The sequence below is a fragment of the Skermanella rosea genome (assembly GCF_016806835.2).
GTDB lineage: Bacteria > Pseudomonadota > Alphaproteobacteria > Azospirillales > Azospirillaceae > Skermanella > Skermanella rosea.
In genome coordinates, this window is sequence record NZ_CP086111.1 from 5,424,398 (window position 1) to 6,098,631 (window position 674,234).

At 66.3% G+C, this 674,234-nt stretch carries 657 protein-coding genes, 4 tRNA genes, 11 pseudogenes and 2 riboswitches (1 of these 674 cut by a window edge); of the genes and pseudogenes, 329 read left to right on the forward strand and 343 right to left on the reverse strand.

Annotation, left to right across the window (positions count from 1 at the left end; all coding sequences use genetic code 11):
* A protein-coding gene (locus JL101_RS25250) for a hypothetical protein (RefSeq protein WP_203103635.1) crosses the window boundary here: on the reverse strand, positions 1–22 show its beginning. The gene continues 272 nt to the left of window position 1, outside the view; only the first 22 of its 294 coding nucleotides appear in the window; the start codon lies at positions 20–22; its stop codon lies off the left edge, out of view.
* A 1,132-nt stretch (positions 23–1,154) separates the two neighbouring features.
* On the opposite strand from JL101_RS25250, the gene JL101_RS25255 reads away from it, so the two are divergent.
* The 3 genes from JL101_RS25255 to JL101_RS25265 all read left to right on the forward strand — a co-directional run bounded on the left by JL101_RS25255 (position 1,155) and on the right by JL101_RS25265 (position 2,364).
* Positions 1,155–1,652 (forward strand): hypothetical protein, encoded by a 498-nt coding sequence (locus tag JL101_RS25255; RefSeq protein ID WP_203103633.1) that lies wholly within the window; start codon positions 1,155–1,157, stop codon positions 1,650–1,652.
* Positions 1,649–1,831 carry a hypothetical protein gene (locus JL101_RS25260; protein ID WP_203103631.1) on the forward strand — a complete coding sequence of 61 codons (183 nt, stop codon included), beginning with the start codon at positions 1,649–1,651 and terminating at the stop codon, positions 1,829–1,831. Before JL101_RS25255 ends, JL101_RS25260 begins: the two co-directional genes overlap by 4 nt.
* Before the next feature lie 356 nt (positions 1,832–2,187).
* Positions 2,188–2,364, forward strand: a complete 177-nt coding sequence (locus tag JL101_RS25265; RefSeq protein ID WP_203103629.1) for a hypothetical protein — start codon at positions 2,188–2,190, stop codon at positions 2,362–2,364.
* A gap of 724 nt (positions 2,365–3,088) precedes the next feature.
* On the opposite strand, the gene JL101_RS25270 is transcribed toward JL101_RS25265, so the two are convergent.
* Complete coding sequence (locus tag JL101_RS25270) at positions 3,089–3,550, reverse strand: PRC-barrel domain-containing protein (protein WP_203103627.1); 462 nt, start codon at positions 3,548–3,550, stop codon at positions 3,089–3,091.
* Between the two features lie 507 nt (positions 3,551–4,057).
* Here JL101_RS25270 and JL101_RS25275 point away from each other — a divergent pair.
* From JL101_RS25275 to JL101_RS36955, 4 genes are all read left to right on the forward strand, one after another.
* Positions 4,058–4,303, forward strand: a complete 246-nt coding sequence (locus JL101_RS25275) for a hypothetical protein (protein ID WP_203103625.1) — start codon at positions 4,058–4,060, stop codon at positions 4,301–4,303.
* 1,360 nt (positions 4,304–5,663) lie between these two features.
* Positions 5,664–6,188 carry a pantetheine-phosphate adenylyltransferase gene (gene coaD, locus JL101_RS25280; protein ID WP_203103623.1) on the forward strand — a complete coding sequence of 175 codons (525 nt, stop codon included), beginning with the start codon at positions 5,664–5,666 and terminating at the stop codon, positions 6,186–6,188.
* A gap of 171 nt (positions 6,189–6,359) precedes the next feature.
* Positions 6,360–6,491, forward strand: coding sequence for a hypothetical protein (locus JL101_RS36595; RefSeq protein WP_267133540.1), 132 nt, complete (start codon positions 6,360–6,362; stop codon positions 6,489–6,491).
* Between the two features lie 585 nt (positions 6,492–7,076).
* Entirely contained in the window at positions 7,077–7,379 is a 303-nt protein-coding gene (locus tag JL101_RS36955; protein ID WP_407697359.1) for a DUF6626 family protein, read from the forward strand.
* A gap of 205 nt (positions 7,380–7,584) precedes the next feature.
* Here JL101_RS36955 and JL101_RS25285 read toward each other — a convergent pair whose 3' ends face one another.
* Entirely contained in the window at positions 7,585–8,001 is a 417-nt protein-coding gene (locus JL101_RS25285; protein ID WP_203103621.1) for a hypothetical protein, read from the reverse strand.
* A gap of 564 nt (positions 8,002–8,565) precedes the next feature.
* On the opposite strand from JL101_RS25285, the gene JL101_RS25290 reads away from it, so the two are divergent.
* The 3 genes from JL101_RS25290 to JL101_RS25300 all read left to right on the forward strand — a co-directional run bounded on the left by JL101_RS25290 (position 8,566) and on the right by JL101_RS25300 (position 11,109).
* Positions 8,566–9,033, forward strand: a complete 468-nt coding sequence (locus JL101_RS25290; protein WP_203103619.1) for a c-type cytochrome — start codon at positions 8,566–8,568, stop codon at positions 9,031–9,033.
* A gap of 157 nt (positions 9,034–9,190) precedes the next feature.
* Positions 9,191–9,634 (forward strand): ATP-binding protein, encoded by a 444-nt coding sequence (locus JL101_RS25295; RefSeq protein ID WP_203103617.1) that lies wholly within the window; start codon positions 9,191–9,193, stop codon positions 9,632–9,634.
* Between the two features lie 239 nt (positions 9,635–9,873).
* Positions 9,874–11,109 (forward strand): sensor histidine kinase, encoded by a 1,236-nt coding sequence (locus JL101_RS25300; protein ID WP_203103615.1) that lies wholly within the window; start codon positions 9,874–9,876, stop codon positions 11,107–11,109.
* A 67-nt stretch (positions 11,110–11,176) separates the two neighbouring features.
* Here the strand turns inward: JL101_RS25300 and JL101_RS25305 are convergent, their stop codons facing one another.
* A complete protein-coding gene (locus JL101_RS25305) occupies positions 11,177–11,581 on the reverse strand; it encodes a VanZ family protein (protein WP_203103613.1) in 405 nt (134 codons plus the stop codon).
* 159 nt (positions 11,582–11,740) lie between these two features.
* On the opposite strand from JL101_RS25305, the gene JL101_RS25310 reads away from it, so the two are divergent.
* Both JL101_RS25310 and JL101_RS25315 read left to right on the forward strand, forming a co-directional pair.
* On the forward strand, positions 11,741–12,124 hold the full coding sequence (locus JL101_RS25310) for a cupin domain-containing protein (protein WP_203103611.1): 384 nt from the start codon (positions 11,741–11,743) through the stop codon (positions 12,122–12,124).
* A gap of 461 nt (positions 12,125–12,585) precedes the next feature.
* Entirely contained in the window at positions 12,586–13,041 is a 456-nt protein-coding gene (locus JL101_RS25315; RefSeq protein WP_203103609.1) for a response regulator, read from the forward strand.
* Positions 13,042–13,118: 77 nt separating this feature from the next.
* On the opposite strand, the gene JL101_RS25320 is transcribed toward JL101_RS25315, so the two are convergent.
* From JL101_RS25320 to JL101_RS25330, 3 genes are all read right to left on the reverse strand, one after another.
* Complete coding sequence (locus JL101_RS25320; RefSeq protein WP_203103607.1) at positions 13,119–14,588, reverse strand: PAS domain-containing sensor histidine kinase; 1,470 nt, start codon at positions 14,586–14,588, stop codon at positions 13,119–13,121.
* A 316-nt stretch (positions 14,589–14,904) separates the two neighbouring features.
* Positions 14,905–15,063 (reverse strand): hypothetical protein, encoded by a 159-nt coding sequence (locus JL101_RS25325; protein ID WP_203103605.1) that lies wholly within the window; start codon positions 15,061–15,063, stop codon positions 14,905–14,907.
* Between the two features lie 171 nt (positions 15,064–15,234).
* Positions 15,235–15,639 (reverse strand): hypothetical protein, encoded by a 405-nt coding sequence (locus JL101_RS25330; RefSeq protein WP_203103603.1) that lies wholly within the window; start codon positions 15,637–15,639, stop codon positions 15,235–15,237.
* A gap of 408 nt (positions 15,640–16,047) precedes the next feature.
* Here JL101_RS25330 and JL101_RS25335 point away from each other — a divergent pair, with 408 nt between their 5' ends.
* From JL101_RS25335 to JL101_RS25345, 3 genes are all read left to right on the forward strand, one after another.
* Positions 16,048–17,271 carry a sensor histidine kinase gene (locus tag JL101_RS25335; RefSeq protein ID WP_228435154.1) on the forward strand — a complete coding sequence of 408 codons (1,224 nt, stop codon included), beginning with the start codon at positions 16,048–16,050 and terminating at the stop codon, positions 17,269–17,271.
* The gene (locus JL101_RS25340) at positions 17,265–17,636 is read left to right on the forward strand and encodes a response regulator (RefSeq protein WP_203103599.1); all 372 of its coding nucleotides are present in this window, start codon (positions 17,265–17,267) and stop codon (positions 17,634–17,636) included. The genes JL101_RS25335 and JL101_RS25340 overlap by 7 nt, the downstream gene beginning before the upstream one ends.
* Positions 17,637–17,950: 314 nt before the next feature.
* On the forward strand, positions 17,951–18,469 hold the full coding sequence (locus JL101_RS25345) for a response regulator (RefSeq protein ID WP_203103597.1): 519 nt from the start codon (positions 17,951–17,953) through the stop codon (positions 18,467–18,469).
* Positions 18,470–18,584: 115 nt separating this feature from the next.
* Here JL101_RS25345 and JL101_RS25350 read toward each other — a convergent pair whose 3' ends face one another.
* Complete coding sequence (locus tag JL101_RS25350; protein WP_203103595.1) at positions 18,585–19,712, reverse strand: sensor histidine kinase; 1,128 nt, start codon at positions 19,710–19,712, stop codon at positions 18,585–18,587.
* Between the two features lie 291 nt (positions 19,713–20,003).
* Entirely contained in the window at positions 20,004–21,122 is a 1,119-nt protein-coding gene (locus tag JL101_RS25355) for a histidine kinase dimerization/phosphoacceptor domain -containing protein (protein ID WP_203103593.1), read from the reverse strand.
* Between the two features lie 1,228 nt (positions 21,123–22,350).
* Here JL101_RS25355 and JL101_RS25360 point away from each other — a divergent pair.
* Positions 22,351–22,701, forward strand: a complete 351-nt coding sequence (locus tag JL101_RS25360) for a hypothetical protein (RefSeq protein WP_203103591.1) — start codon at positions 22,351–22,353, stop codon at positions 22,699–22,701.
* Between the two features lie 54 nt (positions 22,702–22,755).
* A complete protein-coding gene (locus JL101_RS25365) occupies positions 22,756–23,250 on the forward strand; it encodes a cache domain-containing protein (protein WP_203103589.1) in 495 nt (164 codons plus the stop codon).
* 485 nt (positions 23,251–23,735) lie between these two features.
* Here JL101_RS25365 and JL101_RS25370 read toward each other — a convergent pair whose 3' ends face one another.
* From JL101_RS25370 to JL101_RS25385, 4 genes are all read right to left on the reverse strand, one after another.
* On the reverse strand, positions 23,736–24,119 hold the full coding sequence (locus JL101_RS25370) for a tellurite resistance TerB family protein (protein ID WP_211111311.1): 384 nt from the start codon (positions 24,117–24,119) through the stop codon (positions 23,736–23,738).
* Positions 24,120–24,279: 160 nt separating this feature from the next.
* Entirely contained in the window at positions 24,280–24,618 is a 339-nt protein-coding gene (locus JL101_RS25375) for a hypothetical protein (protein WP_203103587.1), read from the reverse strand.
* A 132-nt stretch (positions 24,619–24,750) separates the two neighbouring features.
* The gene (locus JL101_RS25380; protein WP_203103585.1) at positions 24,751–25,164 is read right to left on the reverse strand and encodes a hypothetical protein; all 414 of its coding nucleotides are present in this window, start codon (positions 25,162–25,164) and stop codon (positions 24,751–24,753) included.
* Positions 25,165–25,256: 92 nt separating this feature from the next.
* Positions 25,257–26,105, reverse strand: a complete 849-nt coding sequence (locus JL101_RS25385; RefSeq protein ID WP_203103583.1) for a metallophosphoesterase family protein — start codon at positions 26,103–26,105, stop codon at positions 25,257–25,259.
* Between the two features lie 318 nt (positions 26,106–26,423).
* On the opposite strand from JL101_RS25385, the gene JL101_RS25390 reads away from it, so the two are divergent.
* Entirely contained in the window at positions 26,424–27,203 is a 780-nt protein-coding gene (locus tag JL101_RS25390) for a PAS domain-containing protein (protein ID WP_203103581.1), read from the forward strand.
* Positions 27,204–27,668: 465 nt separating this feature from the next.
* On the opposite strand, the gene JL101_RS25395 is transcribed toward JL101_RS25390, so the two are convergent.
* Positions 27,669–28,070 (reverse strand): hypothetical protein, encoded by a 402-nt coding sequence (locus tag JL101_RS25395; protein ID WP_203103579.1) that lies wholly within the window; start codon positions 28,068–28,070, stop codon positions 27,669–27,671.
* Positions 28,071–28,423: 353 nt separating this feature from the next.
* Positions 28,424–28,717 carry a hypothetical protein gene (locus tag JL101_RS25400; protein ID WP_203103577.1) on the reverse strand — a complete coding sequence of 98 codons (294 nt, stop codon included), beginning with the start codon at positions 28,715–28,717 and terminating at the stop codon, positions 28,424–28,426.
* Positions 28,718–28,981: 264 nt separating this feature from the next.
* Between JL101_RS25400 and JL101_RS25405 the strand changes: the two genes are divergently transcribed.
* Positions 28,982–31,378: a tetratricopeptide repeat protein gene (locus JL101_RS25405; RefSeq protein WP_203103575.1), complete on the forward strand. Its 2,397-nt coding sequence runs from the start codon at positions 28,982–28,984 to the stop codon at positions 31,376–31,378.
* Between the two features lie 190 nt (positions 31,379–31,568).
* Here JL101_RS25405 and JL101_RS36830 read toward each other — a convergent pair whose 3' ends face one another.
* On the reverse strand, positions 31,569–32,135 hold the full coding sequence (locus JL101_RS36830; protein ID WP_203103573.1) for a cold-shock protein: 567 nt from the start codon (positions 32,133–32,135) through the stop codon (positions 31,569–31,571).
* A 144-nt stretch (positions 32,136–32,279) separates the two neighbouring features.
* Between JL101_RS36830 and recD2 the strand changes: the two genes are divergently transcribed.
* The gene (gene recD2, locus JL101_RS25420; protein WP_203103571.1) at positions 32,280–34,499 is read left to right on the forward strand and encodes an SF1B family DNA helicase RecD2; all 2,220 of its coding nucleotides are present in this window, start codon (positions 32,280–32,282) and stop codon (positions 34,497–34,499) included.
* A 290-nt stretch (positions 34,500–34,789) separates the two neighbouring features.
* On the opposite strand, the gene JL101_RS25425 is transcribed toward recD2, so the two are convergent.
* Positions 34,790–35,644, reverse strand: coding sequence for an HNH endonuclease (locus JL101_RS25425; RefSeq protein WP_203103569.1), 855 nt, complete (start codon positions 35,642–35,644; stop codon positions 34,790–34,792).
* 138 nt (positions 35,645–35,782) lie between these two features.
* Positions 35,783–36,193, reverse strand: coding sequence for a thermonuclease family protein (locus tag JL101_RS25430; protein ID WP_203103567.1), 411 nt, complete (start codon positions 36,191–36,193; stop codon positions 35,783–35,785).
* 248 nt (positions 36,194–36,441) lie between these two features.
* Between JL101_RS25430 and JL101_RS36600 the strand changes: the two genes are divergently transcribed.
* The 4 genes from JL101_RS36600 (at position 36,442) to JL101_RS25445 (ending at position 41,766) form a co-directional block, all read left to right on the forward strand.
* A complete protein-coding gene (locus tag JL101_RS36600; RefSeq protein ID WP_267133541.1) occupies positions 36,442–36,573 on the forward strand; it encodes a hypothetical protein in 132 nt (43 codons plus the stop codon).
* A 21-nt stretch (positions 36,574–36,594) separates the two neighbouring features.
* Positions 36,595–37,761, forward strand: a complete 1,167-nt coding sequence (locus JL101_RS25435) for a DUF6880 family protein (protein WP_228435155.1) — start codon at positions 36,595–36,597, stop codon at positions 37,759–37,761.
* Between the two features lie 1,773 nt (positions 37,762–39,534).
* Positions 39,535–40,095, forward strand: a complete 561-nt coding sequence (locus JL101_RS25440) for a recombinase family protein (protein WP_203104598.1) — start codon at positions 39,535–39,537, stop codon at positions 40,093–40,095.
* 528 nt (positions 40,096–40,623) lie between these two features.
* Positions 40,624–41,766: a nucleotidyltransferase family protein gene (locus tag JL101_RS25445; protein WP_228435156.1), complete on the forward strand. Its 1,143-nt coding sequence runs from the start codon at positions 40,624–40,626 to the stop codon at positions 41,764–41,766.
* Here JL101_RS25445 and JL101_RS25450 read toward each other — a convergent pair.
* Positions 41,763–43,022, reverse strand: a complete 1,260-nt coding sequence (locus JL101_RS25450) for an App1 family protein (protein WP_203102476.1) — start codon at positions 43,020–43,022, stop codon at positions 41,763–41,765. The two genes, JL101_RS25445 and JL101_RS25450, sit on opposite strands and share 4 nt — an antisense overlap.
* 136 nt (positions 43,023–43,158) lie before the next feature.
* Between JL101_RS25450 and JL101_RS25455 the strand changes: the two genes are divergently transcribed.
* Positions 43,159–43,470, forward strand: a complete 312-nt coding sequence (locus JL101_RS25455) for a polyhydroxyalkanoic acid system family protein (protein ID WP_203102474.1) — start codon at positions 43,159–43,161, stop codon at positions 43,468–43,470.
* Positions 43,471–43,500: 30 nt separating this feature from the next.
* On the opposite strand, the gene JL101_RS25460 is transcribed toward JL101_RS25455, so the two are convergent.
* From JL101_RS25460 to modA, 5 genes are all read right to left on the reverse strand, one after another.
* Positions 43,501–44,196, reverse strand: coding sequence for a lipid-binding SYLF domain-containing protein (locus tag JL101_RS25460; RefSeq protein WP_203102471.1), 696 nt, complete (start codon positions 44,194–44,196; stop codon positions 43,501–43,503).
* 53 nt (positions 44,197–44,249) lie between these two features.
* On the reverse strand, positions 44,250–44,726 hold the full coding sequence (locus tag JL101_RS25465) for a winged helix-turn-helix domain-containing protein (RefSeq protein WP_203102470.1): 477 nt from the start codon (positions 44,724–44,726) through the stop codon (positions 44,250–44,252).
* A 62-nt stretch (positions 44,727–44,788) separates the two neighbouring features.
* Positions 44,789–45,898, reverse strand: coding sequence for a molybdenum ABC transporter ATP-binding protein (modC, locus tag JL101_RS25470; protein ID WP_203102469.1), 1,110 nt, complete (start codon positions 45,896–45,898; stop codon positions 44,789–44,791).
* Positions 45,899–46,090: 192 nt separating this feature from the next.
* Positions 46,091–46,780: a molybdate ABC transporter permease subunit gene (gene modB / locus JL101_RS25475; protein WP_203102468.1), complete on the reverse strand. Its 690-nt coding sequence runs from the start codon at positions 46,778–46,780 to the stop codon at positions 46,091–46,093.
* Between the two features lie 8 nt (positions 46,781–46,788).
* Positions 46,789–47,604, reverse strand: coding sequence for a molybdate ABC transporter substrate-binding protein (modA, locus tag JL101_RS25480; protein WP_203102461.1), 816 nt, complete (start codon positions 47,602–47,604; stop codon positions 46,789–46,791).
* A 109-nt stretch (positions 47,605–47,713) separates the two neighbouring features.
* Between modA and JL101_RS25485 the strand changes: the two genes are divergently transcribed.
* From JL101_RS25485 to JL101_RS25495, 3 genes are read left to right on the forward strand one after another with little or no spacing between them, the layout of a single operon-like run.
* Positions 47,714–48,913: a molybdopterin-binding protein gene (locus JL101_RS25485; RefSeq protein WP_203102459.1), complete on the forward strand. Its 1,200-nt coding sequence runs from the start codon at positions 47,714–47,716 to the stop codon at positions 48,911–48,913.
* 8 nt (positions 48,914–48,921) lie between these two features.
* Entirely contained in the window at positions 48,922–49,251 is a 330-nt protein-coding gene (locus JL101_RS25490; RefSeq protein WP_203102457.1) for a YnfA family protein, read from the forward strand.
* A gap of 38 nt (positions 49,252–49,289) precedes the next feature.
* Entirely contained in the window at positions 49,290–51,281 is a 1,992-nt protein-coding gene (locus JL101_RS25495) for a molybdopterin biosynthesis protein (protein WP_203102455.1), read from the forward strand.
* Here the strand turns inward: JL101_RS25495 and JL101_RS25500 are convergent.
* The 5 genes from JL101_RS25500 to JL101_RS25525 all read right to left on the reverse strand — a co-directional run bounded on the left by JL101_RS25500 (position 51,256) and on the right by JL101_RS25525 (position 57,729).
* On the reverse strand, positions 51,256–51,825 hold the full coding sequence (locus JL101_RS25500) for a pyridoxamine 5'-phosphate oxidase family protein (RefSeq protein ID WP_203102453.1): 570 nt from the start codon (positions 51,823–51,825) through the stop codon (positions 51,256–51,258). The two genes, JL101_RS25495 and JL101_RS25500, sit on opposite strands and share 26 nt — an antisense overlap.
* Positions 51,826–51,990: 165 nt before the next feature.
* A complete protein-coding gene (locus JL101_RS25505) occupies positions 51,991–53,238 on the reverse strand; it encodes a cation:proton antiporter (RefSeq protein ID WP_203102451.1) in 1,248 nt (415 codons plus the stop codon).
* 97 nt (positions 53,239–53,335) lie between these two features.
* Positions 53,336–54,172 carry an SWIM zinc finger family protein gene (locus JL101_RS36605; RefSeq protein WP_203102450.1) on the reverse strand — a complete coding sequence of 279 codons (837 nt, stop codon included), beginning with the start codon at positions 54,170–54,172 and terminating at the stop codon, positions 53,336–53,338.
* A gap of 15 nt (positions 54,173–54,187) precedes the next feature.
* Entirely contained in the window at positions 54,188–57,325 is a 3,138-nt protein-coding gene (locus tag JL101_RS25520; protein WP_203102448.1) for a DEAD/DEAH box helicase, read from the reverse strand.
* Positions 57,326–57,351: 26 nt separating this feature from the next.
* Positions 57,352–57,729 carry a hypothetical protein gene (locus JL101_RS25525; protein ID WP_203102446.1) on the reverse strand — a complete coding sequence of 126 codons (378 nt, stop codon included), beginning with the start codon at positions 57,727–57,729 and terminating at the stop codon, positions 57,352–57,354.
* Between the two features lie 216 nt (positions 57,730–57,945).
* Between JL101_RS25525 and JL101_RS25530 the strand changes: the two genes are divergently transcribed.
* Entirely contained in the window at positions 57,946–58,167 is a 222-nt protein-coding gene (locus JL101_RS25530) for a hypothetical protein (RefSeq protein ID WP_202684950.1), read from the forward strand.
* A gap of 30 nt (positions 58,168–58,197) precedes the next feature.
* Here JL101_RS25530 and JL101_RS25535 read toward each other — a convergent pair whose 3' ends face one another.
* From JL101_RS25535 to JL101_RS25600, 13 genes are all read right to left on the reverse strand, one after another.
* Positions 58,198–58,521, reverse strand: a complete 324-nt coding sequence (locus JL101_RS25535; RefSeq protein ID WP_203102445.1) for a hypothetical protein — start codon at positions 58,519–58,521, stop codon at positions 58,198–58,200.
* On the reverse strand, positions 58,518–59,576 hold the full coding sequence (nrfD, locus tag JL101_RS25540; RefSeq protein ID WP_203102444.1) for an NrfD/PsrC family molybdoenzyme membrane anchor subunit: 1,059 nt from the start codon (positions 59,574–59,576) through the stop codon (positions 58,518–58,520). The genes JL101_RS25535 and nrfD overlap by 4 nt, the downstream gene beginning before the upstream one ends.
* Positions 59,573–60,478, reverse strand: a complete 906-nt coding sequence (locus tag JL101_RS25545) for a 4Fe-4S dicluster domain-containing protein (protein ID WP_228435157.1) — start codon at positions 60,476–60,478, stop codon at positions 59,573–59,575. Before JL101_RS25545 ends, nrfD begins: the two co-directional genes overlap by 4 nt.
* Entirely contained in the window at positions 60,478–63,561 is a 3,084-nt protein-coding gene (gene fdh, locus JL101_RS25550) for a formate dehydrogenase (protein WP_407697444.1), read from the reverse strand. Before fdh ends, JL101_RS25545 begins: the two co-directional genes overlap by 1 nt.
* 153 nt (positions 63,562–63,714) lie before the next feature.
* A complete protein-coding gene (locus tag JL101_RS25560) occupies positions 63,715–63,960 on the reverse strand; it encodes a hypothetical protein (RefSeq protein WP_203102428.1) in 246 nt (81 codons plus the stop codon).
* Between the two features lie 63 nt (positions 63,961–64,023).
* Complete coding sequence (gene selD / locus JL101_RS25565) at positions 64,024–66,225, reverse strand: selenide, water dikinase SelD (RefSeq protein ID WP_203102426.1); 2,202 nt, start codon at positions 66,223–66,225, stop codon at positions 64,024–64,026.
* Positions 66,213–67,505 carry a nucleotide sugar dehydrogenase gene (locus JL101_RS25570; protein ID WP_203102424.1) on the reverse strand — a complete coding sequence of 431 codons (1,293 nt, stop codon included), beginning with the start codon at positions 67,503–67,505 and terminating at the stop codon, positions 66,213–66,215. The genes selD and JL101_RS25570 overlap by 13 nt, the downstream gene beginning before the upstream one ends.
* Positions 67,506–67,717: 212 nt before the next feature.
* Positions 67,718–68,122: a hypothetical protein gene (locus JL101_RS25575; RefSeq protein ID WP_202684958.1), complete on the reverse strand. Its 405-nt coding sequence runs from the start codon at positions 68,120–68,122 to the stop codon at positions 67,718–67,720.
* Between the two features lie 91 nt (positions 68,123–68,213).
* A complete protein-coding gene (locus tag JL101_RS25580) occupies positions 68,214–69,149 on the reverse strand; it encodes a hypothetical protein (protein WP_203102414.1) in 936 nt (311 codons plus the stop codon).
* Positions 69,150–69,267: 118 nt separating this feature from the next.
* On the reverse strand, positions 69,268–70,419 hold the full coding sequence (locus JL101_RS25585) for a hypothetical protein (protein ID WP_203102412.1): 1,152 nt from the start codon (positions 70,417–70,419) through the stop codon (positions 69,268–69,270).
* Positions 70,420–70,530: 111 nt separating this feature from the next.
* Positions 70,531–71,505, reverse strand: a complete 975-nt coding sequence (locus tag JL101_RS25590; protein WP_203102410.1) for a hypothetical protein — start codon at positions 71,503–71,505, stop codon at positions 70,531–70,533.
* Positions 71,506–71,641: 136 nt separating this feature from the next.
* Positions 71,642–72,730 (reverse strand): CsgG/HfaB family protein, encoded by a 1,089-nt coding sequence (locus JL101_RS25595; RefSeq protein ID WP_203102408.1) that lies wholly within the window; start codon positions 72,728–72,730, stop codon positions 71,642–71,644.
* 60 nt (positions 72,731–72,790) lie between these two features.
* Positions 72,791–73,171 carry a curli assembly protein CsgF gene (locus tag JL101_RS25600; protein ID WP_203102406.1) on the reverse strand — a complete coding sequence of 127 codons (381 nt, stop codon included), beginning with the start codon at positions 73,169–73,171 and terminating at the stop codon, positions 72,791–72,793.
* A gap of 549 nt (positions 73,172–73,720) precedes the next feature.
* On the opposite strand from JL101_RS25600, the gene JL101_RS25605 reads away from it, so the two are divergent.
* From JL101_RS25605 to JL101_RS25625, 5 genes are all read left to right on the forward strand, one after another.
* Positions 73,721–74,116, forward strand: coding sequence for a hypothetical protein (locus JL101_RS25605; RefSeq protein ID WP_203102404.1), 396 nt, complete (start codon positions 73,721–73,723; stop codon positions 74,114–74,116).
* A 78-nt stretch (positions 74,117–74,194) separates the two neighbouring features.
* Entirely contained in the window at positions 74,195–74,647 is a 453-nt protein-coding gene (locus JL101_RS25610; RefSeq protein ID WP_203102402.1) for a (2Fe-2S)-binding protein, read from the forward strand.
* Between the two features lies 1 nt (position 74,648).
* The gene (locus JL101_RS25615) at positions 74,649–76,937 is read left to right on the forward strand and encodes a xanthine dehydrogenase family protein molybdopterin-binding subunit (RefSeq protein ID WP_228435159.1); all 2,289 of its coding nucleotides are present in this window, start codon (positions 74,649–74,651) and stop codon (positions 76,935–76,937) included.
* Between the two features lie 272 nt (positions 76,938–77,209).
* A complete protein-coding gene (locus JL101_RS25620) occupies positions 77,210–77,773 on the forward strand; it encodes a manganese efflux pump MntP (protein WP_203102400.1) in 564 nt (187 codons plus the stop codon).
* 57 nt (positions 77,774–77,830) lie between these two features.
* The gene (locus tag JL101_RS25625) at positions 77,831–78,007 is read left to right on the forward strand and encodes a hypothetical protein (RefSeq protein ID WP_201075351.1); all 177 of its coding nucleotides are present in this window, start codon (positions 77,831–77,833) and stop codon (positions 78,005–78,007) included.
* A 70-nt stretch (positions 78,008–78,077) separates the two neighbouring features.
* Here JL101_RS25625 and JL101_RS25630 read toward each other — a convergent pair whose 3' ends face one another.
* From JL101_RS25630 to JL101_RS25645, 4 genes are all read right to left on the reverse strand, one after another.
* Positions 78,078–78,752, reverse strand: coding sequence for a tellurite resistance TerB family protein (locus tag JL101_RS25630; RefSeq protein WP_203102399.1), 675 nt, complete (start codon positions 78,750–78,752; stop codon positions 78,078–78,080).
* A 77-nt stretch (positions 78,753–78,829) separates the two neighbouring features.
* Positions 78,830–79,489 carry a DUF6064 family protein gene (locus JL101_RS25635; protein ID WP_203102398.1) on the reverse strand — a complete coding sequence of 220 codons (660 nt, stop codon included), beginning with the start codon at positions 79,487–79,489 and terminating at the stop codon, positions 78,830–78,832.
* Positions 79,489–80,421, reverse strand: a complete 933-nt coding sequence (locus JL101_RS25640) for an aldo/keto reductase (RefSeq protein WP_203102397.1) — start codon at positions 80,419–80,421, stop codon at positions 79,489–79,491. Before JL101_RS25640 ends, JL101_RS25635 begins: the two co-directional genes overlap by 1 nt.
* Before the next feature lie 60 nt (positions 80,422–80,481).
* Complete coding sequence (locus tag JL101_RS25645) at positions 80,482–81,018, reverse strand: hypothetical protein (RefSeq protein WP_203102396.1); 537 nt, start codon at positions 81,016–81,018, stop codon at positions 80,482–80,484.
* A 301-nt stretch (positions 81,019–81,319) separates the two neighbouring features.
* On the opposite strand from JL101_RS25645, the gene JL101_RS25650 reads away from it, so the two are divergent.
* Both JL101_RS25650 and JL101_RS25655 read left to right on the forward strand, forming a co-directional pair.
* Entirely contained in the window at positions 81,320–81,760 is a 441-nt protein-coding gene (locus JL101_RS25650) for a phasin family protein (protein WP_203102395.1), read from the forward strand.
* A gap of 223 nt (positions 81,761–81,983) precedes the next feature.
* Positions 81,984–82,322 carry a hypothetical protein gene (locus JL101_RS25655; RefSeq protein ID WP_203102394.1) on the forward strand — a complete coding sequence of 113 codons (339 nt, stop codon included), beginning with the start codon at positions 81,984–81,986 and terminating at the stop codon, positions 82,320–82,322.
* A 68-nt stretch (positions 82,323–82,390) separates the two neighbouring features.
* On the opposite strand, the gene JL101_RS25660 is transcribed toward JL101_RS25655, so the two are convergent.
* From JL101_RS25660 to JL101_RS25675, 4 genes are all read right to left on the reverse strand, one after another.
* Complete coding sequence (locus tag JL101_RS25660) at positions 82,391–83,311, reverse strand: NAD(P)-dependent oxidoreductase (RefSeq protein ID WP_203102393.1); 921 nt, start codon at positions 83,309–83,311, stop codon at positions 82,391–82,393.
* 53 nt (positions 83,312–83,364) lie between these two features.
* Positions 83,365–84,333: a magnesium/cobalt transporter CorA gene (gene corA / locus JL101_RS25665; RefSeq protein WP_203102392.1), complete on the reverse strand. Its 969-nt coding sequence runs from the start codon at positions 84,331–84,333 to the stop codon at positions 83,365–83,367.
* Positions 84,334–84,407: 74 nt separating this feature from the next.
* On the reverse strand, positions 84,408–87,293 hold the full coding sequence (locus tag JL101_RS25670) for a serine/threonine-protein kinase (protein ID WP_203102391.1): 2,886 nt from the start codon (positions 87,291–87,293) through the stop codon (positions 84,408–84,410).
* Positions 87,294–87,534: 241 nt separating this feature from the next.
* A complete protein-coding gene (locus JL101_RS25675; RefSeq protein WP_323374692.1) occupies positions 87,535–87,690 on the reverse strand; it encodes a zinc-finger domain-containing protein in 156 nt (51 codons plus the stop codon).
* 232 nt (positions 87,691–87,922) lie between these two features.
* Here JL101_RS25675 and JL101_RS25680 point away from each other — a divergent pair, with 232 nt between their 5' ends.
* The 4 genes from JL101_RS25680 to JL101_RS25695 all read left to right on the forward strand — a co-directional run bounded on the left by JL101_RS25680 (position 87,923) and on the right by JL101_RS25695 (position 91,303).
* Entirely contained in the window at positions 87,923–88,960 is a 1,038-nt protein-coding gene (locus tag JL101_RS25680) for an ABC transporter ATP-binding protein (RefSeq protein ID WP_203102387.1), read from the forward strand.
* Positions 88,914–90,050 carry an alpha/beta hydrolase gene (locus tag JL101_RS25685; protein WP_228435160.1) on the forward strand — a complete coding sequence of 379 codons (1,137 nt, stop codon included), beginning with the start codon at positions 88,914–88,916 and terminating at the stop codon, positions 90,048–90,050. The genes JL101_RS25680 and JL101_RS25685 overlap by 47 nt, the downstream gene beginning before the upstream one ends.
* A 63-nt stretch (positions 90,051–90,113) precedes the next feature.
* Positions 90,114–90,614 (forward strand): hypothetical protein, encoded by a 501-nt coding sequence (locus JL101_RS25690; RefSeq protein ID WP_203102386.1) that lies wholly within the window; start codon positions 90,114–90,116, stop codon positions 90,612–90,614.
* A 104-nt stretch (positions 90,615–90,718) separates the two neighbouring features.
* Positions 90,719–91,303, forward strand: a complete 585-nt coding sequence (locus JL101_RS25695) for a phosphatase PAP2 family protein (RefSeq protein ID WP_203102384.1) — start codon at positions 90,719–90,721, stop codon at positions 91,301–91,303.
* A gap of 3 nt (positions 91,304–91,306) precedes the next feature.
* Here JL101_RS25695 and greB read toward each other — a convergent pair whose 3' ends face one another.
* Positions 91,307–91,873, reverse strand: coding sequence for a transcription elongation factor GreB (gene greB, locus JL101_RS25700; RefSeq protein WP_203102377.1), 567 nt, complete (start codon positions 91,871–91,873; stop codon positions 91,307–91,309).
* A gap of 83 nt (positions 91,874–91,956) precedes the next feature.
* On the opposite strand from greB, the gene JL101_RS25705 reads away from it, so the two are divergent.
* A complete protein-coding gene (locus tag JL101_RS25705; RefSeq protein ID WP_203102374.1) occupies positions 91,957–93,180 on the forward strand; it encodes an MFS transporter in 1,224 nt (407 codons plus the stop codon).
* A 13-nt stretch (positions 93,181–93,193) separates the two neighbouring features.
* Here the strand turns inward: JL101_RS25705 and JL101_RS25710 are convergent, their stop codons facing one another.
* On the reverse strand, positions 93,194–93,709 hold the full coding sequence (locus tag JL101_RS25710) for a ferritin-like domain-containing protein (protein WP_203102373.1): 516 nt from the start codon (positions 93,707–93,709) through the stop codon (positions 93,194–93,196).
* 185 nt (positions 93,710–93,894) lie between these two features.
* Between JL101_RS25710 and JL101_RS25715 the strand changes: the two genes are divergently transcribed.
* From JL101_RS25715 to JL101_RS25725, 3 genes are all read left to right on the forward strand, one after another.
* A complete protein-coding gene (locus JL101_RS25715; RefSeq protein WP_203102372.1) occupies positions 93,895–94,050 on the forward strand; it encodes a hypothetical protein in 156 nt (51 codons plus the stop codon).
* 11 nt (positions 94,051–94,061) lie between these two features.
* Positions 94,062–94,268 carry a hypothetical protein gene (locus JL101_RS25720; RefSeq protein WP_203102371.1) on the forward strand — a complete coding sequence of 69 codons (207 nt, stop codon included), beginning with the start codon at positions 94,062–94,064 and terminating at the stop codon, positions 94,266–94,268.
* A gap of 131 nt (positions 94,269–94,399) precedes the next feature.
* On the forward strand, positions 94,400–96,025 hold the full coding sequence (locus JL101_RS25725; protein WP_203102369.1) for an ATP-binding response regulator: 1,626 nt from the start codon (positions 94,400–94,402) through the stop codon (positions 96,023–96,025).
* Here the strand turns inward: JL101_RS25725 and JL101_RS25730 are convergent.
* Entirely contained in the window at positions 95,935–97,047 is a 1,113-nt protein-coding gene (locus JL101_RS25730; protein ID WP_228435161.1) for a patatin-like phospholipase family protein, read from the reverse strand. The genes JL101_RS25725 and JL101_RS25730 overlap by 91 nt on opposite strands.
* A 230-nt stretch (positions 97,048–97,277) precedes the next feature.
* Between JL101_RS25730 and JL101_RS25735 the strand changes: the two genes are divergently transcribed.
* From JL101_RS25735 to JL101_RS25745, 3 genes are read left to right on the forward strand one after another with little or no spacing between them, the layout of a single operon-like run.
* Complete coding sequence (locus tag JL101_RS25735; RefSeq protein ID WP_203102365.1) at positions 97,278–97,523, forward strand: hypothetical protein; 246 nt, start codon at positions 97,278–97,280, stop codon at positions 97,521–97,523.
* Positions 97,524–97,553: 30 nt separating this feature from the next.
* A complete protein-coding gene (locus JL101_RS25740) occupies positions 97,554–98,651 on the forward strand; it encodes a hypothetical protein (RefSeq protein WP_203102364.1) in 1,098 nt (365 codons plus the stop codon).
* Complete coding sequence (locus JL101_RS25745) at positions 98,648–99,631, forward strand: nucleotidyltransferase family protein (protein WP_203102363.1); 984 nt, start codon at positions 98,648–98,650, stop codon at positions 99,629–99,631. The genes JL101_RS25740 and JL101_RS25745 overlap by 4 nt, the downstream gene beginning before the upstream one ends.
* 303 nt (positions 99,632–99,934) lie before the next feature.
* Here the strand turns inward: JL101_RS25745 and JL101_RS25750 are convergent, their stop codons facing one another.
* Positions 99,935–100,354, reverse strand: coding sequence for a hypothetical protein (locus JL101_RS25750; protein WP_203102362.1), 420 nt, complete (start codon positions 100,352–100,354; stop codon positions 99,935–99,937).
* A 13-nt stretch (positions 100,355–100,367) separates the two neighbouring features.
* Here JL101_RS25750 and JL101_RS25755 point away from each other — a divergent pair, with 13 nt between their 5' ends.
* The 5 genes from JL101_RS25755 (at position 100,368) to JL101_RS25775 (ending at position 103,826) form a co-directional block, all read left to right on the forward strand.
* Positions 100,368–101,129 carry a hypothetical protein gene (locus tag JL101_RS25755; protein ID WP_203102360.1) on the forward strand — a complete coding sequence of 254 codons (762 nt, stop codon included), beginning with the start codon at positions 100,368–100,370 and terminating at the stop codon, positions 101,127–101,129.
* Positions 101,130–101,229: 100 nt separating this feature from the next.
* Entirely contained in the window at positions 101,230–101,583 is a 354-nt protein-coding gene (locus tag JL101_RS25760) for a cupin domain-containing protein (protein ID WP_203102358.1), read from the forward strand.
* 402 nt (positions 101,584–101,985) lie between these two features.
* On the forward strand, positions 101,986–102,393 hold the full coding sequence (locus JL101_RS25765) for a cupin domain-containing protein (protein WP_203102356.1): 408 nt from the start codon (positions 101,986–101,988) through the stop codon (positions 102,391–102,393).
* Between the two features lie 91 nt (positions 102,394–102,484).
* Complete coding sequence (locus JL101_RS25770) at positions 102,485–102,952, forward strand: carboxymuconolactone decarboxylase family protein (protein ID WP_228435162.1); 468 nt, start codon at positions 102,485–102,487, stop codon at positions 102,950–102,952.
* Complete coding sequence (locus tag JL101_RS25775) at positions 102,939–103,826, forward strand: sigma-70 family RNA polymerase sigma factor (RefSeq protein WP_228435163.1); 888 nt, start codon at positions 102,939–102,941, stop codon at positions 103,824–103,826. The genes JL101_RS25770 and JL101_RS25775 overlap by 14 nt, the downstream gene beginning before the upstream one ends.
* Before the next feature lie 307 nt (positions 103,827–104,133).
* On the opposite strand, the gene JL101_RS25780 is transcribed toward JL101_RS25775, so the two are convergent.
* Positions 104,134–104,877, reverse strand: coding sequence for a M48 family metallopeptidase (locus JL101_RS25780; protein ID WP_203102352.1), 744 nt, complete (start codon positions 104,875–104,877; stop codon positions 104,134–104,136).
* 158 nt (positions 104,878–105,035) lie between these two features.
* Here JL101_RS25780 and JL101_RS25785 point away from each other — a divergent pair, with 158 nt between their 5' ends.
* Together JL101_RS25785 and JL101_RS25790 are read left to right on the forward strand one after the other, a co-directional pair.
* Entirely contained in the window at positions 105,036–105,731 is a 696-nt protein-coding gene (locus tag JL101_RS25785; protein ID WP_203102350.1) for an SGNH/GDSL hydrolase family protein, read from the forward strand.
* Positions 105,732–105,832: 101 nt separating this feature from the next.
* A tRNA-Arg gene (locus JL101_RS25790) sits at positions 105,833–105,909 on the forward strand.
* Positions 105,910–105,981: 72 nt separating this feature from the next.
* Here the strand turns inward: JL101_RS25790 and JL101_RS36960 are convergent.
* From JL101_RS36960 to JL101_RS25805, 3 genes and pseudogenes are all read right to left on the reverse strand, one after another.
* A pseudogene (locus JL101_RS36960) lies at positions 105,982–107,000 on the reverse strand (IS481 family transposase).
* Positions 107,001–107,298: 298 nt separating this feature from the next.
* Positions 107,299–107,850: pseudogene (locus JL101_RS25800) on the reverse strand (IS701 family transposase); the annotation flags it as partial.
* Between the two features lie 118 nt (positions 107,851–107,968).
* A complete protein-coding gene (locus tag JL101_RS25805) occupies positions 107,969–108,388 on the reverse strand; it encodes a hypothetical protein (protein ID WP_203102348.1) in 420 nt (139 codons plus the stop codon).
* Positions 108,389–108,786: 398 nt separating this feature from the next.
* On the opposite strand from JL101_RS25805, the gene JL101_RS25810 reads away from it, so the two are divergent.
* Positions 108,787–109,146: a hypothetical protein gene (locus JL101_RS25810; protein ID WP_203102346.1), complete on the forward strand. Its 360-nt coding sequence runs from the start codon at positions 108,787–108,789 to the stop codon at positions 109,144–109,146.
* 117 nt (positions 109,147–109,263) lie between these two features.
* On the opposite strand, the gene JL101_RS25815 is transcribed toward JL101_RS25810, so the two are convergent.
* Both JL101_RS25815 and JL101_RS25820 read right to left on the reverse strand, forming a co-directional pair.
* The gene (locus JL101_RS25815; RefSeq protein WP_203102344.1) at positions 109,264–109,461 is read right to left on the reverse strand and encodes a hypothetical protein; all 198 of its coding nucleotides are present in this window, start codon (positions 109,459–109,461) and stop codon (positions 109,264–109,266) included.
* A 17-nt stretch (positions 109,462–109,478) separates the two neighbouring features.
* On the reverse strand, positions 109,479–110,456 hold the full coding sequence (locus JL101_RS25820; protein ID WP_203102342.1) for a transposase: 978 nt from the start codon (positions 110,454–110,456) through the stop codon (positions 109,479–109,481).
* A gap of 57 nt (positions 110,457–110,513) precedes the next feature.
* Between JL101_RS25820 and JL101_RS25825 the strand changes: the two are divergent.
* The 4 genes and pseudogenes from JL101_RS25825 to JL101_RS25840 form a co-directional block, all read left to right on the forward strand.
* Positions 110,514–110,645, forward strand: a pseudogene (locus JL101_RS25825) (IS6 family transposase); the annotation flags it as partial.
* 406 nt (positions 110,646–111,051) lie between these two features.
* Positions 111,052–111,609 carry a hypothetical protein gene (locus JL101_RS25830; protein ID WP_202685509.1) on the forward strand — a complete coding sequence of 186 codons (558 nt, stop codon included), beginning with the start codon at positions 111,052–111,054 and terminating at the stop codon, positions 111,607–111,609.
* Positions 111,610–111,612: 3 nt separating this feature from the next.
* The gene (locus JL101_RS25835) at positions 111,613–113,850 is read left to right on the forward strand and encodes an AAA family ATPase (protein ID WP_203102338.1); all 2,238 of its coding nucleotides are present in this window, start codon (positions 111,613–111,615) and stop codon (positions 113,848–113,850) included.
* Between the two features lie 523 nt (positions 113,851–114,373).
* Positions 114,374–115,123, forward strand: coding sequence for a sulfurtransferase (locus JL101_RS25840; RefSeq protein WP_228435533.1), 750 nt, complete (start codon positions 114,374–114,376; stop codon positions 115,121–115,123).
* Positions 115,124–115,201: 78 nt separating this feature from the next.
* Here the strand turns inward: JL101_RS25840 and JL101_RS25845 are convergent, their stop codons facing one another.
* Together JL101_RS25845 and JL101_RS25850 are read right to left on the reverse strand one after the other, a co-directional pair.
* The gene (locus JL101_RS25845; protein ID WP_228435164.1) at positions 115,202–115,528 is read right to left on the reverse strand and encodes a recombinase family protein; all 327 of its coding nucleotides are present in this window, start codon (positions 115,526–115,528) and stop codon (positions 115,202–115,204) included.
* Positions 115,529–115,956: 428 nt separating this feature from the next.
* Positions 115,957–117,561: a DUF4041 domain-containing protein gene (locus tag JL101_RS25850; protein ID WP_228435165.1), complete on the reverse strand. Its 1,605-nt coding sequence runs from the start codon at positions 117,559–117,561 to the stop codon at positions 115,957–115,959.
* Between the two features lie 1,176 nt (positions 117,562–118,737).
* On the opposite strand from JL101_RS25850, the gene JL101_RS25855 reads away from it, so the two are divergent.
* From JL101_RS25855 to JL101_RS25875, 5 genes are all read left to right on the forward strand, one after another.
* Positions 118,738–119,013: a helix-turn-helix domain-containing protein gene (locus tag JL101_RS25855; protein ID WP_203102330.1), complete on the forward strand. Its 276-nt coding sequence runs from the start codon at positions 118,738–118,740 to the stop codon at positions 119,011–119,013.
* On the forward strand, positions 119,010–120,362 hold the full coding sequence (locus tag JL101_RS25860; RefSeq protein ID WP_203102328.1) for a type II toxin-antitoxin system HipA family toxin: 1,353 nt from the start codon (positions 119,010–119,012) through the stop codon (positions 120,360–120,362). The genes JL101_RS25855 and JL101_RS25860 overlap by 4 nt, the downstream gene beginning before the upstream one ends.
* Positions 120,363–120,984: 622 nt before the next feature.
* The gene (locus tag JL101_RS25865; RefSeq protein WP_203102326.1) at positions 120,985–121,230 is read left to right on the forward strand and encodes a hypothetical protein; all 246 of its coding nucleotides are present in this window, start codon (positions 120,985–120,987) and stop codon (positions 121,228–121,230) included.
* Between the two features lie 124 nt (positions 121,231–121,354).
* Positions 121,355–121,510 (forward strand): hypothetical protein, encoded by a 156-nt coding sequence (locus tag JL101_RS25870; protein ID WP_202684797.1) that lies wholly within the window; start codon positions 121,355–121,357, stop codon positions 121,508–121,510.
* A 638-nt stretch (positions 121,511–122,148) separates the two neighbouring features.
* A complete protein-coding gene (locus JL101_RS25875; protein WP_203102324.1) occupies positions 122,149–122,748 on the forward strand; it encodes a DUF4142 domain-containing protein in 600 nt (199 codons plus the stop codon).
* A 28-nt stretch (positions 122,749–122,776) separates the two neighbouring features.
* Here the strand turns inward: JL101_RS25875 and JL101_RS25880 are convergent, their stop codons facing one another.
* From JL101_RS25880 to JL101_RS36965, 6 genes are read right to left on the reverse strand one after another with little or no spacing between them, the layout of a single operon-like run.
* Positions 122,777–123,430, reverse strand: coding sequence for a NapC/NirT family cytochrome c (locus JL101_RS25880; RefSeq protein ID WP_228435534.1), 654 nt, complete (start codon positions 123,428–123,430; stop codon positions 122,777–122,779).
* Positions 123,431–123,432: 2 nt separating this feature from the next.
* Positions 123,433–123,906: a nitrate reductase cytochrome c-type subunit gene (locus JL101_RS25885; protein ID WP_203104674.1), complete on the reverse strand. Its 474-nt coding sequence runs from the start codon at positions 123,904–123,906 to the stop codon at positions 123,433–123,435.
* A gap of 12 nt (positions 123,907–123,918) precedes the next feature.
* A complete protein-coding gene (gene napA, locus JL101_RS25890; RefSeq protein WP_228435166.1) occupies positions 123,919–126,414 on the reverse strand; it encodes a periplasmic nitrate reductase subunit alpha in 2,496 nt (831 codons plus the stop codon).
* A 16-nt stretch (positions 126,415–126,430) separates the two neighbouring features.
* Entirely contained in the window at positions 126,431–126,697 is a 267-nt protein-coding gene (locus tag JL101_RS25895) for a chaperone NapD (protein WP_203102300.1), read from the reverse strand.
* Positions 126,687–127,208 (reverse strand): ferredoxin-type protein NapF, encoded by a 522-nt coding sequence (napF, locus tag JL101_RS25900; RefSeq protein WP_203102298.1) that lies wholly within the window; start codon positions 127,206–127,208, stop codon positions 126,687–126,689. The genes JL101_RS25895 and napF overlap by 11 nt, the downstream gene beginning before the upstream one ends.
* A 4-nt stretch (positions 127,209–127,212) precedes the next feature.
* Positions 127,213–127,335: a periplasmic nitrate reductase, NapE protein gene (locus tag JL101_RS36965; protein WP_407697362.1), complete on the reverse strand. Its 123-nt coding sequence runs from the start codon at positions 127,333–127,335 to the stop codon at positions 127,213–127,215.
* A gap of 516 nt (positions 127,336–127,851) precedes the next feature.
* Between JL101_RS36965 and JL101_RS25910 the strand changes: the two genes are divergently transcribed.
* From JL101_RS25910 to JL101_RS25920, 3 genes are all read left to right on the forward strand, one after another.
* Entirely contained in the window at positions 127,852–128,487 is a 636-nt protein-coding gene (locus tag JL101_RS25910; RefSeq protein ID WP_203102294.1) for an NnrU family protein, read from the forward strand.
* A 108-nt stretch (positions 128,488–128,595) separates the two neighbouring features.
* The gene (locus JL101_RS25915) at positions 128,596–129,429 is read left to right on the forward strand and encodes a DUF2249 domain-containing protein (RefSeq protein ID WP_228435535.1); all 834 of its coding nucleotides are present in this window, start codon (positions 128,596–128,598) and stop codon (positions 129,427–129,429) included.
* Positions 129,429–130,706 carry a hypothetical protein gene (locus JL101_RS25920; RefSeq protein WP_203102290.1) on the forward strand — a complete coding sequence of 426 codons (1,278 nt, stop codon included), beginning with the start codon at positions 129,429–129,431 and terminating at the stop codon, positions 130,704–130,706. Before JL101_RS25915 ends, JL101_RS25920 begins: the two co-directional genes overlap by 1 nt.
* Before the next feature lie 158 nt (positions 130,707–130,864).
* On the opposite strand, the gene JL101_RS25925 is transcribed toward JL101_RS25920, so the two are convergent.
* Positions 130,865–131,743: a universal stress protein gene (locus JL101_RS25925; RefSeq protein WP_203102288.1), complete on the reverse strand. Its 879-nt coding sequence runs from the start codon at positions 131,741–131,743 to the stop codon at positions 130,865–130,867.
* Between the two features lie 252 nt (positions 131,744–131,995).
* Positions 131,996–132,086, forward strand: a riboswitch (glycine riboswitch).
* 224 nt (positions 132,087–132,310) lie between these two features.
* Here JL101_RS25925 and JL101_RS25930 point away from each other — a divergent pair.
* Complete coding sequence (locus JL101_RS25930; protein WP_203102286.1) at positions 132,311–132,925, forward strand: trimeric intracellular cation channel family protein; 615 nt, start codon at positions 132,311–132,313, stop codon at positions 132,923–132,925.
* Between the two features lie 160 nt (positions 132,926–133,085).
* Here the strand turns inward: JL101_RS25930 and JL101_RS25935 are convergent, their stop codons facing one another.
* Positions 133,086–134,006, reverse strand: a complete 921-nt coding sequence (locus tag JL101_RS25935; protein WP_203102284.1) for a LysR family transcriptional regulator — start codon at positions 134,004–134,006, stop codon at positions 133,086–133,088.
* Between the two features lie 102 nt (positions 134,007–134,108).
* Between JL101_RS25935 and JL101_RS25940 the strand changes: the two genes are divergently transcribed.
* From JL101_RS25940 to JL101_RS26005, 14 genes are all read left to right on the forward strand, one after another.
* Positions 134,109–135,263 (forward strand): muconate/chloromuconate family cycloisomerase, encoded by a 1,155-nt coding sequence (locus tag JL101_RS25940; RefSeq protein ID WP_203102282.1) that lies wholly within the window; start codon positions 134,109–134,111, stop codon positions 135,261–135,263.
* Between the two features lie 83 nt (positions 135,264–135,346).
* Positions 135,347–135,637 (forward strand): muconolactone Delta-isomerase, encoded by a 291-nt coding sequence (gene catC / locus JL101_RS25945; protein WP_202684812.1) that lies wholly within the window; start codon positions 135,347–135,349, stop codon positions 135,635–135,637.
* Positions 135,638–135,686: 49 nt separating this feature from the next.
* The gene (gene catA, locus JL101_RS25950) at positions 135,687–136,601 is read left to right on the forward strand and encodes a catechol 1,2-dioxygenase (RefSeq protein ID WP_203102281.1); all 915 of its coding nucleotides are present in this window, start codon (positions 135,687–135,689) and stop codon (positions 136,599–136,601) included.
* A gap of 68 nt (positions 136,602–136,669) precedes the next feature.
* Positions 136,670–138,031, forward strand: coding sequence for a benzoate 1,2-dioxygenase large subunit (benA, locus tag JL101_RS25955; RefSeq protein ID WP_203102280.1), 1,362 nt, complete (start codon positions 136,670–136,672; stop codon positions 138,029–138,031).
* An 11-nt stretch (positions 138,032–138,042) separates the two neighbouring features.
* On the forward strand, positions 138,043–138,534 hold the full coding sequence (gene benB / locus JL101_RS25960; RefSeq protein WP_203102279.1) for a benzoate 1,2-dioxygenase small subunit: 492 nt from the start codon (positions 138,043–138,045) through the stop codon (positions 138,532–138,534).
* 67 nt (positions 138,535–138,601) lie between these two features.
* Complete coding sequence (benC, locus tag JL101_RS25965; RefSeq protein WP_203102278.1) at positions 138,602–139,621, forward strand: benzoate 1,2-dioxygenase electron transfer component BenC; 1,020 nt, start codon at positions 138,602–138,604, stop codon at positions 139,619–139,621.
* Positions 139,618–140,415, forward strand: a complete 798-nt coding sequence (locus tag JL101_RS25970) for a 1,6-dihydroxycyclohexa-2,4-diene-1-carboxylate dehydrogenase (RefSeq protein ID WP_203102277.1) — start codon at positions 139,618–139,620, stop codon at positions 140,413–140,415. Before benC ends, JL101_RS25970 begins: the two co-directional genes overlap by 4 nt.
* A 207-nt stretch (positions 140,416–140,622) precedes the next feature.
* Positions 140,623–142,002: an MFS transporter gene (locus tag JL101_RS25975; RefSeq protein WP_203102276.1), complete on the forward strand. Its 1,380-nt coding sequence runs from the start codon at positions 140,623–140,625 to the stop codon at positions 142,000–142,002.
* Positions 142,003–142,082: 80 nt separating this feature from the next.
* On the forward strand, positions 142,083–142,910 hold the full coding sequence (locus JL101_RS25980; RefSeq protein ID WP_211111277.1) for a BKACE family enzyme: 828 nt from the start codon (positions 142,083–142,085) through the stop codon (positions 142,908–142,910).
* A 101-nt stretch (positions 142,911–143,011) separates the two neighbouring features.
* On the forward strand, positions 143,012–143,713 hold the full coding sequence (locus JL101_RS25985) for a CoA transferase subunit A (protein ID WP_203102275.1): 702 nt from the start codon (positions 143,012–143,014) through the stop codon (positions 143,711–143,713).
* Between the two features lie 39 nt (positions 143,714–143,752).
* A complete protein-coding gene (locus JL101_RS25990) occupies positions 143,753–144,394 on the forward strand; it encodes a CoA transferase subunit B (protein WP_203102274.1) in 642 nt (213 codons plus the stop codon).
* Between the two features lie 92 nt (positions 144,395–144,486).
* A complete protein-coding gene (pcaD, locus tag JL101_RS25995) occupies positions 144,487–145,278 on the forward strand; it encodes a 3-oxoadipate enol-lactonase (RefSeq protein WP_203102273.1) in 792 nt (263 codons plus the stop codon).
* Between the two features lie 54 nt (positions 145,279–145,332).
* On the forward strand, positions 145,333–146,541 hold the full coding sequence (locus JL101_RS26000; RefSeq protein WP_203102271.1) for a benzoate/H(+) symporter BenE family transporter: 1,209 nt from the start codon (positions 145,333–145,335) through the stop codon (positions 146,539–146,541).
* 143 nt (positions 146,542–146,684) lie between these two features.
* On the forward strand, positions 146,685–147,974 hold the full coding sequence (locus tag JL101_RS26005) for an amidohydrolase (protein WP_407697445.1): 1,290 nt from the start codon (positions 146,685–146,687) through the stop codon (positions 147,972–147,974).
* Positions 147,975–148,334: 360 nt separating this feature from the next.
* Here JL101_RS26005 and JL101_RS26010 read toward each other — a convergent pair whose 3' ends face one another.
* On the reverse strand, positions 148,335–148,562 hold the full coding sequence (locus JL101_RS26010) for a dodecin (RefSeq protein WP_203102267.1): 228 nt from the start codon (positions 148,560–148,562) through the stop codon (positions 148,335–148,337).
* A 797-nt stretch (positions 148,563–149,359) separates the two neighbouring features.
* Here JL101_RS26010 and JL101_RS36970 point away from each other — a divergent pair.
* The 4 genes from JL101_RS36970 to JL101_RS26025 all read left to right on the forward strand — a co-directional run bounded on the left by JL101_RS36970 (position 149,360) and on the right by JL101_RS26025 (position 151,930).
* Entirely contained in the window at positions 149,360–149,584 is a 225-nt protein-coding gene (locus JL101_RS36970) for a (2Fe-2S)-binding protein (protein WP_203102265.1), read from the forward strand.
* A 249-nt stretch (positions 149,585–149,833) separates the two neighbouring features.
* On the forward strand, positions 149,834–150,247 hold the full coding sequence (locus JL101_RS26015; protein ID WP_203102264.1) for an anion permease: 414 nt from the start codon (positions 149,834–149,836) through the stop codon (positions 150,245–150,247).
* A gap of 660 nt (positions 150,248–150,907) precedes the next feature.
* Positions 150,908–151,369 (forward strand): nucleoside diphosphate kinase regulator, encoded by a 462-nt coding sequence (gene rnk / locus JL101_RS26020; RefSeq protein ID WP_203102263.1) that lies wholly within the window; start codon positions 150,908–150,910, stop codon positions 151,367–151,369.
* A 246-nt stretch (positions 151,370–151,615) separates the two neighbouring features.
* Entirely contained in the window at positions 151,616–151,930 is a 315-nt protein-coding gene (locus JL101_RS26025) for a metal-sulfur cluster assembly factor (RefSeq protein WP_203102262.1), read from the forward strand.
* 27 nt (positions 151,931–151,957) lie between these two features.
* Here the strand turns inward: JL101_RS26025 and JL101_RS26030 are convergent, their stop codons facing one another.
* The 3 genes from JL101_RS26030 to JL101_RS26040 form a co-directional block, all read right to left on the reverse strand.
* Positions 151,958–152,629, reverse strand: a complete 672-nt coding sequence (locus JL101_RS26030) for a Crp/Fnr family transcriptional regulator (RefSeq protein ID WP_228435167.1) — start codon at positions 152,627–152,629, stop codon at positions 151,958–151,960.
* A gap of 235 nt (positions 152,630–152,864) precedes the next feature.
* Complete coding sequence (locus tag JL101_RS26035; RefSeq protein ID WP_203102260.1) at positions 152,865–154,202, reverse strand: HAMP domain-containing sensor histidine kinase; 1,338 nt, start codon at positions 154,200–154,202, stop codon at positions 152,865–152,867.
* Positions 154,199–154,861, reverse strand: coding sequence for a response regulator (locus JL101_RS26040; protein ID WP_203102259.1), 663 nt, complete (start codon positions 154,859–154,861; stop codon positions 154,199–154,201). The genes JL101_RS26035 and JL101_RS26040 overlap by 4 nt, the downstream gene beginning before the upstream one ends.
* Positions 154,862–155,008: 147 nt before the next feature.
* On the opposite strand from JL101_RS26040, the gene JL101_RS26045 reads away from it, so the two are divergent.
* From JL101_RS26045 to JL101_RS26070, 6 genes are all read left to right on the forward strand, one after another.
* The gene (locus JL101_RS26045; protein WP_203102258.1) at positions 155,009–155,410 is read left to right on the forward strand and encodes a PepSY domain-containing protein; all 402 of its coding nucleotides are present in this window, start codon (positions 155,009–155,011) and stop codon (positions 155,408–155,410) included.
* 52 nt (positions 155,411–155,462) lie between these two features.
* Positions 155,463–155,954 carry a hypothetical protein gene (locus tag JL101_RS26050; RefSeq protein ID WP_203102257.1) on the forward strand — a complete coding sequence of 164 codons (492 nt, stop codon included), beginning with the start codon at positions 155,463–155,465 and terminating at the stop codon, positions 155,952–155,954.
* A 211-nt stretch (positions 155,955–156,165) separates the two neighbouring features.
* Positions 156,166–156,636, forward strand: a complete 471-nt coding sequence (locus JL101_RS26055; RefSeq protein WP_203102255.1) for a DUF2271 domain-containing protein — start codon at positions 156,166–156,168, stop codon at positions 156,634–156,636.
* Positions 156,637–156,662: 26 nt separating this feature from the next.
* Positions 156,663–158,873: a PepSY domain-containing protein gene (locus JL101_RS26060; protein ID WP_203102253.1), complete on the forward strand. Its 2,211-nt coding sequence runs from the start codon at positions 156,663–156,665 to the stop codon at positions 158,871–158,873.
* Positions 158,854–159,858, forward strand: a complete 1,005-nt coding sequence (locus tag JL101_RS26065; RefSeq protein ID WP_203102251.1) for an FAD:protein FMN transferase — start codon at positions 158,854–158,856, stop codon at positions 159,856–159,858. Before JL101_RS26060 ends, JL101_RS26065 begins: the two co-directional genes overlap by 20 nt.
* Complete coding sequence (locus JL101_RS26070) at positions 159,855–160,400, forward strand: hypothetical protein (protein WP_203102249.1); 546 nt, start codon at positions 159,855–159,857, stop codon at positions 160,398–160,400. Before JL101_RS26065 ends, JL101_RS26070 begins: the two co-directional genes overlap by 4 nt.
* Positions 160,401–160,407: 7 nt before the next feature.
* On the opposite strand, the gene JL101_RS26075 is transcribed toward JL101_RS26070, so the two are convergent.
* Positions 160,408–161,601, reverse strand: coding sequence for an NnrS family protein (locus JL101_RS26075; RefSeq protein ID WP_203102247.1), 1,194 nt, complete (start codon positions 161,599–161,601; stop codon positions 160,408–160,410).
* Between the two features lie 204 nt (positions 161,602–161,805).
* Positions 161,806–162,078 carry a hypothetical protein gene (locus JL101_RS26080; protein ID WP_203102246.1) on the reverse strand — a complete coding sequence of 91 codons (273 nt, stop codon included), beginning with the start codon at positions 162,076–162,078 and terminating at the stop codon, positions 161,806–161,808.
* Between the two features lie 624 nt (positions 162,079–162,702).
* Here JL101_RS26080 and JL101_RS26085 point away from each other — a divergent pair.
* From JL101_RS26085 to JL101_RS26115, 7 genes are all read left to right on the forward strand, one after another.
* A complete protein-coding gene (locus JL101_RS26085; RefSeq protein ID WP_202684831.1) occupies positions 162,703–163,155 on the forward strand; it encodes a c-type cytochrome in 453 nt (150 codons plus the stop codon).
* Between the two features lie 57 nt (positions 163,156–163,212).
* A complete protein-coding gene (locus tag JL101_RS26090) occupies positions 163,213–164,562 on the forward strand; it encodes a cbb3-type cytochrome c oxidase subunit I (protein WP_202684832.1) in 1,350 nt (449 codons plus the stop codon).
* 23 nt (positions 164,563–164,585) lie between these two features.
* Positions 164,586–165,383, forward strand: coding sequence for a CbbQ/NirQ/NorQ/GpvN family protein (locus tag JL101_RS26095; RefSeq protein WP_228435168.1), 798 nt, complete (start codon positions 164,586–164,588; stop codon positions 165,381–165,383).
* Positions 165,384–165,393: 10 nt separating this feature from the next.
* Positions 165,394–167,307: a nitric oxide reductase activation protein NorD gene (locus JL101_RS26100; protein WP_203102242.1), complete on the forward strand. Its 1,914-nt coding sequence runs from the start codon at positions 165,394–165,396 to the stop codon at positions 167,305–167,307.
* 20 nt (positions 167,308–167,327) lie between these two features.
* Positions 167,328–168,002: a DUF4142 domain-containing protein gene (locus JL101_RS26105; protein WP_203102240.1), complete on the forward strand. Its 675-nt coding sequence runs from the start codon at positions 167,328–167,330 to the stop codon at positions 168,000–168,002.
* A 39-nt stretch (positions 168,003–168,041) separates the two neighbouring features.
* On the forward strand, positions 168,042–168,815 hold the full coding sequence (cobA, locus tag JL101_RS26110) for a uroporphyrinogen-III C-methyltransferase (RefSeq protein ID WP_203102238.1): 774 nt from the start codon (positions 168,042–168,044) through the stop codon (positions 168,813–168,815).
* A gap of 62 nt (positions 168,816–168,877) precedes the next feature.
* Positions 168,878–169,660 (forward strand): CbiX/SirB N-terminal domain-containing protein, encoded by a 783-nt coding sequence (locus tag JL101_RS26115; protein ID WP_203102236.1) that lies wholly within the window; start codon positions 168,878–168,880, stop codon positions 169,658–169,660.
* A 27-nt stretch (positions 169,661–169,687) separates the two neighbouring features.
* Here JL101_RS26115 and JL101_RS26120 read toward each other — a convergent pair whose 3' ends face one another.
* A complete protein-coding gene (locus tag JL101_RS26120; RefSeq protein ID WP_203102234.1) occupies positions 169,688–170,680 on the reverse strand; it encodes an FAD:protein FMN transferase in 993 nt (330 codons plus the stop codon).
* Positions 170,677–172,590 (reverse strand): NosR/NirI family protein, encoded by a 1,914-nt coding sequence (locus tag JL101_RS26125; RefSeq protein WP_267133542.1) that lies wholly within the window; start codon positions 172,588–172,590, stop codon positions 170,677–170,679. The genes JL101_RS26120 and JL101_RS26125 overlap by 4 nt, the downstream gene beginning before the upstream one ends.
* Here JL101_RS26125 and JL101_RS26130 point away from each other — a divergent pair.
* Genes JL101_RS26130 through JL101_RS26170 form a run of 9 tightly spaced genes read left to right on the forward strand, consistent with a single transcriptional unit; the run spans position 172,525 to position 181,229 of the window.
* Positions 172,525–173,184, forward strand: a complete 660-nt coding sequence (locus JL101_RS26130; protein ID WP_203102320.1) for a hypothetical protein — start codon at positions 172,525–172,527, stop codon at positions 173,182–173,184. The two genes, JL101_RS26125 and JL101_RS26130, sit on opposite strands and share 66 nt — an antisense overlap.
* 4 nt (positions 173,185–173,188) lie before the next feature.
* Positions 173,189–174,871, forward strand: coding sequence for a cytochrome D1 domain-containing protein (locus JL101_RS26135; RefSeq protein ID WP_456115337.1), 1,683 nt, complete (start codon positions 173,189–173,191; stop codon positions 174,869–174,871).
* A 58-nt stretch (positions 174,872–174,929) separates the two neighbouring features.
* Positions 174,930–175,286, forward strand: coding sequence for a c-type cytochrome (locus JL101_RS26140; protein ID WP_228435169.1), 357 nt, complete (start codon positions 174,930–174,932; stop codon positions 175,284–175,286).
* The gene (locus JL101_RS26145; RefSeq protein ID WP_203102230.1) at positions 175,283–176,458 is read left to right on the forward strand and encodes a cytochrome D1 domain-containing protein; all 1,176 of its coding nucleotides are present in this window, start codon (positions 175,283–175,285) and stop codon (positions 176,456–176,458) included. Before JL101_RS26140 ends, JL101_RS26145 begins: the two co-directional genes overlap by 4 nt.
* A 3-nt stretch (positions 176,459–176,461) precedes the next feature.
* Entirely contained in the window at positions 176,462–177,487 is a 1,026-nt protein-coding gene (gene ahbB, locus JL101_RS26150; RefSeq protein ID WP_228435170.1) for a siroheme decarboxylase subunit beta, read from the forward strand.
* Entirely contained in the window at positions 177,487–177,930 is a 444-nt protein-coding gene (locus JL101_RS26155) for an Lrp/AsnC family transcriptional regulator (RefSeq protein ID WP_203102228.1), read from the forward strand. Before ahbB (JL101_RS26150) ends, JL101_RS26155 begins: the two co-directional genes overlap by 1 nt.
* Positions 177,927–178,418: a siroheme decarboxylase subunit beta gene (gene ahbB / locus JL101_RS26160; RefSeq protein WP_203102226.1), complete on the forward strand. Its 492-nt coding sequence runs from the start codon at positions 177,927–177,929 to the stop codon at positions 178,416–178,418. The genes JL101_RS26155 and ahbB (JL101_RS26160) overlap by 4 nt, the downstream gene beginning before the upstream one ends.
* 11 nt (positions 178,419–178,429) lie before the next feature.
* Positions 178,430–179,638, forward strand: a complete 1,209-nt coding sequence (nirJ, locus tag JL101_RS26165) for a heme d1 biosynthesis radical SAM protein NirJ (RefSeq protein WP_228435171.1) — start codon at positions 178,430–178,432, stop codon at positions 179,636–179,638.
* Complete coding sequence (locus JL101_RS26170; protein ID WP_203102224.1) at positions 179,619–181,229, forward strand: cytochrome D1 domain-containing protein; 1,611 nt, start codon at positions 179,619–179,621, stop codon at positions 181,227–181,229. The genes nirJ and JL101_RS26170 overlap by 20 nt, the downstream gene beginning before the upstream one ends.
* On the opposite strand, the gene JL101_RS26175 is transcribed toward JL101_RS26170, so the two are convergent.
* The 4 genes from JL101_RS26175 to JL101_RS26190 all read right to left on the reverse strand — a co-directional run bounded on the left by JL101_RS26175 (position 181,223) and on the right by JL101_RS26190 (position 184,695).
* Complete coding sequence (locus JL101_RS26175) at positions 181,223–181,966, reverse strand: Crp/Fnr family transcriptional regulator (RefSeq protein WP_203102222.1); 744 nt, start codon at positions 181,964–181,966, stop codon at positions 181,223–181,225. The two genes, JL101_RS26170 and JL101_RS26175, sit on opposite strands and share 7 nt — an antisense overlap.
* Positions 181,967–182,112: 146 nt before the next feature.
* A complete protein-coding gene (ccoG, locus tag JL101_RS26180) occupies positions 182,113–183,576 on the reverse strand; it encodes a cytochrome c oxidase accessory protein CcoG (RefSeq protein ID WP_203102220.1) in 1,464 nt (487 codons plus the stop codon).
* Position 183,577: 1 nt separating this feature from the next.
* Entirely contained in the window at positions 183,578–183,745 is a 168-nt protein-coding gene (locus JL101_RS26185; RefSeq protein WP_203102218.1) for a hypothetical protein, read from the reverse strand.
* A gap of 197 nt (positions 183,746–183,942) precedes the next feature.
* Positions 183,943–184,695, reverse strand: coding sequence for an SDR family NAD(P)-dependent oxidoreductase (locus tag JL101_RS26190; RefSeq protein ID WP_203102216.1), 753 nt, complete (start codon positions 184,693–184,695; stop codon positions 183,943–183,945).
* 223 nt (positions 184,696–184,918) lie between these two features.
* Here JL101_RS26190 and JL101_RS26195 point away from each other — a divergent pair, with 223 nt between their 5' ends.
* From JL101_RS26195 to JL101_RS26205, 3 genes are read left to right on the forward strand one after another with little or no spacing between them, the layout of a single operon-like run.
* Positions 184,919–185,197, forward strand: coding sequence for a DUF6522 family protein (locus tag JL101_RS26195; RefSeq protein ID WP_203102214.1), 279 nt, complete (start codon positions 184,919–184,921; stop codon positions 185,195–185,197).
* Positions 185,187–185,837, forward strand: a complete 651-nt coding sequence (locus JL101_RS26200; protein ID WP_323374695.1) for a cytochrome c oxidase subunit 3 family protein — start codon at positions 185,187–185,189, stop codon at positions 185,835–185,837. Before JL101_RS26195 ends, JL101_RS26200 begins: the two co-directional genes overlap by 11 nt.
* A gap of 3 nt (positions 185,838–185,840) precedes the next feature.
* Positions 185,841–186,122 (forward strand): cytochrome C oxidase subunit IV family protein, encoded by a 282-nt coding sequence (locus JL101_RS26205; RefSeq protein WP_203102213.1) that lies wholly within the window; start codon positions 185,841–185,843, stop codon positions 186,120–186,122.
* 128 nt (positions 186,123–186,250) lie between these two features.
* Here the strand turns inward: JL101_RS26205 and JL101_RS26210 are convergent, their stop codons facing one another.
* The 3 genes from JL101_RS26210 to ybaL form a co-directional block, all read right to left on the reverse strand.
* On the reverse strand, positions 186,251–186,715 hold the full coding sequence (locus JL101_RS26210; protein WP_203102211.1) for a pentapeptide repeat-containing protein: 465 nt from the start codon (positions 186,713–186,715) through the stop codon (positions 186,251–186,253).
* 264 nt (positions 186,716–186,979) lie between these two features.
* Complete coding sequence (locus JL101_RS26215; RefSeq protein WP_203102209.1) at positions 186,980–187,291, reverse strand: hypothetical protein; 312 nt, start codon at positions 187,289–187,291, stop codon at positions 186,980–186,982.
* A gap of 82 nt (positions 187,292–187,373) precedes the next feature.
* The gene (ybaL, locus tag JL101_RS26220; RefSeq protein ID WP_203102207.1) at positions 187,374–189,218 is read right to left on the reverse strand and encodes a YbaL family putative K(+) efflux transporter; all 1,845 of its coding nucleotides are present in this window, start codon (positions 189,216–189,218) and stop codon (positions 187,374–187,376) included.
* A 130-nt stretch (positions 189,219–189,348) separates the two neighbouring features.
* Between ybaL and JL101_RS26225 the strand changes: the two genes are divergently transcribed.
* Positions 189,349–189,606, forward strand: coding sequence for a helix-turn-helix domain-containing protein (locus JL101_RS26225; RefSeq protein WP_203102206.1), 258 nt, complete (start codon positions 189,349–189,351; stop codon positions 189,604–189,606).
* A 57-nt stretch (positions 189,607–189,663) separates the two neighbouring features.
* Here JL101_RS26225 and mnhG read toward each other — a convergent pair whose 3' ends face one another.
* The 8 genes from mnhG to JL101_RS26265 form a co-directional block, all read right to left on the reverse strand.
* Positions 189,664–190,134, reverse strand: coding sequence for a monovalent cation/H(+) antiporter subunit G (mnhG, locus tag JL101_RS26230; protein ID WP_203102205.1), 471 nt, complete (start codon positions 190,132–190,134; stop codon positions 189,664–189,666).
* Positions 190,131–190,412: a K+/H+ antiporter subunit F gene (locus JL101_RS26235; RefSeq protein WP_203102204.1), complete on the reverse strand. Its 282-nt coding sequence runs from the start codon at positions 190,410–190,412 to the stop codon at positions 190,131–190,133. The genes mnhG and JL101_RS26235 overlap by 4 nt, the downstream gene beginning before the upstream one ends.
* A complete protein-coding gene (locus JL101_RS26240; protein WP_203102203.1) occupies positions 190,409–190,897 on the reverse strand; it encodes a Na+/H+ antiporter subunit E in 489 nt (162 codons plus the stop codon). The genes JL101_RS26235 and JL101_RS26240 overlap by 4 nt, the downstream gene beginning before the upstream one ends.
* Positions 190,894–192,528: a monovalent cation/H+ antiporter subunit D gene (locus JL101_RS26245; protein ID WP_228435172.1), complete on the reverse strand. Its 1,635-nt coding sequence runs from the start codon at positions 192,526–192,528 to the stop codon at positions 190,894–190,896. Before JL101_RS26245 ends, JL101_RS26240 begins: the two co-directional genes overlap by 4 nt.
* Complete coding sequence (locus tag JL101_RS26250) at positions 192,525–192,869, reverse strand: Na+/H+ antiporter subunit C (RefSeq protein ID WP_203102202.1); 345 nt, start codon at positions 192,867–192,869, stop codon at positions 192,525–192,527. Before JL101_RS26250 ends, JL101_RS26245 begins: the two co-directional genes overlap by 4 nt.
* A complete protein-coding gene (locus tag JL101_RS26255; RefSeq protein WP_203102201.1) occupies positions 192,869–195,835 on the reverse strand; it encodes a monovalent cation/H+ antiporter subunit A in 2,967 nt (988 codons plus the stop codon). Before JL101_RS26255 ends, JL101_RS26250 begins: the two co-directional genes overlap by 1 nt.
* A 95-nt stretch (positions 195,836–195,930) precedes the next feature.
* Positions 195,931–196,416, reverse strand: a complete 486-nt coding sequence (locus tag JL101_RS26260; RefSeq protein WP_203102199.1) for a PTS sugar transporter subunit IIA — start codon at positions 196,414–196,416, stop codon at positions 195,931–195,933.
* 593 nt (positions 196,417–197,009) lie between these two features.
* On the reverse strand, positions 197,010–197,228 hold the full coding sequence (locus JL101_RS26265) for a hypothetical protein (protein WP_203102198.1): 219 nt from the start codon (positions 197,226–197,228) through the stop codon (positions 197,010–197,012).
* A gap of 460 nt (positions 197,229–197,688) precedes the next feature.
* Between JL101_RS26265 and JL101_RS36975 the strand changes: the two genes are divergently transcribed.
* On the forward strand, positions 197,689–198,042 hold the full coding sequence (locus JL101_RS36975) for an ATP-binding protein (RefSeq protein WP_203102197.1): 354 nt from the start codon (positions 197,689–197,691) through the stop codon (positions 198,040–198,042).
* 238 nt (positions 198,043–198,280) lie between these two features.
* A complete protein-coding gene (locus JL101_RS26270) occupies positions 198,281–198,835 on the forward strand; it encodes a DUF2231 domain-containing protein (RefSeq protein WP_203102196.1) in 555 nt (184 codons plus the stop codon).
* Between the two features lie 508 nt (positions 198,836–199,343).
* On the opposite strand, the gene JL101_RS26275 is transcribed toward JL101_RS26270, so the two are convergent.
* The 9 genes from JL101_RS26275 to JL101_RS26315 all read right to left on the reverse strand — a co-directional run bounded on the left by JL101_RS26275 (position 199,344) and on the right by JL101_RS26315 (position 210,090).
* The gene (locus JL101_RS26275) at positions 199,344–200,438 is read right to left on the reverse strand and encodes a cytochrome-c peroxidase (protein WP_203102195.1); all 1,095 of its coding nucleotides are present in this window, start codon (positions 200,436–200,438) and stop codon (positions 199,344–199,346) included.
* Positions 200,439–200,581: 143 nt separating this feature from the next.
* Complete coding sequence (locus JL101_RS26280; protein ID WP_203102194.1) at positions 200,582–201,100, reverse strand: DUF4142 domain-containing protein; 519 nt, start codon at positions 201,098–201,100, stop codon at positions 200,582–200,584.
* A complete protein-coding gene (locus JL101_RS26285) occupies positions 201,097–202,101 on the reverse strand; it encodes an FAD:protein FMN transferase (protein WP_203102193.1) in 1,005 nt (334 codons plus the stop codon). The genes JL101_RS26280 and JL101_RS26285 overlap by 4 nt, the downstream gene beginning before the upstream one ends.
* A 15-nt stretch (positions 202,102–202,116) precedes the next feature.
* A complete protein-coding gene (locus tag JL101_RS26290) occupies positions 202,117–202,650 on the reverse strand; it encodes a nitrous oxide reductase accessory protein NosL (RefSeq protein ID WP_203102191.1) in 534 nt (177 codons plus the stop codon).
* A complete protein-coding gene (locus JL101_RS26295) occupies positions 202,647–203,477 on the reverse strand; it encodes an ABC transporter permease subunit (RefSeq protein WP_203102190.1) in 831 nt (276 codons plus the stop codon). Before JL101_RS26295 ends, JL101_RS26290 begins: the two co-directional genes overlap by 4 nt.
* Positions 203,474–204,412, reverse strand: a complete 939-nt coding sequence (locus JL101_RS26300) for an ABC transporter ATP-binding protein (protein WP_203102189.1) — start codon at positions 204,410–204,412, stop codon at positions 203,474–203,476. Before JL101_RS26300 ends, JL101_RS26295 begins: the two co-directional genes overlap by 4 nt.
* Positions 204,412–205,731, reverse strand: coding sequence for a nitrous oxide reductase family maturation protein NosD (locus tag JL101_RS26305; protein WP_228435173.1), 1,320 nt, complete (start codon positions 205,729–205,731; stop codon positions 204,412–204,414). Before JL101_RS26305 ends, JL101_RS26300 begins: the two co-directional genes overlap by 1 nt.
* 83 nt (positions 205,732–205,814) lie before the next feature.
* On the reverse strand, positions 205,815–207,767 hold the full coding sequence (nosZ, locus tag JL101_RS26310; protein ID WP_203102187.1) for a TAT-dependent nitrous-oxide reductase: 1,953 nt from the start codon (positions 207,765–207,767) through the stop codon (positions 205,815–205,817).
* Positions 207,768–207,783: 16 nt separating this feature from the next.
* Positions 207,784–210,090, reverse strand: coding sequence for a NosR/NirI family protein (locus JL101_RS26315; protein WP_228435174.1), 2,307 nt, complete (start codon positions 210,088–210,090; stop codon positions 207,784–207,786).
* Between the two features lie 98 nt (positions 210,091–210,188).
* Between JL101_RS26315 and JL101_RS26320 the strand changes: the two genes are divergently transcribed.
* On the forward strand, positions 210,189–211,106 hold the full coding sequence (locus tag JL101_RS26320; RefSeq protein ID WP_203102186.1) for a ferritin family protein: 918 nt from the start codon (positions 210,189–210,191) through the stop codon (positions 211,104–211,106).
* Positions 211,107–211,232: 126 nt separating this feature from the next.
* Here the strand turns inward: JL101_RS26320 and JL101_RS26325 are convergent, their stop codons facing one another.
* Complete coding sequence (locus JL101_RS26325; protein ID WP_228420944.1) at positions 211,233–211,613, reverse strand: c-type cytochrome; 381 nt, start codon at positions 211,611–211,613, stop codon at positions 211,233–211,235.
* Positions 211,614–211,996: 383 nt separating this feature from the next.
* Here JL101_RS26325 and JL101_RS26330 point away from each other — a divergent pair, with 383 nt between their 5' ends.
* Entirely contained in the window at positions 211,997–212,398 is a 402-nt protein-coding gene (locus JL101_RS26330) for a rhodanese-like domain-containing protein (protein ID WP_228435539.1), read from the forward strand.
* An 813-nt stretch (positions 212,399–213,211) separates the two neighbouring features.
* On the opposite strand, the gene JL101_RS26335 is transcribed toward JL101_RS26330, so the two are convergent.
* The 7 genes from JL101_RS26335 to JL101_RS26365 form a co-directional block, all read right to left on the reverse strand.
* Complete coding sequence (locus JL101_RS26335) at positions 213,212–213,454, reverse strand: hypothetical protein (RefSeq protein ID WP_203102184.1); 243 nt, start codon at positions 213,452–213,454, stop codon at positions 213,212–213,214.
* Positions 213,455–213,613: 159 nt separating this feature from the next.
* A complete protein-coding gene (locus JL101_RS26340) occupies positions 213,614–213,928 on the reverse strand; it encodes an antitoxin MazE-like protein (RefSeq protein ID WP_203102183.1) in 315 nt (104 codons plus the stop codon).
* A gap of 25 nt (positions 213,929–213,953) precedes the next feature.
* Positions 213,954–214,613 carry a 3'-5' exonuclease gene (locus tag JL101_RS26345; RefSeq protein WP_203102182.1) on the reverse strand — a complete coding sequence of 220 codons (660 nt, stop codon included), beginning with the start codon at positions 214,611–214,613 and terminating at the stop codon, positions 213,954–213,956.
* Between the two features lie 79 nt (positions 214,614–214,692).
* A complete protein-coding gene (locus JL101_RS26350; RefSeq protein ID WP_203102180.1) occupies positions 214,693–215,058 on the reverse strand; it encodes a DUF2283 domain-containing protein in 366 nt (121 codons plus the stop codon).
* Positions 215,051–215,446 carry a hypothetical protein gene (locus JL101_RS26355; protein ID WP_203102178.1) on the reverse strand — a complete coding sequence of 132 codons (396 nt, stop codon included), beginning with the start codon at positions 215,444–215,446 and terminating at the stop codon, positions 215,051–215,053. Before JL101_RS26355 ends, JL101_RS26350 begins: the two co-directional genes overlap by 8 nt.
* Positions 215,439–215,816, reverse strand: a complete 378-nt coding sequence (locus JL101_RS26360; protein WP_203102176.1) for a hypothetical protein — start codon at positions 215,814–215,816, stop codon at positions 215,439–215,441. Before JL101_RS26360 ends, JL101_RS26355 begins: the two co-directional genes overlap by 8 nt.
* Before the next feature lie 19 nt (positions 215,817–215,835).
* A complete protein-coding gene (locus JL101_RS26365; RefSeq protein ID WP_228435175.1) occupies positions 215,836–217,347 on the reverse strand; it encodes an AAA family ATPase in 1,512 nt (503 codons plus the stop codon).
* Between the two features lie 623 nt (positions 217,348–217,970).
* Between JL101_RS26365 and JL101_RS26370 the strand changes: the two genes are divergently transcribed.
* Both JL101_RS26370 and JL101_RS26375 read left to right on the forward strand, forming a co-directional pair.
* Complete coding sequence (locus JL101_RS26370) at positions 217,971–218,390, forward strand: hypothetical protein (protein ID WP_456115338.1); 420 nt, start codon at positions 217,971–217,973, stop codon at positions 218,388–218,390.
* 52 nt (positions 218,391–218,442) lie between these two features.
* A complete protein-coding gene (locus tag JL101_RS26375; RefSeq protein WP_203104610.1) occupies positions 218,443–220,101 on the forward strand; it encodes an IS1182 family transposase in 1,659 nt (552 codons plus the stop codon).
* Between the two features lie 242 nt (positions 220,102–220,343).
* On the opposite strand, the gene JL101_RS36845 is transcribed toward JL101_RS26375, so the two are convergent.
* The gene (locus JL101_RS36845; protein ID WP_323374696.1) at positions 220,344–220,586 is read right to left on the reverse strand and encodes a hypothetical protein; all 243 of its coding nucleotides are present in this window, start codon (positions 220,584–220,586) and stop codon (positions 220,344–220,346) included.
* An 866-nt stretch (positions 220,587–221,452) separates the two neighbouring features.
* Complete coding sequence (locus JL101_RS26385) at positions 221,453–222,187, reverse strand: NAD-dependent epimerase/dehydratase family protein (RefSeq protein WP_323374697.1); 735 nt, start codon at positions 222,185–222,187, stop codon at positions 221,453–221,455.
* On the opposite strand from JL101_RS26385, the pseudogene JL101_RS26390 reads away from it, so the two are divergent.
* The 3 genes and pseudogenes from JL101_RS26390 to JL101_RS26400 all read left to right on the forward strand — a co-directional run.
* Positions 222,123–223,225 (forward strand): annotated as a pseudogene (locus JL101_RS26390) (IS3 family transposase); the annotation flags it as partial. The gene JL101_RS26385 and the pseudogene JL101_RS26390 sit on opposite strands and share 65 nt — an antisense overlap.
* 1,151 nt (positions 223,226–224,376) lie before the next feature.
* On the forward strand, positions 224,377–225,546 hold the full coding sequence (locus JL101_RS26395) for a tyrosine-type recombinase/integrase (protein ID WP_203098282.1): 1,170 nt from the start codon (positions 224,377–224,379) through the stop codon (positions 225,544–225,546).
* Positions 225,547–226,091: 545 nt separating this feature from the next.
* Complete coding sequence (locus JL101_RS26400; protein ID WP_203098281.1) at positions 226,092–226,931, forward strand: type 1 glutamine amidotransferase; 840 nt, start codon at positions 226,092–226,094, stop codon at positions 226,929–226,931.
* A gap of 39 nt (positions 226,932–226,970) precedes the next feature.
* Here JL101_RS26400 and JL101_RS26405 read toward each other — a convergent pair whose 3' ends face one another.
* The 3 genes from JL101_RS26405 to JL101_RS26415 form a co-directional block, all read right to left on the reverse strand.
* A complete protein-coding gene (locus JL101_RS26405) occupies positions 226,971–227,990 on the reverse strand; it encodes a hypothetical protein (protein WP_203098280.1) in 1,020 nt (339 codons plus the stop codon).
* A 94-nt stretch (positions 227,991–228,084) separates the two neighbouring features.
* Positions 228,085–229,557: a hypothetical protein gene (locus JL101_RS26410; RefSeq protein ID WP_203098279.1), complete on the reverse strand. Its 1,473-nt coding sequence runs from the start codon at positions 229,555–229,557 to the stop codon at positions 228,085–228,087.
* A 153-nt stretch (positions 229,558–229,710) separates the two neighbouring features.
* Positions 229,711–231,360: a sensor domain-containing phosphodiesterase gene (locus tag JL101_RS26415; RefSeq protein ID WP_203098278.1), complete on the reverse strand. Its 1,650-nt coding sequence runs from the start codon at positions 231,358–231,360 to the stop codon at positions 229,711–229,713.
* Positions 231,361–231,609: 249 nt separating this feature from the next.
* On the opposite strand from JL101_RS26415, the gene JL101_RS26420 reads away from it, so the two are divergent.
* The 5 genes from JL101_RS26420 to JL101_RS26440 all read left to right on the forward strand — a co-directional run bounded on the left by JL101_RS26420 (position 231,610) and on the right by JL101_RS26440 (position 236,380).
* Entirely contained in the window at positions 231,610–233,298 is a 1,689-nt protein-coding gene (locus tag JL101_RS26420) for a methyl-accepting chemotaxis protein (protein WP_203098277.1), read from the forward strand.
* Positions 233,299–233,422: 124 nt separating this feature from the next.
* Positions 233,423–234,433: a zinc-dependent alcohol dehydrogenase family protein gene (locus tag JL101_RS26425; protein WP_203098276.1), complete on the forward strand. Its 1,011-nt coding sequence runs from the start codon at positions 233,423–233,425 to the stop codon at positions 234,431–234,433.
* A 95-nt stretch (positions 234,434–234,528) separates the two neighbouring features.
* Complete coding sequence (locus JL101_RS26430; RefSeq protein ID WP_203098275.1) at positions 234,529–235,083, forward strand: Hsp20/alpha crystallin family protein; 555 nt, start codon at positions 234,529–234,531, stop codon at positions 235,081–235,083.
* Between the two features lie 59 nt (positions 235,084–235,142).
* On the forward strand, positions 235,143–235,490 hold the full coding sequence (gene hpf, locus JL101_RS26435; RefSeq protein ID WP_203098274.1) for a ribosome hibernation-promoting factor, HPF/YfiA family: 348 nt from the start codon (positions 235,143–235,145) through the stop codon (positions 235,488–235,490).
* A 14-nt stretch (positions 235,491–235,504) separates the two neighbouring features.
* Positions 235,505–236,380: a universal stress protein gene (locus tag JL101_RS26440; RefSeq protein WP_203098273.1), complete on the forward strand. Its 876-nt coding sequence runs from the start codon at positions 235,505–235,507 to the stop codon at positions 236,378–236,380.
* A 24-nt stretch (positions 236,381–236,404) separates the two neighbouring features.
* Here JL101_RS26440 and JL101_RS26445 read toward each other — a convergent pair whose 3' ends face one another.
* The 11 genes from JL101_RS26445 to acuI all read right to left on the reverse strand — a co-directional run bounded on the left by JL101_RS26445 (position 236,405) and on the right by acuI (position 249,926).
* On the reverse strand, positions 236,405–236,818 hold the full coding sequence (locus JL101_RS26445; RefSeq protein WP_407697364.1) for a flagellar biosynthesis repressor FlbT: 414 nt from the start codon (positions 236,816–236,818) through the stop codon (positions 236,405–236,407).
* A gap of 113 nt (positions 236,819–236,931) precedes the next feature.
* Positions 236,932–238,182 (reverse strand): methyltransferase domain-containing protein, encoded by a 1,251-nt coding sequence (locus tag JL101_RS26450; protein ID WP_203098271.1) that lies wholly within the window; start codon positions 238,180–238,182, stop codon positions 236,932–236,934.
* Between the two features lie 48 nt (positions 238,183–238,230).
* Positions 238,231–238,971, reverse strand: coding sequence for a DUF1217 domain-containing protein (locus JL101_RS26455; protein WP_203098270.1), 741 nt, complete (start codon positions 238,969–238,971; stop codon positions 238,231–238,233).
* A gap of 30 nt (positions 238,972–239,001) precedes the next feature.
* Entirely contained in the window at positions 239,002–239,403 is a 402-nt protein-coding gene (locus JL101_RS26460; protein WP_203098269.1) for a flagellar biosynthesis regulator FlaF, read from the reverse strand.
* 134 nt (positions 239,404–239,537) lie between these two features.
* Positions 239,538–240,356 (reverse strand): flagellin, encoded by an 819-nt coding sequence (locus JL101_RS26465; RefSeq protein WP_203098268.1) that lies wholly within the window; start codon positions 240,354–240,356, stop codon positions 239,538–239,540.
* Positions 240,357–240,829: 473 nt separating this feature from the next.
* Positions 240,830–241,828, reverse strand: coding sequence for a dihydroorotate dehydrogenase-like protein (locus tag JL101_RS26470; RefSeq protein ID WP_203098267.1), 999 nt, complete (start codon positions 241,826–241,828; stop codon positions 240,830–240,832).
* Between the two features lie 27 nt (positions 241,829–241,855).
* Complete coding sequence (gene nifJ, locus JL101_RS26475) at positions 241,856–245,449, reverse strand: pyruvate:ferredoxin (flavodoxin) oxidoreductase (RefSeq protein WP_203098266.1); 3,594 nt, start codon at positions 245,447–245,449, stop codon at positions 241,856–241,858.
* 78 nt (positions 245,450–245,527) lie between these two features.
* Positions 245,528–247,249 carry an IlvD/Edd family dehydratase gene (locus JL101_RS26480; RefSeq protein WP_203098265.1) on the reverse strand — a complete coding sequence of 574 codons (1,722 nt, stop codon included), beginning with the start codon at positions 247,247–247,249 and terminating at the stop codon, positions 245,528–245,530.
* A 37-nt stretch (positions 247,250–247,286) separates the two neighbouring features.
* Positions 247,287–247,808, reverse strand: a complete 522-nt coding sequence (locus JL101_RS26485; RefSeq protein ID WP_203098264.1) for a GNAT family N-acetyltransferase — start codon at positions 247,806–247,808, stop codon at positions 247,287–247,289.
* 29 nt (positions 247,809–247,837) lie between these two features.
* On the reverse strand, positions 247,838–248,821 hold the full coding sequence (locus JL101_RS26490; protein ID WP_203098263.1) for an Rpn family recombination-promoting nuclease/putative transposase: 984 nt from the start codon (positions 248,819–248,821) through the stop codon (positions 247,838–247,840).
* Between the two features lie 100 nt (positions 248,822–248,921).
* Positions 248,922–249,926, reverse strand: coding sequence for an acrylyl-CoA reductase (NADPH) (acuI, locus tag JL101_RS26495; protein WP_203098262.1), 1,005 nt, complete (start codon positions 249,924–249,926; stop codon positions 248,922–248,924).
* Positions 249,927–250,099: 173 nt separating this feature from the next.
* Between acuI and JL101_RS26500 the strand changes: the two genes are divergently transcribed.
* Both JL101_RS26500 and JL101_RS26505 read left to right on the forward strand, forming a co-directional pair.
* Entirely contained in the window at positions 250,100–251,350 is a 1,251-nt protein-coding gene (locus tag JL101_RS26500) for an MFS transporter (protein WP_203098261.1), read from the forward strand.
* A gap of 164 nt (positions 251,351–251,514) precedes the next feature.
* A complete protein-coding gene (locus JL101_RS26505; RefSeq protein ID WP_203098260.1) occupies positions 251,515–252,360 on the forward strand; it encodes a calcium-binding protein in 846 nt (281 codons plus the stop codon).
* A gap of 121 nt (positions 252,361–252,481) precedes the next feature.
* Here JL101_RS26505 and JL101_RS26510 read toward each other — a convergent pair whose 3' ends face one another.
* The 6 genes from JL101_RS26510 to JL101_RS26535 all read right to left on the reverse strand — a co-directional run bounded on the left by JL101_RS26510 (position 252,482) and on the right by JL101_RS26535 (position 260,000).
* Complete coding sequence (locus JL101_RS26510; RefSeq protein ID WP_203098259.1) at positions 252,482–252,682, reverse strand: YbdD/YjiX family protein; 201 nt, start codon at positions 252,680–252,682, stop codon at positions 252,482–252,484.
* On the reverse strand, positions 252,675–254,768 hold the full coding sequence (locus tag JL101_RS26515; protein WP_323374698.1) for a carbon starvation CstA family protein: 2,094 nt from the start codon (positions 254,766–254,768) through the stop codon (positions 252,675–252,677). The genes JL101_RS26510 and JL101_RS26515 overlap by 8 nt, the downstream gene beginning before the upstream one ends.
* A gap of 275 nt (positions 254,769–255,043) precedes the next feature.
* Positions 255,044–255,406: a c-type cytochrome gene (locus JL101_RS26520; protein WP_203098258.1), complete on the reverse strand. Its 363-nt coding sequence runs from the start codon at positions 255,404–255,406 to the stop codon at positions 255,044–255,046.
* A 4-nt stretch (positions 255,407–255,410) separates the two neighbouring features.
* The gene (locus JL101_RS26525; RefSeq protein ID WP_203098257.1) at positions 255,411–257,180 is read right to left on the reverse strand and encodes a GMC family oxidoreductase; all 1,770 of its coding nucleotides are present in this window, start codon (positions 257,178–257,180) and stop codon (positions 255,411–255,413) included.
* A 46-nt stretch (positions 257,181–257,226) separates the two neighbouring features.
* A complete protein-coding gene (locus JL101_RS26530; RefSeq protein ID WP_203098256.1) occupies positions 257,227–257,988 on the reverse strand; it encodes a gluconate 2-dehydrogenase subunit 3 family protein in 762 nt (253 codons plus the stop codon).
* Positions 257,989–258,035: 47 nt separating this feature from the next.
* Entirely contained in the window at positions 258,036–260,000 is a 1,965-nt protein-coding gene (locus JL101_RS26535) for a methyl-accepting chemotaxis protein (protein ID WP_203098255.1), read from the reverse strand.
* A 509-nt stretch (positions 260,001–260,509) separates the two neighbouring features.
* On the opposite strand from JL101_RS26535, the gene JL101_RS26540 reads away from it, so the two are divergent.
* The 3 genes from JL101_RS26540 to JL101_RS26550 all read left to right on the forward strand — a co-directional run bounded on the left by JL101_RS26540 (position 260,510) and on the right by JL101_RS26550 (position 268,398).
* Complete coding sequence (locus JL101_RS26540) at positions 260,510–262,045, forward strand: toll/interleukin-1 receptor domain-containing protein (RefSeq protein ID WP_203098254.1); 1,536 nt, start codon at positions 260,510–260,512, stop codon at positions 262,043–262,045.
* Entirely contained in the window at positions 262,042–266,925 is a 4,884-nt protein-coding gene (locus JL101_RS26545) for an nSTAND1 domain-containing NTPase (protein ID WP_203098253.1), read from the forward strand. Before JL101_RS26540 ends, JL101_RS26545 begins: the two co-directional genes overlap by 4 nt.
* A 375-nt stretch (positions 266,926–267,300) precedes the next feature.
* Positions 267,301–268,398 (forward strand): right-handed parallel beta-helix repeat-containing protein, encoded by a 1,098-nt coding sequence (locus JL101_RS26550; protein ID WP_203098252.1) that lies wholly within the window; start codon positions 267,301–267,303, stop codon positions 268,396–268,398.
* 444 nt (positions 268,399–268,842) lie between these two features.
* Here JL101_RS26550 and JL101_RS26555 read toward each other — a convergent pair.
* Positions 268,843–268,917: transfer RNA gene (locus tag JL101_RS26555), tRNA-Thr, on the reverse strand.
* A 282-nt stretch (positions 268,918–269,199) separates the two neighbouring features.
* On the opposite strand from JL101_RS26555, the gene kdpF reads away from it, so the two are divergent.
* From kdpF to JL101_RS26585, 6 genes are all read left to right on the forward strand, one after another.
* Positions 269,200–269,301 (forward strand): K(+)-transporting ATPase subunit F, encoded by a 102-nt coding sequence (gene kdpF / locus JL101_RS26560; RefSeq protein ID WP_202684936.1) that lies wholly within the window; start codon positions 269,200–269,202, stop codon positions 269,299–269,301.
* Between the two features lie 15 nt (positions 269,302–269,316).
* On the forward strand, positions 269,317–270,996 hold the full coding sequence (gene kdpA, locus JL101_RS26565) for a potassium-transporting ATPase subunit KdpA (RefSeq protein WP_203098251.1): 1,680 nt from the start codon (positions 269,317–269,319) through the stop codon (positions 270,994–270,996).
* Positions 270,993–273,083, forward strand: coding sequence for a potassium-transporting ATPase subunit KdpB (gene kdpB, locus JL101_RS26570; RefSeq protein WP_203098250.1), 2,091 nt, complete (start codon positions 270,993–270,995; stop codon positions 273,081–273,083). Before kdpA ends, kdpB begins: the two co-directional genes overlap by 4 nt.
* Positions 273,084–273,094: 11 nt before the next feature.
* On the forward strand, positions 273,095–273,661 hold the full coding sequence (gene kdpC, locus JL101_RS26575) for a potassium-transporting ATPase subunit KdpC (protein WP_203098249.1): 567 nt from the start codon (positions 273,095–273,097) through the stop codon (positions 273,659–273,661).
* Positions 273,661–276,336 carry a sensor histidine kinase gene (locus tag JL101_RS26580; protein WP_203098248.1) on the forward strand — a complete coding sequence of 892 codons (2,676 nt, stop codon included), beginning with the start codon at positions 273,661–273,663 and terminating at the stop codon, positions 276,334–276,336. Before kdpC ends, JL101_RS26580 begins: the two co-directional genes overlap by 1 nt.
* Positions 276,337–276,728: 392 nt before the next feature.
* Entirely contained in the window at positions 276,729–277,421 is a 693-nt protein-coding gene (locus JL101_RS26585; protein WP_203098301.1) for a response regulator, read from the forward strand.
* A gap of 16 nt (positions 277,422–277,437) precedes the next feature.
* Here JL101_RS26585 and JL101_RS26590 read toward each other — a convergent pair whose 3' ends face one another.
* The 5 genes from JL101_RS26590 to glgC form a co-directional block, all read right to left on the reverse strand.
* Complete coding sequence (locus tag JL101_RS26590; protein ID WP_203098247.1) at positions 277,438–277,872, reverse strand: hypothetical protein; 435 nt, start codon at positions 277,870–277,872, stop codon at positions 277,438–277,440.
* Positions 277,873–277,889: 17 nt separating this feature from the next.
* Entirely contained in the window at positions 277,890–278,324 is a 435-nt protein-coding gene (locus JL101_RS26595) for a hypothetical protein (RefSeq protein WP_203098246.1), read from the reverse strand.
* Positions 278,325–278,441: 117 nt separating this feature from the next.
* Entirely contained in the window at positions 278,442–280,286 is a 1,845-nt protein-coding gene (gene recQ, locus JL101_RS26600; protein WP_203098300.1) for a DNA helicase RecQ, read from the reverse strand.
* A gap of 133 nt (positions 280,287–280,419) precedes the next feature.
* Entirely contained in the window at positions 280,420–281,883 is a 1,464-nt protein-coding gene (gene glgA, locus JL101_RS26605; protein WP_203098245.1) for a glycogen synthase GlgA, read from the reverse strand.
* 15 nt (positions 281,884–281,898) lie between these two features.
* A complete protein-coding gene (glgC, locus tag JL101_RS26610) occupies positions 281,899–283,164 on the reverse strand; it encodes a glucose-1-phosphate adenylyltransferase (protein WP_228435176.1) in 1,266 nt (421 codons plus the stop codon).
* Positions 283,165–283,762: 598 nt separating this feature from the next.
* Here glgC and JL101_RS26615 point away from each other — a divergent pair.
* Positions 283,763–285,097 carry an ammonium transporter gene (locus JL101_RS26615; protein WP_203098243.1) on the forward strand — a complete coding sequence of 445 codons (1,335 nt, stop codon included), beginning with the start codon at positions 283,763–283,765 and terminating at the stop codon, positions 285,095–285,097.
* 391 nt (positions 285,098–285,488) lie between these two features.
* Positions 285,489–287,537 carry a transglycosylase domain-containing protein gene (locus JL101_RS26620; RefSeq protein ID WP_211111167.1) on the forward strand — a complete coding sequence of 683 codons (2,049 nt, stop codon included), beginning with the start codon at positions 285,489–285,491 and terminating at the stop codon, positions 287,535–287,537.
* Positions 287,538–287,575: 38 nt separating this feature from the next.
* On the opposite strand, the gene JL101_RS26625 is transcribed toward JL101_RS26620, so the two are convergent.
* Both JL101_RS26625 and ugpQ read right to left on the reverse strand, forming a co-directional pair.
* Positions 287,576–288,973, reverse strand: a complete 1,398-nt coding sequence (locus JL101_RS26625; protein ID WP_203098242.1) for an NAD(P)H-dependent flavin oxidoreductase — start codon at positions 288,971–288,973, stop codon at positions 287,576–287,578.
* A gap of 162 nt (positions 288,974–289,135) precedes the next feature.
* Positions 289,136–289,873, reverse strand: a complete 738-nt coding sequence (gene ugpQ, locus JL101_RS26630) for a glycerophosphodiester phosphodiesterase (RefSeq protein WP_203098241.1) — start codon at positions 289,871–289,873, stop codon at positions 289,136–289,138.
* 127 nt (positions 289,874–290,000) lie between these two features.
* On the opposite strand from ugpQ, the gene JL101_RS26635 reads away from it, so the two are divergent.
* Positions 290,001–291,062: a lysine-2,3-aminomutase-like protein gene (locus JL101_RS26635; protein WP_203098240.1), complete on the forward strand. Its 1,062-nt coding sequence runs from the start codon at positions 290,001–290,003 to the stop codon at positions 291,060–291,062.
* A 27-nt stretch (positions 291,063–291,089) separates the two neighbouring features.
* Here JL101_RS26635 and JL101_RS26640 read toward each other — a convergent pair whose 3' ends face one another.
* The 3 genes from JL101_RS26640 to JL101_RS26650 form a co-directional block, all read right to left on the reverse strand.
* The gene (locus JL101_RS26640) at positions 291,090–291,755 is read right to left on the reverse strand and encodes a hypothetical protein (protein WP_203098239.1); all 666 of its coding nucleotides are present in this window, start codon (positions 291,753–291,755) and stop codon (positions 291,090–291,092) included.
* Positions 291,756–291,798: 43 nt separating this feature from the next.
* Complete coding sequence (locus tag JL101_RS26645; RefSeq protein ID WP_228435177.1) at positions 291,799–292,254, reverse strand: thermonuclease family protein; 456 nt, start codon at positions 292,252–292,254, stop codon at positions 291,799–291,801.
* Between the two features lie 169 nt (positions 292,255–292,423).
* Positions 292,424–292,636 (reverse strand): DUF1674 domain-containing protein, encoded by a 213-nt coding sequence (locus JL101_RS26650; RefSeq protein ID WP_203098238.1) that lies wholly within the window; start codon positions 292,634–292,636, stop codon positions 292,424–292,426.
* 121 nt (positions 292,637–292,757) lie between these two features.
* Here JL101_RS26650 and htpX point away from each other — a divergent pair, with 121 nt between their 5' ends.
* Positions 292,758–293,612 carry a zinc metalloprotease HtpX gene (gene htpX, locus JL101_RS26655; RefSeq protein ID WP_201075507.1) on the forward strand — a complete coding sequence of 285 codons (855 nt, stop codon included), beginning with the start codon at positions 292,758–292,760 and terminating at the stop codon, positions 293,610–293,612.
* A 121-nt stretch (positions 293,613–293,733) separates the two neighbouring features.
* On the opposite strand, the gene JL101_RS26660 is transcribed toward htpX, so the two are convergent.
* Positions 293,734–294,135, reverse strand: a complete 402-nt coding sequence (locus JL101_RS26660) for a GFA family protein (RefSeq protein ID WP_203098237.1) — start codon at positions 294,133–294,135, stop codon at positions 293,734–293,736.
* Positions 294,136–294,343: 208 nt separating this feature from the next.
* Between JL101_RS26660 and JL101_RS26665 the strand changes: the two genes are divergently transcribed.
* From JL101_RS26665 to JL101_RS26675, 3 genes are all read left to right on the forward strand, one after another.
* Positions 294,344–295,519: a pyridoxal phosphate-dependent aminotransferase gene (locus JL101_RS26665; RefSeq protein WP_203098236.1), complete on the forward strand. Its 1,176-nt coding sequence runs from the start codon at positions 294,344–294,346 to the stop codon at positions 295,517–295,519.
* Between the two features lie 173 nt (positions 295,520–295,692).
* On the forward strand, positions 295,693–295,911 hold the full coding sequence (locus JL101_RS26670; RefSeq protein WP_228435178.1) for a DUF1127 domain-containing protein: 219 nt from the start codon (positions 295,693–295,695) through the stop codon (positions 295,909–295,911).
* A gap of 91 nt (positions 295,912–296,002) precedes the next feature.
* Positions 296,003–296,524, forward strand: coding sequence for a DinB family protein (locus JL101_RS26675; protein ID WP_203098235.1), 522 nt, complete (start codon positions 296,003–296,005; stop codon positions 296,522–296,524).
* Here JL101_RS26675 and JL101_RS26680 read toward each other — a convergent pair.
* From JL101_RS26680 to JL101_RS26700, 5 genes are all read right to left on the reverse strand, one after another.
* A complete protein-coding gene (locus JL101_RS26680) occupies positions 296,505–296,921 on the reverse strand; it encodes a gamma-butyrobetaine hydroxylase-like domain-containing protein (protein WP_203098234.1) in 417 nt (138 codons plus the stop codon). The two genes, JL101_RS26675 and JL101_RS26680, sit on opposite strands and share 20 nt — an antisense overlap.
* Positions 296,921–297,184 carry a Trm112 family protein gene (locus JL101_RS26685; protein ID WP_228435179.1) on the reverse strand — a complete coding sequence of 88 codons (264 nt, stop codon included), beginning with the start codon at positions 297,182–297,184 and terminating at the stop codon, positions 296,921–296,923. The genes JL101_RS26680 and JL101_RS26685 overlap by 1 nt, the downstream gene beginning before the upstream one ends.
* A gap of 69 nt (positions 297,185–297,253) precedes the next feature.
* Positions 297,254–297,919, reverse strand: coding sequence for an LON peptidase substrate-binding domain-containing protein (locus JL101_RS26690; protein WP_203098233.1), 666 nt, complete (start codon positions 297,917–297,919; stop codon positions 297,254–297,256).
* The gene (trxA, locus tag JL101_RS26695; RefSeq protein WP_323374699.1) at positions 297,916–298,848 is read right to left on the reverse strand and encodes a thioredoxin; all 933 of its coding nucleotides are present in this window, start codon (positions 298,846–298,848) and stop codon (positions 297,916–297,918) included. The genes JL101_RS26690 and trxA overlap by 4 nt, the downstream gene beginning before the upstream one ends.
* Before the next feature lie 81 nt (positions 298,849–298,929).
* On the reverse strand, positions 298,930–299,427 hold the full coding sequence (locus JL101_RS26700) for a prolyl-tRNA synthetase associated domain-containing protein (protein ID WP_203098296.1): 498 nt from the start codon (positions 299,425–299,427) through the stop codon (positions 298,930–298,932).
* A gap of 224 nt (positions 299,428–299,651) precedes the next feature.
* Here JL101_RS26700 and JL101_RS26705 point away from each other — a divergent pair.
* Positions 299,652–299,726, forward strand: a tRNA-Gly gene (locus JL101_RS26705).
* Positions 299,727–299,813: 87 nt separating this feature from the next.
* On the opposite strand, the gene JL101_RS26710 is transcribed toward JL101_RS26705, so the two are convergent.
* From JL101_RS26710 to JL101_RS26720, 3 genes are all read right to left on the reverse strand, one after another.
* Positions 299,814–300,338: a GNAT family N-acetyltransferase gene (locus JL101_RS26710; protein ID WP_203098232.1), complete on the reverse strand. Its 525-nt coding sequence runs from the start codon at positions 300,336–300,338 to the stop codon at positions 299,814–299,816.
* Complete coding sequence (locus JL101_RS26715) at positions 300,339–300,635, reverse strand: type II toxin-antitoxin system TacA family antitoxin (RefSeq protein WP_203098231.1); 297 nt, start codon at positions 300,633–300,635, stop codon at positions 300,339–300,341.
* A gap of 618 nt (positions 300,636–301,253) precedes the next feature.
* On the reverse strand, positions 301,254–301,451 hold the full coding sequence (locus tag JL101_RS26720) for a DUF2283 domain-containing protein (protein ID WP_203098230.1): 198 nt from the start codon (positions 301,449–301,451) through the stop codon (positions 301,254–301,256).
* A gap of 11 nt (positions 301,452–301,462) precedes the next feature.
* Here JL101_RS26720 and JL101_RS26725 point away from each other — a divergent pair, with 11 nt between their 5' ends.
* On the forward strand, positions 301,463–301,639 hold the full coding sequence (locus JL101_RS26725) for a hypothetical protein (RefSeq protein ID WP_203098229.1): 177 nt from the start codon (positions 301,463–301,465) through the stop codon (positions 301,637–301,639).
* A 33-nt stretch (positions 301,640–301,672) separates the two neighbouring features.
* Here JL101_RS26725 and JL101_RS26730 read toward each other — a convergent pair whose 3' ends face one another.
* Complete coding sequence (locus tag JL101_RS26730; protein ID WP_203098228.1) at positions 301,673–304,669, reverse strand: hypothetical protein; 2,997 nt, start codon at positions 304,667–304,669, stop codon at positions 301,673–301,675.
* 407 nt (positions 304,670–305,076) lie between these two features.
* Here JL101_RS26730 and ccmD point away from each other — a divergent pair, with 407 nt between their 5' ends.
* The 10 genes from ccmD to JL101_RS26780 all read left to right on the forward strand — a co-directional run bounded on the left by ccmD (position 305,077) and on the right by JL101_RS26780 (position 313,668).
* On the forward strand, positions 305,077–305,322 hold the full coding sequence (gene ccmD / locus JL101_RS26735) for a heme exporter protein CcmD (protein WP_203098227.1): 246 nt from the start codon (positions 305,077–305,079) through the stop codon (positions 305,320–305,322).
* A complete protein-coding gene (ccmE, locus tag JL101_RS26740; RefSeq protein ID WP_203098226.1) occupies positions 305,319–305,819 on the forward strand; it encodes a cytochrome c maturation protein CcmE in 501 nt (166 codons plus the stop codon). Before ccmD ends, ccmE begins: the two co-directional genes overlap by 4 nt.
* Before the next feature lie 4 nt (positions 305,820–305,823).
* Positions 305,824–307,812 carry a heme lyase CcmF/NrfE family subunit gene (locus JL101_RS26745; protein WP_203098225.1) on the forward strand — a complete coding sequence of 663 codons (1,989 nt, stop codon included), beginning with the start codon at positions 305,824–305,826 and terminating at the stop codon, positions 307,810–307,812.
* Positions 307,813–307,836: 24 nt separating this feature from the next.
* Positions 307,837–308,367, forward strand: coding sequence for a DsbE family thiol:disulfide interchange protein (locus tag JL101_RS26750; protein ID WP_203098224.1), 531 nt, complete (start codon positions 307,837–307,839; stop codon positions 308,365–308,367).
* Positions 308,364–308,843 (forward strand): cytochrome c-type biogenesis protein, encoded by a 480-nt coding sequence (locus tag JL101_RS26755; protein WP_203098223.1) that lies wholly within the window; start codon positions 308,364–308,366, stop codon positions 308,841–308,843. Before JL101_RS26750 ends, JL101_RS26755 begins: the two co-directional genes overlap by 4 nt.
* Before the next feature lie 4 nt (positions 308,844–308,847).
* Positions 308,848–310,269 (forward strand): c-type cytochrome biogenesis protein CcmI, encoded by a 1,422-nt coding sequence (gene ccmI, locus JL101_RS26760; RefSeq protein WP_203098222.1) that lies wholly within the window; start codon positions 308,848–308,850, stop codon positions 310,267–310,269.
* Between the two features lie 249 nt (positions 310,270–310,518).
* Complete coding sequence (locus tag JL101_RS26765; RefSeq protein ID WP_203098221.1) at positions 310,519–311,328, forward strand: ABC transporter ATP-binding protein; 810 nt, start codon at positions 310,519–310,521, stop codon at positions 311,326–311,328.
* Between the two features lie 60 nt (positions 311,329–311,388).
* Positions 311,389–312,234: a transporter substrate-binding domain-containing protein gene (locus tag JL101_RS26770; protein WP_203098220.1), complete on the forward strand. Its 846-nt coding sequence runs from the start codon at positions 311,389–311,391 to the stop codon at positions 312,232–312,234.
* A gap of 35 nt (positions 312,235–312,269) precedes the next feature.
* Complete coding sequence (locus JL101_RS26775; RefSeq protein WP_203098219.1) at positions 312,270–312,974, forward strand: ABC transporter permease; 705 nt, start codon at positions 312,270–312,272, stop codon at positions 312,972–312,974.
* A 4-nt stretch (positions 312,975–312,978) separates the two neighbouring features.
* On the forward strand, positions 312,979–313,668 hold the full coding sequence (locus JL101_RS26780; protein ID WP_203098218.1) for an ABC transporter permease: 690 nt from the start codon (positions 312,979–312,981) through the stop codon (positions 313,666–313,668).
* A gap of 19 nt (positions 313,669–313,687) precedes the next feature.
* Here JL101_RS26780 and JL101_RS26785 read toward each other — a convergent pair whose 3' ends face one another.
* From JL101_RS26785 to JL101_RS26795, 3 genes are all read right to left on the reverse strand, one after another.
* Positions 313,688–313,840: a hypothetical protein gene (locus tag JL101_RS26785; protein ID WP_203098217.1), complete on the reverse strand. Its 153-nt coding sequence runs from the start codon at positions 313,838–313,840 to the stop codon at positions 313,688–313,690.
* A 127-nt stretch (positions 313,841–313,967) separates the two neighbouring features.
* Entirely contained in the window at positions 313,968–315,227 is a 1,260-nt protein-coding gene (locus JL101_RS26790) for an MFS transporter (protein WP_323374744.1), read from the reverse strand.
* 61 nt (positions 315,228–315,288) lie between these two features.
* A complete protein-coding gene (locus tag JL101_RS26795; protein ID WP_203098216.1) occupies positions 315,289–316,743 on the reverse strand; it encodes a helicase HerA-like domain-containing protein in 1,455 nt (484 codons plus the stop codon).
* 93 nt (positions 316,744–316,836) lie between these two features.
* Between JL101_RS26795 and JL101_RS26800 the strand changes: the two genes are divergently transcribed.
* The 18 genes and pseudogenes from JL101_RS26800 (at position 316,837) to JL101_RS26885 (ending at position 337,660) form a co-directional block, all read left to right on the forward strand.
* Positions 316,837–317,067, forward strand: a complete 231-nt coding sequence (locus tag JL101_RS26800) for a hypothetical protein (protein ID WP_203098215.1) — start codon at positions 316,837–316,839, stop codon at positions 317,065–317,067.
* Between the two features lie 414 nt (positions 317,068–317,481).
* Positions 317,482–318,873 (forward strand): tRNA (N6-isopentenyl adenosine(37)-C2)-methylthiotransferase MiaB, encoded by a 1,392-nt coding sequence (miaB, locus tag JL101_RS26805; protein ID WP_203098294.1) that lies wholly within the window; start codon positions 317,482–317,484, stop codon positions 318,871–318,873.
* Positions 318,870–319,904, forward strand: coding sequence for a PhoH family protein (locus JL101_RS26810; protein WP_203098214.1), 1,035 nt, complete (start codon positions 318,870–318,872; stop codon positions 319,902–319,904). The genes miaB and JL101_RS26810 overlap by 4 nt, the downstream gene beginning before the upstream one ends.
* Positions 319,901–320,482, forward strand: coding sequence for an rRNA maturation RNase YbeY (gene ybeY / locus JL101_RS26815; protein WP_203098213.1), 582 nt, complete (start codon positions 319,901–319,903; stop codon positions 320,480–320,482). Before JL101_RS26810 ends, ybeY begins: the two co-directional genes overlap by 4 nt.
* Before the next feature lie 39 nt (positions 320,483–320,521).
* The gene (locus tag JL101_RS26820; RefSeq protein ID WP_203098212.1) at positions 320,522–321,433 is read left to right on the forward strand and encodes a hemolysin family protein; all 912 of its coding nucleotides are present in this window, start codon (positions 320,522–320,524) and stop codon (positions 321,431–321,433) included.
* Entirely contained in the window at positions 321,426–323,072 is a 1,647-nt protein-coding gene (gene lnt / locus JL101_RS26825; RefSeq protein ID WP_203098211.1) for an apolipoprotein N-acyltransferase, read from the forward strand. Before JL101_RS26820 ends, lnt begins: the two co-directional genes overlap by 8 nt.
* Before the next feature lie 113 nt (positions 323,073–323,185).
* The gene (locus JL101_RS26830) at positions 323,186–323,665 is read left to right on the forward strand and encodes a helix-turn-helix domain-containing protein (RefSeq protein ID WP_203098210.1); all 480 of its coding nucleotides are present in this window, start codon (positions 323,186–323,188) and stop codon (positions 323,663–323,665) included.
* Between the two features lie 262 nt (positions 323,666–323,927).
* Positions 323,928–325,097 carry a methionine adenosyltransferase gene (gene metK / locus JL101_RS26835; RefSeq protein ID WP_203098209.1) on the forward strand — a complete coding sequence of 390 codons (1,170 nt, stop codon included), beginning with the start codon at positions 323,928–323,930 and terminating at the stop codon, positions 325,095–325,097.
* Positions 325,090–325,854, forward strand: coding sequence for a tRNA (guanosine(46)-N7)-methyltransferase TrmB (gene trmB / locus JL101_RS26840; protein ID WP_228435182.1), 765 nt, complete (start codon positions 325,090–325,092; stop codon positions 325,852–325,854). Before metK ends, trmB begins: the two co-directional genes overlap by 8 nt.
* A gap of 293 nt (positions 325,855–326,147) precedes the next feature.
* Complete coding sequence (gene rimP, locus JL101_RS26845) at positions 326,148–326,633, forward strand: ribosome maturation factor RimP (protein WP_203098207.1); 486 nt, start codon at positions 326,148–326,150, stop codon at positions 326,631–326,633.
* A 58-nt stretch (positions 326,634–326,691) separates the two neighbouring features.
* Positions 326,692–328,206: a transcription termination factor NusA gene (gene nusA / locus JL101_RS26850; protein ID WP_203098206.1), complete on the forward strand. Its 1,515-nt coding sequence runs from the start codon at positions 326,692–326,694 to the stop codon at positions 328,204–328,206.
* Positions 328,207–328,287: 81 nt separating this feature from the next.
* Positions 328,288–329,031 carry an RNA-binding protein gene (locus JL101_RS26855; protein ID WP_203098205.1) on the forward strand — a complete coding sequence of 248 codons (744 nt, stop codon included), beginning with the start codon at positions 328,288–328,290 and terminating at the stop codon, positions 329,029–329,031.
* Positions 329,032–329,041: 10 nt separating this feature from the next.
* Positions 329,042–331,780 (forward strand): translation initiation factor IF-2, encoded by a 2,739-nt coding sequence (gene infB / locus JL101_RS26860; protein ID WP_228435183.1) that lies wholly within the window; start codon positions 329,042–329,044, stop codon positions 331,778–331,780.
* Positions 331,781–331,962: 182 nt separating this feature from the next.
* Positions 331,963–332,454: pseudogene (rbfA, locus tag JL101_RS26865) on the forward strand (30S ribosome-binding factor RbfA); the annotation flags it as partial.
* 184 nt (positions 332,455–332,638) lie between these two features.
* The gene (gene truB / locus JL101_RS26870) at positions 332,639–333,580 is read left to right on the forward strand and encodes a tRNA pseudouridine(55) synthase TruB (protein WP_203098202.1); all 942 of its coding nucleotides are present in this window, start codon (positions 332,639–332,641) and stop codon (positions 333,578–333,580) included.
* 30 nt (positions 333,581–333,610) lie between these two features.
* Complete coding sequence (rpsO, locus tag JL101_RS26875; protein ID WP_158047707.1) at positions 333,611–333,880, forward strand: 30S ribosomal protein S15; 270 nt, start codon at positions 333,611–333,613, stop codon at positions 333,878–333,880.
* Between the two features lie 333 nt (positions 333,881–334,213).
* Entirely contained in the window at positions 334,214–336,325 is a 2,112-nt protein-coding gene (gene pnp, locus JL101_RS26880; RefSeq protein WP_203098201.1) for a polyribonucleotide nucleotidyltransferase, read from the forward strand.
* Positions 336,326–336,517: 192 nt separating this feature from the next.
* Positions 336,518–337,660: a PAS domain-containing protein gene (locus JL101_RS26885; protein WP_203098200.1), complete on the forward strand. Its 1,143-nt coding sequence runs from the start codon at positions 336,518–336,520 to the stop codon at positions 337,658–337,660.
* A gap of 128 nt (positions 337,661–337,788) precedes the next feature.
* Here JL101_RS26885 and JL101_RS26890 read toward each other — a convergent pair whose 3' ends face one another.
* The 3 genes from JL101_RS26890 to JL101_RS26900 are packed head-to-tail and all read right to left on the reverse strand — an operon-like array spanning position 337,789 to position 341,445.
* The gene (locus JL101_RS26890; protein ID WP_203098199.1) at positions 337,789–338,274 is read right to left on the reverse strand and encodes a class I SAM-dependent methyltransferase; all 486 of its coding nucleotides are present in this window, start codon (positions 338,272–338,274) and stop codon (positions 337,789–337,791) included.
* Between the two features lie 22 nt (positions 338,275–338,296).
* A complete protein-coding gene (locus JL101_RS26895) occupies positions 338,297–338,761 on the reverse strand; it encodes a cyclic nucleotide-binding domain-containing protein (protein ID WP_203098198.1) in 465 nt (154 codons plus the stop codon).
* Between the two features lie 44 nt (positions 338,762–338,805).
* Entirely contained in the window at positions 338,806–341,445 is a 2,640-nt protein-coding gene (locus JL101_RS26900) for an ABC transporter ATP-binding protein/permease (RefSeq protein ID WP_203098197.1), read from the reverse strand.
* Between the two features lie 210 nt (positions 341,446–341,655).
* Between JL101_RS26900 and JL101_RS26905 the strand changes: the two genes are divergently transcribed.
* The 11 genes from JL101_RS26905 to JL101_RS26955 all read left to right on the forward strand — a co-directional run bounded on the left by JL101_RS26905 (position 341,656) and on the right by JL101_RS26955 (position 354,669).
* Positions 341,656–342,921, forward strand: coding sequence for a glycosyltransferase family protein (locus JL101_RS26905; protein WP_228435184.1), 1,266 nt, complete (start codon positions 341,656–341,658; stop codon positions 342,919–342,921).
* Positions 342,922–342,938: 17 nt separating this feature from the next.
* Positions 342,939–344,168: a glycosyltransferase family 4 protein gene (locus JL101_RS26910; protein ID WP_203098196.1), complete on the forward strand. Its 1,230-nt coding sequence runs from the start codon at positions 342,939–342,941 to the stop codon at positions 344,166–344,168.
* 10 nt (positions 344,169–344,178) lie between these two features.
* The gene (locus JL101_RS26915) at positions 344,179–345,303 is read left to right on the forward strand and encodes a glycosyltransferase family 4 protein (RefSeq protein ID WP_203098195.1); all 1,125 of its coding nucleotides are present in this window, start codon (positions 344,179–344,181) and stop codon (positions 345,301–345,303) included.
* Complete coding sequence (locus JL101_RS26920) at positions 345,300–345,884, forward strand: histidine phosphatase family protein (RefSeq protein WP_203098194.1); 585 nt, start codon at positions 345,300–345,302, stop codon at positions 345,882–345,884. The genes JL101_RS26915 and JL101_RS26920 overlap by 4 nt, the downstream gene beginning before the upstream one ends.
* A 269-nt stretch (positions 345,885–346,153) precedes the next feature.
* Entirely contained in the window at positions 346,154–347,335 is a 1,182-nt protein-coding gene (locus tag JL101_RS26925) for a glycosyltransferase family protein (RefSeq protein WP_203098193.1), read from the forward strand.
* A complete protein-coding gene (locus JL101_RS26930) occupies positions 347,332–348,108 on the forward strand; it encodes a polysaccharide deacetylase family protein (RefSeq protein WP_203098192.1) in 777 nt (258 codons plus the stop codon). Before JL101_RS26925 ends, JL101_RS26930 begins: the two co-directional genes overlap by 4 nt.
* Positions 348,105–348,641 carry a hypothetical protein gene (locus JL101_RS26935; RefSeq protein ID WP_228435185.1) on the forward strand — a complete coding sequence of 179 codons (537 nt, stop codon included), beginning with the start codon at positions 348,105–348,107 and terminating at the stop codon, positions 348,639–348,641. Before JL101_RS26930 ends, JL101_RS26935 begins: the two co-directional genes overlap by 4 nt.
* Entirely contained in the window at positions 348,638–350,530 is a 1,893-nt protein-coding gene (locus JL101_RS26940) for an ABC transporter ATP-binding protein (RefSeq protein WP_203098190.1), read from the forward strand. The genes JL101_RS26935 and JL101_RS26940 overlap by 4 nt, the downstream gene beginning before the upstream one ends.
* Entirely contained in the window at positions 350,527–352,437 is a 1,911-nt protein-coding gene (locus JL101_RS26945) for an ABC transporter substrate-binding protein (protein WP_203098189.1), read from the forward strand. The genes JL101_RS26940 and JL101_RS26945 overlap by 4 nt, the downstream gene beginning before the upstream one ends.
* A gap of 97 nt (positions 352,438–352,534) precedes the next feature.
* Positions 352,535–353,500 carry an ABC transporter permease gene (locus JL101_RS26950; protein ID WP_407697365.1) on the forward strand — a complete coding sequence of 322 codons (966 nt, stop codon included), beginning with the start codon at positions 352,535–352,537 and terminating at the stop codon, positions 353,498–353,500.
* Complete coding sequence (locus JL101_RS26955) at positions 353,497–354,669, forward strand: ABC transporter permease (protein ID WP_228435186.1); 1,173 nt, start codon at positions 353,497–353,499, stop codon at positions 354,667–354,669. The genes JL101_RS26950 and JL101_RS26955 overlap by 4 nt, the downstream gene beginning before the upstream one ends.
* 4 nt (positions 354,670–354,673) lie before the next feature.
* Here JL101_RS26955 and JL101_RS26960 read toward each other — a convergent pair whose 3' ends face one another.
* Entirely contained in the window at positions 354,674–355,378 is a 705-nt protein-coding gene (locus JL101_RS26960; RefSeq protein WP_407697366.1) for an MBL fold metallo-hydrolase, read from the reverse strand.
* 281 nt (positions 355,379–355,659) lie between these two features.
* Between JL101_RS26960 and JL101_RS26965 the strand changes: the two genes are divergently transcribed.
* Positions 355,660–355,911, forward strand: coding sequence for a DUF3072 domain-containing protein (locus JL101_RS26965; RefSeq protein ID WP_203098186.1), 252 nt, complete (start codon positions 355,660–355,662; stop codon positions 355,909–355,911).
* 174 nt (positions 355,912–356,085) lie between these two features.
* On the opposite strand, the gene JL101_RS26970 is transcribed toward JL101_RS26965, so the two are convergent.
* The 12 genes from JL101_RS26970 to JL101_RS27025 all read right to left on the reverse strand — a co-directional run bounded on the left by JL101_RS26970 (position 356,086) and on the right by JL101_RS27025 (position 365,539).
* Positions 356,086–356,877: a phosphatase PAP2 family protein gene (locus tag JL101_RS26970; protein ID WP_203098185.1), complete on the reverse strand. Its 792-nt coding sequence runs from the start codon at positions 356,875–356,877 to the stop codon at positions 356,086–356,088.
* 103 nt (positions 356,878–356,980) lie between these two features.
* Positions 356,981–358,684 carry an ArnT family glycosyltransferase gene (locus JL101_RS26975; protein ID WP_228435187.1) on the reverse strand — a complete coding sequence of 568 codons (1,704 nt, stop codon included), beginning with the start codon at positions 358,682–358,684 and terminating at the stop codon, positions 356,981–356,983.
* Positions 358,681–358,992 (reverse strand): lipid-A-disaccharide synthase N-terminal domain-containing protein, encoded by a 312-nt coding sequence (locus tag JL101_RS26980; protein ID WP_203098184.1) that lies wholly within the window; start codon positions 358,990–358,992, stop codon positions 358,681–358,683. Before JL101_RS26980 ends, JL101_RS26975 begins: the two co-directional genes overlap by 4 nt.
* 45 nt (positions 358,993–359,037) lie before the next feature.
* Positions 359,038–359,835: a glycosyltransferase family 2 protein gene (locus JL101_RS26985; protein WP_203098183.1), complete on the reverse strand. Its 798-nt coding sequence runs from the start codon at positions 359,833–359,835 to the stop codon at positions 359,038–359,040.
* Positions 359,836–360,013: 178 nt separating this feature from the next.
* Complete coding sequence (locus JL101_RS26990; RefSeq protein ID WP_203098182.1) at positions 360,014–360,703, reverse strand: response regulator transcription factor; 690 nt, start codon at positions 360,701–360,703, stop codon at positions 360,014–360,016.
* A gap of 75 nt (positions 360,704–360,778) precedes the next feature.
* Positions 360,779–361,063 (reverse strand): DUF427 domain-containing protein, encoded by a 285-nt coding sequence (locus JL101_RS26995; protein ID WP_203098181.1) that lies wholly within the window; start codon positions 361,061–361,063, stop codon positions 360,779–360,781.
* 121 nt (positions 361,064–361,184) lie between these two features.
* A tRNA-Leu gene (locus JL101_RS27000) sits at positions 361,185–361,271 on the reverse strand.
* A gap of 48 nt (positions 361,272–361,319) precedes the next feature.
* Complete coding sequence (locus tag JL101_RS27005; protein WP_203098180.1) at positions 361,320–362,129, reverse strand: class I SAM-dependent methyltransferase; 810 nt, start codon at positions 362,127–362,129, stop codon at positions 361,320–361,322.
* A 19-nt stretch (positions 362,130–362,148) separates the two neighbouring features.
* Positions 362,149–363,234 (reverse strand): glycosyltransferase family 4 protein, encoded by a 1,086-nt coding sequence (locus JL101_RS27010; protein WP_228435188.1) that lies wholly within the window; start codon positions 363,232–363,234, stop codon positions 362,149–362,151.
* Positions 363,231–363,647: a 6-pyruvoyl trahydropterin synthase family protein gene (locus JL101_RS27015; protein WP_203098179.1), complete on the reverse strand. Its 417-nt coding sequence runs from the start codon at positions 363,645–363,647 to the stop codon at positions 363,231–363,233. Before JL101_RS27015 ends, JL101_RS27010 begins: the two co-directional genes overlap by 4 nt.
* 25 nt (positions 363,648–363,672) lie before the next feature.
* Positions 363,673–364,695, reverse strand: a complete 1,023-nt coding sequence (locus JL101_RS27020; protein WP_203098178.1) for an MDR/zinc-dependent alcohol dehydrogenase-like family protein — start codon at positions 364,693–364,695, stop codon at positions 363,673–363,675.
* Positions 364,688–365,539 carry a RibD family protein gene (locus tag JL101_RS27025; protein WP_203098177.1) on the reverse strand — a complete coding sequence of 284 codons (852 nt, stop codon included), beginning with the start codon at positions 365,537–365,539 and terminating at the stop codon, positions 364,688–364,690. The genes JL101_RS27020 and JL101_RS27025 overlap by 8 nt, the downstream gene beginning before the upstream one ends.
* A 175-nt stretch (positions 365,540–365,714) precedes the next feature.
* Between JL101_RS27025 and JL101_RS27030 the strand changes: the two genes are divergently transcribed.
* Both JL101_RS27030 and ribA read left to right on the forward strand, forming a co-directional pair.
* Complete coding sequence (locus JL101_RS27030) at positions 365,715–366,506, forward strand: CDP-alcohol phosphatidyltransferase family protein (RefSeq protein ID WP_203098176.1); 792 nt, start codon at positions 365,715–365,717, stop codon at positions 366,504–366,506.
* A 39-nt stretch (positions 366,507–366,545) separates the two neighbouring features.
* A complete protein-coding gene (gene ribA, locus JL101_RS27035) occupies positions 366,546–367,706 on the forward strand; it encodes a GTP cyclohydrolase II (RefSeq protein ID WP_203098175.1) in 1,161 nt (386 codons plus the stop codon).
* Between the two features lie 107 nt (positions 367,707–367,813).
* Here ribA and JL101_RS27040 read toward each other — a convergent pair whose 3' ends face one another.
* Both JL101_RS27040 and JL101_RS27045 read right to left on the reverse strand, forming a co-directional pair.
* Positions 367,814–368,413: a bactofilin family protein gene (locus JL101_RS27040; RefSeq protein ID WP_228435189.1), complete on the reverse strand. Its 600-nt coding sequence runs from the start codon at positions 368,411–368,413 to the stop codon at positions 367,814–367,816.
* Between the two features lie 205 nt (positions 368,414–368,618).
* Positions 368,619–369,296 carry an EI24 domain-containing protein gene (locus JL101_RS27045; RefSeq protein ID WP_203098173.1) on the reverse strand — a complete coding sequence of 226 codons (678 nt, stop codon included), beginning with the start codon at positions 369,294–369,296 and terminating at the stop codon, positions 368,619–368,621.
* A gap of 129 nt (positions 369,297–369,425) precedes the next feature.
* Here JL101_RS27045 and JL101_RS27050 point away from each other — a divergent pair, with 129 nt between their 5' ends.
* Positions 369,426–370,418 (forward strand): adenosine kinase, encoded by a 993-nt coding sequence (locus JL101_RS27050; RefSeq protein ID WP_203098172.1) that lies wholly within the window; start codon positions 369,426–369,428, stop codon positions 370,416–370,418.
* Between the two features lie 124 nt (positions 370,419–370,542).
* Here the strand turns inward: JL101_RS27050 and JL101_RS27055 are convergent, their stop codons facing one another.
* The 7 genes from JL101_RS27055 to JL101_RS27085 all read right to left on the reverse strand — a co-directional run bounded on the left by JL101_RS27055 (position 370,543) and on the right by JL101_RS27085 (position 376,904).
* Positions 370,543–371,469: a ParB/RepB/Spo0J family partition protein gene (locus tag JL101_RS27055; protein ID WP_203098171.1), complete on the reverse strand. Its 927-nt coding sequence runs from the start codon at positions 371,467–371,469 to the stop codon at positions 370,543–370,545.
* Complete coding sequence (locus tag JL101_RS27060) at positions 371,469–372,254, reverse strand: ParA family protein (protein WP_203098289.1); 786 nt, start codon at positions 372,252–372,254, stop codon at positions 371,469–371,471. The genes JL101_RS27055 and JL101_RS27060 overlap by 1 nt, the downstream gene beginning before the upstream one ends.
* 37 nt (positions 372,255–372,291) lie before the next feature.
* Positions 372,292–372,900, reverse strand: a complete 609-nt coding sequence (gene rsmG, locus JL101_RS27065) for a 16S rRNA (guanine(527)-N(7))-methyltransferase RsmG (protein WP_203098170.1) — start codon at positions 372,898–372,900, stop codon at positions 372,292–372,294.
* The gene (gene mnmG, locus JL101_RS27070; protein WP_203098169.1) at positions 372,881–374,746 is read right to left on the reverse strand and encodes a tRNA uridine-5-carboxymethylaminomethyl(34) synthesis enzyme MnmG; all 1,866 of its coding nucleotides are present in this window, start codon (positions 374,744–374,746) and stop codon (positions 372,881–372,883) included. Before mnmG ends, rsmG begins: the two co-directional genes overlap by 20 nt.
* Before the next feature lie 205 nt (positions 374,747–374,951).
* The gene (mnmE, locus tag JL101_RS27075; protein ID WP_203098168.1) at positions 374,952–376,280 is read right to left on the reverse strand and encodes a tRNA uridine-5-carboxymethylaminomethyl(34) synthesis GTPase MnmE; all 1,329 of its coding nucleotides are present in this window, start codon (positions 376,278–376,280) and stop codon (positions 374,952–374,954) included.
* A gap of 4 nt (positions 376,281–376,284) precedes the next feature.
* Positions 376,285–376,656, reverse strand: a complete 372-nt coding sequence (locus tag JL101_RS27080) for a (2Fe-2S) ferredoxin domain-containing protein (RefSeq protein ID WP_201075667.1) — start codon at positions 376,654–376,656, stop codon at positions 376,285–376,287.
* A complete protein-coding gene (locus JL101_RS27085) occupies positions 376,653–376,904 on the reverse strand; it encodes a DUF6489 family protein (protein ID WP_201075669.1) in 252 nt (83 codons plus the stop codon). The genes JL101_RS27080 and JL101_RS27085 overlap by 4 nt, the downstream gene beginning before the upstream one ends.
* A 165-nt stretch (positions 376,905–377,069) precedes the next feature.
* Here JL101_RS27085 and JL101_RS27090 point away from each other — a divergent pair, with 165 nt between their 5' ends.
* The 4 genes from JL101_RS27090 (at position 377,070) to JL101_RS27105 (ending at position 381,445) form a co-directional block, all read left to right on the forward strand.
* The gene (locus JL101_RS27090; protein ID WP_203098167.1) at positions 377,070–379,106 is read left to right on the forward strand and encodes a thioredoxin domain-containing protein; all 2,037 of its coding nucleotides are present in this window, start codon (positions 377,070–377,072) and stop codon (positions 379,104–379,106) included.
* 4 nt (positions 379,107–379,110) lie between these two features.
* Entirely contained in the window at positions 379,111–379,575 is a 465-nt protein-coding gene (locus JL101_RS27095; RefSeq protein WP_203098166.1) for a methylated-DNA--[protein]-cysteine S-methyltransferase, read from the forward strand.
* A 138-nt stretch (positions 379,576–379,713) separates the two neighbouring features.
* A complete protein-coding gene (locus JL101_RS27100) occupies positions 379,714–380,412 on the forward strand; it encodes a dienelactone hydrolase family protein (protein ID WP_203098165.1) in 699 nt (232 codons plus the stop codon).
* A gap of 55 nt (positions 380,413–380,467) precedes the next feature.
* Positions 380,468–381,445 carry a quinone oxidoreductase family protein gene (locus JL101_RS27105; RefSeq protein WP_203098164.1) on the forward strand — a complete coding sequence of 326 codons (978 nt, stop codon included), beginning with the start codon at positions 380,468–380,470 and terminating at the stop codon, positions 381,443–381,445.
* Positions 381,446–381,536: 91 nt separating this feature from the next.
* Here JL101_RS27105 and JL101_RS27110 read toward each other — a convergent pair whose 3' ends face one another.
* The 8 genes from JL101_RS27110 to JL101_RS27145 form a co-directional block, all read right to left on the reverse strand.
* Positions 381,537–381,956 carry a hypothetical protein gene (locus JL101_RS27110; protein ID WP_203098163.1) on the reverse strand — a complete coding sequence of 140 codons (420 nt, stop codon included), beginning with the start codon at positions 381,954–381,956 and terminating at the stop codon, positions 381,537–381,539.
* A gap of 96 nt (positions 381,957–382,052) precedes the next feature.
* On the reverse strand, positions 382,053–382,403 hold the full coding sequence (locus tag JL101_RS27115) for a helix-turn-helix domain-containing protein (protein ID WP_201075681.1): 351 nt from the start codon (positions 382,401–382,403) through the stop codon (positions 382,053–382,055).
* A 3-nt stretch (positions 382,404–382,406) separates the two neighbouring features.
* Positions 382,407–382,988, reverse strand: a complete 582-nt coding sequence (locus tag JL101_RS27120) for a Smr/MutS family protein (protein WP_203098162.1) — start codon at positions 382,986–382,988, stop codon at positions 382,407–382,409.
* Positions 382,989–383,019: 31 nt separating this feature from the next.
* A complete protein-coding gene (locus JL101_RS27125; protein WP_203098161.1) occupies positions 383,020–383,700 on the reverse strand; it encodes a LutC/YkgG family protein in 681 nt (226 codons plus the stop codon).
* 3 nt (positions 383,701–383,703) lie between these two features.
* Entirely contained in the window at positions 383,704–385,161 is a 1,458-nt protein-coding gene (locus tag JL101_RS27130; RefSeq protein WP_203098160.1) for a LutB/LldF family L-lactate oxidation iron-sulfur protein, read from the reverse strand.
* A 62-nt stretch (positions 385,162–385,223) separates the two neighbouring features.
* The gene (locus JL101_RS27135; RefSeq protein WP_228435190.1) at positions 385,224–386,003 is read right to left on the reverse strand and encodes a (Fe-S)-binding protein; all 780 of its coding nucleotides are present in this window, start codon (positions 386,001–386,003) and stop codon (positions 385,224–385,226) included.
* A gap of 117 nt (positions 386,004–386,120) precedes the next feature.
* Positions 386,121–387,350, reverse strand: coding sequence for a murein transglycosylase A (gene mltA / locus JL101_RS27140; RefSeq protein ID WP_203098159.1), 1,230 nt, complete (start codon positions 387,348–387,350; stop codon positions 386,121–386,123).
* Positions 387,351–387,392: 42 nt separating this feature from the next.
* Positions 387,393–388,073 (reverse strand): Tim44/TimA family putative adaptor protein, encoded by a 681-nt coding sequence (locus JL101_RS27145; protein ID WP_203098158.1) that lies wholly within the window; start codon positions 388,071–388,073, stop codon positions 387,393–387,395.
* Positions 388,074–388,251: 178 nt separating this feature from the next.
* On the opposite strand from JL101_RS27145, the gene JL101_RS27150 reads away from it, so the two are divergent.
* The 3 genes from JL101_RS27150 to secB all read left to right on the forward strand — a co-directional run bounded on the left by JL101_RS27150 (position 388,252) and on the right by secB (position 389,950).
* Complete coding sequence (locus JL101_RS27150; RefSeq protein WP_203098157.1) at positions 388,252–388,800, forward strand: FxsA family protein; 549 nt, start codon at positions 388,252–388,254, stop codon at positions 388,798–388,800.
* Positions 388,801–388,809: 9 nt separating this feature from the next.
* Positions 388,810–389,361 (forward strand): histidine phosphatase family protein, encoded by a 552-nt coding sequence (locus tag JL101_RS27155; RefSeq protein WP_203098156.1) that lies wholly within the window; start codon positions 388,810–388,812, stop codon positions 389,359–389,361.
* Positions 389,362–389,479: 118 nt separating this feature from the next.
* Positions 389,480–389,950 carry a protein-export chaperone SecB gene (gene secB, locus JL101_RS27160; RefSeq protein WP_202680803.1) on the forward strand — a complete coding sequence of 157 codons (471 nt, stop codon included), beginning with the start codon at positions 389,480–389,482 and terminating at the stop codon, positions 389,948–389,950.
* A gap of 140 nt (positions 389,951–390,090) precedes the next feature.
* Here the strand turns inward: secB and rho are convergent, their stop codons facing one another.
* The gene (gene rho, locus JL101_RS27165) at positions 390,091–391,347 is read right to left on the reverse strand and encodes a transcription termination factor Rho (protein WP_201075697.1); all 1,257 of its coding nucleotides are present in this window, start codon (positions 391,345–391,347) and stop codon (positions 390,091–390,093) included.
* A 354-nt stretch (positions 391,348–391,701) separates the two neighbouring features.
* On the opposite strand from rho, the gene JL101_RS27170 reads away from it, so the two are divergent.
* Positions 391,702–394,458, forward strand: a complete 2,757-nt coding sequence (locus tag JL101_RS27170) for a cation-transporting P-type ATPase (protein ID WP_203098155.1) — start codon at positions 391,702–391,704, stop codon at positions 394,456–394,458.
* 73 nt (positions 394,459–394,531) lie between these two features.
* On the opposite strand, the gene hemJ is transcribed toward JL101_RS27170, so the two are convergent.
* The 3 genes from hemJ to hemE form a co-directional block, all read right to left on the reverse strand.
* Positions 394,532–394,960, reverse strand: coding sequence for a protoporphyrinogen oxidase HemJ (hemJ, locus tag JL101_RS27175; RefSeq protein WP_202680805.1), 429 nt, complete (start codon positions 394,958–394,960; stop codon positions 394,532–394,534).
* Positions 394,961–394,970: 10 nt separating this feature from the next.
* A complete protein-coding gene (hemH, locus tag JL101_RS27180) occupies positions 394,971–396,074 on the reverse strand; it encodes a ferrochelatase (RefSeq protein ID WP_203098154.1) in 1,104 nt (367 codons plus the stop codon).
* 65 nt (positions 396,075–396,139) lie between these two features.
* The gene (hemE, locus tag JL101_RS27185) at positions 396,140–397,201 is read right to left on the reverse strand and encodes a uroporphyrinogen decarboxylase (RefSeq protein WP_407697446.1); all 1,062 of its coding nucleotides are present in this window, start codon (positions 397,199–397,201) and stop codon (positions 396,140–396,142) included.
* Between the two features lie 458 nt (positions 397,202–397,659).
* Between hemE and JL101_RS27190 the strand changes: the two genes are divergently transcribed.
* The 11 genes and pseudogenes from JL101_RS27190 to JL101_RS27240 all read left to right on the forward strand — a co-directional run bounded on the left by JL101_RS27190 (position 397,660) and on the right by JL101_RS27240 (position 408,945).
* Positions 397,660–398,511: a pyruvate, water dikinase regulatory protein gene (locus tag JL101_RS27190; RefSeq protein WP_203098287.1), complete on the forward strand. Its 852-nt coding sequence runs from the start codon at positions 397,660–397,662 to the stop codon at positions 398,509–398,511.
* On the forward strand, positions 398,508–399,131 hold the full coding sequence (locus JL101_RS27195; RefSeq protein WP_203098152.1) for a Maf family protein: 624 nt from the start codon (positions 398,508–398,510) through the stop codon (positions 399,129–399,131). Before JL101_RS27190 ends, JL101_RS27195 begins: the two co-directional genes overlap by 4 nt.
* Positions 399,128–399,970, forward strand: coding sequence for a shikimate dehydrogenase (locus JL101_RS27200; protein ID WP_211111165.1), 843 nt, complete (start codon positions 399,128–399,130; stop codon positions 399,968–399,970). The genes JL101_RS27195 and JL101_RS27200 overlap by 4 nt, the downstream gene beginning before the upstream one ends.
* Before the next feature lie 13 nt (positions 399,971–399,983).
* Entirely contained in the window at positions 399,984–400,634 is a 651-nt protein-coding gene (gene coaE, locus JL101_RS27205) for a dephospho-CoA kinase (RefSeq protein ID WP_203098285.1), read from the forward strand.
* Complete coding sequence (dnaQ, locus tag JL101_RS27210; protein ID WP_203098151.1) at positions 400,627–401,319, forward strand: DNA polymerase III subunit epsilon; 693 nt, start codon at positions 400,627–400,629, stop codon at positions 401,317–401,319. The genes coaE and dnaQ overlap by 8 nt, the downstream gene beginning before the upstream one ends.
* A gap of 10 nt (positions 401,320–401,329) precedes the next feature.
* Positions 401,330–401,599: a hypothetical protein gene (locus JL101_RS27215; protein ID WP_203098150.1), complete on the forward strand. Its 270-nt coding sequence runs from the start codon at positions 401,330–401,332 to the stop codon at positions 401,597–401,599.
* Between the two features lie 180 nt (positions 401,600–401,779).
* Positions 401,780–403,057 (forward strand): tyrosine-type recombinase/integrase, encoded by a 1,278-nt coding sequence (locus JL101_RS27220; RefSeq protein ID WP_201075708.1) that lies wholly within the window; start codon positions 401,780–401,782, stop codon positions 403,055–403,057.
* On the forward strand, positions 403,014–404,744 hold the full coding sequence (locus JL101_RS27225) for a hypothetical protein (RefSeq protein ID WP_201075710.1): 1,731 nt from the start codon (positions 403,014–403,016) through the stop codon (positions 404,742–404,744). The genes JL101_RS27220 and JL101_RS27225 overlap by 44 nt, the downstream gene beginning before the upstream one ends.
* Before the next feature lie 12 nt (positions 404,745–404,756).
* A complete protein-coding gene (locus JL101_RS27230) occupies positions 404,757–406,760 on the forward strand; it encodes a hypothetical protein (RefSeq protein WP_201075712.1) in 2,004 nt (667 codons plus the stop codon).
* 7 nt (positions 406,761–406,767) lie between these two features.
* Complete coding sequence (locus JL101_RS27235) at positions 406,768–407,310, forward strand: hypothetical protein (protein WP_201075715.1); 543 nt, start codon at positions 406,768–406,770, stop codon at positions 407,308–407,310.
* Positions 407,311–407,583: 273 nt separating this feature from the next.
* Positions 407,584–408,945 (forward strand): annotated as a pseudogene (locus JL101_RS27240) (IS701 family transposase).
* Here JL101_RS27240 and JL101_RS27245 read toward each other — a convergent pair.
* Both JL101_RS27245 and JL101_RS27250 read right to left on the reverse strand, forming a co-directional pair.
* Complete coding sequence (locus JL101_RS27245) at positions 408,932–409,363, reverse strand: DUF4276 family protein (RefSeq protein ID WP_201075719.1); 432 nt, start codon at positions 409,361–409,363, stop codon at positions 408,932–408,934. The pseudogene JL101_RS27240 and the gene JL101_RS27245 overlap by 14 nt on opposite strands.
* 2 nt (positions 409,364–409,365) lie before the next feature.
* A complete protein-coding gene (locus tag JL101_RS27250) occupies positions 409,366–410,646 on the reverse strand; it encodes an AAA family ATPase (protein WP_201075721.1) in 1,281 nt (426 codons plus the stop codon).
* Between JL101_RS27250 and JL101_RS36980 the strand changes: the two genes are divergently transcribed.
* A complete protein-coding gene (locus JL101_RS36980; RefSeq protein ID WP_201075723.1) occupies positions 410,579–411,001 on the forward strand; it encodes a phosphoribosyltransferase family protein in 423 nt (140 codons plus the stop codon). The two genes, JL101_RS27250 and JL101_RS36980, sit on opposite strands and share 68 nt — an antisense overlap.
* A gap of 298 nt (positions 411,002–411,299) precedes the next feature.
* Here the strand turns inward: JL101_RS36980 and JL101_RS27255 are convergent, their stop codons facing one another.
* From JL101_RS27255 to JL101_RS27265, 3 genes are read right to left on the reverse strand one after another with little or no spacing between them, the layout of a single operon-like run.
* Complete coding sequence (locus JL101_RS27255; RefSeq protein ID WP_201075725.1) at positions 411,300–411,506, reverse strand: multicopper oxidase domain-containing protein; 207 nt, start codon at positions 411,504–411,506, stop codon at positions 411,300–411,302.
* Positions 411,507–411,515: 9 nt separating this feature from the next.
* Positions 411,516–411,947 (reverse strand): cupredoxin domain-containing protein, encoded by a 432-nt coding sequence (locus JL101_RS27260; RefSeq protein ID WP_201075727.1) that lies wholly within the window; start codon positions 411,945–411,947, stop codon positions 411,516–411,518.
* Positions 411,920–412,438: a multicopper oxidase family protein gene (locus JL101_RS27265; RefSeq protein WP_201075736.1), complete on the reverse strand. Its 519-nt coding sequence runs from the start codon at positions 412,436–412,438 to the stop codon at positions 411,920–411,922. Before JL101_RS27265 ends, JL101_RS27260 begins: the two co-directional genes overlap by 28 nt.
* A 412-nt stretch (positions 412,439–412,850) precedes the next feature.
* Here JL101_RS27265 and JL101_RS27270 point away from each other — a divergent pair, with 412 nt between their 5' ends.
* Positions 412,851–414,359: an ATP-binding protein gene (locus tag JL101_RS27270; RefSeq protein WP_203098147.1), complete on the forward strand. Its 1,509-nt coding sequence runs from the start codon at positions 412,851–412,853 to the stop codon at positions 414,357–414,359.
* A 404-nt stretch (positions 414,360–414,763) separates the two neighbouring features.
* Complete coding sequence (locus tag JL101_RS27275; RefSeq protein ID WP_201075740.1) at positions 414,764–414,961, forward strand: hypothetical protein; 198 nt, start codon at positions 414,764–414,766, stop codon at positions 414,959–414,961.
* A 106-nt stretch (positions 414,962–415,067) separates the two neighbouring features.
* Here JL101_RS27275 and mntR read toward each other — a convergent pair whose 3' ends face one another.
* On the reverse strand, positions 415,068–415,490 hold the full coding sequence (gene mntR / locus JL101_RS27280) for a manganese-binding transcriptional regulator MntR (protein WP_201075741.1): 423 nt from the start codon (positions 415,488–415,490) through the stop codon (positions 415,068–415,070).
* Positions 415,491–415,718: 228 nt separating this feature from the next.
* Here mntR and JL101_RS27285 point away from each other — a divergent pair, with 228 nt between their 5' ends.
* Together JL101_RS27285 and JL101_RS27290 are read left to right on the forward strand one after the other, a co-directional pair.
* Positions 415,719–416,852 (forward strand): multicopper oxidase domain-containing protein, encoded by a 1,134-nt coding sequence (locus tag JL101_RS27285; protein WP_201075750.1) that lies wholly within the window; start codon positions 415,719–415,721, stop codon positions 416,850–416,852.
* The gene (locus JL101_RS27290; protein WP_201075752.1) at positions 416,849–418,009 is read left to right on the forward strand and encodes a ZIP family metal transporter; all 1,161 of its coding nucleotides are present in this window, start codon (positions 416,849–416,851) and stop codon (positions 418,007–418,009) included. Before JL101_RS27285 ends, JL101_RS27290 begins: the two co-directional genes overlap by 4 nt.
* A 314-nt stretch (positions 418,010–418,323) precedes the next feature.
* On the opposite strand, the gene JL101_RS27295 is transcribed toward JL101_RS27290, so the two are convergent.
* The gene (locus JL101_RS27295; protein WP_201075756.1) at positions 418,324–419,043 is read right to left on the reverse strand and encodes a ZIP family metal transporter; all 720 of its coding nucleotides are present in this window, start codon (positions 419,041–419,043) and stop codon (positions 418,324–418,326) included.
* A 266-nt stretch (positions 419,044–419,309) separates the two neighbouring features.
* On the opposite strand from JL101_RS27295, the gene JL101_RS27300 reads away from it, so the two are divergent.
* On the forward strand, positions 419,310–420,218 hold the full coding sequence (locus JL101_RS27300) for a cation diffusion facilitator family transporter (RefSeq protein ID WP_201075757.1): 909 nt from the start codon (positions 419,310–419,312) through the stop codon (positions 420,216–420,218).
* A 14-nt stretch (positions 420,219–420,232) separates the two neighbouring features.
* On the opposite strand, the gene JL101_RS27305 is transcribed toward JL101_RS27300, so the two are convergent.
* The 3 genes from JL101_RS27305 to JL101_RS27315 all read right to left on the reverse strand — a co-directional run bounded on the left by JL101_RS27305 (position 420,233) and on the right by JL101_RS27315 (position 423,083).
* Positions 420,233–421,141 (reverse strand): cytochrome c oxidase assembly protein, encoded by a 909-nt coding sequence (locus tag JL101_RS27305; RefSeq protein WP_228435194.1) that lies wholly within the window; start codon positions 421,139–421,141, stop codon positions 420,233–420,235.
* A 73-nt stretch (positions 421,142–421,214) separates the two neighbouring features.
* The gene (locus JL101_RS27310) at positions 421,215–422,810 is read right to left on the reverse strand and encodes a copper resistance CopC/CopD family protein (RefSeq protein WP_203098146.1); all 1,596 of its coding nucleotides are present in this window, start codon (positions 422,808–422,810) and stop codon (positions 421,215–421,217) included.
* A gap of 99 nt (positions 422,811–422,909) precedes the next feature.
* A complete protein-coding gene (locus JL101_RS27315) occupies positions 422,910–423,083 on the reverse strand; it encodes a DUF1775 domain-containing protein (protein WP_201075761.1) in 174 nt (57 codons plus the stop codon).
* Positions 423,084–423,386: 303 nt separating this feature from the next.
* Between JL101_RS27315 and JL101_RS27320 the strand changes: the two genes are divergently transcribed.
* Both JL101_RS27320 and JL101_RS27325 read left to right on the forward strand, forming a co-directional pair.
* The gene (locus tag JL101_RS27320; protein ID WP_201075763.1) at positions 423,387–423,566 is read left to right on the forward strand and encodes a hypothetical protein; all 180 of its coding nucleotides are present in this window, start codon (positions 423,387–423,389) and stop codon (positions 423,564–423,566) included.
* Entirely contained in the window at positions 423,544–425,634 is a 2,091-nt protein-coding gene (locus JL101_RS27325; protein ID WP_201075765.1) for a recombinase family protein, read from the forward strand. The genes JL101_RS27320 and JL101_RS27325 overlap by 23 nt, the downstream gene beginning before the upstream one ends.
* A 13-nt stretch (positions 425,635–425,647) precedes the next feature.
* On the opposite strand, the gene JL101_RS27330 is transcribed toward JL101_RS27325, so the two are convergent.
* From JL101_RS27330 to JL101_RS27340, 3 genes are all read right to left on the reverse strand, one after another.
* On the reverse strand, positions 425,648–426,034 hold the full coding sequence (locus tag JL101_RS27330) for a YcnI family copper-binding membrane protein (RefSeq protein ID WP_201075768.1): 387 nt from the start codon (positions 426,032–426,034) through the stop codon (positions 425,648–425,650).
* Positions 426,035–426,133: 99 nt separating this feature from the next.
* Positions 426,134–426,562 carry a DUF2946 family protein gene (locus JL101_RS36985; RefSeq protein WP_201075770.1) on the reverse strand — a complete coding sequence of 143 codons (429 nt, stop codon included), beginning with the start codon at positions 426,560–426,562 and terminating at the stop codon, positions 426,134–426,136.
* A 21-nt stretch (positions 426,563–426,583) separates the two neighbouring features.
* A complete protein-coding gene (locus tag JL101_RS27340) occupies positions 426,584–426,952 on the reverse strand; it encodes a c-type cytochrome (protein WP_203098144.1) in 369 nt (122 codons plus the stop codon).
* A 773-nt stretch (positions 426,953–427,725) separates the two neighbouring features.
* On the opposite strand from JL101_RS27340, the gene JL101_RS27345 reads away from it, so the two are divergent.
* The 3 genes from JL101_RS27345 to JL101_RS27355 all read left to right on the forward strand — a co-directional run bounded on the left by JL101_RS27345 (position 427,726) and on the right by JL101_RS27355 (position 431,130).
* Positions 427,726–428,892 carry a multicopper oxidase domain-containing protein gene (locus JL101_RS27345; protein WP_201075780.1) on the forward strand — a complete coding sequence of 389 codons (1,167 nt, stop codon included), beginning with the start codon at positions 427,726–427,728 and terminating at the stop codon, positions 428,890–428,892.
* 147 nt (positions 428,893–429,039) lie between these two features.
* Positions 429,040–430,101, forward strand: a complete 1,062-nt coding sequence (locus JL101_RS27350; protein ID WP_201075785.1) for a multicopper oxidase domain-containing protein — start codon at positions 429,040–429,042, stop codon at positions 430,099–430,101.
* A gap of 18 nt (positions 430,102–430,119) precedes the next feature.
* Complete coding sequence (locus JL101_RS27355; RefSeq protein ID WP_228435541.1) at positions 430,120–431,130, forward strand: SCO family protein; 1,011 nt, start codon at positions 430,120–430,122, stop codon at positions 431,128–431,130.
* A 7-nt stretch (positions 431,131–431,137) separates the two neighbouring features.
* On the opposite strand, the gene JL101_RS27360 is transcribed toward JL101_RS27355, so the two are convergent.
* From JL101_RS27360 to JL101_RS27405, 10 genes are all read right to left on the reverse strand, one after another.
* Complete coding sequence (locus JL101_RS27360; protein ID WP_201075789.1) at positions 431,138–431,338, reverse strand: hypothetical protein; 201 nt, start codon at positions 431,336–431,338, stop codon at positions 431,138–431,140.
* Positions 431,339–431,453: 115 nt separating this feature from the next.
* Positions 431,454–432,425: a TMEM43 family protein gene (locus tag JL101_RS27365; protein WP_201075791.1), complete on the reverse strand. Its 972-nt coding sequence runs from the start codon at positions 432,423–432,425 to the stop codon at positions 431,454–431,456.
* 293 nt (positions 432,426–432,718) lie between these two features.
* On the reverse strand, positions 432,719–433,555 hold the full coding sequence (locus JL101_RS27370) for a cation diffusion facilitator family transporter (RefSeq protein ID WP_247881097.1): 837 nt from the start codon (positions 433,553–433,555) through the stop codon (positions 432,719–432,721).
* 262 nt (positions 433,556–433,817) lie between these two features.
* Positions 433,818–435,959, reverse strand: a complete 2,142-nt coding sequence (locus JL101_RS27375) for a protein-disulfide reductase DsbD family protein (RefSeq protein WP_201075795.1) — start codon at positions 435,957–435,959, stop codon at positions 433,818–433,820.
* Between the two features lie 76 nt (positions 435,960–436,035).
* Complete coding sequence (locus tag JL101_RS27380) at positions 436,036–436,653, reverse strand: DsbA family protein (protein WP_201075797.1); 618 nt, start codon at positions 436,651–436,653, stop codon at positions 436,036–436,038.
* Between the two features lie 68 nt (positions 436,654–436,721).
* Positions 436,722–437,342 carry an SCO family protein gene (locus JL101_RS27385; protein WP_201075799.1) on the reverse strand — a complete coding sequence of 207 codons (621 nt, stop codon included), beginning with the start codon at positions 437,340–437,342 and terminating at the stop codon, positions 436,722–436,724.
* Between the two features lie 7 nt (positions 437,343–437,349).
* Entirely contained in the window at positions 437,350–437,769 is a 420-nt protein-coding gene (locus tag JL101_RS27390) for a copper chaperone PCu(A)C (RefSeq protein ID WP_203098143.1), read from the reverse strand.
* 86 nt (positions 437,770–437,855) lie between these two features.
* The gene (locus tag JL101_RS27395) at positions 437,856–438,239 is read right to left on the reverse strand and encodes a hypothetical protein (RefSeq protein WP_201075803.1); all 384 of its coding nucleotides are present in this window, start codon (positions 438,237–438,239) and stop codon (positions 437,856–437,858) included.
* A gap of 276 nt (positions 438,240–438,515) precedes the next feature.
* The gene (gene lspA, locus JL101_RS27400) at positions 438,516–439,076 is read right to left on the reverse strand and encodes a signal peptidase II (protein WP_201075805.1); all 561 of its coding nucleotides are present in this window, start codon (positions 439,074–439,076) and stop codon (positions 438,516–438,518) included.
* An 11-nt stretch (positions 439,077–439,087) separates the two neighbouring features.
* Positions 439,088–441,256 carry a heavy metal translocating P-type ATPase gene (locus tag JL101_RS27405; protein ID WP_228435196.1) on the reverse strand — a complete coding sequence of 723 codons (2,169 nt, stop codon included), beginning with the start codon at positions 441,254–441,256 and terminating at the stop codon, positions 439,088–439,090.
* A 105-nt stretch (positions 441,257–441,361) separates the two neighbouring features.
* Between JL101_RS27405 and JL101_RS27410 the strand changes: the two genes are divergently transcribed.
* On the forward strand, positions 441,362–441,760 hold the full coding sequence (locus JL101_RS27410; RefSeq protein ID WP_201075808.1) for a MerR family transcriptional regulator: 399 nt from the start codon (positions 441,362–441,364) through the stop codon (positions 441,758–441,760).
* A gap of 12 nt (positions 441,761–441,772) precedes the next feature.
* Here the strand turns inward: JL101_RS27410 and JL101_RS27415 are convergent, their stop codons facing one another.
* Positions 441,773–442,120 carry an ArsR/SmtB family transcription factor gene (locus tag JL101_RS27415; protein ID WP_201075810.1) on the reverse strand — a complete coding sequence of 116 codons (348 nt, stop codon included), beginning with the start codon at positions 442,118–442,120 and terminating at the stop codon, positions 441,773–441,775.
* Positions 442,121–442,254: 134 nt separating this feature from the next.
* Here JL101_RS27415 and JL101_RS36990 point away from each other — a divergent pair.
* A pseudogene (locus tag JL101_RS36990) lies at positions 442,255–442,740 on the forward strand (IS66 family transposase); the annotation flags it as partial.
* A 91-nt stretch (positions 442,741–442,831) separates the two neighbouring features.
* A complete protein-coding gene (locus JL101_RS36615; protein WP_201075812.1) occupies positions 442,832–443,182 on the forward strand; it encodes an IS66 family transposase in 351 nt (116 codons plus the stop codon).
* A gap of 325 nt (positions 443,183–443,507) precedes the next feature.
* Here the strand turns inward: JL101_RS36615 and JL101_RS27430 are convergent, their stop codons facing one another.
* The 14 genes from JL101_RS27430 to JL101_RS27495 form a co-directional block, all read right to left on the reverse strand.
* Positions 443,508–443,747, reverse strand: a complete 240-nt coding sequence (locus JL101_RS27430) for a c-type cytochrome (RefSeq protein WP_201075814.1) — start codon at positions 443,745–443,747, stop codon at positions 443,508–443,510.
* Positions 443,748–443,770: 23 nt separating this feature from the next.
* Entirely contained in the window at positions 443,771–444,034 is a 264-nt protein-coding gene (locus tag JL101_RS27435) for a DUF411 domain-containing protein (protein WP_201075816.1), read from the reverse strand.
* Complete coding sequence (glgP, locus tag JL101_RS27440; RefSeq protein ID WP_203098142.1) at positions 444,034–445,779, reverse strand: alpha-glucan family phosphorylase; 1,746 nt, start codon at positions 445,777–445,779, stop codon at positions 444,034–444,036. The genes JL101_RS27435 and glgP overlap by 1 nt, the downstream gene beginning before the upstream one ends.
* 81 nt (positions 445,780–445,860) lie before the next feature.
* Entirely contained in the window at positions 445,861–448,257 is a 2,397-nt protein-coding gene (locus JL101_RS27445) for a heavy metal translocating P-type ATPase (RefSeq protein WP_201075818.1), read from the reverse strand.
* Between the two features lie 137 nt (positions 448,258–448,394).
* Positions 448,395–449,363: a F510_1955 family glycosylhydrolase gene (locus tag JL101_RS27450; RefSeq protein ID WP_203098141.1), complete on the reverse strand. Its 969-nt coding sequence runs from the start codon at positions 449,361–449,363 to the stop codon at positions 448,395–448,397.
* Positions 449,360–449,836, reverse strand: coding sequence for a hypothetical protein (locus JL101_RS27455; protein WP_203098140.1), 477 nt, complete (start codon positions 449,834–449,836; stop codon positions 449,360–449,362). Before JL101_RS27455 ends, JL101_RS27450 begins: the two co-directional genes overlap by 4 nt.
* A 21-nt stretch (positions 449,837–449,857) precedes the next feature.
* The gene (locus JL101_RS27460; protein WP_201075821.1) at positions 449,858–450,535 is read right to left on the reverse strand and encodes a methyltransferase family protein; all 678 of its coding nucleotides are present in this window, start codon (positions 450,533–450,535) and stop codon (positions 449,858–449,860) included.
* Entirely contained in the window at positions 450,532–450,822 is a 291-nt protein-coding gene (locus JL101_RS27465) for a DUF2933 domain-containing protein (protein WP_201075822.1), read from the reverse strand. Before JL101_RS27465 ends, JL101_RS27460 begins: the two co-directional genes overlap by 4 nt.
* Positions 450,823–450,841: 19 nt before the next feature.
* Positions 450,842–451,552: a Spy/CpxP family protein refolding chaperone gene (locus JL101_RS27470; protein WP_203098139.1), complete on the reverse strand. Its 711-nt coding sequence runs from the start codon at positions 451,550–451,552 to the stop codon at positions 450,842–450,844.
* 146 nt (positions 451,553–451,698) lie between these two features.
* A complete protein-coding gene (locus tag JL101_RS27475; protein WP_201075825.1) occupies positions 451,699–452,037 on the reverse strand; it encodes a hypothetical protein in 339 nt (112 codons plus the stop codon).
* A gap of 228 nt (positions 452,038–452,265) precedes the next feature.
* Complete coding sequence (locus tag JL101_RS27480) at positions 452,266–453,390, reverse strand: YVTN family beta-propeller repeat protein (RefSeq protein WP_228435197.1); 1,125 nt, start codon at positions 453,388–453,390, stop codon at positions 452,266–452,268.
* Between the two features lie 182 nt (positions 453,391–453,572).
* The gene (locus JL101_RS27485) at positions 453,573–453,962 is read right to left on the reverse strand and encodes a hypothetical protein (RefSeq protein ID WP_228435198.1); all 390 of its coding nucleotides are present in this window, start codon (positions 453,960–453,962) and stop codon (positions 453,573–453,575) included.
* Positions 453,963–454,143: 181 nt separating this feature from the next.
* Positions 454,144–455,490 (reverse strand): ATP-binding protein, encoded by a 1,347-nt coding sequence (locus tag JL101_RS27490; RefSeq protein ID WP_203098138.1) that lies wholly within the window; start codon positions 455,488–455,490, stop codon positions 454,144–454,146.
* On the reverse strand, positions 455,490–456,215 hold the full coding sequence (locus JL101_RS27495; RefSeq protein WP_201075831.1) for a response regulator: 726 nt from the start codon (positions 456,213–456,215) through the stop codon (positions 455,490–455,492). The genes JL101_RS27490 and JL101_RS27495 overlap by 1 nt, the downstream gene beginning before the upstream one ends.
* A 341-nt stretch (positions 456,216–456,556) precedes the next feature.
* Here JL101_RS27495 and JL101_RS27500 point away from each other — a divergent pair, with 341 nt between their 5' ends.
* The 6 genes from JL101_RS27500 to cueR all read left to right on the forward strand — a co-directional run bounded on the left by JL101_RS27500 (position 456,557) and on the right by cueR (position 461,874).
* Positions 456,557–456,961, forward strand: coding sequence for a four-helix bundle copper-binding protein (locus JL101_RS27500; protein WP_203098137.1), 405 nt, complete (start codon positions 456,557–456,559; stop codon positions 456,959–456,961).
* Positions 456,962–457,054: 93 nt separating this feature from the next.
* Entirely contained in the window at positions 457,055–457,684 is a 630-nt protein-coding gene (locus tag JL101_RS27505; RefSeq protein WP_228435199.1) for a DUF305 domain-containing protein, read from the forward strand.
* A 250-nt stretch (positions 457,685–457,934) separates the two neighbouring features.
* Positions 457,935–458,135: a CopZ family metallochaperone gene (locus tag JL101_RS27510; protein ID WP_201075832.1), complete on the forward strand. Its 201-nt coding sequence runs from the start codon at positions 457,935–457,937 to the stop codon at positions 458,133–458,135.
* A 251-nt stretch (positions 458,136–458,386) separates the two neighbouring features.
* Positions 458,387–458,731 carry a hypothetical protein gene (locus JL101_RS27515; RefSeq protein ID WP_201075833.1) on the forward strand — a complete coding sequence of 115 codons (345 nt, stop codon included), beginning with the start codon at positions 458,387–458,389 and terminating at the stop codon, positions 458,729–458,731.
* A gap of 228 nt (positions 458,732–458,959) precedes the next feature.
* A complete protein-coding gene (locus tag JL101_RS27520) occupies positions 458,960–461,404 on the forward strand; it encodes a heavy metal translocating P-type ATPase (protein WP_201075834.1) in 2,445 nt (814 codons plus the stop codon).
* A gap of 11 nt (positions 461,405–461,415) precedes the next feature.
* On the forward strand, positions 461,416–461,874 hold the full coding sequence (cueR, locus tag JL101_RS27525; RefSeq protein WP_201075836.1) for a Cu(I)-responsive transcriptional regulator: 459 nt from the start codon (positions 461,416–461,418) through the stop codon (positions 461,872–461,874).
* A 218-nt stretch (positions 461,875–462,092) separates the two neighbouring features.
* On the opposite strand, the gene JL101_RS27530 is transcribed toward cueR, so the two are convergent.
* From JL101_RS27530 to JL101_RS27535, 3 genes are all read right to left on the reverse strand, one after another.
* Positions 462,093–463,571, reverse strand: coding sequence for a calcium-binding protein (locus JL101_RS27530; RefSeq protein WP_201075837.1), 1,479 nt, complete (start codon positions 463,569–463,571; stop codon positions 462,093–462,095).
* A gap of 428 nt (positions 463,572–463,999) precedes the next feature.
* Complete coding sequence (locus JL101_RS36995) at positions 464,000–464,515, reverse strand: copper chaperone PCu(A)C (protein ID WP_201075838.1); 516 nt, start codon at positions 464,513–464,515, stop codon at positions 464,000–464,002.
* Positions 464,516–464,885: 370 nt separating this feature from the next.
* Positions 464,886–465,083, reverse strand: coding sequence for a hypothetical protein (locus tag JL101_RS27535; protein ID WP_201075839.1), 198 nt, complete (start codon positions 465,081–465,083; stop codon positions 464,886–464,888).
* A gap of 491 nt (positions 465,084–465,574) precedes the next feature.
* On the opposite strand from JL101_RS27535, the gene JL101_RS27540 reads away from it, so the two are divergent.
* The 4 genes from JL101_RS27540 to JL101_RS27555 all read left to right on the forward strand — a co-directional run bounded on the left by JL101_RS27540 (position 465,575) and on the right by JL101_RS27555 (position 469,816).
* Positions 465,575–466,123 (forward strand): cupredoxin domain-containing protein, encoded by a 549-nt coding sequence (locus JL101_RS27540; protein WP_201075840.1) that lies wholly within the window; start codon positions 465,575–465,577, stop codon positions 466,121–466,123.
* An 11-nt stretch (positions 466,124–466,134) separates the two neighbouring features.
* Positions 466,135–467,934, forward strand: a complete 1,800-nt coding sequence (locus tag JL101_RS27545) for a copper resistance system multicopper oxidase (protein ID WP_201075841.1) — start codon at positions 466,135–466,137, stop codon at positions 467,932–467,934.
* A gap of 14 nt (positions 467,935–467,948) precedes the next feature.
* Entirely contained in the window at positions 467,949–468,704 is a 756-nt protein-coding gene (locus JL101_RS27550) for a copper resistance protein B (RefSeq protein WP_228435200.1), read from the forward strand.
* Positions 468,705–468,775: 71 nt separating this feature from the next.
* The gene (locus JL101_RS27555; RefSeq protein WP_201075843.1) at positions 468,776–469,816 is read left to right on the forward strand and encodes an adenylate/guanylate cyclase domain-containing protein; all 1,041 of its coding nucleotides are present in this window, start codon (positions 468,776–468,778) and stop codon (positions 469,814–469,816) included.
* Between the two features lie 124 nt (positions 469,817–469,940).
* Here the strand turns inward: JL101_RS27555 and JL101_RS27560 are convergent, their stop codons facing one another.
* From JL101_RS27560 to JL101_RS36620, 4 genes and pseudogenes are all read right to left on the reverse strand, one after another.
* The gene (locus tag JL101_RS27560) at positions 469,941–470,375 is read right to left on the reverse strand and encodes a c-type cytochrome (protein WP_201075845.1); all 435 of its coding nucleotides are present in this window, start codon (positions 470,373–470,375) and stop codon (positions 469,941–469,943) included.
* A 251-nt stretch (positions 470,376–470,626) separates the two neighbouring features.
* Positions 470,627–471,109: pseudogene (locus JL101_RS27565) on the reverse strand (IS630 family transposase); the annotation flags it as partial.
* Between the two features lie 61 nt (positions 471,110–471,170).
* Positions 471,171–472,370, reverse strand: coding sequence for an IS256 family transposase (locus JL101_RS27570; RefSeq protein ID WP_201075849.1), 1,200 nt, complete (start codon positions 472,368–472,370; stop codon positions 471,171–471,173).
* A gap of 162 nt (positions 472,371–472,532) precedes the next feature.
* Positions 472,533–472,667: a hypothetical protein gene (locus JL101_RS36620; protein WP_267133543.1), complete on the reverse strand. Its 135-nt coding sequence runs from the start codon at positions 472,665–472,667 to the stop codon at positions 472,533–472,535.
* A gap of 164 nt (positions 472,668–472,831) precedes the next feature.
* Here JL101_RS36620 and JL101_RS27575 point away from each other — a divergent pair.
* A protein-coding gene (locus JL101_RS27575) for an ISNCY family transposase (RefSeq protein ID WP_203098284.1) occupies positions 472,832–474,333 on the forward strand; the annotation gives its coding sequence in 2 pieces (ribosomal slippage) (positions 472,832–473,729 and positions 473,729–474,333; 1,503 coding nt in all).
* Here JL101_RS27575 and JL101_RS27580 read toward each other — a convergent pair.
* The 4 genes from JL101_RS27580 to JL101_RS27595 all read right to left on the reverse strand — a co-directional run bounded on the left by JL101_RS27580 (position 474,272) and on the right by JL101_RS27595 (position 477,046).
* Positions 474,272–474,697: a transposase gene (locus JL101_RS27580; RefSeq protein WP_201075851.1), complete on the reverse strand. Its 426-nt coding sequence runs from the start codon at positions 474,695–474,697 to the stop codon at positions 474,272–474,274. The genes JL101_RS27575 and JL101_RS27580 overlap by 62 nt on opposite strands.
* A gap of 60 nt (positions 474,698–474,757) precedes the next feature.
* Complete coding sequence (locus JL101_RS27585; protein WP_201075853.1) at positions 474,758–475,237, reverse strand: hypothetical protein; 480 nt, start codon at positions 475,235–475,237, stop codon at positions 474,758–474,760.
* A gap of 106 nt (positions 475,238–475,343) precedes the next feature.
* A complete protein-coding gene (locus JL101_RS27590) occupies positions 475,344–476,753 on the reverse strand; it encodes an MFS transporter (protein WP_201075855.1) in 1,410 nt (469 codons plus the stop codon).
* A 26-nt stretch (positions 476,754–476,779) separates the two neighbouring features.
* Positions 476,780–477,046 carry a metal-sensing transcriptional repressor gene (locus JL101_RS27595; RefSeq protein ID WP_201075862.1) on the reverse strand — a complete coding sequence of 89 codons (267 nt, stop codon included), beginning with the start codon at positions 477,044–477,046 and terminating at the stop codon, positions 476,780–476,782.
* Positions 477,047–477,262: 216 nt separating this feature from the next.
* Here JL101_RS27595 and JL101_RS27600 point away from each other — a divergent pair, with 216 nt between their 5' ends.
* The 4 genes from JL101_RS27600 to JL101_RS27615 all read left to right on the forward strand — a co-directional run bounded on the left by JL101_RS27600 (position 477,263) and on the right by JL101_RS27615 (position 480,401).
* Complete coding sequence (locus JL101_RS27600) at positions 477,263–477,664, forward strand: hypothetical protein (protein ID WP_201075864.1); 402 nt, start codon at positions 477,263–477,265, stop codon at positions 477,662–477,664.
* Positions 477,665–477,802: 138 nt separating this feature from the next.
* Positions 477,803–478,447, forward strand: a complete 645-nt coding sequence (locus JL101_RS27605) for a HupE/UreJ family protein (protein ID WP_228435201.1) — start codon at positions 477,803–477,805, stop codon at positions 478,445–478,447.
* Positions 478,448–478,461: 14 nt separating this feature from the next.
* Complete coding sequence (locus JL101_RS27610) at positions 478,462–479,163, forward strand: transmembrane anchor protein (RefSeq protein ID WP_201075868.1); 702 nt, start codon at positions 478,462–478,464, stop codon at positions 479,161–479,163.
* Positions 479,164–479,444: 281 nt separating this feature from the next.
* The gene (locus JL101_RS27615; protein ID WP_201075869.1) at positions 479,445–480,401 is read left to right on the forward strand and encodes a lipid II:glycine glycyltransferase FemX; all 957 of its coding nucleotides are present in this window, start codon (positions 479,445–479,447) and stop codon (positions 480,399–480,401) included.
* A gap of 48 nt (positions 480,402–480,449) precedes the next feature.
* Here the strand turns inward: JL101_RS27615 and JL101_RS27620 are convergent, their stop codons facing one another.
* From JL101_RS27620 to JL101_RS27630, 3 genes are all read right to left on the reverse strand, one after another.
* Positions 480,450–481,982, reverse strand: coding sequence for a M20/M25/M40 family metallo-hydrolase (locus tag JL101_RS27620; protein WP_201075871.1), 1,533 nt, complete (start codon positions 481,980–481,982; stop codon positions 480,450–480,452).
* Between the two features lie 766 nt (positions 481,983–482,748).
* Entirely contained in the window at positions 482,749–483,114 is a 366-nt protein-coding gene (locus JL101_RS27625; protein ID WP_228435202.1) for a hypothetical protein, read from the reverse strand.
* A 36-nt stretch (positions 483,115–483,150) separates the two neighbouring features.
* Positions 483,151–483,486 (reverse strand): hypothetical protein, encoded by a 336-nt coding sequence (locus tag JL101_RS27630; RefSeq protein ID WP_201075875.1) that lies wholly within the window; start codon positions 483,484–483,486, stop codon positions 483,151–483,153.
* Between the two features lie 624 nt (positions 483,487–484,110).
* On the opposite strand from JL101_RS27630, the gene JL101_RS27635 reads away from it, so the two are divergent.
* The 6 genes from JL101_RS27635 to JL101_RS27660 all read left to right on the forward strand — a co-directional run bounded on the left by JL101_RS27635 (position 484,111) and on the right by JL101_RS27660 (position 489,456).
* A complete protein-coding gene (locus tag JL101_RS27635) occupies positions 484,111–485,622 on the forward strand; it encodes an AAA family ATPase (RefSeq protein ID WP_201075877.1) in 1,512 nt (503 codons plus the stop codon).
* A 19-nt stretch (positions 485,623–485,641) separates the two neighbouring features.
* Positions 485,642–486,019 (forward strand): hypothetical protein, encoded by a 378-nt coding sequence (locus tag JL101_RS27640; protein ID WP_201075878.1) that lies wholly within the window; start codon positions 485,642–485,644, stop codon positions 486,017–486,019.
* On the forward strand, positions 486,012–486,407 hold the full coding sequence (locus JL101_RS27645) for a hypothetical protein (protein WP_201075879.1): 396 nt from the start codon (positions 486,012–486,014) through the stop codon (positions 486,405–486,407). Before JL101_RS27640 ends, JL101_RS27645 begins: the two co-directional genes overlap by 8 nt.
* On the forward strand, positions 486,400–486,765 hold the full coding sequence (locus JL101_RS27650) for a hypothetical protein (RefSeq protein ID WP_201075880.1): 366 nt from the start codon (positions 486,400–486,402) through the stop codon (positions 486,763–486,765). The genes JL101_RS27645 and JL101_RS27650 overlap by 8 nt, the downstream gene beginning before the upstream one ends.
* A gap of 1,075 nt (positions 486,766–487,840) precedes the next feature.
* Positions 487,841–488,167, forward strand: a complete 327-nt coding sequence (locus JL101_RS27655) for a hypothetical protein (protein ID WP_203098136.1) — start codon at positions 487,841–487,843, stop codon at positions 488,165–488,167.
* 257 nt (positions 488,168–488,424) lie between these two features.
* On the forward strand, positions 488,425–489,456 hold the full coding sequence (locus JL101_RS27660; RefSeq protein ID WP_203104619.1) for an IS110 family RNA-guided transposase: 1,032 nt from the start codon (positions 488,425–488,427) through the stop codon (positions 489,454–489,456).
* A gap of 329 nt (positions 489,457–489,785) precedes the next feature.
* Here JL101_RS27660 and hslU read toward each other — a convergent pair whose 3' ends face one another.
* From hslU to JL101_RS27675, 3 genes are all read right to left on the reverse strand, one after another.
* Positions 489,786–491,099 carry an ATP-dependent protease ATPase subunit HslU gene (gene hslU / locus JL101_RS27665; RefSeq protein WP_203103053.1) on the reverse strand — a complete coding sequence of 438 codons (1,314 nt, stop codon included), beginning with the start codon at positions 491,097–491,099 and terminating at the stop codon, positions 489,786–489,788.
* An 83-nt stretch (positions 491,100–491,182) separates the two neighbouring features.
* Positions 491,183–491,731 carry an ATP-dependent protease subunit HslV gene (hslV, locus tag JL101_RS27670; RefSeq protein ID WP_202680814.1) on the reverse strand — a complete coding sequence of 183 codons (549 nt, stop codon included), beginning with the start codon at positions 491,729–491,731 and terminating at the stop codon, positions 491,183–491,185.
* A gap of 72 nt (positions 491,732–491,803) precedes the next feature.
* Positions 491,804–493,150, reverse strand: a complete 1,347-nt coding sequence (locus JL101_RS27675) for a S1C family serine protease (RefSeq protein WP_203103054.1) — start codon at positions 493,148–493,150, stop codon at positions 491,804–491,806.
* 241 nt (positions 493,151–493,391) lie between these two features.
* Here JL101_RS27675 and hisB point away from each other — a divergent pair, with 241 nt between their 5' ends.
* Genes hisB through JL101_RS27710 form a run of 7 tightly spaced genes read left to right on the forward strand, consistent with a single transcriptional unit; the run spans position 493,392 to position 497,546 of the window.
* Complete coding sequence (gene hisB / locus JL101_RS27680) at positions 493,392–494,015, forward strand: imidazoleglycerol-phosphate dehydratase HisB (RefSeq protein ID WP_203103055.1); 624 nt, start codon at positions 493,392–493,394, stop codon at positions 494,013–494,015.
* A gap of 39 nt (positions 494,016–494,054) precedes the next feature.
* Positions 494,055–494,699: an imidazole glycerol phosphate synthase subunit HisH gene (gene hisH / locus JL101_RS27685; protein ID WP_203103057.1), complete on the forward strand. Its 645-nt coding sequence runs from the start codon at positions 494,055–494,057 to the stop codon at positions 494,697–494,699.
* A gap of 3 nt (positions 494,700–494,702) precedes the next feature.
* Positions 494,703–495,278, forward strand: a complete 576-nt coding sequence (locus JL101_RS27690; protein WP_203103059.1) for a GNAT family N-acetyltransferase — start codon at positions 494,703–494,705, stop codon at positions 495,276–495,278.
* The gene (gene hisA / locus JL101_RS27695; protein ID WP_203103061.1) at positions 495,275–496,051 is read left to right on the forward strand and encodes a 1-(5-phosphoribosyl)-5-[(5-phosphoribosylamino)methylideneamino]imidazole-4-carboxamide isomerase; all 777 of its coding nucleotides are present in this window, start codon (positions 495,275–495,277) and stop codon (positions 496,049–496,051) included. Before JL101_RS27690 ends, hisA begins: the two co-directional genes overlap by 4 nt.
* Positions 496,052–496,837 carry an imidazole glycerol phosphate synthase subunit HisF gene (gene hisF / locus JL101_RS27700; RefSeq protein WP_203103063.1) on the forward strand — a complete coding sequence of 262 codons (786 nt, stop codon included), beginning with the start codon at positions 496,052–496,054 and terminating at the stop codon, positions 496,835–496,837. It begins immediately after the preceding gene.
* The gene (locus tag JL101_RS27705; protein WP_203103065.1) at positions 496,834–497,184 is read left to right on the forward strand and encodes a phosphoribosyl-ATP diphosphatase; all 351 of its coding nucleotides are present in this window, start codon (positions 496,834–496,836) and stop codon (positions 497,182–497,184) included. Before hisF ends, JL101_RS27705 begins: the two co-directional genes overlap by 4 nt.
* Positions 497,184–497,546 carry a histidine triad nucleotide-binding protein gene (locus JL101_RS27710; protein ID WP_203103123.1) on the forward strand — a complete coding sequence of 121 codons (363 nt, stop codon included), beginning with the start codon at positions 497,184–497,186 and terminating at the stop codon, positions 497,544–497,546. Before JL101_RS27705 ends, JL101_RS27710 begins: the two co-directional genes overlap by 1 nt.
* 67 nt (positions 497,547–497,613) lie before the next feature.
* Here JL101_RS27710 and JL101_RS27715 read toward each other — a convergent pair whose 3' ends face one another.
* The 6 genes from JL101_RS27715 to JL101_RS27740 form a co-directional block, all read right to left on the reverse strand.
* Positions 497,614–498,402: an inositol monophosphatase family protein gene (locus JL101_RS27715; RefSeq protein ID WP_203103067.1), complete on the reverse strand. Its 789-nt coding sequence runs from the start codon at positions 498,400–498,402 to the stop codon at positions 497,614–497,616.
* A 40-nt stretch (positions 498,403–498,442) separates the two neighbouring features.
* Positions 498,443–498,784 (reverse strand): hypothetical protein, encoded by a 342-nt coding sequence (locus JL101_RS27720; RefSeq protein ID WP_203103069.1) that lies wholly within the window; start codon positions 498,782–498,784, stop codon positions 498,443–498,445.
* 5 nt (positions 498,785–498,789) lie between these two features.
* On the reverse strand, positions 498,790–499,158 hold the full coding sequence (locus tag JL101_RS27725; protein ID WP_158047776.1) for a MarR family winged helix-turn-helix transcriptional regulator: 369 nt from the start codon (positions 499,156–499,158) through the stop codon (positions 498,790–498,792).
* On the reverse strand, positions 499,136–499,354 hold the full coding sequence (locus JL101_RS27730) for a hypothetical protein (RefSeq protein WP_203103071.1): 219 nt from the start codon (positions 499,352–499,354) through the stop codon (positions 499,136–499,138). Before JL101_RS27730 ends, JL101_RS27725 begins: the two co-directional genes overlap by 23 nt.
* Before the next feature lie 230 nt (positions 499,355–499,584).
* Positions 499,585–499,740 (reverse strand): hypothetical protein, encoded by a 156-nt coding sequence (locus JL101_RS27735; protein ID WP_203103073.1) that lies wholly within the window; start codon positions 499,738–499,740, stop codon positions 499,585–499,587.
* Positions 499,741–499,874: 134 nt separating this feature from the next.
* Positions 499,875–500,855 carry a tripartite tricarboxylate transporter substrate binding protein gene (locus tag JL101_RS27740; protein ID WP_203103075.1) on the reverse strand — a complete coding sequence of 327 codons (981 nt, stop codon included), beginning with the start codon at positions 500,853–500,855 and terminating at the stop codon, positions 499,875–499,877.
* Between the two features lie 512 nt (positions 500,856–501,367).
* Here JL101_RS27740 and JL101_RS27745 point away from each other — a divergent pair.
* Both JL101_RS27745 and JL101_RS27750 read left to right on the forward strand, forming a co-directional pair.
* Positions 501,368–502,588 (forward strand): efflux RND transporter periplasmic adaptor subunit, encoded by a 1,221-nt coding sequence (locus tag JL101_RS27745; protein WP_203103076.1) that lies wholly within the window; start codon positions 501,368–501,370, stop codon positions 502,586–502,588.
* On the forward strand, positions 502,585–505,764 hold the full coding sequence (locus tag JL101_RS27750; RefSeq protein ID WP_203103077.1) for an efflux RND transporter permease subunit: 3,180 nt from the start codon (positions 502,585–502,587) through the stop codon (positions 505,762–505,764). The genes JL101_RS27745 and JL101_RS27750 overlap by 4 nt, the downstream gene beginning before the upstream one ends.
* A gap of 30 nt (positions 505,765–505,794) precedes the next feature.
* Here JL101_RS27750 and JL101_RS27755 read toward each other — a convergent pair whose 3' ends face one another.
* Positions 505,795–506,427: a LysE family transporter gene (locus JL101_RS27755; protein ID WP_203103078.1), complete on the reverse strand. Its 633-nt coding sequence runs from the start codon at positions 506,425–506,427 to the stop codon at positions 505,795–505,797.
* Between the two features lie 94 nt (positions 506,428–506,521).
* On the opposite strand from JL101_RS27755, the gene JL101_RS27760 reads away from it, so the two are divergent.
* Positions 506,522–506,683 carry a hypothetical protein gene (locus JL101_RS27760; protein WP_201075925.1) on the forward strand — a complete coding sequence of 54 codons (162 nt, stop codon included), beginning with the start codon at positions 506,522–506,524 and terminating at the stop codon, positions 506,681–506,683.
* Between the two features lie 16 nt (positions 506,684–506,699).
* Here the strand turns inward: JL101_RS27760 and JL101_RS27765 are convergent, their stop codons facing one another.
* Entirely contained in the window at positions 506,700–507,062 is a 363-nt protein-coding gene (locus JL101_RS27765; RefSeq protein ID WP_201075927.1) for a cyclic nucleotide-binding domain-containing protein, read from the reverse strand.
* 308 nt (positions 507,063–507,370) lie between these two features.
* Positions 507,371–507,661, reverse strand: a complete 291-nt coding sequence (locus JL101_RS27770; protein ID WP_201075931.1) for a nucleotidyltransferase family protein — start codon at positions 507,659–507,661, stop codon at positions 507,371–507,373.
* A gap of 182 nt (positions 507,662–507,843) precedes the next feature.
* On the opposite strand from JL101_RS27770, the gene JL101_RS27775 reads away from it, so the two are divergent.
* A complete protein-coding gene (locus JL101_RS27775; protein WP_203103079.1) occupies positions 507,844–508,095 on the forward strand; it encodes a hypothetical protein in 252 nt (83 codons plus the stop codon).
* Positions 508,096–508,167: 72 nt separating this feature from the next.
* Here JL101_RS27775 and JL101_RS27780 read toward each other — a convergent pair whose 3' ends face one another.
* The 3 genes from JL101_RS27780 to JL101_RS27790 all read right to left on the reverse strand — a co-directional run bounded on the left by JL101_RS27780 (position 508,168) and on the right by JL101_RS27790 (position 510,314).
* Positions 508,168–508,485 carry a BrnA antitoxin family protein gene (locus tag JL101_RS27780; protein WP_203103080.1) on the reverse strand — a complete coding sequence of 106 codons (318 nt, stop codon included), beginning with the start codon at positions 508,483–508,485 and terminating at the stop codon, positions 508,168–508,170.
* Positions 508,427–508,729: a BrnT family toxin gene (locus tag JL101_RS27785; protein WP_203103081.1), complete on the reverse strand. Its 303-nt coding sequence runs from the start codon at positions 508,727–508,729 to the stop codon at positions 508,427–508,429. Before JL101_RS27785 ends, JL101_RS27780 begins: the two co-directional genes overlap by 59 nt.
* 61 nt (positions 508,730–508,790) lie before the next feature.
* Complete coding sequence (locus JL101_RS27790) at positions 508,791–510,314, reverse strand: YifB family Mg chelatase-like AAA ATPase (RefSeq protein ID WP_203103082.1); 1,524 nt, start codon at positions 510,312–510,314, stop codon at positions 508,791–508,793.
* 281 nt (positions 510,315–510,595) lie between these two features.
* On the opposite strand from JL101_RS27790, the gene JL101_RS27795 reads away from it, so the two are divergent.
* Together JL101_RS27795 and JL101_RS27800 are read left to right on the forward strand one after the other, a co-directional pair.
* Positions 510,596–511,909, forward strand: a complete 1,314-nt coding sequence (locus tag JL101_RS27795) for a hypothetical protein (protein WP_203103083.1) — start codon at positions 510,596–510,598, stop codon at positions 511,907–511,909.
* A 39-nt stretch (positions 511,910–511,948) separates the two neighbouring features.
* The gene (locus JL101_RS27800; protein WP_203103084.1) at positions 511,949–512,695 is read left to right on the forward strand and encodes a creatininase family protein; all 747 of its coding nucleotides are present in this window, start codon (positions 511,949–511,951) and stop codon (positions 512,693–512,695) included.
* Between the two features lie 24 nt (positions 512,696–512,719).
* Here the strand turns inward: JL101_RS27800 and gshB are convergent, their stop codons facing one another.
* The 4 genes from gshB to rsmI form a co-directional block, all read right to left on the reverse strand.
* Positions 512,720–513,685 (reverse strand): glutathione synthase, encoded by a 966-nt coding sequence (gshB, locus tag JL101_RS27805; protein ID WP_203103085.1) that lies wholly within the window; start codon positions 513,683–513,685, stop codon positions 512,720–512,722.
* A gap of 37 nt (positions 513,686–513,722) precedes the next feature.
* Positions 513,723–514,556 (reverse strand): SirB1 family protein, encoded by an 834-nt coding sequence (locus JL101_RS27810; RefSeq protein WP_203103087.1) that lies wholly within the window; start codon positions 514,554–514,556, stop codon positions 513,723–513,725.
* 136 nt (positions 514,557–514,692) lie between these two features.
* Complete coding sequence (locus tag JL101_RS27815; protein WP_203103089.1) at positions 514,693–515,085, reverse strand: YraN family protein; 393 nt, start codon at positions 515,083–515,085, stop codon at positions 514,693–514,695.
* The gene (rsmI, locus tag JL101_RS27820; RefSeq protein WP_407697369.1) at positions 515,075–516,025 is read right to left on the reverse strand and encodes a 16S rRNA (cytidine(1402)-2'-O)-methyltransferase; all 951 of its coding nucleotides are present in this window, start codon (positions 516,023–516,025) and stop codon (positions 515,075–515,077) included. Before rsmI ends, JL101_RS27815 begins: the two co-directional genes overlap by 11 nt.
* Here rsmI and JL101_RS27825 point away from each other — a divergent pair.
* Positions 516,019–517,218, forward strand: coding sequence for a penicillin-binding protein activator (locus JL101_RS27825; RefSeq protein WP_228435203.1), 1,200 nt, complete (start codon positions 516,019–516,021; stop codon positions 517,216–517,218). The two genes, rsmI and JL101_RS27825, sit on opposite strands and share 7 nt — an antisense overlap.
* Positions 517,219–517,612: 394 nt before the next feature.
* On the opposite strand, the gene hemW is transcribed toward JL101_RS27825, so the two are convergent.
* From hemW to rph, 3 genes are read right to left on the reverse strand one after another with little or no spacing between them, the layout of a single operon-like run.
* The gene (hemW, locus tag JL101_RS27830; protein WP_203103090.1) at positions 517,613–518,785 is read right to left on the reverse strand and encodes a radical SAM family heme chaperone HemW; all 1,173 of its coding nucleotides are present in this window, start codon (positions 518,783–518,785) and stop codon (positions 517,613–517,615) included.
* Positions 518,786–518,796: 11 nt separating this feature from the next.
* Positions 518,797–519,390, reverse strand: coding sequence for an RdgB/HAM1 family non-canonical purine NTP pyrophosphatase (rdgB, locus tag JL101_RS27835; RefSeq protein WP_203103091.1), 594 nt, complete (start codon positions 519,388–519,390; stop codon positions 518,797–518,799).
* A gap of 44 nt (positions 519,391–519,434) precedes the next feature.
* Positions 519,435–520,154, reverse strand: coding sequence for a ribonuclease PH (gene rph / locus JL101_RS27840; RefSeq protein ID WP_203103092.1), 720 nt, complete (start codon positions 520,152–520,154; stop codon positions 519,435–519,437).
* Positions 520,155–520,373: 219 nt separating this feature from the next.
* Here rph and hrcA point away from each other — a divergent pair, with 219 nt between their 5' ends.
* Positions 520,374–521,408, forward strand: a complete 1,035-nt coding sequence (gene hrcA, locus JL101_RS27845) for a heat-inducible transcriptional repressor HrcA (RefSeq protein ID WP_158047793.1) — start codon at positions 520,374–520,376, stop codon at positions 521,406–521,408.
* Between the two features lie 69 nt (positions 521,409–521,477).
* Positions 521,478–522,113, forward strand: coding sequence for a nucleotide exchange factor GrpE (gene grpE / locus JL101_RS27850; RefSeq protein ID WP_203103093.1), 636 nt, complete (start codon positions 521,478–521,480; stop codon positions 522,111–522,113).
* A gap of 149 nt (positions 522,114–522,262) precedes the next feature.
* Here the strand turns inward: grpE and JL101_RS27855 are convergent, their stop codons facing one another.
* Entirely contained in the window at positions 522,263–522,496 is a 234-nt protein-coding gene (locus JL101_RS27855) for a hypothetical protein (RefSeq protein ID WP_203103094.1), read from the reverse strand.
* A gap of 438 nt (positions 522,497–522,934) precedes the next feature.
* Complete coding sequence (locus JL101_RS27860; RefSeq protein WP_203103095.1) at positions 522,935–523,675, reverse strand: SDR family NAD(P)-dependent oxidoreductase; 741 nt, start codon at positions 523,673–523,675, stop codon at positions 522,935–522,937.
* Between the two features lie 172 nt (positions 523,676–523,847).
* Here JL101_RS27860 and JL101_RS27865 point away from each other — a divergent pair, with 172 nt between their 5' ends.
* On the forward strand, positions 523,848–525,554 hold the full coding sequence (locus JL101_RS27865; RefSeq protein WP_203103096.1) for an AMP-binding protein: 1,707 nt from the start codon (positions 523,848–523,850) through the stop codon (positions 525,552–525,554).
* 75 nt (positions 525,555–525,629) lie between these two features.
* On the opposite strand, the gene JL101_RS27870 is transcribed toward JL101_RS27865, so the two are convergent.
* Positions 525,630–526,745, reverse strand: a complete 1,116-nt coding sequence (locus JL101_RS27870; protein ID WP_203103097.1) for a porin — start codon at positions 526,743–526,745, stop codon at positions 525,630–525,632.
* Between the two features lie 336 nt (positions 526,746–527,081).
* On the opposite strand from JL101_RS27870, the gene JL101_RS27875 reads away from it, so the two are divergent.
* The gene (locus JL101_RS27875; protein WP_203103099.1) at positions 527,082–527,801 is read left to right on the forward strand and encodes a heme ABC transporter permease; all 720 of its coding nucleotides are present in this window, start codon (positions 527,082–527,084) and stop codon (positions 527,799–527,801) included.
* 128 nt (positions 527,802–527,929) lie between these two features.
* On the opposite strand, the gene JL101_RS27880 is transcribed toward JL101_RS27875, so the two are convergent.
* On the reverse strand, positions 527,930–528,391 hold the full coding sequence (locus JL101_RS27880) for an Lrp/AsnC ligand binding domain-containing protein (RefSeq protein ID WP_203103101.1): 462 nt from the start codon (positions 528,389–528,391) through the stop codon (positions 527,930–527,932).
* Positions 528,392–528,535: 144 nt separating this feature from the next.
* Here JL101_RS27880 and putA point away from each other — a divergent pair, with 144 nt between their 5' ends.
* A complete protein-coding gene (gene putA / locus JL101_RS27885) occupies positions 528,536–532,258 on the forward strand; it encodes a bifunctional proline dehydrogenase/L-glutamate gamma-semialdehyde dehydrogenase PutA (RefSeq protein ID WP_203103103.1) in 3,723 nt (1,240 codons plus the stop codon).
* A gap of 15 nt (positions 532,259–532,273) precedes the next feature.
* Here putA and JL101_RS27890 read toward each other — a convergent pair whose 3' ends face one another.
* Positions 532,274–533,308 carry an SDR family oxidoreductase gene (locus JL101_RS27890; RefSeq protein ID WP_203103105.1) on the reverse strand — a complete coding sequence of 345 codons (1,035 nt, stop codon included), beginning with the start codon at positions 533,306–533,308 and terminating at the stop codon, positions 532,274–532,276.
* A gap of 239 nt (positions 533,309–533,547) precedes the next feature.
* Here JL101_RS27890 and JL101_RS27895 point away from each other — a divergent pair, with 239 nt between their 5' ends.
* The gene (locus JL101_RS27895; protein ID WP_228435204.1) at positions 533,548–533,931 is read left to right on the forward strand and encodes a c-type cytochrome; all 384 of its coding nucleotides are present in this window, start codon (positions 533,548–533,550) and stop codon (positions 533,929–533,931) included.
* Positions 533,932–533,979: 48 nt separating this feature from the next.
* On the opposite strand, the gene JL101_RS27900 is transcribed toward JL101_RS27895, so the two are convergent.
* Complete coding sequence (locus JL101_RS27900) at positions 533,980–534,282, reverse strand: 4a-hydroxytetrahydrobiopterin dehydratase (protein WP_202680853.1); 303 nt, start codon at positions 534,280–534,282, stop codon at positions 533,980–533,982.
* A gap of 58 nt (positions 534,283–534,340) precedes the next feature.
* Between JL101_RS27900 and JL101_RS27905 the strand changes: the two genes are divergently transcribed.
* Together JL101_RS27905 and JL101_RS27910 are read left to right on the forward strand one after the other, a co-directional pair.
* On the forward strand, positions 534,341–534,757 hold the full coding sequence (locus JL101_RS27905) for a metallopeptidase family protein (RefSeq protein ID WP_203103107.1): 417 nt from the start codon (positions 534,341–534,343) through the stop codon (positions 534,755–534,757).
* 13 nt (positions 534,758–534,770) lie between these two features.
* The gene (locus JL101_RS27910; protein ID WP_203103109.1) at positions 534,771–535,523 is read left to right on the forward strand and encodes a class I SAM-dependent methyltransferase; all 753 of its coding nucleotides are present in this window, start codon (positions 534,771–534,773) and stop codon (positions 535,521–535,523) included.
* Between the two features lie 168 nt (positions 535,524–535,691).
* Here JL101_RS27910 and JL101_RS27915 read toward each other — a convergent pair whose 3' ends face one another.
* The 6 genes from JL101_RS27915 to JL101_RS27940 all read right to left on the reverse strand — a co-directional run bounded on the left by JL101_RS27915 (position 535,692) and on the right by JL101_RS27940 (position 542,854).
* Positions 535,692–536,528 (reverse strand): transglutaminase-like domain-containing protein, encoded by an 837-nt coding sequence (locus JL101_RS27915; RefSeq protein WP_203103111.1) that lies wholly within the window; start codon positions 536,526–536,528, stop codon positions 535,692–535,694.
* Between the two features lie 94 nt (positions 536,529–536,622).
* Complete coding sequence (locus tag JL101_RS27920; protein WP_203103114.1) at positions 536,623–537,162, reverse strand: hypothetical protein; 540 nt, start codon at positions 537,160–537,162, stop codon at positions 536,623–536,625.
* A 160-nt stretch (positions 537,163–537,322) separates the two neighbouring features.
* Positions 537,323–538,720 (reverse strand): sensor histidine kinase, encoded by a 1,398-nt coding sequence (locus JL101_RS27925; RefSeq protein ID WP_203103116.1) that lies wholly within the window; start codon positions 538,718–538,720, stop codon positions 537,323–537,325.
* An 89-nt stretch (positions 538,721–538,809) separates the two neighbouring features.
* On the reverse strand, positions 538,810–539,796 hold the full coding sequence (locus tag JL101_RS27930) for a CorA family divalent cation transporter (protein ID WP_203103118.1): 987 nt from the start codon (positions 539,794–539,796) through the stop codon (positions 538,810–538,812).
* Positions 539,797–539,855: 59 nt separating this feature from the next.
* Positions 539,856–539,993 carry a hypothetical protein gene (locus JL101_RS27935; protein WP_203103119.1) on the reverse strand — a complete coding sequence of 46 codons (138 nt, stop codon included), beginning with the start codon at positions 539,991–539,993 and terminating at the stop codon, positions 539,856–539,858.
* Entirely contained in the window at positions 539,990–542,854 is a 2,865-nt protein-coding gene (locus tag JL101_RS27940) for a [protein-PII] uridylyltransferase (RefSeq protein ID WP_203103120.1), read from the reverse strand. Before JL101_RS27940 ends, JL101_RS27935 begins: the two co-directional genes overlap by 4 nt.
* A gap of 330 nt (positions 542,855–543,184) precedes the next feature.
* Between JL101_RS27940 and JL101_RS27945 the strand changes: the two genes are divergently transcribed.
* The gene (locus tag JL101_RS27945; RefSeq protein ID WP_203103121.1) at positions 543,185–544,786 is read left to right on the forward strand and encodes a sensor histidine kinase; all 1,602 of its coding nucleotides are present in this window, start codon (positions 543,185–543,187) and stop codon (positions 544,784–544,786) included.
* Complete coding sequence (locus JL101_RS27950) at positions 544,783–545,172, forward strand: response regulator (protein ID WP_203103122.1); 390 nt, start codon at positions 544,783–544,785, stop codon at positions 545,170–545,172. Before JL101_RS27945 ends, JL101_RS27950 begins: the two co-directional genes overlap by 4 nt.
* Positions 545,173–545,399: 227 nt before the next feature.
* Here JL101_RS27950 and JL101_RS27955 read toward each other — a convergent pair whose 3' ends face one another.
* Positions 545,400–546,533 carry an IS630 family transposase gene (locus tag JL101_RS27955; RefSeq protein ID WP_203104623.1) on the reverse strand — a complete coding sequence of 378 codons (1,134 nt, stop codon included), beginning with the start codon at positions 546,531–546,533 and terminating at the stop codon, positions 545,400–545,402.
* A 35-nt stretch (positions 546,534–546,568) separates the two neighbouring features.
* On the opposite strand from JL101_RS27955, the gene JL101_RS27960 reads away from it, so the two are divergent.
* Complete coding sequence (locus JL101_RS27960; RefSeq protein WP_203104621.1) at positions 546,569–546,856, forward strand: LexA family protein; 288 nt, start codon at positions 546,569–546,571, stop codon at positions 546,854–546,856.
* A 305-nt stretch (positions 546,857–547,161) separates the two neighbouring features.
* Here JL101_RS27960 and JL101_RS27965 read toward each other — a convergent pair whose 3' ends face one another.
* From JL101_RS27965 to JL101_RS27975, 3 genes and pseudogenes are all read right to left on the reverse strand, one after another.
* Positions 547,162–549,894: an NACHT domain-containing protein gene (locus JL101_RS27965; RefSeq protein ID WP_203104600.1), complete on the reverse strand. Its 2,733-nt coding sequence runs from the start codon at positions 549,892–549,894 to the stop codon at positions 547,162–547,164.
* Between the two features lie 77 nt (positions 549,895–549,971).
* A pseudogene (locus JL101_RS37000) lies at positions 549,972–551,085 on the reverse strand (ISAs1 family transposase).
* A 67-nt stretch (positions 551,086–551,152) separates the two neighbouring features.
* On the reverse strand, positions 551,153–551,410 hold the full coding sequence (locus tag JL101_RS27975; protein ID WP_228435205.1) for a hypothetical protein: 258 nt from the start codon (positions 551,408–551,410) through the stop codon (positions 551,153–551,155).
* Positions 551,411–551,804: 394 nt separating this feature from the next.
* Here JL101_RS27975 and JL101_RS27980 point away from each other — a divergent pair.
* Positions 551,805–552,310, forward strand: a pseudogene (locus JL101_RS27980) (transposase); the annotation flags it as partial.
* 100 nt (positions 552,311–552,410) lie between these two features.
* Positions 552,411–553,139, forward strand: a complete 729-nt coding sequence (locus JL101_RS27985) for a terminase small subunit (protein ID WP_203098539.1) — start codon at positions 552,411–552,413, stop codon at positions 553,137–553,139.
* A gap of 84 nt (positions 553,140–553,223) precedes the next feature.
* Here JL101_RS27985 and JL101_RS27990 read toward each other — a convergent pair whose 3' ends face one another.
* The 4 genes from JL101_RS27990 to cobB all read right to left on the reverse strand — a co-directional run bounded on the left by JL101_RS27990 (position 553,224) and on the right by cobB (position 560,359).
* Positions 553,224–558,083 carry an NAD-glutamate dehydrogenase gene (locus JL101_RS27990; RefSeq protein ID WP_203098540.1) on the reverse strand — a complete coding sequence of 1,620 codons (4,860 nt, stop codon included), beginning with the start codon at positions 558,081–558,083 and terminating at the stop codon, positions 553,224–553,226.
* Positions 558,084–558,223: 140 nt separating this feature from the next.
* Entirely contained in the window at positions 558,224–558,889 is a 666-nt protein-coding gene (ccmB, locus tag JL101_RS27995; protein WP_201076008.1) for a heme exporter protein CcmB, read from the reverse strand.
* On the reverse strand, positions 558,886–559,539 hold the full coding sequence (gene ccmA, locus JL101_RS28000; RefSeq protein ID WP_203098724.1) for a heme ABC exporter ATP-binding protein CcmA: 654 nt from the start codon (positions 559,537–559,539) through the stop codon (positions 558,886–558,888). The genes ccmB and ccmA overlap by 4 nt, the downstream gene beginning before the upstream one ends.
* 97 nt (positions 559,540–559,636) lie before the next feature.
* A complete protein-coding gene (gene cobB / locus JL101_RS28005; protein WP_407697370.1) occupies positions 559,637–560,359 on the reverse strand; it encodes a Sir2 family NAD+-dependent deacetylase in 723 nt (240 codons plus the stop codon).
* A 77-nt stretch (positions 560,360–560,436) separates the two neighbouring features.
* On the opposite strand from cobB, the gene JL101_RS28010 reads away from it, so the two are divergent.
* The 3 genes from JL101_RS28010 to JL101_RS28020 are packed head-to-tail and all read left to right on the forward strand — an operon-like array spanning position 560,437 to position 562,191.
* Positions 560,437–560,874, forward strand: a complete 438-nt coding sequence (locus JL101_RS28010) for a DUF6314 family protein (protein ID WP_203098541.1) — start codon at positions 560,437–560,439, stop codon at positions 560,872–560,874.
* Positions 560,875–560,876: 2 nt separating this feature from the next.
* Entirely contained in the window at positions 560,877–561,383 is a 507-nt protein-coding gene (locus JL101_RS28015) for a low molecular weight protein-tyrosine-phosphatase (protein ID WP_203098542.1), read from the forward strand.
* Positions 561,364–562,191: a fructosamine kinase family protein gene (locus JL101_RS28020; protein ID WP_228435206.1), complete on the forward strand. Its 828-nt coding sequence runs from the start codon at positions 561,364–561,366 to the stop codon at positions 562,189–562,191. The genes JL101_RS28015 and JL101_RS28020 overlap by 20 nt, the downstream gene beginning before the upstream one ends.
* A 9-nt stretch (positions 562,192–562,200) precedes the next feature.
* On the opposite strand, the gene JL101_RS28025 is transcribed toward JL101_RS28020, so the two are convergent.
* The 3 genes from JL101_RS28025 to JL101_RS28035 are packed head-to-tail and all read right to left on the reverse strand — an operon-like array spanning position 562,201 to position 564,225.
* Positions 562,201–562,857: an exopolysaccharide biosynthesis protein gene (locus JL101_RS28025; RefSeq protein ID WP_203098544.1), complete on the reverse strand. Its 657-nt coding sequence runs from the start codon at positions 562,855–562,857 to the stop codon at positions 562,201–562,203.
* 25 nt (positions 562,858–562,882) lie between these two features.
* Complete coding sequence (locus JL101_RS28030; protein WP_203098545.1) at positions 562,883–563,218, reverse strand: hypothetical protein; 336 nt, start codon at positions 563,216–563,218, stop codon at positions 562,883–562,885.
* A 17-nt stretch (positions 563,219–563,235) separates the two neighbouring features.
* Positions 563,236–564,225 carry a 2-hydroxyacid dehydrogenase gene (locus tag JL101_RS28035; protein ID WP_203098546.1) on the reverse strand — a complete coding sequence of 330 codons (990 nt, stop codon included), beginning with the start codon at positions 564,223–564,225 and terminating at the stop codon, positions 563,236–563,238.
* Positions 564,226–564,438: 213 nt separating this feature from the next.
* Here JL101_RS28035 and JL101_RS28040 point away from each other — a divergent pair, with 213 nt between their 5' ends.
* Positions 564,439–564,978: an SH3 domain-containing protein gene (locus JL101_RS28040; RefSeq protein ID WP_201076032.1), complete on the forward strand. Its 540-nt coding sequence runs from the start codon at positions 564,439–564,441 to the stop codon at positions 564,976–564,978.
* A gap of 28 nt (positions 564,979–565,006) precedes the next feature.
* Here JL101_RS28040 and JL101_RS28045 read toward each other — a convergent pair whose 3' ends face one another.
* The 3 genes from JL101_RS28045 to acs all read right to left on the reverse strand — a co-directional run bounded on the left by JL101_RS28045 (position 565,007) and on the right by acs (position 568,138).
* The gene (locus tag JL101_RS28045; protein ID WP_201076034.1) at positions 565,007–565,423 is read right to left on the reverse strand and encodes a rubrerythrin family protein; all 417 of its coding nucleotides are present in this window, start codon (positions 565,421–565,423) and stop codon (positions 565,007–565,009) included.
* Between the two features lie 145 nt (positions 565,424–565,568).
* A complete protein-coding gene (irrA, locus tag JL101_RS28050; protein WP_203098547.1) occupies positions 565,569–566,000 on the reverse strand; it encodes an iron response transcriptional regulator IrrA in 432 nt (143 codons plus the stop codon).
* Positions 566,001–566,182: 182 nt separating this feature from the next.
* The gene (acs, locus tag JL101_RS28055; protein WP_203098548.1) at positions 566,183–568,138 is read right to left on the reverse strand and encodes an acetate--CoA ligase; all 1,956 of its coding nucleotides are present in this window, start codon (positions 568,136–568,138) and stop codon (positions 566,183–566,185) included.
* Positions 568,139–568,894: 756 nt separating this feature from the next.
* Between acs and JL101_RS28060 the strand changes: the two genes are divergently transcribed.
* On the forward strand, positions 568,895–569,137 hold the full coding sequence (locus tag JL101_RS28060) for a hypothetical protein (protein WP_203098549.1): 243 nt from the start codon (positions 568,895–568,897) through the stop codon (positions 569,135–569,137).
* 4 nt (positions 569,138–569,141) lie between these two features.
* On the opposite strand, the gene JL101_RS28065 is transcribed toward JL101_RS28060, so the two are convergent.
* The 4 genes from JL101_RS28065 to JL101_RS28080 are packed head-to-tail and all read right to left on the reverse strand — an operon-like array spanning position 569,142 to position 571,352.
* The gene (locus JL101_RS28065; protein ID WP_203098550.1) at positions 569,142–569,534 is read right to left on the reverse strand and encodes a Rieske (2Fe-2S) protein; all 393 of its coding nucleotides are present in this window, start codon (positions 569,532–569,534) and stop codon (positions 569,142–569,144) included.
* The gene (locus tag JL101_RS28070; RefSeq protein WP_203098551.1) at positions 569,527–569,940 is read right to left on the reverse strand and encodes an EVE domain-containing protein; all 414 of its coding nucleotides are present in this window, start codon (positions 569,938–569,940) and stop codon (positions 569,527–569,529) included. Before JL101_RS28070 ends, JL101_RS28065 begins: the two co-directional genes overlap by 8 nt.
* A gap of 46 nt (positions 569,941–569,986) precedes the next feature.
* Positions 569,987–570,277: a YciI family protein gene (locus JL101_RS28075; RefSeq protein WP_201076048.1), complete on the reverse strand. Its 291-nt coding sequence runs from the start codon at positions 570,275–570,277 to the stop codon at positions 569,987–569,989.
* Between the two features lie 58 nt (positions 570,278–570,335).
* The gene (locus JL101_RS28080) at positions 570,336–571,352 is read right to left on the reverse strand and encodes an NAD(P)H-dependent glycerol-3-phosphate dehydrogenase (protein WP_203098552.1); all 1,017 of its coding nucleotides are present in this window, start codon (positions 571,350–571,352) and stop codon (positions 570,336–570,338) included.
* Positions 571,353–571,527: 175 nt separating this feature from the next.
* Between JL101_RS28080 and JL101_RS28085 the strand changes: the two genes are divergently transcribed.
* Complete coding sequence (locus JL101_RS28085) at positions 571,528–571,983, forward strand: hypothetical protein (protein WP_203098553.1); 456 nt, start codon at positions 571,528–571,530, stop codon at positions 571,981–571,983.
* Between the two features lie 338 nt (positions 571,984–572,321).
* Here JL101_RS28085 and tsaD read toward each other — a convergent pair whose 3' ends face one another.
* Positions 572,322–573,392: a tRNA (adenosine(37)-N6)-threonylcarbamoyltransferase complex transferase subunit TsaD gene (tsaD, locus tag JL101_RS28090; protein WP_203098554.1), complete on the reverse strand. Its 1,071-nt coding sequence runs from the start codon at positions 573,390–573,392 to the stop codon at positions 572,322–572,324.
* A 10-nt stretch (positions 573,393–573,402) separates the two neighbouring features.
* Entirely contained in the window at positions 573,403–573,753 is a 351-nt protein-coding gene (locus JL101_RS28095; RefSeq protein ID WP_203098555.1) for a hypothetical protein, read from the reverse strand.
* Between the two features lie 175 nt (positions 573,754–573,928).
* Between JL101_RS28095 and hemC the strand changes: the two genes are divergently transcribed.
* The 9 genes from hemC to purH all read left to right on the forward strand — a co-directional run bounded on the left by hemC (position 573,929) and on the right by purH (position 585,046).
* Complete coding sequence (gene hemC, locus JL101_RS28100) at positions 573,929–574,873, forward strand: hydroxymethylbilane synthase (RefSeq protein WP_203098556.1); 945 nt, start codon at positions 573,929–573,931, stop codon at positions 574,871–574,873.
* Between the two features lie 7 nt (positions 574,874–574,880).
* Complete coding sequence (locus JL101_RS28105) at positions 574,881–575,654, forward strand: uroporphyrinogen-III synthase (RefSeq protein WP_203098557.1); 774 nt, start codon at positions 574,881–574,883, stop codon at positions 575,652–575,654.
* A gap of 116 nt (positions 575,655–575,770) precedes the next feature.
* Complete coding sequence (locus tag JL101_RS28110) at positions 575,771–577,522, forward strand: COG4223 family protein (RefSeq protein ID WP_203098558.1); 1,752 nt, start codon at positions 575,771–575,773, stop codon at positions 577,520–577,522.
* Complete coding sequence (locus JL101_RS28115; RefSeq protein ID WP_203098559.1) at positions 577,522–578,991, forward strand: heme biosynthesis protein HemY; 1,470 nt, start codon at positions 577,522–577,524, stop codon at positions 578,989–578,991. The genes JL101_RS28110 and JL101_RS28115 overlap by 1 nt, the downstream gene beginning before the upstream one ends.
* Before the next feature lie 102 nt (positions 578,992–579,093).
* Entirely contained in the window at positions 579,094–579,597 is a 504-nt protein-coding gene (locus JL101_RS28120; protein ID WP_203098560.1) for a GNAT family N-acetyltransferase, read from the forward strand.
* Positions 579,598–579,657: 60 nt separating this feature from the next.
* Positions 579,658–580,950, forward strand: coding sequence for an RsmB/NOP family class I SAM-dependent RNA methyltransferase (locus JL101_RS28125; protein ID WP_203098561.1), 1,293 nt, complete (start codon positions 579,658–579,660; stop codon positions 580,948–580,950).
* Between the two features lie 125 nt (positions 580,951–581,075).
* The gene (gene rpe / locus JL101_RS28130) at positions 581,076–581,738 is read left to right on the forward strand and encodes a ribulose-phosphate 3-epimerase (protein WP_203098562.1); all 663 of its coding nucleotides are present in this window, start codon (positions 581,076–581,078) and stop codon (positions 581,736–581,738) included.
* A gap of 6 nt (positions 581,739–581,744) precedes the next feature.
* Positions 581,745–583,397, forward strand: a complete 1,653-nt coding sequence (locus tag JL101_RS28135) for a heparinase II/III family protein (RefSeq protein ID WP_203098563.1) — start codon at positions 581,745–581,747, stop codon at positions 583,395–583,397.
* A gap of 65 nt (positions 583,398–583,462) precedes the next feature.
* A complete protein-coding gene (gene purH / locus JL101_RS28140; protein WP_203098564.1) occupies positions 583,463–585,046 on the forward strand; it encodes a bifunctional phosphoribosylaminoimidazolecarboxamide formyltransferase/IMP cyclohydrolase in 1,584 nt (527 codons plus the stop codon).
* Here purH and JL101_RS28145 read toward each other — a convergent pair.
* Complete coding sequence (locus JL101_RS28145) at positions 585,018–586,478, reverse strand: sensor histidine kinase (RefSeq protein ID WP_203098565.1); 1,461 nt, start codon at positions 586,476–586,478, stop codon at positions 585,018–585,020. The genes purH and JL101_RS28145 overlap by 29 nt on opposite strands.
* Before the next feature lie 194 nt (positions 586,479–586,672).
* Here JL101_RS28145 and JL101_RS28150 point away from each other — a divergent pair.
* Positions 586,673–587,098: pseudogene (locus JL101_RS28150) on the forward strand (YkvA family protein); the annotation flags it as partial.
* Here JL101_RS28150 and JL101_RS28155 read toward each other — a convergent pair.
* On the reverse strand, positions 587,038–588,081 hold the full coding sequence (locus tag JL101_RS28155; RefSeq protein ID WP_203098567.1) for a zinc ABC transporter substrate-binding protein: 1,044 nt from the start codon (positions 588,079–588,081) through the stop codon (positions 587,038–587,040). The pseudogene JL101_RS28150 and the gene JL101_RS28155 sit on opposite strands and share 61 nt — an antisense overlap.
* 127 nt (positions 588,082–588,208) lie before the next feature.
* Here JL101_RS28155 and znuC point away from each other — a divergent pair, with 127 nt between their 5' ends.
* Positions 588,209–589,015 carry a zinc ABC transporter ATP-binding protein ZnuC gene (gene znuC, locus JL101_RS28160; protein WP_203098568.1) on the forward strand — a complete coding sequence of 269 codons (807 nt, stop codon included), beginning with the start codon at positions 588,209–588,211 and terminating at the stop codon, positions 589,013–589,015.
* The gene (gene znuB, locus JL101_RS28165; protein ID WP_203098569.1) at positions 589,008–589,799 is read left to right on the forward strand and encodes a zinc ABC transporter permease subunit ZnuB; all 792 of its coding nucleotides are present in this window, start codon (positions 589,008–589,010) and stop codon (positions 589,797–589,799) included. The genes znuC and znuB overlap by 8 nt, the downstream gene beginning before the upstream one ends.
* A 54-nt stretch (positions 589,800–589,853) precedes the next feature.
* Here znuB and dnaJ read toward each other — a convergent pair whose 3' ends face one another.
* Both dnaJ and dnaK read right to left on the reverse strand, forming a co-directional pair.
* Entirely contained in the window at positions 589,854–590,996 is a 1,143-nt protein-coding gene (gene dnaJ, locus JL101_RS28170) for a molecular chaperone DnaJ (RefSeq protein ID WP_201076097.1), read from the reverse strand.
* Positions 590,997–591,175: 179 nt separating this feature from the next.
* Positions 591,176–593,110: a molecular chaperone DnaK gene (dnaK, locus tag JL101_RS28175; protein ID WP_203098726.1), complete on the reverse strand. Its 1,935-nt coding sequence runs from the start codon at positions 593,108–593,110 to the stop codon at positions 591,176–591,178.
* A 689-nt stretch (positions 593,111–593,799) separates the two neighbouring features.
* Between dnaK and JL101_RS28180 the strand changes: the two genes are divergently transcribed.
* A complete protein-coding gene (locus tag JL101_RS28180) occupies positions 593,800–594,003 on the forward strand; it encodes a hypothetical protein (RefSeq protein WP_203098570.1) in 204 nt (67 codons plus the stop codon).
* Positions 594,004–594,230: 227 nt separating this feature from the next.
* Complete coding sequence (locus tag JL101_RS28185; protein ID WP_203098571.1) at positions 594,231–595,169, forward strand: DUF1848 domain-containing protein; 939 nt, start codon at positions 594,231–594,233, stop codon at positions 595,167–595,169.
* Here JL101_RS28185 and JL101_RS28190 read toward each other — a convergent pair.
* Positions 595,121–595,657 (reverse strand): PAS domain-containing protein, encoded by a 537-nt coding sequence (locus tag JL101_RS28190; RefSeq protein WP_203098572.1) that lies wholly within the window; start codon positions 595,655–595,657, stop codon positions 595,121–595,123. The genes JL101_RS28185 and JL101_RS28190 overlap by 49 nt on opposite strands.
* A gap of 375 nt (positions 595,658–596,032) precedes the next feature.
* On the opposite strand from JL101_RS28190, the gene JL101_RS28195 reads away from it, so the two are divergent.
* A complete protein-coding gene (locus JL101_RS28195) occupies positions 596,033–596,170 on the forward strand; it encodes a hypothetical protein (protein ID WP_203098573.1) in 138 nt (45 codons plus the stop codon).
* Positions 596,171–596,180: 10 nt separating this feature from the next.
* Here the strand turns inward: JL101_RS28195 and JL101_RS28200 are convergent, their stop codons facing one another.
* On the reverse strand, positions 596,181–597,230 hold the full coding sequence (locus JL101_RS28200) for a class I SAM-dependent methyltransferase (protein WP_203098574.1): 1,050 nt from the start codon (positions 597,228–597,230) through the stop codon (positions 596,181–596,183).
* 192 nt (positions 597,231–597,422) lie between these two features.
* Here JL101_RS28200 and JL101_RS28205 point away from each other — a divergent pair, with 192 nt between their 5' ends.
* Positions 597,423–598,148, forward strand: a complete 726-nt coding sequence (locus tag JL101_RS28205; RefSeq protein ID WP_203098575.1) for a carbonic anhydrase — start codon at positions 597,423–597,425, stop codon at positions 598,146–598,148.
* A 41-nt stretch (positions 598,149–598,189) separates the two neighbouring features.
* On the opposite strand, the gene JL101_RS28210 is transcribed toward JL101_RS28205, so the two are convergent.
* The 3 genes from JL101_RS28210 to JL101_RS28220 form a co-directional block, all read right to left on the reverse strand.
* Positions 598,190–599,524, reverse strand: a complete 1,335-nt coding sequence (locus JL101_RS28210; protein ID WP_203098576.1) for a DUF2254 domain-containing protein — start codon at positions 599,522–599,524, stop codon at positions 598,190–598,192.
* Positions 599,525–599,622: 98 nt separating this feature from the next.
* A complete protein-coding gene (locus tag JL101_RS28215; RefSeq protein WP_203098577.1) occupies positions 599,623–600,405 on the reverse strand; it encodes a DODA-type extradiol aromatic ring-opening family dioxygenase in 783 nt (260 codons plus the stop codon).
* Positions 600,406–600,509: 104 nt separating this feature from the next.
* Positions 600,510–600,800, reverse strand: a complete 291-nt coding sequence (locus JL101_RS28220) for a YciI family protein (RefSeq protein WP_203098578.1) — start codon at positions 600,798–600,800, stop codon at positions 600,510–600,512.
* Between the two features lie 204 nt (positions 600,801–601,004).
* On the opposite strand from JL101_RS28220, the gene JL101_RS28225 reads away from it, so the two are divergent.
* On the forward strand, positions 601,005–601,946 hold the full coding sequence (locus tag JL101_RS28225; protein ID WP_203098579.1) for a DMT family transporter: 942 nt from the start codon (positions 601,005–601,007) through the stop codon (positions 601,944–601,946).
* Here JL101_RS28225 and JL101_RS28230 read toward each other — a convergent pair.
* Positions 601,943–602,443, reverse strand: coding sequence for a DUF3429 domain-containing protein (locus JL101_RS28230; protein WP_203098580.1), 501 nt, complete (start codon positions 602,441–602,443; stop codon positions 601,943–601,945). The genes JL101_RS28225 and JL101_RS28230 overlap by 4 nt on opposite strands.
* Before the next feature lie 143 nt (positions 602,444–602,586).
* Here JL101_RS28230 and JL101_RS28235 point away from each other — a divergent pair, with 143 nt between their 5' ends.
* Positions 602,587–603,348: an SDR family NAD(P)-dependent oxidoreductase gene (locus tag JL101_RS28235; protein WP_203098581.1), complete on the forward strand. Its 762-nt coding sequence runs from the start codon at positions 602,587–602,589 to the stop codon at positions 603,346–603,348.
* A 7-nt stretch (positions 603,349–603,355) separates the two neighbouring features.
* Here JL101_RS28235 and JL101_RS28240 read toward each other — a convergent pair whose 3' ends face one another.
* Positions 603,356–604,219, reverse strand: a complete 864-nt coding sequence (locus JL101_RS28240) for a methylated-DNA--[protein]-cysteine S-methyltransferase (protein ID WP_203098582.1) — start codon at positions 604,217–604,219, stop codon at positions 603,356–603,358.
* Between the two features lie 75 nt (positions 604,220–604,294).
* The gene (locus JL101_RS28245) at positions 604,295–604,801 is read right to left on the reverse strand and encodes a DUF2244 domain-containing protein (RefSeq protein ID WP_203098583.1); all 507 of its coding nucleotides are present in this window, start codon (positions 604,799–604,801) and stop codon (positions 604,295–604,297) included.
* A 99-nt stretch (positions 604,802–604,900) separates the two neighbouring features.
* Here JL101_RS28245 and nth point away from each other — a divergent pair, with 99 nt between their 5' ends.
* The 3 genes from nth (at position 604,901) to JL101_RS28260 (ending at position 607,162) form a co-directional block, all read left to right on the forward strand.
* Entirely contained in the window at positions 604,901–605,578 is a 678-nt protein-coding gene (nth, locus tag JL101_RS28250) for an endonuclease III (RefSeq protein ID WP_203098584.1), read from the forward strand.
* A 131-nt stretch (positions 605,579–605,709) separates the two neighbouring features.
* Complete coding sequence (locus JL101_RS28255; RefSeq protein ID WP_203098585.1) at positions 605,710–606,633, forward strand: hypothetical protein; 924 nt, start codon at positions 605,710–605,712, stop codon at positions 606,631–606,633.
* Positions 606,634–606,664: 31 nt separating this feature from the next.
* Positions 606,665–607,162 carry a L,D-transpeptidase family protein gene (locus JL101_RS28260; protein ID WP_203098586.1) on the forward strand — a complete coding sequence of 166 codons (498 nt, stop codon included), beginning with the start codon at positions 606,665–606,667 and terminating at the stop codon, positions 607,160–607,162.
* 19 nt (positions 607,163–607,181) lie between these two features.
* On the opposite strand, the gene JL101_RS28265 is transcribed toward JL101_RS28260, so the two are convergent.
* Positions 607,182–607,889, reverse strand: coding sequence for a YggS family pyridoxal phosphate-dependent enzyme (locus JL101_RS28265; protein WP_203098587.1), 708 nt, complete (start codon positions 607,887–607,889; stop codon positions 607,182–607,184).
* A 286-nt stretch (positions 607,890–608,175) separates the two neighbouring features.
* Between JL101_RS28265 and JL101_RS28270 the strand changes: the two genes are divergently transcribed.
* Positions 608,176–609,369 carry a cupin domain-containing protein gene (locus JL101_RS28270; protein ID WP_203098588.1) on the forward strand — a complete coding sequence of 398 codons (1,194 nt, stop codon included), beginning with the start codon at positions 608,176–608,178 and terminating at the stop codon, positions 609,367–609,369.
* On the opposite strand, the gene JL101_RS28275 is transcribed toward JL101_RS28270, so the two are convergent.
* The 4 genes from JL101_RS28275 to JL101_RS28290 all read right to left on the reverse strand — a co-directional run bounded on the left by JL101_RS28275 (position 609,370) and on the right by JL101_RS28290 (position 612,700).
* Positions 609,370–609,807 (reverse strand): type II toxin-antitoxin system death-on-curing family toxin, encoded by a 438-nt coding sequence (locus JL101_RS28275; RefSeq protein ID WP_203098589.1) that lies wholly within the window; start codon positions 609,805–609,807, stop codon positions 609,370–609,372.
* 26 nt (positions 609,808–609,833) lie between these two features.
* Positions 609,834–610,058, reverse strand: coding sequence for an AbrB/MazE/SpoVT family DNA-binding domain-containing protein (locus JL101_RS28280; protein WP_158047864.1), 225 nt, complete (start codon positions 610,056–610,058; stop codon positions 609,834–609,836).
* A gap of 179 nt (positions 610,059–610,237) precedes the next feature.
* Positions 610,238–611,368 carry a porin gene (locus JL101_RS28285; protein ID WP_203098590.1) on the reverse strand — a complete coding sequence of 377 codons (1,131 nt, stop codon included), beginning with the start codon at positions 611,366–611,368 and terminating at the stop codon, positions 610,238–610,240.
* A 237-nt stretch (positions 611,369–611,605) separates the two neighbouring features.
* Positions 611,606–612,700, reverse strand: a complete 1,095-nt coding sequence (locus tag JL101_RS28290; RefSeq protein ID WP_203098591.1) for a porin — start codon at positions 612,698–612,700, stop codon at positions 611,606–611,608.
* Positions 612,701–612,860: 160 nt separating this feature from the next.
* On the opposite strand from JL101_RS28290, the gene JL101_RS28295 reads away from it, so the two are divergent.
* The 4 genes from JL101_RS28295 (at position 612,861) to holA (ending at position 617,954) form a co-directional block, all read left to right on the forward strand.
* On the forward strand, positions 612,861–613,154 hold the full coding sequence (locus JL101_RS28295) for a GIY-YIG nuclease family protein (RefSeq protein WP_203098592.1): 294 nt from the start codon (positions 612,861–612,863) through the stop codon (positions 613,152–613,154).
* Between the two features lie 431 nt (positions 613,155–613,585).
* Entirely contained in the window at positions 613,586–614,188 is a 603-nt protein-coding gene (locus JL101_RS28300) for a DUF3576 domain-containing protein (protein WP_203098593.1), read from the forward strand.
* 129 nt (positions 614,189–614,317) lie between these two features.
* A complete protein-coding gene (gene leuS, locus JL101_RS28305; protein ID WP_203098594.1) occupies positions 614,318–616,894 on the forward strand; it encodes a leucine--tRNA ligase in 2,577 nt (858 codons plus the stop codon).
* 28 nt (positions 616,895–616,922) lie between these two features.
* Entirely contained in the window at positions 616,923–617,954 is a 1,032-nt protein-coding gene (holA, locus tag JL101_RS28310; protein ID WP_203098595.1) for a DNA polymerase III subunit delta, read from the forward strand.
* Positions 617,955–618,113: 159 nt separating this feature from the next.
* Here the strand turns inward: holA and JL101_RS28315 are convergent, their stop codons facing one another.
* Together JL101_RS28315 and JL101_RS28320 are read right to left on the reverse strand one after the other, a co-directional pair.
* Positions 618,114–619,934, reverse strand: a complete 1,821-nt coding sequence (locus JL101_RS28315) for an ABCB family ABC transporter ATP-binding protein/permease (protein WP_203098596.1) — start codon at positions 619,932–619,934, stop codon at positions 618,114–618,116.
* Positions 619,935–619,942: 8 nt separating this feature from the next.
* Positions 619,943–622,525, reverse strand: coding sequence for a response regulator (locus JL101_RS28320; protein WP_203098597.1), 2,583 nt, complete (start codon positions 622,523–622,525; stop codon positions 619,943–619,945).
* Positions 622,526–622,760: 235 nt separating this feature from the next.
* On the opposite strand from JL101_RS28320, the gene JL101_RS28325 reads away from it, so the two are divergent.
* Positions 622,761–623,009: a hypothetical protein gene (locus JL101_RS28325; RefSeq protein ID WP_203098598.1), complete on the forward strand. Its 249-nt coding sequence runs from the start codon at positions 622,761–622,763 to the stop codon at positions 623,007–623,009.
* A gap of 117 nt (positions 623,010–623,126) precedes the next feature.
* Here JL101_RS28325 and JL101_RS28330 read toward each other — a convergent pair whose 3' ends face one another.
* From JL101_RS28330 to JL101_RS28345, 4 genes are all read right to left on the reverse strand, one after another.
* A complete protein-coding gene (locus JL101_RS28330) occupies positions 623,127–623,744 on the reverse strand; it encodes a pyroglutamyl-peptidase I family protein (protein WP_203098599.1) in 618 nt (205 codons plus the stop codon).
* Positions 623,745–623,762: 18 nt separating this feature from the next.
* Positions 623,763–624,761, reverse strand: coding sequence for a tryptophan--tRNA ligase (gene trpS, locus JL101_RS28335; protein ID WP_203098600.1), 999 nt, complete (start codon positions 624,759–624,761; stop codon positions 623,763–623,765).
* A gap of 75 nt (positions 624,762–624,836) precedes the next feature.
* On the reverse strand, positions 624,837–626,402 hold the full coding sequence (gene murJ, locus JL101_RS28340) for a murein biosynthesis integral membrane protein MurJ (RefSeq protein WP_203098601.1): 1,566 nt from the start codon (positions 626,400–626,402) through the stop codon (positions 624,837–624,839).
* Between the two features lie 46 nt (positions 626,403–626,448).
* Positions 626,449–628,620, reverse strand: a complete 2,172-nt coding sequence (locus JL101_RS28345) for a DUF2961 domain-containing protein (protein WP_203098602.1) — start codon at positions 628,618–628,620, stop codon at positions 626,449–626,451.
* An 88-nt stretch (positions 628,621–628,708) separates the two neighbouring features.
* Here JL101_RS28345 and JL101_RS28350 point away from each other — a divergent pair, with 88 nt between their 5' ends.
* The 3 genes from JL101_RS28350 to JL101_RS28360 are packed head-to-tail and all read left to right on the forward strand — an operon-like array spanning position 628,709 to position 630,918.
* Positions 628,709–629,626, forward strand: coding sequence for a sulfite exporter TauE/SafE family protein (locus JL101_RS28350; protein ID WP_203098603.1), 918 nt, complete (start codon positions 628,709–628,711; stop codon positions 629,624–629,626).
* A 10-nt stretch (positions 629,627–629,636) separates the two neighbouring features.
* Positions 629,637–630,422, forward strand: a complete 786-nt coding sequence (locus tag JL101_RS28355) for a TIGR02186 family protein (RefSeq protein WP_203098604.1) — start codon at positions 629,637–629,639, stop codon at positions 630,420–630,422.
* Between the two features lies 1 nt (position 630,423).
* Positions 630,424–630,918 carry a universal stress protein gene (locus JL101_RS28360; protein ID WP_203098605.1) on the forward strand — a complete coding sequence of 165 codons (495 nt, stop codon included), beginning with the start codon at positions 630,424–630,426 and terminating at the stop codon, positions 630,916–630,918.
* A gap of 20 nt (positions 630,919–630,938) precedes the next feature.
* Here the strand turns inward: JL101_RS28360 and JL101_RS28365 are convergent, their stop codons facing one another.
* Positions 630,939–632,165 carry an adenylate/guanylate cyclase domain-containing protein gene (locus tag JL101_RS28365; protein ID WP_228435207.1) on the reverse strand — a complete coding sequence of 409 codons (1,227 nt, stop codon included), beginning with the start codon at positions 632,163–632,165 and terminating at the stop codon, positions 630,939–630,941.
* A gap of 109 nt (positions 632,166–632,274) precedes the next feature.
* Here JL101_RS28365 and JL101_RS28370 point away from each other — a divergent pair, with 109 nt between their 5' ends.
* Entirely contained in the window at positions 632,275–632,832 is a 558-nt protein-coding gene (locus JL101_RS28370; RefSeq protein WP_203098606.1) for a NifU family protein, read from the forward strand.
* A gap of 23 nt (positions 632,833–632,855) precedes the next feature.
* Here the strand turns inward: JL101_RS28370 and JL101_RS28375 are convergent, their stop codons facing one another.
* Positions 632,856–633,941 carry a polysaccharide deacetylase family protein gene (locus JL101_RS28375; RefSeq protein WP_228435208.1) on the reverse strand — a complete coding sequence of 362 codons (1,086 nt, stop codon included), beginning with the start codon at positions 633,939–633,941 and terminating at the stop codon, positions 632,856–632,858.
* Positions 633,942–634,018: 77 nt separating this feature from the next.
* Positions 634,019–634,564 (reverse strand): D-alanyl-D-alanine dipeptidase, encoded by a 546-nt coding sequence (ddpX, locus tag JL101_RS28380; protein WP_203098607.1) that lies wholly within the window; start codon positions 634,562–634,564, stop codon positions 634,019–634,021.
* 73 nt (positions 634,565–634,637) lie between these two features.
* Between ddpX and tsaB the strand changes: the two genes are divergently transcribed.
* A complete protein-coding gene (gene tsaB / locus JL101_RS28385; protein WP_203098608.1) occupies positions 634,638–635,324 on the forward strand; it encodes a tRNA (adenosine(37)-N6)-threonylcarbamoyltransferase complex dimerization subunit type 1 TsaB in 687 nt (228 codons plus the stop codon).
* Between the two features lie 161 nt (positions 635,325–635,485).
* A complete protein-coding gene (locus JL101_RS28390; RefSeq protein WP_407697372.1) occupies positions 635,486–635,845 on the forward strand; it encodes a GNAT family N-acetyltransferase in 360 nt (119 codons plus the stop codon).
* Here JL101_RS28390 and JL101_RS28395 read toward each other — a convergent pair.
* Positions 635,842–636,084 carry a sulfurtransferase TusA family protein gene (locus JL101_RS28395; protein ID WP_203098610.1) on the reverse strand — a complete coding sequence of 81 codons (243 nt, stop codon included), beginning with the start codon at positions 636,082–636,084 and terminating at the stop codon, positions 635,842–635,844. The genes JL101_RS28390 and JL101_RS28395 overlap by 4 nt on opposite strands.
* Positions 636,085–636,186: 102 nt before the next feature.
* On the opposite strand from JL101_RS28395, the gene JL101_RS28400 reads away from it, so the two are divergent.
* The 3 genes from JL101_RS28400 to JL101_RS28410 all read left to right on the forward strand — a co-directional run bounded on the left by JL101_RS28400 (position 636,187) and on the right by JL101_RS28410 (position 638,759).
* Positions 636,187–636,603: a MucR family transcriptional regulator gene (locus tag JL101_RS28400; RefSeq protein WP_203098611.1), complete on the forward strand. Its 417-nt coding sequence runs from the start codon at positions 636,187–636,189 to the stop codon at positions 636,601–636,603.
* 425 nt (positions 636,604–637,028) lie between these two features.
* Positions 637,029–637,847 (forward strand): GNAT family N-acetyltransferase, encoded by an 819-nt coding sequence (locus JL101_RS28405; RefSeq protein ID WP_203098612.1) that lies wholly within the window; start codon positions 637,029–637,031, stop codon positions 637,845–637,847.
* A 27-nt stretch (positions 637,848–637,874) separates the two neighbouring features.
* Positions 637,875–638,759: a lysophospholipid acyltransferase family protein gene (locus JL101_RS28410; RefSeq protein ID WP_228435209.1), complete on the forward strand. Its 885-nt coding sequence runs from the start codon at positions 637,875–637,877 to the stop codon at positions 638,757–638,759.
* A gap of 20 nt (positions 638,760–638,779) precedes the next feature.
* Here JL101_RS28410 and JL101_RS28415 read toward each other — a convergent pair whose 3' ends face one another.
* From JL101_RS28415 to metZ, 5 genes are all read right to left on the reverse strand, one after another.
* Positions 638,780–639,307, reverse strand: coding sequence for a phasin family protein (locus JL101_RS28415; RefSeq protein ID WP_203098613.1), 528 nt, complete (start codon positions 639,305–639,307; stop codon positions 638,780–638,782).
* A gap of 134 nt (positions 639,308–639,441) precedes the next feature.
* Positions 639,442–640,212, reverse strand: coding sequence for an ABC transporter ATP-binding protein (locus tag JL101_RS28420; RefSeq protein WP_203098614.1), 771 nt, complete (start codon positions 640,210–640,212; stop codon positions 639,442–639,444).
* Positions 640,200–640,943, reverse strand: a complete 744-nt coding sequence (locus JL101_RS28425) for an ABC transporter permease (protein WP_203098615.1) — start codon at positions 640,941–640,943, stop codon at positions 640,200–640,202. The genes JL101_RS28420 and JL101_RS28425 overlap by 13 nt, the downstream gene beginning before the upstream one ends.
* 37 nt (positions 640,944–640,980) lie before the next feature.
* Positions 640,981–641,994 carry an ABC transporter substrate-binding protein gene (locus JL101_RS28430; protein ID WP_203098616.1) on the reverse strand — a complete coding sequence of 338 codons (1,014 nt, stop codon included), beginning with the start codon at positions 641,992–641,994 and terminating at the stop codon, positions 640,981–640,983.
* Between the two features lie 116 nt (positions 641,995–642,110).
* Entirely contained in the window at positions 642,111–643,331 is a 1,221-nt protein-coding gene (metZ, locus tag JL101_RS28435) for an O-succinylhomoserine sulfhydrylase (RefSeq protein ID WP_203098617.1), read from the reverse strand.
* 65 nt (positions 643,332–643,396) lie between these two features.
* A riboswitch (SAM riboswitch) is annotated at positions 643,397–643,475 on the reverse strand.
* 151 nt (positions 643,476–643,626) lie between these two features.
* Here metZ and ftsH point away from each other — a divergent pair.
* Positions 643,627–645,522: an ATP-dependent zinc metalloprotease FtsH gene (ftsH, locus tag JL101_RS28440; RefSeq protein WP_203098618.1), complete on the forward strand. Its 1,896-nt coding sequence runs from the start codon at positions 643,627–643,629 to the stop codon at positions 645,520–645,522.
* A 43-nt stretch (positions 645,523–645,565) separates the two neighbouring features.
* Positions 645,566–645,946, forward strand: coding sequence for an RT0821/Lpp0805 family surface protein (locus tag JL101_RS28445; protein ID WP_203098619.1), 381 nt, complete (start codon positions 645,566–645,568; stop codon positions 645,944–645,946).
* A 58-nt stretch (positions 645,947–646,004) separates the two neighbouring features.
* On the opposite strand, the gene JL101_RS28450 is transcribed toward JL101_RS28445, so the two are convergent.
* Both JL101_RS28450 and mutS read right to left on the reverse strand, forming a co-directional pair.
* A complete protein-coding gene (locus tag JL101_RS28450) occupies positions 646,005–646,253 on the reverse strand; it encodes a hypothetical protein (protein WP_203098620.1) in 249 nt (82 codons plus the stop codon).
* A 274-nt stretch (positions 646,254–646,527) separates the two neighbouring features.
* Complete coding sequence (mutS, locus tag JL101_RS28455; protein WP_407697373.1) at positions 646,528–649,272, reverse strand: DNA mismatch repair protein MutS; 2,745 nt, start codon at positions 649,270–649,272, stop codon at positions 646,528–646,530.
* Between the two features lie 114 nt (positions 649,273–649,386).
* Between mutS and JL101_RS28460 the strand changes: the two genes are divergently transcribed.
* Entirely contained in the window at positions 649,387–649,917 is a 531-nt protein-coding gene (locus tag JL101_RS28460; protein ID WP_203098621.1) for a hypothetical protein, read from the forward strand.
* Positions 649,918–650,085: 168 nt separating this feature from the next.
* The gene (locus tag JL101_RS28465; protein WP_203098622.1) at positions 650,086–651,519 is read left to right on the forward strand and encodes an APC family permease; all 1,434 of its coding nucleotides are present in this window, start codon (positions 650,086–650,088) and stop codon (positions 651,517–651,519) included.
* 37 nt (positions 651,520–651,556) lie between these two features.
* On the opposite strand, the gene JL101_RS28470 is transcribed toward JL101_RS28465, so the two are convergent.
* Positions 651,557–651,814, reverse strand: a complete 258-nt coding sequence (locus tag JL101_RS28470; protein WP_203098623.1) for a hypothetical protein — start codon at positions 651,812–651,814, stop codon at positions 651,557–651,559.
* Between the two features lie 249 nt (positions 651,815–652,063).
* Between JL101_RS28470 and JL101_RS28475 the strand changes: the two genes are divergently transcribed.
* From JL101_RS28475 to JL101_RS28515, 9 genes are all read left to right on the forward strand, one after another.
* The gene (locus JL101_RS28475) at positions 652,064–654,337 is read left to right on the forward strand and encodes an NADP-dependent malic enzyme (protein ID WP_203098624.1); all 2,274 of its coding nucleotides are present in this window, start codon (positions 652,064–652,066) and stop codon (positions 654,335–654,337) included.
* 157 nt (positions 654,338–654,494) lie between these two features.
* A complete protein-coding gene (locus tag JL101_RS28480; protein WP_203098625.1) occupies positions 654,495–655,955 on the forward strand; it encodes an ATP-binding protein in 1,461 nt (486 codons plus the stop codon).
* A gap of 159 nt (positions 655,956–656,114) precedes the next feature.
* Positions 656,115–657,152 carry a PstS family phosphate ABC transporter substrate-binding protein gene (locus JL101_RS28485; protein ID WP_203098626.1) on the forward strand — a complete coding sequence of 346 codons (1,038 nt, stop codon included), beginning with the start codon at positions 656,115–656,117 and terminating at the stop codon, positions 657,150–657,152.
* Between the two features lie 88 nt (positions 657,153–657,240).
* Positions 657,241–658,623, forward strand: a complete 1,383-nt coding sequence (pstC, locus tag JL101_RS28490) for a phosphate ABC transporter permease subunit PstC (RefSeq protein WP_203098627.1) — start codon at positions 657,241–657,243, stop codon at positions 658,621–658,623.
* Complete coding sequence (gene pstA, locus JL101_RS28495; RefSeq protein WP_203098628.1) at positions 658,616–659,926, forward strand: phosphate ABC transporter permease PstA; 1,311 nt, start codon at positions 658,616–658,618, stop codon at positions 659,924–659,926. Before pstC ends, pstA begins: the two co-directional genes overlap by 8 nt.
* A 105-nt stretch (positions 659,927–660,031) precedes the next feature.
* Complete coding sequence (gene pstB / locus JL101_RS28500; protein WP_228435544.1) at positions 660,032–660,778, forward strand: phosphate ABC transporter ATP-binding protein PstB; 747 nt, start codon at positions 660,032–660,034, stop codon at positions 660,776–660,778.
* A 66-nt stretch (positions 660,779–660,844) separates the two neighbouring features.
* On the forward strand, positions 660,845–661,570 hold the full coding sequence (phoU, locus tag JL101_RS28505; RefSeq protein WP_203098630.1) for a phosphate signaling complex protein PhoU: 726 nt from the start codon (positions 660,845–660,847) through the stop codon (positions 661,568–661,570).
* Between the two features lie 19 nt (positions 661,571–661,589).
* Positions 661,590–662,300, forward strand: a complete 711-nt coding sequence (gene phoB, locus JL101_RS28510) for a phosphate regulon transcriptional regulator PhoB (RefSeq protein ID WP_201076255.1) — start codon at positions 661,590–661,592, stop codon at positions 662,298–662,300.
* 38 nt (positions 662,301–662,338) lie between these two features.
* On the forward strand, positions 662,339–662,833 hold the full coding sequence (locus JL101_RS28515) for a GNAT family N-acetyltransferase (RefSeq protein ID WP_407697448.1): 495 nt from the start codon (positions 662,339–662,341) through the stop codon (positions 662,831–662,833).
* A gap of 13 nt (positions 662,834–662,846) precedes the next feature.
* On the opposite strand, the gene JL101_RS28520 is transcribed toward JL101_RS28515, so the two are convergent.
* The 9 genes from JL101_RS28520 to ubiE form a co-directional block, all read right to left on the reverse strand.
* Positions 662,847–663,266, reverse strand: coding sequence for a DsrE family protein (locus JL101_RS28520; RefSeq protein WP_203098631.1), 420 nt, complete (start codon positions 663,264–663,266; stop codon positions 662,847–662,849).
* Complete coding sequence (locus JL101_RS28525) at positions 663,263–664,078, reverse strand: HesA/MoeB/ThiF family protein (RefSeq protein ID WP_203098632.1); 816 nt, start codon at positions 664,076–664,078, stop codon at positions 663,263–663,265. The genes JL101_RS28520 and JL101_RS28525 overlap by 4 nt, the downstream gene beginning before the upstream one ends.
* 287 nt (positions 664,079–664,365) lie before the next feature.
* Positions 664,366–665,337: a cysteine synthase A gene (gene cysK / locus JL101_RS28530; protein WP_203098633.1), complete on the reverse strand. Its 972-nt coding sequence runs from the start codon at positions 665,335–665,337 to the stop codon at positions 664,366–664,368.
* A gap of 73 nt (positions 665,338–665,410) precedes the next feature.
* The gene (locus JL101_RS28535; RefSeq protein WP_158047904.1) at positions 665,411–665,866 is read right to left on the reverse strand and encodes an RrF2 family transcriptional regulator; all 456 of its coding nucleotides are present in this window, start codon (positions 665,864–665,866) and stop codon (positions 665,411–665,413) included.
* Positions 665,866–666,384, reverse strand: coding sequence for a dUTP diphosphatase (dut, locus tag JL101_RS28540; RefSeq protein ID WP_203098634.1), 519 nt, complete (start codon positions 666,382–666,384; stop codon positions 665,866–665,868). Before dut ends, JL101_RS28535 begins: the two co-directional genes overlap by 1 nt.
* A gap of 279 nt (positions 666,385–666,663) precedes the next feature.
* Positions 666,664–667,929 (reverse strand): bifunctional phosphopantothenoylcysteine decarboxylase/phosphopantothenate--cysteine ligase CoaBC, encoded by a 1,266-nt coding sequence (coaBC, locus tag JL101_RS28545; RefSeq protein ID WP_203098635.1) that lies wholly within the window; start codon positions 667,927–667,929, stop codon positions 666,664–666,666.
* Positions 667,930–668,082: 153 nt separating this feature from the next.
* Positions 668,083–668,259 (reverse strand): type II toxin-antitoxin system CcdA family antitoxin, encoded by a 177-nt coding sequence (locus JL101_RS28550; protein WP_203098636.1) that lies wholly within the window; start codon positions 668,257–668,259, stop codon positions 668,083–668,085.
* Positions 668,260–668,416: 157 nt separating this feature from the next.
* Positions 668,417–670,009: a 2-polyprenylphenol 6-hydroxylase gene (gene ubiB / locus JL101_RS28555; protein ID WP_203098637.1), complete on the reverse strand. Its 1,593-nt coding sequence runs from the start codon at positions 670,007–670,009 to the stop codon at positions 668,417–668,419.
* A 25-nt stretch (positions 670,010–670,034) separates the two neighbouring features.
* A complete protein-coding gene (gene ubiE, locus JL101_RS28560; RefSeq protein WP_203098638.1) occupies positions 670,035–670,877 on the reverse strand; it encodes a bifunctional demethylmenaquinone methyltransferase/2-methoxy-6-polyprenyl-1,4-benzoquinol methylase UbiE in 843 nt (280 codons plus the stop codon).
* A 125-nt stretch (positions 670,878–671,002) separates the two neighbouring features.
* On the opposite strand from ubiE, the gene mutM reads away from it, so the two are divergent.
* The 4 genes from mutM (at position 671,003) to rpsT (ending at position 673,494) form a co-directional block, all read left to right on the forward strand.
* Positions 671,003–671,842 (forward strand): bifunctional DNA-formamidopyrimidine glycosylase/DNA-(apurinic or apyrimidinic site) lyase, encoded by an 840-nt coding sequence (mutM, locus tag JL101_RS28565; protein ID WP_203098639.1) that lies wholly within the window; start codon positions 671,003–671,005, stop codon positions 671,840–671,842.
* 16 nt (positions 671,843–671,858) lie between these two features.
* Positions 671,859–672,281 (forward strand): hypothetical protein, encoded by a 423-nt coding sequence (locus tag JL101_RS28570; protein WP_203098640.1) that lies wholly within the window; start codon positions 671,859–671,861, stop codon positions 672,279–672,281.
* A gap of 52 nt (positions 672,282–672,333) precedes the next feature.
* Positions 672,334–673,110, forward strand: coding sequence for an enoyl-CoA hydratase (locus JL101_RS28575; protein ID WP_203098641.1), 777 nt, complete (start codon positions 672,334–672,336; stop codon positions 673,108–673,110).
* A 123-nt stretch (positions 673,111–673,233) separates the two neighbouring features.
* On the forward strand, positions 673,234–673,494 hold the full coding sequence (gene rpsT, locus JL101_RS28580) for a 30S ribosomal protein S20 (protein ID WP_201076284.1): 261 nt from the start codon (positions 673,234–673,236) through the stop codon (positions 673,492–673,494).
* The last annotated feature ends 740 nt before the right edge of the window (positions 673,495–674,234 follow it).

Consider the following 674,234-nt stretch of genomic DNA (forward strand, 5'->3'; position numbering starts at 1 on the left):
CCTGAAGGGGGAGTTCGCCCAATTTCACCCTGGAACTCGATAGACAATTCGGCGGCGACGGACTCCTGAATGACCTCAAGAGCGGCAAGTTCCAGATCGAAATCAGCAAGTGGGGCGTGATTGCTCACCCCCCTAACAACCGGTAACGCATTGATACCGTTGGATTTGGGCGACACTCCGCATAAGCGGTATCAAATAACGATTTGCCCTGCTCTTCGGCGGATCAGCTGATCAAGTAAGACAAATACTTGTGACGAGACCAGCCGCGAGCCGTTACTTCACTATGGGGTATGGCTGCAGAACCCGAAAACCAGCATAGTTTCAGCATGTTACCGGCTAAAGCCAGGGGGGTGAGTAGTTACAGTGGGGCGGCTTCACCAACGAGTCCGGCGAGTCCTTGGTCCTGCATGGTCGCGGGTTTAATTTCGCCAATTTCTCGAATGGTGATGACGGTACCCGCAACGCCCGGACGACCACGTCGGAAAATTCCGTGTCCGGCTCCTTTGGGACCTTCGCGGCCCATGATGGCGTGACGGTGACGATCAGGTCGTATGACGCCGCAGTTCAGGTCAATGGTGCTAAGATGGTCGCCGCCTAGTAATCACCGGCTGCCGGCGGGGCCGACGGGCGTGCCTCAAATACCGTCGTGATAGAGCAGCTTCGACATCGCTCTGGACGTGATCTTCTTGCAGCTATGGACCGGCCACCTGCCCGACGTGGCAGTCCTGTCCGACATCGGCTGGCAGTCCATGCTTGAACGGCCAAGTCAAGGATAACGGCCGCAAGTAGCAAGTAGATAGAGAAGTCCGCATCGCTTTCCGTGTCCCAGGCAAGGCCGATCAGGAAGCTCTCCCATCGCAGTTCCACGTCCATGCCTGATGACCCCGACCGTGATAGCTCGTTTCCGATAGACCACACCATCATCGCACAGGCATGGTGGGTCACCCATATGGCGACTAGTAGTTTGGGATGCCGAAGGGCCGACAGCCCCGGCTTGATCGGCAAACCCAAACAAGAGCCAGATGAATGAAGTTGATGTGGTCGCCCTAGTCGGTGATGTTACTAGAACATGCCATTTACGCCCAGGTGGTCCGGCGGGTCACCGCCAACGTCGCCGATGTCAAGCGGCACCGCAGTGAACCAATAGGTGGAGAATGATCGACGTCGTAGCGATCTTCCTGGCATGGCTCGAACGCTCCGCATTGCCGGTCGGGATCGTGATCGCAAACAGCAAGCCAAATCACGTCAGATTCGGAATAGAGGGCTGGAACTGCCTCCATGGTTCTTTGAGTGACAATGGCATCGAAGTTTATGCCGTGCGAAGTGGAGAGTGCTGGGACATCATCTGGGACTCCGACATTTCACCGAAGGAGTTCGACAACGGGTGGGGCTGCGGCCTGTGCATCGACGCTTGGGAGAAGGGACTGTATCCAAAACCATCGTCCTATGTGTCGCCCGAGGCCCTGTGGGTTGAGCATACACTGGAACCGCTCCGCAGTTGGCTCGAGCAGCTCGCCACGTCAGCCGGCATCGCTTTTATCGACTACGACGGAGCGACCGAAGCCAAGCTGTTGCAAAAGGGGGATCAGGTTCCCGAATTGGCGGTCGAGGTCGTCGGAAGGTGCTTGCCGATAGAGGAGTTAGACGCATGACTCTAGCTGAACCTATTCCCGAACTGTCGGTTGTCCGGGTTTTCGGTCAGCAGGGGACGATAATCCATGTGCAACGCAACGGCGAGGCCTACGACGTCGAGTTCAGCAATCCACCGCGGGTCGATACCGTCCTGGCCCGCGAGATCCAAGCTGTGGTCCGGGTTCCTCCCGGTAGCTAATCAGTTCCCGGTCTGATCGGACTACTGGCCCAGCAGCCGGTCCCGGTCTTCGCTCACCTCATCTCCCCGTCACCATCCTGGGATCCGACTCGGGCCGTTCCGGCGGGAGACTGTCGGGGGTGCTTTCGGAAACCGTTTCCGACACATCAGCCGTCTGAGGTTCAGGAAAGTCGTCGGGCGGGCTCTCCGGACCGGGTCCGAACCACTCTACCAGGGTCTCTTTCTTCATCTGGCTCTGCCGCCATCGAGGCGAACGGAACCTACACCGAAGCCTATCAGACTGCGGAAAAGGGCTGTGCACGGCCGGCGGACCGTGATTCTCTGCGGTGGTGGAGAATGCGGCGGGCGAGGGGGCGATGCGGGCCGACACCACCGCAATGTGGTGGACCTGCTGGATCGCCAAGGCGGTCGTGGTGACTGCTGTCCTGGCTCCGGCCGACGTTCAGGTCGTCCTTCTAGATCAGATCCGTAAGCTGATCGTGATGGCTTTGATCGCCTACGGCCGGCCCAGGGGATCGAATCGCTGCTGCTGACGTCTCAACCTTTCCTCATGTCTCTCCTGGTCGCCTCTCTGCTGGTCACGGTTCCGTTCCGAGAGGGACGGCTGGGGTCCCTCGTATCGCTCTTCGCGACGTTGCCGCTCCATCTCCCGATTGAGGGCGTCGCAGGATGGACGGTCCCCCTCCCGACAGGTCCGCCTGAGGTCGCTCACGCGGTTTTGCCGTTCTCGCTCTAGGGCGGCGGGGCCCCGGACACCATATCCCTGGTCATCGTCGGGGATAGAGCATCCCAGGAGAAGCAGCGGAAGTATTGGCAGGAGGTACGAAGAACGCATGGGGCGGTCCCAGTCGGAGTGTTTATCGTGATTAACCGCCATCGGACCGAGCAAATTCCGGATGCCGACCGCGTACCCCGACTCTCCAGTCTCATCCGGCAGAATGTTCCACGGTAGCCCAGAACAAACTGCCGTGGCCGAGGTCTGCCGGGGTAATTTACCAAGTCTGTGCGACTCCACTTCTTGAGAAAGGGCGTCAACTGTCAGTGGTGCTCATCCACGGAAATGTCCACCGCCGAGGTGGGTGCTGAGCGGCATCATGGATCAGGCAGCCCGCCACCACACCGTCTGGGCCTTCTACCGGCCGGGGTTCAGCTAGAGCGACCGGCCCCAGGGCAACTTGTGGACGGTGGGACAGCAGGCCCTACGCGGCCTATCCAAATGGCCGGGCCTTCCAGCCCGGCCGTGTCCGGCGACGCGGATCACTGCGATCCCTGGGCCTCAGTCAGAGTCTGGTCGTCCTCGACCTCCGCGAACTGGTTGTCATCCTCCTGGTACTTCTGGAGTGCCGTGGCCTGCTGTTCGTTCATCGGCAGGGTCAGGCGGTCGCCCTGCATGGAGAACTCGTTGACCGGTACCAGCACCTGATCCGATCCGAGGCCGAACCAGTTGCCGCCGGCCTGCACGACGGCGAACAGATTGCCACCGGCCGTTGCGGTGCTGCCACCGCTCTGGCGAACCACCTCTTCAATCTCGCCGATTTCCTGACCGTCCGCCCCGTAGACCGTCATGTCCTCAAGATCGTCAACCGTCATCGTCATGATGCCGGCCCCGCCGGTCTGGCTCGTGGTCGCCGTTGTGGTGCTCGTGGTGGACTGGGCCAGGACCGGGGTTCCGCCCAGAACTGTGATAGCAACACCGACCATCAACACGGATTTCAGCATCTGCTTACCTCCTTTACGGGAAAATACCCCGTAAGGGTCAACAGGCCAGCCCCCAAGGAATTCCCTGACAACGATCTCGAACAGTCACAAAGCAGCTGACCAGTAACGCACATTGTGGTTGAGGAGGTGGGGTATTGTTCATGTGACCCCAAGCGGATCGTCACGACTCCGAGTCGGTGCAATCGATTAGATGACGCGTCAGTATCATCCGAGGGACGAGCTTCCAACACGGGTGGGCACAAGCGGCGGACTTCATGCGTTCACTGGGAGATGCCGTGCACCCCATCCGAGGCCTTTGTCGCCGTCATGAAGAGAAACCCTGTGATTCATATGGGGGTCATTCTGATAAAGCCTGAAGGCAGGATGCCGGAATTGGCCCCGGTACGACACCGCACCCTCCTGGGGATCTGCCGTAAGCTGACGGCTCCGGGTCTGTACCGAGGTCAGGAACTGGATGGTCGCCTGCTTCTCCGGCGATTGCTCGGGAGGGCGGACAAGCCGTCCGCCTTGGAAGTCATCGTCGGCGTGCTGCTCGCAGCCAGGATGTGCGACGAGTACATAGACCCCACGGTCAGGGCCATTATCGCTGTCGTAGGCACCGGCATCGATCCGCGAAAATATCCGGTGCATGCCGTCCAAGATCCTATTGACCACGATCTTCGGGAGGACGATGGAATCACGGCGTTGGTAGAAATCCTCGTCCGCATCCCGGCTGGGGAAATACTCTCGACCGACAGCCAGACGGATGCTTGATCGACGGACGCGGCGTCCGGCTGCAACCGACATTCGGCAATGCCTAGATGGTGAAGTTGACAGCCGTCCCGACTATGCGACGCTGATTGATGCGTCGCCTCATCCTCACCCCTGAACGTCTTAGCGAGCTTCCTGACGGCCAGAGCCATACAGAGTTCGTTCGACGGGGCGTACCTGATGGGCTCCGGCTCCGCAACCACGGCGACGTCGTCCAGGTCCACTTAGAGGCGTTGCTTGGCCAGGATACTGAGGAGGTCAAGGCGGGCGAACAGGCCGCCCTCAATCGGCCTGTTCGCCTCGGATGTTACCATTAAGGGCAGCTATGGACGACTCCGCGGGCCTACATGACTCCCGACAATAAGGGTGAACAGGTACCCGAACAGGCGGTCAAGGTCGTCAGAAAATCGTTGTAGAGGATCAACTTATGACTTTAGCTGACCCCATCCCCGAACTATCGGTCGTCATGGTTTCCGATCAGCAGGGGACGATAGTCCATGTGCATCGCAGCGGGAGGCATACGAGGTCGAGTTCAGCACCCCCTCGCGGGTTGAAACCGTCCTGGCCCGAGAGATCCAAGCTGTAATCCGAGTCCCGCCCGACAGCAACTAAACGTTTATCAGAGTACGATGGGATCCGTATTATCAGATGACTTTAGGTACCTTCAGCATCGTCATCGTTCAGAGGAGATACGGGAACTCGTGAGAATTCGGTTTTATAAACAATTCTGGGAAATCGGCAGAGTGTTAATCCAATGGTGGTGGACGACGCCGATGTGGGGAGCTGAACGAGGCATCAATGAATGGGTCATCAGCATTTGGCCTGCTGTGATATTCATCCCGGCCCGAGAGTTTCCATGGAATACTCTCGTCGTCGATCATATCCTTTTTTGGGCGGGCAAATGGCGACTTCGAGTCCAGATTGATCTTTTCAAGTGGGTGATTGGGGTTTACTTCGGCGACGATGACAGCGGGATCCAGATCGGGCCGATTGGTATCTCGTGGGAGTGTTATGCCCTAGGGGAGTCCGGGGAGGAGCCAACTGGCCCGCAGAGACCAGAATGAAGCCCCGTAGGGGCAAGTAGAGGCCCTGGCGTACCCACTGCCACAACTGCAATCCACCGTCTGGGCGGCCAGAGAGATGGTGTAGGCATGAGCAGGGTCTTTGATGTCGCAATCCCGGCGAAGCGGGGCCAGACTGATGCTGATGAGAAAATCGCTCTATGGCCTGGATTGAACCCACTCCCGAACACTCGTCTGTGATGATCAATGATCAGGAGGGAGGCGATAGTCAGCATGCATCGCAACGGGAAAGCACCCGAGGTCCGGTTCAGCAGCTCGTCGCGGGTTGATTGGGTGCTGTCATGAAAATCCGGCTCTACGCGGGATCATTCGACCCCTTTCAACTCGACCACCTGGACATTGCTATCCGAGCGGCCAAACTGCTCGACTCCCTCTATATTGGGATCGGCGTGAACCCGGAGAAGCACGGCGGGCTCTTCGCTCCCATGGATCGAGTCGAAATGGTCCGGCAAACGCTGAATTGGCATCTACAGATTACGCCCAACGATGCCCCGGCCATCGACCGCGTCCAGGTTGTCCAGTACAATACTTTGGTGAACGAAGCCGCCCACCAGTTCGGTGCCCGGTATCTTGTGCGAGGCATGCGAGCAAGCGACGACTTCAGCGATGAGTGGGATCTCGCGGGCGTTCTATACAAGACGGCTCCGCATCTGGAATTCGTCCACCTCATGGCCCGGCCCGCCCACATCTTCGAGCGGAGCAAATACGTCCGCCAACTCGCGATGTTTGGCTCCCCTGACCTGGAGAAGTTTGTCGCTCCACCGGTTGCCCACGCTCTCCAGATCAAGTTCAGCAAGTCGCCCTGATATTCTCGGCTCACCGAAAAGCCCGGCTCAAGACAGTGACAGGTATCGCATCACACTAATGGTTGTCACTGCTTTGCCGGAATTTCTCATCAATACGAGACGGCAACCCAAACCGACACCGGCCGTTATTCTCTCATCGGACCACAGGAGACTGTTGCAAGGAGCAATGCCATGCGGATACCTGCTGCGATATGTCTGGGTTTGGCCCTGCTGTTGGGCGGCTGCGGTGACAGCGACGATGACGACGATGACCGGCAGGGCGGAATTTCCCAGCAGCAGAATGATGATGATGACGATGACTAGTGCACTGACGCATTCAAAAGATTCAGAGAGCGATATGCAAGCTCATGTGTAGACTGCATTTTTGCTGTTCTCGGTGCATCTCTTGTATGCATCAGTGTACTAGCTCTGCCTCTAAAAGGACATAGCTACAGACCATGTAGCTGTCTCTGCAGCCACACGAAAGCGATGCTCCAGGATAAATAAACTTGGCTGCCAACGCAGTCATTTATTATATCAGGAGAAAACAATGAAGTATGTTCAGACTATATGGCGAATGAGTTCCTCGCAATCCGCAGCGGATCGAGAGTCTTGCCTGGGATCCCTGGTCGCAGAGATAGAAACCAGTTTTCCATCCTCTCGCTCTTTTGTTGTCTCGCCTGAGTATTGCCAGCGAGTCATGGTTTGGCTTGAAACCAGGGCCGCCGGGCCGTACAGCATTGAAGTACTGCCGGATGGGGGCGTCGCAGTGGCGGTCGGAACGCGACAAGATGCTGTTCGGCTCCGGGCAATCCCCCCGCACTGCATAGACCAGAGCGTGGTTGTTGCGAACCGGTCTGCGGAGCAGATCCGCGGGTTCTTCGGTCAGCTAAAAGGCAGGCGGGCATCATGACTCTCCGTCTGATCTACAACTCGCTTCACGCGGCTGGTCTGGTCACGAGCCAGCGGCAGTTCAGCCGGGAGTGGCTGCAAAAGCAGCCATCATATTATTCTTCCTCCGTGTCCCGATCCAGAGAGCCAAGCCTGCAAGTCCTGTTCATCATCTACGACAGGATCCGAAGGATGGCATTATCATCTGCTGATGATATAGAAATCCCTTGCCAGCACAGGAAACAACTTAGGCGATTAGCGGTGGAGATCCGGAACCTGATTGGACAACGACTTTCGCCCCCAGGATCGAGTGGCTGCTGAAGCAGCTTCTTGGGTCGAACTTTCCAAAATGCCGATCCGAACGTTTCGGATTGTGTTATTCAAGCCATAGAACTACGGCAGCTACACTGGCCGTCTGATAGTACATTCAGATAGACCGGTTCGCAACTCGGAGCTTTGCACGGAACTGGGGCTGCTAAGGACCAAACAAGTGAGCAGCCCCAGCCTCGCAGTTCTACCCTCTTCATCAGCGAGGGGCCATGAGTGCCGCTCCGGTGATTACCGGGGCCATAGCCACTTCTTCGGAATTGGCGATGATCCCCGCCCGGACGATTGTAGGGTGCGTAGCTATCTTGTCAGAGCTGGAAACGACGTAATGCACGCCTTCGTTGACCGATGTCGTCGCACCGAACATCACGCCGGCCCCGAACATCACCCAGACGGCGGTAACGAAAACAAGGGAAGTCCAATCATCGGGTTCCATCATGGTCTCCGTGAGATATTCTGCATCCAGGGCTATCTTGAAACGCCCCCAAACAATACCACAGATTGCTATCTGGTGATGAGGTATGTTTCTGCTCAGACGGCATACTCCCATGAATAAACAAATGTTGACATGTGTATGTAATGGGAAGCGGTCATGACTGAAGTCGGCTAGTTTCATTCTTTTGGAATTCATTATCAAAAATCATGTATGCCAGATCGAGAGTGCTTTGGCATTTCTTATAGCGATATTGCAGGAAGGCTCGACCCTCATAATAGAGTATGGATCGTCGCGGAGCTATCGCTCCAGGGATCTGGAAAGTGATCACAGGCAGGCAGAGGCCAACGCGGGGTATGACAGGTGGGGTTACTGATCAGTGACCCGCTACTCCAGGGGATCGAGAGCGTTTCCCGAACTGATGCCAACTACTCCGCCAGCAGGTGATCGTATGCCCACAGCCGTTCATCGCATTCCGGCAGCCATTGTTCATGATGGTTTCCATGGCGGTTACGACGCCCCGCTGGCGTCCCTCTATTTACCACCATGATCGCCGTGACCGCACAAACCTAATATTCAGTATGTGCCGACCGGAATCCCAGTCATCATGTGGATCGTCCGCGACCAACTCGCACCCGCCGGCCAAGGCTAATATCGTGGAATTTTCCGGCCCGTCTTGATCACCGCGTAGCGGTATCCCGCCAATTCGGATGAGTCCCAGCTGAAAAGGTGCAGGATTTGTGCAAAATGCCCATCTTGATCGCTCCTCTGACCACCGCAGTCCACGCCAACGATGACATGATCAAGCGGGGAGAATATCTCTCCAAGATTATGGATTGTACCGGATGTCATACCCCCGATGCCATGATGGGGAAGCCGGAGCCGGGCATGCTCCTGGCCGGCTCAAAGATCGGCTTTGGTATCCCGCAGGTGGGCGTTGTCTACCCGCCGAATCTGACGCCGGATACTGAAACCGGCCTTGGCTCGTGGAGCGAGGCCGACATCGTCACGGCCGTCCGCACGGGTGTTAGGCCCGATGGTCGCCAGTTGGCCCCAGTGATGCCATGGCCATCCTACTCGGCCCTGACGGACGAGGACGCCCATTCACTGGCGGCCTACCTCAAGACCCTGCCGCCGGTCAGTAATGCGGTTCCGAGGATGGCTGGACCGGGCGAGAAGCCCCCGGCTCCCTACCTGACGGTGACCGGCGGGTAAGTATCTGGAGAATGGTCTAACGCCTGCCCTGCCGGCAATCCTCGGGTTTGCCAGACGGCCTAGGAATTGACGGTCTCCGACACTGACAGGAGTAAACCGAAACCGCCGTGGGCGATGGGATTACGAGCTTCGGAGCGGCAACCAAAGGGGAGGCGTGGTGACGCTGGTCAACACCATCACCACCCTTCCCGGGATCGTGGCCGACGAACGGGCGATCCGGCAGGTTCTGCTGAACCTTCTCTCCAACACCATCAAGTTCACCCCCGCCGGCGGGCGGATTGAGATCGCCGCGGAAGCCCGGGCGGAGGCCATCCGGCTGCGGATCCGTGACACTGGAGGCGGGATGCCGGAGGAGATGGTCGAGAATCTCGGCAGCTTGTTCACCCAAGCTGACCCCCATCTCTCCCGCCACCATGGCGGGATGGGCATTGGACTGGCTCTGTGCCGGCGGCTGAGCGAGATGCACGGTGGGAGGCTCGCCATCTCAAGTACTGCCGAAGCCGGCACGACCGTGACCTTGTTCTTCCACCGTGAGAGCCAGCGAACCGAACCCCGTCAGGACCTCGGGCATTCTTCGCAAGGTTTGCCAGTGCGGGCCTAACTGGATCTTAATGCCCGCACAGCATTCTGCCCGCCAATGACCCGGATCCCGGATCGTCGATTAGTCGTGAACAACAGACCAACTGGAGTACAAGAGCGTTGCTTGGGACGGAACGGCGTGATCGTGTTGTCATCCTCGGTGCATGCGTACTAGCGTTCATCGTTTCAGCCAGTTTCGATCTGATCGGCAGCATCCACGACTACCTTGATCATCTGGAGCAGCCCCAGGTTGAAAGGATCGTGACGGCTCTTGGGGTCGCCGTGGTGGTCGGAGCCATTGGTCTGGCTTGGTATTCCCGCCGGCGGCTTGCCGACTACCGAAGGGAGTTTGCCCGCCGGGTCGAGATAGAGGCCTCCCTGAGGCGGACCGAGCAACGTCTGACGGACGCCATCGAGAGCATGTCGGACGGTCTGGTGCTGCTCGATGCCGATCAGCGGTTCGTGATGTGCAACAGCCGGTACCGGGAGTTCTATCCGGAACTGGCTTCCCGCCTGACACGGGGAACGCCGGTGTCGGCGATCATCGGACCCGGTGCAAGAGAGGCTGACCTGTGCGAACACGGCACCACGACCGACACCGCACTGGTGCAGGTGGTCGAGAGCGGGCAGATCAGCCCCGATGCGGAGTGCTGGCTTGCCACGGGACGCTGGATCCGCATCAGTGACCGGCACACCGGAGACGGCGGACTGGTCGGGATCCGGACCGACATAACCTCCTTGAAGCTGAACGAGGAGGCTCTCAGGAAAGCCAGCGGACGAGCGGAGTCGGCCAGTCTGGCCAAGTCGCAGTTCCTAGCCCACATGAGCCATGAGCTTCGCTCGCCCCTGAATGTCATCATCGGTTTCGCCGAGATGATCGAGTCCCGGATCTTCGGCTCGCTCGGCAGCCCAAAGTACGAGGAGTACATCCGCGATATCCGTGAAAGCGGGCAGCACCTGCTGGCCCTGATCAACGACATTCTGGACCTGTCGAAGATCGAGGCCGACAAGTACGTGCTTAATCCCGAGCCGATGGCGGTCCCGGACCTGATCAGAACCTGTCAGCGAGCCTTCCGGCTCAGGGCGGAGGAGGTCGGCGTCAGGCTGGAATACAGTGGTGGTGAGCTTCCGAGGATTACTGCCGATGAACGGGCGATCAAGCAGGTGTTGATCAACCTGCTGTCCAACGCCATCAAGTTCACCCCGCCAGGCGGTACGATCACGCTCCAGGCCGCGGTCGAGGGGCCGACGGTGATGATCTCCGTCGCCGACACCGGCGAGGGGATCCCCGCCGCCGACCTGCCGCGGATCGGGCAACCCTTCGAGCGGTCGGTGAAGCCGGACGGCATACAGAGGGATGGGACTGGCCTGGGACTGGCCCTCAGCCGCCGGCTGGTTGAACTTCACCGCGGATCGCTGGAGATCAGCAGCCAGGAGGGGATCGGCACCCAAGTGACAATGCGGCTGCCCCTGTCGCTGGAACGGCAGGCTGCCTGATCCACTGGAAAGCAGGCAGCAGGTCGGTTCAACCCCTTGGCCCTCTGCTCTCGAGAAAGGAGCGAGCCTAGAGGGGCGGAGTTGAGGCACGGAAGAAAGCGGTCACCATCCTGCGGACCAGGACGGCAACTGCCAACCCGATCAACGCCCCGAGCGAGTTGACCGCGACATCGGCCCAGTCGGGCTGCCGTCCAGGTGAGAAGGTTTGAAGCAGTTCGAGAAGCCCGCCGAACCCGATGGCGGCTCCGACGATCATGCCGGGAGCGGCCCGCCCCGACCAGCCCAACGCAACCAGGAGGCTCAGCACCGAATAAGCGACCAGATGATCGAGTTTATCGCCAAAGCCGGTCCCGATGGCGGGCGACCGAGGCGACAGAGATGCGGCGGTGATGACGATGGCGGCACTGGTGGCTGCCACTCGGATCAGGTAGGTCTTTGGGACGCGGAGAAGAGAGCAATCAGTGGAGGCCATTCCCCATTCATACCGGACGACGGTGAAGGAACCGTCAAGGCGGGAGAGCTTTCTTGCTGCAAGCCGCATTCGTTGCCACTCAGGCTTGTTCGGCCGAACCACTGCCCAACAACCCAGGATCGTGGCACCATGGATGGAGAACAGGGGAGGAGAACCGAGATGAAGTTCACCGTGAGCCACGCCGATGAGAGCGAGTTCACCCATGATGGCCTGAGGGCATTCTTCGAGTACCGCGACCTCGGGATCAAGGAGGCGACTGCCGGGCGGTTCAATGCCCATGTTATCCGGGCTCAGTCGGGTGAGAGATCGCCTGGGGAGTGGCACCAGCACGATATCGACTTCCAGATGGTGTATGTCCTGCGGGGTTGGGTGCGGTTCGAGTACGAGGGCATTGGCGAGGTGCTGCTCCGGCGGGGATCGTGTGTCCATCAGCCAGCAGGCATCCGGCACCGCGAGGTCGAGCATTCCGATGACCTGGAGATGCTGGAGATCACGTCTCCCGCTGAGTTCGGGACTGAGGTTGTGGAGGCCCTAACTTCGTGAGTGTCTTGGCTGGGTCGTTGCCCACCGCAGGCTGATCCCGATGGGGGCAGCAAACACAGCGGAGCAACGCCCAGGACCGTGCTCTGGACAAGAACGACGTCATAGGACGGCCATTCTGGTGATTGACGGCCGACATCGTCCATCATACCCAAGCGACAGGTTCGTTGCAGCGGCTCCAGCACGAGAACGTGTTATGGTTGAACAGGCATCAATGAAGTACCGATGCGGAAGGGCACACATGCCAGGATCGCACACCCCCTTGCCGAGTTATCATCCCTGTATTCGGTAACTATACTCCGATCTAATCCGAGTAATACTTAGATAATCATGCCATCACTGGTTTCCACACCCGGTTCCTTTGGGTTCCCTGCGAAGGAATACGACATATCTCTTCAAGTTCGTTGCCATCTCGAATGATAGCGATAATCATTACAGATTACTCACTGGATGACGGTGACAAGATGCGGACCTTGATCGTTGAGGATGACCCTCTGGTCGCCTTGGCCCTTAGGCTGTACCTGACAGAGCTTGGGCACATCGTGGTCGGCACTGCTGCCGACACCGATGGGGTTCTGCAACTGGCGGACGACGGCCTGAAGGCTGATTTGGCACTCGTTGACCTTCATCTCGCACGGGGGTCGTGTGGTATCGAGGCCGCTGTGCAGCTACGTTATCTGACCGGCATCGCCTCGGTATTCCTGACCAGTGATGCTGACGGAGCCCATGCAGCTCGGCATACAGCTATAGGATGCCTGATCAAGCCGATCTGTGCTTCACAGCTTGCTGCCGCTCTGACTGCCCTTGAGGCCCTCGTACAAGGGCGGATGCCACAATACGTCCCCGACCGGCTTGAGCTATTTCCGACGGCTTTGGCCACATGTTCGACGCCACTACATCGCGGTGACCAACCGAACTGATCAGCCCTCAGCTATCACCCTGCCTGGAATGCTCCTGGCAGCCATGGTCGCAGTGTGTGCGTTTTCCTTCCGCCAAGTTAAGCTCCCGATCTGGCCAGTCTTCTTGCCGACGCCACCTCGATCCGAAACACCGACCCTTTACCGGGAGCGGATGAGACCTCCATCCGATGCCCGAGCAGAGCCGTCAGGCGGTTGACGACGGCTAAGCCGATCCCGAAGCCCTCGCTGGCGTTGTGGGCTCTGTCATCACCTCGGTGGAACTCACGGAAGATGTCGCCGAACTGATCCGGCGGTATGCCGATGCCGGTGTCCCACACCTCGATGCTGACCATCGCTCCACGTCGTCGGCATCCGATCAGCACACGTCCCTGTTCCGTGTACCGGACTGCATTGGAGATCAGGTTCCGCAGGATCCGTTCCAGGAGCAGCGGATCGCTCCGTACTTCCAGGCTCGTGTTCACCACGATCAGGTCCAGGCCTTTCTCGGCTGCCTGGGCAGTGAACTCTCCGGCCAGCCTGCCGAGCAGGTCGCCCAGCATCACCGGCCCGATATCCGGCTCGACCGCCCCGGCTTCCAGCTTCGACATGTGGATGATCGCATCCAGCAGGTCTGACAGCGACCTGACCGATTGTTGGATCAACCCGACGAGGTTCGATGCGGAGGGTTCCATCACCCGGCGGTCCAGCAGCTTGGCGAACAGGGCGACGGCCTGGATGGGCTGGCGGAGGTCGTGGCTTGCGGCGGCCAGGAAGCTCGTCTTAGCACGGCTCGCCTGCTCGGCGGTCAGCTTATCCGTGAGCAGCTTGTCCTCGGCCCGCTTCTGTTCGGTGATGTCGCGGGCGACGCAGAGAATACCGATGATCTCGCCGCTTTCCGACCGCAGAGGCATCTTGAGCTTCTCGATGGTCTTGCCACCTGTCGCAAGCTTGAGCGATTGATCAACGGTCACAAGATTTTCGCCAGTCCGCATGACCTGCTGGTCCTCGCGGCGAACAGCCTCGGCATCGGATGGATCCATGATGTCATAGTCGGTAATGCCGGGAACGGCACGCGATGAGGCAAGCCCGACGACCTCGGCGAATATCCGGTTCCCGCCGAGGTACCGGGACTGCCGGTCCTTCCAGTAGACAGCGTGAGGGATCTGATCGAGGACCAGCCAGAGCGGATCGCTTCCCCCTGCAACTTCACCCGCCTCCGGAGCCGTAATCCTCTCGTTGGCGTGGATCACGGCTCCGGATACCGCCCCCGCCTCCGTGGTCACCGGCACGATTACGACGTTGAACCAGCGGCCCCGGCTCTGAAGTCCGGTCCTGAGTGATTGCCCACAGGTGATAACGCTCATCGCGGAGTCATGCAGCAGGGCACCGTTAGATCCGGCGACCTCGCGGATGTACCTGCCGTGGATCGCTTCAGGAGGAACGGTGACAAGCTCAGCGGCAACCTGGCTGGCCGTTTCAATCCTGCCGTCACGGTCAACCAGGATCAGGGGATACTGGACCGTGCTCAGAATGGCAGACAGAAGGTCCTGCTCTTTCTGTAGTGCCATCAACCGCCTTCTTTATACAGAATCCAACTGGAATATCAGTTTGTTTCCCGGATTAGCAATGCTGCATCTTAGAGTTCTCCAGCCGGCAACTTTTTAGCCTCACTATGACGGATGATATTTGCCCAGGATCAGAAGTTCAATTATCAATAATATGATGCATCCTGGATGACGGAGCATCATGGGCATGAGCATGGCCGAGCCACCGGCCAGTCACGTTACCGGCATCCAGTCCGGCCGTTCGATCCGACGCCAGGGTTTGATGCCATATTGGTTGTCCGAAGAAAGCTGACGGTGCCCCCTGGAGCGGAGCAGGCAGTCAGGCGGCTTTGCGGCAGGTTGGCCGCAACCGCTCCTTCATCTCGTTGAGGAATAGGCGAACCTCCTCAACCTTCAAACCATCGCGGGCCAGCACGGCGTGCAGGATCGGGTCGTCGAGTAGGTCATCAAGCGAGGGTTCAGGTCTTCTCTTGTCCATTGGTAAACCTCCAAGAATGAGTTGCTGATCTCCGGAACCGTGTTCCTTATCAGTGGATCATGACCAACACGTGAAACCTGGGGCGGCCGCTCCGGCATAGCCCAGATGGACGCGTGTGGTTTGCGAAGTATTACTGGAAACGATACTGGCTGCTCAGGCCACTCAGGCTTATCACCACCAGCCCGGCGGCCGGACGACCACGAGGTCGATCAGCCCGTTGCTCCGGTCATCGTACCGTTGGATGCGGGTGGCTGCCCGAGCTATCCACGAGCGTTCGGCGGCCTCGGCCGCAGTCAGCCAGTCGGAAGCAAGAGGGCGAACACCGTGCAGCCATGTCCACTCGTCCGGTCGGATCGCAACGACAGTCCCATCGCCTCGCTCGGATTGCAGACGGCCGTAGGCCAAAGCCGCATCCCAAGTAGCGGAGCAGGCGGTGCCGTAGCTGTGGATCCTGATCAGATCGCCCGTGGTGGAGAACACGACTTCCAGAATGTCCGGGACTGGTCGCTCGCGGCGGCCCGATGTCAGACAAGGCGGCACGGCGGTCGGTAGAGTGACCCGGCGTGGCAGCAGCATCGTTTCCCCCTCAGGACACTTGGCGATTTTTCATTGAAACTTCTTGAAGCCCAGGCCGTTGTAAACTTCTAACCTTTCGCGTTCCAGCCATAAACCTGCCTACGCCGGGAATCTTTCGGCAGGGGAATAGGACGTTGCGGAAGTCTCTATGCAGACGGCCTGTACTGTTGAAATACGGCGGTCGAGATTGCTGTAATCCAGCCCTAATCTTGTGCTACAGGTAAACTCTCGAGCATTGTTTCAACCTCTGGAGAGGCCCGCCGGACAGCCAAAAACGGTATTCCGGCAATCCGTGCCGCGGGTCGTGCCTGTGGGGAGTTGATACCCACCAGACCACAACCGCCAAGCCGTGTCGGGGGATCCATACCTCACGTCATGCAGACAGGTGCCACGGAAAGCAGCAGAGATATGGGAGATCAACAGACTGAATTCCTGGGCAGTTTGCCAGAGGGCTTCGTCAGACCTCCGGTGCCGCTCGACGGACCGCAGCGGCTCATCGCGTTGCACCGGTATGACCTGCTCGACACGCCACCGGAGCGAGCCTTCGACCACATCACGCGACTGGCCGCGAGCGTGCTCGGCACACCGATTTCACTGATCACCCTGATCGACGAAACCCGGCAGTGGTTCAAGTCCCGGCACGGCTTCGACGCCCCCTGGACCCGGCGGGAAGTGGCTTTCTGTTCCTACACGATCCTCGACACCGATACCCTGGTGGTCCCGGACGCCACGGCTGATGACCGCTTCGCCGCCAATCCCCTGGTGACCGGGGACCCGAACATCCGGTTCTACGCCGGGGCTCCGCTGGTCACGCCGGAGGGGCATGTGCTGGGCACCCTGTGCGTGATCGACCGCTCGCCGCATCCGGAGTTCAGCGGCGAGCAGCGGCGGCTCCTGCGAGACTTCGCCGATCTCGTAATGACAGAGATCGATGCCCGGTCAGCCACTCGGGCCTTGCGTCGAAAGGTTCACGAGCACCAGGAGACCGAGCGGCAGCTACAGCGGTCCCTGGCCGAGAAAGAGACGTTGCTTCGGGAGGTCTACCACCGGGTCAAGAACAATCTCCAGGTCGTCGATACGCTGCTTGCTCTTCAGATCCGTCACACTCCGGTAGATGCCGAGAACCTGCGGGAACTGCGGTATCGGGTCTACTGCCTCGGCCTGGTCCACCAGAAGCTGATGCAATCAGGGGATCTGGAAACGATCAACCAGAGGGGGTTCCTCCGCGACTTGGCTCAGGCTCTCGTCACCTATCACGCAACGTCAAAGGGCGACCTGACGCTGGATGTCACGGTCGAGCCCGTGGACGCCACTATCAAGATTGACGTCGCAATCCCTTTGGGATTGCTGGTCACCGAACTGGTGTCCAATGCGTACAGGCATGCCTTCCTGCCCGATCAGCACGGTATCATTGATGTCTCGCTGACGATCACGGGCGGAGGAAGGGCTTACTTGATCGTCGCCGATAATGGTGCCGCCGTGCTGAACACACCCTCACCCTCTGCATCTACAATAGGACAGCAGATCATCGCCGCACTGGTGGATCAGTTAGACGGTGATATGACCATGGACGAGAACCATGGCACGCAGGTCGTCGTGACGTTCCCTTGTCTTGGGGAACTGTCATGTTGACCGATGATGCTCCCATCCTGATTGTCGATGATGACAACCTCGTGCGGCTCGGGATCCGGATGACCTTGGAAGACGCCGGCTTCCGCAACCTCCAGGTTGCCAAGTCGGGATCGGCAGCCGTCAGGATGGCATTGCGGCACCACCCGGCGGTCGTCCTGATGGACGTCCGGCTTGGAGATGGCATTGATGGTGTCGAGGCGGCCCAGCGGATTTGCCGGGAGCATCCCTGCAAGGTGATCTTCCTGACGGGATCCAACGAAACCGCGACCCAGCTTCGGATCAGTGCCACGAATGCCGCCGGCGTGCTAGTCAAGCCGATCCTGCCTCAGCACCTGATTGGAGCACTCGAAGCCCTGCCGGGATAGAGCCGCTCCTGAAGCAGATCAGGGCACATGGGACGCCGCGGCTTCACAAGGCAGGCTTCCGGTGGTCTCGGCTATCATGTTGAACATGATCTCGTGAGCAACCGCAGAAGCGGCAGACAAGAACAGCAGCCAAGCAAAGCCTTCTTCTTTGATCCAGCATTGGAACCGTCCCAATGGCATATATTGGATCACCCGTTTGTGCATTGCCGAAAAAGGCCCAAAGTTATGGGAACCGGTGCGAGCCTGCCCTGTTCTGATGGTTGTTGCTTCATCCTGTGAAACTCCATCGGCGAGCCGGATTTGTCCCCCATGTCATGCATATTCTCATAGTTGAAGATGAACCCATCATCGCCCTGAGCACCCAGGCCGATCTCGAGACAGCCGGGCACACCGTGGTTGGTCTCGCAATGACCTCCGAGGAAGCAGTCACTCTGGCTGACCGCTGCCGCCCCGATCTGGTGCTGATGGACATCCGTCTGGCCAAAGGCAACGGAGTGGAGGCGGCCGAAGCAATTCATACCCGCTGGGCCATTCCCTCACTGTTCGCCACGAGCTATGTGGAGCATTCGGCAGGTACATGCCGTGCGGCTCTTGGCTGCCTGAGAAAGCCATACGACCGCCGGAGCATTGTGCGAGCTATCCTAGTCGTCGAGCAAGTAATGAATGGGCTCGAGCCGACCATGCCGCTGCCACGGAACCTCGAGCTTTATCAACGTGATACTGCCCCCGTAGAACCAGTGGCTGGACAATGTCTTTCAAGGGATCTGATCAGCCTTACCTCCTATGGTGCTGGTCAGGCCGTCAACGCCAAAGCAGGCTGCGGGTGGAACTGATCAGTTGTTCAGCCTGACGGGTTCTCCATGCTGCTTGCACATCGGCAACGGCACGCCCCACGGGCTTGTCTGGCCTGATTGATGTTCTTCGGTGATGAAGTCAAGCCACTGGGGGCTACTGCCTAGACAGCGGGAACCGCAGAACGTGTCGCGTTCCGGGCCTGTGCTCTGTGTCGCATTCCAGGACACCTTCAAGCTGGCGAGCCATGGCCGGTAATAAGCGGGAGACCACTCCCGGCTTCGTCTGATCTCCTGCTGAAGCCCTTTGACCGTCATCCTCAACGCCTAGCAATCCTTCGCCGTCCTTGACGTGGAGGGTAACCCTGATGACACCGGCCTCCTCCTTCCTGAAAGCATGTCTAACCGAGTTGGTCACCAACTCGTTGGCAATGAGGCCGAGGACCACTGCCTTGTCGAAATCAACCCGCACTGGATCGATTTCACTCTCCACCTGAACCGGTCGCGACCCGATCAGGCTTGCTATGATCCGGCTGCACAGCTTACCGAGATATTCCTCCAAACTGACCTGCCCGATTTCCCAACTTCCCTGAAGTTGATCGTAAGCCAGGGAAATCGCCTGGACCGCCTCATTGGCCCGGTCGAAGCCGCTTGGATCTCCCTTTCGCTGCTCCAGCCGCAATAGGGCACTCACCATCTGGAGGCTGTTCTTGATCCGGTGCTGAAGCTCGCGGAACAGGACTTCCCGCTCCTGCTTCCGCTGAATTGCCGCGGCCAGGAACTGGGCGAAGCCCTGAAGAAAGTGGATGGTATCGTCCTGGAAGTCGGTGAAACTCCGGCTGTCGATCTCCAGCACCCCGTAGGTACAGCCCTCCCAGGCAATCGGAACATCGACCAGAGAGGTCACGCCGTGGTCCCGAAGAAAGCCTGAATAGTCGAACTCCTCATTCTGTCGAATATCATCAATACAGATTGGCTCCCTGGTCAGAAAGGCCCGACCGGGTGGAGACCTCAAGTGAACAGGAAACGCTTCATGGCCGACCGTGCCCTCCTTCCATCCAACCCCCGCCCGCACTAGGAGATCCTCAGTAGCAGGACGGTATTCCAGGATCTTGACGTGCTCGACATCTAGGGCCGTAGCCGCTTCCTCGACGGCGTGCTGGAGCAGGACGTCCAGGTCACGAGCCGCGAGGGCACGGGTTCCGAACCGGACAATTGCTTCCTGTCGCTGAACACTGCGGCGAAGAGCCTCCTCCGGGCTTTCTGTGTCTGATGTCGATGACATCGCCTATCAAGATCCTTTGGGTGGATCACCTGGGCCGCTGTGATGTGGTCCAAGTCTGACTCCATCCCGGCACGACTGCCAGTGCTTAAAAAGAACTGGGAAACGGCTGGCCTCAGACGTCAATGTAGACGGTGGCCCGGTAGGTTGATCCGCTGCGTGAGACTTTTGCCCGGCCCGAATTTGCGAGGCCAGGTGAGTCCAGGAACAGCTCCCGGTAGTGACCTCAGGCTGGCTCCGGGATCGGGGCACATGTTCCCCCCGGCCTTCAGCAGCACCGCCCTAACCTCATCCTCATGGGCCGCCGGATCCTGTAAGGCAGTCTGGAACATCCAGGGTCAAAGTTCCCGCAGTGCCCGTGTCCCGCTCCTCCCTCCGGAACTCCCCACCAGCCATCTTGGTCAGCAGGGGGATCAACTCCAGCCCGGTGCCATGCCCCCGAAACTGTTCGGCCGGCATGCCAATGCCATCGTCTGCCACGATGAGGCAAGCCTTGCCCGGCTCGGTTCTCTCCAGCGACACTGTGATCGTTCCGCGTCGGAGCGGAAAAGCGTACTTGAGGCTGTTCGTCACCAGTTCATTGACAATGAGACCCACCGCGACCGCTCGATCATGACTGACCTCCACGGGGACCAAACGGAGATGTAATCTGATGAGGCTATCGTCATCGGGCTCGTGGCCGTGCATTAGGAACCGCTGCTTAACGAGTTCAGCGAGGTAGCCGGCGAGGTCTACCGCGTGCGTGGCCCCGCTCTGGTAAAGGCGGCTATAGATAAGGGCGAGGGACTCCACGCGTTGTCCGACGCTTTCCAGTCGCTGTCTCGTCTCGATGCGTTTCGCCCTGCGAGCTTCCATCCTCAGGAAGGACGTCACGACGGCCATGTCGTTCTGAGCCCGGTGCTGTAGTTCACGAAGAAGAACGGCCCGCTCGGCCGCCGCCGCGGCAAGCTGGTGATGAGCCCTGTGCCGGTCTATGGCCGCACCCAGCAGGTTGGCGTAGGTCTGGAGGAAGCTGATACCGGCTGTGGTGAACTCCCGCTCGTCCTGGCAGTCCACTTCCAAGGTTCCATACGCCCGGTCTTTGCAGAGGATCAGGACGTTCAGTGAGACGACCACGCTCATTTGCCGCACCACCTCCGACGGCTCGAACCGCGTCTCTGTCGGGACGTGTGAGATCACGGGCTCGTCAGCCAGCATGGTATAACCGGCAGCGGAGCCGTGCCCCCCAGGGACGATAGTCTTGCCTGTGGTCGCAACCTCGGGCGGCACGCCGACGGCGGCTCGCAGCAGCATCTCGTCCTTTCCCGGTAGAGCCTCGAGTACCTTGGCGATGGGAGCCCTGAAGCCGCGTGCAACCAGTTCGCAGGCCCGCTGAAGGATGGCGTCCAGATTCTCGCTCTGGAGAGCGACCAACCCAAACTCGGCGAGTGCGGCCTGCTGCTCCGACCATGCACGCAGGCGGTCTTCCGAAGGATCCGGTGAGCGAAACATCTGGCAAACCTTTCGTTTTGGACGCAGGTCTCGAAGTCGTCACCACAGTCACCGCCATTGAGACTGCAGCCGCCCCGTGCGTCTGGTCAATACGCTGACGCACGGTCAGACGATCCCGGCCGAAGTTGATGGGCCGGCCGGAGCACCTGCGGAACACCTGATCCTGCTCCGCGAGGGCGACCACCTCCGGATTGAACGACCCTTGCGGAAGCGGCATCCTGGCGGGGATCCTCACGGCCCTTCGGCGGTCGGTTCGGCGTAATGGGCAGCAGGTTGTTACCACCTTAACACTCATCCTGTTGTCCAGAACCGCACCAGACAACGGGCACGCCAAACCGGTGTACTTGGTGTCTATAAGGTCAATGGGGATATACTCTCCTGACAGAGGCACAAACCCAAGCATAAACGTTGCACATGCCCTCCGTTGGTGCGATGATCCCTCCACCGCCAGTTGCCGAACCACTCTATCGTTTCAGCTGAGACGAATGGAAGCAGACGCGTCCTGGTGATGTGACGGGAACGCTGCACAAGGAGGCAGCAAGATGATCCCGAATGAAGTTCTGGCAGCGTGGATCGTGGCCGTGATGACCGGGGCTACGGCATTGGGCGGGCTCTCACTGCTTGGCAGCCCTCCTTCGGCCGGCGGCATGGAAGCTGAACCCCTGCCGTTCCATTACGCCGATGTAAGCACTGCTCGGCGGCTCCTTCCTCTAAACCCGGCCTGGAGATCCCGCCTGGAGGCTACCGGCAGCCTGCCGGCTCGCCCGGTGGCGACCCCGGTAGAGTGGGCCGACGATGACGATCAGGGGGATGAGATCGATCAGCACGACAAGAGAGATGAACCACCTGAGGGACCACTTGCGACAGCGTACAATGCCGCCGTGTTCCTAAGTCCATAAATTCGAAGCGATACCATGCCGTCTGGAAAACGCCGGTCACGTCGGCTGTTGATGACACGCATTTTCTTTCGGCGGAGAACGTCGCCTGGCCCTGATCGAAATTTTTCGGCCTGTTCCATCTCGATCTGAAACACTGATTGATCATGAGGAAGAACAGTCTATCCAGAGCCGACCAACGTCGCAGTACTCAGCGGCAGCCTACCTAAAGTCTCCTTGATTACACGGCGACATAGCTAAATTTGGTGTATGCCATGGAAATCACAATGATGCATCGATCCTTGCCCACCGCGGAGTCTCCGCTTATCGAGGAAGCGTCAAGTATCTACCTCTCTGGTCTGGAGATTATCTACTTCGTGGGAGAATGTCCGATCCGGCTTCGCAGTCGCGACATCACGCCGCCGCGGAGCCATGCCAGAGCCGTCCTGGTGGTTCTAGCTGTGAGCGAGGTGGCCTGGGCGGGCCGGATCGCCGACGTGATTGATGCCTGGGAAACCGCCTACCAGAGCAGTGATCCATTCTGGATCAAGGCCGTTGCCGAGCGGATCAAACGGCTTGCCCTGATCAGCAACGGGCTGATGATCTTCACGCCTCCGGCGGCGTGACAGTCGGCATCTGGGTCATGACGGATGCGGTACGGGTCAACCAGGAGGCTTGCCATGCGGAGAACGGTGTTCGTTGTCGCCACAGCTCTGACCCTCTCCAGCGGCACGGTCTTGGGCCAGGAAAAGGCGACGCCTCAGCAGGTGGTGCAGAAGGTCCGGCAAGCTGTCGGTTACCTGAGCCAGAAGGGAGAGGCCGGCCTCGCGACCTTCAAGGAACGGCGATCCGATTACGTATGGGCCGACACCTATGTCTTCGTGATCGACTGCGAACGTAGGAAGGTGGCCGCAAACCCGCTGTTCGGCTTCGTTGGCATGCCGCTGTCCGACCTGAAGGATCCCACCGGCAAGGTGATCGGCCCGATGTTCTGCCCGAGCGGCACAACCGAGGGCTACTGGGTCGAGTACCATTGGCCCAGGGCAGGCCAGAAGCAGCCGGCCCGCAAGCTGACCTATATTGAACCTGTCCCGGACACGCCATTCACGGTGGGAGCGGGTATCTACGACAACAAGTTCACGACCACGGACCTTGAGACGGCGAGTGGACAATGACAGAAATCAGCCGGCGGGCCTATGCCCGACGAGGTCAGGGCATTAGCAACAAGTGATGGATAGGACTGTTTGGGCATCTGCGGCACTTCAAGTCCAAACAACGTCCAGATGGTGATCCGATGTCCGACTCCCCTGCTGCAATGCCCCCGTTCTTCGATCTTTGGCTGTATTCTGCCAACAGATATTCCATGAACTTGGGCCGTGACTGGGCTCGGGATGCACATCGACACCAACAGGAGTGCATCGACAACTGGCTGGCATTCCTCCAGTTATGCACGCCAGACTTCCGCCCGTCCGTTGAAGTCCTGCCGCCCCTGGCTTCAGCGTCCCATTGGGACCGCCAGACCATTCCGTTCCTCAGACGGGTATGAGGCGGTCACGTCCTGTCAGTATATCATACACGAAGCATTTCGGCGGCCCTCTCCCAATGAGCCAAGACCCGTTTGCACCCTGGCAGGACAAACGGCGGCGAATGCCCCCGAATCCTACACAAGAGAGTCGAGTTGCCGCCGCTGCTCAGGCGAGAGTTTCAGACGACTGGCGAGATAGGACAAGTACTGGCGGTCCGTCTCCGTTCCACCCTGCACGGCCAGTTCCGAGGCTAGGTAAACCTGTTCGGCGGTCTCGGGATCGTTGACCTGCCGCAGGATCTCGTCGAGCGGCTTGGGTGCCTGAAGTTCCTGCTCGACAATCCGCCGGTCATCCGGCCCGGCTTCCGCAGCGTCAAGACTCGATAAGATGCGTTGCTGTTCGTCGGGCGTGATCTGGCCGTCCGCATTGGCCGCCGTGATCATCGCCCGGATCAAGAGCAGGGCTTTGGCATCCCCGAGGTCGGGTTCCGGCGTTCGGCCCCGGAGGACACCGGCCAAGCGGTCCCCTAGACCACCACCGAGGCCTTTTCCCGAGCTCACTCCGCCGATCACCCCGCCGAGACCTAGTGCACTGACGCATTCAAAAGATTCAGAGAGCGATATGCAAGCTCATGTGTAGACTGCATTTTTGCTGTTCTCGGTGCATCTCTTGTATGCATCAGTGTACTAGCTTGTCCAGGATGCCCCCCAGGGGACCGGCGGAGGAACCAGGCGAGTGGGTGCTTGGGGAGGGCGTCGCTATCGATTCGTCCTTCCGACCGTCCTGATAGGCTTTGTAGGCGAGATATGCCAAGGCCGCGAGACCCGCCTTCTCGGTCAGGCCCATACCGCCCGCCGAGACGGGTGGTTGGCCCTGACCGTAGTGGCCCTTCTTGAACTTCTTCTTGCCTTTTCCGAGGAGCAGCGGGGTGGCTGCGGCAAAGGCCGGACCGCGGCCACTGCGGCCCGCGAGCCCGCTCGCCAGCATGACACCGAGGACTTTGCTCAGGTTTCCCATGCCTTCCTCTGATCTGGTTACCGTCGTGGAGTACATGGTTGTGGGCCGGGTTTTGGCCAACTACCCGAGCGGCAATCTCGCCCAGTCATCCGGCTGCGTGTGGGGCTGCCGCCGGTGATGCGACGGTCGCATTCACTCGGCAGCAATAGCCCGCTGGTAGGACTCGTTGATCATCGCCACCTCTTCGTCCGTCAGCTTGCCCGCTCTGGGTAGATCCCGGACGTCACCGACACCCTCCGCTGTCATCTTGTCCCGCCAGTACTTCGCCTTGGCCCGCTCCTTGTTCGTCGGGGTTCTCCCGTGCACCGCCGGGCGTCCGGGTTCCCCACCTCCCGGCCCCGGCAAGTTGAAATCCACGTGTCGAAGCTCGAACGCGTGCGGGATTGCCGCGTAGAGTTCGGCGATGATGGTTGCCTGATCCAGCGAGAAGACGCGAAAGGTCACCTCTCGCTCGTCATCGGGATCCGGGATGGAGCCCTGGCCAAACATCTGGAGCAGGTCCTCATACTCCCTCGCCCGGATGACCATGTCTTCGGTGATGTCCATCAGTTCGAAACTCCGGGCATCAGTCGGCCAGAGCTTGGCGGAATAGATGAGCGAGCCTTGGCTGAAAGGACCAGCGAGCCAGCCATTTTCGCTCAAGCCCACGCCTCGAAGCCCTCATCCATCACGGTAGACGTATCGATCACCTGCACGGTGTATGGGCCGCTCCTTTTCTGGCCGGGATAGCCGCGGGGATTGCTGATGAACCGCACGCCCTGGTCGGTGAAATCCTGATGAAGGCTGGATCGGCCGAAGCACCACGTGGTCAGCTTGCCGCCATCCAGGCAGTCCGACCAGATCGGGGCCAGGGCGGCCGTGCAGGCTACCTCTGGCTCCAGGTCCCAGATGTGGTCGCCTGTGAAAGTTATGGCGTCCGCGTGGGGAGCCGCGTAGGTAACAACCACGATCTCGTGTATGGACGGATCCGCCGCCGCACCCTTCACCTGCTGAGCCAAAAGCTCCACGTGATGTCCGGAAAGGCCATCAGGCAGAACGGGAGTGCTGAGCCCCACATTGCCGACATCATGGTTGCCCCACGGTATCTCGGACAGCCCCTGATCGGAAACAACGCTCCCCGCCGCTTCGGCAGGGAGATGCCTCCAACCGGTCATGCCGCAAACCAGTGTGCTCTCGATCATCAAGCCGGAACCGGTGCCAAGATAGTAGATGCCGTCATGCTGCTCGGCGAACTGCCGGAGCCTCTCGGTCGCCGCGGGAGCCCAGCAACCGTTTGGGTGTTCGCACGGCCCCTCGACAAAGATCACGCATCGAAACGCCTGCCGGGCCAGCAGGATCTCCGCCATGGTATGGTTGGATGAGCCTGAAACGTTACCGGCAATTACCAGGATATCGGTCCCGGTCCATCGTCGCACGACATGCCAGTCGAACTGCTGATTGTCCGGGTAGTGATCGACATGGAGGTCGGAAACCAGAGCGAACTTCAATGCAGGTGTCCTAACCTCTTGGGTTTCGCACAAGCCCGCCGAGGCGAAGGCCGCCGACGGCATGGAGCGGCATATCCGCGGCCCTTTCAAACTGAACTTATCAGCATGCTTTCGCGGGAACCAAGGCAATAAAGTTCCTTTTCAGAAAAGTTCCATATCAAAGAGAATTATGCTTTTTGGCGTGTCCTCGTTGGACTTGCAACAAAAGTGTAACCCCGGTATAACCAATGCTGCACCGCACAACAACGCCGTGCCGGCTTATTGTGGGCTAGGCCGTAGGTGCTGTCCTGGCCTCCGCAGGACAGTATGAGCAACTGCATGGACCCTCTTGATATGAATAGCACCACTTCGTCTGATCCAGGAGCGGCATCCTCAAATGGGCAGTTAGACTACCGGCTGCTGGTGGCGACGATCCGGGATCCCTTGCTGGTAATCTCTCCGGACGGAGTGATCCTGGCGGCCAATCACCCCGCGGCAATCATGCTGGAGACCCCTCCGAGGGCGGGCGATCTCCTGTGGGGCCACGTGCCTATGGGCATGGTCTACGATTATGCCGGAGTTGTTGACACTGTCGTTCTCTCCTGTCGCTCCATCCGCTTCGAGCAGCAGGTCGGGGGCCGGTGGTTCGAAATCTCTGTCGAACCGATGCTCGGGAAAGCAGATCAGACAATGGCCGTTTTGGTCCATGGTAGGGACATAACGGCCAGGAGGCAGATCGAGGCTTGCCACCGGGCCAGCGAAGCCCTCCTGTCCGTGATCATCGATCATTTGCCCGAATTGATCTACTGGAAGGACCAGCAGGGACGGTTCCTTGGATGCAATCGGGCCTTTGCTGAGGCCAACGGCCTGACCTCCCCAGAGGAGGTCCGCGGTAAAACCGACTGGGACTTCCTGCCTCCGGGACAAGCTACGTCTCTCCACCAGCAGGACTCCGCCGTGATGACGGAGCATCGCTGCCATCGGGCGGAACAGACTCTCAATCTTCTGACCGGCGACCAAGCTGTGGAGAAAGCCAAGTTGCCGCTGTTTACCGAGAGCGGTGATGTGATGGGTGTTCTGTCTGTTGCACAGAAGGTGAACGAGGCGGAGGAGAAGTGAGCCAGAACCCTCAGACAAACATTATGACATAGCGTGAGCAGTCATTGCTCCGTGCATCTCTAAAGTCTCTGCTTTTGTCTTCAGTAGACAACGATCCCGCCTTACCGATTACGGCACTGCGGAAGATATGCCGAACAGAGGTGAAGGAAATTCATCAATGATCAAGCAGGCAGGTCAATGGAAGGTTACGTTCTGTCTGCCGGGCGGCGAACCCGTAGATCTCTGGTATACGACAGACAACTATGACGATGCCAAGAGCTTTGCGACGTAAGTCCAGTCAGCAGACCAGAATCTGGTACCGAAGATCACTCGCACCGACGAGAACTCACCACCCCCGAAAAATAGGGCGTGATTGCCTTTCGAGAGCATTATGAACGAGTCAGGGCGGCGTAGAAATCCATCACGGCTCCCATCTGTATTGGAGCACTGCCTAGGTAATGGCGGCAAAGTTGTTGCTCTTGGTGATTACTTGCCTTCGATACTGATATCGAACTGGCGTAATTGGTCGGCCACCAGAGTGGCCCGAGCCCTCCGGAGCCGGGCAATGAGTTCGTCAATCTGCTCAGGCGTGTCCAGGGCAATGGCTTCGCTGGCTGCAACTGTGCTGGTCAGTCGAACGGAGGGCCGGCCATTGAGCGTCTCGCCCATGGTCAAGGCATAAGGGACCGGTCGCTGGTAGCTGCCGCGGATCTGCCAGTCTTCAGCAGGATCGATAGCCCGCCTTTCGGCCGCCCGCACCGCATTGAAGATCATCGCGGCGGTTTGTTCACCGACATTTCGGGGCTGGCCGGTGGTTTCGTCTTTGCGGTAATCCAGGATGGAAACGCGTTGAATCGCGTCCAGGATCTGCTCGGTCCAGTCGCTCATGTCGGCCTCCGGTGATGGCGTGCTTGGGATCCACAACACCTGTACCGGGATTGAATTCCGCCAGAAGCAGCATGATGCCGTCTATACGCGGATGTATGGCTCGCGACACCGGCAGCGGGATGATTGAGCCTCATTCAGGGGCCAGTCGTCCCCCATCTCAACGAATTCATCGCTCCTGCCCTGTCATTTCTGGAAGCTGGTGACCTGCTGTTCCGTCAGGGGCACAGTCATCTCATCGCATTGCATGGTGAACGGGGCCAGGAATTTCTCTTCCCTATTCTCACCGGATTTTCGTGAGCGGAAGACAATTGTACATTTCTGCCGCCTCGACAGCTTCAAGGCTGCCTGTCGCCCTAGATTGTCTGCATGGCAACAAGCTGCCGCTTCACGTCGAGGATAGCGGCTTCCGCGGCCCTTGTGGCCCGTCCTTCACCAGCGGCTTCACCGAGACCTACCACGGCAGTGCCGCCAGCCCGCATGACGCTGCTGACATCCGCGAAATCGAGGCATATCAGCCCCTGGGTCATTAACAGGTCCGTGATGGAGCGGATGGCAAGGCAGGTCCGCTGCTGGGCGTCACTGGGCTCATCAACGCCGGCTTTCCTGATCTTCTGGCAGACATCGGTGCAGAGATGGCAGAACTTCATGGCTTACCTCATGGGGCGTCCTCATCAACCTGCCATGAATTGACCGGCTGGCAAGTGTATCCACGTAGGGCATCAGCCATTTCGGATGCATCGTTCACCGTAGGCCGCGGGAAAGCCGCCAGGGGCGGCATGAATGAACACGCCGATCATGGCCAGCAAAAGGAATGGAAACAAGGCAGGTGATCGATAAATCCGTCCGCGGCTTGCCGATCAGCGGACCGCCCCGTTACGATCGACCCTCGGCAAACATGGTAGGTCGCAGGCATGGCATTTCACGAAGATCCACTCCTGGTCCACTGGGCGATTGGGTACCTGCACGATACCGAGTTCGCTCGGCCGGACCCACGGAAGTTCGTCGAGGAGACATTCCTCAGCCCATCAGCGGTCCGACATTATTTCGACACCTGGGAGCCGCATGACCTCAACGTGCTGATCGGTCTTGTCCCCGACCCAGTCCTCGCCGAACACGCGGACCGGCTGGTGGAGATGTGGCCGACGCTGCCCTATCGGGCCGCCATTGACGCCGCTGCCTTCCTGGCCCGCCACGATAACGTCCGTGCTGCCAGCTTGTTCGAGGGCTACTTGTCCGCACCGGATACCGTCCGCCCCCGGCAGGTCGTTGGTATTCTCCAATCGCTGGATCACCTCGCCCCCGAGGCGACCCGCCGGATCATTGATCTTGCCCAGTCCGTGATAGAGACCCTCGCCGACACCGACGATGCCTATGCGGCGAACATCGCACGGATCAAGGCAGCCCTGCGTTCGCGTCACCCGGCCCGCATCGAACTGGTCCGACGGTTCCTGTCCGAGTGGGCCAGCGAACGCGGGGAGAGGGCCTACGTCAACCATTTGGAAACCATCTGTTCCGTCCTGTTCGGCGATCGCTCCCAATTCGACATCGTCCGCGACTACGTGCTCGGCTTCACCAAGCAGGGCATCGATCCGGTGGCGGCATTCGTTTACCAGTCCGGGATCGACATCACGGCCGTCGAGAACATTCTTCGACCCCTCCGCACCAATGATCGCAAGGCCGCCGACAGAGCCATCACGCTGCTCCGGTCGGTGCCGCGGGAGTTGGTCGCCGCGACGGTCGGCGAGCCCGCCTGGGAGGATCTCATCGCCCTGGTCGAACAGGGCTTCTCACAACCATCGTCGCCGAAAGCGAAGCGGATCTGGCACGGCGTCATTGCCCTGGCTGGTGTACTCAGCGTCCACCGGCGGGATCGGCTTGATCTGAGCGAGATCCATGATCGGGACGTCTGGCCGCTGATCGCAGCGGACATGCGGCTTCCACCGGGCCTGGACGAAGTGGGCGGACACCTTCGCACGCTGCCGCTGGACGAGGTCACAGGTCACCTGACCCGGATTGCTCGCGAGCATGCCGATGACTATGGAGCCGTCCATGCCGCTGATCTGATGGCTCAACTCGGTGATCCGGCGTTCCTGCCCGTGCTGATCGACCTGATGGACGCTGAGTTCGAGGAGAGTCGCGATGCCGCCATCAGGGCGGTGGAGACGTTCGGCGACGCTGCCATCGAGTACCTTGACCAGCATTTCGACCGGCTCCCCGAGTTCGTCCGCATCCTTGTCCTGGGACTGGCTGTGAGAAACGGATCGCCAGGGGCAGTCACATTCATCCATCGGCACTGGGACGAGTTTCTCGACGAGAGCGACTACGAACTCGGTGAGGCCGTCCTGGCTCTGGATGAACCGGTGTTGAACGAGCGGTTGGAGGGATTGGTCGGTCAGAACTTACAAGGCATCGACCGGGCCTTCGTCATTCTCGGGTTGCTGCATGGCGGTTTGGCAGAGGAGCACCGGGAAATTGAGAAGCTGGTCCGACAGCAGTTCGAAAGGGACAACCGCCAACAGCATGCCTTCTTGGTGGAAGCCCTCGAGGGTAATGTCGGTGTACCTAGGCTCGCCGTCCCGCTGACATGCATGAAGTGCGGACACACCGCGACCTACGAGGTGCACGATGTCTGGGTCTCACCGGATGCCCCTGACCCCCAGCCCTTCCTGGCCGAGGATATCGCCTGCACGGCCTGCGGAGCGGTATCAGAGTTCGAGTTCACCCCGGAGGCCGTCGAAACCGTCACGGCCAAGCTTGCTGAACTGGGTGATGAGGATTGGTTCTTCTCGCGGGGCGACCGGTTCTCACCAGTCAAGCGACGGTCATTCACCGGGGCGTTCGGGGAGAAGCTGTCGGCCCAGCAGTTGCTCGCCCAGCTTGGGGAAGGGGCCGTGAAGGGCGAAGCGTACCGACTGCTTCGGCTCGGACATGCCTACCATGCCGCTAATCGGTTTGTCGAAGCGGAGCGTCTCTACCGGCAGGCCATTGACACGGATCCCGCCTGGGTCGAGGCGTACTACGGGCTCGCCGACACCCTCGAACGCCGCGAACAGATCCAGGAGGCGATTGCAATGCTTGAAGCCGGGGCGAGGTACGGCAAAACATTGCCCTGTCGGCGACCGCTCGGCTGGCCTACCCTGGGTGACTTCATCCATGAATACCTTGGACTTCACACCAAGCTGGCCGCTATGGCGGGACAGCATGGGAAACTCGCCGCGTCAATGTTCGCGACCAAAGTTCACCGGAACGATCCCTGTCCGGTCGGTACGGGCAAGAAGGTCAAGAAGTGCTGCGGTGGAGAGGGATGAGCGGAAGATGGTCGCGACGCCAGATGTGCCCCCAGCAGTGCCGGATCCCCCGCTCAAGTGCCCGAGACGTTTCGCAACCTGAGGTCAATGTGTCGCCGGTCAGTACGGTAACGAATGGCACCACGCTCGGAAGTACCACACGATACCGCACCGCAGAGGGATCAGCCCCATACGTTCAAATGGGAGTCCGTCAGATCACCTCGATCCCATCGGCCTCTGTACCCTTCTGCCCCGCCTTTTCGATGAAGCGAACACGCTGGTTGTCCCGCAGCGTGCTCAATCCAGCCCGCTCGACTGCCCGAATGTGGACGAAGATGTCCTTGCCGCCCTGATCGGGGACGATGAAGCCGAAACCTTTGTCGGGATTGAACCACTTCACGGTGCCTTCGACGGTTCCGCCGCTGCTGGACTTGGACCCGTATCCGTAATCATCGTAGTCGCTGACACTCTGGCGGGGATACCGGGATCCAGTTGCCGAGCGATTGCCACGCTGGCCGGCGGCGGTACCGGCCTCCACGCTGTGGATCGTCGAGACCTGAGGGCCTTTCTGCCCGTCGGCCAGATCACACACGAGGATCGCTCCTTCGTTGAGGCTTTGGAGACCAGCCTGCTCCACGACCGAGACATGGAGGAACACATCAGCCGAACCATCATCCGGTGTGACGAAGCCGAATCCTTTAGATGGATTGTACCACTTCACAGTGGCACGGACATGGGTGGCGAAGGGACGAGGAGTGCGGGGAGAACCGAAAGGCATGTGTGGCTCAATTAGCGTAGTGTGGAACGGTATCCTGTTGTACATCCTTCCAGTAAGAAGGAACATAATGCCTGATGGTTATGACCTGATGGAACGGCAAGCGGCAGGGCTTCTTCGACGGGCCTTTTCGGTTGACTGTCCAGCATGAACAGCCCGACCTCCATTCCGGATCGCGAGCCACTCGCCGGGCTGATCGAGCGGGTTACCTACCACAACCCCGACAACGGCTACTGCGTGCTTCGGGTCAAGGTTCGGGGGCATCGCGACCTCGTGACCGTCCTCGGCCATGCCGCCTCGATCTCGGCCGGCGAGTTCGTCCAGGCATCGGGCAAGTGGGAGGTCCATCGCGAGCATGGGCAGCAGTTCCGGGCGGCATTCCTGAAGTCAGCACCTCCATCATCGCTGGAAGGTATGGAGAAGTATCTGGGCTCGGGGCTGATCAAGGGCATTGGCCCTGTCTATGCGAAGAAGCTGGTCAGGGCCTTCGGCGAGGCTGTGTTCGACGTCATCGAGCAGCAGGGCGAGCGGCTTATCGAGGTCGCCGGCATCGGTCCCAAGCGGGCATCCAAAATTCGGCTGGCCTGGAGCGACCAGAAAGCCATCCGCGAGATCATGGTGTTCCTCCAGAGCCACGGCGTGGGCACGTCGCGGGCGGTTCGGATTTACAAGACCTATGGGGCCGACGCGATCCCGCTGGTGACCGAGAACCCGTACCGGCTGGCCCGCGACATCCGCGGCATCGGTTTCAAGACCGCCGACATGATCGCGGAGAAGCTCGGCATCCCGAAGACGGCGATGATCCGGGCTAGGGCCGGCATCTCCTATGCCCTGCTGAACGCAGTCGATGACGGTCACTGTGGACTGCCCCGCGACGAGTTGCTGAAGCTTGCCGAGGAACTGCTGGAAATCCCGACAGAAACCCTGGAGGACGCGATCACCCTGGAACTCGGCGACGGCATGGTGGTCGCCGACTCCATCGGGGAACGCCAGTGCGTCTTCATGAGGAAGCTGTGGGATGCTGAGCGGACCATCGCGGAGCGGCTCCGGGTACTGCGGGACGGTCAGCCGCCTTGGCCGACCATTGATGCCGACAAGGCCATCGAGTGGGTGCAGACGAAGCTCGGCGTTACGCTGGCGGAAAGCCAGCAGGCGGCGGTCCGGATGGCACTGGCGTCCAAGGTCGTGGTCATCACGGGCGGACCCGGCGTAGGCAAAACGACGCTGGTCAACGCCATCCTGAAGATCCTGGCCGCCAAGAGGGTCGAGGTCCTGCTGGCCGCCCCTACCGGCCGAGCCGCCAAGCGGATGACCGAGGCGACCGGCATGGAAGCCAAGACCATCCACCGCCTTCTGGAGTTCGATCCCGCCGGCGGTGGCTTCAGGCGGACGGAGGAGAACCCGCTGGACTGCAACCTGCTGGTCCTGGACGAGACCAGCATGGTCGATGTGCCGATCATGGCGGCAACCCTGAAAGCGGTCCGGAGCGGCTCCGCGGTGATCCTGGTCGGTGACGTGGATCAGCTTCCCTCGGTCGGTCCAGGACAGGTGCTGGCCGACATCATCGGCTCCGGCATGGTACCCGTGGTGCGGCTGACCGAGGTATTCCGGCAAGCCGCCGAAAGCCAGATCATTACCAATGCCCACCGGATCAACGCCGGCCGCCTGCCCGATCTCAAGCCACCAGCGGACGGGCAGAACTCGGACTTCTACTTCATCGACGCCGCCGACTCCGAGGATGCGGCTCGCAAGGTGGTCGAGGTGGTGCAGAACCGGATCCCACGGCGGTTCGGATTCGACGCCATTAGGGATATTCAAGTGCTGGCTCCGATGAACCGGGGCGGGCTGGGAGCCAGAACCTTGAACGTCGCCCTCCAGGCGGCTCTAAACCCCGCCATCGGCCAGCCCCAGGTGGAGCGGTTCGGATGGACCTACAGACCGGGCGACAAGGTGATGCAGACCACCAACGACTACGACAAGGAGGTCTTCAACGGCGACTTGGGCTTCGTCACGACCATCGACGCGGATGCCCAGGAGGTGACGATCACCTTCGACGGCCGGGAGGTGGTGTACCAGTTCGGTGAGCTTGACGAGGTTTCCCTAGCCTTCTCGACGACCATCCATAAATCGCAAGGTTCAGAGTACCCGGCTGTCGTAATCCCCGTGGGCATGACCCATTACATGATGCTGCGGCGGAACCTGATCTATACCGGCGTTACCCGTGGCAAAAAGCTGGTCGTGCTGATCGGTCAGCGGAAAGCCGTTGGGATCGCCGTCCGGTCAGCAGAGGGTGGGCGGAGGTGGTCAAAGCTACGGGAATTGCTGGAGCAGACTGTACTCGGGAATCGAGTGGAAAACCTGACGTGATCCCTGCTGATCAATGGAGTATCTCACTCGTCCACCGGCGGGGTCTGCCTGAACCTGAGCGACCTTCCGGGCCGGGACATCTGGCCCCTGATGGTCGCGGACATGCCGCTCCGCCGGGCCTAGACGAGATGACTAAACAATTCGAGGCTGCTGCCGGGAGAGGTCACCCATTACATGACACGGATTACTAGTACACTGATGCATACAAGAGATGCACCGAGAACAGCAAAAATGCAGTCTACACATGAGCTTGCATATCGCTCTCTGAATCTTTTGAATGCGTCAGTGCACTAGCAAGCACGCTGAGGGGAAGCGAACACGTCAAAATGGGGCAGATCCGGATCTCTCACCCTAATCCGCTCAGCCAGAACTTGGATATCCGCTCTCCTGTCAAGCTCGTGCATTCGGGCGTGGCAGTTGGGGCAGAGAGCCACAGCATTCTGGATGATGTCCGGGCCACCACGAGAGAGCCAGAGAACGTGATGACAATGGAAATAGGGCTCCCCATTCTTGGAAAAAGGTGCCGAATTTCTGCAAAGATCGCAGATGCCCTTCGCAGCCTTCTTCACATAGCTGGTAACGTATGGATTACGGATGAATTGTTCTGCTGTACTGGAGCGTTTAGAGGGCTTCGCTATTGCGGTGGTTGCCCGCACTTTCAGTGTTTCTTGTGGAAGGCCACTCAGGGCCTTTTCCCGAAGCTGCTCGATCCGCCTAATCTCTGAAACTTCCGGGACGGGCCGAATACCTCCCTTTTGCAGTCGGAGCGGAAACATCCAAACTGGCCTGAGTTGACCGTCCTCTCCGTATTGTTGCTCTTGGTACGGCTCAGTTGCTAATCCGACCTGTCCAGAGTAGATGTATCGCCCGCTCTGGAAAACCTCAAACAGGTGAACGGCAACTCCGCTGGTGCCGGACTCGAGCAGCGTGCGGTTCTGGCTTTCGAGCTTCTGCGGTCCTGATTTGCCCATACCGGTGTAATGTAGCACATCATCGATCCAGCGGTCATCGTAAAGGCTTTTGGTGTGGTCCGAGACGATCACCAAAGCGTTCTTGAGTAAGCTCCGTCTCATCCCACCCATGTTACCAACTTTGAAATGATGCTGAAGATCAGCATTCGACAGAATGTTACCCGGTTGTATCATGATGCAATCCAGATTTGAGAATTTCTAATCAGCTTCCCGCATATACAACATCTTGTCAAATCCGTTGAGATTTCAAATGTGTAGAGTTGCCACTAGCCGATTTCGACGTTTTTTATAGTTGACGGTATGTCTAGATGCTCACCTCATCGGAGGGATGTTGGGGATCGGCCGGATTGCCGTACATAGCGAGATCCCGAAAATGGTAGGCAGCCTGGATACCGGTGCGTCGGAGCCGCAGGAGATGATCAGGGCGGGACAGTAGAACCGTACCTCCAGTTCGCTCATCACCTCCGCTTTACTAATCGCGGTGATGACCGCCATCCCCTCGTGGACCATCCAGGCATTCAGGCTGTTTTGGCCGATGAAGCACTCCGTGACGATCCGGCCGTACCGGTCCGTATCGTCATGTTCACAGCGGACAGGTCGGCCAGTCCGATCGTCGGCATCATGAGGATAGCCATCAGCAATAGGATGCAGGCGGCCCGGTAAGGGGCGGCCATTCTGATCATCATGTCCATTGCCTTGGTGACCGATGGGATTGCGGATCATGGTGGCTGAAACTGCTCCAGCAGCATAATACGTTTCAGGTCCTCGGGACGTACCGGGCTCTGCCGCTCCGACCGAGAGCGGCCGAAGGACCCTATGGGCTGTAGTCTGCTCGTGCCGGGATCACCTGCTCCCTGGATGTCCTGAGCCAGCCGATCCCAATGCCACGTCGCACCACCAAGATCACCCACGCCGCCCTGCTCGAACTCGGACCGGACCGGCTCGCCGATCTGCTGATCTAGCATGCCGCGATGAACAAGAGCCTCGAGAAGAAGCTGAAGCTCAGCTTGGCCGCCATCCACAGCGGCGACACGCTCATGGCCGTCTTAGCCAAGCGTATCCAGAGCGTCCGCCAGGGCACCAAGTTCATCGAGTGGGACTAGGCCGCCGACTTCGCCGACGAATTGGACCAGATCCGGACATCCATCATTGACGATCTGGCCCCAAAGGCTCCGCGGTCCGCCGCCGATCTTCTCGCCGACTTCATTCATGCCAGCGACCGGGTTTACGGGCGAGCGGACGACAGCAGTGGCAGTATCGGCGACGTGTTCCACCTTGCCGTCCAGGACTGGGGACGGGTCTGGTCGGGCGTTCGCGACCGCCGGCCGGAAGCTCTTGCCGGTGTCGTGCTGCACGAGTTCGAGCATAACAACTACGGTTTGAAAGATGGCATCATCCCTGCCTTCGTTGATGCTCTGGGTCCGGAGGGCCTCGACGCACTCACTCAGTTGATCCGCGGCAAACTCAGTTCGCCCACCCGAGGCTCAACGACGGACCAGATCGATCACGATACGAATCGGCTTATTCGCGGACTGATCCAGATCGCCGATGCCAAAGGCGATCCGGACGCGTTTGTCGCGACGGTCGAGCAGACCGGATTCGCGGAGCGTCGTGCAATCGAGATTGCGGCACGGATGCTGAAGGCGGGACGCCCCGCTGAAGCATTGCAATGGCTTGATCGATGGGATGGTCGAGGGCTGGGCGGTGAACAGAGTACGGTCAACATCCGCATCGCCGCTCTGACGGCTCTTGATCGTCAGGATGACGCCCAGGCGGTGCGATGGGACTGGGTGGTGAGAAAGCTCAGTCTGGAGCACTTCCGCGACTATGTGCGGCATCTCCCTGCTGAAACTGCCCATGCGGCGACGGTGAGGGCGACCGAAACTGCCGTCCAGCACGAGGATGTACTCGCCGCTCTTCAATTCCCCGTCGGCGTTGGTGCGACAGCCGTGGCCGGACAGATCATTCTGAAGCGACTGCCCGAGATTGATGGCCGTTGGTACCATGATCTTCGTCCAATCGCCAAACAACTCGCCACCGATCAGCCGCTGGCGGCGGTGGTGCTTTACCGGGTGATGGCCGAGGCAGTGCTCAAGGAGGCTCGCTCAAAGCACTACTCCTACGCGGCAAAAGATGTGCTCTCAGCGGGTCAGATTGCAGAGGCGGTAACCAACTGGAAAGGACATGAGGATCACGCCGCCGTCGTGGATCGGCTTCGGCAGCAGCATGGGCGGAAGTCTGCGTTCTGGCCGTTGTTGGAGGAAAAGCCTCGACGACAGTCGCGAGCCTGATGAAATGTGCCTATTAGAGTGTGAGTACGACAATCACAATTTCATTCACCAAATCGGATGGGACATGCCTTTTTAGGCCACACCGGCGCCCCGCGGGGCGCCGGTGTGGCTACCCATTCCTGGACCCGGCCCATTTCCACTATTACGTCTCGGTCACCAGTCTGCTACGGACTATGGCACTGGCCGCCGCCAGATTTGGCGAAGTATGTCTCGCACGGGTTCACTGGTAGCGGCCTCGCGGTGCCGCTGTCGGTCGGCTAGGATCTTGCCGGCCCTCCATTTGATGAACCAGGGCATGGCCATCCGCTGTAGCTTTGGATTGCTGGGATCACGGGCGAGTTGCTGACGGGCAGTCCTGTGTAGTTCAGCGACAATTTCCCTTAATTCCCTATCAGCATCGGTTTTCAGCTGCATGTGATCCGGCCGCACACATGCCGGATTGCCGCATCTCAGTTTGATCCGCGGATAGGCGACAAAGCGGGACGGCGGCGGGTTACCGTATGCGTATCGGTAGACTATCGGCCTAACGGCTTTCCGCTGGCCCGCAACCTTGATGACCGGTTGTCCATTTTCGAATCGCCCGATCCAGGTCCAGCAGGCGTCGGGCTCGGTGCCTCCCGGTGGGGCTTGGATTGCCGCCATGATCCGCTCCAATACTGGCTTGGGCTTCCTGGCCATGGTGCCTTCCTTGTCCTCCACGGCGGGATCAACGATGGGGCCGCGCAGCGGCCCCTGTATCGGCTGACCAGGGCCACGTCAACGTCCCGACGGCACCCGATCCTGGATTGGGTCAACGACCGGCCTTCACCCCAGAAATCGGATTGGTGAACGAACAGACAACTACGCAGGGGCCGCGCAGCGGCCCCTGCGTCATGGAGCGAACGAAGAGCAACGACCGGGCCTCCGGCCCAAATCGATATGGTTGGCAACCGGATCATCGCGTGAGTCATCGCTCAGCCTGATCTTTCCGGTTTCCCCTTGCGGAGCAATATGGTTCAAGCGAAGCGGACTGGGCGAGCTTGCTCGCACGGTCCGATGAGCGACGAACCGCGTGGTCGCTCGCTCCCGCGAGCGACGCACGCCTAGTATCGATGGAGTGACGACGGTTGTGACCGACCAGATCACGTTCCGGGCGAAGCCCGAGCGTATACACGGCTGAAGGCTGCGGTTTACGGTTGAGCTTCGCACCTGATACACAGGATTAGGGCTGGAGGGGATTGTGTTACTATGTTTACATAGTAGCACATTTACCCCCCCTAATGTTGTTTGTCAGGAGTGAGGCTTATTCCGCTTGCTTGCCATGTCCACCCGTTAGCGGCACCCGTGAGGCCATGACATTCCCCAAGCCGCTCCATTGACAATGATCACAGGCCCGCGGTGATCCTTTAATCATCGACCGCAGGTTCTCGCCGATATTGACTAAGGGATTTCCGCAGAACATTGAAGAGGTCGGAATCAGGGCATGCTCCTGGATGCCTCAGATTTTTGCCTAGCCAGCACTTCATCATGACCCTGCCTCTGTCTTCTCTGCCATCACAGTGGCTCTCCTGGCCGCGCGCAGCGCGGCCAGGGCGGAGGCATGTGGTCTCGTGCCCGACATCACCGCTGTGATCGTGCTTACCGCCGCTGTCCAGACCGGCCCGCCAACTCAGGTCGAGTTCCAATAGCCTCTACCGATGCGACACTGGCCGCCGGAGTACCACATGGGTTTCCTTGACCCATTTTGGCACTGTGTTCCACTGCATTTTAGGATCATGTGGAACTGGGACCCCCATGCTGGTCGGATACGCCCGCACATCAACCATCGATCAGGCCGCCGGCTTCAACGATCAGGTCGAACAACTCCGCCGGCTAGGTGTCGAGAGGATCTTCCAGGAGCAGGTGTCCGCAGTCGGATCCCGACCGCAGCTTGAGGCGTGTCTCGACTTCGTCCGTGACGGCGACGTTCTGATTGTCACCCGCTTGGACCGGCTCTGCCGTAGCACTGCCCACTTCTGCGAAGTCTTCGACCGACTGGAGCGGAAGAAGGTGGCGATCCGCGTCCTGGATCTCGGGATCGACACGACCAGTCCGACTGGCAGGATGATCGCCGAGATCGTCGTTGCGGTCGCCGGGTTCGAGCGGAGGCTGCTGCTCGAGCGGCAGAAGATCGGCATCGCCCAGGCGAAGGCTGCGGGCAAGTATCGCGGCCGGGCTCCAACGGCCCAGCGACGGTTCAGTGAGGTGATCGACCTCCACCGGGCCGGTGCCCGCCCCGCCGAGATCGCAGCCAAGCTGGCAATCAGCCGGTCGAGTGTGTTCAGGGCTTTGCGAGAGGCGAGGACGACCGCATGACTAGCTGGCGGTCAGGCCGGCAAGGCTGAGCCAGGATCCGGTGCTCGGCCATCGGACGCCTGTCGCGGACGACGCTTCGGGTGACCCAACCCAGGAAAATCGATCAGGGCTGCGGATCCACAACGACGGATGGAGGCACGTCGATCTCCGCCCTCGCTCCTGGTGCAGGGACCATAAGCCAGCCGCCATCCATCACCCGACATCTCGACACGCCGACGACAAGCGTTGGACAATTGGGGCACCTCCAGCAGTAGAGGCCGTTCCATGCCCCTCCTCGGCTCCACCAATCCTCCTAAAGAATTCATTGTTGCGGGTTACAGGCAAGACAGCTCCGTGGGCGGTTCCTGCGAACCTGTCGGCGACTCCTTATTGAAGCTTCTGCCTTCAGGCTCCCTATAATTTCGAAGCCTGCTGGCAAGCCGGGAGCGGCATCCTCCGCACCGGCGGCATTGCGCCCCTCACCGGTTGCCTGTAAATTCCATTTTGAAGGCAACTGCCGGAGCGGAGGGGCGCATGCGGGAGCTTGGGTTGGCCATACAGACCCTGTTCGCCGACCTGGAGCAGCGCAGCCTGGACGCCGAGTTCGATGCGGCTTTCCCTGCCACCGGAAGCTTCTCGAAGAAGGAACGCAAAGGCCGTGGCTACTGGTATTTCCAGGGCTACGAGGATCGCCAGCGCTACAGCCGCTATGTCGGTCCGGCCGACGACCCGGCGATTGCGGCCCGCGTCGAACGGTTCCGTGACCTGAAGGCGGATTTCACAGAACGGCGGCGGATGGTCTCCGCCCTCAAGGCCGCCGGATTGCCGGCACCCGATGCCTTCACCGGCGACCTCGCCGAAGCCCTGTCGCAGGCCGGCCTGTTCCGCCTCCGGGGTGTCCTGGTCGGCACGCTGGCGTTCCAATGCTATGCCGGAATGCTCGGCGTACGGCTTCCCGCCGCCCATCTACGCACCGGCGACATGGACATCGCCCAGTTCCACTCGGTATCCATTTCGATCGAGGACAGTTTGCCGCCTATCCTGGACGTGCTCCGGCAGGTCGACCCCGGCTTCCAGGAAGTGCCGCATCAGGCCGACGCCCGACAGGCCACGGCGTTTCGGAACCGCAAAGGCTTCCTGGTGGAGTTCCTGGTGCCCAACACCGGCAAGGACGAGCACCAGGGCAAGCCTGCCGCCATGCCGGCCCTGGGCGGAGCCGCCGCCCAACCCCTGCGGTTCCTCGACTTCCTGATCCATGCGCCGGTCCGGTCCGTGTTGCTTCACGCCGGCGGCGTCTCCGTCCGGGTACCAGCGCCCGAGCGGTACGCGGTCCATAAGCTGATCGTCGCGGCACGGCGGCGCGCCGACCCGGGCGGACGGCTGAAAGCGGACAAGGATGTCGCCCAGGCCGGAATCCTGATCGAGGCCATGGCTCCCAGGCGTCACCATGATCTCGCCGACGCCTGGATCGAGGCATGGTCGCGGGGACCGAAATGGCGGAGCGCCCTGGTCGAAGGGCTGTCCCGGCTACCGAACGAGCAATGGGAAATGCTGGCCGCCGCCATCCGGCGGGCCGGCGGGAGACGGGGGATCAAGGCGGAGGACGTGGGCTTCCTGAAAGACGGACCTGTCGGCGCGGGAACGGCGGGCGATGGCTCTCATCCGCCGTCCGAACCGGGTTCTTCGCGCTAGCTTCGTCGCCGGCTCGTCGGCTCCACGACCAGGTTCGGCGGAGCGGCGTCCTGGTCGGCGCCCTCGGCCGTGACGGTCCGGCGCAGGTCGCGGCGCGATATGCTCCGCATCGGTCCCGGAGCGGCCCCGCCGGCCGTCCCGGAAGCGATCTCCGCGCGGACCGCCGCTGTGGCCTCCGGAGTCATCAGGCCCAGGCCGGCGGCGTGCTCGGCCATCGCGAGGCTGTCGGCGGCCAGGACCATGCTGCTTCCGGCCGCCGTGACCGCCTTCGCCAGTTCCTCGATCTCGGCGATCCTGGCCTCGTCGCGCGACACGTTTCGGATATAGACGGCCAGCACCCGGCCGGGGTGCTCGTCCACGATCCGGCGGTAGACCTCCGGGTCGTGCTGGCCGCTGTCGCCGACCAGGACGAACGGCAGGTCCTTGTAGAGCCGCAGCATGTTGCCGATCAGCTCGCGCTTGTGGTCCTCGGCCTTGCGCGGCAGCGGGCTTTTCCAGGTGATGCCCCATTCCCGCAGGAACAGCACCGGACCCACGGGAATGCCGTGCATCCGGAAGAACTCGTCCAGCACGTCGTAGATCCCCCAGGGAGCGCGGGACACGTAGAGCATCGGGTTCCGCTCGTCGCCGCCGGCCCCGTCGTGGAGCGCGCGGTACAGGGCCGCCGCTCCCGGAAAGGCCACCCGGTTCTCGGCGTCCTGGACGAACAGCCGCCACAGCATCTTCAGCTTGCCGGCCACGCCGGTGAACATCACGGTGTCGTCGATGTCGCTGATCACCACGTAGCGGCAGCGTTCCGGCGGGACGAAGATGTCGGCCCGGGCGTGGACCGGCTCAGGCTGGTCCAGCAGCAGGTCCATGGGCCGCCAGGACTCCCCGGACGGCGGCAGCGGCTGGTGCCGTAGATGCACCCTGAAATAGCCGTCCTTGTCGGTCTCGACCCGCTGCTCGGCCCCGCCGAACCGGGCGGTCACCGTGGCCCCGGCGACCGCGCGCCGCGCGATCCGGCGGCCGATGTCCCGCAGGTGGTCGGCGATGTCCTCCTCGCCGCCGCCGTGCTGGGTGCGCGACTGCTTGAAGACCCTGCCGATCAGGAAGACTTCTTCCCGCGAGCCGTAGCCCCGGTAGGGCTGGAGCACCACCCCGCGCTTGCCGTGAGCGGTACGCACCGGCCGGGCCGCCAGATTCAGGATCCGCGACGCCGCCCGCCTCCATTTCCTCGTCCTGCCGCCCCTGGCCTCGCCGCCTGCCGTCATGGTCCGTCTCCGCCGATCCGCCGTTACCATCAATGGCCGGATAGACGAAACATTCCCGGGATGATCCTGTTTCCATCGCCTCTGTAAATCGGCGGGCGGGCTTCGTACCTATGGTTAAACCTCAGAGGAACCAGAGATGCCAAAGCCCGTGGTCGTGACGATCCCCCACCAGCTCGGACGCGAGGAGGCCAAGCGGCGCCTGCAGGACGGCATGGGGCAGGTGCGCTCCCAGCTCGCCGGCGTGGGTGCCTCGGTGGAGGACCACTGGTCGGAGAACCAGATGCGCTTCGAGGTCGCCGTCCTGGCCCAGACCATCGGCGGCCGGATCGACGTTCAGGACGACCTGGTCCGGCTGGAAGTGGACCTGCCCTGGGTGCTCGCCATGCTGGCCGAGAAGATCACCGGCCGGATCGCCAAGCAGGGGACCCTAATGCTCACCAAGGGCTGACCCCAAGGGCTTGGCGGGGACCGGGCCGCCTCAGGCCCGGCGGGCCGCCAAGTTGCGCAGGGGCTCAGCCTGCGGGTTGGAGACGGTGCGGCTCACCAGGATGTCCACCGGACGCACGGCGCGGCCGTAATAGGCGGCGTTCCAGGCGTCCCGCGTCGTGATCACCGAGCCGTCCAGGCTGATCCCGCCATAGAGCCCCCGCGAGCGCGAGAAGGCCAGGATGTCCGACGTCGCGACCCGGGCGCCGGCCCCGACCGGCCCGGCCGCCACGCCGACGTCGGCGCCCAGCTTGAGGCTGTTGCCGAGCATCGCGTCGCGGCCCCGCACGCTGCGGATCATCAGGATCACCTCCGCGACCTCGGCCCCGGCCTGAAGCCCCACGCTGCCCGCCGCCACCGTATAGAAGGCGGGATAGCTCCAGCTGCCGCCCTCGCTGTCGCGGGTGATCAGCACCCCGTTGCCGCCGGCCCCGCCGAAGACGAAGCCGGCGCGCAGGAAGGTCGGCACGATCAGCAGGCCCTGGGCCGCCGGCAGGTTGTCGCGGAACCAGGTCATGTCCGGGTCGCGCGTGAAGTTGGACAGGGTCGTCGTCGCGGCGGCGACCAGGTCGGCGGGCGCCTCCTCGGTCCGCGGCTCGACCGACGAGCAGCCCGCGACGATCAGGGAGACCGCGGCCCCCCGGGTTCCCAGCACCAGAAAACAGCGGCGTGACAGAGTGGCATGCATGACGGCTTCTCCTCCCGCTTGAGTGACCGATGACGGCGATTGTGCCGGGACCGTCAGTTCGGACGGCCCGCCGGCTGCTTCGACAGGCTGCGCTGCATCGCCTTGCGGCCGTCGCAGTCGCGCTCCTGCTCGCCCCGTTCCGATCCGTCTTCGGGAACGGGGCAATCCCGTGGCGTCGCCGGGGCATCGCCGCCGGCCACGACCTCGTCCTGGAGGGCCGTCATGTGGCGGGCCAGGGCGTCATGCGCCTCGGCCTCCATCTCGCGGTAGTGGCGGATGACGCTGTCGCCGAACGCGGTCAGGCCGGCGCCGCCGCCCTTGCGGCCGCCGACCATGGCGTTCACCACCGGATGGCGGAAGGTCTGGTTGAGATCGTCCACCAGCAGCCAAGCGCGCCGGTAGGACATGTCCAGCTCGCGCGCGGCGCTGGAGATCGACCCGCAGCGCCGGATCGCCTCCAGCAGCGCCACCTTCCCCGGCCCCAGCGAACCTTCCGGCTCGAAATCTATGCGCAGCCTCAGCTTCGCCATGGCGGTTGATTCCTCAACTCTGTTCTTGGTCCTTCTACCCCAACGTCACCCTGCACGGCACCCTACAAGGCGACGCTTCGTCCCGCCGGACCGGGAAAGACCCGGTCGAAGGCGACGCTCTTGACCAGCGCGAAGACCGGCGTGCCGACCCCCAGGCCCAGCCGATCGACCGAATGGCGGGTGACCCGCGCCAGCAGGAACGATCCACCGATGTCGATCCTGACGTCCCGCGACGGTCCGGCCGCCTCGCCCAGTTCGACGATACGCCCTTCCAGCATATTGTGCACGCTGATCCGCGAGGGCGGCTCCAGCGCCAGGATCACATCGCGCGCCTGGATGCGCACCCGGAGCGGCTGGCCGACGGCGAGGTCGAGCAAGGGCACCGTCAGGGTTCCGCCGGGAAACCGCAGCTCGGTCAGCCCGGTGGCCGGGTCGTGGCCGGCGACGGTGGTGTCCAGCACGGCCCCGGCTTCCAACCCGCCGATCACGGCGCCCACGTCCAGCCGCACAGACAATTCCGCCACCGTGCCGGCCGCCTTCACCCGCCCGTCGGCCACCAGGACCAGGGTGGTGGCGAGCCTCACCACCTCGTCGACCGAATGGCTGACGAACACGATGGGGATGTTCAGCTCGTCCCGCAGGCGCTCGATATAGGGCAGGATCTCCGCCTTGCGCTCCGCGTCGAGGGAAGCCAGCGGCTCGTCCATCAGCAGGATGCGCGGCTGGGCCAGCAGCGCTCGGCCGACCGCGACCCGCTGCTTCTCGCCGCCCGACAGGCTGTAGGGCCGGCGCCTCAGCAGCCCGCCGATGCCCAGCAGGTCCACCACCGGCTCCAGCGCGATGCGCCGCTCCTCCTTCGGCACCCGGCGCATGCCGTAGAGCAGGTTGTCCTGAACCGACATGTGCGGGAACAGGCGCGAGTCCTGGAACACGTACCCGGTCCGCCGCCGCTCGGCCGGCACGTCGATCCGCCGCGCGCTGTCGAACAGCGCGGCGCCGTCCAGCAGGATATGCCCGGCGTCCGGCCTCGCGAGGCCGGCGATGGCGTTGATGACGGAACTCTTGCCCGACCCGCTCCGCCCGAACAGGGCGGTGACGCCCCGGCTCGGCGCCTGGAACCTGATATCCAGGTCGAAGGCCCCTTGCCGCCGCCGGATCGCCACGTCGAGCATGCTTCTGTGTTCCCTGGAGAGTTGAGTGATGGTTGAGTGCTTTGTTGGGCCACAGATGGACGCAGATAAACACAGATAAGAACACAAATAATAAATATGTTCATCATAATGACAGGGATAATATATTCCATACTATGGTTATTATATCTTTCTTATCTGTGTTTATCTGCGTCCATCTGTGGCCAAAAACCTTTAAAACCGGCCCATCATCCGGCGTACGCGGCGGCCCAGGTACTCGGACAGGATCAGGGCGCCCAGCGACAGGCCGAAGGACAGGGCCACAAGCCGCGCCGCCTCCGCATCGCCGTCCGGCGTCTGCGTGGCGGTGTAGATCGCCAGCGGCAGGGTCCGGGTCTCGCCCGGGATGTTCGACACGAAGGTGATCGTCGCGCCGAACTCTCCCAGGCTCGCGGCGAACGCCAGCACGGCGCCCGACAGGATGCCCGGCAGCATCAGCGGCAGGGTGATGGTCAGGAACCGGTCGAGCGGGCCGGCTCCCAGCGTCCGGGCCGCGGCTTCCAGCCCGGTGTCGATCGCCTCGATCGCCTGCCGGATCGCCCGAACCATCAGCGGGAAGGCCATGACGCCAGCCGCGACCGAGGCGCCGGCGGAGGTGAAGATCAGCCGGATGCCGAAGGTCTCCAACAGCCACGACCCGATCGGCCCGCGCGTTCCCAGCGTCACCAGCAGCAGGTACCCGATCACAACCGGCGGCAGCACCAGCGGCATATGGATGATGCCGTCGAACAGCGACTTCCCCCAGAAATCGGCACGGGCCAGGATGAAGCCGGCCAGGATCGCGAAGGGCAGCACGGCCAGCGTGCTCCAGGTCGCGACCCACAGGCTCAGGCTCAGCGCCTCGATCTCCAGGGGGGTCAGCATCCGCCTTGTCAGCCCTGGGTGGCGGGGGCCGGGGTGAAGCCGTATTTCCGGAACACGTCGAACGCATCGGGCGACTTCAGGAAGGCGAGGAAGGCGGCGGCGTCGGGCGCCTTGCTCCCCGCGGTCAGGGCCGCCGGGTAGATGATGGCGGGATAGCTGTCGGCCGGGAAGGCGCCGACGATCTCCACGCCCTTGTCGATCCTGGCGTCGGTTTCGTACACGATGCCGTACAGGGCCTCGCCGCGCGACACGAAGGCCAGGGCCGAGCGGACGCTTTCGGCCCGGACCAGCTTCGGCTCGACCTTGTCCCACACGCCCAGGTGCGTCAGCGCCGCCTTGGCATACCTGCCGACCGGCACGCTGTTCGGCTCGCCGGTCGCCAGCCGGCTCTCGCCCAGCCGCTGCAGGATCGGGAAATTCCCCTTTTCGATGGTGATCGGGCTGGCGACCGCCTTGGGGGCGATCAGCACCAGCCGGTTGCCCAGCAGGTTGGCGCGGCTCTCCGGCCTGATCAGGTCGCGCTTGGCAAGATAGTCCATCCAGTCCAGGTCGGCGGAGATGAAGATATCGGCGGGGGCCTGCTGCTCGATCTGCTTGGCGAGCGCCGAGCTGGCGGCGAAGGACAGGCCGACCTTGTTGCCCGTCGTCCGCTCGTAAAGCTTCGCCACCTCCTCCAGGCTGTCCTTGAGGCTGGCCGCGGCCATCACGAGCGTGTTCTGGGCATGGGCCGACGGTGCCGTCGCGACGCCGAAAGCGATCAGGGCGGCGGTGAGGGTCGCGGCGAGGAAGGTGCGCCGGTTCGGAAAGGCTGCCGTGATCTTCATGACCGATGCCCTTTCAGGAGAGTTGTATCCGTCCATATACAACGAAAAAAGCGCACCTTGTAAACTCCTTTCCCGTGCCGCCCCGGTGCCGCCGCTGTACGATAAGGCCATGACGGCGCCTGAAACCATTCCCGATCCGACGTTCCGCCCGCGCATGCGGGGATTCGCCGCGCGCGCCGGCCTGGAGCAGGCCTGGGCCTGGATCGACGCCCGATCCTCCGCGCGCGCCGCCGAAACGGTCGAAACCCGGGAGGCGGTGGACCGCCACGCCGCGTCCGACATCGCCGCCGAATGCGACCTGCCGCCGGCCGACCGGGTCGCGGCGGACGGCTTCGCGGTCCGCGCCGCCGACACGGTGGGCGCGTCCGACTACAACCCGATCCCGCTGGAGCTCACGGGTGAGCCGATGGCGGTGTCGGTCGGCGATGCCGTGCCGCCCGGCACCGACGCGGTGGCCGCGGTCGATCAGATCCGTTCCGATTTCGGAATGATCGAGCTGGTGGCTTCCGTCGCCGAGGGTGAAGGGATCGAGCGGCGCGGCGACGATGTCGGGGCCGGAACAATCGTCCTGGCGGCAGGAAGGCGGATCCGCGCGTCCGATGCCGCCCTGTTGGCGGCCCTTGGCATCGACACGGTCGCTGTGGTGCGCCGCCCCGTGGTCCGCATCGTCCCGGTCGGCCGTGACGTTGGGAACGGCGGCGATCTCAACTCACCGATGCTGGCGGCGCTGGTCGAGCGGGACGGCGGCATCGCCGACCGCCGCCCCGCCGTGCCCGACGACCTCATCGCTCTCGGTGCCGCGCTGGCCGAACCCGGCGCGGACCTGATCCTGCTGGCGGGCGGCAGCGGCCTCGGCGGGACGGACCGGTCCGCCGAGGCGCTGGCCGCCGCCGGGTCGCTCGACATCCACGGCGTCGCCCTGCGTCCGGCCGACAGCCTGGCGCTGGGGATGGCCGGCGGCACTCCGGTCGTGATCCTGCCCGGCCGCCCGGCCCGCTGCTTCGCGGGGTACGAGGCGGTGGCCGGGCGGGCGGTCCGGCGGATGGCCGGCGGCGATCCCGGTTTCCCGTTCCCGCAGGCGACGCTGGTCACGGCGCGCAAGATCGTCTCGCCCGGCGGCTGGAGCGACTTCTGCCGGGTCCGCCTGGCGGGGGAGGGTCGGGTCGAGCCGATCGGGTCCGGCGGCCTCGCCAGCCTGTCGTCGGTCGTCCGCGCCGACGGTTTCGTGCTGGTGCCCGCCGACCGCGAAGGGTACCCGGCCGGCAGCACCGTCACCGTCCACCTGTTCGATCCCGGCGCCGGGGCCTGACCGGTATCATGGCGGCCACGTTCCTGCTCTACGCCGGCGCGGCGCTGGCCGAGATCGCGGGCTGCTTCTCCTTCTGGGCCTGGGCGCGTCTCGGCAAGTCCGTCCTCTGGCTGCTGCCGGGAATGGCCAGCCTCGCCGCCTTCGCCTGGATCCTGACCCGGATCGACGCCGATTTCGCCGGCCGTGCCTATGCGGCCTATGGTGGGGTATATATCGCGGCGTCGCTGGGCTGGCTGTGGGCGGTGGAGGGCGCGCGTCCGGACCGCTGGGACCTGGCCGGCACGGCCCTGTGCCTGGCCGGGGCCGCGGTCATCCTGTTCGGACCCCGGAACGTCTGAGGCGGCGTGCGTGAAGTTGGTTTTCCCAGAGGTGAGTGATGTCTGAGTCAGACCTGCGGCGGAAGCTGCGCGCCGCGGCCCGGCAGGAACAGTTCCTGGAGGTGGTCGGCCGCGACGAGGCCGCGGCCCGGTTCCACCGGCACCTGACCCTGGCTCCCGTCGGGTCCGAGACGGTCCCCCTCTCCGCCGCGCTGAACCGGGTGCTGGCCCGCGACGTGGCGGCGGGAGTCGACGTCCCGGGCTTCGATCGGTCCGGCGTCGACGGTTTCGCCGTGCGTTCGGCCGACACGGTCGGCGCGTCGGAGGAGCGGCCCCGCGTCCTGACCCTCAACGCCGAGGTGCTGACCCCCGGCCAAGCCCCCGCCCTGACGGTCGAGCCCGGAACCGCGACCCTGATCGCCACCGGCGGCATGGTGCCGCGCGGCGCCGACGCGGTCGTGATGGTCGAGCATACCGATGTGATCGACGGGGCCGAGATCGAGGGGGTGGGTGACGCCGTGCGGGTCGAGTTCCACCGCGCCGCGGCGCCCGGCCAGTTCATCGCCTATGCCGCCAGCGACATCGCGCGCGGCGAGACGGTGCTGCGCGCCGGCCGGCTCCTCACCTCGCGCGAGATCGGCGTGCTGGCCGCCATCGGCCGCGCCGAGGTCGAGGTCTGCCGCCGCCCGCGCGTCGCCGTCCTGTCCACCGGCGACGAGATCGTGGCCCCGGGAGAACCGATTCCCGCCGGCAAGGTCTATGACTCCAACGGTGCCATCGTCGCCGCCGCGGTCGCCGAACTGGGCGGCGAGCCGGTCCCGATGGGCATCCGCCCGGACGACGAGGCGGCGCTGCGCGACGCGGTGGAGCAGGGTCTTTCCGGCTGCGACATGATGATCCTGTCGGGCGGCACCTCCAAGGGCGCCGGCGACCTGTGCTACCGGGTGATCAGCCGCTTCACCGATCCCGGCATCGTCGTCCACGGCGTCGCCCTGAAGCCCGGCAAGCCGCTCTGCCTCGCGGTGACCGGCGGCAAGCCGCTGGTCGTGCTGCCCGGCTTCCCCACTTCCGCGATCTTCACCTTCCACGAGTTCGTGGCCCCCGTGATCCGGGCGCTGGCCGGCCTGCCGCCGGAGCGCGGCGAGACCATCCCCGCCACCCTGCCGATCCGCCTGACATCGGAACGGGGCCGGACCGAGTTCTCGATGGTCTCGCTGGTCCGTACCGACGCCGGGCTGGCGGCCTACCCGCTCGCCAAGGGTTCCGGTGCGGTCACCGCCTTCAGCCACGCCGACGGCTTCGTCGCGATCCCCCAGCACGAGGAGGCGGTGGAGGCCGGCACCGATGTCACCGTCCAGCTGATCGGCCGGGGCGTCGAGCCGGCCGACCTCGTGGTGATCGGCAGCCACTGCGTCGGCCTCGACCATCTGCTGGGGCTGCTCCAGCGGCGCGGCGTCACCGTCAAGGTGCTGAACGTCGGCAGCATGGGCGGGCTGACCGCGGCCCGGCGCGGCGAGTGCGACCTGGCCCCCGTCCACCTGATGGACCCGGCGACCGGCGGCTACAACGAACCCTTCCTGACCGAGGGGCTGACGCTGGTCCAGGGGTACCGCCGCCTCCAGGGCGTCCTGTTCCGCCCCGGCGACCTTCGCTTCGAGGGCCGCGACGCCGCCGGGGCCATGGCGGACGCCGCGGTCGATCCCGGGTGCCTGATGATCAACCGCAACCCCGGCAGCGGCACCCGCATCCTGGCCGACCGCGTGCTGGCCGGCGCCCGTCCCGCCGGCTACCAGGCCCAGGCCAAGTCCCACAACGCGGTCGCCGCCGCGGTGGCGCAGGGCCGGGCCGACTGGGGCCTCGCGATCGAAACGGTGGCGGCCGATTACCGGCTGGGCTTCCTGCCGCTCCAGCCCGAGCATTACGACTTCGTCGTCCCCGCCGGCCGCCTGGACCGCCCGGCCGTCCAGGCCTTCGTCGCCCTGCTGGCCGACCCGGAGACACGGCGCTGGCTGGAGGCGAAGGGCTTCAGCCCGGCACCGTCTCCCCGCTGAGCAGGCCGGTCGGCAGGCCGTCCATGCTGCGGGCGTTCTTCTCCCGGCGGTAGGCTTCCAGGCCCTCCTCGCCCTTCGCCGCCGCCCAGCGGTCCAGGTTGCGCCGGTCGTCGCGGTAATCGAACAGCGGCACGCCGTACCCGCAGGAGGTCTGGACCAAATCGACGTCCAGCAAGACGATCTGACGGGCGCCGGTCGGCTCCTCCCCGCCGAACGCCTCGGACAGCATGCGGGAATAGTCGTCACCGCCGCGCTGCAGGACCCGGCCCCTGCCGTACAGGCGGAGGATCGAAGGCGCGCCCTCGAACGCGCAGAACATGATCGTCAGCCGCCCGTCGGCCAGCAGGTGGGCCGCCGTCTCGTTGCCGCTGCCGGTCTGGTCGATATACGCGACCGCGCTCTCCCCGAGCACGCGGAAGGCGTTGGCCGGTTTCGGCGACAGGTTGACCCGCGTCCCCTCGGCGGCCGACGCCGTGAAGAAGATGTGCTGCCGCGCGATGAAGTCGCGGTGCGCGCCGGTGATGTGGGGGAACTGCTTTGCCATGCTGCCGTCGTGCTCCCGGAGTTCCGGTCACCTTACCGTGTTTCGGGCGCTGTCGAACAGCCAATCCTCCAGCACCGGCAAGGCCGTCTCCGTCCGCCTCGTGGAGGTCGAAAACCATCATCGAATGCGCGCTCATTATAGCTTTCAGGAGAAACTGTAGGAAGCTCACGGCGCCACGCGCTCGACCAGGCGTCGCAGGGTGAGGCCCTGGACGATGATGGTGAAGACCACGACCACGTAAGTGGCGGCCAGGATCATCGACTTCTCCTCGACCTCCGGAATGGAAAGCGCCAGCGCCACCGAGATGCCGCCGCGCAGTCCGCCCCAGGTGAGGATCGGGACGGTGCCCCGGACGAACGGTGTCCAGCGGTCCAGGGCCAGGACCGGCAGCGACACCGACAGGAAACGGGCGCCCAGCACCAGCGGGACCGCGACCAGCGGCAGCCAGCCGTAGGAGGTGTCCAGGCGCAGGACCAGCACCTCCAGGCCGATCAGCAGGAACAGGATGGAGTTCAGGATCTCGTCCGCCAGGGTCCAGAAGCCGAACAGATAGCGCTCGGTCAGGTCGCTCATGGCATGCCCCGGCCCCCGGTTGCCGATCAGCAGCCCGGCGACCACCACAGCGATCGGCCCGCTCATCTCCAGCCGCGACGCCAGCGCATAGGCTCCGGTCACCAGCCCCAGCGAGATCAGCACCTCGACCGAGTAGTTGTCGATCTGCTTCATCGCCTTGTACGCGGCGAAGCCGGCGGCCAGCCCGAGCGCCGCCCCGCCCAGCGCCTCCAGCGCGAACAGTTCGGCGACGCCGCTGAAGCCGGTGGCGCCGTGACCGGAGCCGGCCGCCACGGTCAGCGCGATGGTGAAGATCACGACGCCGACGCCGTCGTTGAACAGCGACTCGCCGGTCATGTCCATCTCCAGCGACTGCGGCACCTCCACCGCCTTCAGGGTGCTCAGCACCGCCACCGGGTCGGTCGGGCTGATCAGCGCGCCGAACACGAAGCACCAGCTCAGCGGCACCGGGACCCCCAGCAGGTCCGAGGCGAACCACAGGCCCACGGCCACGATCGTGGTCGAGAGCAGCACGCCGAACGTCGCCATGACGCCGACCGCCCAGGCGCGGCTGCGGAGCGCCGACAGGTTGACGTGGAGCGCCCCCGCGAACAGCAGGAAGGCCAGCATGCCCTCCAGCACCGTCCGCTTGAAATCGACCTGGCGGATGATCCCGGCCAGGTCCTGGTACAGGGCGGTTTCGGGAAAGGACAGCTCGACCAGCAGCAGCACGATCGAGGCGGCCAGCCCCATGACCAGAAGGCCCACCGTGTCCGGCAGGCCGAGGAAGCGGCTGTTGAGCCAGCCGAAGGCCGCCGTCAGGACGAGCAGCACCGCGATCAGTTCGAAGGGAGAGAGCATCTTTCACCGGGATGGGATGGGAAGGCTGACGGGACCGTCTGCCCCTGCTAACCGCCGGAACCCGGAAAACGTCCTCCCGGACGGCTCCCGCCCGTCCTCAGGCCCCCTCGGCCAGCTTCCGGCCCCGGGCGGCGGCCCGGTTCACGGCGGCATCCACCTCTTCCAGGAAATCCGCCTCCCCGCGCCAGAACGGCAGGGGACCCAGGGTCGCCGCCAGCACCGTCGGCGCGCCGGGCGGCGACGCCGCGCCGAACAGGTCGCCGGGGACAGGGCGGCCCTGCCAGAACGCGGCGGAGTCGGCGCGTAGCGGTGCGGGCGGCACCGGCGGCGGCTCCGGCACCGCCGTCTCGGCCCGCCCGCCGAGCAGGGCCACGAAATCGTCGCGCGAGCGTCCGCGCAGGCGGAACAGCAGGAAGGGGTCGGTGTCGAAACTCTCCGCCAGCAGGTAGTAGACCGCCGCCACGTGCTTGCACGGGTTCGACCAGTCGGGGCAGGCACACCGGGTCTCGAGATCGCCCAGCCTTGCCGGGAACAGCGGCGCGCCGGCCGCCTTGAAGGTGTCCTCCAGGGTTTCCGGCATCTCCCCTCCGATCAGGCGGGCGGCGCTCCAGGTATCCTCCGACACCGCTTCGCCCACCTTCCTCCACTGGGCGTCGGTCAGCGGCTTCATCCGGATCTCGACCTCGTAGGGCCAGGGGCGCGATCCCTGGACCTTGGCGGCGACCACTCCCGGTTCCACCGTGAGGTCGAGCACCTGTCCCTTGCGGGCATAGGTCCGGCCCCGGCCCAGCCGCCCGCCGATGTCGAAGGATTCCAGCACCTCGATCCAGCGCCGGCCCCACCAGCTCTCGGCGAAACCGCCGCGCTTGCTGCGCGCCTTGATCCCTCCCCTGGCCTCGCGCGGGCGGGTCGGTCCCCATTCGTACCAGGACATGACGGTGTTCCTCTCTTATTCCACCGCGTCGCGGCCAAGGGCCAGCAGGTCGCGGAGCTGCGACGTGTCCAGTTCGGTCAGCCAGTCCTCGCCGGCGCCGACGATGGACTCCGCGACGCTCCTCTTGGCCTCGATCATCTCGTCGATCTTGTCCTCCAGCGTGCCCGCGCAGAGGAACTTGTGGACCTGCACCTGGCGGGTCTGGCCGATGCGGAAGGCCCGGTCGGTCGCCTGGTTCTCCACGGCCGGGTTCCACCAGCGATCGTAATGGAACACGTGGTTGGCGGCGGTCAGGGTCAGGCCGGTGCCGCCCGCCTTCAGCGACAGCAGGAAGACCGGCGGCCCCGAACCGTCGCCGGCCTGGAAGCGCTCGACCATGCGGTCGCGTTTCGCCTTGGGAACGCCGCCGTGCAGGAACGGCACCTCCCGGCCGAACCTGTCCTGAAGATGGCGCTGGATCATCCCGCCCATCTCGGTGAACTGGGTGAAGACCAGGGCCTTCTCGCCCACCGCCAGCACCTCCTCCATCATCTCGGTCAGCCGGGCCAGCTTGCCGGAGCGGCCCTCGATCGCCGTGTTGTCGCCCAGGAACTGGGCCGGGTGATTGCACACCTGCTTCAGCTTCGCCAGGGTCGCCAGCACCAGCCCCTTGCGGCGGATGCCCTCGGCCTGCTCCATCTCCGCCAGGGATTCCTCGACCACTGCGGCGTAGAGCGACGCCTGCTCCCGGGTCAGGGTGCAGAACACCTTCATCTCCAGCTTTTCCGGCAGGTCGTCGATGATGGAGCGGTCGGTCTTCACCCGGCGAAGCACGAAGGGGGCGGTCAGGCTCTTCAGCCGCGCCATGGCGCGCTCGTCGCGCCGGGTCTGGATGGGGGTGAAGAAGTTCCGCTTGAAGGCGGCCTGGGTGCCGAGGAAGCCGGGGTTCAGGAACTCCATCAGCGACCACAGGTCGCCCACGTTGTTCTCCACCGGCGTGCCGGTCAGCGCCACCTTGTACCCGGCCGGCATCGCGCGGGCGGCCTTCGCCTGCCGGGTATCGGCGTTCTTGATGTTCTGGGCCTCGTCCAGGATCACCCCCGTCCAGGGGACCGACTTCAGCGCCTCCGCGTCGCGCTGGAGCAGGGCGTAGCTGGTCACCACGATGTCGTGCTTCAGGCACTGGCGGCGTAGCGTCGCGGCGGTCTTCTCCCGCGCGGCGCCGTGGTGGATCATCAGCTTCAGGCCGGGCGTGAAGCGCGCCGCCTCCCGATGCCAGTTGCCCACGACCGAGGTCGGGCAGACCAGCAGCACGGTCGGCTTCTTTTCGGACGTCTCCCGGTCGTGCTGCACCAGGGCCAGCGTCTGGACCGTCTTGCCCAGGCCCATGTCGTCGGCCAAGCAGGCGCCCAGGCCCCAGCGCCGCAGGAAGGCCAGCCAGGAATAGCCCCTGCCCTGGTAGGGCCGCAGGGTTGCTCGCAACCCCTCGGGTGCTGCCAGCTCCGCGACCGGCTCCCGGCCGGTCAGCCGGCCCAGCAGGTCGTCGATCCAGCCCTCGGCGGCGATCCCCTCCACGTCGGCGTCGTCGCCGCCGCCCAGCGCCAGCCGGACCAGGTCGCGGACGCTGGCCTGTTCGCCCCGCCGCTTCAGGCGCGCCGCCGCCTGCCGGATCTCCTCGGCGTCCAGCAGCACCCATTGGCCGCGCACCCGGACCAGCGGCGTCTTCAGACGGGCCAGCGCCGCCAGGTCCTTGGCCGAGAGGGTCTGGTCGCCCAGCGCCACTTCCCAGTCGAACTTGACCAGATCCTCCAGGGACAGGCCGCTGCCGCCCTGCATCTTCGACGGGCGGACCTTGGCGCGGGCGCTGATCCGGGTCTTCGTTCCCCGCGCGGTCCACCAGGCCGGCAGCAGCACGCCGAACCCAGCCTGTTCCAGCCCCGCGGCAAAGCGGGTCAGGAACTCCACCGCCCCCGCGGCGTCGGTCTCGAACCCGTCGGGGATGCCGCGCTTCAGGCTGGCTTCGACCGGCGGGCACAGCCGCCCGGCCTGGCCGAAGCTCAGCAGCAGGAATTCCCGCAGGTCCGCCTCGCCGCCGGTCAGCCGCGCCAGGTCGCCGCCGCCCTTCGAACCGCCCTTCCACAGGTCGGACGCCGGCACCAGCAGGCTTGGATCGTCGTGGGACTGCAGCAGATAGCGCACCATCCAGGGATCGGCGGGGCTGACCACGGCGGGCGGGCCACCTTCGTCGTCGGAGTCGTCCTCGACGGGAACAGGCGGCTCCTCAAGCCGGAAGCACAGCCGGACCGGGCTTGCCGCCGTCAGGGCCACCGGCCGGCGCCACTGGGCGAGCCGCGCCTCGAACTCGCGGACGGCAGCCTCGTCCGCCCTGACCCGGGCGTCGGCCCCCGTGAGCGCAGCCAGCCAGCGGTCGTCGAGGGTCTTCCCCGCCGGCTTCGGCGGACCGCCCGGTTCCGCCCGGATCAGGAAATCCACCACGGCCGCGACGAATTCCGACAGCACCGCCGCCGGTCCGGCGTCGGGCGGTGCCGCGACCGGAACCCCGCCGGAATCCCTGGCCGGACCCACGGCACGGGCCGCGTCGGGCATGCACCGGGCCAGCCGGGCCAACGCCTGGGAGTCGCGGCCCAGGAACACGGGGCGCCAGCGGGCGAACACGGCATCGCCGGCGCGGACCAGGTCGGGAAGCACGGCGCCGCGCGCCGCGAGGGCCCCGGCGAAGCGCAGGGCCATGGCCCAGAAGACCAGATCGGGGCCGGCGAACAGGCCCGGGCCGAAGGTCCCGTCGGCAGGACATTCGGCCAGCAGCCGGACCATGTCGCCTAGTCCCAGCTCCAGCGCCGCCGTGTCCCAGGGTGCCGGGACAAGGGGCGCCTCCCCGTCGGGCAGCTCCTCCACCACGGGGCTGGAGGCCAGCGGCCCGTCCGGCCCCGTGGGCAGCCACACGGTGACGCGGTCAACCCCGGCCGCGAGTTCCATGACCTCGGCCAGATCGTCCAGCGCCTCCGCGCCGATGTCGAAGGGGTTCGAGGGCGGCCGCGGCTGCTTCGGCTTCCGCCCGCGCGGGGCTGCCAGCGGCACCGCGGCGGCCCGCGCCGTCTCGCCCCAGAGCCAAAGCCGGCCGTCCCGGAATGCGGCATGAAGGAATACGCTCATGGCGCGACCATAGCCGCCTTCGCCGGTCAGATCATCCTCTGGCCGAACAGGTCCTCCTCGATCAGCCCGATCTCCTCCGTCAGGTCGAAGTACCGGGCGTTCCAGGCCTCGTCGCCGCGCTTGCAGCCGTGCTCGTTGACCTCGCAGGTGTGGGCCGTGCAGATCGGGCGCAGGTGGGGGGCGACGGTGCAGCCGCGTGGCCCCATGAAAGGCAGGACGGGATGCCAGGTCGGCTCCAGCCTCTCGCCCCAGTATTCCAGCGCGAAGTCGCGCGTCAGGTCGCAATACATCGGCGCGCAGCAGGACAGCGGCTTGGCGCACCGGCTGCCGGCGCATTCGGGTTCGGTGTGGGCGGCCAGTTCGGCGTAGAGCGCGATCAGGCGCTGCCGCGGATCGTCGGGCATCGGCCTGTTCCTGGAAGCGGTCCCCGATGGTGCGGCGGCGCCGCGCCGGAATCAAGACCCTCCTGCCCGATCTATCGGGGCATCCGGCTGAATCCGGTCAACCCTTCTGTAAGGCAACCCAACGAATACCCATCTGTTAATAGATGTAACTGTCTAAAAGCGGAACCGGCGCCCGCCGCCGCGACCGTTTGCCACTCGTCGATGCAAGGAACCGCAATGAAGTCGCAGAAAAGTCAGGTTGGATCGATCAACGATCTCAACGCTCTGGTCGACGAGTATCTCGCCAAGGGCAACAAGATCACCCAGTGCCCGCCCGGTCCGTCCGAAGAAGTCGTCTACAAGAACCAGTACCGCAAGCGCCCCAAGAAGCCCGACGCCGCGGCCGCGCCGGCCGAGGCCCCCGCCGAGAAGACCGACGCGCCGACCGCGTCGGAGTAACCGAACCCGCTCCGGCACCCCCAGCGGGGCTCAGCCCCGCCGGGCCGTGTCGATGATCCCGGCCATCAGGTCGCGGGCGTGCTTCAGGCGGTCATGGCTCAGCCCCACCACCGGGAAGCTGCCCGATGTCATCACGCTGACCACGGCGTTGACATGGTCCAGGTGGCCGTCCAGTTCGGGCGAGGGTCCCTCCCTCCGACGTTCCTGGATCAGGTGGTCGCGCATCGCCACCAGGCAGCGCAGCACCCCCACGACTTCCTCATGGTACTGCTCCGGCTTCTCGGCAAGGACCCTGTCCAGCGTTTCCAGGGCCTTGCCGCAGGCGTGCCGCTCGATCACCTCCGGCCCGATCATGGCAGCCGCCTGGCGCCGCGCGCGGCGAGGTCGCGGTCGACCCGGCGGCGCGGGGAAGTCCCCTCCGGTTCCCGCCGGGTCAGGCGGAAATACTCGTCCGGGCGCTCCGCCGACCGGTTGCCGGCTTGGAAGATCGCCTGGCGCATGATCATCCCTCCTGCCAGGATCGCGAGCGAGCCCAGCACGGAAAGTCCCCGACTCGGCCGCTTCGACAGCGCGTTGACCGCGTGGCAGGCCAGCGGCACGCCCAGGCCGAGGGCCAGCGCCCCGGCCTTGTAGCCGATGCCGATCGGTCCCTTGCGTAAGGGCTGGCCGACGCCGGCCTCGTGGTGGCGCCGCTCCGCCAGGGCCGAGGCCACCAGTTCCCCGGCGACGGCGATGGCGGCGAGGCCGTCGAGCCGCCGGCAGTTCTCCGGATCGCCGGCGACCTGCTCGCAGAGCGACAGGGCCGCCGCCGCCGTCGCCATGGCCGAGGTGCCGAACTGCACCGCCATGGCGCGGGGAGCGGCCGCCCACAGGGGCGTGCTGGTGGCGCTCAGCAGCGCCGCGGTGTAGGTGCTCATGCCGGCGCCCAGGAAGGCGGCCGGGACCTGCACCATGTCGGCCGCGCGCCGCGCGCCGGACCGGCTGCCGTCCCGCCGCCGCTCGCCGGCCAGATGGCCCAGGGCGGTCAGGCCGCTGGCAAGGCCGAACCCGGTCAGGATGTAGGACCCGAACGACATGGGCGAGCTGGTCCGGTATATCCGGAGCATGTTGTAGAAGCGCTCGGGCGTCTTCAGGTCCGCGATCAGCAGCGGCGGCCCGGCCAGGGCGCCGGCCAGCGCCAGGTAGCGCCCGTTGCGCACGATCGTCTCGTCCCGTCCGTCGCCCAGGCGGTCGGCCAGCGTCGCGACGATCTGCGACGACCCGGCGATACCGGCGATATAGACGTAGGTTGCGATCTTCCAGTCGAACGGGCTCGGCTTCAGGGACGCCTGGCCGTAATAGGTCTCGCCGTTCCAGTCCTCGGTGGCGGGCCGGGGAACCGCCGCCTGCCTGACCGCGGCGTCCGTCATCGCCCGCTCCGTCCGGCCGACATCAGGGCCGCCGCGGCAAGCGTCAGTCCGGCCATGGCGGCGAGTCCCGACAGGAAGCTGGGCCGGACCCGCCCGCTCGCCCGGGTCGGCGCCGCGGGCAGGTTGTAGACTTCCGGCCGGTCGGTCAGCAGGAAGAAGGCGTTCAGGTGCTTCAGGCCGCCGGTCGCCCCCGGCGTGTCCGGCGCGCCGTAGAGATAGGCGTCCGTGGCGCCCTTTTCGTGAAGGCTCTCGACCCGCAGCCGGGCCCGGTCGAACAGCTCCTCCACCTCGCCGAACTGGATGCTGTCGGTCGGACAGGACTTGGCGCAGGCCGGCTCCAGCCCCCCCTTCAGCCGGTCGTAGCAGAGCGTGCATTTGTGCGCCTTGCCGTCCGCCGGGCTCAGCTCGACCACGCCGAACGGGCAGGCCGGCACGCAGTAGCCGCAGCCGTTGCAGATATCCTGCTGGACCACCACGGTGTCGAACTCGGTTCGGAAGATCGAGCCGGTCGGGCAGGCCTCCAGGCACGGAGCGTTGGCGCAGTGCTTGCACACGTCGCTCATCATCAGCCAGTTGCTCTGGAACGGCGCCATATCCCGGGCGCGGTCGTCGCCGCTGCCGATCTTCTCGACGAAGGCGACGTGCCGCCACGTATCGGCGCCCAGGTCGCCGGTATTGTCGTAGCTGTGGCCGGTCAGGCCCAGGTTGTCGGCCGGCAGCCCGTTCCATTCCTTGCACGCCACCTCGCAGGCCTTGCAGCCGATGCACAGCGTCGTGTCGGTGAAGAAGCCGTAACTTTTGCCCGGCTCGATCTTCGTGCCGCAGGTCAGTTCCGACTCGTCCGGGATCACCCCGTTCGGGAAGGATTCCGCATAGTCGAGTGCCCGGGGGTGGACGCCCATCAGTCTTCTCCTCGGGAACCGTGATGCCGCATCAGGCGTCCGCGCCTGATATTGCAGACCAGCGCCTTGTTCTCGTGCATGCTGGTGTTGGGATCGCCGACCACCGCGGTCAGCACGTTGGCGATGTCGCCGGTGGCATAGCCCTTCCAGCCGAAGTGCCAGGGCATGCCGACCTGGTGGACGACCAAGCCCTCCGCCAGGCGGAACGGCTGCATCCGGTCGGTCACCAGCGCGCGCGTCTCGATCTCGCCGCGGAGCGTCGAGATCACGATCCAGTCGGTGTTCCCGATGCCCAGTTCCCGCGCCAGCTCGGTCGGGATCTCGGCGAACCCCTCCGGCTGAAGCTCCGCCGTGACCGGGACCGATCGGGTCGGCGTGCCGCCGGAATGGTGCTCGGTCAGCCGGTATGTCGTGAAGGCGTAGGGGAAGCGCGGATCGCCGGGCTCGGCCAGCTTGTTGTCGGCCTCCTCCCAGCGCTTGGCGACCGGGTTGGATTGCCGTCCGTAGAGGGGGTTGCGGACCGGGCTTTCCAGGGGCTCGTAATGGGTCGGCAGCGGGCCGTCCTTCATGCCGGACGGGGCGAACAGCGACGCCTTGCCGTCCGCGATCATGATGAAGGGGCTGCGGCCGTCCAGCGCTTCCATGCCGACCGGGTGCTTGCTCCAGTCCGGGTCGTATCCGGGCGCCTTGGTCTTGGGGAAGTCGATCGAATCGTCGCCGACCCAGCTCTCCTTCTCCTCGTCCCACCAGACCAGCCGCTTCTTCTCCGACCAGGGCTTGCCCTCGGGGTCGGCGGAGGCCCGGTTGCACAGGGTGCGGCGGTTCTCGGGCCAGGCGAAGCCCCAGCCCAGGTGGGTCCCCGGTCCCTGCGGCCCATCGGCCCGGCGCGAGCGGGACTGGTTATGGCCTTCCTCCGGGAAGACGCCGCAATAGATCCAGCAGCCGCAAGCGGTGGAGCCGTCATCCTTGATGTCGTTGATGCCGGTCAGCTGCTTGCGCTCGACCCAGGTATAGCCGTTGATCTCCTTCAGCACGGCCTCGGCGGACGGGTCGCGGTCCGGCCCCCTCTCCGGATAGTCCCAGGTCAGGTTCCGGATCGGCAGGTCCCGCTCCTTGTCGCTGTCGGCGTACAGCGCCTTCAGGCGCAAGCCCAGGTGATAGATGAACCAAAGCTCGGACTGGCTGTCGCCCGGGCCGTCCACCACCTTGTCGTGCCACTGCAGCAGCCGGTGGGTGTTGGTGAAGGTACCGTCCTTCTCGCCGGCCAGCGAGCCCGGCATCAGGAAGATCTCGGTCTTGATGTCCTCCGGCTTCAGGTCGCCGTCGCGCACCAGATGGCCCTGGTACCAGAAGGACGCGGTGTCGGTCTCGGCGCAGTCGCGCACCACCATCCAGTCCAGCTCGGCCATGCCGGCCTGCACCATCTTGGAATTGCTGCCGCCGATCGCCGGGTTCTGGCCCAGGAAGAACATGCCGCGGATCACCCCGTCGCGCATCGCCAGCGTCTGGGGAAGCTGGCTGTGGTCGCCGACGATCTTGGGCAGCCATTCGAAGCCGAAACCGTTGGACGGGGCCGCATGGTCGCCGTACCAGGCCTTGAGCAGGCTGACCATGTATTTGGGGAAATTGTGCCACCAGCCGGTCGGCGTCTGCTCGGTGTCCAGGTACTGCTCCAGGTCCTTGTGCGGCCGGTAGGCGTGGGGCTGCTGGAGATATCCGGGCAGCATGTCGTACAGGGTCGGGATATCGGTGCTGCCCTGGATGCTGGTGTGCCCGCGCAGCGCCAGCACGCCGCCGCCCGGCCGCCCGACATTGCCCAGCAACGCCTGGATGATCCCGGCGCCGCGGATCATCTGCACGCCGGTGCTGTGGTGCGTCCAGCCGACCGCGTAGCAGATCGCCCCGGTCCTGTCCCGGCCGGAATTCCGGGTGATCGCCTCGCACACCTTCAGGAAGGTCGGGGCCGGGCAGCCGGTCACCCGCTCGACCATCTCCGGCGTGTAGCGGGCATAGTGCCGCTTCATGATCCGGTAGACGCAGTTGGGGTGCTGGAGCGTGCGGTCGTGGGGCGGCGGCCCCTCGCTCATGGTCTTGGAGGTGTCGTTGAAGGACTCGGTCGTGGTCGCGTGGTGCTCAGCCAGCGACGACGGCACCTTCATGCCCTCGTACTGCCAAGTGTCGAGCACGTAGCTCTTCTTTTCCTCGTCCCAGCCGGAGAACACGCCGTCCAGCTGCTCCGGGTCCTGGTAGTCGGGCGAGATGACCATCGCGATGTTCGTGTATTCAAGGGCGTATTCCTTGAACCACAGGTCGTTTTCCAGGATGTAGCGGATGATCCCGCCCAGGAACGCGATATCCGAGCCCGCCCGCAGCGGCGCGTGGATGTCGCACATGGCCGAGGTCCGCGTGAAGCGCGGGTCGGCATGAACGATCGTGGCACCCTTTTCCTTCGCCTGCATCACGAAGCGGAAGGCGATCGGATGGTTCTCGGCCATGTTCGACCCCATCACCAGGACGAAGTCGGAATTGGCGAGATCCCACTGGGCGAGCGTCGCCGCTCCCCTGCCATAGGTGGCACCCAGACTGGGCACCGACGAACTGTGTCAGACGCGGGCCTGGTTCTCGATCCAGACCATCCCCAGGCCGCCCGAGAACAGCTTCTTGATCAGGTAGTTCTCTTCGTTGTCCAGGGTGGCGCCGCCCAGCGAGCCGAGGCCCAGCGTGTGGTTGACGGTGGTGCCGTCGGGCAGCTTGTGGACGAAGGTCTCGTCGCGGGTCTGCTTGACCAGATGGGCGATGCGGTCCATCGCCCAATCCATCGGCTTCGCCTCCCACCGGTCGGAGTGGGGCGCCCGGTACAGGACCTTGTCGATCCGGTCGGGCATGGTCATGAGGCCCAGGGTGGCCGCTCCCTTGGGGCACAGGGTCCCCTGGTTGATCGGGCTTCGCGGGTCGCCCTCCACATGGATCACCCGGCCGTCCTTGGCGTACATCAGCTGGGCGCAGCCGACCGCGCAGTAGGGGCAGATGTTGGTGCCGACCGTGTCCGCCTCCTCCAGCCGGGGCCTGAGGCCCCGCGACATCGAGCTTTCCGCCGCCTTGGTGGCGGAGGACTGGCCCGCGATCTGGCGCGGGACGGACCATTCGCGGACGAAGCTCCCGATGCGCTCGGGGATCGTGCGGCTGCGGATGCGTTTCATGGTCGTGCCCTCGCTCTGAATCTCGTCACCGGCGATTCACCGGCCGGTCCCGTCGGCCAGCCACATGTCCTGGACGATGCCGGCGATCCGGCCGTCGGCATCCTTGTAATGGACGGTCACCCGTGCCTGGGACCGCTGGAGGCCCGGCAGGTCCTGCGGCTCGACCGGCGCCGAGGGCGCCAGGACGAACAGCATCGGCTGGCCGTCCTCCGGCTCCATCTTGAACCGCCCTTCCTGGACGATCGTGATGGTGCCGGTCATGGTCTTCAGCGCGGACTTCATGGACCCGGACCTTTCGCCCTCGCGGCGCCTTTACCGTCGAAACTCCCGATTTGGTAACGACGGTCAGGGCGGGAGGTTCCCAAGAATGATTCGGGGTTCGGAGCCGGCGGCGGATTCGACGGCGCCGACCACCGCGGCATGGTCATGACCCAGTGCCCGGAGCGCCGCGACGCACGCCTCCGCCCGGTCGGCCGGCACTCCGGCGAGCAGGCCGCCGGCGGTCTGCGGGTCGAACAGCAGGTCCGGCACGGGACCGTCGGCATGGGCCGCAGCCGCGGCGTTGCCCGGATGCAGGGTGCTGCGGACGCCGGCCTCCAGCAACTCCGCGGCCCCGTCCAGCGCCGCGACGGTCGCGGGATCGAGTCGGATGTCGGTCCGGGAGGCCGCCATCATCTCGACCAGATGGCCGAACAGGCCGAACCCGGTCACGTCGGTGCAGCCGCCGGCCCCATGCTCCGCCAGGCAGCGCGCGGCCGATCCCGACGGCTGGTCCATCGCCGCGAGCGCCCCCGCCACCCAGCGTGCCCGCGCCCTGCCCCGCATCGCGCCGGCGAGCAGCACCCCGGTGCCGAGCGGCTTGGTCAGGATCAGCCGGTCGCCCGGCCGGAGACCCCCCTTGCGCAGCAGGCGCGCCTGCTCGACCGAGCCGGTGACGGTGAAGCCCAATGCCGGCTCCGACGCTTCCGCACTGTGGCCGCCGACCAGCAGGGCGCCCGCGTCCCGCAGCACGTCCAGCCCGCCCTTCAGCATCTGGAACAGGTCGTCCTCGACGATGTCCGGCCGCCCCGGGGGTACGCAGGCGATCGCCAGCGCGGTCGAGGGCTCCGCCCCCATGGCGTGGATGTCGCCCAGCGCGTGGTTGGCGGCGATCCGGCCGAACAGGTAGGGATCGCCCGTGAAGGCGCGGAGGAAATCGACGGTCTGGACCATCAGCCGCCCGGCCGGCGGGGGCTCGATCACCGCGGCGTCGTCGGCGCCGGAGTCCAGCCCGAGCCGGCGCAGCGCGCCTTTCAAGGCACCGGCCGGCACCTTGGCGCCGCAGCCGGCGCAGCGCGGTTCCGCCCCCGGCCCCGGCATGGGTTTCGGCGTCATCGCCGGGAGCTCCTGGAACTTCCTCATGAAGCCCCGGTCGATCCTGTCCTTCAGCGCCCAGGCCCAGCGCCCTTCCGCCGAGAAGCCCCCGCGCGAGGCGACGGCGTAGCGGTCCCCGGTGCTGATCAGCTTCAGGTAGTTCCGCTGCGGGGTGAAGGGCACCGGCGGCTCCCCGGCCAGGGCGCGGCGCAGGTTGCCGGTCAGCGGCGGCCCTTGCCGGACCGCGAAGACCCCGGCCTTCTCGCGCGGGTGTTCCAGCACCGCGGCCACGTCGCCCACCGCGAACACCCGGTCGTCGTTGACGGAGCGGAGCGTCGCTTCCACCGCGACGAAGCCGCGCTCGTCGAGCGTCAGCCCCGTCCCGCGCAGCCAGGGCGCGGCACCCGCCTGGACCGCCCACAGCGCCTCGTCGAACGCGATCCGCCGGCCGTCGGCGCAGACCAGGGCCCCCGGCTCGACCGCGGAAACCTCGGCGTCGGTGAGCACCTCGACCTCCCGCTCGGCCAGCAGGCGGTCGAAGCGGTCGCGGACCCGCGCGCTGTCGTTGGCCAGGAGCCGGCCCCGCGTCACAAGCACCACGCGGGGCCGGAGCGCCGCCTTTCCTTCCGCCGCCATGAGACACTTCAGCCGGTGTTCGATCGACAGCGCCAGCTCCACGCCCGCCGCCCCGCCGCCAACCACGGCCACGTCGAGCCGCCGGTCGGCCGCGCGGACCCGCTCCACCACCGCCGCCCAGCGGCCGGCCAGCCTGTCCACCGGCTTGACCGCCGTCGCGTGCTCGGCCGCACCCGGAACGTCGTGGGCCCGCGGCGTCGACCCGATGTCGAGCGACAGCACGTCGTAGCGCACCGGCGGCCGGCCGGTCAGCAGCACGGCGCGGTTCGCCCGGTCGATCCCCTCCGCCTCGGCATGGATCAGCCGCGCGCCGGCGAACCCCGCCAGCTTCATCAGGTCGATATGGCAGGCGTCATGGTCGTAATGGCCGGCGATGAAGCCCGGCAGCATGCCGGAATAGGGCGTTTCCACGTCCCGGGTCACCAGGGTCAGCCGCACCCCCGGCATCGGCCGCATGCCGAAGCTTTTCAGCACCTGGACGTGGGAATGGCCGCCGCCGACCAGCACCAGTTCGGCCGTGGTCCCATTGGATGAAGCGGCGCCGATCACAGGCGCCACAGCCGGATGCCTTCCGGCGCCGCGGCCCGGTCCAGGCATGACTTGACGTCCACCGCCAGCCCCCGCCCGCCGTCGAGCAGCCGGGCGATGCCGGGCCAGCCCGCCTTGAGGTAGCCGGCGTGCGGGACGGCCAGGATCACGGCGCCGGCCGGCGGCAGGGCGTCGAGCGGCAGCAGCTCGATGCCGTACTCGTGCCGGGCCTCGGCCGGGTCGGCAAGGGGATCGTGCAATGCCACGGAGACGCCGAAGCTTTCCAGCTCGCGCACGATGTCGACGACGCGGGTGTTGCGGATATCCGGCACGTTCTCCTTGAAGGTCAGGCCCAGGACGGTGACCCGCATCCCGCTGCCCGCGCCGCCGCCTTCCCGCATCAGCCGCTTGACGGTCTCCTGCGCGATGAAGGCCCCCATGCCGTCGTTGATCCGTCGCCCGGCGAGGATCACCTCCGGCTGGTATCCCGCCTGTTCCGCCCGGTGCGTCAGGTAATAGGGGTCCACCCCGATGCAGTGGCCGCCGACCAGCCCGGGGGTGAAGTTCAGGAAGTTCCACTTGGTCCCCGCCGCCTCCAGCACATCGCGGGTGTCGATGCCGAGGCGCTGGAAGATGCAGGCCAGTTCGTTCATCAGGGCGATGTTCAGGTCGCGCTGGGTGTTCTCGATCACCTTGGCGGCCTCCGCCACGGCGATCGAGGGCGCCCGGTGGATTCCGGCGCGCACCACCCCGCCATACAGGGCCGCGACCCGGTCGAGCGCCGCCGGGCTGGACGCCGAGACCACCTTGGTGATCGTCTCGAACCGGTGCTCGCGGTCGCCGGGATTGATCCGCTCCGGCGAATAGCCCACCTCGAAGTCGCGGCCGAACGCCAGCCCGGACCGCGTCTCCAGGATCGGCACGCATTCCGCCTCGGTGGCGCCGGGAAACACCGTCGATTCGAAGACCACGAGGTCGCCGCGCTTCAAATGGTCCCCGACGGCGCGGGACGCGGCCAGCAATGGCCGCAGGTCGGGCCGTTTCGCGTCGGAGATCGGCGTCGGCACCGTGACGATATGGACGGTCGCCGCCGCCAGGGCGGCGGGGTCGTCGGCCAGCTCCAGCCCAGCCTCCGCCAGCGCCTCCGCCGTGACCTCCCCGGTCCGGTCGAGATGCCGGCGCAGTTCGGCGATGCGGCGGGAATCGATGTCGAATCCGATGACCCGATGGCCGTTCCGGCCGAAGGCCACCGCGATGGGCAGTCCGACATATCCCAGCCCGACGATGGAGATGGCGTGATCGCTGCGCATGGACCCGGTGTCTTTCGGTCTGGAGGAGGGCGGGAACGGACAGATAGCAGATAGGCGCGCCTGCGGGAAATCCGATGGCCGGCCCTGCCGGACGGAAAAAGCCCCGGTGCGCGGGGTCGCGCACCGGGGTAAAGTCTGGCTATCGTCGCACTCTCGTGCGTGCACGGCCCCCCTCTCCTGCCGCAATGGCAAGGGCCCATGCCTGGGAACGGCTACCGGATGGTCCTGACGGAGACCTTGGCCCCGGTGCCGAATTGGGTGATGGTGACCGGCGGGGCGTTCGGATTCGCCGTCACGTTGCTGGAGAACGTGGCCTCGTGCCGGTTCCCGTTCTGCGTGATGGTCGCCGCCATGGTGCCGGTCTGCAGGCCGGCCGCCTGATTGCGGTTGCCGGTCTGGTTGACGACCGCGAAGTTGCCGGACCCGGACTGGAGGAGGGAAGTCTCGTTCCGCTGTCCCCTCTGCCGGGTCTCGAAGAAATTGTTCGATCCGTTTTGCGTGATCGAGACCGCATTGTCGCGTCCGATCTGGTCGATATAGGCGCTGCTGGACCCGGCGATGGCCGGACCGGAGCCGAGTGCCGCCAGGATCAGGGCGGAGAACAGGAGCTTGCGCATCGTCGCCTCCCGGCTGGAAGAGTGAAGGAGAAGGGGGGAAGCCCGGAGGCTTCCCCGAAGCGTGCCCCGGGGATCGATGCCGGACCTGGTATCAGTTCTGCTTGACGGCGGACTGGTTGCCGTTGCCGACCTGGGCCGTCGAGCCGTAGTTGCCGTTGCCGATCTGGGACATGCCGGAGCGGTTCTGCGAGCCGTGCTGCTGAACCATCGACTTGTTGGCATCGCCGTTCTGGTACTGCCAGGAGATGTTGCCCCCGCCCTTCTGCGTCAGGTCCAGCAAATTGCCGTCACCGTAGGCGGCCTGCATGCCGAAGTTGCCGATGCCGTCCTCCTGGAGGATGCCCGCCACGTTGTCGTCGCCCACCTGGATCTGTCCCGCGAAATTGCCGCCGCTGACCTGGTCGATCTCCGCCAGGTTCCGGCTGCCGGCCTGGGCCTGCGCGGCGATGTTGTCACCGCCTCTGGGTCTGGAGGTGGCGATGGCTTCGTTGTCGTCGCCCGACTGGAACTGGGCCGCGATGTTGCCGTTCGACGAGTGCCGTATGGTGACCTTGTTCCGGTTGCCGTCCTGCTGCTGGTACGCCCGGTTGTTCTCGACGTCGGGCTTGGCGAGGGTTCCCTTCTGGACGAGGATCGCCTGGTTCGAGGTGCCTTCCTGGAGGACGATCGAACCGTTGCCGTCGCCCACCTGTGTCTGCCGGCTCCAGTTCTTCGTACCGCTGACGACGGCCGAGGCGCTGTTTCCGTCGCCCTTCTGGTACTGGAAGGACCGCGAGTCATAGCTGATCCCGTCCACCGGGGTGGAGTACTGCAGGTACCCGTTGTCGGTGCCGGTCTGCGACATGGAGGCGGCGTTGCCGTCGCCTTCCTGGGTGACGGTGATCTCGTTCCGGCTGCCGCTCTGGGCCGTGTCGTTGAAGTTGCCGTTACCGATCTGGTCGATATAGGCATAGTTGTTGTCCGCCAGCGCGGGTCCGGCGGCTGCGAGGGCGGCGAGGGCCACCGTGGAGAAAAGGATTTTCCGCATGGTCGTTCAGCCTCTCTTGATCGTAAGCGCCGGTCGCTCGCCGGCTTGACGCGGGGGAATGGACGGACGAAGGCCCGTGGGGACGCGCGGGAGCACGGAGGCTCCCGCGCCGGCCCGCTTAGCGCTGGGTCACGGTGGACCGGTTGCCGGAACCGTTCTGCGTCACGTAGGCGGCGTTCTTGGAGTAGTACTGCTCGACCTTCGAGTTGTTGCCGCTGCCGGTCTGCGAAACCAGGGCGTAGTGTTCGGAACCGTTCTGGCGGGTGGTGGAGACGTTCCACGAGCCGGCCTGCGTCACGTCCGATTCGTTGTCGTCGCCGATCTGGTACTGGTAGGAGACATTGCCGCCGTAGCCGGACTGGCTCAGCATGGCCAGGTTGTCGTTGCCTTCCTGCAACTGAAGGCCGTAGCTGAAGGCGGCGGTGCTCTGGGTCATGTGGGCTACGTTGGAGTCGCCCGCCTGGACCTGCTCGCCCTTGCTGAAGTTGCCGGTCTGCGTGACGTAGGCCTGGTTGAAGTCGCCGACCTGGGTCTGGTAGGCCGCCAGCCCGAGGCCGTTCGCCTTGGCCTCGGCGCGGTTGTGGTCGCCCCTCTGGAACTGGTCGATCAGGCCGAGCGTGCCGCCCTGCGTGTTGACGATGGCGACGTTCACGTCACCTGTCTGCTTCTGCTTCGTGGTCAGGAACGAACCGGTGCTCTGGTAGGCGATGGCGTCGTTGTGGTCGCCGTCCTGTTCCTGGTCGATCAGGTTGTTCGAGCCGATGCCCGGCTGACCGGCGACGGCATAGTTCTCGACGCCGTCCTGGTCCTGCAGGATGGTCTGCCTGGACCCGCCGTGCTGGGTCGCGATCGCGTTGTTCTTGTGGTTCTTCTGCTCCTGCGAGATCCGGTTCCTGCTGCCTGCCTGGGTCGCCTCGGCCTTCTGCTCGGTGCCGGTCTGGGTCTGGTCGATGCCGTACACGGTGGTGCCGAAGAAGTACGTGGTCACCGGGCGGTTGTCGGAGCCGGACTGGACCGCCGTGGCAAGGTGATCGGAGCCGGTCTGCGTCTGCGTCGTGTTGTTGCGCGCGCCGGTCTGGGTGATGTAGGCGTCGGAGCCGTTGCCGCCGGACTGGGTGACCTTGCCATACAGGTCGGCCCCGGTCTGCTTGACGTCGGCCATGTGGTTGTTGCCGACCTGATCGACATAGGCCGAGTTGCTGTCCGCCATCGCGGCGCCCGAGACGGTCAGTGCCGCGAACGCGACGGTAGAGAAAAGAAGAGTACGCATGGGTGTCTGGCCTCCTGAAGTTTAACGCCGGTAAATTCGGCTGATTTGACCTTGAAACGGTCCAATGAATGCCTTGAAGAAGGCGGGAGCATTGCTGCTCCCGCTGAATTTTTACTTCTGCGTGATGGTCGAGAAGTTGCTCATCCCTGTCTGGGTGGCGATGCTGCGGTTGCCGGCGCCCGACTGCTCCTGGAAGGAATAGTTGCCGGTACCGGACTGATGCGCTTCGGCATGATGGCTGGCGCCGAACTGAAGCTGCATGGCGTTGTTGGATGCGCCGTCCTGGCCGATCATGGCGAAGTTGTAGTTGCCGACCTGAATCTGCGTCAGTTCGTTGGAGGTGCCGGTCTGGACAGCTTCCAATTCATTGAAGTTGCCGTACTGGCCCTGTTCGGCGGTGCTGCGGGCGCCGACGCTGTGCTGCGTCAACAGCGCCTCGTTGCCGGTGCCGTACTGGGTCTGCTCGGCCCGGCTCGGGTTGCCCTGGCGGGACGAGGATGTATCACCGGTCTGGCCGATCGAGGCGGTATTGTCGCTGCCCAACTGGTCCTGCTTGGCGAAGGCGCCGTAGGACACCTGGGTGATATAGGCGTCGTTGTGTTCGCCGGTCTGGAGCGTGATGGCCTCCAGACGGGCATGATTGCCGGAGTTGCTGGCGGTCTGGCGCTGCTCGGCGACGTTCTCGGCGCCGCGCTGGTCGATCTTGGCCGACATGCCGCCGCCGTGCTGATCCTGGAGCCCCCTGTTGTCGTCGCCGCGCTGTTCCGTCTTGGCCGACTTGCGGACGTTGCCCGTGCCGGTCTGCTCCTGGCGGGCGTCGTTGCCGTCACCCCACTGGCTGATCCGGCCTTCGGTCCGGCCGTTCTGCGTGACGTCGGCGGAGTTGCCGTCGCCGTTCTGGTAGTTCTTGCTCCAGGACAGGCCACCGGCGTTGCCGGCCTGATCCTGCTTGTTGATGTTGCCGGTGCCGATCTGCTCGACATAGGCTTCGTTGCCAGCCGCGGCGTTGCTCGGACCTGCCTCGTTGGCGATGGCGGCGCTGGTGAGGGCGATCAGGGCGGCGGAAGCGAGAAGCATGCTGCGCATAAGATTTAGCCTTTCAGGTGCAAAAACAGAACTGGGGACCAGCAAAAATGGTCTAAGGAAAACACTTCGAGAACTTTCCGCAGGTTGGTGAGGAATAGATCAACCTGCGGATGTTCCATAATGAAGGGCGGGCTCACTACTGGACGGGAGCCGTCTTAGCCGAAGGAGCGCCTGGGATCGGGCTGCGGCCGTCGGGCAGCACATAGACCGGGGCCGGAGGGGCGGGCGGCAGGCCCGGCTGCACTTCGGGCTGGATCTGGCCTTCCGGGCTGGGCCGGACTTGGGGTTCGTCGCTCGGCGGCGGCTCGATCCGGGTGCCGTTCCGGTCGTTCTGGGCGTTCCGATAGTCCTCGAGCGTGGCCTTGACCGAGGTGACCCCGAACACGCCGTCCTTCTGCTTCCAGTGGCGGTCGATCAGCGGCTGGGCCAGCGACTGGTCCTTCAGGCTCCAGTAGCCGTCCACCAGGCCCTCGACCACCAGCGAATAGACCGCCTTCTCGATCGCCTGGCGGACCGCCAGCGTCGGCGGCTCGTTGGTCGTGAAGCCGGTCTCGATCTCCAGCAGTTCCTTGAAGCCGACATAGCGGAAGGCCCCGCCCTGGGCGCCGACCGAGTAGATCGTCTTGGTCGTGCTGACCGACTTCAGGATCTCGCCGGTCTGCACCGCGATGGCGCGGAGATAGACAGTCACCGTGTCGCGCCGATACTTCACGTCGCCGCCGATGCCGAGGAACCTGGCGCCGAGGCCGCCGGTGAAGGTATTGCTGTCGTAGCCGATGATGCCGCCGTCCAGGATGATCCCGGCGAAGGTCATGGGCGGCAGCGCCGGCTGGTTGCGCCCGCCATATTCCTCCCGGGTCGCCCGGATGATCTGGCGCTCCTGGAGGACCGAGGGGAGCGAGGCCCGCTCGACGGTGGTGAACCATTTCCGGTTCCCGGCCTTCTCCAGCGCCTGGACCAGGATGGTGGCGCCGCCCTGGGTCACCGCCCGGCTGTACTCGGAGAAGTTCTCGTTCGGCTTATTCTGCCCGGTCAGGTCGTCGAACCGGTAGACCGCGACCGACAGCCTTCGCGCTGGTTCCGGCAGCGAGGCCAGTTCGTCGAGGCTGACGGTCTGCTGCTCCAGCATGGGCTGCTCGGACAGGGCCAGTTCGGGGTGGGTCGAGGCGCAGGCCGACAGGGCGACCAGGCTGGCCGCGACAAGGGCGAGTTTCTTGAAATTCATGATCGGAGGTCTCCGTCGTCATCGATTGTCCGCGGGTTCTGGCAGGAGGTCCGGAGACGCTCAGAACCGGGGGATGGTGATGACGGAGGTGCCGCCGCCGCCGCTCAGGGTCAGGTTGATGTCGTTGCCGGCGCGGTTCCACTCGATGATCTGGTCATCGATCACGACGCGGCCGGCGTCCTGCGCGTTCTCACCGTAGATCTGCTCGGAAATCTGGCTCGCGACGCGGCTCAGGATGCTCGAGCGGATGATGCGGGAGAATTCGTCCTGCTGGGTCGTGGCCCCGTAGCTGAAATCCTTGGTCGAGGGGTCCTTGTACTTGTCGATGGCGCTGGCAATGCCGAGCAGATGGGCGGAGTTGCCGGGATAGCCGCCGAACGAGGGGTTGACCGGCTGATAGACCAGTTCTCCCGCGGAGGCCGAAGTGATAGCGGCAGCCAAAATAAGAGTGGAAAGCAGAGAGTATTGAGCGATCTTAGCCATTTTCGTCCCTATTTTTTAGTTACTGACTATGCGATGTCAGTACCGGGTCGATTTCATTGCCGGGCTTGGTTGTTCGTAGTCGCCGGCATGGCCAAGATATTATCGATTAACGGTATTTTAGCAAAATGCACGTTCGATTATAAAAAACATATAAAGTTTTATACTTTCTCGAGGCGGAACTTCTCCCCGGAGGCCCCGTTGTGAGCGCCGAGCGCTACACAGGTTAATGAAATATGAATCCGGGCCGGGGTAGCCGCCTCCCCATCGCGGTTCCCTTCCGGCAATCCAGGGTCGTACCCCTTGGGGGCCGCCCTTTCCGGGGCCTGGGCGCGGCCGGTCGGCAAATGGGTAGTCTACCGCCCGGACCCCTGGAATCCGAAACTGATTTTCCGCATGGCAGGAGGTGGACAGGTCCATCCGTTTCCACGGCCTCGGCAAGGAACCCTGAACTTCTCCAACCCGTTCTCCGGGTTCCGGCGCAAGGCGCCTTGGTGGGAGACAGGGATCATGAGAAGCACAGCACTCGCCGCTGCCTTGGCTGCGGGCGTCCTGGCGGCGGTCGCCCCGGGGGGAGCCCGGGCCCAGGACGTCAAGGAAACCGTCTGCGCGCAGGGAACCTATTCGGAGCCATGCCCCGAGGTGATCTGGTGCCCGGCGGAAAACTGCGGGATCGGCATTCCGCAGCCCGATGGCCAGCTCGATATCATTTCCTCGACCGAGAAGAAGATGGAAGGCACGTCGCGCCGCCCGGTCCAGGCCGGCAAGCCGATGACGCTGGAGAGCATCACCGGCCGGGTGATCGTCTTCGAATGGGAGGACGCAGGCCAGGTCGAGCAGGCGGGATCGGACCTCACCATCAAGGACATCCTGTACGTCGTCATGCCGCCCGCCGGGCCGGGCTGATCCTGGACGGGCACAGGGCCGGACCGCGCTCCGCACCGGGGCATCCATCGAACGGCATTTGAACGGGAAGAAAATTTCATGATCAAGCTGCGCATCAACGGGCAGGAAAAGCAGTATGACGGCGACGGGGAGATGCCGCTGCTGTGGTACCTGCGGGACGAGCTGGGGCTGACCGGGACCAAGTTCGGCTGCGGCATCGCGGCGTGCGGCGCCTGCACCGTCCATCTGGAAGGCGAGGCCGTCCGGTCCTGCCAGACGCCGATCAGCGCCGCCGAGGGCATGTCGGTGACGACCATCGAGGGGCTCGACCCCGAGGGCAACCACCCGCTGCAGAAGGCGTGGCGCGCCCAGGCCGTTCCCCAGTGCGGCTATTGCCAGACCGGACAGATCATGCAGGCGGCGGCGCTGCTCAAGCAGACGCCGAACCCCACCGACGAGGATATCGACAGCGTGATGTGGGGCAACATCTGCCGCTGCGGCACCTATAACCGCATCCGCAGCGCGATCCGCGCCGCGGCGAAGGAGGCCTGAGATGGCGGCCACCCGACTGTTCAATTTCAGCCGGCGCGACGTGCTCAGGGGCATCGTCGCCGGCGGCGGCCTGGTGCTGGCCGCGCGTATCATGCCTTTGGGCAGCTCCGTCGCCCAGACCGCCGGTGCCTACGGCGCCGCCGCCATGCCGCACGGCACGGTCAACGACCCCAACGCCTTCATCTCGATCGGCAAGGACGGCATCGTCACCATCGTCTGCCACCGCTCCGAGATGGGCCAGGGCGTGCGCACCGGCATGCCGCAGATCGTCGCCGACGAGCTGGAGGCGGACTGGGCGCGGGTGCGCGTGGTCAACGCGCCGGGCGACGAGGAGCGGTTCGGCAACCAGGACACCGACGGGTCGCGGAGCACCCGGCACTTCATGCAGCCGATGCGCGAGGCCGGTGCCGCCGCCCGCATGATGCTCGAGGCGACGGCGGCGAAGCGCTGGGGCGTCGAGCCCGGCGAGGTCGAGGCGCGCAACCACGAAGTCGTCCACAAGGCGTCCGGCCGCAAGCTCGGCTATGGCGAACTGGCCGAGGAGGCAGCCTCCCTGGAGGTTCCGGCCAACGACCAGCTCCGCCTGAAGACGCCGGAACAGTTCCGCTACATCGGCAAGCCGATGCCGCTGGCCGACGGCTTCGACATCACGGTGGGCAAGGCCCAGTACGGCTTCGACACCTGGATGGAGGGGATGAGATACGCGGTGGTCGCCCGGCCGCCCGTGTTCGGCGGCAAGGTCGCCTCGGTCGACGACAGCGCCGCGCTGAAGGTTCCCGGCGTCGAGAAGGTCGTCCGGATCGAGGGCACCCCGGCGCCCGCCAAGTTCCAGCCGCTGGGCGGCGTCGCCGTGATCGCGAAGAACACCTGGGCGGCGATGAAGGGCCGCGAGGCGCTCAAGATCACCTGGGAGGACGGGCCGCACGGATCCTACGACAGCGAGGCCTTCCGCAAGCAGATGGAGGAGACGGCCCGCAAGCCGGCCAAGGTGGTGCGCGACGACGGCGACGCCGAGGCGGCCCTGGGCAAGGCGGCGAAGAAGGTCGAGGCGGAATACTACATCCCGCACCTGGCCCAGGCGCCGATGGAGCCGCCGGCCGCGACGGTGCGGATCCGGGACGGCAAGTGCGAGGTCTGGGCCTGCGTCCAGGCGCCCCAGGTCACCCGCACCGACGTGGCGGAGCGGCTGGGCATGAAGGTCGAGGACGTGACCGTGCATGTCACGCTGCTCGGCGGCGGCTTCGGCCGCAAGTCCAAGCCGGACTTTGCGATCGAGGCGGCGCTCCTGTCCAAGGAGATGGGCGGCGCCCCGGTCAAGCTGCTGTGGACCCGCGAGGACGACATCCGGCACGGCTACTACCACACGGTCTCGGTCGAGCGGATCGACGCCGGGCTGGACGACAAGGGCAAGGCGGTGGCGTGGCGGCACCGCAGCGTGGCGCCGACCATCACCTCCATCTTCATGCCGGACACCAAGCACCAGGGTCCGTTCGAACTGGGCATGGGGCTGGTGGACGTGCCGTTCGACATTCCCAACCTGCGCTGCGAGAACGGCGAGGCCGAGGCCCATGCCCGGATCGGCTGGTTCCGGTCGGTGTCGAACATCCCGCACGCCTTCGCGATCCAGTCCTTCGCGGCCGAGCTGGCGGCGGCCGCCGGCAAGGACCAGAAGGACTATCTGCTGGAGCTGCTGGGACCGCCCCGGGTGGCGGCGCTGGAATCGCTCGACACCCTGTGGAACTACGGCGAGTCGACGAAGGTCTATCCGGTCGATGTCGGCCGGCTGCGCCACGTGGTCGAGCTGGTGGCGGAGAAGTCGGGCTGGGGACGCCAGCTGCCCAAGGGTCACGGCCTGGGCATCGCGGCGCACCGCAGCTTCGTGACCTACGTCGCGACGGTGGTCGAGACGGCGGTGGCCGAGGACGGCACCCTGACCATCCCCCGGGTCGACGTGGCGGTCGACTGCGGCAACGTGGTCAACCCGGAACGGGTGCGTGCCCAGATGGAGGGAGCCTGCATCATGGGCCTCAGCCTGGCGCTGTCGAGCGAGATCTCCTTCAAAGAGGGCCGCGTGGTCCAGGGCAACTTCGACGACTACCAAGTCGCCCGGATCGACCAGGCCCCGCGGGAGATCAACGTCCACATCGTGCCGTCGAACTGGGACCTGGCGCCGGGCGGCGTCGGCGAGCCGGGCCTTCCGCCCTTCGCGCCGGCCCTGACCAACGCCATCTTCGCGGCGACCGGCAAGCGCATCCGCCGGCTGCCGATCGGCGACCAGCTCAGGGCCTGACGGCGGGGCGGCATCGGCGATATTTGAACAGCTGTTCAGATTGACAGGTGCCGCCGCCGCGCCTATGGTGCCCGGACCATTGGGGAGTAGCTACCCTCCCGCGGGCCACCCGCGGGAGGGGTTCGCGCCAACAGACTCGGGGATAGCCCGTGGCGCGTGCGGCAGCCGGACGTCAGGTTCGGAGGCTCGGCGAGACTGATGGCACGACCGCCGCCCGAAGGCCAACCGGGTGCGGGCGTGCTGTCCTGTTTCGTCTGGCCGGAGATACCCGGATGATCGGCGCCACTTCCTTCGCGCTCGCCTTCAGCCTGTCCATGGACTCCTTCGCCGCGGCATTGGGTCGCGGCGCCGCTCACACGCGCCCCGGCCTGCCCGAGGCGCTGCGCGTGGGCATCACCTTCGGCGCGTGCCAGCTGCTGATGTCGGTGATCGGCTGGGCGGTCGGCGCGTCCTTCGCCGAGACGGTCCAGGGCGTCGACCACTGGATCGCCTTCGCGCTGCTGCTGCTCATCGGCGGCAGCATGGTCCGCAACGCCCTGGCCGGGTCGTCGGACGACGGCGCCGCGGCGAAGCGCTCCGGCTGGCTGTCGCTGCTGGCGACCGGCGTGGCGACCAGCATCGACGCCAGCGCGGTCGGCGTCGGCCTCGCCATGGCCGACCTGGACATCGTCGTGACGGCGACGGTGGTGGGATTGGTGACTTTCCTGATGGGGTTCGGCGGAGTCATGCTGGGCCACGCGGCCGGTCCGCTGCTCGGGCGCCGCGCCGAATTGATCGGAGGGGTTGGCCTGATCGGAATCGGCACCAAGATCCTATTCGAACATCTGAAGTCGTGATGCATATTGTCCGGTACTGACCGGACGCGAGCCCATCAAGAGCCTGGAGAGCCTGCCATGTGCTGCCGCACAGCCGTCGAACGAGCCTTTTCCGAGATGAAGGCGTCCGGAGCCCCCGACCGGCACGCGCTCGAGGCCGCACTGATCATCCACCGTTTCCATCATCCCGAGATCCCGTTCGACGAGGCGCTGACCGAGGTGTCGCGCTGGACCGTCGGACGCCTGGTGCACTGACCGCCCGGTCCGGGCGGGACCGGGACGGCATGGGGGCGGCCGGATGCCGCCCCTCCGGTCGAGCCGTTCCTCAGGTAGCGACGCTGTCCAGTTCCCGCCGGCGGGCGTCGGGAATGTTCAGGCGGCTCGCCAGGAAATCCAGGTAGCGCCGCTCGGTCTCGGACCCGCCGCGGATCGCGATCTCCGACGCCAGATAGACCTGTTCGGCGGTGTCCTGGTCCCTGACCTGGCGGATGATGTCGTCGGTCGAGCGGGGTTGGCGGATCTCCTGCTCGACGATCTGCCGCTCCTCCGGTCCGGCGCCGGCCTTGTCCAGGTGCTGGATGATCCGCTGGCGCTCCTCGGCGGTGATCTGGCCGTCGGCGTTCGCGGCGGAGATCATGGCGCGGATCAGCAGCAGGGCCTGGTCCTCGTCCATCCGGGGTTCGGCCGGCACTTCCTTGGTCGGCTGGAAAACGCCGAGCGCGTCGAAGATCGGGGCGAAGGGGCCGCTGGCGCCCGTCTTCTGGGGCGCCGGCGCCGGCGCGGCGGCCTGATCGCTGCTGCCGCTGTCGCGGTAGGCCTTGTAGGCGAGGTAGGCCAGCGCAGCCATGCCGGCCTTGCCGCCCAGGCCCATGCCGCCCCTCGTCTTGCCGCCGCCGAGCAGCATCGGCGCCGCCGTCGCCAGGGCGGCGCCGCGCCCGCCGGTCCGTCCGGCGAGCCCGGATACCAGCATCGTGCCGAGCACCTTGGTCAGATTGGCCATGTCAGCCTCCCGTGTTTCATGTCGATGGATCGTTAACGATTGCCGGGCCCCGAGGTTCAGCATGCCCGGCGGCGGGGTCACCCCGAGGCCCTGGCCGGGCGGCCAGCGAGCGCCAAGGCGACCAGCGCGGCCAGCGGCGGGACGAAGGCGTCAGGTGATCCCAAGGTCCAGAGCGTGGCGCCGCTGATCATGCACCAAAGCACGGGGACGATCATCAGGCCCCAGCGCCACGGGCCGGACGCCAGCGCCACGATGCCGAGCGTGCCGACCGCGGTCGGATCCGGCGTCATGGCGAAGGTCTCCGCCTGCGCCCAGTCCCGCCCGGCCAGCACGCCGGCCAGCGGCTGGACCGCCAGGGCGAAGGCGAACAGGCCGAGCCGCCAGGGCCGGCCGGCGGCGAGGTCCAGCTTTCCGCCCAGCGTGCCCGCAAGGACCAGCAGCAGGGCCTGCGCCAGGAACAGGCCCGCGAACCAGGTCGCCGCCCAGTTGATGGTGGCGTAGCGGGCGTAAAGGAAGCTCCAGGCGACCCAGGCCCAGGCGATCGCCAGCAGGGCCGCGACGACGCGGCCCCGATCCGGGCCGCCGCGCGCCGCCAGCACCAGGACCGCGAGGCCAAGGGCAAGCGCCGCTAAGTGCGCCGGCCACAGGGCCGCGTTGTGAAGCTCGAACAGGCGGTGATAGGTCCGGGGCGAGAACAGCAGGAAATCGGAGAGCGTGTAGGTCCACCACTCCGACATCAGAGATCCTCGACATGGGCCGCCATGCGCCGGCGCATCGCCTCATCCGGCATCGGCCCGCGCGCGGCGGCCATGTTCTCCCGCACATGGTCGACGCGGCTGGTCGCCGGGATCGCGCAGGTCACGGCCGGGTGCGAGATGATGAACTTGAGCAGCAGCTGCGCCCAGGTGTCGCACCCGATCTCCGCCGCCCAGCCGGGCAACGCCTCCCCTTCCAGCCCGCGGGTCAGGGCGCCCTGGCGGAACGGCCGGTTGACGATCACGCCGATGCCGCGCTCGGCGGCCAGCGGCAGTATGCGCTCCTCCACCTCGCGGTCCAGCACGTTGTAGCTGACCTGGACGAAATCGAGCGGGTGGTCGCGCATGACCCGCTCGAACTCGCCGTGGCGCCGGCCCTCGGAGGTCGTGATGCCGACATAGCGCAGCCGCCCCTCGGCCTTCATGGCGAACAGCGTCTCCAGGTGCCGTTCCCACGAGAGCAGGTTGTGGACCTGGAGCAGGTCGAACCGGGGAACGCCCCAGAGGCGGCGCGACTCCTCGATCTGTCCCGGCCCGGCGGCGGGGGACGAGATCCAGACCTTGTCGGTCGAGAACAGGGCCTGCGGGTGGCCGAGCCGGCCCAGCCCGTGGCCGATCACCGCCTGGGACGAGCCGTACATGGGCGAGCTGTCGATCATCCGCCCGCCGGCCTCGAAGAAGGCGGCCATGACGTCGGCGCACTCGTCCCGGAGGACCGGGTCGTCGCCGACATTGAAGGTGATCCAGGAGCCGAGGCCGACCGCCGGCAGCGCCTCGCCGCTCGACGGGATCGGCCGGGTCAGCGGCGGCCCCGCTTGCGCCCTGCCCAGGGAAGGCGCCAGCACGGCTGCCGCCCCGGTCGCCGCCATCAGTCCCAGGAGGGCGCGGCGGCTGAGGCTCGGCGTTTCGGTCATCGGGCAGTCTCCATCTCGGGGGAACCGTTCCCCCTGAGATGGACTTCCCTGGGGCCGGAGTCAGGCCGGATCGTCGGGTTTCTTCGCGGCACGCCCTTCCGGCTGCGTCCTGTCCCCGCTCCGGGCCCGCTTGGACCGGGACAGGACCTTGAACCGCTCGAGCTGGTCCGGCTCGTTGTAGCCGCCCAGGAACAGGTCGCCCAGCGCCCGCCGGCTGAGCGCCCGGATGCGGTTGCGGATGGCGTTGCGCAGCGCCTCCTGGCTCATCTGGCAGCGTTGGCAGAGCTTGCGGAGCTTGCCGCTGGCGTCGCCCGACAGCCGGACGAGCCGGACCGTCACCGGCATGTCCCGGACCTCGGCATATTCGACCACGTTCGGCCAGGCCGCGCGGCGGCCGCGCCGGTCGCGCCAGGTCTGGTCTTCGGCATCGAACCAGCGGCCGTCCGCCAGGCAGCGCACCACCGTGCCGTGCTTCCGCCCGCAGTCCCGGCAGCGTTCGTTGGCGCTGACCGGCGTCGTGTCCGTATAGCGCACGCTCTCGCCCGAAGGATCGAGCTGCGGCCGGTATGTCGCCTTACGCCGTCCTGCGCTTCTCAACTCATGTCCCCTTGACCACCGGGCCACCATGCCACACCTGCACCGCGGCGGCCATGGGCCTCCCCGTGCCGGGGGATTACGCCGTTGGTTATAGATATACGCGCAGAAACCCGTCCTTGCGTACAGCTCCGGCGGTTTTCCAGAAAAATGCACCCCGGCGATGCACGATTCCCCTTGAACCGAACGCCGATCCCACTCATGTTGCAGTGCAGCAAGAGACGGAGCCGAGCGTTCCTCCGAACGGACGGACCCGGCTCCTCGACGCGATCAAATCATCACCATCTTTTCGGGAGACGCTTCCATGAATACGTTCGCTCCGTTCAAGGTTCCTGGCTTCGAGCAGTTCAAGGTTCCGGGCTTCGACTTCAACGCCGTGTTCGACATCCAGCGCCGCAACATCGAGGCCCTGACCGCCGCCGGCCAGACCTTCGCCCAGGGCATGCAGACCGTCGCCCAGCGCCAGGGCGAGATCGCCCGCCAGTCCATGGAGCAGTTCCAGGGCTTGCTGTCGAACGCCGCCCCGACCGGCCAGGTCCAGGACACCATCATCAAGCAGGCCGACCTGGTCAAGACCGCCTACGAGAAGAACGTCTCGAACGCCCGTGAGCTTCAGGACATCGTCTCGAAGGTCACGAACGAGGCTTCGGACATCCTGAGCCGCCGCGTCGTCGCCAGCCTGGACGAGATCAAGGCCGTCGCCCAGCCGAAGAAGGTCTCCGAGCGCACCGTCAAGGCCGCCTGAAGCAGGGTTCCAGGCCCTGACCGGGCCTGATCCGGAACCGAGGACTTCAGATTGTATCCGCTTGGGGCGGTGACAATGTGAGGTTCTCGGTCCGATGTGCTGGAATAGTGACTCGGTTGTGGTAGTGTCCACTGACCGAAAGGATATTGGGGAACGGGTTTCCGGCCCTTATTTTCATCGCGACGCGGCGCCTTGCCAGGAGCCGGGGATTCACAGGGAGAAGATGATGCGCGATATCGCCATTACCCTTGAGCAGGCTGCCCATTGGCTGAATTGCAGCACCGCCAAGGTCAAGGAATATCTGGCGGCCGGCCGTCTGCGCGCGTTCGAAGGCAAGTCGGGCGATGCCGCCAAGGTGATCTCGCTGAACGCGACCGTGATCCTGGCCGAGAGCCTTCCCCCGGAAGCCGGCATCTTCCAGATCGCCGAGAAGCGCGACTACGACTCGGCGCCCCGCCCGCGCCAGGCCGGCATGGGCCGCGAGCGTCCGCCGCTCGAAGTCGTCCGCACCTCCGGCCCGATCGTCGAGCGCCGCCCGCTGCGGCCCTTCGTGGCCCGCTGAGGTTTCCAGGATCCGGCCCGGCTTGCGGGATCGGCCCCCGCCCGACGGCGGGGGCCGATCCATGCCCGTCAGGACGATCCTTCGCCACCGGCCTCCGGCACCAGCGAGATGCCGTTGAGGCCCGCCGTGATGTCCGACAGCATCGGCACGTAATCGTCGCCGTGCCCGCCGGTGACGGCGAGCGCGTAGGAATTCCGGACGGCGGCGCCGAGCGGATTGGCGACGCCGGCCGCGTTGGCGAAGGACGACATGTAGGTCATGTCCTTCAGCGCGTTGCGCAGCGTGAAGCGGTGGGCGTTCCGGTCGCGCTCCAGCACATATTTGAAGAATGTCTGGTAGAAGCCGCAATCCATCCGGCCGCCCCGGATCACGCTGTCGAACACCGTCGGCGTCAGTCCCGCCTTGGCGCCCAGGGTCAGCGCCTCCGAATAGAGCGCCGCGTAGCCCATCGACAGGAAATTGTTGAGCAGCTTCATCGTATGGCCGGTCCCGGTCGGCCCGGTCTCGATGACTCGGCCGGCGAAGCAGTCCAGGACCGGGCGCGCCCGCGCGACGGCGTCGGACCCGCCGCCCACCATCACGTCGAGCGTGCCCTCCCAGGCGTCCTTCGGCGTCCGGCTGAGCGGCGCGTCGATCAGGGTGATGCCCTTGGGCTCCAGCTCGGCTGCGAGGCGGGTGGTCACCGCCGGCTCCGACGTCGAGCAGTCGATGATGAGCAGCGGCTTGCCGGCCGAGGCAAGGCCGTCCGGCCCGTTGATCACCGCCTCGACCTGCGGGCTCCCGGTCACGCAGAGCAGGACGATGTCGCAGGCTTCGGCCAGTTCGCGGGCGCTGCCGGCCTCGGCGGCGCCGCGCTGCTTCAAGTCCTCGACCGGCTCGCGGTTACGGTGGCCGAGCACGGTCAGCGGATAGCCCTTGCCGACGATGTTGGCGGCCATGCCGTGGCCCATCAGCCCGACGCCGATGAAGCCGATGCGTTCCTTGCCCATGGATTTTTCCCCTCGATTTTTCTTTGCGGATGGTGGTGGTTCAACAACGCTTGTCACAGCCATCCGCTCCTTTTGAATCGCAGATAGAGCCACAGGCAGACGGCCAGGATGACCGCGACCGTAGCCGGATAGCCGTAGCGCCAGTGCAGTTCGGGCATATGCTCGAAATTCATGCCGTAGAGTCCGGCGATCGCGGTGGGCACCGCCAGGATGGCGGCCCAGCCGGCCAGCTTCTTCATCACCTCGTTCTGCCGGATCGAGACGATCAGCAGGTTCGCCTCCAGCGCCGAGGCCAGCAGCTCGCGCAGGTTCTCGATCCGCTCCGTCAGCCGTGTGGTATGGTCCTGGACGTCCCGGAAATAGGGCTTCAGGTCCTCGTCGATCAGCGGCACCTCGACCCGCGCGAGTCGGCCGGCCATCTCGATCAGCGGCGTCACCGAGCGGCGCAGCACCTGGAGTTCGCGCCGGATCTCGTAGATGCGGGCGATCCGCTCCGGCGAGAAGGCGGCGGTCAGCACCTCCGCGGCGGTCTCCTCTACCTCCGCCTCCAGCGTCTCGACGATCGGGAAATACTTGTCCACGACGAAGTCGATGATGGAGTAGAGGACGAAATCGACGCCCTTGCCGAGCATCATCGGCACCGTCTCGCAACGCTTGCGCAGCTCCGCGTAGGAGGACGAGGCGCCGTGGCGCACGGTGATGACATAGCCGTGGCCGATGAAGACATGGGTCTCGCCGCACTCGACCCGGCCCGACTTCAGCTCGGCGGTGCGCAGGACCACGAACAGCGATTGCCCGTAGGCTTCCAGCTTGGGCCGCTGGTGCGCCCGGTGGGCATCCTCCACCGCCAGGTCGTGCAGGCCGAACCGCGCCTGGACGGTGTGAAGCAGCTCCTCGCTGGGCTCCAGCAGCCCGATCCAGACGAAATGGTCCGGCTGATCCGGCGGCTCCGCCTGGTCGATGCTCACCGAGCGGTTCCGATGGCCCCCGATATAGAGGGCGCTGTCGACCACCATGTCCATGGAGTTGCCCCGTCACGCGCAAAGCGTGATCATAGGCGCGTATGCGCGGACCTGTCGAGCGACGGCCGCCCGCGTTATTTCCTGCCCGACAGCGCCGCCTCGAAGTCGCCCAGCAACTCGATCATATCCTGGTGACGCCCGGCTCCGCGGAGCGACAGGCCCTTCAGCAGGACCTGCTCGACCGCCGACGGGATCGCGACGCCCAGGCGGGACGGCGGGACGAGGTCGTCCTGCTCGATCCGGGCCAGCGCGTCGGCCGGCATCTGGCCGGCGAGCGTGCGGTAGAGCGTGGCGCACAGGGCGTAGACGTCGGTCCAGGGTCCCTGGCGGCCGCCGGCATTGTACTGCTCCAGCGGGGCGTAGCCGCGCTTCAGGATCACGGTCAGGTTCTGCTCCCCCTGGGACAGGGCCATGCGGGCGGCGCCGAAGTCCAGCAACTTGGAGCGCTTGTCGTTGGTGATGTAGATGTTGTCCGGGCTGATGTCGCGGTGGAGCACGTTCCTCTCGTGGACCCGCGCCAGGCCGCGCATCACCGGCAGGATCACGCTCAGCGCCTCGCCGAAGGGCAGCTTTCCGCCGCGCTCGTTCAGCACCTCCTGCAGGGAGCGGCCCTCCAGGTATTCCATCACCATGTAGGCGGTGCCGTTCTCGGTGAAGAAGTCCAGCACGTCCACGATCTCCGGCGTGGTGCGGAACTGGGCCAGCAGCCGCGCCTCGTCCAGGAACTTCTCCATGCCGGCGCGGTACGGCCCTGCCTGCTCGGCTCCGCTGGGTGCCACCAGCGCGCTGGCCGGCATGCGGACCGAATACATGGAGGGGTAGTATTCCTTCACCGCGACCAGGGCATGCAGCCGCTCGTCGCGGCCGACATAGGTGATGCCGAAGCCGCCCAGCCCGAGCACCCGGCCGATCCGGTAGCGGCCGGTCAGCATGGTGTTGGGAGCCAGGATGAAGCCGTCGCGCTGGCTCGGCACATGGCGGTAGCCGCAGGCGGGGCAGACGTCGGTATAGCCGGGGGCGAAGCAGCTCGGGCAGACCCGGACCTCGGCCGCGGGCGCCCCCAGCCGGGCGGCGCCGGACCCGGCCATGGCGCCGTGGTCGAGCAGCCGGGTCGCCGCCGCCTCCGCGGGTTTCGGTTCGGCCGCCTTCGCGTCGCCGGACCGGCCCGCCACCCAGTCGCCGCGGCCCTCGGTCGTCCGCGGTTCCGGCTGGGGCACGGCGGCCAGCAGCTCCTGGAGCGACGCCAGCTCCCGCTTGCGCTCGGCCGGATCGGTCAGGTCGGACACCACCAGCGTCTCGAAGCCGTTGCGCGCGACCAGGGCGAACAGCCGGGTGCGCGCCATGTCCAGCGGCCGTCCGGGAGTCAGCAGGCCCTGGGTGCAGAGCTGGGCCAGCTTGACCACGCGCTGCCGCAGGCTCAGCTCGGGGTTGTCCAGCTTCTCCAGGATGCGGTTCTCGGTCAGGAAGTCGGTGAAGACCGTGTCGACCATGTGGAGCAGCTTTGACCGGACGTCCCCGGGAAGCTGGGCGGCGCTCAGCAGGGCGTGGGTGTTGCTGAGCACCTTCATCTTCTGGACCGGGTGCGACCCGCTGTCCACGAAGCTGCTGATCAGGCGCGGCCGGGCCGCCATGTCGTCCAGGGCTTCCAGCATCAGGCGCGGCTGGCGCTGGGCCAGGGGCGACTGGGCCAGCGCCTGGATATAGTTGATCTTGCGCGCCGGCTCGCCCATCAGGGCCAGCAGCCTCGCCATCGCCTCCTTCAACCCGGCGAGGCCGCCCTGTTCCTGGGTGCGCGCGTGCCGGGAGGTGATCGCCTCCGCCATCTCGGGCCCGCCCTCGACCCCCTGCTCGGTCACCAGCCGGTCGAGCAGGGCCATGAAGGAGGAGGCCTTGGCGTCGCGCGCCGACGGGCGGCTGTCGCCAAGCTGGACCTGGATGTGGAACAGCGCCGCCCGGCGCGCCTGGGGCAGCCGGCCGGCGTCGAACTGGTGGGCCAGCGCCCGCAGGTTGTCGGGCAGCGAGGCCAGCAGCGCCGAGGTCTCGTCGCCCCGGACAACATCGTAGAGGCGACACAGGCGCAGGCTGGGGTCGGCATCGGGTCCGAACAGCTCGCGGACGGCGGCACCCGACGCGAACAGGTCGGCGACCAGCCCGTCCAGCACGGCCGCCGCCTTGTCGTCGACCGTCTCATACAGCCAGTCGGTCAGCCGCGACAGCTTGCCGGCCCAGTCGCGGGCTCCCAGCAGCTCGGTGCAGGCGGCATGGGCCAGGGCGAACCGGGCATCGCCGGGCCTGCCGGCCGGCTTGCCCCCCTTGCCCGCCTTGGCGCCGCGCGCCGGATCGTCCGGGCCGGGCCTGCCGAACCGTTCGGCCAGCGGCGCGAAAGCCTGCCGGGATTTGAAGTTCCGTTGGTAGCTGCCGCGCGCGGCGCGGGCGCGGGCCGCAATCTCGTCGATCCGGCGGTTCAGCGCGTTACGCGCGCCGGCGGAGTCGCCGCCGGTCAGCCGGGCGTGGCTGGTGGCGGCCGAGGTCACCGCGCTCTTCATCAGGGGGATGACGGCCAGCAGCTTGTCCGCCTCTTCGGCGCAGTGGAGCACCTCGCTGACCAGCAGCGTCTTCTGGTCGAGGTAATCGGCCAGCAGGCGGCGGATCGTCAGCCGGCTGGGCAGCTCGTAGTAATCCTCCAGCGATTCGCAGAAAGGCGCCTCGATGCCGTCGGCGATCCGGACCTGGGTCAGCGGCATCGTCGTCTTCATCACCTCGGACACGACGACGCCGACGCTGCCGCCGTCCTGCCGGAGGATCTTCTTGGTGATCCGGACGCCCGCCGTGGTCGGCTGGAGCATCAGCCGGTCCGCAGCGCTCTTGGCCTGATCCTCGTCATCCAGCAGATGCTCCAGCATCCACTGTTCGTCACGGAAGATCAGAACCTCGTAAGCGGACTTCTTTTTGCGCAGCATGGCCGGACAGAAGGAACTGAAACGCCGACCCGGCGCGGAACCCCTCGCATCTTCCCCCGGGAGGTCCCTTCGGCAGATTGCACCGCGACAAGTCGAATCAATTCCAACTTATTGTTCCGGCCTCGAACAGTAAAGCGCGGCGTGACGGAGGCGGCCGACTTTCGCCGATTAGCCGCAGGCGGGACCGGCGATACCCGGACCGGTAATCGCCTTCCGTCGTCGGCGGCCCGCCCGTCTCCGCTCAGTGGCCGTGCCCGGCCTTGGCGCCGGGCTTCAGTTCGAAGCGGCGTCCGCAGTACGGGCAGTCGGCCCGGCCCGATTCGGTGAGCGTCAGGTAGACCATGGGATGCCCGAGCGCCCCGCCGCCGCCGTCGCAGCCCACAGTTTCCGTCTCCACCTGAATTGTTTCTGTCGGCTGCATTACCTATGTCCCTGTCTTGAGTCCGGCGCGCCGCTGGAACGCCGCCCCGGCATGTCCTGACGGCCGCCGGGATGATACAAGACGGCGCTGCCCGATCAACGCGATTGTTGGTACCCGCGTACCGGGGTCGCAGCCCGCGGCGCGGCCTTGAACGACGCCCGGCGGAAAGAAGCCGCCCCGGCATCCCTGAACTGGAACCGATCAGACCATGAATTCGCCCTCCCCCTCCCTCCAGGCCGCCGAACCGACGCTCCCGACCACCCCGTTGCCCGCGCACGCGGTCGAGGTCCGCGGCCTGACCAAGACCTACAAGGCGGCGGGCCGGGCGCCCGCGAAGGAGGCGCTGAAGGGGATCGACCTGGCGATCCCGCGCGGCTCGCTGTTCGGCCTGCTCGGTCCCAACGGCGCCGGCAAGTCCACCCTGATCAACATCCTGGCCGGGCTGGTCAACAAGACCGGCGGCGAGGCGCGGATCTGGGGCCGCGACATCGACCGCGAGGCCCGCGCCTCGCGCGCGGCGATCGGCGTGGTGCCCCAGGAGCTGAACATCGACCCGTTCTTCACGCCGAGGGAGCTGCTGAACCTCCAGGCCGGCCTGTATGGCGTGCCCAAGTCGGAGCGCATCACCGAGGATCTGCTGAAGGCGGTCGGGCTCCAGGACAAGGCGGACGCCTATGCCCGGACCCTGTCGGGCGGCATGCGGCGCCGGCTGATGGTCGCCAAGGCGATGGTGCATTCCCCCCCGGTGCTGGTGCTGGACGAGCCGACCGCCGGCGTCGACATCGAGCTGCGCCAGATGCTGTGGGAGCAGGTCCGGGCGCTCAACCGCGCCGGCACGACGGTGCTCCTGACCACCCACTACCTGCAGGAGGCGGAGGAGCTGTGCGACACCATCGCGATCATCAACCACGGCCAGGTGGTGGCGATGGACAGCACGAAGGCGCTGCTTCGCCGGCTGGACAGCAAGGCGCTGGTCATCCAACTCGACCGCGACCTGACGGCGGTGCCCGCCGGGCTGGACGGCTGGCAGATCGAGCTGCCGGAGCCCCGCCGCCTGGTGGTGCGCTACAAACCGAGCCGCACCCGGGTCGGCGACGTGCTGGCGGCGATCCAGGCGGCCGGGCTGACGATCCAGGACCTGAGCACCGTGGAGACCGACCTGGAGGACATCTTCCTCCAGCTGACCCGGGGTTCCCACGATGCCGAAGCCGGCGACCCGTCCCTGGTTCCGGGATCGCGGCGCTGACCGGGGCCGCGCGGGAATGGCGCCGCCGTCCGGGGCCGGGCGCCCGCGGGCCCGGATCGCCCTGCTGGCCGCGCTGCTGCTGGCGGCCGGGTGCTCCGCCACCTTCCAGCCGAGGGGACCGGCGGTGCGGGCGCCGGACCTGACGGCGGAACGGATCGTCGCGCCGGACGGCGTGGCGCTGCCGCTGCGCGCCTGGCTGCCGGAGGCGGACGGGCCGCCGCTCCGCGCCGTCGTCCTGGCGCTGCACGGGTTCAACGACTATTCCAACGCCTTCGAGGGGACCGGGAGCTTCTTCGCGGCCCGCGGGATCGCGACCTACGCCTATGACCAGCGGGGGTTCGGCGCTCACGACAGGCCCGGCATCTGGCCCACCGCGGAGACCCTGATCGCCGACCTGCACACGGCGGCGGCGCTGGTTCGGCGGCGGCATCCCGGCCTGCCCCTGTACCTGCTGGGGGAGAGCATGGGCGGGGCGGTGATCCTGAGCGCGCTGGCCGGCCCTCCCCCGCCGGGGGCCGAGCCGCTGGAGCCGGCGGGCACGATCCTGTCGGCCCCGGCGGTATGGGACCGCGACTCGCTCACCACGCTCCAGCGCGCGGCGCTCTGGATCAGCTACCGCACGGTCCCGTGGCTGCGGCTGACGGCGCCGCGCGAGCTGAAGATCCGGCCGTCGGACAACATCGAGATGCTGCGCGGGCTGAGCCGCGACCCGCTGGTGATCAAGGGAACACGGGTCGACGCGGTCGAGGGGCTGGTCCGGCTGATGAGCCGCGCCGCGGCGGCGGTGCCGGAACTGTCGGCACCGGCCCTGGTGCTCTACGGCCTCAACGAGCAGGTGATCCCGCGCGCGCCGATCGAGAAGGCGCTCGCGGCGCTGCCCCGGCACGTGGACGTCGCGGTCTATGACCAGGGCTACCACATGCTGATGCGGGATCTCCAGGGGGAGACCGTGCTGCGCGACATGGTCAGCTGGATCGGGGATCCCTCGGCCCCCCTGCCCAGCGGCGCCGACCGGCGACCCTTTACCGGGACGGCGGACTCCCGGACGGCAAACTCCGGCGCGGCGGGCACCGAGATGGCCGGCCCTTGAATGGACCCTATCGGCCCGTCGCGGGTTTTCCCTTGGCGGTGGACATGGATGGGAGGAAGCGGCATGGCTGACACGCTACGCGACGGCACGGGAGCGGCCGGCCGGACTCCGGAGGCGCGATCGAGGTTCCGGCCGCTGGCCGGGTTCGTCGCCGGGTTCGTCGGGGTCCTGGTGTTCCACCAGGCGATGCTCGGGCTGCTTCACCTCGCCGGTCTTACGGCCGGCCAGCCCTGGGCGTTGCGGCCGGTGCCGCCGTTGGGTTTGCCCGCCGTGCTGTCGGCGGCGTTCTGGGGCGGCGTCTGGGGCATCGCGCTGTCCGCGGCGGAGCGGTTCTTCCCGCGCGGGGCCGGCTACTGGCTCGCGGCCTTCCTGTTCGGCGCGGTCCTGCCGACGCTGATCGCCTGGTTCGTCGTCTTCCCGCTGAAGGGTATGCCGGCCGGGAACGGTTGGCAGCCGGCCGGGATGCTGACCGGCGTGCTGGTCAACGGCGCCTGGGGGCTGGGCACGGCTTTCATCCTCTCGCGGTTCTCCACCGGGCGGCGGAACCTTACCAAGGCGGTATGAGCGTATCGGATGCTCCGCTCCGAAACCGCTTGGACGGTTGAATAATCAACTGTTTTTCGGGAAAACTGCGCATACCTTCCAGAACATCCCCGTGCGCCCCCGACATGATGCATACCGTTACGAGCCTAGGCGACTCCGGGCTGCTGCTGCCCGCCTCCGTCTGCGTGTTCGCCTACCTGCTGTGGCGGGGTGCCCATTCGGTGGCGCTGCTCTGGGCGGCGACGCTGGCGGTCGGCCTGGGCATCACGGTGGTCGCCAAGCTGGGCCTCATCGCCTGCGGAAGCTCCGTCGGCCTGGCGGCCCTGGAAAGCCCGAGCGGACATACCAGCTTCGCGGCGATCTTCTTCGGCTGCTGCGCGCTGATCGCCGGCTTCGGCCGGCCGGCCTGGCAGCGCCTCGCCATCCTGGCGACCGCCGGGACCGTGATCCTGCTGGTGGCGCTCAGCCGGGTCGCCCTGCGCGCCCACACGGCGGAGGAGGTGGCCGGCGGCCTGGCGATCGGCTGCGCCTGCGTCGGACTGTTCGCCTGGGCCCATGCCCGGCTGCAGCCCCCGGCCGTGAGGCTGCGCCCGGTCGCCGTGGTCTTCGCGGTGTTGGTGGTCCTGCTGAACGGCCACAGCCTGAGCGCCGAGCCGCTGATCCGCGACATCGCGCACAAGCTGCGCATCACCATGAATGTCTGCGGCTAGGAGTCACGGGGCCGGCTGCTGCGGCGGCGGATAGCCGATCGCGACGACCTCGATCTGCTCCGGCCCTGCGGGGGTGCGCAGGTCGACCACGTCGCCGACCCGCGCCTTGAGCAGCGCCTTGGCGACCGGGGAGATCCAGCTGATGCGGCCCCGGTCCAGGTCCGTCTCGTCGATGCCGACGATGGTGACGGTGCGTTCCTCGTCCCGCTCGTTGGCATAGGTGACGGTGGCGCCGAAGAAGACGCGGTCGCGGTTCTTCTGGGCCGAGGGGTCGACCACCTGCGCCGCCTCCATCCGCTTGGTCAGGAAGCGGATGCGGCGGTCGATCTCGCGCAGGCGCTTCTTGCCGTAGATGTAGTCGCCGTTCTCCGACCGGTCGCCGTTGCCGGCGGCCCAGGACACGACCTCGACCGTCTTCGGGCGCTCGACCCGCATCAGGTGCCTGAACTCGTCCTGGAGGCGTTGGAACCCCTCGGGCGTGATGTAGTTCTTGACGCCCGCCGGCCGGGTTTCCTTCTCGTCCGGCAGATCCTCATCGGCGTCGCTTTCGCGGACGAAGGCCTTGCTCATGGGTCGCGGCTTTTTCCAACTGGTTGCATCGGCGCGGGCGGTGCAGGGTGGCGCCCGACGTCATGCTCATGCAAGGAATAATCATGCCAGGTGGAAAAATGCCGGGCGTCCTGGCGCGGATCCTGGTCGGTCGGGGGATGCGGTCGTTCGCCGACGGTTTCGTGGCGCTGCTGCTGCCGATCCACCTGTCGCGGCTGGGATACGGCCCGGCGGAGGTCGGGCTGGTGGCGACCGCGACCCTGCTGGGATCGGCGGCGCTGACCCTGGGCCTGGGCTTCGCCGGGCACCGGGTGCCGCTGGGCCGGGCGCTGGCCGGGGCGGCGCTGCTGATGGCGGCCACCGGAGCCGGGTTCGCCGGGATCGAGGCGTTCTGGCCGCTGCTGCTGGTCGCCTTCGTCGGGACGATCAATCCGTCCAGCGGCGACGTCAGCGTCTTCCTGCCGCTGGAGCACACGCTGATCGCCCATCTGGCGGACGACGCGGAGCGGACGGCGGTGTTCGCCCGCTACAGCCTGATCGGATCGGTCGGGTCGGCGCTGGGCGCGCTGTCGATCGGCACGTTGCACTGGTTCGACCGGGCCGTCCCGGAGGGCACGGCCACCCAGGTGCTGTTCGCGCTCTACGGCGCCCTCGGGCTCGCCACGCTGCTGCTCTACGCGGGGATGCCGGACGTGGCGCCGGCGGCTGGACCTCGGCGCAGGGCCTCCCTCGGACCGTCGCGCCGGCGGGTCTGGGGCCTGGCGGCCCTGTTCTCGGTCGATTCGTTCGGCGGCGGCTTCGTCGTGAATTCGCTGCTGGCCCTGTGGCTGTTCCAGCGGTTCGGGCTGTCGGCCGCCACCACCGGGACGATCTTCTTCCTGACCGGCCTGTGCTCCGCCGTCTCGTACTTGGTGGCGGTCAGGCTGGCGCGCCGGATCGGGCTGGTCAACACGATGGTCTTCACCCATCTGCCGGCCAACGTCCTGCTGATCCTGGCGGCCTTCGCGCCGACGCTGCCGGTCGCGGTGGTCTTCCTGGTGCTGCGCAGCCTGCTGTCCCAGATGGACGTGCCGGCCCGCACCTCGTACGTGATGGCGATCGTGGAACCGGCCGAACGGCCGGCGGCGGCGAGCCTGACCGCGGTGCCGCGCAGCCTGGCCTCCGCCCTGTCGCCCGCCCTGGCGGGAGCGATGCTGGGGGCGGGAACCTTCGGCTGGCCGCTGGTCTGCGCCGGCGCCCTCAAGATCGCCTACGACCTGACGCTGCTCGCCTGCTTCCGCGCGGTGAAGCCCCCGGAGGAGCGGACCCCTCCGGAGGCTTCGGGCTAGACGCGCGGCCGGCTCAGATCTTGGCCGATTCCCCGCGCGATCCGATCTCGATGTACTTGCGGGTGATCGGCTCGACCAGGTCGGCGACCTGGCGGGCCATGTTGACTTCCTCGTCCAGCGACTGGCGGAGGCCGGTCAGGTTGCTGAAGCCGGCGGCCTCGCCCATCACCAGGAGGGACTTGTACGAGGCGATCTCGTAGTTCTCGAACGCGGTGTTCGCCAGCATGTTCTTGATGATCTCGTCCGACGCGACGGAATGGGCGATCGCGGCGGCGTTGCCCATGAAGCCCTGGACGGCCTCCTTCAGCGCGGACGGGCTTTCGGCAAGCTGGCTCATCACTTCTTCGAGGCGGACGCGCTGCTGCTCGGTTTCCTGGATGTGCCGGCGCAGGAGCTGTTCGAGTTCCGGATAGTTCTCCAGCCGCTCCACCTGCCGGTTCATGATCTGAAGCGCCTGCTGCTCGAGGGCATGGGCATTGTGCAGACCGGTCGTGAAGATGTTGCGCGCGGCATCCGTAGTCGAAGCCATGGTAGGAACCCTCCGTTGGTGTATCTGCGGGCATCAACCGGGCGGGCCGTGCGGTGGTTCCCGATCCGGGAGAGTGATTTTAAGTCTTCCGTGCCTGTTCCGATATCTGCGGGCCCGGCCCCTTTCCGGGGCCGGCCGCAGAGATACATCCCTTCTCCTCGACGATACCGACAAGGAGGAACACCATGCTGCCGCTTCCCCTGCCGCCGAACCCCATGAACCCGTTCGGCCTCGTGTCCGGCGCCGTCGCCGTCACCGCGACCGTGGCCGGACTGGGCATCGGGCTGGCGCTCGGCGCCGCGATGCTCGCCGCCGGTTCCGCGATGTCCCGCAGCCGCTGAGGAGGAATCCCATGATCCGGACCATGATGAACAGCGCCGTGCATTTCGGCGGCGGGATCGTCCTGGGCGTGCTGACGATCTTCGCGCTCAAGGGAATGGCCGACCGGGACGAGGGTCGGATGTCCGCCTCCCTGGGCCGGGGGATGGGCGGAACGGGTTCGGAGCCGCCGCCGGATTCGACCGCGGGCCGCGGCTTCGACAAGGCCGAAGGCATCTGAGGCCGGGGCTCCGGAACTTCCCGGCTCGTGCTGCCCCGCCCGGCGTAATCCATTGGCGCTGTATCCTGGAGGGAGTCCGGGATGGATTAATGCCGCTCGGATCAACGACCGGCGGTTCCCGGAAGCACGCCATGCCGATAGCGGATCTCCTGGCTGAGTATTTCACGGTTACCGGCGACGTCATCATGGTGACGGAGACGGAACGGCTCGACGAACCCGGCCCGGTCATCACCTATGTGAGCCCGGCCTTCGAGCGCCTGACCGGCTATCCCGCCGAGCACGCCGTCGGCCGGTCGCCCCGGTTCCTCCAGGGTACCGGGACCGACCGGGCCGCGCTGGCGCGCATCCGGGCCGCGCTGGAGCGGCGCCAGACCATCCGGGAGGACCTGCTCAACTACCGTCGCGACGGCACCCCCTTCTGGATCGAGCTGGCCATCCACCCGATCACCGACGCGCGGGGCAAGCTCCGGTGCTTCCTGAGCGTGCTGCACGACATCACGGAGCGCAAGCGCATCGAGGCCATGCTGCGGGATGCCGAGAGCGAGGCCCGGCAGGCCCGCCGGGCGGCCGAGGAGGCCACGCTGGCGCGGTCGCGGTTCTTCGCCGCGGCGAGCCACGACCTGCGCCAGCCCTACCAGGCGATCCGGCTGCTCCACCAGCTCCTGGCGGACCGGCTGGCCGACCCCGGCCACCGCGCCCTGGCCGAGAAGCTGGGGGAGGCGATCCAGGCGGGGGAGTCCCTGCTGAACGTCCTGCTCGACGTCTCCGCGCTGGAGGCGGGGACCATCCGGCCGCGGATGGCCGACGTGGCGGTGGACGGCCTGCTGACCCGGCTGGCCCACGAGATGGAACCCCAGGCCCAGGCGGTCGGGCTGCGGTTCCGGGTCCGTCCGTGCCGGGGCACGGTCCGGAGCGATCCGGTGCTGCTCCAGCGGATGATCTCCAACCTTCTGAGCAACGCCCTGCGCTACACCCCGTCCGGCGGCATCCTGCTCGCCTGCCGGCGGCGGGGCGGCGCCGTCCGCATCGAGGTCTGGGACACCGGGATCGGGATTCCGGAAGAGCATCTCGGCGAGGTGTTCGAGGATTTCATCCAGCTCGGCAATCCCGAGCGCGACCGGAGCCGGGGACTGGGGTTGGGGCTTGCGGTGGTCGCCCGCATGGCGAAGCTGCTGGACCATCCGATCGAGGTGCGGTCCGTGCCGGGACGGGGCTCGATGTTCGCCGTGACGGTGCCGCTGTCGGAAGGCCGCGGCGGCGCCGGGGTCCGCGCCGAGCCCGCCCCGGGGAGGCGGAGCCTGGAAGGCGGGACCGCCATCGTGATCGAAGACGACCCCATCGTGCTGGAGAGCCTGGCCCTGGTGGTCGAGAGCTGGGGCATGTCGGCGATCCGGATCGCCAGCCTGGACGAGCTGCCCGCCGCGCTGGCCCCCGTCGCGCACCCTCCCGACCTGATCCTGGCGGACTACCGGCTGCAGGGCGACCGCAGCGGGTCCGACGCCGTGGAACTGGTGCGGGGCCGCTACGGGACGCCGGTCTCGGCGCTGCTGCTGACCGGGGACACCCATCCCGACCGGCTCCGGGAGGCGGCGGCCCACGGCTACCGCATCCTGCACAAGCCGATCCATCCCACCGTGCTGCGGGAACAGGTGGAACTGCTGCTCGATCAGGCCACCTTGCCGAGCGGGAGCGCCGCCGCCCCGGCCGCACCGGCCTCGGCCGCCGCGCGGGCACTGTCCGAATCGACCGAAACATAGTCGAACCGGCCCCTGGGCGCCGGCCCGGTGCGCAGCAGCGCCAACCCGGAGTCCATGTCGCGCCGGCCGGCCGCCCGGCGGTCGCGGACCGAGGCGGGCGAGAAGTCCAGCGTCTTGACCGCCAGCTCGTGGGCGGCCGCCTGGTAGGCCAGATGGAGCAGCCGGACCGACGGGCCGTCCGGGTCCTGCCGCTCCATCAGGGCGAATTCCCGCCGGAGGGCGGCGACGCTGCGCCGGGTGGCGCTGGAGAACAGGATGTCCTGGGTGCGTTCGAGCACCGCGTCCAGGGAGGCTGGCCGTGGGCTGCGCAGGCTGAACAGGTCGACCGCGACGACGGTCAGGTCGCGGCGGAGCGGTTCCCGGAACGGGTAGTCGAGCGGCAGGTTGTTGGTGTAGCCGGGATCGCACAGCAGCCGCCCGCCGATCTCGACCGGCGGGAAGGCCGGCGTGATGGCGGCGCTGGCCAGGATGTGCTCCGGCCCGATCCGGTCGCGGGCGGTGTCGAAATAGACCTCGTCGCCGGTTTCCAGATCGACGCAGGCCACCGTGAACCGGACCTCCCCGCCGTTCAGCCGGTCGAAGTCCACCAGCCGCTCCAGGGTCGCGCGCAACGGCGCCGTGTCGTAGAGCGCCACGTCGTTCGGGACCCACGGCAGCGCCGACCACAGCCCGGGATAGCGGTGCCGGAAGATGTTCGGCCGGCCGAACAGCGCCGCCAGGGCCGCGTTCATGCCGTTGTAGATCTGGCGCGGCTTGACGCCGGGAAGATACGGCATGCGGGAGGTCGGCAGGGTCGCCTCCTCCCAGAAGCGGGTCAGCTTCGCGATCCTGTCCTCCGGAGCGTTGCCCGCCAGGATGGCGCCCGTGATCGCCCCGACCGAAGCGCCGATGATCCAGTCCGGCCGGACGCCCTGGTCGTGCAGTTCCTCGTAGGCGCCCGCCAGATAGGCGCCCAGCGCGTTGCCGCCCCCGAGGACGAGCGCGATATCCCGGGTTCCGCCTGGCATGGAGGACAAAGGCATGTCGATTTCCTTGTGCGTTTCTGGAAGGGCGGGGGTGTCGTCCGCGACGCCTCTTCGCACTTGCGAGATGGCATCGGCGGGGAGAACAAACAAGGCAGGGGGTCGTTCCATGGGGCTAGCCCCGACGCCACGGCGCTCCGACCTTGTTGCTTAAAAATTTATTCAAATATTGGATTAGCCTCGACGGTGTCGCGGCATTCCTCGAAACGACCAAGGACAGGAGACGCACGATGGAGAACGGTGAGCTGGGGAAGGACACGGGCGACAGGCTCGAGATGGAACGGCGGAAGTTCCTGGGGCGGTGCGGGCGCTTCGCGATCGCCACGCCGCCGGCCATCACCCTGCTGATGTCGACCAGCCTGACCTCGCAGGCGATCGCCAAGTCCGGCGGCAAGGGCCACCCGGGCAACGGCTACGGCCCGCGCGGCGGCGCTCCGGGACGGTCCTGGAAGAGCCACGCCGAAAAGTACCGCTGAAGCCCGCGGGCCTCGTTGGAGATTGCACCGGTGCAGGAAAACCGACCGACGATCGCCGAAGGCGTCTCGCTCGCCTTCATCGGGGAGCACGGGGTGCTCTTCGACGAGGCCCGGCAGGAACTGTTCCAACTGGACGGCGGGATGGCGTTCGTCTGGAGCCGCCTGGCCGAGGGAGCGGCGATCGACCGCATCGCCGAAGAGGTGGCCGGCCGCGGCCTGCCCGCCGGGCCGGTGCGGGCCTGCCTGGACCATGCCGTCTCGGAATGGACCCGGCTGGGGCTGATCCGGCCCCCGGCGATCCGCCAGCGCCTGGATGTCGGCGGCGCCCGCATCGAGATCCGCTACGCGACCGCCGCCCTGGCCGAACACGTCGCGCCGGGCTTCCGGAATTTGGAAATACTGCCCGGACCGGTGGATGACGCGCCGGACAGCCGCCTCGACGTGGGGGAGGAGGACGGCGCGGTGGTGATCCGCCGCGGCGCGCTCGCCCTGGCGACCTGCCAACCGGACGAGATCATCCCCGCCCTGAGGGGCGCGCTGACCCTGGAGGCGGTAGGCCTGGGCCGCCACGAGGTGGCGCTGCACGCCGCGACGGTGGCGGCGGACGGCCATGCCCTGCTGCTCAGCGGCTGCCCGGGCGCCGGCAAATCGACGCTGGCCGTCGGGCTGGCCCAATCCGGTTTCGGCCTCGCCGGGGACGACGTGGCCCTGCTCGGCGCCGACGGGCGGGTGACGGCGCTGCGGTTCGCGCCGGCGCTCAAACCCGGGTCCTGGCCGCTGCTGGCGGGGATGCGTCCCGACCTGCTCGACCTGCCGGTCCATGTCCGCTACGACAGCCAGCAGGTCCGTTTCCTGGACGGGGTGCCTTCCGCCGGCGGGGGACCGCTTCCGGTCCGCTGGATCGTCGGCCTCGACCGCCGCGACGGGGCCGGACCGGCGCTCGACCGGCTCGACCCGCTGGAGACGCTACGCGACCTGATCGGCGGCGCCGCCTCCGCCGACGACCGCCTGGGCACCGGCGCCTTCCAGGCCCTGGCCCGCATGCTGGACGGCGCCGGGTGCTATCGGCTCACCTATGCGCGGCTCGACGACGCCGTGGCCCTGCTGGCCGGATTGCGCGGATCATGAGGATGGCGCCCTCCCATTCCCGGTTCGACGCCCTGGTCTCCTGCCTGCGGGGACGGCCGCCGGCCGATGCCGACTGGGTCGGCGTGATCGGGGAGGCGAACCGCTACCTTGTCGTTCCCGCCGTCCGCGCCGCGCTGGCCGGATGGGCCGGGCCGGAGGTTCCGCAGGACGTGCGGGAGTACCTGGACTTCATCCACGGGCGGAACCACGAGCGGAACCTGCTGCTGCGCGCCCAGGCGGTGGAGGCCGTCGAGGCGCTGAACCGGCACGGCATCCTGCCGACCCTGCTGAAGGGGGCCTGCACGCTGCTGACGGCCGCCGAGGACCGGCTGGGCGACCGCATCCTGTGCGACCTGGACATCCTCGTGGCGGCGGGCGAGGTTCCGGCGGCGCTGTCCTGCCTGTCGGCGCTCGGCTACGAAGTCCAGCCCGGCGAGGCGCAGGACCATGCGCCCGCGGCGCTGGCGCGGCGCCGCGATGCCGGCATGATCGACCTGCATGTCCGGCCGCCGGGGCCGAGGAGGTTCCACCATCCCGACAGGCTCGCCCGGAGCGGGAGCATCCTGGCGATCGGCGAAGCGGGGCAGGCCCTGCTGCCGAGCCCGGAATTCCGGGCGCTGCACCTGATCGCGCACGACATGTTCCACGACAAGCTCTACCTGCGCGGCGATTTCGAGCTGAGGCGCCTCGTCGATCTGGCCGGGATCGCCAAGGCCCATCCGGGCCTCGACTGGGACGAGGTCGCCGCCCTGCTGGACGGACGGGAGGCCCGGCACGCCCTGGAGTCCCAACTGGTGGCGCTGAGATCCCTGTTCGGCGCCGACGTCCCCGCCGTCCCGTTCAGCCACCCCGTTCCCCATTTCCAGCACTGGCGCCGCCTGCTACAGGCGCGGCACCCGGGCCTCCGGACCCTGCTGCGCGGGATCTACCGGTCGTCGCGGCGGCTGGGCGGCGCCGAGACGGCGGTGACCGCGGGCTGAGCACCCCCGGGGGAATGTCAGCAAACGTCTACAAGCGTCGCGGCGCCGAAACCGGTCCGGCGCTTTCCCCCGCGCAGCGATGCCGACATCACATCCCCGGGGGAATGTCAGCATTCGTCATGATGTTGGACGGCAATCCCGACGGCTCGGGAACATCGACCGTCGGTGCCGACGAGGGATACCGGCGGTATCGCTGGCTTTCTTATTCACGCTGCAAAGATCCGGCACCGGAGTGCGGAGCGGAGTCTGGCATGAAGTCATGAAGGAATACTTTCCTTCATGCGGAAAGATGTGAGGCGTCCGTCAAGACGCCTTGATGCGCTCGATGATCCAGGACCACACGGCGAGGAGCTGGGCCATGACGGCGGGATCGCCCAGTTGCTTCAGCGAGACGCCGGGTTCCCCCTTGATGGCGCTCGCTGTCATCTGCATGCCGGGAATCAGCTTGAAGCGGTCCAGCAGTTCCTGGCGCAGTTCCTCGCTGTCGAAGGGAGGTTTTTCCTTGAGCCAGGCGAGGCTGGTGGCGGCCCGGTCGTGTGGTTTCAGGAAGACGGGGTAATATGTGCGCTGGCCATGGTTCACGCGCATCAGGACGGAGGGGTCGTTGGCGGTCGTCGTGGTGACATCGTCGGCATGCTCCACCATCCAGTCCACCAGGAGGCGCGCGGTCCGGACATGCTCGTCGCCATGGCGGACCCGCTGCCGGTCGAACCATTCCTCCACCGAAATCTTCCGGATGACGTCCTTGCCCTTGCGCCGCTGCGCCTCCGGCGGTGCGTCCGACGACGCGCGGGACGAGGGTGCGCATGCCCTCCGCGACGAACTGCCGGATTTCGAGTGCCAGCACCTCGGCCGGATTCATCTGGACGTTCAGGAATTCCACGATGCGCTGGAGTTCCGGATGGATCTCGTCGGCGATGAAGACCATGCGGATACGGCCGGCACGGAGATTGGCGTCGGCCTGCCGCCAGAAGGCCTCCGGGTCGGCATCGGCCCCGAGAAAGCGGGCGAGGATGCCGGCGGCCTCTTCCTCCGGCTGCTGGGCAGCGCAGGTCCGCTCGAACTGGAGCTTCAGCTCGTCCACCGGCCAATAGACGACTCCATTGGCGGCATAGTCCAGCATCTGGGCGACCACTTCCCGCCGGCTCCGGGTGTCGGTGGCGCGCTTTACCTCGACCAGCGTCGGCACGGCGTCCTGGTCGATGAACAGGTGGTCGAGCGACCAACGTCCTTCACCGCCGTCTTCGCCCGGCACCGCCTGCTCGCGCGCGATGAGAAGCCAGCGCCGCGGGTGGTCGGGGTCGACCTGATCGCCGGCGATGAGGCTGGGGTGTGTAGCCAGCAGGCGCTGGAGCAGATCTTCGGTAGCGTAGGGAGCCGCCCGCATTTCAGTGAGGCCGCCGTCGTCCCGGACGAGATAGATGCCGTTGCCCATGGCGTCTTGTATTCTTTTGTCGTGGCTGCGCAGCCGACCGAAGTGACCGGCCGCGCAACATGACCCATAAGGCGTTAAGATTCCGCCGATACCGCGGTGGACAACCGTCGGCGGCGGTTCCAACCTTCCTGCCTAGAAGCCGCTACCGAACAGGAGCCCGGACATGACGGAACCGATCAACCTCGCCACGAAGCTGAGCCTGTTCCAGGATCGCTGGTCGCCCAGGATCGTCGCCGGCTTCAACGGGCACGACGTCATGGTGGTGAAGGCCGAGGGGGAGTTCGTCTGGCACTCCCATCCGGACACCGACGACTTCTTCCTGGTCCTCCAGGGCGATCTCACGATCGAGCTCCGGGATTCGGAGGTCAGGCTGGGTCCCGGCGATCTCTACATCGTCCCGAAGGGCGTGGAACACCGGCCGGTCGCCCATGGCGAGGTCCATCTGCTGCTCATCGAGCCGCGCGGCACCCCCAACACGGGCGATGAAGCCACCGCCGCGAAGAAGGTGCCGGTCTAGAGCTGTACCCGATCAGGTCGATCCACCCGAGACAGCTGATCCGATGCGTTGCGCCATGGGCGCAACCTACGATCGTCAGCCCGCATCACCTCCGCCCTGCATCGAGCCGTAGGTTGCGCCCGTGGCGCAACATAGTGCGGCGAGTGGAGCGGCCGGCTGCGAGGACCGGCCCGGTGACCCCGAAGCGTTCCTGGAGCGGCTTGCTGGTCAGTCCGGCCTTGTAGCCGACCACGTCTCCCAGGTCGGGCTTGAGCCCCCGTCGTGCCGAACCGGGCAGCTTCCCTGCAAACCAAATTCCCGGCCCCATGTCACACGCGGATGTTCCGACTCGTCCTGAACTCGAAGCCGGACATACCCGCCATATGCCGGGTTACTTGCGGCTGATGAACTTGGGGATGAACCATGAAGCAGCTCTTTTACGCCCTCATCGGCGTGATCATCAGTGTGGGCGCGGCAGCAGCCCACGACGACAACGCCAAGGTGACGCTGGTCTACGAGCACACACTCCCCAACGTCCCCGGCAAGAGCATCAAGGGCGTGCTGGTCGAATACGGACCCGGCGGATCCTCGCCGGCGCACACGCACGCCAGTTCCGCCTTCATCTATGCGACCGTGCTCGAAGGGGCGATCCGCAGCGCCGTCAACGACGGACCAGTCGTTACCTATCATGCCGGGCAGAGCTTCTCGGAGAACCCCGGAGACCGCCACGGCGTCAGTGAGAACGCGAGCGACACGGAGCCGGCGCGGCTGCTTGCCGTGTTCGTGGTCGACACCGGCGAGACGGAACTGACCACGCCGTATGGCCAGTAACCTCGGGCGCGAAAAATCCCCATGCCATGTCACAATCCGTCCGCATCACCTCGTCTTTTCCGCGGACACTGACCATCCAACTCCGGAGATAATGATGACCCCTCGCTTGGCGGAACCTCACAAGGCTGCTCCCGCAGCGATCAAGGCGATGATGGCGCTGGAATCAGCCCTCGGCGCCAGCGGGCTCGACCACGGCCTGCTCGAACTCGTGAAGTTGCGTGCCTCTCAGATCAACGGCTGCGCCTTCTGCATCCACATGCACGCCACATATCTGCGCAAGCACGGCGAGACCGAAATGCGCCTTTACATGCTGAACGCCTGGCGCGAATCCTCGTTCTACAGCGCGCGGGAGAGGGCGGCGCTCGGTTGGACCGAGGCGCTCACCCGACTGGCCGAAACCGGCGCGCCGGATGCGGACTACGCGTTGCTCAGGGCGGAGTTCTCGGAGGAGGAGCAGGTGAACCTGACCCTGGCGATCGGCGCCATCAACACCTGGAACCGATTGCAGGTCGGCTTCCGGGCAGCCCACCCGGTGGATGGCGCCCGTGACCGGGCCTAGCAGCTCCGCCTGCTCGTTCGAGACGCACCGGCCACGGCTGGTGCGTCTCGCCTATCGCATGCTCGGATCATGGTCCGATGCCGAGGATATCGTGCAGGACGCTTGGCTGCGCTGGCGGCAGGTCGATGAGGCCACCGTGGGCGAACCCGCCGCCTATCTCAGCCGAACCGTGACGCGCCTGTGCCTCGATGTCATGAAGTCCGCCCGCGCCCAGCGGGAGATCTATGTGGGCTCCTGGCTCCCCGAGCCGATCGTCGAGGCGGAGGACGAGGAGATCCGGTCCGACGAGCTGACGCTGACCCTGATGCTCGCCCTGGAGCGGCTTTCACCGCTGGAACGCGCCGCCTTCCTGCTGCACGACGTGTTCGGCGTTCCGCTGGACGAGATCGCCGGCACACTCGACCGCGATCCCGCGGCCGTGCGTCAGCTCGCCGTCCGCGCACGCAAGCACGTCCAGGAGGCGCGCCCGCGCTACAAAGTCGAGCGCGAGGAAGGCGATCGCCTTGCCCAAGCCTTCTTCACCGCCTCGACGACGGGCGACATTGCCGGCCTGCGCGCCATGCTGGCGCATAACGTTGTGATGAAAGCGGACGGCGGCGGCAAGGTGCTCGCTTTCCTCAACCCCATCGTCGGCATCGAGCGGGTGGTGCGCCTCTTCGCCGGCCTGTACCGCAAGCTCACAGCGCAGCCGGCGGTATTCATCAGGACGATGTGGATCGACGGGCTGCCTGGCTATCTGAGTCGCGAGCGCGACAACGTATTGCAGACCACCGCGGTCGAGATCGAGGACGGACGCATCACCGCCGTCTACATCACCCGCAATCCGGACAAGCTCAGGCACATCGCGGAGGCTGTCGGCGAGGACGGAAGGTAACATGCCATCCACTGACGTGGCCAGGACCAGCGGGTCGATCCCATGTCGCTCGCGAAGGCGGCCCGTGTAGAAGCCCTGCTCCATGGTGAAGCGGGTCGCCGGCAGCGCGGGGCGTGTCACGCCAGCCGCCTTCATCCGACCGGCGGTGGCATCCAAGATGTGGATCAGCGGCAGGTCGACAGCTGCTTCCAGCGTTGGCGCCATCTTCATGGTTCCTCCCGTTCAGGTGAGCTTTCTGCGGCGCCGGCGATCCGACAATGCCGCAAACGGGTAGCCCCGCGCGCAGCCCGGCCGCCGTCCGGCCGCCTCAGGCGTTCCGGAGAACCTGGGGCAGGATCTGTTCCAGCGCTTCAATGCGCGCCCTGGGCGCCGGGTGGGTGGAGATGAAGGCGGGCGCGGTTCGTCCCCCGACGCGCTCCATCCGCCGCCACAGCTCCACCGCTTCCCGGGGGTCGAAGCGCGCCCTGGCCATGGTCAGCAGCCCGAGCTCGTCGGCCTCCAGCTCCTGGCGGCGCGAATAGGGCAGTTCCAGCCCGAACTCCACCCCGACGCCGAGCAGCGCCGCGATCTCGTTGGCATAGGCGACGTCCCCGATCTGGAGGGCGGCGCTGACCAGCCGCAGGCCCAGCTGCTTGGCCGCCGCGACGCTCAGCCGTTCCTGGGAATGCTCGGCCTGGTTATGCCCGATCTCGTGGCCGATCACGGCGGCGAGCTGGTCCTCGTTGGCGGCGACCCGGAACATGCCTTCGAACACGCCGATCTTGCCGCCTGGGAGCGCGAAGGCGTTGGGTTCGTCGCGGGCGAAGACGACCATTTCCCACCGGGCGGGGTCCTCGCCGGCCGCCTGGAGCAGGCGCCGGCCGACCGCCTGGAGGGCCTGCTGCAGGTCCCGCGCCTGCGACACCGGCGTCTGCGCCCGGATGCGCTGCCAGCTTTCCACCCCGAGCTGGCGGACGGTCTCGTCGGAAACGAGCTGGATCGGGAAACCGCCGATCTCGTCGCAGCCGGCGACCAGCGGCGCCGCGGCGACGCCGGCAAGAAGGCCGAGCATGCGGCGGCGGTTCAGCGGCGGGGAACAGGAGCACATGGGGAATAGATAGCCTGACGGTGGAGCGGAGCCAAGCCACCAACGGGCGGACGGGCATGCGGGTTGCGTGGGTCCGGTCCCGGCGTCCAGGTCCTTCCGGGAGCGTTCGCCCGGACGGACTGTTGGCCCAGGGGCTGAAGCCGTCATCGACCTGGAAGGGGGACAGGCCCATGGGCCATCTGGTGCTGCTCGGAGATTCCGTGTTCGACAATGCCGCCTATGTCGGGGGCGGCCCCGACGTGGTGGCGCAGCTGCGCGACCGTCTGCCGGCCGGGTGGCGGGCGACGCTGCGGGCGGTGGACGGCAGCCTGATCGGCGGCGTGGAACGGCAGCTCGACCGGCTTCCGGCGGATGCGACGCACCTGGTCGTCAGCACGGGCGGCAACGACGCGCTGGGCTACGCGAGCGTCCTGGAAGCCGGGGCGCGGTCGGTGGCGGAGGCGGTGGACAGGCTCGCCACCATCCGGGAACGGTTCGGCCGGGATTACGAAGCCATGCTCGACCGGGTGCTGGAGCGGGGCCTTCCCACTTCCGTCTGCACGATCTACGACACCCGGATACCGGAGCCCCGCCGGCGCCTGGTGGTGGCGGCGCTGTGCCTGCTGAACGACCGCATCACCCGCGCCGCCTTCGCCCGCGGGCTGCCGCTGGTGGACCTGCGCCTCGTCTGCGACCGGGACGAGGACTATGCCAATCCCATCGAACCGTCGGTGCGCGGCGGAGAGAAGATCGCTGCGGCGATCGCCGGTCTGGCGGTCGGGCCGATGTCGGGGGAGCCGGGCGGCGGTGGGGAGCGGTCAGTGGTGGCGGCGCGGTGAAGAGGGGGCGGGCGGGCGGGCCGGTGTTCGGAGGGATGAGAAAACACGTCCACCAGGCATTGCGCGGCGGCTTGGCATGGGCTATGGTCCGTCCCGTCGCTGGACCCGTAGCTCAGCTGGATAGAGCGCTGCCCTCCGAAGGCAGAGGTCGTACGTTCGAATCGTATCGGGTCCGCCACTTTTCCGGCCTTTCCGGGTCTAACATCCCGCTAAAATCCCACTACGATGGGCGAAGCGCCCCCGTCAGGTGTCAGTAAGCGCTGGAGCCTTCCTTGGTGTCCGGATGCGATACGTCCTTGGCGCTGTAGACGGTCAGCTGGGCGGCGATTTTGGTTCTGGCGCGGTCGCATGGGCTGGGTGTCTGGTAGGCCGGATTGGCGAGCTCAGGTTTTTCCCCGAGACGGGTCTGGACGACCTGGTCGGGTGACTGGCCGTCGAGGACGCGCTGTCGTCGTGCGTTGTAGGCAAGGTTGTAGCCGTGGAGCAGGCGTTCGAGGGCGCTGTGGGTGCCGATGCACATGAGCAGCACCTCCTGCCCGATGCGGCCGTTGAAGCGCTCGACCATGCCGTTGGTCTGGGGCGTGTACGGTTTGGTCTTGCGGTGGTCGATGCCCAGTTTGCGGCAGGCCGCCTCGAAGCCGTCAGCGGTGAAGCAGCTGCCGCGGTCGGTCAGGACATGGGTCACCTTGAAGGGGAAGGCGGCGGCCGCTTCTCTCAGGAAGGCCGTGGCGCAGGCTTCGGTTTCCTCGTCCTTGACGGCGAGGTGAACCTGCGCGAGGCACGGTCGATCGCGACGTAGAGGTAGCGCTTGCGCGGTCCGGAGCCGATCACGTGCAGCTTGGGCAGATGTTTGATGTCGATGTGCACGAAGCCGAGGTCGTACTCCTTGAACGGCTTGGTGACTTTCCTCGGGACGGAGGGAACCGGCAGTCGGCCCAGGCCTTCGGCTTTGAGGATGCGGTAGATGCTGTCGCGGTTGAGGTGGGGCAGGAAGTGGCGGAGCGTGAAGGTCAGGTCGTCGAGCGCGAAGCCGGTCATACGGCGCAGGTGGCAGACGATAGCGCGCTCCTCTTCGGTGGCCCGCCAGCGCAGGTGCATGGGACGCGAGGAGTGGTCCCGGCAATCCTCGGCGCCGCGCCTGCGCCACTTGCGGATGGTCTCGGTGCTGACGCCGTAGCGTTTGGCCAGCTCGCCCGAGGGCTCGGTCGAGCGAGCGATTTCGGCACGCACGGCCGGTGTGGTTCGGGCATTGGGATGGATCTGATACATGGGCAGGCCTCCATGGATCGTTCGACATCCGCCGCATGCCGATGATCAGGGTGTTCCGAACGGCGGTGGGCCCTCAAGCCTGGCCCTGCGGGCCCCCGCCGCTAGCGCGGCGGCTGCGGGCTTGACCGCCCACCGCCGTTCGGAAGATCCGGCTCTTCATCGAGTTCGACGGACCGGACTGGCTGGTGCTCCCGCGCGCCTAGTGGGCCGGCGAAGTGCCAGGCATAAGCCTCTATCGCCCAACAGACCCGATCCCAACAACGTTCCGCCACTACACACTTAGTATTACAGCCGGTCTTTATCGGTTTGGGTATGACGCCTCCAGTGGCAGCGGCGAGCGCGTTGTTGATGTCGTCGTCGCCAGAGTGACCAGGCGATAGCGGCGGTAGGACCGGGGCTTGGCCGGCCGGCGAGACTGGCGAGGAGGGTGCGGATCTCCGGAACGGTGAGCGGCAGAAGGTTGGCCTGAAGATCGACAGTCTCCGGCCCCCCCGATGGCCGCCGCTCGCACGACGGTCAGGAACGCCAGGGCCAGCATGGCGAGCGTGACATGGCGGTGCCAGGCCGTCCAGGTGCGGACCTCGTACTGGTCCAGCCCGACCTCGCCCTTGGCCGCTTCGAAGCAGGATTCAATGGTCCACCGAGTTCCGGCGACATTCACCAGGGCGCTGACCGGCGTGGTCTCGGGGGCGAAGGTCAGGTAGTACGTGAGCTTGTCCGGCTCGGTGAGGGAGCGACGGACCAGCAGGCCTCGGTTCCATCCAGGCTGAAGAGAGGGATACTCCCTGTAGGCCCAGTCGTACAGGCGTGGTCCCTTGCCGCCATCGCCGGCGCTCAGCCACTGCCAGTCCCCGGGTATAATGTGCCAAGCTGAACATAGTCTTAAGAATGTAAGCGTGACCTATTCATGATAAGGCTTTTTAGCATCATCGCTACGCCGTATGCGATGTTCCTGAAAGCTCCTAACCTCAAATTAAATCTAAATTCTGGCTAATTAGCCAGATTTGGGTTTTGGATTTTTCAATGATGCTTGACCAAGCCAACGCATCTGATCGCGCTGAATCGATCTGGTTTACAGGCTCATCCAAGAGGATAGCTAATGACGTATGGTCTGCAATCATGATTGTCGCACAAACCAAGCAATTTGATAATCCAGAACTAAATAAATAAGACTGCGCTGATTCAAATGGACATAAAATATCTTTCCCATTATTGATCCACCAAGAAGCTTGTTGATTTTCCATAAACATCTGAGCGAGTAGTTGGATTTGGACAACATCTTTCGGAAAAACCGATTTTAGAACAAATTCTGTTCTACTTACAATTGGTTTCATGAAGTGGCGAATCACTATCGCTCGTTGTATTTCACTCTCTTGCCCATTCATCATCTATCTCACTCGTATTCGGGATTTTCGATAACCTCACCCGAGCTAACGCTGGTACAAGAAGTCAACATAAAGAAAATATATTATTGTAATCACAGATTAAGATTTCATTGCGAGTGCGAGAGCGGCTTATTCTATCTTTAAGGTGAACCAGATAGACCGTTTTAGTGAGACCACTTGAAGCCGTTTTACTTTCTGTTCCTATTGGCTGATAGCGTCATTCGAGCGCCGAGAACCACTCTGCCACACTCCTAATGCAGAACTTGTCGTTTACGCTGGTTCAACCGATTTTTGTCCTCATGGATATCACGCCAGACACACGCCTCAGGTTCATGCCCGCCCCTAGGTCACTCGCATGCATGTCCCGCCTAGTTTTAGCAGGCGCAGGATACCCGGCAGCCATGAAAGAATTCATAGACCATCTGATCGAAGTAGCGGAGTGGAGTGACGGCCACTTAGTCGTGCCAACTGCTGTTTATGATGAAGAGCCAGAAGTTTTGGATAATAGTATGCTGCACGCGCATGTTGGTGGCATGGCTGAACACTTGGCGCGGTTGGTGGGCGGCAATGCTCCGCCGTGGTGCGAGAAGCCCTGCTATTTTCTGCAAGGTACGTACTTCTTGTATGGAGAGCGGTCGCGGCTGTTCCTGCTCGAATCGACCCCGGAAGCTTTTCGCCGTCGCGGACTTTTCTGTGGCCCCGTTTTGCAAAAGCTGGTCACAGCCTTGAAGATTTCTACCTCTGATGCACACATCCCATAGTTGTTGATACGACTAATGGACTAACCACAAAACCATCGTCCTGCCCCTTTCTTTTATGCATACGCGCAATAACCTTTGGTTTGGTACGATATAGAAGTTGTATCCTGTATAGTTTTGTCAGAGGCAGCGTTGTTCCTCGATCCGAAAGAGAGAAGTGCTGTAGGTTCCGAAGAGCAACACAGGAATATCTTGCTGTTTGCCTACGTGGACGGCGAATTGGATGCAGCGCAGCGGCGTCTTGTCGAAGATTTGCTTGCCCGCGATCCGGATGCTCGTCAGCGGATCGCACAGACGCGTCAACTCGATGCCTGGCATTTATGCTCCTGTATATGTCAACCGGCATTTTGGTCAGATGGAGCGGGTTTGGATGAATGGCACAAATGGCCGAAGATTTCCCGCACCACGAAGCGCTTGAGACAGCGCATGATCTCGGGCTTGCTCTTTCCTTCCGCGGTTCGGCGCCGGACGTAGTCGATCGTAGGCTGGTGGCCGCGCATGCGCACGACGACCACGCGGTGAAGGGCGGCGTTGGCCCGCCGGTTGCCACCGCGGTTGAGCCTGTAGCGGGTGACCTTGCGGCTGGAGGCTGGCATCGGGCAGGCGCCGCAGAACTTGGCAAGAGCGCCCTCGGAGTGGATCCGCTCCGGGTTGTCGCCGACCAGGATCAGCATTTCCGCGGCGGTACCTGACTTGATGCCATAGGCCTTCACCAGCGTCGGGGCGCAGTGCTCGAACAAGGCCTCGAGGTGAGCGTCGTGGGCCTTGATCTCGGCGTCAAGGTCGAGCCATCGACGCGCGAGGGCGCTCAGGCTGGCCTTGGCCGAAGCGGTTGGGGACGTCATCGCCCCCGGACGCAGCGCGGCGAGATGACGGACCAGCGCCATCGTGCCCGTGATCGTTTCAAGCTTCTCGCGCAGGCCAGCCGGCACGACGATTATGACGGCCTTCAAGGTCAGCATGGCCTGGGTTCGTGCCTTGACGGCCGTGTCTCGGGCAACCTTCAGGTGGCGGATCATCTCGACCCGGCCAGTGGACGCCTTGGGCAGGCCGGTGGCTTGGCCACCGAGCACGGCGCGGGCGGCGCCCTCCACATCGAGATGATCGGTCTTGCCGTGCTGGCGCCGCAGCCGCCGGTCGGGGCGGCTGACCTCGTGAACGGTGTAGCCGCCGTCACGAAGGGCGCGGGCGAGACCGGCGCCGTACGAGCCAGTGCCCTCGATGCCGAAGGCGTGGATGGTTCCGAGCGACGCCGCCCAGGTTTCAAGCTGGCGGTAGCCATGACAGCCGACCTTGATCGTCAGCTCGGCCACCCGGCGCCGAAGCCGGTAATCGCCACAGCGGCGTGGGTGTGCTTGTGGGTATCGACACGCTTCGTCTCAATGCATGCCGCCACCTACAATACCTTCAACCTGCAGCGCCATCTGATTTCCCGCCGCACCCTGCGCACCTTCCGGGCCCAGGCCATGGCCGATTGGAATGCTGCTGCCACTGCTGCATGAAAGTTGTCAAAGGTTCAGGGATTCTGCGCGGTGGCCAAGTTCACGTGACAATGCTCCAATATGGTAAAACACTGCTTTGTTAACTTCTTTCGAAAAACAACATTTGTCGAACGGATTATTATTTTCTCGAAGAATACCACCGGTTGTCCTTTTGCGGGATAATTTATTCGTTTTCGGAGATAAATCGAAGCTCTAATCGCAAACCGTAATTCATAGAAAAGGACCCGCACTCTAAAAGGTTGTACCAGCGCCGCTCTCTCATGCTTTCCGCGATGTCCGCCACTTCTTAAAAAACATGAGGTCTAATCACGGCTTAACCGGCCCTGGACATTTTGAGTCGTCCGACCCGCGGGTCTAAGCAGCCTGCGCGGGTGGACGGAGCAAAGCACTTTTCTCGAGGTCTGACATGTCTCTCGTTATTGATACCGGCTACCAGCAGTTCCGCAGCGCCGACGTTGGTCTCTCTTATTTCAGCGATGCCAGCAAGGACGGCGTCATTCCGGCGCAGAGCTATTCCTTGCGTACCCGTGACGGCCGCATCGTTTATGACGCCATCAGAACTGACGGCGTCGTTTTCGACATTTACGACGGCGGTCTAAAAACCGGTTGGTGCCGCAGCACCGGCGAAATCGGCCTACCGCCCGATTGGCGTTTCAATGCCAGCTTGGGCAAATTCGAGCCGAAGCCCGAAGGCGAGGGCTGGAAGCGCGGCTTCTCGATCCCCGTCGCGATCACGAAAACCAACTTCGCGCTGTGGGAACAGGCCCAGACCGCCAGCTTCCAGGCGGTGTGCGACGTCGCCGTCAAGATCAGCCGCATGGAGAGGCCCGATGGCAAGCTGCCAGTCGTGTGCCACACCGGATTCCGCGAGATCCGCCTAGCCAAAGGGCCGCTCCAGGTCCCGGTGCTGGAAGTGGTCAAGTGGACCCAGCGCCCGACCTGCCTGCCCCCGCTCGGCTACTGATCCATGAAGCCGTTCTGGACGATCCAGGCAAAGGAGCCGCGGGAAGCAGCTCCTTTGCTTGCTAAGATGGGTGTCTCGTTCATTCCACTGGGACACAACAAAAAGCCCCTGGGTCCTTGGAAGGAATACCAGAGCCGGCCGCCGAGCGTCGCCGAGGCTCTGACCTGGGCAAAAAACCTGAGGCACATGCAGATCGGTCTGGTCACCGGCCGGGTCAACAACATCTCCGTCGTCGATTTCGATCATCCGCAGGCCGAACAGTGGTGGCTCGACCAGGGCTACCCACTGAGCGAGATCCAGCAACAGACCAGACGCGGCCGGCATCAGATATTCCGTTTTTCCGAAAATACCCGGACCGGCAAGGGTTTTGGCCCACCGTTCGAGGCCATCGATGAGGAGGGCGAGGTCACTGTCGCCGGCCGGCTCGACATCCGCTCCGAGGGCGGCTACATCGTGTGGGCGCCGTCGCACATCAACGGCCACACTTATAAGGTGATCACGCCGGATGATCTGCCGGAGGATTTCCAGCCGCGCGCGCTTGACTTCCTGCTAAAGGGGTTTTTCCAGACGATTGCTCCGGAGCGGGCCCCGCCGCCTCAGGCCAGCCAAAACACGGCGCCGCGCCAAGCCCATGCCCCCGGCGAGGTCGTCGAGGATGGTCTCGGCCGCGCCACGGAGGGCAGGGAGACCCGCCTGCGTGAGATCGTGCTCAGCCATTTCCGAAATTTTGTCGATCAGCACGGCCGCGCGCCGCTGTCCAACGAAGAGGTCGGGCAGGTCGCCGCCGATGTATGGGACGAGTTCCAGCTGCGCATGAAGCCGCGGCCGGGCGATGGCAACAAGTACACACTTGACGGTGTCCGGCGGAAAATCCTCAGCACCCGGAAACGCTATGAATCCGGTGATTTGAAGTTCAGCCGCGACAAACAGGAAGCGCTGGCGGATCCGGCCCAGGCCCTGCTGGCCCTGGCCAATACCGTCCAGCAGCAGCCCTTCATTGCTTTCGATCCCGAAGCCGGCGACGACGGTGACGATGGCTGGACCGGCTCCGGCGCGCCTGCCCAGCGGACGGCGACAGTGGCGCTGACGGCAAATTGGTTCGATCCATCCTACATCATTCCGCGACGTAGCTGGCTGATCAAAAATCTTGCCGCCAGGAAATACCTGACATTCATCCTGGCGCCTCCCGGCGTCGGAAAAACCACGATTAGCGCCGATCTGCTGGTGACCTACGTTTCCGGCGCCGAGGAGTGGTGTGGCTACGAGATCACGGCAACGCCCGAAGGCCGCAAGGCGTGGTTGTATAATGGCGAGGATGAAAAGGACGAGTTGTATCGTCGTGTCACCGCAGCCGCGCAAGCGCGCAAGGTCAAACCGGAATATCTGGCCGGCCGGCTCGCGGTGGACAGCGGCGCCGATCGGCCGATCAAGATCGCCAATCTCGCCCAGGACAGCAAGGTCCGCAAGCTGGTCAAGACCGGCGACGTCGAGGCCCTGGTCAAGATCATTACCGATCTTGGCATCGATCTGGCAGTTTTCGATCCGCTCCAGGAGGCTCATGAAGCCAACGAAAATGACAACCTGGAAATGAAGTTTGTTGCAGCAACATTCCGTGAGGTTGCTCAGAAATCGGACTGCGCCATCGTAATCATTCATCATACGCGCAAGATGAATGACGATGAAGGTGCCGGCAACTTCGATATTGGTCGCGGCGCATCGGCAATATCCGGCGTCGCCCGCTTTATTCTGACCTTGCTCAATGTCGCTCCCGATGCCGCCGCCATGGTCGGCATTCCTCTGGCAGAACAGCATAAATTCGTCAGACTCGATGAGGCCAAGTCAAATTTGTCAATGGTGACCAAGGATACCAGATGGTTCAAGCGCATCGGCATCGATATCGGCAATGGCGCCGACGGCGGCCTGCCGGATGAAGTCGGCTATCTGGAACAGTGGCACCCGCGGCCGGTCGGCGGCGAGCTGACGCCGGAGATCGTCACGCAAATGCTCGACGAGGTCCAAGCGGCGGCCCGGGAAAACGATCCCTACAGCGCACACCCGCAGGCAAAACGGAACATCATTGGCATGATGGTCTACCTGTCCAATGACCTGCTCGACAGCAAGCGGGCCAAGCTTTTGTTCCAGAAGTGGATCAAGGAAAAGGTCCTGCTTTCCGGCGAATCCTACTCGGCATCGAGGAAGTGCCGGGTGCCGGCGATCCTGGTTGGAAAACGCCCCGAGTAGGGGCGTTTTTCATGTCTGCCAGGCGCGGGTCTAGGCGCGGGTCAGGCGCGGACCGCGCGGCCCGCGGGTAGGATATATAGTAAACTATAAGCACCGTACGCAGGCCTTTAGGGCCCCGCGCCCCGTGCACTGGTCGGGGTTGGCAGTGGACGGTGCGGCAGCCAGGGATCGAGGCGGGACAAGCCCGCCACTGGCAGATACAAAAGACGACACCGCCTGTTCCAGCCATTCCATCAAGCGGAACAACCTCAGCGGACCCAATCCGGAAAAACCGATGCCTGTATAACAGGGAATCCGCCACAAAACGGGCACTCTATATATGTATGTGCAGGGGTAGCCGCGGAGCCGCCGACAATACCCTCAGAAAAGCCATTTAAAACGATCGGTGATTCCGACCCTGGGATCTCGCCGGGAGCGATCTCACTACAATAGAGTCTCATCACATCGCACGCGATGATATGGTGCGATCGAATCCGGCTAAAGCGGGGCGAGGCGGGACATTTCCTGGATCAGGGCGAGCCTGCTGGACGTCCGTGCGTCTGAGGAGTTCGAAGCCGACCGGCTTCGGGGTGCCGTTCGCGTGCCAATCGAAATGTGGGAGGAGAAGGCGAAGATGCCCGGATCCGAGCTGGGCGACCCTACCTTTTGGGAGGCCGCCATCGGGGCACTAGGTATCGACGGCGGGCGTCCGGTCGTGATCTACGACGACGGGCGGATGACCGAGGCAGCTCGGGTATGGTTCATCCTTCAGCATTTCGGTATCCATGCCGCCGTGCTCAACGGCGGGTGGCCGGCGCTCGATACCGTGGCAGGATTTGATATCGAGGTCGGCCCCGCAGCCCAGCAGGTCCCTGTCAACTTCCAGGCGCGTCCCGGTTCGGGGCCGGTCGGCCTTGCCGACCGAGCGACCGTCCGAGCCGAACTCGGCACCTCGACACAGGTCTTTGACGCACGGACTGCGGCGGAGTATGCAGGCACGGATTACAGGAAGAACGCCCGAGGCGGCCACCTGCCCGGGGCGAGGCACTTCGCGCATGCCGACCTGCTGGACCCTTCCGGTCGTCTCCGAACCTCCGGCGAACTGCGAGCCGTGCTGGAGGCGGCTGGCTTCTCGCCGAGAGCGCCGATCGTCACCCACTGCGACGGAGGTGGACGGGCAGCTCTCGCCGCCATCGCGGCGCTGCGAGCGGGAATGCCGGACGTCCGGGTCTATTATCTCAGCTTCGCCGACTGGGCACGTGACGAAATCTGCCCGATCGAGCGCCCGTTTTAGTTCCCTTTGCCTCGGCGGGAGGTGCTATTTGGCGGGAATAGTCTCGACAGTCTTGGTGAGGAGGTGCTCCCGGAATTTTTACCTCCAAACAACGAATCCAACAGCAAAGTCATATTTATCACAAATGATATTGAATGGTAGAAAACCTAGTCCGAGTTGCCGGGCGGCATGGATGGCAATAAGGCCCGCATCGACAAGGGCGAACGTGGCTAGGAGCTTCTGCTCACCAAGGTTGAAACGCCCCTGCAGACTTCTTAGCACATGTGCAGCGGCGACTCCGTCGCACGAGCGCTCCGCGATCAGCCGGCTCTCAAAATGGGCGACGGCTCCGAAGACTTGGAAGACCAGCTCTTCGGCTGCCGATGCGGTATCGAGCTGCTCCTCAATAGACTTGAATGCGAGCACCCGGAACTTAAAACAGATCGACACGAACGAAGGACGGCATCGCCACCGCCCGCGCTCGTGGTAAGCACCCGGGCCGTCAGCCTGTCGATCTGGAAAAGATCGGAGCGGCGCTGAAGCTTGTAGAGGCCGGCCTGTCTCCGACAGTCGCCACAAGACAGTTGGGACTGGAACGGTCAACCGTCTACCGCGAAGCGAAGCTGGCTGGCGCAAGGCAACCACCACCCTGACAGCCCTTGAAATGGTCGGAAGTTCGTGACAGTTCCCGAAAGGTTCGACCTTAGCGTTGTTTATCTAACAACCGGCGCGCTGCCCTCCAAATGGGCGATATCAGGATATGTTGTTCATGACGGTGTTTTCCCCTTACCACACAGATCCAGCGGGCGGCACGGCTGAAGCGCAAAGGCATGGCCGATACGTAGATCCCGGTATCAGGCCACAAGATCCCCCTCAACCGCCTCATCTTCGTAAAGCGTCTCAGGCAGATCAAGCCGTGCCCTCTGCTCCGCAAGCCAAGCCTGTCTTGCAACTGGGTCGGAGGCGAGGCGCTGTTCGAGAGCCAGAGTCTCCCGATAGTGGCGTGCTTCCGCCGCCAAGGTCCAGTGGATTGTTCCAACATTCTGCTCCTCAACAACTTTTCGTAGATCGTCGAGGGAAACGCGGAAAAATTCCTTCCGGAGATTGACTTTGTTCACCTGCTGCAAGAAAAAGCGCTTCTGGAGATCGCGCTCCAGAGCTGGAGCGTTCTCGGAAAAGATCATGGCGTGGACGTCGAATTCGAAGGGTACGCTGGCATCACCGAGTTCGCGAACACGATCGAACGGCTCAAGACGTCTTGTCATCCCTATTTTGAAGATGTCTTCGCCAAATGATCCCACGTTCGATATCACGTAGACGTGGCCGGCCCTAGTCTGCTGGGCCATCGACAGGGCACGCTGGTTTTTGACTTCCGCCTCTGTCAACCTCTGCTCCATCTCGCGTAACTGCATCTCGTATTTCTGCTTCTGCTCCTGCCCGGCCACTTCATACGCCCCGCGCACCTTTTCCATTGCCTTCTTGAGAGCGTCCTCCTCTTTGGCCGCATCTCGCAGGGCGCGCTCGAACTCGCGCTGTGCCCGTTGCTCTTCTCGGATCTGGTCTTTGATGCGCTTTTGCTCAGCCATGTCGGCCAGCTTCATCTCCTGCAGTACCGTGCCCAGACGCAGCTCTTCGAGTCTCAGTTCCAGGTACCCGGCTTCAACCTGAGCTGACCGGAAAGCCTGACCGTTGAGGTTGACCAGCGCGAAGGCATCGAGGATCTCCTGGCGGAGCTTGCCGTAGTTGTCATGGCGAAGTCTGGAAAGAGCGGTCTCTACCTTGCCGTTGAAGGCATCGGCAACGAAGCGAATGGCCGTCTCGCGCCGATTGGCTTCGACATAGTCGCAAGTCGCGGCCCGGCCATCCCTCATCATGCGCTTCACCTGCTCCTTGACCAGCTTGTAATCCCGGCTGGCCAGGGAAAAATCATAGTCGTCCGCAAGTTTGTCCAGCAGGGTCACGCCGGGGATCAGGTACTCGTCCCCATAGCCTTCGATCCGGTTCTTGAGCGCCTTTACCACACCATCCAGCCTCTCGGCTTCACGTATCGCCCTGAGGGCCTGACCTGCGGTTTCCTCTGCCTTTCGCTCGGCGCTGGTGATCATATTGACAGCTTGGCGACGCGCTGTTTCCAGCAGTTTATCGGCATAGGTTCTGGCCCTGGTCTCCACGTCCGCTGCCTGGCTTTTGCCCGCGGCGAGAGTTTCAGCGCGCTCGGCTTTGGCGCCTTCGACGATCCTGCTCGCCTGGATCCGTGCGACATCCATTATGGCCTTCGCCTGCTCACGCGCGACTGAGACTGCTTCCTGAGCTTCCTGGAGCTGACTTTCAAGTTCCCGCCTCATCCGGGACTCAGCAGTATGTGCGGCGTCCATGATACGTTTGGCCTCGCCTTCGGCCTCGGCGACCCTGGCGTAGGGCAGGAGGCGGTCGTTCTCTGACCGCAGGCTGGCTGTCATCTCCTTCTGTCGGCGAAGCCTACGGATTTGGACCAAAAGAGAAATGACGGCGACAAGTGCGACCACGCCAGCCGAAAACGCAATAATATGAAGATAATTTTCCAAAATTACCTGCGAGATCCGATCACATCATGGTTCAACCATGACACATCCCAACTAATTCGACAATGAATTGTACTCTTTTCGGTCGCCTGGTGAACGTGAGGCAGAAGTATACTTGTGTCCACTGGATTTATTTTTCGCATTTTATTCGCATGCCATAGGATGCAGTCTGTCCTGGCATGTGTTTGATTGATCCAAAGACCTCGATGCGCCAATCGGCCACATACCGGAGTAATCAGCGATATCAAGGTCGTGCCCGTACCAAACGCACGAGGCCGGCGCTGGGTGATCGACAGCTGGTCAGCGTGAGTCGCTATGATGTCAACTTTCTGTTGCGAGCTTCCATGACCAACGCATCCGGTCAGGGACCAGCGCGGCCCGTCAGAAGCCCGAGTTGGACCCTAAAACGCTTGCAATCCGATTGCTTCTGCGCAATTCGATAGCGCACCCTGTTGCTGTACCTAGTACACTGACGCAGACAAAAGATTCAGAGAGCAACATGCAAGGCCATGAGCAGACTACATTTTTGCCGTTCTCGGTGCATCTCTTGTATGCATCAGTGTACTAGCGATCATATCTGGGACCTCAGGATAAAGATTGCCGATCGGCCGGCGCTCTTCGGTCAACGTGTGCAGCATCCTTCCGTCCGAGCGGTACTTGTCAATATGGACGAGCCATTCGCATAGGTCGGGGTATGTGTAACACATCCTACCTTTCTGCCTCGGCGTGAACTCGGTGGCGAGGATCATATCCTGGTAGTCTTCGGGATAGTGGGCAAACTCCCGTGTGTGGTTCCGCCGTGGTCTTCTCGTCATGGTCTCTCCTGTGCGGCACGCATACTGGCCGCTTTCAGGCAGAAACTCCACTTATCCCGCTGTCCAGATTTCCTGAGCCAGTTCTGTGGGGCAAGCGTGCCTTTTGACGGCGACTGGTTGGAGGGGTGATTTTACCGATCGGGAAATATGGACCAAAACAGCGCTTCAGGTTGATCAATTTTACCGGGCGGTAAAATTAACTTGCAGCGCGGCCCGCTGAGGTTATATTTTTACCGAGCGGTAAAATCGGCAGGGCGAAATGTTTGATCATCTTATCACGGATGCGGGAGCGCTCGGAAAGGTAATCCGCGAACGGCGGCGCGCACTCGGGATGAGACAGGCTGATCTGGCGATGGTCGCCGGAGTTGGTGTGCGCTTCATTGTCGATGCCGAGAACGGCAAGTCCACCTGTCAGATAGGCCTCCTGCTGAAGCTGCTGCGCGAACTTGGCATCGACCTGGCAGCCTCAGTTCCGTCCGCCACGGAGACGCACCTGCCGTCCGGCGGCATCGAGATAGAAGGGTATGAGTTGTGAGAAGTCCAGTCCCCGGCGACACGCTGGATGTCCGTTATTCTGAATATACCGTTGGACATCTCGTGCGCCGGTCGGAGAGCGTTCTGGATCTGGAATTCCGCTATTCTGAAGCTTGGCTGGGTCTGAAGGGGGCCTTCCCCGTTTCCCTATCCATGCCGCTCGACACCCAGGCCTACGGGGCACAGCAGGCATATCCCTGGTTCATGAATCTTCTGCCGGAAGGACGCGCCCTTCAGCTGATCGGCAACGTGCTGTCCATCGCTGAAATCGATGTCTTCGCCATGATCGAAGAAATGGGCGGCGACCTTCCGGGAGCGCTCGAAGTTCGTCGTCACAGCAGCTCGCGTCGCGGGGAGAAGCCGTCCATCAGGCCCCTGACCGAAGCCGAGCTGGCGGAGTGCATTCGCGCCCTGCCGGAACGCCCGGTTCTGGTGGGCGGGGAAGGCATCACCATGTCGCTGGCCGGAGCTCAGGACAAGCTGCCGGTCGTCGCCCTGCGGGATGGCCGCCTTGCATTGCCGCTCCATGGGATGCCGTCCACCCACATTCTGAAGCCGAGAAACGGGAAGTTCCGGGACAGCGTTCCGAATGAGGCATACTGCCTCAATCTCGCGACGGCCGCCGGGCTTGACGCCGCCCCGGTATCCCTGGGACGGGCGGAGGACATCGACTACCTTCTGGTGAAACGGTACGATCGCCGGATCAAAGGCAAAACCATCACCCGAATCCACCAGGAGGACCTCTGCCAAGCCACCGGCTTTCCACCATACCTGAAGTATGAGTGGAACCCTGAAATCAGGCGTCATGGGCCCAAGCTGAAAGACTGCATGGACGTGATCGGCCGCACCAAAACTGCCGGTATGGTGAAGATGCGCTTCTTCGATGCGCTGCTGTTCAATATCCTTGCCGGCAACGTGGATGCCCATTCCAAGAATTATTCCCTGCTGCTGCGCGACCCCGGGACGGTCGAGATGGCGCAGATCTACGACGTCCTGAACGGGGACATCTATCCCCAGGTGACGAGAAACCTCGCCATGAAGATTGCCGGCAAGCAGCGCGGCGGCCATCTGTATGGCCGACACTGGGACAGGTTCGCCCAGGAAAACGGCTTGTCACCGACGCAGGTCCGACATCGGGTTGCCGCCGTTTCCAAAGCGGTGCTGGACAAGGCGCCCGAAACGGCGGAATACATGGGCAGCAGGTTCGGGAATGCCGCTGTCCACAGGGAAATCAGTGGCTATGTGGTGGATTACTGCAAGAACATGCTGACCAACCTTATCTCCGATCCGGCTCCTGAAGCTGATGTCGATGTCGCTGATGCGCCAGTGCGATCTGGCTCAACCCCATGACCGCCAAGCGCCGGATGGGCTGAAGGGATCTTCCGGCGATGATGCTGCGACGAAACCCGGCTTGGAGGTGAGCACTCCGCCGGTCTTCAGCCGGCGGAGCGCTCACTGGGAAGATATAGCTCCAATCGGTGCGGCCGCTGCCGGCGCGGTGGCGGATCCAGGAGACGGCAACACGACAGTGCCCGGAATGCGGGGGTCGGCTGCATTGCCAATACATCAGCCGATGCGCCGTGGTGACGAGACCGAGAGCGGCTGGGTCGCAAGACAGCTTGGTACAACGACGTCTCGGGTCAGTTCGGCTCTTGAATTATCCCGATCGATCTGGCGGTTGCGGAAAATTGGGCGGACATCTCCGTCAAGTTCCCCTCTATCAAGGATGGTGACCAAGTCATCGCCGCCAGCGCCATTGCCAGAGGCTATGGCGTTGCGACGGGGAACATCGGGGATTTCAAGGCCACAGGAATTCCGGAGCTTTCCATCGTAAATCCTTTCGACTCAAATATATGGATCTATAATGACAGCGTTAATCCCGTCGATGAGCTGCTCTCTCCAGAATGGAATAGTAAATTACCCGAGCTTTTCCATTCATCGGAGAGAGCTTCAGGTGAGTGCAGGTGAGCCGATGATCGAAGTAATCGCCCCAGCGGGCATTCGCGACTCCGTCGCCATTCCCATGCCAGGCGAGACCGAGGAGGAGCGCAAGCGCCGCGACGATCTGTTCTTCGCCGTCCTTGACGTGGCCGGCCATCGATGGAGCAGCCGTTCCAGCTCCATCAGTTCATCTGGAGTCAATTCTCTGGCGGTGCGTGCAGCCAGGCTTCCGGCAGCGCTCGATTACAGCAGCCATGTCGGGATTTGTCGTGGATGATGATGGTCTCCAGGGGAGTTCTGCATGCGCTAGGTGACGCTTCGGGAGCTTCGAAGCCGCTCGGCCTATCGCATCCCACCTCAACGAAGTTGATGATAATGGTTCACCGGGAAGGGGCATCGACGTGACAGAGGGGCAGATCGGTATTCTGGTATCGGCTGCTGCGATCCTCGCGGCCGCTGGAGTGCTTTGGCGCCAACAGGCCCTGAGTTCGGTGCCGCTCGTCGTCGCCGTGGTTTGCGTGCTCGTCGTTGCCGGTTTTCTCTTTCTGAGCTTCTGATCGGCTGGCGCCGTAGCATGTCGGCCTATGGAATTTGTTGTATGTCATGGTCTGTTGAATGGCTCCGCCAACGACCCCGCGAACATCTTGACTATCGCAACGGCATCGGCCGGCACCTCGACTCTGTGGTCTGTCTTTCCCTGTACGGCCAACATGAACCGCTCCGCATTAGCCGGAGACTTGCCGGGACTTTGGGAGCGAGGATCATTCCCATCTCTTCTAGCTTCACTCCGGTCTCAACAGATTATCCAATCGAAGGCTTGCCTGTCGTCGGCTTCTCGACGACAGGCAAGCCTACCGACGCCCTAACGGCGCTCCTCAGCCATGGCGAGAGTCGCATCTTGCAAGATATCCTGATCTGAGGGTTTGGCGAATCGCCTTTTCTGGGACAGCCAAGGACCAAACGTAACTTTTCATGGTTTCTGGGAGGCATCCTCACTCGCTTCCTTTCCCGGCGCCTGGGCCCGAATTCCCTTCTGTTTATGGTGCGCTCACTGATGCAACTCCCTGATGAGCGTGCTGTTACATAAGCAAGGGTGAGGCTGGGAATTTCAGGAGGATGATATTCAATGTCAAACTCGATGCACCAGGGAAAGTTGAGTGCGTTTGCAGTAGCGATCACCGGTATGGGGCTCGTCATGAACTATCCGGTTCATGCCCAGGAATCCCCGCCTCAAGCGCAGGAGCAGACCCTTCATATCGACGAGATGCTGGTCCAGGAAGCCATCCAACGGGGCTTGGCGGAGATCGAGATGGCCAGGCTTGCCGAAGAGCGCGCCGAGGCGGACGCGGTGCATTCCTTCGCCGACCTCATGCTGGAACACCATGGAAAGCTGAACGAACGGCTGGTCCAGGCGGCACGCGAAATCGGCGCGGAGATACCCTCCGGCCCGAACGAGAGCGAGGCGTCGGTCATCGAGCGGCTGAAGACGCTCCGAGGCGCCGCCTTCGACGAGGTCTACGCGGTGGGCGTCGCCCAGGACCACATGCGGCACCATAACCTGCACGCGCGCCTGGCGGGGTACGCTTCCGCTCCGGTCCTGCGGCGGATCGGCGCGGAAGCGGTGCCGGTGCTGGAGGAGCATCTGGCCGCGGCACAGGCGCTGCGGGTCGAGGTCCGGCCGATCGCCCAGGGTCCGCTCGGGGCGGTGCCCGACCAGGCCGCCGAGCCGAGCGAGGCGACCCCGCAACGGCAGCAGGCCCCTTATTCGGACGAGGCCGAGGGGGCCGAGCCCTGACGGCCGGCACCCGACCGGCGCGGCGGTCCTACCGTTCCGCTTCCGCCAGCCAGTGGCCCAGCGTTCCCTTGCCGGCGTCCACCTCGCTCCAGCCCGGCGGCACGCCGTCCATGTTGGGCAGCTGGTGCGCGATGCCCTTGTGGCAGTCGATGCAGGTGCGCTCGCCCGTGAACAGGTACGCCTGGTGAACCCGGGCCGCCCTGGCGCCCTGCTTGGTGATGTCCATGGATTCCGCCGAGTGGCAGTTCCGGCATTCCAGCGAGTTGTTGGCCTTCAGCCTGGCCCACTCGTGCTCGGCCAGCTCGCGCCGCATGGCGACGAACTTGTCGCGCGTGTCGATGGTGCCGAAGATCTTGCCCCAGACCTCCTTGGACGCCTGCATCTTGCGGGCGATCTTGTCCGTCCACTCGTGGGGCACGTGGCAATCGGGACAGGTCGCCCGCACGCCGGACCGGTTGGAGAAGTGGATCGTCGTCTTCAGCTCCTCGTAGACGTTGGTGTTCATCTCGTGGCAGCCGACGCAGAACGCCTCCCGGTTGGTCGCCTCCAGAGCCGTGTTGAAGCCGCCCCAGAAGATGACGCCGGCGGCGAACCCGCCGAGCGTCAGGAAACCGAGGCTGAGATACCGGCTGGGACTGGAGAAGGTGCGCCACGGATGCACCAGGAATCCCGGCAGCTTCATCCTCATTTGTGCTCACCCCCGCCGGAGGGCCTGCTGATCAGGCTGTCGATGTCCTTGAACCCGTTCGGCACGACGGGCTGCGCCGCGGTCTGGGGAACGTGGCACTGCATGCAGAAGTACCGGCGCGGCGACACCTGTCCCAGCATCTGGCCGTCGCGGTCCATGTAGTGGGTGATGCTGATCATCGGCGCCTGCACCGCTTCGGTGAACTGCCGGCTGTGGCAGGTCAGGCAGCGGTTGGTGTTCAGGTTGATCTGGTAGTCGCGCACATTGTGCGGGATCACCGGGGGCTGCTCCGGATAGTTCCGGGCGACCCGGCGGTCGTCGGTCACGTCCGCCGGGATCGGGGGCGCCGGCAGCTCGTCGGTGAACGCGACCGGCGGACGGAACGGGGTCTGGACCGGCTGCTGGGCCGAGATGACCGCGGGCACGAGCACCGGAAGCGCCGCGAGGACGGCGTAGAAGAAAACTCTCATGGCTGCCGCCCCCTACACCGCGGTTATCCTGACCGCGCACTTCTTGAAGTCGGTCTGTTTGGAAATCGGGTCGGTGGCGTCCAGCGTCACCTTGTTGATCAGGCGGGTGCTGTCGAACCAGGGCACGAAGACCAGGCCGCGCGGCGGCTTGTTGCGCCCCCGGGTCTCGACGCGCAGGCGGACCTCGCCCCGGCGCGACTGGACCACCACTTCGGAACCCCGGCGCAGCTTGCGGGCCGCGGCGTCGTCCGGGTGCATGTAGACCAGCGCCATCGGCACCGCCTTGTAGAGCTCCGGCACCCGCATGGTCATGGACCCGGAATGCCAGTGCTCCAGCACCCGGCCGGTGACCAGCCACAGGTCGTATTCCGCATCCGGCGCCTCGGCCGGCGGCTCGTACGGGAAACCGAAGATGATCGCGCGGCCGTCGGGGTTGCCGTAGAAGCGGATGCCCTCTCCCGGCTTCACGTAGGGGTCCAGGCCCTCCCGGTAGCGCCAGCGGGTCTCCTGGTTGTCCACGACGGGCCAGCGCATGCCGCGGACCTTGTGGTACTCGTCGAAGTCGGCCAAGTCGTGCCCGTGATGGCGGCCGAACGAGGCGTATTCCTCGAACAGGCCCTTCTGGACATAGAACCCGAAGGCCCGGGACTCCCGGTTCTCGTACTCGGGGTCCATGTCCTCCAGCGGGAACCTGTTTACCTCACCGTTGGCGAACAGCACGTCGAACAGCGTCTTCCCCCGGTATTCCGGGTTCCGGTCCAGCGTCTCGGCCGGCCACACCTCGTCGGTCGTGAATCTTTTCGAGAACTCCATCATCTGCCACAGGTCGGAGCGGGCCTCGCCCGGTGCCGGGACGAGCTGGTGCCAGAAATGGGTGCGCCGCTCGGCATTGCCGTAGGCGCCTTCCTTCTCGACCCACATGGCGGCCGGCAGCACCAGGTCCGCCGCCATCGCGGTCACGGTCGGATAGGCGTCCGACACCACGATGAAGTTGTCCGGGTTGCGGTAGCCGACATAGGTCTCGTTGTCGGAGTTGGGTGCCGCCTGGAGGTTGTTGTTGACCTGGATCCAGTAGGCGTTGAGCTTGCCGTCCTTCAGCATACGGTCCTGCTGGACCGCGTGGTATCCCGGCTTGTCCGGCAGCAGCCCCGCCGGCAGCTTCCAGATCTCCTCGGTCTTCTTCCGGTGCTCCGGGTTGGTCACCTGCATGTCGGCCGGCAGGCGGTGGGAGAAGGTCCCGACCTCGCGCGCGGTGCCGCAGGCCGAGGGCTGGCCGGTCAGGGAGAACGGGCTGTTGCCCGGCTCCGAGATCTTCCCGGTCAGCAGATGGATGTTGTAGATCATGTGGTTGGCCCAGACGCCGCGGACGTGCTGGTTGAACCCCATGGTCCAGAACGACATGACCTTGGTCTTGGGATCGGCGTAGAGCTCGGCCAAGGCCAGCAGGCGCTCCTTGGGAACGCCGGTCAGCTCCGCCGTGTAGTCCGCCGTGTAGGTGGCGACCAGCTTGGCGAACTCGTCGAAGCTGCTGGGCGTCGAGGCGGTCGCCTCCTTGGCGCCGGTCGCCCGGACCTCCAGCACGTGCTCCGGCCGCAGGCCGTAGCCGATGTCCGTCTGGCCCATGCGGAAGTTGCAGTGCTTGTCCACGAACTCCCGGTTGACCCGGCCGGTTTGGATGATGTGGTTGGCGATGAAGTTGAGGATCGCCAGGTCGGTGCCCGGCTTGAACACCATCGGCACGTCGGCCAGCTCGTAGCTGCGGTGCTCGAAGGTGGACAGAACGGCGACCTTGACGTGGGGCGCCGAGATCCGCCGGTCCGTCACCCGGGTCCACAGGATCGGATGCATCTCCGCCATGTTGGAGCCCCACAGGACGAAGGCGTCGGCCGCCTCGATGTCGTCGTAGCAGCCCATCGGCTCGTCCATGCCGAAGGTCCGGATGAAGGCGACGGCGGCCGAGGCCATGCAGTGGCGGGCGTTGGGGTCCAGGTTGTTGGAGCGGAAGCCGGCGCGCATCAGCTTGCTCGCGGTATAGCCTTCCCAGATCGTCCACTGTCCCGATCCGAACATGCCGACGGCCGTCGGCCCCTTCTCCTTCAGCACCCGCTTCCACTGGCGGGCCATCTCGTCGAAGGCGCGCTCCCAGGACACCGGCTGGAACTCGCCGTCCTTGTGGTACTCGCCGTTCCGCATGCGCAGCATCGGCGTCGTCAGGCGGTCCTGCCCGTACATGATCTTGGACAGGAAGTACCCTTTCACGCAGTTCAGGCCGCGGTTGACCTCCGCCTTGATGTCGCCGTGGGTGGCGACGACGCGGTCGTCCTTGACCGCGACCATGACCCCGCAGCCCGTGCCGCAGAACCGGCAGGGCGCCTTGGACCATTTGAGCTTCGCGTCCTGTCCGGCGACCAGGGACTGCTGGGCCGCGGCCGGAAGGCTGATCTGCGCCGCGGCCGCGGCCGTCGCGGCCGCGTGGGCCTTGATATAGTCTCTTCGTGTCAGTTCCACGATTTCCCCCTCATTATCAATCCGCCGCGTCCGGCCGGTCCATTTGCGCATCCACCTGGTGGAAGACCATGTTGACCGCCATGACACCGTCCAGCAGGCTGATCTCGCTGATCCGGGCGACGATTTCCCCCTCGTCGGCGGTCTCCAGCGTGACCACCATCTTCCCCGCCTCCGCGGCGTGAACCTCAATTCCGGGCATGGCCGAGACGGCTTCCCTGGCATCATCCAGGAACTCCGGCAGAGCCTGGACGACCAGGCTCGAGATATGGACTTCATCGCACATTGCTTGTTCCCTTTTGGCCCCCTGCGGAAACGACCGTCACCGCCCCGGCCGGACACGGGGAAACGCACGCGCCGCATCCGGTACAGGCTGACGCGTCCACGTCGGGCCGGGACGGTCCGCCCCACCCGATGGTGAAATTGATCGCGCCGGTCGGGCACGCGTCGCGGCAGCTCTGGCAGACGATCCCCATCCTGGCGAAGCAGGTATCGGCAATGCGCGCCGCCTGGAACCAGGGAGTTTCCTGGGCCAGGTCGAACACGGGAGCCGGGCAGGCCTCGGCGCAGCCGCCGCAGAAGGTGCATTCGCCGTTCCCGAAATCGACCTCCGGGTACCCCCCGTCGCCCGCCGCGATGATGCCCTCCGGACAGGCGTCCGCGCAGGCGCCGCACCGCACGCAGGCGTCGAGCACGCGCCGGTCGGAGGCATAGGGCGGCCGGATGGGCGCGGGCGCCCGCCGCAGCCGCCCTCTCAGCAGGCTGCGCCGACCCGGATCGATCCTGTCGTCGGGCATGATGCTAGACCGGCGGCGGCCCCGGAGGTCCGGCGATGAGCTGGTACATCCAGACGATGAACCCGTAGCCTCCGACGACCGCCACGGCTACGAACGGCCAGATGACGAAGGCGAGAAGCAGGAACATGAGGATCTCCCGGCGCCTTGCCGCAGGATCGACCGATATCTCGACAGGCTGAGACTGTGGCGGCAACGCTGTGCCGGCGAGAGGAGAACCGGGTTGAGTGGAGCTCATGATCTGTTCCCGAACAGTGGAGGTACGTGCTGTCGTCCTAGAGAGACCTTCTTCGAGACAAATTACTCAATTTTTCAATGGCTAACCGGGTGGTTAGTACCTCCGTATATTCACTTCCCAGGATGTCGCGCAAGATATTTCTACGGGAAAAGCAATCATGCTACACGGCGCGGTCCTCCGACATCCCGGGCCAGTTCGATCTACCGCTATCTAAGGCATCCTGCTGCTCACGATCGCAGGCTGTGCCGGCACACGATCCCGACATAGCCGTTCTCCGCAGGACGGTTATCGTTCGAAACCTTTGCCTGCTTCCGACTTGATCGAGGTCAATACGGCCTCTTCCGTTTCGGGGCCTTATGATGCCACTCCCTGTCGGTATTGTTGGCCGGCCAGTTCGATGCGATGACAATGGAAGCCCTGATCCTCTCCACACTCTTTCTGATAAGCAGTCACATCGTTCCCGGATTGCCGGGGGTGCGCTCCTCCCTAGTCCATGCGCTCGGACGCCGGCTGTTTCTCGCTTTCTATTCGGCGATTTCGCTGGCAGCTCTGGTCCTGGTAGTCTGGAGCTACCGGGCGGCCAATAGCGGGGAGTGGCTGTATTTTCCTCCCGTCGAGGTAAAGATGATCGCGGTGCTTGCGATGCCGATCGCCCTTTTCCTGCTGGTCGGCCGGCTCACCACGCCGGCCGAAACGCCGGAACCTGTAGGCATCTATCGCATCACCGCCGTTCCCGGCAGCCTGTCGGTCCTGCTCTGGACGCTGCTGCACCTGGCGGTGCTGGGGGGAGCGCGACAGATGATCGTCTTCGCCGGAATGGCCATCATCGCCCTGTTCTCCCTGGTCAGGAACTGGCAGGCCGCTTCGGCTGCCCAGCGCCGGGCCGGCATCCTGCCGTTTTCCGGCATCATTCGGGATCGCGAGAGGCTGGTCTGGAAGGAGATCGGTTGGGGCCGGCTGCTCCTGCCCCTCGCTTTATGGGCGGCGTTGCTTCTGTTCCATCCCGTTGTGATCGGCCCCGATCCTCTCGCCTATCTATTCTGATCCATTTCGCAACAGCAATATTGTCACAGCAAGAAATTTTCGAAAGCTTGATCGGCGTCAAGAATTGGCCGGGACCCTCCGGCATTATTGCGATCAAATCACTTGGAGATGATGATGAACTTGCTGCCCCACCCCCTCACCCCCGATATGCTGCTGGTCGATGTGATAACCGAGCACCCTGGGGCAATTGACAGGCTAACCGGCCTCAACCCAGCTTTCGCCGGTCTTCTGGACCAGCCCCGCAGGCACGCCATGGCCGGCCAGATTCGGCTTGGCGAGGCGGCGCGGGTCGCCGGCGTATCGTTCGAAGCCCTGTGCAGGGTGTTGCAAGGAGAGCTGCCCACATCCGAAATTGCTCACTTGCCTGGGACTGACCGTCCTGTTCCGATGGAGCGAAAGACCGTCGGCGACTGGTTCGTGCAGGCCGAACGCCTGTCCGCACCGCACCTGGATGTGCGGCCTCTCTTGGCATCAGGGCAGGATCCGTTCTCTCAGGTGATGTCCATGTCGGCCCGGGTGCCGGCAGGCGGCTTCATGGTGGTGGATGCTCCTTTCGATCCGGCTCCGCTGCGCCGGGTGCTCGCCGGGAAGGGCTTCACTTCGCAAGGACGTCAGGTCGGACCCACCCACTGGCGCATCTGCTGGCGCCGCGAAGATCCAACCGAGGCCGGCTCGGTGACCGACGAACCGATGCCACGGCACGGGCCCGAACCGTGGAATGCCGCCGACGGCACCCATCTCGACGTGCGGGGCCTGCAACCCCCGGAGCCGCTGACCCGGGTGCTCGACCTGATCGACCGGGGCGAAATCGACCGGCTGACTCTTCACCACGACCGCGAACCGGTCTTCCTCTATCCCATGCTGGGCGAGCGGGGCTGGTCATGCCTGTCGGTCGAGCATTTGCAGGGTGAAGTCCGGATTGAACTGGCGCGGGATGCGTGATGATCGCTCCAGGATCCAAGCTGCTGCCGGCATCCATTCCGTTCCGCTTTCTGGCGGCGGCCTTGCTGTTTCACCTCTTGGGCTGGACCGCGCTGGCAGCCGGGGCGCCGGTCGTGGCCGGTGCCGAGGGCGGGCTAGGCCTACCGGTCGCAGCCCTCCACCTGATCACGCTCGGCGTGCTGACCGTCACGGCCGTCGGAGCCGGGTTCCAGCTGCTGCCAGTGGCGATCCAGGCCGATTTGCCCGGCGTGTGGCCGTGCAGGATGACTGGGTGGTTGCTGCTCCCGGGGGTCGTGGTGCTGACCTGGGGCATGATGACGGCCGACCTGTGGCTGCTCGGCATAGGAGGAATTTCCGTCGCACTGGCCCTGCTAGTGTTCGCGGTGGTGGTTGGTATGGCTCTGCTCCGCACCGACCAAACCAATCCGCAGGTCCGGCTGGTCGTCCGCCACTTGTGGGCGGCACTGGCCTGCCTGATGGCATTGGCCGTCCTGGGTCTTGCCCTGCTCGGCGACTTCGCGCACGGCTACCTGGATGACCACCGAACCGTGGCCGTAATCCACCTGGCGGTCGCCTGCTACGGCTTCCTGGGCTTGCTGGCCGCCGGGTTCGTACAGGTGCTGGTTCCCATGTTCGCCCTGGTGGCGCCGCAACGTGAACGCCCAGCCACACTCGTACTTGCTCTTGCTGTCGCTGCCCTCATCCTGGCCGGCGCCGGAGCCCTCATCGGTGCGGCTTCCCTCGGTCTGGCCGCGGCGTGCCTTCATGTCCATGGCATGGCGGGATTGATGCGCCGGCGGAACCGCCGTGATCTCGGAACCTCATTCCTCCTCGTCCGACTTTCCTGGGCCATGCTGCCTGCCAGTCTTGTGCTGGGGCTGCTCCTGATTCTGGATCTTCTGCCGGCCTGGGGCCCTGGGCTGTTCGTGCTGACGCTGGTGGGCGGCTGGCTGCTCAGCCTCGTGCTCGGCATGCTCCAGCGGATTCTGCCGTTCCTGAGTGCTATCCACGCAGCAAGGGCCGGCCGACGCATTCCCAAGGTGTCCGAGCTTAGCGACAGTCCGCTCCTGCAGATCCAGGCAGCGTGCCACGTCGCCGCACTGGCAGCGGTCGGGATGGGAATGGTGCTCGATCTGGAGGTTTTGATCCGCGGAGGCGCCCTGACAGGAGCAGGGGGAGCCGTCGCCTTCATCATCTACGCGCTCGATCTTTACCTGCGGATCAGGGCTCTGCCCCAGGTCCGCCCCGTCGCGGCGAGAGGAAAAACCGCTCCTTGATCTTCAGCGGGTGATCGTGTTAGTTATGACGCGGAAGGCTATGGCGTGGCACTCGTGCAATCCCTCACTTTTCACGGGATTGGGAGTGTCGCTGGAGGCAGAGCCTGCTGCGAAAATTTCATCGATCCAGCAATGCCATTCGCGAAACCCCTCTCCCGTCAGTGGGCCAGCAGAACTGGGCAGTCGATCGGGTGATTGAGCATGTACCTCGTTGCTCCACCCAGGATTATTTCACGGAGGCGGCTATGACCGTATCCGCCCATTACCAATAATCCAGCATTCATTTCCATGGCTGTCGCGGCCAGCGCCTCGCCGACCGACCGGCCGTCCCGCTTGATGCTCAGAACCGAAGCTTCGACACCATGCCAGGCGAGATGCTTGACGAGACGTTCGGCGCGTGGGTGCTGATGTCGGGCGATTGCCGCAGGTGAAGGCGCCCTGCCCTCTTCCACGATCAGGATGGTAACCACGTCCGCGCGCGCGATGAAGTCCTGAGCGCCTGACACCGCCCGGGCCGCCGCCAAGCTGTCATCCCAGGCGATCACAACGGAACTGCTTAGCCTCGTCAGATCGCCTGCCCTCAGGAGTACGGGGCGCCCGGACTCGAACAGGGCAGCCTCAAATATTTCCAGGTTCGCGGACTTGTCGGTTGGACGGGACAGCAGCGTCAGATCAGCCGCACGGGCTTCCGCAACGAAAGCTCGCACCACTGATTGCGTGATCTGTCGCCATTCAGCCGTCACGCCCCCGGCTTCCGTGAGTCTGGTAGCGACCGGGACCGAAGCAGTGGCCGTGAACTCCTCGAATGTCCTTTTGGCCGCGGAGGCAATCGTGTCAGCTTCGCATTGCGCCTTGCGAAGCATAGTGTCGAGCGTATCTGGAGAAAAGCCCTTGTCATAGAGCGGCATCTCCTGTCTCGGCTCCCATCCCACGTGCAGAACATCGACATGCGCGGAGAGCGGGGTCGCAAGCTTGAAGGCGTCCTCCAGAAGGTTTGCTTCCAGGCCGTTCGACGGAACGAGAACATGCTTTATCATCTGCCCCTCCTTGGTGCTGCCAGGTTGGTAAGGGCAGCTGCTGCAGAGTATCCGAAGCGGCATGAAACCATGTCAAGGCGCTACGGAAAGTCTATCGAGCCGAACCGAGCCTGAGTGAACTAGGGCCGGCAGAGACCTAGCCCGATCTCCATCGGCGCCAAACACAGCAGCAGGCATGCCACCTGTTCGAGCCGCAATTAGTCTTTTTTGAAACCTATTACTTGACAGCGGGCGAGCACTCCCGGATATTCCGCGTATTCTGCGGGAGAGAGAGGCGATATCCGCCTCCGCCGAAGGCGCAAACTCCCATAATCGCTCAGGCAGACCGAACCGCAGAAACATTGTGCCGACTGGAGAGAGGCCAAGGTGCCGTACCATGCGCGCCCTGGCCCACCGAAGGGGCAGGCTCCGTCCGGAGCCGAAACTCTCAGGTAAAAGGACAGTGGGAGAGGCGTACAGGATCCGCAACAGAGCGTGCCCTGTCTCTATCAGGAGTCTCCCCCAAATGTATCCACTGTTACCCTCAGCATCCATTCCGCCGCCGCTTCCCATGCTCGGGGAATCGACATGCTGATCGTCGTCTACCTGATCGCCATCACCGTCGAGGCGATGTCCGGCGCCCTCGCGGCCGGGCGCCGCAACATGGATGTTTTCGGCGTTGCCGTCATCGCCTTCGTCACTGCGCTGGGCGGCGGCACCATCCGTGACCTGATCCTCGGCCACTTCCCCATCCGCTGGACCCAGCACCCGGAATACATTGTCCTGGTGATCTCCGCCGGACTGCTGACCACCGTGCTCGCACGCTACATGCATCATTTGAAGCGTGTTTTTCTCGTACTCGATGCAATGGGCCTGATCGCGTTCTCGCTGATCGGCTGCAGTGTCGCGCTGGCGATGGATTACTCCATCATCGTCGCCATCATGGCAGGGATGATGACCGGCATCTGCGGCGGCATGCTGCGTGACGTGCTGTGCAACCAGGTACCGCTGGTGCTCCGGCGTGAGCTCTATGCCAGCGTCTCACTGATCGTCTGCGCCCTCTTCATCGGCCTGCGCGAACTCGGCATCGACACCGACCTGAATACCGCAATCAGCTTCATCAGCGGCCTGACGCTCCGCCTGCTGGCCATCTGGGGCGGCTGGAAGCTGCCGACCTTCTCCTACCAGCAGCGCTGGGATTGATAGGCTGACCGGCATGATCGGTACCTCCGGCTGCCTGGCAATCCTGGTATCGGGAAACCGAAGTTCCTGGATCAGCAGCCTCACACAGACCGGAGAAGCCAAGCTACGATGGCACTGCTGCGTGGTTCCCATCCATGACTGATTTCCGGCGCAGGTAAGATCAGGTCTCCAATCCTTCCGGTATCTTCCACCCCCATTCCCGATATGCCTCGATGATTACCCTCGCCATGACCATCGCTTCGTGCGACCGGTCATCGGCCCGGCGGCTCATGATGATCGGAGACGTGATGGTCTGCTCGATCAACTCGCGGTAGACCACATCGTCCCGGCGCAGGCGCTGCACCGAAGTCGGGACGATGCAGATACCGACCTCCGCCGCGACCAGGCCGATCGCCGTCTGAAGCTCGCGGGCCTCGTGGGCGATGTGCGGCTCGAGGCCGCGGTCGCGGAAGATCGAGATCACCTGATCGGCATAGCTCGGTCGCGGCACCCGGGGGTACAGGATCAGCGGTTCCCCGGCCAATTCCCCGAAGCTCAGCGGCCCCTCCCGCTGCAGAAGAGGATGGCTGAGCGGCAGGGCCACCACGAGCCGTTCCTCGCGAAGGACGTCCCGGCGGACCGCCGGATCGTCTAGGCGAATGCGGCCGAAACCGACATTGATCCGGCCATCCTTCAGGGCCGCGATCTGTTCCAGGCTGGCCATCTCGACGAGGCTGACGTCGAGCCCCGGCGTTTCCGCGCGGAAACGCCGGATCAGTTGCGGCAGGGCCGCGTAGATGGTCGAGGCGACGAAACCGATGACGAACCGAGGTCGCTCCGCCTCGCGAAAGCGCCGCATCATCGTGCGCAGGTCGTCGAAGCGTTCAAGAACCAGGACGGCATGCTCGAAGAAAAGCCGGCCAGCCTCGGTCAGACGCAGCGGCCTGCTATCCCGGTCGAGAAGCATGATACCGACCTCATCCTCGAGCTGCTGGATCTGGCGGCTCAACGGCGGCTGGGCGATATGGAGCTTCTCGGCGGCCCGGGTGAAGTTCCGCTCCCGGGCGACGGTGATGAAGTAACGGAGATGGCGGATCTCCATTTCATACCTCCAGGGTATCACTCAAGACCAATTTAGTATTTCCTTTTCCATAAGCCAAGACTTAGTTTTCTGGCCATAGGGAGCTCAGGGAGCATCAAAATAATGTTGCAGATCAAAGAGATCGAGACCTTTCTGGTCGATCTTCCGACCATCAGGCCTCATGTTCTCTCGATGGCGACGATGTATCGCCAGACGATAGTGATCGTTCGCCTCCACTGCTCGGACGGTATCGTCGGCATCGGCGAAGGCACGACTATCGGCGGCCTGAGCTACGGCGAGGAAAGCCCGGAGAGCATCAAGCTCGCCATCGATACCTACTTCGAACCCATTCTCAGGACTTGCGACCCCTCCCGGGTCGGCCAGACCATGGCCAGGATCGGGCGTGTCGTCATCGGCAACCATTTCGCCAAATCGGCGGTGGAAACGGCGCTGCTGGACGCCATGGGCAAGCGCGTCGGCCTGCCGGTCTCCGAACTGCTGGGCGGACGCCACCGCGATGAGTTGCCGGTCGCCTGGACGCTGGCCAGCGGCGACACCTCCAAAGACATTGAAGAGGCCAAGCGTGTCCTGAGCCTGCGCCGCCACAACATCTTCAAGCTGAAGATCGGCAAGCGCGCGGTGACCGATGACGTCGCTCATGTGGCATCGATCAAGAAGGCGCTCGGCGATAAGGCCAGCGTGCGGGTCGATGTCAACCAGGCCTGGGATGAGGCCAGTGCTTCCCGCGGGTTGGCGATGCTTGAAGATGCCGGTGTGGATCTGGTCGAGCAGCCGATCTCCAGGGCGAACCGCTCCGGGCTGGCGCGGCTTGCTGCCCGCTTCATCATCCCGATCATGGCCGACGAGTCCCTCCACGGACCGGACGACGCCTTCGACCTCGCGATCCAGGCAGCGGCGGATGTTTTCGCGGTTAAGATCGCGCAGTCGGGCGGTTTGCAGGCTGCCGGACGGGTGGGGGCCATCGCGGATGCCGCCAGCATCGGGCTTTATGGCGGCACGATGCTCGAGGCCGGCGTCGGCACGATCGCCTCGGCGCACCTGTTCGCGACGTTTCCCCAGCTTGCCTGGGGTACCGAACTCTTCGGACCACTTCTCCTCACCGAAGAGATTCTGACCGAGCCTTTGGGCTACGGCGATTTCGCCCTGAAGGTACCGGACAAGCCCGGCCTCGGCGTCGAGTTGGATCCGGACCGTATCGACTTCTTCCGCCGCGACCGGGCCGGCACACGGACGCACAGCTTTCCAGGAAAACTTTAAGAATACAGCGTTCTGGAGAAACAATAGAAGCGTATCTGCCCGGTGAAGTGTCAGCAGTCAACTATAACCATGGAGGAACAACAATGCTGTTCCAAGTCGAAATGGAAGTCCGCCTGCCGCACGACATGGCACCCAGCGCGGCGGACGAGTTGAAGCGCGTCGAGCGCGAGCGGGCCCAGCAGCTGATGCGGGACGGCAAGTGGCGCCATCTCTGGCGCGTGGTCGGTCACTACTCGAACACCAGCGTCTTCGACGTCGAGAGCCACGACGAGCTGCACGCGATCCTCACGTCGCTGCCGCTCTTCCCCTTCATGAAGATGAAGGTCACGCCTCTGTGCCGCCACCCCTCGTCCATCCGTGGGGACGACACCTGAGTTCGCAACCGGCGAGCAATCCAACAATCAATGCCAAGGGAGAGAAACCATGCAAAAGGAACAGATCAAGCAGCTCGTTGACCGCATCAGCGGCACCCAGATCAGGGAACCCAACCCGCGGGTCAAGGCGATCGTCGATCGCATGCTGCTCGACCTCTTCAACGTCATCGACGACTTCGATGTCCAGCCGGAAGAGTTCTGGTCGGCACTGGGCTACCTGACCGAGCTCGGACAGCGCAACGAGTTCGCCCTGCTCTCGGCCGGCCTCGGCATCGATCACTATTTCGATGTCCGGCTCGACGAGAAGGAGGCGCAGGTCGGCATCGAGCCGGGCAGCACGCCGCGCACCATCGAGGGGCCGCTCTACGTCGCCGGCGCTCCGGTTTGCCAAGGCGAGGCCCGACTGGACGACGACACGGACAGGGGCGAGATCCTGTTCATGGACGGCCAGGTGACCGACACGCAAGGCGCGCCGATCGCCGGCGCGCTGGTCGAGGTCTGGCACGCCAACTCGCTCGGCAACTACTCCTACTTCGACAAGAGCCAGAGCGCCTTCAACCTGCGGCGCACCATCGTGACCGACGCCGAGGGACGCTACCGCTTCCGCAGCATCATGCCGTCCGGCTACGGCTGTCCGCCCGATGGCCCGACGCAGAAGCTCCTGAACCTGCTCGGCCGCCACGGCCAGCGCCCGGCGCACATCCATTTCTTCGTCTCGGCACCGGGATTCCGGCAACTCACGACCCAGATCAACATCCAGGGCGACAAGTACATCTACGAGGACTTCGCCTTCGCCACGCGGGACGAACTGATCCCCGACGTGACACACCAAACCGACGAAGCGGCACTCCGCGATAAGGGCGTGGATCGCCCGTTCGCCACGATCACCTTCAACTTCGCGTTGCCGCATGCCGTCGAAGGCGTGCCCAGCACCCTGATCGACCGGCCCCGGGCCGCCGCCTGACCCTTGCACTGCCCCTCCCGCTTTTCGGCGAGAGGGGCGGGACTAACAAAATCAACGGAGGAAGCACCATGGACACCCATCTCATGGAACGGATCGACGCGGCCATCGTCGAGGACAAGGAGCACGGCCTCTACCGCGCCAAGCGCGACATCTTCACCGATCCCGAGCTGTTCGAGCTGGAGATGAAGCACATCTTCGAGGGCAACTGGATCTATCTTGCTCACGAAAGCCAGATCCCCAACAAGAACGACTACTACACGACCCACATGGGCCGGCAACCGATCTTCATCGCCCGCAACCGCAATGGCGAACTGAACGCCTTCATCAACGCCTGCAGCCACCGCGGCGCCATGCTGTGCCGCCACAAGCGGGCCAACAAGGCGACCTATACCTGCCCGTTCCACGGCTGGACCTTCAACAACTCCGGTAAGCTGCTCAAGGTCAAGGACCCCGAGGGCGCCGGCTACCCGGAGCAGTTCAACAAGGACGGCTCGCACGACCTGACCAAGGTGCCCCGGTTCGAATCCTACCGCGGCTTCCTGTTCGGCAGCCTCAATCCCGACGTGCCGCCGCTGGCCGAGCACCTGGGTGAATCGGCCAAGATCATCGACCTGATCGTGGACCAGTCGCCCGACGGGCTGGAAGTGCTGCGCGGCTCCTCGTCCTACATCTATGACGGCAACTGGAAGCTCCAGACCGAGAACGGCGCCGACGGCTACCATGTCAGCGCGGTCCACTGGAACTATGCCGCGACGACCAGCCGGCGCAAGACCGCGGTTAACCCGGACACGACCCGCGCCATGGATGCCGGCGGCTGGGCCAAGCAGGGCGGCGGCTTCTACTCGTTCGAGCACGGCCACCTGCTGCTGTGGACCCGCTGGTCCAATCCCGAGGACCGGCCGCTCTACGAGCGCCGTGACGAGCTGGTCGCCCAGTACGGGCAGGCACGGGCGGACTGGATGATCGGCATCTCGCGCAACCTGTGCCTCTACCCCAACGTCTACCTGATGGATCAGTTCGGCTCGCAGATCCGCACGTACCGGCCGATCAGCGTCGATAAGACGGAAGTCACGATCTACTGCATCGCGCCGAAGAACGAGAGCGCCTCGGCCCGGGCCCAGCGTATCCGGCAGTACGAGGATTTCTTCAACGCCAGCGGCATGGCGACCCCGGACGACCTGGAGGAATTCCGCTCTTGCCAGATCGGCTACATGGGCAAGGCGGCCCCCTGGAACGACCTGAGCCGCGGCGCCGAGCACTGGGTTCATGGCGCCGATCAGAACGCCGAGCAGATTGGCCTGCAGCCGCTGATGAGCGGCAAGCTGACCGAGGACGAGGGTTTGTTCGTCGTCCAGCACCAGTACTGGCAGGACACCATGCGGCGCGCCCTTGAGGTCGAAGCCGCTGAAAAGAACGCGAAGAAGTCGTAAGGGAGGCCGACATGACGATCACGTACGAAAACCTGCTGGCCTTCCTCTACCGCGAAGCCCGCCTGCTCGACGACAAGCAGTGGGAGGAGTGGCTTCAGCTCTACGCACCGGACGCCGAGTTCTGGATGCCGGCCTGGGACGACGACGGCACCCTGGTGACCGATCCGCAGCGCGAGATCTCGCTGATCTGGTACGGAAACCGTGGCGGCCTGGAGGACCGGGTATTCCGCATCAAGACCGAGCGGTCCAGCGCCACGTCACTGCCGGAGCCGCGGACCTCGCACAACATCAGCAACGTCGAAATCCTGGAGCAGCAGGATGGCGTCTGCAAGCTGCGCTTCAACTGGTTCACCCTGAACTTCAGGTACAAGCTGACCGACACATACTTCGGAACCTCGTTCTACACGCTCGACACTTCGGGCGGGCGGCCGCTGATCAAGAACAAGAAGGTCGTGCTGAAGAACGACTACATCCATCACGTCATCGATATCTATCACATCTGATCGGGCATATCCGATCGGCCACATCTGATCAGCATTTTTTCGGATGCCGTGATCAGGGAGGATGACCATGAGCTTCAACATCGCGCTCAACTTCGAGGACGGGGTCACCCGCTTCATCGAGAGCAATCCCGGCGAGACGGTGGCGGACGCCGCCTACCGCCAGGGCATCAACATCCCGCTGGACTGCCGCGACGGCGCCTGTGGCACCTGCAAGAGCTTCTGCGAGTCCGGGCGCTACGACGGTGGCTCCTACATCGAGGACGCCCTGACCGACGAGGAGGCGGAAGAGGGCTACTGCCTGACCTGCCAGATGAAGCCACAGACCGATCTGGTCCTTCGCATCGACGCCTCCTCGGAGGTGTGCAAGACCCAGGTCACGGACTTCCAGGCCGAAGTTATCAGCGTTGAGCAACTGTCCGACAGCACGATTAGCCTGTCGCTCAAGGTGGAGGATGCCGGCCGGCTGCATTTCCTGCCGGGCCAGTATGTCAAGATACTGGTGCCGGGCGAGCAGGACAGCCGTTCCTACTCGTTCAGCTCGCCGCCGGGCTCGGATGTCGCGACCTTTCTGATCCGCAACGTGCCGGGCGGGATGATGAGCGGCTACCTGACCGGGCGGGCCAAGCCGGGCGACAAACTGACTCTCAAAGGGCCATTGGGAAGCTTCTATCTCCGCGACACCAAGCGGCCGGTGCTGATGCTGGCCGGCGGCACCGGGCTGGCGCCGTTCCTATCCATGCTGGGCAAGGTGGCGGAGACCGGCTGCGAGCAGCCGATCCACCTGGTCTACGGTGTCACCACCGACGGTGATCTGGTCGAGGTCGAGACGATTGCCGAGTACGTCAAGAAGATCCCGAACCTCACCTTCGCCACCTGCGTCGCCGACAAAGGCAGCAACCATCCTCTCAAAGGCTACGTCACCCATCACCTGGAGGCCAAGCACCTGAATGCCGGCGATGTGGACGTTTACCTCTGCGGTCCGCCGCCGATGGTCGAGGCGGTCCGGGTGTTCTTCCGAGACCAGGGGGTCAACCCGGTGAACTTTCACTACGAGAAGTTTACGCCGAGCGAAGGGGGTGCGTCATGACCGGCACAGGGCAAGCCAGGGGGCGTTTCCAGGGCAAGGTGATGGTCGTGACGGGTGCCGCACAGGGCATTGGCCGCACCGTCGCCCTGGGGGCCGCCCGCGAGGGCGCCTCCGTGGTGCTGGTGGATCGGGCGGAGATCGTCCACGAGGTCCGGGCAGAACTGGAAGGTATTGGTGCGCCGGCTTTGGCAGTGACAACGGATCTGGAGAACTACTCCGGGGCTGATAGCGCCATGGGCCAGGCGCTGGACCGGTTCGGCCGGATCGACATCCTGGTCAACAATGTCGGCGGCACGATCTGGACCAAGCCCTATGGCGAGTACCGCGAGCCGGAGATCGAGGCCGAGGTCCGGCGCTCCCTGTTCCCGACGCTGTGGTGTTGCCGGGCGGTGCTTCCCGCCATGCTTAAGCAGGGTGGCGGCGTGATCGTCAACGTCTCCTCGGTCGCCACCCGCGGCGTCAACCGGGCGCCCTATGCGGCGGCCAAGGGCGGCGTCAACGCGCTCACCGCCTCGCTCGCCTTCGAGTATGCCGAGCACGGCATTAGGGTCGTCGGCACGGCCCCCGGCGGCACCGAGGCTCCGCCCCGGCGCATCCCGCGCAACCCGACAGTCCAGGACGAGCGCGAGAAGGTCTGGTACCAGGGCATCGTCGATCAGACGATCTCATCCAGCCTGATGAAGCGCTACGGCACGCTGGAGGAGCAGGCGGCGCCCATCTTGTTCCTGGCCTCCGACGAGGCCTCGTACATCACCGGCACGACCCTGCCGGTCGCCGGCGGCGATCTCGGCTGAAGAAGCTGATCCGACTGTGACCTAAGGGGGCTCTCCAGCCCCACGGATAAGAAGATCTACGACAAAAACAAAAAAGCAAATAGTGGATGGCGTCTGAAAATTCATCACGCCAGACAACGTCCAGGGTGAACAGAACCTTGGCGCGCCGTCCGAGGCGCGCCCGTACGACGCTAAAGATTGCAATAAACGCGTGCAGGGAGAAGGGACATGGCGCTGACACGCACCATAGACGTCCAGGACTTCATGAATCATCACAAGCTGTCGTCTTACCAAGTCAGGATCATAGCGCTCTGCTTCCTGATCGTGGCTATCGACGGCTTCGACACCGCCGCGATCGGCTTCATCGCGCCGGCACTGCGAACCGAGTGGGGGGTTTCAGCGGCGCAGCTGGCGCCGCTGTTCGGCGCAGGCCTGTTCGGCCTGATGGTCGGAGCCTTCGTTTTCGGGCCGCTGGCCGACAGGATCGGCCGCAAGCACTCGCTCATCCTGACCGTGCTGTTCTTCGGCGGGGCCAGCCTGGCGTCGGCCTGGTCCACCTCGATCACCGAGCTGACGGTCCTTCGCTTCCTGACCGGCATGGGCCTGGGCGGGGCGATGCCCAACGCGATCACGCTGACCTCGGAGTTCTGCCCCGAGAAGCGCCGATCGTTCCTGACCACCCTGATGTTCTGCGGCTTCACGCTGGGCTCGGCTTTCGGTGGCCTCGCTGCCGCCCAGCTGGTGGCCGGTTACGGCTGGCAGTCGGTCCTGCTGATCGGCGGCATCCTGCCTCTGGCCCTGGCTCCGGTCCTGTGGCTGACGTTGCCTGAGTCAGTGCGCTTCCTGGTGCTGAGGAACGCTCCCTCGGAGAAGATCACGGCGGTGCTGCACAGGATAGCTCCCGAGGCCGATCTCACCGACGCCACCTACACCGGCATTGCCAGGCCCAAGGGATCTCCGGTGCGGCAGCTGTTCCAGCCGGGCTTGGTGACCGGCACTCTGCTGATCTGGCTCACCTTCTTCATGAGTCTGCTTGTCTTCTATCTCCTGGCGAGCTGGCTGCCGACCGTGATCAGCAGCGCCGGCATGAGCCTCAAGGAAGCCGCGCTGATGGCGATGATGCTGCAGCTCGGCGGCACCGTCGGGGCGCTGCTGATCGGGGCCTTGATGGACCGGGTCAATCCGCACACCGTGCTTGGCACCTTCTACGCCCTGGCAGCCCTGTTCATCGCCCTGATCGGAAGCTCGACGGCGTCGCCGTGGCTGCTGTCCTTTGCCGTGTTCGGGGCGGGGTTCTGCCTGGCGGGCTCGCAGGTCGGGGCCAATGCGCTGGCGGCTGGATACTATCCCACGGCCAGCCGCGCCACCGGTGTTGCCTGGGCGAATGCCATCGGCCGCAGCGGATCGGTGCTGGGCTCTATGTTCGGCGGCGCCGTCCTGGCCAGCGGCCTGGGCCTGCCGGTCGCCTTCGCGATCGTCGGCATCCCGGTTGTCATCGCCGGCCTGTCCATGTTCCTCAAGGGCCATCTGGCGCCGCAGCCGGTGCACCACACGGCACCGGGCGCTTCCGATGGTCTCGATACCGCGAAAGTCGCTTTGCAGCACTAGGAAAACAGCCACGGGGAAGCACCGGGCGTCTTCCAGGCGCCCGGGAAGCCGGGGTTTCGATTAAGAAAGTGGGGAAGATCATGAGGCCAGTCGTCATCACCGTCGCGATCACCGGATCGGTTCCGCGCAAGAAGGATAATCCTGCCTTGCCGGTGACCGTGTCCGAGCAGATCGAATCAACCCACGAGGCCTTCGAAGTAGGCGCCTCGCTCGTTCATATCCACGTCCGCAACCCGGACGAAAGCTCCTCCTCCGACCCGGCATTGTTCGCCCAGGTTCAGGAAGGGATCCGCAAGCACTGCCCCGGCATGATCGTGCAGTTCTCCACAGGCGGCCGGGGTCGCGATCAGGCGGCACGCGGCAGTGCACTTTACCTGAAGCCCGACATGGCGTCGCTCTCGACCGGTTCGGTCAATTTCCCGACCATCGTGTACGAGAACTCGCCGGCCCTGGTGGTCGATCTGGCGACACGCATGAAGGAAAACGCCATTCTGCCGGAGATCGAGATCTTCGACCTGTCGCATCTTCACGGCGCCCGCCGGCTGGTCGATGCCGGGTTGATGAGCGAGCGTCCGCACGTGCAGTTCGTCCTGGGCGTCAAGAACGCCATGCCGGCCGAGGAGCACCTGCTCGACATCCTGCTCGCCGAACTGAAGCGTGTCCTGCCCAAGGCGACCTGGACGGCCGCCGGCATCGGGCGTCATCAGAGCCAGGTCATGCGCTGGGTGCTGGAGCGCGGTGGTGACGGCGTCCGCACGGGTCTGGAAGACAACATCCGCATCACCAAGGACCGGCTGGCCGACAGCAATGCCGAACTGGTCAGGGTGGCCGTCGATCTCTGCGCCGAGTACGACGTCCGCCCGGCAACGCCCGCGGAAGCCCGATCAATGCTGGGACTCGCAGCCTGACGGTGAGGCAATAGCTGCCTATGAATGGCAGGTCGGATCGGGACATGTCCCCCCACCTGCCCTGTCCGGCCAACCAACAACAATCACGGGAGAAGCCTGGAATGAAGAAATTGTACCCTAATGCGCCCTCGGCGCTGGCCGGGTTCCTGAAGGACGACATGACGATCATGGCCGGCGGCTTCGGCCTGTGCGGCATCCCGGAGGTGCTGATCGAGGCGATCCGCGATTCCGGGGTGAAGGGCCTGACCGTGATCTCCAACAACGCGGGCATCGACAATGTCGGCCTGGGCGTCCTGCTGGAGACCCGCCAGATCGCCAAGATGATCTCGTCCTATGTCGGCGAGAACAAGACCTTCGCCAAGCAGTACCTGGCCGGCGAACTGGAGATCGAGTTCAATCCCCAGGGCACTCTGGCCGAGCGCATCCGCGCCGGCGGCGCCGGCATCCCCGCCTTCTTCACCAAGACCGGCGTCGGCACCTCGGTCGCGGACGGCAAGGAAGTCCGCGAGTTCGACGGCGAGCAGTACGTGATGGATACCGGGCTGGTCGCCGATCTGGCCGTGGTCCATGCCTGGAAGGGCGACACCGAAGGCAACCTCGTCTACCGCAAGACCGCGCGCAACTTCAACCCAATGATGGCGACCGCGGGCAAGGTCACCGTGGCCGAGGTCGAGCACCTCGTGCAGCCCGGCGAGATCGATCCCGACCACATCATCACGCCCGGCATCTTCGTCAAGCGCATCGTCCACGTGCCCGATGCCGAGAAGCGCATCGAGCAGCGCACCGTCCGCAAGCGCGCCTGAAGAGCCGAGCAGCTGAAAATCAAGAAGAGGATAGAGATCATGGCATGGACACGCGAGGAAATGGCGGCGCGCGCCGCCAAGGAACTGCAGGACGGCTTCTATGTAAACCTGGGCATCGGTATCCCGACGCTGGTCGCCAACTACATCCCCGACGGCATTGAGGTGACGCTCCAGAGCGAGAACGGCATGCTCGGCATGGGTCCCTTCCCGTTCGAGGGCGAGGAAGACCCTGATCTGATCAACGCCGGCAAGCAGACCATCACCGAGTTGGCCAAGACCAGCTACTTCAGCAGCGCCGACAGCTTCGGAATGATCCGGGGCGGCCATATCGACCTGTCGATCCTGGGCGCCATGCAGGTCGCCGCCAATGGCGATCTGGCCAACTGGATGGTTCCGGGCAAGATGGTCAAGGGCATGGGCGGCGCCATGGACCTGGTCGCCGGGGTCAAGAAGGTGGTCGTGGTCATGGAGCATGCCTCCAAGGACGGCGCGCCGAAGATCCTGAAGCAGTGCACCCTGCCGCTGACCGGGGGCGCCGTGGTCGATCTGATCATCACGGACATGGGCGTCTTCCAGGTCGATGAGAACGGCGGCGGCCTGACGCTGATCGAGGTCGCCCCCGGCGTCTCAGTTGACGACATCAAGTCCAAGACCGAAGCCGAGTTCAAGGTCGCGGTCTGATGCCCGGTAGTTATTTGAAAAGGCAGACCAGCGGATCATCCAAGGTCTGACCTTCCCGATATCCAGGAAATGCACCCGGGAAAGGTGGTTCCATGCCTTCGATCACCGTCAAGGACGTCGATCTGCACTACGAGCTGAGTGGTCCCGAGGGAGCGCCCGTCGTGGCCTTTTCCAATTCGATCGGCACCACGCTGGAAATGTGGGATGCGCAGGCAGAAGCACTGTCCGGGCAATACCGCTGCCTGCGCTACGACACCCGCGGCCATGGCCGGTCCACGACCGTTGACCGTTCCATCACCATCAACGATCTCGCCGATGATCTGGCCGGTCTGCTTGATGCTCTCGGTATGCGAAAGGCGCACATCGTCGGCCTGTCGCTCGGTGGCATGACGGCGCAGGCCTTCACGCTGCGCTATCCGGAGCGGACCACAAGTCTCACCCTGATGGCGACCGCGGCTTACCTGCCGCCGGCCGAGGCCTGGGAACAGCGTGCCGTGACGGTGTGCCGGGATGGCATGGCGGCGATCAGCGATGCCGTCATTGCACGCTGGTTCACGCCTCCATACCCGCAGGCCTTCCCGCAAAAGGTGGCATCGGTGCGCGAGCGCTTCCTGCACATGGATCCGGGCGGCTACGCGGCCTGCTGCCGGGTCATCCGGGACATGGACCTGCGGCAGGATATCGGGCTGATCACCACACCGACCCTTATCATCGCCGGGGCCGAGGATCTGGCAACGCCGGTCGCACTGATGGGGGACATCCGCGCTCGCATCGCTGGCTCGGAACTCGTGATCCTGCCGGATGCTGCGCACATCCTAGCGATTGAGCAGGCCGACCGTGTCAACCGGCACCTGCTCGGCTTCCTCGGTGCCGTAGCGGCCTAGAGCAGACATTCACGCACAAGTGAAACGCACACCCAATCGTGCCAGAGGATGGTCATGCAAAAACCCGCCGCCGGTACCGAAAATACGGAAATTCCCGGAAAACCGACGCTGAGCCGGGACTGGTCGGTGTCCGCCATCGCGGCCGGGTTTCTCGCCGTGCTGATCTCATACTCAGGCCCGGCGGTGATCTTCTTCCAGGCGGCGGACGTCGCCCATGTGTCCGGCGACATGATTGCCTCCTGGATATGGGGCATCTCGATCGGAGCCGGAGTGTCGGGCATCCTTCTGAGCTGGGCCTTGAGGGTGCCGGTCATCACGGCGTGGTCGGCTCCGGGCACGGCATTGCTGATCACACTGTTTCCCGCCATCACGCTCAATCAGGCGGTCGGCGCCTACATCACCGCCGCGGTGATTATCTTCCTGATCGGCATCTCCGGCTCCTTCGACAGGATCATGCGGCGTATTCCGCCGGGCATCGCTGCAGGCATGATGGCCGGCATTCTGTTCCAGTTCGGGGTCAACGCCTTTAAGTCGGCGACCACCATGCCGACGCTGACATTTGGCATGGTGGTCGCCTATGTCGTGTTCCGCCGCCTGGTGCCGCGCTACTCCATCGTTCTGGTGCTCGCATCCGGCGTCATCCTGGCAATGCTGCTGGGCACCACCAACATCGGCGTCCTCGAACTGCAGCTGACGACACCGGTGTTCATCAATCCGGAATGGACCTGGGGCACCACTCTGAGCCTCGCCCTTCCTCTGGTGCTGGTGAGTTTGACGGGGCAGTTTCTGCCCGGCATGGCGATCCTGCATCTTTCCGGCTACCGCACGCCGGCGCGGCCGATCATCACCGCCACCAGCCTGGCATCACTTGGGGTGGCGTTTTTCGGCGGCATCACCATCGTCGTTGCGGCCATCACCGCCGCGCTGTGTACAGGCAGGGATGCCCATGAGGACCCTGCCAGGCGCTATGTCGCGGGGATCGCCAACGGCGTGTTCTATCTGATCGGCGGGACCTTCGCCGGCACGATCGTGATGGTCTTCACCGCCCTGCCCAGGGAGTTCATAGCCGTCCTCGCCGGCCTTGCCCTGATCGGCGCCATCGCCGCCAACATCACCGCGGTGGTGCGGGAGGAGGATCATCGCGAGGCCTCCGTCATCACCTTCCTGGCAACCGCGTCGGGCATGAGCTTCCTGGGCCTGGGTTCCGCTTTCTGGGGGGTAGTGATCGGCGGTTTTGCTTACCTGGTGCTCAATAAAGCGTAGCATTGCCGGCCACGGCACTTTGACCTTCGCGGACATCGGCTCCGGCATGTCATGGCGAACCTGTTCTTCAAAAACTACGAGCGAGGAGGAAACTTAATATGCGGTGCGCGCAATATATCTCGACCTTCGCCCTGGCGGCGGCAGTGTTGCTCGTCTGCCCGCACGCCGGAAAGGCGGATTCCGTCTCCCTGGAGGCGGCTGTCAGGGACAGGACCGCCTCGATCGAGGGAAAGCTGATCGCTTGGCGCCGGGATATCCACCAGCATCCCGAACTCGGGGACCAGGAGACCAGGACCTCAGGTATCGTAGCCGATCACCTGCGGAGCCTCGGGCTCGATGTGCGGACCGGCGTCGCCCGGACCGGCGTGGTCGCCGTCCTGAAAGGGGCAAAGCCCGGCCCGACAGTGGCCCTGCGCGCCGACATGGATGCCCTGCCCGTCAAGGAGCCCGAAGGACTGCCCTTCGCCTCCCGGGCCAAGTCCCGATACCTGGGCAAGGAGGTCGATGTGATGCACGCCTGCGGGCACGACGCCCATACCGCCATGCTGATGGCGGCGGCCGAGGTGCTTGCAAGTCTCAAAGACCAGCTTCCCGGCACCGTGCAGTTCATCTTCCAGCCGGCCGAGGAGGGCTCGAGCCTGCACCCACCTGGGTCTGACCAGATCTCGGGCGCCAAGCTGATGGTAAAGGAAGGGATATTCGCTGACACCAGACCGGATGCGGTTTTCGGCCTGCATGTCATGCTCGGAAAGTCAGGCGAGATCGCCTACCGTCCCGGTGCAGTCCTGGCCAGCAGCGACAATCTCGAAATCAAGGTGACCGGCAAACAGGGCCATGGCGGCATGCCCTGGCAGACGATAGACCCGATCACGACCTCGGCGCAGATCGTCAACGGCCTGCAGACCATCGTCAGCCGGAAGGTCGATCTGACGACTTCCCCTGCCGTGGTCACGATCGGCACCATCAACGGAGGGACCCGCGCCAATATCGTGCCTGAGACGGTGGCGATGACGGGCACGATCCGGACCTACGACGAAGCGATCCGCGATCAGGTGCACCGCGACATCACCACTGTCGCTGAGAAGATCGCCGAGAGCGCCGGCGCCTCGGCGGAAGTGTCGATCAGCCGCGGTTACGACACCACCGTCAACAACGATGAGCTGACCGGGCGCATGCTGCCGGCGCTGGAACGTGCGGCCGATGGCAGGATCCGTCGCTCCCTGCCGGTTGGCGCGTCGGAGGATTTCTCGGTGTATGCGAGCGAGGCGCCCGGCCTCTTCGTCTTCCTGGGAGTAACGCCGGACGGTCAGGATCCCACAAAAGCCGCTCCCAACCACAGCCCCAACTTCTTCGTCGATGAGGCAGCGCTCGTGGTCGGCGCCCGGACCATGGCCTCACTGGCCGTCAACTATCTTGCATCGCCGACCAAGTGACGACGACCTCAAAACAACAAAGCTGACAGGCAGACTTCCTTGACGCGATCATCGGTTTCCCGGCCGAACCTCGGCCGAGGAAGTCACCTTGTTCAAGAACGGCGGCGGCGCTTATCTCGACCTGATAAGTCGCCGTCCTGGTTTTTGAGATCAGCAGGAGGGGCTGATTGCAGCCTTATGCAGCGCGCGCCGACTGTTTGGCGTCAAGTGACAGACTCCCGCCAGTTTCTGATGTTGGACTTCCAATGTTGGACGGGGTTTATGGTGGCGAGCGTGCTAAAGAGACAGCACTGCCGAAGTCCGAAACCCCTAAGGAGTTTGGCCGAATGCCGCCAAATCGTAAATCGTCGTCTAGGACCTTCAGGCTCCAGGATCGAGCGTATCATCCAAGGTGAAACCGACCTTGAGAGTTACTTGATAGTGCGTCACCTTCCCTCCCTCGATCTGCCCGCGGGTTTCGAGAACTTCAAACCAGCGAAGATGTTTCAGATTCTTCGATGCCCGCGCGATCGCGTTCTGTATCGCGTCCTCTACGCTGCTCGGCGATGAACCAACGAGCTGAATGATCTTGTAGATGTGGTCGCTCAAATCGGACCTCCTGTTGATGAAGATTTCTTCAGGATGTTCTGGCTAATCCGCGCGTCAGCCTGGGTAACGTCAGAGGGGGGTCGTGGCGAACGACCAGTATATCCACACGCCGGGCACTGCCGTTCGACATCCAGACTTGGGGGCCAGGAACTGTCACAAGGATAAATCCAGCCTGTAGACCTGGGGTAACTATAAGTTCGGTGTGAGAACAAGTCCGGAGAGAGCGGTGGTGGGCTCCCGCCTCACTGCCTATGAACCCTTTGGCTCTCTCCGGGCCGTATCCGTGTCATGCCGCTATTCCGTGATCCGGATCTGTATCGCGGAAGTCGAGGCGGCCTCCTGCTGGGGCTTATCCACCTAACCTCCTATGGGCTACGCTCATCCCGATTGCCGCTCTCCGGCCGGTCGGATGTTTGCCGACGAGATCTACGCGGCGTTCTGTCCAGGTGGGGTCATCGAACCTCCTGTCACGGCGGACTGCTTCGGCAAGAAAACGTCCTGGGGATACGTGCCTGCGAGGGTCATGCCGCAGCCGTCAGGAATTATGTTTCCTATGCCTACTAAAATCTATAATAGGATTTCTGCTGTAGCCGTCAAGAGGACAGTTTCCACTGGTTGCCGGCTGTCGGCCCTGCTGCGGGCTATACTGCGCTTCTGCAAGAGACCCTCAGCTTGCATACCTGGTGGGTATAAACTTAAACGTATAAAGTATTGGCGTCTACTGGATACGAACTGCGATAGTTCTCTCAGAGTACGAACAAATCTATCCAAGAATAATAAAGCTGAGGGAGAGAGCAGTGTACGTCTGCATCTGCAACGCTTTCACGGAAAAGCAAGTTTGCACGGCGATCCGCAAGGGAATATCAACACCGTCCGGCCTGTTTCGTCATCTCGGTTGCGTTCCGCAATGCGGAAAGTGCGTACCCACCGTGCGGCACATGGTCAAAGATCCTGAAAGTCTTTTGAGCCCGCCCGGGCATCATGACAATATCTATCATGTCGAGCTGCAGGCTACTGGATGATGGCGGCAGTTTCCTGGTCATTAGCCCAGGCGCCAAGGACACTCCCCGGTATTACTCGATTGTCTGGAGCACTTGGCTCGATAATCATCCATACTCCCCCGATCTGGAACGGCTCAGCTCCAGGCGGTGATTGAATTTTCGAGCGTCCACCCCCTGCCCTGGAGGGCCTCTGGACGGGCAGTAAACCAAGACTTGCAAGGCGCCCCGGTATGAAAGGCGCTCCACTCCTTCTTCACCGAGGATACAACCATGTCGCCTACCAGCTTGAGCAAGCCACCCGCAACTCCCGGCTCGCCGGCAGAGGAGGCAGATAAGGCGGACACCTTCGACATCGGTCCGAAGCGCAATGTGCCTGGCCTGATTGCCGGCCCCGTGGCTGGACTGCTGCTGGCATTGGTCCTGCCCGACAACCTGGCCTTCGAGGGCCGCGCTGTGGCCGGCTGCGCACTGTGGATGGCGATCTGGTGGATGACCGAAGCGGCTCCGATCCCGGTCACTTCCCTGCTGCCGCTGGTGCTCTTCCCGCTGTTCGGCCTGGATACCTTGCGGAATGTCGCGGCACCCTACGCCGATCCGGTGGTTTTCCTGGTGACGGGTGGCGTTATTCTGGGGCTCGCCAAGGTTTCCTGTTCGGAGGCATTCTCGCCCTGGCTGCCGGCCTGATGCACTGGTACAGGGCGCTGCGGATCTCTCCTGGCCCAGGATGCCAGCCCTGACACCACCCGTGGTGATTGCCTGAAACTGATGTGGAGAAAATCGTGTCGCATGCCTCTCAGGCGGCTCGTCGAGCCCACGGGTGGCGCAAGAAGTCCGGAGTCAGTTTTCAAGGTTTGACAAAACATGAAGATGAACTAAGATGATCGGTATGTTTATCATCGTGTCCTTTGATCGTCTCCTGCATCGCGCAGGTCACCTCATCGCGGGCAACTAGCCCCGGGCTCGACGCGTGCCGCCGGGTCGCGGGCCCGGGGGCACTTTCAGGACACTACAACTCATCCAGTCTTTTGGAAAAGCGGACGTTTAAGGCGTCCGAAGCGGCGGCGTTTCAAAATACTGTGTCTGTTCCGTCTGGCGGAGAGACGCCTTGCAGGCTGCTGAGCGCCTGCAAGTTCGGCATGCAGTCGCGTATCGTCGAGAGGAGATCCCCGATGGCGTTGAAACCGAAGACCCCTGCTAGCGAGTTCAATTCCGACCCTGGAGTGGTGTTGCCCGATGAAAAGGTGGTGAGACTGGCGCCGAAACTTCGCCCCCGCTCGCAGGACCAGCAGATTGCTCCACAGGGCGACGGGGACGATTCGGGTCCTGCCGCCGCCTGATAATCAAATGCCGGAAAACCGCACGACGATGGAGGATAAATTGAGGAAGAACATACAGGTCGGATCGCCAGCTGGTCGAAAGCAGCCCCGCATCACGCTCACGGCGGATGACCATGACCGCCTTTCGGCCCTGGTGCGCGCCGCCACGGGAACGATGCCGGAAGTCGCCTCCTGCCTGGCCGAGGAACTGGATCGCGCTTCCATACTCCCGAGGGGTCAGGCTGCCGAAGACATCGTGTGTATAGGCAGCCAATTGGAGTACCGGGACGAGGCGGCGGGAACCGTACGGACGGTGACGCTGGTTTATCCGGGAGAGGCCGACATCTCGCAGGCGAAAGTTTCAGTGCTCACGCCGATCGGGATCGCCCTGATCGGCCTCAAGGCAGGACAATCGATCACTTGGGAGACGCGGAACGGGACTGTGAGAGAACTGACCTTGCTTGGGGTGCGGCAGCCCCAGGACGCCTGACCGCCATAGGCCAGGGACGCTGCGGCGGATATCGTCTCTTTCGGGAACTCTCGCCAATCCAGGGCGGGTGGCTTATTGAGGTCACGCGCGGCGAAAGGATCCTGCCGATGAAACAGCTGGAAGCCTTGGCTGCAGCCACGCGAGCGGCTGCAGCCAAGGCTGCGTTCTTGTGCGGATGGTCCGCCGCAGTTATCTGTTGGATCTATTCAGGTCCAAACTGCTGAGGTGAAAGGAAAAAACCGCCCCATGAATTCCGAACAAGCCATTTCTGCCGCATGGGAAGCACTGGGCCACGTCCTCGATCCCGAAACCGAACTCAGCGTGGTCGAGATGGGCCTCGTCTACGGTGTCGAGGAGACCTCGAACGGCCTGCGCGTCCTGATGACCCTGACGCATCCGAGCTGTCCGATGGGCGGTCTGATCGTGGAGCAGGCGGAAGCGGCGCTGGCTGCGGTTGCTGATCCTGCTTACCCGGTGCAGATCGAGTTGACCTTCGACCCGCCCTGGACTCCGGACCGGATCACCGCCGAGGGTCGCCGCCGGTTGGGCCGAGCCGGGTAAATTCGTCCGCCTACTTGGTATGGGCGCTCAGTCCTCGGGGGTATCCTCATCCTCCAGGCAGAACTCCCGTAGGGCATCGATATCAGCGATCGACACCACCGAGCCGTGAACCTCGACGCCGATCGGCCGCAGCTTCGCGAGCGCCCGGGAGAAAGTCTCGGGCTGGATCCCGAGCCGCCTTGCGACCAGGGATTTCTCCAGCGGAAGCTTGAAGGAAGCGTTGCCTCCGCCCGGAGGGCACAGTTTGAGCAGGAAGCTGCCGGCCCGCTGGGGAGCGGACTGGACCTGAAGCTGCTCGACCTGCTGGACCAGCATGCGCAGGCGCGTGGACAGGGAGCCCAGCATAGCGAACGCCGTCCTGACGTCCGACTGGACGCAGCGGGCGAATGCCTTGGATGTGATCGACAGCACGCGGAGGTCCGTCACCGCCTGGGCGCTGACAGGGAAATGGCCCCCCGCAAACATGGCCGCTTCGGCAAAGCTCTCGCCAGCATTCACCATCCGGATCACGGCCTCGGCCCCGTCACGGTTGACCCGGTACAGCTTCGCCCAGCCTTCCAGCACGACAAAGAACCGATCCGCCGGATCTCCCTGCATGAACAGGTCGGCTCCCCGCTCCACCGTCCGCACCGTGGCGGTCGTCAGCAGCGAGGCGAGATCCTGTTCGGCGAGTTGCTCGAACATTGGCAAGTTGCGCACGAGATCAGCATCCCGTGCAGATAGACCGGCAGGCAGAGTGGGCATGAACGAGGCTGTTCCCTGTGATGGCTGCCATGTGGCTGTAATCAGGAGGATCAAGATCAGACCACGATCATATCAAACCTGGTCGGAAATGGGCAGCCTACGGTGTTCAAACGACATCCTTCGCGTTCCGACGAGGGAACAAAAAGGGTGTGTCTACCACCTGCCTTCAATAACGGGTTCGACCAGAAGCTCACGTGGCGCCATCGAGAGACAGAACCGCTTCGAACCCGTCGGTACGGCCGGATGCCGGGGAATACAGCACAAGCCGGCCTCCGGCGCCTTTGGCGATGGCGTCGGCAATGGCGAGGCCTAGCCCCGAGCCGTCGGCAGCGGTCTGGCCACGCTCGAAGCGGCGAGACAAACGGTTGAGGATTTCGGGCGGTACGAGCGGGCCGCCATTAATGACGCGCAGTACACCGCACCGCGTCAGCGCGATGCGCACCGGTTCATGCGCAGCGCCATGGCGCAGGGCGTTTTCGATCAGGTTCCGGGCCAGAATGGCGAAGGCGTCAGGATCCATGTAGGACAGGATTTCACCCTGGGGCATCTCGATCTCGATCCGGCCTGCCTCGCCCGCCTCTTTGCGCAGCTCATCCACAACCATGCCAAGGACCGGTGCAATATCCATTTCCCGCTCGGCCCGCAGGCGCCCGCCCTCGGCCCGAGCCAGCTGCATCAGTTTCTCCGACAAACGCGAAAGGCGCCTGAGCGCCGTTTCAATCTCCAGGGCACGGTCGCGGGCGGCGCCCTCACCGGTTTCGGCGATCAGACGCTGGGTTTGCGCAAGTGCCGCTGCAACGGGCGTGCGCAGTTCATGGGCGGCGTTGGCAGTGAAGCTGCGCTCGGCTTCCAGCGCGCGGCGCAGTCGGTCCAGAAGAGCGTTCACCGCTCCGGCGACAGGTTCGATTTCGGCAGGGAGACCACCCGCCGGCACTGGGGCAAGATCGCCGCTGCCGCGCATCGCGATCGCATCCCGGAATGCCCGGATCGGCCGAATCGAGCCCCGCACCAGCGCCCAGACCCCTAGAAGGCTGAGCGGAACCAGCAGGACAAGCGGCAGGGCCAGCGCCCAAACCGCTTCGTGCGCGACTTCGCGGCGGTGCGCCAGGGGTTCGGCCACCGAAATCGTGACCGTGCCCTGCAGGGCCGCGTCGTGATAGATGCGATGCGTGGGCGTCGAGGCGAAGCCCGTGCCGGTAAAGGGTGGGAAAGCGGCCTCGTCCGCCGCATGCGAGCGCATCAGCACCGTGCCCCCGGCATCGCGCACAAGATAGGTGAAATATTCCTCATGCGCGCGCAGCGTTGCCACGCGCTGCGTAATGGCGTCGTCCTCTTCGCGGTTGAGTATCTCCAGTACGGCAACCGGCAGTATCCGCTGCCCCGTTTCCTCAAGCGCGCTGTCGAAGACCTGATCTAGTTCCGCGTGCAGAATAAGGGTCGTCACCACGGCCGCCGCCGTCCACAGCACCGTCAGCCCAAGCGCCAGCGCCAGCGCCAGCCGCCCCTGAAGGCTGCGCGGCACGGTCATCCGCCAGCCCCCAGGCGATAGCCGATACCGCGCACGGTCTCGATGACCTCGTGCCCCAGCTTCTTGCGCAAGCGACTGATATGGACCTCGGTCGTGTTGCTTTCGACCTCGTCATCGAAGGCATAGAGCCGCTCTTCCAATTGCGCCCTCGACATCAGCTGACCGGGGCGCTGCACGAACGCTTCGAAAAGGACCCATTCGCGGGCGGTCAGCGCCACCGGTTTCCCCGCGCGGGTGACCCGCCGCGCGGCAAGGTCGATCGTGAGGTCGCCGATCTTGATCAGCGGGTTGGGATTGCCGGAATACCTGCGCGCCACCGCTTTCAGCCGCGCCGACAGTTCCGACAAATCGAAAGGTTTGACCATGTAATCATCGGCTCCCGCGTTCAGCCCCTCGACCCGGTCCGAGATCTGGTCGAGTGCAGTCAGGATGATGACAGGCGACACATCGCCTCTGGCGCGCAAGCCGCGCAGGAAATGAATACCCCGCCCATCAGGCAGCATCAGGTCCAGCAGGATCAGGTCGTAGGAAGCGATTGCCACATGATCGTCGGCGGCGTCCAGCCGTGTGACCCAATCCACCGAATGGCCGTCGGCGCGGATCTGGTCGCGCACGGCGGCGCCCAGGATCGTGTCGTCCTCCACCAGAAGCACACGCATTTGTCCGACTCCTCATGATCTTGCCGCCTCTTAATGCCGTGCGAAGCTGACGGCCACCTGAAGCGGATTTCAATGAAGACTTCAGGTGACCTTCAGGATGGGGTGTCAGAGATAAGGCATCGCCATCCCATTATGGGAATATCAAAGATGAGAAAGACAGTTCTTGCCGTTGCCGTCCTGCTTAGCTCTCTTGGCGCGGGATCGGTGCTGGCCGACGAGGACGATTGCCGTACAACCATGTCCGAGTGGCAGCCGCGTGAGGCGGTGGTGGCCACGGTCGAGGGGTTCGGATGGCAAGTCCGGCGCGTCAAGGTCGATGACGGCTGCTACGAGGTCAAGGGCCGGGACACGGACGGCAATGACGTCGAGGCGACGCTTGATCCGGGCACGCTGGCGCTGGTCAGGTTGGAGGTCGAGTTCCGCCCCGGCGCCGACCCGTCGCGCTATGTGACTGGAGCGCGCACCACGGCGCCGGCCCCCGCGCAGCAGACGCCGCCCGCCAACCGCCTGTTCAACAATGGCGCACGGCCTTCCGTGACTGTCGAGTGATGATCCACGTCTGTGATCCACTGGTCAGGATCTTTTTAGAGGAGTTCAAGTCATGAACGTACAAAAGCCTCTGCTGTCCGCGCTGCTTGCGGCAAGCCTGATGTGCGCCACGGCCGGGGTTGGGCTGGCGGCGGCTTCGCCTTCCCACCAAGGGCACGCCGGCACCGGCGCGGCAATTGCCGAGTTGACCCTCAACGATGGTCAGAAGTGGCCAAGCGACACCGCCCTGCGCGAGGGGATGACCGGGATTCGCGCCATCCTGCGCGCCTCATTGAGCCAGATCCATGGGGGCAGCTTTTCGGCGGCCGAGTACGCTGCCTTGGCTGACCGGGTGGAGAGCCAGGTCAATGGCGTCGTCCGGAACTGCCGTTTGCCACCGGAAGCCGATGCCCAGCTCCACCTGGTCATCTCCGACATTCTCGATGGCGCCGAAATGATGAGGAACGACAATGGCCGTGTCGAGGGCGCCATCAAGCTGATGCGGACACTTCACGCCTACGGCGACTACTTCGATCACCCCGACTGGCACACAGTCGCCAATTGAGTCGGGATAAGCAATCCGGTCGATCCGACCCGACGTTCCCTCCATGCCGCATCGTCCTCCCGCTACGCCCCGCCCCTCGCGCGGGGCGTCTTTCTTTGAAGCCAACGCGAACCTGACGGCGACCTGAAGCTGATTTCTTCCGACGTTCAGGGGCGTGTCAGGTGGCCCGGTCAGTTTGGCCCCATCGGATACGTTACCGGAGGCTCAAACAATGAAATCCCTGCTCGCCGCTCTCGCTCTGACTACCGCGCTGACCCTGCCGCAGATCGCCATGGCGAAACCCGTCACGCTGACCACCACGCTGAACGATTACGGTGGGGATGGAGCCTATCTGGCGCTCTATGTGACCGATGCGAAGGGCGCCTATGCCGGCAGCCTCTGGATGGCGGGCGGCAAAACCAAATACTACGAGCATCTGCGCGACTGGCACAGCGCCACCGGCGGAAATGCGGCGGAGATCAACGGCATCACCGGGGCCAGCGTCGGCGCCGGGGGCACGCTCAAGATCACGCTCGATCTAGCCGACGCCCTGTTCGACGCGGGCTACAAGCTGCACATCGACGTCGCGGTCGAGGATATGCGCGACAGCCCATCCGAGGTGGTTGTCGCGCTCACGAGCACCGGGGCCGGCCAGCCGGCATCGGGCCGCCGCTATATCCGCAACTTCACCTACGGCCTGTGATTCCGACTTCCGAAAGGCGGTTCGTCGTGCTGCGTCAGCTTCACAAATTTCCCGGCCTTCTTGCGGCACTTCTGGTCAGCGTCCTGGCGCTGAGTGGTGCGGTTCTGTCGGTCTTTCCCGCGCTGGAGCGCAGCGGCGCCGTCACCGCACCGGTGGGTACGGTCAGCGTGGCCGATTTGGCCGGTTGGCTCGCGGGCCGCTATCCGGGCATCGAGCAGATACGGCGCGCGCCTTCGGGGAAGGTCACTGTTCTGTATTTCGAAAATGGCATCCCCGCCTCGGTGGTCGTGAACCCGGTGAGTGGCCAGGCGGTCGCGGACTATGCGCCTTCCGGCGTTGAACGCTGGGTGACCAACCTGCACCGGTCGCTCTTTCTGGGCGATGCCGGACGGATTGCCGCCGGGCTGGGGGCGCTGGCGATGTTGATGCTGGTGGTGTCGGGCCTTCAGATGACCGCGCGGCGCATGGGGGGATGGCTGCGAATCCTGGGCCGGGCGCGCGGCTCGCGCCGCCAGCGCCTGCATGTCGATTACGGGCGAATGGCGGCGGCGGGGCTGATGCTGTCGGCGTTCACCGGAATGTACATGTCGCTGGCGACGTTCGACGTTATCCCCGGCGGCACAGCCAAGGCCCCTGACTTGCCGGCGGAGGTGAATGGCGGCCCGACCATGCCGGTGGACCGGATCGACGCTTTCCGGAGCATCGACCTGGGCGACCTGCGCGAGTTGACCTTCCCCTACCCGGATGACCCGACGGATGCCTACGGCATCAAGACCGCCACGGGCGATGGTTATGTCGATCAGTCTACCGGCCAGATGCTGGTGTGGCGGGACCATGGCGTGGCACAGCAGGTCTACCAAACGATCTACATGCTGCACACCGGGCAGGGCCTTTGGTGGCTCGGCCTGATCCTCGGGACAACGGCGCTGGCCGTGCCCGTGATGTCAATAACCGGTGTGCTGGTCTGGGCATCGCGCCGCAGTACGCGGTCCCGGATCAGGGCGAATATATCCGCGCGGTCGGCCGATACCATCATCCTTGTCGGCAGCGAGAGCGGCAGCACCTGGGGTTTCGCGCGCACCTTGCACGATGCTCTGACCGCGAACGGCCACAAGGTGCATACCGGCGCGATGGACAGCTTGGCACCCGCCTATCCGTGTGCCGACCGGATGCTGATCCTCGCCGCGACCTATGGCGATGGGACGGAGCCCGCGTCGGCCAAACACTTCATGGCGCGGCTTGACGCGATGCGGACAGCACCCTCCTGCCCCGTCGCGGTCCTAGGCTTCGGAGACCGGCAGTTCCCGAAATTCTGCCGGTTCGCGCGAGATGTCGAGACGGCGCTGGCTCGGAAGGGCTGGCCATCGCTGATGCCGCTTGCCACCATCGACTGTCAGTCCACGCAGGCGTTCGCACGCTGGGGTGCCGCACTGTCCGAGGTTTTGGGCGAAGCGCTGCCTCTGACCCATGTGCCCGTCCGCCCGCGCAGCCACGCGCTGACGTTGCTCGCGCGCAGCGACTATGGCGAGGCGGTGCAGGCACCCACCAGCATCTTCCGCTTCGCCCTGCCGCGCCGTGGCCTGCTGGCGCGGCTGACGGGTCGGGCCTTCCCGCGCTTTGCCGCGGGCGATCTGGTGGGCATCCTGCCGCCGGGCAATGGCATGCCGCGCTATTACTCACTGGCCTCGGGCACGAGTGACGGGTGGTTGGAGATTTGCGTGCGCAAGCATCCGGGCGGGCTGTGCTCGGGCCATTTGCACGCTCTGCGGCCTGGGGACCGGATCGAGGCCTTCATCAAACCCAACCCCGATTTCCGACCCGTGCGCGGCCGCGCGCCGGTGATCCTGATCGGTGCCGGCACCGGGGTCGGGCCTCTTGCGGGATTTGTCCGTGGCAATCGCCGCCGCCAGCCGATGCACCTCTACTTCGGCGGGCGCGATCCGGCCTCTGATTACCTCTACGAAGGCGAGATCGCCGGGTGGCTGGGCGACAAGCGCCTGTCCCGCGTGACCACCGCCTTTTCCCGAGTCGCGGGCCGCGATTATGTGCAGGACCATATCCGGCGGGACGCAGATGCGCTGCGGGCGATGATCGCGCAGGGCGCACAGATCATGGTCTGCGGCGGGCGCAACATGGCCGATGGCGTCAGGTCGGCGCTCGACGACGTGCTGACCCCGCTCGGCCTGACCCCGGCAACGCTGAAAGCGCGAGGAAGGTATGCCGAAGATGTCTATTGAGATGACCCGCCGCGCCCTGAACGGACCGACGATGGGAACACGCTGGTCGGCGCTGGTCCATGCCCCCGCCTCGACCGATCCCGACGGGCTGCGCGCCGCGCTGGCGCGGGCCGTGGACGAGATCGACTGCCAGATGTCCACCTGGAAGCCTGCCAGCGACCTGATGCGGATGAATGCGGCGCCTCCGGGCCTTTGGGTCGATCTGCCGCCAGCACTGATGCGGGTGCTGGCTAAGGGGCTGGAGATCGGGCGCGTCTCGAACGGGGCCTTCGACATCGGACTGGGCGACCTGACCAACGCCTGGGGCTTCGGCCCCCAGACGGCGGACGCCGGAGCGATCCGCGCGCATCTGGGCCAAAGCCGCCTTCCCGCCCATGACGTGCTGGAACTGGACACCGAACGGTGCCGCGCCCGCAAGCACGGAAACTTGCAACTGGACCTGTCGGGCATCGCCAAAGGCTATGGCGTGGACCGGATGATGGCGGTGATCGAGAGGTTCGGGATCGCATCGGCCCTTGCCGGCCTTGACGGGGAGTTGCGCGCGAAAGGCATGCGGGCCGATGGCAGGCCCTGGACCGTCGCGATCGAAAAGCCCGATTACGAGATGCGCGAGCCGATTTCCGTGCTGACGCTTCAGGACGCGGCGGTCGCGACCTCGGGCGACTATCGCCACTGGGTCGATGTTGGGCGGATGCGTCTGTCCCACACGATGGACGCACGCACCGGCGGGCCGCTGAACAACCGCGTGGCATCGGTCACGGTGCTGGCCGGTACCTGCATGGAGGCCGATGCCTGGGCCACGGCGCTGATGGTCATGGGCGAGGCCGCCGGCGTCGCCTTTGCCGATGCCCAGGGCCTGAACGCCCTTTACATTCTGCGTTCCGAAAACGGTCTTACGCAACACCCGATCGGAGCAACTTTCGCTACAGGCCAGCAACAGCGTGGACTTAACGGTGTCCGGAATGTTTTTACGCTGGCATCATGACCGTCAACGATGACGTGGAACACGTATCATCTTCTGATCCGGAGTGCTTCATGCGGATCCCAGCACGCGTTTTCGCTTCCGCCGTCCTCTTGTCCTTAACGATGGATGCCACCGCCGTCGATCTGCACCATTTCTGGGATCAGACCTGTGCGGAATGTCATGGCCACTCAGCCGAATTCTCGCGCCGCTTCCTGACGGTCAGGGATGGCAAGCTGACGGGACGGCGCCATAAGGATGAGCTGCTCGGCTTCCTGAGCAATCATCATCTCCCGCTGGAGCTCGTGATCCCGGTCCATGACATGCTGCTGGCCCAGGCAAGCACCGGCCCCCAGTTCAAGGACCGATGCGGCAGCTGCCATGATACTGCGGCCGCGCTGGCACGGGACTCGCTCCTCATCCGAGATGACAAGCTCTACGGCAAGGGAACCGGCCGTCCTGTCGCCGAATTCCTGATAGGACACGGCAGGCTGAAAGCGGACGAAATCCCGTTCTTCGTGGATCTGTTAACGCGTGTGGAGCGCGAGGTTCATGGACACCCATGAATCTTGCTCATCCTGGCCGTCCATCTACACGGGGTCCCAGCAAAACGGGAACACACTCCACCAGAAAGAGGACGAAAGCTGTTGCCCACAACAACCCGGACAATCCGATCACAGGGGCCTGGAACTCCGGCGCTGCGATCGGGCCGAAGACCCGGACCAGGGCGGCGAGGTTGATGATGGTGAAGGCGGCGGTCATGAGACGGGTCGCCTCAAGCGGGCGTCCGGTATGGCCGCGGGCGGTGCGGGCCATCATGCCCAGGGTCAGGACGCCGATGCCGCCGATGGTGAAGGCATGATCGGGCGTGCTGACCGGCAGATCGAGTCCTAGATCCAGCGCCGCGCGCAGGAACAGCGCCACCGCGATCCAGGCGTGGCCGGCGTGCAGCACCCAGAGCATCGGAACACTGCGCGTCGCCCACGGTTTCCAGGGCAGCGCGCGGGCGACCAGCAGTGATGCCGAGGCGAGGGCCGCGACACCGCTCGCCGGTGTTAGCGGCGCCAGGACGGAAAGCACCGCGGCCAGTGCGGTCGCCGCCGTGGCGAGGGTATCCAGCCGCTCGCTGCGGTCGGCGCCTGCCACAGGCAGACGGTTCTTGGTGAAGAACGGGATCACCCGCCCGCCCATGATCACCAGGATCACCAGCAGGGCCGCGAGCACCGCGCGCGTGGCTTCCGCCCCGAGCGGGGCGATGCCGGCCGCGTCCAGATGCAGGGTGAGGTTCGCCAATGCCAGGAAGATCAGGACGAACGGAAAAGCGATGTTGCGCCGGTTCCGGGTCGCCACCAGGGGCGGCAGCATGGATGCGGCCGCCAGCGGCAGGAAGGCGGTATCCACCGCGGCGACTACCTGCCATGGCAGGCCGGCACCCGCCAGCATGACCACGCGGCCCGCGACCCAGAGGGCGGCCAGCCCGGCGAGCTTCAAGCCGGTGGCTGTCGGTCGGCCTGTCCAGTTGGGGATCGCGGTCAGCAAGAACCCTACCAGGACGGCCGAGGTGAACCCGAACAGCATCTCGTGGGTATGCCAGCCGACCGCGCTGAAGCCACTTGGGATGGTGAAATGCCCGTGCCAGACCATCACCCACAGCGGGATCCAGGCAGCGGCGAGGCCGGCTGCAAGCAGGTAGAAAGGCCGGAAGCCCAGAGCGAACAGAACGTAGGGCCGGTGCTGAGCGGACGCGGTGGCGGTCGGATTGGTCACGGGTGGGGCCTCGGAAACGGTGACGGATGCGTGGCCGCATCATCTCCCGAGGCAGGAGCGCGGTGCTTGATCCTGGTCAAAAGCAGGAGGGCGGAGACGCAGATATGCCGGAACCCTCAGCCAGAGCCAACCAGAAGAATTCCTGTTGTCCGGTTCTGCAGGCCGACATGGTACTACTTGGCTGCTTCGGATATGCGGAGTCGCTCAGGCCTCAGAACTATCCCGGAGCAGGCAATGCTCGATATAGTGCTCCAAAGCCCGCACCGTGACCACCGCCTCACGCCCCTCCCCGAGGATATGCCGCTGCGACTCTCCGGCGCCGGCGGGCTGGAAAATCATGGTGTAAACGACGGTATTCTTGTGGGGGTGATCGGTCTGGCGTACATCCCGACGGCCGGTGGAGGAAGCGATGTAAGTTCCGATTTCGGTCAAGCCGATGAAGGTGTCGCGGTCCGGATCGTAAGTGAAATCAATCATACCCCGTTCCAATATTCATCGACTTTGTACGTCGGCGGACCATAAACCAGGCCCCCGCTCATGGACAATATTTTTCCGTCAGCGGATAAGCAGAGCCTGATGATCAGCAGCATTAGGCATATAACCGCCTCAGAAGCCCGATAATTGGTTGGGACATGAGGCAATCGAAGCCACGACGCGGAACAGTCCTATTTACTAGAACTTTAGTACCGGCTCGGTGGATGTCCCGAGGCACCAGCTATGACAGGCGACCTGCGGCCACCACCGCTCTCTCTGCAAATAAGTATGAGATCGATCACCTCGGCATGATTGTAATCGCCTACCCAGGGAAGAATCCGCGGAAATCTTTGACAAAAAAGTGAAACCTTGCGTTGGAGCAAGGTTTCACATCCACGATGGTGGTTATGTACTCCCCTGAAGTTCATCAAAGGAGAACGGATATGCATCCGACGGGACGCGGGTCACGTACATAAGAAGCAAGCAGGGTTCCTGCGGCACGCGAAACCAATCTGCCCTCACAAGAGCACAGCGAGCAGGCAATGCCCTGGGTGCGTGTTCAAAATTCCCATCCGGTGATGATCATCCCCGAGAAAGTGCCGGAGGGCGCTCAACTGAGGTTAGGTGATGACCGAACGGTTCACAAAATCAGCCGTCCGCAACATTTTCTACGGCGGTTCCGCATTCTTCTTCGTCACCTTCGTGGCGCTCACGCTCCACAGCCACTACTACATGGTGACGGTCAGCACTGATGAATCGACGCTGACCGAGGGCGTCGTGCGCGGCAAACATGTCTGGGAGAAGCACTCCTGCATCAACTGCCACTCGCTGCTTGGCGAGGGCGCCTACTTCGCGCCCGAACTCGGCAATGTCTGGGTCCGCTACGGCGGCCGGGAAGACCCGGAGGGTGCCCGGGCGGCCCTGGTCGCGTGGATGCAGTCCCAGCCCAGCGGCATCGAGGGGCGCCGCCAGATGCCGCAGTTCAACCTCACCGACCAGGAACTGAACGACCTTTCCGACTTCCTGGAGTGGACCAGCCGCATCAACACGCAGGGCTGGCCGCCGAACGACGCGGGCTGAGGTACGACGGAATATGAACCTGCGGAAAAACGACGCTGGCCGGAGGGGAGCCACCGAATGAAGTACGATACCCAACGAATCGCCTACTGGTATTTCGCCTGCGCGATGACGCTGTTCGTCGTCCAGGTGCTGGTCGGCGCACTGGCGGCAACCGTCTACGCCGTGCCCAATTTCCTGGCCGAGATCCTGCCTTTCAATATTTTGCGCATGATCCACACCAATGCGCTGATCGTCTGGCTCCTGCTGGGCTTCTTCGGCTCGGCCTACTACCTGATCCCGGAGGAGGCGGAGCGCGACATCGAGAGCCCGATGCTGGCCTATGTCCAGCTGGCGATCCTGATGGTGGGCGCCCTGGGTGCCGTGATCGGCTACACTTTCGGCATTCACGGCGGGCGTGAGTTCCTCGAGCAGCCGCTCTGGGTCAAGATCGGCATCGTCGTGGCAGCCCTGATCTTCCTCTACAACGTCTCCCTGACCGTGCTGAAGGGCCGCAAGACGGCGGTCGCCAATGTTCTGCTGCTGGGCCTGTGGGGCCTCGCGCTGTTTTTCCTGTTCGCCTTCTACAACCCGTCGAACCTTGCCGTTGACAAGATGTACTGGTGGTACGTCGTCCACCTCTGGGTCGAAGGCGTGTGGGAGCTCATCATGGCCTCCATCCTCGCCTTCCTGGTGATCAAGCTGACCGGCGTCGATCGCGAGGTGGTGGAGAAGTGGCTCTACGCCATCGTCGGCCTGGCGCTGTTCTCCGGCCTGCTCGGCACCGGCCACCACTACTACTGGATCGGCGCCCCGGGCTACTGGCAGTGGATCGGCTCGATCTTCTCGACGCTGGAAGTCGCCCCGTTCTTCGTCATGGTGCTGTTCGCGTTCACCATGGCCTGGAAAGGACGGCGCGATCACCCGAACAGGGCGGCCTTCCTGTGGACGCTGGGCACGCCCGTCTTCGCCTTCTTCGGCGCCGGCGTGTGGGGCTTCATGCACACCCTGTCCTTCGTCAACTACTACAGCCACGGCACCCAGGTCACCGCGGCGCACGGCCATCTCGCCTTCTTCGGCGCCTACGTGATGCTGGTCCTGTCGATCATCAGCTACGCCATGCCGCACCTGCGGGGCCGCGCACCCTACAACCAGGTGCTCAACATGTGGACGTTCTGGATCATGACCTCGGCCATGGCCTTCATGACCTTCGTGCTCACTTTCGGCGGCGTCGTGCAGATCCATCTCCAGCGCGTCATGGGGCTGACCTACATGGAGGTCCAGGAGCAGCTGGCGCTGTTCTACTGGATGCGCCTCGGGTCCGGCGTCTTCGTCGTGATCTCCGTGCTCCTGTTCGTCTATGCGATGTTCGGCCCGGCCCGCGAACAGGCGCCGGCGCGCATGCAGTCCTCCGTGGCGCCGGCCGAGTGATGGCCGCGGCTATGGACAACCCGATGGGAGGAACGGCGGCATCCGCCGCCGTTCCCTTCTACACGCCGACCGGCAACGAAGTGGCGCTGTTCGAGCATGCCTACCGCAACCGGCTGCCGCTGCTGCTCAAGGGGCCGACCGGCTGCGGCAAGACCCGCTTCGTAAGTCACATGGCGGCGCGACTCGGGCGCCCGATCCACACCGTCTCCTGCCACGACGACCTGACGGCCGCCGACCTGACCGGGCGTTACCTGCTCAAGGGCGGCGACACGGTCTGGACCGATGGCCCGCTGACCCGGGCCGTGCGCGAGGGTGCCGTCTGCTACCTGGACGAGGTTGTCGAGGCGCGGAAGGACGTCACCGTCGTGCTGCATCCGCTGACCGACGACCGCCGCCTGCTGCCGCTGGAGCGCACCGGGGAGCTGCTGGAGGCCCCGCCCGAGTTCATGCTGATCGTCTCCTATAATCCGGGCTACCAAAACATTCTCAAATCGCTGAAGCCCTCGACTCGCCAACGATTCGTCGCCATTGAGTTCGGCTTCCCGCCTCCCGAGGCCGAGACCACGATCGTCGTCCAGGAGAGCGGATTGGCGAGGGACCGGGTGGCGCCGCTGGTTCGCCTCGGCAACGCACTCCGGGATCTCAAGGGGCAGGATCTCGAGGAAGGGGTATCGACCCGCCTGCTCGTCTACTGCGCCACTCTGATCCATTCCGGCATGAAGTCTGAGGAGGCCATCCTGGCCGCCATGATCGAGCCGCTGACCGACGACCCGGAAGTCAAGAAAGCCCTGCTGAGGGTCGTTGAACTCACGCTGGGTTAAGGAGTGCTTCATGGCATCGTTCTGGGAGCCGGAGGAGTTCGTCGGTGGCATATGGCACCGCCTGGTGGGTAGTGCCTCGTCATACCGGCGTCATCCCCAAGCGGCGGTTCGCCTGGAAGAGATGCGCACCCAGCTCGGCGTACTGTTCCGGGCGTTTGGCGGTCCCGGCGCTGTCCGTCTCGCCGGCGGCGCGGCAGAGGTCTCAGAGCATCGCCTGGGCCTCATCCAGAGGCTCGGCCTGGGCACCGAGAAGGTGGAGCGCGCCCGCTACGACGGCGCCACGCTCCAGCTCCCGGATCGTATCGACGTCTTCCCCGACCGGGCGGACAATGCAGCACTCTTCGAGTGGCTCGCCGCCTTCTTCGCCCATGCCGAAGCCGCACCGGTCGTTCCACCTGATGCACTGCAGGCCGACCTCGCGCGATTGCGCGCCGCCCGTCGAACGACAGAGCTTACAATCGCTCAGTGGCCGGGCCTGCGTGCGCTTCACCAGCGCCTCTGCCGGGCACTCCTCATGGCCAGGCCCAGCCGCAGCCTGTCCGGGCAGGAAGCGGCCGTGGAAGCGCTGGTCATAAAGTTGATCGGTGGCGACGCCGGCCCGGATCCCGAGATGCTGGCCGCAGTGATGGACGCAACAGCCTCGCTCGACCGTTTCCGGGCGAAGGTGGGATACCACCCCTTCCTGCCGGTCCCACTGTGGGGCGAGATCATCGAACCCCGGCCGGGAACCGCACCGGCAGAAGGGGACGAGGATGGCGGCGCCGGATCCGAGGGTGACGGCAAACGCCGCAAAGCGTCGCGACGGGAGAACGACCAGACCCGGCGCGACGACCCGCTGATGCTGAACCGCTTCGAGAAGATCCTGGGCCTTGCGGAGATGGTCAACCTGAACCGCAAGACTGAGGAGGACGACGAGGAAGACGCCAAGAAGGCAGCCGAGGATCTCGATGAGATCGCCCTCGGCCAGCACGAGCGCAAGGTTTCGACTCGGCTGAAGCTGGACCTCGATCTGAATGCCGACGAGGTGGACATTGCGCCGATCCGGGCCGAGATCACGTATCCCGAGTGGGACTGGAAACGTCGCCGTCATCACCTCCACCACTGCCGGGTGATCGCCGAACCAGCATCTTTGGAAGGTGACGAGTGGCGTCCCGATGAGGATGCGCTGCGCCGTATCCGCCTGGTGCGCCGTCAGTTCGAGGCGATGCGCCCGCGCCGTCAGGTGATGACCGGCCAACCCGATGGCGACGATCTTGACCTCTCGGCCCTGGTCCGCTCGGTCGCCGACCGGCGGGCCGGTGGCATCGGCTCGGAGCGGGTCTACACCGCCGTGCGCAACGTCGCCCGCGACCTCTCGGTCTGCGTCCTGGTGGACGTCTCCCTGTCCACCGATTCTTACGTCGAGGAGCGCCGGGTCCTCGACGTCGAGAAGGAGGCGCTGCTGGCGCTGACGCACGGTCTTTCCGCCTGCGGTGACGAGCACGCGGTCCTGACCTTCACGTCCCACCGGCGCCAGCGCGTCGATATCAGGACCGTCAAGGATTTCGAGGAGCACCTCGGTGCGCGCGTGGTCCGCCGCATCCAGGCGCTGAAGCCCGGCAGCTACACCCGCATGGGGACCGCGATCCGCCACGCCACGGCATTGCTGGACAGGCGGCCGCACTCGCACCGGCTGCTGCTGGTCCTGACCGACGGCAAGCCGAACGACATAGACCACTACGAGGGCCGTTACGCCATCGAGGACACCCGCGTGGCCGTCCAGGAGGCACGGCGCGCCGGTCTCCGGCTGTTCGGCGTCACCGTGGATGCCCAGGGCCGTGATTACCTGCCCTACATCTTCGGGCCGGGATCCTACGCCATCTTCCCGCATGTCGCCCGCCTTCCCGCGGCGCTGCCCGCAATCTACCGCCAGCTGACGGGGTGACAGGCCCCGGAGGAGTCATCATGCGCAAAATCATCACTTTAGCCCTGCTCGGCCTCACCGCCCTCTCCGGGCCGGCCTGGTCACAGGCCAACATCAAGCCCGACCCCGACCCGCGGGTTCCGCCGCAGCAGGGCCAGTCGCTCCCGCGCGAGGATGCCCTGTTCCTCAGGCAAGCGACCGCGGCCAGCCAGGGTCAGGTTGAATTGGGGCGCCTCTCGGCGGAGAAGGCGCCGGACGACGAACTTCGTTCGCTTGCCCAGCGAATCGCGGAGACCCACGTCAAGCTAACTGGCGACCTGACGCGCCTGACCGACAGCCGTACCCTTCCTCCCGCCGATCAGCTGCAGCCCGAGCGCACCGATGCCTTCGGTGCCGCTGGCGCCGTCAGCAATCCGGAAAACGCGCGCGAAGGCATGGCGCAGGAAGCCGTCCAGTCGCTGTCGGGCGTCAGCGGCGACGCATTCGGCAAGGCTTATGTCGAGGCCCAGCTACGCCTCCATGACCGTCTTGTCGATCTGTACCAGACCCAGGCCTCGCACACGCCGGACCGCGAACTCGCTACCTTCGCGATCACCAGCCTGGTCGGGATCCAGAAGGACCGGGATGCGCTTAGGCAGGCGGCCGACCGGTTTGGGATCGAGACCTCTCCGGGAGGCCAGGCGATCCAGTACGGCGATCCGACCAAGGCCCGTTGAGATTGAACGCAGGTATATGTCGTTCGGTGGAGATGTTGAATGGCAGTTGGAGCAGCAGAGGCGCCGCGCATTCATCTGGTCGGTGCCGGACCGGGAGATCCAGACCTGCTTACCGTCAAAGCATGGCGCCTGATCCATGATGCGGAAGTGGTCGTGCATGACCGGCTGGTATCCCGGGCCATTCTCGACAGCATACCGAGCCATGCGGCGCTGATCGACGTGGGCAAGACCCCGGGGCACCACCCGTTTCCCCAGGACAGGATCAATGATATGCTGGTGGACTTGGCGCGGTCCGGCCGGCGTGTCGTGCGTCTCAAGGGCGGTGATCCGTTCATCTTCGGCCGCGGCGGCGAAGAGGCGGAGTATTTGGCGCGGCACGGGATCATTTGCGAGGTCGTGCCGGGCATCACGGCAGCCTCGGCCTGCGCCAGTTCGCTCGGGATCCCGCTGACCCACCGAGGCCTCGCCACCGGTGTCCGGTTCATCACCGGCCACTGTCAGAACGACGAATCGGACCACGACTGGCGGGGCCTGGCGGATCCCAACACCACCCTGGCCGTCTACATGGGTCTTGCGAACATCAGGGAAATCGCTGACCGACTGATCAGGGCAGGATTGCCTGGCTCCACTCCCGTAGCGATGATCTGCGACGGCACCCTGCCCCACCAGACCCATCTGATCGCACCGCTGGCAACAATCGGCGAGCTTGCGGCCACGCAGCACCGGACCGGGCGGGCGCTCTTCGTCATCGGGCAGGTGGTCAACCTCTCGCCTGCCGCGAAACTCATGGAAAGAGAATCCGCTCTGGCGTAGGGGCGTTAAATCATAATTTCCTGAAAAATGATGATGTCCACCGACTTGGAAAAGCGGGAGCCATGGAACAGCAACCTAGTATCCTGATTATTGGCCACGGATCGGAGCACAGTTCCGGTCCTCTCGTCTCCGCCTGCGGCCACGCAGAACGCCTGATGAAAAGCGGCCGTTTTGCGGAGGCGCGCGTCGCCTTCCTGATGGCGGGAGAGGGCCCACGCGAGGAGCTGGAGGCGATACGTGCGCGAACGATCCATATCATTCCCCTGTTCATGTGCGACGGCTACTACACGCGCACCGTCATCCCGAAGACGCTGGGACTTCAGGGAAATCAGACCTCTCGCGACGGCAGCCTCCTGGTCTACGGGCCACCGATTGGCATGCATCCCGGCATGGCGGAGGTCCTGAGGCTCAGGGCGCTGGAGACCTGCCGTGAGGCTGGTTGGGATCCACCAGGTACGCGATTGATGGTGATCGGCCACGGCTCGCCGAAGAGCTCGGCGTCCGCCGAAGTCACTCATCGCCACTCGAGCTATATCAGCAGCCGATCAGAATTCCTCACCGTCGAGTGCGCCTTCATCGACGAGGCTCCGAAGATTGAGGATTGGCTGAATGACCTACCCGCGGATGGACCGCCTGTCGTCCTGGCCGGCTTCTTCGCGGCCGACGGGCTGCATTCCTCGCTCGACATCCCGGGCTGGATCGAGGCATGGGAGAACCGGGCAGGATCCCGGCCGGGCGCGCAGGTGCGATATACCGGGGCAGTGGGCGCTGATGAAAGAGTAACAGCGCTGATGATCGAGGACATCGAAGCCGGGTCAGTCAGCCAAAGCATTCATGCTTCGTAAGGGCAGAACAACATTCGCGGGAATGACTTAACCATTTTTAACGACCCGCATACTCTCAACACCAACCAGTAGCGCCGTAGCTGGGCCGGCTTTTGCCACCAGCACTTCCACTTCGTCCTGCGGCGTCAGGTACAGGGCGGTTGACAGGGCATCGGCCGCGGTCGCACTCCCAGTCATAACCGTGACGCTGGAGTATAGCGCTCCCCCCTCTCCTTTCCGGGGGTCGAGAATGTTGAGGTCGGCAGTTCCAGCGGATGTGGCGACAGCTCGGTCGATGGCATCGAATTCCCGCAGCGTATGCTCCGGTCTGCCGGGATCGCGCACACCGATGCGCCATGGCTGGCCGTCCGGCTTGGACCCCAGGGCTCTCATCTCGCCGAGGTCCAGCAGGACATGCTTGATGCCTCTGGCGCGGAGAAGCTCGGCCACCCGGTCGGTCACATAACCCTGGGCTATGCCGTTCAAGGTTACCCCCATGCCGGGCCGATTGAAGCGGATCCGCCGGGAAGTGATTTCGATCCGGTGATAATCGACCAGCGCCAATGCTGCCCGAAGATCCTCACACGGCGGTACGGTCCCCGCCGCCCTGTGCGTCGCCAGCAATCGCCAGAGCGGCTGGACCGTCACGTCGAAACGTCCGTCGCTGAGATCGCCGAATCGCGCCGCTTCGGTCAGCAGCCGGCGCATGTCCAGGCTGGGTCTGAGCAGTTCGCCATGACGGTTCAGCCGGCACAGGGCAGATCCCGGCCGGAACAGGCTGAACTCACTCTCAAGACGATCGATCTCGGCAAGACAGGCTCGGATGATCGACTGGGCCTCTGCAGGATCGGGATGGAAAAGGGTGATGTTCGCCACCGCCCCCAGGGCGTTGCCTGTCCATTCATGGCGCAGAATGCCAGTGTCTGCACCGCTGGCGACAGACTGGGGAACAAGCAGGCAGCCGGCTGCGGCGCCGAGGAGCTGAAGAATGCGCCGCCGTGGCATCACGCCCCCTCTGGTCGTGTCCGAAACCGGGGTCATGGCTTCACCTCCGCAGCATCCTGGGCCGCCTTTGCGGGATCTCCACCGGAAGCGACGCCGCGCGTCGCCCCGACGCCTGCCTTGCCCTCGCGCCTCTTTCGGCGGATGATCATGGGCGGGCAAGTATGGGTGTCGTAGTAGAGGGTCTGGCATTTCAGGCAGTAGATGCATTCGTTGGGATTGATCTCGCCGGTCGGGTGGATCGCCTCCACCGGGCAGCGTTGCTCGCAGATCCGGCATTCCCGGCCGCACTGGGGATGGCGTTTCAGCCACCGGAACATGCGCAGCCGGGCCGGGATCGCCAGGGCGGCACCGAGAGCGCAGAGATAGCGGCAGTAGAAGCGCTCGATGAACAGGCCGGCGGTCAGGAGGGCCACGGGATAAGCCACCCAAACCCAGTCGCGCATGAACCGCAGCGTGATCGCCGTCTTGAACGGCTCGACCTCCGCGTAGACGGCGGCACGCTCCATCGACGTGAGGGAGACGGCGAACAGCGAGATGAACAGGATGTACTTGATCGGCCAGAGCCGCTCGTGCAGCCCGAAGGGAACCCGGATCTGCGGCACCCGCAGCGCCCGGGCCGCCCGGTTGGTCAGTTCCTGCAGCGCCCCGAACGGGCAGAGCCAGCCGCAGAACACGCCGCGCGCCCAGAACAGCAGCGCCACCGCGACGAAGCTCCAGAGGATGAACAGCAGCGGATCTAGCAGGAAGAATGTCCAGTCGAACTCCGTGCGAAGCGCATTGGTGAAGGTCAGGACGTTGATCACCGACAGTTGGGCGTGGGCGTACCAGCCGATCCAGACCAGCGTGATCGTGAGCATCACGATGCGCAGGCGTTTCCACGACAGCGGGCGCTTGGCGAGCGCGTCCTGGAACACCAGGATCCCGGTCAGCGTAACGAGGATGGAGGCCAGGATCCCAATGTCGCCACGGCGGCTCCACCAGACCTCGCGCCAATCAACGCTGACCAAATCGGCCTGCGCCACTGTCGGCTGCGCCGGAGCCGGTAGATAGCGCGCCGGCAGATCATATGGCAGGCTGAACACCTCCGAGACGGTTCCACGATCGGGGGAGGTTCGAGTCACCAGCAGCTCAAGGCGCCAGGGGGCTGCGGGATCGAAGCCGCTGCCCTCGGGCATCACGAACAGAGCCGTTTCGCGGAACTCCGGCGCACCTTGCAGGGGCATCTTCTCGATGATGCGCTGCTGCTCTGGAGACAGCGTGAAGGTCCTGCTGCCCTGGACGATCTGCACCCGCTCGAACACGCCACTCCGCCGGTACTCGGTTCCCTTGAAGGAATAGAGGCCGGTGGCACCGACGAAGATCAGGGAACTTCCGGCACCGAGATCGGTGATCAGGTCCGCGTAAGCACGGTCGCCCAGGAGATTGCGACCGATGCGGGCCGGCGACGCCAGCCCGGCGTATAACGTGATGAAATTGCTTTCCGCCGGACCGTCCAGCCCGGGCAGGTTCTCCACTCCTTGCCGACGGAAGGCGTCTCGAACCGCGCCGGCAGTTAAATTCAGCTCGACGATCGAGCCGTCGGCGCGCAGGTCGGCCCAGCTGGCCGATTGGAACTCATCCCGAAGCGCCGCCGCGGAACCGGGCCGACGGTCCCCGAGCAGTCCGAGCGCGTCCGCCACGATCCGGCTCGTTCCGACGATCAGGCTGTTCAGCGTCAGGGACGTTACCGTGGCGCCGCTGATGCCATCGACTACCCGTGAGACGCTGTCCGATCCCGAGACGGAGCGGAGCTTGACCGCTTCCCGGATGTCCGCATTGCGGTACTGCGCCACGAAGGCTCGGAGGTGCTCGTCGGTGATTCCGAGGATCAGGATCGGCTCATGATGCTCGACCAGATGAGCTCCGACAATCCGCCCCTGCAGGTCGATCCCGATCGCGACATTCATAGGTTTGGCCGAGTAGCCGGCACTGTCCATGATGTCGGCGCTGAAAAAGGCATAACCCGCTATCGAGCCATTCCGGTAAGCCGGATACACAGGGATCTGCGGCATCCTTTCGCCGAAACCGTCCGCGTCGGCAAACACATGCGCCAGTTCGCTCACACGGGGTTCGGCCGCCTGAACGGCAGAGACAGGAAGAAACGGGACCAGAAACAGAAGCAGAAGCGGGATTGCGGACAGCAGGCATCTCCCCGCATTCGCAGGCGTTTGGAGCAGAACGGCGCTGACTTTTATGCTCATTTGCAGCAGCCTGTGAATGGCCGAAAGTACGCTCCGAATTTACGGAGAAATCGGTTGATCCTGTTTCTTTTCCCAAAAAGCATTCTGGGCGTTTTTTCCCTCACATACCTTGCTCCCGAGCAAGTTCCCCCTCGAAAATTTGTGCTCTACTCAGACCGCTCGAACCTTATCGGGAGGATAGAGGATGCAGACCATGGTCAGGCAGCTTATGGCCGGAGCGGCAGTCACCACGATAATCGCGCTCGGGCCGACTGGCCTGATGGCGCAACAGCAGCAGGACAGACAGCATTCTGTCGATGAGCCGGTGCAGGGATCCAATACGGCGGAGAAGCCGAAGCCCGAGGATGTCCATAGGACCCAGCCGGGTGACCAGTACCAGCCGGAACACAATATCCTGTCGGACATCCCCACCGAGCAGCCCGGGGCGAAGCCCGGCGTGCCGCAGCTCAGTCAGGCGGAATTCGAGAAAGCCAAGAAAATTTACTTCGAGCGCTGCGCCGGGTGCCACGGCGTGCTGCGAGGCGGGGCGACCGGCAAGGCGCTGACGCCTGACCTGACCCGCGAGCTTGGCTTCGATTACCTGCGCGACTTCATCACCTACGGCTCCCCGGGCGGCATGCCGAACTGGGGCACCTCGGGGGATCTCCCCAAGGAGGACGTCGAGTTGATGGCGAAGTACCTGCTCAATGATCCCCCGACGCCGCCCGAGTTCGGCATGAAGGAGATGCGGGAGACCTGGAAGGTTCTGGTTCCGCCGGACCAGCGGCCGACCCGCAAAATGAACAATATCAATGTTGAGAATCTGTTCTCGGTGACGCTGCGCGATACCGGCGAGGTTGCCCTGATAGACGGCGGATCCTACCAGATCGTCAGTATCCTGCCGACCGGCTACGCCGTGCACATCTCGCGCATTTCGGCTTCAGGCCGTTATCTCTTCGTGATCGGCCGCGACGGCAAGATCAACCTGATCGATCTCTGGATGGAGAAGCCGGACACGGTTGCCGAGATCAAGATCGGCCTTGAGGCACGCTCGGTCGAAACCTCCAAATTCAAGGGCTTCGAGGACAAGTACGCGATCGCCGGCGCCTACTGGCCGCCCCAGTTCGTGATCATGAACGGCGACACCCTTGAGCCGATGAAGATCACCTCGACCCGGGGCATGATCGTCGATACCCAGGACTACCATCCCGAGCCGCGGGTCGCCGCAATCGTGGCGTCCCACCATAACCCGAGCTTCATCGTCAACGTCAAGGAGACGGGCAAGATCATGGTCGTCAACTACGACGACCTGACGAACCTCAAGATCACCAACATCGAGGCCGAACGCTTCCTCCATGACGGTGGCTTCGACCGCACCGGCCGTTACTTCCTGGTCGCGGCCAACGCCCGCAACAAAGTCGGCGTGGTGGACACCAAGGAAAACAAGCTGGTGTCCCTGGTCGAGACCAGCACGACGCCGCATCCCGGCCGCGGCGCCAATTTCGTCCATCCCAAGTTCGGTCCGGTGTGGTCAACCAGCCATCTCGGCAGTGAGGCCATCAGCCTGATCGGCACCGACCCGGAAAAGCACCCCGACCAGGCCTGGAAAGTGGTGCAGGAGCTGGAGGGCCAGGGCGGCGGCTCGCTCTTCATCAAGACCCATCCCAAGTCCAAGAACCTGTGGGTTGACACTCCTCTCAATCCCGAAGCCGAGATCGCCTCAAGCGTGGCGGTGTTCGACATCGACAACCTGGACAAGGGATACGAGGTCCTGCCGATCGGCGAGTGGTCCGGCATTACCGAAGGCATGCGTCGCGTCGTGCAGCCGGAGTACAACAAGGACGGTACCGAGGTCTGGTTCTCGGTCTGGAACGCCAAGGACCAGCAGTCGGCCATCGTCATAGTCGATGACAAGACGCGCAAGTTGAAGCACGTCATCAAGGACCCGAGGCTGGTCACGCCGACCGGCAAGTTCAACGTCTACAATACCCAGAAGGACGTCTACTGAACCTGACCTCCTCCGGCGGGCGGCATCGCCCGCCGGCTGCCCCGACCAAAGGTGAGCCGTGGGTAAATTCCGGTATTTCCGATTTTTACAGCCTAAATCGGCTCTTCTCGTGATGGTTTCCTCTGCGCTGTTGGCGTCCAGTGTGACGTTGGCCGATGAGCAGCCAACGCCTACCCGTCAAGTCGAGCTGATGACGCTTCTCAGGCATGACTGCGGCTCCTGTCATGGACTGACCATGAAGGGCGGCCTGGGCCCGCCCCTGCTACCCGACACCCTAGCGGGCAAAGACAAACCGGCATTGGTCGGGATCATCCTCGACGGCGTGCCCGGAAAACCAATGCCGCCGTGGCGCTTCGAATTGCAGCCGGAAGAGGCCCGATGGCTGGTTGACCGACTGCGTGAGGGATTGAAATGAAGCATTTAGGCGTCCTGGTAGGAACCTTTCTCCTGGCTGTTCCAGGCATCGTCACCCCATGTTCTGCCGCAGGTGCGGATCAGCGCGGAACCGGCGATCTCGGCATCGTCGTGGAGCGCGCCGCGGGTCGTGTCCAAGTCATCGATTCAAGTCTCCGTACGAAACTCGCGAGCGTTCCTGAACTTGGCGACCTCAGTCATGCCTCGGCCGTATTCTCGCGCGATGCGCGGTACGCCTACGTCTTCGGGCGTGACGGCGGCCTCAGCAAGGTTGATCTGCTGACCGGAAACCTGGAAAACCGCGTGGTTCAGGCCGGCAACAGCATCGGCGGTGCGATCTCTCAGGATGGAAGGTTGGTTGCCGTTTCCAATTACGAGCCGGGTGGCGTGCGGGTATTCGATGCCGGAACGCTGGAGCCGCTGGCCAACATTCCGACCGGATCCAAGGTGGTCGGCCTGGTCGATGCCCCGGACCAGCGATTCGTGTTCAGCTTGTACGATCTGGGGGAGATTTGGCTGGTGGACATGAGCGATCCGGCAGTCCCGGAAATCACGAAATACCCAAATGTGGGGCAGAATCCCTATGACGCCCTGATCACGCCGGATGGCCGCTACTACGTGGCGGGTCTGTTCGGCGAGGACGGGCTGGCGCTGCTCGATCTATGGCATCCCGAGAAGGGCGTGCGGCGCATTCTTGACGGTTACGGTCGCGGCGAGGAGCCCCTGCCCGTCTACAAGATGCCGCACCTCGAGGGTGTCGCGATTGCAGGGAAAAATGCCTTCCTCCCCGCCGTCGGTCGGCACGAGATCCTGGTCGTTGACATGGACAAGGATTGGCAGGAAATCGGCCGGATCCCGGTCCACGGCCAGCCGGTCTTCGCCGTGTCCCGACCGGACGGCCGGCAGATCTGGGTCAACTTCGCTCATCCCCACAACGACACGGTCCAGGTGATCGACGCGGCCAGCCTGGAAGTCGTGCACAGCATCAAACCCGGCCCGGGGGTGCTTCACCTGGAGTTCACTCCGCGCGGCGAGCAGGTCTGGGTATCGGTGCGCGATGCCGATCGGGTTGATGTCTACGATACCCGCAGCTTCACGCTGCTCGGCTCCCTGCCGGCGGACAAGCCCAGCGGCATCTTCATGACCGCCCGCGCCCACCGCATCGGGTACTAAGCCATGGATCTGGAAAATATTTGCGACGTGCCGCTACGACCACTCGAGCGCCGTCTGCTGGACGCATTCCAGCGCGATCTACCTCTGGTTGAGCATCCCTATCAGGTCATGGCCGACGCGACAGGGAGCCGCGAGGGTGACGTTCTGGAGGCACTTGGTCGGCTGCGTGAAACTGGCGTGCTGAGTCGCGTCGGGCTCGTCATCCGGCCCAACACGGCGGGCGCCAGTACCCTGGCGGCCATGGCCGTTCCAGATGCCGATTTGGCTGCGGTGGCGGCCAGGGTCAGCGCCCGGCCGGAGGTCAACCACAACTACGAGCGCGAGCACCGGCTGAACCTCTGGTTCGTCGTCGCGGCGGCGGACGCGCAGGCACTGCAGCAGACTCTGCGAGAGATCGAGCGGGAAACCGGGTACGCGGTGCTCGACCTGCCGCTGGAGGCTGCGTACCACATCGATCTTGGTTTTTCGCTGTCTCGCGATAGCGCGAGGGACCAGAGAAAATCAAAGAAGATGGACCCGGCAGGTGGTTGGGCAGTGCGTGTGACGGATCAGGATCGTCATATTCTCGCGGCCCTACAGGATGGACTGTCCCTGGTGCCTCGTCCTTTCACCCAGCCGGCAGCCCAACTCGGCATCACGGAAGCGGAGTTGCTCAGCGAGCTCCGCTGGCTCATGGTTTGTGGCGTGATCAAGCGGTGCGGCCTTATCGTCCGTCACCACGAACTGGGTTACCGGGCCAATGCCATGGTGGTCTGGAACATCTCGGACCACTTGGTCGATGAGGTCGGTGCCAGGATGGCTACCCTGCCCTTCGTCACCCTCTGCTACCGGCGCCCGCGCCGCCTGCCGGACTGGCCCTACAATCTGTTCTGCATGATCCACGGGCGTGATCGGGACACCGTTGAGGAGCAGGTGGCCACCATTCGCGCCCTGCCCGGCCTTGCCGGCATCCAGCACGCGATGTTGTTCAGTCGCCGACGCTTCAAGCAGCGAGGCGCCACCTTGTCTCGGACCCCGGAGGCTGCCTGATGGACGATCTCGATCGCCGCATCATCAACAATCTGCAGGGTGGCTTTCCGGTTTCCGAGCGCCCGTTCCTCGATGCGGCCCAAACCCTGCGCATCGGGGAGCGGGATCTGATCAGCCGCATCGAGGACTTGCTGGAAACGGGCGTGTTGTCCCGGTTCGGACCGATGTACCACGCCGAACGGCTGGGCGGTGGCCTGACGCTGGCGGCGTTGGCAGCGCCGCCCGAACGCTTCGATGAGGTTACGGCTCTGGTCAACGCCCATGCGGAAGTGGCGCACAATTACGAGCGCGATCACGAACTCAACATGTGGTTTGTCCTGGCCACGGAGCGGCCCGACGACATCGACCGCGTGCTCGCCGAAATATCTTCCGAAACCGGACTCGTGGTCCACGACATGCGCAAGCTGGAGGAGTTCTTCGTCGGCCTGAGGTTCGAGGCATGAGCGAGGATCCGCCCATCGATGCCCAGGACCGGCGTCTGATCCAAGCGACTCAGGCCGGACTGCCGCTTGTCGAACGGCCTTATCATCACCTAGCAGGCGAACTCGGCATTCCAGCCGAGGACGTGATGCGCCGGCTGAACCAGATGCTGAGTGCCGGGATCATCCGCCGGATCGGCGTCGTGCCGAACCACTATGCCCTGGGCTACCGCGCCAACGGCATGTCAGTCTGGGATGTTCCGGATGAGGCGGTCAGCGCGATCGGCCGCCGGGTCGGCGCCCTGGATTTCGTCAGCCACGCCTACCACCGACCCCGCCACCTGCCAATGTGGCCCTTCAACCTCTTTGCCATGGTCCATGGCCGCACACGGGCCGAAGTCGAGGACAAGGTGGCGGTGATTGCCGAACTGATCGGCCCTGCCGACCGCGGCCATTCCATTCTCTACAGCACGCGCATCCTCAAGAAGACCGGATTGCGGATCGTCGGATAGGAGATCTCCCCTTGCTGCGAATCACCCAGTGCATGCACGAAATCCTGGACCCGACGCCGGTTCGCCCGAAGCGGAACCCGCCCGGCCCGGTTGTGATCTGGAACCTGATCCGACGCTGCAACCTGCGCTGCAAGCACTGCTACTCGATCTCGACGGACGTCGATTTTCCGGGCGAACTGAGCACGGCCGAGGTCTTCAAGGTCATGGACGACCTCAAGCGCTTCCGGGTACCGGTACTGATCCTGTCCGGCGGCGAACCCCTGCTGCGCCCCGACATCTTCGAGGTCTCGCGCCGCGCCAAGTCCATGGGCTTCTATGTCGGCCTCTCCACCAACGGCACGCCGATCGACGAGACCAACATCGCGTCCATAGCCGAGGTCGGCTACAACTATGTCGGCATCAGCCTCGACGGGATCGGGCCGACGCACGACCGGTTCCGCCGGCGCGACGGTGCGTTCGACGCCTCGCTGCGCGGCATCCGCCTGTGCCTCGAGAACGGCATCAAGGTCGGCCTGCGCTTCACCCTGACCCAGGACAACTTCCATGAACTGCCCGCCGTGCTGGATCTCATGGACCGGGAGGGTGCCGACAAATTCTACCTGTCGCACCTGAACTACGCCGGCCGCGGCAACAAGCATCGCGCGGATGACGCCCATTTCGGGATGACCCGGGCGGCCATGGACCTGCTGTTCGAGAGGGCCTGGCGCAGCGTCGAAAGCGGTGACGGGAAGGAGTTCGTCACTGGCAATAACGATGCCGACGGCGTTTATTTAATGATGTGGGCGGCCGAGCGCTTCTCCGAGCGGCTGGATCACCTGCGTGCCAAACTCGTGCAGTGGGGCGGGAACTCGTCTGGTGTCAACGTTGCCAACATCGACAATCTCGGCAACGTCCATCCCGACACCTTTTGGTGGCACTACACTCTCGGCAATGTCCGCGACCGGCCGTTCTCGGAGATCTGGCCGGACTTGTCCGACCCAATCATGGCGGGGCTAAAAGCAATTCCGCGCACGATCGAGGGGCGTTGCGCTTCCTGCCTTCATTTCGACATTTGCGGCGGCAACACACGGGTCAGGGCGCTTCAGCTCACCGGCAATGCCTGGGCCGAGGATCCCGGATGCTATCTGACCGATGAGGAAATCGGGGTTACGGATAGCCAGCCCCGCGTGCAGCTGACACCCTACCGGAGCAGGAAGTCCCATGAAGTCGCGGCGAATTAGTCTGTGCGCCATCGCGGCGCTTCTGGTCGGAACCGGCGAACCACTCCTCGCCGCCGAACAGACCCCTGCTCCCGTCGTACGGGAGCGGCAGGCCGACAATCATGCGGCCGTCCTCTATCAGGAGCACTGCTCCTCGTGTCACGGCGCTGGGCGGCTGGGCGGCCAGGGACCTGCCCTCCTGCCGGAAAATCTCGGCCGACTCGGCAAGAAAGCGGCGGAGGATGTCATAGCCCAGGGCCGGGCCGCCACCCAGATGCCAGGCTTTGCCGACCGGCTGAGCGCGGAACAGATCACCGCGCTGGCGGAACTGGTCTATACGCCGCTTCCATCCCTGCCCGATTGGACCCTGGCCGACATCGAGGCGTCTCGCGCTTTCGATGCCGCCAGGGCGGCTTTGCCAAACAAGCCAGTATTCTCGGCGGACCCGTTGAACCTGTTCGTCGTCGTCGAGAGCGGCGACCACCATGTCACCATCCTCGACGGCGACCGGTTCGAGCCGATCCACCGCTTCCCCAGCCGCTTCGCCCTGCATGGCGGCCCGAAGTTTTCGGCGAACGGCCGCTACGTGTTCTTCGGATCTCGGGACGGCTGGATCACCAAGTACGACCTCTACAACCTGGCGACCGTCGCCGAAGTGCGCGTCGGCATCAATCTGCGCAACATCGCGCTGTCCAGCGACGGACGCTACGTCGCCGCGGCCAACTACCTGCCGCACAGCCTGGTCATCCTGGATGCCGCCGACCTGAAACCATTGAAGGTGATCCCGACCAAGGACCGTGCAGGCAAGGCAACCTCACGGGTCAGCGCCGTCTACGATGCCCGTCCCCGCGGCAGCTTCATCGTCGCCCTCAAGGACATCCCGGAGCTCTGGGAAGTCGCTTACCGGGATGATGCCAAGCCGATCTACCGCGGCTTCGTCCACAGCTACGAGACCGGCATGGTCGAGGGAGTGGCCGAGCCCGGCAAGTTCGGCGCCCGCCGCATCGCCCTTGACCAGCCGCTCGACGACTTCTTCTTCGACCCGGACTACCGCCACCTGCTGGGATCGGGACGCGATGCCGGCAAGGCGGTGGTCGTTCACCTCGATGTCGGCCGGCCAATCGCGATGATCGACATTCCGGGATTGCCCCACCTCGGCTCCGGCATTACCTGGACTTGGCAGGATCGCCCCGTCATGGCGACGCCGAACCTGAAGGAAGGATCTCTCAGCATCATCGACATGAAGGACTGGAGCGTCATCAAGCGGATAGAGACGGCGGGTCCGGGGTTCTTCCTGCGCAGCCACGAGAACACCCCCTATGCCTGGGCCGACGTGTTCTTCGGCCCGAACAAAGATGTCATGCATGTGATCGACAAGGGCACGCTGGAAGTAGTGGCGACACTCAAGCCCGAGCCTGGAAAGACTTTCGCCCATGCCGAGTTCACCCGCGACGGCCGCTTCGTCCTGGTCAGCCTGTGGGAGAATGATGGCGCCGTGATCGTTTACGACGCCTCGACGTTTGAGGAAGTCAAGCGCCTGCCCATGGTCAAGCCTTCCGGAAAATACAACGTCTACAACAAGATCAATCTGTCGGATGGAACCAGTCACTGAAGCCGGGAGTCAGGATAATCGATAGGTAGTCTCGGGCGCGACTTTAGCTCCCCGGTCTTCTCCGCAATCGCGACGAGCGCAGGCAACTGCCGGACGATGATCCGGCGGCGGTTAGCATCAACGATGCCCCGGGCCTCCCAGTCGTTCAGGACCCGGCTGACCGTGAACATCGACGTTCCTGCCAATTCAGCCATGTCCTGGCGCAGCAGTGGGATCTCGATTTCGATATGGTGACCCACGCGGCGCCCGGCATACTGCACAAGCCGCAACACTGCGTGCGCGATGCGGCGCTCGACCGACTGATGAGCTATTTCCCGCAGGCGGTGCTGGGCATCCTGGTAGCGGGCAGCGACGATACCGAGAGCGTTGAGGCCGATACGCGGATGCGCCAACATCAGCTCCTTGATCGTCCTGGCCGACCATTGCAGGTCCGTGCAGTCGGTGATCGCGAAGGCATCGGCTGGATATCCTGTGCTCAGGAACACTGCCGCGATGCCGTACATCTCGCCCGGCCCTACGAGATGGATCAGCACCTGTTCGCCATCGGGCCCGGATTGAACGATCTTTGTCCGGCCCTCGATCAGAAGATGGCAATTTCTGGCGGGCGCTCCCTGGTTGAAGATGCGTGTTCTCTTTTTTATCTGCCGAATCTGTCCGGCGTTGAAGATCGTATCCAGTGCGTCCGGCTCCAGGCCTTGGAACAGTTCCGCGTCTTTGAGAATCGATGAGCCAATCATTGCTTACATTCCTCCAGGAGGGCGGAGGGCCAGCATTGGTTCTTTATGGCCCGCCGCTTCGGTTCTTGTTCAGGGTGATGCTGGAGCCGACGCGATACGGTCTTGGACACCCTTGAAGGATGCGCATCTGCCGATCTCGCCGCGGCTCATTGCATCGGTTCAGGTGCCAGGAAGACGCTGTCGTAGACCGCCTTCTCGCCGGGGGTTTGCTCTGCCAGATTGAAGGCTATGTCGGTGGAAGCGGCTTTAAGTGCGTCACGCGGAGCCTTGATGGTGACGCGGAATGTGGCGATGGAGTCGGAACGGACCTCGAGTTCAACCGGTCCCTCCTGTTCGTCCCGCCCGACCACGTGCACAACAGCCTCCGGGATACCCGTGACGCTCAAGGCGTAGCTATGAGCGTGGCGGGTCATGTTGCTGATCTTGACCGTGTAGCCGTTGCGGATCGCACCGTCGGAAAGCTCGACGTAAAGCGGTGCGCGGTCGCGCTCGACCGAGACATCGAGCCGGGGCCGGAGGAGCAGCGTGCCCGTCATGATCGCCCCCACCACCAGCAGGATCAGCGCGTAGACGATCGTCCGCGGGCGGATGGCGGTCCAGTGCGTGGGCCGACCCTCGGCGCGCGCCGCCGAGTTGGCGAGCGTGTCGTAGGAGATCAGCCCGCGCGGACGGCCAACCGTGTCCATGATCGGCGCGCAAGCGTCCACGCACAGGCCGCAATTGATGCAGTCGCCGTTCCAGCCATCCCGGATGTCAATTCCCATGGGACAGACCTGGACGCACTGCGAACAGTCGATGCAGTCGCCGAGACCCTTGACAGTCCTATCGTCCCAGCTCTCTGACTTGCGCTTGGCCCCGCGCCGGTCGCCGCGCCAAGCCTGGTAGGTCACCACAAGGCTGTGCTCGTCGAGCATGGCCGACTGGATGCGCGGCCAGGGACACATATAGGCGCAGACTTGCTCGCGCGCCCAGCCGGCCAGCAGATAAGTCGTCGCGGTGAACAGGCCGACGAAGGTCAGCACCGTGGCCGAAACATCGAGCCTGAGCGCGTCGGAGAGGAGCGTCGGCGCATCCGTGAAGTACATGACCCAGGCGCCGCCGGTCACGAGGCTGATCAGAACCCAGGCGATGTGCTTGGCGGTCCGGCGGGCCAACTTACCAAAAGTCCAGGGCGCCTTGTCGATGCGGATCCGTTCGGCCCGGTCACCCTCGATCAGGCGCTCGACCCAGATGAAGAGGTCGGTCCAAACGGTTTGCGGGCAGGCATACCCGCACCAGACACGCCCTGCCAGCGAGGTTGCCAGGAACAGGCCGATGGCGGCCATGATCAGCAATCCGGTCAGGTAATAAACTTCCTGCGGCCAGATCTCGATCATGAAGAAATACAGCCGACCCTGCCCAGCATCGACCAGGATGGCCTGGTCCGGCGCCCCGGGGCCGCGATCCCATCGAAGCCACGGCGCCACGTAGTAGATGGCCAGGAGAAGCCACACCATCTGCCACTTGAGCCGCCGGTAGAAACCGGAAACCGACTTGGGGAAGACCTTGATCCGGCTGGCATAGAGCTGGGGCTTGGCCTCGACCTTCAGCGTCGGCGATCCGTCCGGCATGTCACCGGCCTCCCTTCGAGAATGCGGAGGTGCCCGTGCCTTTGAGGCTCATCCCGAAGAAGGCGCCGATGCACCAGGCGGCACGGTAGGCAACAGGCCCGCGGCCGGACTGCCCCTCGCCGTTCTGCGCCGGATAGCTGTGCAATTTTTGACGGATACGAGTACCCATGGGCGTTACTTTCTTCAGGCAGGACGGAGTGCCTCCCAAGGCTCCCAGAGGGCCCTAGGCGGGAGAGCTGAAAGTTTCAGAGGCTGGTTAACGTCAGGTTGGTTAACGTAATGTTAACCTGGACGAGGATCAGGCTGGACGTTTGAGACGACCGGCTCCAGGGCTGCGAAGCCGCTAGATTCGGCCGCTACTGCCGATTAGCCGACCGTATAGCCGCCGTCGATTACGATCTCCTGGCCGTAGATGTTGCGGGCGCCGTCGGAAGCGAGGAAAACGGCCATCTCGGCGATATCCTCGGGCTTGCCGAACTGGCCGGGCATCAGCCTGGCGTTGATCTGTTCCGCAACGGCCTGCAGCGTGTCCGGCTGAAGTCCAACCTTGCCCCACAGAGGGGTGGCGATCGGCCCGGGCGCGATCGCGTTGACGCGGATACCCTGCGGCGCCAGTTCGGCCGCCAGCGTCTGGGTAACCGATTTCAGAGCCGCCTTGCTGGCGCTGTAGATGGCAAGCCCGGGAAAGCCGACCTGGGTCAGGAAGCTGGTGTTGAACAGGATCGAACCGCCCTGATTGATGTGCGGCAGGAACAGCCGGGCGGTCTGCACGGCGCCCACGAAGTTGACGCTGAATTGCTCGTGGATCGCCTCCTCGGTGCTGTCCGCGAAGGACACCACCTTGGCCATGCCGGCGTTCGGCACGACTATATCGACGTTGCCGTAGTGTAATACGGTATCGTCCACTAACCTCTGCAAGTCGGCTGTCTTTGTGACGTCGCCGGCAACGACGAGAACAGCATCCGGATCGGTGGCACGGATCGCCTCCAGCCCTTCCCGGTCGCGAGCGAAAACGACTATGCGCGCGCCTGCGGCCAGGTAGCGCTCGGAAACCGCCCGACCGATCCCGGTGCTGGCACCGGTAATGACGGCAACTTTTCCCTCGAGCACCCTCGACATTTCCAGGCTCCTGTCCTTCGATGAAAGGTTGGTTAAGCGAGCTTCCGGGCAGATTGATAGCAGATATCTGCGCCAGAGATTTGACCGCGATCAAATAGGCCAGATAAATTCGAGCGTAGTGTCGTCTTCCGGTCGTGCCTCGCTCAGCATTTTACATTTATCAAGTAGGATGGCGGATGCAGGGCCGTACCCATGTTTAACCATATCTATTGAGGGCCAATGCATGACGAAATTGCAAACAGGTCTGACAGAGATCATCGGCAGGAAGGTAGCCGGGCATGATACGGCCGGGGATCTCGTCTTCGATGCCGAGGCTGTCGCACCGCTCCTGGGCCTGGCACCTGGATTCTTCATGGAGGAACTGAGAAAGGGCGTTCTCTATCAAATGTACGAGCGAGGAACGGAGGAGGACATAGGCAGAAGCAGGGTGACGTTTCGCTATCGGGCGCAGCAATTCGTTCTGACGATGGACTCCCACGGGCGCGTGCTCGATGTCGCCTGAGGAGGATCCGAACACCTGGCCGCGAGAGCGCCTCCCTTCCTCCAGCGAATTCGCTTCCCCCGACCAGGGCGGGCAGGCCGAAGCCGCCGACTGGGGGCCGCTGTCCAGTCTGCCCGGCAATCCCATGATGTGGATCCTGATCCTGGGTGAGTTGGCGGTGTTCGGCGCCCTGTTCGTCGGGTTCGCGGTGGCGCGTGCTCTTGACCCGGTGAGTTTCAATGCCTCGCAGGCCCATCTGGACGGTCTTCTCGGCGGGTTGAACACCATGGTCCTCGTGACCAGCGGCTGGCTCGTCGCTGTCGCCGTCCAGCGCAGGGCGTCGAGCCCAATCGTACCGAACCGTAGCCACCGGGCGGCCATGCTGGGCGCCATGGCATTCGGCGGGGTGTTCCTCGCGATCAAGGTCGTGGAATACGCCGACAAGATCGGCCAGGGGTTCACACCCGAAACCGACATGTTCTTTCAGCTCTACTACCTGATGACCGGCTTTCACGCGCTGCACGTGGTCATGGGCCTGATTATCCTGGGCATAGTCACCTGGCGTGACAGTCCGGAGAACATGGAAACCGGTGCCGCCTTCTGGCACATGGTTGACCTGATCTGGGTGCTGCTCTACCCCCTGGTATATCTGCTGAGGTGAGCCATGACTGTCCTGGCACGTACCTGGGCCATTCTGATGGGCCTCACAGCCGTTTCCCTCCTGGCCGGAAGACCTGGCGGAGAGGGCAGCATCGGTTTGCTCGGGATCGGTCTCGTGCTGATGGCCGCCAACTTCAAGGCCGACCAGATCCTCACGCACTTCCTCGGCCTTCAGCGCGCCGGATCCGGCTGGCGGATGCTGTTCCGGGTCATGCTCACGCTGCTGGGGATGGGGATATTCGGGATCTATGCGCTGACACCCATGATCGCGGCCGTCTCCCCCTGAGGTCGATCCGGGCGGTAGCCCTTGTAGGCAACAGCCGGATCAAACCGTTTCCGAGACGCACCAACACTGTCATGGGCGAAACACAGAAATGGATTTGCGCTTCACTACCGCCTGATCATCTCACCGCGTCACTTGCAGTCACCACTTGATCCTTCCGCGCAGGTGCGTCCGTCCACCCAAGTAACCCCTGTCAAATTGGTGTAGGTCAACTCGACGCGCTTGAGGTCGGCGCCGGTGAGGTTTGCTCGGCTCATATCGGCGGCGCGGATCTGGGCTGCGGTAAGATCGGCGCCGGAAAGGTTCGCGCCAGACAAATCAGAGCGATTTAGTATCGCATTGGACAGGTTCGCATTCGAAAGATCGGCACCTGACAGGTCCGCCCGGTATAGATCCGCCCCACGGAGATCGGCTCCGGACAAGTTTACATTTGACAGATCGGCACCGGCCAAGTCCGCATTCAACAGATTCTGTCCGGAGAGGTCGCCCCCCGCGCAACCCGTGCGAGGCTTTATTTCGCAGCCTCGGATGGTCTGCTGCGCCACAGCGACATCGGTATTGAGTAGCACGAGAGCCGAAAGGACAAAAGCCCGCATACGTCGTTACTCGCATCTTCATCGACCCCCCCTGGTGCGCGACTCCCATCATCGACAACTCCGTCAATCGTTCGGTGGACATGATCGCACTTTTCCAAGCTTGGATATACTATTTTGAGAATTCATGCGTCAGGCAGCCGCTTCCGTTTGCGTATATGGGGGGCACCTGACGCTGCCCGTGCTTCGAAGATCTGAAGAGCCTCCGGAGGGTGAACCAGGGGCTGCGGAGGAAAGGCGAGCATCCTAGCCCTCGCAGGACCATGATCACGGCAGGGCTGACTCATCTGGAAGGTGCGGCGCCCCGAGCGCGATGACCAGCAGGTTTGCCACCTGGACAGCACCGAAATGCCACGCAGTCCCCTCGACGAGCCATGGTCCTGTTCCACAATCCCGAAGCCGCCCCCCGGCGTGGGCGAGCAGCATCATGGCCGCGAACGAGGCCACGTTGATCCAGAGGTTCGCTTCCCGGTTCTCGCCGATCAAGAGATAGAGGATCACTCCCCAGACCATATTGACCGCGAAGACACGGCGCAGAAATCCCTGCGCACGCGGAGCGGTTTTACTGACAGGGAGCATTGGGGGTCCTCTCATTCTGATGAGGGCTGGAAATTACACCCAGAAACACCCGCTCATCATCAGCATCGGGAGAATCCTGTGCTCAGCCTTCAATGACCTGTTCGGCCTCCCGGTGCTGACGCAGCTCGGGCGCGCTGCGTCTTGGCTCAAGATCGCCATGGCGCTCGAACGCCCCGCCGTCTCCGGCAGTCCTGAACTTCTGGACGGTTACCTGGGTCCTGTACTGGGACACACCAAGGCTGCGCAGCGCGTATTCCATCAGGCCGAACGCCAGCTCGCGCTCGCCCATGATCGCCACCCCGATCCCCTGCTGCTCGAGATACGCGACCTCGCTCTCGCTGTGGGTCCGCACCGCGGTGTCTATCTTCGTGTTGATCTGGCGGGCCAGCTCGATGATCCGGCGCGTCTGGTATCCCTCGGGCGTGGCGATCAGGAGCAGCCGGGCTCGAGCGATACACGCTTCCTCCAGCACGCCAGGCGTCGATGCATCGCCGTAGATCGCCGGCACGCCGCGGGCCCGCAGATCCTCGACCCGGCGTCGGTCCTGGTCGATCACCACGATAGGCAAGCCTTCCGCCTTCAGGCCCGCTCCGATGACGCTGCCGACGCGCCCGTAACCGACGATGACGGCGTGATCCGTGGGGCCGCCGTCATCGTCGTCAGGGAGGACCGACAATGCCTCGCAGCCCTGATGCTCCAGCCGGGCGGTGAGGTGCGGGTGACGCCTCAGCCAGGCGCCGAGACGATCAAGCACCGCGAAGACCAGGGGGTTGAGCGTGATCGACAGCAACGCGCCGGCCAGGATCAGATCGCGCCCTTCGGCCGGCAGCAGACCGAGCACCACGCCCAGCCCGGCGAGGATGAACGAGAACTCGCCGATCTGCGCCAGGCTGGCCGACACCGTCAGGGCGGTCGCCACGGGATAGCCGAATGCCAGGACGATGCCGAACGCGGCGAGCGACTTGCCGAGGACGATCACAAGCACGACGGCCAGGACGGCGAACGGCTCGTTCACCAGGATCGAGGGGTCGAACAGCATGCCGACCGAGACGAAGAACAGGACGGCGAAGGCGTCCTGCAGCGGCAGCGAGTCCGCCGCCGCCTGGTGGCTGAAATCGGACTCGCTGAGGATCACGCCGGCGAAGAACGCCCCGAGGGCGAACGACACCCCGAACAGCTCGGCCGAGCCGAAGGCGATGCCTAGTGCTGTTGCGAGCACGGAGAGCGTGAACAGTTCCCGGGAACCGATCCGGGCGACCTGCTCGAACACCCAGGGAACGACGCGCCTGCCGACGATCAGGACGAGCGCCAGGAACAGGGCCACCTTGCCGAGGGTCAGGCCAAGCGTCAGGGCAAGGTCGCCGCCGCTGACATGCCCGGCCGGGCTGCGGGGGCCGTCGCCCAGGATACCGGCAAAGGCCGGAAGGAGAACCAGGGTCAGCACCATGGCAAGGTCCTCGACGATCAGCCAGCCGACGGCGATGCGGCCGTTGACCGAGTCGAGGGTATTGCGCTCTTCGAGAGCACGCAGGAGCACGACCGTGCTGGCGACCGAGAGCGCCAGGCCGAATACAAGGCCGGCGCCGAACGACCAGCCCCACAGGTGAGCGATACCGACCCCGAGCGCCGTAGCGACCGCGATCTGCCCCATCGCGCCGGGAATGGCGATCCGGCGCACCGCCAGCAGGTCCTTGATCGAGAAATGCAGGCCGACGCCGAACATGAGCAAAATCACGCCGATCTCGGCAAGCTGGCCCGCCAGCTTCTCATCCGCCACGAAGCCCGGGGTGAAGGGGCCGACGGCGACGCCGGCCAGCAGATAGCCGACAAGCGGAGGCAGTTTCAGTTTGCTTGCGATGAAGCCGCCGGCGAAGGCGAGGACCAGGCCCATGACGATGGTCGTGATGAGGGTGGTCTCATGGGGCATCAGCGGTCCTTCGTTGTTCGGGATTGTCGCGTTCGTTCTCCGCAGCCTGTTTTGATATGGCACTCGAGCAGCTTACATCAACCAATTTGGGCGATCTTGAACTTATTTCCTAGGCTTCCATATTCCGTTCATGTTGAGCCCTGAACAGTGTCGTGCCGCTCGCGCACTCCTCGACTGGACCCAGGAAGACCTGGCGGGACGTGCCGGCATCAGCCGCAGCACGGTGCGCGGGTTCGAGAATGGCCAGCATGAACTTCAGCGGGCCAGTGCCGCCATGATCCGCATGACCCTGGAACAGGCTGGCGTGATCCTCATCGGCCCCGATGAACAGGGAGTGGGGGTGCGGTTCCAATCACCTCACAGGCCGGATCAGCCAAATGCTCCTTAGGCGAGACTTGCATCGAGTGCAGCGAGGGCGTTGCACTTAAGCCTCACCGTCAGAACCTCAAAGACTACTATCTGACTGCACGGGGGCAGCGTTTTTCGCGCTCTCACTCTCCCGCGCGATGACTGTGGCGCTCGTGTTTACGGGCGGCTGGGGAGAGCCATCGGGAAAGTCGGGCGGCAAAGGTGGCGGCGGTAGCGGAACCTCGTCGCAGCCTTCGCTGCGGTCACGGTACAGTGCCGCGCGTGCCAGCAGCATCAGCGTGACCGGCGTGGTGACGACCATGAGGACCGCGATCAGCAGCTCGTGCAGCACCAAGCGCGTCTGAAGCACGGAGAAGAACAGCATCGAAGCGAGCAGCACGCAGCCGATCCCCAGCGTCGTGCCCAGCGTCGGCGCGTGGATCCGATCGTAGAAGCTTCCGAGCCGCAGCAGTCCGAGCGAGCCGGTCAGCGTCAGGCCGGCGCCGAGCAGAAGGAGCAGTGCTGTCGGCAGCGCCGCCCAGATCGGAAGGTCCGCGGCATGGGTCATTCGATCACCTCTCCGCGCATGAGGAACTTCGCCAGCGCCGCCGTCGCGACGAAGCCGAGCAATGCTATGATCAGCGCCGCTTCGAAGTACAGCGTGCTCCCGGTGCGCATGCCGAACGTCAGCAGCAGCATGATGGCATTGACATACAGGGTATCGAGCCCGAGCACCCGGTCCTGGGCGCGCGGCCCCCGCAGCAACCTGTACACAGCACAACCCATCGCCAGGACCAGCAGGATCTGAGCCAGGAAAATGGACCAGGTCAGCAGCGCCGCACTCATTCGAATATCTCCATCAGCCGCGTCTCATAGCGGTTCTTGATGATCCGGACCCACTCCTCCTCGTCGATCAGGTCGAGGACGTGCAGAAGCATGGTGTTGTCGGCGGAGTCGTACTCCACCCAGATCGTGCCGGGCGTGGCCGTGATGATGCAGGCCAGCGCGGCGAGTCCGTAAGGGGCGCGCATGTCGAGCGGGATCCGTACGAACCCCGATCTCCGATGCCGCGCCCCCGGACGGAGGATGATCCTGGCGACGGCATTGTTGGAGCGGACGACTTCAGCCAGCACCACCAGCGCGAGCCTGAGGGCAGCACGAGGCCTTCGGAACCTGGTCTTCGGCGGATCGAGTGCCGTCAGCGCCTGGGCAGCGCCGATCGCCAGCGCGCCGCCCAGGATAATGGTTCCCGGTGCCATGCTCCCGGAGAGGAGCAGCCACAGGGCGAGCAGGCCGACGGTCAATACGGGGAAGGGAAGCCACCGTCTCATGGAGCACCTCGCCCGGCCTGTTCCGTCGCCTGAAGTGCCGGCAGCACGTTCCGGACGTAGTCCCGTGGCATGTGCAGCGACTGGGCGGTCGCTTCCATGTAGCGCAGGGCCGGCCCGGCCTGGATGGTCAACACCAGGCAGAGGGCCAGCAGCAGCATGATCGGAGCGATCTCGGTCACCTGCACCCGCGGCACCTCGTCCGCCGGCGACGCCCAGAATGCGTCGATGCCGGCGCGGGACATCGCGACGATCGTCGCCAGACCGGACAGGATGAGGGCGGCGAGCAGCACCCAAGCCGTGGAGGGCACACCGTCGCCGGATCCCAGCAGGGGCGCCAGCATGGCGAACTTGGCGAGGAACCCGGAAAGCGGCGGCAACCCCGCCAGCAGGAGCGCGCAGCCGATGAAGCCCATGCCCAGGATCGCCATGGTCGCCGGGATCGCGACGCCGACCTCCTCCTCCTCGTCCAGATCCTCCTCCTCGGCCTCGCCGAATGCCTCCCGCGTCACGGCTAGGACGTCCGCGCCGACTTCGCGGCCGCGCTCGACCAGTTCGATCAGCAGGAAGAACGCGGCGATCGCGGGGACCGAACTGGCCAGGTAGAAAAGCGCGCCGCCGGTCACCGCGACCTGGCCGGTGCCGATCGCGGCCAGCAGTGTACCGGAGGAGACCAGTATGGTTGCACCCGCCAACCGCGCCATATTCTGCGTCGCCAGCACCGCCACGGAGCCGAAGGCAATGGTCAGCAGTCCGCCGAAGAACAGCCAGGTGCCGCCGAACCCGGCCGAGTCTCCCGCGCTCTCGCCGAACAGCAACAGCCACAGCCGGAGCACGGCGTAGATGCCGACCTTACTCAGGATCGAGATGATCGCGGCGGAAGCGGTGCCGGCCGCGGCGTAGGTGGTCGGCAGCCAGAAGCCCATGGGCCACATCCCCGCCTTGACCAGGAAGGCGATGCCCAGGATCGCGGCCCCGGCCTCGACCAAGGCCCGGTCCTCGCCGCGCAGGCCGGCGATCCGGCCCGCCAGGTCGGCCATGTTGAGCGTGCCCGCGAGGCCGTAGATCATGCTCACGCCTATCAGGAACAGCAGGGAAGCCAGCAGGTTGATTGCGACGTAATGCAGCCCGGCCCGGACGCGGGCGGTGCCGGAGCCGTGCAGGGCCAGCCCGTACGAGGCGGCCAGCATGACCTCGAAGAAGACGAACAGGTTGAACAGGTCGCCGGTCAGGAAGGCACCGTTGAGCCCCATCAGCTGGAACTGGAACAGCGGATGGAAATGGGCTCCCGCCCGCTGCCAGTGAGCCAGCGAGAACACCAGGGCCGCGAGCCCGAGGACGCCGGTCAGCACCAGCATCAGTGCCGAGAGCCGGTCCAGTACCAGCACGATGCCGAACAGCGAGGGCCAGTCGCCGAGCCGGTACACGCGCACCGCGGCGGTATCCGCACCCGGGATCGCGCCGTCCGCCAAGAGCAGCAGCAGGATCGCCGCGGCGAGCTGCAGGAGCGCCGATGAAATGCCGACCGCCGCCTTGAGCGGGCGCCGCCGTTCGCCGATCAGCAGCATCAGCGTTCCCGCCAGGAGCGGGATGACAATCGGCGCGATCGTCAGGTGGTCCATCCAGCCGTTCAACGCTCCGGCTCCTTTCCGTCAACGTGGTCGGTCCCGGTCAGGCCGCGCGCGGCGAGAAGCAGGACGAGGAACAGCGCCGTCGTGGCGAAGCCGATCACGATGGCGGTGAGGACCAGTGCCTGGGGCACCGGGTCGGCCTGCAGGGCAAGGTCTCCCGCCATGCCCTTATCAAGCACCGGGGCGGCCCCCGTGCGGAGCCCGCCGGTCGAGAAGATGAACAGGTTGACGGCGTAGGACAGCAGTGAGAGGCCGATGATCACCTGGAAAGTGCGCGGCCGCAGCAGCAGCCAGACGCCGGATCCGGTGAGCACGCCGATGCCGAGAGCCAGGATAAGCTCCATCAATCCTCTCCCGCCGGAACTTGTTGGGGTTGCGGTACAGGGACCTTCGTCGGCGCTGGATCTGTGCCGACAGTCCGCGGTGTGGCACGGTGGCCGCGGACCGACTGGTGGGCGAGCGCTATGAGCATCAGCACGGTGGCGCCGACCACCAGCGCGAACACGCCGATGTCGAAGATCAGGGCGCTCGCGGTTGGAACCTCCCCGATGATGGGCAGCTCCGCATAAGCGAAGTAGGAGGTCAGGAAGGGTCGGTCGAACAGCCAGGCGGCCAGCCCTGTTCCGGTGGCGAGCAGCAGCCCGACCCCGATCCAGCGCAGCGGACTGATCCGCAGGCGGGTCTCAACCCACTGGGTGCCGCCGATCATGTACTGGACGATCATCGCGATTGATGCCGTCAGCCCCGCCGCGAAACCGCCGCCCGGCAGGTCGTGGCCGCGCAGCAGCAGGAACAGTGCCACCATGACGATCACCGGGAACAGCAACCGCGTGAGGACGGAGGGGATCAGCAGCCAATCGGCGACGGTGTCGCCCTCCCGCCGGTCCGGCCGTGCCTTGTCATAGGCGCTCTGGTCGCGCTGCTGCTCCGGAACGTCCACACTGTCGGGAGCGGGGCGGAAGCGCCGCAGCAGCGCATAGACGGTCAGCGCCACCGCGCCCAGCACGGTGATCTCGCCCAAGGTATCGAAGCCGCGGAAGTCCACGAGGATCACGTTGACGACGTTGGTGCCGCCTCCTTCAGTGTAGGCACGCTCCAGGAAGTGCTGCGCCAGGAGTTCGGGAGGAACCCTGGTCATCACGCCGAAGGACAGGGCCGCCATGCCGGCGCCGGCGGCGACGGCGATGCCGAGGTCGCGCAGGCGGCGCGTCATGGTGATCGGCTCGGAGGCGCGTGAACCAGGCACATCGAAACGCTTCGGCAGCCAGCGCAACCCGAGCAGCAGGAGAACGGTGGTGACGACCTCGACCAGCAGCTGCGTCAGGGCAAGATCGGGTGCCGAGAACCAGACGAAGGTCACGCAGACGACCAGCCCGGTGCCGCCGAGCAGGATCAAGGCTGCGAGCCTGTGGAACTTGGCCTGCCAGGCGGTGCCCAGGGCGCAGGCGGCACCGACCGCCCAGACGAGCGCCAGCACGGGATCGATGTCCGAGGGCGTCAGGTTGCCCGGCCCGGGCACACGTATGTAGACGGCCAGGGCCGCGGCCAGGACTGCCACACACACCACCAGCCGCAGCTGGGGCTGCAGGCGACGGGTGCCGAACAGCCCCTCGAGCGTCCGCGCCAGGCGCCAGGAGAGAAAGACCAGGGCCCTTTCGAACATGCGCCGGCCTTCCAGCCCGCGGATCACGGGGGGACCATCGACCCCCCTCAGCAGATGCCGCTGGAGTGCCAAGTAGAGAACGAAACCGCCGGCCATCGCCGTCAGGCTCATCATCAGCGGACGATTGAAGCCGTGCCAGACCGCCAGGCTGTACTCGGGCGTGGCCGCACCCAGGGCGGAGTGCGCCGCCATGTCGAGGTAAGGCCCCACCGAAGCCGCCGGAAGGACGCCGATGATGATGCAGGCCAGCACGAGGATCTCCACCGGGAACCGCATCCAGGCCGGCGGCTCGTGCGGCGTGCGCGGCAGGTCAACCGGATCCGGGCCGAAAAAGGCGCCGTGGATGAAGCGCAGGGAGTAGGCGACGCTGAAGGCGCTCGCCACCGTGGCGGCGAACGGTAGCACGTCGAGGAGAAGCGAAAACGAGGCCTGGGCCGACAGGGCCTCGGCGAAGAACATTTCCTTCGACAGGAAGCCGTTGAGCAGCGGCACGCCAGCCATGGCCGCGGCGGCGACCAGCGCCAGCCGCGCGGTAAAAGGCATCGACCGGTTCAGCCCGGAAAGGCGTCGGATGTCGCGGGTGCCCGTCTCATGGTCGATGATGCCCACCGCCATGAACAGCGACGCCTTGAAGGCCGCATGGTTGATGATGTGGAAGATGGCTGCCACCATGGCCAGCTCGCTGTTGAGACCGAGCAGCAGCGTGATCAGCCCCAGGTGGCTGATGGTTGAGTAGGCCAGCAGCCCCTTAAGATCGTGCTGGAAGATCGCGATGTAGGCGCCAAGCAGCAGCGTGGCGAGGCCGGCCGATCCGACGATCCAGAACCAGGCCTCGGTCCCAGCCATCACGGGCCATAAACGCGCCATCAGGAACACGCCGGCCTTAACCAGGGTCGCCGAATGCAGGTAGGCCGACACCGGGGTCGGGGCCGCCATGGCGTGGGGCAGCCAGAAATGGAACGGGAACTGCGCGCTCTTGGTCAGGGCGCCGAGCAGGATGAGGACCAGCGCCGGCAGGTAGAGTGGATGTGCCCGGATCCGGTCGCCCGAGGCCAGCACGAGGTCGAGGTCGTAGCCGCCGACGATATGACCCAGGATCAGGACGCCGGCGAACAGGCACAGCCCGCCGGCGGCGGTGACGGTCAGCGCCATCCGGGCACCATCGCGGGCGGCCGCAGTGTGGTGCCAGTAGCCGATCAGCAGGAAGGAGAAGAGGCTGGTCAGTTCCCAGAAGAAGGCCAGCTGGATCAGGTTGCCGGAGAGCACCACGCCGGTCATGGAGCCCATGAAGGCGAGGAGGAATGCGAAGAAGCGGGGGACCGGATCCTCCGCCGACATGTAGTAGCGCGCGTAGAGCACCACGAGGGCCCCGACGCCTGAGACCAGGCCCGCGAACAGCCAGGCGAAGCCGTCCATCCGCAGGGAGAAGTCAAGCCCGAGGGTAGGCATCCATTCTGAAGTGTGGCGGATGACGCCGCCCGCCGCCACCGTCGGATAGGCGGCCCACACGAGGGCGAGCCCGATCAGGGTAGTCGCGGCCGCCAGCCACGCCGCGGCGTTGCGGGCGTGGGTGGGCAGCAGCCCGGCAACGACCGCCCCGATGAATGGGAGACCGACGGCGGCGATGAGCAGCAAGGCGTCTGGCATTGTCCCCTACGGCAGAGCGTTACGATGAGGCGGCGGGGTAATCACACGTTCACAGGCCCGGCTGTGATGCGCGGAATTCACAAGTGGGAAAGTGATCATGTCTCCCCTGACGTGGCGTCCTGGCCTATGCTTGGGACCGTCAGCTGACGCACGAGCTGGACCACCTCCTCGGGCGTCTCGGCGAGCCGCAGGCGGCGCAGGGACTGCGGCTCGCGCAGCGCCCGACAGATCTCCGACATCGCCGGCAACAGGCCCTTAGCGGCTCCCACCGGCCAGAGCACCAGGAACACGAGATCGACCGGCTCATCATCCCGGGCATCGAAGTCGATCGGGCGTCGGAGCCGGGTGAAAAGGACGACCGGCTGTGTTCCGCTGAGTTCCGCATGGGGAAGTGCGACTCCTCTGCCGAGAGCCGTGGAGCCGATCTGCTCACGCGCCCGCAGAGCCTCCAGGATCTCCTGGCTGGAGCATCCGAGCCGGCTTGCGGCCTCGGCCGACAGGGTCTCAAGCAGGCTCCGCTTGTTGTTCGCGCTCACGTCAAGGAAGACGTCCGCGGCGGAAAGGAGGTCCGAAATCGCCATCCGTTTCTCCATAGTAGCGGTAATCCTGCCCTGTGTTTCGGATGCTGCCCGTGAGCCCGCCCCTCATCGGAGCTGCGGGCGAGTGCAATCCTCAACCATGACAGGACCGCGCGTCCTAAGCGGGGAGCAGGGTAGATTGCAAGCCCCAATGATCAGCCATCTGCGATGCTATCATAGTCCCCGGGGAGGATGCTGCCCGTTGAGCCCTGCGCTGCGAGATCTGAAGCAAGAGCACGCGTTGGACCAATGGAAGTGAGGTGAGCAGCAGAGTCCGGCACCGATCCCTCCCTGGAAAAAATGGCAAGACTTTCCTCTTCAGATAAGTCCTGAATGAGCTGTTTCAACCAGAATGAACAATTTTGGTTCACAGGATCAGCCGAATGGTTCCGAAAAACCTGATTTGAACCGGATCGGGGCGATGGCCCCGTTGGAAATGTTGATAGTGGATGGTATGCGGTCGCGCGGAGACTACCTATCGATCAGGGAAGCAGTGTTCGGTTGTCGTGCACGAAACCTGACTCCGCACGGAAACCTGCTTTCGCGAAGGTGCATCGAGGCGATTGTCATCGCATCCGATTCCGCACTGACACGCTTCAAACTGGCATACCGGAGTCTTCTGGTTTAATCCTGATTTTGCGGCCGGGTGACCGCCAAGCGCCAGAGTTGCCCTGGATATCCATCAACGGCCTCCTCGGTGAGGAAGAAAGCAGCGGGCGCATGAAAGACATTCCGGTATTGACGGCGGTCAGCGTCCCGGTTTTCGCTGCCCTGCCGGGCATGGGGCTGCCCTCGGGGTTGTTCTGGATCACCATGGGCATTATCCTGGTGGCGCTTGCCTGGAGTTGCTGTCGGTTGGCACTGGTTCCGGGAATCCCTGGAGCGCCGAGCACACAGAGGAGCAGCCGGCCAATTGAGGGGCCGAATGGGCCACATGTCCGCGCGTGCGGTGCCCGGGGTCCAGGTCACATACAAGCTGCTCTGGCGGAGCTCCGCGGTGGGTGTCGCGCTGTTCCTGCTCCCACCCACCGCGATGCGCCCCGACCCCGTCCATGTTGTTGCCGCCTACGCGGTACTGGCAACCTGGTGCTACCGGGACGGTATCGTGTCGAAAGGCCGCTGGATCCCCTCCCTCGGCGAAGCATGCGGCTGGTTCCTGATCGCTACAATGATCACCTGGTTGCTCCTCTGGGGGCTCGGTTCCGCCGGCGCGCCAGACGAGTACGATATCCCTCAAAGAGGGATTGGAGCTCGCTAGCCTTACTGTGCTGGGTGATGAGAAATGAAAGGATTGTGAGATTATCGGAGCGTCTGGAAGGTCTGACCCATGCTTATGATTGTGAGGACCATGCCGGCCGTCGGCGACAAGTCACCTGCTTCGAGAGCCTGGATCTGAAGGCGACCCGCAGCCTGGACAAAGGGCTGATCCGCGATCCGTTCACCTGCCGCTGGCTAACCGAGCACCGCCTCGTGATCTGGACCGGGGCGACCGGTACCGGAAACACCTGGATCGCCTGCGTCCTGGTAATCAGACGGCGCGCGGAAGCTTCAGCGTGTTTTACACCCGGCTGCCGCGCCTGTAGGACGACATCGCGACCGCGTGCCTCGGCTCTCGAGCCGGCACTCTGATGCGGCTACTTGCGAAGATCGATCTCTTGATCCTCGACGACTGGATGATGAGCGAGCTGACTGCTGATCGATCATCCCGGCCTCCGAGATCTCCCTGACCAGTTGGTTTGGCGAGATTGAGGATACTACTTATCCCGAAGCTATCCTGGATCGCACTAAAATGGGCACTTCCCGAGCTTATTCATGCTCTCGCGGAATGCCGCACAACCGTGCCTGTTGCGGCCTGAGAAACGGAACCATGGAGAACATAGCGATGCGGGAGACAGCAGAGAGAATCCGCAACAGTGGCTCGAGCACTCCCTCGGACGAGCGCCGAGGAGCTACCAGTGTCGCTGCCATCGGCAAGCACCCAATCCACCCAATGCTTATTCCCTTTCCGGTTGCTTTCCTGACGGCGGCTCTGGGAACGGATGTGGCGTACGCTAGAACAAGGGATCCGTTCTGGGCCCGATCATCGATGTGGCTGCTGCGCCTGGGCCTCGTATCGGGAGCCGTTGCCGCGACGGCTGGCGCCGTGGACTATGTCTCAATCCCCCGTGCGCGCAAACACGCGATCGGACCTCTCCATGCCGTCGGCAACGCAACAGTGCTGGCCCTGTCCCTGGGTAACCTGGCGAGCCGCTGGAAGGATCCGGAAGAAGCTGTCATGCCTCGCGGCTTGGCGATGTCGGCCGCGACAGCGGCGCTGCTCGGCGTAACCGCCTGGGCTGGCGCTGAACTCGTCTATAGGCACCGGGTGGCTGTTGTTGAGGAGGAGGATGCGGTTGCGGATGATCTCATCGGCCAGCACTGAGAACGTGCGCTCAGCTCGTCGCCGTGACTTGGGCGACAGGTTCGACCTGACATTTAGTCCCTTGCCGTCGCAAACCCATTAGAGAACCGTGGTGGAAAGAGGCGAATCTGGTCCGGCATGACACTGGGCACTGCTCACAGGCTTCCGGATCATCGCAGGTCCCGTCGCGAACTGCGGTGAGCCGGAGGATGAGATCACGCATGGCTGGTGAGCGCGAGTCTTCGCGCGAACTGAGATGAGCAATTGCTTCTTCAAGACGATTCTGAAAGCCATACATGGATGGAGACTTGTCTTTCCTGGGTTAAAATTTCCGAACACACGGCGTGATGTGGGAAAACACCTATACACCTGTCCGAGTAAAAATAATGTTTCGGTTCCAGAAGCACTTGATCAGGATCAAGGCACTCGAATTTTCCGGTTTATCTAAAATGTCAGCTCCCTACCACACCCAGAAAGCAGGTGAAATGGGGTGTTTGCAAGACGTCCGGTCTAATAGCTGTTCCTGGCATCAGCGTACCGGTGAAGCCCGCTCGACAGCGTCGTCCTTTTCCAAAGAGTTCCTCACGAGCGGCTCGGGTCGCGGGGTTTTCGTCGTACTGACGGGAAGCATCGGCATCTCGACACGCGGCTGCTCGCCCGTAAGGGTGTGGAGAAAGGCTGTGATCGCACCGACCTCGTCGTTGCTCAATTCCTTGCCCAGCTGACTGGTGCCCATGATGGCGACCGCCTGTTCTAGGTCCCACACTTTGCCTGTGTGGAAGTAGGGAGCCGTCAGGGCGACGTTGCGGAGCGGCACGGCGCGGAACACGTACTCGTCCGAGGCGGTCTTGGTCACGGCGAACCGCCCCTTGTCGGTTTCCGGCAGGATGTCGCTGCCGGGACGCTCGACCACGCCGAAGGGAAAGTAATCCTGCCCGCCAAGATTGACCCCGTTGTGGCAGGCGGAGCAGCCGGTGTCCATGAACAGGCGCAGCCCTTCCTTCTCCTGGGCATTCAGCGCGTTGGCATTGCCCTCGAGATACTGGTCGAACCGTGACGCGGGCGTGATCAGCGTGGCCTCGAAGGCCTCGATCGCCCTGGCGACATTGTCGAAGGTGACGGCTTCCGCCTCGCCCGGGAAGGCCGTCGTGAACCGCTGCTCGTACTCCGGCATGCTCTTCAGGACCGCCACGACCAGTTCCGGGGTGGCCGCCATCTCGACGCCGGCCTGGATCGGTCCCTTGGCCTGGGTGCGCAGATCCTCCGCCCTCCCGTCCCAGAACTGGGCGGCGTTGAACACCGAGTTCAGAACAGTCGGAGAGTTTCGCGGCCCCTTCTGCCAGCCGTGCCCGATGGAGGTCTCGAGATTATCGTCGCCGCCCATCGCCAGATTGTGGCAGGAGTTGCAGCTGAGAATGCCGCTGGCGGAAAGACGGGGGTCGAAGAACAGCATCCGGCCCAGTTCGGTCTTCTCGCGCGTCACCGGATTGCCCTGCACGGCCGGGACCATGGAGGGGACCGGCTTGAACGTCTCGTTGGCACGTTTCACGAGGTCATCGTCGGCGGCCCAGGCGATTCCTGATGCCATCGTGATCACGGCGGCGGTGAACATGGTTCCCTTCATCACGTCCCCTTTGCCTGTCGTCAAAACAGTGATCCGTCCCTAGTGGGAACAGCTGATGCATTTATCCGTTCCGGCTCTTTCTCGCATATAACTGGTCGCTCACACCGGCAGCAATGAATGGCTGTGAAACCTCATAAAGGCGATTAGTTCAACGGCAGGTCACGCGCCAGCGCCAAGTTTTCTTCGAGGCGGGGAGCCATCTTGCCCGCGAACGATTTAATCTCCGCGACTTGGCCGCTCTCGGCCTGATGGCGGAACAGGGCAACCAGGCGCTCCTGCCGGGTAATGATCTCGGGGACGAACCGCTGCGCGAACTGCTCTCCGGTCCAGGTTTTCATCCCCTCGATATCGCGCTGCGCCTCCTCGGTCATCCGGGTCGGCAGCTGGAGGTGCTGCTGCTGGGCGATCTGGTTGAGAGCGTCCTGGAGATCCGCATTGACCTCGTTGAGGCGGGCGCCGAAGCGGTTGATCGCGGGGTTGGTTCCCTTGCCCGAGGCAAGAACGCCTAGCTGGTGCGAGGCCAGGACCTGACGCGCCGCCTCTTCGGCAAACTGTTTGTCGAGCGGCATGTTCGAATCGGCCGTTACCTGGTTCTGCTGGGCCAGGGCTGCGCCGGTTGCTCCGCACACCGTCAGAAGAGCGGCTACGATCAGGTATTTCATGACAGGTCTCCTTTGCGGGTTTGTGTTGTTCCGTCGGGGCCGGTGAACAGAGCCATAGAGCCGCCGGCAGCACTCAGCACCCTGTCGGCCTCAGTCATGGGCATCAGGGTCAGGGCCGTCGATAAGGCGTCGGCCGTGGTGGCATCGTGCGCAACCACGGAAACGCCGGCATACCGCCCGGCGCTTGTTCCGGTCGCGGGGTCGAGGAGATGATAGAAGCGACCGTTGGGATCGAACTGGAAACCAGTCGCGGCGGAGGTCGCCACGGCCTGATCCTTTATGTCCAGCTTGCGTGCGATCCGGCCCGTTTCCCGCGGGTCGGTCAGGCCGACCTGCCACGCCCGTCCATTCGGATGAGTACCGACGGCCCGGATCTCGCCGAGGTCCGCCAGTACGCTGTCGCATCCTCCCGACCGAAGGATTTCAGCAATTCGATCGGTAATGAAACCTTGGGCGATGCCATTGAGTGTGATAGCCATGCCTTTTTTCGCGAAGACCACGCGGTCCGCTTCAATCAGCAATCCGTCATATCCGACTAGATCAAGGACGCGTTCGACGGCATTCCGGCCAGGACCTTCGGCAGCGGCGTCCGCCCTGGAGAAATGGTCGGCGTAGAGTTGCCATAGCGGTTGAACGGTGACATCGAAAGCGCCGCCGGTTAGCCGGCTGAACCGGACGCAGTCGCTCAGCAGCACCACCAGATCCGACGGCGGACCGTCCAGATGTCCTTCACGGTTCAGCCTGCAAAGTGCCGAGTCCGGGCGGTAGAGGCTGAAGATGCTTTCCAGACGGCCGATCTCCGCGACGCATCGCTCGATCAGGCGGTCGGCCTCCTCAGGATTAGGATGGTGGACCGCGATCGATGCCGGCCCGCCAAGTGCGGCACCGCGCCACCGGCGCAGCAGGGGGGATGCCATGGATGCCGGCAGCGGCATCAGCCCCATTGCGGCGACACCTGCGGCGAGGTTCAGAAACCGGCGGCGCGAGAGGAGCAGTCCCATCGGTGGCATCTCCGTTCAATGACCCGAATGATCCGAACCGCCCAGCACATAGCTCTCGGGCACCGCGTCGAAGGCGACGACCTCGCCACCGTGAGCTTCGGCGAAATGTCGGGCAGCCTGCTCCTGGCCGAAGGGGACCGCCTCGTCCCCGCCCATACCGCCCTTCCTGGTGCTGCCGATCACGTACCAGGCGCGGCGCGCATCGACCCAGGTCCCGGGTTCGGGATGATCCCAGTCCTTCACCGCGGCCATGTCCGTCACGTAGATCGCGGCGATGTCCTTAGGCTCCTCGGGCAGTTTAGTGAAGGCGATGGCATCACGGGCGGAGGAGAACCAGACCGGCTCGTCCCGGCTTTGCAGGATCGCCTGCCCCTTGGGGCCGGAATGCTCGGCGAGCGCCATTCCGCAGTAGTGCCCTATCGCCTCGTCCGTCACCTCGTGCGGAGCTGGGGGAGCTGACGCCTGCTGCTCCTCTCCGCAGGCCGCGAGCAGCAGGAGCACCGCTCCCAGGATGGTCGATACCAGGAAGGTTGGTACAGGCCGCATCATACTTGCCTCTTCTGAAAGAGCAGTGTCGCCACGCCCAGTGGCACGGCGATCCAGGCCGCCAGCGCGGTCAACAGGAGTGCCGGCGGCAGGCGCAGGGTCTCGGCCAGGCCGGCCATGCCTGCGAAGACGCTGACGTTTGAGAAACCGGTCAGGTTGAACAGACGGTAGGCATCCGCCGGGTTCAGCAGCAGCAGCACGTTGACGATCTCGGGGGTCATGATCCGCCCACCGTCCACGACGAGAACACCCAGAAGCGCCATGTCGTAGAGCAGGACGAACAACAGCCAGGCTCCGACCGCAAGCCCCGCCGCCGTGCCGCGGTTCCCGACCGCAGCACTGATCAGGTAGCCGAGGGCTACGAACGCGGCGCCGAGCAGGACGGAGGATCCGATCATGGCGGCGAAGGGCCGCCATGCGGCAATTCCGTCGCTGTTCCCCGCTGTGGCCAGGGCAAGGCCGGCGGCCCCGTAGCCGAGCACCGTGGCGAAAGCGAGGATCGACACGTGCCCCAGGAACTTGCCGATGATGATCTGCAGGCGGGAAACCGGATATGTCAGCAGCAGCATCATGGTACCGCGCTCGAATTCCCCGACCAGCGCATCGTAGGACAGCAGCAGGGCTATCAATGGCAGCAGGAAGATCGTCAGGCTGGACAGGCTGACTACGGTCACCTCGACCGGACCGACACCGACGGCTCCTGTCGGGGCACTACCGAGGAAGGACAGGGTTAGGGCGAGGGCCGCCATCAGCACCGTAATTGCCAGAACCCAGCGATTGCGGAGACCGTCACGGATCTCCCGGCCGGCAAGGGTCAGGATGTGCCTCATCCCGCGTGCCCTCCATCGAGGAACTGCGCATACAACTCATCGAGCGTCGGTGGAAAAATCTCGATGTCGCGGACGGCCGGCCCGAAGGCGGCGGCCCGCCGAACGACCTCCATCTTGCTGTCGTCGCCGCAGGTGAGATCCACAGCGAAGCCGTTCATTTCCCCGCCGCTGATGCTGGGGGCGTTGAGGGCGGTGCCATTGAGCTGTCGGATCAGGTCCTCTGCAGAACCCGCAACCGAGATCCGCATGCGCACCGGCAGGCGCGCGATGGAGCGAAGCTTCTCGATGGTCCCGAGCGCGATCAGGCGGCCCCGGTCCATGATCGCGACGCGATCGGTCTGTCCTTCGAGTTCAGTCAAGGCGTGGGAGGACAGAAGGACGGTAGCGCCCGCATCACGCAGATCCGACACGATGGCATAGAAGTGCTGGCGAAGCTGCGGGTCGAGGCCGGTCGTCGGCTCGTCGAGCAGCAGCACGCGGGGCGAGCCGAGCAGCGCCTGGGCAAGACCGAGACGCTGGCGCATGCCCTTGGAATAGCCCCCGACTCGTTTCCCTGCCGCATCGGCGAGGCCGACCCGCGCCAGCAGATCGCGCCCTTCCCCCTTCGGTACGCCTTTCAGCCTGGCGAAGAAGGTGATCACTTCCGCGCCGGTCATCGACGCGTTGAAGGCGATGGTTTCGGGCAGGAAGCCGACGCCGTTGCGGGCCCGCACCGCGGAAGATGCCGCGGGATCCTCGCCCAGCACGCGCACGATTCCGGCCGAGGGACGGATCAGCCCCAGCATCAGCTTCATCAGCGTGGTCTTGCCGGCGCCGTTGTGGCCGACCAGGGCCACGCTCTCACCCGGATTGAGATCGAGATCAACGGCCTGGACCGCCATTTGGGATCCATAGCACTTCTCGATTCCCAGCATTTTGATCGACGGGTTGGTCATCAGCCCGCCTTCGCGCTCTGAAGCGACAAGCTCAGTTCCTCCGGAGGTTCCGGCATGACCGGCCGTGGGGTCGGCGGCCGGATCAGGGGGCGGGTATCGACGACGCCGCCCGGCGTGAGAGCGGGAAACTGCTTCTGGGCCCACCGGATGACCTGGATGCCGGGGCTGTTCAGGAGCAGCTTGGCGGCAGGATAAGTCCAGACAATGCGGTCGATGATGTCGTTGGGGCGGTATGCCTCGTCCGCGATACCGTCGCCGCTCAGGTCGAACGCGGCGTTGTCGCTCCAGTAGTTTCCCCGGCCCTCGACCGACCAGTCCAGGGAGCGCGTTCCGACGTACTTGACCTGGGTGCGGTTGTTGACGAAAGCGTTCCCGGAAAGCTGGTTGCGTTCCGAACCGGCCGTGAAGTGAACGCCGATCGCGCAGTCCTCGAACCAGTTGCCTCTGAAGGCATTCCGATTGGCGTTGTAGATGAAGACGCATTTACCGGTAGCGTCTCCGGCAATTGCCAGATCCGACCCACCCTGTGGAACGTGAACTCCGTCATCAGCCTCACCTTCCGACAGCCCAGCCGGTCCTTGCGTCCGCCGGCCCAGGACCACGTTGCCCTCTATCCGGGAATTGTTGGCTGCGTTGAACAGGAGGCCGTGATCGCGGCTGCCGATCGACCAATTGTCCAGGACCCTCAGGCGATCCGAGAACATGATGGCCAGGGCCGCGTGACTGCCGACCGACACGTTGCCGGACACCTCGCTGTCGTTGGTGTACATGTAGTGGACCGCAAAGCGCACCCCCTCGAACCAGTTGCCCTGGAACAGGTTGCGCCGGCTGGTCACCACGTAAATGCCGTCGCGGCCATATCGGATGCGGTTGCCCACCACCTTGGCGTCAGGCGCATTCCAGACCGAGATACCATTGCCGGCTTCGGCGGTCCGGACATCCCGCAGGCCGGTGATCAGATTGTGCCGGACCTCGGAGCCCACAGCTCCATGCAGGTAGACACCGTAGAGATTGTTCTCGAGACGGTTGGCCTCGATAACCGACCGGGTCGCCGTCCGTTCAATGAAAATGCCGGCATCCATGGCCTGGAGGTCGCGTCCGGAGCCGCGAACCTCCAGTCCTGAAACGACTGTCCCGGCGGCCTGGATCGTCACGACGCTGCCGGTACTGTTTCCTTCCACAACAGCACCCGGCATGCCCTGCAGGGTGATGCGCTTGTCCAGCCTGACCGGCCCGGCATGAATGCCGGGCCGGAGAACCAGGACATCGCCCTCGGCCGCTTCCGCGACCGCGGTCTGAAGATCGCCACCGGCCGGCACCGACCTCTCAGCCGCTGGTGCGGGACTCGCCGCGGCGAGAGCCACGGCGAGTCCGACCCATACCCGGCAGGTCACGCAGGCGATCATGTTGACCGCGGTTCGACAAGCAGGCGACCGCGCATTTCCATGTGCATGGCGTGGCAGAACCAGGTGCAGAAATACCAGTGAACCCCCGGGCGCTGGGCGATGAAGGTGACCGACGCCGTCGCCTGGGGTGCTATCTCCATGTTAATGCCGTAGTTGATCAGGCAGAAGCCGTGGGTGAGGTCCTCCACCTCGTCCATGTTGGTGATGAAAATCGTCACCTCGTCGCCCTGCTTGACCTCGATCTTCTCCATGCTGAACGCGGGTGCGACCGAGTGCATGTAAACCCGCACCTTATTGCCGTCGCGCACGATCTCGTTCGCGTATTCCAGTTCGATGCCGTCCTGGGCGGCTTGCCTGCGGGCATCCTCCCAGAACGGATCCTGACGATTCCAGATGTGCACCGGATTGATCTTTGACGCGTGAACGATGGTGGCGTCATGCGGTTCGGCGAAGCTGGGGCTGTCGTGAACGAGGCGCATCTGCTCGCCGGAGATGTCGATCAGCTGATCGCATTCCGGCTTCATGGGGCCGACATTGATGAAGCGGTCCTTGGAGAACTTGTTCAGGGACAGCAGCCACTTGCCGTCGGCCTCCTTGGTCTGGCCCATGGAGGTGTGATTGTGGCCTGGCTGGTAATGGACGTCGATCTTCTGGATGATCGGATCGACCTTCTCGCCCTTGTAGGCGCGGATCGCCCGGTCGATGTTCCACTTGACCACCTGGCTGTCGATGAACAGGGTGGTGAAGGCGTTGCCCTTGCCGTCATACGCGGTGTGGAGCGGCCCGAGGCCCAGCTCCGGCTCGGCCACGATGCAGGCGCGCGGGTCGATTTTGTCGTCGAACAGGGCGTCGAACTGGCGGACGTCAAGCACCGAAACGGTCGGCGCCAGCTTTCCATTGACCACGACATGGACGCCGTCGGGCGCCGTGTTGATGCCGTGCGGGCTGTTCGAGATCGGGATGTACCGGGTGTAGCGCGAGCCGTGCCGGCCGTCGATCACCGGCACGCCGTTGATTTCCTTGTAATCCTTGTTGCGGACGGCTTCCTCGATCCTGGCCAGGTTGAAGACCACCGCCCAGTCCTGCTCCTTCGCCATCATGTCGGCGAGGACCACGCCTTTTTCCGAATTGTAGCAGGTCGAGAAGGCGTACTTGCCCTGGTAGTCGGCATCGGTGTTGTCGAGGTTGCCATCGACCATCACCTGCCAGGCGACCTTCATAGTATCGCCGTCGATCGCAGAGAAAATCGACCAGTACTTGTCCGGTTCGTCCAGGATCTTGCCGTCATTGGGGAGCGGCACTTCGTACTCGCCGTTGCAGAAGACATAGCCGGTCCGCGGGAATTTCTGCACCCGCATGCCATGGACCGTGTTCTGGTTCGGCAGCTCGATGATCTTGTCGCAGCGCATGACGTCCAGGCGGATCCGGGCGACGCGGGTGTTGGCCTTGTCGTTGATGAAGAGGTATCGACCGTCATAGGTCCCGTCGGTGAACGACAGGTGCGGATGGTGGGTGTCGCCGTTGGTGTAGATGCCTCCCTTGTCCGCAAGAAACTCCCGGGATTCAGGGCGCAGCCCCTCGGTCAGGATCTTGCGGCTCTCGTTCGTCTGTCCCCATCCCGTGGCGCTGCAGCGGTTGAACACCGGGATCCGGGTCATCTCACGCATGGACGGCAGGCCGAAGACACGGATTTCGCCGCTCTGGCCACCGCTGAAGAAAACGTAGTAATCGTCGAGCTGGCCAGGTTCCAGGTGTGAGGTGGCACCGCCCTGCTCCGCGGCGGCGACCGGGGTTGGCGCCAGGAGGGACTGGCCGACCAGGGTTGCCGCGGCACCTCCTCCGGCGCCGGTCAGTCCAGCCAGGGTCGCCAGCCTCGCGGTGCCGCCGAGCAGTTCGCGCCGATCGATCGACATTGCCTGTTCGACAGTTTTCTTCGTTTCTTCGGACATTTTCCCATTCCTTTGCTTATTTTAGGGGGTCAGCGCTCCTCGCGGGAACCGCCTGCAGCCGGCCGTCCGGAAGGTCCGTGATTTCCGCCTTCCGGCCGGCCGGCTGCATCGTCGGAGATGACATTGCCTGGCGTTTCTCACGCTTGAGGCGCTTCTGGATCACCACCGGGCATTTATGATCATGGTGATAGAGCATCTGGCAGTGCATGCAGTAGATGCACTCGTTGACATTGATGTGCCCTTCCGGGTGGATGGACTGGACCGGGCACTCGGTTGCGCATCGCTGGCAGGGGCTGCCGCATTCGCGATAGCGGCGCAGCCAGTCGAACATGCGCAGGCGCGCGGGGATCGCCAGTGCGGCCCCGAGCGGGCACAGGTAGCGGCAGAAGAAGCGCTCGATGAACAGGTTCGCGACCAGCAGCGCGATTGCGAAGGTGACAAACGGCCACTCTCGCACGAAGCGCAGCACGATCGCCGTTTTGAACGGTTCCACCTCGGATACCTGCTCGGCGAGCGTGAGCGAGTAGAGCGACAGGCCGAACAGCGCCAGGAAAATGACGTACTTGATCGGCCACAGCCGCTCGTGCAGGCCCCACGGCACCCGGATCTGAGGCACCCTGAAGAAGGTGCGCCCGATGCGGTTGGTCAATTCCTGCAGCGCCCCGAACGGGCAGAGCCAGCCGCAGAATGCGCCGCGCGCCCAGAACAGCATCGCCGCGGCGACCGCGGTCCACAGGATGAAGACCAGTGGGGACAGCAGGAAATAGTCCCAGCTGAAGCCGGTGATCAGCGCATTCGTGAAGGTCAGGACGTTGACCACGGAAAGCTGCGCCGTCACCCACCAGCCGAGCCAGAGCAGCGTGAAGGACAGGACCGCCAACCGGACGCGGTCATACAGTTTGGGCCGCCTCACCAGCTGATGCTGGAAAAAGAAGATGCCGGTCAGGATGCCAAGCGACGTCCCGAGGATCGCGATATCGACAGTTGAGCTCCGCCAGATCCGTTGCCATAGGGGCTCCTCAGGGAGTCCGGCAGTCTCTATGTTGCGCGGACGTTCCTGAGCGGCTGTCCCTTCCGGAGATGAAATTTCCTCGGCGAGGACGTCCGGCGTGTCTGCCACCACGGCGCGCTGCTCGGTCCGGACATAACGCTCGGGAAGCTCGTAAGCGACATCGAAGGTCAGGAATGCCTTGTCCCGTGCGCCGATGGAACGCTGAACCAGCAGCTGAAGACGCCACGATTCGACGGGGTTCAGTTCAGTCCCCTCCGGGACGGCAAAAATGGAGATTTCCCGGAAACGGGGGGCACCGTCGGCGCCGAGCTGGTTGATCCGCTCGTGGTTGCGATCCCGGAAGCGGATCGTCTCCTGGTCCTGGATGATCTCTATCCGATCGAAGATACCGCCCCGGACGTAGCCTGATCCCTTGAAGCTGTAAGTGCCATTGCCGGCGACCAGGATTGCCTGCTGACCCGACTTGAGACGTTGCCGCAGACGGTCGTAAGCCGCCTCGCCCAGGAGTGAGCGTCCGATCGTCGGCACGCTCACCGGGGCCGTGTAGAGATCGATGAAGGTGTCGTCCGCCTGGCCCGGCTCCGGGCGCGCGGCCGCGGCCTCGTTGCCGGATCGAACGAAGGCTTCGTTGATGTCGCCGACGGTCAGGTGAAGGCGGCGGATCGAGCCGTCCCCGACCAGGCTTTCCCAGTCGCGGTTTTCCGCTGCAGTCATGTCGATGGTTCGCATGGCCGGCGGAATGGCGGCTGTGACCTCCGGCTGCGCACTGCCAAGGCCGCGCATCTGGGCGACACGGCCGGCGGAGCGCATGATGCTGTCGCCCATCACCATCACGGTGACAGTGGCGCCGCTCACGATGTCAACCGACGTTCCAGACTCGGTCACGGAAGCGGGACGCAGCACGTTCCGGCCGACATAACCTCCGATGAAAGCGGTGATCTTCTCCTCGGGTATGCCGATCAGGACGATCGGCTCCTTATGCTCGACAAGTCTGGCCCCCGCGATCGTGCCGTCCAGCGCGAGGCCGACGACGATGTGGATCGGCTTGCCCGAGTAACCGACGGCGTTGACGAAGTCGGAGTTCAGAAAGGCGTAGCCGAGCAGACGGTCACGCTGGTAGGCCGGCGCCACGGGCGGCGATCCCTGCAGCGGACCGAACCGATCGGCCTCGGGAAAAACCTGTGCCGGTTCCACCCTCCCGAGGAAGTTTGCCAAGCCGGCCGCCTGCTGCGCCGGTGACAGTGTCGGCGATACGCAGACCGCGGCGATCACCGCTGACATGAACAGGAGAAACCTGATTGCCTTCGTCATGCCGCCACCTTGAGGTGGGGCAATACTGCAGACACGCGGCCCTTGCGGAGAGTCTGCCGGTTGATCAGTATCGACGCACCGAACGGGGAGACTTCGTCATGGCATCGTCCTTCAACCCGAATTCCTGGCATATTTCCTCGATGGAGGAACTCATGGCGCTGGCCGAAGCGCAGGAGCATCGGGCTGCCGCGCGCTACGATCAGCTTGCCGCGCGCATGGACCGCTTCGGCAGCCTGGAGACGGCCGCCCTGTTCCGGCGGTTGGCGGCCATGGAGCGGGAGCACGTCGAGGCCCTGTCCGACTGGGGTGGATCCGCAGCCCCTCACGCGAAGCTCCCGGACGAACTGGGAGAGGGAACGGCCACTGACACGGACGAGGTTCCCGTGTCGCTGACCCCTTACCGGGCGCTGGCGATCGCGGTCCGGAATGAGGAGCGGGCCTTCAGCCTGCTGACCTATATCGCCGCCCATGCGCAGACATCCGAGATAAGCGCACGGGCCGAGGCGCTGGCTATCGAGGAACTCCACCATGTGGCGCTTCTGCGCGCCCAACGGCGCAAGGCATACCACGCAGAGCGCCACGGCGCGCGGGATCATGAGCGCGAGATCGACATCGCCACACGGTCCGTTGCCGACCTGCGGATTGTCGCCGGGAGGCTGCTGTCCCGCGCGCTCGAAACCCATCAAGCCCTTGCCCAGGAACTGCGGGCTGCCGGCGACCAGGAAGGAGCGGATCTTCTGTTCCACCTCATTGCCAAGGAACTGGCCGAAGCCCGGCGGCTTGGTATCCGTGGCTTCGGAAACTCCGGAGAGGAAGCTGCCGAAGCGCACGGTTCGGCAACATCGGCCGGCCTGGATTCCGGCGCTATGTGGCCGGTCGAAAACATGGTTGATATTTTCCTGGCTGCCGCGGAGCGGAGCCGGGACGAAAAGGTGGTGCTTGAAGCGCAGCGGCTGGGGGGCGTGGCAATCACCTGGCTGGCGGAGTTGCGCGCCGACCTGGAAGCGACTGCTTGATGCCCGAAAGGTGATCATTCTTCACTCATTCAATCCCGTCGGGATTGCCTGCACATACTGGGCACGCTCCTTCGATGGGAGGCAGATGCGCCTCCCATCGAAGGAGCGTGCCGTGACCGCGGAGGCTCAGGAATTCTGTTTCAGGTAGGCAATGATGTTTTGCCGCTCCGATTCGTTCTTGATGCCCGGGAAGGCCATTTTATTGCCCGGGATGAAGCCTTTGGGATCGGCGAGGTACTTGTCGAGATTGTCTTCGGTCCACGACACATCAGTCTCCTGGATCGGCTTGGAGTATGAGAAACCTTGCACAGCACCGGCTTCGCGGCCAACGACGCCATGGAGGTTGGGACCTACCCGGTTCGCTCCCCCCTGCTCGATCGTGTGACAAGCTTTGCACTTGTTGAAAGCCTTTTCTCCGGCTGCCGCATCGCCTTGAGCCGACGCGATGGAAACCGGTGTCATTGCGAGTGCTGCTGCGATAGCCAACAGAGTCTTATAGATCGTCATTCCCACTCTCCTCCTGACACTCTTCGGCATGATCAGCGTTGTCTTCTGTACCTAGACAGGTTCTTTCATTGAGTTTTTGGTTGGCATTGCAAGGGACTCATTTTTCTAAAAAATAAATAATATTTATTTGGCTTGTAGCAGAAATAATCAACGCTAGCTCAAGGATTTTTGACATTCCGTTACTCCAATAGTAGAAATAACCGATGCTAACAGCTTCCTTATAGGGGCCAGCTGAGTAGCTGTCCTTGCGCTAGGGCAAACTTTCCGGAAAAAATACAGGCGGGTTATTGGGTGTTAACATAGGTCCATGGCCTGTTGCCCGACACCGTGGTCCTGCCCAACAACGCGGGGCAGTTCGCCGTCGGACGTTACGCCATGTGCTGATGTATCGGCTTGGCACTGGGCCGGTCCTCGAGGTCTTGGCGGCGTTCCGGCGGCTGGCCGAGCACAACGTCGCCGAGGTGCGTGAGATCGTGGCGAACTGCTTTACCCGGCTCGATAGCCTGGAGGCGGTCTCGCGCGAGGAGTTGTCCCAACGCCCCCAGGAGAGCAGCGTTACCGTGCTCGATGTCCGCTCCGAGGACGAGTTCGCGTTGGGTCAACTGCCAGGCGCCGTGAATATCCCGCTGGCCGACCTCGAGCGGCGCCTCGCCGATCTCTCGTCCAATCACGGAGTGGCCGCCTACCGTCGCGGGCTGTACTGCGTGTTGTCCTTCGAGGCAGTCGCCGAGTTCCGGCGTCATGTTTACCGGGTCTACCGCCCCAAGGACGGCTATCCGGAGTAAAAGGCTGCCGGCTTGCCAGTCGAAGCCCTTTTCTGAGCGCTCCTCTGACCTGGGTGTCCGAGGACGCAATATGACGGCGACCGCACATCGCCCATCCTGCGCGACAAGTCCTGCGACAGCGTTTTTGGTGACAATCCCTATCAGGCTCTGTGAGCAGAGCCCGAAGGATCAAGGCTGATCGGTCGTGTTCTATATCACATGCCGGATCCAGGGTTCTGAAAACATAATCTTAATGATCCAAAAATCCTTCGCATCTGCGACCACTCTGGCCAATCGTTCCTCGTCAACAATATTATATGCGGCCTTCAGCTTCGCCCAATCGTCTGGTGGATTGCCGTCATACACGACGGCTTATTGTCGCCCGGCCACAAAGGCCCGTTACGAGGCATGGGGCAGCTGGACGGCGAATCCGAGCAGGGCATCGAGATGCAACGCCGGTGTGGTGGCTGCGGTTCCAGCGGAACATGAGTTCCTGGAGATAGCGCTCCCGGCACGCCTTGCGGAAGCTGTGGAAGACGCCAGTCCCTCAGCACTTGAGTTCGCGAAGAAGCTGTAAATTCACGGCAGCAGGTGTACCGGGGGTTTATGGGACGCCACCGCGACGATACCGGGATCCAGGTTCGGCGGAACCGGCAGAGGCTCCTCCGGGTCGGGCTCGGGAATGGGTTGTTCGGGCTCAGGTTTGGACTCGGGTTCGTCCTCCGGGGGCAGCCCTGATGCCCTGATGATCGCCGTGGACGCCTCTTTATCGATCTCGGCGAGAGCCTCAGCGGCTTCGGTAACACCCACCCTGGTCCGCTCGTGAGCCGTCGGTCATCTCGCAGATTTGAGGTCGCTCTCGCAGAGCGGGACCTCCGGCCGCTTCCACGGAGGGATACGCGTCGGGCTATATTCAAACATTTCGATGATTTCCTTTTCCGCGCAGCCTCTCTGCCGCACCAAGTCGGCGAGCGCCCAGTCCTCGATGAATTGGTCGCCGGGCTGCTTGCGGCAGTCATGCTCTTCAAAATCATGAAGCAGATCTTCGCTGATATCGATGTGGCGTTCGTCCGTCATTTCGACCTCCACCCCCTGAACATGCCCCCTATAAGACACATTAGACAGAACAATGATCCTTGAAGGGGTCAGGCGGATCACCAAATTGCTCGCACGATCCGCTCAGTCACGTAGATCCGGGACTGATCTTCCAGGATAGTCTGATAGCGACGATCATGATCAGACCCACCCCTCTGTGTCCGCCACGCCTTCATCAAGTCGTTCCTGAGTTTCACTCTCCGACGGATCGTCCCGCAGCAGGAGCGACTGTCGCCTGCATTCGTCAGACAGACGAGCAGATGCTTCCAGCTCGACACTCACGACGCCCGCCACCGCCCGCAGCGCCGGGATCAATGCCGGATCCGCTTGACCACCAACGATGCCAGCGCGGGGAAGAACGCGGCTGATCCTCAGCCCCGTCGCCCGCAGATCCTCTGCGATCTGGTTGATCCGCCCTAGCGCGGCTTCTTCGATGATCACGATGAGGGACTGCACTTAAGCTCTCCGAAACGGGTGGGAGTTAATATCTCCCCTTGGGATCGGTCAGCGCAAGAATGACATGTACCCATCTGGCCGAGTCTGACCATGCCCGGTGACGAACCGGATGCACGCGTTCCGCATCGTCGAGCGCCTCGGCAATAGCAGCGTCATTGCCGCCGGCGAGCAGCTCGACGATGTTCCAAACGCTCCAAACCCTGAATCCAAGCGTTTCCTGGCCTGCCGCACGGAACAGCGCCGTCAGCCAGACTTCGTCTGCCGGTGAGTCCGTGAGGACCTCGTGACCTGCAATTGCTCCAACCAGTTCATGATAAACCTGGACGGCGGGAAGGCCGCTCTTCTCAATTTCGTCGAGCGAAATGCCGTGGATTGCTTCCGCCGCAGGATCCCACCACCAGGAGCGCCATTCCTCGGACGGCCGGATCAGCCAGGTCCTGGTTTCGCCGGTCTCAACGAACGTGATCCCGATCTCGATCGGAAACGTGTTCGGCGGCAGGCCGGAGGCTTCGACATCGAGCACAACAAGAGGTCGAACTTCCTCCTGCAAGAAAGGCGAGCAGTTCTCGCTCAGCTTGGACGGACTGTTCCCGTGCCGCCACCAGCCGACGATGCACACAGCAATGATCGTCGCTAGCGTCGCGGCGATCACTTCTCTTAATAGATCTTCAGAGAAAAGCACCATTATCTTATTTCTGACTTTACAAAGGGAAATCCCATTGGGAATTCACGGCATCGAGCAAAGCCTCAAGATATGATCCTGCCTACCAGTCGAAATCATGTTCGGAGCCGAACTCGCCATGGCTGTCGCGCATCACGTCGGCAACCGGGTCCGTCTTCTGAACGTCCATCGGTTTCATTCCGAGGAGCTCCCTCAAGACCCAGTACGTCGGAGCATCTTCCTGCCGCACATTGAGCGACTGTTGGAACATCGCCAGGGCTTCTCCGATAATCTCCGGCTGCTTGGAAGCGTCCAGGATAGTCCAGCCTACTACCCGGCCCATCTCGTCGAGATCGATGGAGTGATTGCCCTCGCGATGACATATCAGCGTGTAGCTGCGCTCGACCGGCCTGATCCGAACTTTCAGGATGTCGAGCGAGACATCATATTGAACGCAGTCATTACTCATCCCGCACAGTCCTTCTCCTGAGTGCCCGAAGCTCATCCTCCGTCGCGGCGCAGCAGGGATGGGCAAGGGCGACGATCTCGATGAGCGAAGTCACGGCTTCAGCCGGCGATCCGAATACCGTATTCCCGGTGATGCACTGGATCATCACGGCGTCGATGGCTGCCGGGTGCATGTAATCGTCGGTTGGCCAAGGCGTCATGATCCGGTAGCGTGCCCCATACACCGTCTCGATTATTCGACCCTCTATGCGGGCGATCCGGGATGACATGTGCCACTCACCGTCAGGTACGCCGTCGATGCCGTAAACCCGCCCCACGACCACGAAGCCGATCGTCGGGACACCGATCATGCGATATTCGTCGATGCGCGGTACGTCACCATCAGTCATCGCCCGCGGCCCTGCGCCTCAACGCAGCCAGTTCCTCTTCGGTCGCGATGTACATCGGGTTTGTCAGTGAGACGGTATCGATGATCGTCGCGATGCTGTGCGCTGCGGATCCGAACCCGGTCTGCTTGAACAGGCCCTCGGCGGCTTCCGCGAGCGCATCGTCGGCGTGGAACCGATCACTCGGGCAAGGTTCGAGCGTCCGATAAACCTCGCCGGTCACCGTCCGGATATGCGTGTCGGTCAGCCCGGAGAGCAGCGGGGTTAGGTGCCATATGCCGTTGGGCACGCCCTCCAGGCCGTAGATGCGACCGAGAGCGGCGCAGCCCGTCAGCGGAATATGGATGATGCGGTACTCGTCGATTACTGCCATTTCCATTCCCTCCGCACGGTCAGTTACGTGTAAGCTTCTCCGCCCGCGTGGCGGCAATGAGGGCGCGCCGGTGCAGTGCTGCGAGTTGCCGGGCATTGAGTTCGCCGGCGGCAAAACCCGAACGCATCGCCTCAACGACCTCTCCCGGCGGCTCTGGCAGATCCGAGACCGCGACGCCGAACTCGTCGGCGACATCCTCGGTCAATCCGGCCATGATCACGCCGAAATGCTCCGGTCGCGGGCGCGGCACCTGAAGAACGCGGCAGCGTGCTCGAAGCAGCGGATCGACGCGGTCGGCATGGTTGGCCGTCAGGACCCAGGACACCGCAGACAGGTCCGCCGGCATTTGCAGGCATTCGTCGTAGTATTGCCGCGCCGTCGCGGGTTCCACCATTGTCAGAAGCACGTCGGAAATCCGGCCGTTGTGCCGGCTGTCTGCCGCCTTGTCGATCTCCTCGACGCAGAGCAAGGGGTTTGCGACGCCATGCGTCCTCATGACCATCAGGGGAAGGCACGGATGAGCTGAGGCCCAACCCCGTGCGGTTCCGGCAAGAGCGCGGCTGTCTGAAGCGCCTCCGGCACTGAGCTGGGTGAACGGCACTCCGGCATAGCCGGCGATGCAGCGCGCGAGCCTCGACTTGCCTACACCGGAGTGCCCGATAAGTAGAAGCGGCGGCAGGGCGAAATGCGGACGCCCGAGACGCGCGGCCAGCGCCAACTCGCCCGTGATGACGTCGATGATTTCTGTGCACCAGGGGAACGCGGATCTGAGATCGCTGCGGTACTCGTCCGGGTCCGGCATAGCGGCAAGGTAGGTCAGACCGAACAGCGCCTCGTAGCCTTCGAAATCCTTCCATATCTTCTTTGCGCCGGCCTCGCTGGCCCGCAACGAAGGACGTAACACGATCATCGACGGCGGCGGCTTCGGCGGGGCGAGCAGCAGCGAGTCGATCACCTCGGCCGGTTCGGGCGGCAACCAGCCGGCATCCTCCAGCTTCGCGACCACGGCCCCGTTCTCGGGATTCAGCGGATCCGCGATGGCCTGTATGAGGTCCAGCTCAATGGCGACCCTGGCCGGCGTATCCGCCCGGAGAATCAGAGCGAACAGCGTGAGGAATCTTCCGATTCGGATGCGGAGGTCATACTCGCTCACGGTACAGGGATGGGCCAACCACCAATCGAGGTGCGCGCATGCGAGACGCAGTTCGACGATATCCTCGTCCTTGTTTTCCAGGAAATACAGAAAAAGACATGTTGCCCGGAGTTCACGCACGAGATCGCCCCCGGACTGGCCGAAAAGGTCGCCGACCTTGCCCGCGATCCGCAGTAGCGGCAGATCACCATGCTCATCCGCCAGCCTGCTCCGTCCGAGATCCAGGACGTCCGGGAAGTCCGGCACATCCTCGACCGTTATTCTGATCGCGGTGCGCGCTCCCGCCAAGTGTTCGGGCGTCATCTCTGCCGGGGGAAGCCGCCAAACGGACAGGAATGTGCGCACATCTTCCGGCGATAGAGCGTCGTCCCCGGACATCCGATCCCCCTTGAGAGTCAATGGCTTCGACTCTTTTTGCCAAAACAAAACAAGAACGTCAAGGGAAAAGAAGCCTATCTTGCAGTCTAGTTTCCACGTATTCCAGGCAAGCCGGAGATCCTCCAATACCTGTCTATTGATAGAGGTATATTCTGGAGTATATGGGAAGTGGATTGCCGTTGACCGCGTTCGCGGTCCGACGACAACATGGGCAGTGCGCACCCTAGAGGAGCGTCGAGGATTATGGACTTTGACTTTCCATCTTTGGCCGCATTAGTACTCGGCATCCCCATGATTGCCTTGGGTGGGGTCGGCTGTGTGTACTACGGCATCGGCTGCTGGCGCATGGCCCGAATCCTTCGGGAGCAGAACCGGCGCTGATCTGCCGGCAGTCCTCGTTGCCGCAGGAACAGCCACTTCAGGCGGGAATGTCGCTTTGGCGCCACTGTGCTGACGTGTGAAAGCTCAAGCATAGCGGAATTTCTAAGCTCTCCGCTGCGAGTCATTGCATGGAAAATCATTGCACTGGATAGGGTGGGCAAAAAAGAAGTAGCATGAACGGCGCGGTTCAAGCCGAGGTCGCCGCAGGTCTTTCTCTCCGTCTCGGGCTGGGGTATTGACCCTTGAGCTCGCAATCCTTTTGGAGGCTTTCGCTGGCGCGTCTCGCCTATGACCTGGAAAGTCTTGCCAGTCCTACGCTCGCGGCACTCCTGCTGGCGGTGGTCAGCTACCACGACCTGTTCGTTGGAACGGTAGTCGGCTTCCTGGGTTCGGCTCTGCTGGTCCGCACCGTGGCGTTACCCAGCCCCAAGCCTGTTGATCTCCGCGGCGGGATCTACGAGCGGACGACACGGGGTATTCGGATTTATCTGAAGACGCCGCGTCTGCGGGGACTTCTGGCGTTCAATGGCGCCGTGGCGGCGGCCGGCGCCATGGCCATCGTGAACACCGTCTGTAAGTGCCGGGTGAATACTGGCCCTTCCGCAAACTCGATACCGCTGGCGAATTCCGTAGGCGCTTCATTTGGCCGGCAGTTGGAGTGATCGTATAGGAAACCCAAGTATTGGCTCTGGAGAATAGCCTGTGGAGGCTTCGATGTCGCTGCAGCCGAAGGAAATGGCCCCGGTTCCTGAGGAGACTGTCCGGATAGCCAGGGCGGCCTTTCCCAAGGGCAATGCCTGGCTCAGTCTGCGCGATGAGTTGGGGACGATCTACAGCGATGAGATGTTTGTGGGTCTTTATCCCAGCCGCGGTCAGCCCGCCGAGGCGCCCTGGCGCCTGGCCCTGGTAGTCGTCATGCAGTTCGCCGATGGCTTGTCGGACCGCCAGGCGGCGGAGGCTGTCCGTAGCCGGATCGACTGGAAGTATCTGCTGGGACTCGAATTGAGCGATCCCGGCTTCGACAGCACAGTGCTGAGCGAGTTCCGCACCCGTTTGGTGGAAGGCTCGGCCGAGCGCCGCCTGCTTGATGCCATCCTGGACTTGTGCCGGGCGCGGAAATGGCTGGCGGCGCGTGGGCGTCAGCGAACCGACTCGACGCACGTGCTTGGCATGATCCGAGCTCTCTATCGTCTGGACTGCGCCGGCGAAACGATGCGGCATGCTCTCGACAGCCTGGCCGTGAGTGCTCCCGATTGGCTGCGTCGGCTCAGCCCACCAGAGTGGCTGGAGCGCTATGGCCGACGGTTCGACGACTACCGTCTGCCCAAGAGCAGGGATGAACGCCAGGCCTATGCGGAGCAGATCGGCGCCGATGGGCACGCGCTGCTCGACGCCATCTATGCCTACGAAACCGAGCCCTGGCTCCGCCACATTCCGGCCGTTGAAATCATGCGGCAGGTTTGGGTCCAGCAATTCTACCGCTCAGAGGCGGACATCCACTGGCGCACCGAAGCGGAGGGGGTGCCGCCGTCGGCGCTGTTCATCGCGTCGCCTTATGATCCCGAAGCGCATCTCGCCAAAAAACGCAGCATTTCCTGGATTGGTTACAAGGTGCATCTCACAGAGAGCTGCGAGGACGACCAGCCTCACCTGATCACCCACGTGGAGACCACTGCCGCACCGGTGGCTGACAGCGATGCTCTTGAGCCGATCCACGATGCCTTGGCCGCAGATAACCTGTTGCCGGCGGTGCATCTGACCGATACCGGCTATGTCGATGCCAAACGCCTGCTGTCCAGCCGCACCCGGTATGACATTGACCTGCTGGGACCGACGCGCGGCGATTATCACCGCCGAGGGCGCGAGAACAAAGGCTTTGCCGCGCAGGACTTCACCATCGACTGGGAGCGGCGCCAGGTGATCTGCCCGGCCGGGCAGACTAGTGCCAATTGGTTTCCGATGCAGGAACCCAGAGGCAAACCGGTGATCCGGGTTAATTTTGCCAGTTCAACCTGCAGGATCTGTCCTCATCGCCTTGACTGTATCGACGCCGATGGTGTCCGGCGCACATTGACCCTGCAGATGCCGGAGCTTCAGATCGCCCTGCAGGTAGCCCGGCAACGGGAGAAAACAGCGGAGTTCCGCAAACAGTATGGCAAGCGGGCCGGCATCGAAGGGACGATCTCACAGGCCGTCAGAGCCTTCGACCTGCGACGCTCGCGGTATATCGGATTGGCGAAAACCCATTTGCAGCATCTCCTGATCGCCGCCGCCATTGACCTGAGCCGCATCTATTGCTGGCTCATCGATGAACCGCGCGCCCAAACTCGCCGATCGGCATTCACCGCCCTTATGATGCCTGAAACCGCATAGAGAATTCGCCAGCGGTATCGAGTTTGCGGAAGGGCCAAGCTTCATCCGCCCTTTACAGATCCGCCCATGCCGAGGGTCGCCCGGCGGTGTTCGCGGCGCAATTCGCCCTGAGCCACGCCTGCTGGCTGGTGGCCTATCCCCTGGCCGGATGGGTCGGAGCCCGTGTCGGCGTGGGTGCCGCCTTCATGGTTCTGGGTATTCTAGCCGTCGCGGCGACGGCGTTGGCAGGCCGTCTGTGGCCCTCAGGAGATCCTGTCGAGGCCGAGCACGTCCATGCGGGCTTTGGTCACGACCATCTCCATGTCCATGACGAGCACCACCAGCATGCCCATGAGGGATGGGAAGGACCCGAGCCCCACGCCCATCCCCACCGGCACGCGCCGATCCGTCACAAACACGCGCTGGTCATTGACCGGCACCACGTCGAATGGCCCCGGCAGGGCTGAGCATGCATACCCACCTTGTAGCGTTGCTGGGGCGACCACGCCGCCGCTCCTCACAGATATTGACTCTCGGGATTTCAGCTTTCGACTGTGGACCGCCCGAAGACATGCGATGGCCTACGGTTCAGCCCCGGCACGGCCAGATGATTGCGCTTGCCGGACAGCAACCAGTAGTTGGTGCCGAGCCTCGCTGCCCTCCAGCCTGGATCGAAAAGGAACCGAGGCAAAAACCTCCCGTGCGTGGAAATTTCGGTAGCGGCCGGCGTCAATCCTCTACCGGCTGTCCTGGAGCCGACATGTTCCGACTGCGACCTCATGGCCTTGCCTGAAAGCGCCTCATTGGGCAGTAGATTATCCGCGCCTTGACGTGTTACTGAAGAGTTACATAGTACATGGCGTCAGTCGCGCCACCTAAAGTAAAGTAAGGAGGAGTTCGTGCGGCGTTTCTTCATTGGCATCACCTTTGTGCTTGTATCTGGCTGCGCATCGGACGCACCGCTCAACACGCCCAAAGAGATCGCCACGTCCTGGTGCGGCCAGCATCGGTCCGAAAGCTCAGCATGTCTGCAGACGGCTGTGGAGGACCACGTATACTGCCTAACCACCACTCCGACATCCACATACCAGCAATGTAGATCCGCCCTTCTGACCGAGCGGCAAGCGGCTGAGAACCAGTAGGCCGCGAGCAGAGCACTGCGTTCTCGGCATCCTGATGCAGCCCCCTGGCCGGAACTGGCTTTCATGCCTGCTGATGCGGTTGGCGGATCACTGCTGGCTTCAGATGCTGGCACGCTTCTTGTTACTGCTGGCCCGAAAACCTTTGGACATTATCCACGGAATAGCTCGAAGGCTTGGCGCAACAGGAAGTCGGCGAGAAGCAACATCATCAGACCGTGATTTCGAATTGCTCACCTACGAAGTAGTTGAGATACCCTATCAGCACCCCGCACGTTCTCAACTCCGGTCTGCTGGTACCACTGATAGGTCGCCTCCAGGCCATCACGTAGCGAGGTCCTGGCTGTCCACCCGAGTGCGGAGAGAGCTGCTACATCGAGGATTTTCCGGGGTGTGCCGTCCGGCTTGCTGTGATCGTAGTGAAACCGCCCGTGCCATCCGATCACCTCGGCCAGCAACTCGGCCAGCCTCAGGATCATCACCTCCTTGCCGGTACCCACATTGATCGGCGACTCCGCTGAATAATGGCGCAGCAGGAACACCACGGCGTCAGCCAGATCATCGACATAGAGAAACTCGCGGCGCGGGGTTCCCGATCCCCAGATTTCCACGGCTTCGGCACCCTCCAGCTTCGCCCGATGGATCTTTGCCATCAGTCCCGGAGCCACGTGGCTGTTCATCGGATCGAAGTTGTCGCCGGGACCATACAGGTTGGTCGGCATCGCCGAGATGAAGTCACAACCATGCTGACGACGGTAAGCCTGGCAAAGCTTGATGCCCGCGATCTTCGCCAAGGCATACCACTCGTTGGTCGGCTCGAGCGGACCACTCAACAGTGAGGTGGATCCCGAAAATGAGACAGGTGGGTATGTGAGAGTCCTGCTCCTATATGCGGCCCAGACAGTGAAGCAGTCTCGGCAGAAACACAGCGCAGCTTTCAAGGCGAAGGTGGCCTTGGCGGCGATCAAGGGTGACCGGACGGTCGGCGAACTGGCCGGCGAGTATGGTGTCCGTCCCAGCCAGATCCATGCCTGGAAGAAGGCGCTGCTCGACGGCGCGGCCGGCGTGTTCGAGAGCGGCAGCGACCGCGATGACAAGATCAGCGAAACCCAGGTCGGCGAACTCTACCGCCAGATCGGCCAGCTGAAGGTCGAGAACGATTTTTTGGCCAGGAGGCTCGGCAAGTAGACCGGGCCGAGCGTCGCGCGATGATCGACCGCGCGCATCCCACGTTGTCCGTCAGCCGCCAGTGCCAGCTGCTGGACGTCAGCCGGGCGTCGGTTTATCGCCGTCCGGCTCCGGTCAGCGCCGACGATCTCCGGCTGATGGAGCTGATCGACCGCCAGTACCTGGCGCGGCCCTTCTACGGCTCGCGTCGTATGGCGGCGTGGCTGGCCACCCAGGGCTTTCCCGTCAACCGCAAGCGGGTTCAGCGCCTGATGCGGCGGATGGGACTGGTCGCCATCTACCAGCGCCCCAACACCAGCAAGGCGGCGCCCGAGCATGCCAAGTATCCCTACCTGCTCGGCGGCCTGACCATCGACCGCGCCAACCAGGTGTGGTGCAGCGACGTGACCTACATCCCGATGGCCAAGGGCTTCATCTACCTGGTGGCGATCATGGACTGGCACTCGCGGGCCGTGCTGGCCTGGAGGATTTCGAACACGCTGCATGCCGACTTCTGTGTCGATGCCCTGGAAGAAGCGCTGCGGCGGTTCGGGCGACCGGAGATCTTCAATACCAATCAGGGCAGTCAATTCACCAGCACCGACTTCACCGGCGTGCTGAAGGCCCACGCCATCAAGATCAGCATGGACGGCAAGGGCCGGTGCATGGACAACATCTTTGTTGAGCGGCTGTGGAGAAGCTCGAAATACGAGAACGTGTACTTGCACGTATACGCATCGGTTGCTGAGGCCAAAGCGGGCATTGGCACTTGGCTGAACTTTTACAACGAGGAACGTCTTCATCAGGCGCATGGCTACCGGACACCCCGGCAGATCTACGAAATGCAATGCCCGTGGACATCGGGACGATCGGCTGCGCCGAACGGTTCCGCTTCCCCCGCTTCCCGAGCAAGATCGGGAACCGGGGAAATGCTCACCTTCGCCCCCATGCCCACCGGCATCAACAACAACAAGGATTTGGAAATTGAAAAAATAGCGGTTACCCTGCGGCTCCGCCGACACTGATGCCCAGCATCGACACGGCGCAATGATCCTGCGGGACTCTCGCTTAACCCGCCACCCCGATTGTCTCACCAACGGGGTCCATCTCAAACGGCGTCCAGAACATCGCCCGCGAACTCTATGTCAACGCGCTCAACTTTGACAACGTGCTCGCATATCGCCTCTCATAGCGAGAACTGAACAGCCCTGACGGCTTCTCCGCCCATCAGGCAATCGCTCTCTCCCTGACAAGCCAGAACACCCTCGCTGCCTGACCAGCCCCGTGAGAAATTACAATCGGAAAATAGATATCCCTTTTGAAAATAATAAAATAATTAACATCCTGAATATTCTAATTTTGCCGATCGATCATGCAAAAAATTCATAAATATTAATTCAGCCAACAAATACGTAATTACAACTTGCGTCATCACTGTCAAGTTGTTTTTTGTAAAGTGTAAGTTAACGTTTTTTTAACAATTTCTCGAACATATTGCTTAACAGGTTCCCACTAATCTTGATTGAGTCTCCTGTGAGTGCAAAATAGTCTTGTCCCAACGACCTCCCATATCGGCCATGTTTGTTCACAGATGAGCAGCCGTCGGCCTGTAGAGGCCTTTCACCCAGACCTTTTAATGATCGAGCGGAGAATAAAATGCGGACACAGCCGTCCGGCATTAAGATCAAAACAGACCGATCGGAATGCGGTCTACGAAGCCGCTCGCTGTATGAGGGCATCGGGATCAAATTACGTATTGTGAGCGGCTTCAGAGCACGCCTTATAGTGGTAAGGAAGATATCCTGATGGCTAGGCAGATTGATCCGGATCGTATCTACAGCCTAGCCGAAGCAGCGCCTTTGATTCACTCCAGCATCAAAACGCGCTCTTTGCGGGAGGCTATCGCCACAGGCAAACTCAATGCATGCAAAATCGGTCGTGCCGTGCTGGTGACTGGCGCTGATATCATTACTTATCTGGAGCAAGCAAAATGCCCCGCGCCAACAAAGGCCCGCGTCTCGAACTGTACGGCCCAGACACCCGATTCGGTGCCAAAGCCAAGCGTGGATTCACCGAGTACCGCTTCTATATCGTCTGGTCAGACGCTGGTAGAAAGTGCGAGCGCAGCACGGGCACGTCAGACATCGGCTTTGCTGAAGGGTGCTTCCGCGCCTTCCTCGAAGAACGCGCCAACGCTGCCAAAGTCGTCAACCAAACCGCCGGCTCCCTCCGTGCCGATCAGATGAGTGTCGCAGACGTGCTCGACATCTATGGCCGCGAGCATGCTCCGCAAACAGCGGCCCCAGCCCGCATCGGCTTCGCAATCGACGCGCTGCTGCCGTACTGGGCAGCGCTAAAGGTCAGCGACATCAAGGGTGAGACGGTGCGCCGGTACATGCGATTTCGCCGTGATCATTTTGCGGCGCGCGAGGCCAAACGTGTAACCGAGCAGACGGCGCGGGGCAGGCTCCCACCACCGGCGCGCACCCTGTCGGATGATACCGTGCGGCGCGAGTTGGTGATGCTCAGTGCCGCCCTGAAACACTGTCATCGCGAAGGTTACCTGATCGACCCGCCAGCGGTCTGGCTGCCAGAGAAAGGCGTGCCACGTGATCGACACCTATCCAGGTCGGACATAGCTCGGCTTCTATGGACGGCTCGAAAATCGGCGCGCGGCCGCACGCACTTGACGCTCTATATTCTTATTGCCTTCTACACGGGCGCGCGACGGAGTGCAATCCTAGAACTCCAATGGCAACCGAACACCGTGGGCGGATGGGTAGACCTGGAACGCGGCGTAATCGACTTCCAAGGGAGCGCGCGGCGCACTAAGAAGCGCCGGAGCACCATCCCAATCCCGGACCGGCTGATGACATTCCTGAAGCTGGCGCGGCGTCGGACCGTGCAATACGTGATCGAGTTCGAAGGTAGCCCGATCCGTGATCCCAAGAAGGCGCTGGCAACAGCCGGCCGCGCGGCCGGGCTCGGAAATGTGTTCAGCCACTTGCTGAAGCATTCGGCCATTACGTATCTGCTGGGTGCTGGAGTGCCGCTGTGGGAAGTCGCCGGCTGGACCGGGACCAGCGAGGAGACAATCAGGCGCGTCTACGGCCATCACTCGCCAGACTATCTATCGAGTGCAGTGAAGGCGCTAAGATAGCACCCGCCAATCCCCGTAACATCCCGCAACGAACGCAAATCAATCATTCCGGACTTCATCTATCAACGAACGGAACATGAAAATTTAACGAATATCATACGAACATCAACATGCATCCTGCCCTCCGAAGGCAGAGGTCGTACGTTCGAATCGTATCGGGTCCGCCATCGAATTCAAGGGCTTAGCTGGCAACCAGCTAAGCCCTTTTGATTTTCAGCAAGCGCATAATCATCTAATGGGTACACAGGGCCTGCGACGTCGCGGGTCGCGTGGGACCGAGGCTGAGGACACCTCAGCCCAAAGCGCAACAGTGATTCGAAATTCATGCTCGCCGCTCCAGATCGTTAGCCGGGTCGCCTATCGGGCTTTCCGGGGAATCAAGCCTGCTTGCCCAGGATCCGGACCACGGCCTCCCGGAGGATCATCCGGAAAGCCGCTGCGGATTGCCCAGTCCAGCGTCCCGTAACAACCGGTGCCGGCGCACCTTTTGGCGTGGCGCCGGTTTGCCTGTCGAAAGTCCGCCGTAGCCAGAAGATAGGATAACCGTGCCCCTTCACCTCCTGATCGTCGCCAGCGAAACGCCGGATCAAGCCGAAGCGCGCCGCAAATCCGTCGGGGCTGCGTCGCACGAGACCTATGCATCGACCGTGCGCTCGCTCGCCGAGGGCGCTTCCATCGACTTCGCGTCCTGTGTCGATGGATCGAGAACGCCTTCGATCCCCGAGCTTCGTCGATATGACGGCATCTTCTTCGCCGGCTCCCCGATCCAGATGCACGAGGATACCGGGGAAAGTCGTTCGGCCGCTCGTTTCGCGACGGACGTGTTCGAGTCCGGAACGCCCGCGTTCGGGTCATGCGCCGGTCTGCAGATCGCGGCCGTCGCGGCGGGAGGGACGTGCAAGCCGCGCGAAACGACGATGGAGGCCGGATTCGCGCGAGGGATCACGGCAACGGAAGCCGGGCGCGATCATCCGCTCCTGCAGGGGCGGCCGATCGTCTGGGACGCTCCGGCCATGCATTTCAGCGTCATCGACACCATGCCGGAAGGCGGCGTCGTCCTGGCAAGTACGAAGAGCACGCCGATCGAGGCCGCGGAGATCAGGTCGCAGAACGGGATGTTCTGGGGCGTACAGTATCATCCCGAGCTGACGATCGCCGAGATCGCCGCATCCCTTCGCCGGCAGGCGGACGACCTGATCGCGCAGGACATGGCAAGGGATCGCGTGGCCATCGAGCATTACGCAGCTTTGCTCGACGACCTGCACGACGACGCTGCACGCAGGGACATTGCCTGGCGGATCGGGATCGACGACGAGATCACCGATGAGAAAAAGCGCACAAGCGAGCTGCGCAGCTTTCTGCGTCTGCTGGAGCGGCGGGCGTGAACCCGCTTCCGCTCAGGATATCGCCCGCCCCTTCTCCCTTCACCCCTCTTCCTGCAAGGCGCTGAAGACGGTGGTCTGGCGGCGGTGGAGGCTGGCGGCGTCGGCGTGGAAGCGGCCGCATTCGTCCTTCGGGACCAGGGGGAGGATGCGGAGCGTGGTCAGGGCCAGGGCGGGGTCGGCGGTGGAGCCCGGCCAGTTGCCCCAGAGGTCGCAGACCGGCTGCCAGCCGTCGAGCAGCCAGGCCAGGCGCTCGACCGCCTGCCTGAGGGCGGGGCTGCGGGCGTCCCAGTCGTCCAGGAGGGGGCCGGGCTCCGCCATCATGGCGTCGGCCTGCCGGATCAGGTCGTCGCCGATCGCCACGGTCAGCCGGGCCACGTCGGCGATCAGCACGGCCGCGTCGCCGCCGATGCCCTCGATTCGGGCGGCGAAGTCGCGGACGCGGCCGGCCAGGGCGCGGAGCGGACCGCGGCCGTCCTCCGCATCGACGCCGAGCGGCAGGGCCAGGGAGGCCGCCTTCTGGATCCGGTCGAACAGGGTCTCGGGCTGGAGGGCGGCGCGCGCGGCGGCCTTGCCCGCGGGCGTGGCCAGCAGCAGCGGCGTTATGGGATAGCCGTTGACGGTCAGCCCGCGCGACGGGATCAGGCGGCGCAGCAGGTGGAAGGCGGTCACCGTCGCGACCTGGGCACGCTCGGCCAGCAGGTCGTCGGCGTCCTGGAGCATGGTTTCGCCGGCGAGGCCGCTCCGGGCGACCCGGTAGGCCGCGACCTGGATCCGCTCGGGCGTGACCGCCTGGGTGGTCAGCACCTCGGCGTGGAGGGTCAGGTCGTGGAGGTTCAGGCGCAGGACGTCGGGAAGCGCCCGCCACGGCAGGATATAGACGCCGCGCCCACCGGAGAAGCCGTGGACCAGCACCTCCAACTCGCCCTGGGCCGCCCGCCTGACGCGGGCGTTGGCGAGGTCCGGCTTCTGGAACGGTACCGTGGCGCCGCGCTCCTCGAAGGTGGCCGGCACATGATCGCCGGACAGGCGTGTCGTGAACGGCGGCACGGTCTCGTTCATGGTGGTCGACTCTCCACGGAAGGATGCCGGGCGATGATGCACCCGAGGGATTGAAGAATTGCTTGCGATCGGGCAACCGCACGTGGAGGGGCGCTTACCCGCTCCGCACCGGGGCGCAGCAGGACCGGACGATCTCCGACAGGAAGGCCTCCCGCGTGCGGGGGGCCGGCCGGCCGGTCGCATCGACGAAGGCGGTCTGGAGGAAGGTCAGGACGCTTTCCTGGGGGCAGAGCTGCTCGAAGGCGTGGGCCGCCCGCGCCGCCACCCGGAGCGCGCGGTCGGCCAGCGCCGGGTCGGGCGGCGCGGCGGCGCCGGTACCGGAAGAGGCGCCGGCACCGGGATCGCCCTTGGGGACGGGGCGCGCCAGGGCGGCGATCCGGCGCCGGGTCGCCGCCATCAGGCGCTCTACCGGGACGGCGGTCATGTCCGCGAAGCCGGCGCCGGCGCAGACGTCCCGGCCGACCGACAGCATCTCGACCGCCGAGGCCAGGGCGGCGACGAACTCCGATTCGTCCTGGGTCCGGGGCATGGCGGGAAGGCGCTCGATCATCTCCTCCACGTTGGGGATCAGCCTGTCGCGGACCGCCGCCTCGAGGTCTTCGCCCAGCCGTTCGGCGGCGGCGGTCCCGTTGCGGCCCATGGGCTGGGCGCGCAGCACGGCGAGCCGTTCGGCGGCCGGACGGAGGCCCCGGGCCAGCGCCGCGGGGTCCAGGTCGCGGGCCGCCTCCTCGGCGGTCTCCAGCCCGATGTCCTGGCGGGCGTCGTCGGCGGTGCAGCGCACGATGTCGGACAGGATGCGGGCGACCTCCTTGGACCGGTGGCGGCCGAGCGCGGTGGCGAGATCGGGGAAGGCGCCGCGGGATACCGGGGAACGCGCCAGGGAGAGCAGCATGACATGCATGGCGAGCGCGTCGCCGCCGGCGGCGCGCAGGAACTCCGACACCGCCGGGTCGATGCGGCCCCGGGCGAGGTCCTGGCGGATGCGCCAGAGATCGAAGCGCAGGCCGAGCGCCAGATCCATCTCCGGAACGATGTCCCAGATGTCGGGATGGATGCGCTTGCCCACGTTGGCGATGGCGGGGTTTCCCACCGCCGCGGCGCGCATCGCCGACAGGGTCCCGCGGCCCGCCTCGAACAGGGGATGATCGAGCGCGTCGCGGTCCGGCCGGAGCGGCAGCGGGAACTCGTCGGTCGGGCCGCGCAGCAGGCCGGGGATGGTCGCGGGCCTGGTCAGCAGCCGCCAGAACGGCATCAGGATGCGGCGGGGAATCAGCCCGGCCGGCCGCACCCGGGGGTTCCGGTCGGTCAGGAGATCCTCGAACGGCAGGCAGAACAGCCGCATGGGCGTGAGCACCTTGGGCGGCCGGGTCGCCCGCAGGCGGGGACGAAGCGCGTCCTCCAGCGCCGCGCGGGCGGGGGACGGCGGCAGCTCGGCCGAATAGCGGTGGATCCGCTCGATGGTCCTGGCCGGCAGGGTCGCGATCTCCTCCGCCGTCGGCAGCACCATTCCGGGACCCGCATCGGCGGAACCGGCGGCCGTCTTCAGGTCAGAGGACGGGGCCTGCATCGGACCCGAACCTTCCCGTCCCGTGCGCGGATCGGCGCGGCGTTCCCTTCGCCCGGTTTCCGATCATTCTCCAGCCCGCTCCCCGGCAATTCATTAGAAATCTTAGCGTGCATACTCTTATGTTCAGGTTAAGGGAAATGCCGGCTTTCGCCCTCAGCTCCAGCTTTCCACGACGCCCTGGCGCCGGCCGCGCAGCCGGGGCGGCGCCACCGGCTCCAGCGGCTTCGGCGTCCAGACCGGAGTCGGCGTCGCCTTGCCGAACAGCCATCCCTGGCCCAGGATGACGCCGATGGCGCGGAGGAATTCGCTCTGCCCGGCGGTCTCCACCATCTCGCCGACGGTCTCGATCTCCAGGTCGGCGCACAGCCGGACGAGCCCGCGCAGCAGGGTGTCGTCGCGCCGCGAGCCGCCGATCCGCTTGATGTAGGAGCCGTCGATCTTGACCCCGTTGATGGTCAGCGCCTGGAGATACTGGAACGAGGCGGCGCCGGCCCCGAAATCGTCGAGATAGACGGCGAAACCGCGCCGCCTGACCTCCTGGATCACCCGCTCGGCCCGGGCGAGGTCCCGCAGCCGGGCACTCTCCGTGATCTCCAGCGAGAGCCGGCCGGCAAGGTCCCGGTTCTCGTCCAGAAGCGCCAGCAGCAGCCGGATGAACACCGCGTTCTCCAGCGACTGGCCGGAAAGGTTGACCGCCAGGCGAAGCGGCGCGGCCCCCGGCTCCCGGTCCCTGGCCCGCATCGCCGAGACCGACCGGGTGCAGACGGCGAAATCGAACTTCTCGATGACGCCGATCTCCTCGGCGAACTGGACGTTCTCGAACGGGCTGGTGCCGTCGGTGAAGCGGGCCAGGACCTCGAAATGGTGCAGCGCCCCGGTGGCGAAGGCGACGATCGGCTGGAAGGACAGGTCGAACTTCTCCTCCCGCACGACCGTCGCGAAGTCGTTCATCCGCTGGATCGCGGTATCGACCATCTGCTCGAACGCCTGGGTCACCGATCCGGGCAGCGCGGCGGACGAGCCCAGGGAGGAGAACCGGTTCACCGCGAAGCGGACCGCCTGGAGCAGTTCGTCCCGCCCCAGCCCGCCGCCGAGCGCCATGTCATGGGTGCTGAACCCCAGGTCGATGCCGTTGCGGGCCCCTTCCGCCGTGATGTCGGCCAGGCCCTTGCGCAGGATGGTCTCGCCGCCCCTGTGGGTGACGCCGAAGCGCGCCTCGCCCAGTCGTGCCGCGGCATTGCCGTCGACCGCCGAGTCCTGCAGCAGCGCGCTGATCCGCTGTACCAGGGTGCTGCACATGGCCGGGTCGCTCTGCGCCAGGCCGACCAGCCCGGGCGCCTCGACCAGCGTCATGTTGGCGCCCTCCCCGCCCGCCCGGCGGGCGGCCTCGACGAAGTCGTCGATGTCGGCGAGATCGGCGCCGGGATCGCCGGCAGCCGGAAGCGCCGTCAGCACGCAGGACAGCGATTCCTGCGGGCCCGCAAGCCGGCAGGCGCTGAGCGACGCGCGCCGGGCCGGTCCCTGCCCGGTTCCCGGGCTCGGGCCGGCGGCCGCCATGCGCACCTCCAGCGGCCCGGAGCGCCCCTGCGGCCCCAGCGCCGCCGCGAGGTCGCGGACGGACCTCCGGTCCGCCGGGTCGAACAGGTCGAGCCAGTTCCTGCCGATCAACTCATCGTCGCGCCGGTCCGTCAGGGTCAAGGCGGCGCCAAGGGCAAAACGAATCTCGCCGCGAGGCCCCACCTCGATCAGCAGATCGGCTGCTGCGAATGCGAAGGAGATGAACCTCTGCAGTTGGCTTGTCATAGGCCGGTCTCTACAAAACGATTTTAGTATTTCCTTTCCCGATCCTACTGGCAGGTTACTTCGAAAGGGAAAAACCTTTGTTATATACTTGGTAATAGGCAGATCCGGGGCGTTGAAACCAGGAACCTATGAAACCCGACCTAAGTCTTTACCATGCAATCTAAAGTAATGGCTTCAATAAATACTTCATCACTTGACCATATCCTGGCTTCGGCAGGGGAACGCTTCTCATCGAATCCAGAGGACTTTATGAGCGTAGACGACAGTAATCATTCGCGGCTTGCGTCGGACAGCCAATCCAGGCGCCTTGCCGTCTTCCGGCTGACCCAGGCCGACATCGATCTGGTCCGTGAGCAGGGATCCTTTGCCGAACAGCGGCTGCCGGCACTGCTGCTGCAGTGGCAATCCCGTTTCGCCGCCTGGCCCGAGATCCAGTCCGCGCTGGCCAACCCAGCCGTCCATGCCGTCCGGGTGCAGCACTGGGTCCGCGCCGTGTCCGGCCGGATCGACGACGACTTCATGCGGTCGGCGACGCAGCTCGCCCGGACCTTCTACGAGAACGGCGTGCCCGGCTACGCGGTCGCCGTCTGCCACAACGTCGTGATCACCGGCATCATCGAGGAGCTGGGGCTTGAGGCCGGGGGGAACGGTCTCGGCTCGCTGCTCCGGTCCGGCGACGCGGCCCGCAAGCTGGCGTTGCGCAACGCGCTGACCAAGCTGGCCTGGCTCGACCTGGAACTGCTGCTGGAGACCTACGCCGAAGCCGAGGCGGAGACCAGGACCGCGGCGCTCAAGGCGATGGCGGAGACGGTGGAGCGGGAAGCCCGCTCGGCGGTCGAACGGGTCGCCGTCCATACCGGCGGCATGGCGCGGGACGCCCAGGGCATGGCGGAGTCGGCGGAACGGGTCGGCGCCAGCTCCCGCACCGTGGCCGCGGCCGCCAACCAGGCGCTCGCCAATGCCCAGACGGTCGCCGCCGCGACCGAGGAGCTGGCAGCCTCGATCCGGGAGATCACCAGCCAGGTGGCCCATTCGGGCGCGGTGACGCGGCGCGCGGTGGAGAGCGGCGAGCGCACCCAGGCGACGATCAGCTCGCTGTCCCAGGCGGTCGGCAAGATCGACGAGGTCGCCAAGCTGATCAGCGCCATCGCCGGCCAGACCAACCTGCTGGCGCTGAACGCGACGATCGAGGCGGCGCGCGCCGGGGAGGCCGGCAAGGGCTTCGCCGTGGTGGCCCAGGAGGTCAAGAACCTGGCCAACCAGACGGCGCGTTCGACCGAGGAGATCACCCGCCAGATCAACGAGATCCAGAGCGTGACCGCGACCGCCGTCAGCGCCGTCGCGGAGATCGGGCAGACGATCGGCGAGATCGACCGGGTGTCCGGGGCGATCGCCGCCGCCATGGAGGAGCAGGCGGCGGCGACCCAGGAGATCAGCCGCAACGTCGCCGAGACCACGGTGGCCGCCCACGAGGTTTCGGTCCGGATCTCCGAGGTTTCGAGCGAGGTGGTCCAGACGGGCGAGCAGGCGGCCCAGGTGAAGGCCGGCTCCGGCGAGGTCGCGGTCAGCATCGACGATCTCCGCCGGGTGCTGGTCCGGGTCGTCCGCACCTCCACCGTCGAGGCGAACCGGCGGCGCGACGTGCGCTTCGACGTGGACGAACCCTGCTCGGTCGAGTTCGGGTCGGACCGGCGGACCGCCAGGATCGCGAACCTGTCGGAAGGCGGGGCGATGATCGCCGGCGTCTCCGGCATCCGCGTCGGCGCCCAGGGCGCCCTGGTGCTGGACCGCCGCGGCGTCCGGGTGCGGTTCGACGTGCTGGACGGCGACGGCGGCGCGCTGCATGTCCGCTTCGCCGCCCAGGACATGGAGGACCCGCGCTTCAGGGCGGCGTTCGAGGCGATCACGGGCGGGCTGAAGCCGGCCGTCGCCGCCTGAGCGGCGGCCCGGGGGCCGGGGGCGGGCAATCCTGGCGCAGGTGTCTTGACCCAGGTTAAGGGGGGTCCCCCGGCGATCGGGCAGGATGGCGTCCGACAGGACACGAGCCACGAAAGCGCCCCCCATGAAGGCAATGGTTCTGCAGCGCCCCGGCGGCCTGCTGGTTCCGACGGACCGGCCCGACCCCGTCCCCGGGCCGGGCCGGATCCTGATCCGGGTGCATGCCTGCGCGGTCTGCCGCACGGACCTGCACGTGATCGACGGGGAGTTGCCGGACCCCGTCCTGCCGCTGGTCCCCGGCCACGAGATCATCGGCTCGGTGGTCGAGGTCGGGTCCGGCGTGGAGCGGTTCGCTCCGGGCGACCGGGTGGGGGTGCCGTGGCTCGGATGGAGCTGCGGCACCTGCGTCTGGTGCCTGTCCGGCCGCGAGAACCTGTGCGACCGGGCCCGCTACACCGGCTACCAGATCGACGGCGGCTATGCCGAGCTGACGGTGGCCGACGCCCGCTACTGCTTCCCGATCGACCCCTCCTATACGGACGCCGAAGCGGCGCCCCTGATGTGCGCCGGCCTGATCGGCTACCGGGCGCTCCGCATGGCCGGGGACGCGGCCCGCCTGGGGCTCTACGGCTTCGGCGCCGCCGCCCACATCGTGGCCCAGGTCGCCCGCCACCAGGGACGCGAGGTCTTCGCCTTCACCCGGCCGGGCGACCGGGGCGCCCAGGACTTGGCGCGCGAGCTGGGCGCGGCCTGGGCCGGCGGGTCGGACGAGCCGGCCCCCGGGCAGCTCGACGCCGCGATCCTGTTCGCCCCGTCGGGGCCGCTGGTGCCGCTGGCGCTGCGGGCCGTGGCCAAGGGCGGCACCGTGGTGTGCGCCGGCATCCACATGAGCGACATCCCGTCCTTTCCCTACGGGATCCTGTGGGGCGAGCGGGTCGTCCGGTCCGTCGCCAACCTGACCCGGCGCGACGGGGAGGAGTTCCTGGCGCTGGCTCCCCGGGTGCCGGTCCGGACGCGGGTGACGGAATATCCGCTGGAGCGGGCCAACGAGGCCGTGGCGGCGCTCCGGTCCGGCGCCGTCACGGGGGCCGCCGTGCTGACGGTCGGGAAAACAGGCACGCTTGATCCAGGTTAAGGCACGCCGGCCGGCGCCGCGGCAATCTTTTCCGTGCGGCGACACCGAGGTCCCGCCAATCAAGAAACAGTCCTGAACCTCAGGAGGATCGAGCCATGACCAGCATCCGGGACAAATCGGCCGGGACGCCCGAAACCGGGTCCGCGGCGACCGGGAACAAGGCTGCGGCCGAACGTGCCGGACACCCCCTGCTGAGCCTGCGTGACGAGATCGATCGCCTGTTCGACGATTTCTCGGCCGGCATGATGCGCAGCCCCTTCCGCACGCGCCTGATGGATTTCGAGCCTTTCCGCCGGTTCGAATCCGCGCTCTCGGGAGCGGTGCCCACCGCGGAGGTCGCCGAGAAGGAGAAGGAATACGTGGTCACGCTGGAACTTCCCGGCATCGACCAGAAGGACCTCGAGATCAGCGTCAGCGGCCGGATGCTGACCGTGAAGGGCGAGAAACGGGAGGAAAAGGAGAAAACGGAAAAGCAGCTCCACCTCTCCGAACGGCGCTACGGCTCGTTCCAGCGCTCCTTTCCCATCCCGGAAACGGTCGATCAGGACAGGATCGCCGCGGCGATGAAGGACGGCGTGCTTACCGTCACGCTGCCAAAGACCGAGGAGGCCTCGCGGCCGGCGCGCAGGATCGAGGTTTCGGGCTCGTAGCCCGCTTCCCTCCCGCTTCCCTCCAGTCCCGGCCATGGGCCAACCCTGAGGCGGATCAAATGAAGACACCACTCAAGATCACCTTCAAGAACCTGGATCCGTCGCCGGCGCTGGAAGCGCGCATCGGCGAAAAGGCCGCGAAGCTGGATCGTTTCTGCGAGCATATCGTGGCGTGCCACGTGGTCGTGGAGCGGCCCCATGGAAACCGCCAGCAGGGAAACCTCTACCAGGTGACGGTCGGCATGACCGTTCCGGGCGGGGAATTGGTCGCCGACGGCGTCCACGAGAACGCCTACGCCGCCCTCAGGGCCGCTTTCGACGCGGCCGTCCGGCGGCTGGAGGACCATGTCAGGCGCCAGCGGCTGGACGTGAAGCGGCACGAGCCGGCGCTCCATCCGCCTACGTGACGGGAGGGGGCTCCATGATCAGGAAGATCCTGGCACCGCTGGACGGCCGGCCGTCCGACCGGACCTCGCTGGCGCTGGCGTTAAACATGGCCCGGATGGTGGGCGCCCATGTCGAAGCGGTCTTCCTGGCCACGGACCCGGCCGCGAGCATCCCGATCATGGGCGAGGCGGTTCCGCCCGAGTTCATCGACGAGATGATCCGGGAGAGGGAAGCGGCCGTGGCGGCCGCCGGGCGCGAGGCCGAGCGGTGCTTCGACCGTGTCCGGCAGGCGGCCGGGCTGCCGCCGGCCGAGGCGCCCGGCACGGACCGCGGGCAGGCGAGCGCCTGTTTCCACAGAAAACTGGGGAATGTCGAGCGGACCCTGGCGAGGATCGCCCGGTGCGCCGACCTGACCGTCGTCCCGCAGTCCGACCGCTCCGCCCCGGGCGCCCTGGCCAGGGCGCGCGACGCGGTGCTGTTCGACGCGGGACGGCCGCTCCTGCTGGCCCCCGCGGTGCCGCTCGACGAGACCCTCGGCAAGGCCGTCGCCATCGCCTGGAACGACAGCGCCGAAGCGACGCACGCGGTCATCAGCGCAATGCCGCTGCTGACCCGCGCGCCCAGGATCCTGATCCTGGTGCAGGAGGACTTCCGCCGGCAGATCGACGGTGCCGTGGACCTTGCCGAGTATCTGGCTTGGCACGGCATCGATGCCGCCATCGACAGGCTGCCGAGGGTCGAGGAAGAGCCGATGGGCCAGGTGCTGACCCAGCGCGCCCTCGACCTGGGCGCCGGCCTGCTGGTCATGGGCGCTTACGGCCACAGCCGTTTCCGCGAGATGGTCCTGGGCGGCACGACCCGCCACGTGCTGGACAACCCGGTCCGCATCCCCGTCCTGATGGCCCATTGACGGGGCCGGGGGCGCCGGGATGCGTTATCTTCTCACGTGCCTGGGCTGGAAGCTCTTCACGTAGTTCTCGCTTTGCCGGACATGTTCGGAGTTGTTCGTCCAGAAGTCCGGGGTTTCCAGATCGATGACCTTCCAGAGCATCTTCAGGAGCCTGTAATAGTTCTTCTGATCCAGCAGCGGCTCGATGGCATCGACGTCGAAACCAGCGGTGTGCCGTGAGCCTGCCTTGCGCAGATGCTCCTTCACGTTATGCCAGATCCTCAGGATGTCCCCGTGCTGCCCTTCCCGGGAGCTGCGGTGCTTTATGTAGGTTTCCTGGATCGCATAGTAGAAGGTCTGGAGCATGGTGAGCGAGCCAGGGTCCCTGATGGTCATCCGCTCCGGCAGGATGTCGCACTGGTCGAGCAGCAATATCTCCGAACTGTCGACGAACTGCATCCGGACGCCTTCGATATACAGGACTTCACCTTTTTTGACGGAGTATCGAAGCGCCATCTTTCTTGCTCACTCGGTTCTGGATGCGGTGCGGACGGTCCGGCAGGTTGGGTGCCTCAGGCCGGCTTCCGCGCGACGAAGATCGTACCGAACACCGGCCGGCCGGCGTTGACGCGGAGCTGCTCGCGGGCGGCGGTCAACACCTCGAAGCCGGCGTCGGCCAGAGCTTTCTCGACATAGGACCTGCGGTGGGCGAAGCGGCCCGCTGTGGAAACCTCAAAGTCGTCAAGGAAACACTCCTCGACCGAGAAGACGAACAGGCCGCCATCTTCCAAGACGTCGGAGACCTTGGCGACGAACCCGTCGAGCCGGCCGATATAGCCGCACACGTCGGCGGCGACCGCGACCGAATAGGCGCGGTCGATCTCGCCCAGAGACTCCTGCAGGTTGACGGCCTCGATCTGGTCGTAGACACGCTTCTCCAGCGCCTTGGCCAGCATGTTGCGGGAGATGTCGACGCCCTTCTGGAAGTCGGCGACGTCGCGCAGCATGAGGCCGACCAAGCCGGTCCCGCAGCCGAGATCGAGGACGGACGCGAAACGCGGCCGGCCGGAAGCGGCCTTCAGCAGGTAGCGGCGGACGAGGCCCGGCACGCGGTATCGCAGCTTCTCGATCAGGTCGGTTTCGAAATGGCTGGCGTAATCGTCGAACAGCCCCGCCACGAACTCGGGCGGAACGGTGTCCATCGCCTCGTTCCGCAGCAATGCCAGCATGTGCTTCGACCGGGAATTCGTCGGGTCCAATTCGACGGCCCGCTCGAACGCCGCCGCGGCTTCGGCGCCGCGCCCGGGACTGCGGTGCAGGGCGTTGCCTATGTTGTGGTACAGTTCCGGCGCCTCGACCAAGGCCAGGGTGCGCCGGCAGACCTCGATGCTGCGCCCGAAATCCTTCAGGAAATTCAGCGTGCTCGACAGGTTTACCGCCGCATCGACCATGTCGGGGTGGGCCGCCAGGACGGTTTCGAACAGTTCGACCGCGGCCTCGTGGCTTCCCTGCCCCCGCATCGCGAGGCCCAGGTTCACGTAGAGCTGGGGATGCTGTTCCCGCTCCGAATTGTTGATCGCCTTCACATGGAAGACGACCGCCTCGTCGAACATCTGCAATTTCTGGAGATGGACGGCGAAGCCGTTGAGCAGTTCCCAGTCATGGGGCCTGGACATCACGGCGGTCGCCAGATCCTGGACCGCGTCGACCAGGGTGCGGGTCTCCTCCGGGCCGCCACTGGCCCGCAGGAGGGTCGCGCGCTGCTTCAACTCCGCCGGTTCGACGGAAGCGGCCGGTTCTTGCAGGGTTGTCTCGGCAAGCATCGATTCTCTCCAGGTCCGGACCGAACCGTCCGGCGGACAAGGCGGCGTTCAGGCAAAAAGGTTCAGTTTCCACTGCTCCGGACCGGCCGACACGGACGTGTCGTCGGAGAGCATCAGGAAGCGCTTGGCCATTTTGTCGACGAATTTCGGATCGCCCAGGTCGGAGACCTTCAGGCGTTTCTCGATCGCGGCGGCCTGCGCCTCGACCGACTGGTTGGCAATCTCCAGGGGCAGGCCCAGCGCTGTCGTCACGACGTGGCGCAGGCGCTGGTCGCCGAGGATGTCGTAGGCGTTCTTGACGCTTGATGCATTGTCCTTCAGGTACAGGGCCAGGGGAACCGCCGAGTTCTGGGTGGACAGTCCGTCGTTGTACCTGCTCTTGACGTAGAGTTCGGCCAGGTCGTTCTTGGTGCTTTCCCGCTGGATCTGCCCGAGTCCCTTCTCGCCGAACTGGAGCAGGCTGGCGGCCACCTTGTAGCGCTTGTCCGTCAGCCTGTTCATCAGGGCGTCGGAGTCCTCGGCCTTCTGGGTCAGGGCCTTCTTGATCAGGCCCATCTTGTCCGTTTCCTTGCCGAGATCCACCGCATCGAGGACGAATTGCGTCAGTCGGCGATCCTTGAACAGATCCTCGACCGACTTGACGCTCTGGATCTTGTCGCGGAAGTAGTTCACCTCGGCCTTGACATCCTTCCGGGCAGCCATCTTCTCCAGTGCCGTGTCGCTCTGCTTGAGGGCCAGCTGATAGGCCGCCAGGGCCGGCATTTTGTAGAAGACGATGCTGTTGGACATGGTCCGGCTCCCGAAGGTGGAACGATCCCCTTACGCGCCGCGGCGCTCGCTCTGAGGTCCGGCTGCCATCGGTGGCGCCTCGCCCTGGGCTGCGAGCCCCTCGATCATCTGGGTATTGATGTCGATGAGGAAGTCGACGTCCAGCTTGCCGGTCGCGTTCTCGTCGATCTCGCGGATGACGGTCTGCCCGATGGAGATGATCTGGGCGCGGAGCGGAGCCGGCAGGCGGTTCTGATCGTCCCGCAGCAGGTTGACGACGGTCTGCCAGAGCAGCCTGTTGTCCGACGCTGCCCTGACGAGCCCTATTCCATCCGGGTTCGCCTTGCCCTCGATCAGGCCGAAAGTCACGCGCTTGAAAAGATTGGCCTCCTGCGAGCGATAATCCGTCTTCATCATCGCCGCCTGTTTATAGGCCTTCAGATTCGTGTTCATTGCCACGTCCGTTCTGAACCGCTTCCGGTGATGGTTTCGAGTGGGGAGAAAGGAATACCGCCAAGCGCGCCGAGAACGTCGGGAGTTCGCATCCGCCCTTTCCGGACCGGAGCCCGGAAAGGGCGGGGGCGACCTTAACGGAACAGGCCCAGCAGCGACTGCGGCGACTGGTTGGCGATCGACAGCGCCTGGCTGGAAAGCTGCTGCTTGACCTGCAGCGACTGCAGGCGGGCACTTTCCTTGGCGAGGTCGGCGTCAACGATGGCGCCCAGGCCGGTGTTGGTCGCGTCGGCGATCGCGTTGTTGAACCCGATCTGGTTGGTGACCCGGCGGCTGTCGGCAGCCAACTGGTTCATCCCCGTGCCGAGTTCGGTCATGGCATCGTCGACGCCGGCGCCATCCGCGATCAGGGCGGCGGCTTCGGTGGCATTCGTCACAGCGGTAAGCTTGTCCAGCACGTCGGTCTTGAGATCCTTCGCCTTCACCTCGATGTTGCCGCCATCGACGTTAGAGATGATCTTCTGGCCGGTCGTGCTGTCGATCAGGTTGACACCGTTGTACTTCGCATCCTTGATGAAGTTGTCGATGTCTTCCTTCAGGGTCGTATACTGTGCATTGTAGTTCGCACGGTCGGTAGCGTTCAGAGCTTCGTCGGACAGCTTGGTGAGGACGACGCGGACGTCCTGGAGCGACTTGGAGATGTTTTCGCCGGCCTTGACGGCGACGTCGATCATTCCCTTGCCGACAGCGAGACGCTCGTTCACGGCGCCGATCGCCTTGACGTCGCTGCGGATGCCTTCCGCGACGGCGTAGGACGCGCCGTCGTCATAGGCGTCGGCAACGTTCAGGCCGGTGCTGATGCGTTTCTGCGTCGACGACAGGGAGTCGCTGACGCTGTTCAGGTTCTTCAGGGCAACCATCGCCCCGATGTTGGTATTGACTGAGTTGGCCATCCGAGCCTCACGTTTTGGATTGAAGCGACTTTCTGCCGCCTAATGATGTTGGCGCGGAAACATGAATAAGACCTTAATATCGGGATATTATGACTTACGTATTATGTCATAACTTGGATTATTACTTGTTGTCTTTGGGTATTTACTTAGCGCAGACGTCTCGCGCCACAGTCTCTCTGCATAACTTTTCTTGCAATAAGCGAAAGGGTGCGTTTCCTGCTTCGTTTCCTATTATGGCTCGCGATGAATCATCCAGAAAACGGAAGGGCAGAATCCATATCCTTACCTTCAGGCAACGATCATGGGGCTTAATGCAACTCTCGATAGTAGTCCCTCGGTCCGGTCCTGGCGCGAAGGCCTATGACGTTCCTGCTCATCCGGAGATCATAGGAGACACCCGTACCAGTCACGGCGCCCTCGCGATGCCGGTCTCCAAGCCAGGGCCTCTCCCGCCTGCGGCTTGGGCGGGGCAACTATCCGTCGGCCCGCCAGCCCTGGAGCACGCGCATGTAGTTCGCCCGCTCGAAGGCCGCCGGATCGGGGCAGCGCCGCAGGTTCATGCTGCCCTGCATCTGCTCCAGGGAGGCGTAGTCGCGCTCCTCCATCCAGCGGCGCAAGCCGTCTTTCAGCACCGTCAGGTGCTCCGGCCCGTGGCGCAGCAGCGCCGACACGGTCTGCACGGCGTGGGCGCCGGCCATCACCGCCTTGACCACGTCCTCCACCCGATGGACCCCGCCCGACGCCGCCAGCGCGGGCCTGATCCGGCCGGACAGGATCGCCAGCCAGTGCAGGCGCAGCAGCAGTTCCGACGGGTCGGAAAGCTGGACCCGCGGCGTCACCTCCAGCGCCTCGATATCGATATCGGGCTGGTAGAAGCGGTTGAACAGCACCACCCCGTCGATCCCGACATCCTCCAGCCGGCGGACGACCGCGGCGACGCTGGAGAAGAACGGCGACAGCTTCACCGCGACCGGGATCGCGACCGCGCGGCGGACGGCGACGGCGACGCCGACCAGCCGGTCCTCGACCACCTGCCCGGGTTCGTTGGGATCGGCCGCGACGGCATAGACGTTCAGTTCCAGCGCGTCGGCGCCGGCCTCCTCCATCAGCTTGGCGTAACGGATCCAGCCCGACCGGCTGACGCCGTTCAGCGAGGCGATCACCGGCACACCGACCGCGCCCTTGATCCGGCGGATCTGCTCCAGATAGCCCTCGGGACCCAGCGCGAAACCGTCGAGCGGGGGCAGGTAGCTCAGCGCCTCCGCGAAGCTGTCGGCGGGACGCTCCGCCGCATGGACGGCCGCGAGCTGCTCGCCGGAGATCTGTTCCTCGAACAGGGAATGCATGACGATGGCGGAGGCCCCGGCATCCTCCAGCCGACGGACCATGTCCAGGTCGTCGACCAGGGGCGACGCGCCCGGCATGATCGGATGGGGCAGCTCGAAGCCGAGATAGCGCGTGCGCAGGTCCATGATCGCTCCCCTCCCCTCGATGAGTGGTCAGTCGGCCGCCGGCTCGACGAACCCCGCCATGTGGCGGTAAAGGTCCAGGCGCAGCCTGTTCTCGGTCTCCGCAGCCTTGAGCAGCCGCCGGAACCGCTCGGGGTCGTCACGCCGGACGACGCCGAAGCGGGTCTCGTTGGCCATGAAGTCGGCCAGCCGAGCCTTGGGCGGGCCGCTGTCCAGCTGAAGCGGCGGTTGCCCGGCCGCCAAGCGGCGCGGGTCGTAGCGGAACAGCGGCCAGTGTCCGCTGTCGACCGCCAGCTTCTGCTGGTCGAGCTGGTGGCACAGGTCGTAGCCGTGGGCGACGCAGGGGCTGTAGGCGATGACCAGGGACGGGCCGGGATAGGATTCGGCCTCCATGAAGGCCTTGACCGTCTGCGCGTCCTTGGCGCCGAACGCGACATGGGCGACATAGACATGGCCGTAAGCCATCGCCAGCATGCCCAGGTCCTTCTTGCCGACCGCCCGGCCGGCCATGGCGAACTTGGCCGAGGCGCCGAGCGGCGTCGCCTTGGACTGCTGGCCGCCGGTATTCGAATAGACCTCCGTGTCCAGCACCAGCACGTTCACGTCCCGGTCCGAGGACAGGACATGGTCCAGGCCGCCATAGCCGATGTCGTAGGCCCAGCCGTCGCCGCCGACGATCCAGACCGACTTGGGCGCGAGATAATCGGCCAGAAGCTCCAGCCGCCGGGCGGCGGGGCCGGCGATCCCGGCCAGATGCCGGCGCAGTTCCAGGACGGCCTCCCGCCGGGCCTTGAGCGCGCCTTCCCCGGCAGGCCCTTCCGCCAGCAGGCCCTGCACGAGCCCTTCGGGAAGGTCAGGCCCCAGCCCGCGCAGCAGAGCCCTGGCCTGATCGGCCAGCTGGTCGATCCCGACCCGGATGCCGAAGCCGAACTCGGCATTGTCCTCGAACAGGGAATTGGCCCAGGCCGGCCCGCGACCGTCGGCATTGGTCGCATAAGGCGTGGTCGGCAGGTTTCCGCCATAGATCGACGAGCAGCCGGTGGCGTTGGCGATCACTGCGCGGTCACCGAACAGCTGGGTCAGCAGCTTGACATAGGGCGTCTCGCCGCAGCCGGCGCAGGCGCCGGAGAACTCGAACAGCGGCTCGAACAGCTGCACCTGCTTGACGTTGTGGGGCACCCGCTCGCGCGGGGCTTCCAGCACCTGCCGGAAATAGTCCCAGAGCGGCCGGGCCGCCGGGCGCACCGCGTCGGCGGGCCTCATCTCCAGCGCCTTGCGCCGGGGATTGCCCTTGTCCTTGGCCGGGCAGACCTCGACGCACAGGGTGCAGCCGGTGCAGTCGTCGGGAGCCACCTGGAGCAGGTACTTCGCCCCCTGGAACTCGTCGCCGCGATAGTCGAGCGCCACGAATCCTTCCGGGGCGTCCGCCAGGTCGGCGGGTGCGGCGGCCTTGACCCGGATCGCGGCGTGCGGGCAGACCATCGCGCACTTGTTGCACTGGATGCACAGCTCGGCGTTCCAGATCGGGATCTCGGTCGCGATCATGCGCTTCTCGTAGCGCGTGGTGCCCAGCGGCCAGGTCCCGTCGACCGGGAAGGCGCTGACCGGCAGCCGGTCGCCGTGCCCGGCGAGCATCAGCGCCGTGACCCTTTGGACGAAGTCCGGCGCGTCGCCGGGAACCGCCGGCGGCCGGGGAAGGCCGGTGGGCCGGGCGGGAACCGGGACCGGCACCAGATGGGCCAGCGCCTCGTCCACGGCGGCATTGTTGCGCCGGACCATCTCCTCGCTGCGGCGGCCATAGGTCTTCTCGATCGCGGCGCGGATCTCGGCGATCGCCTCGTCGCGCGGCATCACCTCGGACAGGGCGAAGAAGCAGGTCTGCATGATGGTGTTGATGCGGCGCCCCAGCCCCGCCTCCCGGGCGACCCGGCTGGCGTCGATCGCGTGGAGCCGCAAGGACCGCTCGATCGCCAGTTCCTGGACCTCGCGCGGCAGCCGGGCCCAGACCTCCTCCGGGGTGCCGGGAAGGTTCAGCAGCACCTGGGCGCCCGGAGCGGCCAGTTCCAGGACCTCCGCCCGCTCCAGCAGGGGAGCGTGGTGGCAGGCGACGAAGCCGGCCTTGCGGATCAGCCAGGGAGCGTTGACCGGGTGTCGGCCGAAACGCAGGTGGGAGACGGTGGTGGCGCCGGCCTTGCGGCTGTCATAGACGAAATAGCCCTGGGCATGGGCGCCCGTATGCTCCGCGATGATCTTCAGCGAATTCTTGTTGGCGCCGACCGTCCCGTCCGAGCCCAGGCCGAAGAACACCGCCCGCATGGTGTCGGGCGGCTCGATGTCGAGATCGGGATCGAACGCCAGCGAGGAATGACTCACGTCGTCGGTGATGCCGACGGTGAATCGCCGCTTCGGCTGCGGCCTGGTCAGTTCCTCGAACACCGCCGCGGCCATGCCGGGCGTGAACTCCTTGGACGACAACCCGTAGCGCCCGCCGATCACCAGGGGACGGGCCGAGGACTCCGCCGGAGCGTCGGCCAGCGCCGCGACCACGTCGAGGAACAGGGGTTCGCCGACGGAGCCCGGCTCCTTGGTCCGGTCCAGCACCGCGACCGCGCGGACCGTCCTCGGCAGTGCCGCCAGGAAGCCGGCGGTGTCGAAGGGCCGGTAGAGCCGCACGGTCAGCGCGCCGACCTTGTGGCCGCGCGCCGCCAGCCAGAGCGCGGTTTCCCGCACCGTCCGGGCGCCCGACCCCATGGCGACCACGACCCGCTCGGCGTCCGGCGCGCCGTCATAGTCGAACGGGGCGTAGCGCCGGCCGGTCAGCGCCGCGAAGCGGTCCAGGACGCCGCGGACGATGCCGGGGCAGGCTTCGTAGAACGGATTGCAGGCCTCGCGCGCCTGGAAGAAGACATCCGCGTTCTGCGCGGTGCCGCGGATCACGGGGTGGTCGGGGCTCAGCGCCCGCCGGCGCAGGGCGTCGATCCCCTCCCCGTCCAGCAGGCCCCGGATCTGGTCGTCGTCCAGCGGGGCCACCCGGTTCAGCTCGTGGGAGGTGCGGAACCCGTCGAAGAAATGGATGAAGGGGATACGGGATTCCAGGGTCGCGGCATGGGCGACCAGGGCCATGTCCTGCGCCTCCTGCACGGTGGAGGACGCCAGCATGGCGAAGCCGGTCTGGCGGCAGGCCATCACGTCGGAATGGTCGCCGAAGATCGACAGGGCATGGGTCGCCAGGGTGCGCGCCGCCACATGGAGCACGAAGGGCGTCAGCTCGCCCGCGATCTTGTAGAGGTTGGGGATCATCAGCAGCAGGCCCTGGGACGCCGTGAAGCTGGTCGCCAGCGCGCCGGCCTGGAGCGCGCCGTGGATCGCCCCGGCGGCGCCGCCCTCCGACTGCATCTCGACCACCTTGGGAACCTGCCCCCACAGGTTGGGCCGTCCCTTGGCCGCCCACTCGTCCGCCAGTTCGCCCATGGGCGAGGCGGGGGTTATGGGGTAGATCGCGATGACCTCGCTGGCCCGGTAGGCGACGGAGGCCGCGGCCTGGTTGCCGTCGATGATCTCGCCGGCCTGCGTCCGGCCCTCCCCAGAGCTGCTCGCGATGGCGACGGACCCGTCGTCGGGCATGGCATCCTCCCGCTATTTTCCGCCAGCATCGGCGGAAAGCGGGAGCGCCGCATTGACATCGGTCAAGAACAACATCGGTCAAGAACGCGGGGGGATCGTCCTCGTGGGCTCCGGCCTGAGGAAGTCGAAGTCGCATCCCTCGTCGGCCTGGAGCACGCTGTCCAGGTAGAGCTTGCGGTAGCCCCGCTCCGGCGGCGCATGGGGAACCGGCACGGGAGTGCGGGCGGCCAGTTCGGCCTCGTCCACCAGCAGGTCGATGCGGCGCGCCGGAACGTCCAGGCGGATGCGGTCGCCGGTGCGGACCAGGGCCAGCGGACCGCCGGACGCGGATTCCGGCGTCACGTGCAGGACGATGGTGCCCGACGCGGTGCCGCTCATCCGCCCGTCGGAGATCCGCACCATGTCGGTGACGCCCTGGCGGGCCAGCTTGCGCGGGATCGGCAGGTATCCCGCCTCCGGCATGCCGGGGGCTCCCTTGGGGCCGATGTTCTGGAGCACCAGGATGTCGTCGGCGGTCACGTCCAGGTCGGGATCGTCGATCCGGGCAGCCAAGTCGGCGGCGCCGGCGAAGACGACGGCCCGCCCGGTGTGCCGCATCAGCCGGGGCGACGCCGCCGACTGCTTGACGATGGCTCCGCCCGGCGCCAGCGTGCCGCGCAGGAAGGCCATGCCGCCCTCGGGATGGATCGGGTTTTCCAGGGTGCGCACGACATCCTGCGGCCACGGGCCGGGTGCGGCGTCGATCGCCTCGCCCAGGGTCGTTCCGGCCACGGTCGGGCAGTCCAGGTGCAGCAGCGGCTTCAGCTCCCGCAGGATCGCCGCGAGGCCGCCGGCATCGTGCAGGTCTTCCATATAGTGGCGGCCGGACGGCTTGAGATCGACCAGGACGGGCGTCTCCCGGCCCATGCGGTCGAAACCCTCCAGGTCGATGCGGATGCCCAGGCGCCCGGCCATGGCGGTCAGGTGGATGATCCCGTTGGTCGATCCTCCCGTCGCCAGCAGCACCCGGAGCGCGTTCTCGAACGCCCGTTCCGTCATGATCCGGTCGGGTGTTATGCCGTCGCGGGCGAGGCGGACCGCGGCGGTGCCGGTCGCCTCCGCGTGGCGCAGCCGTTCCGACAGGACCGCCGGGATCGCGGCCCCGCCGGGCAGCATCATGCCCAGCGCCTCGACCGCGAGCGCCATGGTGCTGGCCGTGCCCATGACCGAGCAGGTGCCGGCGCTGGGAGCCAGCCGGTCGTTGACCTCCGCGATCTCGGCGGCGTCGATCTCGTCCGCGCGGTACCGCGCCCAGAAGCGGCGGCAGTCGGTGCAGGCGCCGACCCGCTCGCCCCGGTGGCTGCCGGTCAGCATCGGCCCGGTGACGAGCTGGATCGCCGGCACGCCGGCGCTGGCCGCCGCCATCAGCTGGGCCGGGACCGTCTTGTCGCAGCCGCCGATCAGCACCACGGCGTCCATCGGCTGCGCCCGGATCATCTCCTCCGTGTCCATGGCCATCAGGTTGCGGAGGAACATGCTGGTGGGATAGGCGAAGGATTCATGGAGCGACACGGTCGGGAAATCGACCGGCAGGGCGCCCGCCAGCATCACGCCGCGCTTCACCGCCTCGATCAGGTCGGGCACCGTGCGGTGGCAGGCGTTGTAGCCGCTGTAGGTGTTGACGACGCCGACGATCGGCCGTTCCAGCGCGTCATCGGAATAGCCCATGGCCTTGATGAAGGCCTTGCGCAGGAACATGGAAAAGCCCGCGTCGCCGTAGCTGGTCAGCCCGCGCGCCATGCCGGTCTTCTTCGTCGTCATTCAGAGCCCCCCTAACCTCCCGTGCGGTCCGGGGAGGCTAGGCAGATTGGACAGACCGGTCCAGCGTAATCACCATATAGGCCGCATCATCGCCGTAGGACGCCAGCTTGGTGGCCAGCGCCGCGTCGCCGGGATGGACCGCGAAGCCGCGCCGGCGCCAATAGGGCGCCGACCGGTTGACGGCGGTCAGGGCCAGCGCCGGCAGGCCCCGGCGCCCGGCGAGGGCGCGGAGGATATCGACCAGCGACTCCCCCAGCCCGAGCCCACGCGCCTCCGGCAGCAGGGCCACGTCATGGAGGTAGAGGCAGTCGGCATCGGGGGGCAGCCCGCCGAGCAGGCTGTCGAGCGCCGGCGGACGCCCCAGCGTGCCTGGATGGCTGACGGCGTAGCCGAGCACGCTCCCGTGCCCGTCCTGCGCGATCAGACAGCCGGCGGGGAACAGCGCCAGTCGCTCGGCCGGCACCTCGGGGGACTCCGGGTAACCGGGGTGGACGATCTCGGCGATCCGCTCGACCGTGGGCAGGTCCGCCGGACTCATGGGACGCCAGTGTGCCGACATGCTGGACCGATCCGCTCCCGGCCGGCGCCTCAGCCGGGCCGGAGATCGGGGAAGACGTCGGCGAGCGACCGGGCTTCCATCAGGCGATCCATATAGGCGTCGAGCTGGTCGATGGTCGCCGAGGCGATCAGGCGGTCCACGTCGGCCGGCAGGTCGCCGAACCGGCGCTTGAGCTGGCGCGACAGCATTTCCACCCTGCCCGCGGTCATGCCCTCGGCCAAAGCTTCGGCCCTGCCTTCTGCCCGCAGTTCGCGCTCCCAGATCTTGATCCGCTCCGACAACATGCCCTGAACCTCCCCAAGTCCAGACGGGACCGCCACCGGCCCGTCCCCGCCAACCAATGCCGCCGCAGCCTGCGCCACCACCTCGCCGAAGGCCAGCTTCAGCGACTCATGGTCCGGATGCCCCCGGAACCAGCCGATCACCTCCCGGACCAGTCCGGGCAGCTCGGTGGGCCGGGTGCAGGTCTCGATCCGGAACAGCAGCGCCACCAGGCCGTCCCTCCGGGCGAGGTCCTCGGCGCCGAGCCTGCCCTCGTCGATGAGATGATAGCGGATGCCCGGCTGCCAAGGCCAGAGCGCCGCGTCCGGCGCCAGGCCCATCAGGCCGGCGGTGTCGAGCGGCGCGTTCCACGGGGCCTCGCCATTGTAGAGCACCACCGGCAGCACCGGCGGCAGGGGCGAGCCGGGCGGCAGCTTCAGCTCCCGGATGAGCTGCTGCCACAGCAGGCCGACATAGACCATGACCCGGATCGCCATCCACCAGTCGGAGCGCGACTGGAACTCCAGCATCAGGTAGATGTGGACGACCTCGCCCGACAGGGTCGGCACGCGCCATATCAGGTCGCCCTCGCGCCGCCGGCCGTCGCGGGCGTGGAACTTGGCGTTGACCCGCTCCATGCGGGTGAAGTCCAGCCCGGCGGCGACGTCCTCCGGCACGAAGCCGCGGATCAGCTGCTCGACCATCAGCGGGTGCGAGAAGAGACGGTGGTACAGGCTGTCTGAGGCAGGCATCGGGGCGGGTATCCCGTGGGATGGAACAGCCCCTCTCTGCATGCGCCCGCAACCTTGCGCAAGCGCCGGCCGGCACCCGCGACCCTATGACCTATCCCCCTCAGCCGCCGATCCTCACCACGGTGCGGCCGCGGACCTGGCCCTTGAGGATGTCGTCGGCCACCCGGGGCAGGTCCTCCAGCGCGACCTCGGTGGTGACCGCGTCCAGCGTCTCCTGCGGCAATTCGCGGGCGATGCGGGTCCAGGCCTCCTGGCGCCGCGGCTTCGGGCAGTTGACCGAATCGATGCCGAGCAGCGACACGCCGCGCAGGATGAAGGGCATCACGGTGGTCGGCAGGTCCGCGCCCCCGGCGAGGCCGCAGGCGGCGACGGCGCCGCCATAGGCGACTCCCGCCAGAACACTGGCGAGCGTGGTTCCGCCGACGGTATCGACGGCGCCGCCCCAGCGCTCGGAAGTCAGCGGCTTGGACGGCTGCGCCAGCTCATTGCGGTCCACGATCACCGACGCGCCGAGGGACTTCAGGTAATCGGCCTGCTCCGGCCGGCCGGTCGAGGCCGCCACTTTGTAGCCGTTGCCGGCGAGCAGCCGCACCGCGACGCTGCCGACGCCGCCCGCCGCCCCCGTCACCAGGATCTCGCGGCTCCGGTCGAGGCCGTGCCGCTCCAGCGCCATGACCGCCAGCATCGCGGTGAACCCGGCCGTGCCGACCGCCATGGCGTGGCGGGCGGTCAGTCCTTCCGGCAAGGGGACCAGCCATTCCGACTTGACGCGCGCCCGTTCGGCGAAGCCGCCGGACCAGGATTCGCCGACGCCCCAGCCGGTCAGGACCACCGCGTCGCCGGGCTTGTAGTCGGGCGAGTCTGACCGGATCACCGTGCCGGCGAAGTCGATGCCGGGCACCATGGGGAACCTGCGCAGGATGCGCCCCTTGCCGGTCAGCGCCAGCCCGTCCTTGTAGTTGAAGCTGGACCAGGCGACGGCGACGGTGACGTCGGCCTCCGGCAGGTCGGCGTCCGTCCAGCGCGTCAGGCCGACACGCACCTTGCCGTCGGCCTGGTCGGCGACCAGGACCCTGAAGGAGGCTTGGGAAGCGTTCTCGGTCATGGGCGGTTTCTCCCCTTGGTTGGTTATCCGGACGGGTGTCTCAGCCGGCGCCCCGCCGCAACGCTCGTGTCAGGCATTCGGGACGGGATCGAACGCCGCCCGCTTATTTGTTTGACAAATATTCGGGTGTCAACCGAGCCTGAAGGAGACCAACGGCAGCAGACAGAACCGGCATGACCGATCCCGGCGCCCGAGTCACAAGAAAAAGCATCGCCGTCCGTCCCGCGGGGCGGACCCTCTCCCTCGCCCTGCTCCTGGTCGCGGAGGTGGCCGCCATGTCGGTCTGGTTCGCCACGACGGCGTCGCTCGCCGGCATCAAGGCGGAATGGGAGCTGGGACCGTTCCGCGAGGCCTTGCTGACCAGCAGCGTCCAGGCGGGATTCGTCGCCGGCACGCTCGGCAGCGCGCTGCTCAGCCTGGCGGACCGGATGGACCTGCGGCACCTGTTCCGCGCGTCGGCGCTGGTCGCCGCGGCCGCCAACGCCGCGATCCTCGCCCTCGACCCGACCGACGCGCTGCTGCCGGTGCTGCGGTTCGTGACCGGCATGTGCATGGCCGGCGTCTATCCCGTCGGGATGAAGATCGCCACCACCTGGGCGAAACGGGACCTGGGGCTGCTGATCGGCCTGCTGATCGCGGCGCTCACCCTGGGATCGGCCTCGCCCCACCTGCTGGCGGCGTTCGGCGGGGTGGACTGGCGTGTGCCCTATGTCGCCGCCTCGGCCGCGGCCCTGCTGGCGGCGGTCCTGATCACGTTCGTCCAGGTCGGGCCGAACCTCGCCAAGGCGCCGCCGCTGCGGCTCGGCAACGCGCTGGAGGCGTGGCGCAACCGGCCGCTGCGGCTGGCCAACCTGGGCTATCTCGGCCACATGTGGGAACTCTACGCCATGTGGGCCTGGTTCGGCGCCTTCGTCCATGCCAGCTTCGCGCTGACGCTGGGCGGGGACTCCTCGACCGAGGCCAAGCTGGCGACCTTCGCCGTCGTCGGCTCCGGGGCCGCGGGAGCGCTGGCCGGCGGCTGGCTGGCCGACCGCTGGGGGCGCACCCTGGTCACCTCGGTCTCCATGGCGATCAGCGGAACCTGCGCGCTCACCATCGGCCTGCTGTTCGACGGCCCGCCCGTCCTGCTGCTGGCCGTCGGCATCGTCTGGGGCATCAGCATCATCGCCGACAGCGGCCAGTTCTCGGCGACCGTGGCCGAACTGAGCGACCGGTCGCTGGTCGGCACCATGCTGACCATACAGACCTGCGCCGGGTTCCTGCTGACGCTCGCCAGCATCCACCTGATGCCGTTCGCGGTGGACGCGGTCGGCTGGACCTATGCCTTCGCGGTGCTCGCCGTCGGTCCCTTCCTCGGGATCCTGGCGATGCTGAGGCTGCGGGCCGATCCCGCAGCCCGGGCGGTCGCGGGCGGCAGGCGCTGATCGGTTGCGGGAAACACCGATTTGGACCGAATATCAAGGTATTATTCGGCATTTTGTGACAAATGGGGCACGAACCGGCCGTGCGCTTGATAAATCTATATGGGTAATACAAATTCGCGCCCAAGAAGATCGATGGCAACAGCGAACTTGGCGCGAGGCTATTCATGGCAACACTTCCAGGCGGGTCCTACGACACTCAATACGGCACCAGCGATTCGGATTTCCTGACGGGTGGCGGTCGCCACGACCTTTTGGTCGGCGGCGGCGGTGACGACATGCTGTTCGGCAACTGGGGCGAGGACGTGCTCGACGGCGGGACCGGCGACGATTACCTGGACGGCGGCGCGCGGTCCGACACGCTGCTGGGCGGCAGCGGCAGCGACACGCTGCTGGGCGGCACCTCCGACGACACCATCGTCGGCGGCTCGGGCGACGACCTGCTGAAAGGCGAGCACGGGCACGACCGGCTCGACGGCGGCAGCGGCAACGACATCCTGGACGGCGGCAGCGGCAAGGACGTGCTGAACGGCGGGTCGGGCGACGACACGCTGCTGGGCGGCGGCCACGACGACATCCTGAACGGCGGGTCCGGCAACGACTATCTCAGGGGCGACAACGGCAACGATATCCTGAACGGCGGTAGCGGCGACGACGTGCTGGCCGGCGGCAACGGCGACGACATCATGTTCGGCGGCAGCGGCGACGACGTGCTGCGCGGCGGCTTCGGCAACGACATCCTGACCGGCGGGGCCGGGGCCGACACCTTCGCCTTCCGCGGCGGCGGCGGCCAGGACGTGGTGATGGACTTCCAGCAGGGCGTGGACCTCCTGCTGGTCTCGCGCAACATCAACGGCCTCAGCGTGTCGAGCGCCGGCGATCTGGCGGCCCGCGTGACCGACGTCGGCGGCAACGCCGTGGTCGACCTGGGCAACGGCGACACCATCACCCTGATGAACGTGTCGGCCGAGGACATCCAGCAGAACCCGAACGCCTTCTTCGCCATCGGCTGACGGTGGCCGGCCGACGGGGGTCGGCTAACGGGGGCCGGCCGGCGCGGGGCGGGTCCCGGACGGCGAAAGGGGGCGCCGGCTTCGGCCGGCGCCCCCTTTCCGTTCCCGCCTCCGCGGCCGCTCAGCAGCAGCGGTTCATGCCGCCGCCCTTGGCGCCGTAGCGGGTGTCCTGCCGGTCGCGGAAGAACTCCTCGTAGGTCATCACCGGCTCGTCCGGATGGTTGGCGAGCCGGTGCGCCACGTAGGTGTCGTAGCAGGGGATCCCGACCATCAGCCGGCCGGTCTCCCTCAACCGGCCGAGGAACGACCTGAGCTCATGCATTGCCCGCCCCCTCCGCGGCGTAGCCGGCGGCCGGGGCCTCGCCCACCTCGCGGGCCGTGGCGTAGGGCGTGGCCAGCGCCTTGCGGACCGCGTCGATGCCGTAGACCACCATGGCCAGCACCACCGCGATGAACAGGCCGCACAGGACGGCGTCCACATAGTCGTTGAAGATGATCCGGTTCATCTCCTCGACCGTCTTGGCCGGGGCCAGGATCTGGCCCGACGCCAGCGCGTCGCCGAACTTCGAGGCGTGGGCCAGGAAGCCGATCGCCGGGTTGGGGTGGAACAGCTTCTGCCAGCCGGCGGTCAGGGTGCAGATCAGCAGCCAGGCGGTCGGCACCAGGGTGACCCAGGCGTAGCGCTGCCGCTTCATCTTGAACAGCACGACCGTGCACAGGATCAGCGCGATGGCCGCCAGCATCTGGTTGGAGATGCCGAACAGCGGCCACAGCGTGTTGATGCCGCCCAGCGGATCGACCACGCCCTGGTACAGGAAATAGCCCCAGGCGGTGACCGCCAGCCCCGTGGCGACCACGTTGGCGCCCCAGGACTCGGTGCGCTTCATCGCCGGGACGAAGGTGCCGAGCAGGTCCTGGATCATGAAGCGGCACACCCGCGTGCCGGCATCGACCGTGGTCAGGATGAACAAGGCCTCGAACAGGATCGCGAAGTGATACCAGAAGGCCATCAGCGCCTTGCCGCCGATCGCCGAGGACAGGATATGGGCCATGCCGACCGCCAGCGTCGGGGCGCCCCCGGCGCGCGACAGGATCGTGCCCTCGCCGACGTCCTGCGCCGTCTGGGCGAGCATCTCGGGAGTGATCACGAAGCCCCAGGAGCCGATGACCTGGGCCGCCTGCTCCGGCGTGGTGCCGATCAGGCTGGCCGGGCTGTTCATCGCGAAATAGAGGCCGGGCTCCAGCACGCAGGCGGCGATCAGGGCCATGATCGCGACGAAGCTCTCCATCAGCATGGAGCCGTAGCCGATCAGCCGGGCCTGGTCCTCGCTCTCGACCATCTTGGGCGTCGTGCCCGAGGCGATCAGCGAATGGAAGCCCGACACCGCGCCGCAGGCGATGGTGATGAACAGGAACGGGAACAGCGCGCCGGAGAATACCGGCCCGGTGCCGTCCACGAAGCGGCTGACCGCCGGCATCTTCAGCTCCGGCATGACGAACAGGATGCCGAGCGCCAGGCCGATGATGGTGCCGATCTTGAGGAAGGTGGAGAGATAGTCGCGCGGCGCCAGCAGCAGCCAGACCGGCAGCACGGAGGCGACGAAGCCGTAGCCGATGATGGTGAGGGCGAGCGTCTCGCCGCTGAAGGTGAACATCGGGGCCAGCGTCGGGCTCTCGCTCACGACCTGGCCGAAATATATCGCGCCGATCAGGGCGGCGAAGCCGATCACCGACATCTCGCCGATCCGGCCCGGCCGCAGGAACCGGGTATAGACGCCCATCAGCATGGCGATAGGGATGGTGGCGAAGACGGTGAAGCTGCCCCACGGGCTGTGGGCCAGAGCCTTGACCACCACCAGCGCCAGCACGGCCAGCAGGATGATCATGATCAGCAGAACGCCGAACATGGCGATCACGCCGGCCACCTGCCCCATCTCGCTGCGGATCATGTCGCCCAGCGAGCGGCCGTCGCGGCGCATCGAGACGAACAGGACGATGAAGTCCTGGACCGCGCCGGCGAACACGACGCCGACCAGGATCCACAGCGTTCCCGGCAGATATCCGAGCTGGGCCGCCAGGACGGGGCCGACCAGCGGCCCGGCCCCCGCGATGGCCGCGAAATGATGGCCGAACAGCACGTACTTGTTGGTCGGCACATAGTCCAGGCCGTCATTGTACCGGACCGCGGGCGTCCTGCGCCGGGGATCGAGCCCCAGGACGGTCCGGGCGATGAACAGGCTGTAGAACCGGTAGGACAGGAGGGCGACGCAGACGGCCGCGACGACGATCCAGAGGGCGTTGATGGTCTCGCCCCGGTTCAGGGCGATCAAGCCGAAAGCGACCGTCATCGCCAGGGTGACGGCGATCCAGATCAGCCCTTGGCCGACTGTTTGAGTGGACCTACTCATTGGAAGAGTGCCTTTCGTGGCGCTACGAACAACATCCGTCGCAGGCCAGTCGGAAAGGGCACGTCGCGGCGGATGGAACGGCCGCAATATCCGCCACATCATCGCCTTGAACAATTATACGAATGGGACAGTCCCTGCAGCTAATCGTTACTTTTTTGCACGGGTTACAGATATTTTAGTTGGGGTTTTGCCTTTTTTACTTAATTTGCTCCCATCGGGATACAGGGCGGCACCCGCCGGACTTCCGCCCGTCGGATACCGCCCCTTCCGGCCGTCTATTTCAGGCCCTGGAGATAAGCCACCAGCGCGTCCCGGTCCGCCGCGTCGGCGACGCCGTCGAAGGGCATGCGGTTGCCCTTCACCTTGCCCTGCGGGTCGGCGATGAACTGGTCGAGGGCGGCGGCGTCCCAGGTGATGCCGCTCCGCTTCATCGCCGGGGAATAGCGGAAGCCGTCGGCGGATGCGGCCTTGCGGCCGACGACCCCCACCAGCGCCGGGCCGCTGTCGGTCCCGACGCCCTTGTCGCCGTGGCAGGCGGCGCAGCTCTCGTAGACCTCCGCGCCGCGGGCTTCGTCACCCGCCCGGGCGGCCGGAGCGGCGGCCAGGAGGCCGGCCGCCGCTATCAGAACAGCTCTCATGTCCTCAGGCCTTCATCAGGTGCGTGGGGTTCTTCAGGTACTTGTTGACCACGGCGTCGGCCGCCCAATAGGACAGCGCGCCGACCGCGCCGGTCGGGTTGTAGCCGGCGTTCTGCGGGAACACCGAGGCGCCCAGGACGAACAGGTTGTGGGCATCCCAGGATTGGAGATACCGGTTGACCGCGCTGGTCGAGGGATCGGTCCCCATCGGCGTGCCGCCGGTGTTGTGGCTGGACTGGTAGGGCACCACGTCGAAGTCGCCCTTGCGCGGGTTGGCAGCGATGTGGGTGGCGCCCATCGCCTTGGCGATGCCGGCGCCCTTCTCCGTCAGGAAGGCCGACATCTTCCGGTCGTTGTCGGTCAGGTTGTAGGTCATCCGGATCAGCGGCCGGCCCAGGACGTCCCTGTAGGTCGGGTCCAGGTCCAGGTAATTGCCCCGGCTGGCATAGTTGGAGCCCTGGCAGTTCATGCTGGCGGCGCGCCGGTACCACTGCGCGGTCGCCTGCTTCCACTCCGATCCCCAGCGCGGCGTGCCCGGCGGCACCGGCCGGTTCAGGATCGGGCGGCCGTTGGTCGAGTTCAGCGCGATGTAGCCGCCGCCCAGGAAGTCCAGGTCCCTGTGGTCGAAATTGTCGCCGTTGAAGTCGTCGATCACCATGCCGAGCGAGCCGGCGCCCATGAAGGGGTTCAGTTCCTTGTCCTGGAAGAAGACGCCGACCGCGGATTGGATCTGGTGGCAGTAGTTGCGCCCGACCACGCCCTTGCCGGTCCGCGGGTCGTAGGGCCGGCCGATGCCGGAATGCAGCATCATGTGGGTATTGCCGAACACCCAGGCGGACAGCACGACGATGCCGGCCGGCTGCTCGATCTCCTCGCCGGTGCGCAGATCGACATAGACGACGGCGGTGACCTTCCTGCCCGACTTGTCGTAGACCAGCCGGCTGGCGTAGCAGCGGTCGCGGATCTCGACCTTGGCCTCCTTGGCGAGCACGGGAAGCAGCGTGGTGTTGGGGCTCGACTTGGCGTTGGCCTCGCAGCCGAACCGCTCGCAATGGCCGCAATACTGGCAGGCGCCGAGCCGGACGCCTTCCGGGTTGACGTAGGGCGCGCTCATGTTGCCCGCCGGGGCCGGGAACGGATGGTAGCCCAGGCCGGACGCCGCCTCGCCGAACATCACGCCGGCCAGCGAGGGCTTGAGCGGCTTGTTCGGATATTCGGCGCTGCGCCAGCCCTCGTAGGGGTTGCCGCCGGGATGGATCTTGCCCCGGATGTTGCCGGCCTTGCCCGACAGGCCGCACAGCTTCTCGAACCGGTCGTAGTGGCCTTCCAGTTCGTCGTAGGTGACGCCCCAGTCGGCGATCAGCATGTCGTCGGGGATCTTCTTCCTGCCGTAGCGCTCCGTCAGGTGGCTGCGCAGGGTGTGGTCGCTGGGCAGGAACCGGTAGGTCTGCGCGTTCCAGTGCGTGCCCATGCCGCCGACGCCGTCGCCCGGCAGGAAGGCGCCGAACCGGCGCATCGGCAGCGCCGTCTTGTCCGCGGAATGCCGGAAGGTGACGGTTTCCTGCGCGGGGTCCTGCATCAGCTCCTGGCGGACCGAGAAGCGCAGTTCGTCGCGGATGTTGGGCAGGGTGAAATCGTCGCCGGGAACGCGGCTGGCGCCGCGTTCCAGCGCCACGACGCTCAGCCCGGCCCTGCTCAGTTCCCGGGCCATGATGCTCCCGGTCCAGCCCATGCCGACCAGGACGGCATCGACTTCCTTCAGTTTCTTGACCATGTCTTCTGTCTCTACCCTTGATTTACTTCGAGATCGCCGGCGCGCCTTACGAGAAGTCCGCGATCGACTGCGGCTCGGCCTCGTAGCGCTTGCCGCGATAGGTCTCGATCTTGTCGGCGTAGGTCGCGGGCAGGCCCGGGTAGCCGATCATCCGCCACGACGCCATGCCGCGGTTGCCGCCATACATCGGGTCGGAGAAGAAGCCCTCCATCACCATCTGGAGCAGCGCGTTGAAGAACGGCTTGGACCCGATCGCGGCGAACTCGGCCTTGCCCGCGTCCATCGCCTTCAGGGCTTCCGCGACCTGGGGTCCGTCCAGGCCGTCCAGTTCCTTGCCGTAGGTCGCCTTGACCCAGGTGTTGGCGGCGGCGATGCCGGCCCGGAAGAACTCCAGCGGGGCCAGGGGCGACTGGTTGCCGGTCCCCGGCTGCGGGGTGCTGAACGGGCCGGACCGGTACAGGCGGGCGCCGGCGCCGTAGGCCCCGGCGAGCTGCCGGTCGATATAGGTCACGACGCCGCAGTCCGACCCAGAGGGCGACAGGTCGTCGGCCGGGATGATGGCGTCGGCGGCGGCCCCGATGAAGGCCGCTTCCGCGGCGGTCAGGACCTGCATCGGCTCCGGGACGTATTCCGGGGCGGAAGCCGCCGGCGCCGTGGCCGGGGCGGGTGCCCGGGGAGCGGCTTGCGGGGCGCCTTCCGGCGCGGCGAGGGCCTGGTCGGGGGCCGCGAAGGCCCCCGCGGTGGTCACGGCGGCGGTTCCCGCCGCGGCGCCGATCAGGAACCGGCGGCGGGGTAGTGCTTCGGTCATGTCTCTGCTGGTCCTCGATAGTGTTCGCGTGACTGTCCCGGCGGGGCTCACGCGGCCCGGATGGTCGCCAGGAACTGGCGGGCCTCGGCGCTGAGCCGGGCGGACTGGGCGGCAAGCTCGTCGGCAGACGCCACGACTTTGGTAGCCGCGCTGCCGGTCTCGTTGGCGGCCGCGGTGACCGATCCGATGGTGGAGGAGACCTCCTGGGTGCCCTGGGCCGCCTGCTGGACGTTGCGGGCGATCTCCTGCGTGGCGGCGCCCTGCTCCTCGACCGCGCTGGAGACCGAGGCGGTGATTCCGTTCAGCTCCTGGATGCGGGCGGCGATGCCGCGGACCGCGGCGGCGGCCTTCTCGGTCTCGGACTGGATCTCGCCGACCTGGGCCTGGATGTCCTCGGTCGCCTTGGAGGTCTGGGTGGCGAGCTGCTTGACCTCCGACGCCACGACCGCGAAGCCCTTGCCGGCCTCTCCCGCCCGCGCCGCCTCGATGGTCGCGTTCAGCGCCAGCAGGTTGGTTTGGGAGGCGATCTGCTGGATCATCTGGACGATCTCGCCGATCCGCTGGGCGGAGCCGGTGAGGCCCGACACTATGGCGTCGGTCACCCGGCCCTCCTCGCTGGCCTTCAGCGCCACCTGGGAGGCGTCGGAGGTCTGCCGGGCGATCTCGCCGATCGAGGAGGACAGCTCCTCGGCCGCGGTGGCGACGGTCTGCACGTTGGTCGAGGTCTGCTCGGACGCGGAGCTGACGGCCAGCGTCTGGCGCTGGGTCTCCTCGGCCGTGGCCGACATGGACTGGGCGGCGGCGCGCATGTCGCCGGCGGCGCTGGAGACGGCGTCGATGACGTGCCGGACGCTTTCCTCGAAGCTGTCGGCGAGGCGGTTCATGGCGCGCCGGCGCTCGGCCTCGGCGGCGGCGCGGTCGGCTTCCTGGCGCCCGCGCAGGGTCTCGGCCTCGACCATGGATTCCTTGAACACCTCGACCGCCTCGGCCATGGTGCCCAGCTCGTCGCGCCGGTCGCGGCCGGGGATCTCGGCGGCGGTGTCGCCCGCGGACAGGCGGCGCATCGCCTCGCGCAGCCGCTCGATCGGGCGGGTCAGGCCCCGGCCGACCATCAGCGCCATCAGGACGGCGGCGACCAGCACGGCGGCGGTGGCGGTGCCGAGATACCAGCGGGTGCCGGTCTCGACCGCGACGAAGCCGGAGATGTTCTTGACCAGCTCGACGACGGCGACGGGCTCGCCCGCGAAATTCTTCAGCTGGCCGAGATAGAGCGCCACCGGATGGCCGTCCAGCTCGGTCCGGCGCAGCATGTCGGCGCCGCCGAGCGCCGCGGCCAGCTCCTCCGGGGTCGCCAGGGTCTTCCCGGCGAGGCTGCTGCCCAGCGTGGCGAAGGCGTCGCCCTGCATCCGGTGGACCGCGAAATCGACGCCGAACCGGGACTTGATCCCGTCGACGAAGGCCGGGCCGAAGGTGATGCCGATGTCGATCGCGCCGACGAACCGGCCGTCGCGGGTGACCGGACCGACGCTGTAGACGCCGAGATTGTCGCGGCCGGGCTCGATCCCGGTGACGCCGCGCCCGCTCTGGTTGACCAGCGCCACCGTGCGCCGGCGCTGCGAGACGTCGTCGCCGAAGCTCTTGGGATCGTGGACCCGGTAGGTCGTGATCCCCGGCGGCTTGGTGAAGGACCAGGGACCCACGCCCAGGGTCTTGGACGCCTTCTGCGCCTGGGCCAGCGTGGCACCCAGCGCGTCGCGGTCGTCCGCGTCCAGGGCCGCCTGGACATCGGGAAGATTGCCGACCACGGCGGCCACCGCGGCGGCGGTGCGGCCCTCGTACTCGAAGGCGGCGATCACGCTTTCGTACTGAAGCCGCATCTCGCGTTCCAGGGCGAGGCTGGTGACCTCGTTCTGCTTCATCGTCGCGAAGATGCAAAGAACGCCGGAGGCGACGGCGGCGGTCGCCGAAATGGCGACGACCAGCCTCATGGCGATGGAGCGGATTTGAAACATGCGCTGTACTTCCTGATCGGGCGCTGGACAGGACGACCAAGAGGAGGCGTCGCCGCGGGAAAATCAGCCGCGCGCCGCCCATTTCGGAGTTCGTCGGGCGGGATCTTCAGCAGCAAATCCTTGCCGAATAAATAACGTTCCAATGGATTTGACGGGTAATCTCAGCTTCTTATTATTACTTAAGGGATAACCGGAACAATACCTAAATTCCAGTATTTCATCCAACATAACTTTCATGCCTGCATGGCGATGCAAATCTCTGGTGGATGCACAAAAAACATGCTTCGACCGTCCTGATCCATGTCCGACGGACAGCATCACCCTCATCTGAAAGTCAGAGGCTCGCGAACTGAATATCCTGGTAGGAGAACCACACGGTTTTACTTTCCGTTTACCTTAAAACGGAAAATGAGTCTCAAGTTCAGGATTGACAGCTTTGCCGGCATCGCTCTAATCCGTTCAAAGGAATTTCAAAAGAGCCATTCATTAAAAGGGATTTCTCGTTGGCCATGCCAACCGTCTTCATCAGCTACGCGCGGGTCGACGATACCCTGCCTCCGAAAGGGACGGACGAGGATGGATGGATCTCCTATTTCCACGAGGCGCTGAGCTACGGCCTCAAGGCCTGGGGCCGCAGCGACCTGAAAATCTGGCGCGACGCGTACGAGATCGACGGGTCCCAGGATTTCCAGAGGCGCATCGAGCAAGGGGTGGACGGCTGCGATATCTTCCTGGCGGTCCATTCCACGGAATATTACGAGCGCGACTGGTGCCGGAAGGAGCTGGAGCGCTTCCATGCCCGGACCGCCAACCCGCCGCCCGGCCGGGAATGCCTGATCAGGATCGGGATCCACGATGTTCCCCGGGACCGGTGGCCCGCCGAGTTCGACGGGCGGACCGGCTTCGACTTCTTCAGCGGAAACCTGCAATCCGGCGATTACCAGCCTTTCTACTGGTTCGGCACCATAGCCAAGAGCCTTTACCTGGAGCGTCTCAGGGAACTGGTCACCGCGATCAACCGGCTGGTGCCCCGGGCGCAAGCCGCCGGGGAAACGGCCGGCCGGGCACCTGCGGAAGCCGCCGCCAAGCCCGGCGGTCCCGTCGTCTTCGTGGCCTGGACCGCCGCCGACATGGCGGATGCGCGGGCGCGGGTCGTCGCCGAACTGGCCGCCCGGGGCTTCACGCCCCTGCCGCTGGAACCGCAACCGCTGCCCGACCCCGCGGCGGCCAAGCTGCTGGCCCAGCAGACCATCGACCGCGCCGAGGCGCTGGTCCACCTGATCGGCGAGCAGGAGCATATCGAAGGAACGGACGGAACGGCCCACAGGCACCTGGTCCGCCGCCAGCTGGAATGGTCGGGCTCCAGGGTCGACGAGGCGGCCCCGCCGGGAACGCCCTGCCGCATCCTCTGGCTGCCTTCCTTCGCGGGGCTGCGCGATGGCGACGGGCGGACGGTCCACCGCCCGGACGCCATGGCGCTGCTGAACCGGTTCTGCGCGCCGCGGGACAGCGACGTGCCGGAGAACGGCGACCTGCTGACCTTCATCCAGGTCCTGACGGCACGGCTGCGGCCCGGCGACGGCCCTGAATCCGGCAGCGCCGGGGAAGAGGAGGACGAGCCCGGGCTGCTCGCCGTGTGGGCCGATCCGGTGGACGCGACGGAGGCGGTCGCGGTTGCCCGCAGCCTGAAGGCGGACGGCCTGAAGCCCAGGATCCCGGATTTCGACTCCGCGGACCCGATCGACGTCCAACTGGCCGGGATCCTGCCGCGGATAGCGTCCGTGGTCATTTGCTGGCGCGACGGCCCCGCGGAGACCGTCCGCGCGCTGCTCAAGACCCTGCGCCGCCCGCGCCCGCCGGGAGCGAGGAAGCGCCCCGCCCCCGCGCTGTGGCTGGTGAAGATACCCGGAAGCGCCGATGCCGAGGCGGCCAAGGCCCGGTTCTTCGACGGCGACCTGGAGGAGGCCGAGATCGACGACCCGCGCCGGGCGGCCGAAGCCCTGGGCCTGCTGGTGCGGCAGGTCCGCGACGGAGCGGCACGATGAGCGGCGCCGTTCCCTGGTGCTCGGCGGAGCGCCCGTTCCCCGGCCTCCGGCCGTTCCAGAAGCAGGACGCCGACTGGTTCTTCGGCCGGGATGCCCAGAGCACGGCCTTGTACCGGCTGGTCCGCGAGTCCCGGTTCGTCGCCGTGGTCGGCGCGTCGGGAAGCGGCAAGTCGTCGCTGGTCAAGGCGGGGCTGCTGCCGCGCCTGGAACACGTCTCATCCCTTCTCGGTCCGCCCTGGCACCTGTTCGAGACCCGCCCCGGCAACGCCCCGATCCGCCGGCTGTCGGAGGTCCTGGCCGGCCTCGACCCGGAAACCCGCGGCACCCCGCCGGGGCCGGCCGGCGAGGCCGACGACCGGCGCATCGCCCGCTTCTCCGACCGGCAGGAGCGGCTGGGCCTGGCGCGCTGGGGCATCGCGCCGCTGCTGAACGGCAGGTCCGACGGCCTGGCCCGGGCGCTGGACCTCGCCCCGGACGCGTCGGCGGCCGGGCGCGTCCTGCTGGTGGTCGACCAGTTCGAGGAGCTGTTCCGGTTCGGCGAGGAGGCCGGGGGGGAGGAGCGCGCCGCCCGGCGCGAGGAGGCCCGCGCCTTCGTCGAGCTCCTGCTGCGCGGGGCGGGCGATCCCGACGGCAGGCTGACCGTGCTGGTCACCATGCGGTCCGACTTCTTCGGCGACTGCGGCCGGTTCCAGGGGCTGGCCGAGGCGGTCAGCGCGTCCCAATACCTGGTGCCCCAGCTCGACCGCGAGTCTCTGGTCCCGATCATCCGCCGGCCGGTCGAGCGGGCGGGCGCCGGGATCGACCCGCGGCTGGTCCAGACGCTTCTGCTCGACCGGGAGGAGAACGACCGCCTGCCGGTCCTCCAGCACGCCCTGATGCGGCTGTGGTCGATCGCCGGGGAGCGCCCCGGAGTCCGCCACCTCGCCCTGGAGGATTACCGGCGGATCGGCGGGCTGGAGGAGGCGCTGTCGCGCCACGCCGAGGAGGTCCGCAAGGAAATCGAGGGCTGGACCGCCGACGGACCCACTGGCGCCCCCGCCGCGATCCTGGTCGAGCGCCTGTTCAAGGAATTGACCGACACCGACCGGCAGAACCGGGCGATCCGGCGGCGGCGCACCGTGGCCGAGCTGGAGGCGGTCGCCGCCGCCGGCCCGGACGGCGGCATCGACCCGGCGCGGGCGGCCGCGCTGCGCCGCGTGATCGACCGGTTCCGCGACCCGGACTGTTCCTTCCTGGTGCCGTCGCCCGCCGAGGTCCCGGAGCTTACCGGCGAGCACCAGATCGATATCGGGCACGAGGCGCTGATCCGCCGCTGGCGGGCGATCGCCGGCGAGGCGCCGAACGCGAACGACGGCGAGGCGGAACAGTGGCGCCGGCTCGGCTGGCTGGAGCAGGAGCGGCGCGACGGCGACAGCTGGCGGCTGCTGCTCTCGGCGGCGCAGGAGTGGGACAGGACCCCGTCGGCGGGCAAGCCGGGCAAGCTGCTTCCCGAGACCGCGGAGAGGAAGCGCTGGCGCGCCCGGGTCAACGCGACGGCGGCCTGGGCGGACCGCCACGGCGGCGGGCTGGCGCTGGTGGACGCCTTCCTGGCGGCCTGCGAGAAGGCGCGGCTGCGCCGGCGGACCTGGGCCCGGCTCATGGCCGGCGCGCTGGTCGCGACGGTCTGCGCCATCGTGGCGGCGGGCTTCATGGCCTTCGAAAGGGTGTCGGAGGAGCGCAACCACGCGATGGAGCTGGCGCTCCGCTATTCCGACCGGCTGGCCGACGACGCGCTCCGCGAACTGGGCACCGGGGAGACCCGGGCGGCGGCGAACCTGATCGCCGAGGCCTTTCCCGACTGGGTGGACGATCCGCTCCCCTGGCGGGACACCCTGCCCCACCGGGCGCTGGAGCAGATCCTCGCCAGCCGGCCGGCGGCACGGGGAGACTGGCTGCTCGAAAAGAACGGCAACGCGGTCTTCGCGCTGTCGCCGGACGGGCGCCATGTCGCGGCCGGTTCGCTGGACAGGCAGTCCGTTTCCCTCTGGGACGCCGCGAGCCGGTCGCTGGTCTGGGAGACCCCGGAGCCTCCGGAAGAGACGTTCCGGTTCCACGCCTTTCCCTCGCTCGCGTTCAGCCCGGACGGCAATCGGTTGACCACGCCTTGGGCCGAGGGAAAGGTCAGGGTCTTCGAGACCGCGACCGGCGAAGTGGTCGCGGAGTTCGAGGGGCATGGCGGGGACGTGAACGCGGTCGCGATGAACCCGGCGGGAGACCGCGTCGCCAGCGCGGGGGACGACCGCACCCTCCGGCTCTGGCGGATCGGCGCCGCGGGCGCCGAGGCGGTGGTCCGGCACAACGCCGGGGTGACGGCTGTCGCATGGTCGCCCGACGGACGCCGGGTCGCGACCGCGACCGAATACGGCCTCGTCACCGTCCTCGACGTGGCCGGCCCGGAGCCGCGGGTTCTGGGGAAGACCGCGCCCCGCTCGGCTTTCATCACCGCCCTGCGGTTCTCGCCCGACGGCGGAACGCTCGCGGTCGGCGACGCCCGCGGCCAGGTTTTCCTCGGCCCCGTCCGGCCGGACGGCCTGATGGCGGAACCCGTGGTCATCGAGGCGCATACGAGCGCGATACAGGACCTCCTGTTCACCGACGGCGGCAAGCTGCTGCTTACCGGCGGATGGACCGACGGCGCCGCCGCCTGGAACGCCGTCACCGGACAGGCGCTGGGTGTCTTCGAAGACTTCCACGGCGTCGACGTGATGGCCCAGCCGGCGGGAACCGCCGATCTCGTCCTGGTCATGAATCACGGCGTCGTGGCGGTGAGGGAGTTGGACGCCCTGACTCCTCCGAAGAACCGCCTTCGGATACCCGAGTCGAGGGCGTTTGTGATCGCCGCGGGAAAGTCGGGACCCGTCTCGATCCGGTGGGATAGCAGATCGGGCCTGGAGTACCGGGCCGGTTCCGCATCAGGGACCACGCAGGCGATACTGCCGAGCGGCGGTCGCAATCCGGCCCGAATGGCGCTGAGCGCCTCCGGCGGATTCACGGCGCTTCAGTTCGCGGAGACCGTCGAGATCGCGCCTCCCGGAGGGGAGCCCTGGGTCATCGACGCGGCCGACTGGGCGCCCGACGGAACTCTCGTCAGCGACGACGGTCGGCGCGTCGTCGGATGGAATGCGGACCGGATCCGCGTCTGGGACGCCGGGTCGGAACAGCCATCCGACGTCGCCCTTCCCGAGGCCGGGATATCGGCGATCGCCATGGATGCTTCGGGGAAGTCCCTGGCTTTCGGCACGGAAAGCGGGCGGGCGGGTCTCGTCGATCTCGACGAGAGGCGGGAACTCTGGTCCTTCGGTGTCTTCGAAGCCAGGATCGCGGCCATCGCCCTCTCCCCTGAAGACGGTATCGTCGCCGTGAGCGCGTTCGGAGAGACGCCGGAGCGGAACGCGACGGCGATCCTCGACCCGCGCCCCGGGCGGCCGGCCGTCACGACGGTCGGCGGGTTCGGCGGCATGACCACGCTGGCCTTCATGGACGGCGGCGAAACGCTGGTCGGATCGGACGGAAACAATGTCGCGGCCGCGCGGACATGGGACGGTGTCCGGGTCGCCAGCGGCGGCGGCTATGACGTCCCGGACATCTTCAAGCTCGTGAATGCCGGCGGAGAGGGTCCGATCCCGGCGCTGGGCAGCAACGGGGAGATCCTGAGCCTGGACCGGAAGACGCTCGGCATATCGGTATCGGTCGCCGCGGAGGAGTCGGACATACGGGATGCCTGGATCACCGGCGCCGGCGGAACGGCCAGCGCCATAACGCTCGAAGGCCGCGCGCATCACTGGAAGGGTGGCTCTCCCTGGCCGGCGGTTTCCCGGACCTTCGAGCCGGGATCGACCCTGATCCCGCTGCCGTCCGGATCGCTCCTGGTCGGCGTCGCCCAGGGCGTCGCGATCTGGGACCCCGACCGCGACTCCGTCGAGCCGGTGCCGCGGACCGGGCCGGCGATGCCGCGCGCCGTGGCCCTGGCCCCGGATGCCGGGAGCATCGTCGTTGTCCGGAGCGACGGGGCGGTGGACCATCTCTCGCTCCCCGACGGCCGCCTGCTGAGATCCCTGGGCCACGCCGACGAGGAACCCGCGATGGTGCTGACCGACGGCACGACTGCGGTCCTCCACCAGCCCGACAGGATGCGGGGCTGGCGTCTCTCGGACGGCGCCGAGATCGCCTTCGTCAGGCCGGAGCAGGGTCTCGCCCGGACGGGCCTTTCCGTGCGCTTCGGGAGACCGCGTCCCGTCATGGGGGGGTACGGGAACGGCCGCGTCCTCGTCGCGGGCCGGACCGGAGCCGTCGAGGTCTGGGTGCCCGGGCCGGACGCCGGTTGGCGGTCGGAATGGTGGCGGGCCGCCCGGGCGGAGAACGTCGTCCCGCTGCAATCCGGAGGTGCTCCCGACACCGTCGTGAGTTCGAGCGCGACCCGGATCAGAAGCCGCTTCGGCGGAAGCACGAGCGACAATTCCGTCAATCTGCTCCGCCTCTGGTCGCCGGGCCTGGACCGGGTGCTGGCCCATGCCGCTGTCCTGGGCCAGCCGGTCTCCCTTCGGATCGAGGATGGCCGATGGCATGTCCTGGTCCAGCGCGCCGGTGCCCTGCATGTCGAGACGGTGACGCCCCATGACTCGGACCTCAAGACGCTCCTGGGCGAACTGCGCGCCTTGCGGGCCGAGGGGCTGGCGGAGTTCACGCCAGAGGAGCGTGCGCGGTACCGGGTCGATCCGCTGACCTCGCAGGCGCAGCCGGACCGGCAGGACCCCTCCGCCCCCTCCTTGCCGGGGAACCGGGGCGGTTCCTTGCCGGGCGCGGCACCGGCGAACCGCGACGGCACCCCGATAGATCGGTAAGCCCGCTCCGGGCCGTTCCCCGGAATCCCATTCGACTTATCCGATTATGGAAAACGCTCCGGTGGGTGATTAACCAATTATCGATCGGCTAAGGCGGAACCGCAGCTCCATCGGTTTCGAATAATACATATTCGCGAGAACTCCTAATACATTTGCATATATTGAGGGTAAAATTTTCTTTGTACCTTGACACCTGATGACGATGTCTGTGAATTCGGCAAATGAAACGCACAACAACGCAAGTACCCGCTCACTAGTCTGTCGTCTGTTCATCCTCTTTTTGGTCACAGCCTGATCACAACTATACCTGGAGCGAAATAATTCTTCGCGCCGGCCAGCATGCCCGGATTTCGATCCGAGGCTAAGGAGACTTCCATGGCATATTCTCCCCTGAAGCTCAGTTCCCTGGCCAAGTCGGCCGTTCCCGGCGTCGGCAACACCAAGCCGACCAACCTGCTGTGGGTCGACGACAATGCCTCGGGCGGCGGCAACGGCTCCTCAGCATCGCCGTTCAAGACCATCCAGGCGGCGGTCGACAAGGCGACGCCCGGCACCGCGGTCATGGTCAAGTCCGGCACCTACAAGGGAAGCGTGTCGCTGGACGACGCGAGCGGAACCGCGGGCAAGCCGGTCTGGCTGGTTTCGGCCGACGGCCAGGGTGCGGCGAAGATCATCGCGTCCTCGGGCAAGCCCGGCATCTCCGCCTACGGCGAGGATTATCTCGTCATCAAGGGCTTCACGATCCAGGGCGGGACCGAGGGCATCAAGCTGACCCAGAGCGGCAGCCACCTGAAGAACATGACGACCAACATCGTCATCGAGGACAACCATATCAGCGGCTCCAGCATCGACGGCATCAAGCTGGCCCAGGCCCGGTATGTCGCGGTGACCGGCAACACCGTCGAGAATTTCGGCCGGGAGGAGGGGATCGACAACGTCTATGTCCGGGACGCCGTGATCGCCTACAACGACATCAGCGACGCCACCAAGGCCGGCAACCGTTCGGGCATCACCGTCAAGGCCGGCTCGGAAGATATCAAGATCCTCTACAACGACATCAGCGACGTGCTCGACGGCATCATCATCGGCGGCTACAGCTCGCAGCCCGGCAAAGTCTATCCCGGCGACATCGACTACCAGGCCAAGGACATCACGGTCTCCGGCAACCACGTCTACGACCTCGCCAAGCGCGCGGTCAACGTCCTGGGCGGCAACGACAGCGTCATCGCCGACAACAAGTTCGACCCGAACAACAGCTATCCCACGGTGGTGAACGTCGCCTCGGACAACCACGGCAACCGGTCGGAGGACATCCGCATCCTCGACAACATCGTGGAAGCCTCGAAGTGGCTGACGGTCCAGTCCGGCAACTCGTCGGGCCTCGTCAACGACGGGAACACCCAGGACGGGAGCTTCGACGGCGGCGGCGGGCTGACCCTGCTCGGCATCGGAGCGGACGCGCTGAGCTATTAAAGGAGATTTGGGAGGAGCGGGCCGGGGAGTAATGCCGGTCGTCGGCGTCCAGGTCGGAGTCTTCCTTGGCCAGCGGAAAACGGCTGGATGCCGCTTCCACGGTTGCCTGTGCTTGGCTGGGAAAACATGGCGCCGGAGGCCGGCTCGCGAGGCGGGAGCGGGCGGCACTTTCAATCTGCCGCCTTCCGACTTTCAATCGGTCGGCGGTTGGCTTTCAATTGGCCGGGGTCGTACTTTCAATTGGTCGGAGCTTTTCGGTGGTACGGGCGGTCATCCGAGGCCCCGGCGGCTGGCCGGGGCGTGCGGCGATCGCTTCGCCCTCGGTCTCGTCCTGTATGACCACGACAAGGCCGTGCCCTTCGGCGAACGCCTGTTCGCCGTGCCGATCTCAACGCTTTGGCGGTGAGTTGCCGGGTGCCCGTTTCGGTCGCTTGGGGGGAAGGATGGTGCCGGTTGTCAGATTTGAACTGACGACCTACCGCTTACGAAGCGGGTGCTCTACCACTGAGCTAAACCGGCGTCCGTGCCTTGAGCACCGGTTCCTACCCGGTTCCGCCGCGGGGATCAAGCGTTTTTCGGTAAGAAGCGCATTCCGGGCGGCCTTAACATCTTCCTTACATCCCTTGATCTTGCGCTTACCACCGGCCCGGAAAACCGCATGGAGAATTAACGCGGGTCCCCGCTAGCCTGGTCTCCTGTTTATTCAGGGAGACTTGCAGACATGCTCGACCTCGTGTTCCTGGCCCTGGCGCTGGCGTTCTTCGCGGCGTCGGACCGGCTGGCCGGCGCGCTGGAACGATTGTGAGCGCCGCCGTGTCGATCGACCTCATCCTCGGCGGCATCGTCGCGGCCGGGCTGCTGGCGTATCTGGGCTATGCCCTGCTGCGCCCGGAACGGTTCTGAGCGGAGGAACCGGACATGGACTCCGCCGGACTTCTCCAGATCGCCCTTTATCTCGTCATCCTCACCGCCGCGACGCCGATCCTGGGCGGCTACATGGCCCGCGTGTTCGGCGACGGCCCCGCCCCGTTCGACCGGGCGCTGGGCCCCGTCGAGCGCACCCTGTACCGCCTGTGCGGCGTCGATCCCCGGGCGGAGCAGCACTGGACCGGCTATGCCGCCTCGCTGCTGGCGTTCAACCTGCTGGGACTGCTGCTGCTCTACGCGCTGCTGCGCCTCCAGGACTGGCTGCCGCTGAACCCGCAGGGCATGGCCGGCATGGATGCCGACCTCGCCTTCAACACGGCGGTCAGCTTCACCACCAACACCAACTGGCAGGCCTATGGCGGCGAGGCGGCGCTCGGCTATCTCGCCCAGATGGCGGGCCTGACCGTGCAGAACTTCGTCTCCGCCGCGACCGGCATCGCCGTGCTGATGGCGCTGATCCGTGGGTTCGCCCGACGCGGCAGCCGGACAGTCGGCAATTTCTGGGCGGACCTGGTGCGCGGCACGCTGTACCTGCTGCTGCCCCTTTCCTTCGCCATGGCGCTGTTCCTGGTCTGGCAGGGCGTGCCGCAGAACCTGGACGCCTATGTCACCGCCGAGACCCTGGAAGGCGGGCGCCAGCTGATCGCCCAGGGGCCGGCGGCGTCCCAGGTCGCGATCAAGCAGATCGGCTCGAACGGCGGCGGCTTCTTCGGCGTCAACTCGGCGCACCCTTACGAGAACCCGACGCCCGGCTCCAACCTGGTGCAGATGCTGTTCCTGCTGCTGGTCGCGGCCGGGCTGACCGACAGTTTCGGCCGGATGGTCGGCGACCGCCGCCAGGGCCGGGCGATCTTCGCCGCCATGGCGATCATGCTGGTGGCCGGCATCGCCGTCGCCGCATGGTCGGAAGCGGGCAACATGGAAGGCAAGGAGGTCCGCTTCGGCATCGCCAACTCCGCCCTGTGGGCGGTCGCCACCACCGCCGCGTCCAACGGCTCGGTCAACGCCATGCATGACAGCTTCATGCCGCTGGGCGGCATGGTGCCGATGGTCAACATGATGCTGGGCGAGGTGGTGTTCGGCGGCGTCGGCGCCGGCCTTTACGGCATGATGATCTTCGTCCTGCTGGCGGTCTTCATCGCCGGGCTGATGGTCGGCCGCACGCCGGAATATCTCGGCAAGAAGATCGAGGCGCGGGAGATCAAGCTGGCCATGATCGCGGCGCTGACGGTGCCCTTCGGGGTGCTGGGACTCTCATCCCTGTCGCTGGTCGTGCCCGACGCCGCGGCCTCGATCCAGGATCCGGGACCGCACGGCCTGTCGGAACTGCTCTACGCCTACGCGTCGGGCACCGGCAACAACGGCTCGGCCTTCGGCGGCTTCGGCGCCGACACCCTCTTCCACAACACGGCGATCGGGTTCGCCATGCTGTTCGGCCGCTTCCTGGTGATCCTGCCGGTGCTGGCGATCGCCGGGAGCCTCGCCGCCAAGAGGACGCTGCCGGCATCCGCCGGTACCTTCCCGACCCACGGTCCGCTGTTCGTCGGGCTGCTGGTCGGCACCGTCCTGATCGTCGGCGGCCTGACCTTCTTCCCGGCGCTGTCGCTGGGGCCGGTCGCCGAACATCTGGCGCTCCCCCCGGGCGCCCCCTTCGCGGACATGAACCAATGAGCCACCGCACTTCCGAGATTTCCCTGTTCGACGCCGGCATCGCGGCGCAGGTGGCGGGTGCTGCCGTGCGCAAGCTCGACCCGCGCGAGCTGGCCCGCAACCCCGTCCTGTTCGTGACCGCCGTGGTGGCGGTGCTGACCACCGTCCTGTTCGTCCGCGACTTGGTCATCGGCGGCGGGGGCGGCGGCGATGAGGGCGCCGCCGGCCTCGCGGTGGCCGGCCAGATCACGGCCTGGCTGTGGGTCACCGTGCTGTTCGCCAACTTCGCCGAGGCGGTCGCCGAGGGTCGGGGCAAGGCCCAGGCGGCCAGCCTGCGCCGCACCAAGACGGAGACCGCCGCCCGCAGGCTGGCCGACCCGGCCGCGGCGGAGTGGCAGTCGGTCCCCGCCGCCAGCCTGCGGGCCGGCGACTTCGTGGTGGTGGAGGCGGGCGAGGTGATCCCCGGCGACGGCGACGTGGTCGCCGGCATCGCGACGGTGGACGAATCCGCCATCACCGGCGAGTCCGCCGCCGTCATCCGCGAGAGCGGCGGCGACCGCTCGGCGGTAACCGGCGGCACTCGCGTCGTGTCGGACCGGATCGTGGTCCGGATCACCGTCAACCCGGGCGAGAGCTTCCTGGACCGCATGATCACGCTGGTCGAGGGCGCCAAGCGCCAGAAGACCCCCAACGAGATCGCGTTGAACATCCTGCTGGCCGGCATGACCATCATCTTCCTGGTGGTCGTGGTGACGCTGGAAGCCTTCGCCCGCTATTCCGGAATCAGCCTGCCCGTGGTGTTCCTGGTGGCCCTGCTGGTCACGCTGATCCCGACCACTATCGGCGGACTGCTGTCGGCGATCGGCATCGCCGGCATGGACCGGCTGGTGCGCTTCAACGTCATCGCCAAGTCCGGCCGCGCGGTCGAGGCGGCGGGCGACATCGACACGCTGCTGCTGGACAAGACCGGAACCATCACCCTGGGTGCCCGGCAGGCGGCGGAGTTCGCCCCCGTCTCCGGCGTGGACGAGCGCGACCTGGCGGAGGCCGCCTTCCTCGCCTCGCTGGCCGACGACACGCCGGAGGGCAAGTCGATCGTGGCGCTGGCCGGGCGCCGGTTCGGCTTCCAGCGGGTGGAGACCTCGGACTTCGCCTTCGTCCCCTTCACCGCGCAGACCCGGATGAGCGGCGTGGACATGCCGTCCGGGTTCGGCGCGGAACCGGTCAGCATCCGCATCAGCATCCGCAAGGGCGCCGCCGACGCGATCGCCCGCCATGTCGGGGAGGGCGCCGTGCCGCGCGACCTGCGCCAGGCGGTCGAGCGGATCGCCAAGGCCGGCGGCACGCCGCTGGTCGTGGCGAAGGGCGGCCGGGTGCTGGGCGCCATCCACCTGAAGGACATCGTCAAGCCGGCGATCCGGGAGCGTTTCGCGACGCTGCGCCGGATGGGCATCCGGACCGTCATGATCACCGGCGACAACCCGCTGACCGCCGCCGCGATCGCCGCCGAGGCCGGGGTGGATGATTTCCTGGCGGAGGCCACGCCCGAGCGCAAGCTGGAGCTGATCCGGCAGGAGCAGGCCGAGGGCAAGCTGGTCGCCATGTGCGGCGACGGTTCCAACGACGCGCCGGCGCTGGCCCAGGCCGACGTGGGCGTCGCCATGAACACCGGCACCCAGGCGGCCCGCGAGGCCGGCAACATGGTGGACCTGGAGAGCGACCCGACCAAGCTGATCGAGATCGTGATGATCGGCAAGCAGCTGCTGATGAGCCGCGGCGCGCTGACCACCTTCTCCATCGCCAACGACGTGGCGAAGTACTTCGCCATCGTCCCGGCGCTGTTCGTGGCGGCCTATCCCCAGCTGGAGGCGCTGAACGTGATGGGCCTGGGCAGCGCCTCCAGCGCGATCCTGTCGGCGATCATCTTCAACGCCCTGGTCATCGTGGCGCTGATCCCGCTGGCCCTGAAGGGCGTCCGCTACCAGCCGGCGGGAGCCGCCAGCCTGCTGCGGCGGAACCTGCTGGTCTATGGGCTGGGCGGGCTCGTCGTGCCGTTCATCGGCATCAAGCTGATCGACCTGGGCGTCAACGCCCTGGGCCTGGTCTGAGGAAAGAGAGAATGTTCAAGGAACTGAAGCCGGCGCTGAAGATGCTGGCCGTGCTGACACTCATCACCGGCGTGCTCTACCCGCTGGCCGTCACCGGGATCGCCGGCGTGCTGTTTCCGGTCCAGGCCCATGGCAGCCTGGTGCAGCGCGACGGCAAGACCGTCGGCTCCGCGCTGATCGCCCAGCCCTTCGCCCGGCCGGAGCATTTCCAGCCCCGACCCTCGGCGGTCGGGTACGAGGCCGCCGCCTCCGGTGCCTCCAACCTGGGACCGTCCAGCGGGAAGCTGGCCGAGGATGTCCGGGACCGGACTGCGGCCCAGCAGGCGGCCAACCCGGATGCCGCCGCGCGCGGGCCGGTTCCGGTCGAACTGGTGGCGGCGTCGGGCAGCGGGCTCGACCCGCATCTATCGCCGGAAGCCGCGCTGTGGCAGGTACCGCGGATCGCGAAGGCGCGCGGAATTCCCGAGGCCGACCTGCGGGCGCTGGTCGCCCGCCTGACGGAGGGCAGGACACTGGGCGTTTTCGGCGAGCCGCGCGTTAACGTGCTGATGCTCAACCTCGCTCTCGACGGGACCTGATGGCCGAAACCGACCGACCCTCGCCCGAAGCGCTGCTCGCGGAAGCCAACCGCGAGCGGCGCGGCCGCCTCAAGGTCTTCCTGGGCGCGGCACCCGGCGTGGGCAAGACCTACGCCATGCTGGAAGCGGCGCGCGACCAGAGGCTCGACGGGGTGGACGTGGTCGTCGGGATTGTCGAGACCCATGGAAGGCACGACACCGAGGCCCTGCTCGACGGGCTGGAGGTGCTGCCGCGCCGGCCGGTCGAGTACCGCGACCTGACCTTCCGCGAGATGGACCTGGACGCCATCCTGAAGCGCCGGCCGAGGCTGGCGCTGGTGGACGAGCTGGCGCACACCAACGTCCCCGGCAGCCGGCACCTGAAGCGGCACCAGGACGTCGAGGAGATCCTGGCCGCCGGGATCGACGTCTATTCGACCCTCAACATCCAGCACCTGGAAAGCCTGAACGACGTCGTCGAGCGCATCACGGGCATCCGGGTGCGCGAGACGGTGCCCGACGGCGTGCTCCAGACCGCCGACGAGATCGAGCTGATCGACCTGCCGCCGCAGACGCTGATCAAGCGGCTGGCGGAGGGCAAGGTCTATGTCCCGGACCAGGCCCGGCGCGCGATCGACCATTTCTTCTCCGCCGGGACCCTGACCGCGCTGCGGGAGATGGCGCTGCGCGCCGCCGCCGAGCGGGTCGACGCGCAGATGGTCAACTACATGCGCGCCCACGCGATCCCGGGGCCGTGGCCGACCCGCGAGCGCATCCTGGCCTGCGTCGGCGACGGCGGGGCGGTGATGCGGCTGGTGCGCACCGCCAAGCGGACGGCGGACCGCCGCCAGGCGCCGTGGATGGCGGTTCATGTCGAGACCTGGCGCCATGCCGCGTTGCCGGAGGAGGCCAAGAACCGGATCTCGGATGCCCTGCGGCTCGCCGGGCAACTGGGCGCCGAGACCAGGGTGATCCAGGGCGAGTCCGTCGTCGCCGAGCTGCTGGACTTCGCCCGCGCCCGCAACGTCAGCCAGATCATCGCCGGCCGGCCGCGCGGCGGCAGGCTGCCGTTCCTGCGCCGGCGCAACGTCACGGCGGAGCTGCTGGCCCGCGCCGACAGCTTCGACGTGACGGTGGTCGGCGGCGAGGACGAGGGGGAGGCCAAGCCGCCGCCGGCCGCTACCCGCAGGAAGCGCCTGGACTGGACCGGCTACGCCGTCGCGGCCGTGGCGACCGCGGCGGCCTCGGCCTGCGGCTACGGCCTCAGCCTGTTCCTGGACCTGCCCAACATCTCGCTGATTTACCTGATGGCGGTGCTGCTGGTCGCGATCCGCCACGGGCTGGGACCGTCGATCGCCGTGTCGGTCGCCAGCTTCATGGCGTACAACTTCTTCTTCACCGACCCGCTGTTCACCTTCGACATCGCCGACACGCGGAACATCCTGACGGTGGTGTTCTTCTTGGTCACGGCCTTCATCACCAGCAACTTGGCCGCCCGTGTCCGCTCCCAGGTGGAGGCGACCCGGCTGAGCGCCCGGCGGACCGCCAACCTCTACGACTTCAGCAGCCGGATCGCGGCGGCGGCCGACCAGGACGACGTGCTGTGGGCCGTGGTCCATCACGTGGCGTCCACGCTGCGCGGCCGATCGCTGGTCCTGCTGCCGGAGGACGGCCGGCTCGCCGTCCGGGCCGGCTTCCCGCCGGAAGACAGGCTGGACGACAAGGCGCGGGCCGCCGCCGACTGGGCCTGGACCAACGCCCAGCCGGCCGGCCGGGGCTCCGCCACGCTGCCGACCTCGGACTGGCTGTTCCTGCCGCTGAAGACCGGGCGCGGGCCGGTCGGCGTGCTGGGCGTCCAGATCGAGGCCGCGGGCCGGCTGCTCTCGCCGGAGGAGAGCCGACTGCTCGACACCCTGGCCGACCAGGCCGCCCTGGCGATCGAGCGCACCAACCTGGTGGCCGACATCGAGCATGCGCGCTTGGCGACCGAGACCGAGCGCCTGCGCTCCGCCCTGCTCTCCTCCCTGTCGCACGACCTGCGCACGCCGCTGGTCTCGATCCTGGGGGCCGCCTCCAGCCTGGTCTCCTACGAGGGGACGCTGAACCCCGCCGACCGGCTGGAACTGGCCCAGACCATCCAGGAGGAGGCCGAGCGGCTGAACCGCTTCGTGCAGAACCTGCTGGACATGACGCGGCTGGGTTCCGGGCAACTCCGGCCCCGCGCCGACTGGGTCGACCTGCGCGACATCGTGGCGTCCGCGATCGAGCGGGCGAAGAAGCTTCTGCGCCGCCGCACGGTCAAGGTCGAGATCGACCCCTTGGTGCCGCTGCTGCGCCTGGACCCGATGCTGATGGAGCAGGTCGTCTTCAACCTGATCGACAATGCGTGCAAATACTCGCCGCCGGGAACGCCGGTCACCGTCTGGGCGGTCGCGCGCGGGGACCAGGTCATCGTCGAGGTGTGCGACCAGGGGCCGGGAATATCCCCGGAGGACCGCGAGCGGATCTTCGACATGTTCTACCGCGTCGAGGAGGGCGACAGCCGCACGGCGGGAACCGGCCTGGGCCTGGCGATCTGCCGCGGCATCGTCGAGGCCCATGGCGGCCGCATCTCCGCCCAGCCCGGCCTGAACGGCGCCGGCACCTGCATCGTCATGCGCCTGCCGACGGCGGCGCCGCCGGAGGTGGTCGAATGAGTTCGATTTTCCATTATTGTCCACAGATGAACGCAGATGGACACAGATAAGAAAGCCGCCGGGGGATCCTCTCCTGCCCCAGGCAGGGAGTGCATCGCAAGGATATCTGTGTTCAATAACACGGCTGTCCGGCACGGTTATTGCCTACTGCTCGAAAGGCTGAGCTATGGTTAGAAAGGCCCCCTTTTTCGTCATACCCGGACTTGATCCGGGTATCTCCCCGCACGGCGGCGTCGATGGAGTCTGCAAACGATGACTGTGTCAAGCCCGGTCATGACGACGGGAGGAATGCTATTACAGGAAAGTATCCTATGATTGAGTGGGCAATCGCTGTGCCGGACAGCTGTGGTTCATTGCGTGCATCTGTTGATGACTAGAAACAGGCCGTGCGCATGCTGACGATCCTGGTGATCGACGACGAACCGCAGATCCGCAGGTTCCTGCGGATCAGCCTGACCGCGTCGGGCTATCGCGTGGTGGAGGCGGAAACCGGCGCAGGAGGGATCGAGGCCGCCGCGGCCGAGCGGCCCGACCTGGTGATCCTTGACCTGGGCCTGCCGGACATCGACGGGCAGGAGGTGATCACGGCGATCCGGGAGGGCGGCCCCGTCCCGATCATCGTGCTGTCGGTGCGGTCCGACGAGACGGACAAGGTCGAGGCGCTGGACCGCGGGGCCGACGACTACATGGTCAAGCCGTTCGGGATCGGCGAGCTGATGGCCCGCATCCGCGCCGCGTCGCGCCCGCGCGGCGGTGCCGAGGCCGATCCGGACAGGCTGGTGGTCGGCGGGCTGACGATCGACCTGGCCCGGCGCATCGCCGTCCGGGACGGCGTCGAGCAGCGCCTGTCGCCCAAGGAGCACGCACTGCTCGGCCTGCTGGTCCGCAACCGCGACAAGATCCTGACCCACGGCCAGATCCTGAAGGAGGTCTGGGGACCCGCCCATGCCCACGACACTGTCTATCTCCGCGTCTATGTCAACCAGCTCCGCCAGAAGCTGGAAGCCGACCCGGGCCGGCCGGCGCTGATCATCACCGAGCCGGGCGTCGGCTACCGGCTCAGGACGGGCAGTCCCACGGGTTGACCGATAAGCACTGGCCTCAATGCCGCGATATGCCGCCGGAGACCAGGTTGCCGGCCTTGCCGGTGTCCTTGATTACCGTGGTGGTGATGCGGCTGTAGGTCATCATGGATGTCCGCATGTCGCGGATCATCGCGGACATGCCCATGTCGATGTCCTCGAAATAGATGATGGTCGTCGGGTGTCCGTTCAGGTTGCAGCAACCATGGATGAACTTCTCCTGCTTGAGCCTGAACAGGAACAGCCCGGTCACCTCGCAGGGGACGCCGAACAGGCTTTCGCCGACCAGCTTCAGCGTGGCCTTGATCAGCGGGCTCTTCTCCTTCTTGCCCAGCGCCATGAAGCTCCGGTGGCACGCGACCTCGTCGAAGAAGATCCGGTAGACGCGGCCGAAATCCTCGTCGGTCACCAGGACCCTCTTCATCTCCTCAAGCTTGAGCTTGTAGCCGCTCATGGCCGTTTCCCGTCCGGTCACTGGACCGTGCCGGGGCCGGGGCTTACGGGGCCGGGTTCCAGCCCCTCCCTCCCCTCCAGCAGCGAGATGCGGGCATAGCTCATGTTGCCGGTGCTGAAGTCCGTGGAGACCGCGACCAGCCCCACGTCGACGTCCTCGAAATAGAGGACCGTGGCCAGGCAGCCGTTCATCAGGCACCCGCCATGGACGAATTTCTCCGATTCCATCCTGAACAGGGCGAGCCCCTGGATGGTGCATCCGGGGCCGAACACCCGCCGGCCGACCTGCTCGAACGCGGCCTTCAGCAGGGGGACGTCGGCGGCCCTGCCCGCGGCGACGAAATCGGGACTCATCCCCAGCTCGTCGAAGAATTTCCCCTGCACCCGGGCGAAGCTGTCCGCCGTCAGCAAGGTGTTCTTCAGGTCGGCGAGTTTCCGGGCGTAGTCGGCCATGGCGGCATCCGATGCGAGTGTTGACGGCCGGCCGGGATTTCTCCGGTCCGGCACGCCATCGTACACAGGTCGGGACCGGCCGAAACGGGCGTTTGGCCGCACCCGGCCGATCGGGTCTCAGCCGTGTCGGCGGACCACGTCCAGGAAGGCGTCGCCGTAACGCTCCAGCTTGCTGGCGCCGACGCCGGCGATCTGCCCCATGCGCCAGGCGTCGCGCGGCTTCTGGCGGACGATCTCCAGCAGGGTGCTGTCATGGAAGATGACGTAGGGCGGCACCCCCTGGGCGCGCGCCAGCTCCAGCCGGCAGGCCTTGAGCTTGTGCCACAGGTCGTCGTCGGCCGGGCTGAGCACCGCGGGGGCGCTGCTGCCGCCGCGGCTGCCGCGCTGGGCGCGCAGCGACTTCTTGACCGCCGCCTGGTTGTCGCGGCGCAGCCGGACGCCCTGCTGGCCCTTCAGCACCGGGGCGGCCGACCGGGTCAGGTGGAGCGCGCCGTAGCCCTCGTGGTCGACCTTCAGGTATCCGGCGGCGACCAGCTGGCGGTAGACCGAGCCCCACTCCTGCTTGCTCATATCGGCGCCCACGCCGAAGGTCTTGATCTGGTCGTGGCCGAACTTGGCGACCTTCTCCGTCACGGTGCCGCGCAGCACGTCGATCAGGTGCCCGGTGCCGAACATCTGGCCGGTGCGGTAGACGGCGGCCAGCGCCTTCTGGGCCGCGATGCTGCCGTCGAAGGTCTCGACCGGCTCCAGGCAGGTGTCGCAGTTGCCGCAGGGCTCCGGCAGCACCTCGCCGAAATAGTTCAGCAGCACCTGGCGGCGGCAGGCGGCGGTCTCGCAGAAGCCGATCAGGGCTTCGAGCTTGTGGCGCTCGATCCGCTTGATCTCGGCCGGCGCCTCGCTGGATTCCAGCATCTGGCGCATCGCGACCACGTCGGACAGGCCGTAGGCCATCCAGGCGTCGGCCGGCAGCCCGTCGCGGCCGGCGCGCCCGGTCTCCTGGTAATAGGCCTCCATGCTCTTGGGCAGGTCCAGGTGGGCGACGAAGCGCACGTTGGGCTTGTCGATGCCCATGCCGAAGGCGACCGTGGCGACCACGATCACGCCCTCGCCCTTGATGAAGCGGTCCTGGTTGGCCTCCCGCGTCTGGGCGTCCAGGCCGGCATGGTAGGGCACGACCTCGCGGCCCTGGGCGGCGAGCCAGGCCGCCGTCTCGTCCACCTTGGCGCGGCTCAGGCAATAGACGATGCCGGCGTCCTCGGCGTGGTGGGTCTGGATGAAGGACCAGAGCTGGCGCCTCGGCTCCTGCTTGGGCACCACGCGGTAGGTGATGTTGGGCCGGTCGAAGCTGTCGATGAAGACCTTGGCGTCGCCCAGGTTCAGGCGCGCCTGGATGTCCGCCCGGGTCTGCTCGTCCGCGGTCGCGGTCAATGCCACGCGCGGCACCGTGGGGAACCGCTCGTGCAGGATCGAGAGCTGAAGGTATTCCGGCCGGAAATCGTGTCCCCACTGGGACACGCAGTGCGCCTCGTCCAGCGCGAACAGGCAGACCCGGCTGCGCTCCAGCAGGTCGAGGAAGCGGGGCGTGACCAGCCGCTCGGGCGCCACGTAGATCAGGTCCAGCTCGCCCTGCGCCACCTGCCGCTCGACCTCGGCGGCGTCGCGCCAGTCGAGCGAGGAGTTCAGGTAGGCGGCGTTGACGCCGACCTGGCGCAGGGCGTCCACCTGGTCGCGCATCAATGCGATCAGCGGCGAGACGACGACCGCGACGCCGGGACGCACCAGGGCCGGGATCTGGAAGCACAGCGACTTGCCGCCGCCGGTCGGCATCAGCACCAGGGCGTCGCCGCCGGCGATCACATGGTCGATGATCCGCGCCTGCTGGCCGCGGAAGGCATCATAGCCGTAGACCCGCTGAAGCGTTTCCAGCGCCGCGTCCCGGCCGTGGGGGGGCCGGCCATGTATCGGGCGGCCACCGCCGGGCCCGCCATGAATGGGTAGGGCTTGGCTCAAAATATTGAGAGGTTTTCGGGTTCGGTACGCAAGCCCTATGCATGGCACAGAAGGCCCCCCGATGTGAACCGGATAATATTCCGGCTCACTCGTCGGGGTAAACCGTTCGGTACATCTCCAGGTATCGCCGCGCCGAGGCCGCCCAGGAGAAGTCCTTGCGCATCGCGGCCCGCTGGACCGCCCGCCAGCGGCCGGGGTCCCGGTACAGGGCGACGGCCCGGCGGCAGGCCCATGCCAGGTCCTCGACCGTGGCATGGTCGAACACGAAGCCGGTCGCCTCGCCCCGGTCTATCGCCCAGTCCTGGGCGTCGGCCACGGTGTCGGCCAGCCCGCCGACCCGGCGGACCAGCGGCAGCGTCCCGTAGCGCAGGCCGTAGAGCTGGATCAGCCCGCACGGCTCCGACCGGGACGGCAGCATGATCACGTCCGACCCCGCCTGGACCCGGTGGGACAGCGGCTCGTCGTAGCCGACATGAACGCCGACCTGCCCGCGGTGGCGTTCCGCCAGGTCCCGGAAGCCGTCCTCCAGCCAGCCCTCGCCGCTGCCCAGCACGGCGAACTGGGCGCCTTCGGCCACCAACGCCGGGATCGCGGACAGCAGCAGGTCGAACCCCTTCATCGGCGTCAGCCGGCTGACCACGCCGAACAGCGGCGCGTCGCTCCGCTGCTCCAGGCCGAACTCCTCCCTCAGCGCCGTCTTGTTGGCCGCCTTGTCCTCCAGGCTGTCCACGTCGTAGCGCCGGACCAGCGCGGGATCGACCGCCGGGGACCAGACACCGTAGTCTACCCCGTTCAGGATCCCCCACAGGTCGCCCGCCCGGGACGCCAGCAGGCCGTGCAGGCCCCAGCCGCCGTCCGGCGACTGGATCTCCTCCGCATAGGTCGGGCTGACGGTGCTGATCCGGTCGGCATAGTACAGCCCCGCCTTGAGGAAGCCGATCTGGCCGTAATATTCCAGCCCGTCCACCGCGAAGCTCGCGGCGGGCAGCCGGAGCTCGCCCAGCAGGCCCGCGGGGAACAGGCCCTGGTAGGCGATGTTGTGGATGGTCAGGACCGTCGCCGGGCGGGGGCCGGTCCGGGATTCCAGGCCCAGTTCCAGATAGGCGGGAGCCAAACCGGACTGCCAGTCATGGCCGTGGACCACGTCCGGCCGCCAGCGCAGCCCGCCCTCCGGCCCGCCCAGCCAGGCCGCGACCCAGCCGAGCAGGGCGAAGCGCAGGTGGTTGTCGGGCCAGTCGCGGTTGTCGGGCCCCAGGTAGGGGTTTCCAGGCCTGTCGTACATGTCGGGCGCGTCGATCACGTAGCAGGGCACGCCGTCGGGCGTGCGCCCCAGCATCAGGACGGAGCCGCCCCGGGTCCAGGGATCGGCGAGGGTGCGGACCGGCCTGAGGTCGGCCAGCTTCGCGAGGACGGCGGGATAGCCCGGCACCAGCAGCCGGGCGTCGATCCCGATCTCGATCTGGGCGGCCGGCAGGGCCGCGGCGACGTCGGCGAGGCCGCCCGTCTTGATCAGCGGATAGACTTCGGAGGCGACATGGAGAACGCGCATTTTCCGGACGTCTCCTCAGGCGCCCAGCCGGGCGAGCATGTCGCGGGTGATCAGCGTGACCCCCGATTCGGTCCGGTGGAAGCGCCGCGCGTCCTCGTCCGGGTTCTCCCCCACCACCAGATGGTCGGGAATGCGGCAGCCGCGGTCGACCACCACCTTGGTCAGCCGCGCGTGACGGCCGATGTCGCACTGGGGCAGCACGACCGCCTCGGTCAGGCTGGAATAGGAGTTGGCCCGCACCGAGCTGAACAGCAGCGACTGGGTTATCCTGGCGCCCGAGATGATGCAGCCGCCCGACACCAGGCTGTCCACCGCCATGCCGCGCCGGTCGTCGCTGTCGAACACGAACTTGGCCGGCGGCAGCTGCTCCTGGTAGGTGAAGATCGGCCATTGCCTGTCGTAGAGGTTCAGGTCCGGCGTCACCTTGGTCAGGTCCAGGTTGGCCTCCCAGTAGGCGTCGATCGTGCCGACGTCGCGCCAGTACGGCGCCGCGTCGGGCTGGCTGTAGATGCAGCTGTCCTGGAACCGGTGCGCCATCACCTTGGCGCGCGGCACCAGGTAGGGGATCAGGTCCTTGCCGAAGTCGCGGCTGGAGGTCGGGTCCGCGGCGTCGCGCCGGAGCTGGTCGTACAGGAACTTGGCGTTGAAGACGTAGATCCCCATGCTGGCCAGCGCCTTGTCCGGCTTGCCGGGGATCGCCGGCGGGTCGGCCGGCTTCTCCAGGAAGCTGACGACCTGGTCGTGGTCGTCCACATGCATGACGCCGAAGCCGGTCGCGTCCATGCGCGGCACCTCGACGCACGGGACCGTCACGTCGGCGCCCCGGCTGATGTGCCACGCCAGCATGGCGGCGTAATCCATCTTGTAGATGTGGTCGCCGGCCAGGATCAGCACGTGCTCCGCGCCATGGCCCTGCAGGATGTCCAGGTTCTGGTAAACCGCGTCGGCGGTGCCCTGGTACCAGGAGGTCTCGTCGATCCGCTGCTGGGCGGGCAGGAAATCGACGAACTCGTTGATCTCGCCGCGCAGGAAGCCCCAGCCGCGCTGCAGGTGGACCAGGAGGCTGTGGGACTTGTACTGGGTGATGACGCTGATCCGGCGGAACCCGGAATTGATGCAGTTGGACAGCGCGAAATCGATGATGCGGAACTTGCCGCCGAAATGGACCGCCGGCTTGGCGCGCCGGTCGGTGAGCTGCTTCAGGCGGCTGCCTCGCCCCCCGGCGAGCACCAGCGCGATGGCGCGCCGCGGCGCGATCCGCAGTTCACGTTCGATAGCCACGGTGGGTTTCTCCTTGACCCTGTGTGAGGACCCTTGCTGGGAGACCTTCTCGTTGGACGCGGTTCCGGACCGGACCTGGGGCGGGCGGCATCTCGGGCGCGGGCGCATCCTTGCCGCCACCCTGCCACATTTCGCCGCCGGGAGCCAACTCAACGAGGGAGCGCACAGGGCGGTTCCCCAAGTACCTGCGGGCGAAACGGAATATCGGCGGCCAGAACTGCCTGATTTTTAGGCGGCTTTCCGAAACGGTCGCGGTCCCGAAGAATTATGACAAAGTCGGGGCACGTTTTGCCCTTTGTTTCCGGTTCCTTCGTTCCCGCCGGACCGCCGGTTTATCGCCTATTTCTTGAGCAAATCACGGGTTCCGATCCCGTCCGCTGCCCGGCCCGTGCGCGGCCGCCGGCGCGTCATCCGCCGAAACTGCTCATTTTTCGAGCGGCACGGATCTTGAAACGCTGGGCGGGCCTTGGGGCCTCGGCCGGTCTTGCCGATGCCCGCCGCCCGAACCCGTCACAGGATCAGGCCCCGCACCGCACCGCCGGTCCGGGCCATGAGATCGAGCGGGCCGTGTCGAACTGATCGAGAGGATGAGTCTAGAATGAGCCGTCTGTTTGCCTTCGCTGTTCCGCTGCTTGCGGCGATTCTGGGAGCGGTCGCCTTGCCGGCCGGCGCGCTGGCCCAGACCGAAGCCCCCACCATCGACACGGGCGATACCGCCTGGATGCTGACCTCGACCGCGCTGGTCCTGATGATGACCATCCCGGGCCTGGCCCTGTTCTACGGCGGCATGGTCCGCAAGATGAACCTGCTGGCCACCGTGATGCAGAGCTTCGCGATCTGCTGCCTCGTCGCCGTGCTGTGGGTGCTGGTCGGGTACAGCATCGCGTTCGGCAACGGGAACGCCTATTTCGGCGACTTCTCCAAGGTGCTGATGGCCGGCATGGACATGTCCGCGCCGTTCACCCTGGGCGCCGGGCTGGAGACCCCGGTCGCCTTCACGATCCCCGAATCGGTGTTCGTGATGTTCCAGATGACCTTCGCGATCATCACCCCGGCGCTGATCACCGGCGCCTTCGCCGACCGCATGAAGTTCTCGGCCATGCTGCTGTTCACCGGCTTCTGGTCGATCCTGGTCTATGCCCCGGTCGCCCACTGGGTCTGGCACCCGAACGGCTTCCTGTTCGCCGACGGCGTGCTCGACTTCGCCGGCGGCACCGTCGTCCACATCAATGCCGGCATCGCCGGGCTGGTCGCGGCCATCGTCGTCGGCAAGCGCCGCGGCTACCCGACCGAGCACTTCGTCCCGAACAACCTCGTGCTCAGCCTGATCGGCGCCTCGCTGCTGTGGGTGGGCTGGTTCGGCTTCAACGCCGGCTCGGCCGGTGCCGCCAACGGCCGCGCCGGCATGGCGATGCTGGTCACCATGGTCGCCGCCGCGGCGGCCGCCCTGGCCTGGATGTTCGCCGAGTGGATCGCCAAGGGCAAGCCGAGCGTGCTCGGCATCATCTCGGGCGCCATCGGCGGCCTGGTCGCCATCACCCCGGCCTCGGGCTTCGTCGATGCGGGCGGCGCCCTGGTCATCGGCATCGTCTCGGGCGTGATCTGCTTCTGGGGCGCCACCAGCCTCAAGTACATGCTGGGCTATGACGACAGCCTGGACGCCTTCGGGGTCCACGGCGTCGGCGGCATCGTCGGCGCGGTCCTGACCGGCGTCTTCGCCAAGGAAGCGATCGGCGGCTATCCAGGATTGCTGGAAGGCAACGGCGCCCAGGTCGTCACCCAGCTCTGGGGCATCGCCGCCACCATCGTGTGGAGCGCCGTCGCCTCCTTCGTCCTGCTGAAGGTGATCGACGTGGTCGTCGGCCTGCGGGTCAGCGAAGACGTCGAACGCGAAGGCCTCGACCTCGCCCTGCACGGCGAAGCGGTCCACTGACCGCGGCTGCCCGATCCGGGCGCAAGCAAGTCCAAGCCGCCGCCGGGGGAAACCCCGGCGGCGGTTTCTTGTCTTCGGCCAAATGTCATCCGACAGCACTGTTCGCCGGCCGGCCGGAGTTGCCATTGATACCGGCTTCGACAGTAGCGACCTCGATGCACCGGACTTCCCTGCGGAGGGGCGGCGTCTCGCCGCCCGAGGTGCGCGGGACGCGCACCCTCCAGCTTGGAAGATTTCATCCGTGCCGGTGGCATCTCTATCGTCGAACCTGAACCGGCACATCCGTCCCCTTTCCTGAAGTTCCATCGCAAGCCCGGCCGATAATGCCGTGAAATTGCCGCCTTGATCAGGCATCGTGTCGGTGTGGACAGGCAACCTCCGAACGATCACCTTGAGCAAACCTCCAGAACGGCCGGCCGACAGATCATCCCGCAAGGCATCCGCCGACCGCGGCGCCGGCAAGCAGCGGGCGCGTGACCGCAAGGCTTCCGCCGTTCCGGCCGCCCGGCGGTCGATCCTCCGCGTGCTGGGAAGCTGGGCCGTGGTCGGCGCGATCTGGGCCGGCGTGGCCGGAGCATCCGTGGTCGCGTATTTCGCCTACGACCTGCCCGACGTGTCCCAGGTGGCCCAGGCCGAGCGCCGGCCCGCCGTCACCGTGCTGGCCGCCGACGGCAGCAGGATCGAGCGGTACGGCGACATCCACGGCACCACGATCAATGCCGCCGACCTGCCGCCGCACCTGGTCCATGCCGTGCTGGCGACCGAGGACAGGCGCTTCTTCAGCCATTTCGGGATCGACCCGATCGGCCTGGTCCGCGCGGCCTTCGTCAATTTCCAGGCAGGAAGGGTCGTCCAGGGCGGCTCCACCATCACCCAGCAGCTCGCCAAGAACCTGTTCCTGACGCCCGACCGCACCATGGGCCGCAAGATCCAGGAGGCGATCCTGGCGATCTGGCTGGAGCGGACCTATTCCAAGAACCAGATCCTGACCGCCTACCTGAACCGGGTCTATCTGGGCGCCGGCACCTACGGCGTCGATGCCGCGGCGCAGACCTATTTCAACAAGCCGGCGACCGAGGTCAACCTGCGCGAGGCGGCCATCCTGGCGGGGCTGCTGAAGGCGCCGTCGCGCTATTCGCCGGCGGCCAACCCCGACCGCGCGGCCGAGCGGGCCGAGGTGGTGATCGCCGCCATGCTCGACGCCGGCTACATCACGGAGGCCGACATCCAGGCGATGCGGGCGGCCCCGCCGATGCCCCGGCGCAAGCCGGAAGGCGACGGCGACCGCTATTTCGCCGACTGGGTGGCCGACCAGATCGTCGGCTTCATCGGCAAGGAACATGACGACATCACCGTCCACACCACCATGGACCGGCGGCTCCAGCAGGCGGCGGAACGGCGGCTGGACGCGTCCCTGTCAGGGGCCGGCCTCGCCGCCCGCGCCGAGCAGGGCGCGCTGGTGGCGCTCAGCCCGGACGGCGCGGTCCGCGCGCTGATCGGCGGGTCGAGCTACGGCGAGAGCCAGTTCAACCGCGCCACCCAGGCGCTGCGCCAGCCCGGCTCGGCGTTCAAGCCGCTGGTCTTCCTGGCGGCGCTGGAGAACGGCATGACGGCGGACACGCTGGTGGACGACGCCCCGGTCCGGATCGACGGCTGGCAGCCGGCCAATTTCGAGAAGGGCTTCCACGGCCCGATGTCGCTGCGCGACGCGTTGGCCCATTCGGTCAATACGGCGGCGATCCGGGTGCTGGACCGCACCGGCGTCGAGCCGGTCGCCACCCTGGCGCGCCGGCTTGGCATCACCTCGCCCATGGGCAAGGACCTGAGCCTGGCGCTCGGCACCAGCGAGGTGACCCTGCTGGAGCTGGCCGGCGCCTACACCGCCTTCGCCAACGGCGGCCGGGCGGTCTGGCCCTACGCCGTCACCCGGATCGAGGACCGCGCCGGCCGGGTGCTTTACCAGCGCCGCGGCTCCGCCGGGGCCACGCCGGTGATCGATCCGGCGTACCTCGCGGAGCTGAACCGCATGCTGATGGCGGTGGTCGAGTACGGCACCGGCAAGTCTGCCAAGCTGGACCGCATGGCGGCCGGCAAGACCGGCACCAGCCAGGAATACCGGGACGCCTGGTTCGTCGGCTTCACCGCCGACTATGTCGCGGGGGTCTGGCTCGGGAACGACGACAACCAGCCGATGAAGCGGGTTACCGGCGGTGGGCTGCCGGCCCGCATCTGGCGCGATTTCATGATGGATGCCCACCGGGGCCTGCCGCCGCGCATGATCCCCGGCCTCGACCATGCCCCGCCGCAGGCCGGCGCGCCGATGCTGGTGGCCGACGACCGGGATCCGGGGTCGGCGGACCCGTCCTCCGGCCCGCTGTCCGACGTGCCGTTGCTGGGCCAGTTCCAGCGGCTGCTCCAGAACCTGACCGGCGGCCGGTAGGGCGGGGCGGCGGGGAGTCCCGCCGCCCGTCCGGGAGGTCAGTCGCCCGACGCGATCCGGTCGACCAGCTGCTTCACGGTCGGGATGAAGCCGTCCGCGTAGAACGGATCGTCGGCGAACCGGTAGGCGTTGTGGCCGGCAAACATCAGCTGCGTCTCGCAATCGTCCGAGTGGCTGATCTCCTGCAGGGTCTTCTGGATGCAGAAGGAGCGCGGGTCGGCCTTCTTGCCGGTCGTGCCTTCCTCGTTCTGCGCCCAGTTGGAGAACATGCAGGCCGACAGGCAGCCCATGCAGTTGATCTGGTCGGTCAGGATCTCGTTGGACTTCTCCGGCGTCACGAAGATCAGCGTGCCGTCGGGGGTCTTCAGGGCCTCCTTGAACCCGGCCTCGACCCAGCCGAAAGCGCGGTCGCGGTCGTGCGCGGTCAGGTAGACCGGGCGGCCGCGCGGGCCGACGCGGAACTCGGTGTCGTGCTCGCCCACCGGCTTGACCGAATAGGCCACCTGGCGCTCGCCCCGGCCGCGCAGCTCCTGGATGAACGGGTTGTTCACCGCCGACGAGTAGAAGCCGGTCGGCGAGAACTTGTTCAGGAAGACGTCGCCCTCCTTCAAGGTCAGGAGCTTGCGCTTCCACGCCTCGGAGATCGGGCTCTCCTGGGTGAGCAGCGGGCGGGTGCCGTACTGGAAGGCGATCGGCCCCAGGTCGGGGTTGTCGATCCACTCCTCCCACTCGCGCAGGTACCAGACGCCGCCGGCCATGATGATCGGCGTGTTCTCCAGCCCGAAGCTGTTCATCATCTGGCGCAGCGCCAGCACCCGGGGGAACGGATCCTCCGGCGCCTCCGGGTCCTCGCTGTTGGACAGGCCGTTGTGCCCGCCCGCCCGCCAGGGGTCCTCGTAGACGACGCCGCCCAGGTTGTCCGCGAACCTGTGGTACGCCCGCTTCCACAGCGCGCGGAACGCCCGCGCCGAGGAGACGATCGGGTAATAGTGGATGCCGTAGCGCACCGCGATCTCGGCCACCTTGTAGGGCATGCCAGCGCCGCAGGTGACGCCGTGGACCATGCCCTTGGCGCCTTCCAGGATGCCGTGCAGGATCCGCTCGGCCGCCGCCATCTCCCACAGGACGTTCATGTGGATGCGGCCCTGGCCGTTGGAGACCTCGTGGGCGATGCGCGCCTGCGTGATCCCGCCGGCGATCGAGTATGCGACCAACTCCTCGTGCCGCTCGCGCCGCGTCCTGCCATGATAGACCTGATCGACGGGCTTGCCGTCGTCATCGAAGCTGTCGGCGTTCACGCCGGAAAATGTGCCGACCCCGCCTGCCGCTGCCCAGGCGCCGGAACTCTCGCCGTTGGACACGGAGATGCCCTTGCCGCCTTCGACCAGCGGCAGGACCTCACGACCCGAGATCAGCAAAGGCTTGAGCGCCTTCAACGAAACCTCCAAAAAGCTGCTTTATTCTTCGACCCGCAGACACGGACAGCCGCTCACCGGTTTCGCTCCGGCGGCGGCCACGGCCTGCCCTTACTGCTCCATATATGAAAAATTTGCGACGCAGAAGAGTGGCAGTCGAATAATTATCGCGAATCCGTCCGCTCAGCCGCCCAGTACCGCCAGAATGTCACGGGGCCGGTCGGTGAAGACGGCGGCGACCCCGAGCGCCACCAGCTCCTTCGCCCGCGCCGGATCGTTCACGGTATAGGCCAGCACGGGCCGCCCGGTCGCCAGGTATTCCGCGATGCTTCGGGCATTCTCGCGCGACGCGTTGACGTTGATGGTCGAGGATTCCACCCGGTCTGCGACGTTCCGCCAGTCGCGCGGGCGTCGGTCGATCAGGTAGCCGCGCGGCCAGTCGGGCATATGGTCGCGTGCCGTCTCCAGGCTCGGCACCTCGAAGCTGGAGACCAGCGGCGCCGGCCGGTCGGCCGGCCACAGCGCCCGCGCCGCGTCGAGCGCGACCCTGGCGGTCTCGACCTCGCGCCCGGGGCACGGCTTGATCTCCAGGTTGATGCCCAGGTCCAGTTCCAGGACCAGCGCCAGCGTCTCCTCCAGCGTCGGGATGCGCTCGCCGGCGAACTCCGGCGCGAAGCGCACGCCGGCGTCCAGATCCCGCAGGTCCGCGAAGTCCAGGCCCGCCACGGCGCCGCGGCCGTCCGTGGTGCGGTCCACGTCGTCGTCGTGCATCAGGACCGGCACGCCGTCGCGCGACAGCTTGACGTCCACCTCGACCCAGCGGGCGCCCTGCCCGGCCGCGACCCGGATGCCGGCCAGCGTGTTCTCCGGCGCATAGGCCCTGGCGCCGCGATGGCCGATGGTCTTTGGAAACGACAGCATGATGACGGGTGGATCCCTGATCTGTTGAGCGAGCGGGTGGCATGCCGGGCGGCGCCGACCTATAGTCCGGACCGGCCGGTATAACCCAAATCCGGTATAGACCGAGTTACAGCACGAGTCCCCGATCATGAAAAGTACCGCGACGGCGCGCAGCCTGGACGGCCTCGTCGCCGCCGGCGCCCTTGCGCCGGAGCGGGCCGCCGCCCTCGGGCGGGTGGCGGAACGCTACGCCATCGCCGTCACGCCGCACCTGCTGGACCGGCTCGACGGCGCCGACCCCGCCGGCCCGCTTGCCCGCCAGTACCTGCCCTCGGAGCAGGAGCTGGAGATCCGCCCGGAGGAGCTGGCCGACCCGATCGGCGACGGGGCCCATTCCCCGGTCAAGGGCATCGTCCACCGCTATCCCGACCGGGTGTTGCTGAAGGCGCTGCACGCCTGCCCGGTCTATTGCCGATTCTGCTTCCGGCGGGAGATGGTCGGCCCCGGCGGCGACGCGCTCGACCCGGCCGAACTGGCGGCGGCACTCGACTATATCCGCGCCCGCGAGGAGGTCTGGGAGGTGATCCTGACCGGCGGCGACCCGCTGATGCTGGCGCCGCGCCGGCTGGCCGGCATCGTCGCAGCACTGGACGCCATGCCCCATGTCGGGGTGGTGAGGCTGCACAGCCGCGTGCCGGTGGCCGACCCGGGCCGGATCGACGACGCCCTGGTGGCCGCGCTGAAGGCGTCGGACACGGCGGTCTGGCTGGCAGTCCACTGCAACCATCCGGACGAGCTGACGGCGGAGGCCAGGTCGGCGCTGGCCAGGATCGCCGACGCCGGCATCCCGCTGGTCAGCCAGACCGTCCTGCTGCGCGGCGTCAACGACGATGCCACCGTCCTGGAGGCGCTGTTCCGCGCGCTGGTGCGCGCCCGGGTCAAGCCCTACTACCTCCATCACGGGGATCTGGCGCCGGGGACGGGACATTTCCGGACCGATCCGGCCCGGGGCCGCGACTTGGTCCGGAGCCTGCGCGGGCGGGTATCCGGCCTGTGCCAACCGACCTACGTGCTCGACATCCCGGGCGGCCACGGCAAGGCGCCGATCGGGCCGGACTACCTGGAGGGGGACGCCGAAGCCGGCTACCTGGTCGAGGATTACCGGGGCAACCGGCACGCCTATCCGCCGAAGCCGCCGGGCGGCGCCTGAACGGGGAGGTCCGATCGGGAAGGCCGGCTAGTCGATCGGGCGGACCATGGTCCCCGGCGGCTGGGCGCTGATGGTGCCGGGCAGGGTGCCGAACCCGTCGGGGAAAAGCTGCTTGGCGATGTCGCTGACCAGGAACCGGAAACCCGCCTGCCCCGGCGACACGCTGCCCACCATCCGGTCGGTGGCGGTGTTGAGCGGCTCGCCGCCGTCGCAGAAAGCCGCGGTGATCCGCGTGGCCGCCATCAGGTCGCTCTGCTCCGGCGGGGGTTCCGCCTCCACGTCGTTGGTCCGGGTGCAGAGCGCCGGCGCCTCCATCATCTCCTCGCCGTGGAACGCGATGACCAGGCGATAATCCTTGGAGCGGTCGAAACCGACGCCGGACGTGAAATTGGTCTGCGGGTCCATCAGCGTGGTCGGCAAGGCTTCCACCACCTTGCGGCTGAAGTCGTCCGGCGAAGATCCTTTCATGACGCCGATGACGATCACGTCGAAACCGCTCTCCGGCGGCGCCGGGGCGGTTACCGGATCCTGCTGGGTTTCCGCCCGGGGAGCGTCCTGGGCCATGGCGCCGGTCGCCCCGAACGCGATCATGGCACAGGTCAGCCCGGCCGCGGCGGCACGGAAACAGGGCGTGCTCATGGTGTTCTCCTCGCTGTCGAGACGGCGGCCGATCGATGCCGCACGTTTCGACAAACGAACCATTTCCTCGGAAGTTCCGTGTCCGCCCGGACGCGGGTCAGGGCAATTGTGCGACCGAACACCAGGTCTGGCGGGCCTTGCCGCCATAGGGACGGGCTAGGCCGGCGGCGATCAGATGCTCGCCGACGTCGCGACCGGACCGGGTGAGCACGCGGGCGCGAACCCGTCCGCCGTACTTGTCGTGCTGGATGTCGTGGAGCGTGACGCCGGGCTCGGCCAGCAGCGTCTCGGTCAGCTGCCGGGCCTGCTCGGCCATGTCCTTCTCGCGCTGGCACTTGCCGCGCTTCTCCGGCGTGTCGATGCCGTCGATCCGGACGCGGGTGACCACTTCCTGGTCCAGCCAGACCAGCACGCGGACCTCCAGCGTGTCGCCGTCGATCACCTGGGTCACGAGGCCGGGGACCGGCCCCGACAGCCGTTCCGCGGCCTGAGAAGAGGCCGGGATCGCGAGGACGGAGAAGAGAAGGGCGGTGATGAGGAGGTACCGGCGCACGGGAGCGGATCCAGGGGAGCGGCGGACGGAAATCGCCCGCCTATCGGAAGGATACTCGAACGCTAGGAATTGCTCAAGTTTATTAGGTCATATTTCCTACCTACGACCGTATGTCATATGAATTCCGGGGTATGCTCGGACTCCTACCCTAAACTTGGTGCTCGCCGCCTCAGAAATCCGTGCATCGCCCCTTGCTCTCCCAGTCGCCGTACCGGGTCGGCTCCGGTCCGCGCGGACCGCCGATCTCGCCCGGCTTCTGGACGGGCGTGCCGGGTTCCGGCGACGCGGCATCGTTTTCGGGAACGGGCTGGGCCGCGGCGGCGGGCTGGGCGGCCGCCGCGGGATCTGCCGGCTTGCCGGCTTTCGTGTCGATCTCGCTCATGGGATGGATATGGCCCCGCCCGTCCGGGACGCCAAGGCTTGAACCCCCCGGGACAGGCCGCACATATCGGAGGCTCGGCCCGGCCCTCCCGGTGGGCCGGGTCCGCGCAGAGGTGACCATCATGACGAGCTATTTCCGCACCGCGATCCTGCTGGCCGGCATGACCGCCCTGTTCCTGGCCATCGGCTATCTGATCGGCGGCCAGGGCGGCATGCTGATGGCGCTGCTGTTCGCGGTCGGCACCAACCTGTTCGCCTATTGGAATTCGGACAAGATGGTGCTGAGGATGTACGGCGCGCGGGAGGTGGACGCCCGCTCCGCCCCGCAATTCCACGGCCTCGTCCAGCAGCTCTCCCAGCGCGCCGGCCTGCCGATGCCCAAGGTCTACATCATCGAGAACGACCAGCCCAACGCCTTCGCGACCGGCCGCAACCCGGAGAACGCCGCGGTCGCCGCGACCAGCGGCCTGCTGCGCCGGCTGAACCACGAGGAGGTCGCCGGCGTCATGGCCCACGAACTGGCCCATGTGAAGAACCGCGACACCCTGATCATGACCGTGACCGCGACCATCGCGGGCGCGGTGTCGATGCTGGCCAACTTCGCGTTCTTCTTCGGCGGCAACAACCGCAACAACCCGCTGGGGATGGTCGGCACCCTGCTGATGGTCTTCCTGGCCCCGGTAGCCGCGATGATCGTTCAGACCGCGATCAGCCGGACCCGCGAATACGAGGCCGACCGGATCGGCGCGGAGATCTGCGGCCGGCCGCTATGGCTGGCGAACGCCCTGGTCAGCATCCAGGACAGCGCGGCCCGGATCGACAATGTCCAGGCCGAGAACAATCCCGCGACCGCCCATATGTTCATCATCAATCCGCTGCATGCGCGGTCGGTCGACGGCCTGTTCCGCACCCACCCCGCCACGGAGGAGCGGGTGCGCCGCCTCCGCCTGATGGCCGGCGCCGGACGTGGGCTCTGAAATTTCCGGGCCACAGATGCACGCAGATGAACGCAGATGGGCTTCGGCATTCCGCCGGCATGACGGGCCGCGAAAACTCATCTGCGTCCATCTGCGTGCATCTGTGGCCAAGCAATGGAAATCAATTGTCGCCGGGATAGCTGTCGGCGCCGGGGATGGTGTCCAGCCACTTGATCCGGTGGGCGGTCCAGATCTCGTATTTCGGCGGTGGGAAGTCGGACGGGTCGTCGAACCCGCCCAGGGAGATCGAGACGTAATCGCCGCCATCTCGCCGCCAGAACAGGGCCGAGCCGCAGCGGGGGCAGAACTCGCGCGTCGCGAAGTCGGACGCCCGATACGCGCCGACCTCCCCCCGGATCATCTCGAACCGGTCGAGCGGGAAGCTGGCGAAGGCCGGCATCGGCGCGCCGGTCTGCTTCTGGCACTGGGTGCAGTAGCAGATGTTGGTGTCGTTGGGGGCGCCGGTCGTCCGGTAACGGACGGCGCCGCACAGGCATCCGCCCTCGTGGATGGCATCGGTCATCGCTGGTTTCCTCCCCTGGCCGGTTTCCGGATCATGGGCCGGAGCCTCGCGCATGCCCGCCCCCGCTTCAACCTAGGCTTTCTCATAGCGGCATGAGAGGAATTCATGCCGTGGCCCGCTATACAAACGGGAAACTCCACGGTATGACGGTTTCAGCGTCAACCGATTTCGGCGCACTCCCCCTCATCCCACCAGGGTTGCCCGCCCCATGACCACCGGTCCCGACATCCGTCCCGCGATCACGGCCCTGCCCAACAGCCTCATCGGCGTCGTCGCCAACTACGGCCGGGGCCGCGACGGCCTGATCCCGCTGTGGTTCGGCGAAGGCGACGTGCCGACGCCGGGCTTCGTCATGGACGCGGCGTACCAGGCGATGCGCGACGGCCATGTCTTCTACACCTGGCAGCGCGGCCTGCCCGAACTGCGGGATGCCCTGTCGGCCTATCACCGCCGGACCTACGGCGCCGATGTCGCCACCGACCGGATCACGGTGACCGGCTCCGGCATGTCTGCCATCGCCCTGTCGATGCAGAGCCTGATCGATGCGGGCGACGAGGTCGTCGTGGTCTCCCCCGTGTGGCCCAACGTGTTCGCCAGCATCAGGATCATGGGCGGCGTGGTGCGGCAGGTGCCGCTGGCGCTGGAGAACGGGAAATGGACGCTGGACCTGGACCGGCTGTTCGATGCCTGCGGCCCGCGCACCCGGATGATCTTCGTCAACTCGCCCTGCAACCCGACCGGCTGGACCATCGGTACGGAGGACCAGCGGCGGATCATGGAGTTCGCCCGCGAGCGCGGCCTGTGGGTCATGGCCGACGAGGTCTATTCCCGCCTGGTGTACGACGGAGGCCTGGACGGCAGCGGCCGCGCCCCCTCGTTCCTCGACGTCTCGGAGCCGGAGGACAAGCTGCTGGTGATCAACAGCTTCTCCAAGAACTGGGCGATGACGGGCTGGCGGCTCGGCTGGGTCGTCGCCCCGGCGGCGATGGGTCCGATCTACGAGAAGATGATCCAGTTCAACACCTCGGGCGTGGCCGGCTTCGTCCAGAAGGCGGGGCTGGCCGCCCTCGAACAGGGCGAGCCGTTCCTGGAGGAGATGGTCGAGCGGTGCCGGACCGGCCGCGACATCGTCTGCTCCGCGCTGGAGACCCTGCCGCGCGTACGGGTCCAGCGGCCCGACGCGGCCTTCTACGCCTTCTTCTCGGTCGAAGGGGCCGGCGACAGCCTTGAGCTGGCTAAGCGCATCGTGGACGAGGCCCTGGTCGGCCTCGCCCCGGGAGCCGCCTTCGGCGACGGCGGCGAGGGCTACCTGCGGCTCTGCTTCGCCAGCTCGCCGGAATGCCTCTCCCAGGCCATGGAGCGTCTGATCCCTATCCTGCGCTGATCAGACCGTTAACCATAACTTGGTTGACAGCCGATTAACCAGCCATGGCATGGCCTCATGCCAACCATGTGGAAGCCGCACTTCTCGCAGGTGCAGCATGCCACCATATTACCGTTCACAAGCAACGGCGGCCGGCGCATCGAAGCCGGCCTTTTCTATTGAGGACTCACATCATGGCACTGGCAGTTCGCACGTCCGGTTACGCCGGTCGACGTTCGGCCGACTCTTCCGCTGACCTTATGCAGCGGTTGACCGACACCCTGAAGACTTGGAAGTACCGCATCGTCAGCCGTCGTGAATTGATGGACCTGGATGCCCACATGCTGCGCGACATCGGTTTGACCGACCTGGAAGCCCAGACGGAAGCCTCGAAGCCCTTCTGGCGCGCCTGACATCGCGTAGCGCCGCATGGCCGATCGGATCGAGCCGCGCCTTCCAGTATCGGGTATACTGGGCGCGGCTTTTTTCGATTCCGGGACCGCCATGACGCCAGAATATTTCCGCACCCTCGCCCGCTACAACGCCTGGGCCAACAGGCACCTCTATGACGCCTGCGCGGCGCTTCCCGACGCCGAGTTCCGCAAGCCCCGGCAGGTCTTCTTCGGCTCCATCCTGGGTACGCTCAACCATGTGCTGGTGGCCGACCGGGCCTGGCTCGGCCGTCTCGAAGGCGTGCCGTCCGGCATCGCCGCCCTGGACCAGATCCTGTACGAGGACCTGGCCGACCTGACCGCCGCCCGCACCACCGAGGACACGCGGATCACGGCCCTGGTGGACGGCTACGGTGCCGGCGAGTTCGGCCGCGACCTGGTCTACCGGACGATGGTGGGAACCGAACACCGCACGCCGGTGGCCTGGGTGCTGTCCCACCTGTTCAATCACCAGACCCATCATCGCGGCCAAGCCCACGGCCTGCTGTCGCAGACCGCCGTGCCCCCTCCCGCGCTCGACCTGATCTATTTCCTGCGCGAGCGGGAAGCGGACGTCACCGCGGGTCGCGCTTGAGGCCGCGCGTCTCCAGTTCCCGGAGATAGGTGGACCAGAGCTCTTCCTGGTGTTCCCCCAGCTCGTACAGGTACTTCCAGGAGAAGATGCCGCTGTCGTGCATGTCGTCGAACTGGATGCGGATCGCGTAGTTGCCGACCGGCTCCAGCCCCATGATGCCGACATGCCGGCGGCCGGAGACGATCTGCTTCTGGTTCGGGCCGTGGCCCTGGACCTCCGCCGACGGGCTTTCGACCCGCAGCAGTTCGGCCGGCAGCGAGAAGCGGCGGCCGTCGTCGAACTCGATCTCCAGCCGCTTTTCCGCCTTCTTCAGCCGCACTTCCACAGGCCAGTGCCGCGTGCCGAACGGGTCGGTGGCGAAGGACTCGTCCGCACCGCTGCCTGAAGCGGGCGTCATCAGTGGCTCGCCGTCTTGGAGGAATGGCCCCCGGCCGGCTGGGAATGGGTGGGGTGCGCGGTGTCGGCGTCCAGCGTCCGCGCCTCGTCCACCAGCATGATGGGAATGCCGTCGCGGATCGGATAGGCCAGCCCCGCCCGGTCGCTGATCAGTTCCTGCGCCGCCGCGTCGTAGCGGAGCGGTCCCTTGGTCAGCGGGCAGACCAGGATTTCCAGAAGCTTGGGGTCGACCTTGGCCGCCGAACCCGGTTTGGTATCGCTCACGTCCTCATCCCTTCGATCTCGTCCCCTCGGCGCGCCCGGCACCCGATACGCGCCTGCCGGCGGCCGGGGTCAGTGCCGCGCCATGGTATCGCCGTCCCGCTTGTCCAGGACAGCCATTTCGATGATGGCGATCATCATGCTGGCCCGTTCGGACAGCGTACCGCATTCCAGGAGGGCCTGCTTCTCCGACGGCTCGAACGGACAGATCATGGCGAGCGACGTCACCAGACGCTCGTCCGGCGTCGCCTCGATCGCGTCCCAGTTGGCCGAGATGCCCTGGATCTTGAAATATGTACGCAACCCCTCGACCAGCCGCGCCCTGTCGAACAGGGCGGGACCCGGCTCCGCCAGGTCGTCGGCGAATCGCTCCCACGAGGCCGTGACGCGGCGGTAGCCGCGCACGATCGGCAGCTCGCGCACGACCTCGAACCGGCAGACGCCGGTCAGCGTGATCAGGTAGCGGCCGTCGTCGGTCTCGCTGAAGCTGGTGATCCGGCCGGCGCAGCCGATCGGATAGACCGGCGGCGCGCTGGCGCGGCTCAGGGGATCCGACGGCTGGATAATGCCGATCATCCGGTTGCCGGACAGCGCATCGTCGGTCATCGCCAGGTAGCGAGGCTCGAAGATGTTCAGCGGCAACTTGCCCCGGGGCAGGAGCAGCACCCCGGTGAGCGGGAAAATCGAAATGATTTCCGGCAGTTGGTCGAAGGATGGGTCGAACGGGTTTGGGCTCATGAAAATAAGATAGATGACAACTTCCGTCTTGCCATGACGGTCAGCTTGTCAGTCGGCCCGAAAGCCTCGAAAAATTTCACGAGCTGCTTGCGCGCCTGCTGATCGTTCCATTCCCGGTCACGGCGCACGATCTCCAACAGCTCCTCCACCGCGGCGTCGCGCTTGTTGCCGGCGTAAAGCGCCATGGCGAGGTCGAAGCGGGTCTGGTGGTCGTCGGGATCGCGGGCGACCCGGTCCATCAGCTCCGGGACGGGGCCGGCGGCGGCGCTCTGCTCTGCCAGGTCCAGGGCGCTGCGGACGGCGGCCAGTTCGGGCGCCTTGGCCAGCTCGGGCGGCGCGCCGTCCAGCATCTCGCGGGCGCGGGCGAAATCCTGGGCCGTCATGAGGCAGCGCACCAGCCCGGCGTAGGCGGCGGCGTTGGTCGGCTCGACCCCCAGGATCTGGCTGTAGATCTCGCTGGCGGTGGCGGCGTCCCCCGCCTCCAGCGCTTCCGCGGCGGCGTCGAGCGCTTCCTGGAGCCCGCCGTCGTCGGCCCCGCCGGACAGCTTGGCCAGCCGGTCGACGAACTGCTTGATTTGCGATTCCTGCTGGGCGCCGACGAAACCATCCACCGGCCGGCCCTGGAAGAAGGCGTAGACCGCCGGGATCGACTGGATGCGGAGCTGGCCCGCGACCTGCGGGTTCTCGTCGATGTTGATCTTGACCATCTTCACGGCGCCCTTGGCGGCCTTGACGGTCTTTTCCAGCAGGGGGCCGAGCTGCTTGCAGGGGCCGCACCACGGCGCCCAGAAATCGACGATCACGGGCACCGTGCGCGAGGCCTCGATGACGTCGGCCATGAAGGCGCGGTCGCTGGTGTCCTTGATCAGGTCGGCGGCCGGCTTGGGCCCGCCACCCGGCGCGCCGGGCATATTGAACATGGTCTGCATGGAGGCTTCCTGTTGCTGGAAAGCTGGCTGGTCCGGAATCCGTATATCGGATGGCTGCGTGTTTAGATGAGCCTTGCCGGATTATCCAGCAAGGTCGGCGACCACGGCCTCGTGGCCGGTGGAGGACAGGAACTTCAGCAGGTCGGCCGAGCGGATCGCCGTCGTCCGGCCGTTGTCGAGCGGATGGTAGTTCAGCAGGTCGTGCGCCATCATGGCTTTTTCCAGCACCACGGTGACCCGGTGCCCGGTGTCGTTGATCACGGCGAAGGGCGTCACCGAGCCGGGCCGGACGCCCAGCACCTCCCGCAGCAGGTCGCCGTTGCCGAACGACAGGCGGGCAGAGCCGATCCGCTTGTCCAAGGTCTTCAGGTCCACCGCGCTGTCCTCCAGCGCGACGACCAGCCACAGGCGGCCCTTCTTGTCCTTCAGGAACAGGTTCTTGCAATGGCCGCCCGGCAGCGTCCCGCGCAACGCCTGCGCCTCCTCCACCGTGAAGACCGGCGGATGGGAGTGGGTGGTGGTCTCGATGCCCAGGCCATCCAGGTACGCGATGAGCTGTTCCGGCGAGGTGGGCAGCATGTCGGTATTGGAGCCGGTGTCGGGGACGTTGTCGGCGTCGGTGTCGGCACGATCGGGCATGGCGGAAACCTTGATGGTCCGGCGGAATGGGGCGCCGCTGTTATAGCCGCTTCCGGCGGTGGCGCAAACCGGCGAGGAGGATTCGAAAAAAGGCCCTTGCAAAGGGGTCGGACTTCCGTATTATCCGCGCTCACCGCTGGTCATCACCCGGACCGGCCGCCGATGCGGGCGTAGCTCAGGGGTAGAGCACAACCTTGCCAAGGTTGGGGTCGAGGGTTCGAATCCCTTCGCCCGCTCCAGTTTCAAACGATGGTTCGGATTTCGCGAGCGTCCCTTTCGGGGCGCCTTTTTGCGTTCCGGGCTTGATCATCTCCCCCGAGCAGGTTCTACATTTCGAGAAGCCCTCCTATCGAGCGCATCGGCAGCACGAGCCGCGGCGAGTCCGGCAGCCGGATGAAGCCATGGCTGGCGTAGAAACGGGCCGCGTTGTCGTCGAGGGCATCGACCACCACCATCGAAGAGCCGACGGTTCCGGCGCTGCCATAGGCCCGTCGGAGAGCGTCGGCGAGCAGGACGGCGCCCAGACCCTGCCCTTGGCGTTCCTTGGCAACGGCCAAGCGACCGATCAGCGTCGCACTCACAAGCGGATAGCGGGGAACGTGTTTGCGCGCCTCGTCCGGGACCGCTCCTTGGGGAATCGCGGTGGCGCAGAGCGTGTAGAATCCCAAGATCCGTGATGGTCCGGTGGCCCCGGAGAGAATGAAGACGCCGTTGGCCTTTCGCCGCAGATCCTGGCTTGCGTGGTTCTTCAGGTAAAGGTCGAGGCTTTCGACGCCGCAGGTAAAGCCGGCCCGGTCATGTTGCGACTCCAGCAATCCGATGCGCAGGTCGCTGGAAAGCCGGTCCGTCATTCACGGCCCAAGACGACGTTTGTGCTCGGCGAAGGCGCGTATCAGGCGCTCGTTCGGTTCAGGCGGATTGACAAGCGCGTCGAAGAACACGGCACGATCCCGTTCGGACAATTGCAGCGTCTCATGTTCCACGATCGTACGATGGGCGGCTTCGGTAAGCGCGGTCATGCAAAAGTCGGTTACCTTGCGCCTCTGGAGGCTGGCCGCCCGTTCGATCAGTGCCTTGGTCGATTCGTCCACACGGAACCCCAGCCGCTCCGCCCGCAAGCGTCCTTCCTGTTTCCCTGCCTTGGCCATGAACACCTCCAGGCAAGGAATGTACGTCAGTCTGACTAACTTTTCAAACATTCCCTGAAAGACACGGTACCTGGAACTGACCTGTCGACGATCGGCGACATGCCTACCATGACACCGTTCGCTGACATCCGCCGGAAACCGTCGATGCTCATTCGCACCGCCAACGATTTCGGATTGGTCATCCGGGAGTGGCCCTGGAGCCTAAGGCTGGACCAGGGAGAACTTGCCGGTCCGGCCGGTGTCAGCCGCCAGTGGATCGTGGATATGTCGCCTTTTCGGCAGGCCGCGTCATGGGACCCTTAAGGCGCGGTCGCTTGGCTCCGCTCTACGATATCGCCAGCGCGCTGCCTTACGGCAACCGCGATCCCCAGCGCCTGAAGCTGGTAATGAAAAATCGGCGACGAACAAGTCGGCGCGGGACTGGAGCAGTGCCCGATCAGGTTGATCCGGCCGGGACAGCCGGCCCTATGCGTTGGGCCTCGGCCCAACCTAGACTCGACGACCCACATAACAGCCGCTCCGCGTCAAACCTTAGGTTGGGCCGTGGCCCAACGCATCGCGGCGAGTGGAACGGCAGGCTGAATGGACCGGAGCCGGGCAACTTGGTCGGATACTGGTCTAGACAGCGACCTTGAACTCCACGGAAGACACGTCCTCGATGTTCTTCGATGCGTCAAGGATTTCCACCGCCACGAGGGCGCCTGTTCCGTCGTAGTCGAGGGTTATGCCCGGCTTGTCCTCATCGCTCTCAACCACCACGGCGTCACGAAGCACGACCGACAGGGTGTCGGTTGACGGGTCGTACGTGATCTTCATGAGCCGCCTCCATGCTTCGCAAGCTTGCTGGTGCGGTACGCCGCAGCCACGATGGCCGGCACCCGGTCTACATCAACGAAAACACGCACCAGAAACGATCGGCCGGTGTCTGTTTCGATGATAACACGTTGCGCGACCACACGTCCGATCTGGACAATCCACGCCTTGCCATACCAGCCAAGGCGTGATGGCTGAACGCGACGTCCCGCAGCCGCCCCCCGTCACTTCCCAACCCGCGCCGCCGCCGCAGCAGCCACCGGCACCGCGCCGCTATCCACCATCTTCAGCTTCCAGTCCTGCGCCTCGGTGCCGTCCAGGTTCAGGTGTCCGGCCAGGAACAGCACGCGGTCGGTGTCGGCGCCCTTGGCGGTGCAGAAGCGGTCCTGGAGGTAGTAGGGCGGCGTCGCCTGGTAATAGAGCGTCGCCTTGACCGACGCCGCGGTTCCCTTCAGGTCCGCCAGCGGCACGGCATAGACCAGCGTGTCGCCGCCGCCGTCGCGGTAGTCGGGATCGTCGCCGACCGCCGTCGGGGCCACGTCCTCGGCCAGGTCGGCACCGGCGCCCAGCGCCTTCGCGATGGCGCGCCGCTGGTCGAGGCCCAGGAAGCCGTGGGGCAGGATGCGGTTGTCCTTCACGTCGGCGCAGATCGACAGGAAGCTGGTGGTGAAGTCGCCGGTCGGCTTCACGTCGTGACCGCAGACGGGGGCCTGGCCCGCCGGCAGGTTCGTGGGCGGCGCCGTCACCAGCTCCTGGTAGATCTGCGCCTGGTCCTGGCGGGTGACCACCTGGTAGTGCGGCTGGTGCGGCAGGCTGCCGGCATTGGCCCGGCCGGAGCAGTCGTCCTTCCACCACAGCTCGCCGGCGACCGGCTTGCCCGCCTCGTCCACGATGACGCCGGCGCCGTTGGTCCGGCCCGAGGCCCACAGCACGTTGCCGTTGGCGTCGAGCACGTCGAATTCGATGAAGGCGCGGCGGAAGCCGACGCCCGACGGCAGCTTGTGGCCGGTCTTGCTGGTGACCGCGACGGTCGCCCGGAGGTTGCCGCCGTCCGTCTCCACCCCCGTCACCGCTATGGCGGCGGTGCCGCCGGAGGCTTGGTCCAGCATCGCCTGCTCGGTCCGGAGCAGGGGATCTACGCCCTTGGACACCAGCATCGGGTCCTGGGTGCGGATGCCCAGGATGTCGGGGAACTGCTGGGCCATCCGGGTGAAGAAGACGTTCAGCCCGACCAGCGTGTGCTGGGCGAAGCCGTCGCGCACGGGCAGGTCGATGTCCTCGGGTCCCAGGTTGTTCTCGGCCTGGGGGAAGTTGGAATATTCCTGGATACTCGCGATCTTGCTGCGGTACGGCTTGCCGGACGGGTCCTTGCTCGGCATGTGGCAGTCCTGGCAGCTCGCGGGCGTGGCCCCCGGCCCGCCGGGCAGCTTGCCGTCCACGCCCTCGCCGGTGCGGTAGGCGCTGAAGGCCCATTCCGGATATGTCGTCTGCTCGTAGACGTGGGTCAGCACCTTGCCCTTGTCGAGCACCGGCAGATGGACCGTGTGGCAGGTGCCGCAGGTCTCGGAATTGGTGATCGCGGCGTGGTATTCCGGCCGGTTGCCCAGCGCCTGCTCCATCGGCTTGACCTTGGGGTCCTTGAAGGGGCCGAAGATCGTGTCCGGCCGGCCGACCAGGAAGCTGCCGGTGAAGGTCCGGGCGAAGCCGGTATTGTCCGGGTTCAGGAAGGCCTGCCGCTCGGCGATGCAGGCGTTCTGCGGCGCGTCCTTGAACTGAGCCGTCGCCTCCGCCCCCAGCGCCATGCGGTGGCAGGCGGTGCAGGAGACGCCGTCGCGCGCCAGCGCGCCGTACGGCGCGTGCACGGCGCCCGGGTTGCCGGCGGGAAACGGCACCGCGTTGGCGAAGGACCGCAGGAAGTCCTGGCACTTGCCGGTCTCGGCGAACTTGTCCACCGTGAACTGGCGCTGGCCCAGGATGCCGTGGCAGCCCAGGCAGGTGTTCTCCACCAGGTCCGCGCTCTCGGGATGGAAGGTCTGGGTCTCGCTGGCGAGCTGGGCGAAGAAGATCGGGTCGCGTCCGGCCAGCCCCATGGGCGAGGTCCACCACGTGGCATAGGGCGACAGGTTCAGCAGCTTGGCGCCGTGGGGGTTCGGCCGGGTCATGTCGAACTGCAGGCCGGTGCTGCCGGCGTCGTGGCAGCCCATGCACTGGTCGGAGGTGACGAACTCGCTGGCGGCGCCGGGGCCGCCGGCCTTGACCCAGACGCTGTCATAGGTCTGGGACGGCATCTTCGACACCGTCTCCCAGGTCGGCCTGGGCAGCCCGGCGACCTTCAACCCGGCGGCCACGTCGGGATCGAAGGCGTATTGCGGCTGGCCCAGCCGCGCCGCGTCGTCGGTCGGCAGGCTGACCAGCCGGTGATGGATCTCGGGCGCCGGGGCCTCGAAGAAGTGCTGGCTGAGGAAGACCAGCGGCTCGCCCGGCTGGCCCAGCATGTTCTTCAGGCTGGCGAAGGTGTAACCGTCCTTGGCCGAGGCGTGGCAGTTCAGGCAGTACTGGCCGAAGCCCATGTTGGCCAGCGGGTTGGTCGGTCCGGGCGGCCAGTCCGGCGCCCAGCCGCTCCAGCCGAACCAGCCCCAGAACCAGCCGTCGTGGGACGCCTGGGCGTCGCGCACCATGATGGCGGCGCCGCTGGTCGGAAGGAGATTGAGCGGATCGACCCCGTCGCAGGCCGCAGCCGGCGCCGGGAACATCTCCTTGACCATGATGGCGCCGTCGGGAACCGGCGCCGGGTCCGCCGGGGCGGCGGCCTCGTCGGACGGGCGGTTCACCTTCAGCCACTCCACCATCTCGGGCGAGTACCAGATCACCACCGGCGCGTGGGTCCCGGCATAGGTCCCGACCCATTGGCCGTCCTGGAGGCTGGCGGTATAGGGGCCGGTGTCGCGCACCCGCTTGTCCCGCACCCACCCCGCGGCCGTGTCCCGGTGGCAGAAATTGCGCAGATAGTCCCCCAGCTTCGTCTCGTACTGGTCGAGCGGCAGGGCGCCCGGCTTCCGCACCGCCTCGGCCAGCGAGGCGCACAGGGCGCCGTCCGTCGGCACCATCGGGGTCGGCCGGGCCGCCGTGCAGGCCGGCGCCGCGAGGGCCGCGCCCGCCGCGAGCAGGCCGCACAGGGCGAGGGCGGGGACCAGGAGACGGGACAGGAAGGATCGGGACATCCGGGGTTTCCCTTCGGAAGGACAGCCCGGTGCGGTTGAGTCGCGACCGGTTCTTTCTCCAGGGTATTAGACCTTCGGGGTTAAGTCCATCGGGGAGGACGGTCCGCAGGCCCGGCACAGCGCGATTGTCACAGCCGCCGCCCCCCGGCTTGTCTGTCCCCGGCCCCGCTGTCATAGTGCCGGAGGATCCCGGAAGGCGGCGAAGATCCGCCCCGACATGCGTCATGGCGTCGCGACCCTGTGTCCGTCCCGACATCACGGACCAAATGGGCGATAGACCGGCAAGGCTTATTGCCTTTCAATCGGCGCATTCTGGTGAGATGACGGCTTGGTGGGAGAACTGGTAAGCATGAAGGCGGTCAAGGGCGCCCTGGAGAGTGCCCGGCGAGGGATCAACTGGCAGGATCATGGCTGAGTTCTTTTCGATGGGCGGCTATGCCGCCTATGTCTGGCCGGCCTACGGGGTCGCGGCCGTCTTTCTCGTGGGCATGCTGGTCGTCAGCCTGCGCGGCCTCCGCCGCCACGAAGCGCTGCTGAAGACCCTGGAGACGAGCCGCCCGCGGCGGCGCGACCGGAACCGCCGCGACAGCGGCCCTGCCCCATCGGCCCCGGCACCGTCGGGATTGCCCGCCGCGGAAGGACACGAAGGATGACCCGCAAGAAACGCCGCCTCTACATGCTGGGCCTCGCCCTGCTGGGCCTGGGCACCGCGACCGCGCTGGCGCTGACCGCGTTCGAGGACAACCTGGTCTTCTTCTACAGCCCGTCCGACCTCGCGGCCCAGCAGGTCGGCGAGCGCAGCTTCCGCCTGGGCGGGCTGGTGGAGGAGAACAGCGTCAAGCGCCTGCCCGACGGTCTGACGATCGAGTTCCGGGTCACCGACACCGCCAAGTCCGTTCCCGTTACCTATGCCGGCATCGTGCCCGACCTGTTCCGCGAGGGGCAGGGCGTCGTCGCCGAGGGGCGCCTGCGCCCCGACGGCGTGTTCGTCGCGCGCGAGGTGCTGGCCAAGCACGACGAGAACTACATGCCGCCCGAGGTGGCCGACGCGCTGACCCGCGCCGGCGCCCCCCAGCACGCGACCAAGTCGCTGGAAGCCCCCGTGCCGGCGTCCGCGACCGGTCCCCTGACTCCCGCCCCCAAGGAGTAACGCCGTGATCCCCGAACTGGGCCATTACGCCCTGGTCCTGGCACTGTTCCTGGCGCTGGTCCAAGCGACCCTGCCGCTGATCGGCGCCGCGCGCGGCGACGCCGCCTGGATGGAGGTCGCGAAGCCGGCCGCGATCGGCCAGTTCGCCATGATCCTGGTCAGCTTCCTGGCGCTGACCTACGCCTACGTGGTGTCCGACTTCAGCGTGCTGAACGTGGTCGAGAACAGCCACTCCATGAAGCCGATGCTCTACAAGGTGTCGGGCGTCTGGGGCAACCACGAGGGCTCGATGGTCCTGTGGGTGCTGATCCTGGCCCTGTTCGGGGCCGCCGTCGCCCTGTTCGGCCGCAACCTGCCGCCGACGCTGAAGGCGCGGGTCCTGTCGGTCCAGGCGATGATCGGCATCGGCTTCCTGCTGTTCATCCTGGCGACCAGCAATCCCTTCATCCGGATCGATCCGGCCCCGCTCGACGGGACCGACCTCAACCCGCTGCTCCAGGACCCCGGCCTCGCCTTCCACCCGCCGTTCCTGTATTTCGGCTATGTCGGCTTCTCCATGGCCTTCTCCTTCGCCGTGGCCGCCCTGATCGAGGGCAGGGTCGATCCCGCCTGGGCGCGCTGGGTGCGGCCCTGGACGCTGGCCGCCTGGGCCGGCCTGACGCTCGGCATCGCGCTGGGATCGTGGTGGGCCTATTACGAGCTGGGCTGGGGCGGCTGGTGGTTCTGGGACCCGGTCGAGAACGCCTCCTTCATGCCCTGGCTGGCCGGCACCGCGCTGCTGCACTCCGCCATCGTGGTGGAGAAGCGCGACGCGCTGAAGAGCTGGACCATCCTGCTGGCGATCCTGACCTTCGCGCTGTCGCTGATCGGCACCTTCCTGGTCCGGTCGGGCGTGCTGACGTCGGTCCACGCCTTCGCGGTCGATCCCGCCCGCGGCGTCTTCATCCTGGTGCTGCTGGTCGTCGCCACGGCGGGGGCGCTGCTGCTCTACGCGATCCGCGCGCCGTCCATGAAGATGGGCGGGCTGTTCGCCCCGGTCAGCCGCGAGGGCTCGCTGGTGCTGAACAACCTGCTGCTGTCCACCGCGACCGCGACCGTGTTCCTGGGCACCCTCTACCCGCTGTTCCTGGACGCGATCGGCGCCGGCAAGGTGTCGGTCGGGCCGCCCTTCTTCAACGCGACCTTCATCCCGCTGATGGTGCCGCTGGTCGCCGCCATGTCGGTCGGACCGCTGCTGGCCTGGAAGCGCGCCGACCTGGCCGGCGCGCTGGCGCGGCTGAAGTTCGCGGCATTGCTGACCGTGATCTGCGTGCTGGGCGCCCTCTACGCCTACCAGGGCGGGCCGGTGCTGGCGCTGCTCGGCGTGGCGCTGGCGGCCTGGGCCTTCTTCGGCGCCATCGCCGAGCTGGCCGACCGGATCAGGCTGTTCCGCGCCCCCCTCGGGGAAAGCTGGCGCCGCGCCAAGGGGCTGCCGCGGTCGAGCTGGGGCATGACCATCGCCCATGCCGGCATGGGCGTCGCGATCGCCGGCATGACCGGGTCGGCCGCCTGGATGACGGAGCGCATCCAGCTGATGCGTCCGGGCGACACGGCACAGATCGCCGGTTACGACATCCGGTTCGACGAGGTCCACCAGGCCCAGGTCGCCAACTACCAAGCCAAATCGGCCACCTTCACGGTGATCCGCGACGGCGAGGTGATCGCGACGCTGCACCCGGAGGAGCGCTGGTTCCCGGTCGCCCGCATGTCGACCACCGAGGCCGCGATCCGGACCAACTGGGTGTCCGACCTCTATGTCGTGCTGGGCCAGGAGCAGGAGGGCACCGGCGGCTACGCGACCCGCCTGTACCACCACCCGCTGGTCCCCTGGATCTGGATCGGCTGCGTGATCATGGTGGCGGGCGGCTGCGTCTCGCTCAGCGACCGGCGCTTCCGAATCGGCGTGCCGGAACGCCGGCGGAGCCGGCAGCCCGTGCCCCAGCCGGCCGAATAGACCGCCCGTACAGGAACCCCCGAGATGCGCCGCCTTATCTACATCCTGCCGCTGGCCCTGTTCGTGGTCCTGGCCGGGTACTTCGCCATAGGCCTGACCCGCGACCCCTCGGTCGTGCCGTCGGCCCTGATCGACAAGCCGGTGCCTGAATTCGCCCTGCCGCCGCTGCTGAACGACGGCAAGGGCTTGGCGACCTCGGACCTCAAGGGCGAGGTCCAGCTGGTCAACGTGTTCGCCTCCTGGTGCGTGCCCTGCCGGGTCGAGCATCCCGTGCTGATGCGCCTCGCCCGCGAGCAGGGCGTCACCGTGAAGGCGATCAACTACAAGGACAAGCCGGAGGACGCGGTCCGCTGGCTGAACCAGGGCGGCAACCCCTATGCCGCGATCGGCGCCGACCAGGACGGCAGGGTCTCGATCGACTGGGGCGTCTACGGCGTGCCGGAGACCTACGTGATCGATGCCGAAGGCCGGATCCGCTACAAGGTCGTGGGTCCCGTGATGCCGGACGAGGTCGAGCGCACCATCCTGCCGCTGATCCGGGAGCTCCAGGGATGAGGGCGCACCTGCGGGCCGGCCTCGCCGCCCTCCTCCTGTGCGTCTCCTCGCCCGTCCTGGCGGTCCAGCCCGACGAGGTGATGAAGGACCCGGCGATGGAGGCTCGGGCGCGCGAGATCAGCAAGGAACTGCGCTGCCTGGTCTGCCAGAACCAGTCGATCGACGACAGCAACGCGCCGCTCGCCCGCGACCTGCGGGTGCTGGTGCGCCAGCGGCTGGCGGCGGGCGACGACAACGCCGGGGTGCTCGACTACGTCACCGCGCGCTACGGCGACTACGTGCTGCTGCGCCCGCCCTTCAAGGCCAGCACCTACGTGCTGTGGATCGGCCCGGCGGTCGTGCTGCTGCTGGGCGGGATCGGCGCGGCGCTGTTCCTGCGCGGCCGCCACCGCGCCGTGGCCGGCGGCGAGACCGCCGCTCCGCTGACTCCCGAGGAACGCCAGCGGCTCGACCGGCTGCTGCGCGAGGATGCCTGATACCATGCTGTTCTGGATCGTCGCCGCCCTGATGACGGCGGCCGTGACCGCCCTGGTCCTCACCCCGCTCCTGCGCGCCCGGCACTCGGCCGCGGGCCGTGCCGCCTACGACCTGGAGGTCTACCGCGACCAGCTGGCGGAACTGGACCGCGACCTCTCCCGCGGCGTGATCGACGAGCGGCAGGCCCAGGCCGCCCGTGCCGAGATCGGCCGCCGCATGCTGGCCGTGGCGGACGAGGGCGAGCGCGAAACGGCGTCCGGCGCCGTGTCGCCCGGGCGGGGCAGCCGCTGGGTGGCGCTGGCGCTGTGCGCGCTGATCCCGCTGGGGGCTCTGGCCGTCTATATCCCGACCGGCCATCCCGACCTGCCGGCGCAACCCTTCGCTTCACGTGAAACAGCGCCGGGCGGCGGCCCGCCGGGCGAGGTGATGCAGGCCATCGCCAAGCTGGAGCAGCACCTGAGGGACGAGCCCGGCGACCTCCAGGGCTGGCTGCTGATCGCCCAGACCTATACCCGCATGGGCCGGTTCGGGGACAGCGCCGAGGCCTACCGGAACGCCGTCGGCGTCAGCCAGGGCAAGGACACCGGCATCCTGTCCTCCTACGCGGAGGCGATGACCGCGGCCAACCAGGGCGTGGTGCCGGAGGAGGCGGTCCGCACCTTCGACGCCGTGCTCCAGGCCGACCCGAAGGACGCCCGCGCCCGCTATTATTTGGCGCTCGCCCGCGCCCAGGCCGGCGATCTGCGCGGCGCGCTCGACCGCTGGGTCGCCCTGGCGGCGGAGAGCCCGGCCGACGCGCCCTGGCTACCTACGGTGCGCCAGCGCATCACCGACACCGCCGGCCAGCTCGGGGTCGATGCCGCCACGGTGATGCCCCAGCCGCTGCCGCCCTCCCAGGCCCAGGCGGCGCCCGCCCCGGGGACCGCCCCCGGCCCGACGCGCGAGCAGATGGCCGGCGCCGCCGACATGACCGCGGAACAGCGCGACGCCATGATCCGGAGCATGGTGGACGGGCTCGCCAGCCGCCTGAAGGACAACCCGAACGATGCCGACGGCTGGCTCCGCCTGGGCCGCGCCTACAGGGTGCTGGGCGAGCGGGACAAGGCGACGGAGGCCCTGGCGTCCGGGGTCAAGGCAGCTCCCGGCCGGGTCGACCTGCTGACGGCCTATGCCGACGCCCTGATCGCCTCGGGCGGCGACCAGGACGCCCCGCCCGCCCCCGCCGTGGCGGTGCTGCGCGACGTGCTGAAGATCCAGCCCGACAACCCGCAGGCGCTCTACTTCGTCGGCCTGGACGCCGCCCGCGCCGCCAACACCGCCGAGGCCTCCCAGCTCTGGGGCCGGCTGCTGACCCAGCTCCAGCCCGGCTCGCCCGAGCACGCCGAGGTCCAGTCGCTCCTCGACCGCCTGAAGCAGGGCGGCTGACCGGGATCAAACGGGACGGTGGCCTTTTATTGCCCACAGATGAACGCAGATGGACACAGATAGGGGCAAGTATCTGTGTCCATCTGCGTTCATCTGTGGATAACCAACGGCACGCTCCCTGGCAACCGTCCTCCCGGGCGGCGGCGCGGCTTCGCCTCAAATTGGAGTGATGTGGAAAATCGGATTTGCGCCGCAGCGGCTGCCCGGATAGCCTGTTGCGGTCATATCGGTAGCAGTCAGATCGGAAGCATGGCCCTGTCACAGCCGCCGCCAGCGAACCAGATCCCCAGCCCCGACCCCGGGGCGGCCATCGTCGTCGAAGATCTCCACAAGCGGTTCGGGCAGCTCGAGGTGCTGAAGGGCGTCTCGCTGGTCGCCCACGAGGGCGACGTGATCTCCATGATCGGGTCGAGCGGGTCGGGCAAGAGCACCTTCCTGCGCTGCATCAACCTGCTGGAGACACCCGACGAAGGCCGCGTCTGGGTCAACGGCGAGCTGATCCGGATGAAGCAGGGCCGCCACCACGCGGTGCCGGCCGACCCGCGACAGGTCGATCGCATCCGGTCCCGGCTCGGCATGGTGTTCCAGGGGTTCAACCTGTGGAGCCACATGACGGTGCTCCAGAACGTGATCGAGGCGCCGGTCCATGTCCTGGGCGTCCCGAAGGCCGAGGCGATCGCCCGAGCCGAGGCGCTCCTGGAGAAAGTCGGGCTGGAAGCCAAGTCCAAGGCCTATCCCAGCCATCTCTCCGGCGGGCAGCAGCAGCGGGTCGCCATCGCCCGGGCGCTGGCCATGCAGCCCAAGGTGATGCTGTTCGACGAGCCGACCTCGGCGCTCGACCCCGAACTGGTCGGCGAGGTGCTCCGCGTGATGCGCCAGCTCGCCGACGAGGGCATGACCATGATCGTCGTGACGCACGAGATGGGCTTCGCCCGCGAAGTGTCGAGCGAGGTCATCTTCCTGCACCAGGGCCGCATCGAGGAACGGGGACCGCCCGACCAGGTGCTGGTCGATCCCCAGTCCGAGCGCTGCCGCCAGTTCCTGGCACGCAATCTCTGACCAACTAGAAAATACCGACAGAACAGCGACGAAAAGTCGATGAACAGGAGAGACCGTATCTTGAAGAAGACCCTCGCAGCCATCGCAACCGGCATGATCCTGATCGCCGCCGCCGGCGTCCCGCAGGCCCAGGCGCAGACCAAGGTGCGGATCGCCACCGAAGGCGCCTACCTCCCCTGGAACGGCATGGACGCCTCGGGCAAGCTGATCGGGTTCGAGATCGACCTGGCGGCCGAGCTGTGCAAGCGCATCGGCGCCACCTGCGAAGTGATGGCCCAGGATTGGGACGGCATCATCCCCGGGCTCCAGTCGCGGAAGTACGACGTCATCATGGCCGGCATGTCGATCACCGACGAGCGCAAGCAGGTCATCTCGTTCGCCGGCCCCTACGCCACCGAGCCGACCGTCTTCGCCGCCATGAAGGGCAGCCCGCTGCTCGACCAGAACCTGCCGACGACGGCCGTGGACATGGCCGAGATCACCCCGGACGAGCAGAAGCTGATCGACCAGACCGGTGCCGCGGTCAAGGGCAAGACCGTGGGAGTCCAGGTCTCCACGATCCAGCAGAACATGCTGGAGCAGCTGATGCCCGGCGTCGAGGTCAGGACCTACGACAAGGTGGACAATCTCGGCCTCGACCTGGTGTCCGGCCGGATCGACGCCATCGTCGCCGACCGCTCCGCGATCGAGGGCCTGATCAAGGCCGGCGACCAGAACAAGGACATCACCAAGTTCGGCCCCGCCTTCTCGCGCGGCGTCCTGGGCGAGGGCGTCGGCGCCGGCGTCCGCAAGGCCGACACCGAGCTCCAGGCCAAGCTGGACAAGGCGATCAAGGAGGCCACCGCCGACGGCACCATCACGAAGCTGACGACCCAGTGGTTCGGCTACGACACGTCGATCAAGTAAGGGCCCGGGGGTGACCGGAAGCCGGATCCCGCGTCATGCTTGACCTGCTCGCCTGGGGCGACACCGGCTGGGGCGACGAGCTGGTCCGCGGCACGCTGATGACGCTTGCGGTGGCGCTCTGCTCGTTCGCGCTGGGCCAGGTGTTCGGGGCGCTGGGCGCCACCGCCAAGCTGAACGGCGGCATCGTCACCCGCGGCATCGCCGAGGTCTACACCACGGTAGTGCGCGGCGTGCCCGAGCTGCTGGTCATATACCTGCTGTTCTTCGGCAGCGGCAACGCGATCATGGCCATAGCCGCGGTGTTCGGCTACACCGACTATATCGAGGTCAACGCCTTCACCATCGGCGTGCTGTCGGTCGGGCTGATCTCCGGCGCCTATTCGACCGAGGTGATCCGGGGCGCCATCCAGGCGGTGCCGTTCGGCCAGATCGAGGCCGGGCGCGCCGTGGGGATGCGCAGGAGCCAGATCTTCTTCCGCATCCTGCTGCCCCAGACCTTGCGCTACGCCCTGCCCGGCCTCGGCAATGTCTGGCAGCTCACCCTGAAGGACACGGCGCTGATCTCGGTCACGGCCCTGGCGGAGCTGATGCGCTCCGCCCAGGTCGCGGCCGGCGTCACCCGCGACCCGTTCCTGTTCTACACGGTGGCGGCGGCGCTGTACCTGGTACTCACCTCGCTCTCGACCGTCGCGTTCGACCGGGCCGAGCGCTATTCCAACCGCGGCGTAAGGCGGGCCTGAGACCATGAACCTGTCGGTGATGTGGAGTGCGGTGCCGACGCTGCTGGCCGGCGTTCCGGTGACGCTCCAGCTGGTCGGGCTGGCCCTGCTGTTCGGCTTCGTGCTGGCGTCCGGCGTCGCCTGGATGCGGCTGTCGGCCAACCGCGTCCTGTCCGCGATCGCCGGGGCCTACGTGTTCGTCTTCCGGGGCACGCCGCTGCTGGTCCAGATCTTCCTGATCTATTACGGGCTGGGCCAGTTCCAGGCAGTCCGCGCCAGCATCTTCTGGGAGATCCTGCGGGAGCCCTACTGGTGCGGCATCCTGGCGCTGACGCTCAACACGGCCGCCTATACCAGCGAGATGATCCGCGGCGGCATCCAGTCCGTGCCGCACGGCCAGATCGAGGCGGCGCGCGCCTGCGGGTTCTCCCGCTTCCTGGTGTTCCGCCGGATCGTGGCGCCGATCGCGGTCCGGCAGGCGCTGCCCGCCTACGGCAACGAGGTCATCCTGATGGTCAAGGCCAGCTCGCTCGCCAGCACCATCACCCTGCTGGAGATCACCGGCATCGCCCGCCGGATCATCTCCCAGACCTTCGCGGTGTTCGAGGTGTTCATAGTGGCGGGGGCGATCTACCTGCTGATCAACTTCCTGATCACCCGCCTGATCCGCTACGCCGAGTGGCGCGTGACCCCGCACCTGCGCCGCCCGGCATAGCGGGCGGCACAGGTTCCGGTCAGTCCGGCTCGTGCTCGGCTGGGTCGTCGTCCGTGGCGTCGCCCACCCGGCCCGGCGAGATCCGGCCCTTGCCCCCGGCCGCCGTGCCTGCGTTCTCGTCGAGAGCCGCGTCGATGCCCATGAAGTCCTCGAGGTCGTGGTGGCTCAGCATCTTCTTCCTCCGGTACGCCATCCTGGGGCGTCGCCGCCCATCCTGCGCGTGATTGCTTAAAAATGTCATGCACCCGTGCCGGATGCGGCAATAGGTCAATCTCCCTGCCGGTCGGAACCCCGGCCGATCAGACCGACCGTTCCTCCCGCACCGCAAACAACAGCACCAGACCCAACGCGAGCAATAGCACGATGGTTGCCATTCCCGCCCGTTGACTTTGGAAGGATTCCGTGGCCCACGCGAGGAGAAGCGGCCCCGCGAAGGAGACAGCCCGCCCGGATAGCGCGTACAGGCCGAACATCTCAGTCTCCATCCCCGGCGGCGACAGGCGGGCCATCATCGACCGCCCGGCCGCCTGCGCCGGCCCGACGAAGATCCCCAGTCCCAGCGCCAGGACCCAGAAGGCGGTCTGGGACTCGGCGAACAGCAGCGGAATGCCGAATCCGATCAGCCCCGCCAGGCACCAGGCGATGGTCCGCTTCGGCCCGATCCGGTCGTCGATCCAGGCGAAGCCAAAGGCCCCGGCGGCCGAGGTGACGTTCAGCGCGATCGCGAACATCACGATCTGGTCGAACCCCATGCCGAAGGTCCCGGCGGCATAGATGCCGCCGAACGCGAACAGCGTGTTCAGCCCGTCGCGGTAGAGCGCGCTGGCGAGCAGCCAGCGGACGATGTTGGCATAGCGCCGGATGTGCCGGACGGTGTCCGCCAGCGCCCGCAGCCCTTCCCGCACCGCCGTCCCGAGCGGCACGCCGGTGGACGGCCGGTCCGGCGTCAGCAGGAACAGCGGCAGGGCGAAGACCGCGTACCACGCGGCCACCAGCAGGGCGGTCGCCCGGACGTTCGCCTGCTCCTCCGTCCCGACCAGGCCGAACAGCGGGTTCTCCGCCTGCACCAGCCCGAACAGCGACAGCACCAGGCAGCCCAGCCCGCCGACATAGCCCAGGCCCCAGCCCCAGCCGGAGACCCGGCCGGTATAGCCCGGCGGCGCCAGCGACGGCAGCATGGCGTTGTAGAAGACGTTGGCCAGCTCGAAAGTCACGCCGGTCAGGGCCACCAGCACCAGCGCCGGCATGACGGAGGACGGCTCCGGCGTGACGAACCACAGCAGCGCCGTCCCCGCGACGGTCAGCGCCGTGAACAGGGCAAGCCAGGGCTTGCGCCGCCCGCCCCGGTCGGCGATGGCGCCCAGCACCGGGCTCAGCACGGCGACCGCCAGCCCGGAAACGGCGACCGCCCTGCCCCACTGGGCGGTGCCCGCCACCTCGGACTCCGCCACCGCCCGGGTGAAGTACACGCTGAAGATGAAGGTGCCGATGACCGTGTTGTAGGCCGACATGGCCCAGTCATAGAGGCACCAGGAGAAGATCCCGCCCCGCCGTTCCACCAAGATCCGCTCCCGTCCCGCCGGTCGAAGCGCCCCGGCCGCGGAAACAGGCTCCGCCCGGTCAGCGCTTCATGATGGCGCCCAGGATACCCCGCGCGATCTGCCGGCCCAACTGCGTTCCGAGGCTGCGCAGCGCGCTGTTGACCATCGCCTCCCCCGGGGACTGGCGCGGTGCCGCGGCGCGCGGCTGGCGTCCCGCGGGCTTCTGCGCTTTCGCGGGCTCGATCGCCGGCTTTTCCGCCCGCTCGCGCAGGTGCTCATAGGCGGAATGCCGGTCGATCGGGTGGTCGTAGCGGCCCTTCACCGGGCTGCGGGCCAGCAGGTCGGCCCGCTCGGCGGCGCCGATCGGGCCCAGGCGGCAGCCGGGCGGCGCCATCATCACCCGGTCAACCACCGATGGCACGCCCTTGGCCTCCAGCAGAGAAACCAGCGCCTCGCCGACCGCCAGTTCCTGGATCGCCGCCGCGGCGCTGAATTTCGGGTTGGCCCGGAAGGTCTCGGCGGCGGCGCGCACCGCCCGCTGGTCGCGCGGGGTGAAGGCGCGCAACGCGTGCTGGACCCGGTTGCCGAGCTGTCCCAGCACGTCCTCCGGGATGTCGAGCGGGTTCTGCGTGATGAAATAGACGCCGACGCCCTTGGAGCGGATCAGCCGGACCACCTGCTCGACCTTGTCCACCAGGGCCTTGGGCGCGTCGTCGAACAGCAGGTGCGCCTCGTCGAAGAAGAAAACCAGCTTGGGCTTGGGCAGGTCGCCGGCCTCGGGCAGTTCCTCGAACAGTTCCGACAGCAGCCACAGCAGGAAGGTCGCGTACAGGCGGGGCGAGCGCATCAGCTTGTCGGCGGCCAGCAGGTTGACGATGCCGCGCCCATCCGGCGCCACCCGCATCAGGTCGGCCAGTTCCAGCGCCGGCTCGCCGAAGAAGCTCTCGGCTCCCTGCTGCTCCAGCACCAGCAACTGGCGCTGGATCGCGCCGACCGACGCCTTGCTGACGGTGCCGTAGCGCGGCCCCAGCGACGCGGCATTGTCGGCGACATGGGCCAGCATCGCCCGCAGGTCCTTCAGGTCGAGCAGCAGCAGCCCCTCGTCGTCCGCGACCTTGAAGGTGAGGTTCAGCACGCCTTCCTGGACATCGTTCAGTTCCAGCAGGCGGGCCAGCAGCAGCGGCCCCATCTCGGAGACGGTCGCCCGGATCGGATGCCCCTGCTCGCCGAACAGGTCCCACGGCACCGTCGGGCAGCCGTCCGACGCCGGGTCCGCGATGCCCAGGAGCGCCGCCCGCTCGGCAACCTTGGGATTGCCGCCGCCGGGCTGGCTGATGCCGGCGAGGTCGCCCTTGACATCGGCCAGGAAGACCGGCACGCCCGCCCGGGAGAACCCCTCCGCCAGCACCTGGAGCGACACCGTCTTGCCGGTCCCGGTCGCCCCGGCGATCAGCCCGTGCCGGTTCGCATACTTGAGCGGGAGGACTTGGCTTTCCTCCCCTTTTCCCACGAAGATGCCCTCGCCCCCAGCCATGCGCCGCTCCTCTCCCCGGATGTCGCCCGCGATAGAATGCCAGGAATCTGGAGCGGATGCATATCGTCGTATTGAAGTTACAGAGGGAAAGACATGAACATGAAAACCCCGTTCAATAGAATCCAAGAGAATGCCAACAAAGGCCCATCCCATGAATGCGCAAACAACGCTGTTGGACAAGCATCTTGTCTTGATGAAGATCGAGAGAGAAAACTGCAGGCTTTAAGGGAGATTATCGAGGCCTCCCTAAAGGGAGGTGGCAGTTTTACGGATGATGACGTCTCCAACGCCATAGAAGCGAAAGCCATTTCTTTTATGGAATGAGATTCTTCAGCGCGGATCTCCACCCATGACTTCCGATCTGCGGAGGGGAGGGATCACGGATGGACACGGATAAGCACGGATAGCGTTCGGAGAATCCTCGCCCCCAATGAAGCCGTCGCGCATGTCGGTTCCGTGTCCATCCGTGCCTATTCGTGTCCATCCGTGATCCATCGACCTGCCCGGCCCCAAGGCCCCCGCCGCCAGCCGGCACCGTGCCCCCGATACCGAGTCGTTGACTCCCCCTCCCTCCCCGGTGCTATTTTCCGGCCGACGCACGGGTGAAAAGCGCCCGGAGCGACCATATGCATTGATGCAAGGCCGCGTCGCCGCACCGGACGCGCCGACCGCAACGGGTTTTCCAGGGTTCAGCTTTTGACCAAGAAGAAACTGTTCATCAAGACCTGGGGCTGTCAGATGAACGTCTATGACAGCGCCCGCATGGCCGATGTCCTGGCGCCGCTGGGGTATCAGCCGGTCGAGGCCCCCGAGGGGGCCGACATGGTCATCCTGAACACCTGCCACATCCGCGAGAAGGCTTCGGAAAAGGTCTTCTCCGAGCTGGGCCGCCTGCGCCTGGAAAAGAACCGGCAGGCGACCGACGAGGACGGCCGCCGCATGATCATCGCCGTCGCCGGCTGCGTCGCCCAGGCGGAGGGCGAGGAGATCATGGCGCGGGCACCGTTCGTCGACATGGTGTTCGGCCCCCAGACCTACCACCAGCTGCCCGAGATGGTCGCCCGCGCCAGCCGCGCCGCCGGCGAGCGGGTCCTGAACACCGATTTCCCGGTGGAGAGCAAGTTCGACTTCCTGCCGGGCGAGAGCGCCGACGCCGGCGTCTCGGCCTTCCTGTCGGTGCAGGAGGGTTGCGACAAGTTCTGCACCTTCTGCGTCGTCCCCTATACCCGGGGCGCCGAGTTCTCGCGGCCCGCGGCCCAGATCCTCGCCGAGGCGCGGCGCATGGCGGCGTCCGGCACCCGCGAGATCACCCTGCTCGGCCAGAACGTCAACGCCTACCACGGCGACAGCCCGGCCGGCGGCACCTGGGGCCTCGGCCGGCTGATCCGCGAGGTGGCCGCGATCGACGGCGTGGAGCGCATCCGCTACACCACGTCGCACCCGCGCGACATGGACGACGACCTGATCGCCGCCCACGGCGAGGTGCCCCAGCTGATGCCGTTCGTCCACCTGCCGGTACAGAGCGGGTCGGACCGCATCCTGGCCGCCATGAACCGCAAGCACACCGCCGACGACTACCGCCGGCTGATCGACCGGATGCGCGCGGCCCGCCCGGACCTCGCCCTGTCGTCCGACTTCATCGTCGGCTTCCCCGGCGAGCGCGACGCCGACTTCGCGGAAACGCTGCGGCTGGTCACCGACATCGGCTACGCCCAGGCCTATTCGTTCAAGTACAGCGCGCGGCCGGGCACGCCGGCGGCGGGGCTGGACGACGCCCAGGTGCCGGAGCCCGTGAAGAACGAGCGGCTGGCTGCGCTCCAGCAGCTGCTCAACGCCCAGCAGGTCGCCTTCAACCAGGCTTGCGTCGGCCGGGTCCTGCCGGTGCTGCTGGACCGGTCCGGCAAGCGGCCGGGCCAGCTGATGGGCCGCAGCCCGTTCATGCAGTCGGTCCCGGTGGCCGCACCGCAACGTCTGGCCGGAACGGTGGTTGATGTCCGTATCAGTGCCGCACACGCCAACAGCCTCGCCGGCGAACCGGTGCTGGCCGACGGCGTGACGGTCTCCGGCCCGGCGGCCCCTGCGCCGCCCGCGGACTTTTCCAACCCCCCAGCCTGGGAGGCAACTGCTTGACGGGGTCCCCCGACCGTCGCATCGACCTGGCCTTCGACGACAACCGGCTGCTGCCGCTGCTCTACGGCGAGCATGACAGCCATCTCGCCCGGATCGAGACCCAGCTCGGCGTCTCGCTGATCAGCCGTGGCAACACCCTGACCATCGCCGGCCCGCCCGACGCGTCGGAGAGCGCCCGCGCGGCGCTCGACGCGCTGTGGGAGCGGCTGAAGCGCGGCATGGTCGTCGGCACGGCGGAGGTGGACGCGGCGCTGCGCATGGCGACCGGGGTCGGCGACGGCGCCGCCCGCGAGCTTGCCATGCAGGCGATCGCCCGGCCCGACTTCAACGTCAAGACCAAGCGCCGGTCGATCTCGCCGCGGTCGCCGACCCAGGCGGCCTATATCCAGGCGCTCCAGGAGAACGAGCTGGTCTTCGGGCTGGGTCCCGCCGGCACCGGCAAGACCTATCTGGCCGTGGCCCAGGCGGTCGTCATGCTGACCAGCGGCCAGGTGGACCGGATCGTTCTGTCCCGCCCGGCGGTCGAGGCGGGCGAGCGGCTGGGCTTCCTGCCCGGCGACCTGCGGGAGAAGATCGACCCCTACCTGCGCCCGCTCTACGACGCGCTGTACGACATGCTGCCGGCAGAGCAGGTCGCCCGCCGGCTGGGCAACGGCGAGATCGAGATCGCCCCGCTCGCCTTCATGCGCGGCCGGACGCTGGCGAACGCGTACGTCATCCTGGACGAGGCGCAGAACACCACGCCGATGCAGATGAAGATGTTCCTGACCCGCCTGGGCGAGAACGGGCGCATGGCGGTGACCGGCGACACCAGCCAGATCGACCTGCCCTCGGGCACCCGGTCGGGCCTGAAGGACGCGATCGAGATCCTGCACGGCGTGCCGGGCGTCAGCTTCGTCCATTTCGGCGACGCCGACGTGGTCCGCCACCCGCTGGTCGGCCGCATCGTCCGCGCCTACGACCGGCACGACGCCGAGCGCAAGGCCGGCCGGCCCGGAGAGGACGTTCGACGGGACGACGGGCGGCGATGACGGCTTCCGTGCGACCGCCGCTGGAGATCTCGGTCGGCCTTGAAGCCGGCGACTGGGAGGGCCTGGTCCCGGACGCCGGGCGGCGGGTCGAGTCGGCGGCCCGCGCGGCCTTCGCCGCGGCCGAGCATCCGGACATCCTGCGCGACGCGGCGGCGGCCGAGATGAGCCTCGTGCTCGCCGACGACGCCATGGTCCGAACGCTCAACCGCGACTATCGCGGCAAGGACAAGCCGACCAACGTCCTCTCTTTCGCTTTGCTTGACGATGCCGGGGACGTCGATGATGACTTGGCGTCGCATCCGGGAATGCCTATACTCATCGGAGACGTGATCCTGGCCTGTGAAACCGTGCGGCGCGAAGCCGCCGAACAGGGAAAACCGGTCGAGGATCATCTGACGCACCTGGTTGTTCATGGCGTGCTCCATCTTCTCGGTTATGATCACGAAACCGACCCCGACGCCGACCGCATGGAAAGGCTGGAAACCAGCATTCTCGCCGGCATGGGCATCGCCGATCCCTATGCCGGGCCGTCGCCGGATTCCGAACGATCGCCCGGCGATCCGGCCGGATCCGGGTGACGGCGCGGATGGCGGCCCCAAACCCCAAACCATATGACAATGGCAGACATATCCGGCAGTAGGACGCCCCGTGAAGACGGGGCCGACGAGCAGAACTCCTTCACCGGCCAATTTCGCGGCTGGTTGAGGACCATCCTGGGGGGACGCGGCGATACGACGCTGCGCGACACCATCGAGGAGTTGATCGAGGAACGGCGTGAAGCCGAGGGATCGATCGCCGCCGACGAGCGGGTACTCCTCGCCAACATCCTCAAGCTTCGGGACCGCACCGTCGTGGACACGATGGTGCCGCGCGCCGACATCGTCGCCGTCGACATCGACACGACGCTGCCGGAGCTGATCGAGCGCATGTCGCAGGAGGCTCACTCCCGGATGCCGGTCTACCGGGAGACCCTCGACGACGTCGTCGGCGTGGTCCACATCAAGGACGTGCTGTCCGCAGTCGCGCGGAAGACGCCTTTCCAGCTCAAGGACATCACCCGCGACGCGGTGATCGTGGCGCCCAGCATGCCGGTCCTCGACCTGCTGCTCCAGATGCGCCAGTCGCGCCAGCACATGGCGCTGGTCGTGGACGAATTCGGCGGCATCGACGGACTCGTGACGATCGAGGACCTGGTCGAGGAGATCGTCGGCGAGATCGAGGACGAGCACGACGAGACCGAGGAGCCGATGCTGGTGACCCGGCCGGACGGCACCATGCTGGCCGACGCCCGCGTTCCGATCGACGATTTCCTCAGCCTGGTCGGACCCGTCCTGGACGACGGCGAGCGGGAGGACTTCGACACGCTCGGCGGCCTCGTGTTCAACCTCGCGGGCCGCGTGCCGAGCCGGGGCGAACTGCTCAAGCATCCCTCGGGCCTGGAGTTCGAGGTGGTGGACGCCGATCCGCGGCGGATCAAGCGCCTGCGGGTCCGCAACCTTCCGGAGCCCGTCGACGCCACCCATGGATGACGCTTCCCTGCGCCTCCGGGCTCGGGGCGGAAGCGCGGACGACGACGCGGCGGCAGGCGGCGCGGTGCCCCGGGAGCGGATCCTGGGCCTCGCGGCGCGCGTGTCCGCCCTGGCCGGCTGGCGCCGCTACCTCGCGGCGGCGGCGTTCGGCGGCCTCGCGACCCTCGCCCTGCCGCCGGCCTTCGCCGTGCCCGTGCTGCTGCTGGCCTTTCCCGGCCTGCTCTGGCTGCTCGACGGCGCGGCGACCCGCCGGGCCGCCTTCTTCACCGGCTGGTGGTTCGGCTTCGGGCATTTCCTGCTCGGCCTCTACTGGATCTCCTTCGCGCTGCTGACCGACATCGCCCGCTTCTGGTGGATGATGCCCTTCGCGGCGGCGGGGCTGCCGGCGCTGCTCGCCATCTTCGTCGGGCTGGCGACCGTGGCCCTGCACGTCCTGTCGCGGCGCCTGCGCCTGGGCGGACTTTCGCGCGTGCTCGCCTTCGCGATGCTGTGGACGGTGGCGGAGTATCTGCGCGGGCATGTCCTGACCGGCTTCCCCTGGAACCTGATCGGCTATTCTTGGGTGGGATTCCTGCCGGTGCTGCAGAGCGTCGCGGTGATCGGCACCTATGGCCTGGGTCTCCTGACGGTCGCGGTCGCCGCGACGCCGGCCCTGTTCGGCGACCCCTCCGAGTCGCGGCGCCGGGCGGCCGGATCGGTGGCGTTCGGCCTTCTCCTGATCGCCGCGATCGGCGTCGCCGGCTGGGTTAGATTGTCGCAGAACGACGGGTCCACGGTTCCCGGCGTGGTGGTACGCATCGTCCAGCCGAACATCGCGCAGACGCTGAAATGGAACCCGGCCGAACGGGCGCGGAACTTCGAGCGCCTGCTGGAAATGACGGCCGCGGGACCCGCCGCGGGGGGCCCGGCCCCCACCCACGTGGTCTGGCCGGAAACGGCGGTACCCTTCTTCCTGGAACGCGACGCGGCGGCCCGGCAGGCGATCGGGTCGGTGACGCCGTCCGGCGGCAGCGTGATCACCGGCGCCCCGCGGGTCAGGACCGAGCCGGACGGCACCAACCGGTTCTGGAACAGCCTCCATGCGGTGGACGGCAGCGGCGCGGTGGTCGCCAGCTACGACAAGTTCCACCTGGTGCCGTTCGGCGAGTACATGCCGCTGCGGGGCGTCCTGCCGGTCGCTGCGATCGCGGCCGGATCGACCGATTTCTCCGCGGGGGCCGGACCGGAGACGCTGGACGTCGCCGGCCTGCCGCCGTTCAGCCCGCTCGTCTGCTACGAGGTGATCTTCCCCGCCGCGGTGAAGGACCCGGAACGGCGGCCGGAATGGCTGCTCAACGTGACGAACGACGCCTGGTACGGCATCAGCGCGGGGCCGCACCAGCACTTCGCCATCGCCCAGGCCCGCGCCGTCGAGGAAGGGCTGCCCATGGTCCGGGCGGCGAACACCGGCATATCCGGGGTCGTCGACGGCTATGGCCGGATCTCGGCCTATCTCGGGTTGGGTACGCGCGGAGTCGTTGACGCGGCGCTGCCGAAATCGCTTGGAAACACCCCGTACGGTCGAATTGGCGACTGGACATTGGTGTTACTTCTTATGAGTTTCGCCCTCAGCACAACCATCGCTCGACAGACCCCTTGATTGTCGCACATATTTTCGTATGCGCGTGCACAAGAATGCGCTAGTACGTACTATTGAATGCATACACGTGCATGACTAGTTACAACACTAACATTCAACAGGGGTTTGAGGGCATGCAACCACAGACACGAGGCCGGCGTGGAACCGGCGGGCGGCCCAAGACCGGGAAGCCGAATCCGATCGACGTACATGTCGGGTCGCGGGTAAGGCTGCGCCGCACTCTCCTCGGCATGAGCCAGGAAAAGCTGGGCGAGGCGATCGGCCTGACGTTCCAGCAGGTCCAGAAATACGAGCGGGGCGCGAACCGGATCGGCGCGAGTCGCCTGTTCGACCTCAGCCGCGTCCTGGACGTCCCGGTTTCGTTCTTCTTCGACGACATGCCGTCCGACTCCAACTCGATCATCCCGGGCGAGCCCATCCACAGCGGTTTCGGCGAGGAGAAGCCGGGTTCGTTCGAGCCCGATCCGATGGCCAAGCGGGAGACGCTGGAGCTTGTCCGGGCATACTATCGCATCACCGACCCGCAGGTCCGTAAGCGCCTGTTCGAATTGACCAAGTCGGTCGCCAACGCGGCCAACAACGAAGGCGACTGACCGGCGGCCGGTCGCCCTGGCCAAGATTCCGGCCGGCCCTGCGCAGCCTGGGCCGGCGGCGGGGCAATGCCGGAAGGGCGGCCTCATAAGATTGCGAAACAATTCCCGCGAATAGCCTTGCGGGATAATCAGTTTGCGGGTTCCGGATCAAGTCACTTGACCCGGATGGTTGGGATTGCGAAAACAGGGATAATGCTCGTCACGCCGGTGATGGGCCGATTATCTTCGTATGTCATCAATCCGCAACGTGCCGAGGCAACCTGTGGCTCTACGCAACTATGTCTTCACCAGTGAATCGGTTTCCGAGGGCCACCCCGACAAGGTCTGTGACCGCGTCTCCGACGCCATCGTAGATCTGTTCCTTGGCCATGACCCCTATGCGCGGGTGGCGGTCGAGACGCTGGCGACGACCAACCAGATCGTCCTGGCCGGCGAGGTCCGGGGACCGGACTCGATCACGCCCGACCTGATGGAAAGCGTCGCGCGGCATGCGATCAAGGACATCGGGTACGAGCAGGAAGGCTTCCACTGGGAGAAGGCCGACGTCAAGATCCTTGTCCATGCCCAGTCCGCCGACATCGCGGTCGGCGTCGACGCGGCGGGCAACAAGGACGAGGGTGCCGGCGACCAGGGCATCATGTTCGGCTACGCCTGCCGGGAGACCGAAGCGCTGATGCCGGCACCGATCTACTTCGCGCACGGCATCCTGAAGAGCCTGGCGGAGGCGCGGCATTCCGGCGCGGCCCCGCAACTCGGCCCCGACGCCAAGAGCCAGGTCAGCCTGCAGTACGAGAACGGCAAGCCGGTGCGCGCGACCTCGGTCGTGGTCTCCACCCAGCACATGGACGGCCTCGACCAGGCCGAGGTGCGGGAGATCGTCCGGCCGCACGTGATCAACGTCCTGCCGGAAGGCTGGATGTGCGACGAGGAATTCTTCTACGTCAACCCGACCGGCCGTTTCGTGATCGGCGGCCCCGACGGCGACGCCGGCCTGACCGGCCGCAAGATCATCGTCGACACCTACGGCGGCGCGGCGCCCCACGGCGGCGGCGCCTTCTCCGGCAAGGACCCGACCAAGGTCGACCGGTCCGCGGCCTACGCCGCCCGCTACCTCGCCAAGAACGTGGTGGCCGCCGAGCTGGCCGAGCGTTGCACCATCCAGCTGGCCTATGCCATCGGCGTGTCCCGTCCGCTCGCCGTCTACATCGAGACCTACGGGACCGGCCGAGTCGACGAGGACCGGCTGTCCAAGGTCCTGCAGGAACTGGTCAATCTCAGCCCGCGCGGCATCCGCGAGCATCTCGGCCTCAACAAGCCGATCTACGCCCGTACCGCGGCCTATGGTCACTTCGGCCGCGCGCCGGAAGCCGACGGCGGATTCTCCTGGGAGCGCACGGACCTGGTGTCGGACCTGCGGTCGGCCTTTGCCTGATCGTCCTCCCGGTCCGCGCGACGACGCGCCGGCCGACCTGCGTGAGAAAGTCTACGGCCGCCGGCGCGGCCGTAGATTGCGCCTCTACAAAACCAACCTGCTGGAAACGCTGCTTCCCCGGCTGGCGATCGAGCCTCCGGGCGACGGCCGGCGCATCGATCCCGTCTCGCTCTTCGCGGCGCCCGCAGGCGCTGCAGGGACCGGCATCGGGTCCGGCATCCGCGACGTGTGGCTGGAAATCGGCTTCGGCAGCGGCGAGCACCTGGCCGGCCAGGCCGCGGCACATCCCGATATCGGCATGATCGGCTGCGAGCCCTTCCTCAACGGTGTCGCCAACCTCCTGGAACACATCGACCAGGGCGGCCAGCGGAACATCCGGATCCTGGCCAACGACGCCCGGCCGCTGATCGATGCCCTGCCCGACGCGTCGATCGGCCGCTGCTTCGTGCTGTTCCCCGATCCCTGGCCCAAGATCCGCCACCACAAGCGCCGCTTCATCGGACCGGAGAACCTGGCCCGCCTGTCGCGCGTGCTGAAGGACGGGGCCGAGCTGCGCATGGCCAGCGACGTCATGGGCGTCGCCATGTGGATGCTGGAGCATGCCTGGCGGCATCCCGACTTCGAGTGGCTCGCCCGGACCGCGGAGGACTGGCGCACCCGGCCCGACGACTGGCCCCAGTCGCGCTACGAGCAGAAGGGCATCGAAGCCGGCCGCAAGCCCGTGTTCCTGCGCTTCCGGCGCAAACCCAGGGGCTGAGCCGGCGGACCGGGCGCGCCACGGGGCGCCCGGCCCGCCGCCGGCGCCGCCCGCCCGGGAACCAGACGGGCAAGGACCGGGAAGGCGCCCGGAAAGTATTGTGGAAAATCCTTGCGGCCTGCCTCAACTCCGCTATATTCCATTCCGTGATCCCATACGATCCGGTGGTCCCGCCAAAACGGGCCATGCCGGCTCGCATCCGGGTGGGCCACTGGCCCACTTTTTTGTTTTTTGTCTACAGTTCTTTGAACCGGGCTCCTGATGCCCGGTCATGTTGCCACAAGTCAGGTGGAATGGACGCAACCGACCGGATACAACAGATCATCGCCCCCTCGGTCGAAGCCATGGGCTACGAGATCGTGCGGGTGCAGGTGTCGGGCACGCAGCGGCCCACCTTGCAGGTGATGGCCGAGCGGAAGGACAATGCCGCCATGACCGTCGAGGATTGCGCTGACATCAGCCGTGCGGTGTCCGCCCTTCTCGACGTCGAGGACCCTATTTCTTCCGCCTATACGCTGGAAGTCAGCTCGCCGGGGATCGACCGGCCGTTGACCCGGCTGAAGGATTTCGAACGGTTCGCCGGCTTCGAAGCGCGCATCGAGACCCGCTTCCCGCTGGACGGCCGCAAGCGGTTCCGCGGCATGCTGAAGGGCGTCCAGGACGGGTCCGTGCTGATCGAGACCGATACCGGTCCGGCCACCATCCCGTTCGACGCCGTGCAGCGCGCCAAGCTGATCCTGACCGACGCACTGATCGCCGCCACCGCGGCACAGCAGTAGCCGGCCTTTTCGCCTCACGTCCGAGTGCCTACTCTAACGAACGCCAGGGACTTCTGGAATGGAACTGCTACAAGTAGCCGATGCGGTCGCCCGCGAGAAGAACATCGACCGGGATGAGGTCCTGGAAGCGATGGAGCAGGCGATTCAGAAGGCAGGCCGCTCCAAGTACGGACATGAACACGACATCCGGGCCCGGATCGACCGCAAGACCGGCGACATCCACCTGATGCGATATCTCGAGGTGGTGGAGGAGGTCGAGAACGAGACGACCCAGCTCACCCTTCGTGAAGCCCAGCGCATGAAGAAGGACGCGGCCGTCGGCGAGTTCCTGACCGACGAGCTGCCGCCGATCGACTTCGGCCGCATCGCGGCGCAGACGGCCAAGCAGGTCATCGTCCAGAAGGTGCGCGAGGCGGAGCGGCAGCGGCAGTTCAAGGAATACAAGGACCGCGTCGGCGAGGTGGTCAACGGGCTGGTCAAGCGGGTCGAGTACGGCAATGTCACCGTCGACCTGGGCCGGGCGGAGGCGATCCTGCGCCGCGACGAGCTCCTCCCCCGCGAGCACTTCAAGAACGGCGACCGCGTACGCGCGTACATCTATGACGTACGGGCCGAGGCCCGAGGTCCCCAGATCTTCCTGTCGCGGACCCATCCCACCTTCATGGCCAAGCTGTTCTCCCAGGAAGTGCCGGAGATCTACGACGGCATCATCGAGATCAAGTCGGTCGCCCGAGACCCCGGTTCGCGCGCCAAGATCGCGGTGCTGAGCCACGACAGCTCGATCGACCCGGTCGGCGCCTGCGTCGGCATGCGCGGCAGCCGCGTCCAGGCCGTCGTCGGCGAGCTCCAGGGCGAGAAGATCGACATCATTCCCTGGTCCCAGGACCCGGCGACCTTCGTCGTCAACGCCCTGGCCCCGGCCGAGGTGGCCAAGGTCGTGATGGACGAGGAGAGCAAGCGCATTGAAGTCGTGGTTCCCGATGACCAGTTGAGTCTGGCGATCGGACGCCGCGGCCAGAACGTGCGTCTCGCCAGCCAGCTGACCGGCTGGGACATCGACATCATGACCGAGAACGAGGAGTCGGAGCGGCGCTCGGAAGAGTTCAAGACCCGTTCCCAGCTCTTCATCGACGCCCTGGACGTGGACGACGTGATCGCCCACCTGCTGGTCGCCGAGGGCTTCTCGTCGGTCGAGGAGATCGCCTTCGCCGAGACCAACGAGCTCGCCGAGATCGAAGGCTTCGACGAGGACGTGGCCGAGGAGCTGCGCGAGCGCGCCCGGACCTTCCTCGACCAGCAGAACAGCGAGATGACCGAGCGGCGCCAGGCGCTGGGCGTCGCCGACGAGATCGCGGAGATCGAGGGCCTGACCCCCGTCATGCTGGTCAAGCTGGGCGAGAACGGCGTCAAGACCCTGGACGACCTCGCCGACCTCGCGGGTGACGAACTTCGCGAGATCGTCGGCAAGGACGCCATGACGCTGGACGACGCCAACGCCATCATCATGGCGGCCCGCGCCCACTGGTTCACCGAGGACGGTGAGCCGGCGACCGCCTCGACCGAGCAGCACTGACCCCGGTTCCTCCGGGACCACCGTTTTCGAACCCCGGTTCGCCAACTCCAGTTCACCAACCAAGGACCGACCCTGCAACGGATGACCTTACTGAACGCCCATCCCACCCTGCCCCACGAGGCAGCCGCCCCGCCCGACGCGTTCGAGCCCGGTCCCCCCGGGCCCGAACCGCTTGAGGAGGAGGCGATCGGCGGACGGCGCAGCCCCCTGCGGCGCTGCATCGTCACCGCCGTCGTCGCCGACCGCCAGGGCATGATCCGGTTCGTCACGTCGCCGGAAGGCGCCGTCGTCCCGGACCTGGAGGGCACGCTGCCCGGACGGGGTCTGTGGGTCACGGCGGACCGGGAGATCCTGTCCAGGGCGGTCGCCAAGAACCAGTTCTCCAAGGCCGCCCGCCGCAAGGTCAAGGTCGACCCCGACCTGGTCGACCGGGTGGAAGCGCTGCTCAAGCGGCGCTGCCTCGACTCGATCGGCCTGTGCCGGCGCGCCGGGGTCGCGGTCTCGGGGTTCGAGAAGGTCCGCGAGGCCCTGCGCAAGGGAAAGGCGGGCGCGCTGATCGCGGCCGCCGACGGGGCCGAGGACGGGCGCGGCAAGATGCGGGCGTTGGCCGGGGAGGCGCCGGTCGTCGACCTGTTCGACGCGGCCGATCTCGGCCACGCCTTCGGTCGCGACCACGTGGTGCATGCGATGCTGGCGCCCGGCCGATTGGCCGCGCGCTTCCTGGAGGAGTGCCGGCGGTATGCCGGTCTTCGACGGGGTGCCTCGGGTGAAGGCAATTGCGGTCCGGCATCGGCCGGCCGGGCAACAGATACAACGACGAGCTAGTCGGACACAGATGACTGACAGTAACGACCAGGACCGCAAGAAAGTCTTGAGCCTTCCCACCAAGGGCAAGCTCGAGCTGAAGAACAAACCCGCCGATGCCGCCTCGGTTCGGCAGAGCTTTTCCCATGGCCGGTCGAAGACCGTGACCGTCGAGGTCAAGCGCAAGCGGACCATCGAGAAGGGTGCCGCGCCCGGCGTGGCCGACGGCGGCGCCGCGGCCCGCCGCGCGGCCGAGGGGCTGCCCCTCAAGGGCGCGCCCGGCGGCAGGGGCCAGCGCGGCCAGCCGGCCGTCCGGCAGCTCACCAAGGAGGAGCGCGACGCCCGCCTGCGCGCCCTGCAGGGCGCCATCCGTTCCGACGAGGAGCGGCGGCAGGTCGAGGCCGAGCTGGCCGAGGCCACCGTCATCGAGGAGCCGGAGGTCGTCGAGGAGGCGCCCGAGCCCCAGCTCGACGCCGAGGCCCTGCGCCGGCGCGAGCTCGAGGAGCTGAAGCGCATCCAGGAAGAGGAGCGCGCCAAGGCCGAGGAGGCCGAGCGCAAGCGCCAGGAAGAGGAAGCCAAGCGCAAGGAGGCGGAAGCCGCCAGGCGCCCAGCCGCCAAGGCCCCGGCCCGCGACGAGGAGGCTGCTCCGGCCGCCGCCCGCTCGGGCGAGGACGACCGCCGCCGGACCCCGGCGGCGCCGCGTGCCGCGGAAGCCGCCATCGGCAAGGCGGCCGGCATGATCGCCCGCGCCGGCGAAGAGGAAGACGACGGCCGCGGCCGCCGCAAGACGGCTCCCGGTGCCGGCGGCGGCCCCGCGAAGGCTCCGGCCAAGCCGCCCGCGGCTCCCAAGGGCAAGGCGGGCGACCGCCGCCGCGGCAGCGGCAAGATGACGGTCACCCAGGCGCTGAGCGGCGACGAGTCCGAGCGGACCCGCAGCATGGCGGCGCTGCGGCGTGCCCGTGAGCGCGAGAAGCAGCGCCTGAACAGCCGGCAGGAGACCCAGAAGGTCACCCGCGACGTGGTGGTGCCGGAAGTCATCACCGTGCAGGAGCTGGCCAACCGCATGGCCGAGCGCGGCGCCGACGTGATCAAGTCGCTGATGCGCATGGGCGTGATGGCGACCATCAACCAGACGATCGACGCCGACACGGCGGAGCTGGTCGTCGCCGAGTTCGGCCACCGGATGCGCCGCGTTTCCGAGGCGGACGTCGAAGTCGGCCTGAAAGGCGAGCAGGACATCGAGGAGAACCTCATCCCGCGGGCTCCCGTCGTCACCGTCATGGGCCACGTCGACCACGGCAAGACCTCGCTGCTGGATGCGCTGCGCGCCACCGACGTGGCGAGCCGCGAGGCCGGCGGCATCACCCAGCACATCGGCGCCTACCAGGTGCAGCTGGGCTCTGGCGGCAAGATCACCTTCATCGACACGCCGGGCCACGCCGCCTTCACCGAGATGCGGGCGCGCGGCGCCAACGTCACGGACGTGGTGGTGCTGGTGGTGGCCGCCGACGACGGCATCATGCCGCAGACGATCGAGGCCATCCACCACGCCAAGGCGGCCCAGGTGCCGATCATCGTGGCGATCAACAAGTGCGACCTGCCCGACGCGAACCCCGACCGGGTCCGCCAGGAGCTGCTTCAGCACGAGCTGGTCGTCGAGGAGATGGGCGGCGACGTGCTGGCGGTCGAGGTTTCGGCCAAGACCCGCATGGGCCTGGACCGGATCGAGGAGGCCATCCTCCTCCAGGCGGAAATCCTGGAGCTGCGGGCCAACCCGAACCGTGCCGCCGAGGGCGTCGTGATCGAGGCCAAGCTGGAGCGGGGCCGCGGCTCCGTCGCGACCGTGCTGATCCAGCGCGGCACCCTGTCGGTCGGCGACATCTTCGTCGCCGGCGCCGAATGGGGCCGCGTCCGGGCCCTGGTCAACGACCGCGGCGCCAGCGTCGACACCGCCGGTCCGGCGATGCCGATCGAGGTGCTGGGCCTGAACGGGACGCCGCTCGCGGGCGACGAGTTCGCGGTGGTCGAGTCCGAGGCGCGGGCCCGCGAGATCACCGAGTTCCGTCAGCGCAAGCGGCGGGAGGCGGCGGCTTCGGCGGCGTCGCGCGGCACGCTGGAGCAGATGTTCACCCGCATCCAGGCGGGCGAGGCCAAGGAACTGCCGATCGTCATCAAGGGCGACGTGCAGGGCTCGATCGAGGCGATCAGCGGCGCCCTGGAGCGCCTGACCGCCGCCAACACCGAAGTGAAGGTGCGGGTGCTCCACAGCTCGGTCGGCGCGATCAACGAGTCCGACGTGACCCTGGCGAACGCGTCCAAGGCGATGATCTTCGGCTTCAACGTCCGCGCAAACCCCCAGGCGCGCGAGATGGCGAAGCGGGACGGCATCGAGATCCGCTACTACTCGGTGATCTACGACGTCATCGACGACGTGCGGGCCGCCCTCACGGGCATGCTGTCGCCGATCCTGCGCGAGCGGTTCCTGGGCAACGCCCAGATCCGCGAGGTGTTCAACATCACCAAGGTCGGCAAGGTCGCCGGCTGCATGATCACCGAGGGCGTGGTGAAGCGCGGCGCCGGCGTCCGCCTGCTGCGCGACAACGTGGTCATCCACACCGGCACGCTGAAGACCCTGAAGCGCTTCAAGGACGAGGTCCGCGAGGTCCGCGAAGGGTACGAATGCGGCATGGCGTTCGAGAACTACGACAACATCCAGGCAGGCGACGTGATCGAAGCCTACGAGATGGAAGAGGTGGCGCGGCAGCTCTGACCGGGCGCCGCCGCGGATAAGGCCTTGCGGCGCCTCCGGGCGCCGCGGGCCTCTTCCCATTTCGGGGCTTCCCGAAGCCCGCGAACAGGAACAGGGCATGAAGCCCGCCGGCGGGCCAGGCAATCCCCCCGTCGGTACCGACCGGCGCCCCGCGCGCGGCCGGTGGAAGAGGAACCAGATCAATGAGCAGCAAACGCGCAGGACGCAACCCGTCGCAACGCCAACTGCGGGTCGGGGAGGAGTTGCGCCATGCGCTGGCGGAGGTGCTCCGCCGCGGCGATTTCCGCGATCCCGACCTGCAGGACCTGAACGTCACCGTGACCGAGGTCCGGATCAGCCCGGACTTGCGCAACGCGACCGCCTTCATCACCCCCCTGGGCGGCGGCCACTCCGAGGAGACGGTGGCGGCGCTGCGCCGCGCGGCCGCCTTCTTCCGCAGCCAGATCGCCCGCGCGGTCAAGCTGCGCTACGTCCCGACCCTGTCCTTCGAGGCCGACACCTCGTTCGAGTATGCCGACCACATCAACCGCCTGCTGCACGACCCCGAGGTCGCGCGGGACCTGGACGATGAGGAAGAGGACGACGAGGATGCCGCCGAGACCCACAACGGCGGCACCCATGACGGCATGAACGGCGACGGCCCCGGCCACGACGAGCCGGAGTACGAGGACGAGGACGACCTCGACGACGAGGAGGAAGAGGACGAGGAGGATACCGAGTTCGAGGAGGACGACGACCTCGACGAGGATGACGACGAGGACGAAGACGACGTCGAGTACGAGGAAGACGAGGAGGAGGAGGCCGACAAGCCCGCTCCCCTGAAGTCCTCCAAATCCTCCCCCGGCGGCCGAGGCCCCCGTGGCGCGTAAGCGCAAAGGCGTCCCCGTCCACGGCTGGCTGGTCATCGACAAGCCGGCCGGCATGACGTCCACCCAGGTCATGTCCCGGGTCCGCCGCCTGCTCAACGCCGAGAAGGCGGGGCATGGCGGCACCCTCGACCCGATCGCCACCGGCGTCCTGCCGGTCGCCTTCGGCGAGGCGACCAAGACGGTGGCCTATGCCATGGACGGCGCCAAGACCTACCGCTTCCGCCTGCGCTGGGGCGAGCAGACCACCACCGACGACCTGGAAGGCAGCGTCATCGCGACCAGCCCGAACCGCCCGACCGAGGACGAGATCGAGGCGGCGCTGGAGGCGTTCCAGGGCGAGATCTCCCAGGTGCCGCCCCAGTTCTCGGCGATCAAGGTGGACGGGGAGCGCGCCTACGACCTGGCGCGCGAGGGGGAGACGGTCGAGCTGGCGCCCCGCATCGTCCGCATCGACGGCTTCCACCTGATCGGACTGCCGGACGCCGACCACGCCGATTTCGAGGTGGAATGCGGCAAGGGCACCTATATGCGGAGCCTGGCGCGCGATCTTGCCCTGGCATTGGGCACCGTCGGGCACATAACGCGCCTCCGGCGGCTCAACGTGGGCTCTTTCACGCTCGAAAACGCGATTTCCCTGGACGATCTGGCGGCCATGGAGCATGGTGCCGCCGTCGAAAGACTTCTGCTTCCGATCGAGACGGCGCTGGACGACATCCCGGCGTTCGCCCTGACCGAAGCCGAAGCGCACCGACTGAGACTTGGCCAAACGGTGGCGTTGTTGCGCCGGCAGGATCGCGAGAGGCTTGAAGGCCTCGACTACGATCCGTCGGGCGACGGTGCTGTCGTTTTAGCCGTTTCCGGCGGCAAGCCGGTGGCGCTGGCCCGCGTCGAAGGGGCGGAGATCCGCCCGGTGCGCGTATTGAACCTGTAAGCATCAACCAGACCTGATTGGAGAGACCCGATGTCGATCACTGCCGAGCGCAAGCAGGAGCTGATCAAGGAATACACCACCGGTGCCAACGATACCGGTTCCCCCGAAGTGCAGGTCGCGATCCTGTCCGAGCGGATCCGGAACCTGACCGAGCACCTGCAGACCCACAAGAAGGACTTCCACAGCCGCCGCGGCCTGCTGGTCATGGTCGGCCAGCGCCGCAGCCTGCTGGACTACCTGAAGCGCAAGAATGTCGGCCGCTACGAGCAGCTGATCCAGCGTCTCGGCCTGCGCCGCTAAGGCCAGGGTCTTTCCGCACACCGCCCACCGGACAATTCCGTTTGCCGAAACCAGCCCGGATCCCTGACCGTCCAGGCTCCGCTTCGCGGAGCGGGCGGCGGGCTGCGGTGTGCACGGCATCATCCCGCCCGCGAATGATTTTTTCGCGGGCGGGAAATGCTTTCGGCTCCATTTCATTGATGAGCTTTGCCTGCCGGCCCGGACACGCTCCCGGTCGGCTTTCGGCCTGTGCTCATGCGGGCCTGTTTTCACGCGGGGTCGACAACGACTGAGGACCCCGGCCCACGCCATCCAATCCGGGATGGCTTGGGCGTCGGATGGAAGGAAGAAACAATGTTCAACGTCTACAGAAAAGAAATCGATTGGGGCGGACGCAAGCTGGTCCTGGAGACCGGGAAGGTCGCCCGCCAGGCCGATGGCGCCGTGATGGCGACGTACGGCGAGACGACCGTGCTCTGCACCGTCGTCGCGGCCAAGGCGGCCAAGCCCGGGGTCGATTTCTTTCCGCTGACCGTCAATTACCAGGAAAAGGCGTTCGCCGCCGGCAAGATCCCGGGCGGCTTCTTCAAGCGTGAAGGCCGTCCCTCCGAGAAGGAGACGCTGGTCAGCCGCCTGATCGACCGGCCGATCCGCCCGCTGTTCGCCGACGGCTTCCGCAACGAGACGCAGGTCATCTGCACCGTGCTCAGCCACGACATGGAGAACGATCCCGACATCGTCGCCATGGTCGGCACCTCGGCCGCCCTGACCATCTCGGGCATCCCCTTCCTGGGCCCGATCGGCGCCGCCCGCGTCAGCTACCGGAACGGCGAGTACACGCTGAACCCGCTGGTCGACGACGAGGAGGGCGACCTCGACCTGGTAGTCGCGGGTACGCGCGACGGCGTGCTGATGGTCGAGTCCGAGGCCAAGGAACTGTCCGAGGACGTCATGCTGGGCGCCGTCATGTTCGGCCACCGCAGCTTCCAGCCGGTCATCGACGCGATCATCGAGCTGGCCGAGCAGTGCGCCAAGGAACCCTGGGACATGCCCTCGGCCCCCTATGACGCCGCCGCCATCAAGGCCCGCGTCAAGGAGATCGTCGGCGAGGACATCAAGGCGGCCTATTCCGAGATCCGCAAGCAGGACCGCCAGAACAAGCTGGGCGCCGCCAAGCTGAAGGCGCTGGAGGCCCTGACCTCGGACGAGATCCCCGCCGAGGCGATCGCCGGCACCTTCAAGGATGTCGAGAGCGACGTGCTGCGCGGCACGGTCATCGACACCGGCCGCCGGATCGACGGCCGCTCGACCACCGACATCCGCCAGATCGTGGCCGAGGTCGGCGTGCTGCCCCGCGCCCACGGCTCCGCCCTGTTCACCCGCGGCGAGACCCAGGCCCTGGTGGTCGCCACGCTGGGCACCAGCCAGGACGAGCAGATCATCGACGCGCTGGAAGGCGAGTACCGCGAGAGCTTCATGCTCCACTACAACTTCCCGCCCTACTCGGTCGGCGAGGCGGGCCGCGTCGGCTCCCCCGGCCGGCGCGAGATCGGTCACGGCAAGCTGGCGTGGCGCGCGGTCCGGCCGCTGCTCCCGACCAAGGAGCAGTTCCCCTACACCATGCGGATCGTGTCGGAAATCACCGAGTCCAACGGCTCCTCGTCGATGGCGACCGTCTGCGGCGCCTCGCTGGCGCTGATGGACTCCGGCGCTCCCCTGCCCCGCCCGGTCGCCGGCATCGCCATGGGCCTGATCAAGGAAGACCGCGGCTTCGCCGTGCTGTCCGACATCCTCGGCGACGAGGACCACCTGGGCGACATGGACTTCAAGGTGGCCGGCACCGAGAAGGGCGTCACCGCGCTCCAGATGGATATCAAGATCACCTCGATCACCGAGGAGATCATGCGCGTCGCCCTGGACCAGGCGCGCGGCGGCCGGATGCACATCCTGGGCGAAATGGCCAAGGCGATCGGCGGCGCCCGCGAGGCGGTCAACCAGAACGCCCCGCGCATCACCGTGATCAACATCCCCAAGGAGAAGATCCGCGACGTGATCGGCTCCGGCGGCAAGGTGATCCGCGAGATCGTCGAGCAGACCGGCGCCAAGATCGACATCGAGGACGACGGCACGGTCAAGGTCGCGGCTGTCGACGGCAAGGCCAGCCAGGCAGCCATCGACTGGATCCGCGGCATCGTGGCCGAGCCGGAGCTGGGCGTGGTCTACACCGGCAAGGTCGTGAAGGTGGTCGATTTCGGCGCCTTCGTGAACTTCCTGGGCTCGCGCGACGGTCTGGTCCACATCTCCGAGCTGAAGAACGAGCGCGTCGGCAAGGTCAGCGACGTGGTCAAGCAGGGCGACGAGGTGAAGGTCAAGGTCCTGGGCTTCGACGACCGCGGCAAGGTCAAGCTGTCCATGAAGACGGTCGACCAGGCGACCGGCGAAGACCTGAGCAAGAAGGCCGAGTAGCACGGCGTGACGGCGCCGTCCCGGCCGGGGCGGCGCCGTCTCCGCATTGGTCGCGTTTGGAACAATGGCCGGCGAACCTTGTTTGATCTGATCTCAAGGTTCTACCCGTGTGTGTAAAGAAGAAACGGCGGCTTACGGACCGGTCTCCATCAGGGGAGGGCACACGGAACCTGATAGCTCAGGAGGCCAGACGTGCAGACTCCTCCCAAGGAGATGGGCAACATCGCCCTGATCAACCATCCGTCGCGGGAGAACCCCTTCCGCAGCGTGGTCGAAGGCAGCCGGATGCCGATCGTGGTCACCGATCCCAACCAGGACGACAACCCGATCGTCTTCGCGAACCAGGCGTTCGTCGACCTGACCGGCTACGATCTCGACGAGATCATCGGCCATAACTGCCGCTTCCTCCAGGGCCCCGACTCGGATCCGGAAGTACGCCGCCTGATCGGCGGCGCCCTTGCCGAGCAGCACGACATCAAGATCGAGGTCCTGAACTACCGGAAGAACGGCACCGCGTTCTGGAACGAGCTGTATATCAGCCCGATCCATGACGAGGAAGGCAACCTGCTATACTTCTTCGGCTCCCAGCTCGACTGCACGCTGCGCCGCCAGGCCGCCGCCCGCATCGTCGAGGCCAACGCCCAGCTCGAACGCCGGGTCGAGGAGCGCACCCGCGACCTGGAGCAGGCGCTCCGCCACCGCGAGGTTCTGCTCCACGAGCTTCAGCACCGGGTCAAGAACAACCTCCAGGTCATGGCCAGCCTGATCCGGCTGCAGGCCGGCCGCAGCGACAGCGACGCGATGAAGGCGGGCCTCGACAACCTGCTCCACCGCATCAATGCCCTGGAGCTGATCTACCGCAAGCTCTACACGGCCGACGCCGGCCCGACGCTGGAACTCGGCGGCTATCTGGCGGAAATCTGCGAGACGCTGGCGAACTTCCACGGCCCGGACCGCGGCATCGCCCTGGACGTGCGGACCCGGCCCTGCCACGTGCCGGTCGAGACGGCCCTGCCGCTCGGCCTGATCCTGAACGAGCTTGTCACCAACAGCTTCCGCCACGCCTTCGCCGAGGGGAAGACCGGCACCATCCGGCTGAAACTCGAACCGCTCGACGGGACCCGCTGGGAGTTGCGGATCGGCGACGACGGGGTCGGCGCCGCCGGCGGCCTGGACTGGGAGACCAACAACAACCTGGGCCTCTCCCTGGTCAAGGCCCTGGCGAAGCAGATCCGCGCCACCGTGGAAGTCGACGGCAGCGCCGGCACCCTGTTCACCCTGACCTTCCAAGCCCAGGCGGCGGATGCCCGGGCCGGACGCTCGGCGGCGGGATAGGGGAAAATCGGCCACAGATGAACGCAGATAAACACAGATGAAAATCCCGATAATCGCTTTCAGATGACGGAAGCTTCGGCAATCAGAAGTTCATCTGTGTTTATCTGCGTCCATCTGTGGCCGAATCTTTACACCCTCATCATGAAATAGCGCCCCGGCCGGACCGTCTCCGGCGGGCGCAGGGGTTCCCACCGGGGCATGCCCAGGTCCTGGTCGCTGACCACGACGCCGCCGCGCGCCATCAGCTTGTGCAGGCGCGGCGCCAGGAAAGCCGCCAGCTCGGCGTTGGCTCCGGGATCGCCGGAGCCGATATCCACGTGGGCCAGCGCCGCGGGCGCGCCGATCACGGTTCCGGCCGTGTCCAGCGTCTCGAACAGGTCGCCCAGCAGCAGGCACTCGGCCGGGGGAATGCAGTCGGGATGGGCGGCGACCTGCCGCTCGAACACGAAGATCGTGCGCTCCGGCAGCAGCGAGCGCAGATGGTCGTAGGTCCGGCCGTTGCCCAGGCCGAACTCCAGCACCGGCCCGGGAACGTCGCGGATCAGGTCCGCGGCGGCGTTGAGGCAGTCGCGCTGGGCGCTGACCCGCCTGATGAAACTGTCCAACCGGCTCATGAACCGCCTTCTGTAGATTACGTCACGTGTGCGGCGGACCGCCGTGGGCGACGGCTTCGCGCAGCTGCCGGGTCGTGTTCTCCAGGCGCTGGGCCAGCACCCTCATGATCTCCACCGCCATCTGCGGAAACTCGGTGACCATGCGGAAGAACAGGTCCTTCGAAATGCACAGCGTGGTCATGTCGGTGACCGCGACCACGCTGGCGGTACGGGGCACGTCGCACAGGATCGCGATCTCGCCGATGAAATCGTTGCGGCCGACCTTGGCGACCGTCAACGGCCCGTTCGGCGTATCGACCGTTACGTCCGCCTCGCCGTCCACGATGATGAACGCGCTGTTCCCCATTTCGTTCTGGGTGAACAGGCAGTCGCCCGCGTGGAAGGCGACTCGCTCGCTGGTGAAGGCCAGCAGCTTCAGCTTGCTCGTCTCCACGTTGGCGAACATGGGGATCCTGCGCAGCAGTTCGACTTCTTCGGCAAGGCTCACGACACGCTACTCCCGCTTCCGGCTTCTCATCATCCAACTGCCCGTCATTCGGCCGCCAGCAACTCGTGCATGACGGTGCCCGGCTTGTCCAGGTCCTGATAGCTCCCATGCTCGGCGATCTGTCCGCCCCGAAGCACCAGCGTCTGGTCGAACCGCCGGGCGATGCTGGGCCTGTGCAAGACCCAGACCACGCCGCGCCCCTGGCGCTCCTCCAGGATCGCGTCATGGATGCGCGTCTGGCTGGCGCCGTCCAGTCCGGCGGTCGCCTCGTTGATCACCAGCAGGTCGGGGCTCTTCAGGATGGCGCGGGCCAGCGCCACCTTCTGCCGCTGCACCCGGGACAGCCGCGAGCCCGAGACGCCGACATAATGGTCCAGCCCGATCTCCTGGATGGTCTCGCGCAGGTGCAGCTCCTCGATCACCTGGGCCACCAGCCGCCCGACCTTGCCGCCGACCTGGGCTTGGCCGTACGCGACCTTCCCGAACAGGATGTTGTCCTGGATGGTCGAGGCCGAGTTGTAGCTGTCCTCGACGAAGAACTCGATGCTCTCGCGCAGGCCCTCCGGCAGGTCGCGGGCGAAGACGTGGCGCGCCTCCAGCAAACGCCGCTCCATGCCGTCGTCGATCAGGCCCAGGCGGTGGCGGGCCGGGATCAGCTTGAAGGGCAGCGCCATCAGGCGGCGCTTCTCCTCCGGCTTCAGGCTGTCGACGCCTTCCTTGTCCGCCTTCGCCACCATCGGCTGGAAATCGGGCAGCTCCTCCGAGCTGATGAAGCTGAACTGCTCGAAGAACTGGTGACCCGGCGGCAAGTCGGCGAACAGCTCGATCATCGTGCGGGCGACCTGGACGCCCATGTTCAGGAAGTCGCGGGTCAGCCCGACCTTCTCCAGCACGCCCAGCACATAGGTGTTCTCCGCCATGCTGTCGACCGCGAAGACCGGCCCGACCGGGCTGCCGAACAGCAGGTTCTCGGCCACCGTCGCGTTGTTGTTGAACCGGTCGGGATGCCAGATCTCGACCAGCGACCGCATCGCCGGCTGGGCCAGCTCGGCCCTCAACGCCGCCCGCGCCTCCAGGATGCGCGCGACCACGTCCCCGTCGCCGCCCTTCGCCAGGGTGCCGTTCAGCCCCAGCCGGTAGACGTCGTCCGCCAGGTCGACCATGTCCAGCACGGCCAGCGTGCGCCGGCGCAGGCTTTCGGGACCGTCGCAGCCGGCGGCGACATAGTCGATCCAGTCCGCATCAAGCGGGAAGTCGGTATTGCCGGCGGCCCTTGACTCCGCGGCCCGGCGCCGGTGCTCGGCGGCCGACCTCTCGTCGCCTTCGTGCACGGCCAGCGGCCGGTGGCGCAGCCCGTAATACAGGTTGTCGCGCAGGCTGGCGGTGAACATGTAGCTGTTCTGCCCGACATAGGCGATGCGTCGTCCCGTGACCGCCTCCGGCAGATGCGCCAGATCCTGCTCGCCGATCCGGATGCGGCCGGCCGTCGGCATCAGCAGGCGGGCGGCCAGCAGGGCGAACTCGTCCCGCCCGGCACCGCCGACGATCGCCGTGTGCCCGTCGAGCGGCAGCGTGCAGGACACGCCGTCCAGGATCTTCGGCCCGTTGTCCTCGCCGAACGAGACGTTGGTGAAGACCATCGGCCCGGTCAGCCTCGACTCCGGGCCGGCGTCGGTCGCGATCAGGCCCGCGGCCATCAGTTCGGGCACGTCGAACTGCTCGATCACCTGCTCGTACTTGATCCGGATGTCTTCCTTCATCTGGTAATAGTCCAGCAGCTCCTTCCACGGCCCCGCCAGGTCCTTGTAGGCGGCCAGCACGGCGACCAGCGAGCCGAAGCTGATGCTCCCCTGGATCACCAGGTACCCGCCGATCGAGTAGAAGAAGAAGGGCGTCAGTTGGTTGATGAAATTGTTCAGGAATTTTATGAAGAATTTGCGCTGGAAGATCTCGAACCGGATGTCGTAGACGTCGCCGTAGCGGTGCGACAGGTCCGCCAGGTGCCAGGCCGAGGTGTCGTGGGCGTGGATCTCCTGCACGCCGGAGACCGATTCGCCGATCCGGTCGGAAATCTGGCGCATCGCCCGCACCCGCTGCTTGCCGAGCTGGTTGACCTTGCGCTGCAGCCGGGGGATCAGCCAGCCCTGGAGGGGATAGAGCGAGATCGCCGCCGCCCCCAGGATGGGGTCCTGCATGAAGATGAAGACCAGGTACACCAGCAGGGTTCCGCCCTGGAACACCGGCAGGGCTATCGAGTCGCCGATGAAGCCGCCCAGCGGCTCGACCTCGGCGGTGATCATCGGGATGATCTCGCCCTGGCTGATCTTGCGGAACCGGGGCAGCGGGAAGCGGAGCACCCTGACATACAGCTCGTAGCGGAGCCGCCGCAGCATGCGCTCGCCCAGCCGTCCCTTCAGGGTGTTGATCCGGAACTTGAAGGCGCCGTTGATCAGGACCAGCGTCAGGAACATCCCTGACAGCAGCATCAGGTACGGCACCTGTTCGAACTGGAAACCAAGGAATTCCTTGGGGAAATTCTGCCCGCCGATGGCGTCGTTGACGATCTGCTTCGGCAGTTCCAATGAATAATAAAGGAACGGGAACGAGGACAGAGTGAGCAGGAGAATGACCACCTGCTGCCGCGTACTATAGCGCAGCACGAAGCGAAAGATGCTCTTTTCCATTCCACCGATGTCCGAAAAAGCGTTCCTGCTCTGGTCCGCCCCGGGCAGGAAAAAAGTGGGATCGAGAGTACCTGATGGTGTGGCACCCGGCAATTCACATGGTCGATACCCTGCTATTCTGCTAGAGACAGACGATGGCATTGACCCCTATGGGTTCCAGGCTTCACAGGTTGGTCGAACCGCCGGAGGCGACACCGTGAGCAGAAGCACATGAGCAACCGCATCGGGGCAGGCCGGGAGCACATCCGGGAACAGATCCGCGAGCAGGCGCGCGAGCACAGCCGCGTCCTGATCTACAGCCACGACACCTTCGGCCTCGGCCACCTGCGCCGCTGCCGGACCATCGCCCATGCGCTGGTCGAGCAGCACAAGGACATGTCCGTCCTGATCCTGTCGGGCTCCCCGATCATCGGCAGCTTCGATTTCCGCAGCCGGGTCGATTTCGTCCGGATCCCCGGGGTGATCAAGCTGCGCAACGGCGAGTACACCTCGCTCAACCTGCACATCGACATCGAGGAGACGCTCGCGATGCGGGCGTCGATCATCCGCCACACGGCGGAGATCTTCGATCCCGACCTGTTCATCGTCGACAAGGAACCCCTGGGCCTGCGGGGCGAGGTGCTGGAAACCCTCCAGGTGCTGAAGGCGCGCGGCACGCCGCTGGTGCTGGGGCTGCGCGACGTGATGGACGAGCCGTCGGCCCTGGGGCCGGAATGGGAGCGCAAGAAGGCGATGCCGGCGCTCGACAAGCTCTATGACGAGCTGTGGGTCTACGGCCTGCCGCAGATCTGCGACCCGCTCGAAGGCGTCCGGGTGCCGCCCTCGGTGCGCCGCAAGATGGTCTATACCGGGTATCTGGAGCGGAGCGCCCCGGTCCATCCCGCCCTGCCCGACATGCCCGACGAGCCGTTCATCCTGGTCACGCCGGGCGGCGGCGGCGACGGCGAGGACCTGGTCGACTGGGTCCTGCGCGCCTACGAGCACGATGCCAGGCTGCCCCACCGCGCCCTGATCGTGCTCGGTCCCTTCATGCAGCGCGAACTCCAGAACGAGTTCGCGGCACGGGCGGCTGCCCTGCCCAGGGTCGAGACGCTGACCTTCGAGGCCCAGCTGGAAAGCCTTATGGCGAAGGCGCTCGGCGTCGTCGCCATGGGTGGCTACAACACCTTCTGCGAGATCCTGTCGTTCGACAAGCGGGCGCTGATCGTGCCGCGCATGGTGCCCCGGCGGGAACAGTATATCCGCGCCAGCCGCGCGCAGGAGCTGGGACTGGTCAGCATGCTGCCTGACGACGGCGTCCGCGACCCGGGCGCCATGGCGACGGCGCTGCGCCAGCTGCCGCAGCAGCAGGTCCCCTCCGACGTGATCGTCCCCGGACTGCTCGACGGGCTGGAGAACGTCAACCGCTTGGCCGCCCGCCACCTGGCGGAACCCCGTCGCCCCGCGCGCCGCGCCACCCTGCGCCGCAGGGCCTGATCGATAGGCTGCTGATCTTGACCGTCTGCGTCGTCGTCAAGGGCTGGCCCCGCCTGTCCGAAACCTTCATCGCCCAGGAACTGGTAGGGCTGGAGCAGCGTGGGCTCGACCTGGCCCTGTTCTCGCTGCGCCACCCGACCGACAAGGCCACCCACGCGCTTCATGGCCGGCTCCGGGCGCCGGTCACCTACCTGCCGGAATATCTCCGCGACGAGCCGGCCCGGGTCGCCCGCGCGCTTCGTGCCGCCCGGAAGCTGCCGGGCTGGAAGCGGGCGCGGGCGGTCTGGCTCCGGGATCTCGCGCGCGACCGTACCCGCAACCGGGTCCGCCGGTTCGGGCAGGCGGCGGTGCTGGCGGCCGAGCTGCCCCCGGGCACCAGCGGGATCTACGCCCACTTCCTCCACACCCCCGCCAGCGTCGCCCGGTATGCCGCCCTGCTGCACGGCCTGCCCTGGAGCTTCTCCGCCCACGCCAAGGACATCTGGACGATCCCCGAGTGGGAGAAGCGGGAGAAGCTGGCCGAGGCGCGCTGGGGCGTCACCTGCACCCGGCTCGGCCATGCCCATCTGGCGGAGCTGGCGCCCGTGCCCGGCCGGGTCCAACTGCTCTACCACGGGCTGGAGTTCGACCGCTTCCCGGCGGAGGTGCCGGCCCGCCCGCCCCGCGACGGCGGCGACCCGGCCGACCCGCTGGTCCTGCTCTCCGTCGGCCGCGCCGTGGAGAAGAAGGGGTTCGACGTGGCGCTGGAGGCGCTGGCGCGGCTTCCCGCCGGCCTGTACTGGCGCTGGGTCCATATCGGCGGAGGAACCGGGCTGAAGGCCCTGAAGGCCGAGGCCGAACGGCTGGGCCTCTCCGACCGGATCTCCTGGCGGGGCGCCCAGCCCCAGGACGTGGTCATCCGGCACTACGCCGAGGCCGACCTGTTCTTCCTGCCCAGCCGGCTGGCGCGTGACGGCGACCGCGACGGCCTGCCCAACGTGCTGATGGAGGCCCAGGTCATGGGGCTGCCGGTGGTGGCGACCCGGATGGCCGCCATTCCCGAGCTGGTGATCGAGGGCGAGACCGGCGTCCTGGTCGATCCCGGCGACGCCGCGGCGCTCGCCGACGCCCTGGCAGCCCTCGGGCGCGACCCCGAAACACGCCGCCGGCTGGCGGCGGCCGGCGGCAGCCGCGTCCGCGGACGGTTCGGCGCCGGCGCCGGACTCGACCATCTGGCCGGGCTGCTGACCGCCGGCGGTGCGGAGTAAGGGGACCGGCATGCGGATCGCCTTCTACGCTCCCCTCAAGGCGCCGACGCACCCCACGCCCTCGGGCGACCGCCGCATGGCGCGGCTGCTGATGGCGGCGCTGCGCCACGCCGGGCACCGGGTCGATCTGGCCTGCACCTTCCGGAGCTGGGACGACGGCGGCAGGCCCGGCCGGCACCGTCGGATCGCCGACCTCGGCGGCCGGCTGGCGGGCCGGCTGGCGGGCCGGCTGCGGCACGACCCGCCCGACCTGTGGTTCACCTATCACCTCTACCACAAGGCCCCGGACTGGCTGGGTCCCGCCGTCAGCGAAGCGCTGGGCATTCCCTATGTGGTCTCCGAGGCCTCCTTCGCACCCAAGCAGGCCGGCGGTCCCTTCGCGCTCGGCCATGCGGCGGCGGGGGCCGCCATCGCCCGCGCCGACGCCGTGGTCTCGCTCAACTCGGCCGACGCGGAATGCCTGCATCCCCTGCTCCGATCGCCGGACCGGCTGACGCTGCTGCGCCCCTTCGTCGAGCCGCCGGTCCCGCGCGACCGCACGGCGGATCGCGCCGAACTCGCCCGCTCGCTGGGGCTGGACCCGGACGCGCCGTGGCTGCTGGCCGTCGGCATGATGCGGGGCGGCGACAAGCAGCGCTCCTTCCGCATCCTGGCCCGTGCCCTGGAACGGCTCGGCGGTCACGACTGGCGGCTGCTGGTCGTCGGCGATGGGCCGCGCCGGGCCTGCGTCGAGGAAAGCTTCGGCCGCGTCGATCCCGGCCGCCTCCGCTTCCTGGGCGCGCTGCCGCCCGACCGCCTCGCCGCCTGCTACGCCGCCGCCGACGTGATGGTCTGGCCGGCGATCAACGAGGCCTACGGCATGGCGCTGCTGGAGGCGCAGGCCGCCGGCCTGGCCGTCGTGGCCGGGCGCACCGGCGGCGTGCCGGACATCGTGCGCGACGGCTCGACCGGCCTGCTGACCCCCGTCGGCGACGAGGCCGCCTTCGCCGACGCCGTCGCGGCGCTGCTGTCGGACCCGGCCCGGCGAAGCGCCTTCGGCCGGGAGGCCGCCCGCGTCGCGGCGGCCGAGCACGGCTTCGACGGCGCGTCCCGCACGCTCGACACCCTGCTCCGCAGCCTCGCGAGGTCCCGATGACCGACCTTCTCATCCTGCGCCACGGCCCGACCGCCTGGAACGCCGAGGGCCTGATCCAGGGCCGCACCGACATCCCGCTGTCGCCGGAGGGCGAAGGCGTGGTCCGCACCTGGGTCCTGCCGGACCGGCTTCGCGACCGGACCTGGGTCGCCAGCCCGCTGAAACGTGCCGCGGCCACCGCCGCGATCCTCGGGCTCGATCCCGTGCCGGACGCCCGGCTGGTCGAGATGGACTGGGGGGCGTGGGAAGGCAGGACGCTCGCCGGCCTGCGGGCCGAACTGGGCGACCTGATGGCGGCCTGGGAGGCGCGCGGCCTCGACTTCCGCGGCCCGGGGGGCGAGAGCCCGCGCGAGGTGCAGGACCGCCTGCGCCCCTGGCTGGCCGAGGTCGCCGCCGCCGGCCGGCCGGCCGGAGCCGTTGCCCATAAAGGCGTAATCCGCGCGATCTATGCCATGGCCACGTGTTGGGACATGACGGACAAACCGGCCCATAAACTCCTCGACGGCTGCGCCCACCGCTTCACCCTGGCGGCCGACGGCACCCCGGCCGTCGCCGAACTGAACATCGCGTTGGAAATTTGACTAAATTCCTATGATTATGTATGACGAGGAAGAAATCGCTTGTCCTCCTGAAACCTTCACACGACCGGCCGGATCATGACGAACGACACGCGCCCGGATCAGCGAGAGGCAGGCACCGACTCCCCCATTTCGTCATGGCCGGACTTGATCCGGCCATCCACGCGCGAATCCCGCCACGCCGGTTTGCGCGTGGATACGCGGGTCAAGCCCGCGCATGACGAGGAAGAAAACGCTTGTCGTCCTGAAGTCTTTCCACGGCCGGCCGGATCATGACGAATCATGACACCCGCACGCCCCTGAAGGCCCTGGTCTGGGTGCAGCACCTGCTCGGCATCGGGCATGTGCGGCGTGCGGCGCTGATCACCCGCGCCCTGTCGGCGGCTGGGCTGGACGTGACGGTGGCGTCCGGCGGGTTCCCGGTCGCGGGGGTCGATTACGGCGCTGCCCGCGTGGTGCAGCTGCCGCCGGCCCGGTCGGCGGACAAGAGCTTCAAGCGCCTGGTCGGCGAGGGCGGCCTGCCCCTCGACGACGCTTGGCGGGAGCGCCGCCGCGCGGCGCTGCTGGACTTGGCCGGCGCGGTCGATCCCGATATCCTGCTGCTGGAAACCTACCCCTTCGGCCGGCGCCAGTTCCGCTTCGAGCTTCTGCCGCTGCTGGAACGCCCCAGGCGCCCCCGGATCGTCGCCGCGTCGGTGCGCGATATCCTGGTGGCCAAGGACGATCCCGCCCGCGAGGTCGAGATGGCCGAGGTGGCGCGGCGGCACCTGGACCTCGTGCTGATCCACGGCGACCCCGGCGTGGTGCCGTTCGACGCCACCTTCCCGCAGGCGCACCGGATCGCGGACCTGATCCGCTACACCGGCTACGTCGCCCCGGCCCGCGCGCCGGACCGCCCGGCCGCGAAACCGGGGGACGACGGCACCGGGGAGGTGATCGTCTCGGTCGGCGGCGGCGCCGTGGGCCTGCCTCTCCTGCGGACCGCCCTGGCGGCGCGCCCGTTGACGTCCCTGGCATCATCTCCCTGGCGCCTGCTCGCCGGTCCCGACATCGGGCAGGCCGAGTTCGAGGCCCTGCGCGACGACGCCCCCGCCGGCGTGACCGTCGAGCGGGCGCGGCCCGACTTCCCGGACCTGCTGTCCCGCTGCATCCTCTCGATCAGCCAGGCCGGGTACAACACGCTGATGGACCTGATGCAGGCCCGCTGCCGCGCCGTGGTGGTCCCCTTCGCGGCCGGCAACGAGACCGAACAGACCGACCGCGCCCGCCTGTTCGAGCGGCGCGGGCTGCTCCATGTCGTCCCCGAGGACGGCCTGACCCCGGAATGCTTGGCCGAGGCGGTCGGCCGCGCCCTGGCGGCACCCCCGCCCGCCGGTTTCGCCCCCGCCTGTTTCACCCCGGATGTGGGCGGCGCCGCCGCCACCGCCCGCCTGCTGGTCGAGGCCGCGTCATGACGAATGATGACATCCGGACCGCCCTGGCGCGCGAACTGGACCTGTGGGCCGAGGCCGGCCGGACCGCCACCCTGTGGTGGCGCGACGACGACGCCGTCGCGCCCTCCCCCGCCCTGGACCGCCTGCGCGACGCCGCCGCCGGCGTGCCGGTCTCGCTCGCCGTCATCCCGGCGGGAGCGACGCCGGAACTGGCGGAGGAGTTGCGGCGTTGGCCCGGCGTCTCGGTGCTCCAGCACGGCCTGTCCCACGCGAACCACGAGACCCCGCCGGCCAAGAAGACCGAGCTGGGCTCCGCCCGGCGCGTCGAGGCGGTCCTCGCCGACCTCGCCGAGGGGTGGCGGCTGCTCCGGCCCTTCGATTCCCTGCCCGTCCTGGTCCCCCCGTGGAACCGGATCGCGGCGGACGTGGCGGCCCGGCTGCCGGCCCTCGGCTATGTCGGTCTGTCCACCTTCAACGCCCGGCCCCGCCCTTGCCCCGTGCCGGGTTTGGTCCAGGTCAACACCCACGTGGATGTCATCGACTGGCGGGGCGGCGGCGGCTTCGCCGGGACCGGAACGGTGATCGGGGCCTTGGTCCGCCATCTCGCGGCGCGTCGGACCGGCGCCGCCGATCCGGACGAGGCGACCGGGCTGCTGACTCACCATCTGGTGCATGACGATCCGTGCCGGCGCTTCCTCGACCGGTTCCTGGCCGCCGCGTCGGAACACCCGGCCGTCCGCTGGCTCGATGCCCCTGCCCTTTTCGGGAGTCCCTCCCCCAGGTGTCCACCGTGAAACAGTTCCGCTATCCGGCTCCTCCCCTGTATGGCGACTATGCCCGCGCCGCCGCCGGCCTCGCGCTGACCGGCATCCCGCCCCTGCTGGTCCCGCTCAGCGCCTGGGTCGCGGTACCCATGATGCTTGCGGCGGCCCTTTTCGTTGTGTTCGGCGCCCGGACGGCACAGCGTCACGCCACCGTCATCGAAATGGACGATAAGGGCATCAGGGCCCTCGGGCCGCTGGGTGGTTCGATTTCGTGGGAACATTTGGCTCAGGTACGTTTAAACTACTATTCTACTCGTCGGGATCGCGGCCTCGGCTGGATGCAGCTCAAGCTCAAGGGTGCCGGTTCCGGGGAGACCGTCCGGCTCGAGTCGACTCTCGACGGCTTCGACGAGATCGCCGAGCGGGTGGCGGACGTCGCGCGCAGAAAGGGGATCGGGATGACCGAGACGACGATCAGCAATTTCGCGGCACTCGGCATCGACGCCGATCCGCAGGCCGGCATGGACGACCCGGGCGTGCGGACGGCGCGTTGGTCCCGATGACCGACCTGCTGAGCGTCCGCGACCTGCATGTGGAGTTCCGCGTCGCCGAGGGGGTGATCCGTGCCGTGCGGGGCATCTCGTTCCGGGTCCGGCCCGGCGGCACGGTGGCCCTGGTCGGCGAGTCCGGCTCCGGCAAGTCGGTGGTCGCCCAGACCATCATGGGCATCCTGCCCCGCCCCGCCCATATCACCCGCGGCGAGATCCTGTTCGCCGACCCCCGGCTGCCCGGGCCGGTCGACATCGCCAGGCTCGATCCGGAAAGCCGCGCCATGCGGGCGATCCGCGGCGGCAACATCTCGATCATCTTCCAGGAGCCGATGACCTCGCTGTCGCCGTTGCATACGGTCGGCAATCAGGTGGGCGAGGCGGTCATGCTCCACCGCGACGTCGGCACGGCGCAGGCGCGCGAGCTGACCCGCGACATGCTGCGGCTGGTGGGGTTCCCCGATCCGGCCCGCGCGCTCGACACCTACCCGTTCGAACTGTCCGGCGGCCTGCGGCAGCGCGCCATGATCGCCATGGCGCTGATCTGCCGCCCGTCGCTGCTGATCGCGGACGAGCCGACCACCGCCCTGGACGTCACGATCCAGGCCCAGATCCTCAAGCTGATCCGCGATCTCCAGGGCGAACTGGGCATGGCGGTGCTGATGATCACCCACGACTTGGGCGTCGTCGCCAACGTCGCCGAGGAAGTCGTCGTGATGTACCGGGGCGAGGTCATGGAATCCGGCGAGATGCGCGACATCTTCGCCAAGCCCCGCCACCCCTACCTGAAGGCGCTGCTCCGCGCGGTGCCGCGTTTCCACATGGAGCCGGGCGAGCGTCTGGTCCCGATCCGGGAGATCAAGTCGGCCGGCGGCAAGATGCTGGAGGCCACCCGGGAGCCCTGGCCGGCCGGCGCCGACGCGGCCGGGCCGTTGCTGACCGTCTCACGCGTCAGCAAGCGGTTCGAGACCGGCAATACCGGCTGGTTCAACCGCAAGCGGACGGGCGGCGGCGTGCTGGCGGTGGACGACGTCAGCTTCGAGATCCGCCGGGGCGAGTGCCTGGGGCTGGTCGGCGAGTCCGGCTGCGGCAAGACGACCCTGTCCAAGATCCTGATGCGGGCGTTGAAGCCGGACACCGGGACGGTGCTGTTCAACGACCGAGGGCGAGTCATCGACGTGCTCGACCTGGAGGACGACGCCCTGGTCGCCTTCCGGCGCAAGCAGCAGTTCATCTTCCAGGACCCGTTCGGCTCGCTCAACCCGCGCATGACCGTGTACGACATCGTCGCGGAGCCGCTGGTGATCCACGGCATCGGCGACGGCGAGCATCGCCGGGCGATGGTCAAGGAACTGATGAGCCTGGTCGGCCTGGACGTGCGGCACCTGAAACGCTACCCGCACAGCTTCTCCGGCGGCCAGCGCCAGCGCATCGGCATCGCCCGCGCCCTGGCCCTGCGGCCCGACCTGCTGATCTGCGACGAGCCGGTATCCGCCCTGGACGTCTCGATCCAGGCCCAGATCCTCAACCTGCTGAAGGACCTGAAGGAGAAGCTGGGCCTGACCTACCTGTTCATCTCCCACAACCTGGCCGTCGTGGACTATATCGCCGACCGCATCATGGTGATGTGCCGGGGCCGGATCGTGGAGGTGGCGCCCCGCGCGACGCTGTTCCGCAATCCGGTGCATCCCTATACCCGGGCGCTGCTCGCCGCCGTGCCGGACCCCGATCCGGAATGCCCGCTCGACCTCGGCGTGCTGGGCGAAGGCCGCGCCTCCGACCCCGGCGCCTGGCCGGCACCCTTCACGATCGACGGCACGGCCCATCCCGGCATGATCGACCTGGGCGACGGTCACCTCGTCCGCGCGACCGCCCGCCCCGCCCTCCTGGACCTGGCATCATGATCTCCAGCCTTCTCCGAGCAGGCCTCCTGGCGTTCGCCGCCGCCGCGCTCCTGGTGCCCGCTGCCGGACGCGCGGCGGTCGAGACGCCCTTCTTCGCCGAGCAGGTCGCCGCCGGGAAACTGCCGCCGGTCGCCGAGCGGCTGCCGGCCGAGCCGAGAATCGTGACATTCGATGACGATGGGGCACAGCAGGGCCGGCCCGGCGGCGACATGACCATGCTGATGGCGCGGGCCAAGGACGTACGCATCATGTTCGCGTACTTCTATGCCCGGCTGATGACGTACACCCCGGACCTGACGCTCGAACCGGACATCCTCCGGTCGATCGACGTGGAGGACAACCGGGTCTTCACCCTCCATCTCCGGCCCGGCCACCGCTGGTCGGACGGGTCGCCCTTCACCGCCGAGGATTTCCGCTACTGGTGGGAGGACGTGATCCTGAACCAGGACGTGCCGCCCTTCGGCGCCCCGCCGGAGATGCTGGCCGGCGGCGAGCCGCCGCGGTTCGAGGTGCTGGACGAGACGACGGTGCGGTATTCCTGGAACGAGCCCAACCCGCTGTTCCTGCCAGCGCTGGCGGCGGCCCGGCCGCTGGAGATCTTCGGCCCCGCGGCCTACCTGAAAAAGTTTCACGTGAAATACGCCGATGCCGCGGAGCTGAAGGAACGGGTCAAGGCTGCTGGGCAGAAGAGCTGGGCGCACCTTCACAACCGCATGGACAACGCCTACGACAACGACAACCCCGACCTGCCGACGCTCCAGCCCTGGGTCAACACGACGGCGGCGCCGGCCGAGCGGTTCGTCTTCGTCCGCAATCCCTTCTATCACCGGGTCGATCCGGCGGGCGTCCAGCTCCCCTATATCGACCGGCTGCTGGTGCAGATCGCCGACGGCAAGATCATCCCGGCCAAGGCCGGCGCCGGCGAGGCGGACCTCCAGGCCCGCTACCTGCGCTTCGACAACTACACCTTCCTGAAGCAGGCGGCGAAACGGAACGGCTACAAGGTCGACCTGTGGAAGACCGGAAACGGCGCCCATCTGGCGCTGTTCCCCAACCTCAACACCTCGGACCCCGGCTGGCGCGACCTGTTCCGCGACGTCCGTTTCCGCCGGGCGCTGTCGCTCGCCATCGACCGCGACGAGATCAACCAGGCGATCTATTACGGCCTCGCCAAGCCTTCCAACAATACGGTGCTGCCCCGCTCGCCCCTGTTCCGGCCGGAATACCAGCAGGCCTGGACCCGGTACGACGTGCGCGAGGCGAACCGGCTGCTGGACGAGATGGGCCTGACCGCGCGCGGCAGCGAGAACGTCCGGCTGATGCCCGACGGGCGGCCGCTGGAGATCATCGTCGAGACCGCGGGCGAGAGCACGGAGGAGGTCGACGTCCTGGAGCTGATCGCCGACAGCTGGCGGAAGATCGGGATCAAGCTGTTCACCAAGCCGTCCCAGCTGGAGGTGCTGCGCAACCGTATCTATGCCGGCCAGACGCTGATGGCGATCGGCAAGGGCGTGGACAACGGCATTCCCACGGCCGACATGGCGCCGGCCGAGTTCGTGCCGATGGACCAGAACCAGTATCAATGGCCGAAATGGGGCCAGTACTACCAGACCGGCGGCACGGCCGGCGAGAAGCCCGACATGCCGGCCGCGATCGAGTTGATGGAGCTGATGGGCCAGTGGCGGACGGCGCCCGATACCGCCGCCCGCGCGGAGGCCTGGCACCGCATCCTGGGCATCCACGCCGACCGGGTCTTCACCATCGGGCTGATCAACGGCACCCTGCAGCCGGTCGTCGTGCGCTCCACCCTGCGCAACGTGCCGGATGAGGGTATCTACAACTGGGACCCGGGAGCCCATTTCGGCATCTACCGGCCCGACACGTTCTGGTTCGCCGAGCCGGGCTGAACCGCGGGACGATTCATCTGACGACGGACAATCAACGGGGCGACGGAAGGGACGATCTATCACCATGCTGGGTTTCTTCGTGCGACGGATCATGGTGATGATCCCCACCCTCCTCGCGATCAGCGCGATCACCTTCGTTATCATCCAGCTTCCGCCCGGCGACTACCTGACCACCCTGATGACCGAGCTGGAAAGCAGGGGCGAGGCGATCGACGAAAGCCGCCTGCAATTCCTGCGGGAGACCTACGGCTTGGACAGGCCCATGATCGAGCAGTATTTCGTCTGGCTGGGCGGCATGCTGACCGGCGACTACGGCTTCTCGTTCGAGTACAACCGGCCGGTCGCCGACGTGATCGGCGACCGCATGCTGCTGACCATCGTGGTGTCCTTCGCGACCATCGTGTTCATCTGGGTCGTGTCGTTCCCGATCGGGATCTATTCGGCGACCCACCAGTACAGCCTGGGCGACTACGGCCTGACCTTCCTCGGATTCCTCGGCTTGGCGACGCCCAACTTCCTGCTCGCCCTGGTGCTGCTCTACTTCGCCAACGTTACCTTCGGCACCTCGATCGGCGGCCTGATGGACCCGGCCTACCTGGATGCGCCGTGGAGCTGGGGCAAGGTGCTGTCGATCCTCGAACATCTCTGGATCCCGGTGATCGTGATCGGGACCAGCGGCACCGCCGGCATGATCCGGCGCCTGCGCGCCAACCTGCTGGACGAGCTGCACAAGCAGTATGTGGTGACCGCCCGGGCCAAGGGCCTGCCGCCCGGCCGGGTGCTGTGGAAGTACCCGCTGCGGATGGCGATCAATCCCTTCATCGCCGACATCGGCAACCTGCTGCCGCAGGTCGTCTCGGGCGCCGCCGTCGTCTCCATCGTGCTGTCGCTGCCGACCACGGGGCCGATGCTGCTCGATGCGCTGCGCAGCCAGGACATGTATCTTGCGGGGTCCTTCCTGATGTTCCTGGCGCTGCTGACCGTGGTCGGCGTCTTCCTGTCCGACCTGGCGCTGGCGGCGCTCGATCCCCGCATCCGGCTCGAAGGCGGAGCGACGCGATGACCGCCGATCCCATGGGCACCGACCGGCTGGAGCACTACGTCTCGACGGCTCCGTTCGACCCCTACTCCGTCGAGCAGATGTCGCCGGAGCAGGAACGCTATTTCATGGCGTCCCAGTGGCGCATGATGTGGTGGAAGCTGAAGCGCCACCGGCTGGCGGTGCTGTCGGCCGCGATCCTCGGGCTGATGTATTTCACCACGCTGATCTCCGAGTTCCTGGCGCCCTACGCGCTGGACAGCCGGCACATCCACCATATCTACGCGCCGCCCCAGTCGGTCCACCTGTTCCACCAGGGATCGTTCGTCGGGCCGTTCGTCTACGGCTACGACTACGAGCTCAACATGGACACGCTCCAGCGGGTCTATACGGTGGACCCCACCGACGTGCAGCCGATCCGCTTCTTCTGCCGGGGCGACGCCTACGACTTCTGGGGCCTTTTCCCGGCGGACCTGCACCTGATGTGTCCGGCCGAGGGCGGCACGCTGTTCCTGCTCGGCACCGACCGGCTGGGCCGCGACATGCTGAGCCGCATCCTCTACGGGACCCGCATCTCGCTGACCGTCGGGCTGATCGGCATCACCATCAGCTTCGTCCTGGGCATCGTGATCGGCGGCATCGCCGGCTATTACGGCGGCTGGGTCGACAACGTGATCCAGCGCTTCATCGAGGTGCTGCGCTCCTTCCCCGAACTGCCCCTGTGGATGGCGCTGTCGGCCGCCCTGCCGGTCACCTGGAGCCCGATCCTGATCTATTTCGGGATCACCCTGATCCTGGGGCTGCTGGACTGGACCGGCCTCGCCCGCGCGGTGCGATCCAAGCTGCTGGCACTGCGGGAGGAGGATTTCTGCACCGCCGCCCAGCTGATGGGCGCCAGCCCCCGGCGGATCATCGGACGCCACCTGCTGCCCAGCTTCATGAGCCACCTGATCGCCTCGGCCACCCTGTCGATCCCGGGCATGATCCTGGGCGAGACGGCGCTGTCCTTCCTCGGCCTCGGCCTCCGGCCGCCGATCACCAGCTGGGGCGTGCTCCTGAACGAGGCCCAGAACATCAACGTCGTGGCCCTCTATCCCTGGCTGATGCTGCCGGTGGTCCCGGTCATCATCGTGGTGCTGGCCTTCAACTTCCTGGGTGACGGGCTGCGGGACGCCGCCGATCCCTACCGATGATCGCCTAGAGGTTGAGGATCATACCTTCGTAAGCTACCAACGTTCCCGGCCGCATGGCCTCGGCCTCCGCGGCGATGCCGTCCATGACGGAGTCGTCGTGGTTCGGCTCATGGTGGAAGATCACCGCCCGCCCTACCCCGGCGGCATCGGCGACCCGGCACCCTTCCTGCCAGGTCGAATGGCCCCAGCCGACATGGCGCGGATAGACCGCGTCGGTGTACATGCCGTCATAGACCATCACGTCGGCCCCGCGCGCCAGGTCGAGCACCGCCGGGTCCATCCCCTCGGCGCGGTGCTCCGTGTCGGTCACGATCGCCAGAACCCTGCCCTCGTACTCCACCCGGTAGCCGCAGCACTGGTTCGGATGGTTGAGCGGCCCGGTCCTCAACGTGATGCCCGGCCCCGGCGTCAGCGTCGCCCCGCATTGGAAATCGTTGAAGGTGCAGGAATGGTCGAAGGCGGACAGCGGTACCGGGAACAGGGGAGCGATCATCATGTCGCACAGCACGGACCGGATCGTCTGCGGCGGCGGCAGGTGCCCCGCCCACAGGCGCAGCCGGTTGCGCGGGTCGAAGGCCGGCGCGAAGAACGGCAGCCCCGCCACATGGTCGTAGTGGGTGTGGGTGAAGAACAGGTCGAGATCCAGCGGCGCCTGGGCTGCGAGCTGGCTGCCGAACGGGCGGATGCCCGTTCCGGCGTCGAAAATCATGAGGTGATCCCCACACCGCACCTCGATGCAGGTGGTGTTGCCGCCGTATCGCGCCGTCTCGGGGCCAGGCGACGGGATGCTGCCTCGGACACCCCAGAATCGGACGACGAAATCTGATGACGGCGGCATCAAGGGCGCCGCCGGCTGTTATGTTTTTCGCACATGGTTCTTAATGTGGCGAGCGGTTGGGGAGGAGTCGAGAAAAATTCCAGATAGCAACGAAACATGAACAGCACTAGCCTGTTGATAATGGAAATCTGTCACTAGAGGAGCTTGGGATCATGGCGAACACAGGGGCGAACACCGGGAACGACAGCCCGAAGTCGGCCGACGCCGGAACCCCGTCCAATACGGAGAAGGACCCGTCGGACTGGACCACGGGCGACGAACCGATGACCGGGGCGCAGGCATCCTACCTGAAGACCCTGAGCGAAGAGGCGAACGAGGAATTCGACGATTCCCTCAGCAAGGCCGATGCCTCACGCCGGATCGACGAACTGCAGAAAAAGACCGGCCGCGGCAAGCAGAGCTGAAGGCACGTTGAAAAACGGGCTTCGGGAAAACGGATAGGGGGCATTATTCATGTTAACCTTAATCCGGTGTTAACTAATACATCCTATAAAGGAGACATCGCATCTGTGGTGCGGTTCCTCCATGTAAAGCAGACTTCGGCTCCGTCGGCATCGGTCGACGGAGCCATTTTTTCGTCACGCCTGTCGAACACGGCCCGGAGGCTGGATCGCCCCGGTATCCCACAGGCGCCGCAGCGTCCGGCCGGCCGTCAGGGGAAGCACGAGCCCCGGCCAGAGAAGACGATACGATCCCCCGCTCTCCCTGTGGAAGACCCATCCCTGCGACGTGAACCAGCCGCGCAGCCAGTAGGTCGTGGCGATCGCCAGGGCGCCGCCCCCGATCACGTCGGTCACGAAATGCGCGTTCACCGCGATGCGGCTGAAACCGATCAGGCAGGCCGCGGCCAGCAGGGCGCCGCGCCAGCTCGGGACGATGAACGAGACCGCCAGGGCGAAGGCCACCGCCGTGTTGGTGTGGCCGGACGGGAAGGAGTGGAAGTTCGCGTTCAGGATCATCGGATCGAACCCGAGGAAACCCGCCTGCTCCAGCAGTTTCGGCCGCGCCCGGCCGACAACGACCTTGACGATGTTGACGGCGATCCCGGACAGGGCGACCGACGCGAAGACGAACATCAGCGCCGATCCGGCCCACCGGGCCATCGTCGCGACGCGCCGGTCGGCCAGGAGGAACCATCCCGCGGCGATCGAGGCCAGCCCGAGCACGCCCGTCGGCACCAGGGTCCATTTGCTGTCCCCGGCTTCCGTGATCGCGCGGAAAATGTCCAGCAGGCCCGGATCGGCGGCCCGCGCCATCTCGGACGCGGTGCGGTCGAGATGGTTCAGCAGCATATGGCCGAACAGGAACAGCAGGAACCAGAAGGAATACCGGACCGGCCGCGGCTGGTCTTCGGTGAACGGGTTTCGCATCGTGGCCCCGCCGTCGCCGACGATCTGACAAGAGGACGGAAGCCGAAGCTCCGCCCCGTGGCAGGACACTAGTAAAGGTAAGTTATTACCAGGGAGTTACGGCTCAACGACGATACAAGGTCATCATCGGTTTCGTGCCGCGCGAGTAGTTTAGACCGCTAATTGTTTCTATGGCAATCGGTTGGAAGCCTTTCGCCTCGGCTTCGGCCAGGAAGGCGTCGTCCTGCGGCAGGTCGACCAGGGCCAGCGCACAGGCATCGTCCGCCAAGCGTTGGGCCGCCGTCCGGCCGTCGCCCGACAGCACCGTGCCGGTCCCGACCAGGAAGACGAGGCTGGGCTCGGTGAAGCCGACGGACACCAGGGTTGATCCGGGACAGGGCCGGGCCGCAGCGACCGCGGCGGCGACCCTGGGGCTGATCCAGATCTTCTCGATGCGGGGAAGGACGACCTGGAAGGTGAGGAGATACATCCCGACGGACCCGGCGCCCACCAGCGCGACAGACCGACGCAGCCCGCCCCGGTGGAACAGTAGGGCGCCGTAGCCGAGCACCGCCAGCACGGTCGCCGCGAGCAGCAGGGCCTCCGGATCGAGGGTCCATTCGACGACGGCGTAGAGGATCGCCATTCCGGCCGCGAGCACCGCCGAGATCAGGAGGAACAGCAGGATCGACAGAACCCGCAGCCAGCGCCGGCCGCCGCCGAACCCATCCAGCGCCGCGCGCGCGGTCAGCAGCGCCAGCGCCGGATAGGCCGGAAGCACGTAGTGGAACAGCTTGGTCGGCACCGCCTCGAACACGATCCAGGTCGGTATCGCCCAGGCGAGGCAGAACACCACCGCCGGGTCCCGCCGGTTGGCCCAGACCCAGGGGATCGCCGGGATCGCCAGCAGGGACCAGGGCCAGAAGGTGACGGGAAACAGAAGGGTATAGTAGCCGGGCGGGAACCCCTTGGATTCCTGTCCTCCGGCGACCTTGGCCAGCATGTCATGGCCGACCGACTCGGCGAAGAAGGCGCCCTGGGTCTTGATGGTGATCAGGACCAGCCAGGGTGCCACGACCAGGAGCAGCACCGGCAGCCCCAGCCGGGGCCTCAGCGGGGCCAGCCAGCCGACCCGCCGCTCGACGAGCGCCAGCCCCAGCGCGGTGCCGCCGACCACCAGCAGGATGATCGGCCCCTTCAGCAGGATGCCGATCCCGAGGGAACACCAGAACAGCAGGACGAGGCCGGTGGACAGCGCCTCGCGCCCGTCCCGGCGCAGCCATGCCTCCGCCAGCGCCGCCTGCGCCCCCAACACCGCCGCCAGCAGCGCCGCGTCCGTCTTGGCGGTGCGCGCCTCGACCGCGAGCAGGACCGTGCCCGCCAGCATCGCCGCGGCCAGGAACCCGGCACCCTGCCCGGCCCGCCCGCCGGCCGGCGGCCCGGAGAGGGGGCCGAACAGGGTCGACCCGATCCGGAAAGTCAGCAGGACGGCCAGGACGGCACCCGCCAGCGACGGCAGCCGGTAGGCCCAGATGGCGGCCTGCTCCGGTCCGCCCGCCAGCGCCACGGCGACGGACTGCATCCAGTAGATGCCGACCGGCTTCTTGTGCCTGGCCTCGTCCTGGAAGCGGATATCGACGAAGTCGCCGCTCTCCAGCATCTGCCGAGTCGCCTGGGCGAAGCGCGCCTCGTCCCGGTCGGTCGGCGGCAGCGTGAAGAAGCCCGGCAGGAACAGGACGAGGCAGAGCGCCGCCAGCGCCGCCGTCAGCCCGATCCGCTTGAGCATCGGCGGGAGCGGGTGCCCGGAGGAGGGGTCCACGACGTTCACGATGCCGACGCGTGCCCGATGTCGTCGGCAACCGCGTCGTCGCCGGCCGTTTTCCGCTTGTCGCGCCAGATCATCCAGATGTTGCGGGAATAGATCACCAGCCCGAGCCCCTGCCCCAGGATGAACACCGGGTCCTGGCGATACAGGGCGTAGGCCAGCAGCGTGATCCCGCCGGTCATGCTGAAGTACCAGAAGGTCTCCGGCACGAAGCTGCGCTTGAGGCGCTCGCTTTGGATCCACTGTATTATGAAGCGCATCGAGAACAGCGCCTGCCCCAAGAACCCGATCGCCGTCCAGACGGAGAGCATTCAATCACCTGATAAAGCTGTATCGATGCCGCGCCATCGATCCGATCAGCGGACCTGCCCGGCAAGGTCCTCGAGGACCGAGTCCGGCAGGCGGGTACGGCGTTTCAACCACAGGACTCCCATCAGATCCACGATGCCGATAGCCGCACGTCCCAGGTTGCCGTACTTCGACACGCCGCGCCGGCGGGGCCGATGGTTGACCTCGACGAAGTCGACCCGGTGCCCGTGGATCTGGAACAGCGCGGGAAGGAACCGGTGCATCGCCCCGAAATAGGGCAGATCCAGGAAGGCGTCGCGGTGGAACACCTTGATGCCGCAACCGGTGTCGGCGCAGCCGTCGTTCAGGACGGCCTGGCGCAAGCCGTTGGCGATCTTCGTGGCGATCCGTTTGGACCAAACGTCGCGGCGCTTGCGGCGCAGCCCGCCGACCAGGGCCGGCGCGCCCGGCATCGTCGCCAGGTCCAGCAGGTTGGGAATGTCGGCCGGATCGTTCTGCCCGTCGCCGTCGAGCGTGGCGATCCAGGTCCCCCGGGCGGCCCGGACGCCGGTGCGTACCGCGGCGCTCTGGCCCGACCGGTTGGAATGCCGGACGACGCGCACGGCGCCCTGCTCCCGAGCGAGCCGGTCGGCGGTACCGTCGTCGCTGCAGTCGTCGACGAAGATCACTTCGTAGTTCACGGACCCGGAGAGCGCCGCCCGGATCTCGGCAAGCAGCGGCAGGACGTTCTCGGCCTCGTTATAGACCGGAACGACCACCGAAAGCCGCGTCTCCGGCACCGGGGCGACGGCGGTGGGCAGGCTGCCGGCGGTCTGGACGGCATGGGAAGCGACGGTGGTGACCATGGGACCCCGGAGGCACGGCGGCGGATGGCTGCATCATAAACATGCCGAGGAGAGAGGGAAGTAATTTGCACCGGTCCAAGTATACCTAACAAAAATTTAATGATGGTTACTTGGAAGCGGCCAAGCGTCGCATCCCTGTATACTTAGTCCGTCCGGTCCCTGCCCTTTCCCACCAAGGTCAGGGAATCAGCCGGTAACCTCCCGGTTCGGTCACCAGGATCTCCGCGTGGGACGGGTCGCGCTCGATCTTCTGGCGCAGGCGGTAGACATGGGTTTCCAACGTGTGGGTGGTGACCCCGGCATTGTACCCCCAGACCTCGCCCAGCAGGGTGTCGCGGCCGACCACCTTCTCGCCGGCGCGGTAGAGGAACTTGAGGATCGCCGTCTCCTTCTCGGTCAGCCGGATCTTGCGGCTGCCGGCCTCGGTCATCAGGAGCTTGACGCTGGGACGGAAGGTGTAGGGGCCGATCGAGAAGACCGCGTCCTCGCTCTGCTCGTACTGGCGCAGCTGGGCGCGCAGCCGCGCGAGCAGCACGCTGAGCCGGAACGGCTTGGTCACATAGTCGTTGGCGCCGCTGTCGAGGCCCAGGATGGCGTCGCTGTCGGTGCCGGCCGCCGTCAGCATGATGATGGGGCTGCGGACGCCTTCCCGCCGCATCAGCCGGCACAGCTCGCGCCCGTCCATGTCGGGCAGGCCGACGTCGAGCAGGACGGCGTCGAACACGCCGTGGCGAATCAGGTTGAGGGCGGTCGAGGCGTCGTCCGCCTCGGCCGTCTCGAACTCCTCCAGGAGATGAAGCTGTTCGGCCAGCGACTGGCGCAACGCCACGTCGTCATCGACCAGCAGGATCTTCTTGCCCGGCGTCATCGTATCCCCTGTTAGGGCCCGTTCGTCACCAGGACGTCCGGCATCGGCCCCGGCAGGGACACGGATGCGGGATCCTCAGCGCTGGACCTCGACTCCCCGCCAGAACGCGACATGATCCCTGATGGCCGCCGCCGCTTCCTTGGGTTCCGGATAATACCACGCGGCATCGCGGTTTTCGACGCCGTCAACCACGAGCGTGTGGTAATGGGCGGTACCCTTCCAGGGGCATACGGTCGTCGTGGAGGATGGTTTGAAATAGTCGCGCCTGATGGCGGCCGGCGGGAAATAGACGTTGCCTTCGACCAGCTCGAAGCTGTCCGATTCCGCGATCACTGCGCCGTTCCAGAGTGCCTTGGCCATGTCAGTCCTCCCATGATGACGGGGTACCGCCTGTCGGGTACCGGGAGGGACATAGGCCGATCGAAGCGGCGGGGGAGACCCGCCATCCGTACCGCGCCGCTTTCGAACCATCCTCGGAGGATGGTGCCCAGGAGAAGACTCGAACTTCCACGACATTTCTGCCACAGGTACCTGAAACCTGCGCGTCTACCAATTCCGCCACCTGGGCAGCGCGGACCGGCTAGATACTGTGGCCGCCACCGGCTGTCAAAGGCTTTCAGCGCGGTTCGGCAAAAATATCGACATGGCCGACAAGGGCTTCCAGCGTTCCCGCCGCGGCAGCGGCCCGGCGGCGTTCGGCCCAGCCTTCGATGGCGGACGATTCGCCCTCCGGCGCGATCTCGAGCGCAGCACCGCGATAGCCCTCGATCAGGGCCAGGTGCATGGCGGCGTCGGCCGGTCCGATGATCCAGTCGCTTGCGGCGGTCTCGACCGCGAAGCCGCAGGCCCGCAGGGCATCGGCGAGGTGTCGCGGCGCTTCGGGTCCCAGGGCGGGACCGAAGCCCTTGTCGGTCGCCTGGTGGCGCTCGATCCAGCCGCGCACCGCCGCGTCCCCGGGATCCTCGGGCGACCAGCGCAGCCGCCCGTCGACGCTCAGCGTGACCAGCACCGGCCTTGGAGCCGCGGCAAGGGCGGCCACGAAGCGGTCCATCCAGTCCGCCGAGACCAGATCGAACAGGGCCGTCGCGACGACGGCGTCGAACTGCCGGAAATCCAGGCTCTCCAGGTCCCGCGACAGATCGACCCGGCGGGTCTCGAAGGCGGGCAGGGGATGCGCGCAGGCGGCCATTTCCGCCGCGGCCGTGTCGAGCAGGACGGGGTCGTGGTCGGCCAGCACCCAGCGCTGGCCGGGACGCCTCAGGCGGGGCGACAGGTGGCGCAGGTTGGCGCCGGTGCCGGCGGCGAGGTCGAGCAGGCGCGGCTCGTCAGGCAGGGCCGCGGCGAGGCGCCGGGTCAGCGTGGCGTCGCGGGCGGCATCGTCGAACGGCGCCCGAAGCCGCAGCCAGTCGCGGTCGAAGCCGCCCATGTGGAAATCCCCCGAATGCTCAGTCGCCCGTGGCGCCCAGCCCCAGCCGGGGCTCCAGGACGGCCAGCTCGGCGGCGAAACGGTCGGCCGCGTCGTCCCAGGTCGGCAGGCGCCGGGCCGCCGACCGCGCCGCCCGGGTCAGGCGGGCGCGTAGCCCGGCGTCGGTCAGCATGCTCCGCAGCGCGTCCCGCAGCGCCTCGGCGTCGCCGGGCGGAACCAGGATCGCGGCATCCTCCGGCACGGTGGTCGGGATGGCGCCGGCCCGGGTGCTGACGATCGGCAGCCCGTGCGACAGGGCTTCCGCCAGCGCCATCCCGTATCCCTCAAAGTAGGAGGGCAGCACGAACAGGTCGGCGCCATGGTATTGGCTGGGCATCGCCGCGGGGCCGATCTCGTCCATCAGGGCGATCCTGCCGGTCAGCCCATGGCGCGAGATCGCGTCCTGCACCGCCGCGGCGGCCCCGGCATCGCGCGTGGTGCTGCCGATGCAGGTGAGTTTCCAGGGCAGGTCGGCAAGGCCGGCCAGGGCTTCGACCAGCAGCAGGTGACCCTTGCGCGGCGTGACGGTGGCGACGCACAGCAGGTTGGTCTCGGCCGTCCCGGAGCCGGCGGCCGGCGCCTCGGGCGGGTCGGTCCCGGGCTCCACGACGCCCAGCCGGTCCGGCGTCACGTGGAAATCCGAGAGCAGCGCTTCCGCGGTATGGGGACTGGTCACGACCACGCGGTGGACGCGGGCGAGGCAGCCCTGTTCGAGCTGCCGCAGGGTGCGCGCCTGGGCCTCGTCCAGCCCGGTTTCCAGCGACAGGGGATGATGGACCAGCGCCATCAGGCGCAGCCGGTGGTTCTCGATCATCAGGCTGCCGGCGACGCCGGGCAGCGCCAGCCCGTCGATCACCGCCAGCGCGCCGTCGGGCAGGCGGGACAGCACGCGGTCGGCCTCGTAGATCGCTTCCTGGTCGACGATGGGGTAGGGGCCCGGCAGCTCGTGGACATGGACCGGGATGCCACGCGCCCGCAGGCCCGCGACGATGCGGGCATCGTAGATGTAGCCGCCGGTCTTCTGGTCGAGGCGGCCGGGCAGGACCAGATGGACGTCCAGGCTCATCGAGCCGAATCCCCCTGGAGCGGACCCTCGAAGGTGGCCCAGGCGAGGTGGGACTCGTGCAGGGTGATCTTGAGGCCGTCGAGCTCCCGTCCGCCCTCGCCCAGCGCACCGTCCAGGATGCGGGCGCTCAGGCGGCGGTGGATCTCGCCGCACAGGAACTCGGTCGTCGTGTTGACGCCGGACAGCTCCTCGACCTCGTCCAGGTTCCGGTAGTTGAGCGGCTTCAGGACCTCGGCGAGCAGGGCGGCGGCCATCCCGATATCGACCACGAGGCCGTCGGCGTCGAGGCTCTGGCGACGCATCTCCAGGTCGCACACGAAGGTGGCGCCGTGGAGCTTCTGGGCCGGGCCGAACACCTCGCCCTTGAAGCTGTGGGCGATCATGATGTGATCCCGCACGGTCAGGCTGTACATGGGCGTAGTCCTCCGTTCCGGTTCGTCATCGCTCCCCGCCATAGCGGACCAGATGGCAAATCTGAGCAGCGGGCTGATCGCCCGGCGTCAGGGCGAGTTTGGGAAAAATATCTGTTAGGTCAGCAAACAAACATGATCCGGTCAAGAGGATATCCGGCCTCGAATCCTTCAGCAGGTCGAGGGCCAGCGCCATGCGGTCGCGGTAACCCCACCGCGGCCGCATGGCGGGAGCCACGGCCCCGACCTGGCTCGACACCAGGCGGAGACGGCGCGGATGGAAGGCGGCGCCGAGGGGAGCCGCGACCGGCCGGGTGCCGTACCAGCTGGCCTCCACCACCGTCGCCTCGAACCCGGCGATATCCAATGCCGTGACGAGGCCGTCCGGATTGCCGCTGGCATGGATCACTATGTCGCAGTCCCGCGCCGCCGTCTCCGGTGGGGCGAACCCGACGCCCAGGGCCTCGGCCACGGCGGCGCGGGCGGGGTTGACGTCGATCAGCTCGACTCTGGCCGCGGGGATCCGGGCCGCCAGCCAGGCGGTCAGGCAGCCGACGACGCCGGCCCCGATCACCGCGATCCGGCTGCCGACCGGGGGCAGGGCGTCCCACAGGATGTTGACCGCGGTCTCCATGTTGGCGGCCAGCGCGGCGCGGTCGGCCGGCACCCCGTCTGGCACCGGCACGACGGCGTCGGCCGGCACGACGAAGCGGTCCTGGTGCGGATGCAGGCAGAACACCCGCCGGCCCTCCAGGGCGGCAGGCCCCCGTTCGACCATACCGACCATGCAGTAGCCGTATTTCACCGGGCCGGGGAAGTCGCCCTCCTGGAACGGGCAGCGCATGGTGTCGAACAGTTCAAGCGGCACCCTGCCCTGGAACACCAGGCTCTCGGTGCCGCGGCTGACGGCGCTGACCTCGGCGCGGACCAGCACCTCGCCGGGGCCGGGAGCGGGCAGGGCGGCCTCGCGCAGTTCCCCCCGCCCCGGGGCCACGATCCAGAACGCGGTGGCGGTGCCGGGCGGCGGATCGTTCGGGACAGGGTCAGCCACGGAGATCGCAATCGAACAGGATGTCCGCTCCCAGGACGAAATGGCGCGACCTGGGCCGCAGGCCGCCGTCGATCGTCTCGATTTCCGGCAGGGTGAAGCTGGGCCGGCCGGAACCGAGGATCAGCGGCGCGACCGTGACCTGGAGCCGGTCGAGGCAGCCGGCCTGGAGGAAGCGGGACACGGTCACGCCGCCCCCCTCGATGAAGACGAATCCCAGACCCCGGTCGGCCAGCAGCGCCAGGATGCCCGCGGGATCCAGCCCGGCGCCGCACCGGGGCAGCCCGACCACCTCCGCGGCGCCGACGCGCTCGCCGGGCCGCGCCAAGTCGTGGGCGCACAGCAGCAGGGTCGGGGCGGCGCCGTCGTGGAACAGTCCCTGGCTGCCGTCGAGCCGGCGGTTGGTATCGACCACGACCCGCACCGGGTTGCGTCCCTCGCACAGCCGGACGGTCAGCTTGGGATCGTCGTGCCGTACGGTGCCGGCCCCGACGAGGACGGCGTCGGACAGGGCCCGCATGCGGTGATTGTGCAGGATGTCCTCCGGGCCGGTCACCCATTGCGAGGCGCCGCATAGCGTCGCGATCCTGCCGTCCAGGCTCTGGCCCAGGTGGGCCACGGCGTACCGTCCGCGCGGAGCGCCGGCGCACAGGGGAAGGTAGAGATCGCACAGGAGGAGGCTATCGCCATCCGTCGGCCCGATGCCGCCCCGGATGTCGCCCGCGGTCGGCGGCACGGCCGGGCCGGATCCCGCCCGGCCATGCCTGAGGTCGAGGATCGTCCGCCAGAGCCGATCCGGATCGGAGGCGGGCGGCGAGCCCGCGAGGGAGGGTTCGGTACTATCCATGATCAAGCCCTACCAATTGCCTTCTCCGCCCCGCTTTACCAGTCCCCCGTTCAAGGTAATTCCCGCGGGCGTCCATCGACAGGACCCGGGCCCTTTACCATCGCATTTTATGCACCAATTATCGTCAATGGCTTACGGATCGACCGACAGCGCCGACAGGGAACCCGGGCAGGGAATGCCGGCGACGGCTCGGCTTTTCCTCAGCGTCGCCCTGCACGTGGCGGCGGGCGCCGTCGTGACGGCGGGAGCGGCGGTGGCGCTGGGCGATCTGGCCGGCCTGCCCGGCCTCTATCCCCTGACCGCCATGGGCTGCTACGCGGTCGTCGCGGTGCTGATGCTGCTCCACCTCCGCGGGCACGCGCCCCATTCCCGTTTCGGCGCCGCCAACCGGGTGACGCTGCTGCGCGGCGTGATCGCCAGCCTGATCGGCGGGACGATCCCGGTGATCCCGCATCTCTCGCCCGAAGCGCTGTGGGTCGTCTCGCTGGCGGCGCTGCTGGCGCTGGTGCTGGACGGGGTGGACGGGTGGATCGCCCGGCGGACGCGGATGGCGACCGCGTACGGCAAGCAGCTGGACATCAATTTCGATACGGTCCTGATGGGCATCCTCGCGGTGCTGGCGTGGCAGGACGGCAAGGCGGGCGCCTGGGTGCTGGCGATCGGGCTGGCGCGCTACGGCTTCGTCGCCGCCGGCTGGGTCTGGCCCATGCTGAACGCCGAGCTGCCGTTCAGCCAGCGGCGCCGCGTCATCTGCGTCGTGCAGATCGCGGTCCTCCTCGCCTGCATCCTGCCGGTAATCCAGCCGCCGCTCAGCAGCCTTGCGGCCGCAGCGGCACTTGGCCTTTTGCTTTTCTCCTTCGCGGTCGATACGCTTTGGCTGGTGAAGGCCGGCGCGGTCGATGGCACGCGGATGGACGGGTATCGCGACAGGGACCCCGCCGCCGGCCCTTCCCGGACCGATATCTGACAGCCCGCTCCACTTTTCACGGACATCAAGAAAAGAACGATGACCTCCCCCAGTCTCGCCAAACTGACGGACGACCTGTCCCAACCCCTCGATCAGACCGCCCTCCGGTCGGTCGATCGTGCGATCGGCGAGCTGCGGCGCGGCGATCCCGTCCTAGTGGAGGATCTGGAGGGTGGGCTCGCCCTGGCGCTGTCGGTGGAGGCGGTGACCGCGGAGGCGCTGGAGGAACTCAGGAAATCGGCCGGCTCCGCCCCGGTGCTCGCCGTCACCCGGCCCCGGGCGGTCGCGATCGGGCTGCCCGGGCAGCAGGCGCCCGTGGTCACGCTGGCCCTGACCGGCGGCTTGGATGCCGACGCGATCCACGCGCTGGTCGATCCGACCCGGCGGACCCCCCAGGGTCCCGGCCCGGCCCTGAGCGTGGCGCCGGCCGAGCTGGGAACCCGCGAGGGAGCGGCGGTGGCGCTGGCCAAGCTGGCGCGCCTGCTGCCGGCCGCCGTCGTCGCTCCTGTCAGGCTGCCGCGCGGGGCCAGCGCCGGGACCTGGGCCGCCAAGCACGACCTGATGCTGGTGCGGGCCCGGGACATCCTGGACTACCAGACCCATGCGGCGCGGACGCTGACGCTGGTCGGCGATGCCGCGGTGCCGCTGGTCGATGCCGAGAACACGCGCGTGCTGGCCTTCCGCCCGCCCGACGGCGGGGTCGAGCATCTGGCGATCGTGATCGGCGATCCCTCCGCCGAGGACGGCCCGGCGCTGGTCAGGCTGCATTCCGAATGCTTCACCGGCGACCTCCTGGGATCGCTCCGCTGCGACTGCGGCGACCAGTTGCGCGGCGCCATAGCGGAGATCGCCCGCCAGGGCAGCGGCGTCGTGCTCTACCTGGCGCAGGAGGGCAGGGGCATCGGGCTGGTCAACAAGCTGCGGGCCTACCAGCTCCAGGACGAGGGATTCGACACGGTCGAGGCCAACGAGATGCTGGGGTTCGACGCCGACGAGCGCATATACCTGCCGGCGGCGGAGATGCTGCGGCAACTGGGTTTCTCCCAGGTGCGGCTGCTTACCAACAACCCGGACAAGCTGCGCCAACTGGCGCGCTGCGGGATCGAGGTGATCGACCGGGTGCCCCACGTCTTCCCCAGCAACGGCCACAACGAGGCCTATCTGAAAACCAAGGCCGAACGCAGCGGCCACATGTTCTGAGGACGGCCGGCTTCCGGACTGTCCGGCGAGGCGGCCGATACCGGCCATGAAAAAACCCGCCGGCGTTCCCACCGGCGGGTTCCTCATTCCGGCCGAGGGCCGGACGGTTACTCGGCGCCGCCCGAATGCGCGGCCGGGTAGGGGGAAGCCTGCGCCGCCTCGGGAGCGGCCGGCTGCTCGGCGGGAGTCGCCGGCATCCGCGCGATGGAGGCCGAACTGGCGGTCAGCACCTGGATCTCGCCCATCAGCTGGCCGCCGGCCTCGACTTCCAGTTCGCCATAGCGGATCGAGCCGTTGATCTTGCCGGTGGACCGCAGACGCAGGCGGCCGCGCACGCTGATGTCGCCCTCGAACCGGCCGGCGATGTCGGCCTCGTCGATCTCGACGCTGCCCTTGAACAGGCCGGACTCGGCGATCTCGATGTTGCGGCCGTCCCGCAGCTTGGCTTCCACGGTACCTTCGACCACCAGCACGTCGCAGGCGGTGATCTCGCCGGAGAGCGAGATGTCGCGGCCGACGATCAGCTTCCGCATCTCGGTGGCGCTGGTGGACAGGGACGAGCCGGAAACGGGGGAGGAGCCGGTCGAAGGCGCCGCCATTCCCTCGCCCATCGGGCGACGCGCCGGGGCACCCGGGATCTCGACCACGCGGCGCGGAATCTCGGGCTTGAAGGAGGTGCTGGAGGACGGCGGTTTGGTCGGCGACATATCTGGTCCCTTATCGGCAAACGGGGAACGCACCGGCGGCTCGGTGGCCACCGCTTCGGGCGCGGCCGGCTCGACCGGCATGGCGCCTTCGGGTTTCAGCGGTCCGGTGGGCGGTGACTTGCGTCGAAACATGGGCGATGGCCCCCAAAGGCAGGGTGGATGACGGCTGGCCACAAATTGAGCCGTCATGGTTAACTCTTTATTACTATCTGGCGGCTCGGTGCAAGTTTCCTGTGAGCCCATAGAAAATGTGCACCATGAAGGCCGTCGCCACAACGGGAACCAGCAGATTGACAAAAGGTATCGTCGAGAAGAAGGCGACGATGACTCCGGCGAGGAACAGCCTGGCGCTGTGAGCCTTGCGCATCGTCCGGGCGGCCGCCGGCGTCATGCGCCGGAGTGCCACGAGTTCGAAGTACTCGCGGCTCAGCAGATAGCCGTTCAGGATGTAGAAGACCGCGATGTTGATGCCGGGGAACAGGTAGGCCGGCAGGACGAGCAGGTTGAGGAACACCACGATCGCCAGGAACTTGACGGCGTTCCAGATCTCCGCCCCCAGGCTCTGGCCCTCGGCGGGCGGCAGGCCCGGATAGTGCCGCCGTTCCACGGACACGGCCACGCGCTCCAGCAGGAGGCCGGAGATGGTGACTACGACGGCGGGGAAGAACAGGTAGGCCAGGGCGAACACGCCCAGGCCGCCCAGCACGTCGATGGTGGCATCCAGCCAGGGCAGCTCCGTCAGCCGAGTCTGGAAGAGCAGGATCCAGGCCAGGCCGGCCATGGTGAGGAAGCCCAGGATCGCGCCGAAGACGCTGAGCCAGACCACCTTGCGGACCGGAGGATCGGAGAGCTGGCCGATGGCGCGGACGAGGGCTGGAATCATATGAAGCATCGCGATCAGGTTCGTGGGCCGGGCTTGTAAGGAAGTTGCCGGCCGTTATACTCCGGCCGCACAATTCCTCAAAACCTTCCCGCCAGATCCCTCCCCGCCAGAACAAGGATGCAATCCCGCATGTCCCAGGCCACCCTCGACGTTGTCGGTATCGGCAACGCCATCGTCGACGTCATCGCCCATGCCGATGACGATTTCATCGCGTCCAACGGCCTGGAAAAGGGCGCCATGACCCTGATCGACGCCGACCGGGCCGAAGAGCTGTACGGCAGGATGGGGCCGGGGATCGAGATGTCCGGCGGTTCCGCGGGCAATACCATGGCCGGCATCGCCTCCCTGGGCGGCAAGGGCGCCTATATCGGCAAGGTGAAGGACGATCAGCTCGGCACCGTGTTCCGCCATGACATCCGCGCCGTCGGGGTCCGGTTCGACAGCCGGCCGGCGACGGAGGGCGCTCCCACGGCCCGCTGCCTGATCCTGGTGACTCCCGACGCCCAGCGGACCATGAACACCTATCTCGGCGCCTGCGTCGAGCTCGGCCCCGACGACATCGACGCGGAACTGATCCAGGGTGCCCAGGTGACCTACCTGGAAGGCTATCTGTGGGACCGTCCGCTCGCCAAGGAAGCCTTCCTGAAGGCGGCCAAGCTGGCCCATGCCGGAGACCGCAAGCTGTCCCTGACCCTGTCCGACAGCTTCTGCGTCAACCGCCACCGCGCGGAGTTCGCCGACCTGGTCGACAACCACGTGGACATCCTGTTCGGCAACGAGCACGAGATCATGGCGCTGTACCAGGTGGACAGCTTCGACCAGGCGCTCGCCGCGGTCCGGGGGCGGTGCGAGACGGCCGTGCTGACCCGCAGCGAGAAGGGATCGGTCGTCGTGACGGAGCGGGACGTGTTCGAGATCCCGGCCGACCCGATCGACCGGCTGGTCGACACCACGGGAGCGGGGGACCTGTTCGCCGCCGGCTTCCTGCACGGCTATACCCACGGCCGCAGCCTGCCCGACTGCGCCCGGATCGCCGCCATCGCCGCGGCCGAGGTGATCAGCCATGTCGGCGCCCGCCCGGAGGTCAACCTGGCGGATCTGGTTGCCCGGAAGCTGGGCTGAGACAAGGACATCGTGGAGGGGAACTGGGGTCAGACCACCATTTCCCCGAAACGTCCTTGCAGCGGAAAGCCGATGGGAAATGGTGGTCTGACCCCAGTTCCCCGCGGGACGCGCACCCTCCGATCTACTGCCCCGTCAGGCGCTGGATCACCTCGTCGAGCTGGTCCAGCGTCTGGTACTGGATGCTCAGCGTGCCGCCCTGTCCCTGGGCACTGATGCTGACCCGCAGCCCCAGGCGGCCGGTGATGTCCTGCTCCAGGGCCAGCGTGTCGGGATCCTTGCCGGGGCGGGAGGCGGCGGTGCCCCGCGGGGCAGGGGCGGTTCCGCCGATCGGCGCGGGCGGCGCCGGCTCCTCCCTCGGGTTCTGGGCGTCCCGGGCGAGCTGCTCGACCTGCCGGACATTCAGGCCCTTCTCCACCACCTGCTGGGCCGCCGCCACCGGATCGGGAACCGAGAGCAGGGCCCGCGCGTGGCCGGCGGTGATCGAGCCGTCCTGGACCAGCTGCTTGACCTGGAGCGGCAGGGTCAGCAGGCGTAGCATGTTGGCGATATGGCTTCGGCTCTTGCCCAGCGCCTTCGCCAGGGCGTCCTGGGTATGGCCGAACTCGTCCATCAGCCGCTTGTAGCCTTCGGCCTCTTCCAGGGCGGTCAGGTCCTGCCGCTGGATGTTCTCGATCAGCGCGATTTCCAGCGCTTCCCGGTCCGTGAACTCGCGGACGACGACCGGGACCTGATGCAGCCCGGCAAGCTGGGCCGCGCGCCAGCGGCGCTCGCCGGCGATGATCTCGTAGATCTTGGGATCGTCCGGATGCTGGCGGACCAGCAGCGGCTGGAGGATGCCGCGCTCGCGCACGGAATCCACGAGGCTCTGGATCGCTTCCTGGTCGAACCGGCGCCGCGGCTGGAACTTGCCCGGCGTCACGAACTCGATCGGCATCTGCCGTGTCTGCTTGCCCTTGTCCGGGGTCTCCACCAGATCGTCGGCGGCAGCCTCGCCGAACAGCGCGTTGAGGCCGCGGCCGAGGTTCGAGCGGCGCTTGTTCTCTTCCATCAGGCGATCAGCCTCTTCTTCTCACGCTTCAGGACTTCGCTCGCCAGGTGGATATAGGCCTGGGAGCCGGGGCAACGCAGATCGTAGATCAGCACCGGCTTGCCGTGGGAGGGAGCCTCCGAGACCTTCACGTTCCGCGGGATGACCGTGTCGTAGACCTTCTCCCCGAAGAAGCCGCGGACATCGGCGGCAACCATGTCGGACAGGTTGTTGCGCTTGTCGAACATGGTCAACACGACGCCGTGGATATCCAGGCCGGGATTGAAGGCGCGCTTGACCCGCTCGATGGTCCGGATCAGGTGGCTGAGGCCTTCGAGGGCATAGAACTCGCACTGCAGCGGCACCATGACGGCGTCGCTCGCGACCAGGGCGTTCAGCGTCAGCAGGCCGAGTGCCGGCGGGCAGTCGATCAGGACATAGTCGTAGTTCAGGGCGCTGTGGGCGAGCGCCATGCGCAGGCGGTATTCCCGCTGCTCGGCGCCGACCAGCTCGATCTCGGCGCCCGACAGGTCCTGGGACGAGGTGACGACCCAAAGGTTGGGGACGGGCGTCTCGATCGCGGCGTTCTCGACCCGCACCTCGGCGAAGATCACGTCGTAGGTGCCGACATTGCGGTTCGACCGCTCGATGCCGAGCCCGGTCGAGGCATTGCCCTGGGGATCCAGGTCCATGATCAGGACCCGTTTGCCGACGGCGGCGAGAGCGGTCGCAAGGTTGACGGTCGTCGTCGTCTTGCCGACGCCGCCCTTCTGATTGGCAACGGAGATGACGCGGGCGCGGGACATCTTGGCCTCTGGAGCGACGGTGGGAAAGCGGGTGACATCAGGCACGGGACACCTCGCTCACGCGAAGAATGCTGGCGCTGGGGTCGGTGACACTCTGTATCCGATCGACGGTGATATTCCAAGTCTTCGAAGCGATCGATACTTCATCTTCAGCCTGCTGGCCTTTCAGGAACAGGCAAATCGAGCCCGGCGCCAGAAAAGGGGCGGCGAACCCAAGCAGATCGACCAGCGGAGCCAGCGCGCGGGCGGTCACCACATCGGCGGGGAAGGGCTCGAGCTGTTCGAGTCGGACCGCATGGACGGTCGCGGTGGTACCGGTGGCACGGGCAACCTCCCGCAGGAAGGCGGCCTTGCGCTGATCGCTCTCGATCAGGTGGACCTCGGGAACTCCCAGGATCGCCAGCACCAATCCCGGGAACCCCGCGCCGCTGCCGAAATCCACGAGGGTCCGGGCACCCGGCGGGACCAGGGGATGGAGCTGGGCGGAGTCGGCGAAATGCCGGGTCCAGAGATGGGGCAGGGTCCGGGGACCGACCAGGTTGATGACCGGCTGCCATTTCCGCAGAAGGTCGGCATAGACCTGGAGGCGGTCGCGTGTTTCACGTGAAACACCGGAGAGAACGTCCTCAGGCGCTGAGGCGGGCATCGCGGCGTTTCACGTGGCGGAGAAGGGCGACGACCGCAGCCGGCGTAACACCTGGGATGCGGGCCGCCGCCCCCAGGGTCGCCGGCCGGACCTGACGCAGTTTCTGACGGATCTCGGTGGACAGGCTGCCGATCGAATCGACATCCAGGTCGTCCGGCAGCAGCAGGGACTCGTCCTTGCGGAAAGCTCGGATATCGGCCTCCTGCCTGTCCAGATAACCCGAGTAACGCGCGTCGATCTCGATCTGCTCGGCGATGTCGCCCGGCAGTTCGGAAAGCTCCGGCCAAAGCCGGGCCAGCTTGCCAAAATCCATGTCGGGATAGCGCAGCAAATCCGCCGCAGTGCGACGCACGCCGTCATGGTTGACATTGATGCCCTGGCGGGACAGCTCGTTCGGAGTCGCCTGGAGTCGGCTGACCAGGGCGCGGGCAAGCTCCAGCCCGGCCGCCTTCTCGGCGAATCGCTCCGACCGGAAGCTTCCCACGCAGCCGACCGCCATGCCCTTCGCGGTCAAGCGCTGGTCCGCATTGTCGGCCCGAAGCAGCAGCCGATACTCGGCGCGGGACGTGAACATGCGGTAGGGCTCGGTGGTGCCCCGGGTGATCAGGTCGTCTATCAGCACGCCGATATAGGCGTCTGCCCGGTCCAGCACGAAACTGTCGCCGCCGCTGCACCGAAGCGCCGCATTGATCCCGGCCATCAGCCCCTGGGCCGCGGCTTCCTCGTACCCCGTCGTGCCGTTGATCTGACCGGCCAGGAACAACCCGGGCAGGCGGCGGGTCTCCAAGGTCGGGGTCAGCTCGCGCGGATCGACATAGTCGTATTCGATCGCGTAGCCGGGGCGGATCATGACCGCGCGCTCGAGCCCCGGAATGGCCCGCAGAACGTCGAGCTGGACATCGCGGGGCAGGGAGGTCGAGATCCCGTTGGGATAGACGGTATCGTCGTCCAGCCCCTCCGGCTCCAGGAAGATCTGATGCCGTTCCTTGTCGGCGAAACGGACGATCTTGTCCTCGATCGACGGGCAGTAGCGCGGCCCGACGCCCTGGATCTGGCCGGAATACATCGGCGCGCGGTGAAGGTTGGCCCGGATCGCCTCGTGCGCGGCAGGGGTGGTCCAGGTCACGTGGCAGGGTACCTGGGGCGTCGTGATCCGGTCGGTCAAAGTCGAGAAGGGGGGAGGCGGGTCGTCGCCCGGCTGGCACTCCAGCCCCGCCCAATCGATGGTGCGACCGTCGAGGCGCGGTGGCGTCCCGGTCTTCAAGCGGCCGAGCGGGAAACCGGCGCGCGCCAGCGTCTCCGACAAGCCGAGGGCGGGAGCCTCGCCCACGCGGCCCGCCGGGATCTTCTCCTCGCCCAGATGGATCATGCCGCGCAGGAACGTTCCGGTGGTCAGGATCACGGCTCCGGCCCGAATCTCCCGACCGTTGCCCGTGACGACGCCGGCCACGGCACCGTCCGCCCCGATGATAAGGTCCTCGGCCGCGTCGCCCAGCATGTCCAGGCCGGACTGTTCCGCCAGGACGGCCTGCATGGCCTCGCGGTACAGCCTGCGGTCGGCCTGCGCGCGGGGGCCGCGGACAGCGGGACCTTTGCTCCGGTTCAGGATACGGAACTGGATGCCGGCACGGTCGATTACCCGGCCCATGACACCGTCCAGGGCGTCGATCTCGCGGACGAGATGGCCCTTGCCCAACCCGCCGATGGCCGGGTTGCACGACATCTCGCCGACGGTTTCCAGCTTGTGGGTCAGCAGCAGCGTGCGCGCACCCATCCGCGCCGACGCCGCGGCAGCCTCACAGCCTGCGTGGCCACCGCCGACCACGATCACATCATAATTCCGCATGGCGGGCACTTTATTGACTGAACGGGTTGAGGTCAAAGCCGGATTGCCGGGAAGCGGGCGTTTCGAAGCGGGAAGAATCACGGATGAACATGGATCTGACCGGCATCGGATCCGCCCAGCATGTATCCGTGCCCATCCGATCCATCCGTGTGCATCCGTGATCCCTTGAACTCCCCAGACCGGCGCGTTTCACGTGAAACAGCAGTCACTTCCCGATGCAGAAGTCCCGGAAGATCACGTCGAGCAAATCTTCCACATCCACCCGGCCGGTGATCCGTCCCAAGGCCCGGATCGCGATCCGGACATCCTCGGCAGCCAGCTCCGGCAGAGGCGCCGACAGCGCCCGCTCAAGCGACCTCACGCATTCCTCCAATGCTGACCGATGGCGGGCGCGGGTAAGGGCAGGCACACCCGGGGCCTCGAACCGCCGCGCCACTTCGGCGGTCAACTTCTCCAGCAACTTGGCCAGCCCGTCCCCCGTCACGGCGGAAACCGCCAGAGCCACCCGCCCCTCGACCGTCATTTCCGGCGGGGCGACGCGGTCGCACTTGTTCAGGACGACCAGGGCATCCTCGTCCACGACCGCCAGGGTCTGGGGGTCCAGGTCGGGCAGGGAGGTCGCGTCGAACACCGCGAGCTTCAGGTCAGCCTGCGCTGCCCGAGCCAGCGCCCGGCGGATGCCCTCGGACTCGATCTCGTCGGCGGCCTCTCGCAATCCGGCCGTGTCGGCCAGAACGACGGGATAGCCGCCCAGGTCGAGATGGACTTCCACCACGTCCCGCGTCGTGCCCGCGCGCTCCGACACGATCGCCGCTTCCCGCCGGGCCAGCGCGTTCAGCAGGCTGGACTTGCCGGCGTTCGGCGCTCCCAGGATCGCGATATGGATGCCGTCGCGCAGCCGCTCGCCGCGCCGCTTGTCGTCGAGATGGGTCCGCAGGCCGGCGATCAGGGACTCCAGGACCGGGCGCACCTGGTCGGAGACGCCTTCCGGCAGGTCCTCGTCGGGAAAGTCGATGTCGGCTTCCAGGTGGGCGAGGGCGTGGGTCAGGCGGTGGCGCCAGTCCTCGTAGAGGCGGCCCAACTCGCCTTCCATCTGGCGCAGGGCTTGGCGGCGCTGGGCGGAGGTTTCGGCATCGACCAGATCCGCAATGGCCTCGGCGGCGGTCAGGTCGAACTTGCCGTTCTCGAAACCGCGCCGGCTGAACTCCCCCGGCTCGGCGATCCGGAAGCCTTCCAGGGCGGAGAGCGCGTCGATCAGCCCGGCGACAACCGCCCGGCCGCCATGCACATGGAATTCGGCGACGTCCTCCCCGGTGAAACTGCGCGGTGCCGGGAACCAGAGCACCAGCCCGTGGTCGAGGAACTCCCCGCTGCGGGGATCGGCGAGCCGGGCGACGGCGGCGGTGCGCGGGGCGGGCAGGCGACGGCCGGTAAGGATCGTGAGCGCATCGCCGGCCCGGGGCCCGGAGACCCGGACGATGGCGACGCCCCCGCGCCCCGGCGCGGTGGCCGGGGCGAAGATGGTCGGGATCACCGGATCAGGCAGGGGCGACGGAACGGGCTTCCGGCCGGGGCTCCGTCTGGTCGGGCATCAGCATCAGCCGCTCGACCCGGCCGCCCTCGATGACGTGGGTCTGCAGGATCTCGTCGATATCCTCCTGGGACGCGAAGGTGTACCAGACGCCTTCCGGATAGATCACCAGCGCGGGACCCAGCTCGCACCGTTCCAGGCAGCCGGCCGAATTGATCCGGACCTTGGGCTCCAGCCCCAGTTCCTTGGCGCGGGCCTTCATGTAGTTTCGAAGCTTCTCCGACCCCTTCGCCGCGCAGGACCCGCGCTTGGCCCCTTCGGGACGCAGGTTCGTGCAGCAGAAGACATGGCTGCTGTAGACCAGTTCCGGATCACTCACTTCTTTCCATCCTTGCCCATGGCGTTGCTCATCTGGGTCCAGAAGATCTTCTGCATCTGCTCGAAGCCCTGAAGCCCGGCCGGCAGCCAGGTCTTCAGCATCGCTTCCGGCTCCATGGCCTGCAGGTTGGCACTCATGCGGTCCTGGATCTGTTGCATCAATGCGTCCTGCATCGGCTTCACGTCCGGCAGACCGAAGAAATGCCGTGCTTCCTCGGGGGTACAATCGATGTCGACGGTGATTTTCATGCTCGGAACCTCTCGGGGCACGTCCCCAGCCGGGGTAGCCCCACGCAGATTGGGGTTGAGCGCACTCGCCGGCGCGCTTCACTATACAGATAGGATGTGCAAGCGCAACGACAGCACCCGTTCTCTGCCGCAATGCCGCAACCCTCTCAGATAAAGGCGAGCACCATGTCCGCAAACATGCTGGGCCATGAGACCAGCCCCTACCTGCTCCAGCACAAGGACAATCCCGTGCATTGGATGCCCTGGGGAGATGAGGCCTTCGACCGGGCGCGGAAAGAGAAAAAGCCGATCCTGCTGTCGGTCGGCTACGCCGCCTGCCACTGGTGCCACGTGATGGCCCACGAGAGCTTCGAAAATCCCGAGATCGCCGGGGTGATGAACGACCTGTTCGTCAACATCAAGGTCGACCGGGAGGAACGGCCCGATCTCGACACCATCTACCAGTCCGCCCTGGCGCTGCTCGGGCAGTCCGGCGGCTGGCCGCTGACCATGTTCCTGACGCCCGAGGGGGAGCCGTTCTGGGGCGGGACCTATTTCCCCCCGGCCTCGCGCTATGGCCGGCCCGGCTTCCCGGAGGTGCTGCGCGGCGTCTCGGCGACCTACCATGAGGAACCGGACAAGGTGACGCGCAACGTCACGGCGCTGAAGGACAGCCTGGACAAGCTGGCGGAGAACCATTCCGGCGGCGCCATCCCGCCCGGCGTCTTCAACCAGGTGGCCGACCGTCTGCTCCGCGAGGTGGACCCCCTGAACGGAGGCATCGGGTCGGCGCCCAAGTTCCCCCAGACCTCCCTGTTCACCCTGCTGTGGCACGCCTGGAAGCGGACGGGCAGGGAGCCCTACAAGATCGCCGTGACCAATACCCTGGGCCACATGTGCCAGGGCGGCATCTACGACCATCTCGGCGGAGGCTTCGCGCGCTACTCCACCGACGACCGCTGGCTGGCTCCGCATTTCGAGAAGATGCTGTACGACAATGCCCAACTGATCGACCTGCTGACCCTGGTCTGGCAGGAGACGGGCGAGCCGCTGTTCAGGATCCGCGTGGCCGAGACGGTGGACTGGGTCCTGCGCGAGATGCTGGCGGAGGATGCCGGAGGCGGCCGGGTCGCCGGCTTCGCCAGCACGCTCGACGCCGACAGCGAAGGTGAGGAGGGGCGCTTCTACGTCTGGTCGGAACGGGAGATCGACGACATCCTCGGTCCCGACGCCGCGGTCTTCAAGTCGGCCTACGACGTCACCCGGCAGGGCAACTGGGAAGGCACCAACATCCTGAACCGGACCGCCAGGCCGGAACTGGGCGACGACGACCACGAGGCGAGCCTGGCCCGGATGCGGGCCATCCTGTGGCAGGCACGCGAGCGCCGCGTCCATCCCGGCTGGGACGACAAGGTGCTGGCCGACTGGAACGGGCTGATGATCGCGGCGCTTGCCCGGTCCGGTTTCGTGTTCGGCCGGCCGGACTGGATCGCGGCCGCCGCCGCGGCGTTCGACTTCGTGACCGGCACCATGGTTCGGGACGGCAGGCTTTTCCACACCTGGCGCCGCGGCCAGCTGAAGAACCCGGCCTCCCTCGACGACTACGCCAACATGGCCCGCGGGGCGCTGGCCTTGTACGAGGTGACCGGCGAGCCCCGCTATCTCGACCAGACCCGCGGCTGGGTCGAGGTGCTGGACCGGCACTACTGGGACAAGGACAACGGCGGCTATTTCTTCACCGCCGACGATGCCGAGCGGCTGATCGTGCGGACCAAGACCGCCCATGACAATGCCGTTCCCGCCGGCAACGGGACCATGGTCGGCGTGCTGGCCCGGCTGTTCAACATGACCGGGGACGACGCCTATCACCAGCGGGCGGAGGCCCTGGTCCAGGCCTTCTCCGGCGAGCTGACCCGCAACTTCTTCCCCCTTTCCACGCTGCTCAACAACACCGAACTGCTCTATACTGCGATCCAGCTGGTGGTGGTCGGGAACAGGGGAGCCGCCGACACCGAGGCCCTGCTCGCCACGGTCCGGGCGACCTCGTCGCCCTCGGTGGTCATGACCCTGCTGTCCCCGGAGACCGCTCTGCCGGAGGGGCACCCGGCGCAGGGCAAGGGCATGGTGGCCGGCAAGGCGACCGCCTATGTCTGCGCGAACATGACCTGCTCCGCCCCGATCACCGACGCGGCCGACCTCAAGATCAACCTGACGAGGAAATGACGGCATGGGACGCCTGACCATCGAAAGCCCGCTGGGACGCCTGAACCTCACCAGCCTGGACGGCGCGCTGACCGCGCTGGACTGGGACACGGGCGAGACCGCCGCCGACCGCGACGCCGTCCTGGACGAGGCGGCACGCCAGCTCCGGCAGTATTTCGATGGGCGGCGCACGGTGTTCGACCTGCCCATGCGCCCGCACGGCACGCTGTTCCAGCAGCGGGTCTGGGCGGCGATGCTGGAGATTCCGTGCGGCGGGACTGCGACCTACGGCGACCTCGCCCGCAGGCTCGACTCCGCCCCGCGCGCCATCGGCGGGGCCTGCGGCCGCAATCCCCTGCCGATCGTGATCCCCTGCCATCGGGTCGTCGGCGGGGCGGGGAAGGGGGGCTATTCCGGCTTCGGCGGGCTGACCACCAAGGACTGGCTGCTGAACCACGAAACGCTTCTGATGCACGCCCCCGTATCGTGACCTGATCCGACCTGAGTACACCGGTATCGTGACAAGGCGCCACGGCGCCTATATCGTGTCGTCGCCAGCACGGCCCGAGGTCATACCTCGGGCTGGAACCCACAATCCACGGCACAGTCCAAGAAAGAGAAGGGTGGAATGACCGACGTTACGATCAACGCGGCCGACGGCGGCACCTTTACCGGATACCTCGCCAAGCCCGCCGGGGGCACCGGACCCGGCATCGTGGTGATCCAGGAGATCTTCGGCGTCAACCAGGTGATGCGGGAGATCTGCGACGACCTGGCCTCTCAGGGCTATCTGGCCCTTTGCCCCGACCTGTTCTGGCGCCAGGAGCCCGGCATCCAGATCACCGACAAGACCGACGAGGAGTGGGCCAAGGCCTTCGAGCTCTACAAGGGCTTCAGCGAGGTGAAGGGTGTGAACGACCTGATCGCCGCCCTGGGCGTCCTGCGCGAGACCGAGGGCTGCAACGGTCTGGTCGGCACGCTGGGATACTGCCTGGGCGGCAAGCTCGCCTACCTGATGGCGACCCGGTCCAACGCCGACTGCTCGGTTTCGTACTATGGCGTCGGGATCGAGAAGAACCTCGACGAGGCGAGCGCCATCACCAAGCCCTATCTCGCGCACATCGCGGAGAAGGACCAGTTCGTTCCGCCTCCGGCCCAGCAGCAGATCCGCGACGCCCTGTCGAAGATCTCCTGCGTCACCGTCCATACATATCCCGGCTGCGACCACGCCTTCGCCCGCGTCGGCGGCGCCCACTATGACAGGCAGGCCGCCGACTTGGCGAACCAGCGGACCGCCGCCTTCCTGAAAGAGCATCTGACGGCCTGAACCGGCCCCATACGTCCAACAGCGGCACGACAAGAACGAGAGGGAGTCCGAAACCATGGTTCACGCCATCCGCTTCCACCAGGCCGGCGGGCCGGAGGTCCTGACATGGGAGGAGGTTGAGGTCGGCAATCCCGGACCCGGTCAGGTGAAGATCCGCCAGTCGGCGATCGGGCTCAACTTTATCGACACCTACCATCGCAGCGGCCTCTACCCGGTGCCCGGTCTGCCTTGCATACCCGGCATGGAAGGGGCCGGCGTCGTGGAGTCTGTCGGCGAGGGGGTCACCAGCTTCAGCCCCGGTGACCGCGTCGCCTATGCGGGCGGGCCGATCGGAGCCTATGCCGAGGTTCGCCTGATGCCGGCCGACAGGCTGGTCCCGCTGCCGAGTTGGATCGACGACAAACAGGCCGCGGCGATGATGCTCCAGGGCATGACCGCCCAGTTCCTGCTCCGCTCCTGCCACAAGGTCATGCCGGGCGAGACCATCCTGGTCCATGCCGCGGCGGGCGGCGTCGGCCTGATCCTCTGCCAGTGGGCCCGCAAGCTGGGTGCCACCGTCATCGGGACCGTCGGGTCGGACGAGAAGGCGGAACTGGCGCGGGAGAACGGCTGCACGCACCCGATCGTCTACAGCCGCGAGAACTTCGTGGAGCGGGTGAAGGAGATCACCGGCGGGGCCGGCGTGCCGGTGGTCTATGACTCGGTCGGGAAGGACACCTTCATGAACAGCCTGGACTGCCTGCATCCGCGCGGCCTGATGGTCCTGTTCGGCCAGTCGTCGGGAGCCGTGCCGCCGGTCGATCTCGGCATCCTGGCGGCCAAGGGCTCGCTCTATGTGACCCGGCCGACGCTGTTCTCCTACACGGCGAAGCGCGACGACCTGATGACCAGTGCCGCCGACCTGTTCGACGTCGTCCATAGCGGCGACGTGAAGATCGAGGTTCGCCAGACCTTCCCGCTCCGCGACGCGGCCGAAGCCCACCGGGCCCTGCACGCCCGCGCCACCAAGGGCTCGTCGCTCCTGCTGCCGTGACGTTTCACGTGAAACACGGTGATCCCGGCAATCCCCCGATCAGCGCCCCCGATCAGCGCCCCCGATCAGCGCCCCCGATCAGCGCCCCCGGTCAACGGGGTGCCGGGATCACCGCCACGCAGGTTTCCACGATCGTGCCGCAGGATTCCAGATCCCGGCCTTGGGCGTAGTCCAGGCTTTCGACGATGCCGTCCCGCATGGTGAAGGTTGCCTCGCACTGGAAGTTCTGGCGGTGGACCGTCGTCCGCGGTCGGATGAAGCGCCGTCCGCCGATCCCGAAATCGTCGAAGTCGGTCTCGACCTGCGTGAAGGTCATGCCGCGGACATAGGTCAGAAGCTCGGTGTCGCCGACCTGCCGGGTACGGTCGGGGACCCCGGCGCAGGAATAAAGCAGCTCCTTCGGCATCCCGACCAGCGCCGTATTGGCCCGGGTCGCCGCTTCGATCCTCGGATTGGCGCACCCCGCCAGCACGGCCGCCGTCAGCGCCAACATGACTATGGACCGGATCATCGCTGCCTCCCTCGTCACCCGATTCAACAGGGTGATCATGCCATTGGTGCCGGCCCGGATGCCTGACGCTTCCGGAGCAGCGCGTCGAACGGAAACTTACCGGTTCAGCACTTCCAGAAGCCGGTCGATGGTCGCCTCGTCGAGTGAGCGGATGCGCTCCGCCAGCAGGTTCGCCACCAGGGTCGCCTTGGGCGTCAGGCCGGAGGTATCGACCACGATGCGCGGGTGGCTCATCTCCGCCAAGCGCTCCAGCGCCTCCGCCTCGTCCCAGAAGATCTGGAAATAGGCGCAGATCTGCCGGACCAGCATGATCGACGGCTGGCCGCGCTTGCCATGCTCCAGGGCGGAGAGGTACGCCGACGACACTTCCAGTTCGTCGGCCATCTGCTTCAGGGTAACGCCGCGCCGGGCGCGCAGCTCGCGGATATGGGCACCGAAGGGAGTCACGGATCAACGCCGTCGTTTCAGCAGGACATAGAGCGCGCCGTCGCCGCCGTCCTTCGGCTGGGCGCGCTGGATCGCCAGCACCAGCGGGCGGAGCGGCGATTCGTTCAGCCAGCGCGGGACTACCTGGCGCAGTATGCCGGCTCCCTGGCCCCCCGATCCTTTCCCCGTGATGACCAGGACCATCCGGCGCTGCTCATGCCAGCCGCGCAGGATGAAGGAGTTGAGGGCCGCATGGGCTTGGGACTGGGTCATGCCGTGGAGATCGATGCGGCCGTCGATGCCGAGCCGCCCGCGGCGCAGCCGATCGTCGGTCCGGCGGTCGAGCCCCGGCGGCGACACGGGGTCCAGGGCGGGAAGCCGGTTGCGATGACCGGAAACCGGGAGACCGGCAGCGCGCCCCGTCGAGCCGTCGGCCACAGGCGGGCCGGCGACCTCCACCGGCAATACGCCGGCAGCCGGAGGGGGTGCCGGCGCGTCGGGCAATGCTCGGCCGGGCAGGGGATCGGTGTCGCGCATCGCCATGCGCCAGAGACTGTGCTCGTCGGACGTCACGGTACGGCGGCGGCGTGGGGGCGTTCTGTTCATCTGGTCTCCACGTCGCCCGCCGCCCGCGTCCTCAGACGCCCGCGCCGTCGATCAGCAGGATGTGGAGGCGCCTCGGGCCATGAGCGCCGAGCTGGATCGTCTGCTCGATGTCGCCGGTGCGGGACGGTCCGGTGATGAAATTGACTGTCCGGGGCATGTCCGGGCCGCGCCCCCGCAAGGCATCCCAGCCGTCCTCGTAGCTGCCGACGATCTGGTCGGTGCGCAGCACGACGATATGGGTGTCCGGCATCATGTTCAGCGTGGTCGGATGCTCGGGACCCGACAGCATCATCAGGGTGCCGGTCTCGGCGACGCCGACGAAGGCGCCGGTCACGCTGGTGAGGTCGCGGTCCGCCGCCCGGCCCTGTTCCACCGTCAGGGTCGGCCGCTTGTTCCACGGGATGCCGTCGAGCCGCGGGTCGGGGGCAACCTTCACCTCGGCCGGCAGGTTCTGGCTCGCCAGGTAATCCGCCACCGCGTGGGGAACCCGCGCCAAGTTCGGCAGGCGCTCCACCGTGGCGGCCACCTCGGTCACCATGGAGACGAACAGGTCCACCTTGTCCGATGCCGACAGGTTGGCCCGGTCCGGCACCAGGTTGCGCCGGTGCTCCTTCAGCCGGCCGTCCACGGCGGCGGCCATCTCGGGGCTGGCGCCGTCGCGCTTCAGCGAACGGCGGATGCTGGTCAGGATCTGGGTGCGCGCTTCGGACATGGCTCAGGCCGCCTTCCTGCCGGAGGCCTGGCCTTGCTGGCCCTGGCCGGCCTGGCGCTGCGCCCAGAGCTGCTGGAAGGTCTTTCCTTCGGGCGCCGGCATGTCGCGCCAGTCGGTCCACCCCCCGGCCAGCGGCAGCGAGCGGAAGCGGCCCTTGCGGCGGCCGAGCAGGCCCAGCACCCCGGTCATCATGTTGGCGCCCATGCGGTACAGCTTGGGCCGCTTGGCGAACCAGGCCCACAGGCCCAGCCCGTACCGGTAGGCCTGGGGCGCCATCTTGTTCTGGTACTCGCGCTCCCGCCAGTGCCGCATCATGCGGGGCAGGGGGATGCGCATGGGACAGACGCTCTCGCACTTGCCGCAGAAGGTCGAGGCGTTCGGCAGGTGGCCGGCCTCCTGGACGCCGATCAGGCTGGGCGTCAGCACCGACCCCATGGGTCCTGGATAGACCCAGCCATAGGCATGGCCCCCCACGGCGCCGTAGACGGGGCAGTGGTTCATGCAGGCGCCGCACCGGATGCAGCGCAGCATGTCCTGGAACTCGGTGCCCAGCATGCCGGTACGGCCGTTGTCCAGCAGCACCACGTGGAACTGCTCCGGCCCGTCCAGGTCTTCCGGCCGCCGCGGCCCGGTCGAGAAGGTCGTGTAGGAGGAGAACTCCTGGCCCGTCGCCGAGCGGGCCAGGACGCGCAGGATGGTCGAGGCATCCTCCAGCGTCGGGACGACCTTTTCCAGGCTGGCCAGCACGATATGGACCTTGGGCAGGGTCTGGGTCAGGTCGCCGTTGCCCTCGTTGGTCACGATCACCGTGGAGCCGGTCTCGGCGATCAGGAAGTTGGCCCCGGTGATGCCGACATCGGCGGCCAGGAACTTCTGGCGCAGCATCTGCCGCGCCTCGTTGACCAGCGCCCGCGGCTCCTCCAGCGAGCGCTTCGGGTCCAGGGCCGTATGGGTCTTCATGAAGGTGGCGGCCACGTCCTCCTTGTTGAGGTGGACGGCCGGCGCGATGATGTGGCTGGGCGCTTCCTTGCGGAGCTGGATGATGTACTCGCCCAGGTCGGTCTCGACCGGCTCCAGGCCGTTCTTCTCCAGGTGGTCGTTGAGCTCGATCTCCTCCGCGATCATCGACTTGCCTTTGGTCACGACCTTGGCGTCGACGGAACGGCAGATCCGGAGGATGGCGTCGCGCGCCTCGCCGGGCGTGCGGCACCAATGGACATGGCCGCCGTCGGCCGTGACCTTGTCCTCGAACCGTTCGAGATAGAGGTCGAGATGCTCGAGCACATGGTTCTTGATGTCGCGCGCCTGGTCGCGCAGCAGATCGAACTCCGGCAGGCGGCCGATCGCCCGCGTCCGCTTGTCCTGGAATCCGACCTTCATCTTGCCCAGCGCCTTCTGGAGGCGTTCGTCCGCCAGCGCGCCGTGGGCATTGTCCTTGAAGGCGTGACTCGTGCTCTGCATCTCAGGCTTTCCTCAACACTCGACCGGAATTCTCCGATCCCGGGCCAATCATATACCGCACATCAGCGGGCGCGGGTGTCGCCGATCGGCGGCGCTTCGTCGGCCATCCCGGCCAGCACTTCGGCGACGTGCCGCACCTTCACCGCGGCGCCCTCGCGCTTCAGCTTGCCCGCCATGTTCAGCAGGCAGCCCATGTCGCCGGCGAGCAGCGTGTCCGCCCCGGTCCGCTGGATGTCGGCGATCTTCTCGCCGACCATCTTGTTGGAGATCTCCGGGTACTTGATGCAGAAGGTGCCGCCGAACCCGCAACAGACCTCCGCTCCCGGCAGTTCCGCCACCGTAAGCCCCTCGACCGAGCGCAGCAGCGCGCGCGGCTGCTGCTTCACCCCCAGCTCGCGCAGCCCGGAGCAGCTGTCATGGTAGGTGATGGTGCCGTCGTAGCGGGCCTCGACCCCGTCCAGCCCCAGGACGTCCACCAGGAAGGAGACCAGCTCGTAGGTCCTGTGCTTCAGGTGGGCGGCGCGCTGGGCCCAGTCCGGCTCGTCCGCGAACAGCTCGCCGTAATGCTCCTTGATCATGCCCGCGCACGACCCGCTGGGGGCGACCACATAGTCGAAGCCTTCGAACGCCTCGATCACGCCGCGGGCGATCTCCTTGGTGTCCGCCCGGGCGCCCGAATTGTAGGCCGGCTGGCCGCAGCAGGTCTGGGACGCCGGGACTTCCACCGAGCACCCCGCGTCCTCCAGCAGCTTGACCGCCGCGAAACCCACGGTCGGCCGGAACAGGTCGACCAGGCAAGTCACAAAAAGCCCCACCCGGGGCGTCTTCATCGCGCTGTCCATTGTTTCCGTCCCTGCGGCTCCGGTCCTCCGGCCCTGGAAGTCCAGGCCGTTTCGGTATCCTGTGCCGTGTAATTAGTTGGTATTACCAGGTGAGGCAACCGCCATCGCCCCGGCGCATCAGCCGATCGGCGCCGCCGCGCGCGGGATCAGCAGATGGTAGCGCCCGGGGCTCCGCATCTTGCCGGCCCTCAGCTCGGCTTCGGGGCCATGGCCCCAGAACACGTCGCCGCGCACGACGCCCCGGATGGCGCCGCCGGTGTCCTGCGCCACCATCAGGCGGCGGACCCGCGCGCCGGCATCGAGCGGATCCTGGGCGTCGAGCCAGACCGGCACGCCGTAGGGCACGAAGGACCGGTCGACCGCAAGGCTGCGGCCCGGCGTCAGGGCGACGCCCTGGGCGCCCACCGGACCCTCGCCGGAGAGCGGCCGGAAGAAGACGAAGGAGGGGTTGCGGTTCATCAGGTCGGCGGCCTCGTCCGGGTGGGCCTCCAGCCACTCCCGGATCGACTGCATCGACACGGTCTCGCGGGTCAGGGCGCCGCGGGCGATCAGTTCCCGGCCGATCGCGACATAGGGATGTCCGTTCTGCCCGTCGTAGCCGACGCGGACGGTGCTGCCGTCCTCCATCACGACCCGGCCCGATCCCTGGATGTGCAGGAAGAAGGCATCAATGGGATCGTCGACCCAGACCATTTCCAGGCCACGGCCCTTCAGGGCGCCGTCCTCGATCTTCGCGCGGTCCTCGTAGGGGCGCAGCCGCCCGTCGACGACGCGCCCGGCGATCCGTTCTCCCTTCATGGCGTCGCGGAACTCGCCCAGGTCGACCATCACGAGGTCGGCGGGCTTGCGGTAGAGCGGCACGGAGTAGCGGCCGCCGGGCAGGGCGGAGCCGCGCAGCTCCGCCTCGTAGTAGCCGGTGAACAGGCCCTCGGGCTTGTCGTTGTCGGCCGCGGCGTAGGGCAGGAACCAGGTCTCGAAAAAGGTCCGGGCGGCGGCGTGGTCGCCGCGCGGCACCCGCGCCAGCGCCTCGCAGGGGGCGATCCAGTCGGCGATCCTGCCGGCGGCGCCCAGCTGCCGGTCATGGGGCTGGACCACCAGCTTGCCGCACGACCGGGCGAAGGCGTCGAGCGCGTCGGCCTGGCCGTCGGCCTGCCAGCCCGGCAGGTCCTCGAATCGCGCCGGGGTCAGCGTCAGCTTCGGCGGAACGACCTCCGCTTCCTTCGGCGCCTCCGGCGCGCACGCCGCCAGGAGGAACGCCAGCAGAACGGCCGGCACCGCGGCGAGCGCGGTGCCGGTCCGGCGAATCGGTCCGGCCGCACGGCCGGTCTTCATGAAACGAGAGAGCATGTACCCAATCGGACCCGTGGCCGGTCAGTTCGGTTCGGACTGTCAGTTCGGGACGCGGGTCTCGATCAGGGTCCAGTTGGGGTTCCGTGACCGCGTGTTGCGCGCGAAGGTCCAGATGTCCACGACCTCCAGCGGCTGTTCGGGATCGCCGTCGATCACCTCGCCCGCCTTGTCGCGCGTGATGTTGACCTGGTCGCTGACGAACTTGACCGTCACGAAGGCGGTCCGGCCTTCCATGCGGGCCTCGATCACGTCCGAGTCGCGAACGCCGATCACCTGGGTCTCCAGGGTCTCGCCGGCGGCCTGCCGGTTGCGGATCGCGGCTGCGAAATTGTCATAGACATCGTCGCTCAGCAGCGGCCGGAGGGTCGGCGTGTCACCCTGCGCGAAGGCGGTCACGATCATCTCGAACGCGGCGCGGGCGCCCTGGACGAAAGTCTTCTCGTCGAAGGTCGGATCGTTGGCCTGGATCTGCGCGATGCCGGCCGCGAGCGAGTAGGGCTCGTCGGGCGACGGCGGCGGCAGGTCCACGGGCATGCGACCGCGATCCGGCAGCGTCACAACGTTGTCTCCACTCTCCTGGCCGGGCCGCGGAGAATACGGGTTGGGTCGCTGGCGCTCCTCACCGTGACGCCGGCCCAAAACGCCGCGCAGCCGATACACGAGAAAGGCTGCGATCATGGCGAATATCAGGATATCGATGAAATAAAACCCCTCGCCCATTGAACATGTCCTGGTCGGTTCGCCCTAGACCGTCAGCCGGGCGCGTATTAACTGTACCGCGTGAAGAGCGTATGTGTACGGTGTCAGCCGAATCCCCGTACCGGTAATCCCCGTACCGGTTTCGACAAACGCCTCTTTTCGTAGATAGGCCGTTACCGGGGAAAGAGCAAGGACACGCATGTACATCCTACTCGCATTCATCATCCTTCCGATCATCGAGATAGCCGTATTCATTCAGGTGGGCGGCTTGATCGGTCTGTGGCCGACCCTTGCCTTGATCCTCCTGACGGCTTTCGCCGGGGCGGCTCTCCTGCGCGTGCAGGGCTTCGCCGTGGCCCGGCGGGCTCAGGAGAGCCTTGCCCGCAACGAACTGCCGGTCGCCGAGGTGTTCGACGGTTTCTGCCTGGTCGCCGCGGGAGTGCTCCTGCTGACGCCGGGCTTCGTGACGGATACGCTCGGCGCCCTGCTTTTCATCCCGGCCTTCCGGGGTTTTCTTCGCCGCCGCCTGATCGCCCTGCTGGGCAAGCGCGGCGGCATGCGCGTGTTCGTCGACGGGACGGAGGTGAATCCCGACGATCCCTTCGCCCGCAGGACCAACAGGCCGCCGCCCGGCGTCATCGAGGGGGAATTCACCGATGTCACGCCCGGTCCGGCGGACCGGACCGACCTTCCGCCGCCCGACAGCCCCCCGCCCGACAGCCGCTGGCGCCCTCCCCATAACCGGTAACGTCACATCATGCTTCTGATCCGCCATGGACAATCCGAGTTCAACGCCGCCTTCGCGGTCCGGCGCGTCGATCCCGGATTGATCGACCCCGGCCTGACCGAGACCGGCCGCGCCCAGGCGCTGGCCGCCGCGGCCCAGCTGTCCGACCGGGGGCTCAGACGCCTGCTGGCGAGCCCCTACACGCGGGCTCTCCAGACCGCCTCGATCATCGCCGAGGTGCTCGAACTGCCGATCGAGGTCCAGCCCATCCTGGGCGAGCACGCCCATTTCATGTGCGACATCGGGACGCCCCGCTCGGAGTTGGAAAAGCAGTGGCCCTACCTGGCGTTCGACCACGTGCCGGAGATCTGGTGGCCCGACCAGGAGGAGAACGAGGACGGCGTCATGATGCGCGCGGCAGAGTTCCGCGCCATCGCCGCCGGGATGAGGGACGAGCGCCATGTCGGCGTCGTCAGCCACTGGGGCTTCATCCGCGCCCTGACCGGGGAGGAGGTGACGAACTGCGCCATCGTGGAGTTCGACCCCCGCGGGGCTCCGGCCCGGCTGCCGCCCGTACCGTGACCCGGCGGCACCCGTTCATTGCCGTGCCCCGCGGTTCCGTGCTAGCCACAGCACCAGACGCGCAGAACCGATACGAACCGCGCATGCGCCATTTCAACGCGCTCACCAGGAGATCACCATGACCGACCAGTCCGGCGCCGGCCAGAGCCGCCCCACCGCCCTGCCGATCGTCATCAACGCCCAGTACGTCAAGGACTTCTCGTTCGAGAACCCCAACGCCCCGCAGACCCTGCTGCCCGGCCAGCCGGCTCCCCAGGTCTCGGTCGGCGTCGATGTCCGCAGCCAGCAGGTCGGCGAGACCCTCTACGAGGTCGTGCTGGAGATGCGCTGCGAGGCGAAGGTCGGCGAGAACACCGCGTTCCTGGTCGAGCTGTCCTATGCCGGCCTGTTCACCCTCCAGGGCCTCGCCGACGAGCATATCCGTCCAGTGCTGCTGATCGAGGGTCCGCGCCTGCTGTTCCCGTTCGCCCGGGCGATCGTCGCCGACGCGACCCGCGACGGCGGTTATCCGCCGCTGATGATCAACCCGATCGACTTCACCGACCTCTACCGCCGCCAGACCGCCCCGCAGCAACCGACGACGGCCTGAACACTGGTTCCCGGCGGAGGGTGCGCGTCCCGCGCACCGTGGGCGGCGGGCCGCCGCCCTTCCCACACGGAATGAAAAAGGCCTTTGCCTCTCCCGCGCGGAGAGAGGCAAAGGCCTTTTTCATGTCCGCCGGAAGCGGATTACTGGTTCATCGAGTCGAAGAACTCGGAATTGCTCTTGGTGTGCTTCAGCTTGTCCAGCAGGAAGTCGACCGAGTCCGTGACGCCCATGGGCATCAGGATGCGGCGCAGGACCCACATCTTGGAGATCGTCGCCTTGTCGACCAGCAACTCTTCCTTGCGGGTGCCCGACTTGGTGATGTCGATCGCCGGGAAGGTGCGCTTGTCGCTGATCTTGCGGTCCAGGATGATCTCGGAGTTGCCGGTGCCCTTGAACTCCTCGAAGATCACCTCGTCCATGCGGGACCCGGTATCGATCAGCGCGGTCGCGATGATGGTCAGCGAGCCGCCTTCCTCGATGTTGCGGGCGGCGCCGAAGAAGCGCTTCGGGCGCTGCAGGGCATTGGCGTCTACGCCGCCGGTCAGCACCTTGCCGGAGCTGGGGACGACCGTGTTGTAGGCGCGCGCCAGGCGGGTGATGCTGTCCAGCAGGATCACGACGTCGCGCTTGTGCTCGACCAGCCGCTTGGCCTTCTCGATCACCATCTCGGCGACCTGCACGTGCCGGGCCGCCGGCTCATCGAAGGTGGAGCTGACGACCTCGCCGCGCACGCTGCGCGCCATGTCGGTCACTTCCTCCGGCCGCTCGTCGATCAGCAGGACGATCAGGTAGACTTCGGGATGATTCTGGGCGATCGAGTGGGCGATGTTCTGGAGCATCACCGTCTTGCCGGTGCGCGGCGGCGCCACGACCAGCGCGCGCTGGCCCTTGCCCAGGGGGGCGACCAGGTCGATGATCCGGCCGGTGAAGTTCTTCTTGGTCGGATCCTCGATTTCCATGTTCAGCCGCTCTTCCGGATAGAGCGGGGTCAGGTTGTCGAAGTTGATCCGGTGCCGGACCTTGTCCGGGCTGTCGAAATTGATCGTGTTGACCTTGAGCAGCGCGAAATAGCGCTCGCCGTCCTTCGGCGCCCGGATCTGCCCCTCGACCGTGTCGCCGGTGCGCAGGCCGAAGCGGCGCACCTGGCTCGGGCTGACATAGATGTCGTCCGGACCGGGCAGGTAGTTGGACTCCGGAGAGCGCAGGAATCCGAAGCCGTCCTGGAGGATCTCCAGCACGCCGTCCCCGAAGATCGGCACCTCGTTGTCGGCGAGCTGCTTCAGGATGGCGAACATCATGTCTTGCTTGCGCAAGGTGCTGGCGTTCTCGATCTGTAATTCTTCGGCGAACGCCAGTAACTCGGCAGGCGTCTTACATTTCAACTCTTGGAGGTTCATCGGGAGCCTGTGGGGGACGGGAGCGGCAGTTGAATGCCGGGCGCAGTTGCTTGGGCAGCGCGGCAGAGAGGAGGCTATCGGCCGTCGGAGCATCCCCGGGCGGGACGCTTGAGAATATGCTTTAGGATTCTCGGGATTGGGCCTTCTGATGAAGATATAGTTATACGAACCGGATTGACAAGTCAAACGAAACCGGAACTGTACCGAAGCTCTATATCCGCGGATAGGTGCTCGGGTCCCGATATGGCCACTGCGGCGGGTTGTCGCTGGGATGCCCGATGACGCACGATTGCGCTCGTGATCCCGCCTGCGGAAACCAACTGAGGCTCAGGGCCAACAATCGTGGAGGACATCATGACCGTCGACACCCGGTCGCGGCCGAATCCGGCGCCGGTTCCGGGCGAACCCGGCTCCTCCGACGCGCCGGAAGCCTGGCATGCGGTCGGCGCTCCCGAGGCGCTCCGCCGGCTGGGGACCGGCGAGCAGGGCCTGAGCGCCGGGGAGGCCGCCGCCCGGCTGGGCCGCTACGGGCCGAACCGGCTGACGCCGCCTCCCCGGCGAAGCGCCCTGATGCGGTTCCTGGTCCAGTTCAACAATGTGCTGATCTATGTCCTGCTGGCGGCGGCCGCGATGAGCGCAGCTCTGGGCGAGCTGGTCGACGCCGCGGTGATCGTCGGCGTGGTGGTGATCAACGCCCTGATCGGCTTCATCCAGGAGGGCAAGGCGGAACAGGCGCTCGATGCCATCCGCGACATGCTGTCGCCGAACGCCGCCGTGATCCGCGACGGCACGCGCCGGACCATCCCCGCCGATGAGCTGGTGCCCGGCGACCTGGTCCAGATCGCCTCCGGCGACAAGGTGCCGGCGGATCTGCGCCTGATCGCCGCCCGCAACCTCCAGATCCAGGAATCGGCGCTGACCGGCGAGTCGGTGCCGGTCGCCAAGTCGGTCGATCCGGTGGCCCCGGACGCCGCCCTCGGCGACCGCGCCCCGGCGGCCTTCTCCGGGACGCTGGTGACCATGGGGCAGGGAACCGGGCTGGTGGTCGGCACGGGCGACCGCACCGAGATCGGCCGGATCAGCACCATGATCGCCGGGGTCGAGACCCTGACGACGCCGCTGCTGGCCCAGATGGCGGCATTCGGCCGGCTTCTCACCGTCGGGATCCTGGCGCTGGCCGCCTTCGCCTTCGCGGTCGGCGTCTGGCTCCAGGGTTTCGCCATGGACGACATGTTCATGGCGGCGGTCGGGCTGGCGGTCGCGGCGATCCCGGAAGGGCTGCCGGCGGTCATGACCATCACGCTCGCCATCGGGGTCACCCGCATGGCCCGGCGCAACGCCATCATCCGGCGCCTGCCGGCGGTGGAGACGCTGGGCGCGGTCAGCGTCATCTGTTCGGACAAGACCGGCACCCTGACCCGGAACGAGCTGACGGTCCGCCGGGTCGTGACATCCGGCAATGCCTACGACGTGGACGGCATCGGCTACGCGCCGTCCGGCGGCTTCAGGCCCGACGGCGCGGCCGATGATTCCCCGACAGACTCCGGCGCCGATCCCGTTCTGGCGGAGATCGCGCGCGCGTCCCTGCTGTGCAACGACGCCTCGGTGTCGGAGCGGGACGGGGAGTGGCGCCTGGAGGGGGACCCGACCGACGGCGCGCTGGTGACCCTGGCGCTCAAGGCCGGGCTCGACCCCGCCCGGGCCGGCCGGGACTGGCCCAGGATCGACGTGATTCCGTTCGAATCGGACCACAAGTTCATGGCGACGCTCCACCGTGGCGCCGGCGGCGCGCGGATCTACGTCAAGGGAGCGCCGGAACGGATCCTCGAGATGGCGTCGACGGAGCGCCGGCCCGATGGCGACGCGCCGCTCGACGCCGCGGAATGGCACCGCCGGATCGAGGCCATGGCGGAACATGGCCAGCGGGTGCTGGGGATCGCGGTGCGGGAGGCCGCCCCCGACCAGCGGAGCGTGGAGTTCGAAGACGTCGCCGGCGGCCTGACGCTGCTGGGGCTGGTCGGCCTGATCGATCCCCCGCGCGAGGAGGCGATCGAAGCGGTCAAGGCCTGCGCCAGCGCCGGCGTCCGGGTCAAGATGATCACCGGCGACCATGCGGTCACCGCGGGGGCGATCGGCGCCGCCTTCGGCCTGGGCGGAGCCCCGGTGCTCACCGGGCGCGACCTCGACCGGCTGGACGAGCGCGGGTGGCTGGAGGCCGCGCGCACCACCGACATCTTCGCCCGCACCACGCCCGAGCACAAGCTGCGGCTGGTCGAGGCGCTCCAGGCCGACGGCGCCACCATCGCGATGACGGGGGACGGCGTGAACGACGCGCCGGCCCTCAAGCGGGCGGATGTCGGGATCGCCATGGGCAACAAGGGGACGGAGGCCGCGAAGGAGGCGGCCGCCATGGTGCTGGCGGACGACAACTTCGCCTCGATCGCCCGGGCGGTGGCCGAGGGGCGGACGGTCTACGACAACCTGCGCAAGACCATCCTGTTCCTGCTGCCGACCAACGCGGCCCAGGCGATGATCATCCTGGCGGCGATCCTGGCCGGGACCATGCTTCCGATCACCCCGGTGCAGATCCTCTGGGTCAACATGATCAGCGCGGTGACCCTGGGCCTGGCGCTGGCCTTCGAGCCGAGCGAGCCCGACATCATGCGCCGGCCGCCCCGCGGCCCCGGCGAGGGCATCCTGACCGGCTACATGGTCTGGCGGATCCTGTTCGTCATGGTCCTGCTGGTGATCCCCGCCTTCGGTCTCTTCCTGTGGCTGGAATCCTCCGGCGCGCCGCTGGAGCAGGCCCGGACCGTCGCGGTCAACGCGCTGGTGGTCGGCGAGATCTTCTACCTGTGGAATGCCAGGGCCATCATGAACCCGGTGCTGTCCGCGCGGGGCATCCTCGGCAGCCGGCCGGTGCTGATCTCCATCGCGCTGTGCCTGGCGCTCCAGCTTGCCTTCACCTACGTCCCGCTGATGCAGGACCTGTTCGGCACCGCGGCCATCGCCGCCATCGACTGGCTGATCCTCGCCGGCTTCGGCCTCGCCACCTTCCTCATCGTCGAGGCGGAGAAGGCGGTGGCGCGGCGGATCATGGGACGGGGATGAGAGTAGCGGCGGGATACCGGCATCAACGGTCGATATCCGCGCCCATCCTGTCAAGCGGCATCGCCGCCCCGTGTCAGAACGGCTTGACGATCACGAAGATGACGATGCCGATCATCAGCAGTGTCGGCACCTCGTTCATGATGCGGAAGAAGCGCTGGGGCCGCTCGTTGCGGTCCTCGGCGAACTTCCGGCGCCAGCCCGCCATCATCATGTGGATGGCGGTCAGGCCGACCACGAAGGCCAGCTTGGCGTGGATCCAGCCCATCTCGAACCAGCCCGGGTTCAACACCAGGAGCCAGATGCCGAACACGTAGGAGGCGATCATCGCCGGGTTCATGATGGCGCGCAGCAGCCTGCGCTCCATCACCTTCAACGTCTCCGAGGTGGCCGATCCAGCCGGCGCCTCGCAGTGGTAGACGAACAGCCGCGGCAGGTAGAGCAGCCCCGCCATCCACGCGATGATGCTGATGACGTGAAGCGCCTTCACCCAATCGTAGAGCAATCCCCGGCCCTCACTCGGCCGCCAGGGGGCGCTTGGCCTGCTGCCCGCCGGCGGAAGGCTGCCGGTTGGTCTGCTGGCGGGCCCGTTGCGGGCAGCCCTGGAAGCCGTCCGGGCAGATCCGCCCGCCCGCCTGGGAGCACATCGCCACCTCGCCGGCCAGCGCGCGGCGCACCAGCCCGGCGAGGCCCTGGATGAAGCTGTCCTCGACGCCGACGGTCGGCACTCGGACGAAGTGGGGAACGCCCTTCTCGTGGGCCAGCTCGCGGTACTCGACCTCGATCTCGACCAGCGTCTCAGAATGCTCGGACACGAAGGCGATCGGGACCACCACCAGGGGCACCTTGTCGGCACCCGCCCGCTCGATCTCGGAATCGGTCGAGGGGCCGATCCATTCCAGCGGGCCGACGCGGCTCTGGTAGCAGCTCACCCAGTCCAGGCCGGGCATGCCCAGCTCCTGGACGATCGCCTCGGCCGTGCGCTCGCACTGCCACTGGTAGGGATCGCCGCCCTTGACCACCTTCTTCGGCAGCCCGTGGGACGAGAACAGCACCCGCGGCTTGCCGTGGGCCGAGGCCTCCTCCACCCCGCTCCGGATCAGCCGGGCGGCAGCATTGATGAAGCCGGGCTCCGTCGGGTAGCAGCACACGGTGACCGTCGGCTTGTCGAGGCCGGCGGTCTTGGCCGCCTGAAACCACATCTTCTCGGACGAAGCCGTGGTCGTGGTGGAAAACTGGGGGTAAAGCGGCAGCAGCACGACCCGGTCGGGGTCGAACCGGCGCACCTGGTCGGCGGTCTCGTCGCTCATCGGGTGCCAGTAGCGCATCGCGATGAAGGCCTTGACCTCGCCCATGTCGGCCAGCGCCGATTCGATCGCGCGGGCCTGCGCCTGGGTGTTCTCCAGAAGAGGCGACTTGCCGCCCAGGATCTCGTAGATCTCGCCCGCCGGCTTGGCGCGCCGCTTGGCCAGCAGATGGGCGAGCGGCGTCCGGAACAACCCGGGGATACGGATGATCGCCGGATCGTTGAACAGGTTGAACAGGAACGGTCGGACGGCTTCGGGACTGTCGGGTCCACCCAGGTTGAACAGGACGACAGCGATTTTCTGGTTCGGCATGGTGGTGAAGCTGGTTGCATCCGGTTGATTTGTCCAGTCCCCAATGGGGCTGGGCATGATTTCCATCAGCCTTGACTTAGGTCGGGCCAGGATTTGACCAGTGCGGCAAGCTGTCCGACATGCTCGGGCGGCGTCGTCTGGACCACGCCGTGGCCGAGATTGAAGACGAACGGACCACCGGACAGGCTGCGCAGGATGCCGGCCGCGGCCTCGCGCATCGCGTCGCCGCCCGCCACCACCATGATCGGATCCAGGTTGCCCTGCACCGGCAGCTTCGTCTGAAGCTCGGACGCCGCCCATTCCGGCGGCACCGTGGTGTCGAGCCCCAGCGCCGTGACGCCGGTCGTCTCGGCATATTCCCGGTACATCGCGCCGGCGCCGCGCGGGAACCCGATCACCGGGACGCCGGGATGCCGGGCGTTCAGCAGCTCGACCAGCCGCCGGGTCGGCTCGATCACCCATTTGCGGAATTCCGGCGCCGGCAGCACGCCGGCCCAGCTGTCGAACACCTGGACCGCCTCGGCCCCGGCCTGGATCTGGGCCGAGAGATAATCCGCCGTCGTCCGCACCAGCAGGTCGATCAGGGCCTGGAAACCCTGCGGATCCCCGTAGGCGAACCGCTTGACATGAGCGTATTCCTTCGAGCCGCCGCCCTCGACCATGTAGCAGGCCACCGTCCAGGGCGATCCGGCGAACCCGATCAGGGCCGTCGTCTCCGGAATCGCGGTCGAGAGCCGCCGCACCGTCTCGTAGACGGGGGCCAGCCGCTCGTGGAAGGCATCGGTCGACAGCCGGTTCAGGCCGGCGGCTTCCCGAATCGGGTCGAGCTGCGGCCCCTCGCCTTCCACATAGTCCAGTTTCTGCCCCAGCGCGTGCGGCACCACCAGGATGTCGGAGAACAGGATCGCGGCGTCCATGCCGTAGCGGCGCAGCGGCTGAAGCGTCACCTCGACCGCCAGCTCGGGCGCGAAGCACAGGTCCAGGAAGCTGCCCGCCTGCGCCCGCGTCGCCCGGTACTCGGGAAGATACCGCCCGGCCTGACGCATCAGCCAGAACGGAGGCCTTGGCAGGGTCTCCCCGTTCAAGGCGCGGATGAACAACTTCTGCGAGCTTTCCAAGGTGCGAATTTCCATTCCGAAAGAAGGCGAGGCGGAAGGCTCGGAAAGCCTTATCCCCACTCAGGTCCGAGACACTCTTCTATCCTGATTCTTTTTATAGAAGAAGGGTGGCTGTGGATGATCCCTGTGGAAACCGGTGATTACATTTCATCCCCATAATGATCCACAGGCTGTGGGAAGGTCATCTGGATTTGTGGGCCTCTCCCCGGATCGTTTGAGCGATTCCACCGGCAATGCTATAGACTCAACAACTCTGGGAGTCATGGGGATAACATGCACCGAATGGAGAGCTGTCCGCGACTCTCACAGCGACCCATTTATTTATCCGCAGCGGGGGCAGGTCACCGGCTTTCCGGGGCATTACGATCATCGACGGGGCGCCATCAGGCATTGTCCCGGAAAAAGGCCGACTTATCCCCGGTAATCATCGAGATATACACAGGCTGACCCTTGGCATGAACTCAAGTCTGAAGCAGTTCCACCTGCATCTGGTGTCCGACGCGACGGGAGAGACGATCAACAGCGTCGCGCGCGCCTGCGTGGCCCAGTTCGACCAGGTGCAGCCGATCGAGCATTTCTGGAACCTGGTCCGGACGACGCGGCAGCTCGAAATGGTCATCGAGGGGATCAAGGATAATCCCGGCCTCGTGATGTTCACCCTGGTCGACGAGAAACTGCGCCGCCGCCTGCAGGAGACCTGCCGCGAACTCCAGGTGCCCTGCATCCCCGTGCTCGACCCGCTGATCAACGCGCTGGCCGCGTATCTCGGGCTGGAGAGCCAGAGCCAGCCGGGCCGCCAGCACATGCTGGACGCCGAGTATTTCGGCCGGATGGACGCGATGGACTTCGCGCTGGCCCACGACGACGGCCAGAGCACCTGGGACCTGCACGAGGCCGACGTGATCCTGATGGGCGTCTCGCGCACCTCCAAGACGCCGACCTGCATCTACCTGGCCAACCGCGGCATCAAGGCGGCCAACGTGCCGTTCGTGCCGGGCTGCCCCCTGCCGCCCGAGCTGTCCCAGGTCACCCGGCCGCTGATCGTGGGATTGACCAAGGATCCGGACCGCCTGATCCAGATCCGCCGCAACCGGCTGAGGCTGCTGAACCAGGGCGAGGACACCGACTACGTCGATCCGGAGGTGGTCCGCCAGGAGGTCGCCGAGGCCCGCCGGCTCTACAGCCGCCACGGCTGGGCGGTGATCGACGTGACCCGCCGCTCGATCGAGGAGACCGCGGCCGAGATCATGATGCTTCTGGCCCGGCGCCAGACCGGCTCGCCCGCCGCCCGCGCCGCGCTGGAGAGCGAGAAGCCATGACGGAAGAGCCTGTCACCCTGTCCGAGCAGCCCGTCGTCCTGGCCTCCGCCTCCAAGGCCCGCCGGGCCATGCTGGAAGGCGCCGGGGTCGCCGTCGTGGCCGAGGCCGCCGCGGTGGACGAGGAGGAAGTCAAGCACAGCTTCCGCGCCGCCGGCCTGAAGGCGGAGGAGGTCGCGGAGGCGCTGGCCGAGCTGAAGGGCAAGCGCATCTCCTCGCGCTACCCAGGCGTCCTGGTGCTGGGGGCCGACCAGATGCTGGAATGCGACGGCGCCTGGTTCGACAAGCCGGCCGACCGGGCGGAGGCCAGGGCCCACCTCCAGGCGCTGCGCGGCCGGAAGCACCGACTGGTGTCGGGCGTGGTGGCCCTGATGAACGGCCAGCGCCAGTGGCACCACGTGGACGTCGCCACGCTCACCATGCGCGACTTCAGCGACGCGTTCATCGACCGCTATCTTGACGCGATGGGCGACGCCGTGCTGACTTCGGTCGGCGCCTATCAGCTGGAGGGACTGGGAAGCCAGCTCTTCAACCGGATCGAGGGCGACTACTTCACCATCCTCGGCATGCCCCTGCTGCCGGTGCTGGACTATCTGAGACAGAGGCGAATCCTGGCATCATGATCCTGACAGCGAAGGCGGTGGTGGCCGGCGTGATGGGCTGGCCGGTCGGCCATTCCCGCTCGCCCCGGCTCCATGGCTGGTGGCTCGACCGCTACGGCATCGACGGCGCCTACATCCCCTTGGCGGTTCCGCCCGACCGCGTCGCCGAGGCCGTCCGGGCCCTGCCGGCCCTGGGCCTGCGCGGCGCCAACGTGACCGTGCCCCACAAGGAGGCGGTGATCGCGGCCTGCGACCGGGTCGATCCGGTGGCGCGCCGCATCGGCGCCGTGAACACGCTGGTGGTGGCGGAAGACGGCACGATCGAGGGCCGCAACACCGACGCCTTCGGCTTCATGGAGAACCTGCGCGCCGACCGGCCGGACTGGCGGGCCGGTGCCGGCCCCGCCGTGGTGCTGGGCGCCGGCGGCGCCGCCCGCGCGATCCTGGTGGCCCTGGCCGACGCGGGCGCCCCGGAGATCCGCCTGCTGAACCGGACCCGCGACCGCGCCGAGACCCTGGCATCCGAGCTGGGCGGCCCGGTCCGGGTGCTGCCGTGGGAGGAACGCGCCTTCGCCCTGGACGGGGCCGCCCTGGTCGTCAACACGACCACCCAGGGCATGGGCGGCCAGCCGGCGCTCGACCTGGACCTCGGCCGGCTTCCGCCGGCGGCGCTGGTGACCGACATCGTCTATACGCCGCTCCATACCCCGCTCCTGAAGGCGGCGATGGAGCGCGGCAACCCCGTGGTGGACGGGCTGGGCATGCTGCTCCACCAAGCCCGCCCCGGCTTCGAGGCTTGGTTCGGCCGGGTGCCCGAAGTCACGCCGGAACTTCGCCGGTTCGTCCTGGAAGGCCTCTGATGCCCGGGTGGCCATGATCGTCCTGGGCCTGACCGGCTCGATCGGCATGGGCAAGAGCACGGCGGCGCGGATGCTGAAGCGGCTGGGCGTTCCGGTCCATGATTCCGACGCCACGGTCCACCGGCTGCTGGGCCGGGGCGGCGCCGCCGTGCCCCTGATCGACCGGCAATTCCCCGGCACCGTGCGCGACGGCGCGGTGGACCGCCAGGCGCTCGGCGCCGTGGTGTTCCGCGATCCCCAGGCGCTGCGCCGGCTGGAGGGGATCCTCCACCCGCTGGTCCAGGGCTCCCAGCGCCGCTTCCTCGCGCGATGCGCCGCCCGGCGCGACCCCGTGGCCGTGCTGGACATTCCCCTGCTGTTCGAGACCGGCGGCGAGCGGCGGGTCGATGCCGTCGTCTGCGTCACGGCGCCGCCCGCGATCCAGCGCGCCCGCGTGCTGGCCCGGCCCGGCATGACGGCGGAGAAGCTGGCCGGCATCCTGCGGCGCCAGATGCCCGACCGGGAGAAGCGCCGCCGCGCCGATTTCGTGGTGGAAACCGGCCTCGGCCGGGCCCGCACCTTGCGCGCGCTCGCCCGCATCGTCAGATTGGTCACAGGCCGGAGGTCCCGCGTCTGGCCACCCCGCAGATACAGTCCCGTCACGGTGAAGCACTTCCATGCGTGAAATCGTCCTCGACACCGAAACGACCGGCTTCGATCCCCTGACCGGCCACCGCATCGTGGAGATCGGCTGCGTGGAGGCGATCAACTTCGTTCCGACCGACCGGTACCTCCACCTCTACATCAATCCGGAGCGCGACATGCCGCCGGAGGCCTTCGCGGTCCACGGCCTGTCGGAGGAGTTCCTGAGGGACAAGCCGGTCTTCGCCGAGATCTGCGGCCAGTTCCTGGACTTCATCGGCGATTCGCGGCTGGTCATCCACAATGCCGAATTCGACATGCGGTTCATCAATGCCGAGCTGAAGCGGCTCGGCATCCCGACGCTGCCGATGAGCCGCGCGCTCGACACCGTGCAGATGGCGCGCCGCAAGTTCCCCGGCGCCCCTGCCAGCCTGGACGCGCTGTGCCGGCGCTTCAACATCGACAATTCCAACCGCACGCTGCACGGCGCGCTGCTCGACGCCCAGCTGCTGGGCGAGGTCTATCTGGAGCTCCAGGGCGGCCGCCAGCCCGACCTCGTGCTGGCCGGCAACCGGCGCGGTGCCGCCGGCGACGCCGAAGGTCCGGTCAAGGTCGAGCGCATCCGCCGCGAACCGCGCCCCCACGCCCCGACCGAGGCCGAGCTGGAGGCCCACGGCGCCCTGCTCAAGCAGCTGAAGAACCCGATGTGGCTGGCCGGCGCGTCCTGAACGGGACCTCATGACCGTCTTCTTCACCAGCGACAGCCACTTCAACGACCATCGCGTCATCTTCATGTATGGCCGGCCCTTCGCCTCCACCGGCCCCATGGACGAGGCCATGGTCGCGCGCTGGAACGAGACGGTCGGCCCGGACGACACGGTCTGGCACCTGGGCGATTTCGCGGTCCGGCTGAACGAGCGCCGGGTGGACGACCTGCTGTTGCGCCTGAACGGCCGCAAGCACCTGATCACCGGGAAATGTGAGTGTTTTAGCAGTCTCATTTTTTGATTTAGATCATGAAAATTCGAGATAAATATTATGATTTTACCAAATGATAAATTATCGATAGGCTACCTTCCTAAACCTCATTAACTCCTTTAGGTTCTTGTTTTGTTCTCAATCGCGACTCAAAATCGGGTGTGCCAGGAACGTGACTTGGACCCAGCATTGGAAGGGCGGAGGAACCGAGTGGAGATAGTGTTCACCCGCCGTAACATGCTCGAAAAGGATCTCGATCCAGAGATCCTCGGCCACGATTTTGAAACTATCTGGCAAACACAGCTACGGCCTATAGCGCTTCGAACGCTGGACGCCAGGGGGATCGACGATCGTGTTCCCTTTATCCTGGATGATCGGCTTAGCTGCGACGAAACGTTGTCTGGGGTCATGCTTGAGCTATCGTCCTTGATCGCTGGGCGCACGACAATGGAAAGTTATGCACGCCACGCCTTTCGCTTTTTGCGTTACCTCCAGCGCCGAAGCAAGACGCTATCAGAGTTAGACAATACGACACTCTCAGACTACAAGCGTTACCGACTTAAGACTGATGGGATTGAGGAGCGATCTTGGAATGCCGAGGCTGCAGCGTTGAAGCGCTTTTTCGACGCATGCGTACTGCGCGAGATACTCCCCCGCAATCCCGTAAATATGCCCCTGTTTGCGTGGGCGATCAGGAGCGCGGCTGCCGCACCGGAGAGAGCCAAGTTCATCACCCTTGCACAATTCAAGAAGTTTCGTGACGAGGGTCTCGCGCGGGGACGGTACGGGTCGCGTAACATTGCTTACGCCGACCTGCTCTTGACTACTGGATTACGGCTCGATGAGGGCAATGGATTCCGAGACAGTGATATCCCAAAACCCGCGGCGGCAATGCCACCATCAACGGGAAAAGGGTTCAACCATCGTGTTCGCCCCGAAGTGGCCAAAGGAAGCAAAGGCCGAAAGGTAAGGATCTCGCCAAAGTGCGAAAATAGCTTACTTTTTTATCGTGATCTTTTACGGGTTGACCAAGTGGCTCGCGGTAAACGGGTGGGTCTTTACGATAGGCCTCCTCACGAGTTTTGGCTGAACCAATCGAACTTACCGATGAGCGGAAACGGTTGGGAATTCGTATTCCGCAGAGCATCGCATTTGGCTGGAGTTGAAGCCACGCCTCATACTCTGCGCCATACTTTTGCTATTTATACTTTATCCAAGCTAATACAACACAACCATGAATCTGTAGCTAGAGCGCAAGAAGAGGCACGAAAGCTCACCAGCGAATGCGCCGGTTACTCAGCCAAAACCCTTTACGACACTATTCTCGGGGACCCACTACGCCGACTACAAAAACTTCTAGGCCATTCGTCCTATGAGTCAACTTTCATCTATATCGACCTTCTGGCCGAGGATTTTCCCATCGATGAGATCTTGGAAGTTTTCCATGGGGCAATCGATTCTGAAGTGGAATACGGCTGTGGTGAGTGATCACGCCCTTGCTCTGACCAAACGAGGTCGGAAGGCAAAACCGATAGATGTTGCGTCCTCCCATATCATCGGTAATCCGCACGAATTTCACGGTCTGGCGAATTGGGTGCTGCGGTTCGAAGACAGTGCAGGCAAGGTCGTAGATCTGAGCTGGGCATGGGCAGCGAACAGATCGAAGCTTGGGCATCTTTTCCTTCGGACGCTTTACGAGCTAACTGCACTTGGCGGACCTGTCAGATCTATCCACACTGCTCGTACTTGGCATAATTCAGCAAAGACTTTCTTTTTGTGGTTGAATGAAATTGATGTTGATCTCCAAATTGGAGTGCAGCGCCCGCTCGCGATGTGGATGTTCATAGCTTATAAGAGCCACATTGACGAACGCGTCGCGAACAAGAGTATCAAAAGCATCGTAGGATACCACAGAAAGCGCGTAATTACCCGCATCATTCAGCACATTCACAGTAAGCACCCTGAAGAACTCGAAGGTGAATGGTACAGTACTGTATTCCTGCTGGACCAGAAAGTGGATGATGCCGAGTCCCGTCTACCCTACAGCGTCAAAGAGGCCGGCCGCATACTCGACGCTATCTCGATGTTCTTGCGTAGCCACTTGGATAAGGATCGGGTTACCTCAACTTGGCCAGAGCAATGGCAACTCGACAGCCTGCGAGAACGTATGCTTATTACTGCTTTAGGCCTGACGCTTGGAATCGAGCCGGAATGCATAACTGGCCTTCAGGTCGAAAATATCACGGAGGTACGCAATAAGGTCCGGTTGCGTTATCGGAAGTCCCGCGCACCATCACATCCGCACCGCGTCAAACAGGCGGATGCTATAGATTGGGGCGAGACTATCGTGCCATCCGATACGTTCAAAACAGCAGGCGGTCTGCTCGCTTATGCTAAACGATTGGCTGTTGCCCGAGGCGTCACACAGGGCGCCCTTTGGACTAAGTCTTACGAGCAGAACGAATTTGAAACGCTATCTCGCTACCTTTGTAAGTACTACAACCTTAAAGGCGATGACGGCAAGAAACTTAGGATTGTCCGGGCGCGGCTTCGCACTACCTGGAAAACAACACGTCTTCTCAAATCGAACGGCAACTTAAGCCTTACGACAGATGATCACACTAAAGACGTAGGTGCAAAACACTACTTGGAAAACAAGGCACTTATTCCTGTATACGAACAAACCGTCGTCAATGCCGCCCGAGCTGCTCTCGCCCACGCCCTTGAGAGTAACATCAAGGTAGTCGATATTCCTGAGGATGCGCCGGCTGAAGCAGTCGCAGCGGCAGCCAAGAAAATCAACGAACCGCCTGAACAGGTCCGCCAAGCTCTGTCTGGCGCAACTGACGCATGGCTGGCATCGTGCAAGAACTTTTACAACTCACCCTGGGATGCGCCGGGAGATCCTTGCTCCAAGTCGTTCTGGGCCTGCTTCGAATGCCCAAACGCGCTTGTCACTCGACGTGTGCTCCCGCGCATCTTGCGCTACCTTGATCACATCACCGAACAACGAAGAGGTATTGCTGAGGCTGACTGGACAAAAAAGTTCAGCCTTGCTTATGCCCAGATCACTGAAGTCATTCTTCCGGCCTTTCCCGCGGGTGTGATTGGTGAGGCACGAGCCATTTCCGAAGGGCTATCAGGTTGTATTCATCTTCCTCCCGAACTGCTGTGACGTGAGGCTGAAGTGAAAGATACATACTTTTCATCTGCTGGCATCCCGGTTGCCGAAGTTGCTTCATCCTTGGCTGACCTTCGGGAAAAGACGCTTCTGCAACAACCCGAGAGAACGGAGGACATCACTAATGACACTCCCGTGCTATCAGGCATTCCAGGCGTCGCAAGCAAGTTCGGAGACGACGAGTGGGATCTGACGATGGCCGACTATGCGGATCGCCGCCGGCGTTTGCTGGTGCTCGACTTCCGATGGATCGCATCGCCAGATATCAAGCGTACCCTCAAAGAGCTTTACTACCACAGAATGAATACGCTTATATCTAATAGGGTTAAGTTCGTTTCCGCGGCGACCTGTGTTCAAGAACTTGGCTCGATGAAGCGGTTCATTCGGTGGTTAGCTCGCTACTATCCATTTGTTGAGTCGTTCTCGCATGTTACCCAGCCAATGGTTCATGCTTACCGAGTTTGGTTGCAGTACCCGAGTAATGCCGCTGCGTTCACAAGAGCAGAAGTCAGGAAAGCACGCGGCGACAAAGTTCATCCTTCAACCGTCTGGCAGCACCTAAAACCAATTTGGGCCCTCGACGCATACCGTTTTCACCTGAGCAGACCCATGACGTTCCGCCCCTATGGCGGCAAGCTCACGTCGCACCTCGTCGGCGTCGAGCCTAGAACTCGTGAAAATTCAACAGAAATCATCCCGGACGAAGTTCTGCATCCCATCATCGTTCATGCCTTGCGGTACGTGGATCGGTACGGAGACGACGTAGTGGCTCGGGTTGAGGCGTTTGAAGCTCACCTCGCGACGAGCGTCTATAGGCCTCGCGACGGTCTTGACTGGTCAACCGTGCCCAAAACTTTGATTTCGAATTGCCCGGACCTCGGCCATCCTTGGCGTGAACCCTGGTTGATAGAGCCGGCGGGCACGTACTCTCCCCGGTACGAAACGACTCAGGAGCTTCTGCACGTGACGGCCGCCTGCGCCTGCCTTCTTATGTACCTCAGCGGCATACGGCCTCTCGAATTAACGATGCTTCGCCGCGACTGCTTGCAGGCGGTAAAAGACCCGAAAACAGGCGACGTGATCCGCTGGAAGGTTATCGGCTTGCCTGCGAAAAAGCGTGTGCAAAAAGGAAAAAAGCCGAAACCAGTTGAATGGGTCATCCCGGAAGAGGCCGCTCGCGCCGTTATGCTGCTTCAACGAGCATGGGAATCCATGCGCAGGCGTCATGACGATGATCACCTTGTGCTCAACGCCCATGCGTTGGGCACCAAATCCCGAAAACATGGATTCCCGACTACGCCCCAGCGTATCCAGACAATGACTTACAGTTTTGCAAAAATGATCACAAACCGCTTCGGTGTCAAGGTGCCAAGCCATTTCACACCGTCCCAGTTCCGCCGCACCTTGGCCCGGCACATCGCCCGCGAACCTTTCGGCATCATTGCCGGCAAACTCCAATACAATCACGTAAAAACGATGATCTTCGAGGGGTACGCGGGCAGCGATGATGATGGCTTGCGCAATGAGATATTCGAGGAGAGAATCCTGGCCAACTTCGACCTTCTCGAGGAAATGGAGAAGGATGCCGATCAAGGCATCCATATTGGGCCTGGATCTAAACGGCTGGTCAGCACTTGGAAAGCCGCAAAAGCAGGAATCCAAGCTAAAATAGATACATCTCGCCATGAAATGGCCACGAATGGCGCACTACGATCAATTGCTTCAACCATTTACGTAGGTGCATTGAACCTCTGCAACTTCGATCCTATGACAGCTCTGTGTCTTCGACCGGAAGAGAAAGTGAACGCCAACGCGCCGGTGATGCCGTTTTGCGCGCCAGGAAAATGTCCAAATTCCGTGGTCTGCCGGAACCATATCCCAGCGTGGAAGGAAATGCGTGACGATGCGGTTGCGCTGCGTGATCAAGCCGGCCGCAGTGGTCCGCAACGCGCCAGCCTGACCAGGCAGATCCGTGAATACGATGAGATCATCATGAAAGCAGCCCCGTAACCGTCCGATGAAAATGAACCTTGAGGCTCGCGGAGAGATCATCCACCGCACCGAGCTCCGCGTCACCGAGCTAGAGGCCATTCCGTCGGAATGCCGCCGCAATAGGGAACGGAATGAACTAGCCCTACGCACCGCGCTGCTGCGCCTCATACGGAGCCGTCCCGTCAAGACTGATGGCGCCCTGACAAACGAGAACCTGGTCATCGAGTCTGGAGTTTCTCGTGCTACCGTCTACCGTAACGCTGAAATCATGTCGGATTGGAAGATCCTTGTAGAGACGATGCCAGGTTCTTCTACTCCGGGCTTGCGCGAACAGATACGCGACCTCAAAGTCACGATCAGCCGGCTGGAGGCGCAAATGTCGGAAGAGCGCCGACGGTTTCAGGCAGTTCAAGATATCCTGGTGCAGCGTCTTCAAGCGCTGACGCTGGCACTGGTCGAGGCACGGGACGGCTCAAAAGTCATGTCGGTAGGTGAACTCCGCCGGAAACGTCGGGTTGCACAGGAAGAATACGAAACCAAATCCGGACATTCCGGTGGGGATATTTAACTCACGGGAGAATTTGCCTGCTTCATTGTGCTACCTCTGATAAGCATAGGGTCTCACAAACTCCCCAATTGATTTCTGCCGATGCACAGCCAGCACTCGACATTTCTTGGAACAACAAACGAGATTTCATCTGCGTGTCTCCGGTTACGACGGAACATCGAGCAGCGAAACAGCCCTCGTTGGTTCCACTACGATAAGCCCTGCTAGTACTACAGCCGGGATAGATTGGCGTCAGGATTGTTGACCTAGCGTTCCGACTGATGGGGGCGCAGCATGACGACGGTTACGGAAGCAGCGAGTTGGTCGAGCGGTTTGGACGCTGTTGTGGAACGGATCGGGCGCCGGTTTTATCGACGTGAGGCCCGGGAACGGGCACGGCGCTATCTGGCCGGTCTTCTTGCGCCCTTGGAACGGAAGAACGGCTGGCATCTGGCGGAAGCCGCCGGTGATACCAGTCCGGACAGCGTCCAGGACTTCCTGGCGCGCATGCGCTGGGATGCCGATGCGGTGCGCGATGACCTGCGCGCCTATGTCGTCGAGCATTTGGGCGACCCCGGTGCCGTTGTGGTGCTCGACGAGACCGGCTTTCTCAAGAAGGGCGAGCACTCCGTCGGAGTGCAGCGTCAGTACTCCGGGACTGCCGGACGCATCGAGAATTGCCAGACGGAGGGCGGTCCGAAGGATCGAAGGCGAAGCCTTCGAAGGCCGTAGTCCGAGCGAGACTTGCGAGCGACGGTCGGCGTGTTCCTCGGTTACGCCGGCCAGCACGGCTACGCGCTGATCGATCGCGCCTTGTACCTGCCGCAGGCCTGGGCGACCGACGAGGCGCGCCGCCGGTCCGCCTGGGTGCCCGACACGGTGGCCTTCGCCACCAAGCCGAAACTGGGCCTGGCGATGCTGGAGCGCGCCCTGGATGCCGGCGTGCCCCGCGCCTGGGTAGCGGGCGACAGCGTCTATGGCGCCGACAGTGCGATCCGGCGCGCCCTGGAGCGCCGCCGCATCGGCTACGTGCTGGCCGTCACCAGTGGACAGCGCCTGTGGCCGGGGACGGTAAGTGATTGGGTCGAGGAGGTGCCGGCCGATGGATGGCACCGGCTCAGTGCGGGCGACGGCACCAAGGGACCCAGGCTGTACGACTGGGCCTGCCTTCCCTTCCGCGGCGCCCCGGAGGGGTGGCGGAAGGGACTGCTGATCCGGCGGCGGCTGGGTGATGGCGAGTTGACGTTCTATCTGACCTGCGCTCCGGACGGCACGACCCTGGCCGATCTGGTTCGCGTGGCTGGCGCGCGCTGGACCATTGAAAGCAGCTTCGAAATGGCCAAGCAGGAGGTCGGGCTTGACCAGTACGAGGTTCGCTCCTGGACCGGCTGGCACCGGCATATCACCTTGGTCCTGCTGGCCTTCGCCTTTCTCACCGTCGTGCGTCAGGCGGCGATCGGGGGGAAAGGACCCGGCCGACTTGATGGCCGACCTTCTACCCCTGACCGTGCCCGAGATACGTCGCCTGCTTCATTCCCTCGTCTCCCAAAGCCCGCGCGACCCCGGAACCGCTATCGCTTGGTCACTCTGGCGAAGACGCCACCAGCAAAGGGCTCGACGCAGTCACTGGAAACGACGAACCTCAATCGAAAGTGAACGGCTGTAGTACTAGATCGCGGGCGACTCCCTGCTGACCACCGAGCGATGCAATGGCGGCAATGAACCAGGTTTCGAATTCCTTGTTGGCGAGCACGACCAGATGACTGACATCACGCCTGACCCGTCTCGCCCTTTCCAGGAGATGCGGCCCCAGCGTCGCCGGGCACCATTTCGCATCGTCGCAATCCAGCAGGATCAGGACATGGCCTCCCTGCGGAGCGGCCTTGGCAGCCGCCAGGGCGACATGCTTGCGGAAATAGACGTCGTCGTTCAGGAAGGATCCGCATTTGACGCGGATCGGCGGGTTCACGCGCAGGGGAACATTCGACATATGGTGCGCTGCCATCCTGTGCAGCAGCACGGGTACGGCTTCCACTTCCCCATGTCCCTCGACGATCGGCGCGATGAAGACCATGGTCAGCGGCCGGCGCTGTCGAAAAGCTTCAACTGGCGATCGTTGGAGACATCCGTCACCGACGCCGGATCCGGGGAGAGCTGGTTCTGGCGCAGCAATTCACCCGGGGTGAACATCTTCTCGCGCAGCAACTCCCGCGTCTGCGGATCTATCCTGCCGATGCGGGTGAGACCAGCCTCGTTGTCCACCGCCAGGATCGCTTCAGGAGGTATGTCGGTATTGTCCAGCAACTCGGGGCTATGGCTGGTGACCAGGATCTGGCAATCGGCCGCCCCCTCCCGCAGGGCGGACAAAAGCACGCTCGACGCCGCCGGGTGCAAGGCGATTTCCGGTTCCTCGAGCCCGATCAGCAACGGCGCGTTGGCGTGGTCCTTCGCCGACATCGCCTGGAGCACGGCCAGCAGGATGCCGAACGCCCTCAACGTGCCGTCGGACATGGCCGCCGCCAGGAAGCGCCAATGATGGGCCTGTCCCTTGACGTTCTGCCTGAATTCGATGGTTTCCTGGGAACCGAGCGCTTTCACTTCGGCGTCCGAAATGCCGGGAACGATCCGCGAAAGGCTGTCGCGGACCTTGTCCTTGGCCTCGGCCGAGAACTGCTGGAAGACGCTCGCGGCATTGCTGCCGTCACGGCGGAGGATGTCCCCGGGATCAGGCCTTTGCATCGCGGCGATCGACGCCGGGTTCAGATTGTAGACCTCGATCCTCGACAGGGCATCGAAGACCGGCCGAAACTCCGGAATCCCGGACGCCGCCACCAGGAACAGCCGGTCCGATAACGCGGCAGGCATCGGGGTGACCGAGGAGTTTTCCAGTCTCCCGGACTTCACACGGAAGTGGTGGAATACTCCCAGGGCTTCCGCCGGGGCGATACGGCATTCCTCATCCTGGACTTCGAATGCCCCGCTCGGTTTGGCACCGACGCGGACCGCATAATGTCCCCGACTTCCGTTCGGCAGCGTGAAATCGAACCTCAACGCGAAATGGTTGGGATGACCGCCGGACCGCCGCCGGACTTCCTTGATCGATCCACGCTCCCGAAGCGCATGATCAATGGACGTCCTCAAGGACTCGGCGACGAAGCGCAATGCGTCCAGGAAGTTGCTTTTGCCCGCTCCGTTCGGGCCGACCAGGAACATCAGCGGACCCAGCTCGAGCTGGCACGCAGCGATACTCTTGTAGTTCCGGATGGTCACCTGACGGATGAAGGCGGGCATGGAGGCAACTCCGGGACGGAAGGACAGCGCTGGATACCGTACTCTCGCACGGATTTCATCCGGCATCGATTTCCGGCCGTCGAGCAGAGCGCCCAGGAAACAGAAAAGGGGTGCTGCGCCCGGAAGCGCCGCACCCCTTTCCTTCCAGCCGGAGCCGTGCCGCGGATCAGAAATCCAGGCGGGTGCTCTAATTCCCGCAATCGTAGCCAGCGCGCTGCCTGACCTGACCGGCAAGCGCGTCATGCTCGTCGATGATCTGCTTTCGACGGGGAGCACTCTTCGGTCAGCTAAGGTGCTTCTTGACACCGCCGGCGTTGCGGGCGTGTTTGGAGTTTGCCTCTTGAGCAGCACTGGCGGTGTTCGCACCGACGTCGCCAGGGTATTGACAGATGCGTTGGCGCGCCCTACTCTTGAAGCATAGACGTTGACCGCGCATACGCCTCGCGGTCATTAAATATCAGGCATTCCTTCGGGGATGTAGGTCCGGGCGAGCGCCAGAGCAAGGCCAAGCCACAAGGGCAAGAAGTTGCTTAGTCGGGGACCGGCCGACGCAGATTCAGGGGGTGGGCCGCAAGGTTCCGCCCCCTGAGTTTTTGTGCTCCTCAAACTGCGCCTCACCTCGTCAAGCAGCATTGCACTGGCGGGCATCGTTAGGGTCAGCATCAGAGCGACGGTTGTCAGAGTGCGCATAGGTGTGATCCTGGAAATCGGTTTCATCGTCAAGCGATGCGGATGGTGCTCATCATCCCGGCGATCTGGTGCTCGAGGATGTGGCAGTGGAACATCCAGTCGTCCGGATTATCGGCGACGAAGGCGATCTCGACACGATCGCGCGGCGCCAGCAGGACAGTGTCCTGCCACTCCTTGAACCGGGTTGGCTGACCGTTGCGGGACAGCACCCGGAAGGTATGACCGTGCAAGTGCATGGGATGGTGTCAGGCCGTCTCGTTGATCATCGCGATGATGCAGGTTTGGCCACGCTCGATCGTGAAGATGGGGTTCATGACATGGCCGCCGTGGTCACCCTCGGGACCATTATCGGCGATACCATTGATCGCCCAAGCCATGCCGCTGCGCATCATTGTGCGCATGTCGATCATCTTCCCGTTCACCATTGCTCCGGCCATCGTCCCCATCATGCCACCACCCAGGGTTACCTCATGGCGAGCCGCACCGGCAAGGTTCGGCTCCGGCACCGGATTGGGTGGCAAGTTGATGATGGGAGTGTCCAGCGGTCGGTCCCGCAGCCGCTCTGGCCCGTAGCTCAGGTCTACCATCCGGTAGGCGAGGTCACGATAAAAGTCATCCACGACGGTGGTACGGTCACCGGGAGCGCCGGTCATATCGAGCACCAGGTCGATGCGCATGGCGGGCGCCAGCACCACCCGACCACTTTCCGGCTCGTGCGGCTCCACGGGATGGCCGTCGATCGCGACAACCAGTGGCCGATGACCCTGGAACCGAAGGCCGAAGATGCGGGCATTGGCGGGTTTATCAGACGCAGCCGGACCCGCTCGCCGGACCGGACAGGGAAGTCCTCGACCACCTGACCGTTGATGGTGACGCTGTTGCCGATCCTGCCGTTATGGCTCAGATCCATCATGTTGCCGAAGTCGTTGCTGATCGAGGCGTCCGCTTTCGAACGCCAGTCGCCCAGCATCCAGGTGAGGTCACGATCGACCTGGATCGGCTCCTGCTCTTCGACGATGAGCGCTCCGGAGAGGCCGCGGCCGACCTGTTCGTGGCTGCGAATGTGCGGGTGGTACCAGAAAGTGCCTGCGTCCACGACCTCGAACTCATAGGTGAAGGTTTCGCCGGGGGCGATCGGCGGCACGGGCATGTGCGGCACGCCGTCCATAGCATTCGGTACGCGGATTATGGCCCGACAATCAGGATAGGAAGAGCGTCAATCAGGGGTTCTTCCGCACTTCCGGTGCACACGGATCAAGAGTGAAAACCGAGTGAATATATTGAGAGGGCGTTCCCACTCGTAACCTGAAGCCACTCCTTGCTTGATTGCGCATTCTCCCTGCTGCCACCCGGCATGGCAGTCGATCGCCTGCTGCCGTCGGGCGACCATCTCGTTCTCGAGATGCATGCTACCAGTTCATCGGCGGCTTGCCCCTTGACGTAAATTGCCGTGACCTCTATAGGCCCCTTATCTCAGCATCGCTCTCACTCACTCGGCGGAGAAGGATCGACAAATGACATTAGAATACAATGCTTTACAGACCTGTTGAAATTAAGATAAAAATTTTTACCTTACCTATATGAAAACGACCTGGTCATTTTACGGACGCGCTCGCGAGCGCGCTGACATCCTCCGGTTGATCCACCGTGGTCACTGGTTCTTCTGCTCGATCACCGGACGGCGACGGATTGGGAAGACAACTCTCATCCGCAACGCCGTGAAGGAGGCTGGTGTCAGAGCATTCTACGTACAGATGCCCGACAGCGATGCATTTGGTGTCGTCAATGCGATGCGCGACGCAGTCGAGGATCACGAAATGACGGACATCGTGAACCCGGAAAAGATTCGCAGCTTGGCGGACGTGGCGCAGGCGGTAGGGGCAATTTGCCGCAGCGGCTGCATCGTGGTGATTGACGAGTTCCAATATTTTCATCGTAAAGCTCTTTACGAGTTCACAAGCTATCTACAGAATGACGTAGACCGTCTAAGAGAAATAGATGTCGGCGGCGGCCTTTTTGTACTTGGGTCTATTCATACGGAAATGACGGCTATCCTAGAGGACCAGAGCTCCCCACTCTTCAATCGACTAACTGACCGCTTGCAGCTTGGTCACTGGGATTTTGCTACCTTGGTCGAGATGTTCAGGGCACACGGAATCGAAGACCCGAGGGCTTGGCTGTTCTTCTGGACTCTCTTTGAGGGAGTGCCGAAGTTCTATCATGATGCATGGCAGCAAGATGCCCTCACTGGGGATGACGGGCACCGCCGAGTTGCGTTAACTCGGCTCTTTTTAGAGGGGCTCTCGCCTCTACGTGACGAAGCAGAGAATTGGTTCCTGCGCGAATTAAGAGGGCGGTATGACAGCGTCTTGAAGGTAGTTGCCGCCCGTCAGCCTTGTTCCCATGCGGAACTACGCGATGCGTTCAAGGCTGAGGCAGGAGATGAGAAGCAGCTTGGTGGATATTTAAAGATCCTGATCGAGCGGTACAGCATGATCGAGATGCGTAAGCCGATCTTCTCGGCGGATCGCCAACGCAATGCACGCTATGTCATTACCGATAACTTCCTCTCCGCCTGGCTAGTCGCCCTTGGGCGTGCCGCTGATCTAGCCCGGATCCAACCGGTCGAACGCGCGGTAGTTCGCGCCGATGAACGCCTCACCAACTTGGAAGGGTTTGCTTTTGAAAAAATGATACGCGAGGTGCTGCGGCAGGCTTCCGCCAACGGAAAGGGCCCCATATCCCTCACCATGATGGTGGAGGGTTGGTGGGACAAGCCGGACTCCGGGCTGTCGAACATCGAAATCGATGTTATCGGTGTGGATACCGATGCTGAGAGGATCCTCTTTGGCTCCTGCAAGCGTTCGGCGGATAAGCACACCGGAGCGAGCCTCGCCAAGTCACGTGCCCATATCGAGAGTTTCCTGAGCACGAAATTGGGGGCAAATTATCGTCGTTATGAGCAGATCCACTATGCGTTTGCGCCGGTGATTGGAGTGGATCGTCGTCATGAAATTACAACTCATGGGTTTGTGCCAATGGACTTGCTGGAGTTTGCCCAGGCAGTCATGACAAGAAAAAACCTTTAGAAATACAACAAGTTATGCGAGAAATACCCTTAAGGTAAAAATTTTTACGTTAGCCTCGAAGCTTCTTGTGATGTTGAACTGAAGACGTGTTGGGCGGGCAATGACATGAACCGTTGTGGCAAACCTAGATTAATTCAACCGGCCAGCAACCAAGTCATAGGAGTGAATGCAGTTTGGGGGATGAAATAAATTTCTCCAGCCTGGAAGAAAAGGTAGCGTATAAGCTCCCTCTTCCTAGGCCCGCCAACAAATCTAGCGTGATTGCTTGTATAGGGTTTTTGGTGTCAAGCCAGTAATCGTTGTCGGGCTCCGTCTGTCCGAGGGGAGCCCGCCATCGGGCGCGGATCATCGCGCCGCAACCTTGTATCCGGTGGGCCTCGGAGGACCCGAACCATGATGCAGCCATGCGCATCGGGGCGATCGGCTGCGCCGAACGGTTCCGCTCCCCTGGTTTGCCGAGCAGGCTCGACAAACCAGGAGATGCTCACCTTCGCCCCATGCCCACCGGCATCAGCAACAACAAGGATTTGGATATTGAAAAGATAGCGATTACCCTACAACTCGCGCCGACACCGATGCCCGGCATCAACACGGCGCAATGATCCCGCGGGACTCTCGCTTAACCCGCCACCTCGATTGTCTCACCAACGGGGTCCATCTCACCCGAAATATGCAAGCATGCTTCGCCTTCGACTGCATCGGACCTCCTCAGCCGACACGATTGGAGCGGATAAAGCGCTCGAAGGCCCTCAAGGTTTCCTCGCTGATGTGGTGCTCGACCCCCTCAGCGTCGCGCTCCGCCGTCTCCTCGGTCACTCCGAGGGCCTTCAAGAAATTCACCACGACCTCGTGGCGGCGCTTGCAGCGCTCGGCCATCTTGCGTCCTGTCTCGGTCAGGAAGATCGACCTGTAGGGCAGGCTTGCCACCAAGCCCTCCCGTTGGAGCCTGCCGATGGTCTTGACCACGGTCGGATGTGCGACGCCCAGGCGCCGGGCGATGTCAGCCGCGCGCGCTTCACCGGTTGTGTCGATCAAGTCGGCGATAAGTTCGACATAATCCTCAGCCAACTCCGTCTGGTGGGCCTCGCGGACCCTCTGGAAGTTCGCGGCCTGCCGGTCCGCGTCAGGCATCTCCTCCGGCACTCTGCTCGCATTCCTTCCGATCACTGTTCGGTTTTCCCTCCGGTTCCGGCGATCCTGCCACAACGTTCCCTACCTATGCCAGCGGGCTTCCGGATCCTCCGAGTGGATTGTTGACGAGGGGTCGATTCGGCGCGACTATAGCACTTGCTACATGTTATAGCATCGGACAAATGCCTGAAGTAAGGCCTTGTCGGCTTGAATACAGGAGCGATGAGCATGAGGTCCCTGTTCGGTCAGCCCGTGACGCGACGTTTGCTCCTCGCAGGAGGGGCCCTTCTGGGAGGGGTGCACGCCGCACGGCTCGCCCTCGGTGGTGCCGCGGCCCAGACGCACGGCCCCGGGCACGCGATGCCGATCACAGACGGCCAGCCGTCGGCGGCGCTTTCGGCGGCGCACGCCTCGCATGGCGGCATGATGACCGTGGGTGAGGTCGATACCGCGCGGAACGGCTTCGATCCACACACCCTTCTCACCGACTGGGATACCGGCGAAGTCATCCGGGATGACCAAGGGCGCCCTTGCCGCGAGTTCGTGGTCGAGGCCATCGACAAGGAAGTCGAGATCGCCCCGGGCATTTTCTTTCCGGCTTGGACCTACAACGGACGCATCCCCGGCCCGACCATCCGGGCCGTCGAGGGCGAGCGGGTCCGCATCACCTTCCGGAACCGCGGATCGCACCCGCACTCCATGCATTTCCACGGCATCCACTCCGCCCGGATGGACGGTGTCCCGGGAGCTGGCGACGTCCTTCCTGGCGGTCAATTCGTCTACGAGTTCGACGCCAGGCCTTTCGGCTGCCACCTCTACCACTGCCACACCGTTCCGCTGAAGCGCCACATTCATAAAGGCCTGTACGGTGCCTTCATCGTGGATCCTGATCCGGCGCGCCATCCCGAGCACGAAGCGGTCGCCCGCTCCCGCCTGCTCGGCACACCCGAGAACCGGGAGTGGCAGGAGTTTGTCATGGTCATGAACGCCTTCGACACGAACTTCGACGAGGAGAACGAGGTTTACGCCGTCAATACGGTGGCGCATGCCTATTCCAAACGCCCGATCGTGATCGACCGGGGGCGGCCGGTCCGGATTTACCTGGTCAACGTGACCGAGTTCGATCCTATCAACAGCCTTCACCTGCACGGCAACTTTTTCGACTACTACGACAGTGGCACAACGCTGACGCCGACGCTCAGGACCGTGGACATCATCACGCAGTGCCAGGGCCAGCGCGGCATCCTGGAGTTCACATACCAGGATCACGAACCGGGGCATTACATGTTCCACGCGCACCAGTCCGAGTTCGTCGAACTCGGCTGGATGAGCCTGTTCGATGTTCGGGGGGAGGTCGCATGACCACCCGCCGCATGATCTTGGCGTTGGCGGTCGCAGCTCCGCTGCTCCTGATCGTGGCGGTGGCGATTGCCTTCCTCGCCGCCGACCCACTGCGCTCGCTGACCGGGGCAGCGCCTCCGGTCGAGCAGGTCACGGTCGAGCGCCAAGTCCTCGATGGCGACGGTATCGGGCTGCTGGTTCGGGTGGGTGGCACGGAGCCGGTCCGCATTGCCCAGGTGCAGGTGGATGGCGCCTACTGGACATTCGTCCAGGAGCCGTCCGGCGAACTCGGCAATCTGTCCTCGGCCTGGCTGCGTATTCCGTACCCGTGGGTGCTCGGGGAGACCCACCATATCGCCCTCATAACGCGCACCGGTCTGGCCTTCGAGCACACCATCGACGTCGCCGTGGCCACGCCTGATACCAACAGCCTTGGCGTCCTCGGGATGGTGGGCCTGTTCGTCGGTGTCGTACCGGTCGCGCTCGGCATGCTGTTCTACCCGGCCTTGCAGGTGGGCGGCACACGGGCGTTCAGTTTCTCACTGGCGCTGACCATCGGTCTGCTCGGATTCCTGCTGGTGGACACTCTCCAGGAGGCGTTGGAACTCGCCGCCGATGCCGCCCCAGGCTTGCACGGGGTGGCACTGGTCTGGCTGGTCGCTGCGCTGGCGTTCGTGCTTCTGCTGGCTGTCGGCCGTCGCAAGGGCGGCGAGGTCAGTGGCCTCGCCCTGGCGACCTCCATTGCGCTCGGCATCGGCCTGCACAACCTCGGCGAGGGTCTCGCCATCGGGTCGGCTTTCGCGACCGGTGCGGCGGCGCTGGGCACCTTCCTGGTGCTGGGATTTACCCTGCACAACGTGACCGAGGGCATCGGCATCGTGGCGCCGCTCGTCCAGGAACCACCACGCTGGCCGGTCTTCATCGGCCTGGCGGCGCTTGCCGGACTTCCTGCGGTCGCGGGCATCTGGCTCGGCAGCTACGCCTTCTCGCCGCACTGGGCGGCGCTGGCGCTGGCGGTGGGGGCCGGGGCGATCCTCCAGGTCATCGTCGAGGTTAGTGGATTGCTGATGAGGCGCTCGGCAACCCAGGGAACTCCGTGGGCCTCGGCGTCGGCGGTACTGGGCGTCATCCTCGGTGTGACGGTCATGTATGGGACCGCGCTACTCGTGCAGGCATGAGTTGAGTGGCCATTTCTTCCACCGAAGCCGTCGTGGCAGTCGAAACACTCCTGCCCGACATGAACCATTACGGATCCTCCCACGAAACCGAGGGAAATGGCTCGTAACGGCCGTTTTCGTGCTGCTCTCCTGCATTCTGCTTCTGATCTATGCGAGTGGCGGCCATGTTACCGATCTGATCGCCAGTTGGTTGGAAAGCATCTAGGTTTCTACTTCCAGCAGGAAACTTCGTGGATCTCGGGGCTGGCAGTCCTCGGTGTGGCGGTCATGTATAGAACCGCGCTGTTCGTGCAGACATGGGGCTGCGGTGTTGGTCAACCGGCCTCGAAATACGAGGCGATCAGCGTGAACAGGGCGAAGCCGCCGACCAGCGACATGGCCGACCAGCGGGAATCGGCGGCAGCCTCGTGGGCTTCCGTGATCATGTCCTCAATGGCGGCGACCAGCAGGAGGCCGGCCACGAAGGCCAGCGCGGACAGCTGCCAGATCTCGCCGGCGCCCCGCAGCAGCCAGTACCCGAGAGCAGCACCGAGGAGGGCCGGGACGACGAAGGATGCCGAGAGCAGGATGCGTTTCGCGCGCGGCACTCCCTTATCCTTGAAGTTCGCAATGGTCGCGAATCCCTCCGGGATGTCGGCGGTGACCTGGCCGATGGCGAGGATGACCGCAAGGCCGAATGACACCGCCGAGCCTACCCCGATCATCAGACCGTCGCTGAACAGATCCACCGAAACGGCAGCGTAGATCATCCAGGCCCCGGTACCGGTTTCACCACCGCCGAGGCGGTCCTTCAGGGCATCAACGCCGCGCTCCAGCACGACCGAGAAGGCGCCACCGAGGAGGAACGCGAGGACGACGGCCCAGGGTGGAGCTCCGCCCAGGGCCTCCGGCATCAGCTCGATGGCGACCACGGCGGTGACGATGCCGGCCGCCGCGTGCAGCGCCAGGCTGAGTGTCCGCCGGGTAGTTCTCAGGTACTCGGCGAGGAGTCCTCCACCGAAGTTGCCGATGGCTGGCAGCAGGGCCAGCGCCATGACCTTCAGAAACTCCATGAATCCCCGCGCATAACGATTTTCCCGAATTATCCCATCATTCGGTCCAACACCGGTCCAATCCGATCATCGCAGGATTTCGCAGGGCGCTGGTTGCCTGATCCGTCCGGGAGCACGGTCGCCACCCCGGTCGGCGATGATTGCGCAGACCCGATATCCGCATCATCTCGATCCCGGCGCGGGATCAAAGCCGCCGTCATGTGATTAGTACCTGGAGAGGGTAGCAGCAGAACTCAGGGATTTCAGCGATGGGCCATACACACGCCGGCGGCGAGGATGAGAGCGGCAAGGGTAAGCGCCTCCTGATCGCCCTCGCGCTCAACGTCGGCATAACTGTCGCGCAGATTGTCGGCGGGGTGATCTCCGGCAGCCTGTCGGTGCTCGCGGACGCCGCGCACAACGCCAGTGACGCCGCCTCGCTGGGTATCTCCTACGGCGCCTGGCGCGTATCGAAGCGCAGGCCTGACCAGCATCGGACCTTCGGTTACAGGAGAGCCGAGACGATCGGCGCCTTGATCAATCTGACGACCCTGTTCGTTATCGCCCTCTATCTCCTCTATGAGGCCGGGAACAGGTTCCTCCATCCCCAGGACGTCGGGGGTTGGACCATGATCATCGTCGGCGTGATCGCGGCCGTGGAGGACGCGCTTTCTGTCTGGGTCCTCTCGAAGGACCGCGGAAGCCTGAACGTGAAAAGCGCGTTCCTTCACATGATCGCCGACACCATGGCCACTGTCGGCGTCATCATCGGGGGCGTCCTGATCCTGCTCTTCGGCATTACCTGGGTCGATCCGCTGATAACCGCCGCGATCGCCATCTACATCTTCATTCATGCCTTCCACGAGATCAGGTCGGCGATTGCACTCCTGATGGAGAGCGCGCCCAAGGACTTCGACGTGGACCGCATGGTGGCGGAGATGACCTCGATGGCAGCCGTGGAAGGCGTCCATCACGTCCATGTCTGGCAGCTCGATGAGGGGCGGACAGCGGTGGAGGCCCACGTCGCGGTGAGCGAGCGCGACCTCGCGGCGGCTGACCGGATCCGGCGCGGGTTGAAAGATATGCTTCGCGACCGTTTCGGTGTGGCACATGCAACGCTCGAGGTCGAGTTCGCTCAGGACGTCCGGCACGACCGGAGCCTCATCCGGCAGGAATAGGCCCTGCGGCACTATCACCGCGTGCCGTCGGGATTGCGTTGGGGACCTGAGCTTTGAGGATGGCGCCGCTCCAGGCGGTTCAGGTACCCCGCAACGAGACCAAGGCCGCCGACGAAATACGGGATGGACGCGGGCACCCACATGATCAGTCCAGCCAGCTGCTGGTCCTCCAGGGCGCTCAACCCCCATGGCTCGCTGCGGCCGATGTATGCGGGGTAAAGCGGGACCGGGGCGAAGACCAGCAAGGCCGACAGGAAACCCATGTACATCATGGTGCTGACAATACCGATACCCGCGAATGCCGGGCCGACATCCTGATGGTAACAGCGGACCAGTGACCACCAGAACAGCAGGCCCGCGACAAGGTAGCTGATGTGCATGGCGTCATGCACCGGATCGACGACCAGTGCCAGTTCCAGGATTTTCGGGAGATGCCACGCGAACAGGGCCAGTCCCTGGATGATGGAGGCGGTCCCCGGGCTCGCCACCCTGTTCCAGAACGCCCTGGTCCACGATCGACGGTTCCACCACCGTGAGAGGGCATTGCCCCAGCCCCCGGGCAGCCCGGCCAGGAAAGCCACTACCGGAGATCCTACGACGAGAAGCGGGGCCACCGCCGACATCAGGACCATGTGCTGGGTCATGTGGACCGAAAACAGGACGTCGAGTGGTCCCACGATGGCGAGCGTCAGCAGGACCATGCCGCAGGCGAATGCCCAGACCCGCCAGATCCGGATACCGCGACCCACACCGGCACGGCTCCACAGCCGGTGGACACCCCGCGCGTACAGGACCGATGCCAATCCCAGCAGGAAGACCAATAGAGGATCGAAAGCCCACGCGGACCAGAAATCATGAATAGCCTGCGCCTCGCCGGCATGGGCTGCGGCCTCGGGCGGAACCAACGTGGCCGCACCGAGCACCGAGCCGAAGCCTGGGATCCGAGTCCATATGCCTCGGACGCATGCCATCCAGGCGGGGCGCTGTGACCGATCATCAGCGCAGTCCATGGTCGCCCTCGATGTCGATAATGAACTCGGCCGTCCGTTTCTCGAAGTCGCTGACCAGCAGGTCGGCTCCGAAGCGCCAACGTCCCGAAACCGCGAGTTCCGGTCCCTGAAGACGGTAGCTGCCCGGGCCCGTACGAGCCATGGCGCGCGGGATATTCTCTATGCCCAGGTCAGGGCTCCCGAGATGCAGCGTCACCGACAGGACATCCCGGAGGGAACCATCGCTCCCCGCCACCCTGAGTTCGATCGCGTTCTCGCCGGGACGCGCCGGTGTCACGCTGAGTGTCAAGTCGAGCGGCCCCGTCGAGGAGCGGACGACCTGACCCGGGTCGGTGCCATGCCGGGTGTGCTCGCCTGTGCTCCCGCCTGCCGGCGGCGGCACGCTGGTCAAGACAGCCGTCGCCACGAACACGGCGCCGGCCAGAGCCGCCTCGCCAAGGATGGATCGACGAAGGCGTTCCGAAGCGTCTGCCCCCTGCCGCAACGCCGGGACAAGGCGCCACTTGTTCAGGGCGGCCAGACCGAGCATACCGGCCACGATCAGGATCTTCGCCGACAGGGTCAGGCCGTAAGCCGTGGTCACCAGCGCGCTCCAGCTGCCGACCAAGCGCCAGGCCATAACCAGCCCGGCGCCCACCAGTAGGGGAACGATCACAGTCGCCACGCCGGAGAATGCGACCATCAGCTGGGCGACCCCGTTACGGTCAGAGTGACGCGTGGCGACGAGCAGGGGCCAGAAAGCCCCGGCCCAGAACGCTATCGCGAGCAGATGAAGGACAAGCAGGCCGGAAAGCCAGAGCGAATCCCAGGGCGCCGTATGACCGGTGAACGCGAACGATGCCGCGACCATCACCGCTCCCAAGGGTCCCAGCACGGGAAGGCTCCACTGCCAAGCCGCCGCCGCGAGGAGGAGGGCGAGCCCGTCAAGCCGCAGCAGAGCGCTCACAGTTGTGCCTGGAGCCAGGAAGGTGCTGAAATCGGCAGGGGCGAGGAAGGCGGCGGCACTTCCGAGGATCAGTGCCTGAAGCCCCAATCCGAGTACCGTGGATACTGCCGCGATGGATGTGGACAGGAGGACCGCAAGGTACGGTGATGCGACGACTGCATGGCGACGAAACAGCAGGGCAAATATGACCAGTCCTGCCGTGAGCAGCGATGCGCCATAGGTTACGACCCTGGCGGCGGCATACAGGACCGTCAGGCCAACCGGCACGCTATCAGTGACTGGTCCAGCAGATCCGGAAGGGTTGCCGCTCGGTGCCCCAACCGAAAACACCAGGGAGCCGCCGAGCGGATGCCCGTCCGCCGATGCCAGGCGCCAGCTCAGCACATAGGTTCCGCTGCTCAGTTCCGGGAGAGCGGCCGTCACACGATCGGGCGGACCGCCCGTTTCGGGCCGAAGCTGTACCGCGCCTCCGGCCGGATCGACCAACCGAAGCGAGGTCACCTGGACCGGCTCGTTGAAGCGGAGAAGAACACGGTCTGGTGCCTGGGCAAGCACCTCGCTGTCCGCCGGCGAGCTTTCCAGCAGACCGGCATGGGCGTGCGCGGCGCCGGACCAGAGGATCGACAGGACGGCCATCAGGATGGCGACAGACCATCTGACAGAAGGGAACACGGCGAACCTCCCGACGGAAGCGACGCCGGTTCAGGTACCGACGCCGCCGTCCGCCCCGCTGGTCTACTTGGCCTTCGGGGTCAGCCTGATGGCCGGGGCGGGCTCCTTCAGATCATCGGATTTCTGACCGGCAGCCGGGATCTCGATCCAGCGCGACTCGCCTTTCTCGCAGATCTGGACGATCGGCACGTACAGGGTTTCGTCGGGCCGATCCGGGGATTGAGCGTCATTCAGCATACAGTTTCGAGTCGGCGCGGGTCGAGTATCCGTGGCACCCGCTGTACGGGCAGACCCTCCGGGTAGTAAACCGGACAGCACGCAGCGGCCATCCGGTCATCTGGCTTGAGGAGCGCTCCGGAACAGCCCGGGAATTACCGGCCTGGATGTGCGACGCGGCGTACTGCCTTGATATGGCGGTGTTGGGGCCGCCACAGGCCGCCATCACGGCCCTTGGTGCATTGGCGGCAGTTCTCTCGGATTTGCGGCACACGGCTGGCGATCACACACCATCGGACAAATCCCTCACCGAGGAGGCTGCCGATGACCAGACGACCACGACCGCTGACCCAGTTCTCGCTGAACCTCAATGTTCCTCCCCCGGACGTCGTGGTTCCGGACGAGGTCGTGCAGGTGCTGGCGGACCTTCTCCTGGAAGCCGTGGGCGCCCGGTTGGGCATCGAGGACAGGGAGGACGGCCGTGAGCCCCAAGATCACCGCTGACCATCCTGGCCGCGGTGCCGCGGTCTATGTCCGCCAGTCCTCACCCGGACAAGTAGCCAGTCACACGGAAAGCCGCCGTCGGCAGTATGACCTGGCCGATGCCGCACGCGCGGTGGGATTTGTCGATGTCATGATCATTGACGAGGATCTTGGCCGCTCCGGGTCCGGCCTCGAAGCCCGACCAGGATTCCAGAAGTTGGTGGCAGTGGTCTGCGCCGGCACGGTCGGCGCAGTCTACTGCATCGAGGCCTCACGGCTGGCCCGCAACGGTCGGGATTGGCACCACCTCATTGACCTCTGCGCTCTGGCCGGAACACTGGTCGTTGATCCCGACGGGGTTTACGATCCTTGTCTGATTAACGACCGGCTTCTGCTTGGCCTGAAGGGCACCATGTCCGAGTACGAACTCAGCCTGCTGCGCCAGCGCGGCATCGAGGCCCGGGATGGCAAAGCTCGCAGGGGCGAGTTGCAGTTCACCCTGCCGCCCGGCTATTGCTGGAACGAGGCCGGAAGGATTGAAATTGACCCTGATGAGCGTGTCGCCGGCGCGATCCGCATGCTGTTCAGCAAGTTCCGCGAACTGGGCAGCGCCCGCCAGGTCTTTCTGTGGGCGCGGGCAACCGACCTGTCGCTTCCTGTCGTGCGGCGCAATCTCACCGCCTGCAAGATCCTCTGGCAGCCGCCGGCCTATCACACGGTCATCCAAGTCTTGAACAACCCGATCTATGCCGGCGCATACGTGTTCGGCCGGACAGCCAGCAGGACACGGGTCATTGAGGGTCGGGCTCGCAAGACCACTGGGCACAGACGGGAACGCACCGAATGGAACGCCCTGCTGCGCGACAACCACGAAGGCTATATCACCTGGGCCGAGTTCGAGGAACATCAGCGCATGCTGGAAGAGAACGCCCACATGCAGAAGCGCGCCTCTCGCAAGGCCGGCCGGGGCGGGCGGGCCTTGCTGACGGGACTGGTCCGGTGCGGACGCTGCGGCCGCAGGATGCGGGTGTTCTACGGTATGCAATCCGGGCATGCCCACCGCTACCAGTGCCGGGGAGACGACGCCCACGTCGGTGTCGGCCTGTGCATCGGGATCGGTGGCGTCCGTGTCGATCGGGCGATCGTGGCCCAGATGCTGGAGGCCGTGTCTGCCCGTGCGGTGGAGGCCGCCCTGCTCGCCGCCGACCAGGCATCCGCCGCCGGGGCGGAGGAGCGGGCGGCCCTGGAACGGGAACTGGAAGCGGCCCGCTATGACACATCGTTGGCCGCACGCCGGTACGATTTTGTGGACCCGGGCAAGCGCCATGTCGTGAGGGAACTGGAAGCTCGGTGGAATACCGCGCTGGAACGGGTGGCGCAGATTGAACGTCGGATTGCCGAAGCCGAGGCAAGATCCGCGGCACGCCCGAAGGTGGACAAGGCGGCGCTCCTGGGACTGGCTCACAACCTGTCCGCAGCTTGGAATGCACCGACGGCGGACGCGCGGACCCGGCAGCGCTTGACCCGGCTGCTCGTGGAGGAAGTGGTGATTGACCTCGACGACGCGGCACACGAGGCGGTGCTGCGGATCCACTGGGTTGGGGGCGGTCACACCGAACTGCGCGTCCCGCGTCGCAGAATAGAGGGCCGGCAGGAAAAGGGAAATCCCGGAGCCGTCGAGGTCGTGCGTCAGCTCTCCGGTCACTGGCCAGACCATGAGATCTCCGTCACGCTGAACCGCATGAAGTGCCGGAGCGAAAACGGTGAGACCTGGACGACCGTGAAGGTTCGGCTGTTACGAGAACGGCTTGGCATTCCCGACTTCGATCCGTCAGTACCCCGTCCCGAGATGCTGACGGCCGAGAAAGCGGCGAAGCGGCTCGGCATCTCCATCCCGTCCGTGCATCGCCTCATCCAACGCGGGGCCCTGCCGGCAACCCAGCTTGTCCCTTCGGCTCCCTGGCACATTCCAGCCGCCGCCTTGGACACCGATGCCCTACAAACGGGCGTGAACGAGATTAAGGCGCGGCGCCCGAAAAACCTTATTGATTATCATAGAGATGAAACGATGCGCCTGCCAGGATTGTGAGAGGAGGGATGCACTATGTCACGCAGTTCGGCAGCTGGCCGCGGAACACGAACTCGTCATAGTGCTCGTCGAGCAGCTGGCCGCCGGTCCAGCGAACCTCTGTGACGCCCTCGGTGATGGTCTTGCCGTGGCTCTCGTACGGCGTTGCGAGCTTGCCGATCACGGTCGAGACCTCCCAGCCCGGCTTCGGCATGGGCTTCACGCTGACCATGCCGTCCGGCACCTTGACCCGCATCTCCCGCATGGGAGAACCCTCGCAGCCGTGACCGACCCGCATCACGGCCTTGTAGTAGCTCCCGGCGGGTGCCTCGGCGGTTTCGAGCGTGACATGTGCCATCGCCGCGCCGGTCATGGCGAGCGTCGTCGTGACCGCCAGCGCGGCCATCCTGATCCTGTTCATCTGAATCACTCCTCCAGCATGGATGCGGACATCCATGCGGGCCAGCCCAGCGCGCCCAGCGTGGGACAGGCGGTTTCTGAAACGGCTGAAATCTCGAGATCAGCTGCTTTGGGGAGGAGCGCGAGCCTGGGCAATGATCAGGAAATCGAGGGAGGGCACCCAATCGCGGGCAACCATGGACCAGGGTGCTTCAGTCGGGGCAAGCGTCCGGGCAATAACGGGGACGGATGAGGGCGGCGGGAGCAGCGCTTCCTGGAACCGACAGAAATGACAAACCTCATGATGTCCATCGGCTCCGTCACGATTTCCCGATGGTTGGCTGTTGGATGGCTGCGTTTCATGGGCGGTATGCCGGTGTTCGTGACCGGCTTCGGCGGAGGCAACTGGAAGGAGCGGCAACAGCAGCCGGAACAGTAACAAGGCCGCCGCCAGCAGCGGCTTCAGCCGAACGGCCTGCCTCCCGCTTTCGATTAAGTGGCCTTGTTTCACCATGATCCGTCCACGCAGCCCATGCTGTTTCCGTATCATCCCAGCGTTCAGTTTGCATTGTTACTTTTTCTGACGGAAGCCGTCATGGCATCCGGAGCATTCCTGGCCTACCCGTTTGAACTCGGACTGCAGCTGCGTCTTCTCGCCGGAGGCTGCCGCGGCCACCAGATCCTCGACGGCGGCATCGAAGCTGCGCATGCGCACATCGAATTCCGGGCGGCGGTCCCAAACGGCCTCGGTAGCCTCAGTGTGGTGACCGTCGCTGCCGGGCGGGAACATGTGCATCACATGCTCGCAGTGCTGGTGCATGGTCTCCGCGAGGCGCCGCGCCGTTTCCTGGTCGAACGCGGTCTTGCCGGCCAGCATGGCACCCAGCGCTTTCATGTGCTGGCCCATCTGCTTCATGAGATCCATGCGCTGGGCCACCACGCCGGTCGCTCCCTCGTGAGCCATGGCCGTCCCGGCTGTCAGGAGGACAGCAAAGGCGATCGCGGCAATGCGGCGCTGGGAGTTGGTTGCTATCCGTGACATGCCGAGCTTCTTGCTGTGGTTCGAGAAATCCTCAGGAAGACGGCTGAGCCTCGAACTTATTCCGTCTCAGCTTTCCGGTTCCAGACCATGTCCCGCTTTCCCCTGCGGTTCAGCCGCAGCCAACTGCCGAGCGACTGCTGAGAGTGTCGAGGTCATCGCCTCGGGGGATCTGGCCCTCAAACTTCAGGGTACTCCCACTCTGTCGGAAGCGGCGCAAGCTGGGCCGACCTCGGGCACGGAATGACCGGTATCCTCGCATCATTTGGCGATAGTGCCGTCATGGGATTACTTAGCTTTGGAAATTTTTGCCCTCCGAAGAATTAATACCAGACAATGCGGAATATGAGTATGGGCCGATTCGTCATGCTCCCGAAAACATCGCAAAGGGCGCAAGTGAACACATCCGCAGATATCAGCCTCGCAGAGATACAGTAGAAGGCCACATTTAGAATGAATGAAGCTGGATGCTCGGGATGTCGAGCATACTGCCGCGCTATGTTTTCAAGTGTTCGGCGCAATCCAAATTTGTCAATTTGAGATTTAAACTAGGATTAGTACGGAAGTGTAGTTTGAAATGGAACGGTAAAGTTTATCTAGCCTTCCAATTTTGGTGCGTTTACAAGTTTTGCCTTCGAAACAGGGAGTGCTGTCTGATGCGTAGGCGCCAATTCTTGAAGTATGGCAGTGTCTTTGCTGTGTTCACCACGGCCACCGCTTCCCTGACGTCCTTGGCTGCTGCGCAGACATCCGATCCTGGCGACTTGCCAACCGGCGATGACGCCGATTTCGACCTGGAAATCGTTGACGTTGATGTTGAGCTGATCGACGGCAGCACCGTGCCGATGTACGCGTTCGCCCATGCAGGAAAGCCGCCGTCGATACCGGGCCCGATCCTCCGGGTTAAGCAGGGAGACACGGTCCGTATCGACATCCGGAACTCCAGTTCCCGCCCTCACGGCTTCCAGATCCTGGGCCAGAACATGTCCGCCATCGTCGGCCTAGCCCCGAGTGAGGGCGACGGCGAAGACAAGGCTCGGGTCGAGTTCACGGCAACGAAGCCGGGAACCTATTTCTACGTGGACGGCGACAACGCTCCGGTCAACCGCGTGCTCGGCCTGCACGGCGCGCTGATCGTGGAACCGGCGAACGGCTATGCCGACGGCAAAGTCAGGAAGAAACCGATGCCCTATCCGCCGGGAACCGCAACGACGAACATGAAGTCGCTGTTCACGGCGCTCGGCGAGGCAACCATCGACGGCAAACCGGCCCGCTTCCCTGGCAAACCTTGGCAGGCCGGACGCGAGTATGTCTGGATCTTCAACCAGATTGACCCGGTCATGTGCCGCCGGATTGCCGCCGGGGAAGTACTCTCGGCATCGGAGTTCCAGGAGCAATTCCATCCCCGCTACTTCACGATCAACGGCCTGTGCGGCATGGACGCGGCGCATGACAAGGCCACGTGCCCGACCGGGCATGTCGGCGAGCCGGCGCTGCTGCGCACGATGAACGCCGGCCTGGCGACGCACTGTCCGCACATTCACGGCAACCATGTTTTCGTGCTGACCCAGAGCAACGCCAATGGCGTTCCCGTCTATCAGCAGGACATCTACGAACACGACGTCTGGCTCATGCCGCCCATGATGATCAAGGATGTCCTGCTTCCCTTCACCACCCCGCCGGACCTGCCGCCCGCGCCCTGGAAAATGGTGCAGGAGAAATACCCTCTCCAGTACCCCATGCACTGCCACAACGAAATCTCCCAGACTTCCGCCGGCGGCTCCTATCCGATGGGCTTGATGACGGACTGGGAAATCGAGGGGCCACTGGTAACCAGCTGAGCATCCGGGCGGAGACATCGGCAACGTTCCGGTGGTCACGGTTGCACCGCCGTCCGGCAGATATGTGCCCATAAAACACTGTGATGGATGTCAGGACAGGCTCAGGGATCGAGATCTGTCCGGTCAGCTTGGCCTTGGAGGTTATCAATGACAATCATTTACCGCCCTATTTTCGATCCCCTCGAGTTCGATACTTTCGGCTGCCACCCGTTCGAAGACGATCCCGCGACGCCTGACCGGACCAACCGGCAGGTCTTCGTGCGCCGCCAGGTCGCCGACTGGAACGTCGATATGAAGGACGGCTCGCAGCTGCAGTTCTGGGGCTTCAAGGATCCGGATATCTCCGGCAGCGACTCGCCGTGGCCGTCCAAGATCATCCGGGTCAAGCAGGGCCAGATCTTCCATTGCGAGTTCAAGCCGACCAAGGGCGCCCACACCATCCACTGGCACGGCATCGAACCCACGCCCATGAACGACGGCGTCGGCCACACCTCGTTCGAGGTCAAGAGCAGCTACGTCTACCAGTGGTGCGCCCACCAGGCCGGCACGTACCTCTACCACTGCCACAAGAACACTGTGTTGCACTTCGAGATGGGCATGTACGGCGTGCTCATCGTCGATCCGCTCACCAAACCCTCGGACACGAGGAACCCGAACTACCTCTACGATCCCCTGCCGGGTGACTTGACCCCCGGCATCACCCCCGGAGCACCCTACGGGGCGGAGTCGATCCTGGTGTTCGACGACGTCGATCCGGTGTGGCACAAGCTCGACCACAACGCCGGTATGTGCGGCGACGACGTCGGACTCGACAAGTTCAATCCGACGTACTTCCTGATCAACGGCGTCCACAACGGACTGTCGCAGATCGACAGGCGGACTGTCACCACGACCCAGGCCGGCAAGAACGTGCTGGTCCGTCTCGCCAACGCCTCCTACAGCCGGCTCTACGTGACGCTCCCCGTCGATGCCTGGATCGTCGAGGTCGATGGTCGTCCGCTTCGGGTAAACCGGGCCAAAGGTGCCTTCGCGGGACCCAGGAAGCTCGCCGCGAACACCCGGCTCGAGATCGCTGTGGCACAGCGCTATGCCCTCTGGATCCCGAACATCCCGAGGGGTGATCACAGGATTACCGGCCATTTCCATCACTGGATCACCAACAAGCGGCATTTCGACGGGACGGCCGTCGCCAAGATCATCGCCACCTGAGAAGAGGGTCTTTTGACCATGCGGACCAAATTTTTTCTGAAAAGCTCCGGGCGGGCGGCGGTCCTGGCGACCCTCCTGATGGGCGGCACGGCATTGTACTTCGGCACTCTGGCAATGTCCGCTAGCGCAACCCAGGACCAGGGCGCTCACGGCGCAGCCGTCCAGGCCGCTGAGCCGCAAGCCGGCGGCGGACACGGCTCGGGACATGGGTCTTCCGAACAGGCAAACCCCGAGGAAGCCCAGTCGGGCAGCCAGGGCTCCGGGCACGGCAGCGGCTACGGCGCTCATAGCGGCTGGCCGGAGCCGCGGCAGCTCGGCGGTGACTTCAGCCTGACCGACCATACGGGCCGCAAAGTCACTCTGGCCGATTTCAAGGGCAAGGCTGCCGCCTTCTACTTCGGCTATGCGCAGTGCGGCGACATTTGCCCGATCATCGGCACCAAGCTCGGCATGGCGGTCGATCTGATGGGCGACAAAGCGGATCAGATCAACATCGCCATGGTCAGTGTCGATGACCGCAACGATGGTCCGAAGGAACTCGCCGCCTTCGTTGCCAAGCAGCACCCGCGCTTAATCGGCCTGTCCGGAACCCGCGGGGAGATCTACGACATCGCGGCCAAGTTCCGGGTTCGCCGGGACTATGTGACACAGAACCAGGTTGCCAAGGAAGGCGAGGAGCAGGCCGAAGCTCACAGCGGCGGCGCCCACGCAAGTGGAGCGGAGAGTCCCCAGACCTCCCATGAGGCGGCTTCCGGGCAGACTCATGAGGGCGCAGCAGCCGTGCAGACCGCGGGCAGCACGACTGAAGCCCAAGCCAAGACCACTACCCCAAGAGAGACGACTCCGGGCCAGCGGATCAGGATCCGATCCGCCTCGGACGACGCAACGCGGCTGCACAACATGGCGATGGCGCATACCACGCACATCTACCTGCTGAACAAGAATGGCCAGGTGGTTCGATACATCTATCCCAGCATGACGCCGGAAAACCTCGCCAAGCGCCTCACCGATCTGGTTGACGAAGGCTGAACCAGGGTCACTGGCCGGAGCCGGTTCCCGGCGGGAGCGAGGGGCGGTGCGGTTCGGCCATGGTTTCATGGCGCCGCTCCTCGACCTCGGACATGCGGACGTAGGTGACCGCGAACAGGAGGGCGGCCAACCCAAGCAGGACGACAAAAAGTGCCCTGTTCTTCGACTTCAATCTCCGGGACTGCTCATCCGGCAGTAGGTTTGACATCCTTCACCCCTGACGGCTTCGGTCTACAGGTAGGAGGCTTAACATTGCTCTGCATGGACAAGCATAGTCTATCTGCTTCGTCTCCGGCGCTCCATCGGAGCGCCCCGCATGCGGATCAGCGCAGGGTGCCGCGCCGCCAGGCAAGGAGCCCGACCAGCAGCACGTAGCCGGTCGCAACGGCCTGACCAGCGAAAAAGCTGCCCCCGAGGCCACCCGGTACGGCCGCGGCCATAGCGGCACCGAGTGTCGCCATGACACCGGCCAGGGGGACAAGGGTCAGGCCAATCCAGCGCCGCATTGGTGCCCAGAATGCCGGGATCATGAACACCGCCCACCCGGCGGCAAGCGCCCAGAGCGTTGCCTCGACACGCGCTGCGTTGGCGTCCTCCAATGCATCGTCGATTATGGCCGCGGCATCGACGCTCCCCTTCGCCACGAGCGCCAGATCGTCCTGGTCCATGCGAAGCGGGACCAGTCCGTGGCCGCTTTTGTCAACCGCGGCGATTACGCTCAAGGGACCGTCCCGCAACACCCGGTATACAACCCGACGGTCGCCGGCCGCCGGACGGTACACGGGATCGGAGGATTGAGCTTTGCCGCTTGGTTGAAAGACGCCATAGGAGTCGCTGTCGGAGAGCACCATGCCCGTGGGCGGCTGGTAATCCTCACCCGGGCGCAAGGTCTCCAGCGCCGAGGGCGCCGCAGCAAGGAGCGCCTCGGTCAAAGCCCAACCGTCTAGACGCGCGCCGGGCGACGGTATGTACTGCGTCTCCTCGGGGATCCATCCTGTTTTACGCCCGCTGCGGTAGCGTTCCACGATACGTTGGACGGCCAACGCCCGCTCGAAGGTGACGCCCAGACTGGTGTCGGTAATCGGCTGACTGGCGGCTGCGGTCCCTCGAACGTAGACGACACGCCCGGCCAGATCCGAATTCGGTCTGGCAGGTTCGTCGCTGGCGAGCAGCGACTGAAGCGTGCCCACATGCGCCGCCCGCACTGCGGCGTCGGTATAGAACCAAGCGTGGATGCTGACGAGCACGAAGCTCAGGAAGAGAAAAGCTACCGACGCCGCCATGAACAGAACCATCCGCCGCCTCCAAGGCACGCTCTGCTTCGGGGATGCAACGGTAAGGGTCATTGGGTCAGTTCTCATGGTCATGAAAGGTTGGCGTCCGGCTTCAACGTTATTCCGGGCGACGCTCGCGAGCCTTGATCTGGCTCAAGAGGTACTGCTCACGCGATGCCGGCATATGCTTCTCTTTCTGCTCGTCCAGGCCGCTGTCCAGGGCATCGGCACCTTGCGTCTGACAAAGCGGAGCATCCTCATGCGTCCGCGCACCGTAGCGGGGCACCGTTGCGGGCACCCAGACGGCCGGGAGCTCAGGACTGGCGACAATCCTCGCCATGCGCGCAGGCTCCGCGCTCGACCTGAACGGTTGCGTGGTCGAAGCCGAACCGCTCCTTCAAGGCGTGATTGATGGCTGCAACGGCCTCGTTCTGGTCCGCTGCCTCGTCCACGACCGCGTGCAGAGTGATCATCCGGCGCTCGCTGGTGAGCGACCAGGCATGAACATGGTGGACGTCGATGACGCCGGCGACGCAGCGGACGGCGGCGCCGACACGCGCACTGTCGATGCCGTCTGGCGTGCCCTCCAGAAGGATATGCCCGGACTCCTTGGTCACCCTCCAGGCGCCGCGCAGGATGAGAAGAACGACCACGACCGACAGGATCGGGTCGATGGGAGTCCAGCCTGTCCACAGGATGATGAGGGCCGCGGCGATCGCGCCGACCGATCCCAGCATGTCCCCGAGGACGTGGAGCGCGGCTCCGCGAACATTCAGGTTCTCCTCCCCGCCCCGATGCAGGATCCAGAACGCGGCTATGTTCACCAGCAGGCCCAGGATCGCGACGACGAGCATCTGCCCGCCGAGCACCTCGACTGGATCGAACAGACGGCCGACAGCCTCGACGGTAATCCAGGCCGAGATGACGAACAGTGAGATACCGTTCACGAAAGCGGCGAGCACCTGGAACCGGTGGTAACCGTAGGACCGCTTGAGGTCGGCCGGGCGTCTGGCCAGACGGAATGCGAACCAGGCCAACGCAAGGGAGGCGAAGTCGGTCAGCATATGCCCGGCGTCGGCGATCAGGGCCAGCGAGCCGGAGACGAGACCGCCGACGACCTCGGCGAACATGAAGCCGCCGGTCAGCACCATGGCCCACAGGACCTTGCGCTCGCTGCTGGTCGTTACCGCGTGACTGTGCCCCCCGGGACCATGCTCGTGTGCGGCGTGCGAACCGTGGTCGTGTCCGACATGTGAGGCGTGATCATGCCCCGCGTGCGGCGCATGGTCCTGTTCGAGGCCGCTCGGGTGTCCCTGACCGTCGTGGTCATGATCGGCGTGATCATGCCCGTGGCTTGTGCCACTCGGGGATTTCTGATTGTGCGTTTCTATATCCGTGTTCATCCGTGTTCTCTCATCGCGCTTGTGGCGCATCGTCGGAAGCGTTCACCTCAAGACCGCCCTTGATGTTCTGTGAATTCAGGGTGGAAGCGCCCCGTGCTCGCCCAAGCGCCTCAAGGACGGTCTCTGTTGACAGGAGTTCCGGCAGGACGATCCCGCTCGGCGCGCCGGGTCCGTAGACGGCGTTGAACGGAATGCCGTAGCGGTCGTTCCGGGCCAGGTAGTCCGAGATCCGTGGGTCGGGACGCGTCCAGTCGGCCCGCATCGGCACCACGCCCGGGGCCGTCAGCGCATCCGCGACCTCGCCCCGGTCGATGACCAGCGACTTGTTCGCCTGGCAGGTGATACACCAGTCAGCCGTCACGTCCACGAACACCGTCCTTCCCTGTGCGACCAGCCGGCCGATCTCGGCCTGGTCGAATGGTGCCCATGCCGTCGCCGTCACGGATGTTTCCGCAGGCTTGCCCATCATCGCCGGGGACGCCACCGCGGCGGACAGCGACACCGCCACCAGCCCCAGCGTCGCCGGGAAGCCGAGGCGGTTCCGGAGGATCAGTGCCGCGCCGAGCACGGCCAGGGTGCCTGCGATGACGAAGGCGGCTTGCCAGGAGGTCTGGGCCGCCAGCACCGCCAGCAGCCATGCCGCGGTCCCGAGGAGTGCTACGGCCAACACCCGGCGAAGCGTGGCCATCCACCGACCGGGCCGCGGCATGAGGCTGACCAGCCGTGGAAAGGCTGCAACCAGCAGGTAGGGCGATGCCAGACCGACGCCCAGTGCGGCGAAGATGGTCAGGATCTCCACCGGACCGCGCGCCAGTGCGAAGCCCACGGCGGTGCCGACGAACGGGGCCGAGCACGGCGTCGCCAGCAGGGTCGCGAAGGCCCCGGTTGCGAAGTCGCCGGCATGTCCGCTCCCGCCCGCGCGCCCCAGGACCGTGGCGAAACGGGATGGCAGGGAAATGTCGAGACCACCCGCAAGGCTGGCGGAGAAGGCGACCAGCACGGCGGCCATGGCCACCAGGAACAGCGGCTGCTGGAATTGCACGCCCCAACCGACGACGGATCCCGCAAGTTTCAGGCCGATGAGCATGCCCGCCAGCAGGAGCATGGAGGTCACGACCCCCGCGGCCGTCGTCAGGAAGCCCAGCCGCACGCGACGACGCCCGGCGTCGTGTCGGTCGATCACCGACAGCAGCTTCAGGCTGAGCACCGGCAGCACACACGGCATCAGGTTCAGTACAAGCCCGCCGAGCAGCGCCAGGAGAAGGATTGGAACCAAGTCACCAATACCCGTGCCGCCGGTCTTTGATGCGGCGACCCTGACCCGGGCTTCTGCAGCCCTTGGGCCGTCCGTCACGGTGACCACAAACATCCTGCCAGGCATGGTCACCAGATCCGGACCGGACGTGACCGGCAGTCTGGCCGTGGCCCCGTGGCCATCCGGTGCGAATGAGAACTCCGGCTTGCCGAACGTCCAGTCACCGCCCTCGACCAGCACGTCGGGTTCGACCATCGGCCTGCTGGAGGCGATGCGAACCGCCAGGGCCCCCGGCTTGCCGGTCTCGACCGAAGCTGCCTCGACCTCCAGGCCTGAGTGTACGCCGTCGTCGGGCACCTGCGCTTCGAAGCGGGCGACCAGGTTGGCGGCTTCGGCGTCGGCCGCAGCCGGCCCGGATGGCAGGTCGAGTGCGATCTCCAGGGAGACCGGGATGCAGACGGTGCTGCACACCAGCACGTCTGCTCGGCCGCGCAGGGCCACCGGCTCACCCTGACGTTCGACCCGGATGTCGAGCGGGAAGACGACCTCACGGTCATAACCGAAGGTCTCCAGCCCGAACAAGGTGAAGCGGTGCGGCGCGGGCCATCGCCAGTCCACCCCGGCGACGTTCGCAGAGGCCGACCAGTCCACCGTCGGCGGCGCACCGGCATCGCCGGGCGAACGCCAATAGGTTTTCCAGCCGTCCGCGAGCATCAGGTGCAGGCCCACCGGAATGGTTTCCCGATCGCCGCCAGCCTCCACGGGCGAGACTAGCCGGGCCTGCAGGGTGTCGTGGCTCGACCATTCACCGGTCGCGGCGGCGGCAGGACTGCCGAACCACGCAGCTGCCATGGCGAGCACTGCCGCGACGCTTCGGATGCCCAGGCCCGCCGTCATCCTGTTTCTCATCACACTGCCTCTCGATGTCCCGCGCCTCAGCCTCAGCACGCGAAATCCTCTCGCTGGCGGCGACTCAGGGCTTCGGCAGCAGCGGTTCGACAGCCTTCTTGAACTCATCGATCGGGAGCACGCCCTTGTAGGTCTTGCCGTCGATCACGAAGGAGGGGGTCGATTCCACTCCGTGCTTCTGCTCGCCCTCCAAGCGGGACTGGACGATGGAGTCCTGAAGCGCCTTGTCGGCCCGGCAGGCGTCGTAGGCAGGGCGTGACAGGCCGGCCAGTGCGCCGATGCGCGCCAGAGCCTCGACCGGGTCCTTCCCGTGGGACCAATCCTCCTGCTTCGAGAACAGGACCGAGAGGACCGGAAAATAGCGCTCAGGTGCTACGCACCGTGCCAGGATCGCCGCTTCCAGGGCTATACGGTCCAGGGGGAAGTCGCGGTAGACGAGGCGGACCTTGCCGGTGTCGATCAGTTCCTTCTTCACCTGCGCCAGGACCTCGTTGTGGAAGGTCGCGCAGTGGTGACAGGTCAGTGAGGCATACTCGATCACCTCGACCGGCGCGTCCGGGCTGCCCAGCGCGCGGGGCGCTGTGGCGGTCTGCGGGACAGTCGGCGTTTGGGCAAAGGCGGCGCCGGAGAACAGGCACGAGGCCGCCAGGACGGCGGCGCGAAGGGTTCGGTTCAGGGGCATCGGGTAACTCCAAGAGGGGCTGGTTGGTTTATCGGGATCTGGCGACGGGTTCTGGCCCGTCTTCCGGTTCATGAGTTCTCAAGCAGGAGGCGGAGTTTGCCGGCGGCGACCTCCGGCTTCTCGTGGATGTCGAGGGTCGAGCGCGGACGGCCCTCATCGTCCAGCAGCAGCATCGTCGCCGTATGGTCCATGGTGTAGCCCCCGTCGTCCTGGGGAACCTTGCGCGAATAGGCGCCCAGGCTCTTGAGGGCGGCAACGACCTGATCCGGGGCGCCGGTCACGCCGACGATGCGCGGATCGAACAGGTCGGTATACTCGGCCATGACGTCGGCCGTGTCGCGCTCCGGATCGACCGTCACGAACAAGGGTCGTACCGCCTCCGCCTGCGGGCCGAGCGCCTGGAGCGTGCTCGCCACGTAGGACAGCGAGGTCGGGCAGACGTCGGGACAGTGCGTGAAACCGAACACCACCAGCGTTGGCTTGGCCCGCAAGTCATCGGGCGTGAAGGCTCTGCCCGTCTCGTCCAGGAGCCGCCAGTCAGCTCCTTCGGCCATCGGACGACCGGGTTCGACCAAGCCCTCGCGCAATGGTACGTCGCGCGATACCAGCCAGGTCAGCAAGGCGGCCGAGATAACGACCATGCCGACGAGCGCCCACAGGAAGAAGCGGAGGTTTCTCAGGTTGGCCATGGCATCCTCACTCCGGTCCCATGGCGCCGGGCTTGCCGACCTTGACCGGGACCTCGACCTGTCCGGCCTTCTCGAAGGTGATGGTCAACGGGAACTGCTGGCCGAGCTTCAGTCCGCCCTTGAGATCCATCAGCATGATGTGCGTCCCGCCGGGCTTCATCTCCAGCGCGCCGCCAGGCGGGACACTGAGCGGACCAGCCTCGCTCATGCGCGAAACGTCGCCTTCCTGTCTGGTCTGGTGGGCCACGGCATGGCCCGCAACCGGCGTTTCCATGGACAGGATGCTGTCGGGCTCGGGGCCGGTGTTCCTGACCTCCAGATAGGTGGCGCCGGTCTTGGCGGACGGTGTGGTGGCGCGCGCCCAGGCCTGCTCGACAACCAGGGCACCTGCGGTTACCTCGGCGGCGTACGCCACCGGGGTGAGCATGGTAATCGATACGGCAATGGCTGAGACAAAGGATATCACTCTTGCTCTCCTGGATTGAGCGGGCAATCGGGGCCGGGAGGCCGCACTCACATAGAAGCTTTGGCATTCCGGGCCGTAAGTTCGTGGATGGCCTTTCTTGTGTCAGACCGGATGGCGCGTTTGAAGTTACTGGCGAGTCGCTCGCCCGCGCCTTCGCCATTCAACCCGATGAGGTGCCGTCGGCTCTTCTCGAAGTCATCGGCGCAGGCCTGTTCCGCGTCGGCGATAATGCCGCCAATCTCCGGACCCGCCAGATCCCGACGGTTCGCGACAAGCGCTTCGGCTTGGTTGATCATGCACACGTGATAAGATGCCATAGCGAACTCGGCCTTATGCTCGTCATGATCCACCGCATTCGGCCGCTGGCAGGCGGTGACCAGTGAGGCCAGCAGCGCGGTTGCGAGCAGGCCGCCTTTCTGCCGGTCAGCCACGTATACCATCCTGTGGCTGCCCGCCTGCGGTGACGAAGTTCACGCACGCGTTGATCAACCGCTGGTGCTGCAAACGCAGTATCGGATCTTTCCGCAGCACGGACTGAATCAGATCAGGGATAGGATGCGCCATTGAATTCCTCCGTCAGGCTCCCGCGCTTGTGCCTTGAAATTTGGTGCGCGCCTCAGCGCCCTCGATCTTGGCCACGCACGGCGGGCAGTTCATTCTGGTTACGCGGTATCGGACAGTCTTATTATTCTGGGGCAATCCGGCTGTCATGCCTCGCTCTTGTCATTCTCAATGCGGGTGCACAGCGGCTGCGCGTTGACCTTCTTGTCGGCGGCACGATCAGCAGCCCACGAATGCAGCAGCAATGCCGCGACGCCGCAGAAGATGGCTGCGTCGGCCAGGTTGAAGGCGGGCCAGTGCCAGCCGAGCGCGTGGAAATCCAGGAAATCGGTCACCGCTCCCTGACGCACTCGGTCGATCACGTTGCCGATGGCGCCGCCAATGACGCCGCCGATGGCCGCGGCCTCGATCCGGCTGCCGACACGGCGGGCCCACACGATGAGAGCGGCCACTATGCCCAGGGTGAGGCCGACCAGTAGCCAGGGGCCGAGCGCCTCGTCACTGCTGAGCATCCCGAAGCTGACCCCGCGGTTGAAGCCAAGTGTCAGGTTGAAGAACGGGGTCACCTCGATGAGACGCGGAGGATCCATGACATGCTCAAGGATCACCCGCTTGGATGCCTGATCGGCGGCCGCCGCAAGGAGGGCAATCGCCAGCGCCAGCCATAGGCCAGTCCTTCTGCTTGCGGCGTTTTCAGAGTTCGTCATAGCGGCTTCCTTCACTTCGCCCGGCGGAGCAGCCGCAAGGCGTTGAGGGTGACCAGCACGGTGGCCCCGGTGTCGGCCAGGATGGCGAGCCAGAGGTCAGTGACACCGAGCAGGGTGGTGACGAGGAACACGGCCTTGAGGCCCAGGGCGACGGCCACGTTCTGGTGGATGTTCGTCATCGTCGCGCGGGACAGCGCGATGAGGTCGGCAACCCCCTCGACCCGGTTGCCCAGCAGTGCGGCGTCCGCGGTCTCCAGAGCAACGTCGGTCCCGCCACCCATGGCGATGCCGACATCGGCCGCCGCCAGCGCCGGGCCGTCGTTGATGCCGTCTCCAACCATAGCGACCGGTGCCCCGACCTTCAGGGCCGCAATCTCGCTCAGCTTGTTCTCGGGCAGAAGATCCGCCTTGACCTCGATGCCGAGCTTCCGTCCGATGGCCTGCCCGGTTCGGGCATTGTCGCCGGTCAGCATGACGCTGCGGACGCCGAGTTGCCGGAGTGCCGCGATGCCCCGCAAAGCGTCGGGCCGCGGTTCGTCGCGCAGTGCCATCAGGCCCACCGGCTGTGTGTCGGCCAGGACCACGACGACGGTCTTGCCCTCGTCCTCCAGGGTGGTGATGCGGTCGGCGGGAAGGTTCCCCGGGCCGCAGCTTTCCACCGCGTGGCGCGGCGAGCCGACCTCGATGAGCTTCCCGCCAACCACGGCCTGCGCTGCCCGTCCTGGAAGGGCCTTCTGCCCGCGTGCCGGTCGGAGCGGTATGCCATCGCTTGCTGCCCGGTCCAGGATGGCCCGGGCGATCGGGTGGCTGGAGCCGTTCTCCACGGCCGCCGCCATCCCGAGCAGTGAGCGTTCGTTCCCCGTCAGCGACACCAGGTCGGTCACCTGCGGCCGTCCCTGCGTCAGCGTCCCGGTCTTGTCGAAGGCGATGGCGCCGACGCGGCCGATCGTCTCCAGGGCAGCACCGCCCTTGATGAGCAGGCCGCGCCGCGCGCCGGCGGCGATGCCGGAGGTGATTGCGGCCGGCGTGGAGAGGACCAGGGCGCACGGGCACCCGATCAGCAGAAGCGCCAGGCCGCGATAGATCCACGTGTGCCAGTCCGCCCCGAAGGCGAGCGGCGGGACCAGCACGGTCAGTACCGCGACCAGGATGACGAAGGGCGTGTACCGCGCGCTGAACCGCTCGATGAAACGCGCCGTCGGCGACTTGGACGCCTGCGCTTCCTCGATGAGGTGGATGATGCGGGCGATGGTGTTGTCAGCCGCCGCCCGCGTTACCCGGACCTGCAGTGCGCCGGTTGCGTTGATGCCGCCCGCGATGACCGCTGAGCCGACCTGCTTGGGAACGGGAACCGACTCCCCGGTGACCGGGGACTCGTCCACGTCGGACTCGCCATCGACGACCTCGCCGTCGGCTGGGACGCGATCACCGGGCCGGACGAGCACCACTTGTCCAATTTCCAGGCGCGACGCCGGAACCTCGCGGGCGATCTCCCCGTCGATCACGAGGGCGGTTCGTGGCACGAGTGCTGTCAGCGCTTCGATGCCGGACCGGGCTGAGCCCGCCGCAACACCCTCCAGGAGCTCGCCGACGGCGAACAGCAGGACGACGATCGATGCCTCGGCCGTCTCGCCGATGATGAGTGCTCCCGCGGTGGCGATCGACATCAGCATCTCGATGCTGAAAGGCGAGCCAACGCGGGCCAGGGCCAGTGCTCGACGGCCGAACACAACTAGCCCCACGAGGGCGGCGGGGACCAGGGCATAATCCCCCAGAGATGGGGCAAACCAAGAAACCAGAAAGCCCACGGCGACGAGGAGCCCGATCAGGCCGGTCAGTCGGGCCTTGGGCGTCCACCACCACGGCTGCGTCGCGGGAGCCGGGACGTCGGTGTCCGTCTCGCCTTCAGCCACCACCCGGATGCGGTCCATGTCCTCGATGCCGAACCCGAGGCTCCGGATCGTGCCCTCCAGCCGCTCACGGGGTGTCGCGGCCTCGTCGAGCCGAAGCTTCAGGACCTGGGAGTGATAGCTCAGGCTGACGTCCTCGATGCCCGGGAGGCGGCCGACGGCCGTCTCGATCTTGGTCGCGCAGCTCGGGCAGTCCATGCCCGCTACCTTGTAGCGAAGAGCGCTTTTGCCCTCCGCCGCTACCTGCCCGATGTGTGCCTCGTCCAGCATGGTGCTCCCCGTGAACATCGGAAGGCGGATGCCGCCGCCGCCTGAGTGTGCTAAACATGGACCCTGTAGCAGCTACAGGGTCAAGGGGAGATGTCGGAAAAAATCATGTCGGACGATCACACCATCGGCGCGCTGGGCAAGCTGACCGGCGTGAATATCGAGACCATCCGCTACTATGAGCGGATCGGCCTGCTGCCCGAACCGGCGCGTAATTCGGGCAACTACCGCGTCTACGGCGACACGCACGTCCGGCGGCTGACGTTTATCCGCAAGGCACGCGACCTCGGGTTCCCGATCGAGGCGGTGCGCCGAATGCTGGCCCTGTCGGACCAGCCAGACCGGCCCTGCGGCGAGGTAGACGCCCTGGTCGTCGAGCAGATGCGCGAGGTTGAGCGCAAGATCGCGGATCTGGAGCGGCTCCGGGCGGAACTCGACAGGCTCGCCCACCAGTGCCGCGGCGGGCTGGTTTCGGACTGCCGGATCATCGAGGCGTTGTCACCGTGAGGCGTAAGGCGGCTAACTGGTTGTTTCCCGCTCGCCATAATTACCGCAGACGCGCACGCCGCACGCCGTGTCTGCCAGCAGCTCATCGGCCAAACGCAACAGCTGTTCGATCCGCTCATCGCCGAGTCGGTAATGCACGAACCGACCGCGCGTTTCGGCGCTTACCAGGCCGCACTCGCTCAGGCAACGCAGGTGGTTCGAGACGTTGGGCTGCGAAGGGCCTGTTACTGTCACGATGGCGCTGACATGCAGCGGCCCCTGACGCAGCACCTGGAGGATCGCCAGACGCGATGGATCGGCCAGCCCACGGAACAGCTTGGCCTGGAGTTGAGAGGTGCGGATTACAGTTTCTGACGCCATGCACCTTGTTTAACAGCTCGACATATGGGTCGCCACTGATATGCTTCATCGTATCACCAGCTGCTGATATAACGGGTGTCATGACTGCCACCACCAGCTCCCCACCTGAAACCGTCCGTTACCGCGTCACCGGGATGGATTGCCCATCCTGCGCCGCCAAAATCGAGAAGGAGACTCGGAGGGTCGGCGGGGTGGAGGATGTGAAGGTGTCCATCGCCTCGCAGATCATGACGCTGCGCCTGGTGAATGGCGAGCGGTTGCCGGAAATCGAACGCGCGGTCGCCGGCCTCAGCTACCAACTCGACCGGCTGGACGTCGCCCGCCCCCAGGCGGCAAGGGATGACGATGACGACGAGCTGCCCAAGGACCTCAGCCACATCACACCCGGCCACAAGCAGGCGCTGTGGATCGTTGTGCTGCTCAATGTCGGCTACGGTGCGGGCGCCGTCACCCTCGCGTTCTGCTGGTCACACAGCCGTCGGCAGTTCTTCGAAATTCACCAGTCAAGCCAGTCGCCGATCGCCGGCGAGGTGCTCCGGCGGATAGCTGAGTTGTACCGCATCGAAGATGAGATCCGGGGGCAGCCGCCTGATGTCCGGCGGACGGTTCGTCAGGACAGAAGCAGGCCGAAGGTCGAGGCGCTCAAGGTCTACCTGGAGGAGCAATTGGCACGCGTCTCCGGGACGTTGGGGTGGAGGGCCCCCAACGCCGGTGGCCAAGGCGATCCGCTACATGCTGAGGCACTGGGCCGGCCTGTGCGTCTTCCTGAACGACGGCCGGGTCGAGCTGGACACCAACAGCATCGAGCGCCTGCATCGGATCGTGGCAACGACGCGGAAGAACGCTCTGTTCGCCGGGGCGGACTCCGGCGCCCGATCCTGGGCGATCTTCACCTCGCTGATCCAGAGCGCCAGGATGAACGGCCTCAATCCGTTCGAATACCTGAAGGATGTGCTCGAGCGCATCGTGTCCAGCGACGTCAAGGCCCATCAACTCGACTGTCTGCTACCGTGGACCTGGAAGACTCAGCAGGCCGGTCGCCAGACAGTTCAGGCAGCCTGATACAACTCCCGTTCAGGAAACCATCCCACCAGTGTCGCGCGCGACCATCCTCTCGGCAACGTGGTCAGCAGATGACGCTTACAGAAGATCCGCCTAATGTGGGGCCGGGCCTTGACCTGCTGGCGCCACCTGGGTTTGGAGGCTGCACAACACTCAGGGAGCATGACTTGGAAAAAGGGGCTTGGTGCTTGTGCACCGGGAGTGCGGATGGCCTGAACTTAACTGATTATTGAAGCCGACAAGGAAATCGCTACCTTGAAGTGCATCGGTGGTTGTTAGGAATTGTTGTGAAGGCAAAACCATGCTTTATGATCTCTGCTTCATTCTAACGGGTCCCTTTTTGGTCGTGCGGCGGCGCGGGCATCTTTCCGTCGGGCTTCCTCAACTGCCAGTCCGGCTGACCCTCCAGGTTGGTTCCGTGGCACGACGCGCAATGCTGGACATAGACGGCCTTGCCCAGCGTCACCTGGGCGGCATCGGTCGGATCGGCCCGGTCGCCGCCCGGCATCAGGATCCAGGCCACTGCGCCTCCGGCGACGAGGAGGGCCAGTGCGGCACTCCACATCCATATCACAGATCGATGCCGCGTCATCCGATCACGAACATCTGCGGTTCGCCGCTGTCGCCGAAGGTAGAGGTGACGAGTGGCCTTATCCTTGGTCCTTCCATGCTCGGTGAGCCGGCCGGTATGCCGAGCAGCGAGTTGCCCCAAATGGCAGAGCATTCTGCCAGCAGTCGCTTGACCGCCGAGGCGAAGACGTGGCTCTCGACCACATAGCCGTCAATCAGCATCATGCGGCAGCCAACGAGTTCCATCTGGGCGGCCTGACCGTCACGCGGGTTATCTCTCATTACGGCCTCGCGAAGTAAGCCTGGACGGCGTAGCTCTTCATCATCCGGTGGCTGTTGAAATAGCTTCCGATCTTGGACAGGGATTGTTTCATCATCCAAACCCACCGATCCCTGTCGCCGTAATAGAGGGGAAGCACGGTGCGCTCCAGCTTGACGTAAAGCTCCTCGGCGTCGTCACCTGCCGTGCCGAGCGCGGTGTCGCCGATCGCCCAGCCGGTCACACCCTCGATGCACGCTTCCAGCCACCAGCCGTCGAGCGTACTAAGGCACAGGACACCGTTCAACGCTGCTTTCATGCCGCTGGTCCCGGACGCCTCGAGGGGCGGCAGCGGGGTGTTCAGCCAGATGTCCGAGCCGGAAACCAGGGCGTGGGCGAACTCCATGTCGTAGCCGGGAACAAACGTCATCGGGATGTCGCCTGCTAGGTCGCGGATGTGGCCGTGGATCTCCTGGATCAGCTGCTTTCCCGGTTCGTCCCGCGGGTGCGCCTTTCCCGCCATGACCAGCTGGAATGGGAACAAACGACTGATCGAACGCAGACGCTCAAGGTCAGCGAACAGGAGATCCGGACGCTTGTAGGCGGTCATGCGCCTGGCGAAACCGATCAGGGGCCGCTCGGGCGTCATCGCCACTCCTGTTCTACGTTGTATCTCTTCAAGGAGGGCGTGCTTGGCCTCCTGATGCGCGGCGCAGACCTCGGTATTCGGCAACTGGTCCGCCCGGACAAGGAGCTCTGGTTCGAGGCCCCAGCCCGGCACGGCTCCATCGAGAAGACGGGCAAGGCCAGGGTGAACCCAGGTGGCGGGGTGAACTCCGTTCGTGACGGCCGAAATCCGATAGCCTGGGAACAGGTGTCTCGTCGTTTCCGCATGTCGTCGCGCGACGCCGTTGACGTAGCCGCTCAGGTTCAGAGCCAGCCTGGTCATGTTCAGGAGGTCCGGACCGCCCAGCAGCCGCAGCTGATCGATGCGGATGAAGTCGCCAAGGACACGTTTGACGTCCTCGTAGTCGAACCGGTCGTGTCCGGCCTCGACGGGCGTGTGGGTAGTGAACGCGCATCGTGCCCGTACATGGGCGACATCGAACAGGCACTGCGCACACAGGTCCTGGTCGAAGGGTGCGTCGGATGGGCAATCGTCCGGCCGCTCATTGGCGACGGGATTGGGGGTCCTTCGAAGAAGCTCGACGGCCAGGAGCGCTGCATGGCCCTCATTGAGGTGGTAGAACTCAATCTCGAAGCCCAGGGCGCGCAGCATGCGAGCGGCGCCGATGCCCAGGACCGTCTCCTGCCTCAGCCTGTGGACGGCATCACCGCCGTACAACCTATCGGTGATCCGGCGGTCATCGGCGTTGTTTTGATCGACATCGGTGTCCAGCAGGATAACTGGGACATCGCCCCCCAGGGGGCTTTCGACGACATGGAGCCAGGCGCGGGTCCAAACCGGCCGACCCTCGATCTCGACTGCAATCATCGCATCGAGCGGGACCGCCCAGTCTGCTGGAATCCATGGGTCCGGATGATCGACCTGCCGACCGTCCGGAGCGATCTCCTGCCGGAGATAGCCCTCTCTGCTCACCAGGGTAACGAGAACCACGGGCAATTCGAGGTCCGCGCACGAACGCGCCACATCCCCGGCCAGGATGCCCAGGCCGCCGCTGTAGGTGTGGATCTCAGGCTTGATCGCGATTTCCATGGAAATATAGGCAATCCGGGAACGTTCGATGAAGGGATCCAGGCCAGTCATTGCTTTTCTCTCTTACAGAAGCGACGTGGACGACCGACACCCAGCCGGATCAGGCGGAGAACCGATCGCCCGGTCAGGGGTCTAGAGCTTGACCGTTCGCAGGCGCAGCGCGTTGCCCACCACGGATACCGAACTCAGGGCCATGGCCGCGGCCGCGATGATGGGCGACAGGGTCCACCCGAACAGCGGATAGAAGACGCCCGCGGCGACCGGCACGCCGAGCGCGTTGTAGACGAACGCCAGGAACAGGTTCTGACGGATGTTGCGCATCGTCGCCCGGCTCAGGACCCGCGCGCGGGCGATGCCGGCGAGATCGCCCTTGACCAGGGTGACGCCAGCACTCTGGATCGCGACCTCGGTGCCGGTGCCCATCGCGACGCCGATGTCCGCTTCCGCCAGCGCCGGGGCGTCGTTGACGCCGTCGCCCGCCATCGCCACCACGCGGCCCTGTGCTTTCAGGCGCTTGACGACCTGGTTTTTGTCCTCGGGCAGAACTTCGGCCTCGACGTCATCAATGCCGAGCTTGCGGGCCACCGCCTCGGCGGTGGTCCGGTTGTCGCCGGTCAGCATCACGATCCGGACGCCGTCGGCCCGCAGCGTCTCCAGCGCGTGCGGCGTGCTCGCCTTGATCGGATCCGCGACCGCGATCACGCCGCCGGGCCTGCCGTCGATCGCGGCGAACAGGGCCGTGGCGCCCTCGCGCCGGAGGTCGTCGGCGCGCGCCTCCAGATCACCGAGGGTGATGCCCTGGTCCTGCATCATCCTCGCGTTGCCGAGGGCCACCGTTCGCCCGCCAACCTTGCCGACCACACCCTTGCCGGTGACGGAGTCGAAATCGACGACATCCTCCACTGGCACGCCCCGCTCCTTGGCGGAGGCGACGATGGCCGCGGCCAGGGGGTGTTCGCTGGACCGTTCCAGGCTGGCCGCCAGCGACAGGACGGTTGCCTCGTCCATGCCCGGGGCGGCGACCACCGCCGTCACCCGGGGCTTGCCCTCGGTCAGCGTGCCGGTCTTATCGACGACCAGCGTGTCCACCTTCTCGAACCGCTCCAGCGCCTCGGCGTTCTTGATCAGCACGCCCGCGGTGGCGCCTTTCCCGACGCCGACCATGATCGACATGGGCGTGGCGAGACCGAGCGCGCAGGGGCAGGCGATGATCAGGACCGACACGGCCGCGATCAGTCCGTAGGCGAAGGCGGGAGTCGGTCCCCAGATCGCCCAGGCAATGAAGGACAGGATTGCGATCACGACGACCGTCGGGACGAACCATCCGGAAACCACGTCGGCGAGCCGCTGGATTGGCGCCCGGCTACGCTGGGCCTCGGCGACCATGGTCACGATCCGGGACAGCATGGTGTCCGCACCGACCTTGTCGGCGCGCATCACCAGGGATCCTGTCTGGTTCACCGTGCCGCCGATCACCTTGGAGCCGGGTTCTTTTGCTACCGCCATGGACTCGCCGGTCACCATGGATTCGTCCACGGCGCTGCGACCCTCCAGCACCTCGCCATCGACGGGCACGCCCTCTCCGGGGCGGACCCGCAGCCGATCACCGACATGAACGACCTCGAGCGGCACCTCCTCGTCCTCGCCGTCTACTCGGATGCGGCGCGCTGCCTTCGGCGCCAGGTTCAGCAAGGCTTTGATGGCGCCACCAGTCTGCTCGCGCGCCCGGAGTTCCAGAACCTGCCCGAGTAGCACCAGCACGGTAATCACGGCTGCCGCCTCATAGTAGACTGATACCAGACCCTCAGCACTGCGGAAACCTGCCGGGAAGATGCCGGGCAAAAAGGTCGCGACGAGGCTGAACAGGTAGGCGACGCCCACGCCCAGAGCTATCAGGCTGAACATGTTCAGGCTGCGGTTCACGAACGACCGCCACCCCCGCTCCAGCAGCGGCCAGCCGGACCACAGGACCACCGGCGTTGCCAGCAGGAACTGCAGCCATAGGGATGTCTGAGGGGAGATCAGGGCGTGGAGCCCGAGACCCGGCAGATGGGCGCCCAGCTCCAGAAGGACCAGCGGCACTGTCAGGGCGGCTCCGATCCAGAACCGCCGGGTCATGTCCACGAGTTCGGGATTAGGTTCACCCTCGACGCCGCCCGTGACGGGCTCCAGGGCCATGCCGCAGATCGGGCAATTGCCCGGTCCTTCCTGGCGGATCTCCGGGTGCATCGGACAGGTGTAGATAACCCCCGGCTTCGGTGCGGGATGACCCGCCTGCTCCGCTGCGGCCGGTTTGGCCGCTGGTTTCAGGTACTGCTCCGGATCAGCGGCGAACTTGTCGCGGCATCGTGCGGAGCAGAAGTGGAAGATCTCATTCCCGTGCCGCGCGTGATACTCTGTTTGTTCGGGATCCACCGTCATGCCGCAGACGGGGTCCTTCACCGTCGCCCGGTTCACGTGACCGGCTTGATGCCCGGTATGATGATGATCATGGTCATGATGTTCATGGCCTCGATGCAGGTCGGTCATTGCCGCTCCTTATCAGATGCTTGATGCCGGCGGCCTGGGCTGGATACTCCCCTCTCGGGCCGTCGAACACTTGCTCTAGCCTCCACCTTCCAACGATTGGAAGGTCAACAGGATTTGCGGGGACGATTTGATCGACGTCAGGACTGCAGCGGCTTCCATGTTTTGCCGCCGTCCCGACTGGCCAGGATGACGTTCTTGTCGGTCACCGCGTAGAGCCTCTCGGGATCGGTAGGATCGGCCGCGAAGTGCAGCAGGACGGATTCGCCGAAACCGCTTCCGACCGTCTGCCAAGCCAAACTCGGCTCGGTGGTCCTGAGCAGGCCGATACCGACCTGGAATGCATAGACCGTGCCGTTCACGGTCGTCGCGACCATGGTCGCCGGTCGCTGGACCAGGGAGGCGGCTTGCCAGGTCCTGCCCGCATCACGGCTGATCATCAGGCCGCTGCGGGTGGCGGCGTAGACTGTATTCGGGTCCTTCCCGGATGCCGCGAGGTCGAATATGTCAGCGGGTGGCTTGCCCGCCATCTCCCAGATCTTTCCGCCGTCCCGACTGACCTGGACGCTCCCATAGTGGCCGTACAGGATGTTCGGGTCGGCTGCGCTGACATCCATGGAATGGAAGTCAACAGGGCCATTAACGCCTGCGGAAACCTGCCTCCAGGTCCTCGCGCCATCGCTTGAGGACAGAACGCCCAGGTTGCCGCCCCGTTCGGGATGGCCGCTGGCGAAGAACGATCCGGGCCGGGCCGGGTTGGGCGTGAAGCCCATGTAGTCGTTCCGATTGTCGGATACCCGGGTCGCCGTGCCATCCGGGTTGGTCACCCAGACGCCATGGTGGGAGGCGAGATACAGTCGTGACGGATCCGTTGCATCGACGGCGATCCCATGCAGGTGGGAAACCTCCGACAGCCTCACCGTCTCGGCGGCCCGCACCGGCCCGGCGAGAGCGGCACCGAGGAGCAGGGTCCCGGTTGCCGCGGCCAAAGCCCTGACAAACAGCCTGCGCTGCACATCATTCATAGTCGATTTCCTTGTTTGTTTCGGGCCGCGTATCCGTCCCAGCGGTTCCCTTGCGTACAGCTTCGTACCGTCACGATGGGTCATGTCCGGATCCCTGCGGGATGACCAGGCTTCAGGACGCTCCGTCGGATATGCCAGAAGCCGAGTCCGGGAATGACCAGCCACTGGGCGAGTGGCGTCAGGCCGGTTCCCAACCAGGGCAGTGTCGGCATCAGGTCCGAGTAGGACCAGGATCGGCGGATCTCGATGTTGAGCCACTCACTGAATACGGTGTAGCCGAGGCCCAGGATGACCGTCATGGCCGCGACGGGCAGAAAACCCTCGCGCGGCCAGGCCGGTCGTCCGCCGATCAGGAGCGCCAGCATCAGCGACATGGTTGCGATCAGTATGTCCCCGCCCGTGCAGTGGACGGCGGCGAAGACGATTTCTGCCGCCGTGCCGGTCTGCCAGAGCGTGTAGAGCGGCATGTGAGCGAACTCCCAAATGAGACTGCCCAGGGCGATCACCACCAGGTATCGGCGGATCGCCGAAAGCCAGTCATCCGGAGGCATCCACATGACGTTCATTTGCCGAAATCCCTAGGCACCCGCAGCCCCGCCCTGTCTCGGTCCAGCGGCATTCCGACCGCCGAGGCGTGGAAACCAGGCGGTGGTGACGGCGGCGTAACGCCCGTATTCGGCTCCGAACGTCCGGGCGGCTTCGCGCTCCTCGGATCGGGCCAGACGCACGTACATGAGAACGAGCAGCGGGAACATCGCGAGCGTCAGGATGGTCGGCCACTGGAGCAGGAAGCCGAACAGAATGGCGATGAAGGCGATGTACTGGGGGTGCCGAACATAGGCATAGGCGCCCGTCGTGGCGAGCCGGCGGTGTCGCTGCGCCTCGAAGAGCACCTTCCAGGCCGCCGAGAGCAGGATGAAGCCGCCCAGGATCACCAGGTTGCTGAAGACGTGGAGGACGTTGAAGTGCGGATTGCCCTTCAGGCCGAAGATCGTTGACCAGAGGTGACCGGCATCGTGCGACAGCAGGTCCAGACCCGGATAACGGGTCTGAAGCCAGCCCGAGAGTAGGTAGATGGTCAGCGGGAAGCCGTACATCTCGGTGAACAGGGCGACGATGAAGGCACTGAAGGCCCCGAAGGAGCGCCAGTCCCGCGGCGATTGCGGCTTGCCGAAACTAAAGGCGAAGATGATGAAAATGGCCGAGTTTAGGATGACCAGCATCCACAGTCCGTAGGCCGGGGCATCGTGGGTCATGGCGAGCCTCTCTCGTTCAGGTCGGCGTCATCACTCCGGCTGGCGCGGTCGCCGTGTCCATGCCCGCCATGCCCACCGTGCCCGCCATGCATGAACAGGTGCATCAGCGGGCAGGCCGCCAGAAGCAGCCACGGCAGCGCGCCGAAAACGTGAGCCGTGTGCTCTGTCAGCAGGAAGAAAGCCGCCACCGCCAGAAAGCCGAGCAGAACGACGCCGCTCCTCGAGCGCCACCATGAGCTTTCCGGCCGATGCGTCTCGGCATTCCGATTGGCGTAATCGTGCGTCATGATTGCCTCCCTTGGCTGGTCACATCGTTCCCATGGGGCCGGACAGGAGTTGGTCGGCGATCTTTCGCTGCTCATCGGTCAGCGCGGCATAGAGGGGCTTGGCAGCAACCGCCAAATCGTTGAGGCTGTTCAGTCGGGCTGAAAGTGCCTTCTGCTGGAAGGCAAGGCGCTCCGGCCATGAGGATGGCATGCCGCCTTTTGTCATCTGTTCATGCATCGACTGGTGAGTCCTGGCGCTCTCCCGCAGGATGTTCGCGAAGGCCTCCCACTGTGGTTTCTGAGCGTCCGTGATCCTGAGTTCCGTCTTCAGGAAAGCGATCCGGCCCTCGACATGCTCGAAGGGCATGCCTATGCCGTCCTGCCGGCCCATCATCATTTGGCGCATCATGGGCATCATCTGCCCCATGTTTCCCATCATTCCCATGTCGCCCATCATTCCCATGTTTCCCATCATTCCCATGTCGCCCATCATTCCCATGTCGCCCATCATGTTGGTCTGGCCGCGCGGCTGCTGAGTGCCTGGTTGGACGACCATGCCGCTGCCCATGCCTTGGCCGGTCCCGGGGGCGTTGCCGGCCTGACCCGCATTCGGCACTTCCCGGGGCTGTGCTGCGCCAGTGCCGTCGGGATGGTGGGAGGTATGGTCCTGATCGATGGTTTGTGCCTGGGCAGCCGCCATCATGGCGACCAGCGCGAAAACCGGCAGCATTGTACGGGTGAGAGACAACATCGTGTCCTCCATCTGTCATCTGGGTCGAGGCTGCCCCGAACGAACTCCACACGGAGCGCCCGGGAGACGAGTTGCAGCCACATGGACCGGGTCCGATATCCTTGACCAAACCGAAATTCAGGTTGGGCGCGGACGGACTCGTGGCGTCAGATGATCAGACGTGGAGGACGCTGGGCGGGAGAGCTGCCGATGCCCTCGGGTATCATGGGTGCGGGGAGATGGTTGGCCATAACCAAGCGCGGGACACTTACCGCGACAGCGTCCGTGATCAGGCCGCCGTGCATGGTGGCGCACTGCGCCACGCTACAGCAGACGCCGCCCTCGGGGAGGCCCTCATCGGCACAAGGAGCCTGGTCGCGGTCACGGGTGGCAGTCGTTTCGTCGATCGTCACAGCCGCCGCGTGCTCGTGCGGGGCCGCGGACCGGTCGTAAGGCACCAGGATGGCGTGGCTCGGGGCGGCGTAGACGAGCAGCGTCGCCAGCATAAGCAGGCACACCATCGCCGTCCTGAACGTCGCCCACGATCCACGCCACATGGCGATTACTTTCATTCCCACTCTGGTGAAGGTGCCGCAGGTTCAGGCACCAGCCGCTCCGGCAGGTTAAGACGATGAACCGGCACATGCAATATTACGGCGTTCCGGGACAACCGCATTGATCGAGATCAAGAAAGCGGTTGAGGGTGCAGCTTGCGCTTGAACCAGCCCGACTACTCACCTCGGCATCGACCGGTATGTTACGCCGTTGGGACCACGCCCCACCGCGAAGGTTGTCAGGACCCGCCGTGTCGCGGTGTCGATTACAGAGACGGTGCTGTCCACGATATTGGTGACGAGGACGACGGCTCCGTCATCGCTCAGGCTGACACCATGCGCTCCTTTTCCAGTGCGAATAGTATCGATGACGCGACCGGCGGCCACGCTGATCACTGAGACGGTGTCGGCCGGTTCGGCGTCCGTGCCCTGGTTGGCGGCGTAGACAAAGCGCCCATCCGGTGTGGCGTGGACCTGGATCGGGTTCCGCCCGACTTCGATCGTTCCGATCAGGGTCCGCGAGGCGGTGTCAACCACGGCGACACGGTTTTCATCGCGCAGCGAGACGTAAACACGGCCGCCGTTCGGGGTGAAACCGACCTGAACCGGCGTGGTGCCGACCGGGATCCGCGCCACTTCCGTGAGCGAATTGGTATCAATGACGGACAGGCTGCCGTCCTGAACGTTGGCGACGTAGACCTCGCGCCCGTTCGGGCTTATCCGAAGTCCATGCGGATAGCGACCGGTAGCGATCGTCTTGACCACCGACATCCGCGCCAGATCCACCACACTGACGGTGTTGTCGCCAGCGTTGGTCACGAATGCCCGCCGACCGTCCGGCCCAGGGACGACATGGGCCGGATGGGCGCCGACACTGATCTCCCCGACGGGACCTTTGGCTAGGAACGCCGCATCGAAGACCAGCAGCCGTCCCTTGGTCTCACCCGCATCATGTGTGGCTCCGCCATGGCTGTGTCCGTGACCGTCGGTGACCGGGGCGCCGACCGCCAGAAGCCGGGTGCCGTCTGTCGTGATTTGGACGTTATGCGGCGAGATCGGGATCGGAGTCGTCGTAACCCGGGTGGTGGCGAGATCGATCGCGCTGATGGAATTGCCATGCTCATCGGCGGTGTAAACGAAGCCTCCTTCAATCACCATGGGAGTTTGTGCGTGGGCTGTGCCGACGGCAAGCGTCGCCACGACTGCCGCGACAAGCGGCAGCAGGGACAGTCGCCTGACTTCGTGGTCGCGGCCGGGAAGCGTCCCTTTCGAGTTGCGAGAAAATTGCGGAAAGTTGATGCTCATGATCATCCTGTTCACGTTCGCTCAGGCCCGATACTCGATGGTTGTCATCATACCGGTAGCCATGTGGTGGTGATCCCGAACGGCTCCCTGCGGAGATGCCGGGGACTTAAAGGCTATGGCCACGGGTGGCTGGGTCCGACGTCCGTTGCCGAACCTTGGCGCGGGCGGACTCACTCGTGGCGTCAGATGATCCGGCGGGGAGGGCGCAGGGCGGGAGGGCTGCCGACGCCCTCGGACATGGCGGGAGCGGGCAGATTGCTGGACAGGTCAAGGTCCGGGATGAGCGTCTCGACAGCACCCGCGGTCAGACCAGCGTGCATGGTGGCGCACTGCGCCACGCTACAGCAGACGCCGTCGTCGAGGCGGTCCTCATCAGTGCAAGGGGCCTGGTCGTGGTCAAGGACGGCAGTGGTTTCGTTGGCCGTCGCGGTCACCGCGTGCTCGTGCGGGGCCACGGACCGGGCATGAGACATCAGGCTGGCGTGGCTCGGGGCGGCGTAGACGAGCAGCGTCGCCAGCATCAGCAGGCTCGCCATCCCCGTCCTGAACGTCACCCACGACCCGCGCCACATGTCGATTACTTTCAGTCCCACTATGGTGATGATGCCATTGAGCAGACACCAACCGCTCCGTCAGGCTGATGCGACGGGTTGGCATCGACACCATGATGGAGGTTTGGAACAGCCGCCTTGATCATGATCAAGGAAGCCGTACAGGCTGCATCCTGCTCTCGAGGCCCTGCCTCCGGGACAGTCAGGAGACCCATGGGAGCGTAATCAAGGCGCGCAGCCCGCCGGACGGGCGGTTCTCCAGGACCAGATCGCCGCCATGCCCCCTGATGACCGACCGGGCCACCGTCAAGCCGAGACCGAAGCCGCCGGTTTCCCTGTTGCGGGACTCCTCAAGACGGTAGAACGGGTTGAACACCGTTTCCAGTTCGCTGTCGGGGATGCCCGGACCCTCGTCGTCGATCGAGATCACCAGACGGTCCGGCAGAGTCTCCAGGATCACAGTGGCGGAGGCGCCATACTTGACCGCGTTCCCGGCCAGGTTCGCCAAGGCGCGCTTCAGGCCGATCGGACGGCATCTCATCGTTGCCCCGGTGGGACCCCGGAAACACGCCGGACGCCCCGCATCGGACAAGTCGTCACAGATGGTCGCCAGCAGCGCGCTGATATCGACCACCTTGGTGTCCTCCCGTCCTCCATCGTCCCTGAGAAATGACAGCGTGGCGGACACCATGGCCTCCATTTCGTCCAGCTGGGCCACGATGCGGTCACGCTCTTCGCCCTCTTCGATGAATTCCGCGCGCAGCCGGATGGTCGTGATGGGAGAGCGAAGATCGTGAGAGATGGCGGCAAGCATCTGTGTCCGATCCGTTACCAGGGTGCGGATCCTGCCCTGCATCTCGTTGAACGCCATGGCAGCCTCCCGCACCTCTTCCGGCCCATGAACCGGCAGGGGCGGCGCTGTCACATCAACCCCGAGCCGCCGCGCCGCGCGGGCGATGCTCCTGAACTCGGCGGTGCAGACGCGGACCAGATAGATGGAGACGGCCAGGATGGCGAGCGACATCAACGTGGTCGGAACGATGAAGTGCCGGTCCTGCCTGTCCAGGGTGCTCAGTGCCGTCGCCCGAGCGTTGATCCAGCTTCCGTCGGGCAGCCTTGTCGATACCAGCAGAACATGGTCGGCGCCGTGTCCCTCCGCCGCGTAGGCGACGCGCAGGCCGTTGCCGTGGATCCCGGGAACCAGCTGCTGCAGGCGTCGCACCAGCATGTCGAGTCGGTCGTCTCGGGCGGACGCCTCCTCGACCAACGGAATGGCGCTCCAATGGGTGGTGAGGCCGCGGCCGGACAGGGAATGCGCGGCACTCTCGCGCTCCTCGGGCGGCAGGGCCATGACGGCTTGTTTGACCGCAGCAATCCGCTCGGCCGCGACCCGCTCATCAGCCAGGTCTGCCTGATACGACAGGTAGGATTGGTACCAGACCATGCTGAGCAGGTGCGACAGAGCCAGTGCTACCAGCAGGATCGCCACGGCACGGCCGACGATAGTGTTTGGCGCCATCAATTGCAGAGCCGCCACCACCCTCGCCATCAAGCTCGCTCGACATCCGCGGTGAGAACATAGCCGGACCCCCGTATCGTCTTGATGAGTGGCCTGGAAGATGTGTCGTCACCCATCTTATGCCTGAGACGGCTGACCTGGACATCGACGCTCCTGCCGTAGCCGTGGATGCGGTTTCGCGCGAGTTCCAGCAACTGGTCGCGGCTCAGCACCTGGCCGGGCCGCTCCAGAAAAGCGAGAAGCAGGTCGTACTCGGCGCCCGTGAGGGTGACCAGGGCTCCGGGCGGGGATGTCAGCTCCCGCCGGACGAGGTCCAGAGCCCATCCGGAAAAACGGTACTCATGCGGTGCCTTGACGATGTCGGAGTGAGAGCTGGCCGTGCGGCGAAGAACGGCCCTGATGCGGGCGAGGAGTTCTCGGGGGTTGAACGGCTTCGGGAGGTAGTCGTCGGCTCCCACCTCCAGGCCGACGATCCGGTCAGTTTCCTCGCTCATCGCCGTCAGCATGATGATGGGGATGTCGGGGTTCCCGGCCTCGGGCGATCGAAGTTCGCGGCAGAGCTTGAGCCCGTCGTCCCCGGGCAGCATCAGATCGAGGACGATGAGGTCGAAACGGGCGGCCTCGAGGGCCCGCCGCATCTCGGCTCCGTCCCGACAGGCGGTCGATCGGAATCCATGTCGCTCCAGGAAGCGGCCGAGCAGATCCCGGATTTCCTGATGGTCGTCAACAATAAGGATGTGGGCTGCGGTTTCCATGACATCTAGATAACACCTAGATGGGTGCTCTGATGCAGGCTCTTCTGCTTCAAAGAGTTTCTGTTTGTTACGAAGTGTTACAAGTGAGCCTGGGCGCGAAACGGCTAGACGATGTGGAATGTTTGAAGGGCACCAACCGGATGAGGAAGCCGTCATGAACATGGCCACGTGCTCAGACATTCTTGAAGGAGTTATCTGAACGAGATCATGTCCTTACTGAAAGCATCTTCTGTTTCGGACGCTGGAACGATATACGCGCTAGATCGCACCTCTATTACGGCTGGAAAGAAGAGGCGCTATGTTGGGTCAAGCCTTTACGTCAAACATTGGGAGAACATGAGATGCTAGCTCGCGAGATGATCGGAACACACCCTGAAGTAAAGGGGAACATCAATGATGCCCTGATCCGCTGCATCGAGGAGTGTTACTCCTGCGCCCAGACCTGCATCTCGTGCGCGGATGCCTGCCTCGCTGAAGACATGGTCAAGGAGCTTCGCCAGTGCATTCGGCTCAACCTTGACTGTGCGGACATCTGTGCTGCCACTGGATCGGTTGCGACTCGCCGTACGGGGTCGAATGAAGAACTGATCCGCTTGACGCTGCAAGCCTGCGCGGCCGCTTGCCGTATCTGTGGTGCTGAATGCGACAGCCATGCATCGATGCACGAGCATTGCCGGATCTGCGCGGAATCCTGCCGACGCTGTGAGCAGGCTTGTCAGTCAGCACTTCAGAGCATGGCCGCCTGATCGACTTGAGCGACCTCGTGGGGCCGTTCTCTGCGGGTTGCTCATCCGAGAGAAGACCGCACCCGGACCGGTTGCCGGACGGCGGACGAGGCCTTGTTCGGCAACGTCGTCACTGGTTCGAAGGCTCCGCACCGGCGGGTTGAACGGACAGGCGAGTATGGATCAAGTCTGGCAGCCTTGTACACCGGTGCCGGCATGCTGTGGCAGGCGCTCCAGGCATTTATCGTAATTAATTGTAAGGCGCATCAACCAGGGAGAATGAGCCTCATGCAGATGTCTTACTGGCGCTTCGCCGCAATGATCGCGACCTCAACCATCGTCATGTACGGCCTGATGTACCTGAATACCTATTCGTTCGAGCATATTTTCTGGAGCGAGACCCGCGCCTGGATGGCCCTCGTCATGGGGGCAACCATGTCCGTCATCATGCTCGGGTACATGCTCGGCATGTACAGGAATCGGACGATCAACCTCGTCATATTCGGAGGATCCATCGCGATGTTTGCCTTTGCGCTCTGGATCGTGCGCAGTCAGGCGACGGTGGATGATGTTGACTACATGAGGGCGATGATCCCACACCATTCGATCGCTATCCTGACAAGCGAGCGTGCGCAGATCACCGATCCACGAGTCCGTAAGCTCGCGGACGAGATCATCGAGGCGCAGGAGCGTGAAATCGCGGAAATGAAGTCTCTCGCTGCCGACCTGGAGGCGCGGGAATGATCGGTAAGTTCTTTCCCCGGGTCAGACCGGCACCTTTTCGTCAGATACTCGTACCCAGGCTGCTCGCGGGGTGCGGTCACAACGACGCACCGGATGACGGCTTGGAAGCCGTGCGAGCATCTGGAATTGCGAGGCTCGTGGCCGCGGAGGAAGCACTCTCGGCGGAGCATGAGCAACTCCGAAGAATAATCTTGACCTTCCAGCAGTGGGAAACCCGAGGCTGAGGCCATTATCCACGGAGGAGATGATCATGCTGAAGCTCAAAGTCGAGGGAATGACCTGTGGCCACTGCGCCCAAACCGTCACCAAGGCGGTCGAGGCCGTGCCCGCGGTCGAACGCGCTCTTGTGGATCTGAAGGCCGGCGAGGTGACTATCGAGGGCAGCGCCGACGAGCGCGCGGTTCGACAGGCCATTGAGGACGCCGGATACGACGTCCGCAACGCCGCGTAAAGGCATAGTGATAAGGCTTCCGGATGATCAGCATGATCATCCGGAGACCGAAAACCCGACAGATCAATGCCATAGGCATTGGTTGGAAGGTCATACCGACCGTTGGAACCGTTTCGGCATGACAAGGGAGCTGAGGTGACGCTGCGCGTTCCCAGGCTGCTCCGTTTCGGATGGGAACCGAACATCCGCGAAGGTTGTCCCGACGGCTGGCGGCTCCTGCTGGTTTTTGAACAGTGTCAGGGAGAGAGACGATGATGATCAGTTACACGCTACGGACCAGCGCTTTCGCCGCCCTTGCGGTGGGCTTGGCCGCCTGCTCCAGCGGAACAGCCCAGGCGCCACGGACGGCTTCACCGACCAGCCAGAGCGGGGCCATGGGCACCTCCGGCATGGGGCAGATGGACCACTCGCGCATGGGTCAGATGGATCACAACCAGATGATGCAGCACTGCCGAGCCATGATGCAGGGTGGCGGATCCGGTACGGCGCAGGGTGGCGGCATGGCGCACGGTGGCGGCGCCGGGAATTCCGGTGGCATGGGCCAGATGGATCATGCCCAGATGATGCAGCACTGCCGAGAAATGATGTCTCAGTAGTACGAGGGCGACGTACTGGCCCGCCGGCAGGATCAAGGTGGGCCAAGTTTTGCGTCCGTTGCGAGCACGGGAAGCGGCCAGCGCGAGCATTGCGCTGGCCGTTTTTTGTCAATTTGGCTACTGCCCTGGAGTTGCCACCGGTGAAACGCTCGATCAAGAAATCCTCTTGACCTTCCAACAGCTGGAAGGCCCATCTACATCTGCAGTTAGGGAGAACAGGAGCCATTCATGGCTTATGCAACTGCAAGGGAGCCGGTCGCGCCGCAGGAGCAGGTCGCGTCCGAAATAGATATCGGGATCGGTGGGATGACCTGCGCGTCGTGCGTCGGGCGCGTCGAGAAGGCCATCCGCAAGGTGGAGGGCGTCACGGACGTGTCCGTGAACCTCGCGACCGAAAGGGCGCGCGTCGCCTTCACCGATCCCAGACCGAATACTCAGGGCGTCGTCGATGCCATCGCCAGGGCGGGCTACGAGCCCGCTAAGGCTGAATTCGACCTCCGGGTCCAGGGCATGACCTGCGCATCCTGCGTCGGCCGGGTTGAGAAGGCGCTGAAGAGGGTGCCAGGCGTCTCCGACGCCGCCGTGAACCTCGCCACCGAGCGTGCGCACGTCACCGGACAGGGCATCGATGCTGCAGCCCTGGTCGCGGCTATCGAAAAGACGGGTTTTCAGGCCACCTCAGTCACCCAGGACAAGGCGACCACCGGGGCGCCGGACGAGGCGCAAGTGCGGAGCCGCCGTGAACTTCGCCACGTCCTGATCGGTGCGGCACTGTCGCTTCCCCTCGTAGCCGGCATGATCGGCGATCTCGCCGGTTATCGCATGATGCCGCCGGGCTGGGTCCAGTTCCTGCTGGCCACGCCCGTGCAGTTCTGGCTGGGCTGGCGTTTCTACAAGGCGGCATACAAGGCCGTGCGGGCAGGCACCGGCAACATGGACCTGCTGGTCGCCATCGGCACCACCGCGGCCTGGGGTCTCAGCGTTTACATGATGCTGACCGCGCATCCTGAGCACGGCATGCCGCACCTCTACTTCGAGGGTTCGGCCGTTCTGATCACCTTCGTGCTGCTGGGCAAATGGCTTGAGACCCGCGCCAAGGGACAGACGGCCGCGGCAATCCGCGCCCTGATGGATCTCCGGCCGGACACCGCCCGGGTGCGGCGGGACGGCACCGAGGTCGAGGTGCCGGTCGATCAGGTGAAGCAGGGCGACGTCGTGGTCGTCCGTCCCGGCGAGCGCATTCCGGTGGACGGCAAGGTGCTGGAGGGCGCCGGCAGTGTCGATGAAGCCATGCTGACCGGAGAGCCGCTGCCGGTCGAGAAGACAGTCGGCGTTAAGGTCACCGGCGGTTCCATCAACGTGGACGGCCTGCTCGCGGTGGAGACCACGGCGGTCGGCTCCGAGACCATGCTGTCGAAGATCGTGCGCATGGTCGAAGGAGCCCAGGCATCCAAGGCGCCGATCCAGCGCACCGTTGACCGGGTCAGCGCGGTGTTCGTGCCGATCGTCCTCGTCATCGCCGCGGTCACCTTCGCGGCCTGGTGGAGCGTTTCGGGCGATGCGGAAACCGCCATCATCACCGCCGTCTCGGTGCTAGTCATCGCCTGTCCCTGCGCGCTGGGCCTCGCGACCCCGACGTCGATCATGGTCGGCACCGGTGCCGCGGCCCGGCACGGCATCCTGATCAAGGACGCCGAGGCGCTGGAGCGGGCCCACGCCGTCACGGTCGTGGCTTTCGACAAGACCGGCACGCTGACCGAGGGCAAGCCTCGGGTGACCGACATCATCCCGGCGGAGGGCCTGGACCGCGCCGCCCTGCTTCGGCTGTCCGCCTCGCTCCAGCAAGGCAGCGAGCATCCGCTGGCGCGCGCGGTTCGTGAGCTGGCCGAGGCGGAGAGTATCGCTCCGGCTGCCCTGACCGACTTCAAGGCACTCGCCGGGCGCGGCGTATCCGGCTCGGTCGAGGAACGCTCGGTACAGTTCGGCACCAAGCGTCTGATGGCGGAGAGCGGACTGGAGGATGACGTTCTGGGGGGCAAGGCGGCGGAGCTCGAAGCGTCGGGCCGGACAGTTTCCTGGTTGGCCGAGATGGCTCCTGAGCGACGTGTGCTGGCGCTGGTGGCGTTCGGCGACACGGTAAAGCAGGCGGCTCGCGAGGCCGTCCGGGCGCTGCACGAGCAGGGCATCGAAGCCGTTATGGTCACGGGCGACAGCAAAGGCGCCGCCGAGGCCGTCGCGCGGGATCTGGACATTGATCGGGTATTCGCCGAGGTCCTGCCGGGTGACAAGGCCGACGTGGTGGCGACTCTCAAGCATGAGGGCAAGGTCGTCGCGATGGTCGGTGACGGCATCAACGACGCCCCAGCGCTGGCGGCCGCCGACATCGGTATCGCCGTGGGAACCGGTACCGACGTAGCGATGGCGACTGCCGGGGTGACCCTGATGCGTGGCGATCCGGTGCTCGTCGGCGGCGCGATCGACGTGTCCCGGCGCACCTACGCCAAGATCCGCCAGGGCCTGTTCTGGGCCTTCATCTACAACCTGGTCGGCATTCCGCTGGCCGCGATGGGGTTCCTGAGCCCGGTGCTGGCAGGGGCCGCCATGGCGCTGAGTTCCGTCAGCGTCGTCCTCAACGCGCTCACGCTGCGCGGCTGGAAGCCCCGGGGTACTTGAGAGGAGTGGTCATGAACATCGGCCAGGCGGCCAAGGCGTCCGGTGTGAACGCCAAGCTCATCCGCTATTACGAAAGCATCGGGTTGATTCCCGAGGCGGGTCGAACCGCCTCGGGGTACCGGGTCTACACCCCGCACGAGGTGAACATCCTACGGTTCGTGAGGCGTGCCCGCACGCTGGGATTCAGCATCGAGCGCATCCAGCAGCTCGTCGGCCTGTGGCGCGACAAGGACCGGGCGAGCGCCGAGGTCAAGCGGATTGCGCTCGACCATGTCGCCGAACTCGAAGTCAAAATTGCCGAAATGCGGGCGATGAGCGACACACTCCAGGAACTTGCCGACGCCTGCCAGGGTAACCATCGGCCGGACTGCCCTATCCTGCGGGATCTCGAGAACTCCGCCCCTCGATTGGCACGGGGGAATAGTCGCCTCCCGTTCGAAGGAGTGGCGGGGGCAAATCAAGCTCCATGATCTCTGTGGGAACCTGAGGGCGGTAGGCTGGGATGCCAACATAGCTCACCAAGGCGGGGCCGTTCGGTTGGTCAGATCCAAAGGGCAGACATCCGGAAATTGCTGCGGTCGCATAAACACCCCGATGGGATGCATCATAGACCAGGGAGCAACATGCTTGCCGTGACACTTCCCTGAAGAAGCGGGCTGGGGTCGCCCAGCCCGCCTTGGCATGTTTATCAGGCTACGAAGAGGTAGTCCCTAGCCGGATTTGACGAAGCTGTCTCATCGTTCTGGAAGATGTACTCCGAACCCGAGGCAGTGATTGTGGGATCGTTCTCGAAGCGCCCACGGAGTCCGTCGTCGGCGTTGAACATGAAATCGTCCTGCGCCATCTGGCTTTTAGTAAGCCCAGTGAGGAAAATGGATCCATCGATTTCCGAGTCGGTATCGGTGTTCCAGCTAACCAGCACACCGCTGTCGCCATCTCGAGCCGTGTCCGCCACAGTCACCTCATCCGGCAGGATATCGCGGAAGGCAATGTGGTCGAAAGCGCCCGGACCTGCGTCGAACCCGCCAATCACCACATCGTCGCCACTATCGGGTGCGACGATGAAGGCATCCGCACCGTCTCCTCCATCCAGCTTGTCGTTGCCCATGCCACCCTCGAGCATGTCGTGGCCAGCACCAGCGTATAGCGCATCATTACCAGCGGCGCCCATCAGGTTGTCAGCCATCATGCCACCGTGGAGTTCGTCGTTGCCGTCCTCGCCCTTCAGATCATCCTGTCCATCGCCACCGTTGAGGGTGTCGTTTCCCTTACCACCCCATAAATCATCATTCCCGCCTTCGCCGAAGAGAATGTCATCGCCTGCTCGACCGATGAAATAATCGCGATCGGAGGTACCTTTGAACGTGTCTGCGTTATCGCTACCGATCCTCACGGCAACGTCGTCAAAATTGAAGGCCTTCCTGGCTTTATCCTCGTCTCCTGGTTGCGGGGGCTCTGCTTGGTTGCCTTCATTCTTGATGAACTCAGTAGCCGTGACCTGATTGGCATCAGCATCGGTTGGGGTGATGACCTTGCGGTCGTCGGTGAACATGAAATCGTCCTGAGCAAGATCGGTTTTCAGGAGACCCCGCAGCAGAACTGAGCCCTCGCCTTCGTTCCAGCTGATCAGCACGCCGTCCTTCGTGTCCTGAAACCGAAGTTCTTCAGGTTCTACATCCCGCAACGCCAGGTGATCGAGCATGCCGGGTCCGGCTGCAAAGTCCTTGATGGTGTCGTGACCGCTATCCGGAGAAACTACGAAAGCATCACCACCCGGCCCGCCGGCAAGAACATCATCTCCCTCACCACCCTCAAGGTCGCCGTGCCCGGCTCCCTCCCGAAGATGGTCGTTGCCGGTGCCGCCGCGCAGGGTGTCGGCCTCAGGGCCACCCTTGAGGCGGTCATTGCCGGCACCACCATCAAGATGATCCATGCCGGCCTTCCCTGTCAGGCGGTCGTTTCCGCGGCCGCCTAACAGATCATCGTCCATGGTACCACCGGAAAGGCGATCCCTGCCACCGCGACCAAATACGATATCCATGTTATCGGAACCGAAGTACTTGCTCTTTCCTTCAGTTCCAATGTAAAGAGTAACATCGTCAACGGTAGGGCGGGTTTTTTCCTGGTGCATGCTGTCCTTGCCAGTGTGGCTTGCCTCGGCTTCCATGGGGTCATCCTCTCGTCATGTTATTATGAAAAGCGCTGCTGAGTATTATTGATATTCTCTCAGTAGCAGTGTCCGCCAAGATCTGTGCGGCTCATCGCTGGACATGCGTTCTTTCCAGTGCGCTTGTGGAGTCAGCAGGGTGAACTCTACTCCTCAGGCTTTGGTTCCCGCACCGGGTAGTCATGTTACATTTCGTAACATTAGCAAAACCGAGGGAGATTCTGATTTATCTTAAATCATTGACTTCGTTTCAGCGCGTCAGTAGTTTCGCGCGTCAGCACCGTTGTCTCAGATATTATCCTATCGGAAGTGCCCTCCGGACAGGCACCAACCTCAACGACCGCCTACTGCCCGCCACTCAGACCTTGGGTTCGCTGTTCAACTGACAACTCCCATAGATGGCTATGTTTTCCGAGCTCTAACAGGCCCTAGTGAACATGGATCGAAGTACTTCTGCTCCAACCTGTAAAGTGCAGCGTTATTGAAAACTCATCTCCAGAATGGAGAGCTTTCCGCAGAGGGTGAAGCACATAATGGAGGTGAGAAGTTGTAAGGTCTAATGTTTCTTCTGAGCGAATGCCTATTGATTGCAGAACCGACGTTTCTCTGCTGCCAACACGCGCGACAAGCTCAGTGTTTTTGGCCACTGGGGTTGATATGCCAGTAAGATGTAGGCCTGTGCGGCTGTTGTTTATGATTCGAAATCTTACTTTTGACCGACCACCTTTCTCGGCCGGAGTTGCGGTTCCAGCTTCTATACGTATGTCGCCCAGCTCTGCCGGCTCATCGGCCAACGCGGGGTGCATCATGACCATCATCAAACCCCCCAGAGCCCAAGCAGCAATCCGGAGGGGCAGAGACTGTTTCACTAAAATCTCAACCACTTTGCCGAAAACTTTTCTTAGATCTGGATTGCTCATGAAGGATCTGACTGCGGCTATCATCGATTTTCATCCTGGTGTTTGAAGCCGGGCATCCAACCGGAGTTCACTCATTTTGAAGAATTTTCAGTTTTTTGTTTGTATTGCTGCTGCGAGACTTACCTATAGCAGGACAGGATTGTCTTGTTGATTTCGAAATGTTACGAAATATTGCAAATGGTGCATGCCTCGAATTCTAAACAAGATGATAGTGTCCAGGTCGAGGTGTTGGGCCTGAGCATCATCTGCAACATAGACCACCTCAGGGGGTAACAATGCCACCCACCGGGATAAAAGCGCTCTTGCAACCAGTTCTGACTGGTGCGATATAAACGGGAGATCGGGCATCGCCCGTGGGCATGGAATGACAGTGGGCATGCGCTTCACACGCTTTCTAGCGGCTGTACTGTTCGGTCTCCTCCTTGGCTGGGGAGGCGTGGCCATGCCTGATGCCGCGATGGCCGACATGTCCCACCACGATATGCCGATGGGCGAAGAGCCTGCGGCCGACTGCGACGAGCAGCCGGGGCACAAGAGCCACGATAATCATCAGCACCAGGGCGACCAGGAAGACCCTTCTAAGCTCTCTCACGGAGGGTGCTGTGTGATGGTCTGTAGTAGCGTAGCGGCCTTGGAGCCGAGCTATCTGCAGGTAAAGCCCATCGAGTGGGTGCCCGCTCGTCTGCAGATCGTGAGTGACGATTTGCTCAGGAAGCGCTCCGTACCTCCCTTGCGCCGCCCTCCCAGGACCTCGATCTGAGGCCCTCTGCCCGCGGAGTTGCACGGGCCTGAGGCTTTGCAGCGCTCATCCCCGTAAGTGGGACGCACTGCAACCAGCGCATCGATCCAGCTCAAGATTCCTGACCGGGAACGGTTAACCTGCGATGCCCCAGCCGCGCACGCCCTTCGCGTGCCCGTGCCTTACCGGCTCGCCGACCCTCATCCCGTTGCTTGATCTCAAGGCTGGTCGGTCGCTGCACGTTTCGACTCAATTCCTTGCCTTCCTGGCCATCCTTGGCTGGGAGCCGCAATCTTCCTGGCTTTCGCCCGCCTCGGCGAGGCCAGAGACAGAGGACACTCGACATGCGTCTGAACTCTCGCATTCTGAACGCCATCGCCGCCCTGATGACTGGGGCCAGTCTCCTTGCCACATCCGGCATCGCTCTGGCCGACGCCGGTCACAAACATGGGATCGGCGAGCCTGCGAAGGCTTCGGCCGCCAAGCGGACCGTGCAAATCGAACTGGGTGACAATTTCTACAGTCCGGAATCCGTTCAAGTGAAAGCCGGGGAGACGGTCCGCTTCGTTCTCAAGAACCAGGGCGAGTTCCTGCACGAGTTCAATATCGGCACGGCCGCCATGCACGCCTCCCATCAGAAGGAAATGGCCATGATGATGGAGCACGGCATGCTGACGCCGACAGGTATCAACAAGAACATGAGCGGTATGGACCATTCCAAAATGGGAATGGCCGAGATGAAACATGACGACCCGAACAGCGTCCTTGTCGAGCCCGGTCAGACCAAGGAACTGACCTGGAAGTTCACCAAGGACACCGCCCTAGAGTTCGCCTGCAACATACCCGGCCACTACGAGTCCGGGATGGTCGGCAAGGTCGAGTTCAAGCGTTGAAGGAAGGGCACATGCACACTGCACGGCGCGGCCTTTCCCGCCGCGACGCCCTCAAGCTCGCCGGAGCGGCGGGCTTGGCGGGCATCATCACGGTCTATCCTGGGCGCCGCGTCTTCGCGGCCGCAGACCAATCGCTCAACTTGGCAGTCGAACGGACCCGCATCACCATCGACGGTGAAACCAGTAGCGCCATCTCCATCGGCGGTTCGATACCAGCGCCCACGCTGCGATGGCGCGAGGGCCAGGAAGTGGTTATCTATGTGACCAACCGGCTGGATGAGGGAACCTCAATTCATTGGCACGGGCTCCTGCTCCAGGGCGTCATGGATGGGGCTCCCGGGTTCAATGGTTTCGTGCCAATTGGTCCCGGCGAGACCTACACCTACCGCTTCAAGCTGCGCCAGGCGGGCACCTACTGGTACCACAGCCACTCCGCCTCGCAGGAGCAGGAGGGCATGTACGGGGCCATCGTGATCGAGCCCGCCGGGCGTGATCCCGTCCGGGCCGACCGCGACTACGTGGTTCTGCTCTCCGACCACACGCCGGAGGACCCCGAAAACGTCCTGCGCAAGCTCAAGGTCAGTGAGGGCTATTACAACAACAATAAGCGTACCCTGATCGACTTCTTCCGGGACGCCCGGCGCGATGGCCTGGGAGCTACGATCAACGATCGCCTCGCCTGGGGCGAGATGCGCATGGACGCCACCGACCTCGCCGACGTGACCGGCTACCAGTTCCTAGTCAACGGCAAGGGGCCGCGGGATAACTGGACGGCTGTCTTCAATCCGGGTGAGCGGGTGCGTCTGCGGATCATCAACGGTTCGGCCATGTCGATCTTCGACGTCCGCATCCCTGGACTGCCAATGACCGTGGTTTCTGCCGACGGGCAGAACGTGGTGCCGGTGAAGGTCGATGAGTTCCGCTTTGGCGTTGGGGAAACCTACGACGTCATCGTCATGCCCACGGAAGACAAGCCTTTCACCTTCTTCGCCGAATCGATCGACCGCACGGGCTTCGCCCGGGCGACGATCGCGACCCGCGAAGGGGTGGAAGGCGACATCCCCGAGCGGCGCCCCCGCGCCATCCTGACCATGGCCGACATGGCGATGGCTCCCGGTATGGACCATGGCTCGATGGCGGGCATGGATCACAGCAGTATGCCCGGAATGGATCATAGCGCCATGCAGGGTATGAACCATGGCAACATGCCTGGAATGGACCATGGTGCCATGCAGGGCATGGATCATAGCGCCATGCAGGGAATGGATCACGGCAATATGCCTGGTATGGACCAGGGCAGTATGCCGGGCATGAACCAGGGTAAGGCGGGAAGCAAGGATCAGGCGGTGGGCTGGGGCGATGCAGGTACACCGCCCGGTGCCAAGGCCCTCTCCTACGCGGATCTGAAGGCACTTTCCAAGGCCAAGGATCTGCGTGAGCCCTCCCATGAGATCGAGGTCCAGCTGACGGGCATGATGTCGCGCTACATCTGGACTTTGAACGGGGAGAAGTTCGATGAGGGAGCCCCGATCCGGGTAGCCTATGGTGACCGTGTCCGGATCCGCTTCGTGAACACGACCATGATGGCCCACCCGATGCACCTGCACGGGATGTTCGTGGAGATTGAAAACGGCCAGACGGATCGGATGCCCAAGAAGCATGTCGTGCTCGTCCCGCCGGGCCAGGTCACGACGGTGCAGCTGACTGCGGACGAGCCCGGTGAGTGGCCCTTCCACTGTCACCTCCTCTACCACATGGCCTCGGGCATGATGACGCGCTTCATCGTCGAACCCCGCACGGCAAGCCTCTGATCCAGGAACGACGGATGACAATGACGACAATGGTCCCGCACAGGGCCGCCCTCATGGCCGGGGCCATCCTGCTGGCGATTTCGGCGGGCTCGGCCCGGGCCGCCGAGGAGCAACCGCCCGAGCAGTTCCACGAGGAGCCGCCGGTTGTCGGGACGCTTCTCATCGACCAGTTCGAGCACCGCTGGCGGGACGGTGAGAACTCGATCAACTGGGACGCTCAGGGCTGGGTCGGCGGAGACACCAACAAGGTTTGGTTCAATGCCGAGGGCAGCAAGCCCGTCGATGGGGAGGTGGAGGAGGCTGAATTCCAGCTTCTCTACAGCCGCATGACGTCGGAGTTCTGGGACGCGCAGATTGGCATCCGCCACGACGTAAGGCCACAGCCGCAGACGACCTACGGCGTGATCGGGTTCCAGGGCGTGGCCCCGTACTTCTTCGACGTGACCGCCCAGCTGTTCGTCAGCGAGGACGGCGACTTCAGCGCCCGCCTGGAGGCCGAGTACGACCTGCTCATCACGCAGAAGCTCATCCTCCAGCCGGCCGCCGAGGTCAACGTCTCGGCGCAGCGGGTCCGCGAGCTTGATGTCGGTCCCGGCGTCAACGACGTGGAGCTGGGACTGCGCCTGCGCTACGAGGTCGTCCGCGAGTTCGCCCCCTATATCGGCGTGAACTGGGAGCGGAAGCTGGGCGAGACCGCCGACATTGCCCGCGAGCACGGCGAGGATCCGAGTGACTTGTCCCTGGTGGCGGGCGTGCGCTTCTGGTTCTGAGGCACTGGGGCGGTCATTGCGGTGGCTGCCCCAACTTCCTGCCGGTGGCGAAGAGGGGAGATTCACAAGGATTGGCCTTACGGTACTTCGTTTGCCTCGTCATTGGCGGCCTGCTTCTGGCAGCATTGTATGGGGCGCTTACGGACCCGTCACCCCTTGAGGGCGCCGTTAATGCCCTTGTTGTGGCAGCGGTCATTGGCCTGCCGCTCGCTGTGTATGAGACCCATCTTCGCTGGCTCGTTCCTTCGGCGACGCGCCGTTGGCCGTTTGGTTGGCTCGTCCTGATCAAGTCTGCCGGATACACTGTTTGGATCCTACTCGGCACCAAGATTGGCGCGCGCCTGACACATCATTCCGATGGCCCAGCACTGGTCGATCTCTTCGTCCATCGGGAAACGGTGGTGGTGGCGATGCTCGCAGCCATTGTGGTCAATATCCTGTTCGCCGTGAATAAGCTTCTTGGTCCCGGTATGCTGTTTAACTTTCTCATTGGGCGTTACCACCGGCCGCGGCGCGAAGAGCGTCTCTTTCTTTTCCTGGATATTTGTCACTCGACCACCATCGCCGAGCAGATTGGCGATCTCAAGTTTCACGCCTATCTGGACGATTTTTTCCGAATGGTCGGCCGTGCAACACGCGATTGTGGTGGCGAGGTGCATGATTATATCGGCGATGAAGTTATCGTGACTTGGTTCCTAGACGGGAGTGCCGTTACCGCCCTAGACTTTTTCCCCGTGCTCGCGCAGAGATTGGCAGCCCGCCAGGTAGAGTTTCGTCGGACGTACGGCTATGAGGTCGCCTTTCGAGCTGGCCTGCATCTCGGCCCTGTGGTGGCCGGCGAGGTCGGAGAGGTCAAGCGGAAGATCGCCTTCCTGGGTGATACGGTGAATACCGCCGCACGGCTGGAACAGCTGGCCCGTACCAGAGAGGTCAGTCTCCTGGCCAGCCGTTCGGTCCTCGACCGGCTGCAGTTGCCGCCCGGAATGAAGGCCTCGTCACTCGGCTTGCTCCACGTCCGCGGCAAGGCACAACCGATGGAAGTCTTCCGTTTGGATCTGCTGGAAGAGCCGATCTCTGTCGCCATGCCAAGCGAATCGGAGCCGTCATTGTGATGTAGACCAGCGTGCGCCTGGGATCAGAAAAATTGGGCCCTCAGTCATCTCGTGGGTGTCACCGGCAAGGCAGACCCTCGTACCTTCACATCCAGAACACCCGAAATCCAGGTGTTCCCAACGTTCATTTCTTCTTCTGTCGGACATTATCAAGGCAGCTGGAACATTCCTGACCGACAGCCTTGAATTCCGCCGCCAGCTGCGCCTTATCGCCGGAGGCAGCCGCGGCCACGGGTTCCTCGACGGCGGCATCCAAGCGACGCATGCTGGCGCCGAATTCCGTCCGATTGGTCCAGACGGCGGGAGTGGCCTCAGTATGGTGACCGTCGCTGCCCGGCGGGAACATGTGCGCGACATGCTCGCAGTGATGGTGCATGCTCTCGGCGAGCTGCTTTGCCGTCCCCTGATCGAAGGCCGATTTGCCCGCCAGCATGGCGCCCAGAGCCTTCATGTGCTGGCCCATCTGCTTCATGACGTCCATCCGCTGCGCCACCACGCCGGTTGCGCCCTCGTGGGCAGTCGCCGCACCAGCCGCCAGGAAGACGAAGGCCAGGGACATTGCGGCGATACGCCGGCGGGAGGCGATTGACGGCTGTGGCATGGCGAATTTCTGACTGGAACCTGACGAACACTGCTGGGAAGACGTATTATTCGCGGTTTTATTCCATGTGTGGGGATAAGCGGTTCACCGGGTCAAGGGGCGTGGGTGCTGTATCCGTCTTGTCGATGCCCACCATAACCTCGAGCCTCGGTATAGCGCTGGACCTGCTCCGGCGTCAGCACCTCCATCATCGCTAGAGCTTCGAGCCTTTAATCTGACGCATATCCTGCGTGTCTGAGATAGTTCCAGCACTCGTCAGGAGTGTATAGATCGCAGATCGATCCGACGGCTTTCCAGAGTTCCTCGATGGTGCGGGCGCCGATGCGTCGGAGATGGGCCTTGAGCTTGGCGAAGGCCATCTCGATCGGATTGAGGTCGGGGCTGTAGGGCGGCAGGAAGAGAAACCAGGCGCCGCGTTGCTTGAGGATGGCCTTGGCCTTTTCGCTTTTGTGGCTGGACAGGTTGTCGAGGATGACGACGTCGCCCGGCCGCAGGGTCGGCGCGAGCTGGGTTTCCACATAGGTTTCGAAGAGGCAGCGGTTCATCGCTCCGGTGACGATCCACGGGGCGGTCAGGCCGTCGCAGCGCAAGGCGGCGATGAAGGTCTGGGTGCCCCAGTGGCCGAACGGGGCCTGGGCCTTGAGGCGCTGCCCGCAAGGTGCCCGGCCCCGCAGCCGGGTCATCTTGATCGTGTCCCGGGAAGTGGTGTAGGAGCGAGGGGCATAGTCATCGCTCTCCGGCCGGTTGGGCCGGTCAGGCAGTCACTGCCGACAGCCTGACGCTGTCAGTATGCCCGAGCGGGGTCATGGTCTCCAGGCTCATATAACGGCGGCCGACTGCCCATTCGTCGTTCTGCTCGAGCAGGATGGCACCGGTGAGCCGAAGGATCGCCGCGTCATTGGGGAAGATGGCGACCACGTCGGTGCGCCGCTTGATCTCGCCGTTGACACGTTCGAGCGGATTCGTCGAGCTGATCTTGGCCCAGTGATCGCAATGGAAGTCCATGTAGGCCAGCACGTCATACTCGGCCTCGTCCATCAGGGCAGCCAGTTTGGGAAAGCGCTCACGTAAGCCATCGGCGACCTGCCGCCATTGCCGATGGGCGGCCTCGGCCGTCTCCTGGGTGAATGCGGTGCGGATGGCGGCCGCCACCATGGCCCGCTGCGACGGGCCGACATGGGCCAGCGCGTTGCGATAAAAATGATGAATTCGACACCGTTGCCAGGTCGCGCTGAGCACCTTGGACGCGGCCGCCTTCAGCCCCTCGTGGGCATCGGAGATCACCAGCTTCACGCCACGCAGGCCACGGCGTGTCAGCGAGCGCAGGAACCGGGTCCAGAACACCTCGGCTTCGGAAGGGCCGACCTCCAGGCCGAGCACCTCGCGTCGGCCGTCGGTGTTGACCGCCACGGCGACTATCACGGCCACCGAGATGATCCGCCCGCCCTCGCGCACCTTCACGTAGGTGGCGTCAATCCACAGGTATGGCCAGTCGCCTTCCAGTGGGCGGCTCAGGAAGGTGCCGACGCGCGTGTCGATGTCCTCGCACAGCCGCGAGACCTGGGACTTGCTGATCCCGGTCATGCCCATCGCCCTGACCAGCTCATCGACGCTGCGCGTCGAGACGCCGTGGACATAGGCTTCCTGAATGACCGCCGCGAGCGCCTTCTCCGCCGTGCGCCGGGGCTCCAGGAAGCCGGGAAAATAGGAGCCCTTGCGCAGCTTGGGGATCTGCAGCGTGAGCGTGCCGGCGCGGGTGTCCCAGGCCCGCTCGCGGTAGCCGTTGCGCTGGTTGGTGCGTTCGGGCGTCCGTTCCCCGGGCGCGGCGCCGCATAGGCTTTCCACTTCCAGGTCCATCATGCGCTGGGCGACGAAGCCGATCATCTCACGCAGCAGGTCCTCGTCAGAGCCCTTCTCCAAGAGCTCACGAAGGATCATTCTGTCCACGGTCATCGTGGTCCTCTCCAGGTCCGTTCAAGGTGTCGCAACCCGAACCTACCGGAGTCCGCGATGACCGCCGCTATGGATAAGTGGCCCGCCTACGCCAGCTCGAGAAGGCGCTTCGGCGGGCCACTTACCCACAGCTCTCCTACACCACTCGCGGGGACACAACGGTCATCTCTTCGTGGTGGTGGCGGTCTCGTCGATGAACACCAGCCGCTCCGGCTCCTCGCGCATCCGGGGCTGACGATTGTCCCGCCAGATCCGGCGGTCCCGCGCCACGTCACTGCGACCGGCCTCGCTTGCCAACAATGTTTTTTTTCCAGAACGGCAAAGCTGGCCTTCTGTTGAATGCGCAGTGAGGTTGCGAGTGGGGAGGCGGTAGAATGGGCCGGCAGTCGATGCGACCGCCGCCGACGCGGTGGCGGATCCTGGAGACGGTGACGCGACAGTGCCCGGAATGCGGCGGTCGGCTGCACTGCCAATACATCAACCGCCGCGCCGTGGTGACACTGGACGGGCTGCTTGGCCTGCAGCTCAGGGTCCGGCGTTGCGTCAACTCGGACTGCGCCCGTTTCCACCGGGCGTTTCGACCGGAGGCCGAAGGAGCGCTGGCGCTGCCCCAGCAGGAGTTCGGGCTCGACGTGATCGCCCTGGTTGGCCGGCAGCGCTACGGCGCTCGGGCCAGCGTGCCGGAGATCCATGCCGAGCTGGTCCGGCGCGGCGTGGCGATCTCCCAGCGCAGCGTCACCAACCTACTCGACCGCTACGACGAACTGGTCGCCACCGCGACCGGCGATCCCGACCGGCTGCGGGCCCGGTTCAAGGACCAGGGCCGGGTCATCCTGGCGATCGACGGCCTGCAGCCGCAGATGGGCCACGAGGTGCTGTGGGTGATCCGCGACTGCCTGTCCGGCACCGTCGTGCTGGCCAGGGCCCTGCTGTCGGCAACATCCGCCGACCTGGAGCCGCTGCTGCGCCGGGCCGCCGAGCTCGCCGGCGTGCCGGTGGCCGGGGTGGTCAGCGACGGACAGCTCTCGATCCGCACTGCGGTCGCCCGGGCTTTGCCCGGCGTGCCGCACCAGCTGTGCCACTTCCACTACCTGCGCGAGGCGGCGCGTCCGATCTTCGAGGCCGACCGGCACGCCAAAAAGGAGTTGAAGAAGCGCGTCCGCGGCATCCGGCCGATCGAACGCGCGGCCGAGGCCCGTCAGGACGCTGGGGGCGATCTGATCCGCGGCTACTGCGCTGCGGTGCGCAGCGCCCTGGGCGCTGACGGCCGGGCGCCGCTGGAGGCTGCCGGACTGACGCTGAAGGCGCGGCTGGAGGCGGTGTCGGACAGTCTGCAGCGGGTCGCGGCAAAGGGGGGGACGACCGGCAGGTCCAGGCACTGAGCCGGCTGGTCGGCGGTGCCCTGGGCGACACCGAGCATCTGTGGCCGGACATCGCCCGGGCGTTCGGCTGGGTACACCGGGCGGCGCACATCATCAAGAACACCGAGGCGCTGCCGGCGCCGGCAGTGGCCCGGCGACTGGACGGCCTGTGCGGCGCGATGTCCCGGCACCGCGCGCGGGCCGGCGGTCTGTGCGAGGCGGTCGGTCACTTCCTCAAGGTAACCCGCAGCTATCGCCCCGGCCTGTTCCACTGCCATACCGTCGCTGATCTGCCGGGCACCAACAATGCGCTGGAAGGGCTGTTCGGCTCCTACCGTTACTGTCAGCGGCGTACGACCGGTCGGCGCGCGGCCTCATCGGCCACCGTGGTCAGCGGTCCCGCCCGTCTGGTCGCGTGGGTGGTCTCCCGTCTCGCGCCACTCGAGGCCGCCGATCTGGCCGGGGTCGATCGAACCCGCTGGCTCGCCCTGCGGGCCGACATCAAGGCTCGCCGTCTGCAGCGGACCAGAGGCAGCCGCTTCAGGCGCGATCCCCAGGCCTACCTGCGCAGTCTCGAGGCCCAGTATGCCGCCGCAAAGTGAGTTTTGCCGGTCTGGTTTTTTTGACGCTGAAGCCGCGGGCGATCAGGAACCGCGACAGCGAGGCCGGGTGAACCGTGACACCGCGGGCGGCTTCCAGCTTGGCTGCCAGTTCGGACATGGTGATGTCGCCTTTGGCCTTCACCCAGCCGATCAGCAGATCGGCATGGGGCGCCAGCTTGCCGCCGCCGGGCGGACGCCCTTGCCGCGCCGGCTCCAGTGAACCGGTCTTCGCCTTGCGTTGCGCCAGCCGGATGCTCGTACTCGGGCTGACGCCGAACCGGCGGGCCGCCGAGCGGCACGAACTCCCACCCTCGATCGCTCCGATGATCCGTACACGCAAATCAGACGAATAGCCCTGACCCATGATCCACCTCCATGAACGGTGAATCACATCCCGGCATAGAGCGCAACATTGATTCCGGTTTCACGCTCGCCGCTCTAGGTGATAGCGGAGGTGAGCGGCTCTCAGCGCACCCTGCGTCACTCCGATCGCGCTCGTCGCCGATTCCAGGTTCGCTGGCGTAACCGCCTTCTCGGCGAACAGCCGCTCCAATTCGGTTTCCTGCTGGATCAGGCGTTCACCCAAAGGTACGGCCTCTGCCTTCATGGCCTCGAACAAGGCTTTGGTACGCTCGCGCTGGACAGCGCTGAGCCTGAGGGCGTCAGCGTTCTCCAGGGTGTGCGAAGGACCGGGATACCCGTTCAACTCGGCCGGGAGCGCGTACCCCATGCCGCGGCCGGCGCGCAGATCGGCGATCTGCTGGTCGGAAAGCGCCTTAATGGGGCGGGAATGGAGATGGGCATAAGGCTGCTGCGGTGTGTGGGTCACCTGCGTTGACGCGACCCCCGACAGGCCAAGCGCAGTAAATGCGAGGAAAGCACTGAGGGCAAGGGCTCGGAACATGCGCGGTCTCCTGCAGACAATGACAGATCCTCCCTCGCCCAAGCTGGATTGGCAAGCGTCAACAAGCTCCGATCGAAGACAACTTCAGCAGCGCAATCCTAGGGCTTCAGCCCTGCCGGGGCCATGCGACGTGGTGCCGGTCAATGACCAGCGCGTGCTTGTGACGGATCGGCGCGTGCCGGTGGGGATGGGCGTGGGGCTCGGGTCCTTCCCATCCCTCATGGGCATGCTGGTGGTGTTCGTCATGGACATGGAGGTGGTCGTGGCCGAAGCCGGCATGGACGTGCTCGACCTCGACAGGATCTCCCGAGGGCCACAGACGGCCTGCCAACGCTGTCGCCGCGACGGCCAGAATACCCAGAACCATGAAGGCGGCACCCACGCCGGCACGGGCTCCGACCCATCCTGCCAGGGGATAGGCCACCAGCCAGCAGGCATGGCTCAGGGCGAATTGCGCTGCGAACACCGCCGGGCGATCCTCGGCATGGGCGGATCGCCGCAGCAGTCGTCCCGAGGGCGTCAGCACGGCCGAGTTCGCTGCACCGAGCACGAACCAGACCGGCAGCAGCAGCGGCAGCGCCGCCGTCAGGCGTGCCGGCAAGCCGCCGGTACCGAGCAGGACGGACATCACGAGCGTCCCGGCGGCAAGCAGCCAGGATCCTGAGAGCATAACCGCCCGGTCGGTGACCCGCTCGAGCAGGTGCGGCAGTACGAAGGCAACTACCATCGACCCGGCGCCGTAAGCGGCCAGAACGATCGCCACGTCGGCTTCCGAGCCGCCCAGCATGCCGCGCACGATGACGACGGTGTTCACGATGACCATGGCCCCGGCCGCAGCCACCGCGCCGTTGAACGCCAGCAGTCCCCGCAGACGCGGCGTCTTCAGGTAAATCCGAATACCCCGCGTCGTCCGCTCGTAGGTCCCGCCGCGGAGATCGACAGGCTTGGGGCTGGGTAATGCCGCGGTGCGGACCAGCAGGGCCGACCCCAGGAAGCCGACCACCGTTCCGACAAACAGGTCGTGGTAGCTGACCACCGCCAGCAGGAGTGCCGCGAGCGTGGGACTGGCAAGACTTTCCAGGTCATAGGCGAGACGCGCCAGCGAAAGCGCCCTGGTGTATTCCGCCTCGTCCGGCAGAACCTCCGGGATGGTCGCCTGGAAAGTGGGCGTAAAGGCCGCGGAGGCCGACTGAAGGACGAAGATCAGGGCATAGATCTGCCAGACTTCTGTGACGAACGGCAGCGACAGGGCGATGGCGGCCCGGACCAGGTCCATGGCGACGAGGAAGGCGCGCCGGGGCAACCGGTCAGCGAAGGCGCTGACAACCGGCGCCACGCCGACATAGGCCACCATCTTGATCGCCAGCGCCGTGCCGAGCACGGCGCCCGCATCGGCCCCGGCCAGATCGTAGGCCAGCAATCCGAGCGCCACCGTCAGCAGCCCGGTGCCGATCAGCGCGATGACCTGTGCAGCGAACAGGTGACGATACGTGCGATTGATCAATGGGGAGAGCATAGTGGCCCCCTGAACCTGACAGTGGTTTACAGGTACCTGGCGATCTGCCTGAACTCATCGAGCGCGGCGCGGTTCTCGCGGGCCAGCGGCCCGGCGGCCTCCTCAAGGCAGTGGCCGAGGTGGTCGTGGATGAACACCGCCTTGGCACCCTCCAGCGCCCTGATCACGGCATGCATCTGCTGGGCAACTTCCAGGCAGCTCCGGCCGTCCTCGATCATGGCGATGGTGGAGGCGAGATGACCGTGCGCCCGCTTCAGGCGGTTGATCACATCAGGATGGCTTGTGTGGGTCATGAAGTCTATGGTATCCCCCTGGAGGGGATATGGCAATTGCCTGGACAGCCACACCGGCTTTCGGGCATCAGGTGAGTACGGTGAGCCGACAGCTGCTCGATCCTGATGCCCTGCGGAGTGGTGGAGTTTTGAAAGTTTCTGATCAGACCACTACGGGCATACACTCCGAATTTCTGCTTACCGGTTTCCGACTTTCTTGCTACCAGAAAATCCACCATGCTGCGATCGGCGATGAAAGCACTCACGGCAGGCATCAGGTTGGTCATCGTGCTGGCGATGGCGCTCGGCGTGCTGCCCGTCTCGAACACCCTTTCCTCGTCGCACGATCCGCTGACACTCCAGCTCTCGGAAGTTGGGCAGCACAGCGCGCTTTCCGGGCTTGCCACGGCCGAACACACCCACTTCGATGAGGAAGAGGTGTCGGATGAGTGGGAGCCGGGACACGATCACCGGCATAACCCGGCCGATCACTCGCACGACTCCCCCGGCCCGGCTCTCGTCCTGTCCATGGTTGTGCACGACCAGGCGCCGGAGTGGCAGCTGTTTTATCAACTCTCGCCCTATCGGGCCCCAGCTTTTCGAATCGATCGTCCGCCGCGTTCGCTGCTCGTTGCCTGACTGAAAGCCTGCGGGCTCCATCTCATCAACGAACATCGGGCATCATCCATGCATGGATCTTCTCGAGACGACCGGCCGTGGCCGCTTGATGCGCGGCACAGACCGGGTCTTCTGGCGCTGCTTGGCCTTGCCCTCCTCATGGCATTCGGTGCTGACGCTCACGCCCACGGCGTTGCGGAGGGGGACAAGGGCTACATTCAGGAAATCACGGGAATCCATCTGCTGCCGTTCATGTACCTGGGCGCCAAGCATATGGTGACCGGCTATGACCACCTCCTGTTCCTGTTCGGCGTCATTTTCTTCCTCTACAGGCCCAGCCACATCGGCATCTATGTCAGCCTGTTCGCCATCGGGCACTCGACCACGCTGCTGCTCGGCGTGATCTTCGACACGAACGTCAGCTCGTACCTGATCGACGCCATCATCGGGCTCTCGGTCGTCTACAAGGCGCTCGACAATCTCGGTGCCTACCAGCGCTGGTTCGGATTCCAGCCGAACACGAAGCTGGCGACCCTCGTCTTCGGGCTTTTCCACGGCTTCGGCCTCGCGACCAAGATCCGCGAGTTCGACATCGCGCCGGACGGCCTGATCCCCAACCTTCTGGCCTTCAACGTCGGCGTCGAGGTCGGCCAGCTGCTGGCGCTCGCCGCCATCCTGATCCTGATGGGCTACTGGCGCCGGACCGACAGCTTCTGGCGCCATGCCTACACCGCCAACGTCGCCATGATGACCGCCGGGTTCATGCTGACCGGCTATCAGCTCACCGGCTGGTTCGTCATCTGACTAAGGAAGAGATCATGTACAACACCGATATTCCCTCCCGCGCCGAGTTGCCAAGCTCCGCCCAGCTTGTTCGCTCGACCCTGATCGCGGCCACCACCGCGGCGGCCCTGCTGGTCACCACGATCCTGCCCGCCGAGTACGGGATCGACCCGACCGGCATCGGGCGCGTCCTGGGTCTCACGCAGATGGGTGAGATCAAGGCCCAGCTCGCCGAGGAGGCGGAGCAGGACCGTCTATTCGATCAGGGCGGGACACCGGCAGCACCGCAGGCCCCTGCCGCGCCGGACCAGCGCTCCAGCCTGATGGACACGCTCCTGGCGCAGATCGTCATCGCGCCGGCCTCGGCTGAAACTCTACCGGCTGCAACCCTGCCCGCGCAGGTGGCCCAGGCCGGCCGCACCGACGAGACCTCGGTCACGCTCGCCCCTGGCGAAGGCGTCGAGGTCAAGATGGAGATGCGCAAAGGAGCGCAAGCCACCTACTCCTGGAAGACCGAGGGCGGCGTAGTCAATCATGACACTCATGGCGAGCCGTACGACGCGCCGAACAAAACGCACAGCTACAGCAAGGGTCGCGGCGTCGCGAGCGACCAGGGCACCCTCCAGGCTGCTTTCGACGGCAATCACGGCTGGTTCTGGCGTAACCGGGGTGACGGGACCGTGACGGTCACCCTCAGCACGAGCGGTGACTACGAAAACTTGAAAAGGAAGAAGTGACAGGAACTTGGGCGGCGTGGATCAGGTCCGCGCCGCCGTCCTGAGATGGGAGTAGCTACCGAGACCGTAGCAGGCAGGCGGTTCTTGCCACCCTGACTGCTGGTGAAAGCTCACCGCTGAGAAAGTTTCATGGGTATGAGGCAGATCATGACCACTCGCCCGGTTAGAGAAACACACCGTTCGCGGTTCGCCGCTCCCTCGGACAGCCGCCAGAGGCTGGCGCCGCACGATCCTCGCCCTCCTGACCAGCCCAGGCGCGCCCAGGGCCATGGGCGCGCAGCATGACGCTCCCGTTCAATCCTTTCCGGATCGACTGGAATGACTGCACTTTCGGCCAGTGGGAGGCCCTGCTGGCCCGCTGCAAGCGGCCGACGCTACTCCAGACCTGGCAGTACGGCGTCGCCATGGCGAAAGTCGAGGGCTGGAAGGCGGATTTCGGCATCATCCACTTCGAAGGCAAGCCGGTCGGCCTGGTTCTGGTTCAGACCAGGAAATGGCTGCCTTTCCTCACCGCCTGCCGCATCCACCGTGGTCCCTTGTGGATCTACGATGAGATCCCCGGCGAGATGCTGAAGCTCGTGCTGGGGATGCTCCGGCAGCGGTACCAGTTGCGCCGTGGCCAGCCCCTGATGTTCCACCCCGAACTCCCCGATGATCCCGCCACGCGGCAGCGGATGTCGGCGACCGGGTTTCGGCGGTGGAGCGAGGGTTACGCATCGGTCTGGCTCGACTTGGCCTCGGGCCCCGACGCGCTTCACGCCGGGCTGCATGGAAAGTGGCGCAACCAACTGCGTCAGGCCGAACGGCACAACCTCGTGCTGGAGACGGAGACATCGGCCGGAAAGAGGTTCGACTGGCTGATGGAGCACTACCTCGAGGACAAGGTCGCGAGAAGCTACCCGGGTCCGTCGCCCGCGTTCCTGCGGGCGATGCACAGTGCCTCGGCCGACAAGTCGCCCCTGGTCGTGTTACGAGCCCTGCAGGGCGGCGAGCCGGTCGCCGGTGTCCTGCTGGTCCGGCATGGGCGGGCGGCGACGTACCAGGTAGGTTGGACGAGCGAGCGGGGACGCGCGGTGCGGGCCCACCATTTCCTGCTCTGGCAGTCCGTACTCTGGCTCGTCAAGCACGGCTACACCGGCTTTGACCTGGGCGGCATCAACGAAAAGACACCAGGCATCGCCCGGTTCAAGACCCGCATGGGAGGCAAGCCGTTTCGCCTCGTCGGCGGCTATGTCTGAATTCCCTTGGGCGACCTTCAGGAGTTCTGTCGTTGTGAAAACAGCCGTCTAATCACGGGCAGCATCCCCGAGCATGATGATGGCGTGGGCAGCCGCATCGGCCAGCTCGTCGAGAGCCGTTCGGTTGACCGCGTCGAGAGTGTCGCATGCTTCGTGATAACAGGAGTCGTAAGGCGCACCGGCGGATCCACCGAACATCCCGGCTTCCCTGGTGGACTTGGTTTCGCCGTCGCCGGCAAGAAGCCCGCCTACCGGCACACCATGCTCGACGAATGACAAGTGATCCGACGCGTCCTCGAGCGGCTTCTCGGCAACGGTCAGCCCGACCGCCGCGAAATAGGTCCGGAAGATGCGCTCGATCCGCTCCGATCCTGGCGGTGCCGCCTTTTCACTCGCCGAGCCGTCTCCGTCATAGACAAATCGCCCGTAGTTGGACGATCCGAGTGTGTCGAAGTTCAGCACGGCCATGATCCGCTTGAGTTCGGCAGGCGAGAGCGAGGCGGCATGGTGATGTGACCCGAGCATCTCGTTCTCCTCGTCGGTCCAGAGCGCGAAGCGCAGCCTGTTGGCTGTCTTGATGTCGAGCTGGGATAGCTGCCGGGCGACTTCCAGGATCGCGGCAACACCGGTGCCATTGTCGTTGATGCCCGGCCCTTCCGGAACACTGTCCAGATGAGCCCCGATCAACACCACCGACCCGGGATCACCTCCCGCGGTATCAGCAATGACGTTGCGGGAGCGATAAGAGAATGCACGCGTCTCCACATTCAGCTGCACTGTGATCGGTCCGCGTCGCAGGGCCTCGGCAAGCACCGAGCCCGTCGCATGGTCAAGCCGCACGCCTGGTATGGCGGTCATTTCCCCGACCCGCTGCGTGACGGCGCGTGTCATGCGGTCCGAGCGCTGATCGTAAACGATGACGGCGCCTGCACCCGCGGCGGCCGCATTCCTCACCTTGCGCCAGACCGAGCAGGAGCCTCGTTGAACAAGAGCGACCGAACCGCTTGAAAGCCGGGCGAAGTCGCCCCTGTCGCAACCATCACCCGCAGGCCGCAACGGCGCCTCTACGGAGCCGGCCGCGGAGTAAGGCAGTGTGTGAAGCTGAAAGTCCCGGAGGTCCAGCCCGGACTCCTTGGACGCCGTCAATCGAGGTGGCTGCGTCTCCTGCACGATGGGGATCTCGACGGTCTCGAAACGGACCTGATATCCCGCCTCGCGAAGTTGCCCGGCGACATAATCGACCGATGCCTCGTGCCCAGCCGTGCCGGCAGCCCGGTTTCCACCATTCTCATCGGCGATCGCCTGCAAAGCGGCGAGATGGCGAAGCATGTGGTCGGGCGTGACGGCGGTGCGCAGGGCCGCACTCGCGGTTAACCCACCCTGGAGGGCGGCGGACGATTGCGACTTCACCGTGGAAGGGCCGTCGGTGCCGGCCACCGCGTCCGGTTTCAGCCCTTCAGCAGCAGCCGTAAGGCCGGCGAGCGGAAGCGCTAAGAGAGTGGTCGTGAAAGCGAAAAGAGCGGTGCGCGCCGGCATGCGCAGCGAGCGTGGCCAGCATCGGCGCAGAGATCCGATCATCATCAGGGCTCCGTTGTTGGTCTATGGAAGGCCGCGCGCGGGGCGCGGTCACGCAAGGAGACCGTGACGCGGAGGCCGGTCGAGACGGAAGAACGGTTCGCCGTAGATGTTTCGGTGTGGCTCGCTCCGCGATGTCTTTTCGTCTGCACAGCCAAGTGCAGCAAGTGTCATTGCGGAGCCCATTGTCTCGTGCGAGTGGTCAGCAGAATTGTGGCCCTGGACATGGTTAGGTTGGCATTCCTTTTGCGATCCTTCACCGTGTACGTCATTCCTGTCTACGGCTGCGTTCGGCAGGCTGGAATGACGACCCTGTTCAATCGGCTGAAGGATCCCGGGGTTGTGGAGCGAGGCAGTATGGCTCAAGAGCGACACGACGCCGATTATCATCGCCATCACGACGCCAAGGCGGAAGCCGGTCATGAGCGACAATTTCGACATTAGGGCCCTTGAGGTGGAAACCTGTCCGGAAAAAACCGCTGTAAGGTGAGAGCAACACCATCGCATTCTCTGTCGAGGATCATGTAAGCGGCGGGTGAGGTCAATCTCCCCGGTTGCTGTATCCCATACGGAGGAATGCCTTCTGCAAGCTACAGCGCCGTGCGCTAAATCTGAAGCGCCCATGGCGGCGTCTTCGCGCTGCTGGTCGCCATCATGCTTCAGGGCGAACCAGATGAAACGCAATCCGCGGTAGTTGTCTCCAGAGCCGGACGTTCCAAAATGGTCGGTTGGTGCAGACAGCCGAAGCCACGCCACGGATGGTTCCGGCGTTTCAACGGTCGGACGGCGCCTGTTGATTGGGGGTCGCGAAGGTGTCCGACTTGAACACCGGATCGGTTACGTCCGGCCACAGAACCGGAACGATGCGTTCGATCCCAAGCCCGACGAATTCTGGCGGCAGGACCGCCACGACGAAGAAGTCGTCATCGACACGCACCGCGACGGCGCCATCGGGGAACTTGTCCAGGGATCCAGGCGCCGCGATCTCGCGGTTGAAGTCGTTCGTCAGCGGCTGGTTGGCGACCCACCACAGCCCGTCGGGCATTTTCCAGCCGCCGTCCTCTCGGCTCATGGACCCACGGAGTACGCGCAGCCTTTCGACCAGCGTCTCGGTGGTGGACATCGGTTCAGCATCCATGTCCTCTGCTTGCCTTCCTGGATTGTTTGCTTCTGGTCAGTTGATGGCTGCCATGGCACGGACTGCTGCCGCAGCACGACGATACGACGTTACCACGTTGCCGGTCGCATCGTAGATAACAGCCGTGACGCCACCGGGCCCGTCGAGCCGGAACGATCTCGGCTGCTCATTCTCCCCATTCAGCGGCCCTGTCAGGTTCCATCCGGGAGGCAGGTCCTCTTCGGACCGGATCCGTGCCCACGCTTCATTTTCACACTTGAGCACGGCGTTCCTCTTTGCCTGGGGATCGGCTAGTTGAGCGTCCAAGTCGCGCAGGTCCACATATGCCCTGTCCAGTTCCTGGACAGCCATCTGCTGATTGTCTTCCGGCATCCTCTCCTCTCATTCGATCGGTCGTCGAGCAGGCTGGCCCCCTATCCCGGGACCCTGGCGTCACGAGCCAACGGCCTCTATCGGCAGACAGCTTCGGGCATCGTCGCTAAATCCGCCAGCGAGATCTATGCAACTATGAAGTCTCCTGATGTAGTTACGGCTGCAGAAAATTGAAGCAAGCTGACCGGCAGAGGCAACTCTGCCGGTCAGACTTATCCTGCGGCAATCCGGACCGTCGGCAAGTCAGCGCCGGTTCTGCTCCCGAAGAATCCGGGCCATGCGCCAGCAGCCGATGCCGTAGTACACACAGCCGGCCCCACCCAAGGCAATCATGGGGATGCCAAGTAATAATGCGACCAAAGATGGAAAGTCCAAGTCCATAATTCCCGACGCCCCTCTGTGGTGCGCATTGCCCATGTTGTCGTCGGATCGTTAGCGTGGTCAACGCCCAATCCACCTCCCATACAGTCCAGGATCTACCCCTATCAATAGACAGGCCTTGGAGGATCTCCGGCTTGCCTGGAATGCGCGGGAACTAGACTACGCGATAGGCTTCTTTTCCCTTGACGTTCTTGATTTGTTCCGGCAGAAGAGTCAAAGCGATTGACTCTCAAGGGGGATCGGATGTCCGGGGACGACGCTCTATCGCCGGAAGATGTGCGCGCATTCCTGTCCGTTTGGCGGCTTCCCCCGGCAGAGGTGACGCCCGAACACTTGGCGGGAGCGCGCGCCGCGATCAGGATAACGGTCGAGGATGTGCCGGACTTCCCGGACGTCCTGGATCTCGGACGGAGCGGGTTGGCGGATGAGCATGGTGATCTGCCCCTTCTGCGGATCGCGGGCAGGGTCGGCGACCTGATCGGCCAGTCCGGGGGTGATCTCGTGCGCGATCTCCGGGCAACATGTCTTTTTCTGTATTTTCTGGAAAATAAGGACGATCACACCGTCGAGCTGCGCCTGGCATGCGCACATCTCGATTGGTGGCTGGCCCATCCATGTACCCTGAACGAGTATGATCTTCGCATCCGCATTGCGAGGTTCCGAACGCTGTTTGCTTCGATCCTCCGGGCCGATACGCCGGCCAGCATCGCCATTGAGCTGGAGCTCATACAGGCCATCTCGGATCCACAGAACCTCGAGAACAGGGCCGTGGTCGCAATGCTGGAGAGTGCCGGCTGGCTGCCGCCCGAACCGGCCGACGTGATCGATTCGCTGCTGCTCGCCCCGCCGAAGCCGCCGCCGTCGATGATCGTACTACGTCCTTCGTTGCGGGCCAGCGAGGCCGGCGCAAAGAAGATATGGAAGGAGTTCGAGGGCTACGAGGCGCTGTCCGGTCTGACTTACCTCGCCGCTATGCCGGACCCGGACGAGTACCGCAGCGATCTCAGATCCGCGTTCCCCTGGTGCACAGAAATCATCGACATCATCACGGGCGAGTTGGCGCTGGCCGCGCGTCTTGGGCGTCCGCATTTCGCTCTGCCGCCGCTTCTTCTTACCGGGCACTCCGGCGTCGGCAAGTCGAGGCTTGCGCGCTGCATCGCCGGCTATGCCGGAGTGCCGTTCACCCAGCTCAGTGCCGGAGGTGCTTCCGACAGCCGCGCACTTGCCGGAACTGCCAGGGGGTGGGCCTCAGCTCATCCGTGCCTTCCCCTGATGGTCATGAGGACGCATGGCGTCGCAAACCCCTTGCTCTGCGTCGAGGAGATCGACAAGGCGGCAGACAGCCGGCACAACGGCCGGATTTCCGACGTGCTTCTGACAATGGTGGAACCCGCGACGGCGCGGCAATACTACGACGAATGCCTGCAAATGCCGGCGGACCTGTCTGCGGTGTCCTGGGTCCTGACGGCCAACCATGCCGATCGTGTCGATCCGCTGCTTCGAGCGCGCTGCCGCGTTCTTCAGGTGCCTCGCCCGCGGCCGGAGCATTTCGGCGTGATCATGGCCGGACTGACCGAAGATGTCGCCGATGAGTTCGGCGTCGCGGTCTCGGATCTGCCGGAGCTGCCGGGAGAGGTCGTCGAGGCGATGCGTTCGGGTTTCGCCGCCGGCGAACTCAATGCCCGGCAACTCGCAGCACTGCACCGGCGCGCCCTCATTGCCGCCACGCGGGCGGAGAAGCTTACGCGCAATTGACCGTGCGGAGGGAATGGACATGCCAGCGATCGACGAGTACCGCATTATCCACATTCCGCTGACGGGCTGCGCCGCTCTCGGCCGCATCTACGGCTTGGAAGGCGTGCCTGACGGCATATGGCACCTAACCCCGCTGCTCTCCAGGCTGACCGACACGCATATCCACACAGTGACCGGCGAGGTTTATCGGACGCTCGAGCCTTGCCCTAGCGATCGGTTCCACGCCGACGATGCGCTCATCGAAGCCGCCGAAAACCTGTTCAAGCAGACCGGGTTCGGATCCGCAGCGCGCACCGTCGCGACGATCATCGATACCGTCGCATTGATTGATCCGATGTACATTGCGACCGAAGAGGAACTGGCTGCGCTGAGGCGCAGGGCCGCGGGCGATGACTGACGGTGATCTGCCGCGCATCGACGAGTATCGCATAATCGGGATCCCGACGATCAGCTTCGTGGTCGTCGGGCGGGTTTACGGCATCGACGGCGTACCTGACGGTGAGTGGCGCATGTCGTCCCGAATCGCCCGCATAGAAGGTCGAATGGTTGAGACAGTGCATGGGGCGCACTACCGGATGATGACGCCTTGGCCACCTGACGATTACATGCACCCGGCAGCGATCGACGCCGTGATGATCCAGTGCATCACCGGAAATACGGTATTTCGATCGCCGGCTGAAACCGTGGCTGCGCTTATCGAGATCGTCGCCCTTGCCCATCCCTGCTGCGGCGCAACGGAGGATGAGCTTCGGGCATTCAGGAGGAGGACCGTGCGGGATGAGTGATGACCGTGTGCAATACGATGTTTCGCTCGACATCCTGCAGGTTCGCATCAGGCCGATCAAGCGATCCTATACACTGATATGCCATTCTCGGGGCAATCACTCCATCGATCTCGACGAGGCAGGCCGCGTCGTGGGCTGGACTATCCTGGACGCATCCAAGCAGCCGGAGATCATCGGAGAAGCCCTGGCGATGCTCCAACAGTCGCTCAATGTGCGGCGCGAAGACGCTCCTATTTACTGGCTTTTGCGTGAGTTGTTTGGAATTAACAGGCGCGATGAGGGTGAGCGGGACACTGTCGCCGACGTGAGGCGCGACAGCCATGGTGAATACGGTCCCGAACATGATCTCGACTGGTAGGGAGGATCATACATCCGCGGTTGGGCGACTGGGGTGATTGCTTTACGCCGAAACCGGCTGGGGTGGGCACCCACAAAGCCGCGCGTATTAGACTCGCTTCATCTGCGCGATGAGGTGCCATCAAAGAGCAAAGCTTCTGCGTGGCAGAGTTGAGTATTTTTGCATTTCCCAGCGGACCGATCGCCCGAGTGGATGATCATGTCAGCTATCGAGTGGCGCGCTGGCATTGAGTCTGAAATAGGCACTGGAAGGAAAGCGCGCCAAGTGACGCGCATTCACTCAAAATTGTACTGACGCAACCGCTTAAGCCTAACCGACAAAGGCGACGCCACCGGTCAAGGCAGTGCTGTTACTTCCTCTTGTTCGGTCGCTGAGTCAGCGCCGATGCTGCAGCGGACTTTGCCGCCTTGGAGGATTTTGGGTCACGGAGAACTTTGGAAGCTGCGCTCGCCGCTTTTGCAGAGGTGACTTCACCTTTACCCTTAGCCATTTCGATACTCCTGCGAAATTGCCTACCTATTGGGGGCTCCTTTAATAAACCTACCAGATAATGATGATAAAAGCTAGACCGGAAATATCGAAAAGCTTATATTTTGATATGGGGGATTAAGGCTTTAGACGCAGTTTCCCTGCAAACCATCTGCACCGAGTAGATGTATTAAATCAGCGGACCGCGTTAAATTTGGATCACTCTGGAGAATGCTGTCGCCCAACAATGCGAATGCATCGGCATGGGCGTTTCAGATTTAGCGCATGGCGCTGTAGACCACGCGACGAGGGGCAGCCTTGTCGGGCCACCCCTACGCGCATCATTCGCGCGGTCATTGCCGTCCCCGGCTGTACCGCAACATAATCTTATCAAAGAACATCATTCGCTTCAAATATCCTAGCGGGGTGAATACCGCCCCTCTTGGGGCGGTAGAGGGGCGGCGATGAGCCCCTCGCGTCAGTCGTTCAAAAACGTGAGCAGGCTGAAAGAGTCTCATTTTGGATTTCCACTCTTGTAAGCCGAAAATCGCATAGATACTGGCATTCTCCGTATGTTGTGGATGATGAGACTCGAAACTCTCATTATTTGATCGGCAACAACGACGGTCCGGCGGTGCTCAAGTCCGCCGGCTGGGAGACCGTCTCGGCCTATGCCGAGATCACCGTCGACGGCACCCACCTGGTGCTGTGCCACTACGCCTTCCGCACCTGGAACGGCATGCACCGCAAGTCGATCAACCTGCACGGCCACAGCCACGGCAGGCTGGCGCCCATGCTGCGCCAGTTCGACGTCGGCGTCGATGTCTGGAACCTGGCCCCGGTCACCCTGCCGCAGCTCCACGCCAGCCGCCCGGCCCGGCGCGCGCCCGCAAAGAAAGGCGCCGTCCAGCGCCCTCTTCCACTCTCCGAGTGAAAACAATCAGCGTAATTCATCGTAGGTCGGCCTCAGCCGAAGGCCGACCTTGTCTTATGGCGGTGGGGTATAAGGCGGTGTCCGAGGGATACCGGCGCCCCCTGACGGGGACGCCGGTACGCGGGGTCAGGACACTGTGGCCGACCAAGGCTCGACACCGTACGTAGCGAAGTGCCTGCCCCGAACCCTCGGCGTTCCTCGCACAGTTGCCAGGCGCCGGCCTTGAGCCGGACGCCGCAGACAAGGACGAGTTCGCCATGCCTTGCCAAGTCTACTGCATCGGCATCGATGCCTCCACCCAGTTTCTCGATACCCACGGCCTGCCGGGCCACACCCGCCGGCGCCTGCCCAACAGCCCGGAAAGCCATGGCGAGTTGGCCACTATCCTGAGCGCGCTGCGCGAGGGCGGCAACGACGTGCTGGTCGTCATGGAAGCGTCGGGCGGCTGCGAGCGCGGCCTGCATCACGCCCTGGCCGCGGCCGGCGTAGCGACGGCCATCGTCAACCCCAAGCGGGTGCGGGACTTCGCCCGCTCGAACGGCTGGCTGGCCAAAACCGACCGGGTCGACGCCCGGGCGCTCAAGGCGTTCGGCGAGGCCAACCGGCCGCGCGCCACCCCGATTCCGGAGCCGGTCCGCGCCGAGTTGATCGAGCTGCTCGACTACCGCGACCAGGTGCTGGCCGAGATCACTGCCCGGTCTCATCAGATCGAGCACTTCCACTCCGAGGCGATGCGCCAGGTTGCCGGCGCCGCGCTGGAGGCGCTCCGGGGCCAGGCGGCCGAGTTGGCCGAGCAGATCGCGATGACCGTCTACTGCGACGCCGAGCTGAGCCGGCGCGCTGCGCTGCTGCGCAGCTTCAAGGGCGTCGGGCCGCTGACCTCGGCCATGCTGGTCGCCTATCTGCCCGAACTCGGCTCGCTGAACGAGAAGCAGGTAGCCAGCCTGGCCGGGCTTGCGCCGTTCGCCTGCGACAGCGGCACGTTGCGGGGGGTGCGCCGGATTTACGGCGGCCGCGCCAAGGTGCGCCATGCGCTGTTCCACGTCGCCCGCATCGGTCTGCGCTGGAACCCGGTGCTCAAGAAGTTGTACGAGCGCCTCAAGGCGCGCGGCAAAGCGGGGAAGGTGGCGCTGGTCGCCTGCATGCGCAAGGCCCTGGTGATGCTCAACGCCCTGCTCAAGGCGGGTGAGCCTTGGGACCCGGACCACGAAGCGAAAAAGGCCGACCAGGCGGCATTGCGCAAGACGGCCACGGCTGTGGCCGAGGCTACGTCCCCGGCCGCCGCCTGAGGCTCCATCCCTTTGTTCGATCGGCGGCACCATCCCTCCGTCCCGACCTGGGGTCCACTTGGCGGCGCGTGGAACGGCGGTCAAGGATGGCCGAAGGCCACCGCGGAGCGGCGCGCAGCGTCCTTGAGGGCCGTTCCACGCGCCGTCACACTTGGCCCGAACGGGGGGCGGCTCCAACTCCCACTGTTTGACCACTGACACAGTCCAAAGCAGGACACGGCTACACGTCTGCACCACCACAGTGGAAAATTGTGCTTGATGAGGAGACAACAACCGCCAAATAACAGTTGCTACTCCGATCCGCACCGCAGGACGAGAGGGATTCCCTCTTACAGAATGAACTTCGACAGGTCGGCGTTCTTCGCCAGGTTGGAGACCTGGGTGCGGACATAGCCGGCGTCGATCGTGATGGTCTGACCGCCGCGGTCGCTGGCGTTGAAGCTGATCTCCTCCAGCAGCCGCTCCATCACGGTGTGCAGGCGGCGGGCGCCGATGTTCTCCACCGAGGTGTTGATCTCGGCGGCGAGGCTGGCCAGCTCGTCGATCGCGTCGTCGGCGAACTCCAGCTCGACGTCCTCGGTCTTCAGCAGCGCCTTGTACTGCTTGATCAGGCTGGCTTCCGGCTCGGTCAGGATGCGGCGGAAATCCTCCCGGGTCAGCGCCTTCAGCTCGACCCGGATCGGCAGGCGGCCCTGGAGCTCGGGCAGCAGGTCCGACGGCTTGGACACGTGGAACGCGCCCGACGCGATGAACAGGATGTGGTCGGTCTTGACGGTGCCGTGCTTGGTCGCGACCGAGGTGCCCTCGATCAGCGGCAGCAGGTCGCGCTGGACGCCCTCGCGGCTGACGTCGGCGCCGCCGCGGCCCTCGGACCGGGCGGAGATCTTGTCGATCTCGTCCAGGAAGACGATGCCGTTCTGCTCGACCGACTGGATCGCCTCGCCGACGACCGTCTCCTGGTCCAGCAGCTTGTCCGACTCCTCGGCCATCAGCACTTCGTAGCTCTCGGCGACCGACAGGCGGCGGGTCTTGGTCCGGCCGCCGAACGCCTTGCCGAAAATATCGTTCAGGTTGAGCATGCCCATCTGCGCGCCCGGCATCCCGGGCACGTCGAAGGTCGGCATCCCCGGCACGCCGGTATCGGCCACCTGGATCTCGATCTCGCGCTCGTTCAGCGAGCCCTCGCGCAGCATCTTGCGGAACTTCTGGCGGGTCTCCGGCGCCGCGTTGGTCCCGACCAGGGCGTCCAGCACGCGGTCCTCGGCGCGCAGCTCGGCCTTGGAGGCCACTTCCTTCCGCAGCTTGTCCTTGGTCATCGTGATGGCGATCTCGACCAGGTCGCGGACGATCTGCTCCACGTCGCGGCCGACATAGCCCACCTCGGTGAACTTGGTCGCCTCGACCTTCAGGAACGGTGCCTGGGCCAGCTTGGCCAGCCGGCGGGCGATCTCGGTCTTGCCGACGCCGGTCGGGCCGATCATCAGGATGTTCTTGGGCAGAACCTCCTCCCGCAGGCCTTCCGGCAGCTGGAGCCGGCGCCATCGGTTGCGCAGCGCGATCGCGACCGCGCGCTTGGCGTCATGCTGGCCGACGATGTAGCGGTCCAGTTCCGAGACGATCTCGCGGGGGCTGAAGGAGGTCATTGGCTTTTCTTCGTCAGGAGCGCCGCCGGCGCCGTTCGCTAACAGGATATTACTCTCGGGACGCGATTCAAACTCCTCCGCCATCACATCTTTTCCACGATCACGTTGTGGTTGGTATAGACGCAGATGTCGGCGGCGATCCGCATCGCCTTGCGGGCGATCGTCTCGGCGTCCAGCCCCTCGATGTCGGCCAGGGCGCGGGCGGCGGCGAGCGCGAAGCTGCCGCCGGAACCGATGCCGATCAGGCCGTCCTCGGGCTCCAGCACGTCACCGTTGCCGGTCAGCACCAGGCTGACGTTGCGGTCGGCCACGGCCATCATCGCCTCCAGCCGGCGCAGGTAGCGGTCGGTCCGCCAGTCCTTGGCCATCTCGACGCAGGCGCGGGTGAGCTGCCCTGGATGCTGCTCCAGCTTGGATTCCAACCGCTCGAACAGGGTGAAGGCGTCGGCCGTGGCGCCGGCGAAGCCGGCCATCACGTCGCCGCCGGCCAGCCGGCGCACCTTGCGCGCGTTGGACTTCATCACGGTCTGGCCCATGGACACCTGGCCGTCGCCGGCGATCACCACCTCGCCTCCCTTGCGGACGCACAGGATCGTGGTGCCGTGCCATTGGATCGGATCGTTGGAACTCATCGGGATCGGGGCCTATCGCAGAAAAATACCGTCAAATGTCCTACCGCCATGTGGGGGGGACCGCCAATCCCTTCAATCCCCGACCTCGAGCCCCCCGACCTCAAGCCTCAGCCGGTCCAGCGCGTCGCCGATCGGGATGAAGAAGTTCAGTCCGGCCGAGGCCTGGCTGCCCGGCACGGTGCGCATCGACACGGTCAGGCCCGCCAGGTTGCCCTGGGCGTCGACCAGCGGCCCGCCGCTGTTGCCGCCCTGGACGCTGGCGTCGGCCTGGATCTCCTCCAGCCCGGTCAGGCGGTCGCGCCGCAACGCGCTGACGATCCCGCGGGTGACGGTGCCGCGCATCCGCTCCGCCAGGGGCGCTCCCACCACGTAGATGTCCTCGCTGACGGTCAGCGGGCGGGTGCGGACGGGCAGGGCGGGCAGCCCGCGCCCCTCGATCCGGACCAGGGCCACGTCGCGCGGCTTGTGACGGCGCTCCACCCTGCCCACGACGGCGGTGCCGTCGGCCAGCACGACCCGCACCCGCTCGGCCTCGCCGACCACGTGGTGGTTGGTCAGCAGCAGCCCGTCCCGGCTGACCAGCACGCCGGAACCATGGCCGCTCCCGCCCGAGACCAGTACCGTCGCCCCCGTCACCGCCTCCGCATGGTCCTGGATCGGCGTGGTGAAGGGCGGCAGCGCCGGCAGCCGGACCGCCTGGAGCCGAGCGGCATCGTCCGCCGCCACCCCAGGGGGACCCGCCCTGCCGATCCCGCCGCCGGTCTCCAGCGCGGGCATGGTGGAAGCGGCGTCCGGCGCCGCGAACCCGGCCGCGGCGAAGCGGGGATCGGCCGCCAGGTTGGCGACGGCCCCGGCGAAGGCCTGCTCCATCGCCAGCACCTTGCCGTCCTCCGTCGCGGCGCCGCCGGCATGATATCCCCAGGTGGAGGTCCGCAGCACCATGCGCCGTTCCAAGCGGGAATAGACCGTCCAATCCACCTTGACCGAGGCCTCGACCTCTTCCCCGACGACGTCGGACTGGACCAGCCACCAGCCCATCTTGCGGCAGACATTCATCTTGACATCGGTGATCTGGGCGGAGACCACCAGCTCGGCCCGTTCCTCGTCCTCGGCGACCTCGAACAGGCGGTTCGGGTTGCCCGCCACGTCATAGCCGGCGGTGCTCATTTCCTCATGGAACAGGTCGGCAACCTCCGTCCGGTCCATCATCGCGCGCCCGCTGGTCCAGGTGATCGGGTCGAACGGCCCGATGCATGTGAAGCCAATGACATAGCCGCCTATGACGTCGCCGCGCCGCAGCTTGGCCTGCAATTCGCCGAAGCGGACCGGCACGCGGCGGCTCTCCGGCGGCGGGGACGGGGGCGTCGCGATCTCCGCCTTGCGGACATTGACGCCGCACCCGGTGAGGCCGGATGCCAACAATCCAATCCCCAGAGTTATCCACAAGCGACTCGGCACCATGGGATTGTCCCGCCACGACCATGAAGGGTCAAAGCATTATCCTACACCCGTGTTCGGGGTGAACGGGTCAATCTGCCGCGCCGGCCGCCGGAACCCTCCCGCCGCCCCCTTCCGGCGCGCCGGAAAGGCGTACGAAGTAGACGGGCCGGGGTTTCATCCCCTGCTGGCATCGCCCATCCATCCCTGCTAAAACCCCGCCATGGACCCACAGCCCAACAGATCCGCGCGCCAGGCCAGCCTGCGGCGCGCCACCAACGAAACCCGGATCGAGGTTTCGCTGAACCTTGACGGGACCGGCCTGTACAAGATTTCCACAGGCGTCGGTTTCCTCGACCACATGCTCGAGCAGCTCTCGCGCCACAGCCTCATCGACCTGACGGTCCGGGCGGAAGGCGACCTCCATATCGACTTCCACCACACGACCGAGGACAGCGGGATCGCGATCGGCACCGCCTTCGCCCAGGCGCTGGGCGACCGCAAGGGCATCAGCCGCTACGGCGAGGCGACCGTCCCGATGGACGAGACGCTGACCCGCGTGACGCTGGACCTGTCCAACCGGCCGTACCTGATCTGGAAGGTCCATTTCACCCGCGACAAGCTGGGGGATATGGACACCGAGCTGTTCAAGGAGTGGTTCCAGGCCTTCGCCCAGGCCGCCGGCGTGACGCTCCACGTCGAGACCCTGTACGGCGAGAACAATCACCATATCGTGGAAAGCTGCTTCAAGGCGCTGGCCCGCGCGTTGCGCGCCGCGGTCGAGATCGATCCGCGCAAGGCCGACGCCGTGCCGTCCACCAAGGGAACGCTCGGCGGCTCGCTCTGACGGGGCGCCGGGCGCAAGGCTCAGGGAATTTTTGACCACATGACCGTAGCAATCGTCGATTACGGCTCCGGCAATCTCAGGTCCGCCGCCAAGGCGTTCGAGCGCGCGGCCCAGGAGGCCGGCGTCGGCGCCGCCATCGCCGTCACCGACGACGCCGAGGCGGTGCGCCGGGCCGACCGCATCGTGCTGCCCGGCGTCGGCGCCTTCGCCGACTGCATGGCCGGCATCCGGTCGGTGCCCGGCCTGGTCGAGGCGATGGAGGAGGCGGTGCTGACCCGCGGCACGCCCTTCCTGGGCATCTGCGTCGGCATGCAGCTGATGGCGGAACGCGGGGTCGAGCACGGGGTCTGGGACGGGCTCGGCTGGATCCGGGGCGAGGTGGTCGCCATCGATCCCGCCGACCCGTCGCTGAAGATCCCCCACATGGGCTGGAACGACCTGCATGTCGAGCGGCCCGACCACCCGGTCCTGGCCGGCCTGCATGACGGCGACCACGCCTATTTCGTCCATTCCTACCGCTTCGCCTGCGCCGACCGCTCGACCGAGCTGGCGACCGTCGACTATGGCGGGCCGGTCGCGGCGGTGATCGGCCGCGACAACCTGGTCGGGACCCAGTTCCACCCGGAGAAGAGCCAGGCCGCCGGCCTCCGGCTGATCGCCAATTTCCTGCGCTGGCGGCCCTGAGCCATGGAAGAGATGGCCACCGCCGCGACCGTCGAGCGCGTCTCGAAGTTCCGCACGGCGGATCTCCACGACCTGTGCGACGCCGCCGACCTCGCGATCCGCGACGGCGGCGGTTTCGGCTGGGTCGATCCGCCGCCCCGCGACGTGATGGAGCGGTACTGGAAGGGCGTCCTGATCGTGCCGGAGCGGCACCTGTTCATAGCCCGCCTGGACGGCGTCGTGGCGGGGTCGGCCCAGCTCGTGGCGCCGCCCCGGAACAACGAGGCGCAGGGCCACTCCGCCCAGCTGACCACCTCCTTCGTGGCGCCCTGGGCGCGCGGCCACGGCCTCGCCCGCATGCTGGTCCGCGCGGTCGAGATGGCGGCCCGCGAGGCCGGCTACCGGGTCCTGAACCTGGACGTGCGGGAGACCCAGCGGGCGGCGATCGCCCTGTACGAGACGCTGGGCTTCAGGCGCTGGGGCACCCACCCGCTCTACGCCAACGTCCGCGGCCAGAACCTCGCCGGCCATTTCTTCTACAAGGACCTGACCTCCACCGACCTGCCGTCCCCCCAGCCCCTTACCGAAGCGCCGACATGATTCTGTACCCAGCGATCGACCTCAAGGATGGTGCCTGCGTCCGCCTCGTCAGGGGCGAAATGGACCAGGCGACCGTCTTCAACACCGACCCCGGAGCCCAGGCGAAGACCTTCGCCGACCAGGGGTTCGAGTGGCTCCACCTGGTCGATCTCAACGGCGCCTTCGAGGGCCGTCCGGTCAACGCGGCCGCGGTCGAGGGCGTGCTGTCCTCGGTCTCCATGCCGGTCCAGCTCGGCGGCGGCATCCGCGACCTGAAGACGATCGAGGACTGGCTGGAGCGCGGCATCACCCGGGTGATCCTGGGCACCGTCGCCGTGCGCGATCCGGAACTGGTGCGCGAGGCCTGCCGGCGCTTCCCGTCCCGCGTCGCTGTGGGCATCGACGCCCGAGACGGCTTCGTCGCGGTCGAGGGCTGGGCCAAGACCTCCACCGTCAAGGCGCTCGACCTGGCGCTCCGGTTCGAGGACGCCGGCGTGTCGGCCATCATCTATACCGACATCAACCGCGACGGCGCCATGGGCGGCGTCAACGTCGAGGCCACCGCCGACCTCGCCTTCGCGCTGACCACGCCGGTGATCGCCTCGGGCGGCGTCTCCAGCATGGCCGACCTGGAAGCGCTCAAGAAGGTCGAGCATACCGGCATCGAGGGCGTCATCTGCGGCCGGGCGCTCTATGACGGGCGCATCGATCCGGCCGAGGCGCTGGCCCTGCTGTCCTCCCCCGTGCGGCCCCCCCTGGAGAACGGGCACGGCGATGCCGGGGAAGAGGCCTGAATGCTCAAGATGCGCCTGATCCCCTGCCTGGACGTCAAGGACGGCCGGGTGGTCAAGGGGGTGAACTTCGTGGACCTGATCGACGCGGGCGACCCGGTCGAGCAGGCCCGGCTCTATGACCGCGAGGGGGCGGACGAGCTGACCTTCCTCGACATCACCGCCAGCGTCGAGGCCCGCGACACCCTGTACGACGTGGTCAGCCGCACGGCGGAGCAGGTCTTCATGCCGCTGACCGTCGGCGGCGGGGTGCGCGTGGTGGAGGACATCCGCAAGCTGCTGCTGGCCGGGGCCGACAAGGTCTCGATCAACACGGCCGCGGTCTCCCGGCCCGACTTCGTCCGCGAGGCGGCGGAGAAGTTCGGCTCCCAGTGCGTCGTCGTGGCTGTGGACGCCAAGTCGGTCGGCCCCGGCAAGTGGGAGGTCTTCACCCATGGGGGGCGGAACCGCACCGGCCTGGATGTGGTCGACTGGGCGCGCCGCATGGCGGAGTACGGGGCCGGCGAGATCCTGCTGACCTCCATGGACCGCGACGGCACCAAGTCCGGATTCGACATCGAGCTGACCCGCGCGGTCGCCGACGCCGTACGCGTGCCCGTCATCGCCTCGGGCGGCGTCGGTACGCTCGACCACCTGGTGGCCGGCATCCGGGACGGCCACGCGACCGCGGTGCTGGCCGCCTCGATCTTCCATTTCGGAATCTTCTCCATCGGCGAGGCCAAGGCGCACATGGCGAAGGCCGGCATCGACATCCGCGACACCGCCAAGCCCGGGCAGGCCGCGGCATGAGCGGGCAGGGCATCGGCGCCGCCGTGCTGGACCGTCTGTACGAGACGGTGCGGTCCCGCCGCGGGCAGGACCCGGAGACCTCCTACACCGCCAAGCTCTATTCCCGCGGCACGCCCAAGATCGCACAGAAGCTGGGCGAGGAGGCGGTCGAGGCGGTGATCGAGGCGATCCGCGGCGACAAGCAGAAGCTGGCGGAGGAATCCGCCGACCTGCTCTATCACCTGATGGTGCTGTGGGCCGACGCCGGCGTGAAGCCGGAGACCGTCTACGGCATCCTGGCGGACCGCGAGGGCATCAGCGGCATCGCCGAGAAGAAATCACGCAAGCAAGGCAACGGGGGCAAATGATGGCCTACGATCCCAACAACGTGTTCGCCCGGATCCTGCGCGGCGAGATCCCGTCGAAGAAGGTCCATGAGGACGAGCACACCCTGGCCTTCCACGACATCAATCCGCTGGCGCCGAGCCATATCCTGGTGATCCCCAAGGGGCCGTACGTCTCCTTCGACGACTTCTCGGAGAAGGCGTCGGATGCCGAGATCGCCGCCTTCGTCCGGGCGGTCGGTAAGGTCGCCCGCGACCAGGGCCTCGCCGGCGACGGCTACCGCATCCTCGCCAATATCGGCGAGAACGCCAACCAGGAAGTGCCCCACCTGCACGTCCACGTCTTCGGCGGCAAGCGGCTCGGCCGCATGCTGCCGAAGGAGTAGGTCGGCCTTCGCGAAGCGAACGCCGACGGCACGCGCCGACGTTCCTGTATGTCTACGATGGGCGGTGTCAGAAAACCGCCCGGATGGCGTCCAGCGATTCCCGTGAAGCCGCCGCCAGCACGCGGCCATCCAGGCGCATGACGTCGTAATCGGCGCCGTCCAGGAACGACGCGGCGCCGCCAACCTCGCGGCTGACCAGCACGCCCGCGGCGTGGTCCCAAGGCTTCGATCCCTGGGACAGCACGAACTGCCGCCTGCCCAGCGCCAGGTCGATATAGTCCAGCGCCGAGCAGCGGTGGTTGCGGATCTCCCCGACGATGCCCGACGCGGCCAGGACCGGGTCCGGCTCCTGCCAGTCCCTGGCGGTCCAATAGGCGGAACCGACCGCCCGGGAGAGCGGGGTCGTCCGGTCCGCCTCCAGGCGCCGGCCGCCCGACCAGGCGCCGCCGCCCAGCACCGCCGCGACCGTGACGTCGTTGATCGGGTCGTGCAGCCAGCCGCCTTGGATCTCGCCGCCGGCCACATAGGCCAGGATCGTCCCGAACACCGGGATTCCCTCGGAGAAATTGAGCGTCCCGTCGACCGGGTCGATCACCCAGACCGGCTTGTTCCCGAGCAGCGCGTCCAGGGCGGCCGGGTCCCGGGAGACCAGCTCCTCGCCGATCACCAGCGTATCGGGATAAGCTTCGCTCAGCAGTCCGGCCAGCATCTCCTCGGCTTCCGTGTCGGCGATCGTGACCGGGTCGCCCGGCCCCTTCTCTACGACGTCGCCGGCGCCCAGGTTGCGGAACCGGGGCAGGATCTTCTCTTCCGCCGTCCGGCGGATCAGGCCGCTGACGCGGTCCAGGTCGATCATGATGGGTGCTTTCGGCAGGGAACGGTCACGGGATCGGGGATCAGGGCTGCTCGGGGATCACGGTGAACGGGTCCGGGCAACGGACCGAAGGGCGGACCATCGTCGAGGGCGCCAGGGCGGCGGCCTCGCCGGCGGAGCAGGCCAGCGCGAAGACCGTATCGCCGATCCCGGTTGGAGTATCCCAGGCTCCGGGCGGCGGAAGCAACCGCTGTTCGACGCCGACCAGGGGTGCGCGGTCCGGGCGCGGGCGGTCGTCGTCGCGGGCCGCGGGCGCCGTGAAGCTGCGCAGCTCCGGCTTGGGCGCCGCATGGCCGCTCCCGCCGGGAAGGGACGGGAAGACCAGGGCTGCCAAGGCGGCTGCGATGCGGGCTGCGAGGATCATGGCGGTCAGGCGGACTTCGCGCGCCGCGTCTCGCGGTTCATGAGGTCGCGGAGCGTGGCGATCAGCGCGTGGCCCTTCGGCGTCAGGGAGATGATCTTCCGGCGCCGCTCGCGCGGGTCCTCCTCCGCCTGGACGAGGTCGAGCCCGGGCTTTCCGAAGCTGTGCCATTTGCTCAGCGCCGCCACGTTGCGCGACGCCGAGGACTGGGCGATGCCGAGGCGTTCGGCCAGCTCCCGCATCGAGATGCCCTCGTTCTCCGCCAGGGTCAGGAACGACAAGGCATACTGGATCGGCAGGTCGGGATCGAGCTTGCGGAACTCCTCCAGCACCCGCATCAGCGAGGCGATCTCGTCATGTCGGACGGCTCCGGCCATTCAGGACCCCCCGCGACGTTCCCGGCGACCATCGCGCCGGTGTGTAGATCGCGTGCCAGCGGCCCAGCCAGAGCAGAAGCTCGCCGCGCTCGCGCCGGACCTCGACCCAGGCGCCGGGCCGGGCATCTGGCCGGGTCCAGCGGGCATATTCCACATAGAGCTTAGGTCCGCGCTTCAGCGTCAGGTAGATCGGCATCACCACACCCGGGAAATCCCATGGATCCTATGAGGCCCATGGATACTATGAGGACTGCGTCGGCCGCGGCGAACATGCCGGCCGGCTTGTTCATCGAGGCGGTAGCCTGGCGGTAGAAGCCGCTTTGCCGGGTGCTTCGGTGAATGGCGAGCATGGTTCGTCTCCTCGGGTATCGGTGCGTCGGATCGACGCCCGCATCTATCGCCGAACTACGGGATAGATACAAGCGGTTAAATCTTCCGATCTCGGATGTTTTCCAGCGTGAAAACGGGATCATCGCCCAGCAAACCGATATCTTTCTTCACATGGTCGGGCAGATGGTGGAGCGTCGCCGCCGTCCCCGCCTCGCGCCACCAGCGCAGCAGGGTGCGCAGAATGCCAAGCATGGCCGTATCCTCCAGTCAATCAATGCAGAGGCGGAATACATCCGACATCGGATATATTTTGTCAACAGGCTTGATGGACCGGCACCGCGGGGCCGGCGGCGGGAAACGGCTTTCCCCCGCCGGCCCTCCCGGGATTACTTGACCAGACCCAGGTCGGTCAGGGTGCCCTCGATCTGGGCGCGCTCGGTCTTGAGGAACTCGGCGAACTTATCCGAAGGCAGGTACAGGTCGATCCAGCCGCGCTGCTTGGCCAGATCCTTCCACTCGGCGCTCGACGTCACCTTGGTCATCAGCGCGTCGTATTCCTTCAGTTCCGCGGATTTCAGGTTGCCGGGGGCGAAGATGCCGCGCCAGTTGACGAACTCCAGGTCGATGCCCTGCTCCTTCAGGGTCGGGGTATCGACGCCGGGCAGGCGTTCGGGCGACGAGACCGCCAGCGCCCGCAGCTTGCCCGCCTGGATCTGCGGCGCGAACTCGTTGTAGCCGCTGACCGCCGTGGTGATGTGTCCGCCCAGCACGGCAGCCAGAACCTCGCCGCCGCCGGCCGTCGCGACATAGTTCACCTTGGACGGCTCGACGCCGGCTTCCTTGGCGATCAGCCCGGCCAGGATCTGGTCGCTGCCGCCGGCGGACCCGCCGCCCCACGAAACCGATCCGGGCTCCGCCTTCAGCTTGTCGAGCAGGTCCTTGAGGGATTTCAGCGGGCTGTCGGCCGGGACCACCACGGCTGAATATTCGCCGGTCAGGCGGGCCAGCGGGGTCACCTGGTCGAGCGTCACCGCCGACTTGTTGGTGATGATCGCCCCCAGCATGATCTGGCCGCCGACCAGCAAGGTCGGCGTCCGCTTCCGGCCCGTCACGAACTGCGCCAGGCCGATCGTGCCGCCGGCGCCGGGAACGTTCACGACCTGGACGTTGGGGACCAGGTTCTGGTTCTGCAGCACCTGTTGGATCGATCGGGCGTGCTGGTCCCAGCCGCCGCCCGGGGCGGCGGGGGCGATGATCTCCAGGCTCTTGATCTCGGCGCGGGCCGGGGCAGCCGCAAGGGTCGCGCCGACCACCAGGGCCGCGGCGGCCAGGGCCGGCTTGAACAGGGCGAATTGCCGGTGTGACATCGGAAAAGCTCCTCCCATTTTCGTCTATTCTTGGGCGATTCCGCGCCTCTGGGCGCGGGGGCCGGATAGGTGGCATATTAACAGAGAAGATCTCCGAAATATCCCGCCGCGACGCCTGCTGCCGAAAGTCATAGGGTCGCCCGCCCCGCCTGATCAGGGAGGCGCGTTTGTCACAAATCTGTCTTGGCAATTCGGTATTGTGAACGTCCGATCGGCAAGAACTGAGCAGGACAGAGCAAATAACCGTACCGGAAATGTGGCAATTCGGAAGCTTTCCGAGTCCTGCCATGTGATACCGCGCACAGCGGAACAGTTCACAGTCGCGTTTATTCGGCCTCCAACCCGCCCCGGCGGTCTCGGCCTTTTCCGTGCCGCCGGCTCACCGGGATTCTCTGATTCCTGACAGCACTGCTTACTGCAACGCACTTGAAGGTTGTGCGGGCCGCAAACCGGTATTCCCGAAGAATACTCCCGAAGAACGAGGGGCCGGTCCGCACAGGAGGGAGCAGACCATGACTGGAGACACTATCCGCCGTCCGGGATCCCGCGCCGCCTGGCTCGCCGGGGCGGCCCTCGCCCTGGCCGTCGCCGGCGGCGCCTATGGGTATCTCGGCATTTCCCATCCCGCCCAGGCGCAGACGGCGGCGACACCCCCGCCGCCGGTCACCGTCGCCAAGCCGCTGCGCCGCGACCTGATCGAGTGGGACGAGTTCACCGGCCAGTTCTCGGCCGTCGACTATGTCGAGATCCGGGCCCGCGTCAGCGGCTACCTGGAGTCGGTCCACTTCCGCGATGGCCAGCTCGTCCGGAAGGGCGACCTGCTCTTCGTGATCGATCCCCGGCCGTTCGAGGCGGCGGTCGCTTCCGCCAAGGCCCAGCTCGCCCAGGCCAACGCCCGGCTCGACCTCGCCAACCAGCAGCTCGCCCGCGCCGCGTCGCTCCGCCAGCGCGACGTGCTGTCGGGCAGCGTCTACGACGAGCGCATCCAGGAGGCGCGGGTCGCCACCGCCGGCATCGAGGTCGCCAAGGCCGCCCTGCGGACCGCCGAGCTGGACCTGGAGTTCACCCGCATCACGGCGCCGTCCGGCGGCCGGATCAGCAAGCGGGAGGTCAGCGTCGGCAACCTGATCGCCGGCGGTTCCGGCGGGACGCCGACCTTGATGACCACCATCGTCTCGCTCGACCCGATCTATTTCGACTTCGACATGAGCGAGAGCGACTTCCTGGCCTACCAGCGCGCCACCGCCCGCGGGCTGCTGGCCCAGCAGCGCGACGGCGGCGTCCAGGTCCAGGCCCGCCTGTTCGACGAGCGCGACTGGCCGCTGAACGGCCGCATCGACTTCATCGACAACCAGGTGGACCGCGGCGCCGGCACGATCCGGGCGCGCGCCGTGTTCGAGAACCCCGACCTGATGCTGACCCCCGGCCAGTTCGGCCGGCTGCGCCTGCCCGGATCGGAGCTCTATACCGCCACCCTGCTGCCCGACAGCGCCATCGTCAGCGACCAGTCCAACAAGATCGTGCTGACCGTGGCGGAGGACGGCACCGTGGTGCCCAAGCCGGTCCGGCCCGGCCCGATCGAGGACGGGTTGCGGATCATCCGCTCCGGCCTGGATCCCGATGACCGCGTCATCATCAGCGGCATCGTGCGCGCCCGTCCCGGCTCCAAGGTGACGCCGCAGCCCGGCGAGATCCAGGCGGCCGAGGTGCAGTCACCGGAGGCCAGGCCTTGAAGCTCTCCCACCTGTTCATCGAGCGACCGATCTTCGCGACGGTCCTCTCGATCCTGATCACCCTGATCGGCGGCTTCGCCTATTTCACCCTGCCGGTCGCCCAGTACCCCGAGATCGCGCCGCCGACCATCGTGGTCAACGCGACATATCCCGGCGCCTCCGCCGAGGTGGTCGCCGACACGGTCGCCGCTCCCCTGGAGCAGGAGATCAACGGCGTCGAGAACATGCTCTACATGTCCTCGCAGTCGACCGGCGACGGGCGCCTGGTGGTGACCATCAGCTTCGCGCTCGGCACCGACCTGGACACCGCCCAGGTGCTGGTCCAGAACCGGGTCGCGGTGGCCGAGCCGCGCCTTCCGGAGGAGGTCCGGCGGCTGGGCGTGACGGTCCGCAAGAACTCGCCCGACATGCTGATGGTGATCCATCTCAGCTCGCCCGACGAGTCCCGCGACCAGCTCTACATCTCCAACTACGCGACATTGCAGGTCAAGGACGTGCTGGCCCGGCTCGACGGCGTCGGCGACGTCCAGGTGTTCGGCGCCCGCGACTACGCCATGCGGATCTGGCTGGACCCCGACCGGATCGCCAGCCGCAACCTGACCCCCGGCGAGGTGGTGGCGGCGCTGCGCTCGCAGAACGTCCAGGTGGCGTCCGGCGTGCTCAACCAGCCGCCGGTACCGACGCCGGGAGCCTTCCAGCTCAACATCGAGACGCTGGGCCGGCTAATCGATCCCCGGCAGTTCTCCAACATCGTCGTCCGGACCGACCCCGACGGCCGGGTAACGCGCGTCCGGGATATCGGCCGGGTCGAGCTGGCGGCCCAGGACTACGGCACCAACGGCTATCTGGACGAGCGAGTGGCCGTGCCGCTGCTGATCTTCCAGCGGCCCGGCTCCAACGCGCTGGAGACCGCCGAACGGCTGAAGGCGACCATGGCCGAGCTGTCCCGGTCGTTCCCCGAAGGCCTCCAATACGACATCGTCTACAACCCGACCGAATTCATCGCCGAATCGGTCAACGAGGTGATCAAGACGATCTTCGAGGCGGTCGTCCTGGTCGTCATCGTCGTGATCCTGTTCCTCCAGACCTGGCGCGCCTCGATCATCCCGATCCTGGCGATCCCGGTGTCGCTGGTCGGCACCTTCACCGTGCTGGCCCTGCTGGGCTACTCGCTCAACACCCTTTCGCTATTCGGCCTGGTACTGGCGATCGGCATCGTGGTCGACGACGCGATCGTGGTGGTGGAGAACGTCGAGCGCAACCTTCGGCAGGGCATGTCCCCGCGCGAGGCGGCGCACCGGACCATGGACGAGGTCGGCGGCGCCCTGATCGCGATCGCGCTGGTGCTGACCGCGGTGTTCATCCCGGCGGCCTTCGTCTCCGGCATCTCCGGCCAGTTCTTCCGCCAGTTCGCCGTCACGATCGCCGCGGCGACCGCGATCTCCTGCTTCGTGTCGCTGACCCTCAGCCCGGCGCTCTGCGCCCTGCTGTTCAAGCCGCACGGGCACGAGGAGCACAAGCGGGCCTCGCCGCTGATGCGGCCGGTCAACGCCTTCTTCCGCGGCTTCAACCGGCTGTTCGACCGGCTCGCCGGCGGCTACGGCGGCATGACCCGGCGGCTGGTCCGGCTGCCGCTGCTGGTGCTGCCGGTCTACGGCCTGCTGGTCGGGGCGACCTGGTGGCAGTTCGACCGGGCGCCCACCGGCTTCATTCCCAACCAGGACCAGGGCTACCTGATCACGGTGATCCAGCTCCCGCCCGGGGCCTCGCTCGCCCGCACCGACGCCGTCGTGCGCGAGGCGACAAGGATCATCCTGGAGACGGAGGGCATCGCCCACGCCGTGCCGTTCGCCGGGTTCGACGGCGCCACCTTCACCAACGCGTCCAACGCCGGCGCCATCTTCGCCGCCATGGAGCCGTTCGAGGAACGGCTGCCCAGGGGCCTGACCGCCGACCGGCTCCAGCAGGAGCTGTTCGGCCGGCTCTCCGGCATCCAGGACGCCTTCATCATCACGATCCCGCCGCCGCCGGTCCGCGGCATCGGCAATTCCGGCGGCTTCAAGATGATCGTCCAGGACAAGCGGGGCCGCGGCCTCGACGCGCTGGAGGAGGCGACGCAGGAGATCGTGGGGGCGGCCAACGGCACGCCGGGACTGGTCGGCGTCTTCTCCCTGTTCAACACCTCGACGCCCAAGGTCTTCGCCGACATCGACCGGCTGCGCGCCCAGATGCTCGGCGTCTCGGCCGACCGCGTGTTCGAGACGCTGGAGGTCTATCTGGGATCCACCTTCGTCAACGAGTTCAACTTCCTGGGCCGCACCTACCGGGTGACCGCCCAGGCCGACGGCTCGTTCCGCGACGATCCCCGCGACATCGCCAACCTGAAGACCCGCAACGAGCGGGGCGAGATGGTGCCGATCGGCTCGGTCGCCGAGCTGCGCGACACCACCGGCCCGTACCGGGTGACCCGCTACAACCTCTATCCCTCCACGGAGGTCCAGGGCGCCACCCTGCCGGGCTATTCCACCGGCTTCGGCCTGGACGCCATGGAACGGATCGCGGCGGAGCGGCTGCCCGACGGCTTCGGCTACGAGTGGACCGAACTGGCCTACCAGGAACGGGGAGCCGGCGACAGCGGGCTGCTGATCTTCGGCATGTCGGTGGTGTTCGTCTTCCTGCTGCTGGCCGCCCAGTACGAGAGCTGGACGCTGCCCTTCTCGGTCATCCTGATCGTGCCGATGTGCCTGCTGGCCGCCGTCACCGGATTGCTGATCCGGGGCATGTCGGTGGACATCCTGGCCCAGGTCGGGTTCGTCGTGCTGGTGGGACTGGCGGCCAAGAACGCGATCCTGATCGTGGAGTTCGCCAAGCAGGCCGAGGACGAGGGCATGAGCCGGTTCGACGCGGCGGTGGAAGCGGCGCGCACCCGCCTGCGGCCGATCCTGATGACCTCCTTCGCGTTCATCCTGGGCGTCGTGCCCCTGATGATCGCACAGGGCGCCGGTGCCGAGATGCGCCAGTCGCTCGGCACGGCGGTGTTCTACGGCATGCTCGGCGTCACCTTCTTCGGGCTGATCTTCACGCCCGTGTTCTACACGGTGATGCGCAGCTTCGCCCGCAAGCCCCGGGAGACGGCGCCGGCCCAAGGATCGGCACCGCCGGCCCCGGCGGAGTAGGGCAGGGAAGGGGCAGGGAAAGGGGTTGCGTCAGTTCGAGACGAGCAGGCGCAGCCCCAGCCCCGCCAGGACGACGCCCAGCGTCGCCTCCAGTCCCCGGCGCAGGCGGCGGTACGCGGCGGTGACCGCATCGGCGGACAGGGCCACCGCCAGCATGGTGTGCCAGCCGAGCGACAGCAGGACGGCGCCCGCCACCGCGATCACCCCGATCGAGGCGGGCGTCTCCGGCGTCAGGAACACGCTGGTCAGCGAAACCCAGAAGACGCCGGCCTTCGGGTTCAGCAGCATCAGCCCGAACCCCCGCGCGATGCCGCCGCGGGCGGCGGGGGACGGCGCCGGCTCTCCCGCCGGTTCAGCGTCCGGGCCGGTGCGGCGCAGCGCCGCCCGGATCGACAGGAACGCCAGGTAGAGCAGGAACATCCCGCCGCCGACCCGCAGGCCGGTGCCGATCCACGGATGCCTTGCCGCCAGCAAGGCCACGCCGAACACGGCCGCGAACCCCCAGACCGCCTCGCCGATCGCCATCCCGAACGCGACCTTGACCGCGGCCGCGCGCCCCCGTTGCAGCGCCGTTCCCAGAAGCACGGCGAAGTTCGGCCCGGGGCTGACCAGGGCTAGCACGAAGGCCGCCCAGAACGCGGCGAGCAGGGAAGCGGCGACCATGGATCCTTCTCCGGAAGAATATTCAGCGGAAGCGCGGCGGGAACCGGCGGCGACTCGGCCCGGTTCTAACCTTGAGCAACCGGAGACCTATGACATGACGACCGAAAAAGACAAGGACCAGACGCGGCAGAACCCGGCGGGCGAGAACCAGGACCCCAACCGGAAGGCGCCGGCCGACCATCCCTCGGACCCGCCGACCAGCGGCGCCCCCGGCAATACGGGCACCGACGACAGCCTGAACACCACGTCGGCCTGACCGGGTCCGCCCACTCTCAGACCTGCGGTTCGGAGTCCTTCGCCGACCGGCGGAGATTGTTGATCAGCACGTTGATCAGCTGCACCACCAGCGGATCGGCCCGGTTGATCGCCTGCCGCAGCACGCTGGCCGGCATCTCCAGCAACTGGGTCTCGCCCGCGGCGCTGGCGTTCGCCATGCGCGGCTGGCGGTCCAGGATCGCCATCTCGCCGAACAGCCCGCCGGTCTCGACCTCGCCGATGATCTTCTTGTCGGCCTCGTCCCCGACCCAGATGATCACGGACCCGCGCTCGACCAGGTAGAGGAAGGTACCGGTTTCACCCTTCCGGAAGATCACCTCGCCGGGGGAATACTGCTTGTGCTGGAAGGTCGCGGCCATGGGGAACTTCCGTCGCGGTTCGGAGACTGATTAGACATCGCAGCGACTGTGCAACACCGTCCGCGACCGCGCAAGCCGGTCCGTCGGGAACGATCGCTCCATGACAAAGAGACGCGCCGGCCGACCAGTTCCTTCCAGGATTCAGCCGGCCCTGAACCTGGGCATGTCGTTGCCACGGCACCTCCTCAGCCATGCCGCATGCCTGCCAACGTCCTCTCCAGGTCCTGCCGCAGGCCCGGAATGTCCCGCTGGACGGTCTGCCAAACAGGTTTCAGGACGATGGCGTCGCCCTCGGGACCCATTCCCCGTCACAGCGGCCTCGCCTCCCGCAGCACCCGTGCGCGGAATCGCGGCGACAGGGACAGGGGCGTGCGTACGTCGAACGGAACGCCGGTCAGGGTCTCGGCCTCCCGCTTCAGCCGCGCCAGATCCAGCAACGTCGTGGTTTCCGACGGCTCGACCAGAAGGTCGACGTCGCTGTCTTCCGTGTCATCACGCCGTGATACCGAACCGAACACCCGTACATTCGATACGCCGTGCCGGCGGGCGATATCCAGGATGCCCTGTCGATGCTTGTCCAGAACCTGCGATGGTCGCATCGCGATATTCCCCGATCACCAACCGGACCGCACCCGGAAGGCGCTGTCTTCACATAATATGGCAACGATCCCCGGTCGCAAACCGGAATGCCGAGGCCGGGCGATCGGGTAAAGGAACGCCTGACATTTCGGTAGCGTTCCGAATCCGACGGCGGCCACCGATCCGGCGACGGGGTGGCACGATGGAGGCGACCGGCGCTCCGGGCAAGACGCTCGTTCATCTGGAGCATTCCCGATCCCTCCCGGACCCGCGACGGCGCGGCAAGGTGGCCTACCCGCTCGACGACTTGACGGTGCGCCGGTCGTATCCTGCGAAGGGCAAGAAGGCCGTCATCCCCATGGTCTCCGCCTTCGCGGCGCGCCGGCACCTCGTGCTCGGCCAAGTAGAGGAAGGTACCGGTTCCGCCTTTCCGAAATATCACCTCGCCGGGTGAATACTGCTTGTGCTGGAAGGTCGCGGCAATGCTGAGCTTCCGTCGCGGTTCGCATGCACCGGTTTTCGACCGTCAGGCCCGCCTTTTTCGTCGCTCATGTTCCATGTATGCCCGCAGGACCGCATTCATCCGTGTCTGGTAACCCGCTCCTTCCGACTTGAAGAAGTCGAGCACGTCCTTGTCGAGCCGGATATTGATAGCCGCCTTGCTGGGGGGAGCGACGAATCGGGCCTGATCGAACCACGCCTCATCGACCAGCGGCGCCGCATCCGGGTCGTCGCGCACCGCCGCCTCGATATCCCGGTCGGTCAAGGCATCGAACCCGCTCCAATCAGCCTTCGCCGATTTCAGACCGGCGCGCGAGCGCCTGACGGTATGATCGTTGCTCATCCCTGTCCGCCTTCCTGGCCGAAATGATCCGGCGCCTGCCGTTGCGCCATGTATAGGCGACGAAAACCGCACGGCCCTCGATTTCGCCGATCGCGCAGATCCGCTCCTCGCCGTAATCGGTACGGCGATCGGGCCACTCATAGACGAAGCCGTCCCAGATCAGAAGCGCCACATCGAAACTCAGCCTGTGCTTCCGCTGGTTGCTCAGGTTCTTACGACTGTCCCACTCGTATTCGGCGTCCATCGCATCTCTACACCATGTATATACATTCGAGAAGTCGGCCGCAACGGTGGCCACGGGAATCCTACCGCCCCGGGACGATCCGCCGGTAGCTGAGCGCCTCCGCGACGTGCAGGCGGCGCACAGGCGTGCTCCCTTCCATGTCGGCCAGGGTGCGGGCGACACGCAGGACCCGGTGATAGCCCCGCGCGGACAGGCGCATGCGCTCGGCGGCCTCGGTCAGCAGGGCGCGGCCGGGCTGGTCGGGGCTCGCCACCTTCTCAAGCAGTTCCCCGTCCGCCTCGGCATTGGTCCGCGGCCCGGTGTCCTCCCCGCCCGGAACGTGGAACCGCTCCGCCTGGATGGCGCGGGCGGCCGCCACCCGGGCGGCCACCTCGGCGCTGCCCTCGGCCGGGGGCGGCAGGCTGAGGTCGGCGGCGCTGACCGGCGGGACGTCCACATGACAGTCGATCCGGTCGAACAGGGGGCCGCTGATCCGGCTCTGGTACTGGACGCCGCATTTCGGCGCCTGGGAGCAGGCCCTGGCTGGATCGCCCAGATAGCCGCAGCGGCACGGGTTCATCGCCGCGATCAGCTGGAACCGCGCCGGATACGTGACATGGTGGTTCGCCCGCGCGATCGTGACCCGGCCGGTCTCCAGCGGCTGGCGCAGCGCCTCCAGCACCTGCCGCGGGAATTCGGGCAGTTCGTCCAGGAACAGAACGCCCTTGTGCGCCAGGCTGATCTCCCCCGGCTTGGCGCGCGAGCCGCCGCCGACCAGGGCCGGCAGGCTGGTGCCCTGGTGCGGCTCCCGGAACTGCCTGTTGCGCAGGATCCTGCCGCCCTGGAGATGCCCGGCGACGCTGTGGATCATCGAGACCTCCAGCGCCTCCTTCGGTTCCAGCGGCGGCAGGATGCCGGGCAGCCGGGCGGCCAGCATCGACTTGCCCGATCCCGGCGGACCGACCATCAGCAGGTTGTGGTTTCCCGACGCCGCGACCTCCAGGGCGCGCTTGGCGGTCTCCTGGCCCTTGACGTCGCGCAGGTCCGGCATGCTGGTCGAGATCTCCTCCACGTACCGGCGCGGGGGGGCCAGCACCTGGGTTCCCTTGAAGTGGTTGATCAGCGACAGCAGGGACGGGGCCGCCAGCACCTCCAGCCCGTTGGCCCAAGCGGCCTCGCTGCCGCAGGCGGCGGGGCAGATCAGGCCCCGTTCCTGCTGGAGCGCCCCGAGCGCCGCCGGCAGCACGCCCGCCACGGCGGTCAGGCTGCCGTCGAGCGCCAGCTCGCCGAGTGCCGTATATCCGGCGATCTCCTCCACCGGCAGGACGCCCATGGCGGCCAGCAGCCCCAGCGCGATCGGCAGGTCGTAGTGGCTGCCTTCCTTCTGCACGTCGGCCGGCGCCATGTTGACGGTGATGCGCTTGGGCGGAAGCGACAGGCCCAGCGCCTGGAAGGCGCCGCGCACCCGCTCCCGGCTCTCGCCGACCGCCTTGTCCGGCAGGCCCACGACGGTGAAGGCGACCACCCCGCCGGAGACCTGGACCTGCACATCGATGTTCAGCACCTCGATGCCCTGGAATGCAACCGTATTGACCCGCGCAACCAACGTGACGCCCTCCGCCTGCCGACGCACGCGACTGTATGGGGTTGGCGGGCACCTTGCCAGCATCGTCACGGGATTCGGGCGGCGTTCTCCTCCGGTCGGATTGCCGCAGGCTTGCCGGCCAGGCAACATATCCGCCCGCCGCGCCTTCAATCCCCGTATGCGACCCTCTCCGCGGGACGAATCGCATTTGTCGGAACCGGGCAGCGTGGTAAGAGGCGACGGTACCGGTCCGGGACGGCGGACCGGCCGATCTGACGACATTCGGGGATGGCAGGCTGGCGATGCGGAACTTGACTTCGGAAGGGCAGGCGAGGATCGCCGAGATCGCCCAGCGCCACGGAATCAGCACCGACGGCGCGATGACCATGCTGGACGCGCTGGTGCGCGGCGGCGGCACCATGGCCCAGTTCAGCCATCCCGACTTCGGCGGCTCGGGCCAGTGGATGATGGGCGGCATGACCATGGTCAGCGACCTGTTCAACAACGCGCTGAAGGCCCGGGTCGATAATGTCTGCGTCGAGCTGTCCAACCTGCTGGCCAACGACCAGGGTTGGCTGTGGGAGCCGGCGCCGGTCCAATCCCAGTCCCAATACTCCCAACCCTCTTCGAGCCTGTCCGGATCGTTCGGCGGCTGGAATTCCGGGTCCTGGTGGCCGGCCGACCTGGGCCAGCCGAACTCCAGCGGCGGCCAGAACGACATCCGCTACGCCTATTTCGGCCATGCCAACCGCTTGGCGGTCGATATCGCCGGGACGGTGACGGTGTACGATACCGGCGACCACATGATCTCCGGCGTGTCGCAGCAGCAGGGGAACGGCTGGACCGTGACCTTCACCAGCCAGTACGGCACGGTGCCGGTCAGCAGCCTGCGCGTCGTCGGCGGAGCCGGGGAGCAGCCCGCTCCGGCACCCACGTTCCAGGAACCCGCCTATCGGGAGCCTTCGCCGCCTCCCATGCCGGCGGCACCGACGGCCGCGCCGGGGAATGCCGCGCTGGAGCAGGATTACCTGTCCGGCAGCACCTGGACCTTCGGCCCGGCCGGCGAGGAGCCGTTCGGCCTCGTGACCCTGTCGCCCGAAGGCGGCATCGCCGGGGACGTCCATCCGCGGGCGCGGTTCTGGTCGGTCGAGAACGGCGTGCTGAGCTTCTACGACGCCGACGGCCGCACCTCGGTGCGCTTTTCGACCCTGGCTCCGGAGGGCGGCGTCCCGGTGATCCGGGGCGACGATCCGTCCGCTCCCGGCCAGGATTATGTCCTTCGCAGCCCCGCCGCCCGGGAGGCGGCACCCCCGCCGCCGGCATCCGCGCCCGGCGCGCTGCCGATCCCGGTCGATCTCAGCGCCGGGGACTGGGCGCTGGAGGACGCTTCCGGCCAGACCCTCGCGACGCTGCGCCTGATGCCGGACCAGTCGATCGCGGGCGGGCGCCCGACCGAGGTGCGCTGGCGGACCGAGGGCGACACACTGGTCCTGCTCCACGGCAGCGGCCGGCCGACCGCCCGGTTCGACACGTTCCAGTTCCGCGCCGGGCGCTGGTCGCTGACCGGCTCGCTCCAGAGCGATCCCGGCGTGTCCCTGACGCTCCGGCAGACCTGACCCGAAGAACACCCCGTCCCGAAACAACCTGGATCATCCATGCGCCTTCAACTCAGCACCTGGCCCGAGGTCGAGACCTACCTGAAGACGTCGAAGGGGATCATCATCCCCATCGGCTCGACGGAACAGCACGGTCCCAACGGCCTGATCGGCACCGACGCCCTCTGCGCGGAGGAGATCGCGCTGGGGGTCGGCGCCGCCGCCGGGGCGCTGGTCGGGCCGACGATCGGGGTCGGCATGGCCGTCCACCACATGGAGTTCCCCGGCACCATGACCTTGCGGCCCTCGACGCTGGTCCTCGTCATCCGGGACTATGTCGCGGCGCTGGCCGAGCACGGGTTCGAGCGCTTCCTGTTCATCAACGGCCACGGCGGCAACATCGCGACCGTGCGCGCCGCCTTCAACGAGGTCTATGCCGAGCTCAGGGCGGCCCGGGGCGCCTCGGCGCCGGAGGTGCGCTGCCGGGTGATCAGCTGGTGGGAGAACGAGGCCGTCTACGGCCTCAGCAAGGAGCTGTTCGGCTCGTCCGAGGGCAGCCACGCGACCCCCAGCGAGGTGTCCGTGATGCAGTATCTTTATCCGGACCACATCAAGGAAGCACCGCTCGATCCGCCGGTGGCGCCCAGCAGCCAGTTCTACGACGCCCGCGACTACCGCCGCCGCTTCCCCGACGGCCGGATCGGCTCCAACCCCGGGCTGTCCCGGCCGGAGCACGGCAAGCGCCTGTACGACGCCGCCGTGGCGGCCCTCGCCGACAAGTACAGGAACTTCATCGGCGAGGCGTGATCGGGATTCTTCATCCGCGGACGATCAGACCGGCTTGCCCGCGTGGCGCTCGTGGTGGCGGGTCTCGATCGCATCCCACAGCTCGACCTCCAGCTGGACGCCGTCCAGGCGGTTGATCTCCTGGATGCCGGTCGGCGAGGTGACGTTGATCTCGGTCAGGTAGTCGCCGATCACGTCGATCCCGACGAAGACCAGCCCCTTTTCCCTCAGCGTCGGCCCGATCGCGGCGCAGATGTCGCGCTCGCGGGTGGTCAGCACCGTCTGCCGGGCGCTGCCGCCGGCGTGGAAGTTGGCCCGCGCCTCCCCGGTGACGGGGATGCGGCTGACCGCGCCGCCGGGTTCGCCGTCGATCAGGATGATCCGCTTGTCGCCCTCCCGGATCTCGGGAAGGTACTTCTGGACGATCACCGGCTCCCGGTAGAGCTGGGTGAACATCTCCAGCAGCGAGCCCAGGTTCTCGTCGTCCGGCTTCAGGTGGAAGACGCCGGCCCCGCCGTTGCCGAACAGCGGCTTGACGATGATGTCCTTGAACTCCTCGCGAAACGACAGGATCTCCGCCTTGTCGCTGGTGATCAGGGTCGGCGGCATCAGGTCGGGGAAATGGGTGACGAACAGCTTCTCCGGCGCGTTCCGCACATGGACCGGGTCGTTGATGACCAGCGTGTCGGCCTGGATATGCTCCAGCAGGTGGGTCGCCGTGATATAGGCCATGTCGAACGGCGGGTCCTGGCGCATCAGCACCACGTCCATGGTCGCCAGGTCGATCACCTGCTCCCCGCCGAAGGTGAAGTGGTTGCCGTACTCCCGCCGGACCTCCAGGGGGCGTACGCGCGCGTACAGGCGACCCTGGCGGAAGCTGAGATGCTGCGGCAGGTAGTGGAACAGCGCATGGCCGCGGCGCTGCGCCTCCAGGGCCATCATGAAGCTGCTGTCGGCATCGATGTTGATGCCTTCGATCGGGTCCATCTGGATGGCGACGGCGAGACTCATCGGGGGCTCCGCGGCGGATCGTTTCTCTGGGATCGGGTCAGTTGAGGCGGGTCTTGAGCTGCTGGATCAGCAGCGCGGTCTGGTGGCGGAGGAGGTCGTTGTCGCCCAGCTCCATGAAGGTCTCCAGCGCGCCTACCGCCGCAGCCAGGTTCCCGGAATGGGCGTTCAGCAGCCCGGACTCGCGCCACAGCGTCGCCTCCCGGGGCGCGAACAGCAGCATGCCGTCCAGCACCTCGATTGCCTTGTCCACCCGGTCGGCCTTCAGGAAGCGGAGCTTCAGGTTGTTCTGCAGCCGCAGCAGTATATCCCGGTTGCCGACCGTGGCGTAATATTCCGGGGTCAGCTCGGCGTCGGCCCCGGCCGCGATCTTCAGCAGGTCGCGCAGCTCCATGACGCTGCGGGCCTGGCCCTGGTTGAACGGGTCGATGATGATCCGCTCGCCCGCATATTCCAGCCGCACCAGGAAATGGCCGGGGAAGTTCAGGCCGAAGATGCTCCAGCCCTGGGCGCGCGCGGACTGGATGAACAGGATCCCGAGTGCCACCGGCAGTCCCTTCTTCCGGTCGATCACCCGCATCATGTTGGCGTTCTGGATGTCGTCGTAGGTCAGCGTGTCGCCCTCGTAGCCGTGCCGGGCGACCAGCACGTCCTGAAGGGCGGCGACCCGCGCCTCCAGGCTGTCCTCCTCGGGCGGGTTCAGCTCCGCCACCTCGCGGGCCAGCGCCGACAGGTGATCGCGGTAGCGGTCCAGCTCCGCTTCGGGCTGCTCCAGGGCGGCCAGGGCGAGCGCCGCCTCGGCCAGGTCGATTTCCTCATCCGGTTGGGTCCCGACGCGGCGCAGGACGTCCTTGGCTTCCAGTCGGCTGATCACGGCTCTTCTTCTCATGGCGTCCGGGAAGGGCGTGCGACGGCCGCGGCCATGGCGACGGCGGCGGCCCGGCCGGACATAGAGCATAAACCATGCGAGGGAACAACCCACCAGCCTCCTTCCCGGCGCCGGACCGCCCTCATGCACCCTCCCGCCAGGCGTCGGCCACGTGGCGCGGCCACCGGCCGGGAACGACCATCATCACGTCGAATCGGATCGCCAGCCCGTTGAGGCCGGGGTGGCGGGCGACGAAGGCCAGGGCTGCCCGCTCCAGCCTGCGGCGCTGGCGCGGCGAGACGGCGGAGCCCGCGGCGTACAGGGACCCGCGGGCCTTGACCTCGACGATGGCGACGGTGCCGCCGCGCCGGGCGACGATGTCGATCTCGCCCTGGGGGCAACGCCAGCCGCGCGCCAGGATGCGGTAGCCCTTCAACCGCAGCGCCAGGCGGCACAGCGCCTCCGACCAGCGGCCGCGGCGCCACGCGGCCAGCCGTACCGGGCTCGCGCTCCGCTTCAAGGGGTCAGCCACCATCGTCCTCTCCCTCCGGGGGCGGTTCGGCGGTCCCGTTGCGGGACAGCTCCAGGGCCCGGGCATAGACCTGCCGGCGCGGCCAGCCGGTCCGGGCCGCCACCTCCGACGCCGCGTCGCGCACGCTCATGCGTTCCATTGCCTCGGCCAGCGCTCTGTCCACCGAAGCCTCGTCGGCGGCGCCGGCGCCTTCCTCCGGCGGCCCGACGACGACGACGATCTCGCCCTTGGGCGGGCCGTGCCCGGCATAGTGGGCCGCCAGTTCCGACAGCCGGCCGCGCCGGACCTCCTCGAACATCTTGGTCAGCTCGCGCGCCACGGCGGCCTCCCGGTCGCCCAGCACCGCGTGCAGGTCGGCCAGCGTCGCGGCCAGCCGCTCCTTGCTCTCGAAGAAGACCAGCGTCGCGCGGACGCCCGCCAGCTCGTGGGCGGCGGCGCGGCGCGCGGCCGACTTGGGCGGCAGGAACCCGGCGAACAGGAAGCGGTCGGTCGGCAGGCCCGACAGCACCAGCGCCGTCACCGGCGCGCTGGCCCCGGGCAGGGTGGTCACCGGCAGCCCGGCCGCGACGCAGTCGCGCACCAGCTTGTATCCGGGATCGGAGATCAGCGGCGTCCCGGCGTCGGAGACCAGGGCGATGGTCTCCCCGGCGCCCAGCCGTTCCAGCAGCACCGGCCGCATCTTCGCGGCGTTGTGCTCGTGGTAGGAGATCATCGGCGTGCCGACGCCGTGGGCGTTCAGCAGCTTGCGGGTGACGCGGGTGTCCTCGCAGGCGATCGCGTCGGCCGCGCGCAACACCGACAGCGCCCGCAGCGTTATGTCTGCGGCATTGCCGATGGGAGTGGCGACGAGGTAGAGGCCGGGGGTCGGTTTACTTGGGCTGCCGGTCCCGCTACCTTCCACGCTCTCGCCCGCCCCTATCGAAGTGGAGTCCGTCGGTGACACGTTTGGCGACTTTTCCAGATATCCTGAAGCCGGTATGGCTGGCGGCCGGCCTGCTGGCCCTGGCCGCCTGTGCGCCCACCGTAGGACCTGAACCACCGCAGGTGCAAGCGCAGCAAGCGCCGATCACCGCCGAACCGCTGGAACCGGTCGCCCCGGTGGACCGGACGGTCAAGGTGGCGCTGCTGGTGCCGCTGACCGGCAACGCAGCGGACCTCGGCCAGGGCATGCTCGAAGCGGCGCAGATGGCCCTGTTCGACCTGGGCGACGACAGTTTCCAGCTGATCCCGCGCGACACCAAGGGCACGCCCGGCGGCGCCAGCGAGGCCGCCCGCGAAGCCATCGCGGAAGGCGCCCAACTCATCCTGGGGCCGCTCTATTCGTCCTCGGTGGGAGCGGTGCGGCCGGCGGTGCAGGGCGCCGGCCTCAGCATGATCTCGTTCTCGAACAATATGAGCCAGGCGGGCAGCGGCGCCTGGACGATCGGCTTCTCGCCCGACAATCAGGTCCGCCGCGTGGTCTCCTACGCCAGGTCGCAGGGCATCAGCCGGATCGGCTCGCTGGCCCCGCGCGACGCCTATGGCGATGCCGTCAGTTCGGCGCTCAACACCGCGGCGCTGGACGTCGGCGCCCGGGTCGTCCGGACCGAACGCTACGATCCCTCCGCCACCGACCTGTCGCCGGCGGTCCAGTCGCTGGCCTCCGGCGGCCCGGGAAGCCTGGACGCCGTCATGCTGGCGGAGGGCGGCCCCAAGCTGCGCAGCGCCGCGTCGCTGCTGCCGGCCTTCCAGATCGATCCGGCACAGGTCAGGCTGCTGGGCACCGGGATGTGGGACGATCCCACCCTGGGCAGCGAGCCGGCGCTGGTCGGCGGCTGGTACGCCGCCCCCGATCCCTCGGCGCGGCGCGACTTCGAGCAGCGGTTCGAGGCGGTCTACGGCCGCCGTCCGCCGCGCCTCGCGACGCTGGCCTACGACGCGGCGGCGCTCGCCGCGGTACTGGCCCGCAACGGCGGCCCGGCCCCGTTCGACACCCTGGCGCTGACCAACCCCAACGGCTTCGCCGGCGTGGACGGCATCTTCCGCCTGCGCCCCGACGGCCTGGTCGACCGCGGCCTCGCGGTGATGGAGGTGACGCCGAACGGCAACCGGGTGATCGACCCGGCGCCCAGCAGCTTCCAGTCCCTGGGGTTCTAAAGCGGTTTCCGACCGCCGTTCCACGCATCGGCCCGGCTGCCCCGGGGCGGATCGGCCTGATTGGGCACCGCTCCAGCGGTGGCAACGCAAGTGTAATTCAGGCTTTTGCCACAGATTACGGCGATGGACAAAGATACAGACCGGATCATCTGAGGATATCGCCGTCATCTGTGGCCAGTTTTCTTCATTCCATGCCTGCTTCGAACAAGGCAGGCCGGATGCGGGCCAACCTGATGATGGAGTTTCCGACCGGGCTGAACCGCTCCGGTCCCTACGGACTGCTGTTCCATTCGCCGCGTTGCGTTGGGCCGTGGCCCAACGCACTGATCCAGCTGCCCCGACCGGGTCGACCAACGTAAACCAAATCGAAACCACTGTGCCGAGCCACTAGGCTTCAGGCCGGCAGCAGCCGGGCGAGCAGGGCGTTCAGGCGCTGGCGGCCCGCCGGGGTGGCGCGCAGGCGGGTCGGGGTCAGCTCGGCGAAGCCGCCCGCCACCATCCGCTCCAGCCCGGCGGGGTCCAGCGCCCGGTCCACCGTCAGGCCGGACTCCTCGTGGAGCCGGGCGAGCGGGACGCCCTCGGTCAGGCGCATCCCCATCATCAGCATCTCGACCAGCCGTTCGCCCGGTGCCACCTCCTCGGTCGCGTGCCCGCCATGGCCGTTGCGGTCCACCAGGTCCAGCCAGGCCTCCGGCGCGCGGTGGGCGCGGGTCGCGTATTTGGTGCCGTCCAGGGTCAGCCGGCCGTGGGCGCCGGGGCCGACTCCGACATAGTCGCCATAGCGCCAATAGGTCAGGTTATGGCGCGATTCCTCGCCCGGCCGGGCATGGTTGGAGATCTCGTAGGCCGGCAGGCCGGCGCCTTCCAGCAGCGCCTGCGTCGCCTCGTACAGGTCGCCGGCCAGCTCGTCGTCCGGCAGGGCGAAGGCGCCGCGATTATAAAGGGTGTGGAAGCGCGTCCCTTCCTCGATCGTCAGCTGATAGACCGACAGGTGCCCGACCGCATGGTCCAGCGCCCGGCGCAGCTCCGCCTCCCACGCCGCGACCGACTGGTCAGGGCGGGCATAGATCAGGTCGAACGAGAAGCGGTCGAAGTGGCGCGCGGCGAGGCCGATGGCGCCCAGCGCCTCCGACGCGCTGTGGGCGCGGCCCAGGAACTTCAGCGACTCGTCGTCGAGCGCCTGGATGCCCAGCGACACCCGGTTGACCCCGGCCGCCCGGAACCCCTCGAAACGGGTCGCCTCGACCGAGGTCGGGTTGGCCTCCAGCGTGATCTCCAGGCCGGGAACGGTGTTCCAGCGCGCGCGCACCCGCTCGATCACGGCGGCGACGGTGGCCGGCTCCATCAGCGACGGCGTGCCGCCGCCGAAGAAGATCGAGGTCACCGTCCGGCCCGCCGTCCGGTCGGCATAGTGGTCCAGCTCCCGCAGCAGCGCCGCCCGCCAGCGGGCATGGTCCACCCCGTCCCGGACATGGCTGTTGAAGTCGCAGTAGGGGCACTTGGCCAGGCAGAACGGCCAATGCACATAGATGCCGAAACCGGGTTCCGACCCGTCCCGGGAACTCATTTCCAGATCCTTCAACCGAAACACCGCTCCACGAGCTGGCGGAAGGCGTCGGCGCGGTGGCTGATCCGGTGCTTCTCGTCCGGGTCCATCTCGCCGAAGGTGATCTCGTACCCGTCGGGCACGAACATCGGGTCGTAGCCGAAGCCGTTCGCTCCGCGCGGCGGCCAGGCCAGCGTGCCGTAGACCCGGCCCTCGACCGACTCGCAATGGCCGTCGGGCCAGGCCAGCGTCAGCGCGCTGACGAAATAGGCCGCGCGGTCGCCGTCCGCCAGCTCGCGCCGGACACGCTCCATGGCGACGGCGAAGTCCTTGTCCGGCCCGGCCCAGCGCGCGGAATAGATGCCCGGCTGCCCGCCGATCGCCGGCACCACCAGCCCGCTGTCGTCGGACAGCGCGATCAGCCCGCTGGCGGTGGCGGCGGCCCTCGCCTTCAGCTCGGCGTTGGCGATGAAGCTGTCGCCGGTCTCCTCCGGCTCGGGCAGGCCGAGCTCCGCCGCCGAGCGGAACCGGGCCACGTAGGGGCCGAGCAGCGCCGAAATCTCCCGCACCTTCCCCTTGTTGTGGCTGGCGACCACCAGCGTGTCGCCGTCGAACTTCCTGGTCATCGGAATTCCTGGTTGTTACGGGCCCTGACTGATTCTGGCTACGCTCAGGACAGGCCGAGAGCGGCCTTCTGCAATTTCGTCAGCTCGCCGACGCCCTTCTGGGCCAGCGCCAGCAGCTCCATGAACTGGTCCTGGCTGAACGGCTTCTCCTCCGCGGTGCCCTGCACCTCGACGATGCCGCCGCTGCCGGTCAGCACGAAATTGGTGTCGGCCTGGGCGGTCGAATCCTCGGCATAGTCCAGGTCCAGCACCGCCGTACCGTTGTAGATCCCGGCCGAGATACCGGCCACCGAGTCGGTCATCGGGATCGACTTCAGCTTGCCGATCTCCACCAGATGCTTGAACGCCAAGTAGAGCGCCACGTAGCTGCCGGTGATCGCCGCCGTGCGGGTGCCGCCGTCGGCCTGGATCACGTCGCAGTCGACCTTGATCTGGGTCTCGCCCATGCCGGACCGGTTGGTGACCGCGCGGAGCGAGCGGCCGATCAGGCGCTGGATCTCCTGGGTGCGGCCGGACTGCCGGCCCTTGGCCGCCTCGCGGTCGGTGCGGCTGCCGGTGGAGCGGGGCAGCATGCCGTACTCGGCGGTGACCCAGCCCAGCCCGGTGTTGCGCAGGAACGGCGGGACCCGCTCGTCCACGCTGGCGGTGCACAGCACGTGGGTGTCGCCGAACCTGACGAGGCAGGAGCCCTCGGCATATTTCGAGAAGCCCGGTTCCAGGCTGATCTGACGCAGGGCGTCGGGAAGGCGGCCGGAGGGGCGCATGGTGCTGTGTCCCGTGAATAGGTGTGGATGCGGAGGGGCAAGCTAGCCGCTCGCCCGCGCCCCGTCCAGTGCGGTCCGGTCTCGCGCCGAACAGGAACCGCCGGGGCGCCCCGGTTGATTCGCGGCAAGGCCCTGACTACATTGCAGGTTCGGCCAGGACGGCCGGGAGCAACCGGCTGGGAGGCCCCACATCGTGCCGTCAGCGTTGTCGAAGCTCATATGATCAGCGAACTGAACCAGCGCTCGCGAGACATTTTCCGCACCATCGTCGATGCCTACGTGGAGACGGGCGAGCCGATCGGCTCTCGCACCATCTCCCGCCGGCTCGGCATTTCCCTGTCGCCGGCGACGATCCGCAACGTCATGGCCGACCTGGAGGACCTGGGACTGCTCTACGCGCCCCACACCTCGGCCGGCCGCCTGCCGACGGAGGCGGGGCTGCGCCTGTTCGTCCACGGCCTGCTGGAGCTGGGCCGGCTGTCCGACCAGGAGCGGGAAAGCATCGACGCCAAGTGTGCGACATCGGGCCGCAGCCTGCCCGACGTGCTGGCGGAGGCGTCGTCCATGCTGTCCGGCCTGTCCAGCTGCGCCGGGCTGGTGCTGGCGCCCAAGACCGACCGGGCGCTGAAGCATATCGAGTTCGTCAACCTGGCGCCCGGCCGCGCCCTGGTGGTCCTGGTGACGGAGGACGGCCTGGTCGAGAACCGGGTGGTCGAGGTGCCGCTGGGCATGCCGGCCTCGACCCTCCAGACCGCGTCCAACTACCTCAACGCCCGGTTGATCGGCCGCACCCTGGACGAGGCCAAGACCGCCGTCGTGCGGGAGATCGACGAGCAGCGCACCCAGCTCGACGAGCTGTCGTCGCGGGTGGTGGAAGCCGGGCTGGCGACCTGGGCCGGCTCCGGCTCGACCGGCCACCTGATCGTGCGCGGCCAGGCGAAACTCCTTGACGACGTGACCGCGCTTTCCGATCTGGAGCGCATCCGCGCCCTGTTCGAGGCGCTGGAGACCAAGGAGGCGATGCTCCGCCTGCTCGACGCCGCCAACAAGGCGGAGGGCGTGCAGATCTTCATCGGCGCGGAGAACACCCTGTTCAGCCACGCCGGCTGTTCGATGATCATCGCCCCCTACCAGGACAGCCGCGAGCAGATCGTCGGCGCGATCGGCGTGATCGGTCCGACCCGGATCAATTACGCGCGGATCATCCCCATGGTGGATTACACCGCCAAGGTGATCGGCCGCCTGCTCGGCTGACCGCCCGGCCCCGGGGTTCCCCGGAATTCATCGCAACCCATTCATCGAGCCACGAACCGAGTATTTGCCATGAACGAACCCCAGAAGAAGCCCAACGAGGCCGACGCCGACACGGTTACCGCTCCCGACGCACCCGAAACCGCCGCGGCGCCCGGTGAGGAAGCCGCAGGTTCGGACGGCCAGGGCGACACCCAGGGCGGAGATCGGGTCGCGGCGCTGGAGGCCGAGGTCGCCGGCCTGAAGGATCAGCTCCTGCGCACCCTGGCCGAGACGGAGAACATCCGCCGCCGTTCCCAGCGCGAGCGCGAGGACACCGCCAAGTACGCGGTCAGCAGCTTCGCCAAGGAACTGCTGGCGGTCGCCGACAACCTGCGCCGGGCCGTCGACGCCGTTCCCGCCGAGCAGCGCGAGCAGGACGAGACGCTCAAGAACCTGCTGGTCGGCATCGAGGCGACCGAGCGCCAGCTCCACGCCGCGTTCGACCGCGGCGGCATCAAGAAGATGGAAGCGCTGGGCGAGCAGTTCGATCCCAACTTCCACCAGGTGGTGTTCGAGGTCGAGAACACCGGCAAGCCCGGCGGCACCATCGTCCAGGTCCTCCAGGACGGCTACACCATCCACGGCCGCCTGCTGCGCGAAGCCATGGTCGGCGCCGCCAAGCGCGGGGCCGACGAGCCGGTCAGCCGGGTCGATACTCAAGCCTGAACCATGCCGGGGGGAGGCTGCGGGCCCCTCTTCAGCTTAGGCATCGCGGGCCGGGCGGCCCGCGATGGCGCTCTACTTCCGATCCTGGTGTTTCGGCCGGAACGATAGAGTCTTCCACATCATGTTCTGAGATGCGTTGGGCTGTGGCCCTATGCAGGGCAGCGAATGTCCCGGCCGGAACACTCGCCGGACTTCCGGTCAGCGGCCTTGGAAACTTTCGGGCTGCGCACGAGCTTCGAGCCACGGAACATGCCGTAGCCACCGTTGACGCGCTGCAATTCCTCGCGCGAGATCCGTCCCGATACCAGGGCCTCCTCGTCGCGGCGACGGGACTCGGCCTTCTCACGGGCGCGCTGATCGGGATCGTAGTAGCTCACTCGCATTCCGGCCTCCTGATCCGTCAAATAGGGTAGGCCGCGTCGTGTTTCAAACGCCATCGGACTCAGTTGGCACCGCGCATTGCGACGAGGACAGTCACGTTGCAACGCCGTGCCCGGATGCGTCAGCGGTCCTCGACCGGCCGCCGAGGGACCCTCGGCGGAGGCTCACCGTTCGGGTACAAATAATACGACTCAAGCAGGCAGCCTGTCGTCCCAGATACTCACGGCAGGGGAGGTGGCGGCCGTTCGCCTGCGGCAAGAGCCAGCAGCCACCGGCGCATTTGGTCATGCGATACGGTCTCACCCCGCCGCTCGGCGGCACGCGATTCCTCGACGGCGGCATGAAGCTGGGCCGTTTCGGGATGGTCGCTCGCATGAGCGGATTTCTGCGTCGCCGTGCTCATCCTTCCGAGCGCCCTCCCTTCCAGACCCGCTCCCCCCTCAGGATATCAAATAACCGCCGTCCACCGGCAGCACCGTTCCGGTGACGAACGCGGCCGCCGGGGAGCACAGGAAGACCACCGCCCCGGTCAGGTCCTGCGGCGTGCCCCAGCGCTTCAGGGGGGTACGGGACAGGATCGCCTCCGACCGGGCGGGGTCGTCCTGGAGGCCCTGGGTCAGGGCGGTCGCGATCCAGCCCGGCGCTATGGCGTTGACCCGGATGCCGTCCATGGCCCAGGCGATCGCCAGGCTCTTGGTCAGTTGCGCGATGCCGCCCTTGCTGGCGCTGTAGGCCGGCACCAACCCCCCGCCGAAGAAGCTCAGCATCGAGGCGACGTTGACGATGCTGCCGCCCTGACGGGCCAGCAACGGCCGGCAGGCGGTGCACAGCCGCATGGTGCCGGTCAGGTTGACGTCCACCACCCGCTCGAAAGCGTCCAGGTCGAACTCCGCGCCGCGCCGGATGATCCCGGCCGCGTTGACCAGGATGTCCAGCCGGTCCAGCCCCTTGGCGAGGCGCTCGACCGCCTGCGCGTCGGTCACGTCCAGATCGACGGTCTGGATCGGCCCGGTCGGGTCGGGCGCCGCGTCCGCCACGGGCAGGCCGGCGGCGACCACGTGGCAGCCGGCATCGGCCAGCCCGGCCGCGATGGCGGCGCCGATCCCGCTGGTCCCTCCCGTCACCAGCGCGCGGCGGCCGGAGATGTCGAAAGCCGAAATCGCAGGCGTTTGCTCGGTCATCTTGGCGTTGATCCTCCGTCCTCGGTCGGTTCTTCGATTCGCTTCGTTATCGACAGGTTTACCCCAGGCCGGCGCGGATGGACAGACCCGACCACGCCGCCTAAACTCCCGCCGCGAATAAGGGGGCCGGGCATCCGGCATCGGACCCCCAGGGGGACGGAGGAAGAACGACATGACGACGCCCGGAGCGGAATTCCTGAAAGCGCGCGACTTCCTGATCGAGCATCGCGAGGATTACGAGACCGCGTACCGCGATTTCCGCTGGCCGGAGTTCGAGACCTTCAACTGGGCGCTGGACTATTTCGATCCCATGGCGCGCGGCAACGAGGCGACCGCCCTGTGGATCGTCGAGGAAGGCGGCGCCGAGACGAAGCTGAGCTTTTCCCAGATGGCCGAGCGCTCCGACCGGGTCGCCAACTACCTGCGGTCGCAGGGCGTGCGGCGCGGCGACCCGATCCTGCTGATGCTCGGCAACGTGGCGCCCCTGTGGGAAACCATGCTGGCGGCGATCAAGCTGGGCGCAGTGCTGATCCCCAGCACCACCCTGCTGAACGCCGAGGACCTCGCCGACCGGATCGGGCGGGGCCGGGTGGCCCATGTGATCGCCGGGGCGGAGGACGCCGCCAAGTTCGACGGCCTGCCCGGCGCCTACACCAGGATCGCGGTCGGCGGCACCGCCCTGCCGGAAGGCTGGCGCCGCTTCGAGGACGCCTACGACTCGCCATCCTCGTTCGAGCCGGACGGCCCGACCCGCGCCGACGACCCGCTGCTGCTCTATTTCACCTCCGGCACGACGGCCAAGGCGAAGCTGGTCGAGCACAGCCACCGAAGCTACCCGGTCGGCCACCTCTCGACGCTCTACTGGCTGGGCCTGATGCCCGGCGACATCCACCTGAACATCAGCTCGCCCGGCTGGGCCAAGCACGCCTGGAGCAACTTCTTCGCTCCCTGGAACGCCGGGGCGGCGGTCTTCGTCTACACCTATAAGCGCTTCTCGGCGCCCGACATGCTGTCGGTGATCGCGCGCTGCGGCGTCACTACCCTGTGCGCGCCGCCGACGGTGTGGCGCCTGTTCATCCAGGAGGACCTGAAGGCCTATCCGGTCAAGCTGCGCGACCTGATCGGCGCCGGCGAGCCGCTCAACCCCGAGGTGATCGACACCGTGCGCGAGGCCTGGGGCATCACGATCCGCGACGGCTACGGCCAGACCGAGACGACGGCCCAGATCGCCAACCCGCCGGGCCAGCCGGTCAAGCCCGGCTCCATGGGCCGTCCGCTGCCGGGATACGTGGTGAAGCTGCTCGACGCCGACGGGATGGAGCGGCCCGAAGGCCAGATCTGCCTGATGCTCGACCGCCGGCCGGTCGGGCTGATGACCGGCTACCGCGACGATGCCGCCCGGACGGAGGAGATCATGGCCGGCGGCTACTACCGCACCGGCGACGTCGCGATGAAGGACGAGGACGGCTACCTGACCTATGTCGGCCGGGCCGACGACGTGTTCAAAGCCTCCGACTACCGGATCAGCCCCTTCGAGCTGGAGAGCGCGCTGATCGAGCACGAGGCGGTGGCCGAGGCCGCCGTGGTGCCGAGCCCCGATCCCCTGCGGCTGGCCGTTCCCAAGGCCTACCTGGTACTGGCCGCGGGCTGGCAGCCCGACCGGGAGACCGCGCTGGCGATCTTCCGCCATGTCCGCCGGCATCTGGCGCCCTACAAGCGGGTGCGCCGGATCGAGTTCGCCGACCTGCCCAAGACCATCTCCGGCAAGATCCGCCGAGTCGAGCTGCGCCGGGCGGAGGAGGGAAGGCCGGGCGGCGCCGGACGGAGCCCGCTGGAGTTCTGGGAAGAGGATTTCCCGGAGCTGAAGGAACAGCCCTGACGGGCCGGAGCGGCAAAGGGCGGGAGTGCCGGACCGTGCGGCCCGGCACTCCCGCCCTCAATCTCCGACTCCGGATCAGAAGTCCAGGCGGGTGCCCACGACGAAGACGTAGCCTTCGTTGCTGAAGGTCGGGCCGGCGGTGGCCGGGCGGACATCCTCGTCGACGAACATCAGGTCGGACTGCACGACGAGGCCCGGCGCCAGGGTATAGGCGACGCCGACGCCGTACGACTTGTAGTCGCTGGCATAGGTCGAGGAGTCTCCCTTGTAGCCTTCGGCATCCATGTAGCTGGCGCCCACCGCGATCGGGCCGGCGGTGTAGCTCACGCCGATATGCCACACGGACTGGTCGTTCTCGACGGCGCCGGTGGGGACGTTGAAATCGTCGGCTTCCACATAGCCGCCGCCCAGGACGAAGCCGGCATAGCCGACCTGGCCGCCGACGTTCCAAGCGGTGAAGTCCTCCAGGGTCCCGATGACGGGGTTGCCCTGGCCCGAGGCGGTCGAGATCGTGGCGCCGGCCGCGACCGAGAAGCCCGCGAACTCGCCGGTGTAGTTGATGCCGCCTTCGATCCAGTCCTTGTAGCTCAGGTTCACATCTTCCAGGGCGACCACGTTCTGGCCCTGGCTGTCGCTCTCCGGCGCATAGCTGACGCCGGCCTGGAAGCCCGCGAACCGCGGGGTCAGGTACATGACCTTGGTCGCGTCGCTGGAGTTCGGGATGTGGATGCCGAACGCGATCTGCGAGCCGAGGGAGAGGCCGGTATCCGACTCCGCTCCGAGGAAATCGTAGGCGTCGCCGTCGACCTGCTCGATGCCGATCACCGGGGCATAGATCTTCAGGGTATCGGCGGCGCCGTCGAAGTCGCCGAGTTCGAGCCGGCCCCAGGTGCCGCCGAGATAGACCGACGCCTCGTCGGTGCCGACGCTGGTGGAGCTGCCGCCGGTGCTGTTCTGCAGCTCGACCTTGGCGCCGTACAGCAGGCCGTTGTCGGCCTTGCCGTCGGCGCGGATGACGATCTCGGTCTCGAGCTGGAACTCACGGTCGGTGCGGCCCGGCGCGTCGTCTTCGTAGAAGCCGGCGAAGAACTCCGTATAGCCGCCAAGGCTGACCGTGATCTGGGCTTGTGCAACCGACGCGAACAGCATGCCGCTTGCCAACGCCGTTCCAGTGAGAAGGATCCGCTTCATAAGTCTGCCCCGTTCGAAGTTTGTTATCCCGGTGCGGTCATTGAGTTCATTAGTGCCGCATCGGTCGCCTTATTGATGCGCAAACGCGACAAATCCAAAAGCCGGTTTCTCTGTGACTTAGCAAAATTGCACCCTTCAGTGCTCATTAGGTAACATCATCCGGAATGTCTATATTCATTTATGCGAAATTCTCTTCTTTTTCCCCGAAAGTGGTAATTGACTTAGCTGAGTTTACGCTTGCAGCACTTCGGGACTGCGGCATCGCGACGGTATCGGCGGGTTTGACAGCGCCCCCGGCGCGACCCCATATTCCGGCAAACAGGATCGATCGGAACCATGCACCGCTTCGCCAATCCCGCACGCTTTCTCCGCCTCTCCGGCGTCGTTCTGCCGTGGGTGGCGGGTGCCACCGTCGTGCTGACGATCGTCGGGCTCTATCTGGCGCTGTTCGCCTCGCCGCCCGATTACCAGCAGGGCGAAACGGTCCGGATCATGTACATCCATGTCCCGGCCGCCTGGATGGCGCTGTTCGTCTACACCAACATGGCGATCGCGGCGGCCGTCGGCCTGGTCTGGAAACATCCGCTGGCCGACCTGTTCAGCAAGGCCGCCGCCCCCGTCGGGGCCGGCTTCACGGCGGTCTGCCTGATCACGGGCAGCCTGTGGGGCGAGCCGATGTGGGGCACTTGGTGGGTCTGGGATGCCCGGCTGACCAGCGTGCTGATCCTGTTCTTCCTGTACCTGGGCTACATGGCCCTGGTGAACGCCTTCGACGACCCGACGCGCGGCTCCAAGGCCGGCGCCATCCTGCTGCTGGTCGGCGTGGTCAACGTGCCGATCATCAAGTTCTCGGTAGACTGGTGGAACACCCTGCACCAGCCGGCCAGCGTGGTGAAGATGGGCGGCCCGAGCATCGATCCCAGCATGCTGTGGCCCCTGCTGATCATGGGCCTCGCCTTCACGACCTATTTCATCACCGTCGTCCTGCTGCGCGTCCGAAGCGAGATCGCCGCCCGCAAGATCCAGATGCTCCGCCTGACCCAGGCGCAGGGGTAGGAATTTTGGCCGCAGATGCACGCAGATAAACCCAGATAGCCTCCGGCTGCCGACGCTCCGGTCGGATGCCGACGATCATCCGTCGATCCCATCTGAGTTTATCTGCGTGCATCTGTGGCCAAAATCGTTCAGCCCCCCGGCACCGGCAAGGTCATGTCGTCCTTGACCGTCTCCATCACCACGAAGGTGTGCGTCTGCTGCACATGGGGCAGGCGCGAGATCGTGTCGCCCAGCAGCCGGCGGTAGTGCTGGATGTCACGCGTCCGCACCTTGAGCAGATAGTCGAAGTCGCCGGCGATCATGTGGCAGGACTGGATCTCCGGCACCCGGCGGACCGCCTCGTTGAAGCGCTCCAGCTCGTCCGCGGTCGTCCCGCGCAGCACCACCTGGACCAGCACCACGTGGTCCGCCTCCAGCGCCACCGGGTCCAGCTCGGCGCGGTAGCGCCGGATCACGCCGGCCGCCTCCAGCCGCCTCAGCCGCTCCGAGCAGGGCGTCTTGGTCAGGTTGACCTTGCCGGCAAGTTCCACGACCGAAATCCGGCCGTTCTGCTGAAGCTCGCGCAGGATCGCGCGATCGATCCGGTCCATCGCCCCTCCCAGGCCGTTTCGCCTGCCAATTCCCCATCCACAGGCATTATGGCTGAAATTCCGCCAAAGTCGGAGCCTATGCCTACTGCCGTTCTGGAATAATCCAGGTCATCGAGTTTTGACCCGAGGGGGAGTGCCGGAGCGATGGACCAGGCGGTGCTGCGCGAAGAAATCAACAGGGCCTATTTCGCCGACGAAGCCCTCACCGTCCATCAACGCAGGGAGGCGATCCGGCTGGACCACGCCGCCCGGCGCAGGATTACCGACCGGGCCGAAGCGATCGTCCGCCGGCTGCGCACCGACCCGACGCCCAACCTGATGGAGACCTTCCTCGCCGAGTACGGCCTGTCCACGGACGAGGGGGTGGCGCTCATGTGCCTGGCCGAGGCCTATCTCCGGGTGCCCGACGCGCCGACCCTGGACGCGCTGATCCGCGACAAGATCGGCGGCGCCGACTGGTCCAAGCATGCCGGCGAGACCGACAGCCTGCTGGTCAGCGCCTCGACCTGGGCGCTGATGCTGACCGGCAGGATCTTCCGCAACGACTCCCCCGCCGGCCCGCAGGTCGCGGGCACCCTGCGCCGCCTGGTCCAGCGGGTGGGCGAGCCGGTGGTCCGCTCCGCGGTCGCCCAGGCGATGAAGGTGATGGGCCAGCAGTTCGTGCTCGGCCGGACCATCGAGGAGGCGATCCGGCGCGGCGAGTCGCGGCGCGCCAAGGGATACCGCTTCTCCTACGACATGCTGGGCGAGGCGGCGCGGACCGGCCCGGACGCCAAGCGCTACTGGGACAGCTACGCCGCCGCGATCGACGCCATCGCGCGCCATGCCGACGCCAGGGCGCCCGTCCACGACAATCCCGGCATCTCGGTCAAGCTGTCGGCGCTCCACCCGCGCTACGAGGCCACCCAGCGCGACCGGGTGCTGGCGGAGCTGGTGCCGAGCCTGCACGCCCTGGCGGTCAAGGCCAGGGCCGCCAACATCGGCTTCAACATCGACGCGGAGGAGGCGGACCGCCTGTCCCTGTCCCTCGACGTGATCGAACGGGTGCTGGAATCGCCCGACCTTGCGGGCTGGGACGGCTTCGGCGTGGTGGTCCAGGCCTATTCCAAGCAGTGCCTGCCGGTCCTGCGCTGGGTCCGGGCGCTGGCCGACCGGCTCGACCGCAAGCTGGCGGTGCGGCTGGTCAAGGGCGCCTACTGGGATTCGGAGATCAAGAATTCCCAGGTGCTGGGCCTGCCGGGCTATCCGGTCTTCACCCGCAAGACCTCGACCGACGTCTCCTATCTGGCGGGTGCGCGCTTCCTGCTGGACAACCGCGACCGCCTCTATCCCCAGTTCGCCACCCACAACGCCCAGACCGCCGCCGCGGTGCTGGAGATGGCCGGCAACGACGGGGGCGGGTTCGAGTTCCAGCGGCTGCACGGCATGGGCCAGGCGCTGCACGACCGGCTGCTGGAGGAAGCCGGCCGGCCGTGCCGCATCTATGCGCCGGTCGGCGTCCACAAGGACCTGCTGGCCTACCTGGTGCGCCGCCTGCTGGAGAACGGCGCCAACTCCTCCTTCGTCCACCAGCTCCTGGACGAGGACGTGCCGCCGGACGTGCTGGTCCGCGACCCCATCGCCGCGACCGAGTCGGCCGCCTTCATCCCGAACCCGAGGATCCCGCTGCCCCCGGACCTGTTCGACGGCGAGCGGCGCAACTCCGCCGGCTGGAACCTCAACAATCCCGTGATGGAAGCCGAGGTCGAAGCCGGGATGGCGCCGTTCCGCACCGCCCGCTGGACCGCGGCGCCCCTGGTCGGTGGCTCCGCCCTGGACGGGGAGGAGTTTCCGGTGCTGAACCCGGCCGACCGCGCCGACCGGGTCGGCACGGTCCGGCAGGCGGACAAGGAGGCCGCCGGCCGCGCGCTGGAGGTCGCCGCCGCCGCCTTCCCGGCCTGGCGCGACCGGGCGCCGGCCGACCGCGCCGCGATCCTGGACCGCATCGCCGACCTCTACGAGGCCAGCACCTTCGAACTGATGGCGATCCTGACGCGCGAGGCCGGCAAGACCCGCATGGACGGGGTGCTGGAAGTCCGCGAGGCGGTGGATTTCTGCCGCTACTACGCGGCGCAGGCCCGGCGGACGCCGGACGGTTCACGGGGGCAAGGACAGGGACTGGGGCCGTTCGTCTGCATCTCGCCGTGGAACTTCCCGCTGGCGATCTTCACGGGCCAGGTGGTCGCGGCCCTGGTCGCCGGCAACACCGTGATCGCCAAGCCGGCCGAGCAGACGCCCCTGGTCGCCGCCCGGGCCGTGGCGCTGATGATCGAGGCCGGCGTGCCGCCCGAGGTCCTGTCCCTGCTGCCCGGCGACGGCGCCACCGTCGGGGCCGCCCTGACCGCCGACCCTCGGACGGCGGGCGTCTGCTTCACCGGCTCGACCGAGACGGCCATCCTGATCGACCGCGCGCTGGCGACCCACGGATCGGCCCGCGCGCCGCTGATCGCCGAGACCGGCGGCCTGAACGCCATGATCGTGGACAGTACCGCCCTGGTCGAGCACGCGGTCCGCGACATCGTCAACTCGGCCTTCCAGAGCGCCGGCCAGCGCTGCTCGGCGCTCCGCGCCGTGTTCGTCCAGTCCGACATCCGGGACCACCTGCTCGCCATGCTGGAAGGGGCGGCGATGGAGCTGCGGGTCGGGGATCCCTGGAACCCCGCGACCGACGTCGGCCCGGTGATCGACGCGGAGTCGCGGGGCATCATCGAGGAGCATTGCCGAAACTTCGCGAAGGCCGGGCGGGTGCTGTTCCGCCACCCGCTACCCGGCACCGGCGGGGACGGGCTGTTCGTCGCCCCCACGGCGATCGCCCTGGACCGGTTCGACGCGCTGGAGCGGGAGATCTTCGGCCCCGTGCTGCACGTCGTTCCGTTCGAGGCGCACGAGATCGACCGGGTGGTGGATGCCGTCAACGCCCGCGGCTACGGCCTGACGCTGGGCATCCATTCCCGCCTGGACGACCGGGTCGAGGAGATCTGCCGGCGCGCCCGGGTCGGCAACATCTATGTCAACCGCAACCAGATCGGCGCGGTGGTCGGCGTCCAGCCGTTCGGCGGCGAGGGCCTGTCCGGCACCGGGCCGAAAGCCGGCGGCCCGCACTATCTCGCCCGCTTCACCCGTCCCGTCCCGGCGTCCCTGCCGGCGGCGGCCGGCTTCGTGCCGCCGGCCGGCCCGGGCGAGGGGGCAGGCGATGCCGCCGCTTTCGCCACGGCCGCCCGGCTGGCCGGGCCGGACTGGGACGCCCGCACCGACCGCGCCGCGGTCCTGGGCCGGGCAGCCGCCCTGCTGCCGGCGGCTTTGCGGCCGACGGCCGAGGCGGCGCTGGCGGCGGCCTCGCCCGCCTTCGCGCCGGCGGAACCCTTGCCCGGCCCGACCGGCGAGAGCAACCACCTGACCCTGCACGGCCGGGGCATCGCCCTCTGCCTGGGCGGGGGTCCGGACCCGGCCGGAGCCCTGGCGGCCCAGGCGTTCCTGGCGTTGGCCGCGGGCAATGCGGCGGCGCTCGCGGGGAGCGGTCCCGCGGCGGGCACCGTCGTCGCGGCCCTGCGCAAGGCCGGCGTTCCCGACGGCGTCGCCGCCGCGGTGACGGTCGCCGACGCCGCCGGAACGCTTCGGAGCTTCCCCGGCCTGGGCGTGGTCGCGTTCGAGGGGACCGACGCGGAAGCCGTCCCGCTGCGCCGGGCGCTGGCGGAGCGGGACGGCCGGCGCGTGCCGCTGGCCTCGCTTGACGACGGCGTCGAGCGGTTCGCGACCGAGCGGGTCGTCAGCATCGACACGACCGCGTCCGGCGGCAACGCCTCGCTGCTGACGCTGGGCGACGGCTGAGCCGGAGACCCTGCCTCAGTCGTACCCCAAGTCCCGGTGGCGGAGTTGACGCCCGCCGCCGACCATGAGGGCACCCAGCGCCGCGACCCCGGCCACCAGGGCGGCGGCGGCGACGGGATGCATGGCGGCCGTGGTATAGTAGCTCCGCTCCCGGACCAGGCTGTGCCGGCCGGCGCGCTCATCGCCGTCATGCCCCGCCGGGCCGTACAGGTTGTCGGTCCGCCGCCGCAACGGTCCGCCGCTCCGCTGCCAGCCCGGGGCCACCGCCTCCATGACCCGGTCGGTCAGGCGCGGTGCCAGGGCCTCCGACAGGGAGATCAGCTTGCCGGCGCTGCCGACGGTCAGCTCCCGCACGGGATGCTCGGCCGCGTGCAGGATGGCTTCGGCGACCATCTCCGGCGCGTAGACCGGAGGTGGGTTCAGCGGCTCCGCGCCGGTCAGGCTCCGGGCGTGCTCCTCCAGCTGGGTATCGACCGCCGCGGGCTTGATCAGCGTGACCGAGACCGGGGCGCCGTCGGCCTCCAGTTCCATGCGCAACGCGTTGGTGAACCCCTTGACCGCGTGCTTGGTCGCGCAATAGGTCGCCTGGAGCGGCACCGCCCGGTCGGACAGCACGCTGCCCACGTTGACCAGCGCGCCGCCCTGGCGGCGCAGGTGCTTGGCCGCGATGCGCGACCCGATCACCGTGCCCCAATAGTTGGTCTCGAACAGCCGCCGCTGGTCCTCCATCGGGGTGTCCTCGACCTTGCCGTAGATCGAGGTGCCGGCATTGTTGACCCAGGTGTCGAAGCCGCCGAACTCGCGGAGCGCCGTCTCGGCCAGCCCCATCATGGCGTCCTCGTCGGCGACGTCGGCCACCGCGAAGATCGCCTGGCCGCCGTCGCGGCGGATGTCGGTCTCGACCTCGCGCAGCGCGTTCTCGTCGCGTGCCGCCAGGATCAGGCGCGCACCGCGCCGGCCGGCCATCCGCGCCGTCGCGAGCCCGATGCCGCTGCTGGCGCCTGTGATCACGATGACCTGGTCTTCCACGGGTTTCAGTCGTACGCGCATGGGAAACCTTTCAAGGATTCGAAAAACATCGGCCACCAACAGCGCGGAGGGGTCCGGGGTTCCCTACCGGGCTTTCCATAAGGAAGATCCCGGGGCAGGGGGCGCGGCATAATAACCCTTCGATCATTGGTACTATTATCCGGCCCTTCCGCCCGGGCCTATAGTGCGCGGGCCAGGGTTGCGGTGGGGTGCCGGAATGGGGCCGGCCGCGGCAGCCCTGTTGAACAGAGGCAAACACCATGAGACTGCTGGCCCGAAAACTGCCGGTAATGATGCTGGCCCTCGCAGGCGCCCTCGCCGCAGGCCAGGCATCGGCGCAGACCAAGTCCATCCCGGACAGCCATCCGTTCCGCCAATGCGCCGGCTGCCACTCGCTGGACACCTCCGCCAACGCCTTCGGCCCGACGCTGATCGGCGTCTATGGCCGCCAGGCGGGGGCGGTGCCGCGCTTCGCCTATTCCGAGGCGGTGCAGAAGTCCGGCGTGGTCTGGAACGACGAGACGCTCCGCAAATGGATCGCGGGCAACGACACCTTCATTCCCGGGACGCGCATGCGCCACGTCGCCATCACCGACAAGGCGCAGCAGGACGAGCTGATCGAGTTCCTGAAGGCCCTGAAGTGACCTCCCGGCGGGACGGGCGGCCCGGCGGTCCGCCCTGTCCCGCCGCGCTCAGCGATCGTGCTCCAGCGCGATGCCGTCCATGTGGTGGGCCAGTTCCACGTCGCGCTCGGACAGGCCCTCCACCTCGTGGGTGGCCAGGATCACCTCGACCCGGTTGTAGACGTTGAACCATTCCGGGTGGTGGTCCATCTTCTCCGCCTTGAGGGCGACCCGGGTCATGAAGCCCCACGCGGTCGCGAAGTCGGGGAAATGATAGGTCTTGCGGATCGCGTCGCGATCCTCCACCTCCGACCAGCCGTGAAGCTCCGCGAGTGCCGATTGACGCCTGGCACCGACCAGTTTCTCGACCATATTGAGCCTCCCTCTTTATCGTGTCATCTCCAGCGGTCGATCAGGAGAATGCGCCCCCATGACCAAGCAAATCAATGCCTCGCCGATCAACGCGCCGACCATCGCCGACATCGAGGAACTGGCCGACCAGGCTCTCCGGACCATCCCGCCCGAACTGCTGCGCTTCGTCGGCAACGTGGTGATCCATGTGGAGGACTTCCCCGACGAGGAGACCGAGCGGGAGATGGAGCTGGACTCGCCGTTCGACCTGCTCGGCCTCTACCGGGGCGTCGACCTGGCGCACAAGAGCGTCACCGCCACGCCCAGCGACCTGGACATGATCTATCTCTACCGCCGCCCGCTGCTGGACTACTGGTGCGAGACCGGCGAGGATCTGGCCCACTTGGTCCGCCATGTCCTGATCCACGAGATCGGCCACCATTTCGGCTTCTCCGACGACGACATGGACGCGATCGAGGCGAGCGTACCGGACTGAACGGCGCCACCCGATGGATTTCGCGCTTTTCTTCGAACTTCACCACGACCTGCCGCGCCAGGCGCCCGGATCGGACGCGCTGACCGCGCAGGCGCTGGGCATCGCCGCCGCCACGGGTCTCCTGCCGCATGCACCTGCCATCCTGGATGCCGGTTGCGGCCCCGGCCGGTCCGCGCTTCTGCTGGCGCGGGAGACCGGCGGGCGGGTCGCGGCGATCGACCTGCACCGGCCCTTCCTGGACGAACTGGCCGCCCGGGCCGCCTCGGAAGGGCTGGCGGACCGGATCCAGCCGCTGGCGGCCGACATGGCGGCACCGCCGTTCCCGCCGGGATCGTTCGACCTGATCTGGTCCGAGGGGGCGATCTACTCGATCGGGTTCGGCGCCGGCCTGCGGGTCTGGCGCCCGCTGCTGAAGCCCGCCGGGCTGGTGGTGGTCACCGAATGCGCCTGGCTGACCGACTCCCCTCCGGCCGAGGCGCTGGAGTTCTGGACCGAGGCCTATCCCGCCATGACCACCGTCGAGGGCAACCGGCGGCTCGCGGAGGAGGCCGGCTATCGGGTGATCGACGCCTTCACGCTGCCGCGCGAGGCCTGGTGGAACGAATACTACGCGCCGCTGGAGGCGCGCATCGCGGCGTTCCGCCGGCGCCACGCGGAGGACGGCGCCTGGGCGGAGGTGCTGGACGGATCGCAGCGGGAAATCGACCTCCACCGCCACCACGGCGACAGCTACGGCTACGTCTTCCTGATCCTGGCCCGATCCTAGAGCGTTACCCGACCCGGCCCGCCTTGTTCGAAGCCGGCATGGAATGAAGAAAATCGGCCACGGATGACGGCGATATCCTCAGATGATCCGGTCCGTATCTTTGTCCATCGCCGTAATCTGTGGCAAAAACCTGAATCACGCTTGCCTCGCCCCCGCCGGGGTCCCGCCTCAGCGCTCCGACAGGCTCACCGCGTCGGTCGTCAGCGGCCCGTCGGCGGCGCGTTCGGGCGAGCTGATGGCGACCTCCATCTCGTCCGGCTTGGCCTTGCCGAAGAAGGACGAGAACGACACCTCGGCGGCGTCGCGGCCGACTCCGATCCGGATCAGCCCGTCCAGCGCCGCCTTGCGGGTCGCGTCGAACAGGTACCAGCGCCCGCCCAGGAAGGCCTCGAAGGTCGCGTGGAAGTCGGGAGGGTCGAGCCGGAAGGCATAGGCGCTGACATAGCGCGCCGGAATGTCCATCGCCCGGCACAGGGTGATCCCGAGATGGGCGAAGTCGCGGCAGACGCCGGCATGGTCGATGATCGTATCGACCGCCGAGGTCGTCCCGTGGGAGCTGCCCGGCAGGTATTCCAGGTTGTCGTGGATCCAGTTGCAGATCGCCGTCACCCGCTGGTGGCCGGGAGCGAACCCGCCGAACTGGCGGAAGGCGAAGGCGCGCAGCCGGTCGGACTGGCAGAAGCGCGACGGGTTCAGGTGCGGCAGCACGTCGAGCGGCAGGTCGATCGGCGCCACCTGGCCGACCCCGGCGGGGTCCTCCACCAGCGGGTCCAGGTCCACCTCGGCCCGGTATCGGACCATCAGCTTGCCGGGAGGGGCGACGACCTTGAAGAAGCGGTTGCCCGACTCGCCCATGGTGAAGCGGTCGACCTCGCGCCCGCCGTCCAGGTCCAGGTGCTCGTCCAGGATCACCTGGCGATCGAACTGGGCGGGCTGAAGGTTGAAAAAACAGACCGTTTCTTCCTCGACGTCGTAACCCAGCTTGCAGCTTACCGAATATTTCATGACGGCCTCCACGACGCGCACCGGTTGGAACGGCGTCACAACGCCGGACGGGCGGCGCTGTTCCCAGCGGAAGCGGCCTTAACCCCTATCCGCCCTAAAGACCGCCCAGCATGAGCTGTTTGTCGTCCTGCTTGAGCCTGGGGGCCGGCTTCTCCGGAGCCTTGGCATCGGCCCGCCGGACGGCCCGCGTCGCCTCCGCCAGCTTGGAGCCGGCATCGGCGGCATCCTTCTTCCCGGAAGCCGCCTTCCGCGCGCGGGCCGGCTTCTCCGCCTTCACCGGCCTGGCCGCCTTGCCGACGCCGCGGGCCGCCCGGTCCAGCGCCGCGTCGCGGTCCTGCGCCTCGGGTGACTGGGGATCGCCGCTCAGCCATTTGCCGCGCTTGATCACCTCGTTGACGCGGCCCTGGTTGACCCCGACCTTGAAGGCGATCTCCTGCTGCGTCATCTTGGTCCTCTCATGAAGATCCAGGATCTCGCGCGCCAGTTCGGGCGTCATCTTGCGGCCCGTTACTCGCCGGGCCGGCGCCACGGACCGTTTCGCACGGTCGCGGTCCTTCAGTTTTTCCAGGATGGCGAGGGCGGAGTCCATCCCCTGCTCGCGCAATGCTTCCTCGAATTCCTTGAGTGTCGTCATGCCAGGCACACTCCCGAGTCATCGGCGCCGAATTCGTAATCGAATTCACCGGGACCGACCGCGCGACCGGTCTCTTCCCGACACGAATATTAAGTGTCTTCGACGCATATCAACAAGGGGGAATCGGAACAGTTGCGGAACGCCGGCGATCACTGCGCCGTCATGCCGCGACCGGAAGCTCGACCGTCACCGTCGTGCCCTGGCCGGGGGCGCTGTCGATCCGCAGCCTGCCGCCCTGCAAGCCGACCAGGGCGTCCACGATGGGCAGTCCCAGCCCGGTGCCCTGCCCGGCATTGGCGTAGATGTTGAACGACTGCTCGAAAGGCTTGAGCAGCCTGGGAATCTCGCTCGGGTCCATGCCGATCCCGCTGTCGGTCACGATGAACCCGACGCGTCCGGGGTCCAGCCCGACGATCCGCAGGCTGATCATGCCGCCGGGGCCGGTGAACTTGACCGCGTTGGACAGCAGGTTCAGCAGGATCTGGCGCAGCGCCTGGGCGTCGGCCATGCACCGGGGCGCGGGCTGCGGATCGTGGGCGATCGTGATCCGCTTGGCCAGGGCCGCGTGGCTGATGACCCGCAGCATCTCGTCCGCGATCGGCAGCGGATCGACCGGCGCCACCGCCACCTCCAGCTTGCCCGCCGACGCCTTGGAGATGTCGAGGATCGAGTTGATCAGCCCGAGCAGGTGCGTGCCGGAGGAATGGATGTCCCCGGCATATTCCAGGTAGCGCGGGTGCCCCAGCGGCCCGAAGATCTGGTTGCGCTGCAATTCGCTGAAGCCGAGGATCGCGTTGAGCGGCGTGCGCAGTTCGTGGCTCATCATGGCGAGGAACTGCTCCTTGGCCCTGCTGGCGTCCTCCGACCGGTGAAGCGCCTCCTCCAGCTGCCGGCCGCGCTGGACCAGGTCGCGGTTCAGCCGCTGGACCGCCATCATCAGCAGGCAGAAGACCAGCAGGATGCTGCTCAGGATCGACACCAGGAAATGCACGGCGTGCGCCGGATAGCGGCCTATGTGGTCGGGCACCGGCGGCTCGACCAGGGTCGAGGCCGCGCGCGCCGCCAGCGTCAGCCCGGCCACCGCGAACAGCGCCGCCGCGGTCAGGACGGTTGCCCGCATGTTCGGCCCCGCCACCCGCAGCAGTTCCCGCGCGGTCAGCAGGCAGCCGGCGCACAGGGTCAGGGACAGGGCCACGATCCGGATCGCCACGTCGTCCCGGACCAGGGTGAACCAGGCCTGGAACAGCACCAGCAGGACCACCGCCGCGACCGCGTGCCGCCAGCGCGAAGGATTCTCCCCGAACTCGCGGACGCCGTTGTAGAAGAAGCCGAAGCTCAGCACGATCATCCCGTTGGAGACCAGGATCGCCGGAACCTCGGGAAGGGTGCCGCGCATCGTGGACACCAGGGTGCTGGCGCCCAGCAGGAGCGTCGCGACGGTCCAGTGCCTCAGGCCGGGAAGGCTGCGGTTGGCCGACCAGAACACCAGCATCAGGCCGCCCAGCGCAACCGAAACCAGCGAATGCACCAGGACCAGTGTGAAGATATCGATGTTCATCGGCGCGAGCTTGCAGGGACTCCCACCCTGATAAACCAACACCGATTGATTTCATATGGATACTATATGAGGGTGCCGGAATCCTCGGCTCAGAACCAGTGCTTCACCTTCAGCAGAAGCAGCGTCGCGACCGCCGAGGCGACCATCAGCAGCAGCACCCAAAGGAAGGAATGGCCGTCGTGGGTTCCCGGCAGCCCGGCCACGTTCATGCCGAAGATTCCGGTGACCAGCGTCATGGGCAGGAAGATCAGGGTCACGATCGACAGCCGGAACAGGTTGCGGTTCCCCTCCTCGGCCAGCTTGGCGTACAGCTCGTCCTGGAGCACCTTGGCGCGGTCCTCGGCGGCGCCCAGGTCCTCCGCGACCGAGGAGAAGCGGTCCACCGCCTCCCGCAGGTCGTAGGTGTCGTCGGACGACCACCAGCCCGGCGGGTGGCTGAGCAGCCTCGCCAGCGCCTGGCGCTGCGGCCGCAGCTGACGGCGCAGGCTGACCGCCTGCCGGCGCAGGTTGCCCAGCTGGCTGCGCAGGTCCGCGGAGGAACCGGCCAGCAGCGCGTCCTCGATCTCGTCCAGGGTATCGGCCATCCCCTTGATCACCTTCTGGAAGCTGGCCGCCAGATGGTCGATCAGGGCGCCGATCAGCTCGCCGGTGCTGGCCGGCCGGAACCCGTCCCGGATGTCCAGCCGCAGCTTGTCCACCGCGGTCAGCGGGTGGTTGCGCGAGGTGATCAGCATCGTCCGCGTGAACCAGACATGCAGGGTGCCGATATCGCCGCTCTGGCCGGAGAAATCGTGCTGCACGTCGCTCAGGGTGCCGATCAGCCCGTCCTCGCAGCGCTCGAACCGGGGACGCACGTCCTCGATCGACACCAGCACCGCGCGCACCGTCTCCGGCAGGTGGCCGCGCTCGGCGATCCAGGTGCGCATCGGCCAGACCGCAATGTTCAGGTGCGCCCAGACGAAGCCGTCCGGCGTGCGCAGCAGGTCGGCCAGCACCGGCAGCGACAGCTCCCGCGCCGTGCCGTCCTGGCCGAAGCCGTAAGCGCAGATCAGCCCGTTGGCGAGTGTATCGGTCATGCCAGGCGCGCCGCGTCCATGGGTTTCCTGCCGCAGATGAACGTTCGGGAAAAGCGACCTCAGAACGGGATGCCGACCCGCCAGCGCGTCGGGCTGGCGCTGCCGCCGCTGACCTCCACGTTGGGGGTCGGGACGGCGCAGGCCGCCAGCAGGACGGACAGGGCCAGGGCGGCCAGCAAGGCTGCGTGCCGCGTCATTCCGCCGCCGACTCGGCCGGGGTCTTGCGCCGGGGAACCGCCGGCTTCTTCTGCCGGGAGCGCGCCCGGCTGCGCTCCGCCGCGGAGAACCGGCCGCTGTCCGCCTGGGCCTCGGCGACCGGGTCGCTGAGCGCGGTCAGGACCTTCTCGCGGATCTGGGCCAGCTTGCTCTCGTGCGTGATCTTCAGCCCGAACACGTCCTTCACATAGAACACGTCGATCGCCTTCTCGCCATAGGTCGAGACCTTGGCCGAGGAGATCTGGAGGCTGAGGTTGGTCAGCGCCCGGGTCACGTCGTACAGCAGGCCCGGCCGGTCGCGGCCGTTCAGCTCGATCACGGTGTGGGTGGTGCTGGCCTTGTTGTCGATCAGCACCCGCGGCGGCACCTTGAACACCCGCGTGCGGTTGTTGAACGCCGGCTTGCGCTTCGCCAGCTCCTGCAGCGGGCGGAGCTGGCCGGACAGGGTGCGCTCGATCATGACCGACAGCTTGGCCAGCTTGTCGCCGCTGTCGAACGGCCCGCCGGCGGCGTCCTGGACCGAGAAGACGTCCACCGCCATGCCGTTGGTCATGGTGAAGATCTTGGCGTCCAGGATGGTGGCGCCTGCCAGCGCGAAGGCGCCTGCCAGCCTGGAGAACAGGCCCGGATGGTCGTGGGTGTAGATCGTCACCTCGGTGACCGCTCGGCCGCGGTCGATCCGGGTGTCCACCGTCAGCGGCGCGCCGTCCCGGTCGGCGTTGCGCATCAGCCGGGCGTGGCGGGCGTGGGTCTCGGGATCGAAGCTCAGCCAGTAGGCCGGGTAGCCGTGGGCCAGGTGGCTCTCGATCTCGGCCTCGCTCCAGTCGCCCAGCAGCCCGCGCAGCGCCGCCTGGGCGGCGTTGACCCGGCGCTCGCGCCGCTGGGCGCTGACCACGCCGGACATCAGGTCCTCGGCGCGGTGGTACAGCTCGGCCAGCAGGGTGGCCTTCCAGCCGTTCCAGCGGCCGGGGCCGACCGCCCGGATGTCGGCGGTGGTCAGCACCAGCAGCAGCCGCAGCCGTTCCGGCGACTGGACCAGCTCGACGAAGTCGCGGATGGTCTTGTCGTCCTCCAGGTCGCGCTTGAAGGCGGCGTCCGACATGGTCAGGTGCCAGCGGACCAGCCAGGAGACGGTCTCCGTCTCCTCCGCGCTCAGCCCCAGGCGCGGGCACAGCTTCTCCGCCACCTTGGCGCCCAGCACGCTGTGGTCGCCGCCGCGCCCCTTGGCGATGTCGTGCAGCAGCATCGCGACATACAGCGCCCGGCGCGACACCAGCTTGTGGATCACCTCGCTGGCCAGCGGCAGCTCGTCCCTCAGCCCGCCCGACTCGATGTCGTGCAGGATGCCCAGCGCGAACAGGGTATGCTCGTCCACCGTGAAGACATGGTACATGTCGTACTGCATCTGGGCGACGATCCGGCCGAAATCGGGTACGAACCGCCCCAGCACGCCGGCCTCGTTCATCCGCCGCAGCGGCACCTCCGGGTCCTTGCGCGAGGTCAGCATCTCCAGGAACAGCCGGTTGGCCTCCGGGTCGGACCGCAGCTTCGGCCCCACCGCGCCCAGCGCGCGGGTCAGCGCCCGCAGCGCGTTGGGGTGGATGTCCAGCCCGTTGACCTGCGCCACGTGGAACAGCCGGATCGTGTCCACGGGGTTGTCCTTGAACTGCCGGTCGTAACGCACGTTCAGCCGCTCGCCGTCCAGCAGGAAGCCCTCGATGTCCTTGCGCGCCAGGGCGATGCGCAGCAGGCTGAAGCGCGGCTGGCGCTTGGCCTCCGCCTCCAGGTTGGCGCAGAAGATCCGGGTCAGGTCGCCGACATCCTTGGCGACCAGGAAATAGTGCTTCATGAAGCGCTCGACCCCGATCAGCCCGGCATGGTCCACATAGCCCAGCCGCCGGCTGATGTCCGCCTGCACGTCGAAGGTCAGCCGGTCCTCGCCCCGTCCGGCCAGGTAATGCAGGTGGCAGCGCACGGTCAGCAGGAAGTCCTGCGCCTTGGCGAACTTGGCGACCTCCTCCTCCAGCAGGACCCTCTTGTCCAGCAGCTCGGAGACGTCGTCCACCTGGTAATAATACTTGGCGATCCAGAACAGGGTCTGCAGGTCGCGCAAGCCCCCCTTGCCCTCCTTGATGTTGGGCTCCAGCACGTAGCGGCTGTCGCCCAGCCGGCGGTGGCGGGCGTCGCGCTCGGCCAGCTTGGCCTCGATGAAGGCGGGGCCGGTCCCGGTCGCGATCTCCTTGGTGAAGCGGCGGCGCAGCTCGGCGTACAGCTTCTCGTCCCCGTGCAGGAAGCGCGACTCGAGCAGGCTGGTCCGGATCGTCACGTCGCCCTTGGCCTGCCGGATGCACTCGTCCACCGAGCGCACGGCATGGCCGACCTTCAGCCCCAGGTCCCACAGCATGTAGAGCATGTATTCGAACACCTGCTCGACCCGCGGCGTCCGCTTGTAGGGCAGCATGAACAGCAGGTCCACGTCCGAGAACGGCGCCATCTCGCCCCGCCCGTAGCCGCCGATCGCCACGATCGCGAAATGCTCGCCCGACGTCGGGTTGGCGACGGGGAAGATGCAGTCGGCCGTGTGCTGCGCCAGCGCGCGGATGACCTGGTCCATCAGGTAGGCGTTCTGGCGCACGCAGTCGGTGCCGGTCCCCCCCGCCTCCAGCCGCCGCCGCACCTCGACGCGCCCGTCGTCCAGCGCCTTGCGCAGGGCCGCCAGCGTATGGGGGCGCAGCGCGGCGCCCGTGCCGTGCTGCTCGGCCAGGGACTGGAGCTCGGCGACCAGGCGGCGCTTGGAGACGATGGCCCGGCGATCGGGGATGGTTTCGGAAAGGGTCAGCATGTCGACTCAACGCACTCACGGTCTGGACGGCACCGTCCGACCGGTTCGCTCCGGCGGGACCACACCTGGTTCACCCATCGGTCGGGTTCGCCCGGGATATGGGGCGGCCGGCGGGTGGGATTACCCGTTCTAAGGAAGATAGTGTAAAGATTCCGATCCCGCACCGCCGGTATTGCTGCCATTAGCGCGGAAGATGGGTGCCGCCGCTTCCGGAAAACCGCCCGCGCGCCGGAATGCCCCTTGCCAGTCGAGAAGGAAGCGGGGACAAAGTCCGCTCCCTCTGTTTACCAATTATCAACATAGTCGATGATGATCTCCGAAGGGGCACCGGTGGACGCGCGCGTTGAACCCAGGCATCTCGGGGCGCTCTCCGGCGAAGGCGCCACGCCGGCCGCCCGGCGCACCATCGCCTTCCTCTGCCTCGCCTACATCCTCGCCACGCTGGCGATCCTGCCGTTCGCCGACAGGCCGGGACCGGTGCTCCCGGCCATCACGACGACTTTCGGGGCCGGCGTGATGATCGCGGACCTGTGCACGGCATTCCTGCTGCTCGCCCAGGTCCGCGCGGCCCGGTCCCGGTCGCTGCTCCTGCTGTCCGCAGCCTATCTCTACAGCGCGGCGATGGCGCTCCTGCACGTCCTCACCTTCCCCGGCGCATGGATCCCGGACCAGCCCCTGATCGGAACCCCCCAGTCGGTCGGATGGCTCTTCATCGCCTGGGTGCTGGGATTCCCGGCCCTGGTCCTGGCGGCCGTGGCCGCCGAGGCGCGTTCGGGAACCGGCGCGATCGCGCCCGACCGGGTGGAGCGGGCGATCGCCCGAACCCTGGCCACTGTCCTGGCGGCCGTCGTCCTGCTGGCGCTGGCTGCCACAACCGGGCAGGCCTGGATACCCCGGCAGATCCAGGGCAACGTCTTCGCCACCTGGGGCAACGCGGTCCAGTGGACGTCCGTCGCCCTCTCCATGACCGCCTTCCTGATGCTCTGGCGGATCACGCGCGGCCGCAACGTGCTGTTCGGCTGGCTCGGCCTGGCCCTGGTCGCCTTCGCCGCCTCCAACGCGCTCGCCGTCGCCGGCGGCGCCCGCTACACGGTCGGCTGGGACCTGAGCCGGCTCAGCGGGTTCATCTCGGCCAGCCTGCTGCTCGTGTTCTTCCTCGGCCAGTTCGCCAGGCTCCACCGGTCCCTCGCGGCCGCGCTGGTCCGTCTGCGCGACGTCAACGGGACGCTGGAACGCCGGGTCGCCGAGCGCACCTCGGAACTCGAGGACACGAACCGGCAGCTGCGCAAGGCGCTGGACGAGCGGAGCCTGCTGCTGCGCGAGGTCTATCACCGCGTCAAGAACAACCTCCAGGTCATCGACGGCATGATCGCCATCCAGGCGCTGGGCTGGGAGGGTTCCCCGACCGAGGAGCTCCTGAACGATCTCCGCCGGCGCATCAACGCCCTCGGCCTGGTCCACCAGCAGCTGATGACGTCGGACGATCTGGCGACCTTCGACATCCGCCCCTTCCTCGAGGAACTCAGGGGCAACCTGTCGACCCTGGGCGGCGGCGCGCGCCACGGCATCGACATCTCCGTCGAGGCCGACGCCCTGCGGGTGGACCTGGACTTCGCCATTCCCCTCGGCCTGATCGTGACCGAGCTGGTCCAGAACGCCCTGAAGCACGCTTTCCCCGACGGCGGCAGCGACGGCCGCAGGATCCAGGTCGGCCTCCGGCGCTGCCCCGGGGAGCGGCTGTTGCTGTCCGTCCACGACAACGGCAGGGGCGGAAGCGACGGGCGAAATCATGGAACCACGTCGGCAAGCAAAGGGTTGGGCCTGAGTATCGTGCAGGCCCTGGTGGTCCAATTGGAGGGTGAAATGGCCGTATCCGGCGCCGACGGACTCAGGGTGGAGGTGAGGATGCCGGCACCCGAGGCCGGGCAATGACGGACGGGGGCGGCTGCGTTCTCGTCGTCGATGACGAACACCTGATCGCGCTCAGCCTGACCCTCACCCTTCAGTCGATGGGGCTCCGGGTCTGCGGAACGGCCGCCACCGCCGCCAAGGCCGTCGAGCTGGCCCAGACGCACCGCCCCTCCCTCATCCTGATGGACGTGCGGCTGAAGGGGAAAACGGATGGCGTGGACGCCGCGATCGAGATCCACCGCCACCGCCCCACGCCGGTCATCTTCATCACCGGATCGCGGGAGCCCGAGACCGTGGAGCGCATCCACCGGGACCACCCCGCGGCGCTCCTGTTCAAACCCATCCTCCCCGGCAACCTGAGGGAGGAAGTGGACCGGGTGCTCAACAGGGGCGCAGCCGGTCCCTGACGCGGCGCGTGGGTCGGGCGATAATGGAAGCGGGAGGTTTTGCCCGCCGTTCCAGCCGCCGCGAAGCGTTGGGCCACGGCCCGACCTAGGGTTTGACGCAGGGCAGAAGTAACGCATCCCGTCGATCGTAGGTTGGGCCGCGGCCCAACGCGTCGGCCCGGCTTCCCCAGGCAGGTCAAACGGATCGGGCTTTGCTCTAGTGGCTCGGCACAGTGGTTTTGATGAGTTCAGGCGGCTTGCTTGAGGGAGGGCTCCGGATCGGGATAGGCATGGCCCATCTTCTCACGCGCCCGCTCGGTGGTGAACATCCAGGTAATGCGGGCGCCCTCGGCGTTGCGCCGGCGCTGCCAGGCTGCCACCTCGGCCTCGAGGCGCTCGCGCTCGGCGATGCGGCGGTCCAGGCACTGGGAGCGCAGCACGCCGATCTCGATCTCGACCATGTTCAGCCAACTCGCGTGCTTGGGCACGAAGTGGAAGTCCAGCCGGCGCAGCACCCGGCGCGCCTCGCACGCCGGGAACGCCTCGTAGAGCGCCCCGGCCGAATGGGTTGACAAATTGTCCAGCACCACGCGGATCCGCTCGGCCTCGGGGTAGTGGACGTCGACCAGGTCGCGCATGCACGCGGCGAAGTCGCGCCCCGTGCGCCGGTCGGTGACCTTGACCGCGCGCCAGGGGCGGTGCGCGTCGAGGAACACGAACAGGTTGGCGGTGCCGTTGCGCCGGTACTCATAATCGAACCGCTCCGGCTGCCCCGGCGCGGCCGGGACCGGCTCGCGCGCCTCGCCGATCAGCTGGGTCGGGCTCTCGTCGAAGCACACCACCGGGCGCGCCGGGTCGGGCGCCTCGGCGTAGAGGTCGAGCACGTCCTCCATGCGCGCGACGTACTCGGCGTCGACGCGCGGGATGCACCACATGTCCCGGCGCCACGGCTTCAGGTCGTTCTCGGCCAGCCGCCGCCGGACCGTCTCGCCGGACACGGCGTCGTGCCCGGTCAACGCGACCAGCGCTCCCGCCAGCAGGTCGAGCGTCCAGCGCGCCCGGCCCTCGGGCGGCTCGGAACAGGCGGTCGCCACCAGCAGGGCCTCCTCCTTGCCCGACAGCTTGCGCGGCGCCCCCGGCCGCGGCCGTTCGCCCAGCGCGGCGTCCAGGTTGCCCGCGACGAAGCGGCGCCGGGTCCGGTGCACCGTGGCCGTGCCGACCGCCAGGGTGGCGGCGATCGCCTCGTCGCCGTGGCCCGCGTCGGCCGCCAGCAGGATCTGCGCCCGCTTGACCTTGCGCACGGCTTGCCGACCCCCGCTGACCAGGGCCTGCAGCTCGGTCCGCTCGGCTTCGCTCAGATCCACGCGGTAGCGTACAGTCATCGGGCCTCCTCGACGCTCAAAGCCCCGACAACCCGATGGCCGCCGCGATGTCACAGCCCCACCCGGAACCGAATTTCACGCCCAAGCAAGGGCAGTATTTGGCGTTCATCCACGCCTACACCTGCATCAATGCCCGACCGCCCGCCGAGGCCGACCTGCAGCGCTTCTTCGGCGTCACCCCGCCCACCATCCACCAGATGGTCCTCGCCCTCGAACGCACCGGCCTCATCCAGCGCACCCCCGGTGCCGCCCGCAGCATCAGGCTGCTCGTGCCACCGGAGAGCCTGCCGGTCCTTCAAAGGCCCGAAGCCAGCTCATCATAATCACTGTGCCGAGCCACTAGGCGGCGGGTGTCGGCTCCGCATCCTTCTCCGGCAGGGGAATTCCTACAAGAGGTGCCCAGTTCGGCGACCTGCGCCGCCTGACGCTCGATCAGCGCCGCCTGCTCGACAGTAGGGCATCCTTCTCAGCCTCCCTCAGGCGGTAGCGTGGCGGTTTCTCCATCCCATCGTTGACTTATATTCCAAGCTGTAGCGCAACCCTTTTCGCTAACCCCGTGAGCAATCACCTGAGCGCTCCCCGAAATGCATTCTCAGCACCGTCGAATACGAAAAATCAATTGTTCCATTCACGATGCTAAATAAACTGTACTGATATCTCTAGGTGTATCAAGTAGGATTCTGGTCTCTTCCTCCCAATAGATTGTATATTGATAACCACAATACTCCTCCATTTTTCGAACTTCTGCCTCTAGCCACTGGCGCATATGGGTGGCTACGTAAGATTTCTTAATGTTTGTTTTGGAGACTCTTGAGGATATCTCCGAAACAAGGTCGTCGTGTGTTATTATTCCACAACGAAGAGCATAAACAAAGCAGTTCAACACACCTCCGAACAACTTATCATCATTCTTGCATATTAAGAAAATTCTTTTCCAAACCTCCATTGGTAAATGGTGATACAAAGAGCGTTTAGATTTCGCGCTAATGCGAGCCACTTCGTGATCAGCGATCCCACATCTATGAATTGTGTGAAGAGCTTCAACAATGTCATTAAATCTATTTGGGTGATCTAGCCGGTTGCGTTGGCGATAGATTAGCGCAAGTGGGATCGATAATACCGGATCAAACATCCTGTCTACATCTAACAATACAATTTCGATAGGAATCAACATGTGAACATTGTGGATTTCATAGAACTTCTCAAAATCACTGTTATACCACCTCCAGTAGAAACCAGCATATGAGGAATCCTTTAATGCCATATCATACAAGTAGGGCTTTACCAGTTCCTTGGCTTTCATTGTTGTCTCATGAGGTAATCTAACTTCCTTAGATAATACTCCAATTGGAAATGTGGAATCCCTTCCACTGGTGATTGCAGCGCACGCAGCCAATGAAACAGGTCTCGTCGAACCTAAGATCTGCTTAGCAAAAAAATCCCCCATTGTACTTCTAGCAAAATCTCTCCGGTCCTGAGTACAATTGGATGCAACATTTATGATATCCAGTTCTAAACGATCTTTCTTATCTACAGCAGCATCAAAACTTATTGAGCAGATCAGATTGCAAATTTCTTTGATATCGGCTTCTGATCCAGGAAGATATTCGAGCGCTCGAGCTGAGAATAGTAAAACTGCAGATAAATCTTGTCTCTCGAGAAGAGCCTTTTGGATACTATTTTTTAGCAAATTAACGGCAATGGCAATCCTTTTCTGATTACGGAAAGTTTTAATTTGAAGTGCAAGATGTGAAATTACGTCCCACTCTCTATTTATTATACGAGGCATTAGGGCAGTGATTAGCTGCTCCACTGTCTCGTGTATCTCATCTAAATTTCTAGCAAAAAAGTACTCCAAGAACGTTTGATGACTAAATTTATATAGATCTGGGGAGAACTCGGACATAACCCAAGATCTTTCAGTGACAAACTTTGTAACTAGCTTTGCAGCTTGGTTGGACTTGGCCCGACTCTCAAAGAGATCTCCAAAATAAGACTTGTTTTGTTTCTCTATCCAATCCTTATCAACACCCTCCTCAAGATTTGCATGACCATATATTCTGGATGCCAAATCGCTGAACAAATGCAGCATATCAAAACCTGGAGGAATCTCTGCACGAATATCCCGATTCTGATCCCATTTCTCAAACATCAATATGGCACATTCTTTATAGATCTCTGGTCTGTTCGATGGTACATTGCCCTTCATTGTGAATAGATATGACATTAGGCCAAGCATTAATGGATTCTGACGTAGGTCATTCGCATTCTTTTCCGTTTGCCTCAGAAAATCGTTTGCGTGATCCAGTGCGTCTTGTTTCTTCAGCCCTGCTACAACTTGCATAAATTTTGAAAGGTAGGAACGGATCTCGGGTTCGTCAAATCTTTCTAACACAAGCTCCTCAAATTCGTTAGATAGTTGAGCGTCTTCATAGCCTATCAAACGAGAGGTTACAATAACTGGGCACAAAGGATATTCATCACAGAAATTTAGAACAAGCTGCACAAATTCCCGCCGCCTAGCAGTATTTAATATCTCGTCTAATCCATCAAACGCCAAAATGGCTCGGCCATAGCCTAATAGGTACTTAAGACTGTTTACCGCTTCGTCCTCTGCAATCGTTATTAATTTTCTAATATCGTTTACTAAGTACTCAAACAGTCCTAGCTGGACATTCTCAAGCCTAGCCGCTTCAAAATTTCTCAGTACAATTCTCAAAGGGACCTTTAAATTTCTCGATTCGAATTTGGATTTTTCATCTGGATATTGAAAATGAAGAGAACATTGCTTAGCAAGCTCGAAACATAAATACTGGCAAAGTGTTGACTTTCCTCCGCCAGGATCTCCTAAGACAACTACTCGCCGAAAACTGGATCGAAAGTCACCATAACTAATCTTAGAAAATAGGATATGCTTCTCCGTTTCGGTCTCCTCCAGTATCTTTCCCCTCTCTCGCGATTTATCGAGCACAATATCTGCTAAACGCATGTGTGTTTCCGACAACTGTCTGTAGCGGAGCTTGGATGGAATGTAAATTTTGTTTATGTCTATTGGCTTAGATCCTTTATTTGTTTCAATTTGTATTGTCCTGTAGTTCGATTGCAAGCCCTTGGATATCCTCTGTAGACAATTTATTGTATTTTCGTAAGGATCTCCGTTATCTACAAGAGACAAAGCTAGCGAAATCTTTTCATCAACTAAATCAATCCGTTGCAAAATTTCATTTGATAAGGACCTCATTGCTAATGCAAGTGCATCATCATTAAACATATACTGCATAGATGCTTCAAATGAAGTCGCTATCTGTTCATAAAGCTTAGTAGAGTTACCGCAGTTTTCTCCGAGTACAAGGTCATGCAACTTGACGAATGCCTCCTGTGTAAATGGGCAACGTTTCTGTATAACCGCCTGCTCGGCCCAGGGCTGTTCAGTTCTCGCTATGAGAGGCGATATGCGAGCGCATTGTCGAAGTTGAGCGCGTTGACGTAGAGTTCGCGGGCGATGTTCTGGACGCCGTTGGCCCGCAGGATGTTGATCGCGAAGCTGCGGAACCGGGCGACGTGGGTGGGCTTGACGCGGGTTCGGCTGGCGTCCTCGCCGAACGTGACGTCGCGGACCCAATGGCTCCGGTTTTCAATCGCCCAGTGCCCCCGGACCGCCCGTCCGAACGCCTCGGCGCCGAGCGCGACCTGGCAGGCGTAGAACGAGACGTCCTCGGTGGCGTGCCACAGGCCTGACCTGGTGTCCTTGTGCCAGGTCAGGCGGGCGACGCGGGCGGCGCAGACGATTAGGCCGTCCCATTCGGCGTCGAGTTTGCCCCGGACATCGAAGGTCTCGACCGTGCGGGTCTCGTGGCGGCCGTGGCCCTTGGGATCAACGCTCCTGTGGCTTTCGGCCGGGGGCTGGGTGGCGGCGATGGCCTCGAGCGTGGCCAGCAGGGTCGGCTGGTTGGCCTTGACCTGGGCGAGCAACGCGTTGCCGGTGTCGCGGGCCGCCTCAAAGGTTTTTTTGACAGTGCAGCGCGTCGGCGGTGAACAGCACGCCGCTCAGGCCGAGCTCCGCGATCAGGCGCTGGGCCGCCGGGATCTCGTTGCTCTTGTCGTCGATCTCGCTGTGCGCCAGCAGGATCGCCGCCTCCGAGGCGAACGCGCTGAGCGCCTGGGCCGCCTTGCGGTCGTTGAGGTGGTCGAAGCTGCCCTTGAGCGTCTTGCCGTCGAGCGCGATCGCCGGCATCCCGCCCTCGGGGCGCGCCAGCAGGCTGGCGGCGTGCCGGCGGAACGCCCGCTCCAGGGCGTCGGCGTCGAGGTCCTGGAGCACGGTGCGCAGGGTGTTGACCGATGGCGCCCGCCTCAGGGCGACGCCGAACAGCTCGTTGAGCAACTCCCGGCGCTGCTCCAGGAAGACGATGATGCGGCGGTACGAGGTCGCGCCGGACAGCAGCGCCAGCACGGTGAACAGCAGCAGCGGCGCCAGCGGGTAGCGCTTGCCCGCCGCGCGCCGCGGATCGGGAACCTCGCCCAGGGCCGCGAGAAGCCGGCCGAACGGTACCATGGCAACCCCCAAGTCCAGGAATTGCCGAGCAAGGATTCACACATTCGCGCGAGATGGTAGACTCTTTCTACGCTGCTTCACACCCCGCCAGGACTCGCTGCGCGCGAGTCAGGCGCGCAACGGGGAGAACTGAACAGCCCTGCTGCTCGGCCATTGCTGTTACTAAACCGCTCTTTTCAAATTCACGTAAAAAACGTTCTAGATTAGATGTAAGCTCTCCATAGTAACTTCCTACAACTATCTCATAATCAGCCAGCGCTCTTTGAATGGCTGGATTGCTTATTCTTGTTCCCTTGAGAGCAGAATCTACTTTGTTGAGACGCATTACTTTCTGGAATGCGATCGGGCCGATTCGGCTCAGTGCTGTGTTGAAAAGCGATCCTAGTGTGCTGCTAACTAACATTTATCGAACCTCTAAAGCGCCTTCGGCGGGGCATCACAATCTCCCATAAACTAACAGAGAAAGCATTAGCTGTATAGCATCGAAACCCGTCGCGCTAAAAGGTCGATTACATACTATCATAGTCAAAGTAATTGTTCCTTTCCGCCAAAGTCGAAATTATGTTCATCCTAGCGATAGCATGGGAAAGCGACTGCCTGCGTCGCCATAGGCTTCCTGCGGACGCTGCTGAAGGTGGTGGTGCACTACACATTGCCTACCGGTTGAGAGCGCCTAACAAAACCTTGGCTTAATAGCGGGCCGTGCCCAACTGATTGGCATGTCCGAACCTCTTGTCAGCGATGAGTTTTGGGCGGTTGTGGCGCTGCTATTGCCGTCCCGTCCGGCACGTCCGTAAGGTGGCCGGCCACCGTTTGATGACGGGGCGGCCCTGACCGACATCCTGTTCGTTCTGAAGAGCGGCATTCCGTGGGAGATGCTGCCACGGGAGATGGGCTGTGGTTCAAGCATGACCTGCTGGCGGCGGCTTCGCGACTGGTAGGCCGCCGGGTATTGGGAAAAAGCTACACCATGTTCTGCTGGACCGGTTGGGCAAGTCCAATGCGATCGACTGGATTCGGGCGGCACTGAACAGCGCCAATGTTCCGGCAAACAGGGGGATGTCGGCACAGGGCCGAAACCCGAAAACGGACGAGAGTGTCAGGAATTTCGTGTAGTCGGATGCTGGAAGCCACGGTCGATGCTGTCCCTCCGATCCGTCAGTGCGCCGGCCGGCCACGCCGCCGGCGGGCCAAGCTTCATGGGGACAAGGCTTATGATTTCTCCAGGGAAGGTGTCACTAAGACCATGATCCTATTTCCCTTGAAAATCAACCTACGCCATGGTAAGGAACCAATTCCTTTTCCCTGGTTCCGAAGGCCCCACCATGCCCGCTCCAGTCCCCGTTCCCTCTCCCGCTCCGGCCCCCGCCGTCCCCTCCATCTACACCCCCCTCCCGCACCGCCAGGAAGCCTTCGCCCGGCACGTCGCCGCCGGCAGGGGCTATGCGGGGGCGGCGCGGCTGTCCGGCTATGCCTGGGCAAGCGCCCGCCAGACCGGCTCGCGCCTGATGAAGCAGCCGGAGGTCGCCGCCCGGGTGGTCGAGCTGACCGAGGCCGACAAGACCCGCCGCCATGCCGAGCTGGACGAGCTGGTCGCCGCCGCCAAGCGGGTGCTGATCGACGCCATGGAGAAGCAGAACCATTTCGCCGCCCTGCGCGCCATCGACCAGATCGCCCGCCTGCGCGGCCTCGCCGGCCCCACGGCGGAGGCCCGCGATACCGCGCTCGACGCCGACCCCGAACCGGACGACAACGCCTCCGCCTGCTCCTCCATCGCCGAACCCGAGGCCCAGTTCGAGCCGCAGATGCCGCCCGCCGGCCTCGCCCCGGTCGAGCCCGCGCCCGAGGACCCGGAAAAGGCCGATGCCAGGCAGTCCAAGGCGCACAACCGCCATATCAACCGCTGTATCGAAACCCTCAGGAAGCGGCACCCCGACCTCTACGCCCGGGTCCGCCGGGGCTCGATTGAGGATGCCGGCCTCTATTTCGACGCGGGCCTCAACCTCCTGCCGGCCGACCGCTGGCCGGGCGCCGCCTCCCCGGCGCATCCGTGAAGACGTATGTTGACACAAGCGGCCACGCCCCGGGGGTGGATCCCCCGGCCTCCGGGCCTCCCAGGCAACACAACCCCCGGCCCCTCAGCTCGCGATCAGTCCCCGAAGCTGCCGGTTCGCCACCGCCAGCATCGCCAGGTCCACCCGGGTGACCCCGCGCAGCTCCGTCAGCAGCTGGCGGTTCCGCTCCACCGGCCCCTGGCGGCATGCCGCCCAGGCGTCGATGGCGGCGGTCTGGTCCTGGCCGTCGTTCAGGATGCGGGCGGTCAGGTCGCTCTGAAGGCCGTAGAGATCGTCCACGATCGCGCTGACCGCCTGCTTCTGCCAGTGGTTCTCGGTCTTGACCCGGACCGCCTGGCAGCGCAGCCATTCCATGCCGAATCGGTGGCCCAGCTCGAAATAGACCAGCGCCACGGCGGGCACGTCGCGCCGGCACAGCCGGGCGATCCGGGTGACGTCCAGCCCCGACGCCAGGATGCCCAGGCTGGCGACCCGGCGCGCCAGGTCGGCCGGCACGCCCTGCTCCGTCCAGTGCGCGGCGCGCTCGTCCAGCAGCCTCCTGTCCTCCTCGGACAGCACGGTGTCCAGGTCGGCCGCCAGCTGCTCGACGCCGGGGGTATAGTTGGCCGCCTCCGCGCCCAGGTCGAGCGGCTGCGGGGCGTTGATCAGGAACCACGGCACCGTGCGGTGGAGCAGCGCCTGGGTGGCCAGGATCATCTCGTACTGGCAGGCCGCCGGCACCCGGTTGTCCAGCGCCTCGATGGCGCTCCAGACGGTCCGCAGCGCGAAGGCGTCGCGGCTGACCGTATAGGCCCGCGCGATGTCGCCCGGCCCCATGCCGGTCTTCTCCATCATCTCCGACAGGAAGGTCGGGCCGACCCGGTTGACCATGCTGTTGGTGGTGTATGTCGCGATGATCTCGCGGCGCAGCCGGTGCCGCTCGATCGCCTCGCGGAAGTCGCGGCGCAGCGCCTTGGGGAAATATTTGACCAGGTCCTCCGCCATGCGCGGGTCGTCGGGCAGGTTGGAGGCCAGCAGCTCGTCGTACAGCGTGATCTTGGAATAGGCCAGCAGCACGGCCAGCTCCGGCCGGGTCAGCGCCTGCCCGCGCGACGTCCGGGATGCGATCTCCTCGTCGTCGGGCAGGAACTCGATCGCCCGGTTCAGATGGCCGCTCTTCTCCAGCAGCCGCATGAAGCGGACCTGCCCCTCCAGCGACTCGGCCCCGCCCACCCCGGCGACGCTGATCGCCTGGGTCTGGAGGTAATTGTCGGCCAGCACCAGCTCGGCCACCTCGTCGGTCATGCTCGCCAGAAGCTGGTCGCGCTGCTTCATGGTCATGTCGCCGCGGGCGATCACGTCGCCGGTCAGCACCTTGATGTTGACCTCGTGGTCGGAGGTATCGACGCCGGCGGAATTGTCGATCGCGTCGGTGTTGATCCGTCCTCCCCCCTGGGCGTACTCGATCCGGCCGCGCTGGGTCACGCCCAGGTTGGCGCCCTCGCCGACGATCTTCGCGCGGACCTCCCGGCCGTCGATCCGGCTGGAATCGTTGGCCTTGTCGCCGACCTCGGCATGGGTCTCCTCGGTCGCCTTGACGAAGGTGCCGATGCCGCCGAACCACAGCAGGTCCACTTGCCCCCGGAGCATCGCCTGGATCAGCTCCACCGGGGTCACCTTGTCGCGGGTCAGGCCGAAACGGGCCTGGATCTCGGGCGACAGCTTCAGCGACTTGGCCTTGCGGTCGAAGATGGCGCCGCCCGGCGACAGCAGCCCCGCGTCATAGTCAGCCCAGGTCGAGCGCGGCAGGTCGAACAGCCGGCGCCGCTCCTCGAAGCTGGTCGCCGGATCCGGGTTCGGATCGCAGAAGATGTGCAGGTGGTTGAAGGCGCCCACCAGCTTCGTGTGGCGCGACAGCAGCATGCCGTTGCCGAACACGTCGCCCGACATGTCGCCGACGCCGACGCAGGTGAAGTCCTGGGTCTGGCAATCCACGCCGATCTCGCGGAAGTGTCGCTTGACCGACTCCCAGGCGCCGCGCGCGGTGATGCCCATCTTCTTGTGGTCGTACCCGCGCGACCCGCCCGACGCGAAGGCGTCGCCCAGCCAGAACCCATAGTCCAGCGACACGCCGTTGGCGATGTCGGAGAAGGTCGCCGTGCCCTTGTCGGCCGCCACCACCAGGTACGGGTCGTCGCCGTCGATCCGGACCACCCGCGGCGGCGGCACGACCGACCCGTCGGCCGCGAAGTTGTCGGTGATGTCGAGCAGGCCCCGCATCAGCGTCTTGTAGCACTCGATCACCTCGGCCATCAGCACCTCGCGGCCGGCATCGGCCGGCGGCGGGCGCTTGACCACGAAGCCGCCCTTCGACCCCACGGGCACGATGACCGCGTTCTTGACCATCTGCGCCTTCATCAGGCCCAGGATCTCGGTGCGGAAATCCTCGCGCCGGTCGGACCAGCGGATGCCGCCGCGGGCGACCTTGCCGCCGCGCAGATGGATCGCCTCGACCCGCGGGCTGTAGACCCAGACCTCGACCATGGGGCGGGGCAGGGGCAGCTCGTCCACGCCCCGGCTGTCCAGCTTCATGGACAGGTAGGGCTTGACCCCGCCGTCCTCGGCCTTCTGGAAATAGTTGGTCCGCAGGGTGCAGCGCACGAGGTTGAGGAACCGGCGCAGGATGCGGTCCTCGTCCAGGTTGGCGACCTCGTCCAGCGCGTGGTCGATCTCCACCAGCAGCCCGTTGACCGCGACCTGCGCCTCGTCGGCGCCGCCCGGCGTCGCCCGCCGGTCCGGGTCGTGCAGGGTCTGGAACAGCCGGACGATCAGCCGCGTGATGGCGGCGTGGCCGGCCAGCGTGTCCTCCATGTAGTCCTGGCTGAACTGGAAGCGGATCTGGCGCAGATACTTGGCATAGGCCCGCAGCATGGTGATGTCGCGCCAGCCCAGCCCGGCGCGGATCACCAGCCGGTTGAAGCCGTCGTCCTCCATCCGGCCTTCCCAGACCCGCAGGAACGCGTCCTGGAACGCCTGCCGCACGCGGCCCAGGTCCACGGCGATGCCGGCCCGGCTGGTCATGGCGAAGTCATGGATCCAGACCGGCTCGATCCGGCCGGGGATCGTCACCTCGAACGGTCCGCCCTCCGAGATCACCTTGACGCCCATATGCTCCAGCATGGGCAGGATGTCGGACAGGGCCACCTGCCCGCCGTCATGGTAGAGCTTCAGGTAAAGCTCGGTCTCGCCGGCCTCGATCGGCCGGTAGAGGTTCAGGCCCAGGCGCCCGGTATGGAGCACCTCCTCGATCCGCTCGATGTCGTAGACGGCCAGTTCGGCGCCGAAACGGTCCCGGTATCCCACGTCGAAGGACGCGGAGTAGCGCCGGTGCAGGCGCAGCCCCTCCTCCTCGCCGCGGGCTTCGACCAGGGCGTCCTGCAAGCGGTCGGGCCAGGCGCGGCTCGCCTCGATCAGCCGTTCCTCGATCTCCCCGGCATCGTAATCGGGAATGCCGCCGGGCTTCGTTTCGATGACGAACTGGACCCGCGCCAGCACGCTCTCGGCCAGCTGCGTGAAGAAGGCGGAGCAGGTTCCGTCGAAGGCGCGCTCCAGGATCGCCTGGATGCGCCGGCGCAGGTCGGTGTCGTAGCGGTCGCGCGGGACATAGACCAGGCAGGTCATGAAGCGCTCGAACGGGTCGCGGCGGATGAACAGGGCGGTGCGCTGGCGCTCCTGCAGGTGAAGCACCCCGATCGCGATCTCGTACAGCTCGTTGTCGGTGATCTGGAACAGTTCGTCCCGGGGGAAATTCTCCAGGATATGGGTCAGCGCCTTGCCGTCGTGGCTGCGCGGATCGAACCCGGCGCGCTCCAGCACCCGGGCCACCTTGTTGCGCAGGAACGGGATGTCGCGGGCGCTGGCGCTGTAGGCGGCCGACGTGAACAATCCCACGAACAGGTGCTCGCCGACCACCTTCCCGTCGTCGTCGTAGGCCTTGATGAAGATGCTGTCCATCAGGGCCGGGCGGTGCACCGTGGCGCGGCGGTTCGACTTGGTCACCAGCAGCAGGCGCGGCTGGCGCAGGAACTGCTGGGCGTCGGGCGGCAGGGAGGCGAAGTTGCGCAGCCCGTCGAACACCCGGATGTCGTCGTTGCGCAGGATGCCCAGCCCCTCGCCGGGGACCGGGGTCAGCCGGGCCTCGTCGCCCTCGCCCTCGAACCGGTAGAGGCGATAGCCCAGGAACGTGAAATTGTCGTCGCTCAGCCAGTGCAGGAAATCCCGCGCCTCGTTCAGCTCCGCCTCGGGCAGCGCGTCCGGCATGGAGTCCACGCCGGCCATGATGCGCCCCATGGGCTCGTGCATCGCCTTCCAGTCCTCGACTGCGGCGCGCACGTCGGCCAGCACCTTCTCGATCCCCTGGGCGATCCGCTCCAGGAACTGGGGGTCGGTCTGCTCGTCCACCTCGATATGCATGAAGGATTCGGGCACGGCCTCGGCCGGGGCGGCCTGCGGCTCGTACAGGTCGGTCAGGCGGCCCGACGCGTCGCGGCGCACCCGCACCACGGGGTGGATCACCAGATGGACGGTCAGGCCCTGGCGGTTCAGCTCCGCCGTGACCGAATCGACCAGGAACGGCATGTCGTCGTTGACGATCTCGACCACGGTATGGCCGGACTGCCAGCCGTGCTCGTCGACCTGCGGGTGATAGGCCCGGACCCGGGCGGTCCGCTCCTGCCGCTGGGCGGCGAACTGCCAGATCGACAGCGCCGCGCTGTAGAGCTGGTCGGGGCTGGATTCCAGCAGGTCGTCGGGGGGCACGTTGGCATAGAACTGGCGGACGAACCGTTCGGCCATGTCGGCCCGGTCGCGGTTCAATCGGTCGCGAACGCGGCTGACGATCTGCTCGGTCAGCTCGCCTTTAAGTTGTTCGGCCTTGAGGGCCATGCCTGCCTCCCGTAATGCGGTCCGCTTCGGCGGTTTTCACCGCTTCTGTTCGGACCCGAGTGTAGCAGGTGAACATGGGTCCGTGGGGGAAGGTTGCGTGACGGGCCTATGACCTTCCGGCCGGACCTGCCCTACTCGCTCTACTCGATCGCTTGGCGCAGCGCCGCGGCCCCGGCCCAGGGCGCCAGCGGCAGCGCCGCGACCAGCAATCCGCCCAGCAGCAGCAGGTGCGGCCGCGCGGTGAAGCCGGACAGGGACGCGTCGATCGCGCCGGCCCCGAAGATCAGCACGGGGATGTAGAGCGGCAGGATCAGCAGCGACAGCAGCACGCCGCCGCGCCGGGCGCCCAGGGTCAGCGCGGCGCCGATCGCCCCGATCAGGCTCAGCGTCGGCGTGCCGATCAGCAGCGTCGCGACCAGCACGGGAAAGCCCGCCGGCTCCATGTTCAGCAGCAGCGCCAGCAGCGGGGCCGCCACGATCAGCGGCAGGCCGGTGACCAGCCAGTGCGCCAGCACCTTGGCGAACACCACCGCCTCCAGCGGCAGGCTGGACAGGGTCAGCAGTTCCAGGCTGCCATCCTCGTAGTCGTTCTGGAACAGCCGCTCCAGCGACAGCAGCGACGCCAGCAGCGCCGCCACCCAGATCACCCCCGCGGCGATGCGGGCCAGGATGTTCGGCTCCGGCCCGACGCCGAACGGGAACAGCACCACGCACAGCACGAAGAACATCACCGCGACCGTGGCGTCCGATCCCTGCCGCAGCGCCAACCGCAGGTCGCGCGACACCAGCTTGAGGAAGCGGTTCATAATCCGGCCTCTTCCGTTTCCGCCGCCAGGGCGAAGTCGTCCAGATGCAGGGTCGAGGCGCCGGGCAGGGCGATCTCCGCATGGGTCGAGACCACGACGATCCCCCCGCCCGCGCGGTGGTCGGCGATCGCCGCCTCGAGCTGCCCGATGCCGGCCCGGTCGAGCGCCACCGACGGCTCATCCAGCAGCCACAGCGGCGCCGGCGCCGCCAGGATGCGCGCCAAGTTCAGCCGCCGCTTCTGCCCGGCGGACAGGTAGCGGCCCGGGATGTCGGCGATGTGCGGCACGCCCAGCCGCTCCAGGGCGGCCAGCGCCGCGCCGCCGGGATCGGCGGCTCCCCCCATGGCAGCCCAGAAGGCCAGGTTCTCCCGCGCCGACAGCACCGGCTTCACGGCGTCGAGATGGCCGACATAATGGATGCGCGCCCGGTGCACGTCCGGATCGTCGGACACCGGCACGCCGTCCCAGCTCATGCTTCCGGAGAAGGGCCGCAGCAGCCCGGCCATCAGCCGCAGCAGGCTGGACTTCCCGCTGCCGTTCGGCCCCAGCAGCACCAGCGCGCCGCCGGCCGGAACCGCGAACGAGAGATCCTGGAACACCAGCCGCTCGCCGCGCAGGCAGGTCAGGTCGGTACCGGCGAACAGGGGCATGGGCGCGGAGCGGTCGGCATGAAGGTTGAAAAACCGGGCGGGTGCCGAGTGGTACAGCACCCCGCCACCGCTGCCAAGGGCATTCGGGCCGGCTGCGTCACCGCTTCAGCGCCAGCAGCCGCTCGACGAAGGCCGGCACCGCCCCGGTGGCGGGGCCGTAGATCTTCTCGTCGAACAGGGTGGCGCCTTCCGACGGTTCCAGGTTCAGCTCGACGGTGTGGGCGCCGTTGATCCGCGCTTCCTGCACGAATCCCGCGGCGGGATACACGTTTCCGGAGGTTCCGATTGACACGAACAGGGCCGAAGTGGCAAGGTTCTGATAAATGCGCTCCATTTCCAGGGGCATCTCGCCGAACCAGACCACGTGGGGGCGCATCTCGGCGACGGCCCCGCAGTCGGCGCAATCATCCTCCACGGACAGGTCGGCGCGGATCTCGGAGATCGCGCCGCACACGCCGCACCGGGCCTTCAACAGCTCGCCGTGCATGTGGATCAAATTGCGCGATCCCGCGCGCTCGTGCAGGTCGTCGATGTTCTGGGTCACCAGCAGGACCTCGCCGGGCCATTCCCGCTCCAGCCGGGCCAGGGCGTCGTGGGCGGCGTTCGGCCGGACATCGGCCTGGAGCAATCCGCGCCGCCGGTCGTTGTAGAAGCGGTGGACCATGTCGGGGTCGCGGGCGTAGCCCTCGGGCGTCGCGACGTCCTCCAGCCGCACCCGTTCCCATACGCCGCCGGCGCAGCGGAACGTGTCCAGGCCCGATTCCTTGGAGATGCCGGCGCCTGTCAGGATGACGATCCGGTCGGAAGGCTTTAACATCATGATGCTTTTTCCGAAGCGGGAGAGGTTGCGTGAGTTTAGAGGCGACCCCGGCCGGGGCCAACGGAAGAGTCCATGCGGTGGCGGATCTGCGCGCATTCCTGGCGGGCGCGTGGCGCATCGTCCGCACCGTGCGTGACGCCCGGCTGGGGCAGGACGGCTCGTTCGACGGGACAGCGCTTTTCGAGCAGGGAGCCGGCGGGGATCTGTTGCTGCGGGAAACCGGCACCCTGCGCTTCGGCGACCATGCCGGGCCGGCCGATCAGACCTACCGCTATAGCTTCCCGGACGGGCCGCGGCGCGCGATGGTCTTCCGCCACGACGGCTCGCCGTTCCACGACCTGGACCTGTCGGACGGCACTGCCGAGGTTCTGCACCATTGCGGCGCCGACGTCTACCGCGGCGGCTTCCGGGTCGAGGGCCATGACGCCTGGACCGTCCGCTGGCTGGTCACGGGACCGCGCAAGGACTATGACATGATGACGCGGTACAGCCGCGTTCCGGTTCCGGAGGAGTAGCGATGGTCAAGGTCCTGTTCGTATGCACCGGCAACATATGCCGCTCCCCCACCGCCGAAGGGGTGTTCCGGCACCTCGTCGCCGAGGCCGGGCTGGCCGGCAGGATCGAGACCGACAGCGCCGGGACCCACGGCTACCATGTCGGCGAGCCGCCCGACCGGCGCTCCGTCGCGGCAGCCGCGAAGCGCGGCGTCGATATCGGCGACCTGCGGGCCCGCCGGGTGAAGCCGGCCGACTTCGAGGAATTCGACCTGATCCTCGCGATGGACCAGGGGCATTACGACCAACTCGTCCGCATGGCACCCGACGGGGCCAGGGACCGCGTCAGGCTGTTCATGGACTATGCGCCCGACGCCCCCCGGCGCGAGGTGCCCGACCCCTATTACGGCGAAGGCACCCACTTCACCGAAGTGCTCGACCTGGTCGAGGCCGCCGCGTCCGGCCTGCTCGACCAGCTCCGCCATTCCCGGCCGGGAGCCGTCCATGTCCATGCCGCCGAAGATTCCTGACGGCGTCGGAACCGTCGCCTCGGCCAAGCCGCTGGCCGGCGGCAACGCCGCCGAGCTGTGGCTGCTCGACCTCGCGGACGGGCGGCGGGTCGTTGCCAAGAGCGGCAAGGGGCTGGCGCTCGAAGGCATGATGCTGCGCCATCTCGCGGAGCATTCCCGCCTGCCGGTGCCGGAGCTGTTCCACGCCGACGACCGCCTTCTGGTGATGTCCCACGTCGAGAGCGACGGCGGCCTGACCGCTTCGGCCCAGGAGCACGCCGCCGAACTGGTCGCGGCGCTGCACGGCATCGGTGCCGCCCGCTACGGTTTTCCGCAGGACACGCTGATCGGCCCGCTGCCCCAGCCGAACCCTGAGTCGGACGACTGGATCGCCTTTTTCCGCGACCACCGCCTGATGCACATGGCGCGCAAGGCATTGGACGAGCGGCGAATCGACGGCGCCCTGATGGCCGCGATCGAGCGGCTTGCCGCCCGGCTGCCCGACCTGATCGGCGAGCCCGCCCCGCCGAGCCTGATCCACGGCGACCTGTGGGGCGGCAACGTGCTGGCATTCCGGGGCCGCGTCGCCGGCTTCATCGACCCGGCGATCCATCATGCCGATCCGGAGATCGAACTGGCCTTCAGCACCCTGTTCGGCACCTTCGGCGAGCCCTTCTTCCGCCGCTACCACGAGCTTCGCCCGATCCGGCCCGGCTTCTTCGAGGTGCGCCGCGACCTCTATAACCTCTACCCCCTGCTGGTCCATGTCCGCCTGTTCGGCGGCAGCTACCGCGGGCAGGTCGCCCGCATCGTGAACCGCTTCGGCTGATCGCACCCCTCAGGGGAACAGCTGCCGGTACAGCAGCACCGCCGCCTCGACGATCAGGACGACCACGGCGACCACGACCGTGACGCTGCTGGCGGCGACGCACAGGCCGATGGTCACGCAGACGCCGTCCTTCTCCAGCAGCCCCAGCGCCATCAAGGCCACGGCGAACGCGGGCAGCAGGTTGCCGAGCGGGATCGGCAGGATCAGGATCAGCGAGAGCACGAGGCAAACCGCGCCCAGCAGCCGCTCGCCCGGGCCGTCGGTCAGGACCGACCAGCGCGGCCTGAGCAGGCGCTCGGCCCACACCAGATAGCGCCGGGTGGCACCGACCATGGTCAGGAAAGTCTCCCGCCTGACGGTCAGGCGTGCCAGCCGGGCGGGCAGCCAGGGCGCCGGGTGGCCCAGCATCAGCTGGGCCGCGAACAGCACCATCGGCAGGCCCAGCACGGTGGACAGGCCGGGCAGGGGCACCGGGATCATGTTGGGCAGGGCGAAGATCAGCAGCAGCGCCCCGAAGGCCCGGTCGCCCAGCAGCGTGATCAGGTCTCCCAGCACGATCCGGTCGTCGGGATGCCCTTCCACGAAGATGTCCAGCAGTTCGGACGCCCGCGGGCGCCCATGGGGGGAGGTCGCGTGCTTCGCGTGCGGCAACATTTCGTCTGGCATGTCGGAAACCGCTCTCCGGCCTCGATCAGGGGTCGCGAAGGTTCAGGAGGTCGTGCTTGACCGATTTCCAGACCATCGAGAGCATGTAGATGAAGGCGAATCCGACCAGGTTGAGCACCAGGACCACGGCGATCATGCCGAACATGGACTGCTGGTCCAGGAACAGCCTCAAGGTGCCGTCCAGGTGCAGCATGACCAGCACCGCCACGCTGGCGCCGATCACGGCGAGCGGCAGCAGCACCTTCAGCAGGACGGTGCGCGCCGTCCTGCGTCCTCGCCGGTCGCGCCGCTCCCACGGATCGGTCATCTGAAGCTCCCTGGCGTCGTCGGGTACCGGCCCGCCGGTGCCGGTACCCGTCATATAGGCTGCCGGAGCGCTCAGAACATCGCTTCGAGCACGCGGTCCGGCGGGGCGTGGCCGTCGGCGAAGGTCTTGATGTTGATGATCACCTTCTCGCCCATGTCGATGCGGCCCTCGATGGTCGCCGAACCCATGTGGGGCAGCAGGACGACGTTGTCCAGCGTCAGCAGCTTGGGATTGATCGCCGGCTCGTGCTCGAACACGTCGAGCCCGGCCCCGGCCAGCTCGCCCTTCTGGAGCATGCGGGTCAGGGCGTTCTCGTCCACCACCTCGCCGCGCGAGGTGTTGACGATGTAGCAGTGGGGCCGCAGCAGCTGCAGGCGGCGGGCCGACAGCAGGTGGTACGTGGCCGGGGTGTGCGGGCAGTTGATGGAGACGATGTCCATCCGCGCCAGCATCTGGTCCAGGCTCTCCCAGTACGTCGCTTCCAGCTCGCCCTCGATCTCGGGATGGACGCGGCGGCGGTTGTGGTAATGGATCGACAGGCCGAATCCGCGGGCGCGCTTGGCGAGCGCCTGCCCGATCCGGCCCAGGCCGATGATGCCCAGGCGCTTGCCCCAGATCCGGTGGCCCAGCATGGTGGTCGGGCCCCAGCCCTTCCACTCGCCCGACCGGACCAGCCGCTCACCCTCCGACAGGCGGCGCGACACCGCGAGCAGGAGCGCCATGGTCATATCGGCCGTGTCCTCGGTCAGCACGCCGGGCGTGTTGGTGACCGTGATGCCGCGCTGGCGGGCGGTCTTCAGGTCGATATGATCCACGCCGGTGCCGAACGAGGCGATCAGCCGCAGGTTCGGACCGGCCTGGGACAGGACGCGCGCGTCGATCCGATCGGTCACCGTGGGCACCAGCACGTCCGCGGTCTTGACGGCCTCGATCAGTTCCGCCGCGGTCGGCGGCGTGTCGTCGTGGTTGAGGCGGGTGTCGAACAGCTCCATCATCCGCGTCTCGATCACGTCCGGCAGCTTGCGGGTGACGACGACGACGGGTTTCTTCTTCTCGGGCATCGGACCGGATCTCCCTGGCGGCTTCGCCTTGCCATACCAAGCGCCGTGCCGTCTTGTCCAGCGACGCGGTAACATCCGGCATCCGGCGGGTGACCACCTCTTAACGGACTTGGTCTAGGCTGAGCCGCCTCGGGGCGGTCATATCCCCGCCACATTGAGGCAATAGCCCGTTCCAGGGCTTTCCAGACCCGTTACAGACCTGAGTTCGCGTCCATGATATCTGCCGCCCGTTTCGGCATTCTCGCCATCTGCTTCGGCGCCCTGCTGCTGCCCGCCACGCTTTCCGCTCCCGAGGCGCTCGCGCAGGAGCCCGAGTCGGTCCCCGGCATGGCTCCTCCGACGGGCCTGCCGGTTCCGCGCTTCGTCTCGCTCCGCTCGGCGGAAGTCAACGTGCGGACCGGGCCGGGCACGCGCTATCCGGTGGAGTGGGTCTTCGTGAAGCGCGACATCCCTGTGGAGATCACCGCCGAGTTCGACACCTGGAGACGCATCCGCGACTGGGAAGGCACCGAGGGCTGGGTCCATCAGAGCATGCTGTCGGGCAAGCGCGCCATGATCGTCACGGGCGGCGTGCGCGTGCTGCGCCGCGCCGCCGGCGATGCCGCGGCGGGCCTTGCCAAGGTGGAGCCCGGCGTCGCCGGGAAGCTGCTGCGCTGCGAGCAGGCCTGGTGCGAGGTCAATGTCGACGGCTACCGCGGCTGGCTCCAGCGGTCCGAATTCTGGGGCGTCTATCCGGCCGAATCCATCGAGTAGGAGTGGTCCCGTCGCGGCCCCCGCCCGGTCACTCCAGCCGGTCCAGGACTTTCTGGAACCGGGCGGCATGGGCTTTCTCCGCCTTCGCGAGCGTTTCGAACCAGTCGGCGACCTCGTCGAAGCCCTCCTCGCGGGCGGTGCGCGCCATCGTCAGGTACATCTCGGCGGCCTCGAAGGTCTCGCCCGCGATGGCGGCGGCCAGGTTCTGCCGGGTGGTGCCGATCGGCTTCCCGGTGGCCGGGTCCCCGACTTCCTGGAGGAATTCGAGATGCCCGTGCGCGTGCCCGGTCTCCCCCTCGGCCGTCGTCCGGAACGCCGCGGCGGCGTCGTGGAAGCCTTCCACGTCGGCCTGCTGGGCGAAATAGAGATAACGCCGGTTCGCCTGGCTCTCGCTGGCGAAGGCCGCCTTCAGGTTCTGTTCCGTCCTGGACCCCGAGAGCGACATTCCATCCTCCTCATCTTGGGGACGGTCCCGATCGCGCCGCCGGCCGGGCCGGGTCCAACCATCCCGGCACCTTATGCATCCCGAAGGAGGTAGGAGTCAATCAACCGGTAATAACCGAAACTGATCCGGGTCCGGAAATGACCGATCAGCCCGCCGCCGGGTCTTCCGGCATCAGGCGGATAATCACGTCGACGCGCGCCACCCTGGTCCCCGCAGGCGCCTGGGGCAGGTGGGCGACTGTCACGCTCTCGCTCGGGATGTCCTGGAGATTGCCCGACCCTTCGAAGAAGAAATGGTGGTGGTCGGCCACGTTGGTGTCGAAATAGGAGCGCCCTGCCTCGACGACCACTTCGCGCAGCAATCCCGCATCGGTGAACTGGTGCAACGTGTTGTAGACCGTCGCCAGCGACACCCTCACCTCGGCGTCGGTCGCCTCGCCGTGAAGCTGTTCCGCCGTGACATGGCGGTCGGCCTTGTCGAAGAGCAGGCGGGCAAGTGCCAGCCGCTGACGCGTCGGGCGAAGGCCGGCCTGCTGAAGCCGGTCGAGGACGTGCTTGAAGGGGCGTGTTCCAGTCATGGTTCGCATATGGTAGCGGTTGGACACCAATGAAAGGTGCCTCGAAATTCACCGTTAACATTTAGAACGAATACAGCTCCAAGCGCAAGGCGGGGTATAGCGGCAAGCCCTCCGGCGGTCCGTGAACGAAAAAGGGGGGCTCAAGGCCCCCCTTTCTCCGACCGGCCCGCCGAAGGGACAGGTCAGCCGTGGTTCATGCGGTTGTCGACCAACTCGGTGACCACGTTGGGATCGGCCAGCGTGGAGGTGTCGCCCAGCGCCTCGTGCTCGTTCGCGGCGATCTTGCGCAGGATGCGGCGCATGATCTTGCCGGACCGGGTCTTCGGCAGGCCCGGGGCCCACTGGATCAGGTCCGGCGTGGCGATCGGGCCGATCTCCTTGCGGACCCAGGTCACCAATTCCTTGCGCAGCTCCTCGCTCGGGTGTTCGCCGGCGTTGAGCGTGACGTAGGCGTAGATGCCCTGGCCCTTGAGGTCGTGCGGATAGCCGACGACCGCGGCCTCGGCGACCTTGGGATGGGCGACCAGCGCGCTCTCGATCTCCGCCGTGCCCATGCGGTGGCCGGACACGTTGATCACGTCGTCGACGCGGCCGGTGATCCAGTAGTACCCGTCGGCGTCGCGGCGGCAGCCGTCACCGGTGAAGTACTTGCCTTCGAAGGTCGAGAAGTAGGTCTGGACGAACCGGACGTGGTCGCCGAACACGGTGCGCATCTGGCCCGGCCAGCTGTCGGCCATGCACAGGTTGCCCTCGGTCTCGCCTTCCAGCAGCTTGCCGTCGTTGTCCACGACGACCGGCTGGACGCCGAAGAACGGCAGCGTGGCCGAACCGGGCTTGGCCGTGGTGGCGCCCGGCAGCGGCGAGATCAGGATGCCGCCGGTCTCGGTCTGCCAGAAGGTGTCCACGATCGGGCAGCGCTCGTCGCCGACCACCTTGTGGTACCACAGCCAGGCCTCGGGATTGATCGGCTCGCCGACCGAACCCAGGATGCGCAGCGACTTGCGGCTGGTCTTCTTGACCGGGGCCTCGCCCTCGCGCATCAGCGCGCGGATGGCGGTCGGCGCCGTGTAGAAGATCGACACGTTGTGCTTGTCGATCACTTCCCAGAAGCGCGACACCGACGGATAGTTGGGGATGCCCTCGAACATCAGGGTCGTGGCGCCGTTGGCGAGCGGCCCGTAGACGATGTAGGAGTGGCCGGTGACCCAGCCCACGTCGGCCGTGCACCAGTAGACCTCGCCCGGCTTGTAGTCGAACACGTACTGGTGCGTCATCGACGCATAGACCAGATAGCCGCCGGTGGTGTGGAGCACGCCCTTGGGCTTGCCGGTCGAGCCGGAGGTGTAGAGGATGAACAGCGGGTCTTCCGCGCTCATCTCCTCCGGCGGGCAGTCGGCCGAGACCTTGGCGATCTCCTCATCGTACCAGAAGTCGCGGCCCTCGGTCCACGCGACCTCGCCGCCGGTGCGGCGGACGACGATCTGGGTCCTGACGTTCGGCGATTCCTTCAGCGCCTCGTCGGCGTTCTTCTTCAGCGGCACCTTGCGGCCTCCGCGCAGGCCCTCGTCCGCGGTGATCAGCAGGTGGCTGTCGCAGTCGACCAGGCGGTCGCGCAGGCTGTCGGGCGAGAAACCGCCGAACACGATGGAGTGCATGGCGCCGATGCGGGCGCAGGCCAGCATGGCGTAGGCGGCCTCGGGGATCATCGGCAGGTAGATGGTGACCCGGTCGCCCTTCTTGACGCCCTTGGCCTTCAGCACGTTGGCCAGCCGGCAGACCTGCTCATGCAGTTCGCGGTAGGTGATGTGCTTGCTTTCGGCCGGGTTGTCGCCTTCCCAGATGATCGCGGTCTGGTCGGCCTTGTCGGCGAGGTGGCGGTCGATGCAGTTGGCGCTGACGTTCAGCGTACCGTCGAAGAACCACCGGATATGGACGTCGCCGGTGAAGCTGACGTCCTTGATCTTGGTGTAGGGGCGCATCCAGTCGAGGCGCTTGCCATGCTCGCCCCAGAAAGCCTCCGGATCCTTGACCGACTGCTCGTACATCCGGGCGTAGCCTTCGGCATCGACCCAGGCCGACTTCGCAACAGCTTCGGGAGGCGGGAAGGTGCTGGGAGTCGTGTTCGGCGTTGTGTTCATTGGCTCGCGGTTCCCCCGGTTCATTCTGGTTACTGTTCTCGGCCGATCTTGGAACAATCGATCCGCTAACCTCATCGGTCAACACGTGATTATCCACAGCGGCCTATCTTTAACAAGCCGTTCAGGCGCAAGGCACGGGACCCCGCATCAGCCGTCGAAGCTGCGGAAAACGCGTGCCAGATCTTGTAAAGGCAGCGCCGCCTTGGGGCATTGATCTATCTCAACCGCTGATCCGGCTTCCCGCGCGGCCCGGGCAGGGCGGGACCCTTCGCCTGATCCGGCCAAATATTGGATGCTGCGGGACAGGCCCAGTCATGGAGCGGGGCAGATGAAGCGGAAACGCGGTCCTGTTCCCGGCATGACGACTACCCATGTTGCATTGCGGTATCAATGGTCCGGCATTGACCGGCGTCTGGGAACAGGAGCGTGCAGCCCCGAAATGGACTGCCTGCGGAAGATCCGGCCATGGCACATCATTGCGTATCGGAAGTCCGTCCGGACACGCTGCCGGGGAGGTGGTTACGCAAGTGGTCTTTCCACTCCGGGGATCCTGCGCCCCGCCGGTCCTGCGGAGCCGGGCGCCTCGCCGGGCAACCCCTGGACAATAAGTCGCAAGGCATAGTCCGCCTGGAGGTAGCCCCGGCTCGTGCGATCCGGAGAGCAGGACGTTCCGCCAAGACAACATTTACCCGGCATTAAGGGACCCGGGGCTAACGTCGCGACGACGAGCGTGGTGCAAGGCGACGGGGCGGCGACATGTCGGGCGACAGGGGTGCGGACAGCGGAACGGAGGATGGCGCCGACGGCGGGGCGGATTGCGTCGGCCGGCTGAGCCGGATCAGCAGCCGCACCAGCATGATGACCATCGACGCGGTGCTCCGCGCCGTGCCGCGGGACGGCACGGGCTATGCGGCGGCTGCCGAGGAACTGCGCGGCATCGCGCGACGGGTTGTCCATACCACGCGGGATTTCGCGGCCAGCCTGCCGGACGCCCGCTGAAGTCTCACGTCGAAGCCCTGTCCGATCCGATCGTGCGGTCCGGGACGATGACCCGGCCGTCCTTCGTCGTGACCGTCACGGGTGTCAGGAAGCTGCCGATGCAGGGTCCGCCGACGCAGAGCCCCGTCCCGATCTCGAACAGCGCGCCGTGGGTGGCGCACTGGATATGGCGTCCGTCCAGGCTCATGAAGCGGTCGGGCGTCCAGTCCAGCGGCGACCGTGCGTGCGGGCATGAATTGACGTAGCCCACCACCCTGTCGCCCTGCCGCACGACCAGGATGTCGAGCGGTGCCGATCCCGCGGCGGCACCGTCCGCGCGCAGCGTGAAGCCGCGTCCGGTGCCGTCGGGGATGTCCTCCAGGCGGCAGAGTTCCTCCGGCGTCGGTTCCTCAGGCATCGATCCCGGCCAGTTGGCAGATATGCCGCCACTGGGTATCGGTGACCGGGCAGACCGACAGGCGGGACTGCCGGATCAGCGCCATGTCGGCCAGGACGGGATCGGCCTTCATCTGCTTCAGCGTCACCGGCGCCGCGGCGGAGACCACGGGCTTGACGTCCACCATGCCGAATCGGCCCGCCTCGTCACCGGGATCCGGATAGTATTCCCGTGCGATCTCGACCACGCCGACGATCTCCAGCCCCTCGTTGGAGTGGTAGAAGAAGGCCCGGTCGCCCAGGCGCATGGCCTTGAGGTTGTTGGACGCCTGGTGGTTGCGGACGCCGTCCCAGTGGGTGACGCCGTCCGCGACCATCCGGTCCCAGGAGTATTTGAAGGGCTCGGATTTCACCAGCCAGTAGGCCATCGCTGCCGCCTCGGGGTCTTGTCTGTCGTTGGTGCCGGTTCCGGGATCAGGCGGGCGCCTTCGGCAGGACCTTGCGCCAGGGCCGGATCGTTACGCTTTCGAACAGACCGGCCTTGGCGTAGGGGTCGTCGGCGGAGAAGCGCTCGGCACCGGCGCGGTCGTCGAACTCGACGATCAGGACGCTGCCGGTCATGGCGCTGCCGTCGTCGGTCAGCGTCGGGCCGGCGGCGAAGATCTTGTCGCCGAAGCTCTCCAGATAGGCCAGGTGGGCGGTGCGGTTGGCCGCGCGGACGTCTCCGCTGCCCTGCTTGTCGGTGCAGGTGATGATGAAATGCATTGCGATGCCTCCCTCGTGTCGTGCTGCTTGTCCGCTGCTGCGGGTGACCAGTCTTACCCTACCGGCCCTCGATGCGAAACGGCCGAGCCATCAGGGCCGCGATCGTCGCGTCGATGTCGGCCCCGCGGTTGAGGATGGCGTCTACCGCCTGGCAGATCGGCATGTCCACCCCCTTGCGCGCGGCGAGCGCGCCGACGGCCGCGGCGGTGTGGACGCCCTCGGCGACCGAATGGCGTTCGCCCAGGATGTCGGCCAGCGGCCGTCCTTGCCCCAGAGCCGCGCCCAGCGACATGTTGCGCGACTGGTGGCTGGTGCAGGTCAGCGTCAGGTCGCCCAGGCCGGACAGGCCGGTCAGCGTCTCCGGCCGGGCGCCCAGCGCCAGGGCCAGGCGGGTGATCTCGGCCAGTCCGCGGGTGATCAGGGCGGCGCGCGCGTTGTCGCCCAGCCGCTTCCCCTCGATGATGCCGCAGGCGATGGCCAGCACGTTCTTGACGGCGCCGCCGATCTGCGCGCCGGTCACGTCGTCCGACAGGTACGGCCGGAAGCTGCGGCTGCCCAGCGTCTCCACGAGGCGCGTGCCCAGGGCAGGATCGCCGATCGCCAGCGTGACCGCGGTCGGCTGGCCGCGCGCCACCTCGGCGGCGAAAGTCGGGCCGGACAGCACCGCGATCGGATGCCCCGAAAGTTCCGCCTCGGCGGCCTCGCTCATCAGGCAGCCGGTCGCGAGCTCGACCCCCTTGGCGCACAGCACGACCGGCGTGCCGGCCGCCGCGATCGGGGCCAGCCGGGCGCAGGCGGCGCGCAGGTGCTGCGCCGGGGTCACCAGCATCAGCACGTCGGCCGCCGCGGCCTCCGCCAGGTCGCCGGTCAGGCCGAGCGCGGGATCGAGCGGAATCCCGGGCAGGTAGCGGGTGTTCTCGCGCCGCCGCCGCATCGCTTCCACGACGTCCGGCTCGCGGGCCCACAGGACGGCATCGCGGCCCGCGCGCAGCGCCGCCAGCGCGATCGCGGTGCCCCAGGCGCCGGCGCCGATCACGCCGACTCGGGCGAAAGGCTGGACATCGGCAGCGGTCATGACGGATTCCCCTGGTGGCGGACGGCGCAGTCATTACGGGAGCGGCGCCGGGATGGCAACCGGGTTGCTCGGATCGCCGGGTCCGCTTCGCCCAGGCGCATACGATGGGAGGGTGCTGGCGCTTCCGCACGATTTCGGATAAATTGGGGGCGACTTGGCTCGAAGGATCATCGTCATGGCATCGGTACGCATCACCGTCGGGGGGTCAGACACCGTTCGCCTTGATCCGGCGGAGGTTCTAACCGGCGGAAGTGCATTCCGGCTCTCCGAAACCTGGAAAGGTTTCGTTCAATCGAGCTGGATCGGTGCTTGCGAGGTGATCCATCCGGAATTGCGTCCGCGAGAACCCGAAGAACTTTTGCTGCGCCGTGCGGCGGGCGAAGCCTGGGAAGATTTTTCGGCACGGCTGGATCGTCACTCAGGCGTGATGGATGATTCCACCGAGAACGATCCTGGTTTTTCTTCGATCGACTTCCTGTTTTTCCAACCACGCCCGAGCCAAGCTGTCGCCGGGAGGATGACCGAGCCGGAAATCCACCCACGGGAACCCGGCGATCGGGATCTGCGCCAGGCGTGCGATGAAGCTTGGCAGGCGTTTCTTGGTGATCGGTCTGGACTTTCCCGGGAATGACTCCGACGGTACTGAAGCTTCGTCCTTTGCAGTCTCTCAATCATCGGCAGGTTCAGGGGCTGCTTTCCGCAATATCACAAATCATACGCTCTCCTGAAGAACCGGACCGAATCGCCTCCAGGGATAATGAGACCTATTGCATAGTGTCCCGGCATACCGGCTTCGAAAACGAGATCATTTCCATCATTTATCGGTATGAGCGGATGAGGCCGACGGGGGCTGTCACTCTCTGCGACGGCTCCTCGCATGAAGGCGATCTGAACATCATAGACGTTCAATCGGTAAAGGCCTTACGTCCGGGGACATGATGAATAAGCGGGCCAAGCCGGGCGAGGCCTTCACGCCTTGGCGCCCTTGCCCTCCGGCTTCCGGGCGGTCGGGTCGAGCGGCCAGCGGGGGCGGGGCGCGAAATCGAGGCCGTCGGACTGGCCGAGCCTGAGCCGTTCCAGCCCAGCCCAGGCGATCATCACCGCATTGTCGGTGCACAACCGCATCGGCGGCGCCTGGAAACGGAACCCCTGCTTGTCCGCCAGGGCGGTCAGCCGGGCGCGCAGGTACTTGTTGGCCGCGACGCCGCCCGCCACCACCAGAGTGTCGCCGGTCGGGTGCTCGGCGCGGAACCGGGCCATGGCGCGGGCGCAGCGATCGACCATCACGTCGCCGACGGCGGCCTGGAACCCGGCGGCGAGGTCCTGGACGTCGGCCGGATCGAGCGGGCCGGGCGGCAGTTCGTCCAGGCGGTTGCGCACCGCCGTCTTCAGGCCGGAGAAGGAGAAGTCGCAACCCGGTCGCCCCTTCATCGGGCGCGGCAGCTCGAACCGCGCGGGATCGCCGCCCTCCGCCGCCCGTTCCAGCAGCGGCCCGCCGGGATAGCCCAGGCCCATCAGCTTGGCCGCCTTGTCGAACGCCTCGCCGACCGCGTCGTCGATCGTGGTGCCGAGCCGCCGGTAGCGTCCGACCCCCTCGACCGCCAGGATCTGGCAATGGCCGCCCGACACCAGCAGCAGCAGATAAGGAAAGGCCAGGCCTTCCGGCGCCGGGTCGGTCAGCCGCGCGGTCAGGGCGTGGCCTTCCAGGTGGTTGACCGCGACGAAGGGCAGGCCGCGCACGGCGGCGATCGCCTTGGCGGTCATCACGCCGACGATCACCCCGCCGATCAGTCCCGGCCCGCCGGTCGCGGCGACGCCGTCGAGCCGGTCGAAGCCGATGCCCGCCTCGTCCATGGCGCGGCGGACCAGGCCGTCCAGGTGGTCCAGGTGGGCGCGGGCGGCGATCTCGGGCACGACGCCGCCATAGGGGTGATGGTCGGAGAGCTGGGACAGCACGACGTCGCCCAGGATCTCGCGCCGGTCGGTGACGACGGCGGCGGCCGTCTCGTCGCAGCTCGTCTCGATGCCAAGAACTATCATTCGGATGCGATCAGGTTCGGGTCAGGGTTTCGGTCAGGATCTGCTTGGTGATGACCAGCGAAAGGCAGCCGTTCTCGACTTCCAGGAACTTCTCGGACGACCGGGGCAGCGGGATCTTGTTCTTGCGGCAGAACAGGATCAGGAAGGCGGCGATCTCGCCCTGGCCGAACCGCAGTTCGTGAAGCTTGCGGGCGCCGATCTGCTCGATCTGCACGAACAGCTGAAGCTCCGGCTCGGTCGCCGTCCAGACCCGCCGGACCTGCCCATGCGGCATCTTGTCCGGATGCACGGCCGAGAAAAGCCGGACCGCCTCGCGTACCGCGTCGTTCGAGAAAATCACCTGCCTGCGTTCCGTGATCATCCGTCGCCTCTCCACCAGCCGCGCCGCACCGCGGCAACGCGATCCCATCGCACCGCAGCGACGGGACATCGAGACATACAGCGTAAAAGCCCCTATACCAACGGACTTTCCACTTGCGCCGTCCAGGCCCATGTGGGGACTTCCGCAGCGGTCCGTAACGTCCTAAAGAAAAATCATGAGCATCCCTGTGCGAACCGGCCCCGTCCGTATCGGCACGCGCGGCAGCCCCCTGGCGCTGGCGCAGGCCCACCAGACCCGCGCCCGCCTGGCCGCGGCCCACGCCGCGCTGGCGGCTCCCGACGCGATCGAGATCGTGGTGATCAGAACCACCGGCGACCGCATCCAGGACCGTACCCTGATGGAGGCGGGCGGCAAGGGTCTCTTCACCAAGGAGATCGAGGAGGCGCTGGTCGCCGGGTCGATCGACCTTGCGGTCCATTCCATGAAGGACGTGCCGACCTGGCTGCCCGACGGGCTGGAGATCCGCTGCCTGCTGCCGCGCGAGGACCCGCGCGACGCCTTCTTCTCCAACGTCGCCGCCCATATCGACGACCTGCCGGAAGGCGCCGTGGTCGGCACCGCGAGCCTGCGCCGCCAGGCCCAGGTGCTGGCGCGGCGGCCCGACCTGAAGGTGGTGCCGATCCGGGGCAACGTGGAGACGCGGCTGCGCAAGCTGGCCGACGGCGAGGTCGACGCGACCCTGCTGGCGCTCGCCGGCCTGAAGCGGCTCGACATGACCGACCGGATCACCTCGGTGATCGAGCCCGACGTCATGCTGCCCGCCGTGGCGCAGGGCGCCATCGGCATCGAGACCCGGGCGGACGACGACGTGACCAACGCGCTGCTGGCGCCGCTCAACTGCGAGGCCACCATGGTCCGGGTCTCGGCGGAGCGGGCGCTGCTGGCGTCGCTCGACGGATCCTGCCGCACGCCGATCGCGGCGCTGGCCCGGCTCGACGAGGCCGGCACCTTGACGCTCGACGCGCTGGTGGCCGATCCCGCCGGCAAACAGATTCTCGGCACGGCGCGCCGGGGAACCGCGGCCGACGCCCTCGCCATGGGCCGCGACGCCGGGGAGGAGCTGAAAAGCCTGATGCCGCCGGACTTCTTCGTGCCGTGAGCGGACCGTGACCGGGCAGCCCCAACGCACGGGATCTCTTCCCGCCGGACCGCGGCGCATCCTGATCACGCGCCCGCGCGAGGATTCCGAGGCGCTCGCCTCGGAACTGCGCGGGCGCGGCTTCGAGCCGGTGGTCCAGCCGCTGCTCGAAATCCGGAACCTGCCCGGCCCGCCGCTGGAGCTGGACGGCGTACAGGCCCTCCTGTTCACGAGCGCCAACGGCGTACGAGCAACCGCAGCGCGTACGGCCAGGCGCGACCTGCCGGCACTGGCCGTCGGGGACGCCACCGCCCGATGCGCCCGGGAGGCCGGCTTCGTCCGGGTCGAAAGCGCCCGGGGTGATGTCGGCAGCCTCGCCCGGCTGGTGGCCGACCGTCTCGATCCCGCGGCCGGACGGCTGTACCATGCCGCCGGCAGCGCCGTGGCCGGCGACCTTGCCGGGGATCTCGGCCGGGCCGGCTTCACGGTGGAGCGCGAAGTGCTGTACGCGGCCGAGCCGGTGACCGGGCTGCTGCCCGGGACGGTGGAAGCGCTGTACGCAGGTACAATCGACGCAGTCCTGTTTTTCTCTCCCCGGTCGGCGCAAAGCTTTGTTAAGGTTGTTCAGAAGGCGGGGCTGGCCGATCGGCTCGGAGAAATCCTGGCTTTCTGCCTGAGCGAAGCGGTCGGTACGGCGGTGCGTACGGTGGGGTGGCGCGACATCCTCATCGCACGCCGGCCGGATCAGGCGGCTCTGCTTGATCTCCTCGCACCCGCCAGGACCCTTTCCCAGCCGGATTGAAAACGTCGGTTGGACCCCGGACCGGATCCCAACCCCGGACCGGAACCAAGTGCAAGAACAGTCAGACGAATAACCGCCAACGATAAACGCCCCCAGGGAATACGAGAAGGCCGCTCATGAGTCCCCGTCCCCCCGACCAATCGGATAACGACCCGACCGTGCCGGATCCGTCCGACGGCACCAACCCGACCGGCTCCGCAGCCGAGCGCATCATCGAGAAGTTCGGCGGCATCCGCCCTATGGCCCACAAGCTGGGCATGCCGGTCACGACGGTCCAGGGATGGAAGAAGCGCGGAGCGATCCCCAGCGCGCGCCATCCCGACCTGCTCGCCGCCGCCGGCCGCCACAACGTGTCGCTGGACCAGGCCGAGCTCGACGCGGCCGCCCCGGCCGACGAGCGCACCAGCGAGGATCGCACGGTCGAAGATCGCGCAGCGGACGAGACGACGCCCGCCGGCATCATCGCGCCGGAGCCCTCCGCCGCCGACACGCCGGCGGCCGGGACTCCCTCGGCCACGCCTTGGAGCAGCCCGCGCAGCTACGAGCGGCCCGCCGACACCTCGACCGAGCCCGAAACAGAAACCGCGACCAGGACCATGGCTGAGCCGACCCATCACGACCAAGAGCCGGTCCGCACGTCCGAACCCGCCCGGACGTCCGGCGGCGGCAAGGGCCTCGCGACCTTCGCCATCCTGCTGGCGCTGGCCGGCACCGGGGCGGCCGTCACCGCGCCCCAGTGGGGACCGCAGGTCATCCCGCAGATCTGGCCGCCGCGCACCGGCGCCGACACCGGTGCTTCCCAGCAGATCTCCGCGCTCGAACAGCGGGTCCAGGAGCTGGCGTCGCGCGGCACGGATACCGCGCCGCTGAACGAGCGGATTTCGCAACTCGAGCAGCGCCTGTCCGAAGTGTCCCAGGCGCAGTCGCAGCAGCAGCCGGAGCAGTCCGGTCCGGCCGGCCTCGACCAGGCCCAGGTCGAAGCGATCGTGCAGGACCGCGTCCAGCAACTCGCCGGCCGGATCGGCGCGCTGGAGCAGCGGCCCCAGCCGCAGCCGGGCGTCGACCGCCAGGCCCTCGACGCCCGCGTCGCTCCCCTGGAGCAGCAGCTCCAGGCACTCTCCCAGGTCCGCGACCGGGTGCAGCAGCTCGAAGGCCGCGTCGGCACGCTCGACCAGCAGCAGGCGCAGGCCATCGCGCAGCTGCGCAGCAGCGTCGCCGGGCTGGAGCAGGAGGCCAACCGCCTCGCCCAGGAGATCAACAACACCTCGAACCGCGCCGCCCAGGTGGCCGAGACGCTGACCCTGCGCCAGGCCCAGGAAAGCAAGGCCCAGGCCCTGGTGCTCGCTGCCGGCCAGCTCCGCGCGGCGCTCCAGAGCTCGCGGCCGTTCGCGTCCGAACTGTCCGCGGTGCGCGCGGTCAACCTGCAGGATCCGCAGGTGGTGCAGGCGCTCGGCGCGATCGAGCCCCATGCCGCCGACGGGATCCCGACCGAGGCGCAACTGAACGAGCGGTTCTCCGACGTCGCGGGCGAGATCGTCCGCGCCGGGGTGCTCGCCAGCGGCGAAGGCGGCCAATGGTGGGACAAGGCGCTCTCGACCGCCTCCTCCCTGGTCAGCGTCCGGCGGACCGCCGGCGAGATCGAAGGCAGCGGCGCCGACGCGGTCACCGCCCGGGCGGAGCGCAACCTGAAGTCCGGCCGCCTGGACGAGGCCGTCAAGGAGCTCGAGTCCCTGACCGGCGAGCCGGCCAAGGTGGCCCAGCCCTGGATCGAGGACGCCAAGGCGCGCCTCGCCGCCAACGAGGCCGGCGCGCTGCTGACCGGCCAGGCCATCGCCCGCCTGGCGGGCTCCGCCGGAGGCAACCAATAATGACCCGCGCCATCTGGTTCCTGATCAAGCTGGCGATCGTCGTCGCGATCGCCATCTATCTCGTCGAAAACCCCGGCGCGGTCACGATCGACTGGCAGGGCTACGTCATCAACACGTCCTTCGCCATGCTGCTGCTGGTGACGGTGGCGATCATCGCGATCGTGGCGCTGGCCTACCGGCTGTATCGAGGCGTCCGCGGCGCGCCGGGGGCCTTCGGCCGCCGCAGCCGGGCACGCAAGCGCGAGCGTGGCTACCGGGCGCTGACCCGCGGCATGGTCGCGGTGGCGGCCGGCGACGCCGCCGGCGCGCGGCGCTATGCCCGCGAGGCCGACACCATGCTGCGCGACCCGCCGCTGACCATGCTGCTGTCGGCCCAGGCCGCCCAGCTGAACGGCGACGAGAAGGCGGCGGAACGCTATTTCCAGACCATGCTGGAACGGCCGGAGACGGCCTTCCTCGGCGTGCGCGGCCTGCTGACCCAGGCGATCCGGGACGGCAACCAGACCGAGGCGCTGCAGCTGGCCCGCCGGGCCAAGTCTCTCCAGCCGCAGACGCCGTGGGTGCTCACCACCCTGTTCGACCTGGAGACCCGGGCCGCCCAGTGGGGCCGGGCCGAGCAGACCCTGCTCGACGGCATGAAGTCGGGTGCCTTCCCGGCGGAGGCCGGCCGGCACCACCGCGCCGCCCTGTTGCTGGAACGCAGCTACGAGGCCGAGCTGGAGGGGCATCACGACGATGCCCTGCGCCACGCCCAGGCCGCCGCCAAGCTGGAACCCGCGTTCCCGCCGGCCGCCTCGCGCCTGGCCCGCCTGCTGGCCCGCACCGGCAAGCACCGCAAGGCCGGCAAGGTGATCGAGAAGGCCTGGAGCACCCGGCCGCATCCCGAACTGGCCGACGCCTACCGCGACATCAGCCCGGACAGCGACCCGCTGGCCCAGGTCAAGCGGTTCGAGCGGCTCCAGTCGATGGTGCCCAACGACCTGGAGGGACATGTGGCCCTGGCCCGCGCCGCCATGGCCGCCAAGCTGTGGGGCGAGGCCCGCAACCACCTGAGCAAGGCGCTGGCGGAGCGTCCGAGCGACCGGGTCTACCGCATGCTGGCCGAACTGGCCGAGGCGGAGCACGGCGACATCGCCGCCGCCCGCGACTGGCTGGCCAAGGCCGCCAACGCCGAGCCGGACCCGATCTGGGTCTGCAAGGAATGCGGCACCCTGTCAAAGTCCTGGCGCAGCCTCTGCGGCCAGTGCGGCGCCTTCGACAGCATGGAATGGAAGCTCCCTAGCGTTGCCATCCAGATCGCCGAACCCCACCGCCTGCCGCCCGCGAAGCCCTCCGAGTCCCCCGCTTCGCCCCAGCCGGCGACCACGACGACGGTGGTGCAGCAGCCGGAGGATACGCCGGCGGCCGCTCCGCCGCAGGGAACACAGCAGGGAACCACGGCGCAGCAGCCGCAACCGGCTGCGGGTTAGGAACGTCCTGTCAAGCCTGGAGAGCCGCCGCGTGGCGGCTCTTCTCGTTCTGGCCCTCAGCACTGCCTCTGCCGGCGCTCTATCGGTCGGGAGGTTCAAGAGATGATCGCCGTGAAGCAGACCCGCCCCTCGCATCATTCCGGCACGATCCGGCCCGCTACGCCCGACGACCTCACGGCCCTCAAGGCGATCATCGATGCGAACGGCCTGTTTCCCTCGGGCATGCTGGACGAGATGATGGCCGGCTATCTCAACGGCGATGCCGGCGACGACGCTTGGCTTGCCGACGACGACAATGGGCCGGTAGCGGTCGCCTACTACGCGCCCGAGCGGATGACCGCGGGAACCTGGAACCTGTACCTGATCGCCGTACATCCCGACTGCCAAGGGCAGGGGCGCGGTGCCGCCCTGCTGCGCCACATCGAACGGATACTGGCGATACGGGGCGAGCGCCTGCTTCTGGTGGAGACTTCGGGACTTCCGGATTTCGAGCGCACGCGGGCGTTCTACCGCAAGTGCGGCTACGAGGAGGAAGGCCGGATACGGGACTTCTACCAAGCCGACGAGGACAAGGTGATTTTCCGGAAGGCGCTCGTCCCGGCTTAGACCCGCCCCCGAGCCTTTTCCGATTCGACAAGCCCCCCTCCGCGCGCTAAACCGCGCGGCATGACCGACAGCACGCTGGCATCCCGCAACGCCGCCCTCGACCTGCTCGAGTCGGTGCTGCGCAAGAAGATCCCGCTCGACGATGCGTTCGACGCGCACGAGGGGCTGGACGCCCTGGAGCCGCGCGACCGCGCCTTCGTAAGGCTGATGGTGGCGACCGTCCTGCGCCGCCTGGGACAGATCGACGCCCTGGTGTCGGCGGCCCTGACCAAGCCCGACCCGGTCCGCGCCGGCGTCCTCGACATCCTGCGGCTCGGCACGGCCCAGCTCGTGTTCCTCGACACGCCGCCGCACGCCGCGGTCGACACCTCGGTGGCCGCGGCGGAACAGCGCGGGCTCAGCCATTACAAGGGCCTGATCAACGCCGTGCTGCGCCGGGTCGCCCGCGAGGGCGCCGACCAGGCGAAGAAGCAGGACGCCGGCCGGCTGAACACGCCGGACTGGCTGTGGCTCGCCTGGCGGACCGCCTACGGCACCCCCCGCACCCGCGGCATCGTCGAGGCGAACCTGATCGAGGCCCCGCTCGACCTCACCGCCAAGGCGTCGCCCGGCGACTGGGCCGCACGGCTGGAAGGCACCGTGCTGCCGACCGGGACGATCCGGCGCGCCTCCGGCGGCCAGGTCACCGACCTGCCCGGCTATGACGAGGGCGCGTGGTGGGTCCAGGACGCGGCGGCGGCTTTGCCGGCCAAGCTGTTCGGCGACATCCGGGGCAGGACCATCTACGACCTGTGCGCGGCGCCGGGCGGGAAGACCGCCCAGCTCGCGGCCGCCGGGGCCGAGGTGACGGCGCTCGACCGGTCGGAGCGGCGGCTGCGCCGCCTGTCCGCCAACCTGGAGCGGCTGAACCTGTGGGCGGAGACCCTGACCGCCGATGCCGCGACCTGGAAGCCGGGGGAGCCGGCCGACGCCATCCTGCTCGACGCGCCGTGCAGCGCCACCGGGGCTATTCGCCGCCATCCCGACATCCTGCGGCTGAAGACCCAGGAGGACGTCACCAAGCTGGCGGGCGCCCAGCGCCGGCTGCTGGCCCACGCGGTCGAGCTGCTCAAGCCCGGCGGCATGCTGGTCTATTGCACCTGCTCGCTCCAGCCGGAGGAGGGCGAGCAGCGGATCGACCATTTGCTGAATTCCGGGGCGCCGGTCGAGCGGCTGCCGGTCGATCCCGGCGAGCTGGGCGGCCTGTCGGAACTGATCAACGAGCGCGGCGAAGTCAGGACCCTGCCGGGCCACCTCGCCGAACTGGGCGGCATTGACGGCTTCTTCGTGGCGCGGCTCGTCCGCACCAAATGATAAGCCGATCTCGATGACGGTCGATTTGCGCAATTCAAACCTGCGCCGGCAGGGACCATGTGTGATCTTGCGCACACCCCGCCGGACTTGGTAGGACAGCTTCGCTTTCGTAGGACGGCTTCGCCATGCAGCAATCGACCCGAATCGCTCCCTCCATCCTGTCGGCCGACTTCGCCCGCCTGGGAGAGGAGGTGCGCGCCGTCGATGCGGCCGGCGCCGATTATATCCATATCGACGTGATGGACGGGCATTTCGTGCCCAACATCACCATTGGCACCGCCGTCGTGTCGGCCCTGCGGCCCCATTCCGCCAAGGTGTTCGACGTCCACCTGATGATCTCGCCGGTCGACCTGTTCATCGCCGACTTCGCCAAGGCCGGCGCCGACATCATCACGGTCCATCCCGAGGCCGGCGCCCATACCCATCGGACGATCCAGCTGATCAAGTCGCTGGGCAAGAAGGCCGGCCTGTCGCTCAACCCCGCGACCCCGGTCGAAGCGGTGGACTATCTGCTGGACGACCTGGACCTGATCCTGGTGATGAGCGTCAATCCCGGCTTCGGCGGGCAGAGCTTCATCCGGTCCCAGCTCGACAAGATCCGGGAACTGCGCCGCCGGATCGACGCCAGCGGCCGGCGGATCGACCTGGAGGTCGACGGCGGGATCAATTTCGAGACGGCGGGCGCCGCGATCGAGGCCGGTGCCGACGTGCTGGTCGCCGGGACGGCGACCTTCTCCGGCGGGCAGGACGCCTATGCCGGGAATATCCGGCGGCTGCGCGGTGCCTGAGGCGGGATGACTGGCCAGCGCGACACCTTGGGCTGGCTGAAGCAGGGCGCGCGGGCGTTCGCTTTCGGCAATCCGCTGTACGGGCTTACCCTGGGTGGCCGGCCGGTCAGCGGGCTGGCGACCGTCCCCAACGATCCCTGGCCGGGCGATGCCGATATCGGTGCTGCCCTGATGGACGGGGTGTTCCCCTTCGCGGGCGAGGTGATGCAGGCGGACGAGCCGGTCTGGGTGCCGGCCCTGGGCTTCGGCGAGACCTGGATCGCCCAGATGAACGCGTTCGACTGGCTGCGCGACCTGCGCGCTCTGGGCGGCGACGCGCCGCGCCGGCAGGCGCGCCTGCTGATCACCGGCTGGCTCGACCAGAACCACGGCTGGAACCAGGCATCGTGGGCGCCCGACGTGCTCGGTGCCCGCATCGCCAACTGGATCGGCCAGCATGATTTCTACTGCCAGAGCGCGGACGACGCCTTCCGCGGCCGGGTGTTCGAAAGCTTGGCGCGGCAGACCCGCCACCTGACCCGCGTCACCCCCGGCCCGCTCCAGGGGGCGGCGCTCCTGACCGCGGTCAAGGGACTGGTCTATGGCGGGCTGTGCCTGCCCGGCTGCGAGAAGCACGTGCCCTACGCCCTGCGGCTGCTGGAACGGGAACTGCCGCTCCAGGTGCTGCCGGACGGTGGCCATGTGGAGCGCAACCCCGAGCGCCACATGCTGGTGCTCCGCCACCTGATCGACCTGCGCGCCGTCCTGCGCGCGGCCCGCCAGGAGGTGCCGGAGATGCTCCAGCACGCGATCGACCGCATGACGCCGGCGCTCCGCTTCTTCCGCCACGGCGACGGCGGGCTGGCGCTGTTCAACGGCGGCCGCGAGGCCGACCCGGCCATGACCGACACGGTGCTGGCCCAGTCCGACGCGCGCGGGCGCCCGCTGAAGAGCGCGCCCCATTGCGGGTTCGAGCGGATGCTGGCCGGCCGGACCACGGTGCTGATGGACACCGGCAAGGCGCCGCCGCCGGGCCTGGACCAGGACGCCCATGCCGGCACGCTCAGCTTCGAGATGACCATCGGGCGAGAGCGCCTGATCGTCAACTGCGGCTCGCATCCCAGCCGCTTCGGCCCCTGGCGCGGCGCGCTGGCGGCGACCGCCGCCCATTCGACCCTCGCGGTGGCGGAGACCAATTCCGCGGAAGTGTTCGAGGGGGGCGGCCTGGGCCGCCGGCCGAACCGGATCACCTGCGAGCGCATCGAGAGCGATGGCGCCACCCTGGTCGAGGCGACCCACGACGGCTATGTCCGCGCCTTCGGGCTGCTGCACCGGCGGCGGCTCTACCTCGCGGACAACGGCGACGACCTGCGCGGCGAGGACACGCTGGAAGGCCCCGCCGGCCACCCCTTCGCGCTCCGCTTCCACCTTCATCCCGGCGTGGACGTCACCGTGTCGCCCAACGGCGGCTCCGCCCTGCTGCGGCTGCCGGGGGGCTCGTCCTGGCGCCTGCGGGCGACCGGCGGGACCTTCGCCGTTTCCGAAAGCATCTATTTCGGCGGTGGGTTCGGCGACGGCGACGAGCCGCGGCGGACCCGCCAGATCGTCGTGACCGGCGACACCGTGTCCGATCGCACGGTGATCAAATGGGCGCTACGCCGCGAGAAGAAGCAGCCCTGAAGCATCACCGCACCCGAACCGCAGCCACGCCCGACAGGGCCAGAATTTCGCAGGATACCGCCGTCATGACCGCCGATCTCGTCCGCGTCACCCGCGCCCTCGTTTCCGTTTCCGACAAGACCGGCCTGGTGCCGTTCGGCCAGGCCCTGGCGGCGCGCGGCGTCGAGATCCTGTCGACCGGCGGGTCCGCCCAGCAACTCCGCGACGCCGGCGTGCCGGTCACCGAGGTCGGCGACCATACCGGCTTCCCCGAGATGATGGACGGCAGGGTCAAGACGCTTCACCCCAAGGTCCATGGCGGCATCCTGGCGCGCCGCGACCTGGACAGCCACCTGGCCGCCATGGAGACCCATGGCATCCCGCCGATCGACCTGGTCGTGGTGAACCTCTACCCGTTCGAGGCGACGGTCGCGCGCGGCGCCGCGTTCGAGGACTGCGTGGAGAACATCGACATCGGCGGCCCGGCGATGATCCGGAGCGCCGCCAAGAACCACGGCTTCGTCGCCGTGGTGACCGACGTCGCGGACTACGACGCGGTCCTGGCCGAGCTGGAGGCCAATGACGGCGCCACGACGCTGGCGCTCCGGCGGCGGCTGGCGGCCGGCGCCTACGCCCGCACGGCCGCTTATGATTCAGCGATCAGCCAGTGGTTCGCCGGCCAGAACGGCGAGACCTTCCCGGCCCGGGTCACGGTCGCCGGCAGCCTGCGCCAGACGCTCCGCTATGGCGAGAACCCGCACCAGCAGGCGGCCTTCTATGTCGGGGCCGACGGTCGGCCGGGCATCGCGACGGCGACCCAGCTCCAGGGCAAGGAGCTGAGCTACAACAACCTGAACGACACGGACGCCGCGTTCGAGCTGGTGGCCGAGTTCGAGCGCCCGGCGGTCGCCATCATAAAGCACGCCAACCCCTGCGGCGTGGCCGAGGGCGACAACCTGCCCGACGCCTACGCCCGCGCGCTGGAATGCGACCCGGTCAGCGCCTTCGGCGGCATCATCGCGGTGAACCGCACCCTGGACGCCGCCACGGCCGAGCAGATCGCCAAGCTGTTCGCCGAGGTGGTCATCGCCCCCGACGCCGACGGGGAGGCCCGGGCGTTCCTGGCCGCCAAGAAGAACCTGCGCGTCCTGCTGACCGGCGCCATGCCCGATCCGGCGGCGCCCGGAATGACCGTGCGGACGGTGTCCGGCGGCTTCCTGTTCCAGAATCGCGACAGCGGCCGGATCGGCCTGCCCGACCTCAAGGTGGTGACGAAGCGGGCGCCCGACGACCGGGAACTGGCCGACCTGCTGTTCGCCTTCCGGGTCGCCAAGCATGTCAAGTCGAACGCCATCGTCTATGCCAAGGCCGGCGCGACCGTGGGCATCGGCGCCGGCCAGATGAGCCGGGTGGACAGCTCCCGCATCGCGGCGTGGAAGTCGGCCGACGCGGCACAAGCGGCGGGCCGGACGGAAGCGGGGACGATCGGCTCCGTGGTCGCGTCCGACGCCTTCTTCCCCTTCGCGGACGGCCTGCTGGCGGCGGCGGATGCCGGCGCCACCGCGATCATCCAGCCCGGCGGATCCATGCGCGACGGCGAGGTGATCGCCGCCGCCGACGAGCGCGGCCTCGCGATGGTCTTCACGGGGATGCGCCACTTCCGGCACTGAGCCTCCAGGTCTCCGTGCATCCTTCGAGGTCGGGGTCGCGGGGCGCCGGTTCCGCCTCCCCGCACCGGGACCGGCCCGACAGGAGCCTGCCGGCCGGCAGCACAGCCTCGGCGGTGGTTCCCGATCCCGGAGCGCTGGTCAGTTCCAGGGAACCGCCATGCAGCTCCATGATCCGCTTGGCCAGCGGCAGGCCCAGCCCGGTGCCCTCGTACTTGCGGGCCAGCCGGCTGTCGATCTGGCGAAAGCGCTGCAGCGCCTTCGGGATCTCCTCGGGAGCCATGCCGATCCCGGTGTCCGTCACGGACAGGCGCAGCCCCCGCCCGGGCACCACGTCGATGGACAGCCGGACGGAGCCGCCCGCCGGCGTGAACTTGATCGCGTTGGACAGCAGGTTGAGCAGCACCTGGCGCATCCGCAGGGGATCGGCGCTCACCAGGGGCAGGTCCGCGCACTGGCAGCGCTCCAGCGCCACCCGCGACGCCTCCGCCAGCGGCCGCACCATGCTCTGGGCTTCCTGGCAGACCTGGACCGGGTCCATGGCCTCCTCGTGGATCTCCAGGCCGCCGGCATCCATCTTGGCCAGATCCAGGATGTCGTTGATCAGCCGGAGCAGGTGGTCCCCGCTCCGGTAGATGTCCGTCGCGTAATCCCGGTACCGGCGGTCGCCGAGCGGGCCGAAGGTCTCGGACCTCATGACATCGGAGAAGCCGAGGATCGCGTTGAGCGGCGTCCGCAGCTCGTGGCTCATGTTGGCCAGGAACTGCGACTTGGCCTGGCTCGCCGCAGCGGCCGCATCGAGCGCGTCCCGCAGATCGCCGGAGGTCGCCTCCAGCTCGGCCCGGGTCGTCTCCAGCTGCTGCACCCGCGCGGCGAGGCTCATCTCCGCGGTCTCCAGCCGGGAGAAGGTCCGGTGCAGTATCCTCGCGGGCAGCAGCCGGGCCGTGGCGTAGCTCGCCGCCGCGATGACGGCGGCAGCCAGCGCTGCGGCCAGGAGATGCTCGATCACGGCATCCAGGCTCTGGAAGACCTGGACGGTTCCGATCGTCCTGCCGTCGAGGATGATCGGAGCCTCATGGGCGAGGTACGGCGCCAGGGGCATGTCTCCATGCTCCGCGACGGCGCGCCCGTCGCCGTCCAGGACGCGGTACAGTTCCGTTTCGTCCTCGCTGCGGTCGAAGGCGCGTCCGGTGGCCAGCAATTCGCCGAGGGAGTCCGCCTGGGACTGCCAGCCGGTTGCGTGCCGGCCGGCCAGGCCCGCCACGTCCCACGCCAGGCGCCTCGCCTCGATATCCGTGTGCTCCCGGGTATCGCGGAGGTTCAGGCCGAAATCGACCGCCGGTATGCCGATCAGCAGGATGATCGCGAGCATGGCGGCCACACGCGAGACGAACTGCTCCAGACGCTTCGCTTCGGCCTTCAAGGACGTAGTCACCGCGCAGTCACCCGGTTCTATGATCCCGCGATGCGACTTTCCGCGGGACGGTTACAGGAAACCGTCACCGGGGTTCATGGATGACGCTCCGGGCGGACGGGTTTTCCTTGTATCGGAGACTTGCTAATATTCTCTGATGCAGCCGGGCGGAGCCGGCCGATCGGGTAGGGAGGGGAGGCGGCATGCTGTCCGGGGCGAAGGCCTGGGCCCGCGGCGTGAAACGGGACGTCCACGCGGTCTATCTGGCGGCCCGCGACCCCAGGACACCCTGGTATGCCCGGGCGGCGGCGCTCCTGGTCGCGGCCTACGCGTTGAGTCCGATCGATCTGATCCCGGACTTCATCCCGGTCGTCGGCTATCTCGACGACCTGCTCATCGTGCCGCTCGGCATCCTGCTCGTCGCCCGGCTGATTCCCGCCGACGTGCTGGCGGAGCACCGCTCGGCCGCACGGGCGCTGCCCGCGGCGGCCCCCGTCAGCTACGCGGCGGCCGCCGTCGTGGTCGCCGTCTGGATCGCCGCCGCGGCCGCCCTGTCCTGGTGGCTGGCGGCGGGAAGCGGTCAGCCGGCTTTCAGGCAGGACGCCAGAGAGGCGGCCATGTCGCGCATGAGCTGGAAATAGAGGTCCGGACCGTCGGGCAGCCCCGCTCCGAGCGGGTCGAGCACGCCCTTGCCGGCCCCGGTGCCCTCGACGACGGTAGCGACCAGGGTCGGCTCGAACTGGGGCTCGGCGAACACGCAGGCGGCGTCGAGAGCGGCGATCCGTCCCCGGATCTCGCTGAGCCGCTGGGCACTGGGCCGCTGCTCCGGGCTGACCGTGATGGCGCCGACGGCGTTCAGCCCGTAGCGGTCCTCCAGATAGTGGTAGGCATCGTGGAAAACCACGAACGGCCGGTCCTTCACCGGGGCCAGCAGGGCTCCCAGCTCGGCGTCGAGCGCGGTCAGCCGCTCGGTCAGGGCCTTGGCATTGGCCTGGTAGCGGGCGGCGTTGGCGGAATCATGCTCGGACAATTCCCGCGCGATGGCGGCGACCATCGCCCGGGCATTGGCCACGTCGAGCCAGATATGGGCATCGCGCGTGCCGTGCGCGTGTCCGTCCTCATCCCCATGCCCGCCCTCGGCGTGGTCGCCGTGCCCGTGGTCCTGGTCCCCATGCCCGTGGTCGCCATGCCCGTGGTCGTCTTGCGCGTGCTCATGGTCGGAGGCCTCGTGCGGCTCCCAGGCGCCGCCTTCCCGGGTCGGCAGCAGGGTGACGCCGGGCGCCTCCATCAGGGCGGTCACGTGGGCCTTGCCGCTCAGGGACCCGATGGGTTTGGTCAGGAAGGTCTCCAGGTCCTCGCCGATCCAGAATACCAGGTCGGCCCTGTTGAGGGCGCGGGCGTCGCTGGGGCGCAGGCTGAAGGAGTGCGGGGACGCCGCGCCCTTGACCAGGAGCATGGGCTCGGCGACACCCTGCATCACGCCCGCGACCAGGGAATGGACCGGCTTGACGGAGGCCACCACGCCGACCGGTTCCGCCGCCGGGGCGGCGGCCGGGAAGGCGGCGGGGAAAAATGCCGCTCCGGCCAGGGCCAGGAGTGATGTTGTTGCGCGACGGACGTTCATGACGGGGTGTGACCTCCGACCGGGGCAGGGTTGCACAATTGCATATTCGTGAAGCCCCTACTGTTCTGTTATAACATAACCTTGTCAAGTGCCGGTTGACCGGCGAGGGAATCGGGGCGCAGCCTTCATGTCATCCAACAGAGAGCCTCTGGTCGAAGTCCGCGGGCTGACCGTCACCTACGGCAGCCGCACCGTGCTGGAGGATATCGACCTGACCGTCGGCGCGGGCGAGATCGTGACGCTGATCGGTCCTAACGGCGCCGGCAAGACGACCCTGGTCAAGTCGGTTCTGGGCCTGGTCAAGCCGTCCGCCGGATCGATCCGGCGCCGCGCCGGCCTGACCGTCGGCTACATGCCCCAGCGGCTCCAGGTCGAGCGGACCCTGCCGCTGACCGTGCGCCGCTTCCTGACCCTGTGGCAGCGGGTCGACCGCGCCGATCTGGCCCGGGTGCTCGACGAGGTGGGGGCCGCCCACGTGATCGACGGCGCGGTCCAGACCCTGTCGGGCGGCGAGCTTCAGCGCGTGCTCCTGGCCCGCGCCCTGCTGCGCCGGCCCGACATCCTGGTGCTGGACGAACCGGTGCAGGCGGTCGACGTCCATGGCCAGATCGAGCTGTTCAACCTGATCGCCGAGATCCGCCGGAGCCGAGGCTGCGGCGTGCTGCTGGTCTCCCACGATCTGCACCTGGTGATGGCGCGGACCGACACGGTGCTCTGCATCAACGGCCACGTGTGCTGCTCCGGCCATCCGGAGGATGTCAGCCGGCACCCTGAATATCTGGCGATGTTCGGCCGCCATGCGGAGGCCCTGGCGGTCTACCAGCACAGCCACGACCATCACCACGACTGCGCCGGCGCGGTGGTCTCCCTGCCGTCCGGCCAGGATGCGGCCCGTCCGCTTCCCGAAGCCCGGAGGCATCACGGCCATGGATGATTTCATGATCCGGGCCCTGCTGGGCGGCTGCGGCATAGCGCTGGTCGCCGGCCCGCTGGGATCCTTCGTCGTGTGGCGCCGGATGGCCTATTTCGGCGATACCCTTGCCCACTCCGCCCTGCTGGGAATCGCCCTGGGCTATCTGCTGGGGATCGGTCTGACGGTCGGCGTGATCGCGGTCTGCGTCGCCATCGCCACGCTGCTGGTGATGCTCCAGGAACAGCGCCAGCTCGCCAGCGACACGCTGCTCGGCATCGTCTCCCACTCGACGCTGTCCCTGGGCCTGGTCGCCATAGCCTTCATGGAGACCATGCGGATCGACCTGCTGGCCTACCTGTTCGGCGACATCCTGTCGGTCACCGTCGCGGACATCCAGTGGATCTACGGCGGCGGCGCCGTGGCGCTGGCCGTGCTGGCGCTGATCTGGCGGCGCCTGCTCGCCATCACGGTGGACGAGGACCTGGCGCGGGTCGAGGGGATGCCGGTGCTGGCGATCCGCCTTGTCTTCATGCTGCTGATCGCCGCGGTGATCGCGATCGCCATGAAGATCGTCGGCATCCTGCTGATCACGTCGCTGCTGATCGTGCCGGCCGCGACCGCCCGGCGGTTTTCCCGCTCGCCCGAGCAAATGGCCGTCGCGGCGTCGCTGGTCGGCATGGCCGCCGTGATCGGCGGCCTGATGGGCTCGCTGTTCTGGGACCTGCCGAGCGGCCCCAGCGTGGTCACCGCGGCGGCGCTGATGTTCGCCCTGAGCCTGATGGCGCCGATCCCGCGGGCGGCATGACGGTGGACGGGGGAATGGGGCCGGACCGCCATTCCCCCGTCACCGCCGGTTCCTTCAGTCCTTCAGGTCTTCCCAAAGCTCCTTCACCTTGGCGAAGAAGCCCTCGCTTTCCGGGCTGGTGCCTTCCTTGCCCGCCTTCTCGAACTCGCGCAGCAGTTCCTGCTGCTTCTTGTTCAGGTTGACCGGCGTCTCGACCACGGCCTGGATATACATGTCGCCGCGCTGGGTGCTGCGCAGGACGGACATGCCCTTGCCCTTCAGGCGGAACTGGTGGCCCGACTGGGTGCCGGCCGGCACGTTGACCTTGGCCCGGCTGCCGTCGATGCTGGGCACCTCGACCGTGCCGCCGAGCGCCGCGGTCGTCATCGGGATCGGCACCCGGCAATGGATGTTGGCGCCGTCGCGCTGGAAGAACCGGTGGGGCGCTATCGCCAGGAAGATGTAGAGATCGCCCGTCGGCGCCCCGCGCAGCCCCGCCTCGCCCTCGCCGGCCAGCCGGATGCGGGTGCCGTCCTCGACGCCCGCGGGGATGTTGACCTGGAGGTTCTTCTCCTTCCGGGTCCTGCCGCTGCCGCCGCAGCTCTTGCACGGGTCCTTGATGACCCGGCCGGCGCCGTGGCAGGACGGGCAGGTCCGCTCGATCGTGAAGAAGCCCTGCTGGGCCCGCACCTTGCCCAGGCCGCCGCAGGTCGGGCACGAGATCGGCTGGGTGCCGGCTTCCGCCCCGCTGCCCGAGCATCCTTCGCAGACCACCGAGGTCGGAACCCGGACGGTGGCCTGGCTGCCGCTGAAGGCTTCCTCCAGCGAGATCTCCAGGTTGTAGCGCAGGTCCGCGCCCCGGCCGGTCTGGCCGCCGGCACGCCGGCCGCCCATGAAGTCGCCGAACATCTCGTCGAAGATGTCCGCGAAACCGCCGCCCCCGAAATTGAAGTCGAAGCCGCCGGCGCCGCGTCCGCCGCCCGGGCCGCCGCCCTCGAAGGCGGCATGGCCGAAGCGGTCGTAGGCCGCGCGCTTCTGCTCGTCCTTGAGGACCTCGTACGCCTCGCTGCAATCCTTGAACTTGGCTTCCGCCTCGGCGTCGCCAGGGTTCCGGTCGGGGTGATACTGCATGGCCATCTTGCGATAGGCCTTCTTGATCTCCTCCGCCGAGGCACCCTTGGTCAGGCCGAGAAGTTCGTAATAGTCCTGCTTCGCCATCAGGCCGCCAGCCCCTGCCTCTGAACCGTTCGATCAACCATAAAACCGCTCCGGTTGGCCGGCCCTGGACCCAGGACCTTCCAACCGGAGCGGAAAACACAATGCCACACAAATCCCGCCGCGGGGGAGGACGGATTTCGGTCCGCCATCCCCCGGCACCCGGGATGAAGCGCCGCCGGTCAGGCCGACTTGCTCTTCTTGTCGTCGTCGACCTCCTCGAAGTCGGCATCGACCACGGTCGAGTCGCCGCCCGCCTGCGCCCCGGCGCCGGCGGAAGCGCCGGCACCCGGGCCGCCCGTGCCGTCGTCCTGGCCGGCCTTGTACATGGCCTCGCCAAGCTTCATGGACACCTGGGCCAGCGCGTCGGTCTTGGCCTTGATCGCCGCGGCGTCGTCGGCACCGACGGTCTCGCGCAGCTCGGCGATGGCCTTCTCCGCGGCGGCCTTGTCGGCCGCCGGGATCTTGTCGCCGGCTTCCTTGATGGTGCGCTCGGTGGTGTGGATCAGGCCGTCGGCCTGGTTGCGCAGCTCGACCAGCTCACGCCGCTTCTTGTCCTCGGCGGCATGCGCCTCGGCGTCCTTGACCATCTTCTCGACGTCGGCATCGGACAGGCCGCCCGAGGCCTGGATGCGGACCGACTGCTCCTTGCCGGTGGCCTTGTCCTTGGCGCCGACGCTGACGATGCCGTTGGCGTCGATGTCGAAGGTCACCTCGACCTGGGGCACGCCGCGCGGGGCGGGCGGGATGCCGACCAGGTCGAACTGGCCCAGCAGCTTGTTGTCGGCCGCCATCTCGCGCTCGCCCTGGAACACCCGGATCGTCACGGCGCTCTGGTTGTCCTCGGCGGTCGAGAAGGTCTGGCTCTTCTTGGTCGGGATCGTGGTGTTGCGGTCGATCAGCCGGGTGAACACGCCGCCCAGGGTCTCGATGCCCAGCGACAGCGGGGTCACGTCCAGCAGCAGCACGTCCTTCACGTCGCCCTTCAGCACGCCGCCCTGGATCGCGGCGCCGATCGCGACGACCTCGTCCGGGTTGACGCCGCGGTGGGGCTCACGGCCGAAGAACTGCTTCACGGTGTCCATGATCTTGGGCATGCGGGTCATGCCGCCGACCAGGATCACCTCGTCGATCTCGTTGGCCTTCAGGCCGGCGTCGCGCAGGGCCGCCTTGCACGGCTCGATCGTGCGCTGCACCAGGTCGTCCACCAGGGCTTCCAGCTTGGCGCGGGTCAGCTTGATGTTCAGGTGCTTCGGGCCGGACTGGTCGGCGGTGATGAACGGCAGGTTGACTTCCGTCTGCATGCCGGACGACAGCTCGATCTTCGCCTTCTCCGCGGCTTCCTTCAGGCGCTGCAGGGCCAGACGGTCGTTCCGCAGGTCGATGCCCTGCTCCTTCCGGAACTCGTCGGCGAGATAGTCGATGATGCGGGCGTCGAAGTCCTCGCCGCCCAGGAAGGTGTCGCCGTTGGTCGACTTCACCTCGAACACGCCGTCGCCGATCTCCAGCACCGATACGTCGAAGGTGCCGCCGCCCAGGTCGTAGACCGCGATGGTGCCGCTGCCCTTCTTCTCCATGCCGTAGGCCAGCGCCGCGGCCGTCGGCTCGTTGATGATGCGCAGGACTTCGAGGCCCGCGATCTTGCCGGCGTCCTTGGTGGCCTGGCGCTGGCTGTCGTTGAAGTAGGCGGGAACCGTGATGACGGCCTGGGTGACCTTCTCGCCCAGGTAGTTCTCGGCGGTTTCCTTCATCTTCTGAAGGATGAAGGCGCTGATCTGGCTGGGGCTGTACTTCTTGCCGTGGCTCTCCACCCAGGCGTCGCCGTTGTCGCCGCCGACGATCTTGTAGGAAACGAGCCCCTTGTCCTTCTGGGTCAGCGGATCGTCGTAACGGCGACCGATCAGACGCTTGATCGCGAACAAGGTGTTGTCGGGATTGGTCACCGCCTGGCGCTTGGCCGGCTGGCCGACCAGACGCTCGCCACCCTGGGTGAAGGCGACCATCGACGGCGTCGTCCGGGCGCCTTCGGTGTTCTCGATGACCTTGGCACTGCCGCCTTCCATGACGGCCACGCACGAGTTCGTGGTGCCCAGGTCGATACCAATCACTTTGCTCATCATTCAGCCTCTTTGTTACGGCAGACCAGTCGCGGCCCGGTACTTCGGCACCGCCACGGCCCCCTTGGTTCTGGTGGTTGAGGGTATGGAACGGTGTTGGAGTTCAGATGATCTCTCAGTCTGACCGGAGATATAGGCAGGTGCTCCGAAGGCTGCAACCGCCCCGCGGCAAGGCAAATGCGGCGGAGACGGGGCCTCGGGCCGGAAAGCCACACCCCGGAAGCCAGACCCAGGAAGCCAGACATGGAACGGGCGCCGGCCGGCCGGGAGCGCGACCGCCTGCCGCACCTGCCCCCGCAGCCGCCGGCCGGCATTCCGCCGGAACACCCCGGTATGGCGGGCATGACGCCGGCGCCAGGGACTCACAGCGCCCGGTTTGAATCCCCGTTGCAAGGTGCTACCAGCAGTATCAATTCCTGCCAAGTCCAGGCAAAAAGGGAAGCAGTAACAAGACGGTATAAATCTGAGTTTTTGCTTGAAGTTAACCTATGATTAAAGTACTTCGGTGTGCTGACATAATGAGACGCAATTGACAGTTGCCGCTATTTCTGTTCGGCCTTACATTATCCACCTTCTTATCCCCAACGATTATGGTATATGTTTTCCAGGGCAAGGCGAACGCGAGGTGTGGGGGGACACCGCCGGCCTCGCCCGGAGACGGTGGCGCGATTATTAGAGGTAAATTTATCATGACTCACAGACGTCGCGATTTGGCGCTTGCGATCAAGTCCTGCCTCGACAGCCTGGCGCAGGATGCCAAGAACAATGAATTGGCGGAACTCGCCCATTTCGTAAGCCTCGCCGCCCTCGCGGCCGAGGAAGCCGCCCAATCGGCGGACCCGCAGGCCAACCTGCTGAAGGCCCTGATGTCGGGAGAAGCCGGCCACTGCTGACCCGGCCAGCCCGGCCCTTGCTGCGGCGGACTTGCCTCACCGGAATGCTTTGCTATATTTTTCAGTGATTTGAAGGGACTGTCGGGCTTTCCGGCAGCCCCTGCCTTCCCCGCCCTGTTTCCCGCGCCGACGCGGGCGGCCCCAAGGCTCCGCCCGTCGTCATCTCACAGCCTTGTCACCGGTCCGCGCCGCCCCGGCCCGCCGTCCGGCCTGCCGGAGTAAGCCGGGTGATCGTTTCCGCCAGCTACAAGACCGACATCCCGGCGTTCCATGGCCGCTGGTTCCTCAACCGGCTGGATGCCGGCTTCTGCACCGTGGTCAATCCCTATGGAAGGCAGGTCCACCGGATCGACCTGTCGCCCGCCGCCGTGGACGGATTCGTTTTCTGGACCCGCAACGCCTGGCCCTTCATGGACGCGCTGGAGACCGTCGCCCGGCGGGGGCATCCCTTCATGGTCCAGGTGACGCTGACCGGCTATCCCCGGGCGCTCGAATCGAACGTGCTCGACACCGCCCGGTCGGTGGAGCAGATCCGCGCGCTCCGCGGCCGCTGGGGTCCGCGCGCCGTCGTTTGGCGCTACGATCCGATCGTCCTGTCGTCCCTGACCGGCGCCGACTGGCACCGGGCCAATTTCGGCGGCCTCGCCCGGGCGCTGTCCGGCGCGGTGGACGAGGTGGTCATGTCGTTCATGCAGCCCTACCGTAAGACCGTCCGCAACCTGGACGCCGCCGCCCGCGCCCACGGCTTCGCCTGGCACGACCCGGAGGATGCAGAAAAGCGGGCGCTCCTGGCCGACCTCGCGGCGATCGCGGCGGGGGAGGGCATGACGCCGACCCTGTGCACCCAGCCGCACCTGCTCGACGTGCCGGGGGTGTCGGCCGCCCGGTGCGTCGACGCCGCGCGCCTGGGCGACGTCGCGGGCCGGCCGGTGGCGGGCCGGCGCAAGGGCAACCGCCCGGGCTGCGATTGCGCCGAAAGCCGGGACATCGGCGACTACGACACCTGCGTCCAGGGCTGCGCCTACTGCTACGCCGTGGCGAGCCGGCCGGCGGCCCTGCGCCGGGCGAAGGCCCATGACCCGGACGGGGAGTTCCTGGTCGCCCCTGCGGCGCCGGCTCAGAGTTCCGCCGGGTCGAAGGCCACCGTCGATCCGTCCAGCTCGTAGTCCTGGATGGTCGGCCGCTCGCGGGCATGGGGGTCGGCGAAGGACGCGTAAAGGCAGGTGAAGATCTGGCACACGGTCCGCCCGTCCTGCGTGAACGGCAGGAACAGCTTGTCGATGCCGGCCTCCACGCCCCGGAAGGAGGCGCTCCGGTACCGGAAGGCCATCGGCTTGCCGCGGGCCGTGCAGTCCTCGAACTGACGCAGCACCACGCGGGCGACCGGCGGCTTCAGAACCTCGTCCAGGAATCGCCCGGTATAGTCCGCGCCGTCGTAATAGACGATCTCGGTCCCGACCAGCCGCAGGCGGAACCGGCGGGGATATCCCTCCACCCCGACGATCAGCAGGTTGCCCATCCAGGGCTGGAACTCCTCCGGATGGAAGCTCGACCGCAGCGGCAGGGCCTGCCCGTCGAGGCGCGAGGACCAGAGGGCGTACAGGGCACGGAGCTTTTCGGCAGGGAGGGCGGGGAGGTGTGGGTTGCTGGTCATGCTTGGCGGGACTACCGGAATGAACGCAAGAGATCCGCTAGCTCGGCCGAAGACTTGGCGGCCGTCAAGTCACGAATCCTTAACAAGTTATTTAAATACTAACGTATGCGCCCCGCGCGGGCCAGCCGAACGACTCGGATCCTGATTTCGGCAGCTTTATCCGATAAGGCAAGAGTGCGGCTCAATATGCCTCAGGGATTTATGAATGCTTGATTGGGCGGTATTTTATGAATCATAGTCGTGCCGGTACGGCGGATCGGCTGTGGCGGTGCTTTACTTAGATGCCATTCATTGGATGCCATTCAGGGGAGTTGATAATGCGATCGGCGATAGTTCAGGCTCCTTGCGCCATCATCAATTCAAACCATTCTGTTCATGTTTCCCGCCGCCCGGTCCGGTCGGTACTCCGGCGCCCAGCGGCTGCGCGAGCTGGTCGGGACCGTGGTGGGGGAACCGGGCTCGGCCGCCCCGCCCGCCCTGGCCCCGCCCGCCCTGGCGCAAGCCGCGGAATAGCCCGCCGGCGTCAGCGCGCGGTGTTGCGCCAGCCCTGCACGCCGTCCACCAGGGTCAGCGGCGCGCCTCCGGACAGCCGGATGATCGCCGGCCGCTCCATCTCGAGGGTCCACCCGGCCCCGAGCAGGCTGTCCATCAGGCGCCCCTCGATCTGCCGCGAGTGGGTGCCGATCACCATGTAGGCCACCCGGCGCGACAGGGTGCCGATGCAGGAGTCCACCAGGTCGGCCTCGCCGCCCTGGATGTCCACGTGCAGCAGGTCGAGCCGCTCGCGGTCTCCGATGACCTCGTTCAGCGGGATCATCGGCAGCTCGTCGTGGCTCCCCGCGCGAAGCGCCCGGCGGCGTTCCTCCCCGGTCGCGTTGAAGATGGGTTCCAGCCCCCATTCCATGCCCGAGGTCTTCTGGCGCGGGAACAGGGCGGTGCCCGGGATGGCGGCGGCGATCCCGTGGAACAGGGTGACCTCGTCCGCCGCGAACCCGTTGGAGGCGCAGGCCTCGCGCGCGAAGGCGATGTGCCCCGGGTCGCCCTCGACGCCGATCAGGTGCGTCTTGAGGCCCAGGCGCCGCGCGGCGACCCCGGTATTGTTCATCCAGCAACCCCAGCCGCAGCCCAGTTCGGCCATGGTGAAGGTCTTCCGGGCCAGCTCGACCGCGCGCAGGGCGGCGGCCCACTCGGCGATGTCGGCATGCCAGTTCGCCGGATTCGGGATGCCCTCGACCTGTCCCGCCCGGTCGGCGAGAACTCCGGGCAGGAACTTGTTGTGGATGACGACGCCCAGGAAGTTGGTCAGATGGCCGTCGCGCGGCTCGAGCCCCGGCACCGCATGCCGGCGGATGACCTCCCGGGCGTCGAACTCGGCGTGATAGTGGTGGAAGGGGCTTGAGCCGCGATTCGCGGCGAACTCGCTGGATTGGCTGACGGCGCGAAGGGCCGCCGCCGCCGATCCCAATTCACGGCACTTCTCGATGACTTCGGCGCTCTCCGGCGTCCGGCCCAGGAGAACCTCGTAGATCGTCACGACATCCTCGCGCGACAGCCGGGCCGTTCGTTTCCACATCTGATTCCATGGGGTTCGTAGGATCGCGCGATGGCCCAACAGATGTCACAATCAACCTTTCATTCCAATCTGCCTTAGATGGTAAACCGTAAGTTATGTAGGGTGACTCCGGTGTGCGGATCGCGCCGGTCGGGGAAACTCCGGGCCATGCGGTCCGTTGCAGCAGTCCTACGAACGAAGGGGGAAACGACAATGACCGGGATAGACAAGTCAAGGCGCGCATTCTTCAGGAGGACCTGCGGCGGCGCCGCGGCGGGGGCCCTGGCCGGCGCCATCCTTCCGGTCGGGACGGCCTTCGCGGCCGGCCCGGCCGCCAGGACCGACCTGACGCCCGATCAGGCGCTCCAGCTGCTGAAGGAGGGTAACCGCGATTACCTGACCGACAGCGCCTACCGCGCCGGCGAGAACCGCGACCGCCGGATCGAGATCGCGCGCGGCCAGACGCCCTTCGCCGTGCTGGTGAGCTGCTCCGACAGCCGCGTGCCGCCGGAACTGCTGTTCGGGCGGGGCCTGGGGGAACTGTTCATCGTGCGCAACGCGGGCAACACCGTGGACACCTCGGCGCTGGGCAGCATCGAGTACGCGGTGGCGGAACTGGGCGTGCCGCTGGTCGTCGTGATGGGCCACGAGCGGTGCGGCGCGGTCGCCGCCGCGGTCTCGGTGGTGCGCGACAACGCCAGTTTCGCCGGCAGCATCGGCAGGATGGTCGAGCCGATCATCCCCGCGGTCCTGGCCGTGCGCGACCAGCCGGGCGACATGGTGGAGAACGCGGTCCGGTCCAACGTCCGGCGGATCGTCCGGCGGCTGCGCGAAGCGGAACCGCTGCTCGTCGATCCCCTGGAAGCCGGCAAGCTGAAGATCGTCGGCGCCCGCTACGACCTGGACGACGGCGTGGTGGAGTTCTTCGAGGACATCTGACGCCGGGGAGGCGCCGGCCGGTGCGGGAACATGGCCGGCCGTCACACGTCCGTGGCGATCAGGCTGGCCAGCGCCGCCTCGTGCCGGTCGGCGATCTCGGCCTTGTCCTGCTCCTCCTCCACGTCGCGGTGGCCGGAAGACGCGATCATCGAGGCGTGCCGGGCCAGCGCGTCGCGCTGCTCCGGGGTCCGGACGTGGAACGCCAGGCGGGCGATGGTGTCGAGCAGGTGGATCAGGATGGCGGGATTCCCGGCGGCGGCCTGCCGGATCTCGTTGAACGACCGGTCGACCAGCCCGGTGAAGGTGGCGGGATGGGCGATCAGCCTGACCCGGCCGTCCTCGTCCCGGTGCAACGCCGGCTCCATGTCGCGCCCCATGGCCAGCGCCAGGGACGCCGCCAGGCGGTCGATCACCGCCACGGCGGTATAGGGATCGTTGATTCCGGGCGACAGGGCGCGCAGCGCCACCTCGACCAGCTGGCGAATGCTGAACTCGATGTCCTGGGTCGGCGTGCGGTCCGCGCCGATCACCACCGCCTCGGCGAGCCCCCGGGCGATCCCGTCGCCGGGGCGGTCGCGGGGGGTGAACGAGGCATGGCAGCCGCCGGCCAGCAGGTGCCATCCCGCGCGGAACCGCAGCGTCAGGACGACGTCGTGCTCGCGCGCGAGCGCCACCAGCGCGCCATGGTCGATGGTCTGGACATAGCCTCCCCGGGGCAGGCTGAGGTCGGCGCCGCCGCCGTCCGGGTCGTCCCCGCCGGTGCGCAGGTCGTGCCGGGGGAGCTTGCCCGGCTCCGGCAGCAGCCGGCGCACCACCTCGTCCAGTTCGTTGCCGACCCGGTTGATCACCGTGTCCGAGACGATCGAGCTGGCGAGATGGTGGACGTAGAACAGCAGCAGGAAGATGCAGGCCAGCGACAGGGCCGAGCCGACCGTGATGGCGACGTTGGGCACGTTGTCGGCGTCCAGGTGGTCGTCGACCCGCCGGTAGACCAGCAGCAGGTAGACGATGGTCATTACGAAGAAGCCCAGCGCCGCCTGGGTGCGGCGGTCGCCGATGAAGTTCCGGATCAGCCGCGGTCCGAGCTGGCTGGCGGCCAAGGTGAGCACGACCATGGTGATCGAGATCGCCAGCGTCGACATGGTGATGATCGACGACAGCAGCGTGGACAGCAGCTCGCTGGCATTTTCCGCCTTGCCGCTGTAGAGCCACCAGACGCGCTGGTCGCTTTTCGTCAGGTTGGCGTCGATCCCGAGGGCGAACACCGCCAGGGCCAGGGCTCCCACCGTCATCAGCCCGGGAATGAACCAAAGGCTGGTCCTCAGCCGTCCCCAGATGTTGAGCAGGCGGTCGTAGGTCGCGTCTCGAATTTCCAAGGGATCATCCGCTCGGCAGCCGGAACAGGTTCAATTTCGAACACAATCCAGGCAAATCCGTTCCGCCGCGTCCCTTGTTCATCGGACCGCCGCGTCCTTCACGCGAACTCGTAGACATCCATGGCCAGCACGCCGAAGGCATGGCTCGCATGGACGCGGGCGCCGCGCGGCTCCGACGCGGCGCCGATCGCCGCGAACAGCGGCATCAGGTGCTCCTCGGTCGGGTGGTTGCGCTCCGCGGAGGGGGCCAGCCGGCGATAGTCAGCCAAGTCGGCGGTGCGGCCGTCGCGGATCGCTTCGGCCAGCCACTCGCCGAACCCCGAGACCCAGCCCGGCGCCGGCGCGTCGTGGGCATTGCCCCTGAACTCGTACAGGTTATGGGTGGCGCTGCCCGATGCCAGCACCAGCACGCCCGAATCGCGCAGCGGGCGGACGGCCTCGCCCAGCGCCAGATGGTCGGCCGGGCCGCCGTCGCGCAGGATCGAGAGCTGGGCGACCGGGATGTCGGCGGCGGGATACATCAGCGACAGCGGCACCCAGGCCCCGTGGTCCAGCCCCCGCTCCGGGTCGAGCCCGACCGGCCGCCCCGTCGCGGCCTCCACCAGGCGCGCAGCCTCTGCCGCCGTGTCCGGCGCGCCCGGGGCGGGGTAGCGGATCCGGTAAAGGGCTTCCGGGAAGCCCCGGAAATCATGGATGGTCTCCGGCGCGGGGCTGGTGCCGACCGCCGGCGCCGCGGTCTCCCAATGGGCGGACACCACCAGGATCGCTTCCGGCCTCCCCAGCCGCTCGCCGTAGCCGCGCAGGAAATCGGCGGCGCCACCCCGCTCCAGGGCCAGGGTGGGCGAACCGTGCGAGACGAACAGGCTGGGGAAGCGGGACATGACAAGGCTCCAACGGGGCTGACGATCACATGTCCCCACTATGGACCCGATCATCCGCCGGCATAATCCACCGCCAGGTCGATGGACTGTATCGTCACATGCAACTATGCCAGCGGCGCGCAGCGGAACGGGCGCACCTCGATCTTCTGCCAGACATTGCCGGTGACATAGGGGTCGCGGGCCAGCCAGGCATCCACCGCCGCCCGGTCGGGCATCTCCACGATGCAGGAGGAGCCGATCATGCGCCCCTCGTCGTCCAGGATGGCGCCGCCGACGATCATGCTGCCGTCAGCCTTCATGGCGCGGGCGGCCTCTAAATGGGCCTCGCGGACCGCCATGCGCCGGTCCAGCGCCGCTTCGTCGGTCCCGTCATAGGCGATGACCAGGAACTGCATCTTCGGTTTCCTCCCAAATCGGTGCTTCACGATCCCACCATAGGCCGGTCCCCCGGGAACCGGGACGCCGCATGGCAGATTTGCGCCCTGCGCAAGCCTTCCCGGCCACCGTCGGTTGGTCGCCGGGAAGGATACGGGCATAGTGTCGCACATACGTTTTTCCCGCCGCCTCCTTTTCCGCAGCAGATCCGGCAGTCCTCCCCAGTGGCTTTCTTCAGCACGCGCCTGTTCCCGTCAAAGCTTTCCGTCACGGTGGAGGGGGCGCTGTGGATGGTCACGGCGGCGGCCCTGTTCTCGGTGCTGAACCTGCTGATCCGCCACGCCTCGACCGAGCTGCACCCGTTCCAGGTCACCTTCTTCCGCAACTTCTTCAGCCTGGCCTTCATGCTGCCCTGGTTGATGCGGGCGGGACTGGGCGGCCTGCGGACCCGCAAGTGGGGCCTCTACTCGACGCGCGCCCTGACCGGGCTGGCCGCCATGCTGACCTGGTTCTACGCGATCAGCGTGATGCCCCTGGCGGAGGCGGTGGCGCTCAACTTCACCACGCCGCTGTTCGCCACCGTGGGCGCAGCACTCTTCCTGGGCGAGGTGGTCCGGCTGCGGCGCTGGACCGCCACCGTCGTGGGGTTCCTCGGCGTCCTCGTGATCGTCAGGCCCGATGCCGAGGCCATCGATCTGGTGGCGGTGCTGGTGCTGGTGTCGGCCTGCTTCAGCGCGGCGTCGGCGCTCCAGGTCAAGGCGCTGGCGCGGACCGAGTCGACCACAGCCATGGTGACCTACATGGTGCTGTTCCTGACCCCCATGTCGCTGGTCCCGGCGCTGTTCGTCTGGTCCTGGCCGAGCTGGGGGATGCTGGTATGGCTGGTCGCCATGGGCGGCGTCGCGACGCTGGGCCACCTGTCGCTGACCCGCGCGTTCCACATGGCCGACGCCTCCGCGATGATGCCGTTCGACTATACCAAGCTGCCCTTCGCGGCGTTGCTCGGCTACGTCATGTTCGGCGAGACCATGGACCTGTGGAGCTGGGTCGGCGCCGGGATCATCGCCGGTTCCACCATCTACATCGCCCAGCGGGAGGCGTCGCTGGCCCGCCGGGAGCGGACGGCCGCCGCGGCCTCGGCCAGCGTCCGGGACCCCGGGCGCTAACTGGTGACCTGGTCGGGCGCCAAGCCCAGCAGCACCCGGGCCAGCGACAGGGCGAGCGCCAGGATCACCAGCACGGTCAGCGCCCTGCGCATCGGCAGGTACCAGCCGGGCGCGTGGCCGGCTTGCACCGCGGCGCGGTCGCCGAGATACATGCCGGCGAAGGCGACGATGAAGGTGACCAGCGCCGGCACCGCCGTCAGGGCGACGGCGATCCAGGCCACCAGCGCCGGCACCACGCTCCAGCCCAGGCGGGTCCAGGTCATGGCGGGCGCCGGTTTGCCGGGGGACGGGGGATCGCCGCCCCAATTCGCCAGCGCCAGTCCCCAATGGACGGCGCCCAGGAACGACAGGATGGTCGCGGCATAGAGGACCTGGACCTGGAGCGCATGGACGTTCCAGGGCAGCGGCGCCAGCCAGACGGCGGCGGCTCCCAGGTAGAAAGGGATCAGCCCGGCGAAGCCGAGCGCGAGGGCGGGACGGGGAGTATCGGACAGCATGACCGGTGACAAACTAGGGCGCCGGGCTGTTCCGTCCATCCCCCGCCGGGTGCTGCATTCGCCCGCCCACTCTGCTAAAGAGCGGGCCGATCGAACAGTACAGTCTGACAGCACAGTCTTACAGCACAGGGGGAGGAAGACCGATGAAGGTCAAGGATCATGCCGCCATCATCACCGGCGGCGGCTCGGGCATGGGGGCGGAAACCGCCCGGCGCCTCGCGGCGGAAGGCGCCAGGGTCGCCCTGTTCGACCTCAACGTCGACGCCGTCCAGGCGGTGGCCGACGAAATCGGCGGGATCGCGGTCCAGTGCGACGTATCCGACGCCGCCAGCACCGAGGCGGCCTTCGCCACGGCGCGCGAGGCCCACGGCCCGGCCCGCATCGCGATCAGCTGTGCCGGCGTGGCGACGCCCGGCCGCATCGTCGGCCGCGAGGGGCCGCTCGACCTCGCCGCCTTCAAGCGGGTGGTGGACATCAACCTGGTCGGCACCTTCAACGTGATGCGCTTGGCCGCCTACGACATGAGCAAGCTCGACCCGCTGGAAACCTCGGAGCGGGGCGTCATCATCAACACGGCGTCGGTCGCCGGGTTCGAGGGCCAGATCGGGCAGGCCGCCTACGGCTCGTCCAAGGGCGGCGTGATCGCGCTCGGCCTGCCGGCGGCGCGCGAGCTGGCCCGTTTCGGCATCCGGGTCATGACCATCGCGCCGGGCCTGATCGCCACGCCGATGCTGCTGACCATGCCGCAGGAGGTCCAGGACAGCCTCGCCGCCTCGGTGCCGTTCCCCAACCGCTTCGGCGACGCGGGCGAATACGCCGACCTGGCGCTGCACATCATCGGCAACGTCATGCTGAACGGCGACGTCATCCGCCTGGACGGCGCCCTGCGCCTGGCACCGAAGTAAGTCGGGCCTATCCGGCGGCGCGTGCCGCCTCGTAGGCCAGCAGGGCCTTCTTGCGGCGCACGCCCCAGCGGTAATTGTGGACGACGCCCGACTTCAGGATCACCCGGTGGCACGGGATGATCAGGCTGATCGGGTTGCGCCCCACGGCGGCCCCGACGGCGCGCGGCGCCTCCGGCCGGCCGACGGCGCGGGCCAGGTCCTGGTAGCTGACGAAGCGGCCGGCCGGGATGCGCAGCAGCGCCTCCCAGACCTTGATCTGGAAATTGGTGCCGCGCAGCACCAGCGGGATCGCCTCTCCCGCCGCCTCGCCGCCGAAGACCCGGTCCACGATGCCGGCGGTGGCGGCGGGGTCCTCGACCAGAGCGGCCTCCCCCCATTCTTCCCGGAACGTCGCGACCGCCGCCCGCTCGTCGCCGTCGATCACGAAGCTCAGCCAGCACAGCCCGCGCGGCGTGGCCGCCATCAGCGCGCGGCCGAACGGGCTGTCGTGCAGGCCCCAGCGGACCGTCAGGCTGGCGGCTCCGGCCTTGTAGTCGCCGGGGGTCATCGCCTCGCACGCGACGAACAGGTCGTGCAGGCGGCTGGGGCCGGACAGCCCCACCTCCAGCGCGGTGTCCAGCACGCTGCCGTCCTCGTCCAGCAGGCGCTTGGCATGGCCCAGCGTCACGAACTGGGCGAACCGCTTGGGGCTGATCCCGGCCCAGCGCTTGAACACGCGCTGGAAATGGAACGGGCTCATGTTGGCCGCCGCGGCCATGTCCTCCAGCGAGGGCTGGTCCTGGTAGCCGTCCACGATCCGGTCGATCGCGGCGGCGATGGCGGCGTAATGGCTGCGGAGGTCCTGGTCCTCCATCGGATCGGCAAAGGTCATCTCATCCTCCCCGGATTGTCGGACAGCATATGCCGCCGATTCCGGGACCGGGCCAACCCGATTCTTGCGGAGCGGTCAGGCGCCGGGATGGACGCGCCGGCAGCGGCCCAGCGCCTCGTTCAGCGCCTTGGCGAAGTCCAGCCGCTCCTCCGGCGACAGGAAGGAGCCGACGGTCAGGGTCTGGCCGTGGCTGGTCAGCGTCACCTGGCTCTCGTGCTCGGGCGGATCGTCCATGGTGACCCGCAACCAATAGGGCTGGAAAGTCCAGCACCGGTCGTCGCCGGTCACGCCGACCCGGTGGACCACCAACTCGCGCTCGGTCAGGCGGACCGTCTCGTACATGCGGGCGCTACGATAGCTCCGGCGGAACGCCCACCAGACCAGCAGGATGTCCAGCCCGAAGAAGCCGAAGATCGGCCAGGCGCCCTGGAGCCAGAAGAACCCGCCGACCGTCAGGCTGATCGCCGTGAAGGCCCCCATGAAGATCGCGAATCCCCGCCGCGACAGGCTCCTGTGGGGATGCAGGATCGCGTCGAAGAAGATCCGCGGTTCCGCGGCATCGTCATGGGCAATGGCGGTCATGGCAATAGGATATGATGCGTGGGAGGAATTGGTAAAGACCGATCGGTACGGATCGGCCGGCCCTTGGCGCGGGGCGGAACCAGGAGATATCCTAGGGTCATGAAGCCAGCCGACATCGAAGAATTCTTCCGCCGCCTTGCCGCCGACAACCCGGCGCCCAAGACCGAATTGGAGTTCACCAACCCCTATACCCTGCTGGTCGCCGTGGTGCTGTCCGCCCAGGCGACCGACGTCGGTGTCAACAGGGCGACGGGCCCGCTGTTCCAGGTCGTCCAGACGCCGCAGCAGATGCTCGACCTGGGGGAGGAGAAGCTTCGCCACTACATCAGGACGATCGGCCTGTTCAACACCAAGGCCAGGAACGTCATGAAGCTGTCGGAGATCCTGGTCTCCCAGCACGGCGGCGAGGTGCCGCGCAAGCGGAATGAGCTGGAAGCCCTACCCGGCGTCGGCCGCAAGACCGCCAACGTGGTGCTGAACGTGGCGTTCGGCCAGACCACCATCGCGGTGGACACCCATATCTTCCGGGTCTCCAACCGGACCGGGCTGGCGCGCGGCAAGACGCCGGAGGAGGTCGAGCGCAAGCTGGTGCGCTACGTGCCGGCCCGCTGGAAACCCCACGCGCACCATTGGCTGATCCTGCACGGCCGCTACATCTGCAAGGCCCGCAAGCCGGACTGCCCGGCCTGCGTCGTGCGCGACCTCTGCGCCTATCCCGACAAGACCACCGAGCGCGACATGCTGGAAGACCCGCCCGTGCCGGTCAGCGCCGGCTGACCGGCAGGATCTTCCGGGCACCGGCAGCTTTTGCCGGGGAGGGGCGGCGTCCCGCCGCCCGCGGTTGGCGGGACGCGCACCCTCCGCACTTGGCACGCCCCTTGCTGATAGCCCGGGCAGGAGGCCATGCCATGTCCATCGATACCCTGACCGCCACCCGCGCGACGCCCCGGAACTGGGAGACCCCGGTTCCGAACGGAGTCGCCGAGAACGAGATGCCGGATACCGGGGAGGTCGAGATGTCCTTCTGGGACTTCGTCGACATCGTCAACCCGCTCCAGCACATCCCGGTGGTCAATACGGTCTACCGCGAGCTGACGGGCGACACGATCAAGGGCGTGTCGCGGGTGATCGGCGGCGGCATCTATGGCGGGATCGTCGGCCTGGTCGCCGGCGTCGGCAGCGCCATCATCGCCGAGACGACCGGCAAGGACCCCGGCGAGCACCTGATGGCCATGGTCACCGGCTCCGGCGACGAGGAGCCGGCGGCCGAGGCGCCCCAGGTGGCGTCTGCGGAAGCCCCCCAGCCTTCGGCCCCGCCGCCCGCCACGACGGCGGCACCTCCCGCCGCCACCCCCGCCACCGTCCCCACGGACAAGACCCCGCCCGTACCGCCGGCCATGGCGGAGGCGGCGCCGGCCGGAGAGGTGCTGATCCCGGCCGCGGTGGCGTCCAACCCGGTTCCCGCGTCCCGCCGGCCGGGGGAGACCGACTCGAAGTTCTTCGCGGTGCCCAAGCGAGTCGCGGGCCTCCAGCCGAAATCGACGCTGCCCATCGCGACCGGGCCTGGCGCCAACCTGGAGAAGATGCCAACCCATCGCGCCTCCGCCCAACTCGCCGCAGCTCAGGCCGCGGAGAAGCCGCCCGCCGCGACCGCGACGCCCGCCTCGCCCCAAGCCGGAAGCTGGCCGCCCGGCGGATCGGCCCAGATCCCGCCGGAACTGGTCGCCGACATGATGATGAACGCTTTGGACAAGTACCGGCAGGGTGCCCGGACCGGCACCGCCGCCGCTCCCGCCGGCGCGTCCCCCGGAGCCGCCCGCGGCAGCTATTGATCGGATCGCCCGCGTCCGATAGGCAGGAACCATGGATATCGAGGTTTCACGGGATGGCGTCCTGACCTGGCCCGGCGGCAGCTTCCGCTGCGCGCTCGGCCGCGGCGGCATCAGCGCCGTCAAGCGCGAAGGCGACGGCGCCACGCCGGTCGGCAGCTTCCCCCTGCGCCGGGTGCTCTACCGCCCGGACCGGCTGACCGTACCGGAGACCGCGCTTCCCGTGGCGTACATCGCCCCGGATGACGGCTGGTGCGACGACCCCGCCGACCCGGACTACAACCGTCCGGTCAAGCTCCCCTTCGTCCCCAGCCACGAGGAGATGTGGCGGACCGACGGCCTGTACGACGTCGTGGTGGTGATCGGCCACAACGACGATCCCGTCGTCCCCGGCGAGGGAAGCGCCGTCTTCATGCATGTGGCGAAGCCCGATTACGAGCCGACCGCCGGCTGCGTCGCCCTGGCGCTGCCAGATCTCCTGGCCCTGCTGCGAGACTGCCGCCCGGGCGACCGCCTGACCGTCGCCGGCTGACCGGCTTTCCCGCCGTCCCCTATTCCTTCGGCGGCCGGGCGCCGAAGATCGCGGTGCCGACGCGGACATGGGTGGCGCCGAAGCGTACCGCCGTCTCAAAGTCGCCGCTCATGCCCATGCTGACAACGGGCAGGCCGTGGCGTTTCGCCAGGTCGGACAGCAGCGCGAAATGCAGGGCGGGCTCCTCGTCCGCCGGCGGGATGCACATCAGGCCGGAGACCGGCAGCCCGTATTCGGTCCGGCAGGTCTCCAGGAAGGCGCCGACCTCCTCCGGCGGGATGCCGGCCTTCTGCGGCTCCGCCCCGGTATTGACCTCGACATAGCAGGCCGGCCGCCGGCCCTGCTTGGCCATCTCCTCGGCCAGCGCCTTGGCCAGCTTGGGCCGGTCCACGGTCTGGATCACGTCGAACAGCGCCACCGCCTCCTTCACCTTGTTGGTCTGGAGCGGGCCGATCAGGTGAAGCTCGATGTCGGGATAGCGCTCGCGGAGCGCCGGGAACTTGGCCTTCGCCTCCTGCACCCTGTTCTCGCCGAACACGCGCTGGCCGGCCTCCAGCGCCGCCTCCAGCTTTTCGACCGGCTGGACCTTTCCGACGGCGACCAGCGTGACGCCGGCGGGATCGCGCCCGGCCTCGCGGGCGGCCTCGGCTATGGCGTCGCGCACGGCCGCTAGGTTGGCGGCGACGTCGGAACCGGATTCGGGTGTGGGCGTATCTATGGTCATCATGATCCGTCTTGTCGCGCATCGGGCCGGAAACGGCAAGGCCCAACCCGGATGCCGGCCCCGGCTCCCCTGCTGCCGGAGGTGCCGGGATCACGGATGAACGGGATAGGCACGGATATCATTTCCCCCTGGTGGATTCGTCCCCCGGCCTGATATTCGATCGGCAAGAAAACGCATCCGTGTTCATCCGTGCCTATCCGTGTCCATCCGTGATCCTGCCACCTTCCCGAACAGAGGCTTGACCGGATTTCACCCCCGGACCGGATCAGACCCGCGAGAGAGGGACCCCATGTCCGAGACGATCGCCAGCCTTGCCGACATCCTTCACCCGCTGACGCCGGAGGAGTTCTTCCGCGACTATCACGGCCGAAAGCCCCTCCACATCCCCGGTGCCGCCGGCAAGCTGGCCTCGGTCATGGACTGGCGCACGCTGTCGGGGCTGCTCGGCCAGTCCGGCCTGTGGTCGTCCAAGTCGCTCCAGCTCGTGCTCGACACCCGCATCCTCGACGCCCCGGACTATTGCCGGCCGGGCCTGGACCGGGAGGGGCGGGAGGCCATGATGGCCGACCTGGACAAGGTCGGCACCTGGCTGCGGCGCGGCGCCTCGCTGGTGTGCAACGACATCGACAGCCTGACCCCCGGCCTGAAGGCGGTCGCCAACGCGCTGGAGCAGGGCCTCGGCGGCAAGGCGCAGGCCAACCTCTATTGCTCGTGGCGGGCGCACCAGGCGTTCGGCAGCCATTTCGACACCCACGACGTCTATGCCCTGCATGTGGAGGGGCAGAAGACCTGGCGGATCTACCAGCGCCATTTCGAGGACCCGATCGCGCACCCCTTCTTCAAGACCCTGGGGCAGGAGTTCCACGACAAGCACAAGGGTCCCGTCAGCCTGGAGGTCACGCTGAAGCCGGGCGACGTGCTGTACCTGCCGCGCGGCTGGTACCACGACGCCCTGGCTTCGGCCGAGACCGCGATCCACATCGCCTTCGGCCTGACCTCGGTGATCGGGCTCGACCTGATCTCCATGCTGTTCGAGCGGGCGGTGCAGGACCCCGTGTTCCGCCGCACCGTGCCCCGGCCGGACGCGCCGGACGGCGCCATGGCCGAGCATCTGGCGGCGCTTGGCGCCCGGGTCGCGGAGTATGTGCGCGAGCCGGCCGTGGTCCAGCAGTTCGCCGCCTTCATGCGGGGCTACCACTACGACCGGGGCTCGCTCGACCTGCCCGGCGACGCGCTGGCGAAGCGCTGGCGCCGCCGCAACGCCAACCTCAAGGTGACCCGCGGCCCGGCCGGCTGGCAGCTGGGCGACGACCGTCGCGCGGTGCCGATCCCGCCGGGCGCCGAGGGGCCGGTATCCTGGGTCGTCGGCCGCGAGAGCTTCACCGAGACCGAACTGGCCCAGGCGCACCCCGGCCTGAACGAGAAGGCCCGGCGTCAGCTGCTGACCGACCTTTCCAACATGAAGGTGGTCGAGGTGGCGTGATCACGGATTGGGGTCGATGGGGTAGGAGTGGTCGGCCACCCAGTCACGGAACCTGTCTTCCGACAGCGCGCCGGCGGCGAGATCCAGGATCCTGTCGGCCGCTTCGCGCTCGGCCGCGTCGAGTTCGAACCCGTTCAGGCCGAGCGTGACGCCGAGCGCCGCGAAGGCTGCCCGCTTGTTGCCGTCCACGAAAGGATGGCTCCGGCATATGCTGACGCATAGTGCCGCCGCCAGATCGAAGATCGTCAGCCTGTCGTCACCGTAGGCGATGAGTTGGAAAGGGCGGGCCAGCGATGCCTCCAGCGCTCCGGGATCGCGCAATCCCGGAGCCCCGCCATGCTCCGCCAGCAATTCGCCATGAAGGTCGAGGAGCGCCTGCAAAGGCGGGTTCAGGAAGCGCCGGCCCTGGATCGTCGCTTCTTCGACAACCAAGTTCATTTCAGCCGGGCTCATTTCGGCCGGGTTCATTTTGAAAGGATCGCCATGGTGCGGCGATAGCGTGCCGCGAAGCGCCGTCCGATCTCCATCGCCTGATTGTAACCGTCATCCGCCTTGGTGATCTCGATCTTTCCATCCCGGACTTCGACAGCGACCTCGTCGCCTCGGCTCAGCCCGGCCGAGGCAAGCACGTCGCGGGGCACGGTCAGGCCGGTCGAATTGCCGATCTTGGTCAGTTTAGTGGTGTGCATGGTGGCCTCGCCTCTGTGACCGTCCGATTATGTAATAACGACTGTTATTACGTCAAGGGGAATCCACGACGATTGGGCTTGATAGCCATTGCCCAACGAAAACGGGGCGGTGGTTCGCACCACCGCCCCGGTTCCGAAGGTTCCAGGAACATCCCAGGCCCGCGAGGGCCGGGCGGTTCTTAGAAGTTCAGGCGGGTGCTGACGACCCAGACATAGCCGTCGGTGCTGACCTTCTGGTTGGCGGCCGTCGCGGCGGCGGTCGTCTTCAGGTCCTCTTCGAGGTACAGCAGGTCGGACTGGATCAGGAAGCCCGGAGCCAGGACATAGGTGCCGCTCAGGCCGTAGAGCTCGTAGCTGTCGGCGTAGGTGCCGGGAGCGCGCTTGTAGCCTTCGGAGTCCGAGTAGAACAGGCCGACGGTGGCCGGGCCGGCGGTGTAGGTGGCGCCGACGTTCCAGGCATGCTGGTCGCCGCTGTCGGTCCGGATCGGAACGTTGAAGTTCCCGGCGTCGATGTAGCTGCCGCCGAACTTGAAGCCGGCATAGCCGACCTGACCGCCGAGCTGATAGGCGGTGAAGTTCTTCAGGGCAGTGGTGTTGGTCGTACCCTTGCCGTTGCCGCTGGTGCCGGTGGCGGCGGCGGAGACCGCCACGCCTTCGAAGGTGTTGACGTAGTTCAGGCCGAACTCCAGGAAGTCGGAGTAGCCGACGGAGTTCTTGGTGGCGATGACGTTCTGCGCTTCGTCACCGTTCTCCGGCGTGTAGCTGAAGCCGCCCTGGAAGCCCATGAAGCGCGGGGTCAGATACATGATTTTGGTCGCGTCGCTGCTGTCCGGGGCCTTGATGGCGGCACCCCAGGGCGTGCGGCCCAACTCGAAGGTGCTGCCGTTGGACGAGAAGCCCGTGACGGCGAGGAAGTCGATGCCGTCGCCGTCGATGGCCTCCACGCCGGTCAGCGGGGCATAGATCGCCAGGGTGTCGGCGGCGCCGTCGAAGTCGCCCAGTTCCAGCCGGCCCCAGGAGCCGCACAGATAGACCGACGCCTCGTCGGTGCCGACGCTGCTGGTCGTGCCGTTCTGCAACTCGACCTTGGCGCCGTACAGCAGCCCGTTGTCGGCCTTGCCGTCCGCCTTGACGACGATCTCGGTCTCGAGCTGGAACTCGCGGTCGGTGCCGTTGACCAGATTATTGTCGTAGATGGCCGCGAAGAATTCGGTGTAGCCGCCCAGGGTGACCTTGATCTGGGCGTTGGCGGCGGAAGCGAAGCCGACGACGGCGGCGAGCGCGGTGGTGGCGAGGAGGATGTTCCTCATTGTTTTGACTCCCTCTGGAAACCTTTGAACTACCCAATCTTTCGGGGATGCGATTTGGGATAATCCTTTATGGGTAATCCTTGCAATCCGCTATTACCATCGGCCGTGTAGAAGCGCCCACACTGTGGCGCATTCAACACACGGCCCGCGTCGGAGCCGTACGTGGAATCGAAAACGGCGGCACCCGGGGGTGCCGCCGTTCCTCGGTCCGGAGAGACGGTGCGGACGCCGCCGGGATCAGAAGTCCAGGCGGGTGCCGACCACGAAGACGTAGCCGTCGTTGCTGCCCTTGACCGTGGCGCCGCGGGTGCCGGTCAGGACGTCGTCCTCGAAGAAGGTGACCTCCGTTTCCAGGATCATGCCGGGCGCCAGGGCATAGGTCGCGCCCACGCTGAAGGCCTGATAGTCGTCGCTGTAGTCGGTCGTACCGCCGTATGCTCCCGTATAGCCCTGGGCGTTCAGGTAGCTGGCGGCGACGGCGACGGGGCCGACCGTGTAGCTGCCGCCCACGTGCCAGGCGGTCTGGTCGTCGTCGATGGCGCCGGTGGTCGGCAGCAGGAAGTCGCCGGCATCGACATAGCCGCCGCCGAAGGCGAAGCCGCCGAAGGTGAACTGGGCACCCAGGTTCCAGGCGGTGAAGTCCTCGACCCCGCTGGTCGTGCCGCTGGACGCCGTGGTCAGGGTGGCGCCGAGCGCCACGCCCAGGCCCGAGAACTCGCCCGTGTAGTTGATGCCGAACTCGCCGACGTCCTTGTAGGTGCTGACCGTCTTGAGCGCGACGACGCTCTGCGCCTGGTTGTCGGCTTCCGGCGTGTAGCTGGCGCCGCCCTGGAAACCCGCGATGCGCGGGGTCAGGTACATGATCTTGGTCGAGTCGCCGCTGTTCGGGATATGCATGCCGAAGTTCGGCTGGCCGCCCGCGAAATCCGGGTAGTCGCCGTCGATCTGCTCCACGCCGATCACGGGGGCGTAGATCTTCAGGGTATCGGAGGCGCCGTCGAAGTCGCCCAGTTCCAGCCGGCCCCAGGTACCGCCCAGATAGACCGAGGCCTCGTCGGTGCCGACGCCGGTGCCGCCGTTGGGCGTGCTGTTCTGCAGCTCGATCTTGGTGCCGTACAGCAGCCCGTTGTCGGCCTTGCCGTCGGCCTTCACGACGATCTCCGTCTCGAGCTGGAACTCCCGGCTGGTGCGGTCCGACCCGGTGTCGTCGTCGAAGGTCGCGGCGAAGAACTCGGTGTAGCCGCCGAGCGTGACGGTGACCTGTGCCTGGGCCTGCGCGGCGAACGCGCAGACAGCTGCGGTGGCGGTCGTGGCGAGAAGGAGCTTGCGCATCAGTTTTCCCCGTAATGACTTCTGGTCTATCGACCGTTCGGCCTATTGTTGTGATTTTCGGGGTATGAGCAGCAAATGCTTTCTATCGCGCTGCCATAGACAACCTGAGACCGTAACAATTTTGCCACTTATGTGGTAACTAGAACGGAGAGAAACGCTTATGGAGCTTGGCGGCTGGTTGTACATGATGGCGAACCGCCCGGAAGGGACGCTCTATGTGGGTGTGACTTCGAATCTTGCCCGGCGCGCCTATGTGCACCGCGCACGCACGTCGGACGGCTTCACGAAGCGCTACAATCTCCAGCGTCTGGTGTGGGGCGAGCGGTACGACGACATTCGTGTGGCGATCCAGCGCGAGAAGAACATCAAGCATTGGCCGCGGGCCTGGAAAGTGGCACTGATCGTCGCTGCGAATCCGGACTGGAGGGACCTGTACGAGGACCTCATGAAGTGACCGGCGCCTTGCCTTCCCGCCACGGCGCCCGCTTCCCCTTCCGTCACGGCGCACCCGTTCGCCCTTCCCAACAGGCACCCGCTCCCCCCCTTCCCGTCATGACCGGGCCTGACCCGGTCATCTCCCGGCGTACAGGCGCCTCGCTGCCGCCTGCGGGGGATAGCCGGGTCAAGCCCGGCGACGACGAATGGGGAAGGCGAAGTGCAGGGCAGGGCGGGGGCAAGGGCAGAGGCAGAGGCAGAGGCAGAGGCCGGGTGCCGCCTTCCGCTCCCCCCTTCCGTCATGACCGGGCTCGCCCCCGCCATCGTCCCACGTGCGGAACGGGCGGAAGGGCCGCAGCCCGTCGGAGCATCCCGTTTGACCGATCGCTTGCGCTCGCACACGCCTTTGGTCTAATTTCCGGCGCCCGAACCGCAGAGATGTCAGACAAAATGGCCCGTTTTCCGCTTTCCACCGCCCGGACGCGCAACAAACCGGGGACGCCGACCCGGCGCAAGTCGGCCGCAGCCCTGCTGGGCGTGCTCGGCGCAACGCTGCTGCTGAGCGGTTGCGGCGGCGTCCAGCCGGAAGCCAAGTTCCCCGACCCGGACGAGGACAAGCGGTACCGCTACGGCAGCCTGCTCGGCGGCGAGGGCGGCTTCACGCTGCTCGGCCCGCGCCGCGCCGAGTCGGGGCCGCAGGACGGCCAGGGCATCGGCGTCAACAGCTATCTGTGGCGCGCCTCGCTCGACACGCTGGCCTTCATGCCGATCGCCTCGGCCGATCCGTTCGGCGGCGTGATCCTGACCGACTGGTATTCCCCGCCGGAAACCCCGAACGAGCGGTTCAAGGTCAACCTCTACATCCTCGACCGGCAGCTTCGCGCCGACGGGGTGCGGGTCAGCGTCTTCCGCCAGCAGCGCGCCGGAACCGGACCCAACGGCGGCGAGTGGCGGGACTCGGGGGTCAGCACGGAAACGGCGAGCCGGCTGGAGGACACCATCCTGACGCGGGCCCGCCAGATCCGGATCGCGCAGACCGCCGACAGCCGGTAGGCGTCCCGGCCGGCGGGTTTTTTCAGGGCTCCGGCGGGAACGATCGGCCGGGGCCGACGATAGTCGATAGTGCGTTGGTGATGCGTCGCCCGCCCTGCTTGGGCATCGGGGCGCGGTGAGGGATGGTTCATGTCGCGGTACAACTCCAAGGAAACGGAAGCGAAGTGGCAGGCGGTCTGGGACGAGCGGGGAAGCTTCGTCGCCCACGAGAACCCCTCCCGGCCGAAATACTACGTGCTGGAGATGTTCCCCTACCCGTCGGGGCGGCTCCATGTCGGCCACGCCCGCAACTACGCCATCGGCGACATGGTGGCGCGCTACAAGCGGGCGCGCGGCTTCAACGTGCTCCATCCCATGGGCTGGGACGCCTTCGGCCTGCCGGCGGAAAACGCCGCCATCGCCAACAAGGTGCATCCCGCGACCTGGACCTACGAGAACATCGCGACCATGCGTGCCCAGCTCAAGACGCTGGGCCTCGCCTATGACTGGACGCGCGAGATCGCGACCTGCGCGCCCGAATATTACCGCCACGAGCAGAAGATCTTCCTGGACTTCCTGAAGGCGGGCCTGGCCTACCGCAAGGAAAGCTGGGTCAACTGGGACCCGGTCGAAAACACCGTGCTGGCCAACGAGCAGGTGATCGACGGGCGCGGCTGGCGCTCCGGCGCGCCGGTCGAGAAGCGCAAGCTCAGCCAGTGGTTCCTGAAGATCACCCAGTACGCCGACGAGCTGCTCGACGCCATCGGCACGCTCGACCGCTGGCCGGACAAGGTCCGGACCATGCAGGAGAAGTGGATCGGCAAGTCCTCCGGCCTGCGCTTCACCTTCGACCTGGCGGACGATCCCGAGAAGATCCCCGAGAAGATAGAGGTCTTCACCACCCGGCCGGACACGCTGTTCGGCGCCAGCTTCGTCGCGGTGTCGCCCAACCATCCGCTGGCGGCCCGGCTGGCGGCGTCCAATCCCGACCTCGCGGCCTTCATCGCGGAATGCAACCGCATCGGCACCAGCGAGGCGGCGATCGAGACGGCGGAGAAGCTGGGCTTCGACACCGGACTGAAGGCGATCCACCCCTTCGTCGAGGGCCGGACCGTGCCGGTCCACGTCGCCAACTTCGTGCTGATGGAATACGGCACCGGCGCCATCTTCGGCTGCCCGGCCCATGACCAGCGCGACCTGGACTTCGCCCGCAAGTACGGCCTGCCCGTCCTGCCCGTGGTCGTCCCCGACGGTGCCGACCCGGCCGCGTTCGAGGTCGGGACCGAGGCCTATGTCGGCCCCGGCCACTTGGCGAACTCCGCCTTCCTGGACGGGATGGAGGTCGAGGCCGCCAAGCGCGCCGTGATCGAGCGCATGGAAGCGGCCGGCAAGGGCGAGGGCACCACCATCTACCGCCTGCGCGACTGGGGCGTAAGCCGCCAGCGCTACTGGGGCTGCCCGATCCCGGTGATCCACTGCGAAAAGTGCGGCATCGTCCCGGTCCCGGAACAGGACCTGCCGGTGGAACTGCCGACCGACGTCAGCTTCGACCAGCCGGGCAACCCGCTGGACCACCACCCGACCTGGAAGCACACGGTCTGCCCGACCTGCGGCGGCGAGGCCCGGCGGGAGACCGACACCTTCGACACCTTCTTCGAAAGCTCCTGGTACTTCGCGCGCTTCTGCTCGCCGCACGACACGGCGACGGCGTTCGAGCGGGGGGCGGCGGACTACTGGCTGCCGGTCGACCAGTATATCGGCGGCGTCGAGCATGCGGTGCTCCACCTGCTCTATTCCCGCTTCTTCACCCGCGCCCTGAAGGACTGCGGCTATCTCGCGGTGGCCGAGCCGTTCGAGGGGCTGATGACCCAGGGCATGGTGACCCACGCGACCTACCGCGACGCCTCCGGCCAGTGGCTCTATCCGGAGGAGGTCGAGCAGCGCGACGGCCGGACCGTCAAGCGCGGCACCGGCGAGGCGGTGGAGGCCGGCCGGCTCGAGAAGATGAGCAAGTCGAAGAAGAACGTCGTCGGTCTGGAGCATATCATCGACAATTACGGCGCGGACACCATGCGGCTGCTGCTGCTGTCCGACAGCCCGCCGGAACGCGACCTGGAATGGACCGAGTCGGGCATCGACGGCGCCTGGCGCTACGTCGCCCGCGTCTGGCGCCTGATCACCGAGCCGGTGGTGCCCCTGGCCCCGGCGGGCGCTCCGGCTCCCGCGGCCATCTCCGACAAGGGGCAGGCGGTCCGCCGGATCGTCCACAAGACGATCGACGGCTTCGGCGACGACGTCGAGAAGTTCCGCTTCAACAAGGCCGTCGCCCGAGTCCGCGAACTGACCAACGCGCTGGCCGAGCTGGACGGCAAGGGCGCCGGCGAGGACTGGGTGCTGCGCGAGGGCTTCGAGACCCTGGTCAAGCTGATCGGCCCGATGATGCCCCACCTGGGCGAGGAGCTGTGGCAGGGCCTGGGGCATTCGACCCTGCTGACCGACTCGCCCTGGCCCGAGGCCGACCCCGCCCTGGTGGTGGACGAGAGCGTCGTGGTCGCGGTGCAGGTCAACGGCAAGCTGCGCGCCCAGATCCCGCTGCCGCGCGACGCCGCCGAGGACGCCGCGCGCGAGGCGGCGCTGGCCGACGCCAACGTGCAGCGGGCGATGGAGGGCAAGCCGGTCCGCAAGCTGATCTACGTGCCCAACCGGATCGTCAATGTGGTGGTGTGACCCGGCGGCCGATCGGATGGTGTAGGCGATGAAAATCCCGGCCGGCCGGATCGAGGGGTTCGTCCGCCGTCCCGACCCCAACGTCCGGGCGGTGCTGTTCTACGGCCCCGACGGCGGCCTGGTGCGCGAACGGGCCGACACCGTCTCGCGCGGCGTGGTCGAGGACCAGCACGACCCGTTCCGCGTGGTGGACATGCTCGGCTCCGCCATCGCCAAGGACCCGGCGCGGCTGGCCGACGAGGTGGCCGCCCTGTCCCTGACCGGCGGCAGGCGCCTGATCCGCATCCGCGACGCCGACGACGGCGTGACCGGCGCCTTCGCCTCCCTGTTCGAGTCGCTGCCCGGCGGCGACAGCATGGTGGTGGTCGAGGCCGGCGACCTGTCCAAGGGATCGAAGCTGCGGGCATTGTTCGAGAACGCCCCGGCCGGCGCCCCGATCCCCTGCTACGTGGAGGACGAATCGGCGCTGGCCGACACCATCGCCGGCATGCTGGCCGCCCACAAGCTGACGGTCAGCGCCGACGCCCGCGACTTCCTGGCGGCCAACCTGGTGGGCGACCGCATGATCGCGCGGGGCGAGGTCGAGAAGCTGGTGACCTACATGGGCGGGGACGCCCGCCGGGTCGAGCTGGAGGACGCCCAGGCCTGCATCGGCGACAGCGGTGCTTTGGAGATGGACGCGCCCTCCTGGGCCGCCGGGGACGGCGACTTCGCCGGGGTGGACCGCGCGCTGCGCCGCCTGTTCGCGGAAGGCATGAGCCCGGTGCCGATCCTCCGCTCCGCCCAGCGGCATTTCCAGCGGCTCCAGCTGGTCGTGGCCCAGGTGGAGAAGGGCGACTCGGTGGAGCGCGCCGTCGCCACCCTGCGCCCGCCGCTGTTCTTCAAGGTCAAGAATCAGTTCACCGGCCAGGTCCGGCGCTGGACCCCGGCGGCACTCCGCCAGGGCCTGGACCGCCTGACCGACGCCGAAGCCGACTGCAAGCGGACCAACATGCCCGACGAGACCATCTGCGCCCGCGCCTTCTTCCAGCTCGCCGTCCTGGCCCGCAGCCGCCGCTGAGCGATGGCCGATGGTGATGCATAGCGGGCCGGACAAGCGAAAGCTCCCTTTTCATCATGCGCGGGTCAAGCCCGCGCCTGAAGTATAGGAAGTAGAAAGAGACGCGACCCGGGCGGCATCGCTGCCCATCGCCGTTATCTGTGGCAAAGGACCCCAGTTTCACTCCGCCGCGTCGCGGTCGGCCTGCTGGCGCGCCCACAGCGCCGCGTAGGCACCGTCCCGCGCCAGCAGGGCCGCATGGGTGCCGCGTTCCACCGCCCGGCCATCCTCCAGCACCAGGATTTCGTCGGCATGGACCACCGTGGACAGCCGGTGGGCGATCACGACAGTCGTGGTGCCGCGGCTGACCTCGCGCAGGCTCTGCTGGATCGCCAGCTCCGTGTGGCTGTCCAGCGCGGAGGTCGCCTCGTCGAACAGGAACAGGCGGGGCCGCTTCAGGATCGCGCGGGCGATCGCGACCCGCTGCTTCTCCCCGCCCGACAGCTTCAGCCCGCGCTCGCCCACCAGGCTGTCGTAGCCGTCGGGCAGGCCGGCGACGAAGTCGTGGATCCGGGCGAGGCGGGCAGCCCGCTCGACATCCGCGCGCGAGGCGCCGGGCCGGCCGAAGGCGATGTTGTACAAGATCGTGTCGTTGAACAGCACCGTGTCCTGGGGCACCACGGCGATCGCGGCGCGCAGGCTCGCCTGGGTCACCGAGGATATGTCGGCGCCGTCGAACAGGATGCGGCCCGACGTAGGGTCGTAGAACCGGAACAGCAGGCGCCCGATCGTCGATTTCCCGGCGCCGCTCGGCCCGACGATCGCCAGCGTCCCGCCCGGCGGCAACTCGAACGAAACGTCCCTCAGCACCGGCCGGCGCGGGTCGTAGGCGAAGCCGACCCGGTCGAACCGCAACCGGCCGGGACCGTCGGGCAGAGTGGTCGCGTCCGGTGCGTCGGCCACCTCGGCGGGCTGGTTCAGCAGTTCCAGCATCTGTTCCACGTCGGTCAGCGACTGCTTGATCGAGCGGTAGAGCTGGCCCAGCCGGTCGAGCGGGCGGATCAGCTGGAGCAGGTAGGTGTTGACCAGCACGAAGTCGCCGACCGTCATGGCCCCGGCCGCCACCTGGCGCGCCGCCAGCAGGATCATCGCGGTCAGCCCGGCCCCCAGGATCGAGACCTGGAGGATTCCGGTCAGGCTGCGCCACAGCATGGCGTTGATGGTCAGCCGCTCGACCTCGCGCAGCGCCCCCTCGTAGCGGCCGGCGATATGCTCCTCGTTGCCGAAATACTTGACCGTCTCATAGTTCAGCAGGCTGTCCACCGCCTTGCCGTGGGCCTCGGCGCCTTCCGCGACCGCCCGGCGCTGGCGCCGGCGCAGCCATTCCGACCCGATCACCAGGCAGACCCCGTAAAGCGCCAGGGTCGCCACGGTGATCCCGGCGAAGGCCGCGCTGAACGACCCGAGCAGCACGGCGCAGATGATCGCGATCTCGGCGAACAGCGGCAGGATCAGGAAGACCACGTCGAACAGCAGCTCGCGGATCCCGCGCATGCCGTTGTCGAGCACCCGGCTGATCTGGCCGGTGCGCCGGCCCAGGTGGAAGCGCAGGCTCAGCTCGTGGACATGGCGGAACACGGCCATGCCCATGTGGCGCTGCATCCGCTGCTCGATCGGGCCGTACAGCGCCCAGCGCAGCTCGTTGAATACCTTGGCGAGCCACTGCATGGCGCCGTAGGCCAGCAGCAGGGCGACCGGGATCGCCGCCAGTTCCGCCCCCGCCGGGGCCGAGATCCTGTCCACCGCGCGGGCGAACAGGATCGGCACCGTCGCGTTGAGCGCCGCCGTCAGGCACAGCAGCGTCATGGACACCGCCAGCCGGACCCGCAGCCCGCGGTCGTCGCGCGGCCACAGGAACGGCAGCATCAGCCTGAAGACCCTGCGGTCCACCGACGGCAATGCCGGGGCGTCGGAGGGGCGTTCGTTCAGGATACGCGGCATGGCCCCGCTCAGGCCGGCTTCGGCAGCGACTGGAACGCCTTGCGGATGCCGTTGCGCGTATAGGGCTTGGGCAGGAACACCGCGTCCAGCCCCGCTTCCCCCCGGCCGTCCCGGACCGCGCCGCCGTAGCCCGAGGCGACGATGACCCGCAGGCCGGGGTCGCCCTCCAGCGCCTCGCGGGCGAGGTCCAGGCCGGACCGCCCCGGCAGGCCGATATCGGTGAACAGCACGTCGATCCCGCCGTCCCGCAGCTCACGCAGGGCGGCATCGGCGTCCGACACGGCCGTGACGGTGTGTCCCAGCGCCTCCAGCATGTCCGCGGTGGAGGCCTGGATGATCCCGTCATCCTCCACCAGCAGCACGCGCAGCCCCTGCGGCGGCTCGTCCGTCCGGGCAGCCGTCGGCGGCTGCGCCAGGGGAACCGGGCGCGCGGCCTGCCGCTGCCGCTGGTTGGCCAGCAGGTGGCGGATCCGGCGCGCCAAGTCCTCCCGCCGGTAGGGCTTGCTCAGGAGCTGCACGCCGGGATCGAGCCGCCCGCCGTGGACGATGGCGTTCTCGGTGTAGCCGGAGGTGAAGAGGACGGCCAAGTCCGGCAGCGTCTCGCGCGCCTGCCGGGCCAGCTCCGGGCTCCGCAGCGGGCCGGGCATCACCACGTCGGTGAACAGCAGGTCGACCAGCACGCCGCTGCGGATGACCGCCAGGGCGCTCTGCGCGTCGGCCGCCTGGAGCACCCGGTAGCCCAGGCCGGTCAGGATCTCCACCGTGGCCGCGCGCACCTGGGGATCGTCCTCGACCACCAGCACGGTCTCGGTGCCGCCCGCCACGGGACCGCCGCGCAGTTCGGGCGCCGGCTCCTCCGCGGCCTGGCGGGACCGCGGCAGGTAGATCTTCACGGTCGTGCCGTGGCCGACCTCGCTGTAGAGCTTGACGTGGCCGCCGGACTGCTTGACGAAACCGTGGACCATGGCCAGGCCCATCCCGGTTCCCTTGCCTTCCGGCTTGGTCGTGAAGAAGGGCTCGAACGCCCGTTCCATCAGCTCCGGGGGCATGCCGCAGCCGGTGTCCGACACCGCCAGCATGACGTACTGGCCCGCCGTGACCTCCGGATGCTGGAGCGCGTAGAGGTCGTCCAGCATCGCGTTCCCGGCTTCCAGCGTCAGCCGCCCGGTGCCGTCCATCGCGTCGCGGGCGTTGATCGCCAGGTTCAGGATCACGTTCTCGACCTGGTTGGGATCGGCCAGCATGCTCCACAGCCCGCCGGCGATCACCGTCTCCACCTCGATCCCGTCGCCCAGCGCCCGGCGCAGCAGGTCGTCCATGCCACGCAGCAGGCGGCCCAGGCTGACCGGACGCGGCTCCAGCGGCTGCCGACGGGCGAAGGCGAGCAGCTGGGACGCCAGCCGGGCGCCGCGCTGGACGGCGCCCATCGCCGAATCCAGCCGGCGCGCGGTGGCGGCGGGATCGCCCGCGAACTCGTGCTGCAGCAGGTCCAGGTTGCTGCCGATCACCTGGAGCAGGTTGTTGAAATCATGCGCCACGCCGCCGGTCAGCTTGCCGATCGCCTCCAGCCGCTGGGCCTGGCGAAGCGCCGCCTCGGCCTGGACGCGCTCGGCCTCGCTCTTCTCCAGCGCCGCGGTGCGCTCCCGCACCAGCGCCTCCAGGTCGGTCTGGTACCGCATCAGCTCGTCCCGGGCCCGCTTGCGGTCGGTCACGTCGTGGCCCTGGACGAAGATGGCCGAAACGGAGCCGTCCGGCTTCAGGACCGGCTGGTAGACGAAATCCACGAACAGCTCGGTGGCCGTTGCATCGGGGTCCGGTTGGACCAGCAGGCGCATGTCGCGACCGACATACGCCTGGCCGGTCGCATGGACATGGTCCAGCAACTCGTAGAAACCCTGGCCCTCCACGTCCGGCAGCGCCTCGCGCACCGGCTTGCCGAGGATGTCGCGGCGGCCGACCAGCCTGTAATAGGCGTCGTTGGCGAGGTCGAACACATGGTCCGGACCGCTGATGACCGCGATGAAGCCGGGCGCCTGGGTGAACAGCCTGTGCAGCCGCTCGAGCTCGGCGTCCAGGGTCAGGTTGGTTTTCTGGACCGCCTGGGCGCGGCGCAGCAGATCGCTTTCCAACTGCTCGCGCGGTCCCTGCGGCATGTCGCCGCCGCCCAGGGCGACCGCCTCCTTCAGGCGATGCAGTTCGGTGACGTCCACCGTGTGCTGCAGGATCAGGCCCACGCCGCCCAGGTGGTTGAGCAGCGGCGTGTGGGTGGCGCTCCAGAAACGCTCCTCCATCACGGTCCCCTCGGGCGTCGTCCGGGCGATGGCGTAGGGGATGACGGCGATCGCGTCCACCTGCCGCGTCCGCAGCACCCGATCGAACGAGGCCCGGAGCTGCGCCTCGTTGTCGCCTCCGGGGAAGGCGTCGAACATGTTGCGTCCGACGATCTGCTCGCGGGTGCGCCCGGTGACGTTCAGATAGGCGCCGTTGCAGCCGAGGATGGTGAGGTTGCGGTCAAGCAGGACATAGGGATTGGGGGAAGCGTCGAACAGCGACCTGTAGACGGCCGGGTCGGACAGGTCCAAGGTCGGCACTATCGAAGCTCCATTATTCAATCACCGGTATAAATAGCGATGGTGCGCTTTTCAGGGATGGCGCCAAAACCTAGCTCGTTATGCCGAGATTGCAACCTCAACCAATTGGCTGAGAACGATGGTGCCGAGGCGTGGCGGGTGCCGGGTTACTATTCCATTACTCATATGAAGGCCGCCTATCGAGACACTCTGGAATGTTTTTTATACTTTATCGGGTGGTATTCTCGCGGGAGGGATGATGGACCAGGAAGCAAAGGATCTTCTGACGGCTTTGCTCGGCAGGCTCGTGGACATCGAAAGCCAAGTAGATGAACTGCGCCGCGAGGCGGCCGAAATCAAGGCCGGCATCGCCCGGTGGGAACGCGACGGGAGCGTAATCAGGGAGACTTTGGAAACGACCAACCAGCAATTGCTCGGCAGGATCGAGCAATTGTCTTATCACTACGAGCGGCTGGTCGGTGTCCGGCCGCTCGCGGCGGAATGATGTCGATCGTCGCACAAGTTGTTGCGTAGGTCGGCCTTCGCCCGGAGGGCGAACGCCGACACCGTGCGCCGACGCTCATCCATGATGTCGGCGTCGTCCCTTCGGGCCGAGGCCGACCTACGCGATGCCAGCCTTCAACATTACCCTTACCTCATCCAGCAGGATGACCGCCGCCCGCTCCTGGGCGTCGAGGTCCATCCCGGTCCGGTCCGTCTCGCCGGCCACCTGCCCGGGCAGCGGCGGCAGATGGACGAAGCCCATCGGCATCGCCGATCCACGCCGCTCGATGCCGTGCCTGACGCCGTAGAACAGGTGGTTGCAGACATAGCCGCCCGCGTGCCCGCTCTCCATCGCCGGAATGCCGGCCGCCTCCAGCGCCGCGATCATCGAGTCCACCGGCAGGGTCGACCAGTACCCCACCGGCCCGTCCTCCGCGATGCGCAGGCCGTTCCGGACCACGCCCGCATTGTCCGACGCCGCCGCCTCGTCCAGGTTGAGCGCCACCCGCTCCAGCCGGATGCGGTCGGTGCAGCGGGCAAGGCCGAAGGCGATGGCGGCGTCCGGCCGGTGCCGCTCCAGCAGGGCTTCGAACCGGGCGACACTGGTGCCGTACTCGACCGGCAGCACGGCGGCCACGACGCCGTCCATGCCGGAAAGCCGGTCCATCAGCAGGGCGGAGGGGTTCAGGTCATTGGGGCCGAACCGCTCGAAGCCGGTCACCAGGATGCGGGTCATGACGCTCTGTGGCTGTGATCAGGGGCGCAGCAGGCCGATGATATCCTTGATGTCCGCCAGGTTGGCCGACGCGATCGCGTTCGCCTTGTCGGCACCCCGGCGCAGGATGCGGTCGATCTCGCCGACGTCCGCCATCAGCCGGTTCATCTCCGTGCTGATCGGCGCCAGCTTGTCCACCGCCAGGTCCACCAGCGCGCCCTTGAAGCCGCTGAACTGCTGCCCGGCGAACCGGTCCAGGGTATCCTGGCGCGAGGTGCCGGCCAGGGCCGAATAGATCGTCACCAGGTTGTCCGCCTCGGCCCGCTTCTCCAGGTCCTCGACGCTCTCCGGCAGGGGGTCCGGATCGGTCTTGGCCTTGCGCACCTTCAGCGCGATGGTGTCGGCGTCGTCGGTCAGGTTGATGCGCGAATAGTCGGACTCGTCCGACTTGCTCATCTTCTTGGTGCCGTCGCGCAGCGACATGACCCGGGTCGCCTCGCCGAGGATCTGCGGCTCGGGCAGCGGGAAGAAGTCCTTGTCGTAATGGCGGTTGAAGGCGCCGGCGATGTCGCGCGCCAGCTCCAGGTGCTGCTTCTGGTCCTCGCCGACCGGCACGTGGGTCGCCTTGTAGACCAGGATGTCCGCCGCCATCAGCACGGGATAGGCGTAGAGGCCCAGCGCCGCGTTCTCCCGGTGCTTGCCGGCCTTCTCCTTGAACTGGGTCATCCGGTTCAGCCAGCCCATCGGGGTATGGCACGACAGGATCCAGGACAGCTCGGAATGGGCCGCGACCGCCGCCTGGTTGAAGATGATGCAGCGTTCCGGATCGATGCCGGCGGCGATGTAGGCGGCCGTGACCTCCCGCGTGTTGCCCAGCAGCACGGCGGGGTCCTGCGGCAGCGTCAAGGCATGCAGGTCGACGATGCAGAAGATGCTCTCGAACTGGTCCTGCAAGGAGACCCAGTTGCGCAGCGCGCCCAGGTAATTGCCCAGATGCAATTGGCGGGTCGGCTGCATGCCCGAGAAGATGCGGTTCACTGGTCGTCTCCACTACCCTGAAAGCTCAAGCCCCGTGCTGGGCGCCGGCTGTTATCTCCCCTGGGGCCGGGCCGGTCAAGCCGCGCCGGACCCGTCGGGAGCCCGCTTCAGCAGAATGCCGATCTCGCCCAGCCGCATGCCGCCGATGCCGTGGGCGACCGCGAAATAGACCGCGGCGCCGACGCCGACCAGCGCCGCCAGCGCGGTCGCCCGGACGACCGACGGCCCGGCCAGCCACGGCTCCAGCGCCCAGGCCGCGCCGACCAGCGCGGCGCCCATGGACAGGCCGGCGAAGAGCAGGCGCGGTGCCCGGCCGCGCAGGCGGGCGTCGATGTCGAACTGACCCCGGCGGTGCAGCATCCAGCCCAGCAGGCCCGCGTTCAGCCAGGCCGTCGCCCCGGTGGCGAGCGCGATGCCGACATGGCCCAGGACGCCGATCAGCGCCAGCCCCAGCGCCGCGTTGGCGACGGCCACGACGATCGCGGCCCGGACCGGCGCCGAGGTGTCGTGCCGGGCGAAGAAGGCGGCGTTCAGCACCTTCACGATCACATAGGCCGGGATGCCGATGGCGTAGGCCGCCAGCGCCCAGGCGGTCGCCGCGGTCTCCTCCGGGCCGAAGGCGCCGCGTTCGAACAGGACATGGATGATCGGATGCGCCACGGCCACCAGGGCGATCGCCGCCGGCAGCCCCAGCGCCAGAGAGAATTCCAGCGCCCGGCTCAGGAAGTGCCGGACCGCGTCGTGGTCGCGGGCCGCCACGTGGCGCGACAGCACCGGCAGCAGCGCCGTCCCGATCGCGATGCCGATGACGCCCAGCGGCAGCTGGTTCAGCCGGTCGGCGTAATAGAGGAACGATACCGCCCCGGAGGGGAGCAGCGACGCCAGCACGATATCCACGAACAGGTTGATCTGCATGACCCCGGTGCCGATCGCGCCCGGCGCCATCAGCACGAACAGGCGCCTGACCCGCGGCGTCAGGCGCGGCCGGGGCAGGCGCAGGCTGACGCCGGCGGCACGGCAGGACGCCGCGAGCCAAAGGAGCTGCACCACGCCGGCCAGCGTCACCGCCTGCGACATGGCGTATCCCGCCGACACGCCGGTCCCGCGCGCCAGCAGCAGTGCCGCGATCAGGGTCAGGTTGAAGGCGATCGGCGCCGCGGCGAACGGCCCGAAACGCTCCAGCGAGTTCAGCACCCCGCCCAGCAGGGCCACCAGCGAGACCAGCAGCAGGTACGGGAACGTCATGCGGGCATAGTCGACCGCCAGCGCGAACTTGGCCGGCTCGTCCGCGAATCCCGGCGCCAGCCCGTGCATCAGCCAGGGCATCAGCGCCACCATGACGAGCACGAAGGGCAGCAGCACCGTCAGCATGACGGCCAGCGCCTCCTCCGCGAAGGCCTGCGCCGCCGCTTGGCCCCTGCGCTCCAGCTCGGCCGAGAAGATCGGCACGAAGGAGACGGAGAAGGCGCCCTCCGCGAACAGGCGGCGGAAGAAGTTGGGCAGCTTCAAGGCGACGAAGAAGGCGTCGGCGACCGGCCCGGCCCCCAGCACGGCGGCGGTCAGGATGTCGCGGGCGAACCCCGCCACCCGGCTGAGCATGGTCAATCCGCCGACGGTGGCGATGGCGCGCGCGAAACTCATGATGGGGAGGATCTAGCCGAGATGCAGGCCGCTGGGAAGGGCGCCGTCATCGCCCCGGATCGAACTCCGGCTCCACCCAGCACCAGGCTTCGTAGCCGATTTCCGACCAGGCCGATTCCGGAACCGGCATTCCCGGCAGCAGCGGCCGGCCGACCGGCTCGTACGCGACCCGGACCCGGATCGAGGAGCGGTCCCGGGTCAGGTGCAGCGGCAGCAGGAACTCGTCCTCGGCCAGCCGGCGGCCGGCGGTCACCACCACGGGGGCCGGCGGGTCCAGCTCGCCCGGCGGGAAGCTGTGGTAGACCGTGTCCGACCCGGCGAGGTACCAGGTGCCGGCCGGCTCCCAGACCGGCTCGGCGTCGGCGCCGTCGGCCACGAAGACCGCGGCGCGCTGGTCGGGCATGCCGTAGTCCAGCGTTCGGCGGAGCATCACCCCCCGATTGTCCGGCCGGATGCCCAGCGTGAACTCCGACGCACCCGTCGTGTAGCGGACCGTTCGGGTCTCCTGCCCCGGATCGGGAACCCCCATGCGGCGCGTGGTCAGCGCGCGGGGCGCCGTGGCGTCGGGCGAGCGGTAGCCGTGGGCCCGCTCGGACGCCGCGTCGCCGATCTCCAGCGCGTCGGTCCGGGCCAGCGAGGCGGCGGGCAGCCCGTACCAGTAGGTCACGGTCCGGTAGCGCTCGGCCATGTCGTTGGTCCCGCCATGCTCCAACTGGATGCGGGCGTTGCGGCCGAACGGGAACAGGTCGGCCAGCAGGAACCGATAGGCGGAATGGACCAGGTCGGCCGGCGCCTTGGCCTCGGCGGGCGTCGGGGCGCCTATGGGATGGCCGGCGAAGGGCAGCGTCATGGTCCGCCCACCCCAGTAATCGCCGCCGCCGCCCCACTCCTCCGTGCCGGTCCCATGGCCCTGCGGGTTCTTCGCGTCGTCGAAGAAGAAGCGCGGGTCACCCTCCAGGGTTCCCAACTCCGCCCGGTCGGTGAAGGTGAACGAGGTGCCGACGAACGAGCCCGACCAGTCCCGGCTGCCCTCGATCCCGCGCGTGTCCAGCAGCACATGGTCCCGGCCCGGCTCGCCGCCGCCATGGTCCCGGTACGTGGCGTGGAAATACCCCACCGCCGACGGGCGGTCGCGGAACGGTTCATGGCGCAGTTCCGCCGCCAGGTCCACCGGCGCGGCCAAGCCGCCGGGAGGCACCAGCTCCACCACCGCCCCGCGGAAGAACGGCATCGGGAAATAGCAGTCCAGATGGACCCGGTCGCCGTCGTAGCGGATGCCGACCGGGAACGCCTTGACCAGGTATTCCGCCTCATCGCGGTTGTAGAGCAGTCCGGCCCCGAAGAACAGCGCCAGGGGCGCGTCGACCGACGGCTCCGCCCTGCCGTCCCAGGTGATCCTCAGCCGGGCATCGGACAGCTCCAGCGCCCGGTCGCGCGGCACGGTCAGCTTCAAGGCTCGGACCATGGCCGGTCCGTCCAGCCGGAACAGGGTCAGCGGCTTGCCGGGTGAGAGCGCCGCCCGCTCCGAAACAGCGGTCCCCGGCGGCGCGATGTCGGTGCCGGACCGCCCGATCAGGTCGAGCACCGCCGCGTCGGGCGGCGTCCGCAGGTCGAACGCACGGGGCCGGGACGTCAGGGGCGTCCCCTCGGCGAAGCGGTGATGGATGTAATAGCCGGTGCCGTAGTGAGTCCGCCCATAGGCCAGGCGGAGCGACCGCTCGAACGGGACCGGGACCCAGTTGAGGTCGGCGCCCCGGGTGGTCGACCAGGACCAGGCCAGCGGCGGCGGCAGCGCCTCGACCGGCTGGAAGGTGGAGCCGGGGGTCGGCGATTCCGGCCCGGCCGTGCTGGTCTCCCGCACCACATGGTCGGTGCCGTCCACCTCGTAATGCCATGGGCTGCCGTGCCAGTGGTTCGTCCGCACGAAATACAGGATCCCCGGTCCCAGCACGTCGAGCGTCACGTTGAAGTCCGGCCGCTCGCCGTACAGGAAGTGCGACGCGTCGGCGGTCCGGTTGCCGCCCTCGCGGTCGAAGGTGGAATTCATGTAGGCCCGGACGCCGATCCGCTGGTAGGGCCACCGCTCCCACTGCGCGTAGGCGTCCAGCCCGGCCGGCACCGGGGGCGGCCAGTCCGCGGCGGCGGCGCCGTCGTCTGCGGCGGCGGTCGCCATCAGGCAGGACATGGCGGCGGCGATCGCGATGCGTCGTTCCATCATGCGGCATCCTCCCGGGACCCGAAAGCTCTTTGCCGGCCCCGTGCGTAAGGTTAAGGTACCGGCCCGTCCTCCGGTACCCCCGCCGACCATGCAAGTCTATCTTCCCATTGCAGAAATGTCCGTCAACGGGCTGCTCGTCCTGATCATGGGGGGAGTCGTCGGTTTCCTGTCCGGCATGTTCGGGGTCGGCGGCGGGTTCCTGATGACCCCGCTGCTGATCTTCATCGGCGTGCCGCCGGCGATCGCGGTCGGGACCCAGGCCAACCAACTGGTCGCGGCCAGCGTCTCCGGCGTGCTCGCCCACTGGCGGCGCAAGAACGTCGACGTCAAGATGGGGCTGGTCATGCTGGTCGGCGGGGCATTCGGCACCGCGCTGGGCGTCTGGATCTTCGGCATCCTCCAGGAACTGGGCCAGATCGACCTGGTGATAGCACTCTCCTACGTGCTGTTCCTGGGCGTGATCGGCGGGCTGATGCTGATCGAGAGCGTCGGCGCCCTGCTACGCGGCCGCAAGGCCGCCGTCCGGCGCAAGCTGCACAAGCACACCTGGCTTCACGGGCTGCCGTTCAAGATGCGCTTCCACCGCTCGCGCCTGTTCATCAGCGCGCTGCTGCCCGGCGGCATCGGCTTCGTGGGCGGGCTTCTGGTGGCGATCATGGGCATCGGCGGCGGCTTCCTGCTGGTGCCCGCCATGATCTACCTGCTCGGCATGCCGACCGCCATGGTGGCCGGCACCTCGCTGTTCCAGATCATCTTCACCACCGCCATCGCCACCTTCCTCCAGGCGGCGGCCAACAACACGGTGGACGTGATGCTGGCGCTGCTGCTCCTGGTCGGCGGCGTGATCGGCGCCCAGTTCGGCACCAAGGCCAGCGGCTACCTGCGCGGCGAGCAGGCGCGGGCGCTGCTGGCGCTGCTGGTCGTCGCGGTGGCCCTGCGGCTCGCCTTCGACCTGGTCGTGCCGCCGCCCAATCTCTACTCCATCACGGTCCCGGTGGACCGGTGAGGCCGAACCGGTGAAGCGTCCATCCGTTCCGACCGGGATCGCCGCGGCAATCCTGTCCGCTCTCCTGCTGGCCCTCCTGGCCGCAGGCGGGCAGCTGCCGCGCAGCGCCTGGGCGCAATCCCTGGTGGCCGACCTGTCGAACCACCTGATCGCCATCAACACCGGCTTCGTCGGGACCGAGGTCGTGCTGTTCGGCGCCATCGACGGCCCGGGCGACGTGGCCGTGGTGGTCCAGGGTCCGCCCAGCGAGGTGATGGTCCGCCGCAAGTCGCGGATCGCCGGCATCTGGATCAACGCCGCCAGCATGGAGTTCCAGCAGGCGCCCAGCTTCTACAGCGTCGCGACCAACCGCCCGCTCGACCAGATCGTCGGCGACGCCGTGCTGGCCCGGCACGAGATCGGCCTGTCGCACCTTCGGCTTGTCCCCGCCGCCTCCAGCCGCGCGGCACCCGACCGGGTGCGGGAGTTCCGCGAGGCGCTGATCCGCAACAAGCAGGAGCTGGGCCTGTACGGCACCGCCCACGGGCAGGTCGCGTTCCTGGGCGAGCGGCTGTTCCGCACCAACGTCTATTTCCCGGCCAACGTGCCGACCGGGGCCTACACGGTCAGCGTCTTCCTGATCCGCGACGGCGACGTGGTCAGCGCCCAGACCACGCCGCTGACGGTCAGCAAGGTGGGCTTCAGCGCCGAGATCTTCGAATTCGCGGTGAGGCAGTCCACTTTGTACGGAATCTCGGCCATAATCTTCGCGGTGGCGGCCGGTTGGCTGGCCGGCGCGATCTTCCGAAAGGTGTGACATGAGCGATCCCGGGACCACGGCTTCGGCAACTCACCAGCGCATCTTCCTGGTGGTGGTCGACGACAGCGAGGAGCTGAACATCGCGCTGACCTACGCCTGCCTGCGGGCGCGCAACACCGGCGGCCGGGTGGCGCTGCTCTACGTGATCGAGCCCAGCGACTTCCAGCACTGGATCGCGGTCGAGGACATCATGCGGGAGGAGCGCCGGACCGAGGCCGAGCAGGTGCTCCAGCGCCACGCCAAGCAGGTCAACGAGATCACCGGCACCCTGCCGATCCTCTATGTCCGCGAGGGCGAGCGGCGCGACGAGCTGCTGGGCCTGATCAACGAGGAACCGTCGATCTCGATCCTGGTGCTGGCCGCCGGCACCGGCCCGGAAGGGCCCGGCCCGCTGGTCACCCATCTGGCCGGCAAGGGCGTCGGCAAGCTGCGCATTCCCCTGACCCTGGTGCCGGGCAGCCTGAGGCGCGAACAGCTCGACCTGATCACCTGAGCGATCTCCGGGGACCGGCGTCACGCCGCCGGGCCGAACACCTGGATCGGCTCCCGCAGGCCCTTGACCGGCTGGTAGCCCAGCGAGGTCAGGCGCGGCGGGCAGACCGACGCGAACGCCTCCGAGGTCAGGATCGGCCGGCCCATCTCGGCGCACAGCCCCTCGATCCGGCTGACCAGGTTGACCGCCGGCCCGATCACGGTGAAGTCCAGGCGGTCGGGCGCGCCGATATTGCCGTACATGACGTCGCCGACATGCATGGCGATGCCCGCCTTCAGCGTCGGCAGCCCCCACGCCTGGAGCTCGCGGTTGCGGGTCTCCATCTGGCCGACCGCCTCCAGCGCCGCGTCCAGCGCGTCATGGACCTTGCCGTCCGGCGGGGTCCCTTCCGGCAGCGGGAAGATCGCCAGCATGGCGTCGCCGATGAATTTCAGGATCTCGCCGCCCCGCGCCTGCACGACACCGCCCATGATCTCGAAATAGCCGTTCAGCAGGCCGATCAGGTCGGCCAGCGGCAGCCGGTCCGCCAGGCTGGTGAAGCCCCGCAGGTCGCAGTACCACAGCACGGCGCGCAGGGTCTCGCCGGTGCCGCGCCGGATGTCGCCGGACAGGATGCGGGTGCCGGCCTCGCGCCCGACATAGGTGTCCAGCACGTTCACCGCCAGCCGCCGCAGCGCCATGGTCTCCAGCACGGTGGAGAGCGCCGGCATCACGTCGTAGATCAGCGTGAGCTGGTCGGAGGTGAAGCCGCCCGGCCGGTTGGACGTCCAGGTCGCGACGTTCAGCCGGCCGGTCGAGAAGCGCATGGGCATGGCGACGTAGTCGGTGCCGCCCTGCGCCTTCAGGTCGTCCAGGATCGTGTAGGGGTAGGGCGGATCCAGCTGTTCGATCCGGTACCGCATGGCGTCGGCCCCGCCCTCGATGATCGCGCCGATCGGGCTGTTCAGGTATTCGGGCCGGAGCTCGGTGCCGTGCTCGCGCTCGATCTCCTCGACGCCGTCACGGTCCCGCAGCCAGTTGAAGGTGATGCCGCGGATCTGCGGATGGAGCATGCGGACCTGCCAGGCCGCGCGGAACAGCGGCACCCCGCCCTCGATCAGCCGCTTGCAGAAGGCGTCGAGCAGCGCCGCGATGCTGGCGGACCGCCTGCCGTCCTCCATCAGCCAGTCGATCAGCTCCATCCGGCTGAGGATCGCGCCGACTTCCGGAGGGCTCGGGCTGGCGTCGAGGGTCGGCTCGGTGATCATGGCGGTCCCGCTGTATCCTTTCGCCGGTGCTGGTTATGCTTGATCTGCGATACGATCCTGCCCATTTCCGAGGAAGCTCGCCAGTGATGATGGTGGGAAGGAGAGATACATGTTTATTCAGACCGAACAGACGCCCAATCCCGCGACCCTGAAATTCCTGCCCGGGCGCGACGTCCTGGGGCGGGGCACGGCCGACTTCCCGACGCCCGGGGATGCAGCCCGCTCGCCGCTGGCGCAACGGCTGTTCGAGATCGACGGTGTCGCCGGGGTGTTCCTGGGGAGCGACTTCGTCACCATCACCAAGGGCGAGGACCGCGACTGGTACCTGCTGAAGCCGTCCATCCTGGGCGTCATCATGGAGCATTTCACCGCCGGGCGTCCCGTCCTGATCGAGACGGCCGCCGACGACAATGCCGCCCACGAGGACGACGACGAGATCGTCGCCCAGATCAAGGAGCTGCTCGACACCCGGGTCCGCCCCGCGGTGGCCCAGGACGGCGGCGACATCACCTTCCAGGGGTTCGAGGACGGCGTCGTCTACCTCAACATGAAGGGCTCGTGCGCCGGCTGCCCCAGCTCGACCGCGACCCTGAAGGCCGGCATCGAGAACATGCTGCGCCACTACATCCCCGAAGTGGTCGAAGTCCGCCAGAACGCCGCCTACTGACCGGCGCCCTTTCCGGGCACCTGTCACGGGTCCGGCACCAGGAACTGCATGCCGAACCAGCGCCAGCGGCCGTCGGCCGCCGGCAGCGTGCAGTTCAGCCGGGTCCGGCCGGGGGGCATCTCCTCGGCGATCCGCAGCTCGATCCGGTTGCCGTCGAGCCGTTCCAGCGCCGCCCGGCCCTGGCCCGACACGAAGCAGGCCAGCCGGTCCAGGTCCCGCAGCTCCCCGGTGACGGTGAAGCCGACGCTGGGCGGGTTCAGCGCCGGCGGGGACCGCAGCATCGGGTCGGCCGGCGTCACGTCGGCCACCGCGAGCGGCAAGGCGTTGGCGGCCAGCCGGAAGCGGTCGATCCCGCCGAATGAGTCGTTCATGAAGAAACGGGGCAGCGCCAGCGCATCCGAGCGGGCGTGCGCCACGCCCGAGGACTGGCTGAACGCGGCGTCGAACCCCTGGCGCCGCGCCAGGTCGCGCACCGCGAGGCTGTAGCTGCCGAACGGATAGGCCAGCAGGGTCGGCCGCACGCCCAGTTCCGCCTCGACCCGCTCCACCGCCCTGGCCAGGTCGGCGGCGTTCTGCTGCACCGTGCGCTGGGGCATCGACAGGCCGGCGGCGGGCAGCACGCCGATGACGGCGCCCGCCCTCGCGACCTCCCGCACCTGCGCCCAGGTCATGTGGCTCTGCGAGCCGGCGTCGATCGGGTCCGGCGCCACGAACAGGGTGAAGGGCAGGGCTGCCTGCTTCAGCCGCGGGAAGGCCTCGCGGTAGACGGAGCGGTGGGCGTCGTCGATGGTCAGCGCCACCGTCCGGTCCGGGAGGGGGGCGCCCCGCCGCAACCTGTCGAGGATCGCCGGCAGGGGCATCACCGTGTAGGCGCCGTCGGACAGCTCTGCCAAGTGCTGGTCGAACTGGTCCAGCCCGATTCCGGCCGGCCCGTACTGGTCCTCGCCGAACCGGCCATAGGCGAACACGACAGCGCCGGCGCCCTGGTCCGGCGGCCCGGAAACCGGCACCTCGCCATGGGCCCGGCCCCCGCCGAGCAGGGTCAGCCAGAGAAGGGCGGCGGCGAACCGGCGGACCGGCGTTGCCATGTGGAACAGCTTCAAGGCCATGCGTCTCCGAACGGCTTCCTTGTGACACAAATGGAGTGCCGCAACAAGATTGCCGCTTCCGGCCGGCAGCGGGAGCCTCACATCATCCGGCCGCCGGCGGCGCCGTCCCACAGCAGGGGGTAGCGTCCGGCGTCGGGCAGCTGGTAATGCCACCACTCCGACGCGTAGTGCCGCCAGCCCGCCGCCGCCATGATGCCCAGCAGCCTGCTGCGGTTGGCCTGCGCGGCCGGCGGGACCGCCGTCGACCCGTGGTGCGACAGCGCCGTCAGGTCGTCGAACGGCGTCCCCATGTCGAGCGGCGTGCCGCCGGCGTCCGCCAGCGTCAGGTCGACCGCGACGCCGCGCGCGTGAGTGGAGCCCTGCCGCGGGTCGGCGATGAATTCCGGGTCGGGGAAGGCCCGCCACAGGCTCCACTGGGCCTCCACCGGGCGGAACGCGTCGTAGACCCTGAGCCGGCATCCCTGGCCCAGCGCCAGCCGGGCCGCCCGGTCGAGCGCCGCCGCGGCGTCGGGATGCAGCAGGCAGACGGCCCGGCGATAGATCGCCCGCCCGGTGATGTTGGCCGGGGTCGCGTAAATCAGGTCGATATCGACATCGGGCGACGCAATCTCTAACAACGTCATCTGGATTCCTGAAGGATCGGCAATGAAGAAGGTTCGTATCCGTGTCTAGCATGCCCCGCGTGAAAGATAGGTCATGAGGATCCTCGGCATGGACAGCGCCACCGGCGCCTGTTCCGCGGCGCTCTGGTCCGACGGCGCCGTGGTCGCCCGGCGCTTCGCCGCGATGGATCGCGGCCAGTCCGAGGTCATGATCCCCATGGTCCAGGCCGTGCTGGACGAGGCCGGCGTGGCGTTCGGCCAGCTCGACGGGCTCGGCGTCACGGTCGGGCCGGGCGCCTTCACCGGCCTGCGGATCGGGCTGGCCGCCGCGCGCGGGATCGCGTTGGCCTCCGGGCTGCCGCTGGTCGGGGTGACCAGCTTCGAGGCGGTCGCCCACGGCGTGCCCGCGGCGGAGCGGTCCGGATGCCCGCTGCTGGTCGCCCTTGAGTCGCGGCGAGAAGATATTTTCGTCCAATCATTCGATATCGACCTTAATCCGCTGGACATTCCCCGGGCCGTGAGGCCCGCGGACCTGGACCTGCCGGAAGGCCCCTGGCTGATTGCCGGCGACGCGGCCGCCCGCCTGGCCGCCGCCCTGGGCGCGCGGGAGGGGGGCATGCCAGCATGTCTCCGCGTCGCCGCCGGCCCCGGACTGCCCGACGCGGCCCACGTGGCCCGGCTGGTGGCCCTGCGCGGCCTCGCCGGAGCCGGGGAGGGGCCGCCCCAGCCCCTCTATCTTCGCCCGCCCGACGTCACGCTGCCGCCGCCCCGGACGCGATGAGGCCCGGCGACGAAACCCCCGGCGCGGCCGGTCCCGGAGCGGTCAGGCTCCAGCCCGCCGGCCCTGCCGACCGCGAGATCCTCGGCTGCCTTCACGCCGCCTGCTTTCCGGAGGATCCGTGGAGTGCTGCGGCCATTGGTCGCCTGCTGGAGACGCCCGGCATGTTCGCCTTCCTCGCGGACGCCGGTCCCCCCGGGGAGCCGCGCCCCGTCGGTTTCGTCCTGGCCCGCGTCGCGGCGGGGGAGGGGGAGATTATAACCATCGGCATAGATCCCGGCGCGCGCCGTGCCGGCGCCGGCCGGGCTCTGCTTGCCGCGGCGGCGGACACGGCAAGGGAATGCGGGGCCGAAAGCCTGTTCCTGGAGGTCGCCGAGGACAACAAGCCGGCCCTCTGTCTGTATAGACGCCGAGGATTCCTCGAAATTGGTCGCAGACCAAACTATTATCGCCGAATAGACGGAGCAACCGCAGCTATTGTCATGAAGTTGGAACTATTCCAACTTAATACGAACCATAGTTAACGCTTGATCACCCAGAGCCGGTGGACCCCCTCCGAAGCACTGGGATTTTCCGGTTCTGGTCCCTGTACGGAGTGGCCCAGCTCGATCAACGATCTGGGCACGTTTTCCAAGGGTTCCCCAGCATTCAAGCGGACTTCGAGGGTTTCGCCGGGGGCCATGCGCTCGACCCGCAACTTGGCTCGGACAAAGGTTAACGGGCAGACGTCCGCTGTGATATCGAGGAAGTAATCCGCTGACATTGCTGTGCTCAAAATGTGCTCTTCACTCGCAGTAGATCGTTATTGCGTTGCTCGCGGAGAAGACTTATATCACAGTTTGTCGGTCCCCTGGAGCAAAGATAGATGAACAACGGATCCCCATCCAACGAGCTGTTGTCTCTGACGACAGAGATCGTGGCTGCTCATGTTTCCAACAATACAGTGGCCGTTACAGACCTGCCCCAACTGATCGAGCAGGTGTACAGGACCCTCGCCAATGTTGGCGTCGAGCCGGCGCCGGTCGTGGAGCGTCCTCAACCAGCGGTTCCGATCAAGAAGTCGGTTACTCCAGAGTATATAATCTGTCTGGAGGACGGCAAGAAGCTCAAAATGCTGAAGCGGCATCTGAAAACCGCTTATGACATGACGCCGGAGGAATATCGCGACCGGTGGCAGCTGCCCCCCGATTATCCCATGGTCGCGCCGAACTACGCCAAGCAGCGGAGCAAGCTGGCCAAGCAGATCGGCCTTGGCACCCGCGCCCGGCGCGGCGCGGCCTGACGGCGGGGGGCCGGCACCCCGGTTCCGATCGGATGCTCCAGGTGCCCGGGACGTTCCGGCCCCGGGCGGCGCCTGATCTTCCGATCGGCTCCCGGGCCGGGTCGGCCTTGCTGGAATGACCGGACTGATGGTTACCGGATGCCTGCGCGCGGCGGAGGCGGGGTGACGACGCGTCGCAGCTACTACTGCCAGTACTTGTGCGGCTGGCGATGATTACAAATAAATGACTCAGTTGACCTTGGCCTAGCGCTTTGTGGTATGCGTGTCGGACGATGGAACGTTGCAGCCTCCCTGGAGTCGACTGCCCGTCCCGTCGGCATGGTGCGCGCCGTTCCGCGGATCGCCCTCCCGCCCGGGATGGTCCCTGATCGCGGCCAAGCGGCGGCTGGCCATGCATGTGCAACCCGAGCACCGCAAGCGAGAGCATGGCCGACCTCATGATCGATCAGCTTGTCCAGAGCGATCTCCGCTCCGGCAACCTGGAAGTCCGACTGGCCGAATCCTCGGCCGAGGTTGATGCAGCCCAGGCGCTGCGATACCGAGTGTTCTATACCGAGATGGCGGCCCGGCCGACCGCGGAGATGGCGGCCCGGGGCCGGGATTTCGACAGCTTCGACAGGGTCTGCGACCACCTCCTGGTCATCGACCACAACCTGGGCTCCGGTGCCTCCGGCGTGGTCGGAACCTACCGGCTGATCCGCCGTCCCGCCGCCCGCTCCGCCGGCCGGTTCTACTCCAGCGACGAATACGACATCTCGCTGCTGGCGGGCTATCCGGGGGAGGTCCTGGAACTGGGCCGCTCCTGCGTCGACGCCGCCTACCGCTCCCGGCCGACCATGCAGCTCCTGTGGCGCGGCATCGCAGCCTATGTCTTCCAGTACGACATCGCCCTGATGTTCGGCTGCGCCAGCCTGCCGGGCACCGATCCGCGGAAGCTGGCCCTGCCGCTCTCCTTCCTGCACCACAACCATCTGGCTCCCCCGGGCCTGCGGCCGGTGGCGCTGCCGGACCGCTACACCGGCATGAACCTGATGGAAGAGCACGAGATCGACATGCGGGCGGCCCTGAACCTGCTGCCGCCGCTGATCAAGGGCTATCTCCGCCTGGGCGGCTTCGTCGGGGACGGCGCCGTGATCGACGAACAGTTCAACACCACCGACGTCTGCATCGTGGTCAAGACGGACCAGGTCACCGACAAGTATTCCAAGCATTACGAACGGCGGCGGGACGCCCTGGTATCGTGACCGCGGCATGACGAGGGCGGCATCCGGATGACGGCGCGCAAACCCGACGGTCCCATGGGGTCGCCCCTGCTCGGCATCGCCCGCCTGGTCGTGTACGGCGTCTTCACGGTCCTGCTGATGCCGGTGCAGGCCCTGCTGGTGTTGCTGCGCTCACCCCTGCGCCACCGCCTGCCCAGGGCCTACCACGCGGCCTGCACGCGCATCCTGGGCCTGCAGGTCGCCGTGACGGGCCGGCCGGCGCTGTCGCGTCCCACGCTCGTCGTCTCCAACCATTCCTCCTACCTGGACATCATCGTCCTGGGCTCGCTGGTTCCCGGCTCCTTCGTGGCCAAGACGGAGGTGGGGGGATGGCCCTTCTTCGGCCTGCTGGCCAAGCTCCAGCAGACCGTGTTCGTCGATCGCAAGGCGCGCAACGCCGGGACCCACCGCGACGACATGCGCAGCCGGCTGGAGGACGGCGACATCCTGATCCTGTTCCCCGAAGGGACCTCCTCCGACGGCAACCGGACCCTGCCGTTCAAGACGGCGTTGTTCAGCGTCGCTGCGCTTCGTGTGGATGACCGTCCGATCAGGGTCCAGCCGGTGTCGGTCACCGCGGTCAAGCTGGACGGGATCCCCCTGGGACGGGCACTGCGGCCGTTCTACGCCTGGTACGGCGACATGGAGCTGGTCGGCCATGTCTGGCAGATGGTCAAGCTGGGCCGGGTGACGGTGCAGGTGGAATTCCACGAGCCGGTCGACGTGGAGGCGTTCGGCAGCCGCAAGGCGCTGGCCGACCATTGCTGGCGCGTGGTCGCCGCCGGGGTCGACCGCGCGGTCTCGGGGCGGGGGATGGCGGTGCCGCCGCCCCGCCGCCCGGCGGCTTCCGAAGGGACCGGCGGAAGCGCCGTGGCGGGCGCCGCAGCAGGATGACGCGGCGCCGGGCGCGCCGGTCAGGCGCGTTCGTTCGCGAGGCGCGCGGCGTTGGCGGAAGCCACCTTGTGGATCGGCACCAGCCCCGCATCGGCCATCCGGATCACGGCCTCGGTCAGCTTGATTGCCGCGTTCGTGGCATTGACGAAGCTGCACTGGACATAGTTCTGCTGGACGCGGACGATGTCGGCGGGCGTGCGGCAGGTCGCCAGCTCCGTCACGGCCTTCGTGGTCGTGCCGGCCTGGCCCATGAACCACGCGCTCCAGCCCTCGAACATGGCCCTGTAGCTGTCCATCATCGCGTGGTGGGACTCGATGGCCGCCTCGATCTTCTCCTGGCCCATCAGGGTGAATTCCGGATTGGTCATCGCCACGGGGTCGCCGACCGCCTGCATCATCATCGCGGTGCGGTAGCCGATCGTCTGCACCGAGGCGAGAGCCATCTCCTGGGTCTTTTCGGCGGTGCGCGCGAGATCCTGCCCTGCTGCGACGAGGCGGCCGAGATTGCGGCGGTGGGCGGCGATAGCGCGCGGGGAAGCGATCATCATGGGTTTCACATCGTTATGGAAAGCGGCGCGCGCGCGGGAAGGCCGGCGGTGCCTCACACAAGGGCAACGTACCCCAAGCCGCGGCGTTCCGCATCCAAAATGCTGCAGTGCAAAAAAAACAGGGTGCCGGAATCTCAGATGCCGGCGCCGTCGCTGACCGACTCGGACAGGGCTGCCCGGATGGTTCGGACGGTGTCGGCGAAGTGGACGGTGTCCCGTTCGCGCGGGCGTGCCAGGTCCACGTCGAAGTCGCGGACGATCCCGGCCGGCTTGCCGCCCAGCAGCACGACCCGGTCCGCCAGATAGACGGCCTCGTCCAGGTCGTGGGTCACGAACAGCATGGTCGTGCCGGTCTCGCCCCACAGCCGCAGCAGTTCGTCCTGCAGGCTCTGCCGGGTGATCGCGTCCAGGGCGGAGAACGGCTCGTCCAGCAGCAGCAGGTCCGGCCGCACCGACAGGGCGCGGGCCAGGTTGATGCGCTGGCGCTGGCCGCCGGACAGCTGGTGGGGCCAGCGCCCGGCCATGTCGGCGAGGCCGACCAGCGACAGCGTGTCGCGCGCGCGGGCCAGCCGGTCGGCCTTCGGCAGCCCGGTGCCCTCAAGCCCGAAGGCGACGTTCTCCAGGACCCGCCGCCAGGGCAGCAGCCGGGCCTCCTGGAAGACCAGGGCCACCGGGCGGCGGCCCGTCTCGGCCCCGACCGGCATCCGCACGGTGCCCGCGGCGGGGGCGGTCAGCCCGGCCAGCACGCGCAGCAGGGTCGACTTGCCAACGCCCGACGGCCCGACGACCGCCGTGAAGGAGCCGCGCTCCAGTTCCGCGGTGAAGCCGGACAGCACCGGCGGGGCCGCGCCATAGGCGATGGCGAGGTCCCGGATATCGACGACGTTTTCGGTTAGCGCTGCCATCTGAGCAACCGGTCCCTGATCTGCACGAAAAGCGCGTCGGTCAGGCCGTACAGCGCCGCTATCGTGATCATGTAGACGACGACCACGTCGGTCGCCAGGAGGCTGGACGCCTGGATCATGCGCTGGCCCAAGCCTGGCACGCCGAACAGCTCGGCCGCGACCACCGCCATCCAGGCCTGCCCCAGCCCTGTCCGCACGCCGGCCAGGATGCCGGCGGTCGATCCGGGCAGCACGATCTTGACCAGCTTGGCCCAGGTGCCGCGATGCCCGAAGGCATCGGCCACCTCCAGCAGGTCCTTGTCGATCGCCTTGGCGGCGCCGTAGGCGGCGTAGTAGTTGATCCAGAACACGCCAATGATGATGATGAAGGTCGCGGCCGCCTCGCTGATGCCGAACCAGACGATCGCGAACGGGACCCACGCAAGGCCCGGGACCGGCCGCAGCAGCCGGATCACCCACGACAGCGCCGCCTCCAGCTTGTCGTAGAGCGCCGTCGCGATGCCGAGCGCCACGCCCAGGCCGGTGCCGAGCGCCAGCCCGAGCAGGTAATGGCGGAGGCTCGCGACCACCGCGTCCAGCCAGAACCCGCCCGAGATCTCGCGCAGGAAAGCCTGCGGCAGGCTGGTGGGCGGCGGGAGGAACAGCGGCGAAACCAGGCCGAGGCGCGGGACCGCCTCCCACAGGATCAGGAAGGCGGCCAGTCCGACGAGGGCGAGCAGGGATCGTTGCATCAGCGGAACGTCACGGTGCCGGAACGGAGGCGCGCGCTCAGCGCGCCGTTGCCCGGTAGAAGCTGTCGTCGAACAGCACGTTCAGGTCGGCCGCCTTCTCCAGCACGCCCAGTTGCAGCTGGAAGTCCTGCATCACCCCGGTGGCGTCCTTGATGGTCATCGGGTCGGCGACGAACTTGCTGGCCGGCGACACCACGGCCTTCTCGAAGGTCGCGAGGTCGGTGATGCCCTTGCCCAGGCCCTTCTGCAGGTGCTTGGCGGCCCGGTTCGGCTCCTCCTTCAGCAGGGTCGTGGCCCGGGTGTTCAGCGCGACGATCGTCTTGGCGGCCTCGGGGTTGGCCTTGACGAAGGCGCCGGTCAGCGCCAGCACCGAACCCGGCTGGTTGGGCAGCATCTGGCCGCCCAGCGCCAGCAGCTTGGTGTTCGGATCGCGCTGCCGGACCACGGTCAGGGTCGGCTCGCGGATCGTCGCGGCATCGACGGCGCCGGCCAGCAGCGCCTGCTGGGTCGCCTCGATCCCCATGGCGGTGATCTGGTAAGTGGCGGGATCGGCCTTCACGACGTTCTGCAGCCAGTAGCGCAGGACGGTGTCGGGCACGGATCCGGGCGGCTGGGTCGCGATGCGGACCGGGCGGCCCTCCTGCTCGACGAACTCCTTGAAGCCGGCGGCGGTCGCGGCGTTCGCCTGGGTGCCGAAACCGCCGCGCCCGACCACGGTCATCTCCTCGATCGCGGCGGAGGCGTAGACCTTCACGTCGATGCCGCGGGCGCTCGCCACCATGATCGGGCCGATTCCGCCGTAATAGGCGTCGAGCGTGCCCGAGGCCAGGGCGCTGATCATGGCCGGGCCCGACTCGAACTGCGTGAGCTTGAGGTTGAGCCCGGCGTCCTTGGCCCAGCCCTCGCCGTCGATGACGAACAGCTGTCCGGACCCGACCACGGGGATGAACCCGACGCGCACGTCGGCGGCCTGGGCCGCCGATGCGCCGCCGGCGATCAGAACAGCGGCTGCGGCCGCGAGACGGCGCGCCTTGGACAACAGAGTCGACATGACGGGAACTCCCTGGACGAAAGCCGAAACTACAAGCCCGGCTATATAGAGGGAGGGGGCGAGGCGTGCAAGCTGAAGTGTGAAATCCCGCATTTCACACTTTCGAAATGCCTAAATCAGATCCGGGCCAGCGCCTGGTCCAGATCCTCGATCAGGTCGGCAGCGTCCTCCAGCCCGACAGACAGGCGGATGCTGGCCGGGCTGATCCCGACCGCCGCCTTGTCCTCGTCGGTCAGCTTCTGGTGGGTGCTGGTCGCGGGATGGGTGATCAGGCTCTTGCTGTCGCCCAGGTTGTTGGAGATCTTGACGATCCGAAGCCCGTTCATCAGCCGGAATGCCTCCGCCTTGCCGCCGGCGACGTCGAAGGCGATCAGCGTGCTGCCGCCGCCCATCTGGCGCTGCGCCAACTCGTACTGGGGATGGCTCTTCAGGCCGGGATAGAGCGTCCTGGCGATCTTGGCGTGCCCGTCCAGGAACTCCGCGATCCGCTGGGCCGCGTCGGTCTGGGCGGCGACCCGCAGGTCCATGGTCTCCAGCCCCTTCAGCAGCAGCCAGGCGTTGAACGGGCTCAGCGCCGGGCCGGTGTGGCGCAGGAAGGGGGCCAGCGTCTCGGCGAACTTGTCGTCGCACAGGATGGCACCGCCCAGGCACCGGCCCTGGCCGTCGATATGCTTGGTCGCTGAATAAACCACGATGTCGGCGCCGAACTCCAATGGCCGCTGGAGCACCGGCGTCGCGAACACGTTGTCGACCACCACGCGGGCGCCGGCGGCATGGGCCAGTTCGCAGACCAGGCCCAGGTCCACGATGTCGAGCATCGGGTTGGACGGCGTCTCCAGGAACACGACGTTGGCCGGGCGGCCCAGGGCTTCGCGCCACTCCTCCGCCTTGGTGCCGTCCACCAGGGTCGTTTCGATCCCGTACTGGGGTGCCAGGTTCTTGACGATGTGCAGGCAGGACCCGAACAGCGCGCGCGGCGCCACGATGCGGTCGCCCGCCTTGAGCTGGCACATCAGGGCCGCGAACACCGCCGCCATGCCGCTGCCGGTGGCGAAACAGCGTTGCGCCCCCTCGTACGCCGCCAGCCGGTCCTCGAACATGGCGACGGTCGGGTTGCGGAAGCGCGAATAGACATAGCGCAGCCCGTCGGTCGCGAAGGCGGCCTCGGCCTCCTCCGCCGAGCCGTAGACATAGCCCGAGGTCATGAAGATCGCTTCGCAGGTCTCGTCGAAGCCGGTCCGCAGGGTCCCGGCATGGACCATGCGGGTGCGCGGCCGCAGCTTCGCGGGGGTGGCCGCGGGATTGCCGTTCTCGGGGAAAGTATCGTTCTTGGTCATGGTGTCGTCGCTCCGCCCGCCGTTGCGGGTACACAGAAAGCCCCGACCGACAAGGGATCGAGGCGCGGATGCGACTCCAAACCTTTTTAGCAGCTTATTTTACGTGGCCTGCAAGCCGGTCGCCAAATCACCACGTTTCGCGGGTTCTAGCCGGAGCGGGGGAGGGCGTCAAGATCCATGTCGAAAGCGCCGCGGCCCCGGTGCCGCGCCGCCGCGCATACGTCTTATTAACTATGTTTCTGTACTCAGGGCCTCTGCTTTTGTCTCAATCATGCTCAGACTCTCCGGGTCGCTGATGAAAACCTTCCTTAAACGGCACGCGCGGGTGATCTCGATCGTGGCAGCCCTGGTCGTCACCGGGGCGCTTACCGGCGGCGCCGGGCTGGCCTATGTCTACGCCTCCGGCTCCGGCGGTGCGGCGGCACTGCTCAGCCGGATCGACCGGCAGGAGGTCGGGCAGAGCGAGTTCGCCGATCGTCTCGCCGCCGGACGGATCGCCTCCCTCGCCGTCGCCGGCAACCGGATCGAATTCACCGACCGCGACGGCGTCCAGGGCGTCACCACCGTCCTGTGGACCGACGCCCTGCGTCAGGCGGTCGCGGCCCCCGGCATCCCCATGACCGTCGAGCCGGCGGAGGGCGGCGCCCTGCTGACCACCAACCGCTGGCTCGACGTGCTGCTGAAGCTGAACATGGTGGGCTTCCTGGCCTTCGCCCTGGTCTTCATGGTCGGCATGATGCGCTCGCCGGTCAAGAAGGCGGGCACCGCCACCTCCCACGTCCGGTTCTCCGACGTGGCCGGCGTGGACGAGGCGAGAGCCGAACTGACCGAGCTGGTCGATTTCCTCAAGCACCCGGCCCGGTTCAAGGGCATCGGCGCCGGCATCCCCAAGGGCGTCCTCCTGGTCGGTCCTCCCGGCACCGGAAAGACCCTGCTGGCCCGCGCCGTGGCGGGGGAGGCGGGGGTGCCGTTCTACGCCGTCACCGGGTCCGACTTCGTGGAGATGTATGTCGGCGTCGGCGCCGCGCGCATCCGCCGGCTGTTCCGCGACGCCCGCAAGCGAGCGCCCTGCATCCTGTTCATCGACGAGATCGACGCGCTGGCCCGGGCCCGCGGCGCCACCTCGCCGACCGGCGGCCAGATCGAGACAGAGAACACCCTGAACCAGCTCCTAGCCGAGATGGACGGCTTCGCCCGGGCCAGCGGCCTGATCGTGATCGCGGCGACCAACCGGGTGGACGTGCTCGACCCGGCGATCGTGCGGCCCGGCCGGTTCGACCGGCACGTCTTCGTCGGCAATCCCGACATCAAGGGCCGCGCCGCCATCCTGGCGGTTCATGCCGCCCGCGTGGCGCTGGACGCCGACGTGGACCTGACGCTGGTCGCGCGCGGCACGCCCGGCATGTCGGGCGCCGACCTCGCCAACGTCGTCAACGAGGCGGCGCTCCGGGCGGCCCGCTCGGGCCGCTCCCTGGTCTCCATGGCCGACTTCGAGCAGGCCCGCGACAAGATCGTCATGGGCGGCGAGAAGGCCACCGTCATGTCCGAGGACGAGCGCCGCCTGACCGCCTTCCACGAGGCCGGGCACGCGCTGGTCGCCTGGCGCTCCAGGCATTCCGACCCGGTCCACAAGGTCACCATCGTGCCGCGCGGCCGGTCGCTGGGCATGATGGTCCGGCTGCCGCTGGAGGACCGCTTCTGCCTGTCCCGGGCGCGGCTGGAGGCCGAGCTGGACGTGACCATGGGCGGCAGGGCGGCCGAGGAGATCGTGTTCGGCAGGGAATTCGTGACCACCGGGGCCGCCGGCGACATCCAGATGGCGACCGACATCGCGACCAAGATGGTCACCACCTGGGGCATGTCCGACCGATTCGGCATGGTCGCCTACGGCGGGGGCGCGGCACCGGCCGCCGCGACCGCCGCGCGCTCCCCCGCCGGCGAGCCGGGCGCGCTGTCGCCCCAGGTCGCCGAGGAGGTGCGGGGCATCATCGACGCGGCATACCGCCGCGCATACGACCTGATCGCCGCCGACCTGCCCCGCCTGCACGAACTGGCCGACGGCCTGCTGCGCGACGAAACCCTCGATGCCGCCGCCGTCCGGGCCATCCTGGAGCGGGACGCGGACCGCGGGGCGCCGCCCAGCGTCAGGCTTGTCCAGGCCGATCCCGACCATTATGAAGTGGCGGTATGAACCGGCCCGACCGCGACCGAGCCGCAATGATCAAGGTGCCGCAATGAAGAAGTTCCTCCTGGCCGCCGCCGTCCTCGCCCTTGCGGGATGCGCCGACAAGCCCGCCGGGCCGGGCGCCGCCGTGGTGACCCCGGAAGCCGCCCCCCTGATCACGCTGGATGACAGCGACCGCACGATCATCGACGAGACCCTGCAGACGGCGTCGCGCGGGGGCGTCGGCAAGCCGGTCCAGTGGTCCAACCCGGCGACCGGCAAGAATGGCGCCGTCACGGTGATCCGCCAGGGCTATACCCGCGACGGCAAGCTCTGCCAGGAATTCCATCTGGTCGCCAGCAAGGGCGTCGTCCGCGCCCAGCAGGTCGGCAAGGCCTGCCGCCAGTCGGGCAAATGGTCCCCCGAAGGCGGCTACACCCTGGGGAGCTGAAGCTTTCCCCAGGCACCATCCGGATAGCGGCTGGGGAGATTGCCGCGAAGGCGGAAGCTTAATCCGCCGAGTGGCCCTCCACCTCCGCGAAGTTCCTGATCACGGCATCCCCCTCGGGAAATTGGGCGACGGCGGACTGATCGACCCTTGATGTCTCGCCAAGCGCGGCCTGGGTCAGGCGCCGCGATTCACGCAGCTCATGCAGCGCTATCTCGTTGCGCAGGAGGTTCTTTCTATCCTCGAGCCGAGCCTTGCTTTCAGGGCTCATCTTGGATCGCAGGCCTGCGAAGCTCTTGCGTCCACTCATGGGGTCAACCCTTCCTCTCTCAACTCGTCGAGATACACGTCATAGAGATCATCGGCGGCCGGTGTTATTTCTCGGTGGAGTCGCTATAAATTGAAGTCATAACCGTAGGTCGGGTAGAGCGAAGCGGCACCCGACAAAGCAGGCGCGTTGATGTCGGGTGCCGCTTCGCTCTACCCGACCTACGGGTTACTATCTATTACTTGTATCTTCCAAGGGATCGAAGCGGATATCTGCTTCCATCGCCGTCCATCTGCGGCCCGAATCCTTCTCTGTCTCACCCGCTCAGCATCGCCCGCAGCCGGTAAAGCTCGTCCAACGCCGCCTTCGGCGTCAGATCGTCCGGGTTGATCGCCTTCAGCGCCTGCTCAACCGGCGATGGCCCGGACGGTGCCGCCGGTTCCGGCTCCTTCCGCCGCAGGGCGACGCTGAACAGCGGCAGGTCGTCGGCCAGCCGCGCGACGCTCACGCCGTGCTCGCCCTTCTCCAGGATCTCCAGCACCTGCTCGGCCCGCGCGATCACCGCCTCCGGCAGCCCGGCCAGCTTGGCGACGTGGATGCCGTAGCTGCGGTCGGCCGAGCCCGCCGCGACCTCGTGCAGGAAGACCACCTCGCCCTGCCACTCCTTGATCCGCATGGTGTGGCAGGACAGCCGGGGCAGCTTGGCGGCCAGGGTCGTCAGCTCGTGGTAGTGCGTGGCGAACAGCGCCCGGCAGCGGGTCGCCTCGTGCAGGTGCTCGACGCAGGCCCAGGCGATCGACAGCCCGTCGAAGGTCGCCGTGCCCCGGCCGATCTCGTCCAGGATCACCAGCGCCCGCGGCCCCGCCTGGTTCAGGATCGCCGCCGTCTCGACCATCTCGACCATGAAGGTGGACCGCCCGCGCGCCAAGTCGTCGGCGGCGCCGACCCGGCTGAACAGCCGGTCGACCACGCCGATCCGGCAGCGCTCGGCCGGAACGAAGCTGCCGATCTGGGCCATCACAGCGATCAGCGCGTTCTGGCGCAGGAAGGTGGATTTGCCCGCCATGTTGGGGCCGGTCAGCAGCCACAGCCGGTCGTCAGGCCCCAGGTCGCAGTCGTTGGCGACGAACCGCGACCCGTCCGACGCGGTCAGCGCCGCCTCGACCACCGGGTGGCGGCCGCCCCTGATATCGAACTCCAGGCTGTCGTCCACCACCGGCCGGCAATAGCGCCGCTCCTCCGCCAGCTCGGCCAGCGCCGTCGTCACGTCCAGCAGGGCCAGCGCGCGGGCGGCCTCGCCGATCCGGTCGGCCCGGGCGGTCACGTCGCCGACCAGCTCGTCGAACAGCGCCAATTCGACCGCCACCGCCTTGTCGGCCGCCTCCGAGATCTTCCGCTCCAGCTCGCCCAGCTCGACCGTGGTGAAGCGGACGGCGCTCGCCAGCGTCTGGCGGTGGATGAAGGTCTCCGACGCCTTGCCGGACATCAGCTTGTCGGCGTGGGTCGGCGTCACCTCGATGTAATAACCCAGCACGTTGTTGTGCCGGATCTTCAGCCCGGATACGCCGGACAGGTCGGCATAGCGCGCCTGCATCGCGGCGATCAGCCGGCGGCTCTCGTCCCGCAGGGTCACGAGATCGTCCAGGTGGAGCGCGAAGCCGCGCGCGATGAAGCCGCCGTCGCGGGCCAGCAGCGGCAGGTCGGGCGCCAGCGCGCGTTCCAGCCGGTCGATCAGGGTGGAATGCTCGCCCAGGCCCGCCGCCGCCGTTTCGATCCCGGCGGGTCCCGGCGTCATCCCGGCGGCGCCCAGGACGCGGCGCATCTCCACGGCGCGCACCAGCCCGTCGCGGACGCAGGCCAGGTCGCGCGGACCGCCCCGGCCCAGCGACAGCCGCGACAGCGCCCGCTCCATGTCGGGGCATTGGCGCAGCAGCGCCCGCGCCTCGGTCCGGACCCGATCCTCCGCCAGGAAGAACTCCACCATGTCCAGCCGGCCGGAGATCTCGGCCCTGTCGGTCGACGGGGCCGACAGCCACGCCGCCAGCAGGCGCGCCCCCGGCCCGGTCACGGTGCGGTCGATCGCGGCCAGCAGGCTGCCGCGGCGCTCGCCGGTCAGGGTCCGGGTCAGCTCCAGGTTCCGGCGGGTCGCCTGGTCGATCTCCATGACGGCACCCTGGGCCAGCTGGCGCGGCGGGTTCAGCCGCGGCACCCGGCCTTTCTGGGTCAGCTCCACATAGTCCACCAGGGCGCCGGCCGCGGCGACCTCGGCCCGGCTGAAGCTGCCGAAGGCGTCCAGCGTGCCGACGCCGAACAGGTCGAGCAGCCGGCGCCGGCCGTTCTCGCTGTCGAACCGGCTGTTCGGCTGGACCGTCAGCCGGCTCTTCCACTCGCCGAACAGGTCGAACAGGTCGGGCTGCTGGACCAGCCGCTCGGGCAGCACCAGCTCCTGCGGGTCGAGCCGCTGGAGGGCCGCCGCCAGCCCGTCGCGGCTCACCGGCTGGAGCGTCAGCTCGCCGGTGGACAGGTCCAGCCAGGCGAGGCCGGTGCCGCCCGCCGTCTCGGCCAGCGCGCCCAGGAAATTGTTGGCGCGGGCGTCCAGCAGGCTGTCCTCGGTCAGCGTGCCGGGGGTGACGACCCGCACCACCGCCCGCTTGACCACCGACTTGCCGCCACGCTTCTTGGCCTCCGCCGGGTCCTCCATCTGCTCGCAGATCGCGACCCGGTGGCCGTGGCGGATCAGGCGCAGCAGGTAGTTCTCGTGGCTGTGGACCGGCACCCCGCACATCGGGATGTCCTCGCCGTTGTGCTGGCCGCGCCGGGTCAGGGTGATGTCGAGCGTCGCCGCCGCGGCGACCGCGTCGTCGAAGAACAGCTCGTAGAAGTCGCCCATCCGGTAGAACAGCAGGCAGCCGGGATGGGCCTGCTTGATCTCCAGGTACTGCGCCATCATCGGAGTCGAGGCGGACGGGGCGGCGGGGGAGGCAAGCGTTGTGTCGGGCACGGCAACCGGATCGCTGTCGGAAAGGGTGTTCTCGGAGGGTTTCTTCTCTGGCGCTCTCATGGCGGCGCCACCCTAGCACGCCGGGCGCACCATGGCCTAGGCACGCGGCTGCGCCGGGGCTAGACTGGGCTCAAGGACTATGAAATAGGCACGTACACGGGGGAATGCACCATCATGGCCAGGAACAACGCCAATACCAGACGGGTGCGCGAGATGGTGGCCCTGTTCGAGAACCGCCCCGATTTCGACCGGGCCGTGGTGGCCCTGATGCGGGCCGGCTTCGACCGCACCGACCTCAGCGTCCTGTCCAGCCACGAGTCGATCGACGTCGCGGGCCGGCCGGCCATGCCGCGGGACGAGGCGCTGACCGCGCTCCTGGGCGATCTCAACTACGCCTTCCCGCTGACCACCGCCGGCCTGATCGCGATCGTCGGCGGCCCGATCGCCGGCCCGATCGCGGCGTTGGTGGCTGCCGGAGTCGGCGGCGCCGCGGTCAAGGAATACCTGGACGAGGTGACCGCCCACCCGGAGACCGACGATTTCGCCCGCGCGCTGGAAGCTGGCGGCGTGATCCTGTGGGTCTGCGTCGATGACGACCCGGAGAAGGAGCGGCGCGCGCGCGACGCCCTGACGGGAGCGGGCGGGCGCAACGTCCATGTGGCGGAGCGTGAAAAGGCGGCGGAATCCGGCGCCGGCGACAATTGACCGGCATCGCCCGATCGCCCCGGCTGCCGCTTTTTATCGGAGGGTACTTCACCGCTTCTGCGTTCCTTCCCCTCTCGCGCCGATTCTTCTTCTTCGTTGTTGAAGGATCCATGACGGCCCCGGCTCCCCGGAGGCGTCACTCGATCCAGCCACGGCGAGGTCAAGGTCATGCGCGAAGCGGAGACACCGTCCGATAGGGCCGGCGACACGGGGGGAGCGGACGGGCCGCCGCTCCAGCGCTCCATCGGCATGACCCAGATGGCCTTCTACGCGCTGGGCAGCATGCTGGGCGCCGGCATCTACGGCCTGATCGGCAAGGCGGCCGGGCAGATGGGCAACGCGATCTGGCTGGCCTTCCTGGTCAGCATGGTCGCGGCGCTGCTGACCGGCCTGTCCTACGCCTCGATCGCGAGCCGCTATCCGAAGGCCGCCGGGGCCGCCTACGTCACCCAGCGGGCCTACCGCCAGGCGATGCTGACCTACGTGGTCGGGCTGGCGGTGATGTGCTCCGGCCTGACCTCGGTCGCGACCCAGTCGAGGGTCGTCGCGGAGAACCTGCAGCAGCTCGGCATGCTGGAGGGCGTGCCCGTGACCGTGCTGGCCCTGGGCTTCCTGCTGGTGCTGGCCGGCATCGTCTTCCGCGGCATCCGCGAATGCATGTGGCTCAACGTCGTGTGCACCACGGTCGAGGCGTTCGGCCTGATCCTGGTCATCGCGGTCGGGTTCAGCTACTGGGGCTCGGTCGACCTGCTGGAAACGCCGCCGCCGTCAGATGCGGCCAGTGGGGCGACCGGCGGGTCATCGGGCGGCGTCGGCGGCATCACGGCGCTTCTGGTGATGCAGGGGGCGGTCCTGACCTTCTTCTCCTTCATCGGGTTCGAGGACTCCATCAACGTCGCGGAGGAGGTCAAGAACCCCCGCAAGGTCCTGCCCTGGGGCATCATGCTGGCCATGGTCGCGGCGACGCTGATCTATATCGCGGTCTCGATCACCGCCGTCTCGGTCGTGCCGTGGCGCGACCTGTCCAGCGCCGCGGGGCCGCTGACCGAGGTGGTGGCGCGGGCGGCGCCCTGGTTCCCGCCGGTGGCCTTCCTCGGCATCACCGTCTTCGCCGTCACCAACACGGCGCTGCTCAACTACGTAACCGCCTCCAGGCTTGCCTATGGCATGGCCCAGCAGGGGCTGCTGCCGCGCGTCCTGCGCCGGGTCCACCGGACGCGCCGGACGCCCCACATGGCGGTGCTGGTCCTGCTGGCGATGATCACCGGCCTGGCCCTGCTGGGCGACATCACCCAACTCGCCTCGGCGACCGTGCTCCTGCTGCTGCTGGTGTTCTCGATCGTCAACGGCGCCCTGGTGATCCTGAAGCTCCGGCCCGGCGAACCCGCGGGGGGCTTCGAGGTGCCGATCTTCGTGCCGGCCCTGGGCGCCATGGTCTGCGCGGCCCTGCTGGTCAACCGCTTCGCCACCGGGGACTGGCAGGCACCGCTGATCGCGGGCGCCATCCTGGCCGGCATCCTGGGCCTCTACGCCCTGATGCGACCCCGGCACGTGGAGGAGGACGACCTGGCCGCGGCGGCGCAGGCGGAGCCCGCGGAATGAGGGCGGCCCGTTCTTCCCGCCCCTATTCCGCCCGCCCTCATTCCTCCCGGTATCCCTTGTCGCGCATGCATTTGGCGAAGATCTCCCGGCGATAGGAGAATTGCGGGGTCTCCGGGCTGGGACGGCGCGGATAGCCCCGCAGCTGCATCTTGACGTCGACCTGCTCGGCGCATTCGCTCTCGGCGACGGATTGGGCGCTTCGGGTGGGCTCCCACCGCGTCGCATTGTCGCTGCCCGAGCAGCCGCCGAGGATCAGCAGGGCCGCCGCTGCCGGGGAAAACGCATTCCGGATCATTGTTTCTCCTTGCCGCGGCCTGTCCCGAAGATGCTTAACCAACTAACGGTTAATCGCCGCCCCGGGCAATCCAGTCATGCGATTACAACCGTCTTGCGGAGCGATTTCACTATGATACCGTTCACCACAAGATAACAGGCCTACCTCCCCCTGCCTTTCGTCATGGGTGACAGGGGAAGATCCGGCCGCCACCACGATCGCCCGCGGCCCAGTCCCTGCGCCGGCCGCTGGCCGTCCATGAGGAAACGTATGTCCGACCAAGACAAGCGCGTGACCGAGGAGGAAGCTCTCCTGCTTCACTCCAGCGGCCGCCCCGGTAAGCTCGAGATCGCCCCGACCAAGCCGCTGACCACCCAGCGCGACCTGTCGCTGGCATATTCGCCGGGCGTCGCCGTGCCGTGCCTGCGCATCCAGGAAGATCCTTCGACCGCCTACGACTACACGGCCAAGGGCAACATCGTCGCGGTGATCTCCAACGGCACCGCGGTGCTGGGGCTGGGCGACCTGGGCGCGCTGGCGTCGAAGCCGGTGATGGAGGGCAAGGCCGTCCTGTTCAAGCGCTTCGCCGACGTCGACGGCATCGACCTGGAGGTGGACACCTCCGACGTGGACGAGTTCATCAACTGCGTGCGCTTCCTGGGGCCGTCGTTCGGCGGCATCAACCTGGAGGACATCAAGGCGCCGGACTGCTTCATCATCGAGCAGCGCCTGCGCGAGGTGATGGACATCCCCGTCTTCCACGACGACCAGCACGGCACCGCGATCATCGCCGCCGCCGGCCTGATCAACGCGCTGCACCTGACCGGCCGCCGGATCGAAGACATCAAGATGGTGATCAACGGCGCCGGTGCCGCCGCGATCGCCTGCGTCGAGCTGTTCAAGTCCATGGGCCTGCCCCATGACAGCGCGATCCTGTGCGACACCAAGGGCGTGATCTACCAGGGCCGCACCAACAGCATGAACCAGTGGAAGTCGGCGCACGCGGTCAGGACCGAGGCGCGGACCCTGGCCGAGGCGCTGGAAGGCGCCGACGTGTTCCTGGGGCTGTCGGCCAAGGGCGCCGTCACCCAGGACATGGTCAGGTCCATGGCCGCCAAGCCGCTGATCTTCGCGCTGGCCAACCCCGACCCGGAGATCACCCCGGAGGAGGTGCGCGCGGTGCGGTCCGACGCGATCATCGCGACCGGCCGGTCCGACTATCCCAACCAGATCAACAACGTCCTGGGCTTCCCCTACATCTTCCGCGGGGCGCTCGACGTGCGCGCCTCGACCATCAACGACGCGATGAAGATCGCCGCCGCCCGCGCCATCGCGGCGCTCGCGCGCGAGGACGTGCCGGACGAGGTGGACGCGGCCTATTCCGGCCGCCGGCTGCGCTACGGCTCGGAATACATCATCCCGGTGCCGTTCGACCCGCGCCTGATCGTGACGATCCCGCCGGCGGTGGCCCAGGCCGCGATGGAGAGCGGCGTCGCGCGCAAGCCGATCATCGACATGACCGGCTACCGCAACGGGCTGCGCACCCGGCTCGACCCGACCGCCGACAGCCTCCAGCTGATCTTCGAGAAGGTCAAGGCCAACCCCCGGCGCGTCGTCTTCGCCGAGGGCGAGGAGGAGCGGGCGATCCGCGCCGCCCTGGCCTACCGCGCCGCCGGCTACGGCACGCCGATCCTGATCGGCCGCGAGGAGGTGATCCGCGACCAGGTCGTGGCGCTGGGCCTGTCGCCGGAGCAGACCGGGCTGGAGATCCACAATGCCCGCCTGTCCGACGCCAACCGGCGCTATACCGACTACCTCTACCGCCGGCTCCAGCGCCGGGGCACGCTGCACCGCGACTGCCAGCGGATGGTCAACCAGGACCGCAACGTCTTCGCGGCGCTGATGGTCGCCCAGGGCGACGCCGACGCCATGGTGACCGGCCTGACCCGAAGCTTCGCGACCTGCTACAAGGACATCACCCTGGTGATCGACCCCCGGGCCGGCCAGCGCGTGTTCGGCGTGTCGGTGGTGGTGACCCGGAAGCGCACCGTCTTCATCGCCGACACCACGGTGAACGAGCTGCCGACCACCGAGGAATTGGCGGAGATCGCGGTCCAGACCGCGGCCAAGGCGCGCCAGATGGGCCACGAACCCCGAGTCGCGTTCCTGTCCTTCTCCAATTTCGGCCAGTACATGCGCGGGCGTGCCGAGCATGTGCGGGACGCGGTGGCGCTGCTCGACCAGCGGCGGATCGACTTCGAGTACGACGGCGAGATGTCGGCCGACGTGGCGCTCGACCACGACCTGATGAAGCGGCTCTACCCGTTCTGCCGCCTGTCGGGTCCCGCCAACGTGCTGGTCATGCCGGCGCTGCACGCGGCCAACATCGGGGCCAAGCTGCTGCAGAAGATGGGCGGCGGCCAGTTGGTCGGCCCGCTGCTGATAGGCCTGGACAAGCCGGCGCAGGTTGTCCAGATGGGCGCGTCCGTGTCGGACATCGTCAACGCGGCGGCGCTGGCGGCGCACGACTCGCTGCAGTGGTGACCGGTTTCCGGGACCGGGCCCCTCCCACGCGGGAGGGGTCCTTATCTTGCCCGGAGATTAATCTTTTGTGACGCATGTCCCTGCGGGCATGAAACGGTGTAATGTGTGGTCTAGTAACGACCGTTCATTGCTTGCGCCCCGCCCGCCCCGTGCCATCATGCCCTCACCGGTAGTCCCGACGACGATACCGCTCCTTCTCGGCGGACCCCTGGTGCTGGCGCTCGGCATCGTCCTGCTGGGGCTCGCCGCGGTGGGCGCCATCACCTGGGGCGCCGCCGCGGTGGGGTTGCTGTCCGCGGTCGCGGCGGCGGCGCTGGCGACGCGCGTCTACCGGCGCGACGCCGCCGACGTCGCCACGTATCTCCAGTCCCTGGGGGAGGCCGGGGGCGCCGTCCCCATGCCCGAAGGACTTTCACCGACCGCCCGCCTGCTCGCGGCGTCGGCCTCCAGGACCCACGGCGAGTGGCTGGAGCGTGGCGAACGGTTGCGCGCCGGGCTCGAAGCCAACGAGCAGATCCTCGAGGCGCTCCACGACCCGCTGATCCTGATCGCGTCGGACCGGCGGGTGACGCTGGCCAACATGGCGGCGCGCGGCCTGTTCGGCGACCGCATGGCCGACCGCGACCTGGCGGCGACGCTCCGCAACCCGCACCTGCTGGGCGCGGTCGACGCCGTGCTGGCCGGCGGCGCCTCGCGCATGGTCGAGTTCACCCTGCCGGTTCCGGTGGAGCGGGTGTTCGAGGCGCGGGTCAAGCCGTTCCGCCGCGACGGGTCCACCATCATCATCCTGACCCTGCACGACATCACCGCGATCAAGCGGTCGGAGCAGATGCGCGCCGACTTCGTGGCCAATGCCAGCCACGAGCTGCGCACGCCGCTCGCCACCCTGCTGGGCTTCATCGAGACCCTGCGCGGCCCGGCGCGCGACGACGCCGAAGCGCGCGACCGCTTCCTGGGCATCATGCACGACCAGTCCGGCCGCATGTCGCGGCTGGTCAACGACCTGCTCTCCCTGTCCAGGATCGAGCTGGACGAGCACACGGCACCCACCGGCCGGGCCGACCTGGGGCGCCTCGCCCGCGGCGCCGTCGCGGCGCTGGAGCTGAAGGCCGCAGCACGCCGCATCCGGCTGCACCTGGACCTGCCGGACCGGCTGCCCCCGGTCACCGGCGACGAGGACCAGCTCGCCCAGGTCCTGCAGAACCTGATCGACAACGCGGTCAAGTACACCCGCGACGGCACCGAGGTGCGGATCGCCCTGGCGCTGGTCGAGCCCGGCGGGGGCGGGCCGGCGAGCGCCGTGGTGCCGCTTCCCGCCGGGGGCCGGCGCGCGGCGCCCATGGTCTCGGCCTCCGTGTCCGATTGCGGCGAGGGCATCGCCCGCATGCACCTGCCGCGCCTGACCGAACGGTTCTACCGGGTGGACCCCGCGCGCAGCCGGCAGCTCGGCGGCACCGGCCTCGGCCTCGCGATCGTCAAGCACATCGTCAACCGCCACCGCGGCCGCCTGACGATCGAGAGCGATGTGGGAAAGGGCAGCACCTTCACGGTTTTCCTCCCGGTCGCGGCCGAGGAAAAGGCCGCCGATACCCGCAGGGCAGGCGGCTCCGCGGCATAGTCGCCTCCCGGTCGCGGGTGTCATCAAACTGTCATTCCACCGTAGTAATTGTATCGCCGATCGCCGTTAAGGTCCGCGCCGAAGCCGCAGGTACTCAGGTGCTGCGGGAAAACAGGGCTTTTGGTCCGTATTTTGGCGAATTGGCTGGAGGATTAGATCGTGATCAACAAGAAGCTCGCCGTGGCGGCGCTCGCCGCCCTCGCTTCGACCGTCGCGCTGACGGGTGGCGCCCAGGCCCAGGGCCGCGACCAGATCCGCGTCGTCGGCTCGTCCACGGTGTTCCCCTTCACCAGCGCGGTCGCGGAGACCTTCGGCCGGACCGGCAAGTTCAAGACCCCGGTCGTCGAGTCCACCGGCACCGGCGGCGGCATCAAGCAGTTCTGCGCCGGCGTCGGCGTCCAGCACCCGGACCTGACCAACGCGTCCCGCCGCATCAAGAAGACGGAACTGGAAAGCTGCGCCGCCAACGGCGTCACCACCGTCAGCGAGCTGGAAGTGGGCTTCGACGGCATCGTCTTCGCCAACTCCAAGGCCGCGACGAACACCGACTACACCATCAAGCAGCTCTGGCAGGCGCTCGCCAAGCAGGTCGTGGTGGACGGCAAGGTCGTCGCCAACCCCTACAAGACCTGGAACCAGATCGACCCGTCCCTGCCCAACAAGGAGATCGAGGTGCTCGGCCCGCCCCCGACCTCGGGCACCCGCGACGCCTTCGTCGAGCTGGTGATGGACGTCGGCTGCAACCAGTTCCCGGAAGTCAAGGCCCTGCCGGCCGACCAGAAGAAGGCGGTCTGCGAGCAGGTCCGCGAGGACGGCGCCTATGTGGAAGCCGGTGAGAACGACAACCTGATCGTCCAGAAGCTGGTCGCCAACAAGGACGCGTACGGCATCTTCGGCTACAGCTTCCTCGACCAGAACATGGACAAGCTGCAGGGCGCCAGGATCAACGGCGTGGCACCCGAGCTGGACAACATCGCGGACGCCAAGTACCCGGTCGCCCGCTCCATGTACGTGTATGTCAAGAACCAGCACGTGGACGTCATCCCCGGCGTCCGCGAGTTCTTGGCCGAGTACACCAGCGAGAAGGCGTTCGGCGAGGACGGCTACCTGGAGGCCAAGGGCCTGATCCCGCTGCCCAAGGCCAAGCGCGAGAAGGTCCGGACCGGCATCCTGAACCTGACCCCGGTCACGATGTAATCGTCCGCTCCCCGGCTGCCGGCGCCTTCCGCGCCGGCAGCCGGGGAGTTTCCGGCAGACAGTCGCCCTCAAATCCCGACGGGTCCCGATGTCAGTATCACTCTTCCTAGCGGTTCTCGCCGTGCTGGCGTTTGTGGGATTCCAGCTCGGCAAGTCCCGGGCGGTCGTCACGGCCGGCGGCAAGCTTTCCAGGCTGCACTCCGTGCCGTCCTATTACGGCCTCTACGTCGCCCTGTGGGTCGGCCTGCCGGCCCTGATGCTGTTCGCCCTGTGGACCGGCCTCGAAGGGTCGATCGTGGACGGCATGGTCCGCTCCAGCCTGCCGGCCGCCATGGCGGGATTGTCGCCGCAGGAAATCAACCTGATCATGGTCGACATCCACAACTTGGCCTACGGCAACATCACCAGCCGCGTGCCCGACCCGGCCCTGCTGGCGGCGGCGGAGCACTACAAGGGCCTCCGGGAGATCGGCAACGGCGCCCTCGCCGTCGTCATGCTGGCCGTCGCCTGCGCCGGCCTCTACTACGCCCGGCAGCGGATCGAACCCGGCCTGCGCGCTCGCAACCTGGTCGAGAAGGTCGTCAATATCTTCCTGATCCTGTGCTCGCTGGTGGCGATCCTGACCACGGTCGGCATCGTCCTGTCGCTGCTGTTCGAGGCGATCCGGTTCTTCACCAAGGTGCCCCCGGCCGAGTTCCTGTTCGGCCTCCATTGGAGCCCGCAGACCGCGATCCGCGCCGACCAGGTGGCGTCCGACGGGTCGTTCGGCGCCGTGCCGCTGTTCACCGGCACCCTGCTGATCGCCTCGATCGCCATGGTGGTCGCGGTGCCGCTGGGCCTGATGAGCGCCATCTACATGTCGGAATACGCGCCGGCCAAGGTGCGCGGCACGGTCAAGCCCGTCCTGGAGATCCTGGCCGGCATCCCGACGGTGGTCTACGGCTTCTTCGCCGCCCTGACCATGGCGCCCTTCGTGCGCGACGTGGGCCAGAGCTTCGGGCTCGGCGTCAGCTCGGAGTCGGCGCTCGCCGCCGGCGTCGTGATGGGCGTCATGATCATTCCCTTCGTCAGCTCGCTGTCGGACGACATCATCAACGCGGTGCCCCAGTCCCTGCGCGACGGCTCCTACGGGCTCGGCGCCACCAAGTCGGAGACGATCCGGCAGGTGGTGCTTCCGGCGGCGCTTCCCGGCATCGTCGGCGGCGTCCTGCTGGCGGTCAGCCGCGCGATCGGCGAGACCATGATCGTCGTGATGGCCGCCGGTCTCGCCGCCAATCTGTCGGCCAACCCGTTGGACGCGGTCAGCACAGTCACCGTCCAGATCGCCACCCTGCTGGTCGGCGACCAGGAGTTCGACAGCGCCAAGACCCTTTCGGCCTTCGGCCTCGGCCTCGTGCTGTTCACCGTCACCCTCGGCCTGAACATCATCGCCCTCCGGGTGGTGCAGAAGTATCGGGAAAAATATGACTGACATCATCAGCACACCCCGGGCGGCCGCGCCGTACCAGACCGACGACTTCGCCGCCCGGCTGAAGAAGCGCTACGCCGCCGAGCGGCGCTTCAAGATGTACGGCATGGCCGCGATCGGCGTGGCGCTGGCCATGCTGGCGGTCCTGCTCGCCAGCATCGTGGCCCAGGGTTACACCGCCTTCGCCCAGCACGACTTGGCGCTGGAGGTCTATTTCGACCCGGCCGAGATCGACCCGCAGGGAACCCGCGACCCGGACACCCTGTCCAACGCCAACTACGCGGCCCTGGCGCGCAACGCGCTGCTGGCGGTCTTCCCCGAGGTGGAGTCCAGGACAGACCGGCGCCGGCTGACCGCCATGATCAGCAACGGCGCCGCGTTCGAGCTGCGCCAGATGGTCATGGACGACCCGTCCCTGATCGGGACCCGCAAGTCCGTGAACCTGGCCCTGGCGAGCGACTATGACCAGCTCCTCAAGGGCAACATCGACCGTCGTGTGCCGGAGACCGACCGCAAGGTGACCGACCAGCAGATCGCCTGGATCGACAAGCTGGTCGCCAACGGCAACATCGTGAACGGCTTCAACTGGCGGCTCTTCCTCAACGGCGACAGCCGCGACCCTGAGCTGGCGGGCCTGAAGGCGGGATTGGTCGGCTCGCTGCTGACTCTGATGGTGACGCTCGGCCTCGCGATCCCGATCGGCATCTCCGCCGCGGTCTACCTGGAGGAGTTCGCGCCGAAGAACAAGCTGACCGACCTGATCGAGGTCAACATCAACAACCTCGCGGCGGTGCCCTCGATCGTGTTCGGCCTGCTCGGCCTCGCGGTGTTCCTCAACGTCTTCAACATGCCCCGGTCGGCCCCGGTGGTCGGCGGCATCGTGCTGGCGCTGATGACGCTGCCGACCATCATCATCGCCGGCCGCGCGGCGCTGAAGGCGGTTCCGCCGTCGATCCGGGAGGCGGCGCTGGGCGTCGGCGCCTCGCCGCTCCAGGTGGTGACCCACCACGTGCTGCCGCTCGCGATGCCCGGCATCCTGACCGGCGTCATCATCGGCATGGCCCACGCGCTCGGCGAGACGGCGCCGCTCCTGATGATCGGCATGATCGCCTTCATCGTGGACACCCCCTCGGGCTTCGGCGACGCCGCGACGGTGCTGCCGGTGCAGATCTTCATGTGGGCCGACAGCCCGGAACGCGGCTTCGTCGAGCGCACTTCCGCCGCGATCATGGTCCTCCTGGCCTTCCTGATCGCGATGAACGCGATCGCCGTCGTCCTGCGCAAGCACTTTGAAAGGCGTTGGTAAATGACCGCCCATACACAAATCGGCCGAACACAGACCGGAACCAGCGCCATCCCCGGCGTCGAGGCGCGCTCCGCCGCCGGCATCCTGGCCGGCGCCGCGAACAAGATGGATGCCAAGCAGGTCAAGGTGTACTACGGCGCCAAGCAGGCGCTGAAGGGCATCGACCTGGCGATCCCGGAACGGCAGGTCACCGCGCTGATCGGCCCGTCGGGCTGCGGCAAGTCCACGTTCCTGCGCTGCCTCAACCGCATGAACGACACGATCGGCATCGCCCGCATCGAGGGCCTGATCACGCTGGACGGCCAGGACATATACGACCGCGAGATCGACCCGGTCCAGCTCCGCGCCCGGGTCGGCATGGTGTTCCAGAAGCCCAACCCGTTTCCCAAGTCGATCTACGACAACATCGCCTACGGTCCCCGCATCCACGGCCTCGCCAGCCGGCGGGAGGAGATGGACGAGATCGTCGCCAAGAGCCTGCAGCGCGCCGGCCTGTGGAACGAGGTGAAGGACCGCCTGAAGGAACCGGGCACCGGCCTGTCCGGCGGCCAGCAGCAGCGCCTCTGCATCGCCCGCGCCATCGCGGTCAGCCCCGAGGTGATCCTGATGGACGAGCCGTGCTCGGCCCTCGACCCGATCGCGACCGCCCATGTGGAGGAGCTGATCGACGAGCTGCGGGAGAACTACACCATCGTGATCGTCACCCACAACATGCAGCAGGCGGCCCGCGTCTCCCAGCGGACGGCGTTCTTCCACCTGGGCGACATGGTCGAGGTGGGCGACACCGAGGAGATCTTCACCAATCCCCGCGACGAGCGGACCCAGGGCTACATCACCGGCCGCTACGGCTGATCCGGCCCGCCGGCTTGATCGGCGGGACGTCATTCGGGATAATCGGGCAATTCAGGGAAGCGGCGCATGAGCAACGAGCACATCGTCAAGTCGTTCGCGCAGGAACTGCAGCGGCTGGCGAATCTGATCACGCAGATGGGCGGCGTCGCCGAGGCCCAGGTGGAGGCGGCCGTGCAGGCCGTGGTCCGCCGCGACACGACCATCGCGGCCCAGGTGATGCAGTCCGACCTCCGGGTCGACGGCTACGAGCGGGACGTCGACGCGGAGACCCTGCGCCTGCTGGCGCTGCGCCAGCCCATGGCGTCCGACCTGCGCGAGATCGTGTCGGCCCTGAAGATCGCCGCCGACCTGGAGCGGATCGGCGACTACGCCGCCAACATCGCCAAGCGGTCGATCGCCCTGGCCCAGGTGCCGCCGGTCCGCCCGGCCGCGGCGATCCCCCGGATGGGCCGGCTGGTCCAGGAGATCATGAAGGACGTGCTCGACGCCTTCATCGAGCGCGACGTGGAGAAGGCGGTCGCCGCGCGCCGCCGCGACGAGGAGCTGGACGACCTCTACACCAGCCTGTTCCGCGAAGTGCTGACCTACATGATGGAAGACCCGCGCAACATCACCCCCTGCACGCACCTGCTGTTCATCGCGAAGAACCTGGAGCGGATCGGCGACCACGCGACCAACATCGCCGAGACGATCCATTTCCTGGTGATCGGCCATCCGCTGACGACGGAACGCCCCAAGGGCGACGAAAGCAGCTATGCTGTCGTCACCCCCGGGACGGAATCGCAGGGCTAGTATTGGAACAAGGCATCCCATGAATTCGGCGCTGAAACCCCTCGTCCTCATCGTCGAGGACGAGGCGGACCTCGTAACGCTCCTCAAGTACAATCTGGAGAAGGAAAGCTTCCGCACCCTCTCCGCGGGCGACGGCGAGGAGGCCCTGCTCCTCGCCGCCGAGCAGACGCCCAACATCGTCCTGCTGGACTGGATGCTGCCGCTGATGTCCGGCCTCGAGGTGTGCCGCCAGATGCGGCGCAATCCCAAGACCCGCGACATCCCGATCATCATGCTGACCGCCCGCGGCGAGGAGGCGGACAAGGTCCGCGGCCTCAATTCCGGGGCCGACGACTATATCGCCAAGCCCTTCTCTCCGACCGAGCTGGTCGCCCGGATGCGCGCCGTCCTCCGCCGCGCCAGCCCCGGCCTGGCGGAGGAGCTGCTGCGGTTCAACGACGTGGTGATGGACCTCGCGGCCCACCGGGTGCGCCGCCAGGGCCGCGACATCCACCTGGGGCCGACCGAATTCCGCCTGCTGCGCCATTTCATGCAGCATCCCGGCCGGGTTTTCTCGCGCGAGCAGCTGCTCGACCTGGTCTGGGGACACGACGTCTATGTGGAGCCCCGCACCGTCGACGTGCATATCCGCCGGCTGCGCAAGGCGCTGAACGAGGAAAACGACAACGACCTGATCCGCACCGTCCGCTCGGCGGGCTACGCGCTCGACGTGAAGGGCGGCGGCGCCTGATCCCGGTCCTGGAGACACCCCGGCTGGTCCTGCGCCCGCTGGAGCTTTCCGACGCCGGCGCGGTCCAGGACGTCTTTCCCCGGTGGGAGATCGTGCGGTTCCTCGCCGGCCATGTCCCGTGGCCCTATCCGGCCGACGGCGCCCTGTCCTACATCCGGGACGTGGCGCTTCCCGCCATGGAGCGGGGAACGGAATGGCACTGGTCCATCAGGCCCCGGCCGGATCCGGACCGGCTGATCGGCGTCATCAGCCTGATGGACAAGCCCGACGACAACCGCGGGCTCTGGCTCGACCCCGCCTGGCAGGGGCGGGGCCTGATGACGGAGGCAAGCGCCGCCGCCATCCATTTCTGGTTCGAAGCCCTCGGCCGGCCCGTCCTCAGGGTCCAGAAGGCCGAGATCAACCTGCGCTCCCGCCGGCTGTCGGAGCGCGACGGCATGCGGCTGGTCGGAACCCATGACAGGGATTTCGTCTCCGGCCGCTTCCCCGCCGGGATCTGGGAAATCACCCGGGAAGAGTGGCGCCGCCGGTAACCGGCCGGCGGAGTCAGACGAACAGCATGTTGCCGTCGCCGGGCGCCCCGTTCAGCAGCGTGACGACGCCGCCGGTCACCACCGGCACGTCGTCGCGCAGGGCGGACGCGTCCAGGCCGATCGCCTTCAGCGCCATCTCGCAGACCATCACCGTGACGCCCAGGGCGACGCAGGCCTCCAGCAGTTCCTCGAACTCGGCGAGGCCGCTGCGGCCGAAATGGGCGTTGCGCTCCTCCGGCGACGAGCCGTCGTCGGCAGGGTCCAGCCCGCGCCAGCCGCCGCCGGCCTTCAGCGCCAGGACCGCCCGTCCGGTGAAGAACAGGGTGGCCTTGCGGTTGGTCGCCGCCGCGGCGCTCGCCATCACCAGCGCGTAGTGGACCCGGTCGAACCCGCCGGAGAACACCACCAGCGACAGCGTCGAAGCCCCGCTCATGGCAGGGCTCCCTCAGGCCCGGACGGGTGCCCGGACAGGTCCGTGATGGTCGGATGGTGCCCGCACAGCGGGCACTCCGGATCGGGCTGGACCCGGACCTTGTGGAAGCTGGTGTGGAGCGCGTCGTACATCAGCAACTGCCCCGACAGGCTGTCCCCGACGCCGAGCAGCTCCTTCAGGACCTCGATCGCCTGGATCGAGCCGACGGCGCCGGCCAGCGCGCCCAGCACGCCGCCCTCGGCGCAGCTCGGCACCAGCCCGCGCGGCGGCGGTTCGCGGAAGATGCAGCGGTAGCAGGGGTTGGGACCGCCCAGATAGGATTTGAAGGTGGAGATCTGCCCGTCGAACCGCAGCATAGCCGCCGATACCAGCGTCCGGCCGCCGAGATGGCAGGCGTCCGCCAGCAGGTACCGGGCGGCGAAATTGTCGGTTCCGTCGGCCACCACGTCGTAGTCGGCGATCAGCCCCATGGCGTTGGCCGCGGTCAGCCGCTCCCGGTGGATTTCGAGCCGGACGTCCGGGTTGATGGCTTCCAGCCGCGCCTTTGCGCTCTCCACCTTGGGCGTCCCGATCGCGGCGGTGTCGTGGATGATCTGGCGCTGCAGGTTGGACAGGTCGACCACATCGGGGTCGATCACCCCGAGGACACCCACCCCCGCCGCCGCGAGATAGAGCAGGAGCGGCGATCCCAGCCCGCCGGCCCCTACCACCAGTACCCGCGACTTCAGCAGCACCTCCTGCCCGATGCCGCCGACCTCCGGCAGGATGATGTGGCGGGCGTAGCGCTCGACCTGCGCGTCGGTAAAATCCATAAGGTGCTGACCTGGTGTTTGCTAGTTTCCGCCCGCCGGTCTCCAGCGGGAAGGGAACACTTCCGTTTCATCCTGGCCGGACTTCTTCCCGTCAGTTTGCGCGTGGATGCGCGGGTCAAGCCCGCGCATGACGAAAAAGGAGCCAGCCGGACCCGCCCGTCACCGGACCCACATGCCAAGGCCTCCCAAGCACGGGAGGCAGGCGAAGGCTCCCTTTTCCGTCATGGCCGGACTTGATCCGGCCATCCACGCGCGAACTTCCTCCTGGAAGAAACCCGACTTCTGCCTTACTCCAGCCCCTCGAACAGGGCGGTCGACAGGTAACGCTCGGCGAACGACGGGATGATCACGACGATCAGCTTGCCCTCGTTCTCCGGCCGCTGGCCGACCTCGATCGCCGCCGCCAGCGCGGCGCCCGACGAGATGCCGACCGCCAGGCCCTCGACCCGGGCCGCCTTGCGGGCGGTCTCGAAGGCGCGCTGGTTGGAAATGCGCAGCACCTCGTCGATCAGGTCCTTCTTCAGGATGTCGGGCACGAAGCCGGCGCCGATGCCCTGGATCTTGTGCGGGCCGGGCAGGCCGCCCGACAGCACCGGGCTGTCCTCCGGCTCGACCGCGATGACCTTGAAGTCGGGCTTGCGCTGCTTGATCACCTCGCCGACGCCGGTCAGCGTGCCGCCGGTGCCGACGCCGCTGATCAGGATGTCGGCCTTGCCGGCGGTGTCGCGCCAGATCTCCTCGGCCGTGGTGGCGCGGTGGATCGCCGGGTTGGCCGAGTTCTTGAACTGCTGGGTGATGAAGGCGTTGGGGGTCGACTCGACCAGTTCCTCGGCCTTGCGGATGGCGCCCTTCATGCCTTCGGACGCGGGCGTCAGCTCCAGCTCGGCGCCCAGCAGCTTCAGCATCTTGCGGCGCTCGACCGACATGCTCTCCGGCATGGTCAGGATCAGCCGGTAGCCCTTGGCCGCGGCGACGAAGGCCAGCGCGATGCCGGTATTGCCCGAGGTCGGCTCGACCAGGGTGGTCTTGCCCGGCTCGATCTTGCCCTCGGCCTCGGCCGCCTCGATCATCGCCAGCCCGATGCGGTCCTTGACGCTGGACAGCGGGTTGAAGAATTCGAGCTTGCCGACGATGTCCGCCTTGACCCCGTACTCGGAAGCCAGCCGCCGGACGCGGACCAGCGGCGTCGCCCCGATCGTATCCAGGATGCTGTCGTAGATCCTGCCCCGGAATTCAGGTCCGTGTTCTGGAGCCGCCATGGTATTCCACCCTTCGCAACTGTTAAATCTTGGAAATCACAGATAATCCAATCTAATATCTCGGACCCGGATTTTAAATGCTGAAATCGATCTTGGCGTGGGTTTCGCTCTCGATGCCGGCCTGGTTGGCGCGCAGGCACAGGTCCTCGATCGTGATGTCGTCGAGCTGGGTCATGCAGTCGTCCTGGAGCTGCAGCCAGATCGGCCGGACGACCTTCAGGCCGAGGATCGACCCGGTCGGCTCCTCGACGGGATCGGTCGCGGTCTCCATGGCGCGGACCACCCGGACGATCTCGCCAATGCTGATCCGCCGCCGTTCCCGGGCCAGGCGGTAGCCACCGCGCGGACCCCGCACCCCCGCCAGCACCCCGGCGCGGACGAGTTGCTGGAGCACCTGTTCCAGGTAGCGCTTCGGGATTCCCTGGCGGCGCGTGATCTCGCCGCTCTGCACCGGCTCGCTGCCGGCATTGTAGGCGATGTCGAGGACCGCCTCGATCGCGAACATCAGCTTCTTCGAGATGCGCAGCATCAGTCTTGTCCTTTTTCGTCCACGCCGGCCCTGTCCGTCCCGGCCGTCCCGGTAGACCCGAAACCGCCGGTGCCGCGGGCGCTCTCCTCCAGGGTCTCGGCGAGGTCCCAGGCGACCCGGGTGTAAGGGGCGATCACCAATTGGGCGACGCGCATGCTGCGCTCCACGGTGAAGGGCCGTTCCCCGTGATTGATCAGGATGACGCCGACCTCGCCGCGATAGTCCGCGTCGATCGTGCCGGGGCTGTTCAGCACCGTGATGCCGTGACGCAGCGCCAGACCCGACCGCGGGCGGACCTGCGCCTCGTAGCCGGCGGGCAGCGCCAGCGCGAAGCCGGTCGGGATCAGCGCCCGGGCGCCCGGCTCCAGCACCACGGGATCGGAGACGGCGGCCGACAGGTCCATGCCGGCGGAATGCTCCGTCGCATAGGACGGCAGGTCCAGGCCGGCACCGTTGGGAAGGCGCGTCACGGCCACCGCCAGGGCGGCCGGTGCATCGGGTTTTGCATCAGGGATCATGCGCTGTAGATAGCGCAGATATCACACAATGTAACAGGTAAATCGACCCCCGCAGCGAAAAAATCCGCTTCCCGGCGGCGCCTGGAGCTGTGCCCGATCAGGTCGATCCGCCCGGGGCAGCCGAACCGATGCATTGGGCCACGGCCCAAACTACGATCGATGACCCGCATCACCTCCGCCCTGCATCAAACCGTAGGTTGGGCCGTGGCCCAACGCATCGCGGCGACTGGAACGGCAGGCAATGTGGACCGGAGCGGCTCAACCTGATCGGGTGACGCTCTACTCCGCCCCCGTGCCCACCAGATGGTCCGCGATGGCGGCGGCCAAGCGCTGGGCGACCTCCTCCTTGGACAGCGGCGGCCAGTCCTCCAGGGTGTCCCCGCGCAGCAGGTGGACCGTGTTGCTGGTTCCGCCGAAGGTCCCGCTGGACGGGGAGACGTCGTTGGCGACGATCCAGTCGCAGCCCTTGCGCGCCAGCTTGGCCCGGGCGTGCGCGACAACCTTCTCGGTCTCGGCGGCGAACCCGACGACCAGACCCGGCCGCATCCGGCCCGGGCGGGACAGGGTGGCCAGGATGTCCGGGTTCTCGGCCAGTTCCAGCGCCGGCAGCTGGCCGCCGTCCTTCTTCAGCTTCTGGCTCGACATGGCCCGCACCCTCCAGTCCGCGACCGCCGCGGCGCAGACCGCGATATCGACCGGCAGCGCGTCCTGGCAGGCGGCCAGCATGTCGCGGGCGCTCTCCACATGGACCATGGCGACGCCGTCGGGGTCCGGCTCCCGCGTCGGCCCGCTGACCAGGGTGACCGAGGCGCCCAGCCGCGCCAGGGCCGCCGCGATGGCGTGCCCCTGCTTGCCCGACGATCGGTTGGCGATGTAGCGGACGGGATCGATCGGCTCGTGGGTCGGCCCGCTGGTCACCAGCGCCCGCCACCCCCTCAGCGGCCCCGGAGCCTCCTCCCTGGGCGCCGCGGCGCGCCCGAAGAAGGCGGCGATGGCGGCCAGGATCTCCATCGGCTCGCTCATCCGGCCGCTGCCGGTCTCGCCGCAGGCCATGTCGCCGACGCCCGGCCCGATCCGCAGGATGCCGCGCGACTCCAGCGTCGCCATGTTGGCCTGGGTCGCCGGGTGCGACCACATCATGATGTTCATGGCCGGGGCCACCATCACCGGCTTGTCGGTCGCCAGAAGGGCGGTGGTCGCCAGGTCGTCGGTGATGCCGGCCGCCATCTTGGCCAGGATGTTGGCGCTGGCCGGAGCCACCACGACCAGGTCGGCCTCCCGCGACAGCCGGATGTGCCCCATCTCCGCCTCGTCGGTCAGCGACCACAGGTCCATGTAGACCTTTCCCTCGGACAGGGCCGCCACCGACAGCGGCGTCACGAACTTCGCCCCGCCCTCGGTCAACACGCACCGCACCCGGGCCCCGCGCTCCTTCAGCCGCCGGATCAGGTCCAGGCACTTGTACGCCGCGATCCCGCCCGAGATGATCAGCAGGATGCGCTTGCCGTCGAGGATGCGGTGTTCGGGGAAAGGTGTATCGGCCATGGTGCGGTCCTGGAGGTCTGTCCTGACGGACGGATTCAAGTCATCCACAGATGAACGCAGATGGACACAGATATCCGAGTCTTATCTGTGTCCATCTGCGTTCATCTGTGGACAATAAATCAGGCGATAATATAGGTTAGTGACATCATATACTTAAAAAAGTAATTCGTCCTCATCAAGAAGCAAGCCGTGGATGGAACGATGCCTGTTCAGGACGGCAATGTCGGAGTCGATATCCTGCTGCCGCCGACGCGCTGCTTCCTGCGCGACGGCGGGCGCGATTCCAGCCTCTATCTCAACCGAGATATCGATGTCGTAATCACGGCCCATGGCAAGTAGATCCTCGTTGAAGCAGGGTATGGTTGCCCGCCATCGAACGGTGATGCAACACTTTCGCGAAAGTGCGCTTATGCCATCCCCCTTCTGACATGCACATCATGTTGGGGAATATGTGCATGTCAAGACTGCCCCGTCGCCGCGAAGCCCGTCAGGTCACCACCGCCAGCGCCGCCAGCGCCACGGCCATCGTCACGGTCCACAGGGTCCAGATCGTCCGCCGTCGCTTGCGGACGAAGCCCTCCAGCAGGATCTCGATCGTCGCCGGATGCAACGGCAGCCCGTTCTCGTTGATCGTCCGGGTCGCCCGCTCGGCCTCGCGCATCACGCGGGGCAGGGTGCGCAGTGCGTTCAGGACCGACTCCAGCTCGTCGACCATCCGCGCCTCGGGACCGCGGTTCTCGCGCATCCAGTCCTCGATCAGCGGACGGGCCAGCTCCCACATGTTGATGTCGGGGTTCAGCGCGCGGCCCACCCCCTCCGCCGTCAGCATGCTCTTCTGAAGCAGCAGGAGCTGCGGCTGGGTCTCCATCTCGAACTGCTCGGTGACCGCCAGCAGCTGGGCCAGCAGCCGCCCGATCGAGATCTCGTGCAGCGGCTTGTTCAGCAGCGGCTCGCCGATCGCGCGGCAGGCCTGGGTGAAGGTCTCGATGTTCTGGTGCGCCGGGACGTAGCCCGCCTGGAAATGCACCTCGGCGACCCGGCGGTAGTCGCCGTTCAGGAAGCCCAGCAGCATGTCGGCCAGATAGTACCGCGTGGCGCGGTCCAGCCGGCCCATGATGCCGAAATCCACCGGGGCGATGTGGCCGTACTCGTTGACGAACAGGTTGCCCGGGTGCAGGTCGGCGTGGAAGAAGCCGTCCCGGAACACCTGGTTGAAGAAGGACGACGACGCCTGGGCCAGCACGTCGTCGGGGTCGAACCCCGCGGCCCGGATCTTGTCGACCTCGTCCACCTTGATGCCGCGGATCCGCTCCAGCGTCAGCACGCGCTGGCTGGTCCGGTCCCAGTCCACCCGGGGCACGTTGAAGGCGGTGTCGCCGCGGAAATTGTCGGCCAGTTCCGACGCGGCCGAGGCCTCCATCCGCAGGTCCATCTCCATCCGCACCGTGTCGGCGAAGATCTGCACCACCTCGCCGGGCCGCAGCCGCTTGAACCGGGGCTGGATCTTCAGCGCCAGCTCGGACAGCCAGCGGAACAGGTCCAGGTCCTGCCGGAAGGCCAGCTCGATCCCCGGCCGCAGCACCTTGACCGCGACCTCCCGGGAGCGCGGGTCGTCGGCGTCCAGGTCATGCTCGCCGTCGCGGTCGCGGCGGGTCGCCACCACCGCGAAATGGACCTGGGCGATCGACGCCGCGGCGACCGGCTTCTCGTCGAAGCTCTCGTAGATCTCCTCGAGCGGCCGTCCCAGCTCCGCCTCGATGATCCGGCGCGCCTCCGACGTGGGGAAGGGCGGCAGCTTGTCCTGGAGCTCGGCCAGGTCGGCGGCGATCGCCTCGCCGACCAGGTCCGACCGGGTGGACAGGATCTGGCCGAGCTTGATGAAGCTGGGTCCCAGGTCGCGGAGCGCCGCGGCGATCCGCTGGCCGGGCCGGCCGGGAACGCCCTTGGCGGAGAACAGGCGGGCGAATCCCGCGATGCCCGGCGCCACGTCGCGCAGCTCGTGCGGGAACAGGGCGTCGTGGCGGCCCAGCGTGCGCATGATCACGACGAGGCGGGCAAGGTTGCGGATCGTGCGGATCATGACAGGTTTCTGGATTGGGAAAAGGTCAGAGCCGCCAGCCCGAATGGATCGCGGCGATGCCGCCGGTCAGGTTGCGGTAGCGCACCTGGCCGAAGCCGGCCGCCTCGATCCGGCCGACCAGGCTCTGCTGGTCGGGGAACTGGCGGATGCTTTCCACGAGATACTGGTACGCCTCGCGGTCGCCGGCCACCATCTGGCCCAGCCGGGGCAGCACGGTGAAGGAGTAGCGGTCGTAGACGTCGCGTAGCACCGGCAGCACGACCCGGCTGAATTCCAGGCAGAAGAAGCGTCCGCCCGGCCGCAGCACGCGACGGGCCTCGGCCAGCGCCGCGTCGATCCGCGTCACGTTGCGCAGGCCGAAGGCGATGGTATAGACGTCCACCGACCGGCTCTTCAGCGGCAGCTTCTCGGCGTCCCCGACGATCCAGTCCACCCCGGACAGCACGCCCCGGTCCACCGCCCGGTCGCGCCCGACCAGGATCATCTTTTCATTGATGTCGCAGACGAAGGCCTGGGCCGGCCCGCCCGCCGCCTCCAGGAACCGGAACGAGATGTCGCCGGTGCCGCCGGCCACGTCCAGCAGGGTCATTCCCGGCCGGGGCCGGATCAGCTCGATCAGGTCCGACTTCCACAGCCGGTGGATGCCGCCGGACATCAGGTCGTTCATCAGGTCGTAGTTGCCAGCGACGCTGTCGAACACCTGGCGCACCATGGGCGCCTTCGTGCGGGGATCGACCTCGCGGAAACCGAACCAGCGCGCCTCCGGCGCCTCTCCCTGGGGGGAGGGGCGGTCGGCGGGCTGGACGGACGGACCGCGCGGCGGGGCGCCGGGAACGGGAGCGGGGTCTTGGGAGGGATCTTCGGCCATGGTCTGCAACATAGCGGCTCGGCGGTGCCCTTGCCAGTTGCCACGGCGGACTTTCCGCGCCGATCGCCGAACGGACCGGAATGCGGCGCTTTTTGTCGCGCTCCGGACCGGCTATGGTCGGTCCCATGCCAGAACTGCCCGAAGTCGAAACGGTCTGCCGCGGGCTCGCCCTCAGGATGGAGGGGCGGGTGCTCGCGAAGGTCGAGCAGCGCCGCCCCAACCTGCGCATCCCCTTCCCCGAGCGCATGGTCGAGCGGCTGACCGGCCGGCGGGTCGTCACCATCCGGCGGCGCGCCAAGTACATCCTGATCCACCTGGACGACGGCCAGGTGCTGATCGTCCATCTCGGCATGTCCGGCCGCATGACCATCGGCCGCGACCTGGGGCCGCCGCTGCCCCACGACCATGTCCTGCTGACCACCGACGACGGATCCGAGGTCCGCTTCAACGACGCCCGCCGGTTCGGCCTGATGGCCTTGACGGGGGAGGAGGAGCTGGACCGCCATCCCCTGCTGGCCTCCCTGGGGCCGGAGCCGCTGGGCAACGGGTTCGACGCCGGGACGCTGTCCGACGCGCTGAGGTCGAGGATCACGCCGATCAAGGCGGCCCTGCTCGACCAGACCGTGGTCGCCGGCCTGGGCAACATCTATGTGTGCGAGGCGCTGTTCTGGTCGGGCATCAGCCCCAGGCGGATCGCCGCCACCGTGGCCGGCCGGCGCGCCGAGCGGCTGGTGCCCGCCATCCGCGAGGTCCTGACCCGCGCGATCGAGGCCGGCGGCTCGACGCTCCGCGACTATGTCCAGTCCTCCGGCGAGCTGGGCTATTTCCAGCACCAGTTCGCGGTCTACGACCGGGAGGGGCAGGCCTGCCCCGGCTGCACCTGCGACGTCGGACGCACCGGCGGGGTGCAGCGGATCGTGCAGGCCAACCGCTCGACTTTCTATTGTCCGCGACGGCAGCGCTGATGTATCGCTAAGCCCCATGCCGCGCCGTCCGGTCCTCCCTTCCGCGGTCCTCGCCGCCGTCCTGCTCCAGGTCCAGCCCTCCGGCTTTCCTGGCGGGGCGGAGCTTTGCGGCGCTTCCGGGGCGCTCGCCGCGGATGCCTTCGTGGACGGGATCGACGACCTGCCGCTGATGCCGGGCCTCGTCCCGGTCGCCGACCAAGCCCTCGTGTTCGACAAGCCGGGCGGCCGGATCGTGCAGGCGGTCGCCACCGGTTCCCTGGACGCTTCCGCCATCCGGAGCTTCTATGCCGAAACGGCCCCCCAGCTCGGCTGGGCCGCGGCGGGGGAGGGGCGATTCGTCCGGGACGGCGAGTTCCTGCGCATAGAACTGGTCGAGGAGCCGGCCGCGTCCGGCCGGGGCGGCCCGGTGACCGTCCGCTTCATGCTGATACCGCAATAGCCGGCCCCTATCCGAGCGGCATCCGGGCCAGGCACCATCTGGGAGTAGAGACATGCCTTACGAGAACATCCTGGTCGAGACCCGCGGCCATGTCGGGCTCATCACGCTGAACCGGCCGAAGGCGCTCAACGCCCTGTCCGACGCCCTGGTGACCGAGCTGGCCGCCGCCGTGGACGCTTTCGAGGCGGACGACGAGATCGGCTGCATCGTCCTGACCGGCAGCGAGCGGGCCTTCGCCGCCGGCGCGGACATCAAGGAGATGGCCGGCCGGGACTACATGGACGTCTACCTCTCGGATTTCATCACCCGCAGATGGGGCCGGGTCGCCACCGCCCGCAAGCCGGTGATCGCGGCGGTCGCCGGCTACGCCCTGGGCGGCGGCTGCGAGCTGGCGATGATGTGCGACTTCATCCTGGCGGCCGACACCGCCAAGTTCGGCCAGCCGGAGATCACCATCGGCACCATCCCCGGCGCCGGCGGCACCCAGCGCCTGACCCGCTTCGTCGGCAAGTCCAAGGCGATGGAGATGGTCCTGACCGGCCGCACCATCGACGCCGCCGAGGCCGAGCGCTGCGGCCTGGTCAGCCGGGTCGTGCCGGCCGCCGACCTGCTGGACGAGGCGATGAAGGTCGCGGCCCGGATCGCCTCGCTGTCGCGCCCGGTCGTCATGATGGCCAAGGAATCGGTCAACCGCTCCTACGAGACCACCCTGGAGGAGGGGATCCGGTTCGAGCGCCGCCTGTTCCATTCCACCTTCGCGACCGAGGACCAGAAGGAAGGGATGGCCGCCTTCGCCGAGAAGCGCGAAGCCAACTTCAAGAACCGCTGAAATCCCGGCAAGGGGAGGGCCGGGGCGGGAGAAAAGCGACTCTCCCGCCTTGACTCTCCGAGCGGGTGCCCCCTATAAAGCGCGCTCGCATTCGGCACAGGTGTGTCCGCAGAAGGTTTAGTTATGGCCAATCACAAGTCCGCAGAAAAACGTATCCGCCAGACCGAGCGGCGCACCGCCGTGAATCGCGCGCGGGTCAGCCGCATCCGTACCTTCGTCAAGAAGGTCGAGACCGCCATCGCGACCGGCGACAAGTCCGCCGCCGCCGAGGCCTTCAAGGAAGCCCAGCCCGAGCTGATGCGCGGCGTCTCCAAGGGCGTGCTGCATCGCAACACGGTCTCGCGCAAGCTGTCGCGGCTGTCTTCCCGCATCAAGGCTCTCTGAGCCTCCTCGCGGCGAGATCAAGCCGCGCCGCTGTCCGGCGCGGCTTTTTTGTTCCTCGACTCAAGTTCTTTCGAAACTCTTTGGCACCATAAGGTTGCTGAAGCTATAGCTGTGCGCGATCCGCGTCTCCGGAAGAATAAGTCGTTTGAGAACGAAGTTTGCTTTTTCGGCCGTTCCCTTTTCGATCCTGTTGTCAGTCAGTCGGCACCCTATTAACATTTGTTGACGCACTGGCCGATAACCCCCGGGACCTCGCGGAGCCAAGTAACGGCCCCCTGATCCGGTGGTCGGAACGCATACCAGAGATGGAAATTGGGCGGCTGACGGAAGGCGGCTGAGGGAAGAACGCCAAGGGTTCTCCTTCCCCGGCACCCGGTTGCACGAAAAAATGAAATCTACGATCGGCAAGCGAGTCAATCTTGCCGACAGGGAGCGGTTTTGCCCACTTTCATGGTGTCGACGCTGCGCTTCGAGTCTCCCGGACCGATCGGTATCCCCTGGGCGAGGCGTGACAGGATGGCGCGTGACGAAGCGCCGGCTGAAAAGTTGATGGCAGGTGCCGGGCTGGTTTCGGCATATTTCCCGCACCCGTGGGATCCCGACCGGGATCCTTCCTCCCGCCTCCGCGGCGATGGCGCCGGCATGGCGGCGACGCCGCGCGCATCGGGGCGAGACTCGGGGACTGGGGCCGGCCGCCGCTTCGCGGGGTCGATGGAACGCGGTATCAGGAGCTGATGGGC

Bases quoted from the DNA above. Each gene is read 5' to 3' on its own strand.
- greB (WP_203102377.1), bottom strand. From the start codon at position 91,873: ATGAGCAAGGCCTTCGTCCGCGAAAGCGACGCCGATGAGGATCTGCCG.
- catA (WP_203102281.1), top strand. From the start codon at position 135,687: ATGCAAAAGGAACAGATCAAGCAGCTCGTTGACCGCATCAGCGGCACC.
- JL101_RS28290 (WP_203098591.1), bottom strand. From the start codon at position 612,700: ATGCGCAAGCTCCTTCTCGCCACGACCGCCACCGCAGCTGTCTGCGCG.
- mntR (WP_201075741.1), bottom strand. From the start codon at position 415,490: ATGCCTGACGCGGACCGGCAGGCCGCGAACTTCCAGAGGGTCCGCGAG.
- JL101_RS27450 (WP_203098141.1), bottom strand. From the start codon at position 449,363: ATGACCCATCGTGACGGTACGAAGCTGTACGCAAGGGAACCGCTGGGA.
- JL101_RS27920 (WP_203103114.1), bottom strand. From the start codon at position 537,162: ATGACGACACTCAAGGAATTCGAGGAAGCATTGCGCGAGCAGGGGATG.
- JL101_RS27455 (WP_203098140.1), bottom strand. From the start codon at position 449,836: ATGTGGATGCCTCCGGATGACTGGCTTTCGGCGATCCGCCGATACCTG.
- JL101_RS28215 (WP_203098577.1), bottom strand. From the start codon at position 600,405: ATGTCCCGCTTCCCCAGCCTGTTCGTCTCGCACGGTTCGCCCACCCTG.
- JL101_RS26175 (WP_203102222.1), bottom strand. From the start codon at position 181,966: ATGATTGGCTCATCGATTCTCAAAGACGCGGAACTGTTCCAAGGCCTG.
- JL101_RS27520 (WP_201075834.1), top strand. From the start codon at position 458,960: ATGGCTTATGCAACTGCAAGGGAGCCGGTCGCGCCGCAGGAGCAGGTC.
- JL101_RS26125 (WP_267133542.1), bottom strand. From the start codon at position 172,590: ATGAATGTCGCGATCGGGATCGACCTGCAGGGGCGGATTGTCGGAGCT.
- JL101_RS27260 (WP_201075727.1), bottom strand. From the start codon at position 411,947: ATGCGCATCGACCTGGTGCTCGATATGACCGGCGCTCCCGGTGACCGT.
- miaB (WP_203098294.1), top strand. From the start codon at position 317,482: ATGAACGTCTATGACAGCGCCCGCATGGCCGATGTCCTGGCGCCGCTG.
- JL101_RS25910 (WP_203102294.1), top strand. From the start codon at position 127,852: ATGGAAGCCCTGATCCTCTCCACACTCTTTCTGATAAGCAGTCACATC.
- JL101_RS27145 (WP_203098158.1), bottom strand. From the start codon at position 388,073: ATGGGCGAGGGGTTTTATTTCATCGATATCCTGATATTCGCCATGATC.
- napF (WP_203102298.1), bottom strand. From the start codon at position 127,208: ATGCCCGACGACAGGATCGATCCGGGTCGGCGCAGCCTGCTGAGAGGG.
- JL101_RS25680 (WP_203102387.1), top strand. From the start codon at position 87,923: ATGAATTCGCCCTCCCCCTCCCTCCAGGCCGCCGAACCGACGCTCCCG.
- JL101_RS25830 (WP_202685509.1), top strand. From the start codon at position 111,052: ATGTCTCTCGTTATTGATACCGGCTACCAGCAGTTCCGCAGCGCCGAC.
- JL101_RS27090 (WP_203098167.1), top strand. From the start codon at position 377,070: ATGTCCGCAAACATGCTGGGCCATGAGACCAGCCCCTACCTGCTCCAG.
- hslU (WP_203103053.1), bottom strand. From the start codon at position 491,099: ATGACCTCCTTCAGCCCCCGCGAGATCGTCTCGGAACTGGACCGCTAC.
- JL101_RS27235 (WP_201075715.1), top strand. From the start codon at position 406,768: ATGAAAATGAACCTTGAGGCTCGCGGAGAGATCATCCACCGCACCGAG.
- JL101_RS27875 (WP_203103099.1), top strand. From the start codon at position 527,082: ATGCACCGCTTCGCCAATCCCGCACGCTTTCTCCGCCTCTCCGGCGTC.
- JL101_RS26440 (WP_203098273.1), top strand. From the start codon at position 235,505: ATGATCAGGAAGATCCTGGCACCGCTGGACGGCCGGCCGTCCGACCGG.
- leuS (WP_203098594.1), top strand. From the start codon at position 614,318: ATGTCGCGGTACAACTCCAAGGAAACGGAAGCGAAGTGGCAGGCGGTC.
- JL101_RS28030 (WP_203098545.1), bottom strand. From the start codon at position 563,218: ATGACGGGTACCGGCACCGGCGGGCCGGTACCCGACGACGCCAGGGAG.
- JL101_RS36995 (WP_201075838.1), bottom strand. From the start codon at position 464,515: ATGATAGCCGCAGTCAGATCCTTCATGAGCAATCCAGATCTAAGAAAA.
- JL101_RS25940 (WP_203102282.1), top strand. From the start codon at position 134,109: ATGTTGCAGATCAAAGAGATCGAGACCTTTCTGGTCGATCTTCCGACC.
- JL101_RS26000 (WP_203102271.1), top strand. From the start codon at position 145,333: ATGCAAAAACCCGCCGCCGGTACCGAAAATACGGAAATTCCCGGAAAA.
- JL101_RS25815 (WP_203102344.1), bottom strand. From the start codon at position 109,461: ATGCCAGGCATCGAGTTGACGCGTCTGTGCGATCCGCTGACGAGCATC.
- JL101_RS26455 (WP_203098270.1), bottom strand. From the start codon at position 238,971: ATGTCCAACAGCATCGTCTTCTACAAAATGCCGGCCCTGGCGGCCTAT.
- JL101_RS26660 (WP_203098237.1), bottom strand. From the start codon at position 294,135: ATGACCGATGCCATCCACGAGGGCGGATGCCTGTGCGGCGCCGTCCGT.
- purH (WP_203098564.1), top strand. From the start codon at position 583,463: ATGACCGCCGATCTCGTCCGCGTCACCCGCGCCCTCGTTTCCGTTTCC.
- JL101_RS27660 (WP_203104619.1), top strand. From the start codon at position 488,425: ATGCCTTGCCAAGTCTACTGCATCGGCATCGATGCCTCCACCCAGTTT.
- JL101_RS25440 (WP_203104598.1), top strand. From the start codon at position 39,535: ATGCTGGTCGGATACGCCCGCACATCAACCATCGATCAGGCCGCCGGC.
- ccmB (WP_201076008.1), bottom strand. From the start codon at position 558,889: ATGAACCGCTTCCTCAAGCTGGTGTCGCGCGACCTGCGGTTGGCGCTG.
- JL101_RS26675 (WP_203098235.1), top strand. From the start codon at position 296,003: ATGACGCCAGAATATTTCCGCACCCTCGCCCGCTACAACGCCTGGGCC.
- JL101_RS27975 (WP_228435205.1), bottom strand. From the start codon at position 551,410: ATGCGTCTCAACAAAGTAGATTCTGCTCTCAAGGGAACAAGAATAAGC.
- JL101_RS26280 (WP_203102194.1), bottom strand. From the start codon at position 201,100: ATGAAATACCTGATCGTAGCCGCTCTTCTGACGGTGTGCGGAGCAACC.
- pstA (WP_203098628.1), top strand. From the start codon at position 658,616: ATGACTGACATCATCAGCACACCCCGGGCGGCCGCGCCGTACCAGACC.
- JL101_RS28110 (WP_203098558.1), top strand. From the start codon at position 575,771: ATGAGTCCCCGTCCCCCCGACCAATCGGATAACGACCCGACCGTGCCG.
- JL101_RS26595 (WP_203098246.1), bottom strand. From the start codon at position 278,324: ATGGCCGACTACGCCCGGAAACTCGCCGACCTGAAGAACACCTTGCTG.
- JL101_RS26210 (WP_203102211.1), bottom strand. From the start codon at position 186,715: ATGCGGGCTTTTGTCCTTTCGGCTCTCGTGCTACTCAATACCGATGTC.
- JL101_RS26765 (WP_203098221.1), top strand. From the start codon at position 310,519: ATGGCCCTGTCACAGCCGCCGCCAGCGAACCAGATCCCCAGCCCCGAC.
- JL101_RS25530 (WP_202684950.1), top strand. From the start codon at position 57,946: ATGAAGTCGCAGAAAAGTCAGGTTGGATCGATCAACGATCTCAACGCT.
- benA (WP_203102280.1), top strand. From the start codon at position 136,670: ATGGACACCCATCTCATGGAACGGATCGACGCGGCCATCGTCGAGGAC.
- JL101_RS25630 (WP_203102399.1), bottom strand. From the start codon at position 78,752: ATGGCCAATCTGACCAAGGTGCTCGGCACGATGCTGGTATCCGGGCTC.
- JL101_RS26015 (WP_203102264.1), top strand. From the start codon at position 149,834: ATGTCGCCTACCAGCTTGAGCAAGCCACCCGCAACTCCCGGCTCGCCG.
- JL101_RS26730 (WP_203098228.1), bottom strand. From the start codon at position 304,669: ATGTCCCGATCCTTCCTGTCCCGTCTCCTGGTCCCCGCCCTCGCCCTG.
- JL101_RS25930 (WP_203102286.1), top strand. From the start codon at position 132,311: ATGCTGATCGTCGTCTACCTGATCGCCATCACCGTCGAGGCGATGTCC.
- JL101_RS26450 (WP_203098271.1), bottom strand. From the start codon at position 238,182: ATGCTTGCCGAGACAACCCTGCAAGAACCGGCCGCTTCCGTCGAACCG.
- hpf (WP_203098274.1), top strand. From the start codon at position 235,143: ATGAAGACACCACTCAAGATCACCTTCAAGAACCTGGATCCGTCGCCG.
- JL101_RS26130 (WP_203102320.1), top strand. From the start codon at position 172,525: ATGATGCTCGACCAGATGAGCTCCGACAATCCGCCCCTGCAGGTCGAT.
- JL101_RS26795 (WP_203098216.1), bottom strand. From the start codon at position 316,743: ATGGCTGGGGGCGAGGGCATCTTCGTGGGAAAAGGGGAGGAAAGCCAA.
- JL101_RS25715 (WP_203102372.1), top strand. From the start codon at position 93,895: ATGCTGCCGCTTCCCCTGCCGCCGAACCCCATGAACCCGTTCGGCCTC.
- JL101_RS25735 (WP_203102365.1), top strand. From the start codon at position 97,278: ATGGAGAACGGTGAGCTGGGGAAGGACACGGGCGACAGGCTCGAGATG.
- JL101_RS26360 (WP_203102176.1), bottom strand. From the start codon at position 215,816: ATGGCAGTAATCGACGAGTACCGCATCATCCATATTCCGCTGACGGGC.
- JL101_RS28295 (WP_203098592.1), top strand. From the start codon at position 612,861: ATGGAGCTTGGCGGCTGGTTGTACATGATGGCGAACCGCCCGGAAGGG.
- JL101_RS25460 (WP_203102471.1), bottom strand. From the start codon at position 44,196: ATGCATGCCACTCTGTCACGCCGCTGTTTTCTGGTGCTGGGAACCCGG.
- JL101_RS26720 (WP_203098230.1), bottom strand. From the start codon at position 301,451: ATGAAGATCACGTACGACCCGTCAACCGACACCCTGTCGGTCGTGCTT.
- JL101_RS25615 (WP_228435159.1), top strand. From the start codon at position 74,649: ATGGCGGCCACCCGACTGTTCAATTTCAGCCGGCGCGACGTGCTCAGG.
- JL101_RS26225 (WP_203102206.1), top strand. From the start codon at position 189,349: ATGTTGAGCCCTGAACAGTGTCGTGCCGCTCGCGCACTCCTCGACTGG.
- JL101_RS25590 (WP_203102410.1), bottom strand. From the start codon at position 71,505: ATGCGCAGCATGCTTCTCGCTTCCGCCGCCCTGATCGCCCTCACCAGC.
- JL101_RS28245 (WP_203098583.1), bottom strand. From the start codon at position 604,801: ATGACCGCCATTGCCCATGACGATGCCGCGGAACCGCGGATCTTCTTC.
- JL101_RS26190 (WP_203102216.1), bottom strand. From the start codon at position 184,695: ATGTCGAGGGTGCTCGAGGGAAAAGTTGCCGTCATTACCGGTGCCAGC.
- JL101_RS28350 (WP_203098603.1), top strand. From the start codon at position 628,709: ATGCAAGTCTATCTTCCCATTGCAGAAATGTCCGTCAACGGGCTGCTC.
- JL101_RS25660 (WP_203102393.1), bottom strand. From the start codon at position 83,311: ATGGGCAAGGAACGCATCGGCTTCATCGGCGTCGGGCTGATGGGCCAC.
- JL101_RS26105 (WP_203102240.1), top strand. From the start codon at position 167,328: ATGCGCAAAATCATCACTTTAGCCCTGCTCGGCCTCACCGCCCTCTCC.
- JL101_RS27030 (WP_203098176.1), top strand. From the start codon at position 365,715: ATGCCGGCGACGGCTCGGCTTTTCCTCAGCGTCGCCCTGCACGTGGCG.
- JL101_RS25400 (WP_203103577.1), bottom strand. From the start codon at position 28,717: ATGAAGTTCTGCCATCTCTGCACCGATGTCTGCCAGAAGATCAGGAAA.
- trxA (WP_323374699.1), bottom strand. From the start codon at position 298,848: ATGCAGACCATGTTCAATATGCCCGGCGCGCCGGGTGGCGGGCCCAAG.
- JL101_RS28550 (WP_203098636.1), bottom strand. From the start codon at position 668,259: ATGGGCCGTGATTACGACATCGATATCTCGGTTGAGATAGAGGCTGGA.
- JL101_RS27195 (WP_203098152.1), top strand. From the start codon at position 398,508: ATGACGGAAGAGCCTGTCACCCTGTCCGAGCAGCCCGTCGTCCTGGCC.
- cysK (WP_203098633.1), bottom strand. From the start codon at position 665,337: ATGGCGGCTCCAGAACACGGACCTGAATTCCGGGGCAGGATCTACGAC.
- JL101_RS36830 (WP_203103573.1), bottom strand. From the start codon at position 32,135: ATGCCTTTCGGTTCTCCCCGCACTCCTCGTCCCTTCGCCACCCATGTC.
- JL101_RS27625 (WP_228435202.1), bottom strand. From the start codon at position 483,114: ATGGATGCTGAACCGATGTCCACCACCGAGACGCTGGTCGAAAGGCTG.
- JL101_RS27545 (WP_201075841.1), top strand. From the start codon at position 466,135: ATGCACACTGCACGGCGCGGCCTTTCCCGCCGCGACGCCCTCAAGCTC.
- JL101_RS36600 (WP_267133541.1), top strand. From the start codon at position 36,442: ATGAACAAGAGCCTCGAGAAGAAGCTGAAGCTCAGCTTGGCCGCCATC.
- JL101_RS27350 (WP_201075785.1), top strand. From the start codon at position 429,040: ATGACAATCATTTACCGCCCTATTTTCGATCCCCTCGAGTTCGATACT.
- JL101_RS28360 (WP_203098605.1), top strand. From the start codon at position 630,424: ATGAGCGATCCCGGGACCACGGCTTCGGCAACTCACCAGCGCATCTTC.
- JL101_RS28450 (WP_203098620.1), bottom strand. From the start codon at position 646,253: ATGAGTGGACGCAAGAGCTTCGCAGGCCTGCGATCCAAGATGAGCCCT.
- JL101_RS27815 (WP_203103089.1), bottom strand. From the start codon at position 515,085: ATGGTGGCTGACCCCTTGAAGCGGAGCGCGAGCCCGGTACGGCTGGCC.
- mnhG (WP_203102205.1), bottom strand. From the start codon at position 190,134: ATGACCCATGCCGCGGACCTTCCGATCTGGGCGGCGCTGCCGACAGCA.
- JL101_RS27950 (WP_203103122.1), top strand. From the start codon at position 544,783: ATGACGGACGGGGGCGGCTGCGTTCTCGTCGTCGATGACGAACACCTG.
- JL101_RS26920 (WP_203098194.1), top strand. From the start codon at position 345,300: ATGACCGACCTTCTCATCCTGCGCCACGGCCCGACCGCCTGGAACGCC.
- irrA (WP_203098547.1), bottom strand. From the start codon at position 566,000: ATGACTGGAACACGCCCCTTCAAGCACGTCCTCGACCGGCTTCAGCAG.
- rpe (WP_203098562.1), top strand. From the start codon at position 581,076: ATGCAGCAATCGACCCGAATCGCTCCCTCCATCCTGTCGGCCGACTTC.
- JL101_RS28045 (WP_201076034.1), bottom strand. From the start codon at position 565,423: ATGTCGCTCTCGGGGTCCAGGACGGAACAGAACCTGAAGGCGGCCTTC.
- ybeY (WP_203098213.1), top strand. From the start codon at position 319,901: ATGACGGCTTCCGTGCGACCGCCGCTGGAGATCTCGGTCGGCCTTGAA.
- pstC (WP_203098627.1), top strand. From the start codon at position 657,241: ATGTCAGTATCACTCTTCCTAGCGGTTCTCGCCGTGCTGGCGTTTGTG.
- JL101_RS27610 (WP_201075868.1), top strand. From the start codon at position 478,462: ATGTACAACACCGATATTCCCTCCCGCGCCGAGTTGCCAAGCTCCGCC.
- JL101_RS26930 (WP_203098192.1), top strand. From the start codon at position 347,332: ATGACGAATGATGACATCCGGACCGCCCTGGCGCGCGAACTGGACCTG.
- JL101_RS25780 (WP_203102352.1), bottom strand. From the start codon at position 104,877: ATGCTCGGCCTTCTTGCCGGCGTCGCCGCGGCGCCGCTGGTCGCCGGC.
- JL101_RS26195 (WP_203102214.1), top strand. From the start codon at position 184,919: ATGACGAAATTGCAAACAGGTCTGACAGAGATCATCGGCAGGAAGGTA.
- JL101_RS26945 (WP_203098189.1), top strand. From the start codon at position 350,527: ATGATCTCCAGCCTTCTCCGAGCAGGCCTCCTGGCGTTCGCCGCCGCC.
- JL101_RS28475 (WP_203098624.1), top strand. From the start codon at position 652,064: ATGTCCGACCAAGACAAGCGCGTGACCGAGGAGGAAGCTCTCCTGCTT.
- JL101_RS27855 (WP_203103094.1), bottom strand. From the start codon at position 522,496: ATGCGAGTGAGCTACTACGATCCCGATCAGCGCGCCCGTGAGAAGGCC.
- JL101_RS27005 (WP_203098180.1), bottom strand. From the start codon at position 362,129: ATGGGCGGCTTCGACCGCGACTGGCTGCGGCTTCGGGCGCCGTTCGAC.
- ftsH (WP_203098618.1), top strand. From the start codon at position 643,627: ATGAAAACCTTCCTTAAACGGCACGCGCGGGTGATCTCGATCGTGGCA.
- JL101_RS28345 (WP_203098602.1), bottom strand. From the start codon at position 628,620: ATGATGGAACGACGCATCGCGATCGCCGCCGCCATGTCCTGCCTGATG.
- JL101_RS25505 (WP_203102451.1), bottom strand. From the start codon at position 53,238: ATGCTCTCTCCCTTCGAACTGATCGCGGTGCTGCTCGTCCTGACGGCG.
- JL101_RS28025 (WP_203098544.1), bottom strand. From the start codon at position 562,857: ATGCCAGACGAAATGTTGCCGCACGCGAAGCACGCGACCTCCCCCCAT.
- JL101_RS26580 (WP_203098248.1), top strand. From the start codon at position 273,661: ATGGCCGAAACCGACCGACCCTCGCCCGAAGCGCTGCTCGCGGAAGCC.
- mnmG (WP_203098169.1), bottom strand. From the start codon at position 374,746: ATGCGGAATTATGATGTGATCGTGGTCGGCGGTGGCCACGCAGGCTGT.
- JL101_RS25690 (WP_203102386.1), top strand. From the start codon at position 90,114: ATGGCTGACACGCTACGCGACGGCACGGGAGCGGCCGGCCGGACTCCG.
- JL101_RS25850 (WP_228435165.1), bottom strand. From the start codon at position 117,561: ATGACAGCCAGCCTGCGGTCAGAGAACGACCGCCTCCTGCCCTACGCC.
- nrfD (WP_203102444.1), bottom strand. From the start codon at position 59,576: ATGACGGACGCCGCGGTCAGGCAGGCGGCGGTTCCCCGGCCCGCCACC.
- JL101_RS26480 (WP_203098265.1), bottom strand. From the start codon at position 247,249: ATGACGACGAAGAAGACCGGCATGGCGCGCGGGCTGACCAGCTACGGC.
- kdpB (WP_203098250.1), top strand. From the start codon at position 270,993: ATGAGCCACCGCACTTCCGAGATTTCCCTGTTCGACGCCGGCATCGCG.
- JL101_RS25920 (WP_203102290.1), top strand. From the start codon at position 129,429: ATGATCGCTCCAGGATCCAAGCTGCTGCCGGCATCCATTCCGTTCCGC.
- JL101_RS25925 (WP_203102288.1), bottom strand. From the start codon at position 131,743: ATGATAAAGCATGTTCTCGTTCCGTCGAACGGCCTGGAAGCAAACCTT.
- JL101_RS25650 (WP_203102395.1), top strand. From the start codon at position 81,320: ATGAATACGTTCGCTCCGTTCAAGGTTCCTGGCTTCGAGCAGTTCAAG.
- JL101_RS26985 (WP_203098183.1), bottom strand. From the start codon at position 359,835: ATGGTCACCACCGTCGCTTCCCATGCCGTCCAGACCGCCGGCAGCCTG.
- JL101_RS25705 (WP_203102374.1), top strand. From the start codon at position 91,957: ATGCCAGGTGGAAAAATGCCGGGCGTCCTGGCGCGGATCCTGGTCGGT.
- JL101_RS26260 (WP_203102199.1), bottom strand. From the start codon at position 196,416: ATGGCGATTTCGGACCTCCTTTCCGCCGCGGACGTCTTCCTTGACGTG.
- JL101_RS27935 (WP_203103119.1), bottom strand. From the start codon at position 539,993: ATGACGCGGCACGCAGCCTTGCTGGCCGCCCTGGCCCTGTCCGTCCTG.
- modB (WP_203102468.1), bottom strand. From the start codon at position 46,780: ATGCTGACCCCCCTGGAGATCGAGGCGCTGAGCCTGAGCCTGTGGGTC.
- JL101_RS25535 (WP_203102445.1), bottom strand. From the start codon at position 58,521: ATGATCGGGCCGGAGGTGATCGAGCGGCACGCCTGCGGCAAGGCCCTG.
- JL101_RS28015 (WP_203098542.1), top strand. From the start codon at position 560,877: ATGGTCAAGGTCCTGTTCGTATGCACCGGCAACATATGCCGCTCCCCC.
- JL101_RS25560 (WP_203102428.1), bottom strand. From the start codon at position 63,960: ATGAAGTCCGCGCTGAAGACCATGACCGGCACCATCACGATCGTCCAG.
- JL101_RS26285 (WP_203102193.1), bottom strand. From the start codon at position 202,101: ATGGGACTGCTCCTCTCGCGCCGCCGGTTTCTGAACCTCGCCGCAGGT.
- JL101_RS26405 (WP_203098280.1), bottom strand. From the start codon at position 227,990: ATGAACGAGACCGTGCCGCCGTTCACGACACGCCTGTCCGGCGATCAT.
- JL101_RS27010 (WP_228435188.1), bottom strand. From the start codon at position 363,234: ATGAGCCTGGACGTCCATCTGGTCCTGCCCGGCCGCCTCGACCAGAAG.
- JL101_RS26025 (WP_203102262.1), top strand. From the start codon at position 151,616: ATGAATTCCGAACAAGCCATTTCTGCCGCATGGGAAGCACTGGGCCAC.
- JL101_RS25755 (WP_203102360.1), top strand. From the start codon at position 100,368: ATGACGTCCTTGCCCTTGCGCCGCTGCGCCTCCGGCGGTGCGTCCGAC.
- JL101_RS27445 (WP_201075818.1), bottom strand. From the start codon at position 448,257: ATGACCGACCTGCATCGAGGCCATGAACATCATGACCATGATCATCAT.
- JL101_RS26055 (WP_203102255.1), top strand. From the start codon at position 156,166: ATGAAATCCCTGCTCGCCGCTCTCGCTCTGACTACCGCGCTGACCCTG.
- JL101_RS26235 (WP_203102204.1), bottom strand. From the start codon at position 190,412: ATGAGTGCGGCGCTGCTGACCTGGTCCATTTTCCTGGCTCAGATCCTG.
- JL101_RS26185 (WP_203102218.1), bottom strand. From the start codon at position 183,745: ATGGGTACTCGTATCCGTCAAAAATTGCACAGCTATCCGGCGCAGAAC.
- rpsO (WP_158047707.1), top strand. From the start codon at position 333,611: ATGTCGATCACTGCCGAGCGCAAGCAGGAGCTGATCAAGGAATACACC.
- JL101_RS26545 (WP_203098253.1), top strand. From the start codon at position 262,042: ATGAGCGGCGCCGTTCCCTGGTGCTCGGCGGAGCGCCCGTTCCCCGGC.
- pcaD (WP_203102273.1), top strand. From the start codon at position 144,487: ATGCCTTCGATCACCGTCAAGGACGTCGATCTGCACTACGAGCTGAGT.
- JL101_RS26365 (WP_228435175.1), bottom strand. From the start codon at position 217,347: ATGTCCGGGGACGACGCTCTATCGCCGGAAGATGTGCGCACATTCCTG.
- benB (WP_203102279.1), top strand. From the start codon at position 138,043: ATGACGATCACGTACGAAAACCTGCTGGCCTTCCTCTACCGCGAAGCC.
- ribA (WP_203098175.1), top strand. From the start codon at position 366,546: ATGACCTCCCCCAGTCTCGCCAAACTGACGGACGACCTGTCCCAACCC.
- JL101_RS27415 (WP_201075810.1), bottom strand. From the start codon at position 442,120: ATGGCGTCAGAAACTGTAATCCGCACCTCTCAACTCCAGGCCAAGCTG.
- JL101_RS25430 (WP_203103567.1), bottom strand. From the start codon at position 36,193: ATGATCCGCAATCCCATCGGTCACCAAGGCAATGGACATGATGATCAG.
- kdpA (WP_203098251.1), top strand. From the start codon at position 269,317: ATGGACTCCGCCGGACTTCTCCAGATCGCCCTTTATCTCGTCATCCTC.
- JL101_RS26350 (WP_203102180.1), bottom strand. From the start codon at position 215,058: ATGAGTAATGACTGCGTTCAATATGATGTCTCGCTCGACATCCTGAAA.
- JL101_RS25525 (WP_203102446.1), bottom strand. From the start codon at position 57,729: ATGCCCGACGATCCGCGGCAGCGCCTGATCGCGCTCTACGCCGAACTG.
- rnk (WP_203102263.1), top strand. From the start codon at position 150,908: ATGCCGGAAAACCGCACGACGATGGAGGATAAATTGAGGAAGAACATA.
- JL101_RS27105 (WP_203098164.1), top strand. From the start codon at position 380,468: ATGGTTCACGCCATCCGCTTCCACCAGGCCGGCGGGCCGGAGGTCCTG.
- JL101_RS26035 (WP_203102260.1), bottom strand. From the start codon at position 154,202: ATGACCGTGCCGCGCAGCCTTCAGGGGCGGCTGGCGCTGGCGCTGGCG.
- JL101_RS27320 (WP_201075763.1), top strand. From the start codon at position 423,387: ATGACCAGACGACCACGACCGCTGACCCAGTTCTCGCTGAACCTCAAT.
- JL101_RS27460 (WP_201075821.1), bottom strand. From the start codon at position 450,535: ATGACCCACGATGCCCCGGCCTACGGACTGTGGATGCTGGTCATCCTA.
- JL101_RS27925 (WP_203103116.1), bottom strand. From the start codon at position 538,720: ATGAACATCGATATCTTCACACTGGTCCTGGTGCATTCGCTGGTTTCG.
- JL101_RS27150 (WP_203098157.1), top strand. From the start codon at position 388,252: ATGTACATCCTACTCGCATTCATCATCCTTCCGATCATCGAGATAGCC.
- JL101_RS26775 (WP_203098219.1), top strand. From the start codon at position 312,270: ATGCTTGACCTGCTCGCCTGGGGCGACACCGGCTGGGGCGACGAGCTG.
- JL101_RS26980 (WP_203098184.1), bottom strand. From the start codon at position 358,992: ATGCTCTCCGTCTGGACGGCGATCGGGTTCTTGGGGCAGGCGCTGTTC.
- infB (WP_228435183.1), top strand. From the start codon at position 329,042: ATGACTGACAGTAACGACCAGGACCGCAAGAAAGTCTTGAGCCTTCCC.
- ccoG (WP_203102220.1), bottom strand. From the start codon at position 183,576: ATGCCGGACGGATCGCCGACGCTGAAGGTCGAGGCCAAGCCCCAGCTC.
- JL101_RS27780 (WP_203103080.1), bottom strand. From the start codon at position 508,485: ATGAGCAACGATCATACCGTCAGGCGCTCGCGCGCCGGTCTGAAATCG.
- rpsT (WP_201076284.1), top strand. From the start codon at position 673,234: ATGGCCAATCACAAGTCCGCAGAAAAACGTATCCGCCAGACCGAGCGG.
- JL101_RS25745 (WP_203102363.1), top strand. From the start codon at position 98,648: ATGAGGATGGCGCCCTCCCATTCCCGGTTCGACGCCCTGGTCTCCTGC.
- JL101_RS28265 (WP_203098587.1), bottom strand. From the start codon at position 607,889: ATGATGACCATAGATACGCCCACACCCGAATCCGGTTCCGACGTCGCC.
- JL101_RS25495 (WP_203102455.1), top strand. From the start codon at position 49,290: ATGTCTGAGTCAGACCTGCGGCGGAAGCTGCGCGCCGCGGCCCGGCAG.
- JL101_RS28275 (WP_203098589.1), bottom strand. From the start codon at position 609,807: ATGAACTTGGTTGTCGAAGAAGCGACGATCCAGGGCCGGCGCTTCCTG.
- JL101_RS28315 (WP_203098596.1), bottom strand. From the start codon at position 619,934: ATGCCGCGTATCCTGAACGAACGCCCCTCCGACGCCCCGGCATTGCCG.
- JL101_RS28410 (WP_228435209.1), top strand. From the start codon at position 637,875: ATGACGGCGCGCAAACCCGACGGTCCCATGGGGTCGCCCCTGCTCGGC.
- JL101_RS28270 (WP_203098588.1), top strand. From the start codon at position 608,176: ATGTCCGAGACGATCGCCAGCCTTGCCGACATCCTTCACCCGCTGACG.
- JL101_RS36980 (WP_201075723.1), top strand. From the start codon at position 410,579: ATGGAGGCAACTCCGGGACGGAAGGACAGCGCTGGATACCGTACTCTC.
- JL101_RS25325 (WP_203103605.1), bottom strand. From the start codon at position 15,063: ATGGACAAGAGAAGACCTGAACCCTCGCTTGATGACCTACTCGACGAC.
- JL101_RS26820 (WP_203098212.1), top strand. From the start codon at position 320,522: ATGGCAGACATATCCGGCAGTAGGACGCCCCGTGAAGACGGGGCCGAC.
- JL101_RS26670 (WP_228435178.1), top strand. From the start codon at position 295,693: ATGGCACTGGCAGTTCGCACGTCCGGTTACGCCGGTCGACGTTCGGCC.
- JL101_RS28200 (WP_203098574.1), bottom strand. From the start codon at position 597,230: ATGTGGAAACGAACGGCCCGGCTGTCGCGCGAGGATGTCGTGACGATC.
- JL101_RS27740 (WP_203103075.1), bottom strand. From the start codon at position 500,855: ATGTCACACCGGCAATTCGCCCTGTTCAAGCCGGCCCTGGCCGCCGCG.
- JL101_RS27745 (WP_203103076.1), top strand. From the start codon at position 501,368: ATGACTGGAGACACTATCCGCCGTCCGGGATCCCGCGCCGCCTGGCTC.
- JL101_RS26145 (WP_203102230.1), top strand. From the start codon at position 175,283: ATGAAGCATTTAGGCGTCCTGGTAGGAACCTTTCTCCTGGCTGTTCCA.
- JL101_RS27550 (WP_228435200.1), top strand. From the start codon at position 467,949: ATGACAATGACGACAATGGTCCCGCACAGGGCCGCCCTCATGGCCGGG.
- JL101_RS36955 (WP_407697359.1), top strand. From the start codon at position 7,077: ATGACTCTCCGTCTGATCTACAACTCGCTTCACGCGGCTGGTCTGGTC.
- JL101_RS27630 (WP_201075875.1), bottom strand. From the start codon at position 483,486: ATGCCGGAAGACAATCAGCAGATGGCTGTCCAGGAACTGGACAGGGCA.
- nth (WP_203098584.1), top strand. From the start codon at position 604,901: ATGAAGCCAGCCGACATCGAAGAATTCTTCCGCCGCCTTGCCGCCGAC.
- JL101_RS25730 (WP_228435161.1), bottom strand. From the start codon at position 97,047: ATGCCTTTGTCCTCCATGCCAGGCGGAACCCGGGATATCGCGCTCGTC.
- JL101_RS27200 (WP_211111165.1), top strand. From the start codon at position 399,128: ATGATCCTGACAGCGAAGGCGGTGGTGGCCGGCGTGATGGGCTGGCCG.
- JL101_RS27785 (WP_203103081.1), bottom strand. From the start codon at position 508,729: ATGGACGCCGAATACGAGTGGGACAGTCGTAAGAACCTGAGCAACCAG.
- JL101_RS27275 (WP_201075740.1), top strand. From the start codon at position 414,764: ATGCGCATCGGGGCGATCGGCTGCGCCGAACGGTTCCGCTCCCCTGGT.
- JL101_RS27530 (WP_201075837.1), bottom strand. From the start codon at position 463,571: ATGGAAGCCGAGGCAAGCCACACTGGCAAGGACAGCATGCACCAGGAA.
- JL101_RS28425 (WP_203098615.1), bottom strand. From the start codon at position 640,943: ATGCAACGATCCCTGCTCGCCCTCGTCGGACTGGCCGCCTTCCTGATC.
- JL101_RS25770 (WP_228435162.1), top strand. From the start codon at position 102,485: ATGATGACCCCTCGCTTGGCGGAACCTCACAAGGCTGCTCCCGCAGCG.
- JL101_RS28415 (WP_203098613.1), bottom strand. From the start codon at position 639,307: ATGATGATCGCTTCCCCGCGCGCTATCGCCGCCCACCGCCGCAATCTC.
- JL101_RS25875 (WP_203102324.1), top strand. From the start codon at position 122,149: ATGAACTATCCGGTTCATGCCCAGGAATCCCCGCCTCAAGCGCAGGAG.
- JL101_RS27170 (WP_203098155.1), top strand. From the start codon at position 391,702: ATGACCGTCGACACCCGGTCGCGGCCGAATCCGGCGCCGGTTCCGGGC.
- hslV (WP_202680814.1), bottom strand. From the start codon at position 491,731: ATGAGTTCCAACGATCCGATCCAATGGCACGGCACCACGATCCTGTGC.
- JL101_RS27580 (WP_201075851.1), bottom strand. From the start codon at position 474,697: ATGGGTCAGGGCTATTCGTCTGATTTGCGTGTACGGATCATCGGAGCG.
- JL101_RS25670 (WP_203102391.1), bottom strand. From the start codon at position 87,293: ATGCTGCGCAAAAAGAAGTCCGCTTACGAGGTTCTGATCTTCCGTGAC.
- JL101_RS25970 (WP_203102277.1), top strand. From the start codon at position 139,618: ATGACCGGCACAGGGCAAGCCAGGGGGCGTTTCCAGGGCAAGGTGATG.
- JL101_RS27050 (WP_203098172.1), top strand. From the start codon at position 369,426: ATGTCCCAGGCCACCCTCGACGTTGTCGGTATCGGCAACGCCATCGTC.
- JL101_RS25350 (WP_203103595.1), bottom strand. From the start codon at position 19,712: ATGTCATCGACATCAGACACAGAAAGCCCGGAGGAGGCTCTTCGCCGC.
- pstB (WP_228435544.1), top strand. From the start codon at position 660,032: ATGGATGCCAAGCAGGTCAAGGTGTACTACGGCGCCAAGCAGGCGCTG.
- JL101_RS25765 (WP_203102356.1), top strand. From the start codon at position 101,986: ATGAAGCAGCTCTTTTACGCCCTCATCGGCGTGATCATCAGTGTGGGC.
- JL101_RS27915 (WP_203103111.1), bottom strand. From the start codon at position 536,528: ATGAAATATTCGGTAAGCTGCAAGCTGGGTTACGACGTCGAGGAAGAA.
- JL101_RS26915 (WP_203098195.1), top strand. From the start codon at position 344,179: ATGCGGATCGCCTTCTACGCTCCCCTCAAGGCGCCGACGCACCCCACG.
- JL101_RS28230 (WP_203098580.1), bottom strand. From the start codon at position 602,443: ATGCTGTCCGATACTCCCCGTCCCGCCCTCGCGCTCGGCTTCGCCGGG.
- JL101_RS26960 (WP_407697366.1), bottom strand. From the start codon at position 355,378: ATGATTTTCGACGCCGGAACGGGCATCCGCCCGTTCGGCAGCCAGCTC.
- JL101_RS27360 (WP_201075789.1), bottom strand. From the start codon at position 431,338: ATGTCAAACCTACTGCCGGATGAGCAGTCCCGGAGATTGAAGTCGAAG.
- pnp (WP_203098201.1), top strand. From the start codon at position 334,214: ATGTTCAACGTCTACAGAAAAGAAATCGATTGGGGCGGACGCAAGCTG.
- JL101_RS26045 (WP_203102258.1), top strand. From the start codon at position 155,009: ATGAGAAAGACAGTTCTTGCCGTTGCCGTCCTGCTTAGCTCTCTTGGC.
- JL101_RS28375 (WP_228435208.1), bottom strand. From the start codon at position 633,941: ATGGCCTTGAAGCTGTTCCACATGGCAACGCCGGTCCGCCGGTTCGCC.
- JL101_RS28195 (WP_203098573.1), top strand. From the start codon at position 596,033: ATGTTTCCCGCCGCCCGGTCCGGTCGGTACTCCGGCGCCCAGCGGCTG.
- JL101_RS26540 (WP_203098254.1), top strand. From the start codon at position 260,510: ATGCCAACCGTCTTCATCAGCTACGCGCGGGTCGACGATACCCTGCCT.
- JL101_RS26445 (WP_407697364.1), bottom strand. From the start codon at position 236,818: ATGCAGTTCGTCGACAGTTCGGAGATATTGCTGCTCGACCAGTGCGAC.
- JL101_RS25885 (WP_203104674.1), bottom strand. From the start codon at position 123,906: ATGAGAGTTTTCTTCTACGCCGTCCTCGCGGCGCTTCCGGTGCTCGTG.
- JL101_RS28135 (WP_203098563.1), top strand. From the start codon at position 581,745: ATGACTGGCCAGCGCGACACCTTGGGCTGGCTGAAGCAGGGCGCGCGG.
- JL101_RS27330 (WP_201075768.1), bottom strand. From the start codon at position 426,034: ATGAACAGGATCAGGATGGCCGCGCTGGCGGTCACGACGACGCTCGCC.
- JL101_RS25315 (WP_203103609.1), top strand. From the start codon at position 12,586: ATGCGGACCTTGATCGTTGAGGATGACCCTCTGGTCGCCTTGGCCCTT.
- JL101_RS27135 (WP_228435190.1), bottom strand. From the start codon at position 386,003: ATGGACAGCGCGATGAAGACGCCCCGGGTGGGGCTTTTTGTGACTTGC.
- JL101_RS26170 (WP_203102224.1), top strand. From the start codon at position 179,619: ATGAAGTCGCGGCGAATTAGTCTGTGCGCCATCGCGGCGCTTCTGGTC.
- JL101_RS27900 (WP_202680853.1), bottom strand. From the start codon at position 534,282: ATGGTCGAGAAACTGGTCGGTGCCAGGCGTCAATCGGCACTCGCGGAG.
- JL101_RS26830 (WP_203098210.1), top strand. From the start codon at position 323,186: ATGCAACCACAGACACGAGGCCGGCGTGGAACCGGCGGGCGGCCCAAG.
- modA (WP_203102461.1), bottom strand. From the start codon at position 47,604: ATGAAGATCACGGCAGCCTTTCCGAACCGGCGCACCTTCCTCGCCGCG.
- JL101_RS28095 (WP_203098555.1), bottom strand. From the start codon at position 573,753: ATGATCACGGAACGCAGGCAGGTGATTTTCTCGAACGACGCGGTACGC.
- JL101_RS25695 (WP_203102384.1), top strand. From the start codon at position 90,719: ATGATGCATACCGTTACGAGCCTAGGCGACTCCGGGCTGCTGCTGCCC.
- JL101_RS27870 (WP_203103097.1), bottom strand. From the start codon at position 526,745: ATGAAGCGGATCCTTCTCACTGGAACGGCGTTGGCAAGCGGCATGCTG.
- JL101_RS27890 (WP_203103105.1), bottom strand. From the start codon at position 533,308: ATGCGCGTACGACTGAAACCCGTGGAAGACCAGGTCATCGTGATCACA.
- JL101_RS27225 (WP_201075710.1), top strand. From the start codon at position 403,014: ATGGGGCAATCGATTCTGAAGTGGAATACGGCTGTGGTGAGTGATCAC.
- JL101_RS25270 (WP_203103627.1), bottom strand. From the start codon at position 3,550: ATGCTGAAATCCGTGTTGATGGTCGGTGTTGCTATCACAGTTCTGGGC.
- JL101_RS25595 (WP_203102408.1), bottom strand. From the start codon at position 72,730: ATGAATTTCAAGAAACTCGCCCTTGTCGCGGCCAGCCTGGTCGCCCTG.
- nusA (WP_203098206.1), top strand. From the start codon at position 326,692: ATGGAACTGCTACAAGTAGCCGATGCGGTCGCCCGCGAGAAGAACATC.
- JL101_RS27055 (WP_203098171.1), bottom strand. From the start codon at position 371,469: ATGGAAGAGAACAAGCGCCGCTCGAACCTCGGCCGCGGCCTCAACGCG.
- JL101_RS27245 (WP_201075719.1), bottom strand. From the start codon at position 409,363: ATGGTCTTCATCGCGCCGATCGTCGAGGGACATGGGGAAGTGGAAGCC.
- JL101_RS26090 (WP_202684832.1), top strand. From the start codon at position 163,213: ATGAAGTACGATACCCAACGAATCGCCTACTGGTATTTCGCCTGCGCG.
- JL101_RS26485 (WP_203098264.1), bottom strand. From the start codon at position 247,808: ATGTCGGCACACTGGCGTCCCATGAGTCCGGCGGACCTGCCCACGGTC.
- JL101_RS25425 (WP_203103569.1), bottom strand. From the start codon at position 35,644: ATGATACAACCGGGTAACATTCTGTCGAATGCTGATCTTCAGCATCAT.
- lspA (WP_201075805.1), bottom strand. From the start codon at position 439,076: ATGACGAACTCTGAAAACGCCGCAAGCAGAAGGACTGGCCTATGGCTG.
- JL101_RS27985 (WP_203098539.1), top strand. From the start codon at position 552,411: ATGCCCGCTCCAGTCCCCGTTCCCTCTCCCGCTCCGGCCCCCGCCGTC.
- JL101_RS25395 (WP_203103579.1), bottom strand. From the start codon at position 28,070: ATGAGCGACTGGACCGAGCAGATCCTGGACGCGATTCAACGCGTTTCC.
- JL101_RS25625 (WP_201075351.1), top strand. From the start codon at position 77,831: ATGTGCTGCCGCACAGCCGTCGAACGAGCCTTTTCCGAGATGAAGGCG.
- JL101_RS26590 (WP_203098247.1), bottom strand. From the start codon at position 277,872: ATGAGCGGCTACAAGCTCAAGCTTGAGGAGATGAAGAGGGTCCTGGTG.
- benC (WP_203102278.1), top strand. From the start codon at position 138,602: ATGAGCTTCAACATCGCGCTCAACTTCGAGGACGGGGTCACCCGCTTC.
- secB (WP_202680803.1), top strand. From the start codon at position 389,480: ATGACCGACCAGTCCGGCGCCGGCCAGAGCCGCCCCACCGCCCTGCCG.
- JL101_RS28370 (WP_203098606.1), top strand. From the start codon at position 632,275: ATGTTTATTCAGACCGAACAGACGCCCAATCCCGCGACCCTGAAATTC.
- JL101_RS26430 (WP_203098275.1), top strand. From the start codon at position 234,529: ATGACCAGCATCCGGGACAAATCGGCCGGGACGCCCGAAACCGGGTCC.
- JL101_RS25310 (WP_203103611.1), top strand. From the start codon at position 11,741: ATGAAGTTCACCGTGAGCCACGCCGATGAGAGCGAGTTCACCCATGAT.
- JL101_RS26680 (WP_203098234.1), bottom strand. From the start codon at position 296,921: ATGACGCCCGCTTCAGGCAGCGGTGCGGACGAGTCCTTCGCCACCGAC.
- phoU (WP_203098630.1), top strand. From the start codon at position 660,845: ATGAGCAACGAGCACATCGTCAAGTCGTTCGCGCAGGAACTGCAGCGG.
- JL101_RS25360 (WP_203103591.1), top strand. From the start codon at position 22,351: ATGGAAATCACAATGATGCATCGATCCTTGCCCACCGCGGAGTCTCCG.
- JL101_RS26550 (WP_203098252.1), top strand. From the start codon at position 267,301: ATGGCATATTCTCCCCTGAAGCTCAGTTCCCTGGCCAAGTCGGCCGTT.
- JL101_RS25685 (WP_228435160.1), top strand. From the start codon at position 88,914: ATGCCGAAGCCGGCGACCCGTCCCTGGTTCCGGGATCGCGGCGCTGAC.
- rsmG (WP_203098170.1), bottom strand. From the start codon at position 372,900: ATGCCCGCCTCAGCGCCTGAGGACGTTCTCTCCGGTGTTTCACGTGAA.
- JL101_RS28525 (WP_203098632.1), bottom strand. From the start codon at position 664,078: ATGGATTTTACCGACGCGCAGGTCGAGCGCTACGCCCGCCACATCATC.
- JL101_RS27120 (WP_203098162.1), bottom strand. From the start codon at position 382,988: ATGAACAGAACGCCCCCACGCCGCCGCCGTACCGTGACGTCCGACGAG.
- znuC (WP_203098568.1), top strand. From the start codon at position 588,209: ATGTCATCCAACAGAGAGCCTCTGGTCGAAGTCCGCGGGCTGACCGTC.
- JL101_RS26725 (WP_203098229.1), top strand. From the start codon at position 301,463: ATGCTTCGCAAGCTTGCTGGTGCGGTACGCCGCAGCCACGATGGCCGG.
- JL101_RS27405 (WP_228435196.1), bottom strand. From the start codon at position 441,256: ATGCTGGACGAGGCACACATCGGGCAGGTAGCGGCGGAGGGCAAAAGC.
- gshB (WP_203103085.1), bottom strand. From the start codon at position 513,685: ATGAGTCTCGCCGTCGCCATCCAGATGGACCCGATCGAAGGCATCAAC.
- ugpQ (WP_203098241.1), bottom strand. From the start codon at position 289,873: ATGCTGTCGTTTCCAAAGACCATCGGCCATCGCGGCGCCAGGGCCTAT.
- JL101_RS25485 (WP_203102459.1), top strand. From the start codon at position 47,714: ATGACGGCGCCTGAAACCATTCCCGATCCGACGTTCCGCCCGCGCATG.
- JL101_RS25855 (WP_203102330.1), top strand. From the start codon at position 118,738: ATGTTTGATCATCTTATCACGGATGCGGGAGCGCTCGGAAAGGTAATC.
- JL101_RS28035 (WP_203098546.1), bottom strand. From the start codon at position 564,225: ATGCCCGAGAAGAAGAAACCCGTCGTCGTCGTCACCCGCAAGCTGCCG.
- JL101_RS25305 (WP_203103613.1), bottom strand. From the start codon at position 11,581: ATGGCCTCCACTGATTGCTCTCTTCTCCGCGTCCCAAAGACCTACCTG.
- JL101_RS27250 (WP_201075721.1), bottom strand. From the start codon at position 410,646: ATGCCGGATGAAATCCGTGCGAGAGTACGGTATCCAGCGCTGTCCTTC.
- JL101_RS28125 (WP_203098561.1), top strand. From the start codon at position 579,658: ATGACCGACAGCACGCTGGCATCCCGCAACGCCGCCCTCGACCTGCTC.
- JL101_RS27410 (WP_201075808.1), top strand. From the start codon at position 441,362: ATGTCGGACGATCACACCATCGGCGCGCTGGGCAAGCTGACCGGCGTG.
- hrcA (WP_158047793.1), top strand. From the start codon at position 520,374: ATGATCAGCGAACTGAACCAGCGCTCGCGAGACATTTTCCGCACCATC.
- dnaK (WP_203098726.1), bottom strand. From the start codon at position 593,110: ATGAGCAAAGTGATTGGTATCGACCTGGGCACCACGAACTCGTGCGTG.
- JL101_RS27060 (WP_203098289.1), bottom strand. From the start codon at position 372,254: ATGTCCCGCGCCCGCGTCATCTCCGTTGCCAATCAGAAGGGCGGCGTC.
- htpX (WP_201075507.1), top strand. From the start codon at position 292,758: ATGACGAGCTATTTCCGCACCGCGATCCTGCTGGCCGGCATGACCGCC.
- JL101_RS25500 (WP_203102453.1), bottom strand. From the start codon at position 51,825: ATGGCAAAGCAGTTCCCCCACATCACCGGCGCGCACCGCGACTTCATC.
- JL101_RS27960 (WP_203104621.1), top strand. From the start codon at position 546,569: ATGGCCGCCGCGATGTCACAGCCCCACCCGGAACCGAATTTCACGCCC.
- JL101_RS26330 (WP_228435539.1), top strand. From the start codon at position 211,997: ATGTATCGGCTTGGCACTGGGCCGGTCCTCGAGGTCTTGGCGGCGTTC.
- JL101_RS25330 (WP_203103603.1), bottom strand. From the start codon at position 15,639: ATGCTGCTGCCACGCCGGGTCACTCTACCGACCGCCGTGCCGCCTTGT.
- coaBC (WP_203098635.1), bottom strand. From the start codon at position 667,929: ATGGCCGATACACCTTTCCCCGAACACCGCATCCTCGACGGCAAGCGC.
- JL101_RS26270 (WP_203102196.1), top strand. From the start codon at position 198,281: ATGGAGAACATAGCGATGCGGGAGACAGCAGAGAGAATCCGCAACAGT.
- JL101_RS26335 (WP_203102184.1), bottom strand. From the start codon at position 213,454: ATGACGGACGAACGCCACATCGATATCAGCGAAGATCTGCTTCATGAT.
- JL101_RS27990 (WP_203098540.1), bottom strand. From the start codon at position 558,083: ATGGCCCTCAAGGCCGAACAACTTAAAGGCGAGCTGACCGAGCAGATC.
- JL101_RS26510 (WP_203098259.1), bottom strand. From the start codon at position 252,682: ATGCATGAGCTCAGGTCGTTCCTCGGCCGGTTGAGGGAGACCGGCCGG.
- JL101_RS28400 (WP_203098611.1), top strand. From the start codon at position 636,187: ATGAACAACGGATCCCCATCCAACGAGCTGTTGTCTCTGACGACAGAG.
- JL101_RS27590 (WP_201075855.1), bottom strand. From the start codon at position 476,753: ATGCTCTCCCCATTGATCAATCGCACGTATCGTCACCTGTTCGCTGCA.
- JL101_RS27125 (WP_203098161.1), bottom strand. From the start codon at position 383,700: ATGTCCGAAGCGCGCACCCAGATCCTGACCAGCATCCGCCGTTCGCTG.
- JL101_RS27725 (WP_158047776.1), bottom strand. From the start codon at position 499,158: ATGGCCGGAGCCGTCCGACATGACGAGATCGCCTCGCTGATGCGGGTG.
- JL101_RS27285 (WP_201075750.1), top strand. From the start codon at position 415,719: ATGAGGTCCCTGTTCGGTCAGCCCGTGACGCGACGTTTGCTCCTCGCA.
- JL101_RS27880 (WP_203103101.1), bottom strand. From the start codon at position 528,391: ATGGACCGGATCGATCGCGCGATCCTGCGCGAGCTTCAGCAGAACGGC.
- JL101_RS26535 (WP_203098255.1), bottom strand. From the start codon at position 260,000: ATGTTTCAAATCCGCTCCATCGCCATGAGGCTGGTCGTCGCCATTTCG.
- JL101_RS25405 (WP_203103575.1), top strand. From the start codon at position 28,982: ATGGCATTTCACGAAGATCCACTCCTGGTCCACTGGGCGATTGGGTAC.
- cueR (WP_201075836.1), top strand. From the start codon at position 461,416: ATGAACATCGGCCAGGCGGCCAAGGCGTCCGGTGTGAACGCCAAGCTC.
- ccmA (WP_203098724.1), bottom strand. From the start codon at position 559,539: ATGCCCCTGTTCGCCGGTACCGACCTGACCTGCCTGCGCGGCGAGCGG.
- ddpX (WP_203098607.1), bottom strand. From the start codon at position 634,564: ATGACGTTGTTAGAGATTGCGTCGCCCGATGTCGATATCGACCTGATT.
- dnaJ (WP_201076097.1), bottom strand. From the start codon at position 590,996: ATGGCGAAGCAGGACTATTACGAACTTCTCGGCCTGACCAAGGGTGCC.
- JL101_RS28430 (WP_203098616.1), bottom strand. From the start codon at position 641,994: ATGTCGACTCTGTTGTCCAAGGCGCGCCGTCTCGCGGCCGCAGCCGCT.
- JL101_RS28280 (WP_158047864.1), bottom strand. From the start codon at position 610,058: ATGCACACCACTAAACTGACCAAGATCGGCAATTCGACCGGCCTGACC.
- JL101_RS27715 (WP_203103067.1), bottom strand. From the start codon at position 498,402: ATGATCGACCTGGACCGCGTCAGCGGCCTGATCCGCCGGACGGCGGAA.
- JL101_RS27570 (WP_201075849.1), bottom strand. From the start codon at position 472,370: ATGACCGTGGACAGAATGATCCTTCGTGAGCTCTTGGAGAAGGGCTCT.
- JL101_RS28465 (WP_203098622.1), top strand. From the start codon at position 650,086: ATGCGCGAAGCGGAGACACCGTCCGATAGGGCCGGCGACACGGGGGGA.
- JL101_RS26275 (WP_203102195.1), bottom strand. From the start codon at position 200,438: ATGAAGGGAACCATGTTCACCGCCGCCGTGATCACGATGGCATCAGGA.
- JL101_RS26585 (WP_203098301.1), top strand. From the start codon at position 276,729: ATGCTGACGATCCTGGTGATCGACGACGAACCGCAGATCCGCAGGTTC.
- JL101_RS26615 (WP_203098243.1), top strand. From the start codon at position 283,763: ATGAGCCGTCTGTTTGCCTTCGCTGTTCCGCTGCTTGCGGCGATTCTG.
- JL101_RS25640 (WP_203102397.1), bottom strand. From the start codon at position 80,421: ATGACCGAAACGCCGAGCCTCAGCCGCCGCGCCCTCCTGGGACTGATG.
- holA (WP_203098595.1), top strand. From the start codon at position 616,923: ATGAAAATCCCGGCCGGCCGGATCGAGGGGTTCGTCCGCCGTCCCGAC.
- JL101_RS26395 (WP_203098282.1), top strand. From the start codon at position 224,377: ATGCCCCGCGCCAACAAAGGCCCGCGTCTCGAACTGTACGGCCCAGAC.
- JL101_RS27860 (WP_203103095.1), bottom strand. From the start codon at position 523,675: ATGACCGAGCAAACGCCTGCGATTTCGGCTTTCGACATCTCCGGCCGC.
- JL101_RS26155 (WP_203102228.1), top strand. From the start codon at position 177,487: ATGGACGATCTCGATCGCCGCATCATCAACAATCTGCAGGGTGGCTTT.
- JL101_RS25980 (WP_211111277.1), top strand. From the start codon at position 142,083: ATGAGGCCAGTCGTCATCACCGTCGCGATCACCGGATCGGTTCCGCGC.
- JL101_RS25835 (WP_203102338.1), top strand. From the start codon at position 111,613: ATGAAGCCGTTCTGGACGATCCAGGCAAAGGAGCCGCGGGAAGCAGCT.
- JL101_RS28235 (WP_203098581.1), top strand. From the start codon at position 602,587: ATGAAGGTCAAGGATCATGCCGCCATCATCACCGGCGGCGGCTCGGGC.
- JL101_RS25580 (WP_203102414.1), bottom strand. From the start codon at position 69,149: ATGCGGAAAATCCTTTTCTCCACGGTGGCCCTCGCCGCCCTCGCAGCC.
- JL101_RS25490 (WP_203102457.1), top strand. From the start codon at position 48,922: ATGGCGGCCACGTTCCTGCTCTACGCCGGCGCGGCGCTGGCCGAGATC.
- JL101_RS28325 (WP_203098598.1), top strand. From the start codon at position 622,761: ATGATGGACCAGGAAGCAAAGGATCTTCTGACGGCTTTGCTCGGCAGG.
- JL101_RS27295 (WP_201075756.1), bottom strand. From the start codon at position 419,043: ATGGCGCTGGCCCTGCTGCCAGCCATCGGCAACTTCGGTGGAGGACTC.
- JL101_RS26085 (WP_202684831.1), top strand. From the start codon at position 162,703: ATGACCGAACGGTTCACAAAATCAGCCGTCCGCAACATTTTCTACGGC.
- JL101_RS27800 (WP_203103084.1), top strand. From the start codon at position 511,949: ATGCGCCTTCAACTCAGCACCTGGCCCGAGGTCGAGACCTACCTGAAG.
- JL101_RS25570 (WP_203102424.1), bottom strand. From the start codon at position 67,505: ATGCGCAGCGATCACGCCATCTCCATCGTCGGGCTGGGATATGTCGGA.
- JL101_RS25725 (WP_203102369.1), top strand. From the start codon at position 94,400: ATGCCGATAGCGGATCTCCTGGCTGAGTATTTCACGGTTACCGGCGAC.
- JL101_RS26425 (WP_203098276.1), top strand. From the start codon at position 233,423: ATGAAGGCAATGGTTCTGCAGCGCCCCGGCGGCCTGCTGGTTCCGACG.
- JL101_RS27490 (WP_203098138.1), bottom strand. From the start codon at position 455,490: ATGGCGAGGGTGGTGGCGGCTCTGCAATTGATGGCGCCAAACACTATC.
- JL101_RS27365 (WP_201075791.1), bottom strand. From the start codon at position 432,425: ATGGTTCTGTTCATGGCGGCGTCGGTAGCTTTTCTCTTCCTGAGCTTC.
- JL101_RS27300 (WP_201075757.1), top strand. From the start codon at position 419,310: ATGGGCCATACACACGCCGGCGGCGAGGATGAGAGCGGCAAGGGTAAG.
- JL101_RS27310 (WP_203098146.1), bottom strand. From the start codon at position 422,810: ATGGCCGTCCTGTCGATCCTCTGGTCCGGCGCCGCGCACGCCCATGCC.
- JL101_RS26040 (WP_203102259.1), bottom strand. From the start codon at position 154,861: ATGCGTGTGCTTCTGGTGGAGGACGACACGATCCTGGGCGCCGCCGTG.
- JL101_RS26925 (WP_203098193.1), top strand. From the start codon at position 346,154: ATGACGAATCATGACACCCGCACGCCCCTGAAGGCCCTGGTCTGGGTG.
- JL101_RS28180 (WP_203098570.1), top strand. From the start codon at position 593,800: ATGACTCACAGACGTCGCGATTTGGCGCTTGCGATCAAGTCCTGCCTC.
- ccmE (WP_203098226.1), top strand. From the start codon at position 305,319: ATGACCCGCAAGAAACGCCGCCTCTACATGCTGGGCCTCGCCCTGCTG.
- JL101_RS27645 (WP_201075879.1), top strand. From the start codon at position 486,012: ATGACTGACGGTGATCTGCCGCGCATCGACGAGTATCGCATAATCGGG.
- JL101_RS25375 (WP_203103587.1), bottom strand. From the start codon at position 24,618: ATGGGAAACCTGAGCAAAGTCCTCGGTGTCATGCTGGCGAGCGGGCTC.
- JL101_RS25605 (WP_203102404.1), top strand. From the start codon at position 73,721: ATGAGAAGCACAGCACTCGCCGCTGCCTTGGCTGCGGGCGTCCTGGCG.
- JL101_RS25865 (WP_203102326.1), top strand. From the start codon at position 120,985: ATGATCGAAGTAATCGCCCCAGCGGGCATTCGCGACTCCGTCGCCATT.
- JL101_RS27370 (WP_247881097.1), bottom strand. From the start codon at position 433,555: ATGGTGCTGACCGGCGGCTTCATGTTCGCCGAGGTCGTCGGCGGTCTC.
- JL101_RS26255 (WP_203102201.1), bottom strand. From the start codon at position 195,835: ATGCCAGACGCCTTGCTGCTCATCGCCGCCGTCGGTCTCCCATTCATC.
- JL101_RS25620 (WP_203102400.1), top strand. From the start codon at position 77,210: ATGATCGGCGCCACTTCCTTCGCGCTCGCCTTCAGCCTGTCCATGGAC.
- JL101_RS28570 (WP_203098640.1), top strand. From the start codon at position 671,859: ATGCCGCGCCGTCCGGTCCTCCCTTCCGCGGTCCTCGCCGCCGTCCTG.
- JL101_RS26905 (WP_228435184.1), top strand. From the start codon at position 341,656: ATGAGCAACCGCATCGGGGCAGGCCGGGAGCACATCCGGGAACAGATC.
- JL101_RS26240 (WP_203102203.1), bottom strand. From the start codon at position 190,897: ATGAGACGGTGGCTTCCCTTCCCCGTATTGACCGTCGGCCTGCTCGCC.
- JL101_RS28190 (WP_203098572.1), bottom strand. From the start codon at position 595,657: ATGACCAGCAACCCACACCTCCCCGCCCTCCCTGCCGAAAAGCTCCGT.
- JL101_RS25255 (WP_203103633.1), top strand. From the start codon at position 1,155: ATGATCGACGTCGTAGCGATCTTCCTGGCATGGCTCGAACGCTCCGCA.
- JL101_RS27775 (WP_203103079.1), top strand. From the start codon at position 507,844: ATGGAGGCGACCGGCGCTCCGGGCAAGACGCTCGTTCATCTGGAGCAT.
- JL101_RS26325 (WP_228420944.1), bottom strand. From the start codon at position 211,613: ATGACGATCTATAAGACTCTGTTGGCTATCGCAGCAGCACTCGCAATG.
- JL101_RS26505 (WP_203098260.1), top strand. From the start codon at position 251,515: ATGGCAACACTTCCAGGCGGGTCCTACGACACTCAATACGGCACCAGC.
- JL101_RS36985 (WP_201075770.1), bottom strand. From the start codon at position 426,562: ATGATACGGAAACAGCATGGGCTGCGTGGACGGATCATGGTGAAACAA.
- JL101_RS27470 (WP_203098139.1), bottom strand. From the start codon at position 451,552: ATGTTGTCTCTCACCCGTACAATGCTGCCGGTTTTCGCGCTGGTCGCC.
- JL101_RS27705 (WP_203103065.1), top strand. From the start codon at position 496,834: ATGAGCGGGCAGGGCATCGGCGCCGCCGTGCTGGACCGTCTGTACGAG.
- nifJ (WP_203098266.1), bottom strand. From the start codon at position 245,449: ATGCCCGACGACGGGTCCGTCGCCATCGCGAGCAGCTCTGGGGAGGGC.
- JL101_RS26115 (WP_203102236.1), top strand. From the start codon at position 168,878: ATGGAACAGCAACCTAGTATCCTGATTATTGGCCACGGATCGGAGCAC.
- JL101_RS26715 (WP_203098231.1), bottom strand. From the start codon at position 300,635: ATGGCCAAGGCAGGGAAACAGGAAGGACGCTTGCGGGCGGAGCGGCTG.
- JL101_RS27495 (WP_201075831.1), bottom strand. From the start codon at position 456,215: ATGGAAACCGCAGCCCACATCCTTATTGTTGACGACCATCAGGAAATC.
- JL101_RS26780 (WP_203098218.1), top strand. From the start codon at position 312,979: ATGAACCTGTCGGTGATGTGGAGTGCGGTGCCGACGCTGCTGGCCGGC.
- JL101_RS28115 (WP_203098559.1), top strand. From the start codon at position 577,522: ATGACCCGCGCCATCTGGTTCCTGATCAAGCTGGCGATCGTCGTCGCG.
- JL101_RS27650 (WP_201075880.1), top strand. From the start codon at position 486,400: ATGAGTGATGACCGTGTGCAATACGATGTTTCGCTCGACATCCTGCAG.
- JL101_RS28285 (WP_203098590.1), bottom strand. From the start codon at position 611,368: ATGAGGAACATCCTCCTCGCCACCACCGCGCTCGCCGCCGTCGTCGGC.
- JL101_RS27720 (WP_203103069.1), bottom strand. From the start codon at position 498,784: ATGATCCTCGCAGCCCGCATCGCAGCCGCCTTGGCAGCCCTGGTCTTC.
- JL101_RS26070 (WP_203102249.1), top strand. From the start codon at position 159,855: ATGACCGTCAACGATGACGTGGAACACGTATCATCTTCTGATCCGGAG.
- cobB (WP_407697370.1), bottom strand. From the start codon at position 560,359: ATGATGTTAAAGCCTTCCGACCGGATCGTCATCCTGACAGGCGCCGGC.
- hisH (WP_203103057.1), top strand. From the start codon at position 494,055: ATGACCGTAGCAATCGTCGATTACGGCTCCGGCAATCTCAGGTCCGCC.
- JL101_RS25455 (WP_203102474.1), top strand. From the start codon at position 43,159: ATGCCAAAGCCCGTGGTCGTGACGATCCCCCACCAGCTCGGACGCGAG.
- JL101_RS26205 (WP_203102213.1), top strand. From the start codon at position 185,841: ATGACTGTCCTGGCACGTACCTGGGCCATTCTGATGGGCCTCACAGCC.
- JL101_RS26095 (WP_228435168.1), top strand. From the start codon at position 164,586: ATGGGAGGAACGGCGGCATCCGCCGCCGTTCCCTTCTACACGCCGACC.
- ybaL (WP_203102207.1), bottom strand. From the start codon at position 189,218: ATGCCCCATGAGACCACCCTCATCACGACCATCGTCATGGGCCTGGTC.
- JL101_RS27930 (WP_203103118.1), bottom strand. From the start codon at position 539,796: ATGACCGATACACTCGCCAACGGGCTGATCTGCGCTTACGGCTTCGGC.
- rph (WP_203103092.1), bottom strand. From the start codon at position 520,154: ATGCGCCCCTCCGGCCGCCTTCCCGACGCCCTGCGTCAGATCAGCCTG.
- JL101_RS27215 (WP_203098150.1), top strand. From the start codon at position 401,330: ATGACCGTCTTCTTCACCAGCGACAGCCACTTCAACGACCATCGCGTC.
- JL101_RS28040 (WP_201076032.1), top strand. From the start codon at position 564,439: ATGATATCTGCCGCCCGTTTCGGCATTCTCGCCATCTGCTTCGGCGCC.
- JL101_RS26355 (WP_203102178.1), bottom strand. From the start codon at position 215,446: ATGACTGATGGTGACGTACCGCGCATCGACGAATATCGCATGATCGGT.
- hisF (WP_203103063.1), top strand. From the start codon at position 496,052: ATGCTCAAGATGCGCCTGATCCCCTGCCTGGACGTCAAGGACGGCCGG.
- JL101_RS28365 (WP_228435207.1), bottom strand. From the start codon at position 632,165: ATGATCACCGAGCCGACCCTCGACGCCAGCCCGAGCCCTCCGGAAGTC.
- JL101_RS25655 (WP_203102394.1), top strand. From the start codon at position 81,984: ATGATGCGCGATATCGCCATTACCCTTGAGCAGGCTGCCCATTGGCTG.
- JL101_RS26700 (WP_203098296.1), bottom strand. From the start codon at position 299,427: ATGCTGCCCACCTCGCCGGAACAGCTCATCGCGTACCTGGATGGCCTG.
- JL101_RS26665 (WP_203098236.1), top strand. From the start codon at position 294,344: ATGACCACCGGTCCCGACATCCGTCCCGCGATCACGGCCCTGCCCAAC.
- hisA (WP_203103061.1), top strand. From the start codon at position 495,275: ATGATTCTGTACCCAGCGATCGACCTCAAGGATGGTGCCTGCGTCCGC.
- JL101_RS25975 (WP_203102276.1), top strand. From the start codon at position 140,623: ATGGCGCTGACACGCACCATAGACGTCCAGGACTTCATGAATCATCAC.
- JL101_RS36975 (WP_203102197.1), top strand. From the start codon at position 197,689: ATGAGAAATGAAAGGATTGTGAGATTATCGGAGCGTCTGGAAGGTCTG.
- JL101_RS25880 (WP_228435534.1), bottom strand. From the start codon at position 123,430: ATGAAGCTGCCGGGATTCCTGGTGCATCCGTGGCGCACCTTCTCCAGT.
- JL101_RS28480 (WP_203098625.1), top strand. From the start codon at position 654,495: ATGCCCTCACCGGTAGTCCCGACGACGATACCGCTCCTTCTCGGCGGA.
- JL101_RS26050 (WP_203102257.1), top strand. From the start codon at position 155,463: ATGAACGTACAAAAGCCTCTGCTGTCCGCGCTGCTTGCGGCAAGCCTG.
- JL101_RS26200 (WP_323374695.1), top strand. From the start codon at position 185,187: ATGTCGCCTGAGGAGGATCCGAACACCTGGCCGCGAGAGCGCCTCCCT.
- JL101_RS26465 (WP_203098268.1), bottom strand. From the start codon at position 240,356: ATGGCCAACTCAGTCAATACCAACATCGGGGCGATGGTTGCCCTGAAG.
- metZ (WP_203098617.1), bottom strand. From the start codon at position 643,331: ATGACCAAGAACGATACTTTCCCCGAGAACGGCAATCCCGCGGCCACC.
- ahbB (WP_228435170.1), top strand. From the start codon at position 176,462: ATGGATCTGGAAAATATTTGCGACGTGCCGCTACGACCACTCGAGCGC.
- JL101_RS28460 (WP_203098621.1), top strand. From the start codon at position 649,387: ATGGCCAGGAACAACGCCAATACCAGACGGGTGCGCGAGATGGTGGCC.
- mltA (WP_203098159.1), bottom strand. From the start codon at position 387,350: ATGCTCTCTCGTTTCATGAAGACCGGCCGTGCGGCCGGACCGATTCGC.
- hemH (WP_203098154.1), bottom strand. From the start codon at position 396,074: ATGCCGAACCAGAAAATCGCTGTCGTCCTGTTCAACCTGGGTGGACCC.
- JL101_RS26530 (WP_203098256.1), bottom strand. From the start codon at position 257,988: ATGACCGAAGCACTACCCCGCCGCCGGTTCCTGATCGGCGCCGCGGCG.
- JL101_RS27110 (WP_203098163.1), bottom strand. From the start codon at position 381,956: ATGATCCGGTCCATAGTCATGTTGGCGCTGACGGCGGCCGTGCTGGCG.
- JL101_RS28395 (WP_203098610.1), bottom strand. From the start codon at position 636,084: ATGTCAGCGGATTACTTCCTCGATATCACAGCGGACGTCTGCCCGTTA.
- kdpC (WP_203098249.1), top strand. From the start codon at position 273,095: ATGTTCAAGGAACTGAAGCCGGCGCTGAAGATGCTGGCCGTGCTGACA.
- JL101_RS26490 (WP_203098263.1), bottom strand. From the start codon at position 248,821: ATGCCTGCCTCAGACAGCCTGTACCACCGTCTCTTCTCGCACCCGCTG.
- JL101_RS25365 (WP_203103589.1), top strand. From the start codon at position 22,756: ATGCGGAGAACGGTGTTCGTTGTCGCCACAGCTCTGACCCTCTCCAGC.
- JL101_RS28330 (WP_203098599.1), bottom strand. From the start codon at position 623,744: ATGACCCGCATCCTGGTGACCGGCTTCGAGCGGTTCGGCCCCAATGAC.
- JL101_RS36605 (WP_203102450.1), bottom strand. From the start codon at position 54,172: ATGTCCTGGTACGAATGGGGACCGACCCGCCCGCGCGAGGCCAGGGGA.
- JL101_RS36965 (WP_407697362.1), bottom strand. From the start codon at position 127,335: ATGTTCCTGCTTCTCGCCTTCGTCATCTGGCCGTTCGTAGCCGTGGCG.
- JL101_RS27390 (WP_203098143.1), bottom strand. From the start codon at position 437,769: ATGCTCACCCCGGTGGCGTACGCCGCCGAGGTAACCGCAGGTGCCCTG.
- JL101_RS28060 (WP_203098549.1), top strand. From the start codon at position 568,895: ATGTCGGGCGACAGGGGTGCGGACAGCGGAACGGAGGATGGCGCCGAC.
- ccmI (WP_203098222.1), top strand. From the start codon at position 308,848: ATGCTGTTCTGGATCGTCGCCGCCCTGATGACGGCGGCCGTGACCGCC.
- hisB (WP_203103055.1), top strand. From the start codon at position 493,392: ATGGACCCACAGCCCAACAGATCCGCGCGCCAGGCCAGCCTGCGGCGC.
- JL101_RS25320 (WP_203103607.1), bottom strand. From the start codon at position 14,588: ATGGCACTACAGAAAGAGCAGGACCTTCTGTCTGCCATTCTGAGCACG.
- JL101_RS28205 (WP_203098575.1), top strand. From the start codon at position 597,423: ATGACCGGGATAGACAAGTCAAGGCGCGCATTCTTCAGGAGGACCTGC.
- JL101_RS27735 (WP_203103073.1), bottom strand. From the start codon at position 499,740: ATGCTTGGCATTCTGCGCACCCTGCTGCGCTGGTGGCGCGAGGCGGGG.
- JL101_RS26970 (WP_203098185.1), bottom strand. From the start codon at position 356,877: ATGCGAAACCCGTTCACCGAAGACCAGCCGCGGCCGGTCCGGTATTCC.
- JL101_RS26750 (WP_203098224.1), top strand. From the start codon at position 307,837: ATGCGCCGCCTTATCTACATCCTGCCGCTGGCCCTGTTCGTGGTCCTG.
- JL101_RS27385 (WP_201075799.1), bottom strand. From the start codon at position 437,342: ATGGCCAACCTGAGAAACCTCCGCTTCTTCCTGTGGGCGCTCGTCGGC.
- JL101_RS26375 (WP_203104610.1), top strand. From the start codon at position 218,443: ATGTCGCTGCAGCCGAAGGAAATGGCCCCGGTTCCTGAGGAGACTGTC.
- JL101_RS25380 (WP_203103585.1), bottom strand. From the start codon at position 25,164: ATGGACATCACCGAAGACATGGTCATCCGGGCGAGGGAGTATGAGGAC.
- JL101_RS26890 (WP_203098199.1), bottom strand. From the start codon at position 338,274: ATGAGCCGGTTGGACAGTTTCATCAGGCGGGTCAGCGCCCAGCGCGAC.
- phoB (WP_201076255.1), top strand. From the start codon at position 661,590: ATGAATTCGGCGCTGAAACCCCTCGTCCTCATCGTCGAGGACGAGGCG.
- JL101_RS25285 (WP_203103621.1), bottom strand. From the start codon at position 8,001: ATGAAACTAGCCGACTTCAGTCATGACCGCTTCCCATTACATACACAT.
- JL101_RS25710 (WP_203102373.1), bottom strand. From the start codon at position 93,709: ATGGCTTCGACTACGGATGCCGCGCGCAACATCTTCACGACCGGTCTG.
- JL101_RS25915 (WP_228435535.1), top strand. From the start codon at position 128,596: ATGATGATGAACTTGCTGCCCCACCCCCTCACCCCCGATATGCTGCTG.
- JL101_RS28520 (WP_203098631.1), bottom strand. From the start codon at position 663,266: ATGAGCGGGGCTTCGACGCTGTCGCTGGTGGTGTTCTCCGGCGGGTTC.
- JL101_RS27485 (WP_228435198.1), bottom strand. From the start codon at position 453,962: ATGTGGCGCGGGTCGTGGGTGACGTTCAGGACGGGGATGGCGAGCCTG.
- JL101_RS27100 (WP_203098165.1), top strand. From the start codon at position 379,714: ATGACCGACGTTACGATCAACGCGGCCGACGGCGGCACCTTTACCGGA.
- nosZ (WP_203102187.1), bottom strand. From the start codon at position 207,767: ATGTCCGAAGAAACGAAGAAAACTGTCGAACAGGCAATGTCGATCGAT.
- JL101_RS28445 (WP_203098619.1), top strand. From the start codon at position 645,566: ATGAAGAAGTTCCTCCTGGCCGCCGCCGTCCTCGCCCTTGCGGGATGC.
- JL101_RS25760 (WP_203102358.1), top strand. From the start codon at position 101,230: ATGACGGAACCGATCAACCTCGCCACGAAGCTGAGCCTGTTCCAGGAT.
- JL101_RS27615 (WP_201075869.1), top strand. From the start codon at position 479,445: ATGACGCTCCCGTTCAATCCTTTCCGGATCGACTGGAATGACTGCACT.
- JL101_RS27015 (WP_203098179.1), bottom strand. From the start codon at position 363,647: ATGTACAGCCTGACCGTGCGGGATCACATCATGATCGCCCACAGCTTC.
- JL101_RS25345 (WP_203103597.1), top strand. From the start codon at position 17,951: ATGCATATTCTCATAGTTGAAGATGAACCCATCATCGCCCTGAGCACC.
- JL101_RS26470 (WP_203098267.1), bottom strand. From the start codon at position 241,828: ATGGACCTGCGCACGCGCTATCTCGGCTTCGAGCTGCCCCATCCGATC.
- JL101_RS28085 (WP_203098553.1), top strand. From the start codon at position 571,528: ATGGCATCGGTACGCATCACCGTCGGGGGGTCAGACACCGTTCGCCTT.
- JL101_RS25340 (WP_203103599.1), top strand. From the start codon at position 17,265: ATGTTGACCGATGATGCTCCCATCCTGATTGTCGATGATGACAACCTC.
- JL101_RS26100 (WP_203102242.1), top strand. From the start codon at position 165,394: ATGGCATCGTTCTGGGAGCCGGAGGAGTTCGTCGGTGGCATATGGCAC.
- znuB (WP_203098569.1), top strand. From the start codon at position 589,008: ATGGATGATTTCATGATCCGGGCCCTGCTGGGCGGCTGCGGCATAGCG.
- JL101_RS27910 (WP_203103109.1), top strand. From the start codon at position 534,771: ATGGATTTCGCGCTTTTCTTCGAACTTCACCACGACCTGCCGCGCCAG.
- JL101_RS26410 (WP_203098279.1), bottom strand. From the start codon at position 229,557: ATGCAGGCCCCGTCCTCTGACCTGAAGACGGCCGCCGGTTCCGCCGAT.
- hemC (WP_203098556.1), top strand. From the start codon at position 573,929: ATGAGCATCCCTGTGCGAACCGGCCCCGTCCGTATCGGCACGCGCGGC.
- JL101_RS26650 (WP_203098238.1), bottom strand. From the start codon at position 292,636: ATGAGCGAGATCGACACGAAAGCCGGCAAGCCGGCAGATCCCGCGGCG.
- JL101_RS27540 (WP_201075840.1), top strand. From the start codon at position 465,575: ATGCGTCTGAACTCTCGCATTCTGAACGCCATCGCCGCCCTGATGACT.
- JL101_RS25990 (WP_203102274.1), top strand. From the start codon at position 143,753: ATGGCATGGACACGCGAGGAAATGGCGGCGCGCGCCGCCAAGGAACTG.
- JL101_RS27515 (WP_201075833.1), top strand. From the start codon at position 458,387: ATGATGATCAGTTACACGCTACGGACCAGCGCTTTCGCCGCCCTTGCG.
- JL101_RS27605 (WP_228435201.1), top strand. From the start codon at position 477,803: ATGGCATTCGGTGCTGACGCTCACGCCCACGGCGTTGCGGAGGGGGAC.
- JL101_RS26950 (WP_407697365.1), top strand. From the start codon at position 352,535: ATGATCCCCACCCTCCTCGCGATCAGCGCGATCACCTTCGTTATCATC.
- JL101_RS26345 (WP_203102182.1), bottom strand. From the start codon at position 214,613: ATGGTGCTTTTCTCTGAAGATCTATTAAGAGAAGTGATCGCCGCGACG.
- JL101_RS27355 (WP_228435541.1), top strand. From the start codon at position 430,120: ATGCGGACCAAATTTTTTCTGAAAAGCTCCGGGCGGGCGGCGGTCCTG.
- tsaB (WP_203098608.1), top strand. From the start codon at position 634,638: ATGAGGATCCTCGGCATGGACAGCGCCACCGGCGCCTGTTCCGCGGCG.
- JL101_RS26785 (WP_203098217.1), bottom strand. From the start codon at position 313,840: ATGCTGAGCCACCACGACCTCGAGGACTTCATGGGCATCGACGCGGCT.
- JL101_RS27085 (WP_201075669.1), bottom strand. From the start codon at position 376,904: ATGAAAATCACCGTCGACATCGATTGTACCCCCGAGGAAGCACGGCAT.
- JL101_RS27765 (WP_201075927.1), bottom strand. From the start codon at position 507,062: ATGGCCGCGACCTTCCAGCACAAGCAGTATTCCCCCGGCGAGGTGATC.
- coaE (WP_203098285.1), top strand. From the start codon at position 399,984: ATGATCGTCCTGGGCCTGACCGGCTCGATCGGCATGGGCAAGAGCACG.
- JL101_RS27040 (WP_228435189.1), bottom strand. From the start codon at position 368,413: ATGTCGCCGACCAAACCGCCGTCCTCCAGCACCTCCTTCAAGCCCGAG.
- JL101_RS26215 (WP_203102209.1), bottom strand. From the start codon at position 187,291: ATGCTCCCTGTCAGTAAAACCGCTCCGCGTGCGCAGGGATTTCTGCGC.
- JL101_RS27265 (WP_201075736.1), bottom strand. From the start codon at position 412,438: ATGGACGGCGTGCCGCACATGCCCGTGCCGCCGATCGCCCCCGGCGAA.
- JL101_RS26755 (WP_203098223.1), top strand. From the start codon at position 308,364: ATGAGGGCGCACCTGCGGGCCGGCCTCGCCGCCCTCCTCCTGTGCGTC.
- JL101_RS28255 (WP_203098585.1), top strand. From the start codon at position 605,710: ATGTCCATCGATACCCTGACCGCCACCCGCGCGACGCCCCGGAACTGG.
- JL101_RS27755 (WP_203103078.1), bottom strand. From the start codon at position 506,427: ATGGTCGCCGCTTCCCTGCTCGCCGCGTTCTGGGCGGCCTTCGTGCTA.
- grpE (WP_203103093.1), top strand. From the start codon at position 521,478: ATGAACGAACCCCAGAAGAAGCCCAACGAGGCCGACGCCGACACGGTT.
- JL101_RS25545 (WP_228435157.1), bottom strand. From the start codon at position 60,478: ATGGGCGTCCACCCCCGGGCACTCGACTATGCGGAATCCTTCCCGAAC.
- JL101_RS26520 (WP_203098258.1), bottom strand. From the start codon at position 255,406: ATGAGAGCTGTTCTGATAGCGGCGGCCGGCCTCCTGGCCGCCGCTCCG.
- JL101_RS25635 (WP_203102398.1), bottom strand. From the start codon at position 79,489: ATGTCGGAGTGGTGGACCTACACGCTCTCCGATTTCCTGCTGTTCTCG.
- JL101_RS25450 (WP_203102476.1), bottom strand. From the start codon at position 43,022: ATGACGGCAGGCGGCGAGGCCAGGGGCGGCAGGACGAGGAAATGGAGG.
- JL101_RS25895 (WP_203102300.1), bottom strand. From the start codon at position 126,697: ATGTGCGATGAAGTCCATATCTCGAGCCTGGTCGTCCAGGCTCTGCCG.
- JL101_RS26300 (WP_203102189.1), bottom strand. From the start codon at position 204,412: ATGACCAACCCGTCGATCAAAATGCTGGGAATCGAGAAGTGCTATGGA.
- JL101_RS26120 (WP_203102234.1), bottom strand. From the start codon at position 170,680: ATGACCCCGGTTTCGGACACGACCAGAGGGGGCGTGATGCCACGGCGG.
- JL101_RS25935 (WP_203102284.1), bottom strand. From the start codon at position 134,006: ATGGAGATCCGCCATCTCCGTTACTTCATCACCGTCGCCCGGGAGCGG.
- hemW (WP_203103090.1), bottom strand. From the start codon at position 518,785: ATGAGTTCCCGGGACGGGTCGGAACCCGGTTTCGGCATCTATGTGCAT.
- glgA (WP_203098245.1), bottom strand. From the start codon at position 281,883: ATGCGCGTTCTCCATGTCGCCTCCGAAGTCTATCCGCTGATCAAGACG.
- JL101_RS26955 (WP_228435186.1), top strand. From the start codon at position 353,497: ATGACCGCCGATCCCATGGGCACCGACCGGCTGGAGCACTACGTCTCG.
- JL101_RS27095 (WP_203098166.1), top strand. From the start codon at position 379,111: ATGGGACGCCTGACCATCGAAAGCCCGCTGGGACGCCTGAACCTCACC.
- JL101_RS28220 (WP_203098578.1), bottom strand. From the start codon at position 600,800: ATGCAGTTCCTGGTCATCGCCTATGACGGGACCGACGAAGCGGCGCTG.
- glgP (WP_203098142.1), bottom strand. From the start codon at position 445,779: ATGACTGGCCTGGATCCCTTCATCGAACGTTCCCGGATTGCCTATATT.
- JL101_RS28470 (WP_203098623.1), bottom strand. From the start codon at position 651,814: ATGATCCGGAATGCGTTTTCCCCGGCAGCGGCGGCCCTGCTGATCCTC.
- JL101_RS28080 (WP_203098552.1), bottom strand. From the start codon at position 571,352: ATGACCGCTGCCGATGTCCAGCCTTTCGCCCGAGTCGGCGTGATCGGC.
- JL101_RS27760 (WP_201075925.1), top strand. From the start codon at position 506,522: ATGACGACCGAAAAAGACAAGGACCAGACGCGGCAGAACCCGGCGGGC.
- JL101_RS25390 (WP_203103581.1), top strand. From the start codon at position 26,424: ATGGACCCTCTTGATATGAATAGCACCACTTCGTCTGATCCAGGAGCG.
- recD2 (WP_203103571.1), top strand. From the start codon at position 32,280: ATGAACAGCCCGACCTCCATTCCGGATCGCGAGCCACTCGCCGGGCTG.
- corA (WP_203102392.1), bottom strand. From the start codon at position 84,333: ATGGACATGGTGGTCGACAGCGCCCTCTATATCGGGGGCCATCGGAAC.
- JL101_RS27290 (WP_201075752.1), top strand. From the start codon at position 416,849: ATGACCACCCGCCGCATGATCTTGGCGTTGGCGGTCGCAGCTCCGCTG.
- acuI (WP_203098262.1), bottom strand. From the start codon at position 249,926: ATGACCGAGAACGCTTCCCAAGCCTCCTTCAGGGTCCTGGTCGCCGAC.
- JL101_RS28535 (WP_158047904.1), bottom strand. From the start codon at position 665,866: ATGCTGCGCATCTCGAAGAAGCTGATGTTCGCGATCGAGGCGGTCCTC.
- JL101_RS27710 (WP_203103123.1), top strand. From the start codon at position 497,184: ATGGCCTACGATCCCAACAACGTGTTCGCCCGGATCCTGCGCGGCGAG.
- JL101_RS26415 (WP_203098278.1), bottom strand. From the start codon at position 231,360: ATGACAAGCCAACTGCAGAGGTTCATCTCCTTCGCATTCGCAGCAGCC.
- JL101_RS28070 (WP_203098551.1), bottom strand. From the start codon at position 569,940: ATGGCCTACTGGCTGGTGAAATCCGAGCCCTTCAAATACTCCTGGGAC.
- murJ (WP_203098601.1), bottom strand. From the start codon at position 626,402: ATGAGTTTCGCGCGCGCCATCGCCACCGTCGGCGGATTGACCATGCTC.
- JL101_RS25610 (WP_203102402.1), top strand. From the start codon at position 74,195: ATGATCAAGCTGCGCATCAACGGGCAGGAAAAGCAGTATGACGGCGAC.
- JL101_RS27480 (WP_228435197.1), bottom strand. From the start codon at position 453,390: ATGAGCATCAACTTTCCGCAATTTTCTCGCAACTCGAAAGGGACGCTT.
- JL101_RS27465 (WP_201075822.1), bottom strand. From the start codon at position 450,822: ATGACGCACGATTACGCCAATCGGAATGCCGAGACGCATCGGCCGGAA.
- JL101_RS26265 (WP_203102198.1), bottom strand. From the start codon at position 197,228: ATGGTGATCCAGAACAACCCCGAGGGCAGCCCCATGCCCGGCAGGGCA.
- JL101_RS25520 (WP_203102448.1), bottom strand. From the start codon at position 57,325: ATGAGCGTATTCCTTCATGCCGCATTCCGGGACGGCCGGCTTTGGCTC.
- JL101_RS26710 (WP_203098232.1), bottom strand. From the start codon at position 300,338: ATGACGGACCGGCTTTCCAGCGACCTGCGCATCGGATTGCTGGAGTCG.
- JL101_RS25465 (WP_203102470.1), bottom strand. From the start codon at position 44,726: ATGGCGAAGCTGAGGCTGCGCATAGATTTCGAGCCGGAAGGTTCGCTG.
- modC (WP_203102469.1), bottom strand. From the start codon at position 45,898: ATGCTCGACGTGGCGATCCGGCGGCGGCAAGGGGCCTTCGACCTGGAT.
- JL101_RS27435 (WP_201075816.1), bottom strand. From the start codon at position 444,034: ATGAGAGATAACCCGCGTGACGGTCAGGCCGCCCAGATGGAACTCGTT.
- JL101_RS26515 (WP_323374698.1), bottom strand. From the start codon at position 254,768: ATGAGTAGGTCCACTCAAACAGTCGGCCAAGGGCTGATCTGGATCGCC.
- JL101_RS26460 (WP_203098269.1), bottom strand. From the start codon at position 239,403: ATGAACACGAATCTGAAGGCCTATAAACAGGCGGCGATGATGAAGACG.
- JL101_RS27690 (WP_203103059.1), top strand. From the start codon at position 494,703: ATGGAAGAGATGGCCACCGCCGCGACCGTCGAGCGCGTCTCGAAGTTC.
- JL101_RS28075 (WP_201076048.1), bottom strand. From the start codon at position 570,277: ATGCATTTCATCATCACCTGCACCGACAAGCAGGGCAGCGGAGACGTC.
- rho (WP_201075697.1), bottom strand. From the start codon at position 391,347: ATGAACCTCCAAGAGTTGAAATGTAAGACGCCTGCCGAGTTACTGGCG.
- cobA (WP_203102238.1), top strand. From the start codon at position 168,042: ATGGCAGTTGGAGCAGCAGAGGCGCCGCGCATTCATCTGGTCGGTGCC.
- JL101_RS25335 (WP_228435154.1), top strand. From the start codon at position 16,048: ATGGGAGATCAACAGACTGAATTCCTGGGCAGTTTGCCAGAGGGCTTC.
- JL101_RS27595 (WP_201075862.1), bottom strand. From the start codon at position 477,046: ATGACCCACACAAGCCATCCTGATGTGATCAACCGCCTGAAGCGGGCG.
- JL101_RS27600 (WP_201075864.1), top strand. From the start codon at position 477,263: ATGCTGCGATCGGCGATGAAAGCACTCACGGCAGGCATCAGGTTGGTC.
- JL101_RS27025 (WP_203098177.1), bottom strand. From the start codon at position 365,539: ATGGATAGTACCGAACCCTCCCTCGCGGGCTCGCCGCCCGCCTCCGAT.
- JL101_RS28240 (WP_203098582.1), bottom strand. From the start codon at position 604,219: ATGACCTTTGCCGATCCGATGGAGGACCAGGACCTCCGCAGCCATTAC.
- JL101_RS27940 (WP_203103120.1), bottom strand. From the start codon at position 542,854: ATGCTGACCCTTTCCGAAACCATCCCCGATCGCCGGGCCATCGTCTCC.
- JL101_RS27155 (WP_203098156.1), top strand. From the start codon at position 388,810: ATGCTTCTGATCCGCCATGGACAATCCGAGTTCAACGCCGCCTTCGCG.
- tsaD (WP_203098554.1), bottom strand. From the start codon at position 573,392: ATGATAGTTCTTGGCATCGAGACGAGCTGCGACGAGACGGCCGCCGCC.
- JL101_RS25720 (WP_203102371.1), top strand. From the start codon at position 94,062: ATGATCCGGACCATGATGAACAGCGCCGTGCATTTCGGCGGCGGGATC.
- catC (WP_202684812.1), top strand. From the start codon at position 135,347: ATGCTGTTCCAAGTCGAAATGGAAGTCCGCCTGCCGCACGACATGGCA.
- JL101_RS26525 (WP_203098257.1), bottom strand. From the start codon at position 257,180: ATGGTCAAGAAACTGAAGGAAGTCGATGCCGTCCTGGTCGGCATGGGC.
- JL101_RS26500 (WP_203098261.1), top strand. From the start codon at position 250,100: ATGACCGATCCCGGCGCCCGAGTCACAAGAAAAAGCATCGCCGTCCGT.
- JL101_RS25575 (WP_202684958.1), bottom strand. From the start codon at position 68,122: ATGCGCAAGCTCCTGTTCTCCGCCCTGATCCTGGCGGCACTCGGCTCC.
- JL101_RS27795 (WP_203103083.1), top strand. From the start codon at position 510,596: ATGCGGAACTTGACTTCGGAAGGGCAGGCGAGGATCGCCGAGATCGCC.
- JL101_RS25810 (WP_203102346.1), top strand. From the start codon at position 108,787: ATGAAAGAATTCATAGACCATCTGATCGAAGTAGCGGAGTGGAGTGAC.
- JL101_RS26295 (WP_203102190.1), bottom strand. From the start codon at position 203,477: ATGAGGCACATCCTGACCCTTGCCGGCCGGGAGATCCGTGACGGTCTC.
- JL101_RS28065 (WP_203098550.1), bottom strand. From the start codon at position 569,534: ATGCCTGAGGAACCGACGCCGGAGGAACTCTGCCGCCTGGAGGACATC.
- JL101_RS27585 (WP_201075853.1), bottom strand. From the start codon at position 475,237: ATGTTCCGAGCCCTTGCCCTCAGTGCTTTCCTCGCATTTACTGCGCTT.
- JL101_RS27620 (WP_201075871.1), bottom strand. From the start codon at position 481,982: ATGATGATCGGATCTCTGCGCCGATGCTGGCCACGCTCGCTGCGCATG.
- JL101_RS26080 (WP_203102246.1), bottom strand. From the start codon at position 162,078: ATGATTGATTTCACTTACGATCCGGACCGCGACACCTTCATCGGCTTG.
- JL101_RS27430 (WP_201075814.1), bottom strand. From the start codon at position 443,747: ATGTGGAGTGCCGCACTGGCCCTCCTCGTCGCCGGAGGCGCAGTGGCC.
- JL101_RS26690 (WP_203098233.1), bottom strand. From the start codon at position 297,919: ATGAGCCCAAACCCGTTCGACCCATCCTTCGACCAACTGCCGGAAATC.
- mutM (WP_203098639.1), top strand. From the start codon at position 671,003: ATGCCAGAACTGCCCGAAGTCGAAACGGTCTGCCGCGGGCTCGCCCTC.
- ahbB (WP_203102226.1), top strand. From the start codon at position 177,927: ATGAGCGAGGATCCGCCCATCGATGCCCAGGACCGGCGTCTGATCCAA.
- JL101_RS27905 (WP_203103107.1), top strand. From the start codon at position 534,341: ATGACCAAGCAAATCAATGCCTCGCCGATCAACGCGCCGACCATCGCC.
- putA (WP_203103103.1), top strand. From the start codon at position 528,536: ATGGACCAGGCGGTGCTGCGCGAAGAAATCAACAGGGCCTATTTCGCC.
- JL101_RS26250 (WP_203102202.1), bottom strand. From the start codon at position 192,869: ATGGAGCTTATCCTGGCTCTCGGCATCGGCGTGCTCACCGGATCCGGC.
- JL101_RS26800 (WP_203098215.1), top strand. From the start codon at position 316,837: ATGAACATGAAAACCCCGTTCAATAGAATCCAAGAGAATGCCAACAAA.
- JL101_RS25985 (WP_203102275.1), top strand. From the start codon at position 143,012: ATGAAGAAATTGTACCCTAATGCGCCCTCGGCGCTGGCCGGGTTCCTG.
- JL101_RS27045 (WP_203098173.1), bottom strand. From the start codon at position 369,296: ATGATTCCAGCCCTCGTCCGCGCCATCGGCCAGCTCTCCGATCCTCCG.
- ubiE (WP_203098638.1), bottom strand. From the start codon at position 670,877: ATGGCCGAAGATCCCTCCCAAGACCCCGCTCCCGTTCCCGGCGCCCCG.
- JL101_RS26420 (WP_203098277.1), top strand. From the start codon at position 231,610: ATGAGCGTAGACGACAGTAATCATTCGCGGCTTGCGTCGGACAGCCAA.
- JL101_RS26315 (WP_228435174.1), bottom strand. From the start codon at position 210,090: ATGACGAAGGCAATCAGGTTTCTCCTGTTCATGTCAGCGGTGATCGCC.
- JL101_RS28155 (WP_203098567.1), bottom strand. From the start codon at position 588,081: ATGAACGTCCGTCGCGCAACAACATCACTCCTGGCCCTGGCCGGAGCG.
- coaD (WP_203103623.1), top strand. From the start codon at position 5,664: ATGAAAATCCGGCTCTACGCGGGATCATTCGACCCCTTTCAACTCGAC.
- JL101_RS25805 (WP_203102348.1), bottom strand. From the start codon at position 108,388: ATGATGAATGGGCAAGAGAGTGAAATACAACGAGCGATAGTGATTCGC.
- JL101_RS27895 (WP_228435204.1), top strand. From the start codon at position 533,548: ATGAGACTGCTGGCCCGAAAACTGCCGGTAATGATGCTGGCCCTCGCA.
- JL101_RS26900 (WP_203098197.1), bottom strand. From the start codon at position 341,445: ATGGAAAAGAGCATCTTTCGCTTCGTGCTGCGCTATAGTACGCGGCAG.
- JL101_RS26940 (WP_203098190.1), top strand. From the start codon at position 348,638: ATGACCGACCTGCTGAGCGTCCGCGACCTGCATGTGGAGTTCCGCGTC.
- JL101_RS27270 (WP_203098147.1), top strand. From the start codon at position 412,851: ATGAAAACGACCTGGTCATTTTACGGACGCGCTCGCGAGCGCGCTGAC.
- dut (WP_203098634.1), bottom strand. From the start codon at position 666,384: ATGATCCCTGATGCAAAACCCGATGCACCGGCCGCCCTGGCGGTGGCC.
- JL101_RS26965 (WP_203098186.1), top strand. From the start codon at position 355,660: ATGGCGAACACAGGGGCGAACACCGGGAACGACAGCCCGAAGTCGGCC.
- JL101_RS25585 (WP_203102412.1), bottom strand. From the start codon at position 70,419: ATGCGTACTCTTCTTTTCTCTACCGTCGCGTTCGCGGCACTGACCGTC.
- JL101_RS28575 (WP_203098641.1), top strand. From the start codon at position 672,334: ATGCCTTACGAGAACATCCTGGTCGAGACCCGCGGCCATGTCGGGCTC.
- JL101_RS25290 (WP_203103619.1), top strand. From the start codon at position 8,566: ATGCCCATCTTGATCGCTCCTCTGACCACCGCAGTCCACGCCAACGAT.
- JL101_RS36595 (WP_267133540.1), top strand. From the start codon at position 6,360: ATGCGGATACCTGCTGCGATATGTCTGGGTTTGGCCCTGCTGTTGGGC.
- dnaQ (WP_203098151.1), top strand. From the start codon at position 400,627: ATGCGTGAAATCGTCCTCGACACCGAAACGACCGGCTTCGATCCCCTG.
- JL101_RS28420 (WP_203098614.1), bottom strand. From the start codon at position 640,212: ATGGCAGCGCTAACCGAAAACGTCGTCGATATCCGGGACCTCGCCATC.
- JL101_RS27255 (WP_201075725.1), bottom strand. From the start codon at position 411,506: ATGCACTTGCACGGTCATACCTTCCGGGTGCTGTCCCGCAACGGTCAG.
- JL101_RS26855 (WP_203098205.1), top strand. From the start codon at position 328,288: ATGACCTTACTGAACGCCCATCCCACCCTGCCCCACGAGGCAGCCGCC.
- JL101_RS28300 (WP_203098593.1), top strand. From the start codon at position 613,586: ATGGCCCGTTTTCCGCTTTCCACCGCCCGGACGCGCAACAAACCGGGG.
- JL101_RS26320 (WP_203102186.1), top strand. From the start codon at position 210,189: ATGGCATCGTCCTTCAACCCGAATTCCTGGCATATTTCCTCGATGGAG.
- JL101_RS28390 (WP_407697372.1), top strand. From the start codon at position 635,486: ATGTTCGCCTTCCTCGCGGACGCCGGTCCCCCCGGGGAGCCGCGCCCC.
- JL101_RS27865 (WP_203103096.1), top strand. From the start codon at position 523,848: ATGACGACGCCCGGAGCGGAATTCCTGAAAGCGCGCGACTTCCTGATC.
- JL101_RS27380 (WP_201075797.1), bottom strand. From the start codon at position 436,653: ATGCCCCTGAACCGAACCCTTCGCGCCGCCGTCCTGGCGGCCTCGTGC.
- ubiB (WP_203098637.1), bottom strand. From the start codon at position 670,009: ATGATCCGCACGATCCGCAACCTTGCCCGCCTCGTCGTGATCATGCGC.
- rdgB (WP_203103091.1), bottom strand. From the start codon at position 519,390: ATGACCAGGAAGTTCGACGGCGACACGCTGGTGGTCGCCAGCCACAAC.
- JL101_RS26290 (WP_203102191.1), bottom strand. From the start codon at position 202,650: ATGATGCGGCCTGTACCAACCTTCCTGGTATCGACCATCCTGGGAGCG.
- ccmD (WP_203098227.1), top strand. From the start codon at position 305,077: ATGGCTGAGTTCTTTTCGATGGGCGGCTATGCCGCCTATGTCTGGCCG.
- JL101_RS27500 (WP_203098137.1), top strand. From the start codon at position 456,557: ATGCTAGCTCGCGAGATGATCGGAACACACCCTGAAGTAAAGGGGAAC.
- JL101_RS26990 (WP_203098182.1), bottom strand. From the start codon at position 360,703: ATGACGCCGGGCAAGAAGATCCTGCTGGTCGATGACGACGTGGCGTTG.
- JL101_RS27375 (WP_201075795.1), bottom strand. From the start codon at position 435,959: ATGACGGCGGGCCTGGGCATCCGAAGCGTCGCGGCAGTGCTCGCCATG.
- JL101_RS27510 (WP_201075832.1), top strand. From the start codon at position 457,935: ATGCTGAAGCTCAAAGTCGAGGGAATGACCTGTGGCCACTGCGCCCAA.
- JL101_RS28405 (WP_203098612.1), top strand. From the start codon at position 637,029: ATGGCCGACCTCATGATCGATCAGCTTGTCCAGAGCGATCTCCGCTCC.
- acs (WP_203098548.1), bottom strand. From the start codon at position 568,138: ATGAACACAACGCCGAACACGACTCCCAGCACCTTCCCGCCTCCCGAA.
- JL101_RS27730 (WP_203103071.1), bottom strand. From the start codon at position 499,354: ATGCCGATCTACCTGACGCTGAAGCGCGGACCTAAGCTCTATGTGGAA.
- JL101_RS27770 (WP_201075931.1), bottom strand. From the start codon at position 507,661: ATGCGACCATCGCAGGTTCTGGACAAGCATCGACAGGGCATCCTGGAT.
- JL101_RS28120 (WP_203098560.1), top strand. From the start codon at position 579,094: ATGATCGCCGTGAAGCAGACCCGCCCCTCGCATCATTCCGGCACGATC.
- lnt (WP_203098211.1), top strand. From the start codon at position 321,426: ATGGATGACGCTTCCCTGCGCCTCCGGGCTCGGGGCGGAAGCGCGGAC.
- JL101_RS26635 (WP_203098240.1), top strand. From the start codon at position 290,001: ATGAAAAGTACCGCGACGGCGCGCAGCCTGGACGGCCTCGTCGCCGCC.
- mutS (WP_407697373.1), bottom strand. From the start codon at position 649,272: ATGAGAGCGCCAGAGAAGAAACCCTCCGAGAACACCCTTTCCGACAGC.
- JL101_RS28020 (WP_228435206.1), top strand. From the start codon at position 561,364: ATGCCGCCGAAGATTCCTGACGGCGTCGGAACCGTCGCCTCGGCCAAG.
- JL101_RS27315 (WP_201075761.1), bottom strand. From the start codon at position 423,083: ATGCTGAATGACGCTCAATCCCCGGATCGGCCCGACGAAACCCTGTAC.
- JL101_RS25260 (WP_203103631.1), top strand. From the start codon at position 1,649: ATGACTCTAGCTGAACCTATTCCCGAACTGTCGGTTGTCCGGGTTTTC.
- JL101_RS27635 (WP_201075877.1), top strand. From the start codon at position 484,111: ATGTCCGGGGACGACGCTCTATCGCCGGAAGATGTGCGCGCATTCCTG.
- rimP (WP_203098207.1), top strand. From the start codon at position 326,148: ATGGACGCAACCGACCGGATACAACAGATCATCGCCCCCTCGGTCGAA.
- JL101_RS27560 (WP_201075845.1), bottom strand. From the start codon at position 470,375: ATGTCCCTGGCCTTCGTCTTCCTGGCGGCTGGTGCGGCGACTGCCCAC.
- JL101_RS25265 (WP_203103629.1), top strand. From the start codon at position 2,188: ATGCGGGCCGACACCACCGCAATGTGGTGGACCTGCTGGATCGCCAAG.
- JL101_RS27130 (WP_203098160.1), bottom strand. From the start codon at position 385,161: ATGCAGAGCACGAGTCACGCCTTCAAGGACAATGCCCACGGCGCGCTG.
- JL101_RS28260 (WP_203098586.1), top strand. From the start codon at position 606,665: ATGGATATCGAGGTTTCACGGGATGGCGTCCTGACCTGGCCCGGCGGC.
- JL101_RS26995 (WP_203098181.1), bottom strand. From the start codon at position 361,063: ATGGCCAAGGCACTCTGGAACGGCGCAGTGATCGCGGAATCGGACAGC.
- JL101_RS27475 (WP_201075825.1), bottom strand. From the start codon at position 452,037: ATGCTGGCGACGCTGCTCGTCTACGCCGCCCCGAGCCACGCCATCCTG.
- JL101_RS26065 (WP_203102251.1), top strand. From the start codon at position 158,854: ATGCCGAAGATGTCTATTGAGATGACCCGCCGCGCCCTGAACGGACCG.
- JL101_RS27640 (WP_201075878.1), top strand. From the start codon at position 485,642: ATGCCAGCGATCGACGAGTACCGCATTATCCACATTCCGCTGACGGGC.
- JL101_RS27955 (WP_203104623.1), bottom strand. From the start codon at position 546,533: ATGACTGTACGCTACCGCGTGGATCTGAGCGAAGCCGAGCGGACCGAG.